Annotated in this window: 896 protein-coding genes, 2 tRNA genes, 4 other RNA genes, 34 pseudogenes, 5 riboswitches and 2 other annotated features (2 of these 943 cut by a window edge); of the genes and pseudogenes, 329 read left to right on the top strand and 607 right to left on the bottom strand. The window is 37.2% G+C overall.

The features are described from left to right. The 3 genes from RCG21_RS18885 to RCG21_RS18875 all read left to right on the top strand — a co-directional run. Positions 1-875, top strand: partial view of a Ger(x)C family spore germination protein gene (locus RCG21_RS18885; RefSeq protein WP_133335478.1) — the 3' portion only. The gene continues 307 nt to the left of window position 1, outside the view; only the last 875 of its 1,182 coding nucleotides appear in the window; its start codon lies off the left edge, out of view; the stop codon is at positions 873-875. Between the two features lie 125 nt (positions 876-1,000). Continuing rightward, complete coding sequence (locus tag RCG21_RS18880) at positions 1,001-1,972, top strand: transglutaminase domain-containing protein (RefSeq protein ID WP_133335480.1); 972 nt, start codon at positions 1,001-1,003, stop codon at positions 1,970-1,972. A gap of 100 nt (positions 1,973-2,072) precedes the next feature. Next, the gene (locus tag RCG21_RS18875) at positions 2,073-4,274 is read left to right on the top strand and encodes an MMPL family transporter (RefSeq protein WP_133335482.1); all 2,202 of its coding nucleotides are present in this window, start codon (positions 2,073-2,075) and stop codon (positions 4,272-4,274) included. Positions 4,275-4,474: 200 nt separating this feature from the next. On the opposite strand, the gene RCG21_RS18870 is transcribed toward RCG21_RS18875, so the two are convergent. After that, entirely contained in the window at positions 4,475-5,347 is an 873-nt protein-coding gene (locus tag RCG21_RS18870) for a processed acidic surface protein (RefSeq protein ID WP_308913599.1), read from the bottom strand. 195 nt (positions 5,348-5,542) lie between these two features. Here RCG21_RS18870 and RCG21_RS18865 point away from each other — a divergent pair, with 195 nt between their 5' ends. Beyond that, positions 5,543-8,644: an SNF2 helicase associated domain-containing protein gene (locus RCG21_RS18865; RefSeq protein WP_308913598.1), complete on the top strand. Its 3,102-nt coding sequence runs from the start codon at positions 5,543-5,545 to the stop codon at positions 8,642-8,644. Positions 8,645-8,663: 19 nt separating this feature from the next. Beyond that, the gene (locus RCG21_RS18860; protein ID WP_133335488.1) at positions 8,664-9,446 is read left to right on the top strand and encodes an arylamine N-acetyltransferase family protein; all 783 of its coding nucleotides are present in this window, start codon (positions 8,664-8,666) and stop codon (positions 9,444-9,446) included. Between the two features lie 36 nt (positions 9,447-9,482). Here RCG21_RS18860 and RCG21_RS18855 read toward each other — a convergent pair whose 3' ends face one another. Further along, complete coding sequence (locus tag RCG21_RS18855; protein WP_133335490.1) at positions 9,483-9,824, bottom strand: helix-turn-helix domain-containing protein; 342 nt, start codon at positions 9,822-9,824, stop codon at positions 9,483-9,485. A gap of 188 nt (positions 9,825-10,012) precedes the next feature. On the opposite strand from RCG21_RS18855, the gene RCG21_RS18850 reads away from it, so the two are divergent. The 6 genes from RCG21_RS18850 (at position 10,013) to pabC (ending at position 16,107) form a co-directional block, all read left to right on the top strand. After that, positions 10,013-11,017, top strand: a complete 1,005-nt coding sequence (locus RCG21_RS18850) for an asparaginase (protein ID WP_133335492.1) — start codon at positions 10,013-10,015, stop codon at positions 11,015-11,017. 33 nt (positions 11,018-11,050) lie between these two features. Then, positions 11,051-12,481 carry an aspartate ammonia-lyase gene (gene aspA, locus RCG21_RS18845; RefSeq protein WP_133335494.1) on the top strand — a complete coding sequence of 477 codons (1,431 nt, stop codon included), beginning with the start codon at positions 11,051-11,053 and terminating at the stop codon, positions 12,479-12,481. Positions 12,482-12,627: 146 nt separating this feature from the next. Further along, positions 12,628-13,095 carry a flavin reductase family protein gene (locus RCG21_RS18840; protein WP_133335496.1) on the top strand — a complete coding sequence of 156 codons (468 nt, stop codon included), beginning with the start codon at positions 12,628-12,630 and terminating at the stop codon, positions 13,093-13,095. 159 nt (positions 13,096-13,254) lie between these two features. Beyond that, entirely contained in the window at positions 13,255-14,661 is a 1,407-nt protein-coding gene (pabB, locus tag RCG21_RS18835) for an aminodeoxychorismate synthase, component I (protein WP_133335498.1), read from the top strand. Next, entirely contained in the window at positions 14,658-15,251 is a 594-nt protein-coding gene (gene pabA, locus RCG21_RS18830) for an aminodeoxychorismate/anthranilate synthase component II (RefSeq protein ID WP_133335500.1), read from the top strand. Before pabB ends, pabA begins: the two co-directional genes overlap by 4 nt. 4 nt (positions 15,252-15,255) lie before the next feature. Then, on the top strand, positions 15,256-16,107 hold the full coding sequence (pabC, locus tag RCG21_RS18825) for an aminodeoxychorismate lyase (protein WP_308913597.1): 852 nt from the start codon (positions 15,256-15,258) through the stop codon (positions 16,105-16,107). Positions 16,108-16,183: 76 nt separating this feature from the next. Here the strand turns inward: pabC and RCG21_RS18820 are convergent, their stop codons facing one another. After that, the gene (locus RCG21_RS18820; protein ID WP_308913596.1) at positions 16,184-16,699 is read right to left on the bottom strand and encodes a gamma carbonic anhydrase family protein; all 516 of its coding nucleotides are present in this window, start codon (positions 16,697-16,699) and stop codon (positions 16,184-16,186) included. Between the two features lie 238 nt (positions 16,700-16,937). Here RCG21_RS18820 and RCG21_RS18815 point away from each other — a divergent pair, with 238 nt between their 5' ends. The 5 genes from RCG21_RS18815 (at position 16,938) to RCG21_RS18795 (ending at position 22,683) form a co-directional block, all read left to right on the top strand. Further along, complete coding sequence (locus tag RCG21_RS18815; RefSeq protein ID WP_308913595.1) at positions 16,938-17,588, top strand: GGDEF domain-containing protein; 651 nt, start codon at positions 16,938-16,940, stop codon at positions 17,586-17,588. Positions 17,589-17,661: 73 nt separating this feature from the next. After that, positions 17,662-18,630 (top strand): HD-GYP domain-containing protein, encoded by a 969-nt coding sequence (locus tag RCG21_RS18810; RefSeq protein ID WP_308913594.1) that lies wholly within the window; start codon positions 17,662-17,664, stop codon positions 18,628-18,630. 192 nt (positions 18,631-18,822) lie between these two features. Next, positions 18,823-19,079 (top strand) — a binding site (T-box leader). Between the two features lie 75 nt (positions 19,080-19,154). Further along, positions 19,155-20,444 carry a threonine ammonia-lyase IlvA gene (gene ilvA / locus RCG21_RS18805; RefSeq protein WP_308913593.1) on the top strand — a complete coding sequence of 430 codons (1,290 nt, stop codon included), beginning with the start codon at positions 19,155-19,157 and terminating at the stop codon, positions 20,442-20,444. A 192-nt stretch (positions 20,445-20,636) separates the two neighbouring features. Next, positions 20,637-21,326, top strand: coding sequence for a response regulator transcription factor (locus RCG21_RS18800; protein WP_133335512.1), 690 nt, complete (start codon positions 20,637-20,639; stop codon positions 21,324-21,326). A 1-nt stretch (position 21,327) separates the two neighbouring features. Beyond that, on the top strand, positions 21,328-22,683 hold the full coding sequence (locus RCG21_RS18795) for a sensor histidine kinase (RefSeq protein ID WP_133335514.1): 1,356 nt from the start codon (positions 21,328-21,330) through the stop codon (positions 22,681-22,683). Between the two features lie 64 nt (positions 22,684-22,747). Here RCG21_RS18795 and RCG21_RS18790 read toward each other — a convergent pair whose 3' ends face one another. After that, complete coding sequence (locus RCG21_RS18790; protein ID WP_372512767.1) at positions 22,748-23,662, bottom strand: DMT family transporter; 915 nt, start codon at positions 23,660-23,662, stop codon at positions 22,748-22,750. A gap of 183 nt (positions 23,663-23,845) precedes the next feature. On the opposite strand from RCG21_RS18790, the gene RCG21_RS18785 reads away from it, so the two are divergent. Then, on the top strand, positions 23,846-25,171 hold the full coding sequence (locus RCG21_RS18785; protein ID WP_308913592.1) for an MDR family MFS transporter: 1,326 nt from the start codon (positions 23,846-23,848) through the stop codon (positions 25,169-25,171). Between the two features lie 73 nt (positions 25,172-25,244). On the opposite strand, the gene RCG21_RS18780 is transcribed toward RCG21_RS18785, so the two are convergent. Continuing rightward, the gene (locus RCG21_RS18780) at positions 25,245-26,213 is read right to left on the bottom strand and encodes a DMT family transporter (protein WP_308913591.1); all 969 of its coding nucleotides are present in this window, start codon (positions 26,211-26,213) and stop codon (positions 25,245-25,247) included. 155 nt (positions 26,214-26,368) lie between these two features. Here RCG21_RS18780 and RCG21_RS18775 point away from each other — a divergent pair, with 155 nt between their 5' ends. The 6 genes from RCG21_RS18775 to RCG21_RS18750 all read left to right on the top strand — a co-directional run bounded on the left by RCG21_RS18775 (position 26,369) and on the right by RCG21_RS18750 (position 30,889). After that, complete coding sequence (locus RCG21_RS18775; protein WP_165976291.1) at positions 26,369-26,611, top strand: replicative helicase loader/inhibitor; 243 nt, start codon at positions 26,369-26,371, stop codon at positions 26,609-26,611. A 60-nt stretch (positions 26,612-26,671) separates the two neighbouring features. Further along, positions 26,672-27,325, top strand: a complete 654-nt coding sequence (locus tag RCG21_RS18770) for a GntR family transcriptional regulator (RefSeq protein ID WP_308913590.1) — start codon at positions 26,672-26,674, stop codon at positions 27,323-27,325. Positions 27,326-27,532: 207 nt separating this feature from the next. Next, positions 27,533-28,876: a serine hydroxymethyltransferase gene (gene glyA, locus RCG21_RS18765; RefSeq protein ID WP_308913589.1), complete on the top strand. Its 1,344-nt coding sequence runs from the start codon at positions 27,533-27,535 to the stop codon at positions 28,874-28,876. 323 nt (positions 28,877-29,199) lie between these two features. Continuing rightward, a complete protein-coding gene (locus tag RCG21_RS18760) occupies positions 29,200-29,625 on the top strand; it encodes a DMT family transporter (RefSeq protein WP_133335527.1) in 426 nt (141 codons plus the stop codon). A gap of 25 nt (positions 29,626-29,650) precedes the next feature. Next, entirely contained in the window at positions 29,651-30,349 is a 699-nt protein-coding gene (locus RCG21_RS18755; protein ID WP_133335529.1) for a Crp/Fnr family transcriptional regulator, read from the top strand. Between the two features lie 30 nt (positions 30,350-30,379). Beyond that, the gene (locus RCG21_RS18750) at positions 30,380-30,889 is read left to right on the top strand and encodes a DMT family transporter (RefSeq protein WP_133335531.1); all 510 of its coding nucleotides are present in this window, start codon (positions 30,380-30,382) and stop codon (positions 30,887-30,889) included. A 20-nt stretch (positions 30,890-30,909) separates the two neighbouring features. On the opposite strand, the gene RCG21_RS18745 is transcribed toward RCG21_RS18750, so the two are convergent. From RCG21_RS18745 to RCG21_RS18730, 4 genes are all read right to left on the bottom strand, one after another. Continuing rightward, complete coding sequence (locus RCG21_RS18745; protein ID WP_133335533.1) at positions 30,910-31,314, bottom strand: hypothetical protein; 405 nt, start codon at positions 31,312-31,314, stop codon at positions 30,910-30,912. Positions 31,315-31,529: 215 nt separating this feature from the next. After that, positions 31,530-31,766: a hypothetical protein gene (locus RCG21_RS18740; protein WP_133335535.1), complete on the bottom strand. Its 237-nt coding sequence runs from the start codon at positions 31,764-31,766 to the stop codon at positions 31,530-31,532. A gap of 50 nt (positions 31,767-31,816) precedes the next feature. Further along, entirely contained in the window at positions 31,817-32,050 is a 234-nt protein-coding gene (locus RCG21_RS18735; protein WP_026573008.1) for a spore germination protein, read from the bottom strand. Further along, a complete protein-coding gene (locus RCG21_RS18730; RefSeq protein WP_133335537.1) occupies positions 32,047-32,289 on the bottom strand; it encodes a hypothetical protein in 243 nt (80 codons plus the stop codon). The genes RCG21_RS18735 and RCG21_RS18730 overlap by 4 nt, the downstream gene beginning before the upstream one ends. Before the next feature lie 220 nt (positions 32,290-32,509). Between RCG21_RS18730 and RCG21_RS18725 the strand changes: the two genes are divergently transcribed. Beyond that, entirely contained in the window at positions 32,510-33,055 is a 546-nt protein-coding gene (locus RCG21_RS18725) for a hypothetical protein (RefSeq protein WP_308913588.1), read from the top strand. 192 nt (positions 33,056-33,247) lie between these two features. Here the strand turns inward: RCG21_RS18725 and RCG21_RS18720 are convergent, their stop codons facing one another. After that, positions 33,248-33,925, bottom strand: a complete 678-nt coding sequence (locus RCG21_RS18720) for an SOS response-associated peptidase (RefSeq protein WP_308913587.1) — start codon at positions 33,923-33,925, stop codon at positions 33,248-33,250. 336 nt (positions 33,926-34,261) lie between these two features. Between RCG21_RS18720 and RCG21_RS18715 the strand changes: the two genes are divergently transcribed. The 14 genes from RCG21_RS18715 to lsrF all read left to right on the top strand — a co-directional run bounded on the left by RCG21_RS18715 (position 34,262) and on the right by lsrF (position 47,644). Next, the gene (locus RCG21_RS18715; protein WP_235824816.1) at positions 34,262-34,999 is read left to right on the top strand and encodes a GntR family transcriptional regulator; all 738 of its coding nucleotides are present in this window, start codon (positions 34,262-34,264) and stop codon (positions 34,997-34,999) included. A gap of 68 nt (positions 35,000-35,067) precedes the next feature. Continuing rightward, a complete protein-coding gene (locus tag RCG21_RS18710) occupies positions 35,068-35,910 on the top strand; it encodes a fructoselysine 6-kinase (RefSeq protein WP_308913586.1) in 843 nt (280 codons plus the stop codon). Positions 35,911-36,013: 103 nt separating this feature from the next. Beyond that, entirely contained in the window at positions 36,014-37,309 is a 1,296-nt protein-coding gene (locus RCG21_RS18705) for an ABC transporter substrate-binding protein (RefSeq protein ID WP_308913585.1), read from the top strand. Positions 37,310-37,365: 56 nt separating this feature from the next. Beyond that, positions 37,366-38,253 carry a carbohydrate ABC transporter permease gene (locus RCG21_RS18700; RefSeq protein WP_133335546.1) on the top strand — a complete coding sequence of 296 codons (888 nt, stop codon included), beginning with the start codon at positions 37,366-37,368 and terminating at the stop codon, positions 38,251-38,253. 4 nt (positions 38,254-38,257) lie between these two features. Then, positions 38,258-39,160 (top strand): carbohydrate ABC transporter permease, encoded by a 903-nt coding sequence (locus tag RCG21_RS18695; protein WP_133335548.1) that lies wholly within the window; start codon positions 38,258-38,260, stop codon positions 39,158-39,160. 138 nt (positions 39,161-39,298) lie between these two features. Beyond that, entirely contained in the window at positions 39,299-40,264 is a 966-nt protein-coding gene (locus RCG21_RS18690) for an SIS domain-containing protein (RefSeq protein WP_133335550.1), read from the top strand. Positions 40,265-40,327: 63 nt separating this feature from the next. Beyond that, positions 40,328-41,341 (top strand): SIS domain-containing protein, encoded by a 1,014-nt coding sequence (locus tag RCG21_RS18685; protein ID WP_133335552.1) that lies wholly within the window; start codon positions 40,328-40,330, stop codon positions 41,339-41,341. 284 nt (positions 41,342-41,625) lie between these two features. Next, positions 41,626-42,177, top strand: a complete 552-nt coding sequence (locus tag RCG21_RS18680; protein ID WP_165976292.1) for a GNAT family N-acetyltransferase — start codon at positions 41,626-41,628, stop codon at positions 42,175-42,177. 89 nt (positions 42,178-42,266) lie between these two features. Further along, a complete protein-coding gene (locus RCG21_RS18675; RefSeq protein ID WP_308913584.1) occupies positions 42,267-42,659 on the top strand; it encodes a VOC family protein in 393 nt (130 codons plus the stop codon). A gap of 348 nt (positions 42,660-43,007) precedes the next feature. Further along, positions 43,008-44,525 carry a histidine ammonia-lyase gene (gene hutH, locus RCG21_RS18670; protein WP_308913583.1) on the top strand — a complete coding sequence of 506 codons (1,518 nt, stop codon included), beginning with the start codon at positions 43,008-43,010 and terminating at the stop codon, positions 44,523-44,525. A gap of 79 nt (positions 44,526-44,604) precedes the next feature. After that, positions 44,605-44,754 carry a hypothetical protein gene (locus tag RCG21_RS18665; protein WP_165976316.1) on the top strand — a complete coding sequence of 50 codons (150 nt, stop codon included), beginning with the start codon at positions 44,605-44,607 and terminating at the stop codon, positions 44,752-44,754. A 142-nt stretch (positions 44,755-44,896) separates the two neighbouring features. Further along, on the top strand, positions 44,897-46,459 hold the full coding sequence (gene lsrK, locus RCG21_RS18660) for an autoinducer-2 kinase (protein ID WP_133336807.1): 1,563 nt from the start codon (positions 44,897-44,899) through the stop codon (positions 46,457-46,459). Between the two features lie 21 nt (positions 46,460-46,480). Further along, the gene (locus RCG21_RS18655) at positions 46,481-46,837 is read left to right on the top strand and encodes a cupin domain-containing protein (RefSeq protein WP_133336809.1); all 357 of its coding nucleotides are present in this window, start codon (positions 46,481-46,483) and stop codon (positions 46,835-46,837) included. Between the two features lie 15 nt (positions 46,838-46,852). Next, entirely contained in the window at positions 46,853-47,644 is a 792-nt protein-coding gene (lsrF, locus tag RCG21_RS18650; protein ID WP_133336811.1) for a 3-hydroxy-5-phosphonooxypentane-2,4-dione thiolase, read from the top strand. A gap of 42 nt (positions 47,645-47,686) precedes the next feature. Here the strand turns inward: lsrF and RCG21_RS18645 are convergent, their stop codons facing one another. Then, entirely contained in the window at positions 47,687-48,079 is a 393-nt protein-coding gene (locus RCG21_RS18645; RefSeq protein ID WP_133336813.1) for a thiol-disulfide oxidoreductase DCC family protein, read from the bottom strand. A 136-nt stretch (positions 48,080-48,215) separates the two neighbouring features. Here RCG21_RS18645 and RCG21_RS18640 point away from each other — a divergent pair, with 136 nt between their 5' ends. Both RCG21_RS18640 and RCG21_RS18635 read left to right on the top strand, forming a co-directional pair. Continuing rightward, a complete protein-coding gene (locus RCG21_RS18640; RefSeq protein ID WP_133336815.1) occupies positions 48,216-49,295 on the top strand; it encodes an NAD(P)H-dependent flavin oxidoreductase in 1,080 nt (359 codons plus the stop codon). Between the two features lie 281 nt (positions 49,296-49,576). Continuing rightward, positions 49,577-50,224: a phosphatase PAP2 family protein gene (locus RCG21_RS18635; protein WP_133336817.1), complete on the top strand. Its 648-nt coding sequence runs from the start codon at positions 49,577-49,579 to the stop codon at positions 50,222-50,224. 84 nt (positions 50,225-50,308) lie between these two features. Here the strand turns inward: RCG21_RS18635 and RCG21_RS18630 are convergent, their stop codons facing one another. The 4 genes from RCG21_RS18630 to RCG21_RS18615 all read right to left on the bottom strand — a co-directional run bounded on the left by RCG21_RS18630 (position 50,309) and on the right by RCG21_RS18615 (position 54,120). Beyond that, on the bottom strand, positions 50,309-50,977 hold the full coding sequence (locus RCG21_RS18630) for a YwrJ family protein (RefSeq protein ID WP_133336819.1): 669 nt from the start codon (positions 50,975-50,977) through the stop codon (positions 50,309-50,311). A gap of 186 nt (positions 50,978-51,163) precedes the next feature. Next, the gene (locus tag RCG21_RS18625; RefSeq protein WP_133336821.1) at positions 51,164-52,330 is read right to left on the bottom strand and encodes a hypothetical protein; all 1,167 of its coding nucleotides are present in this window, start codon (positions 52,328-52,330) and stop codon (positions 51,164-51,166) included. Between the two features lie 66 nt (positions 52,331-52,396). After that, positions 52,397-52,897: a hypothetical protein gene (locus RCG21_RS18620; protein WP_133336823.1), complete on the bottom strand. Its 501-nt coding sequence runs from the start codon at positions 52,895-52,897 to the stop codon at positions 52,397-52,399. Between the two features lie 155 nt (positions 52,898-53,052). Next, positions 53,053-54,120: a CotH kinase family protein gene (locus tag RCG21_RS18615; protein WP_133336825.1), complete on the bottom strand. Its 1,068-nt coding sequence runs from the start codon at positions 54,118-54,120 to the stop codon at positions 53,053-53,055. A gap of 281 nt (positions 54,121-54,401) precedes the next feature. Between RCG21_RS18615 and RCG21_RS18610 the strand changes: the two genes are divergently transcribed. The 9 genes from RCG21_RS18610 (at position 54,402) to RCG21_RS18570 (ending at position 61,834) form a co-directional block, all read left to right on the top strand. Then, positions 54,402-55,724 (top strand): hypothetical protein, encoded by a 1,323-nt coding sequence (locus RCG21_RS18610; protein WP_308913582.1) that lies wholly within the window; start codon positions 54,402-54,404, stop codon positions 55,722-55,724. A 42-nt stretch (positions 55,725-55,766) separates the two neighbouring features. Then, positions 55,767-56,372 (top strand): hypothetical protein, encoded by a 606-nt coding sequence (locus RCG21_RS18605; RefSeq protein ID WP_308913581.1) that lies wholly within the window; start codon positions 55,767-55,769, stop codon positions 56,370-56,372. A 42-nt stretch (positions 56,373-56,414) separates the two neighbouring features. Next, a complete protein-coding gene (locus RCG21_RS18600; RefSeq protein ID WP_308913580.1) occupies positions 56,415-56,864 on the top strand; it encodes a hypothetical protein in 450 nt (149 codons plus the stop codon). 60 nt (positions 56,865-56,924) lie between these two features. Further along, complete coding sequence (locus RCG21_RS18595) at positions 56,925-57,236, top strand: hypothetical protein (RefSeq protein ID WP_165976317.1); 312 nt, start codon at positions 56,925-56,927, stop codon at positions 57,234-57,236. A 30-nt stretch (positions 57,237-57,266) separates the two neighbouring features. After that, positions 57,267-57,500 carry a hypothetical protein gene (locus tag RCG21_RS18590; protein ID WP_133336829.1) on the top strand — a complete coding sequence of 78 codons (234 nt, stop codon included), beginning with the start codon at positions 57,267-57,269 and terminating at the stop codon, positions 57,498-57,500. 370 nt (positions 57,501-57,870) lie between these two features. After that, on the top strand, positions 57,871-59,229 hold the full coding sequence (locus RCG21_RS18585; RefSeq protein WP_133336831.1) for an arsenic transporter: 1,359 nt from the start codon (positions 57,871-57,873) through the stop codon (positions 59,227-59,229). 373 nt (positions 59,230-59,602) lie between these two features. Beyond that, a complete protein-coding gene (locus RCG21_RS18580; RefSeq protein ID WP_308913579.1) occupies positions 59,603-60,325 on the top strand; it encodes an amino acid ABC transporter ATP-binding protein in 723 nt (240 codons plus the stop codon). Between the two features lie 20 nt (positions 60,326-60,345). Next, complete coding sequence (locus RCG21_RS18575) at positions 60,346-61,125, top strand: ABC transporter substrate-binding protein (RefSeq protein WP_133336835.1); 780 nt, start codon at positions 60,346-60,348, stop codon at positions 61,123-61,125. A 61-nt stretch (positions 61,126-61,186) separates the two neighbouring features. Next, on the top strand, positions 61,187-61,834 hold the full coding sequence (locus RCG21_RS18570) for an amino acid ABC transporter permease (RefSeq protein ID WP_133337219.1): 648 nt from the start codon (positions 61,187-61,189) through the stop codon (positions 61,832-61,834). Positions 61,835-61,883: 49 nt separating this feature from the next. Here the strand turns inward: RCG21_RS18570 and RCG21_RS18565 are convergent, their stop codons facing one another. Beyond that, the gene (locus RCG21_RS18565; RefSeq protein WP_133336837.1) at positions 61,884-63,710 is read right to left on the bottom strand and encodes an LTA synthase family protein; all 1,827 of its coding nucleotides are present in this window, start codon (positions 63,708-63,710) and stop codon (positions 61,884-61,886) included. A gap of 185 nt (positions 63,711-63,895) precedes the next feature. Between RCG21_RS18565 and RCG21_RS18560 the strand changes: the two genes are divergently transcribed. Continuing rightward, the gene (locus RCG21_RS18560) at positions 63,896-65,281 is read left to right on the top strand and encodes a glycosyltransferase family 2 protein (RefSeq protein WP_133336839.1); all 1,386 of its coding nucleotides are present in this window, start codon (positions 63,896-63,898) and stop codon (positions 65,279-65,281) included. Positions 65,282-65,319: 38 nt separating this feature from the next. Here the strand turns inward: RCG21_RS18560 and dsdA are convergent, their stop codons facing one another. Beyond that, the gene (gene dsdA, locus RCG21_RS18555) at positions 65,320-66,666 is read right to left on the bottom strand and encodes a D-serine ammonia-lyase (RefSeq protein WP_133336841.1); all 1,347 of its coding nucleotides are present in this window, start codon (positions 66,664-66,666) and stop codon (positions 65,320-65,322) included. Positions 66,667-66,769: 103 nt separating this feature from the next. Continuing rightward, positions 66,770-67,513 carry a hydrogen peroxide-dependent heme synthase gene (gene hemQ, locus RCG21_RS18550; RefSeq protein WP_133336843.1) on the bottom strand — a complete coding sequence of 248 codons (744 nt, stop codon included), beginning with the start codon at positions 67,511-67,513 and terminating at the stop codon, positions 66,770-66,772. 282 nt (positions 67,514-67,795) lie between these two features. Between hemQ and RCG21_RS18545 the strand changes: the two genes are divergently transcribed. The 6 genes from RCG21_RS18545 to RCG21_RS18520 all read left to right on the top strand — a co-directional run bounded on the left by RCG21_RS18545 (position 67,796) and on the right by RCG21_RS18520 (position 73,773). Then, entirely contained in the window at positions 67,796-68,515 is a 720-nt protein-coding gene (locus RCG21_RS18545; protein WP_133336845.1) for a YebC/PmpR family DNA-binding transcriptional regulator, read from the top strand. A 145-nt stretch (positions 68,516-68,660) separates the two neighbouring features. Then, positions 68,661-68,789 carry a hypothetical protein gene (locus RCG21_RS18540; RefSeq protein WP_308914320.1) on the top strand — a complete coding sequence of 43 codons (129 nt, stop codon included), beginning with the start codon at positions 68,661-68,663 and terminating at the stop codon, positions 68,787-68,789. A gap of 248 nt (positions 68,790-69,037) precedes the next feature. Next, entirely contained in the window at positions 69,038-69,778 is a 741-nt protein-coding gene (gene map, locus RCG21_RS18535; RefSeq protein ID WP_133336849.1) for a type I methionyl aminopeptidase, read from the top strand. Between the two features lie 146 nt (positions 69,779-69,924). Beyond that, positions 69,925-70,734, top strand: coding sequence for an EcsC family protein (locus tag RCG21_RS18530; protein ID WP_308913578.1), 810 nt, complete (start codon positions 69,925-69,927; stop codon positions 70,732-70,734). 117 nt (positions 70,735-70,851) lie between these two features. Further along, positions 70,852-71,484: a TetR/AcrR family transcriptional regulator gene (locus RCG21_RS18525; protein ID WP_133336853.1), complete on the top strand. Its 633-nt coding sequence runs from the start codon at positions 70,852-70,854 to the stop codon at positions 71,482-71,484. Positions 71,485-71,553: 69 nt separating this feature from the next. Further along, complete coding sequence (locus tag RCG21_RS18520) at positions 71,554-73,773, top strand: MMPL family transporter (protein ID WP_372512711.1); 2,220 nt, start codon at positions 71,554-71,556, stop codon at positions 73,771-73,773. Between the two features lie 115 nt (positions 73,774-73,888). Here the strand turns inward: RCG21_RS18520 and RCG21_RS18515 are convergent, their stop codons facing one another. The 8 genes from RCG21_RS18515 to RCG21_RS18480 form a co-directional block, all read right to left on the bottom strand. Continuing rightward, entirely contained in the window at positions 73,889-74,149 is a 261-nt protein-coding gene (locus RCG21_RS18515; RefSeq protein ID WP_026576443.1) for a hypothetical protein, read from the bottom strand. A 340-nt stretch (positions 74,150-74,489) separates the two neighbouring features. Next, positions 74,490-75,359 (bottom strand): COX15/CtaA family protein, encoded by an 870-nt coding sequence (locus RCG21_RS18510; protein WP_308913577.1) that lies wholly within the window; start codon positions 75,357-75,359, stop codon positions 74,490-74,492. Positions 75,360-75,452: 93 nt separating this feature from the next. After that, complete coding sequence (gene cyoD, locus RCG21_RS18505; RefSeq protein WP_133336857.1) at positions 75,453-75,770, bottom strand: cytochrome o ubiquinol oxidase subunit IV; 318 nt, start codon at positions 75,768-75,770, stop codon at positions 75,453-75,455. A 1-nt stretch (position 75,771) separates the two neighbouring features. Next, positions 75,772-76,377: a cytochrome o ubiquinol oxidase subunit III gene (gene cyoC, locus RCG21_RS18500; RefSeq protein ID WP_133336859.1), complete on the bottom strand. Its 606-nt coding sequence runs from the start codon at positions 76,375-76,377 to the stop codon at positions 75,772-75,774. Positions 76,378-76,389: 12 nt separating this feature from the next. Beyond that, positions 76,390-78,375, bottom strand: coding sequence for a cbb3-type cytochrome c oxidase subunit I (locus tag RCG21_RS18495; protein ID WP_133336861.1), 1,986 nt, complete (start codon positions 78,373-78,375; stop codon positions 76,390-76,392). A 21-nt stretch (positions 78,376-78,396) separates the two neighbouring features. Further along, positions 78,397-79,323: a cytochrome aa3 quinol oxidase subunit II gene (gene qoxA / locus RCG21_RS18490; RefSeq protein WP_235824860.1), complete on the bottom strand. Its 927-nt coding sequence runs from the start codon at positions 79,321-79,323 to the stop codon at positions 78,397-78,399. Positions 79,324-79,600: 277 nt separating this feature from the next. Next, positions 79,601-80,026: a YndM family protein gene (locus RCG21_RS18485; RefSeq protein ID WP_133336863.1), complete on the bottom strand. Its 426-nt coding sequence runs from the start codon at positions 80,024-80,026 to the stop codon at positions 79,601-79,603. A gap of 161 nt (positions 80,027-80,187) precedes the next feature. Further along, positions 80,188-80,532, bottom strand: a complete 345-nt coding sequence (locus RCG21_RS18480; protein ID WP_133336865.1) for a hypothetical protein — start codon at positions 80,530-80,532, stop codon at positions 80,188-80,190. 220 nt (positions 80,533-80,752) lie between these two features. Between RCG21_RS18480 and RCG21_RS18475 the strand changes: the two genes are divergently transcribed. Continuing rightward, positions 80,753-81,694 (top strand): LCP family protein, encoded by a 942-nt coding sequence (locus tag RCG21_RS18475; protein WP_308913576.1) that lies wholly within the window; start codon positions 80,753-80,755, stop codon positions 81,692-81,694. 416 nt (positions 81,695-82,110) lie between these two features. Continuing rightward, positions 82,111-82,908, top strand: coding sequence for a hypothetical protein (locus RCG21_RS18470; protein WP_133336869.1), 798 nt, complete (start codon positions 82,111-82,113; stop codon positions 82,906-82,908). A 100-nt stretch (positions 82,909-83,008) separates the two neighbouring features. On the opposite strand, the gene RCG21_RS18465 is transcribed toward RCG21_RS18470, so the two are convergent. After that, entirely contained in the window at positions 83,009-84,163 is a 1,155-nt protein-coding gene (locus tag RCG21_RS18465; protein WP_308913575.1) for an MFS transporter, read from the bottom strand. Positions 84,164-84,723: 560 nt separating this feature from the next. Here RCG21_RS18465 and RCG21_RS18460 point away from each other — a divergent pair. Continuing rightward, positions 84,724-85,347, top strand: a complete 624-nt coding sequence (locus tag RCG21_RS18460) for a LysE family translocator (RefSeq protein WP_208025388.1) — start codon at positions 84,724-84,726, stop codon at positions 85,345-85,347. A 41-nt stretch (positions 85,348-85,388) separates the two neighbouring features. On the opposite strand, the gene RCG21_RS18455 is transcribed toward RCG21_RS18460, so the two are convergent. Both RCG21_RS18455 and RCG21_RS18450 read right to left on the bottom strand, forming a co-directional pair. Then, complete coding sequence (locus RCG21_RS18455) at positions 85,389-85,874, bottom strand: CotY/CotZ family spore coat protein (protein WP_308913574.1); 486 nt, start codon at positions 85,872-85,874, stop codon at positions 85,389-85,391. A 127-nt stretch (positions 85,875-86,001) separates the two neighbouring features. Beyond that, the gene (locus RCG21_RS18450; RefSeq protein WP_308913573.1) at positions 86,002-86,553 is read right to left on the bottom strand and encodes a pyridoxamine 5'-phosphate oxidase family protein; all 552 of its coding nucleotides are present in this window, start codon (positions 86,551-86,553) and stop codon (positions 86,002-86,004) included. 110 nt (positions 86,554-86,663) lie between these two features. On the opposite strand from RCG21_RS18450, the gene pdxR reads away from it, so the two are divergent. Together pdxR and RCG21_RS18440 are read left to right on the top strand one after the other, a co-directional pair. Then, a complete protein-coding gene (gene pdxR, locus RCG21_RS18445; RefSeq protein ID WP_235824861.1) occupies positions 86,664-88,073 on the top strand; it encodes a MocR-like pyridoxine biosynthesis transcription factor PdxR in 1,410 nt (469 codons plus the stop codon). Positions 88,074-88,170: 97 nt separating this feature from the next. After that, positions 88,171-88,362 (top strand): hypothetical protein, encoded by a 192-nt coding sequence (locus tag RCG21_RS18440; protein ID WP_235824862.1) that lies wholly within the window; start codon positions 88,171-88,173, stop codon positions 88,360-88,362. A gap of 1,791 nt (positions 88,363-90,153) precedes the next feature. Here RCG21_RS18440 and RCG21_RS18435 read toward each other — a convergent pair. Further along, complete coding sequence (locus RCG21_RS18435) at positions 90,154-91,467, bottom strand: nucleobase:cation symporter-2 family protein (RefSeq protein WP_133336875.1); 1,314 nt, start codon at positions 91,465-91,467, stop codon at positions 90,154-90,156. After that, positions 91,467-92,060 (bottom strand): xanthine phosphoribosyltransferase, encoded by a 594-nt coding sequence (locus RCG21_RS18430; protein WP_308913572.1) that lies wholly within the window; start codon positions 92,058-92,060, stop codon positions 91,467-91,469. The genes RCG21_RS18435 and RCG21_RS18430 overlap by 1 nt, the downstream gene beginning before the upstream one ends. Positions 92,061-92,180: 120 nt before the next feature. Further along, positions 92,181-92,282, bottom strand: a riboswitch (purine riboswitch). 203 nt (positions 92,283-92,485) lie between these two features. Between RCG21_RS18430 and RCG21_RS18425 the strand changes: the two genes are divergently transcribed. Continuing rightward, a complete protein-coding gene (locus RCG21_RS18425; protein ID WP_133336879.1) occupies positions 92,486-93,484 on the top strand; it encodes an NAD(P)H-dependent flavin oxidoreductase in 999 nt (332 codons plus the stop codon). Positions 93,485-93,519: 35 nt separating this feature from the next. Here RCG21_RS18425 and RCG21_RS18420 read toward each other — a convergent pair whose 3' ends face one another. Beyond that, a complete protein-coding gene (locus RCG21_RS18420; RefSeq protein ID WP_133336881.1) occupies positions 93,520-93,798 on the bottom strand; it encodes a hypothetical protein in 279 nt (92 codons plus the stop codon). Between the two features lie 338 nt (positions 93,799-94,136). Between RCG21_RS18420 and RCG21_RS18415 the strand changes: the two genes are divergently transcribed. Both RCG21_RS18415 and RCG21_RS18410 read left to right on the top strand, forming a co-directional pair. Further along, entirely contained in the window at positions 94,137-95,327 is a 1,191-nt protein-coding gene (locus RCG21_RS18415; protein WP_133336883.1) for a glycine C-acetyltransferase, read from the top strand. 42 nt (positions 95,328-95,369) lie between these two features. Continuing rightward, positions 95,370-96,332, top strand: a complete 963-nt coding sequence (locus tag RCG21_RS18410; RefSeq protein WP_133336885.1) for an L-threonine 3-dehydrogenase — start codon at positions 95,370-95,372, stop codon at positions 96,330-96,332. A gap of 28 nt (positions 96,333-96,360) precedes the next feature. Here RCG21_RS18410 and selD read toward each other — a convergent pair whose 3' ends face one another. Beyond that, positions 96,361-97,413: a selenide, water dikinase SelD gene (selD, locus tag RCG21_RS18405; RefSeq protein WP_372512710.1), complete on the bottom strand. Its 1,053-nt coding sequence runs from the start codon at positions 97,411-97,413 to the stop codon at positions 96,361-96,363. Positions 97,414-97,600: 187 nt separating this feature from the next. Between selD and RCG21_RS33570 the strand changes: the two are divergent. Beyond that, positions 97,601-97,786 (top strand): annotated as a pseudogene (locus RCG21_RS33570) (Rdx family protein); the annotation flags it as partial. A 92-nt stretch (positions 97,787-97,878) separates the two neighbouring features. On the opposite strand, the gene RCG21_RS18400 reads toward RCG21_RS33570, so the two are convergent. After that, positions 97,879-98,268, bottom strand: coding sequence for an Hsp20/alpha crystallin family protein (locus RCG21_RS18400; RefSeq protein WP_133336889.1), 390 nt, complete (start codon positions 98,266-98,268; stop codon positions 97,879-97,881). 98 nt (positions 98,269-98,366) lie between these two features. Between RCG21_RS18400 and selA the strand changes: the two genes are divergently transcribed. Beyond that, on the top strand, positions 98,367-99,782 hold the full coding sequence (gene selA, locus RCG21_RS18395) for an L-seryl-tRNA(Sec) selenium transferase (protein ID WP_133336891.1): 1,416 nt from the start codon (positions 98,367-98,369) through the stop codon (positions 99,780-99,782). Positions 99,783-99,952: 170 nt separating this feature from the next. Here selA and RCG21_RS18390 read toward each other — a convergent pair whose 3' ends face one another. Further along, a complete protein-coding gene (locus RCG21_RS18390; protein ID WP_026576420.1) occupies positions 99,953-100,093 on the bottom strand; it encodes a small acid-soluble spore protein P in 141 nt (46 codons plus the stop codon). 115 nt (positions 100,094-100,208) lie between these two features. Between RCG21_RS18390 and RCG21_RS18385 the strand changes: the two genes are divergently transcribed. Then, entirely contained in the window at positions 100,209-100,472 is a 264-nt protein-coding gene (locus RCG21_RS18385; protein ID WP_026576419.1) for a hypothetical protein, read from the top strand. Positions 100,473-100,511: 39 nt separating this feature from the next. On the opposite strand, the gene sspO is transcribed toward RCG21_RS18385, so the two are convergent. Continuing rightward, a complete protein-coding gene (sspO, locus tag RCG21_RS18380) occupies positions 100,512-100,661 on the bottom strand; it encodes a small acid-soluble spore protein SspO (RefSeq protein WP_133336893.1) in 150 nt (49 codons plus the stop codon). Between the two features lie 320 nt (positions 100,662-100,981). Here sspO and acnA point away from each other — a divergent pair, with 320 nt between their 5' ends. The 11 genes from acnA (at position 100,982) to RCG21_RS18325 (ending at position 112,477) form a co-directional block, all read left to right on the top strand. Then, positions 100,982-103,690: an aconitate hydratase AcnA gene (acnA, locus tag RCG21_RS18375; RefSeq protein WP_133336895.1), complete on the top strand. Its 2,709-nt coding sequence runs from the start codon at positions 100,982-100,984 to the stop codon at positions 103,688-103,690. Between the two features lie 325 nt (positions 103,691-104,015). Further along, complete coding sequence (abc-f, locus tag RCG21_RS18370) at positions 104,016-105,734, top strand: ribosomal protection-like ABC-F family protein (RefSeq protein WP_308913570.1); 1,719 nt, start codon at positions 104,016-104,018, stop codon at positions 105,732-105,734. Positions 105,735-105,957: 223 nt separating this feature from the next. Continuing rightward, the gene (mtnA, locus tag RCG21_RS18365; RefSeq protein ID WP_133336899.1) at positions 105,958-107,004 is read left to right on the top strand and encodes an S-methyl-5-thioribose-1-phosphate isomerase; all 1,047 of its coding nucleotides are present in this window, start codon (positions 105,958-105,960) and stop codon (positions 107,002-107,004) included. A gap of 24 nt (positions 107,005-107,028) precedes the next feature. Then, positions 107,029-107,823, top strand: a complete 795-nt coding sequence (locus tag RCG21_RS18360) for a class II aldolase/adducin family protein (RefSeq protein WP_133337234.1) — start codon at positions 107,029-107,031, stop codon at positions 107,821-107,823. Positions 107,824-107,957: 134 nt separating this feature from the next. Continuing rightward, positions 107,958-108,491 (top strand): redoxin domain-containing protein, encoded by a 534-nt coding sequence (locus tag RCG21_RS18355; protein WP_133336901.1) that lies wholly within the window; start codon positions 107,958-107,960, stop codon positions 108,489-108,491. A 130-nt stretch (positions 108,492-108,621) separates the two neighbouring features. Beyond that, positions 108,622-108,753: an FbpB family small basic protein gene (locus RCG21_RS18350; RefSeq protein ID WP_026576412.1), complete on the top strand. Its 132-nt coding sequence runs from the start codon at positions 108,622-108,624 to the stop codon at positions 108,751-108,753. A 66-nt stretch (positions 108,754-108,819) separates the two neighbouring features. Beyond that, positions 108,820-108,963, top strand: a complete 144-nt coding sequence (locus RCG21_RS18345) for an acid-soluble spore protein N (RefSeq protein ID WP_026576411.1) — start codon at positions 108,820-108,822, stop codon at positions 108,961-108,963. A gap of 129 nt (positions 108,964-109,092) precedes the next feature. Continuing rightward, entirely contained in the window at positions 109,093-109,314 is a 222-nt protein-coding gene (tlp, locus tag RCG21_RS18340) for a small acid-soluble spore protein Tlp (RefSeq protein ID WP_026576410.1), read from the top strand. A 96-nt stretch (positions 109,315-109,410) separates the two neighbouring features. Further along, positions 109,411-111,717, top strand: a complete 2,307-nt coding sequence (locus tag RCG21_RS18335) for an AAA family ATPase (protein WP_133336903.1) — start codon at positions 109,411-109,413, stop codon at positions 111,715-111,717. Positions 111,718-111,732: 15 nt separating this feature from the next. Beyond that, the gene (locus RCG21_RS18330; protein ID WP_035424694.1) at positions 111,733-112,161 is read left to right on the top strand and encodes an acyl-CoA thioesterase; all 429 of its coding nucleotides are present in this window, start codon (positions 111,733-111,735) and stop codon (positions 112,159-112,161) included. A 22-nt stretch (positions 112,162-112,183) separates the two neighbouring features. Continuing rightward, complete coding sequence (locus RCG21_RS18325; RefSeq protein WP_308913569.1) at positions 112,184-112,477, top strand: hypothetical protein; 294 nt, start codon at positions 112,184-112,186, stop codon at positions 112,475-112,477. A 309-nt stretch (positions 112,478-112,786) separates the two neighbouring features. Here the strand turns inward: RCG21_RS18325 and RCG21_RS18320 are convergent, their stop codons facing one another. Together RCG21_RS18320 and RCG21_RS18315 are read right to left on the bottom strand one after the other, a co-directional pair. Continuing rightward, entirely contained in the window at positions 112,787-113,086 is a 300-nt protein-coding gene (locus tag RCG21_RS18320) for a HesB/YadR/YfhF family protein (protein ID WP_133336907.1), read from the bottom strand. 94 nt (positions 113,087-113,180) lie between these two features. Then, the gene (locus RCG21_RS18315; RefSeq protein WP_133336909.1) at positions 113,181-114,326 is read right to left on the bottom strand and encodes a CapA family protein; all 1,146 of its coding nucleotides are present in this window, start codon (positions 114,324-114,326) and stop codon (positions 113,181-113,183) included. Between the two features lie 289 nt (positions 114,327-114,615). Between RCG21_RS18315 and RCG21_RS18310 the strand changes: the two genes are divergently transcribed. Further along, complete coding sequence (locus RCG21_RS18310) at positions 114,616-114,741, top strand: hypothetical protein (protein WP_268884115.1); 126 nt, start codon at positions 114,616-114,618, stop codon at positions 114,739-114,741. Positions 114,742-114,767: 26 nt separating this feature from the next. Here RCG21_RS18310 and RCG21_RS18305 read toward each other — a convergent pair whose 3' ends face one another. Together RCG21_RS18305 and plsY are read right to left on the bottom strand one after the other, a co-directional pair. Then, a complete protein-coding gene (locus RCG21_RS18305; RefSeq protein ID WP_165976320.1) occupies positions 114,768-114,944 on the bottom strand; it encodes a hypothetical protein in 177 nt (58 codons plus the stop codon). Between the two features lie 114 nt (positions 114,945-115,058). After that, positions 115,059-115,655, bottom strand: coding sequence for a glycerol-3-phosphate 1-O-acyltransferase PlsY (gene plsY / locus RCG21_RS18300; RefSeq protein ID WP_133336911.1), 597 nt, complete (start codon positions 115,653-115,655; stop codon positions 115,059-115,061). 189 nt (positions 115,656-115,844) lie between these two features. On the opposite strand from plsY, the gene RCG21_RS18295 reads away from it, so the two are divergent. The 9 genes from RCG21_RS18295 (at position 115,845) to RCG21_RS18255 (ending at position 128,438) form a co-directional block, all read left to right on the top strand. Then, complete coding sequence (locus RCG21_RS18295) at positions 115,845-117,584, top strand: glycosyl hydrolase family 18 protein (RefSeq protein ID WP_308913568.1); 1,740 nt, start codon at positions 115,845-115,847, stop codon at positions 117,582-117,584. Between the two features lie 459 nt (positions 117,585-118,043). Continuing rightward, entirely contained in the window at positions 118,044-118,469 is a 426-nt protein-coding gene (locus RCG21_RS18290) for a sensor histidine kinase (protein ID WP_308913567.1), read from the top strand. Then, a complete protein-coding gene (locus RCG21_RS18285) occupies positions 118,445-118,921 on the top strand; it encodes an ATP-binding protein (RefSeq protein ID WP_308914279.1) in 477 nt (158 codons plus the stop codon). The genes RCG21_RS18290 and RCG21_RS18285 overlap by 25 nt, the downstream gene beginning before the upstream one ends. A gap of 67 nt (positions 118,922-118,988) precedes the next feature. After that, positions 118,989-119,402, top strand: coding sequence for a CoA-binding protein (locus RCG21_RS18280; protein ID WP_133336918.1), 414 nt, complete (start codon positions 118,989-118,991; stop codon positions 119,400-119,402). Between the two features lie 302 nt (positions 119,403-119,704). Beyond that, positions 119,705-121,693: a DNA topoisomerase IV subunit B gene (gene parE / locus RCG21_RS18275; RefSeq protein ID WP_133336920.1), complete on the top strand. Its 1,989-nt coding sequence runs from the start codon at positions 119,705-119,707 to the stop codon at positions 121,691-121,693. Next, the gene (gene parC, locus RCG21_RS18270; RefSeq protein ID WP_308913566.1) at positions 121,680-124,118 is read left to right on the top strand and encodes a DNA topoisomerase IV subunit A; all 2,439 of its coding nucleotides are present in this window, start codon (positions 121,680-121,682) and stop codon (positions 124,116-124,118) included. Before parE ends, parC begins: the two co-directional genes overlap by 14 nt. Positions 124,119-124,348: 230 nt before the next feature. Beyond that, positions 124,349-124,801: a MarR family winged helix-turn-helix transcriptional regulator gene (locus tag RCG21_RS18265; protein WP_235824864.1), complete on the top strand. Its 453-nt coding sequence runs from the start codon at positions 124,349-124,351 to the stop codon at positions 124,799-124,801. A gap of 20 nt (positions 124,802-124,821) precedes the next feature. After that, positions 124,822-126,549, top strand: a complete 1,728-nt coding sequence (locus RCG21_RS18260) for an ABC transporter ATP-binding protein (protein WP_133336924.1) — start codon at positions 124,822-124,824, stop codon at positions 126,547-126,549. Further along, positions 126,546-128,438 carry an ABC transporter ATP-binding protein gene (locus RCG21_RS18255; protein WP_133336926.1) on the top strand — a complete coding sequence of 631 codons (1,893 nt, stop codon included), beginning with the start codon at positions 126,546-126,548 and terminating at the stop codon, positions 128,436-128,438. The genes RCG21_RS18260 and RCG21_RS18255 overlap by 4 nt, the downstream gene beginning before the upstream one ends. 229 nt (positions 128,439-128,667) lie before the next feature. Here RCG21_RS18255 and xerS read toward each other — a convergent pair whose 3' ends face one another. Then, on the bottom strand, positions 128,668-129,747 hold the full coding sequence (xerS, locus tag RCG21_RS18250) for a tyrosine recombinase XerS (protein WP_133336928.1): 1,080 nt from the start codon (positions 129,745-129,747) through the stop codon (positions 128,668-128,670). A gap of 515 nt (positions 129,748-130,262) precedes the next feature. Between xerS and RCG21_RS18245 the strand changes: the two genes are divergently transcribed. Next, positions 130,263-131,465: an MFS transporter gene (locus RCG21_RS18245; protein WP_308913565.1), complete on the top strand. Its 1,203-nt coding sequence runs from the start codon at positions 130,263-130,265 to the stop codon at positions 131,463-131,465. Positions 131,466-131,701: 236 nt separating this feature from the next. Here RCG21_RS18245 and RCG21_RS18240 read toward each other — a convergent pair whose 3' ends face one another. From RCG21_RS18240 to RCG21_RS18195, 10 genes are all read right to left on the bottom strand, one after another. Further along, complete coding sequence (locus RCG21_RS18240) at positions 131,702-132,478, bottom strand: sulfite exporter TauE/SafE family protein (RefSeq protein ID WP_308913564.1); 777 nt, start codon at positions 132,476-132,478, stop codon at positions 131,702-131,704. A 71-nt stretch (positions 132,479-132,549) separates the two neighbouring features. Further along, a complete protein-coding gene (locus tag RCG21_RS18235; RefSeq protein ID WP_308913563.1) occupies positions 132,550-133,677 on the bottom strand; it encodes an MBL fold metallo-hydrolase in 1,128 nt (375 codons plus the stop codon). 48 nt (positions 133,678-133,725) lie between these two features. Further along, the gene (locus RCG21_RS18230) at positions 133,726-134,121 is read right to left on the bottom strand and encodes a DsrE/DsrF/DrsH-like family protein (RefSeq protein WP_133336936.1); all 396 of its coding nucleotides are present in this window, start codon (positions 134,119-134,121) and stop codon (positions 133,726-133,728) included. A gap of 36 nt (positions 134,122-134,157) precedes the next feature. Then, positions 134,158-134,733 carry a sulfurtransferase TusA family protein gene (locus tag RCG21_RS18225; RefSeq protein WP_133336938.1) on the bottom strand — a complete coding sequence of 192 codons (576 nt, stop codon included), beginning with the start codon at positions 134,731-134,733 and terminating at the stop codon, positions 134,158-134,160. Between the two features lie 50 nt (positions 134,734-134,783). Then, a complete protein-coding gene (locus RCG21_RS18220) occupies positions 134,784-135,080 on the bottom strand; it encodes a rhodanese-like domain-containing protein (RefSeq protein WP_308913562.1) in 297 nt (98 codons plus the stop codon). A gap of 24 nt (positions 135,081-135,104) precedes the next feature. Then, positions 135,105-135,467 (bottom strand): rhodanese-like domain-containing protein, encoded by a 363-nt coding sequence (locus RCG21_RS18215; RefSeq protein WP_308913561.1) that lies wholly within the window; start codon positions 135,465-135,467, stop codon positions 135,105-135,107. 46 nt (positions 135,468-135,513) lie between these two features. Next, the gene (locus RCG21_RS18210) at positions 135,514-135,993 is read right to left on the bottom strand and encodes a DsrE/DsrF/DrsH-like family protein (RefSeq protein WP_133336944.1); all 480 of its coding nucleotides are present in this window, start codon (positions 135,991-135,993) and stop codon (positions 135,514-135,516) included. 55 nt (positions 135,994-136,048) lie between these two features. Continuing rightward, entirely contained in the window at positions 136,049-136,276 is a 228-nt protein-coding gene (locus tag RCG21_RS18205) for a sulfurtransferase TusA family protein (RefSeq protein ID WP_133336946.1), read from the bottom strand. Positions 136,277-136,355: 79 nt separating this feature from the next. After that, positions 136,356-136,619, bottom strand: a complete 264-nt coding sequence (locus RCG21_RS18200) for a metal-sensitive transcriptional regulator (RefSeq protein ID WP_133336948.1) — start codon at positions 136,617-136,619, stop codon at positions 136,356-136,358. Positions 136,620-137,169: 550 nt separating this feature from the next. Continuing rightward, positions 137,170-137,553: a DUF302 domain-containing protein gene (locus RCG21_RS18195; RefSeq protein ID WP_308913560.1), complete on the bottom strand. Its 384-nt coding sequence runs from the start codon at positions 137,551-137,553 to the stop codon at positions 137,170-137,172. A gap of 274 nt (positions 137,554-137,827) precedes the next feature. Here RCG21_RS18195 and RCG21_RS18190 point away from each other — a divergent pair. Further along, positions 137,828-138,055: pseudogene (locus RCG21_RS18190) on the top strand (prolipoprotein diacylglyceryl transferase family protein); the annotation flags it as partial. Between the two features lie 2 nt (positions 138,056-138,057). After that, on the top strand, positions 138,058-138,468 hold the full coding sequence (locus RCG21_RS18185) for a YidH family protein (protein WP_133336955.1): 411 nt from the start codon (positions 138,058-138,060) through the stop codon (positions 138,466-138,468). A gap of 140 nt (positions 138,469-138,608) precedes the next feature. On the opposite strand, the gene RCG21_RS18180 is transcribed toward RCG21_RS18185, so the two are convergent. From RCG21_RS18180 to spxA, 4 genes are all read right to left on the bottom strand, one after another. Beyond that, positions 138,609-138,935 carry a DUF3231 family protein gene (locus RCG21_RS18180; RefSeq protein WP_308913559.1) on the bottom strand — a complete coding sequence of 109 codons (327 nt, stop codon included), beginning with the start codon at positions 138,933-138,935 and terminating at the stop codon, positions 138,609-138,611. Positions 138,936-139,213: 278 nt separating this feature from the next. Next, entirely contained in the window at positions 139,214-139,555 is a 342-nt protein-coding gene (locus RCG21_RS18175) for an IDEAL domain-containing protein (RefSeq protein ID WP_133336957.1), read from the bottom strand. Positions 139,556-139,639: 84 nt separating this feature from the next. Further along, a complete protein-coding gene (locus RCG21_RS18170) occupies positions 139,640-140,053 on the bottom strand; it encodes an RrF2 family transcriptional regulator (RefSeq protein WP_026572913.1) in 414 nt (137 codons plus the stop codon). A 111-nt stretch (positions 140,054-140,164) separates the two neighbouring features. Beyond that, on the bottom strand, positions 140,165-140,560 hold the full coding sequence (gene spxA, locus RCG21_RS18165) for a transcriptional regulator SpxA (RefSeq protein WP_026572912.1): 396 nt from the start codon (positions 140,558-140,560) through the stop codon (positions 140,165-140,167). Between the two features lie 223 nt (positions 140,561-140,783). Here spxA and RCG21_RS18160 point away from each other — a divergent pair. After that, positions 140,784-141,067: pseudogene (locus RCG21_RS18160) on the top strand (DUF3219 family protein). An 18-nt stretch (positions 141,068-141,085) separates the two neighbouring features. Then, the gene (locus RCG21_RS18155; RefSeq protein WP_133336959.1) at positions 141,086-142,081 is read left to right on the top strand and encodes an LLM class flavin-dependent oxidoreductase; all 996 of its coding nucleotides are present in this window, start codon (positions 141,086-141,088) and stop codon (positions 142,079-142,081) included. Positions 142,082-142,495: 414 nt separating this feature from the next. Here the strand turns inward: RCG21_RS18155 and RCG21_RS18150 are convergent, their stop codons facing one another. After that, entirely contained in the window at positions 142,496-143,491 is a 996-nt protein-coding gene (locus tag RCG21_RS18150; protein WP_308913558.1) for an ABC transporter substrate-binding protein, read from the bottom strand. A gap of 107 nt (positions 143,492-143,598) precedes the next feature. Further along, the gene (locus tag RCG21_RS18145) at positions 143,599-144,492 is read right to left on the bottom strand and encodes a TauD/TfdA dioxygenase family protein (protein ID WP_133336963.1); all 894 of its coding nucleotides are present in this window, start codon (positions 144,490-144,492) and stop codon (positions 143,599-143,601) included. A 489-nt stretch (positions 144,493-144,981) separates the two neighbouring features. Here RCG21_RS18145 and RCG21_RS18140 point away from each other — a divergent pair, with 489 nt between their 5' ends. Both RCG21_RS18140 and RCG21_RS18135 read left to right on the top strand, forming a co-directional pair. Further along, positions 144,982-145,749, top strand: coding sequence for an ABC transporter ATP-binding protein (locus tag RCG21_RS18140; protein ID WP_133336965.1), 768 nt, complete (start codon positions 144,982-144,984; stop codon positions 145,747-145,749). 26 nt (positions 145,750-145,775) lie between these two features. Next, positions 145,776-146,600, top strand: a complete 825-nt coding sequence (locus RCG21_RS18135; protein ID WP_372512703.1) for an ABC transporter permease — start codon at positions 145,776-145,778, stop codon at positions 146,598-146,600. A 95-nt stretch (positions 146,601-146,695) separates the two neighbouring features. Here RCG21_RS18135 and ffs (RCG21_RS18130) read toward each other — a convergent pair. From ffs (RCG21_RS18130) to RCG21_RS18115, 4 genes are all read right to left on the bottom strand, one after another. Then, an RNA gene (gene ffs, locus RCG21_RS18130) (signal recognition particle sRNA small type) lies at positions 146,696-146,780 on the bottom strand. Beyond that, positions 146,780-146,851: transfer RNA gene (locus RCG21_RS18125), tRNA-Asn, on the bottom strand. Before RCG21_RS18125 ends, ffs (RCG21_RS18130) begins: the two co-directional genes overlap by 1 nt. 35 nt (positions 146,852-146,886) lie before the next feature. Continuing rightward, positions 146,887-147,250, bottom strand: a transfer-messenger RNA (tmRNA) gene (ssrA, locus tag RCG21_RS18120). 9 nt (positions 147,251-147,259) lie between these two features. Continuing rightward, positions 147,260-147,350 (bottom strand) — tRNA-Ser (locus RCG21_RS18115). Positions 147,351-147,614: 264 nt separating this feature from the next. Between RCG21_RS18115 and rnpB the strand changes: the two genes are divergently transcribed. Then, positions 147,615-147,998: RNase P RNA component class B (gene rnpB / locus RCG21_RS18110), an RNA gene on the top strand. A 443-nt stretch (positions 147,999-148,441) separates the two neighbouring features. Here rnpB and ffs (RCG21_RS18105) read toward each other — a convergent pair. Beyond that, an RNA gene (ffs, locus tag RCG21_RS18105) (signal recognition particle sRNA small type) lies at positions 148,442-148,535 on the bottom strand. A 69-nt stretch (positions 148,536-148,604) separates the two neighbouring features. Beyond that, positions 148,605-149,375, bottom strand: a complete 771-nt coding sequence (locus RCG21_RS18100) for a cyclase family protein (RefSeq protein ID WP_133336967.1) — start codon at positions 149,373-149,375, stop codon at positions 148,605-148,607. Between the two features lie 323 nt (positions 149,376-149,698). Between RCG21_RS18100 and RCG21_RS18095 the strand changes: the two genes are divergently transcribed. Further along, positions 149,699-150,355, top strand: coding sequence for a MerR family transcriptional regulator (locus RCG21_RS18095; protein WP_133336969.1), 657 nt, complete (start codon positions 149,699-149,701; stop codon positions 150,353-150,355). Between the two features lie 260 nt (positions 150,356-150,615). Here the strand turns inward: RCG21_RS18095 and RCG21_RS18090 are convergent, their stop codons facing one another. Next, positions 150,616-151,188, bottom strand: a complete 573-nt coding sequence (locus RCG21_RS18090; protein ID WP_133336971.1) for a TetR/AcrR family transcriptional regulator — start codon at positions 151,186-151,188, stop codon at positions 150,616-150,618. Between the two features lie 193 nt (positions 151,189-151,381). Here RCG21_RS18090 and RCG21_RS18085 point away from each other — a divergent pair, with 193 nt between their 5' ends. Then, positions 151,382-152,320 (top strand): DsbA family oxidoreductase, encoded by a 939-nt coding sequence (locus RCG21_RS18085; protein WP_308913557.1) that lies wholly within the window; start codon positions 151,382-151,384, stop codon positions 152,318-152,320. Between the two features lie 188 nt (positions 152,321-152,508). Here RCG21_RS18085 and RCG21_RS18080 read toward each other — a convergent pair whose 3' ends face one another. The 6 genes from RCG21_RS18080 to RCG21_RS18055 form a co-directional block, all read right to left on the bottom strand. After that, a complete protein-coding gene (locus RCG21_RS18080) occupies positions 152,509-153,045 on the bottom strand; it encodes a sugar O-acetyltransferase (protein WP_133336974.1) in 537 nt (178 codons plus the stop codon). Between the two features lie 478 nt (positions 153,046-153,523). Then, positions 153,524-153,988, bottom strand: a complete 465-nt coding sequence (locus tag RCG21_RS18075) for a DUF3291 domain-containing protein (protein ID WP_133336976.1) — start codon at positions 153,986-153,988, stop codon at positions 153,524-153,526. Positions 153,989-154,625: 637 nt separating this feature from the next. After that, on the bottom strand, positions 154,626-155,642 hold the full coding sequence (locus RCG21_RS18070) for a DUF3231 family protein (protein WP_308913556.1): 1,017 nt from the start codon (positions 155,640-155,642) through the stop codon (positions 154,626-154,628). Positions 155,643-156,003: 361 nt separating this feature from the next. Further along, positions 156,004-157,032 carry a spore photoproduct lyase gene (gene splB, locus RCG21_RS18065; RefSeq protein ID WP_133336980.1) on the bottom strand — a complete coding sequence of 343 codons (1,029 nt, stop codon included), beginning with the start codon at positions 157,030-157,032 and terminating at the stop codon, positions 156,004-156,006. Beyond that, complete coding sequence (locus tag RCG21_RS18060) at positions 157,025-157,276, bottom strand: transcriptional regulator SplA domain-containing protein (RefSeq protein WP_133336982.1); 252 nt, start codon at positions 157,274-157,276, stop codon at positions 157,025-157,027. Before RCG21_RS18060 ends, splB begins: the two co-directional genes overlap by 8 nt. 72 nt (positions 157,277-157,348) lie before the next feature. Next, complete coding sequence (locus RCG21_RS18055) at positions 157,349-157,639, bottom strand: transposase (protein WP_308913555.1); 291 nt, start codon at positions 157,637-157,639, stop codon at positions 157,349-157,351. Positions 157,640-158,234: 595 nt separating this feature from the next. On the opposite strand from RCG21_RS18055, the gene RCG21_RS18050 reads away from it, so the two are divergent. After that, positions 158,235-159,230, top strand: a complete 996-nt coding sequence (locus RCG21_RS18050) for a DUF3231 family protein (protein WP_133336986.1) — start codon at positions 158,235-158,237, stop codon at positions 159,228-159,230. Between the two features lie 184 nt (positions 159,231-159,414). On the opposite strand, the gene RCG21_RS18045 is transcribed toward RCG21_RS18050, so the two are convergent. The 5 genes from RCG21_RS18045 to RCG21_RS18025 all read right to left on the bottom strand — a co-directional run bounded on the left by RCG21_RS18045 (position 159,415) and on the right by RCG21_RS18025 (position 166,375). Further along, entirely contained in the window at positions 159,415-159,606 is a 192-nt protein-coding gene (locus RCG21_RS18045; protein ID WP_133336988.1) for a hypothetical protein, read from the bottom strand. A gap of 465 nt (positions 159,607-160,071) precedes the next feature. Then, positions 160,072-163,107 (bottom strand): efflux RND transporter permease subunit, encoded by a 3,036-nt coding sequence (locus tag RCG21_RS18040; protein WP_308913554.1) that lies wholly within the window; start codon positions 163,105-163,107, stop codon positions 160,072-160,074. 575 nt (positions 163,108-163,682) lie between these two features. Further along, complete coding sequence (locus RCG21_RS18035; protein ID WP_308913553.1) at positions 163,683-164,987, bottom strand: DUF3231 family protein; 1,305 nt, start codon at positions 164,985-164,987, stop codon at positions 163,683-163,685. After that, positions 164,920-165,759: a GNAT family N-acetyltransferase gene (locus tag RCG21_RS18030; protein ID WP_308913552.1), complete on the bottom strand. Its 840-nt coding sequence runs from the start codon at positions 165,757-165,759 to the stop codon at positions 164,920-164,922. The genes RCG21_RS18035 and RCG21_RS18030 overlap by 68 nt, the downstream gene beginning before the upstream one ends. Before the next feature lie 175 nt (positions 165,760-165,934). Beyond that, a complete protein-coding gene (locus RCG21_RS18025; RefSeq protein ID WP_026572891.1) occupies positions 165,935-166,375 on the bottom strand; it encodes a cell wall hydrolase in 441 nt (146 codons plus the stop codon). Positions 166,376-166,555: 180 nt separating this feature from the next. Here RCG21_RS18025 and RCG21_RS18020 point away from each other — a divergent pair, with 180 nt between their 5' ends. Continuing rightward, positions 166,556-166,930 carry a CotD family spore coat protein gene (locus tag RCG21_RS18020; RefSeq protein WP_235824867.1) on the top strand — a complete coding sequence of 125 codons (375 nt, stop codon included), beginning with the start codon at positions 166,556-166,558 and terminating at the stop codon, positions 166,928-166,930. A gap of 238 nt (positions 166,931-167,168) precedes the next feature. On the opposite strand, the gene paaK is transcribed toward RCG21_RS18020, so the two are convergent. From paaK to RCG21_RS18000, 4 genes are read right to left on the bottom strand one after another with little or no spacing between them, the layout of a single operon-like run. Then, positions 167,169-168,497 carry a phenylacetate--CoA ligase PaaK gene (paaK, locus tag RCG21_RS18015; RefSeq protein WP_133336994.1) on the bottom strand — a complete coding sequence of 443 codons (1,329 nt, stop codon included), beginning with the start codon at positions 168,495-168,497 and terminating at the stop codon, positions 167,169-167,171. A gap of 22 nt (positions 168,498-168,519) precedes the next feature. Further along, positions 168,520-169,626: a Ger(x)C family spore germination protein gene (locus RCG21_RS18010; RefSeq protein ID WP_133336996.1), complete on the bottom strand. Its 1,107-nt coding sequence runs from the start codon at positions 169,624-169,626 to the stop codon at positions 168,520-168,522. A gap of 6 nt (positions 169,627-169,632) precedes the next feature. Further along, the gene (locus RCG21_RS18005; protein WP_308913551.1) at positions 169,633-171,087 is read right to left on the bottom strand and encodes a spore germination protein; all 1,455 of its coding nucleotides are present in this window, start codon (positions 171,085-171,087) and stop codon (positions 169,633-169,635) included. Next, the gene (locus tag RCG21_RS18000; RefSeq protein ID WP_133337000.1) at positions 171,084-172,151 is read right to left on the bottom strand and encodes an endospore germination permease; all 1,068 of its coding nucleotides are present in this window, start codon (positions 172,149-172,151) and stop codon (positions 171,084-171,086) included. The genes RCG21_RS18005 and RCG21_RS18000 overlap by 4 nt, the downstream gene beginning before the upstream one ends. Positions 172,152-172,420: 269 nt before the next feature. Between RCG21_RS18000 and RCG21_RS17995 the strand changes: the two genes are divergently transcribed. Beyond that, a complete protein-coding gene (locus tag RCG21_RS17995) occupies positions 172,421-172,849 on the top strand; it encodes a DUF2383 domain-containing protein (RefSeq protein WP_308913550.1) in 429 nt (142 codons plus the stop codon). Positions 172,850-173,026: 177 nt separating this feature from the next. Here the strand turns inward: RCG21_RS17995 and RCG21_RS17990 are convergent, their stop codons facing one another. The 3 genes from RCG21_RS17990 to RCG21_RS17980 form a co-directional block, all read right to left on the bottom strand. Then, positions 173,027-174,580, bottom strand: coding sequence for a solute symporter family protein (locus RCG21_RS17990; RefSeq protein WP_308913549.1), 1,554 nt, complete (start codon positions 174,578-174,580; stop codon positions 173,027-173,029). Next, entirely contained in the window at positions 174,577-174,918 is a 342-nt protein-coding gene (locus RCG21_RS17985) for a DUF485 domain-containing protein (RefSeq protein WP_133337006.1), read from the bottom strand. The genes RCG21_RS17990 and RCG21_RS17985 overlap by 4 nt, the downstream gene beginning before the upstream one ends. A gap of 453 nt (positions 174,919-175,371) precedes the next feature. Continuing rightward, positions 175,372-175,770, bottom strand: coding sequence for a VOC family protein (locus RCG21_RS17980; protein ID WP_133337008.1), 399 nt, complete (start codon positions 175,768-175,770; stop codon positions 175,372-175,374). Between the two features lie 265 nt (positions 175,771-176,035). Between RCG21_RS17980 and qacH the strand changes: the two genes are divergently transcribed. Beyond that, positions 176,036-176,413: a quaternary ammonium compound efflux SMR transporter QacH gene (gene qacH, locus RCG21_RS17975; protein ID WP_133337010.1), complete on the top strand. Its 378-nt coding sequence runs from the start codon at positions 176,036-176,038 to the stop codon at positions 176,411-176,413. 14 nt (positions 176,414-176,427) lie between these two features. Next, on the top strand, positions 176,428-176,967 hold the full coding sequence (locus RCG21_RS17970) for a GNAT family N-acetyltransferase (protein ID WP_133337012.1): 540 nt from the start codon (positions 176,428-176,430) through the stop codon (positions 176,965-176,967). A 531-nt stretch (positions 176,968-177,498) separates the two neighbouring features. Here RCG21_RS17970 and RCG21_RS17965 read toward each other — a convergent pair. The 6 genes from RCG21_RS17965 to RCG21_RS17940 all read right to left on the bottom strand — a co-directional run bounded on the left by RCG21_RS17965 (position 177,499) and on the right by RCG21_RS17940 (position 182,607). Continuing rightward, on the bottom strand, positions 177,499-178,068 hold the full coding sequence (locus RCG21_RS17965; protein WP_235824869.1) for a kinase: 570 nt from the start codon (positions 178,066-178,068) through the stop codon (positions 177,499-177,501). Positions 178,069-178,170: 102 nt separating this feature from the next. Further along, the gene (locus tag RCG21_RS17960) at positions 178,171-178,272 is read right to left on the bottom strand and encodes an NAD-dependent epimerase/dehydratase family protein (protein ID WP_133337014.1); all 102 of its coding nucleotides are present in this window, start codon (positions 178,270-178,272) and stop codon (positions 178,171-178,173) included. Between the two features lie 88 nt (positions 178,273-178,360). Further along, a complete protein-coding gene (locus RCG21_RS17955; RefSeq protein WP_308913548.1) occupies positions 178,361-179,431 on the bottom strand; it encodes an aminoglycoside phosphotransferase family protein in 1,071 nt (356 codons plus the stop codon). A 31-nt stretch (positions 179,432-179,462) separates the two neighbouring features. Next, on the bottom strand, positions 179,463-180,641 hold the full coding sequence (locus tag RCG21_RS17950) for a carboxylate--amine ligase (protein WP_133337018.1): 1,179 nt from the start codon (positions 180,639-180,641) through the stop codon (positions 179,463-179,465). A 14-nt stretch (positions 180,642-180,655) separates the two neighbouring features. Further along, a complete protein-coding gene (locus tag RCG21_RS17945) occupies positions 180,656-181,954 on the bottom strand; it encodes a glycosyltransferase family 4 protein (RefSeq protein ID WP_165976321.1) in 1,299 nt (432 codons plus the stop codon). Further along, complete coding sequence (locus RCG21_RS17940; RefSeq protein ID WP_308913547.1) at positions 181,951-182,607, bottom strand: PIG-L deacetylase family protein; 657 nt, start codon at positions 182,605-182,607, stop codon at positions 181,951-181,953. Before RCG21_RS17940 ends, RCG21_RS17945 begins: the two co-directional genes overlap by 4 nt. A 251-nt stretch (positions 182,608-182,858) precedes the next feature. Here RCG21_RS17940 and RCG21_RS17935 point away from each other — a divergent pair, with 251 nt between their 5' ends. Beyond that, a complete protein-coding gene (locus tag RCG21_RS17935) occupies positions 182,859-183,422 on the top strand; it encodes a CBO0543 family protein (protein WP_133337024.1) in 564 nt (187 codons plus the stop codon). A 217-nt stretch (positions 183,423-183,639) separates the two neighbouring features. Here RCG21_RS17935 and RCG21_RS17930 read toward each other — a convergent pair whose 3' ends face one another. From RCG21_RS17930 to RCG21_RS17895, 8 genes are all read right to left on the bottom strand, one after another. Continuing rightward, entirely contained in the window at positions 183,640-184,233 is a 594-nt protein-coding gene (locus RCG21_RS17930) for a dienelactone hydrolase family protein (RefSeq protein ID WP_308913546.1), read from the bottom strand. A 126-nt stretch (positions 184,234-184,359) separates the two neighbouring features. After that, complete coding sequence (locus RCG21_RS17925; RefSeq protein WP_308913545.1) at positions 184,360-184,722, bottom strand: hypothetical protein; 363 nt, start codon at positions 184,720-184,722, stop codon at positions 184,360-184,362. A gap of 432 nt (positions 184,723-185,154) precedes the next feature. After that, a complete protein-coding gene (locus RCG21_RS17920; protein WP_308913544.1) occupies positions 185,155-186,051 on the bottom strand; it encodes an RCC1 domain-containing protein in 897 nt (298 codons plus the stop codon). Between the two features lie 279 nt (positions 186,052-186,330). Next, on the bottom strand, positions 186,331-187,029 hold the full coding sequence (locus RCG21_RS17915; protein WP_165976322.1) for an ABC transporter permease: 699 nt from the start codon (positions 187,027-187,029) through the stop codon (positions 186,331-186,333). 63 nt (positions 187,030-187,092) lie between these two features. Then, positions 187,093-188,016: an ATP-binding cassette domain-containing protein gene (locus tag RCG21_RS17910; protein WP_308913543.1), complete on the bottom strand. Its 924-nt coding sequence runs from the start codon at positions 188,014-188,016 to the stop codon at positions 187,093-187,095. A gap of 96 nt (positions 188,017-188,112) precedes the next feature. Beyond that, entirely contained in the window at positions 188,113-189,048 is a 936-nt protein-coding gene (locus tag RCG21_RS17905; protein ID WP_133337036.1) for a sensor histidine kinase, read from the bottom strand. Continuing rightward, positions 189,049-189,747: a response regulator transcription factor gene (locus RCG21_RS17900; protein WP_133337246.1), complete on the bottom strand. Its 699-nt coding sequence runs from the start codon at positions 189,745-189,747 to the stop codon at positions 189,049-189,051. Positions 189,748-190,121: 374 nt separating this feature from the next. Beyond that, on the bottom strand, positions 190,122-190,790 hold the full coding sequence (locus tag RCG21_RS17895) for a cyclase family protein (RefSeq protein ID WP_308913542.1): 669 nt from the start codon (positions 190,788-190,790) through the stop codon (positions 190,122-190,124). 288 nt (positions 190,791-191,078) lie between these two features. Between RCG21_RS17895 and RCG21_RS17890 the strand changes: the two genes are divergently transcribed. Further along, a complete protein-coding gene (locus tag RCG21_RS17890) occupies positions 191,079-191,549 on the top strand; it encodes a DinB family protein (RefSeq protein WP_308913541.1) in 471 nt (156 codons plus the stop codon). A gap of 124 nt (positions 191,550-191,673) precedes the next feature. On the opposite strand, the gene RCG21_RS17885 is transcribed toward RCG21_RS17890, so the two are convergent. Then, the gene (locus tag RCG21_RS17885; protein WP_308913540.1) at positions 191,674-192,024 is read right to left on the bottom strand and encodes a DoxX family protein; all 351 of its coding nucleotides are present in this window, start codon (positions 192,022-192,024) and stop codon (positions 191,674-191,676) included. Positions 192,025-192,594: 570 nt separating this feature from the next. Here RCG21_RS17885 and RCG21_RS17880 point away from each other — a divergent pair. Genes RCG21_RS17880 through RCG21_RS17865 form a run of 4 tightly spaced genes read left to right on the top strand, consistent with a single transcriptional unit; the run spans position 192,595 to position 196,328 of the window. Continuing rightward, positions 192,595-194,139, top strand: coding sequence for a spore germination protein (locus RCG21_RS17880; RefSeq protein WP_308913539.1), 1,545 nt, complete (start codon positions 192,595-192,597; stop codon positions 194,137-194,139). A gap of 43 nt (positions 194,140-194,182) precedes the next feature. Further along, a complete protein-coding gene (locus tag RCG21_RS17875; protein ID WP_308914277.1) occupies positions 194,183-194,305 on the top strand; it encodes a GerAB/ArcD/ProY family transporter in 123 nt (40 codons plus the stop codon). Positions 194,306-194,322: 17 nt separating this feature from the next. Beyond that, positions 194,323-195,219, top strand: a complete 897-nt coding sequence (locus tag RCG21_RS17870) for a GerAB/ArcD/ProY family transporter (RefSeq protein ID WP_308913538.1) — start codon at positions 194,323-194,325, stop codon at positions 195,217-195,219. Then, a complete protein-coding gene (locus RCG21_RS17865; RefSeq protein ID WP_308913537.1) occupies positions 195,216-196,328 on the top strand; it encodes a Ger(x)C family spore germination protein in 1,113 nt (370 codons plus the stop codon). Before RCG21_RS17870 ends, RCG21_RS17865 begins: the two co-directional genes overlap by 4 nt. 256 nt (positions 196,329-196,584) lie before the next feature. On the opposite strand, the gene RCG21_RS17860 is transcribed toward RCG21_RS17865, so the two are convergent. After that, positions 196,585-196,689 (bottom strand): YjcZ family sporulation protein, encoded by a 105-nt coding sequence (locus RCG21_RS17860; protein ID WP_083402448.1) that lies wholly within the window; start codon positions 196,687-196,689, stop codon positions 196,585-196,587. 581 nt (positions 196,690-197,270) lie between these two features. On the opposite strand from RCG21_RS17860, the gene RCG21_RS17855 reads away from it, so the two are divergent. Together RCG21_RS17855 and RCG21_RS17850 are read left to right on the top strand one after the other, a co-directional pair. Next, positions 197,271-197,384, top strand: a complete 114-nt coding sequence (locus RCG21_RS17855) for a YjcZ family sporulation protein (RefSeq protein WP_133337050.1) — start codon at positions 197,271-197,273, stop codon at positions 197,382-197,384. Between the two features lie 54 nt (positions 197,385-197,438). After that, on the top strand, positions 197,439-197,528 hold the full coding sequence (locus tag RCG21_RS17850; RefSeq protein WP_035424235.1) for a YjcZ family sporulation protein: 90 nt from the start codon (positions 197,439-197,441) through the stop codon (positions 197,526-197,528). Positions 197,529-197,721: 193 nt separating this feature from the next. Here RCG21_RS17850 and RCG21_RS17845 read toward each other — a convergent pair whose 3' ends face one another. After that, positions 197,722-197,943, bottom strand: a complete 222-nt coding sequence (locus RCG21_RS17845) for a hypothetical protein (RefSeq protein ID WP_208025392.1) — start codon at positions 197,941-197,943, stop codon at positions 197,722-197,724. 376 nt (positions 197,944-198,319) lie between these two features. On the opposite strand from RCG21_RS17845, the gene RCG21_RS17840 reads away from it, so the two are divergent. Next, a complete protein-coding gene (locus RCG21_RS17840; RefSeq protein WP_133337052.1) occupies positions 198,320-198,715 on the top strand; it encodes a DUF3224 domain-containing protein in 396 nt (131 codons plus the stop codon). 216 nt (positions 198,716-198,931) lie between these two features. On the opposite strand, the gene RCG21_RS17835 is transcribed toward RCG21_RS17840, so the two are convergent. From RCG21_RS17835 to RCG21_RS17820, 4 genes are all read right to left on the bottom strand, one after another. Next, a complete protein-coding gene (locus RCG21_RS17835; RefSeq protein ID WP_308913536.1) occupies positions 198,932-199,366 on the bottom strand; it encodes a GNAT family N-acetyltransferase in 435 nt (144 codons plus the stop codon). A gap of 205 nt (positions 199,367-199,571) precedes the next feature. Further along, positions 199,572-199,976 carry a recombinase family protein gene (locus RCG21_RS17830; RefSeq protein WP_133337056.1) on the bottom strand — a complete coding sequence of 135 codons (405 nt, stop codon included), beginning with the start codon at positions 199,974-199,976 and terminating at the stop codon, positions 199,572-199,574. Positions 199,977-200,320: 344 nt separating this feature from the next. Next, on the bottom strand, positions 200,321-201,991 hold the full coding sequence (locus RCG21_RS17825; protein WP_308913535.1) for a ribonuclease J: 1,671 nt from the start codon (positions 201,989-201,991) through the stop codon (positions 200,321-200,323). A 289-nt stretch (positions 201,992-202,280) separates the two neighbouring features. Next, on the bottom strand, positions 202,281-202,877 hold the full coding sequence (locus RCG21_RS17820; RefSeq protein WP_133337060.1) for a class I SAM-dependent methyltransferase: 597 nt from the start codon (positions 202,875-202,877) through the stop codon (positions 202,281-202,283). A gap of 557 nt (positions 202,878-203,434) precedes the next feature. On the opposite strand from RCG21_RS17820, the gene RCG21_RS17815 reads away from it, so the two are divergent. Next, positions 203,435-203,929 carry a hypothetical protein gene (locus RCG21_RS17815; RefSeq protein WP_308913534.1) on the top strand — a complete coding sequence of 165 codons (495 nt, stop codon included), beginning with the start codon at positions 203,435-203,437 and terminating at the stop codon, positions 203,927-203,929. Positions 203,930-204,001: 72 nt separating this feature from the next. On the opposite strand, the gene RCG21_RS17810 is transcribed toward RCG21_RS17815, so the two are convergent. The 3 genes from RCG21_RS17810 to RCG21_RS17800 form a co-directional block, all read right to left on the bottom strand. Further along, entirely contained in the window at positions 204,002-204,472 is a 471-nt protein-coding gene (locus RCG21_RS17810; RefSeq protein WP_133337062.1) for a CBO0543 family protein, read from the bottom strand. Between the two features lie 285 nt (positions 204,473-204,757). Beyond that, the gene (locus tag RCG21_RS17805; protein ID WP_308913533.1) at positions 204,758-207,415 is read right to left on the bottom strand and encodes an SGNH/GDSL hydrolase family protein; all 2,658 of its coding nucleotides are present in this window, start codon (positions 207,413-207,415) and stop codon (positions 204,758-204,760) included. Between the two features lie 287 nt (positions 207,416-207,702). Then, positions 207,703-208,182: a DUF3574 domain-containing protein gene (locus tag RCG21_RS17800; RefSeq protein WP_235824871.1), complete on the bottom strand. Its 480-nt coding sequence runs from the start codon at positions 208,180-208,182 to the stop codon at positions 207,703-207,705. A gap of 824 nt (positions 208,183-209,006) precedes the next feature. On the opposite strand from RCG21_RS17800, the gene RCG21_RS17795 reads away from it, so the two are divergent. After that, entirely contained in the window at positions 209,007-209,927 is a 921-nt protein-coding gene (locus RCG21_RS17795) for a hypothetical protein (RefSeq protein WP_308913532.1), read from the top strand. Positions 209,928-209,932: 5 nt separating this feature from the next. Further along, on the top strand, positions 209,933-210,670 hold the full coding sequence (locus RCG21_RS17790; protein ID WP_133337068.1) for an SH3 domain-containing protein: 738 nt from the start codon (positions 209,933-209,935) through the stop codon (positions 210,668-210,670). A gap of 399 nt (positions 210,671-211,069) precedes the next feature. Here the strand turns inward: RCG21_RS17790 and RCG21_RS17785 are convergent, their stop codons facing one another. The 3 genes and pseudogenes from RCG21_RS17785 to RCG21_RS17775 all read right to left on the bottom strand — a co-directional run bounded on the left by RCG21_RS17785 (position 211,070) and on the right by RCG21_RS17775 (position 213,368). Next, complete coding sequence (locus RCG21_RS17785; RefSeq protein WP_133337070.1) at positions 211,070-211,420, bottom strand: VOC family protein; 351 nt, start codon at positions 211,418-211,420, stop codon at positions 211,070-211,072. Positions 211,421-211,806: 386 nt separating this feature from the next. Next, positions 211,807-212,700, bottom strand: coding sequence for a mechanosensitive ion channel family protein (locus tag RCG21_RS17780; RefSeq protein WP_308913531.1), 894 nt, complete (start codon positions 212,698-212,700; stop codon positions 211,807-211,809). Positions 212,701-212,761: 61 nt separating this feature from the next. Beyond that, a pseudogene (locus tag RCG21_RS17775) lies at positions 212,762-213,368 on the bottom strand (DedA family protein). Between the two features lie 69 nt (positions 213,369-213,437). Between RCG21_RS17775 and RCG21_RS17770 the strand changes: the two are divergent. Then, positions 213,438-213,766, top strand: a pseudogene (locus tag RCG21_RS17770) (SDR family oxidoreductase); the annotation flags it as partial. 217 nt (positions 213,767-213,983) lie between these two features. On the opposite strand, the gene RCG21_RS17765 reads toward RCG21_RS17770, so the two are convergent. From RCG21_RS17765 to RCG21_RS17710, 12 genes are all read right to left on the bottom strand, one after another. Further along, positions 213,984-214,202, bottom strand: a complete 219-nt coding sequence (locus tag RCG21_RS17765) for a helix-turn-helix domain-containing protein (RefSeq protein ID WP_133337074.1) — start codon at positions 214,200-214,202, stop codon at positions 213,984-213,986. 11 nt (positions 214,203-214,213) lie between these two features. Next, a complete protein-coding gene (locus tag RCG21_RS17760; protein ID WP_133337076.1) occupies positions 214,214-214,699 on the bottom strand; it encodes a DUF2975 domain-containing protein in 486 nt (161 codons plus the stop codon). 724 nt (positions 214,700-215,423) lie between these two features. Then, positions 215,424-216,881 carry an alpha-amylase gene (locus tag RCG21_RS17755; RefSeq protein WP_308913530.1) on the bottom strand — a complete coding sequence of 486 codons (1,458 nt, stop codon included), beginning with the start codon at positions 216,879-216,881 and terminating at the stop codon, positions 215,424-215,426. 117 nt (positions 216,882-216,998) lie between these two features. Further along, entirely contained in the window at positions 216,999-217,238 is a 240-nt protein-coding gene (locus tag RCG21_RS17750; protein WP_308913529.1) for a hypothetical protein, read from the bottom strand. Positions 217,239-217,453: 215 nt separating this feature from the next. Then, entirely contained in the window at positions 217,454-218,290 is an 837-nt protein-coding gene (locus RCG21_RS17745; protein ID WP_308913528.1) for an STAS domain-containing protein, read from the bottom strand. Positions 218,291-218,514: 224 nt separating this feature from the next. Then, on the bottom strand, positions 218,515-219,336 hold the full coding sequence (locus RCG21_RS17740; protein ID WP_133337082.1) for an STAS domain-containing protein: 822 nt from the start codon (positions 219,334-219,336) through the stop codon (positions 218,515-218,517). A 115-nt stretch (positions 219,337-219,451) separates the two neighbouring features. Further along, the gene (locus RCG21_RS17735) at positions 219,452-220,051 is read right to left on the bottom strand and encodes a PP2C family serine/threonine-protein phosphatase (protein WP_133337084.1); all 600 of its coding nucleotides are present in this window, start codon (positions 220,049-220,051) and stop codon (positions 219,452-219,454) included. A 53-nt stretch (positions 220,052-220,104) separates the two neighbouring features. Beyond that, complete coding sequence (locus RCG21_RS17730) at positions 220,105-221,112, bottom strand: PP2C family protein-serine/threonine phosphatase (protein WP_308913527.1); 1,008 nt, start codon at positions 221,110-221,112, stop codon at positions 220,105-220,107. A gap of 12 nt (positions 221,113-221,124) precedes the next feature. Next, the gene (locus RCG21_RS17725) at positions 221,125-221,526 is read right to left on the bottom strand and encodes an anti-sigma regulatory factor (protein ID WP_308913526.1); all 402 of its coding nucleotides are present in this window, start codon (positions 221,524-221,526) and stop codon (positions 221,125-221,127) included. A 2-nt stretch (positions 221,527-221,528) separates the two neighbouring features. Then, complete coding sequence (locus RCG21_RS17720; protein ID WP_308913525.1) at positions 221,529-221,891, bottom strand: STAS domain-containing protein; 363 nt, start codon at positions 221,889-221,891, stop codon at positions 221,529-221,531. 2 nt (positions 221,892-221,893) lie between these two features. Continuing rightward, positions 221,894-222,697 carry an RsbT co-antagonist protein RsbRA gene (rsbRA, locus tag RCG21_RS17715; protein WP_308913524.1) on the bottom strand — a complete coding sequence of 268 codons (804 nt, stop codon included), beginning with the start codon at positions 222,695-222,697 and terminating at the stop codon, positions 221,894-221,896. A gap of 402 nt (positions 222,698-223,099) precedes the next feature. Next, positions 223,100-224,884, bottom strand: coding sequence for a S9 family peptidase (locus RCG21_RS17710; RefSeq protein ID WP_308913523.1), 1,785 nt, complete (start codon positions 224,882-224,884; stop codon positions 223,100-223,102). A gap of 377 nt (positions 224,885-225,261) precedes the next feature. Here RCG21_RS17710 and RCG21_RS17705 point away from each other — a divergent pair, with 377 nt between their 5' ends. The 4 genes from RCG21_RS17705 to RCG21_RS17690 all read left to right on the top strand — a co-directional run bounded on the left by RCG21_RS17705 (position 225,262) and on the right by RCG21_RS17690 (position 228,223). Then, positions 225,262-225,990, top strand: a complete 729-nt coding sequence (locus RCG21_RS17705) for an amino acid ABC transporter ATP-binding protein (RefSeq protein ID WP_308913522.1) — start codon at positions 225,262-225,264, stop codon at positions 225,988-225,990. 18 nt (positions 225,991-226,008) lie between these two features. After that, positions 226,009-226,815 carry a transporter substrate-binding domain-containing protein gene (locus RCG21_RS17700; protein WP_308913521.1) on the top strand — a complete coding sequence of 269 codons (807 nt, stop codon included), beginning with the start codon at positions 226,009-226,011 and terminating at the stop codon, positions 226,813-226,815. 93 nt (positions 226,816-226,908) lie between these two features. Beyond that, positions 226,909-227,556: an amino acid ABC transporter permease gene (locus tag RCG21_RS17695; RefSeq protein WP_308913520.1), complete on the top strand. Its 648-nt coding sequence runs from the start codon at positions 226,909-226,911 to the stop codon at positions 227,554-227,556. A 40-nt stretch (positions 227,557-227,596) separates the two neighbouring features. After that, positions 227,597-228,223, top strand: coding sequence for an amino acid ABC transporter permease (locus RCG21_RS17690; protein ID WP_372512766.1), 627 nt, complete (start codon positions 227,597-227,599; stop codon positions 228,221-228,223). Positions 228,224-228,699: 476 nt separating this feature from the next. Here RCG21_RS17690 and RCG21_RS17685 read toward each other — a convergent pair. The 9 genes and pseudogenes from RCG21_RS17685 to RCG21_RS17645 form a co-directional block, all read right to left on the bottom strand. Then, a pseudogene (locus RCG21_RS17685) lies at positions 228,700-229,187 on the bottom strand (SDR family oxidoreductase); the annotation flags it as partial. Positions 229,188-229,568: 381 nt separating this feature from the next. Then, positions 229,569-230,411, bottom strand: coding sequence for a phosphoenolpyruvate hydrolase family protein (locus RCG21_RS17680; protein WP_133337100.1), 843 nt, complete (start codon positions 230,409-230,411; stop codon positions 229,569-229,571). Continuing rightward, positions 230,398-231,639: a Tm-1-like ATP-binding domain-containing protein gene (locus tag RCG21_RS17675; protein WP_133337102.1), complete on the bottom strand. Its 1,242-nt coding sequence runs from the start codon at positions 231,637-231,639 to the stop codon at positions 230,398-230,400. Before RCG21_RS17675 ends, RCG21_RS17680 begins: the two co-directional genes overlap by 14 nt. Next, on the bottom strand, positions 231,632-232,546 hold the full coding sequence (locus RCG21_RS17670; protein ID WP_133337103.1) for a sugar phosphate isomerase/epimerase family protein: 915 nt from the start codon (positions 232,544-232,546) through the stop codon (positions 231,632-231,634). Before RCG21_RS17670 ends, RCG21_RS17675 begins: the two co-directional genes overlap by 8 nt. 14 nt (positions 232,547-232,560) lie before the next feature. Beyond that, complete coding sequence (locus tag RCG21_RS17665; protein ID WP_133337105.1) at positions 232,561-233,646, bottom strand: Gfo/Idh/MocA family protein; 1,086 nt, start codon at positions 233,644-233,646, stop codon at positions 232,561-232,563. A gap of 32 nt (positions 233,647-233,678) precedes the next feature. Further along, positions 233,679-234,035, bottom strand: coding sequence for a cupin domain-containing protein (locus RCG21_RS17660; protein ID WP_133337107.1), 357 nt, complete (start codon positions 234,033-234,035; stop codon positions 233,679-233,681). Positions 234,036-234,088: 53 nt separating this feature from the next. Next, positions 234,089-234,925, bottom strand: a complete 837-nt coding sequence (locus tag RCG21_RS17655) for a carbohydrate ABC transporter permease (protein ID WP_133337109.1) — start codon at positions 234,923-234,925, stop codon at positions 234,089-234,091. Next, entirely contained in the window at positions 234,925-235,875 is a 951-nt protein-coding gene (locus RCG21_RS17650; protein ID WP_133337111.1) for a carbohydrate ABC transporter permease, read from the bottom strand. Before RCG21_RS17650 ends, RCG21_RS17655 begins: the two co-directional genes overlap by 1 nt. A gap of 55 nt (positions 235,876-235,930) precedes the next feature. Next, entirely contained in the window at positions 235,931-237,283 is a 1,353-nt protein-coding gene (locus RCG21_RS17645) for an ABC transporter substrate-binding protein (protein ID WP_133337113.1), read from the bottom strand. A gap of 231 nt (positions 237,284-237,514) precedes the next feature. On the opposite strand from RCG21_RS17645, the gene RCG21_RS17640 reads away from it, so the two are divergent. After that, a complete protein-coding gene (locus tag RCG21_RS17640) occupies positions 237,515-239,293 on the top strand; it encodes a sensor histidine kinase (RefSeq protein ID WP_133337115.1) in 1,779 nt (592 codons plus the stop codon). Continuing rightward, positions 239,268-240,014: a response regulator transcription factor gene (locus RCG21_RS17635; protein ID WP_133337117.1), complete on the top strand. Its 747-nt coding sequence runs from the start codon at positions 239,268-239,270 to the stop codon at positions 240,012-240,014. The genes RCG21_RS17640 and RCG21_RS17635 overlap by 26 nt, the downstream gene beginning before the upstream one ends. Before the next feature lie 334 nt (positions 240,015-240,348). Here the strand turns inward: RCG21_RS17635 and RCG21_RS17630 are convergent, their stop codons facing one another. From RCG21_RS17630 to RCG21_RS17520, 23 genes are all read right to left on the bottom strand, one after another. Further along, positions 240,349-241,458 carry a GerAB/ArcD/ProY family transporter gene (locus tag RCG21_RS17630; protein ID WP_133337119.1) on the bottom strand — a complete coding sequence of 370 codons (1,110 nt, stop codon included), beginning with the start codon at positions 241,456-241,458 and terminating at the stop codon, positions 240,349-240,351. Between the two features lie 18 nt (positions 241,459-241,476). Further along, positions 241,477-242,586 carry a Ger(x)C family spore germination protein gene (locus RCG21_RS17625; RefSeq protein WP_165976324.1) on the bottom strand — a complete coding sequence of 370 codons (1,110 nt, stop codon included), beginning with the start codon at positions 242,584-242,586 and terminating at the stop codon, positions 241,477-241,479. After that, positions 242,579-244,090 carry a spore germination protein gene (locus RCG21_RS17620; protein ID WP_308913519.1) on the bottom strand — a complete coding sequence of 504 codons (1,512 nt, stop codon included), beginning with the start codon at positions 244,088-244,090 and terminating at the stop codon, positions 242,579-242,581. The genes RCG21_RS17625 and RCG21_RS17620 overlap by 8 nt, the downstream gene beginning before the upstream one ends. A gap of 479 nt (positions 244,091-244,569) precedes the next feature. Then, the gene (locus RCG21_RS17615) at positions 244,570-244,803 is read right to left on the bottom strand and encodes a hypothetical protein (RefSeq protein ID WP_133337125.1); all 234 of its coding nucleotides are present in this window, start codon (positions 244,801-244,803) and stop codon (positions 244,570-244,572) included. Positions 244,804-245,241: 438 nt separating this feature from the next. Continuing rightward, the gene (gene ltaS / locus RCG21_RS17610) at positions 245,242-247,209 is read right to left on the bottom strand and encodes a lipoteichoic acid synthase (RefSeq protein ID WP_133337127.1); all 1,968 of its coding nucleotides are present in this window, start codon (positions 247,207-247,209) and stop codon (positions 245,242-245,244) included. Between the two features lie 260 nt (positions 247,210-247,469). Beyond that, positions 247,470-248,666, bottom strand: coding sequence for an FAD-dependent monooxygenase (locus RCG21_RS17605; RefSeq protein WP_133337129.1), 1,197 nt, complete (start codon positions 248,664-248,666; stop codon positions 247,470-247,472). A 376-nt stretch (positions 248,667-249,042) separates the two neighbouring features. After that, the gene (locus RCG21_RS17600; RefSeq protein ID WP_308913518.1) at positions 249,043-250,041 is read right to left on the bottom strand and encodes an HAAS signaling domain-containing protein; all 999 of its coding nucleotides are present in this window, start codon (positions 250,039-250,041) and stop codon (positions 249,043-249,045) included. Beyond that, entirely contained in the window at positions 250,028-250,375 is a 348-nt protein-coding gene (locus RCG21_RS17595; RefSeq protein WP_133337133.1) for a PadR family transcriptional regulator, read from the bottom strand. Before RCG21_RS17595 ends, RCG21_RS17600 begins: the two co-directional genes overlap by 14 nt. A gap of 772 nt (positions 250,376-251,147) precedes the next feature. Then, positions 251,148-251,879 carry an IclR family transcriptional regulator gene (locus RCG21_RS17590; RefSeq protein WP_133337135.1) on the bottom strand — a complete coding sequence of 244 codons (732 nt, stop codon included), beginning with the start codon at positions 251,877-251,879 and terminating at the stop codon, positions 251,148-251,150. A 49-nt stretch (positions 251,880-251,928) separates the two neighbouring features. Then, positions 251,929-252,801 carry an isocitrate lyase/PEP mutase family protein gene (locus RCG21_RS17585; RefSeq protein ID WP_235824872.1) on the bottom strand — a complete coding sequence of 291 codons (873 nt, stop codon included), beginning with the start codon at positions 252,799-252,801 and terminating at the stop codon, positions 251,929-251,931. Positions 252,802-252,900: 99 nt separating this feature from the next. Continuing rightward, positions 252,901-254,190: an MFS transporter gene (locus RCG21_RS17580; RefSeq protein WP_133337139.1), complete on the bottom strand. Its 1,290-nt coding sequence runs from the start codon at positions 254,188-254,190 to the stop codon at positions 252,901-252,903. A gap of 79 nt (positions 254,191-254,269) precedes the next feature. After that, a complete protein-coding gene (locus RCG21_RS17575; protein WP_133337141.1) occupies positions 254,270-254,776 on the bottom strand; it encodes a 3-isopropylmalate dehydratase small subunit in 507 nt (168 codons plus the stop codon). Between the two features lie 46 nt (positions 254,777-254,822). Next, complete coding sequence (locus tag RCG21_RS17570) at positions 254,823-256,079, bottom strand: 3-isopropylmalate dehydratase large subunit (protein ID WP_133337143.1); 1,257 nt, start codon at positions 256,077-256,079, stop codon at positions 254,823-254,825. Positions 256,080-256,104: 25 nt separating this feature from the next. After that, complete coding sequence (locus tag RCG21_RS17565) at positions 256,105-257,484, bottom strand: dihydroorotase (RefSeq protein ID WP_133337145.1); 1,380 nt, start codon at positions 257,482-257,484, stop codon at positions 256,105-256,107. Then, positions 257,484-258,188 carry an isochorismatase family protein gene (locus tag RCG21_RS17560; RefSeq protein WP_133337147.1) on the bottom strand — a complete coding sequence of 235 codons (705 nt, stop codon included), beginning with the start codon at positions 258,186-258,188 and terminating at the stop codon, positions 257,484-257,486. Before RCG21_RS17560 ends, RCG21_RS17565 begins: the two co-directional genes overlap by 1 nt. Before the next feature lie 3 nt (positions 258,189-258,191). After that, complete coding sequence (locus RCG21_RS17555) at positions 258,192-259,571, bottom strand: FAD-dependent oxidoreductase (protein WP_133337149.1); 1,380 nt, start codon at positions 259,569-259,571, stop codon at positions 258,192-258,194. Between the two features lie 510 nt (positions 259,572-260,081). After that, positions 260,082-260,309, bottom strand: a complete 228-nt coding sequence (locus RCG21_RS17550) for a hypothetical protein (protein ID WP_133337151.1) — start codon at positions 260,307-260,309, stop codon at positions 260,082-260,084. Positions 260,310-260,415: 106 nt separating this feature from the next. Continuing rightward, complete coding sequence (locus RCG21_RS17545) at positions 260,416-260,661, bottom strand: HpcH/HpaI aldolase family protein (RefSeq protein WP_308913517.1); 246 nt, start codon at positions 260,659-260,661, stop codon at positions 260,416-260,418. 294 nt (positions 260,662-260,955) lie between these two features. Next, entirely contained in the window at positions 260,956-261,522 is a 567-nt protein-coding gene (locus tag RCG21_RS17540; protein ID WP_133337155.1) for a hypothetical protein, read from the bottom strand. Between the two features lie 65 nt (positions 261,523-261,587). Further along, a complete protein-coding gene (locus RCG21_RS17535; protein ID WP_308913516.1) occupies positions 261,588-261,815 on the bottom strand; it encodes a hypothetical protein in 228 nt (75 codons plus the stop codon). After that, positions 261,815-262,015, bottom strand: coding sequence for a hypothetical protein (locus RCG21_RS17530; protein WP_133337159.1), 201 nt, complete (start codon positions 262,013-262,015; stop codon positions 261,815-261,817). The genes RCG21_RS17535 and RCG21_RS17530 overlap by 1 nt, the downstream gene beginning before the upstream one ends. Positions 262,016-262,537: 522 nt before the next feature. Beyond that, positions 262,538-263,146 carry a short chain dehydrogenase gene (locus RCG21_RS17525; RefSeq protein ID WP_372512699.1) on the bottom strand — a complete coding sequence of 203 codons (609 nt, stop codon included), beginning with the start codon at positions 263,144-263,146 and terminating at the stop codon, positions 262,538-262,540. Between the two features lie 232 nt (positions 263,147-263,378). Next, complete coding sequence (locus RCG21_RS17520) at positions 263,379-263,927, bottom strand: flavodoxin family protein (protein ID WP_308913514.1); 549 nt, start codon at positions 263,925-263,927, stop codon at positions 263,379-263,381. A gap of 141 nt (positions 263,928-264,068) precedes the next feature. Between RCG21_RS17520 and RCG21_RS17515 the strand changes: the two genes are divergently transcribed. After that, positions 264,069-264,965: a LysR family transcriptional regulator gene (locus RCG21_RS17515; RefSeq protein WP_308913513.1), complete on the top strand. Its 897-nt coding sequence runs from the start codon at positions 264,069-264,071 to the stop codon at positions 264,963-264,965. Between the two features lie 358 nt (positions 264,966-265,323). Here the strand turns inward: RCG21_RS17515 and RCG21_RS17510 are convergent, their stop codons facing one another. After that, positions 265,324-266,175 (bottom strand): helix-turn-helix transcriptional regulator, encoded by an 852-nt coding sequence (locus RCG21_RS17510; protein WP_308913512.1) that lies wholly within the window; start codon positions 266,173-266,175, stop codon positions 265,324-265,326. Between the two features lie 121 nt (positions 266,176-266,296). Here RCG21_RS17510 and fabF point away from each other — a divergent pair, with 121 nt between their 5' ends. Next, positions 266,297-267,532 (top strand): beta-ketoacyl-ACP synthase II, encoded by a 1,236-nt coding sequence (gene fabF / locus RCG21_RS17505; RefSeq protein WP_308913511.1) that lies wholly within the window; start codon positions 266,297-266,299, stop codon positions 267,530-267,532. Between the two features lie 645 nt (positions 267,533-268,177). Here the strand turns inward: fabF and RCG21_RS17500 are convergent. The 3 genes from RCG21_RS17500 to RCG21_RS17490 all read right to left on the bottom strand — a co-directional run bounded on the left by RCG21_RS17500 (position 268,178) and on the right by RCG21_RS17490 (position 275,254). Next, on the bottom strand, positions 268,178-273,292 hold the full coding sequence (locus RCG21_RS17500) for an OmpL47-type beta-barrel domain-containing protein (protein ID WP_308914276.1): 5,115 nt from the start codon (positions 273,290-273,292) through the stop codon (positions 268,178-268,180). 665 nt (positions 273,293-273,957) lie between these two features. Next, positions 273,958-274,671, bottom strand: coding sequence for an SDR family oxidoreductase (locus tag RCG21_RS17495; protein ID WP_308913510.1), 714 nt, complete (start codon positions 274,669-274,671; stop codon positions 273,958-273,960). A gap of 31 nt (positions 274,672-274,702) precedes the next feature. Further along, positions 274,703-275,254: an NAD(P)H-dependent oxidoreductase gene (locus RCG21_RS17490; protein WP_133337175.1), complete on the bottom strand. Its 552-nt coding sequence runs from the start codon at positions 275,252-275,254 to the stop codon at positions 274,703-274,705. Between the two features lie 311 nt (positions 275,255-275,565). Between RCG21_RS17490 and RCG21_RS17485 the strand changes: the two genes are divergently transcribed. Continuing rightward, on the top strand, positions 275,566-275,904 hold the full coding sequence (locus RCG21_RS17485) for a winged helix-turn-helix transcriptional regulator (RefSeq protein ID WP_308913509.1): 339 nt from the start codon (positions 275,566-275,568) through the stop codon (positions 275,902-275,904). A 543-nt stretch (positions 275,905-276,447) separates the two neighbouring features. Here RCG21_RS17485 and RCG21_RS17480 read toward each other — a convergent pair. Continuing rightward, positions 276,448-277,329 (bottom strand): LysR family transcriptional regulator, encoded by an 882-nt coding sequence (locus tag RCG21_RS17480; RefSeq protein WP_308913508.1) that lies wholly within the window; start codon positions 277,327-277,329, stop codon positions 276,448-276,450. A gap of 143 nt (positions 277,330-277,472) precedes the next feature. Here RCG21_RS17480 and RCG21_RS17475 point away from each other — a divergent pair, with 143 nt between their 5' ends. Next, a complete protein-coding gene (locus tag RCG21_RS17475) occupies positions 277,473-278,681 on the top strand; it encodes a multidrug efflux MFS transporter (RefSeq protein ID WP_308913507.1) in 1,209 nt (402 codons plus the stop codon). A 191-nt stretch (positions 278,682-278,872) separates the two neighbouring features. On the opposite strand, the gene RCG21_RS17470 is transcribed toward RCG21_RS17475, so the two are convergent. Further along, a complete protein-coding gene (locus RCG21_RS17470) occupies positions 278,873-279,982 on the bottom strand; it encodes a 3'-5' exonuclease (RefSeq protein WP_308913506.1) in 1,110 nt (369 codons plus the stop codon). On the opposite strand from RCG21_RS17470, the gene RCG21_RS17465 reads away from it, so the two are divergent. Together RCG21_RS17465 and RCG21_RS17460 are read left to right on the top strand one after the other, a co-directional pair. Continuing rightward, entirely contained in the window at positions 279,976-280,275 is a 300-nt protein-coding gene (locus tag RCG21_RS17465) for a hypothetical protein (protein WP_308913505.1), read from the top strand. The two genes, RCG21_RS17470 and RCG21_RS17465, sit on opposite strands and share 7 nt — an antisense overlap. 13 nt (positions 280,276-280,288) lie before the next feature. Beyond that, the gene (locus RCG21_RS17460) at positions 280,289-280,474 is read left to right on the top strand and encodes a hypothetical protein (RefSeq protein ID WP_308913504.1); all 186 of its coding nucleotides are present in this window, start codon (positions 280,289-280,291) and stop codon (positions 280,472-280,474) included. A 141-nt stretch (positions 280,475-280,615) separates the two neighbouring features. On the opposite strand, the gene RCG21_RS17455 is transcribed toward RCG21_RS17460, so the two are convergent. Then, complete coding sequence (locus RCG21_RS17455) at positions 280,616-280,918, bottom strand: hypothetical protein (RefSeq protein ID WP_308913503.1); 303 nt, start codon at positions 280,916-280,918, stop codon at positions 280,616-280,618. 182 nt (positions 280,919-281,100) lie between these two features. Here RCG21_RS17455 and RCG21_RS17450 point away from each other — a divergent pair, with 182 nt between their 5' ends. Next, positions 281,101-282,897 (top strand): GmrSD restriction endonuclease domain-containing protein, encoded by a 1,797-nt coding sequence (locus RCG21_RS17450; RefSeq protein ID WP_308913502.1) that lies wholly within the window; start codon positions 281,101-281,103, stop codon positions 282,895-282,897. A gap of 309 nt (positions 282,898-283,206) precedes the next feature. Here RCG21_RS17450 and RCG21_RS17445 read toward each other — a convergent pair whose 3' ends face one another. From RCG21_RS17445 to RCG21_RS17435, 3 genes are all read right to left on the bottom strand, one after another. Continuing rightward, the gene (locus tag RCG21_RS17445) at positions 283,207-283,410 is read right to left on the bottom strand and encodes a cold-shock protein (RefSeq protein WP_133337185.1); all 204 of its coding nucleotides are present in this window, start codon (positions 283,408-283,410) and stop codon (positions 283,207-283,209) included. A gap of 563 nt (positions 283,411-283,973) precedes the next feature. Beyond that, a complete protein-coding gene (locus tag RCG21_RS17440) occupies positions 283,974-284,174 on the bottom strand; it encodes a cold-shock protein (RefSeq protein WP_308913501.1) in 201 nt (66 codons plus the stop codon). Between the two features lie 187 nt (positions 284,175-284,361). Continuing rightward, a complete protein-coding gene (locus RCG21_RS17435) occupies positions 284,362-284,562 on the bottom strand; it encodes a sporulation protein Cse60 (RefSeq protein WP_308913500.1) in 201 nt (66 codons plus the stop codon). Positions 284,563-285,427: 865 nt separating this feature from the next. Between RCG21_RS17435 and RCG21_RS17430 the strand changes: the two genes are divergently transcribed. Continuing rightward, a complete protein-coding gene (locus RCG21_RS17430) occupies positions 285,428-286,183 on the top strand; it encodes an NERD domain-containing protein (RefSeq protein ID WP_308913499.1) in 756 nt (251 codons plus the stop codon). Positions 286,184-286,372: 189 nt separating this feature from the next. Here RCG21_RS17430 and RCG21_RS17425 read toward each other — a convergent pair whose 3' ends face one another. The 3 genes from RCG21_RS17425 to RCG21_RS17415 are packed head-to-tail and all read right to left on the bottom strand — an operon-like array spanning position 286,373 to position 291,027. After that, positions 286,373-286,975 (bottom strand): hypothetical protein, encoded by a 603-nt coding sequence (locus RCG21_RS17425; RefSeq protein WP_308913498.1) that lies wholly within the window; start codon positions 286,973-286,975, stop codon positions 286,373-286,375. 15 nt (positions 286,976-286,990) lie between these two features. Next, positions 286,991-287,428 carry a hypothetical protein gene (locus RCG21_RS17420; RefSeq protein ID WP_308913497.1) on the bottom strand — a complete coding sequence of 146 codons (438 nt, stop codon included), beginning with the start codon at positions 287,426-287,428 and terminating at the stop codon, positions 286,991-286,993. Further along, positions 287,425-291,027 (bottom strand): AAA family ATPase, encoded by a 3,603-nt coding sequence (locus RCG21_RS17415; protein WP_308913496.1) that lies wholly within the window; start codon positions 291,025-291,027, stop codon positions 287,425-287,427. The genes RCG21_RS17420 and RCG21_RS17415 overlap by 4 nt, the downstream gene beginning before the upstream one ends. 282 nt (positions 291,028-291,309) lie before the next feature. Here RCG21_RS17415 and RCG21_RS17410 point away from each other — a divergent pair, with 282 nt between their 5' ends. After that, a complete protein-coding gene (locus tag RCG21_RS17410) occupies positions 291,310-291,666 on the top strand; it encodes a DUF898 family protein (protein ID WP_308913495.1) in 357 nt (118 codons plus the stop codon). A 138-nt stretch (positions 291,667-291,804) separates the two neighbouring features. Here RCG21_RS17410 and RCG21_RS17405 read toward each other — a convergent pair whose 3' ends face one another. The 17 genes from RCG21_RS17405 to RCG21_RS17325 form a co-directional block, all read right to left on the bottom strand. Continuing rightward, entirely contained in the window at positions 291,805-292,140 is a 336-nt protein-coding gene (locus tag RCG21_RS17405; protein ID WP_308913494.1) for a hypothetical protein, read from the bottom strand. A gap of 243 nt (positions 292,141-292,383) precedes the next feature. Continuing rightward, the gene (locus RCG21_RS17400) at positions 292,384-294,129 is read right to left on the bottom strand and encodes a DEAD/DEAH box helicase (RefSeq protein ID WP_308913493.1); all 1,746 of its coding nucleotides are present in this window, start codon (positions 294,127-294,129) and stop codon (positions 292,384-292,386) included. Between the two features lie 604 nt (positions 294,130-294,733). After that, entirely contained in the window at positions 294,734-297,556 is a 2,823-nt protein-coding gene (locus RCG21_RS17395) for a hypothetical protein (RefSeq protein WP_308913492.1), read from the bottom strand. Positions 297,557-297,862: 306 nt separating this feature from the next. After that, positions 297,863-298,027 carry a DNA cytosine methyltransferase gene (locus RCG21_RS17390; RefSeq protein WP_308914275.1) on the bottom strand — a complete coding sequence of 55 codons (165 nt, stop codon included), beginning with the start codon at positions 298,025-298,027 and terminating at the stop codon, positions 297,863-297,865. Between the two features lie 10 nt (positions 298,028-298,037). Then, on the bottom strand, positions 298,038-299,312 hold the full coding sequence (locus RCG21_RS17385; RefSeq protein WP_308913491.1) for a DNA cytosine methyltransferase: 1,275 nt from the start codon (positions 299,310-299,312) through the stop codon (positions 298,038-298,040). A 130-nt stretch (positions 299,313-299,442) separates the two neighbouring features. Further along, positions 299,443-301,158 carry a DrmB family protein gene (gene drmB / locus RCG21_RS17380; RefSeq protein ID WP_308913490.1) on the bottom strand — a complete coding sequence of 572 codons (1,716 nt, stop codon included), beginning with the start codon at positions 301,156-301,158 and terminating at the stop codon, positions 299,443-299,445. A gap of 2 nt (positions 301,159-301,160) precedes the next feature. Then, a complete protein-coding gene (gene drmA, locus RCG21_RS17375; protein ID WP_308913489.1) occupies positions 301,161-304,733 on the bottom strand; it encodes a DISARM system helicase DrmA in 3,573 nt (1,190 codons plus the stop codon). Between the two features lie 155 nt (positions 304,734-304,888). Continuing rightward, complete coding sequence (locus RCG21_RS17370; protein WP_308913488.1) at positions 304,889-308,083, bottom strand: DEAD/DEAH box helicase; 3,195 nt, start codon at positions 308,081-308,083, stop codon at positions 304,889-304,891. Positions 308,084-308,198: 115 nt separating this feature from the next. Next, positions 308,199-310,745, bottom strand: a complete 2,547-nt coding sequence (gene pglZ / locus RCG21_RS17365) for a BREX-1 system phosphatase PglZ type A (protein ID WP_308913487.1) — start codon at positions 310,743-310,745, stop codon at positions 308,199-308,201. Positions 310,746-310,862: 117 nt separating this feature from the next. Next, the gene (gene pglX / locus RCG21_RS17360) at positions 310,863-314,387 is read right to left on the bottom strand and encodes a BREX-1 system adenine-specific DNA-methyltransferase PglX (protein ID WP_308913486.1); all 3,525 of its coding nucleotides are present in this window, start codon (positions 314,385-314,387) and stop codon (positions 310,863-310,865) included. Between the two features lie 16 nt (positions 314,388-314,403). Beyond that, positions 314,404-317,943 carry a BREX system P-loop protein BrxC gene (gene brxC / locus RCG21_RS17355; RefSeq protein ID WP_308913485.1) on the bottom strand — a complete coding sequence of 1,180 codons (3,540 nt, stop codon included), beginning with the start codon at positions 317,941-317,943 and terminating at the stop codon, positions 314,404-314,406. Between the two features lie 18 nt (positions 317,944-317,961). Next, on the bottom strand, positions 317,962-318,507 hold the full coding sequence (locus RCG21_RS17350) for a DUF1788 domain-containing protein (protein ID WP_308913484.1): 546 nt from the start codon (positions 318,505-318,507) through the stop codon (positions 317,962-317,964). A 12-nt stretch (positions 318,508-318,519) separates the two neighbouring features. Beyond that, on the bottom strand, positions 318,520-319,116 hold the full coding sequence (locus RCG21_RS17345; protein WP_308913483.1) for a DUF1819 family protein: 597 nt from the start codon (positions 319,114-319,116) through the stop codon (positions 318,520-318,522). Positions 319,117-319,139: 23 nt separating this feature from the next. Further along, positions 319,140-321,596, bottom strand: coding sequence for an RNA polymerase recycling motor HelD (gene helD, locus RCG21_RS17340; protein ID WP_308913482.1), 2,457 nt, complete (start codon positions 321,594-321,596; stop codon positions 319,140-319,142). Between the two features lie 391 nt (positions 321,597-321,987). Continuing rightward, on the bottom strand, positions 321,988-323,334 hold the full coding sequence (locus tag RCG21_RS17335) for a hypothetical protein (RefSeq protein ID WP_308913481.1): 1,347 nt from the start codon (positions 323,332-323,334) through the stop codon (positions 321,988-321,990). Positions 323,335-323,378: 44 nt separating this feature from the next. Next, the gene (locus RCG21_RS17330; protein WP_308913480.1) at positions 323,379-323,645 is read right to left on the bottom strand and encodes a hypothetical protein; all 267 of its coding nucleotides are present in this window, start codon (positions 323,643-323,645) and stop codon (positions 323,379-323,381) included. Positions 323,646-323,647: 2 nt separating this feature from the next. Then, positions 323,648-326,524 (bottom strand): hypothetical protein, encoded by a 2,877-nt coding sequence (locus RCG21_RS17325; protein ID WP_308913479.1) that lies wholly within the window; start codon positions 326,522-326,524, stop codon positions 323,648-323,650. Positions 326,525-326,689: 165 nt separating this feature from the next. Between RCG21_RS17325 and RCG21_RS17320 the strand changes: the two genes are divergently transcribed. The 3 genes from RCG21_RS17320 to RCG21_RS17310 all read left to right on the top strand — a co-directional run bounded on the left by RCG21_RS17320 (position 326,690) and on the right by RCG21_RS17310 (position 330,874). Next, positions 326,690-327,658 (top strand): hypothetical protein, encoded by a 969-nt coding sequence (locus RCG21_RS17320; protein WP_308913478.1) that lies wholly within the window; start codon positions 326,690-326,692, stop codon positions 327,656-327,658. Between the two features lie 1,044 nt (positions 327,659-328,702). Further along, entirely contained in the window at positions 328,703-328,969 is a 267-nt protein-coding gene (locus RCG21_RS17315; RefSeq protein WP_308913477.1) for an Ada metal-binding domain-containing protein, read from the top strand. 639 nt (positions 328,970-329,608) lie between these two features. After that, positions 329,609-330,874: a hypothetical protein gene (locus RCG21_RS17310; RefSeq protein ID WP_308913476.1), complete on the top strand. Its 1,266-nt coding sequence runs from the start codon at positions 329,609-329,611 to the stop codon at positions 330,872-330,874. 279 nt (positions 330,875-331,153) lie between these two features. Here RCG21_RS17310 and RCG21_RS17305 read toward each other — a convergent pair whose 3' ends face one another. The 3 genes from RCG21_RS17305 to RCG21_RS17295 all read right to left on the bottom strand — a co-directional run bounded on the left by RCG21_RS17305 (position 331,154) and on the right by RCG21_RS17295 (position 334,179). Further along, positions 331,154-332,905, bottom strand: coding sequence for a DUF262 domain-containing protein (locus RCG21_RS17305; protein WP_308913475.1), 1,752 nt, complete (start codon positions 332,903-332,905; stop codon positions 331,154-331,156). A 127-nt stretch (positions 332,906-333,032) separates the two neighbouring features. Further along, positions 333,033-333,266, bottom strand: coding sequence for an HTH-like domain-containing protein (locus tag RCG21_RS17300; protein ID WP_308913474.1), 234 nt, complete (start codon positions 333,264-333,266; stop codon positions 333,033-333,035). Between the two features lie 271 nt (positions 333,267-333,537). Then, positions 333,538-334,179 (bottom strand): zinc-ribbon domain-containing protein, encoded by a 642-nt coding sequence (locus RCG21_RS17295; protein ID WP_308913473.1) that lies wholly within the window; start codon positions 334,177-334,179, stop codon positions 333,538-333,540. A 154-nt stretch (positions 334,180-334,333) separates the two neighbouring features. On the opposite strand from RCG21_RS17295, the gene RCG21_RS17290 reads away from it, so the two are divergent. After that, positions 334,334-336,337: a zinc-ribbon domain-containing protein gene (locus tag RCG21_RS17290; RefSeq protein WP_308914274.1), complete on the top strand. Its 2,004-nt coding sequence runs from the start codon at positions 334,334-334,336 to the stop codon at positions 336,335-336,337. A 143-nt stretch (positions 336,338-336,480) separates the two neighbouring features. Beyond that, positions 336,481-336,651, top strand: a pseudogene (locus RCG21_RS17285) (site-specific integrase); the annotation flags it as partial. A gap of 395 nt (positions 336,652-337,046) precedes the next feature. Here the strand turns inward: RCG21_RS17285 and RCG21_RS17280 are convergent. From RCG21_RS17280 to RCG21_RS17250, 7 genes are all read right to left on the bottom strand, one after another. Next, positions 337,047-337,217 carry a hypothetical protein gene (locus RCG21_RS17280; RefSeq protein ID WP_308913472.1) on the bottom strand — a complete coding sequence of 57 codons (171 nt, stop codon included), beginning with the start codon at positions 337,215-337,217 and terminating at the stop codon, positions 337,047-337,049. 39 nt (positions 337,218-337,256) lie between these two features. Then, positions 337,257-338,258, bottom strand: a complete 1,002-nt coding sequence (locus RCG21_RS17275) for a PD-(D/E)XK motif protein (protein ID WP_308913471.1) — start codon at positions 338,256-338,258, stop codon at positions 337,257-337,259. Then, on the bottom strand, positions 338,259-340,910 hold the full coding sequence (locus tag RCG21_RS17270; protein ID WP_308913470.1) for a Z1 domain-containing protein: 2,652 nt from the start codon (positions 340,908-340,910) through the stop codon (positions 338,259-338,261). Positions 340,911-340,913: 3 nt separating this feature from the next. Continuing rightward, on the bottom strand, positions 340,914-342,449 hold the full coding sequence (locus RCG21_RS17265; RefSeq protein WP_308913469.1) for an ATP-binding protein: 1,536 nt from the start codon (positions 342,447-342,449) through the stop codon (positions 340,914-340,916). Between the two features lie 56 nt (positions 342,450-342,505). After that, on the bottom strand, positions 342,506-343,759 hold the full coding sequence (locus RCG21_RS17260; RefSeq protein ID WP_308913468.1) for a DNA cytosine methyltransferase: 1,254 nt from the start codon (positions 343,757-343,759) through the stop codon (positions 342,506-342,508). A 1,078-nt stretch (positions 343,760-344,837) separates the two neighbouring features. Beyond that, positions 344,838-345,803 carry an endonuclease domain-containing protein gene (locus tag RCG21_RS17255; RefSeq protein WP_308913467.1) on the bottom strand — a complete coding sequence of 322 codons (966 nt, stop codon included), beginning with the start codon at positions 345,801-345,803 and terminating at the stop codon, positions 344,838-344,840. A gap of 482 nt (positions 345,804-346,285) precedes the next feature. After that, positions 346,286-347,392, bottom strand: coding sequence for a hypothetical protein (locus RCG21_RS17250; RefSeq protein WP_308913466.1), 1,107 nt, complete (start codon positions 347,390-347,392; stop codon positions 346,286-346,288). 192 nt (positions 347,393-347,584) lie between these two features. Between RCG21_RS17250 and RCG21_RS17245 the strand changes: the two genes are divergently transcribed. Continuing rightward, on the top strand, positions 347,585-348,145 hold the full coding sequence (locus RCG21_RS17245; protein WP_308913465.1) for a recombinase family protein: 561 nt from the start codon (positions 347,585-347,587) through the stop codon (positions 348,143-348,145). A gap of 340 nt (positions 348,146-348,485) precedes the next feature. Here the strand turns inward: RCG21_RS17245 and RCG21_RS17240 are convergent, their stop codons facing one another. The 5 genes from RCG21_RS17240 to RCG21_RS17220 form a co-directional block, all read right to left on the bottom strand. Continuing rightward, on the bottom strand, positions 348,486-349,292 hold the full coding sequence (locus tag RCG21_RS17240) for a TIR domain-containing protein (RefSeq protein ID WP_308913464.1): 807 nt from the start codon (positions 349,290-349,292) through the stop codon (positions 348,486-348,488). An 845-nt stretch (positions 349,293-350,137) separates the two neighbouring features. Next, complete coding sequence (locus RCG21_RS17235) at positions 350,138-350,929, bottom strand: hypothetical protein (RefSeq protein WP_308913463.1); 792 nt, start codon at positions 350,927-350,929, stop codon at positions 350,138-350,140. Positions 350,930-351,030: 101 nt separating this feature from the next. After that, entirely contained in the window at positions 351,031-351,690 is a 660-nt protein-coding gene (locus RCG21_RS17230; RefSeq protein WP_308913462.1) for an HNH endonuclease, read from the bottom strand. Continuing rightward, the gene (locus RCG21_RS17225; protein WP_308913461.1) at positions 351,668-352,012 is read right to left on the bottom strand and encodes a hypothetical protein; all 345 of its coding nucleotides are present in this window, start codon (positions 352,010-352,012) and stop codon (positions 351,668-351,670) included. Before RCG21_RS17225 ends, RCG21_RS17230 begins: the two co-directional genes overlap by 23 nt. A 61-nt stretch (positions 352,013-352,073) precedes the next feature. Next, entirely contained in the window at positions 352,074-352,295 is a 222-nt protein-coding gene (locus RCG21_RS17220) for a helix-turn-helix transcriptional regulator (RefSeq protein WP_308913460.1), read from the bottom strand. A gap of 684 nt (positions 352,296-352,979) precedes the next feature. Here RCG21_RS17220 and RCG21_RS17215 point away from each other — a divergent pair. Continuing rightward, entirely contained in the window at positions 352,980-353,204 is a 225-nt protein-coding gene (locus RCG21_RS17215) for a hypothetical protein (protein ID WP_308913459.1), read from the top strand. Positions 353,205-353,271: 67 nt separating this feature from the next. On the opposite strand, the gene RCG21_RS17210 is transcribed toward RCG21_RS17215, so the two are convergent. The 8 genes from RCG21_RS17210 to RCG21_RS17175 all read right to left on the bottom strand — a co-directional run bounded on the left by RCG21_RS17210 (position 353,272) and on the right by RCG21_RS17175 (position 360,518). Further along, entirely contained in the window at positions 353,272-354,324 is a 1,053-nt protein-coding gene (locus RCG21_RS17210; RefSeq protein WP_308913458.1) for an HNH endonuclease, read from the bottom strand. A gap of 65 nt (positions 354,325-354,389) precedes the next feature. After that, the gene (locus tag RCG21_RS17205; RefSeq protein WP_308913457.1) at positions 354,390-354,728 is read right to left on the bottom strand and encodes a YolD-like family protein; all 339 of its coding nucleotides are present in this window, start codon (positions 354,726-354,728) and stop codon (positions 354,390-354,392) included. A 131-nt stretch (positions 354,729-354,859) separates the two neighbouring features. Further along, complete coding sequence (locus RCG21_RS17200) at positions 354,860-355,654, bottom strand: hypothetical protein (protein ID WP_308913456.1); 795 nt, start codon at positions 355,652-355,654, stop codon at positions 354,860-354,862. A gap of 357 nt (positions 355,655-356,011) precedes the next feature. Continuing rightward, positions 356,012-356,965, bottom strand: coding sequence for a tyrosine-type recombinase/integrase (locus tag RCG21_RS17195; protein WP_308913455.1), 954 nt, complete (start codon positions 356,963-356,965; stop codon positions 356,012-356,014). A gap of 425 nt (positions 356,966-357,390) precedes the next feature. Beyond that, the gene (locus RCG21_RS17190; protein ID WP_308913454.1) at positions 357,391-357,600 is read right to left on the bottom strand and encodes a hypothetical protein; all 210 of its coding nucleotides are present in this window, start codon (positions 357,598-357,600) and stop codon (positions 357,391-357,393) included. Positions 357,601-357,924: 324 nt separating this feature from the next. After that, positions 357,925-358,236 carry a hypothetical protein gene (locus RCG21_RS17185; RefSeq protein ID WP_308913453.1) on the bottom strand — a complete coding sequence of 104 codons (312 nt, stop codon included), beginning with the start codon at positions 358,234-358,236 and terminating at the stop codon, positions 357,925-357,927. Between the two features lie 57 nt (positions 358,237-358,293). Further along, complete coding sequence (locus RCG21_RS17180; RefSeq protein ID WP_308913452.1) at positions 358,294-359,538, bottom strand: replicative DNA helicase; 1,245 nt, start codon at positions 359,536-359,538, stop codon at positions 358,294-358,296. Next, positions 359,538-360,518: a DnaD domain-containing protein gene (locus RCG21_RS17175; RefSeq protein ID WP_308913451.1), complete on the bottom strand. Its 981-nt coding sequence runs from the start codon at positions 360,516-360,518 to the stop codon at positions 359,538-359,540. The genes RCG21_RS17180 and RCG21_RS17175 overlap by 1 nt, the downstream gene beginning before the upstream one ends. A 590-nt stretch (positions 360,519-361,108) precedes the next feature. Here RCG21_RS17175 and RCG21_RS17170 point away from each other — a divergent pair. Beyond that, a complete protein-coding gene (locus RCG21_RS17170) occupies positions 361,109-361,336 on the top strand; it encodes a hypothetical protein (protein ID WP_308913450.1) in 228 nt (75 codons plus the stop codon). 215 nt (positions 361,337-361,551) lie between these two features. Here the strand turns inward: RCG21_RS17170 and RCG21_RS33565 are convergent, their stop codons facing one another. Further along, positions 361,552-361,680: a YjcZ family sporulation protein gene (locus tag RCG21_RS33565; RefSeq protein ID WP_372512765.1), complete on the bottom strand. Its 129-nt coding sequence runs from the start codon at positions 361,678-361,680 to the stop codon at positions 361,552-361,554. Positions 361,681-362,014: 334 nt separating this feature from the next. Here RCG21_RS33565 and RCG21_RS17160 point away from each other — a divergent pair, with 334 nt between their 5' ends. Beyond that, entirely contained in the window at positions 362,015-362,206 is a 192-nt protein-coding gene (locus RCG21_RS17160; protein ID WP_133337209.1) for a hypothetical protein, read from the top strand. Positions 362,207-362,423: 217 nt separating this feature from the next. Further along, positions 362,424-362,879 (top strand): hypothetical protein, encoded by a 456-nt coding sequence (locus RCG21_RS17155; RefSeq protein WP_308913448.1) that lies wholly within the window; start codon positions 362,424-362,426, stop codon positions 362,877-362,879. A 157-nt stretch (positions 362,880-363,036) separates the two neighbouring features. Here the strand turns inward: RCG21_RS17155 and RCG21_RS17150 are convergent, their stop codons facing one another. Then, positions 363,037-363,909 carry a LysR family transcriptional regulator gene (locus tag RCG21_RS17150; RefSeq protein ID WP_308913447.1) on the bottom strand — a complete coding sequence of 291 codons (873 nt, stop codon included), beginning with the start codon at positions 363,907-363,909 and terminating at the stop codon, positions 363,037-363,039. Positions 363,910-364,048: 139 nt separating this feature from the next. On the opposite strand from RCG21_RS17150, the gene RCG21_RS17145 reads away from it, so the two are divergent. Together RCG21_RS17145 and RCG21_RS17140 are read left to right on the top strand one after the other, a co-directional pair. Then, on the top strand, positions 364,049-365,188 hold the full coding sequence (locus RCG21_RS17145; RefSeq protein WP_308913446.1) for an AbrB family transcriptional regulator: 1,140 nt from the start codon (positions 364,049-364,051) through the stop codon (positions 365,186-365,188). A gap of 184 nt (positions 365,189-365,372) precedes the next feature. Further along, positions 365,373-365,855: a CBO0543 family protein gene (locus RCG21_RS17140; RefSeq protein ID WP_133337217.1), complete on the top strand. Its 483-nt coding sequence runs from the start codon at positions 365,373-365,375 to the stop codon at positions 365,853-365,855. A 239-nt stretch (positions 365,856-366,094) separates the two neighbouring features. Here RCG21_RS17140 and RCG21_RS17135 read toward each other — a convergent pair whose 3' ends face one another. The 13 genes and pseudogenes from RCG21_RS17135 to RCG21_RS17075 all read right to left on the bottom strand — a co-directional run bounded on the left by RCG21_RS17135 (position 366,095) and on the right by RCG21_RS17075 (position 379,899). Next, complete coding sequence (locus tag RCG21_RS17135; RefSeq protein ID WP_133340473.1) at positions 366,095-367,054, bottom strand: DUF3231 family protein; 960 nt, start codon at positions 367,052-367,054, stop codon at positions 366,095-366,097. Between the two features lie 464 nt (positions 367,055-367,518). Continuing rightward, on the bottom strand, positions 367,519-369,579 hold the full coding sequence (locus RCG21_RS17130; protein ID WP_133340471.1) for a catalase: 2,061 nt from the start codon (positions 369,577-369,579) through the stop codon (positions 367,519-367,521). 1,095 nt (positions 369,580-370,674) lie between these two features. Further along, positions 370,675-370,935 carry a hypothetical protein gene (locus tag RCG21_RS17125; RefSeq protein ID WP_133340469.1) on the bottom strand — a complete coding sequence of 87 codons (261 nt, stop codon included), beginning with the start codon at positions 370,933-370,935 and terminating at the stop codon, positions 370,675-370,677. A gap of 66 nt (positions 370,936-371,001) precedes the next feature. Continuing rightward, positions 371,002-371,280: a hypothetical protein gene (locus tag RCG21_RS17120; protein WP_133340467.1), complete on the bottom strand. Its 279-nt coding sequence runs from the start codon at positions 371,278-371,280 to the stop codon at positions 371,002-371,004. Between the two features lie 281 nt (positions 371,281-371,561). Continuing rightward, complete coding sequence (locus tag RCG21_RS17115) at positions 371,562-372,152, bottom strand: molybdopterin-dependent oxidoreductase (RefSeq protein ID WP_133340465.1); 591 nt, start codon at positions 372,150-372,152, stop codon at positions 371,562-371,564. 237 nt (positions 372,153-372,389) lie between these two features. Next, positions 372,390-372,761, bottom strand: coding sequence for a YolD-like family protein (locus RCG21_RS17110; protein ID WP_308913445.1), 372 nt, complete (start codon positions 372,759-372,761; stop codon positions 372,390-372,392). Positions 372,762-373,016: 255 nt separating this feature from the next. Further along, entirely contained in the window at positions 373,017-374,240 is a 1,224-nt protein-coding gene (locus tag RCG21_RS17105; RefSeq protein WP_308913444.1) for a beta strand repeat-containing protein, read from the bottom strand. Between the two features lie 532 nt (positions 374,241-374,772). After that, a pseudogene (locus tag RCG21_RS17100) lies at positions 374,773-375,375 on the bottom strand (lactonase family protein); the annotation flags it as partial. 225 nt (positions 375,376-375,600) lie between these two features. Further along, positions 375,601-375,993: a J domain-containing protein gene (locus tag RCG21_RS17095; protein WP_308913443.1), complete on the bottom strand. Its 393-nt coding sequence runs from the start codon at positions 375,991-375,993 to the stop codon at positions 375,601-375,603. Between the two features lie 291 nt (positions 375,994-376,284). Beyond that, positions 376,285-376,497 carry a hypothetical protein gene (locus RCG21_RS17090; protein WP_308913442.1) on the bottom strand — a complete coding sequence of 71 codons (213 nt, stop codon included), beginning with the start codon at positions 376,495-376,497 and terminating at the stop codon, positions 376,285-376,287. A 166-nt stretch (positions 376,498-376,663) separates the two neighbouring features. Beyond that, positions 376,664-376,978, bottom strand: a pseudogene (locus tag RCG21_RS17085) (zinc-binding dehydrogenase); the annotation flags it as partial. 838 nt (positions 376,979-377,816) lie between these two features. Beyond that, complete coding sequence (locus RCG21_RS17080) at positions 377,817-379,178, bottom strand: DJ-1/PfpI family protein (protein ID WP_308913441.1); 1,362 nt, start codon at positions 379,176-379,178, stop codon at positions 377,817-377,819. 319 nt (positions 379,179-379,497) lie between these two features. After that, a complete protein-coding gene (locus RCG21_RS17075) occupies positions 379,498-379,899 on the bottom strand; it encodes a MarR family winged helix-turn-helix transcriptional regulator (protein WP_308913440.1) in 402 nt (133 codons plus the stop codon). A gap of 1,101 nt (positions 379,900-381,000) precedes the next feature. Between RCG21_RS17075 and RCG21_RS17070 the strand changes: the two genes are divergently transcribed. Together RCG21_RS17070 and RCG21_RS17065 are read left to right on the top strand one after the other, a co-directional pair. Then, positions 381,001-381,480 (top strand): YczE/YyaS/YitT family protein, encoded by a 480-nt coding sequence (locus tag RCG21_RS17070; protein WP_133340537.1) that lies wholly within the window; start codon positions 381,001-381,003, stop codon positions 381,478-381,480. 366 nt (positions 381,481-381,846) lie between these two features. Further along, positions 381,847-383,069 (top strand): annotated as a pseudogene (locus RCG21_RS17065) (IS110 family RNA-guided transposase). 198 nt (positions 383,070-383,267) lie between these two features. Here the strand turns inward: RCG21_RS17065 and RCG21_RS17060 are convergent. The 5 genes from RCG21_RS17060 to RCG21_RS17040 form a co-directional block, all read right to left on the bottom strand. Then, positions 383,268-383,639, bottom strand: a complete 372-nt coding sequence (locus tag RCG21_RS17060; protein ID WP_308914268.1) for a group II intron maturase-specific domain-containing protein — start codon at positions 383,637-383,639, stop codon at positions 383,268-383,270. Between the two features lie 5 nt (positions 383,640-383,644). Further along, a complete protein-coding gene (gene ltrA / locus RCG21_RS17055) occupies positions 383,645-384,559 on the bottom strand; it encodes a group II intron reverse transcriptase/maturase (protein WP_308913412.1) in 915 nt (304 codons plus the stop codon). Positions 384,560-385,184: 625 nt separating this feature from the next. Next, a complete protein-coding gene (locus RCG21_RS17050) occupies positions 385,185-386,084 on the bottom strand; it encodes a DMT family transporter (RefSeq protein WP_308913439.1) in 900 nt (299 codons plus the stop codon). 91 nt (positions 386,085-386,175) lie between these two features. Beyond that, positions 386,176-386,442 (bottom strand): PucR family transcriptional regulator, encoded by a 267-nt coding sequence (locus tag RCG21_RS17045; RefSeq protein ID WP_308913438.1) that lies wholly within the window; start codon positions 386,440-386,442, stop codon positions 386,176-386,178. A gap of 328 nt (positions 386,443-386,770) precedes the next feature. Further along, positions 386,771-387,283 (bottom strand): arsinothricin resistance N-acetyltransferase ArsN1 family A, encoded by a 513-nt coding sequence (locus RCG21_RS17040; RefSeq protein WP_133340487.1) that lies wholly within the window; start codon positions 387,281-387,283, stop codon positions 386,771-386,773. 117 nt (positions 387,284-387,400) lie between these two features. Between RCG21_RS17040 and RCG21_RS17035 the strand changes: the two genes are divergently transcribed. Together RCG21_RS17035 and RCG21_RS17030 are read left to right on the top strand one after the other, a co-directional pair. Continuing rightward, positions 387,401-387,847: a MarR family winged helix-turn-helix transcriptional regulator gene (locus RCG21_RS17035; protein ID WP_133340485.1), complete on the top strand. Its 447-nt coding sequence runs from the start codon at positions 387,401-387,403 to the stop codon at positions 387,845-387,847. Between the two features lie 150 nt (positions 387,848-387,997). Further along, positions 387,998-388,483 carry an ArsI/CadI family heavy metal resistance metalloenzyme gene (locus RCG21_RS17030; protein WP_308913437.1) on the top strand — a complete coding sequence of 162 codons (486 nt, stop codon included), beginning with the start codon at positions 387,998-388,000 and terminating at the stop codon, positions 388,481-388,483. 409 nt (positions 388,484-388,892) lie between these two features. Here RCG21_RS17030 and arsC (RCG21_RS17025) read toward each other — a convergent pair whose 3' ends face one another. Genes arsC (RCG21_RS17025) through RCG21_RS17015 form a run of 3 tightly spaced genes read right to left on the bottom strand, consistent with a single transcriptional unit; the run spans position 388,893 to position 390,346 of the window. After that, positions 388,893-389,312 carry an arsenate reductase (thioredoxin) gene (gene arsC, locus RCG21_RS17025; protein WP_308913436.1) on the bottom strand — a complete coding sequence of 140 codons (420 nt, stop codon included), beginning with the start codon at positions 389,310-389,312 and terminating at the stop codon, positions 388,893-388,895. Between the two features lie 13 nt (positions 389,313-389,325). Continuing rightward, positions 389,326-389,967 carry an MIP/aquaporin family protein gene (locus RCG21_RS17020; protein ID WP_133340479.1) on the bottom strand — a complete coding sequence of 214 codons (642 nt, stop codon included), beginning with the start codon at positions 389,965-389,967 and terminating at the stop codon, positions 389,326-389,328. 31 nt (positions 389,968-389,998) lie between these two features. After that, the gene (locus RCG21_RS17015; protein ID WP_133340477.1) at positions 389,999-390,346 is read right to left on the bottom strand and encodes an ArsR/SmtB family transcription factor; all 348 of its coding nucleotides are present in this window, start codon (positions 390,344-390,346) and stop codon (positions 389,999-390,001) included. 923 nt (positions 390,347-391,269) lie between these two features. On the opposite strand from RCG21_RS17015, the gene RCG21_RS17010 reads away from it, so the two are divergent. Beyond that, positions 391,270-392,787 carry a COG4705 family protein gene (locus RCG21_RS17010; protein ID WP_308913435.1) on the top strand — a complete coding sequence of 506 codons (1,518 nt, stop codon included), beginning with the start codon at positions 391,270-391,272 and terminating at the stop codon, positions 392,785-392,787. A gap of 353 nt (positions 392,788-393,140) precedes the next feature. Here the strand turns inward: RCG21_RS17010 and RCG21_RS17005 are convergent, their stop codons facing one another. From RCG21_RS17005 to RCG21_RS16990, 4 genes are all read right to left on the bottom strand, one after another. Beyond that, the gene (locus RCG21_RS17005; protein WP_133340651.1) at positions 393,141-394,493 is read right to left on the bottom strand and encodes a cation:proton antiporter; all 1,353 of its coding nucleotides are present in this window, start codon (positions 394,491-394,493) and stop codon (positions 393,141-393,143) included. A 480-nt stretch (positions 394,494-394,973) separates the two neighbouring features. Then, on the bottom strand, positions 394,974-395,345 hold the full coding sequence (locus RCG21_RS17000; RefSeq protein WP_308914273.1) for a group II intron maturase-specific domain-containing protein: 372 nt from the start codon (positions 395,343-395,345) through the stop codon (positions 394,974-394,976). A 5-nt stretch (positions 395,346-395,350) separates the two neighbouring features. After that, positions 395,351-396,265, bottom strand: coding sequence for a group II intron reverse transcriptase/maturase (ltrA, locus tag RCG21_RS16995; protein WP_308913412.1), 915 nt, complete (start codon positions 396,263-396,265; stop codon positions 395,351-395,353). A 585-nt stretch (positions 396,266-396,850) separates the two neighbouring features. Next, positions 396,851-397,267: a carboxymuconolactone decarboxylase family protein gene (locus RCG21_RS16990; protein ID WP_133340760.1), complete on the bottom strand. Its 417-nt coding sequence runs from the start codon at positions 397,265-397,267 to the stop codon at positions 396,851-396,853. A gap of 121 nt (positions 397,268-397,388) precedes the next feature. Between RCG21_RS16990 and RCG21_RS16985 the strand changes: the two genes are divergently transcribed. Continuing rightward, complete coding sequence (locus RCG21_RS16985) at positions 397,389-397,829, top strand: Lrp/AsnC family transcriptional regulator (RefSeq protein ID WP_133340758.1); 441 nt, start codon at positions 397,389-397,391, stop codon at positions 397,827-397,829. 119 nt (positions 397,830-397,948) lie between these two features. Here RCG21_RS16985 and RCG21_RS16980 read toward each other — a convergent pair whose 3' ends face one another. Together RCG21_RS16980 and RCG21_RS16975 are read right to left on the bottom strand one after the other, a co-directional pair. Further along, positions 397,949-398,182, bottom strand: a complete 234-nt coding sequence (locus RCG21_RS16980) for a hypothetical protein (protein ID WP_133340508.1) — start codon at positions 398,180-398,182, stop codon at positions 397,949-397,951. Between the two features lie 490 nt (positions 398,183-398,672). Next, positions 398,673-399,170 (bottom strand): DinB family protein, encoded by a 498-nt coding sequence (locus RCG21_RS16975; protein WP_133340510.1) that lies wholly within the window; start codon positions 399,168-399,170, stop codon positions 398,673-398,675. Positions 399,171-399,550: 380 nt separating this feature from the next. Between RCG21_RS16975 and RCG21_RS16970 the strand changes: the two genes are divergently transcribed. Continuing rightward, complete coding sequence (locus RCG21_RS16970) at positions 399,551-399,940, top strand: YcnL family membrane protein (protein ID WP_133340512.1); 390 nt, start codon at positions 399,551-399,553, stop codon at positions 399,938-399,940. Positions 399,941-400,246: 306 nt separating this feature from the next. On the opposite strand, the gene RCG21_RS16965 is transcribed toward RCG21_RS16970, so the two are convergent. Both RCG21_RS16965 and RCG21_RS16960 read right to left on the bottom strand, forming a co-directional pair. Then, positions 400,247-400,594 carry a hypothetical protein gene (locus RCG21_RS16965; RefSeq protein ID WP_133340514.1) on the bottom strand — a complete coding sequence of 116 codons (348 nt, stop codon included), beginning with the start codon at positions 400,592-400,594 and terminating at the stop codon, positions 400,247-400,249. 135 nt (positions 400,595-400,729) lie between these two features. Beyond that, complete coding sequence (locus RCG21_RS16960; protein WP_165976434.1) at positions 400,730-400,903, bottom strand: DUF5320 domain-containing protein; 174 nt, start codon at positions 400,901-400,903, stop codon at positions 400,730-400,732. Between the two features lie 689 nt (positions 400,904-401,592). Between RCG21_RS16960 and RCG21_RS16955 the strand changes: the two genes are divergently transcribed. Further along, complete coding sequence (locus RCG21_RS16955) at positions 401,593-401,931, top strand: GNAT family N-acetyltransferase (RefSeq protein WP_133340517.1); 339 nt, start codon at positions 401,593-401,595, stop codon at positions 401,929-401,931. 339 nt (positions 401,932-402,270) lie between these two features. Here RCG21_RS16955 and RCG21_RS16950 read toward each other — a convergent pair whose 3' ends face one another. Beyond that, positions 402,271-403,041: an SDR family NAD(P)-dependent oxidoreductase gene (locus RCG21_RS16950; protein WP_133340519.1), complete on the bottom strand. Its 771-nt coding sequence runs from the start codon at positions 403,039-403,041 to the stop codon at positions 402,271-402,273. A 139-nt stretch (positions 403,042-403,180) separates the two neighbouring features. Between RCG21_RS16950 and RCG21_RS16945 the strand changes: the two genes are divergently transcribed. Further along, a complete protein-coding gene (locus RCG21_RS16945; RefSeq protein WP_308913434.1) occupies positions 403,181-403,561 on the top strand; it encodes a MerR family transcriptional regulator in 381 nt (126 codons plus the stop codon). Between the two features lie 129 nt (positions 403,562-403,690). On the opposite strand, the gene RCG21_RS16940 is transcribed toward RCG21_RS16945, so the two are convergent. The 12 genes and pseudogenes from RCG21_RS16940 to kdpF all read right to left on the bottom strand — a co-directional run bounded on the left by RCG21_RS16940 (position 403,691) and on the right by kdpF (position 417,175). After that, positions 403,691-404,155 (bottom strand): MarR family winged helix-turn-helix transcriptional regulator, encoded by a 465-nt coding sequence (locus RCG21_RS16940; protein WP_372512692.1) that lies wholly within the window; start codon positions 404,153-404,155, stop codon positions 403,691-403,693. A 184-nt stretch (positions 404,156-404,339) separates the two neighbouring features. Beyond that, a complete protein-coding gene (locus RCG21_RS16935; RefSeq protein ID WP_308913433.1) occupies positions 404,340-404,753 on the bottom strand; it encodes a reverse transcriptase domain-containing protein in 414 nt (137 codons plus the stop codon). A gap of 1,062 nt (positions 404,754-405,815) precedes the next feature. Then, entirely contained in the window at positions 405,816-405,974 is a 159-nt protein-coding gene (locus tag RCG21_RS16930) for a hypothetical protein (RefSeq protein WP_165976419.1), read from the bottom strand. A gap of 29 nt (positions 405,975-406,003) precedes the next feature. Beyond that, the gene (locus RCG21_RS16925) at positions 406,004-406,285 is read right to left on the bottom strand and encodes a hypothetical protein (RefSeq protein ID WP_133340144.1); all 282 of its coding nucleotides are present in this window, start codon (positions 406,283-406,285) and stop codon (positions 406,004-406,006) included. A 339-nt stretch (positions 406,286-406,624) separates the two neighbouring features. After that, the gene (locus RCG21_RS33715) at positions 406,625-406,714 is read right to left on the bottom strand and encodes a hypothetical protein (RefSeq protein ID WP_308913432.1); all 90 of its coding nucleotides are present in this window, start codon (positions 406,712-406,714) and stop codon (positions 406,625-406,627) included. Positions 406,715-406,815: 101 nt separating this feature from the next. Then, a pseudogene (locus RCG21_RS16915) lies at positions 406,816-407,319 on the bottom strand (response regulator transcription factor); the annotation flags it as partial. Continuing rightward, positions 407,316-410,021 (bottom strand): ATP-binding protein, encoded by a 2,706-nt coding sequence (locus RCG21_RS16910; protein WP_308913431.1) that lies wholly within the window; start codon positions 410,019-410,021, stop codon positions 407,316-407,318. The pseudogene RCG21_RS16915 and the gene RCG21_RS16910, both read right to left, overlap by 4 nt. A gap of 299 nt (positions 410,022-410,320) precedes the next feature. Then, a pseudogene (locus RCG21_RS16905) lies at positions 410,321-412,695 on the bottom strand (universal stress protein). Positions 412,696-412,735: 40 nt separating this feature from the next. Then, positions 412,736-413,296, bottom strand: coding sequence for a potassium-transporting ATPase subunit KdpC (gene kdpC / locus RCG21_RS16900; protein WP_133340136.1), 561 nt, complete (start codon positions 413,294-413,296; stop codon positions 412,736-412,738). A 25-nt stretch (positions 413,297-413,321) separates the two neighbouring features. Continuing rightward, a complete protein-coding gene (gene kdpB / locus RCG21_RS16895; protein ID WP_372512690.1) occupies positions 413,322-415,367 on the bottom strand; it encodes a potassium-transporting ATPase subunit KdpB in 2,046 nt (681 codons plus the stop codon). 9 nt (positions 415,368-415,376) lie between these two features. Next, a complete protein-coding gene (kdpA, locus tag RCG21_RS16890) occupies positions 415,377-417,056 on the bottom strand; it encodes a potassium-transporting ATPase subunit KdpA (protein WP_308913430.1) in 1,680 nt (559 codons plus the stop codon). Positions 417,057-417,097: 41 nt separating this feature from the next. Further along, positions 417,098-417,175 carry a K(+)-transporting ATPase subunit F gene (gene kdpF / locus RCG21_RS33560; protein WP_133340146.1) on the bottom strand — a complete coding sequence of 26 codons (78 nt, stop codon included), beginning with the start codon at positions 417,173-417,175 and terminating at the stop codon, positions 417,098-417,100. 1,279 nt (positions 417,176-418,454) lie between these two features. On the opposite strand from kdpF, the gene RCG21_RS16885 reads away from it, so the two are divergent. Then, entirely contained in the window at positions 418,455-418,694 is a 240-nt protein-coding gene (locus RCG21_RS16885; RefSeq protein ID WP_308913429.1) for a hypothetical protein, read from the top strand. A gap of 229 nt (positions 418,695-418,923) precedes the next feature. Here RCG21_RS16885 and RCG21_RS16880 read toward each other — a convergent pair whose 3' ends face one another. Next, positions 418,924-419,082, bottom strand: a complete 159-nt coding sequence (locus RCG21_RS16880; protein WP_133340130.1) for a YjcZ family sporulation protein — start codon at positions 419,080-419,082, stop codon at positions 418,924-418,926. Between the two features lie 36 nt (positions 419,083-419,118). Then, positions 419,119-419,226, bottom strand: coding sequence for a YjcZ family sporulation protein (locus RCG21_RS16875; protein WP_133340128.1), 108 nt, complete (start codon positions 419,224-419,226; stop codon positions 419,119-419,121). Between the two features lie 940 nt (positions 419,227-420,166). Here RCG21_RS16875 and RCG21_RS16870 point away from each other — a divergent pair. Continuing rightward, the gene (locus RCG21_RS16870; protein WP_133340126.1) at positions 420,167-421,267 is read left to right on the top strand and encodes a GerAB/ArcD/ProY family transporter; all 1,101 of its coding nucleotides are present in this window, start codon (positions 420,167-420,169) and stop codon (positions 421,265-421,267) included. 264 nt (positions 421,268-421,531) lie between these two features. Here the strand turns inward: RCG21_RS16870 and RCG21_RS16865 are convergent, their stop codons facing one another. The 5 genes from RCG21_RS16865 to RCG21_RS16845 form a co-directional block, all read right to left on the bottom strand. Then, positions 421,532-421,903: a group II intron maturase-specific domain-containing protein gene (locus RCG21_RS16865; protein WP_133339681.1), complete on the bottom strand. Its 372-nt coding sequence runs from the start codon at positions 421,901-421,903 to the stop codon at positions 421,532-421,534. A gap of 5 nt (positions 421,904-421,908) precedes the next feature. After that, positions 421,909-422,679: a reverse transcriptase domain-containing protein gene (locus RCG21_RS16860; RefSeq protein ID WP_308913428.1), complete on the bottom strand. Its 771-nt coding sequence runs from the start codon at positions 422,677-422,679 to the stop codon at positions 421,909-421,911. Positions 422,680-423,390: 711 nt separating this feature from the next. Continuing rightward, positions 423,391-423,579: a hypothetical protein gene (locus RCG21_RS16855; RefSeq protein ID WP_308913427.1), complete on the bottom strand. Its 189-nt coding sequence runs from the start codon at positions 423,577-423,579 to the stop codon at positions 423,391-423,393. A gap of 379 nt (positions 423,580-423,958) precedes the next feature. Further along, the gene (locus tag RCG21_RS16850; protein WP_208025444.1) at positions 423,959-424,492 is read right to left on the bottom strand and encodes a GNAT family N-acetyltransferase; all 534 of its coding nucleotides are present in this window, start codon (positions 424,490-424,492) and stop codon (positions 423,959-423,961) included. Between the two features lie 480 nt (positions 424,493-424,972). Beyond that, on the bottom strand, positions 424,973-425,590 hold the full coding sequence (locus RCG21_RS16845) for a DedA family protein (RefSeq protein ID WP_235824964.1): 618 nt from the start codon (positions 425,588-425,590) through the stop codon (positions 424,973-424,975). Positions 425,591-426,031: 441 nt separating this feature from the next. On the opposite strand from RCG21_RS16845, the gene RCG21_RS16840 reads away from it, so the two are divergent. Beyond that, the gene (locus RCG21_RS16840) at positions 426,032-427,540 is read left to right on the top strand and encodes a COG4705 family protein (RefSeq protein ID WP_308913426.1); all 1,509 of its coding nucleotides are present in this window, start codon (positions 426,032-426,034) and stop codon (positions 427,538-427,540) included. Between the two features lie 672 nt (positions 427,541-428,212). Here RCG21_RS16840 and RCG21_RS16835 read toward each other — a convergent pair. The 5 genes and pseudogenes from RCG21_RS16835 to RCG21_RS16810 all read right to left on the bottom strand — a co-directional run bounded on the left by RCG21_RS16835 (position 428,213) and on the right by RCG21_RS16810 (position 431,339). After that, a complete protein-coding gene (locus RCG21_RS16835) occupies positions 428,213-428,398 on the bottom strand; it encodes a hypothetical protein (RefSeq protein ID WP_308913425.1) in 186 nt (61 codons plus the stop codon). Positions 428,399-428,802: 404 nt separating this feature from the next. Then, positions 428,803-429,552 (bottom strand): ABC transporter permease, encoded by a 750-nt coding sequence (locus RCG21_RS16830; protein WP_133340223.1) that lies wholly within the window; start codon positions 429,550-429,552, stop codon positions 428,803-428,805. Beyond that, positions 429,553-430,314, bottom strand: coding sequence for an ABC transporter ATP-binding protein (locus RCG21_RS16825; RefSeq protein WP_133340221.1), 762 nt, complete (start codon positions 430,312-430,314; stop codon positions 429,553-429,555). A gap of 182 nt (positions 430,315-430,496) precedes the next feature. Further along, a pseudogene (locus RCG21_RS16815) lies at positions 430,497-430,998 on the bottom strand (DUF1048 domain-containing protein). Beyond that, positions 430,995-431,339 carry a PadR family transcriptional regulator gene (locus RCG21_RS16810; RefSeq protein ID WP_133340217.1) on the bottom strand — a complete coding sequence of 115 codons (345 nt, stop codon included), beginning with the start codon at positions 431,337-431,339 and terminating at the stop codon, positions 430,995-430,997. Before RCG21_RS16810 ends, RCG21_RS16815 begins: the two are co-directional and overlap by 4 nt. A 785-nt stretch (positions 431,340-432,124) precedes the next feature. Here RCG21_RS16810 and RCG21_RS16805 point away from each other — a divergent pair. Further along, complete coding sequence (locus RCG21_RS16805) at positions 432,125-432,481, top strand: heterocycloanthracin/sonorensin family bacteriocin (protein ID WP_308913424.1); 357 nt, start codon at positions 432,125-432,127, stop codon at positions 432,479-432,481. 189 nt (positions 432,482-432,670) lie between these two features. Here RCG21_RS16805 and RCG21_RS16800 read toward each other — a convergent pair whose 3' ends face one another. Next, the gene (locus RCG21_RS16800) at positions 432,671-432,955 is read right to left on the bottom strand and encodes a hypothetical protein (protein ID WP_133340213.1); all 285 of its coding nucleotides are present in this window, start codon (positions 432,953-432,955) and stop codon (positions 432,671-432,673) included. Between the two features lie 623 nt (positions 432,956-433,578). Continuing rightward, complete coding sequence (gene lepB / locus RCG21_RS16795) at positions 433,579-434,127, bottom strand: signal peptidase I (RefSeq protein ID WP_133340211.1); 549 nt, start codon at positions 434,125-434,127, stop codon at positions 433,579-433,581. A gap of 378 nt (positions 434,128-434,505) precedes the next feature. Here lepB and RCG21_RS16790 point away from each other — a divergent pair, with 378 nt between their 5' ends. The 4 genes and pseudogenes from RCG21_RS16790 to RCG21_RS16775 all read left to right on the top strand — a co-directional run. Continuing rightward, positions 434,506-435,354, top strand: coding sequence for a COG4705 family protein (locus RCG21_RS16790; protein WP_308913423.1), 849 nt, complete (start codon positions 434,506-434,508; stop codon positions 435,352-435,354). Between the two features lie 521 nt (positions 435,355-435,875). Beyond that, complete coding sequence (locus RCG21_RS16785; protein ID WP_133340207.1) at positions 435,876-436,196, top strand: thioredoxin family protein; 321 nt, start codon at positions 435,876-435,878, stop codon at positions 436,194-436,196. A gap of 323 nt (positions 436,197-436,519) precedes the next feature. Further along, positions 436,520-436,990: a DinB family protein gene (locus RCG21_RS16780; protein WP_133340205.1), complete on the top strand. Its 471-nt coding sequence runs from the start codon at positions 436,520-436,522 to the stop codon at positions 436,988-436,990. A gap of 301 nt (positions 436,991-437,291) precedes the next feature. Continuing rightward, positions 437,292-437,525: pseudogene (locus RCG21_RS16775) on the top strand (short-chain dehydrogenase); the annotation flags it as partial. A 277-nt stretch (positions 437,526-437,802) separates the two neighbouring features. Here RCG21_RS16775 and RCG21_RS16770 read toward each other — a convergent pair. From RCG21_RS16770 to RCG21_RS16740, 7 genes are all read right to left on the bottom strand, one after another. Continuing rightward, the gene (locus RCG21_RS16770) at positions 437,803-438,234 is read right to left on the bottom strand and encodes a hypothetical protein (RefSeq protein ID WP_133340747.1); all 432 of its coding nucleotides are present in this window, start codon (positions 438,232-438,234) and stop codon (positions 437,803-437,805) included. A gap of 167 nt (positions 438,235-438,401) precedes the next feature. Next, positions 438,402-438,965 carry a VanZ family protein gene (locus tag RCG21_RS16765; RefSeq protein ID WP_165976447.1) on the bottom strand — a complete coding sequence of 188 codons (564 nt, stop codon included), beginning with the start codon at positions 438,963-438,965 and terminating at the stop codon, positions 438,402-438,404. Between the two features lie 147 nt (positions 438,966-439,112). Continuing rightward, positions 439,113-439,580: a UPF0158 family protein gene (locus RCG21_RS16760; RefSeq protein WP_308913422.1), complete on the bottom strand. Its 468-nt coding sequence runs from the start codon at positions 439,578-439,580 to the stop codon at positions 439,113-439,115. A 78-nt stretch (positions 439,581-439,658) separates the two neighbouring features. Beyond that, the gene (locus tag RCG21_RS16755) at positions 439,659-440,486 is read right to left on the bottom strand and encodes a hypothetical protein (RefSeq protein WP_133340689.1); all 828 of its coding nucleotides are present in this window, start codon (positions 440,484-440,486) and stop codon (positions 439,659-439,661) included. 176 nt (positions 440,487-440,662) lie between these two features. Further along, positions 440,663-440,938 (bottom strand): CPCC family cysteine-rich protein, encoded by a 276-nt coding sequence (locus RCG21_RS16750; protein WP_133340691.1) that lies wholly within the window; start codon positions 440,936-440,938, stop codon positions 440,663-440,665. Positions 440,939-441,034: 96 nt separating this feature from the next. After that, positions 441,035-441,598 carry an SMI1/KNR4 family protein gene (locus tag RCG21_RS16745; protein WP_235824987.1) on the bottom strand — a complete coding sequence of 188 codons (564 nt, stop codon included), beginning with the start codon at positions 441,596-441,598 and terminating at the stop codon, positions 441,035-441,037. Between the two features lie 159 nt (positions 441,599-441,757). Further along, positions 441,758-442,090, bottom strand: a complete 333-nt coding sequence (locus RCG21_RS16740; RefSeq protein WP_372512689.1) for a YxiJ-like family protein — start codon at positions 442,088-442,090, stop codon at positions 441,758-441,760. Between the two features lie 346 nt (positions 442,091-442,436). On the opposite strand from RCG21_RS16740, the gene RCG21_RS16735 reads away from it, so the two are divergent. After that, positions 442,437-443,105: a CatB-related O-acetyltransferase gene (locus RCG21_RS16735; protein WP_308913421.1), complete on the top strand. Its 669-nt coding sequence runs from the start codon at positions 442,437-442,439 to the stop codon at positions 443,103-443,105. A 794-nt stretch (positions 443,106-443,899) separates the two neighbouring features. Here RCG21_RS16735 and RCG21_RS16730 read toward each other — a convergent pair. After that, on the bottom strand, positions 443,900-444,292 hold the full coding sequence (locus RCG21_RS16730; RefSeq protein ID WP_235824966.1) for a helix-turn-helix domain-containing protein: 393 nt from the start codon (positions 444,290-444,292) through the stop codon (positions 443,900-443,902). Between the two features lie 749 nt (positions 444,293-445,041). On the opposite strand from RCG21_RS16730, the gene RCG21_RS16725 reads away from it, so the two are divergent. The 4 genes from RCG21_RS16725 to RCG21_RS16710 all read left to right on the top strand — a co-directional run bounded on the left by RCG21_RS16725 (position 445,042) and on the right by RCG21_RS16710 (position 449,539). Then, positions 445,042-445,734 carry a response regulator transcription factor gene (locus RCG21_RS16725; protein WP_133340313.1) on the top strand — a complete coding sequence of 231 codons (693 nt, stop codon included), beginning with the start codon at positions 445,042-445,044 and terminating at the stop codon, positions 445,732-445,734. Next, the gene (locus tag RCG21_RS16720; RefSeq protein WP_308913420.1) at positions 445,731-446,735 is read left to right on the top strand and encodes a sensor histidine kinase; all 1,005 of its coding nucleotides are present in this window, start codon (positions 445,731-445,733) and stop codon (positions 446,733-446,735) included. The genes RCG21_RS16725 and RCG21_RS16720 overlap by 4 nt, the downstream gene beginning before the upstream one ends. A 103-nt stretch (positions 446,736-446,838) precedes the next feature. Further along, entirely contained in the window at positions 446,839-447,603 is a 765-nt protein-coding gene (locus tag RCG21_RS16715) for an ABC transporter ATP-binding protein (RefSeq protein ID WP_133340317.1), read from the top strand. Next, the gene (locus RCG21_RS16710; protein WP_308913419.1) at positions 447,593-449,539 is read left to right on the top strand and encodes an FtsX-like permease family protein; all 1,947 of its coding nucleotides are present in this window, start codon (positions 447,593-447,595) and stop codon (positions 449,537-449,539) included. Before RCG21_RS16715 ends, RCG21_RS16710 begins: the two co-directional genes overlap by 11 nt. 643 nt (positions 449,540-450,182) lie before the next feature. Here RCG21_RS16710 and RCG21_RS16705 read toward each other — a convergent pair. Then, complete coding sequence (locus tag RCG21_RS16705; protein ID WP_133340321.1) at positions 450,183-450,941, bottom strand: SDR family NAD(P)-dependent oxidoreductase; 759 nt, start codon at positions 450,939-450,941, stop codon at positions 450,183-450,185. Between the two features lie 157 nt (positions 450,942-451,098). Here RCG21_RS16705 and RCG21_RS16700 point away from each other — a divergent pair, with 157 nt between their 5' ends. Continuing rightward, positions 451,099-452,349 carry an AraC family transcriptional regulator gene (locus RCG21_RS16700; RefSeq protein ID WP_133340323.1) on the top strand — a complete coding sequence of 417 codons (1,251 nt, stop codon included), beginning with the start codon at positions 451,099-451,101 and terminating at the stop codon, positions 452,347-452,349. Between the two features lie 642 nt (positions 452,350-452,991). Here the strand turns inward: RCG21_RS16700 and RCG21_RS16695 are convergent. From RCG21_RS16695 to RCG21_RS16665, 7 genes are all read right to left on the bottom strand, one after another. Next, positions 452,992-453,363 carry a DUF4430 domain-containing protein gene (locus RCG21_RS16695; protein WP_133340325.1) on the bottom strand — a complete coding sequence of 124 codons (372 nt, stop codon included), beginning with the start codon at positions 453,361-453,363 and terminating at the stop codon, positions 452,992-452,994. An 844-nt stretch (positions 453,364-454,207) separates the two neighbouring features. Further along, positions 454,208-454,945 (bottom strand): esterase family protein, encoded by a 738-nt coding sequence (locus RCG21_RS16690; protein WP_308913418.1) that lies wholly within the window; start codon positions 454,943-454,945, stop codon positions 454,208-454,210. Between the two features lie 17 nt (positions 454,946-454,962). Beyond that, positions 454,963-456,150, bottom strand: a complete 1,188-nt coding sequence (locus RCG21_RS16685) for an ATP-grasp domain-containing protein (RefSeq protein ID WP_133340583.1) — start codon at positions 456,148-456,150, stop codon at positions 454,963-454,965. Positions 456,151-456,307: 157 nt separating this feature from the next. After that, positions 456,308-457,138 carry an alpha/beta hydrolase gene (locus tag RCG21_RS16680; protein ID WP_133340581.1) on the bottom strand — a complete coding sequence of 277 codons (831 nt, stop codon included), beginning with the start codon at positions 457,136-457,138 and terminating at the stop codon, positions 456,308-456,310. A gap of 717 nt (positions 457,139-457,855) precedes the next feature. Then, positions 457,856-458,323 carry a UPF0158 family protein gene (locus RCG21_RS16675; protein WP_133340579.1) on the bottom strand — a complete coding sequence of 156 codons (468 nt, stop codon included), beginning with the start codon at positions 458,321-458,323 and terminating at the stop codon, positions 457,856-457,858. Between the two features lie 75 nt (positions 458,324-458,398). Beyond that, positions 458,399-458,587, bottom strand: a complete 189-nt coding sequence (locus RCG21_RS16670) for an amino acid transporter (RefSeq protein ID WP_133340577.1) — start codon at positions 458,585-458,587, stop codon at positions 458,399-458,401. A 1,046-nt stretch (positions 458,588-459,633) separates the two neighbouring features. Further along, positions 459,634-459,912 (bottom strand): hypothetical protein, encoded by a 279-nt coding sequence (locus tag RCG21_RS16665; RefSeq protein ID WP_165976445.1) that lies wholly within the window; start codon positions 459,910-459,912, stop codon positions 459,634-459,636. Between the two features lie 845 nt (positions 459,913-460,757). On the opposite strand from RCG21_RS16665, the gene RCG21_RS16660 reads away from it, so the two are divergent. Together RCG21_RS16660 and RCG21_RS16655 are read left to right on the top strand one after the other, a co-directional pair. Further along, on the top strand, positions 460,758-461,186 hold the full coding sequence (locus RCG21_RS16660) for a hypothetical protein (RefSeq protein WP_133340699.1): 429 nt from the start codon (positions 460,758-460,760) through the stop codon (positions 461,184-461,186). Between the two features lie 391 nt (positions 461,187-461,577). Next, positions 461,578-461,958 carry a hypothetical protein gene (locus RCG21_RS16655; RefSeq protein WP_308913417.1) on the top strand — a complete coding sequence of 127 codons (381 nt, stop codon included), beginning with the start codon at positions 461,578-461,580 and terminating at the stop codon, positions 461,956-461,958. 135 nt (positions 461,959-462,093) lie between these two features. Here RCG21_RS16655 and RCG21_RS16650 read toward each other — a convergent pair whose 3' ends face one another. From RCG21_RS16650 to RCG21_RS16600, 11 genes and pseudogenes are all read right to left on the bottom strand, one after another. After that, the gene (locus tag RCG21_RS16650; protein WP_133340754.1) at positions 462,094-462,456 is read right to left on the bottom strand and encodes a DUF5412 domain-containing protein; all 363 of its coding nucleotides are present in this window, start codon (positions 462,454-462,456) and stop codon (positions 462,094-462,096) included. A gap of 157 nt (positions 462,457-462,613) precedes the next feature. Then, a complete protein-coding gene (locus tag RCG21_RS16645; protein ID WP_235824990.1) occupies positions 462,614-462,760 on the bottom strand; it encodes a hypothetical protein in 147 nt (48 codons plus the stop codon). A gap of 27 nt (positions 462,761-462,787) precedes the next feature. After that, positions 462,788-463,087 (bottom strand): SMI1/KNR4 family protein, encoded by a 300-nt coding sequence (locus RCG21_RS16640; RefSeq protein ID WP_235824989.1) that lies wholly within the window; start codon positions 463,085-463,087, stop codon positions 462,788-462,790. A gap of 99 nt (positions 463,088-463,186) precedes the next feature. Continuing rightward, positions 463,187-463,657, bottom strand: a complete 471-nt coding sequence (locus tag RCG21_RS16635; protein WP_208025448.1) for an Imm26 family immunity protein — start codon at positions 463,655-463,657, stop codon at positions 463,187-463,189. 130 nt (positions 463,658-463,787) lie between these two features. Continuing rightward, positions 463,788-464,117 carry a hypothetical protein gene (locus tag RCG21_RS16630; protein WP_308913416.1) on the bottom strand — a complete coding sequence of 110 codons (330 nt, stop codon included), beginning with the start codon at positions 464,115-464,117 and terminating at the stop codon, positions 463,788-463,790. A 146-nt stretch (positions 464,118-464,263) separates the two neighbouring features. Then, positions 464,264-464,413 (bottom strand): hypothetical protein, encoded by a 150-nt coding sequence (locus RCG21_RS16625; RefSeq protein ID WP_165976437.1) that lies wholly within the window; start codon positions 464,411-464,413, stop codon positions 464,264-464,266. 383 nt (positions 464,414-464,796) lie between these two features. Then, positions 464,797-466,134: an MFS transporter gene (locus RCG21_RS16620; RefSeq protein WP_133340551.1), complete on the bottom strand. Its 1,338-nt coding sequence runs from the start codon at positions 466,132-466,134 to the stop codon at positions 464,797-464,799. Between the two features lie 66 nt (positions 466,135-466,200). Continuing rightward, positions 466,201-466,485, bottom strand: coding sequence for an ArsR/SmtB family transcription factor (locus tag RCG21_RS16615; RefSeq protein ID WP_098573007.1), 285 nt, complete (start codon positions 466,483-466,485; stop codon positions 466,201-466,203). Positions 466,486-467,220: 735 nt separating this feature from the next. Then, a complete protein-coding gene (locus RCG21_RS16610) occupies positions 467,221-467,439 on the bottom strand; it encodes a hypothetical protein (RefSeq protein WP_235824981.1) in 219 nt (72 codons plus the stop codon). Positions 467,440-467,699: 260 nt separating this feature from the next. Then, entirely contained in the window at positions 467,700-468,707 is a 1,008-nt protein-coding gene (locus RCG21_RS16605; RefSeq protein WP_133340555.1) for a ketoacyl-ACP synthase III, read from the bottom strand. 577 nt (positions 468,708-469,284) lie between these two features. Then, positions 469,285-469,622: pseudogene (locus tag RCG21_RS16600) on the bottom strand (recombinase family protein); the annotation flags it as partial. Between the two features lie 265 nt (positions 469,623-469,887). Between RCG21_RS16600 and RCG21_RS16595 the strand changes: the two are divergent. Then, on the top strand, positions 469,888-470,421 hold the full coding sequence (locus RCG21_RS16595; RefSeq protein ID WP_133340715.1) for a GNAT family N-acetyltransferase: 534 nt from the start codon (positions 469,888-469,890) through the stop codon (positions 470,419-470,421). A 385-nt stretch (positions 470,422-470,806) separates the two neighbouring features. Here RCG21_RS16595 and RCG21_RS16590 read toward each other — a convergent pair whose 3' ends face one another. The 10 genes from RCG21_RS16590 to RCG21_RS16545 all read right to left on the bottom strand — a co-directional run bounded on the left by RCG21_RS16590 (position 470,807) and on the right by RCG21_RS16545 (position 482,398). Then, positions 470,807-471,037, bottom strand: coding sequence for a hypothetical protein (locus RCG21_RS16590; protein WP_133340713.1), 231 nt, complete (start codon positions 471,035-471,037; stop codon positions 470,807-470,809). 60 nt (positions 471,038-471,097) lie between these two features. Then, on the bottom strand, positions 471,098-472,000 hold the full coding sequence (locus RCG21_RS16585; protein ID WP_308913415.1) for a DMT family transporter: 903 nt from the start codon (positions 471,998-472,000) through the stop codon (positions 471,098-471,100). A 1,152-nt stretch (positions 472,001-473,152) separates the two neighbouring features. Then, a complete protein-coding gene (locus tag RCG21_RS16580) occupies positions 473,153-473,806 on the bottom strand; it encodes an ABC transporter permease (RefSeq protein ID WP_308914270.1) in 654 nt (217 codons plus the stop codon). A gap of 47 nt (positions 473,807-473,853) precedes the next feature. Further along, positions 473,854-474,591, bottom strand: a complete 738-nt coding sequence (locus RCG21_RS16575) for an ABC transporter ATP-binding protein (protein ID WP_208025450.1) — start codon at positions 474,589-474,591, stop codon at positions 473,854-473,856. Between the two features lie 78 nt (positions 474,592-474,669). Continuing rightward, on the bottom strand, positions 474,670-475,311 hold the full coding sequence (locus tag RCG21_RS16570) for a TetR/AcrR family transcriptional regulator (RefSeq protein ID WP_133340679.1): 642 nt from the start codon (positions 475,309-475,311) through the stop codon (positions 474,670-474,672). 311 nt (positions 475,312-475,622) lie between these two features. Next, positions 475,623-477,056, bottom strand: coding sequence for a group II intron reverse transcriptase/maturase (ltrA, locus tag RCG21_RS16565; RefSeq protein ID WP_133340727.1), 1,434 nt, complete (start codon positions 477,054-477,056; stop codon positions 475,623-475,625). A gap of 829 nt (positions 477,057-477,885) precedes the next feature. Continuing rightward, positions 477,886-478,710, bottom strand: a complete 825-nt coding sequence (locus tag RCG21_RS16560) for an MBL fold metallo-hydrolase (RefSeq protein WP_133340733.1) — start codon at positions 478,708-478,710, stop codon at positions 477,886-477,888. A gap of 649 nt (positions 478,711-479,359) precedes the next feature. Further along, a complete protein-coding gene (locus RCG21_RS16555) occupies positions 479,360-479,803 on the bottom strand; it encodes a group II intron maturase-specific domain-containing protein (RefSeq protein ID WP_308914269.1) in 444 nt (147 codons plus the stop codon). A gap of 5 nt (positions 479,804-479,808) precedes the next feature. After that, a complete protein-coding gene (gene ltrA, locus RCG21_RS16550; protein WP_308913373.1) occupies positions 479,809-480,723 on the bottom strand; it encodes a group II intron reverse transcriptase/maturase in 915 nt (304 codons plus the stop codon). 835 nt (positions 480,724-481,558) lie between these two features. Next, positions 481,559-482,398 carry a YihY/virulence factor BrkB family protein gene (locus tag RCG21_RS16545; protein WP_308913414.1) on the bottom strand — a complete coding sequence of 280 codons (840 nt, stop codon included), beginning with the start codon at positions 482,396-482,398 and terminating at the stop codon, positions 481,559-481,561. 354 nt (positions 482,399-482,752) lie between these two features. Between RCG21_RS16545 and RCG21_RS16540 the strand changes: the two genes are divergently transcribed. After that, the gene (locus RCG21_RS16540; protein ID WP_133340531.1) at positions 482,753-483,136 is read left to right on the top strand and encodes a VOC family protein; all 384 of its coding nucleotides are present in this window, start codon (positions 482,753-482,755) and stop codon (positions 483,134-483,136) included. Between the two features lie 198 nt (positions 483,137-483,334). Here RCG21_RS16540 and RCG21_RS16535 read toward each other — a convergent pair whose 3' ends face one another. From RCG21_RS16535 to RCG21_RS16505, 7 genes and pseudogenes are all read right to left on the bottom strand, one after another. Then, positions 483,335-483,886, bottom strand: a complete 552-nt coding sequence (locus tag RCG21_RS16535) for a helicase (protein WP_133340529.1) — start codon at positions 483,884-483,886, stop codon at positions 483,335-483,337. Between the two features lie 156 nt (positions 483,887-484,042). Then, positions 484,043-484,126, bottom strand: a pseudogene (locus RCG21_RS16530) (DUF3953 domain-containing protein); the annotation flags it as partial. 43 nt (positions 484,127-484,169) lie between these two features. Further along, complete coding sequence (locus RCG21_RS16525) at positions 484,170-485,228, bottom strand: HupE/UreJ family protein (RefSeq protein WP_308913413.1); 1,059 nt, start codon at positions 485,226-485,228, stop codon at positions 484,170-484,172. 110 nt (positions 485,229-485,338) lie between these two features. Next, positions 485,339-486,877, bottom strand: coding sequence for a CehA/McbA family metallohydrolase domain-containing protein (locus RCG21_RS16520; protein WP_133340525.1), 1,539 nt, complete (start codon positions 486,875-486,877; stop codon positions 485,339-485,341). Positions 486,878-487,348: 471 nt separating this feature from the next. Further along, positions 487,349-487,720 carry a group II intron maturase-specific domain-containing protein gene (locus RCG21_RS16515; RefSeq protein ID WP_308914268.1) on the bottom strand — a complete coding sequence of 124 codons (372 nt, stop codon included), beginning with the start codon at positions 487,718-487,720 and terminating at the stop codon, positions 487,349-487,351. 5 nt (positions 487,721-487,725) lie between these two features. Next, a complete protein-coding gene (gene ltrA, locus RCG21_RS16510; RefSeq protein WP_308913412.1) occupies positions 487,726-488,640 on the bottom strand; it encodes a group II intron reverse transcriptase/maturase in 915 nt (304 codons plus the stop codon). Between the two features lie 574 nt (positions 488,641-489,214). After that, positions 489,215-489,634 carry a GNAT family N-acetyltransferase gene (locus RCG21_RS16505; RefSeq protein ID WP_308913411.1) on the bottom strand — a complete coding sequence of 140 codons (420 nt, stop codon included), beginning with the start codon at positions 489,632-489,634 and terminating at the stop codon, positions 489,215-489,217. Between the two features lie 387 nt (positions 489,635-490,021). Here RCG21_RS16505 and RCG21_RS16500 point away from each other — a divergent pair, with 387 nt between their 5' ends. Continuing rightward, positions 490,022-490,180, top strand: coding sequence for a hypothetical protein (locus RCG21_RS16500; protein WP_165976422.1), 159 nt, complete (start codon positions 490,022-490,024; stop codon positions 490,178-490,180). Positions 490,181-490,380: 200 nt separating this feature from the next. On the opposite strand, the gene RCG21_RS16495 is transcribed toward RCG21_RS16500, so the two are convergent. Next, entirely contained in the window at positions 490,381-491,154 is a 774-nt protein-coding gene (locus RCG21_RS16495) for a hypothetical protein (RefSeq protein ID WP_308913410.1), read from the bottom strand. Positions 491,155-491,723: 569 nt separating this feature from the next. On the opposite strand from RCG21_RS16495, the gene RCG21_RS16490 reads away from it, so the two are divergent. Beyond that, entirely contained in the window at positions 491,724-492,041 is a 318-nt protein-coding gene (locus RCG21_RS16490) for a heterocycloanthracin/sonorensin family bacteriocin (protein ID WP_133340199.1), read from the top strand. A gap of 251 nt (positions 492,042-492,292) precedes the next feature. Here RCG21_RS16490 and RCG21_RS16485 read toward each other — a convergent pair whose 3' ends face one another. Together RCG21_RS16485 and RCG21_RS16480 are read right to left on the bottom strand one after the other, a co-directional pair. After that, positions 492,293-492,457 (bottom strand): hypothetical protein, encoded by a 165-nt coding sequence (locus tag RCG21_RS16485; protein ID WP_308913409.1) that lies wholly within the window; start codon positions 492,455-492,457, stop codon positions 492,293-492,295. A gap of 272 nt (positions 492,458-492,729) precedes the next feature. Further along, the gene (locus RCG21_RS16480) at positions 492,730-494,541 is read right to left on the bottom strand and encodes a phospholipase C (RefSeq protein ID WP_133340197.1); all 1,812 of its coding nucleotides are present in this window, start codon (positions 494,539-494,541) and stop codon (positions 492,730-492,732) included. 321 nt (positions 494,542-494,862) lie between these two features. Between RCG21_RS16480 and RCG21_RS16475 the strand changes: the two genes are divergently transcribed. The 3 genes from RCG21_RS16475 (at position 494,863) to RCG21_RS16465 (ending at position 497,149) form a co-directional block, all read left to right on the top strand. Continuing rightward, a complete protein-coding gene (locus tag RCG21_RS16475) occupies positions 494,863-495,717 on the top strand; it encodes a WGR domain-containing protein (RefSeq protein WP_308913408.1) in 855 nt (284 codons plus the stop codon). A 1,014-nt stretch (positions 495,718-496,731) separates the two neighbouring features. After that, the gene (locus tag RCG21_RS16470) at positions 496,732-496,923 is read left to right on the top strand and encodes a hypothetical protein (RefSeq protein WP_133340193.1); all 192 of its coding nucleotides are present in this window, start codon (positions 496,732-496,734) and stop codon (positions 496,921-496,923) included. Positions 496,924-497,023: 100 nt separating this feature from the next. Continuing rightward, positions 497,024-497,149 carry a hypothetical protein gene (locus RCG21_RS16465; protein ID WP_308913407.1) on the top strand — a complete coding sequence of 42 codons (126 nt, stop codon included), beginning with the start codon at positions 497,024-497,026 and terminating at the stop codon, positions 497,147-497,149. Positions 497,150-497,261: 112 nt separating this feature from the next. Here the strand turns inward: RCG21_RS16465 and RCG21_RS16460 are convergent, their stop codons facing one another. After that, positions 497,262-497,882: a hypothetical protein gene (locus tag RCG21_RS16460; RefSeq protein ID WP_308913406.1), complete on the bottom strand. Its 621-nt coding sequence runs from the start codon at positions 497,880-497,882 to the stop codon at positions 497,262-497,264. A 1,008-nt stretch (positions 497,883-498,890) separates the two neighbouring features. Here RCG21_RS16460 and RCG21_RS16455 point away from each other — a divergent pair. The 3 genes from RCG21_RS16455 (at position 498,891) to RCG21_RS16445 (ending at position 500,342) form a co-directional block, all read left to right on the top strand. Next, positions 498,891-499,385, top strand: coding sequence for a DUF3231 family protein (locus tag RCG21_RS16455; RefSeq protein ID WP_308913405.1), 495 nt, complete (start codon positions 498,891-498,893; stop codon positions 499,383-499,385). 1 nt (position 499,386) lies between these two features. Beyond that, positions 499,387-499,845 (top strand): DUF3231 family protein, encoded by a 459-nt coding sequence (locus RCG21_RS16450; RefSeq protein WP_308913404.1) that lies wholly within the window; start codon positions 499,387-499,389, stop codon positions 499,843-499,845. Between the two features lie 173 nt (positions 499,846-500,018). Then, entirely contained in the window at positions 500,019-500,342 is a 324-nt protein-coding gene (locus RCG21_RS16445; protein ID WP_308913403.1) for a hypothetical protein, read from the top strand. Between the two features lie 735 nt (positions 500,343-501,077). On the opposite strand, the gene RCG21_RS16440 is transcribed toward RCG21_RS16445, so the two are convergent. From RCG21_RS16440 to RCG21_RS16415, 6 genes and pseudogenes are all read right to left on the bottom strand, one after another. Continuing rightward, positions 501,078-501,278, bottom strand: a complete 201-nt coding sequence (locus RCG21_RS16440) for a cold-shock protein (protein ID WP_133340187.1) — start codon at positions 501,276-501,278, stop codon at positions 501,078-501,080. 192 nt (positions 501,279-501,470) lie between these two features. Next, positions 501,471-501,668: a sporulation protein Cse60 gene (locus RCG21_RS16435; protein ID WP_133340185.1), complete on the bottom strand. Its 198-nt coding sequence runs from the start codon at positions 501,666-501,668 to the stop codon at positions 501,471-501,473. A 327-nt stretch (positions 501,669-501,995) separates the two neighbouring features. After that, entirely contained in the window at positions 501,996-502,472 is a 477-nt protein-coding gene (locus RCG21_RS16430; protein WP_308913402.1) for a CarD family transcriptional regulator, read from the bottom strand. A gap of 267 nt (positions 502,473-502,739) precedes the next feature. Next, positions 502,740-503,014 (bottom strand): annotated as a pseudogene (locus RCG21_RS16425) (CPCC family cysteine-rich protein). 156 nt (positions 503,015-503,170) lie between these two features. Next, positions 503,171-503,323, bottom strand: a complete 153-nt coding sequence (locus RCG21_RS16420) for a hypothetical protein (protein WP_165976420.1) — start codon at positions 503,321-503,323, stop codon at positions 503,171-503,173. 470 nt (positions 503,324-503,793) lie between these two features. Further along, positions 503,794-504,051 carry a hypothetical protein gene (locus RCG21_RS16415; protein ID WP_308913401.1) on the bottom strand — a complete coding sequence of 86 codons (258 nt, stop codon included), beginning with the start codon at positions 504,049-504,051 and terminating at the stop codon, positions 503,794-503,796. Positions 504,052-504,424: 373 nt separating this feature from the next. Here RCG21_RS16415 and RCG21_RS16410 point away from each other — a divergent pair, with 373 nt between their 5' ends. Both RCG21_RS16410 and RCG21_RS16405 read left to right on the top strand, forming a co-directional pair. After that, positions 504,425-504,607, top strand: coding sequence for a hypothetical protein (locus tag RCG21_RS16410; protein WP_308913400.1), 183 nt, complete (start codon positions 504,425-504,427; stop codon positions 504,605-504,607). Between the two features lie 83 nt (positions 504,608-504,690). Continuing rightward, positions 504,691-504,900: a hypothetical protein gene (locus RCG21_RS16405; RefSeq protein WP_133340177.1), complete on the top strand. Its 210-nt coding sequence runs from the start codon at positions 504,691-504,693 to the stop codon at positions 504,898-504,900. A gap of 270 nt (positions 504,901-505,170) precedes the next feature. Here RCG21_RS16405 and ltrA (RCG21_RS16400) read toward each other — a convergent pair whose 3' ends face one another. After that, on the bottom strand, positions 505,171-506,604 hold the full coding sequence (ltrA, locus tag RCG21_RS16400; protein ID WP_133340727.1) for a group II intron reverse transcriptase/maturase: 1,434 nt from the start codon (positions 506,602-506,604) through the stop codon (positions 505,171-505,173). Positions 506,605-507,432: 828 nt separating this feature from the next. On the opposite strand from ltrA (RCG21_RS16400), the gene RCG21_RS16395 reads away from it, so the two are divergent. Continuing rightward, on the top strand, positions 507,433-508,437 hold the full coding sequence (locus RCG21_RS16395) for a DUF3231 family protein (RefSeq protein WP_133340649.1): 1,005 nt from the start codon (positions 507,433-507,435) through the stop codon (positions 508,435-508,437). Between the two features lie 60 nt (positions 508,438-508,497). Here RCG21_RS16395 and RCG21_RS16390 read toward each other — a convergent pair. The 4 genes and pseudogenes from RCG21_RS16390 to RCG21_RS16380 form a co-directional block, all read right to left on the bottom strand. Continuing rightward, positions 508,498-509,828, bottom strand: a protein-coding gene (locus tag RCG21_RS16390) for an IS3 family transposase (protein ID WP_308912891.1) whose coding sequence is annotated in 2 segments (ribosomal slippage) — positions 508,498-509,456 and positions 509,456-509,828 — 1,332 coding nt in all. Because the reading frame shifts where the segments join, the coding sequence is not laid out codon by codon here. A 320-nt stretch (positions 509,829-510,148) separates the two neighbouring features. Then, positions 510,149-510,964, bottom strand: coding sequence for a class I SAM-dependent methyltransferase (locus RCG21_RS16385; RefSeq protein WP_308913399.1), 816 nt, complete (start codon positions 510,962-510,964; stop codon positions 510,149-510,151). Between the two features lie 185 nt (positions 510,965-511,149). Further along, positions 511,150-511,224: pseudogene (locus RCG21_RS33550) on the bottom strand (hypothetical protein); the annotation flags it as partial. A 174-nt stretch (positions 511,225-511,398) separates the two neighbouring features. After that, positions 511,399-512,856: a multicopper oxidase family protein gene (locus RCG21_RS16380; RefSeq protein WP_308913398.1), complete on the bottom strand. Its 1,458-nt coding sequence runs from the start codon at positions 512,854-512,856 to the stop codon at positions 511,399-511,401. Between the two features lie 348 nt (positions 512,857-513,204). Between RCG21_RS16380 and RCG21_RS16375 the strand changes: the two genes are divergently transcribed. After that, positions 513,205-514,332 carry an IS110 family RNA-guided transposase gene (locus RCG21_RS16375; protein WP_133340743.1) on the top strand — a complete coding sequence of 376 codons (1,128 nt, stop codon included), beginning with the start codon at positions 513,205-513,207 and terminating at the stop codon, positions 514,330-514,332. A gap of 749 nt (positions 514,333-515,081) precedes the next feature. Here the strand turns inward: RCG21_RS16375 and RCG21_RS16370 are convergent. Beyond that, positions 515,082-517,127 (bottom strand): sigma-54 interaction domain-containing protein, encoded by a 2,046-nt coding sequence (locus RCG21_RS16370; protein ID WP_308913397.1) that lies wholly within the window; start codon positions 517,125-517,127, stop codon positions 515,082-515,084. 272 nt (positions 517,128-517,399) lie between these two features. On the opposite strand from RCG21_RS16370, the gene RCG21_RS16365 reads away from it, so the two are divergent. Further along, the gene (locus tag RCG21_RS16365) at positions 517,400-518,821 is read left to right on the top strand and encodes a YfcC family protein (RefSeq protein WP_308913396.1); all 1,422 of its coding nucleotides are present in this window, start codon (positions 517,400-517,402) and stop codon (positions 518,819-518,821) included. Positions 518,822-518,858: 37 nt separating this feature from the next. Further along, a complete protein-coding gene (gene iadA, locus RCG21_RS16360; protein WP_308913395.1) occupies positions 518,859-520,031 on the top strand; it encodes a beta-aspartyl-peptidase in 1,173 nt (390 codons plus the stop codon). Between the two features lie 146 nt (positions 520,032-520,177). Here iadA and RCG21_RS16355 read toward each other — a convergent pair whose 3' ends face one another. The 3 genes from RCG21_RS16355 to RCG21_RS33545 form a co-directional block, all read right to left on the bottom strand. Continuing rightward, on the bottom strand, positions 520,178-520,579 hold the full coding sequence (locus RCG21_RS16355) for a LysR family transcriptional regulator substrate-binding protein (protein ID WP_268884156.1): 402 nt from the start codon (positions 520,577-520,579) through the stop codon (positions 520,178-520,180). Next, a complete protein-coding gene (locus RCG21_RS16350) occupies positions 520,543-520,740 on the bottom strand; it encodes a type 2 periplasmic-binding domain-containing protein (RefSeq protein WP_308914267.1) in 198 nt (65 codons plus the stop codon). The genes RCG21_RS16355 and RCG21_RS16350 overlap by 37 nt, the downstream gene beginning before the upstream one ends. Positions 520,741-521,045: 305 nt before the next feature. Further along, positions 521,046-521,351, bottom strand: a complete 306-nt coding sequence (locus RCG21_RS33545; RefSeq protein ID WP_372512686.1) for an aspartate/glutamate racemase family protein — start codon at positions 521,349-521,351, stop codon at positions 521,046-521,048. Positions 521,352-522,163: 812 nt separating this feature from the next. On the opposite strand from RCG21_RS33545, the gene RCG21_RS16340 reads away from it, so the two are divergent. Continuing rightward, positions 522,164-522,451: a hypothetical protein gene (locus RCG21_RS16340; protein WP_133340353.1), complete on the top strand. Its 288-nt coding sequence runs from the start codon at positions 522,164-522,166 to the stop codon at positions 522,449-522,451. 148 nt (positions 522,452-522,599) lie between these two features. Here the strand turns inward: RCG21_RS16340 and RCG21_RS33540 are convergent. Next, positions 522,600-522,739, bottom strand: a pseudogene (locus RCG21_RS33540) (YnfA family protein); the annotation flags it as partial. Positions 522,740-522,997: 258 nt separating this feature from the next. On the opposite strand from RCG21_RS33540, the gene RCG21_RS16335 reads away from it, so the two are divergent. Then, on the top strand, positions 522,998-523,966 hold the full coding sequence (locus RCG21_RS16335; RefSeq protein WP_308913394.1) for an FTR1 family iron permease: 969 nt from the start codon (positions 522,998-523,000) through the stop codon (positions 523,964-523,966). 165 nt (positions 523,967-524,131) lie between these two features. On the opposite strand, the gene RCG21_RS16330 is transcribed toward RCG21_RS16335, so the two are convergent. Continuing rightward, on the bottom strand, positions 524,132-524,383 hold the full coding sequence (locus RCG21_RS16330) for a hypothetical protein (protein ID WP_133340349.1): 252 nt from the start codon (positions 524,381-524,383) through the stop codon (positions 524,132-524,134). Positions 524,384-524,540: 157 nt separating this feature from the next. Beyond that, the gene (locus tag RCG21_RS16325) at positions 524,541-525,419 is read right to left on the bottom strand and encodes a LysR family transcriptional regulator (protein WP_308913393.1); all 879 of its coding nucleotides are present in this window, start codon (positions 525,417-525,419) and stop codon (positions 524,541-524,543) included. Between the two features lie 390 nt (positions 525,420-525,809). Between RCG21_RS16325 and RCG21_RS16320 the strand changes: the two genes are divergently transcribed. After that, a complete protein-coding gene (locus tag RCG21_RS16320) occupies positions 525,810-526,697 on the top strand; it encodes a DMT family transporter (protein WP_308913392.1) in 888 nt (295 codons plus the stop codon). A gap of 96 nt (positions 526,698-526,793) precedes the next feature. Beyond that, positions 526,794-527,076, top strand: a pseudogene (locus tag RCG21_RS16315) (tyrosine-type recombinase/integrase); the annotation flags it as partial. Positions 527,077-527,215: 139 nt separating this feature from the next. Here the strand turns inward: RCG21_RS16315 and RCG21_RS16310 are convergent. From RCG21_RS16310 to RCG21_RS16285, 6 genes and pseudogenes are all read right to left on the bottom strand, one after another. Then, positions 527,216-527,815 carry a pyridoxamine 5'-phosphate oxidase family protein gene (locus tag RCG21_RS16310; RefSeq protein WP_308913391.1) on the bottom strand — a complete coding sequence of 200 codons (600 nt, stop codon included), beginning with the start codon at positions 527,813-527,815 and terminating at the stop codon, positions 527,216-527,218. Between the two features lie 115 nt (positions 527,816-527,930). Beyond that, complete coding sequence (locus RCG21_RS16305) at positions 527,931-528,434, bottom strand: P-loop nucleotide/nucleoside kinase family protein (protein WP_133340341.1); 504 nt, start codon at positions 528,432-528,434, stop codon at positions 527,931-527,933. Between the two features lie 455 nt (positions 528,435-528,889). Continuing rightward, complete coding sequence (locus tag RCG21_RS16300) at positions 528,890-529,807, bottom strand: Gfo/Idh/MocA family protein (protein WP_133340339.1); 918 nt, start codon at positions 529,805-529,807, stop codon at positions 528,890-528,892. Positions 529,808-530,139: 332 nt separating this feature from the next. Beyond that, positions 530,140-530,334: pseudogene (locus RCG21_RS16295) on the bottom strand (carboxymuconolactone decarboxylase family protein); the annotation flags it as partial. 158 nt (positions 530,335-530,492) lie between these two features. Beyond that, positions 530,493-530,855: a hypothetical protein gene (locus RCG21_RS16290; protein ID WP_133340337.1), complete on the bottom strand. Its 363-nt coding sequence runs from the start codon at positions 530,853-530,855 to the stop codon at positions 530,493-530,495. Between the two features lie 437 nt (positions 530,856-531,292). Next, entirely contained in the window at positions 531,293-531,772 is a 480-nt protein-coding gene (locus RCG21_RS16285) for a GNAT family N-acetyltransferase (RefSeq protein WP_133340335.1), read from the bottom strand. A gap of 322 nt (positions 531,773-532,094) precedes the next feature. Between RCG21_RS16285 and RCG21_RS33535 the strand changes: the two genes are divergently transcribed. Next, positions 532,095-532,379: a DUF3888 domain-containing protein gene (locus RCG21_RS33535; RefSeq protein WP_372512684.1), complete on the top strand. Its 285-nt coding sequence runs from the start codon at positions 532,095-532,097 to the stop codon at positions 532,377-532,379. A gap of 235 nt (positions 532,380-532,614) precedes the next feature. Next, on the top strand, positions 532,615-532,920 hold the full coding sequence (locus tag RCG21_RS16280; protein ID WP_308913390.1) for a magnetosome magnetite crystal formation protein family: 306 nt from the start codon (positions 532,615-532,617) through the stop codon (positions 532,918-532,920). A 456-nt stretch (positions 532,921-533,376) separates the two neighbouring features. Here RCG21_RS16280 and RCG21_RS16275 read toward each other — a convergent pair whose 3' ends face one another. Then, the gene (locus RCG21_RS16275; protein WP_133340369.1) at positions 533,377-533,733 is read right to left on the bottom strand and encodes a GIY-YIG nuclease family protein; all 357 of its coding nucleotides are present in this window, start codon (positions 533,731-533,733) and stop codon (positions 533,377-533,379) included. A gap of 374 nt (positions 533,734-534,107) precedes the next feature. On the opposite strand from RCG21_RS16275, the gene RCG21_RS16270 reads away from it, so the two are divergent. Next, entirely contained in the window at positions 534,108-534,611 is a 504-nt protein-coding gene (locus RCG21_RS16270; RefSeq protein ID WP_308913389.1) for a DinB family protein, read from the top strand. An 18-nt stretch (positions 534,612-534,629) separates the two neighbouring features. Here the strand turns inward: RCG21_RS16270 and RCG21_RS16265 are convergent, their stop codons facing one another. Further along, positions 534,630-534,830: a hypothetical protein gene (locus RCG21_RS16265; protein WP_133340365.1), complete on the bottom strand. Its 201-nt coding sequence runs from the start codon at positions 534,828-534,830 to the stop codon at positions 534,630-534,632. 782 nt (positions 534,831-535,612) lie between these two features. On the opposite strand from RCG21_RS16265, the gene RCG21_RS16260 reads away from it, so the two are divergent. Beyond that, positions 535,613-535,771, top strand: a complete 159-nt coding sequence (locus tag RCG21_RS16260) for a hypothetical protein (protein WP_165976429.1) — start codon at positions 535,613-535,615, stop codon at positions 535,769-535,771. A gap of 287 nt (positions 535,772-536,058) precedes the next feature. On the opposite strand, the gene RCG21_RS16255 is transcribed toward RCG21_RS16260, so the two are convergent. Next, a complete protein-coding gene (locus tag RCG21_RS16255) occupies positions 536,059-536,931 on the bottom strand; it encodes an AraC family transcriptional regulator (protein WP_308913388.1) in 873 nt (290 codons plus the stop codon). Between the two features lie 364 nt (positions 536,932-537,295). Between RCG21_RS16255 and RCG21_RS16250 the strand changes: the two genes are divergently transcribed. Further along, positions 537,296-537,793, top strand: coding sequence for a hypothetical protein (locus tag RCG21_RS16250; protein ID WP_133340361.1), 498 nt, complete (start codon positions 537,296-537,298; stop codon positions 537,791-537,793). 58 nt (positions 537,794-537,851) lie between these two features. Here the strand turns inward: RCG21_RS16250 and RCG21_RS16245 are convergent. The 7 genes and pseudogenes from RCG21_RS16245 to kimA all read right to left on the bottom strand — a co-directional run. Next, a pseudogene (locus RCG21_RS16245) lies at positions 537,852-538,049 on the bottom strand (IS1595 family transposase); the annotation flags it as partial. 312 nt (positions 538,050-538,361) lie between these two features. Next, a complete protein-coding gene (locus RCG21_RS16240) occupies positions 538,362-538,562 on the bottom strand; it encodes a cold-shock protein (protein ID WP_026574136.1) in 201 nt (66 codons plus the stop codon). A gap of 304 nt (positions 538,563-538,866) precedes the next feature. Further along, entirely contained in the window at positions 538,867-539,235 is a 369-nt protein-coding gene (locus RCG21_RS16235) for a GNAT family N-acetyltransferase (protein ID WP_308913387.1), read from the bottom strand. A 106-nt stretch (positions 539,236-539,341) separates the two neighbouring features. Next, on the bottom strand, positions 539,342-540,445 hold the full coding sequence (locus RCG21_RS16230) for a threonine synthase (RefSeq protein ID WP_133340359.1): 1,104 nt from the start codon (positions 540,443-540,445) through the stop codon (positions 539,342-539,344). A gap of 74 nt (positions 540,446-540,519) precedes the next feature. Then, positions 540,520-540,894: a RidA family protein gene (locus RCG21_RS16225; RefSeq protein WP_133340357.1), complete on the bottom strand. Its 375-nt coding sequence runs from the start codon at positions 540,892-540,894 to the stop codon at positions 540,520-540,522. Next, complete coding sequence (locus RCG21_RS16220; protein WP_133340355.1) at positions 540,891-541,556, bottom strand: helix-turn-helix transcriptional regulator; 666 nt, start codon at positions 541,554-541,556, stop codon at positions 540,891-540,893. The genes RCG21_RS16225 and RCG21_RS16220 overlap by 4 nt, the downstream gene beginning before the upstream one ends. Positions 541,557-541,766: 210 nt before the next feature. Next, a complete protein-coding gene (gene kimA / locus RCG21_RS16215; protein WP_308913386.1) occupies positions 541,767-543,677 on the bottom strand; it encodes a potassium transporter KimA in 1,911 nt (636 codons plus the stop codon). 223 nt (positions 543,678-543,900) lie between these two features. Then, positions 543,901-544,042: riboswitch (cyclic di-AMP (ydaO/yuaA leader) on the bottom strand. Between the two features lie 470 nt (positions 544,043-544,512). Between kimA and RCG21_RS16210 the strand changes: the two genes are divergently transcribed. Beyond that, positions 544,513-544,710 (top strand): hypothetical protein, encoded by a 198-nt coding sequence (locus RCG21_RS16210; RefSeq protein WP_133340625.1) that lies wholly within the window; start codon positions 544,513-544,515, stop codon positions 544,708-544,710. 484 nt (positions 544,711-545,194) lie between these two features. On the opposite strand, the gene RCG21_RS16205 is transcribed toward RCG21_RS16210, so the two are convergent. Next, positions 545,195-545,353: a YjcZ family sporulation protein gene (locus RCG21_RS16205; RefSeq protein WP_133340623.1), complete on the bottom strand. Its 159-nt coding sequence runs from the start codon at positions 545,351-545,353 to the stop codon at positions 545,195-545,197. A gap of 36 nt (positions 545,354-545,389) precedes the next feature. Then, positions 545,390-545,497 (bottom strand): YjcZ family sporulation protein, encoded by a 108-nt coding sequence (locus tag RCG21_RS16200; protein ID WP_133340128.1) that lies wholly within the window; start codon positions 545,495-545,497, stop codon positions 545,390-545,392. 577 nt (positions 545,498-546,074) lie between these two features. Between RCG21_RS16200 and RCG21_RS16195 the strand changes: the two genes are divergently transcribed. Together RCG21_RS16195 and RCG21_RS16190 are read left to right on the top strand one after the other, a co-directional pair. Next, positions 546,075-546,200 carry a YjcZ family sporulation protein gene (locus tag RCG21_RS16195; RefSeq protein WP_081810819.1) on the top strand — a complete coding sequence of 42 codons (126 nt, stop codon included), beginning with the start codon at positions 546,075-546,077 and terminating at the stop codon, positions 546,198-546,200. Between the two features lie 53 nt (positions 546,201-546,253). After that, entirely contained in the window at positions 546,254-546,343 is a 90-nt protein-coding gene (locus tag RCG21_RS16190; protein ID WP_133340621.1) for a YjcZ family sporulation protein, read from the top strand. A 194-nt stretch (positions 546,344-546,537) separates the two neighbouring features. Here the strand turns inward: RCG21_RS16190 and RCG21_RS16185 are convergent, their stop codons facing one another. From RCG21_RS16185 to RCG21_RS16165, 6 genes are all read right to left on the bottom strand, one after another. Then, positions 546,538-547,014, bottom strand: coding sequence for a helix-hairpin-helix domain-containing protein (locus RCG21_RS16185; protein ID WP_133340619.1), 477 nt, complete (start codon positions 547,012-547,014; stop codon positions 546,538-546,540). A 152-nt stretch (positions 547,015-547,166) separates the two neighbouring features. Continuing rightward, the gene (locus RCG21_RS33530) at positions 547,167-547,373 is read right to left on the bottom strand and encodes a DUF4275 family protein (RefSeq protein ID WP_372512763.1); all 207 of its coding nucleotides are present in this window, start codon (positions 547,371-547,373) and stop codon (positions 547,167-547,169) included. Continuing rightward, positions 547,367-547,591, bottom strand: a complete 225-nt coding sequence (locus RCG21_RS16180) for a hypothetical protein (protein WP_133340617.1) — start codon at positions 547,589-547,591, stop codon at positions 547,367-547,369. The genes RCG21_RS33530 and RCG21_RS16180 overlap by 7 nt, the downstream gene beginning before the upstream one ends. Positions 547,592-547,993: 402 nt before the next feature. Continuing rightward, positions 547,994-548,563, bottom strand: coding sequence for a DUF2812 domain-containing protein (locus tag RCG21_RS16175; protein ID WP_133340614.1), 570 nt, complete (start codon positions 548,561-548,563; stop codon positions 547,994-547,996). Further along, positions 548,560-548,868, bottom strand: coding sequence for a PadR family transcriptional regulator (locus RCG21_RS16170; protein ID WP_133340612.1), 309 nt, complete (start codon positions 548,866-548,868; stop codon positions 548,560-548,562). Before RCG21_RS16170 ends, RCG21_RS16175 begins: the two co-directional genes overlap by 4 nt. Before the next feature lie 325 nt (positions 548,869-549,193). Next, the gene (locus tag RCG21_RS16165) at positions 549,194-549,757 is read right to left on the bottom strand and encodes a CBO0543 family protein (protein ID WP_308913385.1); all 564 of its coding nucleotides are present in this window, start codon (positions 549,755-549,757) and stop codon (positions 549,194-549,196) included. 373 nt (positions 549,758-550,130) lie between these two features. Here RCG21_RS16165 and sda point away from each other — a divergent pair, with 373 nt between their 5' ends. Next, a complete protein-coding gene (sda, locus tag RCG21_RS16160; RefSeq protein WP_133340495.1) occupies positions 550,131-550,286 on the top strand; it encodes a sporulation histidine kinase inhibitor Sda in 156 nt (51 codons plus the stop codon). Between the two features lie 173 nt (positions 550,287-550,459). Beyond that, on the top strand, positions 550,460-550,789 hold the full coding sequence (locus tag RCG21_RS16155) for a hypothetical protein (protein WP_133340499.1): 330 nt from the start codon (positions 550,460-550,462) through the stop codon (positions 550,787-550,789). A 120-nt stretch (positions 550,790-550,909) separates the two neighbouring features. On the opposite strand, the gene RCG21_RS16150 is transcribed toward RCG21_RS16155, so the two are convergent. After that, positions 550,910-551,380 carry a hypothetical protein gene (locus RCG21_RS16150; protein ID WP_133340501.1) on the bottom strand — a complete coding sequence of 157 codons (471 nt, stop codon included), beginning with the start codon at positions 551,378-551,380 and terminating at the stop codon, positions 550,910-550,912. Positions 551,381-552,107: 727 nt separating this feature from the next. Between RCG21_RS16150 and RCG21_RS16145 the strand changes: the two genes are divergently transcribed. Both RCG21_RS16145 and RCG21_RS16140 read left to right on the top strand, forming a co-directional pair. Then, on the top strand, positions 552,108-553,481 hold the full coding sequence (locus tag RCG21_RS16145) for a cytochrome ubiquinol oxidase subunit I (protein WP_308913384.1): 1,374 nt from the start codon (positions 552,108-552,110) through the stop codon (positions 553,479-553,481). Next, on the top strand, positions 553,482-554,528 hold the full coding sequence (locus RCG21_RS16140; protein WP_133340505.1) for a cytochrome d ubiquinol oxidase subunit II: 1,047 nt from the start codon (positions 553,482-553,484) through the stop codon (positions 554,526-554,528). A gap of 293 nt (positions 554,529-554,821) precedes the next feature. Here RCG21_RS16140 and RCG21_RS16135 read toward each other — a convergent pair whose 3' ends face one another. The 3 genes from RCG21_RS16135 to RCG21_RS16125 form a co-directional block, all read right to left on the bottom strand. Further along, the gene (locus tag RCG21_RS16135; protein WP_308913383.1) at positions 554,822-555,637 is read right to left on the bottom strand and encodes an Imm26 family immunity protein; all 816 of its coding nucleotides are present in this window, start codon (positions 555,635-555,637) and stop codon (positions 554,822-554,824) included. Positions 555,638-555,820: 183 nt separating this feature from the next. Then, positions 555,821-556,231, bottom strand: a complete 411-nt coding sequence (locus RCG21_RS16130; RefSeq protein WP_308913382.1) for a DUF4279 domain-containing protein — start codon at positions 556,229-556,231, stop codon at positions 555,821-555,823. A gap of 121 nt (positions 556,232-556,352) precedes the next feature. Continuing rightward, positions 556,353-556,667, bottom strand: a complete 315-nt coding sequence (locus RCG21_RS16125) for a hypothetical protein (protein WP_308913381.1) — start codon at positions 556,665-556,667, stop codon at positions 556,353-556,355. 270 nt (positions 556,668-556,937) lie between these two features. Here RCG21_RS16125 and abrB point away from each other — a divergent pair, with 270 nt between their 5' ends. Next, a complete protein-coding gene (gene abrB, locus RCG21_RS16120; RefSeq protein WP_133340057.1) occupies positions 556,938-557,222 on the top strand; it encodes a transition state genes transcriptional regulator AbrB in 285 nt (94 codons plus the stop codon). 537 nt (positions 557,223-557,759) lie between these two features. Further along, on the top strand, positions 557,760-558,299 hold the full coding sequence (locus RCG21_RS16115; RefSeq protein ID WP_235824956.1) for a tyrosine-type recombinase/integrase: 540 nt from the start codon (positions 557,760-557,762) through the stop codon (positions 558,297-558,299). A 247-nt stretch (positions 558,300-558,546) separates the two neighbouring features. On the opposite strand, the gene RCG21_RS16110 is transcribed toward RCG21_RS16115, so the two are convergent. From RCG21_RS16110 to RCG21_RS16060, 11 genes and pseudogenes are all read right to left on the bottom strand, one after another. Beyond that, a complete protein-coding gene (locus tag RCG21_RS16110; protein ID WP_235824959.1) occupies positions 558,547-559,731 on the bottom strand; it encodes a YsnF/AvaK domain-containing protein in 1,185 nt (394 codons plus the stop codon). 604 nt (positions 559,732-560,335) lie between these two features. Next, positions 560,336-560,668 (bottom strand): chaperone CsaA, encoded by a 333-nt coding sequence (csaA, locus tag RCG21_RS16105; protein WP_133340086.1) that lies wholly within the window; start codon positions 560,666-560,668, stop codon positions 560,336-560,338. 266 nt (positions 560,669-560,934) lie between these two features. Beyond that, positions 560,935-561,310 (bottom strand): annotated as a pseudogene (locus tag RCG21_RS16100) (DinB family protein); the annotation flags it as partial. 239 nt (positions 561,311-561,549) lie between these two features. Continuing rightward, entirely contained in the window at positions 561,550-561,972 is a 423-nt protein-coding gene (locus RCG21_RS16095; RefSeq protein ID WP_235824957.1) for an NAD(P)H-dependent oxidoreductase, read from the bottom strand. 1,712 nt (positions 561,973-563,684) lie between these two features. Further along, positions 563,685-564,857: a D-alanyl-lipoteichoic acid biosynthesis protein DltD gene (gene dltD / locus RCG21_RS16090; protein WP_133340061.1), complete on the bottom strand. Its 1,173-nt coding sequence runs from the start codon at positions 564,855-564,857 to the stop codon at positions 563,685-563,687. Next, entirely contained in the window at positions 564,854-565,090 is a 237-nt protein-coding gene (gene dltC / locus RCG21_RS16085) for a D-alanine--poly(phosphoribitol) ligase subunit 2 (RefSeq protein WP_133340063.1), read from the bottom strand. The genes dltD and dltC overlap by 4 nt, the downstream gene beginning before the upstream one ends. Before the next feature lie 5 nt (positions 565,091-565,095). After that, positions 565,096-565,465, bottom strand: a pseudogene (locus RCG21_RS16080) (D-alanyl-lipoteichoic acid biosynthesis protein DltB); the annotation flags it as partial. Between the two features lie 751 nt (positions 565,466-566,216). Continuing rightward, complete coding sequence (locus RCG21_RS16075; RefSeq protein ID WP_308914266.1) at positions 566,217-566,435, bottom strand: lysoplasmalogenase family protein; 219 nt, start codon at positions 566,433-566,435, stop codon at positions 566,217-566,219. A 583-nt stretch (positions 566,436-567,018) separates the two neighbouring features. After that, the gene (locus RCG21_RS16070) at positions 567,019-567,612 is read right to left on the bottom strand and encodes a TetR/AcrR family transcriptional regulator (protein WP_133340066.1); all 594 of its coding nucleotides are present in this window, start codon (positions 567,610-567,612) and stop codon (positions 567,019-567,021) included. 72 nt (positions 567,613-567,684) lie between these two features. Next, positions 567,685-568,719 carry an alpha/beta fold hydrolase gene (locus tag RCG21_RS16065; protein WP_133340068.1) on the bottom strand — a complete coding sequence of 345 codons (1,035 nt, stop codon included), beginning with the start codon at positions 568,717-568,719 and terminating at the stop codon, positions 567,685-567,687. Positions 568,720-568,938: 219 nt separating this feature from the next. Continuing rightward, complete coding sequence (locus tag RCG21_RS16060; RefSeq protein WP_235824958.1) at positions 568,939-569,118, bottom strand: serine kinase; 180 nt, start codon at positions 569,116-569,118, stop codon at positions 568,939-568,941. Between the two features lie 284 nt (positions 569,119-569,402). On the opposite strand from RCG21_RS16060, the gene RCG21_RS16055 reads away from it, so the two are divergent. The 3 genes from RCG21_RS16055 (at position 569,403) to RCG21_RS16045 (ending at position 570,720) form a co-directional block, all read left to right on the top strand. Next, a complete protein-coding gene (locus RCG21_RS16055) occupies positions 569,403-569,822 on the top strand; it encodes a hypothetical protein (RefSeq protein WP_133340070.1) in 420 nt (139 codons plus the stop codon). 632 nt (positions 569,823-570,454) lie between these two features. Further along, positions 570,455-570,580 (top strand): YjcZ family sporulation protein, encoded by a 126-nt coding sequence (locus RCG21_RS16050; protein WP_133340072.1) that lies wholly within the window; start codon positions 570,455-570,457, stop codon positions 570,578-570,580. Between the two features lie 53 nt (positions 570,581-570,633). After that, complete coding sequence (locus RCG21_RS16045) at positions 570,634-570,720, top strand: YjcZ family sporulation protein (RefSeq protein WP_133340090.1); 87 nt, start codon at positions 570,634-570,636, stop codon at positions 570,718-570,720. Between the two features lie 175 nt (positions 570,721-570,895). Here the strand turns inward: RCG21_RS16045 and RCG21_RS16040 are convergent, their stop codons facing one another. Further along, positions 570,896-571,918: a DUF3231 family protein gene (locus RCG21_RS16040; RefSeq protein ID WP_133340074.1), complete on the bottom strand. Its 1,023-nt coding sequence runs from the start codon at positions 571,916-571,918 to the stop codon at positions 570,896-570,898. 159 nt (positions 571,919-572,077) lie between these two features. Next, positions 572,078-572,752: a hypothetical protein gene (locus tag RCG21_RS16035; RefSeq protein WP_133340076.1), complete on the bottom strand. Its 675-nt coding sequence runs from the start codon at positions 572,750-572,752 to the stop codon at positions 572,078-572,080. A 669-nt stretch (positions 572,753-573,421) separates the two neighbouring features. Between RCG21_RS16035 and RCG21_RS16030 the strand changes: the two genes are divergently transcribed. Both RCG21_RS16030 and RCG21_RS16025 read left to right on the top strand, forming a co-directional pair. Continuing rightward, positions 573,422-573,637: a (4Fe-4S)-binding protein gene (locus RCG21_RS16030; RefSeq protein ID WP_133340078.1), complete on the top strand. Its 216-nt coding sequence runs from the start codon at positions 573,422-573,424 to the stop codon at positions 573,635-573,637. Positions 573,638-573,668: 31 nt separating this feature from the next. Further along, the gene (locus tag RCG21_RS16025; protein WP_133340080.1) at positions 573,669-573,959 is read left to right on the top strand and encodes a GNAT family N-acetyltransferase; all 291 of its coding nucleotides are present in this window, start codon (positions 573,669-573,671) and stop codon (positions 573,957-573,959) included. 343 nt (positions 573,960-574,302) lie between these two features. Here the strand turns inward: RCG21_RS16025 and RCG21_RS16020 are convergent, their stop codons facing one another. The 4 genes and pseudogenes from RCG21_RS16020 to RCG21_RS16005 form a co-directional block, all read right to left on the bottom strand. After that, entirely contained in the window at positions 574,303-574,578 is a 276-nt protein-coding gene (locus tag RCG21_RS16020) for a hypothetical protein (RefSeq protein WP_133340082.1), read from the bottom strand. A gap of 692 nt (positions 574,579-575,270) precedes the next feature. Further along, positions 575,271-575,603: a chaperone CsaA gene (gene csaA / locus RCG21_RS16015; RefSeq protein ID WP_308914265.1), complete on the bottom strand. Its 333-nt coding sequence runs from the start codon at positions 575,601-575,603 to the stop codon at positions 575,271-575,273. A gap of 504 nt (positions 575,604-576,107) precedes the next feature. Then, on the bottom strand, positions 576,108-577,382 hold the full coding sequence (locus RCG21_RS16010) for an IS110 family RNA-guided transposase (RefSeq protein ID WP_308913380.1): 1,275 nt from the start codon (positions 577,380-577,382) through the stop codon (positions 576,108-576,110). Between the two features lie 195 nt (positions 577,383-577,577). Continuing rightward, positions 577,578-577,831, bottom strand: a pseudogene (locus RCG21_RS16005) (GNAT family N-acetyltransferase); the annotation flags it as partial. Between the two features lie 117 nt (positions 577,832-577,948). Here RCG21_RS16005 and RCG21_RS16000 point away from each other — a divergent pair. Continuing rightward, positions 577,949-578,419 (top strand): DinB family protein, encoded by a 471-nt coding sequence (locus tag RCG21_RS16000; RefSeq protein WP_308913379.1) that lies wholly within the window; start codon positions 577,949-577,951, stop codon positions 578,417-578,419. A gap of 232 nt (positions 578,420-578,651) precedes the next feature. Here RCG21_RS16000 and RCG21_RS15995 read toward each other — a convergent pair whose 3' ends face one another. From RCG21_RS15995 to RCG21_RS15980, 4 genes and pseudogenes are all read right to left on the bottom strand, one after another. Beyond that, positions 578,652-579,131, bottom strand: a complete 480-nt coding sequence (locus RCG21_RS15995; protein WP_308913378.1) for a CBO0543 family protein — start codon at positions 579,129-579,131, stop codon at positions 578,652-578,654. Between the two features lie 910 nt (positions 579,132-580,041). Next, positions 580,042-581,475: a group II intron reverse transcriptase/maturase gene (gene ltrA / locus RCG21_RS15990; protein WP_133340727.1), complete on the bottom strand. Its 1,434-nt coding sequence runs from the start codon at positions 581,473-581,475 to the stop codon at positions 580,042-580,044. Positions 581,476-582,296: 821 nt separating this feature from the next. Beyond that, positions 582,297-583,574, bottom strand: a complete 1,278-nt coding sequence (locus RCG21_RS15985; RefSeq protein WP_308913377.1) for a VTT domain-containing protein — start codon at positions 583,572-583,574, stop codon at positions 582,297-582,299. A 214-nt stretch (positions 583,575-583,788) separates the two neighbouring features. Then, a pseudogene (locus RCG21_RS15980) lies at positions 583,789-584,187 on the bottom strand (CDP-alcohol phosphatidyltransferase family protein). Between the two features lie 249 nt (positions 584,188-584,436). On the opposite strand from RCG21_RS15980, the gene RCG21_RS15975 reads away from it, so the two are divergent. Beyond that, on the top strand, positions 584,437-587,562 hold the full coding sequence (locus RCG21_RS15975; RefSeq protein WP_308913376.1) for an efflux RND transporter permease subunit: 3,126 nt from the start codon (positions 584,437-584,439) through the stop codon (positions 587,560-587,562). Between the two features lie 191 nt (positions 587,563-587,753). Here RCG21_RS15975 and RCG21_RS15970 read toward each other — a convergent pair whose 3' ends face one another. From RCG21_RS15970 to RCG21_RS15955, 4 genes are all read right to left on the bottom strand, one after another. Next, positions 587,754-588,116: a hypothetical protein gene (locus RCG21_RS15970; protein WP_133340403.1), complete on the bottom strand. Its 363-nt coding sequence runs from the start codon at positions 588,114-588,116 to the stop codon at positions 587,754-587,756. Positions 588,117-588,289: 173 nt separating this feature from the next. After that, positions 588,290-589,192, bottom strand: a complete 903-nt coding sequence (locus RCG21_RS15965) for a DMT family transporter (RefSeq protein WP_308913375.1) — start codon at positions 589,190-589,192, stop codon at positions 588,290-588,292. A gap of 224 nt (positions 589,193-589,416) precedes the next feature. After that, positions 589,417-590,085: a lysoplasmalogenase gene (locus tag RCG21_RS15960; protein WP_308913374.1), complete on the bottom strand. Its 669-nt coding sequence runs from the start codon at positions 590,083-590,085 to the stop codon at positions 589,417-589,419. Between the two features lie 193 nt (positions 590,086-590,278). Continuing rightward, a complete protein-coding gene (locus tag RCG21_RS15955) occupies positions 590,279-590,533 on the bottom strand; it encodes a VOC family protein (protein WP_235824972.1) in 255 nt (84 codons plus the stop codon). Here RCG21_RS15955 and RCG21_RS15950 point away from each other — a divergent pair. Next, positions 590,499-590,759 (top strand): annotated as a pseudogene (locus tag RCG21_RS15950) (tyrosine-type recombinase/integrase); the annotation flags it as partial. The gene RCG21_RS15955 and the pseudogene RCG21_RS15950 overlap by 35 nt on opposite strands. A gap of 112 nt (positions 590,760-590,871) precedes the next feature. Here RCG21_RS15950 and RCG21_RS15945 read toward each other — a convergent pair. The 5 genes from RCG21_RS15945 to RCG21_RS15925 form a co-directional block, all read right to left on the bottom strand. Then, positions 590,872-591,384: a GNAT family N-acetyltransferase gene (locus RCG21_RS15945; RefSeq protein WP_133340409.1), complete on the bottom strand. Its 513-nt coding sequence runs from the start codon at positions 591,382-591,384 to the stop codon at positions 590,872-590,874. 190 nt (positions 591,385-591,574) lie between these two features. After that, positions 591,575-591,946, bottom strand: a complete 372-nt coding sequence (locus RCG21_RS15940) for a group II intron maturase-specific domain-containing protein (RefSeq protein WP_133339681.1) — start codon at positions 591,944-591,946, stop codon at positions 591,575-591,577. A gap of 5 nt (positions 591,947-591,951) precedes the next feature. Continuing rightward, positions 591,952-592,866: a group II intron reverse transcriptase/maturase gene (gene ltrA / locus RCG21_RS15935; protein ID WP_308913373.1), complete on the bottom strand. Its 915-nt coding sequence runs from the start codon at positions 592,864-592,866 to the stop codon at positions 591,952-591,954. A 630-nt stretch (positions 592,867-593,496) separates the two neighbouring features. After that, positions 593,497-594,432 carry a YncE family protein gene (locus tag RCG21_RS15930; protein WP_133340756.1) on the bottom strand — a complete coding sequence of 312 codons (936 nt, stop codon included), beginning with the start codon at positions 594,430-594,432 and terminating at the stop codon, positions 593,497-593,499. A 265-nt stretch (positions 594,433-594,697) separates the two neighbouring features. Next, positions 594,698-595,243, bottom strand: coding sequence for a DUF1003 domain-containing protein (locus RCG21_RS15925; RefSeq protein WP_133340709.1), 546 nt, complete (start codon positions 595,241-595,243; stop codon positions 594,698-594,700). Positions 595,244-595,559: 316 nt separating this feature from the next. Further along, positions 595,560-595,732, bottom strand: a riboswitch (M-box (ykoK) riboswitch). Between the two features lie 444 nt (positions 595,733-596,176). Here RCG21_RS15925 and RCG21_RS15920 point away from each other — a divergent pair. Then, positions 596,177-596,752 (top strand): dihydrofolate reductase family protein, encoded by a 576-nt coding sequence (locus RCG21_RS15920; protein WP_133340711.1) that lies wholly within the window; start codon positions 596,177-596,179, stop codon positions 596,750-596,752. A 527-nt stretch (positions 596,753-597,279) separates the two neighbouring features. Here RCG21_RS15920 and RCG21_RS15915 read toward each other — a convergent pair. The 5 genes and pseudogenes from RCG21_RS15915 to RCG21_RS15895 form a co-directional block, all read right to left on the bottom strand. Further along, a pseudogene (locus RCG21_RS15915) lies at positions 597,280-597,657 on the bottom strand (recombinase family protein); the annotation flags it as partial. Between the two features lie 77 nt (positions 597,658-597,734). Beyond that, on the bottom strand, positions 597,735-598,922 hold the full coding sequence (locus RCG21_RS15910; protein ID WP_235824933.1) for an MFS transporter: 1,188 nt from the start codon (positions 598,920-598,922) through the stop codon (positions 597,735-597,737). 675 nt (positions 598,923-599,597) lie between these two features. Then, a complete protein-coding gene (locus RCG21_RS15905; protein ID WP_308913372.1) occupies positions 599,598-600,056 on the bottom strand; it encodes a 2-thiouracil desulfurase family protein in 459 nt (152 codons plus the stop codon). Between the two features lie 267 nt (positions 600,057-600,323). Then, on the bottom strand, positions 600,324-600,569 hold the full coding sequence (locus tag RCG21_RS15900) for a hypothetical protein (protein ID WP_133339054.1): 246 nt from the start codon (positions 600,567-600,569) through the stop codon (positions 600,324-600,326). Between the two features lie 389 nt (positions 600,570-600,958). Continuing rightward, complete coding sequence (locus tag RCG21_RS15895; protein ID WP_308913371.1) at positions 600,959-601,921, bottom strand: helix-turn-helix transcriptional regulator; 963 nt, start codon at positions 601,919-601,921, stop codon at positions 600,959-600,961. Positions 601,922-602,032: 111 nt separating this feature from the next. Here RCG21_RS15895 and RCG21_RS15890 point away from each other — a divergent pair, with 111 nt between their 5' ends. The 4 genes from RCG21_RS15890 (at position 602,033) to RCG21_RS15875 (ending at position 605,081) form a co-directional block, all read left to right on the top strand. Further along, positions 602,033-602,512 carry a GyrI-like domain-containing protein gene (locus tag RCG21_RS15890; protein WP_308913370.1) on the top strand — a complete coding sequence of 160 codons (480 nt, stop codon included), beginning with the start codon at positions 602,033-602,035 and terminating at the stop codon, positions 602,510-602,512. A gap of 21 nt (positions 602,513-602,533) precedes the next feature. Next, positions 602,534-603,001: a DUF8821 family protein gene (locus RCG21_RS15885; protein WP_133339060.1), complete on the top strand. Its 468-nt coding sequence runs from the start codon at positions 602,534-602,536 to the stop codon at positions 602,999-603,001. A gap of 282 nt (positions 603,002-603,283) precedes the next feature. Continuing rightward, on the top strand, positions 603,284-604,510 hold the full coding sequence (locus RCG21_RS15880; protein ID WP_133339062.1) for an NAD(P)/FAD-dependent oxidoreductase: 1,227 nt from the start codon (positions 603,284-603,286) through the stop codon (positions 604,508-604,510). Between the two features lie 112 nt (positions 604,511-604,622). Next, on the top strand, positions 604,623-605,081 hold the full coding sequence (locus RCG21_RS15875; RefSeq protein ID WP_133339064.1) for a staygreen family protein: 459 nt from the start codon (positions 604,623-604,625) through the stop codon (positions 605,079-605,081). 286 nt (positions 605,082-605,367) lie between these two features. Here RCG21_RS15875 and RCG21_RS15870 read toward each other — a convergent pair whose 3' ends face one another. Both RCG21_RS15870 and RCG21_RS15865 read right to left on the bottom strand, forming a co-directional pair. Next, positions 605,368-607,437, bottom strand: coding sequence for a GH25 family lysozyme (locus RCG21_RS15870; RefSeq protein ID WP_133339066.1), 2,070 nt, complete (start codon positions 607,435-607,437; stop codon positions 605,368-605,370). A gap of 295 nt (positions 607,438-607,732) precedes the next feature. Beyond that, positions 607,733-607,888 (bottom strand): hypothetical protein, encoded by a 156-nt coding sequence (locus RCG21_RS15865; protein WP_208025420.1) that lies wholly within the window; start codon positions 607,886-607,888, stop codon positions 607,733-607,735. Positions 607,889-608,098: 210 nt separating this feature from the next. Between RCG21_RS15865 and RCG21_RS15860 the strand changes: the two genes are divergently transcribed. From RCG21_RS15860 to RCG21_RS15840, 5 genes are all read left to right on the top strand, one after another. Then, complete coding sequence (locus RCG21_RS15860) at positions 608,099-608,590, top strand: hypothetical protein (protein WP_133339068.1); 492 nt, start codon at positions 608,099-608,101, stop codon at positions 608,588-608,590. A 573-nt stretch (positions 608,591-609,163) separates the two neighbouring features. Continuing rightward, on the top strand, positions 609,164-610,315 hold the full coding sequence (locus tag RCG21_RS15855; RefSeq protein ID WP_133339070.1) for a pyridoxal-phosphate-dependent aminotransferase family protein: 1,152 nt from the start codon (positions 609,164-609,166) through the stop codon (positions 610,313-610,315). Between the two features lie 310 nt (positions 610,316-610,625). Next, the gene (locus tag RCG21_RS15850; protein ID WP_133339072.1) at positions 610,626-611,147 is read left to right on the top strand and encodes a PadR family transcriptional regulator; all 522 of its coding nucleotides are present in this window, start codon (positions 610,626-610,628) and stop codon (positions 611,145-611,147) included. A 206-nt stretch (positions 611,148-611,353) separates the two neighbouring features. Then, positions 611,354-612,475 carry an ABC transporter permease gene (locus RCG21_RS15845; RefSeq protein ID WP_308913369.1) on the top strand — a complete coding sequence of 374 codons (1,122 nt, stop codon included), beginning with the start codon at positions 611,354-611,356 and terminating at the stop codon, positions 612,473-612,475. Continuing rightward, complete coding sequence (locus RCG21_RS15840) at positions 612,475-613,173, top strand: ABC transporter ATP-binding protein (RefSeq protein WP_133339076.1); 699 nt, start codon at positions 612,475-612,477, stop codon at positions 613,171-613,173. The genes RCG21_RS15845 and RCG21_RS15840 overlap by 1 nt, the downstream gene beginning before the upstream one ends. A 327-nt stretch (positions 613,174-613,500) precedes the next feature. Here RCG21_RS15840 and RCG21_RS15835 read toward each other — a convergent pair whose 3' ends face one another. Then, on the bottom strand, positions 613,501-613,995 hold the full coding sequence (locus tag RCG21_RS15835) for a cysteine hydrolase family protein (RefSeq protein ID WP_133339078.1): 495 nt from the start codon (positions 613,993-613,995) through the stop codon (positions 613,501-613,503). Between the two features lie 362 nt (positions 613,996-614,357). After that, positions 614,358-615,560 carry an FtsW/RodA/SpoVE family cell cycle protein gene (locus RCG21_RS15830; protein ID WP_133339080.1) on the bottom strand — a complete coding sequence of 401 codons (1,203 nt, stop codon included), beginning with the start codon at positions 615,558-615,560 and terminating at the stop codon, positions 614,358-614,360. An 893-nt stretch (positions 615,561-616,453) separates the two neighbouring features. Here RCG21_RS15830 and RCG21_RS15825 point away from each other — a divergent pair. Next, positions 616,454-616,582: an FbpB family small basic protein gene (locus RCG21_RS15825; RefSeq protein ID WP_133339082.1), complete on the top strand. Its 129-nt coding sequence runs from the start codon at positions 616,454-616,456 to the stop codon at positions 616,580-616,582. A 308-nt stretch (positions 616,583-616,890) separates the two neighbouring features. Beyond that, positions 616,891-617,046: a hypothetical protein gene (locus RCG21_RS15820; RefSeq protein WP_165976382.1), complete on the top strand. Its 156-nt coding sequence runs from the start codon at positions 616,891-616,893 to the stop codon at positions 617,044-617,046. 317 nt (positions 617,047-617,363) lie between these two features. On the opposite strand, the gene RCG21_RS15815 is transcribed toward RCG21_RS15820, so the two are convergent. From RCG21_RS15815 to RCG21_RS15770, 10 genes are all read right to left on the bottom strand, one after another. After that, complete coding sequence (locus RCG21_RS15815; RefSeq protein WP_133339084.1) at positions 617,364-618,137, bottom strand: alpha/beta hydrolase; 774 nt, start codon at positions 618,135-618,137, stop codon at positions 617,364-617,366. A 714-nt stretch (positions 618,138-618,851) separates the two neighbouring features. Next, positions 618,852-619,343 (bottom strand): OsmC family protein, encoded by a 492-nt coding sequence (locus RCG21_RS15810; RefSeq protein WP_133339086.1) that lies wholly within the window; start codon positions 619,341-619,343, stop codon positions 618,852-618,854. Then, positions 619,336-620,517, bottom strand: coding sequence for a cobalamin-independent methionine synthase II family protein (locus RCG21_RS15805; RefSeq protein ID WP_133339088.1), 1,182 nt, complete (start codon positions 620,515-620,517; stop codon positions 619,336-619,338). The genes RCG21_RS15810 and RCG21_RS15805 overlap by 8 nt, the downstream gene beginning before the upstream one ends. A 120-nt stretch (positions 620,518-620,637) precedes the next feature. Continuing rightward, entirely contained in the window at positions 620,638-621,453 is an 816-nt protein-coding gene (locus RCG21_RS15800; protein WP_133339090.1) for a phosphate/phosphite/phosphonate ABC transporter substrate-binding protein, read from the bottom strand. Between the two features lie 23 nt (positions 621,454-621,476). Further along, a complete protein-coding gene (locus RCG21_RS15795; RefSeq protein ID WP_133339092.1) occupies positions 621,477-622,604 on the bottom strand; it encodes an acyl-CoA dehydrogenase family protein in 1,128 nt (375 codons plus the stop codon). Between the two features lie 112 nt (positions 622,605-622,716). Next, positions 622,717-623,388 carry a TerC family protein gene (locus RCG21_RS15790; protein ID WP_372512677.1) on the bottom strand — a complete coding sequence of 224 codons (672 nt, stop codon included), beginning with the start codon at positions 623,386-623,388 and terminating at the stop codon, positions 622,717-622,719. 376 nt (positions 623,389-623,764) lie between these two features. Next, entirely contained in the window at positions 623,765-623,971 is a 207-nt protein-coding gene (tatAD, locus tag RCG21_RS15785) for a sec-independent protein translocase protein TatAD (protein ID WP_133339096.1), read from the bottom strand. 55 nt (positions 623,972-624,026) lie between these two features. Beyond that, positions 624,027-625,247 (bottom strand): metallophosphoesterase family protein, encoded by a 1,221-nt coding sequence (locus RCG21_RS15780; protein WP_308913368.1) that lies wholly within the window; start codon positions 625,245-625,247, stop codon positions 624,027-624,029. A 550-nt stretch (positions 625,248-625,797) separates the two neighbouring features. Beyond that, positions 625,798-626,094, bottom strand: a complete 297-nt coding sequence (locus RCG21_RS15775; protein ID WP_133339100.1) for a putative quinol monooxygenase — start codon at positions 626,092-626,094, stop codon at positions 625,798-625,800. Positions 626,095-626,125: 31 nt separating this feature from the next. Further along, the gene (locus tag RCG21_RS15770) at positions 626,126-626,764 is read right to left on the bottom strand and encodes a nitroreductase family protein (protein ID WP_133339182.1); all 639 of its coding nucleotides are present in this window, start codon (positions 626,762-626,764) and stop codon (positions 626,126-626,128) included. Positions 626,765-626,993: 229 nt separating this feature from the next. On the opposite strand from RCG21_RS15770, the gene RCG21_RS15765 reads away from it, so the two are divergent. Then, the gene (locus RCG21_RS15765) at positions 626,994-627,656 is read left to right on the top strand and encodes a TetR/AcrR family transcriptional regulator (RefSeq protein ID WP_133339102.1); all 663 of its coding nucleotides are present in this window, start codon (positions 626,994-626,996) and stop codon (positions 627,654-627,656) included. Between the two features lie 448 nt (positions 627,657-628,104). On the opposite strand, the gene RCG21_RS15760 is transcribed toward RCG21_RS15765, so the two are convergent. From RCG21_RS15760 to uraD, 7 genes are all read right to left on the bottom strand, one after another. After that, a complete protein-coding gene (locus RCG21_RS15760) occupies positions 628,105-629,109 on the bottom strand; it encodes a DUF3231 family protein (RefSeq protein ID WP_133339104.1) in 1,005 nt (334 codons plus the stop codon). A 208-nt stretch (positions 629,110-629,317) separates the two neighbouring features. Beyond that, positions 629,318-630,286 (bottom strand): 2-keto-3-deoxygluconate permease, encoded by a 969-nt coding sequence (locus RCG21_RS15755; protein WP_308913367.1) that lies wholly within the window; start codon positions 630,284-630,286, stop codon positions 629,318-629,320. 734 nt (positions 630,287-631,020) lie between these two features. Further along, positions 631,021-632,250, bottom strand: coding sequence for a Zn-dependent hydrolase (locus RCG21_RS15750; protein ID WP_308913366.1), 1,230 nt, complete (start codon positions 632,248-632,250; stop codon positions 631,021-631,023). A 16-nt stretch (positions 632,251-632,266) separates the two neighbouring features. Next, positions 632,267-633,628, bottom strand: a complete 1,362-nt coding sequence (gene allB, locus RCG21_RS15745; protein ID WP_133339110.1) for an allantoinase AllB — start codon at positions 633,626-633,628, stop codon at positions 632,267-632,269. 10 nt (positions 633,629-633,638) lie between these two features. Next, the gene (gene uraH / locus RCG21_RS15740) at positions 633,639-633,998 is read right to left on the bottom strand and encodes a hydroxyisourate hydrolase (RefSeq protein ID WP_133339112.1); all 360 of its coding nucleotides are present in this window, start codon (positions 633,996-633,998) and stop codon (positions 633,639-633,641) included. Further along, a complete protein-coding gene (pucL, locus tag RCG21_RS15735) occupies positions 633,995-634,948 on the bottom strand; it encodes a factor-independent urate hydroxylase (protein WP_133339114.1) in 954 nt (317 codons plus the stop codon). The genes uraH and pucL overlap by 4 nt, the downstream gene beginning before the upstream one ends. Continuing rightward, positions 634,949-635,428, bottom strand: a complete 480-nt coding sequence (gene uraD, locus RCG21_RS15730) for a 2-oxo-4-hydroxy-4-carboxy-5-ureidoimidazoline decarboxylase (protein WP_235824935.1) — start codon at positions 635,426-635,428, stop codon at positions 634,949-634,951. Positions 635,429-636,014: 586 nt separating this feature from the next. Between uraD and RCG21_RS15725 the strand changes: the two genes are divergently transcribed. Then, positions 636,015-636,485: a nucleoside deaminase gene (locus RCG21_RS15725; protein WP_133339118.1), complete on the top strand. Its 471-nt coding sequence runs from the start codon at positions 636,015-636,017 to the stop codon at positions 636,483-636,485. A 268-nt stretch (positions 636,486-636,753) separates the two neighbouring features. On the opposite strand, the gene RCG21_RS15720 is transcribed toward RCG21_RS15725, so the two are convergent. After that, positions 636,754-637,212 carry a CBS domain-containing protein gene (locus tag RCG21_RS15720; protein WP_133339120.1) on the bottom strand — a complete coding sequence of 153 codons (459 nt, stop codon included), beginning with the start codon at positions 637,210-637,212 and terminating at the stop codon, positions 636,754-636,756. Between the two features lie 53 nt (positions 637,213-637,265). After that, positions 637,266-638,465 carry an MFS transporter gene (locus RCG21_RS15715; RefSeq protein ID WP_235824936.1) on the bottom strand — a complete coding sequence of 400 codons (1,200 nt, stop codon included), beginning with the start codon at positions 638,463-638,465 and terminating at the stop codon, positions 637,266-637,268. Between the two features lie 150 nt (positions 638,466-638,615). On the opposite strand from RCG21_RS15715, the gene RCG21_RS15710 reads away from it, so the two are divergent. Both RCG21_RS15710 and RCG21_RS15705 read left to right on the top strand, forming a co-directional pair. Beyond that, positions 638,616-639,497: a LysR family transcriptional regulator gene (locus RCG21_RS15710; RefSeq protein WP_133339123.1), complete on the top strand. Its 882-nt coding sequence runs from the start codon at positions 638,616-638,618 to the stop codon at positions 639,495-639,497. Between the two features lie 551 nt (positions 639,498-640,048). Then, complete coding sequence (locus RCG21_RS15705; protein ID WP_133339125.1) at positions 640,049-641,158, top strand: GerAB/ArcD/ProY family transporter; 1,110 nt, start codon at positions 640,049-640,051, stop codon at positions 641,156-641,158. A 135-nt stretch (positions 641,159-641,293) separates the two neighbouring features. On the opposite strand, the gene RCG21_RS15700 is transcribed toward RCG21_RS15705, so the two are convergent. Next, a complete protein-coding gene (locus RCG21_RS15700) occupies positions 641,294-641,491 on the bottom strand; it encodes a hypothetical protein (protein WP_165976383.1) in 198 nt (65 codons plus the stop codon). Positions 641,492-641,610: 119 nt separating this feature from the next. Here RCG21_RS15700 and RCG21_RS33525 point away from each other — a divergent pair, with 119 nt between their 5' ends. After that, positions 641,611-641,742: a hypothetical protein gene (locus RCG21_RS33525; protein ID WP_165976384.1), complete on the top strand. Its 132-nt coding sequence runs from the start codon at positions 641,611-641,613 to the stop codon at positions 641,740-641,742. 520 nt (positions 641,743-642,262) lie between these two features. On the opposite strand, the gene RCG21_RS15695 is transcribed toward RCG21_RS33525, so the two are convergent. Beyond that, a complete protein-coding gene (locus RCG21_RS15695) occupies positions 642,263-642,688 on the bottom strand; it encodes a hypothetical protein (RefSeq protein ID WP_133339127.1) in 426 nt (141 codons plus the stop codon). A 244-nt stretch (positions 642,689-642,932) separates the two neighbouring features. On the opposite strand from RCG21_RS15695, the gene RCG21_RS15690 reads away from it, so the two are divergent. From RCG21_RS15690 to RCG21_RS15680, 3 genes are all read left to right on the top strand, one after another. Next, complete coding sequence (locus RCG21_RS15690; protein WP_165976385.1) at positions 642,933-643,070, top strand: hypothetical protein; 138 nt, start codon at positions 642,933-642,935, stop codon at positions 643,068-643,070. A gap of 203 nt (positions 643,071-643,273) precedes the next feature. Further along, a complete protein-coding gene (gene hpaB / locus RCG21_RS15685; RefSeq protein ID WP_133339129.1) occupies positions 643,274-644,734 on the top strand; it encodes a 4-hydroxyphenylacetate 3-monooxygenase, oxygenase component in 1,461 nt (486 codons plus the stop codon). Positions 644,735-645,241: 507 nt separating this feature from the next. Continuing rightward, the gene (locus RCG21_RS15680; protein ID WP_133339131.1) at positions 645,242-645,439 is read left to right on the top strand and encodes a hypothetical protein; all 198 of its coding nucleotides are present in this window, start codon (positions 645,242-645,244) and stop codon (positions 645,437-645,439) included. 255 nt (positions 645,440-645,694) lie between these two features. Here RCG21_RS15680 and RCG21_RS15675 read toward each other — a convergent pair whose 3' ends face one another. The 4 genes from RCG21_RS15675 to RCG21_RS15660 form a co-directional block, all read right to left on the bottom strand. Continuing rightward, positions 645,695-645,859 carry a hypothetical protein gene (locus tag RCG21_RS15675; RefSeq protein ID WP_308913365.1) on the bottom strand — a complete coding sequence of 55 codons (165 nt, stop codon included), beginning with the start codon at positions 645,857-645,859 and terminating at the stop codon, positions 645,695-645,697. 100 nt (positions 645,860-645,959) lie between these two features. Continuing rightward, on the bottom strand, positions 645,960-646,331 hold the full coding sequence (locus RCG21_RS15670; protein ID WP_308913364.1) for a hypothetical protein: 372 nt from the start codon (positions 646,329-646,331) through the stop codon (positions 645,960-645,962). Between the two features lie 350 nt (positions 646,332-646,681). Beyond that, positions 646,682-647,293, bottom strand: coding sequence for an FMN-binding negative transcriptional regulator (locus RCG21_RS15665; protein ID WP_133339135.1), 612 nt, complete (start codon positions 647,291-647,293; stop codon positions 646,682-646,684). 278 nt (positions 647,294-647,571) lie between these two features. Beyond that, positions 647,572-648,465: a C39 family peptidase gene (locus RCG21_RS15660; RefSeq protein ID WP_133339137.1), complete on the bottom strand. Its 894-nt coding sequence runs from the start codon at positions 648,463-648,465 to the stop codon at positions 647,572-647,574. A gap of 386 nt (positions 648,466-648,851) precedes the next feature. Here RCG21_RS15660 and RCG21_RS15655 point away from each other — a divergent pair, with 386 nt between their 5' ends. Then, a complete protein-coding gene (locus RCG21_RS15655; protein ID WP_081810731.1) occupies positions 648,852-648,971 on the top strand; it encodes a YjcZ family sporulation protein in 120 nt (39 codons plus the stop codon). A gap of 52 nt (positions 648,972-649,023) precedes the next feature. After that, the gene (locus tag RCG21_RS15650; protein WP_133333238.1) at positions 649,024-649,110 is read left to right on the top strand and encodes a YjcZ family sporulation protein; all 87 of its coding nucleotides are present in this window, start codon (positions 649,024-649,026) and stop codon (positions 649,108-649,110) included. A gap of 172 nt (positions 649,111-649,282) precedes the next feature. Here RCG21_RS15650 and RCG21_RS15645 read toward each other — a convergent pair whose 3' ends face one another. After that, a complete protein-coding gene (locus RCG21_RS15645) occupies positions 649,283-649,672 on the bottom strand; it encodes a cupredoxin domain-containing protein (protein ID WP_133339139.1) in 390 nt (129 codons plus the stop codon). Positions 649,673-649,824: 152 nt separating this feature from the next. Continuing rightward, positions 649,825-650,748 carry a glycoside hydrolase domain-containing protein gene (locus RCG21_RS15640; RefSeq protein ID WP_133339141.1) on the bottom strand — a complete coding sequence of 308 codons (924 nt, stop codon included), beginning with the start codon at positions 650,746-650,748 and terminating at the stop codon, positions 649,825-649,827. A gap of 752 nt (positions 650,749-651,500) precedes the next feature. On the opposite strand from RCG21_RS15640, the gene RCG21_RS15635 reads away from it, so the two are divergent. Then, positions 651,501-651,638, top strand: coding sequence for a hypothetical protein (locus tag RCG21_RS15635; RefSeq protein WP_165976386.1), 138 nt, complete (start codon positions 651,501-651,503; stop codon positions 651,636-651,638). Between the two features lie 450 nt (positions 651,639-652,088). Here RCG21_RS15635 and ycaC read toward each other — a convergent pair whose 3' ends face one another. Continuing rightward, positions 652,089-652,733 carry an isochorismate family cysteine hydrolase YcaC gene (ycaC, locus tag RCG21_RS15630; protein WP_133339143.1) on the bottom strand — a complete coding sequence of 215 codons (645 nt, stop codon included), beginning with the start codon at positions 652,731-652,733 and terminating at the stop codon, positions 652,089-652,091. 183 nt (positions 652,734-652,916) lie between these two features. Next, positions 652,917-653,474, bottom strand: a complete 558-nt coding sequence (locus RCG21_RS15625; protein ID WP_133339145.1) for an NADPH-dependent FMN reductase — start codon at positions 653,472-653,474, stop codon at positions 652,917-652,919. A 229-nt stretch (positions 653,475-653,703) separates the two neighbouring features. On the opposite strand from RCG21_RS15625, the gene RCG21_RS15620 reads away from it, so the two are divergent. After that, entirely contained in the window at positions 653,704-654,798 is a 1,095-nt protein-coding gene (locus RCG21_RS15620; RefSeq protein ID WP_133339147.1) for a low temperature requirement protein A, read from the top strand. 108 nt (positions 654,799-654,906) lie between these two features. Here RCG21_RS15620 and RCG21_RS15615 read toward each other — a convergent pair whose 3' ends face one another. Continuing rightward, positions 654,907-655,464, bottom strand: a complete 558-nt coding sequence (locus RCG21_RS15615; protein WP_133339149.1) for a pyridoxamine 5'-phosphate oxidase family protein — start codon at positions 655,462-655,464, stop codon at positions 654,907-654,909. Positions 655,465-655,519: 55 nt separating this feature from the next. Beyond that, positions 655,520-655,735 (bottom strand) — a binding site (T-box leader). Positions 655,736-656,330: 595 nt separating this feature from the next. On the opposite strand from RCG21_RS15615, the gene RCG21_RS15610 reads away from it, so the two are divergent. From RCG21_RS15610 to RCG21_RS15600, 3 genes are read left to right on the top strand one after another with little or no spacing between them, the layout of a single operon-like run. Continuing rightward, positions 656,331-656,672, top strand: a complete 342-nt coding sequence (locus RCG21_RS15610; RefSeq protein ID WP_133339151.1) for a PadR family transcriptional regulator — start codon at positions 656,331-656,333, stop codon at positions 656,670-656,672. Beyond that, positions 656,665-657,147, top strand: coding sequence for a hypothetical protein (locus RCG21_RS15605; protein ID WP_133339153.1), 483 nt, complete (start codon positions 656,665-656,667; stop codon positions 657,145-657,147). The genes RCG21_RS15610 and RCG21_RS15605 overlap by 8 nt, the downstream gene beginning before the upstream one ends. After that, positions 657,144-657,671: a permease gene (locus RCG21_RS15600; RefSeq protein ID WP_133339155.1), complete on the top strand. Its 528-nt coding sequence runs from the start codon at positions 657,144-657,146 to the stop codon at positions 657,669-657,671. Before RCG21_RS15605 ends, RCG21_RS15600 begins: the two co-directional genes overlap by 4 nt. Positions 657,672-658,190: 519 nt before the next feature. On the opposite strand, the gene RCG21_RS15595 is transcribed toward RCG21_RS15600, so the two are convergent. From RCG21_RS15595 to RCG21_RS15580, 4 genes are all read right to left on the bottom strand, one after another. Beyond that, positions 658,191-659,189, bottom strand: a complete 999-nt coding sequence (locus RCG21_RS15595; RefSeq protein WP_308913363.1) for a DUF3231 family protein — start codon at positions 659,187-659,189, stop codon at positions 658,191-658,193. Between the two features lie 477 nt (positions 659,190-659,666). After that, positions 659,667-660,221, bottom strand: coding sequence for a GNAT family N-acetyltransferase (locus tag RCG21_RS15590; RefSeq protein WP_133339159.1), 555 nt, complete (start codon positions 660,219-660,221; stop codon positions 659,667-659,669). A gap of 303 nt (positions 660,222-660,524) precedes the next feature. After that, positions 660,525-660,962: a VOC family protein gene (locus tag RCG21_RS15585; RefSeq protein ID WP_133339161.1), complete on the bottom strand. Its 438-nt coding sequence runs from the start codon at positions 660,960-660,962 to the stop codon at positions 660,525-660,527. Positions 660,963-661,161: 199 nt separating this feature from the next. Next, positions 661,162-661,449 (bottom strand): hypothetical protein, encoded by a 288-nt coding sequence (locus RCG21_RS15580; RefSeq protein ID WP_208025422.1) that lies wholly within the window; start codon positions 661,447-661,449, stop codon positions 661,162-661,164. Between the two features lie 160 nt (positions 661,450-661,609). Between RCG21_RS15580 and RCG21_RS15575 the strand changes: the two genes are divergently transcribed. Then, positions 661,610-661,924, top strand: coding sequence for a hypothetical protein (locus tag RCG21_RS15575; protein WP_133339163.1), 315 nt, complete (start codon positions 661,610-661,612; stop codon positions 661,922-661,924). Positions 661,925-662,210: 286 nt separating this feature from the next. Here the strand turns inward: RCG21_RS15575 and RCG21_RS15570 are convergent, their stop codons facing one another. Further along, on the bottom strand, positions 662,211-662,663 hold the full coding sequence (locus tag RCG21_RS15570) for a hypothetical protein (RefSeq protein ID WP_308913362.1): 453 nt from the start codon (positions 662,661-662,663) through the stop codon (positions 662,211-662,213). Positions 662,664-663,257: 594 nt separating this feature from the next. Here RCG21_RS15570 and RCG21_RS15565 point away from each other — a divergent pair. Further along, positions 663,258-663,671: a VOC family protein gene (locus RCG21_RS15565; protein WP_165976388.1), complete on the top strand. Its 414-nt coding sequence runs from the start codon at positions 663,258-663,260 to the stop codon at positions 663,669-663,671. Between the two features lie 224 nt (positions 663,672-663,895). Here the strand turns inward: RCG21_RS15565 and RCG21_RS15560 are convergent, their stop codons facing one another. Both RCG21_RS15560 and RCG21_RS15555 read right to left on the bottom strand, forming a co-directional pair. Next, positions 663,896-664,747 carry an aldo/keto reductase gene (locus RCG21_RS15560; RefSeq protein ID WP_133339169.1) on the bottom strand — a complete coding sequence of 284 codons (852 nt, stop codon included), beginning with the start codon at positions 664,745-664,747 and terminating at the stop codon, positions 663,896-663,898. A gap of 27 nt (positions 664,748-664,774) precedes the next feature. Next, positions 664,775-665,758 (bottom strand): aldo/keto reductase, encoded by a 984-nt coding sequence (locus RCG21_RS15555; RefSeq protein WP_133339171.1) that lies wholly within the window; start codon positions 665,756-665,758, stop codon positions 664,775-664,777. A gap of 185 nt (positions 665,759-665,943) precedes the next feature. Between RCG21_RS15555 and RCG21_RS15550 the strand changes: the two genes are divergently transcribed. Continuing rightward, on the top strand, positions 665,944-666,864 hold the full coding sequence (locus RCG21_RS15550; protein ID WP_133339173.1) for an AraC family transcriptional regulator: 921 nt from the start codon (positions 665,944-665,946) through the stop codon (positions 666,862-666,864). A gap of 502 nt (positions 666,865-667,366) precedes the next feature. Here RCG21_RS15550 and RCG21_RS15545 read toward each other — a convergent pair. Together RCG21_RS15545 and RCG21_RS15540 are read right to left on the bottom strand one after the other, a co-directional pair. Then, positions 667,367-667,594 (bottom strand): hypothetical protein, encoded by a 228-nt coding sequence (locus RCG21_RS15545; RefSeq protein WP_133339175.1) that lies wholly within the window; start codon positions 667,592-667,594, stop codon positions 667,367-667,369. A 186-nt stretch (positions 667,595-667,780) separates the two neighbouring features. Next, complete coding sequence (locus tag RCG21_RS15540; RefSeq protein WP_133339177.1) at positions 667,781-668,347, bottom strand: helicase; 567 nt, start codon at positions 668,345-668,347, stop codon at positions 667,781-667,783. 216 nt (positions 668,348-668,563) lie between these two features. Between RCG21_RS15540 and RCG21_RS15535 the strand changes: the two genes are divergently transcribed. Next, complete coding sequence (locus RCG21_RS15535) at positions 668,564-669,691, top strand: IS110 family RNA-guided transposase (RefSeq protein ID WP_133340743.1); 1,128 nt, start codon at positions 668,564-668,566, stop codon at positions 669,689-669,691. Positions 669,692-670,224: 533 nt separating this feature from the next. On the opposite strand, the gene RCG21_RS15530 is transcribed toward RCG21_RS15535, so the two are convergent. Then, positions 670,225-670,671, bottom strand: a complete 447-nt coding sequence (locus RCG21_RS15530) for a carboxymuconolactone decarboxylase family protein (RefSeq protein WP_133339597.1) — start codon at positions 670,669-670,671, stop codon at positions 670,225-670,227. Between the two features lie 191 nt (positions 670,672-670,862). Here RCG21_RS15530 and RCG21_RS15525 point away from each other — a divergent pair, with 191 nt between their 5' ends. After that, positions 670,863-671,357 (top strand): RrF2 family transcriptional regulator, encoded by a 495-nt coding sequence (locus RCG21_RS15525; protein ID WP_133339595.1) that lies wholly within the window; start codon positions 670,863-670,865, stop codon positions 671,355-671,357. Between the two features lie 259 nt (positions 671,358-671,616). Here RCG21_RS15525 and RCG21_RS15520 read toward each other — a convergent pair whose 3' ends face one another. Continuing rightward, positions 671,617-672,069, bottom strand: a complete 453-nt coding sequence (locus tag RCG21_RS15520; protein ID WP_133339594.1) for a GNAT family N-acetyltransferase — start codon at positions 672,067-672,069, stop codon at positions 671,617-671,619. A gap of 230 nt (positions 672,070-672,299) precedes the next feature. Next, positions 672,300-672,611, bottom strand: a pseudogene (locus RCG21_RS15515) (LysR family transcriptional regulator); the annotation flags it as partial. Between the two features lie 211 nt (positions 672,612-672,822). Here RCG21_RS15515 and RCG21_RS15510 point away from each other — a divergent pair. Then, the gene (locus RCG21_RS15510) at positions 672,823-673,269 is read left to right on the top strand and encodes a DMT family transporter (protein ID WP_235824942.1); all 447 of its coding nucleotides are present in this window, start codon (positions 672,823-672,825) and stop codon (positions 673,267-673,269) included. 374 nt (positions 673,270-673,643) lie between these two features. Here the strand turns inward: RCG21_RS15510 and RCG21_RS15505 are convergent, their stop codons facing one another. Beyond that, on the bottom strand, positions 673,644-674,117 hold the full coding sequence (locus RCG21_RS15505; RefSeq protein ID WP_133339592.1) for a hypothetical protein: 474 nt from the start codon (positions 674,115-674,117) through the stop codon (positions 673,644-673,646). A gap of 336 nt (positions 674,118-674,453) precedes the next feature. On the opposite strand from RCG21_RS15505, the gene RCG21_RS15500 reads away from it, so the two are divergent. Next, positions 674,454-675,488 carry a phosphodiester glycosidase family protein gene (locus tag RCG21_RS15500; RefSeq protein WP_133339590.1) on the top strand — a complete coding sequence of 345 codons (1,035 nt, stop codon included), beginning with the start codon at positions 674,454-674,456 and terminating at the stop codon, positions 675,486-675,488. A gap of 127 nt (positions 675,489-675,615) precedes the next feature. Here RCG21_RS15500 and RCG21_RS15495 read toward each other — a convergent pair whose 3' ends face one another. The 3 genes from RCG21_RS15495 to RCG21_RS15485 form a co-directional block, all read right to left on the bottom strand. Then, the gene (locus RCG21_RS15495; RefSeq protein ID WP_133339588.1) at positions 675,616-676,422 is read right to left on the bottom strand and encodes an alpha/beta fold hydrolase; all 807 of its coding nucleotides are present in this window, start codon (positions 676,420-676,422) and stop codon (positions 675,616-675,618) included. Between the two features lie 116 nt (positions 676,423-676,538). Next, positions 676,539-677,228, bottom strand: a complete 690-nt coding sequence (locus tag RCG21_RS15490; protein ID WP_133339586.1) for an alpha/beta fold hydrolase — start codon at positions 677,226-677,228, stop codon at positions 676,539-676,541. A gap of 181 nt (positions 677,229-677,409) precedes the next feature. Continuing rightward, positions 677,410-677,997: a TetR/AcrR family transcriptional regulator gene (locus RCG21_RS15485; RefSeq protein ID WP_133339584.1), complete on the bottom strand. Its 588-nt coding sequence runs from the start codon at positions 677,995-677,997 to the stop codon at positions 677,410-677,412. A gap of 472 nt (positions 677,998-678,469) precedes the next feature. On the opposite strand from RCG21_RS15485, the gene RCG21_RS15480 reads away from it, so the two are divergent. After that, positions 678,470-679,396, top strand: a complete 927-nt coding sequence (locus RCG21_RS15480) for an alpha/beta hydrolase (RefSeq protein WP_165976397.1) — start codon at positions 678,470-678,472, stop codon at positions 679,394-679,396. Between the two features lie 321 nt (positions 679,397-679,717). Next, the gene (locus tag RCG21_RS15475) at positions 679,718-680,518 is read left to right on the top strand and encodes a COG4705 family protein (protein WP_133339580.1); all 801 of its coding nucleotides are present in this window, start codon (positions 679,718-679,720) and stop codon (positions 680,516-680,518) included. 129 nt (positions 680,519-680,647) lie between these two features. On the opposite strand, the gene RCG21_RS15470 is transcribed toward RCG21_RS15475, so the two are convergent. The 3 genes from RCG21_RS15470 to RCG21_RS15460 form a co-directional block, all read right to left on the bottom strand. Next, the gene (locus tag RCG21_RS15470; RefSeq protein WP_165976398.1) at positions 680,648-681,619 is read right to left on the bottom strand and encodes a tRNA dihydrouridine synthase; all 972 of its coding nucleotides are present in this window, start codon (positions 681,617-681,619) and stop codon (positions 680,648-680,650) included. Positions 681,620-682,007: 388 nt separating this feature from the next. Next, positions 682,008-682,718, bottom strand: a complete 711-nt coding sequence (locus RCG21_RS15465; RefSeq protein ID WP_133339576.1) for a B3/B4 domain-containing protein — start codon at positions 682,716-682,718, stop codon at positions 682,008-682,010. Between the two features lie 25 nt (positions 682,719-682,743). Continuing rightward, entirely contained in the window at positions 682,744-683,358 is a 615-nt protein-coding gene (locus tag RCG21_RS15460; protein WP_133339574.1) for an FMN-binding negative transcriptional regulator, read from the bottom strand. A gap of 829 nt (positions 683,359-684,187) precedes the next feature. Between RCG21_RS15460 and RCG21_RS15455 the strand changes: the two genes are divergently transcribed. Next, positions 684,188-684,652 (top strand): hypothetical protein, encoded by a 465-nt coding sequence (locus RCG21_RS15455; RefSeq protein WP_133339572.1) that lies wholly within the window; start codon positions 684,188-684,190, stop codon positions 684,650-684,652. Positions 684,653-684,923: 271 nt separating this feature from the next. On the opposite strand, the gene RCG21_RS15450 is transcribed toward RCG21_RS15455, so the two are convergent. The 3 genes from RCG21_RS15450 to RCG21_RS15440 all read right to left on the bottom strand — a co-directional run bounded on the left by RCG21_RS15450 (position 684,924) and on the right by RCG21_RS15440 (position 688,916). Further along, a complete protein-coding gene (locus RCG21_RS15450) occupies positions 684,924-685,958 on the bottom strand; it encodes a DUF3231 family protein (protein ID WP_133339570.1) in 1,035 nt (344 codons plus the stop codon). Between the two features lie 639 nt (positions 685,959-686,597). Further along, the gene (locus tag RCG21_RS15445) at positions 686,598-687,515 is read right to left on the bottom strand and encodes a VOC family protein (RefSeq protein WP_133339568.1); all 918 of its coding nucleotides are present in this window, start codon (positions 687,513-687,515) and stop codon (positions 686,598-686,600) included. 45 nt (positions 687,516-687,560) lie between these two features. Beyond that, positions 687,561-688,916, bottom strand: a complete 1,356-nt coding sequence (locus RCG21_RS15440; RefSeq protein WP_133339566.1) for a TrkH family potassium uptake protein — start codon at positions 688,914-688,916, stop codon at positions 687,561-687,563. Between the two features lie 283 nt (positions 688,917-689,199). Here RCG21_RS15440 and RCG21_RS15435 point away from each other — a divergent pair, with 283 nt between their 5' ends. Next, complete coding sequence (locus tag RCG21_RS15435; RefSeq protein WP_308913361.1) at positions 689,200-690,423, top strand: IS110 family RNA-guided transposase; 1,224 nt, start codon at positions 689,200-689,202, stop codon at positions 690,421-690,423. 313 nt (positions 690,424-690,736) lie between these two features. Here the strand turns inward: RCG21_RS15435 and RCG21_RS15430 are convergent, their stop codons facing one another. Continuing rightward, positions 690,737-691,537: a glycosyl hydrolase family 18 protein gene (locus RCG21_RS15430; RefSeq protein ID WP_235824941.1), complete on the bottom strand. Its 801-nt coding sequence runs from the start codon at positions 691,535-691,537 to the stop codon at positions 690,737-690,739. Positions 691,538-692,000: 463 nt separating this feature from the next. Between RCG21_RS15430 and RCG21_RS15425 the strand changes: the two genes are divergently transcribed. From RCG21_RS15425 to RCG21_RS15395, 6 genes and pseudogenes are all read left to right on the top strand, one after another. Continuing rightward, positions 692,001-692,393 carry a GNAT family N-acetyltransferase gene (locus RCG21_RS15425; RefSeq protein ID WP_133339564.1) on the top strand — a complete coding sequence of 131 codons (393 nt, stop codon included), beginning with the start codon at positions 692,001-692,003 and terminating at the stop codon, positions 692,391-692,393. Between the two features lie 646 nt (positions 692,394-693,039). Further along, a pseudogene (locus RCG21_RS15420) lies at positions 693,040-694,166 on the top strand (alkyl/aryl-sulfatase); the annotation flags it as partial. Positions 694,167-694,199: 33 nt separating this feature from the next. Then, complete coding sequence (locus tag RCG21_RS15410; RefSeq protein WP_308913359.1) at positions 694,200-694,610, top strand: alkyl sulfatase C-terminal domain-containing protein; 411 nt, start codon at positions 694,200-694,202, stop codon at positions 694,608-694,610. A 227-nt stretch (positions 694,611-694,837) separates the two neighbouring features. Continuing rightward, entirely contained in the window at positions 694,838-696,322 is a 1,485-nt protein-coding gene (locus RCG21_RS15405) for a spore germination protein (RefSeq protein WP_133339560.1), read from the top strand. Next, a complete protein-coding gene (locus RCG21_RS15400; RefSeq protein ID WP_165976396.1) occupies positions 696,303-697,529 on the top strand; it encodes a Ger(x)C family spore germination protein in 1,227 nt (408 codons plus the stop codon). Before RCG21_RS15405 ends, RCG21_RS15400 begins: the two co-directional genes overlap by 20 nt. Positions 697,530-697,557: 28 nt before the next feature. Continuing rightward, positions 697,558-698,655 (top strand): GerAB/ArcD/ProY family transporter, encoded by a 1,098-nt coding sequence (locus tag RCG21_RS15395; RefSeq protein ID WP_133339556.1) that lies wholly within the window; start codon positions 697,558-697,560, stop codon positions 698,653-698,655. A 202-nt stretch (positions 698,656-698,857) separates the two neighbouring features. Here RCG21_RS15395 and helD (RCG21_RS15390) read toward each other — a convergent pair whose 3' ends face one another. The 9 genes and pseudogenes from helD (RCG21_RS15390) to RCG21_RS15350 all read right to left on the bottom strand — a co-directional run bounded on the left by helD (RCG21_RS15390) (position 698,858) and on the right by RCG21_RS15350 (position 706,948). Beyond that, positions 698,858-701,164, bottom strand: coding sequence for an RNA polymerase recycling motor HelD (gene helD / locus RCG21_RS15390; protein ID WP_133339554.1), 2,307 nt, complete (start codon positions 701,162-701,164; stop codon positions 698,858-698,860). Positions 701,165-701,528: 364 nt separating this feature from the next. Then, entirely contained in the window at positions 701,529-702,047 is a 519-nt protein-coding gene (locus RCG21_RS15385; protein ID WP_133339552.1) for a YfiT family bacillithiol transferase, read from the bottom strand. 237 nt (positions 702,048-702,284) lie between these two features. Then, positions 702,285-702,569: pseudogene (locus RCG21_RS15380) on the bottom strand (exosporium protein C); the annotation flags it as partial. 540 nt (positions 702,570-703,109) lie between these two features. Beyond that, the gene (locus tag RCG21_RS15375) at positions 703,110-703,565 is read right to left on the bottom strand and encodes a GNAT family N-acetyltransferase (protein WP_133339550.1); all 456 of its coding nucleotides are present in this window, start codon (positions 703,563-703,565) and stop codon (positions 703,110-703,112) included. A 66-nt stretch (positions 703,566-703,631) separates the two neighbouring features. Beyond that, a complete protein-coding gene (locus RCG21_RS15370; protein WP_133339548.1) occupies positions 703,632-704,174 on the bottom strand; it encodes a dihydrofolate reductase family protein in 543 nt (180 codons plus the stop codon). 407 nt (positions 704,175-704,581) lie between these two features. Next, a complete protein-coding gene (locus RCG21_RS15365) occupies positions 704,582-704,779 on the bottom strand; it encodes a hypothetical protein (protein WP_026575535.1) in 198 nt (65 codons plus the stop codon). 185 nt (positions 704,780-704,964) lie between these two features. After that, on the bottom strand, positions 704,965-705,408 hold the full coding sequence (locus RCG21_RS15360; protein WP_133339546.1) for an NUDIX domain-containing protein: 444 nt from the start codon (positions 705,406-705,408) through the stop codon (positions 704,965-704,967). A 162-nt stretch (positions 705,409-705,570) separates the two neighbouring features. Continuing rightward, entirely contained in the window at positions 705,571-705,714 is a 144-nt protein-coding gene (locus RCG21_RS15355) for a hypothetical protein (RefSeq protein ID WP_308913358.1), read from the bottom strand. An 847-nt stretch (positions 705,715-706,561) separates the two neighbouring features. Continuing rightward, a complete protein-coding gene (locus tag RCG21_RS15350; RefSeq protein WP_208025426.1) occupies positions 706,562-706,948 on the bottom strand; it encodes a hypothetical protein in 387 nt (128 codons plus the stop codon). Positions 706,949-707,059: 111 nt separating this feature from the next. Between RCG21_RS15350 and RCG21_RS15345 the strand changes: the two genes are divergently transcribed. After that, the gene (locus RCG21_RS15345; protein WP_308913357.1) at positions 707,060-707,545 is read left to right on the top strand and encodes a hypothetical protein; all 486 of its coding nucleotides are present in this window, start codon (positions 707,060-707,062) and stop codon (positions 707,543-707,545) included. 493 nt (positions 707,546-708,038) lie between these two features. On the opposite strand, the gene RCG21_RS15340 is transcribed toward RCG21_RS15345, so the two are convergent. The 5 genes from RCG21_RS15340 to RCG21_RS15320 all read right to left on the bottom strand — a co-directional run bounded on the left by RCG21_RS15340 (position 708,039) and on the right by RCG21_RS15320 (position 713,361). Next, on the bottom strand, positions 708,039-708,167 hold the full coding sequence (locus tag RCG21_RS15340; protein WP_268884143.1) for a hypothetical protein: 129 nt from the start codon (positions 708,165-708,167) through the stop codon (positions 708,039-708,041). Between the two features lie 121 nt (positions 708,168-708,288). Further along, complete coding sequence (locus RCG21_RS15335) at positions 708,289-709,275, bottom strand: alpha/beta fold hydrolase (RefSeq protein WP_165976395.1); 987 nt, start codon at positions 709,273-709,275, stop codon at positions 708,289-708,291. A 175-nt stretch (positions 709,276-709,450) separates the two neighbouring features. Next, a complete protein-coding gene (locus tag RCG21_RS15330; protein WP_165976394.1) occupies positions 709,451-709,588 on the bottom strand; it encodes a hypothetical protein in 138 nt (45 codons plus the stop codon). A 1,498-nt stretch (positions 709,589-711,086) separates the two neighbouring features. Beyond that, a complete protein-coding gene (locus RCG21_RS15325) occupies positions 711,087-711,290 on the bottom strand; it encodes a YbdD/YjiX family protein (RefSeq protein ID WP_133339540.1) in 204 nt (67 codons plus the stop codon). Beyond that, on the bottom strand, positions 711,283-713,361 hold the full coding sequence (locus tag RCG21_RS15320; RefSeq protein ID WP_308913356.1) for a carbon starvation CstA family protein: 2,079 nt from the start codon (positions 713,359-713,361) through the stop codon (positions 711,283-711,285). The genes RCG21_RS15325 and RCG21_RS15320 overlap by 8 nt, the downstream gene beginning before the upstream one ends. A gap of 573 nt (positions 713,362-713,934) precedes the next feature. On the opposite strand from RCG21_RS15320, the gene RCG21_RS15315 reads away from it, so the two are divergent. Beyond that, positions 713,935-715,362 (top strand): alanine/glycine:cation symporter family protein, encoded by a 1,428-nt coding sequence (locus RCG21_RS15315; RefSeq protein WP_133339536.1) that lies wholly within the window; start codon positions 713,935-713,937, stop codon positions 715,360-715,362. A 197-nt stretch (positions 715,363-715,559) separates the two neighbouring features. Here RCG21_RS15315 and RCG21_RS15310 read toward each other — a convergent pair whose 3' ends face one another. Together RCG21_RS15310 and RCG21_RS15305 are read right to left on the bottom strand one after the other, a co-directional pair. Continuing rightward, positions 715,560-715,754 carry a Spo0E family sporulation regulatory protein-aspartic acid phosphatase gene (locus RCG21_RS15310; protein ID WP_165976392.1) on the bottom strand — a complete coding sequence of 65 codons (195 nt, stop codon included), beginning with the start codon at positions 715,752-715,754 and terminating at the stop codon, positions 715,560-715,562. Between the two features lie 489 nt (positions 715,755-716,243). Beyond that, complete coding sequence (locus RCG21_RS15305; RefSeq protein ID WP_308913355.1) at positions 716,244-717,062, bottom strand: DUF5995 family protein; 819 nt, start codon at positions 717,060-717,062, stop codon at positions 716,244-716,246. 227 nt (positions 717,063-717,289) lie between these two features. Between RCG21_RS15305 and RCG21_RS15300 the strand changes: the two genes are divergently transcribed. Together RCG21_RS15300 and RCG21_RS15295 are read left to right on the top strand one after the other, a co-directional pair. Further along, positions 717,290-718,072: an APC family permease gene (locus RCG21_RS15300; RefSeq protein WP_133339530.1), complete on the top strand. Its 783-nt coding sequence runs from the start codon at positions 717,290-717,292 to the stop codon at positions 718,070-718,072. Positions 718,073-718,392: 320 nt separating this feature from the next. Next, positions 718,393-719,025 (top strand): MOSC domain-containing protein, encoded by a 633-nt coding sequence (locus RCG21_RS15295; protein WP_308913354.1) that lies wholly within the window; start codon positions 718,393-718,395, stop codon positions 719,023-719,025. 176 nt (positions 719,026-719,201) lie between these two features. On the opposite strand, the gene RCG21_RS15290 is transcribed toward RCG21_RS15295, so the two are convergent. Together RCG21_RS15290 and RCG21_RS15285 are read right to left on the bottom strand one after the other, a co-directional pair. Beyond that, positions 719,202-719,618 (bottom strand): VOC family protein, encoded by a 417-nt coding sequence (locus RCG21_RS15290; RefSeq protein WP_308913353.1) that lies wholly within the window; start codon positions 719,616-719,618, stop codon positions 719,202-719,204. Between the two features lie 71 nt (positions 719,619-719,689). Next, positions 719,690-720,187, bottom strand: a complete 498-nt coding sequence (locus RCG21_RS15285) for a DinB family protein (protein WP_133339524.1) — start codon at positions 720,185-720,187, stop codon at positions 719,690-719,692. Positions 720,188-720,507: 320 nt separating this feature from the next. Between RCG21_RS15285 and RCG21_RS15280 the strand changes: the two genes are divergently transcribed. After that, positions 720,508-721,512, top strand: a complete 1,005-nt coding sequence (locus RCG21_RS15280) for a DUF3231 family protein (RefSeq protein WP_308913352.1) — start codon at positions 720,508-720,510, stop codon at positions 721,510-721,512. Positions 721,513-721,570: 58 nt separating this feature from the next. Here RCG21_RS15280 and RCG21_RS15275 read toward each other — a convergent pair. Then, positions 721,571-722,901, bottom strand: a protein-coding gene (locus tag RCG21_RS15275) for an IS3 family transposase (protein ID WP_308913351.1) whose coding sequence is annotated in 2 segments (ribosomal slippage) — positions 721,571-722,532 and positions 722,532-722,901 — 1,332 coding nt in all. Because the reading frame shifts where the segments join, the coding sequence is not laid out codon by codon here. Positions 722,902-723,479: 578 nt separating this feature from the next. On the opposite strand from RCG21_RS15275, the gene RCG21_RS15270 reads away from it, so the two are divergent. Further along, positions 723,480-723,572, top strand: coding sequence for a YjcZ family sporulation protein (locus RCG21_RS15270; protein WP_081810797.1), 93 nt, complete (start codon positions 723,480-723,482; stop codon positions 723,570-723,572). Positions 723,573-723,871: 299 nt separating this feature from the next. On the opposite strand, the gene RCG21_RS15265 is transcribed toward RCG21_RS15270, so the two are convergent. After that, the gene (locus RCG21_RS15265; RefSeq protein ID WP_133333247.1) at positions 723,872-724,687 is read right to left on the bottom strand and encodes a lipid II flippase Amj family protein; all 816 of its coding nucleotides are present in this window, start codon (positions 724,685-724,687) and stop codon (positions 723,872-723,874) included. A 242-nt stretch (positions 724,688-724,929) separates the two neighbouring features. On the opposite strand from RCG21_RS15265, the gene infC reads away from it, so the two are divergent. Further along, positions 724,930-725,406 carry a translation initiation factor IF-3 gene (gene infC, locus RCG21_RS15260; protein ID WP_133333248.1) on the top strand — a complete coding sequence of 159 codons (477 nt, stop codon included), beginning with the start codon at positions 724,930-724,932 and terminating at the stop codon, positions 725,404-725,406. A gap of 75 nt (positions 725,407-725,481) precedes the next feature. Here the strand turns inward: infC and RCG21_RS15255 are convergent, their stop codons facing one another. Both RCG21_RS15255 and RCG21_RS15250 read right to left on the bottom strand, forming a co-directional pair. Next, a complete protein-coding gene (locus RCG21_RS15255; protein ID WP_133333249.1) occupies positions 725,482-725,808 on the bottom strand; it encodes an AzlD domain-containing protein in 327 nt (108 codons plus the stop codon). Beyond that, positions 725,805-726,529, bottom strand: a pseudogene (locus tag RCG21_RS15250) (AzlC family ABC transporter permease). The gene RCG21_RS15255 and the pseudogene RCG21_RS15250 overlap by 4 nt, the downstream one beginning before the upstream one ends. A gap of 79 nt (positions 726,530-726,608) precedes the next feature. On the opposite strand from RCG21_RS15250, the gene RCG21_RS15245 reads away from it, so the two are divergent. Beyond that, positions 726,609-727,160: a helix-turn-helix domain-containing protein gene (locus RCG21_RS15245; protein WP_133333250.1), complete on the top strand. Its 552-nt coding sequence runs from the start codon at positions 726,609-726,611 to the stop codon at positions 727,158-727,160. A 123-nt stretch (positions 727,161-727,283) separates the two neighbouring features. On the opposite strand, the pseudogene RCG21_RS15240 reads toward RCG21_RS15245, so the two are convergent. The 4 genes and pseudogenes from RCG21_RS15240 to RCG21_RS15225 all read right to left on the bottom strand — a co-directional run bounded on the left by RCG21_RS15240 (position 727,284) and on the right by RCG21_RS15225 (position 729,305). After that, positions 727,284-727,490 (bottom strand): annotated as a pseudogene (locus RCG21_RS15240) (zinc ribbon domain-containing protein). Between the two features lie 170 nt (positions 727,491-727,660). After that, positions 727,661-728,623 carry an NAD(P)-dependent alcohol dehydrogenase gene (locus RCG21_RS15235; RefSeq protein WP_133333743.1) on the bottom strand — a complete coding sequence of 321 codons (963 nt, stop codon included), beginning with the start codon at positions 728,621-728,623 and terminating at the stop codon, positions 727,661-727,663. A 19-nt stretch (positions 728,624-728,642) separates the two neighbouring features. Next, positions 728,643-728,855, bottom strand: coding sequence for a helix-turn-helix transcriptional regulator (locus tag RCG21_RS15230; protein WP_133333251.1), 213 nt, complete (start codon positions 728,853-728,855; stop codon positions 728,643-728,645). A 3-nt stretch (positions 728,856-728,858) separates the two neighbouring features. Next, the gene (locus tag RCG21_RS15225; protein ID WP_133333252.1) at positions 728,859-729,305 is read right to left on the bottom strand and encodes a hypothetical protein; all 447 of its coding nucleotides are present in this window, start codon (positions 729,303-729,305) and stop codon (positions 728,859-728,861) included. A 274-nt stretch (positions 729,306-729,579) separates the two neighbouring features. Here RCG21_RS15225 and RCG21_RS15220 point away from each other — a divergent pair, with 274 nt between their 5' ends. Further along, positions 729,580-730,272 (top strand): DUF899 domain-containing protein, encoded by a 693-nt coding sequence (locus tag RCG21_RS15220; RefSeq protein ID WP_133333253.1) that lies wholly within the window; start codon positions 729,580-729,582, stop codon positions 730,270-730,272. A gap of 214 nt (positions 730,273-730,486) precedes the next feature. Here RCG21_RS15220 and RCG21_RS15215 read toward each other — a convergent pair whose 3' ends face one another. From RCG21_RS15215 to RCG21_RS15200, 4 genes are all read right to left on the bottom strand, one after another. Continuing rightward, positions 730,487-731,590 carry a Ger(x)C family spore germination protein gene (locus RCG21_RS15215; RefSeq protein WP_133333254.1) on the bottom strand — a complete coding sequence of 368 codons (1,104 nt, stop codon included), beginning with the start codon at positions 731,588-731,590 and terminating at the stop codon, positions 730,487-730,489. Continuing rightward, positions 731,587-732,687 carry a GerAB/ArcD/ProY family transporter gene (locus RCG21_RS15210; protein WP_133333255.1) on the bottom strand — a complete coding sequence of 367 codons (1,101 nt, stop codon included), beginning with the start codon at positions 732,685-732,687 and terminating at the stop codon, positions 731,587-731,589. Before RCG21_RS15210 ends, RCG21_RS15215 begins: the two co-directional genes overlap by 4 nt. Positions 732,688-732,691: 4 nt before the next feature. Further along, positions 732,692-734,218 (bottom strand): spore germination protein, encoded by a 1,527-nt coding sequence (locus tag RCG21_RS15205; RefSeq protein ID WP_133333256.1) that lies wholly within the window; start codon positions 734,216-734,218, stop codon positions 732,692-732,694. 171 nt (positions 734,219-734,389) lie between these two features. Continuing rightward, complete coding sequence (locus tag RCG21_RS15200; protein ID WP_308913350.1) at positions 734,390-734,989, bottom strand: hypothetical protein; 600 nt, start codon at positions 734,987-734,989, stop codon at positions 734,390-734,392. 380 nt (positions 734,990-735,369) lie between these two features. On the opposite strand from RCG21_RS15200, the gene RCG21_RS15195 reads away from it, so the two are divergent. Next, the gene (locus RCG21_RS15195; RefSeq protein ID WP_133333257.1) at positions 735,370-736,482 is read left to right on the top strand and encodes a GerAB/ArcD/ProY family transporter; all 1,113 of its coding nucleotides are present in this window, start codon (positions 735,370-735,372) and stop codon (positions 736,480-736,482) included. Between the two features lie 158 nt (positions 736,483-736,640). Here the strand turns inward: RCG21_RS15195 and RCG21_RS15190 are convergent, their stop codons facing one another. After that, on the bottom strand, positions 736,641-737,168 hold the full coding sequence (locus tag RCG21_RS15190; protein WP_308913349.1) for a GNAT family N-acetyltransferase: 528 nt from the start codon (positions 737,166-737,168) through the stop codon (positions 736,641-736,643). 365 nt (positions 737,169-737,533) lie between these two features. Here RCG21_RS15190 and RCG21_RS15185 point away from each other — a divergent pair, with 365 nt between their 5' ends. Beyond that, entirely contained in the window at positions 737,534-738,895 is a 1,362-nt protein-coding gene (locus RCG21_RS15185; protein WP_133333259.1) for an arsenic transporter, read from the top strand. A 34-nt stretch (positions 738,896-738,929) separates the two neighbouring features. After that, entirely contained in the window at positions 738,930-739,598 is a 669-nt protein-coding gene (locus tag RCG21_RS15180) for a YwrJ family protein (RefSeq protein ID WP_165976180.1), read from the top strand. Between the two features lie 455 nt (positions 739,599-740,053). Here RCG21_RS15180 and RCG21_RS15175 read toward each other — a convergent pair whose 3' ends face one another. Further along, a complete protein-coding gene (locus RCG21_RS15175) occupies positions 740,054-741,040 on the bottom strand; it encodes a quinone oxidoreductase family protein (RefSeq protein WP_208025321.1) in 987 nt (328 codons plus the stop codon). Between the two features lie 465 nt (positions 741,041-741,505). On the opposite strand from RCG21_RS15175, the gene RCG21_RS15170 reads away from it, so the two are divergent. Continuing rightward, positions 741,506-742,711, top strand: coding sequence for a hypothetical protein (locus tag RCG21_RS15170; RefSeq protein WP_308913348.1), 1,206 nt, complete (start codon positions 741,506-741,508; stop codon positions 742,709-742,711). A 73-nt stretch (positions 742,712-742,784) separates the two neighbouring features. Here RCG21_RS15170 and RCG21_RS15165 read toward each other — a convergent pair whose 3' ends face one another. The 4 genes from RCG21_RS15165 to RCG21_RS15150 all read right to left on the bottom strand — a co-directional run bounded on the left by RCG21_RS15165 (position 742,785) and on the right by RCG21_RS15150 (position 747,518). Further along, a complete protein-coding gene (locus RCG21_RS15165; RefSeq protein WP_133333263.1) occupies positions 742,785-743,345 on the bottom strand; it encodes a hypothetical protein in 561 nt (186 codons plus the stop codon). 519 nt (positions 743,346-743,864) lie between these two features. Beyond that, a complete protein-coding gene (locus RCG21_RS15160; RefSeq protein ID WP_308913347.1) occupies positions 743,865-744,971 on the bottom strand; it encodes a flavin monoamine oxidase family protein in 1,107 nt (368 codons plus the stop codon). Between the two features lie 102 nt (positions 744,972-745,073). Then, on the bottom strand, positions 745,074-746,462 hold the full coding sequence (locus RCG21_RS15155; RefSeq protein WP_308913346.1) for an aminotransferase-like domain-containing protein: 1,389 nt from the start codon (positions 746,460-746,462) through the stop codon (positions 745,074-745,076). A 183-nt stretch (positions 746,463-746,645) separates the two neighbouring features. Next, positions 746,646-747,518, bottom strand: coding sequence for a YitT family protein (locus RCG21_RS15150; protein WP_308913345.1), 873 nt, complete (start codon positions 747,516-747,518; stop codon positions 746,646-746,648). Between the two features lie 529 nt (positions 747,519-748,047). Between RCG21_RS15150 and RCG21_RS15145 the strand changes: the two genes are divergently transcribed. Continuing rightward, positions 748,048-749,378, top strand: a protein-coding gene (locus RCG21_RS15145; protein ID WP_308913042.1) for an IS3 family transposase whose coding sequence is annotated in 2 segments (ribosomal slippage) — positions 748,048-748,420 and positions 748,420-749,378 — 1,332 coding nt in all. Because the reading frame shifts where the segments join, the coding sequence is not laid out codon by codon here. A gap of 40 nt (positions 749,379-749,418) precedes the next feature. Here the strand turns inward: RCG21_RS15145 and RCG21_RS15140 are convergent. From RCG21_RS15140 to RCG21_RS15120, 5 genes are all read right to left on the bottom strand, one after another. Then, complete coding sequence (locus RCG21_RS15140) at positions 749,419-749,889, bottom strand: hypothetical protein (RefSeq protein WP_308913344.1); 471 nt, start codon at positions 749,887-749,889, stop codon at positions 749,419-749,421. Between the two features lie 199 nt (positions 749,890-750,088). Next, a complete protein-coding gene (locus RCG21_RS15135) occupies positions 750,089-750,778 on the bottom strand; it encodes a polysaccharide deacetylase family protein (protein ID WP_133333268.1) in 690 nt (229 codons plus the stop codon). A gap of 24 nt (positions 750,779-750,802) precedes the next feature. Continuing rightward, the gene (locus tag RCG21_RS15130; RefSeq protein ID WP_133333269.1) at positions 750,803-751,468 is read right to left on the bottom strand and encodes a TVP38/TMEM64 family protein; all 666 of its coding nucleotides are present in this window, start codon (positions 751,466-751,468) and stop codon (positions 750,803-750,805) included. Between the two features lie 20 nt (positions 751,469-751,488). After that, complete coding sequence (locus RCG21_RS15125; RefSeq protein WP_133333270.1) at positions 751,489-752,664, bottom strand: MGDG synthase family glycosyltransferase; 1,176 nt, start codon at positions 752,662-752,664, stop codon at positions 751,489-751,491. A gap of 69 nt (positions 752,665-752,733) precedes the next feature. Beyond that, the gene (locus RCG21_RS15120; RefSeq protein WP_165976181.1) at positions 752,734-753,396 is read right to left on the bottom strand and encodes a phosphatase PAP2 family protein; all 663 of its coding nucleotides are present in this window, start codon (positions 753,394-753,396) and stop codon (positions 752,734-752,736) included. A gap of 181 nt (positions 753,397-753,577) precedes the next feature. On the opposite strand from RCG21_RS15120, the gene RCG21_RS15115 reads away from it, so the two are divergent. Together RCG21_RS15115 and RCG21_RS15110 are read left to right on the top strand one after the other, a co-directional pair. After that, positions 753,578-754,294: a response regulator transcription factor gene (locus RCG21_RS15115; protein ID WP_133333272.1), complete on the top strand. Its 717-nt coding sequence runs from the start codon at positions 753,578-753,580 to the stop codon at positions 754,292-754,294. Next, complete coding sequence (locus tag RCG21_RS15110) at positions 754,284-755,903, top strand: HAMP domain-containing sensor histidine kinase (protein ID WP_133333273.1); 1,620 nt, start codon at positions 754,284-754,286, stop codon at positions 755,901-755,903. Before RCG21_RS15115 ends, RCG21_RS15110 begins: the two co-directional genes overlap by 11 nt. 405 nt (positions 755,904-756,308) lie before the next feature. Here RCG21_RS15110 and arsC (RCG21_RS15105) read toward each other — a convergent pair whose 3' ends face one another. The 7 genes from arsC (RCG21_RS15105) to RCG21_RS15075 form a co-directional block, all read right to left on the bottom strand. Further along, complete coding sequence (gene arsC / locus RCG21_RS15105) at positions 756,309-756,728, bottom strand: arsenate reductase (thioredoxin) (RefSeq protein ID WP_133333274.1); 420 nt, start codon at positions 756,726-756,728, stop codon at positions 756,309-756,311. Positions 756,729-756,741: 13 nt separating this feature from the next. Beyond that, the gene (locus tag RCG21_RS15100) at positions 756,742-757,383 is read right to left on the bottom strand and encodes an aquaporin (protein ID WP_133333275.1); all 642 of its coding nucleotides are present in this window, start codon (positions 757,381-757,383) and stop codon (positions 756,742-756,744) included. A gap of 31 nt (positions 757,384-757,414) precedes the next feature. Next, entirely contained in the window at positions 757,415-757,762 is a 348-nt protein-coding gene (locus tag RCG21_RS15095) for an ArsR/SmtB family transcription factor (RefSeq protein WP_133333276.1), read from the bottom strand. A gap of 278 nt (positions 757,763-758,040) precedes the next feature. Then, positions 758,041-758,244 carry a hypothetical protein gene (locus RCG21_RS15090; RefSeq protein WP_133333277.1) on the bottom strand — a complete coding sequence of 68 codons (204 nt, stop codon included), beginning with the start codon at positions 758,242-758,244 and terminating at the stop codon, positions 758,041-758,043. A 299-nt stretch (positions 758,245-758,543) separates the two neighbouring features. Next, positions 758,544-759,113, bottom strand: coding sequence for a dihydrofolate reductase family protein (locus tag RCG21_RS15085; RefSeq protein ID WP_308913343.1), 570 nt, complete (start codon positions 759,111-759,113; stop codon positions 758,544-758,546). A 190-nt stretch (positions 759,114-759,303) separates the two neighbouring features. Next, positions 759,304-759,747 carry an SRPBCC family protein gene (locus RCG21_RS15080; protein ID WP_133333279.1) on the bottom strand — a complete coding sequence of 148 codons (444 nt, stop codon included), beginning with the start codon at positions 759,745-759,747 and terminating at the stop codon, positions 759,304-759,306. A gap of 115 nt (positions 759,748-759,862) precedes the next feature. After that, a complete protein-coding gene (locus RCG21_RS15075) occupies positions 759,863-760,411 on the bottom strand; it encodes a GNAT family N-acetyltransferase (RefSeq protein WP_133333280.1) in 549 nt (182 codons plus the stop codon). A gap of 610 nt (positions 760,412-761,021) precedes the next feature. On the opposite strand from RCG21_RS15075, the gene RCG21_RS15070 reads away from it, so the two are divergent. Further along, complete coding sequence (locus RCG21_RS15070) at positions 761,022-761,246, top strand: hypothetical protein (protein ID WP_133333281.1); 225 nt, start codon at positions 761,022-761,024, stop codon at positions 761,244-761,246. A gap of 61 nt (positions 761,247-761,307) precedes the next feature. On the opposite strand, the gene RCG21_RS15065 is transcribed toward RCG21_RS15070, so the two are convergent. From RCG21_RS15065 to RCG21_RS15050, 4 genes are all read right to left on the bottom strand, one after another. Further along, a complete protein-coding gene (locus RCG21_RS15065) occupies positions 761,308-762,117 on the bottom strand; it encodes a putative protein N(5)-glutamine methyltransferase (protein WP_308913342.1) in 810 nt (269 codons plus the stop codon). A gap of 305 nt (positions 762,118-762,422) precedes the next feature. Then, positions 762,423-762,989, bottom strand: a complete 567-nt coding sequence (locus RCG21_RS15060; RefSeq protein ID WP_133333283.1) for a DUF4256 domain-containing protein — start codon at positions 762,987-762,989, stop codon at positions 762,423-762,425. A 139-nt stretch (positions 762,990-763,128) separates the two neighbouring features. Then, complete coding sequence (ppsA, locus tag RCG21_RS15055) at positions 763,129-765,729, bottom strand: phosphoenolpyruvate synthase (protein ID WP_308913341.1); 2,601 nt, start codon at positions 765,727-765,729, stop codon at positions 763,129-763,131. Between the two features lie 178 nt (positions 765,730-765,907). Further along, a complete protein-coding gene (locus tag RCG21_RS15050; RefSeq protein WP_165976183.1) occupies positions 765,908-766,135 on the bottom strand; it encodes a hypothetical protein in 228 nt (75 codons plus the stop codon). A 254-nt stretch (positions 766,136-766,389) separates the two neighbouring features. Here RCG21_RS15050 and RCG21_RS15045 point away from each other — a divergent pair, with 254 nt between their 5' ends. Then, a complete protein-coding gene (locus RCG21_RS15045) occupies positions 766,390-766,629 on the top strand; it encodes a hypothetical protein (RefSeq protein WP_133333285.1) in 240 nt (79 codons plus the stop codon). Between the two features lie 57 nt (positions 766,630-766,686). After that, positions 766,687-766,932 carry an ArsR/SmtB family transcription factor gene (locus tag RCG21_RS15040; RefSeq protein WP_308913340.1) on the top strand — a complete coding sequence of 82 codons (246 nt, stop codon included), beginning with the start codon at positions 766,687-766,689 and terminating at the stop codon, positions 766,930-766,932. Positions 766,933-767,240: 308 nt separating this feature from the next. Here the strand turns inward: RCG21_RS15040 and RCG21_RS33770 are convergent, their stop codons facing one another. The 5 genes from RCG21_RS33770 to RCG21_RS15020 all read right to left on the bottom strand — a co-directional run bounded on the left by RCG21_RS33770 (position 767,241) and on the right by RCG21_RS15020 (position 770,138). Further along, positions 767,241-767,516 (bottom strand): YnaG family membrane protein, encoded by a 276-nt coding sequence (locus RCG21_RS33770; protein WP_504928507.1) that lies wholly within the window; start codon positions 767,514-767,516, stop codon positions 767,241-767,243. A 148-nt stretch (positions 767,517-767,664) separates the two neighbouring features. Beyond that, positions 767,665-768,207 carry a DUF4871 domain-containing protein gene (locus RCG21_RS15035; RefSeq protein ID WP_308913339.1) on the bottom strand — a complete coding sequence of 181 codons (543 nt, stop codon included), beginning with the start codon at positions 768,205-768,207 and terminating at the stop codon, positions 767,665-767,667. Positions 768,208-768,510: 303 nt separating this feature from the next. Beyond that, positions 768,511-769,335, bottom strand: coding sequence for a DUF817 domain-containing protein (locus RCG21_RS15030; RefSeq protein ID WP_308914264.1), 825 nt, complete (start codon positions 769,333-769,335; stop codon positions 768,511-768,513). An 88-nt stretch (positions 769,336-769,423) separates the two neighbouring features. Continuing rightward, positions 769,424-769,645, bottom strand: coding sequence for a helix-turn-helix domain-containing protein (locus RCG21_RS15025; RefSeq protein ID WP_133333287.1), 222 nt, complete (start codon positions 769,643-769,645; stop codon positions 769,424-769,426). A 10-nt stretch (positions 769,646-769,655) separates the two neighbouring features. Then, positions 769,656-770,138 carry a DUF2975 domain-containing protein gene (locus RCG21_RS15020; protein WP_133333288.1) on the bottom strand — a complete coding sequence of 161 codons (483 nt, stop codon included), beginning with the start codon at positions 770,136-770,138 and terminating at the stop codon, positions 769,656-769,658. A gap of 418 nt (positions 770,139-770,556) precedes the next feature. Here RCG21_RS15020 and RCG21_RS15015 point away from each other — a divergent pair, with 418 nt between their 5' ends. Next, on the top strand, positions 770,557-771,255 hold the full coding sequence (locus tag RCG21_RS15015; RefSeq protein ID WP_308913338.1) for a Dph6-related ATP pyrophosphatase: 699 nt from the start codon (positions 770,557-770,559) through the stop codon (positions 771,253-771,255). Between the two features lie 210 nt (positions 771,256-771,465). Here RCG21_RS15015 and RCG21_RS15010 read toward each other — a convergent pair whose 3' ends face one another. The 4 genes from RCG21_RS15010 to RCG21_RS14995 all read right to left on the bottom strand — a co-directional run bounded on the left by RCG21_RS15010 (position 771,466) and on the right by RCG21_RS14995 (position 773,488). Then, positions 771,466-771,993 carry a dihydrofolate reductase family protein gene (locus RCG21_RS15010; RefSeq protein ID WP_308913337.1) on the bottom strand — a complete coding sequence of 176 codons (528 nt, stop codon included), beginning with the start codon at positions 771,991-771,993 and terminating at the stop codon, positions 771,466-771,468. A 139-nt stretch (positions 771,994-772,132) separates the two neighbouring features. Then, a complete protein-coding gene (locus tag RCG21_RS15005; protein WP_133333291.1) occupies positions 772,133-772,513 on the bottom strand; it encodes a VOC family protein in 381 nt (126 codons plus the stop codon). 85 nt (positions 772,514-772,598) lie between these two features. After that, positions 772,599-773,114, bottom strand: coding sequence for an SRPBCC family protein (locus RCG21_RS15000; RefSeq protein ID WP_308913336.1), 516 nt, complete (start codon positions 773,112-773,114; stop codon positions 772,599-772,601). Between the two features lie 29 nt (positions 773,115-773,143). Beyond that, entirely contained in the window at positions 773,144-773,488 is a 345-nt protein-coding gene (locus RCG21_RS14995; RefSeq protein ID WP_133333293.1) for an ArsR/SmtB family transcription factor, read from the bottom strand. A 901-nt stretch (positions 773,489-774,389) separates the two neighbouring features. On the opposite strand from RCG21_RS14995, the gene RCG21_RS14990 reads away from it, so the two are divergent. Both RCG21_RS14990 and RCG21_RS14985 read left to right on the top strand, forming a co-directional pair. After that, a complete protein-coding gene (locus RCG21_RS14990) occupies positions 774,390-774,461 on the top strand; it encodes a YjcZ family sporulation protein (protein ID WP_197031452.1) in 72 nt (23 codons plus the stop codon). A gap of 80 nt (positions 774,462-774,541) precedes the next feature. After that, on the top strand, positions 774,542-774,703 hold the full coding sequence (locus RCG21_RS14985; protein ID WP_165976184.1) for a hypothetical protein: 162 nt from the start codon (positions 774,542-774,544) through the stop codon (positions 774,701-774,703). A 168-nt stretch (positions 774,704-774,871) separates the two neighbouring features. Here RCG21_RS14985 and RCG21_RS14980 read toward each other — a convergent pair whose 3' ends face one another. Next, entirely contained in the window at positions 774,872-775,423 is a 552-nt protein-coding gene (locus RCG21_RS14980; RefSeq protein WP_133333295.1) for a hypothetical protein, read from the bottom strand. A 166-nt stretch (positions 775,424-775,589) separates the two neighbouring features. Next, positions 775,590-775,901, bottom strand: coding sequence for a hypothetical protein (locus RCG21_RS14975; RefSeq protein ID WP_133333296.1), 312 nt, complete (start codon positions 775,899-775,901; stop codon positions 775,590-775,592). A 369-nt stretch (positions 775,902-776,270) separates the two neighbouring features. Between RCG21_RS14975 and RCG21_RS14970 the strand changes: the two genes are divergently transcribed. Continuing rightward, positions 776,271-776,429, top strand: a complete 159-nt coding sequence (locus RCG21_RS14970) for a hypothetical protein (RefSeq protein WP_165976186.1) — start codon at positions 776,271-776,273, stop codon at positions 776,427-776,429. 242 nt (positions 776,430-776,671) lie between these two features. On the opposite strand, the gene RCG21_RS14965 is transcribed toward RCG21_RS14970, so the two are convergent. The 3 genes from RCG21_RS14965 to RCG21_RS14955 form a co-directional block, all read right to left on the bottom strand. After that, the gene (locus tag RCG21_RS14965) at positions 776,672-776,893 is read right to left on the bottom strand and encodes a hypothetical protein (RefSeq protein ID WP_133333297.1); all 222 of its coding nucleotides are present in this window, start codon (positions 776,891-776,893) and stop codon (positions 776,672-776,674) included. 156 nt (positions 776,894-777,049) lie between these two features. Beyond that, entirely contained in the window at positions 777,050-777,457 is a 408-nt protein-coding gene (locus RCG21_RS14960; protein ID WP_133333298.1) for a YwrJ family protein, read from the bottom strand. A gap of 252 nt (positions 777,458-777,709) precedes the next feature. Continuing rightward, positions 777,710-778,120: an Lrp/AsnC family transcriptional regulator gene (locus tag RCG21_RS14955; protein WP_133333299.1), complete on the bottom strand. Its 411-nt coding sequence runs from the start codon at positions 778,118-778,120 to the stop codon at positions 777,710-777,712. 117 nt (positions 778,121-778,237) lie between these two features. Between RCG21_RS14955 and RCG21_RS14950 the strand changes: the two genes are divergently transcribed. Next, the gene (locus RCG21_RS14950; protein WP_308913335.1) at positions 778,238-779,002 is read left to right on the top strand and encodes an MBL fold metallo-hydrolase; all 765 of its coding nucleotides are present in this window, start codon (positions 778,238-778,240) and stop codon (positions 779,000-779,002) included. 736 nt (positions 779,003-779,738) lie between these two features. Beyond that, positions 779,739-780,206 (top strand): hypothetical protein, encoded by a 468-nt coding sequence (locus tag RCG21_RS14945; protein ID WP_133333302.1) that lies wholly within the window; start codon positions 779,739-779,741, stop codon positions 780,204-780,206. Positions 780,207-780,359: 153 nt separating this feature from the next. Here RCG21_RS14945 and RCG21_RS14940 read toward each other — a convergent pair whose 3' ends face one another. The 4 genes from RCG21_RS14940 to RCG21_RS14925 all read right to left on the bottom strand — a co-directional run bounded on the left by RCG21_RS14940 (position 780,360) and on the right by RCG21_RS14925 (position 783,961). Then, entirely contained in the window at positions 780,360-781,322 is a 963-nt protein-coding gene (locus RCG21_RS14940; protein ID WP_165976187.1) for an aromatic acid exporter family protein, read from the bottom strand. A 573-nt stretch (positions 781,323-781,895) separates the two neighbouring features. Then, the gene (locus RCG21_RS14935; RefSeq protein WP_133333304.1) at positions 781,896-782,171 is read right to left on the bottom strand and encodes a hypothetical protein; all 276 of its coding nucleotides are present in this window, start codon (positions 782,169-782,171) and stop codon (positions 781,896-781,898) included. Positions 782,172-782,389: 218 nt separating this feature from the next. Then, positions 782,390-783,547, bottom strand: a complete 1,158-nt coding sequence (locus RCG21_RS14930) for a DUF4317 domain-containing protein (RefSeq protein ID WP_133333305.1) — start codon at positions 783,545-783,547, stop codon at positions 782,390-782,392. A 279-nt stretch (positions 783,548-783,826) separates the two neighbouring features. Further along, positions 783,827-783,961: a BA3454 family stress response protein gene (locus RCG21_RS14925; RefSeq protein ID WP_133333306.1), complete on the bottom strand. Its 135-nt coding sequence runs from the start codon at positions 783,959-783,961 to the stop codon at positions 783,827-783,829. Positions 783,962-784,356: 395 nt separating this feature from the next. Between RCG21_RS14925 and RCG21_RS14920 the strand changes: the two genes are divergently transcribed. After that, entirely contained in the window at positions 784,357-784,659 is a 303-nt protein-coding gene (locus RCG21_RS14920; protein ID WP_133333307.1) for a hypothetical protein, read from the top strand. Between the two features lie 92 nt (positions 784,660-784,751). On the opposite strand, the gene RCG21_RS14915 is transcribed toward RCG21_RS14920, so the two are convergent. From RCG21_RS14915 to azlC, 3 genes are all read right to left on the bottom strand, one after another. After that, positions 784,752-786,434 carry an Ig-like domain-containing protein gene (locus RCG21_RS14915; RefSeq protein WP_308913334.1) on the bottom strand — a complete coding sequence of 561 codons (1,683 nt, stop codon included), beginning with the start codon at positions 786,432-786,434 and terminating at the stop codon, positions 784,752-784,754. Between the two features lie 273 nt (positions 786,435-786,707). Further along, positions 786,708-787,040: a branched-chain amino acid transporter permease gene (locus tag RCG21_RS14910; RefSeq protein ID WP_133333309.1), complete on the bottom strand. Its 333-nt coding sequence runs from the start codon at positions 787,038-787,040 to the stop codon at positions 786,708-786,710. Beyond that, a complete protein-coding gene (gene azlC / locus RCG21_RS14905) occupies positions 787,037-787,750 on the bottom strand; it encodes an azaleucine resistance protein AzlC (RefSeq protein ID WP_133333310.1) in 714 nt (237 codons plus the stop codon). Before azlC ends, RCG21_RS14910 begins: the two co-directional genes overlap by 4 nt. Before the next feature lie 260 nt (positions 787,751-788,010). On the opposite strand from azlC, the gene RCG21_RS14900 reads away from it, so the two are divergent. Both RCG21_RS14900 and RCG21_RS14895 read left to right on the top strand, forming a co-directional pair. After that, a complete protein-coding gene (locus RCG21_RS14900) occupies positions 788,011-789,399 on the top strand; it encodes an aminotransferase-like domain-containing protein (RefSeq protein ID WP_133333311.1) in 1,389 nt (462 codons plus the stop codon). Positions 789,400-789,557: 158 nt separating this feature from the next. Further along, positions 789,558-789,998, top strand: a complete 441-nt coding sequence (locus RCG21_RS14895; RefSeq protein WP_133333312.1) for a YaiI/YqxD family protein — start codon at positions 789,558-789,560, stop codon at positions 789,996-789,998. Positions 789,999-790,176: 178 nt separating this feature from the next. On the opposite strand, the gene RCG21_RS14890 is transcribed toward RCG21_RS14895, so the two are convergent. Next, positions 790,177-790,317 carry a DUF3934 domain-containing protein gene (locus RCG21_RS14890; RefSeq protein ID WP_133333313.1) on the bottom strand — a complete coding sequence of 47 codons (141 nt, stop codon included), beginning with the start codon at positions 790,315-790,317 and terminating at the stop codon, positions 790,177-790,179. A gap of 61 nt (positions 790,318-790,378) precedes the next feature. Further along, positions 790,379-791,488: an alpha/beta fold hydrolase gene (locus RCG21_RS14885; RefSeq protein WP_308914263.1), complete on the bottom strand. Its 1,110-nt coding sequence runs from the start codon at positions 791,486-791,488 to the stop codon at positions 790,379-790,381. Positions 791,489-791,769: 281 nt separating this feature from the next. Between RCG21_RS14885 and RCG21_RS14880 the strand changes: the two genes are divergently transcribed. Further along, positions 791,770-792,336, top strand: coding sequence for an MOSC domain-containing protein (locus tag RCG21_RS14880; protein WP_133333314.1), 567 nt, complete (start codon positions 791,770-791,772; stop codon positions 792,334-792,336). A 149-nt stretch (positions 792,337-792,485) separates the two neighbouring features. On the opposite strand, the gene RCG21_RS14875 is transcribed toward RCG21_RS14880, so the two are convergent. Beyond that, positions 792,486-793,112, bottom strand: a complete 627-nt coding sequence (locus RCG21_RS14875; protein WP_133333315.1) for a fumarylacetoacetate hydrolase family protein — start codon at positions 793,110-793,112, stop codon at positions 792,486-792,488. A gap of 190 nt (positions 793,113-793,302) precedes the next feature. On the opposite strand from RCG21_RS14875, the gene RCG21_RS14870 reads away from it, so the two are divergent. Beyond that, positions 793,303-794,676: a dipeptidase gene (locus tag RCG21_RS14870; RefSeq protein WP_133333316.1), complete on the top strand. Its 1,374-nt coding sequence runs from the start codon at positions 793,303-793,305 to the stop codon at positions 794,674-794,676. A gap of 55 nt (positions 794,677-794,731) precedes the next feature. Here RCG21_RS14870 and RCG21_RS14865 read toward each other — a convergent pair whose 3' ends face one another. Continuing rightward, complete coding sequence (locus RCG21_RS14865) at positions 794,732-795,100, bottom strand: Gp49 family protein (protein ID WP_133333317.1); 369 nt, start codon at positions 795,098-795,100, stop codon at positions 794,732-794,734. Between the two features lie 225 nt (positions 795,101-795,325). Next, positions 795,326-795,781 (bottom strand): C40 family peptidase, encoded by a 456-nt coding sequence (locus RCG21_RS14860; protein WP_235824726.1) that lies wholly within the window; start codon positions 795,779-795,781, stop codon positions 795,326-795,328. A gap of 213 nt (positions 795,782-795,994) precedes the next feature. Here RCG21_RS14860 and RCG21_RS14855 point away from each other — a divergent pair, with 213 nt between their 5' ends. Further along, the gene (locus RCG21_RS14855) at positions 795,995-797,455 is read left to right on the top strand and encodes a flavin monoamine oxidase family protein (protein ID WP_308914262.1); all 1,461 of its coding nucleotides are present in this window, start codon (positions 795,995-795,997) and stop codon (positions 797,453-797,455) included. A 288-nt stretch (positions 797,456-797,743) separates the two neighbouring features. Here RCG21_RS14855 and RCG21_RS14850 read toward each other — a convergent pair whose 3' ends face one another. Then, positions 797,744-798,814 (bottom strand): BMP family lipoprotein, encoded by a 1,071-nt coding sequence (locus tag RCG21_RS14850; protein WP_308913333.1) that lies wholly within the window; start codon positions 798,812-798,814, stop codon positions 797,744-797,746. Positions 798,815-799,041: 227 nt separating this feature from the next. On the opposite strand from RCG21_RS14850, the gene RCG21_RS14845 reads away from it, so the two are divergent. The 3 genes from RCG21_RS14845 to RCG21_RS14835 all read left to right on the top strand — a co-directional run bounded on the left by RCG21_RS14845 (position 799,042) and on the right by RCG21_RS14835 (position 800,867). After that, entirely contained in the window at positions 799,042-799,914 is an 873-nt protein-coding gene (locus RCG21_RS14845; RefSeq protein ID WP_133333320.1) for an SDR family oxidoreductase, read from the top strand. 127 nt (positions 799,915-800,041) lie between these two features. Then, the gene (locus tag RCG21_RS14840) at positions 800,042-800,326 is read left to right on the top strand and encodes an AEC family transporter (RefSeq protein WP_235824727.1); all 285 of its coding nucleotides are present in this window, start codon (positions 800,042-800,044) and stop codon (positions 800,324-800,326) included. Then, positions 800,301-800,867: an AEC family transporter gene (locus RCG21_RS14835; protein WP_308913332.1), complete on the top strand. Its 567-nt coding sequence runs from the start codon at positions 800,301-800,303 to the stop codon at positions 800,865-800,867. The genes RCG21_RS14840 and RCG21_RS14835 overlap by 26 nt, the downstream gene beginning before the upstream one ends. A gap of 144 nt (positions 800,868-801,011) precedes the next feature. Here RCG21_RS14835 and uvsE read toward each other — a convergent pair whose 3' ends face one another. Both uvsE and RCG21_RS14825 read right to left on the bottom strand, forming a co-directional pair. Further along, positions 801,012-801,977, bottom strand: coding sequence for a UV DNA damage repair endonuclease UvsE (gene uvsE, locus RCG21_RS14830; protein WP_133333748.1), 966 nt, complete (start codon positions 801,975-801,977; stop codon positions 801,012-801,014). Positions 801,978-802,320: 343 nt separating this feature from the next. Next, positions 802,321-802,491, bottom strand: a complete 171-nt coding sequence (locus tag RCG21_RS14825) for a hypothetical protein (protein ID WP_165976188.1) — start codon at positions 802,489-802,491, stop codon at positions 802,321-802,323. 266 nt (positions 802,492-802,757) lie between these two features. Here RCG21_RS14825 and RCG21_RS14820 point away from each other — a divergent pair, with 266 nt between their 5' ends. Both RCG21_RS14820 and RCG21_RS14815 read left to right on the top strand, forming a co-directional pair. Next, positions 802,758-802,931 carry an asparagine synthase gene (locus tag RCG21_RS14820; RefSeq protein WP_308913331.1) on the top strand — a complete coding sequence of 58 codons (174 nt, stop codon included), beginning with the start codon at positions 802,758-802,760 and terminating at the stop codon, positions 802,929-802,931. Between the two features lie 41 nt (positions 802,932-802,972). Continuing rightward, complete coding sequence (locus RCG21_RS14815; protein WP_372512672.1) at positions 802,973-803,341, top strand: carboxymuconolactone decarboxylase family protein; 369 nt, start codon at positions 802,973-802,975, stop codon at positions 803,339-803,341. Positions 803,342-803,450: 109 nt separating this feature from the next. Here the strand turns inward: RCG21_RS14815 and RCG21_RS14810 are convergent, their stop codons facing one another. Both RCG21_RS14810 and RCG21_RS14805 read right to left on the bottom strand, forming a co-directional pair. Continuing rightward, a complete protein-coding gene (locus RCG21_RS14810) occupies positions 803,451-803,963 on the bottom strand; it encodes a DUF3231 family protein (RefSeq protein WP_133333322.1) in 513 nt (170 codons plus the stop codon). A gap of 98 nt (positions 803,964-804,061) precedes the next feature. Continuing rightward, entirely contained in the window at positions 804,062-804,403 is a 342-nt protein-coding gene (locus RCG21_RS14805) for a hypothetical protein (protein WP_133333323.1), read from the bottom strand. Between the two features lie 191 nt (positions 804,404-804,594). On the opposite strand from RCG21_RS14805, the gene RCG21_RS14800 reads away from it, so the two are divergent. Beyond that, positions 804,595-805,227, top strand: coding sequence for a LysE family transporter (locus RCG21_RS14800; RefSeq protein ID WP_133333324.1), 633 nt, complete (start codon positions 804,595-804,597; stop codon positions 805,225-805,227). A gap of 44 nt (positions 805,228-805,271) precedes the next feature. On the opposite strand, the gene RCG21_RS14795 is transcribed toward RCG21_RS14800, so the two are convergent. Both RCG21_RS14795 and RCG21_RS14790 read right to left on the bottom strand, forming a co-directional pair. Beyond that, positions 805,272-806,648, bottom strand: a complete 1,377-nt coding sequence (locus RCG21_RS14795) for an amino acid permease (protein WP_133333325.1) — start codon at positions 806,646-806,648, stop codon at positions 805,272-805,274. A gap of 230 nt (positions 806,649-806,878) precedes the next feature. Then, the gene (locus RCG21_RS14790; protein WP_133333326.1) at positions 806,879-807,331 is read right to left on the bottom strand and encodes a MarR family winged helix-turn-helix transcriptional regulator; all 453 of its coding nucleotides are present in this window, start codon (positions 807,329-807,331) and stop codon (positions 806,879-806,881) included. Between the two features lie 156 nt (positions 807,332-807,487). On the opposite strand from RCG21_RS14790, the gene RCG21_RS14785 reads away from it, so the two are divergent. Continuing rightward, positions 807,488-808,411, top strand: a complete 924-nt coding sequence (locus RCG21_RS14785) for a DMT family transporter (RefSeq protein WP_308913329.1) — start codon at positions 807,488-807,490, stop codon at positions 808,409-808,411. Positions 808,412-808,762: 351 nt separating this feature from the next. Here the strand turns inward: RCG21_RS14785 and RCG21_RS14780 are convergent, their stop codons facing one another. From RCG21_RS14780 to RCG21_RS14755, 6 genes are all read right to left on the bottom strand, one after another. Then, positions 808,763-809,284 carry a ferric reductase-like transmembrane domain-containing protein gene (locus tag RCG21_RS14780; RefSeq protein ID WP_133333327.1) on the bottom strand — a complete coding sequence of 174 codons (522 nt, stop codon included), beginning with the start codon at positions 809,282-809,284 and terminating at the stop codon, positions 808,763-808,765. A gap of 249 nt (positions 809,285-809,533) precedes the next feature. Then, the gene (locus RCG21_RS14775) at positions 809,534-811,276 is read right to left on the bottom strand and encodes a M6 family metalloprotease domain-containing protein (protein WP_133333328.1); all 1,743 of its coding nucleotides are present in this window, start codon (positions 811,274-811,276) and stop codon (positions 809,534-809,536) included. A 299-nt stretch (positions 811,277-811,575) separates the two neighbouring features. Beyond that, on the bottom strand, positions 811,576-812,103 hold the full coding sequence (locus RCG21_RS14770) for a DinB family protein (protein WP_133333329.1): 528 nt from the start codon (positions 812,101-812,103) through the stop codon (positions 811,576-811,578). A gap of 33 nt (positions 812,104-812,136) precedes the next feature. After that, positions 812,137-812,463, bottom strand: a complete 327-nt coding sequence (locus tag RCG21_RS14765) for an antibiotic biosynthesis monooxygenase family protein (protein WP_133333330.1) — start codon at positions 812,461-812,463, stop codon at positions 812,137-812,139. Between the two features lie 170 nt (positions 812,464-812,633). After that, positions 812,634-814,766: an outer membrane protein assembly factor BamB family protein gene (locus tag RCG21_RS14760; protein WP_133333331.1), complete on the bottom strand. Its 2,133-nt coding sequence runs from the start codon at positions 814,764-814,766 to the stop codon at positions 812,634-812,636. A 150-nt stretch (positions 814,767-814,916) separates the two neighbouring features. Further along, positions 814,917-816,398 (bottom strand): multicopper oxidase family protein, encoded by a 1,482-nt coding sequence (locus tag RCG21_RS14755; RefSeq protein WP_208025322.1) that lies wholly within the window; start codon positions 816,396-816,398, stop codon positions 814,917-814,919. A 250-nt stretch (positions 816,399-816,648) separates the two neighbouring features. Between RCG21_RS14755 and RCG21_RS14750 the strand changes: the two genes are divergently transcribed. The 3 genes from RCG21_RS14750 to RCG21_RS14740 all read left to right on the top strand — a co-directional run bounded on the left by RCG21_RS14750 (position 816,649) and on the right by RCG21_RS14740 (position 818,284). Beyond that, the gene (locus RCG21_RS14750) at positions 816,649-817,155 is read left to right on the top strand and encodes a hypothetical protein (RefSeq protein WP_308913328.1); all 507 of its coding nucleotides are present in this window, start codon (positions 816,649-816,651) and stop codon (positions 817,153-817,155) included. Positions 817,156-817,372: 217 nt separating this feature from the next. Beyond that, a complete protein-coding gene (locus tag RCG21_RS14745; RefSeq protein ID WP_133333333.1) occupies positions 817,373-817,909 on the top strand; it encodes an HXXEE domain-containing protein in 537 nt (178 codons plus the stop codon). Positions 817,910-818,050: 141 nt separating this feature from the next. After that, on the top strand, positions 818,051-818,284 hold the full coding sequence (locus RCG21_RS14740) for an ABC transporter (RefSeq protein ID WP_133333334.1): 234 nt from the start codon (positions 818,051-818,053) through the stop codon (positions 818,282-818,284). 55 nt (positions 818,285-818,339) lie between these two features. On the opposite strand, the gene narI is transcribed toward RCG21_RS14740, so the two are convergent. The 14 genes from narI to glnA form a co-directional block, all read right to left on the bottom strand. Next, positions 818,340-819,029 (bottom strand): respiratory nitrate reductase subunit gamma, encoded by a 690-nt coding sequence (gene narI, locus RCG21_RS14735; RefSeq protein WP_308913327.1) that lies wholly within the window; start codon positions 819,027-819,029, stop codon positions 818,340-818,342. 12 nt (positions 819,030-819,041) lie between these two features. Next, complete coding sequence (narJ, locus tag RCG21_RS14730) at positions 819,042-819,641, bottom strand: nitrate reductase molybdenum cofactor assembly chaperone (RefSeq protein WP_235824731.1); 600 nt, start codon at positions 819,639-819,641, stop codon at positions 819,042-819,044. Then, positions 819,641-821,143, bottom strand: coding sequence for a nitrate reductase subunit beta (narH, locus tag RCG21_RS14725; protein ID WP_133333336.1), 1,503 nt, complete (start codon positions 821,141-821,143; stop codon positions 819,641-819,643). The genes narJ and narH overlap by 1 nt, the downstream gene beginning before the upstream one ends. Then, the gene (locus RCG21_RS14720; RefSeq protein WP_308913326.1) at positions 821,133-824,798 is read right to left on the bottom strand and encodes a nitrate reductase subunit alpha; all 3,666 of its coding nucleotides are present in this window, start codon (positions 824,796-824,798) and stop codon (positions 821,133-821,135) included. Before RCG21_RS14720 ends, narH begins: the two co-directional genes overlap by 11 nt. After that, a complete protein-coding gene (locus RCG21_RS14715; RefSeq protein ID WP_133333338.1) occupies positions 824,785-825,075 on the bottom strand; it encodes a hypothetical protein in 291 nt (96 codons plus the stop codon). The genes RCG21_RS14720 and RCG21_RS14715 overlap by 14 nt, the downstream gene beginning before the upstream one ends. A 15-nt stretch (positions 825,076-825,090) precedes the next feature. Further along, positions 825,091-825,396 (bottom strand): hypothetical protein, encoded by a 306-nt coding sequence (locus RCG21_RS14710; protein ID WP_133333339.1) that lies wholly within the window; start codon positions 825,394-825,396, stop codon positions 825,091-825,093. Continuing rightward, positions 825,380-825,844, bottom strand: coding sequence for a hemerythrin domain-containing protein (locus tag RCG21_RS14705; RefSeq protein ID WP_308913325.1), 465 nt, complete (start codon positions 825,842-825,844; stop codon positions 825,380-825,382). The genes RCG21_RS14710 and RCG21_RS14705 overlap by 17 nt, the downstream gene beginning before the upstream one ends. Positions 825,845-825,996: 152 nt before the next feature. Continuing rightward, a complete protein-coding gene (locus RCG21_RS14700; RefSeq protein ID WP_133333341.1) occupies positions 825,997-826,377 on the bottom strand; it encodes a VOC family protein in 381 nt (126 codons plus the stop codon). A gap of 121 nt (positions 826,378-826,498) precedes the next feature. Continuing rightward, a complete protein-coding gene (locus RCG21_RS14695) occupies positions 826,499-828,352 on the bottom strand; it encodes a PAS domain S-box protein (RefSeq protein WP_308913324.1) in 1,854 nt (617 codons plus the stop codon). Positions 828,353-828,457: 105 nt separating this feature from the next. Continuing rightward, complete coding sequence (locus RCG21_RS14690) at positions 828,458-829,153, bottom strand: Na-translocating system protein MpsC family protein (protein ID WP_235824732.1); 696 nt, start codon at positions 829,151-829,153, stop codon at positions 828,458-828,460. A 107-nt stretch (positions 829,154-829,260) separates the two neighbouring features. Further along, positions 829,261-829,725 carry a hypothetical protein gene (locus RCG21_RS14685; RefSeq protein ID WP_133333343.1) on the bottom strand — a complete coding sequence of 155 codons (465 nt, stop codon included), beginning with the start codon at positions 829,723-829,725 and terminating at the stop codon, positions 829,261-829,263. A gap of 457 nt (positions 829,726-830,182) precedes the next feature. After that, positions 830,183-830,326 carry a YjcZ family sporulation protein gene (locus tag RCG21_RS14680; protein ID WP_133333344.1) on the bottom strand — a complete coding sequence of 48 codons (144 nt, stop codon included), beginning with the start codon at positions 830,324-830,326 and terminating at the stop codon, positions 830,183-830,185. A 31-nt stretch (positions 830,327-830,357) separates the two neighbouring features. Next, the gene (locus RCG21_RS14675; RefSeq protein ID WP_081810792.1) at positions 830,358-830,468 is read right to left on the bottom strand and encodes a YjcZ family sporulation protein; all 111 of its coding nucleotides are present in this window, start codon (positions 830,466-830,468) and stop codon (positions 830,358-830,360) included. 1,057 nt (positions 830,469-831,525) lie between these two features. Continuing rightward, positions 831,526-832,890, bottom strand: coding sequence for a type I glutamate--ammonia ligase (gene glnA, locus RCG21_RS14670; RefSeq protein ID WP_308913323.1), 1,365 nt, complete (start codon positions 832,888-832,890; stop codon positions 831,526-831,528). A gap of 317 nt (positions 832,891-833,207) precedes the next feature. On the opposite strand from glnA, the gene RCG21_RS14665 reads away from it, so the two are divergent. The 3 genes from RCG21_RS14665 to RCG21_RS14655 all read left to right on the top strand — a co-directional run bounded on the left by RCG21_RS14665 (position 833,208) and on the right by RCG21_RS14655 (position 836,882). Further along, positions 833,208-834,176: an NAD(P)-dependent alcohol dehydrogenase gene (locus tag RCG21_RS14665; RefSeq protein ID WP_308913322.1), complete on the top strand. Its 969-nt coding sequence runs from the start codon at positions 833,208-833,210 to the stop codon at positions 834,174-834,176. A 205-nt stretch (positions 834,177-834,381) separates the two neighbouring features. After that, a complete protein-coding gene (locus RCG21_RS14660) occupies positions 834,382-835,806 on the top strand; it encodes a Na+/H+ antiporter NhaC family protein (RefSeq protein WP_133333348.1) in 1,425 nt (474 codons plus the stop codon). Positions 835,807-836,135: 329 nt separating this feature from the next. Beyond that, positions 836,136-836,882 (top strand): LysM peptidoglycan-binding and 3D domain-containing protein, encoded by a 747-nt coding sequence (locus RCG21_RS14655; RefSeq protein ID WP_026575435.1) that lies wholly within the window; start codon positions 836,136-836,138, stop codon positions 836,880-836,882. A gap of 101 nt (positions 836,883-836,983) precedes the next feature. On the opposite strand, the gene RCG21_RS14650 is transcribed toward RCG21_RS14655, so the two are convergent. Both RCG21_RS14650 and RCG21_RS14645 read right to left on the bottom strand, forming a co-directional pair. Further along, positions 836,984-837,985 carry an MBL fold metallo-hydrolase gene (locus tag RCG21_RS14650; RefSeq protein WP_133333349.1) on the bottom strand — a complete coding sequence of 334 codons (1,002 nt, stop codon included), beginning with the start codon at positions 837,983-837,985 and terminating at the stop codon, positions 836,984-836,986. A 236-nt stretch (positions 837,986-838,221) separates the two neighbouring features. Continuing rightward, positions 838,222-838,552, bottom strand: a pseudogene (locus RCG21_RS14645) (YybH family protein); the annotation flags it as partial. 302 nt (positions 838,553-838,854) lie between these two features. Here RCG21_RS14645 and RCG21_RS14640 point away from each other — a divergent pair. The 5 genes from RCG21_RS14640 to RCG21_RS14620 all read left to right on the top strand — a co-directional run bounded on the left by RCG21_RS14640 (position 838,855) and on the right by RCG21_RS14620 (position 843,762). Continuing rightward, positions 838,855-839,046, top strand: a complete 192-nt coding sequence (locus RCG21_RS14640; RefSeq protein WP_026575434.1) for a hypothetical protein — start codon at positions 838,855-838,857, stop codon at positions 839,044-839,046. 217 nt (positions 839,047-839,263) lie between these two features. Further along, a complete protein-coding gene (locus RCG21_RS14635) occupies positions 839,264-839,965 on the top strand; it encodes a response regulator transcription factor (RefSeq protein ID WP_133333350.1) in 702 nt (233 codons plus the stop codon). Further along, entirely contained in the window at positions 839,962-840,936 is a 975-nt protein-coding gene (locus RCG21_RS14630) for a sensor histidine kinase (protein ID WP_308913321.1), read from the top strand. Before RCG21_RS14635 ends, RCG21_RS14630 begins: the two co-directional genes overlap by 4 nt. Positions 840,937-841,112: 176 nt before the next feature. Beyond that, on the top strand, positions 841,113-841,883 hold the full coding sequence (locus tag RCG21_RS14625; RefSeq protein WP_308913320.1) for an ABC transporter ATP-binding protein: 771 nt from the start codon (positions 841,113-841,115) through the stop codon (positions 841,881-841,883). Next, positions 841,858-843,762 carry an FtsX-like permease family protein gene (locus RCG21_RS14620; protein ID WP_133333353.1) on the top strand — a complete coding sequence of 635 codons (1,905 nt, stop codon included), beginning with the start codon at positions 841,858-841,860 and terminating at the stop codon, positions 843,760-843,762. The genes RCG21_RS14625 and RCG21_RS14620 overlap by 26 nt, the downstream gene beginning before the upstream one ends. 80 nt (positions 843,763-843,842) lie before the next feature. Here RCG21_RS14620 and RCG21_RS14615 read toward each other — a convergent pair whose 3' ends face one another. The 5 genes from RCG21_RS14615 to RCG21_RS14595 all read right to left on the bottom strand — a co-directional run bounded on the left by RCG21_RS14615 (position 843,843) and on the right by RCG21_RS14595 (position 847,272). Further along, a complete protein-coding gene (locus tag RCG21_RS14615) occupies positions 843,843-844,577 on the bottom strand; it encodes a rhamnogalacturonan acetylesterase (protein ID WP_268884023.1) in 735 nt (244 codons plus the stop codon). Between the two features lie 452 nt (positions 844,578-845,029). Then, entirely contained in the window at positions 845,030-845,260 is a 231-nt protein-coding gene (locus RCG21_RS14610; RefSeq protein ID WP_133333355.1) for a DUF2187 family protein, read from the bottom strand. A 74-nt stretch (positions 845,261-845,334) separates the two neighbouring features. Further along, entirely contained in the window at positions 845,335-846,504 is a 1,170-nt protein-coding gene (locus tag RCG21_RS14605) for a hypothetical protein (protein WP_133333356.1), read from the bottom strand. Positions 846,505-846,575: 71 nt separating this feature from the next. After that, positions 846,576-846,770: a hypothetical protein gene (locus RCG21_RS14600; RefSeq protein WP_308913319.1), complete on the bottom strand. Its 195-nt coding sequence runs from the start codon at positions 846,768-846,770 to the stop codon at positions 846,576-846,578. A 16-nt stretch (positions 846,771-846,786) separates the two neighbouring features. Next, the gene (locus RCG21_RS14595; RefSeq protein ID WP_133333357.1) at positions 846,787-847,272 is read right to left on the bottom strand and encodes a GNAT family N-acetyltransferase; all 486 of its coding nucleotides are present in this window, start codon (positions 847,270-847,272) and stop codon (positions 846,787-846,789) included. Between the two features lie 234 nt (positions 847,273-847,506). Next, a riboswitch (TPP riboswitch) is annotated at positions 847,507-847,615 on the top strand. Positions 847,616-847,631: 16 nt separating this feature from the next. On the opposite strand from RCG21_RS14595, the gene RCG21_RS14590 reads away from it, so the two are divergent. Then, positions 847,632-848,345 carry a thiamine phosphate synthase gene (locus RCG21_RS14590; protein ID WP_308913318.1) on the top strand — a complete coding sequence of 238 codons (714 nt, stop codon included), beginning with the start codon at positions 847,632-847,634 and terminating at the stop codon, positions 848,343-848,345. Then, a complete protein-coding gene (gene thiO, locus RCG21_RS14585; RefSeq protein ID WP_372512669.1) occupies positions 848,329-849,453 on the top strand; it encodes a glycine oxidase ThiO in 1,125 nt (374 codons plus the stop codon). The genes RCG21_RS14590 and thiO overlap by 17 nt, the downstream gene beginning before the upstream one ends. A gap of 39 nt (positions 849,454-849,492) precedes the next feature. Here thiO and RCG21_RS14580 read toward each other — a convergent pair whose 3' ends face one another. Continuing rightward, positions 849,493-850,242, bottom strand: coding sequence for an MBL fold metallo-hydrolase (locus RCG21_RS14580; protein WP_133333358.1), 750 nt, complete (start codon positions 850,240-850,242; stop codon positions 849,493-849,495). 141 nt (positions 850,243-850,383) lie between these two features. Between RCG21_RS14580 and thiS the strand changes: the two genes are divergently transcribed. The 3 genes from thiS to RCG21_RS14565 are packed head-to-tail and all read left to right on the top strand — an operon-like array spanning position 850,384 to position 852,372. Further along, positions 850,384-850,587: a sulfur carrier protein ThiS gene (gene thiS, locus RCG21_RS14575; RefSeq protein WP_133333359.1), complete on the top strand. Its 204-nt coding sequence runs from the start codon at positions 850,384-850,386 to the stop codon at positions 850,585-850,587. 1 nt (position 850,588) lies between these two features. Then, entirely contained in the window at positions 850,589-851,356 is a 768-nt protein-coding gene (locus RCG21_RS14570; RefSeq protein ID WP_133333360.1) for a thiazole synthase, read from the top strand. Next, positions 851,353-852,372, top strand: a complete 1,020-nt coding sequence (locus tag RCG21_RS14565; protein ID WP_308913317.1) for a thiazole biosynthesis adenylyltransferase ThiF — start codon at positions 851,353-851,355, stop codon at positions 852,370-852,372. The genes RCG21_RS14570 and RCG21_RS14565 overlap by 4 nt, the downstream gene beginning before the upstream one ends. Positions 852,373-852,689: 317 nt before the next feature. Here RCG21_RS14565 and RCG21_RS14560 read toward each other — a convergent pair whose 3' ends face one another. The 18 genes from RCG21_RS14560 to nirB (RCG21_RS14475) form a co-directional block, all read right to left on the bottom strand. Next, positions 852,690-853,892: a cytochrome P450 gene (locus RCG21_RS14560; protein WP_308913316.1), complete on the bottom strand. Its 1,203-nt coding sequence runs from the start codon at positions 853,890-853,892 to the stop codon at positions 852,690-852,692. 65 nt (positions 853,893-853,957) lie between these two features. Beyond that, entirely contained in the window at positions 853,958-854,965 is a 1,008-nt protein-coding gene (bioB, locus tag RCG21_RS14555) for a biotin synthase BioB (RefSeq protein ID WP_308913315.1), read from the bottom strand. Then, the gene (gene bioD, locus RCG21_RS14550) at positions 854,962-855,663 is read right to left on the bottom strand and encodes a dethiobiotin synthase (RefSeq protein WP_133333755.1); all 702 of its coding nucleotides are present in this window, start codon (positions 855,661-855,663) and stop codon (positions 854,962-854,964) included. The genes bioB and bioD overlap by 4 nt, the downstream gene beginning before the upstream one ends. Beyond that, a complete protein-coding gene (gene bioF, locus RCG21_RS14545) occupies positions 855,663-856,832 on the bottom strand; it encodes an 8-amino-7-oxononanoate synthase (protein ID WP_308913314.1) in 1,170 nt (389 codons plus the stop codon). Before bioF ends, bioD begins: the two co-directional genes overlap by 1 nt. Then, a complete protein-coding gene (gene bioA, locus RCG21_RS14540; protein WP_308913313.1) occupies positions 856,822-858,180 on the bottom strand; it encodes an adenosylmethionine--8-amino-7-oxononanoate transaminase in 1,359 nt (452 codons plus the stop codon). The genes bioF and bioA overlap by 11 nt, the downstream gene beginning before the upstream one ends. After that, positions 858,177-858,947, bottom strand: a complete 771-nt coding sequence (gene bioW / locus RCG21_RS14535; protein WP_308913312.1) for a 6-carboxyhexanoate--CoA ligase — start codon at positions 858,945-858,947, stop codon at positions 858,177-858,179. Before bioW ends, bioA begins: the two co-directional genes overlap by 4 nt. A 263-nt stretch (positions 858,948-859,210) precedes the next feature. Continuing rightward, positions 859,211-860,458 carry a multidrug effflux MFS transporter gene (locus RCG21_RS14530; RefSeq protein WP_308913311.1) on the bottom strand — a complete coding sequence of 416 codons (1,248 nt, stop codon included), beginning with the start codon at positions 860,456-860,458 and terminating at the stop codon, positions 859,211-859,213. Between the two features lie 289 nt (positions 860,459-860,747). Next, a complete protein-coding gene (locus RCG21_RS14525; RefSeq protein WP_308913310.1) occupies positions 860,748-861,704 on the bottom strand; it encodes a sugar ABC transporter substrate-binding protein in 957 nt (318 codons plus the stop codon). Positions 861,705-861,745: 41 nt separating this feature from the next. Beyond that, positions 861,746-863,704, bottom strand: a complete 1,959-nt coding sequence (locus RCG21_RS14520) for a PAS domain S-box protein (protein ID WP_133333368.1) — start codon at positions 863,702-863,704, stop codon at positions 861,746-861,748. A gap of 28 nt (positions 863,705-863,732) precedes the next feature. Then, entirely contained in the window at positions 863,733-864,575 is an 843-nt protein-coding gene (locus tag RCG21_RS14515; protein ID WP_308913309.1) for a CheR family methyltransferase, read from the bottom strand. A gap of 19 nt (positions 864,576-864,594) precedes the next feature. Beyond that, positions 864,595-866,991, bottom strand: coding sequence for a response regulator (locus RCG21_RS14510; protein WP_308913308.1), 2,397 nt, complete (start codon positions 866,989-866,991; stop codon positions 864,595-864,597). After that, a complete protein-coding gene (locus tag RCG21_RS14505) occupies positions 866,991-867,317 on the bottom strand; it encodes a hypothetical protein (protein WP_308913307.1) in 327 nt (108 codons plus the stop codon). Before RCG21_RS14505 ends, RCG21_RS14510 begins: the two co-directional genes overlap by 1 nt. 223 nt (positions 867,318-867,540) lie before the next feature. Further along, positions 867,541-868,440, bottom strand: a complete 900-nt coding sequence (gene purU, locus RCG21_RS14500; RefSeq protein WP_308913306.1) for a formyltetrahydrofolate deformylase — start codon at positions 868,438-868,440, stop codon at positions 867,541-867,543. A gap of 137 nt (positions 868,441-868,577) precedes the next feature. Then, positions 868,578-869,351, bottom strand: a complete 774-nt coding sequence (gene cobA, locus RCG21_RS14495; RefSeq protein ID WP_133333372.1) for a uroporphyrinogen-III C-methyltransferase — start codon at positions 869,349-869,351, stop codon at positions 868,578-868,580. A gap of 112 nt (positions 869,352-869,463) precedes the next feature. After that, entirely contained in the window at positions 869,464-869,790 is a 327-nt protein-coding gene (gene nirD, locus RCG21_RS14490) for a nitrite reductase small subunit NirD (protein WP_133333373.1), read from the bottom strand. A 29-nt stretch (positions 869,791-869,819) separates the two neighbouring features. After that, entirely contained in the window at positions 869,820-872,234 is a 2,415-nt protein-coding gene (gene nirB / locus RCG21_RS14485; RefSeq protein ID WP_308913305.1) for a nitrite reductase large subunit NirB, read from the bottom strand. 167 nt (positions 872,235-872,401) lie between these two features. Continuing rightward, positions 872,402-874,552 (bottom strand): assimilatory nitrate reductase catalytic subunit NasC, encoded by a 2,151-nt coding sequence (gene nasC / locus RCG21_RS14480; RefSeq protein ID WP_308913304.1) that lies wholly within the window; start codon positions 874,550-874,552, stop codon positions 872,402-872,404. A 29-nt stretch (positions 874,553-874,581) separates the two neighbouring features. Further along, positions 874,582-876,693 carry a nitrite reductase large subunit NirB gene (nirB, locus tag RCG21_RS14475; protein ID WP_133333376.1) on the bottom strand — a complete coding sequence of 704 codons (2,112 nt, stop codon included), beginning with the start codon at positions 876,691-876,693 and terminating at the stop codon, positions 874,582-874,584. A gap of 336 nt (positions 876,694-877,029) precedes the next feature. Between nirB (RCG21_RS14475) and RCG21_RS14470 the strand changes: the two genes are divergently transcribed. Then, positions 877,030-878,235: a nitrate/nitrite transporter gene (locus tag RCG21_RS14470; RefSeq protein WP_133333377.1), complete on the top strand. Its 1,206-nt coding sequence runs from the start codon at positions 877,030-877,032 to the stop codon at positions 878,233-878,235. A 57-nt stretch (positions 878,236-878,292) separates the two neighbouring features. Here RCG21_RS14470 and RCG21_RS14465 read toward each other — a convergent pair whose 3' ends face one another. After that, on the bottom strand, positions 878,293-879,729 hold the full coding sequence (locus RCG21_RS14465; RefSeq protein ID WP_133333378.1) for a DHA2 family efflux MFS transporter permease subunit: 1,437 nt from the start codon (positions 879,727-879,729) through the stop codon (positions 878,293-878,295). Positions 879,730-880,072: 343 nt separating this feature from the next. Here RCG21_RS14465 and RCG21_RS14460 point away from each other — a divergent pair, with 343 nt between their 5' ends. Beyond that, positions 880,073-880,852, top strand: a complete 780-nt coding sequence (locus RCG21_RS14460) for a Cof-type HAD-IIB family hydrolase (RefSeq protein ID WP_308913303.1) — start codon at positions 880,073-880,075, stop codon at positions 880,850-880,852. 402 nt (positions 880,853-881,254) lie between these two features. Next, positions 881,255-882,175 carry a nuclease-related domain-containing protein gene (locus RCG21_RS14455; RefSeq protein WP_133333380.1) on the top strand — a complete coding sequence of 307 codons (921 nt, stop codon included), beginning with the start codon at positions 881,255-881,257 and terminating at the stop codon, positions 882,173-882,175. 440 nt (positions 882,176-882,615) lie between these two features. Here the strand turns inward: RCG21_RS14455 and RCG21_RS14450 are convergent, their stop codons facing one another. Together RCG21_RS14450 and RCG21_RS14445 are read right to left on the bottom strand one after the other, a co-directional pair. Continuing rightward, positions 882,616-884,076, bottom strand: coding sequence for an amino acid permease (locus RCG21_RS14450; RefSeq protein ID WP_308913302.1), 1,461 nt, complete (start codon positions 884,074-884,076; stop codon positions 882,616-882,618). Positions 884,077-884,220: 144 nt separating this feature from the next. Further along, positions 884,221-885,258 carry a threonine aldolase family protein gene (locus tag RCG21_RS14445; protein ID WP_308913301.1) on the bottom strand — a complete coding sequence of 346 codons (1,038 nt, stop codon included), beginning with the start codon at positions 885,256-885,258 and terminating at the stop codon, positions 884,221-884,223. 194 nt (positions 885,259-885,452) lie between these two features. Between RCG21_RS14445 and RCG21_RS14440 the strand changes: the two genes are divergently transcribed. Further along, positions 885,453-886,289, top strand: a complete 837-nt coding sequence (locus tag RCG21_RS14440) for an RMD1 family protein (protein WP_133333383.1) — start codon at positions 885,453-885,455, stop codon at positions 886,287-886,289. A 75-nt stretch (positions 886,290-886,364) separates the two neighbouring features. Here RCG21_RS14440 and RCG21_RS14435 read toward each other — a convergent pair whose 3' ends face one another. Then, entirely contained in the window at positions 886,365-886,502 is a 138-nt protein-coding gene (locus RCG21_RS14435) for a hypothetical protein (protein WP_165976190.1), read from the bottom strand. A gap of 207 nt (positions 886,503-886,709) precedes the next feature. Here RCG21_RS14435 and RCG21_RS14430 point away from each other — a divergent pair, with 207 nt between their 5' ends. Further along, positions 886,710-887,414 carry a YjjG family noncanonical pyrimidine nucleotidase gene (locus RCG21_RS14430; RefSeq protein WP_133333384.1) on the top strand — a complete coding sequence of 235 codons (705 nt, stop codon included), beginning with the start codon at positions 886,710-886,712 and terminating at the stop codon, positions 887,412-887,414. A gap of 59 nt (positions 887,415-887,473) precedes the next feature. On the opposite strand, the gene RCG21_RS14425 is transcribed toward RCG21_RS14430, so the two are convergent. Both RCG21_RS14425 and RCG21_RS14420 read right to left on the bottom strand, forming a co-directional pair. After that, a complete protein-coding gene (locus tag RCG21_RS14425) occupies positions 887,474-887,701 on the bottom strand; it encodes a hypothetical protein (RefSeq protein WP_133333385.1) in 228 nt (75 codons plus the stop codon). 84 nt (positions 887,702-887,785) lie between these two features. Further along, positions 887,786-888,061: a hypothetical protein gene (locus RCG21_RS14420; protein WP_133333386.1), complete on the bottom strand. Its 276-nt coding sequence runs from the start codon at positions 888,059-888,061 to the stop codon at positions 887,786-887,788. 122 nt (positions 888,062-888,183) lie between these two features. On the opposite strand from RCG21_RS14420, the gene RCG21_RS14415 reads away from it, so the two are divergent. Next, complete coding sequence (locus RCG21_RS14415; protein WP_133333387.1) at positions 888,184-888,927, top strand: YoaK family protein; 744 nt, start codon at positions 888,184-888,186, stop codon at positions 888,925-888,927. Between the two features lie 43 nt (positions 888,928-888,970). On the opposite strand, the gene RCG21_RS14410 is transcribed toward RCG21_RS14415, so the two are convergent. After that, on the bottom strand, positions 888,971-889,972 hold the full coding sequence (locus RCG21_RS14410; RefSeq protein ID WP_308913300.1) for an LLM class flavin-dependent oxidoreductase: 1,002 nt from the start codon (positions 889,970-889,972) through the stop codon (positions 888,971-888,973). Positions 889,973-890,107: 135 nt separating this feature from the next. Beyond that, positions 890,108-891,226 carry a lipase/acyltransferase domain-containing protein gene (locus RCG21_RS14405; protein ID WP_308913299.1) on the bottom strand — a complete coding sequence of 373 codons (1,119 nt, stop codon included), beginning with the start codon at positions 891,224-891,226 and terminating at the stop codon, positions 890,108-890,110. 223 nt (positions 891,227-891,449) lie between these two features. Here RCG21_RS14405 and RCG21_RS14400 point away from each other — a divergent pair, with 223 nt between their 5' ends. Next, a complete protein-coding gene (locus RCG21_RS14400) occupies positions 891,450-891,965 on the top strand; it encodes a J domain-containing protein (protein ID WP_308913298.1) in 516 nt (171 codons plus the stop codon). Between the two features lie 618 nt (positions 891,966-892,583). On the opposite strand, the gene RCG21_RS14395 is transcribed toward RCG21_RS14400, so the two are convergent. From RCG21_RS14395 to RCG21_RS14375, 5 genes are all read right to left on the bottom strand, one after another. Next, on the bottom strand, positions 892,584-893,504 hold the full coding sequence (locus RCG21_RS14395) for a thermonuclease family protein (protein ID WP_133333391.1): 921 nt from the start codon (positions 893,502-893,504) through the stop codon (positions 892,584-892,586). Positions 893,505-893,637: 133 nt separating this feature from the next. Beyond that, positions 893,638-893,820, bottom strand: coding sequence for a hypothetical protein (locus RCG21_RS14390; protein WP_133333392.1), 183 nt, complete (start codon positions 893,818-893,820; stop codon positions 893,638-893,640). A 218-nt stretch (positions 893,821-894,038) separates the two neighbouring features. Next, positions 894,039-895,688: an AAA family ATPase gene (locus RCG21_RS14385; protein WP_308913297.1), complete on the bottom strand. Its 1,650-nt coding sequence runs from the start codon at positions 895,686-895,688 to the stop codon at positions 894,039-894,041. A gap of 132 nt (positions 895,689-895,820) precedes the next feature. Further along, positions 895,821-896,114: a hypothetical protein gene (locus RCG21_RS14380; protein ID WP_133333394.1), complete on the bottom strand. Its 294-nt coding sequence runs from the start codon at positions 896,112-896,114 to the stop codon at positions 895,821-895,823. A 332-nt stretch (positions 896,115-896,446) separates the two neighbouring features. Beyond that, on the bottom strand, positions 896,447-896,641 hold the full coding sequence (locus RCG21_RS14375) for a Fur-regulated basic protein FbpA (RefSeq protein ID WP_308913296.1): 195 nt from the start codon (positions 896,639-896,641) through the stop codon (positions 896,447-896,449). Positions 896,642-897,116: 475 nt separating this feature from the next. Here RCG21_RS14375 and RCG21_RS14370 point away from each other — a divergent pair, with 475 nt between their 5' ends. Next, positions 897,117-897,818, top strand: coding sequence for a polysaccharide deacetylase family protein (locus RCG21_RS14370; RefSeq protein WP_133333396.1), 702 nt, complete (start codon positions 897,117-897,119; stop codon positions 897,816-897,818). 70 nt (positions 897,819-897,888) lie between these two features. Here RCG21_RS14370 and queE read toward each other — a convergent pair whose 3' ends face one another. From queE to RCG21_RS14350, 4 genes are all read right to left on the bottom strand, one after another. Continuing rightward, complete coding sequence (gene queE / locus RCG21_RS14365) at positions 897,889-898,641, bottom strand: 7-carboxy-7-deazaguanine synthase QueE (RefSeq protein WP_372512661.1); 753 nt, start codon at positions 898,639-898,641, stop codon at positions 897,889-897,891. After that, the gene (gene queD, locus RCG21_RS14360) at positions 898,604-899,086 is read right to left on the bottom strand and encodes a 6-carboxytetrahydropterin synthase QueD (RefSeq protein WP_308913294.1); all 483 of its coding nucleotides are present in this window, start codon (positions 899,084-899,086) and stop codon (positions 898,604-898,606) included. The genes queE and queD overlap by 38 nt, the downstream gene beginning before the upstream one ends. A 4-nt stretch (positions 899,087-899,090) precedes the next feature. Further along, positions 899,091-899,750, bottom strand: a complete 660-nt coding sequence (gene queC / locus RCG21_RS14355) for a 7-cyano-7-deazaguanine synthase QueC (RefSeq protein ID WP_133333399.1) — start codon at positions 899,748-899,750, stop codon at positions 899,091-899,093. Positions 899,751-899,804: 54 nt separating this feature from the next. Next, a riboswitch (PreQ1 riboswitch) is annotated at positions 899,805-899,848 on the bottom strand. Positions 899,849-900,001: 153 nt separating this feature from the next. Continuing rightward, complete coding sequence (locus tag RCG21_RS14350; protein ID WP_308913293.1) at positions 900,002-901,216, bottom strand: ATP-binding protein; 1,215 nt, start codon at positions 901,214-901,216, stop codon at positions 900,002-900,004. Between the two features lie 220 nt (positions 901,217-901,436). Between RCG21_RS14350 and RCG21_RS14345 the strand changes: the two genes are divergently transcribed. Next, on the top strand, positions 901,437-902,516 hold the full coding sequence (locus RCG21_RS14345) for an AbrB family transcriptional regulator (RefSeq protein WP_133333757.1): 1,080 nt from the start codon (positions 901,437-901,439) through the stop codon (positions 902,514-902,516). A 151-nt stretch (positions 902,517-902,667) separates the two neighbouring features. After that, positions 902,668-903,585, top strand: coding sequence for an MBL fold metallo-hydrolase (locus tag RCG21_RS14340; protein ID WP_133333401.1), 918 nt, complete (start codon positions 902,668-902,670; stop codon positions 903,583-903,585). A gap of 101 nt (positions 903,586-903,686) precedes the next feature. Here RCG21_RS14340 and chrA read toward each other — a convergent pair whose 3' ends face one another. Then, positions 903,687-904,877, bottom strand: a complete 1,191-nt coding sequence (gene chrA / locus RCG21_RS14335) for a chromate efflux transporter (protein WP_133333402.1) — start codon at positions 904,875-904,877, stop codon at positions 903,687-903,689. A 244-nt stretch (positions 904,878-905,121) separates the two neighbouring features. Between chrA and RCG21_RS14330 the strand changes: the two genes are divergently transcribed. The 3 genes from RCG21_RS14330 (at position 905,122) to RCG21_RS14320 (ending at position 907,475) form a co-directional block, all read left to right on the top strand. Further along, positions 905,122-905,409, top strand: a complete 288-nt coding sequence (locus tag RCG21_RS14330) for a DUF2642 domain-containing protein (RefSeq protein ID WP_133333403.1) — start codon at positions 905,122-905,124, stop codon at positions 905,407-905,409. A gap of 308 nt (positions 905,410-905,717) precedes the next feature. After that, a complete protein-coding gene (locus RCG21_RS14325; protein ID WP_308913292.1) occupies positions 905,718-906,455 on the top strand; it encodes a metallophosphoesterase family protein in 738 nt (245 codons plus the stop codon). A gap of 120 nt (positions 906,456-906,575) precedes the next feature. Then, a complete protein-coding gene (locus tag RCG21_RS14320; protein WP_372512659.1) occupies positions 906,576-907,475 on the top strand; it encodes a DMT family transporter in 900 nt (299 codons plus the stop codon). A 36-nt stretch (positions 907,476-907,511) separates the two neighbouring features. Here RCG21_RS14320 and RCG21_RS14315 read toward each other — a convergent pair whose 3' ends face one another. The 3 genes from RCG21_RS14315 to RCG21_RS14305 all read right to left on the bottom strand — a co-directional run bounded on the left by RCG21_RS14315 (position 907,512) and on the right by RCG21_RS14305 (position 910,444). After that, complete coding sequence (locus RCG21_RS14315; RefSeq protein WP_133333405.1) at positions 907,512-908,885, bottom strand: MATE family efflux transporter; 1,374 nt, start codon at positions 908,883-908,885, stop codon at positions 907,512-907,514. Positions 908,886-909,006: 121 nt separating this feature from the next. Continuing rightward, entirely contained in the window at positions 909,007-909,933 is a 927-nt protein-coding gene (gene lipP1 / locus RCG21_RS14310; RefSeq protein WP_133333406.1) for a LipP1 family hormone-sensitive lipase, read from the bottom strand. 268 nt (positions 909,934-910,201) lie between these two features. Then, positions 910,202-910,444, bottom strand: coding sequence for a glutaredoxin family protein (locus RCG21_RS14305; RefSeq protein WP_133333407.1), 243 nt, complete (start codon positions 910,442-910,444; stop codon positions 910,202-910,204). A gap of 333 nt (positions 910,445-910,777) precedes the next feature. Here RCG21_RS14305 and RCG21_RS14300 point away from each other — a divergent pair, with 333 nt between their 5' ends. The 3 genes from RCG21_RS14300 to RCG21_RS14290 all read left to right on the top strand — a co-directional run bounded on the left by RCG21_RS14300 (position 910,778) and on the right by RCG21_RS14290 (position 912,711). Further along, positions 910,778-911,185 carry a hypothetical protein gene (locus RCG21_RS14300; RefSeq protein ID WP_208025324.1) on the top strand — a complete coding sequence of 136 codons (408 nt, stop codon included), beginning with the start codon at positions 910,778-910,780 and terminating at the stop codon, positions 911,183-911,185. Positions 911,186-911,242: 57 nt separating this feature from the next. Further along, positions 911,243-912,313, top strand: coding sequence for a glycosyltransferase (locus RCG21_RS14295; protein ID WP_133333408.1), 1,071 nt, complete (start codon positions 911,243-911,245; stop codon positions 912,311-912,313). 179 nt (positions 912,314-912,492) lie between these two features. After that, positions 912,493-912,711, top strand: coding sequence for a hypothetical protein (locus RCG21_RS14290; protein ID WP_133333409.1), 219 nt, complete (start codon positions 912,493-912,495; stop codon positions 912,709-912,711). An 84-nt stretch (positions 912,712-912,795) separates the two neighbouring features. Here the strand turns inward: RCG21_RS14290 and RCG21_RS14285 are convergent, their stop codons facing one another. Beyond that, positions 912,796-913,413, bottom strand: coding sequence for a polysaccharide deacetylase family protein (locus tag RCG21_RS14285; protein ID WP_235824752.1), 618 nt, complete (start codon positions 913,411-913,413; stop codon positions 912,796-912,798). 199 nt (positions 913,414-913,612) lie between these two features. Between RCG21_RS14285 and RCG21_RS14280 the strand changes: the two genes are divergently transcribed. From RCG21_RS14280 to RCG21_RS14265, 4 genes are all read left to right on the top strand, one after another. Further along, entirely contained in the window at positions 913,613-914,593 is a 981-nt protein-coding gene (locus tag RCG21_RS14280) for a CgeB family protein (RefSeq protein ID WP_133333411.1), read from the top strand. A gap of 266 nt (positions 914,594-914,859) precedes the next feature. After that, a complete protein-coding gene (gene tgl / locus RCG21_RS14275; protein ID WP_133333412.1) occupies positions 914,860-915,606 on the top strand; it encodes a spore coat transglutaminase TGL in 747 nt (248 codons plus the stop codon). A 206-nt stretch (positions 915,607-915,812) separates the two neighbouring features. Then, positions 915,813-915,962 (top strand): hypothetical protein, encoded by a 150-nt coding sequence (locus tag RCG21_RS14270; RefSeq protein WP_155925660.1) that lies wholly within the window; start codon positions 915,813-915,815, stop codon positions 915,960-915,962. A 199-nt stretch (positions 915,963-916,161) separates the two neighbouring features. Then, complete coding sequence (locus tag RCG21_RS14265; protein ID WP_133333413.1) at positions 916,162-916,569, top strand: hypothetical protein; 408 nt, start codon at positions 916,162-916,164, stop codon at positions 916,567-916,569. 146 nt (positions 916,570-916,715) lie between these two features. On the opposite strand, the gene argH is transcribed toward RCG21_RS14265, so the two are convergent. Then, positions 916,716-918,206: an argininosuccinate lyase gene (argH, locus tag RCG21_RS14260; protein ID WP_133333414.1), complete on the bottom strand. Its 1,491-nt coding sequence runs from the start codon at positions 918,204-918,206 to the stop codon at positions 916,716-916,718. A gap of 197 nt (positions 918,207-918,403) precedes the next feature. Here argH and RCG21_RS14255 point away from each other — a divergent pair, with 197 nt between their 5' ends. Beyond that, on the top strand, positions 918,404-919,324 hold the full coding sequence (locus RCG21_RS14255; RefSeq protein ID WP_133333415.1) for a DMT family transporter: 921 nt from the start codon (positions 918,404-918,406) through the stop codon (positions 919,322-919,324). A 72-nt stretch (positions 919,325-919,396) separates the two neighbouring features. Here RCG21_RS14255 and RCG21_RS14250 read toward each other — a convergent pair whose 3' ends face one another. The 3 genes in view from RCG21_RS14250 to hutU are tightly spaced (at most 27 nt apart) and all read right to left on the bottom strand, a layout consistent with a single transcriptional unit that may run on beyond the window. Continuing rightward, positions 919,397-920,389 (bottom strand): agmatinase family protein, encoded by a 993-nt coding sequence (locus tag RCG21_RS14250; RefSeq protein WP_133333416.1) that lies wholly within the window; start codon positions 920,387-920,389, stop codon positions 919,397-919,399. Further along, on the bottom strand, positions 920,361-921,659 hold the full coding sequence (hutI, locus tag RCG21_RS14245) for an imidazolonepropionase (RefSeq protein WP_133333417.1): 1,299 nt from the start codon (positions 921,657-921,659) through the stop codon (positions 920,361-920,363). Before hutI ends, RCG21_RS14250 begins: the two co-directional genes overlap by 29 nt. Positions 921,660-921,686: 27 nt before the next feature. After that, positions 921,687-922,746, bottom strand: the 3' portion of a protein-coding gene (gene hutU, locus RCG21_RS14240) for a urocanate hydratase (RefSeq protein ID WP_133333418.1). It continues 611 nt past the right edge of the window; 1,060 of the gene's 1,671 nt are visible here — the last part of the coding sequence; the start codon falls outside the window, past its right edge — the gene reads right to left on this strand; its stop codon occupies positions 921,687-921,689.

The following is a 922,746-nucleotide window of genomic DNA, read 5'->3' as shown; positions in this document are numbered from 1 at the left end:
GAAACATGACATTAAAAATTGAAAAGCGAGCTTTTGCCGAACATGAAAAAGTGATTATTATTGGAGCAGATCTGGCACGTAAAGTAAGCCTGGAGAAGGCGCTTGATTTTTTCATAAGAGAACAGGAAATGAGACCAAGCTGTCTTGTTATGATTGCAAAAGGCCAAGCTGGCAAAGTTCTCGAATCAAAAAAACCAATTATTCCTGCCTTTCACCTTTATCAAATTACGCAAGGGGAAAAAAGAAATGCCAAGATTGTACCGGCAATGCCTCTAGGCAAATTAGAGGGGAAAATGAATTCAGGATCCAGTTTTTTGATACAAAATGTCAGCATAGAAGGGGGAGAAGCAAAATTTTCTGGGGCTGCGATCATAAAGGGAAAAACGAAAAAACTACTAGGTTTTTTGAATGAAAAGGAAGTAGAAGGTTTAGCCTGGATTGCCGGAACGGTAAAAGGCGGGGTCATCAGAAGTATTGATAAAAAGAGCGGCCAACCAATTATTTACGAAATGCTTTCGTTGAAAAGCTCCATTAAACCCCACTTAAAAGGAAACCAGCTTTCTTTCCATGTTAACATTCAATCGGAAGGACGAATTGCTGAAAACTGGGTATCATCTGGAGACCCGTTTAAAAATGAATTTCTAAAAAGAGCCGAAACAGCTGCCAAAAACCAAGTCAAGCAGCTCATTCAAGATTCACTTCAAAAAACACAACACCATTATAAAGTAGACGTCGTCGGATTTGGCAACCAACTAAGAATCCATTATCCCGCCCAATGGAAAAAACACAAAAAAAACTGGGACCAAACCTTCAGCCAGATCCCCATCACCTATCATATAAAAATCACCATAAAAGACTACGGAATGTCAGGATAAAAGCAATCGACAAAATTCGGATGGTGACAGGCAACGCCTGAATTTTGTCGAAATGCATTTTTAATGAATTTTTCATATTTACCCTGTATAGTCTTTGTAAAGTTGGTGTTTGGAGGTGTTGGCGGATGAGAAGGTTTTTGGCTTTTGTTTTGGTGGGTGGTTCTTTGTTTTATTTGTTTAAGCACGGAGAGCTTCCGTCTTTGGCGAAGCTTCATGGATTTTTTTCTGATTCTCAGGTAGCCCATGTGGAAAAGAAGGTGGAGGATTCGATCTCTAGTCAAAGCAAACAGGCGAAGGTATCTTCCATTCCAGCCTCATATGATAAAAAATATACCCCGACAAAAATTCAAACCTATTGGGTCTCGATAAAAAATGGAAAAATAGTTGTAACAGGAAAAGCGACGCCGTACGGAAAATATTACAAAGCTGATGGAGTCATTTTATACATCGATGAACCTCGGGCCAATAAGAAATCTACGGTAAAAGTACCGTTTACCAATTATCAAAATTTCCATTATGAATTCCCTCTTACCTATAACGTTGGTGATGTGGTCGTAAATCTTGATGAATATTACAACGGCAAAAAAGACGATCCGAATAAAGTATTGGGCTATGCAAAATATCAATTAACCGATGGTGACCCGTATTTGCAGCCAAGTTTCATGGTACAAAGTAATGACCCGACACTAAAGGCACTTTCTGCAAATATAACAACAGGAAAACAAACGAATACAGAAAAATCTCAGGCCATATTCAAGTGGGTCGCCACCCATGTTGCTTACAATGCACCTTTGGTAAACGCATCGAACCCGCCGATCTATTCCGCTTTACAAACCTATAAAACTCGTGTTGTGTTATGCTCCGGCTATGCGGATTTAAACGCTGCACTTCACCGAGCGGCAGGCATTGAGGCAAAAGTGGTTTACGGGGAAAATCATGCCTGGAATGAAATTAAACTGAACGGCAAATGGCAGGTGGAAGATCCCACTTATGGCGCAGGATTTATAAATCTAAACACAGGTAAATTTGTCCAAAGTTATCATCCTGCCTATTTTTCTAAATCAGACATGCATAAAGCAGGGGAATATCATTGGTAATAAAGCTTTAAAATCTTCGGGAGCTAGGTCCCTATTTTCATAAAAAACTTTCCATTGTGTCATCCTATTATTATGATCAAAGCTAAGAAATGAGGCACATATGAAAGAATCAGAGAAAAAGGGATGGTTTTGGCATTGGGGCTTGAAAATGTACCAATTCCGCTGGTTCGTTGCGGCCTTTTGGATTTTATTGTTTATTGTTTCAGCAACGTACGCACAAAAGCTGCCCGATCGGTTAAAAGATAGCGGGTTAACCCCAAAAGGGAGCGAATCGGACCGCGGCTTTTCTCTTATGCAAAAGAATTTGGGTACAGCACAATCCTCCATTGATATTGTTTATATAAGCAATAAATTTGATTTAACCCGTCCTAAACATAAAGCTGTCATTTTACATTCTTTAGAACCTTTAGCAAAGAAAGAATATATTAAAAGTATTAAATTTAACCAAACAGACCGCCTGAATAACAGAAAAGGCATTCAAGCGGTGAGGGTTGAACTCAAGCTTAAAAGCTCGGAAGCCCTTAATCATTTTCCAGAAATCAGAAAACTCATCACTGAACCTAAAGGCATGAAAACCTATGTCGATGGAGACACAGCAACACTTTACGATATTCAGCGGGCAACCAAACAAGACATGCATCATTCAGAAATGATCGGTCTTCCGGTCGCCTTGTTGGTCCTGCTGTTTATTTTTGGCTCGGTAGGTGCGGCATTGTTACCACTTGTCATTGGGATTATGAGCGTATCTTTGACGCTTGGAATAACCTATTTTCTTACTGGATTCTTTTCCCTATCTAATTTTTTGCCCAATATCGTTATGATGCTCGGCCTTGCAATTGGCGTCGACTATGCACTGTTTCTCGTCAGCCGCTTCCGGGAGGAGCTGAGACGGGGCAACGAGGTGCAAGATGCCGTCGCTGCGTCTGCACACACAGCAGGGAAATCGGTGTTTTTTTCCGGATTTGCCGTTTTGATTGGCTTACTGGGAATGTTATTTATTAAATTACCGATTATTTATTCCCTTTGCCTTGGAGGTGTGCTCGTTGTTTTGTCAGCCGTTCTGCTTTCCTGCACGTTGTTACCAGCCCTGCTTGGTATTTTCGGCCGCCACATCAATTCGTTAAAGGTGTTTCCGCGGACACAAAAGAAATTAGAAGGTTCAACGATTTGGGAGAAAATTGCCAATGCAGTAATGAAACATCCTGCGGTCCTAGCTATAATAATTAGTACCTTATTGCTGTCACTCATGTTGCCAATAACACGAATGCGGATTGGCGTTCCAACTGCAGATGTCCTTCCACCTGCCTTTGAGTCGCGAATGGGTTCGGACATCTTGAAAAATAATTATGATAAGAGGAAATCGAGTCCGATTTTTATTGTTTTAAAAACAAAAAATAAGGTTTCAGATGAATCATCGATTCGAACCATTCAGTCATTCGAAAACAAAATTCGTAAGATTTCCGGAGTCATGGATGTCAACAGTTTTATTGACGTTCTTGGAAAGCACTCCCCAGAAGAAACAGCGATTCTTATCAGTTTAGCTGCTACAAAAGCGGATATGGAAAAAGAAGATTTGGTGAAAGGCCACTACACTCTTCTGACGGTTGTTCCGAAGTCAGATCCGGGAACCAAGGAAGCCGCTGACCTTGTTAAAAGGGTACGGAACATGAAAATAAATCAAGCAGAACGTTTTGTTACAGGGCAAACGGCATTAAGGGTAGACATGCTTGACCGGATCTTTTCAGGTCTCCCTTATTTAATGGGTTTTATTATCGCGGTTACGTATCTCATTTTGCTTTTTGCTTTCAAGTCTGTCTTAATTCCTCTGAAAGCCGTTGCTATGAATATTCTCAGCCTTGGAGCCAGTCTCGGGATTGTTGTGATTATTTTTCAATATGGATGGCTCGCAGATGATTTACGGATTACCTCGACAGGATATGTCAGCATTATCATGCCAGTAACGATATTTTGTATTGTCTTTGGCATTTCAATGGATTATGAGGTTTTTCTAATCTCGAGAATCAAAGAAGAATATGACCGGACAGGGGATAATAATCGAAGTACGGCGGTAGGGCTGCAAAAAACAGGTAGCCTTATTAGCAGTGCTGCATTCATTCTAATGGTGGTCGTCGGCTCGTTTATTTTTACCAATATTGAAATTACCAAGGCCCTTGGTGTCGGCCTATTCTGCGCCATTTTTATTGATGCGACATTGATACGAATTATCGTCGTTCCTGCACTGATGAAACTGCTCGGTCCGGCCAATTGGTGGGCACCGAAATGGATTGGGGGAAGATCGTGAGTTTTTTGGGGGAAATGGAGATTCGCTGATAAAAATTTCTCCACTGGGATTTTAGGCGTTATTTGCGAATCATGACCATTTATTTGCGGATTAAACCATTTTATTTGCGAATCAAAGCAATTTATTTGCGGATTTCCCCATTTTATTTGCATATCAAATTCAAATTAGAAAAGGCTGTCCAAATGGACAGCCCCGTACATTTATTTATACTGTCTAGAATTATTATATTTATCTTGATGCAGGAAATCGACAAACTCATCGGAAAGCTCGCCTAAATGGAGCATTTCTTCATAACCTGCCATAAGACCTTCGAAAAATCCGGCCGGCAGGGTGAAATCAATTAATGGTGCTCCTGTTTTGGTATAAATCCCCGTATATAGATTCCCGGGCGGTTCCGCCATTTTTAACAGATTCTTCAAAGAAATATCCTTATTATTGTTCTTAAGTTTCACTTGAATCCCGTAAAGATCAAAAGCAGTAGTTAAAATATCGGTTAATTCAGTTAATTGTTCTTCCGTAAGCTCCGCGCTCGGATCCGTCGCATTCATAAATTGCTCCAGCCGGTAATCCAAGGATTCCATTTGATCTAGAGAATCTTTGTTATTTTCCTCCACCTGCGACAAATACGTAAAGAAATTTTCAACCTCTTGTTCGGTAATACCAATTTTTTGCAATTCATCTTCAATGCCAGCCATATATTTATCATGGTTTGTATAAAAGCCCACCGAGGCATCTAAATCCTCGATGAACTTATAGTCATTTAAAGAATCACCAAAATGATCTAAAAGCGCGTTTAGTTCACTTTGCTTCATTTTATATTTTGTCAGTAAATCTTGTAAATTTTTCGCATTGATCGGTGTACCCAAAACACTTTTTAATTCCTCAACGGAATTGAAATCCTCTAACGGGATTTCATAATAATCCAGGTAGTCCAACAACTCCTGCTTCGTCCAGCCAATTTCCGTCAAATATTGATTCAGCTCATTTTCCGGAGGTGTGGCACTGGCAAACGGGGCATAGGACAAGAGAAGGATGGATAGCAAACAAGTTAAGAACGTCTTCTTATAGAACATAAATCAACCTCCAATGAATATCCTACAACCACTAATGTTCCCTTCTAAAGAAACTTAAGAGATAAAAATCATTGGTAAAAAACTTGGGGAGATTTTACAAAGAAATGTATAATTGACATAGGTAATCGATTGACCCTCTAGGGTTACACTATATAAGAAGAAATCGGGATTCACAGTGTAGGAAGGAAAACAGCAATGAATGTATCATTAAACCAAAAGATGATTAAACAATTATGCGGAGAGCATTCCTATAAAAAAGGGGAAGAATTATCAAGGCGCAAAAAAGTGGAGCTGACGGATTATTCACCGAATCACGAAATCTGTCATGCCATCGTTCATGCCACAAATGTATTTCAGATTACGATTAAAAATAAACACGGGCAAATTGAAACAACCTGCACATGTCCAAAGTTAACTACCTATCAAAAGCCTTGTCACCACGTGGCAGCCGTATTGGTCAAAATCTTAGAAAAGCAGTCGTCAAATCATACTGATTTAACAAGGGGAATCTTAGGATTATTCCAGGGGGGACCGATCCGGCCAAGTACCGGAGAGCATATTATTGAAGACAGACAATTATTCACTGTAGAATTTTTGTGCAAGCCCATCTCTATTGACAATAACGAATGTATGTTCGGGATTATGATTCACAGCAGTTCTAAATCTTTTAAAATAAACGATTTTTTGGACAGCGTTAAACAGCGGGAAGCATATCAAGATTACGATCCTAAGATCCATTATTTTCAAAGAGAAACGGATGCTGTTCTTCAGGAATTAATTCAAACAAGGGACAAATCCATCCTTAAAGATGAATTTATTTTAATCCCTGCCCGTGATTGGGAGAGGCTTTTACCGATCCTGTTAAAGGCTCCCTTGGTAAAATTGAAACATCACGGGCAAATTTTTGAAAAGATTCACTTATCAAGCGGACCCATCCCGCTTTATTTTCTATTTGAAACTGGGCCTAATGAAGATTTCCAACTACGAGTTAATGGTTTAAATAAAATCACCATCCTTTACGATTTCGTTCTATTTGAGGGGCAGATTTGGAAGCTAGAAAAAGAAGAATTGGCTCGTCTAAGTGAACTAAAGAAAATGTTAGATACTTCCGGTACACACCAAATCTCGATATCGAGAAATCAAATGGAATCGTTTATTGAGCAAGTCATTCCGGGACTCATGAAAATTGGCCATGTCCGAATCGGCGAAGCTGTTTCAAAACGATTGGACCAAACTGCTTTAAAAGCAAAACTATATTTAGATCGAATCAAAAATCGTTTGCTTGCTGGTCTAGAATTTCACTATGGCAATGTGGTTATCAATCCTCTTGAAGAAAATAAACAAGGCTCGCCACTGTTAAGAAATGGCGAACAGGAGGAAAAAATCCTGCAGATCATGGAGGAAAGCGGCTTTACGAAAACAGAGAGCGGTTATTTTTTACAAAATGAGGAATTGGAATATCATTTTCTGTATCATATTGTTCCAATCTTAAAAAAACTCGTTCAAGTCTATGCTACCACGGCGGTTAGAGTGAGATTGTTTAAAGAAAACCCACAGCCGCGTTTTCGGGTGGATCGAAGAGAACGGACGGATTGGCTGTCGTTTCGCTTTGAATTGCAGGGAATTCCTGAATCTGAGATTCGTAATATCCTAAGTTCGCTTGAGGAAAAGCGGAAATATTATCGACTTCGCGATGGGTCTTTTCTTTCGCTGGAGAGTCCGGAATTTAATGAATTGAATCGATTTTTACAAGGGATTGGCGTAAAACCGAAAGAGATTCACACGGAATTTGAACTTCCGCTTACACAAGGTTTGTCCGTCCTTTACTCTTTTGAAAATTCAGTGAGGATTGGTTCATCTCTAAAGCAGCTTTTAGAGGACCTTCAAAATCCAGAAGGGGTTCATTTTGCTATTCCTGCAAGTCTCTCTGGGATTCTACGGGATTATCAAAAACTTGGCTATCAATGGCTAAAAACACTCGCCCATTACGGTTTAGGGGGGATTTTAGCAGATGATATGGGCCTTGGGAAGACGCTGCAAAGTATTAGCTATATCCACTCGGTTTTGCCTCAGATACGGAGGGAGAATCAGACCGTTTTGATCGTTTCGCCCTCCTCTTTAACGTATAACTGGTGGAACGAATTGAAGAAATTTGCTCCAGAGATTCGGGCTGAAATCGTTGATGGCAGCAAAATCGTTCGGGACAGGCTGTTGAAAAACCTTGCAGTGGTGGATGTCGTGATTACTTCCTACCCGCTGTTGGTAAAAGACACTTTGTTATACAGTAAACTAGCTTTCCATACGCTATTTTTAGATGAAGCCCAAGCCTTTAAAAATCCTGAAACGCAAACAGCAAAGGCGGTAAAAAAACTTCAAGCTAGCCACCGATTTGCTCTCACTGGAACACCCATCGAGAATTCGCTTGACGAGCTATGGTCAATTTTTCATATTGTATTTCCAGAATTGTTTCCGAATCGAAGAGCTTTCCATGAATTACGACGGGAAGAAGTTGCGAAGCGCGTTCGACCATTTATCCTCAGACGGGTAAAGGAAGATGTGCTCGCTGAACTTCCCGAAAAAATTGAATCCATGCATGCCTCAGACCTGCTGCCAGATCAGAAAAAACTATATGCAGCCTATTTAGCTAAGCTGAAGCATGATACCTTAAAACATTTAGACAAAGAAACTTTTCAAAAAAATCGCATCAAAATTCTTGCAGGACTTACACGGCTCCGGCAGCTATGCTGCCACCCGGCCTTGTTTGTGGATGGTTATAAGGGAAGTTCAGCGAAATTTGAGCAATTACTGAAAATTATCGAGGAGTGTCAAAGCACAGGGAGAAGAATGCTGATTTTTTCGCAGTTTACGCAAATGCTCGGGATTATCGGAAGGGAACTGGCAAGTAGGGGAGTATCTTATTTTTACCTGGACGGCAGTACCCCTTCTGCAGATCGAGTGCAGCTTTGCAGCCGATTCAATCTCGGCGAAAAAGATATATTCCTGATTTCCTTGAAAGCAGGCGGAACCGGTCTTAATTTAACGGGCGCCGATACGGTGATTTTGTATGATTTATGGTGGAATCCTGCCGTCGAACAGCAAGCTGCTGACCGTGCTTACCGAATGGGACAGAAAAACACCGTCCAGGTGATTAAACTGGTCGCACATGGGACGATTGAGGAAAAAATGAACGAGCTTCAAGAAAAAAAGAAACACCTGATTGACGATGTCATCCAGAAGGGAGACGAGAAGTTGTCTTCCTTAACAGAAAAGGATATCCGCGAGATCTTGATGATTTAAACTTTAGGAGGCAAGCTTCATGACCGATTTCAATTTACAATTCCGGAAAAGAATAGGTTTCCCTGCAAACGAAACCATTACATTCGATAATTTAGAAGACGTTCTCGAAAAAACAGCCAAAACGATTCCATTTGAAAATATAGGTATCATTGCAAATCAGGCAAAAAAAATCACGAAAGAGAACTTGATTAACAAAATTATCGATCAACACGAGGGCGGTCTTTGTTATGAACTAAATGGCATTCTCCATTTATTTTTACTGGAAAATGGAATTGATGCAAAATTAATTTATGGTGTCGTCTACGACCACAATCATCAGCGTTGGATTCCGACCGGGAAAACACATGTTGCAACTATTATCACTAACAATGAGCAACCCTATCTTGTAGATACAGGATTTGGTGTGAATCTCCCTTTAAAACCTGTTCCATTATCCGGAGAGGTGGTAACCTCGAATAATGGCGAGTTCCGAGCGGAGAAAACGGAAACTGAGCATGGGGATTATATTTTTTACATGAAATTGAAACATAAAGACAAAGATTGGAAAATAGGCTATGCTTTTGATACCAAAGTGGCTATTACCGATTATTCAAGATTAACTGGGGTACAAAAAATCATTATCGAGCATCCGGAATCTCCTTTTAATAAAAAGCCGTTAATTACCAGGCTGACTGACAGGGGCAGCATGACCTTAACAGATACATCTATTACTGAATGGATCGATGGTAAGCTAGATAAACAGGATATTGATCAAAAAAAATATAAAGAGCTTGCAAAAGACCGTTTTGATATTCAGACCTAATAAAATCCACCCATATTGCATGGGTGGATTTTAACTTCACGATTTTAATCCTCGTTTTACACGCACAAAGGCTACGAAATCATCCAGTTCCTCTTTTGAAAGTAGGACACCATCCAGGGACAAAACTTTTTCGTTGGAATCTATTAATTCGGTAATTTCAATCACTGAATGTTCCGCCAATGAATCCTCTGTTCTCCCTAATATATAATCTACTGATGTATGAAATAAATCGGCTATTTGTGATAAGGATTGTAATGATGGCAAACGATAACCCGACTCATAGCCGGCATAGGTGCTTTTGGCAATCCCCAGTTGGTCTGCGGTTTCTTGTAAGGACCATTTTCGTTCTTTTCGTAATTCCGATAATCGCTCCAACATTCGTCTCAAACTCCACTCTAAAGGATTTTGAAAAAATTATATCATAGGTTATAAGATTAGAATAGAAAAAAAGTACGCGAATTGAATAATAATGCTTGATTTATATAAAATTAATCCTATAATTTAAAGTATAAATACGCATAACGCGAATGATATGAAAATTGTTCTGCTAATCGGGGTGATATTTTTTGAAGAAAATTTTAATATTAGCAACTGGTGGTACGATTGCCTCAGTGGAAGGGAACGAAGGGCTTGTTCCCGGATTATCTGCCGATGAATTATTGCACTTTTTCCCAAAATCAGCAGGTAACATTGAGATTGAATGCAAGTTCCTCATGAACATAGATAGCACAAATATGCAGCCGGAGCATTGGGTTGAAATGGCTCATGCGATCTACCAACACTATGAAAATTACGACGGATTTGTCATTACGCATGGAACGGACACGCTCGCCTATACTTCTGCGGCCCTTTCCTACATGCTGCAAGGACTTCGCAAGCCTGTTGTATTAACCGGGTCCCAGGTCCCGATTAGCTTTAAAAAGACAGATGCCAAAAAGAATGTGGCCGATGCACTAAGATTTGCTACAGAGGACATTGGCGGAGTGTTTATCGTTTTTGATGGTCGGGTGATCATCGGAACGAGAGCTGTAAAAATGCGAACGAAAAGCTATGATGCATTTGAAAGTGTAAATGCCCCCTATGTTGCCTATGTGAATGAAAAAGAGGTAAAATATCAGTGGAAACCTGTACCAACCGGCGTGGGACTTGCATTGAATACTAATATAAATACCGATGTTTTTTTAATGAAATTATACCCCGGGACAAAACCGGAAGTGTTTGATTGCCTAAAAGGTTTATACAAAGGTATAATAATTGAGAGTTTTGGGAATGGCGGACTGCCATTCGAAGGGCGCAACCTTCTTGTGAAAATCAAAGAACTAACTGAAGCGGGCATAGCGGTTGTGATTACGACTCAATGCCTTGAAGAAGGTGAGGATTTACTTTTATATGAAGTAGGTCGTAAAGTAGCCCAGCATGATGTCATTTTATCGGGAGATATGAATACCGAGGCCATTGTGCCCAAGCTCATGTGGGCTCTTGGTCAGAAATCTTCTATTAAAGAGATCAAGACTATTTTTGAAACTCCTTTGGCAGAAGATTTATCGATTAAGGGCGAAAAAGAAGAGTAATAGATTTTTACTAAAAACAAAGAGGCGATATGGATGTTGACCAATGAAGTAAACATGCGAGTGGAGAAAGACTTTTTAGGGGAAAAGGAAGTACCAGTTGAAGCCTATTACGGTGTACAAACATTAAGAGCAGTGGAAAACTTCCCAATTACTGGCTATCGTATCCATGAGGAATTAATAAAAGCAATGGCGATCGTGAAAAAAGCTGCCGCGATGGCGAACATGGATGTTCACCGCTTATATAACGGAATTGGTGAGGCCATTGTGAAGGCCGCTGATGAAATGATTGAAGGGAAATGGCATGACCAAATTATTGTCGATCCGATTCAGGGCGGTGCCGGTACTTCCATCAACATGAACGTGAATGAGGTTATTGCCAACCGTGCAATTGAAATACTTGGACATGAAAAGGGTGATTATTATCACTGCAGTCCTAATTCCCATGTCAACATGTCGCAGTCAACAAATGATTCATTCCCTACCGCAATTCATATTTCGGTATTGAATCTTCTTGAAAAATTATTGGGTACAATGGAAACAATGCATGGAGTCTTTATGCAAAAATCGCAAGAATTTGCCCATGTAATCAAAATGGGGCGGACCCATCTTCAAGATGCAGTACCGATTCGCCTTGGCCAGGAATTTGAAGCATATGGACGAGTACTAGAACGCGATATTAAGCGAATTAAGCAATCCCGCCAGCATTTATATGAGTTAAACATGGGTGCAACTGCAGTTGGAACCGGTCTCAATGCGGATCCTCGTTATATTGAGTTTGTTGTAAAACATCTTGCTGACATCAGCGGATTACCACTTGTTGGTGCAGAACATTTGGTGGATGCAACTCAAAATACAGATGCTTATACAGAGGTATCAGCGGCATTGAAGGTTTGTATGATGAATATGTCAAAAATCGCCAATGACTTGCGTTTAATGGCTTCTGGTCCACGTGCTGGATTAGGAGAGATTAGCTTACCAGCCCGTCAACCGGGATCTTCCATTATGCCGGGAAAAGTAAACCCAGTGATGGCTGAGCTCATTAATCAGGTGGCCTTCCAAGTAATCGGGAATGATCATACGATTTGCTTGGCATCTGAAGCTGGGCAATTAGAATTGAACGTTATGGAGCCTGTTCTTGTATTTAATCTGCTTCAGTCGATTAGTATTATGAATAATGCGTTCGGTGTATTCACGGAGCATTGTTTAAAGGGTATTACTGCAAATGAAGATAGATTAAAAGAGTATGTGGAAAAGAGTGTTGGTGTCATTACAGCGGTTAATCCACATCTTGGCTATGAAGTAGCTGCTCGGATTGCCAGGGAAGCCATTTTAACTGGAGCTTCTGTACGTGATCTTTGTTTAAAATATGATGTATTGTCTGAAGAAGAACTAGATTTAATTCTTGATCCATATGAAATGACGCATCCAGGGATTGCAGGAAAGGCATTGTTGGAGAGAGATTAGTAGATACGCCAGGCATTTTGCCTGGCGTATTTTGTTTGGTAATTCTTGCTTTCCACTTTTACCATCGAATTATCGTTGATTTAATCATCACAATCAAAATAAAACCATACGATTAATACTACGGCTTTTTTAGGAGTGTGTTTCGTATGGATGATCGTTTTTTTCGAAATGTCATGGGGAGCTTTGCTACTGGGATTACCATTATTACCACAGAGGTGAAGGGGACTGCCCATGGAATGACTGCAAATGCGTTTGTCTCAGTATCTTTGAATCCAAAGTTAATTCTTGTGTCGATTGATAATAGAGCTAAAATGTTGGGCTTTCTTCAAGAGTCGAAAAGGTTTGCTGTGAGCTTTTTAGCCAGTGAACAACAAGCGGAATCGATGAGATTTGCCGGTCAGAAAAAGGATGAAGAACCTTTTATTTTTGAGCGATTTGGTGAATTACCTGTTATAAAGGGTGCTTTAGCGAATGTTGTTTGTACTGTTTTTAATCAAGTTGAGGCAGGAGATCATGTTTTGTTTATTGGAGAGGTACAGGATTTACAGGTGAAGGATGGGGAGCCGCTCCTTTACTTTAAAGGTAACTATCGAGAATTAAAAGAGTTAGATTAAATAGTAAATATTCTATAATTATATTATGTAAACTAGGAATGCTATTAGACTGTGCTTCCCGGCTCAGTCTTTTTGTTTGCCATAAAAAAATTAATCCTATGAAAATTATGCTTTCATCATGTATGATGTAAAAGACTAATCGTATAGGAGTGACAATCTTTGGTTCAGCTTCATTTATACAGCAAAAAATTTCCCTTTTTGAAAGAAGCATTTTTTTCACACTATCGTGAAATCGCAGCAGGTTACAGTCATCATGTACTTCTAGAAAGCGGCCGGGGCGGTCGGTATAGCATCGCTGCATTTAATCCCGAGAAGATCATTACGGGAAAAAACCATCAACTCACCATACAAGATGGAGACCATCAAGAACAGTTAAACGGAAACCCCCTGCATTTATTAAAGGAATGGATGGGGCAATACCATGTCGATAGAATTGAAGGGCTGCCTGATTTCCAAGGCGGTGCCATTGGATACATCAGCTATGACTATGGTCGTTATATTGAAAAACTACCCTCACTTGCAAAAGATGACCTCGAAATGCCGGAAATCTACTTTTTAATTTTTAAAGAATGGTTTGTATTCGATCATCATACAAACGAATTATGGTTATTATTTTTGCATGAAGAAGGAGAACCTATCGAAGAAAAGGCTGCACTTTGGGAGAGCCGTTGGCTTGAAAAAATTCCGGCTGTTGAAACCTCAGAAACCGTTTTGATTCTGTCGGATTCATTAGAAGTTTCAATGGATGAGCAGCAGTTTATCAATGCCGTCAAGAAAGTTCAGGCATACATCGCTCAGGGGGATGTTTTTCAAGTCAATCTTTCCGTTCGGCAATCAAAACCCATGGAGGTAGAAGCGATTGACGTCTATGAACAATTGCGCCTGCTTAATCCCTCTCCTTATATGGGCTATTTCCATACACCAGAATTTCAATTAGTCAGCGGATCGCCTGAACTCTTGGTAAAAAAGCACGGCAATGAAGTTAGCACACGGCCGATTGCAGGGACTCGTTCCAGAGGGAAAAACGAGGCGGAAGACCAAAAGTTGGCCAATGAATTGATTGAAAATGAGAAGGAACGGGCGGAGCATGTGATGCTCGTTGATTTGGAACGAAATGACCTCGGCCGGGTTTGTGCATATGGAACGGTTGAGGTAAATGAATTTATGGTCATTGAAAAATACTCGCATGTGATGCATATCGTCTCGAATGTTCGAGGACAATTAGCGGCCGATAAAAATAGCTTTAATGTTATTGATGCGGTTTTTCCAGGAGGAACGATTACCGGTGCTCCAAAGATTCGCACGATGGAAATTATTGAAGAGCTTGAACCGGTTCAAAGGGGCATTTATACGGGATCACTTGGCTGGATTGATTTCTCCGGTGACATGGAACTAAATATTGTGATTCGGACCATGTTGGTGAAAAACGGTATGGGACATGTCCAAGCAGGAGCGGGAATTGTGATTGATTCTAATCCGAAGCATGAGTATAAAGAGTCACTGAAAAAAGCCGCAGCGCTTTGGCGGGCAAAAGAAATGGCAGAAGGGAAAGGAAAACAGCGATGATTTTCATGATTGATAATTACGATTCTTTTACCTTTAATTTGGTGCAATATTTAGGAGAATTAGGCGAGGATTTAGTCGTTAAACGAAATGATGAGACAACAATTGAGGAAATCTCCAAGTTGCGCCCAAAATTCTTGATGGTTTCTCCCGGTCCCTGCAGTCCAAATGAAGCCGGAATCAGTCTAGAAGCAATCCAAGCTTTTGCGGGTGAAATTCCGATTTTTGGTGTCTGTCTGGGTCAACAATCGATTGCTCAGGCCTTTGGCGGAGAAGTAGTACAAGCAGAGCGTCTTATGCATGGAAAGACCTCGGAGATTTTTCATGATGGAAAAACAATTTTTGAAAATTTGCCTAATCCATTTCCAGCGACTCGTTATCATTCCTTAATTGTTCGAAAAGAAAGCTTACCCGAATGTTTGGAGGTATCTGCCTGGACTGCGGAAGGGGAGATTATGGCGATTCGCCATAAAGAGCTTCCTATTGAAGGAGTTCAGTTCCACCCGGAATCCATTATGACAACGGCTGGGAAAGATCTATTGCGAAATTTTGTCCGCCATTATGGAAGAGTGACGCACACGGTTAGAGGGTAATCACATGTTTATTTATGTAAACGGGGAAATTGTAAAAAAAGAAGAGGCGGTCATTTCTCCTTTTGATCATGGCTTTTTATATGGAATGGGACTTTTTGAAACCTTTCGGGTTTATAATGGGCATCCCTTTTTATTAGACACCCATATTGCCCGTCTAAACGAGGGTCTCAAAGTCCTAAATATTGAGAAACAGTTTACACGAGCTGAAGTGTGTAATGCCCTTAGGGTACTGTTAGATGCGAACGGATTCATCAATGCCTATATCCGCTTTAATGTATCAGCGGGTCTGGGTGAGGTTGGATTGCAAGTCGAACCCTACCGGGAACCAAATGTGCTTATTTTTGCAAAACCACTGCCTGATGCGGGGGAGATGGCAGAAAAGAAGGCCATTCTTTTGCAGTTGAAGCGGAATACACCCGAGGGTTTGACACGGTTAAAATCACATCATTATATGAATAATCTTTTGGCAAAAAGGGAGATTGGCAGTTCCACGGAAGTAGAAGGTATCTTTTTAACAGCAGAAGGTTCTATTGCCGAAGGGATCGTTTCAAATATCTTTTGGAAAAAGGGAAACACCATATATACACCGTCGATTGCGACAGGCATTTTAAATGGGATCACACGGCAGTTTATCCTCCAAAGTGCTAAACGTTTAGGAATGGGTGTTGAAGAAGGACTTTTCCAGGCAGAAGAGGTGATGGGCGCAGAAGAAATCTTTGTCACCAACTCCATCCAAGAAATTGTACCGATAAAGGAGTTTGAAGGCCATACAATGCCGGGGAGAAGCGGGTTGTTCGTCAAAAAACTCCATCAAATTTACCGGGAATCCTGCAGTCTGCTTTGGTCCATAGAATAAAGTTAAAATAAAATCTTAGATTCTACAAAATTCGGGCAGTGCCAGGCACCACCCGAATTTTGTCGTAAAAGACCTATTACTTATCGAGAATTTGTTTGTATTCTCGTCCTTTTTGGACGTAGACTTCGATGGACATTTGGATAAGTTGCAGGTCTTTTTCTGTAAGTTCACGGACTACTTTTCCGGGTGATCCGACGACTAGGGAGCGTGGCGGGATTTTGGTTCCGCTTGTGAGTAGGGTGTTAGCTCCAATGATGCATTCGTCACCAATTTCGACGTGATCGAGGAGGGTGGAGCCCATCCCGATGATACTGCGATTGCCAATCTTGCAGCCGTGTAAAATCACATTATGACCAACTGTTACTCCATCCCCAATTTCTACTGGACAACCTTCGTATAAATGGATGGTGGTATTATCTTGGATACTTGTTTGTTCTCCAATGGAAATCGGGCCTTCGTCCCCGCGTAATACCGCATTAAACCAAATGGTAGACTCCTTCCCAATTTTTATATCCCCGATTAAATATGCGCCAGGTGCCACAAATACCGTTTCGTCGATCGAAGGGGCAACACCATTGTAGGGTATCTTCATTCTTTTCTCTCCTTTTAAAAATCTGAATAATAACTCTCTTCAGTTATTAGTATACCACTCTATAGTAAAGGAAAAAAATGAGAACTATTTTCAAATCAATTTTGCCAAGCCAAACTTCAAAAATGTCAAAAATATTTAATAAACATTCGACAAAATTGTTAAAAATTCACGGTAATATCCTTCTTTTTTTTCCCAATGGTAGAATAAAACTATCACAATAGTAGAAACAGGTGGGAAGATGAAATGTACGGGGAGAGTATCTATTTTAGCTTTTATAATCGTTAGTTATTTGATTGGTCTTTACATTCACGGCAGTGCCTTTACAAGATTGGACCTCGTACTTATTCCTGTCCTTTCTCTATTCGCATGGTATTCTGGAAAGCAATATGATTTAGTGAAATTTCATTCAGAAAAGGATTTTTTAACAAAAATATATAATCGCCGTTATGCTGAAAAAATTTTTCCTAAATTGAAGGCCAAAATGGAGCGGCTGAATAAATCGATGGCAGTGTTTCTTTTAGATGTAAATAATTTTAAAGAGATTAATGACTCACTAGGTCATGATACCGGTGATGTAGTTTTAATTATGCTAACCGAGCTTCTTGCAAAAACCTTAAATAAATCAGAAGTCTTATTCAGATGGGGCGGGGATGAATTTTTAATAATCGCTCCAAACACCAATCAGATTGAAGCCGAAAAAATAAGAGGTAAAATTGAAACTTGTCTACTAAACTCAGAAAGAAATACCTATCATATCGCAGTTTCCATTGGTTATTCCATTTATCCTGACCAAGCAAAACGATTTGAAGAAGCTGTAATGTTTGCAGACCAACAAATGTACAAAACGAAATTAGAAAAGAAATGCAATGGATTTGTTCCCGTATCCTAATCTTTTGAAGGAGATGGATTGTTTTATTTACGGGTTACCTCATTTCGATTCAAAAAAGGGAGTTTTAAATGTAATGGAAAAAAGAATTCAATCATGGTTAAACAAACCCAATTACTTTCGTTATGGATTCATTTGCATCTTACTATTAAGTACGTTTTTAAACTTAACCATTTTAATGGATGAACGAATTTATATATTTTATGTTCTTGCCACCGTTTTCTTAGGAATTGGTTTTTATAATCAATCTCCCTTGTTTCTAGTGTTATGTACCACCCTCATTGTGACCTGCAGGTATTCCTTTGCACCAAATTTGCCTGATGCAGGCACTTTTTTCGTTCAACTAGGCACTTATCTATTAATTATGGTCATTTCAGTTGGACTGATGAAACATAACCAGCGAATAAAAAGAGATAATATTGAAATGATTAAGGTTCTTTCCAAAGCACTGGACTCCAGGGATACTTATACTTCACAGCATTCTGAAAATGTTGCTAAATATGCTTTGAAAATCGCTAAGAAAATGAAATTATCAGCTGAATTATGTGATATGACACAAAAAGCTGGGTTATTACATGATATCGGAAAAATAGGGGTTCCTGAACATATCTTAAAGAAGCCGGGTAAGCTAACTGAAGAGGAATATTCGATTATTAAAGAGCATCCGTTAATTGGGAATGAAATTATTAAGCATGTTTCAAGCTTTCATGAAACAGGAATATTAGACGGTGTTTTATATCATCATGAGCGATATGACGGCAAAGGATATCCTCACGGGCTTAAAGGCGAGGAGATTCCGTTAATTGCCCGCATTTTAGCTGTTGCGGACACATTTGATGCGATGACCTCGAAGCGGATTTACCGTACGGAGCTTGATGTACATAAAACACTAGCTGAAATTAACCAAAATAAAGGGACACAATTTGATCCAGAAATTGCTGAAGTATTTTTACATTTATTTGAAGAGGAGCATTTAATAGACTTTCAAAAGGAAAGTCCAAAAATATTATTTAAATCCCAAAGAACGAAAACCCTCGGCCAATGAATGGTACGAGGGTAAATAAACTCCTTCATCCCCAACTACAACTTCTCCCTTGGATGAACCGCAAAAATGAAGGATGCCGGTGAAAAACCCTTCATTTTCCAATGTAAGCGTTTTAACTTTGACAAAATAATAAAAATAGTCAAAATATATTGACGAATGCGATTTACGGTGGTAACCTTATAACAAATTTAAGATGAATTGATGACGAGAAGAGTAGGATTTGTTCCTTGTTTAACAGAGAGTCGACATTGGGTGGGAGTCGATAGCAGGAAATTTCTGAAAATCATCTCCGAGATGCGTAGCTGAAAAGTTAGTAAGCTAGGCCGGAAGGTCCACCGTTAAATTGGAACACGTATCATGATACGGTACGTTGATTTGAGAGCCGCAGCTTTAGTGAGGAATTTTCGCTGTGGAAGTAGGGTGGTAACGCGAGCTAACTCGTCCCTATACACGGGGCGGGTTTTTTGTTGTTTAAAAATTGAAATTTGAAATTGGAAAGTGCAATTATTTAGGAGGGACCATGAATGAAACAACAAGTTGAGCAAACAGACAAAACAGAACAAACAGAACAAACATTAACTGCGGAGGATGTTATCCTTGCCAGTCACAATATTAAGGACGAAATTTCGCCCACTCCCCTGCAATACAATGCCATTCTATCTGAACGATATGAGTGTAATGTCTACCTTAAGCGCGAGGACCTGCAAAGTGTTCGTTCCTTTAAAATACGCGGGGCATATAATCGGATTAAAAAACTAAGCGGCGAAGATCTACATAATGGGATTATTTGTGCAAGTGCCGGAAACCATGCGCAGGGAGTAGCCTATTCCTGTCATCTTCTCAAAATTAACGGAAAAATCTTCATGCCAAGCACAACACCAAAGCAAAAAGTAAACCAGGTAAAATTCTGGGGCAGGGAAGATGTTGAAATTGTCTTGGTAGGGGATACCTTTGACGATGCTTATGAAAAAGCAATGGAATGCAGTAAAGCGGAACAAAGAACCTTTATCCATCCATTCGATGATTTTGATGTCATTGCAGGACAAGGGACGGTCGCTGTTGAGCTCCTTAATGACTCTCAAGAGCCAATTGATTATTTATTTGCAGCTATCGGCGGCGGGGGACTTGTTTCAGGTGTTGGAACCTATATGAAACAATATTCTCCGAATACTAAGTTAATTGGCGTCGAGCCAATGGGTGCCCCTGGCATGAAAGAATCATTATCAAAAGGAAAGGTCACCTCTCTTAAAGAAATCGATCCTTTCGTTGACGGTGCAGCTGTTAAAACCGTTGGGGCACATACGTTTGAGATTTGTAAGGACCTCGTAGAAGATATTTTGGTAGTCCCTGAAGGAAAGGTCTGTACAACACTCATTTCGTTATATAACGAAAATGCCATCGTTGTGGAACCAACCGGTGCTTTATCGATCGCTGCACTTGATTCCTACAAGGAACAAATTAAAGGAAAAACAGTCGTTTGTATTGTCAGCGGTGGGAACAATGATATTGGAAGAATGCAGGAAATCAAAGAGCGTTCCAAAATTTATGAAGGCTTACAGCATTACTTTATTGTTCAATTCCCGCAGCGTCCTGGTGCATTGAGAGAATTTTTATTAGATGTTCTTGGACCAAATGATGATATCAGCCATTTTGAATATACGAAAAAGAACAACCGCGAAACTGGACCGGCCCTAGTTGGAATCGAATTAAAGGATAAAGACGATTACTTCCCATTAATGGAACGGATTAAGGCAAAAGGATTTTTATATCGGGAAGTGAATAAAGATAAAGCATTATATCAAATGTTGGTTTAGTAAACTTTTTTAATCTTCGAATCCTCTGGATCCGAAGATTTTTTATTTTAAAAAGAAAAATGGTACGATATTTCTGAAGAAGAACTACCTAAACTCTCCCTAAAAATTATATTAATAATCCATGAAAAATCTAAAGTAATGGAGGAAACATGTTAAATTATTGGTAGAGTTATTTAAAAGGAGAAAGAAATCATGAAAAAACGGATCTTAGTCATCGAGGATGAAGTCAATATTGCTAAGGTGTTAAAAATAGAGCTTGAATATGAGAGCTATGAAGTGTTTGTCGAACATGATGGAAAATCAGGATTAAATATGGCAACAGAAAAACCCATCGATCTTATTTTACTGGACGTTATGCTCCCTGAAATGAATGGAATCGAGGTACTAAGAAGGCTTAGGAAGGCAGGGAATCAAACTCCGGTTATTCTTTTAACGGCGCGAAATATGACATTGGATAAGGTAACGGGATTGGATCAAGGAGCCAATGATTATATAACCAAACCATTTGAAATCGAAGAACTTTTGGCCAGGGTTCGTGCTTGTATCCGAGACCACTCGATTCATAGTCCAACGGAAGATACTTCTGTACTTACTGTAGGGGATTTATCGATCGACACAAATACCCGAGAAGTATCAAGAGATGGGAATTCCATCACCGTTACTCCGAAAGAATATGATTTATTGCTCTATTTAGTAACGAATAAAAATAAGGTTGTCACGAGAGATAATATTATCTTAAATGTTTGGGGCTATGAATATGAAGGAGAGACCAATGTAATTGATGTATTCATTCGCCATCTTCGCAAAAAAGTGGACGAAGGGTTTGACTCCGAATTAATTCATACTGTTCGTGGAGTAGGTTTTACCGTTAAGGAGAAATAACATGAAAATCACCACGAAAATTAACCTAACGACAACCGCCTGGCTGCTTTGTGTGTTAATCCTTATTAATGTCGTTGTCTTTTTTTCTTTTTTAAAAATTACCGTCAATATGGAAGAGGATGCCCTATTACAAAAAGCGAATGATATTATCGATGAACTTAAATCTGCTCATCCTGAAGAGCAAACAGAAATGTTAAAAGATTTTTTAACCATCCATTCCTATATCAGGGTCGTTGATCCTAATGGAAAAACACTTACAGAAGTAACCAATGATAAGGAAATAACCAGTAAGATTAAACCAAAATATACGAAAAAACAGGAATCCGGCAGGATATTAATTGGAACAGAAACGGGAGAAAAACAAGTAATCTATGTTCGAGTTCCGATAAAAACTAGTATGAACAGAACAGCAACTCTTGATATCGGAGAAGCCTTAATGGGACTTGAAATGAGAAAAGATATTTTATTATGGGTCCTTGGAGTATGTACTGTCCTATCCGGTATCTTGTCACTGCTTGGCGGGAAATGGTTATCCGGCTTCATTATGCGTCCGATTTCTAATATGATCAAAACAATGGAGGACATTGAACAAAGTGGTATCCCAAAGAAGATTGTGATGCAAAATCGGACAAGGGACGAATTGGAGCAGATGGCCTCGACCTTTAATCGAATGATTGAACGGCTAAGTGAAAATATGGAAAAACAGGACCAGTTTATTTCAGATGCTTCTCATGAATTAAAAACGCCGCTCACTGTCATTAAAAGCTATGCCAGCCTCTTAAGAAGAAGAGGGGTACAAAATATTGAAATGTCAACGGAAGCGATTGAAGCCATCTATTCGGAAGCAACCCGGATCCAAAAAATGACCGAAATGTTCTTGAATATGGCCACCTCCGAAAAAGAAACGACCTTGGATCTAAGGCAAGTAGATTTAGTCGGTTTATGTAAAGAGATTCAAAAACAGCTAAAAAATGCCTATAAGCGGGAGATTCATCTCCACCACAGTGAAGAACATATTTATATCCTAGCGGATGAACTGAAATTAAAACAAGTGATCATAATTCTTCTCGATAATGCGATCAAGTATAGTAAAGATCAAATCGACTTATATTTGAATCAGCAGCAGCATTTTGCCTCTATTGTTGTAAAGGATTACGGCATCGGCATACCAAAGCAAGATCTTCATCGGATTTTTGAACGATTTTATCGGGTCGATAAAGCAAGAAGTCGAGAAACAGGCGGAACTGGCCTGGGGCTTGCAATAGCCAAGAATATTATGAAAATGCATAAAGGGGAAATAAAAATAAAAAGCAAAGAAGAAAAAGGAACAGAAGTCGAATTACTATTTCCTCTTTAAGATTGTGAAAAATTCACACGGTGCCTGGCACCATTGTGAATTTTTCACTAAGCCTACATACCATTTAAGTCCGTTTTACCACTGATAAAATAAAAATGGTCGCAAGGATGGAGGCGGCACCGATCCATTCAAAAACACCGAATGGAACATGAAGCCAAGCTACCGCTAAAAACGCTGCAGATAATGGTTCTACACATGCTAAGAGGCTTGCTTCTGAAGCTTCTATGTATTTTAGGCTTTCCATATAGCAAAAAAAGGCGACTAACGTACCAAAGATAACGACAAAAAGAACAGCCATCAACGCAGAGAACGACCACGACCCATGAAATTGCCATGGCGGCTGAAAAAAGCTGAAAACTACACCGCCAATCAGCATCCCCCAGCCCGTTGTAATCAAAGAACCCCATGTATTTAATAGTTTCCTAGGATATAGGGTATAAAAGGCTAAGGCAAAAGCGGAGAGAATTCCCCAGAAAAACGCCGGTCCGGAAATTGAAAGTGCCTGGATATTCCCATTTGTAACGAGAAAAAAGGTCCCTAAAAGCGCTAAACAAATGGCGATAATTTCATGTTTAGCAGGTAATACCCGTGAACGGAAACAAAGATAACAGGTAATCATCACCGGCGCCAGATATTGAATAATGGTAGCGGTAGCTGCATTTCCTTCTTTTACAGCTGCAAAATAGGTATACTGAACACCGAGCATTCCAATGATTCCAAACACAATTAATTGCAATACATCCGATTTATTTTTCCATATGGTCCATATATTTTGTTTTCCACCAAAACGGGAAAATAATAATAACCCCAATCCAGCAAAAAGCAGCCGGATCACTACGAGCCAGCTGACACTGAATCCTTGTTTTTGAAACAAGAACTGTGCAACCGTACCTGAAATCCCCCAAAAGGAAGCGCCAATTAGTACTAAAATAACTCCTTTGGGTCTGGGGTTTGGCATAACAACAACCTGCGAATCCAAATCAATCACTCCAAAACTCTTCAAATTACAAACATACTAAATTATAACAATCTTTATTAGATTTTGGCTATTCAATTTGTTAAATTTGGAATCTAGAAAAAGAACATTAGTTTTTGTATAATAGTAAAGTAACTCATTTTTAATAGAAAAATATGGAAGTAAACAAGCTTTATGGGGGTCTGTATGAATAAAAATAAGTATGTATTTTGGGGTCTGGTCATTACCACCCTTATATCGGCACTTGATGCCAATATTATGCAAACAGCAAGTCCGACGATTGTGAAACAGCTTGGCGGGATGGAGCTGTTTGCTTGGATCTTCTCAGTTTATATGCTCGCAAGTACGGTTACCGTGCCGCTGTACGGAAAATTATCCGATATGTACGGAAGAAAACGGCTACTCATCATTTCAGTAGCAATCTTTACCATTGGTTCTTTGCTTGCAGGGTTGGCCAATTCAATGGTCTCGTTAATTATTTACCGTGGTATCCAAGGGTTAGGGGCAGGAGGAATGCTGCCAATCTCGATGATCATTGTCGGTGATTTATTTACGATTGAAAAACGCGGGAAAATTCAAGCTGTCTTTAGCGGAATATGGACATTGTCTTCAATTGTAGGACCTGTTCTTGGTTCTTTTTTTGTTGAAACCCTAACATGGAGATGGATTTTCTTTATTAATATTCCAATTGGAATTGCGACGGTTCTTTGCTTAATCCCCTACAAGGAACAAAATCAATTTAAAAAGACTTATATTGATTATAAAGGTTTTGTTTTATTCGGTCTTTCCATCACGCTTTTATTGCTCGCCACAAACGTATCAGAACCATTATGGTATGTCGCCTGTGGAATAGTCGGAATGGTTTTATTCCTGCTTGTTGAACGGAAGGTAGAGCAGCCATTTCTTCCGGTTTCCTTGTTTAAAAACAGAGGAACTTTAATGGTCAATCTTTACATGTTATTTCTCTGTATTTCTTTTTTCGGAACACCGAACTATATCCCGCTGTTTTTGCAAGAAGGCAGCCATATGAACATTTATCAAAGTGGCTTGATTCTATTAAGCATTGCCATTGGCTGGACCTTTGGAAGTACACCGGCAGGAAAATGGATTATACGCTACGGTTATAAGCATCTGTTTATCATTGGTAATCTTATATGTACCCTTGCAGGTTTGGTCATCTTTTTCGTCATTAAAGACGTATCCTACTTTTTATTGTTTGGTCTTTTGACCGTTCAAGGATTTGCGTTTGGTTTATTATTCGCCGTTGGAACAATTGCATCACAGGAATTTGTTGAAAATGATATAAAGGGGATGTCCACTTCCCTGCAAATCTTTATTCGAAACATTGGAACGTCCATAGGGGTAACGGTCATGGGGCTGTTTATCAATCATGCTGCGACAATGGTGATCGGGATGAAAAATATTTATCTTTTCGCCCTATGTGTCAGTGTGCTATCGATTGTGGTTACGTTTTTTATTCCGACAAAATCACCGGTTGGAAATGAAGGTTAATCTTTTGAATAATTTGGTCATTAGAATAAAGCGAAAAAACCGACTCATTAAAAAGTCGGTTTTTTCGCTTTATTTAAGCCACTGATTTTTCACAATTGCCTTCTTCATTTTTAATTGAAACATAACTATGCAAAATCATGCCAAGGATGACGATTAGAATACCGCACCAAGATAAAGGAGCTGGAATTGACAGCGACAAAAATACTAGTTCACCAGCTAATGTAAAAAGGACTTCCATTGATTGTGTTGCTTCAACTGAAGCTAATTTTTGAATATTTCCTCGTACCATATCCGTTGCTTTGAAAAATAGGACAGTGGCAACGACTCCAGAAAAAAGTGCAACTAATAATGATTGGAAAGCCTGCCCCTTGCTTGGTAGGCCAACGGTGTAAAAGCCATATAAGGAAAGTACAAACCAGAATGGAAGACTTGCAAGAGTCATCCCTAACACTCTTTGAAAAGTATCTAAACGCCCTTCACAGATGTCCATCATTTTACGGTTCCCTAAAGGATATGCAAAGGATGCGATCAGAACAGGTATAACTCCGAGTAATAAATTTTCAAAGGAAAAATGTTTCGAATGTTCAATTTGCATTAAAACAATACCTAACAAAATGATAAGTGACATGATTAGACCTTTATAAGGAATTTCCCCCCTTATTTGTAAAGGTCCATTTTTTGTGTATATTGTTTCAAAAAATAACGGTGCGAGTAATGTACCTGATATAATCGTGATTTGCCAAGTACCTGCAATAAGCCAACCAGGTGAATACGCTGCTGCAAAGCATAATGGAGCATAGAATACACCAAATCCCACAGAACTCCATAGGACCCAAGTTCCGGGTTTTTTTCTCATTTCATTTAAAAGCGGACGAAGATTTTTTCTACTTAGTACGATACACATAAGAAAGGGGACCATAAAAATATATCGGAGCGAAGAACTCCAAATCCAACTGCCGCCAGACAACTCCATAGATGAATTAAGAATAAACGTAAAAGCAAAAAAGAAGGCGGCACAAATGCCGAGTAAAATTGGTTTCAACTGAAGTACACCTCTGTTCATTCTCTAAATACTAAATATTTAATTTTTGTTAAATGTCTTTTTCATAAAACCAATATATCGTATAGTGGTTATTAAGGCAATCAGATTATTTATTTGTCAAAAAGGGAAAAATAACAAATAAGGAGGAGGACAAAATGACCAAACAAGAGGCTTTGAAAATTATAGTCCTGATTGAATCCGTTTATAAAGGCTTTAGGACAAAAAATGAAACCATTACTTTTTGGTTCAATTACTGCCCAGAGTTAAATTTTACTATGGTTATGACAAAACTAAAAAGGCATATCCGAACAAATCCTTATCCTCCTACTATTTCCGACTTGACAGAAGAAACTGAGAACAAACCATTTCAATGGTTACATGAATATAAAACAATTTGAGCCAATTATTCACCTTTCACAACAATTGACAACCAAAAAACTCGTTGATATATTGGTTTTATGAAAACAATTAAAACCATTGACCGCCCTGTATTAAGAGATCAAATATACGAATCTTTAAAAAAAGCAATCATTACCTTGGAATTGGAACCTGGGAAACGCATATTGGATAAGGATTTGGCTGCGGAATTTGGGGTTAGTCGAACTCCTGTTAGAGAAGCACTGAAAAGACTGGAGGATGAAGGGCTTGTTGAGTCCCTGCCAGGTTCGCAAACAAGAATCACGAAGATCAATTTGGAGGAGGCCCGGAATGCGTTTACGGTTGTCGCAGCTTTAAACAGTTTAGCTGCACGCCTTGCTATCCAACAAATTTCTACTGAAGAAATTGAGCGAATGGAAGCCAAAAATTGCGAGTTGAAAAAGGCATTAGAAGAGAAGGATATTATTGGAGCAGTGGAGGCAGATGATCAATTTCACTACGTACTCTTAAAATCTTCAAACAATCCGGAGATAGAAATTGCGCTAGAACGAATAATGACCAAAATCAGGAGATTGGAATTCTCTAAGTTTAGTTCTGTGGATGGTCATCTTTCACTCGAGCAGCATCGGCAAATCATTGCAGCATGTAAAGCAAAAAATAGTAACTTAGCAACTGCCTTAGTCGAGGAAAATTGGTTGAGTTTAAGTAGAGTTTTAATTGGGGAATCCGAGTAGAGTACGGCAAAACGTCGTGCTCGTTTTTTATCGAAACAATTAACTAAATTATCAAAAAATAAATTGACCATCCAATCGATATGCGATATATTGGTTTTAAGAAAGGCCCAATTAATTTTTACATAAACAAAAAATAGCCTTGATAAATGTTACTCCAAATCAGTCAGAAGTAAGATACTCAATTGACCAATTAGGAGGAAAGGTAAAATGAATTCAACATCAACCACATCGCAAAACCTCGAAGTCCATGACCAAAAGGTATTAAACTGGGCAAAGGAAATCGTTGAAAACAGTTCCTCACCACGATTAATCCAAAAGGAAATCATTAATGCCGTAGACAGAAACGCAATTTGGAGAGGACAGGAATGTCTCAATTTATTGGCTCCAGAAGCGCCAACCAGCCCGACCGTCCGACAATTATTAGCATCAGAAGTAGGAACACGGGCAGCAGAAGGCCATATCGGTCCTACGCAAAGATGGTTTTCCGGAACAAAGTATATCGATGAAATTGAATCTCTTTGCGTGGAATTACTCAAAAAAGTATTTAACTGCAATTATGCGGACCATCGTCTTGTTGCAAGCATGATCGGAAACATGACGGTTTATGCCGCCCTAACAAAGCCGGGAGATAATATTTTGACCATTGCCCAGCCATTAGGCGGCCATTCCAGTAATCGATATGATGGTCCGGCTGGGATCCGCGGCTTGAATATTTATGATGTTCCAATGGATCCAATTGATTTAGTAGTAGACATAGATGAATTTGCAAAAGTAGCCAGACAGGTAAAACCAACATTAGTGACCCTTGGCGCATCGATGACACTTTTCCCATTCCCATTAAAAGAAATGTCCGAAATCGTAAGTGAATGGAGCGGAAAAATATTCTTTGATGGTGCCCACCAACTCGGACTGATCGGAGGCGGCCAATTCCAAGACCCACTGAACGAAGGTGCTTGCATTATGACAGGTTCAGCGGGAAAAACCTTCAGCGGTCCACAGAGCGGCATAATTGTTTGGAATGATCCAACCCTCACAAAACCTGTTTGCAATACGATTTTCCCAGCACTTGCAGCAACACACCAAGTAAATCGTGTAGCGGCACTCGCCGCATCAGCTGCTGAATTCCTCGCTTTCGGAAAAGAGTATATGGCTCAAATTGTTGCCAACTCAAAAGCACTGGCAAAGGCACTTCATGACAGAGGAATCACGGTTCTTGGCGCACATAAAGGTTTTACAGAAACGCACCAAGTCATTGTTGATGTGAAGAAATTTGGCGGTGGATTGGATGTGGCTCATAAACTTGCCAAGGCGAATATTATCACAAACAAAAATTTAATTCCAAGCGATAAACCGGAAGATTGGGATTATCCAAGCGGCTTACGGATTGGAACCATTGAAATCACTCGCTTAGGGATGAAGGAAGCAGAGATGGATATCATTGCAGACTACATCGTCCGAGTCCTAGAGGATCAAGAGCCAGTTGAAACCGTTAGAAAACGTGTTATAGATATGCGATCAGGATATCAAAAAATCCTTTACTGTTTTGATTGATATGATTAATTAATGAAAAACCCCAGCCCCTGAGTGGTTCTGGGGTATGTGGTAAAAGTTTGAATAAGGTGAGAGGAAAAATGGAGATTCAAATTCATCATGATTTTCCTCAAATCGATTTGGATAAAATGAGAGAAGTCTTTGAATCTGTTGGTTGGACAAAACAAACCAATGTGTTTTTCCGTAAATAAATTATAGAAATCCTGTATTATTTCAATAATACGGGATTTTTTATTCCGATAATCAGGGACATATGTCCTTCCTCTCATTTAAGCAAAGGATATATCATTTACATATTGATTGTTAAAAGAGGAGAGGAATAAATGAAAGGGATTCTATTTGCGTTTTTAGGAGGGGCTTTTATTACCCTTCAAGGTGTTGCTAATGCACGGATCAGTCAGGATATCGGTACTTGGCAAACCGCGACCATTACTCAATTTACCGGATTCATTGCGGCCTTGGTGATCCTCATGTTTGTCCGTGATGGAAAATGGCAAATGTTTAAACAAGTGAAACCATTATATTTAACAGGAGGCGCCTTTGCGGCTGTCATTATCTACAGTAATGTTACAGCTATTCATCATATCGGTATCACTCTTTCAATCGCCGCAATCCTCATTGCCCAGCTTAGCCTGACCTTCATCATTGATAGTAAAGGATGGTTTGGTGTCAGGAAGCAGAAGATGAACCTGTCACATTTCATCGGGATTATAATGATGATTACTGGTGTGTTAATTCTAAAATTTTAATGGGAACGGTAGGAGAAATCACGGAATGAATGAAATCAAAAATCAAGAACAATTGAATGATTTTTTGCAAAAGTACGAACTGGAACCCATTTTTAATGAAAATTTATTACCCTATTTATCACTGTTCCACTTTGAACAAGGTGAGAATATATGTTCTCAAGGAGATGCCGCAGAGTTTCTATACGTTCTTGTGAAGGGGAAACTAAAAATCTATACAAACTCAGTTGAAGGTAAAACACTTATTCTCTCTTTCAAGACCCCACTTGAAGTAATTGGGGATATTGAATACGTCCAAAATATTCATTTTATCAATACAGTTGAGGCTGTATCACCAGTAACTTTGATTGGTGTTCAACATCACTGGTTGAAAAAATACGCGAGTGACTTTTCACCGTTTCTCCAATTTTTACTAAAAATCATCACAGAAAAGTTCCATCTTAAATCCAATTCAATGAGCTTAAGCCTGATGTATCCAGTCGAAGTACGTTTAGCCAGTTATTTATTATCGGTCTCATTTGATGAAACAAATTCTCCTGTGAACAAGCAACTAAGTTCGGTTAATCTTACGGATACAGCTAATTTCATTGGTACTAGTTATCGGCATCTGAATCGCGTCATTCAAAAGTTTTGTGAAGATGGACTTGTTGAACGAAACAAAGGCTCCATTATGGTTAAGGACAGGGAAGGCTTACAGAAGCTTGCCATTCAACATATTTACGAATAGTCTTTCGCGGGAAAGAAGGGGGGAATTGGGATGGTATTTGGATTACTGATATCGCTTCTTGCAGGAGCATTTCTCAGTGTGCAAAACATTTTTAACAGTAAGGTGAATGAACGAGCAGGATCATGGTCAACCACCACACTCGTATTAGGAATGGGATTCCTCGCATCATTGACATTTGGTACCATTTTCGAAGGGAAAAATCTATTTGTCTTGCAAGGTATGAGGACTTGGTTTTGGTTCAGCGGTTTGATTGGAATAGGGGTGGTGATGTGCCTTGTGAAGGGGATGCGTCTCTTGGGTCCTACGTTTTCCATCTCAATCGTTCTGACATCACAGCTGGTCTTTGCATTATTGTGGGACTCTCTTGGATGGTTTGGACTCGAACAAGTCCCTTTTACATTTAAAAAATTAATTGGTGTCCTCGTCATCGTTGCCGGCATTTTGGTTTTTAAATTTGGAGGAAGTAAGCAAGGGCTTTTAAAGAGTGCCACTAGCTCTGGGAATGATGCAAAACATAAAAAACATGGATCTGTTATGTAAGGATCCATGTTTTTTTACTATTATCTTGGTGTAAGAGGCTTTACCGAAATCGCTGGGGAAGAGGTTTTAATAAGACAGCCATCTAAATGCTCTTGATTTAATAACCCAAGTTGAAGAGCAGCTTTGATTTTACCATCATCCGGTTTTTTCACAATTTGAATCAAATCATTCATTTGCAATTCTTCTAGTCTCTTAATCATCAATTCATCGTTATATTTCTCGGTGTTGCGAATTTGCCGTTGAAGTTTGTAACCGCATATTGTAATTTCTCCTTTTACATTCTCACCAACAAACTGATCAAAGTAGTGCTGGAAGGACTCCTTCAATTGATTCATTTCCAATTCAATTTCTTTTTTCTGTTTATTCAATTCATAATATTTAACTAACATGTCTCCAGTAAGCGAGGTTTCATTTTTGTTTTTCATGTTGTTCTCCCCTTTAATCGAACGTATATTCTATATTATGAAATGCATCGCAAATAAATTACTATTTGGGAAAAATTTACAGTATACAATCGAAAGAAGTGAAGAATCCAATTCGATTCCTCACTCCTTTTTTTAAATAAAGCTCTGTTAAACTTGGTTGTTGATTTCCGCTCCAATCAACGTTTTTCAAATCAACATTATCCTTTAACACAGTCTTAAATAATGCTATTTTTCGTAATCCAAGTGTCATTTATATCACTATCACAAACATGCGAGATCGGAATAAAAATGGGAACGATGTCGCCATTTTGTTCTCCAAATCCCTGATTTCTTTTATAGGCGACAAACTGGTCCCTAATTTGATTTGCACCTATATTCATGATAGAGGCGTGGTCAAACACATTTATTTTATAGCCTAACAAATTGATTTCTGTTGGCGCGAAAATAACCATCAAAATCACCCCATAGAGTTAGACATTTCTAATAAACCCTAGGCTAATGTTTAAATCACACTATTTTTTACGGAATTTGAATCAACAACATCTGGATCGACAACCCATGAAATAGGAATATTGACCGGCGATATATCACCATTCTGTTCGCCAACTCCTTGATTCCTTTTATAGGCAACTAACTCATCGATTATTTGATTGGGGCCAAAATTTACGTAGGAAGAGTTATCAATCGCATTCACTTTAAAACCAAGAAGATTTATCGCATAAGGCCCAACGATCATTTCCATCCCTCCCTGTTTATTTTCACTCTTGGAGAATCAACTGGTTCGTCATCATATGTCGTATGAATCGGAATCAAAATCTTAGTTAAGTCAGCTATTTGTTGGCCATACCCTTGATTTTTTTTGCCGGTCACATTAACCCCAACAATATAATTCTCGCCGATGGATACCAATGAAGCATGATCAGGACTTCCCATTTTCAAACCGCCAATATTAATCTTTGTTGGAATAAAAAACATGTTTTCTCCTCCAAATTACAGCATTTTAAGAGAAAAAATTACGTATTTTTAAAGTTTATTCGTTTAAAGGTGAAAAAATAACAGGTTTAAAGATAGGGGCAACCATATTCGTTTTTTGCACACAAAGGCAGATTTATTTTTATATTTGGGTAGCTGCCTATGCCTTTTTCCTTCGTTAACATAGTCTAGACTGTAACCTATAAAAAGGAGTGTGTGCTTCATGGGATTTAATACAGGAGCGATGAGTGGATTTCCTGGTACTGGTGGAATGGGAAGTATGGGTGGAGTTCCCGGTATGACAGGTGCGGGAAGCACAGGAGGAGTTCCCGGTATGACTGGTATGGGTAGCATGGGAGGAGCTCCCGGTATAACTGGTATGGGCAGTATGGGAGGAGTTCCCGGTAGTATGGGAGGAGTTCCCGGTAGTATGGGTATGGATGGAATGACTGGTTTTCCTGGTCATGGATTTGATGGGATGCATGGAATGGGTGGTTTCCCAGGTCATGGATATGATGGGATGCATGGATTTCCCGGTCAAGGAGGAATGGGAACATTCCCAGGACATGGATTTGGAAGTATGGGTGGATACCCAGGATTTGGAGGATACGGAAGCATGGGAGGTTATCCTGGCTACAGTGGTTTTGGAGGATATCATGGATATCCAGGATTCCCAGGAGCAGGGGGAACCCAAATGTTTGGTCCACAAGGCGGAATGACAGGTTTCCCTGGTTATGTACCGGGGACAATGGGAGGATTTCACGGTTAAATAAGCCTTTCCCGCTGAATTAAAAAAGTGAAGTGGTGTCCCAAAAGCATGGGACACCACAAAAAAACGAAAGTGGTCGTTTCCACTTTCGTTAGAAGGAAAAATGTTTGGGTTACTACAAAGTATGTTCATGCTTGTACGTCGATGTAGTTTACTTGTCCTATATTAAAAAAATATTCTTTAAAAATGGGTCTAACAAATTTTTTGGACGAGCTCGATCGAATTATTCTTAGGTGAATTAACCAGAGACGAAACCTCATAGGCATCCATTAATCGCTCATCAAACGGTTTTAAATATCCCATTAAATATTCTAGATTCGTAACAGAAGGATCCAGCCATATTTTTTCGTCCTCCGGTTTGAGAATGACAGGCATACGATCATGAATATGCCTCATTAATTCATTTGGCTGGGTTGTGATAACCGAGCAGGAAAAGAGGGGCTTCCCAACAGGAGATTTCCAAGTCCCCCAAATTCCCGCCATCGCAAATAAATGATTGCTTTTCAGCTTTATACGCATCGGTTTTTTTGAGCGATCCTCCAAACGTTTCCATTCATAAAAACTATCGGCTACAATTAAGCAGCGTTTCCGTTTAAAGGAATCCCGGAAGCTTGGTTTCTCAGATAAAGTCTCTGCCCGGGCATTAATCATTTTGTTGCCAATGGAAACATCCTTTGCCCATGAGGGGACGAGACCCCATTTTAAAAATCCCATTCGATTCATCGTTCCATCATTTATGATGGCTAAAACCTGTTGAGAGGGTGCAATATTATAACTTGGACTATACTGTTCCTCATCCAAAAAGGAATGAACATCAAAACGGTCCAAAACTTCCTCAAGAGTTGCAGTTAACGTAAATCGGCCACACATACAAAAATCACCTCTGTAATTGAGTGTAACAAAGTTTTTGATATTTCTTAAAGTTTTTTATTCAATTCTATTGACAAGACAGAAAATTTAAATTAATTTTATAGTAATCCTAGCTAAAAGACTACCACAAAAATCACATCATACATGTTAACCTTCCAACTAGAATCTACTTATTAAATTGAAAGCGCTATCCTATACTTATGATTTTCATTTACCTCCAAGCTTTATCTACCAAGACCCTTTTAAATCCTTTTTATATTTATCGCAAGTGGTATATACCATTTTTAGGAAAAGTGAGATAATTAACGTAAACACTAAAAAATTGGAGATCATCAGATGAGCAGAATGATGAAAGACGAAGAAGCAATTCCATTTTATAAACAATTAAAAGATAAAATCCTTGATGATATTGAAATTGGCAAATTAAAGCATGGAGATAAGCTGCCATCGGAAAGAGAACTGGCTGACCAATATGGAATCAGCCGGATGACCGCAAGACACACCTTGTCCATTTTAGAAAGAGAAGGTGTAGTAGAAAGACGAGTAGGCTCAGGGACTTTTATTTCGAATAAAAAAATAGAAATGGACTTTATTACCTTTAACAGTTTTACAAGAAACATGATTAATAGGGGATTAACTCCTAGCACCCAGGTTCTCTCGATTCGAAAAATAGAAGCAAAACCGATGTTAGCAAACAAATTAAAAGTCGCAATTGGTGAGTCAGTGACAGCAATCAAACGCTTGCGGCTTGTTGATGACATGCCAGTTGCGATTGAAGAATCATTTATTCCTGAAAAACTTTGTCCTAATCTCGATCAAATTATCACCGATAACAGTTCCCTTTATGAAATTTTAGAAAACCATTTCGGTATTGTCCTCGTTAAGGCAAAGGAGTATATGCAGGTTACATACTCCGAGGAAAGTGACAGTAAGCTATTAAAAATCCGTTCCGAAAGCCCTTGTATTTTTCAAGAAGCGGTCGCCTTTGACCGAAATGAACAGGAAATTGAATTTTCCACTTCATTAACCAGAAGTGATATCGTTAAATTTTATTCTGAATTGAATCTGCAATAAACTAGGATTCCTTTCAGATTTAGATTAAATGGTATATACCATTAACAACCGAACTAGGAGGATGAATCATGAAGGTAATTGGTGTTGGAGATAATGTAGTAGATAAATATCTTTATAAAAGGACCATGTATCCAGGCGGCAATGCTTTGAATTTTAGTGTTTATGCAAAACAGCTTGGCATGGAGTCTGCCTATCTTGGAGTTTTTGGCAGCGATCGTGCTGCTGAACATATAACCAAAACCTTAAAAAATTTAGAAGTGGATCTTTCACATTGCAGGTATCATGATGGTGAAAATGGTTATGCGCAGGTAGATTTAGTCGATGGAGACCGGGTTTTTATCGGCGGCAATGGGGGAGGCGTCCAAAAGGACCATCCAATTGTCCTTACCGATGAGGACTTGGAATATATCAAAACCTTCGAAATTGCTCACAGCAGCATATATAGCGAGATGGAAGCGGAATTACATAAGTTAAAAGAGGCAGGGGTCAAAGTATCCTTTGACTTTTCAGCTGACTATAATGATCAAATTTTAGAAAAAACTTGTAAGCATGTGGATTTTAGTTTATTGTCCTGCGGTCAATGGAAAGATGAGGAAGTAGAAGAACTTTTAAAACGAGTTCACTCATATGGAAGCAATCTAGCAATTGGTACGATGGGTTCACGCGGTTCCATGGTTTACGATGGACAAACCTTTTATCGTCAGGAGCCTCATTTTGTTCAACCCGTCGATACTTTAGGGGCAGGAGATTCTTTCTTCACCGCCTTCATTCTTCATTATCTTAAAGGAAAGAAAGAAAAAACGATGAAGACAGAAGCAGAGCTTATTAAGGCGAGCTTGGTAGAAGGTGCAAAATTTGCTGCGAAAACCTGTCTTGTCGACGGTGCTTTTGGGTATGGGATTTCATTCTAATCCCCTTTTAGGGGGAGGAATTTTATTAATAGGATTCACAGGGGGTGTCACGCGTTAAATAGTTTGAAAGTTTAGTATTTTTAAAAAATAGGAGGGTTAATGAATGAGTAAAAAAATGAAGATTTTATTAGTAGCCATGCTAATGTTTGCACTCGTGTTAACAGGATGTTCAAGCTCTTCGTCAACCAAAGAGGACGAATCGGGTAAAATCGTTCTAAAATTTTTGCATAAGTGGCCGCAGCCAGAATACGCTCCCTATTTTGAAGAAGTTGTAAAAGAATTTGAAAAGCAAAATCCAAATATCATAGTAAAAATGGAAGCGATTGCAGACGAGCCAATTAAGGATAAACTCCGTGTCATTCTTGGCGGTAATGATGTTCCTGACATTATGTTCTCTTGGTCAGGAGAGTTTGCGAGAAAATTTGTTCGTGCCGGTGCAGCTTTAGATTTAACTCCTTATTTAAATGAAGATACCGCTTGGAAAGACAGCTTCATTCCAGCTTCTTTGCAGCCTTTTAGCTCTGACGGCAAAAACTATGGAATTCCGCTTCGCTTTAACGGAAAATTCTTTGTCTATAACAAAAAAATATTTGATAAGTACCACTTACAGGCACCAAAGACGTGGGATGAATTTGTACAAGAGTTAGATACCTTGAAAAAGGGTGGAGAAACCCCGATTATTTTTGGTAACCAAAGCCCTTGGGCAGCCATCCATTACTTAACTGGTCTAAACCAAAAACTAGTAGCACAGGATGTAAGAATGAAAGATTATAATCCTAAATCCGGAGAATTTACGGATCCTGGTTATGTAAAGGCCATGGAGATGTTTGCTGACTTGAATAAAAATGGTTACTTTATGAAAAATGCCAACTCTACTTCTCATGATATGGCGAAACAATTGTTCCTAGCAGGTAAGGGAGCCATCATGTATGTTGAATTAGAAGAATTCCCGGATATCGAAAAGGGCTTAAAAGGAAACTGGGGCTTCTTCCCGATGCCGGCAATTACAAATGGAGCAGGAAATCAAAACTTCATTACTGGTGCACCGGATGGATTTATCGTTTCATCAAAATCCAAGCATCCTAAAGAAGCTATTAAATTCCTAAAATTCTTAACTAGCAAAGAAAATGCTATAAAACTGACAAAACAGCTTAGCTGGCCAAGCCCGATTGATGGTGCAACAACCCCTGAAACTTCCTTGAAACAAGTAGCAGAAGGCGTTGATTTCATGAAGAAGGAAGAGGGCATGGCTGAATGGCTAGACACAGATGTCCATGCAAAGGTTGCAGATGCATACCTAACGAATATTCAGCTATTGCTTGACGGCACAAAATCACCGGAAGAAATTATTAAACAAGTTCAACAAGTTGCCAAACAAGTACAAGGTGAAGTGAACTAATAGATGAAAGGGTAGGCAGTTGTTTAACTGCTTACCCCCTCTAAGGAGGAAGAAGGATGACAAAAACATTTCGAAATAGCCGTACAGCCTTACTTTATATTTTACCAGCACTTCTTCTCATCCTGTTGTTTGTGTTTCTGCCGATTGTTCTAAATCTTTACAACAGTTTATTCAGGTGGAATTCATTTTCGTCAGGAAAAACGTTTGTAGGCTTTGAGTATTATAGCAGACTCTTCAAGGATCCCGTTTTTTATATTGCCTTAAAAAATAATTCGCTCTACGCTGTCATTTCATTAATATTTCAGGTAGGGGGCGGATTAATAATTGCCGCCATTTTAGAAGATAAACTGATTAGAAGATTTCAACCATTTTTCCGAACTGTATTTTTTATCCCTTCCGTTATTTCCATCGCCGTTGTTGGTTTACTATGGCAGCTGATTTATAATCCGGAAGTTGGTCTAGTTAATAGTTTTTTAAAATTCATTGGTCAGACTGAATGGGCGCATTCTTGGCTTGGGGATAGTAAAGTTGCCATTTATGCAGTTGTTGCCGTTTCGCAATGGCAGTATACAGGTTACATGACGATGCTGTTCTTGATCGCAATGCAAAAAATTCCATTTGAATATTATGAAGCGGCCATGATTGATGGCGCATCTAAGATAAAAACCTTTTTCAATATAACACTTCCACAAATCAAAGAAATGACAATCGTGGGTATGGTGATTACCGTAATTGGTGCATTCAAAGTGTTTGATGAAGTGTATATCATGACCTTTGGCGGGCCTGGTCAATCGACAGAAGTGTTAGGAACGATGCTTTACCGGGCAGCTTTCCGAAATGATGAAATGGGCTATGCTTCCACAATTGGAACAGTCATTTTCGTCATCACTCTCATCCTATCCTTAATCCAAATGAAACTAGGAAAATCAGGACAGGAGGCGTAAGAAAATGACGACAAGAGAAAATCCAGTGGTTAAAACAAACGAATTCCGGCCAGTTGGAACAGTAGGGCGGAAGATTTCAACAAAGATTAAAAATAAAATCTTTCAAGGGACAGTTCTTGTCTGGTTTAGTATTTTTGCCATTTGTATTATCTATCCGATCATTTGGCTTGGATTAAGCGGACTAAAATCGAATAGCGATTTCTTCTTAAGTACGTGGTCTCTGCCAAAAGAATGGCTTTGGAGTAATTATAAAGCCGCATGGGACGCGGGAATTGGTCATTTCTTTTTAAATAGTGTTCTTGTGACAGTGGTCTCCGTTGTATGTGTACTCCTATTCGGATCGATGGCAGCCTACGGGCTGAGCCGCTTTCACTTTAAAGGTCAGAATTTCTTATTGATTATTATCCTAAGCGGTTTGATGCTTGCGCCGCAGGTTAGCTTGATCCCGCTTTATAAATTGTTGCAGGCCATTGGTCTATATAACACTTATGGAGCCTTAATCCTGCCTTATGTTGCGTTTCAATTGCCATTTGCGATTTTCTTAATGCGATCCTATTTTCTCTCCATCCCCCATGAGCTTGAAGAATCGGCTATTCTCGATGGATGTAATAGTTGGAAAGTCTACCGGCATATTATTGTTCCGATGGGTAAACCCATCATTGCTTCCTGTGCGTTGTTGACGGGAATGAACGTCTGGAATGAATTCATGTTTGCCCTTGTATTCGTTGAAGATTCCAGCCTTCGCACGATCCCAGTCGGCTTAATGAACTTAAGAAGTCAGCTAAATACGGATTTTGGAATTCAATTGGCCGGTTTGGCAATTTCCGCTTTGCCGATGATCATTGCGTACATTATTTTCCAAAGACAATTCGTTCGCGGCTTATCGGCTGGAAGTGTAAAAGGATAAGCAAGAGTACCAGGGTAGTTGGAATAGGGAAGAAATGTCCTTTCCTATTCCACGTAATTTCGTTTCTCACGATTGGTTTAAATGGTATATACCAAATAACTAATTTGGAAAAATATAGATTTCAAAGGAGGATACAAGATGTTAACAGATGTACAAAAAGCGTTAGATGTGTTGAAGGAAAGGGATATTGACCGTGTTTATTTCGTCGCATGCGGAGGTTCTTCCTCGCTTATGTATGCGAGTAAATATGTGCTGGATCGAGAAGCTGAGACAATTGACTCTGATCTCTACACCTCAAATGAGTTTGTCCACCGTAATCCGAAGAAATTAAACGGAAAATCGTTGGTGATTTTGTGCTCCTATTACGGGAAAACTCCGGAAACAGTGGAAGCAGCACGGTTTGCACGTGAAAAAGGAGCATTAACCGTTTCCTTAACATTTGATGCAGACTCACCACTTGCCCAGGTTTCTGAGAATGTAATCGTCTACCATGATCAGGAAGACTCAAATTATGTGAACGAATCCCCTGCCATTATGCTCGAACTCATTTTTGGCTTGTTAGCAGAAAGGGAAGGCAACAAAAAATTTAATGATATCCTGTCCTCCTTAGAAAATCTAAGACCGATTCTAAACAAGGCAAAAGCTGAGACTTTGGCCCAAGCAAAAGAATTTGCTGAGTCCTATAAGGATGAAAAAATTATTTACACGATGGGCAGCGGTGCAAACTATGGAATTGCTTATTGGTTTGCGATTTGTCTCCTAATGGAAATGCAGTGGATCCATTCTCATGCCATCCACGCAGGTGAATACTTCCATGGTCCATTTGAAATCTTGGATAAGGATGTACCAATTATTCAATTAGTCGGCCTAGATGAAACCCGGCCATTAGAAGAGCGCTCTTTAGAATTTACCCAACGCTATGGTGAAAGAGTGATTGTAATAGATGCAAAAAACTTTGACTTAACAGGTGTTACTGAAAGTGTGAAAGGATACATTGCTCCACTCGTCCTGCAAACCGTTTTACGCCAATATGCGGGTGAGCTGGCAGAGGTTCGTAACCATCCATTAAGCACCAGAAGATATATGTGGAAGGTTCCTTATTAAAGGTAAGGTACTTATTAACTTAGAAGTCTTAAAAAATCTCAAATAAAATTTGGAGGGATTATCTTGTTAAAATTCGAACACGATACTTTTTTAGAATATGTTGGAAAAGAAGCAGTAGCGAAAAGAGAAGAAATTGAAAAAGTAGTCGATGAAATTTCTGCTAAAGGCTATAAAAATATCTTCCTTATCGGATCCGGCGGAACAATTGCGATGATGTACCCATTCGAATATATCCTAAAATCGAACTCAACCGTAGAGGTGCATGCGGAAATTGCTGCAGAATTATTAGTCATGAACAATCGCCATCTTTCAAAAGATTCCGTTTGTATTTTTGCATCTGTTACCGGAACAACAAAGGAAACGGTAGCAGCAGCCGAGTTCTGTAAGGCGAAGGGAGCCACCACCATTGGTTTCGTCGCTGAACCTGGTACACCACTTGCCGAAGCCGTTGATTATTGCATTTCAACCGGGCATGAGAAGCATTCGTTCGATACTTTCTTCCTTCATCTACAACTGTTGACATTCCGGTTTATCCATAACAACGATGAATTCCCACAATACGAGCAATTTGCAAAAGAAATCGCCTTGTTGCCAGAAGGAATTGTTCATGCATTAAAAACCTTCGATTCTCGTGCAGAACAATTTGCGATCCGACATAAGGATACGGGTTACCATATGTTGGTCGGTGCAGGTAATCTATGGGGAAATACCTATTCCTACGCGATGTGTATTTTAGAGGAAATGCAATGGATTAGGTCTAAATCGATTCATGCTGCTGAATTCTTCCATGGTACACTTGAGCTTGTTGAGGACGACACCAGTGTCATTTTATTTAAAGGAGAAGATGAAACTCGTCCATTGGTTGATCGTGTTGAACGATTTGCTGAAAAAATAACAAATGAATTATTCATAATTGATACGAAAGACTATCCTCTTGAGGGCATTAGTGAGGAATTCAGAAAACACTTTGCTGTAAATTTAAACTGGGCATTAACAGGTCGGATTAGTGTCTACCTGGAGCGTGAAAGAAACCACCCATTAGAACTTAGAAGATATTACAGAAAAATGGAATATTAAGATAAAACTGAGGTTATTATTAAAATTCCATACAAATGTTAAAATCCTAGTAAAATATATTTATTTTAAATATTCAATTACTTTTACACTTTAAACTGTTGAAAGAAAATTTTGAAAATGTTACTATTGAGTTGTTTAAATTCTTCTGAGTTTAGACCTCCTAAACTGAAGCTTAGCCTTGACCACTAAGCTTTACTTTGGACCTTTGAGACGTACTCAAAGGTTCTTTTTTTGATGAAATCGGCTAAGATGGAATCAATATTATTTTGACGGAGGAAACTTCAGTGGATTTTAAGACTTTTGATCGTTGGGATGAAGGAATCTGGAATAAGGTAAGTCCTATTTATCAAGGAGCCTTTGGAGATAAAGGAGCGAAACCGGAAAAGGTTATCCGCAACATGTTCCGTAAGCAAATTTGCTTCCTCCATGTTGCCTTCCAACAAGATCTTCCCGTCGGACTGGCACTCACTGGAAAATTAAAGGGAATAAATGCGCTGCTGATCGATTACATTGCTGTTGACCATGATAAACAGGGTCATGGGATTGGCTCAAAAATCTTACAATTCATTAAGGACTGGTCAACCAGTGAAGAAGGAATAGACAGCATCGTGATTGAGGTCGAGTCAGAGATGAGTGCTGAAAATCAGGAGCGTATCCATTTTTGGAAAAAGAATGGTTTTACCTTAACTGACTATATCCATCGATATATTTGGGTTCCGGAAACTTATCAGGCCATGTACCTCCAGCTGTCTTCACATGGAGTAGTTCCTGAGGGCGGCGAGGAGCTTTTCAAATTTATTGGCAACTTTCATAAAGAGTCTTTTCAGGGTACATGATGATGAATGTAAATGCCAAATTGAACAAAAAATGCTATATTGTGGATAGGGAAGAAATGGAATCAACTATTTTAAAGGAGTGTTGTGAAATGAAGGGTCAAATTACACCGTACCTTATGTTTGATGGCAATGCTAGAGAGGCTTTAGAATTTTACCGTGAGGTTTTTCAAGGGGAGATTCTAAACGTTCAAACCTATGGGGAATCGGGCTATAATAATTCTCCGGAGGCTGAAAATCTTCTGATTCATGCGCAATTCAAAAAAGATGATTTATTTATTATGGCCTCAGATGCATTTCCAGGAAATGTGATCAACAAGGGAAATAACATTTCGTTGGCACTAGATTTGGAAAGCGAAGAGGAAATTAAACGATTATATGATGCCTTACGTGAAAACGGGAAAGTCTATATGGAACTTCAAGATACCTTCTGGGGAGCGAAATATGCAAAAGTAACAGATCCTTTTGGAATTGCATGGATTTAAATTATCAAAAGTCATAAAAGCAGTTAGTAAAACAGAGCGCTCGAATTGAGTGCTTTTGTTTTTGCTAAAAAGATCCTTTGCACCTTCAAAATTAAAGCCTTTCATCTACTGTTCTGCTAAAGTGCTATTGTGCTAAAATTCAGAAAATTCCATTGACAGATCTGATAGCATCACATAGAATAATAAAGAAATTTAAAATTTAATGATGGGATTGATTATTCATGAGGCATCGAATAAAAATTGTTCAAAATTCAAAAATGGTTATAAAAGAGGCTGGACTCCAATTCTAAGTGAAATGGAATCCAGCCTCTTTCTTTATTTTACTAAAGTGGTAGAGGAGAGATATAAATGATTACATTAACTGGCCAAGGTTTAACGTTAAAGGAAATGAAAGAAGTATTATATGGTGGTCAAAAGGTCCAAGCATCAGATAAAAGCATGGAAGCAGTAAAAAAGAGCAGGGAAGCAGTAGATCGCATCGTTTCAGAAGGAAGAGTGATCTACGGGATTACAACTGGATTCGGTAAATTTAGTGATGTGTTCATCGATCAGAACGATGTTCAAGACCTTCAGTTGAACTTGATTCGTTCTCATGCATGCGGTGTCGGCGAACCATTCCCTGTGGATGTAGCAAAAGCAATGGTACTTCTTCGTGCCAATGCACTTTTAAAGGGTTTTTCTGGCGTACGTCCAGTGGTAATTGAAACATTATTAAAGCTTGTGAATCATGATATTGTACCTGTTATTCCGCAGCAAGGTTCACTTGGCGCAAGTGGAGATTTAGCACCACTTTCCCACCTAGCCTTAGCACTTGTTGGTGAGGGAGAGGTATTTTACCAAGGAAATCGTATGGATTCTTTAACAGCGTTCCAAATCGAAGGAATTCAGCCGATTACATTAGAGGCAAAAGAAGGATTAGGAATTATCAATGGAACACAGGCGATGACAGCAATGGGCGTTGTCGGCTACTTAGAAGCAGAACAGCTTGCGTTTGAAAGTGAGCTTATTTCTTCAATGACGATTGAAGGTTTAACTGGAATTATCGATGCATTTGACGAAGACATTCATGTTGCCCGCGGTTACCAGCAGCAAATCGATACAGCAGCAAGAATCCGCAGCTATTTAAGTGACAGCTTGCTGACTACCCAACAAGGCGAGCTTCGAGTGCAGGATGCTTATTCACTTCGTTGTATCCCACAGGTTCATGGAGCTTCATGGCAGGCACTTGATTATGTAAAAGAAAAATTAGAAATTGAAATGAATGCAGCAACAGATAATCCATTAATTTTTGATGATGGTGATAAGGTTATCTCTGGCGGTAACTTCCATGGTCAGCCAATTGCGTTTGCCATGGACTTTATGAAAATTGCCGTTGCGGAGATGGCTAATATTTCAGAACGACGCATTGAACGGTTAATCAATCCACAATTAAATGATCTGCCGCCTTTCTTAAGCCCAGAGCCAGGTCTACAATCTGGTGCGATGATTATGCAATATGTGGCAGCAGCGCTTGTTTCTGAAAATAAAACATTGGCACACCCTGCAAGTGTCGATTCCATTCCATCTTCTGCAAACCAAGAGGATCATGTAAGTATGGGAACCATTGGCTCAAGACACGCTCATCAAATTATTCAAAATGCAAGAAGAGTTCTTGCGATTGAATTGATTTGTGCCATGCAGGCTGTAGAATACCGTGGTGTGGATAAAATGGCTACACAAACAAGAAGACTTTACGAAAAGGGAAGAGAAATTGTTCCTTCTATTAAAAAGGACCGAATATTCTCTAAAGATATCGAAAAAGCCGCAGAAGCTTTAAAGACAATCGATTTGACAACATTCATACAGCAATTTAATGATGTTAAATAAAAGTTTAGGCCCAAAAATGAAGTGACTTTGCTAGTATTCGTCTATTTTTCACTGCAAATAATTATTGGAGGAATTGAAAATGTGGGTTATCACTCTTTATTCTATAGATAATATTAAAATGTATGAATATGAAAAAGAGGAGGAAGCAGTAGAAGCCTTCAAAAAGATTCAAGGCACCAAAATTCTTTCTGAAATTGTCTACTTTAATGATCCTTGTTTTTTAAATTAATGCTTAAAACCCTGTATGAATCATACAGGGTTTTTTTCTCTTATGAAAGGGACAAGGCAATTCAGTTCTTTTTAAAAAAATTGCGGATATATTTCTTGTAAGCGGTGACAAAATTAAAAACCTGATATAGAGGTGAAGCCAAATGGAGTACATTCTCGCCTTTGATGCCGGAACGGGCAGTATTCGGGCGGTATTATTTGATCTGTTTGGAAATCAAATCGGTGTTTCGCAATTTGAATGGAACCATTTAGCGGATGAACGGATCCCCGGGTCAATGGATTTTGATTGGGAAACAAACTGGGGCTTGGTTGTCCAATGTATTCAAAATGTATTAAAAGACACAGGAATTAACGCAAGGAATATCAAAGCCATCAGCGCAACAGCCATGCGTGAAGGAATTGTCCTTTATGATGATCAGGGTAAGGAGATTTGGGCGTGCGCCAATGTGGATGCAAGGGCCTCAGAGGAAGTTAAGGCGCTAAAAGATCTAAATTCCGGAATAGAAAAAGAGATTTATAACGTATCTGGACAAATGTTCGCTCTAGGTGCATTGCCAAGGCTGTTATGGATTAAAAACCATTTACCGGAAATCTATGAAAAAGCAGCGGCGATGACGATGATTAATGATTGGCTTCTTTTTAAACTATCTGGCAAGCTTCAGGTCGACCCATCAAATGGCTGTACCACCGGTATTTTTGATTTAAGGAAACGGGATTGGGAAAAGAAAACGGCCAGTTTATGCGGAATTAAAGAGAATTTATTTCCTCCTGTAAATGAGGCAGGGACAGTCCTAGGGGCATTGACGGATGAGACCGCAGTCTTAACAGGATTATGTCCTGGAACCCTTATTGTCTCAGGAGGAGGAGATGCGCAAATGGCTTCTATTGGCGTAGGGGCTGTTCTGGAAGGGCAAACGATGGTTTCAGGCGGCTCCTTTTGGCAGCAGGAAGTCAATGTTTCAGAACCCATCGTAGATAAAGGGGGACGAATACGGGTGAACTGTCATGCGGAACCAAACCTATGGCAGCTTGAAACCATTGTCTTTTTCCCCGGTCTTGTAATGAGATGGTTCCGTGATGCATTTTGTGACATGGAAAAAGCAGAGGCGGCTGCAACCGGAGTCGATCCATATGAGATTTTAGAAGAAAAAGCCAAAGATGTGCCGATTGGCGCGAATGGAATTATCCCGATTTTTTCCGATACGATGAATTTTGGTTCCTGGCGGCATGCGGCTCCATCCTTTATAAACCTCACACTTGATCCTCAGAAAACTGGAAAGAAAGAACTCTTTAAATCCCTCCAAGAAAATGCAGCCTTAATTACTTTAGGAAACTTAAAATTGATTGAAGAAGCAACAGGTACTTATCCAGAGGAGGTAATTTTTGCAGGGGGAGCTTCGAAAGGAAAGCTGTGGAGCCAGACCCTTGCAGATGTCTTAGGGGTTCCGGTTAAGGTTCCTGTGGTAAAAGAAGCTGCCGCATTAGGCACAGCTTTATATGCAGGTATCGGGGCAGGACTCTATGAAAATATTGAAAAAGCAGTCGAACAGGTAGTGAAGTGGGAGCGGACCTACCAACCTAATTTAGAAAATCATAGGGTTTATCTTGAGATTTTTAAAAAATGGAGGCGTGTCTATAAAGAACAGCTGATCCTAGCCGACCGTGGTTTAACCACTAATATGTGGAAAGCACCTGGATTAGATTAATTTTTGAAAGGGGTGAAATGGATGAAGAAGGTGAATGAAAATGAATTTGAATACCGGTTTGGGGACAACGGACCAAAATACTTAACAAAGGGGCCCAACGTGGATGTGGGAGTTGTAGTATTGAAGCCGGGACAGGACTTTCAAAACCATTATCATTCCGTTTGTGAAGAAATTTTCTATATCCTAGAAGGTGAAATTGATTTTTATATCAATGGGGACCATATTCCGGCAAAGCAGGGGGATATGATTCAATGCCGGCCACATGATTCCCATTATTTAATCAATCAATCTGAGAAACTATTTAAGGCTGTGTTTATAAAGTCCCCGCATATTGCGGAACGGGATACTGTAACTCTACCGAATCCTGTCATTAAATAAAGGAGTGTGTTACGAATGAGCTGGGGGTTTCAAAACCGTTTGAATAAAATTTTGCCCAATAGAAGGGCCGTCATGCTGGCGATTGATCATGGGTACTTTTTGGGGCCGATTAGGGGATTAGAAAAGCCGGGTGAAACGGTAAAAGATCTTCTTCCATATACAGACTCCCTCTATTTAACGAGGGGTACACTCGCATCTTGTATTCCCAATGATACGGAAAAACCGATGGTCCTGCGTGTATCTGGCGGTCCGACAACGGTTGGTAAGGATTTGGCAAATGAAACGATTGTCACCTCTGTGAAAGAGGCGATCCGTCATAATGTGGTAGGGGTGGGTGTTTCTGTTTTTATTGGCTCTGATTATGAAACGCAAACGGTTACGAATCTTGCACATGTTGTCAGTGATGCCCATGATTACGGACTCCCGGTTTTAGGGATTACTGCGGTCGGCAAAGAGCTTGAAAAACGGGATGCGAGGTTCCTTGCATTAGCTTCAAGGGTAGTAGCGGAAATGGGGGCAGATATTGTAAAAACCTATTACTGTGAAAATTTCGAAGAGGTGACAAGCAAGTGCCCGGTACCGATTGTGATCGCTGGGGGACCGAAGTTTGATACAATCCGGGAAGCACTCGAGATTACGTATAATGCAATGGAGCAAGGAGCGGTTGGGGTGGATATGGGGAGGAATATTTGGCAGTCTGATTACCCGCTTGCGATGATTCAGGCGATCCATTCGATTGTGCATGAAGGTTTTTCCGTGAAAGAAGCAGTGGAATTATATGAAGCGAATACCAAAATGAAAGCATAAAACAATACACGCCTGAAACCTATAGTGTAGGTTCAGGCTTTTTTAATCCAAAAACCTCTTTTTCAACTCCGGTGAAGGGAGCATACAGCTGTTTTTCTTGCCAAACCATGTATAGCGGTTTTTCGCTATGATATCATATATGTAGTCTCTAATATTCGTTGGGATCATCATTAGGATTGCGAACAGCTTCCATGCACCTTTGAGCTCCCGACAAACCCGTAATGCAGCTGTCGATTTCATATAGACCTTATCGTTTTCAATTAAAACAAAGCTATTAAGATCAGGTGCGAGACCATATTTCGTTATCATTCGGTTTCCAGTTTCTCCTTGGAGGGATGCGAACTTAAATTTCCCAGATACATCTCGCTTGATAATAAACTGCACACTATGATTACATAAATTACATACACCATCAAAAAGAACAATTCGCTCCATCTCATCACCACCCATTCTGATATAAATCCGGTATCCGCTCCACACAGACAAAACAAACGGTTTGTCCACGGACGGTGCCTGTCACTATTTAAACAACTGATTAATCATATTATATTATGAAAGGCGGAAGAAAAGCATGTGGCAAAATGATTTAACAAATCAGTTAGGTATTCAATATCCGATTATTCAAGCTCCAATGGCGGGGGGGCCGACTACGTCAAAATTAGTTGCGGCAGTTTCGAATGAAGGCGGCCTCGGAACAATTGGTGCAGGTTATCTATCTCCAAGTCAAATCCGGCAACAAATACAGGAAGTAAAACAGTTAACGGAGAAAAACTTTGGAATCAATTTATTTGTTCCATCAAACTATCAACAGGATGAGCAAAAAATAATGACAGCTAAAGAACTTCTCCAACCAATTGAACAGGAGCTAAAAGTTGACTCCACCGTTAAAATCCCAACTTATGAACAGGACCTGGAAACTTTTCATGAGCAGATACAGGTCGTTGTGGAAGAACAAGTCCCGGTTTGTTCCTTTACATTTGGAGTGCCTTCCCAAGAAATCATCGATCATTTAAAAAAGAATTCAATTATCGTCATCGGTACGGCCACAACTGTTCAAGAAGCCATCCTAAACGAACAGGCTGGTATGGATATGGTCGTTTTGCAAGGAAGTGAGGCCGGTGGACACCGCGGTACCTTCGAAAATAATGCAGAGCAAGGTTTAATCGGTTTAATGTCGTTAATTCCTCAGGCGGCAGACCAAATAAACCTTCCCATTATCGCTGCGGGAGGCATTATGGATGCAAGGGGAGCAATTGCTGCAAAATGCCTTGGAGCGCAGGCCGTTCAAATGGGAACCGCCTTCCTCGTATGTGAAGAGAGTGGAGCATCGCAAGTACATAAGGAAACCATCATCAAAGCCTCCGAAGACCAGGTGGTATTGACGAAAGCTTTTTCAGGGAAAATGGCAAGAGGAGTGAACAATCGTTTTATCGAAACAATGAAAATAAACGAGCACATCTTGCCGCCATATCCAATTCAAAATGAATTAACAAAAGGGATTCGCAAAGCATCCTCCACATCACGAAACCCGGAATTTATGTCTCTTTGGGCAGGTCAAAGTCCGCGATTAGCGAAAGCTTCAACTGTTCAAGAATTAATAAACCAGTTAATTAAAGATACAGAAGTATTAAAGAAGAGGTTATCATTTTAAATAGTAAGGAAAAAATGTTAAAATAAAACTAATGTACAATTTTCAAGTTTAGCATCAATCATTACAAAATTTATTCAGCCAACAAATGTAAGGACCAAACGAAGGTGTCCGCCTGAGTTTCGTCCTTTTTGTTTTACCAAATTTTATTATAAAGTTGTAGTCTAATTGGGAATATCATGCACAAAAACTATGTATATGGTACTATAAACTAGGAGTCTTTTGATTTTTAAAAAATGAATGAATTAAAATGGATTACCAATCTTTAAAGGGAGGAATAAACAATGAAAATAGTTATCAAAAAAGCTCCATACTTGCTTTTATTGTTTGTAATTCCCCTATTGGCAAGTATTTATCAAATCCTAAATGAACGGACACATAAAGCGGTAGATATTTCCACTTCTGTTGACCAGGTTATTCCCTTTCTGCCTTTATTTATCATTCCCTATATTGTGTGGTATGGCTATATTTTTTGTTATTTAATTTATTTTTGCTTTAAAGACACAAAAGTATATTTAAAAACATTGATTCTTATTGTCGTTGCAGAACTTATTTGTTTTATCGTGTATTTCTTTTTCCAAACGACCGTGCCAAGGCCCGAATTAATAGGTAATGGCTTGCTAATCAAGCTTGTCAAATGGATATATGCAAATGATCAGCCAGTCAATTGCTTTCCAAGCATTCATGTCCTAACTACTTTTACAATTATGCTTGCTTCATTGCATTTAAAAAACAAACACATTCTTAACACACTGTGTATAAATATAGTAGGGACCTTAATTATTGTTTCCACATTATTTGTTAAGCAGCATGTCATTTTTGATATGATTGGCTCTGTCATTTTAGTAACCTTTTTATACGGGGTAACTTTTGAACTATTATACTTTCGTGTTAGTGAAAAATCAGAAACGGTTTATCTCAAAAATAAATAGATCCTTTTGGAGGGAAGAAGCGGACTAAATCAGTCCGTTTTTTTTTTCAAAAAAAGTGTCCTGAAAGACACTCCGTAAAATATTTTAGGTCATATGAACAGTTTTGACGTGTTGTAGATGCAAGTACACCGGATCTTCTTTAGCCCTAATAATTTCCACAAAATTATTTTTTATCCCCTGAACTTTCCCTATAAAATTTTCACTTTCTCCCATATTAAAAACAATTAATTCTCCAACTAACTTTTCAATTTGTACTTCAAAAGACCTTGCAAAGGAAAGGTTTGAAGGATTCACTGGGAAATTCGTGTTACTTAGTCCATAAGGACGTTGATTTTCTGAATAAGGAATTAACCATTTTAGATGGTTGAGGGAAATAAACATTGTTTTGTAAATGGGGGAGTAAAAAATGAAATAATTATTCATGATGCTAATAATGTATCCATGTAATGCTTTGTTTCCAGTTACATAGATTTCTGTAAAAATTCCTTTTGCGGAAGTAAGTGTCTTTCGTAGGGATATTTCTTCGTTATGATTATAGATTGGGGAAGGTTCTGATGAAATATAAAACTCATCAATTTCATCTTCGTCAAGAAATTGCCAATTTTGAATATGGATAGTAGGTATATATAAATAATCATAGCCATCAAACAGGACCCATAAATCACTTCCGATGTCGATCAGCATGCCACTTATAATTTTTTTACCTGAAATCTCTAGTTTTATATATTTTCCGATCTGTTCTTTTAAATTCATAAAATCTTATCCTTTCATAGGATTTGAAATATACAAGATGAGATGGACTGGTGTTTAAGGGAATGACCTTGAATAGACCAGTCCAAATCATTTTGTAAGCATTTCTTTAGGATGCTATAAGGGACATTGACATGGAAGAGAATTATGATGATTTTCATAATGACTACCTTGATAGAGGTTGTGGAATTAGAAACGGTTCGCTCTATTTCTCCTACTTGGCCAGCCGGCGAATGGGAAAGCACCTTCGCTATTATGTGAAATCGGTTCGCCCGCAAAACGATTTGGCCGTTTTTCCTCAGCCTTCTGAATGGTCGCAGCACTGGTTTCCACGGTTTTCTTAGTATCTCTTGTTTCCTTCACTGAGCCGAAGATATTTGCTGTATCGCTAAACTTTAAAGCAGTTGTTTCTTTCTTTGTTTCTTTCTTTGTTTCTTTCTTTGTTTCTTTCGTTGCTTTTACTTCTACAACATCTTTCCTTGAGGAGCTCTTAGACTTTGAACTTCTCTGATCCTTAGTGGAACTGGAACGTTTGCTTTTCTTACTTTTTTCTTCCTTGGATGAAGTAGTGCGATCACTTTTGGATGATTTTGTTTGTTGGTTTGTTGATTCCTCTTTTTCAACAGTTTTCGGTTTAATGGATTGTGACCAAACCAATGCAGCGGAATTATCAACAGGTAGTTGACTGAAAAGATCAATGCTTTCTTCTTCCTCGATAGCGGTAATTTCCTCTACGATGTCGATTGTTTCGTTCGAACTATTTTCTGCTTCTTCCTCTTGATATGTTACCTCTGTTTCATTTTGCTCTTCATCATTGGAATCTGAATCTGAGTCTGATTCTGAATTCGTATCTGAATCTGATTCAGAATTTGTATCTGAATTTGAGTCTGTTTCTGATTCTGATTCTGAAATTGAGTCTGAACTGCTTGAGTTTTCTTCAATAACTCCTTTTACAATATTGGAGACATGAGATAGTTTAATTAGAATTCTTTCTTCACCGCTAACTAAGGTGACGAAATCGGAGTCCACTTCACTGACAATCCCGCTAAACGTTTGCTTATTTAAACAAAGGATACTTACCCAAGAATGAGTTAATGAATCGAGTAAATCTTTTAAGCTAGTCGTTTTTAAAAATTGATTTGAAACTTCCTCACTTTGGAACTCTTTTGTGTTCTTTGTGATCGCTTGGATCTTATCTAGACTATAATAAAAAATGTAATTATTTTCGTTTTCTAAAATGATATGGTCTTCTTCTACGCCCATTAGTTTTCCTTTGACTATTTCTTCACCTACATACAGATTTACACTAAAGCCTTTTAATAAATCCAGAGTAGATGAAAATCGATCTTGGCTCATTCATAAATCCTCCTTATGGGATTAATTGTCGCTTCCCTGTAAAGAGAAGCGACGAGTTTCAACTCATTATTTTTTCTTGTCGTTATTTTTGCTCTTATCCTCTTTGCCCTTATCTTCAGATCCTTTTTCGCCTTCATTCGTATTTTCAACTTTTAGGCCGTAGCTGATATTTCGAATATGGAACATAGAGAAGCGAACAATTTCATCCTTCACAATAATGGCTACATAATCCGGAGTAATCTCACTAAGCACGCCTTCAATGCTCTCAGGACCACGGTTCATGTGTACCCATTGATATTGCAAGCTTTTTAACAAATCGTTGAAGGTAGTTGCCTTTTTATATTCAAATCCTTCTGGTGCTTCTACCCCAGCATCGATTTTGTCCTGGGTGCTTTCCGTAATACTTTTGATATGCTGCATATTGTAGTACAAGATACCATCCTTTTCGGTTAATAAGATAAATCCGTCATCGAAAACCTCTAATAATTTTCCAACCCTTGAATTTGGACCATGTCTATCAACCTTAATGGTTTTGCCGACAAAGTTACTCATCATTTCTTTATTCATACCACCATTTTCCTCCTTAAAATTAAATAAACATTTACACTGCATCTATATGTATCACGGGGTGATGTTGTACTATTATAGGTGCCTGTTTTTCAATTTTGAGGAAAAAATAGGCAAAAAAAAGTATATGGAATTTGCCATATACTTATCTTTGCCTATTTAACGGTCATCATCTGTTCTTTAAGGTAAGAATTTCGTTTTTTAATAAAACTTAGAATGTATAATTTTTCTTTTTCAAGTGTTTGTTCATTAATGGTTAAATAAGGATCAAGACCAATATAGGGCTTGAGTTCATTAAATAGGTCCGTGATAATGGGTTCAAGGTTTTTAACAGTAAATTGATTTTCTAAGGCAGATGAAAGAGTGGTTACATACTTTTCATTAAAATGCGGGAAAGTGAGAAGTCTGTTCGTTAATGTATTGTAACCAGTAATTGGCACGAAATCATGGCTTAATTTCCTCCCGTGAAGATCCCTTCCCCAAGTGCCATCATAATCCCAGGGAGTCATTTCATAAAGATTGCTTTTCCCATTATGATATAAAGCATAATTATGAATAAACCCATCAAAATTTTGCGTACAAACGACTCCTGTCAACCATTTTACATATTGATCAGTATCCAAAAATTTAGGGATAACTTTTTCAAAATCATCGTTATTTAAAGTGTTTACCTTTGCAATAAAATCTTCTAGTCTTGCAAGATCCTTTTCTGACCCATACTTGACTGTATACCCCTCATCTAAGCTGGTTTTTAATTTATTTTTTGGAGTGGTTAGGGAGAAGTTTGCATGATAATTAGTGGCATAAATAATTGCCCCCTGAGGCAGATTTCTTTTTTTCAATAAGTATTTGTCGAAAGATTCAAGCTCTAAATAAATCCCTTTACAATATCCATTAATAAAAAGAAGAACATGCTTAGAACGCGGCGAAATTACTCCTAAGGAATGAAAAAAATCCAGTGCGAGTTTGTTTCTGCTTAGAGAGATATCCGAATACTCTGCATTAAGGTGGATTTCATGGGCTCCATTTACGGTATAGGGTTTTTTAAAAATGATGTGATATGATTTTTTTTTCTTCTTTCTGATGACGTTTCCGCGGTAGGCAAGGGTAATTGCATAATGATTTCCCTCCATTTTTAGCACTGCTGGCACAGGATCCGTCCAAATATCCTGTTCTAAGTTTTTTAGTATTTTTGGATTTATAAAGATTTCATATTTAAGCAACTTATATACCCCTAAATAAATTATTTTTAGAATTGTATGCTTTGAGATAGGTAAATGTGCAGTTTTGTAAAATTCCAATATACAAAGAATTAGGTGAATTTTATTAAAAATATATAAATGTCCATGTCAATCCCGACAGTTTTCCCATAAGTTAGAAAGGAAAATATTTATTTTTGGAAGTGGTGAAAAAATGGTATTAAAGTTGGACATGGACCAATTATTAGCTATGGCGAAAGAAAATGGTGTGTTAGCCTTTCTAGATAGTAATCCAAAAGAAGTCGTTGCAAAACATAAAGGAAAGGGGCCTAAATCCCAGGGCGGTAAAAAAGGACCGAAATCCAAAGGGAAAAAGAATAAGTCCGACAGCAGTGGATCCAGCGGCAGCAGCGGTAGCAGCGGTAGCAGCGGTAGCAGCGGTAGCAGTGGGTCCAGCGGTAGTCACGGCAGCAGCGGATCCAGCGGTAGTAGCGGTAGCAGTGGATCCAGCGGCAGTAGCGGCAGCAGCGGATCCAGCGGCAGTCGTGGTAAAAGAAGATCCAGTGGAAGTAAAGGCAGCAGCGGATCCAGCGGCAGTCGTGGTAAAAGAAGATCTAGTGGAAGTAGCGGCAGCAGCGGATCCAGCGGCAGTCGTGGTAAAAGAAGATCTAGTGGAAGTAGCGGCAGCAGCGGATCCAGCGGCAGTCGTGGTAAAAGAAGATCCAGTGGAAGTAGCGGCAGCAGCGGATCCAGCGGCAGTCGTGGTAAAAGAAGATCCAGTGGAAGTAGCGGCAGCAGCGGATCCAGCGGCAGTCGTGGTAAAAGAAGATCCAGTGGAAGTAGCGGCAGCAGCGGATCCAGCGGCAGTCGTGGTAAAAGAAGATCCAGTGGAAGTAGCGGCAGTAGCGGATCCAGCGGCAGTCGTGGTAAAAGAAGATCCAGTGGAAGTAGCGGATCCAGCGGCAGTCGTGGTAAAAGAAGATCCAGTGGAAGTAGCGGCAGCAGCGGATCCAGCGGCAGTCATGGTAAAAGAAGATCCAGTGGAAGTAGCGGCAGCAGCGGATCCAGCGGCAGTCGTGGTAAAAGAAGATCCAGTGGAAGTAGCGGAAGCAGCGGCAGTCGTGGTAAAAGAAGATCTAGTGGAAGTAGCGGAAGCAGCGGATCCAGCGGCAGTCGTGGTAAAAGAAGATCCAGTGGAAGTAGCGGCAGCAGCGGATCCAGCGGCAGTCGTGGTAAAAGAAGATCCAGTGGAAGTAGCGGCAGCAGCGGATCCAGCGGCAGTCGTGGTAAAAGAAGATCCAGTGGAAGTAGCGGCAGCAGCGGCTCCAGCGGCAGTCGTGGTAAAAGAAGATCCAGTGGAAGTAGCGGCAGCAGCGGCTCCAGCGGCAGTCGTGGTAAAAGAAGATCCAGTGGAAGTAGCGGCAGCAGCGGCTCCAGCGGTAGTCGTGGTAAAAGAAGATCCAGTGGAAGTAGCGGCAGCAGCGGCTCCAGCGGCAGTCATGGTAAAAGAGGATCCAGTGGAAGTAGCGGTAGTTCCGGTAGCAGTGGTTCCAGCGGGAGCAGTGGTAGCAGTGGGTCAAGTGGTAGACAAAGTTCAAGTCGGAGCAAGGGTATCCGCGGTCCATTAGGTAGACGTCATCGTTTAGGTTCTTCAGGCAGCAGTGGATCAAGTGGCAGCAGCGGCTCCAGCGGTTCTAGCGGAAGTAGTGGAAGCAGCGGCTCCAGCGGCAGTCATGGTAAAGGAAGATCCAGCGGAAGTAGTGGAAGCAGCGGCTCCAGCGGCAGTCATGGTAAAGGAAGATCCAGTGGAAGTAGCGGCAGCAGCGGCTCCAGCAGCAGTCGTGGTAAAAGAAGATCCAGTGGTAGTAGCGGCAGTCGTGGTAAAAGAAGATCCAGTGGAAGTAGCGGCAGCAGCGGCTCCAGCGGCAGTCATGGTAAAAGAGGATCCAGTGGAAGTAGCGGCAGCAGCGGCTCCAGCGGCAGTCGTGGTAAAAGAAGATCCAGTGGAAGTAGCGGCAGCAGCGGCTCCAGCGGTAGTTCCGGTAGTAGCGGTAGTAGCGGATCCAGCGGCAGTCGTGGTAAAAGAAGATCCAGTGGAAGTAGTGGCAGCAGCGGCTCCAGCGGCTCCAGCGGCAGTCGTGGTAAAAGAAGATCCAGTGGAAGTAGCGGCAGCAGCGGCTCCAGCGGTAGTTCCGGTAGCAGTGGTTCCAGCGGGAGCAGTGGGTCCAGTGGTAGACAAAGTTCAAGTCGGAGCAAGGGTATCCGCGGCCCATTAGGTAGACGTCATCGTTCAGGTTCTTCAGGCAGCAGTGGATCAAGTGGAAGCAGTGGTTCCAGCGGCAGTCACGGAAGCAGCGGATCCAGCGGTAGTAGTGGATGTAGCTGCGGTAGTTCTGGTTCATGTGGTTCTAGCGGTAGTTCCGGAAGCAGCGGTTCCAGCGGTAGTTCCGGAAGCAGCGGTTCCAGCGGTAGTTCCGGAAGCCGTGGTTCCAGCGGTAGTTCCGGAAGCAGCGGTTCCAGCGGTAGTTCCGGAAGCCGTGGTTCCAGCGGTAGTTCCGGAAGCAGCGGTTCCAGCGGTAGTTCCGGAAGCAGCGGTTCCAGCGGTAGTTCCGGAAGCCGTGGTTCCAGCGGTAGTTCCGGAAGTAGCGGTTCCAGCGGTAGTTCCGGAAGCAGTGGTTCCAGCGGTAGTTCCGGAAGTAGTGGTTCTAGCGGTAGTTCCGGAAGTAGCGGATCGAGCGGTAGACAAAGTTCAGGTCGTGGACCATTAGGAAAACGTCACCGTTCAGGTTCCTCAGGAAGCAGCGGCAGTTCCGGCAGCAGGGGTAGCAGTGGATCACGTGGAAGTTCCGGAAGTAAGGGAAGTCATGGTTCTAGCGGTAGTTCCGGAAGTTCCGGAAGTAAAGGAAGTCATGGCTCTAGTGGTAGTTCCGGAAGTTCCGGAAGTAAAGGAAGTCATGGCTCTAGCGGTAGTTCCGGAAGTTCTGGAAGTAAAGGAAGTCATGGCTCTAGCCGTAGTTCCGGAAGTTCAGGCAGCTGGGGCAGTAGCGGGTCAAGTGGACGAAAAAACTCAAGCGGAAAAAAAGGCAGTTCAAATGGAGATAATGGTTCTAAAAGTAAGCGCCGCAAGCATACCAGTATAAGCAGCGGCTCCAGCGGCAGTTCCGGGTCAAGTGGCAGTAAGGGGAATCATAAATCTGCCGGAAGTAAAGGCTCAAACACCAACCCAGGAGGCCATACATCTAGCGGAAGTAATGGCAGCACGGGCAACTGTTCCTGTGAAGATAATAATCATGGTTCAAATGGAAGCACGGGTGACCATGATTCTGAGAAAAAGTCGAAATATCGCGGAAGTACAGGTAACAGCCAAAATAGAAGAGAATTCCGAGGAAGTCTTGGTTCGCTAGGAAAAAAGAGTAAAAAACGGTAATTAAATAGGATAATAGAAACTGATTGAAAACTTATAGTTTCAATGATTTAGAAAATTTAATTAAAAATTGTACCGGTACATTCAACTGTACCGGTTTTTTTATTTTTACTAAATGTCTGGGCTGATGCCCGTCAAAGCCTTTCCGTGTATTCGCCTATTGGACAAAAAGTGGGTAAAAATCTAGGAAATATTTGTAGGGTTTTTGCTGAATTATCAATAATTCGAGATATTCGTTTAGTTCAAGCCTCCAAAATTTACGTATGATAAAACAAAGGACAAGGGGTGAACGAAACGCAAAACAGAAAGGTTTTATCAGAAGTTTGACATCAAGGGAGTGAAAAATTTACATGTATTCGTTGTCGACGGTAATCATCACCATCTTATCATTTATCCTTACCATGGTTTTGATATTTCTCCGTCCTAAAAACATGAACGAGGCAATCCCTGCAACAATCGGAGCCATTATAGTTTTCCTTAGCGGAAGTGTTTCGCCCGGGGATTTACTGGATATAAGTTCAAAAGTAACAGGAGCAGCCATAACCATCATAGCCACAATTGTCATGGCCATAGTGCTTGAAAGTTTCGGATTTTTCAAGTGGACTGCTGCTCTCATGTTAAAAGTTTCAAAGGGATCGGGAATTCGACTATTTTGGTATACGTTGTTGCTTTGCTTTTTAATGACTCTATTCTTTAATAATGATGGAAGTATTTTAATCACTACACCCATTTTAATATTAATTTTAAAAAACCTGGGGTTAAAGAATCGTCAAAAAATTCCATACCTTCTCAGTGGTGCCTTAATTGCAACCGCTTCAAGTGCGCCAATCGGTGTAAGTAATATCGTAAACCTGATTGCCCTAAAAATTATTGGAATGGATCTCTATTTACAAACAGAAATGATGTTCGTGCCAGGGGTGCTAGGTCTACTCTTCTTAGCCTATTTATTGTATTTAGTCTTTAAAAAGGATATTCCAAAAGAAATTCGCTTCCATTCCTATTCGATTCCACTCCAGAAAAACCGCCGCTACCATCCACTCCAAAAAAGTAATGATAGTTTATTTCAACAACAAAAGAAACTTATGATTTATATGCTGTTATTTGTATTTTTGGTTCGAATTAGTTTATTTGTTGCCTCCTTCATGGGAATATCCGTATCATTGGTTGCCGTTTTAGGTTCATTAGTTTTATTAATTTGGCGATGGATTTATCTTAAGATAAATCCCAAAGATGTAGCCGGCAAAATTCCTTGGCATATCTTAATATTTGCCTTCAGTATGTATGTAATCATTTTTGGTCTCCATAATATAGGTCTAACAAACTATTTACTAATACACTTAAAGCCGATTGTTAATGATAGTCTGTTTCATGCAAGTATTACCATGGGGATTATTACAGCTGTGTTAGCGAACATATTTAATAACCATCCTGCCTTAATGGTTGCTACTTTAACCTTAACCGAAATGGGACTAGACCCACTTTTATTAAAATCCGTATACTTATCTAATATTATTGGCAGTGATATTGGTTCGCTCATTCTGCCAATCGGTACTTTAGCCACTTTAATATGGATGCATATTTTAAAGAAAAACCATATTCCAATTTCATGGAAGGATTACATGAAGGTCACCATAATCGTGATTCCACTTACCATGATCTTTACCCTGATTTCTTTATACCTCTGGCTTTTACTAGTATTTGTGAAATAAATATTTCCAGGATCCATCATAGATGGATCCTTTTATTTTGATTAGAAAATAAAACATCAAGGTTATAGATTTATGTAGAAATTTTAACCTCTTTATACAAAATGTATAAATTTTAAGAAAAAAACTATACTTCTTGTCTAATAGATGCACTTTCTTCCTTTTGATATAATATTTGAAGAGAATGAAAATTCAGAATGTTCTTCTGAAATGTATTCACACACAATTTAACAAAAATATTATACTAGGAAAAAATTATTTGATTAAAGGAAATAATACTTTTTTAGTTTTATAGTATAGCCTTAAAGGATTGTGATTCCTTAAATCACAACTCTAAGCAAACCTTAAAATTTATATACACCAAAAGGAGGTAGACATGATACAAGTTAAAAACCTTGTAAAAGCATTCGGCTCTAATACTGTGTTGGATGGAATCGATTTAACCGTTGAAGAAAAAGAAGTTGTTGTCTTAATTGGTGCCAGCGGTTCAGGAAAAAGCACACTCCTTCGATGCCTTAATTTCCTTGAGCTCTATGACCAAGGGGAGATCACCCTGCTTGGAAAAAGGGTTGTTCCAAATGAGTCAAATTTGAATAATATCCGGGCGGAAGTTGGGATGGTGTTTCAACATTTTAACCTTTTTCCTCATAAAAATGTTCTGGAAAATATTATGGAAGCCCCTTTATTTGTAAAAAAAGTGGACAAGCAGCAAGCAAAAGAAAAAGCGCTTAATTTGCTCGAAAAAGTAGGGTTAAAGGACAAAGCTCAAGCATATCCAAGGAATTTATCAGGAGGGCAAAAACAAAGAGTAGCTATAGCCCGTGCTTTAGCAATGGAACCTCGGATTATGCTCTTTGATGAGCCGACCTCAGCGTTGGATCCCGAACTTGTCGGTGAAGTTCTCCAAGTCATGAAGCAACTTGCTAAAGAAGGGATGACGATGATTGTAGTGACCCATGAAATGGGATTTGCTCGTGAGGTTGCCGACCGTGTTGTATTTATGGGAAATGGCAAAATTTTAGAAGAAGGTCCACCAAATGATTTCTTTCTTAATCCAAAGCATGAAAAAGCTAAACAGTTTTTAAATAGTATTTTATAAAAATAACGAGGAGGATTTTCATGAAAAAGAAATGGGGATTGGGTTTATTTATCGGAGTTATTATTGCTGCTTTGATGCTTTCAGCCTGCAGTAATAAAACAAGTACTGACTCAACAAAGCAAAAAGAATTTCATTACGCGATGAGTGGATTGTACAAACCTTTTAATTTTAAAGAAAATGGCAAATTACAAGGCTTCGATGTAGAAATCGGGCAAGCACTTGCTAAGAAAATGGGAATGAAAGCTGTCCCTGTCACAAATCCTTGGGAAACCCTCATTCAGGGGCTGCAAGCAAAAAAATATGACGCAATTATCGGCAGTATGACAGTAACGGACGAACGAAAAAAATCAGTTGATTTTACCGACACGTATTATCGATCTGGAGCACAAATTTTTGTATCTGAAAAAAACAATAGCATTCATTCAGATTCTGATTTAAAAGGAAAGAAGATTGGTGTTGTCAAAGCAAGTACCTATAAGGACCTGGCATTAACCTATACGGATAAAAACAATGTTGTAGAATATGACAGTGATATTACTGCGCTTATGGATCTACCAACAGGCAGATTAGATGCAGTGATTACCGATCAAATGGTTGGCTTTCCAATTATTAAAGCAGGTTCAATTAAAATAAAAGATATTGGAGAACCGTTAACACATGATGATCAAGCGATTGCTGTCCGCAAAGAAGATAAGGAATTAAAGGAAAAACTTAATAGGGCATTAAAGGAAATCATAAAAGATGGAACCTATGAAAAAATTAGCGATAAATGGTTTGGACGCAATATTTTAGGAGAATAAGAGCAGTGTAAGGGTGTGGATTGAATCACACCCTTTTCAATAAGATAGGAAGGTGATTATTATTTTTGATATTGTTTTAAACACCTTTGATGTTTTTCCAAAAGCAGCCTTTCTAACCTTGAGGTTAACCATTACATCGTTATTAATTGGAAGTATCATTGGACTTATATTCGCATTTTTTAGAATATCTACAAATAAATGGTTAAATAAATTTGCAACTCTATATATCGGATTAATTCGAGGAACTCCTTTAATTGTACAAATTGCTATCCTTTATTTTGGAATTGCTTCGGTTGTTACACTTTCACAATTTTGGGCAGGAGCCTTAGCATTAGCCATTCATAATGGAGCTTATATTGCTGAAATATTTCGAGGTGCCATTCAATCTGTTGATAGCGGTCAGATGGAAGCAGGACGTTCTCTAGGTATGAGTTATCCCCTTACCATGAGAAGGATTATTTTACCTCAAGCATTTAAATTTTCCATCCCGCCGCTTGGAAATCAATTTATCATTGGGTTAAAAGATTCTTCTTTAGTAGCCTATGTGGGAATGTCGGATTTATGGGGTTCTGGATTAAGTGAAGCAGCAGCCAATTACCAACAATTGCAAACATATATAGTTGTTGGCTTTTACTATTTGGTCCTAGTTTTAATTTTTACCTTCCTTTTAAGAAAAATGGAGAAACGTATGAGTCTAGATATCAAATAGAATGCAAAAAAGGACAGAGAGGGAGTCTCTGTCCCTTTTTGTTCTCAAGTCATTTCAGTTTTGGCAGCGATTTAACATATTGATCTGAGAGTTTCATGTATTCGATGATCTTTTTTTCTTCCTTTATGGCACGATTCGGTGCCGTCCTTTCTTTTCGTCCGTTCAGACTTAAAATTTCCCCCTGATCATTGGTTTTACCAGGAGAAAAACGATAAGACTGGTTCACAAATGTTCCCGTCGGGGCATAAAAGCGAATTCCGATTTGATTCTTATTTGTATTAAGCAAATCAGTTCCAAATACAATTTGTTTGCTAATATTGAGGCCTAAAAGATTCGCAACGGTTGGATAAATATCTACCAGACTACCGACAGTAGGAATTTTCTTCGCTTTTTCCACTGATGGAACCTTCACAATTAAAGGGATATTTAAATGGTCTAAAACAGAATCATATTTTCTCCCGAAAATCTGATGAACTAATTGTTTATCCTGTTCACTTTTCATTTGCAGACCTTGATGGTCACCATAAACGACGATTACCGAGTCCTTATAAAGACCTTTTCGCTTCAAATCCTCCACGAATTTTCCGAAAGCATAATCCGCATAGCTAACCGATTTAATATAGGAGCCAACGAAGGAATTGTCATATTCCTTTGGCAATGGAACCGTATAGGGTTGTTTCGAATCCGGAAGCTTAAACGGAAAGTGACTGGATAAAGCAATAATATTTGCGTAAAATTTCTTTCCGTTTCGATGGAAGTCAGCTAATTTTTCAATTGTTTTTTTATACATCACCTCATCCGAAACACCATATGAAACGATATCGTGAGTACCAAAATACTTTTTATCATAATATTCATTAAAACCTAAGGACTGATAAAGGCGATTTCTGTTCCAAAAAGAAACACTATTGGCATGAAAGGTAGCGGTATGGTAGCCATTTTCCTCAAGCATTTTAGGAAGACTCGGCACCGCTTTTCCTTCAATTGCAGTAGACATCGGCACACCTCCTAAAGGATAGATCGATGTATTGGTAATAAATTCGGCATCCGATGTATTGCCTTTTCCCACTTGAGAGTAAAAATGTGGGAAATAATAGGAGCTCCTTAGCAGCTGATTTAAATTAGGAGTTACCTCCTTGCTATTTATTTTTAAGTTAATAAAAAAATTTTGAACGGATTCTAATTGAATAATGATCAAATTTTTATCCGATGCAACCCCGTGCAGTCTCATATTGCCATTATCCGGGCTATGCCGATTCTTTTCTAAGGTTTCTGCGCTAATGTCATTATTTGAAAAAATAGACTGGATATCCGTAGCTGCCTCTGAAAACTGATAGCCCATAATCCCTAATTGTTCATATTTACTTAATTCATTTATGATATTAGAAGATGAAAATAGGCTTGTACCGGTAAAAAATAATAAAAAGGCAATGGTCAACCCGAAAAGTTTTGGCCCTAGTTGTAATTGACTAAATGGTAAAATACGCTTAAGTTTTGGCCAAAAGCAAAGCAAAATAAAATCGAAAAATAACCATATATACTGGAGTTTGAATAGTGCAACAATACTGTCAGAAATTTCTCCAACCTGGTCAATCTCTCCTAAAGATTTATACGTAAAAATGGTGTTGTAGTAATCAAAATAGAGAAGGGTGGTTAAGCAAAGAATAGAATATCCAAAGTTCAAGATCAAAAGCAAAATACTTGAAACCCTGTTTCGAATAGAAGATACTGTAATAATAAATAAGGCCAAAAAGGCCATTTCCGTTAAAAAACCAACTATATTTAGCTCATCCATAATCGAATACTTTACATAAAGTGATTTTAATAATAACGATAAAAACACAAATAGTCCGAGTTGAGAAGTTCTTTCTTTCATCCTGCACCTGCCAGTATCATTTTTGATTGTTTTTTTCTATCCTTGCCAATATGATATGCAAGATATAACCCCAGAATCGAAAAACCAGTTTTAGGTTAAAACCTTCCGTTTTAAAAACGCCCTTTATGGATACCCTTATTGAAAAGGGGTAACAGACACACACCCCATTAAAGCTGAGGTGTACTATGTTTATCATTTTAGTGGCAATTTGTTTAGTGCTGACGGTTGGATATGGTGTTTTTACACATGGCTGGAGTGAAGCTTCGGAGTTCGGGATTTACCTATTTTTATTAGCCGTACAGGCCATATCTCTATTTTTTGTCGGCTATCAAACCTTTATGAGTTATGCAGGACTTCGAAAATTTAAAAAGACGGTCATCAAGGAGCCTAAAAATAGCTTTGCTGTCCTTGTTGCAGCACACAATGAAGAAAATGTAATCAGCCAAATTTGTGAGAATTTAAAGAATTTAAACTATCCAAAAGACTTATATGATGTATATGTTATTTGTGATAATTGCTCAGACGGCACAGCATCTGCGGTCCGTGCTACAGGTGTGAAGGCGATGGAAAGACATGATCTGACTCACAAGGGAAAAGGCTTTGGGCTTGAGTGGATGTTCGAACGCTTATGGGAGATTGAAGAGGACGGAACCTCCTATGATGCAGTGGTCATGTTTGATGCCGATAACCTGGTCGGAAGGGATTTTTTACAGATTATTAACTCCAAGCTGATGGAAGGACATGATGTCGTTCAAGCCTACTTAGATTCTAAAAATCCTGAAGATACATGGGTAACCAAATCCTATTCGTTTGCGTACTGGTCAACGAATCGAATTTATCAGCTAGTCAGAGAGAATTTAGGTTTAACTGCCCAACTAGGCGGGACAGGGGTTACGGTCACCACCAAGGTTTTAAAAGAAATTGGCTGGGGAGCCACTTCCTTAACAGAAGATCTTGAATTTACGCAAAGATATATTTTAAAAACAGGAAAAAGAGTCGCTTGGGCCCACGATGCAAAACTATATGATGAAAAACCGTTAGGTTTTAAGCAATCCTTTAGACAGCGAATCCGTTGGATGCAGGGACATTTTGACTGTATGACAAGATATACATTTCCATTACTACTCGAAGGGATAAAAAAACGAAAGTTCATGCTTATTGATTCTGCAATCTACTTAGTCATGCCTTCCCGATCAATTTTGGCATTAATTCTGATTATTGCCGGATTTCTTTCTTATACAGGGGTATATGAGGTTGATGGCTTTTTAGGAGATGTTGTTGATAAGTCTATAATCTTTGATGGGTGGATTTACGGGACCTTTATTGCGGCCTATTTATCCTTGCCAATTCTTGCGATGATTTTAGAGAAAAAAGGGAAAAAACTTCACTGGTTTTTTGTTTCCTATATTTTTGGACTCTCCTGGATTCCCGTTACGATTTTAGGGTTTCTAAAAAAGAATCAGAGAGAATGGAACCATACCGTTCATACCCGTGCTGTAGCCATCGAGGAATTAGAGTTAGAACCGGAAGAAGAAACTGAAACAGCCTATCAAGCATCTCCAACAAAATGATAAAAAACATTGGGTATGGTTGCCCAATGTTTTTTTGATTAAATTTTTGATGATCGTTCATGCCCTTTTTGATAGTAAACCTCAAGCATTTCTTGCGGTACCATACTTCCGCCAGTTGCCCATACAATATGGGACGCATTTTTCATCTTATCTTTTAAGTTGTGTTTCGTGATATAACCAGAACCATTTTTAAATAATTGGACCGGACCCGCCATACCTGCTAATGCGGAAGGTTCTAAGCGAATTTCTTCTTGGTCCACTAATTCCTTTAAATGCTGGTAAAGCTGCTCATCACTGACGGTATAACAGCCACTTAAAAAAGGCTCAATGGTTTTCCCAACAAAACCGGATGGCCTGCCAACTGCCAACCCATCGGCATCTGTACAATTATCAATCCCTATATCCTGAACAGAAATTTTATCGTGAAGTCCGGTTACTAACCCAAGCAGCATACAAGGGGAGTGTGTGGGCTCGGCAAAGAAACAATGGACATGATCCCCAAACAATTGTTTTAATCCAAAGGCCACACCACCGGGACCGCCGCCGACTCCGCACGGAAGGTAAACAAATAGCGGGTGGTCTTCATCCACCCTTACAGCTAATTCCTCTAATTGATTTTTTAGTCGCGAAGCAGCAACAGCATATCCTAAAAATAAATCATGAGAATTTTCATCATCGACGAAATAACAGTTCGGGTCGGCTTCCGCTTGAATTCTGCCTTCCTCAACTGCTTTACTATAATCTGCCTCATATTCGATCACATTAACGTTTTTGCTGCGAAGAAGTTCTTTTTTCCATGATTTTGCATCGGCTGACATATGAACCGTTACATGAAAACCTAGCTTTGCACTAATAATGCCAATACTTAGACCTAAATTTCCAGTTGAGCCAACTGCGATGGAAAAACCTGAGAAAAAGGTACGAAACCGATCACTGTCCATGATAGAATAGTCATCCTCTAGTTTTAATATTCCATGCTCAATTGCCAATTTCTCTGCATGCTTTAAAACCTCATAAATTCCACCTCGTGCTTTAATCGATCCGGAAATCGGCAGGTGGCTGTCACATTTTAACCATAATTCTCCTTCAATCGATTCTTCGTTGGCTTGTTGTAAATATTGTTTCATCGAAGGAATTTTCACTAAAGAAGACTCGATTATTCCGTCTGTTGGTTTCGTTTCAGGGAAAACCTTTGCAATGTAGGGTGCAAACCTTTTTAATCTTTCCTCAGCATCACGAATATCATCCTGGGTTAACGGGGCTTTTTCAATCCCTTCTTTACCGGTTTCAAGATGAGGATTGACCCAAAAAACTTCATCCAATGCTATTAAATTTTGTAGCAGGGGATGTTGCGCGATTAGTGTTTTTTTGTCAAGGTTATTCATAAATTTACCTCCACTTGTATTTCTGGGATAAATTTAGTTTAACACATCAGAAATGGATAACTGGCTAGAAAATAGAAAATGACGGCAGATAACCGTATTTTTTCTATTTTTGAAAGAATTGATTGATTTGATCTTGTGTTAAAAGATTACCGATGTAGAAGGATCCGAAAATCCCGTAAACAGCGCTGACCTCATCAAATCTTGTTTCATAGATTAATTTTTTAAATTGTAGGGCATCATCACAAAATAAGGAAACGCCCCATTCATAGTCATCAAGACCAACGGAACCTGTTACAATACGTTTCACCTGCTCCGAATAAGGTTTTCCAGTATCAATATGTTCAAACATTAACCGTTTCCGTTCCTCCATAGGAAGCATAAACCAGTTCGTTTTTTCGCCGCGAAGTTTACTCATTGGATAAAAGCAAATGTATTCTGTTTTTGGGATTGAAGGATAAAGTTTTGCCCTTATAGCAGGATCTTCAAATGGATTTGTTGCCATTTGTGAGTAACTGCTTTTTTCGATAACGGAAACATAGGAATAAGCAGGTTTGGTGTAATCTGAGAACAATGTTTTATTAAATTCTGTCTTCACTGCGATTATTTCTTTCATTGTAGGACGTAGTATCATAAACATTAGATCGGCCTTTTGTCCTGCAACCGTATAAACAGTATGGCTGCCTTGTTTATTTTCCTCGACCAATTCCCATTTACTTAAAAGAGCTTTAAATTCAGTTAATGCCTGTTCGCGCTGTGCTTCAGTTGCAGCCTTCCATTTTGGCCAATCAATATTCCGGAAATCATGTAAACTATACCAACCCTCAATGGTTTTCATTGCTTGATTCATTATTATCACTCCAAAATAGATTTCAATCTCTTTAATAAAAATGATAATCATTTTCATTATATTTTGATGTGATTTAAATCACATTTTAAAAAGCTTGCTATACAACGCGTTCATTACGTGAAGAAAAAGGTATAAACCCTATAAGAGTTATCTATTTTTTAGTCATTTTATTGATTTTTGGAGGGAGGATACTAGAGACACTTAACAAATTGCCCATTTTACGATAATATTATTTAGTGAATTATTTCAGTTGATTCAATGTTGAAAGAGAGTTGGAAGACGATGGGACGTAAGTGGAATAATATTAAGGAAAAGAAAGCGTCTAAAGATGCAAATACAAGCCGTATTTATGCGAAGTTTGGCCGTGAAATTTATGTAGCTGCAAGACAGGGCGAACCAGATCCTGAATCCAATACAGCATTAAAAGTTGTACTCGAACGCGCGAAAACATATAGTGTACCAAAACATATTATTGACCGTGCGATTGAAAAAGCAAAGGGTGGTTCAGAGGAAAGCTATGACGAGCTTCGATATGAAGGATTTGGACCAAATGGTTCTATGGTAATTGTTGATGCGTTAACAAATAACGTAAACCGTACTGCTTCTGACGTGCGTGCTGCTTTCGGAAAAAACGGCGGTAATATGGGAGTAAGTGGTTCTGTTGCCTATATGTTTGATGCCACAGCTGTTTTTGGTATTGAAGGGAAAACAGAGGAAGAAGTCCTTGAAATCATGATGGAAGCTGACGTAGATGTTCGTGACATTATTGAAGAAGAGGAACAGGTAATTGTTTATGCTGAGCCTGACCAATTCCATGCTGTTCAACAAGCCTTCAAAAATGCCGGCATTACGGAATTTACTGTTGCTGAATTAACCATGCTTGCACAAAATGAAATTACCCTTCCTGAAGATGGACAAGCAAAATTTGAAAAGATGATTGATGCACTTGAAGATTTAGAAGATGTTAGGCAAGTGTACCACAACGTTGACTTAGGTGAATAATTGGTCAAGCAGCCCTTTTTAGCTAAACTGGGCTGCTTTTAATTGCCGCCAATAATTTAAGGAAAGCCCGCCCATTCCATGGACATCTATCCCATATATATTAAAGAAAGTAAGGCTTATACCTAGCAGGGAGAGGATGGACATAATGAATCTTAGAACACACGGAGGGCATCATGGTGGTTATGGTGGCTTTGGGGGTTACGGAGCACCGTTTGTCGGAGGACTATTAGGAGGTCTAACAGCCGGTGCACTACTATCTCCTGGGATTGGCTAAGGCGGCTATCCTTACCCGGCAGCTGTTCCATATCCAGCGCCCTATACAGCCCCGTATTATCCATATGGTGGATATCCATACTATTAAAACATTGACTTTCTATTTTGGAAGACACTTACTCGATTAAGAAGTGTCTTTTCGTTTTAAAAGGATCTATTAGAGGCTAGGACTTGGATTTTTAAAAGACTACGGGTAAAATTTATTACATAAAAGAATTTATGACAAAATTTTAAGATTGGGGATTTACCATGATTGTAAAAACAGAAGAAGATATTAATGGCATAAAAGAAATCGGCCGAATTTGTGCGGCTATTCGAGATGAATTAGTCCAAAAAGCTAAACCAGGTATCACGACAAAAGAGTTAGACGAAATTGCAGGTGGGCTTTTTGAAAAAGAAGGAGCCGTTTCTGCACCAAAAGGAGAATATGATTTTCCTGGCTATACTTGTATTAGTGTGAATGAAGAAGTAGCCCATGGTATACCGGGAAATCGAGTGATTCAAGAGGGGGATCTCGTCAATATTGATGTTTCAGGTTCCAAAAATGGATATTTCGCCGATACCGGCATCTCGATTGTCGTGGGAGAAGGAGATCCTGTGTTAAAGAGAATCTGCGAAGTGGCACAAGAAGCTTTTGAAGCCGGTCTTAAGAAAGCAAAGCCGGGTTCAAAAATAAATGGTATGGGGAAAGTAGTTTATCAGACGGCTAGAAAACAAGGATTCACCGTGATCAAAAACCTTACGGGCCATGGAATTGGACGGACCATCCATGAGAAGCCTGAATATATTTTTAATTATTATGAACCGTCAGAGAGTGGCTTGTTACGTGAAGGAATGGTTATTGCATTTGAACCATTTATCTCTACACATGAAGAGGAAGTGCTCGAAAAGGGTGACGGCTGGACCTATATAACCGAACAAAGCCGCGTTGCCCAATATGAACACACCCTGATTATTACCAAAGACGGTCCGATTATTGTCACAAAATAAATCAGCAAAGGTCTCAAAAAGAGGCCTTTTTTGCTTACCAACATCCCCATTTGAAACCATTTTCAATTTTTTCCGTATGTAATAAAAATTACTCATGGGAAAAATAGAGCAAGATGATTTTTAAATGAAAATAGGTGGTTAAAGTAATGGAGTCAAAAGAGGAATTACTGAAAGAACTATCCATCATTGAAAAATGGGAAAAAGACCAGAGCGGTCTATGGTTTTGGGAACGGATTGGGCGTCTGCCATTTAAGCTGTTAGATAAAATTACACCCCAATTCATTCACAATAAGATCGGTTTATTGCTTGAGGAAATTGGGGCTTACATCCAAACCGGTGGAAAATATTTAATTAATGAAAAAAGTTTATTCAACATGGTTCAAAAAGAAACAAATCAACCCATTGAAAAGGTTTCAGATATTAAAGATTTGCCATTAAAAACAATGGATAAAATTAGCCATGAACTTAGCGGGCGAAGAAAGAATTTTGCCACACTCCAAGGAGCAAGCACAGGAATAGGGGGAATATTCACCTTGGCCATTGATATACCGGCTATATTGGCTATTTCCTTAAAAACTTTACAAGAAATTGCGATTCTCCACGGCTATGACCCAAACGATAAAAATGAACGAATTTTTATGATTAAATGTCTGCAATTTTCATCAGCCGATGTTGTGGGGAAACGTGCGATTTTAAATGAACTGGCAAACTTTTATCAAAGAGATAATAAATCAGATGAGATGATGTCCCAATTACAAGGCTGGAGAGAGGTTGTCTATACATACCGGGACAACTTTGGGTGGAAAAAATTATTTCAAATGGTACCGGTAGCCGGGATGATTTTCGGCGCTTTCACTAACCGGTCCATGATTAGCGATCTCTCAGAGGCAGGGATGATGCTTTATCGGAAAAGAAAAATTTTAGAAAGATTAGAAAAGACTCAGGTTCCTTATTAAACCTGGGTTATTCGTATTTTTCTATTTCAAAGCGAACTTTACTGTACTATTTATTTAAATCAATTTATAATATGATATAACTGATCAGTTGATAAGTAAGAAGGGCTGAAACAATCAATGGCAATTACACCAAATAAGCAATCTGAGATTTCTGCAATTGAAACGAAACAGAATATAATTAACATATCCCAAAAATTATTTATGACCTATGGCTATCGTTCCGTCTCCACTAGACAAATTGCCCAATCTTGCGGTATTACCCAGCCAGCTTTATATCATCATTTTCGAAATAAGCAAGAAATTTATATCGAAGTGGTTAGAGCAATAATGAGCCGCACGAAATTCCATATGGAGAAAATAAAAAAGCAATATACGTCATTTAGAGAACGAGTGCATCAGATTGCCTATTACATGCTCATGAATCACCAAGAGGATTTATCACAAATGTTTCACGACCTAAAACACGAAATGAACGAGGAGACACAACTACTAATTCGTAATTGGTGGTTAGAAAGTTATTTCAATCCCATTGTTAAGATCATCGTGGAAGCAGAAAATGAAAAACATATAAAGGAACTATCAAAGCTTGAGAGCAATCCAATAGAAATGTCCTACTTCATTTTAGATATCCTTAAGTCCTTATTACAATTTTCAGGCCTTAAAACCTTGGATGATAAAGAGAGAAAAGTACAGGCTGAGAGAAAAGCTAAATTAATTGTAAGTATTATTTTAGATGGGATAGGGAGTTAGGCTAGTAGGCCTTCTCTTTTTTTGCTACCCACTTATCAACTGATAAGGTAATGAAGGGAGACGAGAATTGTGAAGAAAAATTGGTTAATGCGTTGGGGTGAGCTAGTTAGCGGGAAAAAAGGTCGATGGATTACCATCCTTATTTGGGTATTCGTCATAATTCTATTAAATATCACTTTACCCCAAGCAAATTCACAAAAGAATGAAAGAGCGGATCTCTTTTTAGAGAAAGTTGACTCTCAAAAAGCAAAGGAAATCATAGAAAAGAATTTTGGTAATAAGACGGGAACCCCTGCACTGATGACTTGGTATAAAAAGAATCAGTTATCGGATGAAGATCTAGCATCCATACAAACACTAACAAAGAAACTTGTTGTTGATAACCCGATTGAAGGGGCGGAGGTGCCCCCGTTTTATAAAATGCCGCTTCCTGTATTAAAACAACAAGTATCCAAGGATGGAACAACCTTCGTTTTACCGGTAGTATTTGATCAAGACCTTGAGACTGCAGAGATACAAAAACGATTGGATAAATTGAAACAAATTTCAAAACCTATTTTCTCATCCAATCCATTTACGAAAAAAATCAATGATGCAAACTCTTTACTCGTTAGGGTTACAGGACCTGCAGGAATATCGGTAGATGCCACTGACCTATTCAGCCAAGGGGATCTCTCCTTACTTTTTGGTACCGTTTTACTTGTTCTGATTTTCCTTCTGGTCATTTATCGTTCGCCGATATTAGCCCTCATACCATTAATTGGGGTTGGGATGGCCTATATGGTGATCAGCCCGATTCTTGGATTGTTAGGGAGGGAAGGAGTAATCGACTTTGATTCTCAAGCTATCTCGATTATGACTGTATTACTATTTGGGGCTGGGACCGATTATTGTTTATTCCTAATTGCCCAATTTCGAAATAGTTTAAATAAAGAGGAGAGCAAATTTCGTTCCATTAAAAATGCGTTTACGAGATCATCTGGTGCGATTATAATGAGCGGACTGACTGTTGTGATCTCTCTTCTTGTTTTATTAGTGGCGAACTACGGATCCATCCACCGTTTTGCGATTCCGTTCAGTTTGGCGATTCTTATCATGATGTGTGCGAGTTTAACGCTTATTCCTGCGTTTCTAAGTATATTAGGAAGAGCTTCCTTTTTCCCATTTATCCCTCGTACCGAAGAAATGGATAAAAAATTGGCAGAGAAAAAAGGGAAGGTATATCGGAATCGCAATAAAGAAAAACGGTTAGGAAATATCATCGGTAGAATGGTTAGCCAAAACCCTTGGAAAGTGTTTATTACGACGTTTACGATTTTGGGAATTTTGGCCATTTATTCATTAAAAATTGAATATACGTATGACACACTTTCATCGTTTCCAAAAAATATGCCGTCTCGTGAGGGCTTTGAAATCCTTTCTGAACACTTTAGTGCTGGTGAGTTGGCACCAGCTACTGTCATCGTAAAAGGAATTGAAGATGAAAGCACCGTGAAAGCAAAATTGGAAGGATTACCGTATATTGCGAAGGTGTCGAATGCCGAGCGAAGTGAAAAGGATCCAAGCTTGGTCAAGTATGATGTGGAATTAAAAGATAATCCTTATTCCAACAAGGCAATGGAATCCATCCCTAAACTTAAAAAGGACCTAAAGGAAATTTTAAAAAGTAGTGGTGCGAATAGCAAGGTTTATATAAGCGGGCAAACAGCCGAACAATATGATACAAAAGAGACTACGAAAGCCGATTCCTCCTTGATTATTCCGATTGTCCTTGTAATGATCGCCGTTTTACTATTGTTCTATCTTCGTTCCATTATCGCCACTATCTACCTAATCGGAACGGTGCTCTTATCTTATTATAGTGCATTAGGGCTAGGATGGATTATCTTGCACTATGGGTTCAACGTGAATGAGATCCAAGGATTTATCCCTTTATATGCTTTCGTATTTATTGTTGCACTTGGAGAGGACTATAATATTTTTATGATTTCAAGCATTTGGAGAAAAAGTAATGAAATGTCCCTTGTAAATGCAGTTCGCGAAGGGGTAGCTGAAACGGGGGGAATCATTACCTCAGCTGGTTTAATTTTAGCAGGCACATTTGCCATCTTAACGACACTTCCGATTCAAATACTTGTCCATTTTGGAACGATTACAGCCATCGGTGTACTTTTGGATACATTTATGATCAGACCGTTTTTGGTTCCTGCCATCACATCGATTTTAGGAAAATGGGCGTTTTGGCCGGTAAAGAAGAAAATGGGTGAGGTTGAAAAATTACAGGGATGATAAATTTCGGTCGAAATTAGTAATTATGTCCTATCGTAGAAAATGTGAACCTTTTCCTTTTCAAACAAAATCAGGCGCAATTTTATTCAAAAATTACGCCTGATTTTTTTATTTTTTAATGAAATGTTCTTTTTGGAACAAAATATAGTTTTGTTTCTTTATTTCGAATCTCCGCTTCTGTTACTTCATCCATTAAGCTTAGACACATACCAAATAATAAGGTAATAATAGAAGCAATGACGACACCAACACCTGTTGCAGTATAAAAGTATCCTCCATTGGCAGCGCTTACAAAAAAGCTAGAAATAAAAATGAGTACACCAGTACCGATTCCAAACATGGATGCTTTAAAAATTTTTAAATATTTATACTCCATGATCATCACTCCCTTACTGAATATTCTATCAATTGTCACAAATTTGTCAAACTTTTTTTAAAAAAAATTTTAATAGTGCAAATTACTTGATTTTTAAAATAGATAGACTTTATTAAAGGACGATATAGATTTTGAACAGCGTTGATTGGAGCGGAGGGCACGAAGACTCCTGTGGGAGTACGGGACAGAGGAGGCTCGCCGAACCGCCCACGAACCGCCCACGAACCGCCCACGAACCGCTTGTGCCTGGAGCGGAAATCAACAACCAAGTTTAACAGAGCCAATGGGTAAGAAAAAGAGAAATAAAAAAAATCCTAAACGATTCATTTAGGATTTTTGCCTAGCCATTTTGAAAGCAGATGATACTTTGGATTCCAACTAATAGAGATAGAATGGAAACATGTAGGAGGACTGCTCCCAAACTTAAATGGGTATAGATTAAAAGGGCACCACTTAATCCTTGCAAAAGAATGAATAAAAAATTAATTTGACTGAAGCGATAAATGTCCGGACGATCTTGACGGTATTTTTTTGAAAGGTGAATTAGCTCGAAAAAGAGAATGATTAGACCAAGGGCAAATGAACGATGAATGATATCAACCCAAAAAGCATTTCCAACATCCCCGTAGCGTTCGGTCGGAATCGGAAAACCACGGAAGGCTTTACCCGAACCTGTTTTGGCAACATAACCCCCGAAATAAATAGCTGCATAAAGAAAGATAAAAGTAAACCAAGAAAAAACGGAAAATGACGCGGGCATCTTTTTCAAGGAAGGATTTTTCTTTTCCTCCAAATAAATCACATAGGCAATATTGATTAATGCTGAAAATGATATAAGTGCAATTCCCAAATGCGCTGCCAGCAAAAGAGGAGAGAGTGAAATCATTACTGTTAAGGCACCAAGGGTCGATTCCCCAAGGATACCTAAAATCGCAAAGAATACCAGCATTTTCACTTTTCGTGATTTATAGCGAATCCAAGCCATTGCTGAAACAACAAATAATAACAGGCTCGCAAGCCCCACAACGATACGATGGGTGTATTCAATGACGGAGTGATAATCAGAAAAATCAGGATATAATTTACCATTACACAAAGGGTATCCGCTCCCGCATCCCATTGCGGAATTTGTCATCGTGTCAATAAATCCAATAATATTTACTAGAAACAGTGTTGCCGCTGCAATGATAGAAAGCCAAAAGTATTTCATCTTAGAGCACCTCCTATGTAAGAAACCATTTCTTTTCTGACCATTAAGATATAGTGCCCAGCGGTCTCTAAAATCGCTGGGCACTTAGTAACATTAATGAACTTGAGAGTTGAATGACATAATCCAAACCGATCCGGCAACAATTGTTGCAACGAAAATAATCCCAAGGATTAATGCCATCACATTGTACTTCGGTCCTTCACCATCACGAATATGCATGAAGAAGAATAATTGAAGGACAAACTGTAAAACAGCCGCCAGCAATATGCTGAACATAAGCGCTGATTTTGCCATCATATGATTTAAAACAAGAACAAGAGGGATGATAGTCAATATTATCGAAAGAATGAAACCTGTCACATATGCTTTGATGGAACCAGTGTGTTCGTGTTCGTGTCCATGTGCTGACATGTTACATCACCCCCATTAAATAAACGACAGTAAAGATAAAGATCCATACAGCATCTAAGAAGTGCCAATAAAGACTGACAATGGAAACTTTTCGTTTTGTAACTTCAGTAATTCCTTTTTTCTTGATTTGAACAATAATTCCAATGATCCAAAGGATACCGAAAGAAACGTGAACGCCGTGTGTACCAACTAAACAAAAGAAGGAAGTAAGGAAGGCGCTGCTTTGAAGTGTTGCACCTTCATGAACCATATTTACAAATTCGTTGATTTCAAGACCTACGAATACAGCACCAAGAGCAATTGTTACAATTAACCATTTAATAAGACCTTTTTTATTGCCTTTATGCATGGCGAGTACTGCCAAACCACTTGTAAATGAACTAATTAAAAGAATGAAAGTCTCAATGATAAAACCTGGTACATCGAATTCTTTTGCTGTGAACCCTCCGTTTGTATGAGTGTGCAGGACCGCATACGCTGCAAAGAAGGTTGCAAATAATAGACAGTCAGTTACAAGGAATATCCAGAATCCTAAAACCTTTAATCCTTCTTGGTCAACATGACCATGATCATGGTCAGAAACATGAGCTGAAGCGCTATGTTGCATGTTTTTAACCTCCTAGTTTGCAGTTCGCTGAACTGAAATGTTTTTTCTTAATGCTTTCTCAGTTCGTTCGATTTCTTCTACAGGAATATAATAATCCGTGTCATATTGGAATGAACGAGTAAATAATGTTATGGCAACACCAATTAATCCGATGACTCCCATCCAAATCCAATCAAACGTAAATCCAAAACCGGCAATAAAGAAGAAGCATGACATAATGAAAGGAATACCTGTATTTTTTGGCATATGAATCGGTTCATATTTTACCGGTTCAGGTTTATATCCTTCTTTTTTCATTTCTTCTTTTTGATACCACCAAGCATCTTTGCCATTTGCTTTTGGTAAGATCGCAAAGTTATAAACTGGAGGAGGGGATGGAATTGACCATTCTAATGTACGGCCATCCCAAGCATCACCAGTTACATCGCGTTCACCGTGTTTAATGCTATAAAGAATTTGCCAAACTTGGAAGACGAAACCGATACCCATAAAGAATGCACCGACCGTTGAGATTAAGTTAAGCGGTGCCCAACCCATGTCCCAACCTGCTGATTGGTTATACGTATAAATACGACGAGTCATACCCATGAAACCAAGAGCGTACTGTGGCATAAAGCAAACATAGAAACCAATTTGCCACAACCAGAATCCCCATTTTCCTAAACGTTCGTTTAACTTGAAGCCGAATAGTTTTGGCCACCAATAATAAAGACCTGCAAGGTAACCGAATACTACACCACCGATTAATACTTGGTGGAAGTGGGCGATCAGGAAGTAACTGTTATGGTATTGATAGTCTGCCGGCGCGGCAGCAAGCATAACACCTGTTGCACCACCAACAAGGAAACATGGTACGAATGCATAAAACCAAAGCATAGGCTGTGATAAGCGTACACGGCCGCGGTACATAGTAAACAGCCAGTTAAAGATCTTAACACCAGTCGGGATTGCGATAATCATCGTACATATCGCAAAAACAATATTTACGTCCGCACCGGCACCCATTGTAAAGAAATGGTGCACCCAAGTGTAATAAGAAACTATCGAAATAGCAATCATAGAAAATACCATTGAACCATAACCAAAAATACGTTTTTTCGAGAATGTAGCAACAATCTCAGAGAACACACCGAAGGCAGGTAATACAACAATATATACTTCTGGGTGACCCCACATCCAGATCAAGTTTACCCATAACATAGGATTACCGCCGGCAGTCATTGTAAAGAAATGTCCGCCAAGTAAGCGGTCAACAGTCAACATGATTAAAGTAACAGTTAAAATAGGGAATACACCTAAAATGGCAATTGATGACGCTAATACAGACCATGAAAATAATGGCATATCTTTTAAGCGCATAGATGGTGTCCGCATTTTTAAGATCGTTACAACAAAGTTAATACCTGTTGCCAAACTACCTATACCTGAAATTTGAATTCCCCAAATCCAGAAGTTTTGACCAGGACCCGGGCTAAAATCGTTTTCAGATAAAGGCGGGTAGGATAGCCATCCGGCACTCGCTGAACCACCGATTACAAAGGAAATATTAAAGAGCATCGCTCCGATAAAGAATAACCAGAAGCTCACAGCATTCAACATTGGATACGCAACATCGCGCGCACCAATTTGCAATGGAACAACCATGTTAAATAATCCGAACATAAATGGCATCGCCATAAATAAAATCATAATCGTTCCATGTGTTGTAAAAATTTCATTATAGTGTTCAGATTGTAAGAAATGCATATCAGGAAACGCAAGTTGAATACGCATTAAAATCGCATCGACCCCACCGCGGAAAAGCATAAGTAAAGCGGAAAGGAGATACATAATACCAATTTTTTTATGGTCAACGGTTGTAATCCAATCTCTCCATAGCCATCCCCATTTTTTGAAGTATGTGAGAGAAAATACAATCCCAATCATGGCTAGAACAATCGAAACATCGGCACCATAAATCATAGGATCGCCGGTGACAAAAAAATGCGAGTTATCCATTGATAATTTCCTCCTGTTTGTTTATTTTCCCATATCCATTCCAGGCATTGACTTCATTTCAGCACTATCGCTCATGTTCATGTGATTTTTATGATTATAGTAAATACCACCATTTTTGTTCACAATGTCTTGGAATAATCCATTAGGATATGATGAAAAGCTTAACTCTTTTTCGGTACTTGGCTTGGACAATTTTTCATAACCAGCTTTTGTTAAGACAGGAGAACTTTTCTTAATACTTTCTGCCCATTTATCAAAATTAGCTTGACTTACTGATTTCACTCTAAATTGCATATGTGCAAAGCCCTTACCGGTAAAGTTTGCACCGGAACCAAAGTATTCTCCAACTTTATTCGCCTGCAGCCATAAGCCCATTGACATTCCCGGCATCGTATATTCTTGACCGCCTAATTGAGGAATCCAGAACGAGTTCATCGGTGCATCAGAAGTTAAAACAAATTGTACCGGAACACCAGCAGGAATCTCAGCGTAATTTACGGTGGCAATTTTTTTATCTGGATAAGTAAACATCCACTTCCAATCCAGTGAAGTTACTTGTACAACCAATGGTTTTACATCTTTCACAGGGGGTTTTGTTAAATTAATTGTTGTTTTCGCAGTAAAAACACCAAGAATCGCAACGATGATAACCGGAATTCCCCACCATACGATCTCTAAAATTTTACTGTCTGCCCATTCTGGTTGATATGGTGCTTTGTTGTCCGGACGGTCTCGATACTTAACCGCAATATAAACAAAAATACCTAAAACAGGAATAATAACAACTGCACATAAAATAACCGAAATGATAATTAAATCTAGTTCTTGTTGGGCAACCGGACCTTTTGGGTTTAGAACAATAAATTTACTTTTATCACACCCAGCCAAAAGTACCATACCCAAGAATGCTAAAATAGAATATTTAGCAAATTGGTTCCATTTACTCAATGTAAGTACCCCTTTCATTCGATTTGTTTTTTATTTATTCACGAGGATTATGTTAAAAAGCTATACAAATATACCAAATTTAATTTCATTTGAGTAGAGAATTTTTTATGTTTCACATATTTGTCACAGAAAGTTCATATTTGGAATCAAGATATTTCCTTTCATGTAAATTGTTATTTTAAACCCCAGTTATTTTCCATATTAAACCTAAAAAAAGGTCTCCCCAAATGGGAAGACCTTCTCTAAAATCATTCTGTTTTTAAAATTTAAGTAGGCTTCACTTTTTCTTTAATGGTTCTTGCTCCTCGGACATTTCCATACCGTATGCTAGCCGGTCAGGTACCGCATTCTTTTTGAGGCTGCTTTCCTGCCTTGGACTATGCAACATTCGGTGAACGAAAAACTCCCCAATTGTTATTATGATTGCTGAAATAATACTTCCCCAAGCTATCTGCATATAATTGTCAAGAAGTACACTTCCAAAAATCCAAACCACCATATAGGATAGGATAAAATCTCCAATAAGGGCATTCTTATTTCCGATTCGAGAAAGTAACATCCTATCCCCAAGATAAGAAACAATTGTCATTAACACACTGAACCAAACAATATCCACCCAAGTCGCATTAAAAAAAAGATCTAATGCTACCGCATAAGCAACCAGACAAGTAACAAATTTTACGATTAAAGCCATTGTATTCATTTTTCTTCTACCTCCTCATCTACCATTTTAGACAATTTTAAAAAATCCATTCATCCTCTTATAAAATAGAATCAATAGGAATTTGTTTAATATGAAAGAACTAGTGAAACAATAATAAAAGGCTACCGGGTCGGCAGCCTTTTCTATAGAGGATCTACCCCTCATTCACCATAATTTTGACTATAATCCCAATATTTTAATGTTTCGGTATGGTCAGTGGGTATCTCTTTTTTGACTTTTCCATCTTCATCCTTGTACACTTCATATTCCTGATAGGTCTCCACGAAATATCCATCCACTTTTTCAACTTTTTCAAGTTTTTCTACTAGATCAGGGCCCTCATCAGAAGGGGCGGCCGTTACAGGCTTTGCTATTTTTTGTTTACTCGCCGTTGCTGTGTAGGAGTAATTTTTATTGATAAACGAAAAGGGCGAATCCAGATAGGCGGCAAAAACTAACAAGAATAACAGGGCTAACAATGACGTGGTTTGAGTGAAAGATTTCATGCTCCCGGCTCCTTTACCAATTACATCTTCATAACCCATTTTATGCATGTCCGCACGACATATGATTAAATTAAATTCAGAATTTCCCTCCCGTTTTTTGGCCAGTATTTAAAACGTAATCATTTATTTACCATTTTGTAATTTAATTATTCCTATGAATCACTTAAAATATTAAGGGTATTGAATTTGTGAACTTGGTATAGACAACCGGAGGTACGAGATGGAAAAAGTACGTAGAAGAAGGAAAGTTAGATGGAAAAGAGTATTTGGGATGCTTTTTATATTGATGATAATATTTACAACGGCTTATTCAATTTATCAATATAAGCGAGGACTTTCGATTGCAGAGGCAGGAAGTTACTTAGGTAATAAAAAACAAACTGATACATTCAAAGGGAAAGAAGTAAAGTTTGGGAAACTCAATGTTCTTCTTTTAGGCAGCGACTCACGTGGTGAAAAGCATTCACGAACAGATTCCATTATGATCGCCCATTATGATCAAAATTCTCATCAAGCGAAATTGATTTCCATTATGAGAGATACATACGTTGATATACCCGGTCACGGAATGCAAAAGATAAATGCGGCTTATGCCTTTGGTGGTCCGGAGCTTTTAAGACAAACCATTGAAGAAAATTTCCATATTGATGTGAACTATTATGCAATGGTAGATTTTAAAGGTTTTTCCAAAGTGGTGGATGTCCTTGCACCAGATGGGATTGAAGTAGATGTTCCGCATCAAATGTCCTCCGGAATTGGGATGACGTTAAACCCTGGAAAGCAAACGCTGCACGGGGACAAGTTATTAGGCTATGTCCGGTTTAGACATGACAATCTAAGTGATTTTGGCCGTGTCGAGCGGCAACAGGAGGTCCTAACTAAACTGGAGGATCAGGCATTAAGTATGGGAAGTGTTATCAAGATTCCGAAACTATTAGGTGTAATCAATCCATATATTGAAACCAATCTGGATTCATCAACGTTATTTTCTTTGGGGAAGGATTTAATTACGAATCGCTCCTCAAATTTAAAAACTCTGCGGGTTCCAGTTGATGGTTCCTTCACAAACGAACGATTTGACAATGTAGGAGAGGTCCTAAGTATTAATTTGGATCAAAATATAGCAGAAATTGATAAATTCCTTACCTCAACAAGCAGCTAATCGATTTTTTTCGATTGGCTTTTTTTGTAAGCTATGTTAAAGAACAATGATGATTTTTAAACAAAGTTGATTGGAGCGGAAGGCACGAAGACTCCTCGAAAATGCTAACGCATTTTCTTCGTGCGTGGGCCGATTCAAGGGAGCAATTCAGTGTCCTGTGGGAGTACGGAGTAGGGGAAAAAAGACCCCGCAGGAGCAAAGCGACGAGGAGGCTCACCAGACCGCCCACGAACCGCTTGTGCCTGGAGCGGAAATCAACATCCAAGTTTAACAGGGAGTTTTTGTAAATAAAAACCTGATGAAATCGCCGTTTCAGTTGGATGGACAACTCCGTAAACTATATTAATACCTCGTATTGTAAGGAAATTCAGCAATATAAAAGGGGGATTTTTTGTTATAAAGGCAGGTGAAGGGAATTGTATTTAGTTGGTTTTTATTCTCCAAAAGCAAAATCAGGTGTTACAGAATTGTCTTTATCGATTTATCATTGGCTTAAAAAAAACACCAGTCTTTCGGCAGCATTTATTTCTTACGGGACTTTAGAAAAAGAAGAAATTTCAACGGAGTTGATCCATGAATTCTCAAAATTATCTCTGGCAGAAAAAAAACGAAAAATTAAACAGATGAAAAAGGAATTTGATATTATCATATACGATGCATCCAGTCAGCTATCAGAAGGAGTATTAAGCCTATTACCCATTGTTGACCGCTTATTCGTTGTTGGCGAAGAACATCGGGATTTCGCGGTAAAACTTCAGCAGATCATTGAATTTGATAAAATTTTTGATAAGCACGTAAAAAATTTTATTACCCATTTAAAAGGAAATAAAACCTTTATCATTCGCGAAAGTAAGGAAAACCATGTGATTGGCTTTAATTATTCAAATAAAGAAACAAATGAAATTGGTCAAATGATCTATACAGATTATGTCACTCATTATCTAAATAAAAACCTGATTAAAAAAAATGAAAGGGTTTACAGTAAAATTAAACAAATTCCTAAGGATGAGTTGGCAATCGGTTTATATAAATTAGGAATTGATTTTGAAAAAGCTTTATTATTCCATGCTTTCATTCATTTACGAGAAGAATTAGGGCAGGATTACAAAGATGCGCTAGAAACACTGTTTCCACGATTAATCCATTCCACGTTTGAAGAACTTTTAGACAAGTTCCGAAGTGAATTATTCTTATTTTCACACTTTAAACTTTAGCCATTCTCCACTAAGTAGACCCTCGGTAAACTTTTTTCCTGCGTAAAACTGATCCTATTGGATTCCGGCGCAATAATCATTGCGCCGGAAGATAGAGTTCTCAATTCTCTTTCACCATTTTAGCAACTGGGCGATAAATCTGAAAAAGAATCAATGCAAGGACTGATAGGACTGCCCCTGAGATGTAGGGCAAACCAATTGTGATTGAAAATAACCATCCACCCATTGGAGGCCCGATAATTCTTCCTAATGAATCAAAAGAAGAGAGTAAACCGGTTGAACTTCCATGTCCTGCTGTTGAAGTTTTCGTTAGCAAAGCAGAGACACTTGGACGAATTACACCATTACCAATTCCAAATATCGTTAAATAAACGGCAGCAGTTAGAAAACTATTCACAAGGAGGATGAGTCCAAAACCAATTGCTGAAACAATAATACCTCCTTGAATAACCATTCTTTCTCCATATTTCTTCGTTAGTCGGCCAACCAATCCACCTTGGATTATGGCACTTGCAAACCCCATAATCATAAATACATAACCAAGTTCTACTGTATCTATACCCGCTTTTTTGGCAGCAAAATAGGCAAAGGTTGCTTCTAAACCGGAGAGAGATAAAGAAATCAATAATTGCATGACAAATAGAATCGATGTGGGTCCGTTAAAAGCTTCTAGCAATGATGGTCTTTTTTCGACCGATTTCTTCTCTGAAGATTCTTTTAGTAATAAAAACACAAGGATTAAGGTAATGAAGGAGGAGGCACTTGCCAGCAAAAATGGTAATCCTAAGCTTATTTTTGAAAAAATCCCCCCAACAGCCGGACCAAAAACAAAGCCCAAACCTGTTGCCGCTCCAATGATTCCCATTCCTTTCCCACGATTTTCTTCCGTTGTGATATCAGCTACATAGGCCATAGCGGTTGGCATATTGGCCGATGAAAGTATCCCACCGATAATTCTTGCCGCAAACAGCATCCATAACTGTGTTGATAACCCTTGAATTAAAAAAGAAATCCCAAGACCCGCAATTCCAATCATCATTACAGGTTTACGGCCAATCCGATCAGAAACCCGTCCCCAGATGGGAGCAAAAATTAACTGCATAAAAGAATAAACTGCCATTAAAAGGCCCAGCTCTGTTGGCGAAGCTCCGATCTGTTCCGCGTAAAAAGGCAGGACAGGGATGATAATCCCAAAACCAATCATCACGAGAAACATGACAAAAAATAAAATCGGTAAAGCATTTTTGTTTTGCAAAGAATCAACTCATTTCTATAAAAAATAGCAATTAATTTCTATTAATAGGATAAAGGAATGCACGTTTTTAAGCAATTTATTCCATGCACACCATCAAGGTATCCTAGATCTCGAACACGGTGAAGAATCAGTTCCATGTTTTCTCCATGAATGATAAGCCAAAAGTACTATTATCCCCAAAATTCAATTCATAATTTTATGAAAATTTGTTATGATGATCTTAAAAAAAATGAAAAGGGAGATGATAAAAAATTCCAAAAAAGTGGGAAAAGGTAATTGATCCAAATAATAAGTACGGTGGGGCTTTTATCCTTAGTGACCTTATGAAGAAGCTTCAGAAATTGTAAAAACTTATAGGAGCCATTTTGATGGCAGCAAATTAGTAAGAAAGGCCATCCAGCCAAAGGACACAAATCGAAAACCCAGCTAAAGGAAATCCTAGTAATTGCATTGTTTTAGCAAATTGCTAGCAAGTTCTAGCGATTAAATAGCAAGGTAAATAGGAGTGTTTTTAAAGTAAAAAACAAGTCGATAAAGAAGAGGAAAAAGAGGAGAGAATCATGATTCATAATTTTTTTCTATTTATTATAATGTGTATTGTATTAATTATCTTGCCCGGTCCTGATACAGCCATCACCACAAAAAATACCCTTACTATCGGGAAAGTTGGAGGGCTAAGGACCGTATATGGCACATGCTGTGCTCTGATGATTCATACAACAGCAGCAGTAGTAGGTTTATCTGCAATAATCGTCAAATCTGCCATGGTCTTTTCTATTTTTAAATTTGTAGGTGCGCTCTACTTGTTTTACCTTGGAGTGAAAACGCTATGGTCTTTAAAAAAGAAAAAGACAAATGAAATCATTCCAAAAAATACTTATCAAGGTCACTCTTGTTTTAAACAGGGATTTCTAACCAACCTGTTAAATCCTAAAGTAGCTGTATTTTTCTTAACCTTTTTACCACAGTTTTTAGATGGCAGCAGCCAAACATTCCTTCCGTTTCTTTTGATGGGAATCACCTATACCGTTTTAACCGTCATCTGGTTTTTATTATATATTTCTTTAATTAATCAAATAAGTGCTTTCATTAAAAAACCTTCCGTCAACAAATTGATGGAGGGAGTTACAGGTCTCGTATTGATTGTATTCGGTTTAAAATTGGCACTGGAAAAAGCAAACTAAAAAGCAGCGGAGTTTTCCGCTGCTTTTACTTATCCACTTTCTTATAAGCAGACAGCAGGTAGGCATTGAATTGCATGAAAGCCTGAGAGATCCACATTTACACAGACGCCTGTTGCCATTAAATCATCGGTATTTTCACAATTTAATTGGGAACAGGGGGAACAAATAGGCTTACCTTTGGAATTACACTTTTGATGGTTTTTAAATTTTAATAGCTCCAATACGGCACAATCATCTTTGATATCAATAATCCGAAAAACGAAGGTAATAAAACAAACAAACGTTTCGCTTTTAGAATTTTTATCCCGGCAAGTAGTCACTCCTTCCACCTTAAAGGGATCACAATCACAATAAAGGATAAATGGAATGGTGTTATTGCTATAATGATTGCCTAACTCACCAAGTGGAGCTAAGCAGGATGTTTGGCATGACTCGCCTTTTTTCTTTTTTGCTTTTCTTTGTGCTTCAAGGATTTTTTCCAGTGTCTTTTTAATACACCTGTTTTCCTCGTAACAACTATCTTCCATAAAAAAACGCCCCTTCTTGTAAAAAAAGTACATGCTATATCATATGGAAGGTCGTCCTATTTGGAATAGGTGAATCACCTTTAAATCCTTTTTTCGATAAAAAAACAGACTACCAAGTCTGTTTTACTTATTTTGTCGATTCATGATGCTGGGTTTTGCCATTATAAAATAATTTTTCAATCTGAATTGGATTTTCCTTTGCACTTAGATCCAGAGCTTTTATCTTATATACAGCGGTTCTGCTGCCAAGCGAAGAACGGTATTTTTCTACGTGTGAACTTGAAAGAGCGTGTTCGTAATAGCCCGGAACATATTTATCGAGCATTTTCTGCATGGCCTTGACCGCTTCATCGAGATCCACAACTAATTCTGCTTCTCCAAAAACCATTACGCTCATATAGGCAGTATCTGTCTTAGCAGGTACAGGGTGGGTTAGGGTGCCAAGGTTCGCACTCACCGTAAAACAGGCCTTGGCATTTTCCTCCATTATAGTTACCTTTCTGCCTTCAGCTGCTCCGTGAAAATAAATCGCCCCATCCAGCCAAACAAAATTAAGCGGGATTACATAGGGGGTGTTACCGTCTGCCAAACCTAAAAAACCGGTTTTCTCCTGCTCTAAAAACAGATTGATTTTTTCTTGATCCTTGCATTCTAAAGCCCTTTGTCTTATTGGAATCATATTTTACTCTCCTCACCAAATTTTAGTGTTATACTCATTTTAAAAATGAATTGCCCTTGTTAAAAGAGACAGTATTACATAAATTTATAGGGACAGAAGAGGAGGAAAATGTGGATATCATTCCCTTTATCAAAAAAGAAGACGTCAATCCAATGTATTTACAGCTCTATCAATATTTTCGCGAACAAATTGAAACAGGACAATTACCCGCAGGAACCAAACTGCCATCTATTCGCCAGCTTTCGCACACAACCAATATTAGTAAAAATACAGTCGAAATGGCGTATCAACAGCTTGTTGCGGAAGGGTATGTTGAAGGAAAGGAAAAAAAGGGGTTATTTGTTTTACAATTGGACGATTTTCATTTCAATGATAGACACCGTGAAACTCAGCCACTGATGGAAAGTGTAAATGCGACCCAAGAAGAAAAAATTCAGATTGATTTCCAATATGGCGATATTGATTTGGAACATTTTCCGCATAAGACATGGAAAAAATGTTTAGTCGATGCATTGGAAAATCCTAGTCAAGAAGTTTTTTCTTATGGTAATAAAAAAGGTCACCTTGGACTGCGAAGTGAAATCGCCCATTATCTCTATCAAGCGCGAGGAGTAAAATGTTCCCCGGATCAGGTCATTCTCACTGCCGGGACGCAAACAGCCATTCAATTGATATGCCAGCTTCTTTCCTTAGGAAATAACAGGGTAGCCATGGAGAATCCTGGATATGATGGGGTTCGCCATGTTTTTGAAAGTCAAAATTGTATGATCACTCCGATCTCGCTGGAAGATGATGGTATCAAAATTGAAGAGTTAGAGAATAGTACTGCCCTTTGTGCATATGTAACCCCATCCCATCAGTTTCCATTGGGAATGGTGCTGCCCATTCAGAAGCGAATCAAACTGCTACAATGGGCTGAGAAAAATGCCAGTTATGTTATAGAGGATGATTATGATGGAGAATTTCGATACCAGGGCCAGCCGATTCCCTCGTTGAAATCATTGGATAAGAATGGGAACGTTATTTATCTCGGAACCTTCTCAAAGGCTTTTCTTCCTGCTGCTAGAATCAGTTATCTTGTGCTGCCAGAAAAATTACTTGAACGCTTCCAATCAGATTTCTCTTTTTATAATCAATCCGTTTCTCCCTTGATTCAGGAAGCACTTTATCGATTTATGAAAGATGGTTATTTTAGCCGACATATTCGAAAAATGAGGAAAATATATCAATTGAAACAAAAAGTGCTGTTAGCGGCTATCGATGAATACTTAGGAAAAAATGTCAAGGTGATTGGCCAAAAGGCGGGCCTGCATTTACTGCTTGAATTTTACAATCTGGATACGAGGAAACTGGTGCAGCAGGCAGAAAAACTGGGAGTGCGGATTTACTTGACACAACAGTATTGGCATCAGACCGCACCTATTTCCAATCAGCCAATCATGATCGGGTATGGGGGATTATCTGAGGCAAGCATACAAGCGGGGATTAAAAAGATGGCCGTTGCATTAAAGTGTTATTAAAACCCATGTTTGTAAACAATATTCTACTAATATAGCAAAGAGTTTAACCAAGGCAACTGCTTGTACATATACTATTTTATATGGACAGGGGGGAGGTGTGGTTGAATTGGACATCAATAAAGATGGCATAAATATTGGTACTATTTCAGGTGGAATTGTTAATTTTGGCGGAGCAGTAATCATTTCCCCGATCTCCGTTACAAGGACAACCTCCGGTCCAGGGGAAGAAAATTCTGCCAACCAACAAACAGTGACTGAGATTCTAAATTTAATAAGGACGATGCTTTAAAATTAGCATCGTCCTTATTGTTTAGTTTAGGAAGCTTTTACTTCGATACTCTGCGTTACTGCTTGTTGCAGCTTTGCCGGTTGAATAATATTGAACTCAATATTTAAGAAATAGCTGTTAAGCTCCCAGCAACAATTCCGCTGTTCGTAAGAATTTTTACACCCTCCCGAAAATTCCTCAGCATATTTTAATCATCCAAAATTATTTTTCAAAATAGACATACATCATTTTAATTCATTTATTAATAGATTAATAAATGAATTATAAAAAATTATGGAGTGATTGGAAATATGTCAAGTAGTTCTTCAAGTAAGTCCAGTTCAAATAAGTCCAGTTCAAATAAGTCCAGCTCAAATAAGTCCAGCTCAAATAAATCCAGTTTAAATAAATCCAGTTCAAAAAAGTGCAGTTCAAATAAGTGCAAAGGGTGTGTATGTAGACAACTCAGAAAATTACAAAAAGATACAATTGTAGATTTGTTAATAAGTGGAACGGTAATCAAACATGTAGTATTAATTAAATTCAATAAAAAGACTTGCTGTGCTCACTTTAGTGAATGTGAGACAGAATCAGGATCAATTATCGTTGTCGATTGTAGTAAGATTGATGCAATTCGGTATAAGGCTCATGATTTATAAAAGATAAAAAAAACGATGCATTTTGTTGTACCATCGTTTTTTTGTGTGATTTACTCATTAATATGGACAATAACATCCTCTCAAACACATATATTGTCATTCTGAGAGTTTTTCAAAAAAATAATGTAATTGTGCATAAACTTTATTTAAACAACTGTATTCACGTGATATCGAAGACCAGGGTGTAAATAACAACTACCTTCAAAACGAATTTGAAGAAGATAGCGGTGACGAAAGAAGCAGTAGCAATAGCGACTAACTCAATAAAAAATAAATGATTTTCTTTGTTTTATTTAAGGCTGTGTTAAAGAACAATGTTGATTTTTTGAACAGCGTTGATTGGAGCGGAAGGTGCGAGACTCCTCGAAAATGCTAACGCATTTCCTTCGTGCGTGGGTGGATTCAAGGAAGAAATTCAGTGTCCTGCGGGAGCAGCGGGACAGGTGAGACCCCACAGGCGCTTAAGCGCCGAGGAGACTCACCGCCCGCCCCGCGGAAAGCGAGCATCCTGGAGTGGAAATCAACAACTAAGTTTAACAGAGCTTTATTTAAAAAAGTGAGTGAAAGTGTCCCTCTTTTTTCTTGAATATTTTATCTAATTATTTTTTCAGAATCTTAACAATTCTAATACGATACTTTTACAATTGTTTGGTAATCTGAAGCAAAGAACAATATAGGAGTGATTATGATGGTTGCTAAAATGAAAAGAGAATGGCATAAATTCTGGTTTATTAGTTATAACACCCTATTGGCTAAAAGTATCGATTTAAAAAAAAATGAAAAATATCTTCAGAAATCAAAACATCATGGAGACAAATTGATTCGAATCTTGTCGCAATAATTGTGTGGAAAATTTTGATATAGAAAATCTAAATAATAACAGTTGAAAGAAAGTGACTGAAAATGTCACTCCTTTTTTTATATTAACTTATATTTTTATTAAAAAACCACCAATCACATTTGACTGGTGGTTTCTCATTATCTTAATTTTCCTCTTCGTTTTACCTTTTTGATTTTCAGTCATAAGTTCAATTAACATCTTGATTACTAGTCCGGATAACGGAATAATCCTTGATTTTCTCCCTTTGTAATTTTCGTTAAGAAAATGTAGGCTATATCGACATATATATAGTAGACATATATCGGATAGAAATTAGGAAGCTTTTACTTCGATATTTTGCGTAACTACTTGTTTTCGCTTAGCAGGTTTTATTATATTGAACACAATATTTAAGAAAATAGCTGTTAAGCTCCCCGCAACAATTCCGCTGTTTGTAAGAATTTTAACACCATCAGGAAGATGTTTAAATAAATCAGGTACCGCCGTTACGCCTAATCCCATCCCGACTGAACAAGCGATAATCAGTAGGTTTTCTTGAGAAGTAAAATCAATTTTACTAAGCATCTTAATCCCGGAAGCAATCACCATACCAAACATGGCAATCATCGCACCACCAAGAACGGATGTTGGAATAACGGTTGTTAACGCAGCGACTTTTGGTACAAAACCTAGAAATACAAGGATTCCGGCCATTGTGTAGATCACACTTTTGCTTTTTACACCTGAAAATTGAACAAGTCCCACGTTTTGTGAATAAGTCGTATAGGGAAAAGAATTAAATAGAGCTCCAAGGATACTTGCGAGACCTTCCGCACGATACCCTTTCACTAAATCTTTTTCCGATAATTTTCTCCCAGTAATATCACTTAAAGCAAAGTATACACCTGAAGACTCGATTAAGCTGACAATGGCTACTAAGGTCATGGTAATAATCGGTGCCAATTCAAAAGAAGGAGCTGCAAAGTGTAATGGGCTTACCATATGGAACCATGAAGCCTCACCAACAGATGCGAAGTTTACTTTCCCCATTAGTGCAGCGGCAATGGTACCGGCAATTAATCCCAACAAAATCGAAATCGAACGAATAAATCCTTTAGAGAAACGGTAAAGCAAGATAATAAACAATAAAGTCCCAAATGCAAGAGCAAGATTTGTTTGAGAACCAAAATCAGGACTGCCTTGTCCGCCGGCAACATTATTCATCGCAACCGGAATTAGTGTTAGGCCAATAATTGTAACTACCGACCCAGTTACAATAGGAGGGAAGAAACGAATCAATTTTCCAAAAAAACTGGCAATGAGAATAACAATTAAACCGGAAATCAAAATCGAACCGTAGATGGCAGATAGACCGTATTGACTGCCAATCGCAATAATTGGTCCAACAGCGGTAAATGTACAACCAAGCACGATTGGAAGACCAATCCCGAAAAAGCGATTCTGCCACACCTGCAATAACGTCGCAATCCCGCTTGTAAGAATATCAAGCGATACGAGATACGCTAATTGTTTACCTGAAAAATGAAGGGCGCTGCCGATAATCAGAGGAACAATTACAGCTCCGGCATACATTGCCAATACATGCTGAATTCCTAAAGAGGCAACTTTAAAAGGATTTTGTTTCATTAGACTAACTCCTCCACTTTTTCATTTACAAATGTTACTTCTCCGTTTGATAGTTTGGCGATTCTTGCCAATGATTCAACCCTAAAACCAAGATCCTTTAATTTTTGTGCACCAGGCTGGAAGGACTTTTCGATGACAATGCCAATACCAGCCACCTTGGCATTTGTCATTTCAACCAAATTGACTAATCCAAGTGCAGCCTCACCGTTTGCAATAAAGTCATCGATTATAAGGATTCGGTCATCCTCGGATATATATTTTTTTGAAATGGAGATATCGTTAGATTCTTGTTTTGTAAAGGAATACACTCTTGTTGTCAGCATGGCTTCGAACAATGTTAAAGATTTGCTTTTTTTTGCAAAGATTACAGGAACATTCATATGCAATCCAGCCATTACAGCAGGAGCAATTCCTGAAGTTTCAATTGTCACAATTTTTGTTATTCCCTCATTTGCAAAAAGAGACGCGAATTCCTTGCCAATCTCGTTCATTAATTGAGGGTCAATTTGGTGATTCAAAAAGGAATCAACCTTTAAAACATTTTCATTAAGGGCATTCCCATCCGCTTTAATTCTTTCTTCCAATAATTTCATCGGTTAAACCTCCTAATAATAAAAGCCCAAAGGTCCGCTCACATCAAAATTGAGTGAGGCAATGACCTTTGGGCTTGAATTCCAAGAGGAAACAAGAGGTGCGCGATTCAGATAGAAAAGCGCGTTTCATTGCCCACTCATAGTCAGATTGTTTACGGCAATCCGGTAGAAACTTGCAGGCCATATTCCTGCGATTATATGAGTGAAACGGTTATAAATTTATTCACATTATAACCATGACAAAAAGCTAAAATCAATCTTTTTTTGATAAAAAACGAATAATATTTTATTTTTTAAAAATATCGTTCGTGTTTGAAAACGTTTTTTTTAATTCTTAAGAAGTGATTGAATATTCATTCATTTTCAGCTACTATATAAACTGAGAAGTCTATTCAGAAAATTCCAAATTGAAAAGAGGGGATAAAATGAACAAATCCATACCAGAAAACTGGTGGACTCAATTGCGCTTACCGATTATCTCTGCACCGATGTTCCTCGTATCAGGCCCTGATTTAGTCAAAAATTGCTGTTTGAATGGGATCATTGGTTCATTTCCAGCACCAAATGCACGACCGATTGAAGTACTTGACCAATGGATGGGGCAATTAAACGCGGAATTAAAAGCTGCGAAAACGAAGGATCCTGGCCGAAAAATCGCACCATGGGCGATGAACATGGTTGTACATAGCTCATATGGGAGACTGCTGGAGGAACTTGAATTAATAAAAAAACATCAGCCTCAGTTGGTTATCACCTCACTAGGCAGTCCGAAGATGGTCGTTGATATCGTTCATGAATATGGCGGTCTTGTTTTTTCAGATGTAAGTGATGTGAAATTCGCGAAAAAAGCGGCGGAGGCAGGAGTTGACGGACTCATTTTAGTGGCAAGCGGGGCAGGTGGGCATGCCGGTCAAATTAACGGCTTTGCTTTTGTAGATATTGTGTGCTCCTTCTGGGATGGAATCATCGTACTTGCCGGTGCGATTTCGACTGGAAAGGGAATTTTAGCGGCACAAGCAGCAGGAGCAGACCTTGCCTATATGGGTACAAGATTCATTGTAGCAAAAGAAAGTATGGCCCGAGATGAATACCGAGAGATGCTAGTCGAAGCTACGCAAGAGGATATCATTTTGACAGACGCTTTTTCTGGGGTAAAGGCTAATATGTTAATTCCAAGCATTGTAAAAGCAGGACTTAATCCGGCTCAACTTGCGAAAAAAGAAAAAGTTGATTTTAATAATATGCAGCAGGAACCAAATGTCAAAGCATGGCGCGATATCTGGTCCGCAGGGCATGGTGTCGGAGCAATTGACAAAATCGAAACGGCTGGAGAAATTATTGAACGATTAGAGGTAGAATACCAAGATGCTCTTCAAAAGGTGAATAAAGCAGCTGAAAAATTATCCTTTCAAAAAGTGAAATAAATACGGAAAGAACCTATCCGAGTGGGTAGGTTCTTTTATTTTTTCTTTTTGACCATATTTACAATCTTGTACCCTGGTTTTACTTTGACTTTTTTCGTTTCTGTATTTGTTTTTACCTGATACATTGTAAATTTTTTGGGCTGATGTTCTAAAAGGTCAATCTTATTTACCGTTTCTTTACGGAAATGCTTATGTATTTTTTTCAATTGCTTATCCCGTTTTTCACCATAAAAAAAATCATACGTAAAAATGAATAAATAGATAAATGCCCCACCAACAAGGATGGTATAGAGGAGAGAAGAGAGAACTGGCACAAAAAACACCCTTTCTGTTTCGTTCATTTGAGTAAGTCTATTATATCGTTTTTTCTTTCCAATAAAATTATTTTTATATAATGAAAATTCAAAGGATTCCATTCAAATACTTTTCAAGCAAATATCCTGTTTTTGAAATGGTTACCCTATAGGAGTAAATAAAAAAATTTTTAAAAATTTGTCCTCTAGGTATGAACATTTCGAAAAAAGTATGATACAGTAATTAACAAGAATGCTTTTATACAGGCAATTGAGCTTAATTTCAATGTCCGTGTCCAGTAGACAATTGTACTTAGGATAACGACAAATAACCGCTGAGTTGATAAGGAGGTAGAAAAATGTCCAGTCATATTTTGGAACATTTTTTAAATGAAAATCTTGAAGATTTAAAGGGAAAAGGTCTATACAATGTTATTGATCCTTTAGAAAGTCCAAATGGTCCTGTCATTACGATTAATGGGAAGGAGCTTGTAAATCTTTCTTCTAATAATTATTTAGGTTTAGCAACAGATGAGCGTTTGAAACAAGCTGCAAAAGAAGCGATCGAACAATACGGTGTCGGAGCCGGTGCCGTCCGTACCATTAATGGTACGCTCAAGCTTCATGTAGAACTAGAGGAAAAATTAGCAGAATTTAAACATACGGAAGCAGCGATTGCCTATCAGTCGGGTTTTAACTGTAATATGGCAGCGATTTCAGCGGTTATGGATAAAAATGATGCGATTCTTTCAGACGAATTGAACCACGCCTCCATTATCGACGGCTGTCGGTTATCCAAAGCGAAAATTATCCGCTTTAAACACTCCGATATGGAAGATTTGCGGGCGAGAGCGAAAGAAGCAAAGGAATCAGGCCTTTACAATAAAATAATGGTCATTACAGATGGCGTATTTTCAATGGACGGTGATGTTGCCCTATTACCTGAAATCATAAAAATTGCTGAAGAATTTGATCTAATTACGTATGTCGATGATGCCCATGGATCAGGAGTACTTGGTGATGGAACCGGGACTGTAAAGCATTTCGGATTATCAGATAAAATTGATTTCCAAATCGGTACACTTTCAAAAGCAATTGGGGTAGTTGGAGGATATGTGGCTGGAAAGAAAAATTTAATCGACTGGTTAAAGGTTCGCAGCCGTCCATTCCTTTTTTCAACTTCCCTAACCCCTGCAGATGTTGCAGCCAGTAAAAAATCGATTGAAATTTTAATGGAAAGCACCGAGTTAAATCAAAAACTTTGGGAGAATGGAAATTACCTAAAAAAAGGCTTGAAGGAATTAGGGTTTAATATCGGTAACAGTGAAACACCAATCACTCCATGTATAATCGGGGACGAATCGTTAACCCAAGCTTTTAGTAAACGTTTAAACGAAGAAGGCGTATATGCAAAAGCGATAGTATTCCCAACGGTACCGCAGGGAACAGGCCGTGTTCGTAACATGCCAACTGCTGCCCATACCAAAGAAATGCTTGATAAAGCCATCTCCATTTATGAAAAAGTCGGTAAGGAAATGGGTGTCATTTAATTTTTCAAATTACATCATCGTGAAGAGGACGGGGGATTATATATGAAAAAAATATTAATCACAGGAGCTTTGGGGCAAATTGGGTCAGAATTAACCACAAGGCTTAGAGAAATTTACGGAGTAGACAATGTAATTGCCACGGATATCAAAAAGAGCGACAACGTTAATTTCGAAAGTGGCCCCTTCGAAATTTTAGATGTAACGGACGGAAAACGGATGGTTGAAATTGCGAAAAAATATAATGTTGATACCATCATGCATTTAGCCGCCCTTTTATCCGCAACAGCGGAAGCAAAGCCATTGTTTGCTTGGAATTTAAATATGGGTGGACTTATGAATGCGCTTGAAACAGCAAGAGAGGTAAATGCGCAATTTTTCACACCAAGTTCTATTGGTGCATTCGGACCAACTACTCCTAAAGACCAAACACCCCAGGATACGATTATGCGGCCAACAACCATGTATGGGGTAAACAAAGTTGCTGGGGAATTATTGGCTGATTACTATCACCAAAGGTTCGGAGTCGATACACGCGGCGTACGTTTCCCGGGATTAATTTCGTATGTAGCACTGCCTGGAGGCGGAACAACAGATTATGCAGTTGAAATCTATTATGAAGCAATTAAAAATGGCAGATATACCTCCTATATTGATAAAGGCACCTACATGGATATGATGTATATGCCGGATGCATTGAATGCCATCATCGATTTAATGGAAGCAGATTCTTCAAAACTGATTCACCGAAATGCCTTTAATGTTACAGCAATGAGTTTTGCACCTGAGGATATCGCAGCAAGTATCATGAGGTATATTCCAAACTTTAAAATGGCCTATAATCCAGACCCTGTACGCCAAAAAATTGCTGATAGCTGGCCAAATTCAATTGATGCCACCGCTGCAAAGCAAGAATGGGGCTTTAAATTTGAATATGATTTGGACAAAATGACACAAGATATGATTGAAAAATTATCCCAAAAACTGCAAATAAGAAAGATGGCATAAATAAAAAGCGAAGCATCAGCTTCGCTTTTTATTTTTTTACATAAATTAATTTTTCTCTTTTCTCAGTGACACGTCCAATGATTGATGCTTGGGCAAGTCCATTAGAATGAAGATTTTCAATATATGTCCGTGCATCCTTTTCATTCAATGAAACCAGTAAACCACCAGAGGTAATAGCATCACAAAGAACAAGTTGTTCATCTGGAAGGATTTCTTCATAAACAACATCATTCTGAAGCCATTTATGATTGGATTTAGACCCGCCTGGTACGACACCATCTTTAGCTAACTCAATGGCTCCTTCAAGGATTGGAACTTGGGAGAACGAAATTTCAAAGCTTACACCACTGCCTCGAGCCATTTCGCTGCCATGACCGAGCAGACCAAACCCAGTGACATCTGTAACAGCGTGTGGATGGAAGTTCGATAAAACCTCTGCAGCCGTTTTATTAAGCATCGCCATCGTTTCGGTTACTGCTTGTTCTTGTTCCACCGTAACAACATTTCTTTTAATTCCAGTTGTAAGAATACCCACACCGACTGGTTTTGTTAAAACAAGAACATCACCAGGTTTTGCACCGACATTTTTCCACACCTTTTTCGGATGTACAATTCCAGTCACAGAGAGACCGAATTTAGGTTCTTGATCATCAATTGAGTGGCCGCCCACTGTTAAGGCACCTGATTCTTTTACCTTATCCGCTGCCCCCCGGAGAATTTCGGAAAGCATATCGGGCCCGAGCTTCTTAATCGGATAGCCGACAATATTCATAACGGTTTTCGGCTGTCCGCCCATGGCATATACATCACTTAGTGCGTTCGCAGCCGCAATCTGACCGAACATATAAGGGTCATCCACGATTGGGGTAAAATAATCTAGTGTTTGAATGAGTGCGATCGAGTCTGTTAATTGAAATACTCCGGCATCGTCGGATGTTTCATGTCCAACAAGTAATTCCGGAACAGGATCTTGTTTTGGCAATAGACGCAAGACTTGCGCCAGGTCTTCAGGACCAATTTTGCAGCCTCAGCCAGCTTTTGTTGACAATGAGGTTAGGCGAATTTTCTCTTGTTCACTCATACTGTCCACCTCCATCTACCTAGTATAACTCTTTCAGGTTATTTGCGCACGAATGGTGCAAAATAATTGCTGTAATATTAGGGATAAGGTAGAATGTTTTTACTATCTTGATGTAGCAAAATAGGAGGTCCGTATGAAAAATTATCAAGTAATTGTTGAATTTTGCATGCAATGAAACTTTGCTCCAAAAGCTGCGAGTTTCGCAGAAGAGCTATTTACCCACTTTAATCGTAATATTAAAAAGATGGAATTAATACCTGCCTCAGGAGGGGTTTTTGAAATTACCGTTGATGGAATAAAAATATATTCCAAGGATGAAACAGGTGTCTTTCCTGATACAGACGAAATCATCAAAATAATCGAAAGCATGTAAAAAAAGCTCTCAAATCCATAAAGGATGAATTTGAGAGCTTTTTTATTGCTAGTAATAGTATTATGTAAACTGCAACAAAAAAAGAAAAACGGTTACGGAAGTGTAATAAATCGATTGTTTCCTGCACCTTTATCAATTTTGGAGATAAATATTTCTAAAATTCCATTTTGAAAAAAAGCACAGACTTTCTGATTTTTAATCGGAAAGGGGAAGTCAATGGTTCTTATCTTTTTGATGTTTGTAGAGAGAGTTTGTTTTCGAGCTGTTATAATTAGCTTCATATCCTCCACTTTTACGGAAAGTTCGGCTGATTTAAAATCATCCAAAACGGCCTCCACAATCCAGTCTTTTTCTGTTTCATAAAGGTCAATCCGGAACTGGGTCATGTCACAATAGGAGGTTAATGGGTCTAGAAAGTAATTTTCTAACCATTTTTCCATTTGTTCCAAATCGTAACATTGATCATCTTTCTTTCTATTCAAAGCGATTCCCCCTTGCTTGGTTTATTTTATTCAAACTGTCGTGAAATGTGAAAAATGCTATAATAGGTAAAAAGTAGGGAAATAAAGGAGTTAACATCGTGAAACAATGGCTACGTTCCATCCCAGCTGTTCATGAATTGCAGAACCACCCGCAATTTTTAACCCTCCTTGAAGAGCGGGGTTTTGATTTTAATCAATTAACGAAGCAGTTAAAAGAGGTATTGGAGCAAATAAGAAATGAATTGTTACAAGAAACCTGGCAGGGTGCATTGCCTGGTTCAGGCACGTTTATTGATGAGGTATTTTTTTGTCTTAAAGGAAAAATTGAAAAACAATTCACCTATACATTAAAAAAAGTCATTAATGCTACAGGAACGATTTTACATACAAATCTTGGTCGAGCAAGGCTCAGTGAACATGCAATCGAGCATGTAGTGGAAACCGCACGGAATTACTCAAATCTTGAGTATTTAATAGAAGAAGGAAAACGCGGTTCCCGTCACACGCATGTTGAAGCCCTGTTAAAAGAAATCACAGGTGCTGAAGCAGTAATGGTAGTTAATAATAATGCAGCTGCCGTTTATCTGGTGTTATCTGCGTTGGCAAAAAACAAAGAGGTTATTGTATCACGCGGTCAGCTCGTTGAAATTGGCGGTTCCTTTCGCATTTCTTCGATTATGGAGGAAAGCGGTGCTAGGCTTGTAGAAGTAGGAACGACGAATAAAACCCATTTGTTCGACTATGAAAAGGCAATTACTCCTGACACTTCAATTGTTATGAAAGTTCATACGAGTAATTTTAAGGTAATTGGTTTTACTAAATCAGTTGCAACAGAGGAACTAATTCAGTTAACTAGAAATCACGAACAGATTATTTTCTACGAAGACTTAGGCAGTGGTGCTCTTTTTGATTTCCGAAAACACGGGATTGGAGAGGAACCTCTTGTAAAAGAATTGATTGCAATGGGCGCGGATCTTTTAACCTTTAGTGGAGATAAACTGCTTGGCGGGCCGCAAGCGGGAATAATTGCCGGCAAAAAAGAACTAATAGAACAATTAAAAAAACATCAGCTGGCTAGAGTAGTTCGGGTGGATAAGATGACATTCGCGGCTTTAGAGGGCACTTTACTGGATTATGTCCGGGGAGAAAAAGGGCTGCAGCATATCCCGACAATCCGTGATTTACTTGTTCCTGTCACTGAATTAGACGAAAGGTCCCAGGAATTTGTTTCGCAGCTTTTAGCAAGGACAAGTCAATTTCATGCAAAAATTTTTCCTGGAAGCAGTCAAGTAGGCGGGGGCACAATGCCTGATGTCGAGCTACCGACAATGGTTATTGCTTTAAAACATAAAACATTAACAGCTGAACAACTTGGTAGAAAATTTCGAACCCAATCAGAACCTGCGATTATCGGACGGATTCACAATGATGAGTTTTTAATTGATTTACGAACTGTCACACCGGAAGAAGAAGGTATCATTTTAAACGCTTTAACGGCAGGAGACCCCTCTTAAGAAAAAGGGGGTCTTTTAAAATTTCTAATAAATGTTCGACTTTGAGAACTGTCCAGCTTCAGCGCCTAGCCCCTCGAGGTTGCTTCGGACCAGGCGATGAAGTCAAAGAACGACTTCTCCGCCTGGTCCTCCAGCACTTGCCTTAGGCTGACCAAGGCGCTTCCGCTTTTCTACATATCATGGTGCGAATTATGTTTGGCCCGTGTATGATTGCGATTCTTCACTTTATGAGAACCACTCATCGGCTCAGGCTGGCCAGATTGTTTTGGAGCATTTTTACGCATATCTTTGCCATCGTTTTTGTTTACCATTTTTTCATCCCTCCTACTCATTAGGATGCTGTGAAGACCATTTTTTCATGCCTGAATATTTTTTTTGGTTCTGTGCAATTTAACGGTAAATAAAATGAAGGGGTGAAACATAGATATGCAAAAAAATCCTTACCATAAGGACAAACAACAGGCTTTCCAGGCTGCCCAGCAGGGATATGAAAATGCTCAAGGTCTTTATTATGATATTGTTACCGATAGTGCAAGCTACGGTCATCAGCTGAAGCATTTGAAAGATGAAGTGAATGAAGCGTATCAGCAAATTGAAAACGCATTAGAAGTTGCCTCTGAACACCAAAGAGCCCAGCTGGAACGCTTCCAGCAAGATCTTCAATCAATGGTTTCAGAAGTAAACCAATAAAAATAGGAAAAATAAAAGCAGGGGGGAGACCTCCTGCTTTTACTGATTCTTCTTTCGCTTTTTATTGTTCATTCTTTCTTTTACTGTCAACGGCTCTTTTGCCATTTCTTCATTAAAGCCTGCCCCTTGTCCTTGAGCACTGGCTGCATTTGCACCAGGAATGACATGATTCGCTTTGCGTTTTCCCATACCAACCACCTCCTTATCTGTTAATATTTCCTTTGGATCTAAAAACATGACATCAAAAAGTTTTTTTGACATAATAATAACGAATACAAAGAATTCCCGACAAATGAGAATCATCTTAGCCCTATAACATTTTCAAAATATTTCGAACTCTTTTTATGAAAGAGTATAAGAAAAACTTATCGACTACAATAACTTTCTTGATATTTACTTATGTTAAAGGTTGTATTAAGATAAGAATTGTGAGAAAAGTTGGGGTAAAAGGGAATATTCACACTTTTCGTTTATTTTTGTATTTAGTTAAGAATGAGGGGGTTAAACTCATGGTAAAAAATGATGTTTATAACGCAAAATCTTCTTTTGAAGCAAACGGCAAACGTTATCACTATTATCGTTTAAATGCGTTAGAAGAAGCTGGTATTGGAAATGTTTCGAAATTACCTTATTCCGTAAAAGTACTACTTGAATCAGTACTTCGCCAATATGATGGCCGAGTTATTACAAAAGAGCATGTTGAAAACTTAGCAAAATGGGGAACAAACGAGTTAAAAGAAGTAGATGTTCCTTTTAAACCAGCTCGTGTTATTCTTCAAGACTTCACAGGCGTTCCCGCTGTCGTTGACCTTGCTTCCTTAAGAAAAGCAATGGCTGACCTTGGCGGAGACCCAGACAAAATTAATCCAGAAAAAACAGTTGATCTTGTTATTGACCACTCTGTACAAGTAGATGCATATGGTTCAGCTGATTCATTAAGAATTAACATGGATTATGAATTCGAACGTAATGCTGAGCGCTACCAATTCTTAAGCTGGGCGCAAAAATCCTTCAACAACTACCGTGCCGTGCCGCCAGCAACTGGTATCGTTCACCAAGTAAACTTAGAGTTCTTAGCAGATGTTGTTCATGTAGCTAATGTAGACGGTGAATTAGAAACTTACCCAGATACATTAGTAGGTACTGACTCTCATACAACTATGATCAATGGTCTTGGCGTACTTGGATGGGGTGTTGGCGGTATCGAGGCTGAAGCTGGAATGCTTGGACAGCCTTCATATTTCCCTGTTCCTGAAGTTGTTGGGGTTAAATTAGTAGGTGAGCTTCCAAACGGAGCAACTGCAACTGACCTTGCACTGAAAGTAACACAAGTACTTCGTAAGCATGGTGTAGTTGGTAAATTCGTAGAATATTTTGGACCTGGGGTATCTACATTACCACTTGCTGACCGCGCTACCATCGCAAACATGGCTCCTGAATATGGTGCAACATGTGGTTTCTTCCCAATCGATGGGGAATCCATTGAATACTTACGCTTAACTGGCCGTGATGCAGAACAAATTAATGTTGTAGAACAATATTGCAAAGCAAACGGATTATTCTTTGATCCATCTGTTGAGCCTGTTTATACAAGTGTAATCGAAATCGACCTTTCTGAGATTGAAGCTAATCTTTCTGGTCCTAAGCGTCCACAAGATTTAATTCCTCTTTCAAAAATGAAAGAAGAGTTCGTTAAAGCGGTATCTGCTCCTCAAGGAAACCAAGGCTTTGGCTTACAAGCTGACGAACTTGAGAAGTCTGCAACCATTAAGTTTAATAATGGCGACGAAGCAGATATTAAAACAGGTGCAGTTGCAATTGCATCGATTACAAGCTGTACAAATACATCTAACCCATACGTTTTAGTTGGTGCAGGACTTGTTGCGAAGAAAGCTGTTGAACTTGGAATGGAAGTTCCTAAGTTTGTAAAAACTTCTTTAGCACCAGGATCTAAAGTTGTAACTGGTTACCTTCGTGATTCCGGCTTACTTCCATACCTAGAGCAAATCGGCTTCAACCTTGTTGGTTACGGCTGTACAACATGTATCGGTAACTCCGGTCCATTAAAAGAAGAAATCGAAAAAACAATCGCTGAAAACGACCTATTAGTTACCTCTGTACTTTCAGGTAACCGTAACTTTGAAGGCCGGATTCATCCGCTTGTAAAAGCAAACTACCTTGCTTCACCACCGTTAGTTGTTGCATATGCACTTGCTGGTACAGTGAACATTGACTTTGCTAACGAGCCAATCGGAAAAGATAAAAATGGCAACGATGTATTCTTCAAGGATGTTTGGCCATCTACTGCTGAAGTAAATGATGTTGTTAAACGTACTGTTACTCCAGAACTATTCCGTAAAGAATATGAAAATGTCTTTGGTGACAACGAACGTTGGAACGAAATCAAAACAAGCAATGAGCCATTATATACTTGGGATGAAGATTCTACTTATATTGCAAATCCTCCATTCTTTGAGGGATTATCACCAGAGCCTGGCAAAGTAGAACCTTTAACAGGTCTTCGTATTGTTGGTAAGTTCGGCGATTCTGTAACAACTGACCATATTTCACCTGCAGGAGCTATTGGTAAAAATACTCCAGCTGGTAAATATCTATTAGAAAAAGGCGTTCAGCCACGTGACTTTAACTCTTACGGTTCTCGCCGCGGTAACCATGAAGTGATGATGCGCGGAACATTTGCGAACATCCGTATTCGTAACCAAATTGCTCCTGGCACAGAAGGCGGCTTCACAACTTACTGGCCAACTGGCGAAGTTACATCAATCTACGATGCTTGCATGAAATACAAAGAAAACGGCACTGGCTTAATGGTTATTGCTGGTAAAGATTACGGAATGGGCTCTTCACGTGACTGGGCTGCCAAAGGTACGAATCTTTTAGGCATCAAAACAGTTCTTGCTGAAAGCTTTGAACGTATTCACCGTTCTAACCTTGTGTTAATGGGCGTACTTCCACTTCAATTTAAAGAGGGCGACAACGCTGAAACTCTTGGTCTAACTGGTAAAGAAACATTCGAAGTGCAAGTAGACGAAAACGTAAAACCACGTGATCTTCTAAAAGTTACTGCGACTGACGAAGCTGGTAACAAGAAAGAATTCGAAGTAGTTGTACGTTTCGACTCTGAAGTTGAAATCGACTACTATCGTCACGGCGGTATCCTACAAATGGTATTACGTGAAAAATTACAAGAAGCGTAATTATATTTCAAAAACACCATGCTTTTATTAGCATGGTGTTTTTTTACAGAAGAAATTGATTGACAATTTCAAAGAGAATACCATATTATAGATGTACTAAACGAAAAGGAATGATAAAGAGGAAATGAAGTATTAATCTTATGATTCAGCTCATATTTCGAATAAACGAAAATGATGAACCTGAAGAATAGGATTAGTCTGTCCTTTTTACGTCCATAATTTGATTTTACCTTTTTATGCCTTAAAGGTTATTTAATGTGCATTTTAGGGAAATTCTAATGATTGCGACAAAACTCTCTTCAGGTTCAAGGAAGGGAGTTTTTTTATGGTTAAAGAATCTTTGACCGTTTTAAAGGTAACTGGATTAGAAAAAAGCTTTGAATTAAGAAAAATATTAGACAATGTTCATTTTGATATAAAGATGGGAGAAAGAATTGGTTTAGTTGGCTACAATGGCACTGGAAAGACCACCTTGGCGAATCTCATTATGGGCCGGTTAAAACCTGATAGTGGAACGGTTGAATATATAAAGGAATGTAAGATTGGTTATTTAACACAATCGATTGATTATGAATTTACAAATTTTGTCGAGGCTATTGTAGATAAAAAGGATTTATTAGAACACACTAGTCAGCTTGGCCTTGAAAAGGTTTATGATTGGGAGGAACATCGGTTGCAGCATTTAAGTGGAGGCGAGAAATTAAAGCTTGCTCTTTCCCTTATTTGGTCCAGCAAACCTGATTTTTTAATACTCGATGAGCCAACAAATCATTTAGATTTTAAAGGAATTAAGTGGTTAATTTCGGAATTAAAAAAGTTCCCAGGACCGATTTTGATCATCTCGCACGACCGCTACTTTTTAGATGAAACCATCAATCGAATTTTTGAAATTGAAAATAAAAAACTTCATTTTTATAACGCGAATTATAGTGAGTTTCGCAAAGAAAAACAAAAACGGACTGAGGACCAGCTTCACAAATATACTGTCCAGAAGAAAAAGCAGGAAGAAATTGAAGGGCAGATGGAACAATTAAAGTCCTGGTCTGATAAAGCGCACCAGAATTCAACAAAACAGGGTAGAGATTTTGGGACTAAAGAATATCACCGTGTTAAAGCAAAAAAGCGCGATAGTCAGGTCAAATCGAAAATGAAACGACTCCAAAATGAACTAAATAAAAATAAAATTGATAAACCTTCAGAGGAAGCAGTGGTCAGCTTTCAGTTTGAAGCCGATGGAAAAAGAGGGAAGCGAATTATTGAGGCGAAGGACTTAACGAAAACCTATGACAACCGTAACCTATTCCAGGACGCTAAATTTTATATAAACTATGGGGAAAGGATCGGTTTGTTGGGAGAAAATGGCTGCGGTAAAACCACGTTACTTCGCATGGTATTAGGCCAAGAACCGCCCACGAAAGGGACACTTTGGAAAAGTCAATCCATTAAAATTGCTTATCTTAGTCAAGATGTTCATGATCTGCAAGAAGAAACAACAGCCATTGATGCATTAGGTTTTACGGAACGGGAGGATATCTTTCGTGCGAGAACCCTATTAGCCAACCTTGGGTTAAAAGAGGAGCTCATTACCAAGCCAATCGGTACACTCAGTTTAGGAGAAAGAACAAGAGTGAAATTAGTTGATATGTTAATGAAGGAATATGATGTCCTTATCCTCGATGAGCCAACCAATCATCTTGACTTGCCAAGCAGGGAGCAATTAGAAAATACTTTGAATGAGTTTACAGGAACAATTATTACAGTATCTCATGACTATTATTTTCTTAATAAGATTTGTGATAAGCTTTTGGTGTTTGAAAATCATAAAATCAAGCGGATGGAAATGAAGCCAGAAGAATATTTAAATAAGGAAAAATCAAATCCAAATGTCAGCATTAAAGAGGAATTAATGGTGATTGAAAATCGGCTCGCCACCGTTCTTGGGGAATTATCGCTGCTTGATCAAAAACACCCGAACTATTTTGTATTAGACCGGGAGTTCAAAGAGCTCATTGCACAAAAAAAGCGCTTAACCAATCAATTATAGATAGTTTTTCTGGTTTTGGTAGTGATTTGTCTATAAAGTCCTATACCATAGATGATTGATCCTCTCAGACACGATATTGTCTATAAAGGGATTATAATTTTCGGTTAATTTCCACGATAATGAAAAGTCTTGCATCTATCGAAGATATTGATAAAATTACAATGGAAGCAATCATTCATGAAATTCGAGTATTTGTTTAGATTAAAGAGGAGATGGGTTAAACATGACAGAAACATTTATACAATCAGTTTTCTTCGAAAATGGTGTATTGAAAATACTTGACCAAACAAAAATTCCTAATGTAACGGAATTTCTAGAGATTACAAAAATCGAGGATGCCTGGGATGCCATAAAGCAATTAAAGGTTCGCGGAGCACCTGCCATTGGGATTGCCGCTGCGTATGGTTTATTGCTCGGAATAAAGAATGCCCCAGATCATTCATTTGATGTTTTTTATACTGTTTTTAAAAAGCAATCAGATTACCTGGCGACCTCAAGACCAACGGCAGTGAATTTATTCTGGGCGCTTAAAAGGATGAATGAGAGGGTTCAAAAGGAAAAAGCACATCCTGTAGCACAAATAAAGGAAGCACTTGAACAAGAAGCACACTTCATTCGAAACGAAGATGAAGAAGTTTGCCGGACCATTGGTGAGAATGCACTAACCCTTTTACATGACGGGATGGGCATCCTTACCCACTGTAATGCAGGAGGAATTGCCACAGCACGGTACGGTACAGCACTAGCGCCGCTTTATTTAGCAAAAGAACAAGGCTGGGATATAAAAGTATTCGCCGATGAAACTCGCCCACTTCTGCAAGGCGCACGTTTAACAGCATGGGAACTGATGCAAGCAGGAATTGATGTAACCTTAATAACTGATAATATGGCGGCAATGGTCATGCAAAAAGGCTGGGTACAGGCGGTAATCGTCGGCTGTGACCGTGTAGCTGCAAATGGTGATGTCGCGAATAAAATTGGTACGTATGGAGTTGCCTTGCTGGCAAAGGCACATAATATACCTTTTTATGTTGCTGCTCCGATTTCAACCATCGACTTAGAAACGAAAACAGGTGCTGATATTCCAATCGAAGAAAGGGATGCATCAGAAATTACTGAGGGATTTGGGAAAAGAACTGCTCCTGAGGGTGTAAAAGTATTCAACCCGGCATTTGATGTGACCCCGCACGAATTCGTTACAGCTATTATTACAGAAAAGGGCATACTATCAGGTAACTACGAAGGAGAGCTTCCAAAACTTTTTCAATGATAAAGAATGGAAGGCAGGATGCCGATGATTACGGAAATTAAATTTAGGCAGCAAATATGTGAAATTGGAAAAAGGGTTTATCAAAAAGGCTTTGTTGCCGCCAATGACGGCAACATTTCCACTCGTATCAGCGAGAACGAATTCCTCATTACACCTACCGGGATGAGTAAAGGGTATATGACACCGGAAATGATTGTGAAGGTCGATGGTCAGGGTAATGTTCTTGAAGGGGATTTTAAACCCACTTCCGAAATGAAAATGCATCTGCTAGTCTATCGAGAACGTCCAGATATTCATTCTGTTGTTCATGTTCACCCACCTTATGCAACCGCATTTGCGATTGCCGGAATCCCGCTTGATCAAGCCATTATGCCCGAATCGGTTGTTTACTTAGGGAAGATTCCGATTGCGGAATATGGTACACCATCAACGGAGGAAATCCCAAATGCCGTTAAAAAGCATGTGCATACCCATCAAGGGGTGCTCCTCGAAAATCACGGCGCCCTGACATGGGGAACAAGTTTAGAGCATGCCTATTATTTGATGGAATCACTTGAATTTAGCGCAAAAATAAATTGGATTAGTAAACAAATTAGTGGTGATCGTGAACTTTCGAAAAAGCACGTACAGAGACTTGTGGATATGAAAAGGGCAATGGGAATCATGGGCGAAACACCAATTGGTTCTGACGCTCCTGAAGGTTCCCACGCCATTAAAAAATCAAAGGGTGTAGAATACACATTATCTGAACATGATTTAAATTTGATTGTTGAAAAGGTATCGAAAAATGTGATAGAAGCTTTAAAAATACAGAATTAAAGCAAGCCACCTGAGCTTGCTTTTTCTTTTGAACAGGAAATGTTCACAGATTTGGCATATCCAATCTTTGTTTCAACAGAGTTTATAGTGTAAAATCGAAATAGCACAACATTGGGACAAAGGAGGTTTCGGGGATGGTTAAAAAAGTAATTGCCGCAGTCGTATTAATCACTTTGCTTACAGTAGCAATTGTTCAAGCGATGGATAAAAAGTCAGAACCCGAAAGCACAACAACACAAACAACTGCTCAAGATGGACTGAAAGTCGGGGCACAAGCACCTGATTTTGAATTAAAAACCCTTACAGGTGATAAAATTAAGCTTTCTGATTTAAGAGGAAAGAAAGTCATGCTAAATTTCTGGGCAACCTGGTGCCCTCCTTGTAAAGCAGAAATGCCTGCTATGGAAAAATTCTATAAAGAAAAAGATAAAGACCTTGTTATTCTTGCCGTTAATATTGATCCGCAATTAGATGTCAAAGGTTTTGTTAATAAAAATAAAATTACGTTCCCGATTCTTCTTGATGCGGACGATCATGTAAATGAGACATATCAAATTTTATCAATACCCACAACGTATTTTATTAACAGAAAAGGAATAATTGAAAATAAATTTACCGGTGGAATGGAATTAGCCCAAATGAAACAATTTGCAAATAAGTTACATTAAAACATTGGCCAACTAGCCAATGTTTTTCTTTTAGCTGTTTTAAAAAATAAAATTTTCAAAAAGTTGTAATAATTTCATCGGTTTTCGGGAATAATACCTGATAGAATAGTGAGTAAGGAAGGTGAAAGACATGAGAAAACCTAGAAAACGCTCCTTTGCAGAGCTTGTCTCTGAAAATAAAAATCAATTAATGAAGGACCATGCTGCATTGGAAAAAATCGAAGAACGAATTGAAGCAAAACGCCTCGGAAAAGCTGAGTAAACTTTCAGTCATTACCAATTATGAACTCCTCTAAACAGGTTAAACTGTATATGAGGAGGGATATAAATGACGAATGCAAATGGAAAAGGTGAACATTTTGTTCCTAACCATATTGGTACACAATCACGTGGCTTTGGCGGAAACAAAGGAAAAAAAATGCAGGATACATCTGGCAAACACGCCCAGGTAATCCAAACAAAAGGCGAATAATGAAATCGAGACTCGTCGCTAACTACTTAGCAGCGGGTCTTTTTTTGTTTTAAATTTTTTGTGATATTTTTCGCGCTTCGTTACAAACTATATCTGTATCACGAACAACTTTAATTGGAGGAATTAAAAATGACTTATAACAACCAGCCAAAACCAGATGATCGCAGCGATAACGCTGAAAAATTACAAAAGATGATTGCAGACACAGAACAAAATATCCATCAAGCAGAAGAATCCCTACAATTTACCGACAGCGAAACACAACGCCAGCAAATCGAAGCAAAAAATGATCGCCGCCGTGAAAGTATTCAATCATTTAAATCTGAAATTCAGGATGAAATCAATCAATAATCGGAGACCTGTCCTTTGCGACAGGTCTTTCTTTTTAATTTCCTGAATCATTAGTGCTTATGGTAATATAGAAAAGGAAATTAGGAAAAAGAAGTGATGAAGGTGATTCAACAAGAAATGGTAAACTGGGAAACCGAGCTGAGTAATAAAGGCTATGTTGCAGAGGAAAGCCAACTAATCGAGGCATTACATAAGGAAAGCAATCCACAGCTTCTTTCAAAACTGCTTACCCTTACTGCTCTTTCACGGATTGGCCGCAAAAAGCAGCAAACTCTTACTGTCCTCATGATGGAGAAAGCTCTTGAATTAGATCCAACCAATTCACAAGCAAAAGAATTTTTCATCCAATTTGAATGGAAAAAGAAAGAGCATTTATTTATCCCACTTTCCTTTCCCTCCATTAGAGAAACAGATAATCGGACAGCTAAAAAGAAAATTGCAGAAGAATATATACATATTTGCACAGTTTTTTTAGAAGAAACGGATGAGCATCTAAAAGAACTCGAAAACAATAGGGACATTGCTTCAACAATTGATAACATAGAGCTCTATGAAAAGTACCAATTACTTTCCGAATATCTTCAAGAAGCCGTTAAAATCGTTGGAGACCTCCACAAAGCAGCAATAGAATACGATCAATCGATTACAGGAGTCTTTCATACATCCACCTATTACGAGGAATTAAAAACCCAATTATCCGCATTAGAAGATTTAAAAAAGCGGTGGCAGACAGTTTTCCTCGAGAAAGAACCGCAGGAAAGAAAACTTGAAAAAAATGCACTTGACCAATTAAATGAAATGATTGGCATGGAACAAGTGAAAAAACGAGTAAATGATTTTTACCGGTTTTTGAAATATCAAAAACACCGCAAAGAACATGGCTTTCACATAAAGGATGAGTTAATTCTTAATATGGTCTTAACCGGAAATCCCGGAACCGGTAAAACAACCATTGCTCGACTACTTGCCAGGATCTATCACGAGCTCGGAGTTTTACCGAGGGAGGAAGTAATCGAAGTGGACCGTGCACAATTAGTAGGCTCCTATGTTGGTCAAACGGAAGAAAATGTCCGGGCAGTTGTGGAACGGGCGATTGGCGGAGTGCTTTTTATTGACGAAGCTTATAGCTTGAAACGCGACGGGCAGGCTGGAAATGACTATGGTCAAACAGCGATTGACACGCTCGTTTCACTTATGACAGGGCAGGAATTTGGCGGAAGATTTGCCGTTATTTTAGCCGGCTATCCGGAAGAGATGCGCTCGTTTTTAGATGCCAATCCTGGATTACGAAGCCGCTTTCCACAATCCAATCTTCTCCACTTACCAAACTATTCAAATGAAGAGTTAGTGATGATTGCTGAAAAAATTGCGGATGAGAATGACTATATTCTGACTGAAGACGCCAAAATCGAGATTCAGCATCGGCTGGAGAAAGAAAGGGTGGATGATACTTTTGGGAACGCCAGGACCGTCCGCAACATAGTTTTAGATGCTATTTTTAAAAAGGGCTCCAAAGAAAATATTCCGGAATTTTTTCATTTCATGATCCTGGGAAAAGAAGACTTCTTAATTGAAAAAACGGAGAATATGGTTTCCCCCTATGATAAATTAGGCCGTTTAATTGGACTGGAATCATTAAAAGATGAGATTCAATCCCTCATCTCCTTTGTTAAAATGCAGCAATATCGAAGAAAGCAAAAGCTTCCAACCGTTCCTATTCAGCTACATGCAGTTTTTACCGGAAATCCCGGAACAGGTAAAACCACGGTAGCACAAATCTATGCTGAACTCTTACGGGATTGCGGCATTTTAAAAAGAGGCCATTTAATCGTTGCCAGCCGGGCAGATTTTGTGGCCGGATACGTGGGACAAACGGCTAGTAAAACGAAAAAGAAAATCAGAGAAGCATTAGGGGGAGTTCTTTTTATTGATGAAGCTTACTCCTTGCTAGGGCACTCTAGCCAGGATTTTGGAAAAGAAGTCATCGATACACTAGTGGACGAAATGACGAAGCAAAACGAAAATCTTGTGGTGGTTCTGGCAGGTTACCCGAATGAAATGGACCATCTCCTCGAAAGTAATCCAGGACTAAGGTCAAGATTTAAGAAGTTCTTTCTTTTCCCTGATTATTCACCGGAAGAACTGTTAGCAATCATGGACGCCTATGCAGAAGGGTTTCAATATCAAATCATAAGTGAAGCTCGTGAATTATTAAAAGATACTCTTGATGCGAAAAAATTCAATGGTAATGGGCGTTTTGCAACAAACTTGGTAGATGAAATGATTCAAGCTCAGGCACTAAGGCTGATGAAGGAACGATTAGTTGAAGAACTAGCGGACCAGGTCAATTTTATTACGCCTGAAGATGTAACGGTCGCCTTAAAAAAAATAGAAATTAAATAAAAGGAATGGTTGAAAGTGGATCAATATTTTGTTTCAACAAGAGAAATTCAGCTTTACTATGCGGATACAGATGCCATGGGAGTCATCTATCACGCAAATTACCTAAAATTTTTTGAGCTTGGCCGGACAGGCATCATTGAAGACCTTGGCTATAACTATGTTGCTATGGAGGAAGCCGGTTATTTTGCTCCTGTTTATGATGTTCAGTGTACCTATAAAAAACCTCTCCGCTATGGAGATAAGGGGTTTGTGAAAACATGGGTGGAATTGAACGATGGCATTAAAACCGTATACGGATATTCGATTGTAAATGGGGAAGAAGAAGTTTGTGCAACTGGCACCACCACCCATATCATTGTTAAAAAAGAGAATTTCCGGCCAACTTCTTTTAAGAAGGCATTTCCGGAATGGTTTTTGAAATACGAGGAAATTAAGAAAAAGTAATCTGTAACTGGGGTGAGCAGGGATGGCGTTTGGGATTAGAAGAGACGAACTGAATGAGTGGAAACGGAAAATTGATCACGGTGAAATTGCTTTTTTGACCCATTATTGGCTTGATGAGCGCTTCCCAGAATACAAAACCGTTACCAAAGTAGGCTGTAATGATCTGGAAAAATTAGCAGAATGGGGTAGTAAATACGGACTTAAAAGGGAATGGATTGATCACCGAAAGGATGGCTATTCCCATTTTGACCTGCTTGGCAAGCGGCAAAAGGAAATACTCCAAGCAGAAGGCCTGCTTGATCATATTTGGGAGTGAATTTTATCCGTGGAGCGGAAGGACAAAATTTGCTGGAATTTATAAAAAGTGTCCTTCCGGCAATCCTGGAAAGACAAAAATCTCTTGAATATAAAAAAAGTGTCCTTCCGGCAATATTGGAAAGACAAAAATCTCTTGAATATAAAAAAAGTGTCCTTCCGGCAAGCCCGGAAAGACAAAAATCTCTTGAATATCAAAAAAAGTGTCCTTCCAACTATCCTGGAAGGACAAAATTCACTAACCATCCAATAATAGAGTCCTTCCAAAATCTCGGACGGATATACCTCAATTACGTTCTTCCCTAAAAAATTAAAGGGTAGCCTTTTTGTAATCAATCACAGGCTCATCAGATCCAGCTGGAAGTTCAACGACTAGGTCATGCTCATCGAAATACCATTCATCTTTTTCTTCAATATAAAAGGTAATCCCTTCAGCCTCTTTTTTTACAGCTAAATTAATCGGTTCTTCATTGGAAACTCCTAATGAGAAACCGCTTTGTACGTTGCTGCACCCGCCATAACGAGCAAAAAACCGTAGATAATCACCATTTGCTAAGCCGAGTTCCTCTTTATACCAAGCCGCCGCTTCCTTGCTAATTTGAATATTCATGTGAAACTCCTTTCTAAATCCATACCACACATTATATTGCTATTCTTCACAGAAATCGAGTAAAATACCTTCTCAAAAAATAAAAGACTCCGAATTAACGGAGCCATTGAAACATATGATTTTGGATTTCTTTATATTTTGCTTCGGGATTGGAGAGACCGAATGGGCCGGCTTTTTCCATTGGATAAACTTTATAATGTTTCTTTTTTGATACAAAGGTTGGGTAAAAGCGCGGATTTGATAAGGTGATGGAAGTGCCTTCTTCCGAAACCTGTTTAGAAATATCAATGGTGGCTAGACCCCCGATGTCTTTGTAATCTTTGGATTGGCCGGAAATAAAATTACCTAATGAGTAAACGACAAATGCCTTCCGCCCGTCCTTTGTTTTAATCCAATCCATTGGCTGCAAGACATGTGGATGGGAACCGAAAATAATGTCTGCACCTTCGTCTGCCAGAAATTGAGCTAAATTCTTTTGCTCGTCAGTAGGAAAGCGTTGATATTCATTCCCCCAATGAATGCTCATTACTACAACATCGGCTATTTTTTTCGCCCGATGGATTTCGTCTTTCATTAGATCGCGATTAATAAGATTCACAAGAAAATCCTTATCATCCGGAATAGGAATCCCGTTTGTCCCGTAGGTATAAGCAAGAAACGCAATTTTGATTCCATTTTTATCAAGAATTCTTAATTTTTGGCGGTCCTCTTCGTCAATAAAGCTGCCAACATGCGGAAGACCAATACTGTTTAAATATTTCGCTTCCGAGTCAATTCCTCTTTCACCCTTATCTAAGGAATGGTTATTCGCAGTGGAAACAATATCAACACCAGTATGTACAAGCGCATCGGCAACCTCATGCGGACTATTAAATGTTGGGTAGCTTGAGAGTCCAAGTTTTAGCCCGCCCAATGTACTTTCTTGATTGGCTGTCAATATGTCAGGCTTTTGAAGTAAACTTTTCACATCTGAAAATAGCGGGTCAAAATTGTATCGGTGCCCATTGTACGTATACTGATAGACTCGATCGTGCATCAGTATATCGCCGATAGCCCCAATGGTTATTTTCTCACTAACACTGCGCCCCAACACAGGCTGTGACCGGAGAGAATTTAGGTTTGTCAGATGAACCTTTGCATCAGCTTTTTGATTTTGGCGTTGCTGAATCACAAGAACGGCGGCGATGCAAACGCAGAAAATAATAATAAAAATCGATAAAATAGGTGTTTTCTTTTTCATACTTGCTCCTTACTATGTGGAATTAAGCATATTCGTTTTAAAAATATACTGATTGAGATAATATATATGTATTATTTTACAGTTTTTTGTCGAATTATTAAATAAAAACTTAGGAGTTGTGACGATGTTTAAAATCACTGGCAGTGCCGGGCAAGTTTTACAGAAGATTGTAGAGTCCGAAAAACAGACGCCTGATGAAGAGCTGTTCGTTCGCTTAACAATGGGAATTGGCTGAGGGGGTCCAAAGCTTAATCTGTCTCTGGAAGAGCGGAAAATACAAGGTGACCAATTGTTTACATTTGACGATTTAAAAATCCTTATTCATGAAAAAGATTATGTCTACTTTGATCATACAAAGCTTGATTATGTCAAAGATGTACTTGGAAAAAACCGTTTTCAACTATTAAAAATTTAAAGTGGAGCATAAACGCTCCACTTTTTTCATTGTTCCAGTTCTTCAAGAAAATCAATTAATTCATCAAAGTTTTTTGTCAGCTTAATCGGCTTTTCGCGCTCATTAAAAGATTCACAGGAGGAAAATTGAATTAAAAACTCGTTTGGGTCTGTACTTTCTGAAATTGTTGTTGAAAAACTAATCAGTTCTTTCACACTCTGCATAAAAATCCCTCCATAATATGATAGCCCTTACATCTATCTTATCGTAGTTCCTATCATTTTTATGGCAGCGAATTTGAAGATTTTATGAAAAAAACAAGAGCTTTGTGCTCTTGTTCAATGATTACGTGACAGCCATTTCACTTTCGGCTCTGTTTTATTGATAATCCGTTTAATATTTGCCCGATGACGATAAATAACAAACGTGGCCATAAAAATGACGACAATGATTAAAGGAATGTCCTTAAGAAAAATTGCATAAATCACTGCGCACACACCTGCAATCATTGATGAAAGTGAAACATATTTTGTGATATACAAACTGATAAAAAAGACAACCAATACCGTTAAAAATAGAAGCGGAGCATAGCATAACAGGACACCGGCTGATGTGGCCACTGCTTTTCCGCCGCGGAAGCCGGCGAAAATCGGATAGGTATGACCGATAATCGCAAAAATCCCAAAGATTAATACATTTAAATCAAGACCAAAAATATGCGGCAGGTAGGCTGCTAGGGTGCCTTTTAATATATCTGCAAGTGTCACAGCCAGTCCAGCTTTTACACCCAGTGTTCGAAAGGTATTCGTTCCACCTAAATTACCGCTGCCGTGCTCACGAATATCTGTCTTATAGAATACTTTTCCGATGATTAATCCGGACGGAATCGAGCCCAGCAAATAAGCAAGGATCATGCACAAAATAATTTGAACCATTTACTTTTATCTCCTTCTACAAATAGATCCAGTGTATTTATTTTATCATGGATTTACGAAAACGCCATCCTTCCTTTATTTTAAGAGCGAAAATGTAGATTTCCGATAAAGTTCTATCAGAAAAAGGAAAAAGTACCTTCTCAATTCCATTTCGATACTTTACGATAGTCATAAGGGGGAAAAAGAAACATGGCACGCGTTGAATACTATAAGAATCAAAAATTATCACCGAAATGGATGATAGGTGGATTGGTTATCGCCATTTTGCTGATTATTTCTTCGATTCTCTTAATCCTTTATCCTTTCGCATCGAAAGAAAAAACGGCCTATTTTCATGGTACATATCCGATTCTATTTAATAAACAGCAGGAGGGAAATGCCTTACTTGAAGGGACCACTGTTTATATTCCACTTTCTTTATTACAGGAAAATATCGATAAAAGCATTGTCTACGATGAAAAGTCGCATTCGGTCATTATCACAACGGCAGATAAAGTCATACAAATGCCTACGGATTCCTTAACCTATTTCGTGAATCAGAAACCGGTTAAGCTGCAAATGTCACCGATTAAAACAGATGATGGAGAAATTTTCGTTGCTCTTGATCCTATCTTATTTTTATATCCGATCCAATATCGAAAACTGCAAGATAGTGACGCTATCTGGATTCAAAGGAATGGTGAGAAACTGGTAAAAGGTCAACTCATATCCGACGATACCAACGAGGAAAAACTAAGACTTAGAACAAAGCCATCACTAAAGGCACCCTATACCGTACAAATGAAAAAACAGGAACCTGTTTGGATAGAGGAAGAGAGAGACGGATATTATCTCGTTCGCAACCAATCAGGTATTAGTGGCTATATCAAAAAAGACTTTGTCCATAAACAGGAAACGGTAACCATTAGAATTAATCGGGAAAGTAAACAGGTACCTCCTAAGAAAATAAACGGACCGGTCCAATTAACATGGGAAGCAGTCTATGCAAAAAATCCTAACCCATCTCATATTCCTGATATGGCAGGGGTGAATGTCGTTTCACCAACATGGTTTTCACTTGAAGACAAAGGTGGGTCGATTAAAAATCTTGCCTCCCTTGCCTACAGTAAATGGGCAAAATCAAAAGGTTATCAGGTTTGGGGATTGTTTTCTAATGGCTTTGACCCGGAACTAACCCATGATGCACTAAAAGACTATGAAACTCGTCAAAAAATCATCCGCCAACTGCTGCTATTCAGTAAAATGTACAAGCTGCAGGGAATTAATTTTGATATTGAAAATGTTAATAGCGAAGATGGACCATTGGTCACGCAATTGATGCGGGAAGCCGCTCCCTATTTGCACGAAGCAGGGCTGATCGTTTCTATGGATATTACCTTCTCAGCAGGCGTTAATAACAACTGGTCCTCCTTTTATGAACGAAAAAAGCTTTCCAAATTAGCTGATTATTTGATTGTCATGGCATATGACGAACATTGGGGAGCAGCTTCGGGGGCGGGCAGTGTTGCCAGTCTACCGTGGGTTGAAAAGAATTTGCAGTCATTATTAACCGAGCTTCCGAATGAACGGTTGATTCTCGGTTTGCCTTTATATGCTAGGCTATGGATGATTGAAACGGAAAAGGATGGAACTGAGAAGATTTCTGCAAAGGCACTAACAATGGACCGTGTAAATTCATGGCTGAAGGAAAAGAAATTGAAGCCAAATTATGATGAGGAAAGCGGTCAAAACTATGCGGAATACTACGATGCAAAAGAGGAAATAAGGTATAAAATTTGGATTGAGGATGAACTTTCATTAAAAAAACGGGCTGACCTAGCAGCCAAATATGACCTAGCAGGTGTCGCCAGCTGGTCCAGATTCTTTGCAGACAAAGATGCATGGGTTGCCTTAAACATGAACACAAACAAATCCATCACCAAAAAATAACCGGCATAATGCTGGTTATTTTTTATTAAAGGCTATTTTAAAGTTCAATAATGATTAGAGTGGAAGGCACGAAGACTCCTCGAAAATGCTAACGCATTTTCTTCGAGCGTTGGCGGATTCAAGGAAGCAAATTCAGTGTCCTGTGGGAGTACGGAACTGGGGAGACCCCGCAGGCACATAAGCGACGAGGAGGCTCCCCGGAACGCCCGCGAACCGCTTGTGCCTGTAGCGTAAATCACCTCTGCAACTAATCAAAAAAGAACAATTAAAGGCAATTTCATTACGAAAATATGGAGATTTTTCAAAAGATTTGATTCTTTATTGCTTGCAACAACATCCCAAAATATAATTTAAGTAACCATTAAAAGGAAAATTCAAAGATTAGAGCCGGCCAATTCGACATAAGGAATGGTCGGTTTGTTGCATATAATCAACAACCAATGAAGGCGGTGGTAGTTTATGAAAAAGCTAGAGAATCGTGATGATGCCTATCAAGAACTAACCGAAAAGTATGAGTCAATGATTCAAATGTTAGAAAACCGAATTCAAGATGAGATTACAAAAAACAGACAAAAGGACCAAATGCTGATTCAACAAGCAAAACATGCAGCGATGGGCGAAATCATTGCAAGCATTGGGCATCAATGGCGCCAGCCCCTTAACCACTTGTCACTTTTAATCAAAGACATAAGAGATGCACAAAGATTTGGGGAAATGAACGCCCAATACATGGACCAATTTACCAATGAGAGTATGATATTAATTGATTTTCTGGCAGGCACGATTCAAGATTTTCGAAAATTTTATCGTCAAAGTAAAGAAAAATGTGCGTTTTCACTAGCAGAATCGATTGAGGCAGCATTGTCCATATTCTCCTTTTTCTAAAAAAACACGAGATTCGTGTTTACTTTGAGTATCGGGAGCAGCAAAAGGCCTATGGATATTCTAACGAATTTAGCCAGGTGGTCCTCAATCTCTTAACCAATATAAGAGATACATTTGTAAATAATGAAATAAAAGATCGAAAATTATTTATCACGATCAATGAAACTACCGACCATCTTGTCGCCGAAATCATGGATAATGCCGGTGGACCAGAACCAGAACTCCTATCAAAAATGTTTGATGCAAGTGATTCCAATTGGTCCGTGGATACGAAACTCGGCTTATACATTACCAAGGTCATTCTTGAAAACATGAATGGTTCTATTACTGCTGACACTTTCGGTGAAGGAACCCGATATCGACTTTCCATTCCAAAAATCACTTCAAGAATGGGTTCAAGTGATTCTCAATATGAAAAACTTACAAAATGCAAGACACACACGAAAAAATAAGCATTGTTTTTTGGATTTCGCATGAGAAAGAGGTAAAATAAAGAAAAAGATGAAGGAAGTGGCATGAATGACAATTGAAAATCCAAGCCGGGCAGAATTAGGCGCACTATTAAAAAAAGCAAAGAGAATTGCAGTGGTTGGATTAAGTAATAATCCGGATCGTACCTCATACATGGTATCCGAAGCCATGCAAAAGGCGGGGTATGAGATCATTCCTGTCAATCCAACAATTGATGAAGCGCTTGGTGTAAAAGCGGTAGCTTCCTTAAAGGATATCGAAGGACATGTCGATATTGTCAATGTCTTCCGTCGTTCTGAGCAATTATTGGAGGTTGCCAAGGAATTTGACGAAATTGACAGCGATATCTTTTGGGCACAGCAGGGATGCATGAATGAAGAAGCCTATCAATTTTTAAAGGAAAAGGGTTATACCGTCATCATGGACCGCTGTATTAAGGTTGAGCATGCGTTAACAAAATAATAAAGGTGACTTTAAAAACTGCTAAAAAACAGCAGTTTTTTTGTTTTTATTTTCCAAGGAAATTGTCAAATATGGATGATAAAATAATGTTCTTTTAGAGAACGTATTTGCCAAATCGAAATAAATCGCTACAATTAAGCATAGACGCCGCAAGAAATGTGATAAAATAAAGTCGGCAAACATTCGTTCTATTTTAAAATTTTTAAAGGATTTTTAATTCTTTTAAACGAATGATTCATTTACTAATTAGATATGCAAACAGAATTATGTTTTCTTTTGTAAGGGATGAAAGGGGTATTTTAGTGGCAAGAACTCAGCAAGCTTTTGATTATAATGATGATGCCATACAAGTGCTAGAAGGTTTGGAGGCTGTCCGGAAACGTCCCGGTATGTATATCGGCAGTACGGATTCCCGAGGTCTGCACCATCTCGTTTATGAGATTGTCGATAACTCCGTCGATGAAGCACTTGGCGGCTTTGGTGATCAAATCATCGTTAAAATACACAAAGATAATTCCATCAGTGTTGTAGATAAAGGACGCGGGATGCCAACAGGAATGCATAAAATGGGGAAGCCAACACCTGAGGTTATCTTAACGGTCCTGCATGCCGGAGGAAAATTCGGTCAAGGCGGTTATAAAACGAGCGGCGGGCTGCACGGAGTAGGCGCTTCCGTCGTAAACGCTTTGTCAGAATGGTTAACCGTAACGATCAAACGTGACGGTTTTGTTTATGAACAGCGTTTTGAACATGGAGGAAAGCCGGTTACCACGCTTGAGAAAATCGGTAAAACCAATCAGACGGGTACGACCATTCACTTTAAGCCGGATCCAACTATCTTTTCGACTACTACTTATAATTTTGAAATATTATGTGAGAGGTTAAGAGAATCAGCCTTTCTTTTAAAAGGTTTAAAAATAGAAATTCATGATGAACGCCATGATGTCCACGAAATATTTCATTACGAAAATGGAATTGAAGCGTTTGTTGAATATTTAAACGAGGAAAAGGATGTTCTGCATCCTGTCGTCAGCTTTGAAGGTGCCCAAAACGGGATTGAAGTCGAATTTGCCTTTCAATTTAACGATGGCTATTCCGAAAACGTACTTTCGTTTGTCAATAATGTTCGAACAAAAGATGGCGGCACCCATGAAGCAGGGTCAAAGACGGCTATGACCCGTGTGTTCAATGATTATGCGCGCAAGGTTGCACTATTGAAGGAAAAGGACAAAAATCTTGACGGTGCTGATATTCGCGAGGGTCTTTCAGCGATTATCTCGGTCCGCATTCCAGAGGAACTTTTGCAGTTTGAAGGACAAACCAAAGGAAAATTGGGGACGAGTGAAGCAAGGTCCGCAGTTGATGGTGTTGTATCAGAACATCTTTCTTATTTTCTAGAAGAAAATCCTGATATCAGCTCATTACTTATTAAGAAATCAATTAAAGCCTACCAGGCCCGAGAAGCAGCAAGAAAGGCCCGGGAAGATGCTAGAAGCGGGAAAAAGCGCAAGCGCTCAGAAGCCGTGCTTTCCGGTAAACTTACTCCTGCACAATCAAGGAATCCCCAAAGAAATGAGCTTTATTTGGTCGAGGGTGACTCTGCTGGCGGTTCCGCTAAACAAGGTCGCGACCGCCGTTTCCAAGCAGTACTTCCTTTACGAGGTAAAGTCATCAATACCGAAAAGGCAAAACTAGCTGATATTTTTAAAAATGAGGAAATCAATACAATTATCCATGCGGTTGGCGGCGGTGTGGGTGCTGATTTTAACGTAGAGGACATTAACTACGATAAAATCGTCATCATGACTGATGCCGATACAGACGGGGCGCATATTCAGGTACTTTTACTGACCTTCTTTTATCGTTATATGAAGCCGCTTCTAGAGGCGGGTAAAGTGTTTATTGCCCTTCCGCCATTATATAAAGTGAGCAGAGGAACTGGAAAAAAAGAAGTAATCGAATACGCATGGAACGAGGATGAACTACAGACAGCCATCAAAAAAGTGGGCCGCGGCTATATTATCCAGCGCTATAAAGGTCTTGGTGAAATGAATGCAGACCAGCTTTGGGAAACAACAATGGACCCTGAGACCCGAACATTAATCCGAGTGAAAATCGACGATTTTGCCAGAGCAGAACGCCGTGTGACTACACTTATGGGTGACAAGGTAGAACCGCGCCGGAAATGGATTGAAAGCAATGTGGCGTTTACCTTAGATGAGCAAGACACGATACTAGAAAATGAAAACATCATGGTCGCTGAGGGGGAAACTGAAGATGAGCGCAACTGAAAAATTTCGTGACTTGCCTTTAGAAGATGTACTTGGTGATCGTTTTGGCAGATATAGTAAGTACATTATTCAAGAGCGTGCCCTGCCGGATGCACGTGATGGTTTAAAACCGGTACAACGAAGAATTCTTTATGCCATGCATGTGGAAGGCAATACACACGATAAAGGATTTCGAAAATCAGCGAAAACAGTTGGTAACGTCATCGGTAACTATCATCCCCATGGTGATTCTTCTGTTTATGAAGCAATGGTGCGGATGAGTCAGGACTGGAAGGTTCGCAATGTCCTTGTCGAAATGCATGGAAATAACGGAAGCGTCGACGGCGACCCGCCTGCAGCGATGCGTTATACTGAAGCAAGATTATCAGCCATTGCGGCGGAACTCCTGCGTGATATCGAAAAACACACCGTCGAGTTTATTCCGAACTTTGATGATACGTCAAAAGAACCAACCGTATTACCTGCCATGTTTCCTAACCTGCTCGTAAACGGGTCAACCGGTATTTCTGCAGGATATGCAACGGAAATACCGCCACACCATCTTGGAGAAGTCATTGATGGTGTTATTATGAAAATGGATCAGCCTGATGTAACGGTTGAGGATTTGATGACCGTCATCAAGGGGCCTGATTTTCCAACCGGCGGAATTATTCAAGGGATTGACGGTATTAAAAAAGCCTATGAAACTGGTAAAGGAAAAATTATCGTCCGCAGTAAAGCCGAAATTGAGGAAATACGCGGCGGCAAGCAGCAAATTGTTATCACGGAAATTCCGTATGAAGTCAATAAAGCAAATCTCGTGAAAAAAATTGATGAGTTTCGATTGGACCGAAAAGTTGAAGGAATTTCCGAGGTTCGGGATGAAACAGACCGTACCGGGCTAAGAATTGTCATTGAATTAAAAAAGGATGCAGACGCAGAGGGCGTATTAAACTACTTATATAAAAATAGTGATTTGCAAGTTACCTATAACTTTAACATGGTTGCGATTTATAATAAGCGGCCAAAACAAATGGGCCTTCGTGAACTGCTGGATGCCTATATTGAACACCAAAAAGAAGTGGTGACAAGACGGACTGAGTTCGAGCTCAATAAGGCGAAGGAGCGTCAGCACATTGTTGAAGGCTTAATGAAGGCTTTATCAATTCTCGATGAAGTGATTGCCACCATCCGTGCATCAAAGGATAAGCGGGATGCGAAGGATAACTTAATCGCAAAATTTGCCTTTACCGAACCGCAATCAGAAGCCATTGTTTCTTTACAGCTCTATCGTTTAACAAATACAGATATTACAGCACTCCAAAGCGAAGCAGAAGAGCTAGCCAAGAAAATTGAGGAGTGGACAGCGATTTTGGCGAGCGAGAAAAAACTCCTTTCCGTGATTAAAAAGGAATTAAAAGACGTGAAAAAACGCTTTGCTGATGAGCGCCGTTCAAAAATTGAAGCGGAAATCGAAGAATTGAAAATTAATCTGGAAGTTATGGTTCCTAGCGAAGATGTTATTGTCACCGTTACGAAACAAGGCTATGTGAAACGGACAAGCCAGCGTTCTTATGCTGCATCAAACGGGCAGGATTTGGCCATGAAGGATACCGACCGCTTATTAGCACAGCTCGATATGAACACAAAAGATGTTTTACTTCTCTTCACCAATAAGGGAAATTATCTATTCTGCCCTGTTCATGAACTTCCGGATATCCGCTGGAAGGACCTTGGACAGCATGTCGCCAATATTATTCCAATTGAGCGTGATGAAGAAATAATTAAGGCGATACCAGTAAAAGATTTCGAAGCGGATGCGTATTTAGTCTTTATAACCAAAAATGGTATGGTGAAGAAAACTGAACTGAAAGCATACAAAGCACAGCGCTACTCCAAGCCGCTAGTCGGCATCAATCTAAAAGAGGAAGATCAAGTCATTGATGTTCATCTAACAGATGGTACGCTGGATGTCTTCCTAATCACCCATCTTGGATATTCTCTTTGGTTTGCTGAAGAAGAAATTAGTATTGTCGGGGCACGCGCAGCGGGTGTAAAAGGGATTAACCTAAAAGACAACGACTTTGTTGTTGGAGGAAAGGTGATCGCTCCAAATAGTAATAAGTCTATCACCATCGTGACACAGCGAGGATCTGTTAAGAAGATGAAATTGAAGGAATTTGAAAAAGCATCGCGGGCAAAGCGAGGGCTTGTCATCCTTAGGGAGCTAAAATCAAATCCACATCGAGTCATTGGCTTTGTGACAACAAATGAACATGACAAGATTTTTATTCAAACAGAAAAAGGGCACACAGAAAGTATTACCGCAGAAGAGATTCGTTCAAGTGACCGTTATTCAAACGGGTCGTTTATCCTTGATGAAGGCGAAAATGGTAAGGTCAACTCAATATGGAAAGTAGTTGCACCTGAAAACACTGGGGAATAATGAATATATTAGAGAGACGGCTGAATATGGATAGCCGTCTCTTTTATTTTTCCTGGAAAGTTGAAGATTCCCTTTGCACTATTGCGTTTCAAATACTAATAGCCTTAATACTTCATTGCATTCTAATTAAATTCTAATTTGACGTATAAATGACCAGAGAATATACTTAGGCTTACTAATAGATAAGTAACCTAACTATTTGTATCCTTAATAAAAATGAGGTGAAAAAAATGGCAGACATGGAAGGTGCCACAGCACAAAAGCTTTTAAAAGCATTTATGCAATTCAGAAGGATCGGTTGGCACGAACGGAAAATTGCTGGTTACAACCCAAGTGAATTCAAGGTCTTAGCGGCCATTTACCGTGAAGGAAACAACAAAAAGGCGGATATGAAGGTTTCGGAAATCAGTCAGAAATTACACGTTACATCGCCGACCGTCACACAAATCATTAATACACTAGAAAAGGATGGATTGGTTGAACGGAGGATTGATCCAGATGACAGACGAGCCGTTAAAATTAACCTTACATCAAAGGGTGAAAGTGCTGTGATCGAGGCAAGAAAAGCCTTCTTTGAAACTTTTAGTGGGTTAATTGATCATTTGGGGGAGGATGATAGCGAAAAATTGGCGGAATTACTCTCCAAAGTGATGGCTTACTTTAACAATCATTTGAATCGTTGACCGGAATGGAGTGACCAAACTTGATCAAATTAAGAAAATTTTTAAAACCATTTGGACTATCTGTGTTGGCCGTACTTATATTAGTCCTTTTGCAATCATTATCTGAGCTTTATTTGCCAACCTTGATGTCAGATATAGTGGATAAAGGTGTGGTCACCGGGGATACCCATTATATTTGGAAAATAGGCGGATTTATGCTGCTTGTAGCAGCAGGTGGAATGGTATGCTCCGTCACAGCAAGCTTTTTTTCAGCAAAGGTAGCCTCTGGATTTGGAAAGTCCCTTCGTAGGAAATTATTTGCACATGTAGGGGATTTTTCACTTCATGAGTTTGATAAAATTGGCACCGCCTCACTGATTACTAGAACTACCAATGATATTACGCAGGTTCAACAAGTTTTAGTCATGATGCTTAGAATGATGGTTATGGCCCCAATGATGTGTATTGGCGGACTAATCATGGCATTATCTAAAGATGCAAAGTTAACCTTAGTCCTAGCAGTTTCATTACCTATTTTAATCATTGCTATTGTGATCATCGCAAGAAGCGGAATTCCGCTTTTTAAGGCTATGCAGGTAAAATTAGACACGCTGAATCGAGTTCTTCGCGAAAATCTAACTGGAATTCGGGTCATTCGTTCTTTTAACAAGGTAGAGCACGAAAAGAAACGATTTGATACGGCAAACCTTGATTTAACGAATACGGCAATTAAAGTAAATAAAATCATGGCTGCTATGATGCCCATTATGATGATGGTCCTAAACCTTACATCCGTCGCAATCGTATGGTTTGGAGGGATTCGGATCAGCAATGGTCATATGGAAGTCGGGGATATGATGGCTTTTATTCAATATGCTATGCAAATCATGTTTTCATTTATCATGCTGTCGATGATGTTTGTCATGGTTCCGCGTGCATCTGTCTCTGCAGCAAGAATAAATGAAGTCCTTGAAACGATTGCAGATATAAAGGATCCAACGGAAGCTGCGACAACCGATGGTAAAAAAGGACTTGTAGAATTCGAAAATGTTTCCTTTAGTTACCCTGGAGCTGAAATGCCAGCGATTTCCGATATCTCTTTTTCAATGAGACCAGGGGAAGTGACTGCCGTAATTGGTGGAACAGGCTCGGGTAAATCAACGCTTATAAACTTGATTCCTCGTTTTTACGATGTTGACAGTGGAAGAGTCCTTATTGACGGTGTTGATGTCCGCAAAATGAAACAAGAAGAGTTAAGAGAAAAAATTGGCTTTGTTCCGCAAATGGCTGTTCTTTTTACTGGAAGTATTGCCGAAAATATTCGTTTCGGCAAAGAACATGCAACAGATGAAGAAGTACAGCACGCAGCAAAAATTGCCCAAGCGACAGAATTTATTACAAACATGCCAGATGGATACAATTCGGTGATTGCCCAGGGGGGAACAAATGTTTCGGGAGGACAAAAACAGCGTTTATCCATCGCAAGGGCACTTGTTAGAAAACCAGAAATCTATATTTTCGACGATAGCTTCTCCGCTTTGGATTTTAAAACAGACGCGAAGCTTCGTGCTGCATTAAAAGAAGAAACAGTTGAATCAACTGTATTAATTGTTGCACAACGAGTTAGTACCATAATCGATGCAGACCAAATCATTGTTTTAGATAACGGCCAAATTGCCGGAATTGGAAAGCACCGCGAACTTTTGGAAACAAATGAGGTTTATCGTGAGATTGTAATGTCGCAGCTATCTGAGGAGGAAATCGCATGAGCAAAGAGACTCATTCCCAAAGGTCAGGTGGACCCCAAAGGCCAGGTGGACCAGGCGGTGGTGGATTCGGCTTTCGCGGCGGGATGATGCCTGTCCAAAAAGCAAAAGATTTTAAAGGAACCTTAAAAAGACTAGTCAGCTACTTGAAACCACATAAATTCCAACTTTTAGCTGTGCTCATAACCGCTATCATTAGTACGATTTTTTCGATTGTCAGTCCAAAGATTATGGGAAAAGCGACTACACGGCTTTTTGAAGGATTGATGATGAAGCTTAGAGGGGTTCCTGGAGCCAAAATTGATTTTGACTATATAGGAAATATCATCTTGCTTTTAATCGGATTATATATTTTAAGTGCGATTTTCGCCTATATCCAGCAATATATCATGGCAGGTGTCGCTCAAAAGACGGTATACCATTTACGTAAAGAGGTGGAGGAAAAACTCAATCGACTTCCATTGAAATACTTTGATGCTAGGACACACGGAGAAATTCTAAGCCGTGCGGTAAATGATGTCGATAACATAAGCACGACCTTACAGCAAAGTTTAACACAACTAATCACGTCCGTTGTTACCATTATTGGTATTATCGTCATGATGCTTACGATTAGCCCATTAATGACACTTATTGTCGTCGTTACATTACCGCTTAGCTTTGCAGCTACTGCAGGTATAGCAAAAAAATCACAAAAGTTTTTTAAAGGACAGCAAAAAGCACTCGGAGAGCTTAACGGCCATGTGGAAGAAATGTATACAGGCCACAAGGTGGTAAAAGTGTTTGGACGTGAGAAAAAATCAATTGAAAAATTCGATGAAATCAATGAAACCCTTTATCAAACAGGATGGAAGGCTCAATTCGTTTCCGGTATGATTATGCCGCTGATGTCCTTTGTTAGTAATATTGGCTATGTTCTTGTTTCTGTTGCCGGCGGTATATTGGTAACGAAAAGGGCAATTGAAATTGGTGATATTCAAGCGTTTATTCAATATGCAAGACAATTTTCTCAGCCCATCACGCAAACTGCAATGATTGCCAATGTGATCCAATCAACGATTGCCAGTGCAGAACGTGTTTTTGAAATCTTAGATGAAATAGAAGAGGTTCCAGAAGCGGAAAATGCCAAAATGATTTTATCACCAAAAGGGGAAGTAATCTTTGATCATGTTTCCTTCGGATATAACGAAAATGAACCGTTAATTGAGGATATGAATATTGAGGTAAAACCAGGTCAAAGAGTTGCGATTGTCGGACCAACTGGTGCGGGTAAGACGACGTTAATTAATCTATTGATGCGATTCTACGAGATTCAAAACGGTCGGATTTTAATCGATAGTGTAGATATTCGCGACTTAAAACGGGAGCATTTAAGAAGTATGTTTGGCATGGTTTTGCAGGATACATGGCTATTTAATAGTACAATTCGTGATAATATTGGTTATGGAAAAGAGGGGGCAGGAGAGGATGAAATTATCGCGGCATCGGAAGCTGCTTTTGCCGACCATTTTATCCGAACTTTACCAGAGGGCTATGATACGATATTAAATGAAGAAGCCTCTAATATCTCACAAGGACAAAAGCAATTATTGACAATTGCTCGTGCGATATTGGCAGATCCGGCCATTCTCATTCTCGACGAAGCTACTAGTTCTGTGGATACAAGAACAGAGGTACAAATTCAAAAAGCAATGGACCGATTGATGAAAGGGAGGACCAGCTTCATTATTGCTCATCGACTTTCAACCATTCGTGATGCTGATCTGATTTTGGTTATGAATCATGGTACAGTGATTGAAAAAGGAAATCACACTGAACTACTTGAAAAAGGCGGATTTTATGCAGAACTTTATAATAGTCAGTTTGCTGGCGGAAATGCGATGGCAGGGTGATAATAAATCCAGAGCGCTTAGTTGATCTAGGCGCTTTTTTTGTTAATTTTTCGTGGATAGTTCATAGTAGAATTTGAACCGAAAAAAAAGAAATTTTTCTTCTCTGTCTCATTTTCTTAAGTATACTTAGGTATTGAGACAAAGTTTATTTTTTATATAAATTTAACTATAATTATATTATGTAAACTGATAAAAACTAAAAAATGGCTGTTACCAAATTAGTAACAGCCTAATCTTTTGGCATATCCATTTTATCAACAGCGCTTTTTAAATCCTCATTACGAATATGGGTATAAATCATGGTGGTTTGAATTGATGAATGACCCAATTGTCTGCGTAATTTCGGCACATCATTGATTTCTGAATGATATCTGGTAGCAAACGAATGTCGTAATTTATGTACAGATAATGATGGTTTCCCGAATGCTGCAGCATACTTTTCAACCAGTTTTTCAACCGACCTGGCGGTAAGTCTTCTTGATTTTCCTTTTGGACCCATTGGAGCAGAAACAAACAAGGCCTTATTAGTTTTATCCACCTGATACTTTTCAGTCCTTATGGTAAGATACTCCTGCAAATCAGCCATCGCCACCTGACTAAAAAAAACAAATTGTTCCTTATTTCCTTTACGAATCACCCGGGCACAATACTTGCTAAAGTCGATATCATCAAGGTCCAATCCAACCAGCTCAGAAAGACGGAGTCCGGAACCTAGAATTAATGAAATAATCGCTGTATCACGTTGTTGATTCATTTTATAAAAGTTGTAGATTTTCTTATTATCTTTGTTTAATTCGCCAAAACCTTGAGCAACAAACAGCCGAAACTGCTCATATTCATCACCAAGCAAAATTTTACCTTCCATTTTATTTGCCCGCGTTTCCATTGTTTCTTTAATCTCATTAAATTCAATTTTGGCCATTACATTTCGGTTGATATAGGCTTGTAAATCCTGTGTTTCCGCAATATTTTGAAGATAATTGAAAAGCGATTTTAAAGCTGATAATTTACGGTTAACCGTTAATTCTTTGTTATTTAATTGATAATGAAGGAAGTTTAAAAATCCTTCAACTTCCAAAACCGTCAATCTTTCAAGCCGTTCTAACGGGATATCTTTCATGCTGCCGGTCCAAAGCTGTTCACTGATCATCCAATTAAAGAAAATCTTATAATCATGACAGTAATTAAACAAGGATGCGGCCGATAATTTTCTAAGCTTATGATTGATATATTCATCAACATACCAAGGGAGTTCATTCAATAAAGCTTGCAATTTTTGAAAATTTTGTTGTTTTGCCGGATTTACCATAAAAACACCTCACTTCTATATTTTACCTTATATGAATTAGTTCGTCAAATTTATATTTTACGTAATAATAAGAACGACAAAACATTAACATCCTTCTTGCTCTAATCGTTTGTCCAGCGACAAGAATCTCCCTACTTGCGACGTGAATCTCCTTAAAATTAATTCTTGGATGTTTTTAAGTTCATTGGTTTACTTCCCAAGTTACTTGCGTAATAATTGCTTCACCCAAAGTCAATTAATTCTAGACGTTCGGCTAAAGCTTTTTCAATTGTTTTCTGCTGCTTTTTGTTTCTGAGATCATTCATACGAGTAAATTTTTCTTGCTTTGTTTCGCTCACTACCCTGCCAATGCGATACAATAGTTAGTTAATATATCTTATCTTCAAAATTTACCAGTTCCCATTTAATAGAAAATCCTTCTTAAAAATAGATTTAGGACATGACAATTTAATTCAGTTACGCTACTATTAATAATGCAAAAAACAATTAATCTAGTAAAAGAGAAGGTGACATCGTTGGCAACAAACCCACAATTAATAGCGAAGCCGAAAGTTCAAGATCCGCTATTTCGTCGGGCGGTATTTACTTTTAGCGGTTCGCATTTTTTAAATGATCTGGTAACCACAGGGATGGTTCCGGCTTTAGTTGTATTATACAAACATGCTTTTCATCTTAACTATACCCAGTCCACTTTGGTCGTGTTAATGTCCTATTTAACATCCTCTGTTTCGCAGCCACTTTTTGGAATGTTTGCAGATCGCAAGCCTCGGATTTGGCTTTATCCAGCAGGAGTGTTTTGCTCCATCATAGGTCTTGCTTTAACAGGACTTGCACCATCCTTGCCATGGCTTCTCCTGTTTATTTCCATTTCCGGATTAGGTTCTGGTGCCTTTCATCCAGAGGCCTCAAGAGGTACCCATCTTGCTTCAGGTTCTAAAAAAGCACTGGCCCAAGCCATTTTTCAAGTAGGCGGAAATTCAGGGCAGGCTTTTGGTCCACTATTCGTTTCACTTTATATCACACACTCAGGGATTCGTGGACTTCTATGGTTGATTCCCGTTGCATTTTTATCCCTTTTGCTGACCGGACAAATTTTGCCATGGTTAGGTCAAAAATTAGAGTCTGCCAAACTGAATCGAAAAAAGGTATTGAAAGGTACGAACAATATACTTGGGGCAAGTCTGCTCTCCTGTGTCATTATCCTAAGGTCATGGTGCCAAATAGGAGTGGTTGTCTTTTTACCTTTTTATTTGAACAATCTGACCGTTCAACAATCAGAAATTCTAAGCTTTGTCTTTGTCGGTGCAGGTGCACTCGGAACCTTCTTTGGCGGGCTTTGGGCAGATAAAATCGATATGAAACGTTTACTTGTTATATCGATGCTGATTGCGACACCTTTTGCCCTGATTTTTCCTTATGTACATGGTGTGTTAGCGGTGATCGACCTGCTCTGTTTTGGGTTTAGTGTTCTTTCCTCCTTCTCTGTCAGCGTCGTTTATATGCAGCAAATGTTGCCTGAGAATATTGGGATGGCCTCAGGGCTTTCAATCGGTTTCGGTGTTGGTGCCGGAGGAATTGGCTCTGTCTTCATGGGAGGGATCTCGGATATTTTTGGAGTTGCGACCGTGTTTACCATTCTTTCCCTTCTTCCGCTCGCCGGTTCTATTATTGCTGCTTTTTTACCGAACGATCGGATCAAATTGAAGCAGCAGGCTTAAGTACTGGTGGCCGATTTCAATACATTTTAGAGATAGAGCAGCCTGGCTAAAACAGTCAGGCTGTTTATTGCTTCTTGGAATTCCTATCTATATAAATTTAAAAAATAAACATAAACTGGAGACCATCCTGTTCATCTTGCATTCTTTAAGCGCTTATTCTCCATATTTTTATGCTCCTAACCTATATTTATATAGTTGTTAATCGAAACAACAAAAAATCGTTAGCTAAATAGAGCTTATAGTATTTCCAACCATGATTTGACTGCTGTTGCAAAAATTAAAATCCCCATAATGATTTGTAAAACTTTCGTATTTACTTTTTTCCCAGCATTAGCTCCTATCGGTGAAGCGATTAAACTTGCCACTACCATAATAATCGAAGGAAGGATTGCCACTTGTCCGGTTGAAATTTTTCCAGTAACCGCTCCAATTGATGAAATAAGTGTAATAGCTAAGGATGAAGCAATGGTCATTCTTGTCGGTATCTTTAACACCGTAAGCATAATGGGCACCAAAAGGAATGCACCTCCTGCACCAACGATACCAGCTCCAATCCCAACAATAAAAGCAAATAGTGCAGCAAGCCATTTGTTAAATTTAACTTGATCTAAAGGAATATCATCAATACCCCTTTTCGGAACAAACATCATGATAACTGCAATCAATGCTAAAATTCCATATACTATGTTGATCCCGCTTTCCGGCATATGTGTAGAGCTGAATCCTCCTATAAAGCTGCCAATCAAAATACTTATTCCCATGTAAGCAATTAGTGTTTTATTTAAAAACCCACCTTTACGGTAGGCCATAACACCGCCCATTGTCGCAAAGAAAACTTGGATAGCAGTAATCCCTGAAACTTCATGAGCCGTAAAATGACCTACCCCCAGTAAAACTGGAATGTACAATAACATTGGAAAATTGATGATCGCACCACCAATACCTAACATTCCTGAAATAAATGATCCAACAAATCCAATTAGGAAGATCGTTATGATAAAGCTAATATCCATGGTGTCCTCCTTTTTTAAAAAAGGGAACCTTTACTGGTTCCCTATAATTTATAACTTTTTCAGTCCAAAATTTATCGCACTGCACAGCGGTTTGGTCCAATTTCCATTTCTCGTTGTTGATCAATGTCTGGATTGATTTTCCCCATATTCGTTTGACGAATTTCTTGATACGCATTTGGCTGTGGTGGTAAGTTTTCTGTTACCAATTTTCTGAATGCATTTTCGTCGTCGATATTTAGACCATGATTTTCCGCAAATAGTGTTCCTAGTTTTTCTGCCACACTGCCATCATCATTTAACTCATCAATAATCATAAAGTGTGCTGGAAGAACGATAAGCTCTTCAGACAATTCTCTGTAACGTTTATAAAGAGTTTCTCTTAAATCTCCAACCCAGTCTTCCGCCATACCTGCAAGGTCCGGTCTTCCGATCGAATCAATGAATAAAATATCGCCTGATAGCAAGAACTTTTCATCTACTACAAATGAAGTGGAACCAATCGTGTGACCTGGAGAATACAATGCGTGAATATTAATAAGAGTGTTTCCGATTTTTACGTCATTTCCGTCTTCTAATGGTTGGTATTCAAAGGTTACTTCTGTTGCATCTTTAGGCGGCAGCCAATAAGTGGCACCCGTTTTTTCAGCGATTAGACGTCCCCCTGAAATATGGTCCGCATGAAGGTGCGTATCAAAAATGTGTGTAATTTTTGCACCAATGCTTGCGGCAAAATCCAGATAGATTTCGGTCATACGTGTCGCATCAATCAGCGCTGCCTCACCATTTGAAACCACCATGTAAGATAAGCATCCTTTACCGATTCGAACAAATTGATAAATTTCACCGCCATCATTTAGGTCTCCCACTTTAACCGGTTCTAAATGCTCACTCCACGCTTTCATTCCATCTTTAAGGTAAGAGACGGTTAAACCTGCTTCAGAAAGCATTTCAGCTACCATAACGGAAGAACCTTCTTTTGCACAAACCACAAGAACCTGTTTATCAGTAGGGATTTTTTCAATGATTTCTTCTACACCATCAAGCAATTCAAAATAGGGAACATTTAAATACTCAAAGTTTTCTCCTTCGATTTTCCAATCGTTAAAATCACTTTCATTTCGAACATCTAGAATAAATAACTCTTCTTTATTAAATACTTTTTTCGTTACTTCTTTTGAAGTCATTACGTTAACAGCCATCCTATAGTTACCCCCTATGGTATTTATAAAGTTTAAAAAATATGCTAATTAAAAAGTTAATGTAACATCCGCATCTTTGGCGAACTCTAAAAAGGTTACAGCGCCGCCTACTTCAATTCCATCAACAAAGTCTTCTTTTTCTAATCCCATTACATCCATTGTCATTTGACATCCGATAAATTTAACTCCCATTTCTTTCGCCATTTCAGCTAATTCCGGAATGGAAGGCACATTTGCTTTTGCAAAACCATCCGCAAAATGCTCCTTCCCTTCTGGCATTGGAAGTTGTTGCTGAGCTTCTTTATGAATTAAATTTAATCCTTCAAATGTGAAGAATATAGCTACCTCTTGATCAGTTGCTGCTGCAGCAGTTGCGATATTAAATACTTTATAAGCATCGAATAGTCCACCATTACTTGCAATAATTGCTACTTTTTTAGTCATTATTTATTCCTCCTAATTTTATAGTGACAAACATTCTTATTTATTGATACCTGTTGTTGTACCAGTCCACCCGCTCATTCCTGGTACAACATTAATTACGTTAGTAAAACCAATATCCGATAATTTTTGTGCAGCTAGATCGCTGCGGTTTCCTGTGCGACAAACTACAAAAATTTCTTCGTGTTTATTTAATTCATTTATTCTTTCTTCCAATTCAGCTAGTGGAATAGAGATCGCACTTGGAATATGGCTAAAGGCATATTCTGCAGCTTCTCTAACATCGATCATGACGATGTTTTCATTTGCTACAAGTTTTTTCTCAAGTTCTTCATTATTGATCACATTCGGGTGCTTCTTTTCATTAACTTCGTCGTTAGAAGATTTGCGAAGATAATGTTTCAATACTTCGCCTTCTTCAATCGTTCCCAAATATTGATGACCTGTACTTTCAGCCCACGCTTTCATGTCCGCTTTGGATCCTTTATCTGTTGCTAGAACTTCTAACACTTGTCCAGCCCCCAGGTTATTCATTGCTTTTTTTGTTCTAACAATAGGCATCGGACATGCTAATCCTTTGGCATCTAAAATTACGTTTGATTTCAAGTTTTCCATTTGAATATCCTCCTCAATACCTATAAGGGTATTATTTTTCTTAAAAAAATTTATTCAATTTTACCTTCCCAAGCAAGCATTCCACCAGCCATGTTAATCACATTAAATCCATAACTTTCAAGAAATTGTGTGGCACGACCACTTCTGCCTCCTGAACGGCATACCATGATATACTCTTCTGATTTATCTAATTCATGCATGCGAAACTCAACTAATCCTAATGGAATGTTTACAGCACCTGGGATTTTGCCAGCTGCAACTTCGTCCACTTCACGTACATCGATGATATTTAATTTCTTTCCACCGCTTAATAATGTTTCAACTTCACTTGCTGTCATTTGTTTCATTTTAAAGTCCTCCTTCTGTCTTGTTTAAGACCACGTGCTCATGCCGCCCTTGACATTTGTTACTTTTGAGAATCCTAATTTTTTAAGAATTTTACTAGCCTGCCCACTTCTCATACCACTTTGACAAATAACAATAACTTCCTGATTCTTTGAAAGTTCTTTTTCTGCTTTCCCTGCAAGTAGGTTAAGAGGGATATTTTTAAAACCTCTAATATGGTTTCCTTTAAACTCTCCGGGTGTGCGGACATCAACAAATTGTTTATTCTTTTCTTTCAATTCTGCCTTCAATTCTATTGTCGAAATGTTGTTAACACCTTTAGTTGGCAAAAAGCGTTTAATCATAAAGAATAGAATTGCCGCAATAACAAGATAATTTACATATTCCATTTTCGATCCTCCTTGTATGTAGGGGAAATCCCCCTATCAATTAGTTTTATATAAACAGATTTACATTACCTTCCTCTGCATCTGCTAAATACGCAGCAACACCTGCATATTCGATTGATTCTAATAACTCTTCCTGTTTAAGACCTAACAAATCCATTGTCATGGTACATGCTACTAATTTTACATCCTGTTCCTGCGCCATTTCGATTAATTGTGGCAGTGACAATGCGTTATGTTTTTTCATAACATCCTTAATCATTTTAGGACCGAATCCGGCAAAGTTCATTTTTGAAAGACCCATTTTATCCGCGCCTCTTGGCATCATTTTTCCAAACATTTTCTCCATAAATCCTTTTTTCACGGGAACATATTCATTTTTACGAAGGGCATTTAATCCCCAAAATGTATGAAAAATGGTTACTTCATGGTCATAAGCAGCTGCACCATTCGCAATAATATAGGCTGCCATAGCCTTATCGTAATCTCCGCTAAATAAAACAATCGTTGTTTTCTTATTTTCTGTCATGTAGTAACCTCCTGATGTTTTATACCTATTAGGGTATTATGCTTGTAAAAAAAAATTATCCTTTTTTAATCCAAAACTTTAAAATTCCATTTTCTTCTTCAAATTTTAATAACTCATGACCTCCTGATTTTGCCCAGGCAGACAAATCATTTTTTGCTCCTTTATCTGTTGTATGAATTTCTAAAACTTCACCAGATCCAATTTCATTTATTGCCTTTTTTGTTTTTACAATTGGCATTGGACATGCTAAACCTTTTGCATCTAATACTTTCACAATATTCATTGTTTGTATCCTCCTTTTTATTACCATTACCCCTACGGGTATAATATTATTAAAAATAAAAGAGGGTGTCAACCCTTTTTTATCGACTTTTTACAAGCAAATTAACAGCTTCTTTTACTAATTCTTCCATACTTTTTTCTCCAGTATCATTAGCTTTTTGAACACACTCCACTAAGTTAGAACTTACTACCACACCAATAGTGCGATCAATAGCCGTTCTTGCAGCAGATAACTGGGTGATGACTTCTTTGCAATCCTTATTTTCTTCCATCATCCTTAGAATTCCTCTTAGCTGCCCTTCAATACGTTTCACTCTATTTTTGACTTGTTCATTGTAATCCATGTTTTTTACCTCCTTCAACTATTAATTTCTATTTTTAATTTATTTTCCTTCAGCAATAGTGTGTTTGGCTTAATAATCGAATATCCAAGTACTTTAAATCCCTTTTTCCTTAAAAAACGTATTCCAATATTTTTTTCAAGTAAACTTGATACAACTAAATGTAAATCACTATCTGGAATTTCAATGTGATTTCTTTTCAGATAGGCAATCGGTAAATTTATTACACCTTCGATTGGTTCCGTAAAAGATTCGTTGTAATCTCTTACATCTATAATCTTATTTTATCCAATTCAAGATCCTTAAAATGAATATTATGAACACCAAACACGGGAAAATATCTTTTAAATGAAAAATATAGTATAACAATTGTACATCCAACTAGAAATGTCACCTAAAGCCTCCTTTAACAGTGAAAGGAACAGCATTGACAAGTTATATATTATACCCATAAGGGTATATTGTCAACTGTATTTTTACGTTTTCTTTCCGTTTATTAAAATAGATAAAAATGAGCATATTGGTTGTATGCTCATTTCTTTGCATGCTTTAATTAAATACTGCTATTTATACAACTAATTAGCCGATCTTCAATGTCCTGTGCTAATTGCTTCATCTTTTCATCATTCAGAAGACTAATAAGTGCTGTTGGTTTTGGCATCCCCATTTTCGTTTTTCCATGATCTTCAAAAACAACTATTTTACAAGGCAGGAAGTATCCCGCCATTTCGTTTTCATTTAATACTCTTTGAGCTTCTTGTGGGTTACATACTTCCAACACTTTAAACTCTTTATCAAAGTCTAAACCCTTATCCTGAAGCTTTTCTTTAATATCAAGCTTCCATAAAACACCAAAGTTCTCTTGCTTTAGGTTTTCCTCCAGGCTTTGAATTGCTTCTTCCACATTTTTATCTGTAGCAACTGTATAATCAAACATCAACATTTTCCTTCCTGATTTTTATTTTATGTAAATTTTAATCCCCCTTCATTCAAAATTAGTATCTTTTCTATCTCATTAATCCATTCCAAATACCTTCTACCACTTTTTTGTCAAGTATTAACTTTTCTTCATATTCTGTTAAAGCTCTTTATGGATGTTATAATAAATTTTGACTGGAAGTTTTAAAAAATTTAAGGAGGATTTTTTTATTGTGCAAACTAAATTTATCCCTTAAATCTCATTGCTTTTCATTTAAGACCAATAAGCGTACATTCTCTTAATTTCATTAAGAAAGGTTAATTTTCGCCGTGCGAGATGTTCTTTACTTTATCCTATCTGGTATTCAATTGGCATGTTCTTTATCGAGGGAATGAGAACTTACAGCTTAATGTTAACAAGTCATTTAAGACTTTCACAGGTGATTTCCATTGTATTATTAATGACTGTTCGCAGAATGAAAGGATTTTCAAAAGATCGATATCTAAATACTGAGGTATAAATATGAATGAAGCACGTAAAAGTTCGATCAATTCAGAAAATATAGAAAAGCAATCTATTGATTCAAAATATATTCAGCAGCATTTGGCAAATGAAAGAACCTATCTTGCATGGATTAGAACAAGTATTACCATCATGGGAGTAGGTTTCTTAATCACTAATCTGCATTTTTCAACGCTTACGATCAAAATAAATATGGCAGATACCTTAGCTAGAGTGATTGGTTTAGCTTCTATTGTCGTTGGAATCATTGCATTAATCATTACAACCATTTCTTATTTTAAAAAAGGAAAGGAAATTAATAATCAAACATTTAGATTTTCAAAATTAATGGTTATTTACCTATCCTTTTCTTTAATCCTTGTTTTTCTTGTATTTGGTCTTTATTATCTGTTTGTCTGGCGACTAATTTAAGCTCCTAACAATAAGCTAAAATAATTTAAAAATAACGTACCAATAGAAAAGTAACGGGTTTACTGTTGAGGTGCAAAACTTAAAATCTCAATAAAAATCGCAGGCAAATCACTAAAATTTTTGAAACAATTCTTTGGATGTCACTTGACATTCAAAAAATAATTTTGAATATCGTTTCGCTCTGAGTTTGTAAACGCCAAGCTATATGCGTTTAACCCATGAATGGTCATAATTTTGGAGTAAAAAAGTAAAAATGAGTCAGTAAACAAACGCGGAGCATCCAGATTCACATCATTCTCTGTAAAACCGATAGGGACTTGGAAATTTGCACTCTTCAGGAATTCGCTAATTTTTGTGATATGGCTCTCAGATAACTGTAATGAGTATTCTATAATGCGTTTGATCTCACGGTCTTCAACGATTTTAAGAAAATATTTATATACACATATAGCCATGCTATCACCCATATATTGAAGCCAAAGAGCGGAAACTTCTGCAGAGGTTAAGGTGTTTCTTTTTCCTTACCAAAAATCCTCAAAAGAAATACCTCCAATATGGTTATGTTTTATTTGATCCTTTATTTTGTCATTATTTTATGATAACTGTGATAAAGGTATACGGTAAACGTTTTGCTAGACCATAATAGAGGTTAAATATGAATAGCATTTTCCCCGATGGAAAATGCTATTTTACAATGAATTATTAGAACTATTCCGTTTGGTTTAATGAATCAAATATACCGATTTTAATATACTTCATTTACTAGCTGCTTTATTGAGGTTAATTTAGAAGAAAGCTCCAAAAACCATTCCTCATCCCCTGTAGATAAAGCAAGGTCAATAAGAAATCGGATTTGTTCCTTGTTAATCGCTTTAGAAATCGGCAGTTTATTAACCCGCTTCCTTAAAATAGGAATAGTTTTTCCAATCATTTCATTGTTATCACTTGTGACTACTGTTACCTTAACTACTTCTTCCATAATTTCTAGCGACAGTGATTCAATATAACCAATGAATAATTCCCCATCCCGAGCTTTTCCTTTAATCCAATCACCTGTTTTTAAAATTGCCTTATTATTGGATAACATCTATCTCACCTTCTTCAATTATTTTGACAAACTGTAATATTTTTTATTACATTTAAATGAAAAATAAGTCTGCAAGGATGCCACTTATTTTTCTTTATTAATAAGATCTACTATTTCTTTAATGGTGTAGTCCTTAAGATATTCACCCAGATGTACTTCTGCTCCCCAAAAAATACTACATAGGACATTTTGCATATTGGCGCCAACAATACATTTTGCATTTGATTCAGGACATTTAGGCTGCAGGGCGCCTTCAGATGTAATCTTATATATATCCCAAAGATTAATATCACTTAAATCGAGAGCAAAAAGAAAGCCGCCGCCCGTTCCCTCTTTCGATTTTATAAATCCATGTTTTTTTAATAAACTTAGCACTTTACGGATTCGTACCGGGTGAACTCCGGCACTTTCAGAAATAGCATCACTGGTTGACATCCGATCCGGCTGCAGCGCAAGAAAAGTTAAACTATGGATGGCGAGTGTAAAATCACTGTTCATGGTCTGCCTCCTAAGAAACAATCACAACTATTTTTCATTCATTTTCGTACTGTAATACTAATCGTTACAGATTGAATTGTCAAATATTTAATTTTTACTTAATGTTTTAAATCAATTAGCCATTTTTTGCATTTCGTTGTTCAAAAATGTGCGAAGTTTACGAGGCAGAAAACTTCGAATTTCTTCGTCATTATATCCAACCTGTAATCTTTTTTCGTCCATGATAATAGGCCGGCGTAACATTTTAGGGTTCTCAATGATTAATTGATAAAATTCATTAAGCGGGAGAGTTTCAATATTTATATTCAATTCCTGGAAGGTTTTTGAATTTGTTGAAACAATTTCGCTCGTACCCTCTTCTGTCAGACGAAGAATCGATTTAATTTCATCAACTGTAAGTGGCTTAGATAATAAGTTTCTTTCTTCAAAATCAATATGATGTTCCTCAAGCCAAGCTTTTGCTTTTCGGCAAGAAGCACAGCTCGTTGTTGTATACAAAGTCACCATCATTTTTCACGCTCCATTAATTTATTTTTTTTCACGCTACAGGACTATAAAATGTAATAAAAAACTTTACAGTTTAACAACAAAGATTATATAATTTCCTCTCAAGCAACTCATTTGCAAAAGATCTATACTGTAAATTTAATTGTTACAGTTCATTTCGTCAACTGTTATTTTATGGTTTTGGAATTTATTTTTCATACATCTTATTCAGGGGGATGAGTTTTTGATTAAAGAAATAATCTTATATGATACAGTGATCCATGTTGAAAATATAAAGAAGAGACAGAGCACGGTTCACATAAAATTTTCATTGATTTTAAAGTGAATAGTGAGGAATATCATGACATTACAACTCTATTATACAATGGAATCTTTGATGTGAAAGTTCCTGAAAAGGACTTATCGTTTAAAGGAAAGATTCAGCAATATTCTACTTCTATTACAAACCTTTATGAAAAAGGACAAGTTGGAGAGTTTCAATTATCTTTACTTGAAGTGAAGAATTAGGAAAGGTGGCATGATGTGGTGAAATTAAGCATATTAGATCAATCACCGATTTCCTCCAACCAAACCGCGCAAGATGCGTTAATTGAATCGATGAAGCTTGCGCAAGCTGGGGAATCGCTTGGGTATACTCGGTATTGGATTGCCGAACATCATGATTTACCAGGCCTTGCCTGTTCGGCACCTGAAGTGATGCTAAGTTATATTGGAGCACATACGAAAAAGATTAGAATCGGCTCAGGGGCAGTATTATTGCCGCATTATAAACCTTATAAAGTAGCAGAAGTATACAATATGCTGGCTACGTTGTTTCCAAATCGCATCGATATTGGCATTGGCCGTGCACCAGGCGGTTCAGCTGAGGTCACAAATGCTTTATCTGATAACTTCTTACAACAGGTATATAAAATGCCAAACTTAGTAGAAGAATTAATTCATTTTTTCGATCATGATTTTCCTAAAGACCATAAGTACGCAACTGTTGCTGCCGCGCCAATACCAGATACAACCCCAATGCCATGGATTCTTGGCACAAGTAAAAAAAGTGCATTACTTGCCGCAGAAAATGGCTTGTCCTATGCATTTGGTCAATTCATGAGTGAAAATGATGGAGCAGCGATTATTGAACAATATCTGAATGCCTTTCAACCTAGGAAACAAGGTGAGGTTCCGGAAGTATTGCTAACTGTAACTGTGATTTGTGCGGAAACTTCAGAAGAAGCGGAAGAGATTGCCTTGAGTAATCTGATTTGGGCCTTACAAAAAGAAAAAGGTGAAGGACAATATATCCCTTCCATTCAAGAAGCCAAGGAATATGAACTAGATGGGAAAGAAATTGAAAAATTGGCCAAAATGAAACAAAATATGATTATAGGCAATCCAAAGGAGTGTAAAAACAAACTGATTGAGTTACAAGCTAAATATAAAGTGGATGAAATTATGATTGTGACAATTACAGACTCTCCGCGGGACCGGATCGAGTCCTATAAACTAATAGCAGCAGAAGTTCTTTCATGATTTTTAAACGATTTTTTTATTATTTATAATTGATACACACAGCAACTCGAGGTCTCTATTTTCTGACTTCGAGTTGTTTACTAATTCGATTTATTTTTAAATCCTGTTTTGCTTATTTTTCATTAATAAAATCAATATCATATTTAAATGTCCTAAGTATTTCATTTTGGACCTCTAACCTTTTGTCTAGACTAACAATATCCCTTTTGACTTCTTTTAATCCTTGGTCTAATCCAATAATATCCCCTCTTACCTCTTGCAACCCTTGATCTAATCCAAAGTTCTCTATCGGTCATGTCGGAACATCTCCTTTAGATCGATTGTACCCTATGGAATACATTTTGAACGAAAATCGAAAAACGCTAAACTCAAATAAGTTAGAGTTTAGCATTTTTTGTTCATCTTTTATTGGTGTTATTTTTTAAATGCTTTATCAATAAATTCATTGTGGATTTGATCTTTATATTTAAATGATTTTTTGATGTAACCGGCAGCAGCCAAGGTATTAATGGATTCTTGTTGTGCGTTGATAGACTCTTCTGTAAAAAATATCGATGGTTTTTCTGCTGTGATGATCTTATAAATAAGATCCGCTGGAAGTTTTGTTTGAGCAGAATAAATCTTAGATGCTTCATTCGGGTTAGCAATTTGCCAATCAGCAGCTTTTTTGTAAACTCGTAAATATGCTTGAACAAGATCAGGATGTTCTTTCGCAAAATCATTGCGGGCAATGATGGCACCCGGGGCAAATATTTTTTTGTTCACATCAAGAGCGACCGCATTACCATTTTCCACATTATTTAAATAGTAGGGATTCCAGGCGGCCCAAGCATCTAATTTTTTTGATTGAAAGGCTGCTTGGGCATCATCCGGTTGAAGATTAATCAGTTTTACATCATTAATCGTTAAACCATTTGCTTTTAAAGCCTTAATTAAATACACTTGGGCAGTTGTACCAAGTGGAACACCAACCGTTTTCCCCTTTAAATCATTGACGTTCTTGATGTCCCCATTCTTTTGAACTAAAATTCGTACGTTCGATTCTCCCGTACCGGTTTGCCCAATCACCTCGAATGGCAGATTTTTATCAATACCCGCGATTAACGCGCCATCTCCTAAAAACGATAAATCAACACGATTCGATGCAAGCGATTCTAATAGCGGCGGCCCGCTTGTGAATTCACTCCATTTCACTTTCGCATTTAAGGCCTTGAACTCTTCTTCAAACCACCCTTTTTCGCGGGCAATCGCCAATGGTCCCATTTTCCCATTTAACGCAATATTCACCTCTACTGGTTCATTTTTGTTTTGGGCGTTTGTTTTTCCTATGGATGAACTGCATCCTGCTAATAAGAAAATGATAAGAATAGTCAATACAAATCCAAATACATGATTACGATATTTTTCCATCTCAATTCCTCCTCGTATGTAGCAAACGATGATAAAAAAGAGATTCAGTAAGGTGTGGAGCCCTTACTAGAACCTCCCGTGATTCTTTTTTCAAAAACAGTAGAGTATTATTTCTTAATAATTAATCTGCTTATTTCATTTTCTTGATTAACTGGAACATTTTTTCCAACGGTTACGCGCCGTACCACTCGATGGGAATCTCCATAGTCTGCAACCGCATAGTGTTGGGTGGCCAAGTTATCCCAAATAACCACATCGCCCTCCGCCCATTTCCAGCGGACAGTATTTTCCAAGCGACTCACATAAGAATCAAAGATACTTAATAGTCTTTCAGATTCACTTGTTGAATAGCCTTCTAATTTTCCGGCAAATCCGCCTAGTAACAAATGCTTTTTCCCTGTTTCCGCGTGAACATGAACAACTGGATGTCTTGTTTTAAAAACCGTTGATTCAAAAACAGCACGATATTTCCTTGTAACCTCATTAACCTCACTATCACTCCGTTTGAATTGGGCATAATCATATTCATTTGAATGGATTCCCCACAACGTATCTGCTAATTTTCTCAATCCTTCTGGAAGATCTTCATACGCTGTATTGGTATTGGCCCACACCGTATCTCCACCAACTTCTGGGATCGTCACCCCTCTTAAGATGGAGTATTTAGGAACTTCTGGGACAAACGTGACATCCGTATGCCAATGGTTCGCTTTTGCCCCTACTTGAGAGTCTAATTCAAAGATATAGTTGGTATTATTTTTCACGGGAACTGTGGGATGAACATATGGCTCTCCTAATAACTTCGCAAATGCTTCCTGATTTCCATCAGTTAAATGATTTTGACCTTTGAAAAATACGACCTTGTATTCATTTAGCGCTTGTTTGATTTCGTTTAAAATACCTGGTTCCAAATCCCCGCTTAGTTGTACACCCTGAATTTCTGCACCAATTCTCCCTGCTACCGGTACTACTTTTATTTGTTTTGCTTGAAGATTTGTCATTATCTTTTCCTCCAAATCAATATTTTGTTAGATTTTTTTTCAAATAAGTACTTTGCTATTCGGTCCAAGCAACATAAAAACGTTTTTACCTTCTTTCATCTCCTCCTATCACTCCATACCTAATTTAACCTAGTGGGATAGTCGGCTTTATAATAAATAAAAAAGAGATCCAACGAAGAGAGTGTTGACACTTCTCTTTGTTGAATCTCTAGTCGCCTAGTGGATTCCTATCACTATGGATTAAATTGGTAAGTCGTTTGTATATGAATGCATCTTAACAGGAAACAAAATAATCTGTCAATTAAAAATTTATTATTCCTATAAATTTAGTTGGTTTTAAAGTGTTGCGTTCAAATAAATTCCATGATAAGGTATTTTGTAAATTAAGTCATTCGCATGAATCGACTAGTCTTCTAGAGATTCAGCAAAAGGACAGAAATGTCTTTTCGCTGAATCTCTTTTTTATTTCAGAAAGGATGGATGATGATAATGGTGTCAGCTGTGAAGATTGACCACGTAAGAAAAACATTTAGGAATGACCAGGAAAGGATTCATGTTTTAGAGGATTTTGATCTCTCCATTAAACAAGGTGAGTTTTTAACCATTATTGGTCCCAGCGGCTGCGGTAAAAGTACCCTATTAAAATTAATTGCCGGGCTGGATTTGGATTTTGAAGGTCAGATTAGGATAGGTGAAAAATTCGTGAATGGTCCTTCTAAGGATCGCGGCTTTATTTTTCAAGAGCATCGATTATTTCCTTGGTTAAATGTAGAACAGAATATCTCAGGAAACCTTTCATTAAAAAATCCAAATATCCGTTCAAAGGTAGACCAATTACTCTCACTTGTTAAACTGAAAGGATTTGAAAAAGCGTATCCACGCCAATTATCTGGAGGAATGTCTCAGCGTGTGGCCATTGCCAGGGCTTTGCTGAGGAATCCTGAAGTCTTATTGTTAGACGAACCTTTTGGGGCACTAGATGCTTTTACCCGCAACCATCTTCAAGAAGCCTTGTTGGAAATATGGAAGGAAAATCAAACCACCATGGTGTTAGTAACCCATGATATTGATGAGGCGGTTTTTTTATCGTCTAAAGTCGTTGTTATGGATGCTAAGCCTGGAAGGATAAAGGGAATCGTTTCGATTGATCTGCCTTATCCAAGAACAAGGACCAATAAGTCATTCCAAGAATATAGAACCGTAATATTGAAATCCCTTGACCACCATGTCAATGAATTAGAAGATTGGAGCATTTAACTCAAAACTTAGAAAGGATGATGGAAATGTCGACACAAACGATTACCCAGAACAAAGCTATTTCGATGAAGAAAAAGAAAGCCAAATTATCAAAAAATACTGCTGTTTGGCGGGGAATATTTCTCCCTATATTAGTAGTGATTTTATGGCAGATTTTAAGTACATTCGGGATCTTGCCAGCACAATTATTTTCGTCACCGTTTTTAATTGTTTCTCGCTTTATTGAACTGGTTCAATCAGGAGAGATGGCAAAGCATTTACAAATCAGCTTAACCCGAGCACTTCTCGGCTTCGTTTTAGGAGGATTTTTCGGTCTATTGATGGGTGTCATCGTGGGAATGAACAAAAAATCGGAGGAATATTTAAACCCGAGTTTTCAAATGCTGCGGACTGTCCCATTGCTTGTGATTACTCCACTTTTTATCATGTGGTTCGGTTTTGGTGAATTATCGAAAATCTTGCTCATTGCTTTAGGTGCCTTTTTTCCTCTCTATTTACAAACCTTTTTAGGCATTCGCAATGTCGATAAAAAACTCTACGAGGTTGGTCGAATCCTAGAATACAGCCGAACCCAGCAAATAACAAAGCTGATGATTCCAGCCTCTTTGCCTAATATCTTACTTGGGATACGCTTAGCTTTAAGTGCGGCTTGGATGTGCTTGGTGGTCGCTGAATTGTTAGGTGCAGATCGAGGGGTGGGTTTCATGATTCAAGATGCACGTTCTTTTATGCAGACTGACACGGTTTTTGTAGGAATCATTATTTTTGCCCTTGCAGGAAAAATATCGGATTCCGTTGTCCGCTTGTTAGAAAATCGTTTACTGAAATGGCAAGATAGTTTTAAAGCTTAACTTACAAACTACGCTTGTAACAATCAAAAAACTACTTTTAGGACAAATAAAAACGCTAAACTCCATATGGGAGTTTAGCGTTATTTTGTTCTGTTTATGTAATAGCCCACACAATTTCACGAATTATGGCTGCTGCGTTCCCGCCCTGACCCGTTCTTAGTGTCTTTGTTGGACTATAACTCCGCAGGTAGGACTCGAACCTACGACCGATCGGTTAACAGCCGATAGCTCTACCACTGAGCTACTGCGGAAAAATGCTATGTTATTTGCTTTTTCAAATAAATTTTAGTGGAAATGACGGGAGTTGAACCCGTGTGCAAAGATCTTGACACTTATACATCTACGAGTGTAGTCAGTAAAATTAGTTATCGCTCACTTCGTTAGCCTACTGACAGGCATGGAAGCAGCTAGTCTGGTTATTCTCTTCCTTTATCCTCAGACGGTGGAATTCGGCGTAGTCCACTTTGAATGAGTCCCTTACCCTGCCACATGGACGATGAAAGGTGGAACCGCTATCGTCTGTTATTAAGCAGCGAAAGCGAAGTTATTATTTTGTTTGCCAGTTATTAGGCTTTATCGTTTTTACGAGGCCGATGCCCTCGACTCGCCATATAAGCTCAAACGATCCCTGTCGATACCAAGACATTCCCATAATAGAATGGCAGAGAAGAAGGGATTTGAACCCTCGCGCCGGTTACTCGACCTACACCCTTAGCAGGGGCGCCTCTTCAGCCTCTTGAGTACTTCTCTGTAAAAAAACCTTTCGCATAAGTTCCGTTAAGAACTTACAAGAGTAACTATATCATCCATCTGAATTGGAAGCTAGCTGTAAATTCTGGTAGTTCAAAAGTCCTGTGCATTTCGATAAATATTGTGGGTATCTTCTATATATAATACGTTTTTAAGTTCGTTATAAACTATGGTTGGAAACAATGGAAAGAACCTACTAACGATTTTTACTATTTATAATGATATAGTAGATATTGTCGCTTTTGAAAAAATGGATAAACATGAAATGGTGAGTAGTCGCGGTTCCTTTTACAGGAGCTGAGGAAAGTCCAGGCTCGCACAGTGCTGAGATGCCTGTAGTGTTCGTGCCATTCGCAAGAGTGGGCAGTCGCACATGTTCGACTGACGGCGGTGAAATCATGCTAAGTCCATCTGGATATGCTGAGAATAACCTGAAAGTGCCACAGTGACGAGACTTTTCTGGAAACGGAAAAGGTGGAACGGGTAAACCCCACGAGCGAGCAACCCAAATTTAGGTAGGGGCATCATCCTGCGGGAAATGAACCTAACGGATGAATCGGTCTTAGATCGATAGTTATATGACTACTACTTCCTGTACGAGGCTTGCTGCCGTTTGCAGTATGGGAGTACAAAACCTGGCTTATAGCCATTTCATGAGCACTTTATCGATTTATAGGAGCACAATAATTGCGGTTTGGACTAGCACATTGTGTTAACATACTTATAGTCCTTGTTATCTTGGTTCCGCAAGAGATTACATAAACTCTTTTACGATACGAAGACCACTTTCTTTGTTTTACTAAAAAGGATTTGGTCTTCATCTGTTTTCTGAAGACCATTTTTCTGTTTTTTCAAAGGGATTCGGCCTTCATCGCCTTTATGAAGACTTTATGAAGACCACTTTCTTTGTTTTTTCGAAGCGATTTGGCCCTCATCGTCTTTATGAAGACCACTTTCCCTGTTTTCTCAAAGGGATTTGGCCTTCATCAACCTTTTAAAGAAACCTTAACTATACAAAAACCCCCTAAGCTGGATTTCATTAGTCCATCTTAAGGGGGTTTACTTTTAGAGGTTTATCGGTTCTTGTGTTCTGATTATGTAATAGTCCACACAATTTCACGAATTATGGCTGCTGCGTTCCCGCCCTGACCCGTTCTTAGTGTCCTTGTTGGACTATTAACAATATAACATCTAACCAATTTGGAAGCTAGCTGTAAATTTTGGTAGTACAAAAGTCTTGTTGATTACATTTCTTTACTCAAAAATAGCTACAGGGCGTGCCCATCCTGCACTTGCTCCTTTGATCTTTACAGGAAAAACAGCCACTTTAAAACCAATTCTTTTTGGCAGTAAATCTAAGTTGGCCAGTTTTTCAATTTGGCAATACTCCGCTTCTTTTCCAACATAATGTGCGGCCCAAAGGACACCTTCGCGAGGGTTCTTTTTAAAATCCTCAGCTTGTTTGTAAAGCGGAATATCCCACCCCCATCCATCCGTGCCCATCACCTTAATCCCCTTTTGAATCAGCCACCTAGTTGCCTCAGCCGAAACACCTGCATGAACACCTGCATAATTTTCCTGATAATATTTTTTATCTGCATCCGTTCGGACAAGAATTATATCGTATGGCTGCAATTGATAGTTCATCGCTTCTAATTGTTTTTCAAAATCTGCCATTCCAATCTCATAGCCTGGTGGTTTATCACTAAAATCGAACAGAACTCCATGGCCGTAGAACCATTCAAGAGGCAGTTCATCAATGGTTCTAGAAGGCTCACCCGCAGTAGTTGAAGCATAGTGCCAAGGGGCGTCAACATGAGTACCTGTGTGTGTAGTTAAGGTAACCGTTTCTACTGCCCATGCTGCACTGTCTGGAAAATCGCTAGGTTTCAACCCCAAAACATGTGCTGCTTGTTGTGCCCCTTCCTCATGTGATCCATAGTGAATTTCCGGTGGAAATGGTTCCTTTGCAGCATTATCTAGAGAGACACTTAAATCAATAATACGTAGATTCGCTCGATTCATATAGTAATACTCCTTACGAAAAATTTTTATTAGAGGTAAACTACAAGTTCTTTTAAAATCTACGAGTAAGTTACACTTTCTATTCCAAATTTCTTTCAAGTTTAAAAGACTATATTTCTAGCATTCAAATCAAATAAATTAACTGTTTCTTTCATTAATCTAACAATCTATTTACATTGTGGTTACACTCTGTTGGTTCGACAATTTTATCATAGTTTTCTTTATATACTTAAATAATAGAGTGTTATCTTACTAAAAGTTATAGGATTAAGATGCTAAACTATTGCGGAGGTGTAAGGTTATTATTGCGGAGGTGTAAGGTTATGAGTGAAATGTATTCGCCCAGAGATGCACAAAAAATGCTTAAAATAAATAGCAGTACTTTACGCAAGTACGCTAATATCTTGGAAAAGCATGGGTATCATATTCATCGTAATACTAGAGGTCACAGGGGATTTTTTGATCAAGATGTTAACATACTCCGTCAATTAATTGAATTCAGTAAGCAGGAAGATATGACTTTGGAACATTCTGTTGAAGCAGCGATGGCGTCTGTTTCTGAACAAAAAAAATCGGATACAGTATCAGGACCAGTAGAAATCACGAATGATCTAGAAGATCCTAACGAGCTTTTAGTGATGTCTGAAGAAGAGATAGCAAGATCTTCTGAAGAAAATAGAGCGGAAAGCCAAACAGAATCGGTTCAGAAAACAGATGAGCGAGATATAGAGCTGGCTCGAAACCACTATGAGCTATTGGAAAGAATTGAACATTTAGAGCGAATAAACCTTGATTTAATTAAACTTTTAAAAGAGAAAGCCGTACGGGAAGCTTATCTCGAAGAAAAGATAAACCAAATTGCAAGGTTTGTAGATCGTTCAGAGCAACTGATGGTAGAACGAAGTAAGCTGATGGAGGAAGAAGTCAGATTACAGATTGCAGCCGCCCAGCAAAAGAAATGGTGGCAATGGTGGAAATGAAAAAAATGTGCGGCGAATCACATAAAAAGTCGCTGATAGTGATTTTTCCATTTGGCATATATCTCCTTTGTGAGAAATACTCAACCTTGTTGAAAATGACCTAAGTTATCATAATTTGCCTAAATAGTTGCCTTTTCCATTACCCTGCCCCTTTAGCTCAACAAGAAAAAAGACCGCCGCAGCGACCATTAAAAAGGAAAGGCTGTATCAGCACCCTTTTCCTCTTCAATATAAATGGAACCTGTTCAATTTTTTTGTAATCATAATCGATTTAAAGGCTCAAAATCAATCCCATACATAATAAAAGGGATTAGTGATTTAATAAATTCTTCCGGTGGTACTCCTGTATCTCTTCTCCATTCTACAGATGCTCCGTAGAGTCCCCAACTTAACATGACAGCAGTTCTCTTTCGTGCTTGATTTTCGTCAATTGAATGTCTTTTTAACAACATTTTGTAAAAAATAATTTCTAGTTGTTCTCTTATAATGCGAGCTATAGTATCTTCGTACCCGCTATGGCAACGATTGGATAAGGAATTTTGAAAATTCGTAATGGCTAAAAAGACCCTCACAATTGCTTCTTCATTTAGTTCATCTTGCTCAACTTGATCAGAATTCAAATTAATCAACAGGACCTCTGATAATACCTTTTCTAATAAGTCATATTTATCCTCGAAATGATAATAAAACGTCGCACGATTGACCATAGCCTCTGTTGTAATATCTTTAATGGTAATATCCTTGAATTCTTTTTTACCTGAAAGTTCAATAAAAGAATCCATGATTAATTTACGTGTCCGAAGAATTCGAGGGTCCGTTTTTTCTTGATTCATTACAAAGTCACTCCTACTTTTACGACAATTTATGAAATGTGTTGTATATACGATAAATCCAATTATCTATCGGTATTAGTATGTTTCGTTATGTACTACAATGCAATTGTACAACAAAAAGGAAATCAATTCTAAATGGGCAACTCTATGTGCCTTCTTTTCATTTAAACAAACATAAAGGTGGTATTTTCATATGAATGAAAACAATAAAATGATTTGTGATTTAGAAACAGGTGTATGTGGTGTAGCCGGGGAGGAAGAGATGGAGATTATTGATTTCCACCAGCCAAAGAAAACCGTCGATTTATATTATGTGACAGACCCTATTTGCTCACATTGCTGGGCACTCGAACCAGTACTTCGCCGTTTTGTAGAACAGTTTAGCCACTATTTCAACTTCCATACGGTTATGGGTGGGTTGCTGGAAAAATGGCATGATGGACCAATTGATCCTGCAAATGGTATCTATAAGCCTGCTGACGTCGCTGGGCATTGGAGAGAAGTGGGAGAATATTCCCGCATGCCAATTGATGGGACTCTTATGTTTGATAATCCAGTGCAATCTTCCTATCCTCCTTCTCGAGTATTTAAAGTGATTCAAAAAAATCATAATGACGCATTAGCCAATGAATATTTACGTCGTGCAAGGGAAGCTCTTTTTGCATTTAATCAAAATATTTCAGAAGGATCCGTTTTGATCGATATTGTAAATAATCTTGGACTTGATGGAAAGGCAATTGTAAAGGAAGCTGAACAACTAATGGGTCAGCAATTATTAAATGAGGATTTCAAGATTGCTGCAAGCCTAGGTGTTCGTGGATTCCCAACCATTATCATCGTAAATGCAGAAAACAAAGGGGTAAAAATTGTTGGTGCACGCCCTTTAGAAAACTATGTTGCGGGGCTAAAGCAAGTTCTAAATACAGAAGAACCACAACAAAAACAACAGCCACCCCTTTCTAACTTGCTTGAAAACGAGAAGCTTCTGTTTTCTAAAGAAATTGAAGTGATGTATGATGTTGATAAATTGGATATTAACAATTTTATTAACAAGGAACTATCACCAAATAGTTATCAAGTGAATGAAATTCTGGGAGAATTGTATTTTACAACTACCACAAACATTCGATAAGTATTTTACTATAGAAAAAAAGAGTGGCTTTGTCGCCACTCTTCTTCTTGTTGAAATAATATGCCGTTTAGTTCTCGCTAAAGCCTGTCTAGTTTATAAGTTAGGAGCTCTTACTCCCCGGTAGCTCAACATAATCATCAGTTCCTTTAAGTCCAATGTTTCACAATCTTTCTTGGTACTTTAGACATTTATATACTTTTTATTACTTTCGCTGGATTTCCCCCCACTATTGAATTAGTAGGTACATCCTTCGTAACAACAGAACCAGCAGCAATAATTGAATTATTACCGATCGTGATTCCAGGTAAGATAACACAACTGCCACCAATCCACACATCATTGCCTATTGTTATTGGAATCGCATAACCACTCTTGTTTCTATCTTTAGGTTCAATTGAATGACCCGCCGTATATAGTCCAACGTTAGGACCAATCATACAGTTGTCACCAATCCTTACTTCTGCCATATCTAATATAGTGCAGTTATATCCAGCATAGAAGTTGTCTCCAATGTGGATGTTGTATCCTAAGTCACAGTGGAAATTATGCTCAATACTCGGATTTCCACCGACACCTCCGAATAATTCCCTAATAATTTCCTCTTTTCTTTCTGAATCTTCGATTGGACAATTGTTAAACTCTTGAACAAGTTTATGGGCAATTATATTTTTCAACCTTAGTTCATCCGTACTTCGTTCGTAGTAGATTTTCTCTTTAGCCTCCATATCTGTCTCCTTTCTTCAATTATTTATAAAATACCACATTTTCTTCAACTTACCTGCTATATCGTTCAATAAAAAAAGCCACCAAAATGGCAGCCTGATATTTAAGTAATGAATAGTATCCTAAAATCATGCCTTATGTTTTATAAGGGGTACAAAAACCATTACATCTTCTAATATTTCTTTACCTCTTTTACAATAGTTCGTTCCACTATTAATAGATATATATATAAATAACGATTGCTGTTACAACTGACAATATGTAAAAATGTTTTGGTCGCATTTTCTTGAATTGGAATACTCCAACTTTAGCGAAAAGTTTTGCGATAGGGAATGCGAGAAGATAATCTAGTACAGCATTTAATGTTAAGTACTTTAGGAAGCTACCGTACGTTATTTTAAATACCCAAATAGTTGTTATAAAAAATAAACCTATAAGGTAAGAGAACTCTAAACGATAATTTGGAAATAAAATGTCCTGCTATTTAATCAATAACGTCTCCCCTTTTTCATCAAATGCATTCTTAAAATCAAATGCATAAGGAGTGGAACCATGCTGAATATAATGGTTGTATCTCCTGAATGCCTCCTCCCATGAAACATCCCGCACCATTTCTGTCCACCAAACTACATAAGAAGGATGTTTCTCTGGATAAGACTCTATCCATCTACTTCTATCATGCAATGCTTGCATATGCTTTCCTGAATAAGTAAAGCGATATAAAGATTGAAGGCTTCTCCATACGGTTAGTGTAAGAATAGGAGAACCCTTTCCTTTTACGGTATCTTCAGGGAAAGAGACTCCTTCAGGTGAAAACGCCTCTATAAGACCTGATTTAGTTGCTTGACGATATACTTCATTTCCCACTTGAAAAAATTCACGAGAGGCAGAGTGGCTATGCGGGTGATTTAGCCTGCCAACAGTATAGATTGAAACGAATGCCATAAATAGTCCTCCATCTATAGTTTTTCCTAGTATATATTCAAGTAAAAATGTAAAAATTCCATTTTCGTGCTTTGGCACATATAAGGAAACGTTTCGCACAGTACATTTTTTCACAATCTTTTTTTTTTAGTTGAATAAAGCCATTCCCGACTTTTCAAATGCAAAAAATAACAAAATTTTAACCAGTTTTCATAGAAATTTCGGAAAGGCCCTAATGTGGTCTTCATGCCCCTATTTTCCTACGAGTGGGGTTTACAAAGCGTGGGGTCAATTCAACGTCAATGGGCATATTTTGACCGTACCGTTTGTTATAAAAGTAAAATAAACTCGTTTGGTTTTAAACTTTCACCTATAATCCAAAAATGACCTATTCGAAAAATGAATAGGTCAACTATTGATTAGTATTTTTATTACGGAATCCAAGTCCAAGAGCAACTAACGAAAGGATAAGAGCCACAACAGACAGGATTAGTGGAAGAGAATTTGACTTATTCGTGTCTGTTGTTCTAACCTCCGCTGTTTTAGTTTCTTCTTTTTTTGATACCTTTAATATTCTTTTCAAAAAGGATTACAATTTTAAGAGGGGTGCCTACCAATTAATCACTAAACGGAAAATTTCATGTTATTATTTAATTTTTTATTCAAAATCTTTAAAAGCTAATTCTTTTCTATTAGGAGCCATTTGCGGTTTTTCTAACCACCCATTTTTTATCATGATTTTTGCTCCATCCTCTGCGAAACTCATAATTTCGGCAGATAATCTTATGTAATGAAGGCCAATATCTCTTCTTGGACTCGTTGCCATGCTCATTCCATAAAATCCAACACTAAGTGCATTTAAAGATGTAGTGTAAAACATCATTAACTTGTCAGAAAAGGTAAAGGTTGTAGAGGTTGTTACTTCAGAGTCCCAGCTAGTGGGAACAGGAAGATCATCCTGTTTTAATATATCCCCAAATACTTCGCAATGCTTTTTAGCAATTCCTATACCCCTAAATAGATATTTAACTACTTCTTCTGATTGGGCAACTTGACTAAATCCAATTAAAGTCGATACCCCAAAAGCATTTCTTTGATCATTAGCAAAAAGATTCGTGATTTCAGGACCAACTAATGGCCTTTTCTTCCCAAAGAAGCCTGTAAGGAAATTTTCATTGTCTATAAATTCGATATTATTTGGAATAGGTAAATACGGAGACCTTATATAAAGACCTTTCAATAACAGAAGTTCTTTTACTTCCCTTAAAAACTTTGTTAGTTGGGTAATACATTCATTAAAATAACTATAAACATCAGCCCTAACTGCGAATGATAAATTGATGCTATACCCTTGTAAAGCAATTTGTGAGGCATTATGGAGGTAATTCAAAACGTATACATCTGAATATAATCTTGGTGCTGAAATATCTACATCATGATCTGTGTTAAATCCATAAGGGATAGGATAATTTTCTTTATTCAAGATTTCTCTTAGAGTTTTAAGATTTCCATTAGCTATATCTAATGCGTGCTGCATAAGTGGCTTTATTTCAATATCTTCCATTTTCGATAAAAAATGTTTAAACTTATACTTTATGGCACTATCGTTTATGTATGCCCCCCATAGGGTAGTAGCCTCCGCTGAGGTTAGCCCTGCTTGTACCCCATCCCTCATGTTTTTCCCCTCCCATTAGAGCTTTCATTAATTTTAATTTCTTCACCTGTTTCCAGTTGTATGTAAAAAATAGATGAAATGGACAAATTTACTTTTAACATTGGATTAAGTCCCGTACCTTCTGTTTTTTATTTCCATATTCTAAAAGCAGTCGTACAAGGGGGATAGAATGTCATTCAATTCCCCAATCTTTATACATTTCCTATTAATAACGCAGAAATGAATCAAATAAACGATTATGGGACTCAGAATCAGTATTTAAATTCAATTACCCTTACATCAAAAATTCTTTTCTCAGAGACAAAGCATAAATATAAATAGCCCTTCTATTCGAAGGGCTTAATCAACTGAATTTTTTATTTTAGGTGAAGTACTCAATCTTAGCTTGTGGAAAAAATGTACTAATATAGCTTCCAAGAGTATCTTTTATATCTTCTTGCTCCTCATCAGTATAGACATACTTACCAATTCCATATCGCCCCCATTTCCATTTCCTCTTTGATTCATCGAGTTCTAATTTTGTCATGGGATAATTCTTTTCGATAACGCGTTTAGCTGGCTTTGTAAAGCGATGTTGGATCATTTCAAAGGTTAAATCTTTTTTCGCTGTATTAGAAAGCTCAGATTCTAACTTTTCAAACATCTCTTTATACCCCTGTTTCCAGCCATCATGCAGATAAATAGGAGCAATTATGAAACCCAAGGGGTAGCCTGCTTCTGCCACCTTTCCTGCAGCTTCAATTCTTTCGTTCTGTCTTGATGTGCCAGGTTCAAAGGTTTTGATAATATAATCGTCATTCATACTAAATCGAAAGCGGGTCCGGCCATTATGCTTGGCATCAAGTAAATGATCTACATGAGCAAATTTTGTTACAAAACGTAATTTTCCATATTCTGTTTGACCAAAAAATTCAATTGCTTTTTTTAATGTATGGGTTAAATGATCAACACCCACGACATCTGATGTACAAGAAGCTTCAAATCTGGTTGGATCTGGGGCACGTTCTTTCATATAGTTTTCTGCTGCTTCAAAAATATCATCGAGATTTACATATGTACGGATATAAGGTTTGGACCCCATCGTTGTTTGCAGATAGCAGTAATGACAATGCCCCATACATCCTGTTACAAAGGGAATGGCATATTCCGCAGAAGGCTTCGAGGTATCGAACTTCAAGGTTTTCCTAACCCCTATAACCAGTGTAGATTTCGCAATCCGATATCTTTGAAAATCAGTATCCCCTGGTAAGTTACGAATCTGATTATGTGAAGTCGTTTCTCTCACTTCGACCCCCATATCCTCAAATTTGGTAACCAACTCTTTTCCAAGTGGATAGTCCAATGCACCGGGTTCAACATAGACGAGTTGAGGGATAAATGGCTTAACCATAATAATCCTCTATCTCTGTTAAGCCAAATGCTTCTTGATAAGCCATTTCGGCCTCATTTGCACTTGTATAAACAGCAACCGCATCATTTAATGGATAGTAGGTTTCATAAAGGAACAGAGCTAATTGACCTGGTGATTCAGGATGCTGAACAACAGCAGCTTCTTGAACATTAGCTACATCCTGTGCATGTGGGTTACGAATGATTACATAGACGATTTGTCCAGGATTATAATTTTGTTCCAATTAATTTAGTCCATCCTTTCACTAAAGAAATTTCACTTTTCAGGTATTCATCTTAATTTCCCCAGTCCTTGCTTATTTATAATCATTCAATGCTCGTAATACAATTAAATAAAGCAAATAGACTCCTAAGTACCCCCCTGTCATTAAGAAAAAAGGATTTAAAAAAAGGGCATGAATATTGGTCATAAATACTGTACCATCATTGATTATATTAATTATTCCGATAGAAGCAATATTACCAAAGATAAGTGCTGAAATGATTGCAACTAAATTATAAAGATTCTGGATCTTGACCCATTTTCTTTGAAGTATGATCATAAAAATGGGGATAACAATACTACCTAAAATTAGGAGTATCTTCATATTATCACCTCGTCTATCATTTTTCTCTAAACAAAAGTATTCAACATTATTAAGCTAACGGTGCCGATCGTTTAATATTCCAAAATTTATTGTGTTGAAAAAACCCCTTCTCACTGAGAAGGGGTTGTTCCTTAAATACATTTAATATTTACTAATTTTATTTGGGTTATTAGAAATGAAATCAAAAAATGCATGTATAATTTCAATTGATTGAAATGTTAATAATGATAAGGCTGATATACTAAAAAAAACAACGGGAATGAGCCGAATCCACATTTACTTTCGCCTCCATTTTATTTCGATTTACTAAATATAAGTATGCTAACTATTTTAATTAATTATCATTTAAAAGTAAAAAGTTATGCACTTAGATTAAAAATGTTTTAAAAATAAATCACCTTTTTGAGTCGTCTTAAAATGATTGATTGAAAATTCCAATTTACGATTTCAATCCCCCTCTTTTACTCTTAACCCGTAATTTAAGTTCAACTTCCACTCACTCTCAATAACTAGGCTTAAGGATTTTAAAGTTTTGATTGGACATAATAAGGATAAGTAAAAAAAATTTACATAAAAAACATAGAGGGGTTAGAAAATGAGCGGAGTTCCCATTACTTCATCAGAATTAGCAAATTTATGGATGACCTATCAAGAAAAAACCATGATCATGAGAATCATGGAGCATTTTATAGAACATGCTGATCATGAAGAAAAACAACTGTTACAAGCTCATTATGATGCTGCCGCTAAAGCCATCGAATATATTACAGGGATATTCGAAAACGAGGGTGCAGTGATTCCTATTGGTTTTACTGAAAGTGATGTAAATAAAGGGGCCCCAAAATTATTTGATTTTCTCTACGATATCTTTTATTTGAATATGATGACGAAAATGGAAATGAGTCTTTTTTCGCTGTATTGTGGTATGTCTTATCGGAAAGATATTAATGAGTTTTTTATCAATATAGCAGCAGAAGCCCAAACGATGAACTACAAAGCAGCTCAACACCTTTTAGAAAAAGGAGTTTTGGTGCGTCCGCCTTTCGTATCAATGCCTAAAGAAGTGCATTTTGTAGAGGATAAAAAGTATAGGGGCGGCCTCAATCCCTTCCGTGAAACCAGGTCACTAAATACGATTGAAGTATCTCTGATCCACCATGCCGTTGAAACAAACCTTGTAGGAATGCAACTAATGATTGGATTTGCCCAAGTTGCCGAGAATAAGGAAGTTCAAGATTACCTTGTAAAGGGAATGAAATTGTCCAAAAAAATTGAAATGGAGCTTGGTGATTTTTTACGCCAAAGTTTTATTGAACCACCAGCGACACATGCTGGTAAAGCAACTACGTCAAAAATTTCACCATTTTCCGATAAAATAATGATGTATAACACCGGTTTATTAACTTCATTTGGGTTAGGAAGTAATGCATTAGGAGGGGCATTTAGTTTACGAAATGACTTACCTGCAAAAATGTCTCTACTTTCAAAAGATATTTTTAGTTTTGCTCAAGAGGGAGGAAAACTAATGATAAAAAATGGCTGGATGGAAGAACCTCCACAGATTGAGGATCGGAATCAATTAACGAAATAATCGTTTAATATGTATCTTTATCTCTACTCTTAAAACAATGTGATTCATTCATTTCCAAGATACTATTACTCGATTTATAAAACAAAATGACAAATGCCTTGCTTAGTAAGCAAGGCATATAATTGGAAATAATACCTATTTCTTGTTGAACAAGGTCCCTCTTTTATTGACATTATTACTTGGATTACTTTCCCCACAAGAAATCCAGGAAATCTAAATACTCAGTCAATTGCTCATTACTCATATTATCTAAATTTCTTGGTCTTAAACCAAACTCATCTTCACTTTGTTTCATAAATTCTCGGTAGGTTTGTGTATTTTTGGACTCCGATTCAATATCACAAATTCGACGATCCAAATTCTTACTTTCTAACATTGTCAACCTCCTTTTACTTCGCAATATTTTTTACTAATCCGTACTAATCTTTAGAAAATAACAAAAATGGTAACTCTTATTATTCATTATTAATGTCAATAAGTCTTTTCTTGCTTGATGCTAGATATGGATTGAAACATATTTTTATATTAGAAAATCTATTAAAATTGAGATGATAATTTATCATATTAATTCGAAAAACTTTTGAATGGACAAGTGAATCAGTTAAAATGCGGATTTTATAGGTCTTACTTTTATGCTTGAATGACGCTACGGAGATGTTCCATTGGCTAAAAAGCCTCTAGAAGAACCTTCCTATGGGTTTCTGTATGGAGACTCTTTCATCTTTTAAAAATAAAACTATAAAGTCCAATTCTAGTTTCACAAAAAATCTATAAAGAAAAACAAAAAAAGAGAAGTGCAATCAAACACTTCTCCCTCCTATTTCACTCCACAATTAAAATTCTACGACACACCTCTTGTTATGGTAGACTCGACTGTTTCCTTCTTCCTATTAAATCTCGCCTTAGTTGATCTCAAAATATGATATGTTGTTGGTACAATCACTAAGGTTAACAAAGTCGAAGTCAGTAGCCCCGAGATCACGACAATCGCCAAAGACCTCGAAATTAATCCACCATCACTGGACAGAGCCAAAGGCAGCAGCGCACCAATCGTCGCAAGCGCCGTCATCAAAATCGGGCGAAGACGGGTCTTCCCTGCCTCAAGCAATGCAGCATTGATTGCCATGCCCTTCTTCTCGTTCTGCTTTACTCGTTCCATTAACACAATCGCATTTGTCACAACGATTCCAATTAACATCAAGAATCCAACCAGCGCCGGCATCCCAAGAGCCTGCCCTGTCAGATACAGTCCAAGCAATCCGCCAGAGAACATGAACGGTAGAGAGGATAGAATCGCAACAGGCATGACCATATTTCCAAACGCCACTAACATCACGATAAACACAAGCACAATCGCAACCGCCATCGCAATCGTCATATTAGTGAATCCTTCATTCATTGCTTGTGCCTGGCCTTCGGAATGATAGGTTATCCCTTTTGGCAAATCTAGCGTTTTAAGCCGTTTTTCTACTTCAGCTTGCACGCCCGAAGAATTATCTGTTGTAATCCGGCCGGTAACCTGTACATATTGCTGCTGATTTAACCGGTACAATGCCGAAGGACTAGGCTGCTTCGAAAGGGATGCGACTTCAGAAAGAGTCACTTGCTGCCCCATCGGATTCGTCATTTTCTGACTCAAAACATCTTTAATAGAGTCATTGGACCCACTATTCAACAACAGATTAACACTTGTTGTTTTTCCTTCAACCTGCATATCTCCCACATGATTGCCTGCAATCAGCTCTCTTACAAAGCCGGCCACCATGATCGGGCTCAACCCTTTTTCAGCAGCTTTCTGATCATCAATCGATAACTGCAGCTGTTCCTTTACTCCTGAAAGATTTGATTCGACATTTTCCAATCCATCGATATCCTTAATTTTATCAACGATCAGCTTCCCGGCGGTAGCTAAATCTTTGACATTGCCACCCTCCACAATCAGGGCCAGACCGCTGGTTCCAACAATCCCTACAGGAGCAAGTGCCACCTGCATCTGAGTGTCCAATTTTTCCACCTTAGATCGGACATTCTTTTCGAAATCATTTGTTTCTTCTTTCGTCACATCCTCCTTTAAATCGATGAAAAAACGAATAAAGTCGCCGCCCACAACTGTTTGCGCATTTTTAATATGCTGTTCATCAGCTAAAATCTTTTCTACTTTAATGGCTAACTCATTAGCCTTTTCCAATGAAGTGCCAGCCGGTAATTCCCCGGTTAACCGGTAGGAGACGGCTTTTTCCTGCGGTAAAAAGTTCTTCGGTATCATCGGAACCAAGGCGAGCGATCCGGCAAACATTACCACCGCCAACACAATCGTCACAGCACGACGAGTCAACACCCAAGACAAAGTATGTTTATAGGCTTTTTCGAACCAAGTTTCCTTCTCCTCTTTAGGTTTGATCCGCAGTAAAAATAACTTCGCTAATAATGGTACAACCGTTAAAGATACAATCAAAGAAAACGCGAGCGCAACGATGACTGTAATGCCGAACGGCGCAAAAAATCGGCCAATAATCCCTGGAACAAACGAAAGCGGTCCGAACACGGCAATCGTTGTCAAAGTGGATGAGGTAATTGCTCCACCCACTTCTTTGGCAGCCGTCAACACCAACCGCTCATCCCGTTTAGGACTAGTCAGGGTCCGGCGGTAGACATTTTCAATCACTACAATCGAGTCATCAATCACCCGGCCAACAGCGACGGCTATTCCAGCCAAGGTCATCATATTTAAGCTGTAACCAAAATATTTCATCGTCACCATTGAGGCTAAGATGGATAATGGAATCGAAAGTACGGCAACAATGGTTGCTCTTATATTCCGCAAAAACAAAAACGTCACAATAATCGCAAACAACGTACCTAGCAACACCTCGCGAAGCATCCCATCGACAGATGTTTTGACTTCTTTGGAGGTATCATATAATTTAGTTAAAGTATAACCAGATGGAAGATCTAATTTTTCCAGTGCTTCCTTTGCTTTACTGACCACTTCAACGGTATTAGAACCCGGCTGTGCCTTCATTTCGACCAAAACGGCCGGCTTCTCATTTAATCGGGTGTAAACCTGTTCCTTTTTATTGGTATATGAAACATCAGCAATCTTTGATAATTTCACGTTCTCGACACCAGCAGGACCTTGAGCCAAAATTTGAATTTTCTTCACATCTTGTACAGAATCCAGCTTGAAATCTGCCTGAACGTTCAAGGTTTTATCATCAATATTGACCTGCCCGGCAGGAAACGAAAAATGATGCGCTAAAAATGTTTGTTTGACGGTCTCATAAGAAATCCCGTAATTCTTCATCTTTTTGGAATCAAGTTTGACGGCCACTTCTTTTTCAGTCTCGCCATTGATCTCAATGGACCCTGCACCGTCAATTCCAGATAAGGCCGGCTTAATGTGTTCATTGATATATTGTGTCAAGTCAGATTGCCCTGCTGTTTCTGAAGAAAGCGCAAACTGAAAGACTGGCATGGCAGAAGGACCATCCTTTAGGATTTGAGGTTTCTCAGCACCTTCCGGCAGCTTGACCGTTGCGATAGCAGTTGTTACATCCTTTTCGGCCTCTTCCATGTTCTTGCTCATTTCAAACTCAAGAATCCCGACAACCATATTGCTGTGTGCTTCAATGTAGAGATTATCCAGTTGCTTGATCCCCGACAGCGTCGTCTCAAGCGGCTTCCCTATATCTTCTAATCCTTGTTCAGGCGTAGCTCCAACATATGGAACTTGTACGATGATATAAGGTATGTCGACATTCGGCATCGACTCCATCTTCATCGTTTTGACGGAATAAATCCCACCCACGATCACCAATAGCATAGCGATAAAAATAACCCCGGCGTTTTTTAAAGAAAATTTGATCCACGACTGCATAACTTCTTTCCCCTCCGTTAATGGTTGTATAATCTTCCACTTTTCACCAGTTTCCTTTTTTATTATAGGGTTTCGACTAATCCATAAGCCTCGGGCGGGTGTTGTAATATTTCCTACGACCAGAGACCTAGAAACATTTCCCAACTAGAATTAGTGTAAAGCCTGTAGATCACAACAAATAGTGAGGATAGTCATATTAAAAGTCATCTATATTTTCGGAAAAAGTCATATAAATGGAGAAGTGTTGGAGAGTATTAATTCGCTCAATAAGGAGATTGTATGATATGTCAAAAGAAATCACTAGCATATAAAAAAGGCAAGCATTAATGCTTACCTTTTTCTTATCACAATGTGAATGAGATCATACTTGATGAAATCTCTATGCTTTTGTTAAGATGGGCATTCTTAAAAAAGATTTTAATCTAGAATCCATCTTTTCCATTATGAATGTAGCTTTAACTAACAAAGTAATTAAGGCTGATAATAAGCTAAAAAGAATATTCATAGTATATCCTCCACATTGAAAATTAGTGTTAAATTTAACACTAATGTTAGTATCTGTCTAATGACCTTTTTTATGATTCATTTTTATTTATTAAATGATTTCGATCTTCTGTTTGTGGCGGTTCTTCATACCATCCGTGTTTAAACATAATTTCAAGTCCTTCTTGACCGTAAAAATACACATCTTTGGCAAGTAACGCGGTTTTTAAAGATATATCATTTCTTAATGTGAAAAAGGTTCCGAAACTTTCCCCAACAATGCAGAACCCATTCAGTAAGTCGATGCAAAACATCATGAGTTTGTCTGAAAATGGAGCAACTGTTGAATTCGTTACCGTACATCCAGACCCAGTCGAAAACTGAATATCATTTTCTAAGAGTAAATCTTGAAATGTTTTTATTTGCCTTTTGGCAAGTTCTTTCCCTTTTTCAAAATATTGTCTAACTTCTTTGTTCTTTGCACTTTGAGCAAATCCAGTAATAAGTTGCATTCCAATGTTATTCGTTTCAATTCCATGATGTAGAAAGCCCAACTCAATAGCATTTAATGGCCTTTTTTCACTAAATGGTTTATATCCATTCATATAGCGTTTACTTTCAATGAATTCAGTTCTTTTTGGCATGGTAATAATTGGAGGAGGTGTAAGAATCCCTTTTTTTAGTAAATAGACAGTTGCCAATTTATAACACTTATGAGTAACGTTAGTCAGACCTTCATAAATGGTCATAACATCGATTCGGTATGCCATATTCATATTAATGGTATACATACCCATACTGATTTCTTTTAAAATGCGCAGGAACATAATGTCAAATCCATGATCATATAAATTGGGTGCATCTAAATTAACATCTTCTTTGGTAAATCCTTTAGGAACAACTGCCCCTTCACGTTCAAAAATCCCTTTTATCAACTCTACATAATAATCCAATTCTTGCCACAACATACCCATGATATTTTTAGCTTCTTGGTCATCTGATTTTTTTAAAAAGTATTCAAAAATTCTTAGGATCATTGTTTTTTCTTGGTATGTAAGCCAAAGCGTCCCTAATTCGGATGAGCTTAACGGTTCCTTAACCTTAAACACTTTAAACCCCCATTTTACGTCATTTTTTAAAGTATGTTTCAAAATGATGTATATTATTCCAATGAATGGACGGTTTATCGCTCCCTGTTCGGTCCATCGACTGCAAAACATTTTAAGATATAAAGCCGACGAATGACCAAAAAGCATATCATATGGACATAATTCTTGGGACCACTTTTGAACTAAAAAGCCACAGAACCGTCCCCTAGGTCTTTTAAAACTACGCCTGTGAGGTGATTGGGTGTTTAAAATGTTTAGGAAATTTAATATTGCCAGTATTTCTGACAAACAAGACATTCCCACCTTGGCATTCTCCCATTTGAACCTCAGCGATTTCAGGGGTATAGTGAAAGACCACTTTTGTGGTTTCACTATTGCGCAACTGGCTGATTAGATGTAGTAAATCGATCTGTCGATCAGAGATGACATCATATAGGTGAAGTGTTTCTCCCTCTTGTTGGCAAATAGCGAGAGCCTGTTCCTGTTCAAGATAGTAAATATCCTCTGTAAACACCTTCATAGCATAAAAAATCAGCAATTCTTCAGTTCCTGCTGTCCCGAATTGAGTAGCTGGTTTTCTCTTTGCAGCGGCTTCATAAATAAACTTTAAATCTCGGATTTTTGGTGGAAGAGTGTTGCTTTTAGGCTGAATTTCTAAACTAAACAAGGTTTCTTCCATTCTTGCAAAACCGAATTTCGGATAAAAGTCGAGGACTGTGTCGTTCGCAAATAAATACATAACTTCAATATGCTTATAGTCTTCGATCACTTTTTCCAAGAGCAGCCTTGAATACCCGCAATTTCGATACTCTTGGTCCGTCATGACGGTACCAATTTGAATAGCCGGTACCCTCTGGCCACCAATATCCAACTCTAGCAGGTTAACAGAAACATTGGCAATCACTTTCCCATGATCAACCAGCGAATAAGGTATGTATTTATCTGTCCAATAGCCCTCTTGGTACCAATCCTCAAATTCAATCCCAAAGGTTTTCATTGCCAGCTCATTAAAGCTATTCCTCAGTACCGCATTTTCTCTATATCCTATTATAAATTCCATTATTCTCTCCCCTTGCCGTTATTTCCTAGTATGATTTATTACACAAAAAATCTTAGGAGACAAGTAAATATGTATTGGAAGACCCCATTGATTAAAGTACTGTAAAGCATAACTATACATATTTTTATTATGTAAATATTCTAACTATGAAAAAAAGCTTACTCCTAGAGTAAGCTTAACCGCTATATACACTATCACATGTTCCAGCTTTTGGCTCATAAAAACAATGTTGTTTAAATTGACCAGATTGAGGTTGATCGTACCATGTTGGAGGGCATGGCGCATGTGGATTAAAATACCAAAGGGCATATTTCGCTGGGTGGTCTCTCCAATAATCCAAATTCTGTTTTGCTAATCTTCTTTCAGCAGTTCTTGATCTTTGATAAAATACATTCCCTTTTTGAACGGCTTCAAAGGAGAAATTTCCTCCTTGTACTTGAAAAATAACTTGGGGAACTGTTCTTAAACCTTTAAAATCTAAACAATTTGCTGCAAGACGATTCACAATTACATTTCCAACATACAACATTCCCTGTTTTCCTTCACCTTCGGCTTCTGCTCGCATCATCCTTGCCATTACGTCAACGTCTGAGCTTCGGTAATTTACTCTCGGCATTTTTTCACCCCAAAAATATTGTATGAAAAAAAACCTACAGTCATGTCATTTTTTATGTGATAACGGCGGGATCTTCTGCGATAATTTTGACATAAATAGGTATCAGAACTAGTCCGCACGAACAAAGTTCGCATAGACTATTGATGTAACAAGACAAATTTACCTGGAGGTTAAATAACTATGAATAGAAATATGGGATTTGGTGGATTTCCATCAAATGCAATGCCAAATCAGGTTGCTCCTGTACAACAAATGCCAGCTCCATTCTGTCCGCCACCACCATGTCAACCAATATACTGTCCGCCACAAGCGTTTCCTGCACAGTATGATCCGCCACTTGTTTCACCTGGACAACAATATGTGAAAACCAATTTATTTAATAAAGTCGTACAACATATTCATCCTTCTCATACCACTACTGTCAACAAGCTTCATGTAAATCATCAACACTTTTTTCCACACACAGAATCATGTGTAAATGAATGCTGTGAAACACATACGATGTGTGGTGCCCCCGTTAATCCTTGCTGTCCACCTGGACCATTTGGATTCTAATTTCCTGTCCCCTCCCCATTAAGGAGGGGTATTTTTATGTAAACGAATTCAATACAATTCCATAATATGAACGCACCAAAATCCAGCGAATCCTTTGGTGCCTTATTGGCACATTTATAATTGAAAATTAAGAATAAGATAGAACGTTTTTAACCGTGTATTCTCGACCATTACACCTAAGCTTGCTGTCAAATAATGGTCTGGGCAAGGCTTTCATTTAACCATATTTGTAAAAGCTTTATGAAACTTCTTGCGCAAGATTTCTTTTGTCTAAAACTCTCTTTGCTTTTCCATCAGATCGAGGCAGGCTTCCTGGTTTTTGGATAATCGTATCCATTGTCACTAAACAGCTTGATTTCATTTGATGCTGAATATTCTTTTTTAATTTTTGAATCGTCGCATGTCCTAAATCTTCTCCAACTTCCTCAAAAAGCTGTTTTTCAATTTCAACGTGTAATTCTACACTGTCTAAACTCCCTTTTTTAATCAAATGAATTTGATAATTTGGAACAAGCCCCTTAATTTGTAAAAGAACACGCTCAATCTCTGAAGGAAAAACATTTACACCGCGAATAATCAGCATGTCATCTGTCCTTCCTTTTAACCGGGACATACGCGTATGTGTTCTGCCGCATTTACATTTTTCACGGGTGATGGAAGTAATGTCTCCCGTTCGGTAACGAATAATTGGCAGTGCTTCTTTTGTTAAGGTGGTAAACACAAGCTCTCCATCTTGGCCATCTTCGACCGGGTCTAATGTTTCAGGGTTAAGAACCTCCACAAAAAAATGATCTTCAGCAATATGCAAACCATCTTGAGCTTCATAACACTCAATGGCCACCCCAGGGCCCATTACCTCACTTAAACCGTAAATATCAATCGCTTTAATGTCCAGTTTTCTCTCAAGTGTAGCCCGCATTTCCTCTGTCCACGGTTCAGAACCGAAGATTCCATATTCAAGACTTGTCTCACGCGGATTCATTCCCATGCGTTCCATTTGCTCAACAATATTTAAAATATAGGATGGGGTTCCACAAATTCCTCTTGGTTTAAAATCATTAATAATCGTTATTTGTCTTTCCGTATTTCCCCCTGAAATAGGAACAGTGGCAGCCCCCAGTTCTTCCGCCCCATAATGAAGTCCAAGCCCGCCTGTAAAAAGACCATATCCATAAGCATTATGAAAAACATCTGATTTTCTTCCCCCAGCTGTAACAATGGAGCGAGCAACTATGGATGCCCAATTTTTTATATCATTTTTTGTATATCCGACAACCGTTGGTTTTCCGCTCGTTCCAGATGATCCGTGGATTCGGTTTACTTCGTCCATCGAAACGGCAAACAATCCAAATGGATAGTGTTCCCGCAAGTCTTGTTTTTTTGTAAAAGGTAGCTTTTTTACATCGTCCAACGATTGGATATCTTGAGGTGTGATACCCAATTCCTCAAATTTCCCCTTATAATGCGCCACATTTTCATAAACCTTTCTTATCGTCTGTTTAAGGCGTAAAAATTGTAATGCTTCCAATTCCGTGCGACTCATCGCTTCAATTTCCGGATTGTACATTTCCGATCCCCCAAATTACCTTTTAATATTTGAAATTCCCTGGATCCACTTGTATCTTGACCTGTACTTCTTTTACTGAATGCACGTTAAATCTTCTGATTGTCTCGATATTCCAATGATTCAAATCATATTTATATGGTTTTTCACTGATATTCAATACATCTGTATTCAGCTGGTCACCCTTCTTCACAGTCGACAAAATTTCGTTTTTTATTTTTTTATTTAACACGTTTTCCACTTCTTTGAGTTGTTTGTTATTTCTATTTTGCACCAGAACAGCCTCCCCTTTTACCACAATCTTATAAGTAGGATTCTTTCCTTTTAATACCATAATTTTTGTTTTAGGGTTTTTTACTCTTACCGATATGCTTTCGGTCCCTATCCGGAGAGTGGTATCTTGGATTCCTGTCTTGATCCATCTTAATCCGCTTAAGTCCTTTTTACCCAACCATCCTTTAAACCGCTGCTTGGAAATCAAATATTCTCCGTTAATCACAGGGAGTGCTTTTTCCTTTCCTTCTGAAAAATGGGTTTTGTCGATGGTTAACGACGGGATTAAAATCGTTCCAACCGGTCGGTAATAACGGGAAGTAAATTGATTATATGTCATGACCGGGAGTGAATAGTTATATCGGATGAGCCTTTCTGGTCGATGGATGACCGAATACAATTGTGGATAATTAAAAAAGCTTTGAGTTTGCATTAACGATTTTAGATTCTCTTCTGTGCCAAAAATGAAGAAGTTGTATCGCAATAAAGGCGCATGACTGATAAGATCAATCACATCCGCCATTTTTTCTTTTATTATATTTTTGCTCAGGATGAAGGTATGAACATGTCCATAATTTAATGGCAAAGAGGACCTTTGTTCCAATAACCCAGCTGCTGCCGAGATACTTTCTCCTTTCGCTTCCCCTATTAAAATGGGCTGTTGTTCTAAAGAAGCTCCTTCTTGTTTAGCAATATTCCCAAAATTTAGACCCTGAATATAAAGTTTAAATTTTCCCTTGTTATAGTCAATTCCAATAGCGGTTACATAAGTCTCGGCTTCAATTTCCTTTGCCCCAAAACAACCTGTCAAAAGAAACAAAAGGCTCGTTACAATGATGAAAGAAATCAGGTTCCTCATGGAAAACTACTCCTTTTGCCTAGTTGTGTCCTTTGGTTCATAAGAAGAATTGCGTTTATTTAACTGTTTATAGGGTAATTTAATAAAATTTTTTATGATGTTTGACATATTTGGAAATGCAAATACGGTTAAATAGGGTTGCCCGAAACTTTCAAGCGAAAAAGCAAGGACTATAATAATAAAAAATGATAGAAAAAATCCATACATCCCGAGCATAGATGAGAGGAAAAGGACGAAATAGCGAAGAATGGTCACATTGCCCGCCAAGTTTTGGTTGACCAATGTATACCCTGAAATAACAGTAATCGAGATCACCACCAGCATGGACGGAGACGTTAATCCGGCTCGGATTGCCGCATCGCCGATAATCAACCCGCCTAAAACGGCAACGGTTTGCCCGACAGCTTTTGGAAGTCTCAGCCCTGCTTCTTTAAACAGTTCAAACAAGGTTAACATGATAAACGCTTCCATAGATCCTGATAATGGTAGCCCTGATCTTGACACGGAGATGGTGGCAAGCAGGGTATAAGGAATCTGCTCGGTCTGAAATGTGATTAAGGCAATGTAAAAGCCCGGCAATAAAATGGTCGTGACTAAAGCGAATACCCTTAGTAACCGAACGAAACTAGTGTAAAAAAAACTGGTATGCGCATCTTCAGGAGAATACGATAATTGCATAAGGGCTGTCGGTCCAATCAAACCACTAGGGCTTCCATCTAACAAAATGGCAAATCTCCCTTGATTCAAGGCGTCCACAAGAAAATCGGGTCTCCCGACGTAATCCATTAACGGAAAAATGGAATAGGGATGGTCATAGAGCATTTCTTCCAGTTGATTGCTGCTGCTTAAAATATCGATGGTAAAAGATTGTAACCGCCTTTGCACGTCATCCAAAATAGAGGGATTGAGTATATCCTCTATATAAAGCAGTAAAACTTTTGTTTTGCTTCTTTCACCAATCGTATATTCAATGTTTTTAAAGGAAGATGTTTTCAATCGTTGACGGATCAGCGCCATATTATCGGAGATATTTTCCACAAAGCCGTCTCTTGGTCCCCGAACAGATTGTTCCAAATTGGTTTCTTCCGGGCTTCTCTTAGGAGGATTGGAGACGGGAATAAAATAGACATCTGCTGAATCCGCATTCAAAATGACCAATTCTCCGGAAAAAAGCCTTTGTTCTATTTCATATTTGATATTTTCGGCATCACCAAGCTTCGTGATCCCCAAGAGACAGTTTAGGTGTTCCAGCTTCAGGGTCTGCTCCTTTTCCATCGCTTCATTTATGTTGGGGAGAACGGTTTCGTTCATCACCTTAGTGTCCACTAAATTGGGACAATATAAAAAGGCAAGAGAATGGCCAGAAATCCTGCCTTGATAGGATTTGGTTTGCAGCACAATATCGGAAGAAAGTTGGAACCACTCTTTTAGTTCTAGTATCGATAGGTTCTTTTTTTTCACAAAGCATCCCCCTTAATTCGGCTAAGAAAAAACAACAGCCCAAAAGCAAAAAACAGAAACACCAGGCTAGCAGGAAAATAAACGGAATATAAATGCGAAAAAAAAGAACTGAAATCCCAGGGTATTAACACGCTGACGATAAGCAGGGTGTAAAGAACAGGAAGAATCCATTTCTTTTTTTGGTAATGATCCAATAGCTGGTTTACGATAAACATACTTAAACTGATCCGGATGAATGCCCCTGAAAACCACTGAAAGATCGACAGAAAATCAAGGCGGGTGATATGGACGCCAAGTGTTAGCAATTTCCATTGTTCATAGGCAGGAACCTTCAACTTTTCTGCCTCCTCCGCACCAAATTCAGCGATCGCTCCTACCAGGGGACCTAGTGTTAAGAAGAAGATTCCGATACTAACAAATATCATCGGCTTGATTTTGATCCGGTCTTTTATATAGGGCGTGATAAAAAGAAAATAAATGATTTCAAATGAACTGGCACATGTATACATGATTCCGAAAAAAAATCCTTGATTTCCATGCTCAAAAACGGGGAACAGCATGCTGTAATCCTTATTTTTTATATTTCCAATTCCTACTAAAAATCCAAACATTAAAACCAAAGGCAATAAGAAAATTGATAAGGAACCAATGGTTCGAATTCCTTTCAGTGAAGCATAATAACATAGAGATGCAAATGGAACTACGACGATGAAACCAGGAATGTCAAATGCGTAATTTGTTTTTGCCCAAAAGCCTGTATACTTGAACGTGATAAATGCTGTAAGAAAAAAATAAAGACCAAACAGAATACGAATCGGATAGGAAATCAAGGGATGCAATGAAATCAACAATGAGAACATGTTTTTTTGTTCGAACTTTTTGTTTAGATAATAAATCATCGCCGTCCAAAGGATTAAAGGAACCACGCTAGCGATCACAGAGAGCCATGAGTCCCGTTTGGATGAAGTTAAAATCACAGGATGCAGCAAAACATGGACCATAAATCCAGTCGACATGAAGAGAAGAATATAAATATGTGTAGAATGAATCACCTTTTGGATCAACCAAATCACCCTCTTTTAATGCAGCGGTAAAAGTTCTGCTCTATCAACGGTTATCAATTTTTAGTAGTTTACGCTTTTTGGAAAAAATTATAAATTAAACTTGATCTGCCGACGAAGTAATTTTATTAAAACGTTCACTATGCCGTCCCTTACCTAACGGCAGTGGTTCAATTGTGTAGAGGAAAATTGCAGTAGCAAACAAAAAAATACAGATTGTGAATGATTACACTTAAACTAAACTCCCTCTATATAGAAAGGAATGTGAGATTATGATAAATAAGACCGTTATAGAAGAATTAAACACATTATTAAGAGGTACATATATGGGAATACATGGTTTTGAACAATATATCCAAAAGTTAAACAATCATGATGTAAAAAGAAACTTTCAACAAATTCAGCAAGAGCAAAAGCAAAATGCCCAAAAGATAGCAGAACGAATTCAGAATCTTGGTGGAGTTCCGGCTGACGATGAGGGTATCTCTGGATCAATGATTAGCTTTATGCATAAATTTATGATCCCTGATAATGAAAGAAGAATCATAGAGCAAGCTATTGAGGGTTTAGACAAATATGGAGTCCACTATTCAGCAGAGCTTATTAAAGGTGATTTAGATTCAAGCAGTAAACAAATTGCCGATGAAACAATTAATGACAGTCGAAGACAGGCTGAACAGTTACGGCATTTACTTCATTAAGAAATCACGATGCTAAAGACCTTCAACCTTGTTGGTGATCTTATATAATTTACCTGCACCTTATGTTGGAAGATCAAACAGCCGGCTATAGCAGACCGGCTGTTCAAGTTATGTGCCCGATTGTTGAACATCTAAACTATTTTTCTTGTTAAACACACGCACCCGTTAATCTTACCTTTAATGTTCTTTTGGTACGCTAATTCCAAATCCAGTGTTTGATTTAAATAACACTTCTTCAAAGGATCCTTTTTCCGTTTTCTTCCTAGATGATAGGATGGTTCCTAAATATGCACCAATAAAACCCAGTGGAACGGTAATAATCGTAGGGTTAGCTAATGGAAATAACGGCGTTCCTGTTAATATCGCCTTACCCGCTTCGGGGTTCCAAACATTTGGGCTTAACAAAACAAGCACAACCGAACTAATTAATCCAACTACCATTCCTGTTAGGGCACCTGTCTGATTAAATCGCTTCCAGTAGATTGTACATAACATAACAGGCAGGTTGGCGCTTGCCGCAATTCCTAGGGCCAGGACGGATAAAAACGCAACATTTAAATTCTTTGCAACTAATGCTAAAAGAATGGAGGCAACGGCTACAATAATAGAAGAAATACGGGCTACTTTCATTTGTTGCTTTTCTGTAATTTTTCCTTTTTTAATAATTTGCCCATAAATATCATGCGCAAAAGCAGAGGCAGACGTTAAAACAAGAGCCGAAACAACGGCAAGAATGGTTGCAAAAGCAACAGCTGAAATAAAAGCGAATAGAAAGTCTCCACCTACAGAAAGCGCTAACATTGGCGCGGCCAAATTCCCCGCAGGATTAGCGGCCACAATTTTGTCCCAGCCGACAAAAACTGTTGCACCAAATCCGAGGAAGACAACCATTAGAAAGAACGCTCCGATAATCCAAGTGGAATAAACCACCGATTTTCTTGCTGTTGCTGCATCTTTTACAGTAAAAAAGCGAATCAGCAGATGCGGCAGCCCTGCGACTCCAAGAACAAGTGCCATGTTAAGAGAGATCATGTCCAATCCATTACTGTACTTATTTCCCGGATTCGCCAATTCCGAACCAAATGGACTGGCCGATTTAATATGATGGAACATTTGAATAATGCTGAAGTCAAACTTTGCAAATACTAATAGGGTTAACACCAACGAGCCTCCAAGCAAAAGCACGGCCTTTGTAATTTGTACCCAGCTCGTTGCTGTCATCCCTCCAAAAATGACATATATAGTCATTAAGACTCCAACAATCACGACCGCAAGCCAGTAATCGATCCCCAGCATTAAACTAATCAGTCCGCCGCCGCCGACCAATTGGGCAATCATATAAAAAATTGAAATAACGAGGGTACTAGCTGCTGACATACCACGAACCTTATTGGATTTAAAACGTGCGGTAATCATATCGGCCAATGTGTATTTTCCTAAATTACGCATCGGTTCCGCAACTAAATAAAGCAAGAAAAGAAAACCCAATAAATTTCCAACACTCATATAAAACCCATCAAATCCAATTAAGGAAATCGCTCCGGTTATTCCTAAAAAGGATGCTGCCGACATAAAATCACCAGCTATGGCTAGGCCATTTTGTGTTGCGGTAAGTCCTCCTCCAGCTGTATAAAAATCACTGGTACTTTTGGTTTTCTTTGAAGAGAAATAAGTAATAGCCAATGTTAATGCAATAATTCCGATAAATAGCAAGATTGAAAGTGTACTCATCCACTAAGCTCCCCTCGATATTTATGTAAAATAGCTTCCGCTAAATTATCATACTTTTCTGATTTTTTAACATAAATAAAACCGCATACCCAGACTAGTAAGAATTGTAATCCGGCAAAAATCCATGCACCTGTAATCGGTCCAATAATTTCTGTGTGCAGGACCTTCGTGTAGGCCGCTAATAAAGGTAGTGTAAAATAAAAGATAAGAAAAAAGATTGTTGTTGGGAGGATAAATGTTTTTTTCCTTTGCACCAATTCTTGGAATTCTTTCGTTTGAATTAATTCTTCGTAAGAGATATTTTTTTGTACAGGCAGTTCTTGAATTTTTTGTTCCATCCTATCACCTCATTTTATAACGTTTTAAAAAGTTTCACTAATTTAACGATACATACTTTTTATGAGATATAATCTTTAATAATTCCTGCTAATCCTCCCTTCATGACTACTAATCATACATTTATAATACGGTTGTGCGTAAAACTGTTATACACTCTACAGAATATAGCATACTTGAAAATTTATGTAAATGATATTTTTAAAATTTTAGAATTATATGAAAATATTACATTACCCTAATGACTTGTATAAAAAGACTACGCAGAATCATTTACGTCATACTTTTTCCTCCATCTAAAAAACTCCAAAATTTTTGGCGCGTTTTCTTTATCTTTCTTTCAACTAAAACTTCCTGTTTCAAAAAAATAAAGCTCTAAAATAAAAATAGGTATTACCCTTTTAAGAGTAATACCCCATTACCTAATGTAGTTTTAAGAATTTCCCCTAAAATATTCACAAAGGGAGATTTAGTTGCCACGATACTCCGAAGCGGTCATTTACCCAACCAAACTTTTTACTGAAACCATAATTGTTTAAAGGCATAAGTTCTTGTCCACCATACTTAAGTTTCTCATAAAAATTGTCAAGTTCTTCTTCAGTATTACAAGTAACAAAGATTGAGAAAGAAGGTGTAAAAGAGAATTGATGTTTTACATAACTGTCAATACACATAAATTCTTGATCTTTCAAGGTAAAAGTGGCCTGCATTACGGTGCCTTCTGGTCCAGCTTCATTAGCCCCATATCTAACAATGTTTGTAATTCGAGAATCCTCAAAGATGGAAATATAAAAATTCATCGCCTCTTCTGCGTTGCCATCTTGAAACATTAAAAATGGTGTTAGCTTTTCCATTATTTATCCTCCTATTTTTATGTACTAATTTTATTATAGTTGATTTTCTAGTTGAACTAAACAGGCCAATTCAGAACTTGAAAAAAAGATCAGCGCAGCAACCCACATCTTAACCTCTTGGACCCTTTCTTCATTTGTTAACAAACTTGCAGGTAAAAGATTGGAAAAGTAATGAAATTGAAAGTATGATAGAGTTAGTTAATAACGGTAATTCGGGGCAAGTTTTTGCTTAACTTATACACAAGATTATGGAGGACGGATAGCAATGTCGTATCTATATTTAATGCTTGCAATTATGGGAGAACTTATTGGGTCCTCTTTATTAAAAGCATCTGAAGGTTTTTCAAAATTCTATCCGACCATTGGGGTAATTATAGCTTTCGTTGGTTGTTTTTTCTTTTTGTCATTGTCACTGAAAACAATTCCCTTAAATACTGCTTATGCAATTTGGTCAGGCTTGGGTCTTGTTTTGACTACGGTCATTTCAGTTTTAATTTGGAAAGAAAAAATTAACATGGCCACCATAACAGGAATAATATTGATTCTTATAGGAGTCATAATCTTGAATTTGTTCGGACCAGGACATGGAGAATCTGGTTATGAAACAGGTGAAACGATTAAAATTAATGAAAAATCAGGATAATGGAGAGAAAAATTATGCTAAAAGCTCAGAATATATATATAAGGTTACTTACATTAAATGACGGTAATGATTTACTTCAGTTAGAAAAGAATAATCAAGAATTTTTTCAAATATATACAATGAAACGATCTTCTGATTATTACACGATAGAATTTCAAAAAGACCTAATTAAGCAAAAAATAGAAAAGGCAAATAAAGATATTGAATACAATTTTGGGATTTTTAAAATAGATAATGGTGAACTTATAGGAACTATTGGGCTTTTCCGCATTTTGCGTGGTCCATTACAGAGTGCAATCGTTGGTTACAGTTTAAGCAAGAATCAAAATGGTAAAGGATATGCCACAGAAGCCTTAAAACTTGTTTTAGAATATGCATTTTCAACTCTTAAATTACATAGAATTGAAGCTGGTGTTATGCCACATAACGTTGGTTCAATAAGAGTATTAGAAAAGGCAGGTTTTGAAAAAGAAGGAATTTCTAAGAGTAACGTTAAAATAAATGGAAAATGGGAAGACCATCAGGTGTTGGCGATAATAAATCCGAATGAGTAACTTTTTATTTGAATGTAATCCACTCTACTTTAAATAGGAGTGGATTTTTCATTTTACTTAAAATATAAGTCTTTTTAGAAAATATTAAACGTTTTATTAAACTAGCCAGTTAGTAGAACGAGAAAAAGACCGCCACAGCGATCACTTTCCTTAACTCTTGCACCCTATAGTTTAAGTACATCTCTTTACAAACTCAGTTATAAGCTTTCGGTTCAATAATTACAAAAAGCCCCTAATTTTATATGAACTGTAAATCTGAGTGACAGCTGGATGGGCTCGTGAATTTTTATAACTTATTATTATTAACAATAAGTTATAAAGGCCTAGAGTCCCATGCCAAAAGTGAACATATAATATTAAATGTAGTTAAACCACAAGGTGCACTTTATATTTCTTCCTTCAATTAAGCAATTTTCAAATAAATCCTTGGATTTTGGTAATAAGCTTTTGTAAAAGAAACAATATACTAGATTCCACCTATCCTTGATACATACTTGTATGGGCTGTTAAGATAAAAAAATGATTACGTAATCAATCGGTTAGGTCCTTCCATTCTTTGTAAAGAGACGGACGAAAAATTTTTACATACTTCAAAAATTCATCTAAATATCCAATCTTATTTAAATCCTTTAGCAATCTTACAGGGATATTCGTTTTTCTATTAAATGCTCTTTTATGATCAATTACCTTTATTTCCCTTACTTCATTGACGAAAATATGACGAATTTGCGTGTCAAGTCGAGTAAAACCAATTCTTTTGAATTCATCCAGCATAATTAAAAGTTTTTGGGCGGTTGATTCGGATAGCTGGTTTTCTTTTTTTAGATAATGTCTGAGAGATGGTCCGTTAATATACTCTATCACAATATAGTTCCGACCATACTCATAAAGCGTCGGAATAACGGAAGACGTCTTTCCTGCCTGGTAGGCTAATAATTCAGTTCGACACGTTTCTTCCTTCTCAAAGATTTTTATACATTTCTCAGGGGTAAGTTGAAAAATAGACCCGTCACTCCCCTTCCCAAGTTTTTTATAATCGACTAAGTCTTCAAGATAAACCCACCCATTGTTTCTAGAAACAATTTTCTCAAAATTGTTCAAATCTTATCCCCTCTTCTTTTCAAAGACTGCTTCTATTTGTGGTGAGGTAATGTCAACACGATAGAAGTGGACTTGAGGTGGAAGCACCTCACGGTTACCCGATTATAAATTATCCACTACCAGCGGTTCATAGCCTAATTGGACTAATAAGTCTACTACATGTGAGCCGATGAATCCTTCTACTCCTGTTACAAGTATCTTCACCTATACTTACATCCAGCATCTTCAATTACCATTATGACGATCCACACGTTTTCGTTGATTAAACTCCACTAGAGTATTATTTGGGCAATTAAACTAATCCAAGTTCTTCTCCCCAAACCACTACTTTCTCCAGATATCTTTTTAAAAGCGCACTCTTTTTTCCGTTTAGTGCTCTTTGCAAATGTTTTGCCAGTTTTTTTTCTAACGTTCTTTGCAAATACGCCTTTTTTAAAAGACTTAATGGATCTTCATTAAAAAGGATTCCATGCTTTTCCATTTCCTCAGCATATAATCGCACGCAACGAGTTCGGATTTCGTCCTCCCTTTTTTGCCAATCCCAGCGAAAATCAATTAATAATTCAACAAGAATCACCAGATCATACCAGCATGGCGCGTATTTTACTGACTCCCAATCTATTAATTGAATATCCCAATCTCCATCGTCACTTGCGTTTTTACAACAAATATTATGAACGTGGAGATCACCGTGAATAAGACACTGTCCGGCTTCGATAATTTCTGGGAAGAAAAGAGGACCTTTATTTAGTATTTTTTGAATGGCATCATATTTTGGTTCAACTAATTCTTTTAATATTGGGTCGACCATTGCTTGATCGAGGTACTTTCTAGTTTTCTCCAAATATTCCATTGTCTCTTTTCTTTTATCTGCCGAATCAAATTGAGGCAGAGATATATCAATAAGGTCTGAGTGCTGCAAAGAACGATTTCCAAAGGTTTGGGCATGAAATTTTGCGATAGTAGGAATAATTAGTTCCAGATGATGTGGAGCAAGTTTTATTTGCCCCCTTAGCGGCTTAACAAATTCAGTAACCATCCAAATTTCTTTACTACTTTCATTTGGTTCAAGCCAATACAATTTAGGCATATATTCATGGTAAACAGGATAAGCCTTTGTATACATATTGATTTCTACCATATGATTTTCATTTAGCGGCAATTTGAAGATTTTTAGAACAATTGGAATGTACTTAGAACCATCTGTCATTACCAACTTCCAAATACTTGTCTTTTCCCGTGAATTTTTTAGGTTTTCAATTTGATCATGTATTAAATAGACCGATTTACCAAATGCTTTTGATAATTTTTTATCCCATTTGAATTGCTGCCAATGGAGCACAACTTCTTCTATATGATTCAATGGTACGTTACCCCTTTAACTATTAGATTTTTCAACGTCTTCCCCATAGGTTTCGAATGTGGGAAATAAAACTACGAATAAAAGGAAGCGGATCATATAAGGAAAATAGCGCCTCTACCTTCTTTCCGGACAGACTTTTCATCCACCCAAAGAATGTCATCTCACCATTTCTTTTGTTTTGACGGAAGGATAGAAAATCTCGGACGAAATAAACCCACTTAATTCCTTCTTTTTGTTCTAGAACAGGAGATGGATTTTGGTCGGTAAGCGATAAATAGTACAAATGCGCCAAATTAACACCTACAGAACTCGATAATGCTTGGGTTAGTCCAATTCTTGGATTTATTTCAATAAATTTTAATTGGCCATCTCTTGGATCTCTTTTAAATTCAGCAATCGCTAAGCCTTTAAACTGTATTTTTTTGAGAAAAGGTATAGCTGTCTGAATGACTTCTTCGTTTCGTTTACTTAGAACAAGAGCGGAGGATCCATAGTGCGGAGGAAATTGGTGTAATTTTTGGTTCATCCATAACCCAATTAAGTTCATCTGATCATCAAAAAACGTTTTAATAGAATAAATGCTATTGTCCTCTCCAGGAATTATCTCCTGAATCATTAACTCCCCAAAGGAACGGTAAAAAAGATACTCCTCCCATAGTTTGGAGGCATGTTCCACTACAATCGCTTTTTTATACAATCGGTTGTCAATTTGTGAACGAAAATAGGAAGAATGAACGGGCTTTAATATACAAGGGAATGTAATTTGGTCGATGATTTGCTTAAGTTGCTCTTCATCCTGGATAGTGAAGGTTTTAGGACAGGGGAGGTTTGATTTGACGGCTAGTTCATACGTTAATCGTTTATCTAGAACTGCTTCAACTAGTGAATGTTCTGGCAACAGAAATTTATAGTATTGTGATAAGACGTATCTATTCTTGGAAATAAAATAGACAAAATCATCGGAACCAGCATACAAGACCGCTTTTTTGCCCAGAGTTCGTGACAAATTCGCTAAAAATTTTAGCAGATCATCTTCCTCCAAAACAGGACTTGGACATATACCACAGCTGGCATATCGAGTTTTACCAATTTTATATTTTCCCTCCGTATCATACGCATAAACCTGAATTCCTTGTTTTGCAAGACTTCGAACTATACCAATACCCGTTGCACTCAAATCTAATACAACAGCAGGAATGTCATTTCGCATGGATTCTTCTCCTTTCATAATAATGATCGGTAGATTTTATCTATTTTTTTAACCATATTCGTGACCGTCAATTGTTTATCAGCAAAATTCTTGGCTTGCTTAGCAAGTACTACTCTTAACAATTGATTCTGCACGAGCAATAACAATTTTTCGGCTAGCTGCTTAGGATTAGCAGGTTCAATAATAAGTCCGGTATAATTGTCTTGAATGATTTCCGGGATTCCCCCCACATTGGTTGCCAGAATGGCCTGCCTAGCAAACATTGCCTCAATAATCGAGATTGGTAGTGTATCACTAAGGGTTGGCTGAACAAATATGTCGGATTGACTGAGCAATTTGGGTATATCGTTTCTGCTCCCTAAAAAGTAAACATTCTTTAATTTAAGCTTCTTAATTTGATTTTCAAGCTCTTCTCGCATCTCTCCATCACCAACAATCCGCACCTCTACATTATATAAATCGTCTTTAAGAAGAGATAACGCTTCGAATAGATACTTATGCCCTTTACGCGGGCGAAGGCGTGAAACACAGGTTATAATTATTTTTTTTTGTCCATTCTGAAATTTCTTAACCCCAAAATCGATTCCTGTGTAAACCGTGGTCATGCTGCTGTTATCGGCCCCTAATTTTTTTAAAATCGGTCGAAAGGCATCACTAAGAATTATCAGTTGATTTGCATTTTTAATAGCTTGTTCATCAATAGTGGTAAAATAACGTTCTTCGATTGACCCCTTTTCAATTAAATTAAACTTCAGTTTGGAATGAGTCATAAATCCATGCGGGGTAAATAGAATCGGTTTTTGAGAAGCCTCATTTAATGTTCCTAATACATTGCACGTGAACCGATCCTGAGCATGAATGATATCATATTTACTGAAATCCACATCCATTAGCATCATTTTATAAAGAGAAAGATTGCATATATTGTGAAGGATTTTTTTGCTTACAGTGCCGTAGCGCTCTCGAAAAAATTTTTTAAATTGATCATGTATTTCGGAATATATCCCTTTTGTTCCTTCGCTTGGAAACTTCTCTGGTGAAAAAACATCTACCTGATACCCTAATTTTTCCAATCCATCTTTAAGATTGGCAATATAGTTTTGCAAACCTCCAATAACGTGATATTCCCAAAAGGTGGTAATGAGGATTCGAAGCTTTTTGTTTTCCTTTTTTCCTTCGGGTGCCTTGTCTTTCTTTATGATTGGTTCATCGACAAAATTTGAAGCTACACCGTAATATTGATCCATGGCTTTGATTAGATATGGGAAATGAGCAGGCAATGGGGGCAAATCACTCACTTTAGCTTTGCTCATTTCCATACTCTCCTAATGATTTCAAATGCTTCTGCGTATTCTACACCGACGGTCATTCCCCGTACACGTGATAAATATTTTACACCGTCATATGAGCGCGGATGAGGGAATGGTCTCATTTCTATGTCATAATGCTCTAGAGATTTAATTTTTTCTTCGATTGTGTCTGTTATATCGACAAAATAATTTGGTTTAAATTCTTTGTCATTGGTATGCTGACTCCATTCACTCGAGGATACGGTTTCAAAACATAAAATTTCCACTGGCCTTTTTCCAGGCAGCGGCCGTGCTGCCGTTAAAACCGCTTGAAACAAAATTTGATGGTCACGATTGGTGTCACCATAATGATGGGTAAAAATAATAGATGGATCATACTCATCCAATATGGCTTCAATGGCTTTATTGATTTCATGAAGAGGTTTGGTTTCTAATAATAGATTAGGAAACTCCAAAAAAATTACCTCTTCCACCCCCATTTGTTTGTTGGCTTTTAACATAAGAGGTTTGATGTGATGCTCCTCTTCCTTTCGTCCTTTGGCGGCAATGACGGAAATGACTCTGTACCCATTATTTACTAATTTTTTTATCGTCCCGCCGCTTCCAAGAATTTCATCATCAGGATGAGCCGCAATCACTAGTACATTCTTACTCATAATAAACATCAACTCCAGAAAAAATTCTTTCTAGAAGTATATGGAAATAATTACCTTAATGACATGGACAAACATTGAAAAATGACAAAATAGGATTGGAGTTTGAATAATTATATATTTAAATAACTCTTTTTCTAAAGTACATTAGAGGAGAAATGTGGAAATTGCTTCATCGGAGAAGGCAACAGCGAATAAAAGTCTGTTTAACTGAAAAAAATGTAATAACTAGGCTTTAAGGAGATGTAATCAAAATGGCATTTAAGGAAGGACTCGCTCAATCAGAAAAAGCTTATAACCAGTTCACTGAGGTAAGTTCTTTATTTGCTAAAACAGTGAGAGAAGATTTTCTCTCAACATGGCAATGGTGGTTTGGACTGGCCTTATTTATTGTTCCATGGATTGTTTGGATTATATTTAGAAAAAAAGAAAGTACAGGACGCCTGCTTTTAGGAGGATTATTGACCATCATATTGTCACTTACAATAGATCTTGCAGCCTTATCTCTAGGGTTGTGGTCTTACCCAATGGTAATCATTCCTCTAGCCCCCTTTCTATTTTTACCTTATCACTTCTCTTTAGCACCAGTTGCAGTCATGCTCGCCCTACAAATAAAGCCAAAAATGAATACCTTGTTAAAAGGAGTCATATTCTCTGCAATTGCAGCTTTTGGAGGAATGAATTTCTTTAAGGCAATCGGTTTTTATAACGCTAAAAATTGGTCCACCTTATATGATTTTATTATTTTCTTCACTCTTTACTATGTCGCTTATGCGGTTACAACGGTTGAAAGCTATTCTAAATTAGATGAGGCATAAACCTCTAACATCATAAAGACGATATGAATGAAGGGGTTTTAAGTTTAAAAAGCATGATGAGAATTACCTATTCTAGCTTATAGCTTAATACTACATGGTTGGATGCAAATAATTTACTTCAACTTACCAGTTAGCTGAATAAGAAAAAGCCACAAAAATGGCCGCTCGATCTTCAACTCTTAAATCTGTTAGTTGAATAAAAACCCTTGTTTCTTAATCAATGTTTCGTTAAGAAGTTTATCATTTCATTGAAAGCGTTTTGAGATGATTTTTCATTAAATTTGGTAGAGTATGGGTCACTAAATCCGTGTTGTCCAAAACATTTATATATCTCTAAATTCTTATTATCTAAATTTGAAATTAACTCATCCACACTAAAGGATTGTTCTTCTTGAGGAAAGAATAAAAGTGTAGGACATAGTGGTACTATTTGCGTGAAATTCCTAATTCTCGAACCATAGTATCCCACAACCCCATCAAGGCACTCTTCTTCACTACACAACCAAGCAACAGTTGCACCAACACTAAATCCAATAATATATATTTTGTGGTATTTATTTTTAACACCTAATAATAAATTCTTTATTTTATGTACAGCATCAGAGAACCCTACATTCTCCATAAAATTGAGATAGGCAGTCTCCTCTTCAGAATAATCAAATGGTTGTTCTCGTTCTAATAAATTCGGACAGATAACATCAAAATCCTGTTCTGATAATAAATCACAAAAATCCTTTATATGTTGATTAATGCCATAGATTTCGTGTATCACAACAATTAAATTACCTGATTTTTTCAGTATTTGAAGCATTTTTGTCCCCCTTGGAGTGAATCTACACCTCATAAACTTAATCCCTTAAATGTGTTACCCAAAGTACATAGAACATTGTCTAAATAAACTTTTAATATATTAAACACAATAAAAGGAGAAGGTGAATTATAATTCTATTTTAATACCTTTTACGATTTTATCCGTAATTTTTTCTGCAACCTTATCAATAATTACCGTTTTATACTTTTCTAAAAATTGGTGAACGGCTTCATCTTGAATGGGTATTTCAACCAAGTCATTTATATCCTTGGCGGCCTGAAGTAATAGCATGATTTCTGGTTTAGCATTCGGACCGACACGAGATGCGCGTTGTGGACTTGGAAGTGAAAATTTATCCTTTTCTACATATTCCTCCAATTGTTCAACGGTGGTAATTCCTGCACGGTACAAACTCCGAATTAACGATTCAGAAAGTCTCTTTTCTTCAAATGGGATCATTTGATTCAATATATGTATATCACGTATCATTTTACACCTCTGTGTTTACCTACATTGGTTTTAGCCTTTAAAAAACCTCTAAAAAAAATCCTACAATTCCCAAATCACTATAAAACTTTCAATGTCTTTATTAAATCTATTGGATTATTTCCTCTTATTTAATAATAATTCTGGATACTTCCTACAAATTCTTAACACCTTAAAAGTTTTATGTTGGTAAATATTTCTACATTAATGCGTCGATTTCCTTCTTCCAAATTACCTATCCCGTAGTGAAACAAAAAAAGGATCACATCAGCAATCCAACCTAAACTCAAACAGCCCGTTAGCTGAAAATTAAAAATCCAAGTTAACCATATAATACAAACGCACACTTTAGCTAAAAAGGAATTTTTTACTTTTTATGTTTAATCCTTTACTTGATTTATACGTTGCAGGAACTGTATTCTTTTTACCCGAAAGCTAATTGCCGAGCAGTTCGATGCCATGCCAGCCGCTTACATCGCATTGGCCATATTCATTATCACCCGCAGCAACCACCGAGCCGTCCGATTTAAGGCCGATGGTATGAGCGCAACCCGCCGCTACTGCTACAATATCGCGCCAGTCACTTACCTTGCATTGACCATACTTATTCCAGCCCACAGCCGACAAAGTACCGTCAGATTTAAGACCGATGGTATGATTACTTCCCGCCGTGATCGCCACAATATCGCGCCAGTCGCTTACATCACATTGACCAACTTTATTATGACCCACAGCAACCGCCGTTCCATCCGATTTTAGCCCAACAGTATGAAGATAGCCTGCAGCAACTGCTACAATGCCGCGCCAGTCGCTTACATTGCATTGGCGATACCGATTATTACCCACAGCCGTCACTCTGCCATCTAATTTAAGACCAATGGTATGCCAGTCACCAGCCGCAACCGCCACTATGTCGCTCCAGCCGCTTACATTGCATTCACCATCATTATTTCGGCCCACAGCTGTAACCGTTCCGTCCGATTTAAGACCAATGGTCCGACGCCAACCCGCTGCAACCGCTACAATATCGCGCCAGTCTTTTACATCGCATTGGTTATGCTTATTCCAACCTACAGCCGCCACCGAACCATCCGATTTAAGACCGATTGTATGAGCGTTACCCGTGTTCGTCGCCATATGAACATTACTAGCAGCGACTGCCACAATATCGAGCCAACCGCTTACATTACATTGGCCATATTTATTATCGCCCACAGCCGTAACCGTTCCGTCCGATTTAAGACCAACGGTATGACGACGACCCGCCGCTATGGTATCTTTAGGCCACCGTTTAACCTTTAATGCGGCTTCTTTCGGAGAAATGTAGTCCATGCTTTACCTCCTGTGAAAACAAGACTTATTTTATTATTGTATCACTTTTGCTTGTTATACAAGCCTCCCTTTAACTACAACAAGAAAAGGGATTGCCGAAGCTTTCCCTTCTTTAACTATTGCATCCGTTCGTATTATAAAGTCAGCCAGATATTTCTGATTGACTGTTAGTCACCTATTTGTTGAAACATGCTTGGGAAAGCCATTCTAATTGAGGAATTCTTTTAAACTTCCTTTTAGCACATTTCTAAGACTCATAAAGTTAAGAAAGATTTGATTCTAATCTAAATCAATGTGGTTAATATTTCGAATTGCTAACACAACAATACCAAGAGCAATTAATGCCAAGGCAAGCGGAATATATATAATACTGGCTAATGAGAAATTCGGACCAATTGATTGGCATGTCACACTAACGATTAAAAGTGAAGAAATTATCGTTGCTGGAGTCGAATATTTTCTCATTCCAAAATATAGCGGTATGAGTGCTGCTACTGAGCTCGCAAATCCAAACATGATTACTTTTATTACCTCCGCTAAAAAATCGCTTAACGTTAAATTCATTGCAGAAGTCATATGAAAGATTTGATTCATTCCTATGAAACCACTAAGCACCAAGGTATGCGAAATTGTCATTGCAATGAATGTCATCCAAACGATAAGAATCAATTTTGCACTTAGAATTTTTTTACGATTGATTGGATAGGAAAACATGATGAGGATCGTTCGATTTTTAAACTCTTGAATAATCATTTTTGAAATAAGTACAGCTGCAAATACTATAAAAACCCCTCTAACACATGCTCCACTTATCGTAAAAATGCCTGTCACATCTTTTAACATTTCGGTCCCTTCACTTTTTTCAACCACAGAAATTATACATAGTAAACCTAGAATGGAAATATTCGCAAGAATAGCACCTTTTACAAACCATCCTAATTTAGTCTTATTTAATTCAAGTCTTATTAAATGAAACAAAATGATCGGCTCCTTGACTTTTAATATCTTACTTAATTCATGCCTATTCTTTTCGTTGAAAAGTTAACTCACGACCTGGTCTAACTCAACTTTTTTTATAAAATACTCTTCCAATGTGGTTCGTTTTTTATCAATAGACTCAATATCGATATTTTCCAATATTAATGTCTTAGAAATGGTCGATTGAGGCACTTCTGTGGCATAGATGCGAATGGTTTGGTTATCAACCACCTTAAAGTTATTAATGCCTAATTTATCATGCAGTACCATCGTCGCTTTTCTTTGGCTGAGTGTTACCAATTCTATATATTCTGTATTTCTCGCCTTTATCGTAGCTATTGAAGCCTCTTCAATCAGTTTTCCTCCTTTAATGACACCAATCGTGTCTGCAATCTGCTCAATTTCACCGATAATGTGGCTGGAAATTAAAAGAGTCATACCGTACTCTTGATTAAGCATTTTGAATAACTTTCTCATAGCCTTAATCCCAGCAGGATCCAGTCCATTAATGGGCTCATCCAAAATTAAGAATTCCGGCTTTGTAATAATCGCTCTGGCGACACTAAGACGCTGTCTCATCCCAAGTGAAAGTTCTTTTGGCAGCATATTTTCAACATTTTCAAGACCTACCTTATCCAAAGCATCACGAATCGCCTGCTTGCTATGGTATCCCATATAAGCACAATGCAGTTCAAAATTTTCCAGAACAGTCATTTTCTCATAAAAAATGGGGTATTCGATCATACTGCCTATTCTCTTCAAGTAATCGAAACAGTCGTGTTTAAGCAGCTTTCCGAAGATTGTAATTTCGCCATATGAAGGCTTAATCATATTGGTTAGCATCTTCATTATTGTTGACTTACCTGCACCATTTGGACCGAGAAATCCATAAATCTCACCTTTTCTAATATTCATCGTTACATGTGACACAACATCGTGCCCTTGAAAAGTTTTTGTTAAATTTCTTGTCTGTACAACATAGTTCATGATGACCCTCCTCGTTCTCTAACTGTTTTCATTCTAGCAAGCGACCCTTGCTTTTTTCTGTCTAAATTCTTACAAAAATCTTAAGATAAAAGTGAGCTACTTATTAAAATGTTTCAATGAAAATGTAAATGACGTTTTTTCAAATGGTATGGATTGTATTGAAATGTCTCCTTGCATTTCTTCAACCAGTCTTTTTGTAATGGTTAAACCTAAACCACTACCCTGGAAGGCTTTATTTCTTGATTCTTCAAGCGTGAACATTCGTTCAAACACGCGCTCCTGTTCGGTTTCATTCATTCCTTTTCCTTTATCGAAAACTTCGACATAGACCCTCGTTTCATCATAAAACACCTTTAAACCGATCATCTTGCCATCATCACCATAACGAAGACCATTTGAAATCAAATTATTTAAAACACGGTTTAATGCTTCTTCATTACCAAGTGCAAAAACGGGCTTTTCTGGTATCTCAATAACCACCTCAAATCCCTTGTTTTGGATCCATTCATAGAACAATAGAATATTATTTTTACAGATCTCAGTTAAATTAACTTTTTCAAGCGGAATATCTTTATCACCGGATTCTAACTTAGCCAAGTCAAAAAATGTATTCATTAACGTAATGAGTTCTAATGTTTTACTATGTACTTGTTGTAGCAAACGTATTCTTTCTTGTTCATGAAGTTTAGGTTGATTTTGAAGCATTTCAATATATCCTGCTATCACTGTAAGCGGCGTTTTAAGATCATGAGAGACATTTGCCAACATCCGTTTCATCGAGACTTTCATTTCTTTATAGTGACGTACATTTTCTTGATAACCATCGACAATTTGATTTAAATAATCTAACATTTCAATGAGTTGCTTATCATCCGTTACAAGGAGAATTCTCTCACTTGATTGTGCGGAATTGATCTCTTTTAGTTTATTTGCTATATAAGCAAGATTCTTTTTTCTTCCATGATTTGATTGATTTTGATAGATAATACAAATAAGTAAGAAAATTATGATACAGCTTAATACAGTAATCATTTAAAATTCTCCCAGCTTGTACCCGATCCCCCATATTGTTTTTATATAGACAGGTTTCGATGGAGTATTCTCAATTTTTTCTCTCAGTCGACTCATGTGAACGTTTATAATATTTTCATCACCATAGTAATTGTCGCCCCAGACGGACCGATAAATCTGTTCTTTTGTAAAGACCTTCTTTTGGTTTTCAAAAAACAAACAAAGAATCTTCCATTCCTTTGATGTTAAGTTGATCTGAATGCCGTTCTTTGTCGCACTAAGATTCTCCGTATCCAATTCAATCTCATGTACTTTGATTATTGATGTATTTCGTTCTATTTGAGTGACTATGTACTGTGTCGATCTTCTTATGGCCGCTTTCACTCTTGCCGTAAGTTCGACCATTGAAAATGGTTTAGTGATATAATCATCTGCTCCTAGACCTAGTCCTAATGCTTTATCCACTTCGCTATCTTTCGCTGACATAATAATTACGGGAATGTAACTCCTAGTCCGTACCATTTGAAGAAAGTTCATACCATTTAACTTTGGCAACATTAAGTCTAACAAAACCAGATCATAATGCTCATCCTTAAAGGCATTCATTGCTTCCTCACCATCAAAAACACATTTAACATTAAAGGTCTCATTATTTAAATATGTTTTTACCATATTACTAATATCCGGATCATCTTCGACAAGTAAAATCGTTTTCTGCATCATAAACAACGCCTCCCCTGTAATACTATTATATAATTGATTCCTTAACCCACCTGTGGAAGTTTAAGCATTGGAGTATTTGACCTTTGATTAAAATGAATACCTAAATATCAGCTGCAAACTATTAGATTCCTACATCAAATAGTCCTTTATTTGACAGCCTCTTTTTTTTGAACTAACCCCTTTAATGCAATAATAAAAGCTGCCAAAATGACAGCTTGATCTGCAACTCTAGCAGCCTATAATGGAATAATTCGGTAGTTTCTACTGTTATTCTATCAATGCATATATCTTTCAATAATAGTGCCGATTGCAGAACAAGCAAAATTTACTACGATTGATTTATTCTCTACAACATTATTACACACCTAACATTATTTAGTTAATACTTCGGCAAAAGCTCGAACAGGAAAAGTTCCAAAGCCTTTAATTTTGGGAGATACGGCATAAAATAAGAAGTCCTTATTTGAAAGTCCCTTTAAATTACACAAGTGTTCAACAATTAGTATTTCTTGTCTTAGTAAAACTGTATGTACGGGGCGAGCTTTTCCTGACGTGTCGTCTATATTTACAGAATCAATTCCAACTAATGCAGCTTGTTTATATGCTAAATATTTGGCTGCTTTTTCAGTTAAATAGGGATGATTTTCAAAATACTGATCCGTATTCCAATATTTGTCCCACCCTGTATGAATTAACACGGCTTTTCCTTTTACATCAAGGTCAGTAAATAATTCTTCATCAATTTCTTTGGTGTTTTCATCAACATGGACAATAACTCCTTCTAAACCTGCCATTTTATCAATGGTCGTTTCTGAAAGATCTTTCCCAACAGGATATCTATGGAATGGAACATCAACATAAGTTCCTATATTAGAGACCATTTCTATTTTTCCAATTTGAAATTCTGTACCTTTTTCATAATGCTTTCGAGATTCATCCCGACTTAAATAATCACAGATTATTGGAGCAGGTAACCCTTTATAAGTTATAAGACCATCTTCAATAGTATGACTTAAATCAATAAATGCTGTACTCCTCATAGCTAAATTTCCACTCTCCCTTTACCTTATAAATAATAAATGATACAAGAAAATTTTAACATATTTTCTAATTTTTCTTTGTGTTAAGTAAAAAATTATAAAGTATACATATCTAGAAAAGATTATAATTCTAACAGAAGGTTCCCATTAATCCTCAGGCTACAGCATCCGTTGAATAAGCCACGTAAATTCATTGTTTGAATATATATGTAAATTTTTCCTCTTTTATATTGGAACGAACATTCATTCGTGTATAATTAAGATATACCTGCCAAAGGAGGAATTATTTTGAACTCAATTGATTTAATTATTTTAAACTTTAATGAAGTTAGAAGAAGAAGCATAAAGGTTTGGACATCTATTCCTAAAGAAAAACTCCAATGGAAGCCGGATGATGAAGCAATGAATTGCATAGAAATGATTAGACACGTATTGGAAAGCGAATATTATTACCACCTGGCAATTAAAAATAGAGGGAGTTTATCTGTTTTCGACTCCCCTTACGAAAATAGACCATTCACTACTGTAGAAGCAGAATTGGAATTTACAGAACCATTTCGAAATGAATTCATAGATACCATCAAGTCCTTTACTGAAGAAGACTTAGAAAATATAAAGATTGACCGTTCCGATTGTGGTTACATAAGAGATTTAGGTGACATGCTTTTACGTGTTGCCTATCATGAATCCGTTCATACTGGTCAGTTATTGGATTATTTAAGAACAGCAGACGTTCCAAGAATTCGTATCTGGGATTAGCCATTACATTGGTGCAATGATTTGGACTAAACACCTTTACCTAGAGACCTTCTATTAACATAGTATTATTATAGGGAAGTAAAATGTAAGTTTTTAATTAAACTGATCAAAATTGTGAACAGGATTAAGCAAACGTTATGTTCTTAATAATCAAGAAAATAGATAATATTAAACAGATTGTTGCAGGGATAATCATTACAATTGATTGATGGGCTCGAAAAATATGAGAATGTATCGCTCCTAACATGAGAAGCACAAATAATACACTTGATCCAACAGTTAAGTAGCTAATCCAGATACCACTAATCATACCGATTGCACCAATAATTTCAGTCAATCCAATTACAGACATGAACCATAATGGATATTGATAATGCCGCCAATGTTCAACCTGAAACGGCATACGTAAAAGTTTTATGAAACCTCCTACTAAAATAAAAACCGCTAAAATTACTTGTATGACATTAATTATCATATTTCCTTACTCCTTTTCTTGTATTATTAGGGGAATTCTGTCTGAGGATCATATGGATATATATTCCATATGAATTTTATCATGAATAAAATCATTATAAAGTTAAAATTTCACCTTGCCTGCTCCTTTAGCTCACTTGGGCTATTTCTCGGAGATCCACAATTTATATGCTAGATTGGTTTAACCATTTGATTTACTGTTTTCAAGTACCCTACTCATTTTTGAGAGGGTTATTTGTTTTTCTAAGAAAATAAAAACAGACTCTAAAAAAGAGTCTATCCATAATAGGCATTTTATTTATGATTTACGAACTTTAACAAAAAGAAAAATAACGGATTTTTTTATTTACCTATTCAAAAAAAATAGATTAATTAATTGCTAGAGACAAACAAAGGCCATTAGAGAAAGGGTCACTTAGATTTTGAGCAGGGGCTTCTTAATTATTGCCATTTTTCTATACTTTGAAGAAATTTATTTCACCCAATTATTTTTTTAACAATACAAACAATTACATATGTATACCATATTTTGGGGATGATAATGGAAACATTTTGATAATGGAGTAAAAAAATGAAATTCATTTACCCTGCCTTAAAAAAGTTCATGAAAAGGGATATTCAACCAGGTACTTCAAGTATGGATTCTATATCGTTTAAAGAGATATTCCATACAATCGATGAAAATATTTCTTTTTTTAAACAAACATTTTCTGATTCAGCTGATTTAGTGATTAAGGAATTAAATGAAAGAAATATTCAGGGAAATTTGGTTTTCTTAGATACGATGGCAGATAAGGATAAGATTCAAAGAGATGTTTTCAAACCTTTAACTGAAGCGGAGAGTGCCCAGTTCGAAGCTGTAATTCTTTCTAACTTTCTTAAATCAGATAACTTATTTAAAGCTCAAGAAGCACTTTTAAATGGATTCTGTATTTTGTTCTTGGATGGTGTTAAAGAATTCTATATGGTGGAAGTCGGCCTCTCCAAAGACAGGAGCATTATAGAACCTAGTAATGAACAAGTCATTCAAGGATCTCATGAAGGTTTTATCGAAAATCTTTCAACCAATCTTCATTTAATTAGAAAATCGTGTAGAACCGCAAATCTTACTATGGAACATATAATGTTAGGTGACCAGGTTCAATCCAAAATAGCCATGGTTTATATGAAAGACCTTGCCAATTTTGAAATGGTTAACGAATTCAAACGGAGGGTCCAGCATATTTCAATGGATCATATCCCTAGTACTGGAGCTCTTCAGGAATTGATCGAAGATTCCACATGGTCTCCCTTCCCCCAGATTTTAAATACAGAAAGAGTTGATCGTGTAATAGGTCATCTGAATGAAGGAAGAGTGGCGGTGTTGATGGAAGGGTACCCTGCTTGTTTAATTATTCCTGTGACTTTTTTTGCCTTTTTCCATTCACCTGATGATTATAATTCACGCTGGATGATCGGAACCTTTATCCGGACCTTGAGACTCGTAAGCATTTTCATAGCGGTTAATTTACCCGCTATTTATATCGCAGTGATTGGTTTTCATTTTGAAGTACTGCCGGATGATTTAGTTCTCCCTATTGAAAGTTCTATTAAAAATATCCCTTTTCCTCCGTTAATTGAAGCACTTGTAATGGAATTGACCATTGAATTGATTCGGGAAGAGGGGGTACGCCTTCCATCAAGAATTGGCCAAACCATCGGTATTGTTGGAGGTTTGGTTATTGGTGATGCAGTTGTCCGTGCAGGGCTTATTTCGAATACCATGATTGTGGTTGTAGCGATTACGGCCATTGCAGCCTACAGTATTCCAACCACAGAAATGAGTGATGCCGTACGATTTTTGCGTTTTCCCCATATGATTTTGGCGTCAACCTTTGGATTTGTAGGGATTACCTTTGGGTTTATGTTTACTTTAGCTCATTTATGCAGGTTAGAATCATTTGGCACAGCCTACTTTGCACCTTGGGCACCTTTTCGATTAAAAGACATTAAAGATACGTTTATCCGTTTGCCCCTTTGGAAATTTAATACACGTCCACTTGATTCAAAACCAAACATCCTGAAAAAGCAATCTTTGGCAAGGGGCTGGGAAAGTAATGAAACAAAACAAGAATAAAATTACGAACAAACAGCTTGTCTTTATGATCATCTAGGCCCAAATTGGTGTAGGAATATTATCCTTGCCCCATGATGTAGCATTAGCAGCCAAACAGGATGGCTGGATTTCCACCCTAATAGCCGGAGTCATCTCACAAGGTATTATTTTTGCCTTTGGGGACTAAGCAGAAGATTTCCATCGTTGTCTTTGTATCAAATAATCCCTAAATTACTGGGGAAAGTGGTCGGGAAGATCCTCATTCTCTGTTATGCACTCTATTTTATGATAACAGGTAGCTTAGTTTTAGCAAGATATAGTGATATCTTGGATAAATGGATTCTACCCCGTACCCCTAATTGGATTACAATGGTTTTAATCCTCTTCACCTGCATTTACATCGTCAGTGCTAGTTTAACCAGTATAGCGAGATTTTATGTACTGGTGTCTCCAATTCTGTTTGTATTATTCGTGTTGATTGCGTATGCCCTGAAGGATGCGAATTTCCTATATATTTTTCCAATAGGGAACCATAGCATTCTAACGATATTGAAAGGTTCAAAAGAAGCTGCTTTTTCCATGTTAGGATTTGAACTGTTTCTTTTTATCCATCCCCATGTCGAATCTTCCGGAAATGAGAAACTGGTCGCCATTACGACAGCGAACATTTTTGTCACCTTCTTTTATACCTTTTTGGTGGTAGCAGCGCTTGTCTATTTCGAGCCCAATTTAGATATCGGACTAACCCCAGAGCCCTTATTATATATGATTAAGGCCTATTCGTTTCAGGTTCTTGAAAGAACGGATTTATTTTTCTTATCGCTCTGGCTTGTAATTGTTGCTACTTCGATTGCGAACTGGCTATTATTATCAGCAATGGGGTTGGCCAGCCTTTTTAGAAAAAAAAACTATGCCCGCTTGCTGCCCATTGTTGCAGGAATTAATTTAATTTTGGCACTCATACCTGATCAAGGAAGAGACTTTGAAAATTTTAATCACTTCCTTGGGCCGACGCACTATATTTTTATCGGCATCATCCCTGTACTTTTACTCATTCTCTCGTGGGTTTTATCGAAAAAAGAAGTGATGAAAAAGATATGAAAAGCAAAAAGCCTGTCATTGTCCTTCTATGTTTATTACTTACTGGATGCTGGGACCAGCACCTCATGAAAAATGCAGTATTGGTACAGATATTAAGTTATGATGTAGCAGATAACGACGAAATGTTATTAGGTGTTTCCATTCCAATAATTGATGAGTCCTCCAACGGACCGCAAGCCCGAGTAAAAAGTGAAACATTTTCTTCAAAAGGTTATACACCAAGGGATTGTCGACGTAAAATCGATCGAGAAATATCTGGAATATTAGATACATCTAAAAACAAACTGATTATGTTCGGCGAGCGGATGGCGGCTGCAGGTATTTATCCACCATTGGATGTCATTTGGAGAGATCCGAGAAATTCACTGGGGGCCTCAATAGGTGTAGTGGATGGAGAAGCGGTGAAATTACTTGAAATTAATCCAAAACATGAGCCAAACGTTAGTGAATATATACAAGATGCTCTTACTAGCGCTGAAGAAAATTCGATCATTCCGTTTCAAACCATCCAGACAATGGCCTCAGAATTGCTTGATCCGGGAGAAGATATTGTCCTCCCCTATCTTAAAATAAATAAAAAGAAAAGCGCAGTAGTCGTCGGCCTAGCACTAATGGATGATACAGAATATTCGGGAAAAAATTTATCTCCGCAAGATTCATGCCTCCTTCTTTTAATGAATAATAAAAAAGGAGAATATGCACGATTTACCAAACGAGTGAATAAAGACGAGCCGCAGACATTATCAAATTATATTTCCTTGAATGTCAGCAACTTAAAAAGAAAATTGAAAGTTGATGTAAAAAATGGTGAGGTTTCTGTTCAATTAAAATTGCATTTAAAGATAAATGTAGAAGAATATCCTAAAGGGGATGTCCCCAAAGATATCGAACGACTGAATAAGGTATTATCAAAGGAGTTTACAGAGGAAGCAAAAAAGGTTATTACAAAATTACAGGACGCGAATTGTGATGCATTTGGAATTGGGAGGAGATTGATCGCGTTTCACCCCAAAACTTGGGAAACGCTAGATAAGAAGGAATATTTTAAAAATGTACAGTTTAAAACGAATGTAAAAGTTGAAATCATCAAACAAGGGATTGTCTTGTGATGATAATCAACCCTGAGCACTAAGAAAGTGAGTGACGGAAACTGCATACATAAAAGTATCTCCTTTAAATATATAAGAACAGGACTGATGACAGCCCTGTTCTTATTATTGAAGGCTAAATCATAGTGAATGATGGATCACAATATTTTTAAGATAGAATGTCAACTTTTAAGCAAAAAGACCATTTTCTCCTTTAACCTTAAGAAGAATAACGGTTATTATAATTTCCTAACGTACATAAGGAATAGGTTATTTTTTAAACAAAACCACCAACAAAAGACGCTCCAATAATAATAAGAAGGATAAACAAAACAACGAGTAAGGCAAAGCCACCACCTGCGAAACCTACACCATCAGACATATACACAACCTCCTTTCAACTGTTACCTATAAACTATGTAAAATATCAAAAAAGGAATGGGCACTATCTGCAATTGAACCCCTTCACCTAGGTTGTCTCCCTATTCCATGCATAGTGAAATCTTTATTTAGTCAAATGGATAAATATATACAAAAAAGCCCTACAAGGGGCTTTTGGTGATTGAGACTGTCTGTGACAAGTCTATGTGCTAAGCAAGAATAGGCTTTTCGGATACACTCTAGACTATGCATCAGTTTAACTTGAGTACCCAATCGGATAAGCCTAATTTGGAGTAATCTTTTAGAACATAACCCCAAGAATTAATTCATTATATATCAGCACTTGTCCTTCCATTTCATTATCTTGTACATATACTATTATTACACCAGCGTAAAACCAGCATATTACACATACCTTCTCTTTTAAGAGCGTTTGCCTATAAAGCAGACGTTTCTTTGCATTTTTAGGCAAATCATATATTTACCTACTCAATATGATATTTGTCCAAGCGATTCTTGTCTTATGAAATATTATACATAGTGAAAGGTTTATTTCGAACATTTTAACAGGTGGTGATAAATATGTGCTTTGGAGGCTATGGCTACGGTGGTGGCTTTTACGGAGGTAGCACTTTCGTGTTAATCGTAGTATTGTTTATCCTTCTAATTATTGTTGGTGCAGCTTGTTTTTATTAATAAACCAATACACGTTCTAGCGGAATGAATCCTTTAGGCTGGAGGTGTTTAAACATGAGTGGCGGAGCTACTTCTGGTTTTGCGTTAATCGTAGTATTGTTCATCCTTCTTATCATTGTTGGTGCATCATTTATGATGTACTAGTAGTAATAAGATGAATAGAGCAGGAAAAAGTCCCTTTATCGGGACTTTTTTAAAGTTCAATCGCTTGACGTAACCGAAAAAATTAACTCCCTTAATCTGTTCTAGGTATTCGATGTCTTCTTACATTCGTGATATTAAACGAGACAGATTAAATAGCATAAAAGGATCTTCGGTTGAAGATCCTTTTTTCGTTCTATTGTAAATTGTTTTGTTGCGATTTAGCTGTAGCTTGGGCTTGTTGAACTTCTTGTTGAGCTTGCTGGACTTGTTGTTGAGCTTGTTGAATCTGTTGTGTGTTTGTACTTGCTTGAGCAGATTGAACAGCTTGTTGCGCTTGTTGAGCAGCTTGCTGTGCTTGTTGAGCAGATTGAACAGCCTGTTGCATCTGTTGTTGCTGTTGGTTTTGTTGTGTCATGAAAATACCTCCCAGGTATATGAATTTGGTTTGGAATGGAAAATAAAACTCAACAATAATTAAAATTTGCAAGTTTGAATAAGTTTATACATTTTTTTCAGGCTTAATATCCTTTATGTTACGAATGTTCTAACCTTAAGATAAATAGTTAATTGTGTAGATTGATATACAACTTTTTCGTTCCTCCATACTTGAAAGCGTCGGTATTGACGCATTTTTTATAGCTCTTTGAATCAAATATTCCGCATATTTTCGGTGTTTTTTTCCAATTTGCAGGAAAATTAATAAAAGCAATCCTATTCTATTATTGATAATGGTGCTTTTTGGATATTATACTGGAGGTGAATTACTATTTAATGATGAAGGGAGATTTACCATGGAGGTAACATTTACAGTAAGCAAATGGGATGAAAAACCAGTAGACGACACTAGAAAAGAATTCCCTATAAATATTGCCCATGTCGAATATGATATTGAGGGTGAATTAACAGGAAAAGCTTTTGTTGAATATTTATTACTTTATATAGACTCTACTATAGATGATGGTCACTTAGCCACTTCTAAAATTTCCGGATTTCTACATTTTGAAGGAACTTACAAAGGAAAACAGGGGACATTTACTGCTTTAGAGCAAGGAATATTTGATAAAGGAAATTTAGATTCACCAGCAACAATCATCAAAGCTACCGGTGACTTAGAGAGCTTGAAAGGGTCTTATAACTATAAGTTTACAGGTGAAACCAGTAAGATGGTTCTAGACTTTAAATTCTAACAAAGCAGTAAAAGGACATTTCTGTACTACCAGGAATGTCCTTTTCGTCGAAAGGTCTTCTACAACTATCCCCGCGTTACTTCAATAACAAAAAAGACCGCCGCAGCAATCTTTCGGTTACCTCCACTTCAAAACCCTATCTTTCACTCAAGCACCTGTTAGCTGAATAATAAAGTCTGCCTTTGTTGACAGCTTGTTCTGCAACATAAGAACCCTTTAAGTGAGCTTCTTTTTAAAACCTAAATGAGTTTGGGAACTATATCCCGCTGACTCATAGAACTTTACAGCGTCAACTCTGTTTCTTTCAGTTACCAATATCACTTGAGAGCAACCCCTTTTGGCAGCAATTTTCTCAAGTTCGGTTATTAAAGCTTTCCCTATCCCTTTGTCCCTATAGTTTTTATCTACTATCATGTTTTCAAGGACTAAAAAAGGCTTGCAATCCCCATATAGTTCCTCACATATTACTCCCATAACAGAACCGATTAATTTAGTATTTTCAATGGCACTGATAAATATATGGCTATCCTTTTTATGTAGTTTATTAAACTGCTTATACATGGTTTCAATACAAGATTCTTCGCCCCAAAATTGTTTATATAATTGTTCAAGTTGAGGTATGTCTTCTTCAATCAATTGCCTTATAATCATTTTTTACTCCTTTACCTTTTCATTTCAAGGAAGAAAAAAGCATTACCGTTGTTCTAGTAATGCACCTGTTACCCATCCATGTTTTAAAGGAAAGGCAGTCAGAAAGGTTTGTATATTCATTTTTTCCTTTCGTTTTCCAAGTCCATGTAGGCTGCATCAAAATAATGTCTTAGACAATCTATTGCATGATTGTCTACAGCCATTTTTAAATTCCTCCTTGTGTCGGCTCTCTATTTTCATTTTCTTCATTTAAAGCACGATACAAAGCTGATCTGGAAACGCTGGTTATTTCTGTTATCTCCTTAACAGTATAATTCTGGGAGTGATACATGTCTAGAGCATGTTTCATTCCTGCGTGTTTAGAATGATATTTCTTAACTCTTCCTTTGTACTTCCCTTTTTCTTTTGCAATAGCAATTCCATTCCGTTGCTTTTCATTGATAAGGTTTCGTTCCATTTCAGCAACTGCACTCATAGTAGTTAAAAAGAGCTTCCCCCATTTTGAATTCCTTGTGTATATGTTCGAAGATAAAATAACAAGACGGATTTTGCCTCCATTTAATTCTTCGACCAATTCTTTTATTTTAAATCTATAATTACTGATTTTCATGCTGCAACCTTACGCAGCATGGATGCAGCCGTCTTGCTAGGGACTTAATGTCCAACCACCCAATAATACAACATAATGTAAACTATGTAGCATTCTCTTAGTGTAGGTCGTATGATTTAGCTATACTAGTCTACATAGTTTACAAATTAAATTTAAAATTGAATTCTACATAGTTTATAGGAAGGATTCCTTTTGGAGGTTCTCCAAAAAGGCAAGGTCTTCTCTAGCACAAAAAAGCCGATTTCCTAAGACAATAAGGAATCGACATTTATTTATTCTTCTTCTACAATCGAGCTCGATTGTTAAAGATCAATTAATTCATTTTTTTAAAAACTTACCTCCGATTAAATTTCAATAAGTATAGGAACAATCATTGGCTTTTTCTTAGTATGTGTATATACATATTGTCGTATTGATTTTTTTATTTGTTTTTTCATTACATTCCATGAGTTTCTATTTGCTTCTAATAACTCGTTAACAATTTTTGAAGTAAGTCGATTAACGTCACTTCGTAGTTCCGAGAAATCTCTATCTACAAATCCACGAGAAAAGGTATCGGGTTCAGAAATCAGTTTTCCTTCCGCTTTGCTCATAGTTAAAACAATCATGAGCATTCCATCTTCTGAAAGCTGTTTGCGGTCTCGTAACACAATTTCCCCAACATTACCGACATCTCCCCCGTCTACGTAAGTATTCCCAACGGGTATTCTCCGGGTGTGACGGGCAATGGTATGTTCAATATCGATGACATCGCCATTACTGATGATAAACGTGTTTCCTTGCTCTACTCCAACGGATTCAGCTAACAAACGGTGATGGTGTAGCATTCTAAATTCACCGTGAATGGGAATAAAATATTTTGGTTTCATTAATGTTAGCATTAGTTTTAAATCTTCTTGATAACCATGGCCGGAAACATGCATTCCGGATGTACTTCCTGACCCATAAATTACGTTGGCTCCAAGTCCAAAAAAGTTGTCAACGATACTTGTGACATTTCGTTCATTCCCGGGTATTGGACCTGCTGCAATGATAACCGTATCTTTAGGTAAAATGTCAACACCGCGAAAGTTTCCAGTGGACAGGCGGGCAAGAGCAGCCAATGGTTCTCCTTGACTCCCCGTGCATAAAATAGCCACCCTTTCAGGAGCCATTTCATTGATTTCATGTGGGTCAATTAACATTCCACCAGGAACTGTTAAATAACCACGTTCCATAGCAACCGCTATGACCTTAACCATACTTCGTCCAAGTAACACAAGTTTTCGATTTGTTTTTTGCGCTGCATTCACGACTTGCTGAACGCGACTAATATTTGAAGCAAAGGTAGAAAAAATAACTTTTCCTTCGGCTTTCATGAAAGCTGCTTCTACATGTTCACCTACTATTTGTTCCGATGGGGTCAAACCAGGACGTTCTGCATTAGTACTCTCAGACAATAGGAGCAAGACCCCTTCATTGCCGATTTCAGCCATTTTATGAATATCCGAATGCTCATTATTCGCAGGGGTTAAATCAAACTTAAAGTCCCCCGTATGTACAATATTCCCCTCTGGTGTGTGAAAGACCATTCCCAAGCAATCAGGAATACTATGGGTCACTTTGAAAAAACTTACACTCATTTCTCCGATTTTCAAGGTTGAGTTTGAGTTAATTTCAACAAGATCGCTTTCTCTTAGAAGTTTATGTTCTTTTAATTTGATTTCAATTAATCCTAGTGTGAAGCGTGTGGCATAGACGGGTACATTCAATTTTTTTAAGAAGAACGGGACCCCCCCAATATGATCTTCATGTCCATGTGTGACAATTAAAGCTCTAACTTTATCTTTATTTTCTACTAAGTAAGCTATATCAGGAATAATCAGATCAATTCCTAATAAACTTTCATCTGGAAACTTATTGCCACAGTCGATAATCACGATATCGTTTGAATATTCGATTGCATACATATTTTTCCCGATTTCATTCAAGCCGCCCAAGGCGAAGATAGATAATGCATTCTCGTTCATACTCAAATTTATATCCTCCCACTTTATATCTAATCTTAGTATGCCCTTTGGGTTTCCCTTTATCAGTGGGTTGAATGCTTGAGTTTCCTATAAAAAAGGAAATTCTAGACTTGGTTTTTTTCCTAAAGTACTGACTGAAACATTGATGTCTTGGTTTCCCACATCGTTACCGAGTTCTTTCCTCTCGTAGAGACAGCTGCGAACTAATGACATTTAACAAGGTCCAAAGTCCCCCTTTGATTTGAATGGTTATTTTTTAAAGACGTTGTGAAGCAAGAAATGAAAAAGCATAAACTCACTTGATACTACTGGATAGAAACATGGAGGCATCCTGATTCATAAAAATACGATTGCCTTGATAGAATGTCTTAATTTCAGTTGATATAAATCCAACTTCAGATAATCTGTTTTTCAGATCGTCATGTGAAAAACCGTTATGAACTTTCGGATGATGGATTTTTTCGTTTTTGTCAAAGTCAATAATCATCAACTTGCCACCATCATTTAAAATGTTGAACAATTCTTGTAAAATTTTTTTAGTATCCGGAATATGAAGAAGGACAAGTGACATTAAAACGATGTCTGCCTTAAGTTTAGGGGTTTCTTGAGTAAAATCGGAATAAAGCACTTTTGAGTTGGTGATTCCTTTTTGAGCAATTTTTGTTTTCGCAACCTCCAACATTTCTTTTGATGAATCTACCAACAAAATATCAGCTACTAAATCTGATAATTCTAAACTAACCAGTCCAGTACCGCTCCCATAGTCTAATAAAGATTTTGATTGATTATTTCGTAATTCCGGTCTTATTTCCTTAACGATCACATTAGCTAATTCAATTCTTTCCTCTGTATCATATCTTCTTGCCATCTGTTCAAAAACGTTATTTTCCATATTTCTCTCCCCTATATATTAAAAATTATGGCTTTGTTAAACCTGATTGTTGCTTTCCGCTTCAGGCAATTCGCTTTAATCATCTTTGTTTACTAATCAACATTGTTCATTAGAATAGCCAAAATTAAATCTATATAGTGGTCATTATAGCAAAGTTCAAAAGCTTGAAGGGGATTCTCCCTCACCCTCATTCATATAACTTGTTTCAAAAACATGGTATATAAAACACGAACAAACGTTCCATCGATGGGTGATTTCAATAAAATTTTAATACGATTGCAATGTTTTGTTCATACTTTGTTAAACTATTTTATCTATAATAAATTTGCTAGGACAAATAAACATCAAACCCCTTCTAAAAAAAGTGTCAGGTACCTTTCTGCTAAAGGAATACCTGGCACTTTTTTATGAAACCACAATAATTTCCCTCATTGGACTCCACTCACTTACCCTTGTAATATCCATTTCTTTATTCAACCGTTACTCCCATGCTTCATCCATAAAATGGTTATTGGACATTTCTTCCCGTGCATATAGTGTCCGTGGGGGTGATCAGATTGAACAAAAAGAGAATCATCATTCTACTCTTTCTAATGATAGGGACGCTTCTTACTGCTTGTGGAAATGACCCGGTTAAGGATGATTTACAAAATTATGTAAACAAACAAACAAAGCCGCTCGCGAAAAAAGAAAAAGATGTGATTAATCTTTATGAAAGTGTCACGGGAGCAAATTATACAAATGACAATATCACTTATAACACAATGGTAAAAGAAGTAATCCCCAAATACCGCGATTATATTGCTGAAGTAGAAAGCATCCGGCCTAAAACAAAAGAAGTCCGTGATATCCATGAAATCTATCTGAAAGCAGTCAATTTACAAAACAGTGCTTTTATTATGATTGTCAGTGCGATCGAAGAACAAGATCTTAATAAAATCAACGAAGCAAATAATAAATTAACAGAAGCAAGAAAAATAATGAGAGATTATCAAAACGCATTAAAGGAATTGGCGAAAAAGCATGATTTGACATTTGAGAAAAACGATTAATGATTTCCACATGGACGGTTGGAAGGTTCTTGCGGCCACTTTTGAACTAAAAAAGCCACAAGAACCTTCCCACTATGTTCTTTTTAAATTATCCAATTTCTTTATTAATCCCACAAATCCTCTAATTGTAAATAAAGTGAAGTTTACACTTCCGAAGGTATGGAATGGAGACCATTTTTTCCATTTGAATAACCTGGAATTCTTTTCAAAGTACCATTGGCCGATACTCATTGGTACACTAAAAATTAAACTCTTTAAAAGAATTTTAACCAAATTGTCATTATAAGATATTTTAACCCAGATAACACTTAAAATTGGGAAAAACAACATGTCATAAATAATATTGGTTTTAAAAATTTTAGGAAAAGGGCGAACAGGGTAATCAATTCTTTTGGTACCCACAACATAAGCATCAACTAGAGTTGCAAGTACTCCCTTTGAGAAAAAAATAACTAAATTTTCCCTCATTTTTGATCCTCTGAATAGGAAGGGTAAGGAAACAAGGCATAGTGCAGTAAGTAAGTTTAACAATTTTTTCTCCACTTATATACTACTTCCTCTCAAATATGTAATAGTGATATTATTACAATTTCCCCAAACATATTTTTAATTCCTTTTTAGTTATTTTTCAGTGAGGGTTTTTGAAATTATCAATAGGGTATGTAGTAGTTCAAATACTCTAAAACAACCTTTTTGCTAAATTCAGTTGAAAACTTAACAAATTAAAACCCCTCTAAGTTGGATTATTAGTCCAACCTAAGGGGATCATTTCAGTTGATAGGTTTTGGTCTAAATTTTTCTCTTTATAACGCAGTGGATTCTGCTTACTTATAAAAATGGGTAGATTGCATTTGCGTAAGCAATTGCCCCTTTATGGTTAGGATGGCCCATTGAAGCTCGTTTGCAGATCTCGAAGTCTATTCCCGTACAGCCAGCTTTTGTACAAGAGATCAGCCGTTCAGCTGCGATAAAATCCTGTGGAGACATATCCAAATTAATCCCGAATAAATAAGGATCGTTGGTTAGAGCAGAGTGTTCTACACCAATATTAGGATCGGCAAAGAAAAACCGGTTTTTTCCTTCCGGAGTAGTATTGGTTTCATCCACAGCCTGTTGGAGATACAATTTGGACTCGTTCGCAAGCAGCAAGCTTCTTTCATGTATGATCTGCAGATGATGTTCCGTCAAAAACCCAGCCACAACACCACCTGGTATTCCATCTGTCGCAATACCTAACGCAACAAGTAATACTTCTACAGCACTTAGATTGCTATGCTCAGAAACAGGAGGATAGTATCCCGTTACAATGACTTTGGCATTTGGAAAGGTTTTGCCCACTTCAGTAAATAAAGTTTTACTATTATCAAGGAATTGAGTCCGATTAAGTTCACTCAAATCATCTTGATTAAATGGATTCAGGACAACTCGAAGATTCACATCATTGATTCCGCCATCCATAATGATCAGATCTACCTGCTCTGGATCACCGACAAATAAATCACACTGTTGGAGAATCGTCGGATAGGAAACAGGAACCTCTCCATCTACTGCAGGAGTGTTTGTATGATCATCTACTCCAATGGTCGCCCCTGAATGCGCAAGTACTTGGGTATAGAATCCGATATTTCCATTCCGAGCTTTAACAGCATTGCCGACAAGGGAATAGTGCTTTTCCTGTTCGAAAAGACCTTGACCCCAGGAAACAGAATCCCCAAGGACGAGCATATGAAAGGTATCCAACACCAAATTTAGGGTGTTAGATGGAGTACCGTCTGATAGAATCACGCGTGCTGTCACATGCTCTCCTGATGGATTTTGTTCAACTGTGGAAGGTCTGATCAAGGTGAACTCAAGCTGGGTTGGGCTTAATAAAGTAACATCCGGCATATCCTGATCATTGATCCGGACGATGGCATTTTCGGAAAATCCACTGCCGATTAACGTTACTTTTCGCCCCGGAATCACTCGCATATGTTCATTTTCTTTGTTATCCTGCTGGGCAGAATCGACCTTAGACTTAATATACAAAGAGGCTTTGTTAGATAATGTTCCATCCGACTGTTTGACCTGAATAGTATGCTGCCCACCTCTAATAAAAGGAGCGGAAAATTGCAGGGACGTATCACTGTATACATTTGTTGGCACTGGCGAACCATCGATAAGCACAACATCGGTTTTCGTATAACGCTTGCCTTCTAATGTGATGCTTTCCCCTGCATATGCATAAGCAGGAGTTGCTTTAAAAATAACTGGTTCAAGCAGTTTTATCAAGAAATCCTCTCGATCGATGGCACGCATACTGATCGGATCTGGAAGTTTTCCTCCCTCGTAGCCTGAAAAACCTTGAGCAGAAGATGCACCATCGGGGCCTCTGGATCCTGCCGTTCTGGATCCAGGCCCGCAAACAGCTCCAAAGTTAGCTTTAAGAGAATCTCCAACAGGTCCTCCAGCTCCACCAGAACCCCTTTCGCCAGGCAGACCTCCTGCTCCTCCACGTCCACCATCGACGGTTATGTAAAAACCTTGAAGGTATTGATTGATCACATTCTGTGGGGCATATAGAGAAAGCTTCCCTCCAGTTCCCCCATTTCCTCCATCTCCGCCCAAACCTGCATTTCCACCTGTTCCTCCGTTGCCGCCAGCACCTGCCCCAGATTTGCAGAATCCTGACCAATCTAATTGCGCAGGTTTTCCTTTTCCTCCTTGGCCGCCATTCCCGCCATCCTGACCAGCACCACCGGTCGTTCCATCCTGGCCTCTTAAATCAAAAGCAGGACGTCCAGTCATATCAAGCACCCATACTTCTAATTCAGGAGCACTCGTTCCGTCTGGGCCTCTGCCGCCTTTGACACCATGTGTTCCATTTGTCCCTGTAATGCCCACAAGCGTAGTGGAAGTTGGCGCTTGAGGAGGTGTTGGTGGTTTCATCGGTTTAGCAGGACTAAATTTACTTGGCCTTTCCCATGTAAACGTAACATTTTGGCCAACCGTTATTTTTTCAGCAATTAAAATAAGATAATGCTGCGGTTGTTTGAGGACAATGGTCGTATTGTCCTGTAAATTGATTTCGGTGGCGACCCAATAAGCGGTATCTACATTAATCTGGGTTGTAAGACTTGACACAGAAGCAGCACTTACTGTTTTCGATGGTAACGGAATGGCTTTAAGTATAGTAGCCTGGCCCCCAGCAGGTTGAAGTACAGGTGTTGTTGCCGTGTTCGTTAATTTATATGCTGACTGAAAGTATACCTGACTGGCCGCCAAATTTGGATCAGGCCTTGTTAGCCCTGCTTGTGGTATTAAATTTCCTGATAAGTTAAGTGTTCCAAGGGATGAAAGGGAAGTAATTCCCACCGATTCTAGAACGGCTTTGTGATACTGTAATCGGTCCTGGCTTGAACTTGTGAGTGAAGTGATTGTGTTCGTGCTCATGGTAATGGATTGTTTTGCAATGGGGATAAATTGTGTTCCTAGTGTTGAAGTCATGTGATTCCTCCTGAGATTAACAATGTTTAGGCATTTCTCATCCAGCAAACCCATGAATGTCTAGTGAAACGACGTGGTATGAAGGACTTAAAAACCCGATTAAAAATATATTTCAGAAGGAATTACAATATACCCATATTTTGGTAATAATGTTATTTAACATAAGATTCAAGATTCCATTTTTTATGAAGGATACAATTTGAATGGACTATTTTGAAGTTTAATTCTAGTAGAAAGATAACTTACAAATAAATAACTCTCCCATTAATGGAAGAGCTATTTTTCAATTATTCTACGAAATACATTTTTCCATTGACTTCTACGGAGACAGTCGATTGATGTAACTCCTCCTTAATTTGTTTTGCGTAATTTGCAACATCATCAATTTTTGAGTTATTTAATTTTTGTGCAAAACTATACACAATCGTAACCTTTTCTTTAATCAGATTTCCCTTATCATCAACCCAAGCCCCATTTCCATCAACAGATGTAGCACCTCCAAACATAATAGAAAAGTGAGACATGGCATTATCTACCCATTTGTTATGCTCGTCTGTAGAAATCGGGTCACTCCCATTTGTAGACGGTATGTAGATTTTAACAATATTATCTAAATGGAATTCTCCTTCTAATGCATTAGATGTTGTTTGGGCTTCAATAAGTTTTGGTTTGGTGAATGCATTCCCCATTGGAGATAAATAAGCAAATGTTGCCACAAATATAAATGTTATTATCATTAATACTGTCTTGTTTTTTATTACTTTCAATCCTATCACCCCGTTATATCCTTTTACCAAATTGTACCTTGAATGTAAAAATATTAAAACGGTTTTTTTTGTCTTTTGTTGACTTTGTTTGTCTTTTAATTTGATTCTATTATTTGGTCAAAAAAATACACCTCCAATTGCTAGTTGTAACGAACAATTGGGGTTCAGCTTCTTAGGACCTTTATGAATATCCGACTAATAAGATGATTGATTTAATTGTTTGATGAATTCTCTTATAAAGCCTCGCAGGTGTGGTCATGCATGACCGGATACTAGGTTTCCTTCTACGCGGAGATAATTTTCAATATATTTTTCCCCCGCTGCTTCTACGTCTAGTTTATAGGCAATATGGGCAGTCAACTCACGGCGCTCCAATTTCTAAAAACTCGTATCTCCAGTAATCCAACAAAAATATGTTTCAATATCGTCTAATTTCACTGGCCCGATAATCTGGTCTTTTTTAGGCTCTAAACCAAACTACAGGAAAATTGTACCATTCCCTTTAAATTTAGTTAAGTCTTATATAAAAAATATGAAAAAGTTTAATAATAAAGGTTCGTAGAATTGTAAAAATATAGAAAACAATTAATACACATTAAAAGAATTAGTTCTTAAATCACAGAATATAAAAATACCACAAGAACCGTACCAAGGTCCTTTGTTAAGAAACTGTCAATGTCAATAAAAAGGAGTAAGACTGTGAGGGGATATGTAAAAACCTTTATCAAAAGATATGGGGATATTTCTTGCGATTGTCTGCATAGAATGTAGACAAGGGTGAGTGATCTCTCAATGAAAATAGTGAAATTGGAGGGAATGACCTAATGCAATTTATTGAAGATGTTAAAGACGTGAAATTTAGTTTTTGGGATAAACCGCCGGCGTCATCTATGGCTTATGCTTTTGTTTATGTAAATAAGAACAACGAATACTATGGCGTTAAAAATGGTGAACGTTTGTCACGTAGTGAATTGCGGATTGGTAAATATAATAGGGTTTATACCGTCAATATGCAGCAGCAAACCATCACTTACAATGAGGAGGTCCCTTCGGCAACAAGAGGAAGAAGGTTTTCTGTCAATTTATTTATCGATATCGCCGTCGAACACCCGGAACGCTTAGTTCAACAAAATGCTGGAGAGTTTCGCACCATGATTAATAATAATCTTCCCTTCTGGGTAGAATCAGAAGCAAGATTTTTTCCTATTGAAGAGGAACTGAGATTTGCCCGGCATATCGAAGAATTTTTTCAAACCTCACCGTTAGTTAAGGTGTTAAGAGATGCTGGAATCGTTGTTCGAAATATTCGTGTGTTGATCCGGCAAGGTATTCGGGACCAGCACCATGATGAAGCGATCGCCGATTTAGACCGGAACGCAGAACTATCTGCCTATCAAGAGGCTCATGACTTAGAGGAAGCTCGCCGGATTTCGGCTTCGATTAAAGAAGCCCTTGAAGAAGGTGATTTTATCACTGCTGGGAAGCTTGGAGAAAAAAATGAAATGGCGAAGCGGTTGGTCGAATCAGAGTTTATCCAAAATCAAACCTTTAAATATGAGGTAAACAAACAACTCTTAAACTTGATCAACGATCACACGATTGACCAGTTCCAAGCAGAACAAAGATTAGCCAAACTAAAGAAACTATTTCCCTATCTTCCCATCGATCTGGCAAAAATAAATGGGCAAAAACAGATTTCTAGTCCAAGGAGAGGACTTCCATCCTATTTAAATAAAGGAGAGTAGTGACTGTGGAATCCATTATAAATCAGCTGTTTTGGTTGTGGGCACCGGTTTCTCTCCTTCCGGAATGGCTCCGTATATTTTTGGTTCTCTTTGTGCTCCTGCTGCTCGCAAGAACGATTTTGTTGTACATTGTTCCTCACTTGGTCAACTTGATGTGCAGGTTGTTGAAAAAAATGCTATATCTCCTTTCTTATCCCATCATGGCAGGAATTTGCACAATCCTAAAAAGGCGGAGAGAAGCAAGAAAAACGGACATTCCTTTTTGGGTTGATATCATTGAAGGAATGTTTGCCTTGTTCGATCGATTTTTCAACAAAATGATTCAGCTTTTCAGGAAACGGAAAAGGAATAAAGCAAGGATTAAAAGATGGTCCTTCTATTTTGCCACAGCTTTAGCGATATTGCTGTCTGCAGCAACCATGAACAATCCAAATGAATGGTATACACAAAAATGGAAAAATGCTGAGGCCTGGTTAAATCAAGAACCTGTTCAAAAACAAGTATTCAGTTCGGCGTCTCCTGAAACAAAAGAATTCATATTAAATAGAAAATATAAAGATGGTGGAAATATTCGAGTAGCTCCCGCACTAACCGCGGATCGGCTATATACGATTGATAATGGGGAAATCATACACTTTTTGAATGAAGAACAAGTAGATTCCAAAGGAATTAAGTGGCTAAAAGTTCAAACCGCTAACGGGATCAAAGGCTGGATCTCGGCCAGCATTGTGAGGGAAAAATAATAAATTGTGAGGAATATTTATCTCTTATTGTCGCAATGAATTGGTGGCACACTCCTAATCAGAAAGGGATGCTGAATGAACAGTTTTTTAAATTAATGATTACGATTGCTTTTTCTATTTTAATCCTACCCATACTGTCATTTAACCATAAAAAATAATCCATCCTTGGGTTTATTAGCGGCTCAGGTGGATTATTTCTCACTAGGCGATCCCCTTTGATTTGGAAACATTGTACACCCAGGAAACTACAAATGGATTTTTAGTTTCCTTCTTTAGTTTACTCATATGATGCTTAGTATTCCAAGGTAAACATGCATAATAGTCAAAACGAATGTTTCAATTGAAAATACAATTTTATTCTTAGGCTTGCCATCGGTCAGGGTGTAGATAAATGCTTTATTAAAGATTTTCAAATGAGAGTACCTCAACAGTAAATCCACCCGGTGCTTGAACATAAAATGTCCACCCGTGTGCCCTTTGAGGAGGTTTAACATCAAAGCCATCATCCTTCAACCGTTGATAAATCTTGTTCACTTGATCATCATTGGGCTGGATAAAACCGATATGAAAGGTCTTTGGATAGCTTGCTTGACTGCCTTTCATCAAGGAAAGCACTAACCCATGATCGTCATTCAGTAAAGCAAACGAATCATTGCGTGTATGCTTTATTTGCAGATCGAAATATTTCTCCAAGAACTCTTTTGCCAATTTTACATCGGTCACGGTCAAATTGAGATGGTTTAGTTTCATCAGTTTCCCCTTCCTTTACTTCAACATTATTTGGCTAACCTTTTTCCAAAAATATTTATGTATAATCTAATTTTTTCATGCCTTATTTTCACTTTTTATGATGAATCTTACCTCATTGAACCCTATTTCATCATATAAAAAGGAAGGCTATAAAAGGTTATTTAGGTCAATTAATTACCAAAAAATAAAAAACTGACTTAAAAGCATCGTCATTCAACGACCTTCTAAGTCAGCCTTCGTTTTATTATTCAATCATTTCGGTTGTATTCTATGTAATAGCCCACACAATTTCACTAATGATGGCTGCTGCGTTCCCGCCCTGACCCGGATCGGCTTGAGACCACGCAGCATAAACCGACCTAGGCTTTCCAATCAGCGAGTTTTCTCTACCTGCTTCGTGAAGGCTGCTCTTCAAGAATCTCCTGTAATTTATCAGTATGAACGAACATGTTCGCAGTGGGCATTTCTACTTGATTCTTATGGAAAAAAGACATCAGTTCAAACCTAACTTGCCTGGTAGTTTCAAAATATTCTTCCGGCCTAACGATGCCTACAATACAAAATTCGTACCCAACATATTTGATGTTTGGATTTAAGTCCGTAATACCAATATATTGAAATGGTTCAACAGCCCCGTTCTCTAGTCTAAATAAGTTTTGTTCAAATTTTTCATTGCAGATTTCACATACTTTTTCTAATAATTCCTTTATTCTTTTAGGATCTTCCTGATAACTTACTGTGATCCGTTCAATAACACGCATCCAGCCTTTATTAAAATTTTGTATAGTTCTAATCTCTCCATGTGGGATTGTAAGTAGTTTTCCCGACCATTCACGAATTTGCATAAAACGAATACTGATTTCCTCAATGGTACCTGAGATTGTTCCGTTGAAAGTAACAAAATCACCGACACGAAACTCTTTGTCCGTTAATCTCGCGAACCCTAATATAACGTCTTTTAGCATCTGTTGTGCAGCAAAACCGACGACGACTCCGGCAATACCTGCTCCTGCAAGAATTCCTTTTATGTCTACAAATTGACTAATTAGATAAATAAAAAGGCTGATCGCAATTCCATACCTAAAAATTGATCGAATTACACTTTGAATCGTTTGTTCAACTTCTTCATCAAAAAAATTTGACTTCCTAAAGAACCAATCTAAAATACGGTTTGTGACAAAGGAAAAGGTCAAAAGAACCAAAGCAAATAGTGTAAATCTTAAAAGTAAAAATTTCCTTATATAATTAAAAAATTCCTCAGTAAAAGTTAATAAATCCATCCATCCACTTCCTTAACAGGGAAAATTCCATGCTCCAAAGAAAAAAATCGTACAACACATACTATTTTTCTTTTCTTTCCTTAATATACCAACCTACTAGCGCTATAAACAGAATAATAATAATTAGGTACATCACATTGGAAAATCTATTCATAAAGTACACTACGTTTTCCCAATTAGCTCCCAATCTAGCTCCAAGATTAACTAGAAGGGTATTCCAAACAAGGGTCCCAATTGTTGAAAATATTAAAAATAACCAGAAGTTCATCTTTGCCATTCCAGCTGGTATATAAATTAAGCTTTGAATAAGGGGAATTAACCGACAGAATAATACTGTCCAACTTCCATATTGATCAAACCACGAATCTGCACGATTTATATCTTCTTTTGTTAACCGTAATATACGTCCATAGCGTTCGATGATTTTTTCTAATCTTTTTACATTTAATAGCAAACCGAGACAATATAAACAAATTGCTCCCAAAATCGAACCTATCGTTGATGAGATAACAACACCTGTAACACTAAGATTGTTCCGTAAGTCATATAGCCGCCAAAAGTAAGGATTAATTCTGAAGGTATAGGGGGGAAAACATTTTCTAATGCAATTAAAAAAAGATTCCAAAATATCCATATTGCTCTATTATATCTTTAATCAAGGACTCCATAGTTTCCTCCAGTATCTGGATCCGGTTATTTACGATTTTTGAGGAAAAGCCGGCTTACCCGCCCAGAATTCGGTTACAGCTTATGAGGGCAACGAACAGTTAATCGATTATTCATCTACGAAAGGGGCCATCGTCTCCTTTACTCGTTCATTGGCCAATCTCTTGTTAAAAAAGGAATACGAGTAAATGGTGTAGCCCCTGGGCCGATATGGACCCCTTTTATCCCATCCACCTTTCCCGAAGAAAAGGTTCAAAACTTTGGAAGAAACACTCCAATGGGCCGTCCGGGCCAATCGGAAGAACTGGCTCCAAGTTACGTTTTACTTGCTTCCAACGATGCCTCCTATATGACAGGACAAATCATTCATATTAATGTCGGGCAATTTATTACCAGTTAAGAATGACAAGAACACTTAACAAAAACACCTTTTGGAATACTCTAACGGGTTCCCTTTTTAAGGTGCAAACATTACACATCATATTTTTTGTCACTAATTTCTGCAATTGATGGAATTCTCTGAGCTAAAAACATCAATAAACGCAAATAAGGGATAGCTTAATGGCTATCCCTTAAATTATCGTCTCCCATTAGTTAAATAAATTTGTTATCTGTTTTTATTGAGTGTCTTCATCGCTTTTGTACTCCAAAATATCACCTGGCTGACAATCCAAAGTCCTACATATCGCTTCTAATGTTGAAAAACGAACCGCTTTTGCTTTCCCATTTTTCAGAATGGACAGATTCGCCATAGTAATTCCAACCCTATTCGAAAGCTCCGTTACGCTCATTTTCCGTTTTGCTAACATCACATCAATATTAATAATAATTGGCATATCCCTCCACCTCAGACCGTCAAATCATTTTCTGATTTTATGTTAATCGCTTCTTGTAGAAGCCGTTGGAGGATAGCAGCAAAAACGGCGATAATCAACGAAGCAAAAATGATAATGAGTCCCATTAGTCCAATAGGAGGGTCAACTTTCTTCGCTATAAAATGAAAGAGTGGCAAACCTAATACATACAAACCACTGATTGTAATCGCACAGCACTTTATGTTCCTTAACGCCTTTACAGATAATTCCGAGAACGCTGTGTTCTCGTCAATGTACCGTAAAAGATTGAAAGCCTGATAGAGAGCAAAGTAAAAAGGCACAGCCGCTCCATACATCACGATGAAAACGAGAGATTTCATTGGGGCAATATTTGGATACAATTTAGCTGCGAAATTCGCCATATGGGGGACTAAAAATATACATAAGGCAAGAACGAGGATTCCAATAATAAAAACAGTTACTTTTAAAAAGAGTGTCGTAACTTGAATTTGTTTCATAAAAGCACCTCACATAATTAAATACAAATTCATTTTAAATTATAATTTATCGATTTGCAATAAATTAATATCGTTTATTATTATAACCGCAGGGCATGGAATAATTAATGGAGGGTGTGTGAATTTTTTGTGATTTAGTGTGTGGATTATGTTGGATTTAGTTTTTTTGGGTACCTTACACGGGCACGTATACACATTCAGGATTAGGGGGCTGAGGAGACAGACCTCGCAGATGCTTTAACCTTCCCCCTCAACACATCTAATTGAGGTTTACTTGTTTTTTAAAACATAGGAAGTCTTATCCTTCATTTAGTAACCAGTGATCTTTAAAATAAGAGGAGATTTTCCGATTAAGCAAAGCAAAATTACCCATTTTCGCGTTTTTTCCGTAAATAGTCGGAATTTTTCCGCCTATTTACGGAATTTTCAGTGCTTTTTCTTAATTAACAGAAATTTTTCCGCTTATTTATCAAACTCGCTTTAACATCTAATGAACTTTTATAACTTACGGGTGGTTTCGTGAAAAAAGGAAAATTAAAATAATGCTTTTCTCCTCTAAGCATTTTTGACAATGAAATATACTGTGAGGTTTATGTGATTTACTATTTGATTTTGTCAGCGATTACCGTTTTGCACCCCACAAGGAAACCCGTAAGGATACGCTGAAGGTGTTTTTTTTTGTGGGGATTAATAATATAACCAGAATACAAAAACTCTCATCCTATCATTCATGCTGCTGTGCCCATACGGATACACTTCCTCCATTCACCGGGAAAGATGCAAATCCATCCTCTTCAATCGTAAGCTCTTCATCTCTTGTTCCCGTAACGTCTACCCAAACTTCTCCTGCACGCTCTTTACCTACAAACATTCTTTTTTCTCCCCCACCACTGTTGGAGATTAGGACTGCACAGCCAGACCGCTCAACTTCCTTCACCCCTCTTCGAACCCAACCAATTAGATTTGCGTTATCAAAATAATCATCTTGTTCTCCATATGCCTTATGGTACCGGGCATATACAAGAGGATCAATCGCTTCTTTTTTTCCTTCAATCGGATTTTCCCCGCCAATGCCAAAATAATCGCCATAAAAGACACAGGGAAAACCATCCTTTCGGAGTAAGATAAGAGCATAAGCGATTTGTTTAAACCAGTCATCTACCCAAGATTCAAGAGACTGATTTGGTTGTGTATCATGATTATCGACAAATGTTACTGCATGAGTCGGGTTGGTGCTCACGAGCGTTTCATTGAAAATGGTCGTTAAATCAAAATCAGCCCCCGCTATTGACGCTTCATGTAATTTATAATGGAGCGGGACGTCAAATAAATCGATCGTATAATCGACATCCTCTAAAACTTGCTGACAATCTGAGAGATTACGGTTCCAATACTCAGCAACCATATAAAAGTTTTTACCAAGATCCACACGTACCTCTTCAACAAAACTTTTAATAAAATCATAATTAATATGTTTAATCGCGTCTAATCTATAACCGTTGCAATGTAAGGTATTGGCCAGCCATTTCCCCCAATGGATCATTTCTTCTCTTACATCTGGATGATTATAGTCAATATCCGCAAACATTAAAAAATCATAATTGCCAAATTGATCATCTACCTTGTCACTCCACGTTTTGTTCTCTCCAACGATTCGGTAAATGCCCGATTTATCCTGTTTAGCGTCATAGTCTATCCCAATAAAATGCTCGAAATTCCATTTAAAAGAGGAATACTTGTCCCTTCGTCCTGGGAAAGTGAATTTTGTCCATCCCTCTATCTCAAATGGCTCGGAAATTTCTTTCGTTCGATCTTGTGGATTGACTTCAACGACTTTAAATACTTCAGTATCATCTGCTCCTGCTTTATGATTCATAACGATGTCTGCAATCATTTTTATTCCTAAATTATGACAGGCTGCAACAGCATCTGCTAATTCTTGTTTTGTTCCATATTTTGTACGGATTGCTCCTTTTTGATTAAATTCACCAAGATCATATAAGTCATATACAGCATAACCAACATCCTCTGCTGATTTCCCTTTTGTAACGGGTGGAATCCACAGCGAATCAATTCCTATCTCTTTTAATTGTGGTGCAGCTTCTTTTAATTGATTCCAATGAGTACCCTCCGGTTTTATATGCCATTCAAAGAATTGCATCATCGTATGATTTCTTTCCATTCTCGGTTACCTCCTTCAAAATCTTTTCTAATTGGAAGTCTATGTATCTATTATTTTCATGGACTAAAACAGCGAGAGACTTGTCATGTCTCTCGCTCATTTATTTGAACAAGCCCACTAACTCCGCTCGCTGCTTAAAGATTCGATATTATAACCAGATGTACCATTTTGTTTTTCGCTTTCTCGCGAACCATTCTGTTCTAGCGAATCCTTAACATCCCTTTCAGTGCGATCTTGCGCGGGATCATCATCGTTTTTGCCTTTCTCAACTTCTCTATCATTGAGGTAATAAGGGGCTAGTCCCACTCTATGACCAGCATCTTCCATATTCTTTTGCTCATATTTATTTTTATCCATGTTCCTCTCCTCCTCTTTTTTTAAAAAATGGTGCTGTTCCATTCTAGCTTTCAACTGAATTTGCAGCTGCTTATTTCTTTGGTACCCTTGGTATTTTAACTACCCCTTTCCAGGAGACCTAAACACTTTTTGCCGATTTACACATAAAAAACTGACTTAAACGAGCCGTCATTCAACGACCTTTTAAGTCAGTTCTTTTAAAAAAATGTATCTGATTACACTAAACCTTTAATGGCTCGTTTAAGTGTAGAAACAATCGGGATTTTATTAAAATCAATTCCAAGTTGAACAGCAGTCTTTGCGATTTCAGGTCTAATTCCTGAAAGGGTACTGTCAACGTTTATTAAACTCAGTGCTTTAATCAATTGATAAATTTGTAAGGCAACCATGGTATCAACTTTCACTACCCCTGATAGATCAATCAAAAGGTGATGAATGTTAAGTTTCGTACATTGTTTTAAGGTATTTTCAAGGAGAAACTTTGCCCTTTCACGATCAATATCACCGATCAACGGAAGTAAAGCAACGTTGTCATTTAAACAAATGACTGGAGAACTAAGTTCATTTATTAATTCTTGTTGGGATTTCAGTTTTAACTCTGCATATTGATAGCTTTCTTGTGTAAACCATGCGATGATCAGATTGAAATTCTTCACAATGGTACGATTCCAAGTATTTATATTTTCATCAGAATATTCATGTTCGTGTAGCTGAATAAATTCTTGAACTAAGTCTAAGTATTGCTCTTGGACTCTAAAAAATTCCCTTAAAATAAATGGGATAGGCGTCCTTAAATGTTGTTCGTCCCGTGCAACAGTCATGACCCATTCTTCAAACTCTTTGTAGAATTGTTCATTAGAGATTTCTTCATTAAATGCATTGCAAAATTGCAAATGAAACTCATAGTTTTGCTGCTTGAGTGTGTTAATTACCTTAGGATCTTGGGAAGCATATACTCCGGATGCGTTGCTTTTATCCAAGGAATCATACCATTGTTCTGTTAACTGCCATGTTTTCCTTAATAGAAAATGATATAACTCATTATTTTTCATACGATCCCACCTCCCTCTGATTGTGATCGGTCTTAAAGCCATAATAAATAGTTTAAAAAAAGGCTGTGTTAAAGGAACAATGTTAATTTTGAAAAACGTTGATTGGAGCGGAAATCAACAACTAAGTTTAACAGAGCTAAACAAATAAAAAGTACCCTTCGTACCAACCAGAACGAGGGGTTACTTTTTAGCATTACGATTGATTCATTCAAAAAAAGTGAAGGTTAAGCAAGATGTTCATTTAGTGTTTGTTGTAACGTTGCTTTTGTTTCTGTTAGACCTTTAAGGTCAATTCCTAAATTAACCATTTGCCTAACTAGCTCAGGGCGTAATCCCGTTATGACTGATTTAGCCCCCATCAAGTTTATGCCAATCAATACTTTTTGAAAATGGGAAATCGTCATTTCGTCCATATCCGATATTCCAGAAAGATCAATAATCAAGGTAAGAATCTTTAACCTCGCGATCTCCTTTAGAATTTTTTCTTCAATAATATCCATTCGATACGAATCAAACTGACCAATCAACGGCAGCACAGCTACAGTTGGACTGACTGGTATGATTGGAGCCGATAAATGTTCAACTAATTTCCTTTGAGAAAGAATTAATTCATCCTTATACTGGGAATAGCTAATGAAAAAGGTATTTAAAAATTCATCAATCCCATCATTTACACTCTTTTCCAATTCAAAAAAAACGCCAGCATGATTAAAATTCTTTTTTTCTTGATCATAAAGCTCGATGAAATACCATAAGGTACGTCTTATTGCATGTACCCATTCTAGTTTGAACTCTAAAGTTAATGAATGTTTCGCCCAGGCGACTCCTTCTTGTTTGGCAAATGAAATGAGTTCATCGATTGAATTTTCCACAACGTAAAGAACGACTCTTTGAGCATTTTTCAAAAGATCAATGTTTCCGGCTTTTAAAATTCCCTCTATATTAGAGGCAACATTTACCGCCTCCGATAAAAGCCTTTCCTGAAATTTCACATTATTCGCGATAATATATTCTGAGATATTTCTTGTGTCATAAAAGGTATTCAAAGTTAGTCCTCCTTATGTAAAAGTATCATTTTGAAGCTCCCCAAAACGATTTCATTCAAGATTAAAATGATCCTTCTTCAAAAAAACGTACTCATGCATATGGGGATCTGTATTGTTAAAACAGTTGACCGATCACATAGGTCAAGTCATCTTTCCTGGTTTGTGTATAGCTCTCTAAATGATTCGAAATTTCATCAATCGTCCTAAAGTTGCTTATTAATGATTTAATACCTGGAATGAGAAGACCGTCAGTATGTATGATAAATTTCGAACCTTCTTCATAAGAAAAAGTTTCACATTGATACTTTTGCGGCTTTCCTGATAAAAACCCCATAACTGGAATCGGATAAATGAATCGGCCAGAGGGGCTATGGAGAATAAATTCAATATTTCCCACCGAGCCATAAGTGAATTTCTTTTGTGAAAAATCTATCTTTAAAATGGATACGGTTGCACCTCTTCTATCTTTAAGAACATGATTGCAATAGTCGATTAATCTTTCTACCTCTTCTTCATGGTGTTGTTCCACCACTTCACAAATCGCCTTTGATGAGGCATGAGCATGCTGTCCGCTCCCTAAACCGTCAGCAACCGCGCAAATAAAGTATTCATCGATTGCTTTCATAAAGAAACTATCTCCATTAACGTCGTTGCCCTTTTTTTGAATTTGATAGGCAATGGCCTTCATATACTGATTGAATTCACGCTCTATCATTTTTTCACCCGAGAATCTTTTCTACTTTTAAATTCATTCATATTTCTCCTTACCTATTGCTTTCTTCTTAAAATAATTAAGGTAAAATCATCCCTTAACTCAAAATTCTGCATTCTCTCAATATCATGATAGATGTTTTCCACCATTTCTTGGGAGGATAAATGCATATAGGTTTGAATTAAATCAGTGATCGCCGAGCGTTCGATAAACCCCTCGTCTGTCTTTGATTCCGTCACACCATCCGAGAGTAAAACAAGCATATCACCCGGTTCTACCCTTTTTTCATATTGCTTATATGTAACATCCTGATCTACCCCTAACACGATACCCTCTGTTATTAGATCTTCAAAGGTATCTGTTAATGAATGATAATAGAATCCTTGTTCATGCCCAGCTGCAGCATATGTAAATAAATGCTTAACGGAATCATAGATTCCATAAAACATCGTAATAAACATACTTGAGCCGACATTTCCTTCTACGACTTTATTTAAATATTCTAGAACATCTTTTGGAATTTTTGTGGACTCCGATAAACTGTCCATTGCATATTTGATCATGGACATACAAAGAGCGGCGGGTATTCCTTTGCCAATGATATCAGCAATGGCAATACTAATCCTTTCTCTCTCATGAACAAATTGGTGAAAATCTCCATTCATTTTCTTTGCCGGAACGCTAATAGCACCTATATCTAGTTCATCATGATCTGGGACTGGCGTTTCTAAAAGGTTTTCTTGAATGCTTGCAGCAGTCTCAATTTCTGAAATGATTTCAAACTGTCGATTTCTTAAGCTTTGATGTTCTTGATAGGCTAAGCCATAGTCCATCATAAACTCCATAAGAAAATCAAATGAGGATAGAACTTCCTTTTGAATATCCGGAAATAAATCTTTTAATACTTTACAATGGATATGGATGATTTCCTCAGGCGATACCTTATGTTCAATTGATTTCCTGCTAAACATTTGGCCTTGGTACAATGCCACTTCACTCGATTCTTCTATGTATCTTCGAAGCATTTCCCGATAACTTGCTTCTAAAATCGCTTTAAAATCCATTCTCTCTCACTCCTAACGCAGCCACTTCTCCACCTGGATCGTCGTACCTTTTCCGGGTGATGAGATGAGATCAAAGTTGTCCATTAAACGTCTCACTCCCGGTAATCCAGCTCCTAAGCCTCCTGATGTAGAATATCCATCCTCCATCACTTTTCGAATATCCCGAATACCTGGCCCCTGATCCATGGCAGTCACTTTTAAACCGATTCTTCCAAACTTATGGAGACATTCAATATGGATTTCCCCTTCTCCGGCATATAAATAGATGTTTCGTGCTAACTCAGAAATCGCTGTTGTGATCCTTGCCTGATCAACTGTTCCAAATCCAAGCTCTTTGGCAATATTTCTTCCTAGTTGCCTAGCTTCAACGATATCCCATTCTGATATTATTTTTACATAGGATTCGTTCTCCATGCTCACTCCTCCAACTCCCGCTGTAATGTTTCTAACCCCTTTTCTAAATCCAATGCTGTACGGACATCTTGAAGGTGTATTCCGAGTTCAACTAGTGTAATCGCTACAGCCGGTTGAATACCGGTCAAAACGACTCTTGCCCCCATCAGTTTAGACATGTTAATGACATCACCGAGCACTTTCGCAATAAATGAATCGATCATATCGACAGATGTTAAATCGATTACGACACCAACTGCACCGGTTTCATGTATTTTTTGAAGCAAATTTTCTTGGAACTGTAATGCCGTTTGATCATCTAGCTCCCACTGAATGGAAACAAGCAAGCAATTATATAATTTTAGTATTGGTATATTGACAGCCATTCTTAATCCTCCATTGATACGATTTTTCGATTGGTCATTTCTAATGCCGCTATAATCCCTTTTTGCAAGCTGCTTTTTGTCATAACCTGATTTAAGTTAATTCCTAAAGTAACAATCGTTTGGGCAATCTCTGATCTTATCCCTACTATAATACATTGTGCACCTACTAATCTTACTGCTTCCGAAGCTTGTATAATATGGTGGGCCACCATTGTATCGACAACAGGGACTCCTGTTATATCAATTAACACCACTTGTGATCGAAACTTGACAACACCTTCCAGCAAATTCTCCATAATCTTTTTCGCTCGCTCTGTATCTATCGTTCCGACAAGAGGCATGACGGAAATATTATCAAAAACGGGAATGAGCGGTGCGGATAACTCTTGCAGGGCAATTTTCTGCAGAGAGACCGTTTTTTGCCAAGAGGATGCGTATTGGTTAAACAATCGGTTGTTAATCGGACTAATCCGCTGATCATAACCCCAAACAAACTCAACTTGTTTCTTTTCTGAAGCGTTCCCAGTGATATGAAAGAAAATAATCTTTCCGAATTCAGAGACACTATCTATAATAGAAGTTAATGTCCAGCCAAATTCTACTAATCTCTGAGCAAACACAGCTATTTTCCCTTCTTCTTCGTTCATGGAATGAGATAGCAGTATATTAATATATTCATTACAAAAACTCGCATAATTTTGGTCCGTTTTTTCTTCACTCAGGCTGACGAGTTTATCTTTCCACTCTTTAACCAGTTGGTCTCGATTTGTTCGTATGTATTCAACAATATAATCTAGCTGCTCCATGATAATCCCTCCTAAACCTATACATTTAGTATATCATATATTCAATAATCCCAAAAAACAGATAAATCCTGCCGGTTCTAACTGAAAATGAGCTTGCACAATCTTGTGCAAGCTCTGTCTGTTTTCTGAGGTATTTTCTGCAGTTTTCAAAAAGTCCATCGATTATACCTCCCTCAATTGTTGCGACCTTGATTATGATTTACCCCCTTTTCAATCGTTTAAACCTTTTTTAACATTTTTTTCTCGAAATTTTTGTAGCTTAATAGAAACTATATCCAAGTTTTATATTTTTTTTGATTGAATTGGTGGTTTTATGCTCCCTTTTTCCGCTCATAAAACAAGCTAAATAAGGAGAGTAGATTCAAATGGGAATCTGCACTCTCCTTATTTAAAGCTGAGAAATCACTCACCAATATGCCGAATGAGAAATTGTACCATTTCTTTATAGGCAGTACTTTTATTTTTAAGTTTTTCGAATTTATGGCCTTCATCTTCAAACCGAATAAATTCAACTTGGTGATTTCGATCCTTTAATTTCGTCACCATTTGCTCGGATTCTTTTATATGGACACGGGGATCATTTTCCCCATGGAGAACCATTAGCGGGCAAGTGATTCGATCTGTATGATTCAATGGATCAATTCTATCAAAAAATTTTCCGTCTCTTTCTATTGTTCCATATTCAGCCTCCCTCTGCTTCTTACGCCAGGGGCTTGTTGTTTCGAGGAATGTCCGAAGACTTGACATTCCTACAATATCAATGGCAGCAGACCAATACTGAGGAAAATGGCTAATGGCAGCAAGAACCAAAAACCCGCCATAGCTGCCGCCCATTATGGCAATTCTTTCAAAATCTATGTTTCGATTTGTCTTTAGCCACTTAACTATATAAACCAGATCCGTTACAGCATCCATTCTTTTTTGGACATCATCAAGATGGGTGTACGTTTTTCCGTAGCCTGTACTGCCCCTGAAGTTTGGTACACAAACAGCAAACCCTAGATTTAATAGGTATTGATGGATCGAGTTATAAACAGCACGGCTTTGGCTCTCTGGCCCCCCGTGAAGATAAAGAACAACAGGCAGTTTTTTAGTGATATTTTTCGGTTGGTAGTAAAATGCTGGAATCTGAAGTTTATCAAAAGAGTGAAAGGTTATGATTTCCGGTTCGATCAACTTATCCTTGAGAACTGGTGATCGGGAAACATATGTAAGCCTCTCAGCTTGTATGCTCTTAAGATCCAGTTCCCATATTTCGGGTGGATAGGCTGGACCATTAAATTCATAGGCCAGTTTTTGATTATCAGGGGAAAATTTCATTTTTGATATCACACCAACTGGTGTCTTCCATGAATAAAGTTCGCTTGTGTTTAAGTCTAAAATGATCCCTTTGGAAATTCCCCCTTCATTTATCGTATAGGCAAGCTTTTCTTTATCATGACTCATTTCTAGATTTTCATAATCCCACTCTCCAAGCTCCATCCAATCGAAATATTTTGTTTTTAAGTTAATACAGGCAAGCCCAAAGAATTCTCTATCTTTATTGGATAATAAATAGAGATGAGTTCCGTCCTTATTAAAATGGGCATCTATAAAGCTTGCTTCTCCTGAATGGTTTGTTAACCAGTTCACGCACCCAGTTGAAAGGTCAAGTATACCCAAATCATTATCAAGAGGTGCATTTATTTTCTCAATTAATAGCGAATTTCCATCTGGGGCCCATGTAAGGGATGCAAATAGCCCATTATCCGAATAAGCAAGACGGATTTCTAGCGTTTCCAGATTTTGAATGTATAGATCAAAATAAGCTGGATGCCGACGATTACTAGACCAAGCAATCCATTTTCCATCAGGGGAGCTTCCGCCATAACGATGAATATGTTCTGGTGAATTTGTCAGCTCTATTAGTTTATTATCTTTCTTTAGTAAGTGTAATTGCTCATTTTCATTTCCCTTCATATCCATCCCAATAATTACATTAGATGTACCGGTTACATACTTAATAAGGGTTATTCTATCCTGTGTAAAAGAGACTTGGGCAGGCCAGCCTTCACCTCGATTTAGCTCCCATACTTGAGGTACACCCGTATAATCAGCAATAAAGCGTAACTTGTTACCACCAGGAGCGTATTCTGGATTTTTCGCAGTACGCACATGTAAATACGGGTCTAAACTTACAACATCCATAAAATCCTCCTTCCTGTATAAAATCAAAATCGTTCTTTACAATTGAGAGCTGTTGAAAGTTCAAATTAAATTAAACATGATAAAACTCTCCAATCCATTTTATTTAATCAAAGGGGAATTATGCTAAATTGGCCCATACTTGATACTCATTTATACTGCTCTACTTATTGGAGTAAGAAATGTATGTCTTATACAGTAAATCGGAGTAATACTTAGGTACTCTATACTAGATTACCTAGTCTACTATTTTATAATCCTAAAAAAACAAGTAAATGGTCCTGGTTTATTAAAACAAATTAGGAATATACTTTAAATGATTCTAAAATTTACCAAAAGTATTTTACATAACTTTGAGGTATTGGATCAGGAGGTTAAGAATGATTGAATTTAAACAAGTAAATAAGTTTTATGGTGATTTTCATGTCTTAAAAGATATTAATCTCACAATCAATCCAGGTGAAGTTGTAGTAGTAATAGGTCCCTCCGGTTCAGGGAAAAGCACTTTGCTGCGCTGTATCAATCATCTGGAAACAATCTCTGACGGTACACTCACCGTAAATGGGATATCTGTAGGAGATAAAAAAACAGATATCAATAAGCTAAGGCGTAATATTGGAATGGTGTTTCAGCACTTTAACTTATATCCCCACAAAACGGTGCTTGAAAATATAACTCTTGCTCCTATGAAAGTATTGAACCTAACCGAAAAAGAAGCGAAGAATACAGCAAAACACTATCTCGATAAGGTAGGGATATTAGATAAGGCCGCTTCTTATCCTTCTCAGCTTTCCGGGGGCCAGCAGCAGCGTGTTGCCATTGCCCGCGGCCTTGCAATGAAACCAGAAATCATGCTTTTCGATGAACCGACCTCGGCACTTGATCCCGAGATGATTGGGGAGGTTCTAGATGTTATGAAGGCCCTTGCCAAGGAAGGCATGACGATGGTCGTAGTCACTCACGAAATGGGCTTTGCCAGAGAGGTGGCCGACCGAATCGTATTTATGAATGAAGGACAAATATTAGAAGAAGCAGTTCCGGCTGATTTTTATGAGAACCCACGTGAAGAACGGGCTCGCTTATTTCTCAGCCGTATATTAAATCATTAATTAATAGGGGGAAAGGAAATGTTCAAAACAAAAAATTTATTAAAAATGGTGGTCGTATCAACAATGGCTGCCCTGCTTCTTGCCGGCTGCGGCGGGGACAAGGACTCGAAAGGCAGCAGCAAGGATGTACTTGCCAAGATTAAGGAAGATAAAAAAATCGTATTTGGAGTTAAATATGACACGCGTTTATTTGGATTGAAAAATCCTTCAACGGGTAAGGTAGAAGGTTTCGATATTGATCTCTCCAAAGCTCTTGCAGAAGAAATGTTTGGAAAGGATGTTAAACCTGAGTATGTAGAGGTTACATCGAAAACAAGGGTTGGACTCCTTAATAATGGCAAGGTTGATGCCGTTGTCGCGACAATGACCATCACGGATGAACGAAAAAAAGAAGTAGACTTTACGGATGTCTATTTTGATGCGGGACAATCTTTGCTTGTGAAAAAAGGCAGCAAGATTCATAGCATTGCAGACTTGAAAAAAGGGACGAAAGTGCTTGCAGTTAAAGGCTCCACATCGACGATCAATATTCGTGAAAAAGCCCCTGAAACAACAGTCCTAGAATTCGAAAACTATGCGGAGGCCTTTACAGCCTTAAAAGCGGGTAAGGGTGATGCCTTGACCACAGATGATTCAATCCTTTATGGAATGGCAGAAGAAGATCCATCTTATGAACTGGTTGGTGGAACGTTCACGGAAGAACCTTATGGTATCGCTGTTAAAAAAGGCAATAAAGATCTTGTCGATGCGTTGAATAAAGCATTAAAAAGCCTGAAGGATTCAGGAAAGTACGATGAAATAAAGAATAAATGGATAAAAAAATAATCCCTTTTTAACAGGTTTCAAGTCAGGATGGGCAGTTGTAAGTTTGTACGTTTACAATCCAGCTCATCCTGATTCATTAGGAGGAGATCGCTTGTGGATTTCTCGATTTTAACCATTAATATCGATTCATTTTTGCAAGGATTAAAAATAACCCTAATTGCTAGTTTAATTGCATTACTATGCAGCTTCCTTTTGGGAACAATGATTGCAGTGATGCGAATTGGCCCCTTTAAACTACTAAACTGGCTCGGTACGGCCTATGTTGAATTTATCCGTAATATACCGGTACTCGTTATCATCTTTTTCACCTACTTGGTTGGAAACTTTGGCGGGATGGTGGCAGGAACAATAGGATTGACCATTTATACGTCGTCTTTCATTGCCGAAGCCATCCGTGCTGGAATTTTGTCGGTTCCAAAAGGCCAAATGGAGGCGGCCCGCTCGACTGGGTTGAGTTACGGCCAGGCAATGAGAATGGTTATCCTACCCCAGGCAATTAAAATTGTCATCCCTCCTCTCGGCAATCAATTTATCAATTTAGTTAAAAATTCATCATTGTTAGCCGTCGTCGCTGGCGGGGATTTAATGTATCAGGGGGACTTAATTTCAGCAAAAACCTACGTAACCTTTGATACCTATGTGTTTGTTGCCCTATTTTATTTATTGTTAACCATTCCTTTAAGCCTTGGTGTAGGGTATTTAGAAAAACGCATGGCTCGCAGTCATGTAGGAGGTGCATAAAAGGGTGGATTTTCTGGCACCGTTCACTGAAGTATATACACTGGACAATTTTAAATTTTTATTGGAAGGATTTGGGGTCACTCTTAAGGTCGCGGCCATTTCGATTGTCCTCAGTTTTGTTATTGGCGGTCTTATTGGCACCCTCAGATATGCGCGGATTCCCGTTGTTTCACCCGTTCTTGCTTTCATTGTCGAGACGATTCGTAACCTTCCCTTGCTGTTGATCATTTTCTTTACCTATTTTGCATTGCCCGAGATCGGAATTGAGATGGAAATAACCACTGCAGCGATCGCAGCATTGACCGTTTTTGAATCGGCGATGCTGTCAGAAATTATCCGAAGCGGATTAAACTCCATCGAAAAAGGCCAGATTGAAGCAGGGCGTTCGTCCGGACTGACCTATATCCAGACATTACGCTATATCATCATGCCCCAGGCTTTGAGACGAATGGTTCCCCCTATTGTCAGTCAATTTATTTCTCTGCTTAAAGATACATCCCTGGCAGTCGTCATTGCCCTGCCGGATTTATTACACAACGGACAAATTATTTACGCCCAAAAAGGATCGTATGTGATACCTGTTTTTATCATTTTGGCGTTGATGTACTTTATTGTAAATTATGCTTTGTCACTCATTGCACGAAGGTTAGAAGTAAAACAGACTTAAAAAATCCGGCTTCTCTTTAGGCCGGATTTTTTTCTTGAAAGGTATCTTCCGGTGTTTTTGCAATTAAAAAATGCTATTTACTTTCCTGTTTTTATTTTTACTAAAAAGCTCTGTTAAACTTAGTTGTTGATTTCCACTCCAGGATGCTCGCTTTCCGCGGGGCGGGCGGTAAGCCTCCTCGGCGCTTAAGCGCCTGTGGGGTCTACCTGTCCCGCTGCTCCCGCAGGACACTGAATTTCTTCCTTGAATCCACCCACGCACGAAGGAAATGCGTTAGCATTTTCGAGGAGTCTCGCACCTTCCGCTCCAATCAACGCTGTTCAAAAAATCAACATTGTTCTTTAACACAGCCTTTCACTAAAAAAGATTTCAAAGAAACTGGAGTGCCATGGGGACGGTTCTTGCGGCCACTTTTGAACTAAAAAAGCAACAAGAACTGTCCGCTAAGTTTCCCCTTGGTCCTTCCCTAGATGTTTTTAAGATGCAATCAATTGCCCGCCGTTGACATGAAGTGTTTGACCTGTTTCAAAAACGGGAATCATCAGAGGCTAGATAAACAAACGTTGGAGCAACCTCAAACGGCTGGCCTTGGCGCTTCATTGGGTTTTCTGCCAGTGCTACCTGATCAGCCGAAAAGCTGGCTGGTATGTGGGGTGTCCATATACGTCCAGGTGCAATAGCATTTACCCTTACCTTTGTCAATTAAATTTCGTGCTAATGCGCGTGTAAACGCAACGTTTGCCCCCTTTGTCGCCGAGTAATCCATCAATTGATCACTTCCATAATATGCGACAACCGAGGCAGTATTAATGATGGAGCTGCCTGCCTTTAAGTAAGGGAGGGCGGCACGAGTTGTATAAAAATGGGAGTAGATATTTACCTTAAATGTATCATCAAACTGCTCATCCGTAATATCAAGCAGGCTTAATTGCTGAAACTGGATGCCGACATGATTACAAAGTAATCATATTATTTCAGTCGGGAAGTCATGCTCTTGTTAGTAGAACATTCTGATAAAAAGGTAAAACTGATATACAATGCGAATCCATATTCTTTTAAAATGCCAAAAATTGGACCGAGGCCGCCTTATTACTATAATCCGAGATATGAGCAGTATTATCCTATTATCTAAATCGAACTAAAATAAAAAGATACAAATTAAAGAGGGACAGATGACGCAATCATCTGTCCAATATTTCTTCTATGAATTTTAGTTTCCTACAAGTTGCAGAGGTCTTTTCTTTCTTAAGTTATTTTATAAAAAAAGTCTCCTCCAATCTCTTTTCTTGCTTTTTAAATTGAATTATTAAAAACCAAAGCGACAGGTAACCCTGCCGCCTTTTTTTTATGAATAGATTTTATTTTTATTAATCTCCTTAAACTTCTTAACCTGCCCCGAAATAGCCAATTCAGTCGGAAGACGTTCAATACTGGAGGCTCCAAAAAATCCTGAAACACCTTTGGTTTTACTTAAAACATATTCGGCATCTTCTGGTTCGGAGATAGGACCACCGTGACACAAAACAATAATATTTGGATTCACTCTCTTACCTGCATCATGAATCCGCTGTACCAGATTGACGGCACCATCAATATCGATAGCAGTTTTCGCACCAATGGCCCCTTTTGTTGTTAAACCGACATGGGCTACTAATATATCAGCGCCTGCCTCTGCCATTTTCACAGCATCATCTTCATTAAAAACATATGGGGAAGTCACTAATCCCAGAGCATGCGCCTTTTTAATCATTTCCACTTCCAGATCATAGCCCATGCCGGTTTCCTCTAAGTTTTGGCGAAACTGCCCATCGCATAATCCTACAGTTGGGAAGTTTTGCACACCGGAAAATCCTAATTCCTTCAATTGTTTTAAAAAGTAATCCATGTCTCTAAATGGATCTGTGCCGCAAACCCCCGCCAAAACAGGGGTATTCTTCACAACCGGTAATACCTCATGTCCCATTTCTACCACAATCTGGTTGGCGTCTCCATATGGCATTAAGCCTGCTAATGAACCACGGCCAGCCATCCGATAGCGGCCTGAATTATAGATGATAATAAGATCAATTCTGCCCATTTCTGCACTTTTTGCCGATAAACCTGTTCCCGCACCCCCGCCGATAATGACTTGATTGTTTTCAATTTGTTTATTTAAACGAGATAATACTTCCTCTCTAGGAATTCGCATTTTTGACACCACCTATTTTTGTTTTTAGTAAATCCAATAATTGGTTAGCTATTAAACTAGAAACACGAGAATCATTGATATCCTCTTCCACTTCTAAAAATGTAATATGTGGTGCTAAGTTCTCTTTAATACCAGTATACAAAGCTTCCCTTTCTTCCATGCCATCAAATGGCTGACCAGCCCTGTCTAATAATGACACCCCGCCCTTTGGAAAGATAACAACTGTTGGTGAATGACTCTTACTTAATTTCCGTGCTAGTATTCCACCTAATAAATAGTTTTCTTCCACTGTTGTCCTCATAAGAGTAGTGGTGGGATTATGTTGATAGAATTTCCGATCTTTAAATTTTTCCGGTACTGTTTCAGAAGGACCGAAATTCACCATATCAAGGGCGCCTACTGAAACAACTTGAGGAATTCCCATAGCACCTGCTACTTCTAAACGCTGTTCACTTGAAGAAAAAATTCCGCCAACAAGTCCATCGGCCAACTCAGTAGTAGTAATATCAACCACACCCTGAATAAATCCATCGTTTATTAAATTTTCCATCGCATCCCCACCTGCTCCGGTAGCATGAAAGACAAGAACGTCAAAACCATTCTTTTCTAAAATTTCTCTCGTCTTGTTCACACATGGTGTGGTAACTCCAAACATGGTAGCCCCTATCATTGGCTTTTCTTCATTCACAGCAGTAATGGAATTTCCTTTTACCATCCCACTGAGGGCATTTGCAGCATTCCGAAGGATTCGGGCAGATAAACTATTAATTCCTGCAATATCTACAATCGAATACAACATCATAATATCTTTTTCACCAACATATGGTCTGGTGTTTCCTGAAGCAACAGTGGAAACAATAAGTTTTGGTATTCCAACCGGTACATTTTTCATGGCAGCTGCTCCAACAGTTGTTCCAGCCGTTCCTCCCATTCCAAAAACACCTGCAACACGGTCTTCATCTACTAATTTCTTTACAATTGCATTTGCTCCCTTTGTCATAACTGCAACCGCAAATCCACGATCTTCTTTATTCCTTAGTTCTTCAATTGAAGAACCTCCAGCTAATGCAACCTCTTTATTAAGAATGTCACCAACAGTAGAAGACTCATAAACACCAGTGTTGATTAGTAAGGTTTCATGGCCCGATTCTTCAATAATCTCTTTTACATATAAAAATTCTTTTTCCTTCGTATCAAGTGAACCAACTAAAACAACTTTCTTACTCATGAGCTCCCTCCTTTTTTAGAACAATCTCGAAATATTCTTTGGTACGGCGAACAACTTCTACCTCACCGAGTTTATCTTGCTGGTAAAAGGACGGATAATGGGTGTCAATCGTTAAAATTGCCTGTGGGTCATATTCTGCAAGCGCCTTCATAATAGATTCATGATCAAAGTCATCTTTGCCTGCAATAGCAAAATTACCAAACAAGCCATATGGGTTTTCTTTTGTGATTGAATTTGATAAGCGTGAAGCTCCTTTTAAATGGGTTTGATAGATAGACCTTTTAATAGGTTCATATTTTTCCAAGGTTGGATATTCCCCTGCTCGCCAGCCATTGACAATATCCCAATTAATTTTTAAATGAGGATGATTTGTGTATTTCATCAGAATCCCTAATTCTTCACAATTACTCGTTAAGGTAGGGGGTTCATTTTCAACCAATAAGATTTTTCCTCGATTTTTTGCATGTTCTGCATGTCTTAGTAAAACTTCTGCATTATGTTTATACTGTCGTTGCTTTTCTTCATCCGATAATAGATTGAAATCCTCTTGGCGGTATAATGAATAAATTCTTATATACGAGGTATTAAATATATCAGCTAAATCAAATAATCGATTTAAAACGGTACTCATTTGTTTATGATGATTTTCGTCATCGTTCCGATAAGATGGTTCCCCGGAGAAGGTACATGGGTTGACAGACCAAGAACTTAAACAGCTAACCTTTAGATTTTCCTTTTCGATTTGTAAACTTAGTTTTCTAGCTTTATCTAAGGGAATATTATCGATTGTAGAACCGTCTAATTTTCCTCTTAAATCAATGTTGACAAACCCCAAATTCTTAACATGTTGAAGTGCCTCTTCAAATGACTCACAGCCTAACATATCCGTAAAAATACTCAAATTCATTTTTTACCCTCCTGTTATTCAATTGTGATCCATTTTCCAGAGCGATTATTTTTGTATGCCTCAAAGATTTTGGTTAAATGTAGAGAATCCTTTAATGTTGCCCGTTCAATTTTCCTGCCATTTAATACTGCATTGGAAAAGTGATTGACGCTTTGAACCATTCCCTGCAGAAATAGGTTTTTATTATAAATTTGCCCTAAAGAAAACTCCGGCTCCCAATGTACTGGACCATCCGTCGGATTATCACCAATAAAGGACGGGGCCTTCCCATATTCTCCACTGCCTTTTGATCCCTTATAGTAGGACAGCCTCATTCCGTTATCAATGACAACATTCTGCTTATTTCCTATCACTTCATATCTTTCAAGAGGACTCGTATCTGCTTGAGTGGAAGGTAGCTCCAGATTTCCAACCGCACCTGACTTAAATGAGAGAAGTGTCTGAACGTTTCCACTTGGTTGGTGCTCAATGAAAAGCATTTCCTTTACTTCACCCATGAGATAATGAATGCCGGACATTGGGTGACAGATATCTAAAAACCAATGTAAACCAGTTCGTTCGCAAAGCTCCTCTTGAAATGGGGACAAAGTAAGCGGGTATCTCCCTGATATGGATACCGGCTCTCCAAATAGCTCACTCTCAAGAATCTTTTTGGCTTTGACAAACGTTGGATAAAAATAACGTTTATTTGAAACAAGAACAAACTGACCTGTTTTTTCTTCTAACTCGATTAATTCTTCTGCTTCTCTCGCAGTATAGGAAACTGGCTTTTCGATCCATGCAGGCAGTCCCGCCTTCAAAATATCTGGAACAATTTTCGGATATAGAGGGTGACCATTTTGATCAAAATTTAAGACAACAAAAACAGCATCCAAATCTTCTTTTTTCAACATTTCTTTATAATCTGTATAAGCTTTTTCTGCTCCAAATCTTTTTTTATAGATTTCAGCTCGATCTTGGTTTAAATCACAAACAGCAACTAAGTCAACTGGTGCATAATCAAACGTTGGGTAAACATTTCGGAATGCATGGGCTCCGCATCCAATAAACCCAACCCTAATCTTATTGGAATACTCATAATTAAATTTAATTGGTTCCATTGTTTCTCCCCTCTTCACCCTTTATTAAACTATTATTCACCGATTGTCTGACGGGCTGGTGCTGAATAGGCGATGATCATTCTACAAGGTTCCCAGCTAGTAACAGTGGCATTATGTGGTACATTTCTCGGGATTCGCAACATCATTCCAGGCTTAAGATGATAGGTTTCGTCCCCAAGGGTATGATCACACTCTCCGGATAACACGAAGATTAATTCTTCACAATTTGGGTGGACGTGACGATCATTGGCTTCCCCGGCGTTTATATATACCATTCCAAATGTCATTTCACATTCTGGATCAATATCCTGGCCACAGAGCCATTGAATTCCGCCCCAATCCATTGGTAATAAGTGTTTTTCAGCATTCAAATCCGTAATTGTTGCCATTTAAAAATCTCTCCATTCCTTTGTTATTTTTAAAAACTGCGTAGAAGTAATCGTTACTTATTGGCCCCATCGGTCATTCCTTCCACAAAAGACCGTTGGAAAATAATATAGATAATAATGCTAGGAATCATACTAATCACAGTACCTCCAAAGATTAATCCAAAATTTGTCGTCTGCTCCCCCTGGAAAGAATATAATCCAAGTGAAATCGTAAATTTGTTTTGAGAAATCAATAAGACTAATGGAAGTAAAAAGTCATTCCAGATATTCATAAAAGTGAAAATCAGCAGGGCTACTAAACCAGGTTTGGCTAAAGGCAGAATAACTGACCAAAAGGTTCGCCATTCACCGGCACCATCAATGGCTGCTGATTCTTTAAGCTCCTTTGGAATATCCCGAAAAGTATTTCTCATCAGGAATACGGAAAACGGCAGCGCTAACCCAGATGAAACTAAGGTTACCCCTGTCAATGTATTCACTAAGCCCATTGATTTTAATTGAAAGAAAATGGGGATGATGATTGCCTGTACAGGTAGTGACATCCCTAATAGCACCAAATAGAAAATGAGATTATTTCCTTTAAAGTTTAATTGCGCAAAAGCATATCCTGCAGGGCAGGCCACCAACGCAACAATCAACATTCCGCCAATAGTAATAAAAGCACTGTTTAAGAAATAAGCTTTAAAGTTTCCCAGATTCCAGGCATTGATATAATTATCAAAATTCCACGATTTTGGCAGCGAAAAAGGACTGCTGAAAATTTCCATATTTGTCTTAAAACTTGCAATGACCGCATAAAAGATAGGTGCCGTAATAAAAAGGAGAAGAATGAGCAGGACCGCCCATAGGGTAATTTGTGAAGATTTCCATCTTTTAAGAATAGACTCCACTAATGTTCACTCCTTTCCCGGTAATAATTAAAGGCAACCGTAAACAGGATTACGATGATTCCCAATACCACACTTCCTGCCGTTGCATAGCTTACCTTATTCATACTAAAGGCCGCCTTATAGACATAGGTTGAAACAAGTTCACTCATATAGAATGGTCCACCCTGGGTCATAATCCAAATTAATGCAAAACCCTTTAGCGCATTTATAATAACCATACTAATGACAACGTTCAGGGTATTCCGTAAACTGGGAATCGTTATACTCCAAAATTTTCTGATTGGACCTGCTCCATCCAAGTCGGCCGCCTCATATAGTTCATGATTAATATTCTGTAAACCTGCTAAAAATAGTATCAAATAGAGACCATAAAAGGCCCAAGTGCTGGCAACCACTAATGCTGGTATTACAAAGAGAGGCTCTCCCAGCCAATTTTTTGCAGCATTTTCTAAGCCTATCGATCTTAAAAATACGTTGATGGGTCCCATATTCGGATCATAAATTTTCGACCATAAAACCCCAACAACGGCTAAAGATAGAACACTTGGCAGGTAAAAGCCTGCCCGGAAGAAAGTCTTTCCTCTTTTTAACCGGCTAATTAAAACAGCCAATATTAAGGTCGGGATAACCATTAGTATTAAACTTAGGACCACCCATAACAAATTGTGTCCCAGTGCCTTTAAAAATATTTTGTCACCGGTAAGTTTTAAATAGTTTTCGAGACCGATAAATTTCATCGAGGATGCGGCTCCATCCCAATCAAAAAAACTTAATCTAATGGCGTCAATCATCGGATAGAGCATAAAAATGGCATACAAAATGAGCGCTGGTGATAGAAAGGAAAGAATCATAAGGATCTTTTTAACTTTGACTTTTCTTTTTCCCTTCATAACTGCGGGACTATTCTTTTGATCAATCTTTAAAGAGGATGCGGAATCAGATAAATTCAATGTTTACTCCTCCTTTACGATGAGGGGTTCAAAGTTTTAAACCCCTCATATTCTATTACTTGTTTAATTTGAATCCCGCAGCACGATCCTTCTCGGCAGCTGCTTCAATATTATTCATAGCTTCCTTAGGTGAGATCAAGCCACCAACCAGACCCTGTAAGTTTTGATAATAGGCCTCTTTTGCTTCCACTCCAATAAACACACTTGGATTGTAGCCAGAACCATCTGCAATTTCTTTCATAGATGTTTTTAAAACATCGCTAACCGGTTCAATTCCTTCTGATGCTTTTGAGGCAGGAACAAAATTGTAATCAGGCTTGTGTAGAACAATATCGCTATAATCCTTTGAAACGATAAAATTAAACCATTTCTCTGCTAAATCAACATCTTTCGCTTTTGTCGGAACCACCCAGGTTAACCCGATTCCACCAACTGGTTTAGCCGTCTTTCCTTCAATAAAGGAGGGCATCATAAACATATTGACGCTTTTTTGTAAGCTTTGAGCCGCAAGGTCCGTAATTAAGTAGGTTCCCTCTGCTTCCATCGCTGCTTTTTTACCTAAAAATCTGAATTTCGAATCAGCTTGTGTTTGCGTTACAGATTCCTTGGCAATATAGCCCCTTTTCACCCAATCGTTCATCATTTCTGCTACCTTCACAATTTCCGGATCATTCCACTTTCCGTTTCCATATAAAAGATTTTCTACTTTTTCAGTACCGGCGACAGATTCCAACATAACGCCAAACAACCATCCAATAGCGTATCCATTACGCGCTCCTACCGTAATAGGTGAGACTCCGTCCTCTTTTAATTTTTGAAGTGTTTTCAAGAATTCTTCTTTTGTTTTTGGTACCTCTAACCCGCTTTTCTGGAAGATATCTTTGTTATAGAAAATTCCAATGGCATCAATCATATGGGGTAATTCATAAATATTTTTTTCACCAGAGATAAGATTATAAGCAAATGGGCGCAGTTTATCTTTCCAATCATTTCTTTCATACATTTTATTTAACGGTTGAATTAAATTCACATCCGATAACACAGAAACCCTGCCGGGGCCGGCATTCATGAGAATCGCATCAGGCGGATTTACTCCGGACTGCAAGAGAGTTGGCAGTTTTCCAGATTCCACTTGTACATCACCTGTGGCAATATGGACGTTAATACCAGGGTTTAGTTCTTTAAATTTCTCAACAACATCTGCCCATTGTTGTTTTTCGACATCGTTATAGTAATTGGGAATATAGAGATCAAGCGTTTTGCCCTTCTCGGCTTTTGAACTATTACTTCCATCCTGTTTACTAGAATTGTTTTCGTTACTAGCTGTAGGAGACTGACAACCAACGATCATGGTTAACACTAAAACAACTGTTAGCACCAAAGTAAAAAAATTCCTGTAATTTTTCACCTTTTGACCCTCCCCCAAACATCTACCTATGAATTTTTTAGTTTTTTACCGAAAAAGAATTTTACTTTTTATCCTCCCTTCGTTATTCTAAAAATAGCAAACTTGAACTTATTGATAATTATAATTTTTTTAAATAATTAAACAACGGGATAAATCGTAGGAAAAAAGGGACATTTCGTGGATAGCAAAAAAACTAAAGTAATCTATTAAAAAGGAGGAAAATTTGACCAAATGAGGTTTTTAAACTCCATCTTCTTTAAACTCATTATTTCCTTTATACTCATCTCAGTTATTCCCCTTTCTTTGGTTGGATGGATTACATTTAACAAATATTCACAAAGCCTCTATGAAAATTTGCAGTATCATGCAAATTATATTTTAAGTCAGAAAATGAAAGCGCTTAATACTTTTTTATTTGATTTAGAAAGAATGCAATCTGGAATAAAGAGCAGCGCAGTATTTTCACAATTTCTAGCAAACCAAGATCCTACTCTGCATCCACAGTTCTACTTAAAACTTGATGCTCTGATGGAAAGTATTCAAACGATCCGCCCGGAAACAGTTGGTATAACCATTATTAGTAATAACGGTTTTGTTTACAATTACGGTTATTCCCTTAATATGAATTTTACAAAAGACAATTTTAATAACCTTCCCTGGTTAAAAGATATAGAAAAAAATAACCTGAACCCTCTTATTACGAATCTACACACCAGAACCTATTCCAATCTAGATAAAAATCAAAAGGTATATTCCTATGTTCAAAAGGTTTGGGATCGAAATCTAAGAAGTTACGGCTATATGGTGATTGATTTTAAGCCTGAATTACTCGAATACATATTAAATAATGAACTAGATTCCGAAACTTCATCCGGAACATTTATATATAACAATCAAGGCTTTGTCTTAGCACCGGCACGCTTAGCTCATATCTCCTTTGACTCCGTACAAAAACAAAAAAATGGGTCAACTATCCATACCAAAGACCATAAGAGCTATCTGCTTTTTAAACAATATAATCCTACAACGAAGTGGTATGTAGCAGAATATTTCGAAGCAAATGATTTTTATAAGCCAGTCACACAAGTGAAATGGATCGTATGGATGATCACCATTACAAGTGTAATCGTTTGTTTATTATCAGCTATGTTCATCTCCCATAGAATATCCAAACCGATTAAGATATTGCAGAGAGTGATGTCCAAGGTTAAAAACGGTAACCTTAATCAAAAATTTATCGTTAAATCGAAGGACGAAATTGGTGAACTCGGACAAGGATTTAATGAAATGATTGTCCAGATTAATAGGTTAGTCCAATCAGTGGCTGAGGAAGAGAAATTAAAAAAAGCTGCAGAAATCACCGCACTTCAACTGCAGATTAATCCCCATTTCCTTTATAACACACTGGAATCGATAAACTCACTGGCACGAATGAAGAAGGAACACGAAATTAGTCATTTAATTGTTCTTTTAGGAAGATTATTACGTTTAAGTATCAGCTCTTTTGAAGAGAAAATCCCCATACATCAAGAAGTTATGTACCTCGAAAGTTATTTGGAAATTCAAAAGATCAGAATGCGCTATCCCCTTGAATATTCAATAGTAATGAATGATGATATAAAATTCTGTCTAACTGTAAAACTGATTCTCCAACCGATTGTGGAGAATGCCATCATACACGGAATCGACCCTTTAAGATCCTTCGGGAAACTAATTATTAAGGGAAAACAGGTAGATGAGAATATCATCTTCACCGTTACAGATAATGGAAAAGGCATAGAGCCAGACAATCTCCAACAATTACAGGACCGGCTAAAAAATAATTCAGAGGATTTATCTAAGTATAAAAAGAAAATTGGTTTATACAATGTTCAAACTAGGATTCAATCACATTACGGAAATAACTATGGAATCAGGATCGAAAGCAAATTAAACAAAGGTACAACCATCACGGTAAAAATCCCTAAAGAGGTGAATTCAGATTATGAGAAAAATGTTAATTGTGGATGACGATTGGTTAATCTCCAGCAGTTTAATGGCAATGGATGAATGGAATGAGCGGAATATTGACGTGATTGGAACAGCAGAAAATGGAACCGAAGCATTGTACTGGTTGGAAAACGAAAAAATAGACATGATTTTAACAGACATTCGAATGCCAAATATGGACGGCCTTGAATTAACCAAACATATCTACGAAAATTCCCCCAGAATTCAGGTCATTATTATGAGTGGTTATGAGGAATTTACCTATGCTCATAATGCACTGAAATATAATGCAAGGGGTTATATATTAAAACCAATCGATACGGATGAATTATTTGAAGTGATTGATAAGATTCAAAAGGAAACAGAAATTAAGAGCCAAGATTCTCCTTTGAATGAGGAAAAATCTGCTTCCTATCATGAAAGATTAGTTTTGAGTGCCAAATCCTACATAAACGCAAACTATATGAAAACGATTTCTTTAAAAGATGTTGCGAAGCGTGTTCACCTAACAGAGCATTACTTCGGACAAATTTTCAAAGCTACAACGAACGAATCCTTCAATCAATTTCTTACCCGAGTAAGAATGGAAAAAGCCTGTCACCTGTTGAAAAATCCGAACCTTAAATATTATCAAATCAGCCAGCAAGTGGGATATACTGACCCTAAATATTTCACTAAAATGTTTCAGAAGTCATATGGATCAACACCGCGGGAATATAGGAATCGAATATTTCATTCTTAAGTGTTAGAAATAATTTGACTTATTCAAAGTCCCATAAGATCATATCCGAAGGGGTTTTCCGTAAAGTTGAAAAAAATATCGTATTATGTGTTAAATTGAATACTTTTTCAAAGGTATGAATTTTTGACGTATAAAAAATCCTCGAATCCTACTGGATCCGAGGATTTCTTGCCTTCCCCACGAAATGACCATGCAGATGTTGTTGTTTCACCTGGTAGATGTAAACTTCCAAAAATATCTAAAGTGATAAAAACACTCGCTTTTAAAAGAGGCCATTGAAAAGTTGGCCAAAACCAGGAAAAGCAATAATCTATTCTGTTTTACAATATTAAAACTAATTTACCCCTACACTCTTGGCTTTTTTAAAGGCTTGTAAGATGAGAATAAACAAAAACAAAATTGGTATATAAATATATAGAAAGCTGGATGAGACAAATCTAATGAAAGTCCCCATTTCCTCAACTTCCACTTTACTTTTGACGTTAATAACCATGAAATGAACGATAATAATGGATATCCATAAAGACATTCTAGGTTTAAATTTAAACGATTCTTTCAAAACTCGAATCGCCCCCCACAATGCCATACAACAAGGGGGAAGGACCACTAAGAGCCATAAAAAAATAAAGATATATTCAAATCTTTCGATAAATGGAAAGCGGATAATTTTTGACATCATGAGGGTGGGCCAAGTAACATGTTCAAGCTGCCCATGACTAAAATAAACAAATGAAATGATGGTAATAAATAAATATAAAATGGTTGTATACGCTTGTGAAATGTGTGCCCATTTTTGGGAATTTTGATTATCTTTAATAAAAGGATAATAAATAAGTAAAAATTCTGGTCCTGAGTACATTAGAATACTTTCTTTTGCCGATACAAAATAGTCACTTAAACTGTGATTAAAAACGGGTAATAAATTCGTCCAGTAGGCATATTGGAATGGAAAATATACCGTTAACAGAAGGAGCGAAGGGATGATCATCCCCCAAAAACAAATACCGGTAATAACCCTAAAGCCTCCAACAACTAAGTATGAAATCACAAAAATCATAGTAAGTGATAAAAACCAAATAGGGGTATAAGGAAAAACCCAAGTAACCAGAACGGATAAATAGGACCTAATTATCGTTGAAATAATTAAAAGCATATATCCATAAAAGAAAATATTTAATACGTTTCCTAGCCATCTCCCAAATAATTGTTGATGTAAAGACATAATATCTCCATTATTTGATTTCTTTAATAAGAAATACAGTAGCCAAATAATGAGATGAAAACTGATTCCAACCAATAGAATTGAAACCCATGCATCCTGTTCTGCTCCCTTTATTATTTTACCTTGAAAATTCAACAAGCCTACACCGGATTGGGTACTGTGAATCAGAAAAAATAAAAAAAAAGGAGAAACTGTCAAACTTTTATTTAATTGTTTACTCATGGTTAATCACCTTTTTTTTCATTCGCCAATCCCTGCTTGAGATAGTTCTATTTTTAAATTTATATCCAATGAAATAGTTGGGTACACCTTTTCATAAAACTCCTTTTCGTTCCATTTTTTTGAATTCGCTCTTGCAAAGTCACCTATACCTAATGGATCGACTTGATGCATTTGGAATTTTACGAATAGCTTTTCAAAATCCTTTTTCATTTGTTTTTCCAATTGCTTTTTTAATAATAGGTTATTTTGTTTTTTCCTTAAATCTAGCCAATCTGGAAAATCCTTTACCATTCCGTTTAGTGTTATATTGAATGTTACTTTTGATTTCGAACCTTTGTTAATAATTGATTTTTTGTTTTTTCCATATAAAATGGCTAAAATTACTGAATCCTCCGACTGCCCCTTATGTATGTTAAATTCTGTCTGCCCTCTAATCACTCTTCCTCTTAATATTTTGTATAAAAAGCTTTCTTTTTGATTTAAGATAAGTCCTAGTCTGTCTTTTTTTAACACTGCTAGCCCGTTTACCTCAATGTTACCCTTTTGATTAATCTTTAAATAAGGTAAGGAGGGGTCTCTTCCGTCTCCATAGAAATCAAATAAAAAACTTTGCAAAGTTGGAATTGGTACATTTTGAGTTCGATAATTTTGTTCAATCATTTTATAAGGATAATTGCTGTTTCTATCTTTATTTTTCATTAAAATTTCTTCTGCTGTTTCTTCAGAAACAGCCACTAACATATTGCTTCCAATCAAAGGATCCCTGCAAACAGTCTTAACAAAATAAGACACCCCATTTTCAGCTAATTCTTTACCAAAGATTACAAGGTTCAACTTTCCAATTTCTAGCGGTTTAGGAGATTGTGCATTGATAGATTGTTTTATTAAATGGGATTTCCTTCCTTTTCCCTGTAAAATAGAGCTCCCACCTTCTTTTTCATCTCCCGTATAATCAGAATAAAGCGCAGTTCCAACATATTGGTTATCAACTTTGTCAAAACCTAATACTTTAGGAAGTTGCACATCATCTATAATTTTTTGCCGTGGAAAAGAGCAGCCAGGAATAATCAAAATGAGAGGCAAAAGAGCACAAAAATACCTTATATTTTTTCGCTTTTGACTATTCATTATTAATATCATCCTTATCTTGATTTGGTGTATATCTTTTAAGTGAAAGAGGTCTTAAAAATCTGCTTCGTGTCGTTGTAAACTGATAGGATGATCGAATAAAACTGTCGCGAAAGTTCTTTATTCTAAAAGGAAATAGAGGTACCATATATGGATTTCCCAAGGATTTAAGTTTTAATAAATGTCCTAACAGAAGAACAAATCCTATTATAATTCCAAAGCCGCCCAAAAATGCTGCAAGTAAAATTAGTGGAAACCGGATGAGACGAATTGCATTTGACATTTTAAAGATTGGAGTTGTGAAAGAAGCAAGTGCAGATGATGAAACAATAATAAGTAAAATATTACTTGTTAGAGCAGCTTGGACAGATGCCTGACCGATAACAATACCACCTACAATACCCAGTGTTTGCCCAATTTTTGTCGGTAAGCGTGCCCCCGCCTCTCTCAACAATTCAATGGTAATTTCCAAAAAAATCGCTTCCCATACCGGAGGAAATGGAACATGAGCTCTTGAGCTAATAAGGGGTTGCAATAAATCATCAGGTACAACTTCATAATGAAAGGTTAAAATTGCTACATATATAGGTGTAGCAAACAGAGAGAAAATAACACTAATAATACGAATGATTCGAAAAAACGACCCGAGTACCCAATTAAGATAATAGTCTTCTGGAGAAATGAAAAAATCTAATATCGTTGTTGGTCCTGTAACAATGTAAGGTGACCCATTCGATAAGATTGCAACTTGTCCTGATATCATTGCATATAAAACCCTGTCAATCCGTTCAGTAGATAAAAAAATAGGAAAGGGGGTATTTGAATGATCTGAAATCATTTGATCAATTTGGGAATTATCGAAAATAACATCAAAATTAATATCCTTCAGTCGCTGTCGAACCGTTTGAATATATTCCGGATTAGTAATTCCATCCAAATAGGCAATGACTACTTCCGTTTTAGACATTGAACCAATTTTTATTTCCTCAAAAACTAATTCTGTAACGGCCATTTGCTTTCTTAATAAATGAAGATTCGTACTAATATTTTCTACAAAACCAACTTTTGGACCAATAACACTAAATTCATTCTCTGTATCATTATTCTCTCGATAACCTAGATTTGCATTATCAATATTTATGGTCAAAAAATATTGGTTGGAATCCTTTAATTGAACAATAACATATCCTTTAATTAGTTTTTCTTCGACATCTAAGGGATTGGTTGTTACTATGGCATTCTCAAAAGGAATAAACTTTTTTATATCATTAATTTCCCTAATTTTCTCAATATGTTCTTGAATTGCTGGGAGGAGAAGGTTATTTATTTTCTTTGGATCAACCATACTTTTATAGTAACTAATTGTAATACCCTGTTCTTCAGATAATGAAAATTGATGGAAATCACTTGATTTAGCAGCTTGTTGAAAAATCATTTTTATTGATTTTGTCCCGTTCTCTGGTTCCTGACTATTTTTAAATCTTTCTAAAAACTTGAAATACATTTATATCACCTGAATGGACTTTTACATTTTTTTAAAATTTGTCGTGTGATAAACCATGAACACTCTAAAAAATAAAAAATCACACCTTTTTATGAATTTCACAATGATTAATATGCCCTTACATTTAAATTAAATTCCCTATATTTCTCCCCTTCGCCATTATTCACCAGCAAAAAAATTGAAAATAGACAATATGAAAAAGTATTATTTACTTAAATTAAAAAAAATCCCTCTTAAGGAATTTAGAAAGAATATTAGAATTCAAGTGATCTACCCACACATTATAAATTAAAGAATTTTGCTGTGGAATCGAGGCGTGGTCATAATGATATGAAATATCACCCAAAAAGCTAGTCTAATTGTAGTCATTCTGTCTTTAACCATAAAAAATAATCCATCCTTGAGTGAGTTCGGGTGGATTATTTCATCATCTTGCAGATTCCTGTATATGTTTAGTTGTTCTTAAACCGACCACTATATTAAGTCGTGCGTTTTTTTTCTCTCCTTTTATATATCCATTCCGCAATAAATCCAACTACAAAACCAAACATAATTGGATTCAATGAACCATCGAAGGTAAATCCGCCATTTGAGGTTTCCTCAAAATTGAACCAACTTAGTGATTCAATATTATACAAATGACCGCAAAAGTATAATACAGACGTTGTAACGATAAATACAATGGTTGGAATCCAAAAAGTTTTCTTTATCATACAGATACCCCCTTTATAGGATTTTATTGTAAGTTAATTGAAGTCAATTATAGTTTATTATAATCCAGCAGCAATATTTACAAAATCAGCGTTTAAATAAATCGTCAGAACCGTTTCCCACTCTTGGTCGGTTTGTCATTCTAGGTGCTGCCGGTATTTTGTAAGATTTTGCAAAATGGTAGAAAAAAATAATAAAAGCGATAGCAAAAAAGTCTTAAAGGAAGAATTTATGTAGGTATTAGAAGGATAGGTAAGAAAGGAATTCATGAATAAACAAATAAAGATAATAAATTTACCATAAGAAATTAGAGCATTTACTTCATAAAAAATATTGCTAAACCAAACTTGTAAAGAGTTCAAAATGAAGAAAAAAAGCCGACTTATATTTCAAGAGATATGAAATATAAGTCAGCAAATAACTAGATTGGAACAAACGATCTATTGAGCCCCAGTTGTTTGAACCTTAGGCTGTTTCGTATTTCCTTTAGGACCAAGATATTGATATTCATTAGGATCAATCGGTTTAAATCCCTTTGGTGTATAGAACCGTAATAAATCTTTATTGACCACTGCATCGGACATTTGAAGTTCTGTTGAGATCTTATCATTAATTGATTTATAGGCACTTTGATTCGGTAATAATTCACCCGTGTCAGGGTTGTAGAATTTCCCGCTTACTTCAGTTACTTGAGGAGATACATAATCACCATTTCTAAACAATGCCCAGTTGCGATGATCTTTTGATAATAAATCGGAACCGAATTCAATGTAATCTTTTGTATCAACACCTAATAAATGTAGAAGGGTTGGTCGAACATCTACTTCACCGCCAAATTGGTGCTGAACCCCACCTTTTACACCTGGAACGTGTATATATAATGGTACTTCCTGCAACTTGGCATTAATGGTTGGCGTAATTTTTGGAACGCCAAGAACTTTTGCCATTGCCTTATTGTGGTTTTCGGAAAGACCATAGTGGTCTCCATAAAGGACAATGACCGTTTTATCATATAGCCCATCTGCTTTTAAAGCATCGAAAAACTGTTTAAGGGCTTCATCCATATAATGGGCTGACTGGAAGTAATTGTTTACAACTGAGTCACCAAAGTCTCCGGCTGGAAAATTAGTATCTTGTTTGTCCATTTCAAATGGGAAATGGTTGGATAACGTAATAAATTTGGTATAAAAAGGTTGTTTTAACCCCTCAAGCATGGACATGGACTCTTGGAAATATGGCTTATCTTTCATCCCATAGTTCTTTATATTTTCAGGAGACATATTATAATATTCTGCGTCGAAAAATTGATCATAGCCTAATGCTCGATACATAACATTCCGGTTCCAGAAAGTTTTATAGTTTCCATGAAAAACTGCAGATGTATAGCCTTTTTGACCTAAAATAGCAGGGGTCGCTTGATACGTATTTTGTGCCTTATTGATAAAAACAGCACCTTGATTTAACGGATATAGTGAATTTTCCATCAAGAATTCAGCATCTGATGTTTTACCTTGTCCTGTTTGATGATAGAAATTATCAAAATAGAAGGTGTTGCCATCATGAGCCAATGAATTTAAAAATGGCGTCACTTCTTGTCCATTTGGCATTTTATAATCAATCATAAAATTTTGGAATGATTCTAAGGAGACGTAAATAACGTTCATCCCTTTTGCTTTGCCAAAGTAAGCTGGATTTGGTGCCGTATAATGGGCTTTTCGATAATTTTCTACAGTTGTGATATCACTGCTGCTAGCGAGTGCCCTTTGACTAGAAGTTTTGATATTTTGAATGACATCCAAAATGGTAAAATTATATGCTCCTAAATATTTAACAAGGTAGTTTCTGTCGAAGGAACGTGTTAATAATTGCGGACGGTCTTTTTCTGCTAATCCAAGGTTAAAAAGAAAAACAGTGACAGCAAATAATAATACGATTTTATAGGATTTGCGATTTTTCGCACTAGCTTTTTTAAATATCGTTAGCGCAAGAACAATTAGAATAAGGGTATCTGTGAAATAAAAAATATCAAGTGGGGACATTAAGGAATTGGCGCTATCCCCCAATTGTCCAGCATTCGTTTTCGCCTGCATAATGACCGGGACTGTTATAAAGTCATTGAAAAATCGATAATAAACAATATTCGCATATAAAAGGAATGACAATACAAAATTGATGATAATCATAATCTTTTTGGTATGCTTTTTAGAAAGTAAACCTAATCCAATAAAGAATAATCCAGAACTAATTGGATTAATAGCTAACAAAAACTTTTGTAGATTATTATCTATGCCTAATTTAAATTCTATTTGATAGGCTGCATAGGTCTTGATCCAAAATAACACAACTGCTATAACAAAAAAGGTAATATGACTCTTTTCGAATCTTTTTAGTAGTCCGACCTTTTCCATCTTAAAACTCCTTTCAAATCGATAAATACTATTTTTACCATACTCGTCCCTTATTACAAAAAAAATTATCCAGCTAGAAGCCGGATAAACAAAAATATATTAAATAGGGGGTCAACATGAAAAAGTACTTTTCATGTTTTTATATTAACCCCAAGATATGAACAAGTTGTGAACAAAATATGAAAATTACTTTGAAAAAACCAAGGGGACGTTCTTGCGGCTTTTAAGCCAGAACCGTCCCCTTGGTTTTCCCTTTCATTTCAATAATCTTTCAGTTCTATTCCGTTGGCAGCTTTCGCTATCATTTTTGAAATCATCTTAAACTGTACGGCCATAAGAGTGGGTACGCGCAATATTAAATTTCTTAGAAAGATTTTGAAGTTTGATTTTTCAATCATGCTCCCTGCGGCTATTCGTCCTATTTTTTGATTTTTCTCAACAAACTTTCTCATTTCTTGTTCATAGGCAACAAAAGCTCGGGCATAATCGCCATTTGCAGCTTTGAGTTCGCCAGCTAATACATAAGCTCCAACGAGTGCCAGGCTTGAGCCTTGACCTGAGAGAGGTGATGGGCCAAACGCCGCATCTCCTACCAATGTAACCCGACCTTTTGACCATGTCTGTATATGAATCTGGCAAATCTCATCAAAATAAAAGTCTGTCGCTTCTTTCATGCTTTTGAGTAGAGGCAAGGTTTCCCAACCCGATTGGCCAACAAAGGCATTTTCTACAAGATTCTTTTGATATTCTGTATCATGGCGATCGTACTCTAATTCATTTGATTGGAACAAAAACATCCCTCTTGCTTCGGTATTGTCACGTGCGCTATACATCCCTACAGTTTTGCCTGGAACCGTATACAACAGTTGGCGGTGGTCAAGGTTGAGGTAATTCTCGAGAGTAAAAATCGATATATAACAGCCAAGCGTACGTTTAAACTGTGCTTCGTCGCCAAAAGTCAATGTGCGTACATTTGAATGGAGCCCGTCCGTACCAATTACCAAATCGAATGTCTGCGGCTTGTTATGAATAAATTGAACTTCTGCACCAGTTTCAGTCTCATGTATGGCGGTAATTGAATCGCCCCAAATATAATTGGTCGTATTCTTGGTTAAATCAAATAAAATGTTACTTAGATCGTCGCGCATGATTTCAATGTCCAGACCTTTCTGGTTCCCCATACTTGCTTCGCTTATTTGACCTTCAATCTTACCTTTACTATTCACGAAGTAAACACCTGATATGTTTGTGTCAGCGTCAAAAACTTGATCGAATATACCCATCCGCTTAAGCACCGTAATGGCTGCACCACGGATATCAACCCCATAACCACCTGGGCGTAATGAGGGCGCACGTTCTATGACAGTCACATCAAAACCGTAGCGGTGAAGCCAGTAAGCAAGTGCCGGTCCGGCAATACTGGCACCAGAAATAAGAACGCGCATCGTTTTTTTCATAATTATGATTCACTCCAATCTACTGCTTTTAAACCTTTCGTAGGCAACTTTCAGGTCATATTGGCCCTTCCCTACATAACATAGGTACTCTAAATTGGCGAATAAAATAACATAACTCTAAATTAACTCGATTTCCCTTTGAGTAATCCCATAACTAATTACATAAGTGGCCCAATACAAAAAAGTGCATTTCTTACTACAGAAATGCACTCTTAACATAAAGTAAGAGCACAATTCTTGCTGCGAAATCGCACCCTTTAATTAAAATATATCCCCAATCATGAGATCACTTAATTCTGCTTAAATGCCCCCAATACAAAAACTGTAAGCTCTATATACAACCTATTAAACTTATAAACTAATAAGCAAATATAGATTAACGAATTCTAGCTTTACGGAACCCATCAAATACACTGATTGCCGAAGATATCATAAAGATTAAAATTCCACCGCCCACGATCCACAATTCAAATTGATTAGCTGTAATGGTAAATGAATTAGACATATACGTAATATAATCATGGGTGATTACATTCGGATTTCTGAATATCACAATGAATACAATGGTTGCAATAAGCTGGAGGGCAGTATTACAAATGGCCATTCTTTTTGTCCACTGTCCCTTTATTAATTTATAAAGGGCTAAGGCTATTTCTAAACCAATAACAACAAGAACGATTGGCCAATACCACAGTAAAACTTCCTGATTTAAAGAAGGAGTTACGAATTTAAGTCCTTCTCCACCACCTATATATACACCAACAAGATGATTCGCTTTAAAATAAAGTGTTGCCCAGATTGCAGTCCACAATAGACTTCCAAATACTTCGACCTTAGAAATCGCTTTTTTCTTAGGGATATACGGGATATTTTTCAAATCATCGGGAGTCCATTTTTTAAGGCTTGCTGTTAATGGCTGCTCATCTCTTCCCTTATCTGTTCTTTCTAATATGGCAAACATAAGTGTTAGCCAAAAGAATACTTGGATCCCCACTTCAATGATCCTCCCTATTCCTTCGCCCATAAGACTCAAAACAATATTAATAACCGCTTGTTCACCACTATATCCAATAAAATATTCGGCAATCATCGAGATGAACGAAATGACAGCAGCAATCGGTAAAATCATTTTTAGCAGCGTCACATATACATCAAAATAGCGTGGACCAATTAAGTGCATTGGCCGATCTCGATAACCACTAGCCAATGTGACGGGGCTCCCCAATTTTTCAAGAACTGCCTTTATATCTTCTTCCTGGTAATCATCAGGCAGCATATCCTCTATCGTTGACCGCAACTCGAGTGCAATATCCTCACGATTTTTTTCAGGCAGCCTCCGAGTAACTTCTTGTATATAAATCTCAATTAGATTCATCGTCTCCCTCCCCTTTTAATAAGCCAAAGAGCTCTTTCGAATTCTTAATCCATTCTCTTTTTAACTGCAAAAAAATCTCTAAGCCATATTCACTTAAAACATAATATTTACGGGGTCTACTCTCAGATGTATCCCAACTACTCGAAACTAACTCCTGTTTTTCTAATCGTCGAAGCAATGGATATAAGGTACTTTGGTCAATGGTAATGCCCGATTCCTCCAATAATTGAACAAGTGAATATCCATACTGTGGTTTTTGTAATTGACTTAAAACGGCTAATGTCAACGTTCCTCTCCTAAGCTCTGTCATTAATGAATTCAATAAAGTACTCATTCACCCACCTCATTTTTTATTTACTATATGACATACAGCATATGATTTATGCTATGCGTCATACACTATTGTTGTTACAATATCAATGTAAATTAAATAGCCTTTTTTGAAATAACAAAAAACCATGGGGACGAATTGTTTTTCTTGAAAAGCCTTTTCCGGTGTTTTTGGCAATTAAAAAATGCTATTTACTTTTCTGTTTTTATTTTTACTAAAAAATGTTTCATAGAAACTGAAATACAGTAGTTGAGGAGCTTTTTAGCATCTTTATATTACATTTCATTCACTTCTTGTAGAAGTCGTCAAATCCCCCTGAAATCTACGCAAAAAAAGCTCCCAAAATTTATAAAAATGGGAACTTTTCTTTCTATTTTATGACTATAATTAAGCCTAAATATTTTAATTTAAAAAGTTTTTATCTATCTCTATTTCTGATCGTTTCACTTACAACCTGTTCTAACGCATTCGAAATAACAGAAGGACCTGTAAAGTTTTTCTCCATTAAGAAAATTATAAGCACCCGAATGTAACGGGTGCTTTGTTTTTACTACTAGAATAATATTTGGAAATTACACACGAACTATTGCCTCCGAAATAATAGAAAAATCAAGCAGCTTTTCTTTTAGCAATACGAGAACCTACTCCAGAAATATATATTGGTTCGAATTCGCCGAATCCACCTCATATTAACTCCCCTTTGGATCATAAGTTCTATTTAAGAACTAAGGAATCTTTTTCTCTTTAAATCTTCCATTTGGATAACAAAAATTATTTAACACCTATATCCTAATCTTTCACTTATTAAATTTGCACAATATTTAGCCTTGTCTACCAAAAATATTTTGTTTTCTTCTGTTAACATATGAATTTGGCCTGCAACGGTAAGATTCGCCGTAATTTCATTGGAATGATCAAAAATCGGCACTGCGATTCCAAAGCTTCCGGGTCTTCTTTCACCTGTAGTTATTTTATATCCCTTAACAAGAATTTCGTTTAATTCTTCATTTAGTTGCTCAATGTTAACATCAGCCTCTTCAATGATCTTTTGTAAGATTTCATCCTTATCTTTTGAATAGGCAAGCAACACTTTTCCGGATGCCCCGGTGAAAAGAGGGGTATGTTCACCAATCCGGATAAAATTAATCACAATCTCAGGCCCGTCAATCTTATCAATACAAACCCGGGAATTCCCAGCCCTGATATTTAAATCCACTGTCATCCCTGTATCATTTACCAACTCAGCCATAATCGGTTTTGCAACTTTACGTAAATCAAAATCATTCATCACAATATTCCCTAGCCTAAAGAACGGAAATCCTAAAGAATACCTGCGCGTGTCAGGATCTTGTTTGATAAAATCCATGCTCTCTAGCGTAGCTAATAACCTGACAATTGTACTTTTAGGGTATTTAAGCTCAGCATGAATCTCGGCGATTGAAAGTGTGTTTCGTTCAAATGAAAATAACATTAAAATCTTAAATAATTTTTCAATACTCGCAACCATATATTTTTGTTCCTTTCATAGATAGCGCTTTTTAAAATTTCAGGAACGATTATCTCAAGACATATTTTTCTTCTATCTCATGATACCGTTGGATGCCAAGTAGTTGATTAAGCTGACTAAAATTCAACATCTGGTCTTTCATCCCAGCCGTAGTTCCTGTTTCTTTCAATTCATGAAATAAATCTTGTGCCGCCTTTGCAACTACACGAGTAACACTGTTTGGAAAGATGACAATTTTATAACCCATGCTGTCAAGTTCAGAAGCAGACATTAATGGGGATTTTCCGCCTTCCACCATATTCGCCAATAAAGGCTTTTGGATATAATTTGTTATGATCGAGAACTCATCCTTGTTCTCCAAAGCCTCTACAAAAATTATATCTGCGCCAGCTTCCACATAACATTGTGCCCGTTCAATTGCTTCCTGTAAACCGTTTATTGCTCTCGAATCAGTACGTGCAATGATTAGCAAGTTTTCATCTACTCTAGTGTCTACTGCAGCTTTGATTTTACCAATCATTTCAGACAAAGGGATTACATTTTTATCTCTCAAGTGACCGCACCTTTTCGGGAAATCCTGATCTTCCAGTTGGATTGCGGAAATGCCTGCTCGCTCAAAATCTTTTACGGTCCTCATCACATTCAAGTAGTTTCCGTACCCCGTATCAGCATCTGCGATTACTGGAATTTGTACCGCGTCACATATATATGATGCTCTTGTTGCCATTTCACTTGCCGTCATTAAACCTATATCAGGTTTTCCTAATGTGGTATAAGAGATGCCGCCGCCTGTCATATAAAGTGCTTCAAACCCAGCCTGTTCGATTAGTACCGAAGTCAAACTGTCATATGCCCCCGGTGCAATGATAATTCCAGTTTGCGATACTCGTTCTTTGAATTTTTTTCTAATTGAATTCATCATATCTCACTTCCCTTTATTTGCTCAACTTTTTTATTAATAAGTTGACCAACCCGCCTAATTAATGATTCTTTAATCTATGGCGGGTTAATCGAAGTAATTTTAATGGACTATGGTTTTAATTCTCTGTTCCTCTGAAATTGTACCTTGTTTTTCTTTTGTAAAGAATAAGAATCCGATTGAGCTAAGTAAAGCAAGAACAATCATAACCCCAAAACCTGCGCTGAAACTGCCCGTTATCTGAATAGCAACTCCCATTGCAGTGGGTGCAACAATTCCGGCAAGAGCAAATGCAGCATTCAAAAACCCTGATGCAGCTGCGGGCTGGTCTGGAGCAGAATCAATCGCAACGATCCACCAAATCGAACCCGTAACCATCCCAAATCCTACTCCAAGGGAGATAAATGTAATGGCACCATATAGGGATGGATTAAACATGATTGGAATAAGGGAAGCACCCGATAACAATAAACATATTCCTATCAAATTAAATCGGCTTCGTATACCTGGTTTACGTCTATATAGTTGGTCTGCAATAAGTCCGCCTGCAATGGTAGCTACCGTCCCAACGGCCCATGGTAAAACCGTGAAAAATCCAACTTTAACGATGTTGAGATGATAAACCTGGCTGAGTATGCCCGGCAACCAATACATAAATCCCCAGAACATGAATCCCCAAGAAAAATAACCAAATGCGGAAATCAAAAGATTCTTATTGGTAAATATCTTCTTCCATTCTACTTTTTTTACATGCTCCGTTGTCTCTTCTTCTACTAAGCCGCTTTTAATGTATTCTTGTTCTTGAGGGCTAACTCGATGGTAGCCAATAGGAGAATCCTTAAACAGCCATAACCAAATTCCAACCAATATCAATCCTAATGCTCCCAAAATAACGAACGGCGATTTCCATCCCAGGCTTTCCATTAGCTGTGTAATAATAGGTCCACCGATCATGAGGCTAAAAGGGACCCCAAATCCAACGATCATCCCTAAAGCCTTCCCTCTTTCCTTTCCTGGCAGCCAACGGCTAATTCCCCTGCTGACTGCTGGAAAGGCTGGTCCTTCAGATCCACCGAGTAATACCCGAACTAGGAAAAGGCTGACAAAAGAACCCATGAAAGCGGTCAAAATACTAAATACTGACCAGAGCCCTGCAGAAAGGGACAATGCCTTCTTTACTCCAATTTTGTCTATAATAGGACTGCCTACAAAGGAGAGAATCAAGTAACCAATAGAAAAGGCACTGCCAATTAGGCCCCACTCCGCATTGTTAATATTAAACTGTTTCGTAATTGCTCCATTGGCAAAACCAAGAGCAGACCTATCCAAGTAATTTATTAAAATTGTAAGAGCAATAATGCTTACAATGACCCAGCGGAACTTACCCTTCATATACCCAACCGACTCCTTTTTCCAACGTTATAGTGGTGAATCAATATAGTCGACCTACCTTAAGAAAAGCACATCTAGTTTATAATTTGATTTCCTTATTGCTCAACTTTCGTTCTAGCATGTTAACCAGACCGCCATGATTGATAATTTCCTGTATGTACGGCGGATAGATCGTTGTTGAATAAGACTCGTTTTTCGTTAAGTTATAAATCACACCATTTTCAAAATCAATTTCAATCTCATTTCCTTCTTCAATTCTAGTTGCTTCCTTACATTCGATTACAGGTAAACCTAAATTTATCGCGTTTCGAAAAAATATCCTTGCAAAAAATACCGAAATGATGGCACTAATACCAGATAATTTTATAGCAGCCGGGGCTGACTCCCGACTTGATCCGCATCCAAAGTTTTTACCGGCAACGATAATGTCCCCCGCTTGGAATTTGGAAGGAAAGTCGGGGTCGATACCCTCAAATATATGTTTTGCAGCTTGATCAGCTGATAATTTTAAATACCGTCCGGGGTTAATCATATCCGTATCCACATTATCTGGAAACACCCATGTCTTCCCTTTAATCTTTTGCATATCTATCCTCCTAAGTAAGCTGACATGTAGTCTGGGTACCGTAAGACTATAAAAACTCTCTTGGGTCGGTTATTCTGCCTGTAATAGCGGATGCCGCAACTGTGGCAGGGGAAGCTAGATATACTTCCGACCCAGATCCCATCCGGCCAGGGAAATTCCGGTTTGTCGAAGATATACATCTTTCCCCGGGAGCAAGCACACCATTGCCAAGTCCAGCGCACGCTCCGCAACCTGTCGGCAGAAATGTTGCTCCCGCATCGAGCAACGTTTCAACTATGCCGCTTTTTGTAGCCCTTCGCATGACTTCCGATGATGCCGGTGCAATCAGCAATCGCGTGTTTTTGGAAACTCTTCTGCCTTTAAGAACTTGGGCAGCTATTTCCAAATCATAATACTTAGCTCCCGTACAAGCCCCTATATAAGCTTGATCTAGAGGCTCGAAGTGATCAATTGCTGAAACAGGCTTTACATTATCAGGAGAATGCGGAAGTGCAACCATTGGTTCTAGCTGATTCGCATTGAATTCTAAAGTTTCGAAATAGAAAGCATCTTTATCCGCAGTTACTACCTCAAAATTACTAACATTCCTCTCATTAAGGTAGTCGATAACAATATCATTAGCTTCGATTATTCCAGCTTTTGCTCCCATTTCAATTGCCATGTTTGACAGAACTAATCTTTCATCCATTGGTAATGTATCGACTGCACTTCCCGAAAACTCAACGGATTTATAGGTAGCACCATCAATACCCGTTCTCTGTATTGATTTCAGCATCATATCTTTAGCCATTACCCCTTTGGAAAGTTTCCCTTTCCAAATAATCTTGATGGATTCAGGTACTTTCACCCATGTTTTCCCAGTCGCCATGACACCTAACATATCAGTTGATCCTAGTGCGATTGCAAAACATCCCATTGCTCCGGCTGTTGTTGAATGAGAATCCGCTCCGACATACATCATACCTGGTGTGATGTATCCTCGTTCAACGGGTACAATGTGACCGATACCTTCCCTCTCATGGAACTTCGAAATCCGATATTTTTTCGCCCATTCCCTAGTCAATTTCAGAATGGAAGCTTCGGTAGAATCGCTGGATGAAACAAAATGGTCAGATATCAAAGCAACTTTATCAGGATTCCAAACAGTCGCTCCTAACTTCTCCAAGGTAGAACCGAATCTTCGTGGTCCACTCGAGTCATGAATCATTGCAAAATCAATATCGACCTCAACAATTTCATTCACTTGGACCTGACTCTTTTTACTTGCTCTCGCAATAATCTTTTGGGCTAAAGTATATCCCATATGAACTCCACTCCCTTCTGTAAAACTAGATTTGGCGATGGAGATATTTCCCCCTGCCTGGTTTTGCAGTAATCTTACCTTTTTCTAATATCACTTCACCTCGGCTAATGGTGTACACTGGCCAGCCAACTGCATCCATTCCCTCATACACTGTATAGTCAGAAGCGCTTTGAAGCAGCTGGTGGGTAATCGATTTTTTCTCCTGTAAATCTACAATGGCAAAATCAGCATCCGCCCCTACTTCAATGCGGCCCTTTTGTGGTAAGTTAAAAGAATCGGCCACTTGGGTAGAACAAATATCTGCAATTCTTTCAAGCGGAACACCCCTTTTTACATAACCTTCTGTAATCATGAGCGGCAACAAAGCACCTACGCCTGGAAACCCGTATTGTGCTTCGAAGACACCGGTTCCACTTTTATATTTCACGTCTTGGCTGCATGGAACATGATCCGTACCGATGGCATTAATAAGTCCCTTTTTAATCCCGTCCCACAAGCGATCTTGATCCCATTGTGTATGAATTGGGGGACCGACTTTGGCATGAAGATTCGTTGGAGATTCATTCGTCAATGTTAGGTAATGGACACAAGTCTCGACTTTTGCACCGCTTTCCAATAACCATGGAGCTTTCTCCAGCAGATCAACACTCGTTCCGGAAGATAAATGAACAACAAATACGTTTCCACCAACATTCTGATTTAAATAGAGGGTACTAAGCATGGATTCTGCTTCAGCATATCCCGGACTCGTTTTCGACCATGTTTTCAAAGTGTCTTCCACAGATTCCTGTTTCAGCTTTTTGGTTAGATACCGATTAATATCCATGTTCTCACAATGCATGCCCAAAAGTAGTTTAGGAGAAATGCCTATAAACCGCTCTAGTATTCTCATTAAGTCCATGGAAGTAAGATCGATGGCATTGGATACCTTAAATTTATCGTTGAGCTGTCTTTCATAATTTCTAAAAAATTTAAATGACGTAACACCAAATCTTTCAATTACTTCTTCAAGTTCATCAATATGGTCTTCTAATAAAATCCCTAAACTATAGCCGAAATCAATATAACTGTTTTGCTCGCCTATTTCTTTCAATCTAGGAAAAGCTTCCAAATAACTTTTAGGTATTCGATCATAATTAACTAACGTTGTTACGCCACCAACGGCATGCTGCTTTGTATCGATAAAATCATCTTCCAGCGAATTGTAAATTCCCAAATGCTCATGGGCATCGACCACTCCTGGGAAGATATGTAGGCCTTCTGCATCAATAATTTTCATAGCGTCCATTTCTTGATCTGGGTCATAAATTCCAACGATCTTTTCATCTTTTATTCCTAAATCTGCACGTAAAACTCCTCTTTTAGGAAAAACAACCTGCCCGTTTCTAATTAATAGATCCAACATTACTTAATGACCTCCTTGTATTGTAAGTTTTGTAGATACGTTACGACCTCATCAGCCTTCATGACATCGCAATATTTCATCCATAAATCTAGGAGTCCTGCTTGGTGGGATAATTGGATACGATCGTAAACGCAATCTTCTATTACCGCTACATTAAAGTTGTGTGTAACCGCATCAACTGCCGTTGCTCTCACACATCCGCTCGTAGACCCGCCGACAATGATAATAGAATCCACACCGAGCTTGATCAAATAGCTAATGAGTGGAGTTCCAAAAAAAGCGCTTGCATAACTTTTATCGACAACAATATCCTGAGATTCTGGCTTTAACTCTTCAACAATTTGCGTTTCTGGCCGTCCATCAATATATTTAGAATTGTCTCTTGCAGCTTTTAAACCGAAGGAATCGAAAGCAATCGTTTTCTTTTGTACATTTCTTGTATAGATGACTGGAATACCAACATTTTGAACCTGCTCTTTTAACTCTTTAATTTTTCTTATTCCTGCCCAGGCAGAAGATCCCCCTCCGCTAGGCCATTGTTCAAGCTGGTCTTCAATGGGCTCATCTGCTCCGATATAGTTGTACTGTGCATCAATAATCATGAAGACTGGCTTTTTTCCAAGTCCTCTTCTTTTTCCATAACCGCCTTTTTCAATTACAATCTTATCTACATCTGTTAATGCGCTTTCCCAAACATGAGACATATGCTATCTTACCTCCACTTGTTTTATTGATTTTGCTGCATGGGACCCAGCAATTTTTCCAAACCCCAATGCACATAACAAACCATTACCTGCTACATAACCATTAGCACGAGTTCCGGAAATACCTACAGAACTTCCACCCCCGGCGTATAAATTAAGAATTGGAGTACCATTCATCCCAAGTACTTGTGCATTTTCGTTTATTTTCAGTCCTCCCTGTGTATGAAACAAGGCGGGAACGATTTTAATTCCGTAATAGGAATTTATAAGTTTCTTTGGCAAAACTTTTCTCCCAAATTCATCCTCCCCTACCGTAACTGAATCATTGTATTTTTCCAGTGTCGTTTTAAGGGTTTTTGAATTCAATCCTAATTTTTCTGCTAAGCCTTCAATGGAGTCCGAGTAATGAAAAGCTTCGAAATTCGCCAAATTTTTAAAATCCTCAATCCCAAGCAATTGATTGTAAATTTCTCGATCAAAAATCATATAAGCATGCTTTTCCGGTTGCTTTAATACTTCTGTAGCATATTCGGAATATCCCTGTGATTCATCGCCAAATCTAAAACCTTGGTTGTTGACAATGAATCCACCCAACATGATGGCTCCCCATGTAACAAGAAGTCCATGTGCTTCGGAAACGGAAGCATGTCCTTGGTAGGCACTCATATTTTTCAGTTCGGCATTTGCCTCCGCACTCATGGATACAGCATCGCCAGTGTTGCCTTCATAGCCAAAATATATTGCGTTCGCAATCTCAGGAATAAATTCACTCACCATCTTCTTGTTTCCACCGTATCCGCCGTCGGCTAGGATTACCTTTTTTGCTCCTATCCGTTGCATTCCATTGGGCGTGTTCGTTTCTACACCGATTACTTCATTGTTATCGGTGAATAATATTTTAGTAACTGGTGATTTCAGCATTAGGTAAATGTTATCCCTATTCCTTACAGCTCCTCTTAACATTTTCATTAATTCTAATCCTGATCTTGATGGTGGAGCATGCATGCGGTATGTTTTGTGGCCTGGCAGTAAAAACTCTGTTACTAGTGATAGTTTAATATCATGTTGATCAACCAACCATTCAACTAAACTTGCTGATTCCTCACATATTCTTAGAGTTTGCTCAGGATCACCTGTATATTTATTTTTTTCTAAAATCTCATTTGCCATTTTTTCTGGAGAATCACTAATGTTCATTTCTTCCTGAAAGCGTGTGCCTGCCGCTGGTATCATTCCTGCGCTTGCTGCAGTATTCCCCAAAACAAATTCTGTTTTTTCCAAAATAGCGACATCCAATCCACTTTCCGCTGCTGCAAGAGCGGCAGTTAGACCACAGCCCCCACCACCGACAACAACAACGTCCACCTCGATATCCCATTGCATAAATTAAATCACCATCCTAAAACAGTTGTTTGTTTCGCATCGTGGAATTCATTCCATTAATTTTTGACAATCTCCTTAATTGTATTTTTCCTCCTCCTTATCGTTCCACATTATGGAACGCATTCCATAATCTGAATAAGATATTTTTAGTTTAAATTCATAGAATGTTTTTGTCAATATTAAAAAGATTTACTATTTTTTGAATACTCTAGAAAAATGCAATTTTTCATACTTGTGGTTGTACTGTCATATGCCTTTTAAACGTAATCGACAGGTGTAACTAATTTTTATCTATGGTTGTATGTAAGGAAAAAGAGGGGTCTCCCGACTATTCTTTAAGATTAACAAGTAACAAGAGCATGAAAATCCCAAGTTTGATAATAATGCCAAATCAATCTCAAAAGAAAACCTGCCAATTAAAAAATGGCAGGTTTTCTTTTGTTTCCCTATAAATTTATAAAATAATGTTTATATTGGCTGAAAATTGGTTTATTTAATATTGGTCCTTTTTTAATTCACCTTGATCGTTTCACTAACAACCTGTTCCAACGCATTCGAAATAACAGAAGTCCCTGTAATTCCGATATAGCAAGCCCCTGACTCAAAAACCTTACGAACTCCAGCAGAATTAGCAGCGACTGTCCCAATTTTAAAGCCTTCCTCTTTTCCCATCTCAAACAACTCATTGATGGCCAACTGAACTTCTGGATGTCCTGGTCCTTCTGCCTTAAAGCCCATATTAACAGATAAATCTGTTGATCCAATTAGGCCATGTCTATTCCGGGAACATTCAAGATTTCCCTAAAGTTTTGTACGGCTTCAGGCGTCTCGATATGAACAGAAATTAAGATATTCTCACCTGCATTATTAAAATAAGCTCCCCTCCATCCTTACCAAAACGTGCCGCCCGGATCACAAAAGCAGCTGCCCGCTGTCCATGTGGGGGAAATTTTGCTCTTTTTACCACTAGTTCTGCATCTTCTTTATTGTTCACCATAGGCACTTGTATCCCTTTGGCTTCCCGATCCAGCGCCTTTTGTATACTTGATGCATCAAAAGAAACCCTGATAATTGGCACTAAATTAACCAATTACCTCAACGGCAACGGCAATCATTGTCTTCATTTGTGCTGGTGAATATACGCTTGGTCCTGACCGTTTTGATTACGACATGAATCGACAACGGATTCTTGAACGTTGTGGATGGACATTCTGGAGAGTCAGGAGAAGTGATTTTTCCAGTGGATTTATATCATCATTGTTTATTTCTGTTCCAGTTTATTCACTTTTCTCTTTACTTCTGCCATTTCTTTAAATAAAAGTTCTACATCTGAATTAACATCAAAAGCCAATGTTTTCATGTCTCTTCTGATAGTTATGAAATTTTAAGTCATGAGTGTTGCTGTGTGTTTAATAATATCTTTTATCTCTTGCTGTCCCGATATTAATAATTCTTGTCCCTTTTCTAAATTATCTGTGCGCCCTATTAACTCCTTCTGGCCCTTTTCCAAATGATCTGTTTGAACTATTATTTCTTGTTGCCCCTTTTTAACATTTTCCATTCGAATCGTTAATTGTTTATGACTTGTAATTAATTCTTTTTGCCCTTTTTCTAATTTATCTGTTCGACCTATTAATTCCTTTTGTCCCTTTTCTAAATTACCTGTACGGTTTATTAATTCTTTTTGTCCCTTCTCTAAATTATCTGTACGGCTTATTAATCCTTTTTGTCCCTTTTCTAAATTGTCTGTACGGCTTATTAATTCTTTTTGTCCCTTTTCTAAATTGTCTGTACGGCTTATTAATTCCTTTTGTCCCTTTTCTAAATTGTCTGTACGGCTTTTTAATTCTTTCTGTCCTTTATCTAGATTACTTGTGCAGTTTATTAATTCCTTTTGACCAGTACTTAAATGTTGCAGTTCTGAAAGGATTTTATTTAATGTTTCCTCCATAAACGCACCCCCGCTCATTGATTAACAAAACATTAACTGATTTTCAATTAAATGTAAAATAGATTTTAGATATAATCATATCCATATTTTTCAACATACTCCTCAAAAGACAAATGGAAATACTCAGGGACAGTACCAAATAAAATTTCGAACTGACCATTTCGATAACAAACTAGATAGCTTTTCTCTTTATCCACATCATCATCATCATATTTTCCTTTAAAAATCTCAAATTGTTCATCCGTCAACGGACTCATTAAGCGTTTACTACTGAAGGTTGCATCCTTCATCATTAAAAAAAATCTTCCATACCCCTTTCTTTTTTCTTCCTCAAAATAAGAAATATTTTTTCTCTATCATATTTTGCTTCGGGGTCAACTTCACAACCACAGCATTGGCAGATGCTATAGCCCGCACCAGTTTTATAATGATGGTCTTCAACAGCAATTCTTCCACAATCTGGGCAAACTACAGGAAGAAAAAAAGATGCCATAATTTTATACCCCCTCAATAAAATAAAAACAAGGTTGTTTAATTTATTGACTTAACGAAAGATACACCTCCCCTTTGAGAAATATATAAAAATAGTCTAATTGACAAAGAAGACTGCGATAAAAATGAGAATATAGGTAGAAAATTAAATGAAAACGAGAGCAAAAGAAGCCTTTAACAAAGGTAGGAAGAAGGTAGTTAAATGAGGTAGGAATTGATTGATTTATAACCAAGGAGAAATTACTAACCATAAGTTAATTTTAACATTTATGTCATTTAATACACCACTAATCCAAATCGTTTTCATAAATTCGACAAGAATCCAATTTAATATTGAAAGCCTCTTTGGATAATTTCTAACTCACCGGGGGTCATGCACCACAGTCCTGATGAGGAGAAACACAACAGATGTGTCATACTCCATATACAGTTATATCCAAAATTTTTAGAAAAAAATAAGTGAACAAAAGCAAAAAAAAAGAGCTTATCGCTCCTGTTAGAATCAGCACATTTTCAAATTAAATTAATAGACTTCGTAGTTTTGTCCGGTTTGAGCTCCATCCACGCTTTTTTTATAAGCAAGTGCTACACGACTGGCAGGGACTGCCACAAATCCCGGGAAAAACTCCCCGTATTTGTCTAATGATTCCTCCAATACATTGGGGCTAACACTATTTATACGAATTCCCCTCGGCATTTCAATCGCTGCTGATTTTACGAATGCTTTAACACCACCATTTGCCATGGCAGCGGAAGCGCCCTGCGGAACAGGATCATCCATCATAATTCCAGTTGTTAACGTAAAGCTTCCACCGTCATTAACATAGTCCATTCCGAGAAGTACCAAATTAATTTGACCTTTAAGTTTACTTTCGATTGCTATGTCATTTAATTCTGGTGTTAGTTCCGAAACGGAACCAAAATGCGCACCACCTGTTGCACTAATTACAGCATCAATTTTTCCAGTTTGTTCGTACATTTTTTTTATACTCTGAGCAGAGGTAATATCAACAGTAACATCTAAGCCATTTCGTCCAGCTCGAATAATTTCATGATTTTTTCCTAATTCTTTAGCAATTGCCTGTCCAATCGTACCACTTGCCCCCACAACAATTACTTTCAATTTCAACATCCCCTTTCTCTTTAAGGATTATTCGACAATCTCGCCCGATCGCTAAATAACCTATTTCCATGTTAATATATTACAAATTCCAAAACACAGTTTTAGCTCTACATGAATTATATTTTTGTAGAATATAGCCTTCAGCCCCACCCCATGGCGACAGTAACTAAAATCAAGTTTGCTTGTTTTTGTGTCATTATTAGTTCACCCCCTTTGCATTATCCCATTTTGAAGGTTAATTTTAGATATTTTCAGTTAGTTTATTTCGCATTTGAGTAGCTGCGAAAAGTGCTCTTTTGTCTTGAAATACTTCTTCAGGTTTGTTTCCATTTCCAAGAATATATCCCGCAAATTCAATTCCCATAAAATCAAAAATGTATTGAAATTGCTGAATCATTGGCAGTCCTTTAATGTAAGGATCATCTCCTCCAACAGCAATAACAAACGCTTTTTTGGAAGCCATTTTTTTCTTGAAATCAGGATATTTCGGGTCCCTTAAAGTTTGTGACCATCGATCAATAAAGTTTTTCATTGTTCCCGACATGCTATACCAATAAATTGGAGTAGAGAATATTAAAATGTCATGTGGAAGTATACAATCAATTATTGAATTATAATCATCATTTCTTTCCTGAAAACCATCTTTCGAGTGACGCATGTCAATAATGGGATGAATATTAAAATCTCTTAAATGAATTTTTTCTGAAGCTATTTCTTGAATTACATGTTCTGTCAGCATCTTCGAATTTCCATTATGACGGGTTCCCCCATATATGACTGCTATTGACATTTTTCAGTTCTCCTTTTTCATTAAATTAAAATTTTACTATTTGTTCCTTGATTACTTATATTTTATAATGAATTTAAAAATCGATAAAGATGATTATTTTGATTAATTAAATCGAAAAAAACGATTAAGGAGGTGGATAATTTGGAAATTAAACAATTATTAACTTTTAAAAATGCCGCAGAGAATTTGAACTTTACCCAGACTGCAAAAATATTAAATTTTGCACAATCAAGTGTGACTGCACAAATCAAATCTCTCGAAGAAGAAATTGGCAAACCTTTATTTGAGCGTCTAGGGAAACGATTGATTTTAACGGAGGCTGGGCACCAGTTTAAACTATATGCTGAAAAGATGATAAAACTAAGCGAAGAAGCGATTACGGTTGTGAACGCAGAAGAAGAACCAACTGGTACCTTAATAATTGGTGCCCAGGAGAGCCAGTGCACCTATCGTTTACCTCCAATTCTTAAAGAGTTCAAGGCTGCATTTCCCAAAGTGAAGCTCGTCTTTAAACCTGCACATTCTGACGAAATGGCGAGAAATCATCTAATGGAGGGTCTTTTAGATGTTGCTTTTTTTATGGATTTAAGTAAGCCTGAGGGTTCATTAAGAGTGGAGCAACTGATCAAAGAGGAGCTCAAATTGGTCGTCTCACCAAACCACCCCAAACCAGTGCTCTCACTAAATGACCTTAAGGATGAGACTCTCTTGCTCACAGAAATGGGATGTTCTTATAGAATGATATTCGAAGACTCTCTTAAATCAGCAAGAGTATTTCCACTGGATAAAATCGAATTCAGTAGTATTGAGGCAATCAAACAATGTGTAATCGCAGGTCTAGGAGTAGCACTATTACCAGAGATGGTCGTGAAAAAAGATATTCAAGAGGGTAGAATGAAGGAAATACCATGGAAGGGTTCAGAATCATCACTTTTTACTCAAATTGCTTGGCATAAGGATAAATGGATAACTCCCCCATTAGAGGCATTTATTAATTTAACTCGTCAGATATTTTTATCCGATGACTACTTCAGTTGAAAAGAAATTTTGATTAAATATGTTATAACGACATGTCTTGAGAATAGGTCGTTTCTTCACAAACGGTAGTGTTTTTTCCTTTTTACGACAGACAATCAGGTTTCATTACTGAAGAAGAATTTAAGACCAAAAAGAAAATATTGTTGGATACATTGCTAGTGTAACGAAATACACCACTAAGGACACGAGATTTAAGTCTGGTGTCCATTTTTCCGTACATTAATCTGTGGTTTGGTCAAAACACAATGATTAACATCTTCATTTCTCTTCCTACTTTTAAATTAACCTGCCTAGTTATCGGAACAAGAAAAACGACCGCTCTTATTGAACAATCGCTCCCTTTAGTTAAACAAGAAAATTAATTTTCAACCGTAACCCTCTTCATTAATCGCTTTAATTTATTTTCTGTGTCAGTTTCCTCTACTGGTGTATAGATACTGCACCGTAAATCCATATCACCTTGAACCTGAAGAGAAGTTAAATTAAACAACATTTTGCCTGCTTTTGCATGTCTAAATTCAATTATCATTTCTGGAGCCTTACTTACTTGACTTTCTTGCCACAAATCCTGAAATTCTGAATGTGAATCACTCATTTCTTTAATAAATTGGTTGTACCATTCATCGCCTAGATAGTGTCCATAATAGGTACGGAAAATAGCAAGAAAACCTTTCGCAAAATGTTCCCAATTGACGGCCAATGCTTTTAATTCTTTTCTAGTGAACACTAGACGAATCAAATTTCTTTGATCATTCGGTATTTGTTCAAAATCTAAAAAAACATGAGCAGCTGCAGGATTCCAGCCCACTATATGGCAATGTCGATCCGTAATGATAGTCGGACAATATGTTAATTCAGTTAGTATTCGCTTTAAAGAAGGGCTAAGCTCTGATTGATTCTTTTTTTGATTTGTAATTTCTGATTTTGTTTCTAATGCTAGGTCATATAAGTAATCTCTTTCATCATTATTTAATTGTAGAGCTGTAGAAATACAATCAAGTACGATTGAAGAAACTTTTATATCTCTTCCTTGCTCTAGCCATGTATACCAAGTGGTACTCACACCTGCTAATTGTGCAACCTCTTCTCTTCGTAATCCAGGTGTCCTTCTCCGGGTTCCGGCAGGCAAACCAACAGACTCTGGCTTAATTTGGGCACGCTTAGCTTTTAAGAATGTCGACAAAGCTTCAAGCCTATTTTTATTATTCATTTTTAAAACTCCTCAACGTATCAATTTAACCTATTAGTAATTATACCAGGATAAACTATCACTTGTAATAGGATAAAAGAGATGTAAAATACAAGTAAATATTTATTTGGAGGGATGAAAAGTGGAAAGAGTTGTGATTACTGGTATGGGGATAGTGTCTCCTATAGGAAACAACATCCAAACATTTTGGAACAATTTGATTAACGGGGAATCTGGTATATCCTCCATCGATACATTTGATGTTACGAATCATAAGACAAAAATTGCAGGTATCGTCCAAGATTTTGATGCAGACGAAGTTTTAGGAAAGAATGAAGCTAGACGTTTAGATCGTTTTTCACAATTTGCTTTGGCTGCAGCTGAACAAGCTTGGGTAGATTCTAAGTTAGACCTCGATCATATAGATGTAGAAAGGTTAGGCGTATATGTAGGTTCAGGTATAGGTGGAATTGAAACCTTGATTGAAAATATAGATGTGCTTAGACAGAAGGGGCCAAGAAGAGTTAGCCCGACCCTAGTACCTGCCATGATTTCTAATGCTGCTGCAGCACAAATTAGTATCAAGTGGAAAGCAATGGGACCTTCTTTGTCGCCCGTTTCAGCTTGTGCAATTGGAAATACAGCTATTGGTGAAGCCTTTAGACTAATTCGTTCTGGAGAGGTTGACGTTTTGTTCGCAGGTGGAACAGAGGCAGCTATAACAGACTTATCAATAGCAAGCTTTGGTAATGCTACAGCATTATCAACAAGAAACGATGATCCTACTAAAGCTAGTCGTCCATTTGATGAAAATCGAGATGGATTTGTCATGTCTGAAGGAGCTGGAATTCTAATCTTAGAATCTTTATCTCATGCTTTACGTAGAGAGGCAAAGGTTTATGCAGAAGTCATTGGATATGGTGCAAGTTCAGACGCACACCATATCGTAGCTACACATCCGGAAGGTAAAGGGGCCTATCTTGCAATGAGAGCAGCTTTAAAAAATGCAAATATATCGCCTGAAGAAATTGATGTTATTAGTGCCCATGCAACAAGTACCAAAGTGGGAGACATCTCTGAAACAATGGCTATTAAGCAGCTGTTTGGTAAACAATCTTATCAGATTCCAGTAACAGCAAATAAATCTATGATCGGTCATATGTTAGGGGCAGCAGGCGGGGTTGAAGCAATTGCTTTAGCAATGAGTTTAAAGGAAGGTATAATTCCTCCAACCATTAACTTAGAAAATCCTGATCCATTATGTGATCTCGATTATGTACCATCTATTGCTCGCCAAGCGAAAATAAATACGGGTCTGTCTAACTCATTCGGTTTCGGAGGTCATAATGCGGCAATTGTTTTAAGGAAATACGAGTGAATAAACTTTCACTCGTAAATAAATCAAACCGTTTCTTAAGGAAACGGTTTGATTTAACCACCGTCCATTATTTCACCTCTAAAACTCTAATTATTAAAAATTTAAAAAGCTAGTACCTGTAATAGATGGATAGAGTGATTACAAATATTTTTTGGTAATTCCAAGGAGAAAAATAGGCCGTGCACTTTCCATTTCCTACCATATCTCACTCAGTTTCGCCACCTGGACGATTTGATAGATTTGTATTGAGAATATAAGCTTTTCTCAATTTACTCACTCCCCCAATTCTAAATTTATATTTATTTTATGTTTTTAATTCTCCCCCATAGCCTTCGTTTTTCTGTGGAATTTTGATCGAGATATTTCGTAAACTCCGATTCCCCCGAATACGAAAAAAGCGTTTAAAAATAAATCATTTGAACCCTTTCCCATTCTTGGTCAGTTTGTCATTCTTCAATTAAACATGATCGGCAAAATGTTTACTCCTAATACAAAATGGTGAAGGCATGAACTCTCTTGACTTGATCGCACGGTACTAGAAAAAACAGGACAGCAAGGGACACGCCCCGCCATCCTGTTTCTTTGTTCAATCCAATCCTGCTGCCCCTAAATCCGGATTCAGCTTTCTATTTTTTTCTTTATCTCTTATTCTTTTGACTGGTCATGAGCCACTTCCACGGCTGTTGACACATTTCTGGCGTTTCCAGCCTTATCGGTGATCGTATACGTAATCGTGTATATGCGTCCCGTTCCGCCGCCTGACCGCTCCGCCCGTAAATCGAACTCAAAGTCCGCCGTACCATATGCGGCATTTTGGATATCCTGTGCCGTATGACCGTCTCCAGACCCGTCAGGAAGCTCATTGCTCGTGATCGATTTCAGTACGATGGACTGAATGTCGGATAGTGCTTCTTTCCATTCAGGCGTCACTTTAATCGTCACCATTTTATGATTCGGAGGCCAAAGAGTCCCTTGATTCAGCTTGAGCGTCAGCTCCGGCGCCGTTTTATCGATTTTGATTTGAAGTGTCTTCGCATCCTCCGTATTCCCTGCGTTGTCTGTGCTGAAGTACTCGATGGTGTGGACGCCTTCCGTCGACAACTGGAGCGGTGTCCCATACGGAAGCCACTGGCTGCCGTCTATCCGGTACTCGGTTTTGTTCAAACCTGACTGCTCATCCTTTGCCGAAAGCTCCACTGTGACATCCTTCGTATACCAGCCGTTCTCCCCGTCCGGCCGGCCAGGCGTCACGCTTGCGGCTGTCACTGGCTTTGTTTTATCCAGCCTCACTGTCACAGACTCGCTTTCTTCCGCGTTTCCGGCTCTGTCGATGCTCCGGTATTCCACCGTATGGGTACCGTCAGTGTTCACCGCAATCGGAGTTTCGTAGACTTGCCAATCTCCCTCATCCAGCCGGTACTGTATTTTGTCAATGCCTGAACCTTGGTCTTCCGCCGAAAGGCTGACGCTTGCATCTGTTTTGCGCCAAGTGTTCGGTGATAATGGCGTCACTTCAGCCGTTGTCATCGGCTTCGTTTTGTCCAGCTTCAGGGATACGGACTTTCTTGCCTCTACATTGCCCGCTTTGTCTGTACTGCGGTACTCGATATTGTAAAAGCCGTTATCAGTAATCGCAATCGGTCCGTTATACACCTTCCATGCTCCTTGATTCATACGATATTCTGACTTCTCCACTCCCGAACCCAGGTCTGCAGCTGTCAGGGTGATACTCGCATCTGTCGTATACCAGCCGTTATTCCCATTCGGCGCAGACGGTGTCACTTGTGCTGTTGTGACAGGTGGCTCCTGATCGGCCGGCTGTTGGTCATTTTGGTATAAGTCAGAAATTTCCTGTTGGCTGAGCGGATAGTTGTAGAGTCTGAAATTGTCCATCATCCCGCGGAAATACTCCGTTTTCCCTGGCGGGTCATAGCCGATCAGCAGCTGGCTGTTCGAATTCCGGAACACGCCGGTCCATTGTTTAGTCTCCATCAACTTGTCGTTCACATAATACTTGATGGCCGTGCCGTCCCAAGTCACTGTGAGCAAATACCATTCCTTCATCTTCGTTAATGCTGTTGAGGCTAGATTATGGTCCGTCTCGTCGAATCCATCTGTGAAGCGGACTGCCGGCGAAATGCCATAAGAATCATGCAGGAGCGCATACCCCTCATAATTGGACGTTTCGCCCTTGGAAAGCACCGGTGCCCAGCCGCCAGCCCCCGCATCTTCTTTGTACAGCCACATGGACAACGACAGGGAGGTGGAGAAATCCAAGGAATCCGCATCCTTCACATTGATGCCGCTTTTCCCGTCAAACTTAGCCGCCTTCCCTCTTAGGCCGTCCGCGAATGACATCGTGCCCGTCGGAGTACCGTTGTTGTTATAACCTGAATAGTCCTTGAAGTCGCCGTCGAATGTGTAGTAGGCGACAATTTTCTGTTCGCGGTCAGCCCGAATGATAATGTCGCGGCTGTCCGTACCTGTACCGCCGTCATCGTCCGTCACTATCAGAACAGCAGTATATTTCTTATCAGGCGCATCCATGGATAATGCCGGATACGTATGGCTCGCGTTGCAAACGTCCGAAGTCGTTCCGTCGCCGAAATCCCAGCGGCATGTTTTACCGTCTGCGCCTGGGTCCGTGATAGAAGACAAGAAATCTACCTTTTGACCGGAGCGGGCCACCTTATCTAAACCCGCATTCACGGTCGGTGCGACGTTCGTCGGTGTGATCGTTTTCTTTCCTTGATATTTCTTCCCGCTCTGATCCACGGTTTCAAGCATAACCGTGTATGCGTCATTATCCTTGAAGCTATGTGTAAGCGGCTGATCATTGGGCACAGCCGAGGAGGAACCGTCGCCGAAATTCCATGTGCGGGATTTCAGCTGTCCGTTATCCGCCCCGATGGAAGTGTTATAGAACGTCACCGTTTCGCCCTCTTTCGGATTCTTCGGCGCATATTCAAAGTCCACCGCTTGGATGGTTTGCTGCATCGTATATGTGTCGGTGTTCCCTGCTGCATCAGTCGCCTTCAGCATGACCGGATAGGTGCCTGAATCCGGGAACGTATGGGTCGGGTTCTTCTCCGTACTGACAGGGCTATTGTCGCCGAAGTTCCACTCCCATAACACAATATCATCTTCCGGATCGGTTGACAGGTTTTCAAAAGTCACCGTTGGCACGCTGATTTGCGGCGTTTTCACCCGGAACTGCTGCGTGGAGATAACATCTCCACCGCCCTGTGCGTTCAGCGGCCGGTACATCACATACTTCGCCAAAACCGGCTTCGGCAGCTTGAACTCCTGCACATTGCCGTTATTGGCGGCCGTTGCCTTCAGCACTGTTGTGAACGCGGCATCATCCAATGTCGTCGAGGAAACCGCCACCTCAAAATCCTTGACCCGTTGATTGTCATACATAGGGCGCGGCTGAACCTGCACACGATCAATTAAATACGTGCCGCTGCCCGCCAAGCTGATTTTGACCCATTGGTTATCCTTCCGGCTCGTCGCCCACGGAAACCCGGACTCATTTCCCAAGGCCAATAACTGCTCCGGTACGTGACGTCCGTCATATGAACTTGATGCTGCCTCGATTTTCGCTCCCTGCAAATTGAAGGAAACAACCTTCCCTAAACCGCCAGCATTGAAGAAGACATTCGGCGCGAAATCCTCATCCGATGTGTTCGGATTGCAGTCATCATCCTTGCCGTTTCCGCGTTTTTCCGCCGCACCCGGGTTCACGCCAGGATCCTTAGGACGGCAATCCGCATTGTTTCTCCATCCGTCGCCGTCATCATCCGGCATGAGGACAGATACCGGCCAGCTTACTGCTTCATAGCTTTCCTTGGCGGAATCCGTCACGATTGCTTCCACAATATGCTTTCCGACCTTTTCATCGGAAGGCGTATACGCATAAGCACTTCCGGAGCCCGCATGCACTCGGTCCACATACCAATCGACTTGGACGGCATCGCCTTCCTGATCCTCCGCATCAATCGCGAAGTTCTTCGTTTCGCCCGTAATCACTTCTGTTTCCGCCCTATCCGGCACCATATTGGTAATCATCGGGCCTTTGTCGCTGTTCTCGATGAATACAGTTGCGTAACCGATGTTGGACCATCCGTCCGCATTCGTGACCTTCAAGCCTGCCAGCTTATTGGCATTCAAATTGTATTTATAGGTTGGCTTCGGTCCCGTGGCGTCATCGAATGCGCCGTCACCGTCCAAATCCCATTCATAGCTGACAATGCCGCTCGGGCTTGCCGATGCCAAGCCGTCAAACGAAATCACACTTCCCTCTTTCCCATCATACGGGCCGCCCGCATTAACAATCGGGGCTTTATCATGCACATTCGGCATCGCAGTCAAATAGCTGATCCAATCCTCCTCCATGTTCACCGCCAGTTCCCCGAAGGCTGCGATCAACTTGTCATTTGTGCTGCGCAACGCATCAAGCTGATTCAGCATGGCTGCCTTGCTGAATGAATCGCTTTGACCAAGGAACTCCTTCTTCATGTCTTCGATTTGGGCATCGGTATAGCCTAAGTTCTTCAGATTGCGCACAAGTTCCGGCGAAAGCCCTTGAGACGCGACTTCATTGCGGAATGCCTTCAGGTCCGCTACCGTTTGATCGAGCGGACGCGGATCTTCTTCTACCACCTGCTTCGCAATCGCAATAGATGTGTTGGTGCGCCTGATCTGTTCCTTCAGCTGAGCCGCATACTGCTTCACAGCCCGCGCATGGATCAACGCCCAATCGCCGTCCTTCGCAATCGCGCTTCCTTGATACTTCTCAATCGATGTCAAGAACGCCCGCAAGAGCGGCCCCTCATTCGCGAGCTCATTGCCGATGCCGACAGCGGCGATCGTTTCCGGATCGTTGCTTTCCGTCGTGATCACATCACGCGTATCCAGCGGCGTGAGCTTCTGGAAATTCGGATTCGGCGGATCGGCCGCAATCCCTTTATAGTGGGAAGCTGTAGCCAAGATCTGCTTCAGTACGAGCTGCTTTGGATTCACGCCGGTCGCCCATTCCACTCCCTTTGTCAGCCCAGTAAAGAATCCGTCAATTAGCGCTCCGTTCTGTACATCCCAAGAGGTGACCACACCCGGAAGCGGCTTCCCGCCTATTTTGGGACAAACCAACGTCAAACTGAAGCTTGTGCTGACGGAAATGGCCGTTTCCTTCAGGCCGCCGCACTGCCACACCTTCCCGAGCGTCCCAAGCTTCGATTGAAGCGCGAAAAAATCCCGGTATGTATCATGTAAGTCCTGCCACTCCGCCTCCGCATCAGCTGCCTTTTGCTTCGCTTTCGCGATGGCCGGATCCGCCATGATGTTCGGAATATCCGTCGGGAACACCACCTCAAAGGCATCCGTGAACACCTTATCCTCCGGCGATACTGTCCCGTCTTGGCATTCATCGTATACGACTGTATATTTTCCAGGCCCGATCTTGCCGCCCGGAGCTGTGTACCCGATCACCTCCGATATGAAAAGACCGCCATGCACCCCTTGTACCGTGTTGGGCGAACCCGACACATCCGTCAGCTTTTCACCTGGAGCGCCTTTTCCGCTCGGCACCACATAAATATCGGCATACGGTTCAACGAAGTCATCAGCTCCGCCTTCCCTGCAGCCCTTCAAAAACCGAATTTGCCCGGTGTGAATCCGTATTTCCTGATTCGGACCGAACGACGCAAACGTTTTTCCGTCTTCACTCCACATCAAGAACTGATCCCCCTCAGCAAGCACCTTCGGCAAGGATGTCCCCCCCAATAGGTACATCAGTACAAACTGAAGAATAAACAACCCCTTCATGAACCTGCCCAAACGCCTCTTCCTCTTTCCCCTTCTCATCATCTTCCCCCTCTAGCAATCTCCCATGATTACAGAAAAATATCTTAATAGTCTGTCAATTACATATCAGATTGTATCATATCCGTATTCCCAGGTGGTAGGTAATTTTTCCACAAAAACCCAATATCAGTGTGGCTGACACAGACCGCAAAGTGAGACCATGAAAATTTATAACTTCATATATAATAAAATTGAAATATACTTATATATCTTTATGTATATTTTGAGATTAAAGAGAGAAAAAGGAGCTATAAAGAAAACTCTAACAGAATCTAAAATGTACCCTACTGGTAGATTTTTTTTGGTATCTACTCTATAGGGTACATTTACTTCAGATAGCCAAGAACTCCATCTTTTCTAGACAAGCACTCATGCTTCATTTAACTTTAGCTAGTTGTTCTAGAGTTTGTGGTGACACATATCGATGTATTCCTGTGAAAAAAGGTAAAGCTTCTAAGAGATGGAAAGATTCATAAAAAAACACCATCCTTTCGTATAGTTCTACAAAAAGAATGGCGTTTTTCTTGTTTAGGGGTTATGATTTTTCCTCAGTTGCTGGCTTAAGCTAAAATGTGACCACCTTCTACATGAAGAACGGTTCCTGTCACGAAACTATTTTGAAGCAAGTATAGCACGCTTTGTGCAACATCTTCAGCTCTTCCTATTCGTTTCACTGGAAGGATGTTTTCAACCGTAGCATAGAAATGATTACGAGTTTCTTCTGGCATTTTACTGCGGGAAGGTGTATCAATTATACCGGGTGAAACGATGTTCACTCGGATTGGAGCAAGTTCTAATGCCAAGGTCTGTCCTAGATTCGAAACGGCGGCATTGACTGCCCCTAGAATGGACGAACCGACCATCGATTTGTAGGCTACAACCCCAGAAAATAAAATGATTGATCCGTTTGGTAAAATTTTCGGAGCACCGTATTTCGCTGCATAATATTGTCCCCAAAATTTGTTTTCAAACAGTTGTCGGGCTTGGGCTGTATCCGTTTGGAGGAATGATCCGCTGGATGTTTCTGCAGCGCTTACCACAAGATGATCGAACTGGCCGACTTTTTCAAAGAAGGACTGAACTTGCTGTTCTTGTGTTGTATCTAGCGTAAAAGCCGTAGCCCTATCTCCTAGCTGCTCTTTTGCATTCCGTAGTTTATCTTCAGAACGGCTGGCAATGATTACTTCTGCCCCTTGGGATATAACCTGTTTAGCTGATTCCAAACCAATCCCAGAGCTTCCACCGATAATTACAACTTTTTTATCTTTTAACATGTTTTTACCTCCACATGATTTACTTTATAGATTAAAAATTCAATACCTCTTTCAGATGTATATCAAGTTCGGATACAAACTTTTCAACCTTCGGATTTTTGATTACATCATAACAAGTAAAACTCTTTAAAGGTTTCATTCCGAGGAATTTCTGTATACGATGTAAATGGCTTAATGCATCTTCTAAGCTGCTCCCTTCAAAAAATTGACTTGGATCGTTAAATGCTTTTTCAGGAGCATTCCAGGTAGTGGAAAACATATATTTCTTTTCGGTCAATAAACCTCCTCTTCCATACTGATCAGCACCTTTAAAAAATAAACCATAAGCATAAACTTCATCCATATACGTCTTCAGTAAGCCTGGAACACTAAACCAATAGATAGGTGTTTGATAAATAACAATATCAGCCCATAAAAATTTTTTCTGCTCATCTTCGATTTTATATCCGTTTTGAATAATTGTAGTTTTTATATTGTTCTTTTCACTTAACAAACTGACCATCTTGTCCATCAAGGTTTGGTTCAAATTCCCCTCTGCTGAACTATATTTCTGATGACCGTTAATAATAAGTATATTTTTCATCTTTTTTCTAGCTCCTTTCATTCTGTAGTCTCTTTAAAAACCATTAGGTGTGCAATTTTCAGATACTACTCCCAGCTGTTGTATTAATGTAAGATGATCCTCTAAATGCCAATCCTCAATGATTTTTCCATTACTGAAATGCAAAATATCACCTCCTCAATATAGAGTTGGAATAATAGATTCATCGATATTATATATGTAGTAAATTCATTTATGGAAGTAGTGATATTTAATTCATAAAGTTTCCGAAAATATACTATTGTGATATGATAAGGTAAATTAGTCAAAAATTTTTAAGGAGGATGTTTCAGATGAGCGATATTGAGCCGGTCGTGCTGACCAAAGGAGCACCAGGTGAGCCTTGCCCCATAGCTAAAACGCTTGACGTGATTGGGACTAAATGGACCTTTTTAATTATTCGTGATTTGCTTATTGAAGGAACGATGCGATTCAGCGACCTATTGAAATCAATGAAGGGAATTAGCCCGAAAACACTTTCACTCCGTCTGAAGGAACTAGAAGATCATGGGATATTAAAAAGAAAGGTATTTCCAGAGGTTCCTCCTCGTGTGGAATATACGTTAACAGAAAAAGGAAAACGATTGGAAAGTATTTTCATTGAATTAAAGAGATTTGGATTAAATTTATAAAAGATTAAAATTTAGACCATACTTTAAATTTTGGTGAGCTAATTATGATTCATTTCAGAAATGCTTTGATTTATGGAGGACAATCGAATCAGCTATGGATCGTTAATTCTAGCAGACAAATTTAATGACTCGGCTGGGTGTGGAAATTCAAGTTGAAATCGAGGGTACCCATTTAATCCTTGGGGAATATCAGTAGGAAAAAATAAACAGGACACTTAGTGGTATTTTATTACCATCAAGTGTCCTTTTTTAACATAATGTTAGCCGAATTCCTACCCATCAAACTGTTATTTTGAAATAATCTCAAAATGAAAATTTATATCTCTACAGTATTTATGAGAATTCGGCTCATTTTTTACGTTTTGGGGAACAAGGAATTTCTTACCTTGAATAAATTAAGAGAAAAAAAGGAGCTATAAAGAAAACTCTAACCGAATCTAAAATGTACCCTACGGTAGACTTTTTTTGGTATCTACACTTAGGGTACATTTCCTTCAGATAGTCAACTACTCCATCGTTTCTAGACAAGCACTCATGCTTCATTTAGCTTAATTCCTTAAAATACCCAATCATAAATTCCCGGAATTCCCGAACGACCTTTGAAGTATACCGCTCCGTTTTCCATGCCATTCCTATTGTTCTTGTACAGACAGGCTGTTCAATATGCAAGGGAACAATTTTTTCATAGTGTGAATAGCGAAGGGTGTGCTCGGTTAAAAAGGATACACCCAATCCCTCCTCTACAAAGTTATGAATGGATCCCGGTTCTTCGAGTTCAAAGGCGATTTTCGGTGTGAATCCTGCTTTTTCACAAAAACCATCTGTTAGCATTCTGAAGGGATTCGTCGGCTCTCTGTGAATAAATTGTTCATCTGCCACTTCCTTTAACTGAATGCTATCTCTCCCAGCCAAATGATGGGTATCCGGAACTATGATAAATACTTCATCCTCCATAAGATTAATCCAGCTGATTCCTTCTTTTTCAATCGGAAAGTAAGTAACACATAAATCGATTTCCCCTTTTTCCAATTGTTCCGCAAGTCGTAAGGGAGAATGCATACTCACTTGAAAATTGGCGGATGGATATACCTTATGAAATTGACTAATAATATTCGGTAATAATGGGGTATGCATGACAGAAAGTGAAATTTGATTCTTGCTCTCTCCTGCGAGTTCCGCCATCTCAAGCTTCGCAAATTCCAATTCAGAAAAAGCCTTATCTACTCCTTTTAAAAAAATTTCCCCAAATTGATTTAGTTTAATATTCCTTCCCTCTCGATCAAAAAGGGAAACACCCAGCTCTTCCTCTAAACGAGAAATGGTTTGGCTTAATGACGGCTGTGCAATTTTAAGCTCTTTGGCAGCCCTAGTTATATGTTCAAATTCGGCAACGGTTTGAAAGTACCTTAATTGTAAGAAGTCCATTTGTCCACCTCTATTGATAGTCCTCAACCTATAAGTAAATAGTAATACATATATTAGTCATTATCAATTGTTTGGAGTATGATTAAGGATATAAATTACTTTGGAAGTCGAAATAAATTCCAAATAATAAGAAAGGTGTTTATATGGAGAATTGGAAAAGAAATTTATTTGTTTGTTGGTTCGGTTCATTTGTGACGGCCGCGGGGATGAGTCAAATAGCGCCAATGCTACCTTTATATATTGATCAGCTAGGAGTACACGCAACTTCAGATATTGAAAAATGGTCTGGATTGATTTTTGGTTCCACCTTTTTAATCTCAGCCATTGTTTCGCCTATTTGGGGAAGACTTGCAGATAAAAAGGGCAGAAAACTAATGTTACTCCGTGCGAGCCTTGGAATGGCCATTGTCGTTTTTGTGATGGCATTTGTGCAAAACGTTTATGAATTACTCGCATTACGGATGTTAATGGGGGCTGTTTCCGGTTACATTTCTGCATCGGTTACATTAGTGGCAACACAAACACCAAAGAAAAATTCAGGCTGGGCACTCGGTACACTTTCTACAGGCTCCGTTAGCGGCGGACTTCTAGGTCCTTTAATGGGGGGATTTATTGCAGAATTCTCTGGAATTCGGAGCTGTTTTGTTGTAACAAGCGTGTTATTGTTAATCGCCTTTTTTGCCGTTCTATTTTTGATAAAAGAAGAATTTACACCTGTTCATAAAACACCGTTAGCCTTTAGCCAAGTTTGGAAACTAGTTCCTGATACGAGATTGCTAATTTCATTCTTTGCCAGCACATTTATTTTGCAAATTGCCAATATGTCCATTCAGCCCTTAATTACTGTTTATGTAAAAGAATTGTCACCACATGCAACCCATTTATCGATGATTGCGGGAATGGTGGTGGCGGCTGCCGGTTTAGCCAATATAATTGCTGCTCCACGATTAGGAAAGCTTGCTGACCGTATTGGTTCAAGAAAAATATTGATTGGAGCACTTATTGCTGCAGGAATTATCTTTATTCCACAAGCATTTGTGAAAACACCGTGGGAGCTCATGGGACTGCGCTTCTGTCTTGGACTTGCGACAGCTGGGTTATTGCCATCCATTAACAACCTTGTTCGAAAAAGTGCGCCAGATGAAATTGTTGGTCGTATTTTCGGGTATAATCAATCTGCACAGTATATTGGTACTCTCGGAGGATCTGTATTAGGCGGGCAAATGGCAGCATTCTTCGGCATTCATTATGTATTCTTCACTACAAGTGCTTTATTATTGCTAAATGCTTTATGGGTTTACAGTATTAATCATATAGGTATTAGAAGAAGGAGTATGTCACATAGTCATTAAGAAGCACACTGTTTGATTTGTCTTTTATTAAGCCATGTAAGGTATGTAAGACCACTTTCTAAATGTATTGTAAAATAGAAGATAGAATCACATATTTATGCTTTTTCTATCTTCTATTTCTTATTAAATTAGCTGATTTCTATTATGTTTAATGGAATAGAAAATTTCACCATATATTGTCTTTTGACGACTCACTTTATCTGTTCAATCCTCTTCAGCATCCTATTTCGATTAGAAAAGACTTGATCCAAATACTTTGTAAACTCCGATTCACCCGAATATGACAAACAAAGATACTCCTTTGCCCTCGTCATCCCGATGTATAACAACGACACTTCCCTCTCTTTATCCTCTTCCAATGGAAATGGCATCGAATCTACGTTCACGATAAATACAGCCCGGAAATCCAATCCTTTACTGCTGTCGATGGTGCTAATTTTGATTTTCCCATCCTCCTCCGCAAAGGATCGCTTCGATACATCATTTTCAGTAATCCAATAAAACGGGAGTCCGTATTCAGTTAATGAACGTTTAATGATATCAATGATGGGGAATTTATGCGTTCGCTTCACTCGATAAAGAATCAGCATCTCTTCATATGGTACCTTTTTCTCTTCATGCAGCTTCTTAATCTGCCTTGAAACCAATCTCATTTCATCAAAGAAATTTGCCGCCTTTAAAATACCAGGATCCGGACCTTTTCGCTTTGTGCTCTGTGGTGCAATAATCTCCCCTTCCAGATCACGATTCACCACTTTATTTTTAAACACAGAATGTTCACGGTAAAAATCCCATGCGAACTTAACAATTTGCTGTGTATTTCGATAATTAATTGATAAAACCTTGGATCTGCCTTGGAAACTTAAACCGGTATCCTGCACATAAGACCGTTTTCGTTTATAAATGGTCTGCGCCCGGTCTTCAACTAACAAAAGTGATTGTGTTTTCGTATTTAAGAGCAAACTAACAAGACGCAGCCAATCCGTCTCAAAGTCCTGACCTTCATCAATAAGAATCGCATCATAGTTTGGTAGAATTGCTTCCTTCTTCTCGATTTTTTCAACGATATCGGGCAGCTGCTGCTCTCGAATTTTCAAATCATTCTTTAACCATGCATGGAAATTCCGGACACTGATTTTTTCATTTTGAACACTTTTCCGATTCGGATCAAAATCGAATAAATCCTTTGGCTCATTCAGCGAGGTTAGATCAATCAGCCCAGCTGAGGTGGAGGCACTGGTTGATGCTAAGTTAAGAGAACATGCGGAGACGATTGAGAAATCTGTATCTGAACATGTCACTGCAAACCAAGCCCCCACTGACCAAAGAAGATTACTCTTTAACACCGAAACAAATTGAGTTTGCCCTTTCGTTAATTGAAAAGACACGAGAATATGAACTGGCAATGTATCCAGCAAATTTAACGGTGAAGGATTTAAATAAGTTAATAGCGTTTAATCGATATAAGAATAAGGGGATCATTGTGAATCTAGTTAAAAAAGGCGTATTAAGAAAAAAGGCATTAGGGGATTATGATGGAGCGAACAAGGTCAAAATTACAAAACAAAACCGAAATTCCTGTCAACATCTATAAAGGGGAAGAGCTTTTGGCAGAATGTCCTTCTATACAGGAAGCTGCTCGTTTTTTTAGGAAACACACTGGCGCACAACGTTTCAATTGGTCTGCGATAAATAATGGTATTTGGTTTGATAAACCTTATTCAGTCAATGGTGCTACATATTATTTTCTAACTGATTCTGAAGCTGTTAAAAAGAAACAACAGACAAATTAAACATTTAATGAAAATTTTTTTCAAAAAAGCAAGTAACATTTATCCATGTTACTCGCTTTTTTCATTTTCTATGAATTCTTGTTGTCTTTTACAAAGAAAATGATGTTTGATTCATTGATTTCTACCTTGAAGGCAACAATCTTATTTTAAATATCCATATTCCCCTAAACGGACTTTAACAATGTTTCTTTCATCCTCAGTGAAAAGCATCTCATATTTTGGAGATAAAATTAATGCTTCTACAGTAAGATCCAATCTCCCAAACTCCCATAGAGTAGCAAACCCATCCGTAGGCTGATTCTTTTGAATAAAGCTTTTCGCTACAGATAAACCATCTTTTGAAGCTACCATTTGCAAGAATCTAGTCGCATTGTATCCACATTCTTTCTTAGCATTTTGATAGATTGCAATCATATCTTTATGAAATTCCTTTTTTAAGTCCATCGCGAATCCCCCATTTATATATATCTAATAATAGGTTCGCCATTTTCTTTTGTATCCCTTCAAATACTATTCAAGTCAAAAGAAAATATTGCTAGGAGTGATTCGGCTTGATTGGAAATGGAATTCATTAGGGAAATTACGTTATAATTTATGTAATATTGCATTTAAAGGGAAGTGATAAAGTGAGTAATTACAACGTCAACAATAGTACTGTGGAATCCATAATAAGTTGGATTAAGAATAAAATGATTGCGATACCGGAAATCCAAAGACCTTTCGTCTGGGATGCATCAAAAGTTAGGGATTTAATGGATTCCCTTTATAAAAATTACCCGGTTGGATATATAATTACATGGCAAAATCCTGATACAAAACTAAAAGATGGTTCTTTGTCGATGGGTAAAAAAATCCTAATCGACGGACAACAACGAATCACCGCTTTAACAGCAGCGATAACGGGTCATGAGGTTGTAGATTCTAATTACAAAAAGAAGAAAATCCGCATTGCTTTTAATCCAATAGAAGAAAAATTTGAGGTGCAAAACCCTGCAATCCTAAAAAATGTGAAGTGGATACCAGATATTTCAGATGTTTTCTCTCCTGGGTTCAATTCTTTCAGTTACATAAATGAATACTGTTCATCTAACCCTGAAATGGATCATAACGAAATGAATCGAGTGCTCCAGAAATTAATGCAAGTAAAATATAGCAGCATCGGGATGATCGAACTTTCACATAACCTTGATATTGAAACAGTTACGGAAATATTTATTAGAATAAATTCAGCAGGTGTTGTTCTAAGCCAGGCAGATTTTGCAATGTCCAAGATTACGGTAAATGAATCTTATGAAGGTCCACAAATTCGAAAGACCATTGATTATTTCTGTCATTTAATTAAAAATCCAGCTGATTATTCAAATATAGAAAATAATGATACTGATTTTGCCTCAACATCCAATTTTCAAAAAATCAAATGGGTAAAAGATTATCACTCATCTATTTATGAACCGAGCTATTCTGACTTATTAAGAGTGGCGTTTACTTATAAATTCTTACGAGGAAAAATATCCAATTTAGTGAGTTTGCTTTCAGGGCGTGACTTTGAAACGCGGGAGTATAGGGAAGATATTATCGAATCATCTTTTAAAACATTAAAGGATGGCGTTCTTGAATTTATCAGTGAAACAAATTTTAAACGATTTGTTATGATTGTGAAGTCTTCAGGAATTATCACACCAAAGCTGATTCGTTCAAAAAATGCTTTAAACTTTGCCTATACACTCTTTCTATTAATGCGAGAGAAGAATATCGACGGAAATGAAATAAATCAAATCGTTCGAAAATGGCTTGTATTATCTGTATTGACTGAACGGTATTCAGGATCGCCCGAAACAATGTTTGAATTTGATATCAGGAGATTTAATCTTGCCGATAAACCGATGAATTATTTAAAGAGTATTGAAGCTGGCGAACTTTCGGATGCTTATTGGAACAATATTTTGGTAACGAACTTAGATACCTCCGTCACCAGTAGTCCCTATTTCAATTTGTTTATAATGGCGCAAATTTATGATAAAGATAATGCCTTTTTATCTAAATCGATTACGGTAAGTCATTTAATCGAAGAACGAGGGGATGTCCATCATATTTTCCCGAAAAAGTATCTTCAGAAAAGTGGGATCAATTATCGTGGAAAATATAATCAAATCGCCAACTATGTTTATACAGAACAAATTGTAAACCTTTCGATCAAGGACAAAGCCCCATCCAATTATATGGAGCTTGTCAAGGTACAGTGCAATGGCGGACCAATTGCCATAGGAGAAATCACAAACGAAGACGAATTAAAGTCGAACATGGAAATGAACTGTATCCCTTTATCGATATTTAATTTAGACTTCACCGATTACGAGGAATTTCTAAAGGAACGCAGACAACTTATGGCCACTAAAATTCGCCGATTTTATGAAAAGCTATAATTAATGAAGGGCTGCACAAATTGGGCAGCTCTTTTTGAGTATATTATAAAGCTCTGGAAGAACCTGCAACTAAATCTTTTTAATCTTCGGCTTGAATACTTTCCTAGATTCCTATCAACCGCACACCTTCCTTTTCAAGCTGGACTTAGAAAAGCCAAGCTATGGCCTAAAAAATAGGTCGAATAGTTCTAAAATCTGCTCTTAAGAACAAATTTCAAAGAAAAGGCATCCAAATGGGCTCATTCGGATGCCTTTTCCTACACTCTGACAGGCTCTAACATAAGAGTCTGTCTATATTTATTCTTATCATTAAGCAGCTTTTCGTACGTTAGCTGCTTGCGCTCCACGTTGACCTTGCTCAACGTCAAAAGTCACTTCTTGACCTTCTTCTAATGTTTTATACCCTTCGCCTTGGATAGCTGAGAAATGAACGAATACGTCTTCTCCACCTTCACGTTCGATGAATCCGAAGCCTTTTTCGCCGTTAAACCATTTTACTTTACCTTTTTCCATTTTTGTTGCCTCCTAGTGTGTTAACACACACAATGTTACTATCCCTGCTCTCAGTGATCATCAAGACGAAAAGTTTTAACTAATACTATCCTTTACACCGAACAAAAATAATTCTTCCTTATAATAGCATTTTTTGGAATTAATTGCAAGCTTAATATATATAAGACGGATTTCCAAAATTTTTGTCGTATAGACCCGTCCATTCAGAAGTTCGTCAGCTTAACCTTTTTCTTTTAGGTGTATTTGCATCCTCACTATATTCAATCAGCTCAAGCACCATGAACTACACCACTCCCTCAAGTAGGGTTTCGGTAGCCGAACGGTTACGGTAGTTTACTACTTAGAATTGAAGCAGAAAATATTGCTTCAGGTCTCTCATAAAAATTAGAGTGAGTTCATAAGCCACTTTCATTAAATTTGGATTATCCTTAATTGTATGCTACACTTTGGTTACCATTTGATTTACTGTTTTCATATTCCCTACTCATTCGTGAGTGGGGTTTTTTGTTGTTTATTGCATAAAAAAACAGACTCTATTTTTAGAGTCTGTCTATTGGTTTTAATTAATCTTTACGAACATTAGCTGCTTGTGGTCCACGGTTTCCTTGTTCAACGTCAAAAGTCACTTCTTGACCTTCTTCTAATGATTTGTAGCCTTCGCCTTGGATTGCTGAGAAATGTACGAATACGTCTTCTCCACCTTCACGTTCGATGAATCCGAAGCCTTTTTCGCCATTAAACCATTTTACCTTACCTTTTTCCATTTGTTTTGCCTCCAAGTGTGTAAATACACACAGTGTAATACTATCCTTGCTCTCAGTGATCTTCAAGACGAAAGTTAAACTTATACAAATCCTTTACACCGAACAAAGATAATTCGATTAAATTTTGCCATATTTGGTAAATAATTTCAAATAGGAAATTCCACAGCTCGTAAAAACTGTTTTGTTTTTACGATTTCTTTAATATAATGATTGCAGTATATTTTGTATCTGGATAAACCCCATACTCAGTATGCGTGCTTATAGCAAGTGGAACAGAATTATATTTAACATCTATAAGCTTTCCTTCCTCTAATGAGCCAAGAAAATCATTAACTACCCGAGTAAATTCTATGAAGTCTGTACTTTCAAAACCTTTTGCCTCATACATAAATTTATCCCTCCCTTCATCTTATCTTTCTACACAAAAGGCATATTCTCCTGTAAGAACTCCAATTATATAAATTCCTTTCACCCGTTTTATTTGTTTGTAATATTATGTACTTTTGTTTTTCAGCTATTCTGCCACGAGGGTAAATAAAAGATAAATTATCTTTCAAGGCCTATCCTCAGATAATTATCCTATTCATTTATAAATATATTTTGCAGCTCCCCCGTTTTCAGAACAAATCTAGGTCCTATTAATAAACAAGAAGATATTAAACAAGCTTTTAAGTATTTAAAAATGATTTAATACGTTAAATATCAAAGGACAAATAAATATTTATTCGAAAAGCCCCGTTTACTAACGTGGGCTTTTTTTCTTGTTGGTTTATTAGAATATATCTATTTACTTATTATCTAGTTAATTTTTTGTAATTATTTATACATATCTGTATTAATTGGTAGTTTATTTTTTTCCTGTAATTCATTCTTCAAACGGTATTAAGAAAAAACACTAACTTACAAGTACCATGGGGACGTGTTCTTTCGGCACTTTTTCACAGAATGCTAATTTATTTAGTTAAAGATGCACCAACTTATTCCTTACTTGCACCTAAAAATAAAAAAACGAGTAATTGCTCTACACAATTACTCGTTTTCAGCTTTTTATTTCGTAGTCTAGATCTGATTTTCCGATAAGTAGCACCATTCCATTTTAGATAGTTAAGGATAAATAGTAAAATTTACCCATAAATTAGGTATATAATTGTAAAATAGTAATTTCAGAGTTCAATTAAAAATATATTAATTAACTAATAATGGATAAAAAATGATAAAATAGTATCAATTGTATTATATTGGAGGATTTTGTCATGATTTATTTTTTTATTTTAATTTTTATTGCATTGGTAGTAGTAAATTCAGCTTCTTTTAAAGGGAAGATTGGAGAAATGAAGGTCAAAAACACACTTAAGAAATTAAACCCTGATCTTTACATTTCCAATCATGACCTTTACATACCAATAGAAAATGGAAATAAAACAAGTCAAGTTGATCACCTAGTTCTTTCTCGTAAAGGTATATATGTAATTGAAACAAAGAATTATAAAGGATGGATTACTGGATCTGAACAAAGCCAATTCTGGAATCAAACAAACTATAAAAGAAAAGATAAATTTAATAACCCTATTTGGCAAAATTACGGACATATCCAAGCTTTAAAAAGTTATTTGGGAGATTTAGTAGAAAATGTTCCATTTTTCTCGATTATTGTTTTCGGAGATCAATCAGAATTAAAGTTTAAATCTGAATTCAAAAATGCATCTGTCATAAAAAGAAACAAGTTAATAGGGTTAATAAATGGGAGCACCAATTCAAACATTCTTAGTCATCAACAATTAAGGAAAATCCAGCATAAAATAGAACCATTAGTAAACATATCGAATTCAGAAAAAAATAAAGTGGCTAAAAATCATCGTAGTGAAATCCGATCCACTTTATCACAAAAAAAACAAAGCATTAAGAACAATATTTGCCCCAGATGTGGTAATCCGATGGTTAAAAGGAAAGGAAAATATGGTGAATTCAAAGGGTGCAGTAAATATCCTAAATGTAAATTTACAGCATAAAAAGGCAGAGGTTTCCTCTGCCTTTTTAAATAATGTTTACTTCGAAGAATAGGTGCCTCTCAGTTATCCTAAAAAAATTTTTAAACTTTTAAACTAAATGACCATTTTTCTAGTGTTATATAGTGACGCAAATAAATTTACAACAGCACTTTTAATACTTTAGAAAAATAGCTAAGTGATTCAGATTATTTATGGCTTTAAAGTTACTGTATAGGTATTGGAACCACCGACAGTTACCACATTAAAATAGGTTTGTCTGTTATTTGGAAATTTGACCGCATATGAAATTCCTCCCCCATTATCCTTTAGTCCCTTGACAGTAATGATACTGGGGACAGGAATAGATATGGCAGCCGGATCATTAGTAAGAATAAGTTTCTCCTTTACCGGCTTTCCGTCGACAAGGATTTGAACCTGGTCCAAATCCTCTTTATTAAAATCCCAAATAAGCATTCTAGCACTTCCGCTTGAATCAATTATTGAAACGGAAAAGTTTTTGGAAGTAAGACCTGCATTTGACTCACTTTTAAATAAGGTTTCACCTGCTTTTGTTGATTCACTGGTTCGGTTTCCTACAATTTCTTCTGCCTTTCCTGATGTTGATCCCCCGGACACCATGCTAAAAATGATACCTAGAGCAACTGCAAGAAGAATTCCGAAAAATACAGGCTTTCTATGATTATTCTCGTTATAAATAACCTCTTCTCCATTAGGATCTTTATCGTTCATTTCTTCCTCTAATTCTTGTAAATCTACAGATTGGTTTTTATTTTGTGCAAATCGTTTCTTCACAATAATGCTCCATTCCTATTTATGAATTTTGTAGCTTATTGGATATTTATAATACCAGTACGAGAGAAATATCCTTCCCACGACGAATGATAATAAGGCTAATACGATGGCAACACCTTTGGGGTAAGCATTATTATCCGCCCAAAGGTTAGCAAACTCTAAACCTATCTGTAAAGCCAAAAATGAAAGATAACCCATTTGCAGAAAAGGCAGCAACACCGGGAATTTTTTATAGATCCATTTTAATGAGCTGACCTTCATCGATAAAAATAGTATAAATCCTAATAGAACCAATGCTGGTAAACCGAAAGCAAGTTTAGGTACTTCATATTTAAAAACATTAGAAAGATCAGAAACCGTGATGATTGGCCCGAGTATAAGAATCAGAGCAGTAAACGGAAAAAGAATAATATAAAACAAAAAGGCAAATAAAAGGCTGATTAACTTTTTCATCTTGTCAGAACTCCCACCTTCAAAAAGTCTTCTTTCTTTAACAGAGTCAAGTCTTCGATTGTAGGATTACTATTTTGACTAATTCTGAGAGCATGTTGGCGAATAGCCGCTTCACAAATATTTCTTGCTAAACGCCCGTTACCTGATACCACATCACCTGAATAATTTTCCAATATATCTCGTAGAGCCATTAATCCATCAAGACTCAACTCATATCCTTTTGGTTTCAGTATGTTTCTGCTAATCAAAATAAGTTCATCCACGGAATAGTCAGGGAAGGTAATCATATTTGGGAAACGTGATCGAAGCCCTGCATTAGTCTCCATCAACCGATCCATATCATCTTCATATCCAGCCAAAATGACAATGATATTGTCCCGGTGATCATCCATAAACTTAACGATTGTATCGATTGCCTCTTGCCCAAAATCTTGACTGCCTCCAGCAAGAGCATAGGCTTCATCGACAAAAAGAATACCGCCCAATGCTTTCTCCAATACTTCTCTTGTCTTTAAAGCTGTTTGACCAATATATCCTGCAACCAAACCTGATCGATCTGTTTCAACAATGTTATCCAGCTTAATAACACCGAGCTCCTTTAATCTTTTCGCAAGGATCCTTGCGATAGTCGTTTTGCCTGTACCTGGATTACCTTTAAAAATCAAATGTAATGATTGGGTACTCATATCAGGTAACCCCATCTCTTTACGCCTATTCGCAACCTCAATTTGTGCAGACAATGCTTTGACAAAATCCTTTACACTATCAAGGCCAATAATTGATTGTAGCTCATCCATTGCATTTCCGTTCTCAGGATGTACCGTCAATTGAAAATCTTCTAGTGTTAGTTGATTTAAATCGGCTTCCTTTATCTCAGCATTTTCAACGATTCGAATAGCCTGATTACGAATCGCTTGCTCGATTGTATTACGAACAAGACGTCCGTTTCCACTGTCATTTTTACCTAGGATTTGCCTTTGATTATAAAAATCAATCAGTCGAACATTTACATCAGATGCAAGAAAAAATCCTTTATTGTTTGATAGAAGTTCCGTCATTTCTGCCAACTGCTCAGGGGTGTAGTCTGGGAACTCAATTTTTAAAGGAAATCGGGAAGATAATCCCGGATTAACCTTCATAAACCGCTCCATATCCTCCGTATATCCGGCTAACACCACTACCAAATCTTCGCGATAATTTTCAATGAAGCGAACAATGGTATCAATTGCTTCTTTGCCGAACCCTCCACCTTGCACCCCTTCTTCGTTAAGGCTGTATACCTCATCAATAAATAAAACACCGCCAAGGGATTTCTCTAAAACCTCCGTTGTCTTAACAGCAGTTTGTCCCATATACTCGGAAACTAAGTCTTGGCGTCCTACTTCGACTAAATGTCCTTGTTTCAACAATCCCATCGACTTCAACATTTCGGCAAGGAGTCTGGCCATCGTTGTTTTACCAGTTCCAGGGTTTCCTGAAAAAACAAGATTCAATGTTTGTGATTGTTCCGTAACAATTCCTACATCTCTTCTTTTTTGATTGGCTAATATTTGTTTTTGGAGGGTTCTCACAAAATTCTTTACATTTTCCAAGCCAATTATTTTATTAAAAGATGCATCTATGTCAAAAGGCTTTTTGGCAGCAATACCAAAATCCTGTGCGGTCAATAATTTTAAATCCTTATATCCTGTTTCATTAATTAAACGGACAGCCTGCTTTCGAATTGCTTCCTCCAAAGTATTCCGAACAAGCCTGCCGTTTCCACTATCATTTCTTCCAGAAATTTGTTTACTTTCAAATAATGCTAACAGGTCTTCTCTGAGCTCTGGTTCAATATTGAAATCACGTGCTCCAACCATACTATTCAATATTTCAAACATTTCCTCAGAAGTGTAATCAGGAAATTCTATTAAAAATGGAAATCTTGACTTAAGACCGGGATTTGATTTTAAAAAGCCTTCCATTTCGTTTGTATATCCTGCAATCACCACAACGATATCATCTCGGAAATCCTCCATTCCCTTTACGAGTGTATCAATTGCTTCCAAACCGAAAGGATCTTGCTTTTCTCTAGAGAGTGTGTAGGCTTCATCAATGAAAAGAACACCACCAAGTGCACGTTGAATGACTTGGTTCGTCTTAGGGGCGGTAGATCCTAAATATTCACCGACTAAATCCTGTCTCGACACTTCTACTAACTGTCCTTGGGAAAGTAAACCAATGGCCTTAAGAATACGTGAAACCAACCTTGCAACGGTTGTCTTTCCTGTTCCTGGATTTCCAGTAAAGACCATATGCATGGCCATATTATCTGCCTTTTTATATCCTGCGTCCTGCCTAGCTTTTTGGATTTTTACCGTTTCAAGCAGTTCTGTGACAGAGTGTTTAACCCCTTCCAATCCAGTGAGACTGTTCAACTCTGCCAATAAGTCCTCGATTTTTTCCTCCTTTACAAGTGGAACAGATTTTAGCGGGAATGACTGACCTGCTTTTGCAGCAATTAACACATCTTCATTAATTTTTATAAAGACTTGGTCTCCAGCGTTTAAAACCTCTCTGGCACGCAAATCAACTAGGACTTGATAGAAATCTTTTTCAACAAAATCTTGAATTGCAGCTCCGTAACGTTTTGTGGCCAGTATTCGTTCCGCAAGCTCCGAGAAAACAGACTGGTTAAACGTAACGAAAAGCTGGGCTTGTTTTTCTAGTTTCTGAGCCGTTCCTATTAATTTTTTCCTCAAAATAATCGCTAGGTCTTCCTTTTGCAAAGCAGTTGAAAGTGCAAATGATTGAATCCCGTTTAAAATTACTGTAGGGATTTTAGTAGCAGTCGATTGTGGTAATTGCCCGCGTTCATTTTCATTAGAGTCTGCATCTAAATAAAGAAGCAAAAAATAATTTGATGCATCAATCATAATGCCATTGGAAGTTCGAAAATATCCATCAGAGAATAACTTTGCTATGTAGTCCAATATCTGGGAATTTGAATTTTCAATACCTGTAAAACAGACAGTACCGATTCCGTATTCAAAAGCAGCTAAACAATCTGTAATAAAGTTGGTATGAATGTCAGCCTCTGAATACTTTTGTAAATCAATTTTAGCAAAACGGTTATAAGGGACTAATTTTTTCTTATATAGCTGATTAATCAAAAGGCTGATTGCTGTCATTTTCCCTGTGCCAGTTGGGCCGGAAACCAAAATTGTGTTTTGAATTGTACCTTTTGCCCTTTTAAAAAAGGCCTTTTTATAGGAAACGAGTAGTTCATCAATAAACGAGCCTTGGCCAAGGATTTCTCCATTTAACACATTTTTAATTTCTTTAAAAATAGCATCAAGCTCATCATTGGAACGGTTAAGCACAAATTGTTTAACACCTGCTTTGGCATCCTGTAATACTTCTTTTACAGCCGCTGAAGAGTGAGGAATATTCTCAGGTATATTTGAGATAGGGCTTTGTTGTCCATTTGTGCGAACTGAGTTGACTGAAATAGAAGACCGGACCAATTTTGTTTTTTTGCCTGTAAAACCTTTTGCTTGGACATAATCAAATAATTGGATTTCAGGCAGCAATATGCGAACCCATTTTTGTAAATTCATTTTATAAACCCCAATTCATTATGGTTTTATAGATTGTTTTATTTGGAACTCTATTAATTCACTAAATTTGAAATCACTAGGATTTTATACCTATTATAATATAATTATCTAAGTTTTGCAGATTTCTGTAGGTTATTAATAAATTAATCTTTAATAATAAAATTAACAGATAAGTAAATCCAACTAGAAGAGGTATTACAATTGTTATAATTATAATAAAAAATATGAACTGCGGTTTCCTTTTTATGGTATGATTTACCTATAACATTCAGAGGTGAAATTATGAGTGAATTAACAACAATTAATATAAATCAAAATTATGCTGTACAAACTGAAGGAAAGTCCTATTTTGATGGGGGATTACTTCAGTACATAGGATGGTCAATTATAGGTGGGATTGTGACAATCTGTACATTTGGAATATGTTATCCTTGGGCAATTACTATGATCTTAGGCTGGAAAACAAGACATACTGTAATAAATGGAAGAAGATTAAAATTCACTGGATCAGCAATTGGACTATTTGGAAACTGGATTAAATGGTGGTTATTGTGCATTATCACTCTTGGAATCTATAGTTTCTGGTTGTTCATTGCAATGGAAAAGTGGAAAGTAAAGCATACGATACTTGCTGATTAATCGAGTAAGAGTCAAAGCCCTCCAATTTAGGAAGGCTTTATTTTTTTTTGATGATCTATGAAGTTTTTAGCGGAGATAATTATTCAAAAAAAGATTTTTATATACTTAAAAAGTTATTTCCGATTTAATAATATTATTTTACAAATTATTAGATACATCTTTTGCTTGATGTTCCATATATTCTTCACGAATCGCCGATAGTGACTTGCCACTTTGTTTATGAATAGCAAAAACATATGTCTGTACGCTTGACCATCCATAAATTTCCTTTAACCATGCTTGTAAAGATAGTTCTTTGTCATCCGCCAATATATTTCCATTAGCCTGAAGAACACCTTCATTGCCTCGATCCTTAGCAACAATAATATCTCCTTCTTTCACCACACCCCAATCAAGCATTGCATCAATCTTAGGTAGAGTCCGCCGGGTACCGCCTTTACTTCTCTTCACCGTTAAAGATAATGATTTATCCATAAGATTTACATAATAGGAAATCCTAATATCTCAAAGATAAAAGACCGTATTTCTAGAATAGATAAAACACTGGATAAATTGGATATTATTCAAGCTTGGGTTGAAGAGGATGGAAGTGTAAATTTTGAAGGAAAAAATGCATTTCTTTTAGAACTTGGATTCAATAAGAATTAGTTTATCAGTATTTCCAAACATAAAAGAGAGCCTTACTATAGATAAGGCTCTCTTTAATTAGAGTTGCAATTATAAAACAATTACCTCACTATCTTCCTTTACCTCTCTCACCTGCCACTCCGCCAAAAATCTCGCATATGCAAGTGGTTGCCCATGTCGTTTAATATTTTTCGAGAAATCTACAATTTTACAGTATTTAGTCCCACCGAATTTTTCCCCTCTCAAACCACGGCCTACCATTTGTTCGTATAATACAATACTAGTTGTTGGCCTACAAATGATAATATGATCAGTTTTTGGAGCATCAAATCCTGTAGTTAAAACACCGTAATTGAACAGAAATTCAATTTCACCCTGTTTAAAAGCGGATATGTACATCCTTCTTATAGGTTTTGGTGTTTCAGCTGATATAACAGCAGATTTTCTTCCCATGGAGTTCATCATCATGGCCAAAAACTCGCCATGTTCAACGGTGCATGAATACACCAATGTTGAGGATCCCTCAGGAATTCTTTGCATATACTCAATAATATCAAAGTTTCTTTCATGGTTTGCAGCCAGTTGTCTTAAAAATTCGGGACTCAGGTCATCTTCTTCATTTAACATGTCATCAGTGACTTCCATCTCGAGTCCGTTATCATGAAGCATAAAAATAGGCTCTGCCAAAAATCCCTCTTCTCGAAAGTACAAGAGTGGATTTACTTTGTACCTTACCATGTCGGGCAACTTTGGATGTATTAGATACGCTTCAAATTGATCGACTAATTTCATTGTCTCACCGTTACTTCTGCCAGGAGTAGCTGTCAGGCCACAGATAGGGAATAAATCTTCACCTGCCAATTGTCTGGCTTTATCAAACAAGGCATTATAACTTTTTGTTGTGGCATGATGTGCCTCATCAATTATCATGGCACCACAATTTTTCAAAATTTCATCTAGTGCTTCGTCATCACTTTGTATTCTGGAATAAAGCTGTTGAATACTCGCTATGACAGCACCGCCAATCATATCCTCAACCTTGACGGTTTTCCCGCCAAAGTACCGATAAACCCGCAGAGATTCTGGGAACTCCCGTTCCTGCCACATATCTGTTTTACAGGAAATCGCTTGTTCACAGAGTTCTTCACCTTGGGCGATCCATAACATATACTTACCCTCGGCAAACCTTGGCTGCAACCAATCTATAAAACTTTCAACCGCCACTCTTGTTTTGCCTCCGCCGGTTGGCAAGGTTACAACACATCGAGTCTTATCTTGATCTTGGTTTAATACTTCGAGCATTCTCTGTTTTAATCCCATTTGATATTCCACCAACGGCGGTACTTTTTTTCTCGGTTCGATGTCTTGGAATGGGTCAGTACTGTGGTCTTTCGGAAGGGCGATTCCGGAAAAAACAAGCGGAAATCCAAATGTTTTCACAAAATCTCTGGCCCACTTTCCCCCGACTACCCATTTCTTTTCAGCCAGTGCATTAATCATATAAGATGAAGACCGAATATTTCTGCCTGTTATCGGGTTACGCTCATATAATTCTATCAATTTATCTTCAGCCAATTGTCTCAGCAAGTGTGCTCTAAGATCACGGACTTCCTTATTACTTCCAGCAAAAAAATACGGACCTTTTTCAATAACAATCATCCTTGCTAACTGATTCCCATATACAGTACCATCACCAAAAGCCGTCAACATATGATTCAATTGTTTGTATTTTTCTTTTCCCAAAAATTTCGTTAATGTTGTAAGAGTTACATTATATGTATCTATTAATAGTTCAACAATTTGTTCAATCTCCAAATCTGATGGAAATGCATTCATCGCGATAACTCCTATAGTAGTATTCTCCTATATTTTAACATGGAATTGTAGCTACTTTAACGGAAATACTAGGCATTAATAATATTTGTTCCAAAACCAAGGACTAGTATTGATTATAAAATATACTAAACAAACTTGTACAACTGGACTCCCACACTTACGAAGTACCGAATTATCACCCAATAGAAAAAAAGACCTTCCTATTTTAGGAACAGGAAGGTCTAATAAATCTTGGGATTCTATTTATCAATTATTGTTCTGATTTCTTCCAGCTTTAATTGACTTTCTTTATGCCGACCATAAAGATGTTCAACAAGGTCGGCAATTTCATTTATGATTACTGGCTGCTCTTTTTTGGTTAATGTTGTTAACTTATTTATGCTTGCTGTATCATTTTTTTAATCCCCAGTGCACTTTTTCCCCAGCACTGTATACCTTTTCATATATTTCCCACTAATCGTATTGGGGAAAATCCACTTCATTAATTTTTTTGATTTGTTTTCCCTTTCTCACGAGTTGTACCATTCTAGTTAAATCACCCTCATCTATCACACTTGTCATCTTTTTTATATATTATTAGATTTTATTAATAAAATATATTCTATTACTTAAATAAATTAATTATAATCCCTATGAATCCAATGCAAATCGCCAACCCAATGAATACTTTTGATTTTTTGCGATATATATTATTATCCTCTTCTTGGATTAGAAGCTTTTTTTCAAGAATCTGGATTCTGTTCTCCATTTTATTCACTTCTTCCAATAACAGATCATTTGAAATTGAAGATTGATTACATACTTCAGTATTAACCAAAACATCCTGCGGATCATTACTCGATTGTGAATCATCGGATGATATCGTTATGGTATTATTCCCCAGTTGATTGCCTATTTCGGAGTAACCAGCATCTTCAGAAATATCAAGTATAGGTCCGGAGACATTCAATGTACCCATTTCTTGTACATTAATTTTATCAGGATCATTATCTTTAATTGGATCTGCCAATTCGTCTGTTTTTTCTTCGATCTCAGTGACGGCATCAATTTGTTGTTCAATTATATGCAAATTATCTTCCGAGCTGTTAATCTTTGTATACCATTCAGGCGGGTTAATCTCAGGACCATTCCATTCAATTATGGTTATTTGATCTGACTCATTAAAAATAAATTCTCCTCTATTAATCAAGCAGAAGATCTTATACTTGATTAATTCCGTATATTGCGCTTCCATAATATTTTCCAACCCGATATAATTGAACCTTTCCCTATAGGAAAAAATTTCAGGAAATTGGTTTGAAATGGCTTCAATATCATGCTCTTCCCTTAAATCCCAATGATAGTTGTAATTATAATGACCATCTTTTTCTCCATTAGTTTGAGTTCCGTTTCTTTGGATAAACGGAAATCTGTTAATCTGCTTATTACTGGTATCAATAAAGGACAGGATGTATTTTTTCCCGGAAGTAATGGATCCCACTTGAACAATATTTGTTGTCTTTTTCTCTGAATGAGTATGGCCAATTTGACTTTCAATTGCTACAAAACCGTTTATTTCATCTTTTGGGAAATCCTGTCGATCATTTACAGGTGTAATTTCCATTACCGCTTCAGTTGAAGTTTCTTTACCCGTTATTTGAAGCGGTTCTTCCTCAACTGCATCATTAGAAATTTCTTCAACATCTTTTTCAAGGGCGTTTTCTGTATCAACTTGGAATAGTGTTAACTGTTCTATGTCAGTTTTGAAAAGTGTTAACTTCTTCTCTAACCCTTCAAAAGAGTATTCCTGTTTATCCGAAGAATTCCACTGTTTTTCCACATTTCCTTCTCCATGATTATTGGACGGACTTTCCTGGGATTCATCAGGTTCAAAGTCTTGCATTACACTTTGATCATTTTCATCCACATAATAACCCGACAATTTGGAAATATTTAATCTCCAATAACCTTTTTTGTCGGGAAGATTTACAAAACAGTCATTTTTGGATAATAGATTGGTAACCGTATTTTTTGTCGTAGATCTTATTTCGTTCACCTTATCCAGTAACATAGTCCAGTGAATTCCTGATGGATAAGTAGCCATTACTTCACACATAATGGTAAAAATAGATTTGTTTACTCTTTTACTCTCTTCAACCAATTTCCCAATATCCAAGAATCGCTCCTGTTCTAATGCGTACCTTTCATCCATTCCCATGAGATTGACCACCAAAGAGGTTTGTTCACCCAATTCAATTTTGAGCCTGCTTCCCGGTTCAATCATATAATCTGTATAAAAATCAAAAATTCCATTGCCATAACAGTAAACTTTATCATTCTTAATTCTTAACCAACAATCGTAATTGAAGCCTTCAATCGTTATGAAAGTCTTGCCGATTTTCTTTTCTTCCTCCAAATTTAACGCAATTGCAAAATTGATAGGCAACACCAGATAACCTTTTACCCTCTCATAATAGGAGATAGTGGAATAGAAATATGATAATAACTTTACAGTATCATTATCCTCAACGTAATCCTTTTTCTTGCTGCCCTGTAAAGGATCCTGTTCAGGAAACTGTGCCAACTCTTCGACATTTTCTATAACCGGAACGGAGTTGCGGACTGAATAACTAACATATCCCTGGTTCAATTCCAAATCCGGTGCAGCTTTAACGTTAATCCATCTGCCTTTTCCAACCTTGACCAAAGATGGAACAGTTTCAAAAAAATCCTCAAGTGCCTGGAAGTAAGAAGGATAAGATGGATGATTTCCCTTTACTGTAAGGATTTCGGTAATACAATTTTTTAATTTAAATTCGCCTTGCTGCCGGTTTACCCAATCAAGCAATTTCATACTCTGTCTGGCTAGTTCTTCCCGGATTAATTCCGGTACGACAATTTCTGTGTTCTGGATTTCCTCTTTTTCCACTTCTATTGAAATAATATTATTCCTGACTGTAAAGCGCCGATCCATTTCAGGAAAGAAAATCGAAATTTCCTTATCCAAATTGTATTTACTTAATATAATTTCATATATTTCTCTCTTATCGGCTGTTTCAATTTCTCTTTTTTGCATATATTTATAGACTTGATCATTAATGAGCTCCCACTCGGATAACATCCAGTAAGCTGTTCCATCCAGCTCTGTAAATCTGATATCTCGAAGCAAGAACTCCCTCAGTTCCCGATCAGTATTAAATGACCTGAACCGCCTAGTCAATTCCCTTAGTTGAAAAGGTTTCTTCAGGTTTTTGACATACTCAATAATTGGGCTTAAAGATTCATCGATTTGACTTTTTATCCCCCATAAACCGCTTTCATCTTCTTCAAAATATGATCTTGGCGCATGAAGAGCCAAATCAACAAACGTTTGGATATCAGCCTCTGAGGTGGAAACATCTTTCGTCCAATGGCTCACAACATATTGAACAATTTCTGGATATGGCAATCTTCCATTCCTGCTTTGAAACAAACTCTTCTTTATTAAACTGATATTACTATAACAAGGTCCGGACTTACTGGCTGTTCCCCAGGTCACAATTGTCTCACCCTTTCAATATATTTATTACATCAAGAAGAATTATTTTTATATAGTATAATTCAACAGCTTATTACAATTTCATTCCTTTAATAAGGACTTATGCAACAGGATTGATCAAACTTAGTAGTAAAATGTTACTAGTAAAACCCAAAAATAAAAGCTGAAAAAACTACGCCCTTATGCAGTTATCCAGCTCTACATTTTATAAAGTTCCTATATAACACTTCTGTATACTTCTTTTTTATCCAATTCTATTATCTTTTCCAAGATGGCATCTGCAATCGCCTTTGCCATCCGAGGAGGAACAGCATTTCCAATTTGTCGGTATTGTGCATTTCTTTCTCCGAAAAATTCATAGTTTGCAGGAAATGACTGTATTAAAGCTGCCTCATACGGGGTAAATGTGCGAGGCTGTTCCGGATGAATAAATTTCAGTCCGTCTTTTTTGCATATGCGCCAAGATAGTATTGGAAGGACTGTTCCAGCAATGCTTTACATACGTATCTTTGTGCTTATTTCTGCTGTAAGGGTAAAGGGAATCCAGAAATCCATCATAGAATGGGCTGCCCTCTTGCATTAATTGTGCTGAAGTTGATTTTTGCTTCATTGCACAAAATATGACTATATCCCTGAAATTATGCAGGCGTGATGAATGCAGTGTTATTTTCGGTTCAATTTTTTCATTTTTATCAAGATTACCCAAAAGTTCGTTATAGCCATTTATAAAGTCAATAAGTCCTTTTTGTTTGAAACGTTTCCTTGCGTTTAGTTTATCGTATTCAGAATTTAAATAGTTTAATAAATTTGTAAAATCCTGGCTTAGTATTTCTTCTCTATCTTTATAGTTATCAGCAAGGAGATTAATAGTCTGTACAAAATATCCAATACTTTTGGACAAATGTTTAACTGTGACATCTATATTCTTTAATTGATCCATCCGTGAAATATTAATTTTGGGTAATAATATTGGAAGGTGGCCAATTGAGTCTTTTAAAGTGACATATGGAATTTTGGATGGGCCGTGTGTTGGGATCGGCACTGGGTTTTCTTCCCCTAGTCTGTTTGCAATAATGATAACCCTTTTTCGAAATTGCGGGACTCCAAAATTTGCTGAATTAAGTACTTGATATCTGTTTGTAAAGCTGTTAGCAAGTCGAGTATGATAGCCCATCTCTTCCAGTTCATCACAGATTAATTCTATTACCTGCTTATGTCCATTGGAGAGATCTTCGGACTCGACAGATTTAGAAGCCATGCCTTCCACATTTTCCATTACGACAAACTTTGGTTTTATCCGTGCTACTATTTCCAGATAATGTTTATAAAGAGTATTTCGGGGGTCGTTCTTTAATGCTTCTCTCATTTCATGGGAACCTGATCTTGCTGGACCTGCCAATGAAAATGTCTGACAAGGTGGTCCACCGATTATGACGTCTACACCGGCACATTCTTTAAACAATTTTTCTTTAACTTTTACTTCTGTAATATCACCCTTTAAAACCTTGTTTGAACCGAGCTTATTTTCCAATGTTTCACAGGCGTCATCATCAATTTCTAGTGCCTTAACGATATCAAATTCATATCCTTTGATGGATGACATTAAAAAACCAGTGGAAAACCCGCCACCACCAGCAAACAAATCAAGAACCTTTATTTTTTTCATTTCCTCTTTTCCTTTTTCCTTAATAATACATTCATTATAGCATACAAATTAATACTTTTTGCCTGTAAAATAATACACCTTTCGAAAAGTTCTTATGAAAAAGGGCAAGCAATGATGCTTACCCTTAAAATCAAAATTCAAAAAATCCGTATTCATTGTCATTTGATTGAAAAAGAGATAATCTGTCCAGCAGCAGGTTTGACCATTCACAGGATGTTTCCGAAATTAATGAACAGGCATGGCAGGCTGACAGGTTCAACTTGTTTTCCACCACATTCTCCGATTCGCTGCATAATGGATCGGATGTACATATTTTTGCCCGCTCAATGGCCTGCTTTAATAGTTTATGAAATTGGTCTTTTCTTCCTTGTTGTATGATGCCCCCAAGAGATCCGTCCGAGTCAGGTGAGCCAGTGTACAATAAAATGCCGCACATATTGGGACCTGAGTAGATTTTTTCCCTTATGGAGTTGGATGAGTAGCCGCATGATAAGGACAATTCTCTTATTAAAACATGGGATAAAGAATGAAGGAGCACAAATCTTTCCGAGAATCGTTGGTCTTGCTTCCACCCTTTTTCTTCCCGCCATTTTTGATAACGATTCAGAAGTTGCTGATAGCGCCGCGACTTTTGCTGGACTGTTTCTTCCCATTGCTGCAACTGATATTCATTTAATTGTATGAAAATTCCTTCACCGAGTATTTCAACACCTGGCAACCAATCGATGTCTCGATCACTTGTTAAATATGAGTAGGAAACTTCATTCTCATCATTTGGATCCGGATAATCAATCCGGGTAAAGCCTCTAATTACCCGAATTTCTCTAAGACGATGGGCCAAAACCACTCTTGATACGTATTTCGAAATGGATGGATCCACCTCTTCTTCTTCAATATGAAAATGTTTGGTCTTTTTCTCCTTATCCTGAAATGCCATCCATTCCTCATAGCGAATATCTTCTTGTTCTTCACCAAGTTCATGCCTCTGTTTAATTGCAACCCATATATCATCCAGCTGTTTTCGATCATAACCCCTGAAAATATACCTTAAGGCATATTTCAGCTCCTCAAACCCTTCATTTTGAATAATATCCTGTATATCTGCCCATTTATTGCTAATGATTTCCTGTATATCATCAGTCCAAGGTGGAATAGACAAGGCACTGACAGTCGAGGAAAAATATACGTTCGAAGCACCTCGCTGCAATCCGCGTGGCACTTTGGTGCAGCCCCTGCTCTTTTCACGCTTCCAGGGACTGTTTCCATTACAGGTCCCGATAATACCTTTTAATGAGTTCTTTTTAAGAGCACCAGCCAACGTATTAGAAGCTTTGCATTTTTTACATAAAATTAGGATATCATCTAAAGAAGAGCTTCTACCTTGAGACTTCAAATACAGATCCGGTGAACCGCAGACTTTATCATGGCCTTTGTGGCACCACTCCGCCCAAGGGAAATCGTCAATATGACCTTTTTCGCATGCCATAATTAAACGTGCTGGATAAGCCGGAGCTGTTTTGGGATGACAATCGCAGAAAAATCCACGATAATCATTCCGAAAGTCTTTCCTAAGTGAACCGCATCTCGAACACACCCTATATTTTGGGAAAGAAATAGCCGGGATACCACCCCTTCCTTTGATGGATTGCGGTTGTAAAAAATAAGAAATGTCCAACCGGGCCGAGAGCCTCGGTTCATATATTCTCCGGTAGTAACCTTCTTGTTCCTTCCAATCCTGCAGACCCATAATCATGACGGAATCATCTTTAAAATCCACTAGTGATCCCGGTCCAAAAGTAGTTACCAACTGACTTGGTCTAATTCCTCCAGGACTTTTTTTGCCCATTATTAATCCTCCTCATCCATCAAATAAGTATAAAAAACATCCACTTCCGCTTCCACGTCTCTTAATGAATCCGGTATAAGCGCAGCGTTTTTTATATCCTGATTGATGCTTCTGAATAGTACCGGAGTGTCCTTCGGAGTAAAGTTATATTGTTGATAGCTCAGTTGGTCAGGATCTTCCTGGGCTCTTTCAGACCACCATTTTAAAATGGAGTCAATTTCCTCCTCGATGTCACCACTGTCAATCTCATCAATTTTTGTACCCCGTGCAATAATGTAATTTTTTATATCATTTAGATAACCATTATCAAGATCGAAATCTTTTGCGCTGGAATTTTTATGGAGTTGGGAATCCAGCTGCCTCAGCATACCAACGACAATCGCCTTTAATCCTTTATCTCTTGCCCGATATGAGAATGGCGTGACACTTGTCGCTTCAACATACGAGTAAAACTTGGAATGATACGAAATAAATTGTTCATAGTGGGAAATATCCCTCGGTCTTGACCAATTATATAGGGTAAAAACCAAACCCGGATATTTACGGCCCACGCGGCTTGTAGCCTGGATATATTCTGAGGTACCTTTCGGTTGTCCGGTTACAACCATCATCCCTAGGCGATCAATATCAACCCCAACCGATATCATGTTAGTCGCAAGTAACACATCAACAGCCTCTTCGGTACCGGCAGGCTGTTCCAGTTTATTTAAAATGGCCGGAATCTCTGTGGCATCTATCCGGCTTGTCAATTCTTCCTTGTTCTTGATAAAGCGCCTTTGCCCTTTCTCTTCTACAAGGTATTTAATCCGGTCAGGAATGTCGTCTTCCACCAGTCTCAAAGTGCCGCCAAGTTCCCGCAAGCTATTGAAATAGCCTGCCAACGTATAATATGGATCGATATCTTCACCCTTCAGTTTAAGTTCCTGCCCTTTTTGCAATAAATCGGCATAAATACGTACCAAAGATGTTTTTCCGGAGGAGCCCGGGAAATATAAGCCTACGTATTTTCTGCCCGGTTTGCTCCCACCTGTCACCTCATAGGAGAAAAACGAATCTTCGGCATTAATTCCGGATGGAGGAAATTGGCGGACTTCCCTGTTAAAAATGCCACCAACCTGGTCCGATGCCCTTCTAATTGTTGCGGTGGAGGCAACAACTTTCGGCTGTACTTTAACTCCATTTGTTTCAAAAGCTGATAAATAATCAACCGCTGTTTCGTAAAGGCCAACCATCGAACCCAAGGGACCGGAAATGAGGTGCAATTCGTCCTGGATAATCAGTTCCGGTGGCAACAAGTTTGATATGTCGACCGTTTGTGATCTTGGAAACTCTTGTGTTGAATTATGAGACTTGGCATGATCTTCCCCTTCACGGATGAACCCATGTCTCTCACAATATCTATCCACCTTTCCGAATAAAGGGCCAATTTTCCCCGTCCATGGCAGCCTTGCAAATTTATCCACTGTACCAATCAGGATGGTTGGGCACATGTAGTAGATGGCTTCATCAACAGTATAGGCCGGAATATTTTGTTTGTGGAAGAAGCATTTTTCATTCGGGCAATGTATCGTAAATACTTTTTGTTCAATTCGATACCTTTCGGGAGTCAGTTCCGCCCCGCAGCATGGACAGTTATGCAGTTGGATCGGATTCCCACCATATACCTTCTTCCCTTCCTGCAGCTTGTCGAGCGCTTCTTTTGCCGAGTCATCTCCATCGACCAGCATGTTTGGCGTTGTGCCTCCGCCTACCCATAGTCCAATACTGAAGCTTTCTTTACCCCATGTGTTTGGATCTTTGGACCTCAAGTATTCAGCAGCACAAATAAGTGCAGACGCTCTTTGGAATTGTTGTATCGTCAACAATCTTAATGTGTACCGCATCAAGACAGTTGTCCCGGCATAACTGTCAATCCCCTCGGGCACACCATTTAAACGGCGCAACGACATGACAAAAGCTGCCAGTCCCAAGTAAGCTTCCGTTTTACCTCCACCTGTCGGAAACCAGAGGAGATCAACCAGATCCCTTTCTTCGGAAGTAGGATCGACAATTCCTTTTAAATTAAGCAAAATAAATGCCAGCTGGAAGGGGCGCCATCTTCCTGAAAGTTCAAGATCTTCTCGGAACTCGCCAGTAGTTCGGAAATGCTTGGCCCGCTCGGAAAAGGCCCGTTGATAGAGCATCATTTCATTGGCAATTTTGAATGCTTTAAAGGCTTTACCCTTGTCATCGCAAACAATCTCAATACCTTGTCTCATTCTTTGCAATGCTTCGCTGCACGATTGAATTAGCTTTTGTTTTTGCTTTTCATGTTCCGGTACATCGATTGCTTTTTGTTTTTCAATCCACGCCTCATAGGCATCAACAAGTGGATTTAATTGTTTTCTTAATTGGGCACCATCTTCGATATAGGAGAGAACATACATGTCTAATCCGGACATTCCCTTTAGCTCCAAGTGCTCAACAGCAGGTATTTCATAGGTTGGCATAAAAGTTGTATTTATGCTGCCGGCCCGGTTCAGACTATAATTTTTCCATTCTACGGCGCACCCGTGGCCTACAGCAAAATCCGCTTTGTTTCGGTATAAAAGCTGAGATCGTTCCATGTCTTCATCTTCGATTTGATTGATAAATCCATGGTCTCTTCTTAAGAATGGCATTTCACCTTCAACTGGTGAAGTTAATCGGATGCACGGTTGAAAGATAATATGTTCAACGGGTACATCGGCATTTTCTCCGTCATTATAGCGATTGACCAAAAAGACGCTCAGAAAAGTCTTTTCATCTTTTTTCTTGACCAGCCACAAGAGTTCGAGATTTTCATCTTCATATAAGAGAAAACCTTTATTTTGGGCAAGGTCAATCGTGCCTGTCTGATTTCTTTCAAAGCGTTGATATACCTTCTTCTTGTCCTCTTTTGTTTCCTCGTATTTTCCATAGGTAATATTAACGCTTACATTTTTTACTTCAGGTGCAACATTGCAGGTCATGCCAATGGATGATTGATGGAATCGATTTTGATTGGCGGCAATTTCATCATCGTCTTCTTCCTGTTCTGTTATATAACGGTTTTGAGTGTCGGTCTTTTCATCCGTATCAGAATACAGCTCCACCGGTTCAATATCCTCTACCTCAACATTTGCAGGATAAAGCATTCCACCAAGATAGTATACGTTGGGACGTTCTTTTATCGTTTCATCACGACCATTCTTCGGTCCTATTAAATCTTTGAACATTGTTTCTATGTAGTTATCCCTAATAACGGAATAAGAAGTCGAATTTCCCTTTTCGGATTCCTTCTTGCCTGTATCATCGACCTTATCCAGATTTGTACTATTTATTCTGTTATTTACTTCAGCTGTCCTATGTTCGTTTTCAACAATGGACCTTAAGCGCCATTTATCCTCTTGAAGGGAAAAGGCCTCGGAAAATCTCTCAAGATTGTTTTGCAGTTGCGGCAGTTTTATGTATGGATTAATGATTTTGATTTGATCCAAAAGTTCATCAATGGTTAATCCGTTAGGTGTTTCACTAAGCAGCCTTTGAATGTTTTGTGCAATTGGCGGCAATCGCATGTACTGTTCCCCCTTTGGTACAACTAGTGTTCATTACTTTTATCCTACAACATTGGCCAGTTTTTAACAATAATATCCATGACAGTATTCATTTTTATAGTTTTGTTCCAATCTAATGCAATAGAAAAACAGCCGAAAATTTCGGCTGCCAAAATCTAATAACACTCCAACTTTTTTTCTTGTATAATACCCTGGTCCTTTATTTGATAGATATAGGTAAACTCTTTTATATCCTCCAAATCCTCACGATGTTGCTTATTCAACATATTTCCATCAGGCAAAAGGATAATGTATCTGGGCTTCCCGTCATGCTCTAAAGTGGTAAAGTCAACAAGCGCATAAGCATTGTACTTCTTAATATTGAATCGTCCCGCCATTCTTTCATATTCCATTACTATATCAAAATAGTCGGACGGATTTATTCGTTTTTGCCGGTTCCCATTCGGAATCAAATCCAGCTGCATGATATTTTGAATCGGCTTTAAAAATACGGTTTGTTCACGGATTGCCTCGCCAAGACGCTCCTCCTTTTTTCGCTCTATTTCCTCCAAGCTATTTTTCAACTGTTGAATGACAATGGACTTACTATCATTCCCCTCCTGATAGTAACGTGCCAGTTTGTCGGAAATATCTTTATACTGAAGTTCAAATGTCCGTCTCAGGAATTGCTGTTTTTTGTATAGTTGTTCATCTTTTTTTGATTTAATGGCTTTAAACGTTTCCTCGGCAATTTTGATTATTTCATCATTAAATTCAGCGTCATTGGTACTCTCAATATCTTCAATCTTCTTCTCGAAATTGTTAAAAAATATCCAGTAAGGATCGAGCTCGATGAAAGTGCCTTTTGTATTTTTTCCAATTATTTTTAAGGTTTGATATAATTCACGACCCGTTCCGTCGCCAATGGACATACGATAAATATTGACTCTGTAAGGTTCCCGGATTGGATAAAAAACTTTATAACGCCGGGATGCAATTTGCTGAATGGACTGGGCCGCCAATTCCATTGCCAATTGAAACATAGTTGAATCATTTTGGATCAATTCAAGCTCATCCGACTCATTTTTCCGGTTATACGTAAAGCGATATGAGGAGTTCAATGTATTAATATTCATACCCTGCAATTTTGCAAAATCCCTTACCGACTTAGGGAAACGATCAATCCGGAACACATTGTGATTAGATGATTCATAAACCCGTATTCGATTATTTTCGAACGTGTCAAGCAAAAACTGTGTGTATGTTCGCAGAGGCAAACTTTTAATGGCCAGTTCCTGCCGTGATTTGCGTAAAGAGGACAAATCCATGTCGTTTTCTGCCAAGCCTTCATCCTTTACCAAAGAAACCAGTTTTCGATGTTCATCAGTTAGCGCTTTTTCCACGTTTGCCATTTTTTCATCGATATTGCTCCTGCTGACAATCGCTTCATTCATGATAGTAGCCAAATCAGTATCATAATCTTCGAGTACTTCTCCAATAAAATCGTATACAAGCTCCTGCCCCAAGTCCTCTTTCATCTTTTCCATTTTATTAAACAGCCGTAGAAGGACATCCCCTTCACGGGTATTTTTGGCCACCATATTAAATACAAATACATCATTTTTTTGACCAATTCGGTGAATTCGTCCCATCCTCTGTTCTAGGCGGTTTGGGTTCCACGGAATATCAAAGTTTATCATTTGATTGCAAAATTGGAGATTTATTGATTCTCCACCCGCATCCGTTGCGAGCATAATAGGTGATTCATTTCTGAAAGTTTCCATCTGCTGACGCCTTGTTTCAATCGGCAAGTTACCAGAAATCACAGCAATTTTAGGAACTTCCAATGCCAGGCAGCTATGCAGGTAATTTAATGTATCTTTAAACTCTGTAAAAATAAGAACTTTTTCTCCCCTAGTTATCAATCCATTTGGACCAAAAAGGGTATTTTCAAGCTCAAGATACTTCCTTTCTATTCCATTTTCTCTGACAAAACGTGCCCTTTCAATAAGATCGTCTAATTGATTAAGTTCATTCATCAGTTCAAATTCATCAATGTTATTGGTGGAACCTTCCACACTTTGCTCCACCTTCTCCAACTCTTCAGAGCTTAGTTCATCCAATTCTTCCGCTAGTAACTGCGGAGCTTTGTCGTGGCTGCTGCCACCCGTTATTTTTTCATGATATGTTCGTTCTAGGCGTTCTCTTCGCCGCTTTAAAGACAGATATAATGACTCAAGCGATGAGCTAAGTCTTCTTTGCAAAACCATCATTGCAAATGCAGTACTGTTGTTTCCGCTGTTTTTTGCTCGATTAAAATGCATCTCCACATAATTGGTTACGCGCTCATACAACTCCAATTCCAAATCAGTCAGTTCAAATTCAATTGTGATGGTTTTCCGTTTTGGAAAAATCGGACTTCCGTCGAAATGGACCATCTGTTCTTTTAAACGCCTGATGATAAAGGGATTGGTTTTGTCCTTCAATGATTCATTTGTTTCCGCATGGGCAAATACATCGGTATCAATCAGTTTCATCAGGTGCCGGAAATTTTCCATATCTCCTTTATGCGGCGTGGCTGTCAACAACAAACGATGCGGTGCATGCGGCAAAAGCGATTCCCCAAGCCGATATAAGGATGTACGCGCAATTATTCTCGTCTTTTTTCCATGTGTATAGGCCGCCATTTTATGTGCTTCATCAACTATCACTAAATCAAAACTCGTGTCCATAAGAAATTGTTTCACATCATTTCTTGCAGCCCAGTACATCGAAGCAATACAAAGATCAAACACTTCAAATGGATTTTGATTGGGATATTCATTCATTAATGATCGGTTTATAATTGTAAATTCCTCATCAAATTTTTGCTGCAATTCTTCCTTCCATTGGGAGACAACAAGTGGCGGTACCAAAATTAGAATTCTTTCAGCACTTTTTCTTGCCCGCAATTCCCTTATCAGCATCCCGGACATGATCGTCTTTCCTGCTCCCGGGTCATCAGCCAACAAGTAGCGTACCTGTGGAGAGTGAAGCATTTTGTTATATACGGCATCAATCTGATGTGGAAGCGGAATTATATTTTTATTTCCCAGAGATCGTGACTCTGAATACTTTTGATCCAGCTTTAATACATGATATTGCAGGTAATACTGCAAATCCCGTCCGGATTTTAGTTTGTCATGTTTATTGACTGACAAGCGTTCAATTGAACCAATTTGAGAATCGTCCAGCATCAATTCATAATACGAATTGGTTTTTCTTCCAACCGCTTCGAGAATATAATATTGGCTTGAAAATTTTATATACCTTTTGATTTCAACCACTTCAGGCCAAAAAGGGCCGCGGACAAGTTCGCCTACTGTATACATTATGCATCGTTCCTTTGTTCCCGGATAATCTCGTTAATCAGTTATTAACCATATTATAGCAAAAAAGCCATGTATTGAATCCTTTCTTCAATACATGGCTTCTCCAATAGAATGATCATAAGCTATACAATTTTAATTCAAACTCTTCTTCTCTATACATCTTGGTATTTCGTCCAGAAACATCTTCTAATCTCAATACGCACAAATCTCCGGTTCGATATTTGTCCTCAAGTAGATGAAAAACTACATCCGTTTGCCGTTCTGTTACTTCACCCGTTGAATTGAAGGTAATTGACAGTTCATTTGATATGCGCTCATTGTTTCGGTAGAAAGCGGCACGCAAGGTTCTTGGAAACAGTTCACTGGACACTTTTTCTTCTTGAAAGAAAGGGACAATAAATTGATAACTCGTAATCACTTTTTGAATTGAGGCAACACGAACATGCACCCTCTCTTCCATGGCCTTGCGCGCTTTCCCTTTTATTTGCCGATACTCTATCACGGGTATAATGCACTCCTGGGGCATCGCTCCACCATGAACAAAACGCTGGCCACCACCGGCTGTAAATCGATTTAACCCTTTAGCGACTACTGCCTCTTGTTCCAGTCCTAAATAACTCAAGGATATTTTTGTGGTTCCTTCCGGCGCACTCAAATTGTTTCCAATGGCAAAGCGGCGGTTGCCATCCACTAAATCACCCTGTATACTCTCTGTTTTTTGGTATCTTTCCACCTGGGAAGTTTGATATAAAAAACCGTGATCACTGGTGATGTAAATCCTGACTGCTTCATAAGTACCGGTCAGTTTTTTGACAGCTGCTTTCAGGCGCTCTAGTGTGTTTTCGACGGCCTCAAATGTATAGCCTTCCATTTTGCCGGAGTCGCCAATCGCATCGATGCTGTCATGATACAAATAGGCAACACGCTTCCCCCTGATCAGCCCCGTTCCTTCCTCTTTGCCCAATTGAATGAAATCCTCCATTTTCATGGTGACCGAATCAGGTTCATACTGCTGCAAGACTTTATTCCGATTATTCAGGCCTCTTGTTGATTGGCCATCGACAAGCACTGTTCCATCAGTTGCAATACCTGTGATTTTCCCCGGCAGTAATGCGGCCATCCCTAACTGGGTATAAGAAGGCAATGTTGCCTGCATTGGCTGCAGCTTTATTTCGACATTCAAGCGATTTCCGAGATCATTGGTCAATTCATTCCCAATTTCAAATCTGAGTGCATCGGAAATGATGATAAAAATCCGTTCTCTTGAACCTTCGATCAATGGACGAATCATGGTCCGGAAAAAGTTTTTTTGCTGGAGGAAATCCTCCACTGGCCAATGGTCTTTCAGATCCTTTTCAAGGATATCATCAGTATAACGGCTGAGTTCCAGCAAATAACGGTTTTCATACCAAAATGAAAATTGATTGACTAATTCACTGTATTTCTCCAATGATGATTCACATTTAAATAGGTGCTGCATATGACGGTAAGCCTGATCTAGGTTAAAATATTTATCCGCATATCGCTTATATAAGTCTTTTCCGTTTTGCGGAACATCATCCCGTTCAAAACTATGCAGCCATTCATAAAAACGCAGCCCTTTTTCCAATAGGTCATAATCATGATTAAATCTGGTTTTATACCAGTAACTCTTGCTCCTCTCGGAAAGGATGCTCTTCCACTCTGTCACCTCGATGGTTTCATTCAATAACAGTTCATGCAATACATCAAGTATTTTCCGCTCAATGACTGCAAAAGTGTCACAACGAAGGAAAGCTTGATATGTATGCTTTTCCAAAGCATATTCTACTTTCCATTTTTGTTCCAGCAAATCGAGTGTTTTTTTCAATGTTGACCGCTCGTCCGATTTCAACCATTCTTCAACGAATATCCGACAAATATTTGGGACGGTTGATTTATACTCAATAGGAAGGACTTTCTCCTCCAAATGGGACGTGAAATGTTGAAACACAATGGTTTCAATGATATTGGCCATTCGATTATTATCGACTTTTTCGATTCCGAAATAGCCCTCGATGTAACTATAAAATAGCTCCTTGTCCGCAAACTTGCCAACTTGTTCAAGTACGTCATTGGTATCGCTTATATTGCCGCCTGCCAGAACACTTTTCAGGATATCCTGCGGATGAATACTCTTGGCATTGCACAAAACCCCCAGCATCGTATGCATGACCTGGTCAACTGTCGGCTTGTTGGGAAGCAGCTTCTGAAACTTGGCAACACGTGCCTTGTTTTCAAAAAACCTGGCATGCTCCTGCAAAAATTCGCGAATTGCCAAATGCTCCAAACGCAATTCCTTCATCCAGATTGCTATTTCGTCCGCCTGTAATTCCCCATATTTCCCTCCATATAACAAAATATCTAACAAGAAGTTTTCTTCATCCTCTGGTTTCGGAAAAGGGGCATATATCAAATAGGAGTTTTCCATATCTTCGATTTCCAATAATACCTTTGTCCGAAAGGCATTGTCTTTATGCAAAAAATGCACTTTAATATTTTCCTGTTTTAGTGTCACTTCAACTTCTGTAATATTCCGGTTCTCACTTTGCGTATCATACCAAAACACCACCGAACGATTTGCAAAAGGATTTTCTTTCTGCTGCTGTTGAAACAATTTCAGCAGTTCCTCCGTGATATTCATACTTCACCAACTCTCGCTAAAGCATAATAGTTCTTCTACTATATTAAAAAGTAAGCATCATATGTAAACAATAATCAACAGAAAATGGATAGAGGATTGCCCTACCCATTTTTCATATTACTTAATCTTCGCAAGGATATTCTGAAGATTACCGTAGTTCAGCATAACACCATCATCCAGATCTAGGTCAATCCGCTGATTAGCCAATTCAGCCAGCTTCTTGTCAAAATTAATCAGCTCATCCTGCTGCGCCTTGATGGTTGACAACTGTTTGTCATACCGCTTTTTCATTGCTACGCTTAATTCCGGGTTTAAAAGGTCCTGTTCAAGACGTTTTTGTTCCTGACGAAGTTTTTCCTGCAAATTCTGGACATAAGAGAAACGCATTGTCGCCAAAGTTTCCGGTGTATATCGGTGTAGGTAAAATAAGGCACGGAAGCCTTTCTTCGGACCAGACTCTGCTAGCCAGTATATGGGACGTTTTTGATAAATCTTGCAGTGATCGGCATAAAACTCATCAAAGAAATAACGGCGCAACCGCTCACCCGGAGTTTCATTCGCTTTCATGGTAAGCGACTCAGCCAGCCAACGAAGATTTTCAGCCAAAGTATCCTGTCCAAACAAAATCACCAATAACATCTGAATACGCGCAACAACATCATCCTCAAAATACTCGGTATCCGTCAAAGGAATAATCCCATCCGAATCCGGTTGGAAGGTTTTATATTTACTGGTATCCCACACGCCGCCTGCATACGCTAGCCCTTCAACATCCAAAGAGTAGCGCCCCATCATTAGACCTATGCAATATGATAAGAAAGATCTGGCATCACGGTCACGGTCAGCAAGACGAACTGTTACTTCGTCATCAGGAACCTCCGGTATCAACTCATCTTTTAAGCTATATAGATTTATGAAGATTTTATTCAATTCCTCTTCATTTTGTTGTATTTGATAAAATCGTTTCTCTGCCAATTCCTTCCATTGAGTATAACTGCCTTCCATTCTTTGAACTAATCCTTGAGTAGCCATAAAAGGATGTTTATTAAATTCCCAAGATGTTTCAAATGAATCCCAATCCTTTTGAGCTAATATAATACACTCCTGTGCTAACTTATTTACATCTGCCTGAATTTTTTTATAGTCCACCAATGGTAGAGATTTTATTTGCCCAACACTAAAATCTAGTGTTGGGCTTAAAAAAGCAAGGAATTGACGTGCTACTTTACTTTGAAGAAATGATAATAAGTAAATTAAATCGTCCTTGTTCTCAACAAAGAGTGAGGCTCCCTTTGAATCAAATATAAATCCCCTAGGTGAGTACCTAGCACTAAAATAAAAAGAAGACAACGCACTCCACGTAATACATTCCTTAAAAAAATATTGATAATTAAATATTCTCCTTGACCAATGGGTCGTGTTTGGATCCTTAGGGTTATTTACAACTGCAGCTTTAATTTCTTGACCATCATTTTCCCAATTTACAAGATATTCTTGATTTCCATACCATCTTCTATATGTCCCCCCTTTATTATAAGGGAACCACTTTTTTTTACTATCATAAGCTTGTTGTGATGAGCTAGAATTAAATCCTATTTTATTAAAATTCACCTCATACCAAAACCTTAAAAATCTATCATTATCAGTAGTTGACATTCCGCTTTTTGGAGAAGCGATTTCTTCTAATTTTACATCATTCTTAAAATGATCATAAATAGTAGCAGATGCCCAATACGCAATAGGTGAACCAGAAATACCTTGAAAATTTAACTGATTTGAATGGTAATTGTGTTTTCTACTTATAAATGCATCTTCCTTGTTCCTAGCTTTTGTATATTCCGTTAATTTAAAATAATCCCCAATATAATTTTGAATTGGCAAGTTTCTTAATACAAAGGCTGTGCTTTGTACTACCTCTCCCCCTATTTCTTCAAAAGCTCTAGGTCCTAGATGAATCATTGATAAGATAGTTTGGTTTGTTAAAATTTTCTTTCTTAAATTTTCAAAACTACTTAAAAACATCCACGAATGTTGATTAATTTCTGCATGAAAACCATTTGGACAAGTAAATTGATTACAACGTTCTAAGAAAATGGAATATAAATCTGTTTTCGAATCTTTATAGTATTTTTTTGCATAATTACTTAATTCGGAACCCATACCTTTATGTCCCATATATGGGGGGTTTGTTACAACTACATTATATTGAGCTGAAAGTATTCTACCTTGTTTAATTATTAGCTCAATTTTATTTAATTGCTCATAAACCTCAAAGTTTTCTAAATTAAACTCTCCAGTTCTTTTTAAAGAGCTTAGTTTATTTAAATACTTTTGAAAATTTATTTTTTCTAATTGGATTATTGATCCAAAGTTTTTTGCATCAATAAAAGTAGAAAGTAAATCTTTTATTTCCCTTTCTTCGTTTTCATTTTCACTAATTATCTCCGATGCTTCATCAATTAAAATGTTGTTACTTTCTTTTATTGAAATGATATTAAACTCAGGAACTATACGAAAGATGTGTTTTGTTTTTTCCCTAGCTTTCATCATTAAAGCGAACGAAGCTAATTGAGCAGCACGGTCATCAATATCAATTCCATACAAGTTTTTCTCTAGAATTAGCCTTGGAATATCTTTTATTGAATACCCTCGCTCTTCGTATATTTTATATAATAAGTCAAAAGCATAAACTAATATATGCCCTGAGCCACATGCAGGGTCAAGGATTGTAATATCTTCTGGTGATAAATTCGGATTTTGTAACTCTTCCAGTTTTAATCTTACATCATGTTCCTGTTCAGCTGGTTCTACATAATACTTCATAACTTTATTTAAACCTGATTCTGGAAAAGATTCTAGCCACATTTGTCCTAGCGAGTTTTCAATCATGAATCTAACTATCCAATGTGGTGTGAATAATTGTGTTGCAGCCGGTATATTCTCTTTTGTTATCTTTCTATTTTTCTTTAATCCGGCAAATACTTCATCTTTTTTTTCAGAAATATAATACTGGTATAGCCAGCCAATAACCTCAACATGTTGGAAGTTTTCATCATCCAATCCTTTTCCCAATTTGTTTACTAATGAGTCAGAGTAAAGCATGGATTCCGGCAATAATAACTCTGAGTAATCTTCAATTTTCTCAAACAAAAATGGCATGACTTCACTTAATTCATTACATTGTGCAATAAGAAGTTTACGAAATGACTCTTCTCTGTTTCCTTGCCCTAACATTGAAGCAATCTCATCCTTATTCACGGGTAAATCAGTATACTGGTATTCCGTAAGTATGTCTGGGTCAACTTTCCCCCTAGTATCGCTGGAAAGTACGCGAACCCTTGATGGCAAATAATTGTGTACCTCCATGTAACGGATGGCAATTAGGCGGTTAAACCATGTGTACGCCACTTCTTCGATTACATTATCGTAGCCTTTTGTTTCAATTTCCTTTAATAATCTTTGCAGACCTTTTTTGTATGTAAGTGGATATTTCTTATTATTTATTTCTACATAATCAGTCCCTGTTACAAGCACGGGAGAGCCTTTGGAGGTGATCCCAAAGGCTTGTGCTCGTAATGCAATTTGACTGCGTAATTCGTTGCGGGCATAGATGGCAAACTCTTTTAGTGCCTTTTTATTCATCGCATTCAAGTCTCCTTTACTTCTTGATAATAAGTGTTTTTCCTTCAATCATTTGTTGTTTTATAATTTCTTCCAGTTTATTCATCCATTGTTTTAATTCCTGCTCATTACTTACCTCATATTGCCCTGCAGGTAGTATTTTGGAAATTAATTGAGATACGTTCACTTCAACCGTTTTTTCTACCTTCCTGTACTTTTCATATAGTTCACGAACTCTATCCTGTAAGCTACGAAAATCGTTATTGGCCATTTGTGCATACGTATAGACACGGGAAATGCTTTCAAGGTTTTGCATTTGTGTCACACGTGCTTGGAGTTCCTCCAATTTACCCTTAACTAATTTTTTTATCTCCTCAATATCCTTATATTGAGTTTCCATTTCTTCCATATTTCTTCGAATTGCTTCCATTTGTTGGAGTTGGGTTCCAATTTCTCGTTTGACAAATTCGGTTAGCGCCTTCCTTAATTTTTCAATAAGAATGGGCAAATTCGGAATCTCTACAAATGGATTATCATCGGTAAGTATGGATATTATGCTGTTCTTAATATTTTGAACCTCGGCATCATCATGTGCCACATCCAAATCATCACGGCGCTCTTTCAGGACACGGACACTTTCGTCAAAATGACGGATTGCTGTTCCATTATAGAAAGAATTTAAATGTTGAACATCTTCCTGCCAAATCTCCAAATCCTCATCCAGCTCAATAAACTCGTCTACGAAATTTTCTGGTTTTGAAATCGCCATTAGATCCAATATGTTGTTTCTGGTTTTTGAAAGCTTGATTCCTCCAGGGTATGGAAACTGTTGATCTTCATGATTCTTGATTTGCAGCATTTGCTCAATTGGTTCACTAAAATGTTTCTTAACCTGTTCTCGGATATTCCTTGCCAATTCATCATACGTTTCACCAATATCATAAAAGTTAAACAGTTCGCGCATAGCTTCAACAACTGCTCTGCGAACTGGAGGAGGAACTACAATTTCCCCTTCGATCACTATTTTTTCTCTTTCGGATGCTTTGGTAATTCTTGAGATAAACTGTGCATGGGTAGCATCAAACTCTTCATTTAAATAAGTGAGCTTAAGTTTTTTCTTCTGAAGCGAACCCGCCACAATTCCTGCTATGTCGTTTTCACTCCAGCCATACGGAACTGCTTTGTATTTATCTGTCAACGATTTCAAGGTGACAATTTGTCTGTTCCGGCTTTCTTCCAGGTGACGAATCATCATGTCATAGGCCAAATGATTAGCAAAGGTACCGTCTAGCCTTTCCGGGAGCCCTTTGGTTGCCCAATCGTAAATGATTTCATTTGCATTTCTTACCGGAACCGGTTCATCGATATAGCCTAAATAGCTGTAGGTATTACGAACCAAAACCTCAAAGGCGCTTTGCAGTTGATTGTCTAACGACCCCTTGAATTCATAATCCTGGCCCTGTATGAAATATTTTGCATTGGCCGCTGCCTCATCTAGTGCTTCTCTAGCCTTCTTTTCAAACTCGCTAATTTGCTGACGCTTTTCTTCAAGAACTTTCTTTTGTTTATCCGTCAGGCTTGTAGAAATCTTCTTGTTGGCATAGGTTTGGATTTTTTGAGCATATTGCATCGGTTCGAAAAACTTAATCGCAAAATCTTCCGGAATATACATGATCATCGTTCCCGAGTTGGCATCCGCGCGTGATTGTTCCTCGGAAACATCACCTGTATACACCTGAAGGGTCAATGCGTTTGTTTTCCCACCTCGGTTATACGTATCAAACGCCTTGTTGAATTCAAAATCATGTGTTTTTTGGTAGCGATAAGTGCGCATTGAGACTACTTCTTCAAAGAAGACTCTGCCGAGCGCATCTGTGACATTAGCCTCGTTCACATGCTCGTTTTGAATTTCCCGGTTAATTTCTTGTTCATCATCGCTCAAAAAGACGAAAGTACGGTCGGCATTCTCCGCTATAAGCAATCTTTGCCGCAGGTGTATTAGCGATTTGGTAACCTGCTTTTCTAGGTCGTTTTTGATGCAATCAACACTGTCGACAAGCAATGTTGTGATATTTTCGACAGTCGCTTTGATTTCATCAATCCCCTTTATCATAAATAACACTTTTAACACTTCAACATCGAAATCCGTAATTCCCTCGCGCTTCTTTGCTTCAATAATGGTGGAAGATACTGCTGTACTTAAAAAACGCTTGACTGTTTCATAGAATTGGGAAAAACGAGCCAATTGATTGGTATCCTCATTCATCAGTTGAATGGCAACTTCCTGAAAGGCATTCAAGAGCGATCGTTCCCCTTGGGAAAGATGGGCACCCGCTTCTCCTTGGCGGCGTACCTTATTAAAAACTCGCTGTAATAGCTCTACCTGATAAGGAACGAATGGATATATCGCCGCATAGTCTTCGGCATTCTTATAACCACTGGTCAGAACCGATTTGTCTTTTTCAAATGTCAGGGTATTATTTAAACTTTGTCCTACTTGATCGAAATCAATTTTCAAACGGTCGGTTGTTGCCGGAGTTTTCTCCAATAAACGCCGTTTGATTACTTCATCGGTATTCGAACTGGTCAGATGAATTTTCGTCGCAAACCGGCCCTGAATTTTTGAAAAATTTTCCGTCCCTTTCAGCTTGGTGACCGCATCTATTTGCTCTTGGGAAGTAACAATTACCCAAACTTTACCTTGGCAGTAGTTTCCAATATCCTCGGTAACCGTTTGAAGGTTTAACATCAAATCATCGTCATCACCAATATACTGGCCAATTTCATCTACCAAAAATGCAAGACGATAATTTTCACCTTGACTATCTGCATGTTTGGCAACAAGCTGAGCAAATTCATCCGAACTGATTTGAAAATTTTTGTTGGAAGCAGCCAACACGGTTTCAGCGGTATCTTTTGTATAGCCCAGCCGCGATAGCGCCTCCACAAAAGATTTTTTCTTGAACAGTACACGTGCCCGGCTGTCTGTCCATTTCATACCATCGATTTCTTCGAATCGTTCGACAAACTGTTTATAAATCCCCTCTTCGGCCAATTGCCTTTCCAAATTGGCAATCCATGGAGTTGAAGAATATCCAAGGTATTCGTTAAATACCTTCAAGAACACTTCAACGATCGTGGCCTTTTCTTTTTTTCCGCCCGCCGATTTGGAATCGACATTGAATAAAATTGCATGGCTATTGTAGCTGGCCGATTGATGGAGAATGTCCATCATTTCCCTGTCATTTGACTTTTCGTTAAAAAAGTCGACCGCCCTTTTTCCATAAACAGTTTCATTGTTTAACAAATAGGACAAAATTTTGAGAAAGTGTGATTTACCTGAACCAAAGAAACCTGAAATCCACACACCCATTTTTGTAGTGGGTTGATCAAAGCTGTAGGCATAATTTTTAAAGAAATAAGCCATATTTTCGCTTATTTCTTTCGTCATTACATACTCTTCAAGTTCATCGTGAATGACTTTTTCATCACGCTGTCCAGCCTGAACAACCCCCTGGATTTCACGGTCAATTTTTTTCTTAAATAATTCCTTAATGGCAAAAGAATCCTGTAACATCTCGTTCCCCCTCTTTTTCTATATGGAAAATGCCCGGTAATACCCGTGCGATTCAAATCGGTTGAATAAACTTAAACCCTGTCCCGAATATTCGCCAGGATAAAAGATAATAATGGGTGTATTGGTCACTTGGGCGTGAAGCTGGTTTAACAGTTCATTCGTTCTGATTAAAGTAAATACACTTCCCACCCCGGTAATAAAAATAACCTGTGCATTTTCTGCCTCTTCTGCTATTTGTTCTACCAGTAATTCTTCCTCTATGGAAGGACGGATCGCCTCAAATAATTCCTCTGTTCCCTGCTCTTCCTCAAATTGTTTCAACCCTTCGAGTCTGCCAATATCATCGAATAGATTGATAATCAATTCAAACAAGTTTAACACTTTTATCTTTACAGGAAGTTTGCCCTGGTAGTACTTGATTGAATTTCTTACAATCAATTCATTTTCCGGCGGATAATCGAAAACAAAATACGGAACTTCATTGCCAAGACCTCGCATCTTCAAAAAATCTTCTTTTTGAATTTCTTCAAAAAACCGATTTAATTTTTGTTGAATCTGTTTCACATGCCTCACCTATCAGTCGTTTAATGTCATAATGATTAATTCACTATGCTTGATACTTTGCTCTATATATTCCCTAAGTTCCCTGCTTAGTGGAATCGGTTTGATCTCATACTCTTTTTCGGTTTTAACGATCAGGGATGCGTCTTGCAATATTTTTAATGTTACTTGCTTGAGCTTGTATTTTGTTTGAACTGTCCAATTTCTAACTTCTTCATATTGCTGGGCTTTTTCTTCAAAATATGAAAGGATGTTTCCTTCCGTAACTGTATTTCTGTAGCGCTTCAAATTGTAATGGACAACTTCCAAAACAAAATCTCGCGGAAATTTAAAGTTTTTTAAAAATGCATATAACAAAATGGCATTATGGTCCGAACGCGAACCATTCAGCAACAATGCTCGTAGTGCATCATCAAGTTTTTCGGCTCTTTTGTACACTCTTGGGAAAAGGTCTTTCATTGCAGCTTCACTACGACTATGAAAAAGATTTTCTTCAAAAATTTTCTTTTTAGTTTCCTGTTTGGAAAGACCCTGCAACTGAAGACCAGCAACAATTTTCATTTCATTTCGGTATAAGTGTTCGGCTGTAAAACCGCCGGAATATACTTTCATTCTATATCACAACCCTTGAATTTCTACTCCGTCATTTTTTTCTTTAATTCTGCCCATCGATGCCATACTTTCAACCATGCGTAGAAATCATAATAACGTTCCCTGTCGTCCTCGAAGGCTTCCATCACCTGCTCTTCTTCCTCATCATCAAACAGGCGAAGAGTTTCTTCTTTTGGAACAACCTTCATTTTTTCCACTTGAGGCTCGATATTTGGATTCGAAATGTCCGTAATTAACCAATCCTCGAACGATTTACGAGGACGCGGAGGTGCATTTGTATCACGATCTTCCAGCAATATTGAAAGAGTCCCCCTGTAAAACATATGCAAATCATGATGGGCTCGTGTAATCGACATATATAATAATTTGGCATGCTGGGTTTCGTCCTTGAATGTGTTATCACTTACATCATGGATCATAACAGCGTCAAATTCCAGCCCTTTAACCAAATAGGAAGGCAATATGATTATTTTTTCATTTAGTTCCTGCTTGCCTTCCGAAATCAACTGGAGACTGGTTATATTACGACGTTTTAGCTCCTCAAACGTATCAATCCCATCCTGCTTGGTCTCAGTCAAAATCGCAATGGTTTTATGTCCCTTGTCCTCAAACATATTTATAGATCGTTTCATTTCATCATACAACTCGCCGAAAGTGGCAACCTTTGTAATGGAAGGAATGGCGCCAGGTCGGTTTACCGGAATTACAAGTGGGAAGTCATAGTTGCTATTAAGCAATACCCGGTTAGCCATATCCATAATTTGTCTTGTTGATCGGTAACTCGTTTGCAGGTGAAGTCGTTTATATTCTAATTCTTTAAAGACATAAGATTCTATTTCTTCCCATCGTTCCAGTCCATAAAAAGAGAAAATTCCTTGTCCGATATCCCCCAAAATAGTCATTGACTTGGCATAGTCTTTCAGAAAAGCAAGCTGGAATGGGCTGTAGTCCTGGGCTTCATCAATAAAGATGTGTTCATAGGATAATTTTTTTCCATTAATTTTGGCATCCAAATAAATGAGCGGTGTAATATCTTCATAGGTAAATTGCTCTTGCTTCACTTGCCGACCGCTTTTCAACATAAGGCTTAATGTTGCTTCCTCCATGTCCGGATGGAATTTATCAAAGACCTTTTTCTGAAAAACAGACTTATACATTAATAACGCCGGGATATGGTCCATTTTTTTTACATATAATGATATTTCATGATCCAATTTTTCCGCAAATAATTTCAATCGTAGCGATCTGGCATTTTCCAAAGCTTCATAAACGTATTTTCGAATTTCCCCTTCAGGAAGGGTGACTACCCATCTGTTATAAGCATCCTCAAATTCGTCATCGATTTTTTTCTTAATTCTTCTTTTCTCCGACTTGCTCCAATTCTCTATAAATTCCTTTACTTCTTTCATGCGAACATTTAACGGCAGGGATTCCCTTGATTTATAGTAATCATGGATGGCTTCTTTTGACAGGCTGACGTCTGCGTCAATAAAAATATCGCCATGAGGAATCATCGTAATCCCAATATACTCGACAAAATCATCCAACAATTTTTTAAATCTGAGTGAACCTTTGTATTTTGATACTTTAATAAGATTCTCTTTTTCTGGTGAACTTTGGACAATTACATATTGCTCATGCAAATCGGAAATTTCATTAACATCTGTAAAATATGTGGATGCCCAATCATAGAAAGTCCTCTGCTCGATACCTTCAATCTCGATCTCCGGAACAACATCTCGAATATAAGATAAAAATATTTCATTGGGCGCAAGAATTAATATATCTTTCGGCCGTATTTGTTCGTGATATTGGTATAATAGATAGGAAATCCGATGAAGCGCTATCGTCGATTTACCGCTACCCGCCGCACCTTGGACAATAATAGTATCCTTTAAAGGCAAACGAATAATTTCATCCTGCTCCGCCTGAATACTCGCTATAATGTCTCTTAGCTGGTGAGCATCTCCAGTATTCGTCAGAATCTCCTTTAAATAATCGTCCATATACTTTACTTGATTACCTTGGTCATCTTCGACGATTTCACTTTTGCCAATATCATTGACATTAACAATCTTTCCATCTTTAATAATAATCCCACGTTTACCATGAATGAGAATGGGCTTCTTGCTTTTGCCGATGTTGAATTCTGATTGGACCCCCTGGTACGCGTTATACAACTTTCCTAAATCTGTACGCCAATCTACCACGACAATATCGCCATCGTCATCTATGCCTTTTTTCCCTATATAAATTACTTCACGATCAAATTCATCTTCGAAATCCAACCTTCCGAAATAAGGATTGCTTTTGGCATCCTTAAGATGCTTGTTCTTTTTTATAAAGTTTTCTTTAATCTGTGCCTCTATTTGAGAAGTAACCTGCTTTTTAATCGATTCATTTGTTTTATTTATTAATTGATCTAATACTCCAAGGGTATGATCCAAATGCTTTTGCTCTTGTTTAATTGCTTCATTCATTTTTTATCATCACCTTACACAATATTCCATTTATATTATTTTTCATTGAAAAGTAAGTATTAAGGAACTAGGGTATTGAAATTCATAGCGTTATTATCATTTTAACATTAATTACAAATTAATGGATTACCAAAAACGGTATAGGTCTAATGTATCATTTAAATATGCTATTTATGGGTAATTAACCGGGATTACGAATAGAAAAAACCCCTAATATTGATGAAAGGGGTTAATTTAGCCTCATTTATTTTTTTATTATAGTTAAAGCTGAGTTTCTCTCCTTAAGATGAATAATGGATTTTTCTTCATTTGGTATTAGAAAATGATAAACTGACTTTGTTCTTGGTTCCACGGCCTGCTCCTTTCAGATGTATTGTAAAACCAAAAAGGATTAATATTTATCATAGATTTGAAAGTTAAGGTTAAAACTAATTTTTTCTTGCTGCTTTAACTGGATAACAGAAAGTTCTGATTTAATAATATTTAATTCCTTCAGCTTGTCCATTAAGGTATCGAAAACATTTTCGAGCGTTGATTTTACGAAAAGTCTTTTTACATCATATCTTTGCTCAAAGTCTTTTCGTTCGCTTTCATTGTCATATTTACTGATAAAAAATGTTCGGACAATTTCGCGTACCGTAAAGCCTTTTGTAAGACTTTTATTAAAAATAATTCTTATTAGATTACTATATTCTTTCTTATTTTTGTTCCCATTTGATACGGAGTCTGCCAGCTTATCAAGGATATTTTCATTTATCACAAAATTATGATTACCCGTAAATATATCCTCTTTATTTAAAAACGGAGTTGAATTGCCTGATGTTTCATACAAAAAACGTGAAAGGCCATTTAGCTCTGTTTCAATTTGACTTTCAGCTGACGGGCTTCCTTCTGCTTCCTGCGTGCTCTCAGACTCTTCTTTACTTAAAAGACCTTCCATATCTCTATGGTATTCCTGAGCCAAAAGAATCATTGACCTTATTTCCTTTACATTATCAAAGAACTTCACTTCATCCTGAATCAGATCCGCATCAAACCATAGGTTTTTTATTGAATGTATGTATTTATTGATAGACTGATTTAAATAAACTTGAATGGTTTTAATAAGATTCATTAGTTGTAAACGGTCTATATCCATATCATTTGAAAAATGACGTGCATCCATTGCGCATTTATGACTCAACTGTTCTTGCCACTTTTTTATAAACTTATTAAAATGCTCAACCTTAGATTGTGTGTTTTTTTCATAGAGTTCCGAGATGACGTTTATTTCACCTTTCCAAAAATGCTCCAAGACTTGAGATTTCAGCTTATTGGCATGTCTATTTAAAAAAGAAGCTTTATTTACATAAGCACTGATGACAACCAATATAAATTTCATTAATTGTTCAAGATCCTTAGTATTATCTATGGACTCTTTAACAGCATTTTCTAATTTAGAAATCTCAACTTTCTCTATATCCAATAGTTTCCAAGAAAGTGTCTTTTCAATTGAAAACTCCTTTCGGATGGGAAGCAGCAGAAAAGGCGTCAGGTCCCATTTGTAACCTGAAAGCTTGATATAGCAGTCAGATTTATTGAGACCTATTACAATAATTTCTTCTTCATCTTTTTTGTAAACCAGCTGACTATACGGTGTGCCAAATAGTTCTTTTACATCATCATAAAGATTTAAATCAGATAATAGAATTTCCAATTCCTCTATTCGTTGAATAATAATTGGATTTGGATTTACCATTTTCCTTATTTCCGAAGTTTGGAAGTTCCTTCTCGTTAGTACAGTCATACTGTATCACCTTTGTCTAGTAAAATTGTTTCTAACTCATCGATTAACTGATTAACCTTTTCCTGCTGCTCCATTAGTTCCAGCGTACGATGTTTACGTTCAGAAAATTTTATCGATGTGTTCGTTACTAACTGATGGAGTTCATCTTCACAATCACTTTGTTTATTGTTCAATATTTCTAGATAATTTCTTAACTTCCCTTTGTAACTGTTAACTGCTTCATTCCAATATTTATCTAAATTGGAGGATAATTCTTGGTTCAATCTTAACTCTTCCTCTCCTGTTGATTCACTACTTCTCCTACTCTATTAAAGAAGATGATGCTTGATTCAAGCCTATTGTATAACTCATCGACAGCTGCGATATCCCCTTTATCAAATTCCTCCAGAACCGATTTAGAAATGCTCTCCTTAAATTCTACTTCTTTTTGAGTTATTTCTAGAAGGATGCTCTCAATTTGTTGTATTAATGTTTCCGTGTCTGGTGGCTGCAGTTCAGTTAATTCATTCCTAGTTACCTGTTCAACTGCCTTATCTTGATCATTACATTCAAACTGTTCTTCCTTTGGCTCGACTTTCAAGCTTTCATTACTGCCTTTTTCATTTGCCCGAAGCTCTATACCAGATTCAACTGGTTCTATCATTTCCTGATTTTCTTCATCTACATAATATCTTGTTAACTTACTAATATTTAATCTCCAGTAACCCTTTTTACCTTCGACCTGTTCGAAACATTCATTTCTGCTGAGCAGGTTCGTTATCGTATTTTTGGTTGTAGAGCGCTTTTCAGAGATTTTATCTTGCAACACAGACCAGTGAATTCCAGAAGGATGAATGGCCAGTGTCTCACACATAAGACTAAAAATAGACTTATTTACGGTTTTGCTTTCTTCCACAAGCCGTCCGATGTCTAAATATCTTTGCTGCTCAGAAGCATACCGTTCATCAAATCCAACATTATGAACACGGATTAAAAACATAATTTGCTTATCGACTTCAAATCGCAGTTTATGTCCTGGTTCAATTAAATAATCAGCAAAAAAGTCCATGACACCATCGCCAAAGAAGAAATATTTATTTTCTTTCATATCCCAAAACCACTCGTAACGGAAGTCATCATGCTGAACCATTACCTTCCCGTAATTACTTTGCCTGAATAACACGGATACTTCCCTTAGTGCTTTTGGAATAATAAAATACCCCTTAACCCGGTCGAAATAGGATACAGTATGATATGCATACGTCCTGGCATCAGTCGAAGTTTCATTATGATTACCCGATTCCTTTTTTAATTGATCAGTTTGTGGGTTTCTGACTGTCCTTAACTCTTTCACATTTTCGATGGTTGGCAATGAGTTTCTTACCGCATAGTATACATTTTCATTGTTTTCTATATGAAAATTTGAAACTTCTTCTTTAAACAACCATGTATGCTCACCAGCCTGTTTAATTTCTGGGACAACCTCTAATAGCTCTTTTATCGATTCCATATAAATAGGGAAAGATGGTTCGTTTTGTGTAACGTAAAATACCTGGTTGATAATCTGGCTAGTGGTGACCTCCTTCTTACTTTCTTTAATAAAGTTTATAATCCTATAGCTTAATCTGCCGACTTCTTCACTGATTTCAACTGGTATCTCCAGTTTTTGCTTGTTCGGATTCGTATTTGTTTCCATCACTCGTTTAATTTCTATTCTATTTCCATTTACAGCAAAACGATCATCAAACTGCGGCAGGAAAATGACCTTATCCTTATCCAGTTTATTTAGTTTTATAACTCTATCCAATACTGTCTCTTTATCAATTACTAAAAGCTCACTATTAAAAATGCATTCATATACTAAATTATTAATAATGACCCATTCAGATAACACCCAGTAAGGAGTGTTTTCAATTTGAGAAAATCGAATATCACTTAACAACATTTGACGCAAAATGTCGTCAGACTCATAAACTTTTAGTCTATATTTCATGTCTGAAATTTTTAGTGATATCTTTCGAGGATTCATATATTGATATATGTGGTTAAGCCTGTCATCAATTTTATCTTTAATCCCCCATAAGCCGTCTTCAACCTCATAGAAATATGACTTTGGTGCATAAAGTGCCAATTCTACTATTTCTTTAATATCATCAAAAGTAGAATTCAGGTCCATCCAATTCTTTTTCACATAAAGCAAGATCTCAGGATAGGGCAGAATATTTTCTGAATTCTGTAATAGAGCTTTTTTTATTAAACTGATATTGCTATAACATATTCCAGGTCTATCCTTATTCAACATTTTCATTTCCATCACTCCTTTTTCCATTGAAATCGACTTTGACTTATCCTCTTCATAGTAAGTATTCACATATTGGAGCCATGAAAGAGTATTTCTTGATAGCTTCTCTCCAACGGACTCCTTCATTAGGTTTCCGCCGATTGGATTGCGAACTACAAGCTGTCCTAAATCCCTAATGGCCTTTGTTTTGTCAATCATGTTTAAGGGAATAGGAGCTGAAAGAAGCGTTTGAACCATTGAGAAATAGGGAAGCTTCATCATTTGGTTTCTCAATAGGTTCTTTTTTTCGTCGGATTGCCGGTATTGATCGATGAACACTCTGTTTACTTTAAAACTGTTATCTATTAAACCAAGGAGACGTAAACCTTGTCTTTGACTAGATTTCAACCGTTGTAAATTTTTATCCTCGATTTGTCGTGTTAACATTTGCGGATGGAACTTTCCTTGCGCCACTTCTTCGAGGAAATCGAGTACGTTTGGTATATTCGATTCAGGTAATTCACTAACATAGTACTCATTCAATCCAATGGCTGATCTCCCATCCTTGCTCGTCACCTTAACAAAGGGCAACTTTGAAAACAACGCCAGTAAGAATGAAGAACAACCCTTAGATGTTTTTAGATCACCAGCATGAATCGTTCTCAATTCACTTAAAAGTTGCCAAACTTCTAAAAGATAAGATTCAGGAATTAAATCATAAGGATATTTTTTCTCTCCTGCCAAAAATTTAGCTTTGGAAGCTTCTGTTTCAACATATAACCCATCTTTGTCAACTAATATTATTCTGTTTACTGAACCAGTGCTTAACGTATGTATTACTCTCAATGTACGTATATATTCCAATACAAACTGTTGTAGCAAAATACCCACTACCTTCAAGTTTTCTTAATAATCTTATTTTACCAAAATATTGCTTAATAATATATTAAATCTATGCAGTTTCTAGTTCTTTAGTAACTCATAGTATGAAAAAATATAAAATATGTTAAATTTAATAAATAAGTTAATTGGGGATGAGGATTTGAGATGACTAATACTGAATCATTAATGGTTTTGTGGTTAAAACATATTGAAAAATGTCAAGTCACACAAACAAATTGGAATGCAGCAATTAGTTCCTGGGAATTACGAAATGAAGACGATATAAAAAAGTTAATGGCTATAATGAGTAAGTTTTTCTTAAAAAATTTTCAATTGAATCTTTATGAATCTCCAATTACCCCTCTTCTATTTTTACAGCAGGGGAATATAGAAGTCCTTGGTTTAAAAATAAATTCAAGTGCCACCAACATTTATGGAGTTTCAATAACCCATGATAAGAGTTCATTCGATTCGGGAAATTTTTTGGGTCCCTTAGAAGAAATTATCAAAAAGATGATCAGAACAGCATTATTAACCATTGGATATTTCAATATTTCCAATGCCAATATCATATTTGCAGAACCCAAAATAAATAAAAATTTATATGAATCTCTACTTAATGTAATAAGCGGATTAAATAATATTTTTGAATCTATGGGATATGATTTTACTTTCGAACTAATTGTAAATGGTAATTATAAAGAAATTGTTTTTGAACCAGTAATTAAGCTAACAAAGGCTGCTAATGATTCATCTGAATTATTTTCGAAAAACGTTCAAATGTCTCAAACATCTTCAATTCGTAGCGATAATAACACAACTACAAAAATCGGAAAATTTATACGGATAGAATTTGAAAAATTAATGGATAATGGATTACTAACAGAAGAAATTGTTCATAATTTGTGCGATAATAACTATTCTAAAGAAATATTGGATCTTAGATTTCCAATGCTTAAAAGATATAATGACAAGCAATCTCTTGTAGAACAAAGGCTGGTTAAAGGAAATGGAAGATATTATAGTCATGTTTATTATATTAATGGCCAAAAGTACCTCTTAACCAATGATTGGTACGAAAAAAATCGCGGTAAATTATTGATGTGGATTAATAAGATTAAAACACGAAAATAACCATTTGAATTTAAAAAAACGCCTATCCCACTTTAGGGTTAGGACACTGTGATTTACGCTTACAATTGAAACTTCAGCTATTAAAAAAAGAGAGTGCTTTACGATGTAACAAGTGAATAAGCGCTCTATTTTAAAACTTCGATTTATATTGGATTTAATATGAAAAAACCTTATATACTTATGGTACAGTTCACCGTGTCATGTCTAAATGAGGTTCTCTTGTATTCTTTTGAAATAACAAAAATAATGAAACCCATTCATCTCACTTCCTTTTAAATAAGAAGTCTTATCCTCAATCTAGTAACCAGCGAAAGTAAAATAAGCGGAGATTTTTCAGTTAGATACAGAATGGATCTCGTTTTGGGGTAAATAAGGAGAGGTTTTCCGATCATGAATAGCAAATTCCCCCATTTTCATGTTTTTCGAGTCAATAGGCGGAATCTCTCCGTCTATTTAAGCTATTTTTTATCTTATTTACAAATTAAGCGAATTTTTTCCGACTATTTATCTGGGTGCTTAACCTGATCCCTCAACCAATAAGAGCGGACCCTCTTGATCCCAGATGCGGTTTAAGTGCTACAACCATTCACCGGTTCTTGCCTGTAAGTTGGCATTTAAAAAAAGCCTGTATTCTTCTCAAATCCCATAGTATACCTCCTCTTATCCAATGGTCATGTCTTTTAATGCACCCTTTATGTACTAAAGCCGATCTATTATTTAAACAAAATTTAGTGAACTAATTTTGAAACCAATCTTTCCTCAATTTCTTCTACTATTAAATTTTGTATACATATTCGATTTAACGTCATTTACTTATGATAAGGTTTCCCCAACTCATCGGAGGTCAGGCACCCAAGCTATTTGTAGACTCATATTCTAACTTCATCATAGCCCCAATCAGGAGAAATTAATACGGACAAACTTTGGATATATTCGAATTTACAAAATAAATTCTGTGCAGAATATTTTAACCATAATGAAATCCACAAAAATGTGCCAAGAATAAAATTTGCAAATAATGTAAGGGACAGGAGAGAGAATATAATGAGTGAAAAAATGTATACCTTACTTGATGCGAACCGCAAGCCATACCAAAGTGCAACACCTGGAAAGCTCGGAGGGAACGGGAAAGGCAAAATTTATGGGCGGCTGGATTGCCCGGCTGCATTAAGAGCGATAGCCAAAGGTGGATATGTGGAAAGTCGGGTCTTCTTTGCCGATGAGGAAACGGCAATTGCAGCCGGCTTTCGACCGTGCGGAACATGTATGCGAGAAAAATATGCAAAATGGAAAGCGCAGCATGGAAAATAAATTCGATAGAAATAATTATTTTTGGGGTTGTTGCTTTTGGGGCTATTTCCTTTAATAATCATTTATAGTAGAATAATTATCTGGCATATATGTAATAATAAAGTGCTCTGGTGAAATTAGGGTCTTTTTGTTTTCGTGCCATATAATCTCACAAACTTTTTGGCTAGAAAGTGTGATTAAATTATCTTAGAAAGAAGTAACTTGTAAGTATACCTCATTATCAATTTTTATTGTTTTTTCAATGACACCTTGTTTTTTAGCTGATATATATTCTGCTAAATCATTAGCCATTTTAAACATCTTTTCAACTATGAAGTAGATCCCATTCGAGACCTTATTCCTGTTTATCCAAACTGTCATACTATGCTTCATCGAAAAGGAAATGATGACTATTCATCAATAGAACAACTTAGAGAACATATGTTAAATAGGGCCTGACTGGTCCTTTTTATTTTGGTTGATAAAATGGAACGAACTAAAAAGTCTGCAATCAGATATGTCATAGGGTAGTTTGAGGCGGGCATTATAGTAATAAATTGAAATTCCTATTCCTCAATAAAACGTTTGATTTGTGAAACAGAGAAATTCAATTTTATCAATTTATTACTTTAAATTAATAAGCAAGGGGAGAATAAAGAAATGGAAAAGTTAACTATCGAAGGATTAAAAACGGTCTTTAATGAAAACACAGAAGACTTATATTATTTTAGCGACAAAATGCTCAATGATGGCATTTATATAAAATACACAGTTCTGCAGCCCGTGGGTAATCCAGGTCCAAAAGGATTAAAACATAGTCATATCCAAGTCGGGAACTTAAAAGTAACTGGAGATATTGTAAGCATAGCTGAATATTATATTTTATATTGGGATGTACTTCTGAGCGATATCGAGCTTTATCGAATGATTAAAGATACTTATGAAATCTATAATTCACATAGTCGAAGTGAATTCGGTGAACTTATTCGAGAGAGAGCGGAATCGGGAGCTTTATCACCTACCCCGAAGAAATTAGATGACACCAACGATATAATTAATGACTTATTAAACGATATTAAATTAATTAAAAAATTAAGGGATTCAAACGCAGTAAATGTAACAACAAATGTTTCTTTACCACCAAATGCACAAAGCATTAAAGGACCTTCTGACAGTGAAACAGCTCTTGTTACTAAAGCAAAGCCGAATGTAGATAATACTGTTAGCCAAGGTGGAACAACTTTCATGCAAATAATTAAAGATGGACGGCTAATGATTCCGTTATACCATGGTACTTCAACCTTATTTTTGGATGACATTTTAACAAATGGATTAGGGGCGGCAAGCCCAATTGAAAAGTATGGTATAATGGAAACCCTTGAGAAACTGGTTAATATAGGTAATGAGTATATTGAGTATTTACCAAAGAGGGAACAAGGACAATTAAAATATTTTACTCCAACTGGTAAGCAATCAGTAGCACATTTCCGATATGGTGGTGTCTTTTTATCACCAAGCAAAATTACTGCAATTAAATATTCAAGGAATGAATATGGCTCTGAACTTATTTCAAAAACAGTAAGACTATATCATTTTTTAAAGAAATATTCAGTTCCTGTTGTGCTGGACAATGATTTTCTTAGTCATATAATTAATTGTTCGTATCAACCAGTGGTAATTATAGCTTCAGGAATTGATTGTACTTTGCTACAATCAGAGGTTCTCATTACAGGTTTCGATACAAATATAAAAGAACTCCAACGTTTGTTGGATGAGTACGGCATGGATTCTATTATAGAATGGTCCCAACAATGTAATTTTGAATTATCTCGTCCTCATATAATAACTCCAGAGCATCTTAATGTACTAAGTGCAGAGGAATACAATGACATTAGAGAAAAATATAAAGAACAATTTCTGAGATGAATTTACTAATTCAATTCGAGGATGATAAGAAATTCGGTGCCTGACCCCCAGTACATTAACGCTTTAGCTTACCGGGGGTCAGGCACACTGTCCTCTTAATAATACTTCTTTAGCAACTCTAGCCCTATTTATAATTACCCATAGCATTCTGCTGCTAACTCTGTAAATCCTTGGAAATTCACCCGTAGTACTGTTTTATCTCCTATTACACTCGTATCCATTGCCATTATAATTTTTTTAAATGTTTGCATTACAATTAGATTAAATCAACTTATTCTCTTAAATTAAACCTTTTCTCTTTAACTCTTCAATCATCTTTAATTCTTCAGCGGTTGGAATTGGAGATTGTACTTCTTGAACTGGAAAGTCAGATTGATTTAACCCCCAATCATTTAGTAAGATTAACAACTCGTCAGAAATCCGAATATCTCTTTCTCGAATTTCATTTAACCCCCAATCATTATGCTGGTTAGAAAGGTCAAGTAATATCTGTATTTTTGATTTTTTGTAACTTTCTTGTTTCTTTTTAAAGTAACCATTACTTGCAATAATGTTCAGCTTTTTCTCAAACGGAATCTTATTCCCTATATGTTCCACTAACTCTTTTACTTCTCCATCAGAATTGCTTGGAAAATAACTTGTTTGCCATTTCTGAGGAAGAATATGCTCTATTTCCCACTTCTCAGGAAGAAGTTCCTCTTGGCTTTGATAAGCAAGAATCTTCAATATCATACGAACAGTATTACGGTGAGCCGTCTTAATCTTCCCTTTTAATTCTTGTTCATCTACGGTAGCAAAATCAAATGTTGGCATAGGTGATCTAATAATTTCAGAGTTTATATTCAAGATTCCTCGCTTTACAGCATTAATAGTTGGAGTAACTATATACCGCGCCGCTAAAACTGCGAGTAGTTTCTTGAGAAATTTCAAGAATAGTTCTTCAAAATCTTGCGAACCATGATATTTAAGATAGTAAATGACTACTGGATACTTCCAAAATTCATTTGGATACGAAGATAACCCATCAAGTACTTTTTTAATTTCAATATTTTTCGTCCAGTCTTCATCTTCGATTTCTACACGATTATTAACTACAAGCCATAGGTTAAGCACCGTATTTAGGTTGTTCATCACGTTCTTCTTATATAATTGCTCAAAATTATTCCTGGAGTAGTATTTCCTTAACCCAGGTGTCGTTGTATTTCTATCGTTTTCTAAAGCTCTCAAATAAAACATATAATAATAAAACAATTTTTGAATACTTTCATTCGCATTTGTAGCTTCATCATCAAGTTGTTGCCACTGTTCAATAAAAACTGCTTTCTCTTCAGCATTCAAGTGATTATAAATCTTTGCTTTAAAAATATCTGCATCGGATAAAGCTAGTCCTCTATCGTTCAGAGTTGAGAAGATTGTTAACGCCGTATCTTGTGAATCCGCGGTAATTGGTAATAAAATCGCCTTGTTCAAAACATTTCGGATGAACCAGAAAAACAACTCTGGCTCATTCGAAGCATATTTCTCTATTAGCTCTGTAAATAATTTGTAGTTTAACGAATAGTTATCTTTCGCACCTTCTTCAATAGTGCCACTGATAAGAATTTTGGCGAAAGTTTTGTTTCCTTCATCCCCCATCACCCTGGATTCAATAAGCGTTTTTTCGTAATCAACCTCAGCAGTTAATTCATCCTGTTCCCACAATGCCGATTCAATTTGTCCCTTAAAATTTTTCACTTCTTTTGTTTCTGTCATTGAATTAAGTTTTGAGTAAAGTGCTCGAAGCAATAAAAACAAAGAAGTGATGCGCTGTTGACCATCTATAATTTCCTGTTCATCATTCTCATTTTCGTAAGAAACAATTGTTCCCAGAAAATAAGTGCTTTCATTATCATTTTCCGTGTACTCTACTAAATCATCAAAGAGCGTTTGAATTTGTTCGTCAGACCACGCATATGGACGTTGATACTCAGGGATAATGAATTTATTAACTTTACCCGTTTCTAGTAATTGTTTGACACTCTGTTTGTTCACTTCGATTGTGGTAGCCGTTGTCTATTCTCCCTTCTGCCTTGTTATTTTGCATAGCTATTCTCTGATTATCAATGAGCTTATTAACATTACTTTCGATAGAGCTTTCACGAATTTGTAGACACCTTCATCATTCATGCTCCCTTGGCACTTCATACTTAGACAACTTAATCCCATTACTTATTTCAGTTGCATATGACGGTTTTATACCTGATAAACGAACAATCTCAGTAGCTTTATAGTTATTTCTCAATATACACTCTGCATATTTTACCCCAAATAAATGAACTTTTGCTACTCGATCGCCCTCAGAAGCATTAGAGTACATTTCATTCAATATCCTAGCTAAATCATTTAGATTCATCTATGGAAGCTCTCCTTTATCAAGAAATTTTTATAGTACTTTTTTCGCTATATGAACAACAAATCCCTTCAAGGACTTTTAAAGCATACTAAAAAAGGAGAAGAGTAATCATCAGCAGAAAAATTCTCTTCCCCTTGGTTGTCATGCTTTCAACTTCTTTATTATAAAAAAATCCTAATTTACTTAATTGTAGGAGTCACCGCAACTGTTTATGGGGCAGTTTTTATTTCAATCAAAAAATTCTCTTTTAGAGCAATACGTTGAATTTACATTAAGACTTATTTAATGATTGTGGTGACTTACGATTTTTACATTTTGGACAACCACTTCCATTACTTCTACTTGCTATTTCCGCTTCCCAATTCCAGTTGCACTTTTTACACACCCACCAAACCTTCTTATGAGAATAAGGTAAAAAGTCTGAAGGGTTGACATCTCTATTTTTTTCAAAATTCCATTCCTCTAAAAGTTTAGGTTTTATAGCGGCTAATGATGCATTTTTTTCTACCTTTTTTCCGGCACAATAAGGGCATCCCGAACCATTTTTTGTACGGTTAACAACCCTAGCCTGATAATGGTGACCTTTCGTACATATCCACCAAACTTTTTTTTGAGAACCAATGCTAAAATCCTCTGGGGATTCTCGGTTCCTCTTCATATCCCATTCTTTTATTAAATCATTAAAAAGGAAGGCTATGCTTTTTTCCAACAAAACCCCCTTTTTTCTACAAGAGGGACACCCGCTTCCATTCACTCTATTAAAAATATACGCCTCCCATTCTCCTCTACAATTTTTACATTTCCACCACACGCGTTTCCTGGAGCCATTTGTAGTGGCTGCAGGGTTAATGTGTTTATTTTTTTCGTAATCCCATTCTTCTAAAAGTTCTTTATGTGTATCCGTTAAATACATATCTAAATACACCTTCCAATTTTTTAATAATTAAGTTTAATAATAATATTTCTTGGTCATAACTATATTAGCTTCTGCATTAACAGTATATACAGTAAATATGATTTTGATTCAGTAATAAAGGAAATTAAGAAAAGAGAGGAACTATGTGATTATGGTAGATGAAAATAGAAAAGACATACAAAGTGTTTTAAGGAAACCACTTTTTAAACAGTCTCTTTTGTTTAAAAATCCAACCTTAGCTTCAGAATGGGATATGGAAAAAAACTTCCCTCTTACCCAAGCAGATGTAAATGTCTCTTATGAAGGAAAAGTAGGGTGGAAGTGTATAAAAAATCATAGTTGGGAAGCAATCGTAAGAAATCGCAACAAAGGGAATGGTTGCCCAGAATGCAATGATGAACGTAAAAGTAAAAGAAAGGATGGTGAGCCTTCATTAAAAGAAGTATATCCTCAGATTGCTAAAGAGTGGCATCCCACTAAAAACAATATCTCCATTAAAGATGTGAGAATAAAAAGCAATAAAAAATTATGGTGGCGTTGTGTAAAAGGACATGAATGGCAAACAACTGTTTCAAATCGAACAAGAGACGTTGGAGGAGGATGTCCTTATTGTTCAGGATACTATGCTTCACCTGAAAATAACTTACAGGCGATACATCCAGTGATTGCAAGAGAATGGCATCCAACCTTAAACTCTGATACACCGTATGATGTGACCCCAATGAGCAAACAAAAACGATACTGGTTATGTCATAAGGGGCACATAACTTATTTAGCAGTACAGAAAAAGGTTGTTTCAAAAGCATGCCCTGATTGCTTAAAAAAGGAAAAAACATCATTTCCTGAGTGGGTTATCTATTTTTATGTAAATAAAGTTTTTAAGCGTGCTCAGAAAGGGGTAATCTATAACAGCCCTTCACAATTTCATTTGGATTGTTTAATAGAAGACATTAATTTAGCAATCGAATATGATGGTTCATTTTTTCATCGTGATGTTGAAAGAGACATCCGAAAAGATCGATCCCTAAAGAACAATAGGGAGAATTTAATCTTAATTCGTTTTCGTGAAGATGGATGTCCTGAATACACTTCTCCTAATCAAAATGTTCATTTCTGGCAAGTCCAAAAGAGTGAATCCTCATTAAGAAATAACATACAATTGCTTTTTAGGTGGATAGAAGAAAATATTAAGGGTATACCTCATATAGAAGTTGACATTGATATTGATAGAGACAGGACGGAGATAAGGGATTTAATAGTGCATTGGGAGAAAGCGAATTCGTTAGAGAAAAGTCATCCAGAATTAGTAGTTCAGTGGCACCCTACACAAAATGGTACTTTTAAACCTTCTCATATCACGAAAGGCAGCGATGAGAAAGTTTGTTGGCAGTGTGATAGTGGCCATTCTTGGCAGGCCACTGTCAGCAGCAGAGTTGCGGGAAGTGGCTGTCCATACTGTTCAAACAGATATATTGGGTCTGATAACAATATAACCATTACACACCCGGAAATAGCCGATCAATGGCATCCTGAGCTCAATGGGGAACATACTCCTGACCTATATTCATCAGGAAATAGCTACTATAAAGCCTGGTGGAAGTGCCTAAAAGATTCATCTCATGCTTGGCAAGCCCTTATAAGTTCCCGTATAAAGGATAAGAGTGGCTTCCCCTTTTGTTCAGGGCATAAAGCAACACACCATAATAATTTGGCAATCACGCATCCCGATATCGCAATGTACTGGAATTGGGAACTGAACACAATTACCCCTTTTGAGGTTAAACGGTTTAGTAATAGAAAGGTTTGGTGGCGTTGTGATATCAGTCCCAGTCATGTTTGGGAAGCAGTCATCAGCCACCGAACGGAGAAAAGTGGTTGTCCTTATTGCACAAATAAAATTGTTTCTGACGAAAATAACTTAGCTGTTACTCATCCACAAATTGCTGAAGAATGGCATTCTAAAAAAAATGGTACCATAACTCCAAGAGAAGTAACTAAGGGAAGCGACAAAAGAATTTGGTGGGTCTGTAGTGAGAGGCATGAATGGCAAACAAAAGTATATAATCGTACAAAAATTAATGGTACAAACTGTCCAAAATGTTCGAAAATGAAAAAGAGATTTACCAAAGATTCTTCCTTAAATGAAAGTAAATAGTTAAAAAAGGAGCCTAATTTAAAAGCAAAGGCTCCTTTTGCTATTAGTTACACCCCTTTATACCTTAAGATAACACCTATAGATTCCCTTCTCATAAAAAAAAGCCTTTATATGTGGTACGGTTCCCCGTAATTAATGCTAAACTAACTCATACACAATCTGGTTCAGTATTGCTGCAACAAGGAGTACATCCCAAAGTTGTTTCAGAACGATTGGGACACTCAACAATCGGGATTACGATGGACACTTACACTCATATGTTACCAAAAATGCAAAAAGAAGCGGCTCGTCAATTCGAGCAGCTCATCAAATAACCTATGTAAATTTTTAAAAATATCCATGTTACCAAAATGTGACCAAAGATAATATTTTCAGATGTTGGCCAACAACTTTACCTTTCAATCACCTTCATCAAAAACCTCATAAACCCTTATAAATCAAGGTTTGGCGGGACAGCGTGGGAATCGAACCCACCAGACCTGGCACTCAGGTCTCAAGCAGTTTTGAAGACTGTGGAGGACACTCTAAAGTCGTTCAATCCGTCCAATCTGCGTCACATCAACGTTCAATCAGCGCCTAACACAGTTTTCTACTAAAGTTCGTTACAGTTTAAGTTCGTCCTTTACGGTCTTATAATAGCTAATGGCTAGTATGATTGTCAATCTCCTATTTCACATTTCGGGGACGACATTACAAAAAGGAGCAGGCGCTATACCCACTCCACAAAACTAGGAAGACGCAATAATCCTGCCTTCGTTAGATTACGATATTTTACTCTACATTCGAACTGCTCAATAAACACAAAGTCCTTCTCTTCACGGATTACCTGCTTAGAGTAAATTTGCTTATGGACTAAGGACTGAACACCAAGCTCCATCACTCCAGCATAACGTCCATCTTCGAGAGTTAAGAGCCGTAATCAATTATTTTTTAGTACGCTATTGAATTCATATGGATTATTTGCAATCAAGCATTCTTGGCATACTTCCAAATTCACATCATAATCTATACGTTCAACTCCGTATGGAACACCGTCTTGAAAAGAAGATACAGACAACCTCGGGAATTCACCATTTACAACATAGAGTCTTTCATCAATAACTCTGTACTGATATTCCGAATATTCAACCTCATGAGCTGGAGAATACCCCAAAATAGCTATTTTCTCATCAAATAAATCAAGCAATTGTTGGTTACTTGCTAACAAATTCTGTATTCTTTTGATTAGGACTGGCAGAGTGTTTTGAGCTGTTTTCTCCTTCCTTATTCGAAGACTAAAACAATACAGCTCACCATCTTGAGGAGAATCTAATTGTTCTATCCCATTTATTCTGTGTATATGCCCCCTTATTGAGGAAGTAGTTTTTACTTCAATCGCAAGGTTCTTCCACTCGAAATCATTTCTACTTCCACTAGGACCAACCCAGTTTTCAACAAATTTATAATTTTGAGGTAAAAGCCAGACCAAAAGGAACCAAAGTTCGCCAAACAACCCTTTTATCTGTTCCTCAGTTAGTATTTTTCTAAAACTACTTCCCCAAAATTTCCTCCATTTCTCCAACGTTTGAATAACGGCATCTGCTGGTTTTAGCCCTGAAACCACTTTATGCAGAATATCGGAAGCAACAAGATTAAACGTTTTATTTCCCTCTTTATCAGAACATGAGATTACAATGAAAGCATTTTCAATTTCATTAACAACTAAGTTTTTACCTTCTACTTTAAGCCCCCTACTGTGGTTATCATTGATAGCTGAATCAATACAATTTATTTTTAATAAAACATTTCGAAAACCATTATGGTTTACAGCTAGGAAAATTTTTTCATTACCCTCTAATTTCTTAGCGTTATATAAACCATATGCTGGGAGTGAGTCCTCTAAATCACGCCAACTATCTTCTGTGATTTCTCTAGTAGTCATTTATTCTCCCCCATCAAATCTGTACGATAAACGATATTCAACTGTTGCAGCATTATTTGAATGAGGAAAAACTACTGCAATTCCAATTACATGTTCAGCCGAATCTGGATTACTGAACAAAGGTTCCCTGGTTCTATCCTCATCCTTACCATTATCAGATCGTACTGTAGAATATTTACTAATTGGATAAAGTAACAACAGTCCCTGCCGTCGGTCCCTTACATAACGAAGTGCTTCAGAAATTTTCATATTCTCTGTTTCCTTCAGATCTTCAGCAAGAGTTAATTGGTCTTCATTCAATCCTATTTTTTGGTCATCAGCAGATGCAATTGCTTTTAACGACTTAGTATTTAATAACTTAGAACGATTAATTAAATTAATTTCACCATAAGCAGTTATTCCAAGATCTAGTTTACCTAGTTCTTTATCAAACTTCTCTCTTCCAATTACAGCTACAACCGAGTTAGTTAATTCCCCATTTTCATTCTGTCTACAAATATAATCAGCTAGCTTTTCTGCTCTTACCTTGGTTGCTTCAGGGTCTGTCATGTATTCTGAAAGGAAATCCAAAACATCTTCCGACTTAACATTTGACCATATAGGTTTACTTTCACCATGTGTTTCAGTTGGCGGTCCTAATAAAGAAAGAAACCCTCTCGTTACTTCAATATTTCTTCTCAACCAATCATAATTATCAAGTGGGAAGGTAATTGTTTGAAGTGTTTGGTTAGCTAGTGAAATGTTAACAATGTGGGTTTTTTGCATCTTTAAGGGACTAGTAACCAACATGGCAGGGTGTTGGCGAATACGTACGCCCACCTCTGTTGAAGTCACTCCTTCATAAACATATTTAGCAATTTCTCCATGAAGTTCTTCTTCAACTGTTGCCAAATCCCTGAACCATTCTGAAAGAACTTTTGTGGTATATATCCGTGTTACATCAACGTAACCATTTCTATACCCGAACCATCTTCCCATTTGCATTAAAGTATCATAATATGGAGTTGGTCTAACGAAATAACTAACTAATAACCCCTCAAGTGTTAATCCACGTGATAGACGATTCCCTCCAATAACAATTATCTTTTGATTTGGATCTTTTTCATAGTCAATTTCATCTTTAGAATCCCCATGCAATTCCTTAAATGTCACCTGCTCCAAAAAAGTACCAATATGATCCTCAATTTCTCCAAAGGACATATCGAACTCGACGTTTACAGATCGTGTTACAGGTCTAAAATCTGTCTCCCAGATTTGTTGTAAATCTGCTTTTAATTCATCCCTAAAATATCGCCACTCATCACGGAGTGAACCAAAATCATTTTTAAGCAATCTTGCCATCTTTTCTTGTATTAGAGTTCTGTAACTTGTATGTACCAGCATTGCCATTGAATCATTGTCTTGTCCTCTCGCAACTCTAGCAGCCCCAGCTAGGATAAAATCCTTTAAAGCCCTTTTTAAGCTTCCAGGGATTCGTGGTTCAAAAGTCTCCACTTCTGACCGCCGCTCAGGGACTAGAAATGGTATATCAGTAATTGGGACTCTTCGAATTACATTCATTCCAGTATATTCGCCATCTATCGTCCCAAATATTTCTCTTGCTCCAAAATATCCATTTGGTCTTGGTAAGGCTAGAATAAATGATTTAGGATATAAATCATCGCCAGCCTGGACATCACGTCCTTCATAATCAATTAGAACATTTGCAAAGGGAGTTGCTGTATATGCAACATAAGCTTTCTTTATGAATAAGTCACGAAGTTCTCTTATTAAACGATTAATTGCGCTAGGAGGGTCCTGATTTTCTACTTCAACATTATCCCAATCATCCTCTAGAGGCCTATTCCCTCCAGTATTTACCGATGCCTGATCTGCTTCATCATCTATTATTAAACAAGGTATATTATGCCTAGTATGTTCTTGTGTTTGGCTCAACCAATCTATGAGTTTCCTTAAAACAGGTCCATTTTTTTTTGTAACAATTAGTACGGGTTTAGAATAACCAAGGACAGAAGTTCCTGTATTTCCTGGCTCAAAATCTCCTTGTTTAGGATCCGCTTTTGTTAACGTATACCATTCTTTTTCAGATATAGGTATCCCTACACCAACTGATTCTCCATTTAGCTTACCTACCAGCTCCTTATCTAGCCGAACTTGCGTTTGATATCTTAAAGTATTATGCATCCCTGTTAAAACTATAATTAATCTGTATCCTGTATCTGCCGCTTTTGCTATTAAGCCCGTATAATTAGCTGTCTTACCACTCTGGACGTATCCAACAACCAAACCCCTTGTATCAAAAGAAGACTTTGCTGGGTCTTCCATAGCTCCTAGTATTCTATCTGTGGCATCATCAATAGACCTCACAGTCTCAATTGGCCACCCTTTTTGGTCAATTAAGTACTTCCTGAGCCTAGGCCAATAATACCAATGATTACGATCAACATTAGGAAGCCAAATATCGTGATCCCTATTCTCATCTTCTATGAGACTAGGGTCACTTATAATAAATCTCTCACTTTCTAATGCTTCTAAAACTAAATTACTATATTCCTGAGGAATAGCAGGGTTACTTATTGCTTCTTCAATGGATAGCCCAAGAGCGTCCATCAACGTTCTAGCGATTCTACAATAATTGTCAATACTTTGCATTTTTTATTCCTCCCTGCTAGTTCTAAATTCAGGTCTTAACTTTGCTAATGAGGTCATAATGCGATTAAGGGTCTTGGGATTGTCAGATAGCTCTCTTTCTAGAACTGTTATTACCGCACGAACTAAGTCATTGCCAGACCCTAGTTCAGAAATAGCTCCACCGTTTTGAAATAAACCATTGGTTGGTGAATAATTTGGTACTATATTCGATGCTGGGCTGCTGTGAGAAGTTTGATTTGGTGCTACACTTGGTTTTGGGTTACTCCAAGAAGTCGGATTTAGTTCTGCACTTGGTTTTGGGTTACTCCAAGAAGTCGGATTTTGTGCTGCACTTGGTTTTGGATTACTCCCAGAAGATAAATTGGGTGTGGAACTGGATGTTATATTATTCTGATTAGTTGAATTTGAAACTGAATTCGGTACATGGTTACTTTGGGAATTAGGTTTCGAAATTTGTCCATTTGATGAATTACTTGTCCATGACATGCCATTTTGCTTCTTCTTTTTAGATCCTTCACGATAGATTTTATCAGCTGCAGATGCAATTTGGGACGCAAATTTAGTTAATTCTGGTCGGACTTTTGTTGGTAATTGTACTGTCATCTTCGCAATATTTACTTTGAACGACTCGTCTGCACCTGAATTAAAATCAATTGCAACACGTGCTAACTTTGTATGTTCATCTGCTGCTCGTACTCTATTCCAACCACCACTTTGTATTAGTCTATCGTTTCGATATATATAGAATCCTTGTTGTCTATTCCATTTTTTAGGCCCTGCAGCTGAAACATGTGCAGCTTTAGAGCTAAAAAGCTTTTCATGAGGCAAGATATATGGTTGAACCTTAATACTTAATTGCTTTCCTTTGTGTTCATAAGAAAATTCTTCGGATGGAAGTATTCTTGTTTGAGGTTCATTCTTAACGAATGGGTCCCAAGCTTTTATTTGGTTTCCGTTAATATAAATAGCCAAAGGTAGTTTCCTCTTAGCTTCTTGATTAAGAAAACGATGAAAAACAATGCCTAGATGCTCCTCTACTTGTCTACAACTTGCAATAAAGCTTTCTTTATCTAAGCTACCTGTCGAAACCCTATCAAGGTCATCCCAAAGTATTGAAGTACCTGTATTATCTTGTAATTTTTCATATAGATTGGGATTTGCTTCATGTAATTCAAGTCTTAAAGCTTCCCATCTGTCTTTCTTTTCAATATGGTCCATGTCCCACATCAATATTGATATTTCTTTACTCCCTTTTTGTCGGCTAGCAACTGATAACTTTCGGCAATGACTTAATGAAGCAGTCTTAAGACCTAAACCAAACTTGCCTAAATCATTGCTAGAATAATCACGGTTACTTCCATAACGAAGAGCTTCATCGATTTGATTAGGGGACATACCTATCCCATTATCAAAAATCCGAATACACGACTCATTCTCTTTGAAAATAAGGTCAACAAACACTTCTGTTGCACCTGCTGCTATACTGTTATCAACCAAATCGGCAATAGAATTAGGTAAGTCATATCCAATATCCCTCATGGACCCTATCATTCTATTTGCTGAAGGCACTTATAGAACTGGTTCTGCCATAGTTGTCACCCTTTACTAATTGTTGTTAGAAACATAGTTTTTATACCCGCAGCAATTTTTTCGGAAAGCAAAGGAGGTACTGCATTTCCAATTTGAGTAAAAACTGCAGTTCTAGGCCCTTCAAAAAAGAAATTATCTGGAAATGATTGAATGCGGGCAGCTTCACGCACTGATAATGATCGTAATTGCTGTTTATCCGGATGAATATAATAATGTCCATCTTTTGATATATGTGCAACCATCGTATGACAAAATGGTGTATTTCCTCCTACAACCTTAAACCGATCTAGGAAAGATTTAAGATTCTTATGTGTTCTTAAGTTGTCGGGAAGATCAGTATACTTTAGCCTTGTACCATCTTTTTCCCATGCTTCAATTACTAAACGATAGATTTCCCTATCTCGGTCATTATGCGGGCGAGTTATGTGCTGCGTAACAAAATTCCCAGTTCGAATTCCTGTATCTTTTAAATAATCAGATGCCTCAGTAACATATTTACACCTATCTAATGATTCACCAGGTTGGAGCTTTGGGAGGTCATTTAGAATATCGGAAACACAATAGCTATTAACCACCGTTTCAATATCAGGAAATTTCATGTTGGAATCCTTTTTCCAACCTATTAGTATCACTCGCTTTCTCCGCTGTAGGACACCGTGATTAGAAGCATCGACCACTCGAGCGTCTAGTGTATAACCCGACCTCTCCATATCATCCTTCATAGCTTGAAAGAATGCGCCATTACCAGCACTTTTTATTCCTGGAACATTTTCAAAAACGAATAAATCTGGCTCATATCTTTCTAGGAATTTTATATATTGTTTATACAAATAGTTTCGAGGGTCATTTTCTTTACCATAAGGGTCCCTCGCCCTTCCTACTAGCGAGTATGCCTGACATGGTGGTCCGCCAATAATTATATCAACCTTTTTTTCGCCTAATAAATTCATGTTATTATCAATAATTTCAAATATATTATTAATTGTCTGTTCCGATATTTCGCAGTTGATTACAACATTTGATAATTCTTTAGGTAAAAAAGAATACAATTCGTCGCTGGTAATTTTCCCCTCTAGATAATCATCATAAATACTTTCTCTATTCGATTTTTTTAATTCCCAATACATCGTCCTAGTCAACAAAGTTTGGGATGCGTGTTTGTCCATCTCTACGTGTGCAAGTGGCTTAAATCCCTGTTTCATAAACCCTTCAGATAAGCCACCTGCTCCAGCAAACAAGTCAATAAAATTTATATTCATATATCTTCACCACAGTTTAAGGATATTTATATTACTATTTTACTAAAAAATTGCAAAAACAAAAGAGAAATCGAACGTAAGTTTTTAATTTCTTCCTTTTATTTTCAATTTAGCAAGTATCAGCAATTGGGGAAAGGGGGGTATGAAAAGGCTTGGGGCGTATATTATTCTAGATTAATTGTAAATGAGCAAATATTACATAAATACAAAAAAAGGAAAACTGTCCTTACCATTCGTAAAAAGTTTAATTTTCTGAACTTTCGTTAAGTAATCGGCGTTTGATTCAGTTTTTCGATTCTGTCGTCAATACGTTTGTTGTTGTTCCATTCTCTTTAGTAATTCGAGGTTGAGTGCTTCTTGTTGTTCAAGAAGTATCTCCCTTTCTTGCTGTTACAACGTCTAAAGTACTTTTCACTGATTTCTTCACGTACAATTCGCAACAAATCCCCTCTATTCTGTTCCAATAATGGCTCTAACGATGTAAACAACATACAATGGGTAGGTCTCCTACTCTAAAGAAGGTTGTTCGGGCGGTTTAGCTACAAATATTGAAGTTTTCAAGAGCTTTTCTAGTGCCAAGATATAAGCTTCCTCAAGCTTTGTTCCCTGTATCGTTTAATACATCTCTCAATTACGCTACGGCCTCTATATCGTTTTCCCAAAAGGTTTTAACACCTCTTTGTCCTTTTGTAAATTGATAACTGTAGTCTTCCATGCATAGACAATATTTCCAAATGTACTTTGACCAATTTGCAATAACTCAGAAACTCCCTTTTTCGAATATGCTAGTTTTTATTGTTCCACCGCTTTCACCTTGTTCTTTAGTTCTAAAACACTAGCATTTCTATATATGTGAAACAAATTCCTTGTAGATTAGGGGGTCGAGATTTCAAAATTTACCTTTTCAAACATCAACTTCTAACCAACTAGAGCAGCAAGTGGTTGAGGTTTCCTTTCCAAGTGTGCAGTTCACTAGGCGAATAGCAATATAAAGGGTGGGCTTCTCTTGCAAAGGGGTGGCATCCTCCCGATTAAAGAGAACAAAAAAAGCAATCCATTTAAGGGTCACTTAAATTTTTTATTGAAAATCTTTAAATATTTCCCTACTCCAAAATACTTTGTATGGGCGTTCTTCTTTTACATTTTTTTTATTCAATTGTAATGATATGATTTCCTTGATACTTTCCAAAATTATTTGTATTGATTTTTTTTTGTTTTTTAAAACAACATCAGAGAATCTCACCGTTGTATACCCCTTTTTTGACAATATTATATCTCTTAATTTATCATGCTCAGCTTTCTTTTCATGCCAATATCGACCATCAACTTCGACTATCATGTTGTAATCAATTAATAAAGCATCAACAATATATGCCCCTATTGGAACATACTTTTTAAAATTGAGCTCTCCTTCTTCAAGTGCTTCATATAACCATTTTTCTATTTTGGTGGGTTTTTTACCCTTCGCTAGTTCGGCTAGACTTAATGACCTCCGAGATATATAATTTTCGTCCTTCCACATGCACTCTCTAGAACACCACTTTTGAGTTGGTCTTTTTTTTCGATATGGAGTACTGCAAATAATACAAGTTCCTGTCCTTGGGGGGCGGTGCTGCCTGTTAGAAGCATTTAGTGCTTCCAATCTACAGTCATCAGAACAAAACAGCCTTTTTTCTGCAACAACACCAGGTTTTGGATAAAATTCTTTACCACACCATTGGCATTTTTTCTTAATACTTTCATACTTCTTATGTAATTTAGAATGTCTTTGGGAGGTACATTCATCAGAGCATGTTGAATATCGATGTTGAAGACTTTTCGGTATAGCGAACTTTTGACCACAAATACAACAAGATTTAATTACAGGAGTATCCCATTTTTTTGAAGCAGGTCTTCTATCAATAACCCCCTCAGGAATGGAAGCGGCTCTTTTAATTTCATTTTTTCTTTTTTTTAGTTCATTCCCGCAGTCGTAACCGCAAGTTTTTACCTTTTTATATTTATTCTTAAAAGGTACGCCACAAACAACGCAAACCTTTTCCATTGGGCAAAGAAGTCACTCCCTTTTAAATTTACTTATACTAAAAAATTCTATATATAATAATGAAAAATATCTTTCTAAAACATTCTTAATCCTGCCCAATTTAAAAATATATTAAACAGTTTAACAACTTCTTAGCCTTTCAAAAATATTTTGATAAACTCACTTTTGTATTGTTACATCAACCCATTTTATAAAGAACGGGTGGCCTTGCGTTGTTTACCAATTTATATACGTTTAGTAAAAGCCGGGAGTGCTTGATATGTTCTGGTAAGCTTACGAGTTATCATATCAACGTGTGCGTTACACCAGGCGATATGCATCTTCAGGAGCGGGTCTCTCTTGCAAAGGGGTGGCATCCTATAGATTGTTGCAAACAAAAAAGCGAACCATAATCGGCTCGCAATGAAATGTTGTCTTTTTATAACAGTGAACCACTCTAAAATAAGTAAAAAATTAAATAACTTATTCCGTTTGATAGGGTATTAGACTGGATTTTTGATCCTCTGTAAACTCTTCCCTTTTAATACATTAAAAAATATTACCGGTGTAACGTTTACAAGGTCTTCATAAATATATGCCCGCTCTTTATCCAAAGGTTTATGAATTATATGCATTGGGAAGTAATTTCTATTTTTAGAACTAAATATTCTAGTTGAAACAAATCGATTTTCATTTTCCCCTATTTTTTCCCTAGTACTAAGTAATAAACTAAATGCGTTACAATCTAGGTCTAGAATTTCTTTATATTTCTTATTTGGATACGGGAATAACCGATCATCATAATTGAATTCAGTATTTAAAGCCGGGCGGAAGTAACCTATCAAAAGAGCTTCCACTGCATGTAATAAATTTTTTGGCGATACTTTAAAATTAATAATATCTTCTTTATGTTTTTGATTTAACTTCGTATCAGTAATTTTATAACTACTAGATTTTACACTATATATGTCGATATCCTTTTTAAGGCTTAATAAAACAAGCCATATATCTTCTCCTGGAGAATCGAATAATTCTATTAGGACGTTTTGAAGTGGCTCATGTTTTTTTAGTCTATCATATGCATCCGTTGTTGATTCTTCCTCGTTACCAAAACTTTGACCTATATATAATACTTCTAACCCAATTATTTGACATATATCATCTGTATCGCATGCTTGTTCTCGTTCACCATTTTCGAAATGCAGATGCCTTGTTTTGTCCAGTGTCTCTTGTAGAACTATAGCAGCATTACCATGATAAGCAAGATCATTATGTGAATCATAAACCTGTATTTCTTTTTTATTCTTAACTAGCTTAAAAGTGAACGGTCCAAGACTATTTTCTAAAGGAAGTTGAAAAGTAGCAGGGAATTTAAGCTGGTTATCATCCTCTTTGTCCAAAGAAAGAAGGATATTCGTCTTAAGTAAATTATTATGTGTAAGCGTTGTACAATTATTATCAAATCTTATACTGGGCCTTTTACAAATAGCATATAAGTGGTAATCATCAGCTTTAATAATTTCCTTTATGTCATCCATATGAGTAACCGGAACTATAAGAGATGACTTTACATTTAAATGAACTCCAAATTCCTCACTGTATTTATACATAACGTTACCTCCAATAAAAATTGGTTGATAAACAAAAAACTTATTATATATTCGAGGCTTACAAAGAATTTCCTCCTTTATAAGTACATAGTTTCATAACTTTTAAGTATTGACACCGATTTATAATGTCAGTATTATCAAGGTATTAAAAGGTGTCATAACTTAGATTCATAAATAAAGGAGGGAAAAACGATGAAATATGGCTATGCGAGGGTAAGTACTATACATCAAGACCTGGAAGCGCAACTAAAGGCGTTAAAAAATGAAGGTTGCGAGGTAATATATTCGGAGAAGTTCACAGGCACGAAAGCAGACAGACCGAAATTTCAAGAAGTACTAAATAAGCTAGAAACAGGCGACACACTAGTAGTTACGAAATTAGACCGCTTTGCTCGCTCTACAGTCGATGCAATCAATACAGTAAAAGCCTTATTCGAAAGAGGGGTAAAGGTACACGTTCTGAATATGGGATTGGTCGAAGACACGCCCACTGGAAGGCTAATACTAACGATTATGAGCGGTTTTGCAGAATTTGAACGTGATATGATTGTAGAACGAACTCAGGAAGGAAAAGCAATCGCCAAGCAGCGTGAGGATTTCCGTGAGGGTAGACCTCCAAAATTCGAAAGAAAGCAGATAAAACACGCTTTACAGTTACTAGAGACGAATTCTTACAAAGAAGTTGAAGCGATGACTGGCATTTCGAAGAGTACACTAATCCGTGCAAAAAACAAGTTAAAAGCAAACCAATAATGTGAAGTAATGATTTGCTATCCCCTTTGTTCCAACTAATATAAGAGTTTCCACAAATACTTACTCCCAATTAAGCTTCTACAACGCTTTACCGTTTTGGTAAGGCTTATTTTCGTTTTGATTCATAATAACGGTAAACTTGGTTCAGGAAAGTATATACACTTAACGAATATTCGAAAATAATCACGAATACTTTTACGAACAAAACAAAAAACGGTAGAATGTGAGATTAACCACTATCTGTAAGGTGTTCGTATTTGTATACCTTTGCGAATAAATCACATCAGGCATTAAACAATAAAAAGCACCCCTCGAAAACGAAGAGTGTAAGTGATAACTATTAAATAGAAATTACTCTTAAAAATTTATTCTTGGCATCTTCCCATTTTGTTTCCGAAATTGTTGGTAAATTAAATTCAGTGATTAATTTATTTTTCAACTGAATTAATTCTACAGGTTGACTTAAATTAAACGCCTTCCTATTCTTATTTATTACGCCCGCTATTGAACCACTAAAATTAGGTAAAATAAAAGTCGAAGATGCATTTTGAGCAACCCATGCCGCTCCCATTTCATTTAAACAATAAGCGCTTTTATAATAATTGTCTGAAAGCATGTAAAATACTGTAATTCCGTCTGACAAATGTTCTTTTAAGTAATCAAATATATCAGCATCTCCCGGGATACCGTGTCTTGGTGAAGAAGTATATAAAATTGCTTCATCTGGAACACCAATTGTTTCTAAAAGTTCCACAAATGAAGTACACACTACTTCGTCCTTAGAAGAATGACTAATAAATAATTTCTTTTTCATTTTTGCAACAACCTCTTTAATTTTTTCTTCTTCTTGTATAGAAACTTCTTCTTTCTTTTTTTCTAACTCTTCCTTATATTTTTCTAAGCTTCCTTTTATGTTCAAATGTACATCTGGATTTATCGCAAAAGTATTTTTTAGTATTTTTTCAATATTACCACTATACCAATTATTTACTTTTTCCAATAAAAATAAAGATTCCTCAATGTCTTTTCTAGATACAGCGTCCTTCAAATTCTTCAGTGTGTTATTAATGTAAGGATCACTTGTATACCTGCTTATTGTACCTGTAATACCGTCAATCTCTAACCCAAGTCCTTTAAAAACGTCCAATTATTCTCCCTCACAAATCGTCTATTAATTTACCAAATATTTTACCATAAAAACCTAGTAACTCCAAATTACGACATTTTCTATTAAAATATAAATGTTTTCTTTTAATATACTGACCTAACTGTAAATTTATTATGTCATATTCTTTAGTATGGTAAAGAGCATTTCAATTGAGAAACCTAATAACATCAACACATAATCACGCAACGTAGACTTTCATCCCCCCCGAGTTTTCCGAAAAGTGACAGTTTCCGCCATGTCATCAAGCGTTTTTACATCAAATTGAATTCATCGCTGCGGATCATTACCCTTCGGACATTTCGTACCCCTTACTTTCAGGTCTGTACAGTCCGTTTGATTACTAATAGGACAACACAGTCCGTTGGGTTATCATAAATCGATCTAAGTAGTCCGTTCTACAAACACCTACACCCCTGTGCAGTCCGAAGCTATGTGGTGCGTTTTTAGCGAATAATCTATCCAATTATATTACTTCGTCAACATAACGCCACAAACGTAATAACCTCGCTAACGCTCAGTTGAATCCTGCTTAGGCAGTCTTCACATTTAAAATAAACCGTTTATTTAATTTGAAGTGACTAAAGCTGATAAGCTTTGGTTACATCACCGAGCCGTTAGGCGAGGGTTATTCCATTATTACGTTTTTGGCGGATACCATAAATTCCGTTGACCAGAACTATAATTTCGTATTGTCTAAGATAAAGAAATAATTTCAGCATCAAAGTGGTTCAAACCCATACGTACCAATGTTCGAAGGCACTTTTCCTTAGTGTCAAAAAGGACACCTATTACGCCTTTTTACTGTCAAAAAAGACACCTATTTCTTATTTACCGTAAGGTGTTGATGCGAACAACCCCCGTAAAGTATGGTCAGGCCTACCTTTCTTTCGATAGAATATATATGGATTTAAAGTGAAAATACGATCTCTTTTATCATCCTGGCGAATTGTCTCGGCAATAACGCCTATTTTACGCAACTTGTCCAATATCTTGGACGCTTTCTTTTCCTCCATTCCAACCAATAGCGCTATTTGAGTTTTATTCAGGAACTGAATATTCTCAGGCTCGGTAACCGGATCAGCACATATCATATTCGTATCGTAATGTACAAAAGGCAATAGCTTATACAGAAACCCTAATTCGGATGCCGTTACCACCTCTTTTAGTTGCTTTAATTTGGTGGTAAACACTTTGATAACTTGATTATGCTGCGGCTGTTGGCGGAAATGGAAATAAGGATTCATATAGAATTCTCCACCTTTATCAGTGATAATTCCGTAGCTTTGCATCACTTTCCAAAACCTTATAAAAGTAGATTCAGACATTCCAACAGCTTTGGGCATTTCCTTTCTAGTAAGTGTTAACTTCCCTGTTCCAAACTCCATATAACATTGAAGAATCAATAGGTAACCGCAATGGACAGTTGAGACGTTGGAAATAATGAACTTAATGGTATCCATATCTGCAAATGAGAATAATCGTTTATCGTATTGGTAATATTGAATTCGTTTGTATGCCTCGTCTTGCTTTTTGGAACGCAAGGAGTATTCTGACATATCAAATGATTCTCCTGTACTTAGATTAACAAGTGCAAGTTGTCTATTAGTAGTTGACATTAATTTAAACCCCTTCTATTTTTTCTTAGTTTTATAAATGCAAAAGACGGCTCCTAGTTTAGCAATTAAGCAAACTGTGGAAACCGTCCTTTACATAGGACTTACGATTTTACCCTATCCTCATGGATTGCCCGGTCTCTATAGTGAAACACCCTATCTTCAGTAGGGTCAACAGCGCTCTTTTCCATGTCCTTAAGTCGGCTTTTTAGGGTTGTCTTTTTTATACTGAATCTTCTAGCAATAATATCTATTGGAACTCCAATTTGATACATAAAGAGCATCTCTAGGTAATCAATGACAGCGTAATGCCAAGGCTGTCTGAATCGTTCTAGTTTGTCCATATTGTTATCTTGAACTGTTCCCAGTTCCAAATGATTTACATTTACACAACTAGGATTATCACATTTGTGCCGAACCACTTCGCCAGGTTCTAGCGGTCGCTTTTTTAATTCAAAGGACGCTCTATGTGAACGGTACACTTTCTTGTTCATTTTGAACTGACCGTATCCTACCTTAGATTTGTATCCCTTCCAAACGTGGCAACCGTTCTCATCTTCAGTCCACTTTTCATTAAAACGTTGTAAAGCAGTTGGTTTGGGTTTGACGATTCCTTTAACAGCCTTTTTAATTTGATACTTACTAACTCCGTATTTCTTCGCCAATCTCTTAAGGGACCAATCACCAGTTGAATATAATGTACAAATTTCTTGAATTTGTTCTTCCGATAATTGCTGTTTTTTAATAGCTGTTCCCGGTTTCATCTTTTGTTCCCTCCAATATAGTTTCCCCTCTTAAATCTTTTAACGCTTTGTCGAGTAGTTCAGCATCAATATCATTCATGAAAAAATCACCAGTTTTCAATTCTTCGACCAAACAATGTAATTCTTCATATAACTCTAATATGGTAATACATAGATCCAATTTACTTTGTGCTGTAGCTAAATCCCCGCATCTAGCTAAATTCCAAATTATGCTCTCATAAATACTATTTTCTACTTCCCAATGGCCATATTTTGAGTCCAGTACATACTCTAAATACTCTAAACCTTCTAAATCCTTTTTTAAAAATTTTCTTGTGTTCATTTATAGTTCCTCCAATTGTAATAGTGTAATTTCTGTACATAAAAGTTAAAAAAAATATATGCTATTCATTAATGATACTTTTTACAAATCCAATATCCATTAGAACAGCATCGGTTATTCCTACTGCTCGTTTAAACCGCTTCGCAAACTCGGGTGTAATCCTTTTCGTTCCCTTTTCCACTGCCGATACTAAACTTATACTTACGCCCATACGGTTTGCCAGTTCACCTTGCGATAAATTAAGATAGGCCCGAACAACTCTAATTGTTGTTGCAGTAAGCATACATTTCACCTCCAATCATTCTTTATTTCCTTTACACCCGGTTTATCCGACCCCTATGAGAAACCGTTTCGGATTTTTGAAAAAAAATAAAAAAAAACGCAACCTAGATGGCTGCGCTAATGAAATTTCTATTTAAATACATTTATTTCAATCTCTTAATGTTTCCATTCTATAGTTATCCATGATTAACATCATCTGCTGACGAAATTGCTCTTCAGGTGATAAATTATGAAATTGCTCTTCCATTTAAAATATTGTCGCTAATTTATTTGAATTAGTGTCTTCCATAAAATAATTTTCAATAACGTTTGCTAAACGAATATGGTTCTTTTGTGGGACTCGCTTAATAAGGTCTATTAACTAACTTTCATTTATTACTCTTACTCCCTTTTGTTCCGCTCTTACAAGATTTCTCTTTTTAAATTGCCTTAAAGCATTACTAATTTGTTTCTCGGTGAAATCATACTGAAATCGATTTCTAATTTCATTGAAATTAAACCATTCGTTTAAACTGTAGTTGTTTCTAATATTTTTCCAAATCATTCTTGTGGCTGCTGAAGTCCGTTTATCTACCAAATTTTCTTCACTAATTACCATTTAGTACATTTTCGTCCGCCACCTATTTTTTCCTATCTTATAAAATAAAAGGGCGTACACACAACGTCCACATAATGTTTACAAAATATGTGCAACGTATTAGCAAAGTTAAAGGAAGTGTGGTGTGGTTTAGTGAATGAATTATTAGAGGAGAAGTTAACTATTGCTCGTATTAAAGTTCAGCTTCTTGATTTGACTGGCGAGTTGATTGCAGAAGATTTATCTGACAAGGATTACACAATTCAGCAAATGCTAAAAGTAGTGGAATACATCGATGAATATGACGTGAAGGTTTGCGATATAGAAGTGTAAAGCCCCGATCATGTACCGAGGCCCTTTTTTATCACACAATCATATTTAGTTGTGGGTACAGTTATGACTAGATCACCAAATTTCCTTTAATCTGTAACAGTTTTCTATTACTTATAATTCGTTCTTTTAATTGTTCTATCGTCAAATACTCGCCATTTTCTTTACGATGTAGCATGGCATGGCAGTTTGGACAAACCGGGATTAAATCGTTTATTGGATCTACAATATACCCCTGTTGTATTTCGTGCAGAGGTATTATGTGATGGACATGGATAAAATCTTTTCCGACTTCTCCATATGTATCTTCAAAATTTAAATCACAAATTTGACATTGGACCCCGTAATGATCCATACATCGCTTGCGAGCAATAGGATTGCGTTCATATATATTGACCATTACAGTTTTGCGCATACCTTCTTCTAAATTATCATGAACTTCATCTGGATAATAACCTTCTGTTAAATCCTTTTCAAAGAACGACATGATATAATCCCTAAGTTCCCCATTAAGTTTCAACGGACCTTGGACATTCGATTTCAAACCATATTCACGTAATTTAGTAAGAGATAGCTCCGGAGTATCCACCTTATCCAGAAAACGAAAACGTGTCCATTTTCCTCCTTTGGATTCCTCAAATTTCTTTAAATCCTTCCAAAACATTTTATTATACTTAACCTCATTAGGTGGTACTATCCCTTGTATAATTTCAACTTTAAAACAGACTTGTTGAACATTTCCTGAAACATATAAAAATAAAATATCACCATTTTCAAAATTCCGAGATCGTTTCCATTCTAAAGTTTCACATTCACTATACGCCCTCGCTAATTCAAATTCTTCTGGATTATTTGATACTAACCAAATACGACGAGCATTTTTATGGTCACTTTCTTCAAGTTCTTGTCGACGGTTGGCGGCAACTTCTTCAGGTGCAACAAAACGATATTCGTCACCCTTAAAATTATAAGGAATGCTATAAACATAGCCACGTTCTATTGAATCATAGAACTTATATTTACTTGTATTCAAGTGTTCTTCTAGAAATCTTGCAGCCTCTTGAATATTTGTTGCTTCAAATAACAGTTTATCATTCTTGATAATTGTAATTGGGCTAGCCATATAATTGCCTCCATTAGATATAAATGATTATATCCTTTATTTTACACTATTAAGATGCCTTATATCTAATCAACGACAATCACTCCGACTACATCTTCAAATGAAATCCGTGCAAAGTCCCCAGCCTTTACCTCTACACGAAGCTGCTTTGTGATCGGATCTATGTAATGTATTCTACCAGTTATCTCGTGTGTAATTCCGTCATCCCATATCGTCAGCTTTACCTCAAAGCGGTACTCCATCGCATAACATATCCGTTGGTCGAATTCGTCAATTTCGTAGGTATCGATAATCGGCTTTTTAATCCTCTCGTCATCTTTCCATACATCACGCTGTGCTTTAATATGTTCTGGCATTCCAAAGGCGAACTGCCACTTCTTTTTACCACGGTCACGAATCGCCATATTAATCACCTCACACTTATTATATACGAACAAATGTTCCGTATTTAAATGAAATAAAAAGACCACTTCTTTTGCAGTCTTTTGTTTCCTATTAAACTAAAGCACCCGCCTTTTAAATAACTTTGAATTATTCACTTCAAATGTTTAAAGTTTTCATAATAATGAAGATTAGCAAAGTTTATTCCATCTGAACTAGCAATTGATGCGTGGGCTAATTGCTCATACTTATTCCCTAGAAGATCTTGATACATTATTTTTATTTTCAAACCATAAGCAAAATTGTCATGAATATTTTCGCCCGGAGCATAAATCAGAAATTTAAAACTCTTATCATGGTCCTTTTTAACCAATTTATAAGAATAACCAATTTCCTCTTTCTTAATTATTTCTTCGTGATTATTCCCGTTTACAAATATTAAATTTATTCTACTGATTTGAGCATGCCCCATCCCCACATTACAAATAATCAAATTGAAATACCATTCTAAGCTGTTCTTATCTTGATAGGATGCTTTACTAATATTGATATGGGGGATTCCACCCTCATCTGATAATTGCCCCATAGAATTATCAAAGTCAGCCTTATTGTAGCTAATTTTATATTCGAGTATGGGAATTACAGAAAGTCTATTCTTCTCATAATCAGCTTTTTTTTGATATTTCAAGGTCAAATATACACCCATAAAGGTTGCTATTCCCCCAAACGTACCTCCTAGAAATCCACCAAAAAAGCCCAACCAATCATAGGTTACAGTAAAACCTATATATGAACTTAGGTTGAAAAAATCAATTACTAAGAAGAATGTAGGCGTTAAAAAAATAATAAGCCCAAAAATAAGTATGTACTTCCGTTTTTCTGAGGTTGAAAATAGGGATTTATCAAGGCCTTCTACTTCTCTGGAATTATTATGAGTTTTAAATTTCATACTTTAATATCCTCCTAATTCTTTTCTAAACCTGTACCTGAATTATTAGCGTTAATACTATAGTACAACACTGGATGGAAATCGAAAATCCATTTGAGGTAATAAGAGGAAATATCCTTTAGTTATCTCATAACTTACTTTGACTTAATGAATGTATTTTTTGAGGTTCTGACTTCGTCACCTTTTCAAAGGAAATAACCATGTAAATTTGTATTTGCTCCTCTTTCCTCCCTTTTCACTTTCATATTAAACTTTAGCTTTTTTACATAAAATTTTTATGAGCCTTCTTAAGCAACCCTTCTGTTAATTTAATAAAAAAAAACGCCACCCATAAGGTGACGCAATAATATCTATCTATTATTTAAATACGTAATTTAAAGGCGAGTGTACGCTATGTTGATTCTGAACATCCATATTCGTCATTTGTACATAACGTCTTACCATATTCATATGAGAATGCCCGAGTATTCTTTGCAAACTAAACGGATCACCACCGTTAAGAATATAGAATAATGCACCAGTGTGTCTTAGAGTATGAGGGCTGACTCTCTTATTCGTAATTTTTGCGACCTGACCATAAAGTCTTAAGTTATCACGGACTGTTGCCTCACTAATTCTTTCACCTTCATAAGAGAGGAATACATTTTCATTACCAAACTCTTCAGTTTCACGGATATATTCGCTTAATAACTTTGCAGTACGTGGTGAAATCGGAACAATACGACCGACTCGAGTTTTGGTGTCTGCAGCTTCAAGTCTAATAGACATCGTCTTGAAGTCAATATTTTGACGTTTCATATCAACAAGTTCACATACTCGTACCATTGTATCGAGCAATACAAATGTTATTACCTTTGTTCTAAAACCAACGTAATTCTCATCATCAATCGCTGCTATTAATCGGCGATACTCCTCAACTGTAAACGCCTCAACAACATCTATTGGTGCCTTTATCGGCTTAAAGCGTTTATGAATCGGCTCTTTAATCCACATTTTATCCTCGAAGGCATACCTCAAAAACGACCTCATCGTCCTAACTCGAATATTTACGGTAAACGGTGAGTAATTCATTTCCTCTAGCATATACGTAATCCAACCCATGAAAAGTTCAGTCGTAATTTCATCTGCTGATAACTCTTGGTTGATAAAGTCCTTAAAGTATCCGAAGTTATTATAGTGTTCTGCAATGGTACGCTTTGCTAACCCTTCTCCCTTTTTAATGAGCATAAACTCCTCGAACATTTGGGTGATAGTGAGCGAAACAACCTCGTTTCCATCCATTCGCTTCCGTCTAGATAAATTTTTGCGCATAATAAAAAATCCCCTTTCGACAGTTTAAAATCTGCGTAAGAGGACGAACAGATAACTTTTACAGTTTCAGGCAACGTTCAAAACAGTCTTTACCGACAGTCTTTTACAGTCTTGCGTAAAACTGAGCGAAAACTGTGTAATTGAACGAAATCAATCAACGCTAACATCACGATATCAATCATCGTAAAAACAGCGTCATTATTGAATAGTTGGCGGGACAGCGTGGGAATCGAACCCACCAGACCTGGCACTCAGGTCTCAAGCAGTTTTGAAGACTGTGGAGGACACCAGTCCTCTTCTAACCATTTTGCAATTGCTAATTCACCATGAGAATCATTACATTTTGGACACCTTATACCTTGCAAAAAACTTTCAGCCGCTACGTTCCATATATGACCATATTTAACATGAAGCATTTTAACGATTTAGTCCATAATTTTATAAGTTTTTCCATTCAGTTCTAACAAACCAACAACTTTTCCTGTTTCAAGTACATTAACAGCATATCTTATTGCTTCCATGGCTTCTAAACGCCATTTTTGAAAAATAGGTCCATCCTCCCAATGATCTTCTGAATCAAGGCCAGTGCTTGCTGGTAGATCTTCAAGTAGTTCAATTACTTTATTAAAATCCATTATTAAATCATCCTTTCAACTTCAAAATAGGAGTCATTTGGATGTTTTCTCTCAATTGTAATAAAGATATCAGAGCCTCCCAAATGATTACAATTTAAGAATATATTATTTTGTAAAGTTTACGGTATGAAATGTGAATTTTTCCTGAACATTAGTATTTTTGAAAGGTAATCTAAAATTTAAATGTCCGGTTGTTCCATCTTTTCATTTTTACCTCTCCCTTTTAAAATACCCCGCAATAGCAGGAAAACTCTCAATATCCTTTTTAATGTCCCGAAACGAAATCACCTCCTTACCCCTAGTAAGCTGTATGTCTAGCGAATATTAGTGACAATTCAATGGAGTTTGATGAAAGGTTTTGGTATAGAAATCGATTGCTTCTTGTCCGCTTCTAGCAAAGATAAAGACAAAATCCTTCTGGCTCATCTTTAATGAGTAGATACCCATTTTATGGATCCCTAAGTAATTATGTTGAATCAATTTCGCTACCTTCTGATGATCTACTTGGTTGAGATCTATTTTTGAAATGTCATCTTTTAATGAAATTTTCTGCACTTCTAGTAAATGGTAGATGCAATGGGCCAAAGAGGATTCATCATAATGGAAACACTCCTGATATAATTCTTCCACAATCACTGCTAACACCTCGATATTAGAATATGTCCCTGGCTCCGTGACCGAAACGGAAACACCCTATTCCTTTTGCTCCTCAATCTTTCCTGTATGCTCGTTGTAATTCACTGAGACGGTTCCAACTGGACCATTTCGATTTTTTGAGACAATGATTTCAAGGGAATGATCCTCGGAATCCTTGTCATAATAGGATTCCCGATACAAGAACAAAATCACATCGGCATCCTGTTCCACACTGCCTGATTCCCGAATGTCAGACATCATCGGCCGCTTATTAGCTCTTGATTCTACCGATCGATTTAACTGCGCCAAACAAATGACGGGGCAATTAAAATCCTTCGCCATCGCTTTAAGAGATTTAGAGATTTCCGTCACTTGTAAATGGGAGTTCCCGCCAAAGAATTGACCAGAATGGATAAGCGTTAGGTAATCGATAAATAGAATTGGTTTCTTGTATGGAAATTGATGCATCATTTTTCGTGTTTTTGCTCTCATTTCGGCAATGGTTTGTCCAGACCCATCAAAAATTTGCATATGGGTTTCAGTAAGGTCCCCAATCACATCCGACCATTTAATCTTTTGACTAGGATTGAGCATTCTTTTCGGATCCCGCATTTTTGCACGGTTAAAGCCTCCGGTTGAAGCCATTAATCGGGAGGTGATCAGCCTTTCGGGCATTTCTAAGGAAAAGACGAGAGGCAAATATCCAGCCCATCCCGACATTTTTGCAAAATGAAGCATCACATCGGTTTTTCCCATCGAGGGTCTTGCCGCTAGAATCGTTACTTCCCCGTCCTGAAAGCCTCCCGTCACTTCGTCTAGCTTTTTGATCCCTGTTGTGGCGGTTTTCAAGGTTGGTTGATCTTCCCAGGGTGCCTCATAAATGATGGACATTGCTTGTTGTAAAGACGTGTGGTCGTCCATCTTCATTTGGTTAATCTTATCCAATTCGGTGATTACTTTCGCTATTTCCCAATCGTTCGTGGCCGCTACCGTTAAAATGTTCCGCTTTTCTCGTTCCTTCCACTGGTCAAGAATGAGCTTCTCCGTACGGTCAAATTTCTCTATATCCGCATACGATAACAGCTCCGAAAGGTAAGACATTCCACCTACAGAATCGAGGTCAGATAAGGTGGTCAAGGAAATTAAATCAATATTCTTGCCTGCACGGTTAAACTCTACCATTCTCCGCATTAATTCTTTATGCATTATACTTTCTAGTTGTTCAGGCTGAACCACCGTATCCTTGAGTAAGTATTCTGCTTTCATCAAGCTTCCTAAGAACGCTTTTTCTGCCATACTCATCACTCTTCACCTGCCGTCAAGTCGAGTTCAAATCCTCTTGGAATATCTCTTCCGGAAGGAGATGATTCAGTTGATTTCCTATGCTTTGGTACAGTCTTTTGCTTTTGCTTTTCCTGTTCCCGCTCAACTTCTTCTACAGTCAGTAAAGATTCATTTTCCCAGTTCTTCAGAATCGCCACAATATAGTTCAACTTCCGCTTGTTATTCGCACAGGCAATATTCATTGCTTTTAAAATCATCTCTTTTGGCTGCATAAAGCTAGAATCATCTAACCATGACAACAACTTCTCTTTTGCATTCACGTTTGTAAATCCAAATCCATTCGTATCCCAAAACTCAATAATTTCTTTCACATCTTCTGTTTTTTGATTACTCAATAAGGGATTTTGTATGTCTGGACTATTTTCTATATTGTGAACGAAAGCTTTTAGTTTTACTTTTTGCCCAGGTGTCGTATGCAGGAATGCACCGTCAAATTCTTCATTTTCACTTGTGTATGTATCCTTTTCATCTAAATCCCTACCAAAACTATCTTCTTTATACAGGTTCTTTTTAACAGCAGGCGCGTTTATCTCCGAAGCTATAGAATCTATTTCTGCTTCGACGTGTTTCCTTTCATTAAGTTCTACTTCCTTCTTTTGGATATTTGGCGATAATTCCAGTGCTTCTAACCGTTCATAATCAATGGTGTACCACTTGGTTTGATCCATTTTGCTTTTATTCCAGTTCCCTGAAAGCAATAATCCTTGATCCGCTAGCGAGCGAAACACCCGTTTAATCGTACTAAGTGACCAAAATGAAAATTGTTCCTGCCAATCATTATAGGTATTGTAAATCCATTTGCGGCCCTCAATCATATGGGTGCTTTTATTGACCCAGTAATGTATTTGCTGCAGGACGACTGCTTCATTTAAACCAATCCTGTTGGCTAATGATGGGATCACGATCATTGGATTTTCGTACACTAATAAAGTACTCATCTCTTTTTTCCTCCCTTTTTGAATGGCCAAACGATAAAACAATTGGCTTCCGTTCTGGTTTCATCGATTGGTTCATTGATCTTTCCCTAGCTATATAAAGAAAAATGACAAAAAGGGACAGGTAAAATAAAAACTTTTTTATAAATTTGGCAAATGGGTGAAGGAATGGATAAGGAAGGATTTTGGTCTTTAAGGGGGGTTTTTAAGGTTTTTTGATTGGGAAAACAACTGGTACGATCTTTGTTGTTGTCTTTGGATAATCTCTGTAGTAATCTCTGGTATTGCTTGGTTCAGAGTTGTTTCCTCCATTGTGTCAATCTCAAATTTTATACTGGTTCAAGTTGACCTCTTGTTTGGTTTAATCTGAAGTACTCTTTGATTCATTTTTAACAAATGAAGGTCCATTAAGGAAACGGTAAAAATCGTCGATTATTTAGAAAATGTTTTTCCTATTTTTAGAGTCTTTTCGTAAATATTGTGGCTATATGTGGAAAAAAATTTTTTAATAGAAAATAGAAGATTTTAACATTCATAGTATAATGGATGGGAATTACAATAAAAATTTTTATTATTACATTTGGGGTGTTACATTGAATAAAGCTATTCTAAAAGGAATTTTAAGTGTTTTAATAGGAGTTATGGTATTCGGATTTTTATTTCTTTGGCAAAAAGATATGGGCTTTATGCCAAATTTCTTTTTTTCTATCACAGCAGGAATCTTGGGTTATATGGTCATATCTCCTTTGATAATGTCGAATGAAGAAAGGAATAACTTTGAATCTACATTTGATAAATGGTTAGACGATCGTGAAAAATAGTAAATTGAAATAACATAACCGTCTTTTTTTAAGCTGACCGTAAGGATTCTATCAAGATGTAATTTGCAAACCGACAAGAACTAATAAGTAACTCCTTCGTTCTTACTTTAATAGCAATTGCTTGTTCAGCTCAAGAAAAACTTGTATCAGTTTAAGGGAAATAATCCTCATCCGGAGTTAGGATGAGGATTATTTCATAAATACAGTCACAGCTTTTAAACACAGAAACAAACTGCACCAACAATGATTAATAAAATAAACAAAACGACTATGAGTATAAATTCACCGCATCCTTGAGTAGGAAAACAGCTTGCATAAACAGGAGCTGCATAGGAATAAGACAATGGAGGTTGGGGAAGAACATTTGCGGGTAAGGCATTCGATATTGGTAAGGCATTAGTTATTGGTAAGGAATTATCCATTTTTTCCACTTCCTTTCGAATGTATGGAGAGCTAATTTAACATTACAATATATATTACACTTCGAGAGGAAATTGGAGCCCGTCTATATTATATTTGGGCATGATCTAGAGACAATCTGGTAACCTCCCAGATACATTGTAAAATGCGTCTTCACTTTTGTAGAAACGCATCCGATCGTGTAAGTCCATCTTTTCATAAACACCTCCATCATCACACATCTAGAAAATAATGGTAAAATAAGTTGGAGGTGATTTTGTGAAAAGAATACCAAAATATAAAATTAATTTTATTGCTTCATTTATTTGTCTTGTTATAGGTATTTTCCTTATAAAAATACTTCCTAATGCCATTCCTACTCTCATTCTTTTTGGCTATTTCTTTCTTTTTTACTTAGGAACTGGTATTTATCATTTAATTAAACAAAGAAAGAATACCAACTCCCTGTGAATGAAACAGAAGACGGATAACCCGTCTTCTGTAGGGTGTATTCTCATTATCTCTTGTATGCTTTCGTTACGTGCTCAAGTTGCTCGGGTGTGCACGTGCACATCATAATGCCCAACGATTGTTTATAGGTAAAAACACATTTTTATTCGAACAAGTTAATAGGTGAATAACCAGTGAATAGGATGATATGAAAATAAATTGTAAGGGAGTGCATTTTATGTACCCAAATCATATACATCTGTACTATAACATTCCAAATAGTCAAGATGCTTATCTATCTGCAACTCCTATTCAAGCAGATTACTATTCGACCCTTGATCCAAGACAATTTGGTGGCTTTCAGCCACCAACTGCTCCGCCACCTGGTCATCATGCTCCAGGAGCTGGACCATCGCCTGGTCATCCTGCCCCAGAAGAGGGACCACCCACATCGCCACCGCCATCTGTTGTTCCTCAACAGACGCACCAAGCAGGAGCATTTGCAGTAGACCCAGGCAGTATGGTCCGTTGTTTACACAGATACACATATGTATGGCTAAGAGGTTTTGAGCAATTTTGGTTTTATCCAACATTTATTGGCCGCCACTCTGTTTCAGGGTATCGCTGGACTGGTCGTAGATGGGTTAATTTCGGAATTAGCCTAAGACAAATTCAATCGTTTACTTGCGTTTAATAAGTTACGTTAATCCAGCTGCCATCATGGCAGCTGTTTGCTTTATTTGAAGGATTTCAACCCATGCTAGTTACCTTATTTTTATAAAATTATTTAAAACAATTGATCATGTATACAGCTCCCCAAACAGCTCCGTTTTTGACCAGCAAATTCCACCTTAGGTAATGGATTGCAGGTCAATCCCCTCTACAAATTCGACAAAAGCCTTTACTACGTTGAATTCTAAAGATTCTTCATGGTAGAACATCCACGTCTTTCGGATGATTTTTTCTCCCTCCTTGTTTTTAATTTCAATTTTATTGATATGAACAAGATCATCAATATTCATGCTTGGCATAATGGCGTAGCCCAAGCCATAACCGACCATCTTTTTGCATGTATCTGCTTTATCCACATTAATACTGACGAGTGGAGGCTGTGAGTAATTTTCAGCCCACCAATTATCAATTACAGCTTTTAATAATGGATCCGTTTCGTAATCAATTCTAGGTAAACTGGGCAGTCGGTTCATGTCTATCTCTTCTTTTGAAGCGATACAAATGCTTTCTTCGAAGAGAAACTTTTTTTGATCCTTCCAGCCATATTCCCCTTTTAAAAAACCGACATGAACATCATGATTGTACATTAAATGGGCAATATCATTACTGGATCCCGTTGTTACTTTAAACTCGACATCAGGGTATTGATCTTTAAAAAGTTTTAATAATCCGGGAAGTTTATAATCCGTAAAAAAGGTTGAAACACCCAGCCTTAATGTACCCGATATTTTTTTCTCCATATTTAGGACTGTTTCTTTCATCTTTTGGATTCGCAATAACAATTCATGTGCATTTTTTGCAAGATACTCACCTTGTGGAGTAAACTCAACTCCGCGCCAGTTTCGATTCACGATTTTAACTCCAAAGTAGTTTTCCATTGTTTTTAAGCGATTGGTTAAAGCCGGCTGCGAAATATGCAGTATTTTAGCTGTATTGGTTATATTTTTTTCTTGATAAAGGGTTTGCAAGACCATCCAGTCTCTTTCATCCATCGAAATCACCTTGTATCCTTTAAGAAATAACTTTTGATTATGGGCTCCAATATAAATTCCATATTTTATTTATTGCTTTGATTATACTATATTTATTACGAAATCTTCATTGGATGTTTTGAAGCAAGGAGGCTAGATTATGAATGAAAAAAACACCTTTTTTCGCAGTGTTTGTTTTATATTGATAAGTAGTTTAGGAGGATTCTTGATCTCATTGACGGATCTATCCATTGGATGGATGATCGGCACATTTTTAGCAGCTGCTTTTCTTTCCTTTTGGAAGCCATCCTTTTTAAGGGGGAATGAGAATCAAAAAGGGATGCCAAAGTACTGGTTATTTATGGGGCAGTTTATTTTAGGCATTCATTTGGGACAGAAAATAAACCTGACTTTTTTGCATGTTTTTAAGGAAAATTGGCTTGCCATCATTCTTATGCTTCTTCTTTCGATCATTTTTTCCTTACTTTCCGGTCTCGTACTCTGGAAATATAGTATTACGGATATGATGACCAGCTTTTTCGGAACGGCTCCTGGTGGATTATCCGCTATGCCTGGGATTGCAGAAGAGGCAGGGGCAAATACGGCTGTCGTCAGCATTATTCAAACCATGCGCGTTTTTTTAGTGATCCTAATGATTCCGTTGGTTGCTTCTTTTTCGGCTACACACAGTGGAAATTCGGCGAATCCTGTTCCCCTTTCGGTTCAGGCAGACCCGGAATTTAAAATCGGGATGTTACTTTGGACTTTTGCCTTTATCGCATTTGCATACGCAGGCTACCGATTGATCAAATATTTACGATTTCCTGCTCCCTGGCTGATTGGAAGCATGGTGGGTACTGCCATTGCCCAATCTCTTGGTTCGTTCATGATTGGAGGTGACATCGTTTCGTGGTGGCCTCATGAAGTCATCATTTTATCGCAGATTATGATTGCTGCCAGTATTGGTTCGCGTTTTCAAAAAAGCATGTTTATCGGGTTAAAACGGACGATCGTAGTCTCTTTCATAAGTACGGTCGGTCTCATTTTCTCTATGTTTATGTGTGCGGTTTTAGTGGCTAAAATAACAGGGATTTCACTGATTACCTCTATTCTTGCATTTGCGCCAGGCGGAATCGCTGAAATGACGACAACTTCTGTCGTCCTCCATGGTGACTCGACCTTTGTCGTAGCCGTACAAGTGCTTCGAATCCTTATTATTTGTGTAATCCTGCCGCAATTTTTTCGATTGTTAAATTATCTTGAGCAGAAAAAGCACTTTTTATCTAAAACATCCGTTTAATTTTTTCACGTTAAATGAAGAGGAGGAGTATACAAGTAAGATCGTTCATCCTTCTTGAATCAACTCTTAGATTAATATCCCTTACTGTTTTATTTCATATTATCTTCGTATTCATTTTACTTAAAACAAAAATTGAATTAATCAATTCTAAAAGTAAAAACTAATAAGTAAAGGAGGATAATTAATGAAATACAAAGCAGAGAAAACTATCGTAATTTCATCCTGGATAATTGTGTCATTACTATTAATAAAATTTACACCAAAAAATAAAATTCGTGAATCAATAGTTGTATTTTTATTTAAACAAGCATTAACATGGATTTTTGGATTACTAGTAGTAGAAAAAAACTTAATTTCCTATCCATATCGCTTATTTTTCAAAAAAGCAAATAGAGCTAGTTTTTCATTTGAATACTTTATATATCCTGGACTGTGCACTTTATTTAGTTTGTACTATCCAAAAAATAAATCTCACTTAAAAAAAACTCTGCATTTCTTTATTAGTACTTCTGTAATCGTCATCTTTGAAATAATTGCAGTGAAATATACAAAATTAATTAAATATAAAAAATGGACTTGGTATTGGAGTTTTATAACCATTTGGATAACGGATTACTTAACACAAGCTTTTCACAACTGGTTTTTTAAAACTAAATTTCATGAATAAAAAGGGGCAGTTAGACTGCCCCTTGAATTATGTAAATGCAAAATATCAGTCAATGCTATAAAAGATAGGACTAGATTGTTAACTCTCTTGTTCTACTCAACGGTACTTTACTAAGAAAAGCTGTATCAAATGTGTAAGTTTATCTTAGAAAAATTTATAATGTCGCTCTATAGAACCTGTCAGTCTTTCCATAAAATTCCAGATTCTTCATTATTTACACTATTGGATTCAGTTTATCATTATTTAATTGACCTACTCGTTAATGGTGGTTCATTAAACCAACCTTTTTTAACCAATAGCTTAAACCCTTTTTCTGAAAAACTTTGGACCTGTTCCATTAATTCACTTAGTATTTTGACATGATTCTTCTTATAACTAGATACAGCAGCGTTTTGTAAATTTATTATTCCAATAGGATTTAAAAACATTATGAGGTTCGTCATTAACTTATCTGAAAATGGAGATTCCTGGACCCTATGCACGAAGCTCTCTAGTCCAGTTGTAGTACTAACTCCGTTTTCCCTAAAAATATCCGATAAAGTAGCAGCTTGATGAAATGCTAATTTCTTGCCATCATTAAATAATTGCTTTGACTCTTCATCTTTTACAACATCAGCAAAAGCAGTGCATAGAGCAACACCAACATTATTGCATTGAAGTGCACTGTACATATGTCCCAATTCTACCGCATTAAGTGGCCTCAATTGTGTAGATATAACCTTAAACATTTTACTGTCTCTTTCATGTGCTTTCATGTATAAAAATGGACTGTTTTGTAACAAGTTCTTTTCTTTTAATAAACCTAAAAGAGATTCATCAATTTGAATCATCTTAGTGAGGACTTCACGAAAGAATTTCTTTACATTCATATCCGCTAGTTCTGCATATTGAGAAGCGAGGATCCGCATCCCATTTCCGGTAATATGCTTAAGAATTTCAATGATTAATTGATCGGTAAAAAGCTTTACTGAGGAGTTATTTAAATCAACTTCACTAAAAAATGGCGTTTCATTATAACCGCTGTCATTTAATAACTTTGTAGCCTCTTTTTCTTGAAATGTAGATAATGAATTGATTTCATCTAGAACACTTCTCAAATCTTTATCCTCAGCAGTATCAATAAGATTTTTTAAAATAATATTAACCATATTCGAACTTGATTGAAGATACCAAAGAAAGCCGAACTCATTTACGTTCATACAAAAGGCTCCTTCATTATTTATTTTCTGTTATTAGAATGACAAAAATATTGGTAATTATTCAGGGTATATTTCTAATTAATACAATTAGTCTCAATCTCAAACTATATTAATTATTGTAATTTAAATAATTTAATGAGAGTTTCTGTTAAAAGAATACTAATTATATTCACGGGCTCTCAGGTTTCTCAATAGCTTTTTTAATGATTTTCATTAGTAAAAGGCCTATCCAAATTCCTGGTATCACGCACAAAATTGGTAACCATATTGGCCATGACAGGAACTACAGGAAGGTCGATATCACTTAATCAAATAAATGCCAATCTAACAAATGTTCCAACAGCTCCTTCGAATCCATTATTGAAACAAGAAATGGCGGTGCTGGGAACGTCTCCCTAGCACCGCCATCTCTTCGTTTTACCTAATTTTGCAAGTAAGCAAGCTGTCCTATAAGACAGCCCCTTTTACTTCCTGTTCCAAAATCGTTGCTTCGCAATTGCTCTGACAAACACTTCTCCGAAGTTGTTAGTGCTTGAAGCAAAGACGACACCTTCAAGCTCTCCGTTTTTCGGTGGCTGTATGTACGATCCCCCTGTGGTCGCCACGCCAATCGGTTTGTAATACTTGTATGTCCCTTGGATAAAGTTTTTCACATTCCAGTCAAAGGCAGCTTGATTTTGCACGCGTCCACCAACAACATACAGAGAATCATAAAGAACAGGATTCGTCGCGAGGAAATTTTGATCCAACGTGATGGTCGTCCCTTGTGCTCCTGTAACCGTACCCAATCGATCGCTGACAAACTCCACGAAGACTCCATGTTCGACGAGCGTGTTCAAAACTGAGATGACCTCTTGATCGGGAAACCCGTTGCCAATCAGAACTGCAACCCTCATGGTATAGGGAAAATGCTGCGTATTGGCTTGACTTAGAGCTGGAGAGGACGCAGAAACGGAAACTTGCTTGGTTGATGGTGGTCGTACATCGATGTTTGAAGCAATGGTGGAAGCCAATGTATGGTCCACATTTCCGAACATGTCGACGATTTGTTGACGAACAGATTGGCTCTTCACTTTTGTGAGTTGAAAAATGAATGACTGTAATATATGGTCTTTTTCAACGTCAGACAAACTATTCCAGAACAGACGTGCTTGGGAAAAATAGTCCTTAAACGTGTCGCTTATGGCTTTGGTGGCTAAGCCTTTTATCTTTTCGGGATAGAAATCGAACCCGCCCTGCTCGACCGGTGTTGGACTTGGTGTATTGCCCGCTAGTGAGTTTTGATAGTAGTTAACCTGGTCAATATCAATGCGTTGGCGATGAGCCCCTTCTCGTTGGTAGTTGTGAAAAGGACAAAGCGGTCGATTGATAGGTATTTCATTGATGTTCGGACCACCCAATCGATACATCTGCGTATCGCGATAAGCAATAAGTCGGCCTTGTAATATAGGATCGTTGGAAAAACCGATGCCCGGAACCACGTTGGTCGGATCAAAAGCGGATTGCTCGGTCTCCGCAAAAAAGTTGTCGACATTACGGTTTAGTGTCAGCTTTCCGATGTAATGAACAGGAACGATTTCTTCTGGCCAGAGCTTCGTCGGATCGAGAACATCAAATTCGTATGCGTGTTCATTTTCTTCTTCAATCATTTGCACCCCAAATTCGTACTCGGGATATATCCCACGTTGAATCGCCTCATAAATATCTCGCCGGTGAAAATCGGCATCCAACCCGCCGATGATGAGGGATTCTTCTTGGAGAAGTGAATGTACGCCGAGGACTGGCTTCCATTGAAAGCGTACAAATCGAGAGGTTCCTTGGTCATTGATGAACCGGTATGAATTGATCGCATAACCCTCCATCATTCTCCAACTTCTTGGCAACGTCCGATCCGACATAAGCCACATGATAAAATGCGCCGACTCCTGGTTATTTGCTACAAAATCCCAAAAGTTTTCTTGTGCTGCTGAAGCTGTCGGCATATCCGTGCGTGGATCCGGATTAGCCGCATGATGTGAATCGACAAATTTCTGCGCGTCATTCACGAAGAACACGGGTAAATTTAATGATAATAGGTCCCAATTGCCCTCGTCAGTATAAAATTTCACTGCGAAGCCTCGCAAATCTCGCGAGGAATCGATCGATCCGCGACCGCCATGATTTGTTGAAAAGCGGACGAATACGGGCGTACTTGCACTTGGATTCTGCAAGAATCCCGCCTTGGTATAAGGCTTCATCGACTGATAAACCTGGAATGTCCCGTGAACACCGAACCCTCGAGCATGGGCGACGCGTTCTGGAGTACGTTCTCGGTCAAAATGCATCAGCTTATCAAAAAACAGAAAGTCCTGCAACAGAGCAGGGCCTCGAGTTCCTGCCTTCAATATCCCGTCATTGTTGGATGGCTTTAATCCCGCACTCGTCGTAAGGGGATTTCCTGCATTCTGAACACGAAATTCCTCAAGTTGCTCATTTTTTTTGTTGCTTTGATTCTCTCTTTCGTTAGAAACGTCATCGTAATTCATATGATCTCTTGCCCCCAAGTCAAAATGCATTTCACGCTATAGTATTTGTATGCCCGAGTTCTCCCCAGTATTCGAAGCCCCTTAAACTGGTTAAGCGATGTGGCAAATGCCCTTTTGAAGCTAACGGATTACGTACAGTGGAGGGGGGAGAACTTCAGAAGAAAACTGTTTTCATACAGTTCGAGGAGGACAGAAGCAAACCGTTGTGAAAGACTGCGAGCAGAACCCGCAATATTCACAACGTTTTTTCTCCAATATGAGGTTGTAATTATATCCTAAGGCGAAATGAGAATTTTGTACTCCTTTACGCACGATATGCGGATTAGCCCTTCCTCCATGTAGTGTTAATAGTAACGTCAGCAGCTTTAAAAGTATTTAAGACCGGACATCTGGGTCTGTTTTTTCTTTCAACTCTTTTACCCTCTCATCGGACTCGTTTTTTTAACAATTGCCTCAACATTAATTGTTTGGAAGTACGTTCGTACACTTGGATCTCCCATTAACCCCCGGAAATCAAGCCCACCATTTACTTTAAAGTCGATTCCTCGTAAACAGAACTTAATCTCTTTTGCAACTAAATTAGCAATCTCATTTTCAAACCTACTTGGTGGGAGGTCAGGAAAATGCGGATTTACAACGTTAAGCAATGTTAAGAAGTAAAAATGCTTAACTTAACAACTATAAGGGATTTTGAGACATGTATATGAGATATTTGGAACCCTTTAACTACAGTTATATCCCTCATTATCAATAGAGTAAAACCCTATTGATACAAACCTCATAAACCATGATAAATCAGTATTTGTTCCCTTACCGATGTAAATTGTCAAAATCCTGACGCTACCCCTTTTAGCAGTAATATGTTCTTTGCTTTCGATTTATTTTATTTTTGCTAAGGAAAACAGATATCTAATAACATAACTGAAAAGGTAGAAGTTAACTTAACATTAAAAATAAAGCCGATGATTCCTTAGCGTAGGAAAAATCGGCTTTTTTCATGTCGAAATATGCTTAGCGTACAAAAATCGCGTTTTTTGCTCTGAACTCCAGCATTGACAAAATGGTCAACACTTCAGTCTGAAATGTGGATATATATCATCCATCATAAAATTCTCTTTTTTTCTCATCTTCCTCGAAGATTTCGTCCGTACCTTTTTCTATTTGAATATTGTTAGGGCGGAGAAAATTTATGGTTTCGTGCTCTTCATCAAATTGCTGAACAATACCTACCATGGTTGGATATTTTTGAATATGCTCTTCATAGCATGATTGAAAGTCTTCGCCCACAACGAGGATTTCCTTTTTCTGACCACCAATTTCATTATCTTCTATATATGAAATAATAAATTCTTTCATCATTTCCTCCTTATAAAACAAATTTTTTATTAGGAAATTTAAAAATACAAAAGCACCTAGGGAAGCTTATGATTCATTTATATCTAATCCAGATAAATTTAAAGAAAGTTCATCTAATACTAAAAATACACAACCAAAAACGGTTCTGTAATCGATATAATCCCCTTTAACTTCAACATTTACCTCAATAATATTCCTTTTATTATGTATGTATTTTTCTTCAAATTGATTAAAATTAATACTTGTAACAGATACACTAATTTCCTCTAAGTATTTTTTCAGCTCTCTTTCAAATATTGAATGATTAAAGTTTTCGCTAAAGAAAATACGAATGGTAAAATTCATTTCAAATCCTCCGTCTACATATGATTTGCCAAATCTTCCTTACTCAACCTTTTTTCGAAAACTTGTGTATCTTTTATTCCATTTAATTTATTCAACTAGACTGGATCATTATCAAATAAAAAAAAGCGATCCTCTAGGTATCGCATATTTTAGATTATCGCACTCGTTTGTGAACAAAATGAGTTGTTTTCTTTCAAAAAATGGCCTTGCTTTTTTATTGGAAGCAAAGTATCAAAAGTTGAAGTACTTCTCTCACCCTCCTTTTCGTTTCGTAGCCTGTGTTAACGGTACCGCTCTTCTTTAAATGGATTGGCTGTCATCGAATAGCCACGCTCTTCCCAAAAACCAGCCTCGTCTACTTTCATAAACTCAATCCCTGAAACCCACTTTGAGCCTTTCCATAGATAAAATACTTCTGGTGGAATAAATCTTAGTGGATACCCATGTTTTGGATCAATATCTTGCCAATCATGATTTTTATCCTTCCAACGGTATACAAACAAAGAATCGTCCCCTAATAAAGGCTCTAGCGGCAGGTTTGCAGAATAACCAAATCTGTCCCCATTGAAGTAACCGTAAATTTTAATGTATTTTACACCTTCATTCATTTCAACAAATTTCAATAACTCTCTAAGTGCAATTCCTTCAAAAGTTGTATCAAATTTAGACCAGGTGGTAACACAATGCATATTAACGTTTGATATGGTTTTTGGAAGCTCCATGATTTCCTTATGGGATAAGGACTTTTCTTCCTTCACCTCACCAAAAAGTCTGAAATTCCATGTGATTTCGTTAAACTCGGGAACATCCCCTGTGTGCAGTATTGGCCATTTTTCTGTTTCGAATTGGCCAGGTGGAAGCTGCTTTTTCATCTGACACCATCCCTTTTTCATCTTAAACGTTAATTAAATCACAGTGCTTTGTATAGTTTACTTCAAAATAATGAAAGCATACTGTAGGCAAATCCGTTATTTGAGATCAACGTATTTAGAATTAACGCAGCTGGTGTACCTCAAGAGGGTAACTCGATATTCCATAATCTCTTGGTCCAGCCAAACCTTTGATAAGAAAACAAAACGGTAGCTAACCTATGCTACCGTTTTTGTTGTTTAATCCACGACCTTCACTCCAACTACACTATCGAATGCCACACGCTCAAACTCACCAGCTTTTACTTCTATCCGCAACTCATGCGTTATTGGATCGACGTAATGAACACGGCCAGTTATCACCGAAGTAAATCCGTCATTCCATACCGTCAGCTTTACCGCATGATTGTATTCTGTTGCATACTGTATTCGCAGGTCGAACTCCTCCGCTTGATCCTCGTCAATGATTGGCTTATTCATGCGTTCCTGGTCGCGCCATAGATCCCGCTGCCCCTTTATTAGCTCCGGATGTCCAAACGCGAATTGCCATTTCATAACGCCTCGGTCACGAATTGTCATAATAACCACCTCGGTATTATTATATGCGAACAAACGTTCCATATGAATAAAAAAATAAAAGACCAATTATTTTCGGTCTTTAGATATCTTATTCAATTAAAGCACCCGTTTAGTTTAAGTGCATTTCTTCACAATATCATAATTTACCTTCAAAAAATAATAAGAGGTAGCAACTCGCTACCTTAAAAAATTAAAAGCTATTCTTCATTTTTCCCTTATTTTTAAACGTGATGGTGATCAGGAATGGTGATTCTAATCAGATCTTGATTCATCATCAGCTTGGCCAGATTAACCAATTACTTGCGGTTCACTATTGTCAGTGAACGTATTTCCAGTAAGGGTTGCTGTACCATTGTTAAAAGTTGCTATAGCTCCACCACTCCTAGCGGTATTGCGCGTGAACGTACTTCTTGTAATGGTTGCTATTCCAGTATTTGCTATAGCCCCACCAAGGTTTGGAGCACTGTTATCAGTAAACGTACTTCTCATAACGATAAGTGTGCCATCATTTGTTATAGCCCCGCCATTACCAATCAAAGCCATGTTGTTAGAGAACGTACTATTTGTAATATCGACTGTACCAGAAAAATTCCCTATAGCCCCACCAAAATTAGCGTTGTTGCCAGTGAACGCACTATTAGTAACATTAACTGTCCCAGAATCCTGATTTGTTATAGCACCGCCAACATTAGCGTTGTTGCCAGTGAATGCGCTATTAGTAATATTAACTGCACCGGAATTTCTATTCGCTATAGCTCCACCAATATTAAAAGCAAGGTTGCCAGTGAACGTACTATTTGTAATACTAACTGTACCGGGACCGAAATTTGATACAGCTCCACCAATCTGAGCACTGTTGTTAGTAAACGTACTTCTCACAACAATAAGTGTGCCATCATTTGCAATAGCCCCGCCTTCACCAGAAGCAGTATTCTGAGAGAACGTACTATTTGTAATGTTAACTATGTCATCATTTGCGATAGCTCCACCATTACCAGCCGTAGCGCTGTTGCTAATAAACATACTATTATTTGTAATATTGACTGTACCAGAAAAATTCCCTATAGCCCCACCAAAATTAGCAGTGTTGCCAGTGAATATACTATTATTTGTAATATTAACTGTACCGGAAGCCTTATTTGCAATAGCCCCGCCAGAAGTAGTAGATTTGTTGGTTAAGAACATAGACCTTACCACATTCAATGTGGCACCATTATTAAGGATGGCCCCACCACCTTCACCTGTTTGATCATTTCCATTTTGGAAGGTTAGGTTGTTGATTGTAACTATGGTAGTCGTACCGCTAATATTAAAGATACGTGTAGTACTACCGCTGATTGTTGGACCAGAGCCGCTTATGGTTATGCTTTTATTAATATCTATTGGACTGAGTAAAGTAATGGTACCAGATACAGCAAAGACAATGGTGTCCCCTGGATTTGCAATTGCGACAGCATTACGAAGTGAACCTGAACCGCTATCATTGGTATTCCTGACCGTAATTGTTGCCATCTTATCCTTCTCCTTATTTTTATTCTTAGACTTGTCCAGATTTACTCTTGAACTTGTCCAAAATTATCCTATTCAAGGAGATGCTAAATGTGACATTTTTTGATATACTCCTATAATAAAAGACACGAATCCCCAATTATCTTCATTTACTCAATAATCTTACCTTACTCATAACTTTAAGTTAGGACACCTAGAAATAAAAAATAGCCGATTTCCAAGTGGAATCGACTTCAAAATTATTTCTTCAAGTTTTCTTCTCATTTCCTTAAGTGCTTCTGATGAATAGTTACCTTTCAAATTTTTCACCACTTTTTCTATATAATTCCCTTTAATTGTTAAACTAACCGGCCCCGTTACTTCAATAAGAAAAAGCATTACCGTTGTTCCAGTAATGCACCCGTTTGTTTAAGTACGTTTCTTCACAGTCTGCTGGCAATTATGTTGTTTGATAACAAAAGATACCAGTATGTCACATCCTTGTTTTTACTATCTCCTGTATTTTTTATGCCATGAAGTATGGTTAACCCCATAATCAAAGAACGGCTAAACCTTGTGACCCAAAGTAAGGAAAGTTAATCCAGGCAGCAACCTGCAATCTTGCTAGACTGCCATCATCTTGAATCTTAAATACTGACACTGTACCCTGATTACCGTTAAGGGTGTAAAAATGCCGTCCGTCTTTACTCACTCCAACGTCCATCGGAAGACCTGGGGATGTACCTGGCGCTGTACTGGTAATATGCCTTTCTACCGACAATGCTCCATTAGGATCAATTCTGTAGGTGGAGATGGTACCGCTTAAAGTGTTGGTAACGTATGCAAAACGTTCATCCCTTGTTGTTACAACCCAGCATGCGGTTTTATATCCATTTGGTACAGAACCACTGATCACATGAAGGACCCTGTCGTTGCTCATTGAATAGGATGACAGGGCATTTGAATCTGCTTCAGTAACCAAGAGGATTCCAGTGGATAGAAAATATGCACCCAATGGTCCTTGACCATAAGAATTATTAACAATTGGTTCTGTAACAGTACCATTTTGATTTACATGAAATACACTAAGATGGTTTGAAGTAAGCTCGGATACAAGGATATCACTACCATCAGGAGTGAAAAGAATCTGTGCTGGCTGAAAAATCAGGGTCAGTCCCCCACTGATGTAACGCTTTACTCCACTTGTAGGACTGACCCTCGAATACTAGAAATATAGTTTTTGACCGTACATTCCCTTAAAAACATTGCACTCCGATTTATTTATTACTTTTTCCTTGCAAAACCAGTTCCACTACTTCGATTTCCCTTTAGGTCATCGTATTGTGTAATTGTTCATTGATCCTGTTTTAATTATAATTTTTTATTATTTCTTTTTATTTAAATAAGTATTTCCCAAAATTCCAATTAAAATAAAAGCTGCATTTATGATTACAGGTGAAAAGCTAGCCTGTTTGCGATTTTTACTCTGTATTTTTATTATATTTATGTAAGGATTTGTTTTAGCGGGATTTTCCTGTTTTAGATTATCTGTGACGTTATGAGTATTTTTGAAAAGGAGATCGTCATACCTTTTTCTTTTTACAACATTTTTAAGAGTTTCATATGCTTCTTTAACTTTTTTGAACTGTTCAGCATTCCCTTTTTCTTTATCTGGATGTACTTCTTTTACTTTTTTTCGATAAGCTTCTTTAATTTCACTAAAAGTTGCATCATAGGGTACGTCTAAAATACGATAGTAATTTCCATTGGATCCCATGTATTTTCCACCCTCTTTTGGTTATGATTGCTCCTACTTTTACGTTTTAATCCTTCCAAAATAGTATTCTGTTTTTTTAAAAAATATTCGAGTTTTAAGTACATTTTCTTGGATGAATACTTTTTTCAATTGAGTGAAAATCGTACGTTTAGATTAGAAAAAACTAGAATCACTTCATTTATCTATAATTAAAAAAGTTTTTCGTTTAAGCTTTTTCGAACAGCTCCAGTAACTATCGTAAAATACACGAACCGGGATTTCCACAGAACTTAATTTAGTAATTTAGTAGCACTACTTCTGAAGCCTTAATTCATCCGCCTCATCTATATCCTTAATTATTTGCTTTAAGTCATCTACCCACTCTAACCTTATATAAACTTCACCAGGAGTCAGTCTCATTGGATAGGATTTTTCATAGACCTGGCCAAGCAAATCATCGATCTCTTTTTGCATTTTCATCGCTGTTTCTGTATGGAGTTTTTTCCTAAATGAAGGACGAAACATACTTTCCTTGCTGACGTAATCGTTGCGAATTTATACGAGCCTTTTTTGCTTACATAACCAATACAATCTGTTCGAAAGCCATTATTATTTCAAAAAATCGGGGTCAGTCCCCCACTGATGTAACGCTTTACTCCACTGGGGGACTGACCCTCGAGTAACTGAAAAACTATCTGATTTTTAAATTGATTTTCCCTTTAGCCCTTCCCGCCTCCAAATATTCCATCGCCTTTTGAGCCTCGTTAAAAGGAAAAACTCTATCAATTACAGGTTTGATTTTACCTGACTCTATAAGCTCCGCAATAATTCGTAATTGATCTCCACTTGGCTTCATAAACAAAAACGTATATTGAACATTATGCTTTTTTTCAAGCTCAGTAATTTTATGACTTGCTGCTGAAAACAACAACGTTTTTAAAAAACCGGAACCATATTCTTTACCAAAACGAGCATTCGGTAAACCCGAAACGGAAACAATCTTTCCTGGCTACGTGCCTTCCACTCCAGTAAACAGGGTTAAAAAATCACAATTTTCTATAAAACAGCCTTAACATTAAAATAAGCAACGCGATTGCGTTGCTTTATTGGACTTTTGAGCCCATTAGTTGAAGAGGGGGGAATAAATTATTAAAAGAACTCCTAATAAAATAAGATCAAAAAAATAATGAATCCATTACTAAAATCTAAAACGATACCTAAAATCATCCCTTTGTAATGATGGCAAGTTTCTTTTTATTTGTTATGATTCCTAATCCAAGTATAAGTGCGAAAAATAGCAGCAGCCAAGAAATATAAGCAGGCAAGGATGTGATCATCATTGCAATCCAAGCAAAAAATAAGGATGCAGGGCTTAAGACTTTAAGTATTCGATAAATGATTTTGCTAACTTCTGCTTTATATAATGGAGTGGCTTCTAATAAAAAATAAACGGGTTACAAAACGTTCCAAATGCTAAAGGAATCACCATATATAGTGCAAATTCAATATTCATAGTAAATTCTAATAGCAAGACCAAACCTATCGAAAATGCTTGCATAATATAATCCAAATGTGCCGCTTTAAGTGTTTCTCGGATTCGTAAAAAAATCGTTAAGTTGACTATTTTTAAAGTAAAATACCGCTCCAAGTGGCAAAGATAATATAAGGCCAGCCATAAAAATAAATATTGCCCAATTCAAAAGAAAAGAACTCATAAGATAACCCTCCAAGTATTTATGCGTAAAAAGATTTTGGAAAACTTTGAGATTAAAAATAGTTTCTACAAAAACCAATGTACCCACTATAAGATATATAAAAAGTGGTGATTTCAATTGATTAAAATGCTAATGATTGACGCCCTTTCTACTTTTCTCTTTTCGAATGAAACGTCTATCAATAAAGTATGCCGTAAGTATTGCAGCTAAACTGATTAAAACTGGTATCCCGAAAGATTCATAGGAAAACGGACTGCCTTGGAATTTTAGATTTTTATCACGGTATTCTATTCGCTTAGCACCATATTTAGCAGTTAGAACGTCCTCTTGCTTCGCTAAATCTTCGAGTGTAGCATCAAACATAAATCTACCTGAGTAGCCGCTATGAATAAATTCTGGTGTCACTTTGTTACCGTTCCAATCCTTGACTTCTTCTGCAGCTAAAGACTTCACTTCTTCCCCTGGAACAAACATTCGATCTAGCTTCGGCACATTCAACATGTGATATCGGCTAACTAGGTTAAGGTGATACTTCGTAACGATAGGCTGCTTGGCATTTGAGAAGGTGTAGATTTTTGTGGTTCCAGAATTTGCATACGTATCAAAAATGGTGGTAAGTGCCCCCTCATCCATCCCATTATACAACCATACCCCTGCGGTTTTTTTGTGCCATTGGAATGCTGTGTTGAGCGTATAAATCAATTCACTTCCATCCATATAATAAGGATCCACCTTTGGATTTTTCACAAAATGATAAGAAGGGTAATTGATTTTTTTGGCTATTTTTTCCGCCATCGGTTCGCCTAATTGCTTTGAAATCACATAGAGGACGGCATCGATTCCGGAAGTAATTGCTGCTGAAGAAACAATGTTCCCGTCTATGACATAACGCAAATCTCTTCTCCACTTTGTATCAGGATATTTATTAACTTCTTGATAATCAAAACTTTTCCAGTCAGTTGTTGCTTCTTTCCCTTTTAATAGACCTGTATCCGCCAGATTCACCCCTCCAGCGCAAATGCTTAACAATTCTGTATCGGAATGTTTTCGAATCCATTCCCGGACAGGTTTATACTTTATTTCGTCAGCCATAGGCATGGCGGGAATTACAATAAGATCTGGACTTTTTCCTAATAATCGATCCAGTTCATCAAAAGAATAGTGCGGAATCAGATCCAATCCCCCAGAGAGTGTTTTCATATTTTTGTCCGGAGCAACAGCATACACGTTATAAGATTCAGTCATCGCAAACATTTCATAAGGAACCATAAAATCAAACACTTCGGTGGTCGAATTGGATAAAATCACAGCTACTGTTGGTTTTTGGGGATTATATTCCGGCACACTCACGCGTTGTAAAGCAGGGATTGGTGTTTGGCGAGTAGGATTCCAATATGCCTTATTGGTGCGAATATATCCATACACCCCAATTCCTCCAAAAAATATAACGAATGTCATTGCATAGACAACTACACGTAATAATAACTTCATTTTGATTCTCCTCTGGTTACTATTTTTTTATTTTTTCACTAAGAAAAACTACCCGATCTATATAAACACCTGCCTTTGCAAGACAATATGATTCAAATTTTCCAGAAACATCGCCAGATTAGATCAAATTTATTGCTGTTGATTTTATTACCAAGATCCTTCATTTAATTGCTTAATTACAATTATTGTATATATACAAATATAAAACATTTTTATCCTTTGTCAATACTCAATTGTTGTATTTATACAAATAATTTATATAAAAACGGCTGCCTGAAAATTAAACTTCAGTTTAATATCCAGGCAGCCGTTCTATATTTTAATGCTTAACGTTTGTCTTCTTGATAATCTCCAACAAAATAGACACACTTTCATCTACTTGCTTTCGCTTGTTTTCTGGAACTTGTTTTAAAATGTCCGCAAACAACTGATGATGTTTCTCATGAGCATTCGCTACTGTTTCCAAGCCTTTTTCGGTAAGTTTGATAAGTACTTCCCTTCTATTGTCCAGGTTGTGGTGCCTTTCCACCAGGCCGGATTTCACGAGTGGATCCAGTGTCCTTGTCAACGTGGAAGGATCCACACCAAGTATACCAGCCAAATCTCCGTGACGGTACGTATTGGAACCTATTTCCATTAAAAGATGCAATTGTTTTGGGGTCAGGCCTTCAACAAAAGACTTATCACCACCGAGTACACCCGACATTTTAATTATAGACAATAAGAATTCTCCAAATATTTCCTGACTCATTTTTTATCACCTGTTTATTGTATTCTATAACTGGTATAACAAAACTTTTGTATTTTTGCAATAGTTGTAACTTCCTGCAGATATAAGAAAACTTGGTTTATAGTTGTAAATTCTTAAAAGACCGCCTGTAGTGATTCCATCTTCAACTCTTTCAACTGTTACTTTAAATACATTCTTTCACAAAGTAGCTATTAGATGTTATTTGAATGCGTAGTATATTTGTGCAGTAAATTTTTGGAATCCTTTACCATTAGCGTACGTATATTATGATTTAAACTAACGATGGGAGTTGAAAGAAATGGACCTCCTTTTATGGATGACCATCTTGTCTGGTACCTTTATCGCTATCTTTGCCGATAAAAAAAATGCAAAAAGAATAAATGTTAAACTTTTTCATATTTGACCGATTTAATGGTGGGTTTAGGAACTGAACCGTATGTTATACATTAATTTTCTTAAGCCGCACATCTTGTTCCCCTATTTCCACAATTAGGGTTTTAGGGAGTTTTTTGTTGTACAGGTTGGTCAATCGTCTATTGATTATCGACTTCCAAAAGTTTTTTCCTCTTTGGTTTATTTACTTTTCTTCCCATTGTTAAGATCCATCCATCATTAAACTCCTTATAACACTTAATACGTCTACTACCTAGTAAGAAAATGACTACTTTCTTATTCCACATTACCTCCCTTTAGCTTAGTAACTTCAACACAAAAAGGCGTTAATCCATCTTGGATCAACGCACCCGTTACTATAAGTACAATGGTTCATAAACTGCTTGTTAAGCAAAAAAATGGGCAATTCATTGTTAAAGTACAGTATACATTCGTAAAAAATATATTTATTAAGTGTTATTATTAGCTGAATTACTCAGGAACTCGCAAAATAAAGGGATTGCCGACATCTGAGGAACATTTACTTAAATGATACTCCACTCCATTTTCACTATTTTTACTTTCTAAATTAGAACAAGTAGCATTTTTTATTCCATCCCCTCCATAACTATCTTGTGAATCATCGTATGTGTATTTAATTTTCTTACCATTATAATCTAAATTATAGAAAAACTGATCGTGTTGGCCACAAAAATTATCGAAAGGAAAAGGTTCCAATATGGTTCAATGCTTGCTATCCGTAGTATTTTTTTAGATATCTGGATGTATCTCCTATTTGATCATCTGAAAATCGCATCTTCCTGGGAAATCCGGTGGCTGTTCTTTCTGCTTGGAACGCTGGGAATTGGAGTCGGCGTCGGAATCTATATTGAAGCAAAATTTCCTAAATCTCCAGTCGATGGGCTTATGTTAGCTTTACAGCATCGCTTTCATTGGAGTTTAAATGTTTCCCGAATTGTTGAGGAACTCATTGGCACCTTAATAGGTTTTTTCCTTGGCGGGCCAATTGGTTTAGGAACGCTTATCATCTCCTTGTGTTCAGGAAAAATTATTCAATTTGTTAATAATAAAATGAAAAAGATGCTAAATCACGAAAAGATAAATCCCTTAGTAAAGTCGAATTCTGACCCAAATTCCCAAATAAGTGCCGAGCCATGACAAGCACCTTTTCCCTTCTTTTTTTCATAATATCCAATACATTTCTAAACAATATGGCCCGATTGTTGAACACAAGTGAAACAACACTCTTCAACTGCCCCTTTAGCCATACATGAATCGCTAAAAACCAGCTCTTCACCACAGAGAATGAAAATGTTTTTAAACCGTCAATACTGATTCTACGGCTGGGAGAGGAAGGTCGCTGTACTATGGTGCGTTAGAGCCCATCCTTTAGTCTGACTCCACCGACCACGGTGCACCACTGACTGTCGCTCCCTTACGGGAAGCACACATGGTAGATTAATCCTATTCTGGTTGATGCACCAGCCTCCAATATTATTGTGAGCCGTAGAAAGGATGTTTTCAATGGATGTAGTCATTGAAAGAGCATGCGGAATGGATGTCCATAAGGACAATATTACTGCCTGTATTTTGACACCTGAAGGAAAGGAGATTCAAACGTTTTCTACTAAAACTGTATTTCTACTACAGTTGGTTGACTGGATTAAACTACATAATTGTACCCATGTTGCCATGGAGAGCACGAGTGTTTATTGGAAACCTATTGTGAATTTACTAGAAGCTGAGGATATTGAGTTTTTAGTGGTGAATGCTCAACATATGAAGGCAGTCCCCGGACGTAAAACAGATGTTAAGGATGCAGAATGGATTGCCAAACTTCTTCGTCATAGACTTTTAAAAGCTAGTTACATTCCAGATCGTAATCAACGGGAACTACGTGAACTCGTTCGTTATCGTCGGAGCATCATTGAGGAACGTGCAAGACAAATCAATCGAATCCAAAAGGTATTAGAAGGAGCGAACATTAAATTGGGTTCAGTTGTTTCAGACGTTTTGGGTGTTTCCGCTCGAGATATGCTTGATGCTATTGCCAAAGGAGAAGAGGATCCTGAAAAACTAGCAAACTTTGCACGTCGCTCAATGAAAAAGAAGAAAGATGAACTGGAACTCGCACTTAAAGGTTATATTCAATCCCATCAACGTCTAATGTTAAAAACGATTTTAAGACATATTGACTTTTTGACTGAAGAGATTGAGATGCTCGATCAAGAAGTAGCGAAAAGAGTACGTACCAACCAAGAAGATGTGGAACGATTAGATTCTATTCCTGTATAGCCACCAGGATGGCTGAGCAAATTTTAGCTGAAATCGGAACTGATATTAAGAAACAATTCCCAAGTGCAGCACATATGTGTTCCTGGGCAGGTTTGGTTCCTGGACAGAACGAAAGTGCTGGGAAAAGGAAATCAGCTAAAACCAAAAAAGGAAATAAGTATTTGAGATCCGCATTAACTGAAGCAGCTCATTCAGTAAAAGGTTCGAAGAACTATCTCGGAGCACTGTATCGACGAACAGCATCACGAAAAGGCAAAAAGCGAGCCGGAATAGTGGTCGCCCATGCCATGTTACGTATCTCTTATTATCTCTTAACACGAAAAGAAATGTATGTAGACTTAGGCGAAGACTACTTTGATAAACAAAGACAGCAATCCATTGTTCGGCATTCACTACGAAGACTTGAAAGTTTAGGATACACAGTTACTTTACAAGAACCAGAAGCATCTTAATCTATTCAACTCGATTCCAAGGATCAATGAATTAGGCGCTCTCCCCTTTTTTAAAAATGAATGAGCTGCGTCTTCTTTAGTATTGCCTTTTTTCCAGAATTACAGAAGTTTATTTTCATGGTAGTACAATAGAGTAGGAGGGGAAATTTAATCCCCGACCTCTCACACCACCGTACGTACGGTTCCGTATACGGCGGTTCAATCTTTTAAGTATCGTAACTCATAAAGTTGGGATATATCTTTTAATCCCCATTTTGTGAGTTTTTCTTTTGTTATCGCTTGATGCAGAATCTCACTTTTAGATATCCGCCAGTATCCCTTACGGGAGTTTGCTAATTTCATGGCATCATCATGATTAATTCCATATTTACGAAGCATCCTGTACTTTGTCCTTAGCTTTTTCCATCTCTTCCAGATGAGTTGTCTGAGTCGGTGATTTAACCATTTTTGAGTTTTTACAATGAATTTCTTCATTCGGGATATCCCGTAGTAGTTAATCCACCCTATGGTTAATTGGTTTATTTTCGTTACGATTTCTTTGAACTCACCCGGGCATTTTCGACCGGTTATTTTCCTTAGTTTATTTTTAAATCGTTGTTTTGCCGACTCACTTGGTCGGCAACCGACTTTCCCATGAGGTTATGTATATTGAACCCAAGGAATGTAGCCGAAGTTGCACCACACACTGTACTTTTCTTTTGGTTTATAACTAGTCCGAGGTCTTTCTCGATGTAGCTTGCAACGCTGTCCATTACCCTTTCGCCTGCACGTTTACTTTTGACATAGATGACGAAGTCATCCGCATATCTAATAAAACGGTGCCCTCTCTTTTCTAGTTCTCTATCCAGATTGTTCAAATAGACATTTGCTAGAATCGGGGATAACGGACCACCTTGCGGTGCTCCCTCTGTGGTTTCGATATAAATATCTTTGTCAAGAATGCCTGAACGAAGAAATTTCCAAATCAGTTTAAGGACAATTTTATCCGAAATGAACTCCTCTAAATAAGCTCTAACTCTTTGGTGATGAATTGTGTCAAAATAACTTTTCAAGTCACAGTCCACCACTACTCTGTATCCTTCTTGATAATACCGTTCGGCAAGTTTGATTGCCTGGTGGGCATTCTTGCCTTTACGAAAACCAAAGCTATTCTCAGAGAAGTATGGATCTATGATTGGTTCAATTACTTGGAGAATGGCTTGTTGTACCACTCTATCCAATACACATGGTATTCCTAGATATCTTTTGGAACCGTCCGGTTTTGGAATCGCAACCCTTTTGACAGGTTGGGGCTGGTAAGTTCCCTCCATAAGTTTCTGTTTAAGAGGTTGTAAGTATTTTTCCATATGTGATTTCAATTGATATACGGTAATCCCATCAACCCCGGGGGCTCCTTTGTTACTTTTCACTTTTTCATAAGCGTTCCAAAGATTCTCGTTTGCGATAACTTTATTGATTAAATTGATACCATCTTGTTCTTTCATACCCATGTTGGCATCCCTACGCACTCCTATGTAACCTTCGGTTTCCAACCTATTTCTTCATAGGTAGCCATCTTTTGGTCTATACCGCGATGTTTTCTGCGATTAGGCGGGGTGCCTACACCTCCTTGTTTTCCAAGATTTAAGATTGTTCAGTCCTTCATTTCCACTGGAAACTACTATGACCTCTGCTGACTTCTCACGATAAATCTTTTTTCAACCGAGCGAGTTCGCTCGTTCGTGAGACCTCCCCGGGTAAGAGCGATAACCTTCTTCTCATGTAACTGCTATATTTACTGTATGGGGTTCGGGCAGTATTGGACTTTATCTTGCTATGCAGATTCGTCCTCCCCAATTCAGCCTTGTATATAGTTTCTGTTCGTCAGTTCGAGAATTTGCCTCCAGCTTCCTTCAGATTCCACCTCACGGTGGACACCCTTGCTATTGGCTAACAGTTCCTACTGCCAAGCCTGTAGTGGACTTTCACCACCAAGTTATCGCCCATGCCGGGCGCACATAAGAAAATGGAATCGCCGCAGCAATCCCACTGTTCAACTCAGCACCCTTTCGTTTAAGTACAATGTTTCACAATGTGCTCAGGTAAGAATTAAATGAAGGGTTACTTACGAGACGCTTAATATAATTTATTGCTCTCATGGACGTTTTTTAGAGATTGTTTTTTATTGAAAGATGGCTTCAGCTCAGCAATAAAGATTGCGATCACAATTAATACCGCTCCCATAACCATACGACTGGCCAATACTTCGTGTAAAAATAAAACGGAAAACAACATCCCAAAAAAAGATTCTGTTGATAAAATAATGGCTGCTTTTGTAACGGAGGTTAATTGATGTGCTTTATTTTGAAAAAGATAGGCAATCGTCGTTGAAAAGACTGCTAAATACAAAATCGAATAAACTCCTTCACTTTCCAAAGATGTGGGTATATCTCCTTTAATTAGGACAGCAACTACACTTAATAGAGAAGCCGTTATGAATTGTACAAGGGTCAGTGATATAGGATCTTCTTTTTTCACAAATCGATTTGTATAAAAAATATCGAAAGCAAAAGCTACTGCACACGCAAGCGATAATACATCACCTATATTTACGGTGATAGAACTTTGAATGGATAACAAGCCAATCCCTACAATGGCAATGACTGAGCCGACTATTTCATACCGATCAATTCGTCGCTTATACAGCAAGTAAGCAATGATAGGTACAATCACAACATTGACCGCAGTTAAAAATGCATTCTTAGAAGGTGTCGTATATTGCAAACCGACTGTTTGTAAAACGAAGCCCAGAAATAAAAACATGCCAAGTATGGCACCTTTCCACACAAGGGATTTGTTGAGTGTTTTGAGTTTGAATCCAAATAGAATTATAAGTAAAAATGTAGCTAAAATAAACCTTCCTGCCATTACCTGATATGGGGTTAAATATTGCAATGCTATATCGGTTACAACAAATCCGCTTCCCCAAATAATCGCTGTAACCAACAGCATTCCATCACCTATATTTTGTTTCATCTCTTCTCCTCCTTGACTAAAACCAAGAATACCACAAGAGAAAAAACAATAATTTGATATTGATTCTAAAATTTCAAGCTTATTTTTGTAATCATTCCAAAAGAGTTCCTTCGATTGTTTTATGTAGTAAGTACAATTTTACTGCAGCGGATAGATTTTCATAAAAAACAAACTCGTTATCAAAAGGCTCTATTAATTGACGTATTTTCGTCATGCGATAACGGATGGTATTGGGATGACAATAATGTGCCTCCGCTATTTCTTTCACATTGCCTTGCTTTAGCACAAATGTAATTGCGGTCTGTAGTAAATCCTTATCTGTTTTTTCAGAAAGAAGTGGTCCCAAGTATTCTTTCAAATAGCGGCTTGTGAATTGTGCATCCTTTCTATAGAGCTCTAATTGGAAGGTTTATTATTTACCTGCCCCTTTAGTGGAACAAGCAAAAAGATGCTGCCGCCGCAACACCTTGTTTAACTCTAGCACCCGTTAGTTTAAGTGTAATTTTTCACAATCTCGTTAGGGATACGAAAAGATGACTGCTCAACAATCACTAGTTTATTAATTTACTGTAATAGCTGATTTAATTTCATTCATATATTTAGGTGTAAATCGTCGGTTAAACTACTTTCAAGGTAGATTAACAACATCCTTATTTTAAATCAAACAGTTTTTAAGAAATTACTTATTATATTGAGGACATTTCAAAAACCTTTTCCATTATCATTACATCTACAAGGCGACCATTTAATTTTCCCTGATTCTTAAATACTCCAACTTCTCTGAACCCATTCTTCCTATATAGCCCTTGCCCAAGTTGATTAAAAGGAAATGTAAATAAAACAATCTTATTAAAGTTATTTTTTATTGCAGTCTGTTCAATTTTCTTGAGTAACAACGAGCCAATCCCTTTTCCTCGATATTCCCGTTTGATATATATCGATAAATCGGCTACTCCTGCATAGGCACATCGATTCGAATAGGGATTTAATGATGCCCATCCAATTATTTCATTATTTTTTTCAACAACAATTACAGCGAAACGGTCATTATGATTCTTGAACCATTCATTCATATATTCAATATCTTTTTTATCTTCTTCCAATGTTGCAATCTTATCTTCAATCCCTTGGTTATAGATGTATAAAATTGATGCTAAGTCGTTAACAGAAGCCAGTCTTGTTTTTAATTCTGTTTTCATATTTACCCCCTGGTTTTATTCGCCTTATAACCATTATATAAAAACTTTTCCATTTTTAAAGAATAAAGGTTGCAAATTGCAAATAATTATAATATAAATAAATCAGAGGTGAAAATTATGGAAGACCTTAGAGAATTATTTCAAGTTATGACAAGGCGATTCGGGCTTTTGAATAAAAATTGCTGTCAAGTTGGAGGAACTGAAATATCTCTAGTTCAAAGCCATATCCTATATGAACTACTTCGTAAAAATAAACCATCGATTCAACAGGTTGCTGATTCTCTTGGGATGGATATAACCACCTTTAGTAGGCAAATACAAACATTAGTAAAGATGGAACTGGTATTGAAATCTCCTCTTCCTGAAGATAGACGGGTTTCACAACTAAGCTTAACTACCCAAGGAAAGTATGTTGCTGCTAAAATCGATGCAGAAATGAACCAATATCTTAACGAAGTGTTTTCAAATATGAGTGAGTTTGAACGAGATATGGTTATTAAATCAGTAAAACTTTTAAACGATGCAATGTCAAAATCATCCGTTTGTTGCAAACCATTATTATGAGCAGGAATAAACTCTTGCTCATTTTATTAAAACCAATACTTGCAAATTACAAATAATTTCAAAGGAGGTGAACTATCATGTAGTCCCAGCTATTTCATCAAATTTTGCGTTTTATAAATCAAAATAAATTGATATTAGGGGGAAACTGAAATGAAATACGCTCATGTTGGTCTCAACGTAACAAATCTAGAAAAATCCATTGAGTTTTATAGCAAATTATTTGGAGCTGAACCAGTTAAAGTAAAGCCTGATTATGCAAAGTTCCTTCTTGAAACACCAGGATTAAACTTTACACTTAATCTTCGAGACGAAGTAAAAGGAAATCAAGTTGGACATTTTGGTTTTCAAGTTGAAAGTACAGACGAAGTTATTGCACACAAGAATCGACTTGAAGAGAACGGTATTCTCTCTCAATATGACGAAATAAACACAACATGTTGTTACGCTCTCCAAGATAAATTCTGGATTCATGACCCTGATGGTAATGAGTGGGAGTTCTTCTATACAAAAGCAGATGTTGCTGCTAGCAGTGAAAATGCTTCTTCTTGTTGTGTCCCAGAGAAGCCTAAAACAAAAGAGGTCGAGTGCTGTTCCACGACAACCCAAAACGCAAATATTAACAGCTGTTGTTCTTAAATAGTTAGTATCTATAAAAAAGGGTCTCAGATAATTAGACCCTTTTTACAATCATTATAAAGCAACCTAATATCAAGGTTTTTCTAGCAGCATCTTCCTGTATTGCCTATCATCGAGATACCTTGTCCATTTCCTCTACGGTCAAGAATAAGGTCTTCCGTGTTTGGTTCAATAATCGGTTCGATTGCTACCTTTATATCATTTATCGTGACGATAATATCGTCTACTTCTGGCTCAGCCAGAGCCAGTCCAATCCTTGGCTGTCCTCAGCCAAAGCCGTCAAAAAAGATTCGAATGTTATTGGCGTTCTGTTCTTCGAACATTTTTTTAAATTTATCACGAGCTTCGTCGGTGATTCTCATGTTCATTTCCTCCTGTTGTTAACAAATTTCCTTGCTGATGATGAATATTATTCTCCAGTTTCAGTGAAATGTTTAATACGATCTCCAATTTCATCACGGACACGCTGGAAGAATGCCCATTTTTCTTCTTCGGTACCTTCTGCTTTTGCAGGGTCATCAAATCCCCAGTGAACTCTTTTTACATGAGGAGGGGATACTGGACAGTGATCTGCTGCATGCCCACATAATGTAACCACTAAATCCGCATTGTTTAGAATTTCAGGGTCGATCACATCAGAGGTTTGACTAGAAATATCAATTCCTGCTTCTTTCATTGCTTTTACGGCATTTGGGTTCAATCCGTGTGCTTCTAGACCAGCACTTCTTATATCCCATTCATCACCTAAATGCTTTTTTGCCCATCCTTCTGCCATTTGGCTTCTGCATGAGTTGCCTGTACAAAGAAAATAGATTGTTTTTTTATTCATGATGGATTCTCCTTTATTGTTCGTGTAGTTGTTTATAAATGAATGCCGCGATACTTGCTCCTAAAATCGTTGCGACAATATATACCCATAAATGTTGAGTTGCCCCTGATACAATTGCAGGACCAATCGATCTTGCAGGGTTCATAGATGCACCGCAAATCGGACCCGCAAACATGGCTTCTAACCCGACTGTTGCGCCAATAGCAATCCCAGCGAATGATTTGACCGCTTTCCCGTGAACGGCAGAACCGAAAATAACCATCATCAAGAAAAATGTAAGGATAAATTCCAATATAAATGACTGTCCCCATGAACCCCTTGGTAAAGTGGTGCCGAGTGATGCGACATTACCAAATAAACCTAACAGCGTAGCGCTCGCAGCAATCCCTGCAATGATTTGAACGATAATATAATTAATTGCTTCCCTTTTATTTATATCCCCATGAATTAAAAATCCAATCGTAACCGCTGGATTAAAGTGTGCCCCTGACAGGTGACCAAACGCAAAAATTAATGCCATTACGACAAGTCCGAATGTAAGGGCTACACCTACATGGGTTAAACTCTTGGTAATGTCATCGATTACAACGGCGCCCGTTCCAGCAAAAACCAAAAAATAGGTTCCTAAAAATTCGCTGATTAACTTTTTTTTCATTCTGTTCTGATCCCCTTGATGATTCAATTACTTAACAACCACAGCTAAGCGCAGGATTGCTTTTTTCAATTTGTTTGATTTTCTCAGCTTGACTAGGCACATGCTTTAAAATTTCATCTATAAGGTCATAAAACTCACTTTGGTGATTCAAAGAATAATAAACCCATTGACCTCTTCGTTCTTCTTTAAGGAGTCCTGCATCTTTTAATTTACGAAGGTGTTGGCTGATGGATGGCTGGCTCGTATTAAAGATTTCAAGAAATTCACAAACACAACATTCACGTTGTTTTAAAATTCCGACAATGGTTAATCGCGTTTTATCGCCTAATAGTTTAAAAACATTAGCAGCTTGTTCAATTTCGATTGTGGATTTTAACATTATTGCACCCCCTCTTTTTACATATAAACAAATAACAACTTGCAAATTCAGTTAACATATAATTAATCGCTTATATAATAAATCACTTATTTTCTTGATTCAAGTAGTTTATTGTAAAGTTATTGTAAATAAAAAAAGACCGATAACTTAGTAATAAAAATAATATAGGTACAACTATGAAAACTATGTCTTTTTTTGGTGCTAATAGTTTTAATTTTTCGCACTTCTTCTTCAACTAACCTGCCCCTTTAGTGCAATAAGAAAAGCTACCACAATGACAGCTTGATCTACAACTATTGCACCCTTTACTTTAAGTGTATTTCTTCATAGTCTTTTCTAAAAGAGATTTTACAATATGGTCAAACCTGATGAATTTATAATATAAGGATAAGATTGAGATACCATCAACAATGAAATTGGGAAAGTCTTGAAAAGCTAATATTTCCCCTTTCTGGTAAAATAACTTCAAGTAATTCCTTGTCATCCTTTTCTCCTCTCAGTATGAAAAATTACTTTCCCTTCTTTATCACTCCTGGACCATATGAACAATAATAATAGACACTTAAGTTAATTTTAATCAGCTTTTAATAAATAGCCCCCCCATTTCAAATATAGTAGAGAATGACATCATCCCAAATGAAAATAAGAGATCGAAATTGCTTATTAACAATGACTACTTCCAAAAAGGAGATGAGTTTCTTTAAAGACAACTTAGCATTTTCTGAACAAACGGAACAGGTCGGTAAATGTTAGCAAAGAATTACAAGTCACCATATTTTTTGGAACTTCAAGATGATGGCAATCACAGTGGGAGAAACGGCGCAAACTTCCTTAATGATAAACTTGGATTTGGATGGGTATCCTTATTTAAAAAGAAATAAAATTAAATTGTGGGAAACCACCTTAAAGAAAGGGAATTATATATGCAAGAAAACCAAAATAAAATGAAAATTTTACTTAACAAAGTGCCACAAGTGACGATTTTCTTTTGGATCATCAAAGTTTTATGTACAACTGTTGGTGAAACATTTGCTGATTTCATCAATTTCAACATTGGACTTGGTTTAACTCTTACTACCATCATTATGGGAGTTGCGTTTTTTATTGCATTGTTTTTTCAATTTAAAGCAAACAAATATGTTCCGGCCATTTACTGGATAACAGTTGTTCTTATAAGCGTATTTGGAACACTGGTAACGGATAATTTGACAGATAATATGGGCGTACCACTTGAGGTTAGTACAGCTGTTTTCTCGGTGCTACTAGGACTGACTTTTCTATTTTGGTATCTTAGTGAAAAAACACTTTCGATCCACTCGATTTTTACTACAAAAAGAGAAGTTTTCTACTGGCTTACGATCCTTTTCACCTTTGCACTTGGAACAGCGGTCGGCGATTTATATTCCGAACAACTTGGTTTTGGTTATCTTTACACAGGAATTGGCGTTGTTATTATTATTGCTCTTGTGTTCTTAGCTTATAAATTTTTGAAACTTGACGGGGTATTAGCTTTCTGGACTGCGTATATTTTAACTCGTCCGCTTGGAGCGTCACTTGGAGATTACCTATCTCAACCAAAAGTAAATGGCGGATTAGGACTCGGTACAACCGTTACGAGTGTGATTTTTCTTATCGCTATTTTAGCGATTATCGTTTTCCTTGCCGTTTCAAAAGTTGATACACATGTTAAAAGTGATATAGCGGAAACAAACCAAAGTAATGCAAATAAGAAACAGGTGCTAACACAAACGATTGTTGTACTCGTCATTTTTTTAGTTGGAGGTATAGGTGGTTATAACTGGCGCAGTAATTATATTGCATCACAAGGTGCTGCAGAGCAAACCACATTAGCAGGTCAATTAAACGATTTTGTTAAAATTGAAAATGATATGCTAAACGCTGTAAATAAAAACGACTTTGCTTCAGCAAAAAAAGGCGCTGATAATTTGGAACATCAGTGGGATACACAAGAACCTAAGCTTCGAAAAATTGATAGTGCTACCTGGACAAAAATTGATGGAACAATTGACACTGTGCTAGCAGCGGCTCGTTCTTCAAAACCTGATGTTAATCAAAGCAAAACAGCACTTACTAACTCAATTAGTGTCTTAAAAGGGGCAAATAAATCAACATCAAAATCTGGTGCCTCATCAACTACATTATCTGGACAGTTAAACGATTTTTCAAAAATCGAAAACGATATACTAAACGCTGTAAACAAAAATGACTTTGCTTCAGCGAAAAAAGGGGCAGATGAATTAGAACATCAATGGGACACTCAGGAACCTAAGCTTCGAAAAATCGATGGTGCTACATGGACGAAAATTGATGGAACAATAGATGTTGTATTAGCTGCAGTACGTTCATCAAATCCTGATGTAAACAAGTGTAAAACAGCACTTAACAATTCACTTAGTACCATAAATGCAGCAAACAAATAAAAAATAAGGAATCGCAAATCGCGGTTCCTTCTTAAATGAAACTTTCTTTTGTAGGTCATTTGACTAAAGGAAAATTTATAAGGAGCCTCCTTTCGTGGCTCCTTCACACGAATAACAAAAAAGAATTATAGAATTACTATTTTTTTAATATGGTGGTTAAGGAGTTTTAAAATGAAAACTTCAATAATAGACGTTATATTTATTTGTTTAGGTTTATCATACGGTACGTATGAGTTATTTATAAAACCGATAAATCGGTTAAGTTATGAGTTTACTGGAATCCTATCCATTTTTTTATCTTTATGGATTTCTTTTTCTTGTATAAAGTATCACAAAGAATAAACATTATAAAGTTATTTCCCCTCCAATTTTTCATATTTTATTTGTTGTTGTAGAACTATTATGTCACTATCATTATTAATTTTTTCAGGAACCAGATCCTCATCTCCTGGCATTAACCTCCAGCCTTTATTTAAGACAAGGCGAAGCCAAGAACCTGCAAGCCATGAAGTAATTAGGGCTAACATAACTAAAATTGCAAAGAAGTCTTGATTAATAATCCCTGCTGAAAATGCAACGGTTGAAAGGACGATCCCTGGACCCCCACGTGCATTCATTGCCATTGCAAAATTCATACTTGTTAATCGATCCTGATGAATGATCTTACAAGCAAGGAACACAATAATAGATTGTGCAAGTGTAGCAAATAACAAATATTGCAAAAAGAATAATGGCTCAAAATGTTTGGCAAGATCTAATTTAAGTCCTACTACGGCAAAGTAAACTGGAATAAACCAAGAAAATGAAATGTGAAGTACAGACTGTTCTAATCGTTTAAACAACGTTGGGGGTAAAGCCCACTTTGCTCCGATTCCTGCTAATAGCGCTCCAAAAATGGTATCAATATTTAAATATCCAGCTATTGAAGAAACAACAAACATGATAAATAAAAAATATCCAACATGAGAAGCTCTAAATAAAAAATTCCCGTTTCGAATTGTTAGGTTTTTAAACAAAAAGCTAAGAGAAAAAAGAGTAACCATAATGAACCCTGCTGTAATACCAATACTCTTAAAAACAGCCCCAGATGTAACTGATCCGCTATGCCCAGCAACTGAGGTAGCTATTCCAAGCGCGACCCAAAGCAATGTATCATGGACTCCAGCAATTGCTATAACAAGTTTTGCAAATCGTGATTGCATTATTCCTAGGTCATTAAATATTTTAGAAATAACAGGTATTGAAGTAACAGCTATTGAAATTGCGATGACAATCTTGATTGCAAACTCACTATTGGCTGGTCCAATAAATTGTTGAAAATTAAATAAATTGGTAGCAATCCACCCCAGTGCAAACGGAAGAATTGTGGAGGTGAGAACGATAACAGTTATAATTTTTCCATCACCTTTTTTAAATTTAGTGTGGAACTTTAATCCAGAACAAAACATAAGTAATGTAAGACCGATTTGATACATAAGTCCAAACATCCGATCTTCCTGTGGAAAACCAGAAAACAGCCAAGAAAAAGCACTTGGATAAAAATATCCAAGTAATGTTGGTCCTAAAAGAATTCCTGATGCCACTTCACCGATTACCCTAGGAATCATTAACCGCTCAGCAAAATAGCCTAGTAAATGAGCTAGTGCTAACAAGATGGCTGTTGCCAACAAAAAGTGACTAAGTTCTAAAGAGCTAAAATCGAACACCTAAGCCCCTCCTTTTGTTTTCAATATAAAATATGATATTTGTACAAGTTGGTCATGGCCATTTACATATTAGAGACAACAAACTTCCAAGAAAAAATGTTCAAAATGGCTAATCCATTTTTGCACCTAGGCACATTCTGATGCCATATCAAAATCATTAAAAGTATTTTCTTGTGATTGCTCTTATGTTTGTTCTTGAAGCGGTACTTGGGGTTTATCTGATATTACCTTACCTCCTTTATCCCAAATATATGGAATCGAGAGCTTTTCCTTTCTTAAGGAATCATTAAATCTTTATGAATAGATATGGCAATAAAAGTAGCTATCCTTTTTAAAATACTTTTAATTTTTCAGCTCTAATTCGATGGTTCTTTAAAAATATTAAATTTCTAACCTGTCCCGATAGTAAAATAGAGTAGGAGGGGAAATTTAATCCCCGACCTCTCACACCACCGTACGTACGGTTCCGTATACGGCGGTTCAATCTTTTAAGTATCGTAACTCATAAAGTTGGGATATATCTTTTAATCCCCATTTTGTGAGTTTTTCTTTTGTTATCGCTTGATGCAGAATCTCACTTTTAGATATCCGCCAGTATCCCTTACGGGAGTTTGCTAATTTCATGGCATCATCATGATTAATTCCATATTTATGAAGCATCCTGTACTTTGTCCTTAGCTTTTTCCATCTCTTCCAGATGAGTTGTCTGAGTCGGTGATTTAACCATTTTTGAGTTTTTACAATGAATTTCTTCATTCGGGATATCCCGTAGTAGTTAATCCACCCTATGGTTACTTGGTTTATTTTCGTTACGATTTCTTTGAACTCACCCGGGCATTTTCGACCGGTTATTTTCCTTAGTTTATTTTTAAATCGTTGTTTTGCCGACTCACTTGGTCGGCAACCGACTTTCCCATGAGGTTATGTATATTGAACCCAAGGAATGTAGCCGAAGTTGCACCACACACTGTACTTTTCTTTTGGTTTATAACTAGTCCGAGGTCTTTCTCGATGTAGCTTGCAACGCTGTCCATTACCCTTTCGCCTGCACGTTTACTTTTGACATAGATGACGAAGTCATCCGCATATCTAATAAAACGGTGCCCTCTCTTTTCTAGTTCTCTATCCAGATTGTTCAAATAGACATTTGCTAGAATCGGGGATAACGGACCACCTTGCGGTGCTCCCTCTGTGGTTTCGATATAAATATCTTTGTCAAGAATGCCTGAACGAAGAAATTTCCAAATCAGTTTAAGGACAATTTTATCCGAAATGAACTCCTCTAAATAAGCTCTAACTCTTTGGTGATGAATTGTGTCAAAATAACTTTTCAAGTCACAGTCCACCACTACTCTGTATCCTTCTTGATAATACCGTTCGGCAAGTTTGATTGCCTGGTGGGCATTCTTGCCTTTACGAAAACCAAAGCTATTCTCAGAGAAGTATGGATCTATGATTGGTTCAATTACTTGGAGAATGGCTTGTTGTACCACTCTATCCAATACACATGGTATTCCTAGATATCTTTTGGAACCGTCCGGTTTTGGAATCGCAACCCTTTTGACAGGTTGGGGCTGGTAAGTTCCCTCCATAAGTTTCTGTTTAAGAGGTTGTAAGTATTTTTCCATATGTGATTTCAATTGATATACGGTAATCCCATCAACCCCGGGGGCTCCTTTGTTACTTTTCACTTTTTCATAAGCGTTCCAAAGATTCTCGTTTGCGATAACTTTATTGATTAAATTGATACCATCTTGTTCTTTCATACCCATGTTGGCATCCCTACGCACTCCTATGTAACCTTCGGTTTCCAGCCTATTTCTTCATAGGTAGCCATCTTTTGGTCTATACCGCGATGTTTTCTGCGATTAGGCGGGGTGCCTACACCTCCTTGTTTTCCAAGATTTAAGATTGTTCAGTCCTTCATTTCCACTGGAAACTACTATGACCTCTGCTGACTTCTCACGATAAATCTTTTTTCAACCGAGCGAGTTCGCTCGTTCGTGAGACCTCCCCGGGTAAGAGCGATAACCTTCTTCTCATGTAACTGCTATATTTACTGTATGGGGTTCGGGCAGTATTGGACTTTATCTTGCTATGCAGATTCGTCCTCCCCAATTCAGCCTTGTATATAGTTTCTGTTCGTCAGTTCGAGAATTTGCCTCCAGCTTCCTTCAGATTCCACCTCACGGTGGACACCCTTGCTATTGGCTAACAGTTCCTACTGCCAAGCCTGTAGTGGACTTTCACCACCAAGTTATCGCCCATGCCGGGCGCACATAAGAAAAGGGATCGCCGTAGCGATCCCTTAATTAAACTCTTGCACCCTTTAGTTGAACAAGCGTAGGAAGACTATATTATGTTGTCACAGTTTCTAATTTCATTATTGCACAAAAATACTGTGAAGCAGTAGTAAATGTAATAAACGAACAAAGCTCACTAATTTCTGCATCAGAAAGATACTCTCTCAACACATTAAATTGAGCATCTGATATATCCCCTTTTTGTTTTAAAAAAACCTCTGCAAAGCCTACTACAATAGACATTTTTTCATCGAACAAATGGGGTTCAGGTTTTCCTTTTGCCTTGCAATACTCATAACCATTGCTTTGAGCTAAAGTTCTCCTTATTTGCTCTTTTAGTCGAGACGATAGATGCATATCTTTTTCAAATACTTCTCCTAATTGATTCCATCCATTTAATACATCTTTATTATGTCCTAAAAGTCTTTGAAAAGGGGTCACCCCGAATTCAGATTCATTAATTCTTGCCATAAATACTACCTCCTTGTAGTATTTATATTATCGAATAAATTTAAAGAATTGAATTAAATATAAAACTCATTTTGCATATATTCTTTAATAAATTAATGAAAAATGGAGGATTTCCTTAAAAATGAAAATAGATTCAATTGATAAGAAAATAATAGATGAATTAAGCAAAAATAGTCGATTATCGATGAGTGAACTTGGCAGAAGAATTAATTTATCTTCACCATCTGTAACAGAACGGGTAAGACAAATGGAGTCATTTGGAGTAATAAAGAGGTATACATTAGAAGTTGATTATGCTAAATTAGGAGTTCCTATTCAATGCATTATAGAAGCAACCGTTAAAAATGGAGATTACAATTCTTTTAAGAGATATATTGAAGGTCTTCCAAATGTAGAGTTTTGTTATCGAATTGCTGGAAACGCCTGCTATATGCTTAAAATGCAATTCGATACATTTGCCAAAGCAGAAGAATTTATTGAAGATGTAAATCCTTATGCTCATACGGTAACGCATTTCATTTTTTCTAAGGTCCAGACGAATTTAAGATTGGGTTCGGACTGAATCCTTGTTCAACTAACCTGCTTCGTTAGTTCAACAAGAAAAAGGTAATATAATAATAGGAAAAGCCCTTCTCAGTCGAGAGGGGCTTCTAATTTTGGTAAAAAGAAAACACTTAAGAATTAATTAACTGGTATCATTTGTCCATTGTCATCTTCACGAACCTCAATTACATCTCCAATTTTTACGTTGATATTCTTTGAAGTTAGATACATAGCATCGTCAGTTTGAAAAAATATGGATAGGTCATTATTAACTCCACCGCTATCATCCCAATATACTGGATTCCCATCTTCTGTCTCTCCATATATTCCAGTTATTATTGTTGTATCTGGAGTGTCACATGTACCACCCAAAATAGTAGGACAATCCCCATTATCAGTAATAGAATCTATTTTTCCTCTTATAATTACATCTGTATGGAAGTGTTCAATAGTGACCTTTTAAAATAGAATTCTCCCTCACCAGAAAACTCAGTGTAATTAAAAGAATTATAAATAAAGGCAATAGCAACTAAAATCGATACTTGGATATTATTTAAGGAAAGCACCCTTTACTTTAAGTACAGGACTTCACAATCTTTTTTTACACCTCATTAAACTCAATCCTTAAATGTGTTGTACATGCAAAATGACGCCTTCTTATTTAAGAAAAGCGCCCGACTGTTGAACAATGAAATATGCGAAAGATTGCTCTGCAAATACGTTTTAATTTATTTGACATACACCCGTTTAGCCATCCATAAAGCAGGAAAATCACCCGCTTCACCATAGAGAATGAAAAGGGCTTCACACCCTCAATACTGCTTTTACGGCTGGGCGAGGAACGTCGCTGAATTATGGTGCTTTAGGACCAATCCACGCCACCCCAAGAGGATTGCAACTTTCGCAACAGAACAATTTGGCCGAGATGATACGTATCGTGCATCATGATATTGCTGAGTAAACGCTCAATAGAGTACCTGTTAGCTGCATACGGAGATTTTAACTTTTCATCGTCAAGGTCCGCAATGACCGTTTTTAATTTATTCATGACTTCATTAAGGTGCTGCACTGTCTGGGCCCACCCAATTTCGTCTTCTGGATCCCCCGGATTTCCAAAGGTTTCTTCATTGTCTTCTGCCTTATGCGGATTCTCTGTGCCCTTAATTCGATGGATTACGTCTTCATTCCAAAATATCAAGTGGTTGACAATCTGCCAAATCGAATTGCTGATTCCCGAACTTGTCCATGCTGCCTCAGCTGCGATGACTCCATGAAGCGCCTGATTTATGGATGCAAACCACTCATTCTCATAGCAATGCATGTCGAGTTGTTCTAAAAACATTTTGGCTATAACTTGCATAAAATCAATCTCCTCACTGTATAGTGTAATCCTTCAAAGTTAAAAGTGATGGCATAAAATTACCTTCATTTTCGACTGTCGGGCATATAACGAAAAAAACTACTCTCAATGAAATACTCCAATCATTTATTTTGAGAGTACAAAAAAACAAGATCACTATGATTTATTCGACTCATCCAGTTTTTATTCCTTCATCATGACAAATAAGATACCCCTTGAGGTTATTAGACAAAAGCCTCTCTTCAACCATTCTTTATTTAACTAAACTGCATCCGTTAGTCGAATAAGAAAAAGCGATCTCCTAATGGAAGAATTTCTGTTTACACTAAAGGTAATTCCCAATTATACTAAATTTTAATTCGTTTATAAGGAGATTTATAATGAGAACCTCTATCCCTTGTCCTAATTGTGAAAAAGCAATAACGCTTGATGATTTTGAGGAATTTTCATCACCATTTACAATGAAATGTCCTTACTGCAAAGCTAAACTAAAAGAAACTAAAGTAACACCATTTCTTCTGATCGGTTTGATAGTAATAATTCCATTATTTATTTACTTAACAGAGACATTAATATCTTTGCTTTCAGGCATTATTCCTCCTATTGAAAAAATACCATCAATCATAGTATTTATAGGTCTGCTATATCCTTTATATGCCCTATATGAGCGAATTAATGGACTTATTATGTTTAATAAAGGCAATTTACAATTAAAAAAAGACAATGATATGCGTGGTATTCTCACGCTTTTTTGTATTAATAATAGATAATTTATTGAACCCTGTTGTTCAACAAACCTGCCCCCATTAGTGCAATAAAAAAAGCTGCCACAATGACAGCTTAATTAATCTACTTTGTTGGTGAAAAAGCGACTGCACTTAATGAACAATAGCCCCTGTTTGTTTAATAGCGAACATAATCATTTTAAACATATGTGTACGTGTATTGTGGTTCTTCATTCTTATTAATACATATCTCATTTTCATCTAAACCGTTACATACTGCAAAATAACCTTCTTCAAGGTGAAAACCCATTCCAGTTAATTGTGCTATCCATTCAATAATTTCGACTATAACTATTCGTTGTTAATACATTTATTAAGTTCCTTTAACTTATTCTTTTCCCATCTAATTACCAAATCTGTACCATAATAATCAATCTCATCGGATAAATCAATTTGATCAAATGTAACAGCGTATTCATTAGTTTTATAAGCACATAATTCTAATTGACAATCTTCAAACCTTATTATTACGGGTAAATCATTAAACCACTCATCTTCATTTTGTTCCCACGCAACCCAAATCTCCTCTATTTGCTTCCCTTTAAGACCCTGTAACCTTGTTTTATGGTCATTTATTATTTGAGATAGTTCGGTATAAATTTTAGGATTGTAATTTTTTATTCCTAACCTAAATATCACCTCTTATTCGAGTTGCAATAATAATGATTTTACCATTTCTTGTTCAACTAAACTGTCCAGTTAGCTTAACTAGAAAAAAGACCGCCGCAGCGATCACCGTTTTCAACTCAAGCCCCCTTGAATAACAACACAAAGTTATTTCACATTTTCATCTAAATCTTTAAGTTGGTTTTTTATTTCTTTAAGTTCGGACCTTAAAGCCTTAACTTGCTTAGAATTATCAATACCAATACTAACTGCATATACAAATATAAGAAATAGAACGACTAAACCAACAAATCCGTAAAATAATGTTAAAATGACCCCCACAACTTTGTCGCCCCTTATAAATAAACTACTTTAACATTACCATAAAACGGTAAAACGGGGGACGTTTATTTTTTTCTTCTTAAAAAAGCCTTCCGTAAGTGCAATAAGAAAAGCTGCCAAAATGACAGCTTGGTTCTGTAACTCTTGAACCCGTTAATTGAAGTAGGGTTATATGTTATCCCCATATTAGACCAATTAGACAAATAAATGTAATCCCACTAGCTACAAAGAGAAAAGTTCCTATTCCTTTTCTTTTTATTCTTATAAAAAGAACTCCTAATATAATAAGCATACATCCTGATAAAAACTCAGTATACGGAATAACCCTGAAATTGTGTGAAATTGCAGTATAAATTGTTAGAATAATAATTATTCCAGCAAGGTAAAACCCCAATTTAACCATTCCATTCCCCCACATTACTCATTATAATACCAAATCAATTACAGCATTTAAATTTATGTTTTTTTGAAAATTTTAATGTCATAAAAATGCACAAATTTCTTGTTTCTTCCTAATTCTTGTTAAATTAACCTGCCCCGTTAGCTGAATAAGAAATAAATACGAAGAAATCTGTGTATCTTTTAAAACGATGAAAGATTTCCCTGGTGATGAAAACTTTGAGATGATATGTGAGTTACTCAGGTCGTTAGCGAAGGACGTTCCTGTTTCATATGGTAAAGGAGCTAAAATGGAAAAGGAAATTGCAGCATCTATACTAAAGTCGAACCTACCAGAAAATGTGATGCTTGCTGAAGTGGATAATCGTCTAGTAGGCATTTCAATTGCAAATGAAAGAGTTAAGGGTATAGAAATGTACAATTCTTTCACTGGTACAATGGAAGAAATGCGTGGTAAGGGAATCGCTTTTGGTTTGAAATTACAAGTCATTAAAAATAATATAAAACACGGATACTCTCGAATGAGAGCCAATAATTCATCTATCAATCAACCAATGTTAGCTATTAATGAAAAACTAGGGTTTGTAAGACAACCAGGAAAATGGATTTTAACAAAATCTCTCGACTAAAATTCATCTTTTTAAAATATCTGTTAAAAGGGTAACTTAAACGTTACCCTTTTTTTGCTTTTGGTTTGTTCAATTTGAACATCTCTTTTCATCCGAACCTGTTATAAACTGATGATCCTTTTTGTATTCTTATTATGCTAACCTCCCTTATAAAAGGATTGCAGCACTATACCTTCTTTACCTCTAGCACCTAGTTAGTTGAACAAATATATGAAAGGTTCTCCTTATGGAAGAACCTCTTTTTAATAGGATATTACAATTAGCAAGGAACTTTTTAATTTACGTAAAATTATAAGGTTAATATCCCAGAAATTTTAGAATCTCGATGATAAATCAACCTTATTCGCTTCTCATTCTTACTGCATAAGGATAAATTGGATCTTTTAATTGAAATTCATAAGTAAGACCATCTACAATTCCAACTACTTTTTCGCTATCGTAAAGATCAAGCATAAATCCAGCCATTTCTTTGGCAGTATGGTATTTTGGAAGAAGTCCTTCAAACTTAACATTTTCTTCTAAGTCATTCGATACTTTTGCAAATTCAGTTTCAGTTGCAGCAGGAGCCAATAGTTTTGCTTGCATGCTTGCACCTTTTTCTTTTAATTCATGTGCAAGCCCTTCAGTAAAGGCACTTACATAGAATTTAGAAGCACAGTATGTGATTGCATTTCCAATAATCGTATAACCCCCACCTGATGAAACGTTAATTATTTGTGTTCCCTCAACTGATGAATAGTCACGCACATAAAGAGAAGTTAAAATAGTTAAAGCCTCGATATTTAAATTAAGCATTGTCTCAATTTTAGTTAAATTTTGATCGCCAACCGATGCAAAATTACCAAATCCTGCGTTATTAATCCACGTTTCAATTTCATATCCCTTTAAATCTTCATATAATGTATAAGCATTTTTCATATTCGATAAATCAACTGTTTTAATAACGACATCTAATGCTGCATTTACTTTCACGATCTCTGTTTTAAGTTTTTCAAGCTCCTCAGTTCTACGTGCCACAATGACTAAATTTTTACCGCGAGCAGCAAAAGCAAGAGCTGTTTCATAGCCAATACCAGAACTTGCACCTGTAATAACTGTATATTTTTTCATTTTATTGCCTCCTAATATTTTGTTATACTAACAAAAATTGATTGTTAACTTTTACAGATTTATTATAGTGCTTAGAGTAAACTCTAAGTCAAACCTATTTTTTACACTTGATTGGCATTGGTTAAAAATGGAGGGTTTTATGTATACAATTGGCGAAGTGGCACATCTAGTAGGCGTTAGCACACATACATTACGTTACTATGAAAAAGAGAATATCATTCTTCCAGATCGGAATGAAAATGGAGAAAGAAAATATACTGAATCGCATCTTCAATGGCTAAAATTTGTTTTAAAATTAAAAGAGACGCAAATGCCAATCACAAAAATCAAAGAGTATGCCTTCTTGTATACTGAAGGAGAACATACAGCAATTAATCGATTAAAACTATTAGAAGATCATAAAAGTTCCATCGAAAACCAGTTAGAGATACTGAAAGAAACGAATAAAATGTTAGAACATAAAATTACTTTATATAAAGAAATGATTTTGAAAAGAAATGGAGTAGATACAAAAGCATAATATTATATTTGGATAAATAACGTAAAAACATAATAAAAGGAACGAACGTATTAGATGAACATATACGTGCGTTCCTTAAATTTCTTGTTATTGAGCTAAAGCTACCCGATAGTTGAAGAACAATTGGTATTAATAGCCACTTTCGATTAAATTATTTAATAGTTCTTTTTGAATACGAAGTAAAGATTGAATATCCTCATCATCCATATTTTCTAATGCAGAAAGCATAGCTTTATAAGATATTGAATTCTTACTTGAGTTCTTAGATACTTCTTCCCCTTTGATTGTTAGCTTTAACTTTACTTCTCTTCGGTCTTCATCAGAAAATTTTCTTTCAACCAAACCCATATTAACTAATTTATCAACCCCAACACTAATCGTACTCTTAGATGAAATAAGCCTTTCAACCAACTCTTGCTGTGTTGATTCTGGAAATGCAAACAATGTATTTAGTATTGATAATTGTTGTAATGTAAGCCCAAAACTTTCTGCATTCGTTTTTGTAAATTTAGCTGTGGTTTTGTTAATTGCCCATAATGATTGATAAACCTCCTGTACTTGTTTAACTTTTGGGTCTTTGAAATTCAAATCCATTGTTATCACTCCTAAGTAAACTGGTTCAAAAACAAACTGTTCAACTATGAACTATTTTACATAAGAAAATGGCAATAAACAATCACTTATTCATTAACCTGCCTCGTTTGCACAATAGAGTAGGAGGGGAAATTTAATCCCCGACCTCTCACACCACCGTACGTACGGTTCCGTATACGGCGGTTCAATCTTTTAAGTATCGTACGGCAAGTTTGATTGCCTGGTGGGCATTCTTGCCTTTACGAAAACCAAAGCTATTCTCAGAGAAGTATGGATCTATGATTGGTTCAATTACTTGGAGAATGGCTTGTTGTACCACTCTATCCAATACACATGGTATTCCTAGATATCTTTTGGAACCGTCCGGTTTTGGAATCGCAACCCTTTTGACAGGTTGGGGCTGGTAAGTTCCCTCCATAAGTTTCTGTTTAAGAGGTTGTAAGTATTTTTCCATATGTGATTTCAATTGATATACGGTAATCCCATCAACCCCGGGGGCTCCTTTGTTACTTTTCACTTTTTCATAAGCGTTCCAAAGATTCTCGTTTGCGATAACTTTATTGATTAAATTGATACCATCTTGTTCTTTCATACCCATGTTGGCATCCCTACGCACTCCTATGTAACCTTCGGTTTCCAACCTATTTCTTCATAGGTAGCCATCTTTTGGTCTATACCGCGATGTTTTCTGCGATTAGGCGGGGTGCCTACACCTCCTTGTTTTCCAAGATTTAAGATTGTTCAGTCCTTCATTTCCACTGGAAACTACTATGACCTCTGCTGACTTCTCACGATAAATCTTTTTTCAACCGAGCGAGTTCGCTCGTTCGTAAGACCTCCCCGGGTAAGAGCGATAACCTTCTTCTCATGTAACTGCTATATTTACTGTATGGGGTTCGGGCAGTATTGGACTTTATCTTGCTATGCAGATTCGTCCTCCCCAATTCAGCCTTGTATATAGTTTCTGTTCGTCAGTTCGAGAATTTGCCTCCAGCTTCCTTCAGATTCCACCTCACGGTGGACACCCTTGCTATTGGCTAACAGTTCCTACTGCCAAGCCTGTAGTGGACTTTCACCACCAAGTTATCGCCCATGCCGGGCGCACATAAGAAAACGGGATTGCCGCAGCATCCCGTCTTTTACATAAGCACCCGTTAGCCCCCCATGAAGCGCAAAAACCGGCGCTTCACCACAGAGAATGAAAATGGATCAGGTAGTCTATACTGATTTAATGCTGGCGAAGAAAGTCTTTGAACTATGGTGCTTTTGGGCCCATCCGTTAGTCTGACTCCAACGACCACGGTGTACCTCCGACTGTCGCGCCCATTTAGGGGTAGCACTTATGGGAGATTAATCCTTTTTCTGGTTGTTGCGCCAGCCTTCCTATTATTATTTTTTATGTAGAAGGGTATTACTATTTCGTTTTACCAGCCAACCTTATACTCTTTCATTCAAGAGGCTCAGCTTTTTTTTAAAACTGGCTTTTCTGGGTCTATTTTTTCATGCCCTTTTTTCAGTTTTTATTTCATGGGAGTTTAAGTACAGTATTTCACAATCCTCTTCAAAAAAAACGCTACCGTTCGTTGGATCTATAATGACTATTCCAAAGACCGTGCAATCTCTAACATCTTCTCCATTTGTATCGTTGAACTATATCATTCTAATACGTTCCTTCTTGTGTCCACTGAAGTAAACCACCAGTTACAATTTCTCCTTTAAAGTCAACTTCACCATCATTTCCCCATTTTATTAAATTGCCTTTATACCCATTTATGGTTACTGTCTTAGCATTTGGGTTATTCTCTTCAATTTGTTTCATTGAACCCTTCATTTGTTCAATACAAATCATCATTTTTTCATCGTTTTTTCCATATAATGCAATCTAAAGTTGGTAAAATTGGTCTTTGCTTCCCAAGGGTAAGTTTTGATTTCTAATGTCCAATCATCAGGTACATTTTTAGGTACAAGCACATTAAAATCGACGTGGTGTTTAATTTCGGGAATAGTCAAACTGTTATGGTTATATTTGATTTCTTTTCCTTGAAGTGGCGTTTCAAGGGCTTTAGAGAAATTTGGAGAGACAAGAAAAATAGAGCAAAAAAGAATTACAATCCTCAATTGTTTTTTCATAAGATGGCCAATAAAACAACGGTTGAAATCGTAATAGACAAGGCGATATACTATACTAATTTATTGTGTTGTGCGTGAAGCTCAGCCATTCTCATAGGTCTACCAATTTATGCACGTTTAACGCTATTGTAATTTGAAATAGAAAACCAAATTCCTAAAAGACATAGAAATCCTAAACACATTTCAATAACATGGGCAGGGTGAGTAATTTCTTTACTCCTTTTTACAAAATAAAACACTAAGGTTATCTTAGTGTTTTACTAGACAGAATATGTATCCAAAATATCAATTTACTTGTATTTTTAATTTGTGAATTTGTTAGTTATTATTTCATCAAAATTAAGTATTTATCATAAATCGATAACCAATTCCTGGTTCTGTAATGATAAAGTTCGGCCTGGCGGAATCATTTTCGATCTTTTTTCGCAAATGCCCGATATATACACGTAAATAATGACTATCAGTATCATATTGATGCCCCCCCAAACCTGCTGAAGCAATTGTTTATGAGTCATAACACGTCCAGCATTCGTAGCAAGTATTTTCAAAAGTTCATATTCCGTTGGGGTCAGTTTAATTTTCTCGCCATCTAATTCAACAGTTCGTCCAGGTAAATCAATAACAAGCCTTCCAAAATCCAAGATAGGTTCATCCTGTGATTTGGCATTATGTCTTAATGCAACCCGAATCCGAGCAAGGAGTTCACCCATTCCAAACGGTTTGGTCACATAATCATCCGCTCCACTATCTAGTGCAGTAATCTTATCTTCTTCCCGGTCCTTTGCCGTCAGAACAACAATTGGTATTTGGGTCCATTCGCGAATGCGGTGAAGAACTTCCATACCAGGGATATCAGGTAATCCTAAATCCAATACAATAAGATCCGGGCGAACCATTGTCGTTTTAAGAATTCCTTCTTCCCCCGATGATGCCGCGACAATTTCAAACCCTTGGGCTTGCAACGTAACACGTAATAACTTTTGAATCTGGGGTTCATCATCGATAACCAGTATTTTTGCACCAGAACTCGTCATGATGTTTTAACACCTTCTTCCTGTAGATTTTCATTTCGCAATAAGGGTGGATCAAACAAAGGAATAGAAATCGTGATGATTGTTCCTTTTGGACTATTTTCTGTTGCTCGAATAGTACCCTCATGTGCTTCAATAATCCCTTTACAGATGGCTAGGCCAAGCCCGGTGCCAGGTATATTTCTTGTAGATTCCCCACGGTAAAATTTACTAAAAATGCGCCCTAATTCAAGCGGGGGAATTCCTGCCCCTTCATCTCTAATGGAAATTTCAATCACATTTATGTTTTTCTTGGCAGAAAGCACAATTTCGCTGCGATCAGGTGAATACTTAATAGCATTGTTTAATACATTAACTAAAACTTGCTCCAAAAGTACGTCATCCACTTCGATTGGGGGAATAGATTCATCGATTGCCAATCGGATAACACGATTTTGAAGTGAGTCTTTTACCTGAGTTAAGGCAACCCCTACAATGTCTTCAAGGTCACACCAATGCTTCCGTAAGCGTAACATCCCACTCTCAATCCGAACCATTCCCAATAAATTCGTAACTAAGCGATTCATTCGCATGGCTCCCTCACGAATGGTCGATAGGAGTTCGTGGCGATCATTCGAACTAAACACCGCATCCCCATCTATCAAAGCCGTCACGGAGCCAATAATTGTAGCGAGAGGAGTACGTAATTCGTGAGAGATTGAATCAAGAAGAGCAGTTCGTAACCTTTCGGATTCAGCAGTTAAATGGACAACCTTTGCTTCCTCTTGAAGTTTTATCCGAGCAATTGCCATTGCGGAGAGGCTTGTAAGAGCTTCAATTAACTGCATTCGGTCAGGAGTTACGACTAAATCCTGATTTTTTAAATGGACAGCCAACACACCATGTATTTGGTCTTCCGTTTTCAGCGGGAGATATAAGTCAGGTGAATCACGTAAGTTATGTGTTCCATTGCCCGCTATCTCCCCATTCCGATATACCCACTTTACTATGACCATAGCTGGTTCTCGCTGACCCCAGTTCAAATCTCCACTCGAAAATTCTGTTAATCGTAACTCACCTGTTTCCGAAGGCAAATAAATCGCTACTTGGGCACCAATGGTTTCAGAAATTTGCCTTTCCATACTTTTGAGCGCTGCGCTCAAATCAGTAACTGCCGTCATTTGACGACTTAACGCATACAATGTTGAAGTGATTGCTTCCCGCTGTCTAACCTCAAGCAATTGGTGTCTTAATCTGGATGCTAGACTTGCCGTAAGAGTTGCAACGACCAAAAACACAGCAAAAGAAATCAAATAACGTAAATCGGACACCGTTAAACTATACACTGGAGGAACGAAAAAATAATCGAAAGCAAGAACCCCTATCCCAGCAGCATAGAATGAAGGTCCAATCCCCCAACGAACTGACCCAAAGAGAACGGGAAACAAGTAAAGAAGCGCAATGTTTACCAAATCAAATGATAGACCAAATATTCTTAAAAGTATGGTAAGCAAAACTACAGATGCTGTAATGATAAAATATGGACTCCATTTCAAATTCTCTCTTGAAACAGTAACATGCCTTATGTCGTTATATCTCTCAACCTGCCCCGGTATGATATGCACACTAATTTCATGACTATTTCGAATGACTTGATTTACAACAGAACCGTGCATCCACTCCCAAATACGGGAATACCTTGGCTTGCCAATCACAATTTGTTTTACATTCTGGCTGCGAGCTAGCTCCAAGATCTCCTCAGCTACACTGTTTCCGATTATAGTCCTTACGGTTGCACCCAGTTCTTCTGCCAATTGAAGATTACTTGAAAGTGCTAAACGTTCTTGCTCACTCTTTGGAAGCCTGCGAGGTGTTTCAACATAAACAGCGATCCACTCCGCTTTAAGGCTGGTCGCCATTTGCCGAGCCATTCGAATGAGCTGTTTTGAAAAAGGGCTGGCACTAACACAGACCATAACTTTTTCCGAAACTGGCCATGGACCAGGGATTTTATTCGAATGCATGTATTCATCTAACTGTTGATCAACCTGCCCCGCAGCATAGCGAAGTGCCATTTCTCGAAGTGCAATGATATTTCCAAGACGAAAGAATTTACGGGCATCTATGTTTTTTGAAATGGTCCGGATTTTTCCTTCTTGGAATCTCCGTAAGATTTCATCTGAGGGACTGTCCACCAAACGAATTTGGCTTGCATGTTCGAGGAATTTATCTGGTACAGTTTCATTCACTTCCATACCGATAATTTTAGAAACAATGTCTTTTAAACTTTCTACCTCGTAAATATTTATCGTAGTATAAACATCGATACCAGCCATCAGAATCGCTTCTACATCTCGATAACGTTTTGCACGCGGTGAACCGGGCGCATTGGAATGTGCCAATTCATCAATGAGTACAAGTTGTGGGTGGCGATTTAAAATTTCTTCAATATCCATTTCAAAAAAATGGTGTTCTTCATCTTGAATAAGGCGAGGTTTAATATTAGGTAACTCTTTTATTCTCTCCTTATTCTCTTGACGATCGTATTCCTCCAACCAACCAATCAAAACGTATTGTCCCTCTTTCTGCTTGATACAAGCAGCCTCTAACATTGCATAAGTTTTACCGACCCCACTTGATGCACCTAAAAAAACAGTGAGTTCACCGTACTTTTTTTCTGTGGAATGAATCGTTCCTTCACTACTTTCCCATTGTTCATTATCCATCGTTTACCACCTCCCCTATCTTTTAAATTGAACTCATTTATAATTTACTATAGGTAATCACTTAAAAATGTTAACCTAAAACAATAACCGCCCTGATACCTCCATTTAGCACCAAACCATCGATATTTTAGGGTATAAATATCTAAATATCCCTTCTCGCAACAGAAATATAATGTATCTTTATCAGTATTCATCTTATCATCAGTCCCTTGAATTTGCTACGACATGTAAATTACAAACTGTGCATTCCAAGACACGATTCACTTGATTACTTTCCATTTTAAAATGCAAACCTTTTTCTATTCTTTATATTTATGAGGTTCTGATATTTGGTCAGCCACAATTAGTACATCCATATGGCGTACTTCTCTTAACAACCGTTGCGTAACAGACCCCTTTTTGATTTCCTCCCAACGGGTACGGGCTGATTGACCTATTATAACTTGAGTCGCATTTTTCTCATTCATTTGCTTTACCAATTCTCGAAAGATATTACGTGGATTGCCTGTTTCGTATTGTTCAAATATCCCACCGAGCCGTTCTGTCAGTTGTCGAATTTTATTTAATGTTTCCTTCTCCTGGTCGGTTAAAGGGTGATGGTCTTTAACATAAGCCACGTACCAGAGAGCCTTTAATCGATAAGCAATCCGGAATCCTCTGCGTATTAACCTTTCACTATCGTTCCGCAGATTTGTACATACAAAAATCACTTCTTCTTTTCTCCAAGGTCCTCTTAATGTCCGTTTTCTCTCCCATGCCTCAAGCCGTTCATCCACATCATCTGCCACTTCCCGTAACGCTAATTCTCGAAGGGCGATAAGATTTCCGGTTTTAAAGAAATTGTTCAATGCTTGCTCCACTTTTGCAGGAGCATAAATTCTTCCTTCCTTCATTCGTTCCCTTAGCGCTTTTGGAGAGATATCAATTAATTCGATTTCATTAGCCTTTCGCAAGATATGGTCAGGGACGGTTTCCCTTACTCTCACGCCTGTTATTTGCTCCACACTATCATTGAGACTTTCTAAATGTTGAATATTCATCGTGGAAATGACCGAGATGCCTGCATTTAAGAGCACCTCCACATCCTCGTATCTTTTGTGGTACTTGCTTCCAGGCACATTTGTATGGGCTAACTCATCGACTAAAACTACTTCTGGATTACGTTTAATAATTGCAGTAGTATCCATTTCCTCAAGTGTAGTTCCTTTATATATAATCTTTTTTCGAGGAATGATTTCTAAAGAACCAATTTGTTCAAACGTCTCTTTCCGCCCATGGGTTTCTAGGAATCCAATGACGATATCGATTCCTTTTTTCTTCAGTTCGTTCGCTTCCCGGAGCATCGTATACGTTTTCCCCACTCCAGGTGCTGCCCCAATATATACTTTTAATGTTCCCCGATTTATTTGATTAATCTTGTTTTCCAGTTCTCCAAGAGTGAGTCGCCGATAAGGATTATCTTTATCTTTTTGCCTTTGTTTGGTTGGAATGACACGTTCTCCATCCTTTTCTGCTCTGTCGGCAACAATAAATACATCTATATTTTTCGTTTTCCGAAGGATTCTATTAATAATGGATCCGTAAACGATTTCCTCCCACCGTGTTCGTTTCGATTGTCCCATTACAATTCGGGTTACACTGTGTTTCGTTGCATATCGAACAATTTGATCCGCAACCGAATCAGACTCTATAGGAACTTCCTCAAATTCTCCGTCAACTTTCTCCACCAGCTTTATGATTGCGCGCTTAAAGGTTAGTTCATTTTTAGATAATTTCTTGTTAGACGACTGAAAGCAAACAACAAGCAATTCTCCACCTAATCTTTTGGTAATCTGCTGTCCGCGCCTAACCAAAATGGATCCATTCCAATGGTATTGAACGGTCACTAAAATTTTTTCAGAAGCTCCAGAGGGACCAGTCATTCCATGTTTTTCTCGGTAGTCATCAAGGTCATCATTTACTTCGCCTGCTAAATAGCGCAGTGCGAGTTCACGTAGGACAGCAAGATTTCCCCTATGAAATAAGTTATCTCTTGTTCTTTTTTTTCGTTGAAAGACTCAATATCACCTTCCCGGAGCCTTTGAAGAATTACTTCAGGAGTCACATCCAATAGCTTTACTTCATCAGCAAGGGCAAGTGTATCTTCGGGAACACTGCAATGGACCTGTACTTTACCACCTGTTAATTTACTCGCAATCTCCTTTACATCTTCAAGCTCAAATATATTAACTGTTGTTATGATACTAATTTTCATGTTTAAAAGATAATTGATATCGTCTAAATGAGTAGATCTTGAAGCCTCCGGGCGATTATGATGTGCTAGATTATCCACTAAAACAACTTCTGGATTTCGGGTAATGATTCTATCAACATCCAAGTCATATTTCTCTTGACCATGATCTATCCAATGAATAGAGGGAATAATTTCTAAGTCGCCAATTTGTTCTTTGATTTTTGGACGATTTAAGGTACTAATACTCCCAATAACAACATCAATACCTCGTTTTTTTAAAATATTGCCTTCAAGCAGCATGTGATATGTTTTTCCGGAACCAGGAACAGCACCAAGTATAATTTTCAAATGACCTCTTCGAATTTTTTGAATCGATTCTAAAATTTCCTCAGGTGTTTTTCTGCGAAATTGGTCTTCACTCAAATTTGCCCCTCCTTTCATGCAATAGACAAAGTAGGGAAGAAAAGGCTCTCCCCTTTAATTATTTCAATTGTTGTAATGTGATGTTTAAATCTAAAACATTCACACGTGGCTCACCAAAAATCCCCAATGATCGACCTTTTGTATGTTTATTTATTAGCGCTTGGATTCGATCTTCTGAAACACCTCTTGCTTTTGCAATTCTTTGCACTTGTGCTTTCGCTGCTTCAGGAGATAAATCCGGGTCGAGGCCGGAACCAGACGTAGTGACTAAATCTGCTGGAATTGAATTTCCGATATTAGGATCTTCTTTTTTTACTTGCTTTACGTTGTTTTTAACAGTTTTAACATAATCACTTGATGCAACATCTGCATTTGTCGCAGCAGAAGCTGTTGAATCATATTTTGCAGCCGAAGATCTTGGTTGGAACCATTGCGGTCCTTTAAAACCTTGTGCTAAAAGCACTGATCCTTGTATTTTTCCGTTCAGAGTAACGAGACTTCCTTCTGCTTGCTTGTGAAAAAGCACCTGTGCAACGGCTGTTGTTGCTAAAGGATAGATTAATCCACATAATATCATTAAGGACAAAGAAGCTCGTAGGGCAACTAGGAATGACTTCATTAATATCTCCTCCAGATTTCCTGATTTACGCTAGATGTAGAGCAGCTACAATCAAATCAATGATTTTAATACCGATAAAAGGAACAACGACCCCGCCAAGTCCATAAATAAGAAGGTTTCGTGAAAGCAGTTTATTCGCACTCATCGCTTTATATTTTGCCCCTTTCATCGCAATTGGGATGAGGAGCGGGATGATGATCGCATTAAAAATCAACGCGGACAGAATCGCCGATTTTGGTGATGCCAGCCCCATGATATTAAGAGCTTGCAACTGCGGAATCATCGTAATAAACAGCGCCGGAATGACCGCAAAATATTTAGCTATGTCGTTTGAAATCGAGAAGGTGGTTAATGCTCCCCGTGTTATCAGTAATTGCTTTCCAATTGCGATAACAGATAATAGTTTAGTAGGATCAGAGTCTAAATCAATCATATTGGCTGCTTCTTTTGCAGCCATTGTTCCTGAATTCATCGCTAGTCCTACATCAGCCTGTGCTAAAGCCGGAGCATCATTGGTTCCGTCACCAGTCATCGCAACCAATTTACCTTCATCTTGTTCTTTTTTAATCGCAGCAATTTTATCTTCAGGTTTGGCTTCGGCAATAAAGTCATCAACGCCGGCTTCGGCAGCGATGGTCGCAGCGGTTAACGGATTATCACCCGTGCACATGATCGTCTTAATCCCCATACTACGCAGTTCTGCAAAACGTTCCTTCAGCCCTGGTTTCACGGTATCTTTCAGATAGATAACCCCGTATATCGTCTTATCAATGGCAACAGCCAACGGAGTTCCCCCTGCCATGGCGATTTCATCGGCCTTCTTGTCAAGATCTACAGGAACTCTTCCACCTTGGGCAGCGATATATTTCTTGATGGCATCCACTGCGCCTTTTCGGATTTGCGTTCCGTTGTTCAGGTTTAAGCCGGACATTCGGGTTTCTGCTGTAAATTCAATAATTTCTGCTCCTTCGTATTCCTTTTCATCCCAATCGACACCCAGCTTACGGGCTAACTCTACAACAGACCGTCCTTCAGGTGTTTCATCTTTTACGGATGCTTTTAAAGAGGCTAAGGTAACTTCCTGTTCAGAAACATTTGCTACTGGTACAAACTCACTTGCCATCCTATTTCCAAAAGTAATGGTTCCTGTTTTATCAAGAATCATCGTATTGATATCCCCGGCAGCTTCTACTGCTTTACCAGACATCGCCAGCACATTGAATTGAGTTACCCTGTTCATCCCAGCAATCCCAATCGCGGAAAGCAATCCACCGATTGTCGTTGGAATTAAGCAAACTAAAAGAGCAATGAGTGTTGCCACGTCTAAACGAACCTTTAAGTAGTCAGCAATTGGCACCAACGTCATGATGACAAATAAGAAAATGAGTGTTAACACAGCCAAAAGAGTCGTTAAAGCAATTTCATTTGGTGTTTTTTGCCGGGAAGCACCTTCAACTAAAGCAATCATCTTATCAAGAAAAGATTCACCCGGGTCCGTCATGATTTTTACAATAATGAAATCAGAAACAACCCTTGTTCCTCCGGTTACAGACGAGAAATCTCCTCCTGCCTCTTTAATAACAGGGGCAGATTCACCTGTGATGGCAGATTCATCAATCGAAGCCAATCCTTCAATAATTTCTCCATCAGAAGGAATCAATTCACCCGTATCGACTCGAACAATATCACCTTTTCTTAATGAAGTAGATGGAAGCTCTTTATATGAACCATCTTTTTGACGAATCTTCGCCACTGTCTCTGATTTCGTTTTTCGGAGAGTATCAGCTTGGGCTTTCCCCCTACCTTCTGCTAAGGCTTCAGCAAAGTTTGCGAACAGCACCGTAAATAATAGGATAAAAAATACCGCAATATTATACCCACGACCAACTGTACTAGCTGCAAAAATATCAGGTTTAATCGAAAGAATTAGAGTGATGAGCGTCCCCACTTCGACGACAAACATAACGGGATTTTTAATCATCACGAATGGATTTAATTTTTTAAATGAATTAATAATGGCTTGCAGGACCAAATCCTTTGATAGCGTTTTTGTTTGTATTGCCATAATCATACATCCCCCTTAATGAAACATTCCTAAATGTTCGGCAATTGGACCTAATGCAAGTGCCGGGAAGAACGTTAAAGCACCGATGACCAATATGATCACGACTAAGATCCCAGTGAATAATGATGTATCGGTACGGAACGTTCCCGTAGTGGCTTCAACCATTTTTTTCGTTGCAAAAGAACCTGCGATTGCTAACATTGCAATGATTGAAATAAATCGACCTAACAACATGTCTAGACCAATCATGGTATTATAGAAGTCTGTATTTGCTGTAAGACCGCCAAAAGCCGAACCATTGTTTGCAGCTCCTGATGTAAAAGCGTATAGAACCTCTGATACCCCATGATTTCCTGGATTTAAAATAGATGAAATCGCTCCAGGAGTAATCAAGGCAATCGCTGTTGGAACAAGAATTATTACCGGGTGTGTAAGCAATGCAATAGAAGCGAGTTTCACTTCTTTAGATTCTATTTTCTTACCTAAAAATTCAGGCGTACGTCCAACCATCAAGCCGCAAATAAATACGGTTAAAATCACATAAAGCAATCCGTTTAGCAGCCCGACCCCTTTACCGCCAAATACGTTGTTTAACATCATTTCTCCAAGTGGAACAAGACCGCCAATCGGAGTTAATGAATCGTGCATATTATTAACAGATCCAGTAGTAGCTGCCGTCGTTACGGCTGTAAACAATGATGACTCGGAAATTCCAAAGCGAACTTCTTTTCCTTCCATATTCCCATGAACACCAAGGGCATTTAATGCTGGTGTACCTTGATATTCAGCAAAAAAGACGACTGATAGAAACAATAAAAACATGATTCCCATTGCTGCGAAAACGGACCAGCCTTGGCGTTTGTTTTTAATCATTACTCCAAATGCATATACTAATGCAGTAGGAAGCAGCAGCATACATAGAATTTCCATCAAGTTTGATAATGGTGTTGGATTTTCAAAAGGATGGGCTGAATTGGTACCAAAATATCCGCCGCCATTTGTTCCAATATGTTTAATAGATTCTAATGATGCAACAGGTCCTCTTGTAATGGTTTGTTTAGCGCCTTCCAGTGTTGTAGCATTAACCGCACCATGCAGTGTCTCAGGTGATCCTTGAAATACTAAAAATAAGGCAACAATCAAAGATAATGGCAAGAAAACACGCGTAATGGAACGCACCAAGTCAACGTAATAGTTTCCAAGATTATTTTGTTTCGCCACTAAACCACGAATAAAGGCAATTGCTACTGCAAATCCCGTGGCAGCAGATGTAAACATTGGAAAGGTAATAGCAATCATTTGTGATAAGTACGAAAGTGAATTTTCCCCACTATAGGCTTGCCAGTTTGTATTTGTAATAAATGATGCTGCGGTATTAAACGCCAATGCTGGTGACATATTACCGATCTTATCGGGATTTAACGGCAAAAACTTTTGTGTTCTAAATACGATATACATTAGCATCATCATGATAAAGTTCGTGAGCAGCATGGCAAAAACATATTTTTTCCAGCCCATCGGCTCTCTATCTTTGACTCCAATCATACGGAAAATGAGCCGCTCTCCAGGTCCAAAAATCCGGTCTAAGCCTGTTTTTTCATAATCAAACACTTTTACAAGGTAGGCACCTACCGGTCTTACCAATAAGATGGCAATTACTAAGGTCACTACTACCTGTATTAATCCGTTTGTCATTTCGATGTTCCTCCTACATGTTCATCATTGTTAAATTCATCCTAAAACTTCTCAGGTTTAATTAAGACGTAGGTCAAATAAACAATTAAAGCTACTCCAATGATTCCAGGTATAAGCATACCGATTTCCTCCTCATGCTTTTTCACAAAATAAAGTAAATCCCCAAAAAATAGCAAAGGCTAAAATAAAAAGTGCAATTGATACAAAATCGTTGTTAAACATACCTAACCTCCATCCTCATGTTTTCAACTGTTGAGTGCATCCGATTAATCAACCAGTGGAAATTCTCTTTGTTCGGCTTACTCAAACTTCGGATTAAAGAGATACCTAAGATCAAGATATTTTTCATATACCCCCCTATGGTTCAATCCTTTTCTGTGTATCTGAGTAAATTTACTAAATTCCTCCTTAAACTGATTTAATGATTAGCTTTGTTTAGTATTGATTGACCTCATTGGCATAGATAAATTCTACTTCGGTTTCGCGTAAAAATAGGGTAAAAATTTCCCGTAAAGGTGTAAAAAAAATATAAAAATTCATGTATCCAATTTTCACTTTTTTACATTTTTCTATAAGACAGGACATAAAAAAATAGACCAACCCATACCATTCTTCCATTGATTGGAATGTCTTTTTAGGGCAGTCCATATTTGGTTAGAGGGTTGTCGCTTGTGATACTGTTCCCCACTTTTAATGCTAAACTACATCCTTAACAATCTGGCGTGATTGCTGAATAAACATCAATCTGGACTCTTCGACTATCCTGACATTTAGCACAATAAAGAAAGCTGCCAAAATGGCAGCTAGAACTTCAACTCTTGTACCCTATAGTTTAAGTACAATTCTTCACAATCCCGTAGCATTGAATATTAAGGTGCGTTTTTAGATGCTCTGCTGTTTACACCGTTAGTGCGTGCATGAACAGAACTCCACTACGCAAAATCCAAAATTCAAATTCTGACCTGCAGCCAAAAACTGAATTAGCTCAATAAAATATATAAAAGGTATGAGAATTTATCATGCCTTTATAACCTATTTCTTTAAATGATAAGGTAACAGTGGAAATCGTAATAGGGATGATATACCACTTTGCATCATTCCCAAACTTAACAAGTTCTGTCATTCCCGCTTCTGGCCCATACGCAACGGATGAATAAAGGTCTGCTGAAAGAATCGGCAGTGCGATATACCATTTTAATTTATTGTGCTGGACAAAAGCTATCCAGAATGACAGCTTTGCTCTTCGGCTCTTGCACTCGATACTTTAATTGAATTTCTTTACAAACTAGGCGAGTTTTTATTTTTACCAAAAATGGACAAGACATAGTCAATTGCACTCTCAACATGTGGCATCTTTACATAATTTATAGCAATTCCCTTAGAAAAGAGGTTTTTGGCATGTACTTCAATTATGAAAATGCTCGTCGTTTCGAAGGTCAATTGATTAAGTTTAAAAATGAACAAGGTGACTGGGTTATCGGCAAGGTTGTTAAAGTAAAAAAGGACGGTTTTGAAATAGCTGAACTAAATTCAAAGCAACCAAATGATGGCTACGGCTTTGGATTTTTCCCTGGGCCATTTTTCGGCAGACCTTTCTTTAGACCGTTTGGTGCCCCGTTTTTCCCATTCTTCTTCTGAGAATCGCTTATAGAGCAACGCCTTCAGGCTTGCTCTTTTTTCATGTCGAATGTTGATTTACCATATATTCAACTGATCACAACAAATCTGAGTCATGAAAATACGCGGTGGTATGTGAGTTACCATAGTGAAGGTAGGATAAAAAGACATAGAAGTAGTCTAGAAGGATGCTCAATCTCTGATAACAAATGAAAAAGCCTTTTTATAAGGCTTTTTTCAAGAGTATAAATTAGTAAAAACATACTGCTCCAACGATAATTAACAGGATGAATAATACTACGATTAAAACGAATGGATTGCCTCCGCAAAAGCCACCTCCGTAGCCAAATCCGGGGGAACAACAACCACCGAATCCACCGCAGCCTCCAAAACCACCGTAACCATCCATAATTACTCCTCCTTTCAAAAAGGTATAGGTTATTTCTTAAACAAAACCACCAACAAATGAAGCTCCTATAATAATAAGAAGGATAAACAAAACAACGAGTAAGGCAAAGCCACCACCAGCGCCTCCGAAACCAACACCATCCATAAACACAACCTCCTTTTCAGCTGATACCTATAAAATATGTAAAATACCAAAAAGTGGTTGGGCACTATCTGCAATTAAGATCCTTCTCCTAGGTTGTCTCCCTGCCCATGCTTAAGTGTAGTTTTTTATTAAGTGGAAAGTATTAATATATACAAAAAAAGCCCTACTAGGGGCTTCTGATGATTGAGACTGTCTTTGACTGGTCTATGTGCTAAGCAATACTATGGCTTTTCGGCTACACTCTAGACTATGCATCAGTTTAACTTGAGTACCCAATCAGTTAAGTTTTATTTGGAGGAATTTTTTTGAACAAACCAAAAATTAATTCGATAAAAAATCAGCCCTTGTCCATTTCATGATCTTGTACATATATTATGATTACCGCCAGCGTAAAACCAACATATTATACATTACCTTCTCGGATATAGAGAACGTTTGCCTCTTTCAAGCAGACGTTTTTTTTGCATTTATAGACAAGTTGTATATTTTCCATTATCAATATGATGTTTGTCCAAGAATTCTTGTCCTATGAATTAAGATACATAGTGAGGGTTTTATTTCGAACATTTTAACAGGTAATGATAAGTATGTGCAGATTTGGCTACGGAGGCGGTGTCGGCGGTGGCAGTCCCTATTTCATATCTACTCCCAAGCCTTTATCATAAAATTTCACCCACCTATATAGGTGACCCATTATACTGCAGCATGATTCATAATTATTCCATATAAGGAAAAGATAAATATAGACATACTTATTAAGATTTACCTTCCTTAACTCCTTTTTTAATCTATACACCGTGAATGGTGGACCTTAAGATTACTCTTAATGAAGCGATCAACATCAATGATTATAAGCTTCAATGGTATAAAATCCTAATATGATATTTTACATGAGTAAAAAGCAAAAAAGTGATTGACATAAGAACCGGAGGAAGGGTTAATGGAACAAATAGTGCCTGAAAAAGCAAAAATATCGCCTTTTTTAGTTTTTTTTCTGATCCATAAGATGCAGGTTGGCGTAGGGGTTCTTGGCTTCCAGCGTATTATCGCATTAACTGCAGGATACGATGCATGGATTTCCGTTATCATTTCCGGTTTAAGTATCCATATCATTCTATGGATGATGTATAAAATCGCCGAAACAGCAGATGGAGATATAATGAAAGCTCATACCGTCATATTTGGAAATAAAATGGGCAAACTCATATCCCTGCCATTTGTTATCTATTATCTTGTTAGCGCTGTCACTGTACTTAGTAATTTTATAAGAGTCATTCAAGTGTGGATGTTTCCGGATTTAAGTACATTTTGGTATTCTCTAGCTTTTTGTTGCTTAGCTACTTATATCGTCTTTGGAGGGATTAGAACCATAGCAGGTGTGGCGTTTTTTGGATTTGTTCTTCCCGCTTATTTAGCTTTCACTTTTTTATTTACGATACCTTATGCGGATTTCAGGAACCTCCTTCCAATTTTTGACCACTCAATAAAGGATCTGGTTAAAGCATCTTATCATATGTCCTTTACCTATTCTGGCTATTTGATACTTTTGTTTATTTATCCATTTATCAAAGAACCGAAAAAATCAAAAAAATGGGCTCATCTGGCTGTCCTTATTGCTATGATTGCCTATACATTTCTTGCGATTTTAACCTTTGCTTATTATTCTGAAGGACAGTTGCAAAAAAACATATGGCCAACCTTAACGATGTGGAAAATAGTAGAGATGCCTTTCGTTGAGAGATTTGAATTCATTGGTATTGCCACTTGGACTATTGTCCTTCTTCCTAATTTTTGTATTTCCTTTTGGTGTACCAGCCGTATTATAAAGAAGGTGACCAACTTGAAGCAAAAATATGGGGTTCTTTTGATATTTATGCTTGTATTAATTATCATTTATTTTTTAAAGACAGGGCAACAAATTTATACGTTAACTACCTATATAGGGGAAATAGGATTTATTATAGATTATGGATACATTCCTATACTCTTTTTTCTACTAATGATTGTGAAGAGAGTAAAGAAAAAATATATAACATCATGATACCTATTTTCACATGGGAAAAATAAAAAAACTTCCACACCATTTTACGTCACTCTTGAAAAAGGTTTACCCAGCAGTGATTATGATAACTGACACATGTTCCAGTCTTGAAAGCTAATATGCTCTTGTTTTACCAGGGGCATCATTGAACAGCTTGTTTCAATTGTTATTTAACAAACCTGCCCGTTAGCACAATAGAGTAGGAGGGGAAATTTAATCCCCGACCTCTCACACCACCGTACGTACGGTTCCGTATACGGCGGTTCAATCTTTTAAGTATCGTAACTCATAAAGTTGGGATATATCTTTTAATCCCCATTTTGTGAGTTTTTCTTTTGTTATCGCTTGATGCAGAATCTCACTTTTAGATATCCGCCAGTATCCCTTACGGGAGTTTGCTAATTTCATGGCATCATCATGATTAATTCCATATTTACGAAGCATCCTGTACTTTGTCCTTAGCTTTTTCCATCTCTTCCAGATGAGTTGTCTGAGTCGGTGATTTAACCATTTTTGAGTTTTTACAATGAATTTCTTCATTCGGGATATCCCGTAGTAGTTAATCCACCCTATGGTTACTTGGTTTATTTTCGTTACGATTTCTTTGAACTCACCCGGGCATTTTCGACCGGTTATTTTCCTTAGTTTATTTTTAAATCGTTGTTTTGCCGACTCACTTGGTCGGCAACCGACTTTCCCATGAGGTTATGTATATTGAACCCAAGGAATGTAGCCGAAGTTGCACCACACACTGTACTTTTCTTTTGGTTTATAACTAGTCCGAGGTCTTTCTCGATGTAGCTTGCAACGCTGTCCATTACCCTTTCGCCTGCACGTTTACTTTTGACATAGATGACGAAGTCATCCGCATATCTAATAAAACGGTGCCCTCTCTTTTCTAGTTCTCTATCCAGATTGTTCAAATAGACATTTGCTAGAATCGGGGATAACGGACCACCTTGCGGTGCTCCCTCTGTGGTTTCGATATAAATATCTTTGTCAAGAATGCCTGAACGAAGAAATTTCCAAATCAGTTTAAGGACAATTTTATCCGAAATGAACTCCTCTAAATAAGCTCTAACTCTTTGGTGATGAATTGTGTCAAAATAACTTTTCAAGTCACAGTCGACCACTACTCTGTATCCTTCTTGATAATACCGTTCGGCAAGTTTGATTGCCTGGTGGGCATTCTTGCCTTTACGAAAACCAAAGCTATTCTCAGAGAAGTATGGATCTATGATTAGTTCAATTACTTGGAGAATGGCTTGTTGTACCACTCTATCCAATACACATGGTATTCCTAGATATCTTTTGGAACCGTCCGGTTTTGGAATCGCAACCCTTTTGACAGGTTGGGGCTGGTAAGTTCCCTCCATAAGTTTCTGTTTAAGAGGTTGTAAGTATTTTTCCATATGTGATTTCAATTGATATACGGTAATCCCATCAACCCCGGGGGGCTCCTTTGTTACTTTTCACTTTTTCATAAGCGTTCCAAAGATTCTCGTTTGCGATAACTTTATTGATTAAATTGATACCATCTTGTTCTTTCATACCCATGTTGGCATCCCTACGCACTCCTATGTAACCTTCGGTTTCCAACCTATTTCTTCATAGGTAGCCATCTTTTGGTCTATACCGCGATGTTTTCTGCGATTAGGCGGGGTGCCTACACCTCCTTGTTTTCCAAGATTTAAGATTGTTCAGTCCTTCATTTCCACTGGAAACTACTATGACCTCTGCTGACTTCTCACGATAAATCTTTTTTCAACCGAGCGAGTTCGCTCGTTCGTGAGACCTCCCCGGGTAAGAGCGATAACCTTCTTCTCATGTAACTGCTATATTTACTGTATGGGGTTCGGGCAGTATTGGACTTTATCTTGCTATGCAGATTCGTCCTCCCCAATTCAGCCTTGTATATAGTTTCTGTTCGTCAGTTCGAGAATTTGCCTCCAGCTTCCTTCAGATTCCACCTCACGGTGGACACCCTTGCTATTGGCTAACAGTTCCTACTGCCAAGCCTGTAGTGGACTTTCACCACCAAGTTATCGCCCATGCCGGGCGCACATAAGAAAACGGGATCGCCGAAGCATCCCGTCTTTTGCATAAGCACCCGTAAGTATTAGTTAATTTAATAAATTTACTATAATCATTAATAGAATGGATAATGAAATGAAACCAATCATAAAGTATCCAAAGTATTTTAATGGTTTTGGTAACTTGTTTATCTTAGCATTAGAAGAGTTACCAGCATTTCCTTCAATCTCGTTAAAATGGTCTATTGCATCATTAAATGGTTTATTCTCATCTTTCATACAACCACCCCTTTACAAAATAATAACATTATTAAGTCCTATACATTGGGATTATTTGTATTATTTTCCTGAACTAACCTGCCGAGGTACTTCAATTTGAAAAAATGCGTCTCTACTTATTGTGGAAACGCACCCGTTACTTTAAGTGAAAACCTTCGCAATATCAAACAAATAAAAATCCCCCGCCTTTCTTTTTTACATTCCTTCCTTGTCTAATCTGCTTCGGCAGCTCAATAAAAAAACGGGATAGCTGCAGCTATCCCATCTCTAACATAAGCCCCCTTTAGCGACAGAAGCTAAATTCAAATACTCAGTATTGGTGCTGCCAGAGTAACGAAATTTCTTATCGTTTATTTATACGACTTTCGTCACTCGTCTATCAGCGCAAATCGATGGCGTATAATACCTTGTCATATCGCATAGTACCAACAGCTACAAACCGAGGTAAACGCCCGTATTCCGTGAATCCCAGAGATCTGTACAACTTGGCAGCACGCTCGTTGTCACCACGGAAATCTAGGGTTAATACCTCAATTCCAGTAGTGACCCCTTCCGAAATTAACTGACTTACAAGCTTTCGCCCTAAACCACGACCTTGATACCGCGGATCGACTGCTACTTTTTCGATGTCGGCATTTGGGCGATGAGTCGGGCGATTATAGCGCCTCCAGTATCCGAGTCCTGCAAGGTCTGGTCCGACCCAAACTGAAAGTAAGCACGCATCGCCGCGCTCACTCACGACGGACAACTCCCGAAGCAGGGAGACCACCTCGTCCGTTGAGGGTGGGTCGACCCATCCGAGTGCCGCACCGTTTAAAACGAGGTTCTGTAATAGCTGCGCTGCCCTCTCGATAAATGCAAAGTTTTGAATATCCCCAACATCAATTGCACGTAATATAATCGAATCTTTCACGCTACTCCCCTCCATCATACTTTTATGATTAAGCAGATTGTACCATTAGTGCTCGCATGGAAGCACTAATTTTTCTCATTCCTGCCTAGTTGTGGAATAAGAAAAGAGTTGCCGCATCAACCCTTTATTAAATTCTTGCACCTGTTAGCTTAAGTACAATCCTTCACACTCTCTTCGTTAATAAACCAAAAAAGCCATGCTTCTTTAAGTAACCCAGTGATGATGACTTCTTTAATTAAGCTTACTAGCTTGCCTAGACGTTTCTCTTAACCAGTGGACGAATTTCAATTGCATAAACATGAATATCCATAAAGGAACGGGTAGGAAATAGCTGAGTGCCATCATTTCCAATGTGGATAATATAAACCGAGGAACGATAAGTTAAAACATTAACTATGATGCCTGTGATAGCTTTAAAAAACCGTCGGTAGATGGCCAAAAGTATAAAATTAAAATGTCCTTAAACATCCATCATTTATGTTAAGCTGATGCCTTTTTACTTTTTATAACTTTTATAGCTAGGTAAACTAAAATGAAAAATACAATAACTGCAACAAAATAAGCAATAGGATGTAAGAAGTTTTGAATGTTTCCCCAGTTTTTCCCTAACATATATCCTACATATGTTAAGAATCCAGACCAAATTACACTCCCGATTGCTGTATAAATTAAGAACTTCCCAAGGGCCATACGGGCAATTCCAGCTGGTAAGGAAATAAATGTACGAATAGCAGGTAAAATACGTGAAACAAATACAGTGATTTCTCCCCGCTTGTCGAACCATTTTTCAGCAGATTCCAAGTGTTTTTTTGACAAAAATACGTACTTCCCGAATCTTTCGATCAATCTTTTTCCACCCCAATATCCCAGTGCATAGGCAATTAAAGAGCCGATGATATTGCCAAGTGTTCCAACCAAAATCACGCCTACCATATTTAAATGCCCTGTTGAAACTAAATAGCCCCCAAAAGGCATGATGACTTCGCTTGGAATTGGTATACAAGCACTTTCCAAAATCATTCCTAAAAGGATGCCCCAATATCCAATTGAATTAATCCAGTTTATTGCTATGTCCCCTAATTGATGTAAAATGCTCACTGCAATTCTCCCTTATATTAATGAAATGTGTATGGTGAAAATTTAGACAATAAATATATAACAGTTTGCCATAAAAAATGCAATTTATAGCATATACATTACTCAATTTTCAATAGAGCTTAATAGACAGTTAACATAGGGTTAATTGATTCTTAATAATTACTCCAAAACAATATCGTATAGTTTAAATTGTTAATTATGACTTCAATCGAAAAAGGAGTATTAATAATGATTATTTTCAAAAATAGAAATGAGGTTTTCTGGAAAAAATTACTAGTGGTTGAATTAACGAGGTTGGGGAACACAGGAAAACTGGTGTAAATAAATACAGCAATGAACAATAATCTCTTTGGATCATTAAAATTATGGCAACTACTGTTTGAGAGTCAGCGGTATTAAAGTTAAGTTTGCGGAAAACCACTTTAAGAAAGGAAATTACGTATGGAAACGAACCAAAACAAAATGAAAATTTTACTTAACAAGGTACCAGAAGTGACGATTTTCTTCTGGATTATCAAGGTTTTATGTACCACTGTTGGTGAAACATTTGCTGATTTTCTTAATTTCAATCTAGGACTTGGTTTAACTAAAACTACCATCATTATGGGAATCGCTTTTTTCATTGTGTTGTTTCTTCAATTTAGAGCAAAGAAATACGTTCCAGGCATTTATTGGCTAACAGTTGTTCTTATAAGCGTCTTTGGAACATTGGTAACAGATAATTTGACAGACGGTATTGGAGTACCTCTTGAAATTAGCACGGGGGTATTCTCCGTACTACTAGCATTAACATTTCTTTTCTGGTATCTAAGTGAAAAAACTCTCTCAATACACTCAATTTTCACAAGGAAAAGAGAAGTTTTCTATTGGCTTACCATTCTCTTCACATTTGCACTCGGAACTGCAGTCGGTGATTTATATTCCGAACAACTCGGTCTTGGTTATCTGAATACAGGGATAACAGTCATTATAATCATTGCGTGTATTTTCGTGGCATGGAAAATGAAACTTGATGGTGTACTAGCATTTTGGATTGCGTATATTTTGACTCGTCCTCTAGGAGCATCAATAGGAGATTTCCTTTCTCAACCAAAAGTTAATGGCGGGTTAGGGTTGGGTACTACTGTGACAAGTGTCATTTTTCTTGTAGCTAACTTAGCGATTATAGTTTTTCTCGCTGTTACAAAAATTGATATAAATGCAAAGAGCGAAACAGGGAAAACAGGCCCAACAAATGGAAGTAAGAAAAATGTTATGACCCAAACCATTGCGGCACTGTGTATTTTCTTAATTATTAGTATAGGCGGTTATGTGTGGAGAAGTAATGCTATAGCATCTCAAACAGTTACTTCACAAGCTTCATTAGGAGGACAATTAACAGGATTTATTAAAATTGAAAATGATATGTTGACGGAAGTAAACGCAAATAACTTTAGTTCGGCTAAAACAAGTGCGGATGATTTAGAACATCAATGGGACACATCAGAAGCCAAGCTTAGAAAAATCGATGGCACCACGTGGACTAAAATTGATGGTACGATTGACGTTGTATTAGCAGCTACTCGTTCGGCCAATCCAGATGCGAGCAAGGGTAAAGTTGCACTAAACAATTCGCTCAGCGTCCTAAACACCGCAAATAAATTATCTGCGAATGCTTCTTCAACAACATTAGTTGGACAATTAACAGCTTTCGCTACAATTGAAAATACTATGCTAAAAGATGTTAACTCCCATAACTTTTCTTTAGCGAAGAAAAGTGCGGATGATTTGGAACACCAATGGGATTCAGCAGAGCCTAAACTTAGGAAAATAGATGGTACCTCCTGGACAAAAATTGATGGAACCATTGATGTAGTGTTGGCTGCAGTTCGTTCATCAAGCCCTGATGTTAGCAAGTCAAAATCTGCACTTACCAATTCGCTCAGTATCATAAATGATGCAAATAAATAGAAAATCCTTGGGAATCGCAAAAGCGGTTCCCTATTTTTTGAGACAACCCCAATTTAATTGTCAAAAGCGAAAAGCCATTGTTAAGAGCATTTAAAGAATGTGAAAGATTACACTTAAACCAGTCTGCCACTTTAGTGCATAAGAAAAACTGTCAAAATGACAGGTTGAATAGAAAATAATATATAAAGAATTGATTGGACATATAATGATGAATTTTTCTAAAGAACTTGGATTAAAATTTTAACGGTCACAAATTTAAAGTATTTATTTGATAATATGGTAGGTCATGGTAAAGGTTTAAAAGTTAAGGAGCTGAAAATGAAGATTTCAATAATAGACCTTATTTTCATTTGTTTAGGTTTTTTATATGGTACGTATGAATTATTTATAAACCCGATTTATCGGTTAAGTTATGAATTTACTGGAGCCTTATCCATTGTTTTATCAATATGGGTGTCTATATCATGTATAAAATCACGGAAAAAAGAAACTAAGTAAAAATTAAATTTAATAAAATGTAATGTTTTACAATCCCGTAGCTTTGAATATTAAGGTGGGTTATTGAATGCCCTGCTGTTTACGATGTTAGTGCGTACATCAACAGAACTCAATATGCAAAAAAACCTGAATTAGATCAATAAAATATATAAAAGGCATGAGAATTTATCATGCCTATACAACCTTTTTCTTTAAATGATATGGTACCCGATGTACTCCTGAAACAAGAACAATTGTGATAACCCTGTTTCCTTTAGGCTTTAGAGTGTTAACATCAATCTTTAACTGATGAAATGTTTTGATCATGATGGTAATTGGGCTAATGAAGCGAATATGATAAGTGGTATCACTATAAAACAACCCACGCTCCACTTGTAAATTTGGTAACTCCAAAGATGACAGCAACAATGGTGGTGATTACTGCACCCACTGTATTAATCGCTAATATTATTTTCCAGTGTGGTCCTTTTACTCGCTTCCAACGTGCTGGAAATCAGCTTCTGGCAAACGTTCTTTAATTACTTTTTATGAAATAAGAAAGCTTTCTCAACCTTTTCGAAAAAAAGACTGTTTTAAAAAAATTCACTTGTTCCATATTACTCTCCCCAGAGGAAATCCTTTGCTGTTAATTTTACCATCTTGATCAACTCAATCGATAGTATGGCATTGATGGTTGCACCGCATTTAAGCAGCCTTCATGTGTAGCAAATGAATTCATCGCAGCAGCTGACTATTGATATGGCAAACATCCCATAATGGTGTACTTACCCTACCTGGCGTTTAAATTGTTTACTAGCGAAGAAGTAAGCGATGACCATAATGCCGACGCACCAGGCAAGCGCGATCCAGATACTGTTGCCAACAGACCCTTCATACAAGAGGGCACGAATCGCATTCACGATTGAAGTCACGGGCTGGTTCTCAGCGAACGCACGGACAATTTTGGGCATGGTTTCGGTGGGGACAAAGGCCGAACTGATAAACGGCAAGAAAATTAGCGGGTACGAGTAGGCTGTCGCCCCTTCCATAGACCTCGCTGTCAATCCGGGAATGACCGCAAGCCATGTCAAGGCCAGCGTAAACAACCCGAGTATCCCAGCTACCGCGAGCCAATCCAGGATATCAGCGCTGGAACGGAACCCCATCAAGAGCGCGACGAGGATCACCACCACGACAGTAAGCGCATTGGAAACAAGTGAAGTTAACACGTGAGCCCATAATACCGATGAACGCTTGATGGGCATGGTAATGAAACGCGCCATAAGCCCGCTCTTTACATCAGTAAATAGCCGTACGGAAGTGTAAGCGACTCCGGATGCGATCGCCATCAGCAAGATTCCCGGCAATAAATAATTGACGTAGTTGTCTGTGCCTGTCTCGATGGCGCCGCCAAATACATAGACAAACAGCAGCATCATCATAATCGGCGTAATCGCCACCGTGATAATCGTATCCGGGCTGCGCATGATGTTGCGCATTAAACGTCCTAGTAATACCCCTGTTTTGTTTTTCATTTACAACTCCTCCTTTTTGCCGATGATCGCGAGGAAAATTTCCTCCAATGTCGGCTGCTTCTCGATATACTCCACTTTCGCTGGCGGGAACATCTTTTTGAGTTCAGTAAGAGTACCGGTCGTGATGATTTTTCCACCATGTAAGATGGCGATCCGGTTTGCCAGTTGTTCGGCTTCCTCCAGGTACTGGGTCGTCAGCAAGATGGTCGTGCCGTCGCCCGCAAGTTCCTTGATGGTACCCCAGACTTCATTCCGCGCTTCGGGATCAAGCCCGGTGGTCGGTTCGTCGAGAAAAATGACTTCCGGGGTACCGATCAGGCTCATGGCGAGGTCAAGCCGGCGTTTCATCCCGCCGGAATATTGGGCCGCCCGGCGGTTGGCCGCATCAGTCAGGCTGAATCTTGCAAGCAGATTGTCGGCGACTTGAGCGGGATTGGAAACTCCCCGCAACTTAGCGATCATCATCAGGTTTTCCCTTCCTGTGAGCATGCCGTCTAAGCTAGAGAACTGCCCTGTCAGGCTGATACTCTGGCGAACATGGTCCGGTTGACGCTGGACGTCAAAGCCGCAAATACCTACTTCGCCGCCATCGGGCTTCATCAGCGTTGAGAGGATGTTGACCGTCGTCGTCTTGCCCGCTCCATTTGAGCCCAACAGTGCGAAGATTTCACCACGCTGCACCTCAAAATCGACCCCCTTTAAGACTTCCTTATCTTTAAAGGTTTTCTTTAACCCTTTTACAGAAATCGCTGCATTACTCATACTTTTTTCCTCCTTATAAAATGCGCATTGCGGAGCCAGATTGCCTATACCCTCCTACTTAGTCTGACTGATAATCAGTATTACTAACTACCGAGTTAAAAATAAAACTGAATAGTGAAGGTGACACATTACATTAGTTAACAGCTATTCAGTAGGAATTATCTATTGAATTTACTTTTTCCCTATCGCTTCATGAAACTCAGATTCAAATCTTCGCGATACTTGTCGACAAAGGTTTTAGCGTTTGCCACTAGTTCGTCGGCAAAAGAAGCCAAGTCGTCCCCAGTGACGATTTGAGTCGTGAGTGTCGATGCTAGGCGAAAATCCACTAGGATTTCGCCGTTAGCCACGACCAATTGTATCGTTCAACTTCTTGCGATACTTATCCTTCCAAGTTTGCTCATCCTTCACTAGCTCGTCGCAGAAAGCAGCCACGTCCTCGCCCGTAAGGTCAGTGACTTTCTTGCCTCCCACTGCTCCTTCCTCGAAGAGGTCGAGAATACCGCCAAAGATACGGCTGCTGTCCTTCCAGTCGGTTGGACCACCACCAGCAGTCCACATATATTTTTGGATAGCTTTGTAAGCGTTGCGGTACTCACTTGGAAGTGCTTTCGCACGCGCCTCCATCGCCTTCCATTCTCGTTTGTCATCCAAACTTCCGATAATTTTTTCAAAAATACTCATTTTATTTCTCCTTTTAATTTTATTTTAGTTTTAAGTTCGTTCATTTTACTTGAAATGAATTCCCATTTTTTCCAAAACATTTCAAGTTGACCTTGACCAGCTGCATTGAGTGTGTAAAATTTTCTCGGCGGTCCCATATTAGATGGCTTTTTCTCGATGTCCACCAAATTATTTTTCTCAAGCCGCATGGTAATCGTATAAACTGTGCCTTCAACCACATCAGTGAAGCCAAGTTCTCGCAGCTGTTGCGTGATTTCATAGCCGTAAGTTTCGCCACGGCTGATGATTTCAAGCACACAACCCTCAAGCACCCCTTTCAGCATTTCCGTGATATTTTCCAATTCTTTACCTCCATTTATATTTTACTTATATTTTTTTCAGTACTCTGTAACACAGGTATTTTGTGTTACTGATATTCAGTGTTGCTTACTACTAGTATATAGTATTACTAAATAGCTTCTCTTGTCAATAAAACTTTTCGTCAAAAGAGCCCTTTTTGGTGGACTTGATTTACATGATAAAGTGACCAAAATGATGATAGTAATACAAACGTCTCGACTTCGCAAAAATAGCAGGCGACTATTTAGTTACAAACACATTGAGTAATTAATTTGATGCGTTTGTATATTTTAGGGATAGGATTATGAATAAGTTTGTGAAGAAATGTACTTAAATTAAACTGCCCCGTTACTTCAATAAGAAAAGCTGCCTAAATGACAGCTTGATCTACAACTCTTGCACCTGATAGTTTAAGTGTAATACTTCACAATCTTGCTCCGACACAAACAAGGGCAGTAGTCCACCTCTAGTTCCTAACAAGAATAAGGTTGACGGGGTTCCTTCCTTTTCAATAGCAAATCTTCCCCTTAAAGAGATCTTTCGTTGAGAATTAAAACAAGTTGAATAAAATTAATCCCAACTTTACTTCCAGACACCACATTTTATGAAGCTTTTAACATTAAATAGGCTTTTAAACCAGTAACAGTCACCTAAAAGTAATCATATTTTGTTGAAGAGAGTACACGGAGTATCTCTTAATTACACATTACTGACAAAATTCCTCCGTTCAAATCTCTTGTTAGATGTCAGTTTAACCTAAATTAATAAATAAACATGGGAGGTAAAAATGCTCAATTTTCATAATGAACTTCAAACTTTAGGAATGGATAATTTCCAAGTTGGTCAGTTAATTCCTATGGGTGCTCAGAGTCAGGATCCGAGAATATTTGGCGGTATGCGTTGCGGTGGCATGATGGGCGGCGGCATGCGTTGCGGTGGCATGATGGGCGGCGGTATGCGTTGCGGTGGCATGATGTGCGGCGGTATGCGTTGCGGCGGTATGATGTGCGGCGGCATGATGTGTGGTGGCATGATGGGCGGCGGCATGATGTGTGGTGGCATGATGGGCGGCGGCATGATGTGTGGTGGCATGATGGGCGGCGGCATGATGTGTGGTGGCATGATGGGCGGCGGCTTTATTTAGTTGTTTTAGCTGTTTTGTAGGTTGGTAAATCTTCAACAAAAAATTGCTTTTTTATGAAAAGAAGTGTCCCCGCATGAACTGTCGCATGGGCACTTCTTTGTTGTATATGATATTGGAAATATTATAGTACATTATATATAGTTTACAATTGTTAAGACTAGGATTTCATTCTTTCGCTAAACTGCCCCATTAGTGGAACAAGCAAAAAAGGCTGCCGCAGCAGCCCAATCTTATTTGACTCTTGTAATAAGATTTTTCAAACATTTTTAGCTTATTTAATACCCTTTTATAAATAGCAAAATATGCTTTTATATGCTCTCTTCTTATCTTCACACTTCCTTTTCCAAGACCATCCCAATCAAGGTGAATATGATAAAAATTAAACCATGACTCATTATCAAGTTCCAGATGAAAGCTATTTACTTTTCTCCATATTTTATGGAAATATCTCTTTTTCCCACGAAATTTTTTCATATTATTCCTCCTATTTAAACTCTCCCAAGCCGTTACCCCAATAAAAAACAGGAATCGCCGCAGCTATTCCATCGTTAACATAAGCACCCGTTAGCCATCCATGTAGCGCAAAATCAGCGCTGCACCACAGAGAATGAAAATGGCTAAGACCGTCTATACTGTTTTAATGCTGGCGAAGAAGGTCTTTGAACTATGGTGCCTTTGAGCCCATCCGTTAGTCTGACTCCAACGACCACGGTGTACCACCGACTGTCGCACCCTTTAGGGGTAGCACTCATGGGAGATTAATCCTTTTTCTGGTTGTTGCGCCAGCTTTAACTGATTTCAGTTTAAGTAGAAAGGTTGCACAAGTCGATCTACCAGCCAATCTTATATACGATCCTTCAAGAGGCTCAGCCTTTTTTTAAAAACTGGTTTTTCTGGGTCTATTTTTTCATGCCCTTATTCAGTTTTTATTTTCATGGGAGTTTAAGTGTAATACTTCACATATTATATTTATTCAGACATGCTGTTCCGTTTATTTAAGAAGGTATTCAACAAAAAAAGGGTGGTAATCCTTCTAGGATTAAACGCACCCCAATGGTTAAAGAAGAAAACAGTCTAACTATTTTGTCAAACTGGATTTAGTCATTTACGATTTTAATATCTTTTATTGGATAATAAACAACATTTGTTGTCCCTATTACCTTTTTCAATGGTATCGCTCCAATAGCACGGCTGTCTTTGCTTTGCCTTCTGTTATCTCCCATTACAAACAAACTATCTTTAGGGACAGTATCACTACCTACTGCGGTTTCCTTTAAAGTGAAGGAGTCTGTTAATGTTCCTCCATCTTTTAATGAATTTTTGTATTTTTCCAAGTAAGGTTCGTTGTAAGCTTTCCCATTTATATATAAAACATCATTTTTATATTCAATTCTGTCACCTGGGAGTCCGATTACGCGTTTTATGTAATCCTTATCTTCTGGAGCATGAAACACAACAATATCAAATCTTTTCGGTTCTCCGATTTTTGTTACAATCATACGGTCCTGGTCCTGAAGAGTAGGGTTCATTGAAGCACCGTCAACAACAATCGGCGTAAAGAAAAAAGAGCGAATAATGACTGCTATTGCAAGTGCACCTATTAAGGCTTTAATCCATTCATACATTTCATTTTTCTTCTTTACCATTTCTCGACCTCCCTAAATATTCATCTGTTTCATATCCTCATTTTACCATATTTGTTTGGGTATATGTTTTTTCTTAAGCTATCCTGCCCCGTTACTTGAAGAAGAAAAAAAGCCACCTTAATGGCAGCTGGATCTGTAACTCCTGCACCCGATAGTTTAAGTAGTTTACTTCACAAACATAATATTTAGTGTTTTTTACCAACCCCCAAATATTTTACTCTGTGTATGACATTCTTATCTGCCCACATTCGATGGCGATGCAAATTATGCAGTCGGAGAAATATCATATAAAATTAATCCTTTTTTCAGCTTACTTTAATAAATAAAGAGGCTATTTATTGTAATTTAAAATAAAAATGAAAGGTGAATGCAATTTAAATGTCTACTACAAAAGAAATCGTAAATTCGTCAATTAACAAGATTCCTCAATTGACACTCCTATTCTGGATTATGAAGATTGCCGCCACAACATTAGGAGAAACAGGCAGTGATTTAGTTACTGTACCTGGAACAGAAGATAATTACATAATCCCATTTCTGATTTTCATTGGTGTATTTGCTATCTTTTTAACCATTCAATTGTTTGTTAAGAAATATGTTCCTCCTGTTTATTGGACTGTTATTTTATCAACAAGTCTTGCAGGAACAGCATTTTCTGACTTTATGGACCGTTCATTAGGGCTAGGATATCTGAAAGGGTCTCTGCTATTAGTAAGTTTGCTGGTGATTATTTTTTTATTTTGGTATTTCACAGAGCCAACATTAAACGTTAAGAGTATAGCAACAAAACGAGTTGAAATTCTATATTGGATAGCCATTCTAGTTTCTAATACACTAGGTACAGCAGCAGGAGATTTTTTATCGCACAAAGCTTCAGGAGTCGGAACGTTAGCTGGTGGTGGAAATTATCTGGAACAAGGTTTAGGACTTACAATTGCTCAAGGCGCTATGGTCACAGGTGGGTTAATATTAATCGTTCTTTTAGCGTATTGGTTTACAAAAATAAATAGAGTATTTTTATTCTGGTTAGCATTTGTATTGACTCGTCCTTTCGGGGCAACGTTCGGTGATTACTTGATTAAACCTCACGAAAAAGGTGGACTAGGTTTAGAAAATGGTACAGAAATCGCTTCCGCTATTTTATTGGCTATTCTCGTATTCTGCATTATTATTCAGTTCACAACAAGTAAATCGAGAATAAACGAATCTAATCTCCAAGTAGATTAAAACTTAAAAGACATACAAAGGGCCAATCTAATGAGTCCTTAAAAAAGCATGGAAAGGAAATAAGAAGTTTTTCTTCCCGTGCTCTTTTTTTGTTTATGCTATTTTTTCAATATTTTATTACAAATTCACCTCGCATTAAAATGTACCCATATTATATTTCCTCCGACATCTAATACGATTGTTTTATCAAAATCAATCTAAAAGAAAAATATTCCTTACTATAAATAACTTTCCTTTCTTCCACGATCCTGCCCCGTTTGTTCAACAAGAAAAAATGACTGCCGCAGCGATCATCATCCCTAACATAAGCACCCGTTAGTTTTATAACGAAAACCTTTTCTACCCACTAAAAAATGACCATAAAGCAAAAACTCCAATAGCAATTGGTATAAGTGCTTCTTTGTCTTAAATTAGAGCAAGTACTAACCAATCAAAAAATTTGAATGAGAAGAAATTACTTTATACAATACTAATAAATAAATAATCAATCCCATTGGTTATTTTAATAAGGAGGAAATCTCTTGGAGAAAATTAAAAGTCTTGAAACATTTGAACAAGTGGTCTCTAATGAAAAACCTGTTATCATAAAATTTTTTGCAGGTTGGTGCCCAGACTGTACTAGAATGAATATGTTCATCGATGATGTCATTAAGGATTACAGTCAATATGAGTGGAACGAAATCAATCGTGATGATTTTCCAGAACTTGCTGAAAAATATTCTGTAATGGGAATCCCAAGCTTGCTAATCTTCAAAAACGGAGAAAAGCTTGCCCATTTACATAGTGCTAACGCAAAATCTCCAGAGCAAGTAAGAGAGTTTTTGAACGAACAAAATAAATAATTAAAGGTATACGACCAGATAATCTTGGTCGTTATTTCATTTTAAGCACCATAATCTCTCACAATCTTGCTCTACAAAAATAAAAAAGGTTGCAACCCCATTTTTATAACGAGTTGTAGTTCATGTTAATAGGGTGTGGATGTTGTAGAATCCGTTTTCTTATGAGCTAAAGGACGGAAATTATTCCATATTTTAGGTTCAACTATTGAAAACAAAGTAAAAAATTAGACATTTAATGTCAATAAATTGTTACAGAAAAAGGCCATATTCGCTCTTATTTTATGGTAAAATATGGTTGTTTATGTTAAAGGAGGAGAAAGCGAATGAACGAACTTTTATTTAAGCAATTTGAAATGACAAGAGAGTACTTCATCAAGATCTTAGGGTCTATTTCCAAGGACCAAACAGATCTCCAGCCAGGTGGTTTCAATAACACAATTCACTGGCATACTGGTCACGTTTTGACAGTTACTGAACAAACCATGTTTGGTTTTCCTCATGCAACAACCCATCTTCCCACAAACTATATGGAATTGTTCGGGAACGGTACGAAACCAGCTGATTGGACAGGAAATGTACCTACTATGGATGAACTTATGGTACAGCTAAAAGATCAATTAGCTCGTCTTCAGCAAATTTCAGCTGAACAACTAAACAACACTTTAGAAACACCATTCCTGGGATGTAAAACCTTTGGAGAACTGGCGTGTGTAACGCTGATGCATGAAGCTGCCCATATGGGACAGGTTCAAGCAATGAAGCGAATAATTGAACATATGGGTGTAAAAAGCTAATTTTGATAAGACGCTTTTAAAAATATTCTCGATTTTTCTACAATCAGATCCCATCCCCTTTTATCTAAAGGAACTGGGGCTTTCGCATTTATCGTTTGTGGAAAAAAGCTAATGACGATTGTTCAACTAACCCGCCCATTTAGTTCCATAAGAAAAGCTGCCTAAATGACAGCCAGTTCTGTAACTCTTGCACCCGTTAGCTTAATATGATAAATAATTTTTATACTTAAAAATATAAAATATCCTATTGGTAAAATTACCCTTTCCTTCTGATAGAATTTCACAAAGGAAAATTTTAAGGTCTATAGAAGTCATTGAAGTTGCTCCGCCAGCGGTGAATACAGATTTTTTAAACGGTGCAGGTCTGCCTGGAGAACCATTAGATGAATTCGCAGACGGCATTTTCAAAGAATTAGAAGAGGGTAAAAACGAAATCGGATATGGTACTTCTGTGAATCGCTTACGTATGTCACGGGATGAAATCGACGAATACGTCGAGAAAATGTACCAAGCAACGAAGAACATAATTGAGTAACCACCACTTGTGAAGAGTTACTAAATTTTTTAAATGCTTTTCAGAAAATCATTTATTTAAGAAGACAGTTGTATTTTAAATGGACCATATTGGGTAATAAATAGCAAAACTCGCCAAAGATGTTTATGGCGAGTTTTCTTTTTAAAGTTATCCAATTTCTTCTTCCACTAAACTGCCCATTTAGTTGAATAGGGAAAAGCGTCTCCACTTTTTGTAGAAACAGCACCTTTAGTTCAATAAGCGAGATGAATAAGTTATAACAAAGTGACCTGCATTATTAATGCCTTATTTCCTCATCATCTAAACTTAGAGGTGAAGCACATAGATTAATAAATAATATGTAAACCGGATACAGAATGACAGATCCATAAATAAGAAGACTAAATCTCGGAAAAAGTGTTACTCCTGAATTAATAGGAATTACAACAGTGAAAAAAGAGAAAAAAAGGATAAAATATGGTACCCACAAAATGAGTGACCAATAGCTGTTTTTTCTACCTATAGTCCATTTTTTCGTTAAGCAAATGAATAAAATCGTTGAAAGTAGAACTCCAATTACATTAATAGCAGCAATTAGAATGTAAACATTATCCCATTCCCAGCCAGTTAAACTACTAATATGAGAGACATTTATTATGAGTTCGATTGCTATGAACAACGCTAAAGCGTATATGGCACTAATAGTATTTAACTTTATAAAAAACTTCATCATATACCTCCTTAATTAAGAAACAGCATTTAACACCTCTGAGTTAAGTTCTTTATTCAATTATAATCCTTCTTAATGTGACCTGCCCGTTAGCACAAAAAGAAAAGCTGCCTAAAATGGCAGCTGGATCTTCAACTCTTGCACCCTAGAGTATAAAAAGGTTGGCATTACATTTTTCCATTTGATGTTTCTTTAAATGAGGAAATACTTGACGATTTAGAATTGAAAAGTTTCCAAATTATGTACCCTAAAAATGTTCCAATTGTATTTAATATTACATCATCTATATCTGAAGAACGCCCCATAGGAATAGCAAACTGCACTGTTTCAATAAACAAAGAAAATATAAATCCCGTTAGTATTACAAATAGATTAAGCTTCCTTTGAAAAGATGATGTTTTCAAAGTTAGAAAAAATCCAAAAGGAACAAATAGTAAAATATTAAGACCTAAATTACGAATAGGTATGGTTATATCAACTGAATGAAACAGAATATTGTACATTCCAACTAACGGTACTATGTTAACAACTCTCGGCATTCCAGGACCATAAGCATTGGGATAAACAGTTACCAATAAAATTCCGATTATGCTAAAAATAAACAGAAGGTTAACAATCACTCTATCTGATTTTCTTTTTTTACTGACAAAATATGTAATAACACTAACCCCTAAAACGATTATTAAGAATAAGGGAACCAAATGTCCAAATGCTCGCCATAATTGAACCACGATAAACACTCCATTCTGGAAATTAATGTATAGTTATTTTACCGTGACATTGAATAATTTGGGAAGAGTCTTGTTAAACTAAACTGCCCCTTTACTTATATAAGAAAAGGTGATTACCGCTTGGTTAAGTAAACACCCCTGTCAATTCTATTCAATAAAATTTATTTTATTTTCCTGACACCATTCAATAGCAATTTGTTTAAAACACTCGCCCCGGTATGAATACCATTCATCTTCTATTTCAAAATCAATTATTTTATCCTTAAACCTTCTAAAGGCACCCTTTCCCTTAATTGCCATTAATAAGGATTCCTTCTTCCGTTGATCACTTACTGTTAAACAAAAGTTTTCCATAATTTCATATTCATTCACTTCATATTTAGTAGGTAACTCTAAATAATTTTCAAAGTTTTCAACCACATCAATTGCAATTATTCTATTTTCTTGTTCCCATTCAGGTAAATGATCAAATGGTTTTTCGTCTTCAGCAGCTCTCAGATCCTCCGATGTTACTAACACAAATTCTCCCGTTTTAATATTCAGTAATGAACGTGACTCTTCAAACTGTATTTCCATTTCCTCAATTATATCTTTTAGTTTAACTTGTATACTCATTATTTGATCACCTTTTTATATTTTTACTAATGCACCCGTTAGTTGAAGAGCATTTCCTTTTATGTTCAACCAATTCCATTAGTTTCTAAGTTTTTGCTTTGTATAATAAACATACTCGATTCCTTCACAAAAAGTTAAATTTCCATCTAAAACATTTGTTCCCGAAAACACAAGACTCTTTAATTCGTTTAGTGTAGGTACAAAACTGAGTGAAGGTATATCTCCACAGGATGAAATTTTTAGCTTTTCAAGTTTCTTTAAATTCTGGATAGGAGAGAAGTCCACTATGCTTTTACTATTCTCAAAAAACAATTCAGTAATGGGAGCCTTTACATCTTGCAACGCCGTTATATCCTTTAAAGTTCTAAGATAGTACAGTCCAAGGCTCTTTAAATTTACTATTCCTTCAATACCATCAAGAGTATCGAGCCTTGATTCGGTTATATTTATTACGTTCAAACTTTTTAAATTTTTAAATTCATTTAGATTCCTTGATTTTGGTTTATAGCCCCACAATTCAACCTTTTTTAATGTATTTAACTTATTAATACCGACGGTGTTTTTCGGTAATTCTCCATACAATTCTTCTAAATTCTTTAACTCGTCGATTCTGAATTCAACCTTAGTTGTTGTTTCATTTATTGACAATACTCTTAATTTTGTTAAGCCATAAATTCCACTAAGGTCTTTTATAAAATGATTAAGAATCGACAAGTTTTCAATTGATAAACATTCCTTTAGGAAATTTAAATCATTACAATCAAAGTCAACTACATCTACATTCTTTACATTAAACTCATTTATATATTCAACACTCTCATTAATTGCACTAGAATCCTTAATGATAACTGTATCTCCATTTGAATCTCTTCTCACACGAACATTCCCTATTTTTAAAATTGGCATAAATACCTCCCTATATAGAAAATACACTTATCAATAATTGCTTATAAGAAGAATTATTTCTACACTTAATATTATTTTCCTTCTTTCACTAAACTGCCCCTTTAGTGCAATAAAAAAGCTGCCATAATGACAGCCTGATCTACAACTCTTGCACCCGTTAGTTGAAAAAGGAATAATTATTTTTCAGATAATGGCTTCCAATTTTTATCCCTTGTTTCATCGATAGTTGGTTTTCTTACATTCTTTATAAATCTTTCTTCTACTGCTCCGAACTTCAAAAAATTCTTTTGACTATCTCTTAATGAAAAGTCGTTTGCACCACCCCAATAATTTACGTCTTTTGCTTGAACATAATCATCGTGCCAAAAACATACTTCACAAATTATGTCGGTCCCAGGAGGTTTCTCATATAAAGTCTTATAACCGCAACAAGGGCAGGGATACTTTTTCATTTATCTTCACCTCTTCAAAACTAAGCATTTATTGGCATCTGTATCTTTAAGGAAAGCCCCCTTTACTTCAATAGGTAAGATTAAAGACTACAGAAATTATCCCACCAAATTACTCCAAAAAGGGATTTCTTTTATGTTATCAAAATCAATATCCTGTTGGTCCATTAAATCAAATTCAACCTTAAAATACGTTGTCAAATTATCACCATAAAAAATAATATCTGTTTGATAAACAGAATATATTGGATTTCCACTTTCAGAAGGCGTATCAGAGATATACCTATGGGAAAAAATCGGTATTAGTTTAGGAGCTTTTTTGAATTCTTGAGTAGCAATTTTAATAGCATCTTTTAACGAATTAGGCTTCTCTCCCCAATCATCCATCCAAAATTTATTATTTTTAATATCAAAAATCATACCTTCTAATGGCCAATTGAAACGCTTTTTTATATGTTTTATGTTCTTTTCACTTTTATCCCTCCAATTAACAAACCCTTTAGAAACTGGTAGAGCATACATTAACAATTCTTTTAAATCTGGAGGGAATTTGAAGCCATATATTGATTCAATCTCAACAATTTCGTCATCATTTAACCCCTTCGAAAACTTTACACCCTGATTTGTTAATATTCTTTGAATATAAGCACAATCCAATTTCAATTAGTATCCCCGCCTTAATATGAACAGTTTGACTAAACAATTCCTCACCTTAAATTAACGAGCCTTTTTTTAAAATATCCTGCCCAGTTAGTGGCACAAGAAAAAAGGGCTACCTCTGCAACCTTTGTTAAACTTAAGCACCCGTTAGCTTAACAAGGATTAGTTAAAAGATAAATATTCTAACAATAATTTTCTAGTCTTTTCATTGTTCATATATTCATCGTAAAACGTTGGATAATTAGAGATGTTTTCTTCTAAAAACTGATATTGTCCAAAAATGTCAAAGAAGGATAATTTAAGCCAATCTATTTGACCTTGTGGGATTTTGCTTTGATTTCCCCTAAGAACATAACTTAAACATCCAGATATATTCATCCAATAAGTGTTTAAATCAGCGTTTAAACAATCTTCTTTAGAAAATTTCCTTTTGAAGTCCTTCTGCATCTTAGCTGTATCTTTAGAAGGAAAAGGATTTATTATAATTTGTTGCATAGAAATCAATTCTTTAAAAATTTGCGTTTTATCTATATCAAACACCACCAATTTGTAATATTACATATTTTATTTTACCATTCTTATTCCACTAACCTGCCCCGTTAGTCGAATAAGAGAAAAGGTGCCGTAACAGCCTTAGTTTCTTGAATTCAAGCATCCATTATTTAAATTACATAATTTCACAATTTGACTATAAAAATTTTTTAAGTTATGATCTGTTTACTTTAAAAGAAAGGCTGAAGATAATGATTCGTCGTTTGAAAAAGTTTAAAAACGTCGCTGTGGTATTAAGCTTCTAAGTAAGTCTTAGAATCTACAATACTTAGAAGCGAGGTATATAGTTATGAATCATCCATTATTTAATCATTGGTCTGAAACAAAGTATTTAAAAGATATAGTGACAAATCCACTCATTGAAGTAGGAGAGTATTCCTATTATTCAGGGTATTATGGTAATCAAAATTTTGAAGATGGCTGTGTAAGGTATTTATGGGGTGATGCTAAATCTCAAGAACTATTCAATCCAATTGAACAGTTTGGTTGGCATCTAGATAAACTCATTATTGGAAATTATGTTTGTATTGCAAGTGGAGTTGTCATTTTAATGGGGGGTAATCATAACCACCATTCAGAATGGATAACGGTTTATCCATTTGTTGAGCAAATAGGACAATCATATGAACCAAAGGGTGATACTGTCATTAAAAGCGATGCCTGGATTGGTATGAATGCTATAATAATGCCTGGCGTTTCAATTGGTGAAGGTGCAATCGTTGCAGCAGGTTCTGTGGTCTCTAAAAACGTCCCACCGTATACAATAGTTGGTGGTAATCCTGCAAAAGAAATAAAGAAACGGTTCACAGATTCAGAAATTAATAAGCTAATGGAAATGCGTTGGTATGATTGGGATAGAGAATTGGTTGAGAGAGCCATCCCTCTATTGTCCAGTTCTTCCATTGAACAGTTATATGATTTTTATAACATTGAAGTAAAGAAAAGATACTCCAGTTAGAAAAGCTACATTCTATATAGGATGTAGCTTTTTGTATACATTTTTTATTTATCACACAAAAATTTAATAGTGTACTCTTTTGAGCTAACCCGCCCTCGTTAGAACAACAAGAAAAGGCTGCCAAAATGACAGCTGAATCTACAACTCTTGCACCCGTTAGCCACCCATGAAGCGCAAAATTCATCGCTTCACCACAGAGAATGAAAATGGATCAGGCAGTCTATACTGTTTTAATGCTGGCGAAGAAGGTCTTTGAACTATGGTGCCTTTGAGCCCATCCGTTAGTCTGACTCCAACGACCACGGTGTACCACCGACTGTCGCGCCCAATTAGGGGTAGCACTTATGGGAGATTAATCCTTTTTCTGGTTGTTGCGCCAGCCTTTCTGATTTAATTTTAAGTAGAAAGGTATTACTATTACGTTTACCAGCCAACCTCATACTCTTACTTTTCAAGAGGCTCAGCCTTTTTTAAAAAACTGGTCTTTCTGGGTCTGTTTTTTCATGCCCTTTTTCCGTTTTTATTTTCATGGGAGTTCAACAAGCACCTTTTTTTCTATCGATATATCTTCTCACTTTTCAATGCAGATTACCCCGAAAGAGTAATACAACAGGCTGCGTTTTTCTACTCAATGGACAATATCATTGATACATTGTTCCTTCTGTTGGAGAACCCCTTGATAACGTCTAGCATATGTCCGTAGTTTCCCGCACAAATCTCTATAGCAGGGAATCTTTTGTTATGCTAACTGAAATTTTGTATTGGTTCTAAATAACTAAACTGATTGGACTCTTTTAGAAATTATCTCTTACAGCCCAATTTAAAAGGCCTATACTACGATCCAAATCTTCTTTCACTTGATTCTTATACCGTCGAGCCTCATCCATATTGGCAATTTGATATACCTTAAGCTCCTGGCGCTTAGATCCCTCTTTTATAATCCGGGACCTTGTTATAATTCCATCATCCAGCAGCTCGTGCAATCCTTTGTAAACTTCAGAATGATTAGGCTTATAATTGAATTGCTTAAACGTTTTATAAAAATCCTCCAACATTTCTTTACCGTATGGTCTCCCCTGCTCTATCCACGAGAGCAAATACAGCTTCACAAACGCACGCTGCTTGATTAAAAAGTTATCTCGATTCCGTGGTTTTACCTCTTTTTCCTTTATTATATTATCCTCCAAAATAAACCCTCCTTGCTGACCGTTTGGTGGTGTTAATTGGATTATAAACCATTTATTGTCCGGGGCGTATATACAATATAGGTTGTGAATTTAGAACATATTGAAATTAATAAATTATTGGTAAAACAAAGCCCCAGTTTGAATTAGATTCAGCTCTGAGATGTTATCGATTAGGTTTTATAAGTTAATAGTTATTATGATGTTGCCAATTACATATAATATACATTATATACTGATATATTATAATACATATATGTTGAAATATATGTTTAATATTTTTATTATATACACATATGGATATTTAAGATTTAAAAATCCCAATCTCTCAGTTTAAGGGGATTGGGTTAAATATCCCCTTAAAGTTTTAACTCTTATTGTAGAAATAAAATCAACAATATTATTTAACAGGGCCAAAAAAGAAGGAACACCCTCTAGATGTTCCGCTCCAATTCCCCTTCAAGAATTATCTTGTCACTTTAACAGGGGACAAGATAATTCCTATTGTTTTTGATTTTGCTTCAACATCATTTTATAAAACTGCGTTCGGCAGCTCCGACTGAAACCCAGATTCCCCCGACCAATTGAACGTTAATATAGATGGGTATTCCTCCTTCAAATATCGATAACTGTTTGGTTTTCACTTCTATTATCTAACTCTATACGGCATTGCCTCTTATGGACTGCTGGCACATAGGTAAAATTTGCTATACAATTTGAGGATGGAACTAAAACAAAGTGTGGTGAACAATGTGTTTAAACTATTACTAGTTGAGGATGACGCAACGCTTTATCAAGAGATAAAAGAAAGGTTAACAGGTTGGTCTTATGAGGTTTTTGGAGTTACGGATTTTAGCAATGTGATGCAGGACTTTACAGATGTGAAACCTGATTTAGTGATCATTGATATCCAGCTGCCCAAATTTGATGGGTTTCATTGGTGCCGGATGATCCGATCCCATTCGAATGTGCCGATCCTTTTTCTGTCTTCACGGGACCACCCTTCCGACATGGTGATGTCCATGCAGCTCGGCGCGGATGACTTTGTCCAAAAGCCGTTTCATTTTGATGTGTTAATTGCCAAGATCCAAGCGATTTTACGGCGCGTTTATAATTACAATACCGAACAAGTCCAGTTCAAAACTTGGAATGGAGCTGCTGTGGAATATCAAAAAAATACGGTGACCACTGAGGCGGGCTCTATTGAACTTACGAAGAATGAGATATTAATATTAAGAGAATTGATTGGGCAGAAAAATAAAATTGTCACCCGTGAAGCGTTAATCAAAAGCTTATGGGACGATGAGCGCTTTGTCAGTGACAACACGTTAACCGTCAACGTCAATCGCCTGCGGAAAAAACTCGATGAACTTAGTCTTGGGCAATATATTGAAACCAAAGTGGGACAAGGCTACATCGCAGTTGAAGAGGCCCAGCCGCTATGATAAAAAAGTATCTTATAGAACGGCGGAGCTGGATTCTCCTGATATTGTCCTTGGAATTTTTGGTTATTTTGGTTGCGTTTCTTGATACGTCGATCCCATTGCTTCCACTTCTCTATATTGTATTTATTTCGTTGATTATTTTTGTGATTTTCTTGTTCATTCGCTATCAGAAGGAAACGATATTCTATAAAGTCTTAGAGGAAAGAGAAAACAACCTGGATCCTAATAGCGTCCCCAGTGCCTATCGTCCTTTTGAAGGAATCATTGAAAAGAGCCTTACGAAACAAATTGATTTTTTAGCACAGGAAGCGGCTGCAAATTGGACGACAATGGAGCAGGAAAAAGACCAAATGTTATCTTGGATACATGAAGTAAAGACACCGTTAACAGCGATGCAGCTGATTATTGACCGGATGGAGGATGAAAAACTGAAAGCGGATTTACGGTATGAATGGCTACGTATTCACCTTCTGCTGGATCAGCAACTCCACCAAAAGCGGATGCCCTTTATGGAAAATGATTTGTATATTGAAAACACAAAACTAAAACCATTAATTTTTAACGAAATCAGAACCTTGCAATCATGGTGCATGCAAAAGGGAATTGGTTTTGAATTGGAACTGGAAGAAGAGGATGTCCTGACGGATGCCAAATGGATGGCGTTCATACTCCGACAGCTGTTAACGAATGCCGTGAAATATAGCGAGGCATCTGACATCCTTTTAAATAGTTATGTCCAAGACGGACGAACCTGCTTTAAAATCACTGATTTCGGACGCGGAATCGCTCCAAATGACCTGCCCCGCATTTTTGATAAAGGCTTTACCTCTACAGCCAACCATCAGGATGGTGCGGCAACTGGTATGGGACTATACCTTGCCCAAAAAGCTGCCCGGCCATTGCTGATCAAGTTTAACGTTCACTCTGAGCTTGGAATAGGAACGGCAATTACCTTGACCTTTCCGCAAAAAAATGAGTTTGTTCATATTATCGGCATGTGACAAAAATGTCATATGCTTTTGTTGTTTTGTTCGTCCAATCGAAGGAACGGCAGACCTAAGCTTACTATAATGAAGCTATCGGATAATAAAGGAGTGTGTCGTTATGCAAATACTTGAAGCTACTAATATTCAAAAAAATTACGGTAACAAGTTTAATAAGCAGGAAGTATTGACAGGATTGGACTTAAAAATTGTAAAAGGTGAATTCGTGAGTATCATGGGTGCATCGGGGTCAGGTAAGACAACCCTGCTAAATGTCCTTTCTTCAATTGATAGGGTGAGCAGTGGGATAATTAAGATACAGGGAAAAGAAATCACCCGTATGAAGGAAAAACAGCTTGCCGAGTTCCGCAAGCACCATTTAGGCTTTATTTTTCAGGAATACAACTTGCTGGATACCTTGACGGTTAAAGAAAATATCTTATTGCCTTTGTCCATTTCCAATGCCTCCAAACAAGAGGCAGACCGAAGGTTCAACGAATTGGCATCACAGCTAGGGATTAACGAAATCGGCAATAAATATCCTAATGAAATATCAGGTGGCCAGAAGCAGCGCACCTCGGCAGCACGGGCATTTATTCATAACCCGAGCATTATTTTTGCAGATGAACCAACAGGGGCACTCGATTCCAGGTCAGCCTCCGATTTATTAAATAAACTGAACCAGTTAAACATCAGCAGCGGCGCCACGATTGTAATGGTAACGCACGATCCTGTGGCTGCCAGCTATAGCAGTCGAGTCATTTTTATTAAGGATGGTCAAATATACACCCAACTGAATAAGGGTGATCAATCACGCCAAGCATTTTTTAAAGACATCATGAAAACACAAGGTGTATTGGGAGGGGTCACCCAGAATGAGCATTAATCATTTGATTATCCGTAATCTGAAAAAGAATCTAAAAAACTACTATCTATATGTGTTTGCCCTAGTCTTTAGTGTTGCCTTGTATTTTGCCTTTGTCACTTTGCAATATGACCCGGCGATGGACGCGACAAAGGGCTCCATTAAGGGTGGCGCTTCCATTCGGGCAGCATCCGTTCTACTTGTCGCCATTGTGGCGATCTTTCTGCTGTACGCGAATACAATCTTCATTAAGAGGCGCAGCAAGGAAATCGGCCTGTTTCAACTCATTGGGATGACCAAAAGCCGAATATTCCACCTCCTGAGCACTGAGAACTTTTTTCTATATTTCGGCTCCATGGTAATAGGAATATTCCTTGGCTTTTCATTTTCCCGATTTATCATGATGATTCTGTTGAAAGTCACGCAAGTGGATGCGGACGCCGTTTTACGATTTTCAACCAAGGCTTTTGTGCAAACTCTGATTGTGTTCGTCACCATTTATTTGTTGATAATGTTGATGAATTATATATTCATAAAAAAACAGTCCATTTTGGCTTTATTTAGGATTACCTCGTCGACCGAACAAAAAGTAAAGAAATTATCGATTTGGGAAATTCTGATCGGAATCATTGGTATGATTCTGATAGCGGTTGGCTATTACGTTTCTTCAAAATTATTTGGCGGCGATTTTACCACGATGAATGAATTATTCATGGCGATGATTGGAATTCTTGGTTCTGTCATCATCGGAACCTATCTGTTTTACAAAGGCTCCGTCAGTTTTATATTCCATTTGATCCGGAAAAAGAAAGATGGGTATTTAAACATTAACGAGGTCTTATCACTCTCTTCCATTATGTTCCGGATGAAATCAAACGCCTTATTATTAACAATTATCACTACTGTTTCCGCTTTGGCCATTGGACTTTTGTCATTAAGTTATATTTCTTACTACTCTGCTGAAAAAATGGCTAAAAATAATGTGGCTGCCGATTTTGCCTTCACCAAAACGAAGGATGCCGAACAATTTAAAAAGGCATTAGAAGATAATCATCTGCCATTTAATGAAAAAAGAGCCGAAGTCATTCAAGTAAATGCTGACCTATCGACCATTATGGAAAACGGATTGCAGGAATTAACCATTAAGCAAAGCAGCGTGCCTCTCCCAGTCGTCAGTGACAAGGCTTTGATAGACATGGATCTGTCACCAGAGGAAACGATCTTTACCGGTTATAATGATTTGCTGCAATCATTTATGTCACTAAAAGATTCAGGGCAAATCAAATTGCATGGACAAAACGAGGACATTTCTTTACAGTATAAAGGCTTAGCAAAAGAATTTATTGTTTCAAAATATTTTACTGGCGGTGGCTTCCCTGTGGCGGTTGTCAACGACTCTGTCTTCAAACACTTAAAAAATAATCTTGACCCTACCATCCAAAAGGAATCCTCTTTATTTATTGGGATTACGTTGAAGGATGAGGAGCATGTTACAAAGGCGAATGATCTGTTCAAAGAAATGTTTGGGAATGAGGACTACTCGATGGATTCTCGGTTGGAAATGAGCAACTATCAGAAACAAAATATGGGACTGATCATGTTTATCGTCAGCTTTTTGGGATTAACATTCCTGATTACCTCTGGCTGTATTTTGTATTTTAAACAAATGGGCGAAGGTGAAGAGGAAATGCCTAGCTACACAATCTTAAGGAAACTCGGGTTTACCTCGGGGGATTTGGTGAAAGGCATTCGCGGGAAGCAGCTGTTTAGTTTTGGGATTCCTTTAGTAATCGGCTTATCACACAGTTACTTTGCAGTCAAATCTGGCTGGTTCCTCTTTGGGACGGAACTGTGGACACCGATGATTGTAGTCATGATTGTATATGCCACATTGTACTCTATCTTCGGAATGCTGTCTGTTCAATATTACAAGAAGGTTATTAAAGAAGCCCTATAACGTGAAAGGCTCTAGTATGGTTGTAGATGCTGGAGCCTTTGTTTTATTTTTTGTAAGGCTAAGTTAAACTTGTATGTTGATTTCGGCTCCAATCAATATTAAAACATCATCAACATTGCTTTTAACACAGGCTATTTTAAAGATTTGTTAGAAGAGCATGGAGTTATTGAAAAGAAATAGTAAAAGTATTGTCCCTTTTTGAAAAAATCGAAAGAACAAAACAATATATATTTTAATTATGAAAAGAACATATTCATATAAAATGATAATCCCAATTTACATATCAAATCCATTAGAAAAAGTATGAAAGTAATATGATACTCTTTTTTCTAAACAAAAATGTACAGAATACCCTCTCTTTTAATTAATATATATTAGTAGAACGCCAATACCCATATTTCTAAAACAAAACTTGCTTGATCATATACATTTTTGTCTATAAAACTATGTGTTAAATTTCTAGCTTCCAGTAAACTCATATTTATTCCTCTTTTCCTAAAAATAAAAAAAGCAAGGAGACTGTGCCATTTAACGCTAACTCTTTGTATTGGATGGCATTTTGCAAAAATGCACTATCTAAAACAAAGGGCCATAGATAAAGCATTGTCTATAGCCCTTTAGCTACTTGATGTTCTTCTATAGCCTATAAAGTTAAACCACCATCGACAAGTGCAATTGAACCTGTCATATAGCTTGCTTTATCCGATGCTAAGAAAGCAACCATTTCAGCGAGTTCTTTCGGATTTGCATAACGGCCCATTCTCATATTAGATATCTCTTCTGGAACATAACCGCCTTTTTCAAACTGATCAGCAACACTAGCTGTTAATGCAGTTTGTACACCGCCTGGGCAAAGTGCATTAATACGAATTCCTTTTTTCACATATTCTAGCGCAGCACCTTTGGTTAAACCAATAACCGCATGTTTGCTTGCAGAATATACAGCCACACTATGTTCAGGGCGAATTCCTGCAGTAGAAGCAGTATTAATAACGGACCCGCTTCCTTGCTCGTCCATTACTTTTAATACATATTTCAATCCAAGGAAGACTCCTTTTACATTGATTGCCATAATACGGTCAAATTCGGATTCTTCTACTGTTGTAAAAGGTGCAAACTTTTGAATAACACCCGCATTATTGAAAAATATATCAATACGCCCATATGTTTCTACGGCTTTATTTACATAGTTTTGTACATCTTCACTTTTCGATACATCCGCAGATACGAAGATCCCTTCTCCGCCTTGTGCCTTAATAAGTTGTAATGTTTCTTCCCCAGTTTCTTTATTAAAATCAACTAAGACAACTTTCGCACCCTCAGCAGCAAGTTTCAGACTGCTTGCTCTTCCAATTCCGCTTCCTGCCCCAGTGATCACCGCAATTTTATTTGTTAATTCCATGTTCAATTCCTCCTTATTTATGTCTCCCCAGCATCACCTATTCTAAAGCTTCTATTTTTGTATTAATTGTAATATTCTACGGATAATAGTATTTTTTTAATGTAATAATAAAAAGTGTAACCTATTTCAATAAAATTGAATGGAGTATATGAAATAGATGGAAATATCCAAAAAAGATTTGCAATATATTTGTCAGCTTATTTACGAAATTCATCAAATACCCGTCTATTATGTCAACCAATTTGGTGAATTCGAATACGAATTTTCGCGAAGTGCCCTACGGAAAAATCCGTATTATGCTCCGTTGAAGGAGCAAATCAGCATCTATACGTATGAAGATGATCCCAATGATTTTCCTATCTTCTTTTCTAATTCAAATTTAAACTTTTTCTTTGTCAATCTAAAAAAAACAAACCTTTTTTTAGGATCCATTATTGTTGGACCTTCTATTATCTCAGAAATATCAGAAGAAAATATAACCAAAATGATAGATAATTTTAAAAGAAACGAGAATAAGAGGAATCTCATTGAATATTATCAATCCATTCCCATTATAGACAATCAACAACTTCTAACAATTAGTTTATTGGTTTATTATTTGATTTATCATAAAAAGTTGGATAAAAGTTTTGTCATCCAAAATAATAAAGCGATAGCACCCGTAATCATTGAAACAGAGGATCCAGACCTTGAGCTTTCGAAAGGGAGAAGGAATTTCATTTTTCATTCAAATCTTTCATATGAACGTGTTTTGCTTGATTATGTCAAAAACGGACGAATAGATAAAATTCATGATGTCATTAATTACTCAATTATCGGGGAGGCAGAATTAGGATTGTTATCTAAACGGAGCCGCTTAAGGAGTGAAAAAAATTTAATGATAACAGGAGTTGCCCTTGTTTGCAGAGCTGCTATTGAGGGCGGATTAAACGATGAAACAGCCTTTACTTTAAGTGACTTCTATATTCAACAACTAGAGGAATTAGGAAGGTTAAAAGAAATATTAAAATTAATGGAAGAAGCTATTATAGATTTTACCAATCGTGTTCACCAATTAAATGATGAAAAATACACTGCAACAGTAACCGCTTGTAAACATTATATTTATAATAATCTTTACGGCGAAATCACACTAGATCACCTTGCACAAATGTGTCATTTAAGTCCAAACTACTTATCATCACTATTTAAAAAAGAAGTTGGAATCACAATAAGTGAATATATTCAACAGCAACGAGTTGACGAAGCAAAAAAGCTATTAATTTTAACAAATTATCCGATTTCAGACATTGGCACATGGCTAAATTTTAACGATCAAAGTTATTTTATAAAAATCTTTAAAAAATACATAGGGTTAACCCCTAGGCAGTTTAGAAATAATCATTCTTCTAAGAATACATCAACATAATTATATATAAATGAAAATTTAATCGTATGATCCGAATGGTCCTGTTGGTGAAAATCCGCGTAATAATCATCCTTATTATAGATTATTATGAATATGGGAAATTGATATAAAAACCCTAATTACTTAATACAACGAGTAATTAGGCTTTGGTTAATCAAATGATACAAAGTTAATATTTCTAATAAATCATCGTCTATTAAGGATTTTTTCTTTCACCATGTTTCCCTATTATTACTAATTGAGTAGATAGTTTATTTTCAACTTAAGCTATTAACTTAAAAACAGGAGAAAAATAGAGGGGAATTCAGAAGAATCAAATTATATACGTTTTTATTTCTATTGTTTTCGTTTTCATGGAGAATGTTCCGGTTTTCATTGATTTTGCTAGGATTAATCCAAACGTGTGATAATTATCGTCAATCCAAGATTTTATTCCACGCTTTCTCCGGCCCTTACCTCACGATAAGTACCTTGCGCTTCCTTGGTGGTTAGTCGATGTGCACCCCCACAGTGGACTTTCACCACCTAGATAGTTGCCATGCCTAGCACACACAAAAAAAGCTGCCGAGATTGGCAGCTGGCTCTTCAACTCTTATTTGCTAAAGAGGCGAATTAAATAACCTCCGTGATGAACATTTCTTTTTATTTCATTATTTCTTGTTTATCGTAATCCCTTAACGCCCAAGTTAAAATATCATTTGCGTAAAGGCCTACTTCGCCTGGTGAAATTTCAACAAACTCACCATCAATAAATGCAGCCCAATGGATGTTTTCTGTAGGTTTTTCAACCAATCCATTGATTCCTGTAATCATACCGTTTGTTTCCGCTACATCAAAGTTGTTTTTGGTTATGTCGTAAATATTGTCCCCCTCTTCAAATGTTATATTTTTCTTTACTATAACTTTATTGTTTTGATCAATAATCTGAATAATGCTATTTACTTCGACTGCATATGCTGGATTTGCAAGCCATAAAGCAAACAAAAAGGGGAGTGCAAAAGCAAGTTTGAACATATATATCCTCCTCATTTTTTCTTATTTTTTCCTAATGTCATTTAATAATGAGTGTTATTTGCATATAAAAACACCTAACAAGTTGTTAGGTGTAATTTCAAATATAAATAGAATTAACTATAACAGAACGGGTTTCCGGTAATATGCAGTTAAAATTTATTATGAAAGGGATCTTGTTTATTCCACAATTCAGTATAGTGCCCATTCGGATTTGATAATAGAGTTTCGTGGTTTCCTACTTCTACGATTCTTCCTCTACGATTTTATCAACATAGGTTATAGCCGATAATCTGTGTGTACTAAGATAGTTGTTTTTCCTTTATATACTTCATTTATGGTTTGCTGGATTTCCTTTTCAATTTGTTTTCATTTTAGCATATTTTACTTCAGCTAAACTGCAACGTCACCACTATAAAAAAAGTGATTGCCGCAGCAACCCCCTCTTTAACATAAGCACCCGTTAGTGTAAGTACATTTCTTCACAATCTTACTTTCAAAATATAAAAAGAGCTACCTAAGTAGAGTAGCCCTAAAAAAGTAATTAAAGTTCCTCACTTATGAATAGTGGGGTTTTTGTCTCCTGAATAGACACCGAATGTGTCTATTTTTATATTAAATGGTTTTATATGTTTAGTGAGAATATTGTCCATAATATATTATTATGGGTTTCTTTTAACGACGGCAGTATATTGTTATTTTATTGCGTTTTTTTCGCCACATTTAAGTGTTTATTACCACTTTTTTGCTACTTTTAATACGACATCAATTATTTATTACCTAAAAATCAAAAAATCCCCTGTCAAAAAAACCCAGCGACTCAATACTGATGCTTTTTAACATTTTATTAAAGTAATTTTCCTAAATAATACGGCATTTGGCATCGCCACCAAACCCAATCATGCGAAACATCTTCGCCCCACTCATCAAACCATGCTGGAATTTGTTTTTGTTCAAAGGCCTCTTTTAATGTAGAGTATGAAGGCAGCCCATCCTGTTCCCAATCACCCAGCCCGGTACAAATAATGATATCTGCTGAACGATATCGATCAATAAACCAGCCGTCATTTTGATTCCATATGTAATCACTCGGTGAATTTTCGTATACAAGAGGATCATTTCCGTAATCCCCAAAAAAGAAACGCACATCGTAAACACCGCTAAGTGCAACGGTTGTTTGGAAGACATCCGGATGTCTCAAGAAAAAGTTCAACGCATGATATGCCCCCATACTACACCCCGTTGTCATCATTGGATCAAACCAACCTGTTTTATATTTAATAAATGGAATAGCTTCTGAAATCACATAACGGTCATATGCTTCATGAGCTAATGCACGGTCATGCGCCGGTTTTGAGTCGTGTAGCCAACTTTCGCTATCTATACTAGCCAATGTAAAAAACTGAACTTTTCCGGATTCAATAAAGTCATGACACACATCAATCATTCCAAAATCATAGTATTCAAAATGCGTCCCTCCAGATGAAGGAAAAACTAAGATTGGCATGCCACTGTGTCCATATCTGTTCAACAGCATTTCACGTCCTAATTCGCCACTCCAATGGTTTAAATGTTCTATATGCATAGAAAAATCTCCTATCCCTATACGTTTACAATGCTGCAATTTTTTCGTTCATGTACAAAACGGATAATGTCATCGACTTCTTCCTGCGAATCTGCATTAATCGCATAAAATTGATTTCCTTGGAGTTCCGCAAACGCATCTGGCATGCGCTGTTCGAACTTCACACAGTCGCCAAATCGTTCATAAATAGCATTCGTATCATGTTTATACTCATACGCATCACGCTGTGTTACACCGACACAAAACTGGTTTTCGGCATCGGACTCCTTAAATTCTCCTCCTGTCACAAGAGAAGCATACTGAGAAAATAAATCAATGGAGTACGCGAAATTGTACATATCAATCGTGAAGCCGCCAGCCAAGCGGTTATTATATTCAAGTGCAACATAATCCCCATCTTCTAATTTAAAAAACTCAATATGGAAAAAGCGTTCTTTCATGCCAAAAACTTCCACAATCGCCTTTCCATAAGTTTCGAGCTTTGGATCAATTTCTTTTTGAATCACATAAGCTAAATCCAACTGACCCTTAACGAGTTCCAGAGTTGGCACATTATATGTAAAGCTTGTTTGGAAAACAATGTTCCCTTTCTGATCCACTAAACCATCAAATGTACAAAGCACGCCTCCTTCGACATATGGTTCTAAGAAGTACACTTGTGCTTCTCCCCATTCTTCTTCAAAATGACGTACAGCCTCTTCTGAACTTAATTTAAAGGTTGCAGCTGATCCAACTCCATTATCCGGTTTAGCGATAACTGGCAGTCCTAATTCATCAATGGCTTTAGATAACTCCTTTTTAGTTTTAACGATTCTTCCATCTACAACAGGCACATCTGCTTTTTTAAACAGCTTCTTCATTTCAGATTTATATTTAACTTTTTTCAAGTCATTCGTTTTATTGCCGTACACGTTAAATTGCTCACGCAACTGCGCATCAAGTTCTAACCAGTATTCGTTATTGGATTCAATGCGCTCAATTGGACCATGTTTATAAAATAAAAATGCAACAGCACGTTTCACTTCATCTACATCTTCTAAATTATTCACACGATAATATTCTGTTAAAGCGTTTTGTAATTCGGAACTTAATAGGTCATATGGCTCTTCGCCAATTCCTAAAACATTGACACCTGCGTCTTTTAAACGATGAGCAAATGCCTGAAAATTACCTGGATAATATGGTGATATCAAAATATAATTCATAAAAAAGCTCCTTTCTCAATATCAAAAAATTCATTATTTTCACAACTAAGGTACAATTATTTCAATTTAAAATCAATCTAAGCTTCCAAAAATATTCAAAAAAAGTGATAGATTCCTCCCATGATCTAATTCAGTCAAATATAATTATTCAGTTTATTCAAGACCACTTCTCACTTAAGAAACGTAAACATTCTGGCAGGTGTTTTGCCCAAGCTTTTTCATCATGTTCTTCATCCGCAAAAATATTTAAACGAATGCTATCAATTGGAACAGAGCCTTTTATCAGTTGTTTATAATACTTAAGCGAGCAATCGATATATGCCTGCTTCATATTACCATACATCAATTGTCGATCGGCATCATCGCCTTCCTGAGTCCCAACTTGAATGTACACGCGTTGTTCAGGATCCAACTCTTCTCTAGCAATATAACTGTCAAAGGCTTTACTTGTAATCCAATTGGCTAAAGAAAAAATGCCTAAACCACCAATTTGATCTTTATATTCAATACCCATAAAAGCCGAAATATTTCCTCCAAGTGAACTGCCAATCATCGCTGTATGATATTTATCCGATTTAGTTCGGTAATGCTTATCGATAAACGGCTTCACGACTTTCATGACAAACTTAGCAAACTCCACGCCTCTTCCGCCTAGTTCATTATCTTCAGGAAGTGGGCTTTCTGTAATTTTCCAAGGCGTATATTCATTAATTCGATCTTGTTCAGCGTTATCTATCCCAACAACAATCATCTTCGGTAAATCGGGGTTTAGTTTAATTGCAGGAATAACTTTCCATGAATACCCGCTATAAGCTTCACTACTGTAGAAAACATTTTGTCCATCATGCATATAGACAACTGGAAAATTTTTAGCTTCATCTTTATCATAATTTTTCGGCAATAAAACACGCACGCGACGTTTTTCATTTTTATAAGACATATGTAATTGATGTGTTTCTAGTTTTAAATGAAAATAGGATTGATTCATTTTACCTTCCTCGTTCCTTTGATATTACATTAAATATTGGAAGTTCTACTTGAGAAAAATCCAACTGCTGAAGTTCTTCTAATGAATAAGTGTTTGATAAATATAAATCCAACTGGGCAGATATATCTTCAATAACTTTATATACCTCGCTGTTATAAAAATTAAAATCATCCATATATTTCATATAATATTTATCACACCAATTACAAATATGTTGATGTGAAAATTTGTTACTGCTATTTACTACACCCAACAATAATTCATCTAAATTTCTTTATTTAACTCTAAATCAATCTCAATAAACTTTGATTCTGACCAACTGCCTACATATTTGTTCTTGCCCAGCAGTTACCACCTCGGTCTGTAAATGCAATTTGTAATTAATTCAACGTAAATAAATTAGATTCCTTCTTCAACAAACCTGCCTCCGTTAGTGGAACAAAAAAAGCTGCGGTAGCAACCCAATCTTTTACTCTTGCACCCGTTCGTAATATAAGGTTAGCCAGATTTTAAACTACGTTAGTGGACAGGTACATAATTAGAAACAAAAGTTTTAAATCTTAAGGCTTTGTTCATTCTCCTTTGCTCCTTTTGCATAATAGATTATGTATAAATCTTCTTCATTGTTTACCAACAATCCTTCTTTCGCTAACCTGCCCCTTTACTTAAATAAGAAAAGGTGATTACCGCTTGGTTAAGTAAACACCCCTGTCAATTCTATTCAATAAAATTTATTTTATTTTCCTGACACCATTCAATAGCAATTTGTTTAAAACACTCGCCCCGGTATGAATACCATTCATCTTCTATTTCAAAATCAATTATTTTATCCTTAAACCTTCTAAAGGCACCCTTTCCCTTAATTGCCATTAATAAGGATTCCTTCTTCCATTGATCACTTACTGTTAAACAAAAGTTTTCCATAATTTCATATTCATTCACTTCATATTGAGTAGGTAACTCTAAATAATTTTCAAAATTTTCAACCACATCAATTGCAATTATTCTATTTTCTTGTTCCCATTCAGGTAAATGATCAAATGGTTTTTCGTCTTCAGCAGCTCTCAGATCCTCCGATGTTACTAACACAAATTCTCCCGTTTTAATATTCAGTAATGAACGTGACTCTTCAAACTGTATTTCCATTTCCTCAATTATATCTTTTAGTTTAACTTGTATACTCATTATTTGATCACCTTTTTATATTTTTTACTAATGCACCCGTTAGCTGCATAAAAAAAAGCCACCAGTCAGTATTAGTTAATTTAGTAAATTTAATATAATCATTAACAGAATGGATAATGAAATGAAACCAATCATAAAGCATCCAAAGTATTTTAATGGTTTTGGTAACTTGTTTATCTTAGCATTAGAAGGGTTACCAGCATTTCCTTCAATCTCGTTAAAATGTTCTATTGCATCATTAAATGGTTTATTCTCATCTTTCATACAACCACCCCTTTACTAAATAATAACATTATTTAGTCCCCTACATTGGGATTTTTTGTATTATTTTCCTGAACTAACCTGCCCCGTTACCACAATAAAAAAGCCGCCTGAATTGGCAGCTGGATCTTTAGTATTGCATCCGTTAGTTTAAGAAGGAACTTTGCAAAGATTACTTTTTCTTCAATTTCTTAGTTATATAATAATAAACAATTGCGATTCCCAAAGAGGTACCAAAAGCGACAGAAAAGGCTGTATCAACATTCCAATTATGTTTAAAGAGTATGTTTACAACCAAATTACTAATAAAAAAAACTAAGAAAACTAAAAAGAAACGTAAAAAGTGTTTCAAAAACTTATCCTCCAAAAACCTAATGAGTTTTAATAATATAACAATAACACAATTACAAAATTTCCAATCCTTCTTTTACTAACCTTCCACGTTAGTGCAAAAAGAAAAAGAGCCGCAGTGCGACCCTTTTGTTCAACTCAAGCACCCGTTAGCTGAACAAGCTTTTAGATTATTTACTTCTTATTGACAAGCTTTCTTAATAAAACAGCGATATATACTAAGGAAACGGTATTAATAATTGCTATAAAAGGTGTTAATCGATGAACGAAATAATCAAATATAGCATACATTGTGAAACTCCCCCGCATTCTAAATATAATTCTATATTTTAAATACATAATTCTTCCTATATCTAAATCTTACCATAATTATAAATTTCTTCTTCAACTGCCCCGTTAGTGGAACAAGAAAAGTTAGGGATTAATTTATACTTACCCACTCTTGTTATTTCACCTTTTGAATAATTACCGCATTTGTCACTATCAGGTTTTTATCATAATTCATAATTTAGAGTAGTCCGATTTTTATAGCATTGATGCGTCAATATGACGCTTTTTTTTATGCATAATATTAATCACATACAAATTGCTTAATTATTATACTAACCTGCTCCGTTAGTACAACAAGAAAAAAGACCGCCGTAGCGATCACCGTTTTCAACTCTAATCACTTTAATAAAAACACAAAGTATTTTCCATTAATTATTAAGTTGTTTTTTTATTTCTTTAAGTTCGGATCTTAAAGCCTTAACTTGCTTAGAATTATCAATGCCAGCACTAACTGCATATGCAATTATTAGAAATAAGACAACTAAACCAATAAAGCCGTAAAATAAAGTTAAAATAATCCCCATAACTTTGTCACCCCGATATAAATTAACTACTTCAACATTACCATAAAACGGTAAAACGAGTGACATATATTTTGTTTTTCTTAAATTAACCTGCCACTTTAGCACAATAAGAAAAGCCGCCAAAATGGCACCTGGAACTTGAACTCTTGCACCCGATAGCTGAATAAGAAAAATTTATTTATGATTTTGAACAGCTACATATTTTGCGAAATAAGGAAAGCTAACATAAACGGCAACAAAAAAATTGTTGTCGATAAATAATAATGAAAATTAGTTTGATAAAAAATGGATGCCACTATTAAAAACAAAAGTCCAACTAAAATTCTGTTCATCTTAGTAACATTATGTTTTGTTCCACATTTCACACATACAAGTGGTTTCTTGAAGGTAAAAATGTTGAACTGATTAAAGAATTCTATAAGCTGAGAGACGAAAAATTGCAAGAAGCAATTGCGTTGGTGGAGAAAAAAAGCAAGAGATTAATTAAGATAAATGAAACCGAAAGGGGTGTCGTATACGACATCTCTTTTTTATTTAGGTTTTACTGCGTAAACGCAAAATCGTGTCTCCACATCAATTTTTAATAAAAAGATATTTTTGACATGTCTTGTTTTCTTAACAAATAATCCTTCGTCTTTATACATGGGAGGTTCGAATTTTTCGTGTGAATCACCCATCCAAATCTCTCCGCAAAGTCCAAAGGCCAAATTTTGGAGACAATATCTACAACCATTACTGATTAAGCTAATAGGGGATAGTTATGGAAAAGAAAGAAATTTCCCGTTATATGTCGAATTCTATTTCTTTTTTTCATTCAAATACTATAATAATATTATTTTATGGATATATTTTACAAAAATGGGCGTGTTTTCTAAAAGACAACTCAGATTTAGAGGAAATCAGCCATATACCTCTATGTCTGTATAACACAATAGTATGATATTAGACTAAGAGGGGAGAAGTTCGTTTTGAAGAAGATAGTAACCATTTTGGCATTTGTTGTGATGTTGTTTAGTAGTTCGATGTGGGGTTCGGTTGCTTTTGCAGACACAGCCTCAACCTCGAAACCGTCAGTTACATATGGTTCGACTGGCGAATTTGGAAAAGTTACTTATAGCGGACCGTGGCCAGTAAATAAGTGGAGTTATTACGGTTATGCCTATAAATATAATTCTTGGGACAGAGATGCGTTCGAAGCCATAAACTACGCAGCGAATGTTTCTTTGTCTGCAAGCAGCCAATCAACCTACAGTCTTTCAGGTTCTACAGAATTTGGGATAAAAACAATTGCAAAGGCTAATATATCAGGTTCGTGGGGTCAGACTTGGGGGAAAACTTCAACCGTTACTTTTGATGCCACTAAAGGGTACGTTTACGAACTGTGGAGTGCGAAATAGAATAAGAGTGGAAAAATATCAATATCCACGCTTTGGATATGACACTCTCTATGCCAAAGCAAACGATAAGTACGGAACGTATAAGTGGTTTTACCGTTATCTTAATAATCTCTAAAAAAACCAACATACCGTTAAAAGTATGTTGTTTTTTTATATAAAATAGTAAGATTGAAATAATACCATATATTGTTAGGAAAATAAAAGATAGAAAGGCGTAAACTTTGGCCATTAGTGGTTTTTAGTTCTATCTTATTAAATGATTCCACATACTCTTGGAGTTCAATCGTAAACTGTCCTCCATCATGAATACTTGTATCTATTACACGCACATTCTTCGATGCAATTTCGTCATCTTGATAAAGGGTCACATGATTTATAAGATCGTTGCTAGTTGAAAACGGGTCAATACAGTTTTCAAAAGATTAACATACATAATACGATTCCCGAAAATGAACGTTGGGGTGTAGAGGGCTATAATACAGGGGAAAACGTAGCATCGTTTACGTTTGACGCTACATTTACCCGTGAAGGAGGTAGTCCTGCTAACTATAAAATATATTTACCAGAGGCGGGGACTAAAAAATTCAAAATAGCTGAAACTCATAAGGTGAACGGAAATAACAAACAGTTGGAAATGACCGTACAAACTAATAGTCCAATAAAATTTCAACATCAAGGTTCTTATGAGATGTTGGTCGTCCAAACAAACGATAAAAACCAACAATACCTGATGAATTCAATAAATGTTGCAATTGATCCAGATAATAAGTGACAAGGAGGGAATTCCACCCCTCCTTTTTTTGATTGCTTGTTTAAGTAACTTATTACACTAACCTGCCCCGTTACTTTAATAAGAAAATGCATTACCGTTGTTCAGTAATGCACCCTCTAGTTGAAGAAGAATTGTTTATCGTCTTCTAAAGTCAAAAGTTTCATTTGGTACACTTAATACGTGACCATTAATTACAACGGTATTTTCATCAATCCATTTAATATTTGCTTTTTCTTCGTGATAGTTCCAATAAATGTTCTTTGGTTTTTTGTTCGCTTTATTAAAATTTAGTTCTCCACGAACAGCAAAATCTGTTGTTGCTCCTTCACTTGAAACGTAGGCTTTTAGCGTATAGGTTCCTTCTGGAGAACTTTTTTCTGTAATTAAATCTCCTTTAGGCAAACGACTCATATCAAAAAATGCCCAATAAACACCATATCCAATTAGCCCAAGTATTACAGGAATTAATAAAGAAAAAATAATATGTTTCTTTTTCATTCTTTCTCCTCCTAAATGGCTGAATTCAATTTAGTTTATCAGAAAGAATCCCTTGTAAGGACAATTATTTTTTATAAATGTCTATGCCTTATTTAATTAACCTTCCCCTTTGGTTCAAGAAGAAAGGCTGCCATTTTAATAGCAGCCAACTTCTTTATTATTCTAATTCATCTTTAATTAACTCCAAAAGAAAATCACCAAAATCATCAGCAATCACATCAAATGGTTGCTCATCCCAGTCCACTCCTAAGTATACTGATACAACTGCTGGTTCCTTTTCATCATTAAGATTATTAAAATCCAAACAATATAAATCATCCATGCCAGTAAGCTAAATAATAAGAAATTTATCTGGTAAACCAGTCTCTTTTCTTTCAGTCAAAGTGTACCAGATTGCGTCTGGGACAGAAGAATTTTCAAAGTCATCTTGAAGAACACCATATATTTCTTGTGAACCGAAATTCCCTGCCCCGAAAGAGTTTAGGAAGTGGCGATACATTTTTGAAAATTTAATTCCTAATTCTTTTTCTGCTTTATCTATTAAGAGTTCAGAACGCTCTCCGACAAAATCACATTCTTCCTTATTTTGTTCTAATAAGATTAATGCTCTTTCATAATTAGACCAGCTCATATGCTTTCCCCTTTGATGTTTTCTTTAGATAAATATAGCAAATATATTGCATATTATCTTCTTCAACCTGCCCCGTTAGTGGAACAAGCACAACCTGTATTACATAAAATACTCTTCGGCTAAGTTTTTAATTACAAGATAACCCCACGTTGAAAAAGTAGGATATTTTCCCCATTCCTCTTTAGTTACTGGGCGTATTTCTTGGTATCCTTTCATAAGGATGCAATCGTCTGCAAAACCTTCCTGAGATTTAAAAAAATAAGGTTCTATTCCATCTTCTTCTAATGGACGATAGCCCAATATCATTCCCTCTAGTCCTGTTTCATGAATAGTTTTTATATGTACATCACCTTGTTTTAACGTCTTAGTTCCAGCAATTCTTTCGGCGGTGGGAGGATATTCACCAACCCAGTCCATCAATCCTGCCAAAAACCCACGTTTATCTTCTTTTGAAACTTGAATTACTCGCCCACATGCAAATTTATTTGTACCTAAAGGGATTGCCCAAAATTGACCAGGCATTAAATATGTATTTGACTTTGGTGAAAATGGATAAGACACTTTTCGCATAATTCCGATTCTCCAATAAAATTTATTATCTTTTATTATATCTCGATTCAAAATTTAATGGGGCTTATTAAACTAACCTGCCCCTTTAGTAGTTGAATAACAAAAAGGCCACCAAATATTGTAGCCGATTTTAAAAATAACTTCTGTAATAAAATAACATTGCTACTAATGAAATAATGGTATATGACAACGACGTAAAAAATAAAACATTAGGTGTGAATTCAAACTTTTGTTCTTCAGCTTTAATACCAGTTGTACCTTGAACTGTCATATCTAAATTTCTTAAAGTGAAACCTCCTTTTGAAGTTAAAAACCAAATAATAATTGTAATAGCTAGACCAATAAAAAATGAATAATCGATCATTTTTGTCTGGGTGTAATAAGTGATGCCATAACTTAAACCAAATAATACGAAAAGCGTAATGACATGGTAATTAATCGTTTCATTATTATCAAACATCTCTCCTATAACCAGCTGCCCTACATTACGGATTTCCCATTAAATGGTTTCAACAATTTTTGATATTAATAATTAATCCTTCTTCCAACTAACCTGCTTAGTTGAATAACAAAAAAAGCCGGCTTTAGCAGCCAGCCCTTCAGGTATTACTCTTCCATAAAAATTCGTGCATAGTATTCCGTTTCTTCATCTAATTTGTTATCTTTTCTCAATTCCTCAATAGTTTCTTTTCGGTCGTCTTCAATCAATTGAAAACTTCCTGAAACATTTGGTGTTTTCCCTTTGTTCTTATCCATACTTTCACCCCTAGATTTCTTCCTATTTGTATTACGGAAATCATTTCCCTTTTCATTTTGTGATTAATTTATCGCTTTATTCGAATGACCTAAAATTGTTTCTTCTTAAACTAACCTGCCCCTTTAATGCAATAAAAAAAGCTGCCACAATGACAGCTTGATCTACAACTCTTGCACCCGTTACTTAAAGAAGGAACTATATAAAATTACTTTTTCTTTAATTTCTTAGTTATATAATAATCAAAAATTGCCATTCCCAAAGAGCAACCAAATGCGACTGAAAAGGCTGTATCAACATTCCAACTATGTTTAAAATAAATGAACCATTCAAAAGGTTTAAGGTCTAAAAAACTGGCTAGAAAATATCTAACCAGTTTTTTAGATTACAGTTGACGGGACTGCTTTATCTTCCTTGAAGAGACTGGAATGCTGCTCACGCATGATAATAGCAATGCTACAAGTAATAAACTAACGAAAAATCCAAAGCTAAGGCTGAAACTTGATGTCACGTTTAGGATTCGGCTCGCTATTGATGGGCCAAATGACATTCCTAAAAAGTTGATTAAGTTATAGATCCCCAGCCCCATTGCACTTTTTTCCTTCTTTATCGTGTGGGGAATATCAATATTGATGACAATGGTAAGGATTGTAAAGCTTATATTAATAAGGGCAACTCCAACACTAGCCACTGCAAATTGGTATACTCCAAAGATGGCTAATAGCAGAAATCCAATGAATTGAAGCACGACAGCAACGACCAATTGACCATTCCCTTGGATGCGGGTTATAGCTGGTCTTATTACGAAGCTCAGCAAAAAGGAAAAGAGTGATATCCCCGCCAAAATAAAGCCAGTTTTCAAGGCAGAGACATGAAACTGCTGTCCTGCTAATAACGGAAAAAGAAAAATAATTCCCACCATGGCAGCACTATTAATAAAACTAAGTAATAGGAACCGATTAAAGGCATAGAATCGAAAAACTGACAGATCCATAAATATCCCGACATCTTGACGTTTGCCATGGATCCCCATAAAAAATACAGAGATTACTGTAATGATTAGCAAATAACCATCTAATTTGACTCCTAAAATAAACGTCACGACAAAAGTCAATAAATAGATGAAGCCTAAAAAATCAAACGGTTGGGTAAGCTTCTTATGATTGGCATACCCGGAGGGCACAAACAAAATAATTCCTAACAACGTAAAAATAGCCATACTCATTAATAAAAATAGGGAGTGCCAGCCCCAAAAATGAGTAAAGAAGCCTCCGAGCAAAAATCCTATTCCTGAACCAAGTGATAGACAGGCACCTATTAATGTTAGAGCCAGATTTCGTTTAGGGAAGGTGAGATACTGATTCGTCAGGATCATTGATAATGCAATAAACGAGCTACCACCCGCTGCTTGAATAATCCGGGCCAAGACCACAATGATAAAATCATTCGTCGTGTACCCTATAAGGGAACCTGTAACGAATAAACTAATCCCAATTATCAACAAACTTTTAATTTGAAAATAAGAGGCTAGCTTACTATAAGTAATCGAACCACAGGCAATCACTAAAGTATAGGAAATAACCACCCAGCTAATTTTGGAAGCTGTCACCTCAAGCCCATTCATCATATCAAATAAGGCAACATTAAACAGAAGTGAATTGGCTACCCCGGATAAAACAATTAAACATAATGTGATAATCAACCTATTCTCTTTTTGATTCATCTATTTCGCCTCCGTTATATTAAAGTCATAAAACTTTAGAACTAATAACCAAAAAAGGAGGCTACATTAAAGTGTAGCCAAAAAACCAGGTAAATAGCGTGTGAATGTCTCCTCATTTAATGAGACATATTTTATGACACCCTCACGGTCAATCTTCACCAGCTCTGCTTCGGATAAAATTTTTAAATGATAGGAACCATTGGACTTACTTACACCTAAACTCCTTCCTATATCCGTACACATCGGGCGATTGTTTCCGTAATACAATAAGCGGATGATTGCGATCCTTTTTTCATCTGCTAAGGCATTAAATATTTTTATTCGTTGCGTATCGTTTTGTTCTAAAGTCATATGACTATTATATTATTAGAATTCAAATTGTCAACTTCTTTGCCGAATACTTTCTTGGATTTGGCCGGGATGCACAGATTATTCAACCAGTTCAGGTAGAATGTTCGTTTGTAGCCATACGTCTATTTGTTCCATAGCTTTAGATGTACTTTCTCGAAACATAAATTCCCGGATTTGAGCACGGTGATATTTTATAGAGGTCCATTCCAATCATATTCTTGAAAGGAATCTGTAGATACTTCTACTTGCTTTGCAACGTATTCAATAATCTCTTGATTTATTTCCTGCCTTCCTTTTGGAAAATGACCCTAATATTGAAAAAATTTTAGGGAAACAGCAAATCCAAGTCGTTACTTCCATATTTATTTCCAATTAAACGCATCTCTTATGGAATAACTGAAAAGTGTTCAATGAGTTCCTCTAACACCCAAGTTTGCTTCACATTATTGACCCTTCCCTTATGGTACTTATCAAAAAAATTTTATAGAATTTTAAAAAAAGATCTGGAATCCAGAGCTTTTACCGTTATTAATTATTACTTTGCCCCTGGTTACAGCAACGCTGGTACTGGGCCTAAAAAGTATGTTTACAATAAAAAAAACGAAAAAAACTGAAAAGAATCGTAAAAACCGTTTCAAATACACTTGCCCCGTTAGCACAATAAGAATATGAGCTGCTGCCGCAACTCATTATGATTTTGAACTCTTGCAACGGTTAATTGAAGAAAGACCAGATTTATTCAGAGTATAACCAAGGGATAGCTGGTGGTATCCCTGCTTCCGATAAGAGATAGATAAAAACGAAAAAGAAACAAATAAGCACCCCAAACACCATAACCATTATGGAAAGTCCCATATTTGCCTTTTTTATGAGACCGATAATTCCACAAATAAAACTCACTACTCCTAAAAACAGTTCAAAGAAAGCGACTGAATAGACAGAATAATGCTCCATAAAATAGACTCTTACAGAATTAAGAAGGATTATCCAAAATAAAAATATCGTTTGCAATGTCAGTCCCAAATATAGCAGTTTCATTCTTCAGTATCCACTCTCCAACGGTTTAATTTATATAAATTTTACCATATATAACCAAACTGCTGTTAAACTAACCTGCCCCCATTAGTGGAACAAGAAAAAAGGGCTGCCGCAGCAATCCCCTGTTCAACTTAAACACCCGTTTGTTTAAGTATAATCCTTCAAAATCTTTTTCGTTACAACGGTGTAGGAGTATAAATTTGTTCGTCAAAATTTAATTCTAGAAGTTGACCAGCTTGCACCAAACCAGCTCCAAAACCGTACATGAGAACTCTGTCTCCATTTTTAACTTTTCCCTCACGTATTCCCAGGTCAAGAGCTAAAGGAATAGTTGCAGCAGAAGTATTTCCAAAGTTGACTAGGCTATAAAGAGTTTTTTCCATTGGGAATTCTAATTTTTCACAGATTGGCTCTATGATCCGTAAATTGGCACTATGAGGTACAAACCAATCAACCTTGTCTAAACTCAATTGTGTTTTATTCAAAATTTGTCTAACACTAGTAGGAACACTCCTTACAGCCCACCGAAAAACTTCCCTACCATTTTGTACAAGGCATTTCGTATCGATTAACTCAATCTCATTAACCTTGTTTGAAAGTCCAGTTTGATATACATTCTGTGCTCCACTTCCATCACTTCCCAAATGGAATCCAATGAAACCTTTTGATTGTTCATCCCTTTCAACCATTACAGCCCCAGCTCCATCACCAAATAAAACACATGTGCTTCGATCGGTATAATCCGTTATCTTTGAGATTGTATCAGCACCGATTACCAGAATCTTCTTGTGAAGTCCAGAGGCAATATAAGTGTTTGCTGTATGCAGAGCATATACAAATCCTGCACACGCTGCACTTAAATCAATGGCGCCTGTTTGTTTGATATTTAATCGTTCTTGTATGATGCTTGCGACAGATGGAAACGGAAAATCTGGAGTGCTTGTTGCCACGATGATCATATCTACATCTTCGACTTTTTTATTATATCTGTGCATTAAATCCTTTACTGCAGCTACACATAAATCACTGGTAAATTCATCAGGGCGACTAATTCTGCGTTCACGAATTCCTGTTCTATGAATAATCCAATCATTAGTTGTTTCAACCATTTGTTCAAGATCGAAATTTGTTAGCTTTTTTTCGGGCACATATGTACCAATAGCAGTTATTCTCGAACCTATCATAGTATCCACCCCATATTTTTATTATAAGTTGGTATTAGTACCTGGTTATAATTATAGTGATTTATATTATTAAAAATCAACTTTTTTACATAACAAAAAGGTTACTCCTTTTTGAACTAACCTGCCCCGTTAGTTCAATAAGAAAAGCCGCCGTAATGGCAGCTTTTTCGATCCTCCTGCACGTTTAATCCTTGAAGCAGTCCTTACATCGCCGCCAGCTAAATGGCTTACTGACTTTATCTGCTTCATCGGATAATTCAGTTATGTCGGTTGAACAATATTTTGGATACCGTGTTGTATATGTTCCAATCCGAGAAGGAACTGTTAGATGGCGACACCCCACTTTATGAAGAACATTCCCCGTCTTTCCTCCCGCATAGTTAAATACGAAACCATTACTATTCTTCTTACACCAATCCTCATAATCCCTTTCTTGATTGTAAAATGGCGGTAACAACGACAATCACCTCTCTTCTCAAAACATAACTCTCAAAAAGTTAATTAAGTAATTATTCCTTATTTTTATAGGAAATCCTTCCTAAATTAAAAAAAGGCGACCATTTCTGTCACCCTCATTTTATCCCTCTTTATTTTTACTACTTATGGCGTTCTTTGACCTTATTAGTGTGCTTTTACTTATCCCCGTTGCTTCACTACTTGCTTATATGAATGGGTTTCCAGCAGCTTCAAAGCATGTTCAATTTGTTTTTTACCATACTTTTTCGGCCTGCCTTCTCGAAAGTCGTCACGTTGTTTTGCAATTGCCTCGCCTTCTTGTGTCCGTTCAACGATCATATCCCTTTCAAATTCAGCAAAAGCCAGCATGACACTTAATATTAGCCGACCTGTTGGCGTATGCTCGACTAATCCCATGTTTAACACATAAACTTTAATTCCTTTTTCAAAAAGCCCTTTAATGTAAACTGCCCCGTCGAATAAAAAAAGGGCTACCTCAGCATAACGGGTTCGGTTATAGAGTAGAAAAACTCAATTTGCACACCAATTCGCACCTTAATTAGCAATTAAATTCTCGGTAATTTCACATAAGAAAACGCACAGTGATTGGTCCTCTGTGCGTTTCTATGTTTATGGAATTGTTTGAATGAACTTTCCGAAGGTTTTATGGGAATTTATGTTAAAATAAATACAAGGAAATTGAAGAGAGAAAGGGAGAGGAAAAATGTTCCCCATACTAGAAACAGAGAGATTATTGCTTAGAGAAATTTCAAAGGATGATGCAGAGGGCATATTCGCTTGTTTTTCTAATGAAAATGTTACGAAATATTATGGTCAAGAAACTTTAGAAAGTAAAGAACAAGCAGAGTCATTTGTCGATTTCTTTGCCAACAGTTACAAGGAGAAAAGAGGAATACGTTGGGGAATTGAAATAAAAGGAACCCAAGGAATAATTGGCACTATTGGATTTAATGCTTGGTCACCGAAACATAGACGAGCAGAAATCGGTTATGAAATTCATCCTGAACAATGGAGAAAGGGTTATACCTTTGAAGCCGTATCTAAAGTTGTTCAATATGGATTTAATGAATTTGCTCTAACTCGTATCGGTGCAGTTGTCTTTATGGATAATGAAGCATCTAGTAATTTGCTTACCAAAGTTGGATTTCAAAAAGAAGGCATTCTGAGGGATTATATGTACCAAAATGGGAAGGCATATGATACATATGTTTATTCATTACTTAAAAATAATAGATAGAGGAAGATGACAATATTTGAACAACAAGACCGATTGCTTACTCGGACTTGTTCTCATTATTGTTGCATATAGGATAAACTTCATCCGTCATCTGTTCCTATTGAATTAACATAACAAATAGTATCCAAATTAGCAGGGGTTTTAACATATCAATTAGCAACAGTCTGCTAGACAGCAGACTGTTGCTATTTACTATGCGAATTATTGTGATGTTTTTAGTACTAAAACAGTATAAACATTGTTATAACAACAAAAATAGGGATACCAATTCTTGTGCGAATTAATATCCCTTTTAGGTTGTTACTTAATGTTTTCTACTTCAAAACCAAACCCGTTAACCTCAGCAACCCCATCTTTAACATAAGCACCTGTTAGTGAATGAACATTATTTGTGTGGTAAAGGTTTTTCAGGGCGATTAGGACAGTATGTACAATCTGGATCACTACATTTGGATTCAGTCCAGTTATTACATTGAGGGCAAAAATAAGCATCAAAATCTTCATAGTATACTAAATTAAATTTGCAATCAGAACAGCTTTGGTTTTGGTCAATATGACCATAAAATTCAAAGTAATCAATTATTACCTTGTCGTCATCTTTTACTTCAATTTTCATAAATTTGCCCCTATCTTTTATTAAAGCACCCGTTAGGGAGCTTAATAAGGAAGTCTATTCTTAATTAGTATTGACAGGTAGATTATTATTCTGACTTCGATTTCTAACCCCTAAAGCAATTGCAGCTCCAATACAGCTAGAAAGGCACCCTACTACCAAATAAATTGATGGAGTTGATTCACCAATTAAAACAGAAGCAACCCCTCCAATTACTGGGAATAGAGCTACCATATACCCGCTTTTTGCCCCTCCAATTTTTTCTACAAGTTTTAAATAAAATAGCCAAGCCATAAAAGAAGCAATCAAAGTTAAATATAGCAAAGCAGATAAATATGTAACTGTTGTTGGAAGTATAATTTTATTTCTTTGGAACAGTACAATTACCCCCATTAAAATACTAGCAATTGTAAAACCAATAGCATTTGCATAGATAGGGTTAATCTTTCTATTAGCATTTCTTGCAGAACTTGCATCACCAACAGCTGTTAGAATCGTACCTAACAAAGCAATCATGATTCCTTTTAAATCAGTAAGTCCTTGAAAATTATTTAAGTTCGGATAGATTAGGACACATACTCCAAATACCCCTAAAATTCCCCCAATTAACACGCGAGAATATAATTTTTCTTTTAAAAAAACACGGAGAGCAATCGGAGTCAATATCACTTTTAACGAAAAGATTAATGTTACAATGGCCGCAGAGCTCAAAATTGTGGCGTAATAAAGGCACAGATAACTTAATGCAAAGTTACATACACCAAAAACTATAATAAACGGAAAATCTTTTGAACGTGGTCTCCCCTTTGGTTTAAGGAACCACACAAGAACTAAAAATAAAAAAGCTGTCATAACTAAACGATATGTTAATGATAATTCCAAACTGACGGGTGTTCCTTGAATTTTCACCGCAATAAAATTTAGCCCCCATACCATTAAGCAAAATATGTACATAAAATTTGTCATAGCATTACCTCATTCTACTATTTATCTTAATATGTTAATAACTTTTCAAAAAGTAATTGTAACAAATTTGAAGGAGTCAATAAATCATGATTTGAACATTTTTCTTCTTCCACTAAACTGCATCCGTTAGCACAATAAAAAATGCTGCATCGATGGCAGCATGATCTTCAATATAAGCACCCGTTAGCTTATTAACAATCAGTTTCCGTATTTATCATCTCTTACTGGAATGGCATTTTCTTTCGGGTGGTTAAAAATGTCTTCATAAGGATTTAGTCACCTCATTAGGAATGGACAAGGGTTTTTAAAAATATATTCCTTCACTTTATAGATAGTTCCTTCCCAATGAAAAAAGGACTGCCGAACAGCCCATTTGTTGTGTAATTAAAGCACCCACTAGTGCAAGTGAGTAAATGCATAAACAATAGCCCTCGTTTATCAGACGGTTAGATGACCTTTTCCATCTTGTATTTCTGAAGATAATCTAGAAAAATATCCTGCCATTACTGCTGGTGACTTTTTGTATGAAAGATTGGTTGAGATTGGCTTAATAAAGAAATAATGCGTCAGGATATTAGATAAATATAATTAATTATTCCAATTCAAGTATTGTCACAAAGTAAAGGATGCACGTTTTAGCATCCTTTACTTATGATATGATTCTCCGTAACGAGTCTAAACGAGGTCTCACTAACCCCTTACACCAAGTATTCGATTTCACCAATTTATGAATAACCTGCTATTTCCATATACATAGGACAAGTTTTTCTTTACTCTTTTTTTATTTTTCAAACCCAACATAAAAAGGATGGAATTACCAAACTTGTAAATAGCTCAAAAAGGCTTATTGGCATTAATATCTTATAAATATGTATTGCTTTTTACCTTTTTATAATACTTTTATTTTTCATTCTAGTTCGTGGTATCGTTAGTATTCCATTTGCATAATACCGCTAATTATTGAGAATATTCCAATTCCAATACAAATTAAGCAGACAGTTCTTGAATTCTTTTTGGATGATTTAAGGAAATATAATAAAAATCCTAATAAAACCAAAAGAATACCTATTATGATACTTGACCGATAAAATAGCGGGGCGAGGTTTTCAAGAGTATTATCTATTGCATTTTCAATTTTTTGTTCCATATTTGTTATACCTCCATGCAGTTAATCTTTCTTGTCATTATGTTAATGACGATCACACTTATAAATACAAGAATGATTGTAAAAATAATGATTGAACTATCTGCAGATATAGAACCTGCCACGATGTTACTTAATAGCGAGCAAAGCAAAACTGAGGATATAATAGTGGTCGGTATAGACTTTTTTATAAAGCCGATCGCCAGAGAGATAATACCAACACTAACCGCAGAAATAGACATATAAAATGTAGTTTTGGCAGCCCTACTTATCATTTCAAAAGTGATGTTTCCGTCTACCACTGGGGAAATGGATTCACTAATACCAAAAATAATAAATATGCTTATGCTTGAGGTGATCATTGCAGTTGCCACAAACAGTGAAACCACAGAAATCTTTGCCAGAAAAACCTTTCTTCTGCTGATAGGGTATGAGAATAGCAGAATGGTGCGTTTCCCTGCATATTCTTCAATTACTATTTTTGAAAACATTACTGATGATAATAAGCTGAAGGCAAACATACAGATTGTGTTAAATAATGGAATGATATTTTCATATCCTGCAAACATTTTCATGTCCGGGTCTTTTGGCTCAATCTTTGGAGCATAGGCGAAAAGATATATTATTCCTAACATACATATTCCAATGATAGAGGCTGCAATAATGTATGTACGAATATTGTTTTTTTTTCAATTCAAGTTTCAATAAGTTAAGCATGTTGTTTCATTCCTCCATGCACAATATTAAGAAAATATTCTTCTAATCCATCTGCAGAATCCTTTTCGATAGTGGCTAACTCTATTTCTTGAACAATACTCCCATCTACGATGATCCCTATGACATCTGCGATATGTTCGATTTCACTTAAAATATGGCTGGAAACAAGTATAGTCATATCATGTTTTTTTACAAGGTCTTTAAAAAGCTCCCTCATTTCCCGTATTCCCACTGGATCTAGCCCGTTAATAGGTTCATCCAAAATTAAAAGTTTTGGCTGATGGATGATTGCTCTTGCTATCCCTAAACGCTGACGCATACCTAGAGAAAATTGAGAAACAGGTTGATTACCTATATCATGTAACCCAACTGTTCCTAATGTTTTTTGAATATCTGTATTTTGAATTCCCATATAGGAAAGATGAATTTCTAAATTTTCAATAGCGGATAAATGTTCATAAAAAATGGGAGTTTCTATCATGTTTCCTACATCCCTTAGAATACAATTTTCACCAATTTGAATATCCTTGCCGAAAATTTCTATTTGTCCGGCAGTGGGATGAAGTAATCCTAATAGCAGTTTAAAAATTGTTGTTTTTCCAGCTCCATTTACACCCAATAGTCCATAAACGCTTCCTTTTGAAACGGTCATGTTACAATTTTTTATGACTTCTTTTTGATTGAAGGTCTTTACTAATCCAGAGATTTTTACAGCAGATTCAAATTCCAAGTCGAATCCCTCCTAAAGTTTACATACATATAAATGTATGTATATTTGTAAAAGTAAACTGCCGATTGGCAGTCCACTTTAGATAGAAATAGCTTTATGAAATTTTTCAAGGGTAGCAAGTATCTGATCATCAATAACCGGGAGCCCGATACTATTAAATAATTCTTGTAGATGTTTTGCTTTTAACAGATATTCTTCTGTATCTACTGAAAATATAATTGGACTTAACCAAATATTAGTCAGCAGCATATATGTTTCTGATGTCTGTTTAGGATATTGAACAGAAATAGAACCGTCTATTACCCCTTCTTCGATAAAAGCAAGGATATCAGGAGCTCCTGAATGGACACATTCCTGTAGTTGTTTCGCAATCAATTTAGGGTTGTTTAGGATGTGGGAGATCGTTTTAACGGCTTCTACTTGTCCAATATTTTCAAATGACAGTAAAAATGCCATTCTTAACTTTTCCAGTCCGTTTAATCCAGAGATTTTTTTAGCCTCTTTGAACGGGTCGTTTTCAGTTGCCAGTTGATTGAGAACAGCGTCTATAATATCCTCTTTAGATTTAAAGTGATGGTAAAATGCACCTCTGGTTAAATCCCCCAAATCATCTACGATATCCTGGATGGTAGTTTCTTCCCATCCCTTTTCCAAAAACAACTTTGTTGCGGTATCCAAGATTCTTTTTTCTGTTATTTCTGGATATTTATTTCTTGGCAAGATGCTACCTCCATACATACATTTATATGTATGTATAATATCTCTTATTTACGTGAATGTAAAGTATTACTAGTAGTATTTTAACCCTCCACAAAATCAATTTACTTATGCTGTTCCAATAATACCCTTTAATCAACCCACTTTATCTGAACTATAATACCATTATTTTACATAAAAATCATGATACTTTTTTGCTAACCTGTCTGTCAGTGGAACAAGAGAAAGTAGGGAAACCTCTCTCGAGGCTTCCCCCTTATCAAACCGTACGTGCCCTATTAAGGCATACGGCTTACCAAATGTTACAATGTTTATCAAGAGGATGCATTCCAGGCATTTTGCATCTTTTGTAAGCGATGAGGGGTAAAATATTCCTCACCTTTTTCTTTTGCTCTTTTGACTTTGTATTGGAATCTTCTTTTTGCAGATTTACTCATATCGCTTAGGTATTGTTCTATAGTGTATCCGTAGGCTTTATTTAGATAAAGCCAATAGGATGGGATTAGTTTAATCTTTAAAAAGAATTCGTTATTCCAAAGGGTATTCATTCTCATACCTTTTCTTTGGGTTGGGTGCTTATGGATTAACGCAACACGCAGTCTTTTTCTTATATATCCATCAATTCGCTCAAGAATTTTCCTTATCCATCGAGTTCTACAGTGACTCTTTTGTCCGTATTCTTCGTTTGCTTTTACCGCTTTGATAATAGTCACATAGTAATTTACCTTACCTCTAATAATAGGATTTACCCGATTTATCCATTCTTCTTTGCTAAGAGTTAGGGATTTCCTAGTCTTTTCCTTGATTTTCAATCGAAAATCCCTGATGGATTCTTCCTTTGGTGTAACATTAAAGAAGGGTTTATTATCTTTCCTTCTCTTTGTCCAATGATGGAATGTGAACCCTAAAAAGTCAAAGTCGTCCTTATCAAAGTTGACAACTCTGGTCTTCTCTTTAGAGATTTCCAGTCCCAACTCAGCTAACTTATTCTTAGTTAAGGTAGCCGCCTTCTTGATTTCTTCGTTTGATTTAGCAAATAACAAGAAATCATCTGCATATCTGACAAATCGAATACCATTCAAGTCCCACTCCCAGTCAAGTTCATTAAGGTATACATTTGCAAGTAGTGGTGAGATGACGCCGCCTTGAGGTGTGCCATAGTCAGAATGGATAAGTTTCCCCTCTTCCATGTGCCCAGCCTTTAACCATTGTTCAACCAAACTCAGGACCGTACGGTCTGACACATATTTCTTTAAAACCCCAATCAGTTTATTATGGGGTATATTGTCAAAGAAACCTTTTATATCACAATCGTAAATATGGTTATATCCTTGTTCAATATTCCAGAGGATTATTTGCAGGGCTCTTTGTACCCCTCGATTCGGTCTGTATCCAACCGACCAGTTATGAAACAACAAATCTTCAAATTTTGGCTGTAGTACATTTACAATACTTTGTTGAACTATGCGGTCCCCGATAGTTGGAATACCTAAAGGACGTTTCTTTCCATTCTTCTTTGGTATGTATACTCTTCTGACTGGTTGAGCTTGGTAAGTCTTTGCTCTCAATTTGTTTAGAAGTTCCATGATGTTTTCTTGTAATTTGGCATCATAACTTTCAATTGTTTCTCCGTCGATTCCTCCTGCCCCTTTGTTTGCTTTAACTTGTTCGAAGCTTTGGGTTAATTTTCGGTCAAACAATATCTGCCCATATACACTGTGTAATTTAAACTTCCACTCTTGATTCATTGCGTATTCCACGCCTTTCCTTGATGTACATTCAAACGGTTTTACCGCAGTAACATGATTGTTTACATTACACCTAGTTAATGGCTTGGAGCCATAGGTCGTTCCCCTTCCGTTCACTCGATGTTATGGTCATCGAATTACTTCCGTACTATGAGAACGTCTGACTTCTCCACCCGTTCCTCGTCATTTCGGATTACCCTTATAGACTAGAACCCTGCCTGTTTGGTAAGGTGGAGACCTCACGGGGTTATCGCATTTCCCTTCTAGACATACCCTGCACCACCACGTTATAAGTCACATTTTCTCGCTCTGACTTCTAAAGAAAATGCCCCTTTAGCGGGCTTCCTCACTTTTCGAAGAGTCGCCAACTTATCCCGCCGCCGTGCTTCACACTTATTGCATTAGGGTCTATCTAGTTGCCTACGGGTCTCTCGACTTACCGCATCTCCTTCAGACAATACCTCACGGTATTGCCCTAGATTAAGCTTCCCGAGCTAGGTCAGTCTCCTCGGAGATGGACTTTCACCATCTGGGATTCAGTATCATCATCATCAACCAGTCGTTTCACCGAGATGACGTCTCTGTCAGATAATGAAAAGAAGAGTGTCGACAGATCAACACTCCATGCGACTGCCCGTCGCACAAAAAGAGCCGCAGCTGCGACCCTTTTGTTCAACTCAAGCACCCATTAATTGAAGAATATGATTTGTTCCCCTTGTCATCTCTATTTACTAACTTTACTGTCAAATGTTCAGGTTTGTATAGGTAACTAAATTTGAGGAAAAAGTTTATTTATAAGTTCTTCAAGCTTTCCTAATAAATTAGTAAATTAAGTATTAAATAATGTTCCATTTAGTGCTTCAATATACCTTTTTGCTGACCTTTGAACCACCAAATCTGCATCTTCTCTAATAATCAGATTAAATGCGTCATATAATCGATTAAATGTAAAATCATTTACCCTATCTGCAATTCTTTCAACTGTTACTCTGGGCAGAGGAATGAAGTTAGGATAACTATACATAAAACTTACCCACTTACGATCAGCCGCCACGCGTACTATATCTCCACTCAATAAAATTCCCTTTTGACTGCTTCCATTTTTCCACTCTAAAACAGTACCGCCTTTATAATGTCCTCCAATTCTTTGAAGGATAAGACCTTCCTGCAATTCTAGAGATTCTCCAGACCAAAAAATGATTTTCTCGCTGGTTCTAGTCACCCATTCTTTATCATCTTCGTGTATGTAAATTGGAGCATCGAAAGTTTCAGCCCATTCTACTTGACTAGAGTAATAATGGGGATGTGATAATGCAATAGCATCAATTCCGCCTAATTTATTAATATGTGAAATGGTTGATTGATCAATATATGTGATACAATCCCACAATAAGTTGTAATTTTTATCTTGTACAAGATATGCTGTCTGTCCGATTCCAAAACTTGGATTGGTCTTTATGCTATGTAATCCTTCTTCCTGGAGCTTAATGATATTACTATATGTACCCACCTTTATCAGCTTTTCTAATGTGGTCCACACCTGACCTTTGGAACTAACAAATTGTCTTTCTTCCCCGCAAATCAAACATTGTTTTGGTGCTTCAATTGAGCTTTCATACTGAACACCACAAGTTTCACAAATAAAGTTTTTCAAAAAATATCTCTCCTTTACTTATTCACTTCCTATTTACTCTCTTTTAAAATTCACTTAACAATCCAATAATCCTTCTTCAAGTAAACTGCCCTTTCTGGAACCGAGCAGGGTGAAAATAGTGCCACTATCCATTTAAGCTCCCATCTTCACATTGCCTAATTATGTATATTCTGTAAGCAACTACATATTCCTTATTCAACTAACCTGCCCCTTTAGTCCAATAAGAAAAGCTGCCACAATGACAGCTCGTTCTACAACTCTTGCACCCTATAATTGAATAACGATACTAAAAATTAAAGCAAAAATTAAAGAACAAACTAATATCCATATTATTTCTATACGCATAAAAGAAATCATTACACTGCGATTCTTTATATTCGCAATATGTTTGGCAACTTTTAGATTGATTGGCACAAAAAATACAGAAAACAGAAATCCGCCTGAAATTGAAATACAAAGATGAATTATTGCAAATTAGAAGTTAATTCTGATACAAAACTCCCTATTATAAAAACTGGAACCCCCGCCCATAAAAAGAATGTTAAAACTAACTTTTTCTTTGTTATGAACAAGAGTATTGTACAATGCCAATCAATTTTTTAATACGGAAATTATTTCATTCTCTTTGTTGAACTAAACTACCATTTATTCAATAGAGTAGGAGGGGAAATTTAATCCCCGACCTCTCACACCACCGTACGTACGGTTCCGTATACGGCGGTTCAATCTTTAAGTATCGTAACTCATAAAGTTGGGATATATCTTTTAATCCCCATTTTGTGAGTTTTTCTTTTGTTATCGCTTGATGCAGAATCTCACTTTTAGATATCCGCCAGTATCCCTTACGGGAGTTTGCTAATTTCATGGCATCATCATGATTAATTCCATATTTACGAAGCATCCTGTACTTTGTCCTTAGCTTTTTCCATCTCTTCCAGATGAGTTGTCTGAGTCGGTGATTTAACCATTTTTGAGTTTTTACAATGAATTTCTTCATTCGGGATATCCCGTAGTAGTTAATCCACCCTATGGTTACTTGGTTTATTTTCGTTACGATTTCTTTGAACTCACCCGGGCATTTTCGACCGGTTATTTTCCTTAGTTTATTTTTAAATCGTTGTTTTGCCGACTCACTTGGTCGGCAACCGACTTTCCCATGAGGTTATGTATATTGAACCCAAGGAATGTAGCCGAAGTTGCACCACACACTGTACTTTTCTTTTGGTTTATAACTAGTCCGAGGTCTTTCTCGATGTAGCTTGCAACGCTGTCCATTACCCTTACGCCTGCACGTTTACTTTTGACATAGATGACGAAGTCATCCGCATATCTAATAAAACGGTGCCCTCTCTTTTCTAGTTCTCTATCCAGATTGTTCAAATAGACATTTGCTAGAATCGGGGATAACGGACCACCTTGCGGTGCTCCCTCTGTGGTTTCGATATAAATATCTTTGTCAAGAATGCCTGAACGAAGAAATTTCCAAATCAGTTTAAGGACAATTTTATCCGAAATGAACTCCTCTAAATAAGCTCTAACTCTTTGGTGATGAATTGTGTCAAAATAACTTTTCAAGTCACAGTCCACCACTACTCTGTATCCTTCTTGATAATACCGTTCGGCAAGTTTGATTGCCTGGTGGGCATTCTTGCCTTTACGAAAACCAAAACTATTCTCAGAGAAGTATGGATCTATGATTGGTTCAATTACTTGGAGAATGGCTTGTTGTACCACTCTATCCAATACACATGGTATTCCTAGATATCTTTTGGAACCGTCCGGTTTTGGAATCGCAACCCTTTTGACAGGTTGGGGCTGGTAAGTTCCCTCCATAAGTTTCTGTTTAAGAGGTTGTAAGTATTTTTCCATATGTGATTTCAATTGATATACGGTAATCCCATCAACCCCGGGGGCTCCTTTGTTACTTTTCACTTTTTCATAAGCGTTCCAAAGATTCTCGTTTGCGATAACTTTATTGATTAAATTGATACCATCTTGTTCTTTCATACCCATGTTGGCATCCCTACGCACTCCTATGTAACCTTCGGTTTCAAACCTATTTCTTCATAGGTAGCCATCTTTTGGTCTATACCGCGATGTTTTCTGCGATTAGGCGGGGTGCCTACACCTCCTTGTTTTCCAAGATTTAAGATTGTTCAGTCCTTCATTTCCACTGGAAACTACTATGACCTCTGCTGACTTCTCACGATAAATCTTTTTTCAACCGAGCGAGTTCGCTCGTTCGTGAGACCTCCCCGGGTAAGAGCGATAACCTTCTTCTCATGTAACTGCTATATTTACTGTATGGGGTTCGGGCAGTATTGGACTTTATCTTGCTATGCAGATTCGTCCTCCCCAATTCAGCCTTGTATATAGTTTCTGTTCGTCAGTTCGAGAATTTGCCTCCAGCTTCCTTCAGATTCCACCTCACGGTGGACACCCTTGCTATTGGCTAACAGTTCCTACTGCCAAGCCTGTAGTGGACTTTCACCACCAAGTTATCGCCCATGCCGGGCGCACATAAGAAGAAGGGACCACCGTAGCGATCCCTTCTTTAAAAAATAAGCACCCCTTAGTATAAGTGCAACCCTTCACAAACTAACTCTAGAATAACAAAAAGGGAACCGCCAAAGCGTTCCCATCATTATCAAAAGCACCCTTTAAGAGCCAACTTGTAGCATCCTACTTCTTTTGATAATTTTTATATAACGCTGATTCCTACAACCGCTAACATATACATAGTTAAAAATTTGCCTCCCGTACCATCCATTATATAGATTATTGAGGACATTTTAGAGCTTGTACCTGATAGGGCAGAGAAGATAAAACAAATAAAAAATCCTATGCTTTATTGTGGTTGATAATCCTTATGTAATGGGTGTAACCCACGAACACGGTCAACCGTGACACATAACTCCATGCCAAACAAAAAGAGGACGCTCACAATATAGATCCAAAACGTGACCAGTGTTGTAAACGTTAGCGTCCCATATATCAATTCGTAATTCCCTAAATGATGGGTATAAATAACGAACAGCTGGCGTGCAACGTAAACACCTATTGTGGTCACAATCGCTCCTGTCAGCAAAGCTTTCGTCGAGAGTGCTGCCGAAGGTAGAATCCGATAGCAGAGAAAGCAGGTTACGAACATGAAGAACAAGAAGAACGTCCCTGACATGATGTGAACAATGTGAACCCATTCGAATCCATCAAATTTTGCGATACTCATGGCGACTTCGGGTGAAACCGCCGATAGAAGAGAAGACACAAGAATTAACAGAAGCAAAAAACCCAGCATCACGAACCCAATCACGTACTGCTTAATAAAGGAACGGTATTTACGAACTTCACAAATCGTGTCGAGCGTTGTTTGCAAAGACAGGAAACCGCCAATAGATGCCAACAGCAGTCCACCAATGCCCATTATCCCCACCGCAGTACGGAATTGAGTTAGATGATCGATGGTGGTCGTAACAAATGATTCCCCTTTCGGCATAGAAGGGATAAATGATTGAAACAGATGATCGAGAAACTGCTCAACAGCTGTACCGTCAATAAATAGAGATGCAAAAAAAATCAACAGCAACGTAAGAGGAATAGTCGAAGCAACTCCAAAATAAGCAATGATGGAACTTAAATACATAATATTGTGATGAAAAAAGCCTTGAATCAAAGTTTTGAAAAACACTTTTACTTTATGCACCTGCGACAAACCTTCCCTAGTATTCTGTCTATATAGTTTGTGCGGGTGGGTCCCATACAATGCAAAGCTTTCGCCGAGAAAAATGATTATACGAAAAAAATGCCTATCCTTCCTGGATCGGTACCTAACCCTTTGACAAACGTTTGTAAAAGGGAGAACTATTAATTTGGCTTCCGAATCCTTGGTTACACAAGTTAGAAAGCAATCAACAACATTTTTACGAACGCACCCGTTAGTTGAACAAGCACATTTTGTTCATAAAACGACGTCACTTTTCTTAAAGGTTTTTTTAAAATTTTGTTGAATTTGTAAGGTAAAACTAAACGAGGTGGAATGTTTATGAATTCAATTGTTTCTCCAATAACTTGTAAGGTAAATAATGTCTTTATTCATGTCAGTGACCTAGAAAGATCAGCAGAATGGTACAGTAAATTGCTTGGAATACCTTTTATAAAGGAAAATGTTTCATCTCCCGTTTACAATATCCCTATCTCAGCCGAAACAGGTATTACATTAGACGATCACACTTTAGATCCAAGTTTTCAATTAAAACCTTCTAATCATGTTTTATTTAATTTCTTCGTTAAAGATATTGATGAAGCATATAAATTTATTAAAGACAAAGGAATAACAATTGTTAAAAAAATAGAGCGAGTTGGGGATTTTGCCTATTTTAACTTTCAAGATTTGGACGGTAACGTTCTAATGATTTGTAATTGTTAAATGTTCCGAGCAAAGGTATTGTTTTACCTTTGCTCTTTATACATCAAGAAAACCTTTTTCAACAATCTCATTTGTGTCGCACCTTTCACATCAAATGCGTCCTATTATTAACTAACCTCCGTTACCACAATAAAAAAGCCGCCTGAATTGGCAGCTGGATCTTTAAGTATTGCACCTGATAGTTGAATTTGGAATATTTTACTTCACGTTTTCGTTTTGACAAAAGACAAAGTGATCATCTGGCCCCAAGACGTGCAGATCATCAGCAATATATCCGCGCAACCACAGCACACCTTCAATTCGTCTCAGATAGAAACCCTTCGGAAAGTCGACGTCTTCGGATAGTATCTCCGATGCTATTGTAACGGAGCCATACGGAGCTCGATGTCGCCAAAAAGGCTTCCCCGAATGACCTTCGGGTTGATCCAGATACTCCAATCTTAAGTGTGGTCCTAGCTCAAGGGGGCATAATTTTAAGCCAACCTTGTTCGCTTTTTCAAAAAGCTGGGGTATAGTAGCTCCTTCGGGAAAGCCAAGATCACGAACTTTGAGTTCAACAGCCCTCACACTGTATATCGTATCCGAAAAAGTAAATTTATCATCAGCGAACAGCCTCTCTCCAAGCTCATTCATCAAAATAGAATGTTGTTGCAATTTTTGAAGAAGCTGCGATTTCGTAAGACCGCCAACCTCGACTGTTTTAATAAGAGTTGGGCAATCGGGGTATATTTTATCTCTTTCAACACTCATTTAAAATCACTCCTTGCGAATTGGTAATATAAGCTTATGCTGCAATCTGTCCTGATTGCTGAAAAAGAATAATCTGAACTCTTCAACAATCCTGCCCCGTTAGACAATAAAAAAGCTGTCGATAATGACGTCTTGGCTCTTCAACTCTTGCACCCGTTACTTCAATAAGAAACCTTCCATTGATACAAATAAAATAAATATAGACACAATTATACTTAGACACCCCATTACTTTTCGTTCTTTTCTAAACTTGCTTCCAAATACTTTCCATTATATTCCTCACCTAATAAAAAGCTCGTTGAATAAACCATACCATTCCAAATGCTAATATGGCCACTGAGGTACCAGGGATAACCCATTTAATTGGTTTTAGGGTTAATTTCTTAATCCACAAAATGAGCGGAAATGCTATAGAAACGATTAATAATTGACCGATTTCAATCCCGATATTAAAAGATACAAGTGAAGTGACCATATGGTTCGTATCTAATCTCATTTCGGAAAGAATGCCTGCAAATCCGAATCCATGGATTAACCCAAAAGCAAAGGCAAGCCATGGCTGGTGTTTTGAGTCCTGATTAAAAATATTCATAAGTGCTACATAAATAATACTTAAAGCAATAGCGGATTCTACAAATCTGGTTGGTAGGTGAACAATATCGAAAGTTGCCAAAGCCAAAGTAATACTGTGTGCAATTGTAAAGGCTGTAACTAAGGAAAGAATATGCCGAATCGTTTTTGCTCCAAAAAGCAAACTGATGACAAACAGAATATGGTCATAACCTGTAAAAATATGTTTTAAGCCAAGCACCAAAAACTGTGTGGCATTCTGCAAGAAACTTATTTTACCAATCTCAAATTCCCTTGATTCGAATGTCAAAATCTTTTCTTGTTGTTTCCCGTCCATTTTTACTGCTGCAAAATTTGCATGACTTGGGTCGGAATCATCCATAAACATATTATATTCGACTACTAGTTTTTCTGGTTTATGGTTTGTTTTATATGCTAAATTTATAATGGCAAACGGCCGCTCCTTAATCATCTCTATATCCGTTTTTAATACGCTACCCTCAACCAATTCGCTGTCTGCATAAAGCTTGATATGGGAATTGATATAACGCTGCAATACCTTATGGTCAATTAACTCCTTTTGATCCATAGCCTTTTTAAGAGAATGTCCCAACTCCTCCAAATCAAGCTTTAATTCATAATCCAATGCATTCTTTTTAACCTCAATGGTTGAAAAACCTTCACTGTTGTTGGTATGAGCAAATACTGGGGAAGGAAGGAAAGAACTAAATGAAAGTAATAGGAGAAAAATAAAGCACCATAACTTTTTCATTATGTACACGTCCATTTCTTTTGTTTTCTTTCAATTATGTCTTGACATAAGATAATTTTAAAGACGAGGAGATTTTTAAAACCCCCTCGCCATTTTTTCATTTTACCCTTTTATTTATCTGATTTGATGAAAATTGGGTTTGAATAGAACCAAAGATCATTCCATGGATCTTCACCTTTAGGATCTTTTACTGGTTCTAATTGATCAGTGTTAGTACCACGTAAACGAATATAGCTATCTTTGTCCACATCTTTTAAAGTATAAGTAATGGTGATGTATTCACCGTCTTTTTTCCAATCACTTTCTGTGAAACGCTTCACCACTTTGGTTGTAGGATTTGAGGCAGTTGAGCGGTCTTCCACTTTTCCTTTAACTTCTCCCATGATTAAATCAACACGTTGAACATTTGGCTTATCTCCGTGAGAGTTCGCAGTGTTTGGATCTTTGATACGAACTGTTACTGTTACATCAGATTTCTTACTTGGAAGTGTAAGTGTTTCACCGATGGATGCTGTATTTCCTTTTGCCTCTGCATGCAATGGTGATTTGCCTCCTGCTTGTACTCTAACATCAAGTTCTGAGATCAGGTCACCCGTGGTAACAAATACATTACCTTTACGAAGGTTTTCCATTACATCTTGATAATTTTTCTCTGCTTTTACATATGTTTTAGAATATTCACCAGGCCAGAAGTCACTTCCTCCATCACGCCAGTTAACATGTGAGTCAGAAGTAGCCGTAATCCACCAGTGTCTTCCTTCACCTAACATCGAATCCCATAAACCACCAACGATAGCACTCATCTGATCGAAACCACCCATTGTTGGAGCGTTTGTGTTTGAATAACTACCACGAGATCCTTTAAGGTCAAGAGTTCCATCTGGATTAATAGCACTTGCTTGGTGTCCAGGAGCACCTTCCATACCAATAGAGATATTTGGTGCTGTATCATTCCAATTACGGAACTCTTGCGGAGTATCTTGTCCCCATACGCCAACACCTGTCGCTGAACGGGATGGATGATGAGCGATAGAAATTGGAAGCTCGTCCATTTGCTTCATGTAATTCAGAGCTTCAATCATTTTTGATTCCGTATTACGGCTTGGGTCATTTGGATAAGCATCACGAGAATTAAACTTGCTTTCAAGATCATAAAGCACTTGTGATTCTTTTTCACCTTTTGGAATCATTAGAGTGCTGTGGTCAGCTGCTGGTGTGTCAAACTCCATTCCATAGAATTGAAGAACTTCAGGAACAGCTGCACGGGATTTTACTAATTCAGGATAAGCTTGTTCTAAGTTGACCTTGGAATGGTTAGGACCCCCATGATCTGTTGTCATCATCCAATCAAGTCCATACTTTTTACCATTTTCGGCATTTTTAGAGATTGGATAGATAGCATCCCCACCCCTAATTGGAGTTGGAGGATTTGTTGAATTGTCCCAACCTACACTCCATTCACTATGTACATGGTGGTCACCTGCAAGCCATGATGCACCATTCTTTTTCACTTCTTCTTTTGACAATGATTGTGCTTTAGCGTTTTGATTACCACCGTCATTAAATAAAGTTTGGGTTGTTATAGCCGTGGTTGCGAGAACTGTCGTTGCTATGAATGGAATAGCCTTTTTCTTGAACCTAGATTTCATGTTAATTTTCCCCCTTTAAATTAAAATCAATATTAATCATTGAGCATAAGAAGAGTTAGCTACAAACTGCTCTCATTCTTTGATTAAAAATTAATTAAAATTCTCATCAATTTCTAATCTTTCTGACTACTTAAATATAAATTAGAATTGTAAATCTATTATTAATGCACTGTTAAGAATTCCTTAATTTACTAATTTAGTTTGAATGCTAAGTTCCTTCAATAGCAATCCTAGAAACTTCAAACTAGGGGCTCGAATATAAAAAACCTCTACATTTATTGAGAAGAGGTTTTATCATAACGATAAATTACAAATACAAAAAAACTACAGTTACTGAGGAGCCCTTTTTTCAAAGTCGAAAATTAACGATCAACAGGAATGCTATCCTGCCAGTTACCACAATAGAGTAGGAGGGGAAATTTAATCCCCGACCTCTCACACCACCGTACGTACGGTTCCGTATACGGCGGTTCAATCTTTTAAGTATCGTAACTCATAAAGTTGGGATATATCTTTTAATCCCCATTTTGTGAGTTTTTCTTTTGTTATCGCTTGATGCAGAATCTCACTTTTAGATATCCGCCAGTATCCCTTACGGGAGTTTGCTAATTTCATGGCATCATCATGATTAATTCCATATTTACGAAGCATCCTGTACTTTGTCCTTAGCTTTTTCCATCTCTTCCAGATGAGTTGTCTGAGTCGGTGATTTAACCATTTTTGAGTTTTTACAATGAATTTCTTCATTCGGGATATCCCGTAGTAGTTAATCCACCCTATGGTTAATTGGTTTATTTTCGTTACGATTTCTTTGAACTCACCCGGGCATTTTCGACCGGTTATTTTCCTTAGTTTATTTTTAAATCGTTGTTTTGCCGACTCACTTGGTCGGCAACCGACTTTCCCATGAGGTTATGTATATTGAACCCAAGGAATGTAGCCGAAGTTGCACCACACACTGTACTTTTCTTTTGGTTTATAACTAGTCCGAGGTCTTTCTCGATGTAGCTTGCAACGCTGTCCATTACCCTTTCGCCTGCACGTTTACTTTTGACATAGATGACGAAGTCATCCGCATATCTAATAAAACGGTGCCCTCTCTTTTCTAGTTCTCTATCCAGATTGTTCAAATAGACATTTGCTAGAATCGGGGATAACGGACCACCTTGCGGTGCTCCCTCTGTGGTTTCGATATAAATATCTTTGTCAAGAATGCCTGAACGAAGAAATTTCCAAATCAGTTTAAGGACAATTTTATCCGAAATGAACTCCTCTAAATAAGCTCTAACTCTTTGGTGATGAATTGTGTCAAAATAACTTTTCAAGTCACAGTCCACCACTACTCTGTATCCTTCTTGATAATACCGTTCGGCAAGTTTGATTGCCTGGTGGGCATTCTTGCCTTTACGAAAACCAAAGCTATTCTCAGAGAAGTATGGATCTATGATTGGTTCAATTACTTGGAGAATGGCTTGTTGTACCACTCTATCCAATACACATGGTATTCCTAGATATCTTTTGGAACCGTCCGGTTTTGGAATCGCAACCCTTTTGACAGGTTGGGGCTGGTAAGTTCCCTCCATAAGTTTCTGTTTAAGAGGTTGTAAGTATTTTTCCATATGTGATTTCAATTGATATACGGTAATCCCATCAACCCCGGGGGCTCCTTTGTTACTTTTCACTTTTTCATAAGCGTTCCAAAGATTCTCGTTTGCGATAACTTTATTGATTAAATTGATACCATCTTGTTCTTTCATACCCATGTTGGCATCCCTACGCACTCCTATGTAACCTTCGGTTTCCAACCTATTTCTTCATAGGTAGCCATCTTTTGGTCTATACCGCGATGTTTTCTGCGATTAGGCGGGGTGCCTACACCTCCTTGTTTTCCAAGATTTAAGATTGTTCAGTCCTTCATTTCCACTGGAAACTACTATGACCTCTGCTGACTTCTCACGATAAATCTTTTTTCAACCGAGCGAGTTCGCTCGTTCGTGAGACCTCCCCGGGTAAGAGCGATAACCTTCTTCTCATGTAACTGCTATATTTACTGTATGGGGTTCGGGCAGTATTGGACTTTATCTTGCTATGCAGATTCGTCCTCCCCAATTCAGCCTTGTATATAGTTTCTGTTCGTCAGTTCGAGAATTTGCCTCCAGCTTCCTTCAGATTCCACCTCACGGTGGACACCCTTGCTATTGGCTAACAGTTCCTACTGCCAAGCCTGTAGTGGACTTTCACCACCAAGTTATCGCCCATGCCGGGCGCACATAAGAAAAGGGAAATGCCGCAGCATTCCCCTCTTTTACATAAGCACCCGTAGTTGAACAAGGAAAATTACTCTAAATACTCGTGACTTAGACTTGGATTTAAATATCTTCCCATTCCTGTTTTCAGCTTTTTTAATCCAAGTTTTTGATAAAATCCTTCATTACCAGTTGTTGATATTAAATGTACACAAGAAACATTTCTAAGCTTATCCAATAAAAACTCCATTATTTTTTTAGCTATTCCTTGCCTTTGAAAATCTCGATGAACGACTACATCATAAATTGCGGCATTAAAAACGCCATCTGTCATTCCTCTGCCAATTCCAATAATTCTTCCATTGACCTTAACTAAGGCTATGACATTACTTTCATCGAATATTTTTCTAATGATCTCGTTTGTATGTTTCGTCCACCCAACTGAAGCATAAATTTCCTTCATTTCATCGAGATTTGAATTGGTGAAATCACTTTGAATTTCTATATCCATTTATACTCCCCCTATAATACGCATATCTAAGTTTTTAAATTTTACCATAATTTCAGTGGTTTTTTTTAAACTAATCTCCTAGTTAACTTATGTACATTTCTTCTCAATCTTCACAACACAATTTAATAGGTTATTCCACAATCTGGCCTGTTTGTGGAATAACAATCGTCTGCTCCAGTAGAGGGAATCTAAGTAAAAAATGAACCTCGAAATACAAAAATGTCAATAATTTGTAACAATTAGAATCGGCATAAGGATATGAGCATGTTATAATCGTCCTTGTTAGAAATAACCATACTCCTATTCACTTCAATTGCTTCTAAAGTCACTTATCCATTCACAAAACACGGGGGTATAAATTTATCTTTTAATTGGGGGATTTATTTAATGTGGGTAATTACTGTCCATTCAAAAGAACAAACTAGAATGTTTGAGTTTGACACAGAAAGAGAAGCAAGAGAAACTTTCGAGAAAATTCAGGGTAACAAAGTCCTTTCAGAGGTTATCTATTTCAATGATTCTTACTTAGCAATCGCTGCTGTTTAGGATTCTTACCACGATTTATTCATTTAAAAAATTGAGTAAGCGAATGTAACCTAATCGTTAATACGTTGTTGTAAAAAGCCCTCTGATTTCTGTTGAATTGGAGGGCTTTACTTTTTGAACAATGACACCATTAGTTCTTTATTACTGCACTTCCCATTTGAATTTTCCATTATACTGTCATGGTAGTTGAATAATTTTTTCTAATTTTGTATTAAAGAATTGTTCTTAATCATTTCTTCTACATAAGTTTGTAAATTAGTATATGGTGAGTGTCCTTCTAGGAATTGAAATACTTCAGATAAGGGTGAAATAACAATATCCCTCTTTTGGGAATAAAGAACACTTTGATTCTCTCTACTATCTAATCCAGCAAAATTAACAGAATACTCTTTTACTGAATCGATCTCGTACCAGTTAAAGTCCTGGTTTATTTTACGTTTAATCACTTCCCCAATGTATGCACCAATTCGACGCACGAAATTATCTTTGTGCTCATTCAGAATCTTAGTATTCATTAATCTTTTTGAGTACATATCAATAAATCGTATGCTTCCAATAGTGAAATCTAAATTTTCTTTCGTAAGGTTCTCTTTATCCCAAGGATCATCTGAAACATCCTGATACATTAATTTCGCTATACCTTTTAAATTATCTTTCCTTAATGAGGGATTTCTACTAAATATCAATGGTGCAAAGTTTACATAAATAGAACTCAAAAAGGCACCTATAATAATACTTATATAATTAAATTTACCATATTTTTCATTAAGGGAACCTTTCTCTAACTCTAAGATGAATGTAAAGAGAGCGATTATTAAAATTAAAACAGTTCTGGTGAATTTAAATTTATACTTTCGAGGCTTACCAAGTAATTTGTTATGAAATATTTTGTGATGAAAATTGGTTTTATTTATCAACCAATCAAAGATGCCATAAAAAATAACAAATATTATAGAAAACGCAAGAAATTTCATTTTTACATACCTCTTCTCAAGCTAGCTTTTACATTGTTATTAACCAGCGTATTCTACTATACTCATCATTTTTTGCATACGGAAATTTAATCCTTTATTTAATACCCCTTGTTGACCTAACCTGCCCCAAAGTTGAATAAGGTATATTTCACTTCACGTTTTCGTTTTGACAAAAGACAAAGTGATCATCTGGCCCCAAGATGTGCAGATGACCACAAAAAAGCAATGCTGAAAAAATGCATTGTTATTCTTCAAGTCTTGCACCCGTTACTTTAAGTGCATTCTTTCACATTCTAAATCCTAGTTTTCATACAATGATTCATCAACTTCAACAGTATATCAGATTAATCAACCACAAGTTTTTATGTAATGAATCAGCATATAATACTACCTCAAAGTGAAATAGGCACTTAAATCAGTGACAATGACCTAACAGAAATCATAATTTGTTGAAGAGAGTACAGGTATATATAATGGTTTCATTTAAACGAAACTGACGAATAACCCTCGTTCATCTCTCTATATAGGTGTATGACTAACCTAATTAATAAATACAAATGGAGGAAAAAATGCAGAATCTTCAAAATGAACTTCAAATGTTAGGAATGGATAATTTCCAAGTTGGTAATTTAATTACCATTGATCCAAACATCAATGATCCGCGTCATTTTGGCGGAATGCGTTGCGGCGGCGGTATGCGTTGTGGTGGTGGCATGATGTGTGGTGGAATGCGTTGCGGCGGTATGCGTTGCGGGGGCTTTCGTTGTGGAGGATTCCGATGTTTCGGTTGCTTCGGCTGCTTCGGCTGTGGCGGCTGTGGCGGCTGTGGTAGTTGTTATAGCGGATACAACGATTACAACGGTTACAACGGTTGGTACAATTACTAATTTACAAAAGAAAAAATGGATATCTATTGAAATAAAGTGCCCATGCATAATTTGCCGCAAGGGCACTTCTTTCCTGATTATAATCTTGGACAAAAAATCGTACATTAACTGATGGTGCACAATCGTAACCATTAGGAATTCGTTCTTTCACTAACCTGCCCCGTTAGCTCAATTAAAAAAGGCTGCCACAGCAACCTCCCCTTCTTAAATTCAAACACCCGTTAGCGTTAACTTAAGCTGTTTATTCATTATTAATCTTCATCTTTGTTTCTTTGGTCCGACCAATCCCAATAGGCATCATAAACCTCATCGTGGAGAAATCCTTCGTTCTCTTCTTCTTCATTAGGCTCGCTTAGTGTTAATCCAAGCCAAGTATCATCAAGCTCAACAACTTCTGGGTCTCTTACAGCGTCCAATAAGGAAAAAACATCGTGAAATGCCCCAAGAATAGTATCTCTAACTGTTTTTTAAATAGCTAATAAGGCTACATCATCAAATTTATATTTTTTTAAAGCAGCTACTACTTCTTCGCTCAATTTAAACTCAGCCCATACAACCGTTGTCACCCACAAGTGACAAGTGATGCCACTTCCTATCTTACATTTTATATCTTTGAATTGTATGAATAAAAAAATGACTCAGTCGGTCCCATATAGACCTTCCGAGTCAGCCTAAAATATGATTTATGTTATTTACTATTCACAACAATGTTGTTACCCTGTTTTTCCATTGACCAACCAAGTATATCAACTGCAGACTTAAGCGGAATATAGGTGATACCTGTTTCACTCTTGATAGCAGGTGTTATAAGATGTACTGGTTTATTATCTACAAACGCTGTACTCCCCTGCACCTTCCATTCAATGTCTTTTTGATTTGTTGTTAGGACCAGACGATTTTCTTTTGTTTGAGTCACTGAACCATTAATGCTACGGGCAAAATCGTCTAATGGGACCATTACATTACCTTTTTTGTCTACAAATGACGCCTCACCAGGATGGCTTACGCCCAATAAGGCATTGTTTAGCTGTACTTCAACAACTGGCCCATTGGAAGACTTGGCAGTTAAATCACCATCGTTAAACATGTAAGGCAAGAAATTAGGATGTTCAAAATCAAACATATCTAACATATTGTTGGCATTTGCATCCTTGCTGTTCAATGCAGGTAAACCATAGTTCCATTCCAGGAACTTCAAAACCGAAGCATGGTCATATTGAACGTGGCTTACATAGTTCTCTTTTGCATATGGGGAGATGACCATTGCCGGAATGCGTGGTCCATCACCTTTTAATCCATCCGCGTTAGGATTTACAGTTGGAGGGGCGATATGATCAAAGAATCCGCCGCCTTCATCATACGTAACAATAATGGCTGTATCTTTCCAATATGGGCTGCTCATGATTTTGTTAATCGTATTTACTGTAAATTCTTCTGCTGATGGAGTACTTTGGTTTCCAGTACCAGGATGTTCATCATCTCCATAACCAGCCTTTATAAAACTAACCGCAGGAAGATTGTCATTATCGATATCCTTTGCGAAGTTATTGTAATCTTTTAGATTATTATCATATTTCCCATCCTCATAGTTTTGGAAATACTGGAACGGGTTATGGTGCGGTGAATACGTCTTTGCTTCAGCTGAAGCCGGATCTGCTTTTGCAGCATCCCATCCCCCAGCATACCATGCCCAGGATTGGTTCGATGCGCTTAACTCATCGCCAATATTTTTGTAAGTGAGATTATATTTTAGTCCATTGGTGCTATCCCCGCCAAATGGACCGTTTTTAGGAGATGGGTCACCCGTAATTTGAGCCTTAGGATTTGTGTTTGTATTCGTGGTTTCATTTCCGTTTCCAGATTGCGCTGCCACTAAATAGAATGCACCTGGCGTTGACGGTCCATAAACAGGCTGAAAATAGTTGTCCGCCATCGCGAAATGTTGAGCATACTGCCAATAAGCAGGAATTTCATTGTAATCAAAATAAGACATAGATAGTAAACCCTTGTCATTTGTATCAGTAGGCTTGCCACTATCATGATTCACCTGATAGAACTTATCCATTTTTCCTTCATCGGCCATGGAGATCATAGCTGTATAACCATGATTTACATCTGTTTCTTGGATTTCACCCTTACCTGCATCATGCCAAGGATATACCGGATTTCCATTTGAATCAGGGTTATAGACATTCCCGTTAACATCTCTTGGTACACTACCTGTTACATATTTGAAATTTCTAACATCCTTAGGTGTTCCGGGAAGTGATTTAAATCCACGAGCATAAGGATATGTTCCAAAATAATTATCAAACGTACGGTTCTCCTGAAAAATTACTACTGTATGTTTTATCGGGGAAACTGTTTTTAATTCAGGAGCAAATTGCTTTTCTACTGATGCGGTTTTAGGAACCTCAGCGTTTACCTTCCCAACAAAAGGTGCTGCCATAAGCGATAATACTGTTAATGATAATGTGACTGTACGTATTCCTTTTCTCAATTAGAATCTCCTCCACGAATCTCTAAATATTATTTCTTTCAATAATATTTAACTAAAAGAATGTAAAGTAATAGGAAAGAGAGTGTAAATGAAGTGTAAAAAATCATTAGAATCTGATGAGAAATAATAATAACTATCTTGGAGAGATACGTGGGCTTAAAGGAAGAAAGGAACGCTCAACCAACTAGAATTTTGGATGTGCGTATATCTCATTAAAGACACAAGAAATGGCAATCGCTACATTGGAGATATATGAGATAGGTACTTTTTTATTAAACCAAACCTTTTTTGGGTTATACTTTTAAGAAGGAGAGATTTACTATGGTGAGAGTTATATCTATTCATTCAGCCAATCATCCACTATTTTTGATTACAGACGTAGAACAAAGAGCTGTTTTAAACTATGCTTCTTTAAAGGGAAATTCAAATAAATACTATATCATAGAATTTCATCAAGGAGATGGGGATTACCCTTTTCGCATCTATACAGAATATGGGCGTATAGGTAGGAATCCTCGCAAAGAAGGAAGATTTTTTAATAGTAGGTTGTCTGCCAAAGAGGAATTTAATCATATTCTTTCTTCAAAACGTGCAAAAGGATATGAACATATTTTGGTCGATGATGATGATTTCTTTATTCCTACAGTGACTCAACTCCCAATCAAAACGAGTTCAATGGATTCACTCAAAGGAAAAGAAAAAATGGTAGGCATTATCGAAGAAAAACAACAAGAAGAAACCAGAACGTCCTATTCCCCACTCGAACCACTTGGAAAACTATCAGATACCCAAATAGCGAGAGGGTTTCAAATATTGGATAAAATAGAAGAAAAGTTACATTCAGGTTCTAATGATTTTGATAATTTATCGAATCAATTTTATTCTATTATTCCTACATTTTTTGGAAATAAAATCGATTATCATCAATTCATCATTAATAACTTTTCTAAACTTGTTGAAAAGAGGAATTTATTAGAAGGCTTGAATTTGGCAACAAAAGCAGAAAATTCGTTTGAGTACACATACACATCCACTCAGCGTCATCACAACACATTGCATTTTCGAACAAAAGAATACAATCGATTAATTGATAATACCCACGATACCAAACATCACCTTCTTGATGACCATCAAGAACTTTTACAAACAATGATTCATCGTTATTTTAATGAATAAAAAGCACAGGTTCAGATTTCCTGTGCCTCCCCCTTTTCTATTCGCATGTAAACTTCATTTATTGAAATCCCCACCAACTACGTTTCTATCTTTCTTATCATAATAATGGATAAGGGGCAAGGGGAGGTTCTTCCCTTGCGGGTTTGGGCAGGGCCCAAGGTTTGCAGGGTTGGAGATCGTTCGGATATAAAGAAAAAACTTCACAAAGGCCTCAAAAAATTGTTCGTCTTTTGTACCAAAATGAAGTTTCGGCATCAGTACTTAAAAGTTATGAAGCTATTTTTAATTTAGTAAACTTAAGTAGAGGTCCCTGTAATCTAACTGTTGTTCTTCATTAATAAAACTGTTGTTTTTCATTCATAAAACTGTAACCAAGCCCTGATATAGTAAATATGACCAATTCCAAAGATAACATTTTTCCCTAATAAAAAGCCGGACTTCCTGTGATATGAGGAAAGCCGGCTTTTTAATTCCCTTATCAGCCTGAACAGTACACCGTATAAAACCAATTGAGTGGATATCTTGGCCGTCCGTATTTGTAGGGATGCAGAAGACCAGCAATTTAACAGTAATTCTAGGGTTTTAGAGTGGCTTTTTTCCTGTTCCTCATCCCTTATAGCTTCTAGGTTTACCCAATATTGTTTTCCTTCAAGTTCATATAAAAAAGTCTGGTGCTTGACGAATGTGATGATGATGACGATAAAGGGGAATATGAATAAAGTTTCCCCTAAATATGGGTGATGTTTTTCTGTGTTCTTATTGAACTAATCTGCCACGTTAGTGGAACAAGAAAAAAGGCTGCCGTAGCAACCTGATCTTATTCAACTCTAGCACCCAATAGTTTAAGTACAATATTTCACAATCTGTCATCCATATCCTGTACTATTTTTTTCTGCTTGTACAGGTGTGCATAGTAGGTAATCACCTAATTTGAATAAAGATAAGCTCTTTCCTAGTTATAGGTCATATCATGAAATAGACTAGACATACTCCCTCAAATAAGTAGGTGAAAACATGAATTTAGATATGAGATCCTATATGCCTTATTATTATGGAACAGGCTATATGCCATATCCTTACTACGGAACCCATATGGGATACGGATATCCTTCTTATGGAATTGGGTACCATCCTCATTATCATCATACGCAAGACACAACTTTTGCCGTTCCTTTTAGATACCCAACCTCTTTTTTGTTACCATAACAGGGATTTTAGGAAGTACGCAAACTAAAAACCCCTTGGACGTGAACTGCACTGCACCCCAATTGTTTGACACAAATAACAATTGGAGGTGTAGTTTTTTATGGGGAAGTTTTCATTTGAAGTTAAACTGAAGGCGGTTCATGTACCACTAAAATTTCTCTTATTAAACTATCCTGGCACTTTAGTTGAAGAAGAAAAAGGCTGGCTTTTTGTGCCTTTGCTTTAAGGAAATCATCCGTTACTTTATAAGAAGCAAAAAAACCGATTTATGAAATCGGTTTTAAAGTGAACGTTTTAACTTTATAAAAAATTATTAGGTGAAGAGTTGACTAATTGCACTAAATAATTTTATCTGGGATTGAATTCCCATTATTACCTTTTACCCCCTCTTTTGCCTTTACTGCCTTTTGAACCGCTGCTACCTTTTGAACCTTTACTCCCTTTTGAACCGCTGCTGCCTTTTGAACCTTTACTCCCTTTTGTACCGCTACTGCCGCTGGATCCGCTGCTACTGCTACTGGATCTCCTTCTGCAATGACTGCCGCTGGATCCGCTGCTACTGCTGCTGGATCTCCTTTTACCATGACTGCCGCTGGATCCGCTGCTACTGCTACTGGATCTCCTTCTGCCATGACTGCCGCTGGATCCGCTGCTACTGCTGCTGGATCTCCTTTTGCCATGACTGCCGCTGGATCCGCTGCTACTGCTACTGCTGCTGGATCTCCTTCTGCCATGACTGCCGCTGGATCCGCTGCTACTGCTACTGCTGCTGGATCTCCTTCTGCCGTGACTGCCGCTGGACCCGCTGCTACCGTGACTACCGCTGGACCCGCTGCTACCGTGACTGCCGCTGGACCCGCTGCTACCGTGACTGCCGCTGGACCCGCTGCTACCGTGACTGCCACTGGACCCGCTGCTACCGTGACTGCCACTGGACCCGCTGCTACCGTGACTGCCACTGGACCCGCTGCTGCCTTTTTTACCTTTGCTACCTTTTGACTTAGGTCCTTTTCCTAACTTTGCTTTAACTTCTACTGGATTACTATCAAGAAAATCAACTACACCATTTTCCTTTGCTACAGAAAGCAATTGTTCCATGTCAAGTTTTAAAACCATTTAACCAACCTCTTTCAATAAATTATTGTTCACCTGATAAATTATGAAAAAAAAATTATATGGTAACTGAAAAAAGAAAAAGCGGCTTCATTGACAGCCTCGATCTTCTACTCTTTCACACGTTAGCTCAATAATCGGTAAAAATTAACACATTAATTAACAAAGCTTAATAATAAGACCTATGTAATCCTTTTAAGACAATTTAAAACCCCTGAAGATATTGCTCCAAGGGTTAAATCCATTTTGTAAGTTAACAACAGTACCCGTGATGGAATCCATGATGATCGTGGAAAGGACAGCCACCATAACCCATACCGTAACCAAAGAATTGTCTTTCCATTTTATATCTCCGCCTCAAATTGTTTCAAAAATAGTGTATGTGTCCATGTTTAAAAAGGTATAGATATTTGCCAATTTGTAAGATGTATTCTTGGCTGTTATTTTATTTGCGGTATAGTATCTCCTCATTGTACTTGTGTTCACAAGGCAATTAGCAACAGTCAAAAATTCACTACCTTCTTGTTAAACTAACCTGCCCCTTTAGTGCAATAAGAAAAGCTGCCTTAATGACAGCTCGATCTGTAACTCTTGTACCCTTTAGTTTAAGTGTAAACCTTCACAAACTCTTTGGTGGAAGTAAATCTTATTTGAAGAATCCCCATAATAAGGTAATAATGGTACATTAGCATTACTACTTTACCTTGCGTGTGCTTTCATCACCGAGCCATACCATCAATATTTTGTAAAAGGCAATCGTGTAATGAAACAAGGAAGTAACTGACCTTTAATTGAAATTTATGAATCGATTTCAATATATTGTAAAAAATAAAAAAAGACAGCGGAGGTTACACATGTTAGATGATAAAAGTCCTTTAAGTGCATCGGAGATTGGAATGCTTTGGCTTACATACATGGAAAAAACAATGATTCTAAGAATTACGGAATACTTCTTGGAAAAAGCAGATGACAAGGAAGCAAGAAACCTTTTAGGGATATGCTGGCAAGAAGTCAGTTTTTATACAGAGTTGATGAAAAATCTTTTCGAACAGCAAGGAATTGCCGTTCCGATTGGATTTACAAAACAAGATGTTAACTTAGACGCTCCAAAATTATACGACAACGGGTTTGACATTATGCTCCTTCGCGTTTTAAAAGAAATGAGCATGGGCTTATACACCATCAGTATGAATATGGCTTACCATGTCGATGTCATGACAATATTTGAAGGGCTGAATGTGGTTACTCTCAAAATTTATAAACTAGCTACTCTTTATTTGCTAAGAAAAGGGATTCTTACCCTTCCTCCAAAAGTAACGATGCCAAAAACGGTCCTTCAACGATATTGAATTGGGCATCTTGCACCACGGAATTGAATCTAATAATGTTGGATTGCAGTTGATGACTGGTTTTTCCCAATGTGCCCTGGACAAAGAAGTAAAACAATATTGTGTAAAAGGGATGGAACTTGCGAAGAAACAAATTCAAACCTTTGAGGAAATGCTTATAAAGGCAAATGTTCATTTCTCTGCTACTTCTGGAAGTACAGTCACTACATCCACAGTCTCGCCGTTTTCTGACAAACTGATGATGCACTGTATCGCCTTCCTCAACGGATTCGCCATTGTAGGAATGAGTTTTGGGACATATTTCAGCTTAAGAAGAGATTTAACAATGCAATCAACATTAATTGCCAAGGATGTCTTTTTCTACGGTGAAGAAGGAATTAACATTATGATAAAAAAAGGGTGGTTTGAAGAGCCTCCACAAATGGAGGACCGTACTCAAATCATTACAAACAATCAATAAATATAATTTTTATGCACAGAATAATGGTGATGTTATTTTTAACACTAAATCTCAATGTGGGGGGATATCTTTGAAAAAACTTATTCGCTAATAGAAAAGAAAGTATCTCAAATAAGATCAATAATAGCCTTAATAGCACTTGTGTTTTATGGAAAATTAGTGAAGGACCTTCTATGTGGACAGAAACCGATGCATTTGGAAATAAAACAGGAGTTTCTGGAATGGAATTTACTTTTAGATATACTTATAATGATGGCTTTATAACACCTGCTCCTGACACTTTCAAGGAAACAAAGCGTGTTCCTGGAGATGCAAATACTATTAATAAAGAAGATGTGTATCGAAATTCTAATGCAGCACTTAATTGTTTAAATTTTAGTAATGGATTTAAGCAAAAACGATCTCAAGCTTTAAATTATCTTATAACTCCAATTGAAAGGTCAATTACGACATACCAAAATATTGCAACACTAATTAGAAACCATATAACTCATTAGCTCTATTTTTGTAAAATTCATCATTATTCCCTCTAATGAAACAAAGAGCATCATAGCGATGGTCTTTGTTATTCGAATATTCATCCACTAACCAGCTTCGTTAGTGGAAAAAAAGAGTCGTAGCTACGACTCTTTGTTAAACTCAAGCACCCGTTAGTGGAACAAGGACTTCTCATTTAGTGCATATTTATTTCGTAATACACATTTGTCAAAAGGTCTTGATTAGCAACGGACAGATTTTTTCACAATATATGGAATAAAATAATATAACTAAGAGCAAGGTTAGCCTTCCACATACATTGAGATTACATCAATACCTTGCTTCTTTTTTATAGCTACAAGACTAATGCCCAAGAATTACTTGCTATTTCCCATAGAATAGAGTGTCAAATAATAATTGCCAACCAGTTATGAATTTTGAAGGCATCAAAAGTGCCTTTTTTTTTGCGACACCTATTTGCTTTCAGATTCCATATTCAAGGATTGTACTCAACTAAGAAAAAAACATCCATATATATTATTGGGTAGTTTTTTCTCATTTCAAATGAGAAAAAGCTGCTTTCCAGCCACTCTAATTTATACGAATTAGGAGATTCCCTAATTGTATGCTACACTTAGTTTACCATTTGATTTACTGTTTTCATGTTCCCCACTCATTCGTGAGTGGGGTTTTTGTTTTTTAAGAAAAATAAAAAACAGACTCTACTATAAGAGCCTGTTTAAAGGATTCTATAATTAAGCTTTGTGTACGTTAACTGCTTGAGGTCCACGTTGACCTTTTTCAAGGTCAAAAGTCACTTCTTGACCTTCTTCTAATGTTTTGTACCCTTCGCCTTGAATCGCTGAGAAATGAACGAATACATCTTCTCCACCTTCACGTTCGATGAATCCGAAGCCTTTTTCGCCATTAAACCATTTTACTTTACCTTTTTCCATGTTTGTTACCTCCTAGTGTGTAAACACACACAATGTAATACTATCCTTGCTCTCAGTGATCATCAAGACGAAAAGTTCAAACTCATACAAATCCTTTACACCGAACAAAAATAATTCTATTTAATCATAGCATTTTTTGTAAGATATTGCAAGAAGACAAAAAATCCAACACAAAAACTGTTTTGAGGCTTGCTATTTCTTAAATATTATCATTGCAGAATATTTTGTATCTGGATAAACCCCATACTCTGTATGGGTGCTTACAGCAAGAGGAACAGAATTGTATTTAACATCTATAAGCTTTCCTTCCTCTAATGAGCCAACAAACTCATTAACTACTCGAATAAGTTCTTCGAAGTCTGTACTTTGAAAACCTTTTACCTCATACATTTATTCTCTCTCCTTTCATGGAGCATTTGTACAATATAAATTCCTATGAGCACCAATATTTAAAACATAAGAAAAAACCTCTTTTAAAACAAAAGGGTTGTCTTTAAGTGACCCCACATTAATTCAAAAGTTGTATGACCGCACCAGTTGATAAAATTTTTAAATAAAATTAACATTTTTTTACATATCTAATAAAAATGGAATTAAAAGGAAAAATTTATACTTTCTAATGATGTTAGAAATTAAGAGGATATGAATAATTATGATTTGAGTGGTTAAGATATTTTCACAATGACCGCGTGAAAGTTAAACTTTGAAATAAATTACTTATCCTACCTTGTTGCTTAATAAATCTATTGCCTGATTTTCAGTGATACCTCTAATTAAACCAAGTTCACTAATAAACATCTTTCGTGCACTTTCCAGCATCTGCTTTTCACTTGAATTAAGTGATTTATTTTTGTTTATCCGCATTAAATCCCGTACAACTTCAGCTCCTTCTTGGATATTACCTGTTCTAAGTTTTGCCGTATTAATCTTGTATCTTTCTTTCATTGAAAGGGTTGTATCGGTTAGACCATGATGGAAAATGTTCAATACGTTTTCAAGAGTAGTCATATCGGTAACTAAGCGAATCCGTGATTTGTGTACTTTTGCAATAGGAATCATAACTTGCATTTTATTCATTAGCATATTTATTATAAAATACTGAAGTTTCTCACCTTGAATTTCCTTTATTTCTATTGCTTCAATAACTCCTGCTCCCTGCATAGGATAAACAATATAATCACCAACTTGAAACAACTAACCACCTCCAAATATAAAACATCTTAAGTATACCACATAAAACCTAAATAACAAATTTATTATATTATCATTTGTTATTAGTTAATGTCAACAAAATTATTTCCTGAGTCGTGTGTAAAAAACAATGGGATCGCCGCCCATTGTTTTTTTATAGTGAGAAAATAGGTAAATTGTTAAACTGCATCCTTAGCACAATAAAAAAAGGCTACCTTTAGTGATAGCCTTTGCTTAAAGGAAAGCCAAGGTTAATTGAAGGTGGAATAATTATTTCTCAGCAAATGCTTTCCAATTTATATACCTTGCTTCTTCAATAGTTGGTTTTCTACCATTCTTTATAAAACTTTCTTCTATTGCTCGAACTTCAAAAAATTCTTTTGACTATCTCACAAGGATAAATCGTTTGCACCGCCCCAATAGTCAAAATCTTTTGCTTGAACATAATCATCCTTCCAAAAACAAACTTTACATATACTGTCGGTCCCATGAGGTTTCTATTCTAAAGTCTTATAACCACAACAAGGGAAGGGAAACTCTTCCATTTATTTTCACCTTTTTAATGTAAATATTTCTTTAATTTTATCATAGCTTTTTAAACTAACTTGCTACCTTTAGTTCAAGAAGAAAAAAGGATCGACTCAGCGGTCAACCATCTGAAGTGAACCCATTACTCTAAATTGAGATGGGCATACAAACAGTTAAAGTCTCTTTAAACTCATTCTTTTATCAATTTTCATTATAATATTTTCGTAAATTTCTGCTTGTTCACCTGTACATCGATCATTTTTACTTTCTGTATTAAGTAGCCTTCTTAATAGTTCCATTTCTCTATCGGTTAAATTAATTTGCATTTGTTTTTCCTCCCTTAATGTGATTATCACCACAACCAATAATATGATGGAGTAGAAAAATATAGTACGTGCAAACTTTTTACTTTTAAACCATAAAGAATAGCCCTTCTCACTCGAGAGGGGCTTATTGCAAAAAGGGAGCAGACTTTTCTCTTAACAGGTTACCCTTTTGAGTCCCTTAACGAATTATCCGAAGGTAATTTTATTCGAAGCAGCAAGCGTTCAAAATCTGTTTATCTAACATATTTTCCTTCTTCAGCTAACCTGCCCTATTTGTTTTTCCATTGCTTTTTTTCTGCCCCAACCAGCTAGTTTAATGGTTTCTTGAATAGTATCCATTAACTCCACCCCCGTGTATTGTATTTATCTAATTTGATTATAAATTGCAGTCCCTCATTTTACCAGTTATTTAAGACAAATGTCCCATTAGTTCAATCAAAAAAGAGTCGCATTAACGACCCTTAACACGCTCAGTTTCCTCTCGCTAACATCGGTTGCACATCATGCAACTTTACTTTAAAGAAAAACTTATAGACATTAGATCCCACAACTGAATATGTAACATAATCAGCCTTCAAAAGTCTCATTCGACTATCCATAAGAAAAGTATCTGTAACACTTTCTTCTTCAAACTGTTCGATTATGCTATTGATTATGTTGGTGTTCTCATAATCAACTTCTCGTAAAATCTCTTGGGTGTCAGCATTGATAAATTGCATTTTGAACAAATTAAAGCACCTCCCAAATTATGATACGGATTAAGCATATCTTATTTGGAAAGTGTTTTTTGGAATAGTTATGAAATATGGGTGACAGATTCCACTTCTATTTTATTTCTAAGGAACATAATTGACTAAAGAGTGGCATGGAGTTTTCATCCAAGCCATATTTACTTTTTATTTTTCGCTTTGTTTCATTAAAGCACCCCTTAGCTGAATAAGGAAAAATTCCGTTTATACAACTATCCATGCTCTGTCCCTACCGCTGATTTTCACCTCTTTCCCCTGTATATCCAGGATTTTCAGACTGTATATGCCTAATGGCTCTCAAGTCAGTATCCTGGGCATAATACAGGTTATATACATTTGAGAGGGGGATAGTATGAGGCTAAGAAATGGAGATTTTTATACAAATGTTTTTACCAATAAGTTATATAGGTTAAATGAAGATAAAGATAGCAGCTGGTACTTGAGTTTGCTTGATGAAGAAGGTTATCATGAAACAGAAAAGATATCAGGGCGTGATATGATTATAGTACCAGCAGATTTTTTTAGTGGAAAGTAGGTAAAACATGAAACAATATAAGATGTTCCAAGGAAAAAATCGCCTTTATGTCGAATATAGTAGATGATAAAGGGGATTATCCAATGAATAAAGTTGAGTTATTAAAAAAATTACTAAATAGTAGTCGAGGTAATTTGTTTTCAATAGAGATTCCTACTACAAAAGAAAATGAAAAAAAGATTCAAGAATTGGTTAGAGTATTAGAAACAGAAAAAAGAATTAAATTAAGAGAATATGTACAGAGAGAATACTCAGTTTACTTACATGGAATAATTAAGTATGCATCCGAATAATCGGATGCTTTTTTAATGGAGTGATTCACCATAGGATTCTTCAAGTTATACAGTAAGCCAAGATGTGCATAGAATTTTTATGAGATTTAAAAATTGTGAACCTTCATAACCCATAGAGCCAATGGAATCCCTTGGACATCTATTTTCTTAAATTAACCCGCTTCTTTAGTCGAATAAGAGAAAGTAGGGAAACCTCTCTCGAGGCTTCCCCCTTATCAAACCGTACGTGCCCTATTAAGGCATACGGCTTACCAAATGTTACAATGTTTATCAAGAGGATGCATTCCAGGCATTTTGCATCTTTTGTAAGCGATGAGGGGTAAAATATTCCTCACCTTTTTCTTTTGCTCTTTTGACTTTGTATTGGAATCTTCTTTTTGCAGATTTACTCATATCGCTTAGGTATTGTTCTATAGTGTATCCGTAGGCTTTATTTAGATAAAGCCAATAGGATGGGATTAGTTTAATCTTTAAAAAGAATTCGTTATTCCAAAGGGTATTCATTCTCATACCTTTTCTTTGGGTTGGGTGCTTATGGATTAACGCAACACGCAGTCTTTTTCTTATATATCCATCAATTCGCTCAAGAATTTTCCTTATCCATCGAGTTCTACAGTGACTCTTTTGTCCGTATTCTTCGTTTGCTTTTACCGCTTTGATAATAGTCACATAGTAATTTACCTTACCTCTAATAATAGGATTTACCCGATTTATCCATTCTTCTTTGCTAAGAGTTAGGGATTTCCTAGTCTTTTCCTTGATTTTCAATCGAAAATCCCTGATGGATTCTTCCTTTGGTGTAACATTAAAGAAGGGTTTATTATCTTTCCTTCTCTTTGTCCAATGATGGAATGTGAACCCTAAAAAGTCAAAGTCGTCCTTATCAAAGTTGACAACTCTGGTCTTCTCTTTAGAGATTTCCAGTCCCAACTCAGCTAACTTATTCTTAGTTAAGGTAGCCGCCTTCTTGATTTCTTCGTTTGATTTAGCAAATAACAAGAAATCATCTGCATATCTGACAAATCGAATACCATTCAAGTCCCACTCCCAGTCAAGTTCATTAAGGTATACATTTGCAAGTAGTGGTGAGATGACGCCGCCTTGAGGTGTGCCATAGTCAGAATGGATAAGTTTCCCCTCTTCCATGTGCCCAGCCTTTAACCATTGTTCAACCAAACTCAGGACCGTACGGTCTGACACATATTTCTTTAAAACCCCAATCAGTTTATTATGGGGTATATTGTCAAAGAAACCTTTTATATCACAATCGTAAATATGGTTATATCCTTGTTCAATATTCCAGAGGATTATTTGCAGGGCTCTTTGTACCCCTCGATTCGGTCTGTATCCAACCGACCAGTTATGAAACAACAAATCTTCAAATTTTGGCTGTAGTACATTTACAATACTTTGTTGAACTATGCGGTCCCCGATAGTTGGAATACCTAAAGGACGTTTCTTTCCATTCTTCTTTGGTATGTATACTCTTCTGACTGGTTGAGCTTGGTAAGTCTTTGCTCTCAATTTGTTTAGAAGTTCCATGATGTTTTCTTGTAATTTGGCATCATAACTTTCAATTGTTTCTCCGTCGATTCCTCCTGCCCCTTTGTTTGCTTTAACTTGTTCGAAGCTTTGGGTTAATTTTCGGTCAAACAATATCTGCCCATATACACTGTGTAATTTAAACTTCCACTCTTGATTCATTGCGTATTCCACGCCTTTCCTTGATGTACATTCAAACGGTTTTACCGCAGTAACATGATTGTTTACATTACACCTAGTTAATGGCTTGGAGCCATAGGTCGTTCCTCTTCCGTTCACTCGATGTTATGGTCATCGAATTACTTCCGTACTATGAGAACGTCTGACTTCTCCACCCGTTCCTCGTCATTTCGGATTACCCTTATAGACTAGAACCCTGCCTGTTTGGTAAGGTGGAGACCTCACGGGGTTATCGCATTTCCCTTCTAGACATACCCTGCACCACCACGTTATAAGTCACATTTTCTCGCTCTGACTTCTAAAGAAAATGCCCCTTTAGCGGGCTTCCTCACTTTTCGAAGAGTCGCCAACTTATCCCGCCGCCGTGCTTCACACTTATTGCATTAGGGTCTATCTAGTTGCCTACGGGTCTCTCGACTTACCGCATCTCCTTCAGACAATACCTCACGGTATTGCCCTAGATTAAGCTTCCCGAGCTAGGTCAGTCTCCTCGGAGATGGACTTTCACCATCTGGGATTCAGTATCATCATCATCAACCAGTCGTTTCACCGAGATGACGTCTCTGTCAGATAATGAAAAGAAGAGTGTCGACAGATCAACACTCCATGCGACTGCCCGTCGCACAAAAAGGATCGCCGCAGCAATCCCCGTTGTTTAACTCTTGCACCCGTTACTTTAAGTACAATTCTTCACAATCTAATTTCTCCTTAGAACTATTAAAAGCAATACAGAAAACTCTCATCTCACATTAAAACTAAGAAAATCATATCACTTCTGAATTCGGGAAATAATACTTAGGAGGTGAAAATATGGATACGGAAAAATTAAAATTGACATCTTCTGAAATTGGTTCTTTATGGGGTGAGTATGTAAACGGAACAGCGGTAGATGTAATAAATAGGTATATGTACTCAATTATTGAAGATGAAGCAATAAAATCCGTTTTTAATGATGCTCTCAAGACATTCAATAAACAAAAGAGTGAGATTATCACTTTTTTTGAAAATGAGGGGTTTCCTGTTCCAATTGGATTTAATGAAACCGACCTTTATTTAGGAAAACAGAGATTGTTTTCAGATGCATTCTGCCTGAATTATTTACACATAATGACCTTACATGGATTATTAGGGCATATCACTGCATTTAGCATTTCTGTCAGAAAAGACCTAAGGGATTTTTACGACTCATGTGATAACGATGCGAAAAAGATGTATCACCAAACGATTGAGTTATTGCTTGATAAAGGACTTTTTCAGAGAGACCCATTATTTTATGCAAATGAACACCCTCAATATATTACAAGCAATGATTTCAAAGACGGTCTTTTTGGTAGGGGTAGGACTCTTGCTGCTACAGAAATCATTACTATTTCTTTTAACCTGAAAAAAAGTATTATGGCTAAAACCCTTTCTATTGCATTCAGCCAGGTGGCGGAATCCAAAGAAGTTAGAAAATTTTTAACTGAATCTGAGAAAACTGCTGATGGACAAATAAAAGCATTAACAAAAATACTCCAAGCTGATAACTTACCAGTTCCAAAATCATTGGAAACTGAAGTCACAATTTCAACTGACTCTCCATTTTCTGATAAGTTGTTAATGTATCACATGGGATTTTTGTTTCAAACAGCACAAACCTATCATGGGACAGGTCTGGCAGCAGCAATGCGAACAGACCTCGTTGCCACTTATGAGGCCACTATTTTACAAAATCTTATGGTTACAAAAAACTGGTTTAATATTATGGTGAAAAATAACTGGTTAGAACAACCTCCACTTGCACCTAATAGAACAGAAATTGCAAAACAAAAATAACAAAAAATTCCCTTCCAAATTAAAATGTACCCTTTGTAAAGGACATTTTGAAAAAAGGGATTAAGCAACCTGAAGAAGATGATTTCTGTATTGTACAGGGGTCATCTTTTTTAGGTTCCATTGATATCTGGTATGGTTATAGTGGCGGATATACTTGTCTATTTCACATTGAAGCTCCTCGAACGTCTTACACGCTTTTATGTTTACCTCGTCTTTCAGATGACCAAAGAATGATTCGATTGGGGCGTTATCCCAACAGTTCCCTCTCCTAGACATAGACTGACGTAACCTTAGTTTCCGAACGAGTTTTTGGAAATCGGGATGGGTATAATGTGTCCCTTGATCAGAGTGGATAAGAGCATTTTCAGCCTTCTTAAAGTTTCGATTCTTCTTTAATTTGAGTAAGGTGTTAGTGGCCAAATCCATGGTGATGCGATTAGAAAGATAGTGCGCCAATACTTCCCCGGTAGACCCGTCTTTAACCACAGACAGGTACGCTCTTTGTCCACTATGGTAGTTTAGGTATGTGATGTCCGTGAGCAGTACTTTACCTGGTGCATCTTGTTTGAATTGACGGTTTAATAGGTTAGGAACCACTCTGTGTTCCTGAGTGGCTTTCATCATTCTTCGGTATGGATTTGCTTTCCTGATTGGGCAGACAATATCATATTTTTTCATGATTCTACGGATCTTCTTCAAATTGAAGACACACTGAAATTGGCCCGCCAATGTCATTTTAATTTGACGTGCCCCTTTCATTTTACCTTTAAAGTGAAAGGCCTTTAATATCAACGCTTTTGATTCTTCATCCTTTGCATCTTGCCGTTTTCTCTGTTCTACGGACTTCTGAGAGAAATAATTATAATACCCGCTTCGTGAAACATTAGCTGCCTCACAAAGGAAACTCACCATGTGCTTCAAGTTGTATTTCTCAATGACGTACCGAATGAGGATATATTTTTGACTAGCAGGGAGTTTTACTTCACCAGCCCCCTTTCTAGCATGCGGATCTTTTTTAGGAGTTCATTCTCTGCCTTTAAGAGATTCATTTGAGCTTCTAACCTGGCATATTTCTCCTCAAGGGATAACTCCGTTACACGTGGTCTACCAGAACTTTCTTTCCTAGTGTCATTAAGTCCCAATACCCCAGCCTTCTTAAAGGCATTCCTCCAACGTTCTGAAGCTGATTTAATTCTTTGTATCCCGATAATATCAACGTCAAACCCTGCTTCTTCAAATATTTGTCTCGAGAATTTCCCCTTATTGAACTCTGAGATAAAGTGTTGCTTAAACTCATCAGAGTATGTAATTCCTTTTGAACTAACAGATTGTATATATGGATTCTTAGATAGTATAGCGATTTCTTTCTCTGTAAAAGTCTTTTTACTCATGATTTCTCCGTCTCCAGTATGTCTCTAGTTGTGTTATTAAATTATATAAAAAAAGTACCCTATAGAAAGCACTTTTTTTAAGTGTCTACTCTATAGGGTACATTTTAAAATCGGTCGGGCATTTTATTTTTAGAAAATCCTTATTCCACTAAACTGCTCAGTTAGCACAAAAAGAAAAGCTGTCAAAATGACCGCTCAGATCTTAAACTCTTGCACCCGTTTGTTTAAGTACAATCCTTCACAAACTAACTCTGAAATATAAAAAGAGGTGCCACAGCTACCTCCATTGTTAATTTCTAATTTACTTATGTGTCATCTAATCAAATTTCCGCTACTTTTCTGTCTTCTTCCAGCCAAAATTCAATCGTTGCACCAAGTTTATGGTCAACGTATACGACAATATCCACACCTTGTTCTGTCCTTATATGGTACGAAACAAGATGTTTTCCCTTCGTAGGGTTCAAGTTACTATTAATGAGAGTCATTTTTTTAGCAATAAAGATATACAAGAAGTCTTTTGGAAAAACACGTTTTATTATAGTTAACCCTGATTCCACAATTGCTTTTTCCATATCTGATGATGATATTCTTTTATGAAGTGGTGGGCCTAACGAGCTCTCCTTTTTTTCCCATTCGAAGCATAAAAGATATCCCCCTGGCTTTAATACACGTCGGATTTTATTTAACACCCTAGAAACAGGATTGACATAATGTAAAACAAGGGAAGCAATGACTCCATCGATTGTATCAAAAGACAATGGAATATCCTCAATAGAACCTTCAATTAATTGAATATTTACACTCCCTTGTAGATCTATACGCGATTGCAGTTCAGCTAACATTTCTGGTTCTAAATCAAGTGCGTACACTGTTCCTTTAGTCATTTTTGCTGCAGGGATAGAGAAATATCCAGTTCCAGCACCTAAATCTAAAAGGATGTCCTTTTCTTTAATTGGGAGTAATTGCAATAACTTTTCAGGAGGCAGAGCCTCTTTCCTTTCAGGCATGTCTAAGCTTTTCATCATTTCTTTATTGTCCATCTTATCCAGGGGAACTTCTTTTTCAATTCCGTTCCGAACAACAATAGCAGTTTTAGCTTGAAGAAGGTGGCAATCATGATTTATATTTTCATTCATTCTATCGCCTCCACACTTATATTATACTATACCCCCCTATAGTATGTGAAGGATTTCAGAAAAAAATTTTATGAGTTCTTAAATATCGTTAATTTGCCCACTTCAAATACTTATTAATTTTTTAAATGTAAAAAAGGAAAGAACAAAATCTTTACGAATTTGCCCTCCCCTTTTTCACATTAATCTTAGTTGTATTTTACCAAACTAACCATACCACCCTCAGCATGATGGAGTTCATCGCAATGGAACAGCCAAGTTCCTTCATTTTATTTAGAGAGCCGAATCTTCCATAATCGCGCTCTTTAGCTGAGTAACATTCTGAAGTTTTCAACATCCACAAGAACACAAAAGAAAAATCCGGTTTAAATTTAAACAGGATTTTAAACAAAGTTTTATTAATTATCAAACTTTGTTTTAATTCCACAATTAGACAATTAATCCACCTTAATTTGTCCCATCATTCCATTATCTTCATGTTCTAGAATATGACAATGGAACATGTAAACACCTTTTTCTGTGAACTTAACAGCAATTTTTGCCTTTTGTCCAGGTTTTAGGGAAATGGTATCTTTTAAACCAGATAAATTTTCTGGAGGCTCTTTTCCATCAATCGATATAACTTGGAATTGTGTGCCGTGAATATGGAATGGATGGTTCATGCCTCCCATTGAATCTTTCATATTTTCGATTTCCCATACTTCGGTTTCATTTTGTTTCTGTGTAAAATCGATTCGATTTGGATCAAACTTTTTATTATTAATTGTCACATCTTTTCCCATGCCAGCCAATTTGATTGTTTTTGTGACCTTTTTATTCTTTACTTCGGTAGAAATTTCGAGGTTATTTAATGCCATTGCAGTTTCTGTTGTTTTGGAATTATTTGTTGATTCTTTTAAATGAATTGGCAAAATCGTTGTATTGTCTTCATTTATAAGTGTAACAACATCTCCTTTAACTTTTGTTAAATCGGCGATAACTTCGACTCGTTCAGAGGGGGCAACTGCAATCTCTTTTGTTGTGTTTGCCTTATTTAAGAAACCACCATCACTAGCAATTTGTTGAAATTCCATATTATTATCAAAGTGTAGCTTGTAATTTCTCATATTGGAACCATTTAAAATACGTAAGCGAACTTTTTTGCGATCTAGTGTTAGTTTTGGATCGACAACCCCATTGATCAAAAGTGTGTCTCCTGTTGTCCCATCTTCATTCATGACTTTGTCATAATCAAGTTGTTTATCATCAGTAAATATTTTATCTTGTAGAATAATTGGTAAATCATCTTTTCCATAAGTTTTTGGAATATCTAATTTTTCACTATTCTTATCATCGATATAAAGCAAGCCTGCTAAGCCTTTAAATACTTGATTTCCAGTTTCATGCATTGGGTGTGGATGAAACCAGAGTGTAGCTGCATTCTGCTTAACGATAAATTGAATTGTTTCAGATTCGCCAGGTTTCAACACTTTATGTGGACCCCCATCCACGTTACCAGGTACTTCAAGACCATGCCAATGGAAAGTAGTATCTTCTTTTAAATCATTCACTAAATGGATTGTGACCTTCATTCCCTTTTCTACTCGAATCACTGGTCCTAAAAAATCTCCATTATAGCCATATGTTTTTGTTTTAATTCCGTCAAATATTTCAGATATGCCTTGTTGAGCTCGAATAGTATAGGAAATGGATTTGTTATCCTCTCGATCTGGCTTTAATATTTTTGGAAAAGATAATTCATTTTTTCCAAGACTGCTTTTTAATTCTGTAACGGATTCATGGCTCATATCCATTGAAGAGTGATCCATTCCTTTCATATCGTTACTAGTTCCTTGGCTGCAGGCCCCTAGTAAGCCCAAACTTACAATAATACTTGCTAATGCTATTTTCCTCATATTTTCAACCCATCCTTTCACTTTAAGCATACAGGACAGTTGTGCAGAAATTATGGAGAGACCGGCATTTTTCTCCTATAAATGAAATGATATCTGGCGTAATATTGACACGTGGAGTCACGTCTAAAAGTTGTAAGTTTTGTACACTACGAAAATAACAGTTTTTTTAAATGTCCTTTATAAGTTCTGAGAGTTTAAATTTTATCAGTGCCTCTTCAACTATCCTGCCCCTTTAGTCATAATGAACGAAACGGCTCCCATCGCTTAACGTAGGTTGCACTTGGTCATAATGTTACTACCCAAAAATAAACCAAGTGTAGAGCTACACACGAAAAGGAGCCGTTTAATATGAAGGATGTACAAAAATTTGTTGGTTTAGACGTATCTAAAGATACAATTGCTGTTGCTATTGCTGATCCAGGTCGTGGTGAACCAAGATTTCATGGAACTATCCAAAATAAGCCAGAAGACATTCGCAAACTAATGAAAAAGTTAGGAAATCCTGACAACCTATTAGTATGTTATGAAGCTGGTTCTACTGGATATGGAATTTATCGTTTACTTCTTTCAATGGAAATTGAATGTTTGGTTGTGGCACCCTCTCTTATCCCAAAGCGATCTGGCGATCGCGTGAAAACAGATAAAAGAGATTCTATTAGATTAGCTCAGTTACTACGTGCGGGAGAGCTTACTTCTGTATGGGTTCCAGATGAAGATCATGAAGCATTGAGAGACTTAATTCGTGCTCGTCATGATGCTCGTGAAGATTTACAAAGTTCTCGTCAGAGACTTATTCACTTCTTACTTCGCCATGATATACGTCCTCCGCAAGGAGTTCGAAATTGGTCTGTAAAACATCGTGAATGGTTAAAACGCTTAACATTTAAAAGAGCTGCACAACGTATTGTTTTTCAAGAGTATCTTCATACAATCAATGAAGTAGAAGATCGTATGAAACGAATTGAAGATCAAATCCATGAAGAAGCACTTCAAAGTGAACACGCCCCCGTTATTCAAGCACTCCAAACATTAAGAGGAGTTGCGGAAGTAACTGCCGTTACCTTGGTAGCTGAAATTGGACAGTTTTCTCGTTTTTCTAACCCAAGACAATTGATGTCCTATGCTGGACTTGTTCCTAAAGAATACTCTAGTGGATCAAGTCGTTGGCAAGGTTCGATTACGAAAACAGGAAACTCACAAATTCGACGTTCCATAGTAGAAGTTTGTTGGTCTTATCGTCATCGCCCATCTGTTAAAGGTGAATTGCTAAAACGTCAAGAAGGTCAAGATCCAGAGGCAAAACGTATAGCTTGGAAAGCTCAACACCGTCTTCATATGAAATATCATCGAATCTCTGCTAAAGGAAAAGGTGGAAAAGTAGCTGTTGTTGCCGTTGCTAGAGAATTACTTGGCTTTATCTGGGCTATCGCTTGTTGTATTGAAGATAAACAAGTAAGTAGATTGAATATTGCTTAAGTAGATTGAAAGTAATAAATTAATGGAGTTTTCTTATGAAGTAATAACTTTTTGGTTGGAAATTGAAGATTTGGCTCGAAGGCAAATTCCCGTGAAGGAGAACCCTCATGTTGAACTATGCACTAGGTCTAGAACTGAACGTGCGCCTTTAGTCCGAGGCAGCTCCGTGACGGATGGAGTGAAATGTGGTACCCAACCCACGCATATCAGTTTGTATATCACCGTCAGAGTTTTTGCCTTCGTGCCAAGTTTTTAAGGTTATCCTGTTCAACTTTCTGTATTGTATCCCTTTCAGATTTAGCTTATCAAGGGAAAGTGCGCCCTTGACAAGCTAGATCCGAAAGGATATTTGGTCTATAAGTTGAACAAGGAATAACTCTATTCATACTGAATAAAACGCTAAATAAAAACATTTGGGTGTGGTGGGTTGACAGTTTCGTTCATATCAGTTCAACAAGAAAGAGCTGCCACGATGACAGCTCTTGTCTTAAACTTAAGCACCCGTTAGTGAAAAGTAGCGAGTTATATACTTATTTTCATTTTACCTTAGTAAAAAAGAAACCTGTCCTATTTTCTTGTGGAATGCTTTGCAAAAACAGCAGTATTATTTATAAAAAACAAGACACAGAAAATTACATAGAGTTTTTTCTTCAATAAGAAACACCTACCTTTAAATTTGGTAGGTATTTTGCCCAGATGCTTCTTCAACAAACCTGCCCCGTTACTTTAAGTACCTTCCTTCAATTTCTTTAGCACCACTCTGAACGCTTTGACTTAAGAAAGTGTAAATACTCCTTTCCGGCAGCTGTTATCTTCGTGCCAGCCCGTCCTCTACCTTTGACGACAAATCCCTCGCTTTCTAAAATATCTAATCGGCGACGGATCTGATGAGGGGACAAGGTAAAGTCCGATTCTTGGCTTTGGTATGAAATCAATTCTCTGCTTGCCGCTTTTCCTTTTTCGTTGCATTGCTTGATTACTTCCAATATAAAAGCGCGCTCCTGCATTTCCAGCATACTTTCACATGCGGAATATTCGTGCGTCACGCTGTCTCCAGCCTGTGTCAGCATGGACGGAAGGTCTCTTTTCGTCACGACATTTCCCTCACAAACCGTCAGCATGTAATCAATGGTGCTTTTTAGTTCCCGTATATTTCCAGGCCATTCATATTGCATGAAAAACTCTAAGACGTTTTGCTCAACTTTTACCCACTTCCCGCTCTTTGTAATGAAATGTTTCATCAAAAGTGGAACATCCGATCTTCTCTCCATGAGTGGCGGAATATAGAGATTAAGTACATTCAGCCGGTAAAACAAGTCTGATCTGAAGGTACCGTCCCGCATCTTTCCTTGAAGATCTTTATTTGTTGCGGTAATCACTCGAACATTAATAGGTATGATTCTTCCACCGCCGATTCTGCGAATTTCTCCCTCCTGCAGAACACGCAGTAGATGGGATTGAACAGTGAGACTGATGTCGCCGATTTCATCCAAAAAGATCGTTCCGTTATCCGCCAATTCAAACAGACCTTTCTTTCCTCCTCTTTGTGCCCCTGTAAATGTCCCTTCTTCATAGCCGAACAATTCGCTCTCAAGCAGGCTTTCTGTTAAGGCGCTGCAGTTTACAGCCAGAAACGGCCCGTCTTTTCGCAATGAGTGCTCATGAATCGCATGCGCAAACAATTCTTTTCCAGTTCCGGTCTCACCCTGAATCAAAATCGGATGCTCCGACAAGGCAAGCTTCTTGGCGATTCGCTTGCGCTCTTTCATTCCATCATGTTCGCCAATAATATCATGAAATCCGTATTTCGTATGAAATCCTTTATTACGCAGTTCCCTTTGCGCTGTCTTTTCAATTTCGAAGGCTTGATGAACACTTTTGAAGGTCGCGACAATGGTATTTTCTTTCGTCATTTGCAATCGAAAAATTACGACATCCACGCCGTCTATGTTGAAGAATTTGCTATCATCCTTGCTTTTCATGATGAAATCGATAATATCACGGCGATTCATTACCTGTTCTATATTCTTATCAACCGCATCTTGCGCAACAACATGAAACAATGCCGCTAGACTATGATTGAATACTGTGATCTTTCCCTCCTGGTTCACGACCAATAGTCCATCATCGACCGTTCCCAACACATTTTGGATATGCTCACTCATCTGGTTGGCATCCCACTCTGCAACTAACAGCTTACGTTGTAAATCAATGATATTGCTAATATACCTTTCTGAAATCTTCGAAGTTATATCTTTGTCCAAACCGCAGCATTCCACAACATTCAAAATGGTTGTGATATCAAAAAGACGCACGCCTATATCGATTACTTCTTTTATATAAGAGGGGCACAGATGCGTTTCTCCCGGTGAAACAGCAATTTGAACATCCTTATAAAACAATGTGCCCTTTTGAAAAGGGATAAATTGAATATGGTCGATACCAAGCTGATATAAGGATTCAATAAGACTGTTCGTTGCATCATGATCATCATTTACGAGCAGGACAGGAGAGCCTTCAGGTATTCTTAAAAGTTTGTCAATGTATTCATGATGAACGGTTCTTTTGCCCACAATTATGTTCTCGGCATTCACGCTATACCTACCGTTTGTTCGATTATAAGCAGCATCTGATGAACACAAGATAATGGTATCTTCCAGAGACCGCGGTAACCCTTCATCTGCAGCATGACTTTTTATGTGAACATAGTCTCCAAGCAGTTGTTCCAGCTGTTCATGCAAGGCTTGCTTTGTTTTTACACTTCCCGCAATAAGTGTAAGTGTGGATTTTGTCATAAGATCCCTTCCTGTCTTTGAATTGGCTCTATTATATCACCAAAAAAGGCCAATATAACCATAAAAATGATTCCAATTATATAAATCCTCTTTAGAATCAATCTCCCCATTTTGGCACAGATTTTGCATCTATAAATGCACGAAGTGCCAGAGGATTTGAAAGGTAGGTGGAAATACAGGATGAAAGGTAAAAAAAGATAGGCAATCAGAGAAAACGAATTGTAAGCGTTTTTGTAGGATTCTTTTATTTTACTTACAAAGGAGATTTGTGTATGGGACAACCACAAGAAAAGGCTGTTTCGCTCGAAACAGCGGGGAAAAGAGAGAGAAAAATCAATATTTTTGTATTGCTATTCATCATTCTTGCTATTGCAACTCTATTAACCTATGTTTTGCCTGCAGGGGAATATGTCCGGATTGAAGCGAATGGACGGACAACGGTAGACCCCCACTCTTTTAAGTGGTTAAAATCGGCACCAGTAGGTTTGTTCGATATGATAAAAGCTGTTCCTACAGGAATGGTAGAGGCGGGCAATATTATCTTTTTCTTGTTAATTATCGGAGGATTCTTCGGTGTATTAAGAGCAACAGGTACGGTTGACGTACTTATTGCAACTTTGGCTCGGAAGTTAGCAAAGCGTGAAAAATTATTAATCCCTGTCGTGATGCTGGTTTTCGCTGCGGGAGGCTCCTTAATGGGGATGGCGGAAGAAACACTGGCTTATGTTCCTCTTGTCATTCCGCTAGCGCTGGCTTTGGGATTTGATGCAATTACCGGAACTGCCATTGTCATAATCGGGGCATTGTCAGGGTTTACGACTGCCATCATGAATCCCTTCACAGTAGGGATCGCGCAAGGCATCGCAGAATTGCCGATGTTTTCAGGCATAGGATACCGCCTCATTTTATTTGTTATTGTTTACCTTGTTTCGGTTCTTTTTATCTATCGTTACGCAATGAAGGTAAAGAAAAACCCTTCTATAGGCGTCTACGGAAAATATACAAAGGAAGAAGCGAGCCATCTACTGCAATCCAATGAGAAGTTAACAGCGAGGCATAAGTGTATCTTAGGGGCTTTTTTACTTAACTATATCGTTTTGGCTTTCGGTGTGATCAAGTTCCAATGGTACATTACAGAAATTGCAGCATTATTCATTATATTGACCATCGTAGTTGGAATCATCGGAAACATGTCAGCAGATCATATTGTGAACTCCTTTACCAAAGGTTCTGCTTCCTTAATCGGTGGAGCCTTGATCATCGGCGTTTCACGTGCAATTCTTGTTGTATTAAATGAAGGACATATCATCGACCCTCTCCTGCATCTAGTATCTGAGTCCATCAAGCATTTTCCTGGCTATTTAAGTGTAGCCGGTATGTATAGCTTCCAGACGCTTATCCATTTTGTTCTAGCGTCTGGCAGCGGTCATGCAATGCTGACAATGCCGATTATGGCGCCGCTCGCGGACCTATTGCATATTACACGCCAAACGGCAGTGTTGTCTTTTTCTTTTGCAGACGGAATCGGAAATATGATTTTTCCTACTGCCACTACCTTAATGGCAAGTTTGGCCATTGCCGGTATCTCTTGGACAAAGTGGGCAAGGTGGATTCTGCCGCTGGTACTTATTCAATATCTCATCGGATTAATAGCTGTCATCACAGCTTACTTTATCGGATATGGCCCATTCTAATAGGGGACAAGAATACATGAACAGGAGGAGAAAAGAAATGCTTACTTTAATCAAAAATGGAGAAGTATACGCACCCCATTACCTAGGACGGAAAGACCTATTGATTGCAGACGATAAAATCGCATTTATCGATGACAGAATTGCGATTCCTGACAACTTTGCTCCTATTCAAATCATTGATGCGGCAAACCACTTGGTTGTTCCGGGATTTATCGATTCACATGTTCATATTATTGGTGGAGGCGGCGAAGGCGGATTCAAAACCCGCACTCCCGAGCTTATGCTCACTGATATTACAACTGCAGGTATTACAACACTAGTTGGCTTACTTGGTACGGACGGAACAACGCGAAAAATGGAGAGTTTGCTTGCCAAGGCACGGGCGCTTGAAGAAGAGGGTGTTACCTGCTTTATTCATACAGGCTCCTATCAAGTACCAGTAAAAACACTGACGGAAAAAATCGAAGACGATATTATTTTAATCGACAAAATTATCGGTGTTGGAGAGATTGCAATTTCTGACCATAGATCATCAGAACCCACATTTGAGGAACTGGCTAAAGTCGCTGTTGCGGCACGCAATGGCGGTATTCTGTCAGGAAAAGCTGGCATATTGGAAGTGCATGTAGGGGACGGAGATGAAAAGCTTTCATTGCTGCATGAAATTGCAGATAAAACCAATATTCCGATTCGGCAGCTCCATCCGACACATATCAACCGAAATGAAGAATTATTCAAGGCGGGAATGGATTACGCAAAGCGAGGGGGATATGTTGACTTTACTACAAGTACCATTCCTCAGTTTTTAGAGGAGGGCGAAGTGAAGAGCAGCAAGGCATTGCGTAGGATGCTTGAAGAAGGGATTCCAGTTGGGCACATCACCTTCTCGTCAGACGGGCAGGCCAGTCTTCCCTTCTTTGACAGTGATGGGGCGTATGTAGGCCTTCAAGTCGGGAAAGTATCGTCGTTATATCACGAAGTACGTGATGCGGTTTTAGAGGAAGGCATCCCGCTGGAAACAGCATTGGAGGTTATCACCACAAATCCCGCACAAGCGTTAAAGCTTCCAAGCAAGGGCAGCATTCAAACTGGAAAGGATGCTGATCTCGTATTGCTGGAAAAAGAAACGCTTGACATTCACAGTGTCATTGCAAAAGGAAAACTTATGGTAGAAAACAAAGTTCTATTAGTGAAGGGAACATTTGAATAAGGGAGATAAAAAGGTCCTGGAGCAAAGATAACATTACAAAGAACAGTACTCCTGAATTCCTACTGGAATATTATTAGAAAACCAGATTTCTCTACATTGGATAAATTTATATTTAAAACAAAAAAAACAAAAAAACGATTGACACATCATTCGGTTTTTTGTTTTTCAAACATTTTATTTTTTAAAAAATCCATAAAAACAGATTTAGGTTTACCTTTTAAATAAATGAAGTCAATACTAATATTCGTTTTTACTGGAGGAGTCATTACTACTCGAAATAACTCTTCATTTTCTAGTTCTTTTTTTACACAATGCTCAGGTAAAAAGCTAATGCCTAGACCTTGCAATACTAAATTTTTAGCCGTTTCCATATGATCAACTTCTACATATATATTCGGATTTACACCATTACTTAGAAAGAGGCGATGAATTATAAGCCAATCGATAGATCCATAATCAAAAAAGATTAGAGGCTGTTTACTTACATCTTCTACTGTTACTGTTTCTTCTTTTAAAAAAGAATGATTTGAAGGGACAAAAAGACTAATAGGATCATTGTAAAGACGATTGATTCAACCTGAGGGTGAGTTACTGTTCGAATAATACCAAAGTCGACCTCTTTGTTAATGACCTTGTGTAAAATGTCTTTAGAATGTCCCGTTATAATTTTTATTCTAACGTCATTAAACTTTGATTTAAAGGCCGGCAAAATATCAGGGAGAACGTTGTTAGAAATTGACAAAGCACTCCCAAGGACTAGCTCATAAGGTACAGTTACTTGTTGTATTCCGTACTTTGCTTCCTGATAAGATTGAAGAATTTTTTGTGCATGTGGAAAGAAATATTCTCCCTTTTCAGTTAAAGAAATTTTGTTTACTTTTCGATGAAAAAGCTTTTATTACCTACTGTTGAAAGGTATAAACTCCCTTTCTCTAAATCATTCCCTTTAATAGCATATATTCCTTCCATCACTTCTTTCTGCATTTGTGTATGAGGTTCAATGACATTAATATCTTAGGCTTGAAAACTATCTTGATACAGTTTTGTATTTATTGTTCCATCAGTAGCTAACAAACCTACTCTTCTAACATTTTTTTTATGTAAAAAGCGAGCTGTTTCTAACGGCATGTGTAAAATTGGGATACTAACGGAATTTTCTATTGATTTAAAGTAAAAGTGAGCAGTATTGCAAGCAATTACAAGAAAATCCGCACCAGCATTTTCTAGTCTTTCTGCTGATTGTATTATATATGGGGCAGGATCTGTACCTTTTCCCAAAATAGCTGTTGTTCGGTCAGGTATTTGTGAATAATTGTTCACGATAATATGAATATGACCTGGTCCTTCTTTGCTGGTGTATTAAAAATAATTTTATTCATTAAATCTACAGTTGCTAATGGTCTCATTACACCAATAATCCCAACTACTTTTTGCATTTTCTTCACCACTTTATTAATAAAATTTAACATATAATTTTTTGAATACTTTACTACATTATAATTTTTATGCTACGTGATGAATTATAGAAATAATCTATACACTAATAGAAACTATATATTAAATAACCTTGCTAATGATAAAGCTTCGTTTGTACCAAGTTATTTACCAACTTCCCATAGAAACATTTCCCTTAAAATCCTCGAAACACTCCTTAAAACCCGCTAATGGTTATCCTCGATTGTGTAGCCAGCCCTCCTGAAGGTCATCCAAATTGTTCCCTTCCTCAAAATTATTACTATAACTTTGTGAAAGTCTTCACTTAAACTAACCTGCCCCGATAGTTAAGTGAAATACTTCACAAAACAATCTAGGAACAATATTCTTACTCGTACTGTGCCCTCCGCAATTTGGCCTGTTTGTTGAATATGAAATAAGTCCTTGATTTGAAAAAGCCTTTGCTTTATTTAAAAAAGATTGTTTTGACAGGTTTCTTCTATTTATAAATACCTTTGTATTAGCCCCATTTTGTCATGCACCCAAATTTCATTATTGAATAAGCTTACTACCTAAAAATTCTCAACCTTTCTTATTAAAATTTAATTGAATTCTATTCATGTATTAATCAACATTCTGAATAATCATAATAAATACAGTTATCTAAGTTATTATTAAAATAGTTTAGGAGGGAACCCATGTCTAAAGCTAATAAAAAAGGTTGGTACTTTCTTGTTGCAGTAGTAGTTGCCGTCATTATTTTTATTGGTTTTTCAAACTACATAAACCGGTCAACTCTTGATGAAAGTCTAAGGCAAGCCATGAAAGATAAAGGTACAAAAATGATTTCGTATTCCCTTTATTCGAAAACTGGATCTTTAATTGGTGCAGATCTGATTTATTTAGTAAAAGGGACAAATGGAAAACAGTATCATATAGAGGTGGACCATAATCATTTGGTCGTTTCCGCAATCCAAATAAATTAAATTGCAATGGGAGCAAAATTCTTTACAATAACAACTCAGTGTAAAACACTATATCTGTATGTTTATCGAACAAGAAAAGGGCTGCCAAAGCAGCCCCTATTCTTCAACATAAGCACCCATTACTTGAAGAAAAAATGTAACCTGTTTTTTATTGACTGGGAGCTAATAACATAACCGAAACACCCACTAAACATATGCCTGCTCCAATCCAAACCAATCATATTAATCAGGTGTTTTTTTATCTATGCCCCATCACCATAACACCGAAAGTACTATAAATACTCCTCCATTGTTCAAATGACATATACACCAATAATAAAATTTCACCTTTATCTTTTCATTTTTTATATAAGAATTAAGAGATGCATCCATCTAGTCCCAATCTTAAAGTAGTATTGGTCGAAAAAATACCCCAGTATGTAAATAGATTAAAATCTAATTAGATTTTGATCATTTCGTTGACTCATAAATATAAGTTTGGCTAAAATTAAATCATTCTAAATGATAGAGATTATCATTATCGTTTGTATTTGGGAGTTGATCAAAGTGTTAAGAAAAATCTTTAATCTCAAGACCTTTCTTATAACTGTTGCGTTAGCAGTGTTGATTGGTGTTATTATATGGCAAGGAGTAAATTATCATGGTAATCCGGATCCTACAGCAAAAAACATAACACCAGGTGCAGCCATTATTAATACTGCTATCCTTGTTTTTCGAGAAGGGTTAGAAGCTATATTAGTGTTAGCTGCTATAATTTCTGGACTAGTACGTAAAAAGGAAGACTCTGTATGGAAACCTATCTCAATAGGTGCTGGTGTTTCATTCTTAGCTACCATAGCCACTTGGTTCATTGTTGTAGCTATCATCTCAGCAGTGAACGCATCTGAATTAAATATTCAAGCTTTTACTGGTATTTTAGCAGTGGTTGTTTTACTTATTATTATGAACTGGTTTTTCCACCAAATTTATTGGACTGGATGGATAAAACTCCATAATCAAAAGAAACAAAAAATCACTTCAAATAAAGGGGAAATAGTTCAAGCATCTACGTTTTGGTCCCTTTTCATTCTAGGTCTAACATCTGTTTATAGAGAAGGATTTGAAGTGGTTCTATTCCTACAGAATTTGAGATTAAAAGCAGGATCGGAAATTGTTCTTCAAGGAGCTTTAATTGGTTTAGCATTAACGATGATCGTTGGCGTTCTCACATTTTTAGCTCAACGTCGTTTACCTCATAAAAAAATGTTAGTGTTTACCGGTGCTCTTTTAGTAGTAGTCTTAGCAGTAATGGTGGGTGAAACTATTCAAGAGATGCAATTAGCAGGTTGGATGAGTACAACCACAATTAGTAATCTTTATATACCTAATTGGGCTCAAGTTTGGTTCTGTATTTTTCCAACGGTAGAAACTTTATCATTTCAAGCACTAGCAGTTATTTATGTATTAGGTTCTTATTTTGCACAACGGTATATAACAAAAAGAAAAGCAATTAAGAAAAAATTAATTGCGTCTTAAAATAAAAGCATTAGATTAAAAAATTAGAGCAACTTTCAAAAGCGTTGCTCTTTTTTTATTTCATACGAATTTGTTCTTTAAGTATTCTGCCCCGTTAGTCGAATAAGAAAAGGGACCGCCGTAGCCATCCCCCTCTTTAACATAAGCACCCTATAGTTTAAGTATTTACTCTGGAAACTCTTGGTTTAATGCTTCCAAGAATATGTTGGCTATTCCATTAGGGTTTCCATTTTGCGTTGCTTCTACTGTGTACCAAGAATATTCCAAATCGTGAATAATGATAGGTATTTCTTTGTTAAAAGTATTAATAATAACTTTATTATCATGTAATCTTTTTGATACATCAGAAACTACCTGCAATAGGTCATAAAATCCGTTTGGTCCTTTTCCAATATAATTATCATCCTCATCAAACATTAGTGTTTCGTCCTCGTAGCCAATATCATTTATGCCATTTTCCTTATACCATTGTAATAATATGTTTGTCGATTCTTCATCTCTAATAACTGCAGGAGGAGCAATGCGAAAAGCAAGGAATTTCTACTACTTATATTAACAATACCGAATTGAATTTTTAAGAATATTCTTTAGAAATCCATGTTTGCACATATGTTAAAAATATTTGCGCAGAAGTTGAAAGCATTGTTGTGTCTTTGACGGCAACCCCTAAATCTCTATATGATGGAATTTCTAATTCTTTATATACTACCTTGCGAGAAGTATTCTTTAATACTAACTCAGGCAAAATACTAATTCCTAACCCTTTTTCAACCATAGCAATAACTGCATAATCATCTTTTTCGACAAAGTGAACATTTGGCGTTATTTGATGAATTGTAAATATCTCTGATATCTCATCATCCGCACCTTCATAAAGTTTTATGTATGGATATTCTGATAAACCTGAGATTGGAAAAAATGCATCATATGCACGAGGATGATTTTCAGGCAAAACAACTACTATAGGGTCTCTTCTTAGGAATATCGTCTTTAACTGCTTATTAGCGGGCACTCGAACAAAAGCGCAATCGAGTCTCCCATCCATAAGCCACTTTCCATTTTCTTGATACGTACCATGTAATAATTCAAATTGAATTTTTGGAAAGTCCAATCTAAAATTCTTTATCATGCCCGGAAGCCATTGTGCTGACACACTAGTAAATGTTCCAATTCTGATTAGACCTGATTCTAATCTATGTATCTCGTCTAATTTGTTATTCAGATTATGTTGACGATTCAATACTGCCTGAATATATGGTAATAGTTGCTTACCATCTGAAGTAACAGTAGCACCTGAACGATCACGGTTCAGAAGCTTCAGTCTGAATTCACTTTCCAATGCATTTAACATATGGGTGATCCCAGACTGGGTGTAACCTAGTGTCTGTGCAGCTTTTGTCAAACTCCCTAGTTCAATTGTTTTCAAAAAAGCCTCGTATTGTGAAATATTCAAATCAGTCCTCTCCTTCATGAGTAAATCTCATGATTTTCATTAGAAACATGATTTTTACTAATTTAATAATGCGAATTATAATGAAAACACAGGAAATTATCAAGAGACTAAGCGGTTTACAAAAGGATAAGGAAAAGGAAATACTACCGCTACACGCATGGCATACACGACCAGGTGAAAGTTAGATTATTTGTGTAATCCTCCAGATTTATTGCATGTTTCAACGCAGATTGTCTGGAAACAACGCGCACCACGTACCACGGCTGAACACCAATTAAAGTAAATGATGGAACCCAAAAATATAAAAATTAAATATTGTAGAAGTAAAGACGATTTTGTAGTAGTAAAAGGGTTATGAAATTACAAATTATAAACAACGAGGGAATAGAGATGAAAATACAATTAAAAGCTGATTTAATGCTACTAATGGTTACATTTTTTTGGGGTGCATCCATCTTACTTACAAAGGTTGGTCTCAAATACATAGAAGAATATAATTTAATCGCATTACGATTTATTATTGCTTTTCTTTTATCAGGTATAATATTTTACAAGCACTTAATCAAAATTGATTTTAAAACTGTAAAATATGCGTTTATATTAGCTTCTATTTTATTTATAGTTTATATTTTTGCGACTTTTGGAACAAAGTATACAAGTGTTTCTAATGCCGGTTTCTTATTGGGTCTCACAGTTATTTTTATTCCAGTATTATCATCTATATTTTTAAAGCAAAGACCTGAAAAAAAAATAGTATTAGGGATTGTTTTAACCATAGTAGGAATAGGATTATTAACGTTAAATAACGAATTAAAGATAGCTAATGGTGATATATTATGTATCTTATCTGCTTTATTTTATGCGGTTCATGTCATTGTTACAGGGACAATGACTAAGCATGTTAATTCAATTACTCTTGGGGTAGTACAACTAGGTTTTGTCGGCCTATTTAGTCTCATTTTCTCAATGTTTATGGAAACCCCAAAACTTCCTGACACTGTTGAATCATGGTTTTCAATCTTAGCCTTAAGCATATTATGTACAGCAATAGCTTTCATTGTTCAGGTTATTGCACAGCAATATACTAGCCCTACACATACGGGTCTTATTTTTTCATTAGAACCTGTTTTTTCAGCAGGTTTTGCTTTCTTTTTCACGGGTGAAACGCTCACATTTAAAGGCTACTTAGGTGCATTACTCATATTATTAAGTGTATTAATTGCTGAGCTAGATTTTAAAAGTCTATTAAAACTAAATTATAAAAATAATCTGGAATAGATATTTCGCCAAGGTAGATAAATAAACCTCTAAGACAATAAAAATCCCGTATTCGATCATTTTCAGCCGTTTTCGTGGTATCTCCTATTCGGGAAATACTGTAATATCCGCTGTGTAATTTGGCTCAAAAGATACTTTGAACAACACCAAGATGACGATGCCGCCATTTTTGTTACCGAACGGTATCCACATCGAATGAGTATTGCCCAACTGAGATATATCATCAAGTGAATTTCAAAAAGGGCAGACTTATATAAAACGATCCATCTACACCAGCTGAGGCATAGCTATGCTACTCACATGTTAAATAATGGTGCCCCTCTTGAAGTCATTCAGAGTTTATAAGGTCAATGAGAAAAGTGAGACTACGAGGATATAAACACAGTTAAGTGGGAGTTTAAGGCAAGAGCTTTATAAGAAGTATTTTTAAAAAGGGACCACAAAAAGCAATGCTGAAAAATGCATTGCTTTTTGTCAAGTCTTGCACCCTTTTGTTTAAGTGCTTTTCTTCACAATCTTTACTGTTTCATACTTTGTTTTGTCTTAAAGAAATCTCCACTCTTTTGTTCTTCATCTTCAGTTCCCCTATATAATTTTTTGTTCATTTGTTGTAGTTTTGGTATATGTTTTGAACAGTGAATATATGCTTCATCAACTTTTACCATAACCCAACGTTCAGGCTTGTTTCCTTCTTTCTCTTTAATATCATTTATTATCTCTTCAGGAATATTAAATGAGCTTAATTCGCTGTTTTCGATAATAGCAGCCTTACCATTAACATGTAATCCTATGCTATTCTCAAAAAAATCTATAAACATTAGTCCTATATGGGGATTTTCAATGATGTTACCTAAACTTGCCATAACACCATTCCCTTTATATTCGGGAAATATTATTGTTTTATCATCAATAACACGTACAAAGCCTTTTGAGCCAGCCCTAAAAGAGGAGTCACAATTTCCATTCGAATCAGCCGTTGATATGAACATCATACCTTGTTTTGATATAAACTCAGTCATCTTATTGTTAAGGTAGTTAAGCATTTGATTTTCATAAAAAGAGGAAGCTCTCTTTGTTGTTCCATATTGTTCTTGAAGTAAATGTTCTCCTCTTGACATCGACTACATCCCTTTCAATTTTTGACTATTATTTTAACACATAGAATTAGAAATGGGATTGCCGCAGCAACCCCACTGTTCAACTCAAGCACTCGTTTGTTTAAGTGTAACAACTTCACAAAGATTCTTTTCCGCTAAACTCTAAAATATTTAAACCCTCGGATGCCTCTGGTGCTTCAAAAAATTTAGTAACATGAATAAACACCGCTTCCGTATCAAAAGCTGCTCTTTCGGGTTGTTCGTTACGCCTTTGTGCAATTTGACGTAAGCATTGCTCGTTATTTAGATTAAGGAAAATTAGTTGATGGTTTGCATTGACCTCTGACGCCATATCCAAAAACCACTTTCGCAGTTTTTTAGTGTTAGCAGGAAAGTCCATCACTACATCTGTACCGACACTTAATATGTTTTGGACATGCTTTTTGACCAACGGCTTGAGCTGCGCTGAAAATTTTAGATAGTCCTCAAATGCTGCAATCTGATTGGGATACAGAGATGAAAGCCATTCATCCTCTGACAACAGTACCGCTTGTTTATCTATCGCCAATTGTTTTGATTTAGTTGATTTTCCAGCTCCCATTTTTCCACAGAAAAAGTATAGCGTCCCCAATTGTTTCATATTTTTTAACCCCCTCCCGCTTATTTTAGTTTAAACTTTTTACTTCGTTAGTTCCCATAGACATTCTCCTCTTATAAATATTTACACGTTAAGATTTATATCTAATTTACATATTATACCAATAAAATTACAATTCTTAATTGAAATGGTTAAATAACTTATTATTAATAGTTTTATTACAAAGAAAAATCCTCTTAATGTTAATCCAAGATGAGAAAATGATTTTCTATCTTTTAACAAATGTACAATAAATACCACCCCCTCGAAAATATCCATAATATTCCATTTATAATCAAAATAGGTGCATTAGATACATTTTCTAATTCTTGATGTACTTCAATAACTCTTGTAATACTAGGCAACTCTAGTTTCCTCCTGAGATTTCACAATTAAATTTTATTCTTTTTCGCTTTTGACAACTATTAGCTTTATACACCATTTACTTATGTATTTAATTATTTTTGCTTTAGTAATTGATCAACTAGTAGTTGAGACTTTAACCCTTCTAATCCATCAACAAGGGGTTGCTCATCATTTTGAATACAATAAATGAAATGCTGTACAGCAGCTTCAAAGCCACGTAGTTTTAAAGTTGTTTCCCATGAAGATGGAACTATTGTAGTTATTGCATTTTCTTCTTCGATTTCTGTTGTATTCATGTTTTTTACACGGATAATTGCTCCGTCTGTTATCAATTCTATTTGTTCTAAATTCGTTCCTGCTTTTCTATGCATAGCTGTGGTGAAAGATATATTTTGAGAGGATTCATACGTATGTTGCGCATATAAAAGTTGATTTTCATCGTTTGTATGAACAGTTCCATACAGCGCACTAAGATCTCCATCACCCAACCAACGTACTGTATCAACTAAGTGAAGATAATCATCTAACATTGTGAACTCATAAGAAAAAGGACCCACACTGTCCGTTCTGTGCTTTTCAACACATACCCAAGCTATTTTATTCGCTTTTTCCTTTGCTTTCACATACATTGGAGCAAAGCGACGATTAAATCCAACCATAAGCTTTCTTCCCAAGTTTTCACTTAATTCGACTAATTTTTCTGCTTCTGAAATAGATGCTGCCAATGGTTTATCGACATATACATCTATCCCTTTGTTAAGCAGTTCCGAAACCACTTCATAATGTGATTCAGTAGAGCTGTGTACAAACACGGCATCACACTCTTGAGCCAATACTGGTAAGCTATCAAAATCTTGTATACGATACTGATTGCAGATTGCCTTTCTCTTCTCTCTACTGGGTGAAAATGCACCCGCAAATGTCCAATCTGTTTCTTTTGAAAGAATAGGCAAATATGCTTTCTGAGCGATACCACCCAGTCCTACCATTCCGATTCTGGGTTTCATCAAATTAATCATCCTTTATCATAATTAGATTTGGTACCATAGCTATTTTACAACCTATATATGGTATAGACAGTGCTATGGTTAAAGAATTAGGTTCATAGCAATTAATTACAAAAAATCTATTTTAAAGAAGAATTATTTTTGTTCGGTGTAAAGATAGTATTAGTAAGAGCTTTTCGTCTTGATGATCAATGAGAGCAAGAATAGTGGTATTTTTTGCTCCATAAAAGCAACCAATGTAAAAGCATCCAGGTTGGTTATTTGGATGCTTTTTGTCTACAATCTGAGACGGACTTTAGATGATTGTTGAGAATATTACTTTTCTGTTGCTGTATTCCCATTTCAATAGAAATTCTATTCAAACTGTTAATTTGATTGATAATTAGAACAAGGTCAACATATTGTCTTTCATCATAATGTTCACGTACTCGTTGATAAAGCTCATCTGGCACACGTTTTGTCGGGATTAAAGTCACGTACTCTGTCAACTCAAGAGCTACTTATTCTGCATCTGTGTAAAATGTACACTCTCCAACCGTCAATGGAAAAGGAGTTGCCGTTATTACCCACCAATCAGTGTAGAACTTACCAAACTACCTTTTTTGATATGTTTTAGGTACTATCGTTTTGTTATGAAAAAAATTAAGCTATTTTTAAATAAAAATCCCCTTTAAATTAAAAATTTATTTTATCTATCTTTATCATGATTTAAATAAATAGGAATGAAAGACAAACCCTTTTCTTTTCTAACTTTTTCAGCTTCTTCTGGATTTCCGGCCTGAATTTCACCAAGAATACCAGATGTTTGTGATATGGCAACTTCTATAACCTTTGAATTTTCATGATTTTTCACTTTTCCAATTACAGTTCTATCAATTGAAAATTCTTTTGGATGTTTTTCAAGATATAAATCCATTTCTTTCATTTCATCATTCGACAGTGGTTCTGCTGTAAATCCATTTTCAGCTAACAATGCGTCTATATTTGGTTTTTCACTACCTTCCGCTTGTTTTTCTATAATTCCACTACCGAAGATTAATCCTGCTGACATGATTCCTACTCCCACTAAACCAAAGATTATTCTTTTCATTTTATGATATCCTTTCTATAGTCCATTATATATAAAGGGGATTTTATTATTTTTAATCATAATTTTGAGCATACAGATTATCACTGTTCATAACTTTAGAAAAGCATCTTAACAAAGAAAATGACACAGCCATTATAGTTACTGTGCCTTTTGAGTCCTTTGGTTCTCTCCAACGAAAAATGCAGCACAAAAGAGGAAGACTGTTCCTAAACCCACTCCACTATCATTGAAAAATCAAAGATATTCTTTATATGCTAACCCACCCGCAATCGAAGCGGCAAAAAACATAAGAAACATTACTGTATAGTTCTTTTTCATTTATTTACCGACCACATTTTACGGGTCTATTTTTTCATGCCCTTTTTCAGTTTTTATTTTCATGGGAGTTCAATAAGAAACTAGAATTTAATCAAATTTTTTACAAATAAAACCCTGTCTTGATTTGGTCCGTCATAGTCCGTATTTATTGATAGACCATCAACAATTCTATCTCCATCTTCAATTTCAAAACCCATCTTGGTATGATAAGCAATCGAAACTTTATTGACAGGTGACGTTACACAACGAACAATACTTCGATTATTTTGCTTTACCGCATCAAAAAATTTATTGTATAAATGTTTTCCAATATTATGCTTTCTGTATTCAGGATGAACTCCAACGAAATGAATATATGCCTCATTTGAATGAGTTTGAGAAAGGAATCCTATTAGAAAACCCACAAGTTTACCATCCTTTTCTGCAATGAAACTTGTTTGTGTAAAATGGTCAAAGAATAATTTTGGTAACATATCAGACATATTCCTGCCACCCCACCACTCATTGATTAGAGGTGAAATTACATAGTAGTCTGAACCTTCAACTAAACGAATTTCCATTTTAATTCTCCTGTTTATATAAAAATCTATTTAGACTAATATTAACATTAAAGTAAATTTTATATTATTCCTTATGCAACTAAACTGCCCCGTTAGTCGAATAAGAAAAAAGACCGCCGCAACGATCCCCATTCTTTACCTCTTCCACCCGTTAGTGAAATAAGAATTCCTTAAATTGTTCATCATAAAAGAAACATTAAATGGAGGATTTTATGATAAAAAGTCTTTTAATATTGTTTGCTTGCTTCACTCTTTTCTGTTATTCACCCGTGAAAGCAGAAGCGATAACTAAAAATGATGTAGAGTTGCGTGATGAACTAACTTGAATTTGTTATTTCCCTCAATTGACAAAGAAATTAAGATACATTTCGGTAAACCGAAGCAGTATTATTGCGAACAAATTCTCCAAATCAAGAAGTTGGAACAAGGCAGCTACTACTTTGATGTCACCCTTCAGGTAACGACATTTAACGGTGCTCATAATCCGCCTTATGATTTAGTGACCATTAAGTTTAGCAATTTTCGTTCCCCATTTTGGCGGACCATTGATTTCAAAAGCAGAAGGCTAAAGCCAAACGAAATAACTAAGTGCAGGCATCCTTTGTAAAATAGGTGCTTATTCTTCTTTAATATTCTTCACTAACCTGCCCCGTTAGCATAATAAAAATGCTGCATCGATGGCAGCAGGATCTTCCATATAAGCACCAGTCTTAATTTGGACTACGACCAAAGTCGTATAACGATTTAGTTCATAGCCTGATGTAATATTCTAACCAAGACTTTATAATGATTAATGAATAAAGATTTGTTAAATATTACGATACAAAGAGGAGTAAATTTAAATGGAAAATAAGGGATTCAAAATATTGATTCATGCTAGTACTTGGTTTGCACCTATACTAGTTCCCATTATCACATATTTTATTATTTCAGATCGAGAAATTAAAAGCTTATCCTTACAGGCTTTGGTATTTCATATTGTGATTGGTATTTTAATCTCAGTGTCTGCTTTTTTTTCTTGGATATTAATTGGGATTCCATTCCTCATTATTTTTGGACTCATTGCTATAATAGCTCCGATTATTGGAATTGTTAAAGCAATTAATAATCGTCCTTTTCGATATCCTATTATTGGATCATGGTTTTGATTAAATCTAAACGAATCTAATCGTTTTAATGATGATGAATAGTGGTATTTAAATAACTTTACGATAATTCATGCGAATGTTAGCTCTGTAACGGATACTTGAAAAGAAAAGATATGCGGGTGCATTGCTTCAATAACGCTCTTCCATAAAAGGGCGCTATTCCGTAGTAATGATAAAAGTCCAAATTCTCAATTTTAATGTTGAGAATTTGGGCTTTTTGTATATATTTATAGTGCAAACTAGCATTAAAATAAGTGCAAATTACCTTCTAAAGTGACACCAATTATTAACCAAACAAATTCATTAAATTCGTAAATTCTTGTTCAACTAACCTGCCCCGTTAGTCGAACAAGAAAATGAGTCGCAACTACGATCCTTTTTAAGCTCAAGCATCCATTATTTTTAGCAAAATTATTCACAAAAAATGATATATTATAAAGCACTAAAAATAGTGCTTTAATTTGCAGGCTTATTGTACCCTCTCTCACCGTATGGCTGTAATTTCTCCAACCACTGCTTTACCATTTGCTTAAGCTGCCAGCGTCTGTCTGTACTTTCTTCAACTTCCTTCTTCTCTAGTACTTCGTATACGAATGCATCTCCCCCTAATTGACTCCAATCTTTTTGCAACTGAGCATTTGCGAATCTCCCCATTTCAAGTTGCATTTTCAGTGTTAGCCACTTGTTTTTTAAGTTAGGGCAGCTATCAACATAAATTTTTCCATTAACCTTGTTTTTAATTTGATATATGCCCATATAGGTCTTAAATTCCTTAAATTCCTCTTTTAATTCCTTACGCCTGCTCTTATCCACCGTTCTATCTCCTTTCAGGGTCTATTGCTTAATATGCTATCATTTTTAGACTCTTGATAGAATACGCAATCGTTCACATAACACCCCATATGGTTCTCCCCCTTTATCTTTAACTATTTAAAGATATTCTGTAATTCCATATGTATGCCTTGTTCCACTAAACTGCCCTGTTAGCACAATAAGAAAAAGGCTGCTGCAGCAGCCCAATCTTAAGACAGTTGTTCTTTCTCAGTTAAAACAACATATGATAAAATGCTATTATAATTTTCCAAATAACGGAATGTTTGTCGTTCCGTTAAAGGGCAGTTTAATAGCAATCTACAATACGCCACAAATGAATTTTGAACAAAGGGATTAATTGGAGGAAATAGAAAATGGATGTAAAAACACTTTTGTTACAACAATGGGCAAGCTGCTTGGATGAAGAAGACTGGTTTCCACCACTTGAAAAAGTGCTAGAGGATATTACTTTTGAACAGGCAATTTGGAAACCAGTTGTGGGGGCACATTCCATTTGGGAATTAGTTTGTCATCTACTTTTCTATGAAAAGCGATTTCTGTTGAGATTTCTGTTGCGATTTCTTGATGAAACAACGAATGAACCACAGGCAGAAAATAATGAATCTACATTTCAATTACCAACTGAGACGTTAGAAAATTGGAAGGAAACAAAACAAGAATACTTTTATGTTCATCGTGAACTTGGAAAAATACTAGCAAAATCAGAACATGAAGATTTGTATAGACAGATCCCAGGAGAAGATAATTCATTAGTGCTTGAACTGAAGAGTTTAGCATTGCACGACGCATATCATATTGGGCAAATTGTATTCCTTAGTAAGATGCAAGGAGCTTGGGCAGGGAAACGGAGCTTTTAAAAAAGCTTCATCAGGACGTCATGAATCATTCCGTTTTTCTTTAAATTCTCTGTATGTGGGGATAACAGATAGCACAGCACAAATAATAACATTTTCAAGCATATTATAAGGAGAGTTAAAAAGAAGAACCAATACATTGATAAAAGTGAAGCTGAAAATATAATCCCTTAAATAGGACATGATAATGACAATTCCTAAATACGCTTTTTCTTCATCCATTATTTTTCACCTCAATTTGTATTCGATTCCATTGTAGTTTGAAATATGGTTAAAAAGAAATAGAAATAAAGTTAATGAATGGTTAAGTTTTTGTAAATGAAAACTTTTAGTATTGTTTTCTATTCATTTTGGAATCGATTGTAAGAATAATGGACTTGTGGAAAAACTGACTACAAACGTGAGCCTGAAGTATAGAAAATATTTTACTTAAATATGGATTTTTTGCCACATTGATAACACCTTTATGGAATACTATTTTCATTTATGTCTTTTGAACTAAACTGCCCCGATAGTTTAAGTACAACATTTCACAATCATTCTTGTAAAAAAGAAAAAGCGACCTTCTTCTTGAAGTTTCGCAGCCGTTAGTATACGTGTATTTTTTCACAATCAATCATTTTCACAATATTTGTGTTCGACGCTGATTATTGTTGACTGCGACGTAAATAAATCTGTTTCTAAGCTCAACCTATCCGATGAGTCGTAATTTGGGGTCAGTCCCCAGGTGAGGTAACGCTTTACTCCACCTGGGGACTGACCCCTCGAACATGGAATAACAATCGTCTGCTCCAGTAGGGGGAATCTAAGTAAAAAATGAACCTCGAAATACAAAAATGTCAATAATTTGTAACAATTAGAATCGGTATAAGGATATGAGGATGTTATAATCGTCCTTGTTAGAATTAACCATACTCCTATTCACTTCAATTGCTTCTTAAGTCACTTATCCATTCACAAAACACGGGAGTATTAATTTATCTTTTAATTGGGGGATTTTTTTAATGTGGGTAATTACTGTCCATTCAAAAGAACATACTAGAATGTTTGAGTTTGACACAGAAAGAGAAGCAAGAGAAACTTTCGAGAAAATTCAGGGTAACAAAATCCTTTCAGAGGTTATCTATTTCAACGATTCTTGCTTAGCTATCGCTGCTGTTTAGGATTCTTACCACGATTTATTCATTTAAAAAATTGAGTAAGCGAATGTAACGTAATCGTTAATACGTTGTTGTAAAAAGCCCTCGGATTTCTGTTGAATTCGAGGGCCTTACTTTTTGAACAATGACATCATTAAATTTTAAAAAAACGATTTCCAAGCGGAAACGTCTTCAAAAATATTTATTCAACAATAGCACCCGATAGTTTAAGTATATATATTCACAATTATTCCATTTCTTAAGAATAAAAAAAGAGCTGTCCAAAACAGCTCATTGAGCTAAAATTTATATTATTTTTTTAAAACTGGAATCAAAATTTCGCTTTTCACAGATGGTGAAGTTAAATCTTTGGTTTTAATCGACAAGATTTCGGGTCCTTCTGTTACTTGATAATTGGAAGATGGAAACCACTCAGAAAAAATCCTTCCCCAAGTTTCCTGTAAGGTACTAGGAAAAGGTCCCGTTGATTCAAATATCGCCCAGGTTAAAGCAGGAACTTCAAGTTTTGAAAAGTTTTCAGGGCATTTTTGTGTTGTTGCCACTCCTATATACTGATCAAGCTCTCCTTTTTCTTCCATACGTCCATCAGAAAAGTTTGTAGATGCTTGAATCATCCCTTTAGGTTCAACATTAGAGAGTTTTTTTAATTGATCTATTTTTTCCATAGTCAAAGATTTCCACATTGCTGTAATTTCCTGGTTTTCCCCTTCAAAAATAATTGGAACTCTTTTCATAATACCAACTATGTTAAATGCCTTTTTTTGTTCGATTCGATAATTCATTTCATTTCCTCCTCTAATTGATAATTGGAAGGTCATTGGTGGAAAGGCTTTTAATTGCTGTCCGTTGTTTCTTGCTTCTGATGGTGTTACACCATGTAAATTTTGAAAAGCTCTAGTAAAAGAGTCTGGAGAATTATATCCATATTTAACCCCAATATCAATTATCTTTAAATTACTATTGGAAAGCTCAAATGCCGCCAAGCTCAGTCGCCTACGGCGAAGGTACTCTGATAATGTTATACCTGCAAGAAAAGAAAACATTCTTTTAAAATGATATTCGGAACAATGAGCGATTCTTGCCACCACTTTAAAGTCTATTTCGTTAGTGAGGTTATCCTCAATATACCTCATTGCATCATTCATGCTCTTAAGCAAATCCATTAAATGACCCCCTTTCATCAATAGAATAACAGGAGTTGAATGTATCCGTCCGACATTATGTGCACCATTTTGTCGGTTTAATCCTATCTTTTACATATTGCTTATACAGCAATCCCTTCTTTAACACAAGCACCCGATAGTTTAAGTGTAATATTTCATAATCTTTCTTTGGGTACAATAAAAGGCATCCTTCATCTTGAAGAGTCGCACCAGTTACTTAACTTATCATTAGTTTTTTGAATTTTTCACAAAGGTATTGAAATCCATCCAAGTTGGTGTTTCAGTTACTTTTATCTGATAAATCGAATAAATATATGAACCGAGAGTAACACTACACGTAAAACTAATGTGGGGTATTAATGGAATGAAACAGATTATTCTCTGGTCACTCTTGATATTGCCTTGGGCGTCATTGTTCTTTTTCAAAATGGATACTGTACGCAGATACATGCCAGTCGCTCTATTTATGACCGTTATTCATACCTTGGCATATCAAGCGGCTTACCATTACGGATGGTGGAATGAGACAGGTTCCAGTCTGTTCGGGTGGGATAAAATCGTCCCGGTTCCTTGGGTGTATGGAGCATATTTAGTAATAGTTATCTGGGTATTCCGCTTTACTTTTGGGAAATTTTGGGTGTATTTGACTGTCAATATACTTTTGGACGGGTTATTTATGTACATCGTTTACCCGGTATGGCAACGGATGGGGCTTGTTTCGAGTAAATCGACTTTGTCTACAATAGCTATTGTTGCAATGATGGTCGGTTTTGCGTTTATCATCTATCTGTATCAACTGTGGCAGGACGAAGTGTTCAAACAGCCCAAAGCGAAACTTAGAAATGACCAAGAACCGACTTAATGCCCCTTATTGGAGAAGGAAAGCGAAGTAACCGAAAACATGGAGATTTCCACATCTATTTTCCGAATCGGACCACATTTTTCGAATGGCAATGAGTACAAGTGCATCCATCTTTGTGTTTCTGCTCGGATATCTTTTTAAAAATCGGTTCGCTTGCAGCAGATGCGGAAAGAGAGGTTATAAAAAACTCTTTTAAACGAAGTTGATCTGTGGTGATGAGTTTTTGAACCTCCTTAATAATGTCCGTTAATGCCATTCGAAACCACTCGCTTTTGTCCAAATTTATATACCAATTAAAGAACAAAATCAAATATCATCATAATCGATTAACAGAGCGTTTTTCTTAAAAAATAGCCCCCATTTGTTAAACTTAGTTCATATATTACAGTCTACACTCTACCTGAAGAAAAAAAATTAGGAGATTCCCTATTTGTGTGCTACACTTTTCTTACCATTTGATTTACTGTTTTGGAATTCCCTACTCATCCGTGAGTGGGGTTTTTTGTTTGTTCTTAACAAAAAATAAAAAAACAGACTCTAAAAATAGAGCCTGTTAAATGTTTCTAAATTAAGCTTTACGTACGTTAGCAGCTTGTGCGCCACGTTGTCCTTGCTCAACATCGAAAGTAACTGCTTGACCTTCTTCTAAAGTTTTGAACCCTTCACCTTGAATAGCTGAGAAATGAACGAATACGTCTTCTCCACCTTCACGTTCGATGAATCCGAAGCCTTTTTCGCTATTAAACCATTTTACTTTACCGTTTTCCATTTTTGTTGCCTCCTAGTGCACTTTCAGCACACAATGTATTACTATCCTTGCTCTCAGTGATCATCGAGACGAAAAGTTAAAACTTATACTATCGTTTACACCGAACAAAAATAATTCCTCTTTACAATAACATTAATTGAAAGTGTTTTCAAGAATACGAAATATTCGGTACCAATTATTCCCGACTAATCCCTATTTAGCAAAAAAAGGCTACTTATCGTGTAGCTTCAGTAATCTGCCCCGTTACTTCGTAATCATTTTAACTACAAATTTTTCTCCATTATAACGTAGGATTTCCCCTCTTTTATAAAACTAGAGTTGGTCTCTTGTAAACCAAACTTTTTATAAAAATCCACCTTATTCTTTCTGGCATTACCCAAATTCTTTTCACGCCGTGAATCTTTGCTTCCTTCAATACAGATTCTAACAATTCACTTCCGAATCCTTTTCCTTGCTCTTGTTGAAGAGTTGCAAATTTTCTAAACTGGGCTTCTTCATTGTCTATAAATAGTGATATGACAGAAACCAGTGTGCTTTCTTTAAAAAGACCAAAATGAATACCTAAATCATCATCTTCTAATTTTATATATTCAAAGGGTTTATCGGACCACATGACTTCATGTCTTAAACCCCATACTTGTTCCTGATCTACTTTTCTTATCGTAGTTTCCATAGTCCTCTCCTTTGTTTTCTATAATCTAAAAGAATCATAAATATTTTTCGCTAACAATAAACAGGTTACTGTAATAAAAAGGGCACGAACATCCCTTATTCCACAGTTATTTTGATTTAATTCCTGCACCACAAAGGGGGATTATAATTTTTTCATCCGGTGCCTTCTTATATTTTAAATAACCTGCATAGTTTGCAGCTGTTGTGACTTCAACATAGAAACCTTTATCAGCAAGCATTGCTCGTGCACTCAGAATTTCATCTTCTTTAATGTCAATAAATAAACCATTTGTTTCACGTACAGCCTCTAAAATTTGTCTTGAACGTGCCGGGGCTGCAATGGCAATACCTTCTGCTAAAGTACCTTTATTGGTTACAGGTTCTGCTATTTCCAGCCCATTTTCATAGGCTCTCATAAGAGGTGCACAGTTTGCTGCTTGGATTGCAACAATCTTCGGTATTTTTTCTATTAATTTGCTTTCAAATAACTCTTTAAAACCATAGTATGCACCAAGTACAAGTGTACCATTACCAACTGGAATGATTAATGCATCTGGTGCTCCCTTTAATTGCTCGTAAATTTCATAAGCGTAAGTCTTAGTTCCTTCATAAAAATAAGGATTATACACATGACTTGCGTAAAAAACTTTTTCTGCGTCTACTGCTTTTTGTGCCGCAGCTGCAATTTCCTCTCGTGTACCATGAATTTCTTTAATCGTTGCTCCATGTGCTTTTATTTGAGCAATCTTTTTCGGTGAAGTTTCATCGCTTAGATAAATATCACAGGCAATATTACAACGTGCTGCATAAGCTGCAATCGCCGTTCCCGCATTACCACTACTATCAGCAATCACCTTTGATACCCCTAATTCTTTTGCCTTCGTCATTAAAACAACGGCTCCTCGATCTTTAAAAGATAATGTAGGCATCATATAATCAATTTTTACATACGTATTTGGCTCCATAGGATCTAGAACGATTAAAGGTGATTGACCTTCACCCATTGTCACCGATTCCCATGTCTTAGAATCCTTTGCAAATGGCATGGTTTCAAAATAACGCCATAATGTATTGGGATAGTTATTCCATGCTGCAACATCAATTTTGGGAGAATCTTTTACTATGTTTAATACTCCACCACATTCACATTTCCATCTATTTGGTGTAATATCATGCTTTTTGCCACAACGGTTACAAATAAATTGTTCCATCATTTTTCATTCCTTTCAGATAATTTTTTATATAAATTAGACTTTTTTATACAAAATAAACAAAAAAAATATAACTAAATATATGCAATGGCATCAATTTCAATTTTGAATCCAAAATGTAATTCACTAGTGGGTACAACAGTACGTGCTGGTTTATGTTTACCGAAAAATTCCTTATAAACAGTATCTACTTTATCCCATAACTTAACATCAGGAATATATAATGTCATACGCAAAATCTGCTCTTTTTTACTTCCAGCTGCTTCTACAATCATTTCCACATTTTTAAGTGCTTGTAATGTTTCTTCTTCGATGGAGCCAAATTGCTTTTCACGGGTTTCTGGATTAATGGCAAATTGCCCTGATACATAAACAGTGTTCTGATGAACGGCTGCTAATGCATAGTGTCCATTTGATTTTAAATTTCCTACCTCAAAAATGCTTTTCATTTGATTCTCCCTTCACTTGATTTATTTTTGATTTCATCCAAATAACTATAAACTGTTACTTTGGAAATGCCCAATAAAGATGCGACTTTCTCAACAGATCCTTTCAATAAAAAAATACCTTTTTCGTCCATAAACCTAATTAATTCAATCTTTTCATGGCGTTTCATGACTGGATGTACACTGTTTTGAATGATTTGTTGAATCAATTGATCCACTATTCCTTCAACATTTTCAATTTCGTCATCCGATTTTGTTTCATTCTTTTGAACTTCAACTTGTGTTGAAAGAAAGGTACTCATAAATTGTTGCATTTGATTTAGTGCTTCAACATCAAAATTTATGCAGAAAGCACCGATCACATTTTGCTTGGAATCACGTATTAATGAAGTCGAAGAACGAATCGTACGCTTATCTTCTGTTACAAATGTATAACCTGCAAGATAATCATCTTTAAAGTCTTCTGAACGTAAAACAGTCTTCACTAAGTGATCAAATGATTGACCAATTTCTCTTCCTGTAACATGGTTATTTACTGTAAACATTACGGAGCATCGAGGGTTCGTCAAATCATGAATAACGACTTCACAGTTTGGTCCAAACATTTTTGCAGTAGATTTTGCTACAGGGATAAAACTCTCTAATACTTTCTTACTTTCTTCCAAATCTAACTACCTCATTTTTTAAAGTCCATTTAATTATATATTTTTTTATATAGAAAACGCAATATGTAGATTTTTTTATATGTTTTTTTAAAAAACACATAACTCCAATACGAAAAATCCAAAATTCACCGTCTGACTTGCAGCCAAAAACCTGAATTAGATCCATAAAATATATAAAAGGCATGAGAATTTATCATGCCTTTTTATAACCTATTTCTTTAAATGATATGGTACCGTTGTAATCACAACATCCTTATGTCTATATAACCATAAACGAAGTAATAAAGCAGTTTGATTGTGCAGTAAATTATGCCACCACTTTTTAGGAATAAATTGTGGTATAACAATCTGGATTTGTGATTTAAATTCTTCTTTTTCATCAATCATTTTAATTAATCTTGAAAAAGGCTCTAACACCGACCTATATTTGCTTTTCAGAGTTACGAGCCTGCACGGATTTCCCCATTCCTCCCATTTTGCCTCCATTTTTTTCATAGAGTCATCATCAAAACCTACATATACTGCTAGTATGTTTTCATTACATAAACCTAGAGCAAAAGATAGGGTGTTATGAACTACACGATGTACTCCTGAGACAAGAACAATTGTGATAACTCTATTTCCTTTAGGTTTAAAGGATTTAAGATCAATCTTGAGTTCATTTGCAATGTTTTGATAATGATGATGGATTGCCAGTGAAAAGAAAATCAGGAGTGGTATTATAATTAAAACAACCCACGCTCCACTTGTGAATTTGGTAACAGCAAAAATGACAGCAACAACGGTTGTAACAATAGCTCCTACTATGTTAATGGCTAATTTGATTTTCCAACCGGAACCCTTTTCTCGAATCCATAGTTTGATAAGGCCGAATTGGGCAACTGTAAATGATAGGAAAACCCCGATTGCATATAACGGTATTAAGGCATTTGTTTGAGCCCTGAAGGCGATAATCAATAAACTAGCGATAGCTGCCAGTGCAATAATCCCATTAGAATAACCTAATCGATCTCCTCTATTCGTCAATCCACGAGGCAGAAATCCATCAGCAGCTACGATGGCAGCTAATTGGGAAAAACCTGTAAACGTTGAATTGGCTGCGAGAATGAGTACGACAAAAGTAAACCATATGATTATTTGGTACAAAAGCCCATGTCCGAAATAGGACTCAGATAATTGAGATAGCATGGTATTATTAGGATTTGGACTAATCCCCTTTACATATAAATGATAAGCATATCCCAAAAGGGTTATGGCCGTGATTGTGCCTAATGCGATGTAGGTTTTAATCGCATTTTTTTGACGAGGTTCTCTAAAGATAGGCACAGAATTTGAAATGGTTTCGATTCCAGTTAGTGCAGAGCAAGCCGAACTGAATGCTTTTAATATAAGTAAAATGGTCATTCCTTGTGGAGCGTTTCCTATAGTAGGTGTGCTCTGTTGAACAAAACCATGCCTTGTCTCGTCAAAAAAACCAGTATAGACAATAATCAACATACAAGCCATGAATCCAAATGTCGGCCATGCAAAAATTTTAGCAGATTCGGCAACTCCCCGAAGATTCACCATTAATAAAAGAAAGACACAAAGCACAGCAAGGACTACTTCATAAGGAGCTATTATTGGGTATGCGGAGACAACATTTGCTAGTGCAGAAGAGACTGAAACAGCTACCGTTAAGATATAATCTACAAGTAATGCACTTGACGCAATTAAGGATACCCACCGTTGTTTATAGTTATCCTTTGCAATAGCGTATGCCCCGCCCCCATTTGGGTAGGCTAAGACTCCCATAATATAGGAAAGAATCAGGATGGCTAATAATATAACAGTAGAAATCGTAATAGGGATGATATACCACTTTGCATCATTCCCAAACTTAACAAGTTCTGTCATTCCCGCTTCTGGCCCATACGCAACGGATGAATAAAGGTCTGCTGAAAGAATCGGCAGTGCGATATACCATATTAATTTATTGTGCTGGGCGTGAAGTTCTGCCGTCCTCATGGGTCTGCCAATTAATGTACGTTTAACACTGTTGAAATTCGAAATAGAATACCAAATACCTACCAAGCAAATTATTCCAAAAAACAATTCAATAAAATGGGCTGGATGAGTCACTTCTTTTTCCCCTTTGCAGGTAACAATTTTTTTTTGAGCTATAATGAAAAATTTAAGTTAGTCCCTATACAATAACTCAATTTGTTACATTCTTTTTATGTAAATCCTAATCCCTCTTTATTTTGCCCCCTTTAAAAAATACAAACAAAAAAAGACCTCTAAAATGAAAAATCCTTTATTGTGAATAAACACAAAAAAGAAACCCTTCAAAAGGTGGTCTTTTGACCTCCTTCGCTTTGGCCTACGAAGTTAGCTGACGGGTAGGATGGCGAAAGAGTTAAACATCCCTTCTACATATTTTGTAGAATTAACCCCCAAAAAATTGGGTCCTCCGTTCCCTAAATGGGATTAGGCATGATATGAGTTTTCTATTAAGAAAATATTACTCTCAAGAATGAAAGTTGTAAAGAGCGAATTTATACTTTAATTACATTCCTTTACAATTTCTATTTCACCAAGGGATCTTCAACAATCTTTGGAACAAAAAAAGTCTATATATCAATACAGGACTTTTGATCAAACTTTTTTTAAAATCCACATCAAACTGTTCCCCATTCTAATGATATTCCCTATTTAACGACTACCACTTTAGTTAAATAAAAGTTAATGAAAAGGACTGCCGAAACAGCCAGTTTTTGTGAAACAAAGCACCCGATAGTTTAAGTGAGTTTCTTCACAAACTAGGTGAGTTTTTATTTTTACCAAAAATGGACAAGACATAGTCAATTGCCTTCTCAACATGTGGCATCTTTACATAATTTATAGCAATTCCCTTAAAAAAGAGGTTTTTGGCATTTACTTCAATTATGAAAATGCTCGTCGTTTCGAAGGTCAATTGATTAAGTTTAAAAATGAACAGGGTGACTGGGTTATCGGCAAGGTTGTTAAAGTAAAAAAGGACGGTTTTGAAATAGCTGAACTAAATTCAAAGCAACCAAATGATGGCTACGGCTTTGGATTTTTTCCTGGGCCATTTTTCGGCAGACCTTTCTTTAGACCGTTTGGTGCCCCGTTTTTCCCATTCTTCTTCTAAGAATCGCTTATAGAGCAACGCCTTCAGGCTTGCTCTTTTTTCATGTCGAATGTTGATTTACCATATATTCAACTGATCACAACAAATCTGAGTCATGAAAATACACGGTGTTATGTGAGTTACCATAGTGAAGGACGATATAAAGTCATAGAAGGAAAGATGCTAAATCCTTGAAACACAAGTCACTTTCTTTAGACTCTGTGATTTGTAAATAAATAAAATGAATTTCTAGAATGCACATGTTTTTTTAAATCTCGAGACCTTTCTAATAACTGTTGCGAGAAGGCTCTTTAATTTTTTATTTTATGTAAGAAGAAGACAAAACATATCTGAGGTGCTACCAGCGGTTTCGGTTTATATAACATATGCCTAATATGACTTTATGGGCAGGGCATGCTTAATTTCCCTGTTATTCCATATTCGCATTTAACAATTTACGCAAAAGAAAAAAGCCTGTATATAAGACTTTTTTCAAGAATTTAAATTAGTAAAAACAGGTTGCTCCAACGATAATTAACAGGATAAATAATACTACGATTAAAACGAATGGATTGCCTCCGCAAAAGCCACCTCCGTAGCCAAATCCGGGGGAACAACAACCACCGAATCCACCGTAGCCTCCGAAACCACCGTAACCATCCATAATTACTCCTCCTTTCAAAAAGGAATAGGTTATTTCTTAAACAAAACCACCAACAAATGAAGCTCCTATAATAATAAGAAGGATAAACAAAACAACGAGTAAGGCAAAGCCACCACCAGCGCCTCCGAAACCAACACCATCCATATACACAACCGCCTTTCAGCTGATACCTATAAAATATGTAAAATACCAAAAAGTGGTTGGGCACTATCTGCAATTAAGATCCTTCACCTAGGTTGTCTCCCTGTCCATGCTTAAGTGTAGTTTTTATTAAGTGGAAAGTATTAATATATACAAAAAAGCCCTACTAGGGCTTTTGGTGATTGAGACTGACTTTGACAGGTCTATGTGCTAAGCCATACTATGGCTTTTCGGCTACACTCTAGACTATGCATCCGTTTAACTTGAGTACCCAATCGGTTAAGTTTTATTTGGAGGAATTTTTTAGAACAGACCAAAAATTAATTCGATAAAAAATCAGCCCTTGTCCATTTCATTTCATGATCTTGTACATATATTATGATTACACCAAAACTAAACATATATATTACCTTCTGGATATTAAGAACGTTTGCCTATAAAGCAGACGTTTCTTTGCATTTACAGGCATGTCGTATATTTTGCCTTCTCAATATGATATTTGTCCAAGCAAATCTTGTCTTATGAAATATGATACATAGTGAAAGGTTTATTTCGGACATTCTAACAGGTGGTGATAAGTATGTGCTTTGGAGGCTTTGGCTACGGAGGTTATGGCTACGGAGGTTTCGGTGGAGGCAGTACATTTGTTTTAATCGTTGTACTATTTATCCTTCTAATTATTGTTGGTGCATCTTGTTTTTATTAATATACCAATACACGATCATACAGAAAGAATCATTAATGCTGGAGGTGAACTAAATGGACGGAATGGGAAATAGTTTTGCGTTAATCGTAGTATTGTTCATTCTTCTTATCATCGTTGGTGCATCATTTATGATGTACTATTAGTAATAAGATGGATGGAGCAGGAAAAAGTCCCTTTATCGGGACTTTTTTAACGTTTAAGTGTATTATTTTTTGTTGTTACATTTTTCAGAACACAAAAAAACTGCTGATGCTGCCCGATACTTATTCAACTCAAGTACCCATTAGTTGAACAAGAAGATAAAAAATCCCCTTTATAAGGGGGAATTAAGTTTATCCTATTCATCTTTTGGTTTCTTTTCACACCAAGGAGTTGTGGGTCTTGTAGCAGGATACCCAAATTGCTCTCGATACTGTTTCCTCTCATCTGTAAAATACCACCAACTCTTATCGCTATCAGGATAATTAGCATGATAAACTATACAACGTAAAGAATCTTCCACACAGGGGTCTTCCCAATATCCGAATAGTTCTTCCAATTTATCTGTTAAATTAGCACCATCTTCATTCTTTATCTCTTCAAGAGAATAAAATCCCAATTCAGTTACCCATTGAGCCAACTTTGGACCAATAGAAGGTATGGATTGAAATTGAGCCAAAGCTCGCAGATATTTGGCACGTTCGAAAGAAGATTTTAGACACTTGGATATTGAAGAGACATCCATATCGGCAATTTCACTTAATTTTACTTTACATCTTCTTAAAATTAATTTTTCTTCGGATGTTAAAGGTAGTTTGGGAGAAGACTTTTTCATTTAATACACCCTATTTTCCATATAGACGCTTTAAATTTATTTAGACAACGTTAAATATAATATTTTGATGCTTCTTTTTCAACTAACCTGCTAATTAGCCCAATAAGAAAAGCTGTCGCAACGACAGCTCTGCTCTTCAACTCTTACACCCGTTACTTGAAGAAGACCGGGACCAAAACTGGTTTATAAAAATAGGGTCCCTCATCTACTTCATGAGTTTGGATATATGTCCAAGAAAAATCTTTATCCACTACATAGACATCATGTATGTATTCTTCAATTTGATTATTTATGTCTTCTGAAATTAAGCCGCTGGTGTTTTCAAGAATGAATGAATTGTTATAATGTGAATTTAATATTTTACAAATGTTGTGACGCTTCGATTTGAAACTACTGTACTAGTTGTAAGTTCATTCAACCAATTCTTTTCGTCGAATAGATATTCTTCGAATTCATCTTTATATGTACGCTGTAAAAGGTTGATTGTTCTTGCTTCATTTGGAACATTTATCGATTCTGGTAATACTTTTTTACCCTCCCAGTGTTCATAAGTCTCAACTGTATCACCCAGCTCCATAAATTCTTCTAAAAAAGATATAAGGGAGAGTTTTTCATATCCATAAATCTCATAAACATATGGCTTGATATAAAACTCCCTCCCTCTATTTAAAATATTTCTCCCAGAAGCAAAGTTTCAATCCTTGTTTAACTATCCTGCGCCGATTGTTTAAGTACAACGTTTCACAATATTTCTTGTAGAAAGAGAAAAAAAGGCGACCTTCTTCTTGAAGTATCGCACCCTTTACTTTAAGTACATTACTTCACAATCTTTTTTACACCTTAAAAAGCTCAATCCCTTAAATGTGTTGTCCATACAAAAAGACGCTTTCTTATTAAAGAAAAGCGCCCGACTGTGGTAGATACATTATCCTCAATTTCTTCTTTGAATTAAAAAAAGTTCATTATTAACCTCTTCGCATTATTTTTCGTTTAACATTGAATACTTGCGATAAGCTTTATAGAAACTGCTGCCAAAGAAAACAACCATTAGGGCGGGAAGCAACCTCAATAGGGCAAAGGGAGTTTCAAATAAAAATGCTTTCCAAAATAATGCACCTTTCATACTCCAAAGACCTTCGGCTAAATATAAACCTGAATCCTTGTAAAGAATATAAGATATAGACAATAACAGTATACCTAAACCAGATGAATAACCCATCAATCTTTTATAATAATTACTCTTTGATTGGCGATCCGAGAAGATTTCATTTTGATCGTCATCTTCTTTTTGCCAATATCGAATTCCACCAAGCCAGGGGCCATTTATATAAATCCAACCGAAATCTTCAAATATTTCTTTGTAATCTTTGAACTTTTTCTTTGATAAATAATCTTGATAATCCAGTCGCATTACATATCTCTTGTCGGTTTTATCGAAAGTGTATATTCCTAGTCCACTAATATTTGTACAACGATAGCCCTTTTGTAATTGCTGATTCAGCCATTGTTCCTCTTTTTCAATATCAAAAAATATCTTAAATTTCTTCATTTCGATTCACTTCCTTCGTACAGTGATAAAATGTGCAATAACCTGTTTTGCTCCATTTTCAAAATTGCGCTTCCTTCTGCAGTTATCATATAAACTTTTCTCCGACCTGACTCTCCAACAGGCTCAATCCAACCATGCTTATTCAGGTTTTCAATCGCACCGTATAATGTACCAGCTGCTAAAATAACAGTACCGTTACTTATCTTTTCTATCTTTTGCATTACGGCATAGCCATGGAGTGGCTCACGCAGAGCTAATAAAATATAATGCATGGTTTCAGACAACGGTAATAATTTATGTTTCATATCCTTACCCTCTATTCAGTTCAGCTATATAGTTCAACTTAATAATAACATAATACAGTTCAACTGAATAGTAAATAACATTTTCAAAATTATTCCAATGAACTTAAAGTAAAGCTCGATAAAAAGGGAAAAATCAATCAAAAAAAGTCGCTTTCCGTACGGTTGGAAAACGACTTTTGGTGCAGTCTTATTCAATTAAATGACCCCATTGTTGAACATAGGTATCTATCTTCAACTAACCTGCCCCGATAGTTTAACAAGAAAAAGACCGCTGCAGCGATCTTCATCTTTAACTATTGCACCTGTTAGTTGAAGAAGTTGTTTTTTATTTTATCGGTTCAAAATTATTTACGGTACTCATTTTATGAGCTAATAAGTAAATAACAAAGTAAATAGGAAAGGAATAATAAATATGCCAATCATTCATAACATAAAAACCTAACCAAAGAAATAAAGGTTCACCGACAAAGGCACTAAAACTTGCGAAGAACAAGCCCTTAATGATAGGTGATATTGATGGTTTAAACTGAATTAAGGTCATAATAAAAATAGGGAAAATAGTGAAATCCCAAGGGAAATATGAAGGGATAGTTGGTAATACTTTTCCGGTGTAATACCACTTTCCAAATTGAACTCCTATAAAATCAAAGTATGAAGTAATAATTAATACAAAAAATCCAACAAATAAGAGCCTATTCGAACTTTCTTTTTTTCTAAATTTAATCCAAAAAATGACCGGAGCTATTATGAATATTAAGCCTACCCAAAAGTCCCAATGGAACAATGTGTGCTCCTTCCAAAACTCTATATAGTCTTGATTCGCTTTGGTATTCATTTCGTAAAAACTGGCTACTTTTTCTAACTTTTTAGGGTCCTGTAATGACTTCATACTAATATTCTCCTTAATGAGGTATTGTTCTCACCTTCATAATTGTCATTACAAAATATTATTCCAAATTTTTTCATTTTAAATTCTTTACTCCTTCTTCTTAAACTAACCTGCCCCGTTATTAAAACAAGAAAAATAGCTGCCGCAGCACCCCTTTTGTTAAACAAAAGCATCTATTAGTTTAAGTACAATATTTCACATTGTTGCTTTTGGAATAATAAAAAGGGGTAGCCTTCTCTTTAATTTAACAAAGAAATTTAAAAAACTTCTAGAATTACCCTATAATAAAGCAAATGTTGTTCGAAATCTTTTTTATAAGGTTAGGATGGAAAATTTATGTAATAAAATTGGATTGAATAACAAGGAGATAGCAATGCGATTTAAAACATTGTCTAATGAAGAGTTAATTGATATTTATTTAAGAGCTTATGAACAAAAATTAAATGCTTCTTTTTTAAAAATGTTGTTAGATGAAATTGTGGAAAGAGACATATATGACTTATTACTTGAGACTAGTTTACAATCCTAGTCTTATTTTTTTAGCTTTTTGAGTCGATTACGATATAATGGTGTAATTTCTCACCTTCCATTAACCTTCCCCGTTAGTATAGTAACTAAAATGTAAACAGATTGTTACGCCGATAGCATTGATGCGGCAGACCTCAATGTATACAATAGATACTCGTTAAGGGGTGATTAACGATGAAAACCGTAACAGTTGATCAATTACGATTCAAGAAACATTTATCGGTGATTGAACAAATCACACTGAAAGATTTTCTGCATACATGGGTAGGTAGTTCAACCAAAGGATTGGATGATTTTTTTCAACTTAAGTACACAGAAGATGTCTTTGCCAAAATGGAAATAACGTCGAATGACACTGATTTGTTGATTTCTGATGATTATTATTTCAGATACATAACAGTGACGAAAGATAATCAAATTGTGATAGGTGTTTTAGATATGAATTCAGAATTAAAACATAAAATCATTTCAACAGATGAGATTAGATTTCTTCCTTTTCTTTAGTACCATATAAAAAGAGGCAGTGTGGAACACTGTCTCTTTTTTGTATACTACATGTCTTATGCGACGTTATTGAACTAACCTGCCACGTTACTTAAATAAGGAGTCTAATAAAAGTTAGCCTTATTTTTGTGTATTATTTTTTTCTTCCCAAACTTTCATTAAATTTTTGTGATATTCTTTTGCCTTTTCGATTAATATCCAATCAATTAAATGTGCAGGTGTTGGAAGCGATTTCCCTTGGCGAATTCTAATTTTTTCGTGATTTGTATAGTGAGGATAAATCACTGTTGATTTCATACCTCTTACATTTGAATACTTAATATCTTCTATTTCTTCCCAATAAACCCTATTGCCTTTTAAGTCGATTACAATTCCTTTATCATCCCAATAAAATCCCTTACCCTCGTTTCTTTTCCTCGAAAGGTAAATAGCATATCCAATAAAAGTAAATGGGAAAATTAATGTAATAAATAAAGTTAAGGAACCCCCTTGTATTAAAGCCAAAACAAGTAATATACACCATAGCAATCCAACGGTCACTAAAACTCCGATAAACAGTATAGAAACTCTATAAATTCTAATTTGCTCCAAATATAGCAGCACCTTTTTATCATAATGTATTGTTATTTTATAATTTTATCAGTTGTTCTTGTTTATCTAAACTGCCTCGTTAGCCATCCATGCAGCGCAAAATCAGCGCTGCACCACAGAGAATGAAAATGGCTAAGACCGCCTATACTGTTTTAATGCTAGCGAAGAAGGTCTTTGAACTATGGTGCCTTTGAGCCCATCCGTTAGTCTGACTCCAACGACCACGGTGTACCACCGACTGTCGCACCCTTTAGGGGTAGCACTCATGGGAGATTAATCCTTTTTCTGGTTGTTGCGCCAGCTTTAACTGATTTCAGTTTAAGTAGAAAGGTTGCACAAGTCGATCTACCAGCCAATCTAATATACGATCCTTCAAGAGGCTCAGCCTTTTTTTAAAAACTGGTTTTTCTGGGTCTATTTTTTCATGCCCTTTTTCAGTTTTTATTTTCATGGGAGTTTAACAAGAAAAAATGACCGCTGTAGCGATCATCACCCTCAACAAAAGCACCCGTTTGTTTAAGTACAAAATTTAACAAACATTGTTATTTTAGAGTTTGCCTAACTATTCCAAAATGTTTGTCCGTCTGCAAAAAGTGATTTCTTAAGTGAGATGGTCCCTTCTCTTATATTTGGGATTAATGGAAATCAATGTATATTTTTTCTATTAATAAAACAATATAAATTGAACTCGCCATTAGTTCTTCATCAACTCATAGGAGGAAATTGCTTGGATCATTTAATTATTGCACGGTCTTTATTTGGTACCACTATGGCATTTCATATCATTTTCGCCACAATTGGTGTCGGTTTGCCAATGATGATCTTGACCGCCGAATTGCTTTATCAAAGAACGAACAATAAGGATTATTCCATTATGGCCAAAAGATGGACAAAGGCATTTGCGATTATATTAGGGGTTAGTATTCCCACCGGAACCATTGCCGGGGTGCAGCTCTCCTTATTGTGGCCTGGTTTTATGAAAGTGATTGGTACCGTTATGGCATTGCCTTTCCAAATTGAAATTTATGCCTTTTTTTTAGAGGCTTTGTTTATGTCTATATATGTTTATGCAGCAGACAGAATTGCACCATGGATGAGAAATGTAAGTCTTTTTTTCGTAGCATTGGGCGGTTTGGCATCGGCTGTATTGATCACAAATGTACATGCCTTCGAGGGAACCCCGGCCGGATTTGACATTCGAAATGGCAAAATTGTGAACGTTGATCCGTGGGCAGCATTTTTTAATCCCAGCTTTGCCATTAACGCATTACATGTTGCTGTTTCTGCTTATATTGTTGGAGGATTTATTGTCGCGATGGTAGCAGCCTTTAAGATGCTGAAAAGCGAATACGGAACGAGAGTATACCGGTTCCACCAAAAGGCGCTTATGGTTGGCCTTATTGTAGGCGGGCTATTCTCCCTATTCACCGCTTTAAGCGGACATGAAGCCGCACAATCCCTCTATAAGTATCAGCCGGAAAAATTAGCCGGAGCGGAAGGGTTGTTTAAGACACAATCATATGCACCTCTAACAATTGGCGGCTATACGGATGCTAAAACGGAATCGGTAAAATGGGGAATTGAAGTGCCATGGGGGCTTAGCTTTCTGGCTGGAAATCGATTTGATACGGTTGTGAAAGGCCTGAATGATTTTCCGCAAAAATACTGGCCGCCCTTATTCATCCATACCCTCTTTAATGCCATGGTGGGTATTGGTATGTTACTGCTTTTAATGGGTGTGATCGGATTTATTTGGAACAAAGTATTAAAAAAGGAACGCTTTCCAAATTGGCTGTTGTGGGTCTATGTTGCCTGTGGTCCACTTTCCATTTTGGGCATTGAGTTTGGCTGGATTTTTGCTTGTACCGGAAGACAGCCCTGGACGATTTATCATAAACTTTCTACAGCTGACTCCGTAACAACGGCCGGAAATCTAGGTATTCTATTTATTTTGTTTGTTGTTATCTATATGGTGTTAGCCATCTCTGCTGTCTTAGTTCTTTTATATTATTTTAAAAAGAATACGGTCCTTGAAGATATCAATCGTACAGAGCAAAAAAATGTTTCACTTTCAGGTTCCAATTCTTTAGGAGGAAAATAGATGGATGTTTACCTCGCGATATCGATATTATGGGGTTTTGTCTTTATTTATTCCATTATGGCTACCATGGACTTTGGTGCCGGATTTTGGTCGATGATCTACATTAATAAAACAAAAACAAGAGCGACGAATATAGCAAATCGCTATCTTTCCCCTACATGGGAAGTCACCAATACCTTTATCGTTGCCTTAGTGGTCGCTATTTACAGCCTATTTCCTAAAGCCGCCTATTCACTTGGCACCATTTTGTTGATTCCCGGAAGCATCATTCTGCTTCTATTGACAGTCAGAAGTGCTTTCTTGGTTTTTTCCCATATTGCGGAAGAATATAAAAAGCCGCTCACTTATATTTCCGGATTATGTGGAATTTTCATTCCGGGCTTGCTTATTAGTGTGCTTCCCATCACCCATGGGAATTTTGTAGATTTTTCAAATGGCGGCCAACAGCTAAATCTGGTCAGACTATTTTCAAGCATGAATGCATATGCCTTTATGGCATTTGCGATTTCCAGTACGCTCTTTCTCTCATCGCTGTTATTGGCGGATTACTCCAAGGCTTCGAATGAAAAAGAAGCCTATGACACCTATCGCCGGGATGCTCTAATTATGGGACCTGTGTCTCTAATAACAGCCTTTTTAATTATGCTTACATTAAAAAATGAAAGCGGTTGGATTTATGATAAAATGATGCAAAATTTGCCCGTTTTGCTTTTATCCTTATTCCTTTTCCTTGTTGGAGGTCTTGGTTTAATCCTACCTTCCCTTAAACCTGGATATAGAGGGATGCCGCGTCTCTCTGTTATTGCCGTTACACTTCAATATATGACAGCAAGCTATGTTTACGGTCGTGCCCATTTGCCCTACATAGTCTATCCAGACATAACCATTCATTCAGCTTTTACAGACCCGAATTCTTTTCGGGCAGTTTTCATAACCTACATTGTCGGATTCGCCATTTTGTTTCCAGGCTTTGTTTACTTTTGGAGCTTGTTTATGAATGATAAAAGGTATCAAAGGATTAAAAGACCCAAAGCAGATATAAAATAAAGGAATTGAAAATCAATCCTTGGCAATAAGAAAGCGGAAAAAAGGAAACATTGGAGTTATGATACAAGAATTTATTGAATGTTTCATTAATGGAATTAACTTAAATAAATAGCTTCATTAAAAAGCCCGAAAGGATTTAATTCCATTCGGGCTGGCCCTTAAAATGTATCCTTGTTGAACTAAACTGCCCCTATAGTGCAATAAGAAAAGCTGCCACAATGACAGCTTGATCTACAACTATTGCACCCGTTACTTTAAGTACATTTCTTCACAATCTTACTTGTTAAAAATTTTTACTCCCATTTTCTTTCTTTTCGATAAAGCTTCCTTTCGGATAACGATAAAACCTTAGCAGTCGAAGGCCGTTTAATAGTTGGTAACAGAATTTGGTCAAAATAATCCTCTTCAGCAAATACGTTCCAAGGTGTAACTCCGTAAAAGGCGTTTGCTAAATCTTCAAGGATACCACTTGAAAAACTAATGGCACCAATACAATCGGTACCGTTGAATTTTCTAGGGACGTCCTCCTTTTGAATGCTTACATTCATATTACCAATCACCTTCCAACGGTGACTATCTAATGAATCTGGTGTTAATGATAGTATCGAAATAAAGGGATTACTCATAATTTCTTCTAAAGTAGGGATTTCGGTTTTATTAATATCAAATAAGCCACAAACAGGGTGTGTATAGCTTTTCCAAACTATCTGTCCAAAGGCATATGTACCATTCTTAAGAGGGATTTGGCATATATCTCCCACTTTCCATTTTTGCTTCTTGGGTCTTTTATGTGAGAGTATTTGATTTTTGGCAATGCCTATTTCTTGTTCGGCTAAGCTCACCTTAGCAATTTCATTTATAACCAAGGCTATCTCTAGAATCAATTCAGCATTGGTCGTTCGAATAATAACCGCACTTGATTCGTAATCAAAACCAATACGCTTGTATATATTTGGTTCAACCTTTTCTCTAATGGTTTTGCGTAGAAGTTTTAATGCTTCATTATTCGTTTCCAAATTAAACAGTTCTGCTAAATCATCATCAATAAAGAAATACGAAGTTGAGGCATCGGGTAGTAGGATTTCTATTTTTCCTAATTTGCAAGTCAATTCCATAATGTATCCTTTAACTCCTTTAAAGGTCTTTTAATTATTGAGTTATTCTCCATTCCTTATTGTAAATCCTTCTTCAGCTAACCTGCCCCGTTAGCACAAAAAGAAAAGCTGCCACAATTGACAGCCCAGATCTTTCGCTAAAGCAACCGATAGTTGAAGAAGAGAATATGGAATTTATTAATTTTCAACTTCTCCATACGAAATAATATGGACTTCAAATCTAATTTTTAAGTCAGCTAATGCTTGTAGAGTCTCGGGATGCAATTCAAACCCCAATTGTCCTAAATTTGAGCTTAGACCAAAGTATATATAAGCATCATAAATTTCAGTGATTTCACTGATAAAAGCCTTATAAGGCAATAGTGTGTCTAAAAACTCCTCTAACGCTTGATTTAATTCCTCGTTTATTTTAAATTTCACCTTATAGCTCCAATAAGAATCCTTCATTTTTATGTCTTTGGTAAGTAATTCACCTTTTCTTTTAACACTTGAAGGTTTAAGGTTTAACTTCTTTGTTATTTCATCAGGGACTAAATCTACCCCACGAATAATGAAATTAAATGAACCTGCGACAAAACTCTCTCCCATTCCAACACATCCCCAGAATACATAATAATGAAATTTCTCCTAAAGAGTACCAAAATCCTTCTTCAACTATCCTGCCCCTTTAGCACAAGAAGCGACTGTTCATATAGAACAATCGCCCCTGTTAGCTGAACATGATACTATTCTTATCAAAATACTTCTTAATGTCCTCTGTAAAACCGTTATCTTCAATCCATTCGAATATTTCATTCTCTAACTTTTCAATTTCTTCATTTTCACTTTCATCTTCTGAATAAAGGTACATATCATCAAAACGTGCTATTGCTTGAAAAAGGTTGCTTTCCTTTTCCATTGTTTCCTTTATTTCATCATCATTATCTCTACGTCTAAATTCATCGTGTAAACGATTTAACTGATGTGAACCTTTTCGTAGAAAGTACATTGCAATAAGTAACTTGCGTTTTTCGTCGTCTGTCATTTGATTAAACTCCATTAAATTCACCTCTCTAAAGTCATTCCCTAGTTCATATGAGTCATAACCTTATTCAACTAACCTGCCCCTTTAGTTTAAGTGCAAACCTTCACATTCCCTTACTGACTCATGAATAAATATATTTTTCACTAAATTCTAATGTAATTTTAAATTTATAATAATTGACGGATGGTATCGTGAATTTGAATGAAATTTGTCGAATAAAAGTGAATTCCAAAATAGAAATAGACCCTAAACAGAGAGAGGCTCAAAGAAATGAAATCTACTGGTATTGTTCGTAAAGTTGATGAATTAGGCCGCGTGGTTATTCCAATCGAATTAAGACGTACACTTGATATCGCTGAAAAAGATGCGCTCGAAATTTATGTTGATGAAGACAAAATTATCTTAAAAAAATATAAACCAAATATGACTTGTGATATTACCGGTGAAGTTTCTGACGATAATTATCGGCTTGCCGGTGGAAAATTAATTCTTAGTCGTGAAGGCGCAGAGCACCTATTGAAAGAAATTATGGCAAGCTTTGAATTAGCAAAATAATATAGATTAAAATAAAAAGGCTCTTGAATCTTTGATTCGAGAGCTTTTTGTTTTATAGGACATATATGACCGTTCCTCAGCTAACCTGACCCGATAGTTAAATAGTCTCTTTCCGTTTGGATTTCGAGAATCAAGTCAATAATTCCTCTAAAAAAGAAATTTTAGGGAGAGATGAATTTTGTTTTTGTCAAAGGCATGGGAAACATATGAATCGGATACGAATTGAAGGGTTCTCACCACAAACACTTAATGCATATAAACTTCAATACACATTACTTATTCGATATTTCAATGACGTTAAAATTGATGCCATATCCACTTTTCAACTAAAAGAATACCCGGCAAAGTCCAGCGAAACCTTAAAACCTTCAAGTTTATCTCACCGAATACGTTTTATAAAATCATTTTTTCGTGGTCACATGAAGATGCGATGTTTCAAAAAATCCAGCTGCAAAAATAAAGGAACCTAAAGCAGGGAAACGAATTCCTAAGTTTATCACAGAAATTGAATATTTACGTGAGGCTTGTACCAGCCCATTGGAAAAGGCATTGTTTGAATTCATGTTTTCAACTGGATGTCGCATTGGAGAAATTGTTACATTACAGAGGAGTAGAATTTATTGGTCTAACCGATCCGCCATTGTCAGGGGAAAAGGAGATAAAGAAAGAGAAGTTTATTTTAATATCCGCTGTGAAATTTGGCTTAAAAGATACCTTGAACAACGCCAAGATGGCGATACCGCCATTTTTGTTACCGAACGGTATCCTCATCGAATGTGTATTGCACAAATGAGATATATCATCAAGCGAATTTCGAAAAGGGCAGGCATAAATAAAGCGATTCATCCACACCAACTGAGGCACAGCTATGCTACTCATATGTTAAATAATGGTCCCCCTCTTGAAGTCATTCAGATTTTTTTAGGTCATGAGAAAAGCGAGACTACCAGGATATATGCACAGTTAAGTGGGAGTTTAAGGAAAGAGTTTTATAGGAAGTATTTTAAAAAGGGACATAAAAAAGTAATGATGAAAAAATGTATTGCTTTTCTTCAAGTCTTGCACCCGTTTGTTTAAGTACATTTTTTCACAAACTTATACGCCAGGTAGTCCTCATAATTGACTATAAATATTTCTCCATTAAAACATAGGGTTTGCCGGTGTTCCATCTATTCACTTGTAGAATTTTTTTTTACTTAATTCTCCTGAATAAAGCTGATTTCAAAGGGCACAGATTAGTGACCTTTGAAAATCAACTTTTATTATACAGTATCTAAGGACTTCCTATTTCATTCAACCCTATTTAGTTTGGTGTGTTTTTTCTTTATTTCTGCTGATTTTTTTTATTTTTATTTTTCTCTTCTTTGGTAGAATTTTTCTCATCGTGGGTTGCTTCTAGTATCACAGAAACTGCTGAATTCGCTACTGAACTTTCATTTTCATTTTTATTCCTATCAGAAGAATCTGTTAGAGCCCTGCTCGTTTTGTCTTTTTTACTGGCAGATAATTCAGGTTTGTTTTTTTCGGCTTGTATAGCAACGGAGCCAGTACGTTTTTCACGGGTTTCATCTGTTTGATCCTCTGACATTACAAATGTAGTGTTATTAGGAATTCCTTCCACGCTCAAATTATTTGGGCTGTCATTACTAACTTTTTCTTGTCCTACATCAGTCAAATGGTTGACCGGCGTCCATGATTCCATTGACGAAGGGACAGAACGCTCAATCCGTGCTTCTTCTTTTTTAATGACATCCTGTACCTGCTTTGTTTCTTGAATTTTTCTCTTGCCTACAATCACTTCTTCAACGACTACTGGTCTTTTTGTTACTTCTATCCGTTCTTCCGTAATTGGGATACGAATGATTTCATCCCCTGAAAACGGGCGCCCGTCATAATTTCCATCGATGACAGGACGTCGCTCTATATATACTTCTTCACGCATGAGTGGAACAAGAACAGTTCGCTCTTCTTCAACTACTTCTTTACGAAGCTGTAATTCACCGACTTCGACACGTTGTTTTGTAATATCCAGCTGTTCTTCACTGAGCGGGACTGACCTTGTTTTTTCAGTCTCATATTGTGTTTCATATGTTTTATTAATAGGGCTTTCATACTTATATTGTGTTTTAAAATTAGGGCTTTCATAAGTTCCATACGTATCAACCAGCAAAGTGATTTTCCCCTTTTTTATTTCCTCCTCACACTGTTTTGCTGTAAATTCTGACAGTCCTCTCTCAATAAGTCTGCTGGACAGTGCTCTTGCGGGCCTTCCGCCCATTCCTGCCGTCATCATTGTAACAAAGTTGTCCATCATAACACCTGTTAAGGTACTCATTTGCATGTCCGCTTCTACCATGACTCCCGTATGTGAAGTAATCAATGGAATGTTACTTCTATTTTCTGCCACCACCATCATATCTGTTTCACTATGCCCCTGACGTTTCAATCCCTCAATGACATACAAGACTTCTGACTCTGAATTAAAGGTTCCAACGATTCTTTTTTCCATTCTCACACTAATACCTCCTCTAATATATTAATGCGGGATATAAATGGCATCCCATTTAACGTATGTCTACCCCGGAAGTCATCAGAAGAAACATGGAAAATAGAATCATGTTTAATATTTCGTTTTCATAATTGGACGATTACTGGAACATTGCAGGTTAGAGGAAGAAGAATAATGTTAAGATTACGGTAAAATGGATTGATGGGGTAATAGAAATGAACACATATTTAGATGGCATTTTAAAGTTAAAGGCAGTAACTAATAGCTGGTCTAGCTCAACACGAAAAAAACCTCCGCAGCATCTTGAATTTGATCAAACGTTTCCTATAACTTAAGTACATTTCTTCACAAACATTTCTACGAAAGTTATAGAAGAACCATAAACAAAGAGAAGCTCATTTTCTGAGCTTCCCTCAACTTCCTATTTGAGATTTAATTTCTCCTCTCATACCCGACCTATTTAGCACTGAAATTTATACGTTATATTCTAAATTTATCATTTTCGTTCTTGAACTAAACTGCCATTCGTTGAATAAAGAAAAAGTAATTCCTCGTTATTAAACACAGTTGAAATAAAAAAGACCGTCATTGTGACAATCCTTACTTAGGCAATCGGTGTGCCATTTTTAACAGGCTCATCTGGCATTAAGAGAACTACATCACCCTCTTCTGGAACACCTCCAATAACTAATACCTCAGATCTGAATCCAGCTATTCGACGGGGTGGGAAATTTACAACTGCGACCACTTGACGACCTATTAACGTCTCTGGAGTATACCTTTTTATTATTTGTGCACTAGATTGTTTAACTCCTAATTCTTCACCGAAGTCAATACCTAGTTTAATTGCTGGCTTACGTGCTTCTGGAAAGGGTTCAGCACTTATTACAGTACCAATACGAATATCTAGTTTTTGAAAATCCTCAATCGTTGCTATGGACAAAACAATTACCTCCAAAAATTAAATTACTTTTCCTGGTTGATATATTAACAATTAATGGTACTTTTAGGAATATACTTGTTCCACTATACTGCCTCGTTAGTGGAACAAGCAAAAAAGGCTGCCGCAGCAGCCCAATCTTATTTAACTCTTGCACCCTATAGTTTAAGGTACATTTCTTCACAATCTTTCTTTTAAAAATAAAAAGGGCTGCTGCCGCAACCCTAATCCTATACTATGCTTCCATCGTTTATCCTATATTATTAAAGTGGGGGGTTTTCCACTCCTAAATGAATCCAATTCTCTTTCGGCGGTCCATATACCCATACCCCAAATGGTTTTAATCCTGCTTGTCGAATAAGAATTGGAGCTTGTCCACGATGATGAACAATATGTTTTATTAAACCCATCAGAATTGAAGCATTTGTTTCTTCTCTTCCGAACGCAATTTGAATTTTTTTAAGAGTCATCCGTCCATTGTTGTTCAATACCCTCGGATGCTTGAGCACTTACCTTTTTGAAAGTTTCAGCGATTTCTTTTGCTGTTGGTGGAACATTTTCAGCATTATCAACCTGATCCATTTTAACACCAAATTTGTTTAAATAATTTGGAATATTTGTGGTAAAATGCCACACAATTCAGCCAGATCTTTCTGGTTGATCATTTTTTATTTGGTTTTATTAATACGGTAGCTGGAGTAGAACGTACCTGCCCGTGGGATCCCGTCAACTAAACAGTTCGCCCCCTACTTGGTTAAACATGTTTTGACTGGTTGGGACCATAATCTCGTTTAACAAGCGAAGCTATGACACTGCAAGAAGTACTAGGGGTAGATCCAAACCACTGTCATAAAATCCATCTCCTTTCACTAAATGCATTAAGGATGGTTTTCCCAACCATAAGCATAATTATTTTCTTTAAGATAGCTGTCTGCTTTATAGGAGAAATTCATTTTTTGGAACTTTTTTGATACCATTTCTTCATTGATAACTTTTGCTTGTTGAAGTGCATGTTTGTCTTTAAATATTGTATTAGGTTGATTCGCTTCCCCGATGATATAACCATTAAAAGTCGCACCAAAAAAATCAAAAATACGCTTAAATTGCATTATTAATGGTAATGCCTTTTGTTTTGAATCTTCCCCACCTACTACTAAAACGTACATTCTTTTATTTTTCATTTTGTCTTTAAAATTAATGTGTAACTGGTCAATTAAGTATTTCATTAGTTGACTTATTCCGTTTAAATAAAGAGGGGTAACAAATAAGATTATTTCGTTTGTTAATACGCTATTCACCATAAAATAATAATCTTTGTTTAATGACAGATACCTTTTCGATTCATGTGGTTGATCAAACATACCAACAATTCGGTATTTCTATCTTTCCGCAGGCTTCCATAAATAACCAACATTTGTAATTCCTTTCATTTGAAGTTTGCGTATTACGATTGATGATATACTATATAAATGTGCATATCCTGAGCTACTCCCATTCAACATTTATCTATGCTTAATGATTTTATGGAAAACAAAAAGAGCCTTTTATCAAAGGGCATAATTATCCCTTGGTGACAGACTCCTCCTGATGTTTACAGCAACTTCAATTGTAATTTATCAATAATATTACAATAACATTACAACCGTTACAAGTTTTCAAAAGCTATAATTCTTAAAGATTTGAACCAAAGTAAGAATGGATGATCAAAAGTATGATAAAACAGCTACACTGTTTGAATTGCATAATAAAGTTTTATAACCATTATGCTGTAATAGGGAGTTTTAAATTGAAACTGGAATGACAAGCCCCTGTCTATTATGCACATGGCGGAGAGGTATGTTCTTTGGACCACGCTTTGAGGACTGTGGTTTAAAACTTTCTTATCTAAAATACGGTAAAGGTGGCTATACATAATTACGCTATTCAGTTTCGTTCGGAGGCTGTTTTTTTATTGTCTAAAGGATCGCCACTACCTTCTTAAATTAAATCCCTGTTAGCTCAGATTGAATACTTACTGTAATATATTTACAATGTTTTTGGCCAGTTACTATGCGAATATTTCCATAGTAAAAATAATAGGAAAATAATCAAAATGATTTTAATAGTTTATAATAATAACGAAAAAATTTTTTTTACAATATTAATGTTAAGTTTAATATCATATCAATTATAAATAAGGTACTACTTATAAAGGCAACACCCTATTTGCTTTTTTATTTTAATACTCATAGTCTATTACCTCTACTTTCAACCCCTGACTGCATCAATTTTGGGGCTGTCGTAGGATGGAGTTACTTTTACTTTAACCAGATTTTGTGCAAAGTTGCTGGGAACATTTTTTTCGTCAGAAATTTAAAGACTTATGGAAATATCATAAGAAGGATTGTTGTTATAAACGATACCAAAAATCCTTTGTGACTCCCAACCAAAAGTAGCAGCATCATTACCTGGATACTCTCGCATTACCCTTTTATCAATAGAGGAAAATACAATATCTCTAATAATGCCTTCTTGTGTGACATACCAATTCCCTACATATGTCTTAAGTGCTCTCAGTAGTGGTTCTTGCTGCAATGGTTGGAGAAACTGTTCAAGAAATGAAATAGCAATTAGCTGGATAAATAAGTACCTCAACAATTAAAGGATCTTTATATTCCAGATTGATCTCAAGTATGGTTCTGTATATCCCAACAGTTGAGACTCTATCTTTTCAAGCATTAGCTGTGATTTAGGTATTAGGGTCCTATTTTTTGCAACGTTAATTAACAAAGAGAAAAGCAGTTAAAAAAATCATTCCAACAATATAAGTTTGAATAGTTGTTGAGGAGTGCTCTTATTTCTTTTTTGAACTAACGGCCCAGTTAAAGAATAAAACAGTTTATAACAAAAAAATAAGCTAACGAATTGGTGAATAAAGAAATTTGAAAAAAGACCTGTTCGACTCCAAATTGGAACAAACAGGTCTTTTGATTTTAAATGCTACTAAAGGTTCTTGTCAGGATTTTTAGTAAATTTAAAAAGTATCGTAAAAATTTTTAATTGCTTTGTCCACATATACCCATCCTTTCCATCCTATATGAATCGTATCCTTCATAAAATAAGGGTCGTATTCATGATTGGAAAAATCAGCAATTGGATACCCTTGTGACTCAATTTGATCTTTAATTCGTTTGTAATAAGAAGTACGGCCTTCCTTTGGAAAACCGGTGTAATCATACCATCTCCCATTAACGGGAATGGAAATAAATAATGGTTTTGCACCTGATTGTTTTAAAAGATCTAGTACAAGCTGAAAATCTAAGTATTCAAAGGATTTACCGTATGATGCACCTATTTTGGAGTCCTTCAATCGAGGAACTCGCTTCTTTATTTTATTGTATTTCGCATTAATCACATAAAATGAATTATTCGTTGACTGCCGTTTACCCATTAAGTCTGCTTGATGTTTTAATTCCCCCCAGGATTTATTTCGTACCTCCGGGCTGACATCGCGTTTGCGCGGAATACCGCCTGCTATCGAATAATATAAATCTTTTTTCGTCAGTATTCCTCTATATACACATGCAAATGGCCGTACAAATGCGGCTTTTCGCTTATCCCAAGCATTATTCGAAACTTCTGCTTGATAAAGAGTCGAAAGCATTCGATCGTCCTGTACGGGTTTAAACTGTAACAATCGTTTCATCACAATCTTCTTCGTTTTTGGGTCAATTTTATCGTTAAAAGCAAGATCATATCCCTGAAGTATTGAGTAATTTGGCACAAAGTGCGACAAATCTGCCCCCTGTGGCTGGAACCATTGGGGGGATAAAACAAATACAAGTTTTTTTCCTTTTAACTGGTCCATATGTTCAGCAAAGTTGAGAACATGAATCAAAGAAATCGAACCACCGCGTCCAATAAGAAAAGGAGTAAACCCTTCATAATTTTCTTTAAAATAATTGGATGGATGAAACCGATCAAGCCTAGCCAACTCGGATGAACCGTATATGGGCAAATACTGATGATCCTGAAGCATTTTTCCCTGAATATATTTACCTTGAAACATGAGAGGATTCAGTTCTGTTGCTGCTTGACTTACTCTTTGTTTTGGAATGAGACGTTCTACCCAGCTATTGGGAATAATAATCAAAATCAACAATGTCAGAAAAGCAAATATCAGCGGTGCAAATAAAGCTTTTTTCATTTAAATTCGGCCAACTGCTTTGCGATATTATTGGGGGTATTCCATGTGTCGCGGTCGAATTCCGTAATGGGTACTTTAATGCCAAACAGTTCTTCGATTTGCACAAGCAATTCTACAGTCCCAAACGAATCGAGCAGCCCAGATTCAAATAAATCAATATCTGGGTCCTCTTTTACTACATCGTCTTGGCAGATTTCCGCCACTAATGCAATAACTTGTTCATTCAATTCCATATAAATCATACTCCTTTATGTAAAAACTGTCCTGAAAAAATATAAAATCCAAAGCATACGAAATGGAACGCGATGATGACAGGCGGTATATGGGCTTTTTTAATTTTGTGGCCACCAATGATATTTCTTATTAATTTGTTCAAACGAATTATTAGCAACAATTAAAAATGCGTGGTAAACCCCATAAAGAATATATTGAATTTCCAATCCGTGCCAAAAGCCCATTAATAAAAATAACAGAATATAACCCAAATTGGAAACTATTTGTCGATATTTACTCCATTTTTTCTTCGTTATCCAAAACACAAACCGCATAAACACATAATCCCTGAACTAAAAGGACAGCATCATATGCCAGCGATTCCAGAAGTCTTCATATTTAAAAGCACTTAAGTAGTTCAATAAAAGCCAATTATGTTTTTCCCTTTTGTTTTCTTTCAAAATAAATCCACGTGTAATAAATTATTCAAAAAACAATAGGAACAGAAAACACATAAGGTCTCTGATTAGCTGGAAGAAAGTATATTAAAAATATCCCGATTATTAGCATAGGTGGCATAAGAATAAAATACTTCTTTTTATGCACGCTGATCCCCTCCCTTTTGTTTAATGCTACCAAAAAAAATCCATTCTCTTGTTCAACTAACCTGCCCCGTTAGCCATCCATGCAGCGCAAAATCAGCGCTGCACCACAGAGAATGAAAATGGCTAAGACCGTCTATACTGTTTTAATGCTGGCGAAGAAGGTCTTTGAACTATGGTGCCTTTGAGCCCATCCGTTAGTCTGACTCCAACGACCACGGTGTACCACCGACTGTCGCACCCTTTAGGGGTAGCACTCATGGGAGATTAATCCTTTTTCTGGTTGTTGCGCCAGCTTTAACTGATTTCAGTTTAAGTAGAAAGGTTGCACAAGTCGATCTACCAGCCAATCTTATATACGATCCTTCAAGAGGCTCAGCCTTTTTTTAAAAACTGGTTTTTCTGGGTCTATTTTTTCATGCCCTTTTTCAGTTTTTATTTTCATGGGAGTTCAATAAATTCAACAAAAAAGCGTAAATCCTTTTTGGATAAACTCAGCCATAATTACTACAGAAAACATTAAAGGCGTGACAATAGATCTCGCCTATTTTTCACCCGAAGAATATTTGCCAAAACTAGGAAATAAGCGCAAGCTGTGTGCTATTAAAAATTGCGCTGTATAATAGGTTGTCATTATCAGGATATCAGAATAGGGAATCTCTGAAACAAACAAATTCCATGATAGAATTGAGTCTGAGAGGACGAATAAAATACTTCCAATTATTGCCCATATATTTTGGGACAAAAATCCAGTCCAACACATTAGCCCATCACCTAGCATACAGAAAAATAATCCGCACCATATAATCCAATGGGGGCGTGATTTTTTATCAGGTATTAGTTTATAAGCATAGAAAAGAATTAGCCACATTGGGATTAATTTAAATATCATTTTGATTGCTTCTGGTTTGCTGGAAATGCCAAATATGTATATAAGGCTCATAAGTAAAATGAAAGTGGGTAATCGATAGGTTTTCAATATATTCACCTCTTTGTATCAGTTTTATTTCTCTTTTTTATTGCCAACAGCTTCTCCAAATAGGATTTTAATAATCTACTATTTTCTTTAAAACTTAACGTTTTCCTTCCGGAAACTAAACTGCTTCTTTAGTCCTGCCACGTTAGTCGAATAAGAAAAAAAGACCGCCACAGCGATCTCCATTTTTAACTCTTGCACCCGTTTGTTTAAGTGTAATCCTTCACAATCTTTTCTACACCTTAAAATTTAATCCCTATTAAGTGTTGTTCCAGAATCCAATACAATAAAAAAAGACGCCTTATCATTCAAGTAAAGCGCCCGATTATGGAAGAACGAAGGTATTAAATACCAAAATCTTCTTTGGAAATTATTTTGTCAAAATACGTATTAACACATCCACATCTGGTAACCCATACTCTTCATCAATCTCTTCTTGAGTGAGAAGACTGTTTAGGATGGTAAAATACCATGACAACATTCTTCGGGGTTCGCCTGGAGAAAATTCACCCGATTCCTGTCCTTTAACGAAAATAGGAATTATCGGATCGATCAGAACATTTGTTGAAACTTCTTCAAAGATTTGTGTGACCTTTTCAGGAACATCTTCAGCTTTGCGAGCACGTTCCATTAACATAAAGGCATACATATTATTCTCATCAAGCATGTTTTTCGTTAAGGTTCTAATTTGTTCAAAAGGTGTTCCTGGTAAGGATCCAACATACTCGAGTTCCCTTCTTGCTTCTCCCATCAATTCTTGGACGAGAGTTATGAAAAGCTCCTCTTTAGAATTGAAGTAACGGTAAATTAATCCTTCACTAATGCTTGCTTCCTTAGCAATCATGCTCGTTTTCGTGCCTGTATATCCTCTGCGGGCAAACATTTTAAGCGCCGCTAGTTTTATCTGCTCTCTGCGTTCGTCACGGATTTGATCAAGCTGCTGCTGTCTGTTTAATGGAGACACCCTTCCAACCTCCGGATCTAATAAATGTCATATTCATTATATCATTTAGTTAGAGAACTTTTGCTTTTACAATTAGTTGATAAACGTGGGAACCAGTGGACGTACCCTCTTGACCAACTCCTCAAGAAACTGATTAGGACGGGCAAAACACGCAAGATGGCCAGCTTTTTTGATGAGAACAAACTCCTTATGAGGGGCTTCAATCTCATCATAATAAGCTCTAGCCAGTTCAGATGGCGTGATAATATCATTATCTCCGTGAAGGATATAAACTGGCACCTCAAATTTACCGTATTTTTTAAAATCAAATTTTATTAATTCATCAAATAGATGGTCAAGGGAATAACTCATACCTTTAAAAATATCCATCAAATCACGTATTTTATGTTCCGGAGAAGAGAGCATAGATGGCAAAATTAAGTCTGTAATCATATTGGGGACATCCTTAATAGTTTTAACGAGAAGTCGATTCCTCTTGTCAAAATCTTTACGACTCCATTGGGATTGATTCGATCCCATTTTCTCAAGCAACTGCACCCCCTTCGTATTGCCTGCCCCGTAAAGAGCGTTGACTGATAATGTATACAAAAGATTTTGTGAATCTGGGGCATTCTGATCTGTACCGACATAGGCATAAAAAAGATCTGGCCGAAGCTTTGCCATCATGATCCCAATTAGGCTGCCTGCAGAGCTTCCAATAAGAATTACCTTTTGATGACCGAGTATATCACATAGGTATTCTGCAACCTCTATCCCATCCTTCGCGAGACGTTCGAAAGTGATTGCTCCGCTACCGTCTTTACCGTTCTTGCCAAAAGTCTTTCCTGCTCCACGCTGATCCCACTGAACGACAATGAAGTGCTTCTCCCATGAACGCAACAACGGACTAAAGATGGAATAAGTCGAAGCCGGACCGCCATGAATCAGTAACAAAACGGGGGTGTTCCGATTCTCGCCACGAATCGTGATCCATTGATCGATACCGCCAATTTTAACGTAACAGCCTTCAACGATGCTGTTAGCCGTGCTGATTTGTAGCTCTTTGACATTCTTTCTCTGATTTCTCTTTCGTAGAACGATTTCTTGGAGGATATTAATTTGGCTCATTCGAACATGCCCTCTTCCCTTTTTAAATGAGTGAGTGACTTACTCAACTATAGATTGAGGTATTTTATGGAAATTGTCAACAACAAATTTTCATCAATAGATAAAAGAAAATTTCTTTATAGATTTCTCCTTCGGAAAAAGAAATAAAATACCCTTTACTTCAATAAGAAAGCCTCCAGTATGATGGCAGCAACTCTTGAATGAAAACACCCTATTAATTCAAGATGATTGTTTTTTTCCTTTCTTACTCCTTGCAATCATAATTCCTCCAACCACACACCCAATCCCTAAAATATGCATTATAATGTTACCAATTTTACCTAAGACATCATCTGTTAATCCAATTAAAAAACTACCAAATAAAATGAGTAAAATGACAAAAAATAATTTCAAATTCATTTTCCCACTCTATAGTGGCATTCACAATTTTAACGAATCACCTTTACCATTCTATGTATTTTCCGTTAGGGAATATCATGGATTTTAGAGCTTTTTTTATGTTCATTTAATTATCCTGCCAGTTAGTGGAACAAGAAAAAAAGCCGCAGCAGCGACCCTTTTGTTTAACTCAAGCACCCGTTTGTTTAAGTACAGTTATTCACAAACTCAAAATTAACATTTATAAAATAAGCATTTTAATACCACCTTAGATATTGGGGGAAAATACCTTTGAGGTGGTTAAAGTGATTAAAAAGATATTAATAAGTATTTGTATTTTTAAATTAATTACAACCAGTGCTATGGCTCAAACAAATCAACAAATACAAATTATCGATATAAATAAAGGTAAAGTCATAAAAAATGTTCAAAAAAACTCTGATTTACAACAAGAAGTAGAGAAATTCCTGGAAGGAATAACAGGGGTTTACGTGAAGTTGAATCCTTATCCTAATAATGGGTTTGTGATAAAAATCCCTTTAGAACCTAATGTTATGGTTAATAATCATTGGTTCAATGACTTTGTAGATGAAGTAATGATTATATTTCCTAGTCAAGAACAACACCCATATTTATTGGTTTTTGACAACGAGAACCAACCATATTTTTTAACATTTCAAGACGATACAAGTAAATTCTTGGGATTATTAAATTTTAAGCCGTAGACCTCAGAAATGAGGTTTATTTTATGCGTTTTAACTAACATGACCGTTAGTGAGTATTTGTGAGAAATCCTTGCTTTTTAATAATACGAAATGCGAATCTCCGACTGTCCACTTTTCATATCTATTTATGGTCCTTCTCCTAGGTTGTCTCCCAGTGCCATGCTTAAGTGTAGTCTTTTATTACGTCGAAAGGATTAATAAATACAAAAAAGCCCTTCTAGGGGCTTTTGTGATTGAGACTGTCTTTGTGACAAGTCTATGTGCTAAGCAAGATTATGGCTTTTCGGATACACTCTAGACTATGCATCAGTTTAACTTGAGTACCTAATCGGTTAAGTTTTACTTGGAGTTATTTTTTAGAACATACCGAGAATTAATTCGTTAAAAAATCAGCCCTTGTCCATTCCATTTCATTATCTTGTACATATATTATTATTACCAAGCCAGTCATATTACATTACCTTTTTGGATATAAAGAACGTTTGCCATAAAGCAGACGTTTTTTTCGATTTATAGGCATTTCGTACATTTTGCCTTATCAATATGATGTTTGTCCAAGCAATTCTTGTCTTATGAAATATGATACATAGTGAAGGATTTAATTTCGAACATTCTAACAGGTGGTGATAAGTATGTGCTTTGGAGGATTTGGCTACGGAGGCTATGGCTACGGTGGTTTCGGCGGAGGCAGTACATTTGTTTTAATCGTCGTATTGTTTATCCTTTTAATTATTGTTGGTACTTCCTTTATTGTTTAATAAACCAATACACGTTCTAGCGGAAAGAATGATTATGGCTGGAGGTGCAATAAATGGACGGAGTAGGAAATAGTTTTGCGTTAATCGTAGTATTGTTCATCCTTCTTATCATCGTTGGTACAGCATTTGTGTTCTACTAATAAATAAGATGGATGGAGTAGGAAAAAGGCCCTTTATCGGGCCTTTTTTAACGTTTAAAGTGTATTATTTTTTGTTGTTATATTTCTCAAAACACAAAAAAACTGCTGATGCAGCCCGATGCTTATTCAACTCATACACCCGTTAGTGTAAGTACATTCCTTCACAAATATATTATTATTGTGTTGATAATTTCTTTCTATCATCTGCCAAAGGTGGCTGTTCAGCCCATTTGTATTTAATCAGAATATCAAATCCATCTTTCGTATAGTGTGCCATTTCCGTAAGAAGCAGCATATACTTTATTCCTAAGTCTGTCCGTTGACAGGTACCTATGGCTGAACCATACACACCGATGGAAGTAGAACCTAAAAGAGCCTTGTGATGCATCATAAGACGGTCTGAAAAAGGTGAAATTGTTGAATTAGAAACTTCCGCTTCCTCCGATTTTGGCTTTGGAAGATGGTCATTGTTCAATAGGTCCTCCAACGTCTCAATGTGTTTTTTGTAAAGTTCTACCCCACGCCATAAAAAGTTCTTAACCTCTTGAGATTTAGCCACTTGAGAGAAACCCATTGTGAGTGATTTACTTAACTGAACTTTTCGCAAATCCCAGTAAACGTTACTTAACTCAATGCAACTTAACGGTCTTTTCCCTCGGAATATACCTTCAATAAAATTATGGGATTCAATAAATTCATATTGTTCGGAAGGGCTAATAAATGGTGGTCTAGATACAATACCTTTTTCCAATAGTAAATCTAATGATTTGTTGAAAAGTTCCATTGTTTCATTTTGGCAATGTACGAAGTAATCCCTTATGTCCCTACGCATATTTGTTGTTAAAGCGGCGGCATAGCCTGCTAAACCATTGACACTCATTATGTAGGTATAAGATAAGGTAAATTCATCTGAAAACAAGCGAGGAGCAGACAAATCCACATCTGCCTCAGTAAAACCGTGGGGTATCGGAAATTTTTCTTGTGAAAAATAATCCTTTACCTTGGTAATGTGCCCCTCAACCAATTTCAAAGAAAATTCTAAAATCGGACGTATAGAGGCGTCTTCAACAATTTGAAGCATATGTTTGTAAATGCATATTGCCATAGTATCACTCTGATACTGTGACCAAATGTTAGCAATTTCAGGTGCAGTTAATCTTATGTTATGTGGGGTTTCTTCCTTTATAAATTCGGGCATCTTAATCCTACGAAAATAATACTTTATTTTGTACTATTAACCAAAAAAGGATTAATTATGTGATTTTTTACTTTAACTAACCTGCCCCTTTAATGCAATAAAAAAAGCTGCCACAATGACAGCTTGATCTACAACTCTTGCACCCGTTAGTTAAATAACTCAAAGACATATTTCAGCCTTCCAACTACTTGACTTCGACTTTACTACGATTAGGTTTTCATTTTCCCATTTGAGAGTACCTAGAAACCTTGCATATACAACTTCGTTTCCAACCTCTTCTACCAATAATTCGTCAATAATTCTTAGACCTTTTTCATTATAGACCTCACACCTTAACTGAAAGCCTTCTGAACGATGAATTCCCTTTAAGATAGCCATTTTTTTGCGACTTGGACTTTTTCTCGGTGTTTTATCAACAATAAAAACTGCTTCAAAATTCTGTTTCGCAATTTCACTAAGTGCTTCTTCAACATAAGACTCAATAATTGAAGAAGATAATTTCGAATATGTCTTAATTGCAGGCACAATGTAACATCTGATTAACTCAGAAAACTCTTGAAATTTCGCTTGTGTTGATTCTAATTCCAAAAAAGACATATAGTCATAAGGAACAAATATTTGTATCTCCTCAATTGCATTATCCTCTTCAAAGGAAACACTCTTATTTGGATTTGCCAAGCAGTATACACTAATCATTTTAAACTGGGCTAATTCCACACCTAATTGAGTAATTTTAGTTGAAAATATCAACTCAAAAATTCTCATTTCGTGTAATCGATTATAGTGTTTTTTGGGACGATTTTTTCCCCAGTCCATAAAGTGAATATTTATCATAAAAGATTCCTTTCGTTTTTTACATATGTACAATTTACTTAAATTTAACACGTTTCCTTCTTAAACTGCCCCGTTAGTTCAAGTGAAACATTTCACAAAGCACTTTCCGCTAGTCGTTTTTTAGTTTTCATAAAATAAGTTGAATGATTGTGGAATAACTCTGGACAAAAACCGACATTTACCATTTAGATGGAAAACATTTACAAAAACATAATAATACCTCAATAAATAATAATCTCACTAATAGCAGTTTTTTGTTTTAATTTTTTCCCTTCCAACTCCATCAATTTAATCAACTTTACCACCTCCATGGATTTAATCATAAAAATAGTCTTCCAATGTGCTTGAATGTTTTTATATTTCTTCTATATTAATATCATGAAGAATTAAAACTTTTGAAATCTCACTTTGAGACAGGGTTAAATCATAAATCCGAATTCTCTTGTCTTGTACAATTTTCATATTGAAAATATGGAGTTCAGGTTGGAGATTCCTCATAACATAAAGTACTATTAAATTAATATTGTTTTTCAAAAATTCATCATGCTACCAAGTGGCTCGTTTGTTGGTAAAAACCCATCATACAGTTTTGTTAAATTTAGATCAGAGGAAGAATTTAAGAGTAATTTAAAATTATTATTCCCACAGAACTATTAGAAGGAGGATATTATGAGCGAAAATATTAAAACTTATGAAGCTGAAGGTATCAAAATATATTGGAAACCCAATATTTGTAAACACGCAGCAGAATGTGTAAAGGGATTGCCAAGTGTATTCGATACCCAGAAAAGACCTTGGGTATCACCCCAGAATGCAACAGCTAAAAAAATCATGGAAGTGATTGATCGTTGTCCAAGCAGAGCACTTACTTATGAGCAAAAATAAACAGAACTAATAAAGTTAGGAGAATGAGGAAATGACTGAAATTAAAATGGGCAAGAATGAATTTTATATTGAGGAATCTAATGAAATTATTGCAAGAATTCAATTTATCCCAAGCGGAAAAGATGTAAATGGAAGAAATTTAATTATTGTAAGCCACACAGTTGTATATGAGGGACATAATGGTCGTGGATTAGGCAAAGAATTAGTAAACAAGATAGCTGAATATGCAAGAGATGAAAACTTATATATTATTCCTGTATGTCCTTACGCAAAAAGTGTTCTTGAAAGTAAGGAAGAGTATCAAGGTGTACTAGCAAATTGATGCCATTTTATTATATCTGTTGAATCACCTACACTTAACTGGACAAAAAATAAGGTCAAGCATAGACTAATCACTAAATCAAGGCATACTGCTAATTAGTATAAGAGATCCAGTGAAGAAGCCACGATAACGAGACAACCAATTTTTTAAATTGCCTAGAGATTAAATAAAAACACCGACATTCAAATCGGTGTTTTTATTTATTTATTTATTTATAATTGGACATTAAACATTTGTCTTAACCTTCTGGTGCCTTCGTAGACCATTGCAGCATTCCAAGAACGCATCTTTCCTTCATAGCCGTGCGCTTAGCCATGTGTTACATATATCTTCGATTATGATTTTATGTGCAATCACATTTAAAAACTGCCATTTTGACAGCTTGATCTGCAACTCTTGCACCCGTTAGTTGAATATGGCCAAAACCTTTTGTTTCAATCCCCTCCGACAAATATTTTTTTAATGGCTGGATTGGAGATTTCATTAATAAGACTTTGATACTCACCTTGTTTTTTTCGTTAATAAACAGCTTGTATTTTTCCAAATCAGTGATTAACACAATAAGTGCCTGTCCTTCATAGGTTGCATCTGACAGATAATAATCGCTTATTTTCCTCAACTCTAGATAGCTTCGGCATAATTTCTTCGAGTTAAATATTTCATTGTGTAAGGCTTCTGTTATTTCGTATGTCTTTATTTTTTTGTCGTCTTATCATATATCAAAACATCAAGCCCCAATAACCTCACTCCTTATGGAATCCCAGTTATTCTAATACTTTATTTAATTAAACTGCCCAGTTACTTCAATAAGAATATGCATTCCCGATGTTCAGTAATGCACTCAATTAGTTGAATTAGTAAGTCTTTATATTGCCCAACCCCATTCACCTTTTAAGACATTTTCTCTTTCATCATTATCAATATCTGCGAAATCCATTCCTTCCGTTTACACTTACGACAAGGTAATGGATAATTCTTGTCTTCATCACATCCAAATAATGTTGAAAAACTTCGTTCTAAATCATTGGGGTCATAGAACAAAGTACAAAGCTCAAAGTCGTGAATATATTGGCATTTACAGAATACACACTCTACAAATCTAAAATCAGCGTAATCATCTAGTATGTCACTGTTTTAAAATTGTTTGCACTTATCATTACTTTTTCCTTTTATTAAATCAATAGCTTTAAGGTATTATACAACATTATTCTTGTTCCACTAACCTCCCCCTTTAGTTGAATAAAGAAAGAGTGATTCCTCGTTATTAAACACCGTTGAAATAAAAAAGACCGTCATTGTGACGATCCATACTTAGGCAATCGGTGTGCCATTTTTAACAGGCTCATCTGGCTTTAAGAGAACTACATCACCCTCTTCTGGAACACCTCCAATAACTAATACCTCAGATCTGAATCCAGCTATTCGACGGGGTGGGAAATTTACAACTGCGACCACTTGACGACCTATTAACGTCTCTGGAGTATACCTTTTTATTATTTGTGCACTAGATTGTTTAACTCCTAATTCTTCACCGAAGTCAATACCTAGTTTAATTGCTGGCTTACGAGCTTCTGGAAAGGGTTCAGCACTTATTACAGTACCAATACGAATATCTAGTTTTTGAAAATCCTCAATCGTTGCTATGGACAAAACTATTACCTCCAAAAAATTTAAATTACTTCTCCTATTATTATATTAACAATTAATGGTACTTTTAGGAATTTACTTGTTCAACTCCCTCAGTTTAATACGAATATCTATCGAATGCTCACTTATTCGCAGGATTTCATAACCCTTGTAATTTGGATTTAAGTGTAATTGATATGAGTTCAGATCATTTGACTTCATGAAGGCATAGTTAAATAAAGGAGTCAGCTACCACTCCATATTTTACCATATAATGTACAACTCCACGCCGCCCCTGGAGGCTTTCCCTCCCATGTCTCAACGGGTCAATTGCCCTCTCATTCCTTCGTCATGCCTATCCAAGGGGTGGAGGCCAGTTATGCTAAACTGATGGGTCACAGTGCCCTTTTGTTGAAGAAACCTGGTACTCCGTACATATTTGAAATCCTACGAATAAGACAACATTCAAAATTAAAGTTTAGAATATTAATTAATACATTTTATATATCAAATGTTTTAATTCTAAGCTGCTATAGGGATTAATACTTGGACTTTACTTGGACAATAAGACTCATTACTTCGTGCTATTCCCACAAAAATCCTTGCTAGTTTACCTATCAGTTTCATGATTGATTTCATTTTCTTTATCTTCTTTACCTTCACATTATGGGAGTGGACAGCTTTAAACTCAGGGTTATTCATCACAAGGCTCATTGTTGCTAAGTAGAGGAATCGCCGTAGCCTAGACCTTCCACGCTTTGAAATGACAATCTGTCCTTTCCATTTTCCTGAACTTGCTTCAGCTAGATGCAATCCTGCATGACGTAATAGAGAGTTGCCGTGAGAGAATCCGCTTAAGTCTCCTGCCTCACCTAGTATCCCAGCTAATGAAATTTCACTTATTCCCTTAATCATAAGTAGTTTTTTCGCGAATGGTATTTTGTTGAGGACATCTTTAACTTGTTCTTCAACTCTTTCGAGTTGTTTTGCAGCGAGGTCATATTCCTCTAATAATTGTTCTAAATGGAATTTATAAGCATCAAGTGCTTGTCCGGTTCCAATAGAAGATTTTGCTAGATTGATCAGTAATTGAGCTTTTTTAGGTCCTGGTTGTCGTTTCATTAAAGACTTCCACCCTCTCATGACATCTAGTGTTTCAAGTGAAGATATTTCATCCGGTGTAGGAAATAAACGAAGGGTTGCGATGGCCCCTTTGCACGAAACATCTTTAAACACTTGTCTCAGTTCTGGAAAGACTATATCCACCCATCGATTTACTTGATTAATAGACATCACGAGACGTTTAACAATTACATCACGGTTCGAAATTAGAACTCTAAGTTTCTCAAAGGATTCTGATGTTGGACGAACAAAGGAATAATAGCCGTTTTTCACCATATCCGCTATAACGAGGGCATCTTTTTTATCACTCTTCGATTGAGTATTGTCACGATTCTCTTTATTCCTTTTTACTAAGTGGGGATTTACAGTAACTACCTCAATGTTTTGTTTATCCAGCCATTTTGATAGGTTAATCCAGTAATGTCCTGTAGGTTCCATACCCACTATTGTTGAATCTAATTTTTTTAGTTTTTGTAAGTTTTGAATCCAACTTAATAGTTTTACGAATCCCTCTTCATTATTTTCAAATGAAAGTGGATCTCCAACTACAATACCACGGAAGTTAACAGCTCGAGCAATGTGTAGTTGTTGAGCGATATCCACACCAACAATAAGGTGTGTATCGGAAATTCTTTCTATTAGTTGATTTTGTTTGTCTTGCATTTTAAAATTCATAGTAGGGCTTCCTCCTTAAGACAATGAGTTTAGATTGGTCTCTATACTCGTATCTTACTGAGGGGCTCTATTTTTTTCAAACCTGATATTTAACGATCTACAGGAATGCTAAACTGTATCGTTAGCTGAACAAGCAAAAAAGAGCTGCCACAGCGAGGTGTTCAACTTAAACAACCCTTAGTTAAAGAAGATTCATTATAAAAGTTTAGACATATAGTATTCAGCAACAAATTTGCCGTCTATGTAGAGTGATTGTCTTTTTGTTCCTTCAATTTCAAATCCCATTTTTTTATATAGCTGTATACCTGCTTGATTTTGAGTTACTACGGTTAATTCTAAACGATGAATATTGTGCTCTTCTGCCCACTTCTCTAATTGTTCAAATAGTTTTTTGTTCCTATTCCGCGCCCTCGATATTCGGCTAAAACCCCAATAACAAGATATTCAGAAAGTTATGCACCGTTCGTATAAAGTACAACTAAATATTGTAAAATATTCCTCCTTTAGATTGGCACGAACGTTCATTCGTGTATAATTAAAACATGCTTATCAAAGGAGGAACTTTTATGAATTCAATTGAATTAATTATTTTAAACTTAAATGAAGTTAGAAGAAGAAGCATAAAAGTCTGGAGATCTATTCCTGAAGAAAAACTAAGTTGGAAGCCAGATAATGAAGCAATGAATTGTCTGGAAATGGTCAGGCACGTACTGGAAAGCGAACATTATTATCACCTGGCACTTAAAAATCAAGGAAGTTTATCCGTTTTTAATTCCCCTTTTGAAAACAGACCTTTTACTTCTGTAAATTCTGAATTGGAATTTGCTGAACCCTATCGTAATGAATTCATAAATACAATCAGATCATTTTCTAAAGAAAACTTAACAAATATTAAGATTGACCGTTCTGATGCAGGATACATAAGAGACCTGGGGGATATGCTTCTACGAATTGCGTATCACGAATCTGTTCATACTGGTCAGTTATTAGATTATTTAAGAACCGCAGGTGTTCCAAGACTCCGTATCTGGGATTAAAGCTTAATATAGGTGCTTTCACTGTTGTGAAGCACCATTTTTATTGCGTATTGGTTTTTTTAAACGTGTTCCCTTCTTCAACTGCTTCGGTAGCCGAATAAAAAAAGCCACCAATATGGCAGCTCCAATCTTTAATTCTTGCACCCGTTAGCTTAAGTACACTCCTTCACAATCTCTTCGTTAATAAACCAAAAAAGCATGTGCTTTAAGTAACCCAGTGGTAATGACTTTTTTAATTAGGCTTACTAGCTTGCCTAGAAGTTTCTCTTAACCAGTGGACGAATTTCAAATGCAAAAACATGAATCCATAAAGGAACGGGTAGGAAATAGCTGAGTGCCACCATTTCCAATGTGGATAATATAAATATCCCATTTTTAAATATGTCCATTCATAGAAGCTAGAAAAGATTGAATATACCAGAATATAAGTAATTTTCTTTTTCCAGCTGCCATTGAATGGATACCAGCTTATCATGATAACAGCAGCAGGAGCATAGATAAATAAAATCATAAAGGTTGTAGGTAGATCAATGTATTTTCTTACCCAGAATTCATATAGGCTGTATCTATCTGTCCATCTGTCTGCTACTTCTGCGATGAATAGACATGTTGCAACAGTAGCATAGTACTCCAATGGAGGAAGAGGTTTCGGAACCTTCCAAGCAACCCACGTGAAAATTACGGCTGAGACAATTAAATACCAATACCACATGGAAAAACACCTGATTTCTTATGTAAAGGTTACTTCCATAGGATTATCAGAAGTTTCTCTTTTTATTTGCGTAATAGTTGAGCAAAAGCTTCGGATCCCAAAGCTGGTTCAGTGATGTTCTTTGATTTCCACCTGCCCCTTTAGTGAAATAAGAAAAGCTGTCACAATGACAGCTTGATCTACAACTCTTGCACCCATTCGTTTAAGTATAATGTTCCACAAGCTCCATTGATGTAATAACCGTTAATTTCTTTTTTCAATTTTACATATCCATTTATAATACTTTAATAAAATGAGTAGTAATATAGGGTCGCACATTATTGAATATAATATATTCCACCAACCATAATGAAAAAACCCCCAAGGTTCAGGTAGCAATGATATTGACTCATAAGCTGTAATAAATATAATCCAATAAACAAAGTAACGGAACATTTTTAACCTAGAAGTGTTGAAGGGAAACCAATTCAAAAAAATAACATTCACTGGTGGAATTAATAGTGTATATACTAAGAAATTACGCCACTCAATTCCTTTGTAAAAATACCAATAACCTCCAGTCTTTTCATCAATATATATATCAGCCCAAGTAAGCAATATTATTGTAAATGTCCATATGTGAACCATTTGATTTTTCCTAAGACGTTTATTCATTTTATAAACTATAAAATTAAATACAATAATAGAAATAACGCACAAGACCATAGTTTATATCCACCCTAATGAAATTAGATCATTTCACACTTAGTTTCTTCTCCAATTATGGAATTAATTCTCTAAAGTCTTTTTCCGTTAAACTACCACATTAGCTGCATAAGAGAAAGTAGGGAAACCTCTCTCGAGGCTTCCCCCTTATCAAACCGTACGTGCCCTATTAAGGCATACGGCTTACCAAATGTTACAATGTTTATCAAGAGGATGCATTCCAGGCATTTTGCATCTTTTGTAAGCGATGAGGGGTAAAATATTCCTCACCTTTTTCTTTTGCTCTTTTGACTTTGTATTGGAATCTTCTTTTTGCAGATTTACTCATATCGCTTAGGTATTGTTCTATAGTGTATCCGTAGGCTTTATTTAGATAAAGCCAATAGGATGGGATTAGTTTAATCTTTAAAAAGAATTCGTTATTCCAAAGGGTATTCATTCTCATACCTTTTCTTTGGGTTGGGTGCTTATGGATTAACGCAACACGCAGTCTTTTTCTTATATATCCATCAATTCGCTCAAGAATTTTCCTTATCCATCGAGTTCTACAGTGACTCTTTTGTCCGTATTCTTCGTTTGCTTTTACCGCTTTGATAATAGTCACATAGTAATTTACCTTACCTCTAATAATAGGATTTACCCGATTTATCCATTCTTCTTTGCTAAGAGTTAGGGATTTCCTAGTCTTTTCCTTGATTTTCAATCGAAAATCCCTGATGGATTCTTCCTTTGGTGTAACATTAAAGAAGGGTTTATTATCTTTCCTTCTCTTTGTCCAATGATGGAATGTGAACCCTAAAAAGTCAAAGTCGTCCTTATCAAAGTTGACAACTCTGGTCTTCTCTTTAGAGATTTCCAGTCCCAACTCAGCTAACTTATTCTTAGTTAAGGTAGCCGCCTTCTTGATTTCTTCGTTTGATTTAGCAAATAACAAGAAATCATCTGCATATCTGACAAATCGAATACCATTCAAGTCCCACTCCCAGTCAAGTTCATTAAGGTATACATTTGCAAGTAGTGGTGAGATGACGCCGCCTTGAGGTGTGCCATAGTCAGAATGGATAAGTTTCCCCTCTTCCATGTGCCCAGCCTTTAACCATTGTTCAACCAAACTCAGGACCGTACGGTCTGACACATATTTCTTTAAAACCCCAATCAGTTTATTATGGGGTATATTGTCAAAGAAACCTTTTATATCACAATCGTAAATATGGTTATATCCTTGTTCAATATTCCAGAGGATTATTTGCAGGGCTCTTTGTACCCCTCGATTCGGTCTGTATCCAACCGACCAGTTATGAAACAACAAATCTTCAAATTTTGGCTGTAGTACATTTACAATACTTTGTTGAACTATGCGGTCCCCGATAGTTGGAATACCTAAAGGACGTTTCTTTCCATTCTTCTTTGGTATGTATACTCTTCTGACTGGTTGAGCTTGGTAAGTCTTTGCTCTCAATTTGTTTAGAAGTTCCATGATGTTTTCTTGTAATTTGGCATCATAACTTTCAATTGTTTCTCCGTCGATTCCTCCTGCCCCTTTGTTTGCTTTAACTTGTTCGAAGCTTTGGGTTAATTTTCGGTCAAACAATATCTGCCCATATACACTGTGTAATTTAAACTTCCACTCTTGATTCATTGCGTATTCCACGCCTTTCCTTGATGTACATTCAAACGGTTTTACCGCAGTAACATGATTGTTTACATTACATCTAGTTAATGGCTTGGAGCCATAGGTCGTTCCCCTTCCGTTCACTCGATGTTATGGTCATCGAATTACTTCCGTACTATGAGAACGTCTGACTTCTCCACCCGTTCCTCGTCATTTCGGATTACCCTTATAGACTAGAACCCTGCCTGTTTGGTAAGGTGGAGACCTCACGGGGTTATCGCATTTCCCTTCTAGACATACCCTGCACCACCACGTTATAAGTCACATTTTCTCGCTCTGACTTCTAAAGAAAATGCCCCTTTAGCGGGCTTCCTCACTTTTCGAAGAGTCGCCAACTTATCCCGCCGCCGTGCTTCACACTTATTGCATTAGGGTCTATCTAGTTGCCTACGGGTCTCTCGACTTACCGCATCTCCTTCAGACAATACCTCACGGTATTGCCCTAGATTAAGCTTCCCGAGCTAGGTCAGTCTCCTCGGAGATGGACTTTCACCATCTGGGATTCAGTATCATCATCATCAACCAGTCGTTTCACCGAGATGACGTCTCTGTCAGATAATGAAAAGAAGAGTGTCGACTAGATCAACACTCCATGCGACTGCCCGTCGCACAAAAAGGGTCGCAGCAGCGACCCCTTATTCAACTCTTGCACCCATTAGTTTTAGTACAAATCTTCACAAACTATAAAATAAATCTGTACCCTATATATTACAACAATCTCATCTTCTTTCTTTTATCAGAAACACCTCTTCTACCACCTCGTAAAATATATACTTTAATCTCAGCTATTAATACTTTTCCAATACAAGTCTTAACATTTCAAACAACAAAAAATTAAAAAATATCCAGACGCTGCCATAGACGTAGCCACCAGCAATATCACTTGGGAGTACGTTAGTCAATGCAATATTTGCAATAGCAAGACCAATTAATTGGAATAAACCAATAATAGGAATGGTTATTGTTATATAATTCCTTTTCGAATGGCGAACAAGAAGAAATAAACACGTTCCATAAATAGTGATCATAATCATTCCATTTAAATCAGGAAAATTTGCTGAATGAAATTTCCCTAAGAAACCAAATCTTTGTAAAGAGTGAAAAATCTGTATGACTGATTCATGGAATAGTCTTACTCCTAAAATCGGAACAAATAGCAAAAGGTACTCAAGCACCCTGTTCCTTCCCTTTATCCAAATACGGATGATGGTTAAAGCGATAATGCTAGAAAGTGCATACAGAGGTTGGAATACTAAAAATCCCTTCATCCAACTCATATATACAACTGAATGAACCATGTATTCAGCAATTTCATTAAATTGAGTAAATTCATTATATAGATAATCTTGAGCAAGCCCCAACATCAAACTAACCATGCCAATTAAAACTAAAGTAAGGATAATAAGAAATATTTCGGCTGCCCTTATTGTTTTTAGTCGCTCTAATAACCGTTTTAACAAATGAATAAAAAATTCTTTAATTTGAACTTTATAAAATCGAAAGGCAAAATACCCTACTAACAATACTGCCAAACCAATTAAAAAAACAATTAAATATTTACCTGCTGCTTGATGAAAACTCTTCCATTGAGGACCCAACACTTTCCCAAGTGTAATAAAACAAACACCCCATAAAAATGCTCCTATATATGCAGGAATGATAAATTTTCGAAAAGGCATTTTAGAAATCCCCGAAATATATCCAGTAAAATGCCTAATCCCTGGAATGAAATAAGCAAACACCAACAATTTACTGCCCGAGCGTTCAAACCAAGCAGCTGTTTTCTTAAATCTTTCAGGACCTAGATGAATGTACTTCCCGTACTTTTCAATAAGTTTATATCCTCCTGCCTTGCCAATCCAATACGTCACGGTTATTCCCAAACCACCAGACAAAAAGACCATTAGGAGTGCTAAAAAGTAATTCATTTTCCCTTGATATACAAAGTACCCTGCATAACTCATTAAAAGTTCACCAGAAATAGGCAGGGCCATGAGCTCAAGGAAGATTCCAATAAATAAAATCAGATAGCTGTGTTGTTCGAATAGTGTTATTAAATATGACATATCAATGCCTCCAAAAATGCTAAAGAAGAAAAGATCAAATAAGAATAATTTCACCTTAGCTCTATTTACAATGTAGCACGATTTTTGAAATAAATTTGCAGCTTAATGAATTATTAATCTTGAATTAATGGAAGAAAAAGGTTTATGTATAAAATAAAAAAGCTATTCCCTTTTCGAAAAGGTTACTAGCTTTTTTAACAAAGACAGCATACTATTAAAGCCCAGCCAATGGCAATCCAGCTGCAGGTATGGGCAAACCTTTAAAATACCCAATGGTAGGTTTAAAACTAAACTTAGCTAAACTTAATACCCCCAAGGATAAATGCTAACAAGTTAAGATAGACGGTGCTGCTATCGAATGAAATAGAAGTGCAGGGGCTACTCCGAAACTAACCATATCCGCTAGGGAATGCAATACGACACCGAATTCATTATTCCCTTTTAATGTTCTTGCAATCCTTCCGTCAAGAAGATCAAAAACAGTGGAAAAGAAAATTAAAATGGAGCCTACTTCTATAAATCCACTCCTACTACAGGTTATTGAAAGAATTCCACACATAAAATTCCCAATCGTAAAAAAATTGGGTACAGCTTATACTATCTGATGGAACAAGGCAGTTACCCCCAGACATTAACGAATCCTTCCATTTAAGTATCATTTTCTAAATAACCTACCCTTATACTAAATCCATTTTTCATTTTAATGAAATTTTAATGTTTTATTAAGGACGAAAGTACAAGTTTATTTTATAAAGTTAAATAGCCCATTTAATTTCCAGTGCCCGACTTGATTTCATGACAAATAAATATAAAGTTATTTGGGTTTAAGTTAAATAAATAAAAAAGTTAGGGAGGCAAAACAATGAAAAGGTTGGTTGAAGCAACCATGCAAAGAGCCATTCTGATGATTGTGTGTGTTGTCATCATCTTGGCTTGGGGGGGTATTTCGGCTTACCAGATGCAAAGAGATTATTTGCCTGGGATTAACAATACAACCCTTACAGTTAGTATGAGAGTGCCTGGGTATCAAGCAGCTCAAGTAAAACAGCAAGTAACCGATAATCTGGCAAGTGCCGTCAAAACAGTAGATGGTTTATCCAATGTGGAAAGCACATCCTATGACGGCGGATTATTTATGAGTTTATATTTTCCAATGAATACAGACATGAAACAAGCTGAAGATCAAGTCAATAAAGCATTAGCTATTGCTGATCTTCCGCAGACTATTACATCTACTCCTTCAGTTACTCGATTAACAACAAGTTCATTCCCGATTTTAACTTACAGCGTAACCAGTTCAAAATTGGATGAGGCAACACTTCGCTCAACAGCAACACAGGAAATTATTAAACAATTAAAATCTGTCCCTGGTGTAGCGGATGTTTCCGTGTTTGGGGGAGCAAAAGATGGATATGTATTAACGGTCCGTATGAAAGACCTAGTGAAAAACGGGTTAACATTGGATGATATAAATAAATCGTTTGCATTAGCCGTTCCATCTATGCCGTCAGGTACGATTGCAAACAATCAATTGTCGATTCCAGTTTCATTTGACGGTTTACCATTAACTGTGAAGCAAATGGAAAATGCAACAATAATGAACAAAGCAGGAAAAGCGATTCCTGTATCTGCATTTGGGACTATCACTCATTCACTAAATGACGTAAAAACAGTTTCCAGAACAAACGGAAAACCTAGCGTTACGTTAAATGTGATCAAAACACCATCAGCCAATATTACGGATGTAGCCAATCAAGTAAAAGACCGGGTTGCACATCTTCATTTGGATACGGTAAATCCAAAGGATGTTTCTTTTAAAGTCCTACTTGACCGAGAAAAAGAATTAAACAGCTCCCTTTTTGGATTAGTTCGAGAAGGTTTACTTGGATGTTTATTCTCAATGATTTGTGTATTCTTCTTCTTCCGAAATGTAAGAAGTACACTATTAATAGCTATATCACTGCCAATTTCATTACTGGCAACAACGGCTTTCTTAAAATCAATGGGTATCACGTTAAACATTTTAACGGTATCAGGTTTGATTGTAGCGATGGGCCGTATTGTCGATGACTCGATTGTTATATTAGACAACATGTACCGTAAACGTGAGGAAAACAAGGAAAAACCTTTGCTTTCCATCCTAGCATCATCGGTTGTTGAAATGATTCCTGCAATATTAGGCTCTACCTTAACGACCATTGCCGTTTATATTCCTATCGCGTTTGTTGATGGAGTCATTAGTGCTTCATATAGCGGATTTGCTTGGTCTGTCGTGATTGCACTCATCATTTCATTCTTTGTTGCCATGCTTGTTATTCCAGCTCTTGCTTTCATGGGATGGAAAGGCGGAAACGGAGAAAAACAAACCGTAAAACTCGATACAAAAATGAAACCAATACTGCAATCTGCATTTAAACACAAAAAAGCAATGATTATTGTTTCTATAGTGGTATTTTTAGCTGCTGGCGCCTATTCTGCTTTTCTTCCAGTAAGTTTATTACCTAGTGGAAAAATCGGACAAATTGCCATTAAAGCTGAATTACCAAAAGGAAGCACACTCATTCAAGTCGATTCAGAAGTACAAAAAATTGAGAAAACATTGAAGGCAAATCCAAAAGTCGATGCGTATTCAGCTAATTTCGGTTCGACTATGACACCTCAAAGTGATGACGTGTTTGACCAAGGCGGCGGCTTTATCACCTATCCAAATGTCGCTAATCTTTCTGTTGTGTTGAAGAACGACAAGGATGCTGATGCTGTTATTCAACAGTTACAAAAGCAGCTTCCGACTTTATCTAAAGATGTTACTTATACCGTAACAAGCCAGAACATTTCTGGTGATGATTCACAAATGCGTATCTTGTTCACAGGTTCAGACCAAGCAACATTGGATCAAGTCGCACAACAAGCGAGAACCAACTTATCAAAAATTGCGAACCTGAGTGTAGATGGAAAAGTAGATTTAACGAACGGTTCTCCAAAGTATAAAGTGACTTTTGACCAAAAAGCGATTCAAGATAAAGGCGTAAAAGTTGCTGACATTTTAACGGTCATTAACCGCTATATGTCTCAATCTAAGGATGCAACGGTTACCGTGGATCATAAAGCACTTCCTGTGGACCAATATTTAGATCAAATTGCAACAGGATCAAACTCTACGATCACCTTAAATGCTTCTGCGGATGATGTCTTAGCATCTCTTGCGGCTGAAAAATTAATAGGAAATAATGGTCAGATGGTTCGTTTTGACCAAATTGCTAAGATTGGAAAAGATACATCTGCTTCAACCATTAGCGAACGAGATGGTCAGCCATTCTCCCTTGTGACTGCACAGATTACATCAAATGACATTAGTAAAGTTTCAAATCAAGCAGATAAAGTTCTAAGCGATATGAAACTTCCTAAAGATGTAACGTACTCATTGGGGGGTATTACGCAACAAGTAAAAGATATGATTTTTGATATGGCTGTTGCCGTTGCTTTCTCTATCCTTTTAGTATTACTCATTACTTCTTCTATTTTCAAAGGATGGAGAGCACCATTATCTGTACTTTTAAGCATTCCCCTTGCTTTAAGTGGTGTAGTAATTGCCTTAATTTTATTCCACGGAGAATGGAATTTAGCTGCATTAATTGGGGTTCTGATGCTTACAGGTATTGTGGTGACAAACGGTATTGTATTAATTGATAAAATTGAAAGAAATCGAAAAGAAGGAATGGATGTTAAAGAAGCTGTATTGAATGGTAGTCTTTCAAGGATTAGACCGATTTTGATGACAGCAGCAGCAACAATCCTAACATTGTTACCACTTGCGTTTTCACATAATGTAGATACTGTCATTTCTCAAACGCTCGGTATTGTAGTAATTGGCGGTATGGTAACATCAACAATTAATAGTTTCATTATCATCCCTATTATTTACGAATGGTTGCATAAAAAAGCAGCAATTAAAAACTTTAGTGCTTCCAACGAAACCAAAATAAGCTAAGAATATTATTTAAGGTTTTAATTATTAGAGATGGAGAAATCATCCAAGAACACCGACCAAATGTCGGTGTTTTCTTGTTTTCTCCTGTCTGCCCTTTTCTGCTAAACTGCCTCGTTACTTCTATAAGAAAAGCCGCCAAAAAAGGCAGCTGGATCTTAAACTCTTGCACCCGTTAGCGTAAGTACAATGCTTCACAAACTTCTATTCAAAAAGTGGTAAGTTAATTCCTTTAACCAACCCTCAAACCATTCAATGGGCAGTTTTACTTTAGAAAAATCCAACTGTTGCAGTTCTTTAAGCGAGAACGTGTTAGTTAAATATAAATCCCACTGTGCAGAAATATCCTCTAATATGCCGTATAGCTTTTCATCATTCAATCCATCCTCATTCATATAATGCTTATCACACCAATTACAAATCTGTTGATGAGTATATTGATTTGTTTTATTTACCACACTCTTTATCAAATCAACAAGGTTTTCTTTACTAAACGACCAATCGATTTCAATAAAATTTGATTCATTCCAGCTACCTACATATCGGTTTCTTCCCAACAGTTACACCTCGGTCTAAAAAATGATTTGTATTTAATTCAACGTATCTTGAATGGATTCCTTCTTCAAGTAAGCTGCCCCTTTACAGCAATAAAAAAAGCTGCCACAATGACAGCTCGATCTTTAACTCTTGCACCCGTTAGCTTAATAAGCATTAATAAAAAAGTCTATTCTTAATTAGTATTTACAGGCAGATTATTATTCTGACTTCGAATTCTAACCCCTAAAGCAATTGCAGCTCCAATACAGCTAGAAAGGCACCCTACTACCAAATAAATTGATGGAGTTGATTCACCAATTAAAACAGAAGCAACCCCTCCAATTACTGGAAATAGAGCTACCATATACCCGCTTTTTGCCCCTCCAATTTTTTCTACAAGTTTTAAATAAAATAGCCAAGCCATAAAAGAAGCAATCAAAGTTAAATATAGCAAAGCAGATAAATATGAAACTGTTGTTGGAAGTATAATTTTATTTCCTTGGAACAGTACAATTACCCCCATTAAAACACCAGCAATTGCAAAACCAATAGCATTTGCATAGATAGGGTTAATCTTTCTATTTGCATTTCTTGCAGAACTTGCATCACCAACAGCTGTTAGAATCGTACCTAACAAAGCAATCATGATTCCTTTTAAATCAGTAAGTCCTTGAAAATCATTTAAGTTCGGATAGATTAGGACACATACTCCAAATACCCCTAGAATTCCCCCAATTAACACGCGAGAATATAATTTCTCCTTTAAAAAAACACGGAGAGCAATCGGAGTCAATATCACTTTTAACGAAAAGATTAAAGTTACAATGGCAGCAGAACTCAAAATTGTGGCGTAATAAAGGCACAGATAACTTAATGCAAAGTTACATACTCCAAAAACTATAATAAACGGGAAATCTTTTGTTCCTGGTCTCCCCTTTGGTTTAAGGAACCACACAAGAACTAAAAATAAAAAAGCTGTCATAACTAAACGATATGATAATGATAATTCCAAACTGACTGGAGTTCCTTGAATTTTCACCGCAATAAAATTTAGCCCCCATACTATTAAGCAAAATATGTACATAAAATATGTCATTGCATTACCTCATTCTACAGTTTATCTTAATATGTTTAATAACCTCTCAGTTAGTAATTGTAACAAATTTGAAGCAGTCAATTAACCACGATTTGAATATTTTTCTTATTGAGCTAAACTGCCCCGTTAGTTCAATAAATTCAACAAAAAAGCGTAAATCCTTTTTGGATACATTCACCCATAATTACTACAGAAAACATTAAAGGCGAGACGATAGATCTCACCTACTTTTCACCCGAAGAATATTTTCCAAAACTAGGAAATAAGCGCAAGCTGTGTGCTATTAAAAATTGTGCTGTATAATAGGTTGTCATAATCAGGATATCAGAATAGGGAATCTCTGAAACAAACAAATTCCATGACAGAATTGAGTCTGAGAGGACGAATAAAATACTTCCTATTATTGCCCATATATTTTGGGACAAAAATCCAGACCAACACATCAGAGATATAATAACTATATACATAAGTACGGGAACTATTAAAGTATCATTATGATTCTGAAGCAATGCAGCGATTATGTGATACCCCATAACAAAGCCATATAATCCAATAGGTATAATCATAAGAAGTGAAAGCTTTGTAAAACGCCAATAACGGGAAAACCCTGCTGTATAAAACAGATGCCCAATTAGGAATGCTGCTAAGCCGATAACGAACCATCTAATTAGCCCATCACCTAGCATACAGAAAAATAATCCGCACCATATAATCCAATGAGGGCGTGATTTTTTATCAGGTATTAGTTTATAAGCATAGAAAAGAATTAGCCACATTGGGATTAATTTAAATATCATTTTGATTGCTTCTGGTTTGCTGGAAATGGCAAATATGTATATGAGGCTCATAAGTAAAATGAAAGTGGGTAATCGATAGGTTTTCAATATATTCACCTCTTTGTAACAGTTTTATTTCTCTTTTTTATTGCCAACAGCTTCTCCAAATAGGATTTTAATAATCTACTATTTTCTTTATAACTTAACGTTTTCCTTCCGGAAACTAAACTGCTTCTTTAGTTGAATAACAAAAAAGCCACCAATAATGGCTGCTGGTTCTTCAAGTCGCGCACCCTTTAGTCCAATAATATTAATACTTGCACACCATTAAATGATTCCCATCTGGGTCTTTGAAAATAAACCAATGATTATGCATAATTTCTGTTGTTAATTCTACATTCTGCCCTTTCATATATTCGTATGCTTGTTCTATATCATTAGTATTCAAATGGAAAAGTGGTGTATTGGTGAAATTTTCCTCTGAATAAATCTTGCTATCTAAAACCATCCCTTTTCCATTCATTGATAATTTTGTCACGGAACGGAATCCTCTTCGAATGAGCATTGCCCAGATGCGATACATTATTAAGCGGATTTCAAACCGCGCCAGCTTTAACAAAGACATTCATCCGCACCAACTAAGGCACAGCTATGCAACCCACTTATCGAATAATGGAGCACCTCTAGATGTTATTCAAAGCTTATTAGGTCATGAAAAAAGTGAAACTACCCGGATATATGCCCAGTTAAGCGGAAGCATCAGACAGCAATTATATATGAAGTATTTTTAAAAATAAATAAATCAGCGCATCTCGAATGCCCTGCTTTATTTCACTCTTGCACCCGTTAGCTTAAGTACATTTTTTTCCTTAACTTTTTAAAAATCAAGTACTGAAAAATCAGCTATTGTCCAATTAAGCTATAGCGCCAATTATTGCACCGCATAAAGCTTCCTAGAGGATATTCAAATTCGCATTCAGAAATAAATTGAAAGTCAAGCTTCCGACAAATTGCATTTGAAGCAGGATTATCAATCGATGGAAATGCGTGGATGTATTTATATTTGTTCTCACTAGATGCTTCTTCAATTGCTAACTTTACTGCATTTGTAGCTATCCCTTTCCCTTGATATGAGGGTAGAACGCTCCATCCAGTTTCATATACACTTTCATTATTCCAAGTAGTTTGCCAATATCCCACAGAACCTACTGGTTCTAATTCTGGTAACAATGTTATGCTGAACATACGTCCTCTATTACCAAGCTCAAGATATCGTTTATGTCGATTCAAAATCTGCTCTTTACTCTCTGGACCTCCAAGATGCTGCATCATTTCTGGAGCGTTTATAAGAAAAAGTAAATCAAGGTCATTATCCTCCCAAGGCTTTATCTGAATGATATGGTTACTTTCTTTCAACTTTTCTTCATCTCCTCACGACTTATTATTTACTCTTTCTTTATGAAAGCTAAAATTCCTTTTTTTAATGATATTGTTGTTTAACTAAACTGCCCCGTTAGCACAATAGAGTAGGAGGGGAAATTTAATCCCCGACCTCTCACACCACCGTACGTACGGTTCCGTATACGGCGGTTCCGTATACGGCGGTTCAATCTTTTAAGTATCGTAACTCATAAAGTTGGGATATATCTTTTAATCCCCATTTTGTGAGTTTTTCTTTTGTTATCGCTTGATGCAGAATCTCACTTTTAGATATCCGCCAGTATCCCTTACGGGAGTTTGCTAATTTCATGGCATCATCATGATTAATTCCATATTTACGAAGCATCCTGTACTTTGTCCTTAGCTTTTTCCATCTCTTCCAGATGAGTTGTCTGAGTCGGTGATTTAACCATTTTTGAGTTTTTACAATGAATTTCTTCATTCGGGATATCCCGTAGTAGTTAATCCACCCTATGGTTACTTGGTTTATTTTCGTTACGATTTCTTTGAACTCACCCGGGCATTTTCGACCGGTTATTTTCCTTAGTTTATTTTTAAATCGTTGTTTTGCCGACTCACTTGGTCGGCAACCGACTTTCCCATGAGGTTATGTATATTGAACCCAAGGAATGTAGCCGAAGTTGCACCACACACTGTACTTTTCTTTTGGTTTATAACTAGTCCGAGGTCTTTCTCGATGTAGCTTGCAACGCTGTCCATTACCCTTACGCCTGCACGTTTACTTTTGACATAGATGACGAAGTCATCCGCATATCTAATAAAACGGTGCCCTCTCTTTTCTAGTTCTCTATCCAGATTGTTCAAATAGACATTTGCTAGAATCGGGGATAACGGACCACCTTGCGGTGCTCCCTCTGTGGTTTCGATATAAATATCTTTGTCAAGAATGCCTGAACGAAGAAATTTCCAAATCAGTTTAAGGACAATTTTATCCGAAATGAACTCCTCTAAATAAGCTCTAACTCTTTGGTGATGAATTGTGTCAAAATAACTTTTCAAGTCACAGTCCACCACTACTCTGTATCCTTCTTGATAATACCGTTCGGCAAGTTTGATTGCCTGGTGGGCATTCTTGCCTTTACGAAAACCAAAGCTATTCTCAGAGAAGTATGGATCTATGATTGGTTCAATTACTTGGAGAATGGCTTGTTGTACCACTCTATCCAATACACATGGTATTCCTAGATATCTTTTGGAACCGTCCGGTTTTGGAATCGCAACCCTTTTGACAGGTTGGGGCTGGTAAGTTCCCTCCATAAGTTTCTGTTTAAGAGGTTGTAAGTATTTTTCCATATGTGATTTCAATTGATATACGGTAATCCCATCAACCCCGGGGGCTCCTTTGTTACTTTTCACTTTTTCATAAGCGTTCCAAAGATTCTCGTTTGCGATAACTTTATTGATTAAATTGATACCATCTTGTTCTTTCATACCCATGTTGGCATCCCTACGCACTCCTATGTAACCTTCGGTTTCAAACCTATTTCTTCATAGGTAGCCATCTTTTGGTCTATACCGCGATGTTTTCTGCGATTAGGCGGGGTGCCTACACCTCCTTGTTTTCCAAGATTTAAGATTGTTCAGTCCTTCATTTCCACTGGAAACTACTATGACCTCTGCTGACTTCTCACGATAAATCTTTTTTCAACCGAGCGAGTTCGCTCGTTCGTGAGACCTCCCCGGGTAAGAGCGATAACCTTCTTCTCATGTAACTGCTATATTTACTGTATGGGGTTCGGGCAGTATTGGACTTTATCTTGCTATGCAGATTCGTCCTCCCCAATTCAGCCTTGTATATAGTTTCTGTTCGTCAGTTCGAGAATTTGCCTCCAGCTTCCTTCAGATTCCACCTCACGGTGGACACCCTTGCTATTGGCTAACAGTTCCTACTGCCAAGCCTGTAGTGGACTTTCACCACCAAGTTATCGCCCATGCCGGGCGCACATAAGAAAATGGGATCGCCGCAGCCATCCCATTCTTTAACTCTTGCACCCGTTACTTTAAGTGAAGGATTCCACAATTCGTATTAGAAAGAGAAGAACGGTGACCTTTATCTCTCAAAAGACACTAACGTAGGGTGTTTTCAAGGATGTAGCCATTCTCCCATGTTCCTATAGAAATAAATCGGTCATCGTTGCTGAATTCCCCAAAACAGGCATATTGTAGTTCTTCAACTACAATGGGTTCTAAATCATCGTATCGCAGGATTAAAACTTTCTCACTATATGTAAGGATAAAATATCGACCATCGTTTGACTGGTGCATATGTTGAAAATAACCGAAGTGGTCAGGATAATCCTGTTCTGATAAGCAGACTTTCTTTAAAATTTCTTTAAACTGTCCATCGAGTATAACTATGTCATAATCTTGAACCACAATATATACGTTATGACTAGAGTTAAAGATGATGGAATCCCAATTTCGAATTTCTAAGTTATCTAATACTTCAATGGACTCTTTATTTATTGGTTCTTTAACTTTTACTATTTTTTCGACTCGGTACCCTTCATTATTTACATAACTCAAAGTAAATAAATAAGTATTTTCAGCTTTAATAAAATGATTAAAATGGATAAGAGTAATTGAATCTTCAAATTCGGATAGTACGTTGTATTCACCATTTTCAATATTGATTAATACTAGTTGACGTCCATTATATGTTTTCAATGTATCAAGGATTAGTAATGGGCTATCGGTTATCGCAAAATCCCCTTCCTCAAATTGAAATTTTTTATTCGATTTAATCGTTTTTACTAACTGAAATCTAGCCGTTTCATACACATATATAGTACCAGTCGTATTTTTTATATATAAATAATCATCATTTTGAGAGAAATAAAAATTGCCCGGATTATTAGGCTTGAGCTCCGCAATTTTTTCCCAAGAACTTGTATCATAAACAATCGTTTTACTTCCCATTGAATGGCATAAAAAACGTTGATTCTGTGAAAGTTTTATTTCATATGAGGTTTTAAATTTTTTTAATACGTTCATTTGAAGCATAGCTACCGAACTCCTTAGAAATTCTTTTTCCTACTTATTCTCCTTATTCGTATTCTAACACTTAGTTAAATAATAAAAAGATGGGGTCGTCTTTAGCAAACCCATCTTCAACATAAGCACCCTATAGTTTAAGTACAATTCTTTACAATCTTTACTTTTAAAAAATGAGTTGCGAAGCAACCCTTTTGTTCAACTATTGCCCCCGTTCGAGAAAACAAAAATGACCCCTAGAGAATAATCCATCCCTAAGGGTCATTTATCCTGTTCATTCGTTCGATTGTTTAGATGATTGTAGAAGTTTCTTAATTTCCATCAGTTCGCCTTCCATTCGCTGAAGGTGTTTTTGCATATCGTCAATCTCCTGCTCTGCTTTATAGTTAATGGCGAAGTCAATAATTGACTCGTGCTTATCCCGTGCTGCCTGCCGGTTTTGGCTCATCATAATCACAGGAGCTTGGAAGGCTGCAATAAAGGATAGGCACAGATTCAGTAAAATAAATGGTGGTTTATCAAAATGGAATCGAGTAAATGACAATGTGTTCCATACTATCCATACGAACAAGAAGCTTGCAAAATAAATGATAAATTTCCAGCTACCTCCGAAGGCTGCGATTCTATCTGCCAAACGATCAGACCAGCTTGTTTTTCTTTGGTATGCCTCATCTAAGTTGGTTAAAATACTCTTCTCATAACTATCCACTAGCCGATCAATTCGGCGAGTATTTTCCTGATTTAACTCAATATCAAAGCCCTGAATTTGGGCTGCTTCCTTACTTTGCGGTTTTTTTAAAAATAACAACTTTTTTGACATTTTAACTACCTCCTGGTTATCAGGCAGTCTGATCCATTTTTATCCCGTAGGAGAGGAGCTGAAGCCACTCTCTGATATGGTTTTTTTTATTAATCCGACTGCCAATAGACTATCTGGTTCTGGCTCCGGTTCAAATGAACTTCGACTATTCATAGAATGGCTCACCCCCTCTCAAGAATCAATTTGATGGCTCTATATTTTACTCAACTTGTCAGAGACTTGTCATTGCAAATGTCCAAGCTCTACCAAATAAAAATGCCCTTCAGCTCAGCTGAAAGGCATCGTTTTGCACACTTAATAAAAGAATGCAAAAAAAAACGATTCCCCCAAACCGAGCTTTGGCACTATACGACGTAAAAGAACCTTCGTCCTTTAGCCACGTTAAGAAGAGCCTTAGTCCGGCAATTCCTGTTCAACCCATTGGCATCTTTCGATGTTTCCGGGCAGTGGCTTGTGTTCGTATAGGAGCCTCACCTAACGAGGACATCTTTAAATCATTGTCATCATACTGCTATAGGATTGATATGTCAACGGAATTTGCAGACATTCTAAATTACCACCATTTTTATATAGAGAAGAAAACTTTGCAGATATATCCATTAATTTTTATATTTTTATTATCCATTAAAAGCACCTAATTGCTATTAATTAATAGCATTTTTTTATTGAACTAAACTGCCCCGTTAGCGGAACAAGAAAAATAGCCGCCACCGCAGCCCCTTGTTGAACTCTTGCCCCCGTTTGTTTAATTGTAGTTCTTCACGATCTTCTCTTTAACAAAACAAAACGGGACTGATGCTGGCACCGTCCCATTTTATTTTAATTAGTGTAACTTATAGAACCTTTTACCGAAATTTATAAAATTTGGTTATACTTACATAGGAAGTAAAGAAGTATAAAAAAAATATCCCTTATGGACAAAGGAGACTTAAAATGAGAAAACTTGTTCTATTTCTGCACGCATCGCTTGACGGTTTTGTAGAAGGACCGAACGGTGAAATGGACATTGGCTGGGTTTCATACGATGCTGACTTGGAGAAACACGCGAAAGAAATTCTGAGTACTGCCGACACTGTCATATGGGGACGTGAGACTTATCAGATGATGCACAGTTACTGGACATCTGTGCCTTCTGACCCCTCAGCTTCTCAGCATGAACGGAATCATGCCGAGTGGATCGAAAAGACACTCAAAATCGTTTTTTCCACGACGTTGGAGAAAGTCGAATGGAACAATTCCAGACTAGTGAAAGAAGATGTCGAGGAAGAAATCAAGAACCTCAAACAGCAGCCAGGCAAGGATATGGTCATCCTCGGCAGTCCTAGGTTAGCACACTACCTTATGCAGCTTGATTTAATAGATGAGTATAAAATTACAGTTTCTCCCGTCCTGATCGGCAACGGGTTGCCGTTATTCCAAGGTCTCAAGGAGAAGATCAAACTTAAACTGATCGAAAACAAGACATTTGATTCTGGTGCCATAGCCCTCGTTTACCAGACGGTTAGATGACCTTTTCTCCTAAAGCAGATTACGAGGGATACGATAGCTCAATAAGCCGCCTCTTCAACGAGGCGGTTTTCTTATCGTAAAGATCAACATCAGGATTTACTATAGCCTAAATCTAAGATGATGACGCAAACATTAAGTAGATCATACCGGTAAAACAATTTGGGTTAAGGATCCCTAAAAAATGCAAAATCAAGCAATCAAAGGCTAATGAAAAAAAGAGCGAAATGAACAATTGGTATGGAATGATTACTTTAACCTTAAAGCTTGAAAAAATACAATCTTTAAGAAAAAAGAGAACAGCAAAAAAAGACCACATTTAGGTCCGGATATTCAGTTTCTTCAAGTAAAGCACCCATTAGTTTAAGTGAAATTCTTCACTTAGAAATCAAACTAAAATGGTTCGTGCAATTGTTTTAGTTTTTCAAGTTCTGGTAACAATGATTTATCGACATAAAACGTAGATTCTTTTCCATTGTATTTATCAATAACAGTATAGTACAGCATGACCATTAATGGATTATCCTCCTTTATTGACGCAGCTGCTCCTGCCGTTTCTTCGCCCTAATTAGAGTGCTTTTGCTTATGCCGGTTGTATCCTCCACTTGCTTGTAAGAAGTAGTTTCTAGTAGTTTCAATGCGTGTTCAATTTGTGTTTTTTTGAATTTCTTCGGGCGGCCTTCTCTAAAATCCTCGCGCTGCTTGGCTAATGCTTTCCCCTCTTGGGTTCGTTCAACAATCATATTTCTTTCCATTTCCGCGACCGCTAACATGGTTTGAAGGAAGAACCGCCCCATAGTTGTGTTTTCAAGTAAACCAACATTCAACACATGGACACGAACACCCTTGTTGAAAAATTCCTCTACAACGTCAATTCCTTCACGTACATTCCTGGCTAACCGATCTAGCTAATATTGTGCCGTTTTTTGAAAAATCCGAAGCAAGAATCACTGAACAAGACCGATGATTATCGTTTACATACCCCTTAAATGCGCAAGATAATCATTAACAGTGCAGCGATTACAGCAATCGCACTACTCGTACTGAAAGCCGCCACAGGCCCAAATGTCTGCCATAGATAACCCGCCATGATACTTGCTGGCAAAGCCGCCAAACCGGTCATAGCATTGAAGGTGCCCATCGCTGTACCTCTTTGCCCTTCGGGTACAATATCAGCAATATAAGCTTTTTGTATCCCTTCGGTAAAAGCATAGTAAAATCCGTATAAAACAAACAATACCCAAATCCAAGGAACGTTTTTTACTATTCCAAAACCAAAGTAAATGGCTGCAAAAATAAGCAAGCCGGAAATGAGGACGGGACGACGACCAATTCGATCTGATAACATTCCTATAGGCATCGAAAAGATACTGCTACTCATATTCAATGCGAAAAAGGCTAGTGGAACAAAAGCGGGAAGCATCCCTACATCCTGTGCCCGTAAAGCTAGAAAAGCATCCGAGAAATTACCGACCGTAAAAAACGTGAAAATCAAAGAAAACCAAATAAAGCGACGATCTAAATTTCTGAAACCTATTTTCGGAAGACTGGCTTGTTTTACATTTTCTCTTCGATCCTTTTCTTTCAAAAAAAAGGCGATAAGGATAACCGCCAGAAAACCAGGAATAACGGATAGCCAGAATACAAGACGATAATTACCTGCATAAATTGCCAGAATTGCAAAAGCAGCCAATGGTCCTATTGCTGCACCCAAAGCATCCATAGCACGGCGAAAACCAAACGCTTTTCCACGCTCTTCTTTCGTTGTGGAATCGGCAACGAGCGCATCACGCGGTGAGGTTCTTATTCCTTTACCAAATCGGTCGGAAAAACGAATAATAAGAACTTGACTCCAAGAGGCGCTTAACGCAAATAGCGGTTTTGTCAAATTTGATAAACCATAACCCATTAACATGAGAAGCTTATGTTTCCCTATGCGATCCGTAATCCAGCCGGAAAACAACTTCAAAATACTAGCGGTACTTTCGGCTATTCCTTCAATAACGCCTATTGCCCCTACCTGTACATGTAAAACAGCCGTAAGATACAAAGGTAAAATGGGAACAATCATGTTACTGGATAAGTCTGTAAACAAACTGACTAGCCCAAGTACAAGAATTACCGGATTCATGGTAAACAGTCTCTTTTTATTTGGTTCCGCTGAACCATTCATTTCATCACCTCTATTTTTCTCTTATAGTGTGTAAACTTTTTTAAAGCATTTTTAATTGTGTGGGAACTTAAGACATAAATCCGTTTAAAGTTGTTGCTATTAGTAAACTTATGCTAAGGAAGGTATGTATGTAAATAAATTTCAAATTACAATTTTTTTGAACGTAGATAAAAGAAAAATAATTAACTTGGGACTTCGAATTAGAAGTCCCAATAAATTTTAATAAAAAATAAAGTTTAACAAAGCCTATTTTTTAAATAAATGTAAAACCTTCGCGAAAATCTCATGTGATTCGTGTTTTGATGAAGATTGTAGTCCTTTTTTCTTTTCTAGTTTAATAGTTTCATTATCATCCCTATTATTTACGAATGATTGCATAAAAAAGCAGCAAATAAAAACTTTAGTGCTTCCAACGAAACCAAAATAAGCTAAGAATATATTATTTAAGGTTTTAATTATTAGAGATAGAGCAATCATACAAGCACACCGACCAAATGTCGGTGTTTTCTTGTTTTCTCCTGTCTGCTCTTTTCAGCTAAACTGCCTCGTTACTTCAATAAGAAAAGCCGCCAAAAAAGGCAGCTGGATCTTAAACTCTTGCCCCCGTTTGTTTAAGTACAGTATTTCACAATCTCTATAAAACGAACACTATTTAAACGCCAATATTCGTTAGAACTAAAAGAGGGTATCTGCAAATTGTTCTTCTGAAATTACTTTTAATCCATTTCTTTTTAGTAATGCAGAAGTGACTCCCATCCCCATAATTTTTTTTCCGGTAAATTCACCGTTATATATGGTTAAACTGCCGCAAGATGGGCTATTTTCCTTTAGAACCACCAAAGTCGCATTTAATTCTATAGCTTGTTCTAGCGTAGAATATGCTCCTTTAATGTAAAGTTGGGTAACATCTTTACCTGATTTATCAACTACTTTAGCGTTTCCATCCAGTACATCTTCTCCGTTTCCACCAATTATCTCAGCTGGTTCTCTAGGCGTTGAAAAACCGCCAAGTAATTCTGGACATATTGTAATAGCTTTATTTTCTTCTACCAATTTACTTATTTTATCATTTAAACAATTTGTCCCATTATATCTCACATCTAACCCTGCTAAGCAGGAACTCACGAATATCATTTACTAACCCCCTTCTGCTAAGTCCTTCTAATTGAATTTTACCAAATATTTTCTTGTTCAACTATCATGCCCCATTAGTGCAATAAGAAAAAGCTGCCGCAACGACAGCCCTATTCTTTAACTCTTGCACCAGTTAGGTTAATGGAAACTTCACAAATTTTTTTTTTACCTTAACAAAATCTAATCAGATAAAGTGTAGAGGCATATCAAAAAGACGCCTTTGTACCAATGAAAAGCGCCCTTTAACGGAATACATCTATGGAGAACCTAGCCAGCTATTCCGTAAGCTAATAATAAGAAATATACACATACTAACACCGCACCATTAAATAAAACGCCAATTACCCCCGATAACCATTTCTTAGAAATTACAGCAAAAATTATTCCGAGTAGTGAAAGAGAACCTAAAATGATAATGATTAACGGCAAATCTCTATTCGGTCCTCTAAGAATAAAAAACATAAGAACGCTAATCAAAACCATTAGAATTGATAAAGCTCCAAACTTATTCATCTCAATCCCCCTATCTATGTATTTTGTTTTTAAACCTATTTCATAATCCTATCCATAATTTATTTACAATTATTTCATATCCGGATACTTTGCTCAATCACTAATTCCAGAAAATGGGTAGATTATTAAAGAATAACTAATGTCGTTTGTTCAACAAACCTGCCCCGTTAGTGACAAATTAATCTTCATCCTGGAAAGAATCCGATTGCCCTACTAAAGAAAGGTCCAATTTCCTTTATATGCTCTTTGGAATTTGGACTTTTAATCTGGCAAAAATGTACTCACTTAATTTCTAATGCCGAAACCTTTTTTAGAACTTAATTAGTACCCATTTACTTATGAATAGCGTTCACTATGACGTATCTAAATGATGTTTAATTTCACTAACATTATGGACAGTATAGGAATAAATTCTCTTGTAATCCTTCTATAACTTCTTCTGGCACTTCCCTGACCTTGATATCCGTGCCTAAAAAAAGGAGCCAATTCGTCATTTCGGTCAATTCCTCTGAATGATGAACATTGATAAAAGTCTTTAGAATGGCTGTCGTTTGGTAAGGATTCGTATAGGAAATAGAAACTTTTAACGGATGGTATTTTTTGAACTGGGCAATCGCCTTTGGACCAAGTTCGAGGACAAGGTTCATTGCTTCTTCCTTCTTACTTAGTTTCTCTAAAATTTTTTTCTTAGTTAATCTTTTTTTCATCGAATATGGCGTGACATTGGTGAGATTGTCTACAGGAAAAACCTGCTTCTTTTCATCCTTTAAGTCAAAAGCTTCAATTAGCCATAGACTTTTTTCACGATAAAGGTTTAAAAGATAAATTGGATAAGACTTTATGATCTTCTCTTCTTTAATGGTAATCTCTAAATAGCGATCCAAGAGAAGGAGTTGAATGAGTTTTTCTAACATAGGATGAGGGAGATCTGTCAGCTCAAGTAGGTCGGGATTATTGGGGTTGGTCCCTTCAAAAAGCAAGATTTGATTTAAATGAACAAGGTCATCTTGCTGGTTTTCTGAGATAAGGCCGAGTAATTTCTCAGCTAAAGACTGGCGACTCTTTAGATAAGGGAGTTGTTGATTTCTAGTGGCCATAAACGCAATAAAAAGTGCTTTGACCTCGTTATCGGTAAAGCGAACAGTAGGCAGGACAGAGTTGTTCATGACAAAATATCCCCCATCCCGTCCAACTTCAGCTACAAGCGGCATCCCCATGGCTTCAATTTCTCTGATATCTCTAATCGCTGTCGAACGTGAGATATTAAATTCCCGCATGATTTCAGTAATGGTAAAGTGGGCACGGTTATTGATATACCGCATGATGATATTAATCCGCTCAACTTTTTTCATCAGGGCCTCCTAAACAGTATCACTTTTTGACATGATTTAAGGATATTATAAACTTATCAAGTGGAAAAACAAGTCATTTGATTAATCTAAAAAAAGAGGATGGGATCGAATATGGCAGATTATAAACTGGAAGAAAAGGATAGCTTTACCGTTCTAGGTATCGGTACTGAGCTTAAGAGTCATTACACAGACTATGCGGGTATAAACAAGGAAAAGTCAGACTTTTGGCAAGCCATCAAACAAGATGGAACACTTGATACTTTAAAGTCCATAGCTGCAAACGATTATATTTTTACCGTAAACGAAGCAGTGAATAGCAAGATGATGCATTATGCTGGCGTCATGACAGAGCAATCGTTACCAGAAGCAGACAGATTGATCCAATTTCCCAAAGGGGAATACCTCGTTGTGAAAGGTGAAGCAAAGACATCTGAAGAGCTAAGTAATATGCTTACAGGCATTGCCTTTGGTCAAGTTTTGCCAGAAGCAAAGGATTTTGCCTATGTTGGCGGACCAAATGCAGCGGTTGAGATGGGAGATCGAAACGGCGTCCTATTTGGTGAAATGTGGATTCCTGTTGTGAGGAAGTAACGAAGTAAAAGGAGGATAAAAATGTCCTATATGGTTGATTTTAAACAGGTTTCTACGGTTGGTTTAGAGTCTTCGTCAGTAGCAGAAGCACTTGCTGGTTTACGCGCGAATGAAGCTCGCTATTTTATGAACAAATACAAGCATGAATTCACGGTTGTACCGGCTAGCGAAAGCCAGGAAACCCTTGATTATGTGAACCGTATTTTGAAGGAAGAACGTGATCTTGAGTTTGCGGCTAAACCTTTGGAGACATCGCGTTTTCAAGTGGAAAATATCGATTGGACTTACGTCTTTTACGAGGATGGTCTTTCGGTCAACGTCCTGTATACGCTCGATGGCCCTAAGCCGAAGCGGGCCGTTGGTTTTAAGCTTTCTGAGGGTATGGAGGTACCTAAGGAGCTCGAAGGGAAATTTAAGTTTGCTAGGCAGAAGTCTAAATTGGCTGGAACCATTCGAGGCTCGTATTTTGTCATTAAAGGAGATTATTAACCATAGCAGCACCCTTTCATTAAATGAGAGGGTGCTTTTCCTTTCTTCGCAAAAACCTGATTTACTTATGAAACGGTTCACCGTAATGCATCTAAATGAGGGTTTTTATATTCCTTAGAATAGCGATTTCACCTTACCGTTTCTATCTTGAATTCCTGCAGTTTCGTTCATCCCTTCACATTTATTTATTATTTTTTCGTGGCCAATCTGGGTAGAAACTTCTGTATACACAAAATGAGGATGGAAATAGTAACATTATACTTTTTAAACTGGGGGATATAAATGAATTTACAATCTGGAACCTATTATTGGCCTACTACTTTTCCTGATGCTCCATCCTACCCTGCATTGGAAGAAGACCTATCTTGTGATGTATTAGTCATTGGTGGAGGGAGCTCAGGAGCACAATGTGCATATTATCTCGCTGATACTAATTTAGATGTGGCTGTAATTGAAAAATCAACAATTGGCAGCGGCAGTACTAGTACGAATACAGCCCTACTTCAATATTCTGGTGAAAAAATGTTTACCGATTTGATCAACACCTTTGGCATAGGTTACATCGAAAGACATTTACAATTACTAAAAGAAGCAATTAATGAAATAGAGAAAGCCTCAAAGAGCGTCTCCATTGATTGTGAGTTCAATCGAAGAGACACCCTCTATTCCGCAAGCTGTGCAGAAGACGTTGAAAGTTTAAAAAAAGAATATGAATTTTTAAAGCAGCATAACTGTGAACTTACTTTTTTAACAAAGGAAGATATTGAAGCAAAATATCCTTTTAGTAGGGATGCTGCTATTTATTCATACAATGATGCAGAAATCAATCCTTTCAGGTTTACCCATGCACTATTGGAGCATGCTGCAAATAAAGGGATTCATATATATGAACATACGGAAATGAATGGTCATCATTTTGATGAAGAACGGGGAAAAATGATTATTTCAACAAAGAATGGCAAGTCTATACAAGCGCGGTATATTATTTTTGCAGCAGGTTATGAAGGAATAGAAATGAAAAAAGAGAAAAAAGCATCCTTTGTAAGTACCTATACAGTAACAACCAATTCAGTCGAAAGTTTCTCCCCTTGGTATAATAGGACTCTCATCTGGGAAACCGCTCGTCCTTATTTATTTATGCGGACAACCAGGGATAACCGGATTATCATAGGCGGACTTGATGATAATACTAAGTATCAGGAAGATCGCGATAGTAAACTGATTCACAAAAAGAATAAACTAATTGAAGAATTTAATAAAATGTTCCCCACCATTCAAGTACAGCCGGAATATTACTTAGCTGCATTTTATGGAGGAACGCTGGACGGCATTCCGATTATCGGCAAGTATGGAGAATTTCCAAATTGCTATTTCCTGTTTGCCTTTGGTGATAACGGGACGGTTTACAGCCAATTGTTGTCGAAGATTATTGTAAAGGAAATTGTTGAAGGGGAATCTCCTGATATTGCTCTATACTTGCAAGAACGCCCTCTGCTTAACAAGAGTTGAAAAACAGTTGTACCTACTTTCTGGTTTTATTGGATGTCATTTTGTGGCTTGTAGTATGAATCAATAAAGGAAAATCAGCATAATAGTAAAAAAACGATTGGAGTTGATTGCATTGAACAATTTCAATCCTGAAAAACTATCTGTTGAATACATGGATGGGATTACTGCTACGGGTCCTGTTATTCCAAGGAGCTACACGCTCACTCATTCTGATTTAACTGGAGATCTGTTTTTAACCATTGGAATTCATTATGCCTGGGATAAAATCAATCCTATGCGAGATGAAGTATTAGGTGAATGGAAACAAATTGGAGGTACCTTTTATTATTGTGTTTATTTGCATATTGATCAAGGCCAATATAACCAAAATCAAGCAGCAAAACGCAATGAAATATTTAAACGTGAATTACCACTTGCCTTAACAGCTATTCGATACGGCGACAGATTTTTTTTCAACGCATACCCTCATCTAGATCAAGCGACAATAATCATTAACTTTATGTCCGCCTTTCCCCAGTTTGCTAGACAAGAAAGCTGGGGAACCTTCCACCATTTTTCATACAGATCATGATCTAAGATTGTATGTCACAACTAACATAGTCACTTCCCCCACCAACGTACATTGTTCTTATCATTTACTTGAAACGAAAAAGCTCATTTGCAGTTTATAATAATAAGGAGGCACTAAATCAGCGCCTTCTTATTATAAACTGCCTTTATTTAGTAAGGTTCTCCGTATCATGTCTAATGGAAAAAATCGGCATAAAGACAAGTCGATTTCACTTCTTTAAAAAAATAAGCTACCCAATTGTGATTGTAAAACGCACAATTAAGGTAGCTAAAACTTAGTAAAGAATTCAATATGTTTTTAGGTATACGGAATTTGAATATCCACTATAAATTTTTTTCCCGTTTACTGTTCTATAGGCCCTGATTTTGAAGTAATACAGCTTGCCTTTTGATAGTTTAGTATTTGTATTACTAATAGTAGAACCCGATGTAAGAGTGGCTACTTTCGTATATACGCCTTTATAGGACGTCGCCCTGAAAAGTTCGTATCCGCTGGCTTCTGTCCCTTTTGTCCAAGTCAGTTTAATTGAAGTGCTGCTTGCTCTGGATGCCTTTAGTCCGGTTGGTGCCGCAAGGACTGGCGTACCACTTACAATGGTCGAATAGGAACTATAAACCTTCGTACCATTCACCACTCGGTATGCCCGAACCTTGTAATAATACGCTCGGTTCGTTACCAAACCACTGTTCGTGTAAGAAGAAGTGGATGTAGCGAGATAACTGTATGTTCCCGTTTTCGTTGTAGCCCTGAAAATTTGATAGCCTTGTGCTCCGGAAACAGGCCCCCAGGTGACTTTTACTTTGCTGTAACCCGCTGAAGTGGCTTTCACCCCACCCGGTACTGCCGTATTTTTTGCATAGCGTGCAGATAGGACAACAGCAGATTTAATCGGTGTTTGTAGATTGTATGGGACGGTATCTTTTGAACTTTTAAACCAGCCGACAAACGTATAACCTGTTCGAACTGGTGCTTTTACTGATAAAGGTTTTGCCCCATAATTAACCTTTTGAGAGCTAAGGACTCCGCCATCGTCGTTCTTAAAGATAACCTGATATTGGTTAATCTTATAAAGGGCAGTAATGGTTAAATCGGAAGTAGCATTGGTAAACTTCTGATTCCAGCCAGTAAAGGTATAGCCAGTCCGGCTTGGCTGTGCAGGTGCTGTAATCGGCATATTATATTTCACTTTTGAATCACTCAAAATAGATCCATTATAGTCTTTGAAAATAATTGTATAGACTTTAGGTTCGTAAACAGCCTTTACCGTAAGATCAGACGTTATCTTGTTAAATGCTTGATCCCACTGTAAGAATGTATATCCATCCTTTGATGGAGTTTGAGGTGCATTGGCAGATGAACCATATGCGACCGTCTGAGTATCAAGGACCGTACCATTGGAATCCATGAACACGACTTTATAATGATTGATCTTATACTGGGCAGTTACCACTAGGTCCGATGTAACATTGCTGAAATCGATATCCCAGCCTGTTAATGTATAACCCGTTCTCTCTGGATTTTCAGGAGGATTAGCCGCAGATCCATATCCAATCTGCTTAGTAGAAAGGACCGTACCGTCCGCATCTTTAAAAACAACCGTATATGTCAAGTTACCCCTCAATGCATCGATTGACGTTGGACCATAATCTAAATCTACATTTCCCGATATTCCTGGGACTGTATCTTGGTCGTACTGCCAAGCCGTCCATTCGGTCCACCCGCCAACTGCTGGCGGTTGAGTAACGCCATAGCGTGCAATCCAAAGGGGAAGATCTGAAAGCTTGCCACCAAAATCGTTGTACTGCTGTACAAACCATGCACCTGTGTAGACCATTACATGGCGATGCGTCAGTGATTTTACCGTATCGGTAAAGACTCTTGCCCAGCTGGCTATTTCATCGGAAGTTAGCGTTCCAGTAGAAGTAGGTTGTTCTAAATCAAGAACAGGCATGATCTCTCCAAAATCGCCCATTCCTCCATTCGTCATCACATTGACGAAATACTGCGCTTCTGCTTTTGCATCGTCAGGGCTATATGGCGCACTCGGACTTGCATAGTGGTAGGCACCAATAGGGAGCCCTGCTGCCCTTGCTCCCTGCACATTAGTCGAAAACATAGGGTCGGTATATGTTGTACCTTGTGAAGCCTTTGCATAGACGAAAGCTATACCTGAGTTTTTGACCTGCTTCCAGTCAATAGTTCCTTGCCAATGCGATACATCAATCCCTTTTAAATTGGCGCTTGTCGCTGGCGGCATTACTCCAGACGCCAAAGCTGCAGAATGGCTCGTTAGCAGAACGCTAATCAGCAGAACAACAAAAATAAACGAGCGCATCCACTTTGCTGCATGTTTCATAGTCTCTCTCCCTTAAATCTGATATAAAATTATGTATTCTAGCAATCTACTACCTTATGGGAAAACTACTAGTTTATAATTCTATCATACATAAGGGATAGCATATGAGTAAATGTTGAATAATTGGTAATAACCCACAACACAAGCCAATATTTGGGTATGATTTTGAAGAGAGGAAAAAGAGAAAATTGATTAAATTAGTTATCGTTTCAGTACCAAGATTTCATAATAATTTTTTGTATTATTGCTAATTAAAAAGCTCATCTCGCCAAAATATATCCCTTGCTATGCTATCCTAATATCCGAAAATAGCTACATACTGATTTTGCAATACAAACCTATTATCTAACCATCCTAAGGTGTTCAAGACATATCCTCCGGTTACATCACCACGTGCAAACGAAACAATACTTGGCTGATTCATCGTTGTCCTAGAATAATCGTTATACATAACCTACTCCTTATCATGGTGATCACCATGATGATTTTCTGACGGTCTAAAAGAATTATTGCTCTTTATCTAATAAGTAATATCCATTCACCAGCATCATAAAATTTATAAGGCCAGCTGAATTTTCATGAAAATATTGCATAGCTCCCGCTCTCGAGGTTTTTGGAGGATTGAATTTCGTTTATTATTCATCATAAAGGAGAGGAAAAGGTGAAAAAATTCAGTTCTTTCGCTGGTACCGTTACCATGATACAAGATTATTTAGTAAATTCAGACGAGGAATTAAAAGGGTGTTTTAAGTTAATGTCCTTATTAAGAGGAGATGGTTCAATCGTAAATTTCGTTATTAGTCCAACAACCTATTTTTTGGATCGAGTTATGGTTTCAGTTGGAGATCATGTAACTGGTTTTTATGATGTCAATCTACCCGTCCTTTTAATTTATCCCCCACAATATCAGGCTCTCATCATCGTAAAAGATAACCCTTATCATAATGTAAAGGTTGATTATTTTGATAGTCATCTGGTAAGTAGTGATGCCCAGTTACAATTGAATATTTCTAATTATACGCCGATATTATTACAAAACGATCAACTCTTCACATTGAGTCCTGCAAACCGAAATTTACTCGTTGTATATGGTCCCACCACACTAAGCATTCCTGCCCAAACTACTCCCTTTAAAATCATTGTTTTATGCTAATCATTTTAGAGGATATAAGGGCGTTATGGCCTCTTTGTTATTTACCGACTTTTCTCTCCTCGTAGAATAATCATTCCAATTGTTTATTTATCCCTACAGACGATGACCAGTTTACACCTAAAGAGTCTGTACAAATTTTTAGCTTATTAGAATTCCTAAAAAAAGCCGATTCGAGAACAGATTTCGAATCGGTTTATTTATCTTTAAAAAAACCTCATTTACTTATAGTTAGGTTCATTTTGATTAATAATAGAGACGAAAACTCCCAAATAATATAATTGATATTGGCCATCAGGTTTATAGATCCATATGACAACCTATACCACTTCAAAGTATTGTTGGAGTGGCCTTTTACTTTCCATATATATAGAAAGCTATGACTAAAACAATAATGTCTGGGAACAATTTAAACAGCTAAATCAAGCAACAAATTTCCAACTATGTCAGATCCATAAATCGGTATTTTATTTAAACTAACCACTAGATTTTAGGATAAACTGATACTTTTAAATATACCAATTATTTGCTACTATTACTCCATAAAATACTCTAATTTAAAAAGGAACGATACATATGCGATTTAAACCAAACTATGCCCCAGGACCAACGGACGTACGTGAGAATGTACGCTTAGCGTTAGCTAAAAAAACAAATAACCCTGATTTTGATAAAGAATTCATCCACTATTACCATGAGGTGTGCCAAAAGATGGGCCAGGTCATGGGGACTACAAATGAAGTACTGCTGCTTGCCGGAGAAGGGATTCTAGCTTTGGAAGCTGCCTGTGCGAGCTTAACTGAACCTGGTGACCGTGTCCTAGTACTGGATAACGGGATATATGGTGAAGGTTTTCAATATTTTGTGAAAATGTATGGAGGAGAACCTGTTGTCTTAAGTTTTGACTATCATAAAGACATACCTGCTGAAGAACTACGCAACTATTTAGAAAAAGATCATGACTTCAAATATGCAACATTTGTTCATTGTGATACACCAACGTCCATGTTAAATGATGTTAGTCAACTCTCCCCCCTACTAAAAGAATATGGCATTCTAACAGTGGTTGATTCAGTAGCTGGTATGGTTGGTGAACCAATCGATGTCGACCAAAATCAAATCGATATTTGCTGCGGGGGTACTCAAAAGGCGATCTCAGCACCTGTTGGCTTAGCGATCGTTTCCATTAGTGAAGACGCTAAAAAATCGATGAATAACCGTATAACACCAATTGCTTCTTATTATGCAAACCTACAAATTTTCGAGGGATATATTGAAAAAGGAACCTTACCTTATACGATGCCCGCTGGAAATATTGAAGCTTTAGATGTTGCCTTGGACAATATTTTAAATGAAGGACAAGTGGCGGTTTATGACCGACATGCGAAAATTGCGAACGCAGTAAGGAAATCTGTTCAAGAATATGGACTATCCTTATTCTTAGAATTAGGAGCCTCCAATACGGTAACTGCCGTCATCATTCCAGAAGAAATAGGCGCATTACGATTACAACAACACATCCAAGAAACATATAATTTATTCATTGCTACTTCTTTGGCGCAATATGAAGATGTTATCTTGCGTATTGGTCATATGGGTGAAAATGGCTTCGTTGAAAAAGTTCTATCTGTATTAACAGTGATCGATCATGGCCTACGTGATTTAGGTTTCAAAGGAAAGGGTAATCTTGGACAACTATTCTTAGATGCCTATAGAGCAGAAAATTAAGAAATCAATTAATACGATTAATACTTGAAACTACCGAACCTCATATACTTTTGATAGGGTTCACCTTAATTTATCTAAATGAGGTGTAAGCCCGTATTTAAATAGTGCAAATTAATAGAGTAGCACCTCCTGTTTGTATCAATTAAAGGAGGTGTTTTTCTATGCTACAACAAAATAGACCATTGTCCCCCTCTGACGTAGGAATCTAAAAAATATTCCCTTCATAGTTGTTGGTAATCCCTCAATTGACTACAAATAAAATATGCGAGAAAATATAAACCAAGAGATGATAGTAGAGAGGGGGATATCATTGGAAGAACGTTCGCTTATTTTACTTGGATTGCTTATGAGTCAAAGTCAACATGGATACCAAATCAATGAATTTATAGAGAGAAACTTAAGTGCAGTGACAGATATGAAAAAACCTACTGCCTATGCAACTTTAGATAAACTCAGTCATAACGGATATATTGATATTCAGTTGGAGCAAGAAGGAAACAGACCGACCCGAAAAGTGTACTCCATTAATGAAAATGGCAAGAAATATTTTTACGAATTATTATTGCTGAATTTATCTTCAGCCGAAAGTGTGAATTATCAAGGAGATATTGGGTTAATGTTTATTGATTTTCTCCCTTTAGAAAAAACAATACCTGCGTTGGAAGAACGGTTAAACAATAATAAGAAATTATTAGCACTCATCAAACAAACTCCATCCCACGGAGAAAGATCGGGAGTCAATCTTGCGGTAGAACACAAAATGGCAATGTTGGAAGCAGAGGTTGCCTTTCTTGAAAAGTCGATAAGAAAGCTTTCCCCTTATTTGAAATAATTCTCCCTCTATAGGTAGTGCTAAATTTAAGGAAACCTTGTTATGGGGTTTCCTTTTCCTATTTATGCATGATCAAATCCCCCATTACTTCCTTTTTGCCTTTCTGCCCTCAATTAGTCACAGTTGACTAATCACCGACAAAATAATATAATACTATCAAATTAGTCATCTATGACTAATCATAAATATTTAAAGGAGGACTTACATTGTTTCTGGCTTTAAAAGAATTAAAACATGGCAAATTTCGTTTCCTTATGATTGGAACCATTACCGTCCTTATAGCTTGGCTAGTCTTTATTCTGTCAGGTTTGGGAAACGGGCTTTCCACTCTGAGTGCTGCCACATTTAAAAACATGAAAGCAGATTACGTTACTTTTGAAGAAGGATCCAGATCCTCTATGAGCCGTTCACTATTACCTGAATCATTAATGGATGAACTAGAAGAGCAAGATCATGTTTCTTCGGCAGCACCGATGGGGGCCACAATGGCTACCGTTTTAAAATCCACTCCTTCCAAAGATAGTGAAAAAGTAGATATTGCGATATTAGGTATCAATCCGGGGAGTTTTTTAGAACCAAAGGTGATTGAAGGAAATCCTCTTAATAATGATAAATTATTAGGAGTTATCGCTAATGACACCTTAAAGGACAAAGGCTTTAAAATTGGAGACACTATCTCCATTGAAGGGTCATTAGAGAAAATGGAGATTATCGGATTTGTAGAAAATGAAACGTACAATCATTTACCTGCTATTTTTACCACACTAGATAAATGGCGCTCCATTCAATTTGCAGCACCTGGTTCTGATAATGGAATTAAGAATCCAGTAAACGGTATTATGCTTCAAGGAGAAAATATTGATTCGCAGAAATTAAATAATCTTTACCATAACACTGAGACCGTTACAAAGGCTGCAGCGATTCAAGGAATGCCTGGTTACAAAGAGGAAAACGGTACAATTATGATGATGCTTGCCTTCCTTTTGGCAATCTCTGCTTTTGTACTAGCCGTCTTCTTTTATGTACTTACCTTGCAAAAATCCAATCAATTTGGCATTTTAAAAGCAATTGGCGCAAGTAATGGATTTTTAGGTAAAACCATTGTGTCACAAGTTTTTCTACTTTCACTTAGTAGTATTGTTGTTGGAATACTCTTAACCTATGGAACAGCACTCATTCTCCCAGAGGGAATGCCGTTTTCACTAGATATAAAGCTTGTCGTCATTTATGCTTTTTTATTGCTCGTAATATCAATTTTAAGTTCATTGATTTCTATCCGTAAAATTACAAAAATAGACCCACTTCAAGCCATTGGGAGGATTGAGTAATGTCTGGAATAATGTTTAATCATGTATCCAAGGTTTATCAGCAAGGGGGAAATCAAGTAGTTGCGCTTAGTGACGTTTCACTTTCCGTCGACCAAGGAGAATTTATTGCCGTCGTTGGTCCCTCAGGTTCAGGTAAAAGTACGTTTCTCTCTATTGCCGGGGCCTTACTGCAAGCCTCAGAGGGAGAGGTAATGCTTAATGGAATAGTATTAGGGGATTTAAAAGAGAAAGATTTATCAAAAGTGCGCCTTGAAGAAATAGGGTTTATATTACAAACTAGCAATCTAGTTCCCTATTTAAATGTTCTCGACCAATTACTTGTTGTTAGAAAGATGGCGGGTAAAATGACAAAAAGAGATAAAGAAACTGCCAAAGAGTTACTTCAACATCTTGGACTAGAATCAAAAATAAAGAAATTCCCAGAACATTTATCCGGAGGAGAACGTCAACGAACGGCTATTGCTCGTGCATTGATGAATAATCCTTCGATTATTTTGGCAGATGAACCAACAGCAAGTCTTGATACTCAAAGGGCCCATGAGGTTGTCCAACTTATTGCAAGGGAAGTAAAATCCAGAAAAAAAGCAGCGATTATGGTAACCCATGATGAACGAATGTTAGAATACTGTGACAAAGTATATAGAATGGAAGATGGTAAACTTAAGTCGGCTGATTATTATTTGGAAAAGGCAAAATGACAAAAAGAAGGAAAATGGAGCCCTAGACTAAAAAGGTAGGCTAAACAAGAATCTCATAAAAGATAAATCTTGTTTAGCCTATATTTGTCGACCTGGTTCATTTCAGCCGACTTTGCCTAGCTTCACACAATCTGACTACTACCATTATGTGCATGATGAGAATCAGATCTTTTTAACATATGCTCCCCTTTCGTTTAAGTACAAAATTCACATTCCTACCCTCTCTAACTTTCTAACAAAAACCTTTTCATAATATCTAAAAACTTTTTTGGGCTCGATACAGGGTATTTGTTAAGTACTACTCATTTTGATAAAAGCAATTCTTTGCTATAAAAAAGTTAAAAATCTATTATTCCAAAGATTCTCATGATGCTCAATGATTGTTTTAGCTCCTAAAAGTTCGCTGTTAAGGGTTGTCGTCAACCCTTTTTTCATAAATAATCTATATCCTAATCCATGAGCCATTCTAATCGTTGTATCTACACAATATTCAGTTTGTGCACCACAAATTTCAAGTTTATTTATCTTTAATTTCTTTAGTTGTTCATTCAAATCAGTCTTATAAAATGAGTTTGCATGTGTTTTATTAATATAGATATCTGTATCTTTAGCATTTAGTTCCGGAAATAGTTGCCATTCTGGAGAATTCAGAACCAAATCACTATCATTATGTTGAACAAAGATTATAGGATTATTCTTTTCTCTAAATAAATGGATTCTTTGGTTAACACCATTTAATACATACGATAAGTTATAAAGTGGAATATTTTCAGGCTGTACACCGATTTGCAAGTCGATAATGATTAATGCTGTATTTTCCATAATTATTATTCTCCTCATACCTTTTTTTAACAATTAATCTATTTAAGAATATCATAAGATTTTCCTTATGTACTTTTCAAAGGAAAAAAATGCACTAAAATTGTGGCCAGTCCCCCACTGATGTAAAACTTTACTCCACCTGGGGACTGACCCCTTGAACACTGCGAAAAGCCCTTTTCAAAATCAGTCCATTTATATGGTAAAAATCCAGAAAAAAAGCTTGTCAGTAAGGCCATTTTTAGGCTTATCGACAAGCTTTTTACGTTCACTGGATCCTTTAAAATGTCTATTGCCTCTTTTTCTTTTGCGTCCAAGATTTCAAAGATCCTTATAGTAAAAAAAGTAGACAAAATATGTCCACTTTATTTTGTAAGATAATAAATATTTTTCCTATTAACAATATTTTCAGCGTTTTGTTTCCGTTGTTTTTTATACTTCTTCTCGTAATTAACAAACATTGAAACATTGACTAAAATTCCTGCAGCAATTGCTAATTGAATTAGAGAAGATCCTCCATAACTGACAAATGGTAGGGGGACACCAGTAAGTGGGATGAGGCCAGAGATACCAGCAAGATTAACAAAAGCTTGGATGCCAATCATGCTTGAAATACCGATAGCTAGTAAACTTCCAAATGGATCTTTGCATTGCAATGCAATATAAATTCCCCTTAACACTATATATGCTAATGTAATGATTACAAAACCAACACCCCATATTCCTAACTCTTCAGCAATAACCGCCATAATAAAGTCTGTATGTGATTCTGGCAAATAACCAAGCTTTTCAATCCCTTTTCCCAATCCTAATCCATTTATTCCACCATTACCAATTGCTATGTATGAATTTACAAGGTGATATCCAGAGGTTTCTTGAAACTTAAATGGATCTTTTAAAATTTCAAAACGATTCATTCGAGTTGATGTGAATATTTTATTATAAAAAAGGAGAAAAAATGGTATCAGTACTATAACACCAAGTGTACCTAGTTTCGATAAATTTTTAATATTGATTCCAGAAGAAATAATGATTGCTCCGGAAAATAATAAAATAAGTTCAACTGTACCGAAATCCGGTTGAATCGCAATTAATATACAAACTACTCCTAAATAAACTAAAGGAGGGATAACCCCTTTTTTAAATTCATTTATATATTCCTGTTTTTTAGCATACTGTGCAGATAAATAAATAATCACACAAAGCTTAACAAATTCTGCCGGTTGAATACTAAACGGTCCAATTTTAAACCAACTTTGTGCATTTCCAGCCACATGTCCAAAGAGAAAAAGCGCCATTAGGATAAAAATGGATGAAAAAACAATCGTTATAAGTACTTTTTTGCTTTTCAAGGCTTTATAAGGGAATAAGGCAGTAATAACAAAGAAAAAAGCACCACATAGTAAAAATAATTTTTGTTTCTGATAGAAATAATCACTGGAAACTCCATATCTTTCTACAGCAGTAGCCATGCTCGCACTATAGACCATGATTAAACTAAAGAGAGATAATAAGGTTATCGCAATAATTAAAGTATAATCATAGGATTTTACAATTTTCTTAAACATCATTTCCTCCTCTTTAATAATTTCTAAAAAATTTTTAGTAGTTATGTTTCATAAATTATGACTAAATCTTACTATGTATATGAAAAGGTAATTCCGGCTTTACTATAGCAAAAAAGTATTAGGATTTTATTACAAATAAACTATAATTTGATTATTTTATCAATCGAGTTAAAAGGAAGACGAAAAAAAACGAAAAAACACCTTAAATATAAGGTGTTTTTATTTAGCAATAGATAGTAACACTCTTCAAAAGGAATGATTTTCTTTCAATTGATTGAGAAAATTGCACGTAAAGTAGCAGGTGTTATTTGCTTAATTTCAAGAAGTGTGTTCGGCATATTAAAAAATAAAAACGATTAAACCTAATCAGCTACTCCACAGACAATTAATTTAATATTTAATAAACCTTTACATAAAATCCATTAAAACTTAAAAAATTGCTTATATAATATGATTGTGATTGATAAATACAGTTTTTCCAAAGAAACAGTAAAATCTTTTTTTGATATAAAAATCTGAAGACTAAAATGGGGTATCTGTCATGGAAAATATCTTTTTATCAATATACTTCACTACAGTTATTTATACTCTTTTATATATTAACTCAGCTTCTAGGCATGGGGATAACTTTAAAGACATGCATAATAACTATATGACTATAAATTGGATGGAATAATAAATAAATTGAACTGTTGGTTTGTTTACTATTTTGACTGCTTTCCAAATTTCAGTTAAGCATGCTGGATACATGCACGAAAAAAGGCGCCCTGCAGCTGTCGCATTTGTTTAAGGCACAAATCTTTTAAGGTTATTAAAATTTCAATAATATCATGTATGCATTTAATGAATTACGACATATTTATTTAAATCTGTATGATGAAAGGAGGGATACTATGAAAAAGATTAGCAGTACATTACAAAAAATGATTGAAAAAAATAAAAGTGAGATTTTATCCAATCAAACTAAACTGATCGATATAGAGAAAAAAGTTGACACTAAAATAATTGCCAATGGAAAATAACATTGATATAAAATGGCTCTTATCTGTATTTCAACAAAAATATCCAGTTTCCTTTAAAGTAAGTTATTCAATTAAATGCCTGTTTGTGCAATTACACTCTCCTCCTCCAGTAGGAGGAATCTATGTAAAGTATGAATCTCGAAATACAAAAATGTAAATAAAGTGTAATAATCATAATCGGCACGAGGATGTTATAATCATCCTTTTTAAAATAACCACCCCCCTACTCGCTTTAATCACTTCTAAAGTCACTTAACCATTCTCAAAACAGGGGTAAAAATTTATCTTTTAATTGGGGGATTTTAATAATGTGGGTAGTTACTGTCCATTCAAAAGAACATACTATAATGTTTGAGTTTGACACAGAAAGAGAAGCAAGAGAAACTTTTGAGAAAATTCAGGGTAACAAAATCCTTTCAGAGATTATCTATTTCAATGATTCTTGCTTAGAAAAAGCTGTTTAGGATTCCTACCACATTTTACTGGGTTTCCCGGTATTTTCATTGTTCCTGCTACTGGGCCAACATAATAAATTTTCACCTGTAAGAAGATTTTTTAATTTGAATAAGAGAATTTAACAAATTTAAAACCACCAAGACTGGTGGTTTTTTATTCTTAGTTTAATTTTCCAAGTTTTTTAACTGCTTTTTGATAAGTTGTAAAGTAATACTATACCTACTCATCCCGGTTCCCTTATTCAATTTCGAATCCTGCCTCCGATCCTTCGGATGGGTGCGATCAATACATTTTTCTTTTGCCTCCAAGATTCCAATCATCTGAATCAGTTCATATCGCGGTTTAAAAAAGTAAATAGATTGGGCACTCGATCAATAAAATATTTATAATGATGCTCTCCATTCTTAACCACTTTAAATTGTGAATAAAAAATTTTATTCTTTATTATTTCACATACTCTTTCATTTGATTTTAGGAATTTCTCACTTACAACATGATCATTTCTAGCTTCTTTGTCCCCACAATCCATATAAAAGCTTTTAATATGTGACAAATTAGACTCAAATAGAAGGTTCTCTATTTCTTCCTGGTTACGGTAGAACGCACAGGAAATTCCCGCTACATGCTGAAATGCTTCAGGATAAACACAAGCAGCATATGTTGATATAAGTACTCCGAGAGAGGCACCCGCTATTGCGTTTGCGTTTTTCAAGGTGCGATACTTATTATGTATGAATGGAATAAGCACATTCACAATAAATTCAACATATTGTTTCCCCTTACCTCCAGTTGTACTGGGTTGTCCTAGGACATCTTCGCAATATGCACCATCCACCCAAGGACAATACTCGTTTAATCTCTCTTTAGGATTTTGATCGATGGCCACTACAATAACATCCAATTTTTTATCATGGAGGTACTTTTCTAAACCTAAAGATACTCCACCTATTGCTTCACGATCATCAAATACATTTTGTCCATCATGCATATATAGCACAGGATACTTTGTTCGTGTAGATTGATAACTTTCAGGCACATATACTCTTATTTTCCTATTTTCTTTAAAGGCATTTATACGAATAGAATGAAATTCTAACATTGTCTCCCTCACCCTTGATTATGATTCATAATCCGTAATGAACTTCAGTAGATGGCTATGTTAAGGTCTTATCCCATTCCTCAATAGCAAAACTAAATCCAACACATTTAATCCCGCCTTAGACACGAACTCAAAACAATTATAAAATCATCGAAGGCATATGTATATTTTTAAAAGGCTGTTTTCGCAAGGATTGTTGTTTTTCGAACAGATTTAATAGTAAACTTTTGACCCTAAGGCATGCATTCGGACACGATTGCCCTTGGCTTCATCAAAGATATTCGAATGAGACCATTATTCAGACTCGATTACCTTGGATCTCATCATAGACTGTCCGAAAAAGCCCCTAAATGGATCATATTTTACCAAGAGCAACAAAGTTTGAAAAATTGGGGTCAGTCCCCGTGTGAGCTAACGTTCTACTCCACAAGGGGACTGACCCCTTGAACACAGATAATTATTTAAGAGTATATGTTACCACTTAACAAAGTCGCTTTCTCCACCAACAACGTACATTCTTCATATAGTTTACTTCAAAACAAAAAACTTAAATTTGCAGTTTATAATAAAAAGAAGAAAGCACTTAAATCATTGCCATCTTCTATAAAAACTGCACCTATTTATGATAAGGTTCACCTCAACTTATCTAAATGAGGTTTATTCTGTGCCGAATTTCTGTATCCCCATATTTTATATCTGTATGGATAAGGCTCCTCATATAAGCTTTTTGAATAAGACTTCCAGTTCCATTGATTTTTTTAACGTATTGAAAATAGGGGAATTTTTAAGGGCACTGAAGCAAAAATCATCAAAATCATTGTCCTCAATTTCAACAAATAAAAAAACGGTTACAGTTATTTTTCTGATAAACGGTTCTTCATCATACCCTTTCACACCTACCAAGGATAGAGGGTTTTCCAGTGAAAGGTTCAAAACTCCTTCAATTTCTTCAATAATAGAGCCCCTTTTTTTCGACACCTCTAAGAGCGTCAAAATGATGCTGCTTAAAACGGATCCGGCGAAGTATTCGAGACTCGTGATTTCGTTGTATTCTGGATCAAAACTCATTTGCTTTTCTATTTGAAAGCTCATTTGATTTGTAAAAACTTTTACCGATGAGAGATCATTTGACGTCCCCCTAAAGCTCATATCAAAAATCCTGGATTCATATAATGTGTTTATTTCATCTTTTGACTGCTTATTCATACTTACTCCTTAGTATTAAAGCCGCTCCTGTCAATGAGCGTATTTTAGCTGAGATATTTTCATAGATGTTAACCGGACTATTGGCGAAGGTTGCAAAACCGCAGTCAGGATTTAGCCATATTCTTTCCTTTGGAAGATACGTCATTGCCTCTTCGACTCTTGAAAGGATAGGATCCAATGTCTCCATTTCATCTGTACGCGGATTGATCACGCCTAAACCAAGGGTGGCATGCCCCCTAATTCTTGAATCAGCCAATAACGAACTTAGTTCACCTGCCCGTGGTGTTGAGAATTCAAGTGTTAAAAGGTCCGGATTCACACTAGCAAATAACTCAAGCAGTGGAGTATATGGACCTGTCAATAATATGCTCTCATTCTTGCTCCAGTTGCCTCTGCAGACATGTAAAGAAGCAACCGTCTTTGTTCTATCTATATGACTCATAATCTTTCCAATTAAGGAACTGGCAAATTCAAGCTCCTCTTTAGGATCTTTTCTCTCAGAAAGAGCTGCACACATAAATGACCTCGGCTTTCCCTCTGTAAAAACAACCTCGGTCAGAACCGGTTCATCAAATTGAATTACATCAACCCCTATATTCAAAAGATGATCTATCTCTTCCTTCATGATCTTTATTACATCTTGCCCAAGTTCTTCCTTGCTGCCATAAACCTTACCAGAGAGATTAGGAAGCCACATCGATCTGGTTAGAAGATAGGGACCTGGCATTGTGATCTTAACGGGTTTGTTGGTGAACTTCTTCATCATCAAAAGCTCATTTGCGACAATATCGCCATTGTAGTTCAACTTACCAACACAAATAGCATTTTTAATGCTGACAGCCGGAACGTCAAGCGCGGTCAAAATATTCTCAAAAGCTTTTTTATCATCAATATAATCGAGCATTTCACTCATGTTCATCATTCTAACGCCGCTAATTTTATCGGAAACAAAGGACACATAGTTATCCCGTCCGAGCTCTCCGCTTGTGATGATATCAATCCCTAAATCCTCCTGCAGCTTAATGATCTTTTGCGTTTCAATCTCAATAAGCTGGTTGAAGTCATTTGGTTCAATCGTTCCTTTTCTCATCATTCTGAGGGCTCTTAGAACCTCTTTTGACCTTGGCATGCTCCCAATTAAGGAAGCGGGAAATAGCGGTAATGGCCTATCCATGTGTTTCATCCCCCAAAATGGATGTAAATGGTTAAAAGAGAAGCAGCGAAAAAAAAACGCTCTTCTCTTTTAAATAAACAAGTTTAAAGTTTGTCTAGCAAAAATTCATTCACGAATTACCTATATGAAGAACTTCAGATAGTCATTGGCTTCACGTAATTGCTGAAATCCTGTGATTCTGCCTTCAACCCATTCTTTCAAACCTTCCATATCCATCATCTTCCTATGAGCTTCATTGTTATAGTCCATTCTATGAAGCACCTTTTGCCATTCTATGAACCTATCAGTTGAAAAAACAGGATGAGCTACGAAAATACAGTGGTCAAACAAAGCGGTTGTATCAATGCATACCAGTTGATTTTCATCAATTGCGCCATCCTTCTTCCAAGCTTCCCAGTTCAAATCTAGAGTAACAGAGGCGTCTACAGTTCCCTCCATCAACGCTTTAATAGCATCCAGCTCTCCACCTATATGGTCTCCATGTAGGCCTACGCCAATATCAAACCTTTTCTCAGTGTAGTCCGCTCCATACTCAAGTCCATTTTTATGCAAATGGTTAATTGGTATTAATCTTGCCTGAGGAGAGTCTATCGCTCCAAAGCCAATTGTCTTGCCCCTTAGCCCGGCTAGATTTGTGATCCCGCTGTCTTTTCTCACTATAAAACAGGTCTTTCTGTCTCTGTCCGTATCTCGCATTGAACCCATCTGGCATTTTCCATCGGTTCTCAAATAAGCGTCCAACCATGCAAGGGGCGAATTCCAGGCAATGTCTATTTCCCTGTTTAATAAACCGTCAACCTGTCCTTCGTAATCCTTATAGAAGATACATTCGATTTCAAGGCCTTCCTCTTTGAAAAAATCGGCGATGATCCCCCAGATAACGGTAACCCTCGGATCATAAATAACAGCCCCTACTTTTATTCTATCGTTATTCAATGAGCTCACTCCTTATATTGTGGTTATGGAATCATCTGACCTGTTAATGCTTTTCCAAGCCAAATAGCCAGAACGTCGGCACTTGGAGCCATAATTTGTCCGGCATATGCGTCTCTCAGAAGCCTTTCCGTAGGGAGAGATTTATTGTAAGCTTTCCCTCCACCCACTCTCATTGCAAGCCTTCCACATTCGATTGCAGCTTCTGAGGCCACGATTCTTGCCGAGAGAATCTTTGCAAGTGCATCAGCTTCACTGTTGGCACCCGCTCTAGCAGCGTCTAGAGTAAGTGCTCTAGCGGCTGCTGCAGTTTTATAAATATTTGCAATATGAATTTGAATTGTTTCAATATTAGCAAGGGTTGTCCCATCCGGATATTGTCTATCCACAGCATGGTTGCTGGCTATTTCAAACATATGCATGGCAGTACCGCTATAAACGGCTCCCAGCCCTGTGACGAAAAATGGAGCTACCACGTTGAATACCTGCTCTTCTCCTGAACCTTCTGCCCCAATGCGGAAAGATGAATCCAAAGTGACATTCTCAATGTGCATTGGACATGACGCATTACCTCTCAATCCAAAGCCATTCCATTTTGACAAGTCAAAGGATAGGCCTTTTGTTTCCAGAGGGAATACCCAATTGTTTATTTTTCCTTCTTCAACAGATGGTGCAAGAACGAGATAGTAAGAAGCATATGTTCCAGATGTGACCATACTCTTTGTTCCGTTAAAAGTTGTGTTGTCCCCGTTAACCTCAGCAGTCATTTCCGGAATATAGAAGTGTGTTCCTGTTCCTAATTCGCTGTAGGCTAAAGCCATGAATTTCCCATTTTCTACAATGTCTGTGAAAATATTTTGCTTTAGTTCGTCACTTCCATGAGTTAGAATACACATCAATGCGACATTATGCATCATGTAACAAAGGGCTGTAGTTGAGCAGGTCTCTGCAAATGCCAGACAAGCCTGGGCATGCTCTTCAAGTCCTTTGCCAAATCCGCCATATTCTACAGGTATAACCAGTTTTAAAAAGCCGTTTTCACTTAGCTTCTTGAAGGACTCTTCAGGAAATTTCGACTCCTTGTCAGTCAATTCAGTGTAAGGCAGTATGTAGGACCTTGCAAAATCTTTGCCTTGTTGATAAATATTGTTCATATATTCCTCACCCTCCATAAAATCCCATATTATTAATATAAAATTTTTTATGAATCCATTTTCATATAAACACAATCAATGCTGCAAAAAGAGCTTCACTATAGAACAAATTTTAAGAAAAGAGTCTTATCTTATTAGCTAAATAACCCCAACCAATGACAAGAACGGTAATAGCAGCAGGAATCAATAAATGGTAATCGTGTGGAAGAATATACTCGAATTTTGGTTCTCCCGCCATCATTTCACCTGCTGTCCAAGCTAATATTCCAGCACCAGCATAAGAAATGATGGGGTACTTTTCCATTGCCTTTAATATCAATTGGCTGCCAAAAACAACGAGAGGAATACTCACAATAACTCCAATTATGATACCGGATATATTTCCTTCAACAGCACCAGCAATAGCAAGTACATTATCAAGGGACATGATGGCATCAGCCGTAATAATGGTTTTCACAGCGGAAATGAAACTTGAACCCCCTTCTCGATGAGAGTCATGTTCATCACCGATTAGAAGTTTTATGGCAATATACACGAGAAGAAGACCGCCTACAAAAGTTACGAAAGGTAATTTTAGTAGGTAAACAATAGCTACTGCAAAAATTAAACGTAAAATAATCGCTCCAACTGTTCCCCAAAAGATGGCTTTCTTTTGTTGCTTCTTTGGAACATTACGTGATGCCATCGCGATTACAACTGCGTTATCCCCACTTAATACAATATTGATTAAAATAACCTCCAAAAGAACCGCAAATGACAAACCAAAGATCTCCAAACTATTCACCTCTGGAACAAGCTTAGTAAGTCATTATATTAATCTGAGGTTTAAAAAAGACCCAATTTGTGATATTCTGCGTTTTACCAGAGATTTTCCAAATACCACTTTGAACAAGTACGCTGAATCATAAAAAACATCAATTTTTTAAAACAAGGCTGTGTTAAAGAACATTGTTGATTTTTTACCCCGTTGATTGGAGTGGAAGACACGAAGACTCCTGCGGGAGTACGGGGCAGGGGAGACCCCACAGGAGCGAAGCGACGAGGAGGCTCACCGGCACGCCCGCGGAAAGCGAAGTGCCTGGAACGGAAATCAACAGACTAGTTTAACAGAGCCTATAACAAAGAAAGAGAGCTGACGGGCCCCGCCTGCTCTCTTCCTATTATTTTTCTTTTGTAACAGCGGAAAGCGCAGGTTTTTTCGTTTCCTCTTTGTTATCATCAGATACTAAATCCTTAGCGGCACTTTTGAATTCGGTTAATGTACGCCCGAATGCCCGGCCCACTTCTGGCAGTTTTGAAGGACCAAAAATGATTAGAGCAATAACCAGTACTAAAATTAACCCTGGAATACCAATATTGGAAAGCATTTTGATTCATCTCCTTTTTAAGTAATGGCATTGTGAATGGTTATCTCTCACATTTCTATCTAACTATTTTTTCTTGTTTTTTGTTTTCTGGTATTGGGCCAGGATCAGTGCTTTGATCATTTGCTGTAAGGTCAATGCCAAAGTCCTTTGCAAAAACCATATGTGTTTCAACTAATACATCTGCTTTAGTTTCATCCAAATTAAATACACGGGCACCGCGCAGTCGATTTCGTTCAGCCCCCGGCAATCCGTAGGCACCAAATCCGGTACTGCCTGAATAACCCAGTAATATTCCAAAATAATTCCCCATGTATGTGTTTACGTGGTCATGACCGCAAAACACACCTTTGACATCTCCTCTGTCAAGCATGGCCGAAAACATGCCACTATTAATGGGCCCCGGGCACTCCTCTTCATTCCTTTCTCCTACTATTTGATGCTTTTTTATTGCTCGGGCATGGTCAATATCTGTTCTGCTATCAACACTATCAAACCACATGTAACGATGTTCCCAAAGAGGGATATGAATGAACATGAGAGAAAGTACTTTGTAACCAAACTGTTTCTCCAGCCTTTTGGAAGTCTCAAAATACCAGTTGACCTGATTTGAACGAATCCAATCCCAAGTAGGATATCCACTAAAATCCTGCCCCGCAATCGTTTTAGGAGCATACCTGCCGCTATCTAGCAGCCAAAGATTGAAAGCGGCTTTCTTTCCTGCGGAATCCCTAATCAGCAGGTTCATGTTTCCCGTTCCGTTTATATCCGTTACTCCCGGCTGATTAACATTGTATTTGTATGCCATATAAAATTTAAGCATGGCTTCCTCATCAAGTCCGCCTTTTGGTGTTGAATCTTCATCATGGTTGCCAAAAGTAACAGCCCACTTGATCCCCCTCTGTTCCATTGGCTGGGCCACATTGTTCATAGCTTGTCTCATCTCAAGCTCCGAATTGCAGCCACCGGTGATAATGTCACCATTTAGTACTACAAAATCTGGTTTCTCACTATCAAGCACTTTATTCATTAATTCGATTGTACGGCGATCAATCTGCTCATCATCCTGTGTATCGTTAAACTGCACGATCTTAAACTTTCCATCTGGATTGAATTGTAGTTTAGCATTATCATTTGTTTCAGCGTGAGCGACGGTAGTACCGAATAGATTGACACCTGGTATGCCAGCAGAAGCGATTGTTAAGGCAACTGTACTCATTCCTCCAATTTTTATGAAGTCCCTCCTGTTTAAAACCTTGTTTTCATTTTGTTCATTCATTAGAATCCGCCCCTATTCATTTAATAGATTATAATTGTTTAAATCATGCCAGTTGAGCTGGAAAGCATTAAACTTTTTGTACATGTCAAACTTTATCAAAAGATTGTAAATTCAGTTTTATAGCAACGTAAATTATTCCGATATTTTTCTATTTAGGAATTTCCACCCATTTTAATTATATGTAAGATAGATTTTAGTCATATACGAGCATATTTTGGGTTCTTTTGACTTATATAATAAATTCCATTCTTGATTTATGGGCGGAACAATGAGAAAAAAGTGGTAGTGAGGAAAGAATGTATTGTAAGAGGATTGTAAAATTTTATTATATATATATGTGATGCTTATCGGAGCATAATAGAACCGCAAAGCTTCAATAGGGATTAAAGTAAATAAGAAGCCCATGGAGGTATATTTTAATTACTTGCAACATTAAAGAAAAAGCCTATTCAAGATTTATTTGCTCTTGAGTAGGCTTGTTTGTTTTTTGAAAAAAACTCATTTACTTATGATACGATTCACCATTTCATACTATTTAAGAGGCCGAAATCTATAATTTTAATGGCTGCCCCTCAAATGCTTTAACTTCTAATGGTGCAGTCAAAAAGTCTTTTGCATTTGCTACGAACTTGGTAAAGTGCTCGCTTGAGTTATGCTTGGCAACAGCTTGCATATCCTCCCAAATCTCCACCATCGTAAATACATTTTCGTTTTCTGTATCTTTTTGAAGGAGATATGATATATTTCCGTTTTCTTCTCTTGATGCAGCAATTAACGGCTGAATTTCCTCTAGAAACAAATCCTGTTTCGCTGGATTTATATGGAATGTGGCATGAATAATAATCATCGAACGTCAATCCCTTCTTATTTAGGTTTCATTACTTCCATTGCGCGACTTGATCAATAGGCAGACGAACGGATGGGTGTCCGTTATCTGCTGCTTTACCAATCGAGATTAACATAACCGGAACATAACGTTCTTTATCCAATCCAAATGCTTCTGCAATTTTGTCTTTTTCATATCCGCCGATTGGATTTGTATCGTATCCATAAGCGCGGGCAGCAAGCATGAACTGCATGGATACAAGTCCGCCATCCACTAAAACAATATCTTCCATAGCTTCACGTGAAATCGTTTCAAAATAGCCTGAATAGGAAGCGTGAATTCTTTCTTTTACTTCTAAGGGCATAAATCCCTTCTCTACAGCTGCGCCGAAGATTTCTTCAAATTTCTCAAAATTATTCAAATCACCAAATACGGCAATAACGGCTGATGAAGTTTCAACTTGAGTTTGGTTAAAACGTGCCAGTGGGGCAAGTGTTGCTTTTGCCTCAGGACTTTCAATCACAAGAAAGCGCCATGGCTGCATATTAACAGAAGAAGGAGCACGTGTTGCTAATGTAAGAATTTCAGTCATTTCTTCATGGCTGATTTTTACGGATTTATCATAATTTTTAATGGAACGTCGTTCTGCCACAATTTTATTAAAATCATTCGTTACTTGTGTTTTAGTCATAGTAGTCATAGTTATATTTTCCTCTTTTCGTTATAAGTATTGTTTATAATATTTGAGTTCCATGATTTAATTCATTTTAGACAAAAATATTATAAAGTGTCTAAAATGTTAGCTGTGTATAACCTTACTCCACTTTCTTTTCGTTGTAAACTGAAAAGAATTGGAATATCAGAATTTGAATGAACACCATTGGATTATGATATAATTTCCTGATAGAGGGAGTGGTAGTTTGAGAAAAATTGCACCTGTTGAAAGACAGATGATGAGAAAAGAATATGTAAAACAGTTAGTCCATGTCGTTCGGACTCAAGGATTCCTTTCTCTTACTATTCAGGATATCGCAAAAACGATGAATTTAAGCCGGGCCTCCTTGTATAACTACTTTTCTTCGAAGGAAGACATTATTATGGAGCTGACGAATCTCTGTATTGATTATATAAATGAAGCTGGTAAAACCATTTCCAATGAAGAGTTATCTTATCCCCTTCGTTTCCAAAAAGTGTTTGAACAAGCTGTTTTTTCAGCTGTTTATGCTTCAGATCTTTATTTGACTGATTTAAAAACAAGTTGTATCCATCTTTATGAAAAAAAGATGCACTCAAGAAAAGAACAACTGTCTGCGATTCATACCTTTTATCGAAATGGCATGAAAGCAGAAGTTTTTAATCAATTGAATCCCTCAATCTTAATTATTCAGGATGAAACTGTACTAGGGAAATTGGTGAATACAGCCTTTTTAGTACAAGAAGAATTGTCATTGAAACAAGCTCTATTGGATTATTATGTAGCGAAGAAAACCCAGGTACTAAAGCCCGAATACTTGCAAAACACAGAAAATGAAGATATTCATGCGATGGTAGAAAACATCCTCAACAAGCTGGCAGCCATCTAAAGATTATAAAAAGACTCTTACGCGATGGTAAGAGTCTTAAGTAATTTTTTGTTTGGAACTATACGTTTTGAAACGAGCTTTATATTTTTTGGTGAATTCTGTTTAAAATCGATGATAATGTTTGATTTACATTTTTTAATTCCTTCATATCTATTTCATGTGTGCTCTAATGGGTACGATTATTAGATCTTTTGAGCTATTTATTTACTTAAGCATTTGTAATTGAAGATGGTAAATATTTTGTTAAACTACTTTAATTTCTTCAAAATTCCCCTCAATAAAAAACCAAAGACTAATCCCGGTATAATGGACAACATTGGAAGCCAATCTGTACCAATAATATTCCAAAAAAGATGAGTATAATGCCCGTTACATATTTTCCATTTAATAACTGACCAAAACTAGGAAGAACAAGGCTCTTAATAATCTTATATTGAGATTCATTTCGTTAATTCTGTATTAATTTGTCATGGTCGACTGCTTGTGGAGGTTCCTCCATCCAGCCGTGTTTAATCATAATGTTGGCTCCATCTTCGACATACAGGGCGACTTCTGGGATCAATGACATATATTTAAGTCCTAAATCTCTCCTTAGACTTGCTGCTAATGCTGTTCCATAATATCCAATCCCTGCTGCAACCATGGTTGCAACATGAAACATCATTAGTTTATCCGAAAAAACACTTGCGGTTGTATCTAAAACAGACGAACCTAAACTTATAGGGGCAGGCAGATCCTCCTTGGTTAAAAAATTGCTAAAGGTATCTACATATTTTTGAGCAAGCTCTTTCCCTCTTATAAAATACTGTTTTACATCTTCATTTTGAGCAGTCTGAGCAAAGCCCGTTACAATTTCTTTACCGATAACATTAATTAGAGTATTTAAGTATAAATGAGTGATTTCATGTGAATTAATAGACCTTTTTTTCCCAAAAAAACCTGTTAAATAATATTGTTTTTCTACAAAATCCACCTTATCAGGAATAGGTATTGAAGGAGGTTTTACATAAATCCCTTGTTTTAGCATTAGTTCGCGTGTTCTGTCCTGCAATTCAACCCCTTTATTCAATATACGCTTATGAAAAGCAACAACATCTGGACGTGTCGCAACGGTTAGTCCCGCACTGCTGGCAGTCATTGCAAATACAGCCATTTGACTTAAATGCTTTAAGAAAAATGTATCTGTAAAAAGTCTTGGAGCTTTTGTATTAACATCTTGTTCTGTAAATCCAATGGGTATCGGGAAATTCTCTTTTTGAAATAGTTCCTGCATGATGGAAACATTCTCTTTTGCTGTATCGAGTGTCCATTCAATAATAGGGCGTATTTCTTTATCTTCTACTTTTTCTAAGAAATAGCTGTCGATACAAACAGCTATTGTATCGCCCATGTATTGAGTCCATAAACCAGCCATTTCCGCAGAAGTTAAAGGAATATTTGTTTTATCTTCCATTGGAACAACCTCCTGTTTTCAATTCATACATCATCGAATAATATCCCCTGAATAGTGGAAAATATAAATGAACAACCTATCAAATCCATCGAATGAAAAAAGGGACCCTTAGAATAGGTCCCCCAGATTTTTTTCTCGGCATTTTTTTACTTGAACAGATTCTAAACGCCGATTTTTTTATTGATTGTTCCTGCTAATGGGCCTGTTATCATGCTGCACGTGCAAATGATTTATTAGCTTTTTTCCTTTCGGACCTTTTAAATACATAGCTAACAATAATCGGACAGACGATTGCAGATATTACACATGCTGCCGCAACTTGTGCAGTAGCTGCTTGTGCTACTGATGCTAAAGTTGGATCTGCGGCTGCAACAATAACTGGTGTAGCTACAGCATTTCCTGCAGTTGACCCTGTTGCTAAACCAACTATTGGATTTTCTTTAAATAACTTCAAAAGTAGGTAAGCTCCAATTCCAGTGAATGCAGCTATTAATCCTAGTAAGATGCCAGGACCTCCCGCTTTTAGGATAGTTGAAAAATCCATTCCTGCACCTAATGGGAATGAGAAAAATGGGATTAATAATAATTTACTGCTTCCAAGGAATTTTCTCATATCAGGATCAATATTTCCTAAAATCATTCCGATTACAATTGGAATTAATACTCCTAAAAGTGTTTGAAAAGGAATGGTGGCAAGACCGGATGCACCTAATGCAACTAATGTGAAAAATGGACCATCTTTTAAAGAAAATAACGCATATGCTCCTACATCTGTTTCGTCACCATACGATGAAGCAAGCGATGCATATAACCCGCCATTAGCATTTAATAACGCTGCAAGGATGGCTAATGGAGATAATCCTAGTATTCCGGCAGGCCCAAAAAACATTGCTACAGCTAAACCTATACCAGCACCTACTATAAATTTCCCTGTTAATAATATTGCACCTTTTTTTAATGCCTTTGGTGCTAATTTGAAATTAATTTGGGAACCAATTAAAAACATAAAACATGCCAAAATGGTTGATGATGCTTCTTTACTGAATAATGCTGTTGTAAAACTTCCAATTTGTAAAACTTGCGGAAAAAATGTATTTGTTAATACCCCTAAAAAAAGTGGAACAACCATCAGGCCGCCTGGAATTTTATCTAGCGTTTTCTTAATTGGAATTTGCATTTCCCATCCTCCTAAAATAGTTTTTATAGCTGCATTTATGAATTCTTCCGCGACATAATCATGTAAGCGGAAGTAGAACAACACCATTCTTCACGCTGGCTAATCTGTAAAAAACCATTATTTTTTCTACTATTTGGCCAATTTCTACATTAATCGCAGAAAGCGATTCCATTTATCTTTGCGGGTTATTTCAATCCCCGTTTGTTTTGTTACAAGTTCATCATATTCCCAAGTAAACCGTTTTCATAGTTTATGAAAGTTTTTTAATTTTTTTTGTAAATAAAAAAAGTAAGCGGTATCCATAACTGCTTACAGAAAGTTTTTTATTAAGTGCTCTTTAAATTTGTTATATTATTTATTATTTCTAACGTTGATATAGCAGGTTTTAAATTACTTTCTTGGACTTCCCCTTCTCTTCCATGAATACTCGGTTGGAAGCTTACTTTTTTCTGCCAAAAAAAGCCTCCTTCACTTTTGGGGTATCCCAACATAGCAAAGGAGGCTCCACATCTGTTTGATAGTACCTCAAACAGTCTTGGGGGAAAAAACATCGTCAAAACCAAGCTTACAAAGCTGCTGATGTAAAAGGGAAGCCATCGGGTAACAATCACCAGAAGGATTATCTGATGGAGTTTGCACTAATTTTTGTAAAAAACCAATCATTTACGCTTGGTGCTCCTCAATCCACTGAACTAGAAATGACTTATCTTGCATGATAAAACTCCTCCTCTTTGCTATTTGTAAGCTAGCCGATGCAATAATTGGATCAGAACAGATAGTCCTGTTTCTAAATCATGGTTTGAAGTATATTCAGACGGAGAATGACTAATTCCTCCCTGACTTGGAACAAACACTAACGCGGTCGGACACATTCGCGCGAATAACTGGGAATCGTGCCCCGCTCCGCTATTCATCACATGATAAGAAATATTACTATTTATACAAATGGTTTGAACTATTTGTTGCAACTTTGCATCCATTTGAACCGGCTGAACATTATGCCAAATTTCTATGCCAATCTCCAAACCCAATTTTTGAGCTATTTCAAGAAACTGCCGCTTAAACTGCTCGCAAAAAATGCTCAAAACCGAATTCACCGGATGTCTTGCATCTACCGTAAATTCCACTTGTCCTGGTATCACATTCGGTACATTTGGTTCCACAAACAGCTGACCAACTGTTGTAACAAAGTCTTCGTCGTATTCTTTCGTTAAGCCATATAAATCATGAATCATCGTTACGGCTCCCAGAAGTGCATCTTTTCTCCACTTCATTAAGGTTGTACCCACATGATTTGGCTCTCCCTTTACAGTAATTCGAAACCTTTTTTGACCGACAATTGACTGAACAATACCGATGGATTTTTGAAGTCTTTCGAGACTGGGGCCTTGTTCAATATGTAATTCAACAAAGGCAGAAATATCACTACGGACTACGTCAGGTTGCTCGCCAATCCCGAATCCAGCCTCTTTCATTGCCTGCTCAAAACAGATTCCCTCAGAATCTCTAAAACCATTAATATCTTGAATGCAATAGATTCCTGTCATCATGCCGGAACCCCAGCAGGCGATGGGAAAACGGCTTCCTTCCTCTTCACACAATGAAACGACCTCGAGATTCACCTTGGGGTGGCCCTGATGCTCTTTAAAATGCTTTAACGCAAGGATACCTGCTAATATTCCATAAGCGCCATCATATTTTCCCCCTGAAAGAACAGTATCGATATGAGATCCCACCAGGATTGTCGGGGCCATTGAATCTTTAGACGCTAAACGCCCAAACAGGTTTCCTATTGGATCATAAGACGTTTGCAGCCCCAGTTCCTCCATCCATTCCTTTAGGACCTGCTGGGCTTCCTTCCAAGGTTTGGAGTAAAGAGTACGTGTAACACCACCATCAGGAACTGCACCATACGAGCTTAGCCACTCGATTGCTTCTGCCAGATTGTTAGGAAATGGACTCATGATACTCCCTCCATGGTTAGAGACACAGACCAATTTTCTCTTTTGTTATACCTGTTTGGTCGTCATAAATAACCTTGCCCCGTAAAATCGTTTTTTTTATTTTGACTAAAAATTCCTTATTCTCATACGGGGAAAATTTATTCCGAAAACCAAAGGATTTTTTATCCGCAAAGGTCGTTTCATCCAATCGGATCAACACTAAATCAGCATCCAATCCCGGACGAATTCTCCCTTTTCGATTCGCAATTCCAAATCGGTCAGCTACACGTGAGGTCCCTAAAGGCAGAATATGTGTTAGTTTTATTTTTCTCTTTAAAGCCTCATCGAGCATTGCAAGCCATGTAAATTGTACTCCTTGAATTCCGCCCCAAGAATTCCAAATGGTGTCTGTTGTTTTCATCGTATAAAGACATGGAGAATGATCGGAACCAATCGTATCAATCATGCCCTTCGAAAGGCATTCCCATAATCCTTCGACCTCTTCCCGAACCCTTAGCGGCGGCGCACATTTAAGGATAGCTCCTTGCTGCAAGAAATCATCTTCATCAAAAATTAGATAATGCGGACAGGTTTCTAGCGTTACGTTTACACCGCTTTTTTTAGCTAGGTCGATCTGAGCGACTACTTTTGCGGAACTAATATGGACAAAATGAATGGCTGTTCCATATTTTGCGGCAAGCTCTAAGGCATAATTTACAGCCTTTTCTTCTGCGGAAATAGGTCTGCTCAAAGAGAAGGCTTTTCGTTCATTTACACTAGGACGTTGCTTATAACAAGTAGTCAATCTCACGATCTCCTCTTCCCACTCCGCATGGAGGGCAAGAATTTTATTGTGTTCCTTTGCCACTTGCATGGCTTGTTTTAAACCTTCCGGTGAAACCAAACTAAAATCCGTAATTCCGCTTTCGCTCATAAATGCTTTCCATCCAATAATTCCATCACTCATTTGTGCCAATTCTGCCCGGCTTTCAAGATTTGTACCTGTCAATCCCCCCCAAAGAGCATAATCAACATGTGATAGAGAGGTTAAATAATTCTTTTTTTCTAGTAAATAATGGAGGTTGGTAATAGAAGGGGAACAATTGAGCGGCATGTCAAAAATGGTGGTTGTTCCGCCCATAGCGGCTGCACGGCTGCCTGTCTCTATTCCTTCCCAATCGGTTCGTCCCGGATCATTAAAATGGACATGTGCATCAATAAAACCGGGAACAACAAGACAGCCGCTTGCATCGATAACATTTTTATTTGTTTCTTTCAAAGGTTCAGCTTTATCTTTTACTAGGGTGTCAATTCGCTCATCTTTGATTTTTATGCTTATTTCCTGAAATCCAGCATCTGTAAAAACCAAACCATTTTTTATCCATAACTCTGTTGGCATCTGTTTCACCCTAACTTCCTCGGTAAGTACTGTAGCCCCCAGGAGAGATTAACAGGGGTACATGGTAATGAGTCTCAGGCTGGGAGATTCCAAAGCGGACTGGAACACACTCAAGGAAAGATGGATCTCCCATTACTGTTCCGCTCCTCCTGAAATACTCCCCAATGTGAAACCGAATTTCATAGATTCCTTTTTTCATGGACTCCCCCTCCAGGAGCGGCTGGTTTACTCTTCCATCTTCATTTGTATAGCTATTCTGTAAGAACTCAGACTGATGACCCGCCCCCACCAGCCACAATTCCACTAAAACCCCGCTTGCTGGCCTTCCTTTGCTCAAATCCAGAACATGGGTTGTCAGCTTTCCTGTCATTCGCCTGACTCCTCAGTATTTTCCACATCCTCGCGTGTCAGCGAAAAACGTTGAAAGCCAAATGGCGGGCGAGGCTCAGTGAATACTTTGCCTTCTTCTGATACTGGAATATCGTCTAAAACGGTTTCCCATGTCCTGTTATTGGACTCGAAGCGAACCTCTATTAATTGCGGGAAACGCTGCAGTATCCTTTTACCGATCCGATAAATAAGATTTTGGATGGAAGGTGAGGTTTCTTCATGAAAAATGGTACAGGCAATATCTCTTACTTGTTCGGCTGCCACGTATCCTTCCTGTGTATTTCCTTTGGCATCCTCCATATCGTTATAACGCCAATCAATATTTAAATAGATAAATAGCGGACGGTCGTAGGATTCTGGCAGCGTCGTATATTCATCCTTCACGTATCCGTAAAAAGAACTTCCCCTCACCTTTATAAGTTTAAGCCCCTTTAAACTGCTGATTTGGTCGGTTATAGTGATTCCCTCCTTAGTACGTTTCACTTCCACAGATGCACAAGCCTGCTCATTTAAAGAATAACGAAACACCAAAGGACTTGGCTCGAAACGATCCTTGGCTGGAACGGGAAGCTCTTCAAAGGGAATTTGCTCGCCGGACATCTTGACGCAAGTCATTTGCGGATACTTTTCAAGAAAGCGGCGACCGACAAATTCCAAAAATCCTTCTTGAGTTGCCCCCTCATATTCCCCAGCATGCTTGAGAATAAAATTTTTCATGGAATCGGTTGCGACAACTACTGTATTATCGCCTTCTGTAAAGGAGGAAAGAAACGCATCTCCCTCCACTGCCACCTTTACATTCATACCAAAAAGGATATTCTCACGCCCCGTAAAGGCTGATTCAGGGATGGACCGAACCGTTTTAAGTGGCTTTGCATAAGTACGATAAACCCAAACAGCTTCCTTTCCATAACTCATGATCCTTTGCATTTACTCATCTCCTTTTTCAAAGATATCGTTTAGACGGAACCCGGCGATTTTATAAACCTCATTTATTGCCGTATTACATTCAACTTCATAGTCACTGTCCACCCGTTCTTTCATCGCAGAAAGAATTGAATCTTTGTTTTGTCCCTTAACCGCCATGATAAAAGGAAACCCAAATTTCTCAACATATCTTTGATTAAGCGAAACAAACTCTTCGTATTCACCCTTAGAAAGTTTATCTAAGCCGACACCGGCTTGTTCTTTTTGAGAGACCTCCGACATTTTCAATTTGGTTCCGAGATCGGGATGGGAACGGAGCAGTGCTAATTGCAACGGTTCCTCTGCATTTTGGACCACTGTGATCATGGCTTGGAAGAGTTCCTTACATGATTGAAAAGGCTGACGATCCCATGCTTTCTCTACCACCCATGGGGAGTGTTCAAATATCCAGCCAACGGTGTTAACAAACTCTTCTTTGTTCATTTGATTGACTTTCTGTAATGTTAACCTTCCTATATCATTCATCTCCATTTCTTTATGCTTGGGCTAGCAATAAAGCGAGCATCTCCTTACATATTACCGTTTTAATTTCCAGGTTAATTCTAACTGATCAGGCACTCAAACAGTTGGAGAATGAAACATGGCAGCCCCCAGCCTAATCATGACTGGCATTTACTTTTTTAATTTTTTTCCTATAATAGCCAAATGACGAACTATCATCCACATTAGTGTCATATAATCTCACATAGAACTATCTTTTGTTTATTTACAAATGGCTAAGATTTTGGAGAAAAGCAATAGAGTAATACTCTGAACAGTAAATTATTTAAATAAGGAGTCGGATGTGAAGACTTTTAACGCGGTTATTTTAGAAATAATCGATCAGATAATCTGACAACAAGTGAAAAATAAGGAGGCTTTTATATAATAATTAACTAAAGTAAAAGGAATAGGAACTCCATTTCCGGGCTGAGATATTAATAATTAAAACAAGATTGCCCCCTTTCATATCAAGGCGTCGTGTATGAATCGAAGGTTTACTTTAATATATAAGATAGGAGAGGTTGTTATGTCAGATTTTCGTTTTATGGAAAAAGCCATTGAGATCGCACTTCAGAATGTGCTTACAAGTAACGGGGGACCCTTTGGGGCGATTGTTGTGAAAGACGGGAAGATTATTGGGACAGGTCGGAATGAAGTAACGGCCTCGTTTGATCCCACTGCTCATGCCGAGGTCCAAGCCATTCGAGATGCCTGTAGAAATATTAATGACTTTCAGCTGACTGACTGCGAGATTTATACCAGCTGCGAGCCCTGTCCAATGTGTATTGGTGCCATTTATTGGGCACGGCCAAAGGCTGTATATTTTGCCTGTACCAAACAAGATGCAGCCAAGATCGGTTTCGATGATCAGTTCATATATGACCAACTCTCACTTCCAATCGAAAATCGAAAAATACTAATGAAACAAATTTACATTCGAAAAGGTGATTTACCATTTAGAACATGGGAAAAATCTAAGAATAAGGTGGAATACTAATCTAACAAAAGAGGATGTTTAAAATGGAAAAATATCAATTAGTAAAACGAATCTCTGTACCTGCCAGAAGAGAATTTCTTATACATTGCACATGGAATACACATAAATTAAACTAGAATATCGATGAATCTTCCGGCAGTAAGGATTCTATTATTGGTTATTTTTGATCAAACACAAAAAGTGGAATAGCCTGCAAACAAAGAAAAGGCTCAAAACCTTAAGACTAAAGGATTTGGGCCTCTTCTAAATGATGAACTAAGTAATCCCCTTAATTAAATATTGATTTTGATAAATTATGGACAATGTCTCCTCGGCTTATAATCCCTACAACCCTACCGGCTCCATTCACAACAGGAATCTTTTTAAAATGATGCTTCGATATTAAACGAATGGCACTTTCAAAGTCATCATCGGGTGCTAATGTCTTAATGTTTTTCCTTACCATAATTTCCTCAATTGGGGTATTCATTTTTTCTCTTAATACATCTTCTATTTTTTGCGCTTCTTCTACATAGGTAACATAGTAAGCTAAATATAATTTCTCTTTATGGGGGGAAAGAAAACGTACGATATCCCCGTCTGAAACAATGCCCACTAAATTTCCTTTCTCATCAACCACTGGGACACCGCCAATTCGATTCGTTTCTAAAATAGAAATTAATTCTTTGACCGTTGTTGAATGCTTAGCCGTAATGACATTTCGAATCATAAAATCGCGTACTTGCATGTTGACCTTTCTCCTTTCTTGTATCTTTATATTAAAAGGAAAATATCATCTACTTAATTATACTCTTCTACTGCATGCCGATCCCGATTTTTCTTGCCGCCCGCTAAAGCGAAGTAAGCAAATCCTCCAGCGACGATTAGAACGATTCCAGAGATAAAAACACTGCTATAACCGAATGATTTGGCCATAATTCCCAACACGAATGCGCCAATCGCCATTCCTAAATCCATTGAATTGAAGAACAACGAATTGGCGATTCCTACACGATGTTGTTCAACAGAACTAATAACCTGTGTTTGAAGTATTGGTGTAACAGATCCATACCCAATTCCAATGATTGCACCTGCCAAAATCATAATCACTGCTGTTTGAGGCAATGAGAGCATAACCATCCCAATTGCAAATAAAATAATACAAGGATAAACAATTTTGTTTGCCCCGTAACGGTCTGCCCATACACCTGTAAATGGCCGGAATACAAACATTAAGCCTGCATAAAGAATAAAGAACGTACTGGCGGCCTTTACAAGGTTAATTTCTTGCGCATACAAAGCTAAGAATGATGCAATACCTGAATAAGCACATGCTAAGATAAATACTACAAGTGCAAATGGTGCAGCTTTTTTATCAATCAAATCATTAAGATCAAATCTTTTACGAGTTTTCGAACCATTTTCTTGTTTCCCTTGATTTGGAGCATGAATAACCACGGATAGAAAGATATTTACTGCTGAAATGACAATACAAACAATGTATGCTGTGTTGTATGCTCCAATATTAGCTAAGTTAAGCCCTATAACCGGCCCAATTACCATCGCCAATCCCATCGCTAATGAGAACCAGCTTAGCCCCTCACCACGTCTTGAATCTGGTATGATTTCTGCACAAATGGTACCTTTTACAGTTGTGATAACCCCAAACATGATTCCATGAATTATTCTCAGGATAAATAATGCCCAAATATTTGTTGCAAATGGATAAAATAGTGTGGCAATAAAAAATGCTGCTGCAGAATAAATAAGTATTTTCTTTTGTGATCCTACACTTACCCACTTACCAGCAAATGGCCGAATAACAATCGCTGCAAGTAAAAATAGGGTTACTAATAAACCAGCCTGATCCGCCCCCCCGCCAAATTCTTTTGTTAGTTGAATGGGAAGTGCTGTTAATAAGATATAAAATGCTAAAAAGATAAAAAAGCTGATTGTAGTGATATTTATGAAATCTTTTTTCCATAGTTTTGGTTTAACCATATCCTGTTCCCCCTTGATTTTTCTCGTCAATGAACACATCTAGTAACGTACATATTTAGTATATATCGATTTGCCATGCATACATAATTGAATTTTTTATAGAAACCATGCATAATAGTAATACCATCGATTGACAGGGGAGAATACGGAATGGACTTTGACCAGCTTTTTTATTTCCAAATCGTTGCAAAACATCAGAGTCTAACAAAAGCCTCTGAAGAATTAAATCTTTCACAACCTGCATTAAGCCGTTCCATTTTGCGGCTTGAAGAAGAAATTGGTGTCCCTTTACTCGAAAGAAAAAGCCGTGGTGTCGTTTTAAACCAATATGGCAGGGTTTTTCTAAGCCATGCAAACCAGGTATTATCCGAAATGAAAGAAGCAAAACTAACTATCCATGATATGGTCGATCCACACCGTGGAACCATTTCACTTGCATTTATCCAAACCCTTGGCTCTAGTTTTGTACCTGATTTAATCAGCGAGTTTCAAAAAGAATTTCCCAACATTCAATTTCAATTATCTCAAAATATTTCAAGTGAAATTTTAAAAGAAATACATACAGCTAACATTGACATTGGCTTCTGTTCTCCGCAGGAACCGCACGATGATATGTGTTCCATTCCAGTCTTGAGAGAAGAATTATTTCTTATTGTTCCTGCTGCCCATAGGCTGGCAGGAACAGAGCAAGTCAATTTAAGTGAAGTAGCGGACGATCCGTTTATCTTATTCAAGCCCCAAACAGCCCTTCATGATTTAATAGAAAACCTCTGTAATGAAGCAGGATTCCTTCCAAGGAAGGTTTTTGAAGGATATGAGGAGAGGACAGTTTCTGACCTAGTTGGGGCCAATTTCGGTGTTGCCATTGTACCGTACATTCCTAATCTTGACGAAAGTAAGATTTCTATGATCCGGCTCCAGTCACCTAAATGCTTTCGAGTAATCCAATTGGTATGGAGGTTAAATGGATATATGTCTCCTGCAGTGACAAATTTTAAAGAATTTGTGGAGAGAAGGGCCTTCCGAGTTTAATAACTAAAAAAAGCTGGTATTCCTTTGGTCCCCCCTAGGAATAACAGCAATATATTTATTATCTACCTTAGGCTTTTTTTGGCAGCTTCCACACTCTCTTCATCCTTTGCATCCAGTTTCGCCATCTTAATATTGTCCTTAATGGAAATTATCCTGAGTGACCAATCCCATTTGTACAGAATAAAGTTAACCAATCAGATGAAAGTGGTAAACGGCCAGCAGCACCATTAACAAGAAAGATTTTGCCCCTGGTATATTTAAGCCAAACAGCTTAAAATTTTTTCTCGAATTTTCCATACATTCACCTTAAATCTACTCATTTAATTACTATGGGGAATTCCCCCAAAGTGTGGTTAATCTGGATTTATTTGGACAATCTACCTAATATTAGACTAATTGTTTGGCATCGGGGAAGTTATCCATCAAACGTACCCAACATCTTCGATTGGAAAATTGATTTCCTGAGCTTCAAGTACGGCTAGCAGGAATACGCGTGAATCCGTTAAGGGATTATTTAACAAAATCACCCTTAGCAAAGGGGAACATAGCAAATGGATAAAATTAAAATAAGCGCATCCCAGCTTTTCGTACTAGTATTTTTATTTGAAATGGGTAGTTCAATCCTCTTTGGTCTTGGAGCAAATGCAAAACAGGATGCATGGATTGCCGTATTATTAGGGTTAGCAGGTGGCTTGGTCGCCTTCTTTGTTTTCTATCGTCTGTTTCTTTTTTATCCAGGATTAATTCTCACCAGCTATATACAGAAAATTGTCGGAAAATGGCCGGGCCGGATTATAGCCTTATTCTATATCATCTATTTTATCTATATTGACGCAAGAGTATTACGAGATTTCGGGGAACTCTTGGTAACGACTGTTTATACAGATACACCATTATTCATCATCAATACATTGATGGTTCTGACCATCATCTATGGCATTCATAAAGGTTTAGAAGTAATCGCAAGAGTGGGGCAGATTTATTTTGGCATTCTATATTTAATGGCCATTTTAGGATTCTTGTTAATTATTTTTTCCGGGTTAATCCATTTTGAATTTCTTCAGCCTATTCTTGAGAATGGCTGGAAACCAATATTTAGAACGGTTCTCCATGAAACATTTCTATTTCCTTTTGGAGAAGTACTTGTCTTCACGATGATATTCCCATTGGTGAATGAACCAAAGAAAATAAAATTTGTTTGTATTGGCGGGATGATTTTAAGCGGGATTAATATTACCATTACTGTGATTATTACGATTTCAACCATTGGTCCGGAACTGTATACCCGCTCAAACTTTCCATTGCTAACTACCGTTTCTAGAATTCAACTGGCAAATTTTATCGAGCGGCTGGATGTTCTTTTTATGCTCTACCTAATCATTGGAGGTTTTTTTAAAATATCACTATATTTTTATGCTGCAGTAGCAGCTACAGCAGATCTATTTCAATATAAAAAAATGGAAAAGCTGGGCTTTCCAATTGGATTGATTATTTTGTTTGCATCCTTAACACTTGCATCGACGTTTGCTGAGTTTATTAAAGGACTAGAATTTATTATTATCTATTTAAATTGGCCTTTTGAAATAATCATTCCAAGCATCTTACTGCTTATCGCATTCTTTCGAAATAGGAAGAAAAAACCTGATACAAATGTAAATTAAAAAACTGCATTTATGAATCTTTTGAATAGTTTGAACAACTGTATCAAAAAAATGCTGGGGTAGTTTTGACCACAGCATTTTTTATATTCTAATTTCATTTACATTATTTTTGTTCTAATTTGTTTACCCTTCGTTTTACATCCGCACCTCTTTAAAAAGAAGATCAACATCTGAATTTACATTAAAAGCCATTGTTTTCAAATCTCTCCGAATATACATGTAACTTACCGTCATTAATGTTGTCGTATGTTTAATTAAATCTTTTATATCACTTTGTCCTGTTTCTAATCTTTCTAAACGATTAGATAGATCCTTCTGAAGTGGTAAATACACCCTCGCAATAAGAAATTAAGTAGCATTTCTCCCTATTAATCTCATTATTTTCTAACTTTCCTTTATACACAGCTATTATTTCATCCGTTATAGGGGATTCAAATCTTTCCTTAAAAGAAATGGTCAATGAATATGAAAAGACCCTGCTCGCATCCTATTTATCTACTTGTCGTCCGATGAAGTGGTGTGCGGAAAAGCTGCAAATTGACCTAGCTACTCTTGTTCGTAAGAAAAAAAAGTTCGGGCTGTAAGCCCTGGCGCTGCATTGTTCCACTAGGTCCTTGAAAATATAAGGTTCAGGGACCCTTTCTTCTTTTAAGATTGTGTTGATAACCCAAATTAGTATTTGAGTGTACCTAAGTTGTGGTTTATACCTTTCATGGTTGAAGAAGTATTGCTTGTGTAACTGTTCATTCAGAAACTTTATAAATTTTATTTGAAAAACTTTCTTCTTAATTATCCTCTTCACACGATAAGTTTTTTGTAAATACTTCCTAACCTTTCTATTTACGAAGAATAACCTATGATATCTTTCATCATCATAAATATCCTTAAACCAAGAATACTTCTTTAACATTTCAATATTTCGGTCGATTTTTCGTGTATTCAAAGAATTACTACCATTGGGTATTAGTGAGGCAAGAAATTCTTAGCAAAAAGATAAGCTGCCTCAATGACAGCTTCCACTCTTAAACACATGTACCCTTTAGTTAAATAAAGAGAGACTGATTCAGCCACTTTTAAAATATACTACGATGTTTCTTTATTTGTTCACTGTGTAAATTCTCTGATAGCTGTTCGAACACAGTCAACTGTATCTCTTCCATCTGAAGTTCTACACCTAAATGTAACTGTTACAGTTAATTCAAATGCTCCAGACCCAGCGACTTCCACCCTGTCATTGCCTATTTTACGAGAATCTCCGACGATTCTTGTATTTCCCGAAATGGAAAATAAACTCCATTCATATATAGTATCTTGGTCATACCCCTCACAAAATACTCCACTACATCTTAAATCAGCATCTGCAAAGTAAACTCCACGAGTGCTTGTTCTTCTGATACCTGGAGGCCTTAGGTTAGAACCACGGCAACAACCTTCATTCGGTTGACCAACTCCATTACATTCACAATCACAACGATTGGTTCGATTGTATCTCATATCCGCCCAACCAGGTTCATTTCGCTTATCGAGCATTGTTATCACCTCACTTAATAGCTTGTACTAACAATTTATTCGGATTTTATTTGAGTGTTTGGACAAATTATAAAATCACCATATTTAGTCACTCTCTAAACAATCCTAAAAAGCTTCTTCAACAAACCTGCCTAGATATACATTTCTTCACAATCTTCTCGACACAATTTAATATGTTATTCCGCAATCTGTCCCGTTGGGGCATAACAATCGCCTGCTCCAGTAGGGGAAATCCGGGTAAAGTATGAATGGACAGAGTTTCCATCTTCAAGACTATCCCAAGTATGATGATTCAATGATTAATGAAGACTTAGAACGAGATATGGAAACAGACCTGAAAATTGTTGAACTTGGTCGGAGTATTCGGAATACACACAACTAAAAGAATTTGTAGACCATATTCCTGAAAACTTTAAAATGGCCTTATTAGAAAATGGCCAACTTTGTCGCAGTAATCCATCCTGAACTAAAGCACTTGGAATTTTGTGAAATAAGGCTTTTCCAATAGGAACAAGCCAGAAGGTTAGCCAATAAAATGATACTAGCTTAGCCAGTACTTCTTTAAACAAAAGGAGAATATTCAAGATGGGGACCATAGACGGAAATACTTTTATTCAACGATTAAATGGACTGAAAAATGAAATTTGGTTTGATGGAGTAAAAATTAAGGGGAATATCTCCGAACATCCTGCCTTTAAAGGAATTGTTGCAGCTAAGGCTTCCCTTTATGATTTGCAAAATCAACCAAGCATAAAAGATGAGATGACTTTCTATTTGCCAGAAAAAGAAGATCCTATTGGACTTTCCTATTTACAGCCTAAAACGAAAGAGGATTTAAAAAGAAGAAGAAAAATGATTGAACATTGGGCAAGACACACTCATGGAATGATGGGAAGAAGTCCTGATTATATGAATACTGTCGTTATGAGCTTTGCCTCATCTGCAACCCTTTTAAAGGAAAGAGAAAATTGCTTTCCTGAAAATATTCAATGTCTGTATAAAAGGGCTATGGAACACGACCTCTCGTTTACGCATACTTTTATAACTCCCCAGGTAAATCGTTCCCAAATCAATTTGGGATTTTCGAAGGAGCCAATCTCGGCTAAGGTGGTCGATCGAAATGAAAAAGGATTGGTGATAAAAGGTGCCCGCCTACTTGCCACTCAGGGTGGTTTAACGGATGAAGTATTGGTTTTTTCTGCTCCGAGAGCATTTTTTGATCCGAGCGAGGCGTTCGCCTTTTCTATTCCTTCTAATACAAAAGGATTAAAATTTATTTGCAGGGACTCTTTTGTCGGGGGAGAATCAACTTTTAACCATCCCTTAAGTTCAAGATATGAAGAAATGGATTCAATTGTGGTCTTTGAAAATGTTTTAGTTCCATGGGATAGGGTATTTTATTACGATAATGTAGATGCAGCTACTGACTTTCTCCTTCAAAGTTCTTTTTATCCATTCGCCTACCATCAAGTCGTAACCAGACAAATTGTAAAAACAGAATTTATTCTTGGAGTGGCACAACTCCTTGTCGAAACAATAAATGTAGGTGAGTATCAGCATGTTCAAGAAAAACTTTCTGAAATCATCATTGGACTTGAAACCATGAAAGCACTAGTGGAGAAGTCGGAAAATGATGCAGAATTGGATGAATGGGGATATATGCGTCCCAGTATGATCCCATTACAAGTAGCGAGTAACATTTTTCCGAGAATTTATCCCCGATTCACAGAAATTATCCAATTGATTGGAGCCAGTGGAATGGTTTCATTGCCAACGGAAAAAGCCTTTGATTCTGAAATTAGAGTTGAACTGGACCAATATCTTCAAGCGGATGGTATGAATGCCGAAGATCGAGTTAAACTCTTCCGATTAGCATGGGATCTGACGATGAGTTCATTTGGTACAAGGCAAACCCAATACGAAAGATATTTTTTTGGTGACCCCGTTCGTTTATCCAGTATTTTAAACCGAAACTATCTAAAAAATAAACATGTTGAAGAAATAAGCAAATTCTTAAATCTAAATTTAAAGAGTAGTAATCATTAAAACAAATATAAATTTTGGTATTAAATCTCCTAATTTTCTTATCCTGCTAAACTTCCCCCAAAAAAACTCCCGTTTTGTAATAAATTAATGTACCGTTTAGTGAAATAATAGGCGTTATAAGCTTCAAAGGGCATAAAATCCAAATAAACAGCTCTTGGCTTTTCGGATACACTCCAGAGTATGAATCAGTATAACTTGAGATGTATTTTTATTTAAGAATGTTGTACTATTAGTAATAAGATGGATAGAGCAGGAAAAAGGCCCTTTATCGGGCCTTTTTTTACTTTTTTCAGTACACAAAAAAACTGCTGATGAAGCTCGATGCTTATTTAACTAAGGCCCGATAGTTTAAGTGTAACCCCTCACAAAGTTGAGATGTAACAGGTAGTTTAAAAGGTATTTTCATTCATTCCTATATGTATTTCTGCATTAAACTTTATCCTTTGTGGATTTCTAAAATCGCACAGGAAAAATCAGCTTTACATAACATAGTTAGGAGGTGTGAAAATGCTTAGTATAAATACGTATGGAGGTCATCCTGCGCAATATTCTGGAACCACAGGCATACCAATGTTCTATGGACCGTGGGGAAATATTGTTCAACAAAATAGTCATGAATACTATATAACAGCTGGAGGTCATAAGTTTCCTGTCATCCCCAATCCCCATCTTCCTTATCCCTACGTTATCCCTTCTTATTTTTAAATATATAAAAAGCCTAAATAAGGCTAACCGTCCTTTGTAAATTGAAAGCTCATTCTACACCTCTTCTCTTTTATTTATTAGTTGGTGATTTCTTCATTTTTATTAGCCAGCCCCCCGGGGCAACATCCCGATTAAACCAAACCATCTGTCGAACAAGAAAAAGCGTCTCTACGTATTATAGAGGCGCTTCTTTTTAAATAAAATCCCATTCTTACTCGTACTCTTTAACAACAGCGATTTTAATTTTAGGTTGTGTTAAACTTGTCTGTTGATTTCCGTTCCAGGCACAAGCGGTCCGCAGACGTGCCGGGGAGCCTCCTCGTCGCTTCGCTCCTGTGGAGACTCCCCTGCCCCGTACTCCGGCATCACACTGAATTGCTTCCTTGAATCCACCCACTCACGAAGAAAATGCGTTAGCATTTTCGAGGAGTCTTCGTGCCTTCCATTCCAATCAACAGGGTTAAAAAATCAACAATGTCCCTTAAAACAGCCTAATTTAAAAAAATGTTTAAATTGTAATTTAATGGTATGGATAGGGGTATGGGTATGGATAGGGGTATGGATATGGATAGCCATATCCTGGAGCACCAAAACCAAGACCTGGATAAAAACCAAGACCTGAGCCTGGTCCGCCTAAACCAAGACCTGGAGCAAAACCAACACCAGAACCCGGCGCACCTATACCTGGACCGCCAAAACCAGGACCTGGACCAAAGCCAAGACCTGAGCCTGGTCCGCCTAAACCAAGACCTGGAGCAAAACCAACGCCAGAACCCGGCGCACCTATACCTGGACCACCAAAACCATGGCCATGACCATGACCTGGACCATGACCATGTTTTGGACCAATCCTCTCATATGTTGGACTATAAACATTATAATTAAGAATCACGTTCATCCTCCTCATTTAATTTACATTAGAGCATATGCAAATTGGGGATAAATTCCTGGGTATTCGTCCTGATTCTTAAAATATTATATGACAAAGGCGGATAGGGTAATTATTTAAGCTAGCCTTCCTAGTTAGCTTAAATACATTTCTTCACAATCTTCTTGACACAATTTAATATGCTTTTCCACAATCTGGCCCGAATAGCAAATAGATCAAGTACAGACGCACAGGAATGTATTAAGTCACCTGGGGCAATATCCAATCCAGTGACAATTCCATTTTTCTTACAACCTGTTATGGTTTTTTAGAAAATGTAAAAACACAACTGGACAAAGTTAAATAGCTCTACTTTATTTTTGTAAATTGTTCTTCATTAGAGAGGCTACCTGTATATTATCTTGTTGGGAAGTGTGTTCTAATTGTTTAATGATTAACTCTTGTCGGTCCACGGGATGATTTTGACTTAATTTTGCTTTTGCTTCAATTTTTGAAATCTTTATTCTGAATGCTACAATCCCTTTGCTCATTCCTTCGATATAACTGGAGTCTACATTGCTTAAATTATACGGACTATCCGTACTCTCATATTTTTTTACCAAGTCATTTAAAGAATCAAATATTACTTTAGGATCTTCAACAATCTCCATCTTTCCATATATATGAATAGACACATAATTCCAAGTTGGTACTGCCTTCATTGTTTCGTACCAAGAAGGTGAAATATAACAATGGGGACCTTGGAAAACCGCAAGGACCTGCTGGCCTTCAACATCTTTCCATTGCTCGTTTGCTCGTGCAAAATGGCCATATAAAGCATATTCATCTTTATTTAAGGTCAGTGGAAGATGGGTTGCGTATGGTTCTCCGTTGTGCTGAGAAAATAGAGTGGCAAAGCTGTACTTTTCGATAAAATCATAAATCATTTCTTCGTCATCTAGTTTAAAATGTTTAGGAATATACACGATTAGCTCCTCCTTAATTAAGCTTTGAAAACGATAGTTTCAATATAAGATATACTATAATGCAAACTGAACACATTTTGATTACAAAAATACAATTAATGAAAATATATCAATCGTAGGCTTATTTTTGTAATTGGTAGATTTTGGGCTTTAATATCTTCTCTTTCAATAAATACTCTCTTAATATAGCTCCAACTAACTCCCTCCCATTCGTCCATAAATAAAAAGAGATTCAAAATTTATGAATCTCTTTTTATAACACTATTCTTTTAAATTCATTATCGTACTACAACTGCAAATTTTAAAGCATTATAAGATCTTTCAAAAACACTTTTACTTACCCAATATTTATTGTTTGTGCTTTTACTGTTTGGATCTGCCACATAGTAACTGCCAGTACTTTTATTGTAACCAATCAATGTGACGACGTGCATATTGTCAACCATATTTACCTTTCCTGCACTTCCCATATCCCACTTAGCCCATGTTGGTTTGGCAAAATTTAAGGTAACGTATACAACTGCTGGATTTCCGTTATCTAGCTCTTGTTTTAATTGGGTAGTTGTATACCCTGTTCCATTCACAACTTTACTACTATATTTTCGACCAAAATTAGTTAAAGGTTTTGGGAAAATGGATTGGAATACACCATTTACATTTTTGTATGGGGTGCCTGCATATCCAAGATAGGGATTATTCTTGGTTCTGGGCATTTTATCAAGCAATGTTTTTAAACTTTGACTCGTATAACCTTTATATTTTAAAGCCATTAATAAACTAGCACCTTCGCAACCAAATGGGGCGTATGTCGGTGTTAATTGACTAACATACGGCACGTTTAACTTTACCGTTTTGACTGCCTGTGTGCTAACTTTTTTAAGATATTTTGAACTTGCGTACCCTATGTAACTCTTATATTTGACTTTATACCAATTGCCACTTTTTGAAATATACGTAACCGTTTTTCCTTTTGGCATGACTAGAACACGAGAATATTTTGTTCCTGGTCCTTTACGTAAATTCAAATTTACTGTTGTTTTATAGGTTGTAGTTGTAGCTGCTTCCACAGCAGATGCGCCGAAAACCTTAGAGCCTAAAACATTTGTATCGGCTAAAACACCACTCGTAAAAATTGCCGATGCGATGAAAGAGCTGGCTAATATTTTTTTCATAAAAATCCCCCTTTAAATCGTTTTACTAGCATAATTATCCATTATAACATGTTAGATTTCACCTATTATGGAATAAATGACTGGAGCAGAAATTTTTTAAGAACAGACCAAAAATTAATTCGTTATAAATCAGCACTTGTCCATTTCATTTCATTATCTTGTACATATAGTATATTACCGCCAGTATAAAACCAACATATTATATTACCTTCTTTCAATTAAAGAGCGTAGAGCGTTTGCCTATAATGGCATACGTTCTTTGCTTTTATAGGTATAGCGTATATTTTTCTATTTTAATATGATGTTTGTCCAAGCCACTTTTGTTTTATGAAATATTATACATAGTGAAAGTTCTATTTAAGATCTTCTAACAGGTGGTGATCATTATGTGCTTTGGATACGGTGGTTATGGCTATGGCGGTGGTTTTTACGGAGGCAGTACATTTGTTTTAATCGTAGTACTATTTATCCTTTTAATTATTGTTGGTACTGCTTTTGTTTATTAATGACCAATACACGTTCTAGTGTAAAGAATCATTCATGCTGGAGGTGTAATAAATGAGCGGACATGGAAATAATTTTGCGTTAATCGTTGTACTATTCATTCTCCTTATCATCGTTGGTGCATCCTTTATGTTCTACTAATAGTTGAGCAGGAAAAAGGCCCTCTATCGGGCCTTTTTTTGAATATTAATATTCGCATTCTTTAAAATAAAGCCCTCTTTTCAAAAGGGCTTTTTCCTTTGATTGCAGGACGCCAAGTTTGAACCATAAGACCCCGATTGGTTAACAAGCAAGGCCAGATTGGCCTTGTTTGTTAGTTGACTACTACTTTTCCAACCATCCCTTCCTGGAAATGGTACCGACATATCAGTTCGTATGTACCGGGCTTTTTCGGTGTTACGGTAATGGTTTTTTCTTTACCCGGCTGCACTTCGGCGTCAATTCCGAGCTTATCCACTGTGAAGGTATGTTCTTTCTTACCTTGGTTTTTCAAGACCAACGTTGTCGTACTTCCATTCGGAATCGTGATGGCTTTCGGATTAAAGAAATCGTCGTTCAATACGACCTCAATCGCTTTCACCGACTCAATTGGTTGAGTTACGGCACTGGATTCGGCAAATACACCGTGCGTGCCTAGAGTTGTCATAACCACAATCATAACAAGCAATACAAATAATTCTGTTACCCTTTTTTTCACAAACATTCGCAATCCCTCCTTTCTAAGCACTATTATCTTCGAATTCATAAAATATTATCACGATAAAATTGGTTCCACCGTGCTTCAACTAGTTACTACATTTTATTTGAAACAATGACCAAGAAAAAAGATTGACCCTAATGGCCAATCTTCCACTTCTATTCAATTCTAATTTTTTGTCCTGGTTGCAGTCTTTCAGGTTTAACTTCCGGATTCAAGCTATTTAGGGTGCCATGTTTCATTTTCAATCCCTTTTCAAGGTTCCAAAAAGTATCACCTTTTTTAATGATATACGTTTTAGGTTTTGATACAGAAGGAGCCTTTCCCTCTAACCTTAACCGCTGTCCTGCATAAATAACATTAGGATTTACAAGATGGTTTAACTTCGCAAGGTAATCAATTGATAATCCATATTTTTTACCAATTACCGAAAGATTTTCTCCAGCTTTTACAATGTGAATTGCTGGAATTTCATCTACCTTTAAAGATTTGGTTTTTGGTACTACAACTTCATCCCATGCGCCAGGATCCTTTTTAATATCATTCTTGTCTATAGCAATTCCGGCAACGGTGACCTCATTTTGATATTGGTGCATATGGATGTGATCGGCAACTTTTCCGTTGCTCCAAGCAAATGTCTGCCAGTAATAATCCACTTTATTTTTTACTGACATCATAACAGCATAAGAGCCATATAATCCAACTTTGTAGTTTTTTAATGTAGCATTTAAACCATCGACATAATCGAGAATTCCTTCCATATGGCAGGCTTTGGCATCGAAATCAACCGCAAAGTAAATGGCGCTTCCGGCAGGTTGCCCTACTAATGTTGCGAATATTTCCGCATCCTTTGCATCCGCGATTCCTTGGGCTTTCGTATGATAACCTGGAAAGTTTGCACTTTTTTGAGCAATACTAATTAACTTTAATCCTGCCTCTTGAATTACCTTTGCTTCAGCTGCATCAAATGTTTTCCAACTATTGCCGAGATATCGGGCCACGTAAGAAAAACCTAAATCATTTAAATTTCTTGCTGATGCAGCCGTTAATTTTGTAGCGCAATCAACCCCACTTCTCCTCATGACTTTTCCTCCCCTTTTCCGATTTTTTTCCTTCTTGAATTTCTTTGTGTTGTATTTTATTCCTATTAAGGTTCACACCCCCTCATATCCGGTTTCTTTTTTCATCAATTGGTACATTCCTCTTTCACTAGTTATATAAAGAAAAGTAACAAAAAGAGATAGGGTAGAATAACAAAGTTTTATTAAGTATCGAAATTGGGTGAACGATTGGATAAGGAAGGATTTTGTCTTTAAGGGGTTTTTTTAAAATTTTTTTGATGGGGAGTTTCTTTGGGTTAATTTCTGAAGTAATTTCTGGTATTGTCATAAAATTGCTATACATTTATTTAATGTTAATCTCACAAATGATTATTCTTTACCTTGTCAAGTCATGTTTGACCTATACCAATATCTTTAAAATCAATATGAATATTAAGTTGGCTTCTCTCTCCCTTTCATTATAAGCAATCATTCCAATTGCCATGTTATCAATGAACGCTAAATCTATTCGATACTGATAAAGAAAAATGTGATCTAAAAAATATATTCAAAGCTATGAATTTCTTTCAAACCAATAGCCCCTTCCTTACTTTCTAACCACGTTAGTTCAATAAAAAAAGATGGCTGCCGCAGCAACCCCTTTATTCCACTATAGCACCTGTTAGTTGAACAAGCACTTTTTGTTCTATTGCACCTTTTCATCGAAGTATTCATTACGAATAATAAATGTTTTTTTATACATACTATACTTATTGCTAAAAGGAGGTTCTGTTATGCGTGATAATACAAATTTGGCAGTTACTGTGTTTTTTTCACTTTTAGGCTTTGTAGCAACAATAATTTTTAGCAGCGTCATCATATCTCAAAATAACCAAATTAAATCAAAACTTGAAAATGCAAAACAAACGTGATTCCTTTCAAGAAAAACTTGAGAGGATTTTTTATGTCATAATATTCATTAAATGCGTCCTATTATTAACTAACCTCCCGTTACCACAGTAAAAAGTCTCCTGAAATAGCAGCTGGATCTTTAAGGATTGCACCCGTTAACCATCCATGAAGCGTAAAGAATGAAAATGTATTGATTCCGTCCATACTGTTTCTAAGGCTGGGAGAGGAAGGTCGATAAACTATAGTGCCGTAGAGCCCATCCGTTAGTCTGAATCCAACGATATTCTCCACTGTAAAGACGCACAGCTGGGCGAAGGGGAAAAAATCTAACCCGAAAAGAAATGTACGTTGATGCGAAGATTATTTTGATAAGCAAAGACGCACTTTTCCTTATTATTGGAAAGTGCGCTTTTCTTGAATAAGCCAGAAGCTTTATATTGGAAAAAGTGAGTTATAAACGAGACCCTATTCTAGTTAGCCTGCTTGCTGAAATCTCTCTGAGCTCCCCTATAGCTTCCAATAAGATTTTGATAACCAGGAAGATGATTAGAAATTAAAATCCCAAAACCTTCAACATCATTGCGCCAATCACGTTGTAATTCGCACGCTATGCTAAACCAGTTCAGAAGCTGTACTCCACCATGGGCCATACGCGTTAATGCAGCATCCGCTACTTGTTTACTGAATGTTCCAGAAGCATCAGTAGCAACAAATACCTCATAACCAGCGTTCACAGCGGAAAGCGCAGGAAATGCAACACAAACATCTGTTACTACCCCCGCAATGATCAGTTGTTTTTTTCCAGTTTCTTCGATTGCTTTGACAAAATCCTCATTATCCCATGCGTTAATTTGTCCAGGACGAGCTATTTTTGGCGCATGAGGAAAAAGTTCAACCAATTCTTGCATGAGTGGCCCATTAGGCCCTTTTTCAAAACTTGTTGTTAAAATAACTGGTAAATCAAAAAACTTAGCAGTGTTAGCTAGAGCCATAACATTGTTCTTGAATTCATCAACACCATAGTCACGCACAAGACCGGAGATAAGGCCGGTTTGATGATCAACTAAAAGAACAGCAGCGTCATCTTTATTAAGACGAGAATAGAAATCAGACATTTTATTGTCCTCCCTTTAATTAAGGTATAAGTAATCGAAGAAGATTCATAGATTGGAAAATAGATTTTAACTCCTTCGTTTGTTCCAATATTATTGAACGGATGATTGGAATTCGTTTCTAAAAAATCATAATGCGTTTGTAGTATTTTAATAAAAATGATTGAAAAGCTAGGACTTTATCAATTAATCTATAGCTGGAATGTGATCGATCCAATGAATAAATTGGTTTAAATATTTTTGAAGATAACGTTTTGTTTGTTCGTCTGTAAGGACTTTCTGATCAGGATCAATCTTTTTATGTACTTGGGAAATCAACACTTTTTGAAATGGAAGAACATGAACCTGCATGGCCTCTAGTACTTGTTTGATTTGCAATTGAGCAAAGGCAGTACCTAATCCCCCAGGAGTTGCACCAATTAAACCAACCGGTTTTCTGCTAAGAACAGCGGATTCCCGAGGTCTTGATGCCCAGTCCAATGCATTCTTTAATACGCCTGGAATCCCAGAATTGTACTCTGGACTTACAATAATGATACCCTCAACGTCCTGGATAGCAGATTTAAATGATGTCACTGTTTCTGGAACACTTATTTCTAGGTCTTCGTTGAACAAAGGCAGATCATTAATCTCGATCCAACGGAATTGATAGGAATCATCCAGCTCTGCTAATGATTGAGCAATGATTCGATTATAAGAGTTTTTTCGTAAACTACCACATATAAGGCCGATGGTCTTGGTCATACATTTCCTCCTCGTTTAAAATCACTTTCATGTTACCATAATATTCCAAAATAGAGGAAGTGACGTTATACCTAATTTTGTAAGATTATTAATTTAATGAAGTATTTATTACTTTGCACTCATTTCCCAAGATATAGAAAAATGGTCTATGTTAATTTTTATTTTCTCTTCCAATTACCATATATTCCTATCATACTAGTAACTATAAAGAATTGGAGGGAGTACATAAATGGAAGAAAAGAAAGTGACGTGGTTAGAACTCTTTTATGATTTGTTATTTGTGGCGGCGGTTGCGGCTGCGACGCATGTATTACTTCATGTTGAAGATGGTCATATCCATGCAGAGTATTTAGTAAAGTTTGTATTAATTTTTATTCCTATCTGGTGGGCTTGGGTAGGGCAAACCATATTTATTAACCGGTTTGGAAAAGATTTATTTCATCAACGTATCTTTTTAATTCTGCAAATGTTTTTTGTACTAATTATGACATCAAGTTTATCAGCTGATTTTGATCCTTATTATCTTTCTTTTTTAATTGGGTATATTGGCTTAAGAGCAGTGACTGCGATCCAATATCTTATTGTCCAGAGTGTAGAAACGGGAGTTCGAAAACAAGCAGCCCTCTTTTTGGGAAGGTATTTTTGGATTGGAATCGTCATTTCATTATTGTCCGTCTTTTTTGATTCCTGGGTTCGATATGCTGTGTTGTATACGGGAATCCTTATTGATATCTTTGTCCCGGTGCTTGGACGAAAATGCTTAGTAAAGGTTCCCACAAATACGGCTCACTTATTAGAGCGATTTGGTCTATTTACCATTATTCTCTTTGGGGAAGCTCTTATTAGTACACTTGCGGTCATTCAGCCTAGACAAGGAAACTGGGATTCAATAGGCTTTGCGATCATTTCATTTATCCTGATTATATCGATGTGGTGGCAATATTTCGATAACTTGGAGAAGAAACTCGACAAGTCTTTACAAACATCCGGCCAAATCATTATTTATGGTCATCTGTTTATTCTAATGTCTTTGAGCATGATTGCAGCATCTATCAGACTATTGTTTTTACGTGAGGTCCATTACCTATTTATCTTATTTTTTGTTTTTGGAGCTGTATTGCTCTATTTCCTGTCAACTACCTTTGTTTTCCATCAATATAGACATGTGCACCACCGATTAAAAATTTATCATTTAGGGTTATTTTTAGGAATTTTAGCTGTCTTTTTTATTATTAATTTGATTATTGTTGTACCAAATATTTTGATAATAGCAGAATTAACCTTGTTTTTTATTATTTTTACTAAACTAACAATTTCTAATTAAAAGCAACCGTTGACAAGAATAAAAAACGTTAAATTAATTCCCATCATTTTTTTGAACTAACCTGTGACGTTAGCTCAACAAGGATTATTACTATTTAACGTTATTAAGCTAGATAAACTTTTCCCCAATTGGTGTAACTATTCCATCCATACTAATAGAATTTTTCTTTTTACGATATTCTTCTAAGTCTTGTTCGCTTTTATTAGTAGCCCACTGTTGAAGAGTATCTCGTTCGCCATTGTATGAATAAAATGGAACACTATAGCCACAAGACGTTTTTACCGTTTCAATCTTTACATGAATTAATTGACGAGAACCAGGTAGGATGTCAAAGTGCTTAGCCATGTCATCCCATTCTGGTGAGTCAGGTAATACTACCTTACCTCTTCCATATAGACGTAAAATCATCGGGGGACCTTCAAAAGCTAAGAACATAAATGTAATTCTACCGTTATCTATTAAATGAGCACTTGTTTCATTTCCACTACCAGTTAAATCTAAATAAGCGACCTCATTTGGTGAGAATATCCTTAGTACATCATGACCTTTAGGGGAAATGTTAACATGTCCGTCTGTTGATAAAGGTGCTGAACCAACGAAAAAAATCCGTTGTTTTCTTATAAATTCTATATGTTTTGGAAGTATTGATGAATAAACTGTTCCCAAAATATATTCCTCCTCGCCTCACCAATTGTTTAAAATAAAAAGCCTACCATCTCACATAAGAGACGATAGGCTTTACCTACGTGGTACCACTCTTGTTGATTTGCTATTACAACAAATCCACTTTATAACTGATTACGGATGTCAACCGTTAAGACTTACATATCAGCCTTACCGCTCGTGGGCGAGTTGGGGACTTTATTGACTGTCTTTCACCAGCCGACAGCTCTCTCAACAATAAACATTCCTTAATACTCCCAGTCACAACGTTTGTAAATTTTGTAATTTTCTCAATTTTATTATGTATTATTAAAATGGTCAACCATATTTTTCTATTTCTTGTTCAACTAAAATGCTTCCGTTAGCAGAATAAGAGGACCGAATCGCCACAGCATCCCGCCTTTACATAACCGTTTATATCTTTTATATATTTTAAAACTAAGAAATCCCAAAGTTATCAGAATAAAAAATGCTGTATCAATGGCAGCAAGGTCTTCAATATAAGCACCGGTTAGTTTAAGTACAATCCTTCACATTATAATTTCTTATTAAATCAGTAAAAGACAATATTCTTAAACCATCAATATGATTTTGTCATTCTAAATTATAAGGGAGTTTATTTCATAGGTGATAACTATGGATTCCTCTTAAACAATATCCCCGCTTGTTCTGCCATCAAACGAGATGGAACTGAAATTCCATTATTAAGCTATCATACAACTAACCCTACGAAAACTAAAATAAAAAATTGAACAAAAAATTTTTAAAAAAGGACATACTATCAGTGACATATTACTGTTGATAACAGTATACTGTTATTAACAGTAAGTGTTGCCAAAAAAATTTTACATTAGGAGGTTATTTATTTCATGAAACATACAGGGAGACATACAGGTGCATTTCTTCTGCTGTTTTTAACAGAGGGAGATAGCTATGGAGGGAAACTCCTGCAGAAATGTGAAGAAGAGCTTCCCATCAATCCAATTGATAGTGCCATTCTTTATCGCACATTAAAAACATTAGAGAAAGAAGGTGCTGTTGAATCTTATTTGGACACATCTAATCAAGATAAGCTGATAAAAATGTACAAAATTACTACAGTTGGAAAAAGAAAATTAGACGATTTTCAAATAGATATAGAAGAAAAAATGAAGAACTTATCATTTTTCTTAAATAAATACAAAGAATGGAAGGGGCCAAATCATGATTAATGGTGCTATCCTTTACGCTATGGCCATTATTCTTCTTAGTATTTCTTTTATAAAAGATCGAAATAAAACAAGAGATTCTCTATTAAAGTCATGGAAAAGCTTTCGTAATATTATACCTGATATGTTATCAATTATGCTTTTCGTTGGGCTGTCACTATCTATATTAACTCCATCCTTAATTTCTTCAATCATTGGAGAAAAATCTGGATTGACAGGTATTGTTTATTCAGCATTAATTGGTTCTATTGCACTAGTTCCAAGCTTTGTTGTATTTCCTCTTGGACACACATTAGTCCAAAATGGTGCAGGACTCCCTCAAGTAGCTGTATTAATGTCTACATTAATGTCTGTCGGAATCACAACTTTACCTATGGAACAAAAGATATTTGGGCGAAGTTTTGCCTATTCTCGCAACGTATCTGCAGTGGTAATGTCTCTAATATTTTCATATATTATTTGGGTGGTGATGGGATGAATGAATTAAAAAGGTATCGTTTCTTTTTCATTTTATTATTTGTGCTCATTATCCTTACCTTTGTAAACCAATCGGTTGGATGGAGCGCATTTCAATTAACAGGAAAAAGCATTTTAGATATGCTGTTTCTACTCCCGCCTGTCTTAATATTCGTAGGTTTGCTTGACAAATGGGTGGAGAAAGAACAACTTATAAGATATATGGGAGAAAAATCCGGCATTTATGGCATTTTGTTCTCCCTATTATTAGGAGTAATTGCAGCTGGTCCCCTCTACGTAGCTTTTCCAATTGCGGCACTATTATTAAAAAAAGGAGCAAGCATACGCTATATTGTATTTTTTTTAGGAGTTTGGACAACTGCAAAATTACCGGTTATTGTATATGAATTTGCTTCATTTGGAGTTAAATTTACACTCATTCATATTTGTTTTGGATTGTTATTTTTCTATTTAATGGGTATTATTTTTGAGAAATTTTATAAGCATCCACAATTGTTAAAGTATGATATAACTAAAGACGTTTAGATTTAGATTGATAAATCTTTAATAACTCAATCCCAGATTATTTGTAGCTGCACCTACAACGGACTGTACAGCGAACAGCAAAAGATAGGACTCCTTTTAGAATCTTTCAGTACAATTTCTTTTGTACTTTCGTCAGGATCTCAGATAGATCAGTTAAGTGGAAACATTAGAAAAGAATTTTATAGAAAAAATTTTTAATAACGGATGGAAAAAAGACAACGGATTCCGCTGCCTTTTTCCATCCGTTAATTTAAGAACAATAATTCACAAACTTTGCTTACTGAGTGAAAAAATGGGTATAACGCCTCTACATTAATAATGATTTAGAATGGGCTAAAAAAACGGGCAGTTAAATAGGCTAAAAAGACTTCAAATACATATTTAAAAAGGCAAAAACTCACTATACATTTCTTAATATTTTTTTAAGTAGAATTCCCATTAAAACTAGCAGCTATTTCTCTTTTGGACATTTGTATAATTGCCATCGTATCTTCTTAATCTAAATTTATCCTGGGTCCTCTATTTCATTAACTGATCTCCGTCAGCTGCATGAGGCGGTCTTTCCAACCACGCATGCTTAATTTGGAGATTTAAACCGTCCTCTGCGTAGAGTCCAATTTCTCCTTGTAATCGAACATAATCAGCAGCAATGTCACGTCTTGGACTAGCAGAAAGTGCAGTTCCGTAGTTTCCCATACCAGCAGCTGTCATCATGGAAGTTTGATACAACATTAATTTATCGGAAAAAGGAGACTCCGTTATATCCTGAACTTGTGCATCCCAGGTTACAGGTGCAGGAAGGTCATTTTTATGTAAGTATTTAGTTAAAACTTCAATTTGTTTCTTTGCAATTTCTTTACCCCGTCTGAAATATTCTCGGACATCCTTAGACTTTGCAACTTGAGCAAATCCAGTGATCACTGCTGAACCCATATTGTTTGTTTGAATATTAGAGTAGAGGTGAGTAATCTCTGCTGCAGTCAGCGGTCTTTGTTCACCCCACCACCCCGCTAAGAAATGTTGTTTTTCAACCATGTCCACTTCTTGAAGATAGGGAATATAGGGAGACCTAACTTCTATTCCCTTGGAAAGAAGGACGTTCGTTGTATCATTAAATAATTCCATTGTAGAAGAGATACAAGACATAAAGTGTTCCCGAATATCATTGCGAAAGGTATGCGGCAAAATGGCACCGTATGTAACTAAAGCCCCTTTAGTCATATTTTTAGTATAGAATAAAAAGAACTCATCAGAAAAAAGCCTTGGAGAATCCACATTAACATCGTTTTCAGTAAACCCAAGAGGGATAGCATGACCTTCTCCTTTAAATATTTTTGTAACAACTTGTACATGCTGTTGGGCCAAATCCAAAGCATGCTCTAGTACTTTTTTGATTTCCGCATCTTCGACTTTAGCTAAATAATACTTATAAACACATACAAACATAGAATCCGCTATATAATTTGCCCATAGAGCACCCACTTCAGATGAAGTTAAACGAATATGATGAGTTTCCATAAAAATACCTCCAGTTTTATAACTGCTGATATTATCCCCCTGTAAAAAATACTTTTAAAAATTTTTCCCGTTTTTTTCAATCAAAGTTAGAAAATCTTTGCCCATTTGGAGTTTTTTAATTTAAAATGAATGATCCTATAAATGTTTATCAATCTTTAATAAACTAAACTGCTGCCCCTTTAGTTAAACAACTATAATGATAATCTACTGTCAAAACTCCTGTTGTTCTTATCGCCTCGGTATTTTTTCACTCATAAATTGCCTTTGCTCCCGATGAATAAAGGCTATTTTTGATGAGTTTCTTGTATCATTAAAGTAATAAAGTTCAAGATTTTAAACCTAAAAAAGCCGATTCCCTAAATATTTAAGGAATCGGTATTTTTGGAATTGTTTTATTACATAATCGCGCCCTTCAATTGAATAAGAACGGACTATATTTTATTGACATCATGGTCAACAAAGATCTGCAGACGAACGCTAAGTTTCCATGTTTGTAATTTTGCCGAAAAGTAATGCATCATAATACTTATTCTCTATAAAATAGTGGTCCTTTAATCTTCCTTCTAACTCATATCTATTCTTTTCAAGTATCCGTGCAGAGCCAATATTGGCATGAACTACCATGGCATAGAGTTTATGAAGATTAAGGGATTTAAATGCAAAATCACTCATCAATGCAACCATCTCTGTGCCATATCCCTTACCCCAATATTGTTTATGTAACACATAACCAATTTCAGCTTTGTTGGCTTCTTTGTCAAAATTGAAAATCATGGCTGTCCCTATTATTGCTTGTGTTAATTTTTCAACAATGGAGGAATATAAATGAGTACCTACCGACTCACGGTTTAACATTACTTCAATGTGCTGATGAGATTCCTCTAAAGTATTCATCAAATTCCAGCCAATAAATCGTGAAACTTCTTGATCTGATGCAAAATGATGTATCTCTTGAACATCCTCTACCCTAAGGGCTTTGAAATAGATTTTTTCACCCTCCAATGAATGAAATAAATCAGCCTGTTTCTCCATTTTAACCTCCTTTAACCTCGTTTTATTAATGAACCTCTCCGATGGTAGCAAAAATGTCCCCAATTAAGGTTAATATCAATGCACTCCTCTTAGTACATCTTTTCAAATAATTTTCCTTATATATGTTTCAACTATTTCCTGGGAATCTGACCCTATAAAGCAAAAGTGGTCACATATTTATTCCCTATAAGTGCCCGATTGAGGAAGATCGCTTCAAATACCTTATTGAAGAAACGCACCTGATAGTTTAAGAAGAAATCTTTAAAGGCGGAAATCTAATTCATTTAAAGTCCAATTCAATATTCACCTGATTTTCTCCGCCAACTCTAAAATAATTCCCTCTGGACCACGAACGTAGCATAACTTATAACTATCTTCATATTGCTGTATCTCACTAAAGATTTCCGTGCCCTTCTTTTTCAATTTTGCAACAATAGCTTCAATATCTTCAACAGCAAAACAAATATGTCGGATACCCAGCGTATTTGCAAATGGTTGCTGAAAATCCTTTTCATCTGACGGCGTATAAAATTTAACTAGCTCTATCCATGCCTGACCATCTGGCATTCCCAATCCTACACATGCCGTTTTAACATCATTAAGCCCAACTATTCTGTCCAACAGTTCTCCATCCAATTCCCATTCCGCTTGCACTTCAAGTCCTAAATCAAGAAAAAACGCTTTAGCCTCTGAAAGATCATTTACGTTTATGCTCACATGATCTATTCTATTGACCCTCATCTCTCATACCTCCTATGTTCCTGTTATTTTCAATACCTATATTTGTGTTAGGTTTGTTTGGTATTCTATTTCGCTTAAAACAGAAAATATCCTTCTTCAACAAACCTGCCCCGTTATTTCAATAAGAAAATGCGATCCTTCGTTATTAAAGCATCGCCCCCTTTAGTTTAAGTATATTACTTCACAATGAAAGAAATCTTTAATTCTGGACTACCATCCCATTTTTGAATTTCATCTGCGGAAAACTTCCACCAGCTATCTCTGATTCTGGTATAGCTTCTTCAATTCTTTTGACATCACTTTCATTTAGATGCACATCAAGAGATTTCATTGATTCCTGAAGTTGATTTACTTTTCTGGCACAAATCGTCTCCTTAACTGGTATTCCTAGATCAATTCTTGCAGGCTGATACAGGTCGATATAGTCCACGCCTAAACGTTTAAGCGAATGTTTATCGAGTATAGATTCCAATGATATTATTGTCAACTTGGTCACTTATCTATATATTTTTCTCTAACTATCCTGCCCAGTTCGTCCAGTTAAAATGGGATCATTGCGGCAATCCAATTCTTTTGTGACAGACAATTTCGTTTTTCATATAATAAAAATGTGGAATGCTGATAAATTAATAGGCTGGTGGGCTGGTATGAGAATAAATTTATCACAGAATCAAATCGCTGAAATAAAACGAATAGTTCAAAAAGAACTTCTGTTAAAAGGAATCGAACCAACAGATGAATATCTATTTATTAACTGTTTTTCGAAAATACATAAGGAAACCGTCTATTATCATCTGTTAGAAGAAAATGATACGTTGATTATTCGCTGCTATGCACGCGTTTTTGATAACTTAGGTCTAAGCGAGATAATCAGAGACACAGCAAAAAATATATTTGAATATGTGGTAAAGCATACCGGATTACAAAACACAATCTATATAGAAAACGGGATAGAATTTTAATTTTAGGCTCTGTTAAATTTAATGTTGCAAAAAGGTCCAATTGATGAATAGCTATTGCAGATTGTTCAATTAAACTGCTAGTTAGTACTATAAGAAAAAGCCACCATGATGGCAGCTGGATTTTAATCTTTTGCACCATTTATTGTAAGTGCAATATTTCAACATCTGTTTTGTTTTGAGAAAAAAATAGACTATATCTAACTTTAGTTGAAATAAGATTATTTTGTTTTATTGGGCTTTATTCCTTCCCCACACAAGCTGGTTTGCATTCAATTACAAAATCTTATTAAACGCAAGTAAAGGATTGAATTTGTCTTAGGCTAATACCGTAATTAACCCATCTCTGTCCAGTCCAGCGATACCCTGAAACAGAGTTTCGACCAATAAATGTTGGATAGAACCAAAATTGCTCACGACCTCTAAGCCATACATACGTGTATCTGTGTAAACAACGGATCATGCTGCCTGGGTCTACTGCGTATGCTCCTGCTTGGTGCATTTGTTGAGGAACAACTGATGGCGGTGGCGATGTTGGTGGTCCAGCTTCTGGATCATGATGACCGTGTGGTGGTCCAGGCGGAGCATGATGACCAGGTGGTGGTGCAGTTGGAGGCTGAGACACGCCAAATTGTCTTGAATCAATGGGCGAATAGTAATCTGTTTGGAATGGAGATGAAGATAGATAAGCATCTTGACTATATGGAATGTTAGAGTACAGATGTAAATGACTAGTATTCATAAAATGCACTCCTTAATGTTTATTTTCAAATCATCATATTCATTGGTTATTAACCTATAAACTTGTTTCAGCAAAATGTGTTTTTACCTATAAATCATATTTGGGCTTTATGACTGTGGAACAATTGAAGTAAATATATTTTTGTGCTGAGGTTAGAATCTTAATATGTTTTTAGCTTAATAAACCTAATCTTGTACCCTTGTCAAGGGCTGTTCCACAAACCTGCCATTTGGCGGAACAAGCAAAAGGCGCCGCAGCGACCTTGTATTAAACATAAGCGTCCGTTTGTTTAAGTACCATATTTCACAATAACGACACATGAGTACATCAGCTCTAAATGTGGAGAAATAAATTCTCAATTTTTTCTAGTAGGATTAATCTCCTCATCTATAATCCCAAGTGACTTACGCATCCCATACACCGAAGACAGCGAAGAGTAGAAATAGAGTCCATAAATTATAATAATTGTAAATATTTACAAATAATAGTTTGTAATAAAATCGATTGTATAGGCATTCATATGCCTTTCGTTTATACTGAATTATAAAATATCTTTCAAGACCAACAACCAAAATGAAAAAGGGAGATTATTCAATGAAGCTCGATATCTACGTCAACTATCAAGGAGTTTGCGAACAGGCTTTTCAGTTCTATGAACAGCATCTCGGAGGAAGAATAACATCAATGATGGCTTTCAAACAACTGCCAGATACTACGAACGTTCCGGAAGGTAGGGAAAACGACATTTTGCATGCCACCATCGAGATTGGGGACACCATTCTAAGGGGAGCCGACATCCCCAAGGCAGAGCCTATGCGGAGTGTCTATCTGACACTCAGGGTTTACAGTGCAGAAGAGGCGGAGAGACTTTATACCTTGCTTTCTGAAGGAGGAGAAATCTTTATGCCCATGGAAGAAACATTTTTCGCTTTGCGTTTTGCTCAGCTGAGAGACAGGTTTGGAACGTCATGGATGCTCCTTTGTGAGCGTCAGTACATAGAAGGCTAGACTATTCAGATGAAGTCCACATCATTCGCTTCTTTGGTTACCTCACCCGTTCAACATAATATCGGCTGCTTGTCCTTGAGCAGCCGAATGTTCTTTAAGAAATGCACCCGGTAGTTTAAGTGTAATCCTTCACGATATAAAAGTTATTAAATTGTTATCCATAAAAAAAGCCGATGTTCACTTGTGAAGGAAATCGACTTTTTGTTGTGCTATAGAAAATAAAATTATATATCTAGTTTACGGGTTCCAATCCATTTCACCATTTCAGGGTCCCTGTGTGAAAAGAATAAGCTCTCTTTTGTATCTAAAGTAGCAATTTGGTCCATATCTTCTTGGCTTAATTCAAAGTCAAAGATGTTGAAGTTTTCCACGATTCTTTCTTTACGGACAGATTTTGGAATCGCAACAACTCCTCTTTGTGTCAACCAACGTAAAACCACCTGAGCAACAGATTTATTATACTTTTCTCCTATGGAAACCAAAATTTCATTCTGGAACATGTTGTTTTTTCCTTCGGCAAATGGCCCCCAAGACTCTATTTGTACATTGTTCTCTTTCATAAAGGCATGACTTTCAATCTGCTGATTGAATACATGTGTTTCGACTTGGTTAACCGCTGGAACAACTTCATTATGGATAATCAAATCAATAAGGCGGTCTGAATGGAAGTTACTTACTCCAATTGCCCTGACTTTTCCTTCACGGTACAGTTCCTCCATGGCACGCCAAGAACCGTGTACATCACCAAATGGCTGATGGATTAGGTATAAATCCAGATAATCCAATTGCAGCCTTTCCAGTGATTTTTCTAATGCTTTCTTTGTGTTTTCATAACCAGTATCCTGAACCCAAAGTTTTGTTGTAATGAACAATTCCTCTCTTGGGACACCGCTCCGCTTGATTGCTCTTCCGACTGCTTCTTCATTTAGATAAGATGCTGCAGTATCGATCAGACGATAACCCGTCATAATCGCATCGTAAAGGGCCTGCTCACATTCATTTTCATCCTGAATCTGAAAAACCCCAAAGCCCAGGATTGGCATCTCTACACCATTATTTAACGTTACTTTTTGCATATAAAATCCTCCTGTGTTTATCGTAAATTATTTTCCTACCCTATTTGCATATTCAGCTGGATAGCGATCTCCTGAGATCTCAATTTTCGATAAGGCATCATTTAAATCCTTGAGTTCTTCACGACTCAGTTCAATATCAGCAGCCCCAAGGTTTTCTTCGAGACGCTCCAACTTCCGCGTGCCTGGAATCGGAACAATCCACGGCTTCTGTGCTAGAACCCACGCAAGTGCGATTTGAGCGGGTGTTGCATCTTTTTCAACAGCAAACTTGTTTATCAAATCAACCAATACCTGATTTGCCTCGATATTCTCAGGTTTGAAGCGTGGAACAATGCTGCGGAAATCTGAACTGCCGAACCTTGCATCCTTTTTAATTGTGCCGGTAAGGAATCCCTTGCCCAACGGACTGAAAGGAACAAAGCCGATTCCCAGCTCTTCAAGGGTAGGCAACAAGTCGTCTTCAGGGCTTCTCCACATCATTGAGTATTCACTTTGAACGGCAGTCAGCGGATGAACCGAGTGTGCACGGCGAATCGTTTCCACTCCTGCTTCAGAAAGTCCCCAATGCTTAATCTTCCCTTCCTTGATTAGGTCTTGTATTACTCCTGCTACCTCTTCAATTGGAACACTTGGGTCCACCCGATGCTGATAGTAAAGATCAATGGTATCGACCTTAAGGCGTTTAAGCGAGCCTTCGATTGACTGCCTAATACGTTCAGGCTTACTATCGAGCATCTGCTTGCCATTTATCATCTGGATGCCAAATTTGGTCGCGATAACAACTTTTCCCTTAAGAGGAGCAAGGGCATCCCCTACCAATTCCTCATTGACAAACAGACCATATACTTCGGCAGTATCGAAGAAAGTAACACCCCGGTCTAGAGCCTTATGAATAAGCGCAATCATCTCTTGCTTGTCCGATGCAGGTCCGTACCCATGGCTCATGCCCATGCAACCAAGTCCAATGGAGGAAACCTCCAATTCAGTCTTTCCTAATTTACGCTTTTTCATGGTGATTCAACTCCTTACAGTCAAGATGTATAGAAAACTTTTAACTCCCTTATTATGCAATAAAAGAACAGGAAACCCTTATATAATTCCTATCAAATCATTGCCTAATCCTCTCACACCACTAACACTTCGGAGGAATATGTATTAATATGGAACTATAAAAAACAGAGACACAGGAGGTTTTTATGTCCAAACAAATCGACAAACAGCGTTCGGAACTCACCCAACTTATTGAGAGGCACACAGGTAAGGACGGGGCTCATGAGACTGCAATATCTTCTTTATCATTCTCTCGGTTCTCTGATGTTACAGGTCCAGCTTACGGAGTTTACATGCCCTCTTTATGCATAATCGTTCAAGGCAAAAAGGAGGTTTTACTGGCACAGGAGACCTATGTGTACGGTCCTGCAGATTACCTTGTTGCATCCGTGAACTTGCCAATTACCGGTATAGTTACGGAAGCTTCTTCTGAAAATCCGTATTTGGCACTCAAACTTGAATTTACGCCAAACCAAATATTGGAGGTATTACAGGATTCACATCTTCCAGTTAACCCAAAAGAAAATGCCAGAAGAGGCATGTATGTAAGCCAAATCGAGGATTCTTTGTTGGACGCTGTAACCAGATTAGTACATTTGCTGGAGACTCCTTACGATATACCGGTTCTTGCACCTCTTATCACAAAGGAAATTATCTATAGGGTTTTACAGGGGCAGCATGGAGTTACATTAGGGCAAATAGGGCTAGAAGGAAGTTCAGCTCATCTAATTGGGGTTGTGATTGAACATATCATGAAAAACTATGACCAATCTTTTCGGATTGAGGACCTTGCAGAAATTGCGAACATGAGTGTTTCTTCCTTTCATAGGCACTTTAAAGAGGTAACAGCAATGAGCCCTATTCAGTTTCAAAAACAACTAAGACTACAGGAAGCTCGTCGCCTGTTATTATCCGAGTCAACTGATGCCACCGATGCTGCATTCCGAGTAGGCTACGAAAGTCCATCTCAATTCAGCAGAGAATATTCTAGGATGTTTGGTCTACCGCCAAAAGAGGATATTAAGCGATTGAAAGAAACCTATGAGCAGCAAATTATAAACCCATAAACCCCTTCCTTATGATCGGGGTTTTTTGTGGAGAAATAAGAAAATAATTTGGAAAGAGCATCAAAGGAAAAGTTGGTGTAACCAACAGATTATGAATAATTAAACTTAAACCAACTTTAAACTTAAACTCTTTGTTAAATCTCCCCCAAACTTTCCTATATTCTTTGTCATTTAATTTTTGTCTCAATTTCTTAAACACACCCTTTACTTCAAGAAGGCTTCAATTATAAATTTCATTTTTAATCCAAATAGGGAGATTTAAATTCTTCCATGTATAATCCAGTCTCTTCGATTTTTTGACGAGCTGTAGGAGAATCTATACTTGCTCCAATATACATATAATAATCGTATCCGAAGTGAACAAAAAACCTGTCTTTGTAACTTAATTTGCACCAAATAACTTCCCGTAAGCTTAATTTTGCTAACTCTATAATCTCCCGCGCACTGACGGATTTACCCACCCAAATGTTTGACAAAAAAGGAACAGCGCTTTGGTTCTTCTTTACTTCATCAGAGCATATTTCAAGTCATCTAGATAAAGCTTTTTATAGCCCGTTTCATTCATAAACCTAGTGATGGAATTTAAGTAGTTTGATTCAGTTTTTAAATATTCTTCTTCACTAACCTTTTTTCCTACCTCAGAAAAACTTGTCCATTCTTCAAGGTCCAGATAAGAGCCTTCTTCCTCTCTCTTTTTCGGGTTATATTTTGTTATTCTCCAAGAAAACAAGTGGTTACACCCCTGCTTTATTTTATTATGAGCGAATTTTTGAGATTTTGAGATAATTTTTTATTCAATTAACCTGTCACTATAGTGTAATAAAAAATGCTGTTTAAAATGACAGCTTGAACTACAACTCTCCCCCCATTAATTGAATAAGAACCGTGACATTTATTCCACATTCGCGCCCGTTGATTAATAAGGAATTTTTTTCTTCAAATTTTCGTTTTGACAAAAAACAAAGTGATCATCTGGCTCCAAGACGTGCAGATCATCAGCAATGTATCCACGCAACCACAGCGCACCTTCAATTCGTCTCAGATAGAAACCCTTCGGAAAGTCGACGTCTTTGGATAGTATCTCAGATGCTATTGTAACGGAGCCATACGGAGCTCGATGTCGCCAAGAAGGTTTCCCCGAATGACCTTCGGGTTGATCCAGATACTCCAATCTTAAGTGGGGTCCTAGCTCAAGGGGGCATAATTTTAAGCCAACCTGGTTCGCTTTTTCAAAAAGCTGGGGTATAGTAGTTCCTTCTGGAAAGCCAAGATCACGAACTTTGGGCTCAACAGCCCTTACACTGTATATCGTATCTGAAATAGTAAACTTATCATCAGCGAATAGCCTCTCTCCAAGCTTATTCATCAAAATAGAATGTTGTTGCAATTTTTGAAGAAGCTGTGATTTCGTAAGACCGCCAACCTCAACCGTTCTGATAAGAGTTGGACAGTCGGGGTATATTTTATCTCTTCCAACATTCATTTAAAGTCACTCCTTACGAATTGGTTTTATAAGTTTATGCTGAAATCTGTTTCGATTGCTGAAGAAATGAAAATCTGGATTCTTCCACACCCCTGACCCTTTAGTCATAATGAACGAAACGGCTCCCATCGCTTAACGTAGGTTGCACTTGGTCATAATGTTACTACCCAAAAATAAACCAAGTGTAGAGCTACACACGAAAAGGAGCCGTTTAATATGAAGGATGTACAAAAATTTGTTGGTTTAGACGTATCTAAAGATACAATTGCTGTTGCTATTGCTGATCCAGGTCGTGGTGAACCAAGATTTCATGGAACTATCCAAAATAAGCCAGAAGACATTCGCAAACTAATGAAAAAGTTAGGAAATCCTGACAACCTATTAGTATGTTATGAAGCTGGTTCTACTGGATATGGAATTTATCGTTTACTTCTTTCAATGGAAATTGAATGTTTGGTTGTGGCACCCTCTCTTATCCCAAAGCGATCTGGCGATCGCGTGAAAACAGATAAAAGAGATTCTATTAGATTAGCTCAGTTACTACGTGCGGGAGAGCTTACTTCTGTATGGGTTCCAGATGAAGATCATGAAGCATTGAGAGACTTAATTCGTGCTCGTCATGATGCTCGTGAAGATTTACAAAGTTCTCGTCAGAGACTTATTCACTTCTTACTTCGCCATGATATACGTCCTCCGCAAGGAGTTCGAAATTGGTCTGTAAAACATCGTGAATGGTTAAAACGCTTAACATTTAAAAGAGCTGCACAACGTATTGTTTTTCAAGAGTATCTTCATACAATCAATGAAGTAGAAGATCGTATGAAACGAATTGAAGATCAAATCCATGAAGAAGCACTTCAAAGTGAACACGCCCCCGTTATTCAAGCACTCCAAACATTAAGAGGAGTTGCGGAAGTAACTGCCGTTACCTTGGTAGCTGAAATTGGACAGTTTTCTCGTTTTTCTAACCCAAGACAATTGATGTCCTATGCTGGACTTGTTCCTAAAGAATACTCTAGTGGATCAAGTCGTTGGCAAGGTTCGATTACGAAAACAGGAAACTCACAAATTCGACGTTCCATAGTAGAAGTTTGTTGGTCTTATCGTCATCGCCCATCTGTTAAAGGTGAATTGCTAAAACGTCAAGAAGGTCAAGATCCAGAGGCAAAACGTATAGCTTGGAAAGCTCAACACCGTCTTCATATGAAATATCATCGAATCTCCGCTAAAGGAAAAGGTGGAAAAGTAGCTGTTGTTGCCGTTGCTAGAGAATTACTTGGCTTTATCTGGGCTATCGCTTGTTGTATTGAAGATAAACAAGTAAGTAGATTGAATATTGCTTAAGTAGATTGAAAGTAATAAATTAATGGAGTTTTCTTATGAAGTAATAACTTTTTGGTTGGAAATTGAAGATTTGGCTCGAAGGCAAATTCCCGTGAAGGAGAACCCTCATGTTGAACTATGCACTAGGTCTAGAACTGAACGTGCGCCTTTAGTCCGAGGCAGCTCCGTGACGGATGGAGTGAAATGTGGTACCCAACCCACGCATATCAGTTTGTATATCACCGTCAGAGTTTTTGCCTTCGTGCCAAGTTTTTAGGGTTATCCTGTTCAACTTTCTGTATTGTATCCCTTTCGGATTTAGCTTATCAAGGGAAAGTGCGCCCTTGACAAGCTAGATCCGAAAGGATATTTGGTCTATAAGTTGAACAAGGAATAACTCTATTCATACTGAATAAAACGCTAAATAAAAACATTTGGGTGTGGTGGGTTGACAGTTTCGTTCATATCAGTTCAATAAAAAAAGGCTGCCACAGCAACCTTCCCTTCTTGTATTAGTGCACTCGTTATTTGAAAAAGAAACCTCTACATTCTGTTTAAGTAGTCAAGGTTGCTGTATTCCCCATTGCAATAGAAATTCTATTCCAACTGTTGATTTGATTAATAATCAGTACAAGGTCTACATATTGTCTCTCGTCAAAATGTTCACGTACTCTTTGATAAAGCTCATCTGGCACGCGTTTTGTGGGGATTAAAGTTACGTATTCTGTCAACTCAAGAGCTACTTTTTCTGCATCCGTATAAAATGTGCACTCTCTCCAAGCACCAATACAATATAAACGTTGTTCCGTTTCTCCCATTTTTCTAGCATCAGCTGTATGCATATTCAAACAAAATGCACATCCGTTAATTTGTGAAGCCCGAATTTTTATAAGTTCACGAAGTTTACGGTCTATGCCTGTTGTTTTCGTATACTTCTCCATTTCCATCATTATTTTAAGTGCTTCTGGTGCTACATTGTAATAATCAACTCGTTGTTCCAATTTAATTACCTCCTTAAATAAATAAAAGACTTATTTAATCGACGATTAACATTGTCTATAATATAGACTATAATTATTTTTGTCAAATGAATCTGAGTTACCCAAAAGAGACTTCTTTTATTTGACTAATACTCTAAATATTCCTAAGATACAATTTGATAGCCCTTAAAATAAAAAGCAGGTGAGTTTATATGCAGTATAGTGTCGGAGTTGAATATGCTTTACATTGTCTGGTTTATTTAATTGACGTTCCTTCCGATGAAAGTGTTGGGATTAAGGAATTGGCAGAATTCCAAGGACTTTCCGAGACATTTCTTTCAAAAGTTTTTGGTAAATTATCTAGGGCAAGCATTGTAAGTTCTGTGCCTGGTGTAAAGGGAGGATATAGGTTAGCTAAGTCCCCAGAAGATATTTCCTTTTGGGATGTAATTGAAGCAGTTGAGGGTCCTAAACCTATTTTTCAATGTAAAAATATTAAAGACAATGGATTATTGTATAGAGAAAACTGCTGTTCAGCTCCCTCCTCTTGCACCATCAATTTAGTTATGCTCTCTGCAGAAGAACAAATGCGTGATTACTTGCGTAGTAAAACACTGTCATGGTTAAATAAAGAGCTTGATCGTGTCTTACCCAAACAAATACGTGAAGATACTCAGAAATATTTTTCGAAGAGCAACAACATATAAAAAACCTCTCGTGAAATTCCTAAATTAACAGGAATTTAGAGAGGTTTTTTGCTTAGTTCAAGGAAAACGCATCGTTCCATTTTCTATGAATAATTTGAACCAACCTTCAACTAACGATCGTTTAAGTCCATCATTTCACAATCTTTTTTGTGCAAAAGAAAACAGGCGATCTCTTTCTTGAATATCGTACCCGTTACTTTAGACAGGGTCTAAAATTGTATTATTAAAATATGGTCGTTTGAGTATTATACTTCACAAATTATTTAATAATATTTAATTCTAGAAATTCATCCGTTTCCGTAAAACCAAACTTCTTATACACTGGTCTCCCCATTTTTGAAGCCCCAAGCCATATTTTTGAAATGCCTGAAATCTTCACTTCATCAACTAACTTCGTTAACAGCTTTGTAGCGATTCCTTGCCCACGATAATTTTCATTCGTATACATATTTGCGATATACGCCTTTTTTCCAGTCTTATTGGTGTAACTAGGTGGAAATTCATAAAAAATTACTGCACCACAAGCTATAATCTCTTCTTTATCTTCCACTAGCCATTGAATTAAAGTACCATCGCTTAGTTTATTTTTAAAGAAAACATATAGTTCCTTTTCAATATCTATATTAGGTTCTATACCTTCATCAACTAATTGCTTTTTTCTTAACTCCACCAATAGATCAATATCCTCGTTATTTGCTTTACGATATTTCAACTTCTCACAACTCCTTTATAAAAATCACTATTGATCAGTCCCATCGTGTAGTGCATTTCTCATAATTTTACCATTCAATCTTTATTACACTAACCTGCGAGAGTTTAAGTATAATTTTATACAATTTTTTTATTTAAAAGAAAAAAGGCGACTTCTTCTTGAAGTATCGTAGTCATTAGTATAAGTGTATTCTTTCACAATCAATCATTTTCACAAAATTTCTGTTCGAAATCGAATGTGGCAGATCTGACAAATCCAATCACTAACCGATCAAGGATTCCCATCTGTGCCCTTTGAGCAGCAATCTTTGCTCGCTCTAATAGGGTAAGTACTTGGCGAACTTCTTTCAAGTAAACCCTTCCAGCGTTTGTCAGCTCTACATGCCGCATTGATCTTTCAAACAGCTTCACTCCTAGTTCCCTCTCAAGTTCCAAAATTTGTTGACTTAAAGGTGGTTGTGTCATTTGTAAGCGCATTGCCGCTCGACCAAAATGCAACTCTTCAGCCACTACCGTGAAATATTCAATCTGACGTAGTTCCAAACTATTCCCCTCCTAATTAAGTCGTTTTTCGACTTAAAACTACGATATTTATATTTGCCGTCAACTGTTCTTCAGGAATCCACTTATGAGCCATAATCGATAAAAATAGCGGCATACTATAGGTCAGAACTGAAAGACGTTTGGAATTGTTCTAGGGATAGTTGGCTTATTTCTCGCTATGAATATCCATTTAGGAGGATCCCTCTGGGCTATGTTACTGGCATTAAGCTCCGCTATTTCTTGGGCTGTAGCAAACTTGCTGTTCAAACTGAAATTAAAGCATTGTAATAGTATTCAATATACCACTTGGCAAATGACGATTGGGGCGATGGGCTTATTGGTCTATTTTCTTTCATTTGAACACGGTGAATCGCATTGGGGATTCATGCCGGTCGTTTATATTCTGTTTGCGGGGATTGTTGCCTCAGCCCTAGCGTTTGTGATGTGGAATCATATTTTAAGCCGTACAGAAGCAAGCAAAGCATCCATTTCTTTATTACTTGTGCCTGTCGTAGGAGTTCTGTCCGGATGTATATTTTTGCATGAAGCCTTAAAAATAGTAACGTTAGCAGGGATTTTTCTCGTACTGGTAGGAATATGGTTTGTAAATAGTAAAAGTAACAAAATTGAATCAAATGTTATGGATGAAGCCCTATAGACGAAACGACTAGACAAAGTTTCTTAAATAACTAAATAATAAAAGTAATTACATTCAAACTATGATTACTTTGTTTCCCTAAGGTCTTAGTACGGGTAAAAAATCCATCCTTTAAGGAGAACTAAAAGTCTCAAAGGATGGATTTTTTTTACTTTACCACTTAATAGCTAATAGTTAATAGGACCGCTAATTTTTAGCGGTTTTTGAATTGTATATATATAGAAGGATATTTCAACCCCATAATCCATACCTATCATCTTGGTATCTTGCTTGATTTTTTTAATCCAGTTTGGGGAATTTAAGTACAAAATTCCATAATTCCCCTTTTGGAATAAAAAAAGGCAACCTTCATTGAAGAGTCGCACCTCGCTGCTTTAATAATCATTAGTTTTCTTGTATTTTTCAAAAAGATATTGAAATCCATATAAACAAAAAGCCTTGTAAAAGAAATATAGAAAGAATTGAAATTCGTTAAATTGAACTAATTTATATAGTTTTAATTTTGTGAACAACCTTGTTATTGGAGATACAAAAATTGCTTCGCCAATAACGTTTAACATAATAAACTTTTTAAAATTTCCGTATCCCCATTTTAATGTCCATAAAGCCATCGCCAGCATTGGGCCAATGAGAAAAGGAAATTCATTTTGAAAAAAGGACTGTGGTTTATTATAAAAAGACCACCATCTGCGTTTTTTTCCAATTTGAGCATCCAAACTACATATTAGAACAGCAAGGATTGAGGCTGGTAAAAATCTCTTTATAGTCCGCCATCCTAATAAAGGTATTGTAAGCCAGGAGAGTAATATCAGTACGATATTAAGTAACCAATGTTTTTTCAATGACATATGAATTTCCCCCCTTCTTTTCCAAAATGAATTATTAAATTTAGTATTTCTCCTTGTTTATTTCGCTATTCTGCCACAATAGCACAATAAGTAATACTTTTAAGGTGATGCCAAGAGCCATCGTGTCCGAATCCGTGTTGCTTCAGACAGCCCCGAAGTAGCTCCTCTAGGATCAGTAAAATAATACCTTTTAAGGAAATGAAATGGGACTTAAAACAATTAGCTGTATAACGTATAATGGAGAACGTTATTTTAACAGTTCAACACATTAATCTAAAGTTTTCAAATTCCCCACCCGAATTCGTTCGGAAAAATATTTATAAGAGGTGAAATGGTATGGAACTCAGTACGACTAAAAGAAACTATATTCCACGCCATCCACTCAAATTAACAGTTTGGCGTATTATTGTCATTTTGATTTTGCTACTCTTCTTAAGCGGTAGCGAATTTTTATATGGGACAAATAAAGGACACCAACTTCGAAGAATGACCGTTGGGACTGTCCTTTCATCACAGCATCCTCAGTATGTGAAATACTTGAGTTTTTTGCTTCCACAGTCGGAAATAAAAGAATTGTATCAAGCCATGTTACACCCTCCGATTAAGCAATCGTCAGTTACTCCTGTAGTAACGAAAGATAAAAAGGAATCCACTGGCAAGAAGGAATCGGTTAACGTGGACACGATTAATACAGCTAATTTCACAGCAAAAGTTATGGTGGTTCCTGATCCCACAACCGTTCACCTTGTAGGAACGAAGTATTCTACCAAAGGACAGCCATTATCTGATTTGATTAAAGAAAATAATGGAGTTGCAGGGATTAATGGCGGGGGATTTTATGATCCAAAAGGAAATGGTTCCGGGGCCCAGCCAAAAGGGATCGTTATCATCAATGGTAAGGTTATAAATTCTCCACATGGCTACAAAGTGCCTCAGCTTGTAGGTGCAATTTTAAAAAATGGCGAGTTTATCACAGGAAGTTATTCCGTAAACCAACTAGAGAATTTGGGAGTTCGTGATGCGGTAAGCTTTGGTCCGCAATTGATTGTCAACGGTCAAAACCAAGTAACATCAAACATTGATGATGCCTGGGGATGGGCACCACGGACGGCCATTGGTCAAGCAAAAAACGGAAGCATCGTCATGATTATCACAGATGGCCGTTATTATTGGGATAAAACTCATCGGGGTGCCACCATGTCTGATATCGTTCATTTATTTGAGAAATACCACGTTACCAACGCGGTTGCCATGGATGGCGGAGGATCCACTACGATGATCAAGGATGGAGTACTTCAGCTAAAACCAGCTACCCAGACTTCTGTAGGCATGCGTTATTTACCCAATGCATGGATTGTGATTCCGCATTAAATGAAAAAACACCTTCACTCATTTGTGAAGGTGTTTTTTCATGGTTTTTCTGACATTTATTATTTTTAACATTATCATTTTTCCGTATTTCATACTTACTTTATTTCATTCTATTATCTTTTCATTTCTAACCTTTAATAAATGTTAAAAGGTCATTATTTAGCCGGTCTGAATGTGTGATGTATAGTCCATGCGGGGCATCTTTGTACAAAATAAACCGGTTCTTGGGTAATAACATTGCTGACTTTTGGCCGGAGATTTCTACCGGGATTGATCGATCTTTATCACCGTGGATAATGAGTATAGGTACAGATATGGACCGCATCTCCTCGCGAAAATCCGTTTCAATGATCACTTTATTACACTCAACCACTGCTTTAAGCGATGTCTGCAACATATCCCACCGAGTCCATTCACCAATTGCGCTGGTATCAGAACGATTGAAGTATGGCAGCTCATTTTGACGTAACCAATTTGGAAAGTCTCGTTTCCACGTTTCACGCACCATTTCTGCGACATCTTTGGATACTCCTTTAGGATTATCCTCTGTTTTCATCAAAAGTGGCACAATGGCAGAGACAAGCACTGCACGGTCCACCCGATCGTTGCCATGACGTGTTAGATATCGAATCACTTCACCACCACCCATAGAATGACCTACAAGCGTGACATTTCGAAGATCCAGGTATTCAATCAGTGCAGCGAGATCGTCTGCCAGGGTGTCGAAGTCGTACCCGTTCCCCGGATCATCGGAACGCCCATGACCACGTCTGTCATATGCTATACACCTTAAGTCCTGATCTGCTAAAAAAATTCTCTGATAATCCCACATTCTAGAACTTAGTGACCATCCAGAAACAAAAACTACCGGATTGCCTGTTCCCCATTCTTGGTAAAACAGTTGCAAACGTTCTTTGGTTTTGAAAAATGGCATCGCCAATCCCCCACTCTTTTTATAGATTTTTTTAGATCAAAAAAATCAGGACTTTCATGATGTCGTATGGTCAATGAGATTATTTCACTTTTAGGAAAACGAAAGCATTCGAAAACTCATGAACGAAGAAAGCTTTTTACGGTAGCTAAGAAGGCTGGTAAATTATCATCATGCACAAAGTGCCCGGCATGATCTATCGTCACCAATTCGCAATTCGGAATAAGTTCAGAAACTTCCTTCAATTTATTTTGGGGAACATGACTGGACCCACCGCCTATAATAAGAGTTGGCTTGATAATGTCCTTAAGACGTGCCCACCATTCGGGATTGGGGTCATTAAGTTGCCTTAGAATCGAAGGCACAACCAGCCAATCAAATGGCAGGTGAGCAGGAGGTTTAGAAGGAATCTCGATTGGCTTATCTGGAAAAGGAGGTGGAGTGTCTTCAACAATCAACTTTTCTATCCTTGAAGGAAATCTTTCCGAGAAAAGATAGGATACAGTTCCTCCCATGGAATGACCAAGTAACGTAAATTGTTCTAAATTCATCGCATTCGCAAAATGAAGCAAATCATCGCACATCAGTTCAAAGGTGTAAGTTCCAGCTCTTGCACTCCCAGCGTGACCCCGCTGATCTAAAGCTAAAACGCGGTATTTTTCTGCTAAAGCAACTGCCACCTGATCCCATGATTCTGCACTTTTCCCCAGTGCGTGAAGAGAAACAAGCGGTGCTGCAGAAGGGTCCCCACTCTCTCGATATTGAAAAGTGAGTCCATTCAATTCAATTTGATTTACCCGTGTTTCCATCTCGCTCATCTCCTAAGGGCTTCGCCATTTGAAACCCGATTTATTTAATTCCATACCTACATATTTCAGCTAATATGTGATTATTGCCTGCGATCTGCAATCAATCTGGAATGATAAACGAAGACCTTTTAACTTAAGAAGTGCTCTTCTATTTTCATGGTTGAAATTTTCACTTCCCTTTTTATGCGGTACAAAATTCTTGAATGATTTGTTTTTTTATTTCTTCTATCGGAAACTCTTGTGGATAGGTAGATATCATCAACATAATACCTTGAAGGACGGATGAAAAATATAACGACCGTTTCCTTGGCTGCTTTACTCCCAGCCTTTCAAATATTTTACATTGCACCTCAAACATTCTTGCGTTCTCTTTAATAAGGAGTTTACTGTATTTAATCAACTCTTCGTCTGCCTCTGGCTGAGTTTGCAGGTGCAGATAGAATCGATGGACTTCTGGACTTTGATGGATATTATCAATCGCTCCTTCAATAATGTGTTTAAGTTGCTCACTGGGTTTCTCGAGAGCGGCTGCTCCTTCCATTACTTCAATCACTTCCCTGATTCTAGCCTCGACCATTTCAGACAGCAGTTCTTCTTTTCCTTTATAGTAATTGTATAGTAACCCTTTAGAAATGCCCGCTTGTTTAGCTACATCGTTAATAGAGGTAGCATAATATCCCTGTTTAATAAATAACTCCATAGCGGCAGCACGAATTTTTTGTTTTGACAGTTGGCGAATACGATCATTCTCTTCAGGTGTTCGCGGCATTTTATCTTCAATCCTCCATAAAAGCAGTGATTTCTTCATATAAATGTTCAAATATGTCAGTGTCAACAAAAGTTTCTGCATAATCTATTTCACTTGAACACCCAGATCCTATTTCCCGTTCATGTCTTAATAAATACACACCACACCTTCCATTATTTAACATAATATACAGTATTATTTTATTATTGAATGAACGGTTAGTCAATGATAAATTCCTATTTGCTCAAATTAGAAAAGATTGAGGAATTAAAAAATAATCACTTACTTGATGGTGCAAAAATTGCTTATTACCTTCTTTTTACCATTTTTGTGCGCTATTTCTCCGCCAATTTAGCTGAGCCAATGATAGCTCCGAAAGTAACACAATCCTTTTCAAAAACGATACAAAATGGGACTAAATGTTTTTCCGTTTTGATGTTCACCGACATATGATAATGTACCGATGAATGAAAAAAGAAAGGAGGAGTTGATATTGAGTGAGGAGAAAAAAAGTAAAAAAGGTAAATCACTGTGGGGACCACTTTTGGCAGCACCCGCTGTATTTTTTCTTGCCCCTCTTGGAATCGGACTTTATCTTACTCATCCTTTCCCGGCAAAAACCACAAAAAACCCGAAGGACTACGGACTTACATTCGAAGAGATTGAATTTTTCAGCCGAAAAGATCAAGTAAGGCTGTCTGGCTGGTGGATTCCTGCCGCTTCCAAGCAAAGTAGTAAAACCGTCATCACTGCACACGGTTATATGAACGAACGAGCCATGGAAGGGATTGATGGCTTGCAACTCGCCAAAGCTCTTTCGAAACAAGGCTATAATGTGCTAATGTTTGATTTTCGCAATGCAGGTAAATCAAAAGGAAGAACCACAGGGTTGGGTTTTTTTGAAAAGCACGACTTATATGCAGCGATTGAGTATTCGATTCAGAAAAAAAAGCAGAAAAAGCTTGCGCTGCTTGGCTGGAGTATGGGTGCTTCCACTGCGCTTATTGTTGGATGCGAACATCCTGCGGTTTCTGCCGTCATAGCCGACAGTCCCTTTAGTGATTTAGAAGCTTTTTTAAAAGAAAATCTTTCCTATTGGAGCAAATTACCCAAAAAGCCTTTTACACCGATCATTTATCATTCCATGCGAAAACTCCTCAAAATTGACCCCACTGAAGTTTCACCAATCAATAATGTGAAAAACACGAAAGGAAAATCCTTCTTATTGATCCACAGTAAAACGGATGAAGCGATTCCCTATACCGAGAGTGAAAAACTTATTCAATCCATTTCACCAGATAACACTCGAGAATTGTGGCTGACAGAAGATGGTGACCATATTCATTCGTATCTTTTGAATAAAGAAGAGTATGAGCGTCGTGTTCTCCGGTTTCTAAATAAATACTTAAAGCTTGCCTAAAGTCGGATCCTTGCTCTTCTGGTTATTCCATCTTTGGCCTAGCTTTTGGGATATATTAGGTCAAATCCTCGTCAATGTATGGCGAGGTTTTTTAGTTTGAAATTCTATCATGGTTACGGTTGAAGGTACACACCCCTTCAAATTTAAACCTGAGTTAGTTCATGTACTATTTATTCATTCTTAATCATTCTTTAACAATTAATTCAGTCAGAATTCAGGTTGCTTTATTATAAATAATTTGTTGGTAAAAATTTTTGCATAGGAATTTACATGAAAACTATTTAATCCTAGTTATTAATCATTATTGGAAGAAGGTCTACTATGAACAAAGCTTTATCAGTCTCCATGAATCAGGCAAATGAAATGTTTGCGAAGGTTCCCGAAATTACACTCTACTTTTGGATTACGAAGCTACTGACTACTGGAATGGGAGAGGTGGCCTCTGATTATTTATTCGAAAATCTAAATCCACTTATCTCTGCACCTTTAAGTGTACTAATTTTTGTAGCCGCCATGATCCTGCAGTTCAAAGTACGCCGTTATATACCAAGTGTCTATTGGTTAGTTGTTGTGATGGTCAGTATATTTGGAACAATGGCTGCTGATGTCGTTCGTGTCGGACTCGGCATCCCCTACATCGTGTCTACCATCTTCTTTATAGTGACACTTGCCGGTGTTCTCATCACTTGGTTTTCCAAAGAAAAAACTTTGTCCGTACACAGCATTTTCACCCGTCGCCGTGAAATCTTTTACTGGCTAACCGTACTGGTTACATTCGCACTCGGTACCGCCGCAGGCGATATGACCGCATCAAGCATGCATTTGGGTTACTTCTCATCAGGTGTATTGTTTACTGTCTTGCTCGCTATTCCAGCTTTGGGTTACAAATTATTTGGTCTAAATGAAATTTTTGCTTTCTGGTTCGCTTATATCATGACGCGTCCGGTGGGTGCATCGTTCTCGGATTGGTTAGGGGCATCTCAGAGCCACGGTGGTCTAGGAATCGGTAAAGGCTTGGTTACACTTGTATTATTGCTCCTTATTATAATCCTCGTTGTCTTTCGGGGAGGTTCACCCGCGAAAAGCATGGAAGCGAACGAGAGTGTGGAAAGAGTATCCTAATAAATAAAGGTAAAAGTTGAAAGAGGAAAAATGGAAGCTGCCCCAAAAGGTCGTTTCATGACAACCCTTTTGGGACAGCTTCACTTTAATATATAAATGAACTTTTTGTGAGTTAAATCATAACTCTGTTCACGTCTCATCAACATTTTTCTCAAAGTGTTCAAGCAATGCACGCACTTCATCAGTTGATTTTGTGTTCATCAATTGATTTCTTAATTCACCAGCTCCACGGAATCCCTTAACATAGATTTTGAAAAAGCGATGCAGCCCTGAGATTGAACGCGGCAGTATTTCCGCATATTGATCTTGAAGATCAAGCTGCAGTCTTAAAAGATCAAGGTATTCTTTACTGCTATGCTCTTTTGGCTCTTTTTCAAAAGCAAAAGGATTTTTAAAAATACCTCGCCCGATCATAATGCCATCAATACCATATTGTTCGGCAAGTTGCAGTCCAGTTTGACGGTCCGGAATGTCTCCATTGATGGTGAGTAGCGTATTTGGCGCAATACGATCACGTAATTTTTTGATCTCCGGAATTAGCTCCCAATGCGCATCTACCTGACTCATTTCCTTTCTTGTACGTAAATGAATAGATAGGTTGGCAATATCCTGTTTTAAAATATGCGTTAGCCACTCCTCCCACTCCTGTACCTCCTTATAGCCAAGTCGGGTTTTCACGCTGACAGGCAGTCCGCCCGCTTTTGCTGCTTGTATAAGTTCTGCCGCAACATCTGGACGCAGAATAAGGCCACTACCTTTCCCTCTCGATGCCACATTCGGTACAGGGCAGCCCATATTAATATCGATGCCTTTAAATCCTAGCTCTGCCATGCCAATACTCATTTGGCGGAAATATTCGGGATGATCCCCCCAAATATGCGCCACCATTGGCTGTTCATCTTCAGTAAAAGTCAAACGGCCACGCACACTTTTCATACCCTCTGGATGACAATAGCTATCCGAGTTTGTAAACTCTGTGAAAAATACATCCGGCCGACCGGCTTCACTTACTACGTGACGAAAAACAACATCTGTCACATCTTCCATTGGTGCAAGTATAAAAAATGGTCGTGGTAAATCACGCCAAAAATTATCGATCAATTCAAACTCAAATCCTCTCATTATGGATATAACTCATACACTCGGCAAAAAAAATATAAAGCCAAATGTTCCACTCCTTATACACTTATATCATGCTTTATAACTTATTATCAAACACAAATATCCTTGGACATTTATTATTTGTAAAAAATTTATTGCGAATATCAATGGAATCGTTAGCTCTCCTTAAATTGGAAAGTAGTTTTATGTGTGTCTAAAATGACTAGGTCAGTACAATCAGAGCCTCTATTGTTGTAAGCAAATAAAAAAACGCTTGGCTGTAAACCAAGCGCTGCACTACATGCGATTCCCCACGCCCACTGGCACTAGGAAATCACGTGGTCGGTCTAAGTAGGTTCCTCCTAGTCCAAACATTCAAAAATTGAGCTTAACCAATGTTTGTCAATTCCCGATTATTACGATCTAACACTTCAATCTTCACATTACCACCAAGATGATGTGACACTAAATCAGACAATTCTTTAAGCGCCATATGAAACTCAGCACTTCTTGCTTCATCAATTAATTCAATACAGAGGAATGCATTTTTTGTATTTTCTGTTAGCATCGTCCTCTTAGCTTCACGCCAATTCCAGCATCTGCATATTGCGCCATCATCATCTTTATAAACTATTTCACCTGGATATGGCGAAGCATTTTCATCATTTCCCAATGGAATAAACGGTTCATTACCATTTGCCATCGTTAGCCGAAGATCACCCGCAAAAGTGTCGATATCTTCCCCACCACATGGAAACCCATAACGCAATGAAATGGAATTGTAGATGTCAACAAGCGGATTTATGGTTCCGATGTGACTGCCATTTTTCACTCTTTTTAATAAAGCTTCAATGGAACATTTGGCCCCTTTTTTTGTCTTGAATTTCTGAAAAGCTTCTCGCCAAACGAATATGACTGGATTCTTACTGAAGTCCTCCAGATTGAGAAACTTATGTGCTTCTTTCTCTGCCTCCTGCAGCAGCTGATCGTAGATTCCAACATCTCTTATTGAATTATCAATCCCCTGGCAAATAATAGTGCCGATCTTTGCATGAGGGAATAACGACCAAAAATCATCTTCAATAATAAATCTAGGCATATATGATCCCTCCATTTTAATTACCTTATTTCCGTTGCTCACGCATCCACTGAGCAACCTGTTTTTCCCCTTGTTCATTTGATTTTTCAAGCTTTGCAATAATCGATTTATAATCGGCATCACTGCGATTTTGACTCATTTTGGCTGCACCTTGAATAGAGGTGATTTCAATATCAAAGCCAACGATTCCTTTCATTTCACTCTCAAGCAACTCTGGGTCAAACGTATCCCAGAGCCGGCCGTTTTCACGGTGAGACTCGTAGCGTTTAAGCATTGTATCCAAAGCTGATTTCAGCTCGTCCCCACTAATTACACGTGCCGTACCATAGGCATGTACAGCAAGATAATCCCATGTAGGAACCTCATCAATCTCATACCAACTTGACGAAATATAAGCGTGCGGTCCTTGAAAAATTAGCAGGACATCACGATTGTTATCCAACGTTTTCTTCTGCATGTTTCCGTATGCAATGTGCCCGCTCGCATAGATTTTCCCTTCCTCTTCACGAATTTCCAACGGAATGTGAGTAACCAAGGGGCGATGATTTCCATCAACAGTAACCATTAAGGCAAACGGATAAGACTTCATCATTTGAACTGCTTCATCATGATTCATACGATATTGCTTGGGAATATACATAATCTTCATCCTTTCAACTTGTCATTGAATTTTTATTAATATCCGATAAAAAAATAATATTATAGATTCTGACATAGAAAAAGGTACAAAAATAAATAAGTATACATGTCAGAAAGGAAAGCAAAAAAATAACCATTTATTCCTTTACAGATAACTCTCCAACTTTTTGTTTCACAATCGCACTCTAGTCTGGATTATCAGCTGCTTTTAAAAAGTAGTTTTTTCCTTACCTTTAAACTAGTATTAAATATTTATCTCCATTTAAAAAGTACCCCATAATGCTATGCTCTAGGAAACCTTCTTTTTGTGCAGACTGCCCCTTTAGCTTAAATAGAACAACCGTTTCAATTTCGTAAAACAGGTCAATAATTCCAGAAATTATGTTTTGGGTATATACTTTTAATCATTTTTTTCTCCAAAAAGGAAATATTAAGTTTAACAAAATAGTAAAGGAGCAAATTTATGTCTAACCACAATAAAAAAATGGTGTTCTCCGTGGCTATCGGTTCCTTTCATGGGGAAAAATTCATTTTTTAGATTCTTGCCTGCGGCATGTTTTACCAACTTGTTCATAAGTGTACTTAGCATTGTTGCGAATAAGAAAAAGTGGTTGATAAAACCTTGGAGTTTTTAAAGTAAAAAGATGACTCATACGATTTGGTATGTTATATGTGTTGGTTTTGCAATTGTCATTTATGGTTTCAGTACATAATAGAAAAATGATTAGAAAAGCTTCTAGTCCTGTTGCTGAAGGAAGAATCAATGAGTAATGAATCAACAATTAGATGGAACCGCAGTTGGTGGCAACAAGGGGGGAGCTAGTTGAGTGATGAGGAAAACAAACAAAATTGAAGCTGTATTTTGGAGCATTGCTCTTCCCGGTTTTGGTCAAATTCTTAATGGACAGCTGATCAAAGGCATGCTTTTTATATTCCTAGAATTCCTTATTAACGTAATGAGTTCATTTAATAAAGCTATTATGCTAAGTTTTTTAGGTGAAATAAGTGAGGCAGTGCAAATAATTGATTATCAATGGCTGATGTTTTATCCATGTGTTTACATGTTTGCAATGTATGACGCCTTCAAGCATGCAGGTGAGAATAGTGGACCGTTTTCCTTTTTACCTTTCGCTTTTGGTGCATATTTCGTTACAGTAGGACTAATGTATTCAACGAAATTTACTATTTTCGGAGTATTTTTCGGTCCAATTTTTCTTCCTATGTTATTTTTAATCCCAGGATTATTGGTTGGATTTTTGATTCGTTATCTATTAAAAAAATGCAAAAAAAATTAATGTTTTACATTAATAAAGACGATGATTCTTGAGTGAAGGAAACACCGTCTTTTTTAAATCAAAATTAACTTTTTCCACTGTTTCAGCTGAAACCAGCTACCCAAACTTCTGTAGTCATGTGTTATTTATCTAATGCATGGATGGTTATTCCCCATTAAATAAACGAACACCTTCACTCATTTGTGAAGGTGTTTGTTTTCGAATTGCCCTGATTAATCTAAATACTTCTACTTTTCATACTTTAAAAAGTGACCTTCCATCATGTTAAACCTCATTTAGCTGCTAACTTATTTCGATCAACAGCATGTGGCGGTTGTTCCATCCACCCTTTTTCAATAAAAATTTTTGCTGCCGCTTCAACAAATTGTGAGATTTTCAATAACGACTTTGAATACATTAGCCCGATATCATGCCTTCCGTTAACAGCAGTAGAATTTCCAAATGCTCTTATTTTCATCGAGAACATATCCATTTTATGAAATAACATTATTTTATCTGAAAAGGGTGAAAAAGTTGAAGTTGTCACCAAATCATCCAAAAAAGAAGGTGTAGGTAGATTCTCATCATGTAGCTTTTGCATATAGTGTTCGATGCTTGTGGAGGTCAAGTCCCTGCCCCACTCAAACAATTTCCGTATCTTTTCATCCTTTACCACTTGGGCAAATGACATAATCAGCGCTTTGCTCGCAGTATTATTTTCAATATTATCGTAAAGGTGAGCAATTTCTAATGCATGTAACGAACGCACATGTCCCAAAAAACCATTTAAAAAGTCCTGATGAACAAACTCCACCTTATCTGGTACAGGTATAATAGGAGGTTTGATAATATATCCTTTATTCATTAATATTTCATTGATTTGCGCCATTAAGTCCATTGTGGCATCCATACAGTTCCTAAAGAATTCTTTAACATCCCTTCTAATCATAAGCGGTATTGCAACGTTATAGATACTCATTCCTGCTTTTGCAACGTATTTCAAATAATGAACATAGAATCGATCTTGAAATAAACGAGGAGCTCCAAGGTTTACGTCTTCTTCCCCAAAACCTTTAGGAATAGGGAAGTTCTCCTTTTCAAAAATTCCTTCAATAGTATTCATAAATTTTAAGCTTAATTTTAATGCATTTTCTAATAAAGTTTTTATATCTTTATCTTCAACATGTTGGAGATAATAACTTAATATGCATTTTGACATGCTGTTTCCCATATAAGTAGCCCAAAGTTTGCCCATTTCTGCAGAAGTTAATGGTTCACTAGTATCTTCTTTATATGAACCTAATTTAATTGGCTTAATTGTTTCCATGGTATCTCCTTTCCTACCTGATTTTGATTAGTATTTACCTTCAATTGGAATCATACTCGATAGATAAGCCATTCAAAATCGAATTAGAAGATTTCTACCGTCTCGCTCAATAATAAAGGTCTTTACCCGTACAGGAGCTTTTAGCAAATTTAGTTGAAATGAAGGCATATCGCAAAGCCAGATGAAAGCTTGAAAAATCAATAATGCCAAGATTCCCTTGCGCCGATTATTGTTCGGAATAAACAGCATCAAGCAAATAAATCCGGTCAACCACATTGCTATCAGGATGATACGCTCCACTAGCATATTTATAGAAACTCCCCTTTTTTATTTTTTTTTGAAAAGAAAATTCAAACTATTCCTAGGATTGATTCAATCTTAGTATGAACGAAACATTGGCAGAATTATCACCACTCTGGAACACCTTATCGGAAAAAGATAAAAAAAGAGTGCCAGCATGTCCTAGTTCTAAATAGGTCCTGGCACTCGTAACTTTTCTTGTATAAGGATTTACAACGCTATTTCTTAAGATTGTTCAATCGTAGCAGCATAAATAGGTGAATTATTTTTCTCAAACCTAGCGATTTTAATTCCTCCATCACACGTTTGAATATCCAAGATCTTTCATTAGCTGGATTATCATGATCCTTTGTAGGCTTGGTGTAATTCCGCAAGATTAAATTTCTTCATTTTAAGAAATGCTTTCGTTACGCGCTCTAGCTGCTCAGGTGTGCCCTTACTCATCATCTTATCCATCTCACTTGGCACAATCTGCCAGGATAGACCAAACTGATCTTTCAACCAGCCGCATTGCTCGGCTTCCGGAACCGCAGAGAGCTTTTCCCAGTAGTGATCAATCTCTTCTTGTGTGTCGCAGTACACCATAAAGGAGATGGCCTCGTTAAAACTGAATTTATGCCCATGCGCACTATCCATTGCTGTAAACCACTGATTATCTAAGCAGAAATCAGCGAACATGATGGTTCCTTCTTTGTCAGGATCCATGCCTTTAGGATAACGGGCGATCAGTCCCTGCTTTGCATTCTTAAATACGGATAAATAAAAGTTAATCGACTTTTCCGCCTTCCCGCATTTATCACCGACAAATAGAAGTGATGGCAAGATTGCAGGCCGTTCTTCCCCTTCAGGATTGGTAAGGATTAACTGCCAGGACAAACCATATTTATCCTGTATCCAGCCATACCTTTCACTGAATGGATACTGGCCAAGCGGCATCAATGCTGTGCCACCTTCGGACAATTTGTTCCAAACCTCATTTAATTTTTCACTCGCGTCTTTTACTCGCGATGGGTCAAAATTAACCATGAAAGATACCGATGGATTGATCTTGAAATAAGGTCCTGCACTTATGGCCATGAACTTCTCCCCCCATAGCTCAAAAGAAACGATATCGGAATCACCTGAGGGTGTGCCGTGGATTGTCGTTACATTTGTAATTTTGGAATCTGGAAATATGGAAGCGTAAAACTCAGCTGCTTCTTTTGCTTCCCGGTCATACCATAAATGCGGAACGATTTTTTGAATTGTGTTTGTCATTGTTACTCCTCCTTTATCTTCAATGGAAATTTCCTGCACTGAGTTTTAACCTATAATGATTCGCTCTTTTGGATAATGATAATTCGTTTTAAGTGGTTTACCACCCATGATTAATAAAAAGGTAAAGATGCCGATTCTTCCGATGAACATTAAAATCATAATGACAACTTTACCCATGACACTTAATTTTGCCGTGATTCCCATGGAAAGACCGACCGTTCCAAAAGCAGATGAAACTTCAAAGATAATCTCCAATAATGAAAAATTCGGTTCCAAGATGCTAAGTATGACGGTACTGATACAACAAAGCATCATCGCTGTTGTAATGACGATAAAGGATTTTATGACATCCTCCATCGCGATTTCCTTTCTGAAAATTTTTATGGTCGTTGTTCCGTTCGCAAAATAATAGATACTTAATATCATAATCGCAAAAGTAGTCGTCCTGATCCCTCCTCCCGCACTACTTGGAGATGTTCCGATAAACATAAGAATACTTAAAATAAATAAAGTTGGCGGTGAATATTCATTAATATCGATTGTATTAAGTCCACCATTCCTAGAAGACACCGAATAAAACAGCGAATTAAAAAAAGACTCGTGCCAAGATTTATCGGCAAAGAAACGATTATATTCACATCCATAAATCAATATGGTGCCGACTACAATTAAGGCAAAAAATGTTAGCGTCGTAATTTTTGTAAACAAAGAAAACCGATAAGGTGTTTTCTTCCGGTGTTTAAAAAACTGTATCACTTCCATCAGTACTGGAAAACCAATCGCTCCTATTATTAACAACACCATCGTCATGATTAACACAAAATAATCATGGGAAAATGGGATTAATGATTCTCCTGTGATATCAAATCCCGCATTGGTGGCAGCACTAACAGACGCAAAGAAACCTTGTAAATAAGCTTCCTGCCAGGTAGGAAAGTATTTTAAAAAGTATGTACCAAAAATAATAGCCGCTACTAATTCCATGATTATAAAGAGGAACAGGATATTTCTGACGAGCTTAACTAATCCGGAAAAAGTGGGAAGGTTTTGATCCGTCATAATCAGCATTCGGTCTTTTATTCCGATCCTTCTTCCGATTAAAAGCCAAATCGTTGTTCCAAGAAACATAATTCCGATTCCGCCAAATTGCAAAATGAGCGCAAAAATAAATGTTCCCGGAACACTTAGAACCTCATTGATCGTAATGGTGGATAATCCTGTCACACTAACCGCACTTACAGCAGTAAATAGCGCATCAATCAACGTTAAGTGAACATTGGGTTTTAATGTAATCGGCAGCATTAATAATATAGTTGAAACCACCACAGCAATGAAGTAATAAATGAAGATTAATTGCGCAGGTTGTAGTGAGATCTTTTTTTTCTGTTTTAAAATTTCCATGTCTCTCCATGTTACCCCTTTAGCCATACATGAATCGCTAAAAACCAGCTCTTCACCACAGAGAATGAAAATGTTTTTAAACCGTCAATACTGATTCTACGGCTGGGAGAGGAAGGTCGCTGTACTATGGTGCGTTAGAGCCCATCCTTTAGTCTGACTCCACCGACCACGGTGCACCACTGACTGTCGCTCCCTTACGGGAAGCACACATGGTAGATTAATCCTATTCTGGTTGATGCACCAGCCTCCAATATTATTGTGAGCCGTAGAAAGGATGTTTTCAATGGATGTAGTCATTGAAAGAGCATGCGGAATGGATGTCCATAAGGACAATATTACTGCCTGTATTTTGACACCTGAAGGAAAGGAGATTCAAACGTTTTCTACTAAAACTGTATTTCTACTACAGTTGGTTGACTGGATTAAACTACATAATTGTACCCATGTTGCCATGGAGAGCACGAGTGTTTATTGGAAACCTATTGTGAATTTACTAGAAGCTGAGGATATTGAGTTTTTAGTGGTGAATGCTCAACATATGAAGGCAGTCCCCGGACGTAAAACAGATGTTAAGGATGCAGAATGGATTGCCAAACTTCTTCGTCATGGACTTTTAAAAGCTAGTTACATTCCAGATCGTAATCAACGGGAACTACGTGAACTCGTTCGTTATCGTCGGAGCATCATTGAGGAACGTGCAAGACAAATCAATCGAATCCAAAAGGTATTAGAAGGAGCGAACATTAAATTGGGTTCAGTTGTTTCAGACGTTTTGGGTGTTTCCGCTCGAGATATGCTTGATGCTATTGCCAAAGGAGAAGAGGATCCTGAAAAACTAGCAAACTTTGCACGTCGCTCAATGAAAAAGAAGAAAGATGAACTGGAACTCGCACTTAAAGGTTATATTCAATCCCATCAACGTCTAATGTTAAAAACGATTTTAAGACATATTGACTTTTTGACTGAAGAGATTGAGATGCTCGATCAAGAAGTAGCGAAAAGAGTACGTACCAACCAAGAAGATGTGGAACGATTAGATTCTATTCCTGGTATAGCCACCAGGATGGCTGAGCAAATTTTAGCTGAAATCGGAACTGATATTAAGAAACAATTCCCAAGTGCAGCACATATGTGTTCCTGGGCAGGTTTGGTTCCTGGACAGAACGAAAGTGCTGGGAAAAGGAAATCAGCTAAAACCAAAAAAGGAAATAAGTATTTGAGATCCGCATTAACTGAAGCAGCTCATTCAGTAAAAGGTTCGAAGAACTATCTCGGAGCACTGTATCGACGAACAGCATCACGAAAAGGCAAAAAGCGAGCCGGAATAGTGGTCGCCCATGCCATGTTACGTATCTCTTATTATCTCTTAACACGAAAAGAAATGTATGTAGACTTAGGCGAAGACTACTTTGATAAACAAAGACAGCAATCCATTGTTCGGCATTCACTACGAAGACTTGAAAGTTTAGGATACACAGTTACTTTACAAGAACCAGAAGCATCTTAATCTATTCAACTCGATTCCAAGGATCAATGAATTAGGCGCTCTCCCCTTTTTTAAAAATGAATGAGCTGCGTCTTCTTTAGTATTGCCTTTTTTCCAGAATTACAGAAGTTTATTTTCATGGTAGTGGAATAATCCAAATGTTTTTTTCTTTCTCTATATCCTTTCATTGTCCGATATTCATATTGTTAATGCAAATCATACCCTCGCTATTTTTTTACTTTTATTTTTTCCGGTATGACCGTCCAGTACTTGGGGTCTTCTAAGCCGAGTCTCCAAATCCCAATGCCTCGTAGGTTATATTTTTCTATTAGGTTTAGTTTAACCCGCAAACTGGAGCTATTCTCGAACCAACTTGGTGGCGATGATGTTCTTCATCTGTATAACCAAAATGGGGTGTTTGCGTAATAGAGTCCCACTTAACTTTCGCTTTATATTTTGTTTTCTGCCCCATTACCTGTGCATAAGAACTATAAACGGCTTTGTTCGTTGTAGTATCCCAGTCCCATCCATAACCAGCAATACCGAGTAAAATTTTTGTGGAAGGCACTCCCTGTTTCAAAGCATAAAGAATGGTTGCTTCTGTCCAATCAACTGATGCCGTCGACCCGGGTTTTGTTCTGGGGTTATGTTCATCGTAGGTCATAATCATTAACCCATCAGAAAATTGACCAAGTTTTGCGTAATCAAACCACGGTGACCAGGGATTCGCCCGGGAATCGCCTGTGTTTGGCGGGACTGAAACTGTCACCACCTTCCCCTCATGATGCAGCGCATCAGACAATTCTTTCATCATCAGACTAAAGGAATCCCGGTCAGATAAATACAAATTTTCCATGTCAATATTAATCCCATCATATTCAAACTGATTGATTTCCTTTCGCAAGTTTTGAATGAACATATGGCGGTTCATATCGTGATCAAGCACATCACTCGCTACTTGTTTACCTTCCTTAACCGTTTCATATAGAAGGTTATGAACAACTAGATATACCTTCAGATGTTTTTTATGAGCATTCTGAATTACCATTCGCTTATGGTCCGCTGTAACAGAATCGATAAGACTTCCCGGATGTTGATCATCAAGCTTATACCAAAAGGGAGCAATGATGCTCAAATTGGTGAATTCCGCGTCAATTATAGGTTGAGACCCTGGATATTTTCCTTCCTGTTCAGTGTAGAAACCTAGAACTTCACGAGGAGTTTTATTTGTTTTAGTTTCCACTTTGCTTTGTGACTGACTACAGGATGTCAGTGGTAGTAAGGTCATACTCAAAAAAATGATGATGAATGACCGATAACATTTTCGCAAAATCGTGCACCTACTTCTCTACTATGTACACATAATTTTAGCTAAGAATAGAGAAAGCATTCAAAAAATACTTATAAAACCCTAAACTATACCTTTTTTGTACATAGGCGGAGCAAATTAATTTTTTGTAAGTTTTCTGATATTGAAATGTAATGCTCTTATTAAGAAATTGATATATAGCTGTGTTATAATTCTGAAAAATCAGATAGAATTTTCGGTGATTCTGAGGGTATTGTCACGTAGAGTTTTAATAAGTGAGGGATGTTTTTTGCTAATAAAATATAAAAAAAGTTATGAAAAAATTGCAATGGGGCTCCTATCCTTTATTCCAAGCGAAAAGGATCTTAAAAAAATGATGATCACCATTAATGAGTATGATACGGAGAAAGACCGAACGCTCTACCTGTGGAAAGAAAAAGAAGGGATAGTAGGCCTGATAGGTATATTGTTTAAAAATAACCAAATCTTATTGCAACATATTGCCATAAATCCCTCTCATCGAAATCAGGGATTCGGCAAGCATTTGGTGAAAGCTTTAAAAAGACATTATCCTACTACGCCAATTCTTCCAACTGAAAACACGGAAGCTTTTTTACATAAATGCAACATAATTGAAGATTTGCAGAAAGATATGAAAGAACTAATGGCTGCGCCGAATTAATTTACTTTAATTCAGAAATGTATAGGCAAAATTACTTTGAAATCTTGCTGCACTATTCTTTAAAGCAAATAATCATTTTTCAATAATCACCAAGAAAATTATTTTAATTTTTCCTCCACGAATGCTGATTATCCGTCTCAAAATGATTAAATTGACTAAACTCCTACATTCATCCACAGACATTGCACCATCTTTTTCATGTTTACAAGGTGGTGCTCCACTTTATCATAAACCTCCCTTTTATTACATTATATATATACATAGATTAATATTAGTCGAGGTGTTATGATGCACTTTTATGAACGAGATAGTGAAAATGAATTCGATACGACTAGAAAACGAGCAACGTTTCGAACACAGGTAATAAATAAGAATTTTTTTAAAAATATCAATTGGGGAAAATTAGAAATAGAAGATGGATTAGTAAAAAAGAATCGATTGGTTCCTGTCCCTTTCCCTGTTATTCACGGAAAAAACACAGTGTTACCGGTTTGGGATTTTAAGCAGATATTCTTTTTTATTAAACGAACAAACACCTGATACAGTAAACCCAAAGCTATGGGAACAAGCAAAATTAAACCTCCATGCAGGATTGTATAAGATAACAGAAAATATTTATCAAGTAAGAGGTTTTGACATCGCAAATATGAGTGTTATAAAAGGGAAAACTGGTTGGATTGTAATTGATTGTCTAACTAGCACAGAAACTGCAGATGCTGCATTTCAATTAATAACAAATAATTTAGGGAGTTTCCCAATAAAAGCAATTATAATTACTCATTCGCATGTTGATCATTACGGTGGAATTTCAGGAGTTCTTTCTGATAATGAAAAGTCAGTTGTCATCTACGTTCCAAAAGATTTTATGAAATCTGTAATTGAAGAAAATATAACTGCAGGGGTGGCCATGAATAGACGAGGTGCATTTATGTTCGGGCTACACTTGCCACATGATAATAAAGGACAGATAGATAATGGAATTGGTAAAGCATTGCCTACTGGGACAGTGACTTTAATGAATAATGTTGAAGAAATTTCATCTTACGGTCACGTACCCTTTATAGAAAAAATAATTGACGGTGTCACTTTACAATTCCAACTTACTCCGGGAACTGAAGCACCTGCTGAAATGAACATTTATATTCCAAGTGAAAAGTCCTTATGCATTGCAGAAAATTGTTCTGTAACACTTCATAATTTATATACATTAAGAGGGGCCCAAGTTAGGGACCCCATTGCTTGGGCATCCAATTTACAGCAAACCATCGATTTATTTGGTGACGACTTGACTAGTGTTTTTGGAGTACACAACTGGCCACGGTTTGGAAATAATAATTGTATTAACTATTTAGAAAAACAAAGAGATATGTATCAATATATCAATGATCAAACCTTACGATTTATTAATCAAGGGTACACATTGGAAGAAGTTGGACGGATGGTGAAACTGCCAAAAAGCCTAAGTGACGAATGGTATAACAGTTCTTTTTATGGGACAGTTAATCATAATGCAAAGGCAGTCTTTCAAAAATACATGGGTTGGTATAATGGAAATCCAGTCGATTTAAATAAATTACTTCCAGAGGAGTCAGCTAGTAAATACGTGGAATTTATGGGGGGGAAGATGCTGTACTTGAAAAAGCAAAAAAATCTTATCAAGATGGCGAGTATCAATGGGTAGCAGAAGTCACTAAGCAAGTCATTTATTATAATCCAAACAATCAAGAAGCTAAGCTTTTATGTGCAGATGCATTAGAACAATTAGGATATATTGCGGAATCAGCTCCATGGAGAAATGAGTATTTAATGGGGGCCCAAGAACTAAGAGGCGGCAAAAAAACAATTCCAATTTCGACAATAACAAATGATGTGTTAGATACGATTCCCCTTCAAAGTATTTTATATTTATTAAGCATTAGAGTTGATGGAATCAAAGCAGGAGATTTTGATTTTAAAATTAATTTTGTCATTCCCGACCGAAATGAATTAGCCTCAACAGAAATTAAGCGAGGCATATTTAGGTATCTTAAAAATGAGCTAATTAGTGGAGCTGATTTAACTGTTACCATGTGGAAAGATAGATTATACGAACTTGCAACAACTAATATTCAAACCAATAACTCCATAATTATTATCCAAGGAGATAAAAATAAATGGCAATCATTCTTGGGAGTACTGGATAAAATAGATCCTCATTTCAATATTATGACTCCATAAGTCCCCACCCCTCACCGCATCCGTTCATCATACTTTAAATAATTTCACTGGGAGAGCGAACGGAATCTAGTTCGCTTTCTTTCATTTATTATTTATATCCTATAAAAGCTATATTTCTGTCCCTACCTCCAAAACAATTACAACGTGTTATTATCCCTTTCCTCTGCATATTTTTTTACCTTTGCAGAGAAAATAAAATAAATTGAAATGAATCTCAGGTGATCCAAATGAACCTTAACAACAAAACATCAAGTGTTCTCGATTATAATATACAAGCCTTAAATACAATGTTGGGGAAGAGTTCGGATTTTCAAATAAGAGAAATTACTTTGACCAGTATAGATAAGCAAGCAGCAGTTTTGTTCATCGATGAAATCGTAGATTCGAATTCGGTTCAGCAGTACGTAATAGAACCTTTATTATCGTATAAGCTACCGGGATTCCAAACTGATGTGGAACTGCTTTCTTTTATAGAATTATCTGTTATTCAAGTAAAAAAGATTACACGAGTGGAAGATATGAATCTTGCTTCATCTGAGTTACTGAAAGGCAAAACCCTAGTTATTTTGGAAGGAATAAGTACCTTCCTCTCAACTGATACGACAAAATGGAATGCTCGCAGTGTAGAAAGCCCTAAAGGACAACGAGTTGCTAAAGGTCCTGACGTCGGTTTCACTGAAAATAGGAGTACAAACATTTCTCTCGTTCGAAAGATTATCAAAAATCCAAATGTAAGAGTATCCACCAAACAGTATGGAACTAACACCCATACCGACGTATCTGTAATGTACATTGAAAATATAGTGGATAAACAAATACTAGAGACAATCTATAAACGCCTTGAAAACCTCCATTTAGATGCAGTCTTGGAAGCGAATTATATTGAGTCCGTTCTTACAAAGGAGTCCAAGTCTTTTTTTCCACTCGTGCTCAATACAGATCGACCTGATGTAGTAGCAGCCGAAATGCTGGAAGGAAGAATCGCCATCTTTGTAGATGGTTCTCCTTATATCCTAATTGCTCCTGCGGTGCTCATTCAATTTTTCCAAACACCGGAGGACTATTATTTTAGTAATACAGGTTTCATTAATACGCGCTTAATTCGATTTTCACTATTTTTTTTATCCTTATATATTCCTGGCGCATATGTAGCTTTTATGACGTACCATGCAAACTTGTTACCAGTCAAACTGTTAGTGGGGTTTGTATCACAGCGAGAATTAGTACCATTTCCTACCTCGTTAGAAGTAACCATATTGATTATCGTGATTATAGCCATAAACGAAAGCTCCACCCGCTTACAGCAAAACATTGCTGTTACAGTGTCTATTTTTGGAGGGATTATTTTAGGACAGTCTGCAATTGAATCACAATTAGTCGAACCTCCAAGCTTAGTCATCGTAAGTGTTACGTATATTTTAGTTAGTGTTGTCCCTATTTACCAACTGCGAATAACGGCAGCAAATATCACTCTTTGTTTTATAGCCGGGGGTGCAGCTCTTGGCTTTTACGGTATAGCCCTATTGTCACTTGTATTATTACTCCATCTTTGTTCATTGCGTAGTTTTGGGGTACCCTATTTATCTCCTTTTGCTCCGTTCGTTGCTCATGATTTAAAAGATAGCGCGATTCAACTATCACTAGATGAAATGATCAATGATGAGTCTCATTTTACGAAAGAAGAAAATATGGATGAGACAGATGAAGCGTAACAATCAGGTAAAGCAAACGAACACAAAATCAATGATAACCTTGTTTCTTGCGATTGGATTAATCATCTCCATAATCGTTAGCAAACAAGTGCAGGATAGTATGCTAAATAAAATCAGTATAGTTTCCGCAATTGGGATCGATAAAAACGAGAAAGGATACATTGCTAGCATACAAATATATAATCCAACCGCCAACAGCAAAGAAGGAGCTGCTGAAATAGGTGCGTATACATACAGTGCACAAGGAAGGACCATCCCTGAAGCAATCGACCGTATTCATAATAAATTAGCCCGAACTATATTCTTGGATAATACTGAAGTCGCAGTATTAGGGGAATCACTTGTAAAATCTGATGAAATTTCTTCCATCACCCATTACTTTATGCGTGAATCAAATTTACCCGCAAACATCAAGATTGTTATATCTAAGGGAGTAAAAGCGGAAAAATTGCTTCAAATCTTTACACCTGTTCAAAAAATTTCGGGAAACCGATTGGATGAGATGCTCACTAGAAAACGAGAGTCCTGGGGGAATCTCACTGATATTACTTCCAATAAAATTAAGGAAATGGTAAATAGGAAAAGAACTGAATTAACCATCCCTTATATCTCCATAAAGGGTGATTTATTAAAGGGATCTTCGAAGGACAATATTGAAAAAGCTACACCAGAAGCCTTAATTGAGATAGAGGGACTTGCCGTATTCAAACATCAAAGGTTTTCATATTGGCTTTCTTCATCGGAAAGTAACTTATATGGGTTAACAAAAACCAAAATTCGGGATACCACCTTGATAACAAAGTGCCAAAGAGGGTCTGGATATGTAACCTGGAAAGACGTTCGAGGCAAACCTGTTATTCAAATACAAGATAAAAAAGGGGCCCCAGCCTTTCTTCTCCAGCTTCAAATAAAAGGAAAGCTGTCCGACGTATCATGTAATTTAGATACTTCTACCATAAAAGCCATTTCCTCTTTGGAACATGATGCAGAACTTGAACTCCAAAAACAGATTAATCAGCTGATAGTGAAAACGCAAAATAAAAAGACTGATATAAATGGATTTGGGGAAGTTTTGTACCGAAAACAACCAAAAAGGTGGAACAAAGTAAAAAACAACTGGAATTCCGTATACTCAACTGCACAAATTCAAACAAATGTAAAAGTGGATCTTATGGATATAGGAGAAATTTCATCGTCTTTAAAATAGGCTTTGTCCATAGAAAGGAATAGATTAAATGATGATCAAACTGGCTCCATTGGAATTATTCTCCTTAATGATTAACTTTTTGCTTGGAAGTGCCATCGTCGTAGGCTGGAACTTTGAAACTAGTCAAGATGTTTGGATTACCATTTTACTATCGATATTTATAGGGGTAGGAATTTTTTATCTCTACATCATCCTCCACTCTTTAGGAGAATGGGGAAATTTGATTCAACTTATAGAACTAGGATTAGGAAAGTGGGTATCCAAAATACTTGGGCTTATATATAGTCTATACTTTTTATACATCGCAGGAAGGGTTTTAAAAGATTTCTCTTTTTTCATCGGGGAAGTGCTTTTTAACAATATTCCTTTTTGGATTATATCTTTCACGTTTCTTTTGGTGGTGTTTTATAGTTGTTTACTTGGCATTGAAGCTATAGCAAGGAGTTCATTGATTTTATGTGCTTTTTCAATTGTTATCATATTAGTTCTCATGATATTTGGATACCTTTCTCCTTATTTTGAGGTGAGCAATTTAACTCCAATATTCCGGACAAGTTGGAAACAGATAATGTCATCTGTTTTCCCAACCGGATTAACGTTTCCTTATGGCGAGCTTATCGTATTTATGATGCTATTTCCAAATGTAAACAATACTAAAACTTTACGAAAATATGGCTGGATTTCTATATGTTTAACAGGTTTATTGCTGCTTGTAGTCGGAGAAATGATACTGGGCTTATTAAGTTCTGAAACAGTCAACTTATATGTATTCCCATTTGTAAAAGCTTTAGAATTAACTAACATCTTAGATATCCTATCACATTTAGAAGCTTTTGCTGTTCTCCTTAATTTAATTGGTGGATTTGTTAAAATTTCAATCTTTATGTACAGTGGGTTAATGATTCTTGTCCACTTGTTTCCAAAGAGAAATTTAAATCTGATAACCATGATTTCAGCAATCCTAACCTATTTATTCGCATTTACGCTATCTAAAAATATTATTCAACACTTATTCATCGGATTGAAAGTCGTTCCAATTTATTTCCATATTCCATTTCAAATTGTCATTCCATTAATCTTAGTTATCAGTTTGTTCATAAAGAAATTTATAGCGAAATCCTTTTAAAGGAATCCTACCTATCAGGCTTTTAGTTTTGAACCCTTCCCTTATGTGCTATTATTACCATAAATTGAATTCGCCCCTTGTTTAGCTGTTACAAAAATATTCATTCAAATTCAGAATTAAAAGATTGTTTAACCCAAAAGGGTATCCTCTAAATAAAAGAAAGTGCCAGTACCATCCTTTTCCGGATGGTCACTGACACTTTTTACAAATCAAAATGTAATTGGGATGTACAATCTAATAAAAAATCCGATCGCTCTTTCCCATACAAATACAACCGATGCATTGGCCTTGTCATCGCGACGTACAGTAATTTAATGTCTAAGTCTACTTTGGAGAATGGCTCCTCCAAGCATACTACCATAACTGCATCAAACTCCAACCCTTTCGATAAATAAGAAGGCACAATCACCACATACCCCTTCTTCATATCTTCTTTTCCCTCTAACAATTGAATCGAAAGCTGACTTTTTTCAAGGATCGCATGGATTCTTTGACATTCTTTGTCAGTACGTCCAATGATCGCAATGGAGTTCAGATCTTCCTCTTTAAGTGAAGAAATATCATGTTCCAGCTGCAGCCTTACCTGATCCAAATTAGCAGGATCAATCGTTTTAAACCATGGTTTTTGACCGTGCCGGATGACGGGTTCAACCTTTGGTAAGTCCTGATCAATCAACTTCAGGATATCATTGGCCAAATTCATAATTTCAACAGTGGTTCGGTAACTTTTTTGCAGGGCTTGATAATTCCCATTTGGGAAGATCTCTTTTAATACCGGCTCCCAGCTATTTAAACCGCGGTAGGAATGAATCCCTTGTGCTAAATCTCCGACAATGGTAAACAAATCAGTTTCGAAGCCTTCTTTCAAGGCTGCAAATTGAAAATAGCTGTAATCCTGCGCTTCATCAATGAAGATACTGCGCATTTTGTATTTTTCATCGATGCCTTCTAGTTTTGCTTTCATATAAAATAACGGAGCTAAGTCCTCGAGTTCGTAAGCCCCGCGATCAAAAATCCGCTGACAAAATTGACTTAGAACCTTACATTCTTGATCGGTCAGATTGTTGGAATACTTTTTTAGGACTTCAGGTGAGGACATCAATTCCTTGTACAAAGTGAAAACATCTTTCATCACAAACTGTTCCATATACTTTTTTACCGCAGTCTTCGCTTCTTTCTCTACCTGAGCGATTCTTTGTTTTTTCATATCCATGAGGTCGACTACTTTTTGCTTTCTTTTTTCAGTATCGATCCTTCTGCTATAAAGAGCCCGATCTAACGCCTCATCATATTTCGTGTTGATTTTGGTTTTGATGATGGCTTTTTTCGTTTTTAAGTCACTCTCTAGCAGTGATTTTATTTTCGCTATCCTTTTATAGATTGGTAAGTACGTATATTCTTTTAAAAAAAGTCGTTTGAGATTTTGTCCCTTCAGAAGAATTGATTTTTCCACGATAAAATCTTCTGCAGGAGCCAGACTTACTTCCAATTCATATAGATACCCATCGATTGCTTCTTTAAATGCAAGGGACCCCTTATAACTGGACATCCATTGGATGGATTTGGATGCTCCTTTTCCTTCAAGAAGTTTCATCAACTTTGTAGTAGGAGACATCAGTTTTATTTTCTGCCCTAATGAAGCTTTCATGAAATCAATAAAGGTGGTTTGGTTGATTTTATTGACGCCGAGTTCTGGTAAAACGGCAGATATATAATCGATAAATAATCGGTTTGGTGCGAGAATCATGAGTTTTTCTGGAGGAAATTGATAACCAAAGGAATAAAGAAAGTAGGATATTCTATGGAGTGCGATGGTTGTCTTCCCGCTTCCCGCAGCCCCTTGAACAATGATAGGGTGTTTCAGCGATGCTCGGATTACTTCGTTTTGCTCATTTTGAATGGTCGCAACAATTTCAGTTAAGCGATTGTCTGCTTTCCCTGACAAGGATTTTTGCAGCAGTTCGTCATGTGTCGTCAAATCAATGTCGCGGATTTCTTTTAAATACCCCTCGACAATTTCATACTGCCGTTTTAAGGATAAGTAACCCGTTTGGGTCTCCCCATATGCTTCATACGAAACATCCCCGAGCCGGCCGTCATAGTACACATTGGCAATCGGTGACCGCCAATCCACGATGATTGGCTGTTGTGTCACACGGTCAAACAAGGACACTTTACCAATGTACAAGTTTTCTTCCTTTTTTGTGCTATTGCTTGTAAAATCGATTCTTGAAAAATAAGGCTTGCCTACCACACTTTCTAATCTTTTCAGTTCACTTTGAGCTAGCTCAAGGAACCGTGCATTGGCAAGCAGGTCTGTGTAACTTGCACTGCTCTCTTTGTCATCTAGTTCAGCAAGAGCTTGTTTCATGTTTTCAACAAAGAATTCTTTATTTCCTTTTGAGATCTCTAAAACAGTTCTTATGTATTCCTTGGTAAACTCTAAACGCTCCACTTCTTCCTGGTAATCTTTATGGTCCCGGACAGACACCTGATCTTTTGCACTCATCCTGTAATTTCGTCACCTCTCTACTCATTAATGGAAACATGGGATATTAAGATTAACGAAAACATTTATCACCGTCAAGTTTTTATTTCTCAGGGTCAAAGGTGAAGTTTATATTAAAAGAAATCAAAAAAAACATAAAGGATTTTGTTTTGTGGAGCATTACTTAAACACATTACATACACAGTACTGTTTTTTTTCATTAAAGGAGTTTATGTGATGAACTATTCACCTTATTATAACTGGCGTATAGATCCGTACAGGCAACAGTTCAAACTAGTTACAGCGTATACGCTTGGTGTTCCTGTAAATGTTAACCTTCAACTCTTGCCCCCGTTACTCTAAGTGTAATCGTTCACAAAGTCCATTACCAGCCCTTACGATTACACAAAGAAGTAATATGTGTCAGATGATGTCGCCCGTGCCAAGCGTAGATTCCTATATTTCTACCAACTGAAACTTCACCCGAATCTGGGTGGATAAATGTCTTTTCCATATCAGCTGGACTTAGACTTCGTAAAAGGTTTGTCCAGCGTTGGTGCAATGCTTCGAGCAATGATAGTGAAATATCAATTGGTAATGTATAATCAGCAAGTTCCGCCCATTTAGTTTCGTCATAGGGCTTAATTACAGGCTTTTCTTCTGTAAGAGCCAATTTAAAACGAACGTAGGCATTCATATGACTATCCGCAAGGTGATGTATTACTTGTCGAACAGTCCACCCCCCTGACCGATAAGGTGTATTAAGCTGTTCATTATCTAAGTCTTTTACAGCATCTCGTAATAATCTTGGTAAACTTTCAATCTCACTTATCCAATCCTTTGTAATGTTGTTAGTAATCTCACCATTAAATTGAAATGTTCCAATTGGATATTTCATTTCCATCTACTCTTCCTCCTATAAAGTCACTAGTAATTTTTTTGGCTAACTAAATGATATGTCTAAAAATATGTAATTCTACATCATTTCCTTTAAATCCTTTACACCTATATAGGTTTTCACCTACACTATTCGTTAATCCAATAACAAAAGGCTGCCTTTTGTTGCAGCCAGTCTTCAAGAATGGACCCATTAGTTAATTGACTCTACTTTTTATATTACTTGTTTTTTCGATATCGACTTTTAATGGTCGGATTTATCAGATTTCCTTTCAATTGCTAACGCACTAAACGAGATAGGACCAACTACAGCTGCTTCCGCACATGGTGTCGCATTTTCAACTGTAAGCATGTACGTATGAGCCCCAGATCTTACATTTGTATCAATTGCTTGGAATGTTTCTATATAAAATAATTCTGATGAAGGATCTGATTCAGCTCCCGCCTGCGCTTCAAAAATTTGAGAACCATCGTGGAAAATACGAAATTAAACTTGCGATGTTTCTGTGATATCTTCTACATCTACGGTGAAATCGAGATAGATAGAAGAACACGTATCGCAATCGAAATTGAAGAAGAAAAGATTAATTTCCATTTTTTGTATAAAACGAAATACAAATAGTGAAAACTAATATCAGAGCAAGGGAAAATTCACCTTAGATTACACCCTCCACAAAATGCCTTGCTCTTTCAATATTTATATAGACGAATACACAAGCAAAATAATTTGAATGTAATAAAATATATTCACAATAACCTTCAACCATTGTTCTTCGTAACTACATCTTATGTGCGATTGCTAGGAGAAATCCTGGTTTTTTATTTTTGCAAATTATTTATATTACCTTCCTCTTCTACCTAGCCCTTAACATAAAGAAAGAGCACAATTCTTACTGCAGAATTGCGCCCTTTTCTTAAATAAGTTTTATTTGAAATTTAATTTTCTATTGCGATTAAAAATGAAATATTAATTACTGTCTTGAGTTTCTATTAAGCAATGTAGGGCTTCAAACACTTCTCATTGACTTCCATAAAAATAGCTCTAATTATTAAAATGATTAAATTAAGCTCATCTCCCTTTTTTTAATTCCCATTTTAACATCTCATTCACTTTTCCAATTTTATTCATATTCAGCTTTTCTAACACTTTAATGGATGGAATATTATCGTGTAGGCACTCAGCAACTACTTTATCTACATCAACATTTGTAAACGCCCAATTAATAATTTCATTTACGGCTTCAGTTGCATAGCCTTTGTTTTGTGCCGAAGGTATAATTCCATATCCTACTTCAACCGTATTTTCTGAATTAGGTTTACCTTTAAATCCAATATCACCTATAATCGTATTGTTTTCTCTATTGATAACTAGCCATACACCCCAACCTAAATGAGTAGAATCCTCTCTAAGTTTCTCCAAAAACATCTTTATATGAGGGCCTATTTTGTATTCTTCTGTTGAAATCGTTGATAATAATTCATCTGTACACGGAACGATTTTAAGTCTTTCCGTTTGTAATTCCATATTCTTACTCCTCTCTATATTATAATAACTAAGGGATTAATTAACACTCGATTTTCCCCTTTATTGCTATGAATAAATGATATTATACGTTGATTTAAGGACTCCGTTCGAATACTGTTGCATGTCAACTAATTCCATATTTAAACGAGGTTTAACACTGCCAAATAGAGGTATCCCCGTGCCAATCATTACAGGGTTAACTTTTAAGACTAATTGGTCAATAAGTTTATGTTGAATTAATGAACCCGCCAATTTACCTCCCCCGCAGAGCCACAACTTTCCATCTTCCTTCATTTTGAGATCTTGAATAAAGCTTACCGCGTTATTTTTAATTAATTTCACTTCATCGTTTGATTCAAACTGCATTGTGTTTGAGAAAATATAATGCTTCAACTTATATGGGCTAGGCTCACCCGGCTTTAGACCGAATTGAAAGCCGTATTCATATGTTTTTCCCCCCATTAATACCGCATCATATTGTTGAATATCGGAAATGAAATCTGTGAAATGATCACCCTGATTTAAAAATATAGAATCGTCAGCTACTCCATTCAAATCTGCAATAAAATTGTCAAGTGTAATTGCAATATGATAAATCAATTTTGCCATTTAGAAATCCCTCCCCTTTAAAAACTGACTTTCTAAATATATCTCTAAAACTTTTATAAATTCCTATAAATTCCCGAGATTAAAAAATTAGATGAGCTAAATAATTAGTGGGGAAACCTGACTCTTTTTTCACAGTTTGGCACATAAGCGACATAAAGGAGCTTTTACTCTTCTCCGAATATACAGCCACGTTAATCGAATAAGAAAAAGACTGCATTTTTTGCAGCCAGTTTTTTAATGAAAGGAACTCAATAGTTTAAAAACAATATTTTACAATCCGCCTTGTGAAATAAGAAAAAATCCAGTTCCTTATTTCAAAAAATGTTCGTACAATGAGTGTTAGTCCTCGTCTATAACAATTTTTACCCCTTTGATATCTTCCTATTTACTTCCTTATTCGGTGCCTTTCATTTGATAAAAAAGATTTCCTTTATGAAAATAAAATTCTTAAGAAGTTCACTTTCATTGATCGATATACTATTCGTTAAATCTTTCGTTCTCAATACAAACTCTTTAACCCCTATAAATTCTGATTCAGTAATCAGGTAAAATTGTGTTCCTTTTTTATATCCATTAAATTGCCGTTTAAGTGTATATAACTTCATTGATAACCTCTTATGATAAATTAAAATGATTTTTGTTTGTGCTACTTTTTAATAAATGAAATTGTAAAAAATAAGGTACCTAAATACAGGGAGATTAGAAAATGTGAAAAACTTTATTGGAAGCTCCTGCACTTTAATTCAAAAAAAGAAGGCAGCCTCAGCAAACTTTTAATCTACTAATGTTTTTATTTTAAGTGACCTTTTAATTCAAATAATTTATTCTTAATATAAGGTTCGATTTCATCGGGTAATTGATTTAATCTAAAAAATCTGGATTCTATTCCTTGAACACTCTCAAGAGTTATTTCTCCTTCGTACTCGGTACATAAATAACCAATTGCAACAGTATGATACCTTTCATCGACTCGATTTATTAATTCCTTGCCTGAATAGACACCAAACAATTTTAACGCCTTTATTTTTAAACCTATATTTTCAAAGACCATTCGTGTAATACACTCTTCCACGGACTCATTTAACTGTAAAGTTCCACCTGGAATAGTCCACATTCCACCTACATTTCGACTCAGTAAAATTTCTCCTTTGTCATTAATGATAGCTACACTAGGCCGCACAATGATTAGTGGAGAATCCCCAATCATTTCTCTCATGTCTTCACAATAACCCATACATACCTCCAATGATAAAATTCTTTATGAAAGTAAACGAACCTTTTCCTTGATTTTAAACATATGTATACAAAGGAGTGACCTACTCCTCTTAAGATGGCATTTGTCAGCCACCTTCTATGCAAGTTGCAGTGGAACTACCTACAACATAGTTTAATTCTGTTAATAAAACCTGGAGAGTGTTTTCTGTGACCAATATCTGTAATACCTTTCTGTAATTGGAACATTGTATTTTTGAAAAACCTCAACTGTTTCTTCCCACACATCTGTTATAGCTTTTGAAGTCATATTTGATTGAATTACCATAAAATATAACCTCCCTATATCTCCATAATACCATTTTTTCTTCAACTATCTCCCCGTTAGCAGAACAAGAAAAGGAATGCCACAGCAACCTACTCTTAAACTCTTCACTCCGTTAGTTTAAGTGTAATATTTTACAAAGCTAATAGTAAATGTATTAGATTTATTTGGTAAGTTGGTGATGTTGAATTTTCTTCTACAAAATTAGCCTCTTTATTTTTTTCTATTACGGACGCTCAAAGCGATAAACAACAATAAAAATATAAATGCCAATATTAGTGGGAAAAAGGTTAAACTCCAAGATATTGTAGATATTTCACCATTTCCAATTGGACCAATCTTTGGGCGATTCAATTGATAAATATTAAAAACAAAAAATGCTATAAGGAAAATTGACCCAAATAAAAATACATTTTTTCTCACTATTTCGCACCTCTAGTCATTTATCTATGTAGGTAATTCTCCAAAATGTATTAGTTTTCCTTTAACCTCTTATTAACCTGCCAGTTAATTCAATAAGCACAGCTTAATAAGTCTGTATAAATATGTTAGTTTTAAAGAAAAAGCTTAGGATCGCTCGGTCTTTTTCTTCAATGCTGTAAATCTTTATCTAACAAGAGCAAAATCCTTGTCATTTGTAAGCGTTTACAATTATAATAAAGATGGTTGGATAACAAGTGGGGTTATCGCCGGTGTTAGCGAAGGATGGGGCTGATACCACGGAGCAGGATCTAAATCGCTCTCTTTTTTTGTTTATACAATCTATGACATTAGGAACTGGTACATACAAATTCAAAATTGAATACTCAAAAAATGAGCTTGGATATCTTCAAGCTCATTTTTAAGTTTATTATCCATGAAAATCACCTGTATTTTGATTGACCGTTACATATGGATTATCTCCAGTATCAACTTCTTTAACCCAAACTTCCCAATAGCCGTTGCCAATATTCTTGTAGCGACTTGGCGTAACGTGATAACCATCATATAATTCTTTCTCAAAAGAATCCACCCAAGCACCTGTTGGACGGTTTACAGCCTTATCGGACTTATTGGTACTTGAACTTGTGCCTTTGTTTGATGTTCCTTCTTTATTCTCTGTTGGATCATCTGTAGTGGATGACTGTGTATTATAGTTATTTGAGTTATCGCCACCAGATGAAATACTGCATGCTGAAATTCCAACAAATGAAACAGCTAACAAAAAGCCTAAGATAAATTTTTTGCTTTGCTTCACTATTCCAACACTCCTTTTAATAATTTGCTAACGGTAGATGCTCCCAATAAATATTTCCCTTCAAATGAACAATAATAAATCTATATGTCAAAAACCAAAACGGTGTGAAGAATGAGAAAAAAGAAAAAACTTTTCAATAAGAACTCAACTCCATTTTTGATTTTAGCAATTATTCACGTAGTTATGTTTTTGATATTGCTAAAGCGTAAAAACCATAAGGATGTGTGGATTTTACTATTATCCAATATTGGTTTTGCTTATTTATTTGAGTATCCGACCCTCAACTTATTTCATGGTTATAGATACAAACCGTCAATTATGAAAAAGCGTGTTTTTGATACAATCTTAGGAGGGATCTTCTCACAAGCGTTTTATGTACCCATTACAGCTACTTTTCTAACTCTACTCAACAAAAACTGGAAATGGAAAATCAATTTCAGCATTTTTTATTATAGTATTGAGAAATTATTTATCCGATTAAATATATATAAAATAAATTGGTGGAAGCCTATCTACACTCTTGTTTTATTAAATGTTTATTTTTATATTAGTGATGGGTTTTATAAGGCACTATCAACAAAAAAAGATGGGCAATGAACATTGCTCATTACTTGGCTATTGAAGTAGTTTGGATTACTCTAATGTACATTTCTGCAATGAAACGTCTTATTCGATTTGGGCGTGGATATTTTCATACGTGGACTGAACATTTTAAAATAATCCCGTTATACAGTTTGATACTCTCTCTAATCGCTACCATTACTTCTTCAAAGGCAGGGTTGTTTTATAGGATCCTATTACCTCTTATCCATATTATTTTGGATCTCATTTTGGTAAAAATGGATATCTTGAAAGTGAATATCAAACAATTTTTCGTCACTTGTTCTCGATACTTCCTAATGACATTTATTTCAAGATTCTTTTATAAAACCATTCACAAAAAAACCTAGTAACCATTTTCTTGAATGGTTGCACATCTGAAAATCATCTCATCAACAATGTTTGGCCTTCTTATCACACAAAAAAGACCGCCTGTTGACGATCTCCTTTAGCCTGTTTATTTGAGGGACAGGTATACTGTCCCCTCGGTTCACTTATTTTTTCCTTGTCTTTCTTGGGATTTTAAGGCTACTTTTTCCAGTCCATTGTTTGCAAATTCTACATCTGTCTTAGGCATAGCATGATTATTTCTAAATTCCTTGTTCTTTTTTGTAGACATTTTTACCCATCCTCCAATTGAGTTTGTTATCTTATCAAGGATGCCTACACCTATTTCCTCATTCGAGCATCCACCCTTTTAGTTTGCTTTCTTTTTTGTGTGCTATGCTTCCTGCTTTGATTTAACGGACTGGTGTTAACGTTGTCTCTTTAATCTTTAGGCATTCCGCATTGAATTTTTCCACTTCTTCGTAGTTTAAAAGATGCCCTGAATTTTCAAACCAGATCCATTCTTTATGTGGACATTCCAATGTGTGGAAATATTGTTCTGCTACGATAGATGGGACTTGGTAATCATGTCTGCCTGCGAAAAGATAAACGGGAACCTCAAGCTTTGGAGCCGTCTCGATGAAATTAATATCCATTAACTGTTCCCATAAAGAATCCAAAGAAAACTTGCCCCCTTTGATAAAAACGAACCAATCTTTCATGGTATATTCTGGTGCAAATAGAATATTTGAATAGACAAGATTATACATGGTTACGCCGATGAAGGATCCTCCAAGTTTGGCCAGCCACTTTCTTTGAACTCCTAGGTATTTCATATCTAATGGATTATATTCGATCTCCGCTAATTTTTTTAGTGCCTTCTTATGATTGGATTCTTTCGCTTTATTGAGTGTATATTCATAGGAAATTTTTTCGCCTTCCTTCATATTCACTACCTGACCGATCCCTATGTATCCATAGATGAATTCTGGTGCTTTTTGGGACACTAAAACCCCTAGCACCGATCCCCATGAATGTCCTATTAAAAACAGCTTTGGCTGGTTAAAGCGTTTTAACAGGTATTGAATTAATTCAACTGAATCATTTACCATATTTTCAATCGTCAGGTCTTCTTTTTTTAACTCCTTGGAGTAGGATAACCCTGCGCCCCGTTGGTCCCAATTCACTACTGTAAAGTGTTTTTCTAAATCCCTTTGAAATTTAGGAGCCAAGCCGATTTGGGCGGTTCCAGGTCCGCCATGTAAAAACAGCATTAACGGGTTATTTGTGTTTTCTCCTCTAATGAGGATAGTCTGTTTAAGTCCGCCAATCTGGACTTCATCTAAAGTTGTAATCGCTTCGAATTGACTATCAATCTCCTTTGTTTTTCTATAAAACATGATCCCACTTCCCCCTTCATTTAATTTAACAACATTACTGAGACATTGATTGAATAATGAAGAATAGTACATAGGTATGTAACTTAGGGACCATATAGAATGTTTCAAAAATAAAGAAAACCATCTTTCTATGTATCAATACTAAAAAGATAGTTTTACAAGTTTGGGATTATTTTTATTGCTTTTTTACTGGAGTAACTACTGCAAATAAATTTTCGCTTGGATCCGATACATTGAATTCTATTACCTTATAACCATTTTTCCCATCTTTACACATGTTTTTCGCTGGTATTATTAATTGAGTTTTATTCATTGTTCACTCTTCCTTCCTAACATTTTACCCACAGAAGTTACTATATGGGCGGTTGTTAGAATATGTGCATGTGTTTTTGGAAATTCAATATACCCTCTTATAATCCAACCGTTCCGATCAAGGACAAAAGGTAGGGATTCCCCTTTGAAGATGGTCTTCACCGGCTCGATGAAGCACAAAACTAAGGGATATCCTTTTAAAAATGTTCTTCGGCAGCTCAATGAAGGACAAATTTTAGGGATACCCCTTTGAAAATGGTCTTCATAACCTCAATGAAGGACAAATTTTAAGGATTCCCCTTTGCAAATGGTCTTCATAACGTCGATGAAGGACAAATCTCTGGGATTCACCTAGAAAATGTCCTTCATAACCTCAATGAAGGACAAATCTTAAGGATTCCCCTTTGAAAATGGTCTTCATAACTTCGATGAAGGACAAAAATCAAGGATTCCCCTTGGAAAATAGTCTACATACCCAATGAAGGACAAATTTTAGGGATACCCCTTTGAAAATGGTATTCATAACTTCGATGAAGGACAACTCTCTGGGATGCCCCTAGAAAATGGTATTCATAACCTCAATGAAGGACAAAAATCAAGGATTCCCCTTTGAAAATAGTCTTCATAACTTCGATGAAGGACAAATTTTAGGGATACCCCTTTGAAAATGGTCTTCATAACTTCGATGAAGGACAACTCTCTGGGATGCCCCTAGAAAATGGTATTCATAACCTCAATGAAGGACAAAAATCAAGGATTCCCCTTTGAAAATAGTCTTCATAACTTCGATGAAGGATAAATTTTAGGGATACCCCTTTGAAAATGGTCTTCATAACTTCGATGAAGGACAACTCTCTGGGATGCCCCTAGAAAATGGTATTCATAACCTCAATGAAGGACAAAAATCAAGGATTTCCCTTTGAAAATGGTCTTCATAACTTCGATGAAGGATAAATTTTAGGGATACCCTTTTGCAAATGGTCTTCATCAGCTCAATGAAGCACAAATTTTAAGGATTCCCCTTTGAAAATTGTATTCATCAGCTCAATGAAGGAGAAATTTAAGGGATACCCTTTGAAAATGGTCTTCATCAGCTCAATGAAGCACAAATTTTAAGGATACCCCTTTGCAAATGGTCTTCATAACCTCGATGAAGGACAAATTTTAGGGATACCCCTTTGAAAATGGTCTTCATAACCTCAATGAAGCACAAAACTCTGGGAGCACCCTTTAAAAATGGTCTTCATAACCTCAATGAAGCACAAAACCCAAGGATACCCCTTTGAAAATGGTCTTCATAACCTCAATGAAGCACGAAACCCAAGGATACCCCTTTGAAAATGGTATTCATAACCTCAATGAAGGACAAATCTCTGGGATTCCCTTAAAAAATGGTCTTCATAACTTCCAAGAAGCACAAAACTCTGGGAGATCCCTTGGAAAATGGTCTTCATAAGCCAACCGATCAATGGCGAACAGTGCTCATGTTAGACAAAAGCTTAACAGCACCTTGAAACCTTCCCGCCCTTCGCGTTATACCGTGCCTCCTGTGCTTCACAGAAGAACTCTTTTCGCGATTTAACCGGCATGTCCGGATGGTGCAATTCCATATGTTCGACATAGGTTTCATAGCTTGGGACTCCGACCAGCAAACTGATGAATTGCTTCCTGTAGGCGTTGAATTCTCTTATTTTGTTAAGCATAATGTTGAAAATCGCCTCCTGTATCCCGTCCAACATAGGGTGATTCGTTCAACGGTAACTTTTGATTGGTTAGGACTTTAAACCAAATTTGGAGTGCAGAAATTAACACGACAATGACTACAATCATGAAAATGGCTGTAAGCGTTGCATCCACATAATCGTTGATAATCACTTGCTTCATTTGTGCTGCCGTCGTTGCAGGAGCAAGGATTTTTCCCGTAGCATTTGCTTCACTAAAAATATCCGCATGAGCGAGGAAGCCGATTTTCGGATTTTCATGAAATAATTTTTGCCAGCCTGCCGTTAATGTGACAATTAGCAGCCACGTTGTTGGCAACAGTGTGACCCATACATATGCTTTTTTGCCCATTTTGTAAAGAATCGTTGTACCGAGCAGCAAGGCAATTCCGGCCAACATTTGGTTGGCGATTCCAAAAAGCGGCCATAACGTATTGATACCGCCTAACGGATCAATTACGCCTTGATATAAGAAATACCCCCAGCAAGCAACGCACAAGGCTGTTGCAATAATATTGGGAAAGAAAGATTCCGTTTTTGCAAAAGGCTTATAAACCGTTCCAAGTAAGTCTTGAATCATAAAACGCCCTACTCGGGTCCCAGCATCAACGGTCGTTAAAATGAACAAGGCTTCGAACAGGATGGCAAAATGGTACCAAAAAGCCATTAACGCCTTACCGCCAATAATTTTTGAAAAAATCACCGCCATCCCAATCGCAAGGGTTGGTGCACCACCGGTTCTAGAAAGAATCGTTTGCTCCCCCACATCCTTGGCAAGTGTTTGCAGAATATCTGGAGTGATGGTAAATCCCCAACTAGAAACAGTATTTGCTGCTTGGACAACATCCGTTCCGATCAGGGCAGGTGGACTGTTAATCGCAAAATAAACCCCTGGAGTCAATACGCATGCCGCGATCATTGCCATAATGGCCACAAATGATTCTGTCAGCATCGCCCCATATCCAATTGGTCGTGCATGTGATTCACGCTCAATCATTTTAGGGGTTGTACCCGAGGAGACCAGGGCATGGAACCCAGAAACGGACCCACAGGCAATGGTAATAAATAAGAATGGAAAGAGATTCCCGGCAAATACCGGACCCGTCCCATCAATAAATTTCGTCAGGCCAGGCATTTCCAGATTCGGTGCAACAATAATGATTCCTAGGGCTAATGCAAGAATCGTTCCCACCTTTAAAAACGTACTTAAATAATCACGAGGTGCTAATAGAAGCCATACAGGTAAAACTGAAGCAATAAATCCATAGATGATCATCATGATGGCGATGGTTTCCCCTTTAAAGGTGAACAGCTTAGCTAATTCAGGAGTTTCAGCTACTGTTTGACCGTAATAGAGGGAGAAAAGTAATAATACAATTCCGATTATGGATGCTTCACCAACCCGGCCTGGACGAATATAACGCATGTAAATTCCCATAAAAATTGCAATTGGTATCGTGGCTGCAATGGTAAACATCCCCCATGGACTGCCCGTCAATGCTTTCACGACCACCAGGGCCAATACGGCTAATAGAATAATCATAATTCCTAAAATACCAATCATCGAGATCAAACCAGTGACGCGGCCCATTTCATCTTTAATCATTTCACCGAGTGACTTTCCATTTCGCCGCATTGAGCCAAATAGAATGATAAAGTCTTGAACCGCACCAGCCAGCACCACCCCAACGACAATCCAGATGGTTCCAGGCAAATATCCCATTTGGGCTGCAAGAATGGGCCCGACTAATGGTCCTGCACCGGCAATGGCTGCAAAGTGGTGGCCGAAGAGAACCCATTTGTTTGTTGGTACATAATCTTTTCCGTCGTTATGGATTTCTGAAGGTGTTTTGCGTCTGTCATCAAGCTGGAACACCTTATGAGCAATAAACCTGCTATAGAATCGATAAGAAATGGCATAGACACATACTGCAGCTGTTAAAAGCCATACGGCATTAATGCTTTCGCCGCTGTTTAAGGCCATTACAGCAAAACCTGCCGCACCGAGAGCTGCTATTAGCCCCCAAAATAAAATCGATCTAAGCGCTTTCATTCACATCGCCACCTTTTCTAAAATATACCAATATTGTAATTTATTATTCAGAAGATTAAAATAACTCCTTAGTCCTATTCTGTTGTTTCTATCGGTTTTTCGAATATAAATCCAGAAACAGCCATATCCACTTCTACTCTTTTTACCAATTTACTTTAACAACTAGTCGAATTGAGTTTAATTTATGGTTAACATAATATTATTACGAGAACCTATAATCATAAGAATATAATCTAATTCTTGATCTAAATAAGAACCTTTTAAATTAGAAGATGCTAGTATATTGCAATTCAACGGGATAAGACGCCAGATTTCCCGTGTTATTGAGATAGAGATCATATTGCACTAGAATAGTGTATTTTAAAAAAATTCAAAAACCTGAATTTTTTTTTTAGTCTTTTTGTAGATTTTTGTTTATTTTTGTAGTCCGCAATTTATATTAAAAACAGAATTTATAGTAAAGACAAAATTCTCATCCAGATGGAATGAAAGCGCTTTTTTCAAAATAGGGGAAACTCTTTTATCTAAAAGAGTTTATATAAAGCTACTAAAATTTTAATATGAGGTGATGGAATGCAAGAATTACTGCAAAATCTGGTTGGTGTAACAAACGATTTCCTTTGGTCAAAATTACTCATTATTATGCTTGTTTTCTCCGGTCTTTATTTTACATTCAAATCGAAATTTGTACAGTTTCGAATGTTAAAGGAAATGGTTCGCGTTTTAATGGAAGGAAGAACGAGTTCTAAAGATCACGTTTCTCCATTCCAAGCCTTCTGTATAGGCATGGCCGCCCGCGTCGGGACAGGCAATATCACCGGAATTGCGATTGCAATTGCTTTAGGCGGTCCTGGAGCGGTATTCTGGATGTGGATTATTTCGATTATTAGCTCAGCATCCAGCTTTATTGAAAGTACGTTAGCGCAAGTATATAAAGTAAAAGATAAAAATGGTTTCCGCGGCGGTCCTTCCTACTATATGGAAAAAGGATTAAACAAACGTTGGATGGGCGTATTTTTCTCCATTTTAATTACTCTTTCTTTCGGTCTCGTTTTCAATTCTGTACAATCCAATACGGTTTCCATTGCTTTTGAGAACTCCTTTGGCGCAAATCGTTTAACTTTAGGGATTATCATGGCCATCGCTTTCGCTGCGATCATCTTTGGCGGTGTGAAGCGGATTGCAAAAATGGCTGAATACAAAGTTATGGTTCTAGCCGTATTATACATTGGTTGCGCCTTATTTGTGGTTATTACCAACATCACAAAAATGCCAGAAGTTCTTTCTCTTATTGTAAAAAATGCGTTTGGCCTTCAACAAATCGCAGGCGGTTCCATCGGTGCTGCGCTGATGAATGGAGTTAAACGCGGTTTATTCTCGAATGAAGCTGGTATGGGGAGTGCACCAAACGTTGCCGCAACAGCCACAACCAGTCACCCGGTGAAACAAGGACTGATCCAAGCATTTGGCGTATTAACGGATACACTGATCGTTTGTACAAGCACTGCCTTTATTATTTTACTTTCTGATGCTTGGAAAAAACCAGGGTTAGAGGGAATTGCCCTTACACAAGCGGCATTAAGTGAACATGTCGGTTCTTGGGCATCCGGCTGTCTTGCAATCTTTATTTTCTTATTTGGATTCGGTGCATTAATTGGTAACTACTATTACGGGGAAACAAATATTCGATTCTTAAACACAAACAAAGTATGGCTGATAATATACAGAGCAAGCGTGTTAGCCATGATAATATTCGGTTCGGTGGCAAAGATCCAGGTTGTATGGGATATGGCGGATTTATTTATGGGCTTCATGGTTATTGTGAACTTAATCGCCATTCTTTTATTATCAAAAGTGGCATTTGCTGCCTTACAAGATTACGTGAAACAGAAAAAAGCCGGCAAAGATCCTGTTTTTTATAAAGATAGCATTGAAGGTATTGAAAACGTTGAATGCTGGGAGTATTCCGAAGAGGATTCAACTTCAAAAATAGCAAATTAGATGTATAAAAAAGATGTTCAGACCTGGTCTGAGCATCTTTTTTTAGAAAAATAGAATATGAACTGTTCGCCATCTGAGTTTGCCACCCTCTTACTTGCGTTTGCACTCTTCCAAATGGCGAATAGCTGATCCCGACAAGAGGATCAGCTATTCCGTTTAACATAGACTCCCCCAACCTAAACACGTTTTGCAACTTGTTAATGGGATGATTCTCCTGGTAAGGGATCCATTTCATTCATCATCTTTTGCAGCGCAATAATTTTCTTATTCAATTGTTGGCTGATTTTTCTTACTTCCGGATCATAGATCCCCTTATTCTGTACTGCATCATACATAATCCGCCGGTCTTCATTTATACCCTTGCTTAATTCCAGTGCATTCTTAAGAAGCATTATCCCTCTTTCCTTTCTATAAATCTTCATTATTATTTAAGGACTCTAAGCAGTTGCTGAAGCCTAGCAAGGTCATTAAAATATTAACCCTAAAACATTGGAGTGTTTTCATTCGAATAGAATGTGATAATATAAAAAACATCTCCGATAAACTATAACTATTCCACTTTTACCAAAAAATTCCTTAGGACAGAGTCCTTCATATTAGCAAACTGACCTATAAATTATGAATTTGGGTGTTTCACGTCCTTGTGATCCGCAAAGTACACTTGATTACTGTAAACCGTCACTACCGTTTTTATGTTTACACCTCTTATTTATAAATTGCCCTTAAGCGCTTTCACATTTATTCTAATAAGAACGTACCTATAATCTATAATGTGACCTACATAATTAGACAAAAAAACACAAAATATCTTTTTGAAATTTTTATGTTAATGAAAAAGAGGCATTAAGAATTCTCCAAAACGTAAAAATGTCCCCCTTTTTTTATAACAATTGAATACCGCCCTCTGCTTTTGATTCAAATTTATGATGGTTCAAGAGATCCAGGTTTCGCCCAATATTATTGGATTCTCGAAGGCGAATCAGCCACAGCCCGGCTTTTAACATCCAAATCTCAGGATATGCAACCTTTTTACCAATTGCTTCAATCTCATGATTCCGATTGATTATGAGCTGCTCCCAATCCGATTCTTTTGCAGCAGCCAGTTTCTGTGCAAAGTCCCAAGCATAATTACGTGCTTTCTCCATACTGAAATTGATGATGGCTTTCGAAGCATTCGGATCAATCCGGTCCAAAAATCCAATCCATGGCGAAATCTGATCCAGGTCACTTCTAACCTCATCGACGAGCGAAGCCAATATACTGTTTATTTTCATGAAATCATCTTTTAGCGATGAAATATCAGCATTTTTACCGGTCATGGCAGCAGCTACCCCTAAATCGAGATTGATATGGACATTCATGCCGAGCAGTAAATGCTGAAGAACAATCGGTCTTCGTTTTCGTGTGCAACGAAAGGCGACTTGCCAGCTGAGGTTGGTCGGTTTTCCGTTTAAATAGTCATTCAGCGCATTCAGATAGTAATTGGCAAAACATACATCCAAACGCTCCATTCTGACTCCGTCTTCAAATTCGTTATTCAGAATACCTGTTTTCACTCGAACAGTTACCATTCGGTACAAAGAAGCAAAATAGCCGATTTTGTTTTTATTTTCGATACTCATTGCAATAATTTGGTCCAATTGCCAAATGACTTCATCAATTGACCTGGCATTTCCCAACGTAATGGATGGTCGATTCATTTCTCATTCTCCTAACCTCATAAAATCTCTTTGGTGATAGTCCAAATTAAATTACATAATCAAAGGGACGGATCCTTCCGCCCCTTATTTGTTCAATATTATGTCATATCGATGGTTAAAATGAAGCTATTTTTTATGGAATAGGTAAAAAAATTGGACAAGACCTAGTTACCCTACTAATATAGAAATAGCTATAATGATTAAAAAATCCTTGAGGTGAAGATCCATTGGAATATCATTCAGATTCAGAAGAACAACATGAAGATGAAGAAAAAATGAATGACGAAGAATATAGAGTTAGTGAGTACCCTACTAGACAGGAAGCGAGAAGGGAACCTACTAGAGAATCAAGACAATCGTTTAAGGACAGGAAAAAGAACCAAGAAGATGTAGAGGAAAAGACGGAAGGTGCCACCCCCTCTAATTCCAGATCGTCAAAAAAGATAAAGAAAACGAAATCGAAAACGAAATTGGAGATGTCCTGGGTAAAGCTAGTCTTTAAGATTTTTGTAGTAGCAGCTGTTTGGTATAACTTCCATTTCCTACTAAACTACATGAAAGGTCCTGCCAGCCCTTTTACCGCAACTTTAATGGTGATTGGAATATGTGCAGTCGTTAATTTTGCTGCTATTTGGATTCTTTTTTATAAACGTGCCTTTATAAGATTTTATCTATCCTTAATAGCCGTTATAGGATCATTCGCGTATTACGGCTATGTAAATTATACTCAAAATTCCTTTTTGGGGAATAACAAGATTACTTCGTTGATTGTTGCTGTTTCCGTTTTGATGGCGCTAAATCCTAGAACATACTCTTTTCCGAGAGGCATCGTATTTCTATTGATTCCGATAGTAGGAATCTATTTTAGTGGCAATCAATTCGCACTTGTTTGGACCCTCATGTTCAATGCAGGATTAATTCTAATGTTTAGAAAGTCTAAAGCAAATAAGTCAAAAGATAGAAAAAGGAAGAACGAGCAAGATAGAAAAAATAAAAAGCAAACAGCTTAAATTTAGCGAAACCAGTCTGATAATTAGGCTGGTTTTTAATATTACAAAATTTAAAGTTTTTTTAAGAAGTTTAAGAACATCCCTTCACATATTCTAAAAGTATGTTAACCTTTTCCAAGTTCGAATTGGTCGACTCCCTGACCGTCGCCCTAGGTTGTCTGTTGATAGTGGCAGGCTTGCAATTTCCACCTTCTTTGTATCCCACCCCTTCTGCCCCTATTGTTTTTTTAAAACTGTGCCTTTTTCAAGTGACACTAGTATAATACAATTTATATTAGCATTTTGATTTTGGGGTTCTGTAGAAGTGAGGTAAATTCAAATTGAATCGAAAAATTATTAATTTAGCTGTTGGAAAGCCGAAGGCATATAATTGGAATAATAAAAAAGAATTTTCTGGAATTGGAAAATCAGCTGTACAAGCCTTTAAGGTGGGGAAACCCGGCATTGTTGGTGATGATGTTGCAAATCACCAATTTCACGGGGGACCAGACCGTGTAGTATGTTTGTATCCATTCGAGCATTACTCTTATTGGGAAGAGGTATTTCAAAAAAAGCTTATGCTTCCTGCTTTTGGGGAAAATATTACTGCAGCAGGGATGACAGAAGAACAGGTTTGTATTGGTGACATATATAAAATAGGGGATGCTATTCTTCAAATAACACAAGGGAGGGTACCTTGTGTAACGATTTCCAATTATAACGAGGAAAAACAATTTTTAAAGAAAGTGATTGAGACAACTCTAACTGGTTATTTTTTTCGGGTATTGGAAGAAGGAACGATTATGTTCGATTCGGAAATAACTCTTTTGGAAAAACACTCAAAAGAAATATCCGTATCTTTTGCTACACAAATTCTATTTCACCAAAAACAAGATAAAGCATCCATTGAAAAAATATTGACAGTTGATGCCCTTGCAGAGGACTGGAGGAATAGATTTTTAAAATTGTTATGATTCTTGTGTTGTGTCGAAGACTGTGCATAGCGATAAAACCTAGCCTAAAAAGCTAGGTTTTTTATGTATATCTTATTGTACTAAACTGCTACCTTAGATATAAAAAGATGATACCATTTAAGGCATCATCCCTTTCCTTTATATATTAAGCTTGCTTCGACTTTAAACCTTAAAGTTTATTCTTGATTCATTGCACTTTCATCCATATAAGCAACTTCCCATAAATGACCGTCTAAATCCTGAAACCCCCATATATACATAAATCCATGATCTTGAGGCTCACTAAAAGATCTACCACCAGATGACAATGCCTTATTTACGATCTCATCCACTTGATCCCGACTTTCAGCTGAAAAGCTGAGAATTGCTTCGGCAGAAGTGGTAGTGTTCACAATTTCCTTCTTACTAAATCCCTTGAAACGTTCTTCAATCATAATCATTGCAAAGATGTTGTCACTGATGATCATACAAGATGTGGTCTCATCGGAGAATTGTGGGTTGAACTCAAAACCAAGCTCCTTGAAAAAATTGGTGGACTTATTCACGTCTTTTACTGATAAATTGATAAAGATATTTTTGGATGTAAATGCCATTTTTTATTACCTCCTGGAGAAATTTTTGTACAATAAACCGGCAGGCGCCGGCCTTTTTTAAATCAACAATATCAGCTCTTTTGAGCATTCATTGCTTCCCATTCTTCTTTGCTAGGACCATATATGCCAGGAACTTTTAAGTTGGCTTGTCTCATAAGGACAGTCAATTGTCCACGATGATGAGCCTGATGTTGAATTAGCAGACGGAAAACAGCTTGTACTGGCATGTCCATTCCAAATAAATTCACCATTTTGTTCATTTTTTCATCTGAAACCTGTTCAGAAAATGCTTGTGTTAACCTCTGACTTACTATCTTGTAGGTCTCGCTGATTTCAGCAGCTGATGTCGGTGCCTCTTTTTGAAGATCAGGAATCTCAAATTTTATTCCAACCTGTGAAGGAAAGTAGTAAGCTGCTCCACTAATGTGCCAAGCCAAGCTTCCAATGCTGTATAACCCTGGAGAAACCTCCTGATGCAAAGATTCATCCGTAAGCACATCCAGCACTTTTTGGGTAACAGCTGCTTCTTGCTTCCATTCGTTTAAGAAATCATTTACTGATGTAAACATTCCATTTCCTCCTTAAATTAGCAATTCACCAATTTTTTGGCGAGACTTTCAAATTCATTGTATCATGCTCAGCTAACCATCACCTCTCTCAAAGGCTAATTATTCTAAGAATAAACCTTTCTTCAACAATCTGGCCCGATTGTTCAAGATTATTGCAAAGCCTATGGAACAAAAGCAACTGTTACTTTAAGTACAATTCTTCACAATCTAATTTCTCCATAGGCCTATAAAAGCAATACAGAAAACTCTCAGCTCACATTAAAACCAAAAAAATTTATACCACTTCTTAAAACGGGAAATAATACTTAGGAGGTGAAATTATGGATACGGAAAAATTAAAATTGACATCTTCTGAAATTGGTTCTTTATGGGGCGAGTATGTAAACGGAACAGCGGTAGATGTAGTAAATAAATATATGTACTCAATTATTGAAGATGAAGCAATAAAAGCCATTTTTAATGATGCTCTCAAGACATTCGAAAAACAAAAGAGGCAAATTATCACTTTTTTTGAGAATGAGGGGTTTCCTGTACCAATTGGATTTAACGACTCGGACTTGTATTTAGGCAAACAGAGATTGTTTACAGATGCATTCTGCCTTCAATATTTACATGTAATGACTTTACATGGATTACTAGGACATATCACAGCATTAGGCATTTCTGTTAGAAAAGACCTAAGGGATTTTTACGACTCATGTGATAACGATGCGAAAAAGATGTACCACCAAACGATTGAGTTATTGCTTGATAAAGGACTTTTTCAGAGAGACCCATTATTTTATGCAAATGAACACCCTCAATATATTACAAGCAATGATTTCAAAGACGGTCTTTTTGGTAGGGGTAGGACTCTTGCTGCTACAGAAATCATTACTATTTCTTTTAACCTGAAAAAAAGTATTATTGCTAAAACCCTTTCTATTGCATTCAGCCAGGTGGCGGAATCCAAAGAAGTTAGAAAATTTTTAACTGAATCTGAGAAAACTGCTGATGGACAAATAAAAGCATTAACAAAAATACTCCAAGCTGATAACTTACCAGTTCCAAAATCATTGGAAACTGAAGTCACAATTTCAACTGACTCTCCATTTTCTGATAAGTTGTTAATGTATCACATGGGATTTTTGTTTCAAACAGCACAAACCTATCATGGGACAGGTCTGGCAGCAGCAATGCGAACAGACCTCGTTGCCACTTATGAGGCCACTATTTTACAAAATCTTATGGTTACAAAAAACTGGTTTAATGTTATGGTGAAAAATAAATGGTTAGAACAACCTCCACTTGCACCTAATAGAGCAGAAATTGCAAAACAAAAATAACAAAAAATGCCCTCCAATTTTAAAATGTACCCTTTGTAAAGGACATTTAAAAAAAGGCTTAGGCAACTTGAAGAAGATGATTTCTGTATTGTACAGGAGTCATCTTTTTTAGGTTCCATTGATATCTAGTTTGGTTATAATAACGGATATATTGGTCAATTTCCCGTTGAAGCTCCTCAATTGTTTTACATGTATTTATATCAACTTCATCTTTAAGATGACCAAAAAATGATTCGATAGGAGCGTTATCCCAACAGTTCCCTCTTCTAGACATGGATTGGCGTAATCCTAGGTTTCGAACAAGTTTTTGAAAATCAGGATGTGTGTAATGAGTACCTTGATCGGAATGGATGAGGGCATCTTTAGCCTGCTTAAAGTTTCTGTTCTTCTTCAGCCTGGTCAAAGTGTTGGTAGCCAATTCCATGGTGATACGGCTTGACATATAATGTGCCAAAACTTCACCTGTAGACCCATCCTTAATGACGGACAAATAGGCTCTCTGTCCACCGTGATAGTTCAGGTAAGTGATGTCTGTAAGAAGTACTTTGCCAGGCGTCTCCTGCTTGAATTGACGATTTAGTAAGTTCGGAGCGACTCGATGTTCCTGAGTAGCTTTCATCATTCTCCGGTAAGGATTTGCTTTCCTAATTGGGAAAACGATATTATATTTTTTCATGATTCTACGAATTTTTTTCAAATTGAAGACACACTGAAATTGACCCGCCAATGTCATTTTGATTTGACGTGCCCCTTTCTTACGACTTTTAAAGTGAAAAGCCTTTAAGATCATGGCTTTTGCCTCTTCATCTTTCGCTTCTTGGTATTTCCGTTTTTCTTCTGACTTAGCTGAGAAGTAATTGTAGTAACCGCTTCTTGACACATCGGCAGCCTCACAGAGGAATTTCACCATGTGTCTCAAGTTATATTTTTCAATAACTTCACGAATAAGAATGTACTTCTGACTAACGGGAAGCTTTACCTTTTCAGCCCCCTTTCGAACATACGAATCTTTTTTAAGAGTTCATTCTCTGCTTTTACAAGATTCATCTGAGCTTCTAGCCTTGCATATTTCTCCTCAATGGTTAGTTCTTTTAATCGTGGCCTTCCAGAACTATCTTTTCTGGTGTCTTTTAGCCCAAATACGCCTTCAGTTTTATAAGCAGCTCTCCAACGTTCGGAAGCAGATTTAATTCTTTGCATTCCTATGATTTCAACATCATAACCCGCTTCTTCAAAGATCTGTCTTGAGAACTTCCCCTTACTAAATTCTGAAACAAAATGTTGTTTAAACTCATGAGAATAAGTGATTCCTTTTGAACTAACAGATTTAACATAGGGGTTTTTAGATAAAATTATGATTTCTTTCTCTGTAAAAGTCTTTTTACTCATGATTTCTCCGTCTCCAGTATGTCTCTAGTTGTGTTATTAAATTATATAAAAAAAGTACCCTATAGAAAGCACTTTTTTTAAGTGTCTACTCTATAGGGTACATTTTATTTTAGGTTGGGCATTTTATTTTTAGAAGACGCTTCTTACACTAACCTTCCTGTTCGTTCAACAAGTAAAAAAATAACCGCCTCAGCGATCATCATCCTGAACAAAACCACCCAATTGTTTAAGTACATTTTTTCATAAACTTTCCCTGAATAAAAGAAAGGCGGGGCACCTGTTTACCATTACGTTTTATCAATTCTAGAGGACCTCTAGGCAATAATTTCAAGAGGTACACTAAAAATAGTGTGTGGAACCCTTTGTATCCATTCTTAAATTCGAGTGCATTTGTTTTTCTTTCAAGTAATATTTCATAAATAATTTGGAGTATTCCCCATAAAGGTACCTACTTTTCAAGTGCGTATTATCCTCGAAATATGCAGCATCCAATTTTAAATAATTCCACGCTTGTCCATTTCGACATAAATCGACAATCCGTATAATGTAGTACCTCTAAATAAAGGTGGTGATTCATAATGTACGGTTACGGTGGATCAAGTTTTGTATTAATTGTTGTTCTATTCATTCTATTAATCATTGTTGGTACTTCTTTTATGAAAGGATACTAATCTTTTAAAGAAAAAAATGCCTAATCCGAAGCCATAGAGTTCATCTCTCTTTTAAAAGAAGCGTAAATACCACGCTTCTTTTTTGCTGTTTGACTTACTACACACTTTCTCTCTTTACTACCCAATATGGTTCAAATGTTGCAGTAATTTAATTTACTTCCTACTTTGAATAAAACAAAAAGCTCTAATTCTTATTGATGTAACCTGCCCCTTTGTTTCACTAACCTGCTCTGTAAGTAAAAAAGCGTATCTACGACTCTAGATTAAACTCAAGCACCTGTTAGTTGAAAAAGAACTCATTAAATCCACTTAGCAAACCAAGCAACATAATATGCTGCGGGGATAAGTATTAGTTGAGCCACAATTGTACCCAAAAATTTTGAACTAATCATCGTCAAAGAGTAGCTTTTTAAGTAAATATAATTCGTTTGTTTTTTCATCACTCTATCAGCTAATACGGAAGCTTTAGGGTCAATAAACAATGTCAATAAGATAGTTGCTATACCGTTTATAATCCCCGATGACATTAAAGCAGCCTGTGCATAATCTTTGGGAACTATCATTGATGCATAAATGGAAGATAGTACTCCGATGGTAAATACAGCAGAAATGATGACATTAATCACAAAAAGCCGCTTTGGTATGGTTTTTAATGTAATTCCCTTTAGATATGAAAATCTTGGTAGTCTAAAACACGTTACTATTTTTTTGATGCTTTTTCGATTGAATTGAGTCACAAACAGTGTAATGATTGAACCTCGTTGATTTGAAAGTTGTATGATGGCTCTTGAAAAAATATTTATGAACGTTGGAAAAAGCAGTATCCCGCACAACACTCCAATTGAGGTTACTCCGATTAAAATTCTATATTGTTCTTCTATGTAATGTAATTTGTTTAGATCAGGTGCTTCAGCGATAAGTTTTGCAGTAAGAGGTTGCTGTATCATTGTAGAAAACCTTGAAACAATTACCAGGGTACTAAACAAAGATAACGCAGTGGCAATCAATTTTACCCTTGCGCCTGAAATCCTTGTTGAATAAGCTAATGTCTCAATCATTGTGATTATCAATAAAAATAGAGATATAATAATGACCTTACCTGTAATTAACTCCATAAAAGTCCCCTTAAAAAATTATTATAGATGTATTATACACTAAATATTTTGTTTCGGAATTATTAAGATGACAGTAGAGCGATAAGTTGAAAAAGTGAAATCGCCGAAGCGTCCCCTCTTGCCAGAGCATACCTTAACTAATTGCCAGAAACAGTTAAAGCGCCCTACCATTTTTTATTTCTTATCATAAATTATAATGAATGAGTTTAAATAGGAGGAATTGATCTATAAAAAGAATAATTATGAACGAAGCGATTCAATCAAAAGTAGTGAGACTCGTCTCAGATAGCGGTCAGCAAGTGTTACCCACCGCTCAAGCGCTTAACATGGCGATTGAAATGGGATTAGACCTGGTTCAAATCAATGAATCTGATCCACCCGTTTGTAAGATTTTAGATAGCGGTAAATACAAATTTGAATTGCAGAAAAAAGAAAAGCAGAACAAACAGAATCAGAAAATCATCGTAACAAAAGAAATTCGGTTATCCATCACGATTGATGAAAATGACTTTCAAACAAAAGTAAAAAGCGCCATCACTTTTTTAACAAAAGGGTATCATGTAAAGGTAAGTGTTCGATTTCGCGGAAGAGAAATCACCCATTCAAAAATTGGCGAAGAACTCCTCGCTCATTTTTGCCAAGAGGTTAGCCATCTTGTGAATTCTAAAACAGAGGCAATATTGCAAGGCAGAGTCCTGTCGATTTTGTTAAAACCATAATAAAGAGCCCTAAAATCGGGAGCTTCAGTAAAAAATAGCGTGTAACTTCCCACGCTATTTTTTCTTTAGCTCGGGTTAAATTAAAGCCCTAACAGTAGCCATACATACGATACCGACTAAAACTGTAACAGACAAACTCTTTGTCCATAAGGCTATCACAAGTGTTGGGATAATAGCAGCAAGTACACTCCAATCAATTGATAGTAATGATGATTTGTCTTTAAAGATAAAGCTATCAACGATAAGTGCAGTAAAAATACAAATAGGGATAAACGAAAGCCACTTAATCACCACTTTTGGCAGATTTACATTTCTTATCACTAAAAAGGGAATGATTCTCGGAACGAAGGTGACAATGGCACACCCTAAAATGATGAATAAAATGGTTAAATCCATACTCATTTGTCTTTTACCACTCCAATCGTTGCAACCATTATGGTCGATAATAGAATCGCTATATATGAAGGAACAAACATACATAGGACCAACATGGCGACCACAACATAAATAATTAAGGATAGATAAAACCTTAATTTACTTTTTTGTATCGTTTGTAATTGTAAAACAAGTAATGCCAAAAACATCGCGGTTAATGAAAAATCTAATCCAAATACCTTTGGATTTGAAATCCATTTGCCAAAAATGGCACCCAGCATACATGATACAATCCAGCATAAATAAGCTGTTACATTCAACCCATTCATCCATCGGGCATTAACACTTTCCCTTTTAGCAATTTTATTGAAGGCAACGCCAAACGATTCATCTGTTACAAGTGCACCGATCCCGATATTCTTCATTAAAGAATATTTTGTAAAGTGGGGAGCCAATGTCATACATAATAAAAAATTCCGTAAATTCACAATAAAAGTTGTAAATACAATCACTGAAATCGGACTTCCTGATACTAACAGTGCACAAATTATAAACTGAGCTGCACCTGCATAAACTAATGCAGCTAATAGGGTAATTTCTACGATACTTAGATTAGAGGAACTCCAACAATCCCCATTGCAATTCCAATACTGATGTACCCAATTAAGGTTGGGATACAATCTTTTACCCCCTGGGAAAATGTAGGGAGATTCTCTTCGCTGTTCACTTCGTTTACTAATTCAATCATCGTTCCCCCACTCTCTCGTCTGTTATATTGTTCATACGTATGTTATAATGAATATAATAAAGAGTCAAGGAGATTATGTATGGAGTTTATTCAAGAGGTTATAGCAAGTAATCTTGCCGAAATAAGAAAAAAACGGGGATTGAGCTTGGATCGTCTAGCGGAACTAACTGGTGTAAGTAAAGCCATGTTAGGTCAAATTGAAAATGGAAAATCAAATCCGACGGTTACCACACTCTGGAAAATCGCAAATGGATTACACGTATCCTTTTCTGCTTTTTTAAAGGAAAATGAAAAGCCGCAAATTGAAAAAATAAACATCAATCAACTTACTCCAATGATTGATAATGATGGAAATCATCTTGTCTATTCTCTCTTCCCATTTAACCCCGAAAAAAAGTTTGAGATTTTTACTGTGGATCTCAAGCCAGGATTTAGTCATCTATCTGAAAAACATATAGGTGAGGAATATGTACTTATCCAAAGGGGAACCCTTACACTCAAAGTTCAAGGCGAGAAGTTTGTATTAAACACGGATGAGTCAATTAAATTTCAAGCAAATACTGAACACATTTATATAAACAATTCTGATGAACTGGTTAGATTCTACATAATTATCTTTTATCCCGACTAATCTCTATGACTATTTGATATTCAAGTCATAACAATTTCAACTGAACAGCCCAACAACTGAATAATAAAAGGCTGCCATTTTTATGGCAGCCGGTTTGGATTCCAGTGAGTTTCTTCTATTTTTTTATGAACCGAAAAATAAATCCAGTATATTTGAAGCTTTCGATGATTGCTTATTATAGAACTCGGAATAACCGCAATTCTTACACTAAACAACGATAAACTGATTATGTTGAACATCAAACATTTTGGATAATCCTGTCCCAGTCATCGCGACTTCTTTTTTCCCTGTATCTTTGCTTCCACATTTGATATAACCTTGTTCAGACATACTTGTTCTCCTCCCTCTTAAACTACTTATTTATCTATTTATAGTTTCATCTATTATTTTTACTCCTAAAACTGTTTTTCGCATTTAAAATAGAATGACTTGGGATGATTGTTTCAGCAATTGGATTAATCATTGCAACACTTCCCATGCTTGAAAAAACCCCGTCAGCGCTACTTCAAAGTGATGATGACATTTCCCTTCTTATGCCCCTTTTCCACGTAGCGGTGAGCCTCGGCAACCTGTTCCAATGGATATCGTCGATCGATGACCGCTTTGATCTTTCCAGCCTCAAAAAGCTCTTTAAGGAAGATTAGATTTGCTTGGTTCTGCATGAGGCCCGCAGTTACGAAAATAGCTTTCTTTTTTCCAAGCGCCGCAGTTCGTAACATGTCAAATAGAATGGAAAATGAAAGGGACGTCGAAAGGTAAACGCCTCTTTGCGAGAGCGAGCCTTTACATTGTGCAAAGGAGCGCTTACCCACCGCATCAAAAATGACGTCATAGGTTTGACCATTTGTCGTAAAATCTTCCCGGGTATAATCAATAACCTTGTCGGCTCCATGTGACTTTACCAACTCTACATTTGCTGTACTGCATACTCCTGTGACTTTGGCCCCTAAGTATTTAGCAATCTGTACCGCATAAATCCCCACCGCTCCAGATGCGCCATTAATCAGAACAGTTTGCCCATGCTGTAGCTGTGCTTTATCACGGAGGAACGTCAAAGCCGTTGGTGCACCATCACAGACGGCTACAGCTTCTTCAAAGGACATCGCGGACGATTTAATCGCAAGCGGTGTGTTTTCGTGCAAACATTTGTATTCGGCTTGAGCACCAAACGTCTTTGCACTTAACCCCAATACTTGGTCGCCTACTTTATATCGTGTTACTTTTTCGCCAACCAGATCAATTTCACCGGACAACTCCGCACCGAATATCGAGTTTCTCGGTCTTTTTAAACCGTAAACAAGCTGGACGAGGGGGGAACCTTTTCGAAAGGTACAATCCGCTGGCCCGACTGAAGCCGCTTGAATTTTGATTCGGACCTCATGATCTTTGGGTAGTGGCGTATCTACCTCTTGAAGTTGAAAAACATCCGGTGATCCATATTTGGTGCAAACCATTGCTTTCATTATAGCCTCTCTCCTTTTTTCATCCCTCATAAAAGAATACCTCTTCCAGCGGTAAGTTAAAGGCATGCGCAATGCGAAAAGCTAATTCTAGAGATGGAGAGTATTTTCCCTTTTCGAGAGATACGATGGTTTGTCTTGTTACCCCCACCTTGTCAGCCAACTGCTGCTGAGTCATTTCATCATGGTTGAAACGTAATTTACGGATGTGATTGCCGACAAGATGTTTACCCATTTTTTACACTCCTCTCCGATAGTGATAAAGCTTTGTAACCGAGCCTGTCAAATCGGAAATAAATCCTGAAATGATCAGGGTCATGAACATTACCTGAGAAAGCTGATAAAAAACGAGCGAACCCATTGCAAGAAGAAAGCCGACAATAAATACAAAATAACTATTTCGGTTCGCCTTCAAGTCAATTAACTTATCCAATTCATCCGCGAATGATGGTTCCTTTTCTTTCGTAGTAATTCTAAATACAATGTTAAAAATAATACTGATAACGATATGAGCAATCATTGACAACAAAATCAGCAAAATAACAAAGGAACCCCAATAACGAAAGGTTTCCGGCGACTCCAGACCCCCTTCTGGGTATCGAGGATACATATACAAGCAATACGTTCCGAAAATGAGAATCGTGCTGATCAACGATACTATGCACTTCTTTTCTTGATAGGTCATGGTTTAAACCTCCTGTATAGTCACTTTTACATCGTGTAAAGTAATATATGCATCATGTAAAAAAAAGTTTACATGATGGAAACTATTTAGTTCATTTATTGTTCGACAGCGCCTTATCGTGCAATATTCTTTAAGACCAGATCATTACGATTTCTTTTCCTTGGAGAATCTGTATGATTGGATTTTGTTGATTTAAGCTTGGTGGGCCAAAAGCATACCAGGTGCCATATTGGAAAGAATAAGTGGGAAAAACACGAGATGATGAGGTGTTGTTATGGACCATAAAGTGCTGCCAAGGAATGAATGGATTGAAGCGAGAAAAGAGCTGCTACAGAAAGAAAAGGAATTTACGAAGTTGCGGGATGAACTGACACAACAGAGACGTAATTTGCCATGGGAAGCTGTCAGTAAGTCTTACACATTTGAAGGTCCCAACGGTAACTATTCACTAGCAGACTTATTTGATGGAAAAAGTCAGCTGATTGTATACCATTTCATGTTCAATCCTAGTTGGGATCAAGGCTGTAAACATTGTTCTTTTTGGTCGGATCACTACAGTGGGATGATTCCGCATTTAAATCACCGTGATGTCTCTTTTGTATGTCTTTCCCGTGCACCCTTAGAAAAGTTGGAAGCATTCAAAAAACGTATGGGTTGGACATTTCCTTGGTATTCATCAGGGAATACTGATTTTAATTATGATTTTCAAGCATCTTTCACTGAACAAGAAGTAGAGGATAAGCGAGCCTTTTACAACTATACACTGCAGAATCCTATGAGTAGCGACAGGGAAGGTGTAAGCGTTTTTTACAAAGATGAAGATGGAGATATTTTTCATACATACTCGACTTATGCTCGTGGCATTGACATGATGAACATCACATACCAGTTTCTCGATTTGGTGCCGAAAGGTCGACAGGACGATCGCGGACTGCGGCATCGTGATCAATATGTCGCTAAAATATAATAAATTTAATTTGAGGAAAATTTACATCAGAAAGAAATGACAAAATAATGTTGAACTGATTTACTTCCATTTAGACCAATTATTGGTCTTTTTTTATGATCTTTTGTCTATAAACCCTGCCCCTTTTGCGCAATATGAAAAACCCCGCTAAAATGCAGCGGGATCTTCGACTATTGCACCACCTATTCAAGAACTTAAAAGATTGAAGTAATCTTTACTTAATGGTTCCCATTCCGCTAATGGTTACATTTACTTTTACATTTACATCGGCCTTCGAAAAAACTTCATCCCATTGATTTTGGACTTTTTTCCACTCTGGATACGTATATGCTCTTGCATATAGACCATAGCCAAAAGGGTCTATTTTAGCTGTTTGCGCTTTCTTTATTAAATGCTCGAAATCTGTTTTCAGTTTTGTTTGAATACTCTTTTCCAGTTTGGCTGCATCTTTCCTTACATTGAAAGGAAAAAGCATTTCCGTAATGGCAACTCTCATTTTTATGTTAGTGTCAAAAATATAATGGCCGTCATATCTTACCTTTGTTTTTACCTTGATGCTTTGTGTGCCAAAGCTTAACCAATGTTTCTCTTGTCCATTCGGTTCCAACGGGACTGAAAGGGTGAATGGAAAATCCCCTCTTTTTTTGTTCTGCAAGATCCGTAATAATTTGTTTTCGTGTGGTTTGATCGTTAGCTTGTATAAGCCGTTTTCATCCAGAAGAGCCGTTCCGGTCAACATGATTTTGCTATTTTTTTTCATCTCGGTAATACTTGCCGTCTTCCCCTTTTCAATCATTTGCTCATGAAATTCTTGAAGAGTTGTTTTTACCGTTACATTTCTTCTGTAGGCGGTATCTACTAAATTTGCTAAATACAGTGGGAGACGAGGCTTGTCCTTCGGCCTAAAAAAAATTAGGTCCGATACAGGCCCATCTACTGCAACGACTCGTGTGGTTACCGTATTCTTTGGGTCCCGATAGTAGGGATCGATGTACCTTATCCAGTTTTTTTGTTTTAAAAGCTTTTTCCCGATTAAAATTAATTGAGTTTTACTTCCAGATGTCAATGCCATCACCGTGGTATCAAATAGTTCCCTTGAATCTCTAACCGTATAGGCTTTTACAGCGACTTTCTCCTCCTTCATCTGCGCTTCCTTATTAAAGACTGGACTTGTCATGTACACCACTAAATGATTATCCTCATCCAAATCTAAACCAAGGATAAGTGTAAGAGTGACATCCTCCACATTGATTTGGTCCACACATCCGGTCAACATAAAAACCGAGAGCAATAAACAACCTAATATTTTTCTTTTCAAAGGTTTACCCTCCGACGGTACTTTTCATATATCCAGCTATAAGCCCATAAACAAGGAGGAACTACATAAGCCAATTGCAGCCCGCCTTTAACAATCATCGTTTGCCATTTTTCAGATTCATTCCAGGTAGGCTGAAACCAAAATACCAAGCCAATAATAATTAATAATAAGATGATTACATGTGGGCTATGATCCTGTTTTCCAAGTAATTGACTAGAACAAAATGTTGCAAAGTATATGCATGGCATCCATGCTGTGGAAACCACAATCAGATAATGAGCCAATAAAATCATGTCAAACCGCTCCAAAAAGCGAAATTCTATTAATTTAAGTAAATTCAGGACGGGTTGATTAAATTCTAATATCCCATCGGGGCTAAAATAGGCAAAACAGACAATCGTCACAAATAAATAGAACAACATGGTTAAGGTGTTCGCAATGGTAATTCCGAGAACAGCATGTTGCTTTTTTTGTAAAAAGGGGTACAAGAAGAATGCCACTTCAAATCCTAAAAAGGAAAATGCTGTGGTGGGTACTGCGTATATTACTGGTTTCCACCCTTCTTTAAGTAATGGAAGAAAGTGGAGCCAATTTCCATCCCTAAGCGGAATCAAGAAAAAAAGTGGAATCCACATCACCATGTAAAATGATAACTCGGAATATCTGCCTAAAATGCGAATCCCGTTCCGGGCAACCAAAAAAGTGGGAATCGAGAATAATAGTAATATGATGAAATCGGGGGTTCTAGGCAGAAACCATGCCTTGATATAAAGGCAGCCGTTTACAAGAATAGTCCCACCATAAAAAGCAAAGTACAACATGTAAACAATGACTACTGCTTTCCCAATAATCTTTCCGAATAATCGAATAAGAATCTCATAAAGTGTATCGTTTGGGTATCTTTCCACCGTTTTAATAATAAAGATACTCGCCATTACAGAAAAAAACCATCCAATGAGTAAAGAAATCCAACCGTCTGTTCCTGCTTTTTCTGCAAGTACACGCGGAAGAGCTAGAACGCCCGTTCCCACCTGCGTTCCATTAATTAGGAAAATATACTGCATAAGGGTGATTTCATTATAGGCATATTTTTTCATTTTCTCACCTTTTAGTGCGATTTTTCCCTTGCCGAATCATTCGATTGGCCCCTGTGCCTTTCGGGCGTTTTTTCATTACCCATAAAGGAAAACGCATAAAGGCATCCTTCATATCGGTAATTCTAAAAGGAGCTAAAGGACTTCCGTAAGGAGTGCCCAGCGATTCAAGACTAATTAAATGGCCTACTAAGGTCATCCCTCCGATTACAATCCCAATCACACCAAACAAGGAAGCCGCTAGCATCATTGGAAATCTCAATAGTCGAATGGAAGAACTCATATCATAATTGGGGATGTTATAGGAAGCGATGGCTGTAATGGCTACGACTATGATCATAATGTTGCTTACAATCCCTGCCTGAACCGCCGCTTGACCAATGATAATGCCGCCCACAATTCCAATTGTCTGGCCGATTGGAGTGGGAAGCCTGAGTGCCGCTTCCCTCATTAATTCTAAGGTCACTTCCATAAGAATCGCTTCCATCACAGGTGAGAGTGGAACTTGTATCCTGGACTCTGCAATCGATAACAAGAGCTTCATCGGGATGACCTCAAAATTAAAGGAGATAAACGCAACATACGTCGCGGGCAAAAATAGAGCAATCATTAACGCAATGAAACGCAATAGTCGGATAAAGGAAGCAACTAACCAACGTGTTCCGTAATCATCTATCCCCTGAAAAAAAGACATAAAATTGGTTGGAGCAATTATTACGCTCGGGGAGCGATCCAAAATAATAGCAAATCTCCCTTGAAGAATATGGGATACAGCTGAATCAGGTCTCTCAGTTAAGATAAATTGTGGAAAGGGTGAAAATGGATTATCTTCAATGAACTCAATCAGTTCACCGGTATTAATGATGGCGTCCACATTAATTTTTTGGATCCGTGTTTCTAGTTCTGTTAGCACCTCTTCAGAAGCTACATCACTTAAATATAAAATGGAAACTTTTGATTTCCCCCTAATACCGACTGTCATCTCTTTCAATCGTAATTCCTGTTGGGGGATATACCTGCGAATTAATGCAATATTTTGACTCCCGGTTTCAACAAATCCTTGATGGGCCCCTTTTAGAGAGATTTCATTCTGAGGATCTTTTATTTCTCTTTGCGGCCAACCTTTTGTAGCTAATTGATAGGCTGAGTTTTGACCACCTAATAATAAGATGCTTTCTCCTCCTAAAATAGCCTCTTCGATTTGACTATATGTATAAGCGATTTCTATTTCTCCCAATGTGATTGGCAGTTCCTGATTTGGGTCGAAAGAGCTTTGCATCAGGGGCTTCAGAACGTGATAATGGATCGCATTTTTATCCGTCAATCCTTTTAAGTATACTAAAGCGGCATCTGTCGAATTCCCTGCAATTTTAAATCGACGAATGACTAAATCAGGTGCTTGAGAAAATAGCTGGAGAAGTTTTTCTGTATTTTGAGTTAAATCCGCAGAAAGGACATCATCTTGCCTATTTTTGTTATTTTGTTTGCCCCCAGAAGAGCCCTTGCCTTTTAAAAACTTCTTAAAATGAAACATCCTCTCCGTCCCTCTCAGCTTTTGCATTAAGATTATGTTTTTAATATGCTTTCTTAAAGGAAAAATATTCTATTCACTTTCCTATTCATTATTGCTGTGGTTTGGACTGTAAAGCTAACTGTTTTTACACTTGACATAAAAAACTGCTCATAGGAGCAGTTTATTAAAAAGTCACTCTTCTATTTGATCGCTATTTTCTCCTGAGTTGTCTGCCGAACCTGATTCATCTCCTCCGACAGCATGTTGCTGTTTGGTGTTGGAACTTTCTATAGCAGCGTTCGTTCCTGCTGCACTGTCATCTCCACTACCACTTGCTACCTGAGTAGCACTTGCTTGTTCAGTACTTGTTGTATTGACCTGATTATTTATGACAATCACAATTTCTTCTTCTTCAGAGTGCTCTTTATTCTTTTTATGTGGTTCAATCTGTTTCCCGCCCATACCTGAATTGCTAGCTTGTCCCATAGCGCCTACACTTTGTTGCTGCTCAGTATTCGACGAATCAATTGCAGCATTATTCCCGGCTGCACTGTTTCGTCCAGCACCACTGGCAATTTGTGTAGTATTAGGAGCGCTTGTAAACTGGTTGTTAATGACGATTACAATTCTTCGTGAATCGGCTAGTGGACCCACATTAACATCTTGTTCATTTATTCGAATCTTGATGGTCTGATTAAGATTATTTCCATCACTGCTAGTTTCCCTGCTTATCTGATTAGACTTATTTTTATTTCTATTATTATCATTATAATAATTTTTGAGGCTCCCCATATCCTCACCCCCTTCCATTACTACTACTAATAAATGACTCGTTCGTAATAATGGCTTGGACAAAAAACACTTTTAAAAAAATATGTCACACTTAGTGAGAGTTTTTGGACAAAAGCGACTTGAATAATTTGGTGAATATTTGACACCCTACCAATATTAGGGAAAATATTTGGAGATGTCTTCAAATTAGGACAAAAAAGGTGCAAGATGAGGGGAGTATGTTATTCCTATCGATATGATTAATATTGCTGTGTTAAAAAATTGATCAACTGGTTGAAAAGAAACTCAGCGGGAGTCCAAGAAGCCAATTATTAGAATAAAGAAGAAAAAGTGCTTTGGAGAAGTACAAAATAACCCAAGGCAAAGGGGAAATGTAGTATATGGATAGGGTTAAAATAAGCGCATCCCAGCTTTTCGTTCTAGTATTTTTATTTGAAATGGGTAGTTCAATCCTCTTTGGTCTAGGAGCAAATGCAAAACAGGATGCATGGATTACCATTTTATTAGGGTTAGCAGGCGGTTTGATCGTCTTCTTTATACACTATCGTTTGTTTCTTTTTTATCCAGAATTAATTCTAACCAGCTCTATACAAAAAATTGCCGGAAAATGGCTTGGCCGGATTATCGCCTTATTCTATATCAGCTATTTTATTTATACTGCTTCAGTCGTATTACGAGATTTTGGGGAACTCTTGGTAACGACTGTTTATACAAGTACGCCGTTATTTATCATTAATTCATTGATGATTCTGACCATCCTCTATGGCATACATAAAGGCTTAGAGGTAATCGCAAGAGTGGGACAGATTTATTTTGGCATTATTTATTTAATGGCCATATTTGGATTTCTGTTAATTATTTTTTCCGGGTTAATCCATTTTGAATTTCTAAAGCCCATCCTTGAAAATGGATGGAAACCCATATTTAAAGAGTTTCTCCCTGGCACACTTACATTCCCTTTTGGAGAAATAGTTACTTTCACGATGATATACCCATTTGTGAAGGAACGAAAGAAAATAAAATTTGTTTGCATTGGCGGGATGATTTTAAGCGGGATTAATATTACCATTACCGTAATTATTTCGATTTCAACCATTGGGCCAGAATTGTATAGCCGCTCAAACTTCCCATTGTTAACAACCGTTGCAAGAATTCAACTGGCAAATTTTATCGAGCGGCTGGATGTTCTTTTTTTGCTCTACCTGATCATTAGCGGTTTCTTTAAAATATCATTGTACTTTTATGCAGCAGTTGAGGGTACAGCAGATCTATTTCAGTTTAAAAAAAAGGAAAAATTGTCGTTTCCAATTGGAATGATTGTTTTATTTGCATCCATAACCACGGCATCGACGTATGCTGAATTTATCAAAGAAAATATTGTAATTTTTCCATACTTTTTAAGTTTGCCTTTTCAAATTATCATTCCAAGCCTCTTACTGCTTATCGCATTCTTTCGTAATAGGAAGAAAAAACCTGATACAAATATAAATTGAAAAAACAGCCATTTATATTGCTAATGGCTGTTTTGTATAAGAAATTGGATTTTGTGTTTCTAGTCATTGCACTAGTTTCTTTTTGTAGAGCTTGAATATCTTCGCATTCCTTGTTAATAGAATACTCATTCTCTGAGTTCAAGTGGCAGCTCACCTGTTTACATAATATTTTTATAATAAATTATAGTAGCATCTAATTGTCCGTTTTCCGACCTTGCGTAGTTAGGAATCCTGCCGCCTTGAATAAATCCTAATGAGGAATAAAGTAAATTAGAAGGATCCCCTTCCCTAGTATCAAGAACTAATAAGGTTCTCCCCATCTTTATAGCTGTTTCCTGTGCTTTTTCCATTAATAAACGGCCAATTCCTTTCCTCCGATAATTTGGGTGCGTCATTAATTTGGCAATTTCTGCTCTATGTCCGCCATTCTGCTTTTGGCACAGATGCAATTGTACGGTTCCAGCTATTTCATTGTTCATCTTCGCTAAAAATAAAATCACGCCGGGATTTAATACATTTTCCCAATACTGGTTTGCATCTGAACGATTCAATGGAGGTAAAAAGCCAATTGATGCTCCATCTTCAACGACCTGTATGAGAAGTGTTGAAAGTTCATTTACATGTTCCTCAATGGAGATACAATTTTCTATTTTTATGGTATTTGCTGTTTTTGATCTATTTTCCATATAAACAACCTCCAAATTTCGTAAAATATGATTTTACTTTACTAAAAATACTTATTCTGTAAAAGTCTTATGTAAGAAAATCTTACCATGTATATTCGTTGCTGAAGATAAATGAATTAACACATTCACCCTAATCATAGATTGTTTATCCTAATCTATTAAGCATTTTTTTCATAGATAAAAGCACAATTGTAATAAAAAAGGGTACACACCTAAAGCATGTCTTATCCGTGATACATATAAATACAGTACAACATCACAAGAGGGACAGATGGAAGGGGGGACAAGCGCTTACTGACGTTCGAGGAGGTAAGGAAGTATTATGAACCATTATTAAATTTAGTTAGTAAGAAAGGAGAAATAATATGCTTCAACCAATGGCCTGGATCACCATTTTAGCTTTTTTGGGTACCCTGGTATTTATTCTATGGAGACCCAAAGGGCTGAATGAAGCCATACCTGCTGCAATTGGTGCATTGATTGTATTCCTTAGTGGCAGTGTTTCATTTTCGGACTTAGGTGTCATCACGGAAACCATTAGTGGTGCAGCGATTACCATCATGGCAACCATTGTCATGGCGATTGTCTTAGAAAGCTTTGGATTTTTTAACTGGGTTGCAGATAAGTTAGCTGAAATATCCAAGGGGTCAGGGGTACGATTATTTTGGTATGTCAACCTGCTATGTTTTCTGATGACCCTCTTTTTCAATAACGATGGAAGTATTTTAATCACCACACCGATTTTAGTCATGCTATTGAACAATATGGGATTAAAGAACCATCAAAAAATTCCTTATTTACTTTCTGGAGGCTTAATTGCGACAGCTTCTAGTGCACCAATTGGTGTAAGTAATATTGTGAATTTGATTGCACTGAAAATCGTGCATATGACGTTGTGGCTTCATACAGCGATGATGTTTGTACCGGCTACACTTGGTTTACTACTCTTAGTCGGGCTCCTCTTCGTTTATTTTCGCAAAATCTTACCAAAGACCATTCCTACTAGTGTATCGGGTCTACACAATCTTTCTGATCATGCAAAGAAACTGGGACCTAAATTTGCTTCGGAGAAGAAAAGGACAAGATTTATGCTATATGTCCTGCTATTCGTATTTGCTGTACGTGTCAGCCTCTTTGTTGCATCCTTTTTCGCCATTCCTGTTTCCCTTGTAGCTGTTCTTGGATCGCTTGTTCTCCTAGGTTGGCGCTGGGCCTATCTAAAGGTTTCACCAGGCGATATGTTGAAAAAAACACCGTGGTATATCCTTATTTTTGCATTTTGTATGTATACCATCATTTATGGTCTAAACAACATTGGTTTAACAGACTGGTTGATCGGATTCATGCGTCCTTTGGTTTCTGGTAGCCTGCTCCATGCGAGTGTCTTGATGGGGACACTTTTAACGTTACTGTCGAACCTGTTTAATAACCACCCAGCGTTAATGGTGGGGACCCTTACCTTAACTCATATGAACCTGGATCTACTCTCCTTAAAAATTGCTTATTTAGCAAACATTGTTGGCAGTGATATGGGCTCGTTACTACTACCAATGGGGACGCTCGCTACGCTCATGTGGATGCATATTTTAAGGCGTGGAAAAGTAATGATTACCTGGTGGCAATATATGAAAGTAACATTCGTCGTGATTCCACCAACTGTATTGTTCACATTAGTGATTTTATATTATTGGGTTTCTTATTTTTTTGGAGGAGTCCTTCAAAGATAAACTTATTTAAAAAGGAGAATAAAGGTGAATTAACATGCTTTTAGATTTCATTGAAAAAAATGTTGAGGTGGAGATAACAGGAGGAATTTTTCACAGAGGAATCTTAATTGATTCCGGATTAGACATCCTTGTTTTGTATCATGAATGTACCCACACCTTTCTCTACATTCCATACGTTCAAATACAAAGAGTAAAAGAAATCAATTTTATCGAGGAAGATCTCTCTTGCGAACCTCATTTAGAAAAACCCATTGATACAGAGGTAATTTCCTATCGCCAAATATTGAAGAACGCTAAAGGATTATACGTTAAGGCATATGTTTCAGGGGACAAAACCATAAATGGCTATATAACCAGCATCATGAATGACTACGTTGTTTTTCACTCACCAGCCTATAAAACAATGTTCATCTCGATGAACCATTTAAAATGGCTCATTCCTTATCCGCCAGGTACAACTCCCTATAAGCTGGACAAAAAAAATCAACTCCTTATCCCCATATCAAGCCCCTTTGCTAGAAGTTTTGATGTCCAGTTGAAAAAGTTAGAAAATCGATTAGTTATTCTGGATAATGGTGACCACCCCGAAAAAGTAGGCTTGCTCGAAAAGGTACAGGATAATCAAGCAACCTTGTTAACAGATGAAGGTGAAACAGTGGTCTGGAATTTAGAGCATATAAAAACCATTCAGGTATCTCATTAAATCGGACTATTGAAACGGGAACAACATCCTTTATTTAAATCTAACTAAATTGGTAGGTGTTTAAATGGGAAATATCAAAAAAACATCAAAAGAAAAATCCACCCATTGTTTAGCGACGAGGATGGATTAATCATACACTTCTAGACTTATTATTTAGACCGGGAGAATCAGTCACGGTCTTTTTTTGGTGTATCACCTATTATTAGCATATGTAATTGAGGTATTTTTTGTTCTAATTGTTAAGAATAATGTAAAGACACATATATTCTTAACCTCAAGAATCATCCAATTAGAGTATTTCTTTCTAATTAGGTAGGTTTGGGTCCAATTACGATTATAGCATCCAATTCTGCAGGGCATGTCAAACTAGCCCGTTTTTACTGAAGAATTCCAAGATTTTAGGTGCCTGCATATCGCTTGTCTCAACCAATAATTGTCCACCACAAGCTAACTCCTTATGGAATTAATAAAATCTTACCCGTACTTTTCCGGCTTTCTAGATATCGGTGCGCCTCTTGTCCTTCTTTCAACGCAAATGTTGTAGGTTCTGATACTTTTAATTTTCCTTCTTCTATCCATCTGAATAGCTCGTTTGATCGAGTAATTCGTTCTTCCATAGAAGTGAGAACATTCCAAAGGTCTCCCCCAGTCAGGGTTTTTGATGCATCCATCAGCATACGAGGATCAACTGGAACAGGATCTCCACCTGACATACCATAAAATACAACTGTACCCCCGATGCGAGTTACAGCAAAGCTGTCCATGAGTGTAGAACCTACCGACTCATAAACAATATCCACCCCTTTGCCGTTCGTTACCTCCAGTACTTTCTGTTTCCAGTCATCCTTATACAGAGCAACGAAATCCGCACCAGCTTTTTTTATTACTTCTACTTTTTCCAGGGAAGATGTTAAACCGATTACCCTACCACCAAGAAGCTTTACAATTTGAACCAGTAGCTGCCCGACACCTCCGGCTGCTGCGTGTACTAAGATAACATCGTTATTTTTTACAGCATAACTGTCACTTGTAAGATAATGTGCAGTTAGCCCTTGAAGTAGTATAGATGCAGCCTGCTCAAATGAAACTAATTCCGGCAGAGGTATCAATTTTTCATATGGAACAGCTACTAGCTCTGCATTGGCAAACGGAACATCTGCAAATGCAATCCGGTCTCCTAAGCTTATGCCTTGCACTTCTGCTCCTACCTTTTCTACAATTCCTGCACCTTCATAACCTAAAATATATGGAGGCTTCCCAGCAAGATGATAATTTCCTTTCCTCCTATAAATGTCGGCAAAGTTTAGACCAATTGCTTTCATTCTTACAAGTATTTGATCCGGGCCGATGATAGGATCCATTATTTCATGATATTCCAGTACTTCCGGACCGCCATATGTATTAAAAACGAGTGCTTTCAAATTTTTGTAACCTCTTTTCATTGAACTTTTGCAAACCATTTTTATTAAATATTAGTCCATTATTAAATGCAAGTACTATTCCCCCTTAATCTTTTTTGTTCCCAAATCTGTCTCTTCGAAATATGGGTTAGTTTTACCACTTTATATGCCTCAGCTACTCCATTACCACCTTAAACAAAGCTTTCCTATTAGTATGCTTTGAAACATAACAATGTATTTCATATTAACTTAACATGAAAAGCGCACTAGAACTTCCACTATATCCTTCTCGTTCTTTCCATCTCTGTTTGTATGATTATTTTCCTTTCTCCAACACTTCTGATTCATATGTACATTAAGAAAATGCCTTCTACACTTAATTGACACTTCAGATAATATTAATCCGATTTTAATAAATAGCCTCCCTTTTTCTAATATAGTAGGGACAAGCAACATCTTAAATGCAAATAAATTGCGGGAAACCACTTTAGAGAAAGGAAATTGTATATGCAAACAGATCAAAATAAATTGAAAATATTACTTAGCAAGGTACCAGAAGTTACGATTTTCTTCTGGATCATCAAAGTTTTATGCACAACAGTCGGTGAAACATTCGCTGATTTCCTCAATTTCAACCTTGGATTGGGTTTAGCTAATACTACCATAATATTGGGAATAGCGTTTTTCATTGTATTATATCTTCAATTCAGAACAACGAAATATGTTGCTAGCATTTATTGGTTAACGGTTGTTCTAATTAGCGTATTTGGTACGTTGGTAACGGATAATTTGACAGACGGAATGGGAGTCCCACTTGAGCTTAGTACTGCCGTTTTCTCGGTGCTACTAGGATTAACTTTTCTTTTTTGGTATCTTAGTGAAAAAACACTTTCGATCCACTCGATTTTTACAAAAAAAAGAGAAGTTTTCTATTGGCTTACCATTCTTTTCACATTTGCACTTGGAACAGCAGTTGGCGACTTATATTCCGAACAACTCGGTTTTGGATATCTAAACACAGGAATAACAGTCATTATTATCATTGCTTGTGTATTTTTAGCTTGGAAGTTTTTGAAACTTGATGGGGTATTAGCTTTTTGGATTGCGTATATTCTTACTCGCCCACTTGGGGCATCCTTAGGAGACTATCTTTCACAACCGAAAGTTAATGGCGGATTAGGCTTGGGGACAACCGTTACAAGTGTCATTTTTCTTATCGCTATTTTTGCGATTATCATTTTTCTTGCTGTTTCAAAAATTGATATAACGGCTAAAAGTGAAACCACCAAAACAAAGCAAACATTTGGAAGTAAGAAAAATGTTTTGGTACAAACCATTGTAGCACTATGTATTTTCTTAGTTGTTGGTGTAGGCGGCTATGTATGGCGTAGCAATGACCTAGCATCACAATCCACTGCTTCACAAACGACATTAGCTGGACAATTAACAGATTTTATTAAAATTGAAAGCGATATTCAAAATGATGTAAACAAAGATAACTTTACTTCTGCGAAAAAGAGTGCAGACAATTTGGAACATCAATGGGATACATCAGAAGCTAAGCTTAGAAAAATAGATGGCACAACATGGACTAAAATTGATGGAACAATTGACGTTGTATTAGCATCGGTTCGTTCATCAAACCCGGATGCCAGCAAGAGCAAATCTGCACTTAGTCATTCGCTTAGTATCATTAACAAGGTAAATAAATAAAAATCTTAGGAACCGCAAATCGCGGTTCCTTTTTTTATTAATTAGGTTCTTTATGTTTTTGCTGTTTAATTGTTCAATTGCTCGTTCTTAAATTATCCGCCAAGCCATTGTCATTTATGCTTTGAAATCCCTCGATTTTTCCTTCTTCTTTTGAAGAGAAGATGACCTCCCCTTCTACATTTGCAGTTTTTTCTTCATCGTCATTTTTCTGATAACCAACTTTTGCTATGAAGGTATAACGATTTGAATGATTCTCACTCTGATTAATCGTAATATGCTTGAGACTTAACTTATATCCATTATCGTGAGCAAAAGTTGCATATTGAGAACCAATTGTAGATAGGAAAGGATTGAGATAATAATCTGTCATGTATGGTCCGTATACCTCTGCTATATACTTATCTAACTCCGGGTTCTCTTCTTTATTATTCACAACAGTCCTATATTTAGGATTCCACATTAGCTCAATAAACTTCTCATCTGGACCCGTGAAAAGGTGTTCAATAACATTTTTTATTGCTGTCTTATGCTGATCTTCCTCTTCTTTTTGAGAGCAAGCAGCAATTAAGAACCCTGACATTATCAACATTAAACAAATAAAAAAGGATTTTACTTTGTCATTATTTTTTGACATAACTCCACCCCTTTTTACTTATTTAACCTTATAGACGTTTTAAATGAATATAAGTTTCAAGCATTTTTCTTCCAATATCCCTATTGTTCGAATAAAAAAAGCCACCAAAATGGCAGCCTGATATTTAAGTAATACAACCGTTCCTTTAAGTATAATATTTCACAATAGTGTAGTGGAGAAATTTGTAGTAAGTATAAGAAAGGGCGTTGCTGCCTGTTTATTTAATAGCTCTGGTAAACTTGGTTGTTGATTTCCGCTCCAGGATGCTCGCTTTCCGCGGGGCGGGCGGTGAGCCTCCTCGGCGCTTAAGCGCCTGTGGGGTCTCACCTGTCCCGCTGCTCCCGCAGGAGTCTCGCACCTTCCGCTCCAATCAACGTTTTTCAAATCAACATGTCCTTTAACACAGCCTATTAATAAATTTATAAGAAATTGAATGATGCTGTAATCATAAGAATTTTTCACTTTTTTAGTTGTTCATTGTCTGTTGGCTTTAACATAAGTTACCCATTAATCGTGTCATTAAGACTTGCTATTTAAATTAGTGACTTTAAAAACTGCCTGTTCAGCTGACTGAAGGGCACCTTCAAGATGACCACTACATTGTGAATTCGTCTCTGTACCAGCAAAAATAATTTTCTTTTCCCATACACCTTCTACTGGTGGTTGACCATAGCTTTGGTAATTCTTAAGAGGACTGTAGTCTTCCTCAACAGTCGTTTCAGAATCGCTAGACCAATCTTTATAAAAAATAGCCTTAGAGTTTTTAGCTTCACTTCCAAAGAGCTTAACTAACTGGTCACCAACCAATTTTAAAACTTTATCTTGCCCCATTTTTTTACGTGCTTCTGGAGGCATTCCGAAGAAACCAAATAATGCACCAGAGCCTTTAATTGGAGAGGCATCATATATTTCTTCTAAAGGACCAACTGCACTCAATACATATCCAGAAAGTCCTAATTCTCTCCAGAAGGGACGGTCATAGACTGCAACTACCTTTGCCTGTCCCGCCATCCACGTAGGTTTTTGTACAATGTCAGTAATAAGATTGGGAGGAAGGGAAGGCGAAAATTCAATATGTTGCCCCACAAGACGAGGTGGCAATGCCAGAATAACAGCATCTGCAGGAAATTTTTTTCTCTTTCCATCAGAAAGCTCTGCTTCAACCGTGATATCACCAGCTTCATTCAGTTGAATTTTTTTAACTCGCGTTTCTAGCTCAACTATTTCTGAAGGAAATGTCTCTGCTAGAGCCTCAATAAGAGACTGCACGCCTCCAGTCAATCGGACCCATTTTTCGTCAGAATTTTCTTTCAGCACACAGCGTTCTGGTGGCTTGATTTGGAATCGTTCTATTAGTATTTCGCCATCCTTATATTGTTCGAAAGTTTCTAAATTAAGCTCTTTTACAAGATTAGCAATATGACTCTCATACTGAGGCCAAAACCACGTCGGGCCAAGGTCAAATCTACCTAGGTCAGGACTGTCTGGAACAGACGAACTCAAAATCCTACCACCAATTCGATCTCTAGCCTCTAGGACTCTACATTTAATGCCTTGTTCAGTAAGTAATGATGCAGCACGTAGTCCACTTAAACCCGCACCAACGATGATTACAGGATTGTTCATATTTTGTTCTCCTTATGACTGTGTATATGTTGTCTACTATTTTGAATCATCATAACATGCACAAAAAAACCATACAATGTTAAAATTGTATGGCAAAGAATATTAAGAAAACTCGTTTAGTAAATTTTTAAGTATCTTTAATCCTTGCTCAAGCTCTCCAAGCGTTTTCGGTGCACAGACAGATATCCTTACAGCCCTTTCTGGAGAACTATTTCCAACCACAAAACGTTCAGCCGCATAAACTTGTACTCCTTGCTTTGCAGCTAACGTTTCAAATTCTGCACCTGTCATTTTGCCAGGTAACAGCAACCAACGAAAGATGCCTGTTTCATCACCTAGACACGTATAGTCTGCCAAATAGCGATTTACGGCTTGGTTTCTCCGCATTGTTTGTTCCCGATGCCCCTCAATTAAGACTTCAAATTGATTCGATAAGATTGTACGTGCTGTAAGTTCTGCTAATAACGGTGAAACGGTTATGTTTAAATTATAAAGTGCCTTTGAAATTGGTTCCTTGAATTGACTCGGCGCTGCTACATAGGATAGTCGTAACCCAGGGGCTAATGATTTAGATAAACTTGCGATATAGATCACCTGTTCAGGTGCAAATGATGCGACTGCTGGAAGGGGTTGCTTGCCCAGAAGATGGTACGATGCATCTTCAATAATGAACTGATTATATTTTTTGGCTATCGCTGCAATCTTTTTTCGATTCTCAACAGACATAATGGAAGCTGTCGGATTATGATAATCTGGGATTAAGTAAATGCCTTTAATATTATCATTTTTACAGGCATCTTCAAAGGACGTTGGACTCATTTCATAGTTTTCTGATTTTATCGGTACTATTTGTACACTAAGCATTGCTGCAACTGTCTTTAAGCCAGGATAGGTATGATGGTCAACACCAATCCGATCTCCAGGCTTACAAGGACTTGCCAGTGTAGCTGCAATCGCATTTTGACCCCCATTGGCAAATAAAATGTGTTCAACAGTTGTTTCAAACCCACCTCTTCGGATTAGCTTTATAGCAGCATCCTTTTGCCATAGGCTTTCGCCTGCTCGACCATAACCAAACCATTTTTCATAATCTGTCTCTTGCACCATAGTCTTTAATTGGAGCAGCAGTGGCTCGTAAGATGCATTATCCGGTAGTGTTGCGCCCATTTCAATTAAATGCTTGGGCTTTGTATCTTCAAGTAAATACGCATTGGATAACGCATCATATGATACAAATGTGCCACTTCCAACTGATGCACTTAACAATCCCTTTAACTCACAGACTTTAAATGCCTTTGAAATGGTACTCAGATTTAAATCCAAAAAATCAGCCAGTTCTCGCTGTGGAGGAAGTTTTGTTCCAGGCAATAAAACTCCGTTTTCTATATCCTGTTCCAATTGCCCTGCTAGTGCTTGATAAATAGGCTTTTCAGTTTTATCAATCGATGGCTTCCAGCTCATCGGGAAGTTTTCAAAAGAATTAATGGGCATGATACGCATCCTTTTTCACACAATTATATGATTATACCGTTTTTAAATAAAATTCTATGTAGTGAATAACAGTGTAGCCTTTCTTTGCAAAACTTCTATTTTTTACTGGGGAAATTGAGATTCTAGATCAAAAAGTACTTATCGTCAAGAAAATTTCACGTGCAATGATTCACAAATTCTTATTTAATGAATATTATTCTTTCTGAAATTACCGCCCTTCACTTCTGCTACGTCATAAACTGTGACAAAAGATTTTGAGTCAATTTCACTAATAATTTCCTTTAATTTGGTCTCTTCTAAACGATTAATCACACAGGTAACTTCTATAAACTTATCGTGAGAAAAGCCACCATAAACCTCATTAAACGTTGCACTTCGTCCTAAGCGGTCACGTATAGTCTCCACTATTAATCCTGGTTGAGTTGTAATAATTTTAAAGGTTTTTGAGCCGCTCAAGCCTTCTTCTACAATGTGAATCACCTTAGAAGCAATATAGTAAGCAATTGCCGAAAGAATTGCTCCTTGTAGACCGAATACGGTTGAAACGACCATAAACACAAATACGTTTAAGAAAAGAATAAAATCGCTTGTTCCAAATGGTAATTTTCGGGATAGTAATACGGCAAGCATATCAATTCCATCTAATGCACCGCCATTACGCAAGGCTAATCCCATTCCAAAACCAAGGATAATACCCCCAACAACGGTGATTAACAATGTATCCCCTTGTATAATAGCCGGCGTATGGTGAAATAAAATTGTACCTATAGATAGTGAAATAATTCCGATGATCGAAAAAAAGGCAAAAGTCTTTCCGATTTGTTTATACCCTAACCAGATAAATGGAATATTTATGATCGCAATCAGGGCTCCTAATGGTAACTCGAATAGTTCAGAACCAACAATACTTAAACCGGTAACTCCTCCATCTGATACGTTGTTAGGGATTAATACTGTTTCTAGCCCATATGCAGCTATAAATCCCCCAATAATGACTAATAATCCTCGTAAAATCATTCTTAGTTTATTAGTCTTTTGCTTTTGTATTAAACTCATATAATTCCTCTCTTCCTATATTTTGTTATTTAAGCATACCATAAACCCGATGGCTTGAATTTTTGCAGTCAGATTTAGCCTTAGTTTCACGCTGATTGTGTTGTTCCATACTCGTAGGGTTTTGCGTGGGTGTAATAAGTGATGCCATAACTTAAACCAAATAAAACGGAACGAGTAATAACAATGCTAATTAATCTTTTCATTATTTTTAACACTCCTCCTTATAATTAACTTCCTATATTACGAAACTTCTCACAAAATGGTTTCAACCTTTTTTGATTAATAATTCATCCTTATTTAACTAAACTGTTAAGCTTCTTATATACATTAGCCGGAATTTTTCCGCCTATGAATTCTCATACCTATATGGTAATCAACAATGAATCATAACAGGGCCTAATAAATAAAAGTGCAACCAGCTATAAAATGTACCCTATAGAGTAGACACTTAAAAAAAGTGCTTTCTATAGGGTACTTTTTTTATATAATTTAATAACACAACTAGAGACATACTGGAGACGGAGAAATCATGAGTAAAAAGACTTTTACAGAGAAAGAAATCGCTATACTATCTAAGAATCCATATATACAATCTGTTAGTTCAAAAGGAATTACATACTCTGATGAGTTTAAGCAACACTTTATCTCAGAGTTCAATAAGGGGAAATTCTCGAGACAAATATTTGAAGAAGCAGGGTTTGACGTTGATATTATCGGGATACAAAGAATTAAATCAGCTTCAGAACGTTGGAGGAATGCCTTTAAGAAGGCTGGGGTATTGGGACTTAATGACACTAGGAAAGAAAGTTCTGGTAGACCACGTGTAACGGAGTTATCCCTTGAGGAGAAATATGCCAGGTTAGAAGCTCAAATGAATCTCTTAAAGGCAGAGAATGAACTCCTAAAAAAGATCCGCATGCTAGAAAGGGGGCTGGTGAAGTAAAACTCCCTGCTAGTCAAAAATATATCCTCATTCGGTACGTCATTGAGAAATACAACTTGAAGCACATGGTGAGTTTCCTTTGTGAGGCAGCTAATGTTTCACGAAGCGGGTATTATAATTATTTCTCTCAGAAGTCCGTAGAACAGAGAAAACGGCAAGATGCAAAGGATGAAGAATCAAAAGCGTTGATATTAAGGGCCTTTCACTTTAAAGGTAAAATGAAAGGGGCACGTCAAATTAAAATGACATTGGCGGGCCAATTTCAGTGTGTCTTCAATTTGAAGAAGATCCGTAGAATCATGAAAAAATATGATATTGTCTGCCCAATCAGGAAAGCAAATCCATACCGAAGAATGATGAAAGCCACTCAGGAACACAGAGTGGTTCCTAACCTATTAAACCGTCAATTCAAACAAGATGCACCAGGTAAAGTACTGCTCACGGACATCACATACCTAAACTACCATAGTGGACAAAGAGCGTACCTGTCTGTGGTTAAAGACGGGTCTACCGGGGAAGTATTGGCGCACTATCTTTCTAATCGCATCACCATGGATTTGGCCACTAACACCTTACTCAAATTAAAGAAGAATCGAAACTTTAAGAAGGCTGAAAATGCTCTTATCCACTCTGATCAAGGGACACATTATACCCATCCCGATTTCCAAAAACTCGTTCGGAAACTAAGGTTACGTCAGTCTATGTCTAGGAGAGGGAACTGTTGGGATAACGCCCCAATCGAATCATTCTTTGGTCATCTGAAAGACGAGGTAAACATAAAAGCGTGTAAGACGTTCGAGGAGCTTCAATGTGAAATAGACAAGTATATCCGCCACTATAACCATACCAGATATCAATGGAACCTAAAAAAGATGACCCCTGTACAATACAGAAATCATCTTCTTCAGGTTGCTTAATCCCTTTTTTCAAAATGTCCTTTACAAAGGGTACATTTTACTATTGAGGTCGCACTTTATGATAAGAATTGATTAATTTCAATTCCTTTTCAGACTTACCAGAATCACGATAAAGTGATAATAAGTCTGCATTAACTGCATAAGTAAATGTATCTTCTGTTTTTATTTTTTTCTTTTCATTAATAATCAATTCATCCCGTTGTAAAGAGATTTTTATAAGATGGGTGTATATTCCGTCGTTCCCACTTGGTCCAAGCCGCCTTATCCAAATCCGTATTCCTTCTAGTTTGGGCTCCCCCCAACTTATGGAGTCTGCATGATATTTATTATGATAATAATCCACTAAGCTATGATGTATCCATACCTGCATTGTGTCATATATAAACATCTTTGTAGCTTGGTCCTTCACTTCTATTTCTTTTCCGACTGACATAATTTTAGGTTTTTCTAACTTTTTGATGTTAGAAGCAGATACATTTCCAACAATAAGGAAAAATACCGAAACTACCATTAACGTTACTTTCTTAATAGCAATCACCCCGTGTTTTTTTAGAATAGGGTTGCCAAAAAGATATTTTTTAGTGCATTCCCGATAGAAGTTATGTGCACTCGGGTGTTCTTTCTTCTTGAACCATCCTTCCCCTTTAGTAGAACAAGAAAAATAAGACCACCGCAGCGATCTTCATCTTTAACTCTCGCACCCGTTAGTTCTACAATTCATCGATTCTGACACAAGCCATTCCTCGTCTAGAAAGTTCTTTCAGGACATCTTTTAATGCAAGGATGGTGTTCATTGGAGCATGTGCATCCGCCCCAAGAGTTTCCCCGCAATCATGCAGAAGAATGACATCACCATGTTTTATCTTCTGTAACAGAATGTTTTTCACCTTTTCACTGCCGCCTCTACTTTTCCAATCTTCCGCCATGACCGACCAGTGAATGATCTTATAGTTTTTCATAAGGAAAAAATCAAATAAGTTCATTAACCCCCATGGCGGACGATAATAGATAGGACGTTCACCGGTGATTTTTTCAATAATCAAAGCACTCTTCTCGAGATCCTGTCGAATCTTCCATGGGCTCATGACCCAGTTCGATTTGTGCACGTAATTATGGATTCCGATTAAATGTCCCTCTTTATGCATTCTTTCGATTAACTCCGGGTATTTTTCCGCCTTAGAACCAACAACAAAAAATGTAGCTTTTATATTATTTGCTTTTAACAGGTCCAAAAGTTGCGGGGTGAAAATCCGATTGGGACCGTCATCAAAAGTAAAAGCAATTTTTGTAGAAGAATCCTTTCGTTTTAAAACCCCGATCCCTAAACCGGCAGTAAGAAAATAAGGAACTAGCCAGTAGAATACAAGGACCAATAATAAAACTAAAATCATCATAACCATATCTGACCTTCCCCTTTCAAAGATTTAATCCATTTTTCTCCGGAAGACGATGCTTAAAATAGAAGACAAAATAAAGAGTCCGCCGCCAATGATAAACGGTAGGAATTTTCCATAACGAAATCCTGCAAATATGCTGCTAATCGTGATGGTATAAGGCAGGATCCCTAAGGCGGTTGTCCAAATAAACGCCATTTTGTTTACGCGCAATATCCCGGCCGCATAGTTGATGAAATGGTAGGGAACCAATGGGACAAAACGGATGATCAAAAGACCAATATCTCCCTGCTTTTTTAGCCAGCGATCGATTTTTTCCAGATATGGCTTAGCCATTGGTTCAATGATTGGACGAGCAATCCAATCTGACAAATGATACGCAAGGACGGCCCCTATGACTCCGCCAATGAAAGAATAGAATCCACCGGCAACAGGACCATAGATTTCAATTAGAAAAAGAGAAACAAATTCGCCTGGTGCCGGAATGACATTCACCACACTTTGAATCATAATCCCAAACACAATACCGAAAACACCAAGCTGACGAATGGATTCAAGCCATCCTTTTGCCGCTCCCGTATGAACAAAGTATAAATAAATTCCCGTAAGCAATAAGAAAATCATCAAACTTCCTATGGAAAGAGTGCGGGCTGTTGGTTTTTTTAACTTTAGCGACAAAAACATACTATTTTCCATTTTCCCACCTTCCTATTTGCTTATAAACCGAAAGAATACATAAGGGTTTGCAAACGATTATATGTCTCTTTTGTATCCATAATAATTTCAACGGATGCAAACGCTGATTCTTTTGGATGGAATTGTTTCGAATTCTCTCTCATTTGTTGAAGAAGTTCGGCATTGCTCAGTAATGTGGATAATTGATCCGTTAGATCACTTTCCGTTTCAGCCTGAATCGCCACCCCTGAACAAACTAAAAATTTAGCGTTATCCTGTTCTTGTCCAGGAATCGGTTTATGAAGAAGCATCGGCAATTCCATGGCAATCGCTTCAAAAGTAGTGACTCCGCCCGGTTTGGTAATCATTACATCGGAGATCGCCATTAACTCGTGAACGTAATCGATATAACCAGTGAGATGGATGCGGTGTTTGGAATCCTTTAGCTTCTCCTTTAATTCCATACGGAGTTTTTCATTATGTCCACAAACAATGATTAATTGAATTGGCTGTGGCAATGCATCAAACTCCTGAAACGTGGAACTTCCTTCGCCAATCAAGCCACAACCGCCCCCCATCACTAAAACGGTTGGCAATAGCGGATCTAGACCATGTTTCTTAAGAATTTCTTCCCGCTTAAAGGATTGAGAAAATTGCTGGCGAATTGGAATCCCGATATCGGCGATTCGATTCTTTTCTACGCCTAATTGAATCAAAGAATCGCGAACTACCTTTGAACCGACTATATATTGATCAGTATGAGGATAAATCCAGCAACTATGATCGGTATGATCCGTAATGGTTGTGACAGTAGGGATATTTGTTAACCCATAGGATTTCACCTTGGACATCACAGCAGCTGCCAAAGGAAACGTACTGACAACAACAGCTGGCTGCACCTCCTCGATCAATTTAACCATTCGTCCAATTCCTGTTGAGAAAATTGTCTTCATCACTTTAGAAAAAGTGTTCATTCTCCGTGTTTTTTGATAAAAGTATCCATACACCTGCGGGAATTTTTTCACTCCTTGAAGATAAAGATAACGACTGACCTGATTGGAATAAGGATGAACCCATTCCATAAAATCAAATACCACAGGTTCTAAGGATGGAAATCGAATCTGTATCGCTTCATTTAAAGCCTGAGCAACTTGAATATGGCCATCTCCATAATTCCCAGTAAGAATTAAAATTTTTTCTTTATTGATTGCCTTCATGGATCTCCACTCCTTTAAAATGTATCTATTTCAAATGCCCCGTTAGCGGGTCATCTTAAGTCATCCTGGCTATACTGAAAAAGACTTCTTTGCAACAGCTTTTACTTTTTGTTTTGGTACGAATAACCAGCTAAAACCGAGTTCTACCATTTTAAATAAAACCTCAACCAAGAATATGGCTGCTGCAACATCTATAATCAAATGCTGTTTAATAAACAAGGTGGCAAGGATAATCGAGATAGAGAACCCCCCCATGACCCATTGAATCCACTTGTTTTTCCACGAGCAATTCCGAATGGCCCGCATCATTAAATAACTGCTCATGACATGAATGCTTGGAAAGCTATTGTATGGTTGATCAATTTGATACACATACTGCAATATTCGCGATAGAACATCATGACCACTGATCACAGGGCGTACAGGCCCCACCGTTTGATAAAAATAATAAATAAGAAAACAAACCAATAATCCAAGGTCAAAAACAAGAACCGTTTTAAATGCTAGTGTACGATCCTTGAAACAAAAGTAAATCAACGTCATCGTTATATAACCAACCCAGGCAACATAAGGAAGTACAAACCATTTCACAACAGGAATGGCTTGGTCTAAATTCGTTACAAGCGAATGAACACCGCGAGCGGGTGTATTCAAGGATGGATAAACCAACATCATCGCTGGTATACTGAGCAAAAAACAAAGCATACCAACTGTTTTCCATTTTTCATGCATTTCCGAATACCTCCTCGTCTGCATGTATATATCGTACAAAAAACTTCTTAAGGAAAAATGCCGTTCTTTCTTAAGATTTTCTTAAAAGTTAATGAAGAATTTCAGAAAATCTTCAGAAATTCTATTGTTTTTTCTTAAGAGGATTAGTGTAAAATTTAGGCATTAGAAAGGAGAGGTTTATATGTCACAAGAAACCATTCTAATTATTGATGATGAAAAAGAAATAAGAGATTTAATCGGGATTTATCTTACGAATGAGGGATATAACGTATTAAAAGCAGCCGATGGGATTGAGGGTTTAGAATACCTTGAAAAGGAAACGGTTCATTTGGTGGTTTTAGACATCATGATGCCTCGTTTAGATGGAATTCAAGCCTGTATGAAAATTAGAGAAAGACGAAATGTTCCTATTATTATGTTATCTGCAAAATCGCAGGACATGGATAAGATCATGGGGTTAACAACCGGTGCAGATGATTATGTCACAAAACCGTTTCAGCCTTTGGAATTAGTGGCAAGAATCAAATCGCAGCTTCGCCGTTACCTTCGTTTAAATCAAACGGATGAAAATCGTCAGATCAATCCAACTGGTCAGATGGATGTGATTACCATCGATGAGCTTACCATTAACATTTCGACACACGAGGTTACAGTCGAAGGTAGAGAAGTAAAGTTAACACCAAGGGAATTTGCGATTTTAGAACTTTTGGCGCGGAATGTCGGTGTTGTGTTTAGTACGGAAAAAATCTATGAACAGGTATGGAATGAACCATTTTATGAATCAGAAAACACGGTAATGGTTCATATTCGTAATTTGCGTGAGAAACTTGAGAATAACCCACGAACACCTCGCTATATAAAAACGGTTTGGGGAGTAGGCTATAAAATTGAACAATAAGAAACCTCTTCTAAAAGGAAGCTACTGGGATAAACTGATTTACCCAGTGAAGTCAAGCATACGAATTCAAGTGATCATCGCGTTTGCATTTTGTATTCTTGTTTCACTCATTGTCGGTTTTGCTTCAAGCCCCTTCTTTGTGAATAAAGATCGAAGGCTTGATTTTACAGAAGGAATTGTAACGATTGATGAAAGTGCTCGAAATATGGTCAGACAATTTAAGCAAATGAATGATGATACAAACGGGCTTGTTAATGAATTGGGAGACGAAGATCCTGTATTTAAAAATAAGTTTCTTAACCGCCCTCTCCCATCCTCAAAAGGAAATGAGGTATGGTTATCCGTTCCGAATGGCAAGAATTCTGCCTATCATTTAACCAAGAACGAATTGATTCTCTATTTAATACGCATACCAAAACAAAAAAATAATCTCACTACAGCGATTACCAATTTAGATGGGAATGTCCTTTATCAATCGGGAGGCATGGAGAATACGCAGGTAGATCTTCAAGATATTATGGAGAAGGCCCAAAAGGCTTTTGTTGAAAAAGAGCATGAGGAACATCCAACAGTTACAAGAATCTACCCCATCACCCTAAATGGGGGTAAAAACTATTTAATGGTCAGTGGCGTCCCTAAATCAAAAACTTTATACGTGGAAGAACCAGGAGTTACACCCTATCTTATTGGACTTATTACGTTTATTCTCTGTTTCTATTTAATAACCAAACGGAAAATGAAAGAAATTGAGGAGATTGCATTAGGTTTAATGGAAATAGCAAAAGGAAATTTACACTATCGGATTCGCGAGAAAAGCACTGATGAATTAGGGTCTCTTGCAACCAATATCAATTACATGGCTTCGGAATTGAACGAAATGATTGAAAGGCAAAGGCAAACGGAAAAATTAAAGGATGAACTGATCACCAATGTCTCCCATGATTTACGCACCCCGTTAACTTCTGTAATGGGCTATTTAAGACTAGTGAAAGATCATCAATACAAGAATCAAACTCAACTAGACGAATACGTAGATATTGCATACGGAAAATCGGAGCAATTAAAAAAATTAGTAGAGGATTTATTCGATTTTACCCGCTTAAATTATGAGGGTGTACAACTCAAAAAGGAAAAAGTCAGCCTAAATCAAATGCTGCGGCAGCTAATGGATGAACTGGATCCAATCGCGAAAGATCATCATGTGGTGTTTATGAACGAACTTCCGAAAGAACCCATCCTGATGGAGGTCGACCCGAATCAAATGGTTCGTGCCTTGGAAAACGTGCTTACGAATGCTATTAAATATAGTACACCCCCTGGAAACATTCATGTTTACATGGTTAAAAACAAAAAATTTGTGCAAATTTCTGTTTCAAATCCATGTGAATCCCTCTCTGAAGAAGAGGTAACGAGATTATTTGATCGTTTTTATCGAGTGGATGCTTCTCGGTCATCCAATAAATCCGGGGCGGGATTAGGGTTAGCCATAACCAAAAGCATAATTGAATTACATCACGGAACCATACATGTTGATTATAAAAATCAAGTCATTCACCTATTGATACGTTTACCGATAAATGAGGATTATAGTATGGATCCGAAATACTAAAAACGATATAATCAATTGGCTCATCAGAGGTTAACCTGATTAGCAATTGGAAAAATGAAAAAAGACCTGAAAAGGTCTTTTTTAACAGCATCTTCCCGTATTACCGATCATCGAAATCCCTCTTCCATTTCCGCTTCGATCAAGAATTAGGTTTTCTGTATTCGGTTCTATGATAGGGTCGATTGCTACTTTTATATCATTTATCATAACGATTATATCATCTGCTTCTGGCTCATCCAGAGCCAGTCCAATCCTTGGCTGTCCTCAGCCAAAGCCGTCAAAAAAGATACGAATGCACTTGGTATTCTCTTCTTCGAACATTCTTTTAAATTCATCACGAGCTTCGTTAGTGATTTTCATGTTCATTTCCTCCTTCTGTTTTCATATTTGGGTTAATGATTATTATTATTCTCCCGTTTCAGCAAAACGTTTAATACGGCCTCTTATTTCATCACGGACACGTTGGAAGAATGCCCATTTTTCTTCTTCTGTTCCCTCTGCTTTTGCAGGATCATCGAATCCCCAGTGTACTCGTTTAACGTGCGGAGGAGTTACAGGACAGTGATCTGCTGCATGTCCACACAATGTCACAACTAAATCAGCATGATTTAGAATTTTCGGGTCGATTACATCGGATGTTTGTTTAGAAATATCGATCCCAGATTCATTCATTGCTCTTACGGCATTAGGATTCAATCCGTGTGCTTCGAGTCCAGCACTTTTAACTTCCCATTCATCACCTAAAAGTTTTTTAGCCCAACCTTCTGCCATTTGACTGCGGCAAGAGTTCCCAGTACAAAGAAAATAGATTGTTTTTTTAGTCATGATGTATTCTCCTTTATTTTTCGTGTAGTTGTTTATAAATACCTGCCGCGATACTAGCACCTAAAATGGTTGCGACAATATACACCCATAAATGCTGTGTTGTTCCTGATACAAGTGCAGGACCAATGGATCTAGCAGGGTTCATGGATGCACCACAAATCGGTCCTGCAAACATGGCCTCTAACCCGACTGTTGCACCTATCGCAATTCCTGCAAAGGATTTGACAGCTTTACCATGAACAGCTGAACCGAATATAACCATCATCAAGAAAAATGTAAGGATCAATTCCAAAATAAATGATTGTTCCCATGAACCTCTTGGTAATGTGGTGCCGAGTGTTGCGACATTACCAAATAAACCTAACAACGTTGCGCTTGCAGCGATCCCTGCAATGATTTGAATGATGATATAATTAATTGCTTCCCGCTTATTTATATCCCCATGAATTAAAAATGCAATCGTAACCGCTGGATTAAAGTGAGCACCAGAAAGGTGCCCAAAAGCAAAAATTAATGCCATGACAACAAGTCCAAATGTTAGGGCTACACCGACATGGGTTAAGCTCTTCGTAATGTCGTCGATTACAACGGCACCCGTTCCAGCAAAAACCAAAAAATAGGTACCTAAAAATTCGCTGATTAACTTTTTTTTCATGCTGTACTAATCTCCTTGATGATGTAATTGCTTAGCAACCACAACGAATCGTAGGGTTGCTTTTTTCAATTTGTTTAATTTTTTCAGCTTGTTCCGGCACATGCTTTAAAATTTCATCAATCAGTTCATAAAAACCACTTTGATGATTCAAGGAATAATAAACCCATTGACCTCTTCTTTCTTCTTTAAGGAGTCCTGCATCTTTTAATTTGCGAAGATGTTGGCTAATGGACGGCTGACTCGTGTCAAAGATTTCGAGCAGTTCACAAACGCAACATTCACGTTGTTTTAAAATGCCAACAATGGTTAATCGCGTTTTATCACCTAAAAGTTTAAAAACATTAGCAGCTTGGTCTATATCGACGGTGGATTTTAACATTATTGCACCTCATTTTTCACATATAAACATATAACTAACTGCTTATATATTAAATCACTTATTTTCTCGGTTCAAGTAGATTATTGTAAAGTTATTGTAAAAAAAAAGATCGCCGCAGCAATCCTTCTGAACACAGCCCCCCATCATCTACGATAAATGAAATTGAACAAGTATTTTGGATTAGACTTTGTCCAAAATAAGTATTTTATCGCACACTAGGGTTTACTTTTGAGGTATTTCTAGGTTAGAACCTTTTATCCTGTCTGCTTTTCCAATGCTTATGAACTCTTTTCTTTCTTCATTTCACGTATTTCTATTTGCGGTTTTTTCCTTATAATAGTTAAAGCCTTCATCATCCATTTCTTCCATTTTTTTTGACTTTTATTAGTGGGTCCATATAAATATTGCTTCCAAAAATAGCTGGCTGCCTCTTCAAATATTATTATTAAGACGATTAATAGAACAACCATTATCCAAAACACAATTCTTTCCCTCCTTTGGATATTGGATCTCTACAAAATGATATCCAAACCCAAAACCATTCTGCTAATCTCCCTTTATTAGTAATATTTTAACAGATTTTGGATGATATATAAATGCAGTTTTGGGGTAATTAACAAAATTTGGGGTAAACTAAATCCTACAACATTTAATAGATCGGCTCTGTTAAAATTTAATGATGATAAACCCATAATATTAAGAGGAACCCATTATTTATGGATTCCCCTTAAGTTCAATAGGTAAAACTACTGTTGAGTATTACCTTGGAGTGAAAGATTTTTTAGTCAGCATTCCAATGATAGATTATTTGCACAACGCCAGAGGAGAATGTTCTTGTTTTAACCATTTTTAAATTTATCCTCTGTTTCAAATCAATAAACAACGGTTTTCCTTCTCCCAAAACAACAGGGTGAATAGATAATCTAAATTCGTCAACAAGCCCCAAATTTATAAAATTTGTAATGAGACTTGCTCCACCATATAGCCAGATATCTTTATCAGCCTTTTTCTTCAATTTATTTACTTCTTCAAGAATATTATCATTTATAAATATTGCTTGATCATCAGTCTCGTTTTGTGTTCTGGAAAAAACATATTTCTTTTTACTATGAACCAATTTCCAAATTTCTTTGTCGGTATCAGAGTCTTCATTTTTCGGAACATATTGTCCCCATAAATCGTAGCTTTTTCTACCATATAAAATAGTATCAATTTGATTTAAGAAATCAGTAAACCCCATATCAGGGTCCATAATGCACCAATCAACTTCACCATTTTTCCCTTCAATAAAACCATCTAAAGTAACTGCTAAATCTAAAATTATTCTTCTCTGTTTTACGTTATTTGTCATAACTATACATCCTTTTATCCTTCAGATTTTGATTCTTCTGTCCCGTTGAATAATGATAGGTATCAAATATCAATTACCTTTAACAACAGAGCTCATAGAACAAAAATAAACTGACCTCGGTAGCTGCATACGAAAAAGACTTTACTCCTGTTGAAATAAAGGCCTCATTTGATCAGTAAATGATTTTAATTTACGCTTCCATCACATTTTTTAAGCTTTTTAAATCTCGTTCAACCATCTTTGCATCTTCTAAAAACTTAAAATCAGACATTCCAGAAACCTGGAATATAGTAAAAATCACTTCACATCCGGTGTTGTTTGGGAACACTCTCATTGGATTATATATTTTTTGCCCTTGTGGTGTGATTACATAATGGTCGGCCACTCCAAATTCATTCCTATCAACATATTTGATTTTCATTTCGCCTTCTGGAGTTTCTACAATCCATTCACCGCGCTCGGACTTTTTGACTGAAAAAGAAAATGTTGTTGCCCATTCTGAAAGGTTTTCAGGATTTGTTATGTACTCATAAACCACTTTAGGTTGACACCTAATTGATATTCCCAACGTTTTTGCATTCATAACTGACATAACTGAATCTCCCCCTTTATTTTTAGTATCCACACCTAACATTAGGTTCTATCCAGAGTCATTTTTACAATAACCTTGTTTGGTTGCAAAAAAACCGCTGCCAAATGACAGGCGAAAATCTAAAAATGTATATATGAAGCACTCGTTAGATTTGGAATTATTCTTGAAATCTTCCCATAATATACGTGTTATAGTATTTTCCATCAGAAAGGATTCGATCTTTTTTCATTAAACCTTCGATTTCAAAACCAAGTTTTTTGTACAGTTCAATCGCTTTTTCATTCGTTTCCAGAACACCATATAGGACAATTTTTTTAATTTGGTTCTCATCAGCCCAAGATATCGTTTCTTTCATGAGATTCTTCCCAATCCCATATCCCCAGAAACCCTTCAATACTCCTAATCCAAATTCCACTTTATGAACAAATCTTTTTAAATCATTACCTTCACAACGTGAATACCCTACTAATCTCCCATCCATCTCTGCAACAAGAAATAAGTTTTTAGGATGGATTGTATCCGTTTCAATTATTTTTTCAAAACCATCTTGATCAATGAACGCCTCTCCTTTTTCTCTGTCCATATTTTCAGTTTCTCCATCAATCTGCAATCTTAATTCTGATACGTTTTTAGCATCACTTTTAAACGCAGATCTAATCGTGTAGGTTAACTCTTTCACATTGAATTTTTTCTCGTTAATAACCATAAATACACTCCATTCATATTTAAATAAATCATATATTATCAGATTGTATTTGAGTCTTTTGTCCGAATCAATTGAAGCGGAATCCTATTATACTTATAACTTTGAGAATGATAAAGTAAAATCATTTTCAGCATACACCCAACTAACGATACCATCAACACATAACCATTACTTTCGAACTATACAATAACAAAATTTGTTAAAAAATGATTCTTTAGAATCTATTTTAAAAAACTTCATCAAAACTATATCAATTATTACATTAATGTTACATAATTGTTACATGAAATCCTGAAAGGAATTTACTTTCCTCTTTCATTCGGGTAAAGGAGTAAAGAAATGAAGATTTCTATACATGACATACTATTAATTTGTTTAGGTTTTGTCTATGGTACGTACGAAATTTTTTTAAATCAGAAGCATCGGGTAAGTAATGAAATTGCAGGTATACTATCCATTATTATTTCACTATGGATTGTAGTTTCATGTGTAAGGTCTTTGAATGGCAAAACTAAATAATAACTAATCTCTTAACATATATGAATTTTATAAATGTACTTTTTTAAAAGATGACGCTTTGTCATCATCATGATAATAGAAAGGAAAATTAATGTTGAAGGAATTTACAGTTTGCTATACGCTTGATCATGAAATAATAACCGAAAAATTGATAAAAGAATTAGATGTGAAAAAAGAAGATGTTGAACGAGAAATAATTGAAAATATGGATCATAACAAATACTTTATTGTGAACAATGAACATGGTAATTATATGATCAATTCAACTTTAGTTCGATATGTACGGATTGTTAGTGAAAAGATATTGGTCAAATAAATACCTATTAAAATAGTGAGGTTTTGAATTTTTAAGCGCACCCGTTATTTGAACAGGGGTCTTATTTTGTAGTTACCCCTTCGTCTGAATTTGTTCCTATAACAACTGTTGCATCTAATTCTTCATCCCTCACTATTTTGGCCATTAGTCCAGCATTAGTAAAGATTTCAAAGCTTTTAGCTGCTTGCCTTTTGCTCGTCTCTACCAAAAGATGTCCTCCAGGAGCAAGCCAGTGAGGAGCCTCTTCCGCTACCTTACGCTGGAGGTCTAATCCGTCCTTTCCTCCGTCAAGTGCCACTTTTGGTTCATATAAGCGTGCCTCCTGAGGGAGCAACTTTATTGCATCAGTAGGAACATATGGAACGTTAGCCACAATTATGTTCACACGACCTCTCAATGAACGGGGCAATGCATTGTACAAGTCCCCTTCATAAACGTTTCCTCCAAGGTCTGCTATGTTTCGGGAGGCACAATGAACTGCGACTGGATCGATATCAACGGAGTATAATAAAATTTCAGGTAAGTCGGTTGCGATTGCAGCACCGACAGCACCCGACCCGCAACATAAATCAACAACAATATTACCGATACGGGTTAATGCTTCTGCTTGCTGGACCAAAAACCCTGTACGTTGGCGCGGTACAAAAACTCCCCGTTCTACTAATATCCGTAGGCCGCAAAACGTTGTAAATCCAAGTACGTATTCAAGTGGTAACCCACTGGCACGTATTTCTACCATTTTCATTAAATCTTCTATACTGCTAGCTTCTGAGATCAGTAACTGTGTTTCTTCTTCAGCAAAAATACAACCTTCACTCCGTAGTCTATCGATTATGCCTTTTTCTATTTTCCTATCTAAAAAGAAAGTCATTTTCTGTCCTATTTATCTCACCACTTTTTACAATTCAAAGTTTTTTTATCAACTTTATGCTAGAGCTAAGAGAAATATCCCTCTCCAAAATCTCATTAAATCAACAAAACCACATCCTATCACTGCTGTATAAAGAATATGAGTCCATATAAAAATAAAATCGGCTGCCTAAATGACAACCGATATCTTAAACAATATTTGCCATTAGCTTAAGTATATGTAGGCTAACATTAGTTATCTAATCCAATAGGATTTATGCTCAGGTAATCTGTTCTTAAATTCAATTTTGCTTGTCTATGCAAAATTCAGACCCTTAGCGAGCCACGGAAGCCCCTGGCAGCATAGTATGATTCTGCCCCATTGTGGTAAACAAAGACAGTGTCGTAGCGGCGATCACAAAAGATAGCCCCTTTGAGTTTTCTTATATTAGCAGGTGTTTTTACCCAACTTGATGTTTTCGTATCGAAATTTCCAAGTTTCTGTAACTCGCGGTATTGTTCTTCCGTTAAAATTTCAATGCCCATGTCAGCAGCCATATCAATCGCGTTATTTTCTGGTTTATGTTTTTTCCTTGACTCCAGCGCTTCACGGTCGTAACAAACATTTCTTCGACCTATTGGACTTTCCGCTGAACAGTCATAAAAAACAAATTCGTCCGTCTTTCTATCATAACCAAAAACATCTGGTTCACCGCCAGTTCTTTCCATTTCATTGAGCGACCACAGTTTTTCAGTATTAGCTTCTAGCTTTACTTGGACTTTAGCCCATTCAAGATCAATATGGCGGTTCATGTTTTTCTCAAAACGGGTTTTCAATGCGCGAAGTAGTTCTTCACGTTCTTCTAGTGGCAACTCCTTATTTCTATTTGTCATATTCCTATCCCCCTTGTTGTATTTATTCATAATGGTTTTGGACTAATTGATCGGCTACTTCAATAAAGTTCAACAAAAAGTAGCTTTTATCCTTCTTGGATAAAGGTTACCCACTTGTTCATAAAAAAGGCTTCCTAAATTACAATAATTCAATAAATCCTTCTGTCCCATGCACGCGAATCCGTTGCCCGTCTTTTATCAGTTTGGTAGCATTTTCTACTCCGACCACGGCTGGTAAGCCATATTCCCGAGCAATCACTGCACCATGTGTCATCAGTCCACCAACCTCAGTGACTAAGCCTTTTATGGATACAAACAATGGTGTCCAGCTAGGGTCAGTAAAGGAGGTGACTAATATATCTCCATCTTCTAGATCAGCATCTTCAATGTTTAAGATGACACGTGCTCTCCCCTCTATCACTCCGGAAGAAACAGGTAGACCTGCAATCGCTTCGGCAGGTAGATTTTCTCGTTTATATTTTCCTGCAATAATTTCACCATCAGACGTGATCACACGCGGGAGAGCCAGTTTTTCATATAATCTGTACTCGTCTTTTCGTTTGCTGATGATCAAGTAATCCAGTTTATTTGTGCGTACGACTTCGCAAAGTTCTTCAAAAGTGAGATAGTAGATATCTTCCTTTTCATGAATAACGCCCGCTTGCACGAGTTGTTCGGCTTCTTTCAGTAAAGCCTGCTTATAAACGAAGTAGCGATGAATCATACCGTATTTTGGATATTCACGATATCCGATGAAATTTCGGATTAGGTCAATCATTCGTTTTGTTTCTTTGGCCTTTTGTTCACCATCCGGTAATTGTTTCAATCGGTCTAATAACTCTTTTTCCTTTTCCAAAGCAACACGAAGCCCTTGCTCGAATTTGCGCTTGCCAGCATTCGGCTCAAAATTTTTGATGTTACCGAGAATCAAGGGGACAAGTGTAGTTGGTTTTTCGCTCCAACGACTTCTGGTAATATCGATTTCTCCGGCACATCGCATTCCGTATTTGGTGAGATAAGCTATTAATGCGCCTCTTGTTTCCTGTCCACCATCAACCTTAACCAGGTCATCCAAAAAGTTATCATCTTTTACATGTTGTAAATAATCAATTACTTCTGGATAGGGACGAATCACATCTGCGACATCCAAAAGTTCAAGACCCATTTCCGAAGTAATATTGTTTGGAACAGATTGAGAAACCGTGTCTGCTGCGTTTTTTTCACCTAACCACTCGTTCATTTTTTCATTGATCCATGTTGAAGCATTCATAGCAGCCATAAATACTGCTGTACTTTGTGGGTCAAATAAAATCTTCTTTAATTCCTGTATATCTTCTAGAATAAAATCAAATAAGTCAGATCCTGATTTCATTTGGATGTTTTGTTTTAACCCTTCTATGGATGTTTGATTTTTCTTAATCAAATCAGAAACGATTGTTGGATTGTTTTCGATTTGTGCCAGCCTATCGGTATTGCCACTAACGTACCTCGGTGCTTCATTTTCATTTGGTAATAATTTTATAAAATCTCCTCGCTCAATTATGTTCATAATGGCGTCTTTCATGAGTGGATCGTGTTGTCCCATCATATTTAATAACATGTTTCTACTAGCAGGCGAAGCCAATTGACGTGCGATATCAACAAATAACCTTCCACCAGCTTTCCGCATCGGTGCATTAGTTGTGAGCAGGAAAAAAGACAATCCCAATGGTTTAATAGGGTCTGTCATCATTTGCTGATGGCCGACAGATATAAAGACGTGGTTTTCTTGATCATTCGCTTCAGGGATGGGAAAAAGAGTCGTGACTGGACGGCTCTGGACAATATAAAAGGTATCATCAACCAAACACCATTCGATATCTTGCGGACAACCAAAATAAGCTTCAATTTGTCTTCCGATGCGTGCCAGTTGTACAATTTGTTGGTCAGTAAGTGTTTGTGCCCTTTGCTGATCAGGATCGATCGGCACGGACTCTGTTCCGCCTTCTTTTCGTCCATAGATAGCCAACTTTTTGGTTGATATCATCTTATCGACGATTTTATTTTCCTGTACTTTATAACAATCGGGGGAGACCAAGCCAGAAACCAGTGCTTCTCCAAGCCCAAAACTGGCATTAATTGATAGCAATTTTCGGTTAGAAGTAATCGGATCAGCAGTAAATAAAATCCCTGAAGCATTTGGGAAAACCATCCTTTGGACGATAACGGATAAATAAACTTGTTTGTGGTCAAATTTATTTTGTATACGGTAGATTACCGCTCGATCCGTAAATAGAGAAGCCCAACATTTTCTAATATGCTGCAGGATGGCTTCTTTTCCGATGATATTTAAATAGGTGTCTTGTTGACCGGCAAAAGAGGCATGTGGTAAATCTTCAGCGGTCGCACTAGAACGAACTGCATATGCATGTTCATCACCATACCGGGATAAATAGTCAGTAACTGCACACGCAACGTCGGAAGGAATTTCTACCTCCATAAGGATTTGTCGAATGTTCTTGCTGATTTCACCAATTTGATCTCGATCATCTGCTTTTAGCATAGTTAGTCGATTCAACAAGGCATGATACGTTTCGTTTTGTTCGATGGCTTTTTGAAATCCCACTGTTGTGACACAAAACCCTTCTGGTACTTGTAAACCTTGAATATTTGATAATTCCCCTAAATTTAACCCTTTTCCGCCAACAAGCAAAAGCTGTGTTTTTTCTATCTGCTGAAAACCGAGAACCAATGAACCCATTCTATCCCCTCCAACAAATTTAATTAAAGTTCTATTGCATTTTAGCAGTAGTAAATGAGAATAAACAGGCTATTTTGACTGTGTTTTATATGTTATAATTAAATTAGGGAGAGTACAAAAAAATAGTTAGACCTTCCTCTAATAATCAACTTAAACTTTTCTTTTCTTAAATTCATCCCTATAAAAACCTTTTCTTTCTTTTCCCCAAATTAAATAAATTTAAAATAATCATTAATAAAATGGATATTAATAATAAGCCAGCCATAAAATACCCAAAATACTTTAATGGTTTTGGTAACTTTTTTACAGCATCCTTGCTAACATTTGAAGCATTTCCTTCTATTTTGTTAAAGTGGCCTATAACATCATTAAATAGTTTATTTTCTTCTTTTATACAACCACTCATTTACCACATTTTAACATATTTGCATATTTTTATTATTGTATTAACTGTAAATTCTTATTTAACTATTCCTTTAGTGCAATAAGAAAAACTGCCAAAATGACAGTTTAACTGTAACTCTTGCATCTCGTTTATTGAATAATGATAAACGAATGCGGAAAAAATTAGAATATATTTTACATAACACCCTTGGGTGTTATATTATAAAATGAAACCAAAAGGTGTTACAATTTTAATTTCTTTAGGAGGCATAAGGAATGGACAAGCAAGGACAAGAAATGTTTTTAAATTTTATTTTACATAGGGTTCAAGAAGGCAAGGAGGATGAAGCAAAAGAAATACTAACAGAAAACTTCAGGAAACAAGCTGAAGGCACTTTTTCCCAAGAAGATATTCAAGAGTTTATCCCAAAGATGATTAGTCTATTAAAACCAGATAAATTAGAGGAAGTACAAGCAGTTGTGAAGCAATTTTCTGGAGACTTCGGAAATAAATAAGATTAACCAATCTCAACACGATGTTTTCAAGCAATTTCAAATCCTACCCGTCGTATTATGTTAAAAATTCCTGCAGGAAGGGAAATGTCAATTGCTGAAGTTGTTGAATATTTCCCAATAAGCCGTACTGCTGTAAATAAGCATCTTCATATACTATCTGACTCTGGTCTAATAAAAAGTCGTAAGGTAGGACGTGAAACCCGTTATATCCTTAAACTAGAACCATTAGTTAATATACAAAATTGGCTGTCTTTTTTGAACATTTTTGGGAGGATAAGCTTTCTGCTCTTAAAAGATTTGTAGAGGAAGAAAACGATTAGTTATTAGAGAACCGAGATTGTGTTATTTAACAATATTGGTTCTCTTTTTTGGTATTTACTCTTTTTTAAACTAGTCCGCCACCTATAGCACAATATAAAAGCTACCTTCTTGGCAGCTCCGTTCTGATTTTAGCAAATAATTCACTATTGCTTCTTCATTCACTTTGATTCAGGGAGTCATGTTCCTTTAAGTGTTCTTTTCGCAATTCATCTCGATTAAAAACATTTAGAAAATTTGTAGTTTAAAAGATTCAAAGAAATAATTTCCATCCTTGTACTTGAAACACCATTTCATGGACCAAAAATCAATACACCACCCATCATATAAAAAAATGGAAAAAGGAATAAGGCTGAATTTGCAATAATCGCACATAGTGTCAAAGCGCTTTTTTGGATTAGATAAGCTTTTGAGGAAAAATATAGACCAATACTGCAAAATACTAAGGGGAAAAACACTGGTAGGCCTTGAAATTTTTCGAATGTAACAACATCAAATAAAAAATTTATAATAAGTGTCAATGGAACAAAAAACAGTAAATACGAAATTAAAGTGAATATCCTTTGCACATCAGATCTCCCCCTACTTGAAAAACTTTTCTACTTCTAAACTTCTTTTTTAATGTATCATCCTTCATTTTAATCATTTAACCTCTTGAACGAAAATACCTCGTTCGTGAAAAATGAAAAGCCCCATGAAGGGCAGCCAGTATTCGATTTAAAAACCGAAAGTTGAAACAAGAATGATAATCCATACTTTTGACTTATTAATTTCGTAAATTAATGTATCAAATAATTTTCCATCCGTATAAAGCAATATTGCCCATTCACCTGCCTCTGGAATGTTCACACTAGAAGGTGCGTGTGCATCTGCTCCATTATTTTTTCCACCAAGATCTATCGTCCAACCTGTTGTTATGATTTGATGCACTGTTCGGGTTTCTCTGTGAAAACCTGCCACGGTTAATTTGGCTCCTATGGGATATTCATTTACCCAAAGGTGCCACATCCATTTCTGGTTAATGTTTATGCTTGGCATATCGGCACCAATAACCCCGGATTTATTTTCATTCCCGATAATATTCCCATTAAAAGTAACAGCTTTTTTATCCCAATCAATTTTTTCAATATCACTTTCCTTAACAAATTCTGGTATATCCTCAGGTAGAGGCAACTTACTTTCAACTGTTTTATTTTTGGAGCAACCTGCAATCAAAAAAAGCATACTCAAAAATATAAATACCATAGATTTTTGTTTCAACCATACGCTCCCCCTTAAACAGAATATTTTTCCAACAATTCCAATAATACCAATTTTTACAATATTTATTCAACTAACCTACACCTTTTAAGTCTTGCTACTCTAACAGAAAAAGAGTTGAAAAGATCAATCAATCAGAGCATTTATTTGCACTAACAATAGTTTTTTTGGAGATAAATAAAAAATATCCCACAAAGTGTGGGATTAGTTCTTTTACCAGCTATATGTTTCACCTTCAGCTTCTGCTCTCGGCATCCTTTTCACCTCCGATTAAAATGTAGAATGAAAAGTCTCTATAATGTGTTAACGGGTTCTGTGCGGAAGTGTTTTTTTCCGTTTGATAAACGGATTAGCATCTACCCTAGTGGAATTTTTCCCCTTCACCTGCTTTAACGTGGCTACGATAAGAAAGCTAACAATCACTAATAAGAGCCATGAACTCACCTTACCAAGATGAACCATACTCCATGCATCGATTTGGTTTGGATATTCCCAAGCTCCAAAGAACGTTGCAATATTTTCGGCAATCCAGATAAAAAATCCGATGAGTACAAAAGATAGTGCAAGCGGCATACGGTAACGGGTTCCATCAACCTCGTATGTGACCCATGATTGCCAAAAGACAATTATGACAAGACCAGAAAGCCACCAACGAATATCCATCCAGTAATGGTGGGTGAAAAAATTCAAATAAATTGCAGCGGCAAGAGGAACAACCACCAAGGATGATGGCCACTTAACCAGTTCCACCTTTAACCTCCTCCACGCCTGGCAGAGATAACTCGCTACACTTGCATACATAAATCCGCTGTACAAAGGCACTCCATAAATTTTGAAATATCCTTCTTCCGGATAAGACCAAGAGCCCATATGTACCTTAAAAAGTTCAAGACCAAGGCCAATAAGGTGGAACAATGTGATCACCTTTAGTTCATCCAGGGTTTCAAGCTCTGAATGGACCATCCACCACTGCATGAGAAGGCAGATGATCAGAAGCCAGTCATATCGCGGCAGTAAGGGAAGCGGCATGATTTTTGTAAGTGCTAATGAGGCAAAAATAACGACAGGAAATAAGCAAGATAGAGCCTGCTCCCAACCAAAACGAACAAGTTGTTTTCCTGCCCGCAAGATTTGTGCCTCCAGCTTTTGAATCGTTACATTCATGTTTAACTCCCCTTTTATAAAAATGATCTCAATGTCTAATATATCTTGCTAATTATTCTAGAGTGTCTTCATCGCTTCGGTATTCTAAAATGTCCCCTGGTTGACATTCTAAAGCCTTACAAATTGCCTCTAAAGTTGATAATCGTATCGCCTTTGCCTTTCCATTTTTCAATATAGAAAGATTCGCCATTGTTATTCCGACCCTCTCTGAAAGCTCCGTTACACTCATTTTCCTTTTAGCCAGCATCACATCAATATTGATTATAATCGCCATTGTTTTCACCTCAGACCGTTAAATCATTTTCTGATTTTATATCAATCGCCTCTTGCAAAAGCCTTTGGAGAACAGCCGCAAAAACTGCAATCACCACGGAAGCAAACGGAACAACCAATCCGACAAAGATGACACCTGGGGCGTCGTCCTTTTCCGCAAAGAGATAAAAAAGCGGCAAGACTAGCACGTTCAAGGTACTGATTGTGATTGCACAGAATTTGATTTTCTTTAATGCTTCCACAGAAATTTGCGAGAACGCTTTATTTTTATCAATATAGTGTAAAAGTTTGAAAGCCTGATACAAAGCAAAGTAAAAAGGGATTGCTGATGCATAAAAAACGAGGAAAACGAGATATTTTATAAAAGCAAACTCTGGAAGCAATTTTGCTGCAATATTCCCTAACTCAGGCACCAAAAAGATGCACAAAGCAAGAACGGGGATTCCAATAAGAATAACAGTTATCTTTAAAAATAATGTTGTTCCTTTTTTCATAAAAGCACACCTCACTGATTTATGGTTATTTTGAATTTAACACACCATTTATCGTTTTACAATAAATTTTTATCTATTTTTATAATGTTTTTATTGTATAAATCTCAATTTAAGACAAAAACAAAAAGCATTCCTCATTATGGAAAAATGCTTTTTCAACTTCATTTGTTCGCTTATCCAACATATTTTAGGAGATCGACGATTTTTACCGCTTCCTTAATTGGACAGGAACTTTATAGAAAAGTGATAAACAAAGTCAATAAATTAAACTGTATCTCTAACCATTTTTCCATCCATTAACATGCTATTCCTTAATTGAACCAATCTCATTTTAAAAGATAGACGCAACGGTATATTTGACAGTAGAATAACTATAGAAAAAGAATGAATTATTCATTTTCTGAGAAAGGATGAGACCATGGAAGAAACAATTCTTGAAAATATCGTTGTTGCCTTTTCATCCGGAAAAGACTCCGCTTTCTTAGTCAACCAATTGTTAAAGGATCAGAGATATAAAATCGTATCGTTAGTGACAACCTGTACGAACAATGGTACCGTTACAAGTCACCACATTGATGAACACCTGGTTGAAAAACAAGCGGAAGCTATCGGATTGCCTCTATACAAAATAAAAATGAGCGAATTTACCACGGAGAATTTTGAAGATGGTTTAATCAGCACCATGGTTCATTTCCGGAAACATTTCGGAGTTACGAAAATCGCTTATGGGGACTTATTTTTGGAAGAGGTCAAAAACTATAAAGAAAAATTACTCAGAAGACATGGATTCGAATTGCTGCTTCCCTTATGGGGACAGAATACGAAAACATTAGTTCGACAAATGGTGGAGGAAGGATGGAAAGCTGCCGTTATATCCATAGATTCAACGAAATTGTCGTCCGGTTTTTTAGGGAAAACCTTAACGAAAGAATGGCTGGAAGCATTGCCTTCTGATGTAGACCCATGTGGGGAGTATGGCGAATACCATACTTTTGTATTTCATGGACCTATCTTTCAATATCCTATTCCAATAGAAATTGACTATCAAATTATAAAAGCAAGGGATCGTTGGAAGTTTGTTGGAATTAAATTAAAAGGTGAGGAAGGAATGAGATGATGAATGTCGAATCAGCATGTACAGCCTCATCCAAGAACAGTTATGCTGATTCGTCACCTGATGTACCGCTCGAAAAAGGCTAACCTGTGCCGTTTGTGCAACAAGAAAAAAAGTCGCAGCTACGATTTTGTTATGATTTAACTCCGCTTTAGTTACATAACATCTATTAGAAAAATTATTCCAATCCAAATAAAGGGAAGATAATAAAAATTATTTTTTAATATAATGAAGCATAGCAAGTTGACCTAATTTTTCTACTTTTGTTAATGTGTATTTTTGAGTAATGTCATCTCCGATATAAAGGGAGATACCTTTCCCTAAAATAATAGGTGCAATGGCTAATTGGAATTCATCAATTAAATTTTCCTTAAAAAATTCACGAGCTAAGTTTCCTCCACCAATTAACCATATGTCTTTACCCGGCTTTTGTTTTAAATCTTTAATGAAAGTTTTGACCTCGTCATTAATAAATGAGGCAGATTCATCTGATTCAATAACAGATTTAGAAAATACATAATTTTTATAATTACTGTATGGATAATCCATATCAAATCCACGAATGACATCATATGTTCCTTTTCCCATAATAACAGTATCAATTCTTTCAAGGAGTGAATTATATCCAGAATCTCCTTCTACTTCTGTTGATTCTAACCATTCTAATGTACCATCCTCATTTGCAATATAACCATCAATTGAAGTGCCAATGTATAAAATTATGTTACGCTGTTTTTTCAAGCGAATCTCCCTTACTTTTTTCAGTTTATAAAATTATTATTATTACTTTAAGTGTAAATCTTAGAATCTGTTTCGTAAATCAAACAAACAAAAGGCGATGCCTTTATTCAGGCATCGCACTCGTAAATTTAATAGAAATTCATTTTTTTTCCATTACTGCAAAGTAATTATTTTCACTATCAGCAAAATTAAATACTCTACCTGTAGGCATATTTACAATTTCTCCTACTGTGACGTTTTTGTTTGATAAGTCACTATATAAATTATCGAAATTTTTTGAGAAGAACATTAAAGAAGGTGTTCCAAGATTTAATTCAGGCGCCATTTTCGCAACAAATTCCTTATTATGGAGAATAATGCTTGTTTCAGCTTCTTTAGTTGAAGCAATTTCAATCCATCTCATTCCTTGACCATTGTCTTCCTCTGAAATTACACTAAACCCTACTTTTTCTGTCCAAAAGTCCCTTGCTTCATCTTGATTGTTAACATACAACATGATTTGACCAACTTGACTAATCATTGATTTTTACACTCCCTTAAAAAAGTAATTACGAAACTCAATGCTCCAAAACCTTACTAATACTGAAAACAGCGTAACGGTAACTCTACTTCAGGGACTCCACAAGCTCGTTCAAACGGTCCCAAGTTTCGGTGATTCCTTGCACCATGCCCATGTCCATGACGGTCTTAAGGGCCTCTTCGGAAACATATTCAGCACGGTTTATTAGCTTTGTCTTTCCACCCAACTCGATGAATTCCAATGTGATCTCGGTGGACGGCATGGAGTCATTCAAATTGCCTTCGGCATCCGAAAAGTAATCGGTGTAGACGATCTTCTCTGGCTCGATAATCTCCTTATAAATCCCTTTTCCCCAGGATTCCATACCAAAAAATTGACCTTGATTCTGATCGACGCACTTCATACAGTAATGCCAAACGCCACCCGGACGGAAATCGACGTTGCAGACCGGAATCTCCCAGCCCCTCGGTCCCCACCAGCGTTTCAGATGCTTCGGCTCTTTAAACATCTTGAATACTAGATCGCGTGACGCATCGAAAATGCGCTCCAGTACCAGTATCCGATCGTTCTCTACTCTCGATACCATTGTGGTGTTTGACATCGTAATTCCTCCTTGAACATGAAATGATTTTATGATTTTTCCTTGTTCTGCAATTCCTTCAAATAATCATCTAAATTGTCGAATCTTTCTTCCGTAACGCGCCGGAAGGATTGTATCCAAGAATTCAGCGCTTGGAAGGGCTCTGGCCGGAGCTTGTAGATACGCCGGTTAGCATCGGCCTGAACTTCCACAATCCCGTTTTCGCTTAGCACTTTTAGATGCTTCGAAGTTTGGGGCTGCCTCAATCCAAGTTGATCAGCGATTTCCCCCACGGTCATAGGACCGTCACGCAAGAGTTCGACGATATTCATACGATTTGGTTCTGACAAAGCGCTCAGTGTCGTCATGTTCACACCCGGAATCTTCCCTGACATGTTGCTCACCTCGTCAAGTGATGGTCTCCGGTAAAATCACTTCTACATCATCACTAGTATTATGGTCCTGTTGAATTCATTATACCCAACAGGGAATATTCCCGTCAAGGAATATTTAAAAATTAAAGTGATACCGAGTCAATTCGAATTACAGAATCTAATCCTTCATAGGTTGAGTAAAGTCGTTTTCTCCATTCATATCGTCCCGATTGTCACCTTTACTCTTATGCTCATTAGTATTGTGTCCGGTAGCATCATTTGTTTGATGGTTCAGCATATGGATTTATATTTACTTAGGCATAGATTTAGTATTTGAACACGCCGGTGACCAAATACACTCTAAACAATTTAAAATTCATTTCTCAATTTTTAAGACTAAATAAACAAATTCATTTAGTAAAACACATATTTATGTCCCAAATTAAACTTTTCAATAACTTTTTAGGGTACTTGAAATAAATAGGTTATGCCAATCTATCATTATTCTTATTAAACTGCCCATTTTGTCGAATAAGAGAATCAACAACAATCATTAAAAGAGCCTACTGCTTGAACAGATGTTTTAAAAACAAATCTCCCTTGCAATAGATGTTGAAAGTATATTTCATTAATTCTTTCTTTAGCACTTTTGCATATAATATAGGAAAAATTTTCATTAGTCTCTAAGTAGAGACTAATTCTACTAAAAGCATCTTAGATAAGTTGCTTCCACTAGGCGCTTGCATGAAGTGGAGACGCTTTTATATTTTTAGGGTTAAGCATATTGCGGATTTCGTAGAAATATGATGATTATTGTCCAATCCAAACTTGTCCTATGAAATATATATAAATAGAGAAAAGTATTCTTTCCTCAATAACCCAATAGGTACTGGAGGTGATATACATGAGTGACGGATTAAATATGTCTTTTACATTAATCGTAGTATTGTTCATTCTCCTTATCATTGTCGGAACTTCTTTTATGGGTTATTAAATCGTACGGAACTAGGGGTAAGATGATTTAAATCTGTCCCTTTGTCTAGACTACTGAAAGGATAGGAGGTTGAATTACACTTGGTATTTTTCCCTGACGGCTTTAGAAGAAGAAGGTTTATCCCTATTGAAATCGAAATCGAGATTGAGAGAAGAAGACGTATTGAAATAGAAATCGAGATTGAGAGAAGAAGACGTATAGCAATTGAAATTGAAAGAAGAAGAAGACGCGGATTCTTTTAAGTAAATGATTTAAACATGTTACCAAAGGGCCTTCGGGCTCTCTTTTTTTAGGCTGTTTTCACCTAATAGTTAATGAACACCCTTTGCTTAAGTACAATTCTTCACAAATTAACTATGAAATATAAAAAGTGATGCAACAGCTGCCTCCATTGTTAATTTCTAATTTACTTAATCAATGCTTGTGTCATCTAATCGTATTTCCGCTACCTTTCCGTCTTCTACTAGCCAGAATTCAATCGTTGCATCTAGTTTATGGTCAACGTATCCGACAATATCCACACCTTGTTCTGTCCTTTTATAGAAACTTGGACCATATGAAGCGATAACATCTTGTTTCGTACTACCAATCTCGATTCCTTTTGCTGTTTTAAAACTAGTTTTCGTTTTTATTCCTTCAACTTCTCCAATTATTAAACGAACAATATCCCCTTTTTCTTTTCCGTTGATAATAGAGGCCGTTTCTAATCCACCTTCCCAATGATAATAATCGTATAAATCATTATTCTCCCTGCTTAGTGGTGCTTTATAGTGCCTTACAAAAGATGGGTTATGAATATTATCGTGCAGCCGTATCTTTCCAAAAGATTCATTTGAAAGGTTGGTTGAATCAGTTTGTTTAAAGTAATAGCTTCGTCCCTCTGTATAAAGAGAAATTGTTCGATAGCATATAACCGCTATTAAAATAATTAACACTGGTAATACAACATATTTTATTCGCATTTTTACTCCCGATTTTATCATTGAAATATTAATTTAGGTGAAGGATTCTTTGAAAGTTCATGTTACAAATTAGATAAGATTGATGAGGTTTTTCAATAACTTCTTTTTAAATGAAAAAATCTTATAAAAAAAATTGCCCCGCTTGGTTCAAAAAGAAATTTACACACTACGGACCAAATTCAATTTGACCTGTAAACAATAAGATAATCACGATTATCCAGAATATAAAAAAAGAAAAGGAGAGGATTAACGATATAATTGGTATTACATTTTTCTCCGTTTTCTTTACTATCCCGATTATAGATAGTACGATACCTATACCCGTTAGCGAAAATGTTATATAATCCCCAACTAAATTCCCGATATTTGCTATTCTTGTAGCTGGGACAAAAACTATAAAAAAGCAAATAGCTCCAATAATAAAAGAAATATAGCTTATTATACCGTGTTTCTTCGGTGGAGCAGTTTTCTTTTCCAAATAAACACAACCTTTCTAAAGGAGTCATCAACCCCTACTCTCAAACAAATCTTATCTCAATAAGACTTTCCGATATGATTTTAACACAATTTTCCATCCAATTGAGTTAGTGATTAGTTTTATTTAACCAACTGTCCCGATATTTAATAAAAATTTATCTATTTACAAGAAATCTATGAGGGAGATCATTGGATCGATTAATGCACTATAAAATAATTTAACCCAGAAATTAAGAAAGCAATTATACCCCATCTAAGAAGGACACTTTAAAATTTAGGAAAAATGAAAGCAATTCAAATTAAATCTGTAATATTCTTCTAATCGGTGCTAATAATAAGATGGTTAAATAATAAATTCAGGAGGATTTGTATGCAACAGGATCAACAAGCTAAAAAGAATTTAGGGTCTATTATGAAACCAGAATTTGCTGGCACTGATGCACAAAAAGTAAAACAGGAAATTCAAAATGATGTAATCCAAGGAGAAGGTTCAATGACTTCCCGAGAGGCAGGCGCAATGCGTGATTAAAAATCAACTTCATTGCTTTATTAAAAACAGGATATTTCTTAAAACTCTAAACACCATTAAATTCTAATTTAATGTCGGCACGATAAAGCAAAAATAAAAAGGGATAGATGAGCAGGAAACATGCTCTACCTATCCTTTTTTACTGCAAATGAGCCCATTTACATAACTTAATCTTTTTTAGATCGTTTTTTCCTTTCTTCAAAAAAGATCCAATTTCATGTAAAGCGAATACTTTTGTTTTTTTATAAAGTGAACCTGATTCCAGTTAGTAGACTGAAAAGAGCAATGATTAAAGCGATACGAATGACCATTCTTACTCTGCGGCCTCTTACTCTTGTGTTAAGAATAATACTATCACTGCCAACATACTCTAGCGTCCCTGTATATGTTCCGTTATTGGTGACGACTTCTACTTCTTGACCAACCAGTTCAGAAGCAAAACGGTTAAATTCCTTACTACTCATCTTCCTATCATCTCCTTTCTAATTCTATTAAATGATTTCTCTTATTAATTGATTGGATGTTTATAGGACAATCTAAAAATATTTTTGAGCAAATAAAAAATGACTGCAACATTGCGGTCATTTTTATTATCTAATCAGATGGTTTATTTCTCCGGTTTATCCCATTCTGATAGTACGTAGATGGAACATGGAGATGCGAACAATTTCATCATTAAAAATCAAAGTCATCATGTCATCATTTATATCAAATAAAATTCCTTCTATTTTTTCTGGACCGTCATGGTTTATTTTGATCCATTGGAGTTTTTGATTCTCTAACAAACTTAGTAAATTATTAGCTTTTTTATATTCAAAATCTTCAGTAAACTCATTCTTGAATCCTTTCGTATTCTCCGTCACACTTTTTATATGTTGGGTATTATAGTAAACAACCCCATCCTCTTCAGTGAGTAGGACAAAATAATCATTATAAACATCTAATAACTTTCCAACCTTAGATCCGCGACCACCTCGATCAATATTGATTACTTTCCCTACAAAAGACCTCAATAAGTCTAGAAACATAATTGATTACCCCTTTTCAATTAAACAAGCATATTTCTTTTTATTTATATGTATTATCCAGGGGGGCTGTACTAATAAAAATGCCTCTTTTGTTGAGGAACAGTTGTTGATCTGGGTATCGCTTCTTATTTTTGTTCAACTATCGTGCTTATCTAGTGAAAAAACCTATAAAAATATTTATTTAATTTGTCCCCTGCTTCAACACTTAACAATTGTTGTATGTCTTCTCACAATTTCCCATTTATTGATGCACTATTTATTTATAACGATGGATAATCTATAATTTGCATGATGGTTAAGTTCTTCTAAAAATTGATTTAATCGTTCATTGGAGGGAAATTTACATTCGAGAATGTAACAACTATCTCCACTTATTTTAAAGTTATTTATTATGTAATTATCTTGTGTTTTTATATATGAAAGATATGGTTCATGATGCGTAGTTTTTATATAGATATTTATGAATGCATGTATAAACCACCCTAATTTAACCTGGTTGACTTTAATGGTATATCCCTCAATTACCCCACTATCCTCTAATTTTGCAACTCGTGATGCAGCTGCTTGACCAGTCAAATGAACTTTTTTTCCCAATTCTTTCATGGTAATCCGACTGTTCATGGATAACTCATCCAAGATACGCAAATCCGTTCGATCCAACATTTATTCAACTCCTTTCATTATTCAAGCCAAACAGCGAAAAGACTTGATTTTATCTATGTAAATGTTATTCGGTGATAGTATAAACTATACGTAAATCAAAGAGAAGGAGTTTTAACAATGAATATACAACTAATTCGAAATGCCACACTTGTTGTCGAATATGCTGGGAAAAAGTTTTTAATTGACCCATTTTTAGCAGATAAAGGGACTTATCCGCCCTTTTCTAATACCTTAAGACAAGATCAATTGAATCCTCTAGTTGACTTACCAACATCCATTGATAATATTATCAATAATGTGGATGCTGTGATTGTTACACATCTGCATTTAGATCACTGGGATGATACAGCCAAGGAGGTATTGCCTAAGGGGATAAAAATGTTTGTACAAAATGAAAAAGATGCTACAGAAGTTAGAAACGCCGATTTTATAAATGTAGAAGTTTTACAGGAAGATACAGTTTTTGAAGATATCCAATTAATTAAAACAAAAGGTGAGCATGGAAGAGGAGAAAAGTTATTAAACCGTGCCGGTCAAGTGTGTGGTGTTGTCTTCAAACACTCAACTGAAAAAACGTTATATGTGGCTGGCGATACAGTTTGGTATGAAGCAATCCAGGAAGTAATCGATACGTATAAACCAGAAATCATTATTGTAAATGGTGGAGATAATCAAATATTAGAACTTGGTTCTCTGGTAATGGGGAAAGATGACATTTTTGAAGTGTATAAGGCTGCCCCTAACGCCAAAATCATTTCTGTCCATATGGAAGCCGTCAATCATTGGACATTATCAAGAGATGAATTGAAGAGCTTTATTAATGAAAGAGGAATCTCTTCTCATGTTTTAGTACCTGATGATGGTGAATCTTACACATTTTAATTTTTGGCTGTTTTAAACTAGTCTGTTGATTTCCGTTCCAGGCACTTCGCTTTCCGCGGGCATGCCGGGGAGCCTCCTCGTCGCTTCGCTCCTGTGGGGTCTCCCCTGCCCCGTACTCCCGCAGGAGTCTTCGTGTCTTCCACTCCAATCAACGGGGTAAAAAATCAACAATGTTCTTTAACACAGCCTAATTTTAAAAAAACAGTTTGCCAATTTGTTGGTTTAATTTTATAGATTGCAGTTTTAAACCACTAATATACGTTCTAGACCTATAAGGTGCTCATGATGAAGTTGTTGATCATTATGGGCTTTTATCTTGTTAAGGGACAAAAATTGAATTTATTTGCCCTTAAGTATTGGCACGATTTTCGATTCAATTATTGTAGGAAAGAGGAAGTACTTCCTTATCATTTCCGCATGACGATAATAATTCTGTGGTTTCAATACGCCATTACTTCTCTCTCTTTGTTCTTATCCAAATACCAATAGCACAAGCAACTACCACTGTAATAGTTCCTAAATAAAATTGTACTTTCAGATAATTTGGTATGTATTCCATCAGACAAAAACTCTCCCATCAAATTAGACATTTCTCTTACAGAAAGGATGCATTTTTGGATTGTAGTAACAATGAAATGGATATTAAATGATATGCCAGGTAAAAATATGAATGAATAGGATTATAAAATTTAGTTTTGAAAATGTTGAATTTGTTCCATACTTAGAGGGATCTATCATGAAAGAAAAGTGGAAAATGTATGCTTTGCTAATTATACCTTGGCTATCTGTCAAGAAACTTGGTAAATTGTCATTCAAACGTTACTTTCCTACTATTCTTTTTAGCAACATGGTAATTGCTTTTATAAGTGAGTTGTCCAGGGAGTTAAAGTGGTGGAAAGTAAAAAATCCTATTTTTCCAAAATTAGCAACAGATGTATCATTTGTATTTCGTCCTTTTACAATCCTTAACCTTTGGATCTTCAAATTAACTTACAAGAGATTCTGGTTATACCTTTTAACGAATATTTTTGCTGACTACTTGTTTGCATACCCATTAACCACCATAGCGGAAAAACTACGCGTTTATAAGATGGTAAGAATGAGCCGGAAGCAGCTTTTCTTTTTGAGTGTTGCTGTAGCGATTATTAATTATCTGTACCAATACAAAATTATTGAACCTCAACAAAAAAGCTTCTTAAAATAAACTAATAGTTTGATTAGGTTATGTGAAAAGCCCAGAAATTTAAGATTTACCAGTTTGGATGGTTAACCTAAATCTATCCAAGAACCTCATAGGTAATTTATTACCAAACTGAGGTTCTTTTCACACTTCTATCTTGTAAAAAAGCTGATGCTTTTAGGAAACATCAATCTGTTTTTCGTCATAATAGTTAATTTTAGTTTTTAAATAATACTCCATTTCATTCATTAAATGGAAAACAGATGCCCTAGTTTCAAATTCTATGCGAGATTTTGGCAGTTCAAGCTCTTTCATTTTTTGGTGCTGGCTTTCCAGTTTTTGAAGATGTTTGTAAGCTGTGTTTTCACTCTTCACATCAGCACTGATATCGTAAAGAAATTCGGAGAAAACATGCCGTTGGACAACATCTTCATCCAGCGACGATACAATGGGCAGCATGCGACTTAAAATGACAAATTGCTTCTCCCTCATATCGAAATAATAAAAATACCCCTTCTTATCGGAAAGCAATTGGTTTTCGTCATATTGAATAGCTAACCTTTTACCTTCGTTAAGATTTTCTTCCAATTCCAATAGTTCTTTTCCGTCCCAACCTTGATCCCCTTTTTCCAGATAGGCTCCATATTCAAATAATATTTTTTTGAACTTCTCTTCTATGGCGGATTGGGTTGCCTTTAGGTTTTTTTCTACGTTTGGCATGTAACTGTTTAACAGAATCGCAACCCCTACACCAATGATGACGATTTGGAGTTCATTTAAAGCGATGGGCAGAGTGAATTTCTCAAGCGTGAAGATGTGAAGAACAATTACTACGCTATTCACAAACCCTTTTTGCAGTCGAAGCCGAACTAACAAGGGAATGAGAATCAAAATGAATAACGAAAATACAAGAGGATTAAATCCCAGCATTCGAAACACAAGACCACTCAAAACCAAAGAAAGCGTACAGGCAGCAAATCGTTCCAGTGAAGACCGGATGGACTGCTTTTTCGTCTTTTCTATGCAGAGGATGCAAATAATGGCGGCGAAACTAGCAAACTGAAGCTGAAGCAATTCGGCAATCCAGATGGAAACCCCCGCACCCAACGCTGTTTTGATTGTCCTTAAACCAATTTTCATAAATACACCCCAGTTATTTCTATTCATGTTAGTTTACCATGATAAGCATAAATTTTTGGGTTATTTATTTGTAAAATTTTTGGCATCGCTTTCTTTGATGGTCAAGTGGATGGAATTATGAAATATGCAGTTACAGGAAATACTCGTGGATGAACATTGAATACTCTCGGATAAGCAATAAATACTCTCAAAAATGGATGCTACTCTCGGATAAGCAATAAAAACTCTCAAAAATGGATGCTACTCTCGGATGACCTCGCAATACTCGTGGATGAATTTTGAATACTCTCGGATAAGCAATAAAAACTCTCAAAAATGGATGCTACTCTCGGATGACCTCGCAATACTCGTGGATGAACATTGAATACTCTCGGATAAGCAATAAAAACTCTCAAAAATGGATGCTACTCTCGGATGACCTCGCAATACTCGTGGATGAACGTTGAATACTCTCGGATAAGCCAAGAATACTCTCGTAAAGTCGATGTTCCTATATCTGACTTTGTTTACTAATGAAGAAAAACATAATTACTATCCCCCTTTATTAAGCTATCTACACCAATCCCATCTGCTTTAATTCTTCATCCAAGTAAGGAGCCTTACAATTTGAATTGGTTCGCTCCAAACTATAATAGAACTTAAGAAAAATAACGCGACAACGGATAAAAACTTTGCATTTCCTTTTTCACTTTTAAATATGGCTCCGAAACAAAATAACGAGCCAACAATTAGTAATCCAAATCCTGATGCCATTAGCGGCTCAAAAAATTCTGGAAACATATACGAGGACCCAAAAAACAAAACACCAAATACTGCAAATACGAAAGACCAAAAACTAAAACTTATCATTATAGCACCTCCATTTAACTTATTTTACCAAATACCCTTAAGATTTGAGAAGAAATTGAATAAAATTGTAGCTTAAACAATTAGATGAACCTACACCATAAACTGATTCTTCCTTCCACAATATAAAAAGAAAAGACCTTACTCGATACCGAATAAGGTCTTACAAGGAACTACGCTTTAATTCGACCAATCTTTATGGTGAAAAAGTGTTATTACATCTAGAGTGTCTCCGATTCCAGTTTAAATCCTTCCACCATCACTTCTTCATCGACCTCTAACAAGAGACACCGTTTTCCCTCGAATGTGATATATTTTACATATTTCAAGTCTTTTGGATTGATCGTGACGTCGGCCAGCTTTGTATTGATTTTAATTGTTTTTGGTACTAAGTTGCTTGCTTTGAATTCATATTTTTCATCATCTATTATCGCTTTAAAGGCATGTTCCACTTTAGCCGGTTCTACATTTTCGACCCCGCTGACCGTTAAGATTCTTTCAATATCCCGAGTATCCAACGTAGGAATTTCACTTTCTTCCTTTTCTGCATTCTCTTGGATCATCTTATCGATTTCTTCATAAACATTGGAAATGACCCGAGGTTCAACTTCGTCTCCCATCACTTCCTTTAAGATAAAATCGAAGCAATCCTTATCATCCTGAGCAGTCATAATTTCTTCACTATTTAGAACCTCTTCAATAAATCTCACATCCGGTTCATTGGCTTTTCCGGCACAATAAAGAATATGGTTTACATCTGCAGCATTATCATTAAACGTTGGGAACAGAAAACCTGACATAGGAGACTCTAAATTTATTATAGGATCCACAACATGATAGGACTTATATTCTTTTTCGATATAGTCAAACATCAAGGCTTTTTTCGGGTGATCGGTTTTATTAAGGCTGCAAAGGATAAATTCATTGGAATAAACTGCATCATCCCCACCTTCTTCTGATTCAGGATTCCGCTTCTTGGTAGGCTTTCGGTATTCTCCCCGGATAAATGTTACCACCATATCAAAGTCATATGTACCTTGAGCCAGCATTTTCCCAACGATTTCCACCATGTTATCTTGCCAATCTTCCGAGTCCGCTTGTAATCCTTCGAAAAGGATCGATTGTGTACTGTATTCCACATCCCGCTGGAATTTCAATTCAAACAATTTAGCATCAAGATTACCTGTTAAAACCTTTTTAAAGTTGGCTAAAAACAATTCTTGTGCTTCCTGTTCCAACATTTGAAACGGCTGACAAACTTGATGGTAAATCTCGCCCGATTCTTTCTGAACATACACATTGAAGATTTCACGGATGTTCATACGATAATTATCTAATTTAAATTGCTTTCGGATATTCGCGATGTCTTTTTTATTCATATATCTCATCTCCCATTCCTGATTATACTGTTCAAACAAGAAAATAGTAATACTTGATATTATTTCTACATTATTAGCAGATAAGCAGTAAGTTTGGACCATCCCATTTTAATAATAAATAATTCCCTACTTACTTTTAATATTTGGCAATGTTGAGCTTGGCTGTTGATTAACATATCCTAACAATTTTTAACGTCTAAGAACAATTAATTAATATTTAGGTCAATAAAAAAAGCCGCCATTGGCAGCTAGATCGTTTAAAAGCCTGAGATTCCGTATTTAATTTGCCCATTGCTTCAGAACTTGTTCTTTTGCTATACGATGAACTTCTTCTTCTGTTTGGTTTTTATCCGCAATTACATTTGTTTGATAAACTTTACCGTTATGTGTTACATAAATTGTATACTTGTACATGTTTTCGACCCCTTTATATCTTTCAAGTAATTTGTTCATAATCACATTTTGTTTTCTAACTTTTTTTTATTTTACAAATAAAACGAAAGTGATGAAAGCAAAAAAAAAGGTCAAGATTTGACAAACTTTCAACTTAACAAAAATGAAGATACTCACTAGCCGACGATAAGAAGTCATAAAGTCAATAAAATCAACAACCTTATTATGATTCTAATCGCTTATATATTACTGGTTCATTACTAAAAATGCTGAAACTTGTCGAAATAAAATTGCATTGTCCTAAAACCTTTGTCTTAATGGAGTTAACTTTTGTATACTTTAAACTAGAATAGTTATTGGTTTTTTGGATGTTTGTTTGGCGAATTTCCCATGTTCCATAACCAAGGAGTGATAATGTGATAAATCATGTGAGAGAAAAATTGGAAACTGCCCTTGAAGATTGGGAGTTGATGAAAAAAGCTTCTGAAGATGAAAGTGAAGAATGCGCCGAACGATTCGAGATGCATTTTTATGAGTTTATTGACCAATTAAAGATTTGGTATCAGCATTTAGATCAACCTCCATCAACGATCGAAGAGGCAGAAGATCTTATCGAAATCAGGGAAATTATTAAACTCTTACCTGCCCCGCTAGAACTCAACTTTTTAACAGAACTTGAGCTAATCATTGAAGGAGAAGATCGAGTTCGCTATGATTAATTTTGACCTAGGGACATGGGGTACATCTAACATGCCACCTTTCCCCGTTCCATTCAAAAAAGCCAATCTAGTTAAGATTGACTTTTTTTGATTCATTTTGAAACATTCACTTTTTTTGTTGCACTTACTTTTCCTTTTGCATCTTTTGCATTCACATATAATTTTGTACCTGCCCGCTGTTGCGGAATATTTACTTTATAAGCCCCATAATCATTGGCTTTTGCTGTATATTTCTTTGATCCAATTTTAACCGTTACTTTCGCATGTTTCTCTGTTTTTCCCGTCACTTTCTTAGAAGAGTATTTGACCGTATTCACAGTTGGCCGGTTTGGCGCAACCCGTTTGACCGTAATCTTCCTTACATCCCCTACATTATTTGCACGGTCTTTTGCTTTTACGGATATTACAGTTCCTGTGTTCTGCACGGGAATTACTACCTTATATTTTCCGTACCGATCCGCTTTTGCACTATACGTTTTCTTTGCAATTTTCACATACACCTTTGCATATGCTTCCGTTTTACCGGAGATGATAGCTGCCTTATTTGTTATTTTATTCACGATTGGAACTGCTGGTGGTGTTTTATCAATTACTTTGATTGTTGTGGATAGGCTTACCTCGTTCAGGTAATCTTTATACGTTACCGTAAGTGTTTTCCCCGCCTTATGGACAGGAATAGTAATCTTATAGTACCCAGTTGCATCAGTCTTTTTTGGTTGGCCAATCCGCATTTTGCCATTCATAATTTGAATCATGACATTCGAAGGTGCTTTTCCGGATAAATCTCGATCATGATCATCTACAGGATTCACGATTGGAGCATTTAACTTTTTACTGATATATACAGAAGGAATATATCCTGCTAGCTTTATATCTGTACTCTTATATTTAACCGGATACCAAACAAATTGATTTTGACTAGATGAAGTTTTGTCAAAAGTAAAATGACCATCAATGATTAAAGTGGTGCCTTTTCTTAGGGTAGTACTATTACTACTAGTACTTGGTTGTGAACGTAACCTTACCCCATCCTTCGTCACAACTACCTTGTTTCCTTTTTGATAATAATATCTAGATGCATGCATTTGTGAAGTAATGGTGTATTGCTTCTTTTTAAAAATAATATTTGTATCACTGCCTGGATTATACTCAAAATCAGCACTAGTGAAAGGGAAATATGCTAAATTTATTTCATTTAAAAAGCTGTCTTGTTTAATCCTGGCAAAGACTTTTTCTTGATAAGCGTTTGGATTTCTCTTTCCATTATCCCAGTAGACCGGGCTGTTTACTGGCTTCGTACCGTTATAGGCCATTACAGGGAAATACCAATTTTCAATAACTTCCCGTCCTGCACCATATATTTTAGGCAAATCTGTACGGTTATACATGCTGTTAAGAATGTTAACGCCAACCTGGATATTATAGAAAATATCATTTTTTAGTTTTTCTTGATCATAGGCTGTTTGATTCGTAATTTGCATGATTCCAATGCCGCCATCTTGCGATTTAAATGGCTGTCCCTTACTGTCAAACTGTCTCCAATCACTTTCTGTTGCAGCAACAGCTTTTAAAACCTCAGGTGGAATTTTTGCATCTAGAGCAGCGCTGGTCAACAAGCAGTTTATGTGCTGAGTAGAGGGATTTTTATTGGGTACTATCTTCTCGTATGATGCACATTTGGAAGGCCATAACATCTCCGCAGAAGCCTCTTTATAAGACCATCCTAGAAATATTAAAGAAGTCATCAGCCCTGCTTTCAGTAGCATTGATTTCATTCTTCTCTCCTTATCATTCTTAAAATTTATAAGATTCATTTTACATGATAGATTGATATTTTTCTATTATTTGGGAGAGAGTACTTGAAAAAGTTTACGAAAGAAAAGCGATTCTCCAAATTGAAGAATCGCTCCCGTTACAGCGAAAAAAATCTTTATTATTTTTCATCTTTTTCCTTAAGTTCAACTTGATTTTTCATAGATTTGATATTTATCTATTTTTTTCTTCAACTATACCTATCCCTTTGATTGGTACATTGTTTTTAATATGATTTAAAAAACCAATTGAACCAAGAGCATATAGACAATCGTTCCCCCTGCTATTGAGAGGAGCATATTTCTCTTCCAAATGTGAAGCAGAGTAACCACTGCCACTCCAATAAGTTCAGGGAAACCATGACTTCCAGATAGTAAATGAACATTCTTAAAACAATAGATAACCAAAAGTCCAATTACCGCTGATGGAAGCACTTTGCCAAGGTACTGTATATAATTTGGTGTGGGTTTACCTGATGGGAAAACCATGAACGGAAGAAATCTGGTAAGCATTGTGCCTAAAACAACCATGGCAATGGTAATGATCTGCTGTGTTACATTCATTGTCATATGGCGCTAACCTCCACTTTCTCCATTGGTTTTCTGAGCAGGGTGAGTACACCCAAAATGGCAAACATCGCTGGGATCATAAAATTGTTTCCACCAAAAATAATAAGAGAGACAGTCGAAATCCCAAGACCTACAAGAGCACTTTGGTGCCTCTTCGCTTTCATCCATTGTTCAATGAAAATGACAACAAAGAGAGCGGTCATAACAAAATCGAGCCCTTCTGTGTTGAACTGAACAAGAGATCCAAAAATGCCGCCAATTGCGGCTCCTAAGACCCAATAGCAATGATTGAGTAATGTCACAAAGAACATAAACCAGCCCCTATCCACATTCTTCGGTATATCAACAGTACAATTAATCGAAAAAGACTCGTCGCAAAGCCCAAATATCATGTAGAGCTTTTTCTTCCCTATTCCCCTATATTTATCCAACATGGAAATGCCGTAAAATAAATGCCTTGCATTCACCATTAATGTTAGAAAAAGAGCGTTTATTGGATTGAAAGAGACAAGCAATAAATTTGCTGCAACAAACTCCATTGAGCCTGCGAATATGGTAAGACTCATCATAATTGGGTAAATGGCCTTGAAGCCCAAGGAATTCATAAAGATTCCATAAGCGATTCCCAAGAATACAAATCCTGCAAAAATAGGAACGGTATACGGAAAAGCGGTACGCAATGCACACCATAGGTCCTTCCTTTTTATCATTGAATCACATCCTGATTAACTAAATTTATTTTAATTTAGCACATTAAATCCATACAAAAAACAACATAATTGTATGGAATACAATTATCCTTATATCTAAAAAAGTACCCTCATTCTATTGAATAGAGGTACTTATAGATTTACTCTTTTGAAATAAAAGGGTTTCATTTAAAAGCTATCACAAAAGTATACTGTTCCAATTTTATAATTCCATACAAAAAATGATATGATTGTATGGAAAAAGATCGTAGAGGTGTAATATGCCAGTTAATTCTTTTGAACATTATCCAATGTCTTGGAAACCTGATAGCAAAGCGTTAAAACGTCCATTATATAAATCTCTTGCATCATTACTTGAACAGGATATAGTAAGTGGCTTTTTAGCACCTGGGACCAAGTTACCGCCACAACGAGAATTGGCAGATTTTCTTGACATCAATTTCACTACTATTACTCGTGCCTACAAAATATGTGAAGTTAAGGGGTTGATCTATGCCGTTACGGGAAGCGGAACCTTTGTAGCCCCTAATGCTGCTCGTTCCATCACTATTTCCAGGGATAAAACGGCAAACCTTATTGAGTTTGGACTTGTGTCATCTTTTGAGCAAACCAATGCAATTGTAAAAGACACGATTCAAAAAGTTGTGGACAAAAGATACTTAGAACAGCTGCTAAATTATAACGATCCGACAGGTATTCCGTATCAAAAATCGGCAGCGCTTAACTGGATGGAATCCTTCGGTATTCACACGGACCCGGAGCATATCGCTATTGTTTCTGGTGCCCAAAATGCGTTGGCCATTACCTTGGCTGCATTGTTTGAGCCTGGTAATAGAATTGCAACCGATTTATATACGTATTCAAATTTTATCGAGTTAGCAAAAATCTTCCATATACAGTTAGTCCCGATTAAAGGAGACCAGTTTGGGATGCTGCCAGATGAACTTGAAAAGCAGTGTAGCCAAACAAATATTCATGGCATTTTTCTCATGCCTTCCTGCTCTAACCCTACCACCGTTATGATTTCAGATATAAGAAAGCAAGAATTAGCTGCTGTCATCCGCAAACATCGATTAATTTTGATTGAGGATGATATGCATGCCTTTCTGACAGCTGGTATGATTCCTGATTACCAGCAGCCCATGTTCAATTTACTTCCACAACAGAGTGTTTATATTTGTGGTACCTCCAAATCAATATGTTCTGGATTAAGAGTTGCCTATATGGTCTATGGGGATGCATTGCGTGAAAAAATTTTGCGGGCGATTTTTAATATCAATGTAAAAACTTCTTCTTTAGATGCAGAGGTCATCACAGAGCTTATATTATCAGGGAAAGCTCATGAAATTGTTTCTCAAAAGAAACAGCTTGCACAAACGGCAAATGATATTTATTCGGAGTATTTCCCTTTAAAAACGACTGTTGGACATCCCCTTAGTTTTTATCGATGGCTCCCCATTCAGGGTCATAATGATGCTTTCCAATTAGAAATGCATTTGAAAGGGCAAGGGATTCGAGTCTTTCATTCTGATCGTTTTTTAAGCGGTCAGACTACCCCTGAAAAGTATTTACGGATTGCACTTTCTTCTACAAATTCATTAGATGAGTTAAAAACAGGATTAAAAATTTTAACACAGTATCTCAACTAATTTAAAGCAATGAAAATTCATGTAAAATCATCAACAGTTATGAATTAGAGAAAAGCCCCTTTTATTTTTAATAATTATAGGTAAACTATCTTTATCGTTTGACAACCGCTAAATTTGCCATTATCATCAACTCAAACTTATTGACAGGAGAAAGAAAGATGAAAATTTATGTTGATGCAGATGCTTGTCCGGTGAAAGATATCATTATTTCTGAAGGTACCAAGGCTAAAATTCCTATTATCCTTGTTACTAGCTTTTCTCATTTTTCGAATGCGGAACAACCATCAGGAGTAGAAACCATTTATGTTGATTCTGGAGCAGATGCTGCGGATTATCGGATTATGAAGTTAGTTGAAAAAGGAGATTTAATCGTTACGCAAGACTATGGTCTAGCTTCGCTAGGCTTAGCAAAAGGGTGTACCGTACTTCATCATACTGGGTATACTTATACGAATGAAAACATTGACCAATTATTACAAACACGTTATTTGAGTGCCATGGCTCGAAAAAGTGGAAAGCGCACAAAGGGGCCAAAACCATTTACAGCAGAAGATAGGGAAAAATTTAAAGAGCTTTTTATAAGAGCGATTTCACGTTAAAAAAGAACCGGTCATTTTTAAGAAAAACCTAGAAAAATAAATGGTGACAAATATTTAACCTAACCTGCCCCCGTTAGCTGGAAAATTAAAAAGCGAACTCCTTTAAAGGAGCTCGCCACAAGTTGGATCATAAAAAATGGATTTATTTAGCATAAATGACTTAACTATTGCCCGTGGGTCATTCCACATCCGTCTTTTTTGTCCCTTTACTTATATAAGGTTTTGCACTCTTTTTTTTGTTTGCACTTGCCTGCCAACGGTTCCACCCCTTCTTGTCTGTTCCTCTTCCTGTTCCGCCTTTTCCTTTAGCTTTACTCATAAGATCACCTCATTCTCATCTATTTTTCTATTAGTTCCACCAAAACACAAGCAATTCTCCTTTATATTAAAAATTCAGCAATTTTCTCACGAAACAAATGTGTTTCTAATATGCCGGCCAAATGTCCTTTTAAACTATCAAATTCATATAGTTCCACTTGTTTCTCTTGCGTTTTCATGATTTCGATCATTTCTCGATTATAAACGGTAGGCTGCAATAAATCACTGGTACAGGATACCATTAATACCTTTGCGGTGATTTTCTCCAAAGCAGTTTCCAACGATTCCTGCCCGTGTGCGATATCATGCATCATCGTTGCCCTGCACGTGTAATACCAATGACTGGCATCAACAAATGCCGAACCAGATTCAATCGCCTTTGCAACTTGTTTTTCATAAGAAGTTGGCACCTTATAATCCTGATAAGGTCCTTGCTCTTTACTATCTCTTGGATAGGTTGTTTCATAGAATTCCGGAGTAAATGCCCCTGTATTCATCATTTGAACAGCTAGATGAAGACCTTCTGTAGGTTCTTGTCCGTCCTGATAAACCCCCTCCTTCCAATTGGGATCAAGGGCAATGGCACGCATCCCCTGTTGAGTTACATTTAATGAGGTTAGAATTGGATTTTGCGGATTGGTGATTACGCCAATCATCCGTTCCACTTTTTCAGGGTAATTCACGGCCCAATGAAGCGAAATAAATCCACCGGCAGAAGCCCCCATCACGCCATATAATTTGTTGATGCCTAATTGTTTTGTTAAAAATTCATGTTGAATGCCTGCCATATCACGGTACGTGAAAGCCGGAAAATCAAGTCCCCATATTTTACCTGTCTTCGGGTTGATGGATCTTGGTCCTGTCGTAATCACATTGGGGTTTTTCACCTGGACATTGGCAAGGTTATCAGTGCTTATGACAAAAAATTTATTGGTATCTACTGCTTTTCCAGGGCCAATTAAATCATTCCAATATCCTGGATTCGGGTCCTCCGGTGTGTATTTTCCTGCGGCATGGCTTGTACCGCTAAAATAATGAGGAACTAAAATCACATTCGATTTTTCTTCATTTAATTCCCCATAGGTTTCATACCCAAGTGTAACTGGAATGCTTTTCCCATTTTCCAACGTATAGTTTTCAATCGTAAATTGTTGTTTCTTTACATAATTCATATCCATTATCCTTCGCCTCCTATGTTTCTCCCTTTTTCCGACCAAGTACGAGCTCATCATTAGATATATACGCTTTCCCCTTTGATTGGATAACATCCGATGAAAAAAAGTGCCTTCCCCTGGTGCTTTAAAGCGAGATGGAAGCCACCATTCCGGAATTTCTAGCTCTCTTGGTGTGGAGTAACCTTCCATTAAGTGCTACAATACTCTTGAAATGGTAAATTTACAATTTACTAGGAGTTCATACCAGTATAACGATATATTCAAAGAGGTGCTTAAAAATGAAAACTGCAGAGGCAGAGGTCCGTGCAATCCTGATAGCGGATAGTCCAGAAACGTTTGTTACACGCCGGATTCCTGAGGTTAATCTAGAATTTGGCGGAATACCGGGGGATCGGCACTTTGGAGTTACTTTCCCGGCGGATTCACGCCAGCCCATGTATCCTAGAGGTACAGAAATCCTCAATCGCCGTCAGATTACCATTTTGGCTGAAGAAGATTGCCGGCAGATTTCTGAACAATTAGGTATTGAGAAGGTGCTGCCTGAATGGCTTGGGGCAAATCTATTGTTGAGTGGATTCCCTGAGCTTACAAGTCTCACTTTGGGTTCACGAATTCTCTTCCCTAATGGTACAGGCTTGATTTGTATGGGCCAAAACCTGCCGTGCGTGTTTCCTGGCCAAATTATTCAACAGCAATATGAGGATCGTCCAAAAATAGCAACAGATTTTGTCCGTGCGGCCTTTAAGCGAAGAGGTATTGTTTGTGCAGTAGAACGACCAGGTAAGATTCGTCAAGGAGATCAGGTACAGATTCTAATTAATAACTTTTCAAATCCGATGCAATAAGAGGTTGTTATTCGACTTATTGGCAACCATGCGCCCAGACCACGATAAATTTACCTCAATAATGTAAATATTTTTAAGCCTCTAACGAATAGACTAGAGGCTTTTTCTATTTTTAATTAGTATTCCTATATATGCCAAATCTGAAGTTCTTAAGTTAATTTAATCAAACACTCACCAAGAACCTTATTATCCCATATCAGTGAAAGCTGATCTCCGTCCGAAACTTGTCCAACCCCTTCTGGTGTTCCGGTAAAGATGATGTCCCCTTCCCCCAATCCGAAGTTCTGGGCTGTAAAATCTAAGATCGTTTGCAAATCAAAAAGCATATTTTTTATATTTCCTTGCTGAACCTTCTCCCCATTTTTCATCAGGATGAAATCCGCTTTCTCTACTTTTTCAAGCCCAGGAAAATCAATGAACTCACTTACAACTGCCGATTCTGGAAACCCCTTTGCAAGCAGCCATGGGTGGCCTTTCTTCTTCAGTTCCGTTTGAACATCCCGTAAAGTAAGGTCAAGCCCGATTGCCATACTGTCGATCGCTTCCTCTACACCCATGCCCATCTCATATCGTTTACCAACTCTTACAACAAGCTCTGTTTCAAAATGGATAGAACCACGATTCCCTGGCAGGCGGATTTCCTGTCCTTCCGCTTCTACCAAGGCATGAGTAGGTTTTGAAAAAAGAAATGGTGAAGTTGGAACTTGATTGTTTAATTCCTTTGCATGTGCTGCGTAATTTCTTCCCACACAATAAATATTTTTAATCTCCTTCATATCCAATCCCTCTTCTTTTCCATATATTGTTTCCCATTTTATTCTACCATATTGAGCTTCTTCTGCTTTATCTAAACTTCACTTTCATATGAATTTATCTAGTTCGCCCATGTTTTCAACTTGAAACATTTAACATTATGATTCAAAATTAACTTATCGGTAAAAACTAGATTTTTAGGAGGTTATATTTTTGGAACAAGCTGTTATTACATACCTTACAAAAAACAGAGATAAGCATTTAACGGAATTAAAGGAATTTTTGGCGATTCCAAGTATCAGCTCTCTCCCTGAGCATAAAGAGGATGTTCAAAAGGCTGCAAAATGGGTGTCCAATGCCCTTCAAGAAATCGGGATGGAAAAGATTGAAATCTACGAAACAAAAGGTCACCCTGTTGTTTATGGGGAGTGGTTGAAGGCAGAAGGAAAACCAACTGTAATGATTTATGGCCACTATGATGTCCAGCCCGTTGACCCGGTTGAATTATGGGACAGCCCTCCTTTTGAAGCAGAAATCCGTGATGAGAAGATCTATGCTCGCGGGGCTAGCGATGACAAAGGCCAAGTGTTTATGCATCTCAAAGCGCTGCAAGCGATTTTTGAAACCACTGGAACCCTTCCCATCAATGTAAAATTCCTGATCGAGGGCGAAGAAGAAATAGGCAGCCCTAATCTCCCACTTTTTGTAAAAGAAAATAAGGAATTATTGTCATCCGATGTGATTGTGATTTCCGATACTAGCATGATGGAGCGCGGAAAGCCGGCCATTTGCTATGGTCTGAGAGGTTTGTGCGGTGTACAAATTGATGTTAAGGGACCAAAAAGCGATCTTCATTCAGGATTATACGGCGGCATGGTTCAAAATCCCATTCATGCTTTAGTCGAGATTGTAAAGTCCTTCCATAACGAAAAAGGACAAATCACCGTTGAAGGCTTTTACGATAAAGTTGCCGAGTTAACAGCGGATGAAAAAGCTGCCTATGCATCACTAGGGATTACGGATCAGTCATTTATTGACCAACTAGGGGTTCCGGAAATGTTTGGCGAAGAAGGTTTTACGTCATTAGAAAGAAATTGGGTTCGTCCAACGCTTGAAGTGAACGGGATTTATGGCGGGTTCCAAGGCGAAGGCATTAAAACGGTTCTTCCAGCAGAAGCGCATGCGAAAATCACTTGCCGTCTTGTTCCAGATCAGGACCCGGATGAAATTGTGGAGCTGCTGCAAAAACATATCAAAACGTATACACCGCCTGGAGTAACAGTAAATGTTTCACTTTTTGACAAAGGCCCTGCATTTGTTACACCATTTGACCATCCAGCAATTCAAGCGGCTGGAAGAGCATATGAAAAAGTCTACAATGTACCTACCTCCTATACACGTGGAGGCGGCTCGATTCCAATCGTAGCTACCTTTGATCAAATTTTGGAAAAGCCGGTTGTGTTAATGGGATTTGGACTCCCAGACGAAAATTTCCACGCTCCGAATGAACATTTCAACCTTGAGAATTTCGATAAAGGGATGGAAACCATTTGTTATTATTGGTATGAGCTGGAACAATCTTTATAAAAATGTAAAGGGCTACTCCAATTGGAATAGCCCTTTTTGATTATACTTTTTCAAATCAAACTAAGAATGCTCCTAATGCAACCATTGCCTTCTTTAAGGCTTGTTCATACGCTTTGTCTTTACCAATAATCGTTCTAAAATCAGCCATATCGCGAACCGTTGAACGTCCTTCAATTTCATAACCATTTTCAAAGATTAGTAGACAAATGGTTGATTTATCACTCATTCGATGAAATTTTTTCTCAACAATCATTTCCTCTAATTTTTTCCTTCGATCATCTTTGATACCAGCGATTCTGGAATAAGGAATGACAATATGATCATAGATATGTTTGTTTTTACAAGTAACAAATAGAAGGTCTTCCCCTTTATGCTCAACATTATTTATTTCTCCACATTTTGGGCAAATACTTTCAATCATCATAGTGTTTCTCTCCCTTAGGTTATAAATGTTTTCGGACTTTCCACTTACCCCTTTGTTTATTCACAAAGGTTCAAAAAATGGGAGTTTCTTTATGAAATTTTCCTTAGTTTATTACGGAAAGTATACACAGTCAAATTAAACTTTCTCTAATTTTTCTGACAATTCAACAATGGATGTCTTTGGTTATAAAAATCAGAAAAAAAAGACCAACGTTCCCGATGATCTTTACACTCGTTTTGCTCCAATATATCTAGCATGCCAATATGGGTTGCTTGTTTTTGTAATCATAACTCCTTTTGAAGAAGAAGCCATAATCATTTTACCGTATCCGATATAAATCGCAACATGTGTTGGTCTGCTTGCTTTTGATGGTGCGAAGAACATTAAATCGCCAGTTTTTAGTGATGAGACATGATATCCGTTTCCATAATACATTGTTGCAGCTGTACGGTTTAACGTTCTTCCTGCTTTTCCATAAGAATATTTCACAAGCCCTGAACAATCAAAACCATATGGTGACATTCCGCCCCATCGATAAGGTACTCCCATATGATTTTCTGCTACTTGAATTGCTCTGATATGATAATTATAAGATGCCGCTTCCGCTTTATCACCCATGTTGGCAAACAAAGTGCCACAAGAAGCAAGAATGACAAATGCCATGATGAATTTTTTTAGCATATTGGTTACCTCCTCGTGTGATTTGATAGTTCCAATATACTAGGAAGGTATAACAGGGACATCACAGCAAATTTACAGTTTTGTTACAAAGTTATTCTGAGATAATTTTTACTCTTTAACGTCTTCATACAACTCTTTAACACATAGGCTTCTCTCCAAGTGAATACAATGTATTATTCCTTTTCCAATAGGAGAGATGAAATGCCTGAAAATATAAACGAGCCCTTAACCATACAACAGATGATTAGCTTTATTCGGAATGGTCTTAAAAAATCGACAGTCCCCAAGAGGATTACTATTGTCGGTGCAGGGATAGCAGGACTTGTTGCCGCGTCGCTTTTGAAGGAGGCTGGGCATCACGTCACCATCCTGGAAGCAAACAGCCTTGTTGGAGGCCGTATCTATACCATCCGTGACCCTTTTAGCAATGGACTTTACTTAAACGCTGGACCCATGCGAATTCCTGATACTCATTTGTTGACTTTAGAATATATTAAAAAATTCGGTTTACCCTTAAACCTTTTTATCAACCGAACAACCACAGATATTCTTTATATAAATGGAATCCGGACACGTCTCAATATGTATGAACAAAACCCAAGTATTCTAAACTTTCCGGTTCGTCCCAATGAAAGAGGTAAAAGCGCAGAAGAGCTGTTTAATTTAGCTTTCCAGCCTATTGTTAATTTTATTAAAAAAAATCCAAAGAGAAATTGGCCTTTAATAGCAAAAGAATTTAAAAATTTCTCACTTGGCTCTTTCTTAAATTCGTACCATTATCAATACGGAACTACCTTTTCAGATGGCGCAATTGATATGATTGATGTACTCCTTGACTATGAAGCCTATATGGGAATGTCATTTCTTGAAGTTTTGCGTGAAGCATCGACCTTTAGTACCAATCGTTACTATGAGATCACTGGTGGTATGGATCTGCTCCCAGAGGCATTTATTCCCCAATTAAAAGAGAATATCAGGCTCAATCAGAGGATGACAAAAATGATCCAACATAACAATCGTGTCACCATCCATTCCACCAATCAGAGCAACTTAGAAAATTCCTCTATTACGAGTGATCTTGCCATCATAACAATCCCCTTTTCCGTGTTACGCTTTGTGAAGATTGAACCATTCCATTCTTTTACTTACTATAAACGCAGAGCCATTCGTGAAATCAACTATATGGCAGCAACAAAAGTTGGAATTGAATTTAAAAGTAGATTTTGGGAAAGGCATGGTCAATATGGTGGTAAATCAATAACGGATTTGCCGATTCGGTTCACCTATTACCCAAGCCAAGGGATTGGCTCAGAAGGACCTGCTGTTGTTTTGGCAAGTTATACATGGTCAGATGAAGCTTTAACATGGAATGGTTTATCAGATGAAGATCGCATTCAATATGCCTTAAAAAACCTAGCCGAAATTTTCGGTGACCAAGTCTATTCTGAATTTATAGGAGGAACTTCTTTTAGTTGGATCGATAACCCCTATTCTACAGGAGCTGTTGTGGCATTTGATCCGGGCCAGGAAAATGAATTGTTTCCTTATATCACTTTGCCCGAGGGAAGAGTTCATTTTGCAGGTGAACATACAACCCTTACCCACGGTTGGATGCAAGGAGCGATTGAATCTGGAATTAGGGTTGCGAATGAAGTGAATGACTTACCGAAATAAACCCAGGAATTCAGTCCATTCTGCCTAATTCGAACAAGAAGGACGTGTTCGGCAGTCTTCCTTAAAAAATAACCTTCATAAATTTTCTTTGTTCTTCAAAAAAAACTTATAACTTTCTTAATTTAGTCCATAATAAAATTACTTCAAGGATACCCCTAAATTCTTGAAATTGTTGTTTATCCATCCTTCACTAATGGAAGGGTGGATTTTTTATGCAAAAAAATCCCAAAAAAATTGAATAAAAGCTGCCAGAGTGCAGCTTTTATTCAAAATATACGATTAGCTTTCCTATTTAACAGTAAATGTTTTTAATTCATTAAGAGTGCCAGGAACTTTGAGAGCACCGGACTTAATTTTATCAGTCCACTCTTTTACTGCCTTTTCAATAGCAGCTTTGTTTGAAGCCTTGGCATTAATTGGAGCTAAAGCTACACCATCTTCTTTTAGACCGTAAAGAATATCCTGTCCTCCAGGGAATTTGCCATCTTTTGCTTTTTGAGCAGTATCCTTTACAGCTACGTCCACACGTTTCAGTGCAGAAGTAAGAACAACATCAGGACCCATGTCGCTTTGATCACGGTCTACACCAAGTGCCCAAATTTCACTGTTTGGATTCTTTTTCTTTCGGTCTGTCGCTTCTTTAAATAAACCGTTACCAGTACCACCAGCTGCATGAAAGACCACATCTGCTCCAGAAGTATACATTTTAGATGCAATTGCTTGACCAGCCTCTGGTTTATCGAAAGCACCTGCGTATTGGACATCAACCTTTGCCGTTGGTTTTGCTGCTTTTACTCCAGCAAGAAAACCAGCTTGGAAACGTTCAATTACAGCATTTTTCATACCGCCGATAAAACCAATATGATTACTTTTTGTTGTAAGTCCTGCTGCAACTCCTGCAAGGAATGCTGCTTCCTGCTCTTTAAAAAGAATGCTAACAACGTTTGGCTCTTTCACTTCCGAATCAATAATGGCAAAATTCGTATCCTTCTGCTGCTTTGCCACTTGATCTACAGCGTTTTGCATTAAGAACCCTATACCAAATACTAAATTAAAGCCTTGGCGGGCAAGTGTCGTTAAGTTTGTCACATAATCAGCATCAGATGTGGATTGCAGATAATCATATCCACCTTTTCCTTTTTCCATGTTATTTGCTTTACCAAAGGCTTGAAGACCTTCCCAAGAAGATTGGTTGAAGGATTTATCATCCACCCCACCAACGTCCGTAACCATGCCAGCTGAGAAGCCATTCTTTTTGTTACCGCCAGTTGAGTTGTTATTACCCTTTCCACATGCACCCAGAATGGTCCCTGCAGCTAGCAATAACGTTAATAGCAATGCCATTTTTCTCTTTATCACCTTAAAAGTCCTCCTAAAAAGTTGATGAAATACAAAAAACTAACCTGTCTTTTATAAATTAGTTTGTCAAAAAAGGACAGGTTCATTCCATAAATCTTTAATGGCACAATTTCACCTTTAAATCTTTTCCACATTATAGTTTTAATTATTGACAAAAACACATAAAGTAACTATTATAGTTACATGTAACTAGTTTAATTACATCTTAAGAATTGGAGGAAATAATGATGAAAATGCTCGTTACGGGTGCTACAGGAAAATTGGGGTCTAAGGTTGTAGAAACTCTATTGAAAACTGTACCAGCAAGTCAACTCGTTGTAAGTGTACGTAATCCCGAGAAAGCGGAAAATTTACGGGCTTGTGGAGTAGAAGTTCGCCAAGGAGATTTTGATCAGCCGGAGAGCTTAGATTCAGCTTTTGCTGGAATTGACCGCTTACTTCTTATTTCTGCCGATAAAGACAATGAAACACGAATTCGTCAGCATGCTAATGCCGTCGCTGCGGCAGAGCGTGCAGGTGTTAAATTTATTGCCTATACTAGTTTAGGAAATGCAATGGAGAGTAAAAATCTGTTCGCTCCAACTCATCAGGCAACCGAAGAAGCGATCCTGAAAACAGGTATTCCCTACTCCTTCTTGCGCAATAATTGGTACTTAGAAAATGAAATACCAAGCATTCAAGGTGTCCTTGCAGGAGCGCCATGGGTGACATCAGCCGGAAACGGCAAGGTTGGTTGGGCACCACAGCTAGATTATGCTGAAGCTGCGGCAGCAGTTCTCTCAGGTAACGGTCACGAAAATACTATTTATGAACTTTCAGGTAAAGTATTGACCCAGGAAGAACTAGTAGCTGCTCTTGGAACTGTACTAGGTAGAGAAGTACCTGTGCATCAGGTCGATGACGCCACTTATGCCGACATTATGAAGGGTGCGGGCGTACCGGAATTCCTTCTTCCACTGCTTGTAGATATTCAAAGAAGCATTCGAGAAGGCACACTAGATGTTGAAAGCAATGATTTTGAAAAACTAATCGGCCGTCCGGCAACACCAATTAACGAGGCATTAACTGAAATCGTGCATGAACTTTCTCAAACAAAATAATGAAAAACCGATCTTTCTAAGGATGAAAGATCGGTTTTTTATTGCATTACACTATTAAGGAAAGTTTGTTTTAATATGATTAACCATCCAAATCGAGAGGTCATACTTTAGAGGAGGAGGGATGAAAATGAATTCTGTTGAGGCATTTATCCAGGAAATGTTGGTCCTATATGGAATGGCAATTTTAGGGTTTATCGTTAGAAAAAAAGGAATCCTAAATGAAAATGCTAATAATGTGCTTACACAACTGATATTAAATATAACTTTACCTGCCCTCATTTTATTCTCATTAGATATTTCCTTCTCTTTTACATTATTAAAAGAATTTTTATGGCTCGTATCATTGTCAGTATATATTCTAACAGTCTGTTTTCTTGGCGATTTGGATGAGAAGATGTGCAAACCTTCCTGAGAAACAAAAAAGTGTTTATGAGAGACTCATTATTTTTGGCACCCAAGGCTTTATTGGTTACGCAGTTAGTTATGTTATATTAGGGGGGCAGGGTATTGTTTATTTAACGATGTTTAATTTATATTATTTAATTCTCATTTGGACGTATGGGGTATACTTGTTTAGTAAAAACAAGGAGCAAATCAATTGGAAAAATATCTTTTTAAATCCCGGGATTCTCTCCACAATCACTGGACTGATTATTTTTCTCCTACCCATTCGTTTGCCACATCTAATTTCTAGCGGCCTAGAGACCGTTGGCAAAATGACCATCCCCCTCTCTATGATGATGATCGGGATATTAATTGCGAATGTTAAAAGTAAAGAGATGATTTTATTTATAAAAAATATTTACCTATGGAAATCGGTGTTGATCAAACTACTCATCATTCCCATACTCCTCCTTCCTTTTGTAACACTATCCGTACCGTTCCCCCCTACTGGTAATCGCCGTCCTTGTGTCCGGAATGCCTTCTGCTCCAACTATATCACTTTATTCTGAAAAATTTGGGGCTGATTCAAGCTTTGCATCGTCAGGAGTCTTACTTACCACCATTCTATGTATTATTACCCTTCCATTTCTTTATTTCGTCTTAACGCTTTTTTAGAATATTAATCTAAATTATTTTATATTGGCTCTTCTTAATTACTTCAAGTAAAATGAAGAGCCGTCAATCATTTCGATGTCGCCTCTCGTTTTAATCTCTTCCATTAATTTAAATAAAGAATCATCTTTTCTTTTTGCCTCAATCATACAATCAATTTGCGGAATGCTGCCTTTGATCTCTTTTAGGAACTTGAAAAACATATCGATATTTATGTAATCTGAATGGTGGCGAATTTCTTTATCGCTTTTGGGACTTGATATATGCATTTTTATAGGGAGAGGAGAATCCACCCATGTGTGTACAACTTGACTCCAGTTCTCTTCCCAATTTGGATTTTTATGATGTACAAGATGGTGATGATAATCGAAAACAAGTGGAATTCCTAATTTTTCACATAGAAAAAGTGTATCTTCTAATGTAAAAGAAGTATCATCATTTTCAAGCATGATCGTTTTTTGTATGAATCTCGGGACCTCCATCCAATTATCGATAAAGCGTTCAAGGGATGTTTCTGTTTCCTTATAGTTTCCCCCCACATGCATGACACAACGATGTGTCGGGTCTATTTTCATCCCCTTTAATAATAAGTAATGCATTTTTAAAGTCCTTATTGAATTTTTCAAAATATCCTTATTGGGTGAATTAATCAGGACAAAGTGATCGGGATGAAAGTCAATTCTTATGTTATGTTTTTTGACAAAATCTCCTATCTCCTTCAAATTTGCTTTTAAAGGATCCATATAATCCCAATCAGAAAGCTCCTCATGGTTCGCCAAAGGTATGAGGCGTGAGGTTAACCGATAAAAATGAATCTCAGAAGCTGCAGCATGCTTTAAAATCCTAAATGTATGCTGTAAATTTGATATGGAAATCCGTTCTAATTTGCGAATCGCCGCTTCCCTATCTGCTATTTTCTGGAATTGCGCATAGGTCATCGTTTGAGAGGGGGAAGCATTTTTTAGTTCCATGCTCATCGCAACAAAGCCAAGGCGTACAATCGTCACTTTCTTCCACCTCTTCTCACTCATCTGAATAAATCGTTGATATCTTCTGCTAAACTTGATGTTGATTTCCGCTCCAGGCACAAGCGGTTCGTTGGCGGTTCGGGGATCCTCCTCGTCGCTATGCTCCTGAGGGGTCTCCCCTGTCCCGTACTCCCACAGGACACTGAATTGCTTCCTTGAATCCGCCCACGCACGAAGAAAATGCGTTAGCATTTTCGAAGAGTCTTCGTGCCTTCCGCTCCAATCAACTGCTGTTCAATAATCAACATTGTCCTTTAACATAGCCTTACACTAAAAAGTAAGGCCATCAATGAATGATGACCTTTTTTATCATTAAAACCAATTATTGGCTAGTTTTATTTGTGTTGTTGCTTAAACCTTGTGCATTTGGGTCTACAATATTTGCTCCGTAATCTGGGACATGGCTTGCATGCTCTTCATGATATCGGGACCCTGATCCTTGCTGATACTTCCCGCTTTGTTTTTGATTATTAAGGGCTTGTTTATCAGACATATACTTGTTCTCCTATCAAAGGTATTCTGAAGATTTTAGCAATTGATTATTAATGATTTGGATATATTCTAAAAGCTATCCACTCTTTATATTTTTCATTTTTACCATTACGTATTCATCGGAAGTTGTTTGCACGTAAAACCCTTTAAGAAAATATACAGGGATTTTTTCTCTCGTATCTAACCTATGTATCGGAAAAATACTATTCCTGAACGCTCAAATAAGAATGTTCAAGGGTACGATTACAATACTGGGGGTAAATCAGTATGAATATTAAGGAAGGTGTCATTCCTACTGTCTTAGGCACAGCTGTTACTGCAACTGGTTATGCGCTAAAACAGAAACGAGGAACCAATAAAATGATTGCGAATACTGTATTTGGTTTTGGGTTAGCTCACATCGTTTTAGGATCAATTGACCTTATCCAGCATCGTCGTTAGCAATAATCAAGTGCATCTTTGGAACAAATTCAAAATAAGGAGTGAGCCAATTGGACTTACAAAATCAATCAGTATCCTCGTTACTTGATTACAAAGAAGGAATTGGCAACTTTACTAAGAAAATGCCGAATTTGGCAAGGGCGTACAATGAATTTACAGAAATTTGTTTTCAGGAAGGGACATTAAGTCAAAAGGAAAAGCAATTAATTGCCTTAGGCATTAGTCTTCATGCTCAAGATGAATATTGCATCATTTATCACATGAAGGGCTGCCTAGACCAAGGGTGTTCTGAGGAAGAAATACTTGAAGCGATAGGTGTTACAGCAGCGTTTGGCGGTGGAGCAGTGATGAGCCAGGCGGTCACATTAGTACAACAAGTAATGGATGACTTTTATCAAATAAAACAATAAAATCCTTTTGTCCCCGAGGGTTCTATACCCCGGGGTTATTTAGTTACAACCATTTCTCGAACCCTGTCTAAAAAGTATTCAAGGGCTTCCTAAGTGGAAAGCCCCAATTTTAACAATCCCCATGCTTATTTAGGTGTAATGGAGGAGGAATGAGCCAGCCTTTCTCCTTATTTAATCGGAGTACCTTAGCGCCCAGTGCTGCTTTTTGGATATGGATTTGGCCATACATTAAAGCAACATCTTCCCTGATTGATTTTCCTATAATTTGACTGCACGCCACTAAACCAACAGCAATATCAGCGGAAAGCGTCGCAGCAATGGCGGGATCAGGAATTCTAGCTCCTACTGGAATATCCTCTAAACAAACTTCAGGTGGTTCAGGTGAAGCTGGGGGTAACCCGATTCCATTCTCTTTTAATAACTCCTCCACTTGCTTTTTTTCCTGCTGACATGTATCGACGGCTTCTAATAATAACTTTTTTAAATCCTCGTCTCCTGCATGATTGATCATCGTTTGATACCCTGCAATCATTCCATTTCCCGCTAATACTGAAGCCCAAAGATCAAAAACTTCTCCATAATGTAAAGGCTCTTCCTTCGGATTCCCGCTTAAAATTCCCATTGTTGCCCTCCTTAGCGTGTAAACAAATTTATTCATTAACAGAAACACCTTTCATGAACTACCAATTTAGTTTTCCCAGTTATCAGTGCGACTATGAATTATTTCTTATTGCCTTTTTTATCACTCTCCTTCTCACTTAACGTCCGAAAAATTTGAGTATACATCGTGCCCTGGACTATATTTTCTAAAAAAAATTCTCCAATCAGCTCTATATACTCTTCATCTTCGAACATCTTCTTCCCTTGTAGTTCCATTTCAGCTAATCCTTCATAAGTCGTTAGAAAGGTATATGTATGGTCTTTCCCAGTAACGGGAGTTAATATTTCAACCTTCTGGTCGTAATGATCATTTCTAAATTTTTTAATCTCTCTTAAATTATTTATTGCCTCTTTATATTTATCCTGTTTGATTTCAAATGTTTGATAAACTAAAACGGACATAGATTTCACTCCTTAAAGTTCTGCATGCGCTGTATTATTTTCCCCCTTAATCAAACAATAAATTCTGAAAATGTATCCATTTGAATCCTACTAAAACCATAAATTTTATCTTTTTTTATTTTTTAGACTTGAGCTACGATTTTTTTCATAAAATGTACAAGTCTTGGTAAGGTACAAATTGGAGTGGTGTTTTGAATACAAGTATATTAATTAGCTACATAATTTTGGGCTTTACATTAGCAGCTCCAATTGGGCCCGTAAATTCAGCCCGATTGGATAAGGGGATTAAAAACGGGTTTTGGCATGCTTGGATTGTAGGCGTAGGATCCATGATAGCAGATGGAATCTTTATGTTGCTGGTTTATTTGGGAATGGTTCAATTTCTTGGAATTCCAATCGTTCAAATTTTCGTTTGGCTATTTGGAGGCTTTATTCTTATCTATTCTGGATTAGAAGGTATAAAGAATTCAAATACGATTACTTTGGACTATACTAGAAACAAGGAATCGTTATTAAAGTGCTTTCTAACCGGATTCATCATGTCAATCACCAGTCCTTTATCCATCTTATTTTGGTTAGGCATTTATGGCTCGGTCTTAGCGAAGACTGTCCAAACCAACGGTACAGAATCTCTATTAATTTACAGTAGTATGATCTTTCTTGGTTTGACTCTTTGGGACGTCTTTGTTGCTGCACTTACCTCGGGTTTCCGAAAAATGCTAAATGTCAAAAGTCTCATAGCGGTCTCAATCGTTTCTGGTGTTTCTTTAGTTGTTTTTGGCCTATATTTTGGCTATCAGGGAATTACTGCATTATTAGGTTGAAAAAAAAAGCCCCCTATTGATTGGGGGCCTGGATGGACACTATATTAAGAGAACTCTCCTAAAGGATTATGCCCTTCTTTCTTATTCCAAACCATCTTTTGCATAATAAATGAAACAATACCAATAATCGCTACAAACAGTAAACTAACAAAAAAACCCATTCGAATATTTTTTTCCATCAACGTCCCGCTCACCGCAGCTAAAATGAGCGCGATTCCGATAAAAGCCATAATCTTTCCCCATATTTTTATCTTTAAAATATGAAGTGCAGAAATAATGATGAACAACCAGTTAAATAAGATTAAGATGCCTGCGGCGGTAGTAATATATTCATAAATTTTACCAGGTAGCAATAAGGCTGTTATGATTGAGGCTATCAATCCAATTGTCGCTAGTCCCAAAGAAGGTAAAGGAAGCTGCTTAAAATTTTTTAGTTTGTTTGAAAAAAACTTTGGAGCGTCCCCGCCATCTGCTAGGGTCACAAGAAGTGTAGTTACCCCAAATAAGGACGCTGTCATCGTTGAAAATCCGGCTAAAATAATAGCAGCATTAAATACATGTGGAAAAAAACCAAAATGATATTTGTCTAATGCCGTTACAAAAGGACTTTCTTTTTCATTAAATGCCCCGTGAGCAGCCATATAAACAGCTAGTCCCAGTGAAATAATATAGATCACGACAAGGACAATTAACATGATAATTCCCGCTTTGGGAGCATCTTCTTTCTTTTTAAGCCTTACCGCCATCAGGCCAATAACCTCTATTCCCCCATAAGCGTAAAAGGCATAAATTAAAGAGGACCAAAAACCTTTCCAACCTTTTGGGAAAAATTCTTGAGATGAATGTGGAAACCCAGGATGTTTTACATCCCCATGGAGCCATCCAAATACTGCAGCCGCGGCAAGTATAATAAACATAATAATCGCAGCTGTTTTAATAACGGCCAGAAGATTTTCAACTTTGTCGAACCCCTTATTGCCCGTTATGACCACAATAATCGAGAGAATCGCATATCCGGCCGCAAAGATCCAAAGAGGAATATTCGGGAACCAAAATCTCGAAAGAATGGAGAGTGCAGTCAGTTGACTTCCCATGATTAAAATATTGGAACACCAATAATTCCAGCCACAGCTAAATCCTGCCCAACGTCCGTATGCTTTGTTTGCATAATAACAGAATGATCCTTCTTGTGGATCCTTAGCAGTCATTTTAGCTAATAAGCTATAGACAATATAGGTTCCAATCGCTGCTAACAAAAAAGAAAACACAATTGATGGACCTGTTGTTTCAATGCCAATCGTAGATCCAAGAAAAAATCCAGTGCCAATAGTACAGCCCACACCAATCAGCGACAATTGCCACCACTTTAAATTTTTATCTTTGCTTTCACTTTTTTTGCTGCTAGGTATAAAAAAATCCATTCTTAATCTCCTCGTATAAATGATAACTAGGGAAATTCCTCAAAGCCTTGTTTCCTCACTCTATCGTTTTCGTTATAATGGCTAAATATTCATTCGTTCGGGTTCAATCCCGGATTATTGTATTTCTTCGTATGAATAATTTTTATTTGTCATCTTAAATCAAACAAAGGAATGATCAAGAAATTAGAAATGCCTACATTTGCTTAAAATGTAGGCATCTTCAATGCTCTTTAATATTCCCTCTTGTTGCCTTTTTTAACATACTCCCATTCCACATCAATATTGGATCTTACCCTTTGAAGCAGCTGATAAATTGTCTCTATTTCTTGTGGAGAAAATCCATTTAATGCAACCTTGTTTGAATAATTCCCTTCTCTTTTTAGAAATGGATACACTTCCTGGCCTTTTTCTGTAGCATAGAGCTTTTTTATTTTTTTATTTTCTTCATCGTTTCTTTTTTCAATGAAGCCTTGGAGTTCAAGCTTTTGAATGGCACGAGCAGCGGTTGTTCGGTCTACTTTAATCATTTCCGCCACTTTCTCTTGAATGATTCCAGGGTTTTCACATATGCGAATTAAGTACAAATATTGGCCTTTTGTTAGGTCGAATGCTTTAAATTCAATATTACTAATCGAATCTAGCGCTCTGGCAATCATTCCAATTTCTCTTAGTATTTCTCTCATAAAAACAATCCCCTTAGAATATTTTGTTGTATTTACAACAAAATATTTTTCATATATACTACATTATGACCTAACAATGAAATATAGAAAAGTGAGCAAACCTATTTCGTGACACTCTGCACTGATTTTTCCACTAAAAAAAGGGAGTTGTTTTTATTGATTCATAATCGTTGGCTTGTTAATTCTGCATTGTTGAGTATCGCATTCATTTGGGGGATTACGTTTGTTGTGGTCCAGGAAGCCATATCAACCATCGATCCATTTTCCTTTAACTTTCTACGATTTGGTTTAGCTGCCGTACTGATTTTTTTCTTTCTATTTTTTACACAGAAAGAAAAATTTTCTCTTAAAACCCTCATCACTGAATTTAAAATTGGTTCTTTTCTTGGGTTATTATTGTTCTTAGGATATGCCTTGCAAACCTTTAGTTTATTACACACGACATCAGGGAAATCTGGATTTTTAACAGGATTGGCCGTTGCACTTGTGCCGATTATTTCATATTTCATTCTACGGCAAAAACCTACCTTTCAAGGAATAATTGGCGTTCTATTAGCTGTTTTTGGACTTTACCTATTGGCGTTCACGGGCATGACAGGAGTAAATATCGGGGATTTGTTAGCACTTTTATGTTCATTTGCGTTTGGTCTCCAGATGGTTTTTACAGGAAAGTTTGCTTCTCAGGCCTCCGTCTTATATCTTGTTTTATCTCAATTAATTACCGTTTCGGTTTTGAGTGGAATTTTTGCGTTGATCTTTGAACCTACGCTTAGTCTAACTATTTTGTCACATCCATCGGTGATTATTGCGTTATTGATCACAAGTATTTTTGCAACAGCTTATGCGTACATTGCCCAGACTTTTTTTCAAAAGTCGACCAGTCCTTCAAAGGTGGCTTTAATCTTTTCAATGGAACCTGTCTTTGCTGCACTAGCTGATTATCTTTGGAATGGAACAACTTTGGGAACCCGCTCCATTTTTGGATGCCTATTGATTCTATTTGGTATGTTATTAGCTGAAATCCCATTCTCGAAGTATTTTCCATTTTTAAAAATAAAAAACCAAAAGGTTAATATGTAAGAAAAAAAACCGTTCATGAAATTCGAGCGGTTTTTTAGAGGTCTTTTTCGCTTATAAAGTTTAGTCATCATCATTGGTTTGAACAAGATTTTCCAATCATGAATCAAACAAAAAAACGGCATATGCCGTTTTTAATCTATTCGTTCATCATTTTACTAAACATAACAGAAGTTGCTGCCATTGCAATAACAAACAATCCAAGGATAACATAAAGACCGTAATCCATTTTTTTCACCTCCGTACGCTTTCTATTCCATATTTAATTACATCTAAAACATCCATTATTATAACATTCTATTAAACTAAAAACTATTACAAAAATCACACTCTGACCCTACTAGTTTGGTTTAATTAAGCTTCTAGTTTATTTTTACTCAAAGGCAACATTCCGGCCATAAAAATGATTGGAACTAGATTAACAGCAGCCAAAATAGTTCCCGGAAAATCCGAACCACTTATTAGACCATGTAAAGTCACGAGGATATACAAGATGGGATTTAGTGCATGCAATTTTTGCCATCTTTTATAACCAATTTTCTTCCGGAATTTTGATGTTAAAAAGGTTAATATGAAAAAATAAAAGCCAATCGTCCCCATTGCCATTGAAATGGTTTCATATCCGCTGGCAAAAGGGATCAGCACTTCAGATAGTTTAAATGGGAAGTACGAATCAATCAGTAAAACCCCTAAATGTCCGCACGTCACAATTAAGGACCAATCGGAAAGCACCTCATGAAAATGAAGAATGCCGCTAATTTTCTTTTTTCGTTTCTTTTGAAACGCAGAATAAAGTCCAGTTAAAGCTGCTAGATATAATAGTAGATATGCCACCACTCCTGTTGCTCGTATTAAGTACCATTCAAGAGATTCCATATTATTCGCTTCCCCTCCACATTTCTATTTATTCATTACATTCGGTTAGTTTAAATTGTGATTTAATCCTGCTTTCAGGTTCCTCTTGCAGATTTAATTTATAAAAGTTATCTTAATTTATCCTTAATTCAATTCCATAAAGTTTTTAGAATGTATGAGAATTTAAGAGAATACGATGTGCAAAAAAAGAAGACGAGTTGATGATCAAAAAGGGCTGCCCCAAATTTTACATTGGGGCAGCCCTAGTTTTTATTTATCGTTTTGGTAGAAGAACGTAGCGGTTATGCTTCCGTCTGGATTTTCTTTAATGTCTTTTACATTGATACCAGATAACCCCGTTGCACTATAACCTTTATAAAAGTAGAAGGATCCTGAGTAAACGTTTGCACCGTTTGATTTCAGAACATCTCCTGTTTGGAAGAAATCCTTTTCATCTCCACGGTTGACGCCTTTTTCAAGGTCGAAGTTACCGTCTTTTTGTACAACCGATAACCCATAGTGCGAAACACCATTTACAGGAGTGCTTACGTTATATAGCTTTTTGCCGAAGCTCTCCACGCTATTCACATCATTATACCCTTGCTGGTAATGGCTCAGCGTATTTTCGTCTACATGCCATGCAACAAGTCCATGCGCATTGGCACCTTCACGGCCTAAACCTTGGTTAAATCCAACCTGCTGAATGTTTTCGAATAAGTAGTATTCCGTTCCGTTCGAACCAGGAACCTCCATTTTTACAAATGCGTTATTTGAATTTGATTGGTTAACAGGCTTGAGCGTAATTGTTTTTGCCCCATCAGCAGGCTTGACATTAATTGGTTCTGCCCATCCTAAGAATATTTTGGAAAATGGATCAAAGCTAGTTGGCGAGTTACCCATGTAGGCATTTCCGTTTGGATAACTCATCCATGAACCGCCGGCCATTATCGTATAGTTTCCAGCCCCTTCTGAGGAGTAGTCGACATCATATAGATCAGGAAGACCTAAAGCATGGCCGAATTCATGTGAGAAAACGCCTGCTTGAGTTGGATACGGACCGCTTTTTAATGCATCACTGTATTTACCATTTGTATCATCATATCCAGCAACGTTTCCGCCGATTTCCGGTTCAATGGTGTAGGTTCCGATTTCCACTCCGTCCTTGGTCCATTTGCCTGCATTATCGTTCATAAACTCGTCTACATCTAGTAGGGTCCCATCTTGGTAGTACTTACCATAATAAAGAGCAGATTGAATATCCCACTTGTGTGACCAAATTTGTTGAGGATCCCCGGACCATTCTGCTCCTGTTCCGGCGTGTACGATAAATACGTTTGGAACGACCCCATCTACCGCATATTTCGAGAAGTCCACTTGAGCATCTGCTGCTTCAAGGGTATCAGCAACTAGCTGTCCGACATGAGCATATCCGTTGGTATTATCAAGGTCACCTAATTTCTGGCTTAAGTAAAAATCGGCATTATGTGGAAGCGTAATCCATTCAGTTGGAGCGTCATCTGTTGTAAGAGTGACTTTTCCGTAGCTGCTTTCTTTGTAGGCGTTTTGCATCGTTTTGTCTTTTGGAACATTCGGTCCGTCATATTGCTTAAATTCAGGAAGTTCATATGGATTGTATCTATCCCCGAATATTAAGTCATTAAAATATTTAGCAGGAACCTGTTCAGCAGGAGCTCCTAAAGGTTGTTCATCTTTAAACTTTACGAGTAATACTAACATTGGAATGTTGCTTTTTGTAGGTGAGTACGTCACGTGGTTATTGCCTGGTGCATTAAACTTTTTTCCGTTTGGGAGGTTTTTTAATTTTTTCGCTTGTTTTGTTAAATCCAAGCCCTTTGCTTTTGCATATGCTTCATATTCCGGTGATGGAGAAACCATTTCCGGGGTACTTAATTGGTATTTCGAGGGTTTAGATAATTGATTCGCCGAAATCCCGGATGCTGCCCCGCCTAGAAGAGCTAAAGATAAAGCAGTTGTAGATAACACTTTCCACATATTCACATACCCTCCGATTTCTGAAAAGTTTCAACTCGAATAATTCGATTGCAAAAATATTATATCATCAATTAATTTCTGATAAATCTATATTTTCGGTATTTTTTAAAAAATAAGAAAAATGACCTTCGCACAACTAGGAAAAAAGATAGAGCCAGGAGATTAACTAACAATTGCCTATTGCGGAACCATTCCTTAGGTGCATTTCACCCTCAATTTATTTTCAGTTGCTCAACTAAGCACCACATTAAAGCATTAAAAAAGAGCTGCCGTGGGCAACTCTTAATTTTTGAAAAAAATCATTTATTTTTCAATATTCCTAAATACTCGATCCAAGGACCAACATCCTTCCTGTACCTTTCAGCCATTACTCGTACAATTTGGGATATATGGGTTAAATCATGAACAACCCATGTTGAAAGTAATTCTCTTATCTGTACCTTACCTAATGCCGGATGTATGCCGGTTAATTCAAGATGCCTTTCAGTTTCAATAAGATTCTTAAGTTTCGTAACATTTTGTGTCCGCATTGTTTTGAATTCTTGCAACTTTTCCTCAATCGATCTTTTAGGATTTTCTTTTAAGTGAGAATATCGGTCAAATGGAGGAAATGGTTTACCCTCGCCCTCCTGAAGAATGATCTCCATCCTTGGAATCCAATCATGTTTTTCACCTTCAATGAGGTGCCCGACCACTTCAGAGATATTCCAGGTTCCTTCACCCTCATTAGATTGCAGCCATTCTTTCGATAAACCTGATAAAAAATACTCTAAGGTTTGTGGTGTTCGTTCCAGCACTTCAATGGCTTCATTCAAATTAAAATTCATAAATTACCCCTTTCAATAGGATTAACTAGATTTTCACATTTCAAAAAAGCTATGTCTCTCTACTTTGCAAACTCTAAGAGCAAAATTTTTGTACCACACTGTTTTCCCTTTATCTTGTGCAATTTTATGGGCTGAATTTTCCTTCCATTCTCTAATAGATTCTAATGAATCCCAATAAGAAACTGTAATCCCTAATCCTTCATCTCTTGCACTTTCCATTCCTAAGAATCCATAATGCTGTGAAGCTAATTCTACCATTTTGTCCGCCATTTTTGCGTACCCCTTGTCTCCATCCGTTCTCTCCGACGCAAAAATTACTGCGTAATATGGCGGTTCGGGAGTTTTTGCAATTCCACTCATCCGTATGCTCCTCACAAAAGGTTTTAATTTACGATCATTTTATTCGTTGAAAATAAAAAATATCATTCTTAAACATTGTTACTATATTTAATGTTTATTAAAGTACTAATGATTGGATAAATTCAAGATGGATATATAAAGAGGGCTCGAGGCCCCTTTATAAAACATTATTATTTTAAAATGTTCAATTTTTGTCCGATATAAATCGGTTGATTAGGATCGAGGTTATTGGCTTTAACGATAGAGTCAATCGTTACCCCGAACTTCTGAGCGATCTTCCAGAGCGAATCTCCCGCAACAACAGTATAAACAACAGTGGATACAGTTGGAAGGGTTACAATATATTTTGCTATATATCCTTGATCAGAATAATAGGCATCTTTCTTGTATTCTACTACATACCAGTCTCCAATAGCTGAAACAATTTTGATATCCGTATTCATCGGAAGCATAAATTTTATATCATACTGTGTCCCGGCATAAGTCCGAACATTGGCGTTTACCCGCGTTTTTCCACTGTCTATCTGAAGTATTTCCTGATTGGATGGAACCTTGATTAATGGCTTGGAGACAAATCCTTTCAGCACCGAGGTGACCATACTATAGGATACCTGATACCAATCACCTGTTTCCCCTGTTATCGTAACTTCTGAACCGGCAGGAATGGTCAGTAGGATTGGATTTTGTGTGCTTGGTCCTGAACGCAGGTTTGAATTTTTCACTGTCAAACCGAAACCCTCTGTTATCTGAATGATGTTTTCACGGTTATTATACACATTCGTGTTTCCGGCAAGATCGGTGAGCTTGACAATAAGATAGTAGTTGCCCCGAGTTACGTTAAAGCCGCGGTTGTTTTTTCCATCCCAATAAAAATAAGATGTACCCTTCAAATGGCGGTCCCATCCGATCGTCTGTACTAGCTGGCCGCTTTCGTCGACAACGGTAACATTCATATCTGCCGTTTCACTTATGGTCACCGGGATAATAATTTGATTCTTCCCATCCTGAACCGAAAGCTGATTAACAGGTGCCAAATCGATCGTTGCGGTTGGCTTTTCGGTATCTGCCTGGGTTGGTTTTGGTACTGCATACGTATAAAGGATTTGATTGGATTCTGTTACAAAAATGGTGTCTTGGATGACTCCAATTGGTCGTACACCAAGACCGCCAGTGGTGGTCGACAGCTGGATGGATGCTGAAATTAGCTGGCCGGTTGCTGAATTATAAAATTTAATTTTGTTGTAGTTCTCCAAAATAATTTTGTCCGACGCGACAACCATTCCTCTTGAGCCAACAACAGTCTGAAGCCCGCCAGCAACAAACTGCTCTCCGTACATTGTCTTCCATTTTTGCGTTCCTGTATTTTTATCAATTCCAAAGATATTTTTTTCATCCAAAACAATAAGAGAATCATTCGTCACGGACATTGGCTGTGTAAACATACCGGTAAGACCAAATTTCCATAATGTCCTACCGGTTGCCGGATCAAATGCCCATAAATTTCTTGTATTATCTTTGGCATCCACATAAAGCTTCTCGTCTTTATAGACCGGAGCTCCGTAGATGGATGCACTTGAAGAAAAATCGAATGTCCAAAGAACCGTGCTGCTAGCAGAATCGAATGCGTATAAGCGAACGGTCATTTGAACTGGATTCCGGATAATAGCATACATCCGGTTACCGCCAACTGCGAATGCTCCATCTATTCTCTCATTGGTTTTAAGCGTATAGTTCCATTTTCTTTGTCCCGTTTTTGCATCTACTGCGACAATTCCCTCAATCATGTTAACATCTCTGGTGTAGTAATATAAGGTATTTTGATCAATTAAAAGCCGGCTGGCAAAGGTATCAATTGTCCAAAGTGTTTGCGGAGCCGCCCCTGTATCCTGAATGGCGTACAGTTGATTCATTGTTGAAGCATAGATTACTCCATCTTTTGCGATGAGGTCTAGAAAGGCATCCTTGTTTTCGGTTGAAAAATCCCATTTTTCTTTATAGGTATCCAGGTCGGTTGCCGAAAGGATTTTTTTCTCAATCCGCTCAACAGAATAGAGCTGATTCTGGTCGACACTAAACAGGGATGAAGCATTATTAAATGGATCTTTCTTTAATGTCAAATCTACAGGCACAGTTGCAGTTGAAAAATTGGTGTTTCCCTGGTCAGCCAAATGCATTGGCCAGTTCCCGTTATCAGCCCTTATGTTCCGAACCTTAACTTGATTCTCTAATTCGGCTATTCTTTGCCTTAATTGCTGATTTTGGGTTATTAAACTATTTATATAATGTTGATTGAAATGCATCATTTTTGAACATCACACCTCCCTTTTGGCACTATTCATTTTATGCATAGGTGCCTACATGGTGAGGTTATTCTTAGTTACGTTTCAGACACAAAATTAAAAGGATGACCGTTTGGAGGTCATCCTACTACAATCTAGTCCCTTTAAATATGTTTATTCATGGTGACCATTATGTTCATATTCCATATCGTTTTTAGGCAATTTTTTGGATACTTTTGATTCTGTACCTGGTTTTACGAGTAAAAATTGCCCCATCATCCCGGAATCCTCATGTTTTAAAAGATGGCAGTGATACATAAGCGGGTGCTTAGGGTCGGCAAAGTTCACAAATTCCACGGCAAGCCTCACCGTTGCTCCATTCGGAATAAACACGGTATCTTTCCTTCCTCTTTCATACTCTGGTGGTTTCTGACCGTTTATGTCCAATACTCGGAATGCTGCATCATGAATATGAAAGTTGTGTGAAGAGCCAAAATTGTCAATTTCCCATATTTCTTTCGCCCCCGCAGGCACAATCTCATCAATTCGATCCATTACCATCTTTTTGTCGTTAATCTTTGAATCCATCGTCATTTTAAATTGACGTAGCTTCGCATTCTTTGGAACCTCGATTGGCGGTACTGTAGAAAGTTGACCGGCTAATGGAGCAGATTCTGTTAATTTAGAAGCTGCATCCATTTTCAATAAATCAAATTCACCACGATCAATTTCCCCACCACTGTTATAACTGTGGAGAACGGTTTTCTCACCAGGTTTAAATTCAACAACAATCTCTGCACGCTCCCCCGGACTTAACTTAAAGCGTTTTAATGTGACCGGTTTCTGTAAAAGTCCGGCATCATTTGCTACAAGTTTAAACGACCTGCCATCCGTAAAGCCAAAATTATAGGCTCTAGCATTGGAAGCATTGAGCAGTCGAAAACGCACTTGACTAGCAGTTATCTTAAGAAATGGGTCATACGTACCATTCACGAGGATTTCATTTCCAAGTGTACCATAGGTGGTATCGTCTTTCTCTGATAACTGCCCATCTTTTGTAAACATTTTATCTTGCACAATTAGCGGAAAATCATCGACACCATAATTAGATGGCAATTTTTTTGAATCCTTATCATCGATAATAAACATTCCTGCAAGTCCCCGGTACACATGTTGTGCTGTTTTACCATGCACATGAGGATGGTACCAAGTAGTTGCAGATGGTTGATCAATAGTCCAATGGGGCGACCACGTCTCTCCTGCTTCAATCATCTGATGTGGGCCCCCATCCATCACTGCCGGTAATTTCATCCCATGCCAGTGTAAAGTTGAAGCCACTTCCAAATGATTTACTATATCAAAGGATACGTGGTCACCTCGTGAAACCTTTATTGTAGGACCAAGATAGGAACCATTGAGTCCCCATGTTTTCGCCTTTTTCCCTGGTAAAAATTCTGTCGATCCTGATTGCATCGTTAATTGAAAATGTTTCGTACCGTCCGAACTAATGGTTGGTTTAAGAAGTTGCGGAATTTTTAATGGATGGTCAAAATGTAGTTGACCAACATTAGTTATTGGTTTATCTCCGCCACACCCAGCCAAACCGAAAACAAGTAACACCAACAAGGGGATCATTAATTTAGTATATGATTTCAACTTCTCCGTTTACTTCCTTTCTACTTCAAACCTCTTCATATTTGAATATAGTAATTAACTCGTTTTCTTCCTCCGAATCTATCATAAACATGAAAAAATAAAAATTCAATACAATATGCTTCCTTACGTATTTAACTTCCCATTAACGGAACGAAAGAATATTTTTCTACATCCTTTATATCGACATCTTTTTCAAGTTTCACCCATTATATTTTGGGTATAGATACAAATATAGTGAGGTGAAAGACGAATGAAGTTCAAAAGATTAATAAAAATAATTTTTCCTGTATTCTTAATTTTTACTATGTTATTACTGCCTTTACCTATGTCACAAGTAAACGCAAAAATGAAGACTACCAAACATTCTAAAACAGTAAAAGCCGCTACCTATATCACATCCTTCAAAAAGGTTCATGGTAAATGGGTAGGAAAATTCGATTATATCCAATGGTATTTTGGAAAAGCGGCTGACAGGGAATTTTTAAAAGACTGTAAATGCAGCAAAGATATGGATGGTGCTCCCGATGGTTACTGGATTCGAAATGTAAATCCAAGGATACGGACCTTTACAATTTCGAAAAACGCTCAATTTGTTTTACAGACAAGGAATTCCTATCAAGTAAAATGGAATGAAAAAGTGACAAGAAGCCAGTTTATTCGATTTTTGAAACAACGGAATAAAGACTATCAAGTTCCTTTCCATATTGAAATTAGAAAAGGAGCTGTTACGAAAATTACGGAACAATATATTCCTTAACTTTAATTCGATAAATGTATTGGCTCCCCTCAATTGTATGCAGCCTGAGGAGGAGCCCTATTCTACTAAGATCCCCCTGGCCCCCCGCCTAAAACCTTTTATTGTGGTTCTTCCCTGCGATAGGAACAAATATGATTAATAATAAGGCACCAAAACCTCTGTTTTGCCTTGTTAAACTATCCAATTTATTCCTAATAAAAAGGAGGAAAAAACCCAAGTGGCATATACACCTTTCTTTATTGAAGCAGTTATTTGGTTTTTCCCTATTATTTTTATGTTCCATGTTTTAGAAGAGATCATAACATTGGACAGTTTTATGGCCAAATTCAAAAACAATGTCCCAAGGTCTTTTCTAGCCAAATTTGCGTTTAAGGTAAAAAAAATGCTAGGTACGAAATCCACCCAGTTTTCTATCTCAGTTGCATGGATTTTGCTTATTATAACTTTTATCACGTTTAAAACCGCTTTCCATCTTCCAATGGGGGGAAACTTTCTTCTCTTTATTGCTGTATTAAATATATTTTTCCTTCAGGCTTTTTCTCATATTGGCCAAACCTTCATTTTGCGTGTGTATACGCCTGGTGTGATTACTGCATTCATAATCGTCATTCCATATTCTCTTCTCACCTATTCTTGCTTGTTTGAATTAGGTCTCATAGATGGACATTTACTATTTAAAAGTATTCCCTTCAGTATGGTAATGGTACCCATTTTTCTTATTGGGAATCTTTTAGGGCAACGATTCAATCGTTAATCCATCCATTCTATCTAGGAATTCATCTTTTTAGGAGATTGTGCCTTTTGTGTAGAAGCCTCTTTTTGTTCGTTTTATAATCAAGGCTTTGATTTTCCGCATACCATAATGTTGAACAAGCATTGACAGGAGGTGAACTTAATGGGTCATCATTGTCACGGCCACTGTCACATTTTTGGAATTTTTCTTGGATTTTTTACCGGTGTGATATGGCTGCTATTTGCAGTATTGGGGTTCATTACTGATTTCTTTCGTTTAATTGACTTAGGGAACCTTGGTCATTTTTTCACGATCCTTATTGCGGTAATTGGCTTCCTTGCCTTCTTTGTTTTTGGATTATATGTATTCAAGCGAGCGTGGAGCTGCTGCCGATGATAATAAAGATAAAAAACAGTCCCTCTAGTTAGTGACTGTTTTTTATCTTTATTGCTTACTGTTTATTATAACCATTCCTTGAACGGTATTGCTGCGGCGCCCGTGTTGGATACCGTAAAGGAAAGCTGAACATATGCACGAGTTTCGTAAAAGGAATCGAAGCAAATAAGATAAACGAACAAATGACATGGACCTTAAATAGAGTGGGGATTCCCAACATCAATTCAGACTTAGGGTGTAAAGTAAACAAGCTTCTAAACCATGGCCCGATTGATAAACGGTATTCGTATTCACCGATTGTTGTATTGTAAATGAGGGTCATATAGGTACCTAATCCCGCCACCAGTAATAACCAAATAATGGTGAAGTAGGAGCCGCCTGTGGTATGGACGCGAACCCTTGGAGTTGTAAATTTTCGAATGAGCATTAATACTAAACCAATTACCACCATTAGACCAGCAATCCCACCACCTGCAATGGCAAAGAAATGGTACACATGGTCTTCAACTCCAAGTGCATTATACACCTCCAATGGGATTAATACGCCCATTACATGCCCTACAAAAGCAAAAATAATCCCATAATGAAAAACAACCGACGCCACTCTTAACCCTTTTTTTTCAAAAATTTCGGTTGACGGGGCTGTCCAACTTTTCCCTCGAAACACAAAGCGGTAAAAGGTTGCTACGATTAGGATTGTTCCGCATATATAAGGAAAAATGGTCCACCAAAAAACAACTTCCATCTCATCCCCTCCTTAGCGATACATCAATGGATATGGCAATTCATCTAGATCTGCTTGCTCCCGGAGTATCTCTAATGCAGAAATTTCGTCCGTCCCAGGAGCCTCGAATACATACATCATCAATACTTCAATAGCTCGTTTGTAAGGATTATCTTCCGTAAGATTTGATAGTATCCGATTAATGGCGAAAGCAACCCTTCGTGAAAGTTTGTTGAATTTTTCATCTTCCGGGGCAACCGCTAATAATTCTAACAGCATTGGAATGTAATCCGCCAATTCCTTTCCAACTGTCTCGAATCCTTCTTCAAAAATAAGTTTTTGCAATTCGATTAGGGCAAAACCGCGTTTTCTGCTGTCCCCTAACTCGTGGGCCGTTAAGTACAGGTTGGTTTTGTCCTTATAATCGAAGGTTAATACATATAACTCCTGTAACTCCTTTAAAGGCATCTCGTAAAGAGGATGAAGCCTCTCCACTACCTCCCTTTGTATTTCTTCTGTTGAAATTGCTTCTTGAATAAAGGATACAACAGTCGTTCGTTCATTTAAAAACGTTTCCTCTGGGTAATCCATCATCCGAGCCAAGATGGCTAGAATGGCCTTTTTTTCATTCATTATGCATTTTCACTTCTTTCAAATGGGTAGGTTGTCATTCCTTCAGGTGGTGCTAGGTCTTCAATGCTGCATGCTCCCTGTTTATAATGCAAATCATCGTCCATTTCACGGCGGCCTGTTGGAATCACAAATCGTTCATTGTATTTGGCAACTGCAAGCAACCTAGCCATATCTTCTAGTTCTTCCTTTGTCGTGCTTGCTTCATCTATCAATTTCGTCATTTTCTGCGGATCCACCCCGCCTACTGTTTTGGACCGCATATAAACTCTCATAGCTGCCATTTTGAGCAGAACCCTTCGGATGACAGTGGTATCATCTGCAGTTAATAGCGAAGCTAAATATTCCATTGGAATTCTCATTTGGTCCACAGCAGGAATATAACCTTCTGCACTTAAATCCTGTTCATTGGTGATATGATTCATGATCGGGCTAAGTGGAGGCACATACCATACCATTGGCATGGTTCGATACTCCGGATGCAGAGGCAATGCAATTTTCCACTTAATCGCCATTTTATAAACCGGTGATTCTTGTGCACTTTGGATCCAATTATAATTGATGCCTTGTTCCTGAGCTTTTTCAATTACTTCCGGATCAAACGGATCGAGGAAGACGGAAAGCTGGGATTCATACAGATCTTTTGGATCTTCAACGGAGGCAGCCTCTTTGACTCGGTCTGCATCATATAAAACTACTCCAATATAACGAATCCTTCCCACACAGGTTTCCGAACAAACCGTGGGCAGCCCTGCTTCTGTACGCGGATAGCAAAAATTACATTTTTCCGCTTTATGTGTATTCCAGTTATAGTACACCTTATGATAAGGACACCCATTCATGCAAAAACGCCAACCCCGGCATGAATCTTGGTCTACCAATACTATCCCGTCTTCATCTCTCTTATATAAGGCACCTGAAGGACATGAAGCGACACAGGACGGATTTAAGCAATGCTCACAAATCCGCGGCAGGTACATCATAAACGTCTTTTCATATTCAGTTTTGATATGCTCTTGAAGTTTTCGAACATTCGGGTCATTTGGGACGGATTCGCTGCCACCGGCTAAATCATCATCCCAATTGGGACCCCATACGGGTTTATCGATATAGTTTCCTGTAACCATCGACCGAGGACGAGCAACCGGAATACTCTCCCCTTTTTTTCGTTTATGAAGATGTTGAAAATCATATGTCCACGGTTCATAAAATTCGTTTAGGTCTGCCATGTTCGGATTGTAAAAAATATTTGCAAGCTTTGAAAGGGGCCCGCCGGCTCTTAAATGCAATTTCCCATTTCGGAGGACCCAACCGCCTTTATAGCGGTCGGTGTTCTCCCATTCTTTTGGATAGCCCACACCAGGTCTGGTTTCAACATTATTAAACCAGACATATTCCATTCCCGGCCGGTTTGTCCAAACATTTTTACAAGTGACAGAACAAGTATGGCAGCCAATACACTTATCAAGGTGCATAACCATCGCCACTTGTGCTTTAATCCTCAAGCCAATCGACCTCCTTCAACGGTCGGATAATTGTCATCGTATCCCTTTGACTCCCGGTTGGTCCGTAATAGTTAAATCCATAGCTTAATTGTGAATATCCGCCAATCATATGGGTCGCTTTTGGCACAATTCTTGTGACACTATTATGAGTTCCTCCGCGATTTCTGTTAATGGTGTTTCCCGGAACTCCCATATGACGGTCTTGTGCGTGGTACATATAAACCGCTCCTCTTGGCATCCGGTACGTTAACACGGCTCTTGCCACCACAACCCCATTACGGTTATACATTTCAATCCAGTCATTATCTTTAATCCCAATCGAAGCCGCATCTTCTTCATTCATCCAAACTACCTGCCAGCCGCGGAATAACTGAACCATATTATTCGTGTCCGTAAACATGGTATGAATCCCCCATTTTTGGTGAGGTGTCATATAACGCAGCGTAATCGATTTACCGTTGTTTTCGACTTCTTTTTCTCCTTTAATAAAAGCCCCTTTGTTAATTGGAGGGATGTATAAAGGAAAGCCCTCTCCAAAATCAAGCATGACTTCATGATCGAGATAAAAACTTTGTCTCCCTGTAAGGGTATGCCAAGGAATATTAAATTCTTTATTAACCGTAAATGGAGAGTACCTGCGATTATCATTTTCCAATCCACTCCAGACAGGTGTAGAGATTGCTGGCCTTGGCTGGACGGTTAAGGCATCTAAGGTATAATCCTCTTCCTCGCGTCCTTCAGAGATGTGCTTCAGTTTTTTTCCTGTCTTTTCCTCCATCGATTTCCAGCCTTCAACCGCCCTTTTCCCATTCGTCGCTCCTGACATTAAAAGAATCGCGTTGATCGCTTTTTTATCAGAATAAAGATCAGGAAAACCTTTTCCAATGCCAATATGTTTGGAAGGTCCAAGCCGGTCGAGTAATTCTTTATAAACTTTATCTCCAGGGATTTTCACCCCTTTTGTACCGTAACCATTTTTAATATTCGGTCCAACGGTAATCCACATATCATAGACATTTGGATAATCCCGTTTAACGAATTTAAAGTTAGGAAGGGTTTTACCCGGAATCGCCTGGACTTCCCCTTTTCGCCAGTCCATTACCTTTCCGAAAGGCTGAGCGATTTCATTAATCGTATCGTGTGCCAGTGGTGACAGGACGAGATCTTCCTGGGCCGGGAGGTGTTTCTTGGCCAGCTCAGAAAAGGTTTTAGCAATTTCTCTGAAAGCATCCCAATCACTTCTCGTCTCCCATGGAGAAGTGATCGCTGCATTAAACGGATGTACAAATGGATGTAAATCGGTACTGCTAATGTCGTACTTTTCATACCAGGTAGCCGCCGGTAAAATGACATCGGAGAAAAGCCCTGAACTAGTCATTCTGAAATCCATGCTGACAAACAGATCCGTTTTCCCTTCAGGGGGCGTTTCGGAAAGCTTAATATCCTCAGGCTGCCAGGAGCTTTCAGTATCTCCTAAAACAGAATCCTTTGAGCCGATTAAATGTTTGACAAAATACTCATGACCCTTTCCGCTATCACCTAATAGATTGGAGCGCCAATTGAAAAAGACACGTGGGAAGTTCCGAGGGTCATTTGGATTTTCAATCGCAAAATCCAGTTTCCCCTCAACTAGTTGTTTCGTAATATCTTTGATTACCGCTTGGTCATCGTTATTGTGTGACCGGGCATTTTTCACTACATCTAATGAATTTTGCGATAGTTGAGGGAAGCTTGGCAGCCATCCTAATCGAGCAGAGAGCGCATTGAAATCAGCAGGGTGCATATTCGAATATTGACTGCCCCATTCTGTTTCACTTTCCCCTTTTACATACTCATAGCGGAATTGTTCGGTGGCAAAATAAAAAAAGGAAGTTCCATTCATAAATCTTGGAGCTTTCACCCAATCATTCGCAAATGCAATTTGTGAAAAACCTTCTAATGGGCGCACCTTTTCCTGCCCGACATAATGTGCCCAGCCTCCGCCGTTGACCCCTTGTGAACCCGTTAACAGCACAAGGTTTAAGATCGATCGATAAATCTGATCACTATGATACCAATGATTCGTGCCACCACCCATGGCAATCATCGATTTCCCTTTTGTTAACGCAGCATTTTCTGCAAATTCTCTGGCAACTTGAATGACATGTGCCCGGTTGACACCCGTAATGCTCTCTTGCCATGCAGGTGTATAGGGTCTTTGTTCATCATTATAATCCGATGGGTATTCACCTTTTAACCCTCGATTGATTCCAGTATGGGCCAACATCAAATCATAAACAGTTGTAATGATTAATTCGTTCCCAGATTTGTCTTTTATTTTTTTAATAGGGACTTCGCGTATAACCAATCCGCCTTCTTTTTCGCCAAAGTACGGAAATTCAACCATGACTCTTTCTTCAGAATCCTCTAAAAAACTCATTCTTGGATTAATATTGTATAAATCTAAATTCCACTGATTTCCTTTATCCCACCGAAATCCTTCGCTGCCGTTTGGAATTGCAAAATTATCGGTAGTTTCATCCCAAACAACAGTTTTCCAATCACCAAGCTCCTCTTGGTCAGAAAGATCTGATGCCCGTAAGAAACGGTCAGAGCGGTAATTTTCGTTCTTTTTGTTCAACGTAATTAAAAAAGGTAAATCTGTATATTGTTTGGCATACTCCAAAAAGTAAGGAGTTTCTTTATCCACATAAAATTCCTTTAAAATCACATGGGTCATGGCCATCGCAAGTGCCCCATCGGTTCCTTCTTTCGCCGGTAACCACAAATCTGCAAACTTTTCATATTCCGCATAGTCTGGGCTAACACCAACAACTTTTGTTCCGTTGTATCTGGACTCGACCATAAAATGGGCATCTGGTGTTCTGGTTTGAGGAATATTCGTTCCCCAAATAATAAAATATTTCGTGTTATACCAATCTCCACTCTCCGGTACATCTGTTTGGTCGCCCCAAACCTGTGGAGAAGCAGGCGGCAGGTCAGCATACCAATCATAAAAGCTTAAAATAGTCCCACCAATTAACGATAGAAATCTTGTTCCACCAGAATAGCTAACCATCGACATCGCCGGTATTGGACTGAATCCGACAATTCGGTCGGGACCATATTTTTTAATCGTATAAATACTTGCGGCAGCAATCATTTCACAAATCTCTTTCCATGTTCCCCTGACAAACCCGCCCTTGCCACGTGCTTTTACGTATTGTTCACGTTTTTCGGGATTCGAAACGATATTTTCCCACGCCTGTACAGGGTTTTCTGCTTTGCCCAATTCTTCTTTCCATAAAGCATAGAGATCTCCGCGGATATAGGGATGCTTTACCCGTGTTGGACTATATGTATACCAGGAGAAGCTGGCACCACGCGGACATCCTCTTGGTTCATATTCAGGAAAATCATCACCCGTTGATGGGTAGTCGGTTTGTTGGGTTTCCCACGTGATAATGCCGTCTTTCACATGGATTTTCCAACTGCACGAGCCTGTACAATTCACTCCGTGAGTGGACCGGACTACCTTATCATGACCCCAACGGCCACGGTAAGCCGATTCCCAATCACGCGACCGCGGGTTTTCCTCTGTCCATCCATCATTAATGCGCTCCCCTCGGACAAGATGCTTAAGTGAATGAAGCAAATTATTTTTATGCTGTTCCATCGAGACCATCTCTCCCTTTCAATCGATCTCTTAACGGGTTAAATTTTTCACCCAATAATCGAAAAGAGTCTCTACCTTCATTAAATTCTTCCAAAAAAACATCCCAATTTGCTGCATTTGCAGCTGATAGAATGAGTCGTTGCAGCGCATTCATATCAACAATTCCGTAAATGTCCTCTATCATTTCACCAGGAATAGATCCGAATCTCATCCGCAGCACAGCAATTAAATCTTCTCGGTCATCAACGAGTAGGGCATCATCTTGAAATGAAAACAAACGACTTTCAACTCCTTAGGGCTTTATCATTTTATAGTAATCTGCAATTAACAAAGACTTACATTGATCTGCAGCTCTTTCAAAAAATTGGGTCACCTCTTCATCAGGTTCTGCCACCTGTTTAAAGGTGAAATGTTGTGTGACGAATTGAGAAAAATCAGTAGAATACTTTAATGAAACCTCATACCCATTCTCTTCCTTTAAAGCGGTAGCATGTACATCATAGGGATGTAGATGATAGGTTGAAAAAATTCCGACCATTTTGGTATATAATGTTGGTGCCGCATAACGTAATAATTTTTCTTCAAGCAATATCTTCACCTTTTTCCATAACTTTCTTGTCGTAGCTTTCGTTTTTTGTTAGTAGTTTATTCATTTCATCTTCATTATGAATGGAGTCCACGATAATTAAGGAATCAAGTAAAGAGATCATTCTGTAATCAATCTCATCCTGAATCAGCAGGTTCCTCATTTGTTCTACGATTCTACGCATAAGGTCATGATCACGAGTGAGCTGGGTGATAAGCTGGCGTAAATAAGGCTTCTCCTCTGCCATTTCCTTATATAACCCTTCTTCTTCGGATTCTGCATGCTGTAATGTCCGCGATTCCCAATGTTCAATGGTTACCTCTGTAACTTTTAGGGCTTTTTCGATTTGTTCCTCTTTAAGGCATTTATTCAATAAAGCACGTAGTTCTTTTGCCTCATTTAATGCTGACTCATGAATGGAAGTATGGGCATCCTGTTTTCTTAAACTAGGTCCTGACAATTTGATTCATCCTTTCTTTTTATATTCGATTCTTACCATTAGTAAGTTTTTCCAACCGATTTTTCTCTAATCATTCACTGCGGTAAATTCACCAATATAAAAAGGCACGAGTTTTTATAAAACTCGTGCCTTTTTATCATTATTAGTCAAATTTACTTTTTTTCCATTACCGCAAAGTATTTATTTTCACTATCTGCAAAATTGAATACTCTGCCTGTAGGCATATTTACAATTTCACCGACTGTAACGTTTTTATTTGTTAAGTCATTATGTAATTGATCGAAATTTTTCGTAAAAAACATCAAAGAAGGTGTTCCAAGATTTAATTCAGGCTGCATTTTAGCAATTAGTTCCTTATTATGGAGAACAATACTCGTCTCCGCTACATTTGTCGGGGCGATTTCAATCCATCTCATCCCTTGACCGTTATCTTGCTCCGAAATGACAGTAAACCCTACCTTTTCTGTCCAAAAATTCACTGCCTCATCTTGATTATTTACATACAACATAATTTGACCGACTGTATTAATCAACAAGATCACTCCCTTAATATTATTTAATGGAATTATACCACCTTTCTTAGATGGAAAAAAAACACTATAGTATTCTCTTTCATCCTAAAGTAATAGTGAGGAGCTATATACCTCTATCTCATTATATTGTCAAACCATTATTCACCGGGATAATGACTTCAATAATGGTTCCCTTGTTATCGCTCCAAATATGAACGCTTCCATTATGATTTTCGATAATTTGCTTCGAAATCATAATACCGAGTCCTGTTCCATTCTCTTTTGTAGTAAAAAATGGTTCCCCAATTCGTTTTAAAATATGATGCGGGATCCCCCTCCCGGTATCTTTAAAAAAGATCTTCACCTTTTCCTCACTATATTGTTTAATTTCAATTGTAATACTTCCGCCATCAGGCATTGCTTCAATCGCATTTTTTAAAAAATTGATAAAAACCTGCTTCAATTGGTTCTTATCACAATTAATGGTTAGATCCTTACATTCATTCACAATTTTTATCAAAATATTATTCATAATGGCATGCGTGTCAATTAATGTTTTCACATCATTGATTAATGACTGTATATTCTCAATTTCAAATTTCAAATCTTGTGGTTTGGCGAGAACCAATAACTCGCTGAGGATTAGTTCAATTCTTTCCATCTCAGATTGAATGATTTCAAAGTACGTCTTATTCTTAACCTGCGCCTCCATTAGCTGGAGAAATCCTTTTATGGCAGTAAGAGGATTTCGAACCTCATGAGCGATTCCAGCAGCTAACTGTCCCGCGATCGTTAATTTTTCCGAATTCCGCAAGAGTTCCTGTGTCTTTTTCTTTTCAGTAACATCCCGAATAATAATATGCTGAGCTGACTGCTTTTGAAAAAAGGTAGGAATGCCTTTTACTTCCCCATCAAAGGTACTTCCATCAAAACGGATGATTTGATAGGGTTTAAATTCGGTTCTATTCCCGTCCATAATACTTTTGATTCTTTTTTTCGCTTCCTGATGGTCCTCTGGATGGATGAAGTCTAAGATGGATCTCGAAATGAAGTTCTCCATGCGTTCAGGTCCTAATAAATCAATACCTGTTTCATTTATAAAAAGGATTTTCTCATTCTTGGCGATAATCACCGCATCTGGTGAATGCTCTACTAAATCCCGAAAGGCTCTTTTCCTGCTCCATAATTCTTCTTCTGCCTGCTTTCTCTCCGTTATATCCCGGATCACACTGACGATTTCAATGATATTTTTTGTATCATGGTCCACGATGGGATTACATATCGATTCAATCCAAACAAAACTGCCGTCTTTTTTGACGTACCGATATGAGTCTCTGCTGTCTTCAAGCAATGTAAGTACTTTTTCACGTTCCTTAAAAGCCTTTTCCTTGTCTTCAGGGTGTAACAATAACGAGAAATGTTGACCAATGATTTCATCCGCCTCATACCCAAGTATTTTTTCACAGGAAGGAGATACATAATGAATTTTTCCCATTATATTTGTAGTTAGGATGATATCTAGAACATGCTCGGTCAAGACACGGTGAAATTCTTCTATTCTTCTAACCTCAGATTTTTTCTTTTTTACTTGGGTTATATCTTTCAGGGATGCACAAACTCCAACCACTTTATCATCGGCAGATATAGGTATATTGGTTATATTTAAATCAATCAATTTCTCTTGTTTCGTGATCATTACACAATCAAAGTTTTGGACCTGACCGAATGAAGCTTTATGAAAATAGTGAAAAACCATATCCAAACTTTCAATCGGAAACAGCTTTTGCAGCTTCAATTCAATCGATTCTGCGAAAGTATAGAGTAATAGTTTTTCAAAGGCAGGATTTACTTGGACAATATGGCCTTCTAAATCAAAAATGACAATTGCATCCTCATTCTCTTTAAACAAGGTTTGGTTACTGGTCATTTTTTCGGTTACATGGTTTATTAATAATTGCCTCTTTTCGCTTTTGATTGCTTCCATGGGACTGCTCATCTCTCTCTACCAGTTCCTTTCCCTGTTTTTAAATAAAAAAGCCAAGATGAGTAAAATCCCCATCTTGGCTTGTGTTTAGCTCTTTTGTCTAACTCACTACCGCCTTTATGCTGTTGGTGTTAAGATGAGCACGATGGCGCTCTTATCTAGATTAAAATCCCAATCCACAAAAATATCATTTACTTTTGTTTTGAGAATCGTTTCAAAATGATTGCTATTATGTAATAATCTTTTTTCAAGATTGCGTTTAGCAAGTCTTAAAGTTTCTGAACTCCCTAATCGAATTAATTCCCTTTCGATGGATACGAGTATCCCTTTTCGTATGATCACCAATGTTCTTTGGTTTAAAAGGAACGATTCCACTTCCTCTGGCTCTCTTTGAGCCTGAAGACTGATTCTTTTAATTTCTTCGTGAAGCAGCTCTTTTCCTACAAATAAATCATTAATGGTTTCACCAGGTTCTGTTGAAGAAGTATTTATGCCAACGAAGACACCACTTTTATTGTGAAGTCCCCAATCATAATAAAATTCCTTTATTTCCATCCCGGTTAAAATTTTAATATAGGCCTTAAACTCAGGAATGAGTGTTTGCATTAACATATCTCTTGTCTTTTGAACAATCGCTTCCTGATCTTGTGCTAACAAAACATTTTCAGATGGAGTAAGGAAGTTTCGTAAATATACCGTCAATATCGACTGATTATAGGAAACAAATACCGATTCAGGTCCTTTTCCGAAATTTTCACGTAAAGATCTTCCAATATAACTTGCCAACTCCATTTGTACCTGTTTGTTTTCCAAACCTGCTCATCCTTTATAAAGATAAAAGCTTTATTTCTTTTATCCTAATTTTTATTTTATATTTCCAAATCTTGAAGTTCAATACTACTTATTTACTATAAACTATCTTAAATTTCCGACCTAACCCTTTTTTGCAATATACCTCTTAATGCGATCCCCACGATTAATCCAGGAATTACACATAGTATAGGTAACCAAACTGGCCCAAGTAATTCTCCAAATAATTTAAAGTTTGAGGAATAAATACACCCTACCGTTACAAAATATGCTGTCATTACAAATGGGAAAAACGAATGTTTATCCGTTCCTCCCCCAGCATCTCTAAAGGAATCCCACATAGCAAAGAAGTACAGACAGGGGTAAAACAACAACCATTGATAATCTGCTTGAGCAATTGCATTTTCGATGTCACCATGAAAACTTAATCTAATAATTTCGTTAAAATGAGCTTTTACGTTTACGATAAATTCTAAAACTATAAAAAGGAGTCCTTTTAGGTATTTGCCATTAATTAATTGCCCAAAGCCCGGTAAGGCAATACTCCAAAATAACGCTTCTTTCGGATTCGCCACATTCTTCTAACCCCTTGCAATTTCTTTTCGATTTGGTGCTAAAGGTGGTTTTTCAAGCCAGCCATTTTTGATATTACTATTTGATATTACTATCTCCCTCAACCTCCTAAAATATGTAAATAAATAAAGGATAATGTTTACCGATAGAGGGAGTCACTCTCCTTAAAATCCAAAGAGAATAAAATTATTTTTCATGATAATTCTAAACCAAAAAACGGAATAAGGGGATACCTGATGGATTTACAGCCAATGGATGGCATGATACCAATAAATTTAAGTACATTCGAACTCGACGAGACCCACCCTTTACCAACAGTTGGAATGGCGAAACTTTGGGCTACATACATGGGGGAACAGAAGGTCCAGCCAAACTTCCGCCAAAAGCACGTGAAATCCAATTCAAGAAAAAAAGGCCCATTCAGGCCTTTTTCTAATTTGAATATCTATGGGTGTTCAATTAATAAAAGCAAACTGCTCCAATGATGATTAAAAGAATAAATAATACAACGATTAAAGCAAAGCCGCCGCCTGCTCCAAACCCACCATATCCATAACCGCAGCAGCCTCCAAATCCACCGCCGAAACCACCGTATCCAAACATATTTATTCCACCTTTCTTTAATTTTTATTTTTTAATAAAAGCCGCCGTATCCTCCGCCGATAAACGACGCTCCAATTATAATAAGAAGGATAAACAATACAACGATCAATGCGAAACCTCCACCAGCACCTGCACCATCCATTACTAAGACCTCCCTTCTTTAACTCCATATATACTATGCAAACGTCATGATTTTGGCAGGGCTTGTTTATTTTGGTGTTTATCTCTCGCTGAAAATGAAATAAAGCGGGGAGGATCCCCGCTTAGGTTGTCGAGAAAGGATATTTTTCTTGGCAATTTTATTTTTTGCTAGATCTAAATACAAATTTTAATTGATAGTCCCTACAAAAGGGCCTGTTGATTTCCGCTCAGGTCACTCGCTTTCCGCGGGGAGGTCCTGAAGCCTCCTCGGCGCTTGCGCCTGTGGGGTCTCCAGTGACCTCTTTATCCCGCAGGAGTCGAGTGCCCTCCGCTCCAATCAACAGGAGGGGCAAAATCAATTATTAATTTGCTATATATTCGCCAGTCTCTACCTTTACTTTGTTTATTTGTGCTTGCTTTTAAATGGGTTGATTCCGCAAATAAAACAAGTCACCCAACTATATTGTCTATCAAAAATATCCCAAAAAGATACCCAATATACATATCTTAAAAAGAAAAAGGGGATTAGTTGCGGCCATTATCCTCATTATAATAAGGATGAACATTTTCAAGAAGAATCGAAAAATCAATATTATTTGCAATTAAGACTAGAAGAGGGTCATTTGAAACTAATTCATCATAGTTACAAATTCATACTCACTTTGAGTAACCTATATTAGCTTAAACATTAAATCCACTTATTTTAGACACTTAAGGAGTTTAAATCTTTATTGAATGCACCTGTTGATTGGAGCGGAAGGCACGAAGACTCCTCGGAAATGCTATCGCATTTCCTTCGTGCGTGGGTGGTTTCGAGGAGCATTCAATGTCCTGCGGGAGTACGGGGCTGGGGAGACCCCGCAGGAGCGAAGCGACGAGGAGGCTCCCCGGCACGCCCGAGAACCGCTTGTGCCTGGAGCGGAAATCAACAGACTTGTGGCACAGTTAAAACATTATAATTAATTAACGCAGTGAATTGTTAAAGAGAGCAAACAAAATAAAGGCTATCGAAAGATTTTCGACAGCCTGAGCGGGGAGCATCCCCGCTTTATCAATCATTAAAATTTAGTATGATAGTTTTCGATTTCCCATGTGTGGACTGCTGTACGGTAGCTATCCCATTCGGCTTTTTTCATAGAGACATATTCGTTGTAGACATGTTCACCAAGGGTATTAGCGGCAATTTCGCCAGCTTCTAATGCACTGACCGCTTCTGCCAAGCTGCCAGGAAGGCTGTCAATTCCCTTGAACGCTCTAGTTTCTTCATCCATATGGAAAATATCTTCATTAATTGGAGCAGGTACTTCTAATTCCTTCTCTACCCCGTCTAACCCTGCAGAAGCAATCACCGCAAATGTTAGGTAAGGGTTGGAAGATGGATCTGGACAACGCAGTTCTACCCGTGTGGCCAGACCTCTTTTTGCTGGGATACGAATCAATGCTGAACGGTTCGAAGTAGACCAGGCAATATAACAAGGTGCTTCATAACCAGGAACTAAGCGCTTGTAGGAGTTCACAAGCGGGTTAGTCACGGCAGTAAAACTCTTCACGTTTTCTAAAATACCTGCAATAAATTTGTATGCTTCTTCTGATAATTGTAACTCATCCGTCTCATCAAAGAAGGCATTTCCGCTTTCATTGAAGAGGGACATATTGACATGCATTCCAGAACCGTTGATTCCAAAAACTGGTTTCGGCATAAAGGTAGCGTGTAAACCAAATTTCTTCGCCACTGTTTTGACTACCCATTTGTAAGTAGTGGAAAGGTCTGCAGCCGTTAAAATATCTGCATATTTAAAATTGATTTCATGCTGCCCTTCCGCCACTTCATGGTGAGATGCTTCAATCGTAAAGCCCATCGCTTTTAAAGCACGGTAGATTTCTAAACGAACGCGCTCGCCAAGATCGTGTGGAGATGGCTCAAAATAGCCTGCTTTATCCCCAAGCTCTTGGGTAGCATATCCGTTTTCATCTGTTTTAAAAAGGAAAAATTCTAATTCCGGTCCTACTGAAATCGAGTACCCTTTTTCAGCTGCACGATCAACAGTTTTCTTCAAAACATTTCTTGTATCTCCCTCATAAGGCGTTCCATCTGGATTCTTTACCGAGCATAAGAAACGAGCTTCTGAATACCCTTCTTCAACTGTCCAAGGAAGAACTGCAAATGTATTTAGATCTGGCTGAAGATAAAGGTCGGATTTATTAATCGGTGAAAAACCTTTAATCGAAGATCCATCAAACATCATTTTTCCTTCAACTACATCCTCGAGTTGTTCTGTTGTTACGGTTACGTGCTTTAAGATCCCTTCGATATCGACAAATTGTAAATGTAATAGTTCCACAGATTTTTCTGAAATGGTTTCTTTTATTTGTTCAAGAGTTGTATCCGCAGCAGTTGTTTTTGAAATAAGCGTTTCAGTCATGTCACATTACCCCTCATTCTCATGTTATATTTCCTCACATCTAATATTTTTGATTATAGTGAAAAAATCATCCTTTGACAATATTTTTTTGAATATTTTTTGAATATTTATAGTATTTTTTTAGAAAGCGTTTTCATCTACAGTGATTAATTAAGGATTTTCAACCTTTGTTTCCAATTAATATTTTAATAAATATACAGTCGCGCGTATATAAATCATTTTAGTCTTAATTTCCTCATACTCGTAATATCTTATTTAAGGACTCTTTTTCCGCAATTTTTGTGTAATCATCATTTCAAAAAATAAGGGGGTTTCCAATGAAGGCAATCGTTTATGACCAATACGGTCCGCCAGATGTCCTTAAAGTAACGGAAGTGGATATACCAATTCCTAAGGAGAATGAGGTACTCGTAAAAATTCATGCAACATCTGTTAATTTTGGAAACTTGGTTCTTTTAAAAGGCGAACCTTTCTTAGCCCGCTTTGCCTTCGGGCTATTAAAACCAAAATACCCCATACCTGGAGGTGACATAGCAGGGCGGATTGAAGCGGTCGGAAAAAATGTTAAGAACTTTCAGCCTGGTGATGATGTATTCGGAGACTTATCAGGTTGTGGCTGGGGTGGCTTTGCAGAATATGCAGCGATCCCCGAGCAGTCAATTGCATTAAAACCAACCAATTTGTCCTTTGAAGAAGCTGCTGCAGTCCCAATGGCGGGTGTAACAGCTCTTCAGGCCATACGGAATAAAGGTAAAATACAATCAGGACAAAAGGTATTGATAAATGGCGCATCCGGTGGTGTCGGAACTTTCGCGGTACAGCTCGCCAAAGCATATGGGGCTGAGGTTACGGGTGTGTGCAGTACGAAAAACTTAGAGATTTTACGTTCGCTTGGGGCGGACCATGCAATTGATTATAAGAAGGAGGATTTTACCAAAAGCCATCAGCGTTATGACCTAATTTTGGGTGTGAACGGATCTCATCCAATAACTGCGTATAAGCGAGTCTTAACTCCAAATGGTATTTTTGTACATGTAGGTGGTTCAGGTGCTCAAATGTTTCAAGCCATGGTACTGGGACCTTTAATTTCAATGCTTGGTAAAAAGAAAATGAGTACCTTCTTACATAGGGCTAATCAACAAGATTTGATTTATTTAAAAGAACTTCTTGAAACGGGCCAAGTTAAACCTGTTCTTGATCGGTGCTATAAATTAAATGATGTGCATGACGCTTTCAGGTATTTTGCAGAAGGGCATGCTCAAGGAAAAATTGTCCTTACTGTATAAATTAAAGGTAGTTTCATTTATAAAAAATTCACACTGCAAATTCATTTGTAGTGTTTTTGTGTTTTTAACCTAGGCACTATCAAAGCGTTGATACCCTTCCCCTATTTGACCACCTAATTCTCCGGTTCCTCATTTTTCTTCTAATGAGTGGTCATAATAAAGGAATAAGTTCTTCATATATAAGGATCAGATTGGGGGAGATACTTTGAATCATACTTGGCTTTCTTTGTTTCCATTTATTATCGTCATTTCCATGTCCATTTGGCTAAAAAACATCCTGCCTGGTCTTATCCTCGGTTTACTAGTGGGGTCATTGATTTTTAAAGCTGATTTATTAGCTGGAGTCTATCAAACGGTATCCTATATTGTGACAACTTTAACCGCTGGAAATAATATTAAAATCATTGGATTTCTATATTTATTTGGCGGATTGGTTGGGATGATGAACATTTCTGGAGGTATAAAGGGCTTTTCAGAGTGGGTTGGGAATAAAATTCAAACAGAGCGCGGACTGCTGGGACTGATTTGGTTTACCCTCCTTTTTACGTTTATGATGCCGATGTTTCGAATTATGATGATTGGTCCGATTGTTAAATCTTTGATTAAAAAAATGAATTTGCCAAAGCAAAAGGTCGGACTAACGATGGATATTTCAACAGAGTCAGTGATTGTCCTTCTGCCGGTTGCTACGGCATTTGTTGGATTCATGGTGTCATTAGTTGAAAGCAGTATAGGCAAACTTCATTTAGGTATGTCCTCCTACCATGTTTTTTTGCTAAGTATTTTGTTTAATTTTTTTGCTATTGTGATGTTAGTTATCGGGATTGTCCTAACCTTCTGGACTAAAGCAGACAAATCTTCTCTTCTTAACCTAAATCAAAAGCAGTTAGATGAAGAAGCGAATGACCTACACCGGAGTGGTATTAAAAGAGAATTATCGATGGTAAAAGCCCAACCTTGGAATTTGATTTTCCCCGTCTTTTTACTTCTCGGATTATCATTATTTCTATTGTGGCAAAATGGCAGAGCTAAAGGAGCTCATACAATTTTTGAAGCTTTTTCGATGGCCGATGCGACCTTTGTAATGCTATTAGCCGTTTTCATCACCCTTGTTTTATCCTTTGTTTTTTACATAGTGAGACGACAGAAATTGGACGAAATCTTGTACCATTTTTTTGATGGTGGAAACCAAATGATGGAGGCCGTCACGTTGCTTGTTCTCATCTGGTCATTAACCTTATTGGCGGAAGATCTTGGTTTTTCAAAATTTATTAGTTCTACTTTGGGTTCCTTCTTGCCCGCCTTTTTGACCCCGGTCACGATCTTTGTGCTGGGATCAATTGTCGGTTACTTTATTGGTTCCTCCTGGGGAACATGGGGATTATTCATGCCTTTAGGAATGTCCTTAGCGGTTTCTACCGGTGCATCTATCCCATTAACCGTGGGTGCTGTTTTTGCAAGTGGAGCTTTTGGCGCTCTAACCTCACCACTAGGGGATACCACCATTACAACCGCTACCATTTTAGATATGTCACTTATCGACTATGCACGTTTTAAATTAAAGGTGGCGGCCATTGGAGGAGTCATTTCAATTGTTTTATATACGATTGGCGGCTTTTTTGTTTCTTGAGCCGTTTTTGTGAGCAGATTTTAAGGAATTAGCTAGCTTAAAATGTTGGTTATGTTGGAAAATGTTAGTATCTCACAAAAATATGACAAAATTCTTGTAACATTACTGTAATAATGACAAGTTGCATTTAAAGCACATCCTATTGGGCTTTTTCTAGATAATATTCCTTAAAAACACTATATTTCAGATTATTCCGCCAATTTCGAAATACTATCGCAATATACTTGCCATGCTTGTAATGGTTTTAACATCCTCCTGTTCTTTTTATCAGCAAAATTCATGTTAAGCTTATGAAAACTTAGCGGACAAAGAACACGGAGGGTAAAAAAATGCTAAACAAAATTAAAACATTTATGGCAGCTGTTGTACTCTCAGGTACTGTGAGTGCTAATGTACATGCTGCAACGATTACTGTACAAGAAGGAGATACACTTTCAAATCTAGCAAGTGTAAATCATACAAAAGTAGAAAACATCCGAATGTTGAATCATCTAACTTCAGATCTTATTTTTCCAGGTGAAAGATTAGAGATCGCACCTGAAAAACATTATATCGTAAAACAAGATGAAACCTTATTGGATATTGCCAAAAGGCATCATGTAAGTGTTTCACAAATTAAAGAATGGAACCATTTAATTTCGGACCTTATCCACCCTGGATTAGATTTAATCATCTTTGAGGATGTTTCTGAAACCAAATCAAAAAAGCAAGAAGCATCTGAAGTGACGAAACAAGATCAAGTGGATTCAAAAGATAAAGCAACATCACATCCTAAGAAACAGGCTGCTAAGCAAATTACCGTGAAGGCCACGGCTTATACGGCTTCATGTGAAGGATGTTCTGGAATCACAAAAACTGGAGTTAACATTAAAGCAAACCCGAATGCAAAAGTCATCGCAGTGGATCCAAATGTTATCCCTTTGGGTAGTAAGGTTTATGTTGAGGGGTTCGGTGAAGCGACAGCTGCCGATACGGGAAGTGCCATTAAAGGAAATCGGATTGATGTCTTTATTCCTTCCGAAGCAGATGCTATTGATTTTGGTGTAAAACAATTAAAAGTAACTATATTAAACTAGCAATGTAAAGGGCTTCTCCATTTTTTGGGGAAGCCCTTTGCTTTTTTACATATCTATTAAGTTAAGTTTTATAAGATAAAATACTATTTCTCTAAAATAAATTATGGCTCTATTACTCTAATTTTATCACCAATTTCAAAAGACATGAGATCCTCTCCCACGACCACTTTTCCTTTATACGTCTTATTCGTTCTGATTGCCAAATTTGCTTCCGCATCTGTTAAGCCACCAAGTAATACTATATGTGAATAAACTGCTAGTTTTGGCTTTACCTTATTAAATACTTTTCCAGCTTGTTCAGGTGTGGTATGGATATCAAGGATTTTTTGGATTGCCGGTGTTTCATCTTCTGGCCGAGCTGCAGCCACTTCATGTATTAGTAAATCCGTCCCCTTCGCATGGCGAATGAGGTTTTTATTATATCGAGTATCTCCTGAGATCACAACAGAATGCCCATTATAATTCACTCTATACCCGAAGCTTGGTTTCATCGAACCATGGTCAACCAAGAAAGCAATGACCTGAACACCATTGTTCTCATAAACTACTCCTTGGTCAATATCATGACCAATTGCATCTAGTCCTTTGAGATTCTCGTTCTGCGTCTCTTTTCGTCCTTGAATATCGGCGGCATAAGCTTCTCCCATGTGATCCATCATATCCCTAGTACCTTTAGGACCCCATACCTCAAAAGGCACTTCCCTCTTTCCGGCTGTTGGCAATGATCCTGTCAGCCAAACATCAGGGATTCCATTTGTATGATCAGAATGCAAATGGGTAATAAACAGTTTGTTAATTTTTCCTGGCATGACATTCACTTGACTTAGCCTTAAGGCTGCCCCTCGACCAGCATCAAATAACAATTTTTCTTCTCCAACCTCGACTAATGTGGATGGGCCGAAACGCTCAATGCTTAATAGCGGAGAACCAGTTCCAAGAAGAGTTACCTTAAAATCACTTGTCATCTGCGCTTGTGAAGCTTCTTCCTTTTTGTTTTGTGATTGATCAGCCGCTGAATGTAGTGGTGATAAAAATAAGCCCACACCTAAAAGGAATGATAAAGAGATACTGAGTAAACCGATGATCCTTTTCTTTTTCAACATTTCTTCCCCCAATTCTTATGTATTTATTTTAAGAAAGTTCATGATGTACTTTAGAGTTTCCGCGTTTCATATATAAAACTAGGTTTATTCTATAAATCAATTTTAAAAGAGGAAATTTTCACTGTCAAGATTATATTCTGAATATTTTGACGGTATTTACATTTTGGAAGTTTTATCACAAATAAAAAAAGCCGCAATTGCGGGTTTTAAATAGGGATCTATTTCTTTATCCTTTTCTACTTTTTAATTAGATCTGTTCCATAGGAATTGTCGATTGCACAAAGCCAAAGCCCTTTGTATTTTTCTTAAATACATAGGTTGCTCTTCTATCCATTGAAAACTCCGATTTTTTTGATCGGCATCAAGCAGGGTTTGGGAAATAACTAACGCAGAGTCCCCTGCCTCTAAAATGATCATCTCACCTTGAGTTGGTACTAGGCTGTTATTGAAGTATTTTGATATGGCAATAAATGCTTTTTTGATTTCTTCTTTACCTCGTGCAATCATGCCAGGTTTTACAACCAGAATAGCATCATCCATATAGTATTTTATCGATGTATCAAAATCTCATTTGTTGATTAATTCTTTTATTTCATGTTCCATTCTATTCCCTCCCCAGAGATCGATATTTATATATGTACTGTGCTTACTTATTTATAGCAAGCATGCACTCCTAATATTTTTCTACAAAAAACTAAGTATCTTAGTTGTTGGCTGTCGGCAGGTGCAAAATCATCGCTGTTCTAAAAGAAATCTGCTGATTTATGTAGATAAGTTTTTTATGATGGTGGCAGGAAAAACGAGCCCCTATCCCAAAATATTAGAAAAAGACAAAATGGTGTCTATTGAATAAGTTGAAAGGATGGTCGATGTCCGTGACAAAAGATTACACCCTACAACAACTAGCAGAAGGTTTACCGAAATCCCTACTAAATGCATCTGACAAAGAATTGGAAGGATTTCAACTGATTATTGATGAAACAATTAGATTGAGAGAAGGCCATCGGAATTTACAAAAACTGATTAAAACCTTTGCCACCTCACAAATTCAACGCACATAATCTTGTCATGTAGAAGGTGAATTTCACCTTCTTTTTTATTGGAGTTTTTTGGAGAAGCTTTTCATATTTATACCATCCATTCTGTCCCTAACAAGCTAAATTCCTCTTCCTGATCTTTCTCTACGGTCTGTATTATCGAATATACTAATGCTTCTTATTTTCAATGAGCCCCGTTATTTTGTTACAATCATGGAAGTATTAGGAAGGGGAACACAGTATGTTTAAAATTTTTATCATTGAAGACGACCAGCAGATTGTCCGGTTACTTGAGGAGCATTTACATAAATTTAGCTTTGATACAAAGTCAGTGCAGGATTTTGAAACTGTCCGGAATCAGTTTGAACAATATGCGCCCCACCTCGTCTTGCTGGATGTCAATTTACCGAAATTTGATGGCTATTATTGGTGCCGGCAAATTCGTAGTATCTCAACCTGCCCGATTCTGTTTATCTCGGCACGTGAAGGAAAAATGGACCAGGTAATGGCTCTCGAAAACGGTGCAGATGATTACATAACAAAACCATTTGATTATGATATTGTTCTTGCGAAGATCAATAGCCAGCTTCGCCGCGTCTACGGTTCTTATGCGAACACCCAGTCTGGACGAACGAACACTGTGAAAGGATTAAGCCTTGATGTTGAACGGCTGAGCCTTTCTTTACAAGAAAATACCATTGAACTAAGTCATACTGAGGCAAAAATATTAGATGAGTTGATTAAAAAATCGGAGCGCGTTGTAAGCCGTGATCGCTTGTTAGAAAAAATTTGGGATGACCAGGCCTTTGTGGATGATAATACCCTGAATGTTTACATTACACGGGTAAGGAAAAAATTATCCCAAATAGGAGTGGAGCAGGCACTGCAAACTGTTCGCGGACAGGGCTATCGGCTTGTACCGAACTGGGGTGAAAAGGAATGAAGCTTTTCATCCGTGAGCAGGTTCCTCTTATTTTTATCTATATCGGCCAATTAGTGGTGATTACTGCTATTTACTGGCTTGACGGTTTTCACCATTTAATGATTAGTTTATATGCTGCTTTGCTGAGCGGCTTTCTTTTTGCCGGGTATCTTATATTCCGGTATATAACAAACCGCTCGTTTTATCAACGCCTAGAAAAGCCGCTTGATTCAATGGGGGATTTTAGAAGTGAGAACCGTCATGCACCATTAGAAGAAAGCTTACAGCAGCTTCTTTTAAGCCAATTTCAACATTACCAAAACGAACTATATAACTATAAGCACAAACTGGATGGGCATATCCAGTTTATCAATCAATGGGTGCATCAAATGAAAACTCCATTGTCGGTCATTCATTTAATGATTCAGGATGAGGATGACCCTCGTTTTGATGCGATTGGTGATGAACTTGATCGCTTGAGAAAAGGATTGGATATGGTTCTTTATACAGCAAGGCTTGATACATTTGAACGTGATTTTTTTGTAGAGAAATTAAGTTTAGAAACAGTTGTGCGGTCAGTTGTTTCAAGTCAAAAACGGTTGTTTATTCGAAAGCGGATTTTCCCATCGTATCAATTCGGTGAGGAATATCAAATAGCTTCTGATGAAAAGTGGCTCTCTTTTGTGTTGACACAACTCATTACCAATGCGATTCGCTACACCGTTCATGAAAATCGAAAAATCTACTTCCATAGTTATAGACGCGGAATCAAAACCGTCCTTGAGGTACGAGATGAAGGCGTTGGGATCCCGGAGAGCGACCTCCCAAGGGTGTTTAATCCCTACTTCACTGGAGAAAATGGCCGCAACTTCCAAGAATCTACCGGAATGGGGCTCTATCTCGTCAAGCAAATATGTGAAAAACTCGGCCATTACATCGAAATCGAATCAACTGTCAACAAGGGAACCACCATCCGAATCCTATTTGGATAATAGACTGTCCACCCTACACGTACAAAAAAGACGATTTGTCCACGAACGGTGCCTGTCACTTTGTTCAACTTTGCACAACCTTACAATTTTGTAAGGTAGGTGTAAGTTAATGAAATGGCAGTGGGGACGGGGTTGTCGTTAGAATATGGGTATAAATTGATTAGGGAGTTGAGAGAATGTCGATTTTGGATGTACGGCATTTAGAGAAGATTTATGAAGGGAAAGTTGCGCATAAGGCGTTAACGAATATTAATTTTTCGATTGAGCAAGGTGAATTTGTTGGGATTATGGGACCGTCCGGGAGTGGGAAAACCACCCTCCTCAACTTGATTGCCACGATTGACCGGCCCACTTCCGGGGAGGTTTTGATTAGTGGAAAGAATCCCCATATTCTAAACCGGAAGGATACGGCTCTATTCAGACGCCATGAACTCGGCTTTGTGTTTCAGCACTTTAATTTGCTCGACACACTAACCGTGGAAGAAAATATTGTTCTACCGCTCACCCTTGATGGTGTAAGCGTACGTCAAATGGAGCAAAAGCTTCAAAAGGTAGCAAGGAAGCTTGGGATTGATCAAATTCTGAAGAAACGAACCTATGAAATCTCTGGCGGGCAAATGCAACGGACTGCGATTGCGCGAGCAATCATTCACAGTCCATCTCTCATTTTAGCAGATGAACCAACAGGTAATTTAGATTCTAAAGCTTCTAAGGATGTAATGGAAACATTGACGACGATTAACAAAGAGGATGGCGCAACCGCTTTAATGGTAACGCATGATGCTGTCGCGGCCAGCTATTGCCACCGTGTCATCTTTATTAAGGACGGACAGCTCTATAATGAGATTTACCGTGGCGATAACCGTCAGACTTTTTTCCAAAAGATCATCGATATGCTTGCATTGTTAGGAGGAGACAGTCGTGACCTTTCCACAGTTCGTCTTTAGAAATGTTGTCCGGAATAAACGGACCTACTCCGCCTATTTTTTAAGCAGTGCCCTTTCGGTGTTAATTTTCTTTATTTACGCCCTTTTTATTTTTCATCCGGATATAAAAAAGGGTGTGACCTCAGCGACGGCTGTACAATTAATGTCCTCAGCTGAAGTCATTATGTATGTGTTTTCATTCTTCTTTGTGCTTTATTCTGTTAGTACCTTTTTAAAATCACGGAAACGTGAATTCGGGATCTTGATGATGCACGGAATGACAAGGAGTCAATTAAATCGAATGGTGTTTCTCGAAAACATGCTTATTGGTATTGGTGCGATTGCCGTTGGAATTGCATTAGGGATGGTCACGGGGAAACTGTTTTTAATGATTGGCTCAAAAATGATTGGGATCGCCCCACTTCCATTTTACTTGTCGAAAAGAGCATTGCTTTTAACACTTGTGGCGTTTTTAATCCTATTTTTTAGTATTTCCTTGTTTACCACTATCCTTGTCAGGGTAAATAAATTAATCGATTTATTTCAAGCGGGGGAAAAACCGAAAAAAGAGCCAAAAGCATCAGTTTTCTTATCCCTTCTTTCAGCCATTTTGTTGATTGCAAGTTATTTTTTAGCTGCTACAGCTACGATGCAATCATTACTTTTTAGAATGCTGCCTGTTATCGGCATGACGATTATCGGAACATACTTTTTTTATACACAGCTATCCGTTTTCTTGATGAAACGACTTCAAAAACAACGCTTATTTTTTTGGCGAAAAACCAATTTAATTACGATTTCAAGTTTAGCTTACCGCTTAAAAGATAATGCGCGCATGTTTTTCATGGTCACGATTGTTTCAACCGTCGCCTTTTGTGCAGTCGGTACACTTGCATCGTTTAATGTAATGAATAAGCAAATAAAAGCACAATTTCCCGCTGAAATCAGTTATTTAGCTAAGGACGATCAACCTGTCCATCAGAAACACCTGCAGCAAATCGAAACTGAATTGAAGGCTCGAAATATAAAGTATACAACGAACAAAGTTCCGATAAAATACGTTGCAATATCATCATCAACGGATCGATATTCACCAAAAAAAATTGCTGTTGTATCTTTCACGGATTATATAAAAATAACAAAAGCAGCTGGGTTTGATGCTAACGAAAAGCAGTTGATCGGCAAAGAAATCCTTGAAATGCGAACAGCGATTTTAAGTGAGGCGGAGCCGATCACCTATACGTTGGAACAGAATCATTTGAAACTTCAACATGAAAAAATAACCAAAGTTATCGTCCTTCCTATGCAATTAATTATGTCTCAAGGGATTATTGTTAGTGATGAACTTTTTAAAAAGCTAAGACCTGTAAACACAGAAATATTTACAGGCTATTATACTAAGGATTTGGGAAAAACTGCGGGCATGGGTAAGAACTTAACGAAAAATGGAATGTCGTTTTCTTCAGATAAAAATTCATACTCAATGACCGTAAGTGGAACCATTTATGAAAACCAAATGAATATGTATAAGATGATGTTGTTTGTCGCCTTATTAACAGGTGCCGTATTCTTTATCGCTGCAGGTAGTTTCCTATACTTTAGACTATATGCTGATTTAGATTACGACCGCCGCCAATATTTAACAATCAAGAAAGTAGGATTGACGGATCAAGAATTAAATAAGATTGTCACTCAGCAGCTAGCTTTACTTTTCTTTGTTCCAATTGTGGTAGCTTTTGTACACAGTGCTTTTGCCTTTATGGCGTTACAAAGCTTTTACCAGTTATCCATTGTTACAGAAATTATCATCGTCCTTGCAAGCTTCCTAGTTGCTCAACTTATTTATTTCTTCTTCATCCGATATCGATATTTACAGAATTTGAGGAAAACGTTGATTTAAAAAAATAAACAGCTCTCATGATTGGAGAGCTGTTTTATTTTTTTAGGGATTAAATCAATTGTTTTGTAGATCCGCTTCTTTTATTTTAGATATGCACGCAGTCCCAATCCATGGTGCTCTTTTATCCCATCCACGACGAGTTTTGCAATCTCCTTTGCACCTTTATCCTGAAAATGAGTATTATCCTGTACACCTCTCGGAAAATTAGGGTTTGTTCCTGGGTCTATCCACATAAAAAGTTCTTTAGTTTTTTCTGGCCCTAGCTGTTGAAAAAGCTTCTTACTTTTCGCCGTTAAATCAATAACCGCAACATGCTCCTCGTGTCCAAGCTCTCTCATTGCCGATGGATACCTTCCGTGCGTATTCAAAGCATCGCCTTCTGAGGAAAAACGTCTTCTTTCCATCGGAGTGACAAGCACTGGGATCGCACCATTTTGACGAGCACCTGCAATATATTGCTTTAAATAGCTTTTATATGTAGTAGAAGGTTTCGTATAACGTGTCGGATCCTTGAATTTTTCATCATTGTGGCCGAATTGAATGAAAAGGTAATCCCCCTTATGAATTTGTTTTAAGATTCCTGCCAATCTGCCTTCCATGATAAAACTTTTTGAACTTCTGCCAGGTACCGCACAGTTCTTTATTCGAACCCTATTATTAAAAAATTCCGGTAACACCTGTCCCCAACCGGTCCGCGGTGCCATATTGTCGGGGTAATTGGAAACGGTAGAGTCCCCAGCGAGATACAAAGTAATTCTATCCTGCTGAGATGCATCCTTTGATAATTTCCCGAACACATTGGAGGTGATAAACAAAGTCAAAACACCAGCAACAAACAGCATAGCAACTATGGTAAATTTCTTTTCTCGATAATGTTTCAGCGTTTTTCCCTCCCTTCCCCGCGAAATATGTATTCCTTATTATTATAAGCTTTCCATAACTCATCGAACTATCTGGGAAATTGCCGAACTAAAGTAATATATGCCATTAGTATTATAATTCGAACCTAAGTACTAATACACCTTTTTTCCTAGGTTCTATTTTTCCCTTTTCAGCTTTATGTTTTCATTTAATAAAATTACCACCTTAGATTAGTTTCCAAACATTAGCGTTGGATTGGATTGCAACAAGCAATTTCAACATCCGTTAAATAAAAAAGGTATCTTCCACCATTCGGAGGCTTGATACCTTTTAAAAAACATGTATCCGTCTTCATGACAATTGGCAAAAACAAACTATGATGGAGCTTATCACGTTGAAGGAGAAATTATTTATTAAGCTTTTTGTAATTTTTATGATTCACCACGGTTAACACTGGCTCTCCTGCCTTGGTCTTCATTCCTAGTTCCACAATAACTGAGTTATCGCGAACTTGTATAACTTTTGCCTTTTTCCCTTTGTATTCTCCGGTTTTGATCTCGACCAATTCATCTAACTGTACATTTGCAACACTGGCTTTTTCCTTCCCGTTCTCATTTGTTGATTTTTCTTCTGCCATTTTTTGTACCTCCACTTTGATTTCGTTTTTAGTATTACCAAGATATGGGCACAACATTTAGTCTTTATAAAAAATTACTTTACCTTCAAAATTTCCATTTCAATGACCCGTTTCAAATATTCATATTCTTTTTGCTCGAGGATGTCAATTTCTTTGTTAGTAGCCTTTAGAATTTGATCTCTGCATTTGGCAATTCTTTGAATCATCGGGAAAATGGTTAGACTTGAGAGGTTCACAAAGTCATATAAATCAGCCAAACATACAGGCAATTTGTAGCCTTTATTACTGCTCGCAATTAATAACCCGTGATCACGCAGCTTCGAGACGATGTTGGAGCGAAAATTATGCGGGTTCAACTCGATATTGCGTATAGCATTGAGATTATTTAATATTTCCTGTGTGTAAACATATTCATCTGGATTTTCTTTCAGATTAAAAAGTAAAAACTTTAAAAAATCAATGCGAAGTTTTTCATCCTCATCGTCACTTTTGCGATACTTATCAATGTATTGATAAGCTAAATTGACTGCCTGTTTGATGATTACCTCGTCATTCTTAATGTCAGCAGAATCTACCTTGTAGTCATAGAGAAAATTCCGATAGTCATGGGGCCATAAATTGATTCGGACAATTTGAGATTTGATGATTTTATAAAATGATTGATAATATTTTGAAAGATTTTTCTCATACCCTATTGCCAGTGTTCGTGCAGTATATTCCGCCAATTTGATAAGAATATCTGATTTCGTGTTATTGAATCCGAAGCTTGAATAATTAAAGAGATCAGGTATACATTCTTGTTTTACATAGTTGATAAACGCATTCATAAACTCTTTCGGTTCCTGATCGTCCGATATAATATCAAGCTTTTCATATGTATTTGATAAATCTTCGAGGACCTTGCGTGTTAAATATTTTATAAAAGTATTTTTATAGGTAACGCCACTGTTTTCTCTTATTTTCTGCTTGTCGATTACATATGCATATATTTTAAAAGGTAAATCCTTCATTTCATTCAAAATTTGCAACATACGTTCTGGTTGATCTTTAATATAACTAAAATGTTTTTCTCCATTTTGAATATATTTTTGCCATATCCTTTCAATTTCTCCTTCTAACCCTTCTTTATCGGTATCTTTTACTAGAATAGCCGTAATCATAAAGTGGGTTGAGACGTCACTGTTGTCAAAATCAAAACCATAATCACCATACTCATTGAAAAATGCATATTGGATATCGTTCAACTTCCCCACCTCAATTGTCGATTAATTATTATCTAAATAGTTCGACAAACGGAAAGCAAACCCTCTAAAAGTTATTTATTTCTTGGCTCTGTTAAACCTGGTTGTTGATTTCCGCTCCAGGTACAAGCGGTTCGGGGAGTCTTCGTGCCTTCCGCTCCAATCAACGTTGGTTTAAAATCAACATTGTCCTTTAACAGAGCCTTTTCCTTAAACAAATAAAGAAAATTCGGGTGGTGCCAGACACCACCCGAATTTTCTTGTTTCACATAATGTTCCACGGGATTATAATTTTTTAACCATGTTATACCACGTAACTCCGGCATGCTGGGAGTCCGAGATTCCTAGGTTTCGGTATCCATGATTTTGATAGAAGCCGATTAGTTCTTCTTTACAGGTAAGGGTAATGGTTTCGCGATTTTTTTCCTTTGCGGCTTTTTCAATATGAGAAAGGAGTGACGCTGCCACACCACGTGTTTGAAAATGTGGGGTTACCGCTATCCCAAGGATACTTTGATGTCCCCCCGTTTCTGGGTTTTCCTTTAGATCCTTAAATAAGTCATCCGTAATGAAGGGAGTTTTAATAACCGGTCCATTTACAAAACCGATGATTACCCCATTTTCTTCCGCAACAAAAAAACTATCAGGGATAACTTCAATCCTCATTTCAAATGCTTCCTTTGTCGCCGCCTCTTCTTGAGGAAAACAAAGCTGTTCAATGATTACAATATCTGATAAGTCCTGCTCTTTTACGTTTCGAATATTCAACATGCCTAATCTTCCCTCCATCATCAATCTATTTAAGTTTAACACATGGAAGATAATATTTTCTTAAGAATGTCGAAAAATTGAAAAGTATTTATACAAAATTAGGACATTAGAAATGATAAATATTAAAATCTAGTAAAAGAAAACATTTTTAAAAGTTGACAAAATGATTTGACATATCCGACCAGCGTGTTAATATAATAACTGCAGGAAAACATTACAAATGAATAATTAAAGCTATTCCGCTAGAGGTGCCTTTTTAAAGGGCTGAGATTGAAGTGCTACTTCGGGACTCTATGAACCTGATCTGGTTAATACCAGCGTAGGGAAGTGGAAAATAGGATATTTGAGTAACCAAAAGATTGTTTATTTCAAATTTTCAAAAACCACTTCCTTACAAATTGGAAGTGGTTTTTTTCATTTTAACGGAATCTTCTAAAGGGGTGACTAATATTTCAAAGGAATTCCATCTTATTTCAAATGGTCAAATGCCAATTGAGCAATTTGCTGAAATTGCCACAGATATCCATCCATACATAACAGCGATTCACCTGCGAGAAAAAATAAAAACAGCCAGAGAACTTTTTGATGCTGTGGAATTTTTAACAAAGAAAAACATCCCTTTAACAAAAATTATTCTTAATGATCGTGTCGATGTTGCCATTGTTACAAATGCCTCAGGCGTTCAATTAGCTTATCACAGTTTAGAGGCAGACATTGTTAAAAAAAATTTCCCACGACTTCGGGTAGGAAGCTCCATCCACTCTTATGAGGATGGACTAAAGGCGATAGATCGTGCTGATTACGTGTTGTTCGGCCACGTCTTCCCTTCTCATTCAAAACCTGGAAGATGCCCTAAAGGTCTTGAGGAATTAAAAAAGGTATCTCAATTAAACATCTCGGTTATTGCAATTGGCGGGATCACACCTGAAAATACTTATCAAGTTCTTCAGGCAGGTGCAACCGGTATTGCGGTTATATCGGGAGTGTTAGATGCAAAGGATCCAGTAGCAGCGGTAAAGTCTTACGCAAATGAACTAAAAAATGGAGATGAATCAATTGTGTCATTCATATGATGTTGCCATTATCGGCGGCGGAATTAACGGTGCTTCCATCGCCTATCAGCTTTCCAAGTTGGGTAAAAAAGTCATTATTTTAGAAAAAGAAGGATTGGCTTGCCAGGCTTCGAGTGCCGCCGCGGGAATGCTCGCAGCCCAAGCGGAAATCGAACAAGAAGGTCCCCTCTTCCAGCTGGCAATAAAAAGTCAGTCCATGTTTCCTGAGCTTTCAAACGAGTTATTCGATCTTACAGGGGTCGATATTGAGTTCGTCCAAAAAGGAATGTTAAAAGTCGCCGAAACAGATGAAATTGCAACCGAGTTGAAAAAACAGGTTATTTTCCAACAAAATTGGGATTCCAAAATCCAATGGCTCGACTCATGGGAAATAAGCGAAATGGAACCAGCTATTTCACCGAGTGTTGCCGGTGGGATGTATCTCCCAAATGACGGACATGTACAGCCGGAAAAATTAACTCAGGGCTTTGCAAAAGCCGCCATCCACTATGGAGCAGAAATTCATGAAAATACGGAGGTCCTCTCTTTTCTTTTTGAAAACGGGCAGGTCAAAGGGGTTAAAACTTCAAATGGCCTCGTCCATAGTGAACAAGTGATCGTGGCAACCGGTGCCTGGGCTGGCAGATTCATGCAGGAATCCGGCTTGGACCTTCCTGTGTTCCCTGTTAAAGGTGAATGTTTTTCTATCAAAACGGATGTACCATTCATTAATCGGACGATTTTTTCCGATAAACGCTGTTATCTCGTCCCAAAACGAAATGGGGAGATTTATATTGGCGCAACAATGATAGAAGATACTTTTGATGACAAGGTCACTCCACAAGGAATTGCAACATTAATTGAAAGAGCAACCCATCTTATTCCTAAAATTAAGGATGCAGCATGGGAGCGGGTTTGGTGTGGAATCCGGCCACAAACAGGTGATGGACTTCCTTATATAGGCGAGCATCCGGAATGGAAGGGTTTATTTGTCGCGACCGGGCATTTTCGGAATGGAATCCTGTTAAGTCCGATTACAGGAAAACTTGTCGCTGACTTATTAGTTGGTAATCAGGATTCTCTTCTTTCCGCGTTTCAGTTGGAGAGGCACACCGAAACGGTAATTTGAGGTCGGAACGGAATATTGCGTTCCGACCTCATAGATACATTACCCTTTTAAAATTTCTAGCAATCTTTCACGAAAATTGCCAGCAAATAATCCGCCATGATAACAAATGACTTTTTCAATGTCATAGCTTAAAAGATTATCAAGTGATTTTATTGCCATTTCATTATCTAAGGCGTATTTCGGATCAGCCGGATATAATTGTCCTTCTTGAACAATTAATGCATCCCCGGCAATTAAGGTTTTGCTTGCTTGATGGTAAAAACTCAAATGACCCGGAGTATGTCCAGCCGTGTCGATCGCAATCACTCCACCACAGTAAGGTAATTCCTGACCACCTTCAATTACATGGTCTACTTTTGCCTTTGGTGGATTTTCTAATCGAGATTTAAAAGCGCGGCGAAAGTCTTCTGGAACTTCAGGCGGAAGCGATTCCAAGGCTTTCGTAATGGATTCAGGGGTAATCCTTAGAATCATTTTTTCACCTTGAATAAACGGCTTTTCTAACTCACTCGCATAAACATCTATTTTTTCCGGGGATTCTTCCAGGATGTTTGGTAAACTGCCGATATGGTCGATATCTTGATGAGTGATGAGGATTTTCGTCAGTCGTTCAAATAAAACGCCTGCTTTTTCAATCCCAACACGCAAATCATTCAAGTTGCCGGGATAACCTGTGTCAATCAAGATTAGGTCATCTTCATCCCAAATGATGGCCGGGTGGATGACATTTACCTCACCAGTAGAATTGATAGAGATTTCTAACATGTGAATACCATTTTTCTTAAACATTGGATCCCTCCAGAGAAAATTAATCATCACTGCGAATCCAATATTACATCTTTAAAAAAGTTTTATCAATACGCAAACATTTAATCATACCATATAAAAATTTTTCCGTCAAGGTATTTATCAAAACAAAGGAGGCTTTACATGAAGCTTTTGTTAAATGGCGAAAGAGTTATACTCCCCGATGATATTGTGTTTGTTTCGGATGTTCTTAATCACTTTGAGGTTCACAATAAAGTGGTGGTCGTGGAACTCAATGGCAAGATTTTAACCAAAACGGAACACCAGAGTACTAGAATATCAGATAAAGATAAAATCGAAATTGTTCATTTTGTAGGAGGCGGTTGATATGTTAAAAATTGGTCCATTATCTTTTCAATCTCGTTTATTACTTGGAACGGGAAAATATCCAAGCTTTGAAATCCAGAAGGAAGCAGTTGAAGTTTCTAAAGCAGAAATTCTTACCTTTGCTGTGAGAAGAATGAATATATTTGAAGCTGGCCAGCCGAATTTTTTAGAACAGCTTGATCCTTCTAAATTTACACTCCTCCCCAATACAGCGGGGGCAAAAACGGCCGAAGAGGCGGTCCGCATTGCGAAACTAGCGAAAGCATCCGGCTTGTGCGACATGATTAAAGTCGAGGTGATTGGCTGCGATCAAACCTTGCTTCCTGACCCTGTTGAAACATTACGGGCGACCGAGGAATTGGTGAAGGAAGGATTTATCGTTCTCCCTTATACTTCCGATGATGTTGTGTTAGCAAGAAAACTGCAAGAGCTAGGATGCCATGCCATCATGCCAGGAGCATCACCCATCGGTTCCGGCCAAGGAATCATCAACCCGGTTAACCTTAGCTTTATTATCGAACAGGCAGTGGTTCCGGTCATTGTCGATGCCGGAATTGGCTCTCCTGCTGATGCGGCTTTGGCAATGGAACTTGGGGCGGATGGTGTGTTATTAAATACCGCTGTATCTGCAGCAAAGGATCCTGTGAAAATGGCAAAAGCTATGAATCTAGCGATTGAAGCTGGGCGCTTAGGCTATGAAGCCGGACGCATTGAGAAAAAGCGATATGCGACGGCCAGCAGTCCTAAGGAAGGAATGAGTATTGGGTGAACGATCGGTACTCACGCCAGGAGCTTTTTGCACCAATTGGAAAAAATGGGCAGCAACGGATTGCAGATAAACAAGTGCTGATTATTGGCGCCGGAGCGCTAGGTTCAGGGAGCGCCGAGGCTCTTGTTCGTGCTGGAATCGGGAAATTAACGATTGTTGACCGCGATTACGTCGAGTGGTCGAATTTGCAGCGGCAGCAGTTATATACGGAAGAAGATGCGAAGAACCGAACGCCAAAAGCGATTGCGGCTAAAAACCGCTTAATTGCGATAAATTCATCCGTTACAATCGAGGCGATTATTGCCGATGCCTCTGTTTCCGAGCTGGAAGACTGGGGTTCTAAGGTAGATCTGATCATCGATGCCACCGATAATTTTGAAACACGAATGATTTTGAATGACGTCTCGCAGAAGTATGGGGTTCCTTGGATTTATGGTGCCTGCGTGGGAAGTTACGGCATTTCTTATGCGATTGTTCCGGAACGGACACCTTGCCTTTCTTGTTTACTAGAAACGGTTCCTTTAGGAGGAATGACCTGTGATACAGCTGGCATTATTAGTCCAGCTGTGAACATGGTGGTTTCTTATCAAATCAGTGAAGCTTTAAAAATATTGGTCGGTGATCTGGATTCATTGCGCAATAAACTCGTTTCGTTTGATGTTTGGAAAAACCAATATAGTGCTATTTCTGTAGATCCATTGAAGAACGCTGATTGTCCTTCCTGCGGTGTTGGGCGCTCTTACCCGTTTTTGTCATTTGAAAATCAAACGAAGACAGCGGTACTTTGTGGAAGGGATTCGGTACAGATTCGCCCTTCCTCTCCTGTTGTGCGTGATTTGGAGGCTTTGGAGAAGGTATTGGTGAACCAAGGAGGCATGGTGCAGCGGAATCCTTATCTATTGTCTTATAGCGTAGATTCTTTTAGAATGGTTATATTTAAAGATGGTAGAGTGATTGTGCACGGAACGAAGGATCTTATGGAAGCAAAAGTGCTTTATCATCGGTACTTGGGGTAATTAGGACTTCGTGTGGGACAGTTTACATGTTTTTATTTGAATTACGTTTCTTCGGCGGCTTTTGAAAAACAGTTTCCTCTTTTGGTAATGGATTTTTTTCCTCCAGGAGGTCCGATAAGACATTTTCATGATTTTTCATGGCTTTGTCCTACCGGCAACACTGGAGAGGCATTATTTTACTTTTCGCTTTGAATTTTGTCCCTCCACGGCTGGAGGGACATTTTTCATTTATTTTTTTTAGATTTTATCCTTGCACTGGCGTTGGAAAGATGTTTTCTATCAATTTACGTAGATTATGACCTTCTGCTGCCATCAACTTAATCGAATGTAATATTCAGTTCCTTTAACGATCGAAACCCAATCAGTTTTCTCCATTGCACTTCAGGATCAGATAATTGAAGGTTATCCTTCCAAGCTGAGAGCGATTGAAGTGCAATTTGTGCCTCTAACCGTGCCAAAGGAGCACCTAAACAAAAATGTGAACCATACCCAAAGGCAAGATGCTGATTCGGCTCCCTTTTGATATCCAGTAAATATGGTTCATGGAATTGCTTTGGATCTCGATTGGCAGCACCCAAAAGAATATAAACCTGGTCGCCTTTATTAATCTTTTTCTTCTTGATCTCGATATCCTCTGACGCAACCCGAGCGGTCATCTGTGTTGGACTTTCATAGCGCAAAAATTCCTCAACCGCCCTTTCCATTAGCAAGGGGTTTTCCTTTAACTCCATCATTTGTTGGGGATGTTTCAATAAAACGAGCATGGAATTGCTGATCAAATTAACGGTAGTCTCATGACCGGCAATCACAAGTAAAATGCAGGCTGCCAATAATTCATCGTCCGTTAGCCTGTCACCTTGCTGCTCCTCTTTTATTAACAAGCTGATTAGGTCCTGTTCAGGTCTTACTTTCCGTTTCATAATCAGCTCTTTAAAATAATTCCTAATGATTAACATCTCTGCATTCCCATTGTCTAACACCTTTCTCGATCGTGTAAAATCGATGGTTTGAATTGAGCTTGATGCCCATTCCCTAAATCGATATCGATCTTCTCGCGGTACTCCCAAAATTTTCGCGATAATCTGACTTGCTAATGGAAACGCAAAATCGGATACAATATCCATGGTTTTTTTATTTTGAAACGACACTAGTAATTCGTTGACCGTTTGTTTGATATAAGGACGAAGTTGATCAACCGTTTTTGGTGTGAATACATTACTTACCAGGAAACGTAACCGTTTATGATCTGGTTGATTTTTAAATAGCATCATATCGTTTTGGATATTTTTTAATTCGTCATATTTTTTTGATGCCAAGGGCAGCGGGATGCGATTTATAAAGCGGGTATCTTTCAGAATCATTTTTGCTTCTTCATATCCTGTTACATACCATCCCGGCTGCTTCAATAGATTTCCCCAATGGATTGGATGAATAGATCGAAACCTATCATAAAGTGGATACGGATTATGAAAAAAATCAAGTGGGCTAGCTGGTATCGTTTGTTTAAGAATCGTTTTCATTTCGGTCCCCTTCCTATATGGATAAAAGTCTTACAGAATGAATTTCTGTAAGACTTTTATCCTTTCTATTTTTCTGCCGCCAAGCTTGCCTTCATTTCTTCCACTGATTCAATCTCAAATCCTAAATCCTGTAACATTTTATAATCCTCATTCTCCTCTTGCCCTGCTGTCGTTAAATAATCGCCAATAAAAATTGAGTTGGCTGCATAGAACCCTAACGGCTGTAAAGAACGAAGGTTGACTTCACGTCCTCCTGAGATTCGAATCTCCTTCGTTGGATTGATAAAACGGAAAAGTGCGAGCACTTTTAAACAATAAAGCGGCGTTAATTCCTTTACACCTTGCAGTGGAGTACCATCAATCGCATGTAAGAAATTAACTGGAATTGAATCCGCATCAAGAGCCTTTAAGCTATTGGCCATATCGGCGACATCCTGCTTCGTTTCCCGCATGCCAACTATAACCCCTGAACACGGCGACATCCCGGATTCTTTTACCATCTCAACGGTATTGACACGGTCATCATAGGTATGAGAAGTAGTAATGTTGGCATGATTGTTTGCAGATGTATTGATATTATGGTTGTAACGGTCTACCCCGGCTTCCTTCAGACGATTAGCTTGTTCAGGCTTCAAAAGACCAAGGCAGGCACAGACTTTTAAACCGTATGAATCTTTAATTTCCTTAACCGCTTCGACTACATGATCAATCTCTTTATTGGATGGTCCCCGGCCACTTGCCACAATACAGTATGTTCCCACGTTTAAATCATAGGCACGCTTTGCGCCTTCAATGATTGTATCCTTATCTACCATTCTATATGTATTAATCGGCGCGGTTGAAATGGAAGATTGTGAACAATAACCACAATTTTCAGGGCATAAACCTGATTTAGTATTCATGATCATATTTAGCTTTACTTTTTTCCCGAAATAACGTTTCCTAATTTGAAATGCTGCATGCATGAGCAACAAAACATCCTCATCCGGACATTCTAAAATTGAAAGAGCCTCCTCATTCGTTACTTCCTTACCCTTTAATACCTGATCCGCAAGCTCCATCCATTTATTCATATTATTAACTCCTTTTCCTGTAAAAGTAATGTCACATCAATGTGTTCTTTTACCATATTTTTCATGTTTTCTAATGTTAAATCTCTCAGTTTAGGAGTAATTCCTAAAATAGGTACACCGCATAACTCTTCAATTAATTTAGGATTTGTTTTTTCAGCAAGACTAGGTTGTTCACTAATTCCATTCAAAACAATCCCGGTGATCGTAAGTCCCAGACTTTTTGCATATTGAACCGTTAGAAAAATATGGTTGACGGTCCCAAGATTAGGCCGGGCAACAATTACAATCGGCAGTTCTAACTCCTTTATTAAGTCACTTACTAAAAACTGTTCTCCCAATGGGACCGAAATCCCGCCAGCCCCTTCGACAATAAAAAATTCGTGTTTTTCTTTAATCTTTTCCCAGTGACTTAAAACCTCTTCCATCCTTACGCTTTTACCTTCGAGCTTGGCTGCAACGTATGGTGCAAGTGGTTCCTTAAATACAAAAGGCGTAATTTCTTCGTAAGATAATGACGTTTTGGACAATTGTTTTAAAAGACTTGTATCGCTTCTTGGATCCTCACGCGTAATGCCGCTAAGCAATGGCTTAAATACCCCAATATCTATTTGCTGCTCTTTAAGTACTGCTGCGATTCCGCTTGATATAATTGTTTTCCCAACATCCGTATCTGTTCCTGTAATAAAAATACCGCTGATCAAATCATATTCAGCTCCTTTCCAATGCAATAAAAGCATTTAAGTAAGTAATCAATTTCATTCGAAGAATGGTCGGATGTGACAGTAAGGCGAATCCTACTTTCCCCAACCGGTACCGTAGGCGGACGGATTGCAGGAGCAAATATTCCTTTTTCCTGAAGCTTTTCAGCAAAAATAACCGCCTTTTTCGGATCTCCGATGATGACAGGAATAATCGGGGTCAGATGCCCCTTCACGACATATCCCATTTCTGCTAAATTCGTTTTTAGTCTTTTTACATTCGAAAACAACTGCCTCCGCTTTTCATCACTTTCCCCGATGATTTCGAGTGCGGCATAGGAAGCGGCACAAATGGCCGGCGGCATAGCGGTTTGAAAAATGAAAGTTCTTGCATGGTTGAGCAAAAAGTCAATTAGTATCTGAGAACCCGCAACAAACCCGCCATCCGTTCCAACGGCCTTACTTAAAGTTCCAATTACAACATCGGGATGGACACCGAAATATTCACTTGTACCCCTGCCTTTTTCTCCCAAAACACCTGTTGCATGGGCATCATCAACAATTACGTAGGCATGATACCGTTTCGCAAGGGAGATAATATATTTAAGCGGGGCGATCGTTCCATCCATACTGAAAACACCATCGGTTACGATAAAACACCGTTTAAAGTTAGATGTCTCTTTCAATTTTTCTTCAAGATTATCCATATCGATATGTTTATAGACAACAGTTGAGGCTTTGGAAAGTCGGCAGCCATCGATAATACTGGCATGATTTAATTGATCACTTAAAATGACATCTCCATTTTCTGGGAGAGAAGATAACACGCCGACATTCGCTAAAAAGCCGCTTGAAAAAAGTAAGGCAGCTTCTGTTTGCTTAAATTGAGCAATTTTTTCTTCCAGCCTTCGATGCCATTCGGTATGACCGGTTGTTAATCTAGAGCCGCTGCTGCCTACGCCAAATTCGTGGAGAATCGTTTCGGCAGCATAAACCAAATGACAATTATACGCGAGCCCTAGATAATTATTAGAGGAAAATACAATCTGCTCCTTACCATCAATTAACATTTTTGGCAGTGGAGCTGTATTCATTGTTCGCAGTTTCCGATGTAAACCGGCCGCTTTCGTTTGATCAATTCGTACACTTAGCCATTCATCAAACTCCAACGTTCGTCACCTCATTTGTCACCTCAATAATCGCTTCTTTCATAATCACTACCATTTCCTTCAATTCTTCAATTGTGCTTACATGCGGCGGCATAAAGACGATAGTATCGCCTAAAGGTCTCGTCAGCATACCGAGCTCTCTCATTTTCAGGGTAGCTTGATAGCCAATCCGTTTTTCCTTCGGGAAAGGCTCCTTCGTTTCCTTTGAAAAAACAAGCTCAATCCCACACATAAACCCGAGCTGGCGGATGTCGCCAACGTAAGGGAGCGATTTCAGCTCCTCAAGTAATTTATGGAGATACTCTGCCTTTTCAGATACATTTTCTACAAGGTTTTCTTTTTCAAATATACGGATATTTTCAAGTGCAACTGCACATCCCAGCTGGTTACCTGTATAAGAATGACCATGGAATAAGGTTTTTAATTTATCGTAGTCATCATAAAAGGCTTGGTAAATTTCCTCTGTTGTCAAGGTTGCTGCAATTGGCAGGTAGCCCCCTGTAATTCCTTTCCCGACTGCCATTAAATCAGGTTGAACCCCTTCATGCTCACAAGCAAACATTTTCCCCGTACGGCCAAATCCGGTAGCAACTTCATCGATAATCATTAGGACATTATATTTTGTGCAGAGTCGACGAACACCTGACAAAAATCCCTCTGGCATCACAATCATTCCGCCGGCTCCCTGAACCATTGATTCGATTGAAAGTGCAGCAATTTCTTGATGTTTTTCAATCAGCAATTGTTCAAGTATATGTAAACATTTATCCCGGCATTGCGCTGGATCTCCGCTTTCAGAATGATAAACAACTGGAATCGGAGCTTTATAGCTTTCAAAAATGAGAGGGCCGTACACTTGATGGTAGAGATCGATTGAACCAACACTTACCGCGCCAATTGTATCTCCATGATAACCATTATGCATCGCGATAAATTTTTGCTTCTCCGGCCGTCCGATATTCATCCAGTATTGAAAGGCCATCTTGAGTGCAATTTCCATCGCTTCTGCACCACTATCGGAATAAAAAACACGTGTCAGTTTTTCGGGACTTATTTCGATTAGTTTTTCTGCCAGTTCTGTTGCCGGGACATTGGTCATTCCTAAAAGAGTTGAGTGAGCAATTTTATCAAGTTGTTTTTTAATGGCTTCATCTAATTCTTTTTTTCGATGACCATGGACATTTAGCCAAAGAGCAGAAAATCCATCATAATATTCCTTTCCATCTGTGTCTTTTACTTTTATGCCTTGGCCGCTTTCAATGATAATTGGATTTTTATCGTAATCTTTCATTTGAGTGAACGGTAACCAAAGGTACTTTTTACTTTTTTCAATTAAGTCGTTTGTCATTTTTCTTCCTCCCATTCAACGAATATTGGCTGTTTTTCTAAGTATGTTATGTAAGCATGAAGATCACTTAAACCATCTATAAAAAAGATGCGGCAGCCGCGTTCATCACCAAACTCTTTTAATCTCGTAATTCGATGGTAGCCAAGCTTTTTGCTGGCAACATATCCTGAAATATATTCCGGATCATCGGACCAGCATAATTCTGCGATTGTAGCTGGATGCTGACTTACTTTTGTTGCAAGTACAAGTGCCTCCTTTACCCTTTGACTTCGCGTGATTTTATGGTAAACTGCCCATTTGTCAAAATTCGAGGTAGACCAGTCCATTCGCGAAACCCGAATTCCTTTATCGTTTCGATTATCGATTCGTTCACTAGAACGGATATCAAACAAAATGGCCCCTCTAAGCCCAGAATTTTCCGTAATTTGCTCAAATGCTCTTTCAATACAGTTTCGGGGAACCCCTGCTATCTCTAAAAGGTTTTGTGCGATTGAATGCCCTTCTTTTACTGATTCCACTTCATTTATTCCAATCGGTAATGGCTTTAGTTTTGTTATTGGTTGATCTATTAATTCAAGCTGAATCTGCATAAAATCAGGTGTGCCTCTTGAATGTGTTAATGCTTTTTCAAGCAGGACATTAACTGCATTTTTCAAATTGCCATAGGTAGAAATAAGTTCGCCGCCGGAAATATGCTTGCCCCCCTGCTCATGGGCCCCATTCTCAGAAGCTCTCATTCTAACACTATAAAAGCCCTCCTCACTCAAAATCTCTTCCTCCCAAAATCAATATGTTAACCAAGTAGAATATTAAGTTAACATATTAAATGTTAAAATCATCCATCAAATTTGTCAATAGGGTGCCTGGCACCACCCGATTTTTCTTGTTCCACAAAAATGTTCCACAAGAAAAAAAGAGTGCTAAAAGGAATTGATTTTATATTGGAAGCAGTACCTCATCTAGTCAGGCACAAAAAAACCGTACAGACACCATCCTGTACAGTTTTTTATCAGGTATTAAATTTTTTTAACTATGCTTTATATATATAGTGCTTGTTGTTTTTTTCCGGCTTCCTTTTTACAAGCAATACATAAGAAAGTACTGCTCCGCAACCGGCAAATACGATGACAATTCCCATAGGAATTGCTGAATGTCCTCCGCCAATTCCGACGAGCGGTGCGACAATTCCACCAAATGCCAGCGACATGACCCCTAGCAATGCAGATGCACTGCCAGCATTATTACCTTGTGATTGCATTGCTAGTGAAAATCCTGCGGTATTTACCATGCCGACACTCGATACAACGAAAAATAATGGAATTAAAATGAAAATCAATTTTGCATGTACCAGTATTAAAAGGAGTAAAACAATTCCTCCTATTGATGATGTCCCCAAACCAAATACCAGCAGTTTTGATTCATGAATTCGTCCTGCCAATCTCCCGGCCGTCTGACTATTGATCATGATTCCCACCGCATTAATTGCGAAAATAAGACTGAACATTTGCGGTGAAGCGCCATAAATATTTTGCACTACAAAAGGAGATCCCGAAATATAGGCAAACATGGCTGCAAAAACCAAACCCTGTGCTAATGCATAGCCCATAAATCGACGATCTAAAATTATCCTTAGAAAGGTGTTATATGTATTTTTAACACCTCCGGCAGAACGCTTTTCATGAGGAAGAGTTTCCGGTAAACCAAAAAGTACAACAAAAAACATCACAATGCCGATACCACTTAAAACAATAAATACTCCCTGCCATGGAACGAATTTTAACAATTGGCCCCCTACCACTGGAGCCAGAATTGGGGCGAGGCCATTGACCAACGTCAGGAGCGCAAAAAACTTTGTTAATTCACTGCCGGAGTATAAATCACGGACAATCGCCCTTGAAATCACAATTCCCGCCGAACCCGCCAAGCCTTGGACCAACCGCAAGATAATTAATCCCCAAATGGATGGGCTAAATACACATAAAAAGGACGCGATAAAATAGGTAATTAAACCAATTAAAAGGGGTTTACGCCGTCCGCTTACATCACTGATTGGTCCGGAGAACAGCTGACCGGAAGCTAGACCAATTACGAAAAAGCTTAAGCTAAGCTGTACGAAAGATGGATTTGATTCAAAATCCTTTGCAATATTAGGTAAAGCAGGTAAATACATATCAATGGATAACGGACCAAATGCAGCCAGCGAACCAAGTACAATTGCCATCCATACCCTCTTAGAGCGGGAAAGTCCCTCCTGATTATTCATTGAATAATCTGCCATATTGATCAATCATTCCTTCCGTCATTTCAGTTTATAAAAAGCCATACCATTACCATTTCATTTCTTTTTTTTCGAATCCCTAAAAGAAATGATCTTACTAACATATGTTAGCAAATTTCCAAAAAATTGATAAGAAAAACACTTATAATATAATGTGTTTTTAGCAGAATGGCTTGAAGATGACGGTTTATTCGTTCACGCTAAAAATTAAATCCCCCAACCAATCACGGCTGGTGGATTTCTTTAAATATCGTTTTATCTTTTTTGAGAAGGAATTAGATTCTTTCGTCTATTTCGTACCAAAATGAACCTTTTCTTTATAAAAGTCTAATCTTTCCTGCGCATTTTCTTTAATGATGATATCAACACCTGTATCAACTATTTTCTTTACATGCTCTCCCTTTATGACTTTTAGGGCTGTTTCAACAGCTAAATGGCCCATATCAAAGGGATTTTGAGCGACTGTTGCAGAAATGGTTCCATCCTTGATATATTTCACCATATTAGGAATTCCATCTGCTCCAATAACCGGCATTACCCGGTCCTCTTCCTTAAGGACCTTTATAATCCGATAAGCAAGATTATCATGTGTAGCAATGAATCCTTTAAGATTAGGATTTTCTATCAAAATCTGATTCACTTCTTTTCTAACCATCTTTAAATCATCTGGAACGCCCGCTTTTTCCGCTGCCACAATCATTCCTGAATTTTTTAAGGCAATTTTAGCCCCCGTTATCCTATCTTTAAAAACTGGGACTGATAGATTTCCAGCGATAATCGCTACTTTATTGCCCGGATGCAGCTCAGAGCTCAATAATGAACCTGCCTTCTTGCCTAAATCAACGTTGTCAGAACCAACATACGCCGTTTTATTCGGCCATGGATTATTTTGATCCATTAAGAGAACAGGAATATGCTTTTTTTTTGTAAACTTATCCAATATCGGGACAACGGATGAATTTATCGGTGAAACAATTAAAACATCAGGGCTTTCTTGATAGATTTCCTGTAATATCCGGGCTTGTTCTCTCACGGATTCCTTTCGAGGTGCAACGACTTCCCCGTTGATGCCGAAGTCTTTAAATCCTTGTTCGACACCTGATTTCACAATTTCAAAATATTGTGTGTCTAAATTTTTTAACACTACAACCACTTTCGGTTTATTATATGATTTATAGATTAGTCCAACTAGTATGACGGAAATTATAACAATCATCAGAATAACTACTTTTCCTTTTTTAAACACAAAATCCTTCCCTCTTTTCTGTTTTAAAAACTATGGGTAGTTTAAAAGGAATTTAATTGAAAACGAATCGAGAACGTAGTTCCTTCATTCCCGGTTTTAATATCAATTTCAGCATGGTGGCGTTTGGCCACACTATAACAGATGGCTAAACCCAGGCCTGTTCCCTTTTCCTTTGTAGTAAAGAAAGGTGTCCCTAATTTTTGCAAAACTTCCGGGTTGATTCCATGACCTTGATCCTTTATTTCCAAAAAAACGGCCTGTTGATCGGTATAGGTTTTTATCGTAAGCTGCCCATTTGACGACATCGCATCAAATCCATTTAATGAAATATTTAAGATCAGCTGGCGAATTTCTTTATGATCAAGGAAAATATCTGGACAATCATGTAAATCCAGTTTTACCTGTTTACTAGAACGCATTGCTTCCGCTTGAATTAGTGGAAAAATAGCTTTTAAAATCGCATTCAAACTTTGTTTTTTCTTTACACTAACCTTATTTTTCGCTAGGTTAAGAAATTCCGTGATGATGGAATTAGCTCTCGTTAATTCTTCTAACATGATATCGATAATATCAGGTGCTAAAGGGTCTTTATTATTTCTTGATATTTGTAAAAATCCTTGAACCGTCGTCATCGGATTCCGAATTTCATGGGCAATCCCGGCAGCCATCTCCCCAATTAAATTTAACCGATCTAATCGGGACATCTCTTTTTCCAGAAGTACCCTCTCAGAGATATCGTTTAATACAATCAAAATACATGGCTCAGGATACACATCTATCATTTCAGTTGATAATAATCCATCGCGTAGATCGCCGGTTTTCGTCCGATAATTTATTTTCTTATTGCGAATCTTATAATCAATCTGAATTGGGTTCCCCGTAGCTTCCTCAATAAAATTGTTCAAATTTATTTTTTGTTGTTTAATCTCTTCAAGAGAATAGCCTGTATAACTTAACCAACTGGTATTTACCTCAATAATCGTAAAATCTCTTTTGGAGAAAATCGCCATTAAACTTGGACTAGCAGCAAATATTTTCCGAAATCTTTCTTGTGATTGGAATAAATGGTCAGCAATTTTTTTCCGTTCCTCAATTTCGGATTGAAGCTTTTCGTTTGCCTTAATTAGTTCCTCTGTTCGTTTTTCGACAATATATTCGAGATTATTGAACTTCAATCTTTTAACTTCCTCAATCTGCTTTCTTTCTGTTACATCACGGATCGTACATACAAAGATCTGGTGATTTTCAACGGATGTTTCACCAATGAGAATATCCGCATGAAAGTGGCGCCGGTCTTTCTTAATGCCTACAGATTCAATCACTCTACCGACTGATTTTTTTATAGTGGTTAAAAAAGATAACCGGACAAGATCGTCATCAGATTTATGAAATAGGACAGCAACGTTTTTCCCTATGATATCATCAGCTGTATAACCAAACATTTTTTTTATAGCAGGATTCACGGATAAAACAGAACCTTGTTCATCAAAGGTAACAATCGTATCGACTATGGTTTCTCCAATAACTTTCGACAGTGCCTCAGTTCGGCGTAGATTTAACGTGGTTCGATCCAATTTTCGATTGATTTCTTTCAGCTCATTTGTCCGCTCGCGATTCGTTTGAAGAATATTTTCTTCATGTTTTTGATGAATTTTTACAAATTGTTCGATTTTCCGTTTTAATGTATCAGGATGAAATGGTTTAAAAACATAATCAATTGCCCCTGCGGCATAACCTTGATGTACATGTTCCTTTTCTTGACTAATGGCCGTAATGAATATAATGGGAATATGTCTCGTTTTTTCTCTGGCTTTAATCAGCTTAGCCGTTTCAAAACCATTTAGTCCAGGCATTTGTACGTCTAGTAATATAACCGCGAAATCCTGCTTTAGCATACAAATTAACGCTTCTTTTCCCGAGTTAGCACTTACCAAATTATAATTGGGAGAATTCAGTACAGCTTCCAACGCTAAAAGATTTTCTGGATGATCATCTACCATTAATATGTTCACTTTATTTGTTGGGAAACTACTTATTTTTTCGGAATAGTCTTTCTGATCCGTCGAATTCTTCGTAACAGTTTTCATAACTCGTAAACTTTATCCCCTCTCTTTTTCCCAGCCCGAGAAAGCCTGAATGGCTTAGGCTGTTATATAATAATTTATGAACCTCATTTTGTAGCGTTTTATTAAAATAGATGAGTACATTCCGGCAAATAATAATATCAAACTCATTAAAAGATTGATCGGTTACCAGATTATGCTGGGCAAAAAATACATTTTTTCTAAGAAAGGCATGAAAAAAAACCTTATCGCCAGTGGCCTTATAATATTCCGAAAATGCCCTCTTTCCACCCGCTTCCAGGTAGTTTTTCGTATATAGTTTCATTACATCTAATGGAAAAGTTCCCTGCTTTGCTTTTTCGAGAATCAGATGGTTTAAATCCGTCGCGTAAATTTTCGATTTTTCATAAATACCTTCTTCATGCAAGAGAATCGCCATCGAATAAACTTCTTCTCCGGAAGAGCAGCCAACATGCCAAATTCGTATTTCCGGATAATCCTTTATCATCGGGATAATTTTTGTTCGAAAAGACTTAAAAAATGTAGGATCGCGAAACATCTCCGTCACATTAATGGAAAAGTCCAAAAACAAACTCAACATCGTCTCTGAGTCACGAAGGACTTTTTCCTGAAGAGCCGAAACACTCGATAGGTTCTCCTTTTTAACACGTTGGCTAATTCTCCTTTGAATAAAAGGAAACGCATAGTTTCTAAAATCGTATCCATAATAGCGAAAAACAGCCTCAAGCAGTAATTCAATTTCAATATTTTCAATCTCTTCTGATTGCAGAATTGGAGGATTTTTCATTGTATTATTTCAATCCCTTCTATTGATACAGCCAAACCTGCATTAACGAGAAAAGTTGGTCTAAATTAATTGGCTTACTAATATAATCCGTAGCCCCCGCCTCTAAACATTCCTCTCTGCTCCGCTTCATCGCTTTTGCTGTAAGGGCAATGATTGGTAAGGTTTTAAATTCTGAGGTTTGCCGAATTTTCCGCATTGCCTCAAACCCGTCCATCTCCGGCATCATAATGTCCATTAAAATAAGATCAGTATCCGGGCTATTCTTTAATACCTCAATTCCTTCCCGACCGTTTTCTGCTACAATTACTTCCATCCCATTCTCCTCAAGGGCAATGGTAAGGGCATATACATTGCGTATATCATCATCCACTATAAGAATTTTCTTATTATTCAAGATTGAATTCTCACACCGTTTTGGTTGAATCTCTACAGTTTCAAATGTTTCATTCTCATAAAGCGTTACGGCTGCTTCATCCATTGCCGTATTTTCAACCACTGTTTTTTGGCTGTAGGGTAAAAATAACGTAAAAGTGCTCCCTTTTCCTTTTTTACTTGATACCTCAATAAATCCACCTAATAAATGGGCCATCTCCCGGCTAATCGAAAGTCCTAAGCCGGTACCGCCATATTGACGACTGGTCGTTCCGTCTTCTTGAATAAAGGCATCAAATATCGAGACTTGTTTGTCTTCCTCAATTCCGATTCCCGTATCGATAACGGAGAAAGCAAGCATTGTTTTCCTTTTTGTTTTTCCATTGGTTAGTGGACCACTGGCATTTTTTATTACCTTCTGTACTCGTAAGGTTACATTGCCGACCTCCGTGAATTTAAAGGCATTAGAAAGTAAATTCTTCAAGATTTGCTGCAAACGCTGCTCATCTGTCAAGAACGTCTCCGATAATCCTTCTTCTAATTCTGTTGTGAAGCCAACATTTGTTTGAATCGCGACAGGAGAAAATTGGCGATGAATAAATTTCTCTAATTCCTGCAATTCAACCTCTTTTATATTAATATCTAATTTACCTGACTCTACCTTTGCTAAATCCAGAATATCATTTATTAAATGAAGTAAATCGTTCCCAGACGAGTAGATGGTCCGAATATACTCTTGTTGCTTAGCTGTAAGGTTTCCCTGCCCATTTTCAGAGAGGATTTGCGCTAAAATGAGCAAACTATTCAGTGGTGTCCTTAACTCATGCGACATATTTGCTAGAAACTCAGATTTATATTGAGAGCTAAGCTCTAGTTGCTGCGCTTTCTCTTCAAGCTCCTCCCGAACCTTTTCGATTTCAACATTTTTTTGCTCAGAGGCTTCATATTGCTCTTCGAGTTTTTCATTTGTTGTCCGTAACTCTTCTTGCTGTAACTGCAGTTCCTCTGATTGGGCTTGAAGTTCCTCGGTAAGTGCCTGCGATTCCTGTAAAAGTTTTTCAACCTTCATATGGTTCACAATACTATTAATCTTGATGCCAATATTATTATTGACTGCTTCGAGCAGTTTTACTTGCAACGGACTAAAGGACGTGAAGGAAGCAATTTCAATAACTGCTAGTACATGATTTTCAAACTGGACCGGCAATATAATAATATTTTTCGGTGAAGCTTCTCCTGTTCCAGACCCCACTCTTATATAATTGTCCGGGACATGACTTAAAAGAATCGGACGCTTTTCAAGTGCACATTGTCCAACCAGCCCTTCTCCAAAACGAAAACGCATATAATCTTTATTCTTATCTAAGGAGGCATAACTTGAAATCTTTTTTAAATAATATTGATCTTCTTCCACTTCTTTTATATAAAAAACCCCAAAACTCGCCTCTACCATTGGAACAAGCTTCGTTATTAATAGCTCTGCTAACATCGCCACATTTTCAATTTCGGGGTAAATCGTCGCGATTTCAGCAATTTTTGTATTTAACCAACTTTGCTCTTCTGCTTCTAGTAAAAATTGTTTCTCAAGCTTACTATGCTTCTCCAGTTCATTTGCCATTTTATTAAAAGCAACGGCAATTTCCCCTAACTCACCCTTTGCAGAATGATCAATTCGTGGTAAAGAGTCAAAGTTGCTTGTGGTTGCCCTTTTCATGACATCGGTGATTTTGTTCAAGTTTTTAGTAATGCTTCTAATAATCCAAAACGTAAAACCAATACCAATAACCAAGGCAATGGCAAGGTAGCTGTAAATCACGGTGACTGCCCAATTATATGTATCTTTAGACCCGATCAGTTCATCCTTCAACTTTTGTGATTGCAAGCGATAAAGAATATCGGCAATTTGCATCATTCTTTGCCGAAGCAGTTCTGAATCCTTCCAAAAAGAATCTGGAATTTCAATATCTTTATTTAATTTTTTTTCAACCAAAGCTTGCTGCCCCATATTATTGTAGGTATCATGCAATGTTTTTAACTTTTCCATTAGCTCTTGCGCTTTCTGGTCGGTGTCCCTTTTTTTAGTGCATCCAGCGCTGTGGCTAAAGTGGTTTGTGAATCTTCCCAATCATTCTTTGCGGCTTTATTCATTTCCTGGTGATGATCGGTTAATGCAGAACTAAGCTCTAAACCAATTCTAGTTGTTTCAAATTTAATATCAGAAGCCATTTCGATTCTTTCATTTAAATCATTCACTACAAGGTTTAAATTCACGGTTGTTTGTTCGAGCATGTTCATTAAAACTAACGCGATGATAAAAAATAATAGCAGTAAAGACCCCGTGCCCGTATAAAGCTTTGTTTTAAATTTCATAATATCCCAGATTCCTTTTTTAAATTTTTAAGTTTCTAAAAAGACTGAATATTAGTAGCAAAAAAAATCATTGCCTTTAACTTTATCTATCATACTGCATTATTATCGAGGATAAAATATTTTTTTTGAAAAAAAGCGAGAATCAGAAGAGGACAGACCTTTCAATACTAGGTTTTTTATGAAAAACAACTCCCCAAGCCGAATGGCCTGGGGAGTTGTTGTTTTAGAAAACAATTGTTTTATTTTGATGTACAATAATTCGGTCTTCCAGATGCCATTTTACAGCGCGTGCTAATACACTTCGTTCAATTGTGCGGCCGATTTTCTTTAGGGATTCAACATTGTCACGGTGATCGACTCTTGCTATATCTTGTTCGATAATAGGACCTTCGTCCAAATCATTCGTTACATAGTGTGATGTAGCCCCTATCAATTTAACGCCGCGGTCATATGCCCGTTCATACGGTCTTGCCCCAATAAAAGCAGGTAAGAATGAATGATGGATGTTAATAATTTTATGCGGGTTTGCTGCTACAAAGTTCGGTGTCAAAATTTGCATGTAACGCGCAAGAACAATGAGATCCACATCATGTTCTTTAAGAAGCTGCAACTGCTCTTTTTCTACTTGTTCACGGATATCTTTATTAGCTGGAATATAATAGAATGGGATATTAAGCCCCTCAACGACATCCCTTGCTGCTTCATGGTTACTGATGACTAGAGCAATATCGGCCATCAAATCGCCGCTTTGCCACTCCCATAACAGTTCCAAAAGACAATGCAATTCTTTTGATACAAAAATAGCTGCTTTTTTCACCTTAAATACTGGTGTTAACGTCCATTCCATTGAAAACTTTTCAGCAATTTCTGTGAACTGTTCTTTCATTTCGTTTGCTTTTTCTTTTAAAAAGGGGCATTCGAACTCAATGCGAATGAAAAAAACTCCACCCTCAGGATTGGTTGAGTACTGACTGGATTCAATGATATTGGCATTATGGGAAAATAAAAATTGAGAAATCGTTGAAACAATCCCCGGCTGGTCGGGACAGCTGACAAGTAAACGCCCGCGGTTTTGATTCCGCAGTTTAAATTGTTCAATTTGTTCTTTGAAATTAGAATTCATGATGTTTTAAAACCTTCCTATTAAGTAATGAAAATTATTATACCTTAGTCCGCGTTTAATGTTAAGAATTTTCATACTTACTTTCTTATGAGGACAGTTTTTGGGCAACAGTTTTATGTTTTTTGGAAAAAAATTGTTCAATCGGTTGGTATGCGAATTCTTTCAGGAAACCACGATAATTTTTCCGACAAGTTTACCACCTCTCCAATAATTATCATGGCAGGATTGGTCATGTGATTTTCTTCTACTATATTTACAATTGTTTCAAGTGTTCCAATCACCGTTCGTTGTTCACTTGTTGTTCCTTGTTGGATGACGGCTACAGGAGTGTTCGGAAACTTGCCGTATAATTCCAATTGGCTACATATATATGGAAGATTCTTGATTCCCATATAAATTGCAAGGGTATCAAAACCATGAGCTAAATAGTCCCAACGAATGTTTTTCGGCTTCCCATTAACACAATGCCCTGTTACTACGGCAAATGATTGACTTATATCTCGATATGTAACTGGTATTCCAGCATAAGCAGGGGCCGCTATTCCAGACGTAATACCGGGAACTACTTCAAACTCAATTCCATATTCGGCAAGTATCATTGCCTCTTCACCGCCACGGCCAAAAATAAACGGGTCACCGCCTTTTAACCGAACAACGGTTTTCCCTTCCATCGCTTGTTCCACCAATAATTCATGTATAGCGTCCTGAGAGACACAATGGTTTCCCGGCTCTTTTCCGCAAAAAATCAATTCTGCTTCGTGTCTTCCATAATCAAGAAGTACCGGATTCACCAATCTGTCGTATAAAATAACATCTGCCTGTTGAAGGCATTTTGTCGCTTTTACAGTAATTAAATCTGGGTCGCCAGGACCTGAACCGACTAGATACACTTTCCCCTTTTTTTGTTTCATTTTTCCACACCCCTTCTAACCAGCCGTAACTATTGCAAACTTGCATAAAATGATCGGTAATATTTTTAAGAAAACTGCCTTTCAACCACTGGTCAAAAGACAGTTTCTTCTATCACTCTTCAAATAATAGATAAACCTGATCACTCTCAATCAATGTTTGATAGGTTGTCACACAGCCTCTATCCGGCTTTTGAACCTTCCCGTCATCCAAACAGATTTTCCAATCATGCATCGGACAAAAAACAAATTCTCCGCTCACCATGCCCTCACTTAAGACTCCGCCTTTATGGGGACAGCTGTTCTCTACTGCCCGAACAGTTCCACTGGATAATTTAAATACAGCCACTTCTTTTTTCCCAATACATACCGTTTTTCCAATCCGCTCTTTCAGCTCATGGATGGAACCAATTGATATTTTTGTCACACTTTTGCTAGCCATCAGCTATTTCCACCTTTATCATGTAATTTTTAAGACATCACTAGTGTCTCAAACAATTGCTTCTTCACCTTTTCATCCTCAGCTATTTCCTTCCACGGATCACGCAGGACGGACAATGCTTCCTCCATCCGTAAATTCAGCTCCCTCCGTTTCTGCAAATCGTCAAGGACCGAACGGATATGTGTTAGACCAACACGTTCAATCCAAGCAGATGTACGTTCCAAGTAGTTTGCTGTTTCACGGTAATATTGCAAGTAAGCACCCGTAATCTCGGCAACCTCTTCGTCGGTTTTGACTTTATAAAATAAATCCCCTCCGCGGACATGGGTTCCACCGTTTCCGCCAACATAAATTTCCCAGCCGCCGTCGATTCCAATAAATCCTATATCCTTGAAACCTGACTCTGCGCAGCTTCTTGGACAGGCAGAAACAGCCATTTTTACTTTATGAGGCGTTTGCAGACCTTCGAATTTCTTTTCCAAGACAATACCAAGCCCCATCGAATCCTGGGTTCCAAATCGGCAAAATTGTTCTCCGACACAAGTCTTAACTGTTCGTAGTGATTTTCCATAGGCGAATCCAGATGGCATGTCGAGATCCTCCCAAACCTTTGGTAAGACCTCTTTTTTAATGCCCAATAAATCGATTCGTTGGCCGCCGGTTAATTTTACGAGCGGTATTTCATATTTATCAACAACATCAGCAATTCGGCGTAAATCGCTTGAATTGGTGACACCGCCATACATACGCGGTACAACAGAGTAGGTCCCGTCTTTTTGAATATTGGCATGCATCCGCTCATTCACAAATCGCGATTCTCTTTCGTCCCTATGTTCAATTGGATGAACCATTCCTAAATAGTAGTTTAATGCGGGGCGGCATTTGGAACAGCCTTCCTCCGAACTCCAACCAAGGACATACATGACTTCCTTAATCGTTGACAGCCCCTTAGCCCTTATTTCTTCCACCACTTCATCCCTTGATAAAGTGGTACAACCGCAGATGGCTTCTTTTTGAGTTGTTTCCACAAAAGCGGAACCGAGCGTGTGCTGCAAGAGATCAGCTACAAGCGGTTTACAGCCCCCGCAGGATCTAGAAGCACTCGTACACGCTTTGATTGCATCCACTGATGTGCAGCCTTGCTGCTGTATCGCTTGAACAATCGTTCCTTTTGTTACCCCGTTACAACCGCAAATCATTTCATCATCGTTCATAACAGCGACTAGACTGCTGCCTGCTTCCTCATGCAACGGTTGTAAAATCGTTACCTTTTCCGTGTCTGAGATATCTGCTTTCTTTTGAATCATGGAAAACAACCGATTCCCCTCGCTGCTATCACCAAACAACACAGCGCCAACGATTTGATTTCCACGTAATACGATTTTCTTGTAAATATTATCCTGGTCATCGAAGACCTTGATTGCTTTTTTACCTTCTCCCTCGATGAAGTCCCCTGCAGAAAATACTTCTACACCTGAAACCTTCAGTTGAGTGGATAATATGGAGCCTTTATATGGATTGGTTTCAATGCCACAGACGGTTTTCGCTAATACTTTTCCTTGTTCATACAAAGGGGATACCAGACCATAAACCATTCCATTATGCTCAGCACATTCGCCCACTGCATAAACATGAGGGGTATTGGTTTGCAGATAGTCATTCACCACAATCCCGCGATTGACAAGAATTCCACTTTCCTTTGCCCATTCACTTTTTGGCTTAATCCCAACAGCCATTACGACTAAGTCTACTTCAATATCTGTTCCATCACTAAACCTTAATCCTTCCACCCTTTCATTCCCATAAATCTCTTGGGTTTGTTTCTCAAGTAAAAACTTCATCCCTTGTTTTTCTAACTCTGTTTGTAATAGTTTGCCGGCTGTATGATCGAGTTGCCGTTCCATTAAGTAGGGTGCAAGATGGATGACAGAAACCTCCATCCCTAAGTTTAATAGCCCCCTTGCCGCCTCAAGTCCTAATAACCCTCCGCCGATTACAGCCGCTTTTTTATATTTTTTTGAAGCTTCGAGCATTACTTCGGTATCTTTTATATCCCGAAAAGCCGTAACTCCTTCTTTCTCCACCCCCGGTATTGGAAGGATGAAGGGCACTGACCCTGTTGCTATAATTAGCTCATCATAAGGTACAATTCGGCCTAAGTCTGTTACCACCACTTTTTTGGTTGAATCAATTTGGATTACGGTCTCTCCAGTAAATAGTTTAATATTGTTTTCTCGATACCAGTCCCAGTCATTTAATGTAATATCCTTAACTTCTGTGTCTCCTTGTAAAACCTTGGAAAGGAGAATTCTATTGTAGTTGGGATGCGGTTCGGTCCCAAAGATAGTAACCTCAAAAGCTTCCTTTGAAAGTTTTAAAATTTCTTCAATCGCTCTGACTCCCGCCATGCCATTCCCAATGAGAATCAACTTTTTCTTTTCCACCAGATATTCCTCCCTTTGAAAGTTTCTTCACAAACTATAACACAGCGCAATCAAAACATGACTGAACATGTTAGGTTTTCTAACATTGAATTTTAAGAATTTTTTTAAAATAATTTTTTCATCAATAAAAACCTGGGTCACTTAACCCAGGCACCGTTCATGTTTATTTAATTGACCGGAAAATCTACAATCGGACTTATTCTAACAGCACTCACTTTAAACCCCGGCATTTTACAGTCAGGATCTAGTTTATCAGAAACAAGGAGATTAACATTTTGCGAATCTGCCCAATGAAACGGAACGAAGACCGTATCATTACGAATCGTTTCTGACCATTTGCTTCGAACGATAATACTTCCCCTTCTCGATTCAATTTTCACTAAGGACTGGTCCGAAATGCGGTACTTTTTCGCTGTGACTGGATGAATTTCCATGAATGCCTCTACATTTCTAGCCGCTAAGGCGGCACTTTTTCTCGTTTGTACACCAGTTAAGTAATGAGACATGACGCGACCAGTTGTTAAATACAGAGGAAACTCATCGTTTACCATTTCCTTATGAATAACAGGCAAGTTAGGCACGACCACCATCGCTGCCTTGCCATTTTCATGAGCAAAAGAATTTTCAAACAGCACATCCGTCCCTTTATGGTTAGTGTCTGGACAAGGCCAAAGGATTCCCCCTTCATTTCGGATTCGCTCGTAGGTGATCCCGTAATAATCGGCAATTCCACCGCGGCTGGCCATTCTTAATTCGTTAAAAATATCTTCCGCAGACGAAAATGAAAAGTGATCCCTCTTTCCAAGAACCCTCGCAATCTCACAAATAATTTGCCAATCATGCTTTACTTCATCCGGACAAGGATAGCTTGCTTCCCGTAAGGTCACCCGCCCCTCTAGATTCGTCATCGTTCCTTCATCCTCCAAGTATGAGGACGAGGGTAAAATTAAATCTGCTAATCTCGCAGTTTCTGAAATAAATAGATCAACCACTACAAAGAATTTTAATTTTTTCAGTGCTTCCTTTACGAAATGAGCATTGGGATTGGAGACAATCGGATTGGAGCACATTAAAAAAAGCCCCGTGATTTCACCTTCATGGATTTTCCCCATCATTTCATAAGCAGAAACTCCTTTTCTCGGCAATTCATCCTTGTTGATCCCCCACACACTAGCAATATAGGCCCGATGTTCCTCGTTTTCAATAGAACGATACCCTGGGAGCTGGTCTGCTTTCTGACCATGTTCTCTTGCACCTTGACCATTGCCCTGACCAGTAATGGCAGCGTAACCGGAATTAGGTTTTCCGATTTTTCCAGTAGAAACAAGAATATTCAGGAAATTACGAACAGCCATCACCCCATCTGTTTGTTGCTCTACCCCTCTTGCTGTAAAAATCATTCCTGATGCTTCCTTACCAAACATAATTGCTGCTTTTCGAATTTTTTCACGCGGAACCCCTGTTATTTCTTCAATTTCCTCTAAGCTTAATGACAATACATAGCTTTTTACTTTTTCAAAGCCATTTACCCGTTCTTTGATAAATGTTTTATCAACATAGTTTTCCTCAATGATTACCTTTAGCAATCCATTTGCTAAAGCTGCATCTGTTCCCGGCTTCAGTTTTAAATGTAAGTCAGCCATCTTGGTCGTTGCTGTTTCCCGAGGGTCAATGGCGATCAGGTAAACCCCGTTCACTTTTGCTTTTTCAAAATATGGGATGATGGTCGGCTGGCATTCTGCAATATTGGTTCCCGCTAAAATGATACAGCGGGTAAAAGGAATTTCTGACAATCTATTTGTAAACCCTCTGTCCATTCCAAAGGTTTGAGTCGCGGCAGAAGCAGCTGCAGACATACATAGCCGGCCATTATAATCAACGTATTTCGTTTTTACTGCTACACGGGCAAATTTCCCCAGCAAATATGCCTCTTCATTCGTAATCGATGCACTCCCATAAACAGCTAAGGCATTTCGTCCGTCTTCCCTTTGGATTCTTGTAAAATTTTCCTTAATGTGATTTAACGCTTCCTCCCAGGAAACACGGACAAATTCTCCATTCACCTTTAACATAGGATGCTTCAATCGCTCCCTGCTGAAGGCATGTTGATGGGCATTCATACCTTTAATACATAGACGCCCTTCAGAAGTGGGATTTTCTTTTCCAAGCGTCAAATATTTTTTTCTTGAGACAATGGATTGTTCCACTAAGGTCATCTTACATTGCATGCTGCAATAGGGACATTGCGATTCAAATAGTTTTTCTGATTGGACCTTTTGTTGTTTCGTCCGGAAATATTTTAATAAAAGTTCCGTCAAGACTCTCACCCTTTCTTTTTTAAACTTCTTTATAAAACTGCCTTCCTTATGGACGCCTCTTCGCCTAAACGATCTAACAATTGCTGGCGATGTTCGTCGTCAAACAAGACTTCTCTGACATGGATAAGCCCCGCTCGTTCCATCCATTTCCCCATCTTCTCCATATAATTGGCACTTTCCCGATAATATTGAATACAACCGGAGATCATTTCTATTGCTTTTAGATTGGTTTCAGCAATGCATAACAACTCGCTAGTGCGTGCATTGCCTCCGCTCCACCCGCCGACATAGATTTCCCATCCTCTGTCTATCCCGATAACGACTAGATCATTTATGGTTGAATCGGGTCCATTATGAATACAAGCAGAAACAGAGATTTTCACCTGAGAAGGTGTTAAGAGGAATTCAAATCTGTTTACCAGATCATTTGCCAATTCAAGTGAGGATTTTTTTTCACAGTTACATGTGAATTTATTCACTTGATGAATTACATTCATCCCATCATAATCAGTAAGATTACTTTGTTTGTTCTCATATTCAGGGTCGATCATAGTTAAATAATAGTGAATGGCAGGTCGGCAAGTTGTACAACCAGCCCTGTTCTTCCAAGCCAGTTCATCCATCACTTCCTGTAAAGATGATAGACCTTGAACCTGCATTTCAAGAACAACTTCCTCTTCAGTCAACGAAGTACAGTCACACATTGAGGTCTCTTTGACCAGCTTTTCTTCAAATTTATCGCTCTGAATATAGGAAAGAAGCTTAGCAACTAACGGCTTGCAGCCACCACAAGAGCCTGACGCCTTTGTGTATTTTTTTATTTCGTCGACGTTCGTTAATCCGTTTTTTTGAACCGTATCAATAATAGCCCCTTTCGTGACCCCGTTACAATTGCAGATCATGGTATGGCAAGGCATTATAGCAACCGTACTTTCCTCTTGATTAGCAGGTTGAAGCAGTGTCAACTCTTCCCCATCAGGTACAACCTCTTGATTCACAATCATTTCCAGCAATCTCGTTTGGTCTTTTATATCTCCGAATAAGACGGCACCCATCATCTTTTGATCTTGAAAAACAAGCTTCTTATAAACTCCTCCCGGTCCATCATAGAGATTAATAGACTTTGATGCCTCTGTTTCGGCAAACATCCCGACAGAGAATACCTCCACACCTGATATTTTTAATTGGGTGGATAGGATGGACCCTACATACCCTTTCGTGTCCTGACCGCAGATCCGTTTCGCCAGTATTTTCCCTTGTTCATACAAAGGTTTCACCAATCCATAAACCATCCTGCGGTGTTCAACACATTCTCCAACTGCATAAATATTTGGTGCACTTGTTTCCATATAGTCATTGACAAGAATCGCCCGGTTTGTATTGATTCCGCTATCTATAGCTAATTGGACATTTGGTTTCACCCCTACTGCTATCACAACCAAATCGGTTTCAACGTCAGTACCATCTTTAAAACGAAGCCCCTCTACTCGGCTGTTCCCGATGATTTCTTTTGTTTCTTTTTCAAACAGAAACTTTACCCCTTGTTTTTCTAGGTTATTTTGCAGCATTTGGGATGCTGTTTGATCGAGCTGCCTTTCCATGAGGAAGCTCCCATTATGGATTACCTGTACATCCATCCCAAGATTGAGCAGCCCACTCGCTGCCTCCAGGCCTAATACTCCTCCACCGATTACGGCTGCTTTTTTATAATGCTTCGATGCTTCGATTATTCTCTTGCAATCTTCAATGGTCCGAAATGTAAACACTCCATCCTTATCTGCACCAGTAATAGGAAGGAGGAACGGGACGGAACCGGTGGCTAGAATCAAATGATCGTAGGAAATTTCACGATTTTGATCGGTTTTTATCACTTGTTTCTCTTTATCTATTTTTGTTACCGTTTCCCCTGTAAAAAGTTGAATCTGATGTTTGTCATACCACTCTCGTTCATTTAAGGTAATCTCTTTGAATGTTTCCCGCCCCTGCAGAACTGATGACAAAAGAATCCGATTATAGTTCACATGTGACTCACTTCCAAAAATCGTAATATCAAATTGAACATGTGATATTTTGATTATTTCCTCAATACATCTCACACCCGCCATACCGTTGCCAACTAGCACTAGTTTTTCCTTCTCCATTTATAAACCTCCAGCTCTTTTTAAAGATGGTTAATATTACGGGATAAATAACACACCTATTATTCCATAAGTCCAATTGAAAAAAATCATACATGTTACATTTTCTAACATAGAAAATTCATTATTAAAAACCGTGTTAGATTTCTTAACAGAAAAACTGACAATTCCGGAACTTAACGATTACGCTTAAGCAGACAAAAATTTCAAAAACGGAGGTTAAAGAAATGAAAAAAGAGATTAGCTGGATTTTATTTATATTTTTACTAGGGAAAGTATGGTTCTTAAAGAATCCAGGTATCGGTTGGTAAGGATATTTCTCAAAGGGAGTGTTAGAAGATGAAAATATCAGATTTAAGAAAAAGCGGTCATACACCGTCATTAGTTGCTTCATTTTTATACTTTGATGTAAGTTTCATGATTTGGGTGATGCTGGGGGCACTTGGAGTTTATATTACAAGGGATTTTGGCCTTTCCCCTTCTCAAAAAGGGTTGATTGTCGCAATTCCGATTCTAAGCGGTTCGTTTTTCCGGATTGTACTTGGGATCTTAACCGATCGCATCGGTCCTCGTAAAACCGCCATCAGCGGGATGCTTATTACAATGGTTCCACTTTTATGGGCCTGGTTGTTTGGGAAATCCTTAATCGAGCTATATTTTATCGGAATTCTGCTCGGTATAGCAGGTGCAAGTTTTGCAGCAGCCATTCCAATGGCAAGTCGCTGGTATCCACCGCACTTACAAGGTCTGGCAATGGGGATTGCCGGTGCAGGAAACAGCGGAACGCTATTCGCCACTTTATTTGGACCGCGGATTGCAGACCAAATTGGCTGGCATAATGTTATAGGGTTGGCTATTATTCCACTTTTATTGGTTTTTATTATTTATAGCTTGATAGCCAAGGATGCTCCATCGCAGCCACAGGCAAAACCTATCGCCCAATACTTCAATGTTTTTAAAAAGAAAGATACTTGGTTTTTCTGCATGCTTTATAGCGTCACATTCGGCGGATTTGTCGGCCTATCCAGTTTTTTGAGCATCTTTTTTGTGGACCAATATGATTTATCAAAAGTAAAGGCCGGGGATTTTGTTACCCTTTGTGTAGCTGCAGGGAGCTTCTTCCGCCCTGTTGGAGGATGGATTGCTGATAAAATTGGCGGGGGCCGCCTTCTAATCTTTTTGTTCATTGGGGTGACGCTCATGATGTTTGGTGTAAGCCTGCTTCCCGGATTAACCCTGGTGACCATTTTGTTATTGATAGGCATGCTTTGTCTTGGGATGGGAAATGGGGCGGTTTTTCAATTGGTTCCGCAGCGATTCCAAAAAGAAATTGGGATGATCACCGGCATTGTTGGAGCTGCAGGCGGGGTTGGCGGATTTTTTGTTCCGAATATTTTGGGAACACTTAAACAATTTACAGGATCGTATGCAGCTGGTTTTTTGGTTTATGCGGGGGTCAGCTTTGCAGCATTGTTAGTGTTAACAATTGTCCAAGTCTCATGGCGAAAAGCACTGGTATCGAAAGAAGCTTCCGTTAAAATTTAGATCCTAAAAATAAAAGAAGACATGTGCCAGCGAGCATATGTCTTCTTTTAGTTAATTTCATTCCTGCATTTTAACGCTTACCTTGCTTTTCCCTTTCAATTCCCCTTCTGACTGTTGGTCCTTTTTTATAAAAAAGGAAAGAATGAGTCCAAGCAGTGTAAGTATGGAAACCACCATAAAGGCCACGTTTGCACCGTACATATCTGGATGAGAAATCTCCGGGCGCTGTTTTGCTGTTTCTGCTGTTGTGGTCATAACTGTAACAAGAATCGCAGTCCCTACTGAGGCAGCAATCATTTTCATCGTATTATCCATGGCAGCTCCATGAGGAATTAATCGTTTTGGTAGCTGGTTTAACGCAGACGTGGCGACCGGCATCATCACCATCGAAAGTCCAAGCATTCTGATTCCGTATAAGACGGTAATATAGGTCATCGTCGTCGAGGAACCTAAACGTGTAAAGGCAAAGGAAGCCGCAGTCATAATCGTTAACCCAATCATCACTAACCAACGTGCACCAATTTTATCAAACACTCTACCTACAATCGGTGCCATAAATCCACTGACCAGTGCCCCTGGTAAGAGGGCGAGGCCAGCTTCGAATGCAGAAAATCCGCGCATGTTCTGCATAAACAGAGGAATAATCGTCTCAGCCCCAATTAAACCCATAAAGCCAATCATCCCAATGATAATGGCGAACGGGAAAATGGAATACTTAAACACTCCAAATTCAAGCATTGGATGCTTTAAACGTAACTGCCTGGAAATAAATAATACTAATGAAATCACACCAATTACTAGAGAAAGGATGGTGGTCGAATTGGTCCATCCGTAATTTCCAGCAGCAGTAAATCCGTAAAGCAGTCCCCCAAAACCAAACGAAGAAAAGATAATGGAAATCATGTCAACCCTTGGTTTGGAGATCTCTGTTACATTTTTCAAGGCAATAAAGGCAATGAGGATATCGAGAAGTGCAATTGGTAAAATGATGAAAAACAGAACTCTCCAAGAAAAGTGTGATGTTACCCATCCAGACAAAGCGGGACCAATGGCGGGGGCAAAGGAAATCACGAGTCCGACCAAGCCCATTGCTGAACCGCGGCGATTGACCGGAAATATCATTAAAAATACTGTTTGCATCAGGGGAAGCATAACTCCTGCTCCAATCGATTGGATGACTCGCCCGAGTAATAGCATCTCAAAATTTGGCGCAATCCCCCCTGCTAAGGTACCCACCGCAAAAATACTCATGGCCGAAATAAAAAGCTGTCTTGTTGTAAAACGCTCCAATAAAAACGCGCTTACAGGAATCATAATTCCATTGACAAGCATAAATACTGTTGTCAGCCATTGTGCACTATTGGCCGTAACATTCATTTCATCCATTACCGGAGGAATTGCTGTAATCATCAACGTTTGATTTAAGATCGCAATAAACGTTCCCGCTAGTAAAAGTGCCACAATCGTGGAGTGTTTATTACCTGATATCACCATTAAACCATCCCCCATAGTTAATATTTAAAAATTGCCATCCTAAAAAGAATACTTTTACAGATTAACCGATTTTCTCTATTTTTTCTATTTAGTTGCTTCGGTTTCCGAAAAATTTTACAGGAATATTATATTTCGTCTTATGTACATTTACCGCTGGCAAGCCCCAACACATCGATGGTTTTATTTTTTTAAGTTTAAATGGCTATTTATCCAAAAACAAATCATATTTCCAACAATTTTCCACATAAGAAAGTAAGCGTTGGATTCGTTAAATTTTACTTTTAACAAAACATGTTTATACTGTTCTTTAGATTACAAGTTTTTACTGTGAGGAGAGTATTAAATGAATTACAAGGTTGTCATCTTAGATATTGATGGGACGATTCTTCCCCATGGAAAAACAATTAGTCCAGCCACGTTTGGTGCCATTCAGCAATTAAGAGACAAAAATATAAAAGTGGTAATAGCTACGGGTAGAGCTCCTTATTTTTCAAATTCCATTATTCACGATACGGGCGTGGATTCAATGGTCTTTTTTAACGGGGCCTATGCCTATCATGAAGGAAAAGAAATATATAAGAATGCCATTGAGAAAGAGGTTTTAGAAAAGGTTCTAACCATGTCCCATGGTTATCTGCATCCGCTTACCTTTTTAGCTGGAACTCGTTTTACTGTTTCAGACCTAAATCACCCGTTCGTGACGGAAGCGTACATGCATGACTCATGGCAGCTTGAACTGGCACCTCCTCATTTTTGGAAGGACCAAGATATTTATCAATTATTTCTTCATTGTGAGCTAGAGGATGAGGTATCCTACCAACAGGAGATTCCGGAATTAGATTTCAGAAGATGGACTTCGGGTGCTAGAACCTGTGATGTGAATTTGACCAAATCCAACAAAGCGGTCGGCGTATCAAAATTATTAGAAAAGATGGGAATTGCTCCAGATGAAGCGATTGCGTTCGGCGATGGCTTAAATGATATTGAAATGCTATCGCTGGTAGGAATGGGAGTGGCGATGGGGTCAGCACGCGATGAAGTAAAACAGGCTGCGAAAATGGTCACATTTTCTGCCGAAGAAGACGGAGTCCGATTTGGATTAGAGCGGCTCGGGTTAATTTAGAACTCAGTCCTTCTAGGCGGTGTGCTTTAGAAGGACAAAATGTGGGTTAATTGTTTGATTTTGTCCCTCCAGCGTGCCCTGGAAGGGACAGTTTCCTTGATTATCTGATGTTTTTGTCCCTCCTACCTCTCTGGAAAGACAGTTTCCTTGGTTATCTGATGTTTTTGTAACTCCAGCAACTCTGGAAAGACAGTTTCCTTGATAAATAAATGTTTTTGAAACTCCAGCCATTCTGGAAAGGAAGTTTCCTAAATAATCTAGTGATTTTGTTCCCCACCAAATCATCTATATTAAAAATAATATTTTCAAAAATATTAACAAAATCTTCAATAAAATTATCCCCAATAACGACAATCTATTTATAAAATATTATTGAGTTCAAAATAAGAAAGGGTGTGGCGTATGATCATAAAACCGCGGCTAGAACCAAAGAATTTAAAAGTGCTTAGGTCATTAAACACAAGGATGAATTTATCAGAAGATGACAGACAGAATTATCTTAACCTAAAAAAAGGTTATGAGGGAGAAGTTATGTTTGATGAATTAACAAATAAACTTCAATGTGAATGCTATATTTTAAATGATTTGCTATTTAAGGTTAATAATACACTCTTTCAAATTGACTCACTTATTATTACTCAAAAAAAGATTCACTTATTTGAGGTTAAAAATTATGAAGGGGACTATTTTTACGAAAAAGAAGCCTATAATACTAGATCTAAATCTGAAATTAAGAATCCAGTTCTACAGTTGAAGCGTAGTGAATCTTTACTCAGGCAATTGCTCTATCATCTCAGCTATCATTACCCAATTGAAGCATTTGTTGTATTTATCAACCCTCAGTTTACTTTATATCAGGCCCCTCTCAACGAACCTATTATTTTCCCAACACAAATTAAACGGTACTTAGCTAAATTCGACTTGGCCCCTTCATCACTAAACGAAAATCACAGGAATCTAGCATCCAAATTACTCTCAGTACATGTTGAGGAATCCCCTTATAAAAATATTCCGTCGTATCAATATAATACGGTGCAAAAAGGACTGACATGTGAAAAGTGTCTCTCGTTTTTGAATCCCACTAACGGTAATAAGTGTAAATGTCACCAGTGCGGTCATGAAGAAGAGGTTGAATCCGCCGTTTTGCGAATGGTAGAAGAAATTAAGCTGCTATTTCCAGAAATAAAAATTACGACGAAACTGGTTTATGATTGGTGTAGGGTCATAGAGTCGAGAAAAAGAATTTGTAGGGTCTTAAAGAAGCATTTTAATATAATTGGGGCGAGGCATTATGCCTTTTATGTTGAAAAATTAAATATATAGCTTACTTATAATTTACCTTTTTAGTAACCTGGTGATTCTCTTCCATGAGGGCTTTGTTCTTTTCAGCCAACCCGGAAGAAAGCTTTCTCCCTTAAGTAAGTTTTCTGTTTTTATAGAACATTTAAAAGACAGTTTCCTATTTTATAAAAAAAGCTGTGTCCTTCCAGAAATTTTGGAAGGACACGTTTCCTTGATAATCTAATGTTTTTATCCTTTCCCCCACTCCGGAAGGACAGTTTCCTTGATAAATCCGGTTTTTTGTCCCTCCACCCACTCCGGAAGGACAGTTTCCTTGATAAATCCGGTTTTTTGTCCCTCCAGCTACCCCAGAAGGACAAGTTTCCTTTTTTCAATCAAGCTTTGTCTTTCCATTCCCCTTAAAAGACCTTTCCCTTCTGAAAAGAAGGCCTAATCTTTTAACCAAAACTAGATTACTAGTTTTATTTAATTTCCGTATCATTGATGTGAGCATCTAAGAAAGGTTTGTAGTTTGGTTCATGCAGTTTTCCTTTTTTATTTAAGATCGTTCCGATAATGAAGTATAAAACGAGCATAGGTGCACCTATATAGAATGAAAATCTTGTATCCGAGCTATAAGCTGTATAAATGGCAATTGCCACTAAAACGAATAAGCAGATGATTGTTGGAATCGGATACGTACCCATTTTGAACTTAAGCTTGTCCACAGATCCGCCTTGTTCAGTAAGCCATTTTCTAAATCGATAGTGAGAAAGGAAGCTACCGAACCAACCAAGAAGTGTATTAAAACCAGCGATGGAAATGAGCCAAATGAACACTTTATCTGGTGATACGAAGTTGGTAATTAGCGAAACCTGTCCAAGGAACAATGTGAGAAGAACGGCATTCATTGGGATCCCACGCTTATTAACTTTTGCCAATGCTTTTGGTGCTTTTCCCTCTTTTGATAATGCAACTAATGTTCTGCTAAGTGCATACACGATAGAGTTTGCCGCGGAAGCCAAAGATGTCAAAATTACGATATTCATGATCGTAGCCGCACCTGGTATACCAGCCAAACCAAACAGTCCCGCATAGCCATTACTTAAAACGCTTACATTTTCAAAAGGAACAACTAATCCTATAACAGTTACCGAACCAACGTAGAAAATTAAAATCCTAAAGAAAATGGTGTTTATTGCTTTCGGCACATTTTTCTGAGGGTTTTTGGTTTCTCCTGCTGCTGTTACAACCGTTTCAACACCCAGATATGACCATATGACCCCAGTCATCATCAAGATAACCGCAGAAAATCCATTTGGGAACATAGAATGGCTGTTCAAATTGGATAATCCAATAAAGCCTTGTTTTCCAATCACACCAAAAATCATTAAAACACCAACAATGAGGAAAATGATAATTGCAATTACTTTGATGCCGGCAAACCAGTATTCAGCTTCACCGTATGTTTTTACATCGATTAAGTTTAATCCCAGAATCAATAAGGAAAGCATGATACAGAAAGCAACGGGAGGAATACTCGGGAATAATTGGTTTAAAATCATCCCCCCTCCAACGATTTCAGCCCCGAGACCGAGAAAGCCGTTGATGCATAAATTCCAGCCAACCATGAAGCCTAATACCGGATGAACAAACAGACCGGAATAAGTCGTGTACGCACCAGGAATTGGCATGAAGGTGGACATTTCGCCAAGTCCTTTCATTAAAACATAAACTAAAACTCCAATAACTAAATACGCAATAGGTCCGCCAAGCGCGCCCGCTTTTGAAACAACATTCCCAGATGCTAGAAAAAGACCTGTACCGATGGTTCCACCGATGGAAATCATGGTAATATGTCGGGAGCTAAGCCCACGCTTTAATTCATGGCTTTTATTTTCCATACTTGCAAGCCCCTTCCCTTTATTCAATTCTAGTTTCAATACCTTACATCTCCTTTCACTTACCTATTCATTACAAAAGGCTTTCCAAATTTTCAATCTTTTGTATATTTTATATTATATATTTTATTTTATCCAGTCAATAAAAAAATGACTTTGTCTCAAATGAAACAAAGTCATCTATTTTTATATTCTTTTATCTACTATCTTTTTAAAATCCTCAATAAATGCTGCTACCTGCTCCTCTTTTGTCGCCCAAGAGGTTACGAGGCGAATGGCTGAATAATCTTGGTCGACTTTTTCCCAGATATGAAAGCCATACTTCTTTTCAAGTTCAGCGATCACGGAATTAGGCAAAATCGGAAAGATTTGGTTGGTGGGAGAATCAGTCAAAAATGAAATATTTGCTCCGTGAATTTCAACCTTTAGCATTTCTGCCATCCTATTCGAATGTGTTGCCAATTCAAAAAACAAATTATCCTGAAATAGTTCCAAAAACTGTATGCCCAAAAGTCTTCCTTTTGCAAGGAGCGCCCCTTTTTGCTTCATATGATATCTGAAATCTTCCTTAAGGGAATCACGGCAAATCACTAATGCTTCACCTAAAAGTGCTCCATTCTTTGTTCCGCCAATATAAAATGCATCTACCAATGCAGGTAAGTCACTTAACTCAAGGTCATTTTCCGTTGAACAAAGAGCGGATCCCAGTCTTGCACCATCCATAAATAAGATTAGATGGTGGCGTTCGCAGAATTCCCGCAATTGCACCAAGTCATTTTTCTTATAAATTGTCCCTATTTCAGTCGAATTAGATATGTACACGAGCTTTGGTTTCACCATATGTTCATCCGGATGGGAGTCCAATACGGCTTGCAAGTGGAATGGGGTTATTTTTCCATCACTCGATTCTACAGATAGAATTTTGTGTCCGGTCGCCTCAATTGCACCCGTTTCATGCCCTAATATATGACCGGTACTAACCGCAATTGCAGCTTCATGCGGTCGCAGGAATGCTGATATTGCGATCATATTGGTCTGCGTTCCACCCGATAATAAGTGAACATCGATGTCCGACCGGCCGATTCTATTCTTTATCGATTCAATCGCTTTGCGGGTATAACGATCCTCCCCATACCCCTCTTCCTGTTCGAAGTTTGATTCTATTAAAGCATTCAAAATTCTTGGATGTGCACCCTCACTGTAATCATTTTTAAAGCTGTACATATGTTACCCCACCATTTCATTTTATTCCTATTGTAACATTATTTATTTTATGCTGTAGTTCCCCTTTTTTTAAAAAAATGAGTGCTTGCTTAAGGTTAGTAAATTCTTATCTATCCAAAGAAATGGTCAAAATTGATTTTCCAATGAATAGACTTATAGAAAGCATGACCAATTCGCTGAAAAGAGTGATCTTTATGAAGGCCATTACCTTTAAAGCATTTGCCATCACCCATGAAATTGATCTAAACAAAATTGCCATTCATTGCGGTATTCCGAAAAAATTCACTTGGGAAGAGCCTTTAATCTTGAGGGGAAATATTTTAAAAACCATCCTTGGACAAGAAGTTGAGGAATCGCAAATGGTTCTGGTTTTTTCCTTTGGCAGCGTTGTTTTCATCAATCTAATCGACACCAATGATATGATGGTTTTTTTTCAATTTTTCCATTTCTTTGAACCGGACATTGATCTTAATCAAACCTACAAATATACGGATGATTACAGCCTTCATGTTCGTGGCACCGAAACCCTTGAATTAACAGACGAATATGTAGTGGTACCGAGGTATGAAAGCTTTTACCCCGAGTTAATTTCTACTGTGCTCGCCAAATCAGTTGCACTTGAAAAAACAGAGGAACAGCTTGGAAAAATCCACGATAAGCTAGAAACAATGATTGACCGGCTCGAAAAAGGAAAGCTGCGGATTGGCAATAAAGAGCTTGCTAGAACAACAGCGAAAATTGTCCGGCATGAGTACAATACCCTTGCATATATCATGATTTTGGATAAGCCCGATATTACCTGGACCAGCAGCACAGCGAATGAATTTTATGATAAGATGCTCGAGTTCTTCGAATTAAACGATCGGTATAAAATTCTAAAAAGCAAAACAGACATTTTATATAATATAATGGACGGCTTCTCTACCATCAGCCACTCTATTAGAGGACTATTTGTCGAATGGATCATCGTGATACTTATTGTGATTGAAATTGCTCTGACCATTTTACAAATTATCGGCTGGTTTCCGTAAAAATTCATATAAAAATGCTTATCTTTCAAATCAAGCCGTGTGTCGGCAGGAATTCCCAATTAAATTAGGTTAAACCTACCTTTGATCATTGCCTTTTTCATTTGAATAATCTGATTTACCTTCAAGTATCACCCTGTCAATATCAAGATAGGGTTTGCCAACTACTGCATCATTCGACACAATCTTCACCGTTTTATTCATGTCTTTTTTCATAAAAATTCCCTCCATTTGCCCTGATTTATAAACGCTTCTATTAATTTAAACTTTTTTCAACTGAACTATTCATGGTGCCTTCCCCCACCACTGCAAAGCTTTAAAGCACTGTGGGGCATGCACCAATTTTTATCTATACAATTTTATAAAAATTAATGTAAAATGATTAGAAGTATAAAAGAATGGAAAAAAGATGGTGAGATTATTTTGAAAAAATACAAAACCTTATTATTTGATGTTGATGACACATTATTGGATTTTGGTGCGGCTGAAAAAGAAGCTTTACGCTTACTTCTTGAGGAACAGAATTTTCCCCTTACAAATGAAGTAGTCAGTCGTTATAAAAATATCAATCAAGGACTGTGGACTGCTTTTGAAGAAGGAAAACTTAATCTAGATGGGGTATTGAATTCTCGTTTTTCGATTCTTTTTAAGGAATATGGCCTTGAGGTAGATGGTTCATTATTAGAAAAACAATATCGGAGATTACTTGCAGAAAGTCATCAACTTATTCCGGGGGCTCTTGAATTAATTTCCAACCTGCAAAATCATTTTGATTTATATATAGTCACAAATGGTGTTTCGGAGACTCAATATAAACGCCTCCGCGATTCAGGATTATCACCATTTTTCAAGGATATTTTTGTTTCAGAGGAAACAGGCTTCCAAAAACCAATGCAGGGATTTTTTGATTATGTTTTTGCAAGAATCCCAGATTTCGCATTAGAAGATTGCCTAATTATTGGCGATTCGTTAAGTTCTGATATGAAAGGCGGACAGCTCGCTGGAATTACCACATGCTGGTTCAATTCAAAGTTAAAGCCTAATCACTCTGAGATTATTCCAAGCTATCAAATACAGAAGCTTGATGAGTTGTATGAAATTTTAAATTTAACTGCGGTTCATTCATGATTAAAATCTATTAGGATTACGGGGAGCATTAAAAATGCTCCCCCTTTTCTTTAATACGGCTAAATTCTCTTTTTCACATCGTCTCTAATCGATTCAACCATCTCTTCTGATATATTTGCCGGTAGGGATGTGCCATTCTCGAACACCCAGCTATTCATGATTTCAAGATCTGCTTTTTTAAATGTGATCCTATACTCTCTTTGATTGGAAGAAAATTCTACGGTTACATATTCCTCACTAGCAAAATCATCATCGATGATCATATCGTTAATTTCATATGAATTCACGAGGTATTCTCCTTCAAACAAATTTTCTTACTCTTAAGGTGTACCTTTCATACTGGATTATTCCATATAAAAATTGGATCATTATTATGTATTTGCTTTTATCCAATCAATCAGCTCTGAAATGGCATCCTCCAAATCAACTGCGGACGTACCATCTTCGGGAATTTCCCCAAGAAACTGATTAAATTCATTCATCCTTTCTAAAAGACCGTTTTTAGATTGTTTTGCGTTTTTCTTCAATTCCTTGAAGTCATCGTCTTCACCAAGCTCATCTACATAAGTCCATACTTCTTGCAGGACGGTTTCCAATTTTTGAACTGATCGATGCAGTTCTTGTAATGTTTCAAGTGTTTTTTCCATTTATCGCTCTTCCTTTCAAACAAGTGTTATTATTATAAGTTTTTATGATTCGAGACGCAAAAATTCTAGTACAAAGGGGGATGATAAAATTTAGCGCATAAAAAATGGATAGGAGACCCTTGATGGAAAAGATTCAAAAAATAAATTTTACCCCTTTTACCAAGTATATTAATAGTAGCTTTGCGAAGCTACCGCGAATAACAGCTGAATCCGTGGCTTTAGGCATTTTCCTGGCCTTTGTCGGAGGGTTTTTAGATGCTTACACCTATGTTAGCAGGGATGGTGTATTTGCGACGTCCCAGACAGGAAACCTTGTTTTGTTAGGCGTAGAGACAGCACAAGGACAATGGGACCAAGGATTTAAACATATTCCTCCTATTTTGGCGTTTGTTCTGGGAGTGGCGGTCGCCGAGGGGTTGAAGCATCCAAAGATTACAAGAACCTTTCCCTTTCCGGCCCGAACGGTTCTTTTATTGGAGAGCATTGTGTTAGTCTTTGTAGGAACATGGCCTGTTGAAGTACCAAATATTGTTGTTACCGTAACTATTGCATTCGTTGCTTCTGTTCAAATTTCATCTTTCCGCACACTCGTAAAATGGCCCTATAATTCGGCAATGGTTACGGGAAATTTGCGAACAGCTGCACAAGCAGCCTATACAGCTCTAGTCCTTCATGACCGCCAAGGAATCATTCAATTTTTTGATTTCACGGTTATCATTCTTTCCTTTTTAGTTGGGGCTTTCACAGGTGCTTTGTCCACTATTCACTATGGCACTAAAGCCATTTGGATTGCTTCTATCGTACTTGTTGGGGCTTTGCTAGTTCTAAATGCGAATCCGAAAACTTTGATTCGCAAGGCCAAATAAAAATGGCAAGATCACTCGAGCTATCTTGCCATTCTGAAATATTTTATTTCCCCTCTACTATTTCTTTAAAGATTTCGTAGGACCTCTTTTGTTTTTCAAAATCATAAATATAGGATACCGCCATAATTTCTTGGACATCATATTTTTCCTGGAAGCTTGTTAATTGTTGACGAATTGTCTCTTTGCTGCCTAATAACGCCACATCGGTTCTTTGGTTAGCCATTTCTTTTTCCATCGGTGTCCACAGCTCGTCCATGTTCTCAACTGGAGGCTGTAATGGATTTCGTGTGTTCCGAACAATATTTAAGAAAAATTGATGCATGGTTGTTGACAGAAAGTGTGCCTCTTCATCCGTTTCCGCAGCAATTACATTTAAACATACCATCATATATGGCTTATCTAAATATTCTGACGGCTGGAAGCGTGCGCGATAAATCGATATGGCTTCTTCCATATAGGTTGGTGCAAAGTGGGAAGCATACACATACGGTAGTCCAAGACTTGCAGCCAAATAGGCTGAGTCTGTTGAAGAACCAAGAATATAAATTGGAATCTTAGTCCCAATGCCAGGATATGCTCTAACATAGCTTTGCTGTTCTTCAGGTCCAAAATAAGTAAGTAAGGCCTGAACATCATCAGGAAAGGTATAGACAGAATCATTTTTTGAACGTCTGAGGGCATTAGCCGTCATCATGTCCGTACCTGGTGCCCGGCCAAGTCCCAGTTCAACACGATTTGGATAAATCGTTGCCATTGTACCGAATTGTTCGGCTACAACTAAGGGAGAGTGGTTTGGAAGCATAATTCCACCTGATCCGACACGAATGGTACTAGTATGTTCTAATGTATGTTTGATTAATATAGAAGTTGCTGAACTTACCAAGGTAGGTGAATTATGATGTTCAGCAATCCAGTATCTTTGATAACCCATTTTTTCAACCGCTTGTGCGAGATCGACCATTGAATCAATCGCCTGTTTCGAGGTTTGTCCTGCGCGAATTGGTGCTAGATTTAATACGGATAAAGGGATATGAATGTTTGCCATAATCATTTGTCCTTTCAAGGTGAAGATGATATTACTATAGTAACAATCCGAATCGAGAAAACAAACTTAAATGCTTATATAGAATATTATCAACTAAAAAACAGAAAGGACTCCTAGTTTTGCTGTTCCTTCTATTTATAACCTATTAACCGACCCGTCTATCACCGACCACCAAGGATTACCATTGGCATATTCAGAAGTACTATTTAAAAAAAAGCGAGTAATGAGCGTTTGGACTCTGCCATCGTTCAAGAAAAGTGGATGCATGGCTACTTGATTCCACTTTTTCCGCACCGTGAGGGTTAAAACGGACTGCTTGTAAATTTCAGCACTCTCAATCGGAACGACTCCATCCCCATCCTCACTGGAATATAATGTATCAAAATTAAAGAAATTTTTCACCCCGCCATCAGGACTTTGGGGCTCTACAATTACTTTGCTTTTTGTGTCTTCGCCCACTCCTGCAAGAATTAGTAATCTTTTCTGCACCTCATCTGGGAGCTCCGTTAAATCAAGCATAGCTGGATGATTAATATCCCGAAATTTTCTCACCTGACTAATTCGGTCAAGAAACATTGCTCTGTCATCATTACCGATATTGGATTGCCAATCATCAGGATTACCTAAATCAAATGCCGAGCCGCCTTCAAATACAATGGCATCTTTATAGATTGGGCATAATTCATATACCGATGGAAACGTCCGGGCAATTTTTCGAAATTCATCATTTGCATTGAAAAGTGGAAATTCAAATCCGCCCTCTCCAGCAGTAAGGGAAATTAGCGCCCGAACCGAACCCATAAACGGGCATACTGCCAAAACGGCATGCTCAATTGACTCATAATTCCCTTTTAAATTTTTCAAATAACAGCTAAACACCATTCCGCCAAGACTGTGAGCAATATAGTTAAACTTTTTCACAGAAAGTTTTTCTTTCAAATATTCAATATAGGTTTCCAAACGCTTACTATTTTCTTCTGAGGATTTCCGCCAGTCGTACCCAAAAATATAGACAGGACTTGCCGTCTTTTTTTCAATAATGTGTACGGCTTGGCGGTAAGCCAAATCTTCCACATCACTCCGCTCAATCATAGATTTTGGATTCACTTCAAAACGGCTATCCCGCTTTAATGCCAGATCATAGATGGTTTCAAATTTACTTTGAACAGCTGACCAGATGGTATCGAAATTTAGGGTATTGGTATTGACGAGTTTTGTACCTTGTATACCCGGGATTAAGATCGTAGGGATCATAACTAATTCCTATTCCTCCTTAATTTTGAAAGTTACCAATATATTATATATTTTTTATTCTATGCAGGAACGTGGACTTCCTTTGTCAAAATGTCTCTATTACGGTAAGACTTTTGACAAATTATTTTAATAAAAATTAAATAATTTAGTAAACATGTAATGTTTTCAGTATGATACATTAAAATTAGCGTGTAAAATCTGAAAACGATTGATGAGTGATCTTATGTTAAATGTAAAAGAAGTGACAGTACACCTAAAAGAGGAAGGTATTACCGATAGTGAATTAACCGTTATTCAGTGGATTCTTGAGGGAAAAATAACGGCAAGAAGGGCCAAAAATTTAAAGATCGATTACTTGGTCAATCCCAGTGATTTAGCATCATTTATTATTGAAAAGAAAATCGAGGAGAAAACGAAGAGGTATGGAGTCGATTTTCAACATTGGGAAAAAACGTTTAAGGAAAACCAAAAATTAAAGGAGGATATTGAGCAATTAAAAAGCTCTGTTCGCATTGAACAAGCTAAGGTTCGTTCTCTAAAAAAAATGTTACAAGCAGAATATGCTCTTACTGCTGCTCCCCCACTTACATTTAACACCATATTTGGATTAGATGAGAGCGCCGATCCTTCCTTGTTAAAAAAGGAATTTAAAAAATTACTCAAATGCCTTCATCCCGATCGTGGCGGCGATGAGCAGCTTTTCAAAATATTTTATGAACACTATAATAAATTAAGGTAAGTTCTAAGGAGGCACTATTTTAATCATAAATTTACAATAAAATAATAACACCTTAACAAAAATGCTCTATTCTATTTTTATAAAAGTCTTCTATATTGGAAGGGGTAATCATGATGGTGATGCTTTTTAGAATTGTCATGATGACGACCGTTTGCACCTTTTTTCCTTAAGGTTACTTAATTACAAATTATGACGATGTTCAGTTAAAGAGTTGGTTGAAATTTGTCATATTCGATGGAATTTCTACATATTGTGTAATGTTAACCGAATAATTTTTTTGAAAGGTGTTGTTCATTTTGAAAAATAAACGTGTCATGTATCAAGGAAAGAATTATATCCTTTACCATCAATATTCCTCCGACTTTTGCGAAATCCAAGATGAAAGTTATAGGTTCAATATTTTACTTGTCCATGTATCCGAACTTACAGAAATAGTATAGCCTTTTAAATTACACGAACCTTAAAAGTTTGTTCATAGTTTGTTCATTTTTCGGGGGTAAACTATATCTATGGAACGGAAACTAGCTTTCCAAACCCCCCTTTTAATATATTTTTTATGGATCCGGCGATTGCCGGATATTTTTTTGAAAAAAAACAAGCCCTAAGCCGGGCTTGTCTTTATCGGACGATTAACGTTTTCTTGATAGTGGAGCCATTTGCTTTCATAATCACAGGATAGCTTCCAGGTTTTGTGCTGGTTCCTACCCGCCATGACCAGGTGATGTAGCCGCCGCTGTTTGCTGTTTTTGCTGTTAACCCTGATGCTTTACTTGGACCAGAGCTGTAAATCACTTGGATGGTACCTTTTGCACCCGGTTTCGTTTTGATTGTTATGGACGCCTGTTGACCATGTTTAACAGTTAATGTTGTACCTGTAACTTTTGTTGAACTGGAAGTGGTTCCTTTGGAACTGCTATTGGTTGTTTTTGTACCGGTGATTCCACAGCCGTTTGTTGAGTATCCATTGCTTCTGGCATAAGAACATGATTTGCTGAGACTGTATCCATTTGACGTTACATATCCTGAAATGCTCCAAATCCCTAATTTTTTAGATTTTGCATAGGATTGGGCACTTTGCAATTCAGAAAGATGGTCGGTATTTGGTTTATAGACATAGGCGACTCTGGCGTATCCTTTTTTCACGACATCTTTGTTGTATAAATCTGTTTTTGTGATGTAGACATAGGCTAATAAGCGATGATATTTATCACGTTCATATCCCTTTTTACCGAGCTGCAGATAGATGTGTTTTCCAACCGGAAGCTTACTTTTTGCGTATTTGGCTGCTGTATAGCCGTATGGTTCTACCGGTTTACGAGGATCGACATCTTCCGGTGTATCAATCAATAACATCCGAACCGTTTCATTTTTCCCATTATATTTTACTTGGATGGTATCCCCATCAATATTCTTTGAAACGGTTGCAGGAACAAGTTTGGGGCTTGTTGTTTTTGCCAAGGTTGTATTAGCGCTGGCGAAGCCAGCGAATATAAGCGAAACTGTCAAAGACAATGAAGCTATTAATTTCCCTTTTTTCAAAATAAATTCCCCCTAAAACTATGAAATCTTTCTATTATATTTCCAAAGTTAATCATAGTGAGAAACATTTCTAATGTAAAGGGATTGTTTATGTCTGCAAAAGAAAAAACAACCAATCTCGGTTGTTTTTCCCTTATATTAGTGGTTTACCAGCATCGGGAGATAGATTAGGATCTCCGCCGCCAATAATAACCGTCTCTGACTTGATATCATTTAGTTCAATATTACTTTTATCTGATTGACGGGTTTGATCGATAACATTGCCTTCTGTTTCGTTTTGGAATTCCTGAGGAGAAAATTTTTCCTTTTTCGCCATAGTAACACCCCTTTTCATACGTAGTTTTTGTTAAACAAAATATTTTATACGTGTGGCTAAAGGGCACAATCTTATCCTTTTGATGAATTTTCCCTTCAAATTCCTTTGGAAGACACTTTTCTAGGACCAAATAATGTGTAGTAAAAATGAAGACCCCTTCGCTAATCTAATTTCTTTAGCGAAGGTGTTTTTATATAATTTAAATAAGAGCATTTACATTATGCCGGCTGCGGACGGCTATGCCCATATATGTTAATATAAATTTGTTCAATTTCTTCACCGGTTAAATCGCCTTGTTTCAGCAGTTCCGCTGCAATCAAATGGACGAAGTCAGCGTGTTCGCGAACTAACTTTTTCACCTCAAGCATCTGGGCTTTCAGCAATTCATTAATCTTTGACCGAAGCGCCTTTAGTCCCTCAGCCTGAGATCCTAAAGCGAGCCAGCTAAACAACTCGTCACCCATGCCCACTGCACCTAGGTAAGCACCGGCTAACAAAGTTGCCTGCTGCAAATCCGAGGTAACACCGTTTAATTTTTTTCCAAGAAACTCTTCTTCAGCTGCCCTAGCCGCGAGACAGACTTGGATTTCTGCAAGAATTTCATCATCACTTCGATTATAGCGTTCATGTGTTGGTTTAGTTGCAGCGAGGCCCAGTGCCCCGCCTCGGCGGATGATTGTCACTTTCCACACACGTTCGTGTGCCTTCAAAAGATATTGTGCAACCGCATGACCAGCCTCATGGTATGCAACATTTCGTTTTTCGTCCTCGCTCATGGATCGGAGCGGCTGTTTTAGTCCCCACTCATATGTCTCCATCGCTGCCCGGAAATCCTCATAGCTTGCTAACTGGGCACCACGCTGGTGTGCGATGACAACAGACTCATTCACGATATGTTTTATTTGGGCGGGACTGTAACCAATGGTGTCAAGTGCTGCCTTTTCGGCAGTAATGGTTGGATCTTTTTTTACTTTTTGAAGATAGTAATCGAAGACGTCGACACGGCCATCAAAATCTGGGGAATCAACCCAAAGCTTGCGGTCGAAACGGCCGGGGCGAAGGAGCGCTTGATCAAGTACGTCGGGTAGATTGGTGGCTCCAATGGTTAATACTGCGGGACGATCTGCTTTCTTGCGGCGAAGACCGAGTGAACGAAGGAGCTTCGCTATTTTTGAGTTGTCAATATTTGGTGGATCCATTTGCAAAAGCAGCTCATTGAGAAGACCGGAACCGCCCATACCCATGAGTCCTCCCATTATACCTCCTCCGGCCCCACCAGTCTGACGGCTCATACCGATTGCGTCAATTTCGTCAATAAAAATGATGCAAGCCCCATACACCTTTGAAAGCTTCCTAGCTTTTCGATATAATCCCATCACTTTTAGATTGCCAACACCAAAGAACATATTTTGAAAGCTTGGCGCTGATGCATAGGCAAAAGGAACCTGTGCTTCGTTGGCAATGACTTGAGCCAAGTACGACTTGCCTGTTCCGGGTGGTCCACATAACAGCAACCCTCGGATTGCCTCACCGCCCATTTCCTTGAACTCTTTAACACCTTTAAGCAAGGTAACAATTCTCTTTGCATTTTCTACAATTTCCGGGTTTCCTCGATAATCGTCCCAAGTTGAACCTGTCTCTCCTGGCAGAATCCAATACGTACGCCCTCGGGCCAAGAACCAAAAGAGCGCAACAAATTGGATGATCATAAATAGCATTGCAAACAGCAACTGCAGCAATAAACTAAGAATACTAATTGCAATATTCCAGGCTGTTGGCCCTCCACTCCAAATCAACACCGTGATCAGGACGAGGGCTGCGGCCCAGAGGATAATTTTACGCCACTTAATCCACCGATAATTCCTCATGGTCTCATATCCTTTACAGAAGATTTAGAATATTCTATGAGCAATTTACTTATAAGTTGCCTAGAGTCGAGAAAAATCGGGTAGTGCCAGGCACCACCCGATTTTTCTTGTTTCACAGAATTTGTTTCACAACTACTTGGTGAATTTTCCTTTGATGTCCATTAAATATTTGAGGATTACTCCGAGTCCGCCAATGAAATAGAAGGTCACGAGGATCCAGCCGCTTGGGTCAATCGGGAACAATGAGATAAGGATATTTAATGGCAGTACGAGGTAGATAATATCTTTTAAATAATTTAATACAATGGAAGGAGTGAAGGAACCTTTCCAGAAGGATTGGAAAAATCCGATAAGAAAATCAATGATCATGAGTCCAAAGACGCCCCACAAAGTATAAAGCAGCCAATCTGAAAGTGTAAACGACATGTTTTATCACCACCTTTACTCCAAAATATGCGGTCGGCATAGGACAGGTGATGAGATAATCGGTTAAATAATTAAAATTTTCAGACTAATAATTAGAAAAAAACTGCACCTTTTAAAATATCTTTCATCCTTTTTTCATAATTTGTTCATCTTTAGAAAGTAAAATGAAAACATAAAATGAACAAGCTTCTTATTCATTTTTCTCCCTTTTAATATATTTTTTGTGGATCCGGCCCGAGTGGTCGGATATTTTTTTGAGCAATGCTCCAAGGAACCTTCGTATAAACTAGGAAAGCTCCAAACCCACTATAGGATTGGAGCTTTCTTACGCACTATCCCATTACAAGATTGTTCTTCCTCTTTTCAGCCAAATCATTCGTAACTATATAGTGGTATTCTTTTTCAAGTTCACATAAATTCCATTCATATAGATGTTTATTATTTTTCTTGTAAATTCCAAACTTAAGTAGTTCGTCAATCAGGAATTGCCGTTTTTCCTGTCCTGCTTTTCGAAGTAATATTTTCATTTGTTAAACCTCCTAATTATTAACTGGTTTTTTCGGTGGTTTACTTTATAGAATTCGAAATGATTTAGCTGTAACTATTAGTTTTTGGACCATAATTAGTAAAGAGGTAGAAAAAATCCTGTCAAAAAGCGTTTGTAGGAATAAATCATAATGAAATAATATTTGATGAAAGAAAATCAACTCCTTTCCCATTGGCCATTATAAGGGCTTATTGGAAAGGGAATTGTCGATACCTGCCAGATGGACACACACTTAATGAAATTGTTAAATTCTTATAATATAAGTAAGAAAAATAAATTTTCAGTAACATTAGGATTTATCTTAGCTCGGTCCCCTATTCTATATTCCCCATTACCGCTTGTTCAAACCTAATTGGATTATTTTTAATATGTGTTGGAAAGTATGTGTGAAGAAGAAAGTAGTTTTAACCAGTTTGTTATACTGTAGAAAGAACGGGCCATTATAGGAGGATGTAATGAAGAAAAGAATACTTTTATCTTCAGTTATCTTGCTTGCACTTTTTTTAACTTTATTGGGTACATACAAATTAATGAATTCACGGACTTACCAGTTATTTGGTGGTATTACGGACCATGTTAAAACCAATAAAAAGGTGGTAGCTCTTACCTTTGATGATGGTCCTACAAGGAACGTGGACAATATATTGACCCTTCTCGATCAGTACCATGCTAAAGCAACCTTTTTCCTCATTGGCAATGAATTACATCAGCATCCAGATGAGGGACGCAAAATTGCAGCAGCCGGACATCAAATCGGCAATCACACCTATTCACATAAAAGGATGATTTTTAAAAGCCCTAATTATATTAAGAGAGAAATTGTACAAACGGATAAGTTGATTCGCAAAGTTGGATATAAGGGAGAAATCGATGTTCGTCCGCCAAATGGAAAAAAACTTGTCGGACTCCCCTTTTATTTGAACAAGCATCATAGGGATACCATCACATGGAACCTAGAACCGGACACCTATTATACCTCTATTAAGGATAAGGTGAACTATGTAAAACAGAATATCAAACCAGGTTCCATCATACTCCTCCATCCCATGTACGACCAGACTGGAAACGAACAAAAAACCATTGAGGGGATCCTAAAAGAATTAACAGAAAAAGGATATAAATTTGTAACAGTAAATGAACTACAAAACCGATTTTAAATTCGACAAAAATCGGGCGGTGCCAGGCACCACCCGATTTTTCTTGTTTCACAGAATGTTCCATACGAATCTATACTCCTCGTTTATTCCCCCACAGCAAGGTGTGTAATTGGGGTAGAACTTTTACGTTGTTAAGGTCTGAATCTTGCATGACTTTATCAACGAGGAGCTCATATTTTTTTAGTAGATGCATTATTAGTGCTTGATTGTCAGAGGTGTTGATATCATCATTACCTACCGACAAGAAGAATGGTACATAGGGGTAGCGTTGGTGAATATTTTTGGCATATTCATAATCACGATTATCGAAAATCACAACTTTGAGACTTACATTATGGGAGGATTCCTTCAAATTCTCAATGATCTGGTCTAGTACTGAAAAGTCTGTTACCATTTTCGAACTTGGTGGTTTTGGAGAAATCGTTAGTTCATCAATCTCCAAGAACCAATCCTGCCACTTGCTGCCTTGCGTTTCGAGGCCTATTTTAATCTCATTTTCTTTAAAAATCTTAATCAATGAATCCAAGTTTTTAAGTAGCGCCGGGTTTCCCCCTGAGATCGTAACAAATGAAAAACGATCACCGCCAATTTCCTTTAGCTCCTGCCAAACTTCCTCTGCTTCTATCATCCGAATATCACTTTTTCCAGAACCGTCCCAGGTAAAGGCAGAGTCACACCAGCTGCAGGAATAATCGCATCCGGCCGTTCTGACAAACATCGTTTTTTGGCCAATTACGGCTCCCTCGCCTTGAATCGTTGGTCCGAAAATTTCCATTATGGGTAGTTTAGTCAAGTTCCATCCACTCCCGTCTTGCTTCCGCATAGCTTGTCGGCGTTTCAAAAAGACGCACAAACTCGACTCTTGCACCTTGATACCTTTGCTGTCTTTCTTCCTTTAAAAGAGCCTCAGCCATTTTTTCATAAATCCAGACAACCATGTTTTCCGCGGTAGTATTCATCGGTGGAAGCGTTTCATTTAAATAGCGGTGGTCTAGAAAAATTTCGATCTCATTTTTCCAAATCTCTTTAATATCACCAAAATCAATCATGAGACCACGTTCATCGACAAATCCGCTCAATCCAAAAATCACCTTATACGTATGACCATGAAGATTTTTGCATTTCCCTTCATAGTTATGGAGATGATGCGCCGCATCAAAGGTAAATTCCTTGCTGACGAGGACTCTTTTAGAATGATATTTTAATTGATTTGGCTGGATATCTTCGTTGATTTTTTGGAGTTTATCCACGATTCGAAAACCATACATGTGATTATAACTCCTTTCGTGTGCTTAAATATTGATCTAGTCCGTTTTTTCGTAACTTACATGCCGGGCATTCACCGCAGCCATCTGCGATAATACCGTTATAACAAGTTAAAGTTTTTTCTCTGACAAACTCTAAAGCACCAAGTTCATCTGCCAGCTGCCATGTTTCCGCTTTATCGATCCACATTAAGGGAGTATGAATCACAAATTGTTGATCCATAGACAGGTTTAAGGTAACATTCAATGATTTAATAAACACATCACGGCAATCCGGGTAACCGCTGAAATCTGTCTCACATACACCGGTTACAATATGTTTTGCTCCTACTTGACTCGCTAGCACACCGGCAAAGGACATAAATAAAAGGTTCCGACCTGGAACAAATGTATTCGGCAGTCCCCCATCTTCGCCCTCTTTCACTTCAATATCATCCCTCGTTAATGCGTTGGGAGCCAGCTGGTTTAATAATGACATATCTAAAATATGATGTTTCACACCAAGTTCATTCGCAATATTTTGGGCACATTCAATTTCCAACTTGTGCCGTTGATTATAATTAAACGTTACGGCAATTACTTCTTCAAAACGCTCTAATGCCCAGAATAAACATGTCGTACTATCCTGGCCGCCGCTAAAAACAACAACTGCTTTATCTTTTTTCACGTTAAACTCTCTCCTTTAAATAAAAAAACAGACCCACTAAAGAAAGCAGACCCGTTTTCCTTAGTTTTTTTAAAGAGGGGTGCTAGAACCTCTACCGCAGATATACGGATTTGTATATATTATTAGTCACCAAATTATATTACTATTTTTTACGTTGGCTGTCACTACCCGAAATTTTGAATTCGACAAAAACCGGGCGGTGACAGGCACCACCCAATTTTTCTTGTTCCACAAAATGGTCCACAGGCAATCTAAATATGATGATATGGAAAGCGGACGACGACGGTTGTTCCTTTGTCGATGGAGCTTATAAACTGAATGGTTCCGTTGTATTTTTCGACGATGTTGTAGCAGATCATTAGTCCTAGACCTGTGCCCTTGCTTTTTAGTGAATAAAAGGGGGTGCCGAGTGATTTGATAACTTCTTCTGACATTCCGTTTCCATCATCGGTGATTTGGATTTCGACTTCATTTTTTACTTTTTCGGTCTTTACATGGACAGTATCTCCCACTTTTGAAGCTTCAATTGCATTTTTAATGAGGTTTATCACCAGTTGTTTAAGCTCAATGACATTTACTGCAATCAAACAATCTTCTACCACCTTTAACTCAATATGATTATCGTGCAGGAGACCATATGATTTGAGTAAATCTGTCACGCTTTGAAGAACCACGGCAACATCCACTGTTTCCATCCTTTTATCCTTATCCGGTTTCGCTATCGTTAAAAACTGAGAAATGACGTGTTCTGCCGTATTAATTTCATCAATCATAAGAGAAAAATTCTTTTTAAAACCCTCACTTAGAGATGCATCCTTTTCAAATAATTGCAAAAACCCTTTCACGACCGTAAGTGGATTCCTTATTTCATGCGCAACCGCAGCAGCTAACTGTCCCGTTGTCTTCAAGCGCTCTGTCTGCTGGATTTGTTCATAATACATTTGCTGTTTTTTAATCCGAGCAGAAGCTAAATAAAAAATAAAAAATAACATTACTTGACTGGCAATAAAATTCATCAGATTTCCAAGTAAATCCATTTTAATATAAGTATAAAATGATGTTTGCTTATTTAATGAAAAAAAGCCAAAAAGCAGGAAAATAAGTATACTGTTTAAGACTAACGAAAAATAAAAAAGCTTTGAATCAAAAAACAATATGGAGATTGCCGGAATGAAACATAAAAAGATAAATGTTGACCACGTTTCACTATATAAAAAGAACAGCGTGTAAAAATATGCCGCACATATCAAAATAATGACGATTCGAAAAAGATGTGTTTCATGTTTTGGATATAAAAGTAAACATATGGATAATACTGCAACAAGGCATATATGTAGGATCATCCCCGCCCCAAAGTGATGGTACTGTGGGTTCGCAACGAATAATCCCATGATCATAAGGAAAATGATGATGGAGGTAAATAGATAGTAAAATTTTTGAGTAATTAAATTGTAAAACTGCTTCATGCATACACACCTTTTTTAGTGTAAAAAATTTTCAAAAGCTGTTATTATTCTAACAAAATTCCAGTATTTATAAAACTTCTATTTTTCTTCAAAGCCGACCTAGGCCTTTCTCATGAATATTCCCGAGCTAGAGCTTTTTTAAATATGAAACAAAGCTCCTATGATATCATGGTACTATCTTGTCTGATTTTTAAAATAGATTGAAGGGTTTTATTTGAATATGAATAAAAATTACAAAAGGGTTCGTTTTTCCGTTTCACTAGTAATAGCCATGATCGGTGGCATCTTATTCTCTATTATCCATACACCAATTCCTTGGCTGCTCGGGCCGATGGTTTCTATATTTATTGGTGCTCGATTTGGAAAAACTCAATTGTATTGGCCTAGTGGGGTTCGCAACGCTGGTTTGATTATTGTTGGTTATTCCATCGGTTTATCGTTTACTAAAAGTACGCTTCTTCAGATTTTGAAACAATTGCCCACCATGCTGCTAATGACCGTTTTACTTGTTGCATTTTGCGCCGGCATTGCTTTTGTCGTTTCAAAATTAACTGGTGTTGACTATCCAACGGTTTTGACAGGAAGTATTCCCGGCGGACTGTCACAAATGATTATCTTTGCCGAAGAAGTAAAGGGTATTGACATTACAACGGTCACATTCCTGCAGGTTGCTAGGCTCATGATGATTATCTTCTTTGTGCCGTTTCTAATTTTCGGACCGTTTTTTCGGAGTACATCTGCTAGCTCAACTGGGGCATTGATTCATACTGTCCAAACTGCCAATACATCGATTGTTTGGCTTGCAATCCTTTGTGTCATTTGTGCATTTCTCGCCAAAAAACTTAAGTTCCCTACTCCCTTTTTACTGGGACCAATTTTAGGAACAGCAATTGTCAATATTTCCGGCCTGCATGGTCCTGCACTGCCTGCATCGATTTTGGACCTATCTCAATTTATGATTGGCGGTTACATCGGCTTATTGTTAAAGCCGGAAAAACTTCAGCATAAGGCCAGAGTGATTACCCTCGCATTAATAAGCGGGATGGTAATGATTTTAGGTTCGTTGGGCCTAAGCCTACTGCTCGTTTTTCAGGAACATATTACAGCATCGACTAGCTTTTTAAGCGTAGCTCCTGGCGGGATGGATCAAATGGGAATCCTTGCCCATGAGGTTCAGGCTGATTTATCAATGGTTACTGGATTCCAATTATTTCGGTTGTTTTTTATCTATTTTGCGGTTCCACCGCTTTTACGCCTGTTTTTTAAAATGAGCATGCGAAAAACGGCCCGTACTTCGTAAGATTTGGTGTCATAGAGACTATGGCACCTTTAAAAAACAAGTTTGGTTTACATAATATTATTACGATAAATTACACAGCCTTAAAAATTCTAATGTTTAAAAGATGTTTGCTATAATGATGAAAAATAAGCGTTTTTTTGCGGGGGATTTTATGAAAAAAAGATATAGTAATTTGGATGATGTGCAAAACAAAAAGTCCTTTAACGATATGAGAAAGTGGATGAAGGAAAGGCGAAGCAAAGTAAAGGATCTAACCGTTCAAATCCAGCAATCCCCAACTAAGAAAATAAACGAACTCAAGGAAAATCACAGTAAGACCTCCTTCACTTGGATTGGCCATTCAACATTTTTAATCCAAATGAATGGAGTGAATATCCTAACAGATCCAGTTTGGGCGAAACGGATGGGTTTTCAAAAGCGGTTAACGGAGCCTGGTATCTCTTTAAAAGATATGCCGGATATTGATATCGTCGTCATTTCCCATGGCCATTATGATCATTTGGATTTTCCTACTTTAAGAAAATTAAAGGGCAATCCGCACTATTTCGTTCCCATTGGATTAGGAGAAATTTTTTCCAAAAAGGGCTTTCAACGTGTGAAGGAAATGAGATGGTGGGAAAGTACTGAGTACCAGGGACTGACATTTCATTTTGTTCCAGCCCAGCATTGGACGCGAAGGACTCTTTCCGATATCAATACATCTCATTGGGGCGGCTGGATATTTCAACAGGAACAGGAATCGCATTATTTTGTCGGGGATTCTGGTTACTTTCGAGGATTTAAGGAAATAGGCGGAAAATTTGAGATTGATACGGTACTGATGCCGATTGGCGCTTACGAACCAGAATGGTTTATGGCTGTTTCTCATATCTCACCCGAGGATAGTGTTAAAGCTTTTATGGAGTTAAACGCGAAAAGATTCATTCCGATGCATTACGGAGCGTATCGTTTAGCAGATGACACTGGACCTGAAGCGTTAGAGAGGTTGTTGAAGGAATGGGAAAAAAGAGAGCTACCACAGGAACTGTTACGAGTTTTATTAATTGGGGAAACCATTTTTGATTCTTGAAAAGAGTACAGGGCGACCCTTCGGTGCGCCCTGATTTATTTTAATTTAGTTTACATAACATTAATATGGATTACCTAAACGGAAACCAACTGTCTTCCCTACTAAAACAGTGAAAAAATCATTCCTCCCGTCATACCCGCTAGTACAATCACCCACGGAGGCAATTTCATAATGATGAGGAGACTGAATAAAATGGATCCGAGTGCAAAGTCTTTTGCCGATTGAATCGCACTTGTCCAAATTGGGGTATAAAAGGCAGCAATTAGAATCCCCACTACCGCCCCATTTACAGCTAGCATGGCCCCTTTCAATTTCGGGTTTCGGCGAAGTATATCCCAAAACGGCAGCGTCCCCATTACTAATAAAAATGCTGGCAAAAAGATGGCCCCTGTCGCTAAGAGTGCCCCCTTCCAGCCATTCATGACTGCACCTAAATAGGCAGCGAACGTGAAAAGCGGTCCAGGCACTGCCTGTGCTGCACCGTAACCGGCTAGAAAGCTTTCCTTCGAAATCCAGCCCTGTGGAACAAATTCTTTTTCTAATAAAGGCAGGACCACATGTCCTCCGCCAAAAACCAGCGCTCCTGAACGGTAAAAGCTATCAAAAAGTGCTATTGTATGAGATGCTGTGACATCTCGAAGTATGGGTAAAAGGAATAATAATCCGAAAAAAAATGTTAGGCATACTAAGGCCAGCGTTCGGGAAACGGGCACAGGAATGGCTATGTCCACTTGTTTGTCTGAATGTTTGAAAAATAGGAACCCGATTATTGCGGAAATGATAATAATTCCAACCTGTGTAAAGGTTGCCGGAATAAGCAAGCTAACAATTAAAGCTCCTAAAGCTAATGCTTTTCGCTTAAGGTCTGGTGTAAGTGTCCTCGCCATGCCGATGATTGCTTGAGCGACTACGACAACTGCAACAATTTTCAAGCCATGTACCCATCCAGCTTCATTAACATTTAATCCATTTAGGAGAAAAGCAAAAATTATAAGTACAATAACTGATGGAAGGGTAAAACCGAGAAAAGCGGCAAATCCTCCTAAAATCCCCCCTCTCATCATCCCAATCCCAATCCCTACCTGACTGCTTGCAGGACCGGGGAGGAACTGGCAAAGCGCCACAAGATCAACGTAACTGCGTTCATCCAGCCATTTTCTCTTTCGAACATATTCCTCATGAAAATAACCCAAATGAGCAATCGGACCACCAAACGAAGTCAACCCAAGTTTTAAAGCAACCCCAAAAACCTCTACCAATAACCGTACCGTATTTTTTCTAACTGGACTCATAATTCCCCCCCATAATATTTATCCATCAACCAATATCCATTAATTCATTTTTACATCATTCCCCATTAACATTTCAACCTTTTTAGTTTTTGTGCAACATTCGATTGAAAAACAAGAATTTTCGGGCGGTGCCTGTCACCGCCCGAATATTGTCGAAATCAATAGAATCCACTAACCACTTTACTCATACACATTTTTTGTGTATCTGCATTTACTGTAGAGGGGAAAGGAGGAGGTTGATGATATGACTGATTTAAATTTTCATCAAATTGCCCATGAACTATTAAAGAGAGAGGTTGAGGTTGTTACTCTTCAAGGGAGTTTTAATGGCCGCTTAAAAACTGTAGGTTCTGATGTGGTAATCTTGCATAGCAGGGGTAGAGGGGTTCCGACGGATTTGACCATTCGAATTGAGGCAATTGTTGCCATTTATCGAGTGGAAATGATTCCACGGGGTCCATTTGGCTTTAATCCAATGGAAGCGCAATTGGAACACGATGATGAACATGAACACCATCATGAGAGTAATTAACGTTTAAAATTACCTATCTAAATAGACAGAAAAAAGAGCTTGGAATGACTTTGAAGCTCTTTTTTCTTTTGCCCTATCCCCCTTCCATTACCCCGATTAATCCCGACAATCCCTTTATCAACCTCAGTTTTGTGCTAAATAATCGACGACTTTGCATTAGGGTATTTCCCCCATCCCTCGAAGAAATTTGGGAATCCTCAATTTAGTGTCCATCCCACACGAACATTTTCACTGTTTTGTCCACCGATGGTGCCTGTCACCATTTTGGGTTAGAATAGGTTTATCTTTAAAAGTTGGAGTGTATGATTATGGATAAGAAAATTGCTATTATCACGGATATACACGGGAACCAGTCTGCTTTAAAGGCGGTGCTGGATGATATTGACTGCGATCCTCAAATTGAGCATATTTACTGTTTAGGGGATTTAGTTGGTATTGGTTATGAAACCAATGAGGTTCTGGAGCTGCTTGTCTCAAGAAGCGATATTTCCTTTGTCAAGGGGAATCACGATGAAGCCATACTCGATATCATCGCAGGAAGAGAAGTTTATAGCAGAGGGGCTGAAAAAAAGCATCATCAATGGCTGGCAACACGACTAGATCCAAAATATATCTCTTTCCTAAAAGAAATTCCAACCACTCTAAAAGCCAATTACCATGAAAAAGAAATGCTTTTTGTTCACTATCATCTACAAGAACAAAAGAAATTTTTATCGGTTGATAAGGAACCCACCGATAAAAAACTGGATGAATTTTATCAAAACTCGACAGCAGCTATCGTTTGTTTTGGACACCATCATGTCATCCATCATTTTAAGACAAAGAATCGACTCTATCTAAATCCTGGTGCGCTAGGCTGCAATCATAAGCCATATGCCCCCTACGCGATTCTTACAATAGCGGAAAGTGGTGCAACAAACGTTTGTTTTAAAGAAGTTCCGTATGATAATGAAGAATTTTTACTTGGCTACAAAAGACTAAATATCCCCGACGCTGATTACATTTTAAAAGTCTTTCATGGGAACCAGCATTTGAAAAATTTATAACAAGGAGGGTCTTTCCTCCTCTTTTTTACTTGAAATATTATTGAAGAATAACGTATAACGTTCTATAATTGTTTCTTAATGAACGAGTTTCTAATAAATAAGATAGATAAGGGGATAAAAGTGAAACAGTCCAACTCTAGATCCATCGTTTTTCCATTAGTATTTTCCATTGTCGCCATTTCGTTTTCCGCTATTTTCGTAAAATGGTCCCATGCACCCGCAACGATTTTAAGCATGTATCGGATGGGTCTTGCTTGTTTGTTGCTTGCACCGTTTGCTTGGCGGAAGCGGGGCGACTTTGGCAAAATAGCAAGAACAGAATGGTATTTTCTAATTTTTTCAGGTTTATTTTTAGCCCTGCATTATGCGCTTTGGTTTGGGTCCTTAAAGTTGACTACCGTCGCCAGTTCGACGATTATCCTTGCATTACAACCGATTATTGCATTAATTGGCGGCTTTTTTCTTTTTAAAGAAAGAACCACCCTCTCAAGAATATTAATGATGGGAATCGCCGTAATTGGAGCCATCATGGTGGGCTGGGGAGACTTCGCCTTAAGTCAAAAAGCGATAACCGGTGACTTCCTCTCATTTCTAAGTGTAATTGCGGTTGTTATGTACCTTTTAATCGGACAAAGAGTCGTTAAAAAGGTCTCCCACTGGATTTATAGCTTTTCAGTTTTTGGGATCGCCGCGATTTTTTTAGCATTTTACAACCTTGTATCGGGAATCCCGCTTGGCGGCTACGGTGCACGTGAATGGGGAATCTTTGTTTTACTAGCTGTTATACCAAATCTAGCTAATGTAATTTTCAACTGGCTATTAAACTATGTCAATGCAACCACCATTTCAATGAGCATCTTAGGAGAGCCTGTCGGAGCCACTGCCTTATCCATGTTATTTTTAGGAGAAACTCTTGCTGGCTGGCAGATTTTTGGCGGGGCTCTTGTTCTGTTCGGTGTGTTTTGTTTCTTGATTCAACAGCAAAGACAGAGACCAATCGAACAGAAGGAAGCTGCATAGTAAAAAGCGGTGAACCAATTTCACCGCTTTTTTGTTTTATACTAACTTTTCACGAACCGGGACACTCGCAAATTTGTGCCTTTGGATATAAATCAAACGAAGTGATAACGCAATTCCCGCCGAAAGAAGCCCTACTGTTAAGCCAATCCAATAACCAGCCGCTCCCATCCCAGTAAAATTCGCCAATCCATACCCGACCGGAAGACAAATGAGCCAGTAAGCAATTAAGGTCATAATAAATGCAAGATTCACATCTTTGTAGCCTCTTAGCGCTGCCTGTGCCGTTGCCTGTATGGCATCACTCATTTGGAAAAATAAGGCATAAACAAGAAAATGAGCGGTTAAATTAATGACAGCCCGTTCATTCGAATAAAATCCAGCAACATCATAGCGGAAAGTTACAACCAATAGCCCTGTAACCAGTGCCATTAAGACAGCTAAAAAAACTCCTAACCAACTGTAGTCCTTCGCATCTTTATTGCGGCCCGAGCCAACCTCGAAACCTACTAATACGGTTTGCGCCATAGAAATACTGATTGGAATCATATAAAGGAACGAGACAATGTTTAACGCAGATTGGTAGGCAGCGATCGTAGTAACGCTGAACTTACTTAACAGAATCGTTACGACCGCAAACATACTCGTCTCAAAAAAGGTAGACAGCCCCATCGGAACGCCGATTTTTAAAATCTCCCTGCATTCAGACCAAGAGAATTCTTTTAAATGGTTAAACACTTGATAAGTTGAAAATGGCTCCTGCATTTTAACAATAAACACCGTCATTGCAGCAATAAACCAATACGTAATCGAGGTTGCATAACCGGCCCCACCTCCCCCAAGCTCTGGGAATCCCCAATACCCAAAAATCAGCACATAATTTAAAAAGAAATTGACAGGTAGAGATATTAGTAGAATCACCATTACAACACGTGTTTTCCCTAATGCATAAATAAACGACCGTAATACATTAAAAAGAAAAAGAGGAATAATTCCATAACTTAATCCCACCAAATACTCAAAGGCGGGTTTCCGAACACTCTGCTGCAAATTCATTTGATCGAGAATGATATCTAAAAAAATGGAACCAAGAATTAGGACTAGCACACCTATTATTAGGGATAGATAAATACCGTGTTTCACACTCGAGGCTACCTCTTTATTTTTCCTTTCACCATATCTTTGAGCTGCAATCGGCGAGACAGCAAGCAGGATACTGCTTAACCCTGTAAAAATTGGATTCCATATCGAGGAACCAATGGCTACCCCGGCAAGATCGGACGGACTATATTTTCCAGACATAATCGTATTAAAGAACACCATGGAAAACATTCCAAGCTGAGTAATTAAGATTGGAACCAATAGAATAATAATTTGCTTTGTTTTTTCCGTTAAAGTAAAAGTTTGCTTCATGATTGTACCCCTAACTAAGTGCTCTTGCCTAAAACTAGGTAATGCATGATTATTTTATCGTTTGTTGGTGGAAAAAGAAGTAAAAAAATCGCCCTGATCGTAAAGGACGATTTTTAACCCATTATTTATTTAAAAATTCTCCAATCGCTTCATAGGTGTCTGAGATGTCTTCCTTCGAATCGATTAGGCTGAAGAGATTAAAAAAGCCATGGACAAGTCCTTTTTCCCTTCGGACCATTGCCGATACCCCAGTTTCTCGGAGCTTTGCCCCGTACATCTCCCCTTCATCCCTAAGCGGATCAAACTCGGCGGTAATAATGAACGCAGGCGGCAAACCGCTCAGATCCGGGGCTGTAATCGGTGCAGCATGGTAATCCTCCGCGTATTCCTCTGATTGAACATAAAGCTTGCTGAATAAGGCCATTGCATCGGTGGTTAAAAAATAACCGCTGCCGTTTTCTATGTAGGAGGCGTATTTTTCAGGCTGGTAATGGTCGACGACAGGATAAAGCAACACTTGTTTTGTAATTTCTAGACCATCTTGTTCTTTTGCCATCAGGGCAACGACCGTTGCTAAATTTCCTCCAGCACTGTCGCCTGCTACTGATAGTTTAGTGGGGTCGCCATTCAATTCGACAGCGTTTTGATATACCCATTTGGCTGCAGTGAAGCAATCATTTGGTGCGGCCGGGAATGGGTTTTCCGGAGCTAAGCGGTAATCAACCGAAACAAGAAGATGCTGCGATGTTTTCACAATGCTGCGGCAAACGGCATCATGACTTTCCAAGCCACCGTACACAAAGCCTCCACCATGGAAATAAACAACAATCGGAAATGGTCCATCTCCTTCCGGTGTGTAAATTCGAATCGGAATGTCATTTTCGGGCCCAGGTATGGTGCGGTCGTAGACATCATGAACCTCTTCAACACTTCCAGGCGGAACTGTACTGACGCGGGCACGGATATCTTCAAGTGTCGGCGTATATCCCTCAGGGTATTTTGGTAATAAGTTTTCGATAAAATACTTCATTTTCGGATTCAAAACCATTCCTACCAACCTCCCATTTCAAAATAAAAACCACTATAAAAATATATTCGTGCTGTCCTGTGCGTAAACCTTTTCTGAAATAGATTTTTGATGAAATCATCTCCCCCTTTTGTGTGTTTTCAAAAAGCTAACGGAGAGCATTCTGATTTGGATCACTTTTTGTAAAGAATTTTTAAAAATGAATGTTTATTTGCGAATTTATTCTGATAAAAATAGTGCCGCTGCAAGGCTTTATTTTTTTATAAAAAAAGCGCCCTGCCGGCGCTTTTTACATCCCTTTTGCAATCTCAATTAATTCCTTCAAATCATTAGTGAAGCCTTTAACTGCCCGATTTCCAACGACAGTTACTGGAACACCAAGAAAGCCATATTTCTCCACTTCTTCTTGGAATTTTGCATTGGTTGAGATATCCCTAGTTTCAAAAGGAATTCCTTCTTGAGTCAGAACCTGTTTAACCATAGTGCATTCAATACAATCATTGGTTGTATAGACGATGACTTGTTTGTTCATTTAACTTTTCTCCCCTTTTTTAAGATTATATCAGTTTTTAAATAATAGATATAAATACACCAGCCATTGTCCACCCCACACGTACAAAATCACCTATTTGTCCACGAACGGTGCCTGTCACCTTATCTTTTGTCCTCTTATGACAATCGCATATTTTGTCGGAATCAGGTAAAATCCAACACCAATCAATGTGGAGTTTAATATCATGGATTTAGGAGGCAAGCTGTTACGAGGAAAATTAAACAAAAATTTATTCTTAATGATATTTTACCTAGAACAACTTGTCTGATAATTTAATAGTTTATATTAATCAACTTCTTGGAGGTGACGAATTTGCCACCAAAGCCACCAAAACGTGGTCCGAAACATCGAAACCGCAAGCATCCAAAACCTCTTCCACCTAATAAATTAGGAGGTATGCAAGGTCCTGGCGGTTTAACTGGTGTTACAGGACTAACTGGATTAACTGGTCTAACTGGACTAACTGGATTAACTGGTCTAACTGGATTAACTGGACTAACTGGGTTAACTGGTCTAACTGGGTTAACTGGACTTACTGGGCTTACTGGGTTAACTGGTATTACAGGTATGACTGGGCTTACAGGAATTACTGGTACAACAGGCACTACTGGTACTACTGGCACTACTGGAGGGACAGCACCAGCTGATGCGAACGGATCAGTGGATTCCATTCAATGGGTAAGGTCCTTATATAACAAGTATATTGATCCAGAAAACTAGGATGAATCTGCCTGCATTCTTTTTACAAGATGCAGGTAGATTTTTGGAGGTGACCATATGGTTTCTATAAGCTTATGTATGATTGTCAAAAATGAAGAAAAAACACTTAGCCGCTGTTTGAATTCTGTTAAAAATATTGTCGATGAGATTATACTTGTCGATACAGGTTCAAATGACCAGACGATAGAGATTGCCAAAAAGTTTGGGGCAAAAATCTATCATTTTCAGTGGATTGATGATTTTTCTGCAGCACGCAATCATGCTTTTTCTCACGCTCACATGGATTATATTTTTACCCTTGATGCCGACGATGTTCTAAGTAAGGCAGACTCAGAAAAACTCGAGCAATTAAAAAAATCCATATCACCCACCATTGATGCTGTTACCATGAAATGTCTTGCCGGCTTTGACGAATCAGGCAATGTTCTTGTGAGTCTAAGGCAGGTCAGGATGGTGAAAAGGGAAAACCAATTTAAATGGCAGGGTGCTGTTCATGAATATCTTGAAGTCCACGGAAATATGCTTCACAGCGAGATCGCTATCACGCATAAAAGGGAACATAGCAACAGTGATCGAAACCTGAGAATTTACGAACAGCGGCAAAAAAATGGTGCACTCTTTTCTCCAAGAGACTTGTACTATTTTGCGAATGAACTCTATGATCATCAACAGTACGAAAGAGCCATTCAAAATTATCAAAAATTTTTACAATCGGGAAAATGCTGGATTGAGGATGTTATTCAAGCACATGGCCGGATTGCTGAATGCTATGCCGCATTAGGGAAAATGGACAACGCCATTCATAGTGCTTTATACGAATTAAAATTTGGCCCCCCACGGGCCGAATCCTGCTGTCGGTTAGGATTTTTCTTTTTACAACTCAGTCGCCCTGAAATAGCAGTCCATTGGTTTCAATTCGCTACTCAATTACCAGCCATAGATACGGGCGGAATTACCAATCATGCCTGCTCTTCCTGGATTCCCCATCTTCAACTTAGCGTTTGCTATTCCCACTTAGGAGATTATCAAAAGGCTTTAGAGCATATTGAAATGGCAAAAACTTTCAATCCGGAGCACGATTTAATTTTAAAAAATGAAACCATTTTGAAAAATTTTATAAAAAAATAAACTATTTTATTTTTAAACAATGCGAAGTACACGTTGAAATCAGTGTACTTTTTATATAAATTACCCTTCAAACCCTCCTTCCATCCCGTCTTGTTAAGATACCGAATGCCCTCATAAATTTTTTTTAATGGAATAAAAAAAACCTTTATTCAAAAAATAAGATGAAAGGTGGGATTCTTTTGATATATATTTTAGCGATTATAGCAATAATCATGGTTGTTGGGTTAATTTATACCTTTAAAAGGGGTAAAGCTTTCAGCGCTAGTAATAGTGAATTTGATGAAGAAATACACGAAAATATTCAAAGACATCCTATATTGCTTAATCCTGTTTTTTTAACCTACATCATCGCAATTACAGTAATTCTTGTGTATATCATTTATCTTGCTTTTTCCTAATTGGAAAATTCAGGAGAGTTAAAAGGAAAAATGGCTGGAGGTGACACTCTTAGCCATTTTTTTGTAAAAGGATATTTAATACTTTTAGGGAGAACCAAGTTCTAAATGAAAAACCTCTCTAAAATATTCTGGTATGGTCAAAAATTCGTAATTTTGTTTTTTGAGATATTCGATGATTTTCGGCAGTGCTTCGACTGTCTTTTCTCTTCGACCACCCCCATCGTGCATCAGTATAATATGATCCCGCTGAATTTGCCTTGATACACGCTCCTCAATTGGCTCCTTTATGGAAAGATTCCAATCCAATGTATCTAAATCCCAAAGAACGGGAATTAGTCCTAATTCCAAGACGGTTCCTTCATTCTCTTCAGTGATCTCGCCATAAGGAGGCCGGAAGATTTGTACTTCCTGCTTCGTGATTTTTTTAATTACTTGATTTGTGCTTTCAATTTCTTTGGTTAACTTCTCATGGCTTAGTTTCGTAATATTCGGGTGGTTCCAAGTATGGTTACCCAGGACATTTCCATTCGAGATCAATTGTTTTAGGATTTTCTGCTGACCTTGTGTAACATTCTTTCCAATAATAAAAAAGGTTGCTTTTACTCCGTAATATTTTAGGATTCGTAGTATATGAGGAGTGTATTCCGATGGCCCATCATCAAATGTTAATGCGACATATCGTTTTTTATTTGTTTGTTCGATTATATTTCCCTCCTCTTTTTAGAGTTGATGAAAATGGAAGGTTGAACCGCATCGTTTCCACCTTCGTCATGATTACTATATGTTAACTGTTAGAATTTGTTTGGTGGATTTCACCCATTCCTTAAAACTTTCCACTAATGCCGTCCCCTGTTTGTCCAAGATACATATAATGATAGAAAAATAAGGCGGTGTAACGGACTTGAGAATTCTATTTATAGATAGTAATGAATTATTAATGTATGGGTTGGCAAATGGTTTTAAAGAAGCGGGGCATAAAGTATTGGTTTCTGGAAAAATAAGTGAGAATACCATTCCTAAATTAATCTCACGCTTTAAACCGGATCTTATTTTTTCTGAAGGATGGGGAGAGGAAAATGATAATGTTTGGAAGCAGGATTTGATCGCGAAACAAATAAAGGCTTCCGGTATCCCCCATATTTACTGGGCGGTGGAGGATCCCCATTTTACACTGGATTTTTCCTTACCTCTTATTTTACGAATGAAACCGGACTTTGTGTTTACACTAAGTGAGCCACTAGTAAACTTTTATAGAAAACTAGGAATTCGCGCTGGGCATTTAGATTTTGGCTACGAACCTAGCATCCATTATCCTAATTCCAAATATGATACTAAATATTCGATTGCTGTTGTCGCAAATGCTTACCCTGAAGTATTGAAACAATCCCCTCAACACTTTCGAAACCAATCACTTACAACCCTCATCAAACCGTTATTGGAAGAAAATATTCGGATTGACTTCTGGGGGAAGGATTGGGATAAAATGGGTGATATTCTTGGGGTAAGTATTCCAAAGGATTGGATTCATGGATATTTACCATATAAGGACGCTTATAAGGTGTATAATTCTGCCCAAATTATTATTGGGCCACAAAACTATAAATCACAGGTAACGCAAAGAACTTATGAAATTTTGGCATCCGGAGGATTTTTTCTCACCTCGGATACCGATGGTGTCAGAGAATTATTTACCCCGGGAGAAGACCTGATTGTATCTTCAAGTCCAGAACAAACACTTGAATTAGTCCGACACTATTTAAAACACCCGGAAGAATGTAAGGCCATCAGCGAAAACGCCCTTAAAACTGTCTCCCCACACTCTTATAAGAACCGCGCTAAACAAGCCATCAAAACTCTCAAAAATGAGTACATTATAAAATGAGGATGACAATGAAGGCGTCATTTACGGTGACCATTTTCGGTGACAGACACCACCCGTGGATAAATCATCAATTTTGTCCACTCCATAAGGACAAAAATATTCATAGAGGCAGGTCCTAGAAAATGTCCACATCAGGTGGACATTTTTCGCGATTTGTCTTTCTTGGGTGACAGGCACCTTGTTAATTCATTCACATATATGCACGAATCCCAATTTAGTTTCATATGTTTTAGGAAGGGATTGATGTGTGAGGAGGTGGTTGTTTTATGATAATGATAAATGGGCAGATTGTTAAGTCTGAGGCACTTAACAAGTTGATTACGGATAAGGAACAAAAGAACATTGTGAAACAAATGGCTGCACTAGGGGTGACCTACGAGTATCAATCAATGGATGAATTGAAATTTGAGCTGCAGTTTAGAGAAAATACCATGAAAGCAGCGACACAGCTTAATAAAAGTGGCGTAAAGTTTACCACTTTCACCTATGCTTTTCCAAATAAAAAGTATTGGCAGCGATTGCCAAACGGAGGGTTCTTGTTAAGGGGCGGCACAGCCCCTTCCACTGCAATCCTTGATATTTTAAAAAATGGGAAACTTTATGCATTTGAGTGCTCAACTGCGATCGCAATCGTACTCTATATTGCCACCCTCTATACGATTGGACCGGAGTTATTTAATCTTTATTTTAAAAGGTTATATTTATTCGATTGGCAATTTGATGAAGACCTCCCCGTCTTTCCAAAGGACGGAGATGACTTTATCCCTGGTGATGTTCTCCACTTCAATAATCCGGATTTCGATCCAAAGCAGCCCCACTGGCGTGCTGAAAACGTGATTTATTTTGGTGATGACAAGTATTATGGCCATGGTGTCGGAATTCGAAATGCCAGCACAATTATTAAATTTTTAAACACAAAAAGAAAGCCGGATCCTGAGGAATCCGCTTATCTTATGAGACAGATTACACGGCCTGTTTATCGGTCACTATTTTTATTAACATTACAAAATTAATCTCATAACACAGGAATGGCCAGCTTTAGGTGGCCATTCCCTACTTATTTTTCACCAACTCCCTGGCTACTGACTATTTTTAATAAATGGACAACCTATTTTTCTAAAATTGTGACGTTCGTCCATGCTTGTCCATCATTTTAGCAGAGTATATTTTCGTAAGGGCCGCTTACAATACCTTCATTTCGAGAAAGGGGGAATCATTAATGACATCACCACTTTCCAATCTTCTTGTTTGCTTAGGAGTACTACTTGTAATCATTTTATTAGCTCTTGCACTATTCGTCGGTGGAATTTTAGGAGTTGACACAAGTTCATTTGCAGGTGCATTTAATGCAATTGCTGCACAATGCTAATCGAATTCTCACCGGTTACTCACGATAGTTTTAAGGTATATGCATGAGAACTTAGAAGATTACTTTAAATAATCTTCTAAGTTCCTTTTAATGTTAGAAATAAGAGGATTCCAAGTACTTTATTTTCTTTTAATTGATAAATACTTTCAGGATTCACTTCAAACCTTGTAAGTACTATTTAGAAAAGGGTGACAAAATAATGAGTGAAAATCAAAACAAAAAAAACAAATCTATATTGGGAGACAATCTTGATCTAGGGGGCTTATTTAATAATACTTTACAACCGAACAGTAACAATGATGCCTTAATAAATTTGGCTGGGAGCTTAATGCAAAATCCAAATACAATGAATTCGCTAATGAAGGTAGCTAGCAGTTTGTTTACAAATGATGCAGTTGCTAATTCAGTCAATGATACGAGTAAATCGAAGCAAGATGATTCAGCTTCAAGCCTAGATAAAACCGAACTTAGTGTAATCACTTCACAACTTGAAAAACTTTCCAATGAATTAGCAGAATTAAAAGCCCAATTAATTGAGTATAAAGAAGACAATAAAATGTTAATTGAATACATCCTACAGTCGGATAAGATTTCAAAAAAGAAATGATTTCATAACTAAACCTTGAGAAATCAAGGTTTTTCCTTTTAAGAAAGGCTCAGCATGAAGCTGCCACTTAAATCGTAGTATAAATCATTTATTATTTTCCAGGAGGTTATTTTTCTAATATAGTAACAAACTATTTTTCTCAGATCTCAGAAGAAATATTCCCGCAGGCGCTTCCTTTTTCCGTCCATTTTACGGACAATATTGCTGAATTTTTCCGTCGCATCCTTTAAGCGGTCTTTTCTATGTTCTATCATTCTCTTCACTTCGTTTGGACTAGGCCCCCCGCTAACGCTTCTGATTTTTACAAAATAAACTGGAGAAATAATATTATTCCACACTTTCTCGGTAACCTTCACCTCTACGTATTTTTGAATCATCGCATTTACCTCTTCTATATCCCAATCCGACAATTCTTTCTGCTCCTCGGTTGTTTTTTTCGAAATACTGCTGGCAATTTCATGCGCCTGCCGAAAACCAACCCCGTAGTCTCTTGCAAGGGTATCAGCCAATTCCGTAATGGTAATGCATGATTTTTGCGCCATATCCCTGGTACGATCTTTATTTACCTGAAGAGTAGCAATAACAGCATACATCAGCTTCATAACACGATTTGCCTGGTTAAATGACCGGTAAAGATGCGGCTGTAAATCGTCCTCGGTATCAACGATATCCCCGAATGGTGTATTGTGAATCATATTCATGACCGCCTGCGCCTCGCTAAAAGCACTGCTCGCAAGGGACCGTGAATGCTCAATCGAAACCGGATTTCTCTTTTGCGGCATGATACTGCTGACCTGCACATAAGGGTCAGCAACCGTATACGTTCCATACTCTCTCGTTACCTGTAGGAGAAAATCCTGGATCCACCGTCCTGTATTCACCATGCAAGTCATCAATGCCGACGCTGTTTCCAGCAGATAATCCGCACCTGCAATCGAATCATATGAATTTTCTACGAGCCGATCAAACCCCAGCAGCTCACAGGTCCGGACCCTGCTGATTGGAAACCCAGTGGTTGTCATCGCCGCTGCCCCAAGCGGAGATTGGTTGACCGTTTCATAGGCAGACCAAAAGCGCTTGATATCCCGTTGCAGTACATCATAAATAGCAAGAAAATAGTGACCTAGCGTAGTCGGTTGTGCCGGCTGTGTGTGGGTATAACCCGTTATATAGGTTTCCATATGCTCTTCGGCCTTTTCCAAAAGAATCTCACTTAAGTCATAGCAGGAGTTGAACAACTTTAAGAAATGCTCCCTTAGTACCAAGCGATACATAGCCACTCCCATATCATTCCGGCTCCGGCCAAGGTGGATTTTTCCAGCCAGTTCGGGGCCGATTTCCTCAGATATTTTCGCCTCCATCATGAAAAATAAATCTTCATATTGAGGCTGAAAGGTTAATTGAGATGCATCCGTTTTGGCGACTTTATTTGTTCCCTCTAACATCGTTATGGCGTCCTCACCACTGATGATTTGCTGTTCCTTCAACATGATAATATGGGCACGGTGAATATCAAACATTGCTTCAAATAAATAATCTCTTTGATCATTAAAGACTGGGATTAGCAGTTCCTCCGCATAAGTCTTTCCTGGAAAAACCAATCCTTCTTTATTCAAAAAATCCTTTCGTTTACTCATATTTTTCAACTCCAAATTAGCGTACATTTGATTTAAAACATTTCTTCTACTAACATTTTTATGTGAAAAATAAAGATATGCCCGTTTCCTATTGGAAGAAAAGTTTCTAAAAATCTTATTTAGCTTCCCGAAATACCATGCTATAATGGATAACAGTTTAAAATCCAACTACAGTGGAAAGGTATGTGTTCACCATCATGTCGATGCTTAAATCTAAAGCATTAATCAGTTTGTTTCTTGTGTCCATTTTATGGGGCTGTAACTATCCGGTAAGTGCTTACTTGTTAAAAGGTTTCTCACCTGTTTTTTTATCAACAGTTCGGATTTGTTTTACTTCTCTATTTTTAATCATTGTTGCGCTCATTCATAAGGGAATAAGAAAACCGACTGGATCCGAGTGGAAGTCCCTCTTAGGCGTCGGAATCTTTGGAACACTTTTAAACCAAACCTTTTATTTCACAGGACTCCATCACACAACACCGGCTAATGCCTCGTTAATCATTGCGTTGGCGCCAATTGCTACCATTCTGTTGGAGCGAATTATTTTTAAAGTGAGGTTGACGTTAAAAAAATCATTAGGGGCATTGATCAGTTTAATCGGTGTATTTTCGATTATTGGTGGTGCAGGCGGCTCGCTGGGGATTTCATTTGGAGATTTAAATATTTTTGTTGCCATGCTTTGTTTGTCTATTAGTCTCTTATATATCCGACGGTTATCTAAAACCTTAAATTCTTATATCATTACGGTTTATGCCACTGTGCTTGGTAGTGTCCTTATGATACCGGCCGCAGGTGTGGAAAACCTTGTCAGCGGATCTGTGATCAGTCATTCACCTATTATGTGGATTTTATTAATTTGTGCGGGAGTGATTGCCCAAGGTATAGCGGGATTTTGGTGGAATGGCGGTGTAGCAAAGGTAGGTGCTGGAACGGCCTCGATGTTCATGAATATCCAGCCGTTTGTCGCGATTATCGCCTCCCATTTTATTCTTGGTGACCGGATTCTCCCAGCGCAAATTTTCGGAGGAATCCTAGTCTTACTCGGCGTCTTTATCGCCAACATGCCTTCACAGGCTGTCAAACCAGTCGTTCTCAACCAGTCAAATAAAACAATATAAACGAAAAAATGTCCACCCTAGGTGGACATTTTTTACAAGTTGTCTTTCGACGGTGTCAGGCACTTTAATGAATTAGCGAAGCATAACTCCACTAACAAAGGTGAGGAATACGTGTGTGCCCATTTTTACAGTTTGCTGGACGGAAGAATCTTTTAATGGGTCAAGGCAGACGATGTCCATAGCCTTAACTTTAGGATGTTTCCCTGCTGCCAGAACACCTTCAAGTAATTCTGCTGAAGTCAGCCCGCCTGGTGTCGATGCCGGTACCCCTGGTGCATACGCCACATCCAAGCAATCCATGTCAACTGTTAAGTAAATTGTATCCACCTTCGCCGCAAGCTCCTCTAAGCATGCTAAAACTGTTGCTTCAAAGCCCTTTTTCCGTGCATTGCGAAGGGTGATATAGTTCACGCCATGAGCATCAGCGTACTCTTTTAAATCTTTTGTATTAAAAAATCCGTGCAATCCGATGTTGTACATATCCGATCCGTTCACAACACCGCTCTCAATCAAATTACGCATAGGTGTTCCGTTCGATGGCCCGTTATCACTCATATCCCGTAAATCAAAATGGGTATCAAATTGCAAGATCCCAATCCGTTCTCCCGGTTTAGCCTTTTGCAGTCCTTTCACCATCATCGCCGTAATCGAATGATCCCCGCCAATCGAACATACCTTTGAATGATCAAAATGCGTATGAATTGCTTCTGAAGCCTCAATGATATTATCATGGCAACGGCGAATATCGGTGACGTGCATTGGGACGTCCCCAACGTCCAGTGCTGTTATTTCCGCTAAATCAATATCTTCATCAAGATTATATGTTGTAAAGCCCTTCCACGCACGGCGGAAAGCATCTGGGAATTCAGATGCCCCCGAAGCGCTGATTGAAGAACGTGACAATGGCACACCGACCACTACCACTTCAGCGGACTTACACTTTTCAGGATCTGCCTCCGAAGTCAACGGCTGAATCCACTCATGAACCTTCTCGGGAGCACGTCCCTCTGGTTTTACCCATGTAAAACTATGTGGGTTAATTTTTGGATACAAGAAGCTTTTCATGCAACTGACCTCCCTTGACAACCACTGCACCATTTTTCACAACAGTATCTACGTGGTTTACACCATAGGAGTATTGAAGCTTCATATAGTTTGGAACATTAAAAATCGTTACATCGCCTTTTTTGCCGACTTCCAAGCTACCGATTTCGCTCGCGCGATTAACCGCATGTGCTGCATTAATCGTCGTTGCGGCAAGAACTTCAGCAGGAGTCATCCCCATTTTCAAGCAACCTAAACTCATAATGAATGGAAGTGAAACTGTTGGCGATGAACCTGGATTACAGTCGGTTGATAATGCAACCGGCACACCTAAATCAATCATTTTACGGCCATTTGCAGACTCAGCCATTAAAAAGTAAGCAGTTCCTGGAAGCAATACACCGACAACGCCTTTTTCAGCCATTGCCTTCATACCTTTTTCAGAAGCCTTTAATAAATGGTCAGCTGAAACGGCTCCAACTTCTGCGGCAAGTTCTGCACCTTCATATGGCTCAATTTCATCAGCGTGAATTTTTGCCAATAATCCGTGTTTCTTTCCTGCTTCAAGAATTCTCCGTGATTGCTCAGGTGTGAATACCCCAAACTCACAGAAAACATCATTAAATTCCGCAAGCCCAAGCTCCGCCACTTTTGGAATCATTTCGTTGATCAATAAATCAATGAATTCTTCCGGATTTTCCTTATATTCTTTCGGCACAGCATGTGCACCCATAAATGTAGAAACAAGATCGATTACATGCTTTTCGTTCAATTCTTTCGCTACTTCAAGCTGTTTTAATTCAGTTGCCCACTCCATACCGTAGCCGCTTTTTGCCTCGACTGTTGTAACGCCGTGACGCAAAAACTGATTCAAACGTTCATAGCTCTCTGCAAAAAGCTGTTCATGGCTAGCTGCCTGCGTTGCGCGTGTTGTCGCATGAATCCCGCCTCCGGCATTCATGATGTCCATATAGCTAGCCCCTTGAAGACGCATATTAAACTCGTTTTCACGGCTTCCGGCAAACACAACATGTGTATGCGGATCAACTAAACCAGGTGTTACAAGCTTGCCGGTCGCATCAACAACTTCTGCATCAGCCAAACGTGATGCATACTTAGCTTTTAGTTCTGAATCTGTACCAACTGCTTGAATAACACCATCTTCAATCCAAACGCTGCCGTTTTCAATAATTTTAAGCTCAGACATCGCATCCTTAACAAGGGGAGCCTTTGAGCTCCCCTGTAAGGTAACGAGCTGAGAAGCATTTCTGATAAAAAGTGCTTTACTCATTCGTTTTCAATTCCTTTCGGTCAGGTCTTAGTCTTGCTTTAACATTGGCATTTTGATGCCTTTTTCTTTTGCAGTTTTGATTGCAATTTCATAACCTGCATCAGCGTGACGAACTACACCCATACCAGGGTCCGTTGTTAATACGCGCTCTAAGCGTGCTTCTGCTTCTTTTGTACCGTCAGCAACGATAACCATACCAGAGTGTTGTGAATATCCCATACCTACGCCGCCGCCATGGTGTAAGGAAATCCAGCTTGCGCCGCCAACTGCGTTGATCATGGCATTAAGGATTGGCCAGTCAGATACCGCATCAGAACCGTCCATCATGCTTTCAGTTTCACGGTTTGGAGATGCAACGGAACCAGCATCTAAGTGGTCACGACCGATAACGATTGGAGCTGAAACTTCACCTGATGCAACCATGTCGTTAATGATTTTACCAAAGCGTGCTCTTTCACCATAACCTAACCAGCAAATACGTGCAGGAAGTCCTTGGAAAGCAATTCTTTCTTGTGCCATCTTAACCCATTTGCAAAGGTGCTCATCATCTTTGTATACACGAAGTAATGCTTCGTCAATTTTACGGATATCTTCTGGATCTCCAGATAATGCTGCCCAGCGGAAAGGTCCTTTACCTTCACAGAACAATGGACGGATGTACGCTGGAACGAATCCAGGGAAATCGAATGCATTTTCAACGCCTTCGTCTTTTGCCACTTGACGGATGTTGTTACCGTAGTCAAATGTAACAGCGCCTTTTTGTTGCATTTCTAACATTGCTTTTACATGTGTTGCCATGCTTTGTTTTGAAAGCTTCACATATAATGTTGGATCTTCTTTTCTTAATTTATCAGCTTCTTCTAAAGAATAGCCAACTGGTACATATCCGTTAAGTGGATCGTGTGCAGAAGTTTGGTCTGTTAATACATCTGGGTTAAAGCCTTTTTCAATCATTAATGGTAAAATTTCTGCTGCGTTGCCAATAAGCCCGATTGAAAGCCCTTTTCCTTCTTTCTTTGCTTCAAACGCTAATTTCAATGCTTCATCAAGGTCATTTGTTTTTACATCTAAGTATCTAGTTTCAATA

The organism is Bacillus salipaludis (assembly GCF_030938565.1).
GTDB lineage: Bacteria > Bacillota > Bacilli > Bacillales > Cytobacillaceae > Neobacillus > Neobacillus salipaludis_A.
This window is presented reverse-complemented; position numbering and strand designations above follow the sequence as displayed.

Bases quoted from the DNA above. Each gene is read 5' to 3' on its own strand.
- RCG21_RS18880 (WP_133335480.1), top strand. From the start codon at position 1,001: ATGAGAAGGTTTTTGGCTTTTGTTTTGGTGGGTGGTTCTTTGTTTTAT.
- RCG21_RS18875 (WP_133335482.1), top strand. From the start codon at position 2,073: ATGAAAGAATCAGAGAAAAAGGGATGGTTTTGGCATTGGGGCTTGAAA.
- RCG21_RS18870 (WP_308913599.1), bottom strand. From the start codon at position 5,347: ATGTTCTATAAGAAGACGTTCTTAACTTGTTTGCTATCCATCCTTCTC.
- RCG21_RS18865 (WP_308913598.1), top strand. From the start codon at position 5,543: ATGAATGTATCATTAAACCAAAAGATGATTAAACAATTATGCGGAGAG.
- RCG21_RS18860 (WP_133335488.1), top strand. From the start codon at position 8,664: ATGACCGATTTCAATTTACAATTCCGGAAAAGAATAGGTTTCCCTGCA.
- RCG21_RS18855 (WP_133335490.1), bottom strand. From the start codon at position 9,824: ATGTTGGAGCGATTATCGGAATTACGAAAAGAACGAAAATGGTCCTTA.
- aspA (WP_133335494.1), top strand. From the start codon at position 11,051: ATGTTGACCAATGAAGTAAACATGCGAGTGGAGAAAGACTTTTTAGGG.
- RCG21_RS18840 (WP_133335496.1), top strand. From the start codon at position 12,628: ATGGATGATCGTTTTTTTCGAAATGTCATGGGGAGCTTTGCTACTGGG.
- pabA (WP_133335500.1), top strand. From the start codon at position 14,658: ATGATTTTCATGATTGATAATTACGATTCTTTTACCTTTAATTTGGTG.
- pabC (WP_308913597.1), top strand. From the start codon at position 15,256: ATGTTTATTTATGTAAACGGGGAAATTGTAAAAAAAGAAGAGGCGGTC.
- RCG21_RS18820 (WP_308913596.1), bottom strand. From the start codon at position 16,699: ATGAAGATACCCTACAATGGTGTTGCCCCTTCGATCGACGAAACGGTA.
- RCG21_RS18815 (WP_308913595.1), top strand. From the start codon at position 16,938: ATGAAATGTACGGGGAGAGTATCTATTTTAGCTTTTATAATCGTTAGT.
- RCG21_RS18810 (WP_308913594.1), top strand. From the start codon at position 17,662: ATGGAAAAAAGAATTCAATCATGGTTAAACAAACCCAATTACTTTCGT.
- ilvA (WP_308913593.1), top strand. From the start codon at position 19,155: ATGAAACAACAAGTTGAGCAAACAGACAAAACAGAACAAACAGAACAA.
- RCG21_RS18800 (WP_133335512.1), top strand. From the start codon at position 20,637: ATGAAAAAACGGATCTTAGTCATCGAGGATGAAGTCAATATTGCTAAG.
- RCG21_RS18795 (WP_133335514.1), top strand. From the start codon at position 21,328: ATGAAAATCACCACGAAAATTAACCTAACGACAACCGCCTGGCTGCTT.
- RCG21_RS18785 (WP_308913592.1), top strand. From the start codon at position 23,846: ATGAATAAAAATAAGTATGTATTTTGGGGTCTGGTCATTACCACCCTT.
- RCG21_RS18775 (WP_165976291.1), top strand. From the start codon at position 26,369: ATGACCAAACAAGAGGCTTTGAAAATTATAGTCCTGATTGAATCCGTT.
- RCG21_RS18770 (WP_308913590.1), top strand. From the start codon at position 26,672: ATGAAAACAATTAAAACCATTGACCGCCCTGTATTAAGAGATCAAATA.
- glyA (WP_308913589.1), top strand. From the start codon at position 27,533: ATGAATTCAACATCAACCACATCGCAAAACCTCGAAGTCCATGACCAA.
- RCG21_RS18760 (WP_133335527.1), top strand. From the start codon at position 29,200: ATGAAAGGGATTCTATTTGCGTTTTTAGGAGGGGCTTTTATTACCCTT.
- RCG21_RS18755 (WP_133335529.1), top strand. From the start codon at position 29,651: ATGAATGAAATCAAAAATCAAGAACAATTGAATGATTTTTTGCAAAAG.
- RCG21_RS18750 (WP_133335531.1), top strand. From the start codon at position 30,380: ATGGTATTTGGATTACTGATATCGCTTCTTGCAGGAGCATTTCTCAGT.
- RCG21_RS18745 (WP_133335533.1), bottom strand. From the start codon at position 31,314: ATGAAAAACAAAAATGAAACCTCGCTTACTGGAGACATGTTAGTTAAA.
- RCG21_RS18740 (WP_133335535.1), bottom strand. From the start codon at position 31,766: ATGGTTATTTTCGCGCCAACAGAAATCAATTTGTTAGGCTATAAAATA.
- RCG21_RS18735 (WP_026573008.1), bottom strand. From the start codon at position 32,050: ATGATCGTTGGGCCTTATGCGATAAATCTTCTTGGTTTTAAAGTGAAT.
- RCG21_RS18730 (WP_133335537.1), bottom strand. From the start codon at position 32,289: ATGTTTTTTATTCCAACAAAGATTAATATTGGCGGTTTGAAAATGGGA.
- RCG21_RS18725 (WP_308913588.1), top strand. From the start codon at position 32,510: ATGGGATTTAATACAGGAGCGATGAGTGGATTTCCTGGTACTGGTGGA.
- RCG21_RS18720 (WP_308913587.1), bottom strand. From the start codon at position 33,925: ATGTGTGGCCGATTTACGTTAACTGCAACTCTTGAGGAAGTTTTGGAC.
- RCG21_RS18715 (WP_235824816.1), top strand. From the start codon at position 34,262: ATGAGCAGAATGATGAAAGACGAAGAAGCAATTCCATTTTATAAACAA.
- RCG21_RS18710 (WP_308913586.1), top strand. From the start codon at position 35,068: ATGAAGGTAATTGGTGTTGGAGATAATGTAGTAGATAAATATCTTTAT.
- RCG21_RS18705 (WP_308913585.1), top strand. From the start codon at position 36,014: ATGAGTAAAAAAATGAAGATTTTATTAGTAGCCATGCTAATGTTTGCA.
- RCG21_RS18700 (WP_133335546.1), top strand. From the start codon at position 37,366: ATGACAAAAACATTTCGAAATAGCCGTACAGCCTTACTTTATATTTTA.
- RCG21_RS18695 (WP_133335548.1), top strand. From the start codon at position 38,258: ATGACGACAAGAGAAAATCCAGTGGTTAAAACAAACGAATTCCGGCCA.
- RCG21_RS18690 (WP_133335550.1), top strand. From the start codon at position 39,299: ATGTTAACAGATGTACAAAAAGCGTTAGATGTGTTGAAGGAAAGGGAT.
- RCG21_RS18675 (WP_308913584.1), top strand. From the start codon at position 42,267: ATGAAGGGTCAAATTACACCGTACCTTATGTTTGATGGCAATGCTAGA.
- hutH (WP_308913583.1), top strand. From the start codon at position 43,008: ATGATTACATTAACTGGCCAAGGTTTAACGTTAAAGGAAATGAAAGAA.
- RCG21_RS18665 (WP_165976316.1), top strand. From the start codon at position 44,605: ATGTGGGTTATCACTCTTTATTCTATAGATAATATTAAAATGTATGAA.
- lsrK (WP_133336807.1), top strand. From the start codon at position 44,897: ATGGAGTACATTCTCGCCTTTGATGCCGGAACGGGCAGTATTCGGGCG.
- RCG21_RS18655 (WP_133336809.1), top strand. From the start codon at position 46,481: ATGAAGAAGGTGAATGAAAATGAATTTGAATACCGGTTTGGGGACAAC.
- lsrF (WP_133336811.1), top strand. From the start codon at position 46,853: ATGAGCTGGGGGTTTCAAAACCGTTTGAATAAAATTTTGCCCAATAGA.
- RCG21_RS18645 (WP_133336813.1), bottom strand. From the start codon at position 48,079: ATGGAGCGAATTGTTCTTTTTGATGGTGTATGTAATTTATGTAATCAT.
- RCG21_RS18640 (WP_133336815.1), top strand. From the start codon at position 48,216: ATGTGGCAAAATGATTTAACAAATCAGTTAGGTATTCAATATCCGATT.
- RCG21_RS18635 (WP_133336817.1), top strand. From the start codon at position 49,577: ATGAAAATAGTTATCAAAAAAGCTCCATACTTGCTTTTATTGTTTGTA.
- RCG21_RS18630 (WP_133336819.1), bottom strand. From the start codon at position 50,977: ATGAATTTAAAAGAACAGATCGGAAAATATATAAAACTAGAGATTTCA.
- RCG21_RS18625 (WP_133336821.1), bottom strand. From the start codon at position 52,330: ATGAGCCAAGATCGATTTTCATCTACTCTGGATTTATTAAAAGGCTTT.
- RCG21_RS18620 (WP_133336823.1), bottom strand. From the start codon at position 52,897: ATGAATAAAGAAATGATGAGTAACTTTGTCGGCAAAACCATTAAGGTT.
- RCG21_RS18585 (WP_133336831.1), top strand. From the start codon at position 57,871: ATGTATTCGTTGTCGACGGTAATCATCACCATCTTATCATTTATCCTT.
- RCG21_RS18580 (WP_308913579.1), top strand. From the start codon at position 59,603: ATGATACAAGTTAAAAACCTTGTAAAAGCATTCGGCTCTAATACTGTG.
- RCG21_RS18575 (WP_133336835.1), top strand. From the start codon at position 60,346: ATGAAAAAGAAATGGGGATTGGGTTTATTTATCGGAGTTATTATTGCT.
- RCG21_RS18565 (WP_133336837.1), bottom strand. From the start codon at position 63,710: ATGAAAGAAAGAACTTCTCAACTCGGACTATTTGTGTTTTTATCGTTA.
- RCG21_RS18560 (WP_133336839.1), top strand. From the start codon at position 63,896: ATGTTTATCATTTTAGTGGCAATTTGTTTAGTGCTGACGGTTGGATAT.
- dsdA (WP_133336841.1), bottom strand. From the start codon at position 66,666: ATGAATAACCTTGACAAAAAAACACTAATCGCGCAACATCCCCTGCTA.
- hemQ (WP_133336843.1), bottom strand. From the start codon at position 67,513: ATGAATCAAGCAATGAAAACCATTGAGGGTTGGTATAGTTTACATGAT.
- RCG21_RS18545 (WP_133336845.1), top strand. From the start codon at position 67,796: ATGGGACGTAAGTGGAATAATATTAAGGAAAAGAAAGCGTCTAAAGAT.
- RCG21_RS18540 (WP_308914320.1), top strand. From the start codon at position 68,661: ATGAATCTTAGAACACACGGAGGGCATCATGGTGGTTATGGTGGCTTT.
- map (WP_133336849.1), top strand. From the start codon at position 69,038: ATGATTGTAAAAACAGAAGAAGATATTAATGGCATAAAAGAAATCGGC.
- RCG21_RS18530 (WP_308913578.1), top strand. From the start codon at position 69,925: ATGGAGTCAAAAGAGGAATTACTGAAAGAACTATCCATCATTGAAAAA.
- RCG21_RS18525 (WP_133336853.1), top strand. From the start codon at position 70,852: ATGGCAATTACACCAAATAAGCAATCTGAGATTTCTGCAATTGAAACG.
- RCG21_RS18515 (WP_026576443.1), bottom strand. From the start codon at position 74,149: ATGGAGTATAAATATTTAAAAATTTTTAAAGCATCCATGTTTGGAATC.
- RCG21_RS18510 (WP_308913577.1), bottom strand. From the start codon at position 75,359: ATGAAATACTTTTGGCTTTCTATCATTGCAGCGGCAACACTGTTTCTA.
- cyoD (WP_133336857.1), bottom strand. From the start codon at position 75,770: ATGTCAGCACATGGACACGAACACGAACACACTGGTTCCATCAAAGCA.
- cyoC (WP_133336859.1), bottom strand. From the start codon at position 76,377: ATGCAACATAGCGCTTCAGCTCATGTTTCTGACCATGATCATGGTCAT.
- RCG21_RS18495 (WP_133336861.1), bottom strand. From the start codon at position 78,375: ATGGATAACTCGCATTTTTTTGTCACCGGCGATCCTATGATTTATGGT.
- RCG21_RS18485 (WP_133336863.1), bottom strand. From the start codon at position 80,026: ATGAATACAATGGCTTTAATCGTAAAATTTGTTACTTGTCTGGTTGCT.
- RCG21_RS18480 (WP_133336865.1), bottom strand. From the start codon at position 80,532: ATGAAATCTTTCACTCAAACCACGTCATTGTTAGCCCTGTTATTCTTG.
- RCG21_RS18475 (WP_308913576.1), top strand. From the start codon at position 80,753: ATGGAAAAAGTACGTAGAAGAAGGAAAGTTAGATGGAAAAGAGTATTT.
- RCG21_RS18460 (WP_208025388.1), top strand. From the start codon at position 84,724: ATGATTCATAATTTTTTTCTATTTATTATAATGTGTATTGTATTAATT.
- RCG21_RS18455 (WP_308913574.1), bottom strand. From the start codon at position 85,874: ATGGAAGATAGTTGTTACGAGGAAAACAGGTGTATTAAAAAGACACTG.
- RCG21_RS18450 (WP_308913573.1), bottom strand. From the start codon at position 86,553: ATGATTCCAATAAGACAAAGGGCTTTAGAATGCAAGGATCAAGAAAAA.
- RCG21_RS18435 (WP_133336875.1), bottom strand. From the start codon at position 91,467: ATGAAACAAAATCCTTTTAAAGTTGCCTCTTTAGGAATTCAGCATGTA.
- RCG21_RS18430 (WP_308913572.1), bottom strand. From the start codon at position 92,060: ATGAAATTATTGGAAGAAAGAATTAAAGCGGATGGGAATGCCCTTAAT.
- RCG21_RS18425 (WP_133336879.1), top strand. From the start codon at position 92,486: ATGAACAAATCCATACCAGAAAACTGGTGGACTCAATTGCGCTTACCG.
- RCG21_RS18415 (WP_133336883.1), top strand. From the start codon at position 94,137: ATGTCCAGTCATATTTTGGAACATTTTTTAAATGAAAATCTTGAAGAT.
- RCG21_RS18410 (WP_133336885.1), top strand. From the start codon at position 95,370: ATGAAAAAAATATTAATCACAGGAGCTTTGGGGCAAATTGGGTCAGAA.
- RCG21_RS18390 (WP_026576420.1), bottom strand. From the start codon at position 100,093: ATGGTAAACAAAAACGATGGCAAAGATATGCGTAAAAATGCTCCAAAA.
- RCG21_RS18385 (WP_026576419.1), top strand. From the start codon at position 100,209: ATGCAAAAAAATCCTTACCATAAGGACAAACAACAGGCTTTCCAGGCT.
- sspO (WP_133336893.1), bottom strand. From the start codon at position 100,661: ATGGGAAAACGCAAAGCGAATCATGTCATTCCTGGTGCAAATGCAGCC.
- acnA (WP_133336895.1), top strand. From the start codon at position 100,982: ATGGTAAAAAATGATGTTTATAACGCAAAATCTTCTTTTGAAGCAAAC.
- abc-f (WP_308913570.1), top strand. From the start codon at position 104,016: ATGGTTAAAGAATCTTTGACCGTTTTAAAGGTAACTGGATTAGAAAAA.
- mtnA (WP_133336899.1), top strand. From the start codon at position 105,958: ATGACAGAAACATTTATACAATCAGTTTTCTTCGAAAATGGTGTATTG.
- RCG21_RS18360 (WP_133337234.1), top strand. From the start codon at position 107,029: ATGATTACGGAAATTAAATTTAGGCAGCAAATATGTGAAATTGGAAAA.
- RCG21_RS18355 (WP_133336901.1), top strand. From the start codon at position 107,958: ATGGTTAAAAAAGTAATTGCCGCAGTCGTATTAATCACTTTGCTTACA.
- RCG21_RS18350 (WP_026576412.1), top strand. From the start codon at position 108,622: ATGAGAAAACCTAGAAAACGCTCCTTTGCAGAGCTTGTCTCTGAAAAT.
- RCG21_RS18345 (WP_026576411.1), top strand. From the start codon at position 108,820: ATGACGAATGCAAATGGAAAAGGTGAACATTTTGTTCCTAACCATATT.
- tlp (WP_026576410.1), top strand. From the start codon at position 109,093: ATGACTTATAACAACCAGCCAAAACCAGATGATCGCAGCGATAACGCT.
- RCG21_RS18335 (WP_133336903.1), top strand. From the start codon at position 109,411: ATGAAGGTGATTCAACAAGAAATGGTAAACTGGGAAACCGAGCTGAGT.
- RCG21_RS18325 (WP_308913569.1), top strand. From the start codon at position 112,184: ATGGCGTTTGGGATTAGAAGAGACGAACTGAATGAGTGGAAACGGAAA.
- RCG21_RS18320 (WP_133336907.1), bottom strand. From the start codon at position 113,086: ATGAATATTCAAATTAGCAAGGAAGCGGCGGCTTGGTATAAAGAGGAA.
- RCG21_RS18315 (WP_133336909.1), bottom strand. From the start codon at position 114,326: ATGAAAAAGAAAACACCTATTTTATCGATTTTTATTATTATTTTCTGC.
- RCG21_RS18305 (WP_165976320.1), bottom strand. From the start codon at position 114,944: ATGCAGAGTGTGAAAGAACTGATTAGTTTTTCAACAACAATTTCAGAA.
- plsY (WP_133336911.1), bottom strand. From the start codon at position 115,655: ATGGTTCAAATTATTTTGTGCATGATCCTTGCTTATTTGCTGGGCTCG.
- RCG21_RS18295 (WP_308913568.1), top strand. From the start codon at position 115,845: ATGGCACGCGTTGAATACTATAAGAATCAAAAATTATCACCGAAATGG.
- RCG21_RS18290 (WP_308913567.1), top strand. From the start codon at position 118,044: ATGAAAAAGCTAGAGAATCGTGATGATGCCTATCAAGAACTAACCGAA.
- RCG21_RS18280 (WP_133336918.1), top strand. From the start codon at position 118,989: ATGACAATTGAAAATCCAAGCCGGGCAGAATTAGGCGCACTATTAAAA.
- parC (WP_308913566.1), top strand. From the start codon at position 121,680: ATGAGCGCAACTGAAAAATTTCGTGACTTGCCTTTAGAAGATGTACTT.
- RCG21_RS18265 (WP_235824864.1), top strand. From the start codon at position 124,349: ATGGCAGACATGGAAGGTGCCACAGCACAAAAGCTTTTAAAAGCATTT.
- RCG21_RS18255 (WP_133336926.1), top strand. From the start codon at position 126,546: ATGAGCAAAGAGACTCATTCCCAAAGGTCAGGTGGACCCCAAAGGCCA.
- xerS (WP_133336928.1), bottom strand. From the start codon at position 129,747: ATGGTAAATCCGGCAAAACAACAAAATTTTCAAAAATTGCAAGCTTTA.
- RCG21_RS18240 (WP_308913564.1), bottom strand. From the start codon at position 132,478: ATGGATATTAGCTTTATCATAACGATCTTCCTAATTGGATTTGTTGGA.
- RCG21_RS18235 (WP_308913563.1), bottom strand. From the start codon at position 133,677: ATGGCTGTTAACGTAATGACTTCAAAAGAAGTAACGAAAAAAGTATTT.
- RCG21_RS18230 (WP_133336936.1), bottom strand. From the start codon at position 134,121: ATGACTAAAAAAGTAGCAATTATTGCAAGTAATGGTGGACTATTCGAT.
- RCG21_RS18225 (WP_133336938.1), bottom strand. From the start codon at position 134,733: ATGGAAAACTTGAAATCAAACGTAATTTTAGATGCCAAAGGATTAGCA.
- RCG21_RS18220 (WP_308913562.1), bottom strand. From the start codon at position 135,080: ATGAAACAAATGACAGCAAGTGAAGTTGAAACATTATTAAGCGGTGGA.
- RCG21_RS18215 (WP_308913561.1), bottom strand. From the start codon at position 135,467: ATGGAATATGTAAATTATCTTGTTATTGCGGCAATTCTATTCTTTATG.
- RCG21_RS18210 (WP_133336944.1), bottom strand. From the start codon at position 135,993: ATGACAGAAAATAAGAAAACAACGATTGTTTTATTTAGCGGAGATTAC.
- RCG21_RS18205 (WP_133336946.1), bottom strand. From the start codon at position 136,276: ATGAATATTGTGAAAGTATTAGATGCAAAAGGTTTAGCATGTCCAATG.
- RCG21_RS18200 (WP_133336948.1), bottom strand. From the start codon at position 136,619: ATGGATTACAATGAACAAGTCAAAAATAGAGTGAAACGTATTGAAGGG.
- RCG21_RS18195 (WP_308913560.1), bottom strand. From the start codon at position 137,553: ATGTTTGATTATACAGTTGCTACAGATAAAAATGTGGAAGAAGCAATT.
- RCG21_RS18185 (WP_133336955.1), top strand. From the start codon at position 138,058: ATGAATGAAGCACGTAAAAGTTCGATCAATTCAGAAAATATAGAAAAG.
- RCG21_RS18180 (WP_308913559.1), bottom strand. From the start codon at position 138,935: ATGGGTGATAGCATGGCTATATGTGTATATAAATATTTTCTTAAAATC.
- RCG21_RS18175 (WP_133336957.1), bottom strand. From the start codon at position 139,555: ATGTTATCCAATAATAAGGCAATTTTAAAAACAGGTGATTGGATTAAA.
- RCG21_RS18170 (WP_026572913.1), bottom strand. From the start codon at position 140,053: ATGAACAGTGATTTTACACTCGCCATCCATAGTTTAACTTTTCTTGCG.
- spxA (WP_026572912.1), bottom strand. From the start codon at position 140,560: ATGGTGACTTTGTATACAACAACGAGCTGTGCTTCTTGCCGAAAAGCA.
- RCG21_RS18150 (WP_308913558.1), bottom strand. From the start codon at position 143,491: ATGGAAAAATATCGTAATCATGTATTTGGATTTGTATTGACTATTCTT.
- RCG21_RS18145 (WP_133336963.1), bottom strand. From the start codon at position 144,492: ATGACAAATCTTCAAGCAAAACAAATAAAAGTAGTACCGGTAGCAGGG.
- RCG21_RS18140 (WP_133336965.1), top strand. From the start codon at position 144,982: ATGGTGTCAGCTGTGAAGATTGACCACGTAAGAAAAACATTTAGGAAT.
- RCG21_RS18135 (WP_372512703.1), top strand. From the start codon at position 145,776: ATGTCGACACAAACGATTACCCAGAACAAAGCTATTTCGATGAAGAAA.
- RCG21_RS18100 (WP_133336967.1), bottom strand. From the start codon at position 149,375: ATGAATCGAGCGAATCTACGTATTATTGATTTAAGTGTCTCTCTAGAT.
- RCG21_RS18095 (WP_133336969.1), top strand. From the start codon at position 149,699: ATGAGTGAAATGTATTCGCCCAGAGATGCACAAAAAATGCTTAAAATA.
- RCG21_RS18090 (WP_133336971.1), bottom strand. From the start codon at position 151,188: ATGAATCAAGAAAAAACGGACCCTCGAATTCTTCGGACACGTAAATTA.
- RCG21_RS18085 (WP_308913557.1), top strand. From the start codon at position 151,382: ATGAATGAAAACAATAAAATGATTTGTGATTTAGAAACAGGTGTATGT.
- RCG21_RS18080 (WP_133336974.1), bottom strand. From the start codon at position 153,045: ATGGAGGCTAAAGAGAAAATCTACTACGAACGAAGTACGGATGAACTA.
- RCG21_RS18075 (WP_133336976.1), bottom strand. From the start codon at position 153,988: ATGGCATTCGTTTCAATCTATACTGTTGGCAGGCTAAATCACCCGCAT.
- RCG21_RS18070 (WP_308913556.1), bottom strand. From the start codon at position 155,642: ATGAGGGATGGGGTACAAGCAGGGCTAACCTCAGCGGAGGCTACTACC.
- splB (WP_133336980.1), bottom strand. From the start codon at position 157,032: ATGGTTAAGCCATTTATCCCTCAACTCGTCTATGTTGAACCCGGTGCA.
- RCG21_RS18055 (WP_308913555.1), bottom strand. From the start codon at position 157,639: ATGAAGATACTCCTAATTTTAGGTAGTATTGTTATCCCCATTTTTATG.
- RCG21_RS18050 (WP_133336986.1), top strand. From the start codon at position 158,235: ATGAGCGGAGTTCCCATTACTTCATCAGAATTAGCAAATTTATGGATG.
- RCG21_RS18045 (WP_133336988.1), bottom strand. From the start codon at position 159,606: ATGTTAGAAAGTAAGAATTTGGATCGTCGAATTTGTGATATTGAATCG.
- RCG21_RS18040 (WP_308913554.1), bottom strand. From the start codon at position 163,107: ATGCAGTCGTGGATCAAATTTTCTTTAAAAAACGCCGGGGTTATTTTT.
- RCG21_RS18030 (WP_308913552.1), bottom strand. From the start codon at position 165,759: ATGGAATTTATAATAGGATATAGAGAAAATGCGGTACTGAGGAATAGC.
- RCG21_RS18025 (WP_026572891.1), bottom strand. From the start codon at position 166,375: ATGCCGAGAGTAAATTACCGAAGCTCAGACGTTGACGTAATGGCAAGG.
- RCG21_RS18020 (WP_235824867.1), top strand. From the start codon at position 166,556: ATGAATAGAAATATGGGATTTGGTGGATTTCCATCAAATGCAATGCCA.
- paaK (WP_133336994.1), bottom strand. From the start codon at position 168,497: ATGTACAATCCGGAAATTGAAGCGATGAGTCGCACGGAATTGGAAGCA.
- RCG21_RS18010 (WP_133336996.1), bottom strand. From the start codon at position 169,626: ATGAGGAACCTGATTTCTTTCATCATTGTAACGAGCCTTTTGTTTCTT.
- RCG21_RS17995 (WP_308913550.1), top strand. From the start codon at position 172,421: ATGATAAATAAGACCGTTATAGAAGAATTAAACACATTATTAAGAGGT.
- RCG21_RS17990 (WP_308913549.1), bottom strand. From the start codon at position 174,580: ATGAGTACACTTTCAATCTTGCTATTTATCGGAATTATTGCATTAACA.
- RCG21_RS17985 (WP_133337006.1), bottom strand. From the start codon at position 174,918: ATGGAACAAAAAATTCAAGAACTGCCTGTACAAAAAAATATCTCTTAC.
- RCG21_RS17980 (WP_133337008.1), bottom strand. From the start codon at position 175,770: ATGGAAAAGCTAACACCATTTTTAATGTTTCAAGATGGCAACGCAGAA.
- qacH (WP_133337010.1), top strand. From the start codon at position 176,036: ATGTCGTATCTATATTTAATGCTTGCAATTATGGGAGAACTTATTGGG.
- RCG21_RS17970 (WP_133337012.1), top strand. From the start codon at position 176,428: ATGCTAAAAGCTCAGAATATATATATAAGGTTACTTACATTAAATGAC.
- RCG21_RS17950 (WP_133337018.1), bottom strand. From the start codon at position 180,641: ATGCGAAATGACATTCCTGCTGTTGTATTAGATTTGAGTGCAACGGGT.
- RCG21_RS17945 (WP_165976321.1), bottom strand. From the start codon at position 181,954: ATGAGCAAAGCTAAAGTGAGTGATTTGCCCCCATTGCCTGCTCATTTC.
- RCG21_RS17940 (WP_308913547.1), bottom strand. From the start codon at position 182,607: ATGAGTAAGAATGTACTAGTGATTGCGGCTCATCCTGATGATGAAATT.
- RCG21_RS17935 (WP_133337024.1), top strand. From the start codon at position 182,859: ATGGCATTTAAGGAAGGACTCGCTCAATCAGAAAAAGCTTATAACCAG.
- RCG21_RS17930 (WP_308913546.1), bottom strand. From the start codon at position 184,233: ATGCTTCAAATACTGAAAAAATCAGGTAATTTAATTGTTGTGATACAC.
- RCG21_RS17925 (WP_308913545.1), bottom strand. From the start codon at position 184,722: ATGATACGTGATATACATATATTGAATCAAATGATCCCATTTGAAGAA.
- RCG21_RS17920 (WP_308913544.1), bottom strand. From the start codon at position 186,051: ATGGACTACATTTCTCCGAAAGAAGCCGCATTAAAGGTTAAACGGTGG.
- RCG21_RS17910 (WP_308913543.1), bottom strand. From the start codon at position 188,016: ATGAACTATGTTGTACAGACAAGAAATTTAACAAAAACTTTTCAAGGG.
- RCG21_RS17905 (WP_133337036.1), bottom strand. From the start codon at position 189,048: ATGATTACTGTATTAAGCTGTATCATAATTTTCTTACTTATTTGTATT.
- RCG21_RS17900 (WP_133337246.1), bottom strand. From the start codon at position 189,747: ATGCAGAAAACGATTTTACTTGTCGAAGATGATCCGGATATTAGTAAT.
- RCG21_RS17895 (WP_308913542.1), bottom strand. From the start codon at position 190,790: ATGAGGAGTACAGCATTTATTGATTTAAGTCATACTATTGAAGATGGT.
- RCG21_RS17885 (WP_308913540.1), bottom strand. From the start codon at position 192,024: ATGATAATTAATGTCATACAAGTAATTTTAGCGGTTTTTATTTTAGTA.
- RCG21_RS17880 (WP_308913539.1), top strand. From the start codon at position 192,595: ATGAAATTCATTTACCCTGCCTTAAAAAAGTTCATGAAAAGGGATATT.
- RCG21_RS17865 (WP_308913537.1), top strand. From the start codon at position 195,216: ATGAAAAGCAAAAAGCCTGTCATTGTCCTTCTATGTTTATTACTTACT.
- RCG21_RS17860 (WP_083402448.1), bottom strand. From the start codon at position 196,689: ATGTCTGATGGTGTAGGTTTCGCAGGTGGTGGCTTTGCCTTACTCGTT.
- RCG21_RS17855 (WP_133337050.1), top strand. From the start codon at position 197,271: ATGTGCTTTGGAGGCTATGGCTACGGTGGTGGCTTTTACGGAGGTAGC.
- RCG21_RS17850 (WP_035424235.1), top strand. From the start codon at position 197,439: ATGAGTGGCGGAGCTACTTCTGGTTTTGCGTTAATCGTAGTATTGTTC.
- RCG21_RS17845 (WP_208025392.1), bottom strand. From the start codon at position 197,943: ATGACACAACAAAACCAACAGCAACAACAGATGCAACAGGCTGTTCAA.
- RCG21_RS17840 (WP_133337052.1), top strand. From the start codon at position 198,320: ATGGAGGTAACATTTACAGTAAGCAAATGGGATGAAAAACCAGTAGAC.
- RCG21_RS17835 (WP_308913536.1), bottom strand. From the start codon at position 199,366: ATGATTATAAGGCAATTGATTGAAGAAGACATACCTCAACTTGAACAA.
- RCG21_RS17830 (WP_133337056.1), bottom strand. From the start codon at position 199,976: ATGAAAATCAGTAATTATAGATTTAAAATAAAAGAATTGGTCGAAGAA.
- RCG21_RS17820 (WP_133337060.1), bottom strand. From the start codon at position 202,877: ATGGAAAATAACGTTTTTGAACAGATGGCAAGAAGATATGATACAGAG.
- RCG21_RS17805 (WP_308913533.1), bottom strand. From the start codon at position 207,415: ATGACTTCAACACTAGGAACACAATTTATCCCCATTGCAAAACAATCC.
- RCG21_RS17795 (WP_308913532.1), top strand. From the start codon at position 209,007: ATGCAATTTATTGAAGATGTTAAAGACGTGAAATTTAGTTTTTGGGAT.
- RCG21_RS17785 (WP_133337070.1), bottom strand. From the start codon at position 211,420: ATGAAACTAAACCATCTCAATTTGACCGTGACCGATGTAAAATTGGCA.
- RCG21_RS17780 (WP_308913531.1), bottom strand. From the start codon at position 212,700: ATGGATTTATTAACTTTTACTGAGGAATTTTTTAATTATATAAGGAAA.
- RCG21_RS17765 (WP_133337074.1), bottom strand. From the start codon at position 214,202: ATGCCAATTATTATTAATATTGATGTGATGTTAGCAAAACGGAAAATG.
- RCG21_RS17760 (WP_133337076.1), bottom strand. From the start codon at position 214,699: ATGAAACAAATTCAAGTTACGACACTCTTTTTAAAAGTAACTGTTTTT.
- RCG21_RS17755 (WP_308913530.1), bottom strand. From the start codon at position 216,881: ATGGAAAGAAATCATACGATGATGCAATTCTTTGAATGGCATATAAAA.
- RCG21_RS17750 (WP_308913529.1), bottom strand. From the start codon at position 217,238: ATGGATAAAAATAAATATGAGCAAAAGAATATGGAAGATGCTGGTCAT.
- RCG21_RS17745 (WP_308913528.1), bottom strand. From the start codon at position 218,290: ATGAAAAATAATGAGTTATATCATTTTCTATTAAGGAAAACATGGCAG.
- RCG21_RS17735 (WP_133337084.1), bottom strand. From the start codon at position 220,051: ATGATAGAGCGTGAATTCAATCAGTATATGAAGGCCATTGCCTATCAA.
- RCG21_RS17730 (WP_308913527.1), bottom strand. From the start codon at position 221,112: ATGGATTTTAAAGCGATTTTAGAAGCAAGTTATCGGGAAATGCTTCGA.
- RCG21_RS17725 (WP_308913526.1), bottom strand. From the start codon at position 221,526: ATGGAGAACGAATCCTATGTAAAAATAATATCAGAATGGGATATCGTT.
- RCG21_RS17720 (WP_308913525.1), bottom strand. From the start codon at position 221,891: ATGGCTGTCAATATACCAATACTAAAATTATATAATTGCTTGCTTGTT.
- rsbRA (WP_308913524.1), bottom strand. From the start codon at position 222,697: ATGGAGCAGCTAGATTATATTGTTGAATACATACGAACAAATCGAGAC.
- RCG21_RS17710 (WP_308913523.1), bottom strand. From the start codon at position 224,884: ATGGATGTTGTAAGTTTAGACCCGTATTTACATGTGCGTACTGCGAAA.
- RCG21_RS17705 (WP_308913522.1), top strand. From the start codon at position 225,262: ATGATTGAATTTAAACAAGTAAATAAGTTTTATGGTGATTTTCATGTC.
- RCG21_RS17700 (WP_308913521.1), top strand. From the start codon at position 226,009: ATGTTCAAAACAAAAAATTTATTAAAAATGGTGGTCGTATCAACAATG.
- RCG21_RS17680 (WP_133337100.1), bottom strand. From the start codon at position 230,411: ATGCGAATTCCTAGAGAGGAAGTATTATCTCGTTTAAATAAACAAATT.
- RCG21_RS17675 (WP_133337102.1), bottom strand. From the start codon at position 231,639: ATGAGTAAGAAAGTTGTTTTAGTTGGTTCACTTGATACGAAGGAAAAA.
- RCG21_RS17670 (WP_133337103.1), bottom strand. From the start codon at position 232,546: ATGAATTTGAGTATTTTTACGGATATGTTAGGCTGTGAGTCATTTGAA.
- RCG21_RS17665 (WP_133337105.1), bottom strand. From the start codon at position 233,646: ATGGAACCAATTAAATTTAATTATGAGTATTCCAATAAGATTAGGGTT.
- RCG21_RS17660 (WP_133337107.1), bottom strand. From the start codon at position 234,035: ATGGCAACAATTACGGATTTGAATGCTGAAAAACACTTATTACCAATG.
- RCG21_RS17640 (WP_133337115.1), top strand. From the start codon at position 237,515: ATGAGGTTTTTAAACTCCATCTTCTTTAAACTCATTATTTCCTTTATA.
- RCG21_RS17635 (WP_133337117.1), top strand. From the start codon at position 239,268: ATGAGAAAAATGTTAATTGTGGATGACGATTGGTTAATCTCCAGCAGT.
- RCG21_RS17630 (WP_133337119.1), bottom strand. From the start codon at position 241,458: ATGAGTAAACAATTAAATAAAAGTTTGACAGTTTCTCCTTTTTTTTTA.
- RCG21_RS17625 (WP_165976324.1), bottom strand. From the start codon at position 242,586: ATGAATAGTCAAAAGCGAAAAAATATAAGGTATTTTTGTGCTCTTTTG.
- RCG21_RS17620 (WP_308913519.1), bottom strand. From the start codon at position 244,090: ATGTATTTCAAGTTTTTAGAAAGATTTAAAAATAGTCAGGAACCAGAG.
- RCG21_RS17615 (WP_133337125.1), bottom strand. From the start codon at position 244,803: ATGATAAAGAAAACTTTTTGGATTCCAACCATTGTATTTATCGTTACA.
- ltaS (WP_133337127.1), bottom strand. From the start codon at position 247,209: ATGGAAAAGGTCGGACTACTAAAAAGATTCGAAAAGAGTCATATTACC.
- RCG21_RS17605 (WP_133337129.1), bottom strand. From the start codon at position 248,666: ATGAAAAAAACGATGCGCGTTCTTATTTCTGGTGCCAGTATTGCCGGA.
- RCG21_RS17600 (WP_308913518.1), bottom strand. From the start codon at position 250,041: ATGAATCTAATTGAGATTTATATACAAGAAGTTACTCGGAGGCTGCCT.
- RCG21_RS17595 (WP_133337133.1), bottom strand. From the start codon at position 250,375: ATGAGTACTTTATTGAATTCATTAATGACAGAGCTTAGGAGAGGAACG.
- RCG21_RS17590 (WP_133337135.1), bottom strand. From the start codon at position 251,879: ATGGTTGCGAGTATTGAAAAATTATTTAAGATTTTAATGTTATTTTCA.
- RCG21_RS17585 (WP_235824872.1), bottom strand. From the start codon at position 252,801: ATGATGAATTCAATTAGAAAAAAATTCAAAGAACGAGTATCGCAAACT.
- RCG21_RS17580 (WP_133337139.1), bottom strand. From the start codon at position 254,190: ATGAAGGGTAAGTTCCGCTGGGTCATTGTAAGCATTATTGCTCTTACA.
- RCG21_RS17575 (WP_133337141.1), bottom strand. From the start codon at position 254,776: ATGCAAAAGATTAAAGGGAAGACATGGGTGTTTCCAGATAATGTGGAT.
- RCG21_RS17570 (WP_133337143.1), bottom strand. From the start codon at position 256,079: ATGGGATATACTTTAGCCCAAAAGATTATTGCGAGAGCAAGTAAAAAG.
- RCG21_RS17565 (WP_133337145.1), bottom strand. From the start codon at position 257,484: ATGTTGGATCTATTAATTAGAAACGGGCAGGTTGTTTTTCCTAAAAGA.
- RCG21_RS17560 (WP_133337147.1), bottom strand. From the start codon at position 258,188: ATGTCTCATGTTTGGGAAAGCGCATTAACAGATGTAGATAAGATTGTA.
- RCG21_RS17555 (WP_133337149.1), bottom strand. From the start codon at position 259,571: ATGCAATGGGATATCGAGGTGGACGTTGTTGTTGTCGGTGGTGGGGGC.
- RCG21_RS17550 (WP_133337151.1), bottom strand. From the start codon at position 260,309: ATGGGCTTTAAGGCAGAAGGACCAGGACATCCAGAAGTTCAGTTGGCC.
- RCG21_RS17540 (WP_133337155.1), bottom strand. From the start codon at position 261,522: ATGGAGGAAACATTAAATAAAATCCTTTCAGAACTGCAACATTTAAGT.
- RCG21_RS17535 (WP_308913516.1), bottom strand. From the start codon at position 261,815: ATGATGAAGGATGCAACCTTCAGTAGTAAACGCTTAATGAGTCCGTTG.
- RCG21_RS17530 (WP_133337159.1), bottom strand. From the start codon at position 262,015: ATGGCATCTTTTTTTCTTCCTGTAGTTTGCCCAGATTGTGGAAGAATT.
- RCG21_RS17525 (WP_372512699.1), bottom strand. From the start codon at position 263,146: ATGTTGAAATTGAAAGTAATTGTTGTGGGGGCAAGTGGTACGATTGGA.
- RCG21_RS17520 (WP_308913514.1), bottom strand. From the start codon at position 263,927: ATGTCAATAGCAGTCATATATGGGGGAACCCGTCATAATGGAAATTCG.
- RCG21_RS17510 (WP_308913512.1), bottom strand. From the start codon at position 266,175: ATGAATAATAAAAATAGGCTTGAAGCTTTGTCGACATTCTTAAAAGCT.
- RCG21_RS17495 (WP_308913510.1), bottom strand. From the start codon at position 274,671: ATGTTAAAAGATAAAAAAGTTGTAATTATCGGTGGAAGCTCTGGGATT.
- RCG21_RS17490 (WP_133337175.1), bottom strand. From the start codon at position 275,254: ATGAAAAATATACTTATTATTAACGGTCATCAGAAATATAGTTCAGCA.
- RCG21_RS17485 (WP_308913509.1), top strand. From the start codon at position 275,566: ATGAGCGATATTGAGCCGGTCGTGCTGACCAAAGGAGCACCAGGTGAG.
- RCG21_RS17480 (WP_308913508.1), bottom strand. From the start codon at position 277,329: ATGGACTTCTTACAATTAAGGTACTTTCAAACCGTTGCCGAATTTGAA.
- RCG21_RS17475 (WP_308913507.1), top strand. From the start codon at position 277,473: ATGGAGAATTGGAAAAGAAATTTATTTGTTTGTTGGTTCGGTTCATTT.
- RCG21_RS17465 (WP_308913505.1), top strand. From the start codon at position 279,976: ATGTCACTGCAAACCAAGCCCCCACTGACCAAAGAAGATTACTCTTTA.
- RCG21_RS17455 (WP_308913503.1), bottom strand. From the start codon at position 280,918: ATGGACTTAAAAAAGGAATTTCATAAAGATATGATTGCAATCTATCAA.
- RCG21_RS17445 (WP_133337185.1), bottom strand. From the start codon at position 283,410: ATGGAAAAAGGTAAAGTAAAATGGTTTAACGGCGAAAAAGGCTTCGGA.
- RCG21_RS17440 (WP_308913501.1), bottom strand. From the start codon at position 284,174: ATGGAAAAAGGTAAGGTAAAATGGTTTAATGGCGAAAAAGGCTTCGGA.
- RCG21_RS17435 (WP_308913500.1), bottom strand. From the start codon at position 284,562: ATGTATGAGGCAAAAGGTTTTGAAAGTACAGACTTCATAGAATTTACT.
- RCG21_RS17430 (WP_308913499.1), top strand. From the start codon at position 285,428: ATGATTTATTTTTTTATTTTAATTTTTATTGCATTGGTAGTAGTAAAT.
- RCG21_RS17420 (WP_308913497.1), bottom strand. From the start codon at position 287,428: ATGAAAAAGTTAATCAGCCTTTTATTTGCCTTTTTGTTTTATATTATT.
- RCG21_RS17415 (WP_308913496.1), bottom strand. From the start codon at position 291,027: ATGAATTTACAAAAATGGGTTCGCATATTGCTGCCTGAAATCCAATTA.
- RCG21_RS17410 (WP_308913495.1), top strand. From the start codon at position 291,310: ATGAGTGAATTAACAACAATTAATATAAATCAAAATTATGCTGTACAA.
- RCG21_RS17405 (WP_308913494.1), bottom strand. From the start codon at position 292,140: ATGGATAAATCATTATCTTTAACGGTGAAGAGAAGTAAAGGCGGTACC.
- RCG21_RS17400 (WP_308913493.1), bottom strand. From the start codon at position 294,129: ATGAATGCATTTCCATCAGATTTGGAGATTGAACAAATTGTTGAACTA.
- RCG21_RS17385 (WP_308913491.1), bottom strand. From the start codon at position 299,312: ATGAAAAAAATAAAGGTTCTTGATTTGTTTGCTGGTGGTGGCGGGTTT.
- drmB (WP_308913490.1), bottom strand. From the start codon at position 301,158: ATGGGCAAAAAAAGTCCTGGAGGAATTAGACCAAGTCAGTTGGTAACT.
- drmA (WP_308913489.1), bottom strand. From the start codon at position 304,733: ATGCGATTGCCGCCAATTGCACAAAACATTCAAAGGCTGCTTAGTGAA.
- RCG21_RS17370 (WP_308913488.1), bottom strand. From the start codon at position 308,083: ATGTATACAGTAGGCGAACTTGTCCGCGGCCCTTTTTGGCCTGAAGTG.
- pglZ (WP_308913487.1), bottom strand. From the start codon at position 310,745: ATGAATATCACGGAGGAACTGCTGAAATTGTTTCAACAGCAGCAGAAA.
- pglX (WP_308913486.1), bottom strand. From the start codon at position 314,387: ATGAATAAAAAGGCACTAAAAGAGTTTGCCATCTATGCCCGCAACGAA.
- brxC (WP_308913485.1), bottom strand. From the start codon at position 317,943: ATGTTACAGGATTCTTTTGCCATTAAGGAATTATTTAAGAAAAAAATT.
- RCG21_RS17345 (WP_308913483.1), bottom strand. From the start codon at position 319,116: ATGAAAGTATATTCCGGCGGTTTTACAGCCGAACACTTATACCGAAAT.
- helD (WP_308913482.1), bottom strand. From the start codon at position 321,596: ATGAATGAAGCAATTAAACAAGAGCAAAAGCATTTGGATCATACCCTT.
- RCG21_RS17335 (WP_308913481.1), bottom strand. From the start codon at position 323,334: ATGGTAAATCCAAATCCAATTATTATTCAACGAATAGAGGAATTGGAA.
- RCG21_RS17320 (WP_308913478.1), top strand. From the start codon at position 326,690: ATGACTAATACTGAATCATTAATGGTTTTGTGGTTAAAACATATTGAA.
- RCG21_RS17315 (WP_308913477.1), top strand. From the start codon at position 328,703: ATGAGTGAAAAAATGTATACCTTACTTGATGCGAACCGCAAGCCATAC.
- RCG21_RS17310 (WP_308913476.1), top strand. From the start codon at position 329,609: ATGGAAAAGTTAACTATCGAAGGATTAAAAACGGTCTTTAATGAAAAC.
- RCG21_RS17300 (WP_308913474.1), bottom strand. From the start codon at position 333,266: ATGAATCTAAATGATTTAGCTAGGATATTGAATGAAATGTACTCTAAT.
- RCG21_RS17295 (WP_308913473.1), bottom strand. From the start codon at position 334,179: ATGTATTTAACGGATACACATAAAGAACTTTTAGAAGAATGGGATTAC.
- RCG21_RS17290 (WP_308914274.1), top strand. From the start codon at position 334,334: ATGGTAGATGAAAATAGAAAAGACATACAAAGTGTTTTAAGGAAACCA.
- RCG21_RS17275 (WP_308913471.1), bottom strand. From the start codon at position 338,258: ATGACTACTAGAGAAATCACAGAAGATAGTTGGCGTGATTTAGAGGAC.
- RCG21_RS17270 (WP_308913470.1), bottom strand. From the start codon at position 340,910: ATGCAAAGTATTGACAATTATTGTAGAATCGCTAGAACGTTGATGGAC.
- RCG21_RS17265 (WP_308913469.1), bottom strand. From the start codon at position 342,449: ATGAGGGATATTGGATATGACTTACCTAATTCTATTGCCGATTTGGTT.
- RCG21_RS17260 (WP_308913468.1), bottom strand. From the start codon at position 343,759: ATGAATATAAATTTTATTGACTTGTTTGCTGGAGCAGGTGGCTTATCT.
- RCG21_RS17255 (WP_308913467.1), bottom strand. From the start codon at position 345,803: ATGGAAAAGGTTTGCGTTGTTTGTGGCGTACCTTTTAAGAATAAATAT.
- RCG21_RS17250 (WP_308913466.1), bottom strand. From the start codon at position 347,392: ATGTATAAATACAGTGAGGAATTTGGAGTTCATTTAAATGTAAAGTCA.
- RCG21_RS17245 (WP_308913465.1), top strand. From the start codon at position 347,585: ATGAAATATGGCTATGCGAGGGTAAGTACTATACATCAAGACCTGGAA.
- RCG21_RS17235 (WP_308913463.1), bottom strand. From the start codon at position 350,929: ATGTCAACTACTAATAGACAACTTGCACTTGTTAATCTAAGTACAGGA.
- RCG21_RS17230 (WP_308913462.1), bottom strand. From the start codon at position 351,690: ATGAAACCGGGAACAGCTATTAAAAAACAGCAATTATCGGAAGAACAA.
- RCG21_RS17225 (WP_308913461.1), bottom strand. From the start codon at position 352,012: ATGAACACAAGAAAATTTTTAAAAAAGGATTTAGAAGGTTTAGAGTAT.
- RCG21_RS17220 (WP_308913460.1), bottom strand. From the start codon at position 352,295: ATGCTTACTGCAACAACAATTAGAGTTGTTCGGGCCTATCTTAATTTA.
- RCG21_RS17215 (WP_308913459.1), top strand. From the start codon at position 352,980: ATGTGCAACGTATTAGCAAAGTTAAAGGAAGTGTGGTGTGGTTTAGTG.
- RCG21_RS17210 (WP_308913458.1), bottom strand. From the start codon at position 354,324: ATGGCTAGCCCAATTACAATTATCAAGAATGATAAACTGTTATTTGAA.
- RCG21_RS17205 (WP_308913457.1), bottom strand. From the start codon at position 354,728: ATGGCGATTCGTGACCGTGGTAAAAAGAAGTGGCAGTTCGCCTTTGGA.
- RCG21_RS17200 (WP_308913456.1), bottom strand. From the start codon at position 355,654: ATGAAATTTAAAACTCATAATAATTCCAGAGAAGTAGAAGGCCTTGAT.
- RCG21_RS17195 (WP_308913455.1), bottom strand. From the start codon at position 356,965: ATGCGCAAAAATTTATCTAGACGGAAGCGAATGGATGGAAACGAGGTT.
- RCG21_RS17190 (WP_308913454.1), bottom strand. From the start codon at position 357,600: ATGGATTTTAATAAAGTAATTGAACTACTTGAAGATCTACCAGCAAGC.
- RCG21_RS17180 (WP_308913452.1), bottom strand. From the start codon at position 359,538: ATGAGTATGGCAGAAAAAGCGTTCTTAGGAAGCTTGATGAAAGCAGAA.
- RCG21_RS17175 (WP_308913451.1), bottom strand. From the start codon at position 360,518: ATGAGTACTTTATTAGTGTACGAAAATCCAATGATCGTGATCCCATCA.
- RCG21_RS17155 (WP_308913448.1), top strand. From the start codon at position 362,424: ATGTACCCAAATCATATACATCTGTACTATAACATTCCAAATAGTCAA.
- RCG21_RS17150 (WP_308913447.1), bottom strand. From the start codon at position 363,909: ATGGATGAAAGAGACTGGATGGTCTTGCAAACCCTTTATCAAGAAAAA.
- RCG21_RS17145 (WP_308913446.1), top strand. From the start codon at position 364,049: ATGAATGAAAAAAACACCTTTTTTCGCAGTGTTTGTTTTATATTGATA.
- RCG21_RS17140 (WP_133337217.1), top strand. From the start codon at position 365,373: ATGAAATACAAAGCAGAGAAAACTATCGTAATTTCATCCTGGATAATT.
- RCG21_RS17135 (WP_133340473.1), bottom strand. From the start codon at position 367,054: ATGAACGTAAATGAGTTCGGCTTTCTTTGGTATCTTCAATCAAGTTCG.
- RCG21_RS17130 (WP_133340471.1), bottom strand. From the start codon at position 369,579: ATGAATTACGATGACGTTTCTAACGAAAGAGAGAATCAAAGCAACAAA.
- RCG21_RS17125 (WP_133340469.1), bottom strand. From the start codon at position 370,935: ATGAAAGAATTTATTATTTCATATATAGAAGATAATGAAATTGGTGGT.
- RCG21_RS17120 (WP_133340467.1), bottom strand. From the start codon at position 371,280: ATGAATTTTACCATTCGTATTTTCTTTAGCGAAAACTTTAATCATTCA.
- RCG21_RS17115 (WP_133340465.1), bottom strand. From the start codon at position 372,152: ATGAAAAAGCAGCTTCCACCTGGCCAATTCGAAACAGAAAAATGGCCA.
- RCG21_RS17105 (WP_308913444.1), bottom strand. From the start codon at position 374,240: ATGGCAACAATTACGGTCAGGAATACCAATGATAGCGGTTCAGGTTCA.
- RCG21_RS17095 (WP_308913443.1), bottom strand. From the start codon at position 375,993: ATGGGATCCAATGGAAATTACTATCGTATTTTAGACGTACCCTATGAT.
- RCG21_RS17090 (WP_308913442.1), bottom strand. From the start codon at position 376,497: ATGTTTCGTCCTTCATTTAGGAAAAAACTCCATACAGAAACAGCGATG.
- RCG21_RS17080 (WP_308913441.1), bottom strand. From the start codon at position 379,178: ATGAAGTTATTATTACGTGTAGTTGTCTATGCAATGACATTCGTTATA.
- ltrA (WP_308913412.1), bottom strand. From the start codon at position 384,559: ATGGGTATGAAAGAACAAGATGGTATCAATTTAATCAATAAAGTTATC.
- RCG21_RS17050 (WP_308913439.1), bottom strand. From the start codon at position 386,084: ATGAAACAAAATATAGGTGATGGAATGCTGTTGGTTACAGCGATTATT.
- RCG21_RS17040 (WP_133340487.1), bottom strand. From the start codon at position 387,283: ATGAAAACAGAATTAAAAACAAGACTGGCTTCTGTTAACGACTTAGCA.
- RCG21_RS17035 (WP_133340485.1), top strand. From the start codon at position 387,401: ATGGAAGACCTTAGAGAATTATTTCAAGTTATGACAAGGCGATTCGGG.
- RCG21_RS17030 (WP_308913437.1), top strand. From the start codon at position 387,998: ATGAAATACGCTCATGTTGGTCTCAACGTAACAAATCTAGAAAAATCC.
- arsC (WP_308913436.1), bottom strand. From the start codon at position 389,312: ATGAATAAAAAAACAATCTATTTTCTTTGTACAGGCAACTCATGCAGA.
- RCG21_RS17020 (WP_133340479.1), bottom strand. From the start codon at position 389,967: ATGAAAAAAAAGTTAATCAGCGAATTTTTAGGAACCTATTTTTTGGTT.
- RCG21_RS17015 (WP_133340477.1), bottom strand. From the start codon at position 390,346: ATGTTAAAATCCACAATCGAAATTGAACAAGCTGCTAATGTTTTTAAA.
- RCG21_RS17010 (WP_308913435.1), top strand. From the start codon at position 391,270: ATGCAAGAAAACCAAAATAAAATGAAAATTTTACTTAACAAAGTGCCA.
- ltrA (WP_308913412.1), bottom strand. From the start codon at position 396,265: ATGGGTATGAAAGAACAAGATGGTATCAATTTAATCAATAAAGTTATC.
- RCG21_RS16990 (WP_133340760.1), bottom strand. From the start codon at position 397,267: ATGGCAAGAATTAATGAATCTGAATTCGGGGTGACCCCTTTTCAAAGA.
- RCG21_RS16985 (WP_133340758.1), top strand. From the start codon at position 397,389: ATGAAAATAGATTCAATTGATAAGAAAATAATAGATGAATTAAGCAAA.
- RCG21_RS16975 (WP_133340510.1), bottom strand. From the start codon at position 399,170: ATGCAAGTTATAGCCAAAATGTTTTTAGAACAACTCGACATGCATTGC.
- RCG21_RS16970 (WP_133340512.1), top strand. From the start codon at position 399,551: ATGAGAACCTCTATCCCTTGTCCTAATTGTGAAAAAGCAATAACGCTT.
- RCG21_RS16955 (WP_133340517.1), top strand. From the start codon at position 401,593: ATGGAAAAGGAAATTGCAGCATCTATACTAAAGTCGAACCTACCAGAA.
- RCG21_RS16950 (WP_133340519.1), bottom strand. From the start codon at position 403,041: ATGAAAAAATATACAGTTATTACAGGTGCAAGTTCTGGTATTGGCTAT.
- RCG21_RS16945 (WP_308913434.1), top strand. From the start codon at position 403,181: ATGTATACAATTGGCGAAGTGGCACATCTAGTAGGCGTTAGCACACAT.
- RCG21_RS16940 (WP_372512692.1), bottom strand. From the start codon at position 404,155: ATGGATTTGAATTTCAAAGACCCAAAAGTTAAACAAGTACAGGAGGTT.
- RCG21_RS16935 (WP_308913433.1), bottom strand. From the start codon at position 404,753: ATGGGTATGAAAGAACAAGATGGTATCAATTTAATCAATAAAGTTATC.
- RCG21_RS16930 (WP_165976419.1), bottom strand. From the start codon at position 405,974: ATGAAACAAATTGAAGAGAATAACCCAAATGCTAAGACAGTAACCATA.
- RCG21_RS16925 (WP_133340144.1), bottom strand. From the start codon at position 406,285: ATGAAAAAACAATTGAGGATTGTAATTCTTTTTTGCTCTATTTTTCTT.
- RCG21_RS16910 (WP_308913431.1), bottom strand. From the start codon at position 410,021: ATGGATAATGAACAATGGGAAAGTAGTGAAGGAACGATTCATTCCACA.
- kdpC (WP_133340136.1), bottom strand. From the start codon at position 413,296: ATGAAGTCATTCCTAGTTGCCCTACGAGCTTCTTTGTCCTTAATGATA.
- kdpB (WP_372512690.1), bottom strand. From the start codon at position 415,367: ATGATTATGGCAATACAAACAAAAACGCTATCAAAGGATTTGGTCCTG.
- kdpA (WP_308913430.1), bottom strand. From the start codon at position 417,056: ATGACAAACGGATTAATACAGGTAGTAGTGACCTTAGTAATTGCCATC.
- kdpF (WP_133340146.1), bottom strand. From the start codon at position 417,175: ATGCTTATACCTGGAATCATTGGAGTAGCTTTAATTGTTTATTTGACC.
- RCG21_RS16885 (WP_308913429.1), top strand. From the start codon at position 418,455: ATGTACTTCAATTATGAAAATGCTCGTCGTTTCGAAGGTCAATTGATT.
- RCG21_RS16880 (WP_133340130.1), bottom strand. From the start codon at position 419,082: ATGGATGGTTACGGTGGTTTTGGAGGCTGCGGTGGATTCGGTGGTTGT.
- RCG21_RS16875 (WP_133340128.1), bottom strand. From the start codon at position 419,226: ATGGATGGTGTTGGTTTCGGAGGCGCTGGTGGTGGCTTTGCCTTACTC.
- RCG21_RS16870 (WP_133340126.1), top strand. From the start codon at position 420,167: ATGGAACAAATAGTGCCTGAAAAAGCAAAAATATCGCCTTTTTTAGTT.
- RCG21_RS16860 (WP_308913428.1), bottom strand. From the start codon at position 422,679: ATGGAAAAATACTTACAACCTCTTAAACAGAAACTTATGGAGGGAACT.
- RCG21_RS16855 (WP_308913427.1), bottom strand. From the start codon at position 423,579: ATGAAAGATGAGAATAAACCATTTAATGATGCAATAGACCATTTTAAC.
- RCG21_RS16840 (WP_308913426.1), top strand. From the start codon at position 426,032: ATGGAAACGAACCAAAACAAAATGAAAATTTTACTTAACAAGGTACCA.
- RCG21_RS16830 (WP_133340223.1), bottom strand. From the start codon at position 429,552: ATGAAAAACAAAACAGGGGTATTACTAGGACGTTTAATGCGCAACATC.
- RCG21_RS16825 (WP_133340221.1), bottom strand. From the start codon at position 430,314: ATGAGTAATGCAGCGATTTCTGTAAAAGGGTTAAAGAAAACCTTTAAA.
- RCG21_RS16805 (WP_308913424.1), top strand. From the start codon at position 432,125: ATGCTCAATTTTCATAATGAACTTCAAACTTTAGGAATGGATAATTTC.
- RCG21_RS16800 (WP_133340213.1), bottom strand. From the start codon at position 432,955: ATGAAAAAATTTCGTGGGAAAAAGAGATATTTCCATAAAATATGGAGA.
- lepB (WP_133340211.1), bottom strand. From the start codon at position 434,127: ATGGTAAAGAAGAAAAATGAAATGTATGAATGGATTAAAGCCTTAATA.
- RCG21_RS16790 (WP_308913423.1), top strand. From the start codon at position 434,506: ATGTCTACTACAAAAGAAATCGTAAATTCGTCAATTAACAAGATTCCT.
- RCG21_RS16780 (WP_133340205.1), top strand. From the start codon at position 436,520: ATGAACGAACTTTTATTTAAGCAATTTGAAATGACAAGAGAGTACTTC.
- RCG21_RS16770 (WP_133340747.1), bottom strand. From the start codon at position 438,234: ATGAAGTTTTTTATAAAGTTAAATACTATTAGTGCCATATACGCTTTA.
- RCG21_RS16760 (WP_308913422.1), bottom strand. From the start codon at position 439,580: ATGAGTATACAAGTTAAACTAAAAGATATAATTGAGGAAATGGAAATA.
- RCG21_RS16755 (WP_133340689.1), bottom strand. From the start codon at position 440,486: ATGCCAATTTTAAAAATAGGGAATGTTCGTGTGAGAAGAGATTCAAAT.
- RCG21_RS16750 (WP_133340691.1), bottom strand. From the start codon at position 440,938: ATGAAAAAGTATCCCTGCCCTTGTTGCGGTTATAAGACTTTATATGAG.
- RCG21_RS16740 (WP_372512689.1), bottom strand. From the start codon at position 442,090: ATGCAACAAATTATAATAAATCCTTTTCCTTCTAAAGATACAGCTAAG.
- RCG21_RS16735 (WP_308913421.1), top strand. From the start codon at position 442,437: ATGAATCATCCATTATTTAATCATTGGTCTGAAACAAAGTATTTAAAA.
- RCG21_RS16720 (WP_308913420.1), top strand. From the start codon at position 445,731: ATGATAAAAAAGTATCTTATAGAACGGCGGAGCTGGATTCTCCTGATA.
- RCG21_RS16715 (WP_133340317.1), top strand. From the start codon at position 446,839: ATGCAAATACTTGAAGCTACTAATATTCAAAAAAATTACGGTAACAAG.
- RCG21_RS16710 (WP_308913419.1), top strand. From the start codon at position 447,593: ATGAGCATTAATCATTTGATTATCCGTAATCTGAAAAAGAATCTAAAA.
- RCG21_RS16705 (WP_133340321.1), bottom strand. From the start codon at position 450,941: ATGGAATTAACAAATAAAATTGCGGTGATCACTGGGGCAGGAAGCGGA.
- RCG21_RS16700 (WP_133340323.1), top strand. From the start codon at position 451,099: ATGGAAATATCCAAAAAAGATTTGCAATATATTTGTCAGCTTATTTAC.
- RCG21_RS16695 (WP_133340325.1), bottom strand. From the start codon at position 453,363: ATGTTCAAACTTGCTTTTGCACTCCCCTTTTTGTTTGCTTTATGGCTT.
- RCG21_RS16690 (WP_308913418.1), bottom strand. From the start codon at position 454,945: ATGCATATAGAACATTTAAACCATTGGAGTGGCGAATTAGGACGTGAA.
- RCG21_RS16685 (WP_133340583.1), bottom strand. From the start codon at position 456,150: ATGAATTATATTTTGATATCACCATATTATCCAGGTAATTTTCAGGCA.
- RCG21_RS16680 (WP_133340581.1), bottom strand. From the start codon at position 457,138: ATGAATCAATCCTATTTTCATTTAAAACTAGAAACACATCAATTACAT.
- RCG21_RS16675 (WP_133340579.1), bottom strand. From the start codon at position 458,323: ATGAGTATACAAGTTAAACTAAAAGATATAATTGAGGAAATGGAAATA.
- RCG21_RS16670 (WP_133340577.1), bottom strand. From the start codon at position 458,587: ATGAAAGATGAGAATAAACCATTTAATGATGCAATAGAACATTTTAAC.
- RCG21_RS16650 (WP_133340754.1), bottom strand. From the start codon at position 462,456: ATGAAAAAGAAACATATTATTTTTTCTTTATTAATTCCTGTAATACTT.
- RCG21_RS16640 (WP_235824989.1), bottom strand. From the start codon at position 463,087: ATGAGCTGGTCTAATTATGAAAGAGCATTAATCTTATTAGAACAAAAT.
- RCG21_RS16635 (WP_208025448.1), bottom strand. From the start codon at position 463,657: ATGCGAAAAGTGTCTTATCCATTTTCACCAAAGTCAAATACATATTTA.
- RCG21_RS16630 (WP_308913416.1), bottom strand. From the start codon at position 464,117: ATGTTTGATAATAATGAAACGATTAATTACCATGTCATTACGCTTTTC.
- RCG21_RS16625 (WP_165976437.1), bottom strand. From the start codon at position 464,413: ATGGATAAGAACAAAGGGAAAACACCAAATGTTTCAGGAAGTTTTCAA.
- RCG21_RS16620 (WP_133340551.1), bottom strand. From the start codon at position 466,134: ATGAATCAAAAAGAGAATAGGTTGATTATCACATTATGTTTAATTGTT.
- RCG21_RS16615 (WP_098573007.1), bottom strand. From the start codon at position 466,485: ATGACTTTAGAACAAAACGATACGCAACGAATAAAAATATTTAATGCC.
- RCG21_RS16610 (WP_235824981.1), bottom strand. From the start codon at position 467,439: ATGGAGCATTATTCTGTCTATTCAGTCGCTTTCTTTGAACTGTTTTTA.
- RCG21_RS16605 (WP_133340555.1), bottom strand. From the start codon at position 468,707: ATGATAGGTTCGAGAATAACTGCTATTGGTACATATGTGCCCGAAAAA.
- RCG21_RS16595 (WP_133340715.1), top strand. From the start codon at position 469,888: ATGTTCCCCATACTAGAAACAGAGAGATTATTGCTTAGAGAAATTTCA.
- RCG21_RS16590 (WP_133340713.1), bottom strand. From the start codon at position 471,037: ATGAAAATTGAAGTAAAAGATGACGACAAGGTAATAATTGATTACTTT.
- RCG21_RS16585 (WP_308913415.1), bottom strand. From the start codon at position 472,000: ATGACAAATTTTATGTACATATTTTGCTTAATGGTATGGGGGCTAAAT.
- ltrA (WP_133340727.1), bottom strand. From the start codon at position 477,056: ATGAATCAAGAGTGGAAGTTTAAATTACACAGTGTATATGGGCAGATA.
- ltrA (WP_308913373.1), bottom strand. From the start codon at position 480,723: ATGGGTATGAAAGAACAAGATGGTATCAATTTAATCAATAAAGTTATC.
- RCG21_RS16540 (WP_133340531.1), top strand. From the start codon at position 482,753: ATGAATTCAATTGTTTCTCCAATAACTTGTAAGGTAAATAATGTCTTT.
- RCG21_RS16535 (WP_133340529.1), bottom strand. From the start codon at position 483,886: ATGAGTGTTGAAAGAGATAAAATATACCCCGATTGCCCAACTCTTATT.
- RCG21_RS16525 (WP_308913413.1), bottom strand. From the start codon at position 485,228: ATGAAAAAGTTATGGTGCTTTATTTTTCTCCTATTACTTTCATTTAGT.
- RCG21_RS16520 (WP_133340525.1), bottom strand. From the start codon at position 486,877: ATGAAATCTAGGTTCAAGAAAAAGGCTATTCCATTCATAGCAACGACA.
- ltrA (WP_308913412.1), bottom strand. From the start codon at position 488,640: ATGGGTATGAAAGAACAAGATGGTATCAATTTAATCAATAAAGTTATC.
- RCG21_RS16505 (WP_308913411.1), bottom strand. From the start codon at position 489,634: ATGGATATAGAAATTCAAAGTGATTTCACCAATTCAAATCTCGATGAA.
- RCG21_RS16500 (WP_165976422.1), top strand. From the start codon at position 490,022: ATGTGGGTAATTACTGTCCATTCAAAAGAACAAACTAGAATGTTTGAG.
- RCG21_RS16495 (WP_308913410.1), bottom strand. From the start codon at position 491,154: ATGAAATTTCTTGCGTTTTCTATAATATTTGTTATTTTTTATGGCATC.
- RCG21_RS16490 (WP_133340199.1), top strand. From the start codon at position 491,724: ATGCAGAATCTTCAAAATGAACTTCAAATGTTAGGAATGGATAATTTC.
- RCG21_RS16475 (WP_308913408.1), top strand. From the start codon at position 494,863: ATGGTGAGAGTTATATCTATTCATTCAGCCAATCATCCACTATTTTTG.
- RCG21_RS16470 (WP_133340193.1), top strand. From the start codon at position 496,732: ATGAATTTAGATATGAGATCCTATATGCCTTATTATTATGGAACAGGC.
- RCG21_RS16465 (WP_308913407.1), top strand. From the start codon at position 497,024: ATGGGGAAGTTTTCATTTGAAGTTAAACTGAAGGCGGTTCATGTACCA.
- RCG21_RS16455 (WP_308913405.1), top strand. From the start codon at position 498,891: ATGTTAGATGATAAAAGTCCTTTAAGTGCATCGGAGATTGGAATGCTT.
- RCG21_RS16445 (WP_308913403.1), top strand. From the start codon at position 500,019: ATGTGGACAGAAACCGATGCATTTGGAAATAAAACAGGAGTTTCTGGA.
- RCG21_RS16440 (WP_133340187.1), bottom strand. From the start codon at position 501,278: ATGGAAAAAGGTAAAGTAAAATGGTTTAATGGCGAAAAAGGCTTCGGA.
- RCG21_RS16435 (WP_133340185.1), bottom strand. From the start codon at position 501,668: ATGTATGAGGTAAAAGGTTTTCAAAGTACAGACTTCGAAGAACTTATT.
- RCG21_RS16420 (WP_165976420.1), bottom strand. From the start codon at position 503,323: ATGCAAATTAATTTAACCGATAGAGAAATGGAACTATTAAGAAGGCTA.
- RCG21_RS16410 (WP_308913400.1), top strand. From the start codon at position 504,425: ATGAGGCTAAGAAATGGAGATTTTTATACAAATGTTTTTACCAATAAG.
- RCG21_RS16405 (WP_133340177.1), top strand. From the start codon at position 504,691: ATGAATAAAGTTGAGTTATTAAAAAAATTACTAAATAGTAGTCGAGGT.
- ltrA (WP_133340727.1), bottom strand. From the start codon at position 506,604: ATGAATCAAGAGTGGAAGTTTAAATTACACAGTGTATATGGGCAGATA.
- RCG21_RS16395 (WP_133340649.1), top strand. From the start codon at position 507,433: ATGGATACGGAAAAATTAAAATTGACATCTTCTGAAATTGGTTCTTTA.
- RCG21_RS16385 (WP_308913399.1), bottom strand. From the start codon at position 510,964: ATGAATGAAAATATAAATCATGATTGCCACCTTCTTCAAGCTAAAACT.
- RCG21_RS16380 (WP_308913398.1), bottom strand. From the start codon at position 512,856: ATGAGGAAAATAGCATTAGCAAGTATTATTGTAAGTTTGGGCTTACTA.
- RCG21_RS16375 (WP_133340743.1), top strand. From the start codon at position 513,205: ATGAAGGATGTACAAAAATTTGTTGGTTTAGACGTATCTAAAGATACA.
- RCG21_RS16370 (WP_308913397.1), bottom strand. From the start codon at position 517,127: ATGACAAAATCCACACTTACACTTATTGCGGGAAGTGTAAAAACAAAG.
- RCG21_RS16365 (WP_308913396.1), top strand. From the start codon at position 517,400: ATGGGACAACCACAAGAAAAGGCTGTTTCGCTCGAAACAGCGGGGAAA.
- iadA (WP_308913395.1), top strand. From the start codon at position 518,859: ATGCTTACTTTAATCAAAAATGGAGAAGTATACGCACCCCATTACCTA.
- RCG21_RS16340 (WP_133340353.1), top strand. From the start codon at position 522,164: ATGTCTAAAGCTAATAAAAAAGGTTGGTACTTTCTTGTTGCAGTAGTA.
- RCG21_RS16330 (WP_133340349.1), bottom strand. From the start codon at position 524,383: ATGTTTGATGAGGATGATAATTATATTGGAAAAGGACCAAACGGATTT.
- RCG21_RS16320 (WP_308913392.1), top strand. From the start codon at position 525,810: ATGAAAATACAATTAAAAGCTGATTTAATGCTACTAATGGTTACATTT.
- RCG21_RS16310 (WP_308913391.1), bottom strand. From the start codon at position 527,815: ATGTCAAGAGGAGAACATTTACTTCAAGAACAATATGGAACAACAAAG.
- RCG21_RS16305 (WP_133340341.1), bottom strand. From the start codon at position 528,434: ATGAAACAATTGGGGACGCTATACTTTTTCTGTGGAAAAATGGGAGCT.
- RCG21_RS16290 (WP_133340337.1), bottom strand. From the start codon at position 530,855: ATGTCAGCAGGATTAATCTTCGGTAGTGGAATTATAGAAAAACAAGCG.
- RCG21_RS16285 (WP_133340335.1), bottom strand. From the start codon at position 531,772: ATGGAAATTCGTTTAGTTGAAGGTTCAGACTACTATGTAATTTCACCT.
- RCG21_RS16280 (WP_308913390.1), top strand. From the start codon at position 532,615: ATGGAAAATAAGGGATTCAAAATATTGATTCATGCTAGTACTTGGTTT.
- RCG21_RS16270 (WP_308913389.1), top strand. From the start codon at position 534,108: ATGGATGTAAAAACACTTTTGTTACAACAATGGGCAAGCTGCTTGGAT.
- RCG21_RS16265 (WP_133340365.1), bottom strand. From the start codon at position 534,830: ATGGATGAAGAAAAAGCGTATTTAGGAATTGTCATTATCATGTCCTAT.
- RCG21_RS16260 (WP_165976429.1), top strand. From the start codon at position 535,613: ATGTGGGTAATTACTGTCCATTCAAAAGAACATACTAGAATGTTTGAG.
- RCG21_RS16255 (WP_308913388.1), bottom strand. From the start codon at position 536,931: ATGGATTTGCTTAAGAGCATGAATGATGCAATGAGGTATATTGAGGAT.
- RCG21_RS16250 (WP_133340361.1), top strand. From the start codon at position 537,296: ATGAAACAGATTATTCTCTGGTCACTCTTGATATTGCCTTGGGCGTCA.
- RCG21_RS16240 (WP_026574136.1), bottom strand. From the start codon at position 538,562: ATGGAAAACGGTAAAGTAAAATGGTTTAATAGCGAAAAAGGCTTCGGA.
- RCG21_RS16235 (WP_308913387.1), bottom strand. From the start codon at position 539,235: ATGGAAACTACGATAAGAAAAGTAGATCAGGAACAAGTATGGGGTTTA.
- RCG21_RS16230 (WP_133340359.1), bottom strand. From the start codon at position 540,445: ATGGAACAATTTATTTGTAACCGTTGTGGCAAAAAGCATGATATTACA.
- RCG21_RS16225 (WP_133340357.1), bottom strand. From the start codon at position 540,894: ATGAAAAGCATTTTTGAGGTAGGAAATTTAAAATCAAATGGACACTAT.
- RCG21_RS16205 (WP_133340623.1), bottom strand. From the start codon at position 545,353: ATGGATGGTTACGGTGGTTTCGGAGGCTACGGTGGATTCGGTGGTTGT.
- RCG21_RS16200 (WP_133340128.1), bottom strand. From the start codon at position 545,497: ATGGATGGTGTTGGTTTCGGAGGCGCTGGTGGTGGCTTTGCCTTACTC.
- RCG21_RS16195 (WP_081810819.1), top strand. From the start codon at position 546,075: ATGTGCTTTGGAGGCTTTGGCTACGGAGGTTATGGCTACGGAGGTTTC.
- RCG21_RS16190 (WP_133340621.1), top strand. From the start codon at position 546,254: ATGGACGGAATGGGAAATAGTTTTGCGTTAATCGTAGTATTGTTCATT.
- RCG21_RS16185 (WP_133340619.1), bottom strand. From the start codon at position 547,014: ATGAAAAAGTCTTCTCCCAAACTACCTTTAACATCCGAAGAAAAATTA.
- RCG21_RS16180 (WP_133340617.1), bottom strand. From the start codon at position 547,591: ATGGAGCTGGGTGATACAGTTGAGACTTATGAACACTGGGAGGGTAAA.
- RCG21_RS16175 (WP_133340614.1), bottom strand. From the start codon at position 548,563: ATGAAGAAATTTAAGATATTTTTTGATATTGAAAAAGAGGAACAATGG.
- RCG21_RS16170 (WP_133340612.1), bottom strand. From the start codon at position 548,868: ATGAAACATAAATTATTACCGTTGTCTGAAACCATGCATTATATTTTA.
- RCG21_RS16165 (WP_308913385.1), bottom strand. From the start codon at position 549,757: ATGAAGTCATTACAGGACCCTAAAAAGTTAGAAAAAGTAGCCAGTTTT.
- sda (WP_133340495.1), top strand. From the start codon at position 550,131: ATGCGATTTAAAACATTGTCTAATGAAGAGTTAATTGATATTTATTTA.
- RCG21_RS16155 (WP_133340499.1), top strand. From the start codon at position 550,460: ATGAAAACCGTAACAGTTGATCAATTACGATTCAAGAAACATTTATCG.
- RCG21_RS16140 (WP_133340505.1), top strand. From the start codon at position 553,482: ATGGATGTTTACCTCGCGATATCGATATTATGGGGTTTTGTCTTTATT.
- RCG21_RS16130 (WP_308913382.1), bottom strand. From the start codon at position 556,231: ATGGGAGAGAGTTTTGTCGCAGGTTCATTTAATTTCATTATTCGTGGG.
- RCG21_RS16125 (WP_308913381.1), bottom strand. From the start codon at position 556,667: ATGACAGACGACGAAAAACGCAAGTTACTTATTGCAATGTACTTTCTA.
- abrB (WP_133340057.1), top strand. From the start codon at position 556,938: ATGAAATCTACTGGTATTGTTCGTAAAGTTGATGAATTAGGCCGCGTG.
- RCG21_RS16110 (WP_235824959.1), bottom strand. From the start codon at position 559,731: ATGGAAAAAAGAATCGTTGGAACCTTTAATTCAGAGTCAGAAGTCTTG.
- RCG21_RS16095 (WP_235824957.1), bottom strand. From the start codon at position 561,972: ATGGTGAATAGCGTATTAACAAACGAAATAATCTTATTTGTTACCCCT.
- dltD (WP_133340061.1), bottom strand. From the start codon at position 564,857: ATGAAAAAAGCTTTATTTGCACCGCTGATATTTGCTTTTCTGACATTG.
- dltC (WP_133340063.1), bottom strand. From the start codon at position 565,090: ATGGAATTGAATGAACAAGTTATTGCATTAGTGGCGGAAATCTGCCAA.
- RCG21_RS16075 (WP_308914266.1), bottom strand. From the start codon at position 566,435: ATGTGTTGGACTGGATTTTTGTCCCAAAATATATGGGCAATAATTGGA.
- RCG21_RS16065 (WP_133340068.1), bottom strand. From the start codon at position 568,719: ATGAGCCAAATTAATATCCTCCAAGAAATCGTTCTACGAAAGAGAAAT.
- RCG21_RS16060 (WP_235824958.1), bottom strand. From the start codon at position 569,118: ATGAATTTGAAATTATTTTTTGTCATTTTACTCATTTTATTTGGTAGT.
- RCG21_RS16050 (WP_133340072.1), top strand. From the start codon at position 570,455: ATGTGCTTTGGAGGATTTGGCTACGGAGGCTATGGCTACGGTGGTTTC.
- RCG21_RS16045 (WP_133340090.1), top strand. From the start codon at position 570,634: ATGGACGGAGTAGGAAATAGTTTTGCGTTAATCGTAGTATTGTTCATC.
- RCG21_RS16040 (WP_133340074.1), bottom strand. From the start codon at position 571,918: ATGCCCGAATTTATAAAGGAAGAAACCCCACATAACATAAGATTAACT.
- RCG21_RS16035 (WP_133340076.1), bottom strand. From the start codon at position 572,752: ATGATAAATATTCACTTTATGGACTGGGGAAAAAATCGTCCCAAAAAA.
- RCG21_RS16030 (WP_133340078.1), top strand. From the start codon at position 573,422: ATGAGCGAAAATATTAAAACTTATGAAGCTGAAGGTATCAAAATATAT.
- RCG21_RS16025 (WP_133340080.1), top strand. From the start codon at position 573,669: ATGACTGAAATTAAAATGGGCAAGAATGAATTTTATATTGAGGAATCT.
- RCG21_RS16010 (WP_308913380.1), bottom strand. From the start codon at position 577,382: ATGAATTTTAAAATGCAAGACAAACAAAATCAACTAATAGAAAGAATT.
- RCG21_RS16000 (WP_308913379.1), top strand. From the start codon at position 577,949: ATGAATTCAATTGAATTAATTATTTTAAACTTAAATGAAGTTAGAAGA.
- RCG21_RS15995 (WP_308913378.1), bottom strand. From the start codon at position 579,131: ATGTGGTATTGGTATTTAATTGTCTCAGCCGTAATTTTCACGTGGGTT.
- ltrA (WP_133340727.1), bottom strand. From the start codon at position 581,475: ATGAATCAAGAGTGGAAGTTTAAATTACACAGTGTATATGGGCAGATA.
- RCG21_RS15985 (WP_308913377.1), bottom strand. From the start codon at position 583,574: ATGTCATATTTAATAACACTATTCGAACAACACAGCTATCTGATTTTA.
- RCG21_RS15975 (WP_308913376.1), top strand. From the start codon at position 584,437: ATGAAAAGGTTGGTTGAAGCAACCATGCAAAGAGCCATTCTGATGATT.
- RCG21_RS15965 (WP_308913375.1), bottom strand. From the start codon at position 589,192: ATGACATATTTTATGTACATATTTTGCTTAATAGTATGGGGGCTAAAT.
- RCG21_RS15955 (WP_235824972.1), bottom strand. From the start codon at position 590,533: ATGCTCATTCGAAGAGGATTCCGTTCCGTGACAAAATTATCAATGAAT.
- ltrA (WP_308913373.1), bottom strand. From the start codon at position 592,866: ATGGGTATGAAAGAACAAGATGGTATCAATTTAATCAATAAAGTTATC.
- RCG21_RS15930 (WP_133340756.1), bottom strand. From the start codon at position 594,432: ATGCTTCAAATGAACGTATTAAAAAAATTTAAAACCTCATATGAAATA.
- RCG21_RS15925 (WP_133340709.1), bottom strand. From the start codon at position 595,243: ATGTCAAAAAAGTTGTTATTTTTAAAAAAACCGCAAAGTAAGGAAGCA.
- RCG21_RS15920 (WP_133340711.1), top strand. From the start codon at position 596,177: ATGAGAAAACTTGTTCTATTTCTGCACGCATCGCTTGACGGTTTTGTA.
- RCG21_RS15910 (WP_235824933.1), bottom strand. From the start codon at position 598,922: ATGAATGGTTCAGCGGAACCAAATAAAAAGAGACTGTTTACCATGAAT.
- RCG21_RS15905 (WP_308913372.1), bottom strand. From the start codon at position 600,056: ATGATATTCGTGAGTTCCTGCTTAGCAGGGTTAGATGTGAGATATAAT.
- RCG21_RS15900 (WP_133339054.1), bottom strand. From the start codon at position 600,569: ATGAATAAGTTTGGAGCTTTATCAATTCTAATGGTTTTGATTAGCGTT.
- RCG21_RS15895 (WP_308913371.1), bottom strand. From the start codon at position 601,921: ATGAAAAAAGTTGAGCGGATTAATATCATCATGCGGTATATCAATAAC.
- RCG21_RS15890 (WP_308913370.1), top strand. From the start codon at position 602,033: ATGGCAGATTATAAACTGGAAGAAAAGGATAGCTTTACCGTTCTAGGT.
- RCG21_RS15885 (WP_133339060.1), top strand. From the start codon at position 602,534: ATGTCCTATATGGTTGATTTTAAACAGGTTTCTACGGTTGGTTTAGAG.
- RCG21_RS15880 (WP_133339062.1), top strand. From the start codon at position 603,284: ATGAATTTACAATCTGGAACCTATTATTGGCCTACTACTTTTCCTGAT.
- RCG21_RS15870 (WP_133339066.1), bottom strand. From the start codon at position 607,437: ATGAAACATGCAGCAAAGTGGATGCGCTCGTTTATTTTTGTTGTTCTG.
- RCG21_RS15865 (WP_208025420.1), bottom strand. From the start codon at position 607,888: ATGTATAACGATTATTCTAGGACAACGATGAATCAGCCAAGTATTGTT.
- RCG21_RS15855 (WP_133339070.1), top strand. From the start codon at position 609,164: ATGCGATTTAAACCAAACTATGCCCCAGGACCAACGGACGTACGTGAG.
- RCG21_RS15840 (WP_133339076.1), top strand. From the start codon at position 612,475: ATGTCTGGAATAATGTTTAATCATGTATCCAAGGTTTATCAGCAAGGG.
- RCG21_RS15835 (WP_133339078.1), bottom strand. From the start codon at position 613,995: ATGGAAAATACAGCATTAATCATTATCGACTTGCAAATCGGTGTACAG.
- RCG21_RS15830 (WP_133339080.1), bottom strand. From the start codon at position 615,560: ATGTTTAAGAAAATTGTAAAATCCTATGATTATACTTTAATTATTGCG.
- RCG21_RS15825 (WP_133339082.1), top strand. From the start codon at position 616,454: ATGAAAAAGATTAGCAGTACATTACAAAAAATGATTGAAAAAAATAAA.
- RCG21_RS15820 (WP_165976382.1), top strand. From the start codon at position 616,891: ATGTGGGTAGTTACTGTCCATTCAAAAGAACATACTATAATGTTTGAG.
- RCG21_RS15815 (WP_133339084.1), bottom strand. From the start codon at position 618,137: ATGTTAGAATTTCATTCTATTCGTATAAATGCCTTTAAAGAAAATAGG.
- RCG21_RS15810 (WP_133339086.1), bottom strand. From the start codon at position 619,343: ATGAATAAGCAGTCAAAAGATGAAATAAACACATTATATGAATCCAGG.
- RCG21_RS15805 (WP_133339088.1), bottom strand. From the start codon at position 620,517: ATGGATAGGCCATTACCGCTATTTCCCGCTTCCTTAATTGGGAGCATG.
- RCG21_RS15795 (WP_133339092.1), bottom strand. From the start codon at position 622,604: ATGAACAATATTTATCAACAAGGCAAAGATTTTGCAAGGTCCTACATA.
- tatAD (WP_133339096.1), bottom strand. From the start codon at position 623,971: ATGCTTTCCAATATTGGTATTCCAGGGTTAATTTTAGTACTGGTTATT.
- RCG21_RS15780 (WP_308913368.1), bottom strand. From the start codon at position 625,247: ATGAATGAACAAAATGAAAACAAGGTTTTAAACAGGAGGGACTTCATA.
- RCG21_RS15775 (WP_133339100.1), bottom strand. From the start codon at position 626,094: ATGATTATTATTCATGCCACATTCCATATAAATCCAGCGAAACAGGAT.
- RCG21_RS15770 (WP_133339182.1), bottom strand. From the start codon at position 626,764: ATGACTAAAACACAAGTAACGAATGATTTTAATAAAATTGTGGCAGAA.
- RCG21_RS15760 (WP_133339104.1), bottom strand. From the start codon at position 629,109: ATGGAAGATAAAACAAATATTCCTTTAACTTCTGCGGAAATGGCTGGT.
- RCG21_RS15755 (WP_308913367.1), bottom strand. From the start codon at position 630,286: ATGCAAATTCCAATTAAGAAAACGCTAGATAAAATTCCAGGCGGCCTG.
- RCG21_RS15750 (WP_308913366.1), bottom strand. From the start codon at position 632,250: ATGAGTCCATTTCCTAACAATCTGGCAGAAGCAATCGAGTGGCTAAGC.
- allB (WP_133339110.1), bottom strand. From the start codon at position 633,628: ATGCCAACAGAGTTATGGATAAAAAATGGTTTGGTTTTTACAGATGCT.
- uraH (WP_133339112.1), bottom strand. From the start codon at position 633,998: ATGACAGGAAAGCTGACAACCCATGTTCTGGATTTGAGCAAAGGAAGG.
- pucL (WP_133339114.1), bottom strand. From the start codon at position 634,948: ATGCAAAGGATCATGAGTTATGGAAAGGAAGCTGTTTGGGTTTATCGT.
- uraD (WP_235824935.1), bottom strand. From the start codon at position 635,428: ATGAACAAAGAAGAGTTTGTTAACACCGTTGGCTGGATATTTGAACAC.
- RCG21_RS15725 (WP_133339118.1), top strand. From the start codon at position 636,015: ATGTCAGATTTTCGTTTTATGGAAAAAGCCATTGAGATCGCACTTCAG.
- RCG21_RS15720 (WP_133339120.1), bottom strand. From the start codon at position 637,212: ATGCAAGTACGCGATTTTATGATTCGAAATGTCATTACGGCTAAGCAT.
- RCG21_RS15715 (WP_235824936.1), bottom strand. From the start codon at position 638,465: ATGGTTAAACCAAAACTATGGAAAAAAGATTTCATAAATATCACTACA.
- RCG21_RS15710 (WP_133339123.1), top strand. From the start codon at position 638,616: ATGGACTTTGACCAGCTTTTTTATTTCCAAATCGTTGCAAAACATCAG.
- RCG21_RS15705 (WP_133339125.1), top strand. From the start codon at position 640,049: ATGGATAAAATTAAAATAAGCGCATCCCAGCTTTTCGTACTAGTATTT.
- RCG21_RS33525 (WP_165976384.1), top strand. From the start codon at position 641,611: ATGGTCAATGAATATGAAAAGACCCTGCTCGCATCCTATTTATCTACT.
- RCG21_RS15695 (WP_133339127.1), bottom strand. From the start codon at position 642,688: ATGCTCGATAAGCGAAATGAACCTGGTTGGGCGGATATGAGATACAAT.
- RCG21_RS15690 (WP_165976385.1), top strand. From the start codon at position 642,933: ATGAATGGACAGAGTTTCCATCTTCAAGACTATCCCAAGTATGATGAT.
- hpaB (WP_133339129.1), top strand. From the start codon at position 643,274: ATGGGGACCATAGACGGAAATACTTTTATTCAACGATTAAATGGACTG.
- RCG21_RS15680 (WP_133339131.1), top strand. From the start codon at position 645,242: ATGCTTAGTATAAATACGTATGGAGGTCATCCTGCGCAATATTCTGGA.
- RCG21_RS15675 (WP_308913365.1), bottom strand. From the start codon at position 645,859: ATGCTAACGCATTTTCTTCGTGAGTGGGTGGATTCAAGGAAGCAATTC.
- RCG21_RS15660 (WP_133339137.1), bottom strand. From the start codon at position 648,465: ATGAAAAAAATATTAGCCAGCTCTTTCATCGCATCGGCAATTTTTACG.
- RCG21_RS15655 (WP_081810731.1), top strand. From the start codon at position 648,852: ATGTGCTTTGGATACGGTGGTTATGGCTATGGCGGTGGTTTTTACGGA.
- RCG21_RS15650 (WP_133333238.1), top strand. From the start codon at position 649,024: ATGAGCGGACATGGAAATAATTTTGCGTTAATCGTTGTACTATTCATT.
- RCG21_RS15645 (WP_133339139.1), bottom strand. From the start codon at position 649,672: ATGTTTGTGAAAAAAAGGGTAACAGAATTATTTGTATTGCTTGTTATG.
- RCG21_RS15640 (WP_133339141.1), bottom strand. From the start codon at position 650,748: ATGAGGAGAAGTGGGGTTGATTGCGCTACAAAATTAACGGCTGCATCA.
- RCG21_RS15635 (WP_165976386.1), top strand. From the start codon at position 651,501: ATGCGTGATAATACAAATTTGGCAGTTACTGTGTTTTTTTCACTTTTA.
- ycaC (WP_133339143.1), bottom strand. From the start codon at position 652,733: ATGTCTGATTTCTATTCTCGTCTTAATAAAGATGACGCTGCTGTTCTT.
- RCG21_RS15625 (WP_133339145.1), bottom strand. From the start codon at position 653,474: ATGACCAAGACCATCGGCCTTATATGTGGTAGTTTACGAAAAAACTCT.
- RCG21_RS15620 (WP_133339147.1), top strand. From the start codon at position 653,704: ATGGAAGAAAAGAAAGTGACGTGGTTAGAACTCTTTTATGATTTGTTA.
- RCG21_RS15610 (WP_133339151.1), top strand. From the start codon at position 656,331: ATGAAACATACAGGGAGACATACAGGTGCATTTCTTCTGCTGTTTTTA.
- RCG21_RS15605 (WP_133339153.1), top strand. From the start codon at position 656,665: ATGATTAATGGTGCTATCCTTTACGCTATGGCCATTATTCTTCTTAGT.
- RCG21_RS15600 (WP_133339155.1), top strand. From the start codon at position 657,144: ATGAATGAATTAAAAAGGTATCGTTTCTTTTTCATTTTATTATTTGTG.
- RCG21_RS15595 (WP_308913363.1), bottom strand. From the start codon at position 659,189: ATGGAAACTCATCATATTCGTTTAACTTCATCTGAAGTGGGTGCTCTA.
- RCG21_RS15590 (WP_133339159.1), bottom strand. From the start codon at position 660,221: ATGGAGAAACAGGCTGATTTATTTCATTCATTGGAGGGTGAAAAAATC.
- RCG21_RS15585 (WP_133339161.1), bottom strand. From the start codon at position 660,962: ATGAGGGTCAATAGAATAGATCATGTGAGCATAAACGTAAATGATCTT.
- RCG21_RS15575 (WP_133339163.1), top strand. From the start codon at position 661,610: ATGAGAATAAATTTATCACAGAATCAAATCGCTGAAATAAAACGAATA.
- RCG21_RS15570 (WP_308913362.1), bottom strand. From the start codon at position 662,663: ATGAATACTAGTCATTTACATCTGTACTCTAACATTCCATATAGTCAA.
- RCG21_RS15565 (WP_165976388.1), top strand. From the start codon at position 663,258: ATGAAGCTCGATATCTACGTCAACTATCAAGGAGTTTGCGAACAGGCT.
- RCG21_RS15560 (WP_133339169.1), bottom strand. From the start codon at position 664,747: ATGCAAAAAGTAACGTTAAATAATGGTGTAGAGATGCCAATCCTGGGC.
- RCG21_RS15555 (WP_133339171.1), bottom strand. From the start codon at position 665,758: ATGAAAAAGCGTAAATTAGGAAAGACTGAATTGGAGGTTTCCTCCATT.
- RCG21_RS15550 (WP_133339173.1), top strand. From the start codon at position 665,944: ATGTCCAAACAAATCGACAAACAGCGTTCGGAACTCACCCAACTTATT.
- RCG21_RS15540 (WP_133339177.1), bottom strand. From the start codon at position 668,347: ATGAATGTTGGAAGAGATAAAATATACCCCGACTGTCCAACTCTTATC.
- RCG21_RS15535 (WP_133340743.1), top strand. From the start codon at position 668,564: ATGAAGGATGTACAAAAATTTGTTGGTTTAGACGTATCTAAAGATACA.
- RCG21_RS15525 (WP_133339595.1), top strand. From the start codon at position 670,863: ATGCAGTATAGTGTCGGAGTTGAATATGCTTTACATTGTCTGGTTTAT.
- RCG21_RS15510 (WP_235824942.1), top strand. From the start codon at position 672,823: ATGTTACTGGCATTAAGCTCCGCTATTTCTTGGGCTGTAGCAAACTTG.
- RCG21_RS15505 (WP_133339592.1), bottom strand. From the start codon at position 674,117: ATGTCATTGAAAAAACATTGGTTACTTAATATCGTACTGATATTACTC.
- RCG21_RS15500 (WP_133339590.1), top strand. From the start codon at position 674,454: ATGGAACTCAGTACGACTAAAAGAAACTATATTCCACGCCATCCACTC.
- RCG21_RS15495 (WP_133339588.1), bottom strand. From the start codon at position 676,422: ATGCCATTTTTCAAAACCAAAGAACGTTTGCAACTGTTTTACCAAGAA.
- RCG21_RS15490 (WP_133339586.1), bottom strand. From the start codon at position 677,228: ATGGAAACACGGGTAAATCAAATTGAATTGAATGGACTCACTTTTCAA.
- RCG21_RS15485 (WP_133339584.1), bottom strand. From the start codon at position 677,997: ATGCCGCGAACACCTGAAGAGAATGATCGTATTCGCCAACTGTCAAAA.
- RCG21_RS15475 (WP_133339580.1), top strand. From the start codon at position 679,718: ATGAACAAAGCTTTATCAGTCTCCATGAATCAGGCAAATGAAATGTTT.
- RCG21_RS15465 (WP_133339576.1), bottom strand. From the start codon at position 682,718: ATGCCTAGATTTATTATTGAAGATGATTTTTGGTCGTTATTCCCTCAT.
- RCG21_RS15460 (WP_133339574.1), bottom strand. From the start codon at position 683,358: ATGTATATTCCCAAGCAATATCGTATGAATCATGATGAAGCAGTTCAA.
- RCG21_RS15455 (WP_133339572.1), top strand. From the start codon at position 684,188: ATGAGGAAAACAAACAAAATTGAAGCTGTATTTTGGAGCATTGCTCTT.
- RCG21_RS15450 (WP_133339570.1), bottom strand. From the start codon at position 685,958: ATGGAAACAATTAAGCCAATTAAATTAGGTTCATATAAAGAAGATACT.
- RCG21_RS15445 (WP_133339568.1), bottom strand. From the start codon at position 687,515: ATGACAAACACAATTCAAAAAATCGTTCCGCATTTATGGTATGACCGG.
- RCG21_RS15440 (WP_133339566.1), bottom strand. From the start codon at position 688,916: ATGGAAATTTTAAAACAGAAAAAAAAGATCTCACTACAACCTGCGCAA.
- RCG21_RS15435 (WP_308913361.1), top strand. From the start codon at position 689,200: ATGGATGTAGTCATTGAAAGAGCATGCGGAATGGATGTCCATAAGGAC.
- RCG21_RS15410 (WP_308913359.1), top strand. From the start codon at position 694,200: ATGGGGGCCCAAGAACTAAGAGGCGGCAAAAAAACAATTCCAATTTCG.
- RCG21_RS15405 (WP_133339560.1), top strand. From the start codon at position 694,838: ATGAACCTTAACAACAAAACATCAAGTGTTCTCGATTATAATATACAA.
- RCG21_RS15400 (WP_165976396.1), top strand. From the start codon at position 696,303: ATGAGACAGATGAAGCGTAACAATCAGGTAAAGCAAACGAACACAAAA.
- RCG21_RS15395 (WP_133339556.1), top strand. From the start codon at position 697,558: ATGATGATCAAACTGGCTCCATTGGAATTATTCTCCTTAATGATTAAC.
- helD (WP_133339554.1), bottom strand. From the start codon at position 701,164: ATGAGTGCAAAAGATCAGGTGTCTGTCCGGGACCATAAAGATTACCAG.
- RCG21_RS15385 (WP_133339552.1), bottom strand. From the start codon at position 702,047: ATGGAAATGAAATATCCAATTGGAACATTTCAATTTAATGGTGAGATT.
- RCG21_RS15375 (WP_133339550.1), bottom strand. From the start codon at position 703,565: ATGGAATTACAAACGGAAAGACTTAAAATCGTTCCGTGTACAGATGAA.
- RCG21_RS15370 (WP_133339548.1), bottom strand. From the start codon at position 704,174: ATGGCAAAATTGATTTATCATATTGCAATTACACTTGACAATTTTATT.
- RCG21_RS15365 (WP_026575535.1), bottom strand. From the start codon at position 704,779: ATGAAGTTATATACACTTAAACGGCAATTTAATGGATATAAAAAAGGA.
- RCG21_RS15360 (WP_133339546.1), bottom strand. From the start codon at position 705,408: ATGGGTTATTGTGAAGACATGAGAGAAATGATTGGGGATTCTCCACTA.
- RCG21_RS15355 (WP_308913358.1), bottom strand. From the start codon at position 705,714: ATGGTAATTCAATCAAATATGACTTCAAAAGCTATAACAGATGTGTGG.
- RCG21_RS15345 (WP_308913357.1), top strand. From the start codon at position 707,060: ATGAGAAAAAAGAAAAAACTTTTCAATAAGAACTCAACTCCATTTTTG.
- RCG21_RS15340 (WP_268884143.1), bottom strand. From the start codon at position 708,167: ATGTCTACAAAAAAGAACAAGGAATTTAGAAATAATCATGCTATGCCT.
- RCG21_RS15335 (WP_165976395.1), bottom strand. From the start codon at position 709,275: ATGTTTTATAGAAAAACAAAGGAGATTGATAGTCAATTCGAAGCGATT.
- RCG21_RS15330 (WP_165976394.1), bottom strand. From the start codon at position 709,588: ATGAATAAAACTCAATTAATAATACCAGCGAAAAACATGTGTAAAGAT.
- RCG21_RS15325 (WP_133339540.1), bottom strand. From the start codon at position 711,290: ATGCTTAACAAAATAAGAGAATTCAACGCCTACAGGAAGCAATTCATC.
- RCG21_RS15320 (WP_308913356.1), bottom strand. From the start codon at position 713,361: ATGAAAGCGCTTAGATCGATTTTATTTTGGGGGCTAATAGCAGCTCTC.
- RCG21_RS15315 (WP_133339536.1), top strand. From the start codon at position 713,935: ATGCAAGAATTACTGCAAAATCTGGTTGGTGTAACAAACGATTTCCTT.
- RCG21_RS15310 (WP_165976392.1), bottom strand. From the start codon at position 715,754: ATGCTTCTTAAGAATGCACTGGAATTAAGCAAGGGTATAAATGAAGAC.
- RCG21_RS15305 (WP_308913355.1), bottom strand. From the start codon at position 717,062: ATGAATCGACCATCCATTACGTTGGGAAATGCCAGGTCAATTGATGAA.
- RCG21_RS15290 (WP_308913353.1), bottom strand. From the start codon at position 719,618: ATGGCATTTACATCCAAAAATATCTTTATCAATTTATCAGTAAAAGAC.
- RCG21_RS15285 (WP_133339524.1), bottom strand. From the start codon at position 720,187: ATGTTTACATCAGTAAATGATTTCTTAAACGAATGGAAGCAAGAAGCA.
- RCG21_RS15280 (WP_308913352.1), top strand. From the start codon at position 720,508: ATGGATACGGAAAAATTAAAATTGACATCTTCTGAAATTGGTTCTTTA.
- RCG21_RS15270 (WP_081810797.1), top strand. From the start codon at position 723,480: ATGTACGGTTACGGTGGATCAAGTTTTGTATTAATTGTTGTTCTATTC.
- RCG21_RS15265 (WP_133333247.1), bottom strand. From the start codon at position 724,687: ATGGAGTTAATTACAGGTAAGGTCATTATTATATCTCTATTTTTATTG.
- infC (WP_133333248.1), top strand. From the start codon at position 724,930: ATGAACGAAGCGATTCAATCAAAAGTAGTGAGACTCGTCTCAGATAGC.
- RCG21_RS15255 (WP_133333249.1), bottom strand. From the start codon at position 725,808: ATGAGTATGGATTTAACCATTTTATTCATCATTTTAGGGTGTGCCATT.
- RCG21_RS15245 (WP_133333250.1), top strand. From the start codon at position 726,609: ATGGAGTTTATTCAAGAGGTTATAGCAAGTAATCTTGCCGAAATAAGA.
- RCG21_RS15235 (WP_133333743.1), bottom strand. From the start codon at position 728,623: ATGAAAGCAATGGTTTGCACCAAATATGGATCACCGGATGTTTTTCAA.
- RCG21_RS15230 (WP_133333251.1), bottom strand. From the start codon at position 728,855: ATGGGTAAACATCTTGTCGGCAATCACATCCGTAAATTACGTTTCAAC.
- RCG21_RS15225 (WP_133333252.1), bottom strand. From the start codon at position 729,305: ATGACCTATCAAGAAAAGAAGTGCATAGTATCGTTGATCAGCACGATT.
- RCG21_RS15220 (WP_133333253.1), top strand. From the start codon at position 729,580: ATGGACCATAAAGTGCTGCCAAGGAATGAATGGATTGAAGCGAGAAAA.
- RCG21_RS15210 (WP_133333255.1), bottom strand. From the start codon at position 732,687: ATGAAAAAATATGCCTATAATGAAATCACCCTTATGCAGTATATTTTC.
- RCG21_RS15205 (WP_133333256.1), bottom strand. From the start codon at position 734,218: ATGTTTCATTTTAAGAAGTTTTTAAAAGGCAAGGGCTCTTCTGGGGGC.
- RCG21_RS15200 (WP_308913350.1), bottom strand. From the start codon at position 734,989: ATGGGGAGCCTCAAAAATTATTATAATGATAATAATAGAAATAAAAAT.
- RCG21_RS15195 (WP_133333257.1), top strand. From the start codon at position 735,370: ATGGATAGGGTTAAAATAAGCGCATCCCAGCTTTTCGTTCTAGTATTT.
- RCG21_RS15190 (WP_308913349.1), bottom strand. From the start codon at position 737,168: ATGGAAAATAGATCAAAAACAGCAAATACCATAAAAATAGAAAATTGT.
- RCG21_RS15185 (WP_133333259.1), top strand. From the start codon at position 737,534: ATGCTTCAACCAATGGCCTGGATCACCATTTTAGCTTTTTTGGGTACC.
- RCG21_RS15180 (WP_165976180.1), top strand. From the start codon at position 738,930: ATGCTTTTAGATTTCATTGAAAAAAATGTTGAGGTGGAGATAACAGGA.
- RCG21_RS15175 (WP_208025321.1), bottom strand. From the start codon at position 741,040: ATGAAAAGAGGTTACAAAAATTTGAAAGCACTCGTTTTTAATACATAT.
- RCG21_RS15170 (WP_308913348.1), top strand. From the start codon at position 741,506: ATGCAAACAGATCAAAATAAATTGAAAATATTACTTAGCAAGGTACCA.
- RCG21_RS15165 (WP_133333263.1), bottom strand. From the start codon at position 743,345: ATGTCAAAAAATAATGACAAAGTAAAATCCTTTTTTATTTGTTTAATG.
- RCG21_RS15160 (WP_308913347.1), bottom strand. From the start codon at position 744,971: ATGAACAATCCTGTAATCATCGTTGGTGCGGGTTTAAGTGGACTACGT.
- RCG21_RS15155 (WP_308913346.1), bottom strand. From the start codon at position 746,462: ATGCCCATTAATTCTTTTGAAAACTTCCCGATGAGCTGGAAGCCATCG.
- RCG21_RS15150 (WP_308913345.1), bottom strand. From the start codon at position 747,518: ATGAGTTTAATACAAAAGCAAAAGACTAATAAACTAAGAATGATTTTA.
- RCG21_RS15140 (WP_308913344.1), bottom strand. From the start codon at position 749,889: ATGGTAGTTTCGGTATTTTTCCTTATTGTTGGAAATGTATCTGCTTCT.
- RCG21_RS15135 (WP_133333268.1), bottom strand. From the start codon at position 750,778: ATGGTTATGATGATTTTAGTTTTATTATTGGTCCTTGTATTCTACTGG.
- RCG21_RS15130 (WP_133333269.1), bottom strand. From the start codon at position 751,468: ATGGAAAATAGTATGTTTTTGTCGCTAAAGTTAAAAAAACCAACAGCC.
- RCG21_RS15125 (WP_133333270.1), bottom strand. From the start codon at position 752,664: ATGAAGGCAATCAATAAAGAAAAAATTTTAATTCTTACTGGGAATTAT.
- RCG21_RS15120 (WP_165976181.1), bottom strand. From the start codon at position 753,396: ATGCATGAAAAATGGAAAACAGTTGGTATGCTTTGTTTTTTGCTCAGT.
- RCG21_RS15115 (WP_133333272.1), top strand. From the start codon at position 753,578: ATGTCACAAGAAACCATTCTAATTATTGATGATGAAAAAGAAATAAGA.
- arsC (WP_133333274.1), bottom strand. From the start codon at position 756,728: ATGACTAAAAAAACAATCTATTTTCTTTGTACTGGGAACTCTTGCCGC.
- RCG21_RS15100 (WP_133333275.1), bottom strand. From the start codon at position 757,383: ATGAAAAAAAAGTTAATCAGCGAATTTTTAGGTACCTATTTTTTGGTT.
- RCG21_RS15095 (WP_133333276.1), bottom strand. From the start codon at position 757,762: ATGTTAAAATCCACCGTCGATATAGACCAAGCTGCTAATGTTTTTAAA.
- RCG21_RS15085 (WP_308913343.1), bottom strand. From the start codon at position 759,113: ATGACAAATAACGTAAAACAGAGAAGAATAATTTTAGATTTAGCAGTT.
- RCG21_RS15080 (WP_133333279.1), bottom strand. From the start codon at position 759,747: ATGTTAGGTGTGGATACTAAAAATAAAGGGGGAGATTCAGTTATGTCA.
- RCG21_RS15075 (WP_133333280.1), bottom strand. From the start codon at position 760,411: ATGGTTATTAACGAGAAAAAATTCAATGTGAAAGAGTTAACCTACACG.
- RCG21_RS15070 (WP_133333281.1), top strand. From the start codon at position 761,022: ATGTTGAAGGAATTTACAGTTTGCTATACGCTTGATCATGAAATAATA.
- RCG21_RS15065 (WP_308913342.1), bottom strand. From the start codon at position 762,117: ATGACTTTCTTTTTAGATAGGAAAATAGAAAAAGGCATAATCGATAGA.
- RCG21_RS15060 (WP_133333283.1), bottom strand. From the start codon at position 762,989: ATGACAAATAGAAATAAGGAGTTGCCACTAGAAGAACGTGAAGAACTA.
- ppsA (WP_308913341.1), bottom strand. From the start codon at position 765,729: ATGGGTTCATTGGTTCTCGGTTTTCAGCAGATAGAAAAAACACAGCTT.
- RCG21_RS15050 (WP_165976183.1), bottom strand. From the start codon at position 766,135: ATGAGTGGTTGTATAAAAGAAGAAAATAAACTATTTAATGATGTTATA.
- RCG21_RS15045 (WP_133333285.1), top strand. From the start codon at position 766,390: ATGGACAAGCAAGGACAAGAAATGTTTTTAAATTTTATTTTACATAGG.
- RCG21_RS15040 (WP_308913340.1), top strand. From the start codon at position 766,687: ATGTTAAAAATTCCTGCAGGAAGGGAAATGTCAATTGCTGAAGTTGTT.
- RCG21_RS15025 (WP_133333287.1), bottom strand. From the start codon at position 769,645: ATGGCGATTATAATCAATATTGATGTGATGCTGGCTAAAAGGAAAATG.
- RCG21_RS15020 (WP_133333288.1), bottom strand. From the start codon at position 770,138: ATGAAAAAAGGAACAACATTATTTTTAAAGATAACTGTTATTCTTATT.
- RCG21_RS15015 (WP_308913338.1), top strand. From the start codon at position 770,557: ATGGAAGAAACAATTCTTGAAAATATCGTTGTTGCCTTTTCATCCGGA.
- RCG21_RS15005 (WP_133333291.1), bottom strand. From the start codon at position 772,513: ATGATTAGTCAAGTTGGTCAAATCATGTTGTATGTTAACAATCAAGAT.
- RCG21_RS15000 (WP_308913336.1), bottom strand. From the start codon at position 773,114: ATGTCAAACACCACAATGGTATCGAGAGTAGAGAACGATCGGATACTG.
- RCG21_RS14995 (WP_133333293.1), bottom strand. From the start codon at position 773,488: ATGTCAGGGAAGATTCCGGGTGTGAACATGACGACACTGAGCGCTTTG.
- RCG21_RS14980 (WP_133333295.1), bottom strand. From the start codon at position 775,423: ATGCGAATAAAATATGTTGTATTACCAGTGTTAATTATTTTAATAGCG.
- RCG21_RS14970 (WP_165976186.1), top strand. From the start codon at position 776,271: ATGCAACAGGATCAACAAGCTAAAAAGAATTTAGGGTCTATTATGAAA.
- RCG21_RS14965 (WP_133333297.1), bottom strand. From the start codon at position 776,893: ATGAGTAGTAAGGAATTTAACCGTTTTGCTTCTGAACTGGTTGGTCAA.
- RCG21_RS14960 (WP_133333298.1), bottom strand. From the start codon at position 777,457: ATGTTTCTAGACTTATTGAGGTCTTTTGTAGGGAAAGTAATCAATATT.
- RCG21_RS14955 (WP_133333299.1), bottom strand. From the start codon at position 778,120: ATGTTGGATCGAACGGATTTGCGTATCTTGGATGAGTTATCCATGAAC.
- RCG21_RS14950 (WP_308913335.1), top strand. From the start codon at position 778,238: ATGAATATACAACTAATTCGAAATGCCACACTTGTTGTCGAATATGCT.
- RCG21_RS14945 (WP_133333302.1), top strand. From the start codon at position 779,739: ATGAAAGAAAAGTGGAAAATGTATGCTTTGCTAATTATACCTTGGCTA.
- RCG21_RS14940 (WP_165976187.1), bottom strand. From the start codon at position 781,322: ATGAAAATTGGTTTAAGGACAATCAAAACAGCGTTGGGTGCGGGGGTT.
- RCG21_RS14935 (WP_133333304.1), bottom strand. From the start codon at position 782,171: ATGATAAGTTTTAGTTTTTGGTCTTTCGTATTTGCAGTATTTGGTGTT.
- RCG21_RS14930 (WP_133333305.1), bottom strand. From the start codon at position 783,547: ATGAATAAAAAAGACATCGCGAATATCCGAAAGCAATTTAAATTAGAT.
- RCG21_RS14925 (WP_133333306.1), bottom strand. From the start codon at position 783,961: ATGTACAAGTATACAATTTATGTAACACATAACGGTAAAGTTTATCAA.
- RCG21_RS14915 (WP_308913334.1), bottom strand. From the start codon at position 786,434: ATGAAATCAATGCTACTGAAAGCAGGGCTGATGACTTCTTTAATATTT.
- RCG21_RS14910 (WP_133333309.1), bottom strand. From the start codon at position 787,040: ATGACAATGAATGTAACACAGCAGATCATTACCATTGCCATGGTTGTT.
- azlC (WP_133333310.1), bottom strand. From the start codon at position 787,750: ATGATAAAAAGGAAGGACCTATGGTGTGCATTGCGTACCGCTTTTCCG.
- RCG21_RS14900 (WP_133333311.1), top strand. From the start codon at position 788,011: ATGCCAGTTAATTCTTTTGAACATTATCCAATGTCTTGGAAACCTGAT.
- RCG21_RS14895 (WP_133333312.1), top strand. From the start codon at position 789,558: ATGAAAATTTATGTTGATGCAGATGCTTGTCCGGTGAAAGATATCATT.
- RCG21_RS14890 (WP_133333313.1), bottom strand. From the start codon at position 790,317: ATGAGTAAAGCTAAAGGAAAAGGCGGAACAGGAAGAGGAACAGACAAG.
- RCG21_RS14885 (WP_308914263.1), bottom strand. From the start codon at position 791,488: ATGAATTATGTAAAGAAACAACAATTTACGATTGAAAACTATACGTTG.
- RCG21_RS14880 (WP_133333314.1), top strand. From the start codon at position 791,770: ATGAAAACTGCAGAGGCAGAGGTCCGTGCAATCCTGATAGCGGATAGT.
- RCG21_RS14875 (WP_133333315.1), bottom strand. From the start codon at position 793,112: ATGAAGGAGATTAAAAATATTTATTGTGTGGGAAGAAATTACGCAGCA.
- RCG21_RS14865 (WP_133333317.1), bottom strand. From the start codon at position 795,100: ATGATGATTGAAAGTATTTGCCCAAAATGTGGAGAAATAAATAATGTT.
- RCG21_RS14860 (WP_235824726.1), bottom strand. From the start codon at position 795,781: ATGCTAAAAAAATTCATCATGGCATTTGTCATTCTTGCTTCTTGTGGC.
- RCG21_RS14845 (WP_133333320.1), top strand. From the start codon at position 799,042: ATGAAAATGCTCGTTACGGGTGCTACAGGAAAATTGGGGTCTAAGGTT.
- RCG21_RS14840 (WP_235824727.1), top strand. From the start codon at position 800,042: ATGAATTCTGTTGAGGCATTTATCCAGGAAATGTTGGTCCTATATGGA.
- RCG21_RS14835 (WP_308913332.1), top strand. From the start codon at position 800,301: ATGAGAAGATGTGCAAACCTTCCTGAGAAACAAAAAAGTGTTTATGAG.
- RCG21_RS14825 (WP_165976188.1), bottom strand. From the start codon at position 802,491: ATGTCTGATAAACAAGCCCTTAATAATCAAAAACAAAGCGGGAAGTAT.
- RCG21_RS14820 (WP_308913331.1), top strand. From the start codon at position 802,758: ATGAATATTAAGGAAGGTGTCATTCCTACTGTCTTAGGCACAGCTGTT.
- RCG21_RS14810 (WP_133333322.1), bottom strand. From the start codon at position 803,963: ATGGGAATTTTAAGCGGGAATCCGAAGGAAGAGCCTTTACATTATGGA.
- RCG21_RS14805 (WP_133333323.1), bottom strand. From the start codon at position 804,403: ATGTCCGTTTTAGTTTATCAAACATTTGAAATCAAACAGGATAAATAT.
- RCG21_RS14795 (WP_133333325.1), bottom strand. From the start codon at position 806,648: ATGGATTTTTTTATACCTAGCAGCAAAAAAAGTGAAAGCAAAGATAAA.
- RCG21_RS14790 (WP_133333326.1), bottom strand. From the start codon at position 807,331: ATGAGAGAAATACTAAGAGAAATTGGAATGATTGCCAGAGCGCTAGAT.
- RCG21_RS14780 (WP_133333327.1), bottom strand. From the start codon at position 809,284: ATGGAATCTCTTGAATGGTACTTAATACGAGCAACAGGAGTGGTGGCA.
- RCG21_RS14775 (WP_133333328.1), bottom strand. From the start codon at position 811,276: ATGTGGAAAGTGTTATCTACAACTGCTTTATCTTTAGCTCTTCTAGGC.
- RCG21_RS14770 (WP_133333329.1), bottom strand. From the start codon at position 812,103: ATGAATTTTAATTTGAATGAAGCCATTGAAGTGCTGGAACGAACACCA.
- RCG21_RS14765 (WP_133333330.1), bottom strand. From the start codon at position 812,463: ATGAGTGGAATTGCAAAAACTCCCGAACCGCCATATTACGCAGTAATT.
- RCG21_RS14760 (WP_133333331.1), bottom strand. From the start codon at position 814,766: ATGATGCATTTCAATCAACATTATATAAATAGTTTAATAACCCAAAAT.
- RCG21_RS14750 (WP_308913328.1), top strand. From the start codon at position 816,649: ATGAAGTTCAAAAGATTAATAAAAATAATTTTTCCTGTATTCTTAATT.
- RCG21_RS14740 (WP_133333334.1), top strand. From the start codon at position 818,051: ATGGGTCATCATTGTCACGGCCACTGTCACATTTTTGGAATTTTTCTT.
- narI (WP_308913327.1), bottom strand. From the start codon at position 819,029: ATGGAAGTTGTTTTTTGGTGGACCATTTTTCCTTATATATGCGGAACA.
- narJ (WP_235824731.1), bottom strand. From the start codon at position 819,641: ATGAATGAAAAAAAGGCCATTCTAGCCATCTTGGCTCGGATGATGGAT.
- RCG21_RS14720 (WP_308913326.1), bottom strand. From the start codon at position 824,798: ATGGAACAGCATAAAAATAATTTGCTTCATTCACTTAAGCATCTTGTC.
- RCG21_RS14695 (WP_308913324.1), bottom strand. From the start codon at position 828,352: ATGAGCAGTCCCATGGAAGCAATCAAAAGCGAAAAGAGGCAATTATTA.
- RCG21_RS14680 (WP_133333344.1), bottom strand. From the start codon at position 830,326: ATGTTTGGATACGGTGGTTTCGGCGGTGGATTTGGAGGCTGCTGCGGT.
- RCG21_RS14675 (WP_081810792.1), bottom strand. From the start codon at position 830,468: ATGGATGGTGCAGGTGCTGGTGGAGGTTTCGCATTGATCGTTGTATTG.
- glnA (WP_308913323.1), bottom strand. From the start codon at position 832,890: ATGACTGAAACGCTTATTTCAAAAACAACTGCTGCGGATACAACTCTT.
- RCG21_RS14665 (WP_308913322.1), top strand. From the start codon at position 833,208: ATGAAGGCAATCGTTTATGACCAATACGGTCCGCCAGATGTCCTTAAA.
- RCG21_RS14655 (WP_026575435.1), top strand. From the start codon at position 836,136: ATGCTAAACAAAATTAAAACATTTATGGCAGCTGTTGTACTCTCAGGT.
- RCG21_RS14650 (WP_133333349.1), bottom strand. From the start codon at position 837,985: ATGTTGAAAAAGAAAAGGATCATCGGTTTACTCAGTATCTCTTTATCA.
- RCG21_RS14640 (WP_026575434.1), top strand. From the start codon at position 838,855: ATGTCCGTGACAAAAGATTACACCCTACAACAACTAGCAGAAGGTTTA.
- RCG21_RS14635 (WP_133333350.1), top strand. From the start codon at position 839,264: ATGTTTAAAATTTTTATCATTGAAGACGACCAGCAGATTGTCCGGTTA.
- RCG21_RS14630 (WP_308913321.1), top strand. From the start codon at position 839,962: ATGAAGCTTTTCATCCGTGAGCAGGTTCCTCTTATTTTTATCTATATC.
- RCG21_RS14625 (WP_308913320.1), top strand. From the start codon at position 841,113: ATGTCGATTTTGGATGTACGGCATTTAGAGAAGATTTATGAAGGGAAA.
- RCG21_RS14610 (WP_133333355.1), bottom strand. From the start codon at position 845,260: ATGGCAGAAGAAAAATCAACAAATGAGAACGGGAAGGAAAAAGCCAGT.
- RCG21_RS14595 (WP_133333357.1), bottom strand. From the start codon at position 847,272: ATGTTGAATATTCGAAACGTAAAAGAGCAGGACTTATCAGATATTGTA.
- RCG21_RS14580 (WP_133333358.1), bottom strand. From the start codon at position 850,242: ATGTTTAAGAAAAATGGTATTCACATGTTAGAAATCTCTATCAATTCT.
- thiS (WP_133333359.1), top strand. From the start codon at position 850,384: ATGAAGCTTTTGTTAAATGGCGAAAGAGTTATACTCCCCGATGATATT.
- RCG21_RS14570 (WP_133333360.1), top strand. From the start codon at position 850,589: ATGTTAAAAATTGGTCCATTATCTTTTCAATCTCGTTTATTACTTGGA.
- RCG21_RS14560 (WP_308913316.1), bottom strand. From the start codon at position 853,892: ATGAAAACGATTCTTAAACAAACGATACCAGCTAGCCCACTTGATTTT.
- bioB (WP_308913315.1), bottom strand. From the start codon at position 854,965: ATGAATAAATGGATGGAGCTTGCGGATCAGGTATTAAAGGGTAAGGAA.
- bioA (WP_308913313.1), bottom strand. From the start codon at position 858,180: ATGACAAACGACTTAATTGAAAAAAGTAAAAAGTACCTTTGGTTACCG.
- RCG21_RS14530 (WP_308913311.1), bottom strand. From the start codon at position 860,458: ATGGCAGATTATTCAATGAATAATCAGGAGGGACTTTCCCGCTCTAAG.
- RCG21_RS14520 (WP_133333368.1), bottom strand. From the start codon at position 863,704: ATGGTAGATGATCATCCAGAAAATCTTTTAGCGTTGGAAGCTGTACTG.
- RCG21_RS14515 (WP_308913309.1), bottom strand. From the start codon at position 864,575: ATGAAAAATCCTCCAATTCTGCAATCAGAAGAGATTGAAAATATTGAA.
- RCG21_RS14510 (WP_308913308.1), bottom strand. From the start codon at position 866,991: ATGGAAAAGTTAAAAACATTGCATGATACCTACAATAATATGGGGCAG.
- RCG21_RS14505 (WP_308913307.1), bottom strand. From the start codon at position 867,317: ATGAAATTTAAAACAAAGCTTTATACGGGCACGGGGTCTTTACTGCTA.
- purU (WP_308913306.1), bottom strand. From the start codon at position 868,440: ATGAATTCTAATTTCAAAGAACAAATTGAACAATTTAAACTGCGGAAT.
- cobA (WP_133333372.1), bottom strand. From the start codon at position 869,351: ATGAAACAAAAAAAGGGGAAAGTGTATCTAGTCGGTTCAGGTCCTGGC.
- nirD (WP_133333373.1), bottom strand. From the start codon at position 869,790: ATGGCTAGCAAAAGTGTGACAAAAATATCAATTGGTTCCATCCATGAG.
- nirB (WP_133333376.1), bottom strand. From the start codon at position 876,693: ATGGAGAAGGAAAAACTAGTGCTAGTTGGCAACGGTATGGCGGGTGTG.
- RCG21_RS14470 (WP_133333377.1), top strand. From the start codon at position 877,030: ATGAAAATATCAGATTTAAGAAAAAGCGGTCATACACCGTCATTAGTT.
- RCG21_RS14465 (WP_133333378.1), bottom strand. From the start codon at position 879,729: ATGGTGATATCAGGTAATAAACACTCCACGATTGTGGCACTTTTACTA.
- RCG21_RS14460 (WP_308913303.1), top strand. From the start codon at position 880,073: ATGAATTACAAGGTTGTCATCTTAGATATTGATGGGACGATTCTTCCC.
- RCG21_RS14455 (WP_133333380.1), top strand. From the start codon at position 881,255: ATGATCATAAAACCGCGGCTAGAACCAAAGAATTTAAAAGTGCTTAGG.
- RCG21_RS14445 (WP_308913301.1), bottom strand. From the start codon at position 885,258: ATGTACAGCTTTAAAAATGATTACAGTGAGGGTGCACATCCAAGAATT.
- RCG21_RS14440 (WP_133333383.1), top strand. From the start codon at position 885,453: ATGAAGGCCATTACCTTTAAAGCATTTGCCATCACCCATGAAATTGAT.
- RCG21_RS14435 (WP_165976190.1), bottom strand. From the start codon at position 886,502: ATGAAAAAAGACATGAATAAAACGGTGAAGATTGTGTCGAATGATGCA.
- RCG21_RS14420 (WP_133333386.1), bottom strand. From the start codon at position 888,061: ATGGAAAAAACACTTGAAACATTACAAGAACTGCATCGATCAGTTCAA.
- RCG21_RS14415 (WP_133333387.1), top strand. From the start codon at position 888,184: ATGGAAAAGATTCAAAAAATAAATTTTACCCCTTTTACCAAGTATATT.
- RCG21_RS14410 (WP_308913300.1), bottom strand. From the start codon at position 889,972: ATGGCAAACATTCATATCCCTTTATCCGTATTAAATCTAGCACCAATT.
- RCG21_RS14405 (WP_308913299.1), bottom strand. From the start codon at position 891,226: ATGATCCCTACGATCTTAATCCCGGGTATACAAGGTACAAAACTCGTC.
- RCG21_RS14400 (WP_308913298.1), top strand. From the start codon at position 891,450: ATGTTAAATGTAAAAGAAGTGACAGTACACCTAAAAGAGGAAGGTATT.
- RCG21_RS14390 (WP_133333392.1), bottom strand. From the start codon at position 893,820: ATGGCGAAAAAGGAAAAATTTTCTCCTCAGGAATTCCAAAACGAAACA.
- RCG21_RS14385 (WP_308913297.1), bottom strand. From the start codon at position 895,688: ATGAGGAATTATCGGTGGATTAAGTGGCGTAAAATTATCCTCTGGGCC.
- RCG21_RS14380 (WP_133333394.1), bottom strand. From the start codon at position 896,114: ATGTCGTTTACACTTTCAGATTGGCTGCTTTATACTTTGTGGGGCGTC.
- RCG21_RS14375 (WP_308913296.1), bottom strand. From the start codon at position 896,641: ATGAAAATATTACTTCGAAAAGCAGGACAGGAAAAACGGCAATTCCTG.
- RCG21_RS14370 (WP_133333396.1), top strand. From the start codon at position 897,117: ATGAAGAAAAGAATACTTTTATCTTCAGTTATCTTGCTTGCACTTTTT.
- queE (WP_372512661.1), bottom strand. From the start codon at position 898,641: ATGCGGAAGCAAGACGGGAGTGGATGGAACTTGACTAAACTACCCATA.
- queD (WP_308913294.1), bottom strand. From the start codon at position 899,086: ATGTATGGTTTTCGAATCGTGGATAAACTCCAAAAAATCAACGAAGAT.
- RCG21_RS14350 (WP_308913293.1), bottom strand. From the start codon at position 901,216: ATGAAGCAGTTTTACAATTTAATTACTCAAAAATTTTACTATCTATTT.
- RCG21_RS14345 (WP_133333757.1), top strand. From the start codon at position 901,437: ATGAATAAAAATTACAAAAGGGTTCGTTTTTCCGTTTCACTAGTAATA.
- RCG21_RS14340 (WP_133333401.1), top strand. From the start codon at position 902,668: ATGAAAAAAAGATATAGTAATTTGGATGATGTGCAAAACAAAAAGTCC.
- chrA (WP_133333402.1), bottom strand. From the start codon at position 904,877: ATGAGTCCAGTTAGAAAAAATACGGTACGGTTATTGGTAGAGGTTTTT.
- RCG21_RS14330 (WP_133333403.1), top strand. From the start codon at position 905,122: ATGACTGATTTAAATTTTCATCAAATTGCCCATGAACTATTAAAGAGA.
- RCG21_RS14325 (WP_308913292.1), top strand. From the start codon at position 905,718: ATGGATAAGAAAATTGCTATTATCACGGATATACACGGGAACCAGTCT.
- RCG21_RS14315 (WP_133333405.1), bottom strand. From the start codon at position 908,885: ATGAAGCAAACTTTTACTTTAACGGAAAAAACAAAGCAAATTATTATT.
- lipP1 (WP_133333406.1), bottom strand. From the start codon at position 909,933: ATGGTTTTGAATCCGAAAATGAAGTATTTTATCGAAAACTTATTACCA.
- RCG21_RS14305 (WP_133333407.1), bottom strand. From the start codon at position 910,444: ATGAACAAACAAGTCATCGTCTATACAACCAATGATTGTATTGAATGC.
- RCG21_RS14295 (WP_133333408.1), top strand. From the start codon at position 911,243: ATGGTTTCTATAAGCTTATGTATGATTGTCAAAAATGAAGAAAAAACA.
- tgl (WP_133333412.1), top strand. From the start codon at position 914,860: ATGATAATGATAAATGGGCAGATTGTTAAGTCTGAGGCACTTAACAAG.
- RCG21_RS14270 (WP_155925660.1), top strand. From the start codon at position 915,813: ATGACATCACCACTTTCCAATCTTCTTGTTTGCTTAGGAGTACTACTT.
- RCG21_RS14265 (WP_133333413.1), top strand. From the start codon at position 916,162: ATGAGTGAAAATCAAAACAAAAAAAACAAATCTATATTGGGAGACAAT.
- argH (WP_133333414.1), bottom strand. From the start codon at position 918,206: ATGAGTAAACGAAAGGATTTTTTGAATAAAGAAGGATTGGTTTTTCCA.
- RCG21_RS14255 (WP_133333415.1), top strand. From the start codon at position 918,404: ATGTCGATGCTTAAATCTAAAGCATTAATCAGTTTGTTTCTTGTGTCC.
- RCG21_RS14250 (WP_133333416.1), bottom strand. From the start codon at position 920,389: ATGAAAAGCTTCTTGTATCCAAAAATTAACCCACATAGTTTTACATGG.
- hutI (WP_133333417.1), bottom strand. From the start codon at position 921,659: ATGAGTAAAGCACTTTTTATCAGAAATGCTTCTCAGCTCGTTACCTTA.